848 protein-coding genes, 6 tRNA genes, 3 rRNA genes and 8 pseudogenes (2 of these 865 cut by a window edge) are annotated in these 917903 nt (G+C 64.5%); 378 read left to right on the forward strand and 487 right to left on the reverse strand.

What is annotated here, in order from left to right:
- On the forward strand, nt 1–291 hold the 3' portion of the coding sequence (gene lysA, locus LN047_RS16940; protein WP_373982146.1) for a diaminopimelate decarboxylase. It extends 942 nt beyond the left edge of the window; only the last 291 of its 1233 coding nucleotides appear in the window; its start codon lies beyond the left edge, outside the window; its stop codon occupies nt 289–291.
- A gap of 13 nt (nt 292–304) precedes the next feature.
- Here lysA and garL read toward each other — a convergent pair whose 3' ends face one another.
- From garL to LN047_RS16965, 5 genes are all read right to left on the reverse strand, one after another.
- Nucleotides 305–1072, reverse strand: coding sequence for a 2-dehydro-3-deoxyglucarate aldolase (gene garL / locus LN047_RS16945; protein ID WP_373979657.1), 768 nt, complete (start codon nt 1070–1072; stop codon nt 305–307).
- Nucleotides 1073–1121: 49 nt separating this feature from the next.
- Nucleotides 1122–2867, reverse strand: a complete 1746-nt coding sequence (gene araD, locus LN047_RS16950) for an L-arabinonate dehydratase (RefSeq protein ID WP_373979658.1) — start codon at nt 2865–2867, stop codon at nt 1122–1124.
- Nucleotides 2868–2951: 84 nt separating this feature from the next.
- Entirely contained in the window at nt 2952–3992 is a 1041-nt protein-coding gene (locus LN047_RS16955) for an Ldh family oxidoreductase (protein ID WP_230964975.1), read from the reverse strand.
- Between the two features lie 119 nt (nt 3993–4111).
- Nucleotides 4112–4813 (reverse strand): FadR/GntR family transcriptional regulator, encoded by a 702-nt coding sequence (locus LN047_RS16960; RefSeq protein ID WP_373982147.1) that lies wholly within the window; start codon nt 4811–4813, stop codon nt 4112–4114.
- Between the two features lie 187 nt (nt 4814–5000).
- Nucleotides 5001–5930 (reverse strand): dihydrodipicolinate synthase family protein, encoded by a 930-nt coding sequence (locus LN047_RS16965; protein WP_373979659.1) that lies wholly within the window; start codon nt 5928–5930, stop codon nt 5001–5003.
- A gap of 223 nt (nt 5931–6153) precedes the next feature.
- Between LN047_RS16965 and LN047_RS16970 the strand changes: the two genes are divergently transcribed.
- The 3 genes from LN047_RS16970 (at nt 6154) to LN047_RS16980 (ending at nt 9289) form a co-directional block, all read left to right on the forward strand.
- A complete protein-coding gene (locus tag LN047_RS16970) occupies nt 6154–7155 on the forward strand; it encodes a tripartite tricarboxylate transporter substrate binding protein (protein ID WP_062840791.1) in 1002 nt (333 codons plus the stop codon).
- A gap of 75 nt (nt 7156–7230) precedes the next feature.
- Nucleotides 7231–8202, forward strand: a complete 972-nt coding sequence (locus LN047_RS16975; RefSeq protein WP_373979660.1) for a Bug family tripartite tricarboxylate transporter substrate binding protein — start codon at nt 7231–7233, stop codon at nt 8200–8202.
- Between the two features lie 130 nt (nt 8203–8332).
- Entirely contained in the window at nt 8333–9289 is a 957-nt protein-coding gene (locus tag LN047_RS16980; RefSeq protein WP_217617508.1) for a 2-hydroxyacid dehydrogenase, read from the forward strand.
- A gap of 161 nt (nt 9290–9450) precedes the next feature.
- Here the strand turns inward: LN047_RS16980 and LN047_RS16985 are convergent, their stop codons facing one another.
- From LN047_RS16985 to radA, 3 genes are all read right to left on the reverse strand, one after another.
- A complete protein-coding gene (locus LN047_RS16985) occupies nt 9451–9669 on the reverse strand; it encodes a hypothetical protein (RefSeq protein WP_062840661.1) in 219 nt (72 codons plus the stop codon).
- Nucleotides 9670–9932: 263 nt separating this feature from the next.
- The gene (locus LN047_RS16990; RefSeq protein WP_056324218.1) at nt 9933–10712 is read right to left on the reverse strand and encodes a sulfite exporter TauE/SafE family protein; all 780 of its coding nucleotides are present in this window, start codon (nt 10710–10712) and stop codon (nt 9933–9935) included.
- A 28-nt stretch (nt 10713–10740) separates the two neighbouring features.
- A complete protein-coding gene (gene radA / locus LN047_RS16995) occupies nt 10741–12102 on the reverse strand; it encodes a DNA repair protein RadA (RefSeq protein WP_056324216.1) in 1362 nt (453 codons plus the stop codon).
- A gap of 418 nt (nt 12103–12520) precedes the next feature.
- Here radA and LN047_RS17000 point away from each other — a divergent pair, with 418 nt between their 5' ends.
- The 3 genes from LN047_RS17000 to hpaI all read left to right on the forward strand — a co-directional run bounded on the left by LN047_RS17000 (nt 12521) and on the right by hpaI (nt 14614).
- Nucleotides 12521–13207 carry a hypothetical protein gene (locus tag LN047_RS17000; protein WP_373979662.1) on the forward strand — a complete coding sequence of 229 codons (687 nt, stop codon included), beginning with the start codon at nt 12521–12523 and terminating at the stop codon, nt 13205–13207.
- Nucleotides 13208–13314: 107 nt separating this feature from the next.
- Nucleotides 13315–13776 carry a homoprotocatechuate degradation operon regulator HpaR gene (gene hpaR, locus LN047_RS17005; protein WP_056324211.1) on the forward strand — a complete coding sequence of 154 codons (462 nt, stop codon included), beginning with the start codon at nt 13315–13317 and terminating at the stop codon, nt 13774–13776.
- A 37-nt stretch (nt 13777–13813) separates the two neighbouring features.
- Nucleotides 13814–14614 (forward strand): 4-hydroxy-2-oxoheptanedioate aldolase, encoded by an 801-nt coding sequence (gene hpaI / locus LN047_RS17010; RefSeq protein WP_175155804.1) that lies wholly within the window; start codon nt 13814–13816, stop codon nt 14612–14614.
- A 71-nt stretch (nt 14615–14685) separates the two neighbouring features.
- Here hpaI and LN047_RS17015 read toward each other — a convergent pair.
- The 6 genes and pseudogenes from LN047_RS17015 to alr form a co-directional block, all read right to left on the reverse strand.
- Nucleotides 14686–15846: pseudogene (locus LN047_RS17015) on the reverse strand (PepSY-associated TM helix domain-containing protein); the annotation flags it as partial.
- The gene (locus LN047_RS17020) at nt 15792–18218 is read right to left on the reverse strand and encodes a TonB-dependent siderophore receptor (protein WP_373979663.1); all 2427 of its coding nucleotides are present in this window, start codon (nt 18216–18218) and stop codon (nt 15792–15794) included. The pseudogene LN047_RS17015 and the gene LN047_RS17020, both read right to left, overlap by 55 nt.
- 87 nt (nt 18219–18305) lie before the next feature.
- Complete coding sequence (locus LN047_RS17025; RefSeq protein WP_373979664.1) at nt 18306–19289, reverse strand: FecR domain-containing protein; 984 nt, start codon at nt 19287–19289, stop codon at nt 18306–18308.
- Entirely contained in the window at nt 19286–19837 is a 552-nt protein-coding gene (locus tag LN047_RS17030; RefSeq protein WP_373979666.1) for a sigma-70 family RNA polymerase sigma factor, read from the reverse strand. The genes LN047_RS17025 and LN047_RS17030 overlap by 4 nt, the downstream gene beginning before the upstream one ends.
- A gap of 134 nt (nt 19838–19971) precedes the next feature.
- Nucleotides 19972–20691 (reverse strand): SDR family oxidoreductase, encoded by a 720-nt coding sequence (locus tag LN047_RS17035; protein ID WP_056324199.1) that lies wholly within the window; start codon nt 20689–20691, stop codon nt 19972–19974.
- Between the two features lie 127 nt (nt 20692–20818).
- Nucleotides 20819–21946, reverse strand: coding sequence for an alanine racemase (gene alr, locus LN047_RS17040; RefSeq protein WP_056324196.1), 1128 nt, complete (start codon nt 21944–21946; stop codon nt 20819–20821).
- Between the two features lie 149 nt (nt 21947–22095).
- Here alr and hpnC point away from each other — a divergent pair, with 149 nt between their 5' ends.
- Genes hpnC through hpnE form a run of 3 tightly spaced genes read left to right on the forward strand, consistent with a single transcriptional unit; the run spans nt 22096 to nt 25122 of the window.
- Nucleotides 22096–22926 carry a squalene synthase HpnC gene (gene hpnC, locus LN047_RS17045; protein ID WP_175155808.1) on the forward strand — a complete coding sequence of 277 codons (831 nt, stop codon included), beginning with the start codon at nt 22096–22098 and terminating at the stop codon, nt 22924–22926.
- A 13-nt stretch (nt 22927–22939) separates the two neighbouring features.
- Nucleotides 22940–23803, forward strand: a complete 864-nt coding sequence (gene hpnD, locus LN047_RS17050; RefSeq protein WP_056324191.1) for a presqualene diphosphate synthase HpnD — start codon at nt 22940–22942, stop codon at nt 23801–23803.
- The gene (gene hpnE / locus LN047_RS17055; protein ID WP_373979668.1) at nt 23800–25122 is read left to right on the forward strand and encodes a hydroxysqualene dehydroxylase HpnE; all 1323 of its coding nucleotides are present in this window, start codon (nt 23800–23802) and stop codon (nt 25120–25122) included. The genes hpnD and hpnE overlap by 4 nt, the downstream gene beginning before the upstream one ends.
- A 57-nt stretch (nt 25123–25179) precedes the next feature.
- On the opposite strand, the gene LN047_RS17060 is transcribed toward hpnE, so the two are convergent.
- The 5 genes from LN047_RS17060 to LN047_RS17080 all read right to left on the reverse strand — a co-directional run bounded on the left by LN047_RS17060 (nt 25180) and on the right by LN047_RS17080 (nt 29942).
- Entirely contained in the window at nt 25180–25626 is a 447-nt protein-coding gene (locus LN047_RS17060; RefSeq protein WP_056324655.1) for a carboxymuconolactone decarboxylase family protein, read from the reverse strand.
- A 66-nt stretch (nt 25627–25692) separates the two neighbouring features.
- A complete protein-coding gene (locus tag LN047_RS17065; protein WP_373979669.1) occupies nt 25693–26691 on the reverse strand; it encodes a Bug family tripartite tricarboxylate transporter substrate binding protein in 999 nt (332 codons plus the stop codon).
- 65 nt (nt 26692–26756) lie between these two features.
- Nucleotides 26757–27761 (reverse strand): cyclase family protein, encoded by a 1005-nt coding sequence (locus LN047_RS17070; RefSeq protein WP_179689421.1) that lies wholly within the window; start codon nt 27759–27761, stop codon nt 26757–26759.
- Between the two features lie 56 nt (nt 27762–27817).
- Nucleotides 27818–29047, reverse strand: a complete 1230-nt coding sequence (locus LN047_RS17075; RefSeq protein WP_373982148.1) for a CaiB/BaiF CoA transferase family protein — start codon at nt 29045–29047, stop codon at nt 27818–27820.
- A gap of 49 nt (nt 29048–29096) precedes the next feature.
- Nucleotides 29097–29942, reverse strand: a complete 846-nt coding sequence (locus tag LN047_RS17080; RefSeq protein WP_373979670.1) for a CoA ester lyase — start codon at nt 29940–29942, stop codon at nt 29097–29099.
- 85 nt (nt 29943–30027) lie between these two features.
- Between LN047_RS17080 and LN047_RS17085 the strand changes: the two genes are divergently transcribed.
- The 3 genes from LN047_RS17085 (at nt 30028) to LN047_RS17095 (ending at nt 32793) form a co-directional block, all read left to right on the forward strand.
- Nucleotides 30028–30930, forward strand: coding sequence for a LysR family transcriptional regulator (locus tag LN047_RS17085; RefSeq protein ID WP_226846239.1), 903 nt, complete (start codon nt 30028–30030; stop codon nt 30928–30930).
- Between the two features lie 87 nt (nt 30931–31017).
- Nucleotides 31018–31983 (forward strand): tripartite tricarboxylate transporter substrate binding protein, encoded by a 966-nt coding sequence (locus LN047_RS17090; protein ID WP_226846240.1) that lies wholly within the window; start codon nt 31018–31020, stop codon nt 31981–31983.
- A gap of 21 nt (nt 31984–32004) precedes the next feature.
- A complete protein-coding gene (locus LN047_RS17095) occupies nt 32005–32793 on the forward strand; it encodes a GntR family transcriptional regulator (RefSeq protein ID WP_271265318.1) in 789 nt (262 codons plus the stop codon).
- Nucleotides 32794–32812: 19 nt separating this feature from the next.
- Here the strand turns inward: LN047_RS17095 and crcB are convergent, their stop codons facing one another.
- Both crcB and LN047_RS17105 read right to left on the reverse strand, forming a co-directional pair.
- Complete coding sequence (crcB, locus tag LN047_RS17100) at nt 32813–33205, reverse strand: fluoride efflux transporter CrcB (RefSeq protein WP_056324169.1); 393 nt, start codon at nt 33203–33205, stop codon at nt 32813–32815.
- Between the two features lie 5 nt (nt 33206–33210).
- The gene (locus LN047_RS17105) at nt 33211–33765 is read right to left on the reverse strand and encodes an HdeD family acid-resistance protein (protein WP_262760828.1); all 555 of its coding nucleotides are present in this window, start codon (nt 33763–33765) and stop codon (nt 33211–33213) included.
- A 212-nt stretch (nt 33766–33977) separates the two neighbouring features.
- Here LN047_RS17105 and LN047_RS17110 point away from each other — a divergent pair, with 212 nt between their 5' ends.
- The 5 genes from LN047_RS17110 to LN047_RS17130 are packed head-to-tail and all read left to right on the forward strand — an operon-like array spanning nt 33978 to nt 38384.
- Nucleotides 33978–34604, forward strand: coding sequence for a PepSY-associated TM helix domain-containing protein (locus LN047_RS17110; protein WP_373979672.1), 627 nt, complete (start codon nt 33978–33980; stop codon nt 34602–34604).
- A gap of 27 nt (nt 34605–34631) precedes the next feature.
- A complete protein-coding gene (locus LN047_RS17115; RefSeq protein ID WP_373979673.1) occupies nt 34632–35147 on the forward strand; it encodes a DUF2271 domain-containing protein in 516 nt (171 codons plus the stop codon).
- A 23-nt stretch (nt 35148–35170) separates the two neighbouring features.
- Nucleotides 35171–35971 carry a DUF4198 domain-containing protein gene (locus tag LN047_RS17120; protein ID WP_373979674.1) on the forward strand — a complete coding sequence of 267 codons (801 nt, stop codon included), beginning with the start codon at nt 35171–35173 and terminating at the stop codon, nt 35969–35971.
- A gap of 13 nt (nt 35972–35984) precedes the next feature.
- Nucleotides 35985–37001: an FAD:protein FMN transferase gene (locus tag LN047_RS17125; protein WP_373979675.1), complete on the forward strand. Its 1017-nt coding sequence runs from the start codon at nt 35985–35987 to the stop codon at nt 36999–37001.
- Nucleotides 37002–37007: 6 nt separating this feature from the next.
- Entirely contained in the window at nt 37008–38384 is a 1377-nt protein-coding gene (locus LN047_RS17130; RefSeq protein ID WP_373979676.1) for a sulfite reductase subunit alpha, read from the forward strand.
- Nucleotides 38385–38421: 37 nt separating this feature from the next.
- Here LN047_RS17130 and LN047_RS17135 read toward each other — a convergent pair whose 3' ends face one another.
- Nucleotides 38422–39381 carry a tripartite tricarboxylate transporter substrate binding protein BugE gene (locus tag LN047_RS17135; protein ID WP_179689427.1) on the reverse strand — a complete coding sequence of 320 codons (960 nt, stop codon included), beginning with the start codon at nt 39379–39381 and terminating at the stop codon, nt 38422–38424.
- 28 nt (nt 39382–39409) lie between these two features.
- Complete coding sequence (locus tag LN047_RS17140) at nt 39410–40867, reverse strand: amidohydrolase family protein (RefSeq protein ID WP_373979677.1); 1458 nt, start codon at nt 40865–40867, stop codon at nt 39410–39412.
- A gap of 89 nt (nt 40868–40956) precedes the next feature.
- Here LN047_RS17140 and LN047_RS17145 point away from each other — a divergent pair, with 89 nt between their 5' ends.
- Nucleotides 40957–41922, forward strand: coding sequence for a LysR family transcriptional regulator (locus LN047_RS17145; RefSeq protein ID WP_338615685.1), 966 nt, complete (start codon nt 40957–40959; stop codon nt 41920–41922).
- Between the two features lie 25 nt (nt 41923–41947).
- Here LN047_RS17145 and LN047_RS17150 read toward each other — a convergent pair whose 3' ends face one another.
- From LN047_RS17150 to LN047_RS17160, 3 genes are read right to left on the reverse strand one after another with little or no spacing between them, the layout of a single operon-like run.
- Entirely contained in the window at nt 41948–42391 is a 444-nt protein-coding gene (locus tag LN047_RS17150) for an SRPBCC family protein (protein ID WP_373979678.1), read from the reverse strand.
- Between the two features lie 57 nt (nt 42392–42448).
- The gene (locus tag LN047_RS17155) at nt 42449–43279 is read right to left on the reverse strand and encodes a phosphoenolpyruvate hydrolase family protein (protein WP_056324151.1); all 831 of its coding nucleotides are present in this window, start codon (nt 43277–43279) and stop codon (nt 42449–42451) included.
- 11 nt (nt 43280–43290) lie between these two features.
- Entirely contained in the window at nt 43291–44502 is a 1212-nt protein-coding gene (locus LN047_RS17160; RefSeq protein WP_373979679.1) for a Tm-1-like ATP-binding domain-containing protein, read from the reverse strand.
- 161 nt (nt 44503–44663) lie between these two features.
- Here LN047_RS17160 and LN047_RS17165 point away from each other — a divergent pair, with 161 nt between their 5' ends.
- On the forward strand, nt 44664–45311 hold the full coding sequence (locus tag LN047_RS17165; RefSeq protein WP_373982149.1) for a TetR/AcrR family transcriptional regulator: 648 nt from the start codon (nt 44664–44666) through the stop codon (nt 45309–45311).
- A 131-nt stretch (nt 45312–45442) separates the two neighbouring features.
- Complete coding sequence (locus tag LN047_RS17170) at nt 45443–47104, forward strand: S-layer protein (RefSeq protein ID WP_373979680.1); 1662 nt, start codon at nt 45443–45445, stop codon at nt 47102–47104.
- A gap of 94 nt (nt 47105–47198) precedes the next feature.
- On the opposite strand, the gene clpB is transcribed toward LN047_RS17170, so the two are convergent.
- Nucleotides 47199–49805, reverse strand: coding sequence for an ATP-dependent chaperone ClpB (gene clpB, locus LN047_RS17175; RefSeq protein ID WP_056324143.1), 2607 nt, complete (start codon nt 49803–49805; stop codon nt 47199–47201).
- Between the two features lie 138 nt (nt 49806–49943).
- On the opposite strand from clpB, the gene LN047_RS17180 reads away from it, so the two are divergent.
- From LN047_RS17180 to LN047_RS17210, 7 genes are all read left to right on the forward strand, one after another.
- Nucleotides 49944–50390, forward strand: a complete 447-nt coding sequence (locus LN047_RS17180; RefSeq protein ID WP_180098403.1) for a gamma-glutamylcyclotransferase — start codon at nt 49944–49946, stop codon at nt 50388–50390.
- Between the two features lie 97 nt (nt 50391–50487).
- The gene (fnr, locus tag LN047_RS17185) at nt 50488–51216 is read left to right on the forward strand and encodes a fumarate/nitrate reduction transcriptional regulator Fnr (RefSeq protein ID WP_056324138.1); all 729 of its coding nucleotides are present in this window, start codon (nt 50488–50490) and stop codon (nt 51214–51216) included.
- 14 nt (nt 51217–51230) lie between these two features.
- Nucleotides 51231–52382 carry a hypothetical protein gene (locus LN047_RS17190; RefSeq protein ID WP_373979681.1) on the forward strand — a complete coding sequence of 384 codons (1152 nt, stop codon included), beginning with the start codon at nt 51231–51233 and terminating at the stop codon, nt 52380–52382.
- 72 nt (nt 52383–52454) lie between these two features.
- Nucleotides 52455–52892, forward strand: coding sequence for a metalloregulator ArsR/SmtB family transcription factor (locus LN047_RS17195; RefSeq protein ID WP_180098402.1), 438 nt, complete (start codon nt 52455–52457; stop codon nt 52890–52892).
- Nucleotides 52793–53242: an SRPBCC domain-containing protein gene (locus LN047_RS17200; protein ID WP_373979682.1), complete on the forward strand. Its 450-nt coding sequence runs from the start codon at nt 52793–52795 to the stop codon at nt 53240–53242. The genes LN047_RS17195 and LN047_RS17200 overlap by 100 nt, the downstream gene beginning before the upstream one ends.
- A 51-nt stretch (nt 53243–53293) precedes the next feature.
- Nucleotides 53294–53995 (forward strand): DUF899 domain-containing protein, encoded by a 702-nt coding sequence (locus tag LN047_RS17205; protein ID WP_373979683.1) that lies wholly within the window; start codon nt 53294–53296, stop codon nt 53993–53995.
- Complete coding sequence (locus LN047_RS17210) at nt 53946–54431, forward strand: hypothetical protein (RefSeq protein WP_262760813.1); 486 nt, start codon at nt 53946–53948, stop codon at nt 54429–54431. The genes LN047_RS17205 and LN047_RS17210 overlap by 50 nt, the downstream gene beginning before the upstream one ends.
- Here the strand turns inward: LN047_RS17210 and LN047_RS17215 are convergent.
- From LN047_RS17215 to LN047_RS17245, 7 genes are all read right to left on the reverse strand, one after another.
- On the reverse strand, nt 54412–54744 hold the full coding sequence (locus LN047_RS17215; RefSeq protein WP_373979684.1) for a 2Fe-2S iron-sulfur cluster-binding protein: 333 nt from the start codon (nt 54742–54744) through the stop codon (nt 54412–54414). The genes LN047_RS17210 and LN047_RS17215 overlap by 20 nt on opposite strands.
- A 24-nt stretch (nt 54745–54768) precedes the next feature.
- Complete coding sequence (locus LN047_RS17220) at nt 54769–55356, reverse strand: NUDIX domain-containing protein (RefSeq protein ID WP_373979685.1); 588 nt, start codon at nt 55354–55356, stop codon at nt 54769–54771.
- A 92-nt stretch (nt 55357–55448) separates the two neighbouring features.
- Entirely contained in the window at nt 55449–56702 is a 1254-nt protein-coding gene (locus LN047_RS17225) for an Hsp70 family protein (RefSeq protein WP_062840629.1), read from the reverse strand.
- Nucleotides 56703–56778: 76 nt separating this feature from the next.
- Nucleotides 56779–57099 (reverse strand): hypothetical protein, encoded by a 321-nt coding sequence (locus LN047_RS17230; RefSeq protein WP_056324115.1) that lies wholly within the window; start codon nt 57097–57099, stop codon nt 56779–56781.
- A gap of 153 nt (nt 57100–57252) precedes the next feature.
- Nucleotides 57253–57477: a DUF3820 family protein gene (locus tag LN047_RS17235; RefSeq protein WP_056324642.1), complete on the reverse strand. Its 225-nt coding sequence runs from the start codon at nt 57475–57477 to the stop codon at nt 57253–57255.
- A gap of 5 nt (nt 57478–57482) precedes the next feature.
- On the reverse strand, nt 57483–58031 hold the full coding sequence (locus tag LN047_RS17240; protein ID WP_373979686.1) for a cysteine hydrolase family protein: 549 nt from the start codon (nt 58029–58031) through the stop codon (nt 57483–57485).
- A 9-nt stretch (nt 58032–58040) separates the two neighbouring features.
- Nucleotides 58041–58520 (reverse strand): OsmC family protein, encoded by a 480-nt coding sequence (locus LN047_RS17245; RefSeq protein ID WP_279991365.1) that lies wholly within the window; start codon nt 58518–58520, stop codon nt 58041–58043.
- Nucleotides 58521–58720: 200 nt separating this feature from the next.
- Between LN047_RS17245 and LN047_RS17250 the strand changes: the two genes are divergently transcribed.
- A complete protein-coding gene (locus LN047_RS17250; protein WP_056324109.1) occupies nt 58721–59146 on the forward strand; it encodes a copper resistance protein NlpE in 426 nt (141 codons plus the stop codon).
- A gap of 81 nt (nt 59147–59227) precedes the next feature.
- Entirely contained in the window at nt 59228–59977 is a 750-nt protein-coding gene (locus LN047_RS17255) for an ABC transporter substrate-binding protein (RefSeq protein ID WP_373979687.1), read from the forward strand.
- 71 nt (nt 59978–60048) lie between these two features.
- Here LN047_RS17255 and LN047_RS17260 read toward each other — a convergent pair whose 3' ends face one another.
- Together LN047_RS17260 and fmdA are read right to left on the reverse strand one after the other, a co-directional pair.
- Entirely contained in the window at nt 60049–60381 is a 333-nt protein-coding gene (locus LN047_RS17260) for a zinc ribbon domain-containing protein (protein WP_280003234.1), read from the reverse strand.
- A gap of 9 nt (nt 60382–60390) precedes the next feature.
- The gene (gene fmdA, locus LN047_RS17265) at nt 60391–61620 is read right to left on the reverse strand and encodes a formamidase (protein WP_373979688.1); all 1230 of its coding nucleotides are present in this window, start codon (nt 61618–61620) and stop codon (nt 60391–60393) included.
- Between the two features lie 190 nt (nt 61621–61810).
- Here fmdA and LN047_RS17270 point away from each other — a divergent pair, with 190 nt between their 5' ends.
- On the forward strand, nt 61811–61975 hold the full coding sequence (locus LN047_RS17270) for a hypothetical protein (RefSeq protein WP_226846258.1): 165 nt from the start codon (nt 61811–61813) through the stop codon (nt 61973–61975).
- Nucleotides 61976–62262: 287 nt separating this feature from the next.
- A pseudogene (locus tag LN047_RS17275) lies at nt 62263–62688 on the forward strand (SOS response-associated peptidase family protein); the annotation flags it as partial.
- A 26-nt stretch (nt 62689–62714) separates the two neighbouring features.
- Here LN047_RS17275 and LN047_RS17280 read toward each other — a convergent pair.
- Entirely contained in the window at nt 62715–62960 is a 246-nt protein-coding gene (locus LN047_RS17280; RefSeq protein WP_373979689.1) for a hypothetical protein, read from the reverse strand.
- 193 nt (nt 62961–63153) lie between these two features.
- Here LN047_RS17280 and LN047_RS17285 point away from each other — a divergent pair, with 193 nt between their 5' ends.
- Nucleotides 63154–64227 (forward strand): acyltransferase family protein, encoded by a 1074-nt coding sequence (locus LN047_RS17285; RefSeq protein WP_373979690.1) that lies wholly within the window; start codon nt 63154–63156, stop codon nt 64225–64227.
- Between the two features lie 22 nt (nt 64228–64249).
- On the opposite strand, the gene LN047_RS17290 is transcribed toward LN047_RS17285, so the two are convergent.
- Together LN047_RS17290 and LN047_RS17295 are read right to left on the reverse strand one after the other, a co-directional pair.
- Nucleotides 64250–64681 (reverse strand): hypothetical protein, encoded by a 432-nt coding sequence (locus LN047_RS17290; protein ID WP_179689449.1) that lies wholly within the window; start codon nt 64679–64681, stop codon nt 64250–64252.
- Between the two features lie 2 nt (nt 64682–64683).
- Nucleotides 64684–64902 carry a hypothetical protein gene (locus tag LN047_RS17295; protein WP_371825556.1) on the reverse strand — a complete coding sequence of 73 codons (219 nt, stop codon included), beginning with the start codon at nt 64900–64902 and terminating at the stop codon, nt 64684–64686.
- 249 nt (nt 64903–65151) lie between these two features.
- Between LN047_RS17295 and LN047_RS17300 the strand changes: the two genes are divergently transcribed.
- A complete protein-coding gene (locus LN047_RS17300) occupies nt 65152–65520 on the forward strand; it encodes a hypothetical protein (protein WP_226846261.1) in 369 nt (122 codons plus the stop codon).
- 60 nt (nt 65521–65580) lie between these two features.
- Here LN047_RS17300 and LN047_RS17305 read toward each other — a convergent pair whose 3' ends face one another.
- Nucleotides 65581–67071 (reverse strand): aminotransferase class V-fold PLP-dependent enzyme, encoded by a 1491-nt coding sequence (locus LN047_RS17305; protein ID WP_373979691.1) that lies wholly within the window; start codon nt 67069–67071, stop codon nt 65581–65583.
- A gap of 108 nt (nt 67072–67179) precedes the next feature.
- Between LN047_RS17305 and LN047_RS17310 the strand changes: the two genes are divergently transcribed.
- Nucleotides 67180–67653 carry an Lrp/AsnC family transcriptional regulator gene (locus LN047_RS17310; protein WP_056324093.1) on the forward strand — a complete coding sequence of 158 codons (474 nt, stop codon included), beginning with the start codon at nt 67180–67182 and terminating at the stop codon, nt 67651–67653.
- 369 nt (nt 67654–68022) lie between these two features.
- Entirely contained in the window at nt 68023–69681 is a 1659-nt protein-coding gene (locus LN047_RS17315) for an ABC-F family ATP-binding cassette domain-containing protein (protein ID WP_373979692.1), read from the forward strand.
- 757 nt (nt 69682–70438) lie between these two features.
- On the opposite strand, the gene LN047_RS17320 is transcribed toward LN047_RS17315, so the two are convergent.
- The 7 genes and pseudogenes from LN047_RS17320 to LN047_RS17350 all read right to left on the reverse strand — a co-directional run bounded on the left by LN047_RS17320 (nt 70439) and on the right by LN047_RS17350 (nt 87819).
- The gene (locus LN047_RS17320) at nt 70439–70975 is read right to left on the reverse strand and encodes a hypothetical protein (RefSeq protein ID WP_373979693.1); all 537 of its coding nucleotides are present in this window, start codon (nt 70973–70975) and stop codon (nt 70439–70441) included.
- Between the two features lie 184 nt (nt 70976–71159).
- On the reverse strand, nt 71160–73268 hold the full coding sequence (locus tag LN047_RS17325) for a hemagglutinin repeat-containing protein (RefSeq protein WP_373979694.1): 2109 nt from the start codon (nt 73266–73268) through the stop codon (nt 71160–71162).
- Nucleotides 73269–73283: 15 nt separating this feature from the next.
- Nucleotides 73284–73421: pseudogene (locus LN047_RS17330) on the reverse strand (transposase); the annotation flags it as partial.
- Nucleotides 73422–73590: 169 nt separating this feature from the next.
- Entirely contained in the window at nt 73591–73917 is a 327-nt protein-coding gene (locus LN047_RS17335) for a hypothetical protein (RefSeq protein WP_373979695.1), read from the reverse strand.
- A gap of 348 nt (nt 73918–74265) precedes the next feature.
- Entirely contained in the window at nt 74266–74538 is a 273-nt protein-coding gene (locus LN047_RS17340; RefSeq protein ID WP_373979696.1) for a colicin immunity domain-containing protein, read from the reverse strand.
- Nucleotides 74535–86075, reverse strand: a complete 11541-nt coding sequence (locus LN047_RS17345) for a hemagglutinin repeat-containing protein (RefSeq protein WP_373979697.1) — start codon at nt 86073–86075, stop codon at nt 74535–74537. The genes LN047_RS17340 and LN047_RS17345 overlap by 4 nt, the downstream gene beginning before the upstream one ends.
- A gap of 25 nt (nt 86076–86100) precedes the next feature.
- A complete protein-coding gene (locus LN047_RS17350) occupies nt 86101–87819 on the reverse strand; it encodes a ShlB/FhaC/HecB family hemolysin secretion/activation protein (protein ID WP_373979698.1) in 1719 nt (572 codons plus the stop codon).
- A gap of 389 nt (nt 87820–88208) precedes the next feature.
- Here LN047_RS17350 and LN047_RS17355 point away from each other — a divergent pair, with 389 nt between their 5' ends.
- The 7 genes from LN047_RS17355 (at nt 88209) to LN047_RS17385 (ending at nt 96377) form a co-directional block, all read left to right on the forward strand.
- Complete coding sequence (locus LN047_RS17355) at nt 88209–88721, forward strand: winged helix DNA-binding protein (RefSeq protein WP_056324071.1); 513 nt, start codon at nt 88209–88211, stop codon at nt 88719–88721.
- 9 nt (nt 88722–88730) lie between these two features.
- A complete protein-coding gene (locus tag LN047_RS17360) occupies nt 88731–90584 on the forward strand; it encodes a dipeptide ABC transporter ATP-binding protein (RefSeq protein WP_373979699.1) in 1854 nt (617 codons plus the stop codon).
- Nucleotides 90585–90635: 51 nt separating this feature from the next.
- Complete coding sequence (locus LN047_RS17365) at nt 90636–92162, forward strand: ABC transporter substrate-binding protein (protein WP_142054551.1); 1527 nt, start codon at nt 90636–90638, stop codon at nt 92160–92162.
- A gap of 164 nt (nt 92163–92326) precedes the next feature.
- The gene (locus LN047_RS17370) at nt 92327–93250 is read left to right on the forward strand and encodes an ABC transporter permease (RefSeq protein WP_152384867.1); all 924 of its coding nucleotides are present in this window, start codon (nt 92327–92329) and stop codon (nt 93248–93250) included.
- Between the two features lie 5 nt (nt 93251–93255).
- Nucleotides 93256–94122: an ABC transporter permease gene (locus tag LN047_RS17375; protein WP_142054549.1), complete on the forward strand. Its 867-nt coding sequence runs from the start codon at nt 93256–93258 to the stop codon at nt 94120–94122.
- A gap of 40 nt (nt 94123–94162) precedes the next feature.
- Nucleotides 94163–95902: a peptidase M14 gene (locus LN047_RS17380; protein WP_373979700.1), complete on the forward strand. Its 1740-nt coding sequence runs from the start codon at nt 94163–94165 to the stop codon at nt 95900–95902.
- A 37-nt stretch (nt 95903–95939) separates the two neighbouring features.
- Nucleotides 95940–96377 (forward strand): acetyltransferase, encoded by a 438-nt coding sequence (locus tag LN047_RS17385; protein ID WP_056324056.1) that lies wholly within the window; start codon nt 95940–95942, stop codon nt 96375–96377.
- 10 nt (nt 96378–96387) lie between these two features.
- Here the strand turns inward: LN047_RS17385 and LN047_RS17390 are convergent, their stop codons facing one another.
- The 5 genes from LN047_RS17390 to LN047_RS17410 all read right to left on the reverse strand — a co-directional run bounded on the left by LN047_RS17390 (nt 96388) and on the right by LN047_RS17410 (nt 100025).
- On the reverse strand, nt 96388–96570 hold the full coding sequence (locus tag LN047_RS17390) for an oxidoreductase-like domain-containing protein (RefSeq protein ID WP_373979701.1): 183 nt from the start codon (nt 96568–96570) through the stop codon (nt 96388–96390).
- Between the two features lie 47 nt (nt 96571–96617).
- Nucleotides 96618–97178 carry a GNAT family N-acetyltransferase gene (locus LN047_RS17395; protein WP_373979702.1) on the reverse strand — a complete coding sequence of 187 codons (561 nt, stop codon included), beginning with the start codon at nt 97176–97178 and terminating at the stop codon, nt 96618–96620.
- On the reverse strand, nt 97178–98710 hold the full coding sequence (locus tag LN047_RS17400) for a lytic murein transglycosylase (RefSeq protein WP_373979703.1): 1533 nt from the start codon (nt 98708–98710) through the stop codon (nt 97178–97180). Before LN047_RS17400 ends, LN047_RS17395 begins: the two co-directional genes overlap by 1 nt.
- A 94-nt stretch (nt 98711–98804) precedes the next feature.
- Nucleotides 98805–99170, reverse strand: coding sequence for a sel1 repeat family protein (locus tag LN047_RS17405; protein WP_373979704.1), 366 nt, complete (start codon nt 99168–99170; stop codon nt 98805–98807).
- A 39-nt stretch (nt 99171–99209) separates the two neighbouring features.
- Entirely contained in the window at nt 99210–100025 is an 816-nt protein-coding gene (locus LN047_RS17410; RefSeq protein ID WP_373979705.1) for a hypothetical protein, read from the reverse strand.
- A gap of 221 nt (nt 100026–100246) precedes the next feature.
- On the opposite strand from LN047_RS17410, the gene LN047_RS17415 reads away from it, so the two are divergent.
- From LN047_RS17415 to LN047_RS17435, 5 genes are all read left to right on the forward strand, one after another.
- Nucleotides 100247–101137, forward strand: coding sequence for a LysR family transcriptional regulator (locus LN047_RS17415; protein WP_230964910.1), 891 nt, complete (start codon nt 100247–100249; stop codon nt 101135–101137).
- A gap of 45 nt (nt 101138–101182) precedes the next feature.
- Nucleotides 101183–102133: an adenosine deaminase gene (locus LN047_RS17420; RefSeq protein WP_373979706.1), complete on the forward strand. Its 951-nt coding sequence runs from the start codon at nt 101183–101185 to the stop codon at nt 102131–102133.
- 138 nt (nt 102134–102271) lie between these two features.
- Entirely contained in the window at nt 102272–103540 is a 1269-nt protein-coding gene (locus LN047_RS17425; RefSeq protein ID WP_373979707.1) for a carboxylesterase/lipase family protein, read from the forward strand.
- 82 nt (nt 103541–103622) lie between these two features.
- A complete protein-coding gene (locus LN047_RS17430) occupies nt 103623–104570 on the forward strand; it encodes a tripartite tricarboxylate transporter substrate binding protein (RefSeq protein ID WP_279210868.1) in 948 nt (315 codons plus the stop codon).
- 185 nt (nt 104571–104755) lie between these two features.
- Nucleotides 104756–105559: an aspartate dehydrogenase gene (locus LN047_RS17435; RefSeq protein ID WP_056324032.1), complete on the forward strand. Its 804-nt coding sequence runs from the start codon at nt 104756–104758 to the stop codon at nt 105557–105559.
- A 15-nt stretch (nt 105560–105574) separates the two neighbouring features.
- Here the strand turns inward: LN047_RS17435 and LN047_RS17440 are convergent, their stop codons facing one another.
- Complete coding sequence (locus tag LN047_RS17440) at nt 105575–107410, reverse strand: ABC transporter ATP-binding protein/permease (protein ID WP_373979708.1); 1836 nt, start codon at nt 107408–107410, stop codon at nt 105575–105577.
- A 137-nt stretch (nt 107411–107547) separates the two neighbouring features.
- On the reverse strand, nt 107548–108435 hold the full coding sequence (locus tag LN047_RS17445) for a LysR family transcriptional regulator (protein ID WP_056324027.1): 888 nt from the start codon (nt 108433–108435) through the stop codon (nt 107548–107550).
- A gap of 111 nt (nt 108436–108546) precedes the next feature.
- Between LN047_RS17445 and LN047_RS17450 the strand changes: the two genes are divergently transcribed.
- The 5 genes from LN047_RS17450 (at nt 108547) to LN047_RS17470 (ending at nt 111638) form a co-directional block, all read left to right on the forward strand.
- Nucleotides 108547–109404, forward strand: a complete 858-nt coding sequence (locus LN047_RS17450; RefSeq protein WP_373979709.1) for an amidohydrolase — start codon at nt 108547–108549, stop codon at nt 109402–109404.
- Entirely contained in the window at nt 109401–110390 is a 990-nt protein-coding gene (locus LN047_RS17455; protein WP_056324022.1) for a tripartite tricarboxylate transporter substrate binding protein, read from the forward strand. The genes LN047_RS17450 and LN047_RS17455 overlap by 4 nt, the downstream gene beginning before the upstream one ends.
- Nucleotides 110391–110522: 132 nt before the next feature.
- Entirely contained in the window at nt 110523–110906 is a 384-nt protein-coding gene (locus LN047_RS17460; protein WP_062839065.1) for an RNA-binding S4 domain-containing protein, read from the forward strand.
- Nucleotides 110906–111268, forward strand: coding sequence for a translation initiation factor Sui1 (locus LN047_RS17465; RefSeq protein ID WP_175234502.1), 363 nt, complete (start codon nt 110906–110908; stop codon nt 111266–111268). The genes LN047_RS17460 and LN047_RS17465 overlap by 1 nt, the downstream gene beginning before the upstream one ends.
- 19 nt (nt 111269–111287) lie before the next feature.
- The gene (locus LN047_RS17470; RefSeq protein ID WP_373979710.1) at nt 111288–111638 is read left to right on the forward strand and encodes a DOPA 4,5-dioxygenase family protein; all 351 of its coding nucleotides are present in this window, start codon (nt 111288–111290) and stop codon (nt 111636–111638) included.
- A gap of 4 nt (nt 111639–111642) precedes the next feature.
- On the opposite strand, the gene ppk2 is transcribed toward LN047_RS17470, so the two are convergent.
- The gene (gene ppk2 / locus LN047_RS17475) at nt 111643–112800 is read right to left on the reverse strand and encodes a polyphosphate kinase 2 (protein ID WP_253856675.1); all 1158 of its coding nucleotides are present in this window, start codon (nt 112798–112800) and stop codon (nt 111643–111645) included.
- Nucleotides 112801–112945: 145 nt separating this feature from the next.
- Here ppk2 and LN047_RS17480 point away from each other — a divergent pair, with 145 nt between their 5' ends.
- Nucleotides 112946–113431, forward strand: coding sequence for a hypothetical protein (locus tag LN047_RS17480; RefSeq protein ID WP_226846289.1), 486 nt, complete (start codon nt 112946–112948; stop codon nt 113429–113431).
- Here LN047_RS17480 and LN047_RS17485 read toward each other — a convergent pair.
- Nucleotides 113406–114596 (reverse strand): PLP-dependent aspartate aminotransferase family protein, encoded by a 1191-nt coding sequence (locus tag LN047_RS17485; protein ID WP_373979711.1) that lies wholly within the window; start codon nt 114594–114596, stop codon nt 113406–113408. The two genes, LN047_RS17480 and LN047_RS17485, sit on opposite strands and share 26 nt — an antisense overlap.
- Nucleotides 114597–114736: 140 nt before the next feature.
- Here LN047_RS17485 and LN047_RS17490 point away from each other — a divergent pair, with 140 nt between their 5' ends.
- Entirely contained in the window at nt 114737–115759 is a 1023-nt protein-coding gene (locus LN047_RS17490; protein WP_280003183.1) for a hypothetical protein, read from the forward strand.
- Nucleotides 115760–115792: 33 nt separating this feature from the next.
- On the opposite strand, the gene LN047_RS17495 is transcribed toward LN047_RS17490, so the two are convergent.
- The 9 genes from LN047_RS17495 to LN047_RS17535 form a co-directional block, all read right to left on the reverse strand.
- Complete coding sequence (locus LN047_RS17495; protein ID WP_056324005.1) at nt 115793–116449, reverse strand: methionine ABC transporter permease; 657 nt, start codon at nt 116447–116449, stop codon at nt 115793–115795.
- Entirely contained in the window at nt 116430–117533 is a 1104-nt protein-coding gene (locus LN047_RS17500; protein ID WP_373979712.1) for a methionine ABC transporter ATP-binding protein, read from the reverse strand. The genes LN047_RS17495 and LN047_RS17500 overlap by 20 nt, the downstream gene beginning before the upstream one ends.
- A 6-nt stretch (nt 117534–117539) precedes the next feature.
- Entirely contained in the window at nt 117540–118301 is a 762-nt protein-coding gene (locus LN047_RS17505; protein WP_373982150.1) for a MetQ/NlpA family ABC transporter substrate-binding protein, read from the reverse strand.
- Between the two features lie 314 nt (nt 118302–118615).
- On the reverse strand, nt 118616–119041 hold the full coding sequence (locus LN047_RS17510) for a CopD family protein (protein WP_373979713.1): 426 nt from the start codon (nt 119039–119041) through the stop codon (nt 118616–118618).
- A gap of 105 nt (nt 119042–119146) precedes the next feature.
- Nucleotides 119147–120088: a DUF2242 domain-containing protein gene (locus LN047_RS17515; protein WP_373979714.1), complete on the reverse strand. Its 942-nt coding sequence runs from the start codon at nt 120086–120088 to the stop codon at nt 119147–119149.
- A gap of 264 nt (nt 120089–120352) precedes the next feature.
- Entirely contained in the window at nt 120353–121543 is a 1191-nt protein-coding gene (gene blaAMZ, locus LN047_RS17520) for an AMZ family class C beta-lactamase (protein ID WP_373979715.1), read from the reverse strand.
- A 154-nt stretch (nt 121544–121697) separates the two neighbouring features.
- Nucleotides 121698–123014, reverse strand: a complete 1317-nt coding sequence (locus LN047_RS17525; protein WP_056323992.1) for an amidohydrolase family protein — start codon at nt 123012–123014, stop codon at nt 121698–121700.
- Nucleotides 123015–123106: 92 nt separating this feature from the next.
- Nucleotides 123107–123892 (reverse strand): alpha/beta fold hydrolase, encoded by a 786-nt coding sequence (locus tag LN047_RS17530; RefSeq protein ID WP_373979716.1) that lies wholly within the window; start codon nt 123890–123892, stop codon nt 123107–123109.
- Nucleotides 123889–124767, reverse strand: a complete 879-nt coding sequence (locus LN047_RS17535; protein ID WP_373979717.1) for a fumarylacetoacetate hydrolase family protein — start codon at nt 124765–124767, stop codon at nt 123889–123891. The genes LN047_RS17530 and LN047_RS17535 overlap by 4 nt, the downstream gene beginning before the upstream one ends.
- A gap of 264 nt (nt 124768–125031) precedes the next feature.
- Here LN047_RS17535 and LN047_RS17540 point away from each other — a divergent pair, with 264 nt between their 5' ends.
- A complete protein-coding gene (locus tag LN047_RS17540; RefSeq protein ID WP_152384892.1) occupies nt 125032–125886 on the forward strand; it encodes a helix-turn-helix domain-containing protein in 855 nt (284 codons plus the stop codon).
- A gap of 144 nt (nt 125887–126030) precedes the next feature.
- On the opposite strand, the gene LN047_RS17545 is transcribed toward LN047_RS17540, so the two are convergent.
- Nucleotides 126031–126255, reverse strand: a complete 225-nt coding sequence (locus LN047_RS17545) for a hypothetical protein (RefSeq protein ID WP_373979718.1) — start codon at nt 126253–126255, stop codon at nt 126031–126033.
- 15 nt (nt 126256–126270) lie between these two features.
- Entirely contained in the window at nt 126271–126858 is a 588-nt protein-coding gene (locus LN047_RS17550; protein ID WP_373979719.1) for a hypothetical protein, read from the reverse strand.
- 109 nt (nt 126859–126967) lie between these two features.
- Between LN047_RS17550 and LN047_RS17555 the strand changes: the two genes are divergently transcribed.
- On the forward strand, nt 126968–127453 hold the full coding sequence (locus LN047_RS17555) for a hypothetical protein (RefSeq protein WP_373979720.1): 486 nt from the start codon (nt 126968–126970) through the stop codon (nt 127451–127453).
- 4 nt (nt 127454–127457) lie between these two features.
- Here the strand turns inward: LN047_RS17555 and LN047_RS17560 are convergent, their stop codons facing one another.
- A complete protein-coding gene (locus LN047_RS17560; RefSeq protein ID WP_373979721.1) occupies nt 127458–129083 on the reverse strand; it encodes a methyl-accepting chemotaxis protein in 1626 nt (541 codons plus the stop codon).
- 271 nt (nt 129084–129354) lie between these two features.
- On the opposite strand from LN047_RS17560, the gene LN047_RS17565 reads away from it, so the two are divergent.
- Nucleotides 129355–129807: a GNAT family N-acetyltransferase gene (locus tag LN047_RS17565; RefSeq protein ID WP_128828600.1), complete on the forward strand. Its 453-nt coding sequence runs from the start codon at nt 129355–129357 to the stop codon at nt 129805–129807.
- Nucleotides 129808–129818: 11 nt separating this feature from the next.
- Here LN047_RS17565 and LN047_RS17570 read toward each other — a convergent pair whose 3' ends face one another.
- Complete coding sequence (locus tag LN047_RS17570; RefSeq protein WP_056323970.1) at nt 129819–130793, reverse strand: GlxA family transcriptional regulator; 975 nt, start codon at nt 130791–130793, stop codon at nt 129819–129821.
- A gap of 169 nt (nt 130794–130962) precedes the next feature.
- On the opposite strand from LN047_RS17570, the gene LN047_RS17575 reads away from it, so the two are divergent.
- Nucleotides 130963–131319, forward strand: coding sequence for a DUF1428 domain-containing protein (locus LN047_RS17575; RefSeq protein ID WP_056323968.1), 357 nt, complete (start codon nt 130963–130965; stop codon nt 131317–131319).
- Between the two features lie 53 nt (nt 131320–131372).
- On the forward strand, nt 131373–131870 hold the full coding sequence (locus LN047_RS17580; RefSeq protein WP_175234106.1) for a VOC family protein: 498 nt from the start codon (nt 131373–131375) through the stop codon (nt 131868–131870).
- Nucleotides 131871–131913: 43 nt separating this feature from the next.
- Here LN047_RS17580 and LN047_RS17585 read toward each other — a convergent pair whose 3' ends face one another.
- Nucleotides 131914–132435, reverse strand: coding sequence for a DUF1993 family protein (locus LN047_RS17585; protein ID WP_175234105.1), 522 nt, complete (start codon nt 132433–132435; stop codon nt 131914–131916).
- A gap of 143 nt (nt 132436–132578) precedes the next feature.
- On the reverse strand, nt 132579–133709 hold the full coding sequence (locus tag LN047_RS17590) for a PHB depolymerase family esterase (protein ID WP_373979722.1): 1131 nt from the start codon (nt 133707–133709) through the stop codon (nt 132579–132581).
- 474 nt (nt 133710–134183) lie between these two features.
- Here LN047_RS17590 and LN047_RS17595 point away from each other — a divergent pair, with 474 nt between their 5' ends.
- The 3 genes from LN047_RS17595 (at nt 134184) to LN047_RS17605 (ending at nt 136403) form a co-directional block, all read left to right on the forward strand.
- On the forward strand, nt 134184–134828 hold the full coding sequence (locus tag LN047_RS17595) for a hemolysin III family protein (RefSeq protein WP_223576153.1): 645 nt from the start codon (nt 134184–134186) through the stop codon (nt 134826–134828).
- A 217-nt stretch (nt 134829–135045) separates the two neighbouring features.
- Nucleotides 135046–135456: a DUF4168 domain-containing protein gene (locus LN047_RS17600; RefSeq protein ID WP_280003484.1), complete on the forward strand. Its 411-nt coding sequence runs from the start codon at nt 135046–135048 to the stop codon at nt 135454–135456.
- A gap of 236 nt (nt 135457–135692) precedes the next feature.
- Nucleotides 135693–136403, forward strand: coding sequence for a glutathione S-transferase family protein (locus LN047_RS17605; RefSeq protein WP_373979723.1), 711 nt, complete (start codon nt 135693–135695; stop codon nt 136401–136403).
- A gap of 10 nt (nt 136404–136413) precedes the next feature.
- Here the strand turns inward: LN047_RS17605 and LN047_RS17610 are convergent, their stop codons facing one another.
- The 12 genes from LN047_RS17610 to LN047_RS17665 all read right to left on the reverse strand — a co-directional run bounded on the left by LN047_RS17610 (nt 136414) and on the right by LN047_RS17665 (nt 146444).
- Entirely contained in the window at nt 136414–137175 is a 762-nt protein-coding gene (locus tag LN047_RS17610) for an ABC transporter permease (protein ID WP_128828606.1), read from the reverse strand.
- A complete protein-coding gene (locus tag LN047_RS17615) occupies nt 137172–138095 on the reverse strand; it encodes an ABC transporter ATP-binding protein (protein WP_056324626.1) in 924 nt (307 codons plus the stop codon). The genes LN047_RS17610 and LN047_RS17615 overlap by 4 nt, the downstream gene beginning before the upstream one ends.
- Before the next feature lie 103 nt (nt 138096–138198).
- The gene (locus LN047_RS17620) at nt 138199–138435 is read right to left on the reverse strand and encodes a hypothetical protein (RefSeq protein ID WP_056323947.1); all 237 of its coding nucleotides are present in this window, start codon (nt 138433–138435) and stop codon (nt 138199–138201) included.
- Between the two features lie 16 nt (nt 138436–138451).
- The gene (locus LN047_RS17625; protein WP_062839085.1) at nt 138452–138724 is read right to left on the reverse strand and encodes a FixH family protein; all 273 of its coding nucleotides are present in this window, start codon (nt 138722–138724) and stop codon (nt 138452–138454) included.
- 36 nt (nt 138725–138760) lie between these two features.
- Nucleotides 138761–140251, reverse strand: a complete 1491-nt coding sequence (gene ccoG, locus LN047_RS17630) for a cytochrome c oxidase accessory protein CcoG (RefSeq protein ID WP_373979724.1) — start codon at nt 140249–140251, stop codon at nt 138761–138763.
- Between the two features lie 74 nt (nt 140252–140325).
- Nucleotides 140326–141291, reverse strand: coding sequence for a cytochrome-c oxidase, cbb3-type subunit III (gene ccoP / locus LN047_RS17635; RefSeq protein WP_062839086.1), 966 nt, complete (start codon nt 141289–141291; stop codon nt 140326–140328).
- Complete coding sequence (locus LN047_RS17640; RefSeq protein WP_056323938.1) at nt 141288–141464, reverse strand: cytochrome oxidase; 177 nt, start codon at nt 141462–141464, stop codon at nt 141288–141290. Before LN047_RS17640 ends, ccoP begins: the two co-directional genes overlap by 4 nt.
- Nucleotides 141465–141466: 2 nt before the next feature.
- Entirely contained in the window at nt 141467–142195 is a 729-nt protein-coding gene (ccoO, locus tag LN047_RS17645) for a cytochrome-c oxidase, cbb3-type subunit II (protein ID WP_056323935.1), read from the reverse strand.
- Between the two features lie 10 nt (nt 142196–142205).
- Entirely contained in the window at nt 142206–143693 is a 1488-nt protein-coding gene (ccoN, locus tag LN047_RS17650; RefSeq protein ID WP_056323933.1) for a cytochrome-c oxidase, cbb3-type subunit I, read from the reverse strand.
- Nucleotides 143694–143877: 184 nt separating this feature from the next.
- Complete coding sequence (ccoS, locus tag LN047_RS17655) at nt 143878–144039, reverse strand: cbb3-type cytochrome oxidase assembly protein CcoS (protein WP_062839088.1); 162 nt, start codon at nt 144037–144039, stop codon at nt 143878–143880.
- Nucleotides 144036–145013, reverse strand: coding sequence for a hypothetical protein (locus tag LN047_RS17660; RefSeq protein WP_373979725.1), 978 nt, complete (start codon nt 145011–145013; stop codon nt 144036–144038). Before LN047_RS17660 ends, ccoS begins: the two co-directional genes overlap by 4 nt.
- Before the next feature lie 162 nt (nt 145014–145175).
- Nucleotides 145176–146444 carry an adenosylmethionine--8-amino-7-oxononanoate transaminase gene (locus tag LN047_RS17665; RefSeq protein WP_373979726.1) on the reverse strand — a complete coding sequence of 423 codons (1269 nt, stop codon included), beginning with the start codon at nt 146442–146444 and terminating at the stop codon, nt 145176–145178.
- Between the two features lie 183 nt (nt 146445–146627).
- Here LN047_RS17665 and LN047_RS17670 point away from each other — a divergent pair, with 183 nt between their 5' ends.
- Genes LN047_RS17670 through bioD form a run of 3 tightly spaced genes read left to right on the forward strand, consistent with a single transcriptional unit; the run spans nt 146628 to nt 149925 of the window.
- Entirely contained in the window at nt 146628–147818 is a 1191-nt protein-coding gene (locus LN047_RS17670; protein WP_373979727.1) for an aminotransferase class I/II-fold pyridoxal phosphate-dependent enzyme, read from the forward strand.
- Complete coding sequence (locus LN047_RS17675; RefSeq protein ID WP_373979728.1) at nt 147815–148492, forward strand: alpha/beta fold hydrolase; 678 nt, start codon at nt 147815–147817, stop codon at nt 148490–148492. The genes LN047_RS17670 and LN047_RS17675 overlap by 4 nt, the downstream gene beginning before the upstream one ends.
- The gene (gene bioD, locus LN047_RS17680) at nt 148489–149925 is read left to right on the forward strand and encodes a dethiobiotin synthase (RefSeq protein ID WP_373979729.1); all 1437 of its coding nucleotides are present in this window, start codon (nt 148489–148491) and stop codon (nt 149923–149925) included. Before LN047_RS17675 ends, bioD begins: the two co-directional genes overlap by 4 nt.
- A gap of 28 nt (nt 149926–149953) precedes the next feature.
- On the opposite strand, the gene LN047_RS17685 is transcribed toward bioD, so the two are convergent.
- Nucleotides 149954–150838 (reverse strand): LysR family transcriptional regulator, encoded by an 885-nt coding sequence (locus LN047_RS17685; RefSeq protein ID WP_373979730.1) that lies wholly within the window; start codon nt 150836–150838, stop codon nt 149954–149956.
- A 106-nt stretch (nt 150839–150944) separates the two neighbouring features.
- Here LN047_RS17685 and LN047_RS17690 point away from each other — a divergent pair, with 106 nt between their 5' ends.
- Nucleotides 150945–152009, forward strand: coding sequence for an NAD(P)-dependent alcohol dehydrogenase (locus tag LN047_RS17690; protein WP_373979731.1), 1065 nt, complete (start codon nt 150945–150947; stop codon nt 152007–152009).
- A gap of 27 nt (nt 152010–152036) precedes the next feature.
- Here LN047_RS17690 and LN047_RS17695 read toward each other — a convergent pair whose 3' ends face one another.
- Both LN047_RS17695 and aceA read right to left on the reverse strand, forming a co-directional pair.
- On the reverse strand, nt 152037–152432 hold the full coding sequence (locus tag LN047_RS17695) for a DUF1398 domain-containing protein (protein WP_142054483.1): 396 nt from the start codon (nt 152430–152432) through the stop codon (nt 152037–152039).
- 204 nt (nt 152433–152636) lie between these two features.
- The gene (gene aceA, locus LN047_RS17700) at nt 152637–153956 is read right to left on the reverse strand and encodes an isocitrate lyase (RefSeq protein WP_056323915.1); all 1320 of its coding nucleotides are present in this window, start codon (nt 153954–153956) and stop codon (nt 152637–152639) included.
- 317 nt (nt 153957–154273) lie between these two features.
- Between aceA and queF the strand changes: the two genes are divergently transcribed.
- A complete protein-coding gene (gene queF / locus LN047_RS17705) occupies nt 154274–155098 on the forward strand; it encodes an NADPH-dependent 7-cyano-7-deazaguanine reductase QueF (protein ID WP_373979732.1) in 825 nt (274 codons plus the stop codon).
- A gap of 74 nt (nt 155099–155172) precedes the next feature.
- Here queF and LN047_RS17710 read toward each other — a convergent pair whose 3' ends face one another.
- The 13 genes from LN047_RS17710 to LN047_RS17770 all read right to left on the reverse strand — a co-directional run bounded on the left by LN047_RS17710 (nt 155173) and on the right by LN047_RS17770 (nt 171480).
- On the reverse strand, nt 155173–156174 hold the full coding sequence (locus LN047_RS17710) for a cytochrome-c peroxidase (RefSeq protein ID WP_223576162.1): 1002 nt from the start codon (nt 156172–156174) through the stop codon (nt 155173–155175).
- Between the two features lie 206 nt (nt 156175–156380).
- The gene (locus tag LN047_RS17715) at nt 156381–157688 is read right to left on the reverse strand and encodes an MFS transporter (RefSeq protein WP_373979733.1); all 1308 of its coding nucleotides are present in this window, start codon (nt 157686–157688) and stop codon (nt 156381–156383) included.
- A 159-nt stretch (nt 157689–157847) separates the two neighbouring features.
- Nucleotides 157848–158420, reverse strand: a complete 573-nt coding sequence (gene pgsA, locus LN047_RS17720) for a CDP-diacylglycerol--glycerol-3-phosphate 3-phosphatidyltransferase (RefSeq protein ID WP_056323904.1) — start codon at nt 158418–158420, stop codon at nt 157848–157850.
- A 204-nt stretch (nt 158421–158624) separates the two neighbouring features.
- Nucleotides 158625–160451 (reverse strand): excinuclease ABC subunit UvrC, encoded by a 1827-nt coding sequence (uvrC, locus tag LN047_RS17725; protein ID WP_056323901.1) that lies wholly within the window; start codon nt 160449–160451, stop codon nt 158625–158627.
- Nucleotides 160414–161472, reverse strand: a complete 1059-nt coding sequence (nagZ, locus tag LN047_RS17730; RefSeq protein WP_373979734.1) for a beta-N-acetylhexosaminidase — start codon at nt 161470–161472, stop codon at nt 160414–160416. Before nagZ ends, uvrC begins: the two co-directional genes overlap by 38 nt.
- 49 nt (nt 161473–161521) lie before the next feature.
- The gene (gene acpS, locus LN047_RS17735) at nt 161522–161956 is read right to left on the reverse strand and encodes a holo-ACP synthase (RefSeq protein WP_056323898.1); all 435 of its coding nucleotides are present in this window, start codon (nt 161954–161956) and stop codon (nt 161522–161524) included.
- Nucleotides 161957–161994: 38 nt separating this feature from the next.
- Nucleotides 161995–162735: a pyridoxine 5'-phosphate synthase gene (pdxJ, locus tag LN047_RS17740; RefSeq protein WP_062839094.1), complete on the reverse strand. Its 741-nt coding sequence runs from the start codon at nt 162733–162735 to the stop codon at nt 161995–161997.
- Nucleotides 162732–164225: an efflux transporter outer membrane subunit gene (locus LN047_RS17745; RefSeq protein ID WP_180098344.1), complete on the reverse strand. Its 1494-nt coding sequence runs from the start codon at nt 164223–164225 to the stop codon at nt 162732–162734. The genes pdxJ and LN047_RS17745 overlap by 4 nt, the downstream gene beginning before the upstream one ends.
- Entirely contained in the window at nt 164222–167452 is a 3231-nt protein-coding gene (locus tag LN047_RS17750) for a multidrug efflux RND transporter permease subunit (RefSeq protein ID WP_373979735.1), read from the reverse strand. The genes LN047_RS17745 and LN047_RS17750 overlap by 4 nt, the downstream gene beginning before the upstream one ends.
- Nucleotides 167453–167517: 65 nt before the next feature.
- Nucleotides 167518–168816: an efflux RND transporter periplasmic adaptor subunit gene (locus tag LN047_RS17755; RefSeq protein WP_373979736.1), complete on the reverse strand. Its 1299-nt coding sequence runs from the start codon at nt 168814–168816 to the stop codon at nt 167518–167520.
- Nucleotides 168817–169020: 204 nt separating this feature from the next.
- The gene (locus tag LN047_RS17760; protein WP_373979737.1) at nt 169021–169326 is read right to left on the reverse strand and encodes a winged helix-turn-helix domain-containing protein; all 306 of its coding nucleotides are present in this window, start codon (nt 169324–169326) and stop codon (nt 169021–169023) included.
- Nucleotides 169327–169676: 350 nt separating this feature from the next.
- On the reverse strand, nt 169677–170873 hold the full coding sequence (locus LN047_RS17765; RefSeq protein ID WP_062839098.1) for a patatin-like phospholipase family protein: 1197 nt from the start codon (nt 170871–170873) through the stop codon (nt 169677–169679).
- 10 nt (nt 170874–170883) lie between these two features.
- Entirely contained in the window at nt 170884–171480 is a 597-nt protein-coding gene (locus LN047_RS17770) for a DUF4136 domain-containing protein (RefSeq protein ID WP_081100888.1), read from the reverse strand.
- Between the two features lie 175 nt (nt 171481–171655).
- Here LN047_RS17770 and LN047_RS17775 point away from each other — a divergent pair, with 175 nt between their 5' ends.
- Complete coding sequence (locus tag LN047_RS17775) at nt 171656–172450, forward strand: TOBE domain-containing protein (RefSeq protein ID WP_056323883.1); 795 nt, start codon at nt 171656–171658, stop codon at nt 172448–172450.
- A 39-nt stretch (nt 172451–172489) separates the two neighbouring features.
- Here the strand turns inward: LN047_RS17775 and LN047_RS17780 are convergent, their stop codons facing one another.
- The 8 genes from LN047_RS17780 to LN047_RS17815 all read right to left on the reverse strand — a co-directional run bounded on the left by LN047_RS17780 (nt 172490) and on the right by LN047_RS17815 (nt 178251).
- Entirely contained in the window at nt 172490–173176 is a 687-nt protein-coding gene (locus tag LN047_RS17780) for a sulfate/molybdate ABC transporter ATP-binding protein (protein WP_373979738.1), read from the reverse strand.
- A complete protein-coding gene (gene modB, locus LN047_RS17785) occupies nt 173173–173859 on the reverse strand; it encodes a molybdate ABC transporter permease subunit (protein WP_373979739.1) in 687 nt (228 codons plus the stop codon). Before modB ends, LN047_RS17780 begins: the two co-directional genes overlap by 4 nt.
- A 27-nt stretch (nt 173860–173886) precedes the next feature.
- A complete protein-coding gene (gene modA, locus LN047_RS17790; protein WP_056323877.1) occupies nt 173887–174645 on the reverse strand; it encodes a molybdate ABC transporter substrate-binding protein in 759 nt (252 codons plus the stop codon).
- A gap of 130 nt (nt 174646–174775) precedes the next feature.
- Complete coding sequence (gene speD / locus LN047_RS17795) at nt 174776–175126, reverse strand: adenosylmethionine decarboxylase (protein WP_063956351.1); 351 nt, start codon at nt 175124–175126, stop codon at nt 174776–174778.
- Entirely contained in the window at nt 175123–175287 is a 165-nt protein-coding gene (locus LN047_RS17800) for a hypothetical protein (RefSeq protein ID WP_172802197.1), read from the reverse strand. The genes speD and LN047_RS17800 overlap by 4 nt, the downstream gene beginning before the upstream one ends.
- Nucleotides 175288–176763: a DUF4178 domain-containing protein gene (locus LN047_RS17805; protein ID WP_373979740.1), complete on the reverse strand. Its 1476-nt coding sequence runs from the start codon at nt 176761–176763 to the stop codon at nt 175288–175290.
- A gap of 6 nt (nt 176764–176769) precedes the next feature.
- Complete coding sequence (locus LN047_RS17810; RefSeq protein ID WP_373979741.1) at nt 176770–177825, reverse strand: SPFH domain-containing protein; 1056 nt, start codon at nt 177823–177825, stop codon at nt 176770–176772.
- A gap of 39 nt (nt 177826–177864) precedes the next feature.
- Complete coding sequence (locus tag LN047_RS17815) at nt 177865–178251, reverse strand: DUF350 domain-containing protein (protein ID WP_062839104.1); 387 nt, start codon at nt 178249–178251, stop codon at nt 177865–177867.
- 89 nt (nt 178252–178340) lie between these two features.
- Between LN047_RS17815 and LN047_RS17820 the strand changes: the two genes are divergently transcribed.
- From LN047_RS17820 to LN047_RS17830, 3 genes are read left to right on the forward strand one after another with little or no spacing between them, the layout of a single operon-like run.
- Nucleotides 178341–179852, forward strand: a complete 1512-nt coding sequence (locus LN047_RS17820) for a polyamine aminopropyltransferase (RefSeq protein WP_373979742.1) — start codon at nt 178341–178343, stop codon at nt 179850–179852.
- Nucleotides 179852–181495, forward strand: a complete 1644-nt coding sequence (locus tag LN047_RS17825) for an NAD(P)-binding protein (protein WP_373979743.1) — start codon at nt 179852–179854, stop codon at nt 181493–181495. The genes LN047_RS17820 and LN047_RS17825 overlap by 1 nt, the downstream gene beginning before the upstream one ends.
- An 8-nt stretch (nt 181496–181503) precedes the next feature.
- A complete protein-coding gene (locus LN047_RS17830; RefSeq protein ID WP_373982151.1) occupies nt 181504–182751 on the forward strand; it encodes an NAD(P)/FAD-dependent oxidoreductase in 1248 nt (415 codons plus the stop codon).
- Between the two features lie 3 nt (nt 182752–182754).
- On the opposite strand, the gene LN047_RS17835 is transcribed toward LN047_RS17830, so the two are convergent.
- The 4 genes from LN047_RS17835 to LN047_RS17850 form a co-directional block, all read right to left on the reverse strand.
- The gene (locus tag LN047_RS17835; RefSeq protein ID WP_152384927.1) at nt 182755–183084 is read right to left on the reverse strand and encodes a ribonuclease E inhibitor RraB; all 330 of its coding nucleotides are present in this window, start codon (nt 183082–183084) and stop codon (nt 182755–182757) included.
- A 136-nt stretch (nt 183085–183220) separates the two neighbouring features.
- Complete coding sequence (locus LN047_RS17840) at nt 183221–184015, reverse strand: ABC transporter ATP-binding protein (RefSeq protein WP_056323852.1); 795 nt, start codon at nt 184013–184015, stop codon at nt 183221–183223.
- 1 nt (nt 184016) lies between these two features.
- Nucleotides 184017–184907 carry an ABC transporter permease gene (locus LN047_RS17845; RefSeq protein ID WP_056323849.1) on the reverse strand — a complete coding sequence of 297 codons (891 nt, stop codon included), beginning with the start codon at nt 184905–184907 and terminating at the stop codon, nt 184017–184019.
- Between the two features lie 323 nt (nt 184908–185230).
- A complete protein-coding gene (locus tag LN047_RS17850; protein ID WP_226846327.1) occupies nt 185231–186202 on the reverse strand; it encodes an ABC transporter substrate-binding protein in 972 nt (323 codons plus the stop codon).
- A 280-nt stretch (nt 186203–186482) separates the two neighbouring features.
- Here LN047_RS17850 and LN047_RS17855 point away from each other — a divergent pair, with 280 nt between their 5' ends.
- The gene (locus LN047_RS17855; RefSeq protein ID WP_056323843.1) at nt 186483–187439 is read left to right on the forward strand and encodes an aldo/keto reductase; all 957 of its coding nucleotides are present in this window, start codon (nt 186483–186485) and stop codon (nt 187437–187439) included.
- Between the two features lie 4 nt (nt 187440–187443).
- Here LN047_RS17855 and LN047_RS17860 read toward each other — a convergent pair whose 3' ends face one another.
- From LN047_RS17860 to LN047_RS17910, 11 genes are all read right to left on the reverse strand, one after another.
- Nucleotides 187444–188415, reverse strand: a complete 972-nt coding sequence (locus LN047_RS17860; RefSeq protein WP_056323841.1) for a tripartite tricarboxylate transporter substrate binding protein — start codon at nt 188413–188415, stop codon at nt 187444–187446.
- A 175-nt stretch (nt 188416–188590) separates the two neighbouring features.
- Nucleotides 188591–190132 (reverse strand): malonyl-CoA synthase, encoded by a 1542-nt coding sequence (locus LN047_RS17865; protein WP_373979744.1) that lies wholly within the window; start codon nt 190130–190132, stop codon nt 188591–188593.
- 4 nt (nt 190133–190136) lie between these two features.
- A complete protein-coding gene (locus LN047_RS17870; RefSeq protein WP_373979745.1) occupies nt 190137–190952 on the reverse strand; it encodes an enoyl-CoA hydratase/isomerase family protein in 816 nt (271 codons plus the stop codon).
- 54 nt (nt 190953–191006) lie between these two features.
- Nucleotides 191007–192323, reverse strand: coding sequence for a malonyl-CoA decarboxylase domain-containing protein (locus LN047_RS17875; RefSeq protein ID WP_253856728.1), 1317 nt, complete (start codon nt 192321–192323; stop codon nt 191007–191009).
- Complete coding sequence (locus tag LN047_RS17880; protein WP_062839112.1) at nt 192274–193026, reverse strand: GntR family transcriptional regulator; 753 nt, start codon at nt 193024–193026, stop codon at nt 192274–192276. The genes LN047_RS17875 and LN047_RS17880 overlap by 50 nt, the downstream gene beginning before the upstream one ends.
- A gap of 159 nt (nt 193027–193185) precedes the next feature.
- Complete coding sequence (locus LN047_RS17885) at nt 193186–193956, reverse strand: hypothetical protein (RefSeq protein WP_063956324.1); 771 nt, start codon at nt 193954–193956, stop codon at nt 193186–193188.
- 35 nt (nt 193957–193991) lie between these two features.
- Nucleotides 193992–195011 carry an acyl-CoA dehydrogenase family protein gene (locus LN047_RS17890; RefSeq protein ID WP_373979746.1) on the reverse strand — a complete coding sequence of 340 codons (1020 nt, stop codon included), beginning with the start codon at nt 195009–195011 and terminating at the stop codon, nt 193992–193994.
- 6 nt (nt 195012–195017) lie between these two features.
- Entirely contained in the window at nt 195018–196220 is a 1203-nt protein-coding gene (locus LN047_RS17895) for an acyl-CoA dehydrogenase family protein (RefSeq protein ID WP_373979747.1), read from the reverse strand.
- Nucleotides 196221–196224: 4 nt separating this feature from the next.
- Complete coding sequence (locus LN047_RS17900; RefSeq protein ID WP_373979748.1) at nt 196225–197193, reverse strand: Bug family tripartite tricarboxylate transporter substrate binding protein; 969 nt, start codon at nt 197191–197193, stop codon at nt 196225–196227.
- 33 nt (nt 197194–197226) lie between these two features.
- Entirely contained in the window at nt 197227–199311 is a 2085-nt protein-coding gene (locus LN047_RS17905; RefSeq protein ID WP_373979749.1) for an acetate--CoA ligase family protein, read from the reverse strand.
- Complete coding sequence (locus LN047_RS17910; protein WP_373979750.1) at nt 199308–200171, reverse strand: enoyl-CoA hydratase; 864 nt, start codon at nt 200169–200171, stop codon at nt 199308–199310. The genes LN047_RS17905 and LN047_RS17910 overlap by 4 nt, the downstream gene beginning before the upstream one ends.
- A gap of 112 nt (nt 200172–200283) precedes the next feature.
- Between LN047_RS17910 and LN047_RS17915 the strand changes: the two genes are divergently transcribed.
- A complete protein-coding gene (locus tag LN047_RS17915; RefSeq protein WP_373979751.1) occupies nt 200284–201063 on the forward strand; it encodes an IclR family transcriptional regulator in 780 nt (259 codons plus the stop codon).
- Nucleotides 201064–201120: 57 nt separating this feature from the next.
- Here LN047_RS17915 and bktB read toward each other — a convergent pair whose 3' ends face one another.
- Nucleotides 201121–202302: a beta-ketothiolase BktB gene (bktB, locus tag LN047_RS17920; protein WP_175155879.1), complete on the reverse strand. Its 1182-nt coding sequence runs from the start codon at nt 202300–202302 to the stop codon at nt 201121–201123.
- Between the two features lie 212 nt (nt 202303–202514).
- Here bktB and LN047_RS17925 point away from each other — a divergent pair, with 212 nt between their 5' ends.
- The 3 genes from LN047_RS17925 to LN047_RS17935 all read left to right on the forward strand — a co-directional run bounded on the left by LN047_RS17925 (nt 202515) and on the right by LN047_RS17935 (nt 205224).
- On the forward strand, nt 202515–203663 hold the full coding sequence (locus LN047_RS17925; protein ID WP_373979752.1) for an acyl-CoA dehydrogenase family protein: 1149 nt from the start codon (nt 202515–202517) through the stop codon (nt 203661–203663).
- A gap of 11 nt (nt 203664–203674) precedes the next feature.
- Nucleotides 203675–204679, forward strand: coding sequence for an acyl-CoA dehydrogenase family protein (locus tag LN047_RS17930; RefSeq protein WP_373979753.1), 1005 nt, complete (start codon nt 203675–203677; stop codon nt 204677–204679).
- 104 nt (nt 204680–204783) lie between these two features.
- On the forward strand, nt 204784–205224 hold the full coding sequence (locus tag LN047_RS17935; protein ID WP_180098319.1) for a CBS domain-containing protein: 441 nt from the start codon (nt 204784–204786) through the stop codon (nt 205222–205224).
- A 21-nt stretch (nt 205225–205245) separates the two neighbouring features.
- Here LN047_RS17935 and LN047_RS17940 read toward each other — a convergent pair whose 3' ends face one another.
- Nucleotides 205246–206010 (reverse strand): TSUP family transporter, encoded by a 765-nt coding sequence (locus LN047_RS17940; RefSeq protein WP_373979754.1) that lies wholly within the window; start codon nt 206008–206010, stop codon nt 205246–205248.
- Nucleotides 206011–206309: 299 nt separating this feature from the next.
- On the opposite strand from LN047_RS17940, the gene LN047_RS17945 reads away from it, so the two are divergent.
- The 4 genes from LN047_RS17945 (at nt 206310) to LN047_RS17960 (ending at nt 211695) form a co-directional block, all read left to right on the forward strand.
- The gene (locus LN047_RS17945; RefSeq protein WP_373979755.1) at nt 206310–207188 is read left to right on the forward strand and encodes an FxLYD domain-containing protein; all 879 of its coding nucleotides are present in this window, start codon (nt 206310–206312) and stop codon (nt 207186–207188) included.
- A complete protein-coding gene (locus LN047_RS17950) occupies nt 207178–208065 on the forward strand; it encodes an FxLYD domain-containing protein (RefSeq protein WP_373979756.1) in 888 nt (295 codons plus the stop codon). The genes LN047_RS17945 and LN047_RS17950 overlap by 11 nt, the downstream gene beginning before the upstream one ends.
- Before the next feature lie 234 nt (nt 208066–208299).
- Nucleotides 208300–210891 carry a bifunctional aconitate hydratase 2/2-methylisocitrate dehydratase gene (acnB, locus tag LN047_RS17955; protein ID WP_373979757.1) on the forward strand — a complete coding sequence of 864 codons (2592 nt, stop codon included), beginning with the start codon at nt 208300–208302 and terminating at the stop codon, nt 210889–210891.
- 207 nt (nt 210892–211098) lie between these two features.
- A complete protein-coding gene (locus LN047_RS17960; RefSeq protein WP_279990632.1) occupies nt 211099–211695 on the forward strand; it encodes a hypothetical protein in 597 nt (198 codons plus the stop codon).
- A gap of 209 nt (nt 211696–211904) precedes the next feature.
- On the opposite strand, the gene LN047_RS17965 is transcribed toward LN047_RS17960, so the two are convergent.
- Both LN047_RS17965 and LN047_RS17970 read right to left on the reverse strand, forming a co-directional pair.
- Nucleotides 211905–214148, reverse strand: a complete 2244-nt coding sequence (locus LN047_RS17965; RefSeq protein ID WP_373979758.1) for a TonB-dependent receptor — start codon at nt 214146–214148, stop codon at nt 211905–211907.
- A 231-nt stretch (nt 214149–214379) separates the two neighbouring features.
- Nucleotides 214380–215288, reverse strand: coding sequence for a pirin family protein (locus tag LN047_RS17970; protein ID WP_373979759.1), 909 nt, complete (start codon nt 215286–215288; stop codon nt 214380–214382).
- A 151-nt stretch (nt 215289–215439) separates the two neighbouring features.
- Here LN047_RS17970 and LN047_RS17975 point away from each other — a divergent pair, with 151 nt between their 5' ends.
- Together LN047_RS17975 and acnA (LN047_RS17980) are read left to right on the forward strand one after the other, a co-directional pair.
- Entirely contained in the window at nt 215440–216348 is a 909-nt protein-coding gene (locus tag LN047_RS17975) for a LysR substrate-binding domain-containing protein (RefSeq protein ID WP_152384945.1), read from the forward strand.
- 249 nt (nt 216349–216597) lie between these two features.
- Nucleotides 216598–219303 (forward strand): aconitate hydratase AcnA, encoded by a 2706-nt coding sequence (gene acnA, locus LN047_RS17980; RefSeq protein ID WP_373979760.1) that lies wholly within the window; start codon nt 216598–216600, stop codon nt 219301–219303.
- Between the two features lie 315 nt (nt 219304–219618).
- Here the strand turns inward: acnA (LN047_RS17980) and LN047_RS17985 are convergent, their stop codons facing one another.
- Nucleotides 219619–220392 carry a class III extradiol ring-cleavage dioxygenase gene (locus LN047_RS17985; protein ID WP_226846342.1) on the reverse strand — a complete coding sequence of 258 codons (774 nt, stop codon included), beginning with the start codon at nt 220390–220392 and terminating at the stop codon, nt 219619–219621.
- A 230-nt stretch (nt 220393–220622) separates the two neighbouring features.
- On the opposite strand from LN047_RS17985, the gene LN047_RS17990 reads away from it, so the two are divergent.
- The 3 genes from LN047_RS17990 to efp all read left to right on the forward strand — a co-directional run bounded on the left by LN047_RS17990 (nt 220623) and on the right by efp (nt 223634).
- Nucleotides 220623–221825 (forward strand): DUF2863 family protein, encoded by a 1203-nt coding sequence (locus LN047_RS17990; RefSeq protein WP_152384947.1) that lies wholly within the window; start codon nt 220623–220625, stop codon nt 221823–221825.
- 7 nt (nt 221826–221832) lie between these two features.
- A complete protein-coding gene (gene earP, locus LN047_RS17995; RefSeq protein WP_373979761.1) occupies nt 221833–222945 on the forward strand; it encodes an elongation factor P maturation arginine rhamnosyltransferase EarP in 1113 nt (370 codons plus the stop codon).
- A 128-nt stretch (nt 222946–223073) separates the two neighbouring features.
- Entirely contained in the window at nt 223074–223634 is a 561-nt protein-coding gene (gene efp, locus LN047_RS18000; RefSeq protein ID WP_006225610.1) for an elongation factor P, read from the forward strand.
- Nucleotides 223635–223680: 46 nt separating this feature from the next.
- On the opposite strand, the gene LN047_RS18005 is transcribed toward efp, so the two are convergent.
- The 17 genes from LN047_RS18005 to LN047_RS18085 form a co-directional block, all read right to left on the reverse strand.
- Complete coding sequence (locus LN047_RS18005) at nt 223681–224139, reverse strand: DUF1178 family protein (RefSeq protein WP_175235458.1); 459 nt, start codon at nt 224137–224139, stop codon at nt 223681–223683.
- Nucleotides 224140–224185: 46 nt separating this feature from the next.
- Nucleotides 224186–224890 carry a DUF2968 domain-containing protein gene (locus tag LN047_RS18010; protein WP_373979762.1) on the reverse strand — a complete coding sequence of 235 codons (705 nt, stop codon included), beginning with the start codon at nt 224888–224890 and terminating at the stop codon, nt 224186–224188.
- A 118-nt stretch (nt 224891–225008) separates the two neighbouring features.
- Nucleotides 225009–226397, reverse strand: coding sequence for a sigma 54-interacting transcriptional regulator (locus tag LN047_RS18015; RefSeq protein ID WP_373979763.1), 1389 nt, complete (start codon nt 226395–226397; stop codon nt 225009–225011).
- A gap of 49 nt (nt 226398–226446) precedes the next feature.
- Nucleotides 226447–228489 (reverse strand): TadG family pilus assembly protein, encoded by a 2043-nt coding sequence (locus LN047_RS18020; protein WP_373979764.1) that lies wholly within the window; start codon nt 228487–228489, stop codon nt 226447–226449.
- 102 nt (nt 228490–228591) lie between these two features.
- Nucleotides 228592–229047 carry a DUF3613 domain-containing protein gene (locus tag LN047_RS18025; protein ID WP_373979765.1) on the reverse strand — a complete coding sequence of 152 codons (456 nt, stop codon included), beginning with the start codon at nt 229045–229047 and terminating at the stop codon, nt 228592–228594.
- 22 nt (nt 229048–229069) lie between these two features.
- Nucleotides 229070–229933, reverse strand: a complete 864-nt coding sequence (locus LN047_RS18030; RefSeq protein ID WP_373979766.1) for a tetratricopeptide repeat protein — start codon at nt 229931–229933, stop codon at nt 229070–229072.
- Nucleotides 229933–230922, reverse strand: a complete 990-nt coding sequence (locus LN047_RS18035; RefSeq protein ID WP_373979767.1) for a type II secretion system F family protein — start codon at nt 230920–230922, stop codon at nt 229933–229935. The genes LN047_RS18030 and LN047_RS18035 overlap by 1 nt, the downstream gene beginning before the upstream one ends.
- A gap of 11 nt (nt 230923–230933) precedes the next feature.
- The gene (locus tag LN047_RS18040) at nt 230934–231857 is read right to left on the reverse strand and encodes a type II secretion system F family protein (protein ID WP_338615882.1); all 924 of its coding nucleotides are present in this window, start codon (nt 231855–231857) and stop codon (nt 230934–230936) included.
- Nucleotides 231857–233212: a CpaF family protein gene (locus LN047_RS18045; RefSeq protein WP_373979768.1), complete on the reverse strand. Its 1356-nt coding sequence runs from the start codon at nt 233210–233212 to the stop codon at nt 231857–231859. Before LN047_RS18045 ends, LN047_RS18040 begins: the two co-directional genes overlap by 1 nt.
- A gap of 39 nt (nt 233213–233251) precedes the next feature.
- Nucleotides 233252–234568 (reverse strand): pilus assembly protein CpaE, encoded by a 1317-nt coding sequence (locus LN047_RS18050; RefSeq protein WP_373979769.1) that lies wholly within the window; start codon nt 234566–234568, stop codon nt 233252–233254.
- Nucleotides 234565–235926 (reverse strand): type II and III secretion system protein family protein, encoded by a 1362-nt coding sequence (locus tag LN047_RS18055; protein WP_373979770.1) that lies wholly within the window; start codon nt 235924–235926, stop codon nt 234565–234567. Before LN047_RS18055 ends, LN047_RS18050 begins: the two co-directional genes overlap by 4 nt.
- A 65-nt stretch (nt 235927–235991) precedes the next feature.
- A complete protein-coding gene (gene cpaB / locus LN047_RS18060; RefSeq protein ID WP_373979771.1) occupies nt 235992–236957 on the reverse strand; it encodes a Flp pilus assembly protein CpaB in 966 nt (321 codons plus the stop codon).
- On the reverse strand, nt 236954–237445 hold the full coding sequence (locus LN047_RS18065) for a TadE/TadG family type IV pilus assembly protein (RefSeq protein ID WP_373979772.1): 492 nt from the start codon (nt 237443–237445) through the stop codon (nt 236954–236956). Before LN047_RS18065 ends, cpaB begins: the two co-directional genes overlap by 4 nt.
- A 1-nt stretch (nt 237446) precedes the next feature.
- Nucleotides 237447–237908 carry a TadE/TadG family type IV pilus assembly protein gene (locus tag LN047_RS18070; protein WP_373979773.1) on the reverse strand — a complete coding sequence of 154 codons (462 nt, stop codon included), beginning with the start codon at nt 237906–237908 and terminating at the stop codon, nt 237447–237449.
- Complete coding sequence (locus tag LN047_RS18075; RefSeq protein ID WP_373979775.1) at nt 237854–238360, reverse strand: prepilin peptidase; 507 nt, start codon at nt 238358–238360, stop codon at nt 237854–237856. The genes LN047_RS18070 and LN047_RS18075 overlap by 55 nt, the downstream gene beginning before the upstream one ends.
- 149 nt (nt 238361–238509) lie before the next feature.
- Nucleotides 238510–238722: a Flp family type IVb pilin gene (locus tag LN047_RS18080; protein WP_128827498.1), complete on the reverse strand. Its 213-nt coding sequence runs from the start codon at nt 238720–238722 to the stop codon at nt 238510–238512.
- A 120-nt stretch (nt 238723–238842) separates the two neighbouring features.
- Nucleotides 238843–239673, reverse strand: coding sequence for an MHYT domain-containing protein (locus tag LN047_RS18085; protein ID WP_373979776.1), 831 nt, complete (start codon nt 239671–239673; stop codon nt 238843–238845).
- Nucleotides 239674–240153: 480 nt separating this feature from the next.
- Here LN047_RS18085 and LN047_RS18090 point away from each other — a divergent pair, with 480 nt between their 5' ends.
- The 3 genes from LN047_RS18090 to LN047_RS18100 all read left to right on the forward strand — a co-directional run bounded on the left by LN047_RS18090 (nt 240154) and on the right by LN047_RS18100 (nt 244569).
- Nucleotides 240154–241881, forward strand: coding sequence for a ShlB/FhaC/HecB family hemolysin secretion/activation protein (locus LN047_RS18090; protein WP_373979777.1), 1728 nt, complete (start codon nt 240154–240156; stop codon nt 241879–241881).
- Between the two features lie 347 nt (nt 241882–242228).
- On the forward strand, nt 242229–243971 hold the full coding sequence (locus LN047_RS18095) for a hypothetical protein (RefSeq protein WP_373979778.1): 1743 nt from the start codon (nt 242229–242231) through the stop codon (nt 243969–243971).
- Nucleotides 243972–243999: 28 nt separating this feature from the next.
- Nucleotides 244000–244569, forward strand: a complete 570-nt coding sequence (locus LN047_RS18100) for a MarR family winged helix-turn-helix transcriptional regulator (RefSeq protein ID WP_062839150.1) — start codon at nt 244000–244002, stop codon at nt 244567–244569.
- A gap of 39 nt (nt 244570–244608) precedes the next feature.
- Here LN047_RS18100 and LN047_RS18105 read toward each other — a convergent pair whose 3' ends face one another.
- The 7 genes from LN047_RS18105 to LN047_RS18135 form a co-directional block, all read right to left on the reverse strand.
- Nucleotides 244609–246300 carry an ABC transporter ATP-binding protein gene (locus LN047_RS18105; RefSeq protein WP_062839151.1) on the reverse strand — a complete coding sequence of 564 codons (1692 nt, stop codon included), beginning with the start codon at nt 246298–246300 and terminating at the stop codon, nt 244609–244611.
- Complete coding sequence (locus tag LN047_RS18110; RefSeq protein ID WP_063956245.1) at nt 246297–247808, reverse strand: ABC transporter permease; 1512 nt, start codon at nt 247806–247808, stop codon at nt 246297–246299. The genes LN047_RS18105 and LN047_RS18110 overlap by 4 nt, the downstream gene beginning before the upstream one ends.
- A 5-nt stretch (nt 247809–247813) precedes the next feature.
- Complete coding sequence (locus tag LN047_RS18115) at nt 247814–248791, reverse strand: ABC transporter permease (protein WP_056323758.1); 978 nt, start codon at nt 248789–248791, stop codon at nt 247814–247816.
- Complete coding sequence (locus tag LN047_RS18120; RefSeq protein ID WP_373979780.1) at nt 248788–251025, reverse strand: ABC transporter substrate-binding protein; 2238 nt, start codon at nt 251023–251025, stop codon at nt 248788–248790. Before LN047_RS18120 ends, LN047_RS18115 begins: the two co-directional genes overlap by 4 nt.
- 101 nt (nt 251026–251126) lie before the next feature.
- Nucleotides 251127–251810 (reverse strand): thermonuclease family protein, encoded by a 684-nt coding sequence (locus LN047_RS18125; protein ID WP_373979781.1) that lies wholly within the window; start codon nt 251808–251810, stop codon nt 251127–251129.
- On the reverse strand, nt 251807–252817 hold the full coding sequence (locus LN047_RS18130; protein WP_152384954.1) for a magnesium and cobalt transport protein CorA: 1011 nt from the start codon (nt 252815–252817) through the stop codon (nt 251807–251809). The genes LN047_RS18125 and LN047_RS18130 overlap by 4 nt, the downstream gene beginning before the upstream one ends.
- A gap of 84 nt (nt 252818–252901) precedes the next feature.
- Complete coding sequence (locus LN047_RS18135; RefSeq protein ID WP_373979782.1) at nt 252902–255031, reverse strand: ATP-dependent helicase; 2130 nt, start codon at nt 255029–255031, stop codon at nt 252902–252904.
- 114 nt (nt 255032–255145) lie between these two features.
- Between LN047_RS18135 and LN047_RS18140 the strand changes: the two genes are divergently transcribed.
- On the forward strand, nt 255146–256060 hold the full coding sequence (locus tag LN047_RS18140) for a DUF72 domain-containing protein (protein WP_373979783.1): 915 nt from the start codon (nt 255146–255148) through the stop codon (nt 256058–256060).
- A 7-nt stretch (nt 256061–256067) separates the two neighbouring features.
- Here LN047_RS18140 and LN047_RS18145 read toward each other — a convergent pair whose 3' ends face one another.
- The gene (locus tag LN047_RS18145; RefSeq protein WP_366869476.1) at nt 256068–257579 is read right to left on the reverse strand and encodes a PLP-dependent aminotransferase family protein; all 1512 of its coding nucleotides are present in this window, start codon (nt 257577–257579) and stop codon (nt 256068–256070) included.
- Between the two features lie 96 nt (nt 257580–257675).
- Between LN047_RS18145 and LN047_RS18150 the strand changes: the two genes are divergently transcribed.
- The 3 genes from LN047_RS18150 to LN047_RS18160 all read left to right on the forward strand — a co-directional run bounded on the left by LN047_RS18150 (nt 257676) and on the right by LN047_RS18160 (nt 261526).
- Nucleotides 257676–258938 carry a 4-aminobutyrate--2-oxoglutarate transaminase gene (locus LN047_RS18150; protein WP_056323744.1) on the forward strand — a complete coding sequence of 421 codons (1263 nt, stop codon included), beginning with the start codon at nt 257676–257678 and terminating at the stop codon, nt 258936–258938.
- A 142-nt stretch (nt 258939–259080) separates the two neighbouring features.
- Nucleotides 259081–260550 (forward strand): NAD-dependent succinate-semialdehyde dehydrogenase, encoded by a 1470-nt coding sequence (locus LN047_RS18155; protein ID WP_223576217.1) that lies wholly within the window; start codon nt 259081–259083, stop codon nt 260548–260550.
- A 121-nt stretch (nt 260551–260671) separates the two neighbouring features.
- Entirely contained in the window at nt 260672–261526 is an 855-nt protein-coding gene (locus LN047_RS18160) for an inositol monophosphatase family protein (protein ID WP_373979784.1), read from the forward strand.
- 159 nt (nt 261527–261685) lie between these two features.
- On the opposite strand, the gene LN047_RS18165 is transcribed toward LN047_RS18160, so the two are convergent.
- The 7 genes from LN047_RS18165 to LN047_RS18195 all read right to left on the reverse strand — a co-directional run bounded on the left by LN047_RS18165 (nt 261686) and on the right by LN047_RS18195 (nt 271305).
- The gene (locus LN047_RS18165) at nt 261686–262504 is read right to left on the reverse strand and encodes an NAD-dependent protein deacetylase (RefSeq protein ID WP_062839158.1); all 819 of its coding nucleotides are present in this window, start codon (nt 262502–262504) and stop codon (nt 261686–261688) included.
- A 42-nt stretch (nt 262505–262546) separates the two neighbouring features.
- Complete coding sequence (epsC, locus tag LN047_RS18170; RefSeq protein WP_056323730.1) at nt 262547–263494, reverse strand: serine O-acetyltransferase EpsC; 948 nt, start codon at nt 263492–263494, stop codon at nt 262547–262549.
- Nucleotides 263495–263676: 182 nt separating this feature from the next.
- Nucleotides 263677–264729: a UDP-glucose 4-epimerase GalE gene (gene galE / locus LN047_RS18175; RefSeq protein ID WP_373979785.1), complete on the reverse strand. Its 1053-nt coding sequence runs from the start codon at nt 264727–264729 to the stop codon at nt 263677–263679.
- 12 nt (nt 264730–264741) lie between these two features.
- Nucleotides 264742–266409 carry a glucose-6-phosphate isomerase gene (gene pgi, locus LN047_RS18180; protein WP_056323725.1) on the reverse strand — a complete coding sequence of 556 codons (1668 nt, stop codon included), beginning with the start codon at nt 266407–266409 and terminating at the stop codon, nt 264742–264744.
- Nucleotides 266410–266422: 13 nt separating this feature from the next.
- A complete protein-coding gene (locus LN047_RS18185) occupies nt 266423–267820 on the reverse strand; it encodes a phosphomannomutase/phosphoglucomutase (RefSeq protein ID WP_373979786.1) in 1398 nt (465 codons plus the stop codon).
- A gap of 21 nt (nt 267821–267841) precedes the next feature.
- The gene (locus LN047_RS18190; RefSeq protein WP_152384960.1) at nt 267842–270103 is read right to left on the reverse strand and encodes a GNVR domain-containing protein; all 2262 of its coding nucleotides are present in this window, start codon (nt 270101–270103) and stop codon (nt 267842–267844) included.
- Between the two features lie 65 nt (nt 270104–270168).
- Nucleotides 270169–271305: a polysaccharide biosynthesis/export family protein gene (locus LN047_RS18195; RefSeq protein WP_128828660.1), complete on the reverse strand. Its 1137-nt coding sequence runs from the start codon at nt 271303–271305 to the stop codon at nt 270169–270171.
- Between the two features lie 242 nt (nt 271306–271547).
- On the opposite strand from LN047_RS18195, the gene LN047_RS18200 reads away from it, so the two are divergent.
- The 13 genes from LN047_RS18200 to LN047_RS18260 are packed head-to-tail and all read left to right on the forward strand — an operon-like array spanning nt 271548 to nt 284806.
- On the forward strand, nt 271548–272957 hold the full coding sequence (locus LN047_RS18200; protein ID WP_056323712.1) for an undecaprenyl-phosphate glucose phosphotransferase: 1410 nt from the start codon (nt 271548–271550) through the stop codon (nt 272955–272957).
- 46 nt (nt 272958–273003) lie between these two features.
- The gene (locus tag LN047_RS18205) at nt 273004–273456 is read left to right on the forward strand and encodes a GDP-mannose mannosyl hydrolase (RefSeq protein WP_056323709.1); all 453 of its coding nucleotides are present in this window, start codon (nt 273004–273006) and stop codon (nt 273454–273456) included.
- A gap of 5 nt (nt 273457–273461) precedes the next feature.
- Complete coding sequence (locus tag LN047_RS18210) at nt 273462–274892, forward strand: mannose-1-phosphate guanylyltransferase/mannose-6-phosphate isomerase (RefSeq protein ID WP_373979787.1); 1431 nt, start codon at nt 273462–273464, stop codon at nt 274890–274892.
- Nucleotides 274893–274923: 31 nt separating this feature from the next.
- Entirely contained in the window at nt 274924–275286 is a 363-nt protein-coding gene (locus tag LN047_RS18215) for a VanZ family protein (RefSeq protein WP_373982152.1), read from the forward strand.
- 10 nt (nt 275287–275296) lie between these two features.
- Nucleotides 275297–276406 carry a GDP-mannose 4,6-dehydratase gene (gmd, locus tag LN047_RS18220; protein ID WP_056323703.1) on the forward strand — a complete coding sequence of 370 codons (1110 nt, stop codon included), beginning with the start codon at nt 275297–275299 and terminating at the stop codon, nt 276404–276406.
- A 6-nt stretch (nt 276407–276412) separates the two neighbouring features.
- A complete protein-coding gene (locus LN047_RS18225) occupies nt 276413–277366 on the forward strand; it encodes a GDP-L-fucose synthase (RefSeq protein ID WP_062839166.1) in 954 nt (317 codons plus the stop codon).
- Nucleotides 277367–277410: 44 nt separating this feature from the next.
- Nucleotides 277411–278715, forward strand: a complete 1305-nt coding sequence (locus tag LN047_RS18230; RefSeq protein ID WP_223576223.1) for a lipopolysaccharide biosynthesis protein — start codon at nt 277411–277413, stop codon at nt 278713–278715.
- A gap of 5 nt (nt 278716–278720) precedes the next feature.
- Nucleotides 278721–279638 carry a glycosyltransferase family 2 protein gene (locus tag LN047_RS18235; protein WP_226846353.1) on the forward strand — a complete coding sequence of 306 codons (918 nt, stop codon included), beginning with the start codon at nt 278721–278723 and terminating at the stop codon, nt 279636–279638.
- 26 nt (nt 279639–279664) lie between these two features.
- Nucleotides 279665–280957: an O-antigen ligase gene (locus tag LN047_RS18240; protein ID WP_152384964.1), complete on the forward strand. Its 1293-nt coding sequence runs from the start codon at nt 279665–279667 to the stop codon at nt 280955–280957.
- On the forward strand, nt 280950–282080 hold the full coding sequence (locus tag LN047_RS18245; protein ID WP_142054415.1) for a glycosyltransferase: 1131 nt from the start codon (nt 280950–280952) through the stop codon (nt 282078–282080). The genes LN047_RS18240 and LN047_RS18245 overlap by 8 nt, the downstream gene beginning before the upstream one ends.
- Nucleotides 282081–282093: 13 nt before the next feature.
- The gene (locus LN047_RS18250) at nt 282094–282981 is read left to right on the forward strand and encodes a glycosyltransferase family 2 protein (protein WP_056323685.1); all 888 of its coding nucleotides are present in this window, start codon (nt 282094–282096) and stop codon (nt 282979–282981) included.
- Nucleotides 282978–283538, forward strand: a complete 561-nt coding sequence (locus tag LN047_RS18255; protein ID WP_056323682.1) for a putative colanic acid biosynthesis acetyltransferase — start codon at nt 282978–282980, stop codon at nt 283536–283538. The genes LN047_RS18250 and LN047_RS18255 overlap by 4 nt, the downstream gene beginning before the upstream one ends.
- Entirely contained in the window at nt 283535–284806 is a 1272-nt protein-coding gene (locus tag LN047_RS18260) for a glycosyltransferase WbuB (RefSeq protein WP_373979789.1), read from the forward strand. Before LN047_RS18255 ends, LN047_RS18260 begins: the two co-directional genes overlap by 4 nt.
- A 79-nt stretch (nt 284807–284885) precedes the next feature.
- On the opposite strand, the gene LN047_RS18265 is transcribed toward LN047_RS18260, so the two are convergent.
- The 7 genes from LN047_RS18265 to LN047_RS18295 form a co-directional block, all read right to left on the reverse strand.
- Nucleotides 284886–285782 carry a DUF6708 domain-containing protein gene (locus LN047_RS18265; protein WP_373979790.1) on the reverse strand — a complete coding sequence of 299 codons (897 nt, stop codon included), beginning with the start codon at nt 285780–285782 and terminating at the stop codon, nt 284886–284888.
- 118 nt (nt 285783–285900) lie between these two features.
- Complete coding sequence (locus LN047_RS18270; protein WP_373979791.1) at nt 285901–286797, reverse strand: hypothetical protein; 897 nt, start codon at nt 286795–286797, stop codon at nt 285901–285903.
- 119 nt (nt 286798–286916) lie between these two features.
- Nucleotides 286917–287816 carry a hypothetical protein gene (locus LN047_RS18275; protein WP_156403438.1) on the reverse strand — a complete coding sequence of 300 codons (900 nt, stop codon included), beginning with the start codon at nt 287814–287816 and terminating at the stop codon, nt 286917–286919.
- Nucleotides 287816–290995 (reverse strand): toxin VasX, encoded by a 3180-nt coding sequence (locus tag LN047_RS18280; protein ID WP_373979792.1) that lies wholly within the window; start codon nt 290993–290995, stop codon nt 287816–287818. Before LN047_RS18280 ends, LN047_RS18275 begins: the two co-directional genes overlap by 1 nt.
- 182 nt (nt 290996–291177) lie before the next feature.
- On the reverse strand, nt 291178–291843 hold the full coding sequence (locus LN047_RS18285; RefSeq protein ID WP_373979793.1) for a DNA-binding response regulator: 666 nt from the start codon (nt 291841–291843) through the stop codon (nt 291178–291180).
- A 354-nt stretch (nt 291844–292197) separates the two neighbouring features.
- Complete coding sequence (locus tag LN047_RS18290; RefSeq protein WP_056323666.1) at nt 292198–292947, reverse strand: response regulator transcription factor; 750 nt, start codon at nt 292945–292947, stop codon at nt 292198–292200.
- Nucleotides 292948–293509: 562 nt separating this feature from the next.
- Nucleotides 293510–295114 (reverse strand): hypothetical protein, encoded by a 1605-nt coding sequence (locus LN047_RS18295; protein ID WP_373979794.1) that lies wholly within the window; start codon nt 295112–295114, stop codon nt 293510–293512.
- A 377-nt stretch (nt 295115–295491) separates the two neighbouring features.
- On the opposite strand from LN047_RS18295, the gene LN047_RS18300 reads away from it, so the two are divergent.
- From LN047_RS18300 to LN047_RS18370, 15 genes are all read left to right on the forward strand, one after another.
- On the forward strand, nt 295492–296175 hold the full coding sequence (locus LN047_RS18300) for a TetR/AcrR family transcriptional regulator (protein ID WP_056323661.1): 684 nt from the start codon (nt 295492–295494) through the stop codon (nt 296173–296175).
- An 81-nt stretch (nt 296176–296256) separates the two neighbouring features.
- Nucleotides 296257–298605, forward strand: coding sequence for an acyl-CoA dehydrogenase (locus LN047_RS18305; protein WP_373979795.1), 2349 nt, complete (start codon nt 296257–296259; stop codon nt 298603–298605).
- Nucleotides 298606–298617: 12 nt separating this feature from the next.
- Nucleotides 298618–299910, forward strand: coding sequence for an acetyl-CoA C-acetyltransferase (locus LN047_RS18310; protein ID WP_373979796.1), 1293 nt, complete (start codon nt 298618–298620; stop codon nt 299908–299910).
- Nucleotides 299907–301874, forward strand: coding sequence for a 3-hydroxyacyl-CoA dehydrogenase NAD-binding domain-containing protein (locus tag LN047_RS18315; RefSeq protein WP_373979797.1), 1968 nt, complete (start codon nt 299907–299909; stop codon nt 301872–301874). Before LN047_RS18310 ends, LN047_RS18315 begins: the two co-directional genes overlap by 4 nt.
- 62 nt (nt 301875–301936) lie before the next feature.
- Nucleotides 301937–303259, forward strand: a complete 1323-nt coding sequence (locus tag LN047_RS18320; RefSeq protein ID WP_373979798.1) for an OmpP1/FadL family transporter — start codon at nt 301937–301939, stop codon at nt 303257–303259.
- Nucleotides 303260–303311: 52 nt separating this feature from the next.
- Nucleotides 303312–305702 (forward strand): 3-hydroxyacyl-CoA dehydrogenase/enoyl-CoA hydratase family protein, encoded by a 2391-nt coding sequence (locus LN047_RS18325; protein WP_373979799.1) that lies wholly within the window; start codon nt 303312–303314, stop codon nt 305700–305702.
- Nucleotides 305703–305848: 146 nt separating this feature from the next.
- The gene (locus tag LN047_RS18330) at nt 305849–307048 is read left to right on the forward strand and encodes an acetyl-CoA C-acyltransferase (protein ID WP_056323645.1); all 1200 of its coding nucleotides are present in this window, start codon (nt 305849–305851) and stop codon (nt 307046–307048) included.
- Between the two features lie 16 nt (nt 307049–307064).
- The gene (locus tag LN047_RS18335) at nt 307065–307610 is read left to right on the forward strand and encodes a DUF4442 domain-containing protein (RefSeq protein WP_373979800.1); all 546 of its coding nucleotides are present in this window, start codon (nt 307065–307067) and stop codon (nt 307608–307610) included.
- Nucleotides 307574–308161, forward strand: coding sequence for a chalcone isomerase family protein (locus tag LN047_RS18340; protein ID WP_373979801.1), 588 nt, complete (start codon nt 307574–307576; stop codon nt 308159–308161). Before LN047_RS18335 ends, LN047_RS18340 begins: the two co-directional genes overlap by 37 nt.
- A gap of 29 nt (nt 308162–308190) precedes the next feature.
- Nucleotides 308191–309948, forward strand: a complete 1758-nt coding sequence (locus tag LN047_RS18345) for an AMP-binding protein (protein WP_373979802.1) — start codon at nt 308191–308193, stop codon at nt 309946–309948.
- A gap of 277 nt (nt 309949–310225) precedes the next feature.
- On the forward strand, nt 310226–312343 hold the full coding sequence (locus LN047_RS18350) for a TonB-dependent siderophore receptor (protein WP_373979803.1): 2118 nt from the start codon (nt 310226–310228) through the stop codon (nt 312341–312343).
- A gap of 193 nt (nt 312344–312536) precedes the next feature.
- On the forward strand, nt 312537–313523 hold the full coding sequence (locus LN047_RS18355) for a 2-keto-3-deoxygluconate permease (protein WP_062839182.1): 987 nt from the start codon (nt 312537–312539) through the stop codon (nt 313521–313523).
- Nucleotides 313520–314737, forward strand: a complete 1218-nt coding sequence (gene dtnK, locus LN047_RS18360) for a D-threonate kinase (RefSeq protein WP_373979804.1) — start codon at nt 313520–313522, stop codon at nt 314735–314737. The genes LN047_RS18355 and dtnK overlap by 4 nt, the downstream gene beginning before the upstream one ends.
- The gene (gene pdxA, locus LN047_RS18365) at nt 314734–315786 is read left to right on the forward strand and encodes a 4-hydroxythreonine-4-phosphate dehydrogenase PdxA (protein ID WP_056323631.1); all 1053 of its coding nucleotides are present in this window, start codon (nt 314734–314736) and stop codon (nt 315784–315786) included. The genes dtnK and pdxA overlap by 4 nt, the downstream gene beginning before the upstream one ends.
- 5 nt (nt 315787–315791) lie before the next feature.
- Nucleotides 315792–316682, forward strand: a complete 891-nt coding sequence (locus LN047_RS18370) for a GntR family transcriptional regulator (protein WP_373979805.1) — start codon at nt 315792–315794, stop codon at nt 316680–316682.
- 66 nt (nt 316683–316748) lie between these two features.
- Here LN047_RS18370 and gudD read toward each other — a convergent pair whose 3' ends face one another.
- A complete protein-coding gene (gene gudD / locus LN047_RS18375) occupies nt 316749–318095 on the reverse strand; it encodes a glucarate dehydratase (protein WP_373979806.1) in 1347 nt (448 codons plus the stop codon).
- Nucleotides 318096–318141: 46 nt separating this feature from the next.
- Entirely contained in the window at nt 318142–319113 is a 972-nt protein-coding gene (locus LN047_RS18380) for a tripartite tricarboxylate transporter substrate binding protein (protein ID WP_142054391.1), read from the reverse strand.
- Nucleotides 319114–319330: 217 nt separating this feature from the next.
- Between LN047_RS18380 and LN047_RS18385 the strand changes: the two genes are divergently transcribed.
- From LN047_RS18385 to LN047_RS18400, 4 genes are all read left to right on the forward strand, one after another.
- Nucleotides 319331–320356 (forward strand): LacI family DNA-binding transcriptional regulator, encoded by a 1026-nt coding sequence (locus LN047_RS18385; RefSeq protein ID WP_373979807.1) that lies wholly within the window; start codon nt 319331–319333, stop codon nt 320354–320356.
- Between the two features lie 172 nt (nt 320357–320528).
- Complete coding sequence (locus LN047_RS18390) at nt 320529–321404, forward strand: RNA polymerase sigma-70 factor (protein ID WP_373979808.1); 876 nt, start codon at nt 320529–320531, stop codon at nt 321402–321404.
- A 766-nt stretch (nt 321405–322170) separates the two neighbouring features.
- The gene (locus tag LN047_RS18395; protein ID WP_142054388.1) at nt 322171–322605 is read left to right on the forward strand and encodes a cupin domain-containing protein; all 435 of its coding nucleotides are present in this window, start codon (nt 322171–322173) and stop codon (nt 322603–322605) included.
- Between the two features lie 145 nt (nt 322606–322750).
- Complete coding sequence (locus LN047_RS18400) at nt 322751–323755, forward strand: LysR family transcriptional regulator (RefSeq protein WP_373979809.1); 1005 nt, start codon at nt 322751–322753, stop codon at nt 323753–323755.
- A 46-nt stretch (nt 323756–323801) separates the two neighbouring features.
- On the opposite strand, the gene LN047_RS18405 is transcribed toward LN047_RS18400, so the two are convergent.
- From LN047_RS18405 to LN047_RS18415, 3 genes are read right to left on the reverse strand one after another with little or no spacing between them, the layout of a single operon-like run.
- Nucleotides 323802–324296, reverse strand: a complete 495-nt coding sequence (locus tag LN047_RS18405; protein ID WP_152384986.1) for an Ohr family peroxiredoxin — start codon at nt 324294–324296, stop codon at nt 323802–323804.
- Nucleotides 324297–324316: 20 nt separating this feature from the next.
- Nucleotides 324317–325072, reverse strand: coding sequence for an SDR family oxidoreductase (locus LN047_RS18410; RefSeq protein ID WP_373979810.1), 756 nt, complete (start codon nt 325070–325072; stop codon nt 324317–324319).
- A 9-nt stretch (nt 325073–325081) separates the two neighbouring features.
- Complete coding sequence (locus LN047_RS18415) at nt 325082–325561, reverse strand: carboxymuconolactone decarboxylase family protein (RefSeq protein ID WP_373979812.1); 480 nt, start codon at nt 325559–325561, stop codon at nt 325082–325084.
- Between the two features lie 203 nt (nt 325562–325764).
- Between LN047_RS18415 and LN047_RS18420 the strand changes: the two genes are divergently transcribed.
- Entirely contained in the window at nt 325765–326652 is an 888-nt protein-coding gene (locus LN047_RS18420; protein ID WP_280147758.1) for a LysR family transcriptional regulator, read from the forward strand.
- A 29-nt stretch (nt 326653–326681) separates the two neighbouring features.
- On the opposite strand, the gene LN047_RS18425 is transcribed toward LN047_RS18420, so the two are convergent.
- The gene (locus LN047_RS18425) at nt 326682–327350 is read right to left on the reverse strand and encodes a FadR/GntR family transcriptional regulator (protein WP_062839193.1); all 669 of its coding nucleotides are present in this window, start codon (nt 327348–327350) and stop codon (nt 326682–326684) included.
- 192 nt (nt 327351–327542) lie between these two features.
- Here LN047_RS18425 and LN047_RS18430 point away from each other — a divergent pair, with 192 nt between their 5' ends.
- Nucleotides 327543–328412, forward strand: a complete 870-nt coding sequence (locus LN047_RS18430) for a fumarylacetoacetate hydrolase family protein (RefSeq protein WP_152384990.1) — start codon at nt 327543–327545, stop codon at nt 328410–328412.
- Nucleotides 328413–328482: 70 nt separating this feature from the next.
- Nucleotides 328483–329463, forward strand: a complete 981-nt coding sequence (locus LN047_RS18435) for a tripartite tricarboxylate transporter substrate binding protein (protein ID WP_373979814.1) — start codon at nt 328483–328485, stop codon at nt 329461–329463.
- Between the two features lie 44 nt (nt 329464–329507).
- On the opposite strand, the gene LN047_RS18440 is transcribed toward LN047_RS18435, so the two are convergent.
- From LN047_RS18440 to LN047_RS18460, 5 genes are read right to left on the reverse strand one after another with little or no spacing between them, the layout of a single operon-like run.
- A complete protein-coding gene (locus LN047_RS18440) occupies nt 329508–331001 on the reverse strand; it encodes a class I adenylate-forming enzyme family protein (protein ID WP_373979815.1) in 1494 nt (497 codons plus the stop codon).
- Nucleotides 331002–331048: 47 nt separating this feature from the next.
- Nucleotides 331049–331783: a CoA-transferase subunit beta gene (locus tag LN047_RS18445; protein ID WP_062839197.1), complete on the reverse strand. Its 735-nt coding sequence runs from the start codon at nt 331781–331783 to the stop codon at nt 331049–331051.
- A complete protein-coding gene (locus LN047_RS18450; protein WP_373979816.1) occupies nt 331776–332609 on the reverse strand; it encodes a CoA transferase subunit A in 834 nt (277 codons plus the stop codon). The genes LN047_RS18445 and LN047_RS18450 overlap by 8 nt, the downstream gene beginning before the upstream one ends.
- A 29-nt stretch (nt 332610–332638) precedes the next feature.
- A complete protein-coding gene (locus LN047_RS18455) occupies nt 332639–333358 on the reverse strand; it encodes an enoyl-CoA hydratase/isomerase family protein (protein WP_373979817.1) in 720 nt (239 codons plus the stop codon).
- A complete protein-coding gene (locus LN047_RS18460; protein ID WP_373979818.1) occupies nt 333355–334524 on the reverse strand; it encodes a CaiB/BaiF CoA transferase family protein in 1170 nt (389 codons plus the stop codon). Before LN047_RS18460 ends, LN047_RS18455 begins: the two co-directional genes overlap by 4 nt.
- Before the next feature lie 311 nt (nt 334525–334835).
- Here LN047_RS18460 and LN047_RS18465 point away from each other — a divergent pair, with 311 nt between their 5' ends.
- The gene (locus LN047_RS18465) at nt 334836–335804 is read left to right on the forward strand and encodes a Bug family tripartite tricarboxylate transporter substrate binding protein (RefSeq protein ID WP_373979819.1); all 969 of its coding nucleotides are present in this window, start codon (nt 334836–334838) and stop codon (nt 335802–335804) included.
- The gene (locus LN047_RS18470) at nt 335801–337459 is read left to right on the forward strand and encodes an FAD/NAD(P)-binding protein (protein ID WP_373979820.1); all 1659 of its coding nucleotides are present in this window, start codon (nt 335801–335803) and stop codon (nt 337457–337459) included. Before LN047_RS18465 ends, LN047_RS18470 begins: the two co-directional genes overlap by 4 nt.
- Here LN047_RS18470 and LN047_RS18475 read toward each other — a convergent pair.
- Nucleotides 337368–338132 (reverse strand): IclR family transcriptional regulator, encoded by a 765-nt coding sequence (locus tag LN047_RS18475; RefSeq protein ID WP_056323557.1) that lies wholly within the window; start codon nt 338130–338132, stop codon nt 337368–337370. The two genes, LN047_RS18470 and LN047_RS18475, sit on opposite strands and share 92 nt — an antisense overlap.
- A gap of 81 nt (nt 338133–338213) precedes the next feature.
- A complete protein-coding gene (locus LN047_RS18480) occupies nt 338214–338828 on the reverse strand; it encodes a cysteine dioxygenase (RefSeq protein ID WP_373979821.1) in 615 nt (204 codons plus the stop codon).
- A gap of 169 nt (nt 338829–338997) precedes the next feature.
- On the opposite strand from LN047_RS18480, the gene LN047_RS18485 reads away from it, so the two are divergent.
- From LN047_RS18485 to LN047_RS18495, 3 genes are all read left to right on the forward strand, one after another.
- The gene (locus LN047_RS18485; protein WP_373979822.1) at nt 338998–339822 is read left to right on the forward strand and encodes an NAD-dependent deacetylase; all 825 of its coding nucleotides are present in this window, start codon (nt 338998–339000) and stop codon (nt 339820–339822) included.
- Between the two features lie 110 nt (nt 339823–339932).
- Entirely contained in the window at nt 339933–340535 is a 603-nt protein-coding gene (locus LN047_RS18490; RefSeq protein ID WP_152385000.1) for a helix-turn-helix domain-containing protein, read from the forward strand.
- 95 nt (nt 340536–340630) lie between these two features.
- Complete coding sequence (locus tag LN047_RS18495; protein WP_172802127.1) at nt 340631–340879, forward strand: hypothetical protein; 249 nt, start codon at nt 340631–340633, stop codon at nt 340877–340879.
- Nucleotides 340880–340889: 10 nt separating this feature from the next.
- Here LN047_RS18495 and LN047_RS18500 read toward each other — a convergent pair whose 3' ends face one another.
- Nucleotides 340890–341774, reverse strand: coding sequence for a LysR family transcriptional regulator (locus LN047_RS18500; RefSeq protein WP_062839204.1), 885 nt, complete (start codon nt 341772–341774; stop codon nt 340890–340892).
- Nucleotides 341775–341905: 131 nt separating this feature from the next.
- On the opposite strand from LN047_RS18500, the gene LN047_RS18505 reads away from it, so the two are divergent.
- On the forward strand, nt 341906–342502 hold the full coding sequence (locus LN047_RS18505; RefSeq protein WP_373979823.1) for a short chain dehydrogenase: 597 nt from the start codon (nt 341906–341908) through the stop codon (nt 342500–342502).
- 128 nt (nt 342503–342630) lie between these two features.
- Here LN047_RS18505 and LN047_RS18510 read toward each other — a convergent pair.
- Nucleotides 342631–342707: transfer RNA gene (locus LN047_RS18510), tRNA-Arg, on the reverse strand.
- Between the two features lie 164 nt (nt 342708–342871).
- Here LN047_RS18510 and LN047_RS18515 point away from each other — a divergent pair.
- Nucleotides 342872–343105, forward strand: a complete 234-nt coding sequence (locus LN047_RS18515; protein ID WP_373979824.1) for a DUF3079 domain-containing protein — start codon at nt 342872–342874, stop codon at nt 343103–343105.
- Nucleotides 343106–343365: 260 nt separating this feature from the next.
- On the opposite strand, the gene LN047_RS18520 is transcribed toward LN047_RS18515, so the two are convergent.
- Both LN047_RS18520 and LN047_RS18525 read right to left on the reverse strand, forming a co-directional pair.
- Nucleotides 343366–343442 (reverse strand) — tRNA-Arg (locus LN047_RS18520).
- A gap of 137 nt (nt 343443–343579) precedes the next feature.
- Nucleotides 343580–343656, reverse strand: a tRNA-Arg gene (locus tag LN047_RS18525).
- Between the two features lie 173 nt (nt 343657–343829).
- Between LN047_RS18525 and mnmH the strand changes: the two genes are divergently transcribed.
- Complete coding sequence (gene mnmH, locus LN047_RS18530) at nt 343830–344876, forward strand: tRNA 2-selenouridine(34) synthase MnmH (RefSeq protein WP_373979825.1); 1047 nt, start codon at nt 343830–343832, stop codon at nt 344874–344876.
- Between the two features lie 138 nt (nt 344877–345014).
- Here the strand turns inward: mnmH and LN047_RS18535 are convergent.
- The 6 genes from LN047_RS18535 to cysS all read right to left on the reverse strand — a co-directional run bounded on the left by LN047_RS18535 (nt 345015) and on the right by cysS (nt 350880).
- Nucleotides 345015–345107, reverse strand: a tRNA-Ser gene (locus LN047_RS18535).
- Nucleotides 345108–345196: 89 nt separating this feature from the next.
- Nucleotides 345197–346462 carry an aspartate kinase gene (locus LN047_RS18540; protein ID WP_056323526.1) on the reverse strand — a complete coding sequence of 422 codons (1266 nt, stop codon included), beginning with the start codon at nt 346460–346462 and terminating at the stop codon, nt 345197–345199.
- Nucleotides 346463–346626: 164 nt separating this feature from the next.
- Nucleotides 346627–347613, reverse strand: a complete 987-nt coding sequence (tilS, locus tag LN047_RS18545; RefSeq protein WP_373982153.1) for a tRNA lysidine(34) synthetase TilS — start codon at nt 347611–347613, stop codon at nt 346627–346629.
- A gap of 145 nt (nt 347614–347758) precedes the next feature.
- Nucleotides 347759–348724, reverse strand: coding sequence for an acetyl-CoA carboxylase carboxyltransferase subunit alpha (locus tag LN047_RS18550; protein ID WP_056323524.1), 966 nt, complete (start codon nt 348722–348724; stop codon nt 347759–347761).
- 36 nt (nt 348725–348760) lie between these two features.
- On the reverse strand, nt 348761–349405 hold the full coding sequence (locus tag LN047_RS18555) for a DNA-3-methyladenine glycosylase (RefSeq protein ID WP_226846387.1): 645 nt from the start codon (nt 349403–349405) through the stop codon (nt 348761–348763).
- Between the two features lie 20 nt (nt 349406–349425).
- Nucleotides 349426–350880 carry a cysteine--tRNA ligase gene (gene cysS / locus LN047_RS18560; protein WP_373979826.1) on the reverse strand — a complete coding sequence of 485 codons (1455 nt, stop codon included), beginning with the start codon at nt 350878–350880 and terminating at the stop codon, nt 349426–349428.
- Between the two features lie 331 nt (nt 350881–351211).
- Between cysS and LN047_RS18565 the strand changes: the two genes are divergently transcribed.
- The 3 genes from LN047_RS18565 to LN047_RS18575 all read left to right on the forward strand — a co-directional run bounded on the left by LN047_RS18565 (nt 351212) and on the right by LN047_RS18575 (nt 353305).
- Entirely contained in the window at nt 351212–351895 is a 684-nt protein-coding gene (locus LN047_RS18565; protein WP_062839208.1) for a tetratricopeptide repeat protein, read from the forward strand.
- 134 nt (nt 351896–352029) lie between these two features.
- Nucleotides 352030–352539 (forward strand): peptidylprolyl isomerase, encoded by a 510-nt coding sequence (locus LN047_RS18570; RefSeq protein WP_056324586.1) that lies wholly within the window; start codon nt 352030–352032, stop codon nt 352537–352539.
- The gene (locus LN047_RS18575; protein ID WP_056323515.1) at nt 352532–353305 is read left to right on the forward strand and encodes a UDP-2,3-diacylglucosamine diphosphatase; all 774 of its coding nucleotides are present in this window, start codon (nt 352532–352534) and stop codon (nt 353303–353305) included. The genes LN047_RS18570 and LN047_RS18575 overlap by 8 nt, the downstream gene beginning before the upstream one ends.
- A gap of 87 nt (nt 353306–353392) precedes the next feature.
- On the opposite strand, the gene LN047_RS18580 is transcribed toward LN047_RS18575, so the two are convergent.
- The 3 genes from LN047_RS18580 to azu form a co-directional block, all read right to left on the reverse strand.
- On the reverse strand, nt 353393–354256 hold the full coding sequence (locus tag LN047_RS18580; protein ID WP_056323512.1) for an undecaprenyl-diphosphate phosphatase: 864 nt from the start codon (nt 354254–354256) through the stop codon (nt 353393–353395).
- 19 nt (nt 354257–354275) lie between these two features.
- Nucleotides 354276–355862 (reverse strand): TerC family protein, encoded by a 1587-nt coding sequence (locus tag LN047_RS18585; RefSeq protein ID WP_373979827.1) that lies wholly within the window; start codon nt 355860–355862, stop codon nt 354276–354278.
- Between the two features lie 204 nt (nt 355863–356066).
- The gene (azu, locus tag LN047_RS18590; protein ID WP_373979828.1) at nt 356067–356516 is read right to left on the reverse strand and encodes an azurin; all 450 of its coding nucleotides are present in this window, start codon (nt 356514–356516) and stop codon (nt 356067–356069) included.
- A 351-nt stretch (nt 356517–356867) separates the two neighbouring features.
- Between azu and LN047_RS18595 the strand changes: the two genes are divergently transcribed.
- From LN047_RS18595 to LN047_RS18625, 7 genes are all read left to right on the forward strand, one after another.
- Nucleotides 356868–359036 carry a 4Fe-4S binding protein gene (locus LN047_RS18595; protein WP_373982154.1) on the forward strand — a complete coding sequence of 723 codons (2169 nt, stop codon included), beginning with the start codon at nt 356868–356870 and terminating at the stop codon, nt 359034–359036.
- Nucleotides 359037–359089: 53 nt separating this feature from the next.
- On the forward strand, nt 359090–361006 hold the full coding sequence (nosZ, locus tag LN047_RS18600; protein WP_056323503.1) for a TAT-dependent nitrous-oxide reductase: 1917 nt from the start codon (nt 359090–359092) through the stop codon (nt 361004–361006).
- 6 nt (nt 361007–361012) lie between these two features.
- On the forward strand, nt 361013–362326 hold the full coding sequence (locus LN047_RS18605; RefSeq protein ID WP_373979829.1) for a nitrous oxide reductase family maturation protein NosD: 1314 nt from the start codon (nt 361013–361015) through the stop codon (nt 362324–362326).
- The gene (locus LN047_RS18610; protein ID WP_373979830.1) at nt 362323–363231 is read left to right on the forward strand and encodes an ABC transporter ATP-binding protein; all 909 of its coding nucleotides are present in this window, start codon (nt 362323–362325) and stop codon (nt 363229–363231) included. Before LN047_RS18605 ends, LN047_RS18610 begins: the two co-directional genes overlap by 4 nt.
- Entirely contained in the window at nt 363228–364058 is an 831-nt protein-coding gene (locus tag LN047_RS18615; protein ID WP_373979831.1) for an ABC transporter permease, read from the forward strand. The genes LN047_RS18610 and LN047_RS18615 overlap by 4 nt, the downstream gene beginning before the upstream one ends.
- On the forward strand, nt 364055–364564 hold the full coding sequence (locus LN047_RS18620) for a nitrous oxide reductase accessory protein NosL (protein WP_373979832.1): 510 nt from the start codon (nt 364055–364057) through the stop codon (nt 364562–364564). The genes LN047_RS18615 and LN047_RS18620 overlap by 4 nt, the downstream gene beginning before the upstream one ends.
- Before the next feature lie 63 nt (nt 364565–364627).
- Entirely contained in the window at nt 364628–365626 is a 999-nt protein-coding gene (locus LN047_RS18625) for an FAD:protein FMN transferase (protein WP_373979833.1), read from the forward strand.
- Between the two features lie 62 nt (nt 365627–365688).
- On the opposite strand, the gene LN047_RS18630 is transcribed toward LN047_RS18625, so the two are convergent.
- A complete protein-coding gene (locus tag LN047_RS18630; protein WP_056323489.1) occupies nt 365689–366474 on the reverse strand; it encodes an inositol monophosphatase family protein in 786 nt (261 codons plus the stop codon).
- A gap of 129 nt (nt 366475–366603) precedes the next feature.
- On the opposite strand from LN047_RS18630, the gene LN047_RS18635 reads away from it, so the two are divergent.
- Nucleotides 366604–367380, forward strand: coding sequence for an RNA methyltransferase (locus LN047_RS18635; RefSeq protein ID WP_155721790.1), 777 nt, complete (start codon nt 366604–366606; stop codon nt 367378–367380).
- 119 nt (nt 367381–367499) lie between these two features.
- On the opposite strand, the gene LN047_RS18640 is transcribed toward LN047_RS18635, so the two are convergent.
- Entirely contained in the window at nt 367500–368489 is a 990-nt protein-coding gene (locus LN047_RS18640) for a tripartite tricarboxylate transporter substrate binding protein (protein ID WP_056323484.1), read from the reverse strand.
- A 161-nt stretch (nt 368490–368650) separates the two neighbouring features.
- Between LN047_RS18640 and LN047_RS18645 the strand changes: the two genes are divergently transcribed.
- Nucleotides 368651–369412, forward strand: coding sequence for an IclR family transcriptional regulator (locus LN047_RS18645; protein WP_056323481.1), 762 nt, complete (start codon nt 368651–368653; stop codon nt 369410–369412).
- Nucleotides 369413–369528: 116 nt separating this feature from the next.
- Here the strand turns inward: LN047_RS18645 and LN047_RS18650 are convergent, their stop codons facing one another.
- From LN047_RS18650 to LN047_RS18670, 5 genes are all read right to left on the reverse strand, one after another.
- Nucleotides 369529–370365, reverse strand: coding sequence for a mechanosensitive ion channel family protein (locus LN047_RS18650; RefSeq protein WP_056323479.1), 837 nt, complete (start codon nt 370363–370365; stop codon nt 369529–369531).
- A 148-nt stretch (nt 370366–370513) separates the two neighbouring features.
- Nucleotides 370514–371623: a DUF1513 domain-containing protein gene (locus LN047_RS18655; protein ID WP_373982155.1), complete on the reverse strand. Its 1110-nt coding sequence runs from the start codon at nt 371621–371623 to the stop codon at nt 370514–370516.
- The gene (locus tag LN047_RS18660) at nt 371613–372713 is read right to left on the reverse strand and encodes an imelysin family protein (protein WP_373979834.1); all 1101 of its coding nucleotides are present in this window, start codon (nt 372711–372713) and stop codon (nt 371613–371615) included. The genes LN047_RS18655 and LN047_RS18660 overlap by 11 nt, the downstream gene beginning before the upstream one ends.
- Nucleotides 372713–374230, reverse strand: a complete 1518-nt coding sequence (locus LN047_RS18665; protein WP_373979835.1) for a di-heme oxidoredictase family protein — start codon at nt 374228–374230, stop codon at nt 372713–372715. Before LN047_RS18665 ends, LN047_RS18660 begins: the two co-directional genes overlap by 1 nt.
- Nucleotides 374227–375525, reverse strand: coding sequence for an imelysin family protein (locus LN047_RS18670; protein WP_056323468.1), 1299 nt, complete (start codon nt 375523–375525; stop codon nt 374227–374229). The genes LN047_RS18665 and LN047_RS18670 overlap by 4 nt, the downstream gene beginning before the upstream one ends.
- Before the next feature lie 201 nt (nt 375526–375726).
- On the opposite strand from LN047_RS18670, the gene LN047_RS18675 reads away from it, so the two are divergent.
- The 3 genes from LN047_RS18675 to LN047_RS18685 all read left to right on the forward strand — a co-directional run bounded on the left by LN047_RS18675 (nt 375727) and on the right by LN047_RS18685 (nt 378600).
- Nucleotides 375727–376653, forward strand: coding sequence for a LysR family transcriptional regulator (locus tag LN047_RS18675; RefSeq protein ID WP_373979836.1), 927 nt, complete (start codon nt 375727–375729; stop codon nt 376651–376653).
- A gap of 106 nt (nt 376654–376759) precedes the next feature.
- The gene (locus LN047_RS18680; protein WP_056323463.1) at nt 376760–377560 is read left to right on the forward strand and encodes a class II aldolase/adducin family protein; all 801 of its coding nucleotides are present in this window, start codon (nt 376760–376762) and stop codon (nt 377558–377560) included.
- Nucleotides 377561–377640: 80 nt separating this feature from the next.
- Entirely contained in the window at nt 377641–378600 is a 960-nt protein-coding gene (locus LN047_RS18685; protein WP_056323460.1) for a tripartite tricarboxylate transporter substrate binding protein, read from the forward strand.
- 26 nt (nt 378601–378626) lie between these two features.
- Here LN047_RS18685 and LN047_RS18690 read toward each other — a convergent pair whose 3' ends face one another.
- Together LN047_RS18690 and LN047_RS18695 are read right to left on the reverse strand one after the other, a co-directional pair.
- Entirely contained in the window at nt 378627–379295 is a 669-nt protein-coding gene (locus tag LN047_RS18690; protein ID WP_373979837.1) for a hypothetical protein, read from the reverse strand.
- A gap of 112 nt (nt 379296–379407) precedes the next feature.
- Nucleotides 379408–380328, reverse strand: coding sequence for a LysR family transcriptional regulator (locus LN047_RS18695; protein ID WP_056323455.1), 921 nt, complete (start codon nt 380326–380328; stop codon nt 379408–379410).
- Nucleotides 380329–380570: 242 nt separating this feature from the next.
- On the opposite strand from LN047_RS18695, the gene LN047_RS18700 reads away from it, so the two are divergent.
- The 6 genes from LN047_RS18700 to LN047_RS18725 are packed head-to-tail and all read left to right on the forward strand — an operon-like array spanning nt 380571 to nt 385598.
- Nucleotides 380571–381578: an ABC transporter substrate-binding protein gene (locus LN047_RS18700; RefSeq protein ID WP_152385021.1), complete on the forward strand. Its 1008-nt coding sequence runs from the start codon at nt 380571–380573 to the stop codon at nt 381576–381578.
- Between the two features lie 3 nt (nt 381579–381581).
- A complete protein-coding gene (locus LN047_RS18705) occupies nt 381582–382436 on the forward strand; it encodes an ABC transporter permease (protein WP_370458350.1) in 855 nt (284 codons plus the stop codon).
- Entirely contained in the window at nt 382436–383257 is an 822-nt protein-coding gene (locus LN047_RS18710) for an ABC transporter ATP-binding protein (RefSeq protein WP_056323449.1), read from the forward strand. The genes LN047_RS18705 and LN047_RS18710 overlap by 1 nt, the downstream gene beginning before the upstream one ends.
- A 27-nt stretch (nt 383258–383284) precedes the next feature.
- Nucleotides 383285–383467 (forward strand): DUF4089 domain-containing protein, encoded by a 183-nt coding sequence (locus tag LN047_RS18715; protein WP_056323446.1) that lies wholly within the window; start codon nt 383285–383287, stop codon nt 383465–383467.
- Entirely contained in the window at nt 383464–384852 is a 1389-nt protein-coding gene (locus tag LN047_RS18720) for an AtzE family amidohydrolase (protein WP_373979838.1), read from the forward strand. Before LN047_RS18715 ends, LN047_RS18720 begins: the two co-directional genes overlap by 4 nt.
- Nucleotides 384853–384890: 38 nt before the next feature.
- Nucleotides 384891–385598, forward strand: a complete 708-nt coding sequence (locus LN047_RS18725; RefSeq protein ID WP_373979839.1) for a GntR family transcriptional regulator — start codon at nt 384891–384893, stop codon at nt 385596–385598.
- A gap of 50 nt (nt 385599–385648) precedes the next feature.
- On the opposite strand, the gene LN047_RS18730 is transcribed toward LN047_RS18725, so the two are convergent.
- A complete protein-coding gene (locus tag LN047_RS18730; RefSeq protein WP_062839234.1) occupies nt 385649–386188 on the reverse strand; it encodes an antibiotic biosynthesis monooxygenase in 540 nt (179 codons plus the stop codon).
- Between the two features lie 201 nt (nt 386189–386389).
- On the opposite strand from LN047_RS18730, the gene hpxZ reads away from it, so the two are divergent.
- A complete protein-coding gene (gene hpxZ, locus LN047_RS18735) occupies nt 386390–386764 on the forward strand; it encodes an oxalurate catabolism protein HpxZ (RefSeq protein ID WP_373979840.1) in 375 nt (124 codons plus the stop codon).
- A gap of 156 nt (nt 386765–386920) precedes the next feature.
- A complete protein-coding gene (locus LN047_RS18740; protein WP_175155933.1) occupies nt 386921–387475 on the forward strand; it encodes an NADPH-dependent FMN reductase in 555 nt (184 codons plus the stop codon).
- Nucleotides 387476–387663: 188 nt separating this feature from the next.
- On the opposite strand, the gene LN047_RS18745 is transcribed toward LN047_RS18740, so the two are convergent.
- The 4 genes from LN047_RS18745 to LN047_RS18760 form a co-directional block, all read right to left on the reverse strand.
- Nucleotides 387664–388959: a TolC family protein gene (locus LN047_RS18745; protein ID WP_373979841.1), complete on the reverse strand. Its 1296-nt coding sequence runs from the start codon at nt 388957–388959 to the stop codon at nt 387664–387666.
- A 130-nt stretch (nt 388960–389089) separates the two neighbouring features.
- Nucleotides 389090–390232 (reverse strand): HlyD family secretion protein, encoded by a 1143-nt coding sequence (locus LN047_RS18750; RefSeq protein ID WP_373979842.1) that lies wholly within the window; start codon nt 390230–390232, stop codon nt 389090–389092.
- A gap of 73 nt (nt 390233–390305) precedes the next feature.
- A complete protein-coding gene (locus tag LN047_RS18755) occupies nt 390306–390704 on the reverse strand; it encodes a DUF3302 domain-containing protein (RefSeq protein WP_373979843.1) in 399 nt (132 codons plus the stop codon).
- Nucleotides 390705–391489: 785 nt separating this feature from the next.
- Nucleotides 391490–391705, reverse strand: coding sequence for a dodecin (locus tag LN047_RS18760; RefSeq protein ID WP_062842102.1), 216 nt, complete (start codon nt 391703–391705; stop codon nt 391490–391492).
- Nucleotides 391706–391892: 187 nt separating this feature from the next.
- Here LN047_RS18760 and LN047_RS18765 point away from each other — a divergent pair, with 187 nt between their 5' ends.
- On the forward strand, nt 391893–392411 hold the full coding sequence (locus LN047_RS18765; RefSeq protein WP_175155934.1) for a DUF6496 domain-containing protein: 519 nt from the start codon (nt 391893–391895) through the stop codon (nt 392409–392411).
- A gap of 65 nt (nt 392412–392476) precedes the next feature.
- Here the strand turns inward: LN047_RS18765 and LN047_RS18770 are convergent, their stop codons facing one another.
- The gene (locus LN047_RS18770) at nt 392477–393379 is read right to left on the reverse strand and encodes a LysR family transcriptional regulator (RefSeq protein ID WP_056323427.1); all 903 of its coding nucleotides are present in this window, start codon (nt 393377–393379) and stop codon (nt 392477–392479) included.
- A 113-nt stretch (nt 393380–393492) separates the two neighbouring features.
- Here LN047_RS18770 and LN047_RS18775 point away from each other — a divergent pair, with 113 nt between their 5' ends.
- Both LN047_RS18775 and LN047_RS18780 read left to right on the forward strand, forming a co-directional pair.
- Nucleotides 393493–394287 (forward strand): SDR family NAD(P)-dependent oxidoreductase, encoded by a 795-nt coding sequence (locus tag LN047_RS18775; RefSeq protein WP_373979844.1) that lies wholly within the window; start codon nt 393493–393495, stop codon nt 394285–394287.
- 28 nt (nt 394288–394315) lie between these two features.
- On the forward strand, nt 394316–395329 hold the full coding sequence (locus LN047_RS18780) for a zinc-binding alcohol dehydrogenase family protein (RefSeq protein WP_373979845.1): 1014 nt from the start codon (nt 394316–394318) through the stop codon (nt 395327–395329).
- A gap of 64 nt (nt 395330–395393) precedes the next feature.
- On the opposite strand, the gene LN047_RS18785 is transcribed toward LN047_RS18780, so the two are convergent.
- The 3 genes from LN047_RS18785 to LN047_RS18795 all read right to left on the reverse strand — a co-directional run bounded on the left by LN047_RS18785 (nt 395394) and on the right by LN047_RS18795 (nt 397309).
- Complete coding sequence (locus LN047_RS18785) at nt 395394–395750, reverse strand: hypothetical protein (RefSeq protein ID WP_056323418.1); 357 nt, start codon at nt 395748–395750, stop codon at nt 395394–395396.
- 67 nt (nt 395751–395817) lie between these two features.
- A complete protein-coding gene (locus LN047_RS18790) occupies nt 395818–396720 on the reverse strand; it encodes an aldose 1-epimerase (protein WP_373979846.1) in 903 nt (300 codons plus the stop codon).
- A gap of 124 nt (nt 396721–396844) precedes the next feature.
- Nucleotides 396845–397309 (reverse strand): hypothetical protein, encoded by a 465-nt coding sequence (locus LN047_RS18795; protein ID WP_373979847.1) that lies wholly within the window; start codon nt 397307–397309, stop codon nt 396845–396847.
- 742 nt (nt 397310–398051) lie between these two features.
- Here LN047_RS18795 and LN047_RS18800 point away from each other — a divergent pair.
- From LN047_RS18800 to LN047_RS18815, 4 genes are all read left to right on the forward strand, one after another.
- Complete coding sequence (locus LN047_RS18800) at nt 398052–398420, forward strand: hypothetical protein (protein WP_373979848.1); 369 nt, start codon at nt 398052–398054, stop codon at nt 398418–398420.
- Nucleotides 398421–398661: 241 nt separating this feature from the next.
- Nucleotides 398662–401316, forward strand: a complete 2655-nt coding sequence (gene mutS / locus LN047_RS18805) for a DNA mismatch repair protein MutS (RefSeq protein WP_373979849.1) — start codon at nt 398662–398664, stop codon at nt 401314–401316.
- Nucleotides 401313–402506, forward strand: a complete 1194-nt coding sequence (locus LN047_RS18810) for a JmjC domain-containing protein (protein ID WP_373979850.1) — start codon at nt 401313–401315, stop codon at nt 402504–402506. Before mutS ends, LN047_RS18810 begins: the two co-directional genes overlap by 4 nt.
- 218 nt (nt 402507–402724) lie before the next feature.
- Entirely contained in the window at nt 402725–402946 is a 222-nt protein-coding gene (locus LN047_RS18815) for an endopeptidase (RefSeq protein ID WP_081101139.1), read from the forward strand.
- Nucleotides 402947–403136: 190 nt separating this feature from the next.
- On the opposite strand, the gene bamC is transcribed toward LN047_RS18815, so the two are convergent.
- From bamC to LN047_RS18835, 4 genes are all read right to left on the reverse strand, one after another.
- The gene (gene bamC / locus LN047_RS18820; protein ID WP_223576313.1) at nt 403137–404261 is read right to left on the reverse strand and encodes an outer membrane protein assembly factor BamC; all 1125 of its coding nucleotides are present in this window, start codon (nt 404259–404261) and stop codon (nt 403137–403139) included.
- Between the two features lie 17 nt (nt 404262–404278).
- A complete protein-coding gene (dapA, locus tag LN047_RS18825) occupies nt 404279–405184 on the reverse strand; it encodes a 4-hydroxy-tetrahydrodipicolinate synthase (RefSeq protein ID WP_056323399.1) in 906 nt (301 codons plus the stop codon).
- Between the two features lie 88 nt (nt 405185–405272).
- A complete protein-coding gene (locus LN047_RS18830) occupies nt 405273–405920 on the reverse strand; it encodes a site-2 protease family protein (protein ID WP_056323397.1) in 648 nt (215 codons plus the stop codon).
- A gap of 69 nt (nt 405921–405989) precedes the next feature.
- Complete coding sequence (locus LN047_RS18835) at nt 405990–406616, reverse strand: L-threonylcarbamoyladenylate synthase (protein WP_056323394.1); 627 nt, start codon at nt 406614–406616, stop codon at nt 405990–405992.
- Nucleotides 406617–406700: 84 nt separating this feature from the next.
- Here LN047_RS18835 and LN047_RS18840 point away from each other — a divergent pair, with 84 nt between their 5' ends.
- The 3 genes from LN047_RS18840 (at nt 406701) to LN047_RS18850 (ending at nt 409065) form a co-directional block, all read left to right on the forward strand.
- A complete protein-coding gene (locus LN047_RS18840) occupies nt 406701–407552 on the forward strand; it encodes a neutral zinc metallopeptidase (protein ID WP_373979851.1) in 852 nt (283 codons plus the stop codon).
- 215 nt (nt 407553–407767) lie between these two features.
- Nucleotides 407768–408304 (forward strand): hypothetical protein, encoded by a 537-nt coding sequence (locus LN047_RS18845; protein ID WP_056323388.1) that lies wholly within the window; start codon nt 407768–407770, stop codon nt 408302–408304.
- On the forward strand, nt 408301–409065 hold the full coding sequence (locus tag LN047_RS18850; protein WP_312543041.1) for a DUF1828 domain-containing protein: 765 nt from the start codon (nt 408301–408303) through the stop codon (nt 409063–409065). Before LN047_RS18845 ends, LN047_RS18850 begins: the two co-directional genes overlap by 4 nt.
- 5 nt (nt 409066–409070) lie before the next feature.
- On the opposite strand, the gene LN047_RS18855 is transcribed toward LN047_RS18850, so the two are convergent.
- The 3 genes from LN047_RS18855 to LN047_RS18865 form a co-directional block, all read right to left on the reverse strand.
- The gene (locus LN047_RS18855; RefSeq protein WP_062842113.1) at nt 409071–409346 is read right to left on the reverse strand and encodes a hypothetical protein; all 276 of its coding nucleotides are present in this window, start codon (nt 409344–409346) and stop codon (nt 409071–409073) included.
- Nucleotides 409347–409577: 231 nt separating this feature from the next.
- Entirely contained in the window at nt 409578–410234 is a 657-nt protein-coding gene (locus tag LN047_RS18860; protein ID WP_373979852.1) for an N-acetyltransferase, read from the reverse strand.
- A gap of 136 nt (nt 410235–410370) precedes the next feature.
- On the reverse strand, nt 410371–411099 hold the full coding sequence (locus tag LN047_RS18865) for an ArsR/SmtB family transcription factor (RefSeq protein WP_373979853.1): 729 nt from the start codon (nt 411097–411099) through the stop codon (nt 410371–410373).
- Nucleotides 411100–411178: 79 nt separating this feature from the next.
- On the opposite strand from LN047_RS18865, the gene LN047_RS18870 reads away from it, so the two are divergent.
- Nucleotides 411179–412426 (forward strand): MFS transporter, encoded by a 1248-nt coding sequence (locus LN047_RS18870; protein ID WP_373979854.1) that lies wholly within the window; start codon nt 411179–411181, stop codon nt 412424–412426.
- Nucleotides 412427–412430: 4 nt separating this feature from the next.
- Here the strand turns inward: LN047_RS18870 and LN047_RS18875 are convergent, their stop codons facing one another.
- Nucleotides 412431–413063 carry an FMN-binding negative transcriptional regulator gene (locus LN047_RS18875; protein WP_373982156.1) on the reverse strand — a complete coding sequence of 211 codons (633 nt, stop codon included), beginning with the start codon at nt 413061–413063 and terminating at the stop codon, nt 412431–412433.
- A 135-nt stretch (nt 413064–413198) separates the two neighbouring features.
- Nucleotides 413199–413393, reverse strand: a complete 195-nt coding sequence (locus LN047_RS18880; RefSeq protein WP_062842115.1) for a hypothetical protein — start codon at nt 413391–413393, stop codon at nt 413199–413201.
- 225 nt (nt 413394–413618) lie between these two features.
- Here LN047_RS18880 and LN047_RS18885 point away from each other — a divergent pair, with 225 nt between their 5' ends.
- The 3 genes from LN047_RS18885 to LN047_RS18895 all read left to right on the forward strand — a co-directional run bounded on the left by LN047_RS18885 (nt 413619) and on the right by LN047_RS18895 (nt 415216).
- Nucleotides 413619–414317 carry a DUF3313 domain-containing protein gene (locus LN047_RS18885; RefSeq protein ID WP_180100511.1) on the forward strand — a complete coding sequence of 233 codons (699 nt, stop codon included), beginning with the start codon at nt 413619–413621 and terminating at the stop codon, nt 414315–414317.
- Between the two features lie 117 nt (nt 414318–414434).
- Nucleotides 414435–414602, forward strand: coding sequence for a hypothetical protein (locus LN047_RS18890; RefSeq protein ID WP_174245436.1), 168 nt, complete (start codon nt 414435–414437; stop codon nt 414600–414602).
- Nucleotides 414599–415216: a YiiX family permuted papain-like enzyme gene (locus LN047_RS18895; protein WP_255357265.1), complete on the forward strand. Its 618-nt coding sequence runs from the start codon at nt 414599–414601 to the stop codon at nt 415214–415216. Before LN047_RS18890 ends, LN047_RS18895 begins: the two co-directional genes overlap by 4 nt.
- 69 nt (nt 415217–415285) lie before the next feature.
- Here the strand turns inward: LN047_RS18895 and LN047_RS18900 are convergent, their stop codons facing one another.
- From LN047_RS18900 to nadE, 12 genes are all read right to left on the reverse strand, one after another.
- The gene (locus LN047_RS18900) at nt 415286–416674 is read right to left on the reverse strand and encodes an amidohydrolase family protein (RefSeq protein WP_373979855.1); all 1389 of its coding nucleotides are present in this window, start codon (nt 416672–416674) and stop codon (nt 415286–415288) included.
- A gap of 29 nt (nt 416675–416703) precedes the next feature.
- The gene (locus LN047_RS18905) at nt 416704–418524 is read right to left on the reverse strand and encodes an SLC13 family permease (protein ID WP_373979856.1); all 1821 of its coding nucleotides are present in this window, start codon (nt 418522–418524) and stop codon (nt 416704–416706) included.
- A 25-nt stretch (nt 418525–418549) separates the two neighbouring features.
- Nucleotides 418550–419980, reverse strand: coding sequence for a basic amino acid/polyamine antiporter (locus tag LN047_RS18910; protein ID WP_373979857.1), 1431 nt, complete (start codon nt 419978–419980; stop codon nt 418550–418552).
- A gap of 83 nt (nt 419981–420063) precedes the next feature.
- Nucleotides 420064–421305, reverse strand: a complete 1242-nt coding sequence (gene arcA, locus LN047_RS18915; protein ID WP_056323362.1) for an arginine deiminase — start codon at nt 421303–421305, stop codon at nt 420064–420066.
- A gap of 16 nt (nt 421306–421321) precedes the next feature.
- On the reverse strand, nt 421322–422743 hold the full coding sequence (locus LN047_RS18920; protein WP_226846414.1) for a basic amino acid/polyamine antiporter: 1422 nt from the start codon (nt 422741–422743) through the stop codon (nt 421322–421324).
- Between the two features lie 73 nt (nt 422744–422816).
- The gene (locus tag LN047_RS18925; protein ID WP_062842123.1) at nt 422817–423803 is read right to left on the reverse strand and encodes an AI-2E family transporter; all 987 of its coding nucleotides are present in this window, start codon (nt 423801–423803) and stop codon (nt 422817–422819) included.
- Nucleotides 423800–425290 carry an alpha/beta hydrolase gene (locus tag LN047_RS18930; RefSeq protein WP_373979858.1) on the reverse strand — a complete coding sequence of 497 codons (1491 nt, stop codon included), beginning with the start codon at nt 425288–425290 and terminating at the stop codon, nt 423800–423802. Before LN047_RS18930 ends, LN047_RS18925 begins: the two co-directional genes overlap by 4 nt.
- Nucleotides 425287–426822 carry an efflux transporter outer membrane subunit gene (locus tag LN047_RS18935; protein ID WP_373979859.1) on the reverse strand — a complete coding sequence of 512 codons (1536 nt, stop codon included), beginning with the start codon at nt 426820–426822 and terminating at the stop codon, nt 425287–425289. Before LN047_RS18935 ends, LN047_RS18930 begins: the two co-directional genes overlap by 4 nt.
- A complete protein-coding gene (locus LN047_RS18940) occupies nt 426819–429995 on the reverse strand; it encodes a multidrug efflux RND transporter permease subunit (protein WP_373979860.1) in 3177 nt (1058 codons plus the stop codon). The genes LN047_RS18935 and LN047_RS18940 overlap by 4 nt, the downstream gene beginning before the upstream one ends.
- A gap of 11 nt (nt 429996–430006) precedes the next feature.
- Nucleotides 430007–431161, reverse strand: a complete 1155-nt coding sequence (locus LN047_RS18945; protein WP_180100516.1) for an efflux RND transporter periplasmic adaptor subunit — start codon at nt 431159–431161, stop codon at nt 430007–430009.
- A 704-nt stretch (nt 431162–431865) separates the two neighbouring features.
- The gene (locus tag LN047_RS18950) at nt 431866–435996 is read right to left on the reverse strand and encodes a CheR family methyltransferase (RefSeq protein ID WP_373979861.1); all 4131 of its coding nucleotides are present in this window, start codon (nt 435994–435996) and stop codon (nt 431866–431868) included.
- A 71-nt stretch (nt 435997–436067) separates the two neighbouring features.
- Nucleotides 436068–436907 carry an ammonia-dependent NAD(+) synthetase gene (gene nadE / locus LN047_RS18955; protein ID WP_373979862.1) on the reverse strand — a complete coding sequence of 280 codons (840 nt, stop codon included), beginning with the start codon at nt 436905–436907 and terminating at the stop codon, nt 436068–436070.
- Between the two features lie 143 nt (nt 436908–437050).
- Here nadE and LN047_RS18960 point away from each other — a divergent pair, with 143 nt between their 5' ends.
- Nucleotides 437051–437560 (forward strand): DUF421 domain-containing protein, encoded by a 510-nt coding sequence (locus tag LN047_RS18960; RefSeq protein WP_373979863.1) that lies wholly within the window; start codon nt 437051–437053, stop codon nt 437558–437560.
- A gap of 25 nt (nt 437561–437585) precedes the next feature.
- Here LN047_RS18960 and LN047_RS18965 read toward each other — a convergent pair whose 3' ends face one another.
- Nucleotides 437586–439136: a PAS domain S-box protein gene (locus LN047_RS18965; protein WP_373979864.1), complete on the reverse strand. Its 1551-nt coding sequence runs from the start codon at nt 439134–439136 to the stop codon at nt 437586–437588.
- Nucleotides 439137–439303: 167 nt separating this feature from the next.
- Between LN047_RS18965 and galU the strand changes: the two genes are divergently transcribed.
- The 3 genes from galU (at nt 439304) to LN047_RS18980 (ending at nt 441691) form a co-directional block, all read left to right on the forward strand.
- A complete protein-coding gene (gene galU, locus LN047_RS18970) occupies nt 439304–440137 on the forward strand; it encodes a UTP--glucose-1-phosphate uridylyltransferase GalU (RefSeq protein ID WP_179689650.1) in 834 nt (277 codons plus the stop codon).
- A gap of 107 nt (nt 440138–440244) precedes the next feature.
- The gene (locus LN047_RS18975) at nt 440245–440460 is read left to right on the forward strand and encodes a hypothetical protein (protein WP_062842130.1); all 216 of its coding nucleotides are present in this window, start codon (nt 440245–440247) and stop codon (nt 440458–440460) included.
- 130 nt (nt 440461–440590) lie between these two features.
- Nucleotides 440591–441691: an FUSC family protein gene (locus tag LN047_RS18980; protein ID WP_373979865.1), complete on the forward strand. Its 1101-nt coding sequence runs from the start codon at nt 440591–440593 to the stop codon at nt 441689–441691.
- 13 nt (nt 441692–441704) lie between these two features.
- On the opposite strand, the gene LN047_RS18985 is transcribed toward LN047_RS18980, so the two are convergent.
- Nucleotides 441705–442874, reverse strand: coding sequence for a zinc-dependent alcohol dehydrogenase (locus LN047_RS18985; protein ID WP_373979866.1), 1170 nt, complete (start codon nt 442872–442874; stop codon nt 441705–441707).
- Between the two features lie 16 nt (nt 442875–442890).
- Between LN047_RS18985 and LN047_RS18990 the strand changes: the two genes are divergently transcribed.
- Together LN047_RS18990 and LN047_RS18995 are read left to right on the forward strand one after the other, a co-directional pair.
- On the forward strand, nt 442891–443889 hold the full coding sequence (locus tag LN047_RS18990) for a DUF2243 domain-containing protein (RefSeq protein WP_373979867.1): 999 nt from the start codon (nt 442891–442893) through the stop codon (nt 443887–443889).
- Between the two features lie 105 nt (nt 443890–443994).
- Complete coding sequence (locus LN047_RS18995) at nt 443995–444219, forward strand: hypothetical protein (protein ID WP_128828766.1); 225 nt, start codon at nt 443995–443997, stop codon at nt 444217–444219.
- A 259-nt stretch (nt 444220–444478) separates the two neighbouring features.
- Here LN047_RS18995 and LN047_RS19000 read toward each other — a convergent pair whose 3' ends face one another.
- Entirely contained in the window at nt 444479–444985 is a 507-nt protein-coding gene (locus LN047_RS19000; RefSeq protein ID WP_152385044.1) for a ferritin-like domain-containing protein, read from the reverse strand.
- Nucleotides 444986–445136: 151 nt separating this feature from the next.
- The gene (locus tag LN047_RS19005; RefSeq protein ID WP_373979868.1) at nt 445137–445700 is read right to left on the reverse strand and encodes a DUF4142 domain-containing protein; all 564 of its coding nucleotides are present in this window, start codon (nt 445698–445700) and stop codon (nt 445137–445139) included.
- A 418-nt stretch (nt 445701–446118) separates the two neighbouring features.
- Between LN047_RS19005 and LN047_RS19010 the strand changes: the two genes are divergently transcribed.
- The 5 genes from LN047_RS19010 to LN047_RS19030 all read left to right on the forward strand — a co-directional run bounded on the left by LN047_RS19010 (nt 446119) and on the right by LN047_RS19030 (nt 449652).
- Nucleotides 446119–446343 carry a CrpP-related protein gene (locus LN047_RS19010; protein ID WP_128828768.1) on the forward strand — a complete coding sequence of 75 codons (225 nt, stop codon included), beginning with the start codon at nt 446119–446121 and terminating at the stop codon, nt 446341–446343.
- 120 nt (nt 446344–446463) lie between these two features.
- Complete coding sequence (locus tag LN047_RS19015; protein WP_373979869.1) at nt 446464–446805, forward strand: hypothetical protein; 342 nt, start codon at nt 446464–446466, stop codon at nt 446803–446805.
- A gap of 315 nt (nt 446806–447120) precedes the next feature.
- Entirely contained in the window at nt 447121–447978 is an 858-nt protein-coding gene (locus tag LN047_RS19020) for a ZIP family metal transporter (protein WP_373982157.1), read from the forward strand.
- A gap of 170 nt (nt 447979–448148) precedes the next feature.
- Nucleotides 448149–448448, forward strand: a complete 300-nt coding sequence (gene hdeA / locus LN047_RS19025) for an acid-activated periplasmic chaperone HdeA (protein WP_056323268.1) — start codon at nt 448149–448151, stop codon at nt 448446–448448.
- A gap of 109 nt (nt 448449–448557) precedes the next feature.
- Entirely contained in the window at nt 448558–449652 is a 1095-nt protein-coding gene (locus LN047_RS19030; RefSeq protein WP_373979870.1) for a mechanosensitive ion channel family protein, read from the forward strand.
- Between the two features lie 34 nt (nt 449653–449686).
- Here the strand turns inward: LN047_RS19030 and LN047_RS19035 are convergent, their stop codons facing one another.
- Nucleotides 449687–450772, reverse strand: coding sequence for a calcium:proton antiporter (locus LN047_RS19035; protein ID WP_217618611.1), 1086 nt, complete (start codon nt 450770–450772; stop codon nt 449687–449689).
- A gap of 131 nt (nt 450773–450903) precedes the next feature.
- Here LN047_RS19035 and LN047_RS19040 point away from each other — a divergent pair, with 131 nt between their 5' ends.
- The gene (locus LN047_RS19040) at nt 450904–451374 is read left to right on the forward strand and encodes a low affinity iron permease family protein (RefSeq protein WP_373979871.1); all 471 of its coding nucleotides are present in this window, start codon (nt 450904–450906) and stop codon (nt 451372–451374) included.
- 110 nt (nt 451375–451484) lie between these two features.
- Here the strand turns inward: LN047_RS19040 and LN047_RS19045 are convergent, their stop codons facing one another.
- The 9 genes from LN047_RS19045 to aspT all read right to left on the reverse strand — a co-directional run bounded on the left by LN047_RS19045 (nt 451485) and on the right by aspT (nt 464056).
- Nucleotides 451485–452030 carry a hypothetical protein gene (locus LN047_RS19045; RefSeq protein ID WP_373979872.1) on the reverse strand — a complete coding sequence of 182 codons (546 nt, stop codon included), beginning with the start codon at nt 452028–452030 and terminating at the stop codon, nt 451485–451487.
- Nucleotides 452005–452397 carry a phage holin family protein gene (locus LN047_RS19050; protein WP_062842155.1) on the reverse strand — a complete coding sequence of 131 codons (393 nt, stop codon included), beginning with the start codon at nt 452395–452397 and terminating at the stop codon, nt 452005–452007. The genes LN047_RS19045 and LN047_RS19050 overlap by 26 nt, the downstream gene beginning before the upstream one ends.
- Nucleotides 452398–452474: 77 nt before the next feature.
- The gene (locus LN047_RS19055) at nt 452475–454163 is read right to left on the reverse strand and encodes an ATP-binding protein (RefSeq protein ID WP_373979873.1); all 1689 of its coding nucleotides are present in this window, start codon (nt 454161–454163) and stop codon (nt 452475–452477) included.
- Nucleotides 454150–455670: an ATPase domain-containing protein gene (locus LN047_RS19060; RefSeq protein WP_373979874.1), complete on the reverse strand. Its 1521-nt coding sequence runs from the start codon at nt 455668–455670 to the stop codon at nt 454150–454152. Before LN047_RS19060 ends, LN047_RS19055 begins: the two co-directional genes overlap by 14 nt.
- A 243-nt stretch (nt 455671–455913) precedes the next feature.
- Nucleotides 455914–456966 (reverse strand): Ig domain-containing protein, encoded by a 1053-nt coding sequence (locus tag LN047_RS19065; protein WP_373979875.1) that lies wholly within the window; start codon nt 456964–456966, stop codon nt 455914–455916.
- Nucleotides 456967–457249: 283 nt separating this feature from the next.
- On the reverse strand, nt 457250–458023 hold the full coding sequence (locus tag LN047_RS19070) for a response regulator transcription factor (protein WP_142054157.1): 774 nt from the start codon (nt 458021–458023) through the stop codon (nt 457250–457252).
- 251 nt (nt 458024–458274) lie between these two features.
- The gene (locus tag LN047_RS19075; protein ID WP_373979876.1) at nt 458275–459549 is read right to left on the reverse strand and encodes a patatin-like phospholipase family protein; all 1275 of its coding nucleotides are present in this window, start codon (nt 459547–459549) and stop codon (nt 458275–458277) included.
- Nucleotides 459546–462305 (reverse strand): decarboxylase, encoded by a 2760-nt coding sequence (locus tag LN047_RS19080; RefSeq protein WP_373979877.1) that lies wholly within the window; start codon nt 462303–462305, stop codon nt 459546–459548. The genes LN047_RS19075 and LN047_RS19080 overlap by 4 nt, the downstream gene beginning before the upstream one ends.
- Before the next feature lie 62 nt (nt 462306–462367).
- Nucleotides 462368–464056: an aspartate-alanine antiporter gene (gene aspT, locus LN047_RS19085; RefSeq protein ID WP_373979878.1), complete on the reverse strand. Its 1689-nt coding sequence runs from the start codon at nt 464054–464056 to the stop codon at nt 462368–462370.
- On the opposite strand from aspT, the gene LN047_RS19090 reads away from it, so the two are divergent.
- Nucleotides 464055–465035, forward strand: coding sequence for a hypothetical protein (locus LN047_RS19090; RefSeq protein ID WP_373979879.1), 981 nt, complete (start codon nt 464055–464057; stop codon nt 465033–465035). The two genes, aspT and LN047_RS19090, sit on opposite strands and share 2 nt — an antisense overlap.
- A 721-nt stretch (nt 465036–465756) precedes the next feature.
- On the opposite strand, the gene LN047_RS19095 is transcribed toward LN047_RS19090, so the two are convergent.
- A complete protein-coding gene (locus LN047_RS19095; protein ID WP_373979880.1) occupies nt 465757–465969 on the reverse strand; it encodes a hypothetical protein in 213 nt (70 codons plus the stop codon).
- A 434-nt stretch (nt 465970–466403) separates the two neighbouring features.
- On the opposite strand from LN047_RS19095, the gene LN047_RS19100 reads away from it, so the two are divergent.
- Complete coding sequence (locus LN047_RS19100; RefSeq protein WP_373979881.1) at nt 466404–466616, forward strand: hypothetical protein; 213 nt, start codon at nt 466404–466406, stop codon at nt 466614–466616.
- Between the two features lie 15 nt (nt 466617–466631).
- Here the strand turns inward: LN047_RS19100 and LN047_RS19105 are convergent.
- Nucleotides 466632–466707 (reverse strand) — tRNA-His (locus LN047_RS19105).
- Between the two features lie 219 nt (nt 466708–466926).
- On the opposite strand from LN047_RS19105, the gene cls reads away from it, so the two are divergent.
- Nucleotides 466927–468384 (forward strand): cardiolipin synthase, encoded by a 1458-nt coding sequence (cls, locus tag LN047_RS19110; RefSeq protein ID WP_373979882.1) that lies wholly within the window; start codon nt 466927–466929, stop codon nt 468382–468384.
- Nucleotides 468385–468429: 45 nt separating this feature from the next.
- On the opposite strand, the gene LN047_RS19115 is transcribed toward cls, so the two are convergent.
- Nucleotides 468430–468858 carry a PaaI family thioesterase gene (locus LN047_RS19115; RefSeq protein ID WP_152385058.1) on the reverse strand — a complete coding sequence of 143 codons (429 nt, stop codon included), beginning with the start codon at nt 468856–468858 and terminating at the stop codon, nt 468430–468432.
- 189 nt (nt 468859–469047) lie between these two features.
- Here LN047_RS19115 and LN047_RS19120 point away from each other — a divergent pair, with 189 nt between their 5' ends.
- On the forward strand, nt 469048–469920 hold the full coding sequence (locus LN047_RS19120) for an NAD(P)-dependent oxidoreductase (RefSeq protein ID WP_056323227.1): 873 nt from the start codon (nt 469048–469050) through the stop codon (nt 469918–469920).
- A 58-nt stretch (nt 469921–469978) separates the two neighbouring features.
- Here the strand turns inward: LN047_RS19120 and LN047_RS19125 are convergent, their stop codons facing one another.
- Together LN047_RS19125 and LN047_RS19130 are read right to left on the reverse strand one after the other, a co-directional pair.
- Complete coding sequence (locus LN047_RS19125) at nt 469979–471250, reverse strand: MFS transporter (RefSeq protein ID WP_373979883.1); 1272 nt, start codon at nt 471248–471250, stop codon at nt 469979–469981.
- A 301-nt stretch (nt 471251–471551) separates the two neighbouring features.
- Complete coding sequence (locus LN047_RS19130; protein WP_063954363.1) at nt 471552–472208, reverse strand: GntR family transcriptional regulator; 657 nt, start codon at nt 472206–472208, stop codon at nt 471552–471554.
- A gap of 214 nt (nt 472209–472422) precedes the next feature.
- Between LN047_RS19130 and LN047_RS19135 the strand changes: the two genes are divergently transcribed.
- The 4 genes from LN047_RS19135 to LN047_RS19150 all read left to right on the forward strand — a co-directional run bounded on the left by LN047_RS19135 (nt 472423) and on the right by LN047_RS19150 (nt 477224).
- Nucleotides 472423–473397, forward strand: coding sequence for a tripartite tricarboxylate transporter substrate binding protein (locus tag LN047_RS19135; protein WP_062842169.1), 975 nt, complete (start codon nt 472423–472425; stop codon nt 473395–473397).
- Between the two features lie 24 nt (nt 473398–473421).
- Entirely contained in the window at nt 473422–475017 is a 1596-nt protein-coding gene (gene ggt, locus LN047_RS19140) for a gamma-glutamyltransferase (RefSeq protein ID WP_373979884.1), read from the forward strand.
- 312 nt (nt 475018–475329) lie between these two features.
- Nucleotides 475330–476556 (forward strand): trypsin-like peptidase domain-containing protein, encoded by a 1227-nt coding sequence (locus LN047_RS19145; protein WP_373979885.1) that lies wholly within the window; start codon nt 475330–475332, stop codon nt 476554–476556.
- 116 nt (nt 476557–476672) lie between these two features.
- Nucleotides 476673–477224, forward strand: a complete 552-nt coding sequence (locus tag LN047_RS19150; protein ID WP_373979886.1) for a DUF3455 domain-containing protein — start codon at nt 476673–476675, stop codon at nt 477222–477224.
- A gap of 40 nt (nt 477225–477264) precedes the next feature.
- Here the strand turns inward: LN047_RS19150 and LN047_RS19155 are convergent, their stop codons facing one another.
- The 7 genes from LN047_RS19155 to LN047_RS19185 form a co-directional block, all read right to left on the reverse strand.
- Nucleotides 477265–478215: a hypothetical protein gene (locus tag LN047_RS19155; RefSeq protein ID WP_373979887.1), complete on the reverse strand. Its 951-nt coding sequence runs from the start codon at nt 478213–478215 to the stop codon at nt 477265–477267.
- Nucleotides 478216–478563: 348 nt separating this feature from the next.
- On the reverse strand, nt 478564–479670 hold the full coding sequence (locus LN047_RS19160; protein WP_373979888.1) for a porin: 1107 nt from the start codon (nt 479668–479670) through the stop codon (nt 478564–478566).
- A 264-nt stretch (nt 479671–479934) separates the two neighbouring features.
- Nucleotides 479935–480678, reverse strand: a complete 744-nt coding sequence (locus tag LN047_RS19165) for a glutamine amidotransferase (RefSeq protein WP_373979889.1) — start codon at nt 480676–480678, stop codon at nt 479935–479937.
- A 17-nt stretch (nt 480679–480695) separates the two neighbouring features.
- Nucleotides 480696–480965 (reverse strand): hypothetical protein, encoded by a 270-nt coding sequence (locus LN047_RS19170; RefSeq protein WP_174245433.1) that lies wholly within the window; start codon nt 480963–480965, stop codon nt 480696–480698.
- A gap of 121 nt (nt 480966–481086) precedes the next feature.
- Nucleotides 481087–482049, reverse strand: a complete 963-nt coding sequence (locus LN047_RS19175) for a Bug family tripartite tricarboxylate transporter substrate binding protein (protein WP_373979890.1) — start codon at nt 482047–482049, stop codon at nt 481087–481089.
- Between the two features lie 29 nt (nt 482050–482078).
- Nucleotides 482079–482720: an RraA family protein gene (locus LN047_RS19180; protein WP_373979891.1), complete on the reverse strand. Its 642-nt coding sequence runs from the start codon at nt 482718–482720 to the stop codon at nt 482079–482081.
- A 4-nt stretch (nt 482721–482724) separates the two neighbouring features.
- On the reverse strand, nt 482725–483438 hold the full coding sequence (locus LN047_RS19185) for a PIG-L deacetylase family protein (protein WP_373979892.1): 714 nt from the start codon (nt 483436–483438) through the stop codon (nt 482725–482727).
- Nucleotides 483439–483538: 100 nt separating this feature from the next.
- Here LN047_RS19185 and LN047_RS19190 point away from each other — a divergent pair, with 100 nt between their 5' ends.
- From LN047_RS19190 to LN047_RS19240, 11 genes are all read left to right on the forward strand, one after another.
- Nucleotides 483539–484255, forward strand: a complete 717-nt coding sequence (locus LN047_RS19190) for an IclR family transcriptional regulator (protein WP_056323196.1) — start codon at nt 483539–483541, stop codon at nt 484253–484255.
- A gap of 166 nt (nt 484256–484421) precedes the next feature.
- Entirely contained in the window at nt 484422–484895 is a 474-nt protein-coding gene (locus tag LN047_RS19195) for a (2Fe-2S)-binding protein (RefSeq protein WP_373979893.1), read from the forward strand.
- A complete protein-coding gene (locus tag LN047_RS19200) occupies nt 484892–487180 on the forward strand; it encodes a molybdopterin cofactor-binding domain-containing protein (RefSeq protein WP_373979894.1) in 2289 nt (762 codons plus the stop codon). Before LN047_RS19195 ends, LN047_RS19200 begins: the two co-directional genes overlap by 4 nt.
- The gene (locus tag LN047_RS19205) at nt 487180–488145 is read left to right on the forward strand and encodes an XdhC family protein (protein WP_217618671.1); all 966 of its coding nucleotides are present in this window, start codon (nt 487180–487182) and stop codon (nt 488143–488145) included. The genes LN047_RS19200 and LN047_RS19205 overlap by 1 nt, the downstream gene beginning before the upstream one ends.
- Nucleotides 488146–488294: 149 nt before the next feature.
- On the forward strand, nt 488295–489200 hold the full coding sequence (locus LN047_RS19210; RefSeq protein WP_373979895.1) for a LysR family transcriptional regulator: 906 nt from the start codon (nt 488295–488297) through the stop codon (nt 489198–489200).
- An 84-nt stretch (nt 489201–489284) separates the two neighbouring features.
- Nucleotides 489285–490028: a histidine utilization repressor gene (gene hutC, locus LN047_RS19215; protein ID WP_269142758.1), complete on the forward strand. Its 744-nt coding sequence runs from the start codon at nt 489285–489287 to the stop codon at nt 490026–490028.
- A gap of 193 nt (nt 490029–490221) precedes the next feature.
- On the forward strand, nt 490222–491904 hold the full coding sequence (gene hutU, locus LN047_RS19220; protein ID WP_373979896.1) for a urocanate hydratase: 1683 nt from the start codon (nt 490222–490224) through the stop codon (nt 491902–491904).
- A 52-nt stretch (nt 491905–491956) separates the two neighbouring features.
- Nucleotides 491957–493486, forward strand: coding sequence for a histidine ammonia-lyase (hutH, locus tag LN047_RS19225; protein WP_056323184.1), 1530 nt, complete (start codon nt 491957–491959; stop codon nt 493484–493486).
- A 121-nt stretch (nt 493487–493607) separates the two neighbouring features.
- Nucleotides 493608–495038, forward strand: a complete 1431-nt coding sequence (locus LN047_RS19230; protein WP_373979897.1) for an amino acid permease — start codon at nt 493608–493610, stop codon at nt 495036–495038.
- Nucleotides 495039–495096: 58 nt separating this feature from the next.
- Nucleotides 495097–496308, forward strand: a complete 1212-nt coding sequence (gene hutI, locus LN047_RS19235) for an imidazolonepropionase (RefSeq protein WP_373979898.1) — start codon at nt 495097–495099, stop codon at nt 496306–496308.
- 67 nt (nt 496309–496375) lie between these two features.
- Nucleotides 496376–497326, forward strand: a complete 951-nt coding sequence (locus LN047_RS19240) for an NAD(P)H-dependent flavin oxidoreductase (RefSeq protein ID WP_373979899.1) — start codon at nt 496376–496378, stop codon at nt 497324–497326.
- Nucleotides 497327–497354: 28 nt separating this feature from the next.
- Here LN047_RS19240 and LN047_RS19245 read toward each other — a convergent pair whose 3' ends face one another.
- The 8 genes from LN047_RS19245 to LN047_RS19280 form a co-directional block, all read right to left on the reverse strand.
- Nucleotides 497355–498326 carry a tripartite tricarboxylate transporter substrate binding protein gene (locus tag LN047_RS19245; protein WP_062842189.1) on the reverse strand — a complete coding sequence of 324 codons (972 nt, stop codon included), beginning with the start codon at nt 498324–498326 and terminating at the stop codon, nt 497355–497357.
- Between the two features lie 41 nt (nt 498327–498367).
- Nucleotides 498368–499564: a CaiB/BaiF CoA transferase family protein gene (locus LN047_RS19250; RefSeq protein ID WP_373979900.1), complete on the reverse strand. Its 1197-nt coding sequence runs from the start codon at nt 499562–499564 to the stop codon at nt 498368–498370.
- Nucleotides 499561–500295, reverse strand: a complete 735-nt coding sequence (locus LN047_RS19255) for an enoyl-CoA hydratase/isomerase family protein (RefSeq protein WP_334166742.1) — start codon at nt 500293–500295, stop codon at nt 499561–499563. The genes LN047_RS19250 and LN047_RS19255 overlap by 4 nt, the downstream gene beginning before the upstream one ends.
- 73 nt (nt 500296–500368) lie before the next feature.
- Nucleotides 500369–500896, reverse strand: coding sequence for a MarR family winged helix-turn-helix transcriptional regulator (locus LN047_RS19260; RefSeq protein WP_180100587.1), 528 nt, complete (start codon nt 500894–500896; stop codon nt 500369–500371).
- Nucleotides 500897–500948: 52 nt separating this feature from the next.
- Entirely contained in the window at nt 500949–501884 is a 936-nt protein-coding gene (locus LN047_RS19265; RefSeq protein WP_373979901.1) for a hydroxymethylglutaryl-CoA lyase, read from the reverse strand.
- Nucleotides 501881–503500 (reverse strand): AMP-binding protein, encoded by a 1620-nt coding sequence (locus LN047_RS19270; protein ID WP_373979902.1) that lies wholly within the window; start codon nt 503498–503500, stop codon nt 501881–501883. Before LN047_RS19270 ends, LN047_RS19265 begins: the two co-directional genes overlap by 4 nt.
- Nucleotides 503497–504258 (reverse strand): enoyl-CoA hydratase/isomerase family protein, encoded by a 762-nt coding sequence (locus LN047_RS19275; protein ID WP_373979903.1) that lies wholly within the window; start codon nt 504256–504258, stop codon nt 503497–503499. The genes LN047_RS19270 and LN047_RS19275 overlap by 4 nt, the downstream gene beginning before the upstream one ends.
- 235 nt (nt 504259–504493) lie before the next feature.
- The gene (locus LN047_RS19280) at nt 504494–504739 is read right to left on the reverse strand and encodes a hypothetical protein (protein WP_062842196.1); all 246 of its coding nucleotides are present in this window, start codon (nt 504737–504739) and stop codon (nt 504494–504496) included.
- Nucleotides 504740–504830: 91 nt separating this feature from the next.
- On the opposite strand from LN047_RS19280, the gene LN047_RS19285 reads away from it, so the two are divergent.
- Entirely contained in the window at nt 504831–505601 is a 771-nt protein-coding gene (locus LN047_RS19285; RefSeq protein ID WP_338616019.1) for a hypothetical protein, read from the forward strand.
- Nucleotides 505602–505687: 86 nt separating this feature from the next.
- On the opposite strand, the gene LN047_RS19290 is transcribed toward LN047_RS19285, so the two are convergent.
- The 7 genes from LN047_RS19290 to LN047_RS19320 all read right to left on the reverse strand — a co-directional run bounded on the left by LN047_RS19290 (nt 505688) and on the right by LN047_RS19320 (nt 510841).
- Nucleotides 505688–505764: transfer RNA gene (locus LN047_RS19290), tRNA-Arg, on the reverse strand.
- A gap of 102 nt (nt 505765–505866) precedes the next feature.
- Nucleotides 505867–506451 (reverse strand): helix-turn-helix domain-containing protein, encoded by a 585-nt coding sequence (locus LN047_RS19295; RefSeq protein ID WP_056323144.1) that lies wholly within the window; start codon nt 506449–506451, stop codon nt 505867–505869.
- A 57-nt stretch (nt 506452–506508) separates the two neighbouring features.
- Complete coding sequence (locus tag LN047_RS19300) at nt 506509–507801, reverse strand: NAD(P)/FAD-dependent oxidoreductase (RefSeq protein WP_373979904.1); 1293 nt, start codon at nt 507799–507801, stop codon at nt 506509–506511.
- Between the two features lie 9 nt (nt 507802–507810).
- Nucleotides 507811–508500 (reverse strand): amino acid ABC transporter permease, encoded by a 690-nt coding sequence (locus LN047_RS19305; protein WP_056323142.1) that lies wholly within the window; start codon nt 508498–508500, stop codon nt 507811–507813.
- Between the two features lie 2 nt (nt 508501–508502).
- A complete protein-coding gene (locus LN047_RS19310) occupies nt 508503–509195 on the reverse strand; it encodes an amino acid ABC transporter permease (protein ID WP_056323141.1) in 693 nt (230 codons plus the stop codon).
- Nucleotides 509196–509213: 18 nt separating this feature from the next.
- Nucleotides 509214–510005: an ABC transporter substrate-binding protein gene (locus LN047_RS19315; RefSeq protein ID WP_223576376.1), complete on the reverse strand. Its 792-nt coding sequence runs from the start codon at nt 510003–510005 to the stop codon at nt 509214–509216.
- 86 nt (nt 510006–510091) lie between these two features.
- Nucleotides 510092–510841: an amino acid ABC transporter ATP-binding protein gene (locus tag LN047_RS19320; RefSeq protein ID WP_056323137.1), complete on the reverse strand. Its 750-nt coding sequence runs from the start codon at nt 510839–510841 to the stop codon at nt 510092–510094.
- Between the two features lie 145 nt (nt 510842–510986).
- Here LN047_RS19320 and LN047_RS19325 point away from each other — a divergent pair, with 145 nt between their 5' ends.
- The 8 genes from LN047_RS19325 (at nt 510987) to cynS (ending at nt 520084) form a co-directional block, all read left to right on the forward strand.
- Complete coding sequence (locus tag LN047_RS19325; protein ID WP_062842201.1) at nt 510987–512489, forward strand: aldehyde dehydrogenase family protein; 1503 nt, start codon at nt 510987–510989, stop codon at nt 512487–512489.
- 202 nt (nt 512490–512691) lie between these two features.
- Nucleotides 512692–513978 (forward strand): phospholipase A, encoded by a 1287-nt coding sequence (locus tag LN047_RS19330; RefSeq protein WP_175210589.1) that lies wholly within the window; start codon nt 512692–512694, stop codon nt 513976–513978.
- 721 nt (nt 513979–514699) lie between these two features.
- Nucleotides 514700–515842: a PAS domain S-box protein gene (locus tag LN047_RS19335; protein ID WP_373979905.1), complete on the forward strand. Its 1143-nt coding sequence runs from the start codon at nt 514700–514702 to the stop codon at nt 515840–515842.
- Nucleotides 515843–515855: 13 nt separating this feature from the next.
- The gene (locus LN047_RS19340; protein ID WP_062842204.1) at nt 515856–516494 is read left to right on the forward strand and encodes a response regulator transcription factor; all 639 of its coding nucleotides are present in this window, start codon (nt 515856–515858) and stop codon (nt 516492–516494) included.
- A gap of 133 nt (nt 516495–516627) precedes the next feature.
- Nucleotides 516628–517989, forward strand: coding sequence for a CmpA/NrtA family ABC transporter substrate-binding protein (locus tag LN047_RS19345; RefSeq protein ID WP_063954406.1), 1362 nt, complete (start codon nt 516628–516630; stop codon nt 517987–517989).
- A complete protein-coding gene (gene ntrB / locus LN047_RS19350) occupies nt 517989–518831 on the forward strand; it encodes a nitrate ABC transporter permease (RefSeq protein ID WP_056323123.1) in 843 nt (280 codons plus the stop codon). Before LN047_RS19345 ends, ntrB begins: the two co-directional genes overlap by 1 nt.
- A 5-nt stretch (nt 518832–518836) precedes the next feature.
- On the forward strand, nt 518837–519631 hold the full coding sequence (locus LN047_RS19355; RefSeq protein ID WP_063954410.1) for an ABC transporter ATP-binding protein: 795 nt from the start codon (nt 518837–518839) through the stop codon (nt 519629–519631).
- 9 nt (nt 519632–519640) lie between these two features.
- Nucleotides 519641–520084, forward strand: coding sequence for a cyanase (gene cynS, locus LN047_RS19360; RefSeq protein ID WP_105241620.1), 444 nt, complete (start codon nt 519641–519643; stop codon nt 520082–520084).
- A 33-nt stretch (nt 520085–520117) separates the two neighbouring features.
- Here cynS and pdxK read toward each other — a convergent pair whose 3' ends face one another.
- From pdxK to LN047_RS19405, 9 genes are all read right to left on the reverse strand, one after another.
- Complete coding sequence (pdxK, locus tag LN047_RS19365) at nt 520118–520981, reverse strand: pyridoxine/pyridoxal/pyridoxamine kinase (protein ID WP_373979906.1); 864 nt, start codon at nt 520979–520981, stop codon at nt 520118–520120.
- A 41-nt stretch (nt 520982–521022) separates the two neighbouring features.
- A complete protein-coding gene (locus tag LN047_RS19370) occupies nt 521023–521388 on the reverse strand; it encodes a cupin domain-containing protein (protein WP_056323113.1) in 366 nt (121 codons plus the stop codon).
- A 50-nt stretch (nt 521389–521438) separates the two neighbouring features.
- Complete coding sequence (locus tag LN047_RS19375) at nt 521439–521993, reverse strand: helix-turn-helix domain-containing protein (protein ID WP_056323110.1); 555 nt, start codon at nt 521991–521993, stop codon at nt 521439–521441.
- Between the two features lie 78 nt (nt 521994–522071).
- Nucleotides 522072–522854 carry an aldolase gene (locus tag LN047_RS19380; RefSeq protein WP_056324545.1) on the reverse strand — a complete coding sequence of 261 codons (783 nt, stop codon included), beginning with the start codon at nt 522852–522854 and terminating at the stop codon, nt 522072–522074.
- Between the two features lie 10 nt (nt 522855–522864).
- On the reverse strand, nt 522865–523509 hold the full coding sequence (locus tag LN047_RS19385) for a glutathione S-transferase family protein (protein WP_373979907.1): 645 nt from the start codon (nt 523507–523509) through the stop codon (nt 522865–522867).
- Between the two features lie 28 nt (nt 523510–523537).
- Complete coding sequence (locus LN047_RS19390) at nt 523538–524500, reverse strand: Bug family tripartite tricarboxylate transporter substrate binding protein (protein ID WP_373979908.1); 963 nt, start codon at nt 524498–524500, stop codon at nt 523538–523540.
- 356 nt (nt 524501–524856) lie between these two features.
- A complete protein-coding gene (locus LN047_RS19395; RefSeq protein ID WP_373979909.1) occupies nt 524857–525786 on the reverse strand; it encodes an electron transfer flavoprotein subunit alpha/FixB family protein in 930 nt (309 codons plus the stop codon).
- 2 nt (nt 525787–525788) lie between these two features.
- Nucleotides 525789–526538 (reverse strand): electron transfer flavoprotein subunit beta/FixA family protein, encoded by a 750-nt coding sequence (locus LN047_RS19400; RefSeq protein ID WP_056322273.1) that lies wholly within the window; start codon nt 526536–526538, stop codon nt 525789–525791.
- Between the two features lie 37 nt (nt 526539–526575).
- Nucleotides 526576–527397, reverse strand: a complete 822-nt coding sequence (locus tag LN047_RS19405) for an IclR family transcriptional regulator (protein ID WP_373979910.1) — start codon at nt 527395–527397, stop codon at nt 526576–526578.
- 123 nt (nt 527398–527520) lie between these two features.
- Here LN047_RS19405 and LN047_RS19410 point away from each other — a divergent pair, with 123 nt between their 5' ends.
- Entirely contained in the window at nt 527521–528702 is a 1182-nt protein-coding gene (locus LN047_RS19410) for a thiolase family protein (protein ID WP_373979911.1), read from the forward strand.
- Nucleotides 528703–528716: 14 nt separating this feature from the next.
- On the forward strand, nt 528717–529109 hold the full coding sequence (locus LN047_RS19415; RefSeq protein ID WP_373979912.1) for a Zn-ribbon domain-containing OB-fold protein: 393 nt from the start codon (nt 528717–528719) through the stop codon (nt 529107–529109).
- A 99-nt stretch (nt 529110–529208) separates the two neighbouring features.
- Here the strand turns inward: LN047_RS19415 and LN047_RS19420 are convergent, their stop codons facing one another.
- The 6 genes from LN047_RS19420 to LN047_RS19445 are packed head-to-tail and all read right to left on the reverse strand — an operon-like array spanning nt 529209 to nt 535912.
- Nucleotides 529209–530399: an iron-containing alcohol dehydrogenase gene (locus LN047_RS19420; RefSeq protein ID WP_373979913.1), complete on the reverse strand. Its 1191-nt coding sequence runs from the start codon at nt 530397–530399 to the stop codon at nt 529209–529211.
- Between the two features lie 17 nt (nt 530400–530416).
- Nucleotides 530417–531601, reverse strand: coding sequence for an acyl-CoA dehydrogenase family protein (locus LN047_RS19425; protein WP_373979914.1), 1185 nt, complete (start codon nt 531599–531601; stop codon nt 530417–530419).
- Nucleotides 531602–531625: 24 nt separating this feature from the next.
- Entirely contained in the window at nt 531626–532402 is a 777-nt protein-coding gene (locus tag LN047_RS19430; protein WP_373979915.1) for an enoyl-CoA hydratase/isomerase family protein, read from the reverse strand.
- Nucleotides 532403–532442: 40 nt separating this feature from the next.
- Nucleotides 532443–533648 (reverse strand): CaiB/BaiF CoA transferase family protein, encoded by a 1206-nt coding sequence (locus tag LN047_RS19435; RefSeq protein WP_373979916.1) that lies wholly within the window; start codon nt 533646–533648, stop codon nt 532443–532445.
- Nucleotides 533645–534883: a CaiB/BaiF CoA transferase family protein gene (locus LN047_RS19440; RefSeq protein ID WP_373979917.1), complete on the reverse strand. Its 1239-nt coding sequence runs from the start codon at nt 534881–534883 to the stop codon at nt 533645–533647. The genes LN047_RS19435 and LN047_RS19440 overlap by 4 nt, the downstream gene beginning before the upstream one ends.
- A 45-nt stretch (nt 534884–534928) precedes the next feature.
- Nucleotides 534929–535912 (reverse strand): Bug family tripartite tricarboxylate transporter substrate binding protein, encoded by a 984-nt coding sequence (locus LN047_RS19445; protein ID WP_373979918.1) that lies wholly within the window; start codon nt 535910–535912, stop codon nt 534929–534931.
- A gap of 287 nt (nt 535913–536199) precedes the next feature.
- Between LN047_RS19445 and LN047_RS19450 the strand changes: the two genes are divergently transcribed.
- Nucleotides 536200–537219 carry a D-2-hydroxyacid dehydrogenase gene (locus tag LN047_RS19450; protein ID WP_373979919.1) on the forward strand — a complete coding sequence of 340 codons (1020 nt, stop codon included), beginning with the start codon at nt 536200–536202 and terminating at the stop codon, nt 537217–537219.
- Between the two features lie 61 nt (nt 537220–537280).
- Here the strand turns inward: LN047_RS19450 and LN047_RS19455 are convergent, their stop codons facing one another.
- The 3 genes from LN047_RS19455 to LN047_RS19465 all read right to left on the reverse strand — a co-directional run bounded on the left by LN047_RS19455 (nt 537281) and on the right by LN047_RS19465 (nt 540936).
- The gene (locus tag LN047_RS19455; protein ID WP_373979920.1) at nt 537281–538291 is read right to left on the reverse strand and encodes a Bug family tripartite tricarboxylate transporter substrate binding protein; all 1011 of its coding nucleotides are present in this window, start codon (nt 538289–538291) and stop codon (nt 537281–537283) included.
- A 78-nt stretch (nt 538292–538369) separates the two neighbouring features.
- Nucleotides 538370–539557, reverse strand: coding sequence for an acyl-CoA dehydrogenase family protein (locus tag LN047_RS19460; protein ID WP_373979921.1), 1188 nt, complete (start codon nt 539555–539557; stop codon nt 538370–538372).
- Between the two features lie 38 nt (nt 539558–539595).
- A complete protein-coding gene (locus LN047_RS19465) occupies nt 539596–540936 on the reverse strand; it encodes an MmgE/PrpD family protein (RefSeq protein ID WP_373979922.1) in 1341 nt (446 codons plus the stop codon).
- A gap of 518 nt (nt 540937–541454) precedes the next feature.
- Here LN047_RS19465 and LN047_RS19470 point away from each other — a divergent pair.
- Complete coding sequence (locus LN047_RS19470) at nt 541455–542603, forward strand: 2-methylaconitate cis-trans isomerase PrpF family protein (RefSeq protein WP_373979923.1); 1149 nt, start codon at nt 541455–541457, stop codon at nt 542601–542603.
- A 631-nt stretch (nt 542604–543234) separates the two neighbouring features.
- Here the strand turns inward: LN047_RS19470 and LN047_RS19475 are convergent.
- The gene (locus LN047_RS19475; protein ID WP_373979924.1) at nt 543235–543945 is read right to left on the reverse strand and encodes a hypothetical protein; all 711 of its coding nucleotides are present in this window, start codon (nt 543943–543945) and stop codon (nt 543235–543237) included.
- A gap of 282 nt (nt 543946–544227) precedes the next feature.
- Here LN047_RS19475 and LN047_RS19480 point away from each other — a divergent pair, with 282 nt between their 5' ends.
- Nucleotides 544228–544947 (forward strand): hypothetical protein, encoded by a 720-nt coding sequence (locus LN047_RS19480; protein WP_373979925.1) that lies wholly within the window; start codon nt 544228–544230, stop codon nt 544945–544947.
- 779 nt (nt 544948–545726) lie between these two features.
- Here LN047_RS19480 and LN047_RS19485 read toward each other — a convergent pair.
- Nucleotides 545727–545852, reverse strand: coding sequence for a hypothetical protein (locus LN047_RS19485; protein WP_255357261.1), 126 nt, complete (start codon nt 545850–545852; stop codon nt 545727–545729).
- 266 nt (nt 545853–546118) lie between these two features.
- Between LN047_RS19485 and LN047_RS19490 the strand changes: the two genes are divergently transcribed.
- The 14 genes from LN047_RS19490 (at nt 546119) to LN047_RS19555 (ending at nt 560526) form a co-directional block, all read left to right on the forward strand.
- A complete protein-coding gene (locus tag LN047_RS19490; RefSeq protein ID WP_373979926.1) occupies nt 546119–546373 on the forward strand; it encodes a hypothetical protein in 255 nt (84 codons plus the stop codon).
- A 69-nt stretch (nt 546374–546442) separates the two neighbouring features.
- Nucleotides 546443–546781: a transposase gene (locus LN047_RS19495; RefSeq protein ID WP_254608341.1), complete on the forward strand. Its 339-nt coding sequence runs from the start codon at nt 546443–546445 to the stop codon at nt 546779–546781.
- Nucleotides 546769–547113 carry an IS66 family insertion sequence element accessory protein TnpB gene (tnpB, locus tag LN047_RS19500; RefSeq protein ID WP_373979927.1) on the forward strand — a complete coding sequence of 115 codons (345 nt, stop codon included), beginning with the start codon at nt 546769–546771 and terminating at the stop codon, nt 547111–547113. The genes LN047_RS19495 and tnpB overlap by 13 nt, the downstream gene beginning before the upstream one ends.
- Nucleotides 547114–547175: 62 nt before the next feature.
- Nucleotides 547176–548747, forward strand: coding sequence for an IS66 family transposase (locus tag LN047_RS19505; RefSeq protein ID WP_373979928.1), 1572 nt, complete (start codon nt 547176–547178; stop codon nt 548745–548747).
- 255 nt (nt 548748–549002) lie between these two features.
- The gene (locus LN047_RS19510; protein ID WP_373979929.1) at nt 549003–550166 is read left to right on the forward strand and encodes a hypothetical protein; all 1164 of its coding nucleotides are present in this window, start codon (nt 549003–549005) and stop codon (nt 550164–550166) included.
- Between the two features lie 61 nt (nt 550167–550227).
- Nucleotides 550228–550848 carry a hypothetical protein gene (locus LN047_RS19515; RefSeq protein ID WP_373979930.1) on the forward strand — a complete coding sequence of 207 codons (621 nt, stop codon included), beginning with the start codon at nt 550228–550230 and terminating at the stop codon, nt 550846–550848.
- Between the two features lie 271 nt (nt 550849–551119).
- The gene (locus LN047_RS19520; protein ID WP_373979931.1) at nt 551120–552538 is read left to right on the forward strand and encodes a S41 family peptidase; all 1419 of its coding nucleotides are present in this window, start codon (nt 551120–551122) and stop codon (nt 552536–552538) included.
- A gap of 39 nt (nt 552539–552577) precedes the next feature.
- Nucleotides 552578–553204: a hypothetical protein gene (locus LN047_RS19525; RefSeq protein ID WP_373979932.1), complete on the forward strand. Its 627-nt coding sequence runs from the start codon at nt 552578–552580 to the stop codon at nt 553202–553204.
- 94 nt (nt 553205–553298) lie between these two features.
- Nucleotides 553299–553805 carry a sigma-70 family RNA polymerase sigma factor gene (locus LN047_RS19530; protein WP_142054083.1) on the forward strand — a complete coding sequence of 169 codons (507 nt, stop codon included), beginning with the start codon at nt 553299–553301 and terminating at the stop codon, nt 553803–553805.
- Nucleotides 553802–554782, forward strand: coding sequence for a FecR domain-containing protein (locus LN047_RS19535; protein WP_373979933.1), 981 nt, complete (start codon nt 553802–553804; stop codon nt 554780–554782). The genes LN047_RS19530 and LN047_RS19535 overlap by 4 nt, the downstream gene beginning before the upstream one ends.
- Nucleotides 554783–554904: 122 nt before the next feature.
- Nucleotides 554905–557382 (forward strand): TonB-dependent siderophore receptor, encoded by a 2478-nt coding sequence (locus LN047_RS19540; protein WP_373979934.1) that lies wholly within the window; start codon nt 554905–554907, stop codon nt 557380–557382.
- Between the two features lie 2 nt (nt 557383–557384).
- On the forward strand, nt 557385–559265 hold the full coding sequence (locus tag LN047_RS19545) for a PepSY-associated TM helix domain-containing protein (protein ID WP_373979935.1): 1881 nt from the start codon (nt 557385–557387) through the stop codon (nt 559263–559265).
- The gene (locus tag LN047_RS19550; RefSeq protein ID WP_373979936.1) at nt 559262–559609 is read left to right on the forward strand and encodes a DUF3325 domain-containing protein; all 348 of its coding nucleotides are present in this window, start codon (nt 559262–559264) and stop codon (nt 559607–559609) included. The genes LN047_RS19545 and LN047_RS19550 overlap by 4 nt, the downstream gene beginning before the upstream one ends.
- An 83-nt stretch (nt 559610–559692) precedes the next feature.
- Nucleotides 559693–560526, forward strand: a complete 834-nt coding sequence (locus LN047_RS19555) for a PhzF family phenazine biosynthesis protein (protein ID WP_373979937.1) — start codon at nt 559693–559695, stop codon at nt 560524–560526.
- A 17-nt stretch (nt 560527–560543) separates the two neighbouring features.
- Here the strand turns inward: LN047_RS19555 and LN047_RS19560 are convergent, their stop codons facing one another.
- The 4 genes from LN047_RS19560 to LN047_RS19575 all read right to left on the reverse strand — a co-directional run bounded on the left by LN047_RS19560 (nt 560544) and on the right by LN047_RS19575 (nt 565181).
- Complete coding sequence (locus tag LN047_RS19560; protein ID WP_373979938.1) at nt 560544–561998, reverse strand: amidohydrolase family protein; 1455 nt, start codon at nt 561996–561998, stop codon at nt 560544–560546.
- A gap of 5 nt (nt 561999–562003) precedes the next feature.
- Nucleotides 562004–562990 carry a tripartite tricarboxylate transporter substrate binding protein gene (locus LN047_RS19565; RefSeq protein ID WP_142054070.1) on the reverse strand — a complete coding sequence of 329 codons (987 nt, stop codon included), beginning with the start codon at nt 562988–562990 and terminating at the stop codon, nt 562004–562006.
- Nucleotides 562991–563127: 137 nt separating this feature from the next.
- Nucleotides 563128–564156: a threonine/serine dehydratase gene (locus LN047_RS19570; RefSeq protein WP_373979939.1), complete on the reverse strand. Its 1029-nt coding sequence runs from the start codon at nt 564154–564156 to the stop codon at nt 563128–563130.
- Between the two features lie 35 nt (nt 564157–564191).
- Nucleotides 564192–565181, reverse strand: coding sequence for an N-carbamoyl-D-amino-acid hydrolase (locus LN047_RS19575; protein WP_373979940.1), 990 nt, complete (start codon nt 565179–565181; stop codon nt 564192–564194).
- 299 nt (nt 565182–565480) lie between these two features.
- Here LN047_RS19575 and LN047_RS19580 point away from each other — a divergent pair, with 299 nt between their 5' ends.
- Nucleotides 565481–566419, forward strand: coding sequence for a LysR family transcriptional regulator (locus LN047_RS19580; RefSeq protein ID WP_056323015.1), 939 nt, complete (start codon nt 565481–565483; stop codon nt 566417–566419).
- Here the strand turns inward: LN047_RS19580 and LN047_RS19585 are convergent.
- Nucleotides 566413–567189, reverse strand: a complete 777-nt coding sequence (locus LN047_RS19585; protein ID WP_056323012.1) for a LamB/YcsF family protein — start codon at nt 567187–567189, stop codon at nt 566413–566415. The two genes, LN047_RS19580 and LN047_RS19585, sit on opposite strands and share 7 nt — an antisense overlap.
- A 143-nt stretch (nt 567190–567332) precedes the next feature.
- Here LN047_RS19585 and LN047_RS19590 point away from each other — a divergent pair, with 143 nt between their 5' ends.
- From LN047_RS19590 to LN047_RS19620, 7 genes are read left to right on the forward strand one after another with little or no spacing between them, the layout of a single operon-like run.
- Entirely contained in the window at nt 567333–568382 is a 1050-nt protein-coding gene (locus tag LN047_RS19590; RefSeq protein WP_128827521.1) for an ABC transporter substrate-binding protein, read from the forward strand.
- A 52-nt stretch (nt 568383–568434) separates the two neighbouring features.
- Nucleotides 568435–570141, forward strand: a complete 1707-nt coding sequence (locus LN047_RS19595; protein WP_179689722.1) for an ABC transporter permease subunit — start codon at nt 568435–568437, stop codon at nt 570139–570141.
- 1 nt (nt 570142) lies between these two features.
- Entirely contained in the window at nt 570143–571174 is a 1032-nt protein-coding gene (locus LN047_RS19600; RefSeq protein WP_373979941.1) for an ABC transporter ATP-binding protein, read from the forward strand.
- Entirely contained in the window at nt 571171–571938 is a 768-nt protein-coding gene (pxpB, locus tag LN047_RS19605) for a 5-oxoprolinase subunit PxpB (protein ID WP_373979942.1), read from the forward strand. Before LN047_RS19600 ends, pxpB begins: the two co-directional genes overlap by 4 nt.
- Nucleotides 571935–572936 carry a biotin-dependent carboxyltransferase family protein gene (locus LN047_RS19610; protein ID WP_373979943.1) on the forward strand — a complete coding sequence of 334 codons (1002 nt, stop codon included), beginning with the start codon at nt 571935–571937 and terminating at the stop codon, nt 572934–572936. Before pxpB ends, LN047_RS19610 begins: the two co-directional genes overlap by 4 nt.
- Nucleotides 572937–572941: 5 nt before the next feature.
- Complete coding sequence (locus LN047_RS19615; protein WP_373979944.1) at nt 572942–573640, forward strand: GntR family transcriptional regulator; 699 nt, start codon at nt 572942–572944, stop codon at nt 573638–573640.
- Nucleotides 573641–573657: 17 nt separating this feature from the next.
- Complete coding sequence (locus LN047_RS19620) at nt 573658–574605, forward strand: 2-hydroxyacid dehydrogenase (protein ID WP_373979945.1); 948 nt, start codon at nt 573658–573660, stop codon at nt 574603–574605.
- Nucleotides 574606–574715: 110 nt separating this feature from the next.
- Here LN047_RS19620 and LN047_RS19625 read toward each other — a convergent pair whose 3' ends face one another.
- Genes LN047_RS19625 through acnA (LN047_RS19640) form a run of 4 tightly spaced genes read right to left on the reverse strand, consistent with a single transcriptional unit; the run spans nt 574716 to nt 580587 of the window.
- On the reverse strand, nt 574716–575717 hold the full coding sequence (locus LN047_RS19625; RefSeq protein ID WP_373979946.1) for a GTP-binding protein: 1002 nt from the start codon (nt 575715–575717) through the stop codon (nt 574716–574718).
- 22 nt (nt 575718–575739) lie between these two features.
- Complete coding sequence (locus LN047_RS19630) at nt 575740–576468, reverse strand: isochorismatase family protein (protein WP_056322987.1); 729 nt, start codon at nt 576466–576468, stop codon at nt 575740–575742.
- Between the two features lie 33 nt (nt 576469–576501).
- A complete protein-coding gene (locus LN047_RS19635; RefSeq protein WP_373979947.1) occupies nt 576502–577863 on the reverse strand; it encodes a dihydroorotase family protein in 1362 nt (453 codons plus the stop codon).
- A 30-nt stretch (nt 577864–577893) separates the two neighbouring features.
- Nucleotides 577894–580587 carry an aconitate hydratase AcnA gene (gene acnA, locus LN047_RS19640; protein ID WP_373979948.1) on the reverse strand — a complete coding sequence of 898 codons (2694 nt, stop codon included), beginning with the start codon at nt 580585–580587 and terminating at the stop codon, nt 577894–577896.
- 296 nt (nt 580588–580883) lie between these two features.
- On the opposite strand from acnA (LN047_RS19640), the gene LN047_RS19645 reads away from it, so the two are divergent.
- The 5 genes from LN047_RS19645 to LN047_RS19665 are packed head-to-tail and all read left to right on the forward strand — an operon-like array spanning nt 580884 to nt 585108.
- The gene (locus tag LN047_RS19645; RefSeq protein ID WP_373979949.1) at nt 580884–581606 is read left to right on the forward strand and encodes a GntR family transcriptional regulator; all 723 of its coding nucleotides are present in this window, start codon (nt 580884–580886) and stop codon (nt 581604–581606) included.
- A 21-nt stretch (nt 581607–581627) separates the two neighbouring features.
- The gene (locus tag LN047_RS19650; RefSeq protein WP_226846564.1) at nt 581628–582524 is read left to right on the forward strand and encodes an oxaloacetate decarboxylase; all 897 of its coding nucleotides are present in this window, start codon (nt 581628–581630) and stop codon (nt 582522–582524) included.
- A 12-nt stretch (nt 582525–582536) separates the two neighbouring features.
- Nucleotides 582537–583256: an SDR family NAD(P)-dependent oxidoreductase gene (locus LN047_RS19655; RefSeq protein WP_373979950.1), complete on the forward strand. Its 720-nt coding sequence runs from the start codon at nt 582537–582539 to the stop codon at nt 583254–583256.
- Nucleotides 583253–584026: an SDR family NAD(P)-dependent oxidoreductase gene (locus LN047_RS19660; RefSeq protein WP_373979951.1), complete on the forward strand. Its 774-nt coding sequence runs from the start codon at nt 583253–583255 to the stop codon at nt 584024–584026. Before LN047_RS19655 ends, LN047_RS19660 begins: the two co-directional genes overlap by 4 nt.
- Nucleotides 584027–584082: 56 nt before the next feature.
- Nucleotides 584083–585108, forward strand: a complete 1026-nt coding sequence (locus LN047_RS19665) for a tripartite tricarboxylate transporter substrate binding protein (protein ID WP_180100627.1) — start codon at nt 584083–584085, stop codon at nt 585106–585108.
- Between the two features lie 57 nt (nt 585109–585165).
- Here the strand turns inward: LN047_RS19665 and LN047_RS19670 are convergent, their stop codons facing one another.
- From LN047_RS19670 to LN047_RS19695, 6 genes are all read right to left on the reverse strand, one after another.
- The gene (locus LN047_RS19670; RefSeq protein WP_373979952.1) at nt 585166–586149 is read right to left on the reverse strand and encodes a Bug family tripartite tricarboxylate transporter substrate binding protein; all 984 of its coding nucleotides are present in this window, start codon (nt 586147–586149) and stop codon (nt 585166–585168) included.
- 79 nt (nt 586150–586228) lie between these two features.
- A complete protein-coding gene (locus tag LN047_RS19675) occupies nt 586229–587089 on the reverse strand; it encodes an enoyl-CoA hydratase-related protein (RefSeq protein WP_373979953.1) in 861 nt (286 codons plus the stop codon).
- 15 nt (nt 587090–587104) lie between these two features.
- A complete protein-coding gene (locus LN047_RS19680; protein ID WP_373979954.1) occupies nt 587105–588322 on the reverse strand; it encodes a CaiB/BaiF CoA transferase family protein in 1218 nt (405 codons plus the stop codon).
- Between the two features lie 148 nt (nt 588323–588470).
- Nucleotides 588471–589355 carry a LysR substrate-binding domain-containing protein gene (locus LN047_RS19685; RefSeq protein WP_373982158.1) on the reverse strand — a complete coding sequence of 295 codons (885 nt, stop codon included), beginning with the start codon at nt 589353–589355 and terminating at the stop codon, nt 588471–588473.
- 303 nt (nt 589356–589658) lie between these two features.
- On the reverse strand, nt 589659–590399 hold the full coding sequence (locus LN047_RS19690; protein ID WP_373982159.1) for an SDR family NAD(P)-dependent oxidoreductase: 741 nt from the start codon (nt 590397–590399) through the stop codon (nt 589659–589661).
- A 79-nt stretch (nt 590400–590478) separates the two neighbouring features.
- The gene (locus LN047_RS19695; RefSeq protein WP_226846569.1) at nt 590479–591933 is read right to left on the reverse strand and encodes an MFS transporter; all 1455 of its coding nucleotides are present in this window, start codon (nt 591931–591933) and stop codon (nt 590479–590481) included.
- A 147-nt stretch (nt 591934–592080) separates the two neighbouring features.
- Between LN047_RS19695 and LN047_RS19700 the strand changes: the two genes are divergently transcribed.
- The 4 genes from LN047_RS19700 to LN047_RS19715 all read left to right on the forward strand — a co-directional run bounded on the left by LN047_RS19700 (nt 592081) and on the right by LN047_RS19715 (nt 595034).
- Nucleotides 592081–592950: a LysR family transcriptional regulator gene (locus LN047_RS19700; RefSeq protein ID WP_373979955.1), complete on the forward strand. Its 870-nt coding sequence runs from the start codon at nt 592081–592083 to the stop codon at nt 592948–592950.
- A 161-nt stretch (nt 592951–593111) separates the two neighbouring features.
- Entirely contained in the window at nt 593112–593699 is a 588-nt protein-coding gene (locus LN047_RS19705) for a TetR/AcrR family transcriptional regulator (protein ID WP_373979956.1), read from the forward strand.
- A gap of 144 nt (nt 593700–593843) precedes the next feature.
- Nucleotides 593844–594350 carry a hypothetical protein gene (locus LN047_RS19710; protein ID WP_226846572.1) on the forward strand — a complete coding sequence of 169 codons (507 nt, stop codon included), beginning with the start codon at nt 593844–593846 and terminating at the stop codon, nt 594348–594350.
- 48 nt (nt 594351–594398) lie between these two features.
- The gene (locus LN047_RS19715) at nt 594399–595034 is read left to right on the forward strand and encodes a hypothetical protein (protein WP_226846573.1); all 636 of its coding nucleotides are present in this window, start codon (nt 594399–594401) and stop codon (nt 595032–595034) included.
- 124 nt (nt 595035–595158) lie between these two features.
- On the opposite strand, the gene LN047_RS19720 is transcribed toward LN047_RS19715, so the two are convergent.
- From LN047_RS19720 to LN047_RS19755, 8 genes are all read right to left on the reverse strand, one after another.
- Entirely contained in the window at nt 595159–596055 is an 897-nt protein-coding gene (locus LN047_RS19720) for an oxidoreductase (protein ID WP_373979957.1), read from the reverse strand.
- A 129-nt stretch (nt 596056–596184) separates the two neighbouring features.
- Entirely contained in the window at nt 596185–596922 is a 738-nt protein-coding gene (locus tag LN047_RS19725; RefSeq protein WP_373979958.1) for a hypothetical protein, read from the reverse strand.
- 61 nt (nt 596923–596983) lie between these two features.
- Nucleotides 596984–597709, reverse strand: a complete 726-nt coding sequence (locus LN047_RS19730; protein WP_056322950.1) for an amino acid ABC transporter ATP-binding protein — start codon at nt 597707–597709, stop codon at nt 596984–596986.
- Nucleotides 597706–598422, reverse strand: a complete 717-nt coding sequence (locus tag LN047_RS19735) for an amino acid ABC transporter permease (protein ID WP_056322947.1) — start codon at nt 598420–598422, stop codon at nt 597706–597708. The genes LN047_RS19730 and LN047_RS19735 overlap by 4 nt, the downstream gene beginning before the upstream one ends.
- Before the next feature lies 1 nt (nt 598423).
- Nucleotides 598424–599125 (reverse strand): amino acid ABC transporter permease, encoded by a 702-nt coding sequence (locus LN047_RS19740; protein ID WP_062842220.1) that lies wholly within the window; start codon nt 599123–599125, stop codon nt 598424–598426.
- 28 nt (nt 599126–599153) lie between these two features.
- Complete coding sequence (locus tag LN047_RS19745; RefSeq protein WP_175236384.1) at nt 599154–599981, reverse strand: ABC transporter substrate-binding protein; 828 nt, start codon at nt 599979–599981, stop codon at nt 599154–599156.
- Between the two features lie 47 nt (nt 599982–600028).
- Nucleotides 600029–601246, reverse strand: coding sequence for an aminotransferase class I/II-fold pyridoxal phosphate-dependent enzyme (locus tag LN047_RS19750; protein ID WP_373979959.1), 1218 nt, complete (start codon nt 601244–601246; stop codon nt 600029–600031).
- Nucleotides 601243–601917, reverse strand: coding sequence for an RraA family protein (locus LN047_RS19755; RefSeq protein WP_056322936.1), 675 nt, complete (start codon nt 601915–601917; stop codon nt 601243–601245). Before LN047_RS19755 ends, LN047_RS19750 begins: the two co-directional genes overlap by 4 nt.
- 212 nt (nt 601918–602129) lie before the next feature.
- On the opposite strand from LN047_RS19755, the gene LN047_RS19760 reads away from it, so the two are divergent.
- Nucleotides 602130–603029, forward strand: a complete 900-nt coding sequence (locus LN047_RS19760; protein WP_056322933.1) for a LysR family transcriptional regulator — start codon at nt 602130–602132, stop codon at nt 603027–603029.
- A 57-nt stretch (nt 603030–603086) separates the two neighbouring features.
- Here LN047_RS19760 and LN047_RS19765 read toward each other — a convergent pair whose 3' ends face one another.
- From LN047_RS19765 to LN047_RS19780, 4 genes are read right to left on the reverse strand one after another with little or no spacing between them, the layout of a single operon-like run.
- A complete protein-coding gene (locus LN047_RS19765) occupies nt 603087–604070 on the reverse strand; it encodes a Bug family tripartite tricarboxylate transporter substrate binding protein (RefSeq protein WP_373979960.1) in 984 nt (327 codons plus the stop codon).
- Nucleotides 604071–604114: 44 nt separating this feature from the next.
- Entirely contained in the window at nt 604115–605125 is a 1011-nt protein-coding gene (locus tag LN047_RS19770) for a phosphoglycerate dehydrogenase (protein ID WP_373979961.1), read from the reverse strand.
- Nucleotides 605122–605967 (reverse strand): CoA ester lyase, encoded by an 846-nt coding sequence (locus tag LN047_RS19775; protein ID WP_373979962.1) that lies wholly within the window; start codon nt 605965–605967, stop codon nt 605122–605124. Before LN047_RS19775 ends, LN047_RS19770 begins: the two co-directional genes overlap by 4 nt.
- Complete coding sequence (locus tag LN047_RS19780; protein WP_373979963.1) at nt 605964–607190, reverse strand: CaiB/BaiF CoA transferase family protein; 1227 nt, start codon at nt 607188–607190, stop codon at nt 605964–605966. Before LN047_RS19780 ends, LN047_RS19775 begins: the two co-directional genes overlap by 4 nt.
- Before the next feature lie 148 nt (nt 607191–607338).
- On the opposite strand from LN047_RS19780, the gene LN047_RS19785 reads away from it, so the two are divergent.
- Nucleotides 607339–607878 carry a MarR family winged helix-turn-helix transcriptional regulator gene (locus tag LN047_RS19785; RefSeq protein WP_373979964.1) on the forward strand — a complete coding sequence of 180 codons (540 nt, stop codon included), beginning with the start codon at nt 607339–607341 and terminating at the stop codon, nt 607876–607878.
- A gap of 58 nt (nt 607879–607936) precedes the next feature.
- Here the strand turns inward: LN047_RS19785 and LN047_RS19790 are convergent, their stop codons facing one another.
- From LN047_RS19790 to LN047_RS19800, 3 genes are read right to left on the reverse strand one after another with little or no spacing between them, the layout of a single operon-like run.
- Complete coding sequence (locus tag LN047_RS19790) at nt 607937–609040, reverse strand: NAD(P)-dependent alcohol dehydrogenase (RefSeq protein ID WP_056322931.1); 1104 nt, start codon at nt 609038–609040, stop codon at nt 607937–607939.
- A gap of 3 nt (nt 609041–609043) precedes the next feature.
- On the reverse strand, nt 609044–609541 hold the full coding sequence (locus LN047_RS19795; RefSeq protein WP_373982160.1) for a universal stress protein: 498 nt from the start codon (nt 609539–609541) through the stop codon (nt 609044–609046).
- A complete protein-coding gene (locus LN047_RS19800) occupies nt 609541–610173 on the reverse strand; it encodes a hypothetical protein (RefSeq protein WP_373979965.1) in 633 nt (210 codons plus the stop codon). Before LN047_RS19800 ends, LN047_RS19795 begins: the two co-directional genes overlap by 1 nt.
- A gap of 244 nt (nt 610174–610417) precedes the next feature.
- On the opposite strand from LN047_RS19800, the gene LN047_RS19805 reads away from it, so the two are divergent.
- A complete protein-coding gene (locus LN047_RS19805; RefSeq protein ID WP_373979966.1) occupies nt 610418–611260 on the forward strand; it encodes a L,D-transpeptidase in 843 nt (280 codons plus the stop codon).
- A 63-nt stretch (nt 611261–611323) separates the two neighbouring features.
- Here LN047_RS19805 and LN047_RS19810 read toward each other — a convergent pair whose 3' ends face one another.
- On the reverse strand, nt 611324–611749 hold the full coding sequence (locus LN047_RS19810) for an Hsp20/alpha crystallin family protein (protein ID WP_056322922.1): 426 nt from the start codon (nt 611747–611749) through the stop codon (nt 611324–611326).
- Nucleotides 611750–612005: 256 nt separating this feature from the next.
- On the opposite strand from LN047_RS19810, the gene LN047_RS19815 reads away from it, so the two are divergent.
- Together LN047_RS19815 and LN047_RS19820 are read left to right on the forward strand one after the other, a co-directional pair.
- Nucleotides 612006–612431: a universal stress protein gene (locus LN047_RS19815; RefSeq protein ID WP_373979967.1), complete on the forward strand. Its 426-nt coding sequence runs from the start codon at nt 612006–612008 to the stop codon at nt 612429–612431.
- Between the two features lie 11 nt (nt 612432–612442).
- Complete coding sequence (locus LN047_RS19820) at nt 612443–614905, forward strand: cation-translocating P-type ATPase (RefSeq protein WP_373979968.1); 2463 nt, start codon at nt 612443–612445, stop codon at nt 614903–614905.
- 52 nt (nt 614906–614957) lie between these two features.
- Here the strand turns inward: LN047_RS19820 and LN047_RS19825 are convergent, their stop codons facing one another.
- Nucleotides 614958–615686 carry a hypothetical protein gene (locus LN047_RS19825; RefSeq protein WP_373979969.1) on the reverse strand — a complete coding sequence of 243 codons (729 nt, stop codon included), beginning with the start codon at nt 615684–615686 and terminating at the stop codon, nt 614958–614960.
- Between LN047_RS19825 and LN047_RS19830 the strand changes: the two genes are divergently transcribed.
- Entirely contained in the window at nt 615686–616129 is a 444-nt protein-coding gene (locus LN047_RS19830; RefSeq protein ID WP_062842233.1) for a DUF695 domain-containing protein, read from the forward strand. The genes LN047_RS19825 and LN047_RS19830 overlap by 1 nt on opposite strands.
- A gap of 31 nt (nt 616130–616160) precedes the next feature.
- On the opposite strand, the gene LN047_RS19835 is transcribed toward LN047_RS19830, so the two are convergent.
- From LN047_RS19835 to LN047_RS19845, 3 genes are read right to left on the reverse strand one after another with little or no spacing between them, the layout of a single operon-like run.
- Nucleotides 616161–617153, reverse strand: coding sequence for a tripartite tricarboxylate transporter substrate binding protein (locus LN047_RS19835; RefSeq protein WP_373979970.1), 993 nt, complete (start codon nt 617151–617153; stop codon nt 616161–616163).
- A gap of 32 nt (nt 617154–617185) precedes the next feature.
- Nucleotides 617186–619291, reverse strand: coding sequence for an acetate--CoA ligase family protein (locus LN047_RS19840; protein WP_373979971.1), 2106 nt, complete (start codon nt 619289–619291; stop codon nt 617186–617188).
- On the reverse strand, nt 619288–620109 hold the full coding sequence (locus LN047_RS19845; protein WP_373979972.1) for an enoyl-CoA hydratase/isomerase family protein: 822 nt from the start codon (nt 620107–620109) through the stop codon (nt 619288–619290). Before LN047_RS19845 ends, LN047_RS19840 begins: the two co-directional genes overlap by 4 nt.
- Before the next feature lie 130 nt (nt 620110–620239).
- Between LN047_RS19845 and LN047_RS19850 the strand changes: the two genes are divergently transcribed.
- The 5 genes from LN047_RS19850 to LN047_RS19870 all read left to right on the forward strand — a co-directional run bounded on the left by LN047_RS19850 (nt 620240) and on the right by LN047_RS19870 (nt 626320).
- Complete coding sequence (locus LN047_RS19850) at nt 620240–621049, forward strand: IclR family transcriptional regulator (protein ID WP_373979973.1); 810 nt, start codon at nt 620240–620242, stop codon at nt 621047–621049.
- 121 nt (nt 621050–621170) lie between these two features.
- Nucleotides 621171–621683 (forward strand): sigma-70 family RNA polymerase sigma factor, encoded by a 513-nt coding sequence (locus tag LN047_RS19855; RefSeq protein WP_373979974.1) that lies wholly within the window; start codon nt 621171–621173, stop codon nt 621681–621683.
- Nucleotides 621676–622599 carry a FecR domain-containing protein gene (locus LN047_RS19860; protein WP_373979975.1) on the forward strand — a complete coding sequence of 308 codons (924 nt, stop codon included), beginning with the start codon at nt 621676–621678 and terminating at the stop codon, nt 622597–622599. Before LN047_RS19855 ends, LN047_RS19860 begins: the two co-directional genes overlap by 8 nt.
- Before the next feature lie 99 nt (nt 622600–622698).
- Nucleotides 622699–625089 (forward strand): TonB-dependent siderophore receptor, encoded by a 2391-nt coding sequence (locus tag LN047_RS19865; protein WP_373979976.1) that lies wholly within the window; start codon nt 622699–622701, stop codon nt 625087–625089.
- Nucleotides 625090–625096: 7 nt separating this feature from the next.
- Complete coding sequence (locus LN047_RS19870) at nt 625097–626320, forward strand: PepSY-associated TM helix domain-containing protein (protein ID WP_373979977.1); 1224 nt, start codon at nt 625097–625099, stop codon at nt 626318–626320.
- 28 nt (nt 626321–626348) lie between these two features.
- Here the strand turns inward: LN047_RS19870 and LN047_RS19875 are convergent, their stop codons facing one another.
- The 3 genes from LN047_RS19875 to LN047_RS19885 are packed head-to-tail and all read right to left on the reverse strand — an operon-like array spanning nt 626349 to nt 627563.
- Nucleotides 626349–626588: a hypothetical protein gene (locus tag LN047_RS19875; RefSeq protein ID WP_373979978.1), complete on the reverse strand. Its 240-nt coding sequence runs from the start codon at nt 626586–626588 to the stop codon at nt 626349–626351.
- 34 nt (nt 626589–626622) lie between these two features.
- A complete protein-coding gene (locus LN047_RS19880) occupies nt 626623–626820 on the reverse strand; it encodes a hypothetical protein (RefSeq protein WP_373979979.1) in 198 nt (65 codons plus the stop codon).
- Nucleotides 626817–627563: a BON domain-containing protein gene (locus LN047_RS19885; protein ID WP_373979980.1), complete on the reverse strand. Its 747-nt coding sequence runs from the start codon at nt 627561–627563 to the stop codon at nt 626817–626819. Before LN047_RS19885 ends, LN047_RS19880 begins: the two co-directional genes overlap by 4 nt.
- A gap of 564 nt (nt 627564–628127) precedes the next feature.
- Here LN047_RS19885 and LN047_RS19890 point away from each other — a divergent pair.
- On the forward strand, nt 628128–628658 hold the full coding sequence (locus tag LN047_RS19890) for a CinA family protein (RefSeq protein ID WP_373979981.1): 531 nt from the start codon (nt 628128–628130) through the stop codon (nt 628656–628658).
- On the opposite strand, the gene LN047_RS19895 is transcribed toward LN047_RS19890, so the two are convergent.
- The 7 genes from LN047_RS19895 to LN047_RS19925 are packed head-to-tail and all read right to left on the reverse strand — an operon-like array spanning nt 628601 to nt 636795.
- Nucleotides 628601–629338, reverse strand: coding sequence for a glycosyltransferase family 2 protein (locus LN047_RS19895; protein WP_373979982.1), 738 nt, complete (start codon nt 629336–629338; stop codon nt 628601–628603). The genes LN047_RS19890 and LN047_RS19895 overlap by 58 nt on opposite strands.
- A complete protein-coding gene (locus LN047_RS19900) occupies nt 629335–629937 on the reverse strand; it encodes an SAM-dependent methyltransferase (protein ID WP_373979983.1) in 603 nt (200 codons plus the stop codon). Before LN047_RS19900 ends, LN047_RS19895 begins: the two co-directional genes overlap by 4 nt.
- Nucleotides 629925–630968 (reverse strand): acyl-CoA dehydrogenase, encoded by a 1044-nt coding sequence (locus LN047_RS19905; RefSeq protein WP_373979984.1) that lies wholly within the window; start codon nt 630966–630968, stop codon nt 629925–629927. The genes LN047_RS19900 and LN047_RS19905 overlap by 13 nt, the downstream gene beginning before the upstream one ends.
- A gap of 59 nt (nt 630969–631027) precedes the next feature.
- Complete coding sequence (pdeM, locus tag LN047_RS19910; protein ID WP_373979985.1) at nt 631028–631699, reverse strand: ligase-associated DNA damage response endonuclease PdeM; 672 nt, start codon at nt 631697–631699, stop codon at nt 631028–631030.
- Nucleotides 631683–634145, reverse strand: coding sequence for a ligase-associated DNA damage response DEXH box helicase (locus tag LN047_RS19915; protein WP_373979986.1), 2463 nt, complete (start codon nt 634143–634145; stop codon nt 631683–631685). Before LN047_RS19915 ends, pdeM begins: the two co-directional genes overlap by 17 nt.
- Nucleotides 634142–635746, reverse strand: coding sequence for an ATP-dependent DNA ligase (locus LN047_RS19920; RefSeq protein WP_373979987.1), 1605 nt, complete (start codon nt 635744–635746; stop codon nt 634142–634144). The genes LN047_RS19915 and LN047_RS19920 overlap by 4 nt, the downstream gene beginning before the upstream one ends.
- Nucleotides 635747–635793: 47 nt before the next feature.
- Entirely contained in the window at nt 635794–636795 is a 1002-nt protein-coding gene (locus tag LN047_RS19925) for a ligase-associated DNA damage response exonuclease (RefSeq protein ID WP_056322871.1), read from the reverse strand.
- A 299-nt stretch (nt 636796–637094) separates the two neighbouring features.
- Here LN047_RS19925 and LN047_RS19930 point away from each other — a divergent pair, with 299 nt between their 5' ends.
- Complete coding sequence (locus LN047_RS19930; protein ID WP_373979988.1) at nt 637095–638498, forward strand: 3-deoxy-D-arabino-heptulosonate 7-phosphate synthase; 1404 nt, start codon at nt 637095–637097, stop codon at nt 638496–638498.
- On the opposite strand, the gene LN047_RS19935 is transcribed toward LN047_RS19930, so the two are convergent.
- On the reverse strand, nt 638477–639442 hold the full coding sequence (locus LN047_RS19935) for a LysR family transcriptional regulator (RefSeq protein WP_373979989.1): 966 nt from the start codon (nt 639440–639442) through the stop codon (nt 638477–638479). The genes LN047_RS19930 and LN047_RS19935 overlap by 22 nt on opposite strands.
- A 104-nt stretch (nt 639443–639546) precedes the next feature.
- Between LN047_RS19935 and LN047_RS19940 the strand changes: the two genes are divergently transcribed.
- From LN047_RS19940 to LN047_RS19955, 4 genes are all read left to right on the forward strand, one after another.
- Nucleotides 639547–640758 carry a CaiB/BaiF CoA transferase family protein gene (locus LN047_RS19940; RefSeq protein ID WP_373979990.1) on the forward strand — a complete coding sequence of 404 codons (1212 nt, stop codon included), beginning with the start codon at nt 639547–639549 and terminating at the stop codon, nt 640756–640758.
- Nucleotides 640758–641834, forward strand: coding sequence for an NADPH:quinone oxidoreductase family protein (locus LN047_RS19945; RefSeq protein ID WP_373982161.1), 1077 nt, complete (start codon nt 640758–640760; stop codon nt 641832–641834). Before LN047_RS19940 ends, LN047_RS19945 begins: the two co-directional genes overlap by 1 nt.
- Nucleotides 641771–642805, forward strand: a complete 1035-nt coding sequence (locus LN047_RS19950) for a Bug family tripartite tricarboxylate transporter substrate binding protein (protein ID WP_373979991.1) — start codon at nt 641771–641773, stop codon at nt 642803–642805. Before LN047_RS19945 ends, LN047_RS19950 begins: the two co-directional genes overlap by 64 nt.
- Before the next feature lie 132 nt (nt 642806–642937).
- Entirely contained in the window at nt 642938–643963 is a 1026-nt protein-coding gene (locus LN047_RS19955) for a histone deacetylase family protein (RefSeq protein WP_223576424.1), read from the forward strand.
- Nucleotides 643964–643979: 16 nt separating this feature from the next.
- On the opposite strand, the gene LN047_RS19960 is transcribed toward LN047_RS19955, so the two are convergent.
- Nucleotides 643980–644495, reverse strand: a complete 516-nt coding sequence (locus tag LN047_RS19960) for a GNAT family N-acetyltransferase (RefSeq protein ID WP_373979992.1) — start codon at nt 644493–644495, stop codon at nt 643980–643982.
- A gap of 294 nt (nt 644496–644789) precedes the next feature.
- Between LN047_RS19960 and LN047_RS19965 the strand changes: the two genes are divergently transcribed.
- The 3 genes from LN047_RS19965 to LN047_RS19975 all read left to right on the forward strand — a co-directional run bounded on the left by LN047_RS19965 (nt 644790) and on the right by LN047_RS19975 (nt 648260).
- Nucleotides 644790–645923 carry a metallophosphoesterase gene (locus tag LN047_RS19965; RefSeq protein ID WP_373982162.1) on the forward strand — a complete coding sequence of 378 codons (1134 nt, stop codon included), beginning with the start codon at nt 644790–644792 and terminating at the stop codon, nt 645921–645923.
- A gap of 310 nt (nt 645924–646233) precedes the next feature.
- Nucleotides 646234–647127: an RNA ligase family protein gene (locus tag LN047_RS19970; RefSeq protein WP_373979993.1), complete on the forward strand. Its 894-nt coding sequence runs from the start codon at nt 646234–646236 to the stop codon at nt 647125–647127.
- Nucleotides 647124–648260 (forward strand): AAA family ATPase, encoded by a 1137-nt coding sequence (locus LN047_RS19975; RefSeq protein WP_373979994.1) that lies wholly within the window; start codon nt 647124–647126, stop codon nt 648258–648260. Before LN047_RS19970 ends, LN047_RS19975 begins: the two co-directional genes overlap by 4 nt.
- Before the next feature lie 6 nt (nt 648261–648266).
- Here LN047_RS19975 and LN047_RS19980 read toward each other — a convergent pair whose 3' ends face one another.
- Complete coding sequence (locus LN047_RS19980; RefSeq protein ID WP_373979995.1) at nt 648267–649166, reverse strand: LysR substrate-binding domain-containing protein; 900 nt, start codon at nt 649164–649166, stop codon at nt 648267–648269.
- A 71-nt stretch (nt 649167–649237) separates the two neighbouring features.
- Between LN047_RS19980 and LN047_RS19985 the strand changes: the two genes are divergently transcribed.
- From LN047_RS19985 to LN047_RS19995, 3 genes are all read left to right on the forward strand, one after another.
- Nucleotides 649238–650485, forward strand: a complete 1248-nt coding sequence (locus LN047_RS19985; RefSeq protein ID WP_373979996.1) for a CaiB/BaiF CoA transferase family protein — start codon at nt 649238–649240, stop codon at nt 650483–650485.
- Nucleotides 650482–650961 (forward strand): MaoC family dehydratase, encoded by a 480-nt coding sequence (locus LN047_RS19990; RefSeq protein WP_062842259.1) that lies wholly within the window; start codon nt 650482–650484, stop codon nt 650959–650961. The genes LN047_RS19985 and LN047_RS19990 overlap by 4 nt, the downstream gene beginning before the upstream one ends.
- Before the next feature lie 80 nt (nt 650962–651041).
- Nucleotides 651042–652007, forward strand: coding sequence for a Bug family tripartite tricarboxylate transporter substrate binding protein (locus LN047_RS19995; RefSeq protein WP_373979997.1), 966 nt, complete (start codon nt 651042–651044; stop codon nt 652005–652007).
- Nucleotides 652008–652082: 75 nt separating this feature from the next.
- Here LN047_RS19995 and LN047_RS20000 read toward each other — a convergent pair whose 3' ends face one another.
- The 5 genes from LN047_RS20000 to LN047_RS20020 form a co-directional block, all read right to left on the reverse strand.
- Nucleotides 652083–652457 (reverse strand): tautomerase family protein, encoded by a 375-nt coding sequence (locus tag LN047_RS20000; protein ID WP_056322842.1) that lies wholly within the window; start codon nt 652455–652457, stop codon nt 652083–652085.
- 126 nt (nt 652458–652583) lie between these two features.
- Nucleotides 652584–653852 carry a glycine betaine/L-proline ABC transporter ATP-binding protein gene (locus tag LN047_RS20005; RefSeq protein ID WP_373979998.1) on the reverse strand — a complete coding sequence of 423 codons (1269 nt, stop codon included), beginning with the start codon at nt 653850–653852 and terminating at the stop codon, nt 652584–652586.
- Nucleotides 653849–654706, reverse strand: a complete 858-nt coding sequence (locus tag LN047_RS20010; RefSeq protein WP_056322838.1) for a proline/glycine betaine ABC transporter permease — start codon at nt 654704–654706, stop codon at nt 653849–653851. Before LN047_RS20010 ends, LN047_RS20005 begins: the two co-directional genes overlap by 4 nt.
- A gap of 292 nt (nt 654707–654998) precedes the next feature.
- The gene (locus LN047_RS20015; protein WP_373979999.1) at nt 654999–656000 is read right to left on the reverse strand and encodes an ABC transporter substrate-binding protein; all 1002 of its coding nucleotides are present in this window, start codon (nt 655998–656000) and stop codon (nt 654999–655001) included.
- A gap of 498 nt (nt 656001–656498) precedes the next feature.
- Nucleotides 656499–657767, reverse strand: coding sequence for a class I SAM-dependent methyltransferase (locus tag LN047_RS20020; protein ID WP_373980000.1), 1269 nt, complete (start codon nt 657765–657767; stop codon nt 656499–656501).
- A gap of 208 nt (nt 657768–657975) precedes the next feature.
- Here LN047_RS20020 and LN047_RS20025 point away from each other — a divergent pair, with 208 nt between their 5' ends.
- The 6 genes from LN047_RS20025 to LN047_RS20050 all read left to right on the forward strand — a co-directional run bounded on the left by LN047_RS20025 (nt 657976) and on the right by LN047_RS20050 (nt 663938).
- Nucleotides 657976–659124 (forward strand): Bcr/CflA family multidrug efflux MFS transporter, encoded by a 1149-nt coding sequence (locus LN047_RS20025; RefSeq protein WP_056322832.1) that lies wholly within the window; start codon nt 657976–657978, stop codon nt 659122–659124.
- Nucleotides 659125–659424: 300 nt separating this feature from the next.
- The gene (gene rpmB / locus LN047_RS20030; protein WP_050447723.1) at nt 659425–659661 is read left to right on the forward strand and encodes a 50S ribosomal protein L28; all 237 of its coding nucleotides are present in this window, start codon (nt 659425–659427) and stop codon (nt 659659–659661) included.
- A gap of 37 nt (nt 659662–659698) precedes the next feature.
- Complete coding sequence (gene rpmG / locus LN047_RS20035) at nt 659699–659866, forward strand: 50S ribosomal protein L33 (RefSeq protein WP_003810296.1); 168 nt, start codon at nt 659699–659701, stop codon at nt 659864–659866.
- Nucleotides 659867–660067: 201 nt separating this feature from the next.
- Nucleotides 660068–661297: an ABC transporter substrate-binding protein gene (locus LN047_RS20040; protein WP_373980001.1), complete on the forward strand. Its 1230-nt coding sequence runs from the start codon at nt 660068–660070 to the stop codon at nt 661295–661297.
- Complete coding sequence (locus tag LN047_RS20045) at nt 661297–663174, forward strand: ABC transporter permease (RefSeq protein WP_142053972.1); 1878 nt, start codon at nt 661297–661299, stop codon at nt 663172–663174. Before LN047_RS20040 ends, LN047_RS20045 begins: the two co-directional genes overlap by 1 nt.
- Nucleotides 663171–663938, forward strand: a complete 768-nt coding sequence (locus LN047_RS20050) for an ABC transporter ATP-binding protein (protein WP_373980002.1) — start codon at nt 663171–663173, stop codon at nt 663936–663938. Before LN047_RS20045 ends, LN047_RS20050 begins: the two co-directional genes overlap by 4 nt.
- 13 nt (nt 663939–663951) lie before the next feature.
- Here the strand turns inward: LN047_RS20050 and LN047_RS20055 are convergent, their stop codons facing one another.
- The 3 genes from LN047_RS20055 to LN047_RS20065 form a co-directional block, all read right to left on the reverse strand.
- The gene (locus tag LN047_RS20055) at nt 663952–665721 is read right to left on the reverse strand and encodes a SulP family inorganic anion transporter (RefSeq protein ID WP_373980003.1); all 1770 of its coding nucleotides are present in this window, start codon (nt 665719–665721) and stop codon (nt 663952–663954) included.
- A 95-nt stretch (nt 665722–665816) separates the two neighbouring features.
- Nucleotides 665817–666365 carry a hemerythrin domain-containing protein gene (locus LN047_RS20060; protein ID WP_373980004.1) on the reverse strand — a complete coding sequence of 183 codons (549 nt, stop codon included), beginning with the start codon at nt 666363–666365 and terminating at the stop codon, nt 665817–665819.
- A gap of 24 nt (nt 666366–666389) precedes the next feature.
- Entirely contained in the window at nt 666390–667550 is a 1161-nt protein-coding gene (locus LN047_RS20065) for a D-alanyl-D-alanine carboxypeptidase family protein (RefSeq protein ID WP_226846618.1), read from the reverse strand.
- A 419-nt stretch (nt 667551–667969) separates the two neighbouring features.
- Here LN047_RS20065 and LN047_RS20070 point away from each other — a divergent pair, with 419 nt between their 5' ends.
- From LN047_RS20070 to LN047_RS20110, 9 genes are all read left to right on the forward strand, one after another.
- Nucleotides 667970–668428 carry an HU family DNA-binding protein gene (locus tag LN047_RS20070; protein ID WP_056322817.1) on the forward strand — a complete coding sequence of 153 codons (459 nt, stop codon included), beginning with the start codon at nt 667970–667972 and terminating at the stop codon, nt 668426–668428.
- Nucleotides 668429–668610: 182 nt separating this feature from the next.
- Nucleotides 668611–669123 carry a MarR family winged helix-turn-helix transcriptional regulator gene (locus LN047_RS20075; RefSeq protein ID WP_373980005.1) on the forward strand — a complete coding sequence of 171 codons (513 nt, stop codon included), beginning with the start codon at nt 668611–668613 and terminating at the stop codon, nt 669121–669123.
- A 98-nt stretch (nt 669124–669221) separates the two neighbouring features.
- A complete protein-coding gene (locus LN047_RS20080) occupies nt 669222–670382 on the forward strand; it encodes an MFS transporter (RefSeq protein ID WP_056322813.1) in 1161 nt (386 codons plus the stop codon).
- A gap of 87 nt (nt 670383–670469) precedes the next feature.
- Entirely contained in the window at nt 670470–673127 is a 2658-nt protein-coding gene (gene leuS / locus LN047_RS20085; protein WP_373980006.1) for a leucine--tRNA ligase, read from the forward strand.
- Between the two features lie 11 nt (nt 673128–673138).
- On the forward strand, nt 673139–673801 hold the full coding sequence (gene lptE / locus LN047_RS20090; protein WP_373980007.1) for an LPS assembly lipoprotein LptE: 663 nt from the start codon (nt 673139–673141) through the stop codon (nt 673799–673801).
- Nucleotides 673802–673804: 3 nt separating this feature from the next.
- Nucleotides 673805–674860 (forward strand): DNA polymerase III subunit delta, encoded by a 1056-nt coding sequence (gene holA / locus LN047_RS20095; RefSeq protein WP_373980008.1) that lies wholly within the window; start codon nt 673805–673807, stop codon nt 674858–674860.
- A 131-nt stretch (nt 674861–674991) separates the two neighbouring features.
- On the forward strand, nt 674992–676257 hold the full coding sequence (locus LN047_RS20100) for a glutamate-5-semialdehyde dehydrogenase (protein ID WP_056322805.1): 1266 nt from the start codon (nt 674992–674994) through the stop codon (nt 676255–676257).
- Between the two features lie 139 nt (nt 676258–676396).
- The gene (locus tag LN047_RS20105; RefSeq protein ID WP_180100684.1) at nt 676397–676777 is read left to right on the forward strand and encodes a hypothetical protein; all 381 of its coding nucleotides are present in this window, start codon (nt 676397–676399) and stop codon (nt 676775–676777) included.
- Nucleotides 676778–676781: 4 nt separating this feature from the next.
- Nucleotides 676782–677567 carry a 2-keto-4-pentenoate hydratase gene (locus LN047_RS20110; RefSeq protein WP_373980009.1) on the forward strand — a complete coding sequence of 262 codons (786 nt, stop codon included), beginning with the start codon at nt 676782–676784 and terminating at the stop codon, nt 677565–677567.
- 118 nt (nt 677568–677685) lie between these two features.
- On the opposite strand, the gene LN047_RS20115 is transcribed toward LN047_RS20110, so the two are convergent.
- The gene (locus LN047_RS20115) at nt 677686–679101 is read right to left on the reverse strand and encodes an amidase family protein (protein ID WP_373980010.1); all 1416 of its coding nucleotides are present in this window, start codon (nt 679099–679101) and stop codon (nt 677686–677688) included.
- 84 nt (nt 679102–679185) lie between these two features.
- Complete coding sequence (locus LN047_RS20120) at nt 679186–680055, reverse strand: LysR family transcriptional regulator (RefSeq protein ID WP_373980011.1); 870 nt, start codon at nt 680053–680055, stop codon at nt 679186–679188.
- 118 nt (nt 680056–680173) lie between these two features.
- Between LN047_RS20120 and LN047_RS20125 the strand changes: the two genes are divergently transcribed.
- Nucleotides 680174–681571 (forward strand): MFS transporter, encoded by a 1398-nt coding sequence (locus LN047_RS20125; RefSeq protein ID WP_373980012.1) that lies wholly within the window; start codon nt 680174–680176, stop codon nt 681569–681571.
- An 18-nt stretch (nt 681572–681589) separates the two neighbouring features.
- Here LN047_RS20125 and LN047_RS20130 read toward each other — a convergent pair whose 3' ends face one another.
- Nucleotides 681590–682216, reverse strand: a complete 627-nt coding sequence (locus LN047_RS20130; RefSeq protein ID WP_373980013.1) for a hypothetical protein — start codon at nt 682214–682216, stop codon at nt 681590–681592.
- A 109-nt stretch (nt 682217–682325) separates the two neighbouring features.
- On the opposite strand from LN047_RS20130, the gene LN047_RS20135 reads away from it, so the two are divergent.
- From LN047_RS20135 to LN047_RS20145, 3 genes are all read left to right on the forward strand, one after another.
- A complete protein-coding gene (locus tag LN047_RS20135; RefSeq protein ID WP_373980014.1) occupies nt 682326–683336 on the forward strand; it encodes a 3-hydroxyacyl-CoA dehydrogenase NAD-binding domain-containing protein in 1011 nt (336 codons plus the stop codon).
- Between the two features lie 446 nt (nt 683337–683782).
- Nucleotides 683783–684055, forward strand: a complete 273-nt coding sequence (locus tag LN047_RS20140) for a GNAT family N-acetyltransferase (RefSeq protein WP_056322795.1) — start codon at nt 683783–683785, stop codon at nt 684053–684055.
- An 834-nt stretch (nt 684056–684889) separates the two neighbouring features.
- Complete coding sequence (locus LN047_RS20145) at nt 684890–685294, forward strand: YchJ family protein (protein WP_373980015.1); 405 nt, start codon at nt 684890–684892, stop codon at nt 685292–685294.
- 674 nt (nt 685295–685968) lie between these two features.
- Here LN047_RS20145 and LN047_RS20150 read toward each other — a convergent pair.
- Nucleotides 685969–686838 (reverse strand): LysR substrate-binding domain-containing protein, encoded by an 870-nt coding sequence (locus tag LN047_RS20150; protein ID WP_373982163.1) that lies wholly within the window; start codon nt 686836–686838, stop codon nt 685969–685971.
- 371 nt (nt 686839–687209) lie between these two features.
- Between LN047_RS20150 and LN047_RS20155 the strand changes: the two genes are divergently transcribed.
- Both LN047_RS20155 and LN047_RS20160 read left to right on the forward strand, forming a co-directional pair.
- Nucleotides 687210–687923: a haloacid dehalogenase type II gene (locus LN047_RS20155; protein ID WP_180100690.1), complete on the forward strand. Its 714-nt coding sequence runs from the start codon at nt 687210–687212 to the stop codon at nt 687921–687923.
- A gap of 27 nt (nt 687924–687950) precedes the next feature.
- Nucleotides 687951–688691: an aldolase gene (locus tag LN047_RS20160; RefSeq protein ID WP_373980016.1), complete on the forward strand. Its 741-nt coding sequence runs from the start codon at nt 687951–687953 to the stop codon at nt 688689–688691.
- A gap of 208 nt (nt 688692–688899) precedes the next feature.
- On the opposite strand, the gene rrf is transcribed toward LN047_RS20160, so the two are convergent.
- From rrf to LN047_RS20180, 4 genes are all read right to left on the reverse strand, one after another.
- Nucleotides 688900–689012 (reverse strand): 5S ribosomal RNA (gene rrf / locus LN047_RS20165).
- A gap of 203 nt (nt 689013–689215) precedes the next feature.
- A 23S ribosomal RNA gene (locus LN047_RS20170) occupies nt 689216–692100 on the reverse strand.
- Between the two features lie 342 nt (nt 692101–692442).
- Nucleotides 692443–693973: ribosomal RNA gene (locus tag LN047_RS20175) — 16S ribosomal RNA — on the reverse strand.
- The 16S, 23S and 5S rRNA genes sit together here, the layout of an rRNA operon.
- Nucleotides 693974–694804: 831 nt before the next feature.
- On the reverse strand, nt 694805–695104 hold the full coding sequence (locus LN047_RS20180) for a hypothetical protein (RefSeq protein WP_373980017.1): 300 nt from the start codon (nt 695102–695104) through the stop codon (nt 694805–694807).
- A 122-nt stretch (nt 695105–695226) separates the two neighbouring features.
- On the opposite strand from LN047_RS20180, the gene LN047_RS20185 reads away from it, so the two are divergent.
- Nucleotides 695227–696156 (forward strand): LysR substrate-binding domain-containing protein, encoded by a 930-nt coding sequence (locus LN047_RS20185; RefSeq protein WP_180098167.1) that lies wholly within the window; start codon nt 695227–695229, stop codon nt 696154–696156.
- 146 nt (nt 696157–696302) lie between these two features.
- Here the strand turns inward: LN047_RS20185 and LN047_RS20190 are convergent, their stop codons facing one another.
- The gene (locus LN047_RS20190; protein ID WP_373980018.1) at nt 696303–697820 is read right to left on the reverse strand and encodes an acetyl-CoA hydrolase/transferase family protein; all 1518 of its coding nucleotides are present in this window, start codon (nt 697818–697820) and stop codon (nt 696303–696305) included.
- A gap of 246 nt (nt 697821–698066) precedes the next feature.
- On the opposite strand from LN047_RS20190, the gene LN047_RS20195 reads away from it, so the two are divergent.
- Nucleotides 698067–698993 carry a LysR family transcriptional regulator gene (locus tag LN047_RS20195; protein WP_142053943.1) on the forward strand — a complete coding sequence of 309 codons (927 nt, stop codon included), beginning with the start codon at nt 698067–698069 and terminating at the stop codon, nt 698991–698993.
- Nucleotides 698994–699219: 226 nt separating this feature from the next.
- On the forward strand, nt 699220–701634 hold the full coding sequence (locus tag LN047_RS20200; RefSeq protein ID WP_373980019.1) for a DUF3772 domain-containing protein: 2415 nt from the start codon (nt 699220–699222) through the stop codon (nt 701632–701634).
- Between the two features lie 36 nt (nt 701635–701670).
- Here LN047_RS20200 and LN047_RS20205 read toward each other — a convergent pair whose 3' ends face one another.
- The 3 genes from LN047_RS20205 to LN047_RS20215 all read right to left on the reverse strand — a co-directional run bounded on the left by LN047_RS20205 (nt 701671) and on the right by LN047_RS20215 (nt 703568).
- Complete coding sequence (locus tag LN047_RS20205; protein ID WP_056326941.1) at nt 701671–702354, reverse strand: hypothetical protein; 684 nt, start codon at nt 702352–702354, stop codon at nt 701671–701673.
- A gap of 44 nt (nt 702355–702398) precedes the next feature.
- The gene (locus tag LN047_RS20210) at nt 702399–702875 is read right to left on the reverse strand and encodes a hypothetical protein (RefSeq protein ID WP_056326939.1); all 477 of its coding nucleotides are present in this window, start codon (nt 702873–702875) and stop codon (nt 702399–702401) included.
- Nucleotides 702876–703214: 339 nt separating this feature from the next.
- Nucleotides 703215–703568 (reverse strand): hypothetical protein, encoded by a 354-nt coding sequence (locus LN047_RS20215; protein WP_373980020.1) that lies wholly within the window; start codon nt 703566–703568, stop codon nt 703215–703217.
- 147 nt (nt 703569–703715) lie between these two features.
- Between LN047_RS20215 and LN047_RS20220 the strand changes: the two genes are divergently transcribed.
- Complete coding sequence (locus tag LN047_RS20220) at nt 703716–704006, forward strand: antibiotic biosynthesis monooxygenase (protein ID WP_373980021.1); 291 nt, start codon at nt 703716–703718, stop codon at nt 704004–704006.
- A 34-nt stretch (nt 704007–704040) separates the two neighbouring features.
- Here the strand turns inward: LN047_RS20220 and LN047_RS20225 are convergent, their stop codons facing one another.
- The 9 genes from LN047_RS20225 to LN047_RS20265 all read right to left on the reverse strand — a co-directional run bounded on the left by LN047_RS20225 (nt 704041) and on the right by LN047_RS20265 (nt 712050).
- A complete protein-coding gene (locus LN047_RS20225) occupies nt 704041–704397 on the reverse strand; it encodes a nucleotide pyrophosphohydrolase (RefSeq protein WP_373980022.1) in 357 nt (118 codons plus the stop codon).
- 27 nt (nt 704398–704424) lie between these two features.
- Complete coding sequence (locus tag LN047_RS20230) at nt 704425–705045, reverse strand: 3'-5' exonuclease (RefSeq protein ID WP_279991575.1); 621 nt, start codon at nt 705043–705045, stop codon at nt 704425–704427.
- A gap of 4 nt (nt 705046–705049) precedes the next feature.
- Nucleotides 705050–705274, reverse strand: a complete 225-nt coding sequence (locus tag LN047_RS20235; protein WP_062841788.1) for a DUF1653 domain-containing protein — start codon at nt 705272–705274, stop codon at nt 705050–705052.
- Nucleotides 705275–705391: 117 nt separating this feature from the next.
- Entirely contained in the window at nt 705392–706735 is a 1344-nt protein-coding gene (locus tag LN047_RS20240) for a methyl-accepting chemotaxis protein (RefSeq protein ID WP_373980023.1), read from the reverse strand.
- 158 nt (nt 706736–706893) lie between these two features.
- Complete coding sequence (locus tag LN047_RS20245; protein WP_373980024.1) at nt 706894–707604, reverse strand: glutathione S-transferase; 711 nt, start codon at nt 707602–707604, stop codon at nt 706894–706896.
- Between the two features lie 150 nt (nt 707605–707754).
- Nucleotides 707755–709353: a GMC family oxidoreductase gene (locus LN047_RS20250; RefSeq protein WP_373980025.1), complete on the reverse strand. Its 1599-nt coding sequence runs from the start codon at nt 709351–709353 to the stop codon at nt 707755–707757.
- Between the two features lie 35 nt (nt 709354–709388).
- Nucleotides 709389–710192 (reverse strand): shikimate dehydrogenase, encoded by an 804-nt coding sequence (locus tag LN047_RS20255; RefSeq protein ID WP_373980026.1) that lies wholly within the window; start codon nt 710190–710192, stop codon nt 709389–709391.
- Between the two features lie 13 nt (nt 710193–710205).
- Nucleotides 710206–711192, reverse strand: coding sequence for a transketolase family protein (locus tag LN047_RS20260; protein WP_373980027.1), 987 nt, complete (start codon nt 711190–711192; stop codon nt 710206–710208).
- Complete coding sequence (locus LN047_RS20265) at nt 711193–712050, reverse strand: transketolase (protein WP_373980028.1); 858 nt, start codon at nt 712048–712050, stop codon at nt 711193–711195. It abuts the gene before it with no gap.
- Nucleotides 712051–712175: 125 nt separating this feature from the next.
- On the opposite strand from LN047_RS20265, the gene LN047_RS20270 reads away from it, so the two are divergent.
- Both LN047_RS20270 and LN047_RS20275 read left to right on the forward strand, forming a co-directional pair.
- Nucleotides 712176–712880, forward strand: coding sequence for a GntR family transcriptional regulator (locus tag LN047_RS20270; protein ID WP_373980029.1), 705 nt, complete (start codon nt 712176–712178; stop codon nt 712878–712880).
- 9 nt (nt 712881–712889) lie between these two features.
- Nucleotides 712890–713960 (forward strand): glycerol dehydrogenase, encoded by a 1071-nt coding sequence (locus tag LN047_RS20275; protein ID WP_373980030.1) that lies wholly within the window; start codon nt 712890–712892, stop codon nt 713958–713960.
- 58 nt (nt 713961–714018) lie between these two features.
- Here the strand turns inward: LN047_RS20275 and LN047_RS20280 are convergent, their stop codons facing one another.
- The 3 genes from LN047_RS20280 to LN047_RS20290 are packed head-to-tail and all read right to left on the reverse strand — an operon-like array spanning nt 714019 to nt 716685.
- Nucleotides 714019–714954, reverse strand: coding sequence for a 3-keto-5-aminohexanoate cleavage protein (locus LN047_RS20280; protein ID WP_373980031.1), 936 nt, complete (start codon nt 714952–714954; stop codon nt 714019–714021).
- Entirely contained in the window at nt 714947–715903 is a 957-nt protein-coding gene (locus LN047_RS20285) for a 3-hydroxyacyl-CoA dehydrogenase (protein WP_373980032.1), read from the reverse strand. The genes LN047_RS20280 and LN047_RS20285 overlap by 8 nt, the downstream gene beginning before the upstream one ends.
- Entirely contained in the window at nt 715903–716685 is a 783-nt protein-coding gene (locus LN047_RS20290; RefSeq protein ID WP_175234916.1) for an SDR family oxidoreductase, read from the reverse strand. Before LN047_RS20290 ends, LN047_RS20285 begins: the two co-directional genes overlap by 1 nt.
- 331 nt (nt 716686–717016) lie before the next feature.
- On the opposite strand from LN047_RS20290, the gene LN047_RS20295 reads away from it, so the two are divergent.
- The 6 genes from LN047_RS20295 (at nt 717017) to LN047_RS20320 (ending at nt 723498) form a co-directional block, all read left to right on the forward strand.
- On the forward strand, nt 717017–718216 hold the full coding sequence (locus LN047_RS20295; protein WP_056326909.1) for an ABC transporter substrate-binding protein: 1200 nt from the start codon (nt 717017–717019) through the stop codon (nt 718214–718216).
- Nucleotides 718217–718350: 134 nt separating this feature from the next.
- Nucleotides 718351–719217, forward strand: coding sequence for a branched-chain amino acid ABC transporter permease (locus tag LN047_RS20300; RefSeq protein ID WP_056326907.1), 867 nt, complete (start codon nt 718351–718353; stop codon nt 719215–719217).
- Between the two features lie 22 nt (nt 719218–719239).
- The gene (locus tag LN047_RS20305; RefSeq protein WP_373980033.1) at nt 719240–721021 is read left to right on the forward strand and encodes an ATP-binding cassette domain-containing protein; all 1782 of its coding nucleotides are present in this window, start codon (nt 719240–719242) and stop codon (nt 721019–721021) included.
- Nucleotides 721014–721718 carry an ABC transporter ATP-binding protein gene (locus LN047_RS20310; RefSeq protein ID WP_062841762.1) on the forward strand — a complete coding sequence of 235 codons (705 nt, stop codon included), beginning with the start codon at nt 721014–721016 and terminating at the stop codon, nt 721716–721718. Before LN047_RS20305 ends, LN047_RS20310 begins: the two co-directional genes overlap by 8 nt.
- Before the next feature lie 20 nt (nt 721719–721738).
- Nucleotides 721739–722734 carry an NAD(P)H-quinone oxidoreductase gene (locus LN047_RS20315; protein WP_373980034.1) on the forward strand — a complete coding sequence of 332 codons (996 nt, stop codon included), beginning with the start codon at nt 721739–721741 and terminating at the stop codon, nt 722732–722734.
- Nucleotides 722731–723498 carry an SDR family oxidoreductase gene (locus LN047_RS20320; protein ID WP_373980035.1) on the forward strand — a complete coding sequence of 256 codons (768 nt, stop codon included), beginning with the start codon at nt 722731–722733 and terminating at the stop codon, nt 723496–723498. Before LN047_RS20315 ends, LN047_RS20320 begins: the two co-directional genes overlap by 4 nt.
- A 48-nt stretch (nt 723499–723546) precedes the next feature.
- Here the strand turns inward: LN047_RS20320 and LN047_RS20325 are convergent, their stop codons facing one another.
- Complete coding sequence (locus tag LN047_RS20325; protein ID WP_373980036.1) at nt 723547–724206, reverse strand: thiopurine S-methyltransferase; 660 nt, start codon at nt 724204–724206, stop codon at nt 723547–723549.
- A 152-nt stretch (nt 724207–724358) separates the two neighbouring features.
- Between LN047_RS20325 and LN047_RS20330 the strand changes: the two genes are divergently transcribed.
- The gene (locus LN047_RS20330) at nt 724359–725120 is read left to right on the forward strand and encodes a hypothetical protein (protein ID WP_373980037.1); all 762 of its coding nucleotides are present in this window, start codon (nt 724359–724361) and stop codon (nt 725118–725120) included.
- A gap of 11 nt (nt 725121–725131) precedes the next feature.
- Here the strand turns inward: LN047_RS20330 and LN047_RS20335 are convergent.
- The 4 genes and pseudogenes from LN047_RS20335 to LN047_RS20350 form a co-directional block, all read right to left on the reverse strand.
- Nucleotides 725132–725884 (reverse strand): annotated as a pseudogene (locus LN047_RS20335) (YoaK family protein); the annotation flags it as partial.
- Nucleotides 725885–725957: 73 nt separating this feature from the next.
- Nucleotides 725958–726644, reverse strand: a complete 687-nt coding sequence (locus tag LN047_RS20340) for a lysozyme inhibitor LprI family protein (RefSeq protein ID WP_373980038.1) — start codon at nt 726642–726644, stop codon at nt 725958–725960.
- Nucleotides 726641–727870, reverse strand: a complete 1230-nt coding sequence (locus tag LN047_RS20345) for an SMI1/KNR4 family protein (RefSeq protein ID WP_373980039.1) — start codon at nt 727868–727870, stop codon at nt 726641–726643. Before LN047_RS20345 ends, LN047_RS20340 begins: the two co-directional genes overlap by 4 nt.
- Nucleotides 727871–728064: 194 nt before the next feature.
- Nucleotides 728065–729111, reverse strand: coding sequence for an aldo/keto reductase (locus LN047_RS20350; protein WP_373980040.1), 1047 nt, complete (start codon nt 729109–729111; stop codon nt 728065–728067).
- A 319-nt stretch (nt 729112–729430) separates the two neighbouring features.
- On the opposite strand from LN047_RS20350, the gene LN047_RS20355 reads away from it, so the two are divergent.
- The 3 genes from LN047_RS20355 to ycaC all read left to right on the forward strand — a co-directional run bounded on the left by LN047_RS20355 (nt 729431) and on the right by ycaC (nt 732268).
- Entirely contained in the window at nt 729431–730390 is a 960-nt protein-coding gene (locus tag LN047_RS20355) for an AraC family transcriptional regulator N-terminal domain-containing protein (RefSeq protein WP_373980041.1), read from the forward strand.
- Between the two features lie 150 nt (nt 730391–730540).
- Nucleotides 730541–731512 (forward strand): LysR substrate-binding domain-containing protein, encoded by a 972-nt coding sequence (locus tag LN047_RS20360; protein ID WP_282981240.1) that lies wholly within the window; start codon nt 730541–730543, stop codon nt 731510–731512.
- A 129-nt stretch (nt 731513–731641) separates the two neighbouring features.
- Nucleotides 731642–732268: an isochorismate family cysteine hydrolase YcaC gene (ycaC, locus tag LN047_RS20365; RefSeq protein WP_128827375.1), complete on the forward strand. Its 627-nt coding sequence runs from the start codon at nt 731642–731644 to the stop codon at nt 732266–732268.
- Nucleotides 732269–732343: 75 nt separating this feature from the next.
- On the opposite strand, the gene LN047_RS20370 is transcribed toward ycaC, so the two are convergent.
- On the reverse strand, nt 732344–733495 hold the full coding sequence (locus tag LN047_RS20370) for a sterol desaturase family protein (RefSeq protein WP_056326880.1): 1152 nt from the start codon (nt 733493–733495) through the stop codon (nt 732344–732346).
- A gap of 253 nt (nt 733496–733748) precedes the next feature.
- On the opposite strand from LN047_RS20370, the gene LN047_RS20375 reads away from it, so the two are divergent.
- On the forward strand, nt 733749–733991 hold the full coding sequence (locus LN047_RS20375) for a YdcH family protein (protein ID WP_056326879.1): 243 nt from the start codon (nt 733749–733751) through the stop codon (nt 733989–733991).
- Between the two features lie 267 nt (nt 733992–734258).
- Entirely contained in the window at nt 734259–734600 is a 342-nt protein-coding gene (locus tag LN047_RS20380) for a hypothetical protein (RefSeq protein ID WP_373980042.1), read from the forward strand.
- Nucleotides 734601–734639: 39 nt separating this feature from the next.
- Here the strand turns inward: LN047_RS20380 and LN047_RS20385 are convergent, their stop codons facing one another.
- Complete coding sequence (locus LN047_RS20385) at nt 734640–734966, reverse strand: hypothetical protein (RefSeq protein WP_174245427.1); 327 nt, start codon at nt 734964–734966, stop codon at nt 734640–734642.
- Nucleotides 734967–735182: 216 nt separating this feature from the next.
- On the opposite strand from LN047_RS20385, the gene LN047_RS20390 reads away from it, so the two are divergent.
- Complete coding sequence (locus LN047_RS20390; protein WP_373980043.1) at nt 735183–736094, forward strand: DNA/RNA non-specific endonuclease; 912 nt, start codon at nt 735183–735185, stop codon at nt 736092–736094.
- A gap of 135 nt (nt 736095–736229) precedes the next feature.
- Entirely contained in the window at nt 736230–736496 is a 267-nt protein-coding gene (locus LN047_RS20395) for a hypothetical protein (RefSeq protein ID WP_056326865.1), read from the forward strand.
- A 90-nt stretch (nt 736497–736586) separates the two neighbouring features.
- On the opposite strand, the gene LN047_RS20400 is transcribed toward LN047_RS20395, so the two are convergent.
- The 5 genes from LN047_RS20400 to LN047_RS20420 form a co-directional block, all read right to left on the reverse strand.
- Entirely contained in the window at nt 736587–737051 is a 465-nt protein-coding gene (locus tag LN047_RS20400; protein ID WP_373980044.1) for a hypothetical protein, read from the reverse strand.
- Nucleotides 737052–737166: 115 nt separating this feature from the next.
- The gene (locus LN047_RS20405) at nt 737167–738732 is read right to left on the reverse strand and encodes an AAA family ATPase (RefSeq protein ID WP_373980045.1); all 1566 of its coding nucleotides are present in this window, start codon (nt 738730–738732) and stop codon (nt 737167–737169) included.
- Between the two features lie 50 nt (nt 738733–738782).
- Nucleotides 738783–740141, reverse strand: coding sequence for an erythromycin esterase family protein (locus tag LN047_RS20410; RefSeq protein ID WP_373980046.1), 1359 nt, complete (start codon nt 740139–740141; stop codon nt 738783–738785).
- A 29-nt stretch (nt 740142–740170) separates the two neighbouring features.
- Nucleotides 740171–740860, reverse strand: a complete 690-nt coding sequence (locus tag LN047_RS20415; protein ID WP_373980047.1) for a phosphoribosyltransferase — start codon at nt 740858–740860, stop codon at nt 740171–740173.
- A 53-nt stretch (nt 740861–740913) separates the two neighbouring features.
- The gene (locus tag LN047_RS20420; protein WP_373980048.1) at nt 740914–741069 is read right to left on the reverse strand and encodes a hypothetical protein; all 156 of its coding nucleotides are present in this window, start codon (nt 741067–741069) and stop codon (nt 740914–740916) included.
- A gap of 326 nt (nt 741070–741395) precedes the next feature.
- Here LN047_RS20420 and LN047_RS20425 point away from each other — a divergent pair, with 326 nt between their 5' ends.
- Entirely contained in the window at nt 741396–742043 is a 648-nt protein-coding gene (locus tag LN047_RS20425; RefSeq protein WP_056326861.1) for a BON domain-containing protein, read from the forward strand.
- A 57-nt stretch (nt 742044–742100) separates the two neighbouring features.
- Here the strand turns inward: LN047_RS20425 and LN047_RS20430 are convergent, their stop codons facing one another.
- Nucleotides 742101–742994, reverse strand: coding sequence for a LysR family transcriptional regulator (locus LN047_RS20430; RefSeq protein WP_373980049.1), 894 nt, complete (start codon nt 742992–742994; stop codon nt 742101–742103).
- A gap of 83 nt (nt 742995–743077) precedes the next feature.
- Between LN047_RS20430 and LN047_RS20435 the strand changes: the two genes are divergently transcribed.
- The 3 genes from LN047_RS20435 to LN047_RS20445 all read left to right on the forward strand — a co-directional run bounded on the left by LN047_RS20435 (nt 743078) and on the right by LN047_RS20445 (nt 746896).
- The gene (locus LN047_RS20435) at nt 743078–744028 is read left to right on the forward strand and encodes an esterase (protein ID WP_373980050.1); all 951 of its coding nucleotides are present in this window, start codon (nt 743078–743080) and stop codon (nt 744026–744028) included.
- Nucleotides 744029–744060: 32 nt separating this feature from the next.
- Nucleotides 744061–745041 carry a tripartite tricarboxylate transporter substrate binding protein gene (locus LN047_RS20440; RefSeq protein WP_346543018.1) on the forward strand — a complete coding sequence of 327 codons (981 nt, stop codon included), beginning with the start codon at nt 744061–744063 and terminating at the stop codon, nt 745039–745041.
- A 331-nt stretch (nt 745042–745372) separates the two neighbouring features.
- A complete protein-coding gene (locus LN047_RS20445; protein ID WP_373980051.1) occupies nt 745373–746896 on the forward strand; it encodes a tyrosine-type recombinase/integrase in 1524 nt (507 codons plus the stop codon).
- 51 nt (nt 746897–746947) lie between these two features.
- Here the strand turns inward: LN047_RS20445 and LN047_RS20450 are convergent, their stop codons facing one another.
- Complete coding sequence (locus LN047_RS20450; protein ID WP_050448423.1) at nt 746948–747487, reverse strand: JAB domain-containing protein; 540 nt, start codon at nt 747485–747487, stop codon at nt 746948–746950.
- 208 nt (nt 747488–747695) lie between these two features.
- On the opposite strand from LN047_RS20450, the gene LN047_RS20455 reads away from it, so the two are divergent.
- The 3 genes and pseudogenes from LN047_RS20455 (at nt 747696) to LN047_RS20465 (ending at nt 748558) form a co-directional block, all read left to right on the forward strand.
- The gene (locus LN047_RS20455; protein ID WP_033470914.1) at nt 747696–747881 is read left to right on the forward strand and encodes a DUF3606 domain-containing protein; all 186 of its coding nucleotides are present in this window, start codon (nt 747696–747698) and stop codon (nt 747879–747881) included.
- Nucleotides 747882–747914: 33 nt separating this feature from the next.
- A pseudogene (locus LN047_RS20460) lies at nt 747915–748133 on the forward strand (ATP-dependent DNA ligase); the annotation flags it as partial.
- A gap of 203 nt (nt 748134–748336) precedes the next feature.
- Nucleotides 748337–748558, forward strand: a complete 222-nt coding sequence (locus tag LN047_RS20465) for a hypothetical protein (protein ID WP_152553252.1) — start codon at nt 748337–748339, stop codon at nt 748556–748558.
- A 187-nt stretch (nt 748559–748745) separates the two neighbouring features.
- Here LN047_RS20465 and LN047_RS20470 read toward each other — a convergent pair whose 3' ends face one another.
- Both LN047_RS20470 and LN047_RS20475 read right to left on the reverse strand, forming a co-directional pair.
- The gene (locus LN047_RS20470; RefSeq protein ID WP_033470911.1) at nt 748746–750701 is read right to left on the reverse strand and encodes a UvrD-helicase domain-containing protein; all 1956 of its coding nucleotides are present in this window, start codon (nt 750699–750701) and stop codon (nt 748746–748748) included.
- A complete protein-coding gene (locus tag LN047_RS20475; RefSeq protein ID WP_370641233.1) occupies nt 750698–753028 on the reverse strand; it encodes an AAA family ATPase in 2331 nt (776 codons plus the stop codon). The genes LN047_RS20470 and LN047_RS20475 overlap by 4 nt, the downstream gene beginning before the upstream one ends.
- Before the next feature lie 579 nt (nt 753029–753607).
- On the opposite strand from LN047_RS20475, the gene LN047_RS20480 reads away from it, so the two are divergent.
- Both LN047_RS20480 and LN047_RS20485 read left to right on the forward strand, forming a co-directional pair.
- Nucleotides 753608–754210: a tyrosine-type recombinase/integrase gene (locus LN047_RS20480; protein WP_033470908.1), complete on the forward strand. Its 603-nt coding sequence runs from the start codon at nt 753608–753610 to the stop codon at nt 754208–754210.
- A 259-nt stretch (nt 754211–754469) separates the two neighbouring features.
- Nucleotides 754470–754754, forward strand: coding sequence for a hypothetical protein (locus LN047_RS20485; RefSeq protein ID WP_033470906.1), 285 nt, complete (start codon nt 754470–754472; stop codon nt 754752–754754).
- A gap of 217 nt (nt 754755–754971) precedes the next feature.
- On the opposite strand, the gene LN047_RS20490 is transcribed toward LN047_RS20485, so the two are convergent.
- Nucleotides 754972–756114 carry a glycosyltransferase gene (locus LN047_RS20490; RefSeq protein ID WP_033470904.1) on the reverse strand — a complete coding sequence of 381 codons (1143 nt, stop codon included), beginning with the start codon at nt 756112–756114 and terminating at the stop codon, nt 754972–754974.
- A 286-nt stretch (nt 756115–756400) separates the two neighbouring features.
- On the opposite strand from LN047_RS20490, the gene LN047_RS20495 reads away from it, so the two are divergent.
- The 14 genes from LN047_RS20495 (at nt 756401) to ccmI (ending at nt 768280) form a co-directional block, all read left to right on the forward strand.
- A complete protein-coding gene (locus tag LN047_RS20495) occupies nt 756401–757075 on the forward strand; it encodes a heavy metal response regulator transcription factor (RefSeq protein ID WP_050450379.1) in 675 nt (224 codons plus the stop codon).
- On the forward strand, nt 757072–758454 hold the full coding sequence (locus LN047_RS20500; protein ID WP_033470901.1) for a heavy metal sensor histidine kinase: 1383 nt from the start codon (nt 757072–757074) through the stop codon (nt 758452–758454). The genes LN047_RS20495 and LN047_RS20500 overlap by 4 nt, the downstream gene beginning before the upstream one ends.
- 78 nt (nt 758455–758532) lie before the next feature.
- Nucleotides 758533–759012, forward strand: coding sequence for a plastocyanin/azurin family copper-binding protein (locus tag LN047_RS20505; protein ID WP_033470898.1), 480 nt, complete (start codon nt 758533–758535; stop codon nt 759010–759012).
- 42 nt (nt 759013–759054) lie between these two features.
- Nucleotides 759055–760929: a copper resistance system multicopper oxidase gene (locus LN047_RS20510; RefSeq protein ID WP_033470895.1), complete on the forward strand. Its 1875-nt coding sequence runs from the start codon at nt 759055–759057 to the stop codon at nt 760927–760929.
- 8 nt (nt 760930–760937) lie between these two features.
- The gene (locus tag LN047_RS20515; protein WP_370641227.1) at nt 760938–761981 is read left to right on the forward strand and encodes a copper resistance protein B; all 1044 of its coding nucleotides are present in this window, start codon (nt 760938–760940) and stop codon (nt 761979–761981) included.
- Between the two features lie 188 nt (nt 761982–762169).
- Nucleotides 762170–762784, forward strand: a complete 615-nt coding sequence (gene ccmA, locus LN047_RS20520) for a cytochrome c biogenesis heme-transporting ATPase CcmA (protein ID WP_033470889.1) — start codon at nt 762170–762172, stop codon at nt 762782–762784.
- 12 nt (nt 762785–762796) lie between these two features.
- A complete protein-coding gene (gene ccmB / locus LN047_RS20525; protein ID WP_033470934.1) occupies nt 762797–763465 on the forward strand; it encodes a heme exporter protein CcmB in 669 nt (222 codons plus the stop codon).
- Between the two features lie 7 nt (nt 763466–763472).
- The gene (ccmC, locus tag LN047_RS20530) at nt 763473–764207 is read left to right on the forward strand and encodes a heme ABC transporter permease CcmC (protein WP_033470886.1); all 735 of its coding nucleotides are present in this window, start codon (nt 763473–763475) and stop codon (nt 764205–764207) included.
- Nucleotides 764204–764389 carry a heme exporter protein CcmD gene (ccmD, locus tag LN047_RS20535; RefSeq protein WP_033470884.1) on the forward strand — a complete coding sequence of 62 codons (186 nt, stop codon included), beginning with the start codon at nt 764204–764206 and terminating at the stop codon, nt 764387–764389. Before ccmC ends, ccmD begins: the two co-directional genes overlap by 4 nt.
- A complete protein-coding gene (gene ccmE / locus LN047_RS20540) occupies nt 764382–764837 on the forward strand; it encodes a cytochrome c maturation protein CcmE (RefSeq protein ID WP_033470882.1) in 456 nt (151 codons plus the stop codon). Before ccmD ends, ccmE begins: the two co-directional genes overlap by 8 nt.
- Nucleotides 764834–766807: a heme lyase CcmF/NrfE family subunit gene (locus LN047_RS20545; RefSeq protein ID WP_230694595.1), complete on the forward strand. Its 1974-nt coding sequence runs from the start codon at nt 764834–764836 to the stop codon at nt 766805–766807. Before ccmE ends, LN047_RS20545 begins: the two co-directional genes overlap by 4 nt.
- A complete protein-coding gene (locus LN047_RS20550) occupies nt 766804–767325 on the forward strand; it encodes a DsbE family thiol:disulfide interchange protein (RefSeq protein WP_033470876.1) in 522 nt (173 codons plus the stop codon). The genes LN047_RS20545 and LN047_RS20550 overlap by 4 nt, the downstream gene beginning before the upstream one ends.
- Nucleotides 767322–767765 (forward strand): cytochrome c-type biogenesis protein, encoded by a 444-nt coding sequence (locus tag LN047_RS20555; RefSeq protein WP_033470873.1) that lies wholly within the window; start codon nt 767322–767324, stop codon nt 767763–767765. Before LN047_RS20550 ends, LN047_RS20555 begins: the two co-directional genes overlap by 4 nt.
- Nucleotides 767766–767779: 14 nt before the next feature.
- The gene (gene ccmI, locus LN047_RS20560; protein WP_373982164.1) at nt 767780–768280 is read left to right on the forward strand and encodes a c-type cytochrome biogenesis protein CcmI; all 501 of its coding nucleotides are present in this window, start codon (nt 767780–767782) and stop codon (nt 768278–768280) included.
- Here the strand turns inward: ccmI and LN047_RS20565 are convergent.
- The 6 genes and pseudogenes from LN047_RS20565 to LN047_RS20590 all read right to left on the reverse strand — a co-directional run.
- Nucleotides 768237–768578, reverse strand: a pseudogene (locus tag LN047_RS20565) (EAL domain-containing protein); the annotation flags it as partial. The gene ccmI and the pseudogene LN047_RS20565 overlap by 44 nt on opposite strands.
- The gene (gene merE, locus LN047_RS20570; RefSeq protein ID WP_003090697.1) at nt 768575–768811 is read right to left on the reverse strand and encodes a broad-spectrum mercury transporter MerE; all 237 of its coding nucleotides are present in this window, start codon (nt 768809–768811) and stop codon (nt 768575–768577) included. The pseudogene LN047_RS20565 and the gene merE, both read right to left, overlap by 4 nt.
- Nucleotides 768808–769173 carry a mercury resistance co-regulator MerD gene (gene merD / locus LN047_RS20575; RefSeq protein WP_003090698.1) on the reverse strand — a complete coding sequence of 122 codons (366 nt, stop codon included), beginning with the start codon at nt 769171–769173 and terminating at the stop codon, nt 768808–768810. The genes merE and merD overlap by 4 nt, the downstream gene beginning before the upstream one ends.
- A 17-nt stretch (nt 769174–769190) precedes the next feature.
- Entirely contained in the window at nt 769191–770876 is a 1686-nt protein-coding gene (gene merA / locus LN047_RS20580) for a mercury(II) reductase (protein WP_003090700.1), read from the reverse strand.
- Between the two features lie 71 nt (nt 770877–770947).
- Nucleotides 770948–771223, reverse strand: a complete 276-nt coding sequence (gene merP, locus LN047_RS20585; protein WP_000732290.1) for a mercury resistance system periplasmic binding protein MerP — start codon at nt 771221–771223, stop codon at nt 770948–770950.
- 15 nt (nt 771224–771238) lie between these two features.
- Nucleotides 771239–771589 carry a mercuric transport protein MerT gene (locus LN047_RS20590; protein WP_001294666.1) on the reverse strand — a complete coding sequence of 117 codons (351 nt, stop codon included), beginning with the start codon at nt 771587–771589 and terminating at the stop codon, nt 771239–771241.
- A 71-nt stretch (nt 771590–771660) separates the two neighbouring features.
- On the opposite strand from LN047_RS20590, the gene merR reads away from it, so the two are divergent.
- Together merR and LN047_RS20600 are read left to right on the forward strand one after the other, a co-directional pair.
- Nucleotides 771661–772095, forward strand: coding sequence for an Hg(II)-responsive transcriptional regulator (merR, locus tag LN047_RS20595; protein ID WP_373980052.1), 435 nt, complete (start codon nt 771661–771663; stop codon nt 772093–772095).
- 86 nt (nt 772096–772181) lie between these two features.
- Complete coding sequence (locus LN047_RS20600; RefSeq protein WP_175179080.1) at nt 772182–774662, forward strand: heavy metal translocating P-type ATPase; 2481 nt, start codon at nt 772182–772184, stop codon at nt 774660–774662.
- A gap of 136 nt (nt 774663–774798) precedes the next feature.
- Here the strand turns inward: LN047_RS20600 and LN047_RS20605 are convergent.
- Nucleotides 774799–775211: pseudogene (locus LN047_RS20605) on the reverse strand (transposase); the annotation flags it as partial.
- Nucleotides 775212–775983: 772 nt separating this feature from the next.
- Nucleotides 775984–777372: a transposase gene (locus tag LN047_RS20610; RefSeq protein ID WP_373980053.1), complete on the reverse strand. Its 1389-nt coding sequence runs from the start codon at nt 777370–777372 to the stop codon at nt 775984–775986.
- Between the two features lie 294 nt (nt 777373–777666).
- Here LN047_RS20610 and LN047_RS20615 point away from each other — a divergent pair, with 294 nt between their 5' ends.
- On the forward strand, nt 777667–778128 hold the full coding sequence (locus LN047_RS20615) for a response regulator (protein ID WP_373980054.1): 462 nt from the start codon (nt 777667–777669) through the stop codon (nt 778126–778128).
- On the opposite strand, the gene LN047_RS20620 is transcribed toward LN047_RS20615, so the two are convergent.
- The 9 genes from LN047_RS20620 to istA (LN047_RS20660) all read right to left on the reverse strand — a co-directional run bounded on the left by LN047_RS20620 (nt 778102) and on the right by istA (LN047_RS20660) (nt 788090).
- Nucleotides 778102–779274, reverse strand: a complete 1173-nt coding sequence (locus tag LN047_RS20620) for a nitrogen regulation protein NR(II) (RefSeq protein WP_373980055.1) — start codon at nt 779272–779274, stop codon at nt 778102–778104. The two genes, LN047_RS20615 and LN047_RS20620, sit on opposite strands and share 27 nt — an antisense overlap.
- 706 nt (nt 779275–779980) lie before the next feature.
- Complete coding sequence (locus tag LN047_RS20625) at nt 779981–780520, reverse strand: carboxymuconolactone decarboxylase family protein (RefSeq protein WP_006385420.1); 540 nt, start codon at nt 780518–780520, stop codon at nt 779981–779983.
- 68 nt (nt 780521–780588) lie between these two features.
- On the reverse strand, nt 780589–781782 hold the full coding sequence (locus LN047_RS20630) for an MFS transporter (RefSeq protein WP_373980056.1): 1194 nt from the start codon (nt 781780–781782) through the stop codon (nt 780589–780591).
- 57 nt (nt 781783–781839) lie between these two features.
- A complete protein-coding gene (locus LN047_RS20635) occupies nt 781840–782598 on the reverse strand; it encodes an SDR family oxidoreductase (protein WP_006385422.1) in 759 nt (252 codons plus the stop codon).
- A gap of 128 nt (nt 782599–782726) precedes the next feature.
- Nucleotides 782727–783677 carry a GlxA family transcriptional regulator gene (locus LN047_RS20640; protein WP_006385423.1) on the reverse strand — a complete coding sequence of 317 codons (951 nt, stop codon included), beginning with the start codon at nt 783675–783677 and terminating at the stop codon, nt 782727–782729.
- 120 nt (nt 783678–783797) lie between these two features.
- Nucleotides 783798–785156 carry an MATE family efflux transporter gene (locus LN047_RS20645; protein ID WP_006385424.1) on the reverse strand — a complete coding sequence of 453 codons (1359 nt, stop codon included), beginning with the start codon at nt 785154–785156 and terminating at the stop codon, nt 783798–783800.
- 202 nt (nt 785157–785358) lie between these two features.
- Nucleotides 785359–785460 (reverse strand): hypothetical protein, encoded by a 102-nt coding sequence (locus tag LN047_RS20650; RefSeq protein ID WP_232295990.1) that lies wholly within the window; start codon nt 785458–785460, stop codon nt 785359–785361.
- Between the two features lie 322 nt (nt 785461–785782).
- Nucleotides 785783–786574 (reverse strand): IS21-like element helper ATPase IstB, encoded by a 792-nt coding sequence (istB, locus tag LN047_RS20655; protein WP_054458908.1) that lies wholly within the window; start codon nt 786572–786574, stop codon nt 785783–785785.
- Nucleotides 786564–788090: an IS21 family transposase gene (istA, locus tag LN047_RS20660; protein ID WP_108627539.1), complete on the reverse strand. Its 1527-nt coding sequence runs from the start codon at nt 788088–788090 to the stop codon at nt 786564–786566. The genes istB (LN047_RS20655) and istA (LN047_RS20660) overlap by 11 nt, the downstream gene beginning before the upstream one ends.
- Before the next feature lie 138 nt (nt 788091–788228).
- On the opposite strand from istA (LN047_RS20660), the gene LN047_RS20665 reads away from it, so the two are divergent.
- The 3 genes from LN047_RS20665 to LN047_RS20675 all read left to right on the forward strand — a co-directional run bounded on the left by LN047_RS20665 (nt 788229) and on the right by LN047_RS20675 (nt 791598).
- Nucleotides 788229–788690: a three component ABC system middle component gene (locus tag LN047_RS20665; RefSeq protein ID WP_373980057.1), complete on the forward strand. Its 462-nt coding sequence runs from the start codon at nt 788229–788231 to the stop codon at nt 788688–788690.
- Nucleotides 788687–790792 (forward strand): DUF3732 domain-containing protein, encoded by a 2106-nt coding sequence (locus tag LN047_RS20670; RefSeq protein ID WP_373980058.1) that lies wholly within the window; start codon nt 788687–788689, stop codon nt 790790–790792. Before LN047_RS20665 ends, LN047_RS20670 begins: the two co-directional genes overlap by 4 nt.
- 179 nt (nt 790793–790971) lie before the next feature.
- Nucleotides 790972–791598, forward strand: coding sequence for a tyrosine-type recombinase/integrase (locus LN047_RS20675; RefSeq protein ID WP_373980059.1), 627 nt, complete (start codon nt 790972–790974; stop codon nt 791596–791598).
- A gap of 221 nt (nt 791599–791819) precedes the next feature.
- Here LN047_RS20675 and LN047_RS20680 read toward each other — a convergent pair whose 3' ends face one another.
- The 3 genes from LN047_RS20680 to LN047_RS20690 all read right to left on the reverse strand — a co-directional run bounded on the left by LN047_RS20680 (nt 791820) and on the right by LN047_RS20690 (nt 796953).
- Nucleotides 791820–793217 carry a UvrD-helicase domain-containing protein gene (locus LN047_RS20680; RefSeq protein WP_373980060.1) on the reverse strand — a complete coding sequence of 466 codons (1398 nt, stop codon included), beginning with the start codon at nt 793215–793217 and terminating at the stop codon, nt 791820–791822.
- Nucleotides 793210–794937 (reverse strand): ATP-dependent endonuclease, encoded by a 1728-nt coding sequence (locus LN047_RS20685; RefSeq protein WP_373980061.1) that lies wholly within the window; start codon nt 794935–794937, stop codon nt 793210–793212. Before LN047_RS20685 ends, LN047_RS20680 begins: the two co-directional genes overlap by 8 nt.
- Nucleotides 794938–795507: 570 nt before the next feature.
- Nucleotides 795508–796953, reverse strand: coding sequence for an IS1182 family transposase (locus tag LN047_RS20690; protein ID WP_373980062.1), 1446 nt, complete (start codon nt 796951–796953; stop codon nt 795508–795510).
- A gap of 430 nt (nt 796954–797383) precedes the next feature.
- Between LN047_RS20690 and LN047_RS20695 the strand changes: the two genes are divergently transcribed.
- Together LN047_RS20695 and LN047_RS20700 are read left to right on the forward strand one after the other, a co-directional pair.
- On the forward strand, nt 797384–798124 hold the full coding sequence (locus tag LN047_RS20695) for an SDR family NAD(P)-dependent oxidoreductase (protein ID WP_088588131.1): 741 nt from the start codon (nt 797384–797386) through the stop codon (nt 798122–798124).
- Between the two features lie 38 nt (nt 798125–798162).
- Nucleotides 798163–798921, forward strand: a complete 759-nt coding sequence (locus LN047_RS20700) for an SDR family NAD(P)-dependent oxidoreductase (protein ID WP_373980063.1) — start codon at nt 798163–798165, stop codon at nt 798919–798921.
- Nucleotides 798922–799036: 115 nt separating this feature from the next.
- Here LN047_RS20700 and LN047_RS20705 read toward each other — a convergent pair whose 3' ends face one another.
- The gene (locus LN047_RS20705; protein WP_315130527.1) at nt 799037–800035 is read right to left on the reverse strand and encodes a GlxA family transcriptional regulator; all 999 of its coding nucleotides are present in this window, start codon (nt 800033–800035) and stop codon (nt 799037–799039) included.
- 442 nt (nt 800036–800477) lie between these two features.
- On the opposite strand from LN047_RS20705, the gene LN047_RS20710 reads away from it, so the two are divergent.
- The 4 genes from LN047_RS20710 to LN047_RS20725 are packed head-to-tail and all read left to right on the forward strand — an operon-like array spanning nt 800478 to nt 807369.
- Nucleotides 800478–801716, forward strand: coding sequence for an efflux RND transporter periplasmic adaptor subunit (locus LN047_RS20710; protein ID WP_373980064.1), 1239 nt, complete (start codon nt 800478–800480; stop codon nt 801714–801716).
- A 35-nt stretch (nt 801717–801751) separates the two neighbouring features.
- On the forward strand, nt 801752–804931 hold the full coding sequence (locus LN047_RS20715; protein ID WP_315130531.1) for a multidrug efflux RND transporter permease subunit: 3180 nt from the start codon (nt 801752–801754) through the stop codon (nt 804929–804931).
- Nucleotides 804928–806364: an efflux transporter outer membrane subunit gene (locus LN047_RS20720; protein WP_373980065.1), complete on the forward strand. Its 1437-nt coding sequence runs from the start codon at nt 804928–804930 to the stop codon at nt 806362–806364. Before LN047_RS20715 ends, LN047_RS20720 begins: the two co-directional genes overlap by 4 nt.
- 57 nt (nt 806365–806421) lie before the next feature.
- Nucleotides 806422–807369 (forward strand): LysR substrate-binding domain-containing protein, encoded by a 948-nt coding sequence (locus LN047_RS20725; RefSeq protein ID WP_373980066.1) that lies wholly within the window; start codon nt 806422–806424, stop codon nt 807367–807369.
- Nucleotides 807370–807374: 5 nt separating this feature from the next.
- On the opposite strand, the gene cyoE is transcribed toward LN047_RS20725, so the two are convergent.
- The 4 genes from cyoE to LN047_RS20745 all read right to left on the reverse strand — a co-directional run bounded on the left by cyoE (nt 807375) and on the right by LN047_RS20745 (nt 811492).
- A complete protein-coding gene (gene cyoE / locus LN047_RS20730; protein ID WP_373980067.1) occupies nt 807375–808229 on the reverse strand; it encodes a heme o synthase in 855 nt (284 codons plus the stop codon).
- Nucleotides 808230–808566: 337 nt separating this feature from the next.
- Nucleotides 808567–809793: an MFS transporter gene (locus LN047_RS20735; RefSeq protein ID WP_373982165.1), complete on the reverse strand. Its 1227-nt coding sequence runs from the start codon at nt 809791–809793 to the stop codon at nt 808567–808569.
- 417 nt (nt 809794–810210) lie between these two features.
- A complete protein-coding gene (locus LN047_RS20740; protein ID WP_373980068.1) occupies nt 810211–810474 on the reverse strand; it encodes a winged helix-turn-helix transcriptional regulator in 264 nt (87 codons plus the stop codon).
- Between the two features lie 118 nt (nt 810475–810592).
- Nucleotides 810593–811492, reverse strand: coding sequence for a LysR family transcriptional regulator (locus tag LN047_RS20745; RefSeq protein WP_373980069.1), 900 nt, complete (start codon nt 811490–811492; stop codon nt 810593–810595).
- 109 nt (nt 811493–811601) lie between these two features.
- On the opposite strand from LN047_RS20745, the gene LN047_RS20750 reads away from it, so the two are divergent.
- Genes LN047_RS20750 through LN047_RS20770 form a run of 5 tightly spaced genes read left to right on the forward strand, consistent with a single transcriptional unit; the run spans nt 811602 to nt 816293 of the window.
- On the forward strand, nt 811602–812594 hold the full coding sequence (locus LN047_RS20750) for a Bug family tripartite tricarboxylate transporter substrate binding protein (protein ID WP_373980070.1): 993 nt from the start codon (nt 811602–811604) through the stop codon (nt 812592–812594).
- A 36-nt stretch (nt 812595–812630) separates the two neighbouring features.
- Nucleotides 812631–813677, forward strand: coding sequence for an Ldh family oxidoreductase (locus LN047_RS20755; RefSeq protein ID WP_373980071.1), 1047 nt, complete (start codon nt 812631–812633; stop codon nt 813675–813677).
- A gap of 27 nt (nt 813678–813704) precedes the next feature.
- The gene (locus tag LN047_RS20760) at nt 813705–814676 is read left to right on the forward strand and encodes a Bug family tripartite tricarboxylate transporter substrate binding protein (protein WP_373980072.1); all 972 of its coding nucleotides are present in this window, start codon (nt 813705–813707) and stop codon (nt 814674–814676) included.
- Nucleotides 814677–814680: 4 nt separating this feature from the next.
- On the forward strand, nt 814681–815451 hold the full coding sequence (locus tag LN047_RS20765; protein WP_373980073.1) for an MBL fold metallo-hydrolase: 771 nt from the start codon (nt 814681–814683) through the stop codon (nt 815449–815451).
- 50 nt (nt 815452–815501) lie between these two features.
- Nucleotides 815502–816293, forward strand: coding sequence for an ABC transporter substrate-binding protein (locus tag LN047_RS20770; protein ID WP_373982166.1), 792 nt, complete (start codon nt 815502–815504; stop codon nt 816291–816293).
- Between the two features lie 783 nt (nt 816294–817076).
- Here the strand turns inward: LN047_RS20770 and dmeF are convergent.
- From dmeF to LN047_RS20825, 11 genes and pseudogenes are all read right to left on the reverse strand, one after another.
- Nucleotides 817077–817875 (reverse strand): annotated as a pseudogene (dmeF, locus tag LN047_RS20775) (CDF family Co(II)/Ni(II) efflux transporter DmeF); the annotation flags it as partial.
- A 257-nt stretch (nt 817876–818132) separates the two neighbouring features.
- Nucleotides 818133–818459 (reverse strand): four-helix bundle copper-binding protein, encoded by a 327-nt coding sequence (locus tag LN047_RS20780; RefSeq protein ID WP_083447582.1) that lies wholly within the window; start codon nt 818457–818459, stop codon nt 818133–818135.
- A gap of 279 nt (nt 818460–818738) precedes the next feature.
- Complete coding sequence (locus LN047_RS20785; RefSeq protein WP_370641234.1) at nt 818739–821015, reverse strand: copper-translocating P-type ATPase; 2277 nt, start codon at nt 821013–821015, stop codon at nt 818739–818741.
- 196 nt (nt 821016–821211) lie between these two features.
- Complete coding sequence (locus tag LN047_RS20790; RefSeq protein ID WP_175236335.1) at nt 821212–821685, reverse strand: DUF411 domain-containing protein; 474 nt, start codon at nt 821683–821685, stop codon at nt 821212–821214.
- A 51-nt stretch (nt 821686–821736) separates the two neighbouring features.
- A complete protein-coding gene (copD, locus tag LN047_RS20795; RefSeq protein WP_050450193.1) occupies nt 821737–822657 on the reverse strand; it encodes a copper homeostasis membrane protein CopD in 921 nt (306 codons plus the stop codon).
- Between the two features lie 7 nt (nt 822658–822664).
- Nucleotides 822665–823051, reverse strand: a complete 387-nt coding sequence (gene copC, locus LN047_RS20800; RefSeq protein WP_050450192.1) for a copper homeostasis periplasmic binding protein CopC — start codon at nt 823049–823051, stop codon at nt 822665–822667.
- A gap of 211 nt (nt 823052–823262) precedes the next feature.
- Nucleotides 823263–824084 (reverse strand): copper resistance protein B, encoded by an 822-nt coding sequence (locus LN047_RS20805; RefSeq protein WP_370641235.1) that lies wholly within the window; start codon nt 824082–824084, stop codon nt 823263–823265.
- Nucleotides 824085–824411: 327 nt separating this feature from the next.
- A complete protein-coding gene (locus tag LN047_RS20810; RefSeq protein ID WP_050449056.1) occupies nt 824412–826274 on the reverse strand; it encodes a copper resistance system multicopper oxidase in 1863 nt (620 codons plus the stop codon).
- Between the two features lie 42 nt (nt 826275–826316).
- Nucleotides 826317–826808 (reverse strand): plastocyanin/azurin family copper-binding protein, encoded by a 492-nt coding sequence (locus tag LN047_RS20815; RefSeq protein ID WP_050449055.1) that lies wholly within the window; start codon nt 826806–826808, stop codon nt 826317–826319.
- A 79-nt stretch (nt 826809–826887) separates the two neighbouring features.
- Entirely contained in the window at nt 826888–828270 is a 1383-nt protein-coding gene (locus LN047_RS20820) for a heavy metal sensor histidine kinase (protein WP_373980074.1), read from the reverse strand.
- Complete coding sequence (locus LN047_RS20825; protein WP_373980075.1) at nt 828267–828941, reverse strand: heavy metal response regulator transcription factor; 675 nt, start codon at nt 828939–828941, stop codon at nt 828267–828269. Before LN047_RS20825 ends, LN047_RS20820 begins: the two co-directional genes overlap by 4 nt.
- 120 nt (nt 828942–829061) lie before the next feature.
- Between LN047_RS20825 and LN047_RS20830 the strand changes: the two genes are divergently transcribed.
- The 6 genes from LN047_RS20830 (at nt 829062) to LN047_RS20855 (ending at nt 832968) form a co-directional block, all read left to right on the forward strand.
- Entirely contained in the window at nt 829062–829415 is a 354-nt protein-coding gene (locus LN047_RS20830; protein ID WP_083447512.1) for a DUF4148 domain-containing protein, read from the forward strand.
- Nucleotides 829416–829615: 200 nt separating this feature from the next.
- Complete coding sequence (locus tag LN047_RS20835) at nt 829616–830005, forward strand: DUF4148 domain-containing protein (protein WP_050449052.1); 390 nt, start codon at nt 829616–829618, stop codon at nt 830003–830005.
- A gap of 558 nt (nt 830006–830563) precedes the next feature.
- Nucleotides 830564–831022 carry a DUF305 domain-containing protein gene (locus tag LN047_RS20840; protein WP_050449051.1) on the forward strand — a complete coding sequence of 153 codons (459 nt, stop codon included), beginning with the start codon at nt 830564–830566 and terminating at the stop codon, nt 831020–831022.
- A 783-nt stretch (nt 831023–831805) separates the two neighbouring features.
- Nucleotides 831806–832141, forward strand: coding sequence for a hypothetical protein (locus tag LN047_RS20845; protein ID WP_373980076.1), 336 nt, complete (start codon nt 831806–831808; stop codon nt 832139–832141).
- A 193-nt stretch (nt 832142–832334) separates the two neighbouring features.
- A complete protein-coding gene (locus tag LN047_RS20850; RefSeq protein WP_373982167.1) occupies nt 832335–832679 on the forward strand; it encodes a class I SAM-dependent methyltransferase in 345 nt (114 codons plus the stop codon).
- 4 nt (nt 832680–832683) lie between these two features.
- Nucleotides 832684–832968: a hypothetical protein gene (locus tag LN047_RS20855; RefSeq protein WP_373980077.1), complete on the forward strand. Its 285-nt coding sequence runs from the start codon at nt 832684–832686 to the stop codon at nt 832966–832968.
- Between the two features lie 36 nt (nt 832969–833004).
- On the opposite strand, the gene LN047_RS20860 is transcribed toward LN047_RS20855, so the two are convergent.
- From LN047_RS20860 to LN047_RS20875, 4 genes are read right to left on the reverse strand one after another with little or no spacing between them, the layout of a single operon-like run.
- Nucleotides 833005–834198: a tyrosine-type recombinase/integrase gene (locus LN047_RS20860; protein ID WP_254791977.1), complete on the reverse strand. Its 1194-nt coding sequence runs from the start codon at nt 834196–834198 to the stop codon at nt 833005–833007.
- On the reverse strand, nt 834195–834929 hold the full coding sequence (locus LN047_RS20865) for a hypothetical protein (RefSeq protein ID WP_092578957.1): 735 nt from the start codon (nt 834927–834929) through the stop codon (nt 834195–834197). The genes LN047_RS20860 and LN047_RS20865 overlap by 4 nt, the downstream gene beginning before the upstream one ends.
- Before the next feature lie 4 nt (nt 834930–834933).
- Entirely contained in the window at nt 834934–835533 is a 600-nt protein-coding gene (locus LN047_RS20870; protein WP_373980078.1) for a hypothetical protein, read from the reverse strand.
- Nucleotides 835534–835535: 2 nt separating this feature from the next.
- A complete protein-coding gene (locus tag LN047_RS20875; protein ID WP_373980079.1) occupies nt 835536–836552 on the reverse strand; it encodes a hypothetical protein in 1017 nt (338 codons plus the stop codon).
- 286 nt (nt 836553–836838) lie between these two features.
- On the opposite strand from LN047_RS20875, the gene LN047_RS20880 reads away from it, so the two are divergent.
- On the forward strand, nt 836839–837624 hold the full coding sequence (locus LN047_RS20880) for a DUF4942 domain-containing protein (RefSeq protein ID WP_092578953.1): 786 nt from the start codon (nt 836839–836841) through the stop codon (nt 837622–837624).
- 88 nt (nt 837625–837712) lie between these two features.
- Here LN047_RS20880 and LN047_RS20885 read toward each other — a convergent pair whose 3' ends face one another.
- From LN047_RS20885 to traW, 6 genes are all read right to left on the reverse strand, one after another.
- Nucleotides 837713–838297 carry a hypothetical protein gene (locus tag LN047_RS20885; RefSeq protein WP_054470992.1) on the reverse strand — a complete coding sequence of 195 codons (585 nt, stop codon included), beginning with the start codon at nt 838295–838297 and terminating at the stop codon, nt 837713–837715.
- 85 nt (nt 838298–838382) lie between these two features.
- Complete coding sequence (gene traN / locus LN047_RS20890) at nt 838383–840125, reverse strand: conjugal transfer protein TraN (RefSeq protein ID WP_241137967.1); 1743 nt, start codon at nt 840123–840125, stop codon at nt 838383–838385.
- 7 nt (nt 840126–840132) lie between these two features.
- Entirely contained in the window at nt 840133–841266 is a 1134-nt protein-coding gene (locus LN047_RS20895; protein ID WP_139208518.1) for a hypothetical protein, read from the reverse strand.
- Between the two features lie 418 nt (nt 841267–841684).
- Nucleotides 841685–842437 (reverse strand): type-F conjugative transfer system pilin assembly protein TrbC, encoded by a 753-nt coding sequence (trbC, locus tag LN047_RS20900; protein ID WP_082370912.1) that lies wholly within the window; start codon nt 842435–842437, stop codon nt 841685–841687.
- 152 nt (nt 842438–842589) lie between these two features.
- Complete coding sequence (locus tag LN047_RS20905) at nt 842590–843642, reverse strand: TraU family protein (RefSeq protein WP_054470987.1); 1053 nt, start codon at nt 843640–843642, stop codon at nt 842590–842592.
- Nucleotides 843639–844379 (reverse strand): type-F conjugative transfer system protein TraW, encoded by a 741-nt coding sequence (gene traW / locus LN047_RS20910; protein WP_254791976.1) that lies wholly within the window; start codon nt 844377–844379, stop codon nt 843639–843641. Before traW ends, LN047_RS20905 begins: the two co-directional genes overlap by 4 nt.
- 174 nt (nt 844380–844553) lie before the next feature.
- Between traW and LN047_RS20915 the strand changes: the two genes are divergently transcribed.
- Complete coding sequence (locus tag LN047_RS20915) at nt 844554–845075, forward strand: hypothetical protein (RefSeq protein ID WP_092578943.1); 522 nt, start codon at nt 844554–844556, stop codon at nt 845073–845075.
- A 1251-nt stretch (nt 845076–846326) separates the two neighbouring features.
- Here LN047_RS20915 and LN047_RS20920 read toward each other — a convergent pair.
- From LN047_RS20920 to LN047_RS20945, 6 genes are all read right to left on the reverse strand, one after another.
- On the reverse strand, nt 846327–846794 hold the full coding sequence (locus LN047_RS20920; protein ID WP_175493137.1) for a phage antirepressor KilAC domain-containing protein: 468 nt from the start codon (nt 846792–846794) through the stop codon (nt 846327–846329).
- Between the two features lie 11 nt (nt 846795–846805).
- Nucleotides 846806–847339, reverse strand: coding sequence for an NERD domain-containing protein (locus LN047_RS20925; protein WP_092579119.1), 534 nt, complete (start codon nt 847337–847339; stop codon nt 846806–846808).
- Nucleotides 847332–847619: a DUF3717 domain-containing protein gene (locus tag LN047_RS20930; RefSeq protein WP_083714140.1), complete on the reverse strand. Its 288-nt coding sequence runs from the start codon at nt 847617–847619 to the stop codon at nt 847332–847334. Before LN047_RS20930 ends, LN047_RS20925 begins: the two co-directional genes overlap by 8 nt.
- Nucleotides 847583–848014 carry a hypothetical protein gene (locus tag LN047_RS20935; protein WP_139208517.1) on the reverse strand — a complete coding sequence of 144 codons (432 nt, stop codon included), beginning with the start codon at nt 848012–848014 and terminating at the stop codon, nt 847583–847585. Before LN047_RS20935 ends, LN047_RS20930 begins: the two co-directional genes overlap by 37 nt.
- Nucleotides 848015–849252: 1238 nt before the next feature.
- On the reverse strand, nt 849253–849480 hold the full coding sequence (locus tag LN047_RS20940; protein ID WP_076515730.1) for a hypothetical protein: 228 nt from the start codon (nt 849478–849480) through the stop codon (nt 849253–849255).
- A gap of 75 nt (nt 849481–849555) precedes the next feature.
- Entirely contained in the window at nt 849556–850305 is a 750-nt protein-coding gene (locus LN047_RS20945; RefSeq protein WP_373980080.1) for a DsbC family protein, read from the reverse strand.
- A 161-nt stretch (nt 850306–850466) separates the two neighbouring features.
- Between LN047_RS20945 and LN047_RS20950 the strand changes: the two genes are divergently transcribed.
- On the forward strand, nt 850467–851600 hold the full coding sequence (locus tag LN047_RS20950; RefSeq protein WP_076515734.1) for a toprim domain-containing protein: 1134 nt from the start codon (nt 850467–850469) through the stop codon (nt 851598–851600).
- Nucleotides 851601–852198: 598 nt separating this feature from the next.
- Here LN047_RS20950 and LN047_RS20955 read toward each other — a convergent pair.
- The 4 genes from LN047_RS20955 to LN047_RS20970 are packed head-to-tail and all read right to left on the reverse strand — an operon-like array spanning nt 852199 to nt 857492.
- Entirely contained in the window at nt 852199–852687 is a 489-nt protein-coding gene (locus LN047_RS20955; protein ID WP_373980081.1) for a hypothetical protein, read from the reverse strand.
- Nucleotides 852684–854654 carry a DEAD/DEAH box helicase gene (locus LN047_RS20960; RefSeq protein WP_373980082.1) on the reverse strand — a complete coding sequence of 657 codons (1971 nt, stop codon included), beginning with the start codon at nt 854652–854654 and terminating at the stop codon, nt 852684–852686. The genes LN047_RS20955 and LN047_RS20960 overlap by 4 nt, the downstream gene beginning before the upstream one ends.
- On the reverse strand, nt 854651–856564 hold the full coding sequence (locus tag LN047_RS20965; RefSeq protein ID WP_373980083.1) for a hypothetical protein: 1914 nt from the start codon (nt 856562–856564) through the stop codon (nt 854651–854653). Before LN047_RS20965 ends, LN047_RS20960 begins: the two co-directional genes overlap by 4 nt.
- Before the next feature lie 4 nt (nt 856565–856568).
- Nucleotides 856569–857492 carry a tetratricopeptide repeat protein gene (locus tag LN047_RS20970; protein WP_092578921.1) on the reverse strand — a complete coding sequence of 308 codons (924 nt, stop codon included), beginning with the start codon at nt 857490–857492 and terminating at the stop codon, nt 856569–856571.
- Nucleotides 857493–857514: 22 nt separating this feature from the next.
- Here LN047_RS20970 and LN047_RS20975 point away from each other — a divergent pair, with 22 nt between their 5' ends.
- Nucleotides 857515–858618: a hypothetical protein gene (locus LN047_RS20975; protein ID WP_373980084.1), complete on the forward strand. Its 1104-nt coding sequence runs from the start codon at nt 857515–857517 to the stop codon at nt 858616–858618.
- 789 nt (nt 858619–859407) lie between these two features.
- On the opposite strand, the gene LN047_RS20980 is transcribed toward LN047_RS20975, so the two are convergent.
- From LN047_RS20980 to LN047_RS20995, 4 genes are all read right to left on the reverse strand, one after another.
- Entirely contained in the window at nt 859408–861654 is a 2247-nt protein-coding gene (locus tag LN047_RS20980; RefSeq protein ID WP_373980085.1) for a P-loop NTPase fold protein, read from the reverse strand.
- 161 nt (nt 861655–861815) lie between these two features.
- Nucleotides 861816–862286 (reverse strand): single-stranded DNA-binding protein, encoded by a 471-nt coding sequence (gene ssb, locus LN047_RS20985; RefSeq protein WP_063589053.1) that lies wholly within the window; start codon nt 862284–862286, stop codon nt 861816–861818.
- A 112-nt stretch (nt 862287–862398) separates the two neighbouring features.
- Nucleotides 862399–863634, reverse strand: a complete 1236-nt coding sequence (locus LN047_RS20990; protein ID WP_373980086.1) for a hypothetical protein — start codon at nt 863632–863634, stop codon at nt 862399–862401.
- A 41-nt stretch (nt 863635–863675) separates the two neighbouring features.
- Nucleotides 863676–864563 (reverse strand): hypothetical protein, encoded by an 888-nt coding sequence (locus LN047_RS20995; RefSeq protein WP_076515751.1) that lies wholly within the window; start codon nt 864561–864563, stop codon nt 863676–863678.
- A 194-nt stretch (nt 864564–864757) separates the two neighbouring features.
- Here LN047_RS20995 and LN047_RS21000 point away from each other — a divergent pair, with 194 nt between their 5' ends.
- Nucleotides 864758–865399 (forward strand): hypothetical protein, encoded by a 642-nt coding sequence (locus LN047_RS21000; RefSeq protein WP_373980087.1) that lies wholly within the window; start codon nt 864758–864760, stop codon nt 865397–865399.
- Nucleotides 865400–865473: 74 nt separating this feature from the next.
- Here LN047_RS21000 and LN047_RS21005 read toward each other — a convergent pair whose 3' ends face one another.
- Complete coding sequence (locus LN047_RS21005; RefSeq protein WP_373980088.1) at nt 865474–866496, reverse strand: ParB/RepB/Spo0J family partition protein; 1023 nt, start codon at nt 866494–866496, stop codon at nt 865474–865476.
- 378 nt (nt 866497–866874) lie between these two features.
- On the opposite strand from LN047_RS21005, the gene LN047_RS21010 reads away from it, so the two are divergent.
- Complete coding sequence (locus LN047_RS21010; protein WP_373980089.1) at nt 866875–867690, forward strand: SprT-like domain-containing protein; 816 nt, start codon at nt 866875–866877, stop codon at nt 867688–867690.
- 72 nt (nt 867691–867762) lie between these two features.
- Entirely contained in the window at nt 867763–868389 is a 627-nt protein-coding gene (locus LN047_RS21015; protein ID WP_076515757.1) for a hypothetical protein, read from the forward strand.
- Nucleotides 868390–868527: 138 nt separating this feature from the next.
- Here the strand turns inward: LN047_RS21015 and LN047_RS21020 are convergent, their stop codons facing one another.
- From LN047_RS21020 to LN047_RS21030, 3 genes are all read right to left on the reverse strand, one after another.
- Nucleotides 868528–868656: a hypothetical protein gene (locus LN047_RS21020; protein ID WP_255376753.1), complete on the reverse strand. Its 129-nt coding sequence runs from the start codon at nt 868654–868656 to the stop codon at nt 868528–868530.
- Between the two features lies 1 nt (nt 868657).
- Nucleotides 868658–869002, reverse strand: a complete 345-nt coding sequence (locus LN047_RS21025) for a hypothetical protein (RefSeq protein ID WP_054470961.1) — start codon at nt 869000–869002, stop codon at nt 868658–868660.
- A gap of 151 nt (nt 869003–869153) precedes the next feature.
- Nucleotides 869154–869591, reverse strand: a complete 438-nt coding sequence (locus LN047_RS21030; protein WP_076515758.1) for an antirestriction protein — start codon at nt 869589–869591, stop codon at nt 869154–869156.
- A gap of 164 nt (nt 869592–869755) precedes the next feature.
- Between LN047_RS21030 and LN047_RS21035 the strand changes: the two genes are divergently transcribed.
- The gene (locus LN047_RS21035) at nt 869756–870112 is read left to right on the forward strand and encodes a hypothetical protein (RefSeq protein ID WP_076515760.1); all 357 of its coding nucleotides are present in this window, start codon (nt 869756–869758) and stop codon (nt 870110–870112) included.
- Nucleotides 870113–870363: 251 nt separating this feature from the next.
- On the opposite strand, the gene LN047_RS21040 is transcribed toward LN047_RS21035, so the two are convergent.
- Nucleotides 870364–871809 (reverse strand): IS1182 family transposase, encoded by a 1446-nt coding sequence (locus tag LN047_RS21040; protein WP_373980062.1) that lies wholly within the window; start codon nt 871807–871809, stop codon nt 870364–870366.
- A gap of 218 nt (nt 871810–872027) precedes the next feature.
- Nucleotides 872028–873983, reverse strand: a complete 1956-nt coding sequence (locus tag LN047_RS21045) for a heavy metal translocating P-type ATPase (RefSeq protein WP_373980090.1) — start codon at nt 873981–873983, stop codon at nt 872028–872030.
- Nucleotides 873984–874316: 333 nt separating this feature from the next.
- Between LN047_RS21045 and LN047_RS21050 the strand changes: the two genes are divergently transcribed.
- Nucleotides 874317–874652, forward strand: a complete 336-nt coding sequence (locus LN047_RS21050; protein WP_373980091.1) for a DUF4148 domain-containing protein — start codon at nt 874317–874319, stop codon at nt 874650–874652.
- Between the two features lie 101 nt (nt 874653–874753).
- Nucleotides 874754–875035 carry a DUF4148 domain-containing protein gene (locus tag LN047_RS21055; protein ID WP_373980092.1) on the forward strand — a complete coding sequence of 94 codons (282 nt, stop codon included), beginning with the start codon at nt 874754–874756 and terminating at the stop codon, nt 875033–875035.
- A gap of 350 nt (nt 875036–875385) precedes the next feature.
- Here LN047_RS21055 and LN047_RS21060 read toward each other — a convergent pair whose 3' ends face one another.
- Nucleotides 875386–875697 carry a DUF4148 domain-containing protein gene (locus LN047_RS21060; RefSeq protein ID WP_373980093.1) on the reverse strand — a complete coding sequence of 104 codons (312 nt, stop codon included), beginning with the start codon at nt 875695–875697 and terminating at the stop codon, nt 875386–875388.
- Between the two features lie 493 nt (nt 875698–876190).
- Between LN047_RS21060 and LN047_RS21065 the strand changes: the two genes are divergently transcribed.
- Nucleotides 876191–877348 carry a porin gene (locus LN047_RS21065; protein ID WP_373980094.1) on the forward strand — a complete coding sequence of 386 codons (1158 nt, stop codon included), beginning with the start codon at nt 876191–876193 and terminating at the stop codon, nt 877346–877348.
- Between the two features lie 118 nt (nt 877349–877466).
- Here LN047_RS21065 and LN047_RS21070 read toward each other — a convergent pair whose 3' ends face one another.
- The 3 genes from LN047_RS21070 to LN047_RS21080 form a co-directional block, all read right to left on the reverse strand.
- Nucleotides 877467–878159 carry a heavy metal response regulator transcription factor gene (locus LN047_RS21070; RefSeq protein ID WP_373980095.1) on the reverse strand — a complete coding sequence of 231 codons (693 nt, stop codon included), beginning with the start codon at nt 878157–878159 and terminating at the stop codon, nt 877467–877469.
- A 231-nt stretch (nt 878160–878390) separates the two neighbouring features.
- Nucleotides 878391–879812, reverse strand: coding sequence for a heavy metal sensor histidine kinase (locus LN047_RS21075; protein ID WP_373980096.1), 1422 nt, complete (start codon nt 879810–879812; stop codon nt 878391–878393).
- Complete coding sequence (locus LN047_RS21080; RefSeq protein WP_373980097.1) at nt 879812–880501, reverse strand: heavy metal response regulator transcription factor; 690 nt, start codon at nt 880499–880501, stop codon at nt 879812–879814. The genes LN047_RS21075 and LN047_RS21080 overlap by 1 nt, the downstream gene beginning before the upstream one ends.
- A 360-nt stretch (nt 880502–880861) precedes the next feature.
- Between LN047_RS21080 and LN047_RS21085 the strand changes: the two genes are divergently transcribed.
- From LN047_RS21085 to LN047_RS21110, 6 genes are all read left to right on the forward strand, one after another.
- Nucleotides 880862–882121: a TolC family protein gene (locus LN047_RS21085; RefSeq protein WP_373980098.1), complete on the forward strand. Its 1260-nt coding sequence runs from the start codon at nt 880862–880864 to the stop codon at nt 882119–882121.
- 12 nt (nt 882122–882133) lie between these two features.
- Nucleotides 882134–883606 (forward strand): efflux RND transporter periplasmic adaptor subunit, encoded by a 1473-nt coding sequence (locus LN047_RS21090; RefSeq protein WP_373980099.1) that lies wholly within the window; start codon nt 882134–882136, stop codon nt 883604–883606.
- A gap of 12 nt (nt 883607–883618) precedes the next feature.
- Entirely contained in the window at nt 883619–886768 is a 3150-nt protein-coding gene (locus tag LN047_RS21095; protein ID WP_373980100.1) for a CusA/CzcA family heavy metal efflux RND transporter, read from the forward strand.
- A 99-nt stretch (nt 886769–886867) separates the two neighbouring features.
- Entirely contained in the window at nt 886868–887935 is a 1068-nt protein-coding gene (locus LN047_RS21100; RefSeq protein ID WP_373980101.1) for a glycosyltransferase family 2 protein, read from the forward strand.
- Between the two features lie 109 nt (nt 887936–888044).
- Nucleotides 888045–889364 (forward strand): ArnT family glycosyltransferase, encoded by a 1320-nt coding sequence (locus LN047_RS21105; protein WP_373982168.1) that lies wholly within the window; start codon nt 888045–888047, stop codon nt 889362–889364.
- A 91-nt stretch (nt 889365–889455) separates the two neighbouring features.
- The gene (locus LN047_RS21110) at nt 889456–890553 is read left to right on the forward strand and encodes a glycosyltransferase family 4 protein (RefSeq protein WP_373980102.1); all 1098 of its coding nucleotides are present in this window, start codon (nt 889456–889458) and stop codon (nt 890551–890553) included.
- A gap of 260 nt (nt 890554–890813) precedes the next feature.
- On the opposite strand, the gene LN047_RS21115 is transcribed toward LN047_RS21110, so the two are convergent.
- From LN047_RS21115 to LN047_RS21205, 19 genes are all read right to left on the reverse strand, one after another.
- The gene (locus LN047_RS21115; protein ID WP_076515777.1) at nt 890814–891062 is read right to left on the reverse strand and encodes a helix-turn-helix transcriptional regulator; all 249 of its coding nucleotides are present in this window, start codon (nt 891060–891062) and stop codon (nt 890814–890816) included.
- Between the two features lie 59 nt (nt 891063–891121).
- Nucleotides 891122–892030 carry a recombination-associated protein RdgC gene (locus LN047_RS21120; RefSeq protein ID WP_373980103.1) on the reverse strand — a complete coding sequence of 303 codons (909 nt, stop codon included), beginning with the start codon at nt 892028–892030 and terminating at the stop codon, nt 891122–891124.
- Nucleotides 892027–892572, reverse strand: coding sequence for a hypothetical protein (locus tag LN047_RS21125; RefSeq protein WP_315138509.1), 546 nt, complete (start codon nt 892570–892572; stop codon nt 892027–892029). Before LN047_RS21125 ends, LN047_RS21120 begins: the two co-directional genes overlap by 4 nt.
- Before the next feature lie 158 nt (nt 892573–892730).
- Entirely contained in the window at nt 892731–893648 is a 918-nt protein-coding gene (locus LN047_RS21130; protein ID WP_373980104.1) for a DNA cytosine methyltransferase, read from the reverse strand.
- A 10-nt stretch (nt 893649–893658) separates the two neighbouring features.
- Nucleotides 893659–894063: a hypothetical protein gene (locus LN047_RS21135; protein WP_373980105.1), complete on the reverse strand. Its 405-nt coding sequence runs from the start codon at nt 894061–894063 to the stop codon at nt 893659–893661.
- Nucleotides 894064–894220: 157 nt separating this feature from the next.
- Complete coding sequence (locus tag LN047_RS21140; RefSeq protein WP_156902720.1) at nt 894221–894466, reverse strand: hypothetical protein; 246 nt, start codon at nt 894464–894466, stop codon at nt 894221–894223.
- Nucleotides 894459–895106: a hypothetical protein gene (locus tag LN047_RS21145; protein WP_373980106.1), complete on the reverse strand. Its 648-nt coding sequence runs from the start codon at nt 895104–895106 to the stop codon at nt 894459–894461. The genes LN047_RS21140 and LN047_RS21145 overlap by 8 nt, the downstream gene beginning before the upstream one ends.
- Before the next feature lie 98 nt (nt 895107–895204).
- Complete coding sequence (locus LN047_RS21150; RefSeq protein ID WP_241137740.1) at nt 895205–895669, reverse strand: hypothetical protein; 465 nt, start codon at nt 895667–895669, stop codon at nt 895205–895207.
- A gap of 16 nt (nt 895670–895685) precedes the next feature.
- A complete protein-coding gene (locus LN047_RS21155) occupies nt 895686–895946 on the reverse strand; it encodes a hypothetical protein (RefSeq protein ID WP_373980107.1) in 261 nt (86 codons plus the stop codon).
- A gap of 16 nt (nt 895947–895962) precedes the next feature.
- Entirely contained in the window at nt 895963–896193 is a 231-nt protein-coding gene (locus LN047_RS21160; RefSeq protein ID WP_373980108.1) for a hypothetical protein, read from the reverse strand.
- Between the two features lie 10 nt (nt 896194–896203).
- Nucleotides 896204–896671: a hypothetical protein gene (locus LN047_RS21165; protein ID WP_076515791.1), complete on the reverse strand. Its 468-nt coding sequence runs from the start codon at nt 896669–896671 to the stop codon at nt 896204–896206.
- Nucleotides 896672–896735: 64 nt separating this feature from the next.
- The gene (locus tag LN047_RS21170) at nt 896736–896963 is read right to left on the reverse strand and encodes a hypothetical protein (protein WP_076515793.1); all 228 of its coding nucleotides are present in this window, start codon (nt 896961–896963) and stop codon (nt 896736–896738) included.
- A 2-nt stretch (nt 896964–896965) separates the two neighbouring features.
- Nucleotides 896966–897280 carry a hypothetical protein gene (locus LN047_RS21175; RefSeq protein ID WP_092578880.1) on the reverse strand — a complete coding sequence of 105 codons (315 nt, stop codon included), beginning with the start codon at nt 897278–897280 and terminating at the stop codon, nt 896966–896968.
- On the reverse strand, nt 897280–897696 hold the full coding sequence (locus LN047_RS21180) for a hypothetical protein (protein ID WP_373980109.1): 417 nt from the start codon (nt 897694–897696) through the stop codon (nt 897280–897282). Before LN047_RS21180 ends, LN047_RS21175 begins: the two co-directional genes overlap by 1 nt.
- Nucleotides 897697–898014: 318 nt before the next feature.
- Entirely contained in the window at nt 898015–899058 is a 1044-nt protein-coding gene (locus LN047_RS21185) for a hypothetical protein (protein WP_373980110.1), read from the reverse strand.
- A 160-nt stretch (nt 899059–899218) separates the two neighbouring features.
- Nucleotides 899219–899521, reverse strand: coding sequence for a hypothetical protein (locus LN047_RS21190; RefSeq protein WP_131728189.1), 303 nt, complete (start codon nt 899519–899521; stop codon nt 899219–899221).
- Entirely contained in the window at nt 899496–899819 is a 324-nt protein-coding gene (locus LN047_RS21195; protein WP_054470945.1) for a hypothetical protein, read from the reverse strand. The genes LN047_RS21190 and LN047_RS21195 overlap by 26 nt, the downstream gene beginning before the upstream one ends.
- Before the next feature lie 380 nt (nt 899820–900199).
- A complete protein-coding gene (locus LN047_RS21200) occupies nt 900200–902401 on the reverse strand; it encodes a UvrD-helicase domain-containing protein (protein ID WP_373980111.1) in 2202 nt (733 codons plus the stop codon).
- Between the two features lie 1878 nt (nt 902402–904279).
- Complete coding sequence (locus tag LN047_RS21205) at nt 904280–904789, reverse strand: hypothetical protein (RefSeq protein WP_279972458.1); 510 nt, start codon at nt 904787–904789, stop codon at nt 904280–904282.
- 454 nt (nt 904790–905243) lie between these two features.
- On the opposite strand from LN047_RS21205, the gene LN047_RS21210 reads away from it, so the two are divergent.
- Nucleotides 905244–906128 (forward strand): DNA adenine modification methylase, encoded by an 885-nt coding sequence (locus LN047_RS21210; RefSeq protein ID WP_373980112.1) that lies wholly within the window; start codon nt 905244–905246, stop codon nt 906126–906128.
- 76 nt (nt 906129–906204) lie between these two features.
- Here the strand turns inward: LN047_RS21210 and LN047_RS21215 are convergent, their stop codons facing one another.
- Entirely contained in the window at nt 906205–906501 is a 297-nt protein-coding gene (locus LN047_RS21215) for a hypothetical protein (protein ID WP_054470940.1), read from the reverse strand.
- Between the two features lie 151 nt (nt 906502–906652).
- Between LN047_RS21215 and LN047_RS21220 the strand changes: the two genes are divergently transcribed.
- Nucleotides 906653–907261: a hypothetical protein gene (locus LN047_RS21220; RefSeq protein WP_373980113.1), complete on the forward strand. Its 609-nt coding sequence runs from the start codon at nt 906653–906655 to the stop codon at nt 907259–907261.
- Between the two features lie 116 nt (nt 907262–907377).
- Here the strand turns inward: LN047_RS21220 and LN047_RS21225 are convergent, their stop codons facing one another.
- From LN047_RS21225 to istA (LN047_RS21260), 8 genes are all read right to left on the reverse strand, one after another.
- Nucleotides 907378–910986 carry a conjugal transfer protein TraG N-terminal domain-containing protein gene (locus LN047_RS21225; RefSeq protein WP_373980114.1) on the reverse strand — a complete coding sequence of 1203 codons (3609 nt, stop codon included), beginning with the start codon at nt 910984–910986 and terminating at the stop codon, nt 907378–907380.
- Nucleotides 910987–911317: 331 nt separating this feature from the next.
- Complete coding sequence (locus LN047_RS21230) at nt 911318–912694, reverse strand: conjugal transfer protein TraH (protein ID WP_279996641.1); 1377 nt, start codon at nt 912692–912694, stop codon at nt 911318–911320.
- Nucleotides 912695–912817: 123 nt separating this feature from the next.
- The gene (gene traF / locus LN047_RS21235; RefSeq protein WP_373980115.1) at nt 912818–913795 is read right to left on the reverse strand and encodes a conjugal transfer protein TraF; all 978 of its coding nucleotides are present in this window, start codon (nt 913793–913795) and stop codon (nt 912818–912820) included.
- 46 nt (nt 913796–913841) lie between these two features.
- Nucleotides 913842–914408, reverse strand: a complete 567-nt coding sequence (locus LN047_RS21240; protein ID WP_054470934.1) for a S26 family signal peptidase — start codon at nt 914406–914408, stop codon at nt 913842–913844.
- Nucleotides 914409–914897, reverse strand: coding sequence for a hypothetical protein (locus LN047_RS21245; RefSeq protein ID WP_373980116.1), 489 nt, complete (start codon nt 914895–914897; stop codon nt 914409–914411).
- A 34-nt stretch (nt 914898–914931) separates the two neighbouring features.
- Nucleotides 914932–916002 carry a hypothetical protein gene (locus LN047_RS21250; protein ID WP_373980117.1) on the reverse strand — a complete coding sequence of 357 codons (1071 nt, stop codon included), beginning with the start codon at nt 916000–916002 and terminating at the stop codon, nt 914932–914934.
- Between the two features lie 63 nt (nt 916003–916065).
- Nucleotides 916066–916857, reverse strand: a complete 792-nt coding sequence (gene istB, locus LN047_RS21255; protein WP_054458908.1) for an IS21-like element helper ATPase IstB — start codon at nt 916855–916857, stop codon at nt 916066–916068.
- On the reverse strand, nt 916847–917903 hold the 3' portion of the coding sequence (gene istA / locus LN047_RS21260; RefSeq protein WP_108627539.1) for an IS21 family transposase. Its footprint extends 470 nt past the window's final position; only the last 1057 of its 1527 coding nucleotides appear in the window; its start codon lies beyond the right edge, outside the window; its stop codon occupies nt 916847–916849. The genes istB (LN047_RS21255) and istA (LN047_RS21260) overlap by 11 nt, the downstream gene beginning before the upstream one ends.

Here is a 917903-nt window from a genome sequence, read left to right on the forward strand (position 1 = left end):
GGTTCACAGCCCCAGGACGCGCCCGAAACGCGCATCGCGGTGGCTGGTCCGCTGTGCGAATCGGGCGATGTGTTCACGCAGAACGAAGGCGGCGTCATGTCCGACCAGTTGCTGCCGCGTCCGCGCATCGGCGACTTCATGGTCTTTCACAACGCCGGCGCGTACGGCTCGTCGATGTCCTCGAACTACAACAGCCGCCCGCTGGCGCCCGAAGTCCTGCTGGACAAGGGCGAGGCACGCCTGATCCGCCGGCGCCAGACCGTCGCGGAGTTGCTGGCGCTGGAGGCTTGAGCGAACCTGGGCTTCAGGTGGGGAACGCCTCGCGCAACGCGAAGGTCGCCTGCTTGAACACGCCCAGGTCGGTGCCTACGGCCACGAAGTGCATCCCCATGTCCAGGTAGCGCCGCGCGTCGGCATGCACGGGGGCCAGGATGCCCACGGCCTTGCCCTGCGCGGTCACCCGCTGGTACAGATGGCGGATCGCCTCCTGCACTTCGGGGTGGCCGGGATTGCCCAGATGGCCAAGCGCCGCCGCCAGATCCGACGGGCCGATGAACACGCCGTCCACGCCCTCGACGGCGGCGATCTCATCCACGGCCTCGATGCCGGGACGGCTTTCGATCTGCAACAGCACGCAGATGTTGTCGTTGATCGTGTGCAGGTAGTCGGGCACCGTGCCATATCGGTTGCTGCGCTGCGCACCTGCCACGCCACGGATGCCTTGCGGCGGATAACGCGTGGCGGCCACCGCGCGGCGCGCGTCCTCTTCGGATTCGATGAAGGGAATCAGCAGGTTGTAGAAGCCGATATCCAGCAGGCGCTTGATCTCGACCGGATCGTTCCAGGTCGGACGGCCGACGGCCGCGCTGGCGCTTCCCTGCAGGGCCTGCAACTGCTGCAGGAACATCGGCACCTCGTTGGGCGAATGCTCGCCATCCAGAAGCAGCCAGTCGAAATCGGCCAGGCCGACGAGCTCGGCGGTGATGTGGCTGGACATGCACATCCAGAATCCGATAAGCCGTTCGCGAGCCAGGATGCGTTGCCGGAACCGATTGGGAAGAGGTGAGTTCATTGCCGCCTTCATGTCAGAAAAAAATGCCGTGTCTCCCGGACGATCGGCATCAATGGATCTCGGGTTCGCCCGCGGGCGCGGCGCGCTCCTCGGACTGCAGAAAATCGAAGTCGCACCCGGTGTCGGCCTGGCCGATGTGCTTGAGATACAGCACGCCATAGCCGCGCTCGAAGCGGGGCGGAGGCGCTTGCCAGGCCGCACGCCGCTCGGCCAGCTCCGCGTCCGGAATCAAGAGGTCCAGCCGGCGGTTCGGCACGTCCAGCGTAATGCGGTCGCCGTCTTTCACCAGCGCGAGCGGTCCGCCCACATACGATTCGGGTGCGACGTGCAACACACAGGCGCCATAGCTGGTGCCGCTCATGCGCGCATCGGAAATGCGCACCATGTCGCGCACGCCTTGCTTGAGCAGCTTTTGCGGGATGGGAAGCTGGCCCCACTCCGGCATGCCCGGTGCGCCTTGCGGCCCGGCGTTCTGCAGCACGATGACGCTATCGGCATCCACGTCCAGATCCGGATCGTCGATGCGCGCGGCCATGTCGTTGTAATCCTTGAAGACGACGGCGCGGCCGGTGTGCACCTGCAGGCGCGCCTCCATCGCGGGCGGCTTGATCACCGCGCCATCGGGCGCAAGATTGCCGCGCAGCACCGCCAGGCCGTCGCGTTCGATGAGCGCCTGCGCCCGCGGACGGATCACGTCTTCATTGAAGATGCGCGCCCCCGCGATGTTCTCGCCCAGCGTGCGGCCATCCACCGTGCGCTGCGCGGTGTCCAGCAGGTCGCCCAGCTGCACCAGCATCGCCCGCAGGCCCCCGGCGTAGTAGAAGTCTTCCATCAGGTACTTGCCCGCCGGCCGCAGATTGGCGAGGACGGGCGTGGTGCGCGCCAGGTGATCGAAGCGGTCCAGGTCCAGCCCGAAGCCGCTGCGGCGCGCCATGGCGATCAGGTGCACCACGGCATTGGTCGAGCCCGACAACGCCAGCACGGTGCGCACGGCGTTGTCATAGGAAGCCGCGGTCAGCAGGTCCGAGGGCTTCAGGTCTTCCCAGACCATGTCGACGATGCGCTTGCCCGTCAGACTGGCCATCTGCGCATGGCGTGAATCCGGGGCGGGGATTGACGATGCGCCCGACAGGCACAGGCCCAGGGCTTCGACCGCGCCCGTCATGGTGGACGCGGTGCCCATCGTCATGCAATGGCCGGGCGAACGCGCGATGCCGTCTTCCACGCCCTGCCAGTCTTCCTCGGTGATGTTGCCCGCGCGCAGTTCCGCCCAATACTTCCAGGTGTCGGACCCCGATCCCAGCGTGTTGCCATTCCAGTTGCCGCGCAGCATCGGCCCGGCCGGCACGAAGATGGTGGGCAGGTCCATCGACACCGCGCCCATGATGAGCGCCGGTGTGGTCTTGTCGCAGCCGCCCATCAGCACGCAGCCATCGGCGGGATACGAGCGCAGCAGCTCCTCGGTCTCCATCGCCAGCAGGTTGCGGTAGAGCATCGTGGTGGGCTTCTGGAAGGGCTCGGACAGGCTCATCGCCGGCATCTCCACCGGAAATCCGCCCGCCTGCCAGATGCCGCGCTTGACCTCTTCGACGCGCTGCTTGAAGTGGCTGTGACAGGGGTTGATGTCGCTCCAGGTGTTGATGATGGCAATCACCGGCTTGCCGGCGTAATCGGAGCGGTGATAGCCCATCTGCGCGGTCCGCGACCGGTGGCCGAAGGACCGCAGGTCCTTCACGCCGTACCAGCGGTGGCTGCGCAGGTCTTCGGGCTTCTTGCGATTGTTGGAATGGCTCATGTCTCGCTTCCTCTGCTCTGTGGCGGGGTCAATGCGTGTTCATACCATAAGACGCCCCGTCGGGGCGCGATCGACAAGACGGACTCAGGCGGGATCCAGCAGGTACGGCGTGCCGGCGCGCTCGCAGATGCCGCGCAGGCGCTCGGCCAGCGCCGCAGGAATCGGAATGCCTTCGCGCAACCGGCGCACGCGCTCGGCCGCTTCGGGCTCGCCGGCCACCAGCACCGGTTCGGACGGGTCGGCCGGCGGCGTGTCGTGCATGGCGTCGATCATGTCGTCCATGTCCGACTCGAACGACCCCGCCGCGCGGAAGGCGTCGGGATTGAGCGCGAGAAAGAAGTGCCCGACGTCGTCGGGCTCGCCGGGACGGCGCGTGGCGGCGCGACGGGCCGCGAACGCGCTGCCGCTGAGTGTGCCGCCCAGGATCTGTGCCATCATCGCCAGGCCATAGCCTTTGTGGCTGCTCATGGCGGTTGTGCCGCCGAGCGGCGTGAGGCCGCCTTCCGGGCGCTTGAAGATGAACTGCATCGCGGCGTCCGCGTCCGTGACCGGCGCGCCCTGCCCGTCCACCGCCCAGCCCGGCGGCAAGGGCTTGTCCAGGAAGTCGTAGACCTTGACCTTGTTGGCCGCCACGGTGGTCGTGGCCATGTCGAGCACGAAGGGCTCGTTGTAGGCCGCGGGCGCGCCGAACGCGATGGGATTGGTGCCCAGCATCGGCATCGCGCCGCGCGTGGGGACCATGATGACGCCGTTGGCGCTGCTGGTGACCAGCCCGACCACGCCGCGTTCGACCGCGATGCGCGCGTAGACGCCCGCCGCGCCGAAGTGATGCGAGTTGCAGACCGAGACCGCGCCCACGCCATGTTCCAGCGCCTTGTCCACGGCCAGGTTCATGGCCTGCGCCGCAACCGGATAGCCCAGCCCGCCCATGCCGTCGATCAGCGCGCTGGCGCCGCTGTCGCGCACGACGCGCGCGCGAGCGTCCAGCCGCAGCGTGCCGGCGCGCCATTTTTCCTCGTAGGCGGGCAGCATGGAGATGCCGTGCGAATCGATGCCGAAGAGGTCCGTGCGCGCCATCAGGCCCGCCGTGGTGTGGGCCAGATCCTCGGCCATGCCCCACGCCATCAGCACCTGCAAGATCTGCTCACGCACCTCTTCCACCGGCACGGCCGTGGCGTTTGCTCCGTTCCCTGACACTGTCTGTCTCCTGTTGTCTTGTGGTGTGGCGGGCGGCGTTGGCGGCGTCAGTCCCGGTCCCGGTCGACCAACCGGTGACGGGCCTGGCCCAGATGGAACTGCATCGCGACGCGCGCGCGTTCGCCGTCCTGTTCGCGGATCGCATCCAGGATGGTCGCGTGCTCATCCACGACACGCTGCGCGCGCTGGCGCGAACCCGTGCGCGTCAGATTGAGCGTCAGGCGCATGAAGCCGCTGATGGATTCATGGATGCTTTCCAGCACGCCCAGATAGAAGTCGTTGCCGCTGGCCTCGGCGATGCTGGCGTGAAACGCCAGGTCCGCTTCCGCCGACACCTGGCCCATGGCAAGCGTATCGGCAAATGCCGCATGCGCGTCGGCGATCTTGCTCAGCTGCTCGTCGGTGCGCCGCAAGGCCGCCAGGCGCGCGGCGTCGCCTTCAAGCGCCACGCGCACCTCTTGCGCGCGCAGATAGGCGCCGACATTCTGCACGTCATTGAACGCCTTCAGGCGCGGCGCGGGCTGGTGGCTCACGAAGGTGCCCAGGCCCTGATGCGCGGTAATGAGGCCATCGGCGCGCAGCCGCAGCAAGGCTTCGCGCACGACCGGCCGCGACACGCCGCAGCGTTCGGAAATTTCGTTTTCGGAGGGCAGCTTGTCGCCGACGTTCAGTCCGCCGGAGACGATCTGTTCGAAGATCTGGCCGTAAAGCTGGTCCGCCAGCCGTACCCGGTGCCCGCGTTCCAACACCGGCGCGGCGGACGCCTCCGGTTCGCCGGACGCAGTCGGCGCGGGTTGGGGGGATGCTTTGGGTCGAGCCACGTAACCTCCTGGTAGTAGGGCCTGTCCACGCGCGGGGAACATGCCCTGACAGACTGCTGCGACACGCGGACGGCGCTCATCGTACCCGCAATGCGGGTCCGGCGCGCCGCGGCCGTCACGCCGTGGCGGTCTCGCGGTCCCAGGCGGCCAGCGCGCGGGCCACAGGCGCCACGCGTTCGCGCTCGGCGCTGGAGATGCCGGTCAAGAGCGGCAGCATGGGGCCCATGTCCGCCACGCCCGATAGCGTCACGGCGTCGTGCAGCACGCGGATGGGACTGATGCTGTCGCGGCAGTCTTCCAGCCCGAGGTACTGTTCGCGCACGGCTGCGGCCTCGTCGTAGCGGCCTTCCTGCAGCAGATGCAGCAGGCGCATCGACCCGCGCGGCGCCACGCAGACCGATCCGGACGTAAAGCTCTTGAGCCCGAATTCGCGATAGTGAACGATGGCCGGGCGCTCGCCGATGCCGCTGACGATCCAGCGCGAATCCACGGCCTGCAGCAGCGCCGACAAGTAGGCGTCTTCGGACGGATCGTCGCGCACGACGGCGTACTTGAAGGCGACCAGGCGGCCTTCCTCGATCAGGCGCGCCGCGGTTTCCGGCGCCAGGTAGTCGGCCGACTTGATGTAGACCACCGCCGGCTTGCCCAGCGCATCCGTGAAACGGCGCACGCCATCGGCAAGCCCTGCGTCGGTGTAAGGGAAGGACATGGGCAGCAACATCGCCGTCGGGAACGCGCGCGAACGCAGGATCGCGGCCTGGTCCATCATCTTGCCGTAGTCGGGGCCCACCGACGGCAGGATCCAGGTGTCAGGGCCCGCCAGGCTTGCCAGCATGTCCACGATGCGGGCATATTCGCTCACGCCCACGTTGTAGAAGTTGGCATTGCCGCCATACATGACGTTGCGCACGCCGCCCGCTTCCAGGTGGCCGAGCAACGCCTTGTTGGCCGATTCGTTGAGCGAAAGGTCGGCATTGCGGGCCAGCGGCGGCACGGCGATGACCGAGCGCTGCAGATCCTGGGCGGTGACCGGGGTGGTTTTCATGGAAGGGCTCCTGGCGGGTGCAGTTGTCAGAGAAGTAGGGTCGAAAAAGTATACTTGGTTGACAAGCTATAGCTCAATACCTATATTTGTTTTACAAGTTGATCGGCAGCACGCAAGGCGCATGAGGCGCGGGCCGCATGCGTCTTCGAGTTCCCGGCTCGCCGGGAGCGGAATACCCCCAGAAACGATGCGCGGCCACGCGCACACCGAGGAGACGAATTCCATGTATGCAGCCCCTGCGCGAGGCCGGCTTCTTGCCGCCGCCCTCCTGACGGCCACCGCCTTTGCCCTGCCGGCCTCGCCGGCCTTCGCCGACTACCCCGAGCGGGAAGTCAAGATCATCGTCCCCTTCCCCGCCGGCGGCACCGCCGACATCGCCGCGCGCGTGGTGGCGGCCGAATTGGGCAAAAGCTGGAACAAGCCCGTGGTGGTGGACAACAAGGCGGGCGCCGGCGGCAACGTCGGCTCGGCCGAAGCCGCGCGCGCCACGCCCGACGGCTACACCTTTTTGATGGGCACCGTCAGCACGCACGCCATCAACCAGTCCGTGTACGCCAAGCTGCCGTATGACCCGGTCAAGGACTTCGTGCCCGTCACGCTGGTGATTCCGGTGCCCAATATCCTTGAGCTCAACCCCAAGTTCGCCGACAAGCACGGCATCCGTACCGTTGCCGACCTGATCAAGTACCTGAAGGCCAATCCCGACAGCGTCAACATGGCGTCCACGGGCAACGGCACTTCCACGCACCTGTCGGGCGAACTCTTCCAGAGCATGACCGGCACGCGCATGACGCACGTGCCCTACAAGGGCAGCAGCCCCGCGCTGACGGACGTGATGGCCGGATCGGCGGACCTGATCTTCGACAACCTGCCCTCGTCCATGGGATTTCTGAAGGCCGGCAAGCTTCGCCCCCTGGCCGTTACGACGGCCAACCGCTCGCCCGCCCTGCCCGACGTGCCCACGATGGCCGAAGCCGGCGTGAAGGGGTACGAGGCATCGAGCTGGTTCGGCCTACTGGCGCCGGCCGGCACGCCGCCCGAGATCGTCGAGAAGGTCCAGCGCGACGTGGCCGCGGCCTTGCAGCAGGAGCCCGTGCGCGCGCAGCTCCAGGCGCAAGGCGCGACGCCGTCCGGCAACACGCCCGCCCAGTTCAAGCAGTTCATGGCCCAGGAAACCGTCAAGTGGGCCGACGTTGTGAAGAAATCCGGCGCCAAGGTCGACTGACCCTGCACCGATCCGGGGCCTGCCCGCAACGCGTGAGCGGCGGGCTCTTCATCATCACGCGAACCAGGAGACACCATGAACAAACTGATCAGCGCCGTATTCGCGGCGGGCGCCGTTGTGCTTGGGTCGCCGGCGGCCCATGCCGCCGGTTACCCCGAAAAGCCCGTCACCATGATCGTGCCCTTCGTGCCCGGCGGGTCCTCCGACATCACCGCGCGTTCGGTCACGCCGGCGCTGTCCAAGACCCTGGGACAGACCTTCGTCGTCGAGAACAAGCCGGGCGCGAACAGCGCCATCGGCGCCCAGGCGTTGGCCCGGTCCACGCCGGACGGCTACACCATGATGGTCGGCTCCATCGGCACCTTCGCCATCAACGAAGCCCTTTACAAGAGCCTGTCGTACAACCCCAGCAAGGATTTCACCTACCTGACGCAGGCAGTGCGCAATCCCAACGTGCTGGTCGCGGCGCCTTCGTTCCCGGCCAGCACGGTCGCCGAGCTGGTCGACTACGCGAAGAAGAATCCGAATCGCGTGTCGTACGCCTCGTCGGGCACGGGCTCGTCGGATCACCTGTCGGCCGTGCTGTTCCGCCAGCGCACGCAAAGCACCGGCGTGGACGTGCCTTACAAGGGCGGCGGCGCGGCCATCGCGGACCTCATCGGCGGGCAGGTCAACGTGTCCTTCCAGAACCTGGGCGCGGTGCAGAACCACATCAAGGCAGGCAAGCTCAAGGCGCTGGCCATCACGGGCGACGCCCGCACGCCGGACCTGCCCGATGTGCCGACGCTGACGGAGGCCGGCATCAAGGACATGGTGGTGTATTCCTGGCAGGGCTTTGCCGTGCCCAAGGGCACGCCGCAGCCCGTCGTCGACAAGCTGGCCGAGGCGCTGCGCACCGCACTGCGAGAGCCCCAGACCCAGAAAACGCTGCAAGGCATGGGCTTCGAAGTCGTCGCCAACACGCCGCAGCAGTTCGCCGATTTCCAGCAGGCTGAAGTCAAGCGCTGGAAGGACGTGATCCAGAAGGCCAACATCCAGCTGGAGTAACGCTTCGCGGGATGCCTGCGTGCGGGCGTCCCGCAGCGGGTGCGCAGCCGCCTTGGCTGCGCGCCCGGCCCACAAGGTCCCCGCTTGAATCAAGTAGCATGAAACCTTCGCCACCCAACCGTACGACAACATGACCACCAAGCAACGCATCATCCAGGTCGGCTCGCTGGCCGGCTCCCCTTCCGCCAACCAGCGCCTGGCCGATGGCTATGACGTCATCGAATTGTGGAAGTACCCGGACCGCAAGGCTGCGCTGGCCGAGCACGGCAAGGGCATCACCGCCGTCGTCACGTCCGCCAATTTCGGCGCCAACGCCGAGCTCATCAACGCGCTGCCGGACCTGAAGGCCATCTGCAGCTGGGGCGTGGGCTACGAGACGATCGACGTCGAGGCCGCGCGCAAGCGTGGCGTGCTGGTCAGCAATACGCCCGACGTGCTGACCGATTGCGTGGCGGACCTGGCCTGGGGCCTGCTCATTGCCGGCGCGCGCCGCATGGGTCAGGGCGAACGCTTCGTGCGGGCCGGCCAATGGGGCCAGGTGCATGGCAGCATCCCGCTGGGCCTGCGCGTCAGCGGCAAAAAGCTGGGCATCGTCGGCCTGGGCCGCATCGGCGAAGCGATCGCCAAGCGCGGCACGGGCTTTGACATGGACGTGCGGTATCACAACCGCAGAAAGCGCGACGACGTGGCCTACGGCTACGAGGCGTCGCTGACGGATCTGGCCAAGTGGGCCGATTTCCTGATCGTGGCTACCGTGGGCGGTCCCAGCACGCGTCACCTTGTGAATCGCGACGTGCTGGAAGCCCTGGGCCCGAAGGGCATCATCGTCAACATCGCGCGCGGCCCAGTCATCGACGAAACCGCGCTGGTCGCGGCCCTGGAAGATGGCAAGCTGGGCTGCGCGGCGCTCGACGTCTTCGAGCACGAACCCAAGGTGCCCGAAGCGCTGATGAAGAGCGACAAGGCCGTGCTGCTGCCGCACATCGGCAGCGCCACCGAGGAAACGCGCCTGGCCATGGAAAACATGATGCTGGAAAACCTGCAGTCGTTCTTTGAGACCGGCCGCGTGATCACGCCGGTGGAATAACCGGCATTGTTCGTCCGGGCCGCCTGCGCGGCGCCCGGCTAGGCCTCAGACACAAAAAAGCCTCTCGGCGCCCATACCGAGAGGCTTTCGACTTTCCGGCCCCCGCGTGTCCGGTCAGTCTTTGTCGCGCAAAGGAACGTGGGCGTTGCCGCCCGGCGCGGTTACTTCGTCGGCGTCGTGGCGCCAGACTTGTGCATGTTTGCTGCGCCTGCCGAATGCTTGGCGGACGACTTGTCAGCCTTGTGATGCTTGTGATGCGCCTGGGTCTTGGTGTCGCCGGTCTTGCTGGCGCCGGCCGCAAACGCCGACGGTGCGGCGGCGAGGCCCAGGCACAGGGCCGAGGTGGAAAGAAACGCAGCAATGCGGGAGTGAGTCGTCATTTGTAGTACTCCTGGTTGGTGAAGGCCGAAGGCCTTTTGCCGTTACGGGGCGGCACGATGCCGCAAGTCCCGTATGCGGTTTGAAGCCTGCCCCTTCAGAAGGTTCACTTCCGAACCACAATTTTTCCGTCACTCAAGAATTGTTGCCCCCACGCCGCACTCGCTTTGCTCGCTTGCTGCCCCCCGAGGGGGCTGCCCCGCCTTCGGGCGGCCGGGCGGCGGGGCGGCTGTTCTACTGCAGGCGTTACGCCGCACTCACTTTGCTATCCCTCGAACGCCAGCAACGCCACGGTGGCGAACAGCATTAGTGCGAAGCAGGCTCTCAGCTTGCGTTCAGGAAGCCGGTAGGCGAGCCGCACGCCAATGGGCACGAAGATCAGGCTGCCGATGGCTAGCGGCGCGCCGACCATCCAGTTCGCCTGTCCCGCCCACGTATAGGTGATGAGTGCGATGGTGGAACCCGGGATCACCATGCTGAGCGCGAGCGCCTGTGCGGTGGTCTGCGGCAGGCGAAAGACCGTTGTGATGATGGGCACGGCCAGCACCGCGCCGCCGACGCCAAAGAATCCGCCCAGCGTTCCGCACAGGATGCCCAGGACGCTTGCGCGGCGCGGAGTGAAGACCGGCGCCGGCCGCTTGGGCGGTGGCGCGCGGCGCGCCGCCGGACGCGAGGCGCGCCAGGTCTGCCAGACGTAGAACAGCGCGATGAAGAACAGGAAAACCGCGAAGCTCTGGCGCAGCAAAGTCGAGTCGATGCCCAGCGCCATCCGCGCGCCCACCCACGTGAACACCACGGCGCCCGCCGCGCCCGCCAGCGCGACGCGCTTGTCGATGCGGGTCTGCTGGTTGTACTTGCGCACCGCCATCATGATGGTCGGCAACACCATGATGAGCGCCGTGCCCTGCGCAAGCTGTTGGGACATTCCCATCAAGAGGACCAGGGCTGGAATGGCGATCAGTCCGCCCCCGATGCCCAGCACGCCGCCCATGAAACCGATCAGGCCGCCGGCTGCCAGGCAGGCGGCGATGACGAACAGACTCACTTGTTGCTCCAACAGACGTCGCGACGCATCAACGCAGCTTTTCCAGTGCCGCGTCCAGGCGATCGACCGCCCAGATCTCCAGGCCCTCGATGGGCTGGCGCGGCGCGTTGGCCTTGGGAATGAGCGCCACCGAGAAACCGAGTTTGGCGGCTTCGCGCAGGCGTTCCTGGCCGCGCGGGGCGGGCCGGATCTCGCCGGCCAGGCCCACCTCGCCGAATGCGATCAACCCGCGCGGCAGCGGCCGGTCGCGCAGCGACGACATGATGGCCAGCAGCACCGGCAAGTCGGCCGCGGGTTCGGTGATGCGCACGCCGCCGACCGCATTGACGAAGACGTCCTGGTCGAAGGTCGACACGCCCGCGTGCCGGTGCAGCACGGCCAGAAGCATGGCGAGACGGTTGCCTTCCAGGCCGACCGTCAGCCGGCGCGGATTGGGCGCGTGGGAACTGTCGACCAGCGCCTGGATTTCAACGAGGAGCGGACGCGTGCCTTCCTGCGTGGCCATGACGCACGAACCGGCGACCTGCTGCTCGTGCTGCGACAGGAACAGCGCGGACGGATTGGCCACGCCGCGCAGGCCGCGGTCGGTCATGGCGAACACGCCAAGTTCGTTGACGGCGCCAAAGCGGTTCTTGAAGGCGCGCACCAGGCGGAACGACGAATGCGTGTCGCCCTCGAAATACAGCACGGTATCCACGATGTGCTCGAGCACGCGCGGTCCGGCCAGCGCGCCGTCCTTGGTGACGTGGCCGATCATGACGATGGCGATGCCCGTCTGCTTGGCCAGCCGCGTGAGCTGCGCCGCGCACTCGCGCACCTGCGACACCGATCCCGGCGCCGCCGTGAGTTCGCCGCTGTAGAGCGTCTGGATGGAGTCGATGACGGCGACGGTGGGCTTTTGTTCCGACACCGCGGCCTGGATGGCTTCGAGGCGGATTTCGGCCAGCAGGTTGACGTTGCCGGTTTGCAGACCCAGCCGGCGCGCGCGCAACGCGACCTGTTCGGCGGACTCTTCGCCCGTCACGTACAGCACGTTGGTGGTTTCGGACAGCGAGGCCAGCGCCTGCAAGAGCAGCGTCGACTTGCCGATGCCGGGATCGCCGCCGATCAGCACCACGGCGCCGGCCACCAGGCCGCCGCCGAGCACGCGATCGAATTCGTCCAGGCCGGTGGGCTGGCGCGGCGTTTCGCGGGCCTCGATTTCGGACAGGCTGCGCACCGGGCTGGACGAGGCCAGCGGCGCATAGCGGTGCGCGGCGGCCGCGGGCGCGGACGACTCCACCGTTTCTTCAAGCGTGTTCCAGGCGTTGCAATGCGGGCATTTGCCCTGCCACTTTGGGGTGGTGCCGCCACAGTCGGCGCACACATAAACGGTACGGGTTTTTGCCATACGCGAAAGTGTACCCGGCAACGCGCCCGCGCCGCGCGGGACCAATGACCGGAATGTCACGCCTCGAGACGTGGCCCGAAGGTCATTTCCTTCAGGCAGCTTTCACAAAAAGGGACACACAGCAGTTACATGATGCAAACACAAGAAATTTACTGCCCGATCCTTTTCAAATCGCGCATAATCGCCAAGTGCAGCGCATCTTGTCGAACCGTCCAGACCGGACGGCATCCGGCACGATGGACGTCCTCTGGACGCACTTCGTGGCCAATCGCGGCGCAATCACCCGCAGCCTCCCCAGAGGCCGCTCAAACCGGAACACGACCCCAGCACGACTAGACGCCGGACCACCGGCGCGGCGCACGCAAAGGTCAAACGCGGATACGTCGTGCCACCCGGCGTATATGCGAGGAGTACGCGCATGAGCATTACCTATCGCCCCCCATTTGACGAAGACGATGAACGGGATCTGCGCGCCCTGTACCGCAAGCCGGGTCCCGGCGCCAATCCGGAACTGGATGCGGCGGTACGACGCAGATGGCACCCTGGCCATAGCTGGCACCCCGGTTGGGGCGCTGCCGCTTGCGCCGTGATGGTGGCGGGCCTCTTCGCCTGGACCGACATGCGCGAGGCCATGGACGACACCGAACCTCAGATGCAGCTGGTCGCCGTGCAGGCCAACGAGGCAACGCAAGAGGCCGCCTCGGCGTCGGCTGCGCCGGCCAGCGATGCGCCGCCCCTGCGCCGCGTCGTCGCCTTGCAGCAGGAACCGGCGGTTCCCTCCCAACCGGCCGCGGCACAACCGGCCAAGGCCGTGACTGCCCCGGCTCCCGCCGCGCCCGCCCCGGCAGCGGCTGAAACGGCGGCGACCGAGACTGCGGCCCAGGAAGCGGCGCCGGCCGCTGCCCAGGAAACCCCCGCGGAATCGCAACAGGTCGCCGCCTTTACCGAGCAGGACATCGAGGCCCGGGTAGCCCAGATTCGGGGCCTGATCGTGGACGACCGCGAAGAAGACGCCGTTCACGCATTGCGCGAATTGCAGCGCGGCGCACCGGACTTCGCCCTGCCGGACGACTTGCAGGAGCTGTCCCGCCAGAACCCGGCGTGACCCACCGGGCCGGCCCTTGCGCCGGCCCGCCCCCGCGCCTGCGCGGGCCACCCCCAGGCCCGAAGAATTGAGCAATTTTTGGGCGGCTTCTTGCTAACATAGCCGCCATGAGTCCGAGCTTCCACCACCGCAATCTTCCCCATTTGCTGCTCTATGCGCGCGAGACGCTGATGGCGCATTTCCGTCCCGTGCTACACGCGGCGGGCGTCACCGAACAGCAATGGCGGGTGTTGCGCACGCTGAGCGAGGTGGGCTCGCTGGAACCCAACCAGATCGCCCGCGCCTGTCAGATCCTGAGCCCCAGCCTGACGCGCATGCTGGCCGGCATGGAAGAGCAAGGACTCATCAAGCGCACGCGCTCCAGCGCCGACCAGCGCCGTCAGGAAATCTCCCTGACCGTCAAAAGCAACAAGCTCATCGACCGCATGCGTCCCATGGTTGACGCCAAGTACCAGGAAATCGAAGAAAGGATCGGCAAGGAATTGCTCGATCGCCTGTACCGCGACGTGGACGCGATGGTCGATCTCATCAAGCGCGACGGCCCCACGCGCGATGCCGGCACGCCCTGACGCCGTTCCCCCTTCCCTCTTAGACAATCCAACGTCCATGGACCTCCTGACGAATTCGTTCAAGCAAGCCCTGCGCGACCGCAAACCTCAGATCGGCCTGTGGGCCGGCCTGGCCAGCGCGTACACCTCGGAAATTCTTGCGGGCGCCGGCTTCGACTGGCTGCTGATCGACGGCGAACACGCGCCCAACACGCTGGACTCCACCTTGGCCCAACTGCAATCCGTGGCGGCCTACCCGGTGGCGCCCGTGGTGCGCCCGGCCTGGAACGACCCGGTCCAGATCAAGCAGATCCTGGACACCGGCGCGCAGACGGTGCTGGTGCCCATGATCCAGTCCGCCGAGGAAGCCGCCGACGCGGTGGCCGCCGTGCGCTATCCGCCGCAAGGCATCCGCGGCGTGGGCAGCGCGCTGGCGCGCGCGTCGCGCTGGAACCGCATCCCGAACTACCTTGAACGCGCCAACGACGAAATGTGCGTGCTGGTGCAGATCGAGACGCCCGCCGGCATCGAGGCGCTGGACGCCATCCTGGCCGTGGACGGTGTGGATGGCGTCTTCATCGGACCTGCCGATCTGTCGGCCAGCATGGGATATCTGGGCCAGCCCGAGCATCCGGAAGTCGAGAAGACCATCGATGACGCGATCGCGCGCATCGTGCGATCCGGCAAGGCCGCGGGCATTCTGCACAGCGGCGTGACGCAGGCCAAGCATTATCTGTCCTTGGGCGCCACGTTCGTGGCGGTGGGCGTGGACGCGGTGCTGCTGGCACGCGCGGCCGAAGCACTGGCGGGCGAGTTCAAGGAAGTGGCGGCAGTGGCCGCGGGCAAGGGTCCGTACTGACGGGCGCGGCGGCGCGTCCACCACAACCAGACGCCGGTCAGGCTAAGCACCAGCGTGACGACGCCAACCAGCGCCACCGCCACCTGCAAGGGCCAGCCCCACAGCGCCGCCATGTGCAGGCTGGTCAGCCAATGCTTGACCGTGTCGCCCGCCGCACGGCCCGTCGGCAGATGGCTGCCCACCAGTCGCCCATTCACGGCATCGAACACCACCGACGTGGCCCCGCTTCGCGTGCGCAGATCACGGCTGCTGCGCACACTGTAGCGGTACAGGTTGCGGCGCGCATCCAGCGCCAACCAGTGTTCGCCCAACACCGCAAACCCCTCGCGGGCGGCCAGCTGCGCCATCAGTTGCCGGCCCGCGTCGCGCGCCCGCTCGGGGGGCATCGGGGCGCCGGCCGTGGCGGCTGCGCCGCGCCGGGGATCGGGTTGATAACTCAAGCCAGCGCGCATCACCGGATCGTAGACCGCCGGCAGATTGAGCGCGACGCTGCTCCATGCCATCAGCGTCAAGGCCGCCCACAGCCACAGCCCACCGGCGCGGTGCAGATCGAAATTGCGTTTGTGGGGACCGCCCTGCCAACGGATGCGCCAGGCGGGCGCCCAGCGCTGCCACACCGATGAGGACGGGGCCTGCCTGCGCGAGCGGTTTCGCGGCGGCAGCGTGAGCCAGGCGCCGACAAAACCATCGAGCGTCCAGGCCAATGCGACGATGCCGAGCAACAGTTCGCCGATGCCCTCGAACAGCAGCGCCGTATGGATGCGATGCAGAAACGGCATGAGGTTGCGCAGCCCTTCGCGCAGATCGCCCCAGCGGCGCTGGCCCAGAATGGCGCCATCGTATGGGTCGATAAATATCTCGTGCAGCACATGTCCTGCGGCGCCGTCCTCGTGCAGCCACACCGGAAACGCCACGCTGCGTCCGGCCTGCCCGCCAAGCGGCGTGGCGGGCATTACTGCCGCCGGCACGAAGCGGGCCACGCGCTCGCGCAGCGCCAAGGCGTCAAGCCGCGCGGCGCCGCCCGTTGGCGGCGACACGCGGTGCAGCGCGGGTGCTGCCGCGGCGTCCAGCGCGTCATACCACGCGAGCGGGATGCCAGTCAGCGCGACCAGGCAGAGAAAGCCGGCCAGCACCAGGCCGGTCCAGCGATGCAGGCTTAGCAGCGCCGCGCGCACGTTCACCAGCGGTAGCTCACCGTGCCGATGATGCGGCGCGGCTCGCCGTAGTTGCACGCGCCGTTGTAGCAAATGGACGGGATGTAGGTCTTGTCCGTCAGGTTGGTGACGTTGAGCGCATACAGCCACGGGCCGCTTTCATAACTGACCCGCGCATCGATCAAGGTGTAGCCCGCGCCCCCCAGCGAACCGCTGGACGGCCGGTCGGGACGCGCCGACACATAGCGCAGGCCGGCGCCCGCCTTCAGGCCCATCAACACCCATTCCGACAGGTTGACGTCGGTCCATATGGACGCGGCATGCAACGGCGTGTTGAAGCGCTCGCCCTCCTCGCCCGGCAGATTGCTCTGGACCACACGGGCGTCGGTGTAGGTGTAGGCGGCGATCACGTCGACCTGCGGCGTGACGCGCGCACGCGCTTCGAGTTCCAGGCCGCGCGAGCGCACCTTGCCGGTCTGCACCAGAAAGGTCGGATCGACCGGATCCGGCGTGAGCACGTTCTTGCGCTCCAGATTGAAGAGCGCGGCGCTCAGCATCACGTCTTCGCCCGCGGGCTGGTATCGGATGCCGACTTCGTACTGCGTCCCGCGGCTGGGCTCGAAGCTGCCGTCGTTGCGATCGCGGCCGCTGGTGGGTTCGAACGACTGGCTGAAACTGGCATAAGGCGCCAGGCCGTTGTCGGCCAGGTACACGACGCCAGCGCGGCCCGTGAAGGCCGAGTCCTTGTCGTTCGAATTGGTGGACGGCGCATGCAAGGCGCGATTCTCCGCGCGCACGTTGTCATGCCGCCCGCCCAGCAGCACCACGACCTTGTCCGCAATCTTGATCTGGTCTTGCAGGTAGATGCCAAGGCGATGCTCGGTGTTGCGGCGCTGCTGCCAGGGCAAGGCCACGACGTCGCCGGGCAGGTACACCGGATCGAAGACATCGATGGGCGGCAGATTGCCGCGCAGGCGGTCGCTGTTATAGGTCGAGCGCGTGTAGTCGAAGCCTGCAAGAAACGTCTGCGTGACGGAGCCGGTCTCGAAGCGCTTCTCGATGTTGGTGTCGATCGTCTGCACCGTGGTGCGGTCGTTAAAGCCGCGTGCGGAGCGGGCCACCCGGCGCTGCGTCGCCGCATCCACGTCGCCCTGCAACAGCACGTAGCGCATGTTCAGGTCCGCGTCGTAATAGCGCATCGACTGGCGGAACTTCAGGGTGTCATCGAACGCGTGCTCGATCAGCACGGCCAGCGAGGTCGATTCGATATCGAAGCGATTGTGGTTGGGCTCGCCCAGAAAGCGCGACCGCGGGATCTGGCCGTTCGGGTTGGTCCAGAGCGAGCCGGTGACCGGCACTTCCGGCGGATTGAACGTCTTGCTGCGCTGATAGTTGGCTAGCAGCGTGACCGAGGTGGCCGTCGTCGGACGCCACGTCAGGGCGGGCGCGAAGTAGGTGCGATCGTCGGAGCCGTAATCGACGAACTGCTTGCTTTCGCGGAACAGGCCGGTCAGACGATAGGACCACACGCCAGCCTCATCGATGGGGCCGCCGATGTCCGCGGAAATCTGCCGGCGGTCGAAACTGCCGCCGTCCACATTGATTTCGCCCATCGATTCACCGGGCGGGCGCTTGGTCACGGTATTGACGATGCCGCCCGGCGCCGCAGCGCCGTACAGCACCGATGACGGCCCCCGCAGCACCTCCACGCGTTCCAGGCCGTAGGGCTCCTGCTTGCCGTTGTACTGATTGATCATGTAGCGCATGCCGTCGCGGTAGTAGCTGCCGGTCTGCGGGTTGGCCTCGAAGCCGCGGATGAACATCGTGTCTTCGAAGACCGAGCTCTTGGCGACGAGGCCGGGCATGATGCCGGGGGTGTAGCCCAGCGCCTCTTGCAGGCTCTGCGCCTTTTGATCGCTGATCTGCGCCGCGCTCACCACGGAAATCGATTGCGGCGTTTCGATGATCGGCGTGTCGGTCTTGGTGGCCGTCGCGCTGCGCGTGGCCGCGATGCCCAGCACCGGGCCGTCCGGACGTTCGATCTGGGCGGTGACCGCGATGGGTTCCAGCAAAGTCACGTCCTGGCGCCCCTGCCGCAGCACAAAACCGCCGTCGGGCAGGCGTTCGGCCACGAGGCCCGTGCCGGTCAGCAGCGCCGCCATGCCGGCTTCGGGCGTATAGCGGCCGCGCACACCGGGGCTATGGCGGCCGGCGCTCAGGTCGCCGTGGCCGCTGACGAACAGACCGGCTTCGGCGGAGTACAGATTGAGCACCTGGCTCAATGGGCCGGGTGGAATGTCGAACTGGCGGACCTGGGTTTCGGCCGCCTGCGCGCGGACGGCGCTGACGGGCGCCGCGACGCCCAGCGCCACGCCGATCGCGAGCGCCAGCGGGAGGATGCGCGCACGGCGGATCGGACGGAGGGGAAAAACAATCAGGGGGTTGGTCATGCCACGAATCCGCGATATGGGTGTTGAATTGCCCATAGGCCGGATGAGCGCGGCAAAAACGGCAAACTAATTTGTAACGGCGGGATCTCAGCGTGGCTGCAGGGTCGTCCACCACGGCATGGGCTGACTGATCCGCAGCGGCAAGGCCTCGCTCAGCAGGCGCAGCGCGCGATCGCTGTCATGCAGAGGGAACGTGCCGGTCACGCGCAGCGCGGCCACGTCGTCGGCGCAGCCCAGATGCCCGCGGCGGTATCGCGCCAGTTCCGCCACGACCTGCGCCAGCGGCGCCTCTTCGAATTGCACGATGCCGCGCGTCCAGTTGTGGTCGGCGGCTCGCAGCGCCGCGGGCGCCTCGATGCCTTGCGCGCCGCCACGCATGCGCATGCCGGCGTCGACCCGATAGCCCGCCGGCGGCGCGCCCGTGAAATGCGCCTGCACCGCGCCCTCCAGCACCGCCAGCGTGGTTTCTCCATCGAGGCTGCGCACGTTGAACCGCGTGCCCAGCGCCTGCATCCGGCCTTCAGGTGTGTCCACCACGAAGGTGCGCCCCGGGTCGGCCGCGGTGGCGATCATGATCTCGCCGCGCAGCAGCACCAGGCGGCGCTGGTCGCGGGTGTAGTCCACCTTCAAAGCGGTATCGGTATTGAGCCGGACCCGGGTGCCGTCGGCAAGCTGGGCCTCATGTGAGCCGCCCACCGGCGTGACCAGGTCAGCCTGCCAGGCCGCCCACGTGCGGCGCACCACTGGCGACTGCGCGGCGCCCAGTCCCAACAACCCTGCCGCGCCCCCGATCAGCGCAACCGTCAACAACCTGCGGCGCTCACGCCGGCCCTGCGCCGCGGCGTTCAGGCTTGCCACGCTGGCTTCACGGCCCATCGGCTGCGCGATCAACGCATCGAAGTGCGCGCCAACGTCCTCCACGCGCTGCCAAGCCCGGCGATGCGCCGTATCGGCGTCCAGCCAAGCCTGCCAGCGCTCGCGTTCTTCTGCGCTGGCCGCGCCCGAGGTAAGCAGCGCATACCAATGCGCGGCCGCTTCCAGGATGCGTGAGTCGACGGCGGCGGCGCTCATCCGCTACTCGCCGTGCCGCGGCACAAGCCGTCCGGCTGCAGGTCGGTGTCGAGCAGAAAGCACAGCATGGCCTGTGCAATGTCGTTGCGGACGGTCCGTTCGGACACCCGCAATTGCGCCGCGATCGCCTCGTGCGTCATGCCGTGGATGCGATGCATCAGGAAGGCTGCGCGCGCGCGCACACCCAAACGATGAAGCTTGCGATCGATCTCGACCAGCGCCTGGAGCGCCTGGACCTGCACTTCGGGGGATGGGTGGGTGACTTCAGGACGCGCCGCCAGGGTCTCGGCCCATGCGTGCTCGATGTCGCGGCGGCGCCAGAAATCGACCAGCAGGCCACGCGCGATGGTGGTCAGGAATGCGCGCGGCTCGCGCACGTCGGCCAGCGCATGGCGTCGCACCAGCAAGGTCACGAAGGTGTCTTGCGTCAGGTCGGCGGCCTGATGATTGTCCTGAAGACGGCGATTCAGCCATTTCTGCAACCAGCCGCAATGCGCGGTGTACAGGGCAGAAAGCGATGCGGCAACTGCGTGCTCTCGGTCCGACACGGCGAGCATCCAAAATGGAAATGATAGTTATTATTATACAAACAACGGCTGGGCGGGTTGGCTGGATCCTCCCTTTGCGGCAGGCAAAAAAAACGCACCCGAAGGTGCGTGGGTTCATGCGGACAGTGCCGGGTTCACGAACGGCCGGCCAGGCTGCCGCCGCCGTCCACGCCCAGCACCTGCCCCGTAATGAAGCCCGCGTCGTCCGACAGCAGGAAGGCAATGGCGGCCGCCACTTCGGCCGGGGTGCCCAGCCGCTTCATGGGCACCGATGCCAGCGCCCGCTTTTCGTTGTCGCTGCCGGCGGGCCGGGTGGCGCGGAACATTTCGGTTTCGATGGGGCCCGGCGCAACCGCATTGGCGGTGATGCCGTATTCGGCCAGTTCCAGCGCCCAGGTGCGCGTGCAGCCCACCAGCGCGCTCTTGGCCGCGGAATAGGCGGTGCGGTCCAGTGCGCCGTGGATGGAACGGCTGACCACGTTGACGATGCGCCCGGCGCGGCGGGCCTTCATGGATTCGATGAACGCCTGCGTCACCTGCACCGCCACGCGCACGTTCAAGTCCAGCACGTTGTACAGCGTGGCCAGGTCGATTTCGCCCAGGGGCTGCGGCGACACGATGCCCACATTGTTGACGACGGCGTCGACCGGGAATTTTTCGCGGATTTCGCGCAGGACTTCTTCGGTACGGCCGGCGTCGGCCAGATCACAGGCGTACAGGTACCCCGGAAAATCGACGTCGGCCGTGTTGCGCGCGATGCCCACCACATGACAGCCCATGTCGGACAACCGCTGAGTAAGCGCCCAGCCTATGCCTTTGGTGGCGCCCGTAATGAGCACACATTTGTCCTTCATGGGATGAAACCTCGCAGTCTGTTTTCTTGGTCAAAAACGGGCGCCTGAGCGCCCGGTTTTCAAAGTAGACACCATCCGGCGTCGTGTGTCTTGTAATTTGCGTAGCAATTCTTGCCCACCGGACGCGTCAGGCATCCCGGGTGACGGGCACCCGCGGGGCCAGCGCGCAGAGCAATTCGTAGCCGATGGTGCCGGCCGCGCTGGCGACTTCATCCACCGAGGGGCCGTCTTCGCCCCATAGGCAGACCGGCGAGCCGACGCCTGCGGACGGCACGGGCCCCAGATCCACGACCAGCATGTCCATCGACACCCGGCCCAGCAATTGGGTGCGGATGCCGGCGACCACGACCGGCGTGCCGGTGGAGGCGTGGCGGGGGTAGCCGTCAGCGTAGCCGCAGGCCACGATGCCGATGCGCATGGCGCGTTCCGCGCGGAACAAGGCGCCATAGCCCACCGAGTCCCCGGCCTTGATTTCCTGGACGGCGATGATTTCCGAATTGAGCGACATGGCGGGCTTGAGCCCGAACGACGCGGCTTCGGCGTCCGCAAAGGGCGACGCGCCGTAAAGGCAGATGCCCGGGCGCACCCAGTGCGACTGGCTCTCGGAGCCGACGGCGATGTCGGCAAAGCGCAAGGCGGCGGCCGAGTTGCACACGCTGATCGCGCCCGGCAGCTTATGTGTCACCGAATTGAAGACGCTGAGTTGTTCGTTCACGCCCTGCGGCCCGTCCGCGCAGGCGAAATGGGTCATCTTGCCGACCGAGCCCAGCGTGCCCTGCTGTTGAAGCAGCATGGCGCGCTCGAAGGCGGCGGGAAAGGCCGCCGGGGTGAAACCGAGGCGGTTCATGCCGCTGTTGAGCTTGAGCATGATGTCCACGCGGCGCGACAGGCGGGCGCGGGCCAGCATGTCGAGCTGATCGCGTTGATGGACGGTGGTGCTGAGGTGGTAGCGGTCGACGATGTCCAGGTCGGATGGGTTGAAGAACCCTTCGAGCAGCAGGATCGGCCCGCCCCAGCCGGCCTCGCGGCAGCGCACGGCCTCTTCGAGGTCGAGCATGGCCAGGCCCTGCGCCTTGGAAAAGCCGGCCACCGCCTGTTCGATGCCATGTCCGTAGGCGTTGGCCTTGATGACGGCCCAGATCGATGGCGGCACCCCGCCGGCAGCGGCGGCGGTCTGGTCCAGGTGGCGGCGCACGGCGTCAAGGTTGTGCGCAAGGGCAGAAACGGAAACGGTAGCGGAGATTGGGCGCGGCATGGTGTGAGATCCTGTGGCGTCCAAGTCTAACTGATCCGGCGCCCCCGACGGCAGGCGGTCAGATCAAGCGCGGGCGACTACTCTAAAATGAGACCGTTTTCCGCTTTGCGCCGTCTTTGCAGACCTGGTCTGTTCACAGGCTACTTTCCATGTCCATCGATCACTACGAGAATTTTCCCGTTGCCTCGCTGCTGCTGCCGCGCAGGCTTCGCGGCGCCGTGACCGATATCTACCGGTTCGCCCGCGCCGCGGACGACATTGCCGACGAAGGCAGCGCGACCGACGAGGAGCGCCTGGCCCAACTGGCCGCGTTCCGCACCGAGCTGCACCGCATCGGCGCCGAACCCGGCACGCCCCCGGCGCCCGGCCTGCCGCCCCTGTCCGACATCTTCGCGCCGCTGGCGCAGACGATCGCCCGGCACCAACTGCCGATCACGCCCTTCTACGACCTGCTGTCCGCCTTCGAGCAGGACCTGACCGTCAAGCGCTACGACGACTACCCTGCCCTCATGGACTACTGCAGCCGCTCGGCCAATCCGGTCGGGCGCCTGATGCTGCACCTTTTTGAAGCCAGCACGCCGCAGAACATCACCGAATCCGACGCCATCTGCACGGGCCTGCAGCAGGTGAACTTCTGGCAGGACGTCCGGGTGGACTGGCACAAGCACCGCGTCTATCTGCCACAGGAAGACCTACGCCGCCACGGCGTCTCGGATGAAGACCTGGCCGCCTGCCGCCTTACGCCCGCCTGGCGCGAGCTGATGGCCTTCCAGGTCGAACGCACGCGGGCGCTGCTACACTTCGGCGCTCCGCTGGCGCGCCGCCTGCCCGGCCGCATCGGCCTGGAGCTGCGCCTGGTGGTGCAAGGCGGGCTGCGCGTCCTGGAGCGGATCGAGGCGAGCGGCTACGATGTTTTCATGAATCGCCCCGAATTGGGCGCCAAAGACTGGGCCATCATGTTGTGGCGCTCCATCAAGTAACAGGCCGTGCCTAATGACCCCTGACGAGTATTGCCAGGAAAAAGCCGCCAAAAGCGGTTCCAGCTTCTACTATTCCTTCCTGTTCCTGCCTCCCGAGCGCCGGCGCGCCATCACGGCCCTGTACGCGTACTGCCGCGAAGTGGACGACGTGGTCGACGAATGCACCGATCCGTCGCTGGCGCGCATCAAGCTCGCGTGGTGGCGCACGCAGGTCGACCAGATGTTTGACGGCAAGCCCGATCACCCCGTGACGCGCGCACTGCAGCCGCATCTGGAGACCTGTTCAATCACCCGCGCCCGCCTGCTGGCCGTGATCGACGGCATGGAAATGGACCTGGATCAGACCCGCTACCTGGACTGGCCCGGCCTGCGCAAGTATTGCTGGCATGCCGCCGGCGTGGTGGGCGAGCTGTCCGCCGGCGTGTTCGGCTATTCCGACCCCAAGACGCTCGTGTACGCCGAAAAGCTGGGCTTGGCGTTCCAGATGACCAACATCATCCGCGACGTGGGCGACGACGCGCGCCGCGGCCGCATCTATATCCCGGTCAACGACATGCAGCAGTTCGAGGTCAAGGCCTCGGACATCCTGAATGGCGAGTATTCCGACCGCTTCAGCGCGCTGATGAAATTCCAGGCCGACCGCGCCCGCGAGCTGTACCGCGAGGCGATGAGCAACCTGCCCGAGGCGGACCGCCGCGCGCAGCGGCCCGGACTCATGATGGCCGCCATCTACCACGCGCTGCTCGACGAGATCGAGCGCGACAACTGGCAGGTGCTGCACCAGCGCATTTCGCTCACGCCCCTGCGCAAACTCTGGCTTGCCTGGAAAACCTGGGTGGGCGGCGGACGCGGCCTGGTCCGCCGGTTGGCGCGGTGAAGGCGGCAGTCATTGGCGCAGGCTGGGCCGGGCTGGCGGCCAGCGTCGCCCTGCGCGAAGCCGGCGCGAAAGTCACGGTGTTCGAGGCCGGGCACACGCCGGGCGGACGCGCGCGGCGCGTCTTTCACGGAGAATTCGAAGCGCCGCTGGACAACGGCCAGCACCTCTTGTGCGGCGCCTACAAGGAAACCCTGGCGCTGATGCGCCGCGTGGGCCGCAACCCGGACGCCCTGCTGATGCGGCGTCCCTTGCGGCTTGCCAGCCTGGATGGGCGCTTTAGCCTGTCCGCTCCCCGCATTCCGGCGCCGCTGAACATGGCCGTGGCCGTGTTGCGTGCGCGCGGCCTTTCGTGGGGCGACCGGTTTGCGATGCTGCGCCTGATGCGCGGCTTGAAGACCATGTCCTGGATGCCGCCGCGCGACTGGACGGTGCTGCATCTCTTGCACTATCACGCGCAGTCCGACGTGCTGATCCAGCAGGTATGGGAACCGCTATGCCTGGCCGCGCTGAACACGCCGATCGCAACGGCCAGCGCCGTGCTGTTCGCCCGGGTGCTGCGCGACAGCCTGGCCGGCGCGCGCGAGGACAGCGATCTGCTTCTGCCCTGCACCGACCTGTCGGCGCTGTGGCCGGACGCCGCCGCCCGCCAGGTCACCATGCGGTATGGCAGCACGGTGCGCCAGCTGCATCCGTCAGCCGATGGCATCGACATCAACCAGGAACGCTTTGACGCCGCCGTGCTGGCCGTGCCGCCCACGTTCGCCGCGCGGCTGCTGGACGGCCCGCTACGCAAGGCCGGCGCCACCGGGCTGCTCGATGCGCTCAAGGCCTTCGACTACCTGCCCATCGCGACGCTGAACATCCGCCTGGCAAGCCCGTGGCGCTTGCCCGAGCCGATGATGATGCTGCGCGAGGACGCGGCCCGCGGTCATGCCGGCCAGTGGGTGTTCGACCGCGCCCAGCTTGCCGGCGACACCAAGGCCGGCGAACTGGCGCTCGTGGCCAGCGCCGCGGTCGGCATGGGCGAACGCAACCGGCGGCAGGTGATCGAAGCCCTGATCGACCAGGTGGCCGAACAGGCCGCCGCGCATCCGCTCAGGCTGCCGCCAATGCCGGACGTGTCGGCCGCCGAACTCTTCATTGAAAAGCGCGCGACGTTCGCCGCGGTGCCGGGACTTATCCGCCCGCTGAACTCCACGCCGTGGCCCACGCTGGCGCTGGCCGGCGACTGGACCGACACGGGCTACCCCGGGGTGCTGGAAGGCGCCGTGCGCAGCGGCTTGCTGGCTGCCCGCGTGCTCAACCCCCGCGCGGACTGAAAAGGCCGGGCGAATCGCGCGTCGCCCTTGCCTTGAAAGGGCCGGTCAGCCGGCCTGCTAGTCGAACAGGTCGGCTTGACGCGGGTCCGCCGGGGCCAGTTCATAGCCGATCTGCGCGGCGACCTCGCGCAGGATGTTCTGCGCAAGATTGAAGGCGGTATTGGCCGCCGGCACGCCTGCATAGATGGCGTTCTGCAGCAGCACTTCCTTGAGTTCGTCGGGCGTCAGGCGCGAGGCATCCTGCGCCGTCAGCGCGGCACGCACGTGCAGCTCGAATTCTTCCCAGCGGCCCAGCGACAACGTCACCGCCAGCACCATCATGCGCCGCGCCTTGTGCGGCAGGCCGGGGCGGCTCCAGATGTCGTGCCACGCGTAGCGCGTGATCATGTTCTGGTAGTCGGCAGTGAACGTGGTGGCGCGATCGAGCGATCGCTGCACCCATTCATCGCCCAGCACGGCGCGGCGGTTCGCCAGGCCGCGTTCGAAATCGTCTTGCCGGCTCATCAGGTCAATCTCCATTCGGATCGGGGGCTGGCGCGTGCAAACGATGCCGCGCCCGCCCCCGGAGGATCAATTCACCTGGATGTTATTGGTTTTCACGACCTCGGCCCAGCGGGTCTGTTCCGCGTCGACAAACTTGGCGAAGTCCGCGGCGCTGCTGCCGACCGGCGTCAGGCCCAGCTTGGCGAGCTTCTCGCCGGTATCGGGACGCGTCAGCGCCTTTTGCACGAGTTCCTGCAGCTTGGCCACCACTTCCGGGCTGGTGCCGGCCGGCAGGAAGAAGCCGTTCCACTCGACGACGTTGAAGTTCTTGATGCCGGCTTCGCCGACCGTTGCCACATTGGGCAGTTCGGGCATGCGCTTGTCCGACGAGACCGCCAGCGCCTTCAACTTGCCGCCGCTGACGTAGTTCAGGCTGGACGCGGCGTTGGCGAAGTAGACGTCGACCTGACCGCCCATGACGTCCACGATGGCCGGTGCGCCGCCCTTGTAGGGCACGTGCACCATATCCAGGCCCGCATCCTTCTTGAGCAGCTCGGCGGCCATCTGCGCAAGGCTGCCCGGTCCATAGGACGCGAACGTCAGACGGCCGGGCTTGGCGCGCGCGGCATCGATGAAGTCCTGCAGGTTGTTGAAGCTGGAGCCCGGCGCGGCCACCAGGATGTTGGGCACGCTGATGGCCTGCGAGACCGGGATGAAGTCCTTCTTGGCATCGTAGGGCAGCTTGCGCAGCACCGGATTGATCGCGAAGGACGACGCGTCGAACAGCACCGTGTAGCCGTCGGGTTTGGCCCGCGCCACGAACGCCGCGCCGATGGAACCGCTGGCGCCGCCCTTGTTCTCGATCACCACGCTCTGGCCGGCGACTTCGCCCATGCCTTGCGCGATGATGCGCGCGGCGTTGTCCGCGCCGCCACCTGCGGAATACGGCACCACCACGGTGATGGGCTGCTCCGGATAACCGGCGGCGTTCGCGGTGCCAAACGTGGCGCCAAATGCGGTGGCCAGGCCGATGGCGGCTGCCAGCGGGCGAATGGCGGCCAGGGCCGTGCGGCGGGTTTTCTTCATGTGTGCTCCTCGGATCTCCCCTGCGGGGATGTTCAATCGTTCAAGGGTCGTGGCGCGATCCGTCGTCAGACGGTCGCGATGGGGTTGACCGGCGCGCCCACCAGACCGGGCACATACATGGGCGCCGCGGTCAGGAAAAAGGCATGCCGGCCGTGCTGGCGCAACCATTGCGCCAGCGGGGTCAGGTGCCAGAGCTCGCCCAAGGGCAGGCCCAGCTTGAAAAGACATTGTTCGTGCAGGGGCAGCAGCGCCCCCTTGCCCGCGTCCAGGTGATGGTTGCGCAGCTCGACCGCGTGGTTGTCGGCGGCAATGGCCGCGATGCGGCTGTCCTTGATCCACGCCAGCAGGTCCGCATCCGCGCCGTCCAGAACGCAGCAGCTGGTCTTCAGCCGCTCCTGCTCGTCATCGCCCAGCGTCAACGCCAGGTCGGCCAGGCCGGTATGCAGGCACAGCACATCGCCGGGCCGGACCTCGACGCCATCGGCGCGCATCACGTCCATCAGTTCGCGGTGGGACACCTTGCGCTGCGCATCGCCAAAATGCGCGCGCAGGTCCACCATGACGCCGCGCCCCTGGATGCCGTGGCGCGCCATCGGCGCAATTGACAGGTCGCGCGTGCCGGTAAAGCCTTCGGCGGCGGGCTCGCTGACCGCGAAGCCGTTGTAGCCGGTGGGCTGCGGCTGGCCCGTGCCGTGCGCGTCATACATGGAACCCACGTGGCCCAGCGCGTCCCATTGCGTGGAATATTGCGGCGACAGCGTGACGCGGTCATCGCTGATGACGTCGGTGGCGCCCGGCACGTCGCGGTCCAGCGGATAGCGGTAGACCGGCACGCCGTTTTTCTCGGCCGGCTGGATCACCGGCCCCTTGCGGCGCGGATTGAGCACCGGCGCGCGCGGCACGGTCAGCGGCAGGCTCAGCGAAAACGACATGCCCGTGCGGATCTCGGCGACGGCGGCCAGGCGCGCCTGGCTGTCCAGATGGTTCAGCGTGCCCAGCTGGTCTTCGCTACCAAAATCGCCCCAGTTCGATCCATCCGGACGGCGCAGATACCGTTGCGCTGCATTCATGATTTGTGTCTCCTCGCCCTTTTCGCCGGACGATGCCTGTCTTTGTTTGTTACGGCTTATTGCACCACGGAGGTGTGCAGCAAGTGGTCGATTTCGTCCGCTGTGTATCCCAGGGCGGACAGAATTGTGCGGCTGTGCTCGCCCAACGCAGGCGCGGCGCGTCCGGCGGCATCTTGTCCGGCTTCATGGGCGGCTGCTTGCGCGCCATCCTGCACGGCGCCGCCGAAGTGCGCCCATTGCGCCAGCCCGAGATAGTTGCCCGCCTGCTCGCTGCGATAGGGGCGCATGAATCCCATCGCCTCCACCTGCGGGTGGTCGAACATGTCTTCAACGGGCCGGACCTCCGCGCACGGCACGCTCTGGCCGAAGCGCTCGGCCCACTCGCGGGCCGAGGCCCGCGCCAAGGCCTGGCGCACCAGCGGCACCAGCACCGCCGCCTGCGCGGCGCGCTTTTTCACCGTGTCGTAATCGGGGTGGTCGGCCAGATCGGGCAGGTCCAGGTGGCCGCACAGCGCGCGCCAGAAATGCGGCGTATTGGCCGAGATGTAGAGATGGCCTTCGCGCGTGGGATGGATGCCCGTGATCCCGCCCGAGCGCATGTCGCGTTCGATGTGGCGCGGTTCGCCCTCGGCCCACACCAGACGAGCCGACTGCATCGCCAGCGCGCTGCCCAGCAGCGACACTTCGATGGCCTGCCCCCGCCCGGTTTTCTCGCGCTGATAGAGCGCGGCGGACACACTGTTGGAGATCAGCGCGGCGCCGTAGTAGTCGACCACCGATCCGTACAGCACTTCCGGCGGGCCGTCAGGCTTGGCTTGGGCCGCGCACATCCCCGTCATGGACTGCAGCACCTGGTCGTAGCCGGCGTGGCGCGCCATCGGACCGGCCGCGCCGTAGCCCGTCATCGCGCAGTAGATCAGGCGCGGGTTGATGGCGGCCAGCGTCGCGAAGTCGATGCGCAGGCGTTCGGGAACGCCCGGCCGGAAGTTGTGGACCAGCACATCGGCCTCGCGCACCAGCCGGACCAGCACCTCGTAGCCTGCCGGGTCCTTCAGGTTCAGGCACAGGCCGCGCTTGTTGCGGTTGATGCCCAGAAACGCGCGGCTCTCGGCCGGCAGCGTCGACGGGTATTTGCGCAGGTTGTCGCCTTCGGGCGGCTCTACCTTGATGACGTCCGCGCCCATGTCGCCCAGCAGCGCGCAACCGTAGGGGCCCGCGATGTAGGCGCTCAGATCCAGGACCTTGACGCCGGCCAGCGGCAGTTGACCCGGGGTTTCAAATTCCATCATGCATTTCATCCGATAAATGGCTCGGCCGCGCGTCGCGCAGACCGGTTCAGGCGGCCCGCCCGGCCGCCAGCAACACGTCGCGGGCGCGGCGCACGAAAGGCGCGTCGATCATCTTTCCGTCCATCAGAAAGGCACCCACGCCCGCCTGGGCCTCGCTTGCCGCAACGATGCGTTCGGCCGCGCCGATCTCTTCGGCGCTGAAGCCGAACACCTCGTTGGCGATGGCGACCTGGCTGGGATGCACGCAGGATTTGCCCAGGAAACCGAGGGATCGCGCCAGTTGCGCCTCGGCGCGAAAGCCTTCGCCGTCGCGCACCCGGGCGTAGGCGGCGTCCATGGCGTACTTGCCCGCGCAGCCGGCGCCAAGGCGCAACGCCAGCATCACCGCGCGCAGCGTTTCGGGCTGGTAGCGGTCGATGCCCAACGGTTCGAACAGATCGGCCAGCCCCAACTGCAGGCCGGCGACGCGCGGATGCGCCGATGCCAGCTCGGCCGCGCGCGCCAGCGCCTGCGGCGTTTCCACGGTGACCAGCAATTCGCCCTCGAAGCCGGCCTGCGCGGCGCGCGCCGCGGCCTCGCGGAGCGCATCGGCGGACTCGACCTTGGGCAGATTCACCATGTCGATCGGCAAGCCGCCCAGTGCATCCACGTCTTCGGGGAAATACGACGTGTCCGCCGCATTGACGCGGACGATAATTTTCTTGGGATGTTCCGATTGCGCCGCCCGGAAGGCCGGTGAGGCCAGCCAGTCGGCCAGCGCTTGGCGCGCCGCTGGCTTGCGCGAGGGCGCGACGGCATCTTCCAGATCGAAAGACAGCGCATCCGCTTCGCTAGCCAGGGCTTTGTCGAATAGTTCCGGGCGCGACGCCGGCACAAAAAGCTTGCTTCTCATTGTGGTCTCCTGGGCGCATTGTGATCGCGCGGGCGCTTGCCAGGGGAAAGCGGGCATACGATAAAAAGATAGAATTCCTATCATCATGAATACCGACTTCCTGCACACGCTATCCGCCGTCGCCCAGCACGGCTCCATGGCCGAGGCCGCGCGCCGCCTTGGCTTGACGCACGGCGCCGTGGCGCAACAGGTGCGCAAACTGGAACAGGAACTGGGGGTGCCGCTGGTCGCGCGCGCCGGGCGCACCGTGCACCTGACGGCCAAGGCGATCGAGCTGATCGGACCGATGCGCGAGGTCCTGGAACGCATCGAAAAGATCCGGTACCTGGCGCGCTCCGGCGAGATGATGGGCGAGCTTCGGCTGGGCGCCGGCAACACGGCGCTGAACTCGATGGTGCCGGCCATTCTGGAACATCTGGTCGGACGCCATCCGCTCATCAGCGTGGAGATCCAGCCCGGGCATTCCGCCCGCTTCTATCCGGCCATCGAAAGCGGCGAGCTGGACGCCGCCATCGCGCTGGAGGCGCCCTACCCCCTGTCCAAGAGCCTGGGCTGGCAGTTGCTGCGCGAAGAACCCTATGTGCTGGCGGCCGCCCCGCGCCATGCGGGCCGGCACCCGCACAGCCTGCTGACCGCGGAGCCGTTCATCCGCTACCAGCGCAGCGACTGGAGCGGACGCCATGTCGACGACTACCTGCGCCGCGTCGGCATCACGCCGCGCGACCGGTTCGAATTGAACGCGATCGAATCGATCGCGGTCATGGTGAGCCGGGATCTTGGCGTGGCGATCCTGCCCCAATCGACCAATGGCACGATCGAACGGCTGGGCCTCTTGGCCTTGCCACTGCCCGAGCACTGCGAGCCGCGCCGCTTTGGCCTGATCTGGTCGCGCGTGTCGCCGCGCCTGGCGCTGATCCAGGCTTTCCGGGACATCGCCATCATGGAATACGCCAAGGCGCCAGGAACGGGCAACGCGCCCGTGCAATGACCGCAGGTAGGGCAAACGCGCTGGCGCACCCCGTGCAGTCTTCCTATACTTGTATTGTCCTCAATACAACATATCAGGAGACAACTCATGCCGGGACTGCATCGAATCGCCGCGGGCTGCGCGCTATTGGCCGCATGCGCCATGCCGCTGGCCCCCGCCCTTGCCCAAAACGACGCCATCAGGCTGGTGGTGGGCGCGCCGCCGGGCGGCACCACCGACACCGTGGCGCGCAGCATTGCGCAGCACATGGCGCTGGACCTGAAACGCCCCGTGGTGGTCGAGAACAAACCGGGCGCGGGCGGCAACATTGCCGCGGACTACGTGGCCAAGAGCAATCCCGACGGGAACACCTTGCTGGTCACGTTCACCAGCTTCTCCATCAACGCGACGCTCTACCGGAACCTGCCCTTCGACCCCGTGGCCGATTTCACGCCCATCAGCATGCTGGCCAACGTACCCAGCGTGCTGGTCGTGCGCAAGGACTTCCCGGCACGCACCATGCCGGAGTTCGTCACGCTGGTGAAGGCCAGCCCCGGCAAGTACACGATGGCGCTGGGCGCGATCGGATCCTCTCTGCACATGGCCGGCGAGCGCATGAAGATGATGGCGGGCCTGGACATCCTGAACGTGCCGTACAAGGGCACGGCGCCCGCCATCACCGACCTCTTGGGCGGGCAGGTGGACATGATGTTCGCCAGTTCGCTCAATGCGCTGCCGCACATGAAGAGCGGTGCATTGCGCGCGCTGGGGGTATCCAGCCCGAAGCCGTTGCCGCAGTTTCCCGGCGTGCCGCCCATCGGCGATACCATCACGGGTTTCGAATCGAACGCGTGGTTCGCGCTCTTCGGTCCCGCGAAGCTCCCGGCCGACAAGCTGGCGGCGCTGAACGCGGCCGCGCGCAAGGCCGTCGATACGCCGTCGTTCCGCAAACTGCTTGAGGGCGAGGCCGCCACTGCCGTGAGCAGCAGCCCGCAGGAACTGGACAAGTTCGTGCGCCAGGACATCGCGCGCTACGCCGAGATCGTCAAGTTCACCGGCGCGACCGTCGACTGAACCTCAACCAGGAGTCCCCTCGTGCCCGCCAGCCCGTTGCCGCTTTATCACAAGGTCTATCTGCTGCTGAAGCAACGGCTGGAAGCGGGCGGATTCGCCACGGACAGCGCCATGCCGGGCGAAAACGCGCTGGCCGCCGAATACGGCGTGTCGCGCCTGACGATCCGGCGCTCGCTCGACGCGCTGGCGTCCGATGGCCTCATCGAGCGGCGTCAGGGGCGTGGGACCTTTGCCCTCGCGCCCGCCACGTTCGGGGCGCCGCAGCACGGCGCGGGCATCGACGCGCTGATGGCACACCTGGCCCGCATGGGCATGCACACCCAGGTGCGCCTTTTGGAACTGGACACCGCGCCGGCCACGCCGCTGGTGGCCGCGCGCCTGGAACTGCCGCCGGGCGCGCTTGTGCAGCGCGCCGTGCGCGTGCGCAGCCACGAAGGACAGCCGTTCTCGTACCTGACCACGTTCGTGCCGGACGACATCGGCCGGCGCATCCGCCGCAAGGACCTGGGCGCCAAACCCCTGCTCGCCATCTTCCGCGATCTGGGCGTGCACGTGGCGCGGGCCGAGCAATCGATTTCGGCCGTGCTGGCCGAACCCGGCATCGCCGAGCTTCTGGACGTGCCGGTGGGGTCGGCCCTGCTCAGCCTGCATCGCGTGGTGCGCGATGCGTCCGGCCGGCCGGTGGAATGGCTGCATGCGCGCTATCGGCCGGACCGCTACGAATACCGCATGGACATGCAGGCGCACGACATGCCTGGCCAGCCCACGTGGCTGCCCGCGCCCGTTGCCACGCCTCCGGACGGCGCCTGACCGCCGCAGGTGGTGCCGGCTAGCGCAGCAGGCTGACCGTGGCCAGACCCGCCGCCGTCAGCGCCAGCGACCCAGCCAGGCTGAATCCGGCGTAGCTCAGCGCGCTGACGTACGCCCCGCGTTCCAGCATCGCCACGGTTTCCGCCGAAAAGGTCGAGAACGTGGTCAGCCCGCCCATGAAACCCGTGATGGCCCCCAGCCGCACCCAGGCCGGCCATTCCGGGTGCCCGGCCACCAGCGCCAGCGCCACGCCCACCAGGTAGCCGCCCGCAAGATTCACCGCCATCGTGCCCCACGGCCAGGAGCCGGCATTGAGCCACAGGCCCATCAGCCAGCGGGCCCACGCGCCCAACATGGCGCCCAGGCCCACGGCCAGGAAATTCAGGGGAACTAGCGTTTGATAAGCGGACATGGAGCTCAGGCGTTGCCGTGTTGTTTGAGGCGCAGGGAAAAGACCAGCAGCAGTATGCCGAAAAACACGGCGTAGATGCCGATGACCCACACCAGCGCCAGCGCGCCGGCGCCCGGCTGCATGATCAGCATGGCGCCGAAGATCACCGAAACCAGCCCGGACAGGCCCAGCAGCCATTCGTTGCGGATGGCCTTGCGAAAGCGCACGGCCGCGATGATCTGGAACACGCCCGCCACGATCGCCCAGATGGCGATGATATAGAGCAGGATCAGCGCGGTAAGGCCCGGCCACAGAAAGGTGACGATGCCGGCCGCCACGCCCAGCAGGCCCACGACGATCAGCGCCCACAACGGCTTGCCGTTATCCCGGATGCGCAATCCCGCGATCAGCGCCAGCACGCCGTCCACCAGCGCGAAGGCGCCCCACACCAGCACCAGCGCCGACAAGGTGATGGCCGGCATGAACATGGCCATGAACCCGAACAGGATGGCGACGACGCCGCGAAGCGCCACCCACCCCCAATGACGACCGATTTGATCCACGACTTGCTGTTGCAGCATGACGACCTCCGGTGTTTGCAAAGGGTGGCCTATCTTAGCCCCGCCGGGCAGCGCGCGCACCGGGTGACACGCGTTCAGCTGTCGTTCAGATTCGGCGCGACAGGCATTTCGGCCCGAAATCGATTGAAATTTTCGCGCGCGCAAAGGCCAGGCTTTTTTAAGAGTAATTCTCATTAAATGTTAGAATCCGCCCGCTTCCCGCCTCATATTCCATGGACACCCACCCCGTTCCCCGACGCCGCGCCTACTGGCTCAAGACCCTGCATCAGTGGCACTGGATCAGCGCTGCGCTCTGCATGGTGGCGATGCTGCTCTTCGCCGTGACGGGGCTGACCCTGAACAACGCGTCGCACATCGAATCGAAGGCCGTGGTGACCAGCCGCGAGGTCCGCCTGCCCGACACCGCGCTCCAGCAGCTTGCCGCCACGCCCACGCAAAAGAAGGCGCCCCTGCCCGCCGCCGTCGCCGCCTGGCTGGACGACGCGCTGGACGCCTCGACGGCCGGCAGGCCCGCCGAATGGTCGGATGGCGAGGTCTATCTGTCGTTGCCCCGCGCGGGCGGCGATGCCTGGCTGTCCATCGACCGCGCCAGCGGCGACGTGGAATACGAGCGCACCGATCGCGGCTGGATCTCGTACCTGAACGACCTGCACAAGGGCCGCAACACGGGCCTTGCCTGGAGCTGGTTCCTGGACATCTTTGCTGTCGCCTGTCTGGTGTTTTCGCTAACCGGGCTGGTGCTGCTCAAGATGCACGCCGGCAACCGCAGCGCGACCTGGCCGATGGTGGGCCTGGGTCTCGTGATTCCGCTGGTGCTGGCGCTGCTTTTCATCCATTGATTCCATCGATACGCCCTGGAGATTTCCATGCGCAAGTTGCTGTTGCCGGCGCTGCTCGCCGGCCTGATCGCCCGAACGGCCCACGCGGCAGACATCGGCCTGTCCGTCGAGGTGCCGCGTCTGGACGTGGCCGAATACCACCGCCCTTACGTGGCGATCTGGATCGAGAACCCCGACCAGAGCGTGGCCGCCGACCTGGCGGTCTGGTACGACGTGGCCAAGAAAAACAACGAAGGCACCGAGTGGCTCAAGGACATGCGCCAGTGGTGGCGCCGCAGCGGCCGCAACCAGCAGTTCCCGGTGGACGGGGTCAGCGGCGCGACCAAGCCCGTGGGCAAGCACGCGCTGTCCTTTGACGCGGCCAGCAAGCCCCTGGCGCAGCTAAAGCCCGGGCAGTACGCCGTGGTGGTCGAAGCCGCGCGCGAAGTGGGCGGCCGCGAACTGGTGCGCATCCCCTTCCAGTGGCCGCCGCAAAAGGCCGAGCAACTGGCCGCGCGCGGCGAACACGAACTGGGCGCCATCGCGCTCGACCTCAAACCCTGACCCCGTCCTATAGGAACGCAACGATGAAAACCGCCGCCAAACTGGCCGCCGCGCTGGCGCTGTGCCTGCCCTTTGCCGCCCACGCGCATGACGTCTGGATCGTGCCGTCCTCCACCGTGCTGTCGGGCACCGATAGCTGGATCACCGTGGACGCCGCGGTCGGCAACGACAAGTTCTACTTCAACCACGCACCGCTGCGCCTGGACGGTCTGACCGTGACCGCGCCGGACGGCAATGCCGCCGAAGCCGAAAACATCAACCGCGGCAAGCTGCGCAGCACCTTCGATCTGCAGCTCAAGCAGGCCGGCACCTACCGCGTGGCCGTGGTCAACGACGGCGTGTTCGCGCGCTGGAAGGAAGACGGCAAGAACAAGCGCTATTTCGGCAAGGCCGACGGACTGGCGCAGGCCGTCCCGGCCAAGGCCGATGAGCTTGAAGTGTCGCTAAGCCTGGGCCGCGTCGAAACCTTCGTGACCGCGGGCAAGCCGTCGGCGGTCAAGCCCGTGGGCCGCGGCCTGGAGCTGGCGCCGGTGACGCACCCGAACGACCTCTTCACGGACGAGGCCGCCACGTTCCAGATGCTGCTGGACGGCCAGCCCGCCGCGGCGCTGGACGTGACTGTCGTGCCCGGCGGCAGCCGCTATCGCGACAAGGTCGGCGAGATCGCGGTCAAGACCGACAAGGACGGCAAGTTCACGGTCAAGTGGCCGCAGCCCGGCCTGTACTGGATCGAAGCCGGCATGGAAGACGCCAAGGTCACCGTGCCGCAGGCCAAGAAGCGCCGCCTGTCGTACGCGGGCACCGTCGAAGTCCTGCAACCGTAAGGCATCGGCGCGCGTGGCCAACGCCCCTTCCTATGCGCCGCGCGGCGCGGCGGCGCCCGCCGTTCGCATCGCCTATGGCGCGATGCCCGCGCGCCCGGCCGCATTGGCCGGCGCCACCATGGGCACCACGTGGTCCGCGCGCATGGCGTTGCCCGCGGGCGTGGCCGACGCGGCGGCGCGGCAAGCCATCCAGGCCGCGCTGGACGAAGTGGTCGCGCAGATGAGCACATGGGAGGCGGACGCCGACATCAGCCGCTACAACCGCGCCGCGCCTGGCTGGCAGACGCTGCCGGCCGAATTCTTCCATGTGCTGCGCCATGCGCTGATGCTGGCCGAAGACAGCGGCGGCGCCTACGACCCTACCGTGGGGCCGCTGGTGAATGCGTGGGGTTTCGGTCCGCATCAGCGCGCCTTCGAACCGCCCTCGCCCGCCGCCGTCCAGGCGGCGCGCGAGCGCTGCGGCTGGCAACGTGTGCGGCTGGACGATGACCGCCGCGCGGCGTGGCAGCCCGGCGGCGTGTATCTGGACCTGTCGTCCATCGCCAAGGGGTTCGGCGTGGACCGCGCCGCGATGGCGCTCGATGCCTTGGGCATCACCGATTACCTGGTCGAAGTCGGCGGCGAATTGCGCGCGCGCGGTAAACGCCCCGACGGACAGCCGTGGCGCGTGGCCATCGAGGTGCCCGACGCCAGCGACGACCATGCGCTGGCCTTGCCGCTGGAGAACTGCAGCATCGCCACGTCCGGCGACTACCGGCGCCACGCGGGCGACGGCGATGCGCGCTACGCCCATACCATCGACCCGCGCACCGGCCGGCCGGTGCGCAATGCGCTGGCGTCCGTGACGGTGCTGCACCCTGTCTGCATGCAGGCCGACGCGCTGGCCACCGTGCTGACGGTGCTGGGCGACACCGATGGACTGGCCTACGCGCGCCGCCATGGCCTCGCGGCGCTTTTCATTCTGCGCGGGGAAGACGCCTGGCGCGTCGTGGCCACGCCGCAGTTCGAGGCGCTGGCCCTTGCGCCCTGAATGCTGATGCCTCATACCCGGTTGATTGCAGCGGCGTGCGTGGTGCTGGCCTGGCTGCTGCTGTGTCTGTGGGCCTGGCGGCGCGCCCGCCGCCAAGACGCGCAACATGCGCTGGCGCTGCAGGCCCTTGGCGCCCCCGCGCCCGAAGACGCCCTGCTGGTCGCCTATGCCAGCCAGACCGGCTATGCCGAGTCCCTGGCCACGCAGACCGCGGAATCGCTGCGCGCCGGCGGCCTGACCGTGCGCGTCGCCTCGCTGGACCAATTGGACATCGCACGGCTGGCGGCGTACCGGCGCATGCTGTTCGTTGTCAGCACGTACGGCGAAGGCGATCCGCCCGACGCAGCGGCGGCCTTTGCCGGCATGATGCAAGCGACGCCGCCAGGCGCCGCGCTGGCGGGCGCGCACTACGCCGTGCTGGCGCTGGGCGACAGTGAATACGCGCAGTTCTGCGGTTTCGGCCACCGTCTGGACGACTGGCTTCACGCGCAGGGCGCGGCGCCGCTCTTCGACCTGGTCGAGGTGGACAACGACGACGCGGCCGCGCTGCGTCATTGGCAGCATCACCTGGGATTGCTGGCGGGCCGCAGCGACCTGCCCGACTGGGAAGCGCCGGTCTACGACACGTGGCGCCTGGCCGGCCGGACGTTGCTCAATCCCGATAGCCAGGGCGGCCCCTGCTACCTGCTGACCCTGACGCCGCCTGCCGGCAGCCCCGCGGCATGGCAGGCGGGCGACATCGCCGAGATCGGCCCCCGGCGGGAACGCGGCGGCGAATTGCAGGCGCATCGCGAATACTCCATCGCTTCATTGCCCGCTGACGGCGCCATCGAACTGCTGGTGCGCCAGATGCGCGGCGCGGACGGCGCGCTGGGGCTGGGCAGCGGTTGGCTCACGCACATTGCGCAGCCCGGCGACGACATCGCGCTGCGCGTGCGCGCCAACCGCAATTTCCATCCGCCCAAGGACGGCCGTCCGCTGATCCTGATTGGCAATGGCACGGGCCTGGCCGGCCTGCGCGCGCTCATCAAGGCGCGCCGCGCGGCCGGGCACCTTCGCAATTGGCTGGTTTTTGGCGAGCGCAATGCCGCCCACGACCGGTTCTGCGGCGACGAAATCGACGCGTGGCGGCAAGACGGCACGTTGGCGCGCGTGGATTGGGTGTTTTCGCGCGACCAGGCCGAACGCCGCTACGCGCAGCATTGCCTGCGCGAACAGGCCGGCGCCCTGCGCGACTGGGTGAACGCAGGGGCCGCCGTGTACGTCTGCGGCAGCCTGCAAGGCATGGCGGGCGGCGTGGATGCCGCGCTGCGCGAGATCCTGGGCGAGGACCGCCTGCAGGCGCTGCAGCATGAAGGCGGCTACCGGCGCGACGTGTACTGAACGCGCGCCGCGCCGGGAGCCGAATTGCCCGGACCGGTTACTGCAGCTTGATCTGCGCGCGGTCGATCACCGTCTTCCAGCGATCGCGTTCGGTGCTGATCTGCTCGCCAAACTGCGCCGGCGTGTTGCCCAGCGGAAACGCGCCCGTCTCTTCCATCTTTGCGGCGGTCGCCGGGTCGCGCACCGCGCGGGCAAAGGCATCGGCCAGCTTGTCGCGCACGTCGGCCGGCATGTTGGCCGGACCCACCACGCCGTACCACGCCGTCACGTCGTAATCCTTGTAGCCTTGCTCGGCAAAGGTCGGCACGTCCGGCAGGCGCGGGTTGCGCGCCGTGCCGGTGATCGCCAGCGCCTTTAGGTGATTGCTCTTGACGTAGGGCAGCGACGACGGGAAATTGTCGAAGATCACCGGCACCACGCCGCCCACCGTGTCGGTCAGCGCAGGCGCCGAACCGCGGTACGAAATGCTGTTCATCTTGCCGCCGATGATCTGCAGGAACCAGATCATGCCCAGGTCGTTCACGCCGCCTGCGCCCGCATTGGCGTAGCCGTCCTTGCCGGGATTGGCGCGCACGTGGGTCACGAACTCGGCCAGCGTCTTGGCCGGAAAATTCGGATTCACGCTGAGGATGTTGGGGCTGGTCACCAGGTTGCTGATGGGCGTGAAGTCCTTGACCGGGTCATAGGCCAGGTTGGGAAACAGGTGGGGCGCCGTGCCGTGCGTGCTGACGGTGGCCAGCCCCACGGTGTAGCCGTCCGGCTTGGCGCGCGCCGTGGCGGTCATGCCGATGGTGCCGGACGCGCCGGTGCGGTTTTCGACCACGATCTGCTGGCCCAGGATCTCGCCCGCCTTGGCGGCGGCCACGCGGCCGACGATATCCGTGGGGCCGCCGGCCGGGAACGGCACGATCAGGGTGATCGGACGATCGGGAAAGGCAGCATGGGCGGCCGGCATCGCGGCGGCCAGCGCCAGGGCGGCGCAAGTCTTGCGGAACATGATGGTGGATCTCCTGGAACGGCTGTTGTTATGAAAGGGGTTGCGCCGCGGCCGGATCGCGGCGAAGGATGCGGCCAGGCCGCGGCATGTTTGCCGCGGCCGGATATACCGGTGTGCCATTGACCAGCACGTGCGCCACGCCATCGGATGCCAGCGTCGGCGCCTCCCACGTGGCGCGGTCGATCACCGTCTCGGCATCGAACACCACGATGTCGGCCCATGCGCCCACGGCGATCCGGCCGCGGTCCGTCAGGCCGAAAACGCGTGCGGGCAATGCGGTCATCTTGGCCACGGCCGCCTCCAGCGTCACCAGACGGGCCTCGCGCACATATCTGCCCAAGACCCGCGTGAAGCTGCCCCACAGCCGGGGATGCGGATGCGCGTCGTTCGGCAGGCCGTCGGAGCCCACCATGCAGCACTCGTGCTGGAAGATGCGGCGCACTTCGTTCTCGTCCATCGCGAAATAGATCGCGCCCGCCGGGCACAAGCGTTCGGCCGCCGTCGTCTTGTCGCACCCCCAACGCGCCGCGATATCGCTCAGGTATTCGCCGTTGCACTCTGGATGCGGGGTCGACCACGTGATGCGAATGTCGTCGATGGTGTCGGCGCGCTCGGGGATCAGGATGGTCGAGCTGCCGGGATACGGGTAGATGTCCAGCGCCACGTCCACGCCCTCGGCACGGGCGCGGTCGATGTTGGCAAGCGTGGCGGCGCTTTTGCCCCAATTGCGCGGCATCATGCACTTGTGATGCGACAGCACGGTAGCGCAACCGGTGTTGCGGCCGATGCTCAGCACCTCGTCCACGGCGGCCTCGACCGCATCGCCTTCATTGCGGATATGGCTGGTGTGCATCGCGCCCCGTGCCGCCGCCACCCGCGCCAGACCTTCCAGTTCGGGCGGTTGCGCCACGCCCCCTGGCTGATAGGCCAGGCCGGTGCTAAAGCCCACCGCGCCGGCGTCCAGCGCGTCGGCCAGCATGCGCTGCATGGATTCCTGTTCGGCGGGGGTCGGTTGCGCCGCCGGGTCGCGCATCGCCGCAAGGCGCAGATTCGCGTGTCCCACCAGCGCGGCCACATTGATCACCGGCTGGCGCTCGCGCAATTCGTCGAAGTAGGCCTGCATGCTGGCGAATAGCGGCGTCTCGCCCAGCAGCGCCAGCGCGGCCGCGGTATTGCCGGGCAACGGTGCGGGCGCGCCGCTGACGCCGCAGTTGCCCACCACCACCGACGTGACGCCCTGGCTGGTTTTCCAGGCAAGGTCCGGCTTTTCCACGAACATCAGGTCGTCATGGCCGTGCACGTCAATGAAGCCGGGCGCCACGATCTTGCCGGCAGCGTCCACGCGCCGGGCGGCCTTGACTGCCGACAGGTCGCCGATGGCCGCGATGCGCTCACCCGCCACGCCCACGTCGGCGCGCTGGCGCGGACCGCCCAGCCCGTCGATGAGCCAGCCGCCTTCGATGATCAGATCCAGAGTGCCCTGCATGGTGTTCCTGCCTTGATGAAGGCCCTAGTATCGTCGGGGCGATCAATCTGGAAAAATTGTTTTTATTGATCCATCTATCGCATTTTGAAATGCATCGTCTGCCCAAGCACGTCACGTTGAAGCACCTGACCGCGTTCGTCGCGGTGGCGCAGGAATCCAGTTTCACGCACGCCGCCAAACGCCTGTTCCAGACGCAGTCGTCGGTTACCAGCCTGGTGCGCCAGCTTGAGGACGCGCTTGGCACGCAGCTCTTCGCGCGCACCAGCCGGCGCGTGCTGCTGACCCCGGCCGGCGAGGAATTCCTGCCGCGCGTCATGCGGCTGCTGGCCGATTTTGACGGCGTGATCGAGGACGTGGTGCGCTTTGGCGCGCTGGAACGCGGGCGGGTAGGCGTGGCGGCGGCGCCGTCCGCCATCACGCAGCTCATCGCACCGGCGGCCGCCGTGTTCGCCGCGCAGTATCCGGCGGTGCGCGTGTATCTCAGCGACGACAACTCCGGCCGCATCCAGCGCAAGGTGGCCGCGCGCGAGGTCGATTTTGGCCTGACCAGCCGCTGGGCCGACGCCCCCGGCCTGCAGTTCGACGCCTTGCTGGAGGACCGCTTTGGCGTGCTCTACCGGCAGGACGACGCCAGTCTGCACCCGGGCCGCGACGGCGCGATGCGCTGGTCCGATCTGGCCGGCCGCAAGCTGGTGGGCGTGGTGGATGAAACAGGGATCATGGCGCTGCTGCGCGCCCGCGCGGACCTGCCGATCGAGGCCGCGGCGCCGTTCTATGAAGCGTCCAGCACCACGTCGCAGGCGGCGCTGGTCAAGGCGGGCATGGGCGTGGCGCTGCTGCCGGCATTGGCTGCGCAACGCGTGATGGAACCGGGCCTGGCCTACGCACTGCTGGCGCGCCCGACCGTGGTGCGCACGCTGTGCATCATCCGCAACAAGGAATATCCGCTGAGCCCGGCGGCACAGGCATTGATCGCGGCCATCCACGGCTACCTGCGAACGGCTCAGCTACCTCCGGGCTGCCGCCGACTATCTGCGGGGCGGCAGAAGCACTAATCGAGCCAATGGGTGTCTGACACCCTCACTTTCCGCGCAGCTTTTCATCCAGCGCAGCCAATCCCGCCGCGAACACGTTCTGTCCCACGGCCTCAGCCACATCGCTGAGCGGCGCGCCTTCCACGCGGAAGTCGGCCCACCACTGCACCAGCGTGCCGCCCCCCTCGGTGACGGGATGCAGCGATATGCCCGCGACGTAGTCGCGCATGGGCAGGTCGGTGTCGATGATCGAGTACCGCAGTGCGGTATTGGGATCGTCCAGCATCAGCAGCTGTTCGCGCACGAAGCCGGATGGCTTGAGCGTCAGGTGCCGCACCGAGCCCACGGCGTCGTGGCGGCCGCCCTCTTCCAGGCGGCTTTGCGCTACGCCGGGATGCCAGCCCCCAAGACCATTGAAGTCGCGGAACAACGGCCAGACCTTGTCCAGCGGCGCGTTGACGATGGCGGTGATGTGTACGGTGTGCGGCATACGGGCTCCGGCGGACGCGATGCGCGTCGAATCAGGGGGAAACTGCGGCAATGCGGATCAGAAGGTCAGGTTCTTGAATTCACGCGTGGCGGCCGTCAGGGCCTGTTCGGTCGGCAGGCGCTCCATCGAGCTGGCGCCGTAGAAGCCGTGGCAATGCTTGCAGGCGCGCAGCACGTACGCCGCATCCTCGGGCATTGCAATCGGACCGCCATGGCAAAGCACGATGATATCCGGGCGCACGGCCAACGCGGCCTCGGCGATACGGTCGATGGCGCCCACGCAATCGTCCAGGGTCAAGGCAGTTTCGGCGCCGATGGACCCGCCGGTGGTCAGGCCCATGTGCGCCACGATGATGTCCGCGCCCGCGCGGGCCATCGCCACGGCGTCGTCCTCGTTAAAGACATAGGGCGTCGTCAGCATTCCCTTCTGGTGCGCCAGGCGGATCATGTCCACTTCCAGCGCGTACCCCATGCCCGTCTCTTCAAGATTGGCGCGGAAGTTGCCGTCGATGAGGCCGACGGTGGGAAAGTTCTGCACGCCGGCGAAGCCCTGGCGCTTCAGATCGTCCAGGAAGACATCGAAATCGCAGAAGGGGTCGGTGCCGTTCACGCCGGCCAGCACCGGCGTCTTCTTGACCACCGGCAGCACTTCGCGGCCCATGTCCACGACGATCTCGTTGGCGTTGCCGTAGGCCAGGAGGCCCGCGAGCGAACCGCGGCCGGCCATGCGGTAGCGGCCCGAGTTGTAGATCACGATAAGGTCGATGCCGCCCGCTTCCTCGCACTTGGCCGACAGCCCGGTGCCCGCGCCCCCGCCCACGATGGGCGTGCGGGCGCGCACCATGGCGCGAAACTTGTCCAGCAGTTCGTGACGGTCAAAACGCGGCATGGCGGCAATCCTTAATGTGCGGCAATTTCAAGAAAGTGGTCGACCGCCGTTTTCGCGAACAGCGGATCGTTGATGTGGCAAGGCACGCGGATCAGCCGGCGGTCTGCCGTCTGCCGCAGGTTGGCTTCAAGCGCGGCAAACAGCGCGGCATCGGCTTCGGGGTCCCAGAACGCCTGGCCCGGCGCGTCCAGCGCGGACACGCCGCCCTCGGGGATCAGGAAACGCACCGGCCCGTCGCAGCGGTTCAGCCGGTGGGCAATCCATTCGCCCTGCCGGGCGTTTTCCTCGGCGGTCGTGCGCATCAGCGTGACCTGCGGGTTATGCGGGTAGAACAGCCGGCCGCGGTAGCGCTCGGGCACCGTGTCCATCGCGCCGAAATTGACCATGTCCAGCGCACCGCACGAGCCGACATACGGCGCGCCCGTGCGCGCCACCGCGCCGAAGCGGTCTTGCGTGCACGCCAGCACGCCGCCGAACAGCAGATCGCAGACCTCGGTGGTGGTCAGGTCCAGCACGCCTGCCAGCAGTCGGCTGTCCAGCAGCTTTTCCATCGACTGGCCGCCCGTGCCCGTGGCATGAAACACCAGGCAGTCGAACTGCGATTCCAGCAGTGGCGTGACCTGTTGCACGCAGGCGGTGGTGACGCCGAACATGGTGATGCCCACGGCGGGCCGGCCGTCGTCGGCGGCCGCATTCGCCGCCTGGCGGAACGCGCCGCCTATCGCCCCTGCCGCATTGGCCAGCACGCGGCGCGAAATTCGGTTCAGGCCCGCCACGTCGGTCACGGAATACATCATCGCGATGTCGGACGGTCCCACATAGGGTGCGACATTGCCCGAGGCCATCGTGGACACCATCACTTTGGGCGTGCCGATGGGCAGCGCGCGCATCGCGGGCGTGATGAGCGCGGTGCCGCCCGATCCGCCCAGGCCCAGCAGCGCGCCGATCTCGGCGTTGCCGGCGGCATAACGCTCGAACGCCAACGCCATGGCCGCGATGGCCGAGCCCCGATCGCCGGTGAAGACCGCACCCGCGCCCTCCGGATGGCTGCGCGCGACCTCCTGCGCCGAGACCGCGGCGGCGCTGGGCGCGCCCGAGGTCGACACGTCCACCGACACCACGTCCAGGCCTTCGCGCCGGAGTAAGTCCACCACGTACTCGGCCTCGTGGCCCTTGGTGTCGTAGGTCGCGGCCACAAACACCCGCTGCTTGGTATGCGTCATGACTCCTCCGCGGGCGGCTACACTCCGTGCGCGCCTCGATATGTGAGGCCAAAGGCCTGTAGAATCCAGAAATGAGACAAAAGAATCATACTGAGACACCTGTCTCACGTCAATCCGACTCCCCTGTTCGCAAGGGGCACGCGTCCGCAGGCGGCGCCAAGCTGATCGCCCCGGCCAGCCCGCAAGCGGCCGCCAGCGGCGAACCGCCCCACGGGCCGCGCGCCCGGATGCGCAAGACGCTGCTCGAGGCCGCCCAGCAATTGATGGCGCAAGGCGTCACGCCGTCCGTCGCCGAACTGGCCGAGCACGCCCGCGTCTCGCGCGCCACCGCCTACCGCTATTTCCCCAGCCAGAGCGCGCTGATCGCGGCCGTGGTCGACGAGAGCCTGGGCCCCATCCTCGCCTGGAATTCCGACGCGCCCGACGCCGCGGCCCGTGTCGACGAGCTGCTGCAATTCGCCTATCCGCGGCTGGAAGCGCACGAAGCGCCCTTGCGCGCCGCCATCCTGGTGTCGCTGCAACAGCACGCGCAAGCCAGCGCCGGCAAGGCCGACGCCGAACCCCGGCTGGTGCGCGGCCATCGGGTCGACATCCTGAAGCGCGCCATCGCCCCGCTTGCCGCCGACCTGACGCCGGCACAACAGGAGCGCGTCGCGCAGGCGCTGTCGCTGGTGTACGGCACCGAGGTGTTCCTGGTGCTCAAGGACATCTGGAAACTCGACCTGCCCGGCGTCACCGAGGTCGTGCGCTGGACCGCCAACGCCATCATCACCCAGGCCCTGGCCGAAGCCAAAGCCGGCAAGAAATAGACCGGCCCGGACAGCGGGCCAGATCCGCGTCCGCGCTCGCCGCTGTCATTCCCACGTCATTCCCCGCCCGCATAGTGGCGCGCTTCGCGGCAGTGCGTGTTGCACGCCGCCATGACGTTGGAGTGTTGTAGATGCAGTTCGAAGTATCCCGCCTGCGGCGAGCCCTCATGCCTTTGTCGCTGGCTTGCGTGACCCTGTTGAGCGCTTGCGGCGGCAGCGATGACGATGACGAAGTCACCCCCGAACCGGCGCCTCCGGTCGTGACCGATCCCACGCCGCCCGCCGAGCAGCCCAAGCCGGTCGAGACCGGCGCGTGGTCCACGGGCGACCTGCACGTGCATACGTTCCAGTCGGACGACGCCCAGGTCAGCCTGGAAAGCGCGCTGGACCAGGCGTTCGACCGCTACAAGCTGGATTGGGCCGCGATCTCGAATCACCTGCGTCTGTCCGCGCGCGACCATACGGGCGTGAACCTGGCGGGCGGCTCGATCCCGTTTTCGCAAGGCATGGCGCAATACGAGGTGCCCTTCATCAAGCAGGCGCAGGCCGCGGGCCGCTACGCCGGCAAGATCATCTTTTCGTCGTTCGAATGGGACATGCCCACGCACGACCACGTCAACATCGGCATCGGCTACAACGATCCGCAGTCCGCCAAGTCGCTGGAGGCGGTTGCCGAGTTCGAATACCTGTTCACCAACCGCGATCCGAACAAGTTCGACCCGCTGCTGGTCTCGCGCCTGTCCGGCCAGACGCGCGCCTACACCACGCACGCCGACGCGCTGGCCGCGCTGAAGTGGCTGCGCGACAAGCACCCCGACAGCTACATGCTGCTGAACCACCCCTCGCGTTACGCGGGCAAGTACACCATCGCCCAACTGCGCGAGATGAACGACCTGGCGCCCACCGTCTTCTTCGCCATCGAAGGCATGGTCGGCAACCAGATGGAACCGGACCGCGGCGGCTACGCCACCGCGTACACCACGCCCTTCCTGCCCAACCGCACTTATGGCGGCACGGACTACCTGGTCGCGCACCTGGGCGGCACGTGGGACGCGCTGCTGGGCGAAGGCCGACGCATCTGGAACGTGGCGGATTCGGACTATCACTTCCGCACGGCCTCGGGCCTGTACAGCAGCGGCTACGCGCCCGGCGAATACAGCAAGACGCACGTCTGGAAAGACGGTGACGACATGGCGGCGGTGGTGGCCGGCCTGAAGAGCGGCCGCATGTTCGGCGTCTTCGGCGACCTGATCGACGCGCTGGAGTTCCAGGCCAAGGGCTTGGCCGGCGCCGCGCACATGGGCGGCGAGCTGAAGGTGGCCAAGGGCGAAAAGGTGGAAGTCACCATCCGCTTTCGCAGCCCCGACAGCAACAACTACGAGTACCCGATCGAAAGCGGCAATCCGACCTACGTGAAGCCCACCGTGCATCACGTGGACCTCATCGTGGGCGACGTGACCGGACGCGCCCAGGCAGGCACGCCGGAATACGACGCCGACACCAATCCCACGACGCGCGTGCTGGCCCGCTTCACCAAGGCGGACTGGAAGGTGGACGACGAAGGCTACAACGTCATCACCACCACGATCACCGCCGACAAGAGCCAGTACCTGCGCCTGCGCGGCACCAATCTTGGCGTGGACGTGGCCGGCGAAACCGCAGCGGGCGAACCGCTGCCGGACGCCAAGATCGACCTGGCCGACAACGCGGCGCGCTTTAACGCGATCAACGCGCGCAACTACAACGACCTGTGGTTCTATTCGAACCCGGTGTTCGTGACCGTCGCAAACTGATCTGATCGACCCGCCTGCGCCGCCATATTCAGCGGCGCGGCGCAGGCAAAAAAATGCCCGGCTCGCGCCGGGCATTCTGTTTGATGCAGCAGGCTTACTGCAAGGTGCGGGTGAAGACGAACTTGCCGTCCTGCCAGTCGACCGGCACCACGTCGCGCGGGCCGAACCTGCCCTCCAGGATCAGGCGAGCCACCGGGTTCTCGATCTGCTGCTGGATCGCGCGCTTCAAGGGGCGCGCGCCAAACACCGGATCGAAGCCGGAGCGGGCCAGTTCCGCCAGCGCCGGTTCGGTCACTTCCAGCCGCATTTCCTGCTTTTCCAGGCGTTCGCCAAGGCGGCGAAGCTGGATGCGGGCAATGGACTCGATGTGCTGCGCTTCCAGGCCATGGAACACCACCACTTCGTCGATGCGGTTCAGGAATTCCGGCCGCAGCGTCTGCTTCAGCTCGTCCCACACCACTTCCTTGACCACGTCGTACGGCTGGCCGGCCAGCGTCTGGATATGCTGCGAACCCAGGTTGGACGTCATCACGATGACGGTGTTGCGGAAGTCCACCGTGCGACCCTGCCCGTCGGTCAGGCGGCCGTCGTCCAGCACTTGCAGCAGCACGTTGAACACATCCGGATGCGCCTTTTCGACTTCGTCCAGCAGCACCACGCTATAGGGCTTGCGCCGCACGGCTTCGGTCAGGTAGCCGCCCTCTTCGTAACCCACGTATCCCGGCGGCGCGCCGATCAGCCGCGCCACCGAATGCTTCTCCATGAACTCGCTCATGTCGATGCGGATCATGTGCTCTTCGGAGTCGAACAGGAACTCGGCCAGCGCACGGGTCAGTTCGGTCTTGCCGACGCCGGTCGGCCCCAGGAAGAGGAACGACCCATACGGACGCGCCGGATCGGCCAGCCCGGCACGGGAGCGGCGGATGGCATCGGACACCAGCCGCACGGCCTCGTCCTGGCCCACCACGCGCTTGTGCAGGAATTCTTCCATGTGCAGCAGCTTTTCGCGTTCGCCCTGCATCATCTTGGACACCGGAATGCCGGTGGCGCGCGAGACGACTTCGGCGATTTCCTCGGCGCCGACGCGGGTGCGCAAAAGGCGCGGACGGGTTTCGTCGCCTTCAGCGTTTTCAGCGGCCTCGGCGGCGCCCACTTCGGCGGCCTTCAGGCGCGCCTCAAGGTCCGGCAGCTTGCCATACTGCAGCTCGGCCAGCTTGTCGAACTGGCCCTTACGCTGCAATTCGGCCATCTCGGCGCGGACGTTGTCGATCTCTTCCTTGATGGCCTGCGTGCCCTGCACGGCGGCCTTCTCGGCCTTCCAGATCTCCTCGAAGTCGTTGTATTCGCGCTGCAGCTTTTGCAGCTCGTCCTCGATGACGCCCAGGCGGCGCTTGGAGGCGTCGTCCGTTTCCTTCTTGACGGCCTCGCGCTCGATCTTGAGCTGGATGATGCGGCGGTCCAGCTTGTCCATCACTTCCGGCTTGGAGTCGATCTCCATGCGGATGCGCGCGCCGGCCTCGTCGATGAGGTCGATGGCCTTGTCGGGCAGGAAGCGGTCGGTGATGTAGCGATGCGACAGCTCGGCGGCCGCCACGATCGCGGGGTCGGTGATCTCGACGCCGTGGTGGATTTCATAGCGTTCCTGCAGACCGCGCAGGATGGCGATGGTGGACTCCACGTCGGGCTCGTCGACCAGCACCTTCTGGAAGCGCCGCTCCAGCGCCGCATCCTTTTCGATGTACTTGCGGTATTCGTCCAGCGTGGTCGCGCCAATGCAGTGCAGTTCGCCGCGCGCCAGCGCCGGCTTGAGCATGTTGCCCGCGTCCATCGCGCCTTCGGCCTTGCCCGCGCCCACCATGGTGTGCAGCTCGTCGATGAAGACGATGTTGCGGCCGTCGTCCTGGCCCAGCTCTTTCAGCACGGCCTTCAGGCGTTCTTCGAACTCGCCACGGAACTTGGCGCCCGCCAGCAGCGCCGCCAGGTCCAGCGACAGCACGCGCTTGCCGCGCAGTGTCTCGGGCACCTCGTCGTTGACGATGCGCTGCGCCAGACCTTCGACGATGGCGGTCTTGCCGACGCCGGGTTCGCCGATCAGCACGGGGTTGTTCTTGGTGCGGCGCTGCAGGATCTGGATGGTGCGGCGGATTTCGTCGTCGCGGCCGATGACCGGGTCGAGCTTGCCCTGGCGGGCGCGCTCGGTCAGGTCAAGCGTGTACTTGGACAGGGCTTCGCGGTTGGCCTCGCCTTCCGCACCGGAGACGTTTTCGCCGCCGCGCACGGCGTCGATCGCGGCTTCAAGGGCCTTTTTCTGCAGGCCCGCCTCGCGCAGGATGCGGCCGGCCTCACCCTTGTCGTCGGCCAGCGCAAGCAGGAACAGTTCGCTGGCGATATAGGTGTCGCCGCGGCGGGCCGCTTCCTTGTCGGTGCGCGTCAGCACGCCTTGCAGGTCGCGGCCCACCTGGACGTTGTCATCGCCCTGCACTTGCGGCAGGGACTTGAGCGCCGTCTCCAGGGCGGGGCCCAGACGGTTTACCGCAACGCCCGCCCGCGCCAGCAGGCTGCCGGCGCCGCTGTCGGAATCCGACAACAGGGCGGACAGCACGTGTACGGGCTCGATATAGGGATGATCGTTGCGGGCGGCCAGACTTTGCGCGTCGGCCAGCGCTTGTTGGAACTTGGTCGTAAGTTTGTCGAATCGCATAATGGTCGTATTGGCTTGTGGGGAGCCTGACCGATACGTGCCGGCTGGCTCGATAACCTGAATATGTGGCCGGATGAGACAATTTCAACACCCGGCGCCCCTCATGGTCGTTTTCGACGTGCAGCAGCAAACTTAGCGATGAGCATATACGTTTTTGTGTACGGAACCCTACGGGCAGGCGAAATCAACGACCTCGCCCGGGCCGCCGCACGGCGCGGCCTGCCCCCGGCCAGCCATGTCGGCGCCGCCAGCGTGCCCGGCATGCTGGTCGATTTTGGCGACTGGCCCGGACTCATCCCCGTGGACGACGGCCGGCGGGTCCGCGGCGACGTCTTCCGGGTGGGCCCGGCGCTGCTCGCCCTGATGGACGAGATCGAAGAATACGAGCCCGGCAAGCCTTGCTGCTTCGTGCGCAGGACGGTCTGCGCCCGCCTGGAAGGCCCCGGCGAACCGCTATTGCTGCACTGCGAGTACTACCCGATCGATCCCGCGTGGCGGGCCACGGCGGTCGATATCGCCGGGGACGACTGGATCGTCCACCGGGTTTCCCGGACAACGCCGGACGACCGGAAGGCCCCCTCGTAAGACGTCCGTAGTAACAACGGACTACAATAGACGCCTGTCTCGTGCTTCACACCCGTTCCGGCGCCCGCCGCGCAATGGGCACTCTAAAGGTCATCGTATGCAAAAACGGGTCCCCATTGCCCCTGATGCCGCCCACTGTTCCACGTGCATGCTGGGCCATGTCTGCGTCCCCGTGGGCATGGCAGCCGCTGAAGTCGAAAAGCTGGACGAGCTGGTGAAAGAACGCGTCCGCGTCGAAAAAGGCAAGACGCTCTACTCGCTGGATCATCCGCTGGACGCCGTGTACGGCGTGCGCTTCGGCAGCCTCAAGACGCAACTTGAAGACGCCACCGGCCAGATCCAGATCACGGGCTTTCACCTGCCCGGCGAGATCGTCGGCATGGACGGCATGCTGGACGGCAAGCACGTGTCGGCCGCCGTGGCGCTCGAAGACTCCGAGGTCTGCGTCATCCGCCTGAACGAAGTCGATCGCGTCGCCTCGCACCTGCCCTCGCTGCAGCAGCAGTTCCGCCGCCTCATGAGCCGCGAAATCACGCGTTCGCACCAGATGCTCGCGTCGCTGGGCTCCATGCGTTCGGAACAGCGCCTGGCCGCTTTCCTCCTGAACCTGTCGCAGCGTTATGCCTCGCTGGGCTATTCCTCGACCGAGTTCGTGCTGCGCATGAGCCGCGAAGAAATCGGCAACTACCTGGGCCTGACGCTGGAAACGGTGAGCCGGCTGTTCTCGCGTTTTGCGCGCGACGGTCTCATCAAGATCAACCAGCGCGAAGTCCGCATCCTGGACCTGCCGGCGCTCAAGCAACTGCTGGGACACGAGAGCTGCTGAGCAGTCGCCGCGCCATGCGTCGGGCGCCTGCCCTCCTGCCTGCCGCGCTAGCGGTGGCCGCCGTGCTGGCATTTGCCAGCGCGCACGCCCAGACGCCGCTGCCGGACCCTTACGACTACGACGAAGCCACGCCCGCGCCCAAACGCGCGGCGCCGCTGCGCTGGCAGACCGTTGAACTGGGCCGGCCCGGCCACCGGTACAAGATGCCGGTCTACGCCAACCGCGACCTGACCAAGGACGATTTGCGCGGCATCAAGCAGGTGCTCATCGTCATCCACGGCGTCAAGCGCGACGCCGACCAATACTTCGAAACCGCCGCGGCGCTGGTCGCCGCCGACCCGGCGCGCGCCGGCGACACGCTGGTGCTCGCCCCCCGGTTTTCCGGCTCCATCGACTCCGGGTTTGCCGGCATGGCCGCCTGGCGCAAGGCCAGCTGGGAAGACGGCCAGGAAAGTATTCAGGCCGCAGGCCGCCCCGCCCCCGTCGCCTCGTTCCAGGTCCTGGATGATTTGCTGCGCAGCCTGAACGACCGCAAACGGCTGCCGTCGCTGACCGGGCTGGTGCTGGCCGGCCATTCCGCCGGCGCGCAACTGGTGCACCGGTACGCGGTGCTGAACAATCTGGATGGCGCGCTGCGCCGCGACGGCCTCACGCTGCGCTACGTGATTGCCAATCCGTCGTCCTACCTGTACCTGACCAACGAACGGCCCCGCGCCGACGGCAAGGGCTATGCGCCGTACGAGCGCGGCATCTGCCCGACCTACAACCAGTACAAGTACGGCACCGACAAGCTGCCCGCCTACGCCCGCGAAACCGACGACGCCACGCTCTTCGTGCGCTACGCCGCGCGCGATGTGGTCTACCTGCTGGGCGGCGCCGACAACAACCCCGAACACCGCCTGCTGGACAAGGCCTGCGGCGCCGAAGCCCAGGGCGCCACCCGGCTGGCGCGCGGCACGGGCTACGTCCAGTACGAACACGTACTGGCCGCGCGCGGCGGCAAGCCCGTCACCCTGCGCCACACCGCCTTCGAAGTCGGCGGCGTCGGCCACGATGGCAAGCGCATGTTCGGGTCGATCTGTGGCGTTCGGGCGCTGCTGGGCAGCGACGCCCAGGCAAGCCGCACCGCTGCGGCCTGCGACATCATCAAGCCTCGCGCCAAATAACCGCTCCCCTAGGGGAAAATCCGCAGTCTCCCGGCTTGACAGGCGTTCGTGGCCGGCCTAAAACTTAACCTTATGGTTAAGTTAAATGATGACGCGCTCGATGCCATCTTTTCCGCGCTGGCCGATGGCACGCGGCGCCGGGTGCTGGCCGACCTGGAAAACGGAACGGCCTCGGTCAGCACGCTGGCCCAGCCGCATGCCATGTCCCTGCCCGCTTTCATGAAACACCTGCGGGTGCTGGAAGACGCCGGGCTCATCGCGCGCGCCAAGGATGGCCGGGTCGTGAGCTGCACGCTGTCGGCCAAGCCCCTGGGCGCCGCCGCCAACTGGCTGGCGCGCTACGAGAAGTTCTGGACGGGCCAACTGGATTCGCTGGCGCGATACCTGTATCACGAAGAGGAAATCCATCCATGGAAAACCGACTCTCCCCCATCGAGTTGCGGCTCCAGCGACGCTTTGACGCCCCCGTCGAACGTGTCTGGCGAGCCTGGACGGACCCGCAAGCGCTGATGCGCTGGTTCGGCCCGGCAGGCACGCAGCGCGAGCTGCTGGCCGAAACCGACGTGCGGGCGGGCGGCGCCTATCAAGTGGGCTTCGTCACCGCCGACGGCGCGGAGCACCACGCCAGCGGCCGCTATCAGGAGGTCGCGCCGCATCGCCGCCTGGTGTTCACCTGGGCGTGGCGCGACACCCCTCAGGAAGTCTCGTTGATCACCCTGGAATTCACGGCGGCGGGCGCCGGCACCGACCTTGCCTTCCTGCAGACGCCCTTCGTCGACGAAGCGACGCGCGACGGCCACGAAGACGGCTGGTCGGGCGCCCTGGACCGGCTGGCCAATCACCTGACCGGCGCGGCCTGACGCTGAAACCGAGCCCGGGCCAACGCGCCCGGCACGAAGAGGAGACGCAAGATGCAAACCGATCATCCCGTCGTATCCCGCCAACAATGGCACAATGCGCGCGAGGCGCTCTTGCGGCGCGAAAAGGAACTGACCCGCGCCACCGACGCCGTGGCCCGCGACCGCATGGCATTGCCGTGGGTGCAGGTGGACAAGCCCTACCTCTTCGAAGGCGCGCAGGGGCCGCAGCGCCTGCAAACCCTCTTTCACGGCAGGCGCCAGCTCATCGTCTATCACTTCATGTTCGGTCCGGACTGGGAGGAAGGCTGCGTGGGTTGCTCACTGCTGGCCGACCACCTGGACAGCGCGCTCATGCATCTGCCGCACCATGACGTGTCGGTGGTGGCCGTCTCGCGCGCGCCGTATGCCCGGCTGGCCGCGTTCAAGGCCCGCATGGGCTGGGCGTTTGACTGGTATTCCTCGGCGGAAAGCGACTTCAACTTCGATTTCGGCGCGTCCGTGCCGCAGGCGGATGGCGCGGTCGAGGAACGTCCTGGAGCCAGCGCCTTTTTTCGTGATCCCGACGGCGAGATCTTCCACACCTACTCGGCCTTCGAACGCGGCGTGGAGCGGCTGGCGGGCGCGTACAACTATCTGGACATCGCGCCGCTGGGCCGCAACGAAAACGGCCCATATTTCGACGTACGCGACTGGGTGCGCCACCATGACCAATACGGCGACGCCCCCCGCCACGCCTGCCACGGCCAGCGCTAAGCCGCCGGCCACGGCCGGCATGGCGGGTCTCTGGCTGGCCTGCCTGGCGGCCATGGGCGCCGGACTGGTCGTGGACACATGGCGCACGCCCGCCGCGTTGCTGGCCAGCGAATGCGGTGCGCCGGGCACCCTGGCGCAACTGGCCTGGCGGCACGCGGCGCTGATGCCCGCCAGTTCCGCCGCGATGGCGCTGGCAGCGCTGCTGCCTTGGTCCTGGCTTCCCTGGTCCCGGCGTCCGGGGGCAAAAACGCCGCTGGCAAGCCGCCTGCTATGCCTGATCCTGATGGCGATCGGAATGGTGCTGGGCGCGCGCCTGGGCGTTCAAACGGCGCAGGCGCTGGGAACCGCACCTTTTTGGGGAATGGTGTTGGGCATGACCGCCGGCATGGCCGCTGCGCTGCTGCCGGTGGCCGCGCTCAGCGCCTGGCGCCGGTAAGCGGACGGACCGCGGGCGGCTGCGCCTCGATTGGCGCCGCGCCAGGCGCCTGGATCTCCAGCGTGGACGTCGCCTGCGCCACGCACGGCAGGATCCAGCCCTCTTCCTTTTCGTCCCGCGACAGACCGGGCCATTCGATGCCATACACGACGGATCCCTCGACCAGCAGGCATATGCAGGCACGGCACGTGCCATTGCGGCACGAACTGGGCAGCTTGATGCCCGCCGCCTGCGCGGCCAGCAGCACGGACGTGCCGGCGGGCGCCTCAAAGCGCAGGCCTGCCGGCTGGACAAGAACGGGGTACGAGGACATGGGCGGTGGGACGGCAGCCGCCGTTCAGGCGGCGTTGCCCTGCCAGTCCAGCTTCCAGGCACCGGACAGCACGTTCTGCATCCACAGCACGCAGGTCAAGGTCTTGGCGTCCGTGACCTCGCCCTGGCTGCAGGCCGCGATCAGATCTTCGGGGCGCGTGCTGATCACGTCCAGGAATTCATCCTGGTCGAGCTGGCGTTCCCCCGCCTGCAGGCCGCGCGCAAAGAAAATGTGAATGATCTCGGTGGAATAGGCGATGGCCAGATGCAAGGCGCCCGCGTGGGCCCATTGGGCGGCCGTATAACCGGTTTCCTCGAGCAGTTCGCGCTTGGCGCACACCAGCGGATCCTCGCCCGGATCCAGCTTGCCCGCCGGAAACTCCGTCATCACGCGCCCGATGGGATAACGGAACTGGCGCTCCAGCAGCACCCGGCCGTCGTCCAGCAGCGGAATCACCACCACCGCGCCCGGGTGCACCACGTATTCGCGGATGCCGGTGTGGCCGTTGGGCAGACTGACGGTGTCGCGGCGGATCTTCAGGAAGCTGCCGTCGTACGGCGCCTCGCTCGCGAGCAGCGTTTCGACGAGATGGGTATCGGCGGGTCGGGTCATGAGGACGTCTGGATCATGGACAGGAAGGGGAGGATGGCCGTGCGAGGCACGCCTGGCAGCTTACCATCGCCCCGCCGGCCGCCGCCCGCCGGTCAGCCGAACTTGCGCGCCGCGTCCAGCGCGAGGCCCGCCCCGATGCTGCCAAACAAATCGCCTTCCACGCTGCGCGCCTCGGGCACCAGCCGGGACACGCTTTCACGCAGGCGCGGCACGCGGCTGGAGCCCCCGGTGAAGAACACGGTGTCCACGTCCGCCGTGGACACGCCCGCATCGCGCAGCAGCTGGCCCACGGTGGTCTCGACCTTGTCGATCAATCGCCCCACGCACGCGTCGAACGACGGGCGCGTCACCTCGACGCCCAGGTCCGGCGAGACACGCGACAGGTCGATACGCGTGGCGGGCGCATCCGACAGCGCGATCTTGGCTTCCTCGACCTGCACCGCCACCCAGTGGCCCGCACGCTCCTTGACCAGGTTCAGCAGCAGGTCGATCTTCTGGCGGTCGCCGGCCTCGGCGCGGATGTAGGCAAAGTGCTCGGCCGCCTTGCGCGTGTAGGCCTGGTTGATGGTGTGCCAGCAGGCCAGATTGCCGTACTGCGTCGACGGCACGTCCTTGCCGCTGCGCAGCTGGCTGCCCAGGCCCAGCAGCGGCATCACATGCGCCAGGCTCAATTGCTTGTCGAAATCGACACCGCCGATGTGCACGCCGCCATAGGCCAGGATATCGTCGCGGCGGTCGGGCTTGGCTGCACGGTCCGGCCCCAGCCGGATCAGCGAAAAGTCCGACGTACCGCCGCCAATGTCGATCACCAGCACCAGCTCTTCACGGCTGATCTGCGACTCGTAGTCGAACGCCGCCGCCAGCGGCTCGAACTGAAATTCGATGTCGGTAAAGCCCACGCTGCGCGCGATCTCTTCCAGCGTGTCCTGCGCCGTCTGGTCGGCGGCGGGATGGTCGTCCACGAAGAACACGGGACGGCCCAGCACGGCGCGGGTAAAGCCGCGCCCGGCGGCCGTCTCGGCGCGCGCCTTCAATTCGGCGATAAAGCGCGTCAACAGCACACGGAACGGAATGGAGCGGCCCTGCACTTCGGTCGAGCCATCGATGAGCGAGCTGCCCAGCAGGCTCTTCATCGAGCGCATCAGGCGCCCGTCGTAGCCGGCCAGGTAGTCGGAGATGGCCGCCCGGCCATAGCTGACCTCGGCGTCCTCGTCATGAAAGAAGATGGCCGACGGCAAGGTGGTCTTGCCGTCTTCCAGCGTCAGGAGCGCATGTTGGTCGGGACGGCTCCAGCCGACGGTGGAATTGGAGGTGCCGAAGTCGACGCCGCAGGCGGTGGAAATCATGGGAATTCAGGCGCTTAGAGCAAAACGGCGCACAAGTGTACCCGCTCTGGCTCCGGCCCTGGATTCCCACCCGCTTCTATTGCTGCTGGCGGCGCTGCTCCAGTTCGCGCAGGCACTGCTCCAGGCCGGCCTGCATCTGCGTGCGCGACGTGGCGGCACGGTCGGACACCGTGCGGCAGCGCTGGAATTCGGCCTGGCTTTGCGGCGTATCGCGGATCACCACCGGCGGCGTCTCGGGCGTGACCGTCATGCGCAGCGTCGATGGCGGCGACAGGCTGCCCTGGCTGGACGGAAACTGCATTTCCTGCGTCGTGCCGGGCACGGCGTTCTGGGCTTGGGCGGCGCCCGCCGCGCACAGGGCAGCAAGCAGGAAGGCAGAGACGTGGTGTTTGTTCATGGAAACCTCTTCGATAAGTCAGCGCCCGGTCCGATGGCCGGCTGCGACCCTATCGTATTACGCGGCGTGGCGCCCGCGTCGTGCCAAGACGCTACACGGAAGCCGCCAGTTGTTTCCTGGCATTTCCGGTCAGCCCCGCTTGCCGGATTGCCCTCAAGATGGGCGCCGCGATTGGCGCAACGGGTCCAGCAGCGACGACAGCCCGTTATGGTCCAGTTCGTGCATCAGCGCCAACAGGCGCCCCAGCTCTCCAGGCGGAAAACCCTTGCGCGCGAACCACGCCAGATAAGGCCCCGGCAGATCGGCAATCAGCCGCCCCTTGTATTTGCCGAAGGGCATGTCGCGCGTGACCAGCAGCGACAGCAGCGCCGGATCCATCACGTTCATCGCGGCCCGCCGCCGGCAAAGAGTTCGGCGGACGGCACCGCGGCGATCTTCACGCCAAAGCTCGAAATGTCCGGCAGCGTCGCGTTGTGGTGCGCCCGGATCTGCGCGCCATCCGCGTGCGGCTTGTCGTGCGTGGTGTGCGCATCGGCCGCCAGCGTCACGGGCAATCCCAGCCCCGCCGCGCGCCGCACGGTGGTGTCCACGCAGAACTCCGTGGCGTAGCCGCACACGACCAGTTGCGTCACGCCCCGGTCCGCCAGCACCTGCGCCAGATCCGTGCGCAGAAACGAATCCGGCGTCGTCTTGCGGATGCGGATATCTTGCGCGGAAGTCGCCAGGCGCGTGTCCAGATCCCATCCCGGCGCGCCATGCGCAAGGTCCGAGCCAGGGCTTTCATGTTGAACATAGATGACCGGCACGCCGGCCGCGCGGGCGCGTCCGGCCAGCGCGTTGATGCGCGACAGCACCTGCGCGGCCTCGAACGGCGGCGGCGAGGTTTCGAACAACGCGCGCTGCACGTCGATCACGATAAGAGCGGTATTCATGGATTGTCGTCAGGAAGCAGACTGGATCACGATGCGTGGCTCGCACCGTACCGGAAAATTCACGGAATTGGCAATGAAGCAGAAATGGTGCGCGCGCTCGTGCAGCGCTTGCGCCAAGGCGGCGTCGCCGCCCGCCGCGATCGTGACCTGGGGTTTGAGCGTGACCGAGGCAAACGCGCCGCCGCGCTTCGGGTCTTCCACCATGACGCCTTCGGCCTCGTCCCGGTAGGCCTGCACGGTCACGCCTTCGACCGCGCAAAAATGCAGATACCAGAGCTTGTGGCAGGCCGACAACGAGGCCACCAGCATGTCCTCGGGATTCCAGCGCGCGGGGTCGCCGCGAAAGGCCGGGTCCGACGATCCCGCCACGTCGGGCTTGCCGGCGGCCTGGATCAGGTGGTCTCGAGAATAGGCTGCGTAGCCGGCCGTGCCGGCGCCGGTGTTGCCGGTCCATTCGACGGAAACTTTGTAATGGTGTTCGCCTTTCATGCCTGTCGCCCTATCGCTGCGCCGACAGCCCGATGCCGCCTCCCGCGCAAGGAACGCCGAGCTTAGCGCAGGCCTGCTTGTCCCGGTTGGCCAAACTGGCGGCGTTGCGGTCTTACATCCCGTTTCAGCATCGGACAGTTACTGTCCGTATCGTGAAAACGCGTCTGGCCGTCCGTCAGGCCGTCACACAGGAGCTCGCCATGATGAAAACCACCCTGACCTGCACCCTGAGTCTTGCGCTGCTTGCGGGCTGCGCCCCGTCCAAGCCGATCACCGCCCGCTCCGTGCCGGTGGACAACCACACCGCCCGCAATTCCCTGGATTGGCCGGGCAGCTATGAGGGCGTCCTGCCCTGCGCCGATTGCCCCGGTATCCGCACGCGCCTGACGCTGATGAAGGACGGCCGCTACGAAAAGCTGACCCAGTACCTGGACCGCCAGCCCCAACCCGAAGTCGTGTCGGGCACCTTCAGTTGGGAGTCCGACGGCAGCACGATCCGTCTGGACGCCGCGGGCGACAGCCAGCGTTACTTCGTCGGCGAGAACCAGGTAACGATGCTGTACCGCGACGGCACCCGTCCCACCGGCCCGCTCGCGGGTCATTACGTGCTGCGCCGCGCGCAATAAGGCATCGCGCCGCTGCGGGCTTTGGGGCTATCCTCTGGCATCGATCGCGCCCGGCGGCGCGTCCCCTCCCGCAAGGAAGCCATGAAGACCGATCACGAACTGCTGTCTGCCTTCGCCCCCACGGGCGTGCTGCGCGCGTCCATCAACCTGGGCAATCCCATTCTCGCCAACGCCGACCCCGCCACTGGCCAACCCGGCGGCGTATCGGTGGACCTGGCGACCGAACTTGCGCGCCGGCTGGGCGTGACACTGGAACTCGTCGTCTTCAAATCGGCGGGCGAATCCGTCAGTGCGGTGGCCGCCGAACAGGCCGACGTCGGCTTTTTCGCGATCGACCCGCTGCGTGGCGAGCAGATCGCCTTCACGGCGCCGTATGTCGTCATCGAAGGCGCGTACCTCGTCCGCCAGGACTCGCCGATTGCCGCCATGGGCGAAGTCGACCGCCCGGGCCAGCGCGTCGTCGTCGGCAAGGGCAGCGCCTATGACCTGTACCTGACGCGCGAACTCAAGCAGGCCGAGATCTTTCGCGCCCCCACCTCGCCCGCCGTCGTCGACACCTTCTTGAAGGAAAACATGGAAGTCGCCGCGGGCGTCAAACAGCAACTGGAAGCCGACGCGCAACGCCTGGGCGGCTTGCGCCTTCTGGACGGCCATTTCATGCTGATCCGCCAGGCCATGGGCGTACCCAAGCGCCGCGGCGACAAGGCCAGCGCCTACCTCTCGGCCTTCGTCGAAGCCATGAAGAAATCGGGCTTCGTCGCCGAGGCGCTGGCGCGCCACAAGATCCAGGGCGCCGCCGTGGCGCCGCTGGAACCGGCCGCGCAGTCGTAAACGTAGTCGTAGGCGCGGGAACGCCGCACGGCCGGGCGTCTTCAAACAGCGGCCCGGCCGGCAGCGATGGACTAATGGCTGATCATCCAGGGCCTTGCGCCCGCGAATGATTTTGCGCCATCGCCCGACGTGCGCGTCCGGCCCCGCGAGCGCCCGCCGCTGCAGCACCCGCAGTTCATGCCGTGCCCCGCCCGCGTGCTGCGCGGCTCATTGGCGCTGCGTTCATTGGCCGCGTGCGCCCGGTTCATCGCCGAGGACAGCGCAGACACCGCCGGTGCACCCGCCACGATGCGGCCTGACAGCACCCCGCACTGCGGGCATGCGGCCGGATCCCGCCACTGCGCCAAGGGCCGCAACACCGCAAACTCGCCGCAATCCGCGCAGGCATAGTCATACATCGGCATCGTCGTCTCCTACAAATCGCGCGACAGCGGCATGTCGACGTCGCCCGTGATGTGCTTGACCGGTCCGCTGGCCGACGGCTGGATGTCGAAATCGAAAATCTCCGTCGGCAACCAGAGCGTCGCGCACGAATTGGGAATGTCGACCACGCCGCTGATGTGCCCCTGCACCGGCGCGCAACCCAGCAGCGAATAGGCCTGCGCCCCCGAATAGCCGAACTTCTTCAGGTATTCGATGGCGTTCAGGCACGCCTGCCGGTAAGCCACGTTCACGTCCAGGTAATGCTGCTTGCCGGCCTCATCGACCGAAATGCCTTCAAAAATCAGGAAGTCCTTGTAGGCCGGCGTGATCGGACTGGGCTTGAAGATCGGATTGCGGATCGCATACTTGTCCATGCCGCCCTTGATCAGCGACACGCGCATGTGCACCCAGCCGGCCATTTCGATCGCGCCGCAGAACGTGATCTCGCCGTCGCCCTGCGAAAAATGCAGATCGCCCACCGACAACCCGCCGCCCTTCACATACACAGGAAAAAACACCCGCGCCCCGCGCGACAGGTCCTTGATATCGCAATTGCCGCCATGCTCGCGCGGCGGAACCGTGCGCGCCCCCTCGCCCGCCGCGCGATCGCGGTCCGCACCCTGCAACGCGCCCATGTGCGCGGTCTTGGGCGCAGGCGGGTTGGCCAATGGCGGCACGCGATTGGGGTTGGTATCGATCAGCGCCTGCTCACGCCGGTTCCATTCGTCCAGCAGTTTGCGGTCCGGCAGGCACCCGATCAGTCCCGGATGAATCAGACCCGCGAAGCTCACGCCCGGAATATGCCGCGACGACGTGAACATGCCGTGAAAATCCCAAATGGATTTCTGCGCATGCGGAAAATGATCCGTCAGAAACCCGCCGCCATTGTTGCGGCTGAAAAACCCATTGAACCCCCACAGGCTGTCGGGCTTGGCGCCAATATCCAGCAGGTCGACCACCAGCAGGTCCCCCGGCTCCGCGCCCTCCACGCCCACGGGCCCGGACAGAAAGTGCACGGTGGATAGATCCACATCCCGCACATCGTCGGCGCTGTCATCATTCTTGATCGCGCCGCCCGTCCAGTCGTAGGTTTCCAGAATGAAATCGTCCCCGGGCTTGACCCACACCGCCATCGGAATATCCGGATGCCAGCGGTTATGGATCTGCTTGTTGTCGTAGGGGGATTGTTCCAGATCGACACTGATAAGCGTGTTGGTCATTCTCTTTCATCTCCGTCGTAAAGCGTTGATAAAACAGAAGGGTTGACCGCTGGCTGTCTAAAATGAAGCCGCAACTTAGGGTTCGTAAGCCATTGATCTGTAATGGACGGTAGGACAGTTTTAGACAGCGGTAAACTGGCTTTTTGAACAGTTGCCGTATCCCACGCCAGGCTATTGGAAGCGCATAATCATGACGCCGAAGTACGCGGTTGATACCCAGGTATTCAATTGGATTCGGGATTTCGGGTTTGAGCTTTCCGCTTACCTACCCGCACAATTCTTCATTTCGGCCGTGCAAGCGGCAGAACTGCAAGCGGCCAAAGACGCCGCACTCCTCAATCTCGTCGAGGTTTGAGTTGACGACACTCATCCCGCCGAGAGCTTCGTTTTTGGCGCGAAGGGACTGGGGTTTGGGCAGTGGAAGTGGTCAGACAGTGTGACATACGAACGAATACTGGAGGCATTGAACTCGGCCAATCGAAAGGCGGATAACGTCGAAGATGCCTTAATTGGAGAGCACGCGATCAAGAATGGCTTGATCCCTCTCACCGGGGACAAAATCCTAGCGGAGACGATGCGTAGCTTAGGAGCACAGGTCCGCTTTGTTGAACATCCGTCCAAGAGTGAACGCGGAGCGACTCCATGTGCAGCCACTACCAGACCCTGAAAGACGCCGAGCTGCTGCTGAAAAAGTTCGGAGTAACCCGGCCGGGCATCCTGGGCAGGTACGACATGTGGCCGCGCTACCAGGGCATCTTCGTCCGCCGCCCGCCCTAGCATGACGCCGGCGACGAGGCCGTGCCCAGCATCGAAGCCGTGACGGGCCGCTGGGGCATGATCTCAGGATCCACCCGAACGGACGCGCTGGCCGGCGCGGAAAAGCTGTCAACCTTCAACGCTCGCGACGACCGCGTCGCCAACGCTTTCACCTTCCGCAATGCCTGGCGTCGGGCTCAGCACTGCGTCATCCCGGCCGATGCGATCTTCCAACCAGACTGGCGTTCCGGCAAAGCAGCGGCCACCCGGTTCACCCGGGCAGACGGCGCGCCGCTGGGCATCGCCGGGCTTTAGGATCGCTACCGGGACGCCGCCGGTCAGTGGCACAAGAGCTTCACGATGCTCAGCGGCTTTGCCACCTTGCCCAGACCCTGCAGCACCTTGAACCCACCGGACAGCGCCTGGAACGTGTCAACGATGTCCTGCGTGTTCTGCCGGATCGTCTCGATTGACGACGTGTTCCGCGCCGTGGCCTCCGCGCTGCTCGCCATGTCCTGCTCCATCTGCACGACTCGCGCGTGCAGCGACTTTATGAAGGCGTCCGACAGATGTTCCTCAGCCATGGAATTTCCTTTGAAGCGACAACATCCCGTCCCCTATAGACATAAAAAAACCCGCCTGGGCGGGTAAAATTCGAGGTTATGCACTGGCGCGGCCCTGAAGCGCCGCGCTCGACCGCTCAGGCGGCAGTGAGGCTTCCCGATCAATTATTAAACGCACCAAAGCGTGCGGCGACACATCGTCCCAGAAAGAGAAATGATTAAAACCGAGCGCTTCCCAGGAGCTGACGGAATACGCGGGTTGGCTTGCGTCGTCGTTTTGCTCACGCATGCGTTCGCTATGTTCTTCATGACCACCGCGGGCCTTTACCTCGCTGGTACGGGAAAAATTGGCGTTTGGCTGTTCTTCGTCCTCAGCGCGTTCCTCCTGACTCACAAGTTTCAGACGTCCGGTTTTTCAGCTTCCATACTGGCCTCGTATGCTCTCGGCCGGGTGCTGCGAATTCTGCCGCTGTTCGCCATCGCTGTTGGCGTGTACTTCGTGTTGGGCACGGCCGGCATAGATTCCGCGCGAGACGTGTGGCTCGCTCTGACGTTTCAGAAGGGCTACGCGCATCTCTGGACCATCCCCGTCGAGTTCACTTTCTACGCATGGCTCCCCCTTGTCGCAGCCCTGCTCATAGCGGCGCGCAAGCACAGCATCCGAACCGTGACGGGTGCCGCCGTCGCTCTGATAGCGATCCAGCAAGCGCTGTGGCCCTACTGGCGCACAGAAATCAACGCCATCGGGACACAGTGGTATCTGTCGAGCTTCACGATCGGCTGCTACCTTGCCACCATCATCAACGACGTGCGGGGCCGCATTTCCGACCGAACCTCGAATGTCGTCTGCGCTCTGGTCACTGCAGGGTTGGTGATGGGAAGCCCCGGCGCACGCCACGCACTTTTCGGCGTTCCCTACGACACGGCGCTGGCTGACAAATTCGTATATATCAGCGCCGCCTGGGGATTGTTCATTGTCGCGACGATCGACCTTAAGGGCGTCTTCGGCCGCTTGGTCGATTCGGCGTTCATGCGCAAGATGGGCGCCTGGAGCTATTCCGTCTACCTGTTCCACTGGCTGGTGTTCATGCACCTGCAGACGAGATTCCAGGGCAGCCCGCTCGCCATGATCGCTGCCGTGGTCATCTCAATCTTCGTTGGTGCGGCTGCCTATCGTTACTTGGAAATGCCGCTTGAACGCTTCCGCCACCGACTGCAAGCGCGGTTCCTCGCGCGCGGCGAACAGCCCCAGGGAATCGTTGCCCTAAAGCGCACGCCGCGCGCGTAGCCCCTCGTGTAGCCGCCTGGAGTCAGGCAAGAATCTCCGCACCAGCCCGGAACAAGTCGTCGAGCTGCTCGCTCGTCCAACCCAACGCCTCGGCACCCGCATTCAACGCCGGGCTGGTGCGGGAAAACTCGGCAGCTGTTTCAAATGCGAGCCGATGCAGAGGATGGGTGTTCGGGTCAGCGGCCCACGCTTCCACGTCGTGCAGCAAACCCGCTTGCATTAACGCTGCCAATGCTTGGAAGCGAGAAATGATTCGCGGTGCGGTCGAAGCCGAAGGTGGATCAATCAAGACGGGTTGCCCATTCTCGTCCGCGGTTATCAACTTCCCGGACTCTTGTCCGGACAGAAGTTCGATGTACCTTTCTTCGCTGATCCCAACCGCATTTGCCGGGATGTCGGCGCCGTGGATGTCTTCTCGGTAGAACCCAACGGGACTCGCAGAGAAATAAATCATGTTCAATACCCCAAAGCAATCCAGCGAACCGTGCCGTTCTGTCCGACGCCGGAAGGGTTATGCAAGTAAATTTCGCACTGTGACTTGCTCACCGATCGGTAAGCAGTGCACATCGCGGCAGCATCCGTGTCCGTAACACCGGTAAAGTTCGCAGTGGGAAACGCGATGGGAAATGTCACGATCACAGATCCGTTGACCGCGTTGGCGTTGCCCCATTGCATAATCAAAGCGTTGATAAAACAGAAGGGTTGACCGCTGGCTGCTTACATGGAAGCGATCAGCGCACACCCGGGCTTCGTGAGCCAATGATCTGGAAACGACGGTAGGACAGTTTGAGACATCGGTAAACTGGCTTTTTGCACAGTCCACGACGCATGTGCCGCAAGTGGCTGGGGCAGCGGACCAGGAATGCCGATCAAGCAACAGTTATGATGCAAGCCAATCATCGCGCTACATCAAGGTTTTCCAGCATGGCCGTACCGCATCACCCGTTCCTCGCCACCGTTCTACTCATCACCGCGTGCGCCAGCGCACCCGCCTTTGCCGACGACGGCTGCATCGCGCGTGTCGACGCCGAACTGGCCCGCATCAAACAGGCGCAAGACGTCCAACGCACGCGCGAGGCCGCCAATAATCTGGAATTGAATCGGGAGCTTTGCCAAGGCCGGCTGGACCTGCTGGACGCGCGCTTTGCGCTCAGCGACGACTTTGAAGCATGCCGCCGCGACGGCGTGCAGTTTTCGGATCGGGTCACGCGCACGCTGACGGGCGCGTCCGACGATCTCACGGACATGAAGGCGTCGTGGATCCGGACCTGCGGCCTGCACATGAAGAATTGAACGCGCGCCTGCGATTGCGGCCGTTCCAGCGCCGCAACCGCAGTCGTTCGCTAGCGCACGTCAAGCCGCCTTCTTTTGCGCGTCATGCGGAAAGAAAATGGCGCGGCTGGGATCAAAGCCATAAAGGTGCGCGTATTCCGTGGCATCGGCCGCCAGCGCCAACACCGATTCCAGAATGAAATCCGCCTTCGCGTCCGACAGCAACGCACTGAAGTTCAAGCGCACAAAGCCGGGTTTTTCGATTTCCCGGCCATCCAGAATGGCCTGACGCATCTGCAAAGACTGCGCGTCATCGATTTCCAGCAGACGATGCACGTACGGACCCGCGCACGCACATCCGCCACGAGCCTGAATGCCAAAACGGTCGCTCAGCATCCGCGTCACCAACTGCTGATGCACGAACCCGCCCTTGCCGTCGCGCACCCGGAAAGAAAAAATCGGCAGGCGATTCGCTGTCAGCGACCCCAGCAGTTCCAGGCGCTCGGCGCCCTTCCACGCCGCCAGCGCCCGCTGCACGAAATGCGCGTGGCGCTGCTGCATGAAATCCGCGCCCAATGCTTCCTTGACCAGCACCACCAATGCGGCGCGGATGTCCCCCACCACGTTCGGCGTACCCGCTTCCTCACGCGACTCCAGGCTGCCGCTGTAATCATGGCCCACCGGGGACACGAACTTCACCGTGCCGCCACCCGGCCACGTCGGCGTCGTATCCAGCACCGCATCGCGGCGCACGATCAGGACGCCCGAAGCACCCGGGCCACCAATGAACTTGTGCGGCGAAAACACGATGGCGTCGATCTGCGCATCAGGCGCCGGCGACATCCGAATCGGCAGGTACGGCGCGCCGCCTGCATAGTCCCACAGCATCTTCGCGCCGGCTGCCTTCACCCGCCGCGTGATGCCTTCGACGTCCGCGACGATACCCGTCACATTCGACGCCGCCGACAGCGCGCACACGACCAGCGCGCCCGCCGGCGCGTCCAGCGCTTGAGCCAGTTGAGCCAGATCCGGCCCGCCTTCGGCGCTTTCTTCCAGTTCGACGATGTCAGCGCCGCATTCGCGCCATGGCAGGATGTTCGAATGATGTTCGTAGGGTCCGATAATGACCCGGACCTTCCGGCCAGCCGCCACCGCCGCCTTCACGCCAAACAGATTCACCAGCCGGTTGATGCCGGCCGTAGCGCCCGAGCCCGAGAAAATCACCGCGTGTTCGTCGCCCGCCCCGCAACCGCGGCCAATCGCCGCACGCGCCTCGCGCCGCAGACGCGTAATGAAGCCGCCGCAGAACGAGGCTTCGGTGTGCGAATTGGCGTAATAAGGAAGCACCTGCTCCAGCACAAAGCGCTCGACCTGCATCAGCGCACGGCCCGACGCCACGTAATCGGCGTAGACGAGCGGCTTGGAACCAAAAGGTCCATCAATGCTGGCGTCCTTTCCGATAAGCCCATCGGCGAGCGCGGCCGCAATATCGGAAGTCTTCAAGCTGTCCTGGAACTGCTGCAAAGGCGAAGCCGGGGCGCCTGCGGGCGCACCGGCGAGGGTCGTATTCATGGGGCGATAGATCCGAAAAGTTCGGAAATATCATACGATGGATGCCCAGATGAAACATCACCGTTTTTTTGCTGTTTTTTCGCACAAACGGGTCATATGATCGAATCCATGGAAAAAATAGACAAGCTTGATCTAAGCATCATCAACTGCCTGCAAAAAGACGGTTCCTTGTCGCAGCGCGAACTAGCCGATCGGGTCGGCCTGTCCCAGAACGCATGCTGGCGCAGGCTTCAACGCTTGAACGCATGCGGCATCATCCGCGGCACGCGCGCAGAGGTCAGCCTTGTCGCCCTGGGCCTGGATCTGACCGTCTTTGTCATGATCCGCACCAGCCACCACGCCAAGGCCTGGGCTGACGGATTCCGCCAGCACGTCGAACGACTACCCGAAGTCACCGAGTTCTATCGCATCGGCGGCGATTGGGACTACCTGATCAAAGTCGTCTGCCGCGGCATGGCAGGGTACGACCGCTTCTATCAGAAGCTGATCACGGATTTTGAGCTCTCCACGGTGACGGGGTTCTTCAGCATGGAAGCCATTATCGAAAACCGACCGCCTGATTTGCGCCTGCTGGAGGATTGAGGAGGATGGGGCGGCGTCACTGAGGGCCGCAAGGTTCTTCAGCTGGCTGCCTGAGCCTTAACGGTCATGTGTTTCAATACCGGCTGCATATGCTCAACCGTGCACAGGTTTAAATGCCAGCCGCCCTTTCAAAACGGCCCGGCGTTTCGCTTGCCAGTTGCCGGTGTAAAAACGGCAATGCGTCTACGGTGCCGCCAGTCCGTTAAAATGCTTCGCACCGTGCAGCCCGGAACTTTCCCGCGGCACACTGCTCGAATCTCACTTATTCCCTCATCGCGGAGACTCGTCCGGCCATGACCCTCTAAGCCCTCCCCCAGATCACCGCTTGCGCTTCGCGCAACGCGCCTTGTCGATTCCGGAGAGCTTTCCATGGCCCAGTCTTCTCACGCGCCCGCATCGGCGCATCCTCAGCCGCCCGCGTCGGCGCCTTTCCTCAGCCTGCGTCACGTCAGCCATGCGCTGCCAGACGGCCGCGTCCTGCTCCGCGACGTCAGCCACGACTTCGCCCCCATCCGCCACGGCCTCATCGGCCGCAACGGCGCGGGCAAGTCCGTGCTGCTGCAATTGGCGCACGGCGTTATCGCCACACAAAGCGGCCGCATCGTGCGTCACGGCCGCATCGCCTACGTCCCGCAGGAACAACCACGATCCGCCCTCGCCACCTTGGCCCAAGTCGCCGGCATCGCGCCGATTCTTGACGCCTTGTCCAACATCGAATCCGGCAGCACCCGCCAAGCGGATTACGACCTTGCCGAGGGCCACTGGCGCATTCGCGATGAATGGACCCGCATGCTTGCCGACGCAGGCTTACCTGCGTGGCAGCCCGAACATCCCGCATCGGCCGCCAGTGGGGGCGAACTGACCCGCGTCGCGCTAGCCGGCGCCCTGATGCAAACCCCCGACGCCTTGCTGCTGGACGAACCCAGCAACCACCTGGACGCAGGCGCCCGCCGCTGGCTCATGGACCACATCGCCGCCTGGCGCGGCGGCTTGATTGTCGTCAGCCATGACAGGACGCTGCTCGATGCCATGTCCTCCATCGTCGAACTGGATCGCGGCAACCTCAATTTCCATTCCGGCAACTATTCCGCCTACCGCGACCACCGCGATCGCTTGACCGCCGCCAACGAAGCGTCCCTCGCACACGCCCGCAACGAACGGGCCGCCACCCTGCGCGCGCTGCGCCAGCAACACGACGCCCAACAACAACGCAACGCCCGCGACAACCGCAAGGCCCAGGATGCGAACCAGGCGCCGATCCTGCTGGGAATGAAGAAGGCGAATGCCCAAGCCCATGCGGGCAGAGAGAACGTGCGGCGGCAGGATGCGGTTGCCGCGCTGGATGACGCGGTTAGGCAGGCAGCCGCACAGATTGATCAATCGGCCAACGTCGCACTGGCTTTGCCCGAAACAGCGGTGCCGCAGGGGCGTCGCGTTCTGCATCTGGAGCATGCGAGACCGCCGTATCCAGCGGACGCTTGCGCGCTGACGATGACACTGTCGGGCCCTTTCCGCTTGGCAATTCGCGGGCCGAATGGCTGCGGCAAAAGCGCGTTGCTATCGATGCTGGCGGGGGAGTTGATTCCGCACGAAGGCCTCTGCGACGTACGCGTGCCGACAGCGATGCTAGATCAGCGGGCGTCCGTCATTCCGGGAGATAAGTCCCTGCTGGAGACGCTTCATGCGCTGGGCGCCACGTTATCGGAAGGTGAACTTCGCAGTCGGTTGGCGTTGCTGGGCCTGGGGTCTGAGCAGGTCAATGCGCCCGCGGGGACCTTGAGCGGAGGCGAGCGCCTCAAGGCTGCGTTGGCGTGCGCGTTGTGGCGAAAGACACCTGCGCAACTGCTACTGCTTGATGAGCCGACGAATCATCTGGACATTGAGTCGGCGGAGGCATTGGAGAAGGCGCTGCGAACGTATCCCGGGGCGATGGTCGTGGTGTCGCATGATGAGGCGTTTTTGGAGGGGATTGCGCCTACGCATGAAATGGTTTGGCGAGTTCGAGGCTGGCGGCTGACTGCGGTATGAAGGCTGGCCGATGAGGGATCAATTAGAAACGTCGGCGCAGATATAACTGTGGTGAAGTTGCACAAACCTTTCACGCCTGCCGTCCCGAGAACGCCCCCCAATTAGAGTTAGAAAGGTTCATACTTCGCGAGAGGTACGAAAAGAATTGCTCAGGCGACCAGAGCGCATGGAACGGGATTATCTGTGGGACATCCTCCAGAGTACCTACAACTACAGATCCGGCCTTTCGGGATCACTCTCACTTACGGCTTTGGCTGCCCTCCGTTTCTTTAACCATCCGTCTGGATAGGGAGACGGCTCGAAGGGCTTAATACCCAGCGAATGCGCCCTCGCAGAATATCCCCCTATTCCGCCCATCACAAACCCGAGGATGTTCAACCAGCCTGTGCGCCAGACATTCAAATCCAAAAAAATGATAGCGACACCAACAACTACAAACAAAAACCGAAAGAACGGCTTGAAATTACCGTCTCTGATCAATACAGATTTCAAGGTTTCGGGCCATTTATCTGACGAGCCTTTTTTCATATTTTAGTAAATTAACGTCATTAGGGCAAAGTCTCCAGTGCTATGCACTCTATCGCTAGCGACTGTGTTGATCAGCCAAACCTAGATACGAAGCCTGCTTTCTCGACAACATAATTTTTGGGGTTCGACACGACCCACAGAACGTTCGACATGACATTCATGCCTTGCACTGTTTTGCTCACTTCTCCACGGGTTTGACCTCAGCGGCCGCTGCCTGCCTCGATTTCACTTACTGCGAACCTGCAAGGCTCAATATTTTTTTTAATCTCAAAGAGTCCGTGTCACCTCCGGGGAGCACATCGACAACCATAATAGCTTCATCCAAATCATCTATTCTTTCAAAGTCCATATACTCTTCGCCAACTCTTGGCACATAAAACCTGAAGGTAGTATCCTCACCAAACTCGCCTTCTTTTGACGCAAGAACCACTTTACACGGCTCCTTGGACCATAAGCCCCAACGTTTTGAGAATTCCCAGCAAAATGCCAGTCCCACACTCAGGCTTCGGTCATTGGCAAAGTCATCGATATGGACTGTGTTTTTTGAAATCTCATATCCAACAAAATCTCCAAATCTGAGGCGCACGAGATCCGCAGACAAATTCGCTCCATCGGACATAAATCTTTTAAAAAAATAGCACTCATTTTTTTTAATGAATCCTTCATCCACTATCTTCTTCAGATCCGCTGGCAACATGGGATAATCCGTTACGCATGTCATCTCTCCAAGCGCAAGACCCCTCATACTTTTATTCATAACAATCATCTTCTGCTCCCCAAGTATCCATAAAGGGCCTTATCAACTGCGCGAGAGAAAGTTTCATCGTCCAGCAATTTTTGAACGGACTTTGGTGCAAGCACATCGTTTTCCCGATCGAAGAAGACGTTCTGATTCGGGTCATAATAGTATTTTTTCCCATCGTTATTCTGATAATGAATCTGCCCTGCTCTTACTCCGGGGTTAGGATTCTCAACGTCAATGCGCTCACTCCCAGCCCCCTTCCAAAGAGTTGTACTAGACGTCTGCACCCCTCTTGTCCCGAGCATTTCACCATTAAACTCCTGAGCATTGAAGTGCGCATTGCCGCCGACTGCATTCTTCCCGCCCCTCCTTTTCCTCCGCTTGAGCCAATCGCTCCACCAATACCCGAAGCCCCAGCTAGGCCTGCTTCCGCTATCGCGCGCCATGCGGCCTGCTTGGCCTCATCAGAGCCCGCTTCTATGCCGTTCTTGGCCGCAGTGAGGCGGTCGACATCTAGCAAAAGCCGCGTCGCAAATATTTGCTCCAACTCACTATTTTCGGCAGGCGTCAGCTCACTCGATCGTAGTTTTTCGCTCAGTTCATTAAACCGCGCATCATAATCAGCCAACATCGCATTTGCTTCAACGATTTTTGCATTGCAGTCTGCGACTCCATCACACTGCCTAAGATCCGCACGTTGTTTTGCTGAAATTTCTCTGTACTTTTCGTCTACTGACCTCTCACATTCCTTTTGCCCATCACATTGCGCAATTTCATTGATCCGGGATTGGTGTTGCTGTACAGAGAGCGCGTTGTTTTCGGTTTCATTAACCGCGGCGAATGCCACATCCGAAACGTCGACGCCAGCTGTGAGAGCGATCCCTGCGACCAGCGATTCGATTATGTTTTTGCGGAGTTCTTTTTCTCCCGCGCTCATGCTCTTCTGGTCGCCTTCGAGGAGGGCGTTCAGGACCGAACCTGCTCCGGCTCCCAAAGCCCCCGCAGAACAACTTCTCCCCTTGCCTACGGCACCGGCGCAGCCAACGATCGCGTGCATTGCTGCTCGCGCGGTGTCCGCCTTCGGCCCCTCCCCCATTTCCGCAAGTAGACTCTTGACCTCGGAGGCTGCAAGGCCCTGCAGGTAGTTGACTGCCGCCGCTTGCACCAACTGCCCAGCAGGCGCGGTTACATTACCGGCAATAGCACCCGTAATCGCCGTGAGCCACCTGCGATACTCACCACTGGGCTGCCACTTTGCCGCGTCGGCGAGCCGTAGGGTCAACTCCTGTCGTCGCTGAGGATCCGTTTCTGTTTCCAATGCTTTTGCTAGCGCATCCGCCTCCTTCGCCCGATTCGTCAAAAACTGCCCCATCTGCCGCTGGGCTTCAGAAGCAATCTCAAACCCCGCCTCGATCTTCTCCTTGTCAAAGATCGGCTTGAGCGCATTCAACGTGTCCGACGTATCCCGGTTCAACCCTGCGATTGTTTCGGCAGCCGTCTCACCGGTCAGCGCCAGTTGCCCCGCTTCATCACGAATGACGATCGTCCCGCCGCTGATGCCGCTTTGCGTCGTGGAACTGCTGTTGCCGCTTGCCGCGACCACGATCGGGGTGCCCATTCCAAAGCCGCTACTGCCCGTGGAAACGGACGTGCCCGCATCTTTGGACGCGCCCCCTGCGACTTGGCCGCCCTTGGTGGTACCCAAGTCCGAGTCGCCTGACTTCCCGCCAAACCCAAACCCGCCGCCGATGGACACCTGACTGCCGCTGTAGCGCGCCGTGTTCTTGAGATCTTCAGTGACCAGTGTTCCCGTGGTCAGCTTGTTAAGGCCGTCGGCGACCGCCTTGTCGCTGCTGGCAATGACGCTGCCGATGAGCGTGGTGTTGTTCTTGACGTCAATCAGGAAACCGCCGTCGCCCGCCCATAACCCCGTTTGTTCAGTCACGGTCTTGAAGTTGCTGTTTATCTTGCCGGCGCCAGCGTTCGCCCAAGCATTGCTTGAGCCGTAGCAGTACGGCGGAATGCACACACTTATGCCAAAACCCGCGCTCTTGTTTTTCGAGTCGTACCTACTGCTGTCTTGCAAGCTTTCCAGCAAGAGATTGCCGCCGACCGACGCGATGATCTGATCCGCCTTCGCGGCCGCACCCTTGAGCGTGGTGTCGCCGCCGGACTGGATCGCCAAGACATTACCGGCGGTCGCGTTGGTGTTGGTCCAGCTTTCGTCCTTGCCGTTGGCGTTGCCTCGACCAACCGAAGCGCCAAGTTCAAGCGTGAAGCCGTTCTGCTGCCCGCCAGGGGACCCGCCAATACCCATTTCGGTTTAGGACGCCTTGATCGCTGCATTCTCCAGCGCCAAGTCTGTAAACATGCGTTTGAGCTTGGCGTTCTCAGCCTCCAGCTCACGTAGCCGCTGCAACTCGGACACCTGCCCCCCCGAGTACTTGCTCTTCCACGGATAGTACATAGCGTTAGCCAAAACACAAATTTTCCCCATTTTCCCGCCTTCTCCTGCCCTCCAAGCACGAGCCACGCTACAAACATTGACACCAATCCGAGCAAGACGATTCCGACACCCGTAGTCATATTTATTGTCCGCCTACCCTTTCTAATAAATTTGACACCCCCCACCCAACGATTCAAATCAGGATCAAAGATTGGATCCACAGATGCTCCAAGTGAGGTGCCATTACCAATTGGAATTGCAATTTCCTTACCCGCGAATACGGGGGCGTCCTTCCCGCCACCGCTGCCGCTATCGGACACGCCGATGCCGACCTTCCAGCCGCTGTTCTTGTTGGTTGATGGTTCGGTCGAAGTCTGCGCCTGGCCAAGAAGGTGCAGGTCGCTGGCGCGGCCAGCAGGACGTTCTCGCCGGTGACGTCGCTTCCCACGATCGACAAATTGACGGAACCGGCGACATTCTTTTCGCCCAAGGCAACGATGGAGACATTGCCGCCGGCCATGATGGACGATCCAAACGCGGTGTCTTGCGTGCGTTTGGTCTCGCTGACTTGCTGGAGCCCACGCTGATCTGGATCTGTGCGCTGGCGGCCTCCGTCTGTGCGGTCGTAGCCTCTGCGCTCTTCGCCGCGTCCATCGTTCGGTTTGCCTGCACCGCCTGGTATGCGGCCTGCCCGACCTTGACGGCTGCGAGACGCCCGCTCTTGGCTTCTCCAGCCTATTGAAGCGTGCCTTGAATCTGTTGAGCCGCGCCCAGCATGCCGCCGGCCACGCCGATCGTGATCCCCGATTTCTGACGATTGAGAATGATTTGCGGCACTCCGCCTACACACCGGTCCCTTTTGCACCAATTAATCAGCGGCTATATTTGTCAGCAACCTCGCGACTTCAGATTTAAGCATTTCATCGTCAAGCTCATACTCTGCCCGTGACTCATCTGGTTCGTACATATCCGCGGCACAAAAAATACTAGACAAACACTCGTTCAGCGCAGATTCATCAAGCTGAAGAAGCTTCCTATCTCGCTCAATTTTCCAAAGCTCAATGTATGCCACAGAAAAAATCTCGGCTGTCAACCTTCCCGCCACATACGACCTTGCAAACTCCAAAAGAGTCAGGCTCATCGAAGAACTCCATTTTTAATAAAATTTTCAAACTGCTGAGTGCCGGGCGAGAGCTTAAATCCTGTCACAAAATTCCCGGACGAGTCCAGCACGACAGCGTTGTTAGTCGTCGAATTAAAGAATACTTTAGAGTCTTTTACAAATCCGTATGTACCTTGTTGAGTCGTGAAATCAGAAGCCATGTGAGCTTTGATCGCAGATTCATACTGAGCAAGCGTTTCAGGATTTTTCTTTGTAGTCATCACGCCAAAATCAGATGCGTGCTTGAATTTTTTATCGAGCTGCTTCTGGGTAACATTAGTCAAGGCGTCAGCAACACCATTACCTTTTGCTCCCTTAATCATGCCAGCAACCGCGCTACCCACCAGCATAGCCCTTTCGGCCACCTCCGAACTCACGCCATATCGCTTTTGGAGATCAGCGGCAATTTCAGTGTGAATAACTATGTTAGCTGCTTCGGCGTTCTGCATGAAATAAACGCCTAAGTCACCCTTGAGAGCAGTTGGAAGATCCATGCCGAGCAACCGGTCTAACTGCTTTCGGTACTCGGTTGACTGCTCAACAAACTCGCCAAAACGTTCTCTGCAGGCGGTCGGATCGTCGGCACATTCAGCTATCATGACTTCCCGAGTCTCCATGCTGAGCTCGCGAAACTTTTGCTGTACCTGATCACAATTGCCGATCGCTTCGCAGACAGACGCTTCTGCTTCAAATAGCTTCAGCTGGGACAGAGTTAGAGCGTTATTCGTCAACTCAGTCACCGCAGCAATAGTGCTCGTGGAGGGGTCCACAGAAATTGCTTCGGACATACCAGCCACAACACTGGCAATCAAGTTTCCCCGTGCTTCTCGTTCCTCCGACGACAGGTCATCTCCCGTAGCCATGCTTATAAGTTTGGCCAGCACTGAACTTGCCGCAGCCCCCATGGCACCAGCGGCACAGTTTCCGCTGCTTGCCGAGGCTCCCGCGCACGCCACAACTCCATGCAGAAGGGCACGCGCAGCATCCGAATCTGCCCCAGAGCCCATGGAATCGGCGAGCTTCTTCACCTGCGACACGCCCAAACTCTGGAGATAATTCACAGCCGCCGCTTGCACAAAGCCAGCACCGCTACCTGTCACATTTCCGCTTGCCGCCGCCGAGATCGCGCTCACAATGCGGCGATAAGTACCAGACGGCCCCCACTCTCCATTAAGCTTGTCCGCCGCCACAGCAGCCTGATCCCGCTCAGCCTGTGACAGCGTCTGATCCTTTGCCCTCGCCTTCAGCGCGTCAATTTCAGCCGCCCGATTCGCCAAGAATTGCCCAACCTGCCGGCTAGCTTCCCCAACGATCTCAAACCCCGCCCGAATCTCCTTCTCATCAAATATCGGATCCAGACTGTTCAGCGTGTCCTTGGTGTCTCGGTTCAACCCCGCGATCACTTCGGCCACCGTCTGCCCCGTCAGCGCTTTCTGCCCCGTTTCGTCTCGGATGACAATCGTGCCGCCGCTGATGCCACTGAGCGTGGTCGAACTAGCTTCTCCGCTGGCTCCCGCCACCACCGGCACACCCATGCTCACGCCGTTCGAACTGGGCAGGTTTGAATTCGGCGTGGCCTTGGTTCCGCCAGCGACCTCGCCCTTGCCATCGGTGCCGATGTTGCTCTTGTCTTTGCCACCTTCCTTGCCGCCGCCAAAGCTCACGCCGCCGCCCAGCTGAATGGACTGGCCTTCGTAGCTGGCGCGGTTTTCAACATCGCGGCTGGTGAGGGTTCCGGTGATCAGGACGTTCTTGCCATCGGCGACCGCTTTGTCGCTGCTGGCAATGACGCCACCAATCAGGCCGGTATTCTTGGCGACATCGAGCTGGAAGCCGCCGTCGCCCGCCCACAGACCTGACTGCTCCGTGACGCTGGCGTATTCGCTGTTGATCTTGGTGTTGCCATAGTTGCCGCTGACCGAGCTGGCGCCGTAGCAGATGGGAGGGATGCACAGGCTTACCTGCACGCCCACGCTGCGGTCGCGCGCCGTGTAGTTGCTGATGTCCTGCAGGCTTTCGATAACGAGGTCACCGCCCACCGTGGCCAGAATCCGGTCGCCGGTCGCTTGCGCGCCGCGCAGAACCGTGTCGCCGCCGGAGTTCATGGTCAGTACGTTGCCGGCCTGCACGTGCGTGTTGTTCCACGTCACATCCTCGCCATTGCTCTTGTTCTTGCTGCCACCCACGCCCAGGTTGATGCTGACGCCGTTTTGGGTTCCCCCGATCGAAAAGCCCACACCAATGCTGGCGCTGCTGCTTTTGCCGTCGGTCTTTTGGCTGGCGGTGTTCTGTTGAGCGATAAGCAGTATGTCGCCTTGCGCATCCAGCACCATATTGCGGCCCGCGGCAAGGTCAGACCCGGACACGATGATGTCAGACTGATCGCCCTTGCCGGCGGCGATGATCGTCATGTCGCGGCCAGCGGAAATGGCCGCGCCGCTTGCGGTACTGCTTTGGCCGCTGCTGGTCTGGCTGGCGCTGCTGGCACCGAAGTCGACGTTGATGTTGATCCCGCCGACCTTGGCGGGATCTTTCGCCACCGCGTCATAAGCATTCTTGGCGGCCAAACCGGCCGCCACGGCTGCGATGGCCTGCAGGCGGCCATTGTTGGTCTCCTGGGCCGCCTCGCGCATGCGGTTGGTGCTTTGCACGGCGCTGACAACAGGGTTGCTAGCGCTGATCGTTACGCCGATCTGGCTGGTCTCCTGGAACTGGCGATAGACGCTGGTGTCATAACTGCCTTCGATGGCGACTGACTGGCCGGCCATGAGGAGGTCGCGGGCTGCACGGATATCGCTTCCACGCACCAGTACGTCGTCCATGGCGACAATCGAGACATCACCCAGATGGCTGGTGATGGTGCTGCCGGCTGCGCTCGGCGTGCTGCTGCGCTCATTCAGGCTGCCGCTACTGCTGCGTACCCCCACGGAAAAGCCGCTGCCCTCACGCCCCAGATCACCCACCGTCTTATTGCTGTAGCTGCTGCTGTGGTCGCGCGTCGCGCTGCCCGTGTCGATGACGATCGATCCGCGATTGGCTAAAAGGCCCACATTGTTAATGGCGTCGATGGCGGATCCGGCGATGCGTATGTCGCCGTCACGGCTGTTCAGGTGGACTGTGTTGCCCGTGATGAGCGACGACGTTTGCCACGTGCCTGAAGACAGCTCATCGGATTGCGCCGATTGACTGCCGTAGGGGAACATCTTGACGCCGCTGGCATTGGGACCACCGTCAACCGCCCGACCGATGTCTCCCAGGCTCATGCTTCCAAACGAGAAGTTGGTGCTCTTACTGGACTCTTCGCTGGTCTGGGTCTGGCGGTTGTCTGAGCCAACAACGGCGATGTCGCGTTGGGCATCGAGCACGACACCGCCCTGGGCGCGCAGGCTAGACCCGGAGATCACGACGTCGCCATCCTGCGCTCGTCCGGAGGCGTCGCGTACGCCGCTGCCGGTCGCGCGCACCACGATGTCGCCGGCTGCGCTCAAGGACGAGCCGCTGCTGACCTGGCTATGCGAGTCGAACGATCCACTGCTCTTGCTGCTGCTGTATGAGAACGACACGCCGGGCGTCGTGGCCCCGCTGTGAGCAAGCTCGTGACCTTTGGATTTGACGGACCCGGCATTGGACAGATTCTTAACGGTGTCCATCACCGTCCCAACTACGGCCACGCCAAAGCCGCTTTCCTTGAGGGAGTATTCGCTGTGGGTCGTCTCGACGTCACGCCCTGCCACGATAGCGACGTTTCCTCCCTGGATATCGATGTTGCCGGTTTTGCCCTTGGTGTCGCCTGCCGCCCTGCCCGCGACCACATCGCTGCCTGCGATCAGGACATCCCGCCCTCCGGTGATGATGACGTTGCCGCCCGTCGCGCCCAATAGACTCCGCGCGTCGCTTTGCGTCATCCCGTCCACGGTCTGCAGGGATTTGGCGTCGCTGCTCTTGTACGAAATTCCCAAACCACCGGTTGAGAGACCGCTTTTCTTTACTCGCTTGTAATGGCTCTCACCATAGGTGTTCGTCCCAGCCGTTACCGACAGATCGCGGCCGGCGTCTACGACCAAGTCATTAGTGGTGACGACTTGCGAAGCGTTAAGCGAAAAGTCCCTGCCCGCCTGAAACACCGCCGCGTCGCCGCTGAAGGTTGATCCCTGCGCTTGCGTCCACGCCTGTGAATCGACCGAGTGCGTGCTCTTGCTGGAGAGAAAGCCCTTGGTCTTGTAGTACATCTCGTCTCGAGCGGAAGCAGAAGCTTCTCCCGCGCCGATGTTGATATCTCGTCCGGCACCCACGGCCAGCTGTTCGCCCGCCGTCACGTCCGCGGCACGCGCATTGACGTCCTGCCCGGCAATCAGCGTAAGGTTGCCATCCGCCGCAATGGACGAACCGACTTCCGAGCTGGTGCTCAGGTCGTGACGATTCTTCTTGTTGCGGACCAGCGATTCGCCGTGGCTCTCCTGCAGTGTCGCCAGGTTGATGTCGCGACCCGCTTGCAGGCGCGCGTCTTCCGTGGCGGTGACTTGCGCGGCCGTCAGGTTGATGTCGCGGCCTGCTTGCATGCTGAGGTTGCCGGCGTCGACGCGGGACACGCCCGAGACGTACGAACCCCAGGTGGCGCCGTTGTTCTCCGAGGCGGAGGTGGACGTAAGCGCGATGTCGCGGCCTGCGGACAGGGCGACGTTGTCGCCCTTGATGAGCGAGACAAGGTTGATCAGGTCTTCGCGCGCGGCGAGGTCGACGATGGCGCCCTGGATCAGGCCGCCGGCCTGGTTGACGATGTTGGCAGCGGTCATGACAGTGGCGTCGCGCGCGCCGATGGTGCCGCTGTTGGTGATGTCGCCGTCGGCGGCGAGCTTGACGTCGCGGCCGGCCATGAGCGTGCCGTCGCCCTTCAGGTCGCCTTCGCGCACTAGCAGGTAGACCTGCGGGACCAGCACAGTCTCGGTGGTGCCGTCGGGCAGCGTGATGGTCTGCTCGACCAGCCAGACCAGGTCGGTGGTGAGCTGGCGTTGCTGGGCGTCGGTGAGCGCGGCGCCGAGTTTGATGCCGTTGTTCAGGGCGAACTGTGCGCCATTGGCGAGCAGTTGCTTGTACTGGCTGTCGTTGTCGCCAAAGCCGTCCAGGAAGCGCTGGCCGGTGGTGGCGAGGATCTGGTCGGAGACGAGTTTCTGTTCGTAGAAGCCGTCGCCCAGGCGACGGGGTTCGCCGGACGGCGTGAGGAATTTTGCGCCGGCGGGAATCAGGGCGTTCAGGCCACCGGGGGTGTTGCCCAAGGCCGTCTTGATGGCGCCGGAAGCGCCCGCGTTGCCGACCGGTGCGCCAGGCTGTTGCAGGAGGCCGAACAGGTAGTCGCTGGAAACGGACTCGTGGTTGCCGATGAAACGCGGGTCGGTTGCAACGACGTAGGGGGCATCGGGTGTACCGCTGACGGCGAAGAGTTGGCTGTCGGGAATCGTGGCCGGGTTGGAGACGGTGCGCACGACGTTGCCGCCGGGCAGACCAAGGCTGGCAACCAGTACGGGACCGGTTGCGGTGGCGCCGTTGGCGCCAGGCGCCGCGCCGCTGAGTGAGACCGACAGGTTGCCACCGGAGGTACCGACGGGCAGCTCGATAGCTTCGGCGGCGAGGGTGCGGTTGTAGTCCTCAATGTGTTCCTTGCGCTTTCTGCCGCTCGGCTGGGACAAGATGGCGCGGCCAACGCGCGTCACCACGCGCTCGCCTCCCGCTCCAATATTGTTGATGGCCGGCCCGCTTACCGACAGCGTGCCGCCAGCCGCGATCTGGCTCTTATCGTTGGTGACAGTCCCGACGAGCGTCATGGCGCCGCCAGACAAAATCTTTCCAGGATCCGATGAGATGGTGCGGGTTTCGGTGACGGTTTCCTGGACGTCGTAGATCGTGAGGGTGTACCTCATGCGATTCTGGAAATCCAGGTTGAACGCCGCTATGCGCGCATCCAGCTCATCGAACGGCACCTTGTAAGCGTAATGCGCTTCTTCGTAGGCCTGCCGGCGGACTTTTTCCGCCGCATAGCAAGCGCCGTCGTTCGCGCGGCATGGAGGATCTCGCGGTACCCATTGCGGCTCCGGGCCAACCGGCGGCGTCACACCGAAGACGGCCCAGACTCGCTCATCGGTACCGTACGGGTGCGTAACCGGCGGGTACACCCAGTTGTCCCCAAACCGAGTTTCGGGCGTACAAACTTCGATGTCATTCGTGATTGAACAAAGAATTCTGCGCGGGACCTCCACCCGTGCGATTGGGCCCTCATCATCCGTAATGCCCGTGTACCAAGGCGCGTAATCGAAGGGAGGACCATATCGAGAGGCGGGATAGTTGTCGGACGGAAGCAAGAACCCGTGCTGGGAGTCGTTTTCAAGAAGGTCGATGCCCTTTTCGCACCTTGGGCGGTCTTTGACGCAGAACCAGTTCGATTCCATGTCGTACATTTCGGTGGAGCCCGCCGGCGTCACGTACACCTTCGGCACGGTCAACACCGGCACAACTTCGCTGGCGTAATTTGTATTGATGTTCTGCAGCGACACCGCGGAAATCACCGCGTTCCCTGCAGCCTCAATCGTCGCCGACGCATTGACGAGCGACGCAGCCTGCCCGATCGCCTTGCGATTCGCGTCCAGCGCGCTCCCAATGCGCATATCCCCGGCCGCGTAGATCAGCCCATGTTCGCGATTCACAAGCGAACCCACGCCGATATCCAGATCGCCGCGGGACGCGATGACCGCGCCTCCGCCGGGCCCTGCTCCGTTGACGATTTCTCCCGCACGGATAGCGATGGTGTTGCCGTAGATGCGGCCGAAGTTGTCGACGCGACCTGCGTTGATGTGGGTCGCGCCGCCGTCGATGAGGCCCGAGTTCGTGAGGCCGTTGGTGACGTTGATGGTGTTGTTGCGTCCGGCCAGCAGTTCGCCGCTGGCCTGGTTGTTGAGCGCGTTGGCCGTGATGGTCAGGTCACGGCCGGCGCTGACGGTGGCGCTGTTGTCCATGTTGCCGCCGACCGACATCGTCAGGTCGCGGCCGGCGGCGAGGTCGCCGGTCTGGTTGAGCGATCCGGTGTAGGTGAAGGACAGGTCCTGCGCGGATTGCAGCAGGCCCAGGCCTTGAAGCGCCTGGATCGTGACCGCGAGGCGTTCGCCGGCCAGCAACTTGCCCTGGTGGTTCTTCAGCATTGCGGCCTTGATGGTCGCGTAGCGCTCAGCGGCGATGTTGCCGCCGGTGTTGTCCAGCTCGCCGGTATCCAGCGTCAGGTCTTGGCCCGCGCTGATGGCGCCGGACTGGTTGTTGATGCCGCCGGCGACGATGGTGGCCGTCTTGGCCAGCACGCCTTTGGGCGGCGATCCGGATGCGGTCAGCGTGGCGCGGTTGTCCAGGCTGGCGGCGTTCAGGGTCAGGGTGTCGTCGGCCTGAATCAGGCCGCCCTGGTTGTCGACGGTGCCGGTCGCAACCAAGGTGAGATTCGCGCCGGCCAGCGTGCCGCCGGCATTGCCGATATGGGAGGCATCGATGCGTGCGTCGTTCGCGGCGGCGATCAGGCCTGCGGTGTTGTCCAGTTCGCCGCTCAGTTTGACGACGGCCTCACTGGCAGACGTGATCTTGCCGTCTTGATTGCGCAAGTTGGAGGCGGCGATGTCGACGCTGCCGCCGTGCAGGACGGCGTTGCGCGTGGTGATGTCGCCGGAGGTTGTGAGCCCGAGCTTGCCGACGGCCGAGACGTTGCCGCCGGACATATCCATACCGCCTGCGGCCAGGGTCATGTCCTTGCCGGCCGCGCTGATGCCCGGGTGCGTGATGAAGGCTGCGGTCAAGTTGACGCTGCCGGGCAGACTGAGCGTGCCGTCCTCGCCGACACCAGCGATGAAGCGGCCGCTGTTGTTGAGCGCGCTTTTTGCCGTGGCGGTGACGTCGCTACCCGCGAGCACCGAGCCGGTGTTGGTCAGGCCGGTATCTGACAGCAGGGAGGCTGCGCCTGCCGCGGACACAATGCCTGCGTTCTTCAAGAGGCTGCCGGACTGGAGGTCGATGTCCGCGGCGGATTGGATGCGGCCGTCGGCCGTGGTTGAGAGCGCGCCCTGGGCAACGATGGTGACGTTGCCGGCCTGGGTGGCCGCAACGCCGCCCAGCGTGGCGTCGCCGCCCGCGCGCAGCGTCATGGCTTGTCCGGCGGCAGCCGAACCCATGAGGTTCAGCGCGCCGCCCGCGGTGGCGGTCAGCGCTGCGCCCGCTTGCAGGCTGGACGCAGAACCCGTGTCGAGATTGCCGTGTTGCGTCTCCAGCTTCAGGTCGCCTTCCAACGCGGCCACGGTGCCGTTGAGGGTCATGCCACTGCCCGCGCTGAGGGTTTGCGTGATGCCTGCCAGCATGCTGCCGGCGGCAAGCAATGTGCCTTGCGCGGTGGACGTGAGCGTGCCGGCGGCTTGCGCCAGGCCTGCCGCACCGACCGCGACGTTGCGGCCGGTCAGGGTCAGGTTCGCATCGCTGGCGGCGGTGCCGTCCAAGCGCGCATCGCGCGCAGCCGACAGCATCATGTCGCCCACGGACGCCAACGCTCCGGCGGCGCTGACGTCGCGTTGGGCTTGCGCCGTGAGGGTGCCCGCCGCCTGCAACTGCGCGCCCTGCTTGGCGATCACATCGCGCCCGGTAATCAGCAAATTGCCCGCGCCCGCCTCGCCCAGCGCAGCAGCCGTGCCGCCCAGACGCGCATCGCCGGTCGCCGCCAGCCTCAGGCCGCCGCCCGCGACGATGACGCCGTCGGACGCCAGGTCCGCGCCCGATTGCGCGGTGAGGTTCTGCGCGGCCTGCATGCGGCCGGTGGCGCCGACGCGCAATTGCCCGCCCGCGTCGGCGGTCAGGTTGCCGGCAAGCGCCGCCACGGTGCCGTCCACGCCCAGATTGCGCTGGGCCGTCAGGCTTGCGGGCGTTCCCGCCGTGACGAGGCCAGTCACAAAAAGATCCCGGGCAGCCTGGGCTTGCAGCAGGCCTGCCTGACCCGCGGCAGGCTCCGCGGTGCCTGCGGTGCCGGCGACGCGCAGGTCCTGGCCTGCACCGAGAAAGAGATTGGCGTTGCCTTGCGCCAGCCCGCTCTGGCCCACCGTCAGGTCCGTGCCCGCTTCGGCGCGCAGGGTGCCGTTGGCGACCGTCTTGCCGTTCAGTTCGGCGCGGGAATCTGCGGAAAGATGAATGTCGGCTTCACCGGAGACGGCGCCATTTGCGAGCAGGTTGCCGCCAGCCTGGGCCGTCAATTGCTGCGCGGCCTGCAGGGTGCTGGCCGACCCGAGCGTCATGTCGCCGCCGCTGGCGGCTTGAAGCGTGCCGGCGTCGGCCAGTAACGTGCCGTCCACCCGCAGACTGCCTTGCGTAGTGATCTGCGCGGATTGGCCCGCGATGAGGGCGCCCGCCAGCGACGCGTCGCCTGCCATGGCCGTCACCGAGCCGTCCGCTTGCTGGCGTGAGGCGGAAGATGTCGCTAGAGTTTCGCCCGCCTGCACCTGCAGATCGCCAGTCGCGAGCGTTGCGCCATCAAGCGTCATGTCGCGCGCCGCTTGCATCGACAGGTCTTTCAGCGACGTGACCTTGCCCAGGCTTTGCAGGCTGCCGCCAGCCGTGAGGCCAACGGGACCGGCCGCCGCCAACTGTGCATTCGCGCCGAGGGCGACGTCGCCATCGGTCAATACGGTCATGCTGCCGGACGCGGCCGTGATGGTGCCGTCGACCGCCAGCGTCTGGCCCGCCGTCAGCGCAGTGTTGCCGTTGGCGCGGAGCGTGCCGGCCAGCGTCATGCCCGCGCCTGCCTTGGCGGCGATCTCGCCTTCGGCGTCCCATTGCGCGGGTGCGTCCATGCGCAGATCGCGCGCCGCGTCGATGCCAATGCGGCCGGTGGCGGACCCCTTGCCCGCCACCCGTGCGTCGCGCCCGGCCATCAGCAACAAGTCGCCGCGCGCGCCGACAAGGCCGCCCAGGTTCATGTCCGCGCTCGCACGTATCTGGGCGGGTCCCCCTGATTGAATCTGAGCGGTCGCCCCCGTCGTCAGGTCGCCGCCAGCCTGCGCATGCAACGCGCCAGCTGCGGTGACTTGGCCTGGCAGCACCATGTCGCGGCCCGCTTTGAGCTCGACCGCGCCCGTGGCGGTGACCAGACCGCTGGAGTTCGTGCCGACTTGCGCCGCGCCGGTGGCGGTGCCCGCCGTGCCGCCGTTGCCCGCGTTCGAACCGCCCGCCGCCGGCCCGGAGGCCGAGCCCGAACCGGAACTCGAACCACCGGAGCCCGCGTTCCCCGCGCCTGCGCCACTGCCCGGCGGCGTCCCTCCCGGCGCGATGTCGCCGCCGATCCGCACATTCCGCGCGGATTCAACCCGCACGTCATTTCCGCCCATCAGCAACGAGCCGCCCAACGACAGATCCTGCCCAGCCGCGACACGCAGCGCGCCCTGCGTCTGCACCGCGGCCTGCGCGGCGACGCTTACGTTGCCTGCCGCGTTCACATCGATCGAACCGCCCGCTCCCACCGCCCCCGAAATCGCGGCATTGCCGCCGGCGGCCAGCGCCACGTTGCCCGCGGCTTGCGCGGCGCCGTCCACCGACACGTCACGCCCGGATGCCAGCCGCAGATCCCGCGCCGCCTGCACGGCGGCGCTTGGCGCGATACGGACGTCGCCCGATGCGCTGACTTCCAGGTCGCCGGTCAGTGCAACCAGGTTGCCGCCCACGTTCACGCCGACGCCGGCCTCGGTGCCGATCAGCCGGATGCTGTTGGCGTACATGCCGCCCAGCGCCGCGGTGTCCAGCGCCACGACGGGCGCCGGGCCCTCGCCTGGGCCAGCGGTCGCGTTGCCGGTGGCGTAGTCCACGCGCGCCGCACCCGCCGTGACGTTGAGCCGGTCGGCCCAGACGCCGGCGTTGATTTCCAGCGTTCGGGCGATGAGGTCAACCTGACTGGTGGCGTTGCCGTTCAGCCCCTGGCCCTCGACGCGCAGCTTGCCGCCGGCAACTTCCAGTGCGATGTTGCCGTCGGGCCCGACCTGCGGACGGCCCGTGGTCAGCGTGGCGCGATCGGCGTTCAGAAAGCCGCAACCGTTGCAGGTGATACCTGCCGGATTGGCGACGATGACGTTGGCGCGGTTGCCCGCGACTTCAAGCGTGCCCATCAGTTGCGACGGGTTGGGCGCGGTGACCTGGTTCAGGATGGTGGTGGCGCGCTGGTTGCCCAACATGACATTGCCGGCCACCTGGCCGGCCAGTTGCGTCTGGCTGGCGCCGCCGCTGTTGTTCAGCACCACGCCGGACGGTCCCACGTTGAACTGCGTGTAGCGGTTGTTGGACACGCCGCCCGCCGAAGGCGGCGCGATGTTGACGACCGGCACGCCGTTGGTGACGCCCACGGTCGGCTTTTGCCCAGCCACGTTCCTGTCGACGGAGATCGGCAGCGTCTGCGCCAGCACGGGCGACCAGACCTGCGTGAAGACGATGGACCAGACAATCAACGAACGAAGCTTGGACATCATGCGCACCTGACGGGGAACAGCGGATTTAGAACTCGAGCATCACGGCCATCGCGAAGACGGTGGACGCAGTTTTGAGCGATTCGGGTTTCTTGAGCGGCCAGCCGGCCGAAAGGTCGTAGCTGGCACTGACATGGGGAATGGACAGACGGCCGCGCAGGCCTGCGACCGCGCCGACCAGCGTGCGGCCGGACAGGTACTCGGCGGACGGGCCGCCCACCCGCCCGACGTCCAAGCCGGTATAGAGCTGCTGGCCGGCAAGGCCGGTCAGATCGTCCAGGTTGAACGACAGATCGTTGCGCAGTGTCCAGCCGTCTTCGGCGGCGAGCGTCATCTGGCCGTCGAAGCCGCGCACGGCGTAGCGGTTGCCGATCGTGAAGTAGTCAGCCGGCACAATGGCCGTCTTGGCGTGCTGGATCTGCCAGTTGGCCTGATAGGCAAGCGTTTGCCCGGCAACCTGGAACGGCAGATAAGCGCCCGCGCTCGCGGTAAGAATCGTGCTGCGCCCGTTCCAGTCCGGGTCGCCGTAGATGTAGCCGGGCTCGTCGGAGAACTGAGGCAGCGTGCCGCGCACGCCGCCGCCGATGTCCAGCACGGCCCGGCCGACGTAATGGCGATGCCCGTAGCCGAGTTCGTAGCCCGTGACGTCGCGGCGCTGAACGTCGATGGCCACGTCGTTCAGGGTGCTGTCGGTGCGCTTGCGCAGCACGGTGAGCGACAGGTTGCCCTTGTAGGAGGTGCCCCGGTACGGCACGACCGATACGCCTGCCTGGATCTGTTTGGTGGTGCCGCCGTAGACGATGGGTTCTTCGAAGCCGGCGACCGTCTGGCGGTATGTGGATTTGCTGGCACCCGCGAAGACGGTCCAGTAGCCGAACGGCACGTTGTAGTTGATGGAAGCGGCGCGCGTGTGGGAGTCGGCGTCGCGCCAGTGCGCATTGCTGTTCCACGAGACCGACAGCTGATCGTAAAGGAACAGCGGGGAATCCAGGGTCAGGCCGGCATTGAGTTGATACTTGCCCACCGTATCCATGCCGCCGTTGTCGCCGCCCAGGTAGCCATGCCAGCGCTTGCCGGTGCCTGGCTTGATGAGAATGTCCGAGTCGCCCAGTTCGGGGCCCGGCGCGATATCGATGGCGGCGTCGGCCTGGCTGCCAAGACGGCGGATGTTCTCAAGCGCCTGGTCCAGATCACGCTGATTCAGTTCGCCGCCCGGGCCGGTCGGCAACGCCGTGCGCCACCAACCGATGCCGTCCTGGCTTTGGACGGCGGAGATGCGGCCTGGCAGATAACGCAGCGTCAGCGACCCGTCCGCAAGCGACTGCTCGGGCACGACGACGCGCGCGGTGACCAGACCGTCGTCGATCAGCAAGCCGATCAGGTGTTCTTGAAGCGCCCGCAACCCGCCGCCGCCCACGCATTCGCCCAGCACGATGGCCGTGGCGCGCGCCAGGAGATCTGGCGGTTCGGGGCCTTCCCAGATGACTTCCCGCAAGACGAAGCACGGGGTTTCGGGGGGAAGGGTCAACCCGCCCGGCTGGGCCGCGGAGGGCGCCGACAGCACGTCGGGACGCTCTGCCGCCCGCGCGCGTTGAGCGTCGATTTCCTGCTCCTGCCGGCGCTGGATTTCTGTGGCGCGCTGTGCGGCCTCAGGGGCGGGTTGCGCCCACGCCGAACTGATGCCCGCTCCGGCGCAAAGCGCCGCCCAAATCAACCATGCTCCGTGAAAGTGCTGCGATCCGCTCATACGTCTGGACGCCTTCGGCCAACCGCCGTGCGTCGTCTCCTGTTGATCGATTGGGGCTGAATTTTGCCGCGCAATACCGTTTATTACAATATATATCTATTGTTTCTTTATTGAATTCTTCGCCATTGCCCCGCTTTGTCGTTCGTATGGCGCTGATTGCCGTCTTTTATTGATATTTCTTAAAGATGGAACTCGGACACGTAACAAATCGACTTCGAACAAGTGAGCAGGCAGCTACATCAGCCGCCTTTTTAAAACGCTGCCTAAGCCGCAGAAATCAGAGAATTCTGAAATATCGGGCCGGGTTAACCCGAATGCCCGCATATCTACGAATCGTCAATAATTCGCCAACGTTTTGTCGTTGATCCGTCCCTTTGCCTGCCTTGCCCATGTCTGTATCCGTTCGGGACGCCATCGTTTCGTCTTCCCACCTTGCGTCTTCCGCGCCTGAGCTGTCCGAGGTCGAATTCGGCCTGATCATTGCGTCGCATGCGTTCAACCGCTGGATGGTGCGCTGCATGGCGTGTGCGGGGCTGCCCGAACTGACGTCGCTGGATATCCTGGTGCTCAACCACGTATTCCATCGGGGCCGGGGCAAGAAACTGGCCGACATCTGCTTCACGCTCAATGTCGAAGACACCCACCTGGTGAATTACTCGCTCAAGAAGCTGGAGCGCCTGGGCGTTGTCCAAAGCGCCAAGACGGGCAAGGAAGTGATCTACACCACCACCGACGCCGGCGCGGCCGCCATCCAGCGCTACGCCGAAGTGCGCGAGCAGTGCCTCGTCAAACCGTTCATCGACTCCCCCGCCGCCGACAACGCCAGTCATCAACTGGCCAATACCTTGCGTGCCCTTTCGGGCCTGTACGACCAGGCCGCCCGCGCGGCCACCTCGCTGTGAGAATCCACGTTGTCTAGCATTCCTGTCTCCGCCCCCGCCCCGCTGCTGTCCGTGCGCGGCGTATCGGTCGATTTCAATACCGACACCGGCGGGTTTCGCGCCGTCGACAACCTGGATTTCGACGTGCGGCCCGGCCGCACGCTGGCGATCGTGGGCGAGTCCGGTTCGGGCAAGTCCGTCACGTCGATGGCGATCATGCGCCTGACCGACTACAGCGGCGGCCGCATTTCGACCGGCCAGATCCTGTTCCGCGGCAGCGACGATCGCGAGGTCGACCTGACCCAGGCCAGCGACGAACAGATGCGCGCGATCCGCGGCAACGACATCGCGATGATCTTCCAGGAGCCGATGACGTCGCTCAATCCCGTGTTCACCATCGGCGACCAGATCGTCGAAGCGATCATGCTGCACCAGCAGCTGTCGCGTTCGGCGGCGCGCCAGTCGGCGCGCAAGCTGCTGGAAAAGGTGCGCCTGCCCGATGCCGAACAGCTGCTGGACCGCTATCCGCATCAGTTGTCGGGCGGCATGCGCCAGCGCGTGATGATCGCGATGGCGCTGTCGTGCCAGCCGCGCCTGTTGATCGCCGACGAGCCGACGACGGCGCTGGACGTCACGATCCAGGCGCAGATCCTGAACACCATCCGCGAACTGCAGCGCGACCTGGGCACCGCGGTGATCTTCATTACCCACGACATGGGCGTGGTGGCCGAGATGGCGGACGACGTGGTCGTCATGCTGCGCGGCAAGAAGGTCGAGCAAGGCACGGTGCAGGAAATCTTCAACGCGCCCAAGCATCCCTACACGCGCGCACTGCTGGCCGCCGTGCCGCGCCTGGGCAGCCTGACGGGCCGGGACCTGCCGCTGCGCACGCCGCAGACCGTGCTGGAAGGCGACACGCTGCGCGAGGTGGGCGAGACCCGCGAACAGGACACCGCACGCTACGACGAACCCGTGCTGCGCGTGGACAAGCTGACCACGCGCTTTGACGTGGGCCACAACCTGTTCGGCCGCGTCACGCACCGGGTGCATGCGGTCGAACAGGTCAGTTTTGACGTCTACCCCGGCGAGACGCTGGCCCTGGTGGGCGAATCGGGCAGCGGCAAGTCCACCATTGGCAAGACCTTGCAGCAGCTGGTGGCGCCCACGTCCGGCGCGGTGCGCTACAACGGGCAGGACATTTTCTCGATGGACAGCGCGGGACGCCAGCGCCTGCGCCAGGAGATCCAATACATCTTCCAGGATCCGTATGCGTCGCTGGACCCGCGCAAGACCGTGGCCTTCAGCATCGCCGAGCCGATCCGCACGCATGGCCTGCTGAGCAGCGAAGACGCCATCGCGCGGCGCGTGGGCGAGCTGCTGGAACAGGTGGGCCTGAAGCCCGAGCACGCCACGCGTTATCCGCACGAGTTCTCGGGCGGCCAGCGCCAGCGGGTGTGCATCGCGCGCGCGCTGGCCAGCAATCCCAAACTGATCATCGCGGACGAGTCCGTGTCGGCGCTGGACGTGTCGATTCAGGCGCAGATCCTGAACCTGCTGATGGATCTGCAAAAGGATCGCGGACTGTCGTACCTGTTCATCACGCACGACATGGCGGTGGTGGAAAAGGTGAGCCACCGCGTCGCGGTGCTGTACCTGGGCCAGATCGTCGAACTGGGCACGCGCCGCCAGATCTTCGAATCCCCGCAGCACGCCTACACGCGCAAGCTGCTGGCAGCCGTCCCGGTGGCCGAGCCCGGCCGCCATATCGACACTTCCCTGATCGAGGGCGAGATCCCCAGCCCGGTGCGCCGCGTGGGCGATGAGCCCGCGATCGTTCCTCTCTTTGAGTTCGCGCCCGGCCATCAGGTCGCCCGCGCCGCCTGAAACCCCTTTTATCCGTCAGTCCGACCCGATTTCCCGTCCCTGGAGGCGACCATGCAATTCCTTCGCACCACCCTCTCCGCCACCGCGCTGACGCTGGCCCTTGCCGCCGCGCTGCCCGTGTCGACGGCGCACGCCGCCGGCACGCTCAATGTGGCCATCAACCAGGATCCGGGAAGCTGGGATCCGATCGACACGTTCGTGACCTTCTGGGGTTCGGTTGGCAGCAACCTGTACGACGGCCTGACCATGCGCGGCGCCGACCTGAAGCTGCAGCCGGGCCTTGCCACCAGCTGGGAATACCTGGACGACAACAAGCGCCTGCGCTTCAAGCTGCGCGAAGGCGTCAAATTCCATAACGGCGAGCCATTCAATGCCGAGGCCGTCAAGTTCACGTTCGACCGCCTGCTGGGCGCGGAAGGCGCCAAGGGCCCGCAGAAGTCGAACTACGACTCGATCGGCGAGGTCAAGGTGGTGGACCCGTACACGGTCGACTTCATCCTGAAGCAGCCGGACCCCGTGCTGTTGACGAAGCTGGCGGGCTACGGCGCGATGATCGTGCCGCCCAAGTACATCACGGAAAAGGGCGAAGACAACTTCAACACGCATCCGGTCGGCACCGGTCCGTTCAAGTTCGACAGCTACCAGCCCAAGGTCAACGTGACGCTGGCGCGTAACGACGAATACTGGGGCGGCAAGCCCAAGCTGGACAAGGTGGTGTATCGCTTCATCGGCGAACCCGGCACGCAGGTCGCCGAATTGCAGGCCGGCCGCATCGACATCGCCACGCTGATCCCGCTGGGCCTGATCGAAACGGTGAAGAAGTCGGGCAACGCCGACGTCATCTCCACGGGCGGCCCGGTGGCCTTCGCGCTGCGCTACAACACCAAGAACGGCATCACGCAGCACCGCGACGTGCGCCGTGCGCTGATCATGGCGGTCGATCGCGACGCCATCGTCAAGCAGCTCCTGCTGGGCCAGGCCAAGACCATCGCCAGCTTCCAGGGTCCGCAGTCGTTCGGCTACAACCCCGAGCAAAAGCCCCTGCCCTTCAATCCCGCCGAAGCCAAGAAGCTGCTGGCGGCCGCCGGCGTGAAGCCGGGCGCCACGGTGCAGATCGACGTGCGCGGCAGCGACTCTAACTTCCGCGAAGTGGCGCAGGCCGTGTCCGGCTACCTGCAAGGCGTGGGCGTGCGCGCCACCATCAAGCCGTATGAAACCGGCGTGCTGCTCAACGACATCATTCCCGGCGGCAAGACCGGCGAGATGTGGCAGAACCAGTGGGGCGGCTGGACGTACGACTACGACAACACGGCGTACCTGATGTACCACTCGGGTCAGAAGTGGAATCCGTACGACAACGATCCCAAGCTGAACGCGATGCTGGAAGCGCAGCGCACGGTCTACGACGTGAAAAAGCGCGAAGCGATGCTGCACGAGATCGCCGCATACGTGGCCGACCAGGCGCTGGAAATGCCGCTGTACAGCCTGAACACGATCGTGGGCGTGAACAAGCGCGTGAAGAACCTGGAAGTCCCGGGCGACATCCGCTTCCGTTTCCTGGATACGGCCATAGAGTAAGTCCCCCCCGAGCGCTTCGCGCCTCCCCCAGGGGCATGCCTGCGGACCGGCAGAGCCCGGATCCGCGGCATCCCGCTTGGGGTGTGCCTCGTTGAGGCATCGGTGCGAATCGATGCCGCGTTAACACCCTTTTCCCGCCACGGCGCAAGCCGGTGCGGCGCCTTATGACCGGATTTCTCATCAAACGCGTGTTGCAGGCGGTCTTTGTGATCGTGGCCGTGACGCTGCTTGTCTCTTATGCCGTGCGCCTGACCGGCGACCCTGCGCTGATGCTCAGCCAAGGGTCCGGCAGCGTGACCGAACAGGATCTGGCCAACATCCGGCAGGCGCTCGGATTGAACCGGCCGTTCCACGAGCAGTACCTGTCGTACATGCAAGGCCTGCTGCACGGCGATTTCGGGCGCAGCTTCATGGGCGGCACCTCGGTCGCCAAGCTGATCGGCGATGCCCTGCCGGCCACGCTGATGCTGGCCTTCACGTCGCTCATCGTGTCCATCCTGATTTCGCTGCCGCTGGGCATCCAGGCGGCCATCAAGCGCGGCAAGCCCACGGATCAGGCCATCCGCATCCTGTCGCTGGTGGGGTTGTCGTTTCCCAACTTCTGGCTGGCGCTGATGCTGGTGCTGCTGCTGTCGATCACTTTCCCGCTGCTGCCGCCATCCGGCTGGAGCGGTCCGGCCAGCCTGGTGCTGCCGTCGCTGACGATGGCGATCATCCTTAGCGCCACCAATATCCGCCTGGTGCGCACGACGATGCTGGAAACGCTGTCCGCGCAATACATCATGGTGGCGCGCAGCAAGGGCTTGAAAGAACGCATCGTGCTGTACAAGCACGCGCTGCGCAATTGCGCCATTCCGCTGATCACGTACCTGGGCCTGCAGTTCGGCGGCCTGATCGGCGGCATCGTGGTGATCGAGATGGTCTTCAACTGGCCCGGGCTGGGCACGCTGGCGTTCGACGCCATTTCCGGCCGCGACTATCCGGTGCTGCAAGGCACGGTCACCGTGCTGGCCACCGTCATCGTCCTGGTCAACCTGATCGTCGACATCGCCTACGGCATCGTCGATCCCCGTATCCGCACGCGTTGAGCATCATGCAGACAACCACTTCCCCCGCCGCTCCGAAGGCCATGAAGCCGCGCAGCCGCTATCGCTCGCTGGAATTCGTGCTGGGCGCGCTTCTGACCGGCGTCATGGTCCTGCTCGTGCTGGCGTCCGGCTGGCTGTTTCCGGACGGCGGCGAATCCATGGACCTGGCCGCGCGCCTGATGGCGCCTTTCGCGTCGGCCGCCCACCCGTTCGGCACGGACCCGCTGGGCCGCGACGTGCTGGCGCGCGTGATCGTCGGCGGCAAGATCTCGCTGCTGGTGGGCTTTGCCTCGGTGCTGGGCGGCGCGCTCCTGGGCATCATCATGGGTCTCATTGCCGGCTACTACCGCGGCTTCTGGGACATGATCGTCATGCGCTTTGCCGACGTGCAACTGGCGCTGCCCTTCATCCTGGTCGCCATCACCTTCATCGCCATCCTGGGCGGCGGCCTGTTCAACGTCATCTTTTTCATGATCGTGTCGCAATGGGTGCAGTACGCTCGCCTGGTGCGGGCGCAGGTGCTGGCGCTTCGCGAGCGTGAATTCGTGCTGGCTGCGCGCGCCTTCGGCGTGCGCGACCTGGCCATGATCCGCCACCACATCGTGCCCAACCTGCTGGGCCCGCTGGTGATCCTGATGACCCTGAACGTGGCCAACAACATCCTGCTGGAAAGCAGCCTGACCTTCCTGGGTCTGGGCGTCGATCCCATGATCCCGAGCTGGGGCGGTATGCTTGCCGATGGCCGCACGTACATGCAGACGGCCTGGTGGGTCAGCGTCTTTCCTGGCCTGGCCATCATGCTGACGGTGCTGGGCCTGAACCTGCTGGGCGACTGGCTGCGCGACCGCCTGGATCCGACCGGCAAGGTCTGATGAATCGATCCGCACCCTGGGCGCGGAAGGAATATTGAGTATGTCGTTGCTGGACAAAAGTTTCGATCGCACGCTGGACGCCTGGACGCACGCCTACATGGCGCCGGCCTGGCGCGGCGCGGTCGTGGAAGGCTGGCTGTTCGAGAGCGCCCAAGCCCGCCGCGCCGCGCAAGACCGGCTGCAACAGGCCGGCGTGACGGCGCGCTTTCGCAGCGCCTACAAGCCGCTGCTGCACTATTTCCTTGAAGAGGTCGAACACGACGGGCTGGTCTCGGCCGAGATCCGCTACCCCTTGCACGAGCACGCGCAGGCCAAGCGCTTCACGCTCGAAGCCTACCCCCTCGTCGCGCTGCTCAAGGACGTGCGCGTGACGATGCTGCCCGGCGCGAACGACCTGCACTACGACGTCACCCTGGGCTATGCCGACGGCCGCACGCTCGACGCCCGCATCTTCGCGCCCAATCAGCTGGGGCACGCGCCGGACGGCACACCCGAGCTGTCGCCCACCGGCTGGCTGCGGGTGCGCGACGCGAGCGGCGCGGTGCAAACCGATGCCGCGCAGGCCACCGAATACCAGTTGCTCTTTCGCAGCATCATGGACACGGTGCGCACCCACACCTGGGGCGCGCACGAGCCGTATTTCGACCGGCTGGAGATTCGCGTCGACCTGCCCGGCATCGACTTCGCGCTGCCGGTCGACGAGGAAATCGTCAGCACCTTCGAGGCGCTGCACGAAGACATCTATTTCTCGCTGCTCGAGCACTTCCAGCAGCACTCCGGCCGCCCTTCCGGCGACCGGGGCCTGCAACCCGGCCAGATCATTCCCGACATCCGCCGCCACGATGGTGCGCCGCGCGTGCAGATCTCGGTGGAGCCCTTTGCACCCGTCGCGCCCGTGACGCCGGCGGCGCCTGCCAGTCCGCTGGCCCTGGTACGCGAGCCGCTGTCGGCCGCGCAGATCGCCGGGTGCATGGCGGCCTTTGGCGGCGACACCTTCCAGGCCGTGTCCCGGCAAGGCCGTCCGGTGCTGGGCACCTATGTGCGCGGCCCGGGTCCAGCCGTCTTCATTTCGGGCGCGCAGCACGCCAACGAAACCTCCGGCGTGGTGGGCGCCCTGCGCGCCGCGCAGACGCTGGCCGCGCGCGGCGATGCGCATTTTGCGCTGATCGCCTCGGAAAATCCCGATGGCTACGCGCTGTTCAACCGGCTGCGAGAGCAGCATCCGCGCCACATGCTGCACGCCTCGCGCTACAGCGCGCTGGGCGACGATATCGCCTACCGCGAGCGCGCGCCGTTCTTCGAACGCGAAGGCCGCCATCAGGCGCATGCGATCAGCGGCGCGCAGCTGCACATCAACCTGCACGGCTATCCCGCGCACGAATGGACGCGCCCGCTGTCGGGGTACCTGCCGCGTCACTTTGAGCTGTGGACCATCCCCAAGGGGTTCTTCCTGGTGCTGCGCCATCATCCGGGCTGGGGCGAGCGCGCCCGGCATCTGATCGAAGGCGTCACCGCGCGGCTTGCCCGCAACGTGCCGGGGCTGGTGGAATTCAACGCGCGGCAACTGGAACTCTTTCACGCACACGCGCTGGAAAAGGGATTCGACGTGCTCAACGGCATTCCCGTGCAGGTCACGGAAACCGATCGTGAAGAATTGCCAATGGCGCTCATCTCGGAGTTTCCGGATGAAACGGTCTACGGAGACCGATTCGTTTTCGCGCATACTGTGCAGATGGAAACCGTCCTGGCGGCCACCGATCTGTATCGCGCGGGACTATAGACGCCTGCATCCCGCCGCTTGAACCCGCAATAAAAAAATGAACATCCGAGAACGCAACCACGGCGACGATCTGGCCCTGGTGGACATCTGGCTCCGTTCGGTGCGCGCCACCCACACTTTCCTGACCGAAAAGGAAATCCAGGCCATGTACCCGAAGGTGCTGAACACGTACCTGCCGTCGGTAAGGGTCTGGGTCTGTGAGGACGATGCCGGCGAAGTCGCCGGCTTCATGGGCCTGACCGGCAACAAGGTCGAAATGCTGTTCGTGGATGCCAACAAGCGCGGCAAGGGGGCCGGCCGCCGGCTCCTTAACTTTGCACGCTCGCTGCATGGCACGCTGCTGGTCGACGTGAACGAGCAGAATCCGCAGGCGCACGGCTTCTACAAGCACTACGGATTTCAAGACGTGGGACGCTCGGCCCACGACGACGCTGGCCGCCCTTTTCCCATCATTCACATGAAGCTGGCCGGCTAAGGCAACGCGTTCAGGCGCCGCCCGCTTCGTGCCGGGCGCGCCACGCTTTCAAGGCCTCGCGATAGCGGTCCATGGCCTCGTCATAGAGGTCGTAGACGCAGGGAATGCAACCGCTGTTGCAGCATTCGCCGGGCTCGGGGCGTTCAGGCGGAACGGGCGGCGGATCGGCGTCCGGAGATTTCTTCTTGCTCATGGCGCCATGTTAGCGCTGCGCGTCATGCGCCGGCACGGCGCGGGCGTTCACACGCCTTCGCGCTTGCGCCAATCCGCGCGGCGGATTTCGTAGCAGACCTTGGGCTCCGGCGCGTCGCCCGTCATGCCGACGTAACGCAGCCCCGTCTTTTCCATGACGCGCTGCGACGCCAGGTTTGAGCGCAGCGCCACGGCGCCCAGCACGTCCACCGGCAGCAGGCGAAACCCCAGCCCGATCAGCGCGCGGGAAATCTCCGCTGCATAGCCCTTGCCCCAACAGTCGGGATGCAGCGCATAGGCAAGCTCCACGCTGGCCCGGCCGGGCGACGCCGTCGCCTTCAGCCCGGCACGGCCAGCGGGCAGGCCCGTCTCGCGGTCCTGCAGCACATACATACCGTAGCCATGTTCGGTCCAGTGGACGATGTTCTGCGCCACGTAGCTTCGGCTGGCCGCCGCGTCGCGCGTTCCGCCCATCGATTGCATCAGATCGGCATTGGCGTGCATCTCGATCATGAACGGCAGATGCGCCTGCGACATGCGGCGCGCGTAAAGACGCAGGGTCTGGAAATCGTCGGGAAACTCGGTGGACGGCATGGCAGGCTCGCTCATTATTCCGGATAAGCCCGCATGGCGGCCGGTTGCTCGGCCTTGAGCGCATCCAGGATGCGCTTGCCCACGCGACCGTCCTGCGGCAGGTTCAGGCGCGCCTGCTCCTCGCGCACGGCGTCTCGGGTCTTTCCGCCGGGAATGCCGTCGGCCACGCCGATGTCATGACCGCGTCCGTACAGCTGCTTCTGCAGTTCCTTGATCTGCGCACGCGACAGGCCAGGGTCGTCGGTCGGCCACGCCGTGACGAGCGCCGGACCGCCTTGCAGGCGGTTCAGCAGCAGCGATACAGCCAGGCCGTAACGGCGCGACTGGTTGTAGTGCAGGATGGCGTCGAAATTCACGGTGGCCAGGAACACCGGGCCGCGTGCGCCGGTCGGCGCGAAAAGGTACGCCTGCTGGTCATTGCCCGAGGGCAGCTTCAGCACCGAGCCGTCGCCCTGCTTGACGCCGGCCTGCGCCCACTGGGCGATCGTCCGGCGATCCTGCGACCCCACGTACTCGGCGTCGGGCTCGGCGGGAATCGCGGCGGCCAGCTCGGCTGGCACGCGCACTTCCACGACGGCGGGCAGACCATGCGTCCATTGCGCGCGGCGCTTGCGCAGGTGGTTGGCTGTGGAAGCCAGCGCGTCGGGCAGCGAGTTGTAGAGGTCGATGCGGCCATCGCCATCGCCGTCGGCGGCCAGTTCGTAGAACGACGTGGGGATGAATTGCGTCATGCCGAACGCGCCGCTCCACGACCCGACAAACTTGTCGGCGGGCACGACGCCGTCGCGCAAGAGGCGCACGGACGCGTAGGCGTTCTTTTCCCAGAGCGTTTTGTTTTCGGTGCAGGCGCGCGTCAGCCAGGCGTTGAGCACGTCGGTCTTGCCGACCTGGCGGCCATAGTTGGTTTCGATGCCGAAGATGGCGACCAGCGTCGCGGGATCGACCTGATACTGCTGGCTGATGGCGCCCAGCTGCGCGCCGTACTTGCCGAGCACGGCCTTGCCGTCCTGCACGCGCTCGTCGTCGACCGTCTTGGCGATGTAGTCCCACCAGCTTTCGCGGCCCTCGGGCTGGCCCTTGGCCGACGCAACGGTAGTGGGCAGCAGCGTGGCGTTGGCCGTGTACTTGTTCCAGTCGGCAACGGTCAGGCCGTTGGCCGTGGCGCCCTTGCGCAGCTTGTCGATGCAGGCCTTGGTGTCGAGTTCGGTGGGGACGATGACCGTCGGGGCGGCGGGCGCGGCGGCCGGGGCTGCGGAGGCAGCGGGCGCGGCGGCGGGCGCGGCGGAAGCAGCAGGTGCTGCCGCCGGCGCAGTAGCGGGCGCAGTAGCCGGCGCGGCATGGGCAGCCGGCGCGGGCGTGTCGTCAAAGCTGCGCTTGGGTTTGAGCGCGGGTTGCGGCTGTTCGGGCGCGGGCGTCTGGATGCGCGATCCGGTGGCAGATCCGGGCGACTGCGCCTGCGCGGCGCCGGCTGCAGCGGCGGTCAGGGCCGCGGCCAGCAGCACGCGCGAAAAGCTGTCGATTCGAGGACGGGAGAAACTCTGGCGCATGGCTTTCCTGAAAAATCGAGGTCAGCCGGGATCGTACCGCGACCAGCGGCCGAAATCGAACGCGGCCCCTGCCCTGCCAGCGGACACCGGCCGATCATTGCGGGGCGGGCGGCGCCTCACGCAACTGCGCCAGGCGTTGCGCGGCCATTTCATACCCTTGAGCCGCGGCGGCCTCGTACCAGCGCAGCGCCTCTTTCATGTCGAAGTGTTCCATGACGAGGCCCTGCAGGTATTGCGCGCCGGGATCGCCACGCTGCGCAGCAGCCAGCATCGCCCGGTCGGCCATGCCGTCCTGGCGGGGCGACTCGCCATAGATGTGGGCGTTGCCGCCCTCGATGGTGCCACCCAGTTCGCGCATCGACGGCGGGGTCTGATCGAAGAGCTGACGCCAGAACAGCGCCACGAGCACGACGAACAGCGCGAAGAAAAGGGTCCAGGTGACGATCCGTTTAGCGGTCATGTTTCTCTCAAAAAATGGGCAGGCTTGCGCCCGCGGACTTCAGGGATGATCGGTGGCGGGCGCAAACCAGTATTGGAACAAATCGCCATCATTGGTGTACCAGGGCAGCAGCATGCCGATGCTGTCGGACTCTCGCGCCACCGTCAGCAGCAGCCCGCCCGCGTCCTTGCGCAGGATGGCCACGTGACGCCGCACGCCCATGGACTCATGCTGGCGCCAGTCATGGCGCACGCTGACCCACAGCCGGCCTTGCGTGCATCCGGCAGCCCGCCAGATGGCATTGCCGGGAGGCGGGGGTTCGCCCACGGCTGCCGTATCGGCGCCTTCCTCTTGCAGGACAAGCTGCGACACCTGACGCGCACCGTGCTCATCGCGCGCCTCTATCCGCCACCCGAGAGCATCCGGGACGAACGAGACGGTTGCGCGGGGCGACGATTTCCATGCCGGCAAGGGGGCATCGCGCATGCCCGGCAGATCCAACGGATACGTCAGAAATCCGCGCAGGTCCTCGAGCAGGAACGCATCGGCATCGCCGGCGCGCCGTTCACCCTGCGCGCGATAGACGCCGGCCAGGTCTGGGCATTGCGCCGGATCCGACGGCAGCACGACCGGCGTGCCTTGCTTGAAGGGCGGCCATTTGACGGCCACGTCGTCGACGCGTGACACGCTGCAACCGGCCAGCGCCGCGGTCAGCAGCGTGACCGCGGCGATCATCGCCGTGCGCCTGCCGCCGCAGGGGCGGCCGCCGTTGCCGGCACATAACCCTACGGACTGGCCGCCGTACTTGCGATCGCACTGGCCGCCGCACTGGCCGCTGCACTGGCTGCCGCACTTGCCGCCGCGTCTTTTCAACATCAATTCCGCTTCTCCCGTTGCAAGCCGAAGCCGTTGCAGGCCCCCGCACGCGCAGCGGGCCGCCATTCGCCGCCCCCGCGCCGCCAGGCGTCGAACTATATCCCGAATCCTCGCGCGCGTTGCCAAGCGGCCAGCGCGGGAGAATAATCGGCAAATCGCTTCCGCTTCCCCGCGCCATGACACCGTTCCGAGGCAAACTCCGCATCCGGCACCTGGAAATCGTGCTGACCGTCTCAGAATTGGGCAACCTGTCCAAGGCGGCGGCCCAATTGCACAGCACGCAATCGGGCCTGTCGCGCGCCATTGCGGAGATCGAGGAACTGGTGGGCGCGCGGCTCTTCGAGCGCACCGCAAAGGGCACCACCTGCACGCCGCTGGGCGACGCCATGTGCCGCCACGCGCGCCAGTTGCTGACGGGCTTTCGCAAGGCCGAGGTCGACCTGGCCGCCGTTTCGCGCGGCGAGGAAGGCAGCCTGACGGTGGGCTGCTTTTCGATGTTTGCGGGCTGGCCGGTGGCGCAGGCTGCGCGCGACTACCGCGAGGCGCACCCGCGCATCACGCTCACCATCGAGATCGGCACGCACGAACGGCTGATCGAGGACCTGGACGCCGGCGCGCTGGACGTGCTGATCAGCCGTTTCTCCAGCACCGTCAATCCGCAGATCTACCGTTCGACCACCTTGCTTGAGGACGCCGTGGTGCTGGCCTGCGCACCGCATCATCCGCTGACCCGTCTGCCGGGGGCCACGCTGGCCGATTATGTCGCGTATCCGTGGATCACCGCGCTGCCTGGCAGCCGCATCCGCGGCGAGCTGGAATTGTCCCTGCGCCAGGCCGGTTTGGCGATTCCGGATATGATCGGCGTCCTGTCGCTGGAATTCGGCCGCGAACTGCTGCTGGACGGTCAGTATCTGTGGATGCTGCCCGGCAGCGTTGCGGCCGTCCGGCAGGCGCGCGGCGAACTCACCGTGCTGCCCGCCCGCCCCGCCTTGCGCAAGTCTCCGCTTGCCGCCATCTGGCGCCGCGACCGTCCCAGCACCCGTCAGGCGCGCGCCTTCGCGGCCCAGCTCGAACGCACCATTCTGGCCGATGGCATTGCGCTGGCCGCCTGAGCCGCGCGCCCCCCGAACACGCCCCTTTTTCATACCGGAGCACCCATGTACGAATGGCTCAACGCATTGCCCAAGGCGGAATTGCACCTGCATCTGGAGGGCACGCTTGAACCCGAGCTGCTGTTCAAGCTGGCGCAACGCAACGGCGTGGCGCTGCCCTGGCCCGACATCGACGCCCTGCGTGGCGCCTACGACTACAACAACCTCCAGGAATTCCTGGATCTCTATTACCGCGGCGCGGACGTGCTGCGCACCGAGCAGGACTTCTACGACCTGACCTGGGCGTACCTGCTCAAATGCCGCGAGCAGAACGTGGTGCACACGGAACCCTTCTTCGATCCGCAGACGCACACCGACCGCGGCGTGCCCTTCGAGACGGTGTTGAACGGCATCAGCCAGGCCCTGGCCGACGGCGAGAAGCAACTGGGCGTAACCAGCGGCCTGATCCTGAGCTTCCTGCGCCACCTGCCCGAAGAACAGGCCATGCGCACGCTGGAGCAGGCGCTGCCCTACCGCGATGCGTTCATCGCCGTGGGCCTGGACAGCAGCGAGCAAGGCTTTCCGCCGCGCCTCTTTCAACGCGTTTTCGACCGCGCGCGCGCCGAAGGCCTGCCCGCCGTGGCGCATGCCGGCGAGGAAGGCCCGCCCGAATACATCTGGGAAGCGCTGGATCTGCTCAAGGTGCTGCGCATCGACCACGGCGTGCGCGCGGCCGAGGATCCCGAACTGATCGCCCGCCTGATCGACGAGCAGATTCCGTTGACCGTCTGCCCGCTGTCCAACACCCGGCTGCGCGTGTTCGGCCACATGCGCGAGCACAACATCCTGTCGCTGCTTGATGCCGGCGTGAAGGTCACCGTCAACTCCGACGATCCGGCCTACTTCGGCGGCTATGTCAACGAGAACTTCCACGCGCTCCACGAGCACCTGGGCATGACGCGCGAGCAGGCGCAAGCCCTGGCGGACAACAGCCTGGACGCGCGCATCGCCAGGTAGCGCCTTCCAGCCATGCGGGTTGCGCATGGCTCTGTTCGAAACCGGCATGCCCGGCGCGGCACTTTCCTCCCTACCATAGTCCGGCGGCAGCAACGCTTGCCGCCGCTGGACGATGAACAACGAGACAAGGGGCAGGATATGAGTGAACGCGTGAAGGCGGCGCTGCGCAGCGGCACGCTTGCCGGCGAGCGCGACGGCGGCGTGTGCCGCTTCGGCGCCATTCCCTATGCGCAGGCGCCCGTGGGCGAACTGCGATTTGCGCCGCCGCAGCCGGCCAGCTGGCGGGGTGAATTCGACGCCACGGGACTGGGCGCCGTGGCGCCGCAATTGCCCTCGCGCCTGCGCGGCGCCATGGGCGACTTCGATGCCGAGCAATCCGAAGACTGCCTGCACCTGACCGTGTGGACCCCGGCCGCGGACGGCAAGCGCCGTCCCGTCGTGGTCTGGCTGCACGGCGGCGCCTGGCAAAGCGGCGGCGGCGCGCTGGACTGGTACGACGGCTCGCGCCTGGCGCAACGGGGCGACGTGGTCGTCGTGGCCGTCAACTACCGGTTGGCCGCGCTTGGCTGGCTGTACGTGCCGGGGCAGACGGCCAATGCCGGGCTGCTGGACCAGGAGATGGCGATCGACTGGGTGCTGGCCAATATCGAAGACCTGGGCGGCGACCCCGAGCGCGTCACGGTGATGGGGCAATCGGCGGGCGCCTCGTCGATCTGCGCCATGCTGACGCGCCAGCCGCGCTTCTCGCGCGCCATCCTGCAGAGCGCCGCGCTGGGCCGCGGTTTTCGCAGCGCGGCGCAGGGCGAAGCCTTGGGACAGGTCTATCTGCGCGCGGCCGGGGCCGAGTCGCTTTCCGAGGCCCGGAAATTGCCAGTGTCCGCGCTGCTGGCTGCCCAACAAGCACCCGAGGTGGCGCAGGCGTTGCAGGCCGAAGGCAGCAGCCGCAGCCTGTTTTCGCCGGTGCTCGATGGCCAGGTGCTGCCGCTGGACATTGCCCCCGCGCTGTCGACCGCCGCGGGCCGCGCAGACGTGCTGGTCTGCTACACGCGTGACGAGATGGCCGCCTTTCCAGACCATGGCACCGACGCTGCCAGCCAGCAGATGGGCGACGCCGTGTTCGGCGCGCCATCGCGGCAGTGGGCCGGGCACGCCGCCGCGCAAGGCCGAGACGCCTGGCTGGCGCGCTTTGACGTCGCACCGACGGACCGCTTTGGCGCGTGCCATTGCATCGAGCTGCCGTTCGTGTTCGACACCCTGCAAGCCTTTACCGGGGCGCCCATGCTGGCCGGTCTGCCTGCTGCGCATGCAGAGCAGCTTGCCCGCCAGACGCAGACCGCCTGGCTGGCCTTCATCCGGGGCGATGCGCCGGCCTGGCCGCAAGCGCCGCACATGCAGATCCTGGCCTGAGCCCGCCACGCCACCCGCCATGCCGCATCTGGCGCCGGGCTTGCCCCCGCGCCTTGCACACCAACAACACAAGGGGAATTCCATGTTCAAGCAATGCCTTCTTGCGATGGCGCTCGCGCTGCCGCTTGCCGCCACCGCCGCCTATCCCGAAAAACCGGTCAAGATCATCGTTTCCAATCCGCCGGGCGGTCCGGTCGACGTCATGCTGCGCGTCCTGGCGAGCAAGCTGGGCGCGGCCTGGGGCCAGCCCGTCGTCGTGGAGAACAAGCCGGGCGCCTCGGGCATCATCAGCACGGGCGCCCTGGTCAAGTCCGCTCCCGACGGCTACACGTTGGGCATGGTGGTCGCCTCGTCGGTGACCATCGTGCCGTTTGCCGTCGATAGCCTGCCGTTCGACACGCAAAAGGACCTGCAGCCCATTTCGCTGGTGGCGCGCACGCCGTTCATCTTCATCGTGCCCAAAGACAGCCCGCTCAAAACCTGGGAAGACTTCGTGCGCGAAAGCCGCGCGCGCAGCCTGAGCGTGGGATCGTTCTCGATCGGCACCGCATTCCACCTGGTCTGGGAACAGACCGCGCGGCGCGCGGGCATCAAGGCGCTGTACGTTCCCTCGTCATCGTCCGGCAAGACCCAGAACGACCTGATCGGCGGACAGCTGGACGTGGGCCTGGACGCACCGTCCAGTTCGAAGGGGCTGATCGACAGCGGACGGTTGCGGGCATTGGCGATCACCAGCCCGCAACGCTTCGGCGGTCTGCCGGACACGCCCACACTGAAGGAGTCCGGCCTGGACTACGCGCCGCAGCCGTGGATCGGCCTGATGGGGCCGGCCGGCATTCCGAAGGACCGTGTCGCGCAGATCCAGAAGGCGGTCAGCGACATCCTGAAGGATCCCGCCATGCAGGCGCAGATGGAGACCCTGGGCATGATCCCCATCGGCAGCACGCCCGAGGAACTGGCCGCGACAATCCAGGCCGACCGCGCCGAAATGGGACCGCTCATCAAGGAGCTGGGGATCAAGCTGCAATAGCGCCGGCAGAGCCCCGGCGGCTTGCTTGGGGCGCGGGGCCGGCGTGGTTGCGCGGCCTTGCGGGCATCCCGCATTGACGCGTCGCCAGCCGGTGGCTACAGTGGCCGGCAGCCTTGCGGCGCGCTGCCTGCCGCATTCCCGAACCGCCCGCGGTCCTGCCGCGGGTCCAACTTTTTCGGATACCCATGAACAGCTACCGCGTCGGCATCGCCGGCTTCGGCGCCATCGGCCAGGCCGTGGCGCAATCCCTCGATGCCGGCCTGCCCGGCCTGACGCTCGCCGCCGTCGCCGTGCGCGATCCCAGCGCCCCGCCCGCCTTCTCGTGGAAAGACGGCGCGCCCGCCTTCACCACCATCGACGGCCTTGCCGACCACTGCGACGTTGTCGTGGAATGCGCGCCCGCGGCCGTGTTCCGCAACATCGCCGAACCTGTATTGCGCGCCGGCAAGAAGATGGTGGTGCTCAGTTCGGGCGCCCTGCTGCGCCACGAAGACCTCATCGACATCGCGCGCCAGCACGGCGGCCAGGTCATCGTGCCGTCGGGCGCCATTCTGGGGCTGGACGCCATCACCGCCGCGGCCGAAGGCGTCATCCATTCCGTCACGATGATCACCCGCAAGCCGGTGCGCGGCCTGCTGGGCGCGCCCTACCTGACCGACAACAACATCGACATCGAAGGCATCACCGAGCCGCGCCTCATCTTCCGCGGCTCGCCGCGCGAGGCCGCCGTGGGCTTTCCGGCCAATCTCAACGTGGCCGTCAGCGTGTCGCTGGCGGGCATCGGCCCGGATCGCACCACGCTGGAAATCTGGGCCGATCCCTCGCTCGATCGCAACCTGCACCGCGTCGAGGTCGTGTCCGACTCCGCGTCGTTCTCGATGGAAATCCAGAACATCCCGTCGGCCAATCCCAAGACCGGGCGCATCACGGCGCAAAGCGTGATCGCCGCACTGCGCAAGCTGACCGGACCGCTGCGCGTCGGCACCTGAGGGCGGCGCCCCTCTTCAGGCCGCCGCCCGCCGCAACGCGTCGCCGTGGCGCGGCGCCGGCATCGGCCCGACCTGCCAGCGTCCCGTTCCGTCCAGGTCCAGCCGGTGCGTATGGAACGCATCCAACGTGCTGCGATGGCCCACGCTGACCAGCATGCTGTCCGGCAGCGCCTCGCGCAGCAGGCTGTACAGCATGTGCTCCAGCCCTTCGTCCGTGGCCGAGGTGGCCTCGTCCAGAAACACCAGCGCGGGCCGGTTGTACAGCACGCGGGCAAACGCAATGCGCTGCTGCTCGCCCAACGACAGCACGCGTGACCAGTCGTGCACCTCATCGAGCCGGCCGGCCAGATGCCCCAGGTTGACCTGCCGTAACGCATCGGCCAGCCGCGCGTCGTCGGCCGGTTGCGCCAGCCCCGGATACGCCACCGCGCCGCGCAGGTCGCCCAGCGGCAGATACGGACGCTGCGACAGAAACAGCGCGGACGCGCCCTGCGGCCGCCGCACCACGCCGTGGGCGTACGGCCACAGACCGGCCAGCGCGCGCAGCAAGGTGGTCTTGCCGCTGCCCGACGGCCCCTTGATCAGCAGGGCTTGTCCGGGATGCAGGCGCAGATTCAGGTTGTCCAGCAGACAGGCGCCATCCGGGCGCGACACATCCAGGCCCTCGATCTCCAGGCCATCGGGCAGCGTCTGGGTCTGCACCTGCGGCAGCGCACGCGCGGCCTCGTTGGCATCCAGGAATCCATTCAGACGATCCAGCGTCGCGCGGTACTGGGCGAACGTGTCGTAGGAACTGCGAAAGAACGACAGCGATTCCTGCACCTGCCCGAACGCCTGCGAGGTCTGCATGACATCGCCCAGCTTGATCGCCCCGCTGAAAAAGCGCGGCGCCTGCAGGATGAACGGAAACACGACCGCGATCTGGCTGACCGACAGGTTGAAGCCGTCGAACTTCAGGCCCCGGTACACGCGCGCCCACAGATTGGCGATGTAGGACGTGAAGCGCGTCCACAGCGTCGCCCGCTCCACTTCCTCGCCCTGATAGAACGCAACGTTCTCGGCGTTCTCGCGCAGTCGAACCAGCGCATACCGGAAGTTGGCCGTCAGGCGCTCGGACAGGAAGTTCAGCTTGATGAGCGGGCGGCCAATCTTGAACGCCAGCCACGTCGCGACGATGACGTACAGATAAACCACGAACACCATGGCGCGCGGAATCTCCACGCCGCCCAGCGTCAGCGGACCCGACAGCCCCCACAGGATCGCCGTGAAGGCCACCAGCGACACGATCGCGCTGATCGCGCCGATCGCCAGCGTGCGCGACCCCGTCACGAATTGCGCGATGTCCTGTTCGATGCGTTGGTCGGGGTTGTCGACGGGTTCGGCCAGGAAGTGACCGCGGTAGTAGGCGCCCGCGCCCAGCCAGTCGCGCGTCAGCCGTTCGTTCAACCACACGCGCCAATGAATGTCGAAGGCCTGGCCCACGTAGCTGTCGGCCAGGCTGCGCACCACATGCACGGTGGCCAGCACCGCGAAAATCCCCAGGAAGTGCCAGAACACCGACTGGTCCAGCGCCTGCAAGGCACTGTAGAAGCCGTTGTACCAGAACGAAAACAGCACGGTCATGCGCACCGCGAACATCGCCAGGAACAGCAGCAAGGCCAGGGTGAGCATCGGGCGCCAACTGCGCCGGGGCGTCAGGTACGGCCAGGCCAGCCGCCAGAACTTCCGGCCCCAGACCGTGGTGCGCGTCAGGATCAGGGTGACCACCGCCAGCGCCACGGCGGAAATGCCGAACGCGCGCGCAAGCCACAGGGCGCTCTCTGCAAGTTGCTGCTGCCAATTCAGATCCATGAGCCCGGAACCTCGCAATGACGTTCCTGGTTAGACGTCCGGATCCGGCGCAGTTCCGGCAAAACTGCCGCTTTAAGCCTGGCTTAAGCCACCTCCAAGGACATTGAAGGCGCGTTGAAAGCCGAGACGCGATTTCATCAAGTCGGACCGAGGTCCAGGTTGGCGAACAGGTCCGCCAGCGTCGGCACGCTGCGCGCGGGCCAGATCGCGCTCAGGTCGAAACTGGGCAGGCGCTCGCCATCGCGCACCTCGCAAAAGCGCACGCCGCGAAAATCCATGGACCGTATCCAGCTGGGCAGCAAGGCCACGCCGCAGCCGCCCGCCACACACGACAGCACCGTCAACGTGCGGCTGGCCTCCTGGTTGACGTGCGCATCGTGCCCGCCCTTGCGCATGGCATCCAGGATGTCCGCATAAAATGCCGGCAACTGTGACTGCGGGTACATCACCAGACCGGCCTGCGCAATCTGCGCCATCGACACCTGACCGTCGGGCGGCACCTCGAATTCGTCGGGCACGGCGGCCACCAGCCGGTCCCGCAGCAACTGGCGCTCGCGCATGCGGCCGCCCACGGCCACGGGTGTATGCATCAGGCCGATATCGATTTCGCCCGTCTGCAAGGCCTCGGCCTGTTCGGCGTTGCTCATTTCCCGCAGGATGATGCGCACGCCCGGCGCCTGCTGGCGCATCTGGCGCAGCGCGCGCGGCAAGGTGTCAAAAAGCGCGGAGGACACCAGACCGACCGTCAACTGCCCCGCGCTGCCGCGCCCGATCTCGCGCGCACGGCGCGCCGCGGCGTCGATGCGCGCCACGCTGGCGCGTACGTCTTCCAGGATGGCCTGCGCGGCGGGGGTAGGCGTCGTGCCCTGACGCGACCGTTCGAACAGCCGCACGCCCAGGTCTTTTTCCATGCGCGTCAGCGCCTGGCTCAACGCAGGCTGAGCAATGCCCAGCCAGTCCGAGGCGCGGCTGACGCTGCCGTGGTCCACCACCGCCAGGAAGTACCGAAGGTGCCGGGTTTCCATATTGATCCAATATATAAAAAGCGCTTTTCCACAATGGAAAACTATACATCGACTTCCTAGAATCCCGATTTACAGAACATTACATACCGGCAGTGCCGTTCCGCGACCGCCATGCCGAATCAGGAGACTGCTTTGCCCTCGCCGATTCCAGGCGCCGCCGTCGACACCCACGCCCACGTGTTTCACCAAGGCCTCGCCCTTGCCGACACGCGCCGCCACACGCCGGACTACGATGCCACGCTGGCCGAGTATCTGGGCTTGCTGGACGCGCACGGCATGCGCCACGGCGTGCTGGTGCAGCCCAGCTTCCTGGGCACGGACAACAGTCATCTGGTTCAAGCGCTGCGCGCGGCGCCCGACCGGTTGCGCGGCGTGGCCGTGGTGGCGCTGGACATCACCGACTCCGAATTGCAGGACCTGGCCGGCGCGGGTGTGGTTGGCATCCGCCTGAACCTTGTCGGGCTGGACAGCCCCGCATTGCAGACGCCCGCCTGGCAGTCGTTGCTTGCGCGCGTGAATGCGCTGGGGTGGCATGTGGAAATCCATCTGCAGGCCGCGCGCCTGGACGGCGTGATGCCGGCGTTGCTGGCCGCGGGCTGCCGGATCGTGGTCGATCATTTTGGCCGCCCGGATCCCGCGCTCGGCGTTTCGGACCCCGGTTTCCAATATCTGCTGCGCCAGGCGGACAGCGGCCGCGTGTGGGTGAAGCTGGCCGCGCCCTACCGCAACTGGGCCGCTGCCGCCTGCGCGGCTTCCGGCCGGCTGGCCACGCAGCAACTGCTGGACGCCTACACCCCCGAACGCCTGATGTGGGGCAGCGACTGGCCCCATACCGAACATCGCCACCTGGCGTCCTATGCCACGGCAACGCAGTGGCTGGACGCCTGGATCGACGACCCCGCGCAACGGCGGGCCGTGCTTGCCGACACGCCGTTGCAGCTATTCCAATTCAAAGGAGACACTCCATGACCCCTCTCATCAAACGCCTGGCGCAGCGTAGCGCGCTGTTCGCCGCCGCCGGCCTGCTGGCTGGCGCCGCCGGCGCCGCGCACGCCGCCTACCCCGAGCGCGCGGTCACACTGGTGGTGACCTATCCGCCCGGCGGCACCGTGGACGTCGTCGCCCGCCTGATCGGCCCGAAGCTCGCGGCCGAACTGGGCCAGCCCGTGGTCATCGAAAACCGCGGCGGCGCGGGCGGCATGATCGGCGGCGCCGTCGTCGCCAAGGCCAATCCCGACGGCTACACGCTGATGCTGGACGCCTCCAATCACGCGCAGAACCCCGCGCTGCACAGCAAGATGCAGTTCGACACGCTGTCGGCCTTCGCGCCGGTGTCGCTGCTGCTGCGCGTGCCCAACGTGCTGGTCGTGACGCCGTCGTACGAAGTGAAGTCGGTCGCCGACCTCATCAAACTGGGCCAGCCCGATGCCAAGGAGCCGGTGTACTTTGCCTCGGCCGGTCCCGGTTCGGCCCAGCACCTGGCGGGTGAGCTGTTCAACCTGCTGGCCAAGACCCAGTTGCAGCACGTCGCGTACAAAGGCGGCGGCCCGGCCATGATCGACGTGATGTCGGGCCAGGTGCCCGTCATGTTCGCCAGCATGGGTTCTGCCTGGCAGCACGTGAAGAACGGCAAGCTGCGCGCCGTCGCCGTCGGCGGCCTGGAGCGCTCCAAGACCGCGCCCGACCTGCCCACCATCGCCGAATCGGGCGTGCCCGGCTACGAAACCTACGAATGGAACGCCGTGTTCGCCCCCGCCGGCACGCCGCCCGCCATCGTGGAACAGGTGTCGCAGGCGCTGGCCAAGGTGCTGAAGGATCCCGCGATCGCCGAACAGCTTGCCGGCATCGGCGCCGAGCCCATCGGCTCCACGCCTGCCGAACTGGACACGTTCCGCCGCGCCGAGATCGAAAAGTGGCAGCGCGTCGTCAAGGAAGCGGGCCTGAAACTGGATTGAGTACTGCCGGGCCTGCTGGGCCCGGACACCGCGTAGCCGGTTTGCGGCGCTCATGCTGGGCGCCGTTTTTTTTTGCCGCGCGGGCGGGGCTATCATGACGCCTTGGACAGCTTTACCGCAGGAACCCGCTGGATGGACAAGATCCGACTCGACAAATGGCTGTGGGCCGCGCGCTTCTACAAGACGCGCAGCCTGGCCTCGCAGGAAATCGGCAAGGGCCGCGTCTTCGTGAACGGACAGCCGGCCAAACCCGCGCGTGAGGTCGGCGCCGGCGACGTCGTCGCGGTCCGCAAGGAAGACCCCGCGCTGCAGGTGCGCGTCGTGGCCGTGAGCGGCGTGCGAGGCCCCGCGCCGGTGGCGCGCCTGCTGTATGAAGAAACGCCCGAGAGCGTGGCCGCCCGCGAGCGCGCCGCCGAAATGCGGCGTCTTGCGCCGGAACCGGCGCTGGGCATCGACGCGGGACGCCCCACCAAGCGCGATCGGCGTCTCATCGACCAGATGCGGGGCAAGTCTTGATGAAACGCGGCGGCTCAGGCGGCCTGGTCTATTCCACCGAGTCCGGGCGCATGTGCCCGCAATGCCGCCAGCCTGTGGCGCAATGCCAATGCCAGGCGGCCAGCCGCGCGGCCCCGGCGGGCGATGGCGTGGCGCGGGTATCCCGCGAGACCAAGGGCCGCGGCGGCAAGAGCGTGACGCTGGTGCGCGGACTGGCGCTGGCGCCCGACGCCCTGGCCGCGTTGGGCAAGCAGCTGCGGACCGCGTGCGGTTCGGGCGGCACCGTCAAGGACGGCGTGATCGAGGTGCAGGGCGACCACTGCGACCGCATCATCGACGCGCTCACGAAACAAGGCCACCGCGCCAAGCGCGCGGGCGGCTGAACCGGATCAGGACAGAACGATGGAAATTCCCGTGACCGACGTCGCGAGCTGGCATGCCCATGTGTACTTCAACGCGGCAAGCCGCGATGCCGCGCTCGCCCTGCGCGAACGGATCGTCGCGACGTTCGACGGCAAGATGGAAATGGGGCGCTTCCATGAGCGCCCCGTGGGCCCGCATCCGCAATGGAGCTACCAGATCGCGTTCGGCCCCCAGCATCTGGCCGATATCGCCACCTGGCTGACACTGAACCACGACGCGCTGGATGTGTTCATGCATCCGAACACCGGCAATTCGCTGCGCGACCACCGCGACTGCGCCGTGTGGATCGGGCGCAGCCACGTGTTGAACCTGGCTGCGCTGGGCGGCTGAAGCCCTACAACGCGCGACCCACGATCAGCGAATCGATCGCCATCTGCGCGTCGTCGCTCTTGCCCTCGTAAGGCAGGCGGCTCAGCACATAGCGCATGGCGTTCAGCCGCGCGCGCTTCTTGCAGTCGGACTTGACCACGATCCACGGCGCATCGGCGGTGTCGGTGTGCGCGAACATGGCTTCCTTGGCGCGCGTGTAATCGTCCCACTTGTCCAGCGACGCCAGGTCCACCGGGCTCAGCTTCCACTGCTTGAGCGGATGCACCTTGCGCTGCTGGAAGCGGCGGCGCTGTTCTTCCTGGCTGACCGAAAACCACAGCTTGATCAGCGTGATGCCGCTGCTGACGAGGTGGCGCTCGAAATCGGGCGTCTGGCGCAGAAACGCCAGGTATTCGTCCTGCGAGCAGAATCCCATCACGCGCTCGACGCCGGCGCGGTTATACCAGGACCGATCGAACATGACGATCTCGCCCGCGGTGGGCAGGTGCTGCACGTAGCGCTGGAAGTACCACTGGCCCTTCTCGGTGTCGGACGGCTTTTCCAGGGCGACCACGCGCGCCCCGCGCGGATTCAGGTGTTCCATCATGCGCTTGATGGTGCCGCCCTTGCCCGCCGCATCGCGCCCTTCGAACAGGATCACGACGCGCTGGCCGGTTGCCTTGACCCACGCCTGCAGCTTCAGCAGTTCGACCTGCAGCTTGTACTTCTGCTTTTCGTAATTGCGGCGCAGCATGCGGTGGCGGTAGGGATAGACGCCCTCGCGCCAATCTCCTGCCAGTTCTTCGTCGGGGTTGCGGCGCGCCCCCGGCGCCTGCCGGTTGGCATCGAGCAGCGCGCGATGCACGGCCTGCGCGTCATCGGCCGACAGCGCATCGATGACGGTGCGCAGGGCCGCGCGCGCCTCGCCCGGTTCGCCCACCTGGTAGCGGCCGGCGATATCGGCCAGCACCGCCGCGGTCTCCTGCCGCGCCGCATCCTGCCGCGCCGCCACGCGCTTGCTCAGTTCGACGGCGGGCTCGATGGCGGGCTCGGGGGCAGATGCGGCCGCCGTGCGGGCATTCGCCGTGCGCTTGGCCGCGCCCCTGGCCGCGGCGGGGCGCTTGACCGGCGCCGCCGGGGCGGCTTCGTCTTGATCGGGAGCCTGCGATATCTTGTCGGTCATTCGTCCTGTCCTTGCTGCGCCAAAAACTTCAACCCTAGCTTGCGTCAGGGTGCGCGAAATTGATCGGGATCAAAGGTTGTAACATTTTTAGACTGGCCCGCCCGCTTTACACTGCACCTCCCTGTTCCCTCCGATCGCGACACCCATGTGGTCATTCATCAAGCGATGGTTCGCCGGCCCCCCGGCAGCCGAAGACCCCTTGCAGGAAATCGTGCGCTTTGATGACGCCGGGCTGACGCGCTCGGGTGAACTGGCGCGCGCGATGGGCCTGCAGGAATTCTGGCCCTGGCGCGACATTCATGAATTCGGGTTCGTTTTCACGCAGGCGATTTATCCGGACCCGTGGTTCGGCGACTACATGGAAAGCCTGTGGTTCGTCCGCGTGCCCACCGACGGCGGCGGGCTGATGCGGATGGACTTCGACGCGCGCGTGCTGGACATCAATCAGTTGCCCCCCGCCCTGCTCCGCAACCTGCCCGGCCTGGACATGGACGTGTTGCGCGCGGGCCTGGCGACCGCCGAGCGGGGCCTGCGCCACTTCGAGGGCGAAGGCGAGTGGGTGGCCTGGCGGCGCACGGACGCCGCCTCTGCCGACCTGCCCGCCGCTACACGCGATCCAGACCCTGCTTGAGGTCCGCCAGAATGTCCTCGGGCGTTTCCAGCCCCACGGACAGCCGCAGCAATCCTTCGGACAAACCGTAGCGCTCGCGGTCCTCGGCCGAATAGCTGGCGTGGGTCATCGACGCCGGATGCTGGATCAGGGTCTCGAGATCGCCCAGGCTGACCGCAATGCGCGCCAGCTTCAGGCTGTTCAGGAGCGCCTTGCCGGCTGACAACCCGCCCTTCAGCTCGAAGGCCACCAGTCCGCCACCCGCCGCCTGCTGGCGCGCCGCGATGTCCGCTCCCGCCGTGCCGGACAGGCCCGGATAGAACACGTCGGCCACTACCGGGTGCTCGCGCAGCAGCTTGGCCACCTTCAACGCGGATTCGCTGTGCCGCTGCACGCGCAGCTCAAGCGTCTTGATCCCGCGCAGCACCAGAAAGGCCGTGAACGGCGACAGCGTCGCGCCCGTGAAGTAGCGCAACCCCTGCAACCGGATGGCGTCGATATGCGGCTTGCGGCCCAGCACCGCGCCCGCCAGCAGGTCGCCGTGCCCGCCCAGATACTTGGTGGCCGAATGCAGCACGATGTCCGCGCCATGCTCGAGCGGCCGCTGCAGCACCGGCGTGGCGAAGGTGTTGTCCACGATCGTCAACAGGCCCTTGCCGCGCGCGATGGCGGAGATGGCCGCAATGTCCACCAGCCGCAGGTTCGGATTGGCGGGCGTCTCGAAGTACACGGCCCGGGTCTTGGGCCCGATGGCGGCGGCCACCGTCTGGGGCTTGGTGAAGTCCGCGAACACGGCCCGCACGCCAAAGCGGGCCAGCCCCTGCGTGAACAGCGTGAAGGCCGTACCGTAGACAATCTGGTCGACCACGATCTCGTCGCCGCTTTGCAACAGCGAAAACAGGGTGGCCGAGATGGCCGCCATGCCCGAGGCCGTCACCACGCCGGCCTCGGCGCCTTCCAGCGACGCCAGGCGTTCTTCCAGCAGCGCCTGCGTGGGATTGCGCGTGCGGCCGTAGACATAGCCTTGGGCTTCGCCAAGCCGGATCCGGTCAAAGGCCTCGATGCTGTCCTGCGTGTAGGTGGACGTCAGATACAGCGGCGGCGACAGCGCGCCCTGTTCGTCCAGCGGGTCGTAGCCCAGGTGGATGGCGCGGGTCGCAAAACCGTGTTGCGGGTGGTCGGTCATGTCATTGACTCCTGTCATCGGTGGATGCAGACGCGCATCGCGCCTGCCCTGAAATCGGTTCGCGCCGCCGGCCCGCGGCATTGACGGGGCCCAAGCGAGTCTTTACAGTCAAACGCCGTATCCCCGTTTTCACGCGCCACATGAACGACCCGCAAGCGCCCGCCACGGCTGCCGGCCCGGCCGCTCTGGCCACGGCTCCGCCCGAACCCGGCTGGCTCCTGAAGGCCGCCACCTGTCTGGTCTATTCCGCGATGCTGGCGTGGACCGTCTACAGCAGCCGTCCGGAAACGATGCTGGAGGTTGCGCAACTGGCCTTCGGCGGCGCCATGCTCCTGGGCGCCCTGCTGCTCGTCGTCCTGGGCGTCTTTTCCCTCTGGAAACGCTTTCGCACGCCGCGCAACCGCGTGCGCATCATGCTGGGCGCGGGGGTGTTCCTGCTGGCCGCCGTGGCCGTGCCGCTTGCCGAACGCAGCCACGACAACCGCCAGCGCGACATCGCCAACACCGAAATCCGCAAGGCCATCGACGCGCTGCGCATGCAGGCCGGCGGCGGCTCCGGCGTGCCCGAAGACGTGCCGGCCATCGACCCCTCGCCCAAGGCCACGGGTCCGTACGGCGAAATGGAACGGGCCATGAAAACCGTGGCCGGCGAACGACTTGCGCAGCATCGCGCCTACCTGCAGGAACTCAAGGAAATCGGCCTGCCCCGGCTCTTTGACGCCGGCCGGCTGGCGCGCGACTCGGGCCTGATCGAAAGCCGCCTGATTCTGGAACAGGCCGAAAAGCTGGTGCCCGCCTACCGCCAGCAAAGCCTGGACGTGCTGAACGAGATGCCCGCGCTGGTGCGCTCGCTGACCATCTCCGAACCTGAAAAGGCAAAGATTCTGCAGGCGCTGACGGACTCGCGGGCGGCAAGCAACGAGAAACTGCGGCGCGTCTGGGACCTGGAAACGCAGATCCTGCACGAGTTCGGGCTGATGATCACGCTGCTCGATGACAACCGTCAGTTCTGGTACGCGGACCGCAACGAATTGAAGTTCGGCCGCAACGCCGACCTGACGCGCTTTCACCAGCACCAGGACACCGTCAACCGGCTGGCCCGCGAGCAGGAACGGCTGGCGACGCAATCCCTGGCGGCCATGCCGCAGGCGCCGCTGCGCTGAACCGGATAAGCCTTCCATCACGCCACGCATGCGCTAGCGTTTGTGGTCGGCGCGGCGCGACAGCCACTCGCCGGTGAACTGCACGATCGACACCAGCGCGATCAGGATGACGATCACCTCGAACATCACCCGCGTCTCGTAACGTTCGTAGCCGTAGCGGATCGCCAGATCCCCCAACCCGCCCGCGCCCACGGCGCCCGCCATGGCAGACGCGTTGATCATGGCGATCACGCTGACCGTCATGCCACCGATGATGCCCGGCAAGGCTTCGGGCAGCAGCACATGGCGCACGATGTGCCACCGGCGGCAGCCCATGGCGCGCGCCGCCTCGACCAGGCCGTGGTCCACGTCGTTCAGGCTGACCTGCGCAATGCGCGCAAAGAACGGAATCAGGTTCGCCGACAGCGGCACGATGGCCGCCCACGTGCCCAGCGTCGTGCCTACCAGGAAGCGCGTGAAGGGCAGCATCGCGACCAGCAGGATGATGAAGGGGATGGCGCGGAAGGTATTCACCGTGACCGACAACGCCTTGTTCAAGCGCGGACGCGGGTACAGACTGCCCGGCGCGGTGACGGTCAGCACCACCGCCAGCGCCAGGCCGGCGCCTATGGCGATGGCCGCGGAAATGCTCACCATCGTCAGCGTCTGCAGAAATGCCTGCAGGTATTTATCAAGCATCGGTAGCGACATAGCCAAGTACCTTGATCTGATCGGCCACCAGCGCGGCGCGCGCGGCCTCTTCCTGTAATGCGCCCGCGGGCACCGACACCAGCAGGCTGCCTTGCGCGTGGCCGCGCAGCCGGTCCAGTCCGCCGTGCAGCAGCGTCGCGCCTGGCCCCATCGCAGCCAGCGCCTGCAGCGACACGCCGTCGGGCCTGCCCTGGCCGGTAAAGCGCAACCGAAGCACCGCAACGCCAGGATGCCCGTGCAGATCGGGCACCAGCCGTGCCGCCAGGTCCGCCGGCAGCTCGTGCTGCAACGGTCGCAGCAGCGCGCGCGTGGCATCCGCCTGGGGGTTGCCGAACACGCGCCACACCTCGCCCAGCTCGACCTTGCGGCCGCCATCCAGCACCAGCACGTTGTGGCAGACCTCGCGGATCACGGCCATGTCATGCGTGATCAGCACGACGGTCAGGCCCAGCTTGCGGTTGATGTCCAAAAGGAGAGCCAGGATGGATTGCGTGGTCTCGGGGTCGAGCGCGGACGTCGCCTCGTCGCACAGCAGGATCTCGGGCTCGTGGACCAGCGCGCGCGCAATGCCCACGCGCTGCTTCTGTCCGCCGGACAGCTTTGACGGGTAAACATCGGCCTTGTCCCGCAGGCCTACCATCTCAAGCAGCGCCTCCACCCGCGCCCGCGCGGCAGCCGGCTTCACGCCCGCCACGCGCAGCGGCAGCGCGACGTTTTCGGCCACCGTCTTGGCCGACAGCAGATTGAAGTGCTGGAAGATCATGCCGATGCGGCGGCGCAGGCCCACCAGCGCATCCTCGTCCAGGCTGCCCACGTCCACGCCGTCCACGCACACGCGGCCCGCGCTGGGCCGTTCCAGCATGTTGATCGACCGCAGCAGCGTGGACTTGCCCGCCCCGCTGCGGCCGATGATGCCGAACACCTCGCCGCGCGCGATCGAAAACGACACGTCAGATAGCGCCGCAACCGGGCCCGCGGGGCCCTGATACTGCTTCTGCAGGCCCTCGAACACGATGTGCGCATCGCGCGCCGGCGCTTGCGTGGCGCGCATGGCGTCCTGGGGCAGGGAAAGTTCGCGTTGCATGATTGCCTAGAAGACCGGGATCACCGACCCTTCGAACTTCGTCAGGATGAACTGGCGCACTGCTTCGGAGTGATACGCCTTGACCAGCTCGGGCACCCACGGCGCGTCCTTGTCCTTCTCGCGCACCACGATGATGTTCACGTAGGGGTTGTTTTCCTTCTTCTCGACCGCGATGCCGTCGCGCGTGGCGATCAGCCCGGCCTGGTACGCAAAGCTGTTGACGATGGCGGCGGCGTCCACGTCCGGCAGCGAGCGCGCCAGCACCACCGATGCGCTTTCCACGAAATCGAGCTTCTTGGGATTGGACGTCACGTCGGCCAGCGTGGCTGTCCCAGTCGCCGGATCAAAGCCGTCTTTCAGCGTGATGAGACCCTGGTCGCGCAGGATGACCAGCGCGCGCGTCTGATTGCTGGGATCGTTGGGAATGCCCACCTTCGCGCCGTCCGGCAAATCCTTGAGCGACTTGTACTTCTTGCTGTAGAACGCGATGGGCGAGATCAGCGTGTTGGCCACCGGCACCAGCTTGTAGCCGCGCTGCTTGATCTGGTCGTTCAGGAAGGGAATGTGCTGGAAGGCGTTTGCCTCGAGATCGCCGTTATTCAGCGCCTCGTTCGGGCTGGCGGTGCCGGTGATGACGACGGGCTCGACGGCCAGGCCATTTTTCTTGGCCACCTGCGCCACCACTTCCCAGATCTGCTCGTCCACGCCCCCGCGCACGCCCACTTTGAGCGGCTTGGGGTCGGCCGAGAAGGCGGGGCCGTGAAACATGGCGGCGGACGCCAGCACCGCACCCAGCAAGCGCTTGAAGATCGGCGCCCATGCGAAACGCGCGGGCTGCGCGCTGCCGGAAACGGACGCGTCCGCCGCGGCCTCGGCCGCAAAAGTACGAATAGTCATGATGGAATCGCCTCTGAACCCGTGCAGTGATGAGAGGAGACGATTCTAGGGACGGGGCTTGTGCGCGCGAACGACTTGTTCGTTGAGTCGTTATTACGCGGTTGATTCGATATGGCGCGTTGTCATATCGCAGTGCAGGCATGGCGCCCCCGCCATGCGCCGGACCGGCGGTCAGATGTGCCCGTTCAGAACGGTTTGACCACGACCAGCGTCACGATGGCCGCTGCCGCCAGCACGATGAACGGCGCCTGCAGGTCGATCAGGGGCGGCCGCTTGCCGCTGCCGCCGGCCATGCGCCGCAGCGAGGCGCTCTGCATGCCGAGCAAACCGGACAGGCTGATCGCGAAGGCGACCTTGATCCAGATCCAGTTCATCGCAAACCAGCCGAACGTCATGGCCAGGTGCAGTCCGATCAACCAGGTGATGACCATGGCCGGCGTGGTGACGAACAGCGTCCAGCGGCGCAGGACGTGGAGCATCCGGCGTTCCTTGGGCGCGTCGTCGCCGTGCTCGGGCTGCGACGTCAGGAGAAAAAGCGACACGAAGAGCGAGCCCACCAGCCACGCCACGGCGGCCGCCACACGGGCCATTTTCAGGAGTTGGTATGTCATGGGCGGCATTATCGCCGCTCGCGGCCAGCGCGATGCGGCCCGCGGGCCTGCAGTGTTTGCGTTACGGCAAACGCGCCGGCGGTGGATGCGCCGGCGGCAACGGCGTCAATTGCCGGTTTGCGAAGCCGGTGCGGGAGCAGTCGCCCCTTCGGCGGGCGAGCCCGTGGCGGCAGGTGCGGCCGCAGGCGATTGTGCGGCGGGCGATCCCGCGGCGGGCGATCCCGCGGCGGGCGATCCCGCGGCGGGCGATCCCGCGGCGGGCGATCCCGCGGCGGGCGATCCCGCGGCGGGGTCCCCCGAGGCGGGCGTCTTTGCCGCCGGCGCAGACGTGGCGGGCGCTGTAGCGGGCGCCGGCTTGTCGCCGCCGGCCGCGGCCGGGTTCAGCGTGTCGGCCGGCGCATCCGGCGCCACGACCGGATCGGCCGGCGCCGGGGCCGTGGCTGTGGCGGGAGAAGCCGCCGGCTTTGACGCGGCTCCCTTCGGCCGCGCGGACGGCTCGCGCGGCGCGGCGGCCGCCTTGGCGTCGGGCAGGTATCGCTCCAACAGCTGGAAGAACCCGTCATAGAACTTGGGGCGCGTCACCGTCTGGCTTGCCGTCTTGACCAGCGAGTCGTCGCTGCCGCCAAACGGCATCGAGACCTGGCCCAGCACGCTGACCCCCACACTGGCCGAGTTGCCCGTGCGCTTGATCGAATAGCGGTCCTGCACGGCATTGGCGAACACGGTGGCGCCTTCGTGCGAGCTGCCGTCGGGCGCGCACTCCACGTTGAAACTGATCTGCGTATGCTGCCCGTCCTCGCCCTCGAAGTTCTTGTGGCCGGTCACGCGAGACGGTTCGTACTTGTCGATGTTGTACCCCTGGCTGAGCAAGGCGCGCCGGCCCGCGTCGCAGGCGGCGCTGCTGGCCGCCGGCACGCTGCGCGAGTAGGTGTCGCTTTGCGCGAAGTCCTCTCGCTCGTAGACGGGCTTGGGGGAAGAACATCCGGCCAGGACGGCGGTCAGGGTGGCGAACAGGGGAAAAACGATACGGCGGGTGGCGCGTGGCATGAGAGGTCCGGCGTGGAGCAACGACGTGCATTATCCGACAAGAAACCCGGCCATTTATTGGGGACGGAATTGATCGGAGATATGTTGAAACAGGTTCGCATTCCGCCGTTTCCAGGCCAATGGCCGTGTCCCTATATGCGAGGCCGCCTCAGGGAACATCAGGCGTCGTAATTCGTATCGAATTCGATGCGCGGTTCATGACCTGCATGCAACAGGTTTGCCGCGCCAGCGACAGCGACTACGGCATCAACGACGACAGCGCCATCAACGCGCGGCGGCGGGCGCCAAGGGCTGCTTGTCCACCGCCCCCAGGATTTCCGCCGCCAGACGCACGCGCGCGTCGTTCGGGTAATTGCGGTTGGCCAGAATGACGATGCCGAGCTTGCGCGCGGGCACAAACGCCACGTAGGCCCCAAAGCCGTTGGTGGACCCCGTCTTGTTGATCCAGGTCTGGGCCTGCGGCGCCAGCGGCGGCTGCAGCGCCTGGGCCGGATGGCTCTGGCTGTTCAGCGTGCCGGCGTTAGCCGTCAGCAGCGAATCCAGCGGCACGGGATACGGGAACTGCTCCCACACCATGTCCTGCGTCATTGCGCCCACCTGGTAATACCCCACGTGGGTGGCCGCGATGGCGCGGCGGATGTCCTTGTCCAGCACGTCCATGTCCATGCTGGCCTCGACGAAGCGCAGCAGGTCGCGCGCGCTGGTTTTCACGCCATAGGCCTCGGCTGCCAGCACGCCTGGATTCACGCGCACCGGCGCGCCCTGCTTGTTGTAGCCCTGCGCGTAGCGCGACGCCTTGGCGGCGGGCACGTCGATGAACGTGCTGGACAGCCCCAGCTTCGGAAAGAGGTCCTTTTCCATCGCCTGGGCAAACGGCTGCTTCAGGCTTGCAGCCGCCACGACACCCAGCATGCCAATGCTGGGATTGGCGTACGAGCGATACGTGCCGGGCGCATGCTCCGGCTTCCAGGCCTTCAGGTATTGCATCAATTGGGCGTTGTCGCGGACCTCGTCAGGCACCTGCAACGGAAAACCGCCCGTCGTGTGCGTCGCCAGGTTCAACAAGGTCAGCTTGGCGAATTCAGTGCCGGCCAGCTCGGGCAAAAAACGCGCCGGACTGTCGGTCAACTGCAACAAGCCCTTGGCCTGCGCATACGCGGCAAGCGTCACGGTGAAGGTCTTGCTGATCGAGCCCACTTCAAAGATCGTGTCCCGATTGACGGCGCGCCGCGTCTGCAATGATTCGACGCCATAGGTGTAGAAACGCTGGCGGCCTTGGTGCGTCACCGCGATCACCATGCCCGCGATGTCGTGCTGGCGGATGACCGCGCGGGCCGCCTCGTTCACGACGCTGTCGATATAGGGCAGCTCGGAGCGCGCGACAGCCGAACTGGGCAGGGCGCCAAGAAAGCCAGCCGCAAGGAGGCTGGCGCAGAAATATCTACGGGTGAACATGCAGCGTTCTCAAGAAGGGGACGGACCGTCCGGCGGGACCGGCGGCGCGGCGATGCCGAATCGTACCGCGCCGCGCCTGCCATCAGGCGCCCTTCCCCTGCTGCGGCCGACGGGCAGGTCCGCCGACCGGGACGCCAGCCATTGGCGCCCCGCGTCAGGCCAAGGCCGGCTCGGCACGCGACGGCTGGATCGCATCCCTGTGCACCGTGCCGTCCTGCGCCGCGGCGCACGTATCCTTGCACACCTTACCGTCCTTCATCACCAGGACGATCCGGTCCGGATCCACCAGCAGCGACAGGTCGTCCAACGGGTTGCCGTCCACCATGACGACGTCGGCCATGTAGCCGGGACGCAACATGCCCAGCTCGTCGGGCCGCTGCATGATCTGCCCGCCCAGTCGCGTGGCCGCCACCAAGGCCTCGACCGGCGTCATGCCGATGTAGTCGACGAAGTATTGAAGGTCGTTGGCGTTCGTGCCATGCGGCATCCACGCAAAGCCGTAGTCACCGCCCGGCAGGATGCGTATGCCGCGCTTGTGCATCTTGCGCAGGCTTTCCGAGGCGATCTCCAGCTCGCGCTTGTAGCCCATGCTTTCCGCGATCGCGGGCGTGATCCCGTAATCGGACGCGTGGTAGGCCGTGCGCACCAGCCAGCCGATGCCGGGCGCGACAAAGTGCCTGTCCTTGTTGGCTTCCAGCATGTCCAGCGCTTCGTCGTCCGCGAAGCTGGCGTGATAGACCATCTCGATGCCATGTCGCACGCATTGCTTGACCGACTCGCTGGACCGGGCGTGCGCTGCGATCCGCTTGCCGTAACGCTTGGCCTCGGACGCCAGCATCGCGATTTCATCTTCCGCGAAGGGCGACATCTCGGCCGGCAGGCCCGCGATGTATTCGCCCGACAGATTGATCTTCAGGTGGTCGACGCCGTACTTGATGAACGTGCGGACCGAACGGCGGATTTCCTCCGGGCCGCTGCAGACGCTGCCAAAGCTCAGCTCTTCGAAATGCATATGCGGCAGGGTGTTGTCGCCCAGCGCGCCGATGGTCGTGATCTCCTGGCTGCCGGCAAGATAGCGGGGCCCCGGGCACTCTCCGGCCTCGATTGCATTGCGCAGCACCACGTCCAGTCGCGGCTTGGCCGCCGCGGCGCCGATGGCGGAGGTCCAGCCCATTTCCAGGTAGCGCTTGGCCACGCGCACACACCACAAGATATGTTCCTCGGGCGGCATGAACTGGATGGCGGCCAACGTGGGCTGGTCGTTCCAAGAGAAATGCGTGTGCGCTTCGGTCATGCCTGGCATCAGGAAACGACCCTTGCCGTCGACCATGCGCGCGCCGTCCCGATTGACCCGGCCGGGCAGGCGCGCCACCTCGGCGATGCGCCCGCCATCGATCAGCAACTCGCCGTCAAAGACGTCATCGCCGCTTCCATCAAAGATGACAACGTTGGTAATCGCAATTCTGGACATGAGTGGTCTCCTCCCGGACCGCGCGGGGCCGGAATTTTTATGAAAAGTACTGATGCGGGTTGAGGGCCGCGGATCTGCCCGGCAGGCGGGTGTTAGCCCGGCAGATCCGCATGAAACGCCTGGAACGCGGCGATGCAGGCGCCGGGCTGCTCGAACGTCGTCCAATGGCCGCAGCCTTGCACGACGGTGCAGCGGCTGCCCGGGATGCGCGCGGCCATTGCTTTTACGTGCGCGGGCGGCGCGACGCCGTCCTCGTCGCCCGTCACCAGCAGCACCGGCACGCCCAGCCGTTCCAGATCCGCGGCGCGCGCGTCGGCCAGCGCTTCGCAGCTTTGGGCATACCCTTCGGGCGGCTGCCGCATCACGCTCTCCCTGACCAGCGCCAGCACCGCGGGCTGTTCCGCCTTGGTGCGGCTGCTGGTGGCGCCCTTGACGATGGCGTCGGCAATTTCCTGCAGGGCCGGTGCGCCCTGGCGGGCCAGCGCCGCCCGCGCCCGGATGCCGGGCCGGCCCGCTTCGGGGGGCTCGGCAAGCGGGCCGAAAAGCGCCAGCGAGCGGACCTGTGCGGGGGCTTTAAGCGCAAGATGCTGCGCGACGATGGTCCCCAGCGAATGCGCCGACACATGCACGGGGCCGCAATCCAGCTCTTCAAGCATGCGCGCCAGCGCGTCGACGTAGCCCGCGATCGACAGGGTGTCGTCCGGCAGTGGCGATCGGGCGCTGCCCGGCAGGTCCGGGCGGATGACACGGAAGCCCGTCAGGGCGGCCATCAGCGGCGTCCACGTATTGGACGAGCCGCCCAGCCCGTGGATGCACAGCAGCGCGGGGCCGTCGCCGTCGATTTCCACCGACAGGCCCTTGATGTTTTGTGTAGTCATGCCGGCGCTCCCACGAATTCGTTCTCGATGCTTCCCAACCCCTCGACCTCCACCCGCACCACATCGCCCGCGGCCAGATACCGGGGCGGCGTCATGCCCATGCCGACCCCTGCCGGCGTCCCGGTGGCGATCACGTCCCCCGGATAAAGCGTGATGCCGCGCGAGATCGTCTCGATCAACGCCGGGATGTCGAAGATCATGTTCTCGGTGGACCCGTCCTGCCGCAACTCCCCGTTCACCCAGCAGCGCACACGTGTCCTTGCGCCATCGAACGCATCGGCCGTGACGATCCACGGCCCCATCGGACAGAAGGTGTCGAACGACTTGCCCATGTCCCACTGCTGATGCCGCATCTGCACGTCCCGGGCGGTGACGTCGTTGATGACGGTGTAGCCAAAGACATGATCCAGGGCCTCGCCGCGCGCGATGTTCTTGCCCGTCTTGCCGATGACCACGCCCAGCTCGGCCTCGTAGTCGATCTGCGCGGACACGCCAACCGGCAGCAGGACTTGCGCCCGCGGTCCCACCACGCATTCCGGCACTTTGGTGAAGACGATGGGCCAGGCCGCCGGGTTGGCGTCGTTGTCCTTGAAGACGGACGCGGACAACTCCTTGGCGTGTGCGTGATAGTTGCGCCCGACGCACCACAGGTTGCGCCGCGGACGGGGCAGCGGCGCCCGCAAGACGACGTCCGACAGGCGCAGCGGTGTCAGCGTGGCGGGCAGCGGACGGCCCGCCGCGAGGTGATCAATCACGGCCTGCGCGCCGAGCTGCCTGCCCGCGTCGTCCAGCGCCAGCGGCGCGACCGTCACGCCGTCCTCCGACACCAGCCCGACGCCGGGCTCTCCATTCATCAAGAAACTTGCAATGCGCACCGCGGTCTCCTTCGTGCTTCTGAAAGTCGGCGAGCGGGTGGATGCGTCGCCATCAGTCACGACTTTAGGAGCGCGGCTGGGGCTGCGCTTATCGATCGGTGCGGGAACTTATCGCAGAGTCAGATCGCGTGCTAGGTGTATACACCTAGAGCCCGGCAATGCCTGAAATCGCGCCCATAAAATTCCCGCAAATGGCCTCGGTGGACAGGGGCACCGGCGAGAGTCAGCGCGCTCATCGCCCGATCAGAAATTGGGAGACAACGCATGCAGGAAACTTACGCCTTGCACGAGGGCGCATTCGGCCGCGCGGTCGTGCTGGAGCTCCGCGGGGACCTCATCGCGCATGCGCACGCGGAAATGCAGCTGGCCCTTTGGCTGGGTGGCGCCCGGGCCGAAGCGCACGTCGGCTCGAAACTGGTTCGCTACAGCGAACAGCTTGCGCTGGGCACGAACACCTATGAGTCCCATGATGCCCGCCTGCTCGACCGTTCTGGTCCGGCCGTCTTCCTTGTCCTGTACATTGCCAAGCCCTGGCTGGACGAGCGCCGCGCCGCCACCGGCAGGCCATTCCATTTCACCGCGCCAGGCGTGCCCATCGACCCGGCGGTGCGCCAGACCTGTTGGAGCCTGCTCGACAAGATCGTCGCGCCGCAGGACCACCCGCGCGCCGACATCGACGCGGAAGTCGAGGCGCTGCTGCATGCGGCAATCGAATCATCTTCCCAGGCGGGCCGCCCGTCCGGCCCCGCGCCCCGACCGCAGACGCTGGACCGGCGGCTTCGCACCGCGATCCTGTACATGCGAGACAACGTGCACGAACCGGTTGCGGTGGAAGACATCGCCAGCAAGGTGGGACTATCGCGCGGCCATTTCTTCGCGTTATTCCGGGACCAGCTCAACACCACGCCGCAGGTCTTCTGGAGCGCGGTGCGTGTGGAAGAAGCCGTGCGCAGGCTGGTCCAGCAGGAACAGCCGCTGACCTCGGTGGCGATGGACCTGGGCTTTTCCACGCCCGGCAATTTTTCGCGCTTCTTTCGCGATCACATGGGGGTTTCGCCGTCGCGCTTTCGGCGAGCGGCGACGGGTTCCGCGCCGCATCTATTGACTGGAATTCCCTGAAGGAGAAAGTCGCGCAGGTGATGGCGCTACGACTCGCCGCGCACGCTGCATCGATCCACGCCGTCGACCCGTCCGTCGGCACCGGCGGCGCCCCGGCCATCAGCCGGTCCAATTCCGCCTGCATGGCCTGAGGCAGATATGCCTTCAGGATTCCGATGTTCGCCCTGACGCAGGCCACGGCCTCGGCCGGCGTGAACCCCTCTTCGACCAGATGGCCGATGTCCGACGGGCGGCGAGCGTGTTGCCCTTCCAATCCGCGCGCCATGCCGCGATGTCGCCATAGCTGGTGTGTCCGGCGTCGATCAGTTGACGCAGCATTGCTGGCAGCGCAATGCCGCAGTCATCGGCCAGTTCGGCAAGAGCCGTCATTCGTTGATCCTTTCGTTAAAACTCGAGCACATCCAGAAAGCCCTCGGCCTCGTCCGCGTCCCCAAGGACGGCGGTCAGCGCCTGCAGGGCACGCGCCCGGTGCTCGGGCTTGATCTCCCAGTCATCGTTGCGCAGATCTTCGTCGGCCTCCAGGCAGACAAGACCCACCGCGGCAGCGGCCGCGGCGAACGTCGGCAGGTCGGGGGCCACCATCCCGGCGTCCCAGGCGCCCGCGCCGTGCCGGGCATGGAGGATCTGGCCGGTACCCGTATCCAGGATGAAGGGGTCCGCGTTCTGGTCGGCGATCATCAGCCAGTTGTCCCGCCAATCGTCGACCCGTTTTCCGCTCACGGCATCCCAGCGATAGCCGGCCTGCCGGTCCCACAGCTTATGCAAGGGTGCAAAGCTGATATTGGTTTCGGACAGCGTGATGCCGACCGGCCCCACGTTCTGGTGACGGGTGGCGCCCCACGGGCCCACCTGTTCGTAGAAGTCGGCCACCGCCTGCGGCAGCTCAAGGCTGCCTTGCCACTGTTCGCGCGGCTGCGGGCGCAGTTCGCCAAACCGGGCGAACTGCGCGCGGATGTGTTCGAAGGAATTCATGTGAGTGCGTGTCCTGGCAAGCGCCGGCGGCTTGGAGATAAATCGTGCGGCGGCAAGACCGCATTTTGCTACATTTGAACGCCCGCCTTATTGCGTCCACGGACAGACCATGCGCCCACCGTTTGCTGTTTCCGCACGCCCCGCCCCCACCCCGGGCTTTCTTCGTTTGCGGATCCTGACGCCCCTGGCCGTCCTGGCCGCGCTGTTTGCCGGCTCGGCCGCCCACGCGCAGCAATGGTTCGAGGTGCCGCCGCGGCCAGATCACCCGAACGTGTCCATTCGGATCGGTGGCCTGCCGGAAACGCGGCAGGCCTCGGGGACCGCCAAGGGGAAGATGGAAATGCGCTACACCGCCGCCCAGACGATCCCGGGCGGGGACAAGCAACGCGCAAGCTATGACCGGGCGGTCACGGACGTGCTGTTCGATTGCCGCCGGGCGCAGGTCGGTTTCCTGCCGTCCACCACCTACTACCTGCGCGACAACCTGGTGGCGGCCATCAAGGACGAGACCTTGGACGAAAGCCAGGTGCAATTCGTGCGCTTTGCGCCAGGCAGCCCGCAAATGAAGGCTTTGCAGGCCGCCTGCGGCAAGTAGCGGGCTACGCCAGCATCAGCGCCCCGCGCGCTTGTGCCGGCGCCGGATCCTGGCCGCGCCGCGCGCTGTCTTCGGCCAACCGGAACACGCCCACCGCCCGCACCAGCTCGCGCGCCTGATCCTGCATCGACCCCGCGGCGGCAGCAGCTTCCTCGACCAGCGCCGCGTTCTGTTGCGTGACTTCGTCCATCTGCGCCACGGCCCGGTTCACCTGATCGATACCGCTGGCCTGTTCGTGCGAGGCGGCGGCGATCTCGCCCATGATGTCGGTGACGCGCTGCACCGCCGTGACAATCTCCTGCATGGTTGCGCCCGCCCCTTCGGCCTGCCGGGCGCCCGCGCCGACCTTGCCTGCGGAATCCTCGATCAAGGCCTTGACCTCGCGCGCCGCCTGCGCGCTGCGCTGGGCCAGCGAGCGCACCTCGCCGGCCACAACGGCAAAGCCCTTGCCCTGCTCGCCCGCGCGGGCCGCTTCGACCGCCGCGTTCAACGCCAGGATGTTGGTCTGGAAAGCGATGCCGTCGATCACCGACACGATGTCGGAAATCTTGTGCGAACTGGCCGAGATGTCCTGCATGGTGCCCACCACCGCGGACACCGCCGCGCCGCCGCGCAGCGCAATCTCCGATGCGCTGGCCGCAAGCTGGTTGGCCTGGCGCGCGTTGTCGGCGGTCTGCTTCACGGTGGAGGCCAGCTCTTCCATGGAGGCCGCGGTTTCCTCCAGCGATGCGGCCTGCTCTTCGGTGCGGCTGGACAGGTCCGTATTGCCAGCGGCGATCTGGCCCGACGCGCTGGAGATGGTCTCCGATCCTTGCCGGATCGAGCGGACCGCGCCCGCAAGCCTGTCCTGCATGTCTTGCAGGGCATGAAGCAGACGTCCGGTCTCGTCCCGGGACCCGGCTTCGATACGCTGGCCCAGGTCGCCGCTTGCCACCGTCTCGGCAGCCTTGACCGCCCGGGCGAGCGGACGCGTGATCGAACGGCTGACCCGCCAGGCCAGCAGGGCCCCCACTGCCAGCGCCAGCGCCGACAGGCCTGCGTTCAGGCGCTCGGCCTCGTCGATGACCGCCTGGCTTGCGGTTCCCGCTTCGTCCATCTCGGCCGCCTGCTGCCGGGAAAGCGCAATGATGTGATCCTGCAGGCTGTCCAGGATGGGCAGCGTCTCCTGCAAGAGCCGCTGGCGGGCGCCCTCGCGGTCGCCGCCTTTGAGCACGGCGCCAACCGACTGGAATGACTTTACGTAACGGCCGCGCGCTTCTTCCAGCGCGCGCAGCCGCGCGGCGGCGTCCGCGGTCTTCATCAACGGCCGCATCGTGGCCAGGGCCTCATCGATGCGCTTGCGGTTGGCTTCGATCAGCTCGAACAGCCGCTGCGTCGCGGCCGGGTCCGCGTTGACGATCAGTTCCAGATTGGCGCGCGCGTTGGCGCGCGTTGTCACGTCGACCACCGATATCGCGTTGGCCTTCGCCCAGGTTTCCTGAGTGATCATGCGGTTGATGCCGCCAATGCGCGTCAACTCGTAGTGCGACAGGCCAGTCAGGGCCAGCAGCAGGGCCAGCACAGCGCCAAAGCCCAGGCTCAGCCGGGCGCCAATGGAGAGATTGCCGAAATGGATGCGAAGCGTCTTCATGAGGGTCTCTTGCAGGGGTGTCGATCTTCAGCCATTGCCATGCAATCAGGTGCAGCGTTAACACACGGAAATTTCATGGAACATCGAACAGGGGGGGAACCCCAGTCTAGGTTTGATGTCACATTTCGCAAATATTTATCCGTTAATTAATTTGCGATTGAACAAAGACAACGCACTTATGCTGCGCAGCAGCAACGTTATTGACATCAACTTGACGTACTGCAGTATTCAGGCGCTTTATATGGCGCATGCAGGCTTTGGGGAGCTTCCGATGAAACCCTTGGAAAACAGCGTGACCGTCTCGCTGGCGACGACGGCCAATGACGCGCTGGTGCAGGCCTTCGCACGCCTGTTGCCTCAGTTGTCCGCAAACGCGGCGCCGCTGTCGAAGGCGGATCTGGACGAGATCATCCACGCGCCGGGCAATCACGTGTTCATCGCCAGGATGGCGCCCGAACAGCGCATCGTGGGCACCCTCACCCTTGTGCACTTTCGCGTACCCACCGGCATCCGCGCGTGGATCGAGGACGTGGTGGTGGACGAACAGGCGCGCGGCTTGAAGGTCGGCATGGCGCTGACGCGTGCGGCCATCGCAAAGAGCCGCGAGCTGAAGGCCCGCACCTTGGACCTGACGTCCAGCCCAGGGCGCATGTCCGCGCACCATCTGTACGAGTCGGCCGGCTTTGCGATGCGCGACACGCGCGTCTACCGGTATCAGGGCTGAACGCCCCGGCGCTATTGATAGCGCTCGCGGTACCCGACGGGCGACATGCCGCAGTACTTGTTGAATATGTCGCGAAAAGCCTTGGTGTCGTTGTAGCCGACTTCGTACATCACCTCGGCGACGCTCTTGCGCGACGTTTCCAGACGCTGCTTGGCGGCTTCGACGCGCACACGCTGCACGTATTCGACGATGCTGTTGCCCGTGGCCTGGCGGAACCGCCGCTCCAGCGTCCGGCGGCCAAGCGCGTGGCGGCCGGCCAGTTCCTCGACGGTGATCTTTTCGCGGTAGCGGCCTTCGATGTATTCCTGCACCGCCCGCACGATGTCGTCCGCGTGCGACTTCTGTCCCATGAAGACGGAAAACGGCAGTTGGCTTTGCCGGCTCCAGTCCAGCTGAAAATACTTGGCGCACCAGATGGCGGTGTCGCGATCCGTGTATTTCTCGATCAGATGCAGCACAAGGTGCGCGGCCGAGAATGCGCCCCCGCTCGTATACACCCCGTTTTCCGCCATGACGACGCGATCGCTGGTCCACTGCACCGTGGGAAAGAGGCTGGCGTAAAGGTTTTGCGCCACCCAATGCACGACCGCTTGCTGTCCGTCCAGGACGCCGCCCGCGGCCAGCAGCGCCGCGCCCATGCACAGGCTGGCTACCTCGCCGCCCTCGCGGTGGTGGCGCGACAGCCATTCGATCAGTTCGCGGTTGGACAGCACCGCGTCCGACACCGATCCCAGCAGCGGCGGCGCGATGCAGATATCGATATCGGTGGCGTCGGCCAGCACCATGTCTGCCTGTACCTTGATGCGTCCATCGTCCAAGCTGACCTCGCGCGTGAGGGCCAGCGTGCGCACATGAAAACGCGGCTCGCGGCCATGCGCGCGCAGATATTCGTTGGCCACCATGAACCCGTGGCGCGCGGTTTCCAGGGACGCAATATTGGCCCCCTTGGGCAGCAGGAACGCGACGTTTTTCATGTTGCCAAGCATACGCCTGCACGCTGACGCAATCCACCCGCAAGATTGTCGCAATCGCCTATCTGAAACCCGCGCGGATCCCGATACAGTGGCTCCTGCCGACCCAGAAATCCGGACGGCGGCCGGGACGGATTGCGGACGCCCGGCCAAACCAGAACAACACGGACGTGAGGAGTGATCGATGGACAAGTACATAGATGGTTTCCTGCTGTGCGTACCCAAGGCAAACCTGGAGACCTACAAGAAAATGGCGACGCACGCCGAAGGCATCTGGCGCGAGCACGGCGCGCTGGATTACCGCGAAGGCGTGGCCGACGATATCGACGGGGAAGGTTTCGCGTCCTTCAGCGCGGCCGCTGGCGCGCGCGAGGGCGAGGTCGTCGTCTTCGCCTGGATCCTGTATCCCAGCAAGGAAGCGCGCAACAGCATCAACGCCAAGGTGATGTCCGACCCGCGCCTGGCGGACATGTGCTGCGAGGGCGTATTCGACGTCAAGCGCATGTGCTGGGGCGGTTTTGCAACGCTGGTCGGCAACTAGCCAACGCGGCCGCGCACTTCTGCGCCGCCGTTCAACCTCCCTGGAGACCCACCATGGCCACCCAAGCAGCCAAGCCCATTCCCGACGGCATGCACACGCTGACGCCGCACATCATCTGCGAAGGCGCGTCCGACGCCCTCGCCTTCTACAAGAAAGCCTTCAATGCCGAGGAACTGATGCGCCTTCCCGGCCCCAACGGCAAGATCATGCATGCGGCCATCCGCATCGGCGATTCGGTGCTCATGCTGATGGATGATTTTCCGGAATGGGGCAGCCTGGGTCCGAAGGCGCTCAAGGGCACCCCTGCCGTGCTGCACCTGTACGTGACCGACGCGGATGCCGCGATCGAGCAGGCGGTCGCAGCAGGCGCGCAGGTCACGATGCCCGCCGCCGATATGTTCTGGGGCGACCGCTACGGCCAGGTGGTCGACCCGTTCGGCCACCGCTGGTCCATCGCCACGCACATCCAGGACCTCACGCCCGACGAAATCCTGCAGAACATGGCGAAGATGGGCCCGATGGACGGTTGCGGCGATCCACCGAAGCAGTAATTGCAAGGCAGACGCGGCTCGCGACGGGCCGCGTCCCACGCCATCAATGGGCCAGTTGCGGATACGGCCCCAGGAAGTCCAGCTTGCCGATCGGCACGCCTGCCTGGCGCAGGATGCCGTACGCGGTGGTCACGTGGAAATAGAAATTGGGCAGCGCGAAGGTCAGCAGATATTCATCGCCCTGGAACTCGGGCTTGAAGTCGCCAAAGCTCAACGTGATCCGGCGCGCTTCGGCGCCGTCAATCTGCTCGGGCTTCACACTTTGCAGATACGCGATCGTGTCCGCCACGCGCTGCTGCAATTGCTCAAGTGTGCTTTCGGTGTCGGCGAATTTCGGGGCTTCGCCTTGCGACAACCGCTGCGCCGCGAACTTCGAGGCATCGCTGGCGCGCTGCACCTGACCCGACAGCGGATACATATCGGGCGCGAGCCGCGCGTTCACGAGATCGGCAGGGTCGATGCCGGCGGCCTGCGCATGCGCGGCGGCCTTTTCGAGCAGCGCGGCCAGCACGTTCAGGCCGCGAATGAAGACAGGCACGGACGCCTGGTACATGGACAAGGGCATGGCGGAGATTTCCGTAAGGGTGTGAGTGTTCATCCGCGATGTTACGCCGCGCCCGCCCCGCAAGCCGCCGGTAGCCGCGACATCACCGTTCCTTGCGCCTGAACAATCCCGCCAGTCCGCAATTGCCCAGCGATCCAGCGCGCTCACTGCGCCCCGGCAATCGCCCCCGTGCGCCGCTGCCCCTGAAAGAACCGCCACACCAGCGCCGAGGCATCCGGGCCACTGCGCGCGTGATAACGGATGGACGGATCGCCCCCGCTCCAGGCATGTTCCAGCCGCGTGATTTCACACAGGCGCAACACGGTCTTGCGGCCCCGCAGCACGTCCACCCGGCGGTAGGCCTTTTCGGTGCCCAGGCCCAGCACGCGTTCGACCGGCAGCGCGTGCGGATCGGCGGCATTCAATGTGCGGAATTGTTCAAAGAGCTGCTTGGCGTTGCGGGGCGCCACGGCGGGATCGAGCTGGCCATGCAGGATCAGCGCCGGCATGCCCAGTTCGAAGACGGCGGGATCCGAGACCGATTCCAGCAGCGGGGCAAGCGGCTTGATGCTGCCGCGCCGCATGGTGCCCAGGCCGTGGCCCGCGTTGTGCGCGTCGCCCACGACCGGTCCCGAATGCATGGCCACGGCGGCGATCAGGCGCGGATGCCGCAGCGCGACCAGCGCCGCCATGCCCGCGCCCGCCGACAGGCCCGCCACATAGATGCGTTCGGGATCGACGCCGTGACGCGCCACTTCGGATCGGATCAGCGCCGCGATCAGGTCGGCTTCGGCGCCGCCATGGTCGTCGTCGGGCTGAAACCAGCGCCAGCAGCGCTGCACCTGACGCGCCAGCGATTGCTGCGGATACAACACCATAAAGCCGCCGGCATCGGCCCACTGGTTCATGCGCGACCCGCGCGCGAAAGCCACCGAGGTCTGCCGGCAGCCGTGCAGCATCACGACCAGCGGCATGCCCGCGGTCGGGGCGGTGGCGGGGGTATAGCGCGAAAAGGCCAGCCTGCGGCCCGTCTTGTCAGAGAACTGGCGCACGGCTTCCCAGCGCCCGGCGCCCAGCGGCGCCGTCTCGGCCGCTGGCGCCCTGCCCGCACCCGCGGCGCCAGCGGGCCGCGCCGTTTTGGCCGCCCGTCCGGTCGTGACGCCGGCTGCCTTCTTGCGGGCCGGGGCCGCGCGCTTGCGGGCGGGTTTTGGGGCCGCCAGGCGCATCGCCGCGCGCTGGAGCCGGGTGATCTTTTTTGCCGCTTTGAAAAACAGACTGCTGAAACTGCGCGCCATTGAGTGGGCCTGTTCGGAAGTTCCTGTTTGCCGCGCCATCCGGAGAAGCCGAGGGCGTCAGCGCCGGACGGCGGTCGCCGCGGCTATGCCGCTCCACAAGACAGATGCCTGTCGCGTGATGAGAACTTTCCAACCGTGACGCCGAGTGCCGGATTCATGGGTGCTTCCCCTAAGAGTGTCGATCACGGCCGCGCCACACGCGGCCGACGTGCAAGCCCAAAGTGAAGAACGCGCGCCGCCTCTGCCGGGCAGTTCGTTCGCGTCAAATTCGCGCGTCAAATGTATCACAGAGTAACTAACCGCCCTGCCTGCGCGGCTCGTCCTGTTCGCCCCGCTCGCCCGGATCGCCTCCTTGGGTCTCAACCTTGCACCAGATCAAATCTTTCCGGTATCGGCCGGCCGAACTGAACCCTCGCCCTTGAGCGTCCGAACCAAAAGGTCTAAGGTGGGCAACTTGTCACAAACAGGTCCCCCATGTTTCCCAACGACCGACCCCAGAGCCTGGGCGAAGAAATCGCCAACAGCATCAGCCATGGACTTGGCGCCGCCGGCGCGCTGGCTGGCGCACCGCTCCTGATCGCCGCCGCAGTGCGCCAGGGCGATGCGGCCTTCATTGCCGGCGCCGCCGTATTCGCGGCGTCGATGTGCCTGCTGTATCTCGCGTCCACCATCTATCACGCGCTGCCACGCTGCCGCGCCAAGCAGATCTTCAACGTACTGGACCATTCGGCCATCTACCTGCTGATCGCCGGCACCTACACGCCGTTCGCGCTGGGCGCGCTGCGCGGACCGTGGGGCTGGACGCTCTTTGGACTCGTCTGGGGCCTGGCGCTGCTGGGCGTGGGCCTGAAGGCGAGCAAGCGGCTCAACCGGCCCGCGCTGTCCACCGGCCTGTACCTGGCAATGGGCTGGATCGTCGTCATCGCGGTCAAACCGCTGCTTGAACTGGTGCCGGCCGGCGGACTGTGGTGGCTCGTGGCGGGCGGCCTGGCGTACACCGGCGGCGTGGTGTTTTTCGTCTTCGACAACCGCTGGCGCTACAGCCATTTCATCTGGCATCTGTTCGTGCTGGCAGGCACCGTCTGCCACTTCTTTGCGGTGTTCTGGTACGCCGCGTGACACGGCAACGATATCGGACAAACTTTAGGACACATCACCGCCAGCATCGACTACGAACCCGCGCAAAACGTTTCAGGGCCGCCCCGAGGGGCGGCCCTCCAGGCCCGCAAGCCTTTTCCCGTGGTCTGCCGACACAGGAAAACACATCGCGAAACTTGTCCCGTGACGGTCCCGCTCGTCATCATGGTCGGACCCTCAACCGGAACAAGGAGTTTTCATGCAGCGTTCCACTTTTGCATTCCTAACCGCCGCGGTTCTGACGACCGCGCTGTCCGGTGCACCTGCCCTGGCTCAACAGAGCGCGCAAGCGCCCGCACAAACGCAAGCGCAGCCCGGCATGGCCCCTGCCGTGCAAAACCCGACCGAGCAACAATTGCAGAAGTTCGCCTCGGCCTCGCAGAAGATCTCGGGCGTCGTTGACGAATACCGTCCCAAGGTCGACGCCGCCAAGACCGACGACGCCAAACAGCAGGTCGTTCGGGAAGCCGATGCCAAGATGGTCAAGCTTGTCCGCGCGGATGGTTTGACGGTCGAGGAATTCAACGGCATCGGCCAAGCCGTGCAGCGGGATCCCCAACTTCAGGAGCGTCTGATGAAGATGGCCCCTGGCGCGCCAGCTCAACGTTGATCGCGCGCGCACGCTGACGCGGTAGTCACGAACCGTGCCACGGCTGCCCAATCGCCGCCCTTGAGGTGCCGCAACGGCAAGTCGCCGCCCGACCGACGTGGATTGGGCGGCGACTTGCGCAGGGTGGGCCTCGGCCGCGAACCGCAACGAGGAATCCGGAATCCGCCCGCGCGAAACCATGTGCGGTTATGCTGGCCGTCGGATCTTCTTTCTGACCCCGCCAGGAGCCTCGCAACGTGAATCCGGATCTCATCCTCTACGACTTGGCCGGCGCCGACGCCGCACTACGATTCAGCCCGCATTGCTGGAAAACGCACATGGCGTTGGCCCACAAGGGCTTGAGCGCCAATACCGTTCCCTGGCGCTTCACCGAAAAAGAGGAAATCGCCTTCTCGGGCCAGAAGCTCGTGCCGGTACTGGTGCATGGCGAGCGTGTCGTCAGTGACTCCTGGCAGATCGCTTGCTACCTCGAAGACGCGTTTCCCGATCGTCCCTCGCTCTTTGGCGCAGATGCCGCGCGCTCGCTCAGCCTGTTCGTCAATGCCTGGGCCGACACCACGCTGGTGCCGGTGCTTGCGCGCCTGCTGCTGCCCGATATCCACGGCCTCATCCACGAGAAAGACAAGGATTACTTTCGCGCAACGCGAGAAAAGCGGTTCGGCCGGCTCGAAGACTTGCCAGCCGCTTACGCCGACCGCATCGCTGACCTGCGCGCGGCGCTGCTGCCGCTGCGCCAGACACTGGGCAAGCAGCCATACGTGGCCGGCAGCCAAGCCGGGTACGCGGACTACGTGGTCTTCGGCATGTTCATGTGGGCCCGCTGCACCAGCCCGCTCGAACTGCTGGCCGCTGACGATCCGGTGCATGCCTGGCGAGAACGCCTGCTGGACGCATTCGATGGTCTGGCCCGCCGCGCGCTCGTGGGCGCGACGGTGGAAACCGCCTGAGGGCAGCGCGTCAGGTCTTCAGGCGATAACCCGTCTTGAAGATCCAACGCACGCCGATCAGGCACGCCACCAGGAAGGCCAGTGTCATGCCCACGCTGATTTCGATACTGACGTCCGACACCCCGAAGAACGCCCAGCGGAAACCGCTGACCAGGTAGACCACGGGATTGAACAGCGTGACGGTCTGCCAGAACGGCGGCAGCATGTTGATGGAATAGAACGTGCCGCCCAGGAACGTCAGGGGCGTGATGATCATCAGCGGAATGATCTGCAGCTTTTCAAAGCCGTCGGCCCAGATGCCGATGATGAAGCCGAACAGGCTGAACGTCACTGCGGTCAACACCAGGAAGGACAGCATCCAGAACGGGTGCGCCACGTCGAACGTCACGAACAGCCGCGCAGTGGCCAGCATGATGAGGCCCAGGATGATGGACTTGCTGGCAGCCGCTCCCACGTAGCCCATCAGGATCTCCACGTAGGAGATCGGCGCCGAATGGATCTCGTAGATCGTGCCGGAAAAGCGTGGCATGTAGATGCCGAACGAGGCGTTGGCGACGCTTTGCGTCAGCAGCGACAGCATGATCATGCCGGGCACGATGAACGCGCCGTAGCTCACGCCGTCGATTTCGACCATGTGCGATCCGATGGCCGAGCCGAACACGACAAAATAAAGCGAGGTCGAAATCACCGGCGACAGCACGCTTTGCATCAGCGTGCGCCAGGCGCGGGCCATTTCGAAAAGGTAGATGGCGCGTATGGCGTAGAAGTTCATGATTGACCGTGCACCAGGCTGACAAAGATGTCCTCGAGCGAGCTTTCCGAGGTATTCAGGTCCGCAAATTCGATCTGCAGGCGGCTCAGGTCCTGCAGCAGACGCGAGATGTCGCCGCCCCGTTCGTTGTCATAGGTATAGACCAGCTTGTAGCCATCGGCGGACAGCTCGAGCTGGTAGGCGTCCAGCGCCGTGGGGATGCCCGGCAGCGGCGCCTTCAACGTCAGCGCAAGCTGGCGCTTGCCCAGCTTGGCCATGAGCGCGTTCTTTTCCTCGACCAGGATGATCTCGCCCTTGCGGATGACGCCGATGCGGTCCGCCATTTCCTGGGCTTCTTCGATGTAGTGCGTGGTGAGGATGATGGTGACGCCGCTTTCGCGCAGCCGACGCACCATTTCCCACATGCCGCGCCGCAATTCGACGTCGACGCCCGCGGTGGGCTCGTCCAGGAACAAGATGGCCGGTTCGTGCGACAGCGCCTTGGCGATCATGACTCGCCGCTTCATGCCGCCGGACAGCGCCATGATGCGGCTGTCTTTCTTGTCCCACAGCGACAGCTCGCGCAGGACCTTTTCAATATAGGCGGGATCCGCCGGCTTGCCGAACAGCCCGCGGCTGAAGGTGACGGTGTTCCACACGCTTTCAAAGGCGTCGGTGGAGATTTCCTGCGGCACCAATCCGATCTTGGACCGCGCGGCGCGAAAGTCCGTCACGATATCGTGACCGTCGGCCAGCACCTTGCCCTGGGTGGGATTCACGATGCCGCAGATGATGCTGATCAGCGTGGTCTTGCCCGCGCCGTTCGGCCCGAGCAACGCAAAAATCTCGCCGCGCTGGATGTCCAGGTTGACGTTCTTGAGCGCCTGGAATCCGGACGCATATTGCTTGGATAAGCCTTGTACTGAAATGACTGGCTGCACACGAGCCCCCAACTTGACCATAGCCGGAGGATTTTACCCGCCGCGCAGACCCTGCTTGTTCAGCGTGGCGGAACGGTGTGTTTGATTTTTGGAAACACTGGCCTTAGAAGTCTTCGTCCTCTTCCACCTTTGGCATCAGGTAGGCCGTCAGCGCGCTGGAAAAGCCGGCCATCACCCACAAGACGAAAAACGATACGGTGTAAAAGCCCATGCGGCCAGTGGGAACGTATCCAAAAATGGTCACGTCCAGCGGGTCGATCAGGGCGAAGATCAGCGCGCTTCCCGCTGCGGCGGCCAAAAACGATGGCCACAGGATCCACATCAGCGATCGCAATCCCATGCGTGCACTCCCCCGATCAAGGTTTGGCGGCTGCCGGGCTGGCAGCCGCCGGCGACTGCGTCCCGGCCGCAGCAGGCGCGGTCTGCTCGATAACCAGCCCCCGCTTGACCACGCCCTCCTGGATGGGCTGGCTGGCAAACTGGGTCATCGCAAAGTAGATCGTGATGAAGCAGCCGATCATGGCGGCAAACGGACCCGCCATCAGGATCCACGGCCAGGGCTCGCGGTACCAGGGTTTGACGGGATGCGCCGGATCGGCGGATTCGAGGGTGATGTGTGCGGCGTTCATGAAATGTCCTTGTAGTGCCCAGGGCCAATGTCAGCCCTACTCGGGCACGTAGAAACTGGCGGCTTCATCGGTTTCGACCTGGCGGTTCTCGCCGTCCTGCCCCTTGGCGCGTAGCGTGATGGCATGCGCGCCGGGCGTGGCGCCCGCCGGGGCGCGGATGACCATCGGCACCAGCTTGTTGGCGGCCGGCTCGACCTCGACCACGTCCGATCCCTGCTGCCCCGCCAGCACCGCCAGGTCGGGCATGCCTTCGGCCGTCAGGCGCAGGCGCATTGGCGCGTCCGAGGTGTTGATGATCTGCAGGCGGTAAACGTTTTCGATCATGCCGCCCGCCACCTCGCGGCCCAGCACGCCGCGGTCTCGGATGACGTCGACGCGCAACGGGTTGCGGACCACCAGCGAGGCCACGAAGGCCACCGCCAGAATCAGGATCAACGTGCCGTAGATCAGCACGCGAGGCCGCAGCAGATGCGACCGCGCGCTCTTGGTGGACAGGCCGTCCAGCATGGCGCGCTCGGACGTGTAGCGGATGAGACCGGGTTCGTACTGCATCTTGTCCATCACCTGCTCACAGGCGTCGATGCACGCGCCGCAGCCGATGCACATGTATTGCAGGCCGTCACGGATGTCGATGCCCGTCGGACAGACCTGCACACAGAGACTGCAGTCGACACAGTCGCCCAGCCCTTGCGCCTTGTGGTCGACCTTGCGCGAGCGGCCGCCGCGCGGGTCGCCCCGGCGCTTGTCGTACGTGACGACGAACGTGTCCGGATCGACCATCACGCTCTGGAAGCGAGCGTAAGGGCACATGTACTTGCACACCGATTCGCGCATGAAGCCGGCATTGCCCCAGGTGGCAAAGCCGTAAAACAGCATCCAGAACCATTGCCACGGCCCGAGCTGGAGCGCGAACAGTTCGTGGCCGAGTTCGCGGATGGGCGCGAAGTAGCCGATGAACGTGGATCCCGTCCACCACGCCAGCGCGATCCACAGGAAGTGCTTGGTGAATTTCAGGCGGAACTTGCGCCAGGACCAGGGCGATTCGTCCAGGCGGATGCGCGCAATGCGGTCGCCTTCGACCTTGCGCTCGATCCACATGAAGATTTCGGTGTAGACGGTTTGCGGACAGGCGTAGCCGCAGAACAGGCGCCCGGCCACCGCCGTGAAAAGAAACAGCGCCAATGCCGAGATGACCAGCAGCACGGCAAGATAGACGACGTCCTGCGGCCAGAGCACCAGTCCGAACAAATAGAACTTGCGCGCGCCCAGGTCGAACAGCACGGCCTGTCGCCCGTTCCATTGCAGCCAGGGCAAACCGTAGAAGATGATCTGCGTGATGAAGACGAACGCGATGCGCCAACGGGCAAATATGCCGCTGACGGACCGCGGGTAGATCTTGCTTCGCACCCCCGCCAGCGTCTGTTCCAGGGTCTCCTGGCCAGGACGTGGCGGCCGTGTATGCGGCCGCCAAGGCGGCGGGTCACCGCCAGGCGAACTGCTGACGCTTGCGGTTGACCCATCTTCCATTTGCTGCTCCGTGCTGGTTAGTGCTTAGTGATATGGAAGGCCGCTGCGCGGCCGTCCATTTACGTGCTGCCGGTTCACTGCTTGGCCGCGCCGGACTCGGCAGGCGATGCAGCGGCCTGCTTCTGCGCGTCGGGCTTGTTCGACAGACCCCAGACCCAGGCAGTCAGGATCTTGATCTGCTCGGGGCTCAGGATGTGTTCGTGTGCCGGCATGCGGTTGTCGCGGCCTTCAAGAATGGTCTTGACGATGCTGGCTTCCGAGCTGCCGTAGAGCCAGACGTCGTCGGTCAGGTTCGGCGCGCCGACGAGCTGGTTGCCCTTGCCATCGACACCGTGACAGGCGACGCAGAAGTTGGCGAACTCGCGCTTGCCGCGGAACACGCGGACCGGATCGGCGGTCAGGCCCGACAGCGAACGCACGTACTGCGCGATGTCGCCGGCCATCTTGGGATCGATCGAGTCCTTCCAGGGCGGCATGATGCCGTGGCGGCCTTGCTTGATCGTTTGCATGATGGCTTCGGGCGAGCCGCCGTGCAGCCAGTCGCCGTCGGTCAGGTTGGGGAAGCTGGGCGCGCCCTTGGCGTCGGAACCGTGGCATTGCGCGCAGGTGTTCAGGAAGAGGCGCTGGCCGATTTCGCGGGCGCCCGGATCCTGTGCGATCTGCGGCACGGTCATGGTTTCGAAGCGCGCGTAGATGGGACGCACGGCCTCGGCCATCTTGGCCTGCTGCTGCGCCACTTCCTCGGTGCTGCTGTATCCCAGCTTGCCCTTGTACTCGCCCAGGCCCGGCATCAGGAACAGATAACCCAGCGCAAAGGCGCAGGCCAGCAGATACATCCACGTCCACCAGGTGGGGACCGGGTTGTTGAGCTCGGTCAGGTCGCCGTCCCAGACGTGGCCGGTGTCCTCGACCTGGCCACTGGCCGGCTTGGCGCTGAGCCAGCGGCGTTGCGTGTACAGCAGCCACACGCACCACACCACCCCGCCCACGGCGACGATCGAGATGAAATACCCCCAGAAGCCATTGACGAAATCGCTCATGACCGATTCGCTCCATCTTGTTGTGCCTGCCCGAATTCATCGGGCAGTGCGAACGGCAGCATGGCCGATTCGCGGTTGGCGCTCTGGCGGCCGCGCGAGCAGGCCCACCAGACGATGCCGAAAAAGGTCGCCATCGAGATGGCGGTGACGATTGCGCTGATATAGCCGACCATGATCAGCCTCCCGAGGCCGCTTGAGCGGCCGGCTGCGCCGAGGACTGCTGGGACTTCTTGGCTTCTTCGGCCTTCTTGGCTTCTTCAGCCTGCTTGGCCAGCTGCGCCTTGCGAACGCCTACGCCCAATCCTTGCAGGTAGGCCACCAGCGCGTCTTCTTCGGTCTTGCCTTCGATGGCTTTCGGCGCGGCGGCGATTTCCTCGTCGGTGTAGGGCACGCCCAGGGCGCGCAGGGCACGCATGCGCTGGTCGACGTTCTGGCCGGTGATGACCGTCTTTTCAAGCCACGGATAGGCGGGCATGTTGGATTCCGGCACCACCTTGCGCGGATCGCGCAGGTGGATGCGGTGCCAGTCGTCGGAGTAACGCTCGCCTACGCGGGCCAGGTCGGGGCCGGTACGCTTGGAGCCCCACAGGAACGGGTGGTCGAAGACCGATTCAGCCGCCACGGAGTACGACCCGTAGCGCTGGACCTCGGCGGCGAGCACGCGGACCTGCTGCGAGTGGCAGCCGACGCAGCCTTCGCGGATGTAGACGTCGCGGCCCATCAGCCGCAGCGGGCTGTAGGGTTCAACGCCCGCCACGGGCTGGGTGGTGCTGTGCTGGAAGAACAGCGGGATGATCTGGACCAGGCCCGCGAAGGAGACCACCAGGATGCTGGCGATGATCATCCAGCCGATGTTCTTCTCGAGGGTCTGGTGAGAAAAGAAGCCGTGATTCTTGTTGGCCATGATGTCCTCGTCAAACAGTGGCCGGCACGGCGGTCGCGGGGACCGTCGGACGGGCGGCATGGGGATCGTCTTGCGGAATGGCGGGATTGACCGCCGTGGCGCCGCTCACCGTCTTCCATACGTTCCAGGCCATGACGAACACACCGCACAAGAACAGGGTTCCACCCAGCAAACGGATCAGGTAGTACGGAACGCGCGTCTTCAGTTCTTCGACGAAGCTGTAGACCAGGGTGCCGTCCGGCGCCGTGTCGCGCCACATCAGGCCTTGCTGCACGCCGGCGATCCACATGGCGGCGATGTACAGCACCACGCCGATGGTCGCGATCCAGAAGTGCAGTTCGATGGCCTTGACGCTGTACATCTTTTCGCGGCCGTACAAGCGCGGGATCAGGTAGTAGAGCGAGCCGAACGAAATCATGGCGACCCAGCCCAGCGCGCCGGAGTGCACGTGGCCGATGGTCCAGTCCGTGTAGTGCGACAGCGCGTTCACGGTGCGGATCGACATCATCGAGCCTTCGAACGTGGACATGCCGTAGAACGACAGCGCGGTGACCATGAACTTCAGGATCGGATCGGTGCGCAGCTTGTACCAGGCGCCCTGCAGGGTCATGATGCCGTTGATCATGCCGCCCCAGGAAGGCGCCAGCAGGATCAGCGAGAAGGTCATGCCCAGCGACTGGGTCCAGTCGGGCAGCGACGTGTACAGCAAGTGGTGCGGGCCCGCCCACATGTACGTGAAGGCCAGCGCCCAGAAGTGGACGATGGACAGGCGATACGAGTAGATGGGACGGCCGGCCTGCTTGGGCACGAAGTAATACATCATGCCCAGGAAGCTGGTGGTCAGGAAGAAGCCCACGGCGTTATGGCCGTACCACCACTGCACCATGGCGTCCTGCACGCCCGCGTAGGCGGAGTAGGACTTCCACATCGACACCGGCATTTCAATGTTGTTGAAGATGTGCAGGATGGCGATGGTGAGGATGTACGAGCCGAAGAACCAGTTGGCCACGTAGATGTGCTTGGACCGGCGCTTGATGATGGTGCCGAAGAACACGATGGCGTAGGCGACCCAGACCAGCGTGATCAGGATGTCGATGGGCCATTCGAGTTCGGCGTATTCCTTGCTGCTGGTAAAGCCCATGGGCAAGGTGATCGCGGCCGCGACGATGACGACCTGCCAGCCCCAGAACGTGAAGGCGGCGAGTTTGTCGCAGAACAGGCGCGCCTGACAGGTGCGCTGCACGACGTAGTAGGACGTCGCGAAAAGAGCGCTGCCGCCGAAGGCGAAAATCACGGCGTTGGTGTGCAGCGGGCGCAGGCGGCCGTAGCTGAGCCATGCGGTGTCGAAATTCAACTGAGGCCAAATTAGCTGCGCGGCAAGAAACACACCGACAGCCATGCCGACAATGCCCCAGACCACGGTCATGATGGCGAACTGCCTCACGACCTTGTAGTTGAAGGTATCGGACTTGCTTGCGATTGCGGGGCAATCGTTCATCACCCATCCCCTAAAGTAACAAGAACTTCCAGGCTTCGATGATGGGACTAGTCACAGGAGTCGGCGTTGATTTGGATCAACCGGGTTGCGACGCCTTGGACATCGCTGCATAACCGCAACGCTCTTAGGGGTATCTGGGCGTGAAAAGACCTGGCCGGCGGCTGCGGCGAGGGGCGCGCGACCGTCAGCGGCGGCCGGCGGCGCCGCTGTCGTCGTCGCGCAAGATGGCCGTGCCGGCGTTGTCGGTGTCGTCGTACTGGCCATTGAAAACGGCCCACCACAACGACACGCCGATGGCGAGCACGAACAGCAGCGAGAGCGGCAGCAGAAGGTAGAGGATGGTCATGATGCCGCCCCCAGCGCGCTGCCGGCTGCTGGGGCGCCCGACCAGTCGCGGCGGCACAAGCGCCACGAGTTGTAGGCCACCGCCAGCGACGACAACAGCATGGTGATGGCAGCCAGCCAGGGCGTGACCCAGCCGACCAGGGCCAGCGGCGTCATCAGCAGGTGCCAGACGAGTGAGCCGTAAAGGTTCTGCCGCGCCTTGCGCCGCGCCTCGGCAAGCAGCGCGTCCAGCGCGGACTCGGGCATTTCGGGGTGCGCCGCCAGCGCGCTGTGCGCGGATGCCATGGCGGTGGGCACGGCCATGGACATGGCGCACGGGCAGCTCATGACCAGCAGCGCCACCATGACGGGAATGCTGTGGGCGGGATCGATGTAGGCCCAGCCGGCAGCGGCGGCCAGCGCCAGCGCCACCTGCGCCATGACGAACCGGGACGCCACGCGGTCGGCGCGCGCCCCCAATTGCAGGCGCTGGTCTTCGACGCGGGCATGGCGGCGGCCGGCGGCACCCGCGCCCCCGAAGGATTGGCGGGCGCACAGTTCGAGGTAGCGCGCGGTGAGCAGGAACGCCACGAACATCGTGACCGAATCGAAATAGACTTCGCCGTGGCCGGTGTAGGTGGCGTGCACGCTGGGGATGAAGGCGGCGACGATGCCAAGCGCCACCGGCACGTCCATGCCGGCGCGCCCCTGCCGCAGGTTGGCGCCGGCATGGCGCCAGATGGGCCATGCCGAATACAGGACAACGGGCACGGTCAGCGCGAAGCTGGCCCAGTTCATGAGAACGATGGCCCAATCCAGGGTTTCGAGCGCGTCGGCGGGCATGGATTCGTGGCGCAGATAGCCGGGCCACGCGAACATCATGACCTGCATCATCGCCAGCCACGCGAGCGACAGCCGCACCAGCGCGTGGCGGCGTTGCTGGCGGTCGGCGTCGGGCAGGCTGGGCGGGACGGCGAAAATGGATTTGGCACGCATGATGGCGATGGTAATCAGGCCCGCCCCTGGCCGCCTTGATCTGAATCAAGGCGGTCGTGGCGATTTGCCGCCGCACCGGGGCGCCCGAACGGCATCAGGGGCGGCCAAGCGCACTTCGAGGCGGCCGTCGTGGCGGCCGAAGTGGCCGCCTGAGCGGCGGCCTTACGGACGGCAGGCCCGCAGCACCGCCGTCACGGCAGTTGTCAGCCGGGCCAGATCCTCGGCGTCGATGGTCAACGCAGGCGTCAGATAAATCACGTTGCCGAAGGGACGCACCCAGACGCCCGCCTCGACCAGGCGGCGCTTGAGGGCCTCGCGGTCGGCAATGCCGTCCAGCTCGACCACGCCGATCGCCCCGAGCACGCGCACGTCGCACACCCAGGGCAATTCACGGCAAGGCTCCAAGCCGGTGTACAACGCCGCAGAGATGGCCTGCGCCTGCGCCAGCCTGGGTTCGGTCTCGAACAGGTCGAGCGAGGCATTGGCCGCCGCGCAGGCCAGCGCGTTGCCCATGAAGGTGGGGCCGTGCATCAGCGCGTGGGCGGGGTCGTCGGACCAGAAAGCCTGGAAGACCCTGTCGCTGGCCACCGTGGCGGCCAGGGGCAGCGTTCCGCCTGTCAGCGCCTTGGACAGCGTGATGATGTCGGGACGGATGCCGGCCTGCTCGAAGGCGAACAGGGTGCCGGTGCGCCCGAAACCCGTGAAGATCTCGTCGAAGATCAACAGCAACCCGTTCTTGTCCGCCAGCCGGCGCAAGCGGCGCAGGACCTCGGGATCGTGCAGCAGCATGCCGCCCGCGCCCTGCACCAGCGGCTCGACCAGGATGCCGGCCAGTTGCGGCGCGCGCGCCTGCAGCCAGGCGTCCAGTTCGGCCTCCCCCGCCTCGTCGCGCGGCAGGCTGACGATGTCGTGCCCGGCCAGCATGCCATTAAAGAGGCTGTGCATGCCTTCGTCCGGATCGCACACCGCCATGGTGCCGAAAGTATCGCCGTGATAGCCGCCCCGGAATGCGAGGAAGCGTGTCCGGCCGCGCTCGCCCTGGTTCAGCCAGAACTGCAGCGCCATCTTCATGGCGACCTCGACCGCCACCGAGCCGGAATCCGTATAGAAGACGCGATCCAGGCCCGGCCCCAGCAGTCCGGCCAGCCGGCGCGCCAGGGTCAGGGCGGGTTCGTGCGTCAATCCGCCGAACATGACGTGCGGCATCGCGTCCAGTTGCGCGCGCACGGCCTGGGCGATGTGCGGGTGGTTGTAACCGTGGCAGGCCGTCCACCAGGACGCCACCCCGTCCACCAGCGTGCGGCCGTCGGCCAGTTCCAGCCGGCTGCCGTGGCTGCGCACCACGGGCAGCGGTGGCGTTGCCGTCTTCATCTGGGCATAGGGAAGCCAGATATGGGGTTGGCCCTGGGCCATCCAGTCGGGCACGTGCATCGTTCACCTCTTGAAATCCGGCGGCGCCGCCACCGGTTCGCTGCACGTCGCGCAAGCGCCCCGGGAGCCGTTGCGCCTCCACTACAATGGCCCGCATTCTACGGCCTGGCGCGGGCGTTCCCCGTCCGTCAGCCTGCCTGCCGCCACGGCGCGCAGGCCTCGGGGCCACTGCAGGATTTATTGATGTCTAAGCTGGATTCGCTGTTTTCCGCCGAGCTGGCGCTCGCCGATACCCGCCGTAAACGCCGCAGGCTGCGCACGGCGTCGTCCGCCCCGCCCGGGCGCATCGTACTGAGCGGCGCGCCCGTCCTGAACTTTTCCAGCAATGATTACCTGGGGCTGGCGCGGCATCCGCTGCTGGTCGAGCGCGCCCGCGAATGGACGGCGCGCCACGGCGCCGGCGCCCAGGCGTCGCGGCTGGTGTGCGGAAATCTGGACCTGCATGAACAGGTCGAGGCCAAGCTGGCCCGGCTCAAGGGCACCGAGGCCGCCTTGGTGCTGGCGTCCGGCTGGCAGGCGAACGCCGCCGTGCTGCCCGCCCTGCTGCGCGCGGCCGCCGCCCACGGCGAGGTGGAGGTCTACGCCGACAAGCTCAACCACGCCAGCCTGCATCATGGGTGCCAGGCCGCCGGCGTGCGGCAGATCCGCTTTCGCCACAACGACCTCGATCACCTGGAAAGCCTGCTGGCCCGCCACGCCCAAGAAGCTGGCGGCACGACGTCCGTCTCGCGCTTCATCATCACTGAAAGCGTGTTCAGCATGGACGGCGACCGCACCGATGTCGTCCGGCTGGCGGACCTGGCCGACCGTTTCAATGCCTTTGTGTATCTGGACGAGGCCCATGCCACCGGCGTGCTGGGTCCCGGCGGGATGGGCCTGGCCGGACTGGCGCCCGGGCGGATCGACCTGGCGATGGGCACGTTCAGCAAGGCGCTGGGCGGGTTTGGCGCGTACGTGGCGGGCTCGCGCGCGCTGTGCGATTTTCTTGTGAATGCGTGCTCGGGCTTCATCTACACCACCGCACTGCCGCCTGCCGTGCTGGGCGCCATGGACGCGGCGCTGGACCTGGCGCCCACGCTGAATGCCGAACGCTTGCGCCTGGCGGCCAGTGCCGAGCGCCTGCGCGACGCGTTGCGCGGCATGGGGCTGGACACGGGCGCATCCTCGACCCAGATCGTGCCCGCCATCGTGGGCGACGAGGCCCGCGCGCTGGTCATGGCTGCAGATCTGGAACGCCGCGGCCTCTTGGCCGTGGCGATCCGTCCGCCCACGGTTCCCGCAGGCACCAGCCGCCTGCGCATCGCACTGAGCGCGGCGCATCGCGACGATGACGTGTCCCGCCTGATCGCGGGTTTCGCGGCGGTGCTGGCATGACGACGCTTCCGGGTTCCGTCATTCGCCCGACGATGCTGTTCGTCCATGGCTGGGCGTTCGACTCGGCTTTCTGGGACCCGCTGCGCGCTGCGTTGCCCGAATGGCCGCAAGCCGTCTGCGACGCGGGCTACTTCGGACCCGTCCAGGAGCCGCACCTTACCGGCCCGGTGATCGCCGTGGGCCACTCGCTGGGCGTCCTGCGGCTCTTGAGCCGTCTGCCTGACCAATGCGTTGGGCTGGTGTCGATCAATGGCTTTGCCCGGTTCAGCAGCGCCGCGGATTACCCCGCGGGCGTGCCCGTCCGCATGCTGGACCGGATGCGCAAGCGTCTGGCCGAGTCGGCGGACGACGTGCTGCGGGATTTCCGCCAGCGCTGTGGCGACGATTCCCGCTTTGACGAACCCCGGACGGCTGCGCTGCACCAGGGTCTTGAAGCCCTGCGCGACGACGACCAGCGCGCCGCGCTGGCCACCCTGCCTGTGCCGTTGCTGGCGCTGGCCGGCAGCGCGGACGCCATCGTGCCGGCCGGGATGATGCGCGCCGCCTTTGCCGGGCGGCCAGACGGCGACCTGCATTGGCGCGAACGGGGCGGCCATCTCTTGCCTGTCTCGGACACTGACTGGTGCGCGGCCCATATTCGCGCCTTTGCCGCCCGCGTGGCGCCGCCCGCATGACGCAGGCTGCCCGCAATGCCCGCGTCGGCGACCGCTTCGGCGCGGCCGCCGCCCGCTACGAAAACCACGCGGCCATCCAGCGCATCGCGGCCGAACGGCTGGCGAGCGACATCGCCCTCTTGCCCCTGCCGCCCTGCCCCCGCATCCTGGAGATCGGCTGCGGCACCGGACTGCTGACCCAAGCGCTGGCGCGACGGCTGGGGCCAGCCGACTGGACGGTGACCGATATTTCACCCGGCATGCTGGCCGCCGCGCAGCGCGGCCCCGCCCTGCCCGGTACTGTGCACTACCAGTTGCTGGACGGCGAGCACCCCGCCGGACTCGCAGGCGGATTCGACCTGATCTGTTCGAGCCTGGCCGTGCAGTGGTTCTCGGACCTGAACGCGGGCCTGGGCCGGCTGGCCCGCCTGCTGGCGCCCGGCGGCCATCTGGCCGTGGCCACGCTGGCCTCGGGCACCTTCTCCGAATGGCAGGCCGCACACGCCAACGCTGGACTGGCGCCCGCGACGCCCGCCTATCCGCCCGCCCACGCCATCCGTCCGGCCATGACCGATATGGCCGGTGGCGTGTGCGGCGAACGCCTGATACAAGATCATCCTGACGGCCTGCATTTTCTGCGCGGCTTGAAGGGCATTGGCGCGACCACCCCAGCGCCCGGCCGCCCGCCGCTGGGCGCGGCGCAACTGCGCCGGGTGCTGGCCGCGTTTGACGAACAAGGCGCCACGGTGACGTATCACCTGGCGTTCGGTATGTGGAGAAAGACCATGCAGCGGCCTAATGGCGTTTTTGTGACGGGCACCGATACCGGCATCGGCAAAACCCTGGTGTCGGCCATCCTGGCCCGTGCCTGGAATGCCGATTACTGGAAGCCGGTGCAGACGGGCGTGGCCGAAGAGCCCGGCGACACCGACACCGTCGCCCACCTGGCGCGGTTGCCGCCCGAGCGCCTGCACCTGCCTGCCTACGTGCTGCAGGCGCCGCTGTCGCCGTGGGCGGCCGCCACGCTGGAAGACACGGTCGTCGACGCCACCACCATCGTGCCGCCCGCAACGCGGGCGCCGCTGATTGTGGAAGGCGCGGGCGGCCTGTATGTGCCGATCGACGACACGCACATGATGATCGACCTGATCGCGCGCCTGGACATGCCGGTGGTGCTGGCGGCGCGCAGCGGACTGGGCACCATCAACCACACCTTGCTGAGCCTGAAGGCGTTGCAGCGGCGCGGCATCCCCGTGCTGGGCGTGGTCATGAGCGGCCCGCCGTCCGCGGGCAACAAGGAAGCCATCGAGCGCTTTGGCGGCGTGCGCGTGCTGGCGGAGATCCCGCCGCTGCCGCGCGTGGACGCCGCGGCCGTCGATGCATTGGCCCAGGGCATCGCGCCGCTGGCCGAATGCCCGGCGGCGCTGTATGACGCCGAAACCGAAGCGGACTAGCCCAGACGCCAGTCCGGCGCGCCCGGCATCACTGCCGGGCCATGTCGATGAACGCCCGCAGCGCCGATGAGACGCGGCGCTGCCGGGGGTAATACAGCATGAAGCCCGGAACCACGGGACACCAATCCTCCAGCAACCGCACCAGCCTGCCCGATGCAAGCAGGTCCGCCACGTAGCTTTCGGGAACGTAGCCGATACCGATGCCATCGCAGGCCGCGCGCACTTCGGCATGCACGTCGCTCAGCGCAATGCGGCCTGGCACGTCGATTTCCACCTTTTCGCCGTCCTTCTCGAACTCCCATTTGAAATAGCGGCCGCTGGGAAACCGGTAGCGCACGCAGTCGTGCCGCAGCAGGTCGGCCGGCGTCCGGGGCGCCTCGCGCCCCTGCAGATAGCCGGGCGATACCACCACCACCGCGCGCAGCGGCGGGCCGATGGGAACCGCGACCATGTCCTCGGGCACGGCTTCAAGCAAACGCACGCCCGCGTCGAAGCCGGATTTCACGATGTCCACAAAACTGTCGTCTTCCCCTATTTCCAGGCGGATGTCCGGATAAGCAGCCAAAAAACGGGCGGCCATGGGCATCAGCAGCAGGTACGAGGCCGCGCGCGACGTGTTGATGCGCAGCGTGCCGGCAGCGGATCCGCGAAATTGGTTCATTTCGTCCAGCGCGTCGCCCAGGCCATGCAGCACCGGCTGCAGGCGCTCGGCCAGGCGGTGGCCGGCTTCGGTCAGGGCGACGCTGCGCGTGGTGCGGTTGAACAGGTTCACGCCAAGACGCTCTTCCAGGTTGCGGATGGCGTAGCTGACCGCCGAGGTCGACAGGCCGAGCTCTTCGCCCGCCTTGCGGAAGCTGCCCAGACGGGCGACCGCCGAGAACGCGGCAAGATGGGATAGGTTGTCGAGCGGCATGATTATGCAAATTTATTCAATAAATCATGCCGAAATTCTAGCTTGAAGTGGGTTGTCGGCGGGCTTATTGTGAACGCCTGCTCAATAAACATCCCAAGAGGCCGTCATGATCCAAGCCCAAGGCTACGCCGCGCACAGCGCCGACACTCCCCTGGTTCCCTTCAGCTTCACCCGCCGTGAACCGTGCGACGATGACGTGCTGATCGACATCCTGTACAGCGGCATCTGCCACTCCGACCTGCACCAGGCGCGCGGCGACTGGGGCAATTCCATGTACCCGATGGTGCCCGGCCACGAAATCATTGGCCGCGTCGCGCAAGTGGGCAAGAACGTGACGCGATTCAAGGTCGGCGACTACGCCGGCGTGGGCTGCATGGTGGACTCGTGCCGCCATTGCAAGGCGTGCCGTCTGAACCTCGAACAGTATTGCGAAGAGAACGCCACGCTTACCTACAACGACAAGGAGCGTGGCAGCGACCAGTTGACGTTCGGGGGCTACTCCGATCGCATCGTGGTGACCGAGCACTTCGTCGTGAAGGTGTCCGACAAGCTCGACCTCAAGGCCGTCGCGCCTCTGCTGTGCGCCGGCATCACCACCTATTCCCCGCTGCGCCACTGGAAGGTGGGGCCGGGCAAAAAGGTCGGCGTCATCGGCTTGGGCGGCCTGGGCCACATGGGCGTGAAATTTGCGCATGCAATGGGCGCGCATGTGGTGATGATCACGACTTCGGCCGACAAGGCCCGCGACGCCAAGCGCCTGGGCGCGGACGAGGTGCTGGTCTCGCGCGATGCCGACGCCATGGCGGCGCACGCCGGCACGTTCGACTTCCTGCTGAACACGGTTCCCGTCAGCCACGACGTCAATCCCTACATGGCCCTGCTGGCGCTTGACGGCACCATGGCGCTGGTGGGCGCGCTGACGCCGCTGGATCCGATCCCCGGCGCCAACCTCATCATGGGCCGAAAGTCGCTGGCCGGCTCGGCGATCGGCGGCATGCAGGAGACGCAGGAAATGATGGATTTCTGCGCCGAGCACAACATCGTCAGCGACGTGGAGATCGTGCCGATCCAGGCCGTGAACGAAGCCTACGAGCGGTTGGTGAAGAACGATGTGAAGTATCGCTTCGTGATCGACATGGCGTCGCTGAAGGAAACGCGCGCTGCCGCTTAAGCCTGCTTCCCCGAGGGCCTTCTGGGTTCAGTCGGGGAACTTCTCGTCGTGGGCATCACCCAGGCGGCCGAAATATGTGACGTGCCGGCCCGCGATCCACACCGCGTAGCCCACGCAGCCCGCCGCGCAACTCAGGCGCTTGAATTCCGGGTACATCACCTCGCCCCGCTGCGCGCCGCGAATCGCGGCTTGCAGCGCGGCCCGATCAAAGTCATTGGCAATGGCGACATCTGGCACATCCAGCGGAATGTCCAGCGTCTGGTCATCAGGCAGGTAGTAGGCGGTGCGGCGGGACCGGTAGTCGACCACATAGGATTCGACCCCTGCGCCCGCCAGTTGACGGATGACTTGGCCGAAGTGGATGCGGCCTTGGGCGGATGCCTCCGCGGTTTCACGAATGATGGATTGCGTGGACGCGTTCATGGATGGCTCCTGACGGTGAAAAGGAGAAGACCGTTCCGGCGCCTCGGCCTTCGCACCGTCCAGCGTACTGCGGGAATCGCGCCATCGCGAAACAAAAAAGAGGGTGCCCGCAGGCACCCTTGAATCCACCCTACAACAGCACCTGCGACTACACACCTGCATGCAGCGCCCGGCGTCCCGCGGGACAGGCCGGGCGCCGCCGGCTTACGCAGCCTTCTGCGCCTTGCCGTGTTCGAACTGCGCCTCTTCGGTCGAGCCGGTCAGCGCGGTCGTGGACGACTTGCCGCCCTCGATCGTCTGGGTCACGGCGTCGAAGTAACCGGTGCCCACTTCGCGCTGGTGCTTCACGGCGGTGAAGCCCATTTCGGCGGCGGCAAATTCCTTCTGCTGCAGTTCCACGAACGCGCTCATCTGGCGGCGGGCGTAGCCGTGGGCCAGCTCGAACATGCCGTAGTTCAGCGCGTGGAAGCCGGCCAGCGTGATGAACTGGAACTTGTAGCCCATGGCGCCCAGCTCGCGCTGGAACTTGGCGATGGTGCCGTCGTCCAGGTTCTTCTTCCAGTTGAACGACGGCGAGCAGTTGTAGGCCAGCAGCTTGCCCGGGAATTGGCGATGGATGGCGTCCGCGAACTTGCGGGCGTATTCCAGGTTGGGCGTGGACGTTTCGCACCAGATCAGGTCGGCGTACGGCGCGTAGGCCAGGCCGCGGGAAATGGCTTGGTCGATGCCGGCGCGGGTGCGGAAGAAGCCTTCCACCGTGCGCTCGCCGGTGATGAACGGACGATCGTTTTCATCGACGTCGCTGGTGACCAGGTCGGCGGCGTCGGCATCGGTGCGGGCCAGCAGCAACGTCGGCGTGCCCATCGTGTCGGCGGCCAGGCGGGCCGACACCAGCTTGGACACCGCCTCGCGGGTGGGCACCAACACCTTGCCGCCCATGTGGCCGCACTTCTTCACGGAAGCGAGCTGGTCTTCGAAGTGGACGCCCGACGCGCCCGCCTCGATCATGGCCTTCATCAGTTCATAGGCGTTGAGCACGCCGCCGAAACCGGCTTCGGCGTCCGCCACGATGGGCGCGAAGAAGTCGATGTAGCCTTCATCGCCGGGGTTCTTGCCTTCCATCCACTGGATCTGGTCGCAGCGCGTCAACGAATTGTTGATGCGGCGAACCACCTGCGGCACGGAGTTGGCGGGATAGAGCGACTGGTCGGGATACATTTCGCCGGCCAGGTTGGCGTCGCCGGCGACCTGCCAGCCCGACAGATAGATGGCTTTCAGGCCGGCCTTGACCTGCTGCATGGCCTGGTTGCCGGTCAGAGCGCCCAGCGAATTGACGAACGGCTCGCTGTGCAGGAGTTCCCAGAGGCGCGTGGCGCCGCGGCGGGCAAGCGTGTGTTCGACGCTGATCGAGCCACGCAGGCGGATGACGTCTTCGGCGCTGTAGTCGCGCTTGATGCCCTGCCACCGGCTGTTCTCGGCCCAATCTTTCTGCAGGTTGCGGATTTCGGTTTCGCGATTGCTCATGGTGATGCTCCTGGTCAGTAGTGAGAGAACTTCAAAGGATTCGCGTCGTGCATTGCGTGAATCGTTGGAGAAAGTCTATGCCTGTGCTGCGGAGCAATGTGAAGGCAGGTCTTATACAAGACGAAAAATGTTATGCATTTAAATCAATGAGTTATGAACACAATTTTGTATAATGAAATGCGATTGTCGTTTATGAAATGCCGCCCCGCTGCTGCGCAACACGGGCTTTCACATGCCGAGAGTTACATTTCACGTTGTGGAAAATCGGGCCCCTTCCAGCGCCTACAATGCCGTCATCCCGTTTTTGAATTCCTGCTATGACCCTGTCTCACGGCCCTCTCGGGCAGAGCGTGGCCTACGCCTCGCAATACGACCCCTCGCTGCTGTTCCCCATTGCGCGCTCGCACAACCGCGCGGCGCTCAATCTGAATGACGGCAACCTGCCCTTTAGCGGGGTGGACCTGTGGAACGCCTACGAGCTGTCGTGGCTGGACGCCAAGGGCAAGCCGCGGGTGGCGATGGCGACGTTCTCGGTGCCGGCCGACAGCCCCAACATCATCGAATCCAAGTCGTTCAAGCTGTACCTGAACTCGTTCAACCAGACCCGCCTGGTCAATTCGGCGGCCCTGCGCGGCCGGCTGGAACGCGACCTGAGCGCCGCCGCGGGCGCGCCGGTGGGCCTGGACTTCTTCTTGCCGCAGCGCTTTTCCGAGCTGCAGATGAGCGAGCTGGACGGCATCTACATCGACAAGCTGGATATCGAGATCGACACCTATGAGCCCGCCCCCGAGCTGCTGCGCACCCGGCCGGGCGACGTGGTCGAAGAAACGCTGGCGTCACGCCTCTTGAAGTCGAACTGCCCCGTGACCGGCCAGCCCGATTGGGCCACGGTGCAGATCCGCTACCGCGGCAAGCCGATCGATCGCGAGTCGCTGCTGCGCTATGTGGTGTCATTCCGCCAACACGCCGAATTCCACGAGCACTGCGTCGAGCGCATCTTCAGCGACATCATGCAGGCTTGCGGCCCGGAGCACTTGACGGTGTATGCGCGCTATACGCGCCGCGGCGGACTGGACATCAACCCCTGGCGCAGCAACTTCGAGGCGGCGCCGCCCGCCGATAGGCGAACCGTCCGCCAGTAACGCGCCTGCCGCGAAGAACGGCCGCCCCAGGGCGGCCGTTTTGCTTTTGCTGTTCAGCAATTACCGATCTGCGCTTACTTCACGAACGGCTCAGGCCGCGGCGTGTCGTCTTCGGACGGCGGCAGCACCGGGTACTGGATGACCGGCTGGTCGCCCGTCAGCGTCTTCAGGAACGCCACGATCTGGCCGTTTTCATCGGGCGTGAACGTGCGGCCCAGTTGCAGGCGGCCCATGACGTCGACGGCCTGCGTCAGCGTGGCCGCTTCGCCGTCGTGAAAGTACGGGTAGGTCAGCGCGACGTTGCGCAGCGTCGGCACCTTGAAGTTGAAGCGGTCCGCGTCCTTGCCCGTGACCGCGGCCCGGCCTTCGGCCTTGTTCTCGGTGATATAGGGGGTGACCAGCCCCATCTTCTGGAACGAGTTGCCGCCCACCGCCACGCCGTTGTGGCAAGCGACGCAGCCGCTGTTCTTGAAAAGGTCGTATCCGGCCAGCTCCCGGACGGTCAGCGCTTTCTTGTCGCCCTTGAGCCACTGGTCGAAACGCGAATTTGGCGTTACCAGGGTTTCTTCAAACGCGGCCAGCGCGCTGGTCACCTCGTCGATGGTGATCGCGTCCTTGCCGAAGACCTGCTTGAATTCGGCGCGGTAGCCCGGAATGGAATTGAGCACCTGCACCGCCAGCTCGTGGGTGGACGCCATTTCCATGGGGTTCTCGATCGGGCCGCCCGCCTGTTCGCGCAGGTCCTTGGCGCGGCCATCCCAGAACTGGGCGATGTTCAGGCTGGAATTGAGCACGGTCGGCGAATTGATGCCGCCCTGCTGCCATTTGTGGCCGATGGAGGCCTTCAGGTTGTCGGACCCGCCCATGGCAAGGTTGTGGCAGGAATTACAGGAGATCGCGCCGGAGCGGGACAGACGCGGATCGAAGAAGAGCTTCTTGCCCAGTTCGACCTTGGCGGGTTCCTTGATAACGGCGGGCTCGATCGGCTGGATGGGTTCCTGCGACGCGCTCCACGCCTGATTTGCCCACAGTCCCAGTACGAGTCCCACGGCCAGCAGCGTACTTGTCTTTCTCATTTGCTTCTCCTGTGAATAACCAGTTCAACCACATGGTTATTACATCGGGGAAGCGATGCCCTGGCCTTGCGAGGCATCAAGCGGCGCCGGCCGGGGCGGATGCCGCGATGCCCAGCTTGACGGCGCGCAAGGCAGCGTCGGCGCGGCGCTGGGCGGTCAAGTGATCACGGGGAAACTACGATTACGTCGCCCGCGGTCTCACGGCATTACGGCCGCGCTGCTGCCGCTGCCACGGGCGGTTCGGCGCGGCGCGCCTGCACCGCGATCCACTGCGCCAGGAAAGCGGCCACGGCGAACGCCACGCCCGCGCCCACCCACGGACCTTGCCGCAGGCCAGCGTCCAGGAGCAGGCCGAAGGCGAGCGGCCCCAGCGCCGAGCCCACGTCCATGCCCGAATACACCAGGCCGTAGACCGAGCCCGTCGAGCCCTTGGGCGTCACGCGGCGGATCAGCATGTCGCGCGACGGTGCGGCCACGCCCGAGCAAAAACCGGCCAAGCCCACGACGGGCGCGGCCAGCACGGCGGGCACCAGCCCCAGCGCCAGCACGACCAGCGTCAGGCCGGCCAGGATCAGCGCCACCATGACGGTGCGCTCGGTGCGCGGGTTGGCCGACACCAGGAAGCCGCCGGCCGCCATACCCACCGCCGAGGCGACCATATACCCCGATAGCGCGGAACTGGCCGTGACCTTGGACAGGTCGTAAAGCTGGCCCAGCAAGGGAATGGTGTAGTTCTGCACCGACGAAAGCGCGATGGAGGTGCAGGCAAAGAAGAGGAAAGCGCCCCACAGCGCGGGCTTGGACAAGAGCGCGGACAGCGTGGCCAGAACGCCCTCTTGCGGTTTGGCGGCGGGCTTGGGCGCGTTGGCGGCATCCTTGGCGTCGCCGCCGGCCTCGACGGGCGACGGGCCACCCAGCAGGTCGCGTCCCAGCACCGTCAGCAGCAGCACCAGCGCCACGAGGCCGGCGGCGCTATAGGCTGCCACGCGCCAGTTGGCCAGCAGCGTGATGGTGGTGATGAACACGGGCGTGAGCGCCCACCCCAGGTTGCCGGTCAGGCCGTGCGTCGAGAACGCATGGCCGAGCCGCGGGGCGGTGACGCGGTGGTTGATGAGGGAGTAATCGGCCGGATGAAACACCGAATTGCCGATGCCGCCGATGACGGCGGCGGCCATCAGCATGACGTAGCCGGTGGCCGATCCGATCAGCACGCCCGACAGCACGAAGCAGCCCAGCCCGAACCAGAGCACGGGGCGCGCGCCGATGCGGTCCACCACGAAACCCGAGGACGCCTGGCCGATGCCGGACACCACGTAGAACGTCGATACCAGCAGGCCCAGCCGCGCGAAGTCCAGCCCGAACTGAAGGCCCAGCGCGCCGTACAGCGACGGCAGCACAAGCTGGAAGAAGTGGGACGACGCGTGCGCCACGCCGATGAGCAGGATGATTTTCCAGTCGCGCCGGCGTACGTCGGCGTCCGAGAGCAAGGGGGTGGCGGCGGTAGCGGTGTTCATGGCACAAGGCCGCGAAGGCGGCAGGATGCGTTCCGCTTGAGGCGGTTCGCGGGTTGTCTCCGGCGGCGCGCGGGTGCTTGCCCGGGCGTAATTTTTTTGCGACTGCAGGGTCTGCAACTGCGCCGGGCCGGCTTATTCAGCCGGCCCGGAAAATCGATACTACATGGCTTTTTCGCGGATCGCGGGCCAGGCGCGCTGCAGGTAGTACAGCATCGACCACACCGTCAGCACCGCGGCCACGATGATCAGCACGTCACCCAGCAGCTTGGTGCTGACGCCGTAGATTGTCTGGTTATACAGCAGGCACGGAATGGCGATCATCTGCGCCGCCGTCTTGAACTTGCCCAGCCGGTGCACGGCCACGCTGGCGCTGGCGCCGATCTTGGCCATCCATTCGCGCAGCGCGGAAATCGTGATTTCACGGCCGATGATGATGAGCGAGATGAAGGCGTCGACCCGGCTCAGGTCAAGCAGCACGATGAGCGCGGCGCAGACCATGAGCTTGTCGGCCACCGGGTCCAGAAATGCGCCAAATGCCGATGTCTGGTTCCAGCGCCGGGCTAGCCAGCCGTCGAACCAGTCTGTCAGCGCGGCGATGATGAAGGCCCATGCCGCCAGCGTATCGCGCGTGGGAACAGACATCCAGCTTTCGGGCAGATAGAACAGCCCGACCACCAGCGGAATCATGGCGATACGCAGCCACGTCAGAATAATGGGAACGTTAATTGGCATAGTGTCCGTATCCTAACAGCTAGAGCCCACCCCCGAAGCGCCTTTGGCGCTTCCCCCTCAAGGGGGCGCCTCTGCGGACCGGCGGAGCCGGATCCGCGCGGCCCGGATTGCTCGTCGGGTGGAGTGGTTGAAATTTGGGGTTTGGCATGTTGGGTCGGCGGCGAGGGTGACACGAATTCGTGACAATTGGGCAAGTCCGGGGCGTCAGCGCAGCGCCTCGTAGATGCGGATTGCCAAGTCTTGCGAGATGCCGTCTACCGAGGCCAGGTCCTCGATGCTGGCGCGGGCAACGCCGGAGAAGCCGCCGAAGCGGGCCAGGAGGCGCTGGCGGCGGCGGGCGCCCACGCCTTCGATTTCTTCCAGGCGCGAGACGTTGCGTGTCTTGGCGCGGCGGGCGCGCATGCCGGTGATGGCGAAGCGGTGGGCCTCGTCGCGCACCTGGGCGATCAGCATCAGCGCGGCGGATTCGCCGCCCAGGGCGACCGGCGGACGTCCGTCGGCGAAGACCAGGGTTTCCAGGCCGACCTTGCGCCCTTCCCCCTTGGCCACGCCCACCAGCGTCTGGATGTCCAGTCCCAGTTCCGCGAACACCTTGCGGGCGACTTCTACCTGGCCCTTGCCGCCGTCGATGAGGACAAGCCCGGGCATCTGTGCGTCGCCGTCGGCCACCTTCGCAAAACGCCGGGTCAGCACCTGGCGCATGGCCGCGTAGTCGTCGCCGGGCGTGATGCCGGCGATGTTGTAGCGGCGGTACAGGGAGGGCTGCATGTCGTGGTGCTCGAACACCACACAGGACGCCTGGGTGGCTTCGCCGGCGGTGTGGCTGATGTCGAAACACTCGATGCGCAGCGCGTCGAGCGCGGCTTCGTCGGTGTCCAGGTCCAGCGCTTCAGCCAGCGCCAGCGTGCGGGCCGCCCGGGCGCCGGATTCGGTCAGCGCGCGGGCGAGCGCCATTTCGGCGTTCTTTGCCGCTTGCTCCAGCCACGACCGGCGCGTGCCCTGCGGCCGCGTCAGCACCCGCGTCGGCCGGCCGCCCGACTGCTCGACCAGCAGCGCGATCAGCTCGGGATCGGGCAAGGTGTGCGAACACACCAGGATGGGCGGCATCGCGTTCTCGGTGTAATGCTGGGCCACGAAGGCTTCCAGCACCTGCGGCGCCGCCTCGCCTTCGGCGTGCGAGGGAAAGAACGGCTTGTCGCCGAGATGGCGGCCGCCGCGCACCATCGCCAGGTTCACGCAGACCTTGCCGCCGGCAATGGCCACCGCAATGATGTCGGTGTCTTCGCCGCTGACGTTTTCCATCGTCTGCTGGTGCAGCACGCGCGCCAGAGATCCCATCTGGTCGCGCAGCGCCGCGGCTTCTTCGAAGCGCAACTCCATGGAGGCCTGCTGCATGCGGGCCTCGATCTCGCCCATGACGTCCTTGGCCTCGCCGTTCAGAAAGCGGACGGCGCGATGCACGTCGCGGTCGTATTCGGCCGCTTCGATGGCGCCCACGCAAGGCGCCGAGCAGCGCCCGATCTGATGCAGCAGACAGGGGCGCGAGCGGTTGGCGAACACGCTGTCTTCGCACGTGCGCAGGCGAAAGACCTTTTGCAGGATCTGGATGGTTTCGCGCACGGCCCAGGCATTGGGAAACGGGCCGAAGAACTGGCCGCGCTTGTTGGTGGCGCCGCGGTAATACGCGATGCGGGGCCAGTCATGCCCCGTGATGTGCAGGTACGGATAGGACTTGTCGTCGCGAAACAGGATGTTGTAGCGCGGCTTCAGGCTCTTGATGAGGTTGTTTTCCAGGATCAGCGCTTCGGCCTCGGAGCGCGTCACCGTGACCTCCAGCCGCGCCACCTTGGCCACCATCTGCGCGATGCGCGGGCTGGACAGCGTCTTCTGGAAATACGACGAGACGCGCTTCTTCAGGTCGCGCGCCTTGCCGACATACATGACCTCGCCGGCCGCATCCAGGTGCCGGTAGACACCCGGCAGATGCGGCAGGTCAGACAGGAACGATTTGAGATTGAAGTCGTCGGGCATTCTGGTAACGGCTTTCGGCCTGCAAGGTATCCCAATCGGGCGCATCGAAACGCGGCATCAGGCGCCGGATGCGCGCAACGGACTCGGGCGCATGGTCGAACTCAAGGCGCGACAGCAGGTCGTCGGCCAGGTCCGGGCGGTTGCACACCAGCACCATGTCGCAACCGGCGCGCAGCGCGGCGTTGGCCCGGTTCAGGATGTCGCCCGCGACCGCGGCGCCTTCCATGGTCAGGTCGTCCGAGAACACCACGCCATCGTAGCCCAGGCGCTTGCGCAGGATGTCCTGCACCCAGCGCTTGGAAAATCCCGCCGGATGCTTGTCCACCTTGGGATAGATCACGTGCGCGGGCATGACGGACGGCAGGACCGCGTCGCCCAGCCACGCGTAGGGCGCGGCGTCGTCCTTCATGATCTCGTCCAGCGTGCGCGGATCGACGGGGATCTCGTGGTGCGAGTCGGCCTCGACGTAACCGTGGCCCGGGAAATGCTTGCCGCAGGCCGACATGCCAGCCAATGCCAGGCCTTGCACCAGCGCGCGCGACAGCATGGTCACGACGCGGGGATCGGCGTGGAAGGCGCGGTTGCCGATGACCTTGCTGACGCCGTAATCCAGGTCCAGCACCGGCGTGAAGCTCATGTCCACGCCGCAGGCGCGCAGTTCGGCGGCCAGGACATACCCGGCCTCGGTGGCCAGGCGCATCGCCTGCAGCGGGTCCTGATCCCACAACTGGCCCAGCGCGCGCATCGGAGGCAACGGCGTGAAGCCGTCTTCGCGGAACCGCTGCACACGGCCGCCTTCGTGGTCCACCAGGATCAGCAGCGGCTCCTTGCGCGCCTTGTGGATCTGGCGCGTCAGCGCGGTGAGCTGGGCGCGGTTCTCGAAGTTGCGGGCAAAGAGGATGACGCCGCCCACCAGCGGGTGGCGCAGGCGCTTCTTTTCCGCCTTCGTAAGCGTGTATCCCGCCACATCGACCATCACGGGGCCGGGGGGCAGGACCGCCTTGGATTTCTTTTTGGCCATGGAGGTGTCCTTGTAGATGTGCGGCAAGCCGGCGGGAAACATCCCGGGCTCAGGGCTTGCGCTCGACCACCACGTACGCGGCGGCCATGTCGGATTCATCGGTAATGGAAACGTGGGCCGCGCCGAACCGTTCGGCATACCAGGCCTGCAATTCGGGCGCGATCACCAGCACCGGGCGGCCGCCCGGCGCATTCAGCGTCTGCACGCGCCGCCACGTCATCGGCATGCGCATGCCCAGGCCGATCGCCTTGGAAAAGGCTTCCTTGGCGGCAAAGCGCGTGGCAAGGAAGCGCAGCCCGCGGACGGGGTCGCGCGCGCGGCGGGCATGGAATTTGAGGAGTTCTTCGGGTCCCAGAATCTTTTCGGCGAACCGGTCGCCGTGGCGCGCCAGCGCGCGCTCGATCCGGTCGATGCGCAGGAGGTCCATGCCGATGCCGGCAATGGCGCCGGCGGGCGTGGCGGAAGAAGAGTCGGACATCGGCATCGCCTGGCTAGCGGTCAAAACGCGTCATCGGCCCGCGTTCAAAGCCCGCGCAGCGCGTGCAACCGCGCCTGCACCATCAGCGCCTTCATGTCGCGCACGGCTTTTTCCCAGCCGTCGAAGATCGCCTGCGCCACGATGGCGTGGCCGATGTTGAGTTCGGAAATGCCGTCCAGCGCGGCCACCGGCTTGACGTTGCCGTAATGCAGGCCATGTCCCGCGTTCACGCGCAGCCCGTGGCGCAGCCCTTCGGTCACGGCCAGGCGGATGCGCTGCAGTTCGGCGTGGGCGGCTTCGCCCTCGGCCTCGGCGTAGGCACCGGTGTGCAGTTCGATCACGGGCGCGCCAGCCTTGGCGGCGGCGGCGATCTGAACCGGGTCCGGATCGATGAAGAGCGAAACGCGAATGCCGGCTTCGGTCAGCAGGGCCACGGCGTCGGACACCGGGCCCATCGCGCCGGCCACTTCCAGCCCGCCTTCCGTCGTGAGCTCGGTGCGCTTTTCGGGCACCAGGCACACGTCGCTGGGCTTGACCGCGCAGGCGATCTCAAGCATTTCCGGAGTGACCGCGCATTCCAGGTTCATGCGGGTGCGCAACTGCGGGCGGATCGCGTAGACGTCGGCATCCTGGATGTGGCGACGGTCTTCGCGCAGATGCAGCGTGATCAGGTCGGCGCCGGCGTCCTCGGCGCGCAGCGCCGCGGCGATCGGGTCGGGGTACGCCGTGTGGCGCTGCTGCCGCAGCGTGGCGACGTGATCGATATTTACACCAAGTTCTATCATTGCACTTTCGTTGTTTCTTCCCAGCCACCGCCCAGCGCCTTGTACAGCTCCACGCGGTTGATCAGCGCAGCCAGGCCGGTTTGCACCAATGCGAGCTGGGCGTTGAAAAAGTCCACCTGCGCGGTCTGCACCTGCAGGTAGCTGTCGATACCGTTGGTATAACGCAAATTCGACAACTCCAGCGTCCGCGCCGACGAATCCTGCAGCGCGCGCTGGGCATCGAGCTGCGCCCCGTAGGTGGCCTCGCCCGCCAGCGCGTCCGAGACTTCGCGGAACGCCTGCTGGATGGTCTGCTCGTACTGCGCCACGGCGATATTGTCGCGCGCCTTGGCCAGGTTCAGTCCTTCGCGGATGCTGCCGCCTGCAAACAGCGGGGTCGTGATCGACGGCGAGAAGCTCCAATACCCCTGCCCGCCCTTGAACAGATCCCCCAGCGACGGGCTGGCCACGCCCAAGAGGCCAGTCAGCGAGATGGTCGGGAAGAACGCCGCGCGCGCCGCGCCGATGTTGGCATTGGCGGACAGCAGCTGGTTTTCGGCGGCGGCGATGTCGGGCCGGCGCTCCAGCAGGTCGGACGGCAGGCCCGACGGCACCGTGGCCAGCACCTGGTCGCGGCCGAACGTGGCCGGCGGGGGCAGCGTGTCGGGCAGCGGCGTGCCCACCACCAGCACCAGCGCGTTCATGGCCTGCGCGCGGGCGCGGGCCAGTTGCGCCAGGTCGGCAGAGGCCGTGTCCAGCAGCGATTTGGACTGGTTCAGGTCCAGTTCGGAGGCCACGCCGCCGTCGAAGCGGCGCTTGACCAGGTCATAGGATTCCTGGCGCGAGGCCAGCGTGCGCTGCGTCAGGTCCAGCTGGACCTCGGCGGCGCGCAGGTTGAAATACGACTGCGCGACCGAACCCACCAAGGTAATGTGAACGGTCTTTTGCGCCTGCTCGGTCGACAGGTACTGCTGGTACGCGGCTTCGGACAGGTTGCGCAGGCGGCCGAACAGGTCGATTTCGAACGTGGTCAGGCCGATGCCGGCCTGGTAGGAGCTGCTGATCGAGCTGGAATCCGGACCGCCGGGCCGCATGTTGGCCGGCAGGTGCTGGCGCTGTCCCTGGATGCCGGCGCCGATGCTGGGCCACTGCGCGCCGCGCTGGATGCCGTATTGCGCCCGGGCCTCTTCGACGCGCTGGACCGCGACGCGCAGGTCGCGGTTGTTGACCAGCGCAAGCTCGATGAGGGCCTGCAGACGCGGATCGCGGAAGAATTCGCGCCAGCCCAGGTCCGCCGCGGGTGTGCCGGCCTGCGGCACGACGTCGGCGGCGGGCTGCGAGCCCAGCGTGGTGGCGCGCGAGTACGCGCCGTATTGCACCTTGGGCTGATCCGGCCACGCCGGGCTGACCGGCGCGTCGGGACGCTTGTAATCGGGCGCCAGCGAGCAGCCGGCCAACGCCACCGCCACAAAGGCGGACAAGGCGGTCTGTCTGAACATCAGGGCTTTCATTCCTTGCCCTCCTGGCCACCAGTGGGTTGTGCGGTCTGCGGCGTTGCCGGGTCAGCGCCCTTTTCGGCCGCCGCCTTCTTTTCGGCCTGCTCCTGTTCGAAGGCGCGCAGTTCGGCGCCGAGCAGGCGCGGGCGGGTCTTGAACAGGCCCAGCACCACCACGAAGAATGTCGGAACGAAGATCACGGCGAACGGCGTGGCGGCCAGCATGCCGCCCAGCACGCCCAGGCCCACCGCGCGCTGGCTGGCCGCGCCCGCGCCGGTGGCCAGCGCCAGCGGAATCACGCCCAGAATGAACGCCAGCGACGTCATCAGGATGGGCCGGAAGCGCAATCGCGCGGCCTCCACCGCGGCCTCGTACAGACCCATGCCGCGCGCGTACTGGTCCTTGGCGAATTCCACGATAAGAATGGCGTTCTTGGCCGCCAGCCCGATCACGGTCACCATGCCGACCTGGAAGTACACGTCGTTGGACATGCCCAGCGCACTAACCAGCGCCACCGCGCCCAGCATGCCCAGGGGCACCACCAGCATGACGGAGATGGGAATGGCCCAGCTTTCATACAGCGCGGCCAGCACCAGGAACACGACGAGGAGCGACAGGCCCATCAGGATGGGGGCCTGGTTGCCGGCCTGCAATTCCTGGTACGACAGCCCCGTCCACTCGTAGCCGAAGCCCTGCGGCAACTGGGCGACCAGGCGCTGCATTTCATCCATGGCCTCGCCGGTGGAGTAGCCCGGCGCCGAGCTGCCGCCGATACGCATGGATTCGTAGCTGTTGTAGCGCACCACCTGCACGGGCCCCTGCACCCATTCCGCCGACACGAACGTGGACAGCGGCACCATCCCACCCTGCGCGTTGCGGGCGTTCAGCTTGAGCACGTCGGACAACTGCATGCGGTACGGCGCGTCGGCCTGAACCCAGATGTTCTGCATCCGGCCCATGTTGGGGAACTTGCTCAGGTAGGCCGAGCCGACCGCGGTCGAGATGAGCGATGCGGCTTCGTTGAAGTCCACGCCCAGCGCGGCCGCCTTGTCGCGGTCGATGTTCAGCGTGAGCTGCGTGCCCGCCGACAGCCCGGTGATACGGACCTGCGACAGCACGGGGCTCTTCATGGCCTCGCCCATCAGCTGCGCGGTGGCAGCCGCCAGCGCCTCGGTGCCCGCGGCGCCGCGATCCTGCAGGCGCAGGTCGAAGCCGGTGGCGTTGCCCAGCGACGAGATGGCCGGCGGCACCAGCGTGAAGACCTGCGCGTCATGGATACCCATGAGCTGCTTTTCGAACGCCGTGAAGGCGATCGCGCCGGCCGAATCCTGGCGCTCCTTGCGGTCCTTGAAGTCCTTGAGCGTCGTGAAGGCGATGGCCGCGTTCAGACCGTTGCCGTTGAAGCTGTAGCCCTGCACGGCAATGACGTTCTCGACGGCGGGAATGCCCTGGAAGTACTTTTCGACCTGCTCGATGACCTCGACGGTACGGTTGGCGCTGGCGCCGGTGGGCAGCTCGATGTTGCTGACCACGTAGCCCTGGTCTTCCTCGGGCAGGAACGACGACGGCAGGCGCAGGTAGAGCCAGCCCAAAAGCAGGACCAGCACCAGGAACGCCAGCATCATCCGGCCGCCCTTGTGCAGGATGCGCGACACCCAGTTCTGGTAGCCGTGCGTGGTGGCGTCGAACTTGCGGTTGAACCAGCCGAAAAAGCCCTTCTTGTCCTCGTGGTGGCCCTTGGCCACCGGCTTGAGGATGGTGGCGCACAGCGCCGGCGTGAAGGTCAGCGCCAAGAGCGCCGAAAAGAAGATGGACACGGCCATGGCCACCGAGAACTGGCGGTAGATCACGCCCACCGACCCGCTCATGAAGGCCAGCGGCAGGAACACGGTCACCAGCACCAGCGTGATCCCGATGATGGCGCCGCTGATCTGCGGCATGGCTTTCTTGGTGGCCTCCTTGGGCGGCAGGCCCTCGGTCGCCATGATCCGCTCGACGTTTTCGACGACCACGATGGCGTCGTCCACGAGAATCCCGATGGCAAGCACCATCGCGAACATGGTCAGCACGTTGATCGAAAAGCCCAGCGCCAGCATCACGGCGAACGCCCCCAGCATGGCCACCGGGACCACGAGCGCCGGGATCAGCGTGTAGCGCACGTTCTGCAGGAACAGGTACATGACAAGGAACACCAGCACCATGGCTTCGGCCAGGGTATGGAGCACCTGCTCGATGGAGACCTTGACGTAGGGCGCGGTGTCGTACGGCACCGAATACTGGATGTTGCCCGGGAAGTACTTGGACAGTTCCTGCATCTGGTTGCGCACGCCTTGCGCGGTGGCCAGCGCGTTGGCGTTGGGCGACAGCACGATGGCGAAGGCCGCCGTGGGCTTGCCGTTCAGGCGCGCGCCGAACTGGTAGTTGTCGGCGCCGACCTCGATGCGGGCGACGTCGCGCAGCAGCACCTTGGAGCCGTCGGTGTTGGCACGCAGGACGATACGGCCAAAGCCGTCGACCGTGCTCAATTGGCCGTTGGCCGTGACCGTGGCCGTGATGCGCTGCGATTCCGGATTGGGCGGCGCGCCGATGCTGCCGCCGGAGATCAGCACGTTCTGGCTGGCGATGGCGTTGTTGACCTCGGCCATGCTGAGGTTGAAGCCGACCAGCTTGGCCGGGTCCAGCCAGACGCGCATCGCGCGCGGCGCGGCGAACAACTGGAACTGGCCGACGCCCGGTACTCGCGAAACCGGGTTCTTCACGTTGCGGGTGATGTAGTCGGCCAGCGCCGTCTGGTCCAGCGAGCCATCGGTGGACGACAGCGTCACGATCATCAGAAAGCCGGTACTCGTCTGCTCGTACTGCAGGCCCTGCTGCTGCACCGCGCTGGGCAGCTGGGCGATCACGTTGGACACGCGGTTCTGCACGTCCACCTGCGCCAGGTCAGGATTGGTGCCGGGCGCAAACGTCGCGGTGATGGTCGAGGTGCCGTAGGAGTCGCTGACGGACTCGTAGTAGATCAGGCCCTTGGCGCCGTTGAGCTGGTCTTCGATGATGCTGGTGACCGACTCGGCCACTTCGGGGGCCGACGCGCCGGGGTAGGTCGCGGTGATCGTGATGGCCGGCGGGGCCACATCGGGGTACTGCGCAACCGGCATGTTCGGGATGGCCAACACCCCTGCCAGCAGAATGAAAAGGGCAACTACCCAGGCGAAGATTGGTCGATCGATAAAAAATTGCGGCATGTGGGCTGACTCTGAAAGCGATGCTCACCAAAGAGGAACGCGGCGCTTGCTGCGCCGCGTGCCGCTTACGATTTCTGGCCGGCGGCCTTGTCCTGCGGGGCCGGCTCGGCCGGCTTGGCGCCGGGCTGCGGGGCGGGTTCGGCCGGTTTGGCGCCGGGCTGCGCGCCAGGTTCGGCGGGCTTGGCGCCGGGCTGCGTGGCGGGCGCGCCGCCCTGCGCGGGCGTGCCGCCCCGGTTCCATTGGCTGACCTGCACCGGCGCACCGGGGCGGATCTTCTGGAAGCCTTCGACCACGACCACGTCGCCTGCCTTCAGGCCGCTGGTGACCAGCCAGTTGTTTTCGTATGCGCCGCCAGTGGTGACCGGCGCCTGCGCGATCTTGTTGTCGCGCACCAGCATCAGGCTCTGCTTGCCGTCGGCCGTGCGCTGCAGCGCCTGCTGGGGAACCAGCAGGGCGACATCGTCAAAGCCCTGCTCCAGGCGGACCCGCACGTACATGCCGGGCAGCAGGATGCCATCGGGATTGGGGACCTCGGCGCGCAGGTTCACCTGGCCGGTGCTGGGATCCACCGTGATGCCGGTGAACAGCAGCTTGCCGGGATGTTCGTATTCGGAGCCGTCTTCGAGCACGACGGTGGCGCGGGCGGCGTCCTTGCCCACTTGCTGCAGACGGCCGCTGGCAAAGGCGCGGCGCAGGGCGGCCAGATCGGCGGTGGACTGCGTGAAGTCGACGTAGATGGGATCGAGCTGCTGCACCGTGGCCATTTGCGTGGCGGACGTGGATTCGACCAGCGCGCCCTCGGTGACCAGCGGCTTGCCGATGCGGCCGGTGATCGGCGAGGTGACGTCCGTGTAGCTCAGGTTGATGGCGGCGTTGTCCTGCGCGGCCTTCGCGGCGGCCACGGTGGCGTCGGCCTGGCGGAAGGACGCCACGGCGTTGTCGTATTCCTGCTTGCTGACGGCGTTGGCCTTGACCAGCGGCGCGTAGCGGTCGGCCAGGAGCTTGGCGCTGAACAGGTTGGCCTGCGCCTGCTTCAACTGCGCCGTCGCCTGATCGTAGGCGGCCTTGTAGGGCGCCGGATCGATCTTGAACAGCAGCTGGTTTTCCTTGACGTCGCCGCCCTGTTCGAAGGTGATGCGCTGCACGATGCCGGTGACCCGGGCGCGGATCTGCGCGTCGCGCACGGCATCCACGCGGCCCGGCAATTCCGAGACGATGGGCGCGCGCTGCGGCTGCACCGTGACCACGCTGACCTGGGGCATGCCGGGATTCATTTGGGGCTTTTCCCCGCAACCGGCCAATATCAGCGCGAGGACGCCGCCGGAAACAGCCAGACCCGAAATTCGTTTAGGCGAAAACCGCATTGAAACCCCCGCGTAGCGTAATGAATCGCATCGTGAAATCGCGTCAGGAACCGCAGCAATTCGAACGTGCCGAAGAGCAGCGATCAAATCATGACCAAGCGTCACCAACGACACGTGAATAGCCCAGTAATGTAACTCAGATATTGGGGAAATCACGTACTTTTAGGGGGTCCGGGGGAACTTTCAGGCGCAATTGCGCAACAGTTATTTGCTGTTGGCGAGCTCTCGGAGATTGCCCAGGAACGCATAGCCGACGCCATGCACGGTGTGCAGGGGCAGCCGCGCACCCGCTTGGCGGACCTTGGTGCGCAGCCGGCAGATCGCGACATTCAGCGACCGCATGTTCATGCCGCCACGCAGGTGTTTCACTTCCTCGCGGACCAATTCACGCTGCGGATTCCTGACCAGGCACGCGAAGCAGGCGCGCTCGACTTCGGTGAGGTCCAAGCGCGCGCCGTTGGGCAATTGCAGCGTCCAGCCCCAGTAGAGCAGGCTCCACCACCCGTCCACGGGGTCTTGGGGCAGACCCGGGGTCCAGCCGGCGGGCGGTTGCGTTCGCGTGGGGCTGCATGGGGGGCTGCATGAGGGGCTAAATGAGGGGCTGCATGCGGGGTTGCTAGCGGACGTACGCGCGGGCTTGCGCGTGCCGGGCTTGGCAAGAAAGGGAGCGGGCACAGGAGCATTCAAGGCGGATCTCCACCAGGATGGCAGCCGGCATGCAAGGGGCGGCCCGTCCCGGAACAAGGTTGCGGAATGTCCTTGAAGGCTACCTGCACGGCGCGGATTTGAGCCCGTCGCCGCGCATCTATCAGACCAATCCGACCTGCACACCCCGCCCACGACGGTAAGCCGCCGCCGCGCTACGAATGATGGGTCCCATTGCGATGGATATCGTGCGTGACAAAGCAGCTGTCCTGCGTGGGCCGGGCCAGGATGCCGGGTTTTTCCAGCGTATGGCGGATGTCCGCCAGGCCCGACTCCCAGTGCTCACGCATGGCTTCGGTGCCGAACTCGTAATCCTTGGAGTAGCGCTCGCGGTGCTTGGCTTCGTAAATGAGGTTGACGATGTTGGTGGCCGGCGTGTGCGAAAGCTTGCGGATGTCCGCCAGGTCGGGCGCGCTGCGTTCGCTTTCCGGCAGGCGTTCCAAGAGGCGCTGCAAGCCGTGCCGCAGTTTCAGGACGCGCCGCAGCTGGTCGGTGACCAGCCGGGTGCGGCTGGAATACTGGATGTCCTTTTGCCGCTCGGCCACCTCTTCCAGGGACGTCGGCAGCGGGCCGCGCGCGGGCCACAGGTCGACCTGGAACGCCAGCGTGTCGCGCATGTTGTCCGTGGTCAGCACCTGCGCAAGCGGCGTGTTGGATACGATGCCGCCGTCCCAGTAATGCTCGCCATCGATCTCCACCGACGGAAACCCGGGCGGCAAGGCGCCCGACGCCATGATGTGCTCGGGCCGCAGGGTGTCGTGCAGGCTGTCGAAATACGCAAAATTGCCCGAACGCACGTTGACGGCGCCGAAACTCGCCCGCACCGCGCCGCTGTTGAGCAGGTCGAAGTCCACGAACTGGCGCAGGGTGGCGGCCAGCGGCGTCGTGTCGTAGAAGCTGGTGGAGGCGGCGCCGCGCCCGCGCACCAGGTAAGGCGGCGGAAAGCGCGGCTTGAAAAAGCCCGGCTGGCCGGTCAACAGGGCTTGCAGCGCGGAGACCTGTCCGTTCATGGCGGGCGAGCCAAACCCGAAGGGCACCCCTTCGAACATGCCGTCCAAGGTATCGCCCCACGGCAGCGCGGCAAAGCCCGTGGGCCGGCAGATGCTTTCCCAGAAGCCGCGCAGGCGCTCGACGCGCTCGTCTTCCGGGGACCCGGCGATGATGGCCGCGTTGATCGAACCGATGGAAATGCCCGAAATCCAGTTGGGCCGGATGCCGGCTTCGTGCAGGCCCTGGTACACCCCAGCCTGGTACGAACCCAACGCCCCGCCCCCTTGCAGCACGAGCGCGACGGTGTCGTAGGGCGGCGTGTCGCCGGTGTCTTCGGCCAGTGCCTTGCGGCTTGCAGTCATGCGGCGTCCTCTAGCGCTTGGTCTTGTCCGGCACCTGCGGCGTCCCGACGCCGGCACGGAACGGATACTTGGCGAAGATCTCCGCCACCACCTTGTCCACGTTCTGCTGGGAACCGGCGCTGCCGGGATTCTGGACTTCGCCGACAGCGACGCCCTCCCAGACCAGTTGCCGCCGCCGCGCATCGACCAGGTCGACACTGAGCGTGCCCTCGGTGTATTGATAGACGTCGTCTCCCCAACCGTAGCCGGGCCAGCCGCCGTAAAAGCCGGTGCGGTAGCCGTAATACGGACCCATGGGCGCGAAGCCGGGCGTGACTTCGGTCTGCTGCTGGAGCTTGGCGCCAAAGTTCAACAACAGGTCGGGATTGGTGGCGCTGTAGGTATACCCGCGCATTTCCATCTGGCCGCGCGCCGCGCTCTTCAGGCGTTCAGTCAGCAGCGTGTTGTAGCCGGCCTTGTCCGTACCCAGCGGAGACATGTAGCCGAAGGTCTGATACTGCGCGAAATTGGCCTGGTGGTCATAGTCGCTCTTGACCGTGGGACCGGAGGCGCAGGCCGCCAGCAATGCCGTCATGGAACCCGCCGTCAGCATTTTCAACGCTTTCATGTCGATCTCTCCGTGAGTTCAAGGCGACAACATAGTGCCGCGAAGCCACCAAAGTTTCAACAGAATCTCATTCGCAACCACCAAACATCCGCCCGGAGTCGTCGCGGCCGCATTGCGCCCCGCGCCCGGTCCGTTACACTTCCCGTCGCTCCCGGCCACTCCTAGCGACACGCGCATGCTTGAACTCGACGGCTCCATTTGGTTTCGCTCCGGCGCCCAGACCTGGGGCGGCAAGAACCGCATCGACCTCCTGGCGCAGATCGACGCCACCGGATCGATCACGGCGGCGGCACGCGCCGTGGGCATGAGCTACAAGGGCGCCTGGGACGCCATCGACGCCATGAACAACCTGGCCGGTGAACCCCTGGTGCTGCGCGCGGCGGGCGGCAAGGGCGGCGGCGGCACGCAGCTTACCGATCGGGCGCGCGGCCTGATCGCGACCTTCCGGGCGCTTGAAGTCGAACACCGCAAGTTCATGGACAACCTGACGCGCGCGGGGCTGGATGCCAGCGGCGACATCGACCTGATGAGGCGATTCATGCTCAAGACCAGCGCACGCAATAAATTCCTGGGAACCGTTATCGAGATCCGCGCGGGCGCCGTCAACGACGAAGTGCTCCTGCGTATTGCCGGCGGTCATACCGTTACGGCCACGATCACGCGTGAAAGCACCAAAGAACTGGGCCTGGCTCCCGGCAAGGAAGCCATCGCACTGGTCAAGGCGTCGTCGGTCATCGTTGGCGCGCCGGGCCCGGGCCTGCGCCTGTCGGCGCGCAACCAGTTGCAGGGGCGCATCGCCGACCTGCGGCCGGGCGCCGTCAACAGCGAGATCCTGATCGCCATGGACGGCGGCACGACGCTGGCCGCCATCGTCACCAACGAAAGCGCGGCCGATCTGAAACTGGACGTTGGCGCCGAAGCCGTGGCGATTTTCAAGGCGTCCAGCGTGATCCTCGGCGTGCTCGACTGACGCGCAGCCGCCCGTGCAGGCGGCGGCCGCCCCGGCGCACTAGAGCCCGACGTCCTCGTCGTGGCGCCCCACCCTGCCCTCGCGCACTTCAAAGACCTCGTCGGCCAGCGCCTCGACGTCCGCGGGATCGTGCGTGATCAGCAGCATCGGCACATCCAGCTGGCGTTGCAGCGCGTCCAGCTCTTGCCGCATCTTGCCGCGCAGTTGCGAGTCCAGCGCGGAGAACGGTTCGTCCAGCAGCAGGATGTCGGGCTGCAGCATCAGGGCCCGCGCCAGGGCGACGCGCTGCTTTTGCCCGCCGGAAATTTCGTGGGGGTAGCTGCCGACAATGGCGCCCAGCTCGAACGCGTCGACCCAGCGCCGGGCCTCGCGCGTGACCTCGCGCCGGGGCGGATTGAACCACCCGCGGCGCAGGCCGAAGGCGATGTTCTGCGCCACGGTCAGGTGGGGAAACAGCGCATAGTCCTGGAACAGGTAGGCCACGCGGCGGGTCCGCGCGGGCAGGCAGATGCTTGTCTGGCTGTCGAACAGCACCCGTCCGTTGACCTCGATGCGCCCTGCATCCGGGCGCAGCAGTCCGGCCACCGCGCGCAGGGTCAGGCTTTTCCCCGCGCCGGACGGCCCGAACAGCGCGATGCGCTTGGCGGCCGACTTGAATTGCACGTCGAGTTCGAACTTGCGGTCGCCCGACACCATGTGCTTGCGCACGGAAAGGTCGATGCTCATCGCCCGCCTCCGTTGCGCCGGCCGGCGCCAATGGGCACCAGCTTGCCGGCGGCCAGCAGCACGACGATGCAGGTCACGGACGTGACCAGCACCAGCATGTTGGCGGTGGCGTCGTCGCCGGCCTGCACGGCTTCGTAGATGGCGACAGACAAGGTCTGCGTGCGGCCCGGCAGGTTGCCCGCGATCATCAGCGTGGCGCCGAACTCGCCCAGCGCACGTGCAAAGGCCAGCAGCACGCCTGCGACGATCCCGCGCGCGGCCAGCGGCAAGGTGACGCGAAAGAACACGCCCGCCTCGCCCACACCCAGCACCCGCGCCGCGTTTTCAAGCTGGCCATCCACGCTTTCGAAGGCGGCGCGGGCCGACTTGAACACCAGCGGAAAGGCCACCACGGACGCCGCGACCACCGCGCCCTGCCAGGTGAAGACGAGCTCGATGCCCCAGGCCGCCAGCGTTTCGCCGATGATGCCGCGCCGGCCCAGCAGCACCAGCAGGTAATAGCCCAGCACGGTCGGCGGCAGCACCAGCGGCAATGTCAGGATGGCGTCCAGCAGGTCGCGGCCTGGCCAGCGCCAGCGGGATAGGCAATACGCCGCGGCCGTGCCGGCCACGGTCGCCAATAGCGTCGCCCAGCCTGCCACTTTCAACGAAAGCAGCAGCGGGACCCAGACCGGATCACTCATCGGTATTCACTACGATTGAACGGACACTCAGGGCTTTTGGAATCCATAGCGCGACAGTATCGCCTGCCCGGCCGGCGACAGCACGTACTTGACGAAGCTTTCGGCTTCCTTGGCGGCGGCCTCGCGCGTGGTCAGCGCAATCGGATAGGTCACGGGCGTCTGCGATGGCACGCGCACGGCCACGTTGACCTTGCCCGGCATGACGGCCGCGTCGGTGGCGAACACAAAACCCGCATCGACCTCGCCGCGCGCCACGTAGTCCAGGCTCTGGCGCACGTTCTGCGCCAGCACGCTCTTGGCCTGCACGGCATCCCACAGGCCTTGGGCCTGCAACGCCGCCTGCGTGTAGCGGCCCACCGGCACCGAGGACGGATTGCCGTAGGCAATGCGCTTGATCTCGGGACGCTCCAGGTCCTTGAGCGTCTTGATGCCGGCCTTGCTGTCGGTCGGGACGATCAGCACGATCTCATTGGCCGCGAAATCGACCCGCGAGGCGGGCTTGACGGCCTTTTCCTCGACCGCCTTGTCCATCGCCTTCTGGTCGGCCGACGCAAACACGTCGGCGGGCGCGCCCTTCACGATCTGCTGAAGCAGCACATCGGAGGCGCCGAAATTCAGGATCACCTTGGTGCCGGGGTGTTCCTTTTCAAAGCCTTGCGCGACGTCCTTGAATGCGTTGGTCAGGCTGGCGGCGGCCGACACCACCAGTTCCCCCGCGCTGGCATTGGCGCCCCACGCGGCGGCGAGCGCCAGGGTCAGCGCGATGAGCGGGCGTTTGTGAAGCATGTCCTTCTCCTGTGGAAACCAACGATTCGGCATCGAAATATATCCAGGTATATAACGCTCGTCAATTTTGGCCCAGGCCGCATTTATGAAATATCAAGGAATAATCCAGGCCAGCCTGACGGGCTGCCTTCTAGCCGCGGGCAACCGTCGTGACGTCGACGGATTCGGGCGCCAGGGCGGCGCGCAGGAAATCGAGCGCGTCTTCGGGCCGGGCGGCCCCGCACATGAAAATGTCCAGGGCCGCGAAGCGGTGCTCGGGCCAGGAATGGATGCTGATGTGGGATTCGCTGAGCAGGATGACGCCGGTGACCCCCGCCCCTTCCCCGAAATGATGGAAATGCGCGCTCAGCACCTGCGCCCCGGCCGCGTGGGCTGCGGCGGTCATCTGGCGTTCCAGCGCCTGCGCGTCGGTCAGCAGGCTGGGCGCCACGCCGCGAAAGTCGGCCAGCACGTGGCGGCCGGGTGTTGCGTGGACGGTCACTTGTGGGATCCGCCCGATGACCAGCCCGATCCGCCCGAATAGCTGCTGCCCCAGCTGCTGCTACTGCTGCCGCCGGCCAGGCGCGTGCCCGGCGCACTGGCGCTGGTGGTGGCCAGCACGACCACCACCGCATAGATGGCATACAACAACTTGCCTTTCATCTATTCGTCCTCGCCCATCAGCGTGTCGGCCAGGAGGGCCGGAAGCCAGAGAAACGCCATCCCGATCAGCACCGGAATGAAGCGGCCGTCGAAGATGTTGCCGAAGTTCAGGAACAGCATCGCGATCAGCGCGCCCTTGGCCCACTTGCGGTAGCCCCCGGCGGCCTTGCCGGACGACATGCGCATGGCCTTCTGGCGGTTGAGTTCCGGCCGGTCGAACCACTGCGCCAGCTGCGCCGGCGACACCGGCGCCGACGCCGACCAGCCCAGTTCCTTGTCGCCCAGTTCTCGGGTCAGCTTCAGCGTGCCGACCTTGTAATCGGTGATCTGCGTGCTGTCGCCCACCTTCACGCGCCAGTTGAAGGCGCCCAGCGCCATTTCCACGCGTGAGGTGTAGTCGTACAGTTTTTTGTATTCGCGGTTGCGCCAGCGCACGCTGGAGGCGTTGTTATGGCTGGGCCAGGTGTCGCAAACCTGCACGCGTTCCCAGCCTTCGTCCGACTCCACCAGCCACACAAACCCCTTGGCGGCGTTGAACAGCAGGTACTCGGTCCAGCTGGACGGTTCTTCGGGGTCGGGATCGGCGCATTTCATGAGGCCGATCAGCGTGTAGTCCACGCCTTCCATCTTGGCGACCGATCCCAGCGGGAGCGTGGCGCGGATTTTCTCGACGCGCCGCGCCTTTTCGATGACCTCGGCGGTGGGTCCGGAACAATCGACGGCCGCCGCGCATGACGGGCAAACCACATTCGTGGCCATGGCAGCCACAAACGAGATCGGCGCGCCGCAGTTGGGGCAGTCCAGCGCCTTGATCTGGCCGCGAAAGCGCCCCGCCGTTTCCTCGACCTGCTCCGCGGTGCGCAGCGAGCCCGCCTGCATGGCGGACAGGTCGAACGCTTTGCCGATGTAGAGCTCGGGCTGCGGACCGTCGGAATAGTCGAGCGTGAGAAAAGCGTCCAGGCTCCGGTAGTCGGCCACCTTGGCCTGCCAGCCGTCACCCGGCACGAAGGGCAGCTCGCCCTGGGCGCCGCCGGCCTGGCTCACGCGCACGTCCGCCGCCACGAAGCGCTGGCCGTCCAGCTTGAATTCGTCGCCGGGCGAAATGCTGTCGAACGCCGGCATTTCCTGCGCGGTCTTGGCCTTGCGCCGCCGCGTGACGGCGTACTGGCCGGACGCGTCCGACAGCCAGCCGTCCGTGCCGTCCTCGAACCACAAGTACCACTCGTTCCAGAAGCCCTCGTCAAAGCGCATCTGGATGCGGCCGATGACGTCAAAGCGCTTGCCGTCGTGCGCGCCCGCCGCGCCCAGGCACAGCGGGGAATAGTCCTCCAGGACCTCCGCCGCCTCGCCGATGCGCTTGACCGACTCGGCATCCTTGAGCAAGGTGCTGCGGCAGGCGCCGCAGACCGCCATGACGGAGGCTGCGGACGTGAACTTGACTGGGGCGCCGCACTGCGGACACAGAACCTGCTGCATGGCGCCTTAACTGGTGAGTTTCTTCAGCACTTCGGCCTTGGCCGAATCGTAATCCGCCGCCGTGATGAGGCCCTTGTCCAGCAGGTCTTTCAATTGCTGCAGGCGCTGGACCGGATCGGCCTGCGCGGGTTGGGCCGGCTGCGGCGCCTGCTGCGGGGCGGTTTGCTGCGGGGGTTGCTGCGGATTCTGCTGCGGCTGGCCTTGCGCCGCGCCCAGGCCCTGCGCCATCGTCTGGCCAAGCGCCGCGCCCGCTGCCAGGCCCGCGCCGATGCCCGCGATGCCGCCCTCGTTCTGGGCCGCCAGCGGGATCGACGTCGCGGTCTGGTACTGCGTGAACTTACCCAGGTCGCCAGCCATGCCCATCGAGATCCGGGTGTCCAGCGCCTTTTGCAGTTCTTCGGGCAGCGACACGTTCTCGACCGTGAAGTTGTCCAGCTTGACGCCATAGCGGTCGAACACGGGCGCCAGCTGCTCGGCGATGCTCTGCGACATCAGCCCCTGGTTGCCGGCGATATCCAGGAACGGCACCTTGGAACTGCCCAGGGCGGTCGTCATGGCGGCCACGACCATGTTGCGCAGCTGCGCCTCCAGGTCGTCCACCGTGTATACGTCGCGCGTGCCGCTGATTTCGCGATAGAACTTGCCGGGATCGGAGATCTGGTACGAATACACGCCGAACGCGCGCAGGCGCACCATGCCGAACTCGCTGTCGCGCAGCGTGACCGGCTGGGCCGTGCCCCAGCGCCGGCCCAGTTGCAGGCGCGTGCTGAAGAAGATGACGTCCGACTTGAAGGGCGACTCGAACAGCTTGTCCCAGTTCTTCAGGTAGGTCAGGATCGGCAGCGTCTGCGTCGTCAGCTTGTACATGCCGGGGCCGAACACGTCGGCCACCTTGCCTTCGTTGACGAACACCGCCATCTGCGATTCCCGCACGGTCAAGCTGGCGCCGTACTGGATTTCGAAATCCTGCATCGGATGGCGCCAGGCGAGCACGCCGTCGCGATCCTCGTTCCATTGCAGGATGTCGATGAACTGCTTGCGAATGAATGAACCGAGACTCATGGAAAGTCCTCCTGTCAGATCGGGGATTGCGCGCCGCGCTCAGGTCAGGCAGGCGGCGTTGACGATGCCGGCCGCCAGCGAGATCGCGCCGATCAGGCCGCCCATGGCGATGTTGTTTTCCGCGATGGCGTCGGTCATGCCCTTTATGGCCTTGGACACGACGGCGTACACGACGATCTGCACGATCATCGCCGCCACGCCCCACACCACGAACATGACGAAGCTGGCGTGGACCGCGATGCTGGAACACAGGGTGAGGCTGAAACCGACCAGCGCGCCGCCATAGGAAAGGGCGGCGGCAATGTTGCCCTCGCGGATGAGGTCGAATTCCTTGTAGTGCGTGACGGCGGTGTAGACCGCCGTGAAAACGCCCAGCATGATGAGCGCTGAAACGATGTAGATCAGATAGGTCACCGCCGGATGCATTGCTTCTCCCATTGCCAGCCTCCCAATTGCGCGCAGTATATACGTCGCGTTCGATATACTGCGAACGCATTTTTTGGCTCGGACACCCTATGCGCGACCGCGTTCTCATTCTTTCAGTACTGATCGTCGCGTCCTGCGGCTTGGGCTACGAGCTCATCAGCAGCGCGCTCGCCAGCTATTTGCTTGGGGATTCGATCCTCCAGTTCTCGTCGGTGATCGGCTGCTATCTCTTCGCCATGGGCATCGGTTCGTGGTTGTCAAAATATGTAAGAGACGAAGACGTTCTGAATCGCTTCATCGACGTCGAGCTGCTGGTGGCGCTGCTGGGCGGCGTCTCGGCCGCGGTGCTGTTCCTGGTGTTCGCGTGGCTGTCCGCGCCCTTTCGCGCGGCCCTGTATGTGGGCGTCTTCATCATCGGGTTGATGGTGGGCATGGAGATCCCACTGGTGATGCGCGTGTTCAACCAGCGCAAGGCGGAATTCCGTGAAATCGTCAGCCGCGTTTTGACCTTTGACTACCTGGGCGCGCTGGCGGTGTCGCTGGTGTTTCCGTTGCTGCTCGCGCCCAAGCTGGGGTTGCTGCGCACCAGCTTTCTCTTTGGAATCCTGAACGCCAGCGTGGCGCTCTGGACCACGTGGCTGTTCCGTGCCGAAGTCAGCCGCCCCGGCGAGAAGGCCGTGCGCGCGGGCGTGGTGATCGGCATCCTGGGGCTGGGGTTCGTCTACTCCGGCAGCATGACCGCCTGGGCCGAAAAAGGCCTGTACGGCGACGACGTGATCCATGCGGAGACCACGCAGTACCAGCGCCTGGCGGTGACGCGCTGGCACGACGACCTGCGCCTGTACATCAACGGCAACCTGCAGTTCTCGTCGCGCGACGAACACCGCTATCACGAATCGCTGGTGCATCCGGGCCTGCAGGCGCTGCCCTGGGCGCGCAACGTGCTGGTGCTGGGCGGCGGCGACGGCCTGGCCGTGCGCGAGATCCTCAAGTACAAACACGTCGAGCACGTCACGCTGGTGGACCTGGACCCGGCCATGACGAACCTGTTTTCGCGTTCCGAGCCACTGGTCAATCTGAATGAAGGTTCGCTCAAGGACCCGCGCGTCACCGTCATCAATGACGACGCCGGCCGCTGGCTGGAATCCCACGCGCAGGTGTACGACTTCATCGTGGTGGACTTTCCCGATCCGTCCAACTTCGGCCTGGGCCGGCTGTATTCCGTGCCGGTCTACCACCTGATGGCGCGGCACCTGGCCGAAAACGGCTACATGGTCGTGCAGTCCACCTCGCCCTACTTTGCCCCGCGCTCGTTCTGGAGCGTGGACGCGACGCTCAAGGAAGCCGGCCTGAACACCTGGCCGTATCACACCTACGTGCCGTCGTTCGGCGACTGGGGCTTCATCCTGGCCAGCAAGCGGCGCGACTACGCGCCGCCCGAGAAGATCACGGTGGCCACGCGCTACCTGGACCCCGTCACGGTGCGCGAGCTCTTTCATTTTCCCGCCGACATGCCGGCGCTGGCCATGCCGCCGAACCGCCTGAACGAACAATCGCTCGTGCGGTATTTCGACGAGGACTGGCGCAAGGTCATCCGCTGATGCGCCGGCGCAGCTTCCTTTTGGGCGCTGCCACGGCCGCCGCCGCAGGCTCGGTCGGCTACTGGCGATCGCGCGTCGTCGAGACGACGCCGGACGTGCACTACCCGGGCATGCAGGCCGGCCACGCGTTGCGAGACAAGGCGGCCCTGCCGCATCCGTCGGGCACCCGGCAGCACCAGGTCGCCATCCTGGGCGCTGGCGTCGCCGGCCTGTCCTGCGCCTGGAAGCTGGCGCGCGAGGGCTTCACCGATTTCGTCGTGGTGCAGGGCCCCGAATTCGCGGGCAATGCCGCGGCAGGCCAGCGCGACAGCCTGGACTACCCAACCGGCGCGCATTACCTGCCCCTGCCGTCGCTGGCTTCGACTCACGTGCGCGAGATGCTGGCCGACTTCGGCATCCTCGAACACGGCGTGGGCGACGCCCGCCCCTACTACGACGAGGCGGTTCTCGTGCATTCGCCGCAGGAAAGACTGCTGCGCAACGGGCGCTGGGAAGAAGGCCTGTTGCCCATGACGGGCGTGCCGGACGCCGACGCCGCGCAGCACCGGCGCTTTCTGGCGCTGATCGATCGACTGCGCACGCAGGTTGGCAACGACGGCCGCAAGGTGTTCTGCATCCCGCTGGAACTGTCCTCGCGCGATCCGGCCTGGCGCGCGCTGGACGGGCTGACGTTCAAGGCGTGGCTGACCCAAGAAGGCTATACCTCGCCCGCGCTGCACTGGTATCTGAACTACTGCTGCCGCGACGACTACGGCGCGCGGCACGACGAGGTGTCGGCGTGGGCCGGCCTGCACTACTTTGCCAGCCGCGACGGCCATGCCGCCAACGCCGGCGAAGGCGCCGTGCTCACGTGGCCGGGCGGGCTGGCCGTGCTGGCCGACCGCATGCGCGAGGCCATCACCAAGCAGCTCGGCCACACCAGCTGGCTGCTGCAAGGCACGGCGATGCGCATCGACGAACTGCCCGCCGGCCCGCGCGTCCTGTGCGTGAAGGACTCGCCGGACGGCGCCGCCAGCGCCTATGCCGTGCAGACGCGCCGCACGGTGTGCGCCATGCCGCTTTTCGTCGCGCAGCGCCTGCTGCCCGACCTGCGGGCGTACGGCTACGACCCGGCCGTGCACACCGCGCCGCACGCGGCCTGGATGGTGTCGAACTTCGTCATGGACGGCTACCCGCTCGAAGCCCCCGGCGAGCCCCTGTCGTGGGACAACGTCGTCTACGAAGGCCAGGCACTGGGTTACGTCGTGTCCACGCACCAGCTGCTGCGCGTGGCGCGCACGCCGCGCAGCGTGTTCACGGCATATCACGCGCTAAGCGGCCAGACGCCGCAAGCGGCGCGCGACTGGCTGACGCGCGCCAGCCCGCAGGACCTGCGCGACATCGCCGCGGCGGATCTGGTTGCGGCGTACGGCAAGGAATTCTGGCGCAACGCCCGCCAGCTTGAGATCACGGTGCGCGGCCACGCGATGGCCTCGCCGGTCTGCGGCTACCTGTCCAATCCGGGCCTGGCTGCCCTGCGTGCGGTAGACGGTCCGGTGCTGTTCGCGCACGCCGACCTGTCGGGGTACTCAGTCTTCGAAGAGGCCTCATGGTGGGGCGTCAAGGCGGCAGGGCGTATCCTGGGCCACCACGAACAAGGATGAAAATCGACATGGGCAATCACGTCATCGTGCTGGGCGCGGGCATCGTCGGCGTCTGCTGCGCGCTGGAACTGCGCCGTCGCGGCATGACGGTCCTGCTCGTCGACCGCCAGGAACCGGGCATGGAAACGTCGCTGGGCAACGCCGGCGTGCTGGCCCGCAGTTCCTTGATGCCCTTCAATCATCCGGGGCTGTGGAAGCAACTGCCGCGCCTCTTGAAGAACGACACCGTCCAGTTCCGCTACCGCTGGCCGTATCTGGCGGCGAACCTGGGCTGGGCGGCGCGCTTTCTGATGAGCGCGCGGCCCGCCGTCTTTCAGGAAACCGCGCGGGCGCTGGACGGCCTGATCCGGCTATCCGCGCCCGAGCACCTGAAGCTGCTGGACCAAAGCGGCGCGCGCCATCGGTTGCGCGACACCGGATGGATCTTCCTGTACCGCTCGGCGCAGGCGTGGCAGGCCGGCGCGCTGGCGCGCCACACGTTCGCGCAGTATGACGTGCCCACGCAGGAACTGGACCCCGCGGCACTTACCGAAGCCGAACCCGCACTGTCGCCGATCTTTCACCGCGCGTTGTGGATCCAGGGTTCGTATTCGGTGGACGACCCGCACGAGGTCGTGGCCGCCTACGCAAATCTCTACCGGCGCGAAGGCGGCCAATTCCGGCGGCTGGACGCCCGCGGCATCCGCCGCGATGGCGCGTCGTGGATCGTGAACGGGGCGACGGCCTCCGAATCCCTGACGGCCGGCCGGCTCGTGGTGGCGCTGGGTCCGTGGTCCAAGGCGCTCTTGAAGACCACCGGCATCGACCTGCCGATGGCGTTTGAACGCGGCTATCACATGCACTACGGCGGCCGCGACGGCGCGCGCGTGACGCGACCCGTGTACGACACGGGCGGCGGCTACGTGCTGTCGCCGATGGCGCGCGGGCTGCGCCTGTCCACGGGCGTGGAGCTGGACGCCTGCGACGCGCCCGCGCGGCCGGATCAGCTTGCGCTGGCCGAACAGCGCGCGCGCGAGGCCTTCCCGTTGGGCGACCGGCTGGATGCGGCCGCCTGGCTAGGCCGCCGCCCCACCCTGCCCGACAGCCGCCCGATGATCGGCGAGGCGCCGCGTCATCCGGGCCTGTGGCTGGCGCTGGGACACCAGCACATCGGATTCAGCACTGCGCCGGGCACCGCGAAGATTCTGGCCGACCAGATGCTGGACGGCAGCGCCGCGGCGCGCCATCCGGCCTTCCGGCCCGGCCGCTTCATCTAGCGTTTACGCCACCTGTGCCACGTCCCAGCCGTCAAACAGCGCGCCGTACTCGTCGGCCAGGTCATTGAAGGCGTCGCAGCGCCGGAAGAGCTTGTCCGCGGGCAGGATCTCGATCTTGCTCACGCACATCGTCCAGCCGCCGTCTTCGTCATCGGCCTGTTCGAGGCTTTCCAACAGGTACTTGCTGTCGGCGATCTTGCGGAAGATCAGTTCCAGCGCGTGTTCCTGCGAGGCCATGAAGCAATAGCTCCATTTCAAGCGGCCGAACGTATCCCAACCGTTCTGCGCCATCTTGCTGTACATGCCGTCAATCGACGCCTGGCTGACTTCCATCGCTGCTGCTCTGCTTATCGTTTTTCAAGAGGCGGCGATGGTAGCAGAGGTCCGGTCCTGTGCTGGGCAACAGTCCGGGAAAAATTCGAAGCGAAAAAAAAACGCGGTCCGTGCAGACCGCGCCTTCTTTTCGACATCAGCCCAGCAACAGGGCGTCGTCCGACAGCTTCTCGCCCCGCACCCGCTCGAACATGGCAAGCAGGTCCGGCACGTCCATGCCGCGGCGCTCGTCGCCGGACACGTCCAGCACGACCTGGCCCTGGTGCAGCATGACCGTGCGGTCGCCGACGTCCAGCGCCTGGCGCATGCTGTGCGTGACCATCATGGTGGTGAGCTTGTTTTCGGCCACGATGCGCGCCGTCAATTGCAGCACGAAGTCCGCGGTGCGCGGGTCGAGCGCGGCGGTGTGCTCGTCCAGCAGCAGGATGCGCGACGGTTGCAGCGCCGCCATCAACAGGCTGACCGCCTGACGCTGGCCGCCGGACAACAGGCCGATGCGGTCAGTCAGGCGGTTTTCCAGGCCCAGCCCCAGTGTGGCCAGACGCTCGCGAAAGCCGGCTTTCATCGAGGCCTTCACGGCGCGGCTGTAGCCACGCGATGCGCCGCGCATCTGCGCCAGCGCCATGTTTTCCTCGATGGTCAGGTCTTCGCAGGTGCCCGCCATGGGGTCCTGGAACACGCGCGCCACGCTGCCGGCGCGCGCCCACACGGGCTGGCGCGTCACGTCCACGCCATTGATGTCGATGCGGCCGGAATCGACCGGCAGGTCGCCCGACACGGCGTTCAGGAACGTGGACTTGCCCGCGCCGTTGGAACCGATCACGGTCACGAACTGGCCCGACGGGATTTCCAGCGTCAGGCCGCGCAGCGCGCGGGTCTCGATGGGCGTCCCGGCGTTGAAGGTGATTTTCAGGTCTTTTGCGGACAACATATCAGCGCCCCTTCTTGCCGACCAGGCGGCGCTTGAGCATGGGGATGACCAGGGCGATCGTGACGAGCACCGCGGTGACGAGGTTCAGGTCCTGCGCCTTCAGGCCGATGAAATCGCTATTGAGCGCCAGGGCGATGAAGAAGCGGTAGACGATGGCGCCAATGATGACGGCCAGCGTGGCCAGCACCAGCTTGCGCGACGGCAGGATGCTTTCGCCGACGATGACGGCGGCCAGGCCGATCACGATGGTGCCGATGCCCATCGAGATGTCCGATCCGCCCTGCGTCTGCGCAAACAGCGCGCCGGCCAGCGCGACCAGCGCGTTGGACAGCGCCATGCCGCCCAGGATCATGCGGCCGGTGTTCACGCCCTGCGCGCGGGCCATGCGGCCGTTCGAGCCGGTGGCGCGCACCGCCAGGCCGGTCTGCGTGGCAAAGAACCAGTCCAGCGCCAGCTTGCACAGGATGACGATCACGATCAGGATCAGCGGGCGCGCGACGTAGTCGGAAATCCACGCCGGCTGCAGGATCGTGAAGACGGTGGGTTCGGTGATCAGCGGCACGTTGGGCTTGCCCATGATGCGCAGGTTGATCGAATACAGGGCGATCATCATCAGGATGCTGGCCAAGAGATCCATGATCTTGAGCTTGACGTTCAGCCAGCCCGTGACCAGCCCGGCCGCCGCGCCCGCGATGGTGGCGATGATGGTGGCGGAAAACGGATCGGTGCCCGATGCGATCAGCGTCGCACAGACTGCGCCGCCCAGCGGAAAGCTGCCGTCCACGGTCAGGTCGGGGAAGCGCAGCAGGCGAAAGGAGATGAAGACGCCCAAGGCCACCAGGCTGAAGATCAGCCCGATCTCCAGTGCGCCTAACAACGAGAACAATGACATGGGTCAGATCCAATCAAGATAAGAAACGAGCATATTAAAGAAGTGAAACGCGCGATTTCTTGCGTTCACGGGTCAGTTTTACCCGAGCTTTCGCAATAAACGTTTCCCGGCATGGATTTTCTCTCGTTTCCCGCCCACGTGTCTTCCCCGCCGGCGGCGCCAGCGGACGTGCGAGACCTGTCAAGGAAGCAACAACGCCGGGCCGCGAACGTCTTGTGAACGCTGCCGCCCTATGGAACATCGGGTAAGCCAGACACCACGAAAAACGCAAGAAAAACCCCGCGCACGCCGGATAGGCATGGCGGGGCCGATATCGCGCCGTATTATTTCACGACCACCGCGGCCGACTTGATCAGCGCGTCGGACAGGGTCACGCCCTGCTTGGCGGCCGCGCCCGGATTCACGTAGAGCTCAAGCTTGGAGCTGGTTTCAGACGGAATCGCGCCGGGCTTCTCGCCCTTCAGGATGCGCACGACGATCTTGCCGGTCTGCACGCCCAGATCGCGGTAGTTGATGCCCAGGGCGGCAATGCCGCCGCGCTTGACGCTGTCGGTGTCCGAGGCGATCAGCGGGATCTTGGCGTCGTTGCCCACCTTGACCAGCGACTCATACGCCGACACGACGTTGTTATCGGTGTTGGTGTAGATGACGTCGACCTTGCCGATCAGGCTGCGGGCCGCCGAAGCCACGTCCACCGAGCGCGGGGCGGCGGCTTCGACGAGGCTCATGCCCGACTTGGGCAGGATTTCCTGGAGCTTCTTGACGACCACGACCGAGTTGGCCTCGCCCGGGTTGTAGACGATGCCCACGCGCTTGGCGTTGGGCAGGATCTTCTTGATGAGTTCGACTTGCTTGTCCAGGGCCAGCAGATCCGACACGCCGGTCACGTTGGTGCCCGAGGCGTCCATGCTGGACACGAGTTGCGCGGCGACCGGATCGGTCACGGCGGAATACACCACCGGCACGTCCTTGGTGGCGGCAACGACAGCCTGCGCCGACGGCGTGGCGATCGCGACGATGGCGTCCGGGCGGTCGCCGACGAACTTGCGGGCGATCTGGGCGGCGGTGCCGTTGTTGCCCTGAGCGCTTTGATACTGCCACTTCAGGTTCTTGCCCGGCTCGTAGCCGGCTTGCTTGAGGGCGTCCTGCACCCCGTCACGCACGGCGTCCAGCGCCGGATGCTCGACGATGGCGGTCACCGCGACGGACTTTTGCTGCGCGACGGCCGGCGCGGCGATAGCCATTGCCAGCGCCATCGCGCCAACCGTCAGAAAATGGTGTTTTCCGATCAGCATATGTTTGCTCCTTGAACCCGTGGTATTGCTTGTTGAAGTTGCCGGTGTCTTCATGGCCGCCGCGGGATTTGCCACCCGGGTTTGCCACCCGTTCGGCCAGCCATAAAGCCGTATAGTCTAACGTGCCGCCCACCAAATGGAGTTGGGGGGAATCCCTGTAATGGTGCATCCATAACGGCATGCCCCGCCACGGGGCAGCGGCGTGAATATACTGACCACCGCCGGGCGAACGCCGTTCATCCCGTTCCGCGCGCCCGGCGACGGCATCCCGAGGCCAGCCATGATCAAACGCGCATTGGGCCGATCCGGCCTGCAGGTTCCCCCGCTCACATTCGGCGGCAACGTCTTCGGCTGGACCGTCGACGAGGCCGGCACCTTTTCGCTGCTGGACGCGTTGCTGGACGCCGGCCTGAACTTCATCGACACGGCGGATATGTATTCGCGCTGGGTGCCGGGCAACCAGGGCGGCGAGTCCGAAACCCTGATCGGCAAGTGGCTCAAGCGAACGGGCAAGCGCGATCAGGTCCTGATCGCCACCAAGGTTGGGATGGAAATGGGGCCTGGCCAGAAGGGGCTGTCGCCCGCCTACATCCGGCGCTCGCTGGAGGCGTCGCTCGCGCGCCTGCAGACCGACTACGTGGACCTGTACCAATCCCACCAGGACGACCCGGACACGCCGCTGACCGACACCCTGGGCGAATACGCCAAGCAGATCGAGGCCGGCAAGGTGCGCGCGATCGGCGCGTCCAACTACACGGCGGTGCGGCTGTCCGAAGCGCTGATCGCCAGCGAGCGGCACAGCCTGCCGCGCTATGAAAGCATCCAGCCCGAGTACAACCTGTACACGCGCGAACCCTTCGAATCCGGGCTGCAAAGCCTGGTGAAGACGCAGCAGATGGGCACGATCAACTATTTCGCGCTGGCCAGCGGCTTTCTTAGCGGCAAGTACCGCAGCCCCGGCGATGCGGGCAAGAGCGCGCGCGGCAAGAAGATCGTCGAGACCTACCTGAACGACCGCGGCTACCGCATCCTGAAGGCGCTGGACGAGGTGTCCGAGGACGCCGGCTGCACGCCCGCGCAGGCCGCCCTGGCCTGGCAGATCGCGCAGCCGGGCATCACCGCGCCCATTGTCAGCGCCACCTCGCTGGCCCAGCTGGACGAACTGGTCAAGGCCGCCAGCCTGACGCTGACGCACGACCAGCTGGCCCGGCTCAGCCAGGCCAGCGATTGGCGGTAAGGCGCTAGTCCAGCGTGACGCCGGAGTCCTTGACGACCTTGGCCCAGCGCTGGACTTCGCTGTCGACGAACTTGCCGAACTCGGCGCCGGTCAGCGTGGGCACGCCGGTGCCGTTGCCCGCCCAGGTTTCCTTCAGCTTGGGCGTGTTCAGCGCCTTGGTGATCTCGGCGGCCATCCTTTCCGTGGCCTCCTTGGGCGTGCCGGCGGGCGCCCAGATCGCGTACCAGGTCGACACGACGTAGTTCGGCACGCCGGCCTCGGCGGCTGTCGGCACGTCGGGCAGCGACGGCGAACGCTCCGTGGCGGCCACGGCCAGCGGCTTGATCGCGCCGGCGCGGATGTGCCCGGCGGACGAACCCAGTCCGTCGAAGGCCAGATCCACCTGCCCGCCGATCAGCGCCGACAGCATCGGGCCCGCCCCCTGGTACGGCACGTCCACCAGCTTGACCCCGGTCTGCATGGCGAACAGCTCGCCGGCCAGGTGGTGCGTGCTGCCCTTGCCCGCAGTGCCGAAGTTGATTTCGCCCGGCCGCTTCTTGGCGTAGTCGATGAACTCCTGCAAGGTCTTGACCGGCAACTTGCCGGCATTGATGACGACGACCTGCGGCGGCTGCGCCACCAGGGCGACCGGCACGAAGTCCTTCTGGATGTTGTAGCTCAGGCTCTTGTACAGGGACGGCGCCAGCGCATGGTGCGCCCCGCCCATGAAGAACGTGTAGCCGTCGGGCTTGGCCTTGGCGGCAACGCCGGCGCCCACGGTGCCACCCGCGCCGCCCTTGTTGTCGATGACCACCGTCTGGCCGAGCTGCGTCGTGAGCTGCGCGGCCAGCGGACGGGCGAACGTGTCCGTACCGCCACCGGCGGGGAACGGAACGATCAGCGTGATGGGGCGTTCGGGCCATTGCGCGGCGGCAACGCCGCCAAAACCCAGGGCTGCCACGGCGAACACGGCCGCGGCGGTGGTGCGATAGTTCATTTTGTCTCCTCTTGCTGCATCGGGGGACGGCGCCTGTTTTTTGGCGTCTCGTCGCTGGAATATCTTTTTCTTCTGAATGCTGAGGGCAGGTCTTCTCGGGATATTGGACGGGGATGCGTCTCCTTGGATGCGGTAAAAAAATGCCGGTCCCGCGGGGGACCGGCACGATGTGGGGTTATAGCGCCTTGTAGGTGTCGCGAAGCACGTTCTTCTGCACCTTGCCCATGGTGTTGCGAGGCAGCTGGTCGATGATATGCACGCGCTTGGGCACCTTGAAGTTGGCAATGCGCGATTTCAATTCCGCCTGCATCGCCGAGGCGTCCAGCGACGCGCCGTCCTTGGGCACCACCACCGCCACCACGGCCTCGCCGAAGTCGGGATGCGGCACGCCGATCACCGCGGATTCCGACACGCCCGGCATGTCGTCGATCAGCGTCTCGATCTCCTTGGGGTACACGTTGTAGCCGCCCGAGATGATGAGATCCTTGCTGCGGCCGACGATCGACAGGTAGTCGTCGGGCGCGGCGCGGCCGGCGGACTCGCCGCCCCAACGGCCCACGTCGCCCGTCTTGAACCAGCCATCTTCCGTGAATTCCTCGCGGGTCTTTTCGGGCATGCGCCAGTAGCCCGAGAACACATTGGGGCCACGCACCTGCACGTTGCCGATCTCGCCCGCCGCAAGCGGCTTGCCGGCATCGTCGACCACGCGGACCTGCACGCCGGGCAAGGCGCGCCCGACGGTGCCGGCCAGACGCTCGCCCAGCGCGGGGTCATAGGGATTGGACGTCAGCATGACGGTCTCGCTCATGCCGTAGCGCTCAAGAATGGGATGGCCGCTGCGTTCCTTGAAGTCCGAGAACGTCTCGGCCAGCAGCGGCGCCGAGCCCGAGATAAAGAGGCGCATGTTGGCGCACACGTCGCGGTTGAAACGCGGATCGGCCAACAGGCGCACGTAGTACGTCGGCACGCCCATCATCACGGTGCTCTGCGGCAGGTAGTGCAGCGCCTGGTCGGCGTCCAGCTTGGGCAGCCAGATCATCCGGGCGCCCGCCAGCAGCGCGCCATGCGAGGCCACGAACAAGCCGTGCACATGGAAGATCGGCAGCATGTGCAGCAGCACGTCGTCCTCGCGCCAGCCCCAGTATTCATGCAGGGTGCGCGCATTGGCCGCCAGGTTGCCGTGCGAGAGCATCGCGCCCTTGCTGCGGCCCGTGGTGCCCGAGGTGTACAGGATCGCGGCCAGGTCGTCCGGCTTGCGTTGAACCGTCTTGAAGGTTTGCGGCAGGCTGCCGGCGGCCTCCAGCAGCGTGCCGGTGCGGTCCTCGTCCAGCGTGAAGACGTGCGGGCAGCCGGCCTTGTCGGCGGCGCGCTTGACCCAGTCCAGGTTCTTGCTGGCGCACACGACGACGGACGGCTCGGCGTTGCCCAGGAAGTATTCGATCTCGGATTCGCGGTAGGCGGTGTTCAGCGGCAGGTACACCAGGCCCGCGCGCAGCGTGGCCAGGTACAACAGCAGCGCCTCGGGCGACTTCTCGACCTGCACGGCCACACGCGCGCCGTCGGGCAGGTTCAGCGATTGCAGCAGGTTCGCCAGGCACGCGGTCGTGCGGTCGATGTCGTCCCAGGTGTATTGGAGGTCGGGCGTTTCCAGCGCGACTTTGCTGCGGTCTTTGGGAAAGCCGCCTTGCAGGACAGCGTATAGGTTGGCGTTGCTCACCTGTCTAGTCTCCGGAAAAGGAAGGGTCTTCGCCGGCCAGGAAGGCACGCACGCCTTCTCTGTGGTCCCGGCTTTCGGCATAGGAGAAATAATCCTGGTACTCGTCCTCGGTCAAGGCCGCGCCCGTGGCGAGCCTGGCGGACAAGCGCTTATTGATGCGGGCGGCCAGCGGCGCGCCCTGGGCAATGCGGTCGGCGCTGCGCCGGGCCGCTGCCGCGACCTCGCCATCGTCGACGATGCGGGTCAACAGGCCCAGGCCGCGCGCCTCGTCGGCGCCGAACACACGGCCTTCCAGCAGGATGGCCAGCGTCGCCGCCCGGCCGGCCAATGCCAGCAGGCCGCGCATTTCGTCCGGGGCCATCGGAAAGCCCAAGCGGTTGATCGGCACGCCGAAGCGGGCCGATGCCCCGGCGATGCGCAGGTCGCATTGGCAGGCGATTTCCAGACCGCCGCCCACGCACACGCCTTCGATCTGGGCGATCACGGGTTGCGGGCATTGCGCCACGGCCTGCAAGGCGGGGGCCAGGATCTCGCGGTGATAGCGCTGCACGCCGGCCAGATCGGCGCGTTCGGCCGGAAACTCGCGAATGTCGGCGCCGGCCGCGAAATTGCCGCCCTCGCCGCGCACGATCACGCAGCGCACGATATCGTCCTGCGCGATGCGCGTGAAGACCTCGCGCAGTTCGCGCCACATGCCGACCGTGATCGCGTTCAGGCGTCCCGGATGCGACAGCGTCACCCAGGCCAGATGCCCTTCGCGCTCAAGCCGCACACGGTCTTGGCCTTGGCCTTGGCCATGGCCAGCCACGTTCTCCGTCATGTCCCCTGCCCTCGTTGTTGTTGTTGATGGAATCCGCCGCCGTGTTTCCGGCGGTCAGGCCACGCGCCCCACGCCGCGGCTGATCTGGGGCTTGCCGTCGTTCAGGCGCTGAAGGTTGGTGTCCAGTTCGTCCAGGTCATACAGGTAATTGACCATCATGGCGCACGATTGCTTCAGCCCCTTGGGTGACGTATCCGCCGCCCAGTTCAACCGCTCGATGCGCGCGCCGTTGCCCAGGTGAAACCGCGCCACCGGGTCTACCGGCAGGCCGTTCTTCATGGTTTGCAGATAGCAGGCCGCCAGCCGGAATCCGGCGCGCTTGACGACGTCGGGCGCCTTGCCCTGCGCGGCCTTGGCCAGCCGCGCGACCCACCGCTGACCGTCCGGCACGCCCTCGCGGTTGCGGTCCTTGGCGCGGGTCTTGTCTTCGCGCACGATGGCCTCGACCGCCTGAGCGTCCTGCTTGCCCAGCCAGTCGGTGAAGCCCGGGATGGGTGACAGCGTGGCAAAGGCCTTCAGCTTGGGCAGCTCTTCCAGCAGCTGCTCGACCACGCGCTTGAGCAGGAAGTTGCCGAAACTGATGCCCTTCAGGCCGGGCTGCGTGTTCGAAATCGAATAGAAGATCGCCCAGCGCGCCTTGTCCAGGTCCTGCGGCGGCAGCGTGCTGTCCAGCAGCACCTGCACGTTGTCGGCCATCTGGCTGGCAAAGGCCACTTCCACGAAGATCAACGGCACGCCCGGCATCTGCGGGTGGAAATAGGCGTAACAACGGCGATCGGGCGCGACGCGGTGGCGCAGGTCGTCCCAGGACTTGATCTCGTGGACGGCCTCGTAAAGGATCAGCTTTTCCAGCAGCGAAGCCGGCGAATCCCAGGTCAGCGGGCGCAGTTCCAGCAGACCCACGTCGAACCAGGCCGACAAGAGGCCTTCCAGTTCCTTGTCCAGCGACTGGATGCCCGCCACCTGCTTGCGCCAGCGCAGCATGTCGGCGCGCAATTCAACCAGGAAGCGCAGGCCCTGCGGCTGGGCGTTGAATCGTTTGAAGAGCCGCACGCCTTCGCCGCCCTCACCCGCGTAAGTGGCGCGGATCTGCGCCAGCGCGGCCAGCATCAGGCGGCGGTCCTTGCCGTCGGCCGCCGAGTACTGCTCGCACCAGCGGCGCGCCAGCTTGTTGGCGGCGACGTCGGTCAGACGCGCCTCGAACAGGCGGCGGACTTCCGACTCGCTGGGCAGGCGGCCGCGATCCCACAGCCGGCCCAGCCGGGTGATCAGGCTGGCGCTTTCGGCCGCGGCGGCGGCGTCGACGACATCGGCCTCGGGCTCAGGCGTGCGTGCGCCGCGCGCGGGCGCGAGATTGGCGGGTGCGGACATGGGCGGGCTCCTCGATGACGATGGGATCGGACGGCGCCGCATCGGCGGCGTCTTCGTTGCTGAGAACGCGCAGCGCTTCAAGCTGACGCATCAAATGGGTGTGCGCCAGCGCCTGCGCGGCGTCGGAATCGTGGGCCTTCAGGGCCTCGAAAATGGCCAGGTGTTCGGCGCAGGACTGGTCGATGCGGCCGGGCCGGGACAGGCTGCGATGGCGCGACAGGCTCAGGACCTTGCGCAGGTTGCCGACCATGTCGGACAGCCATTGGTTTCCGGCCAGAGCCTGAACGGCTTCGTGAATGAGGTAATTGGTCTTGTAGTAGGCGTCGATGCGGCCGGCCTTGGCATGACCGGCCAGCGCGGCGTGCAGCGGTTCCAGCTCGGCCAGTTGGGCATCGGTGGCCTTGCGCGCTGCCTCGAAGGCGCAGCGCCCTTCCAGCATCGCCATCAGCGGGAAGATATCTTCCAGATCTTGCGCCGACAGCTCGTTCACGAAGCAGCCGCGGCGCGGCTCCAGCCGAACCAGCCCTTCAGTGGCCAGCACTTTCAGCGCCTCGCGCAGCGGCGTGCGCGAAATGCCCATTTCGCCGGCCAGCCGCAATTCGTCGATCCACTCTCCGTTGCGCAGCGACCGCGCGTGGATCATGCCGCGCAGGCGGTCCGCGACTTCCAGATACAAGGCTTGCCGGACGATGGGATGGTTCATGGGCAGGCGGCGCGGGAAACGCCGTAATTCATAATTATGATTAAGCCGATGATAGACCCGGGGTTGGAGAAAGGTAAACCCCCGGGAGACTCGGGACCTTCCCTAACAAGACGAAGTGGCGTGCATGAAAGGGGGACAGGAGAGCGGCTGAGACTAGGATCAGAAATGCAAAACGCCGTCCACCGCATGCCGCGTCAGCGAGCGTGCCCAGCGGCGAGCGGGTAGCCCGTACTTGCCTTCCACCACCTCGGCGCGGGCCAGCAAGTCAGCGGGCGTGATCGCCAGGCTTGGGCCGGAAAAAGCCAAAACGATCTGATTGCCGGCCTCGACTTCGGGCAAGAGCACCACCCGGTCATCGAACGCCTTGGACAGGTTGTCGATGTTCTTGCCGAAGCTTTCGTGCCGGCCGAACAGGTTCACGGCCAGGATGCCGACCTCGCCCAGCACGCGGCGGCAGTCGCGGTAGAACTTCACGCTGTCGCGCACCGGCCCTTCGGCGGCGGCGTCGTACAGGTCCACCATCAGCACGGGGCAGCGCCCGGCGTTCAGCGGGTCGGCCACCCAGGCGCCGGCGTCGGTGTGTTCGACCTGCAGCCGGTTGGCGCCCGGCAGGCGGAAGAACATGTGGCACGCGGCGGTCACGCGCGGGTTCCATTCCACGGCCAGGAGCGGGCTGCGCGTGTGCTTGGCGCAAAAGCGCGCCAGCGAGCCTGCGCCCAGGCCCAGCATGCCGATGGCCTCTTCCTTCGGTGGCTCCAGGAACAGCAGCCAGGCCATCATCTGCGCCGTGTACTCCAGCACCAGCGCAGACGGATTCTTGATGTGCATCGCGCCCTGCACCCATTCGGTGTTGAAGTGCAGATAGCGCACGCCGTCCACTTCGGAAAGCGTCGGCTGGTCGAGTTCGGAGGGAAAGTTGGATTTGTGCATGGGCGCGATTGTAGGCCCGCGGCAAGCCTCTTCGGCTACGCCGCCGCTTCCCAGATGCGTTCCAGCAGATCGGGGCCTGGCACCTCGGCCTCCAGGCTGGCATCCAGCCGCAACACGCGCTTTAGGTAAAGATGCGCATCGCATTCCCACGTGACCCCCAGCGCGCCGTGGACCTGGATGGCGTTCTGCGCGACGCGCCGGCTGGCCTGCCCGGCCAGCAGCGGCGCGAACAGGCAATCGCGCGACGCGGAATCCGCGCCGGTATCCAATGCGGCCGCGGCTGCCCACCCCGCAAGCCGCGCGTCGTCCAGCGCCATCCAGTCCTCGGCCAGACGATGCTTGATTGCCTGATTGGCGCCGATGGCGCGGCCGAACTGCTGGCGTTCGCGGGCATATGCCGCGGCGATATCCAGCGCCGCCGACGCCGCGCCCAGCATTTCGGCAGCGCGCAGCACGCGCAAGCGCGTGCGTAGAACCTCCCACGTGCCCGGATCGGTTTCGATATCCGCGCTGGCCACGACCTGCGGATTGGCCGCGACCGCGACGGGCATCGTGGGATCCAGGCCGCCCACGCCCCGCACGGGCGACAGCAGCATCAGGCGCAATGACGCCGCGCCCGTCTTACGCACGGCCAGTGCGCGCACGTCGTCGCACGCGCCTTCGATGAAGGCCGACCCGTCGGGACGCAGGGCCGCGTCGGCATACCAGGTGTCACCCGCCATCATGTCGCCGGTCCACCCGGCGGGCACACCGCGCGCCTGGCACAGTGTGGGCAGCAACGCCATGTTGGCCACGAGCGGCAGGCTCAGCAGATGACGGCCCGCCTCCTCGGCCACGATCCAGGCCTCGCGCATGCCCAACCCCAGCCCGCCGTGGGTATCGGGCGCAAGCAAGGCCGGCCAGCCCTGCTCCGCCAGGTCGCGCCACAGGGCATGGCGCGCCGCCGCGTCCTGCCCGATTGCGGCGCGCGCCACGGCCACGGGATGGCGCTGCGACAGGAAACGTTGCGCGGCATCGCGCAGCATGCGCTGGTCTTCACTGAGATGCAGATTCATGAGGCGTCAGGCCTTGGGCAGGCCGAGCATCTGCTCGGCAATGATGTTGCGCTGGATCTCGGACGTGCCGGCCAGGATGGTTTCGGCGCGCGACCACAGATAAGCGTGCGTCAGTTGCGCGGCGCGCGCATCGGCGGCGTCCACGCCCAGGCTGGCGTCTTCGCCCAGCAGTTGCAGGGACAGCTCGAGCAGACGCTGGTGCGCCTCGCTCCAGTGGATCTTGGTGGACGACCCTTCCGGTCCGGGGGGATCACCGCGCATCGCGCCCGCCAGCGCGCGCTGTGACTTGAGCGCCAGCACATGGCTGTCGGCGGCCAGCCGCGCCCACCGGTGGCGCACCGGCGCCGACGAGGCGGGCGTGCGCCCATGAGCGTCGGGCTGCAAGGCCAGCTCGCGCACCTGCCGCAGTTCTTGCGCAAAGCGCACGAGCCGAGGAATGAAATACGTGCCGCGCTCGAAGCTGGCGGCGGCCATGGCGATTCGCCAGCCCTGGTTCAATTCGCCCAGCAGCGCGTCCTGCGGCACAAAGACGTCATCGAAGAACACCTCGCAGAATTCGGCCTCGCCCGTGATCTGCCGGATGGGTTCCACGCGCACGCCCGCGCTGCGCATGTCCACCAGCAGGAAGCTCAACCCCTTGTGCCTGGGCGCGTCGGGATCGGTGCGCGCCAGCACGAAGCACCACTGCGCCCGGTCCGCGAACGACGTCCAGATCTTGTGGCCGTTCAGGCGAAAGCCGCCCGGCTCGGCCTGCGCCCGCGTGCGCACGGCAGCCAGGTCGGACCCCGCGCCCGGCTCCGAATAGCCCTGGCACCACACCTCGCGATTTGTCAGGATGCCAGGCAGAAAGCGCTGTTTCTGCGCCTCGGTGCCAAAATGCAGCACGGTGGGCGCCAGGATGCCGTGGCCGATCAGGTTCACACCCAGTGGCGCGCCGCAACGGGCGTGCTCTTCATGAAAGACCGCCTGGCGCGACAAGGGCAGCGCCTTGCCGCCGTAAGCCTGCGGCCAGCCCAGCCCGGACCAGCCGTTTGCGCACAACGTGTCTTCCCAGGCACGCCGGTAGTCCAGGTTGCGCGGATCGGCGCCGCCGGGCCACGACCGCGCAAAGCCGGCGTAGGCCGCGTCGAGCCAGCGGCGCAGGTCGCGCCGGAACGCTTCGTCTTCCTGCGCCGCGCCGTCCTGCGCGACGGTTTCCAGCATCGTCATTCGGTCACTCCAGCCGGATGTTCGAGTCGCGCGCGACCTTGGCCCACGTCGCCACATCCTGCTGGATGAACGCGCCGAAGGCCTTGGGGTCGCTGCCGATGATGTCCAGCCCCAGACTCACGAACTGCTTTTTGACCTCGGGCTGCTGCAGGATCTGCGCGATGTTCTGGTAGAGCTTGTCGATCACCGGCTGCGGCGTGCGCGCCGGCGCCACCAGGCCGAGCCACGGCATGGCCGAATAGCCAGGCAGGCCGGAGGCGTCCACCGTCGGCAGCTCGGGCACCGAGGCCGACGGCTTGGCGGTCGTGACCGCCAGGGCGCGCAGCTTGCCGTCCTTGACGAAGGGGCCGGACGACGCCCACGCGTCGAACATCACCTGCAGGCGTCCGGCCACCAGATCGTTAAGCGCCGGCGCACTGCCCTTGTACGGAATGTGCGCCATCTGGACCCCGGCCATGCTGTTGAAAAGCTCGGCCAGCAGGTGCGTCGAACTGCCCGTGCCGACCGAGCCGTAGCTGACCTTGCCCGGATTGGCCTTCAGGTAGGCGATGAGCTCGCCAACGTTCTTGGCCGGCACCGACGGATGAACGCCCAGCACGTGCACCACCGACGCCACCTGCGAGATCGGCGCAAAGTCCTTGATCGGATCGTAGTTGACCTTAGCGTAGATGCTGGGCGCGATTCCCAGCGAGGACGCGGCCATCAGCAACGTGTAGCCGTCCGGTTCGGCGCGCGAGACGTAGTCGGATGCGATCATCGTGCCGCCGCCCGGCTTGTTCTCCACGATCACCGGCTGGCCCAGCCTGCCGCTCAGTTTTTCCGCCAGCAGGCGGCTCATGATGTCGGTCGCGCCGCCAGGCGAGAACGGCACCACGATGCGCACGGGGCGGCTGGGGTAGTTGTCCTGGGCGTGGGCGGCGCCGGTGATGCCCATGCAAGCCAGTGCGACGCTGGCCAATGCTTTCTTGATCATGCTTGTCTCCTCCTGGGGGGGTGCGCGATCGCGCTACGGGGTTGCGGGCAGGATCAGGGCATCCAGCACCGCGACGCCCTGCCCTGCCTCTTTGATAAGCAGTGGGTTCACTTCGATCTGAGACACGTGCGCGGGCGCGGCCAGCAAGGCGTTGCCGATCGCCACGATGCGCTGGCACGCTGCCGCCACGTCGCCGCGCGGCTTGCCGCGAAAGCCGTCCAGCAACGCAAAAGCCTTGAGTTCGCGCAACATCTGCAAGGCGATGTCCTCGTCCACCGGCAAGAGGCGGTGGCTGGTGTCCTGGTAGATTTCGGTCAGCACGCCACCTAGCCCCACGGTCAGCACGGGCCCGAAGACCGGATCGCGCGTGGCGCCGACGATGATCTCGGCGACGCCACGTTCCATCTTCTGGACCATCACGCCGTCGATGCGCGCGCCTGGCTGCGCGCGGGCCGCCGCCTGCGTTACGTCCGCCCAGGCCGCGCGCACCGCCTCGTCGTCCGCCAGGTTCAGCGCAACGCCGCCAGCCTCGGTCTTGTGGGCAATGTCGGGACTCAGGACTTTCACGGCGACGGGATAGCCCACTCGGCGCGCGTCGCGCACCGCCTCGTCCGCGCTGCGCGCCACCCCGCTGGCGGCCTCGGGTAAACCGAACGCGGCCACGTAGGCGCGCGCCTGCGCCTCGTTGCACGGCAAGGCCGGCACGGCCACCGTGTCCAATACCGGTTGATCCGCCTGGCGCCGGGTGGCGCGGGCGTCGCACCACAACAGATAGGGCGCCAGCGCGGCCACGGCCAGACCAAGGTCCTCGAACACCGCCACTTCGGCCTCGCGCAGCGCCGCGCGGCTTTGCGCCAGGCCCGTGTCGATGGCCACGAACAAACGCCGGTGCTGGCGCGATGCCTCGGCCAGCGCGTCGGCCATGCGGTCAAGCATGTAGCCGGGCGCATACACGACCACCGCGTCGATGGCGTCCGACGTTCCCAGCGCCTGGAGCACGGTGCGCACGAACGCCGGATCGTTGACCACATTGCCGGTGACGTCCACCGGATTGCCCACCATGCCGTAGTCGGGAATTCCCCCGCGCAGCACCTCCTGCAGGTCCGGCGGCAAATCGGGCAGCGACAGCCCCGCACCGATGAACTTGTCAGCCAGGATGGCGCCCAGCGCACCCGACATCGTCAAGACGGCCACGCGCTTGCCTGCCGCGCGGTGCCGCAGCGTCGCCAGGCTGGCCAGATGCGCCATCTGCGCGAAGTCCGTGGCCTCGATGACATTCAGTTGCCGGAACGCCGCCGCATACACGCGGCGATCGCCGGCCAGCGCAGACGTGTGCGACTGCACCGCCTGCGCGCCTTTGTCGGTGGCGCCCGCCTTCAGCGCAATCAGCAGCTTGCCGCGCCGTTCGAGTTCGCGGCACGCCTGCACGAAGCGGCCCCCATCGCGCAGCTGTTCGATGTAGCCCAGCACGATCTCGGTCTGCGGATCGGCCGCCAGATATTCCAGATACTGCGAGAAATCCAGGCAGGCCTCGTTGCCCGTGTTGATGAAGTGCGAGAACGGCAGCCCCACACGGCGCGCGATGGCGTACACCGCGGCGCACACGTTGCCGCTCTGCGTCAGCAGGCTGACCGACCCCGGCCCTTCCTGCGCGGGCGCAGTCTTGAACACCGAGGCAAAGGCGGTGTGCGCCTGCGTATTCAGATTCGCAAACCCCATGCAGTTCGGGCCGGCAACCGCCATGCCGCTTTGCGCCACGAAGGCTTCCAGCTCGGCCTGCAGGCGCGCGCCCTCGCCGCCCGCCTCGGCAAAACCCGCGGCATAGACGATGGCGGCGGGGATGCCCTTGGCGTGACAGCGGCGCAGCATGGGCGTCACCTCCGCCGCCGCGATGGCCAGCACCGCCAGGTCCACCGGCTCGGGCACGGCTTCGATGTCAGGCCAGCAACGCAGGCCAAACACTTCCTGGTACTTCGGGTTGACGGGATAGATGCCGCCCTCAAAGCCAAAGCGGGTCAGCAATTCGAGCGGCATGCCGCCGATCCTGCCGGGATTGCCGCTGGCGCCGATCATGGCGATCGAACGGGGATTAAGCAACGGTTCAAGGCGGGACGTCATGCGGTTTCACCCGTCTTTCCCGAGACCGCGCCGGACTGTTCGGCCGCCTTGTTTGCATCGCGGGCAGGCAGGTCCTTGTTGCGCTGGATGGCCTGGGCCAGGCCTCGCTGGCGCACCGCCTGGAATTCCTCGGTAAGGTGAGAGAGCTGGTGCGTGTCGAAATGCGCCGACAAGGCCGTGCGAAAGCCCTGCGCGTCGGCCGTGCGATTGAGCGAACGCTTCAGGAGGCGCAGCCCGAAGGGCGGCGCCTGCGCGATGCGCTGCGCCAGTTCAAGTGTCGCAGCCTCCAGATCCGCCTCGGGCACCACCCGGTTGACCATGCCGATGCGCAGCGCTTCCTCGGCGCCAACCTTTTCGCCGGTGTAGAGCATTTCCTTGGCCTTGCGCAGCCCCATCACCCAGGGATGGATCAGCACCTCGGTGGCGGCCGCGGCCAGGGTATGCCCCACCGGGTCAGAAAAGTACGCAGTGTCGGCGCACACCACCAGGTCGCACATGTTGGCGATCATGAAGCCGCCCGCCACGCACGCGCCCTGCACCTGCGCCACGATGGGCTTGGGAAAGTCCCAGATGCGCAGGCAATAGCCGTAGTAGCGGCGTGACTCGTACGCCCAGCGTTCCTCGACGGTAAAGTCCGCGCGCTTGGCCTGCGCTTCCTTCAGGTCGTGCCCGGCCGAGAAATGTGCGCCTCGGCCGGCCAGGATCACCACTCGGATGTCGTCGTCCTCTTGCGCACGCGCCAGCGCGTGGTCCAGCTCGTCCAGCATCTGCTGGCTTTGCGCGTTGCGCGCGGATTCGCGGGCCAGGCTGATGCGGCATACCGCGTCAAACCGTTCGACGGCCAGGGTGGCGTATTCCATGGTCTCCTCGTCCTTGTAATGCCGCGCCATCGAATGCGGCGCGATCAGCTGGATTGAATTAACGCACCACGAATCCTAAAATACAAAATATTCAATCAATTATTCCCACAATATGAACACAACAGGATCAACCGGGGGAACCCAGAGCATGCGCCGCGCGCTCGGCCTGCTGCGCGTGCTGGCGCAGCATCAGGAGGACGGCATCGATCTGCAGGGTGTGATGACCGCGACCGGCCTGGAGCGCTCCACCGCCCACCGCCTGCTCAGTTGCCTGCTGGAAGAACAATTCGCCGAACGCGACCGCGCCACCCGCCGTTATCGGCTGGGCGTGGATTCGATGCAACTGGGGTTTGCCGCCTTGCGCCGCACGCCGCTGCTGGACGCGCTGCGACCCTTCGCGCAGAAGCTCGCGCGCCTGTCGGGCGACACGGTCTTCCTGGTGATCCGCCAGGGCGACTACGCGCTATGCCTGCTGCGCGAGGCCGGCTCGTTCCCGGTCAAGGTCTTCACCATCGACCAGGGCGAGCGCCGCCTTCTTGGCGTGGGCGCGGGCGGCCTGGCGCTGATGGCGGCACTGCCCGACGAGGAGATCGCCGCGCTGTACGCCCGGCACGCCGCCAGCTACGCGCACATCCGCGTGTCCAGCACCGCGCTGATGAAGGCGGTCAGGCATACCCGGGCCGCGGGTTACGCCGAGATCGTGGACACCATCACGCCGGGCGTATCGGGCGTGGGCGTGGCGTTTCCAGTGTCCGAGCTGACGTGGGTGGCGTTCAGCTTTGGCGCCATCAGCAGCCGGCTCGACGCGCCCCGGCGCGCGCAGATGGGCGCACTGCTGCACGCCGAGTGCCAGGCGTGGGCCAAGGACTACCTGGGTCAGGACGCCAAGTAAAAAGCCCGCAACGCCCCGGCGCTACCGGGACGTTGCGGGCTTGCGGCGCGAAAAGAATCAGATCCGTTCGAAGATCGCTGCGATCCCCTGGCCGCCGCCGATGCACATGGTGACCAGCGCATAGCGGCCTTGCACGCGCTGCAGCTCATGCAAGGCCTTGGTGGCGATGATGGCGCCGGTTGCGCCGATGGGGTGGCCCAGGCCGATGCCGCTGCCGTTCGGGTTCACCTTGGCCGCGTCCAGCTTCAGCTCGCGCGACACCGCGCAAGCCTGGGCGGCAAATGCCTCGTTGGCCTCGATGACGTCCAGCTGGTCGACCGTCAGGCCCGCGCGCTTGAGCGCCGCCTGGGTGGCGGGCACCGGGCCGATGCCCATGATGTCCGGGTCCACACCGGCGTGGGCGTAGGCGACCAGGCGCGCCAGCGGCTTGATGCCGCGCTTGGCCGCGACCGAGGCGTTCATCAGCACCAGCGCGCCCGCGCCGTCGTTCAGGCCGGACGCGTTGCCCGCGGTGACCGTGCCGTTTTCCTTCTGGAACACCGGCTTCAGGCTGGCCAGGCTGTCGGCCGTGACGTCGCGGCGCACGTGTTCGTCGGTGTCGAACACGATCTCGCCTTTGCGCGATTTGATCTTCACGGGCACGATCTGGTCGCGGAAGTGGCCGGCATCGATCGCGGCCGCGGCGCGGCGGTGCGATTCGGCGGCCAAGGCGTCCTGGTCCTGACGGTTGATGCCGAACTTTGCGGCCACGTTTTCCGCCGTGACGCCCATGTGCATCTTGCCGAACGGGTCGGACAGCGCGCCGGTCATCATGTCCAGCATGACGCTGTCGCCCATGCGCGCGCCCCAGCGCTGTGCCGGGGCGATGTACGGCGCGCGGCTCATGCTCTCGGCGCCGGCGCCCACGGCGATGTCGGCGTCACCCAGCATGATCGACTGCGCGGCCGACACGATGGCCTGCAGGCCCGAGCCGCACAGCCGGTTGACGTTGAAGGCGGGCGTCTCCTTGGAGATGCCGGCATTCATGGCGGCCACGCGCGACAGGTACATGTCGCGCGGCTCGGTGTTGATGACGTGGCCGACGGCGACATGGCCTACTTCGTCGCCCGAGACGCCCGCGCGTTCCAGCGCGGCGCGGATGACGGTGGCGCCCAGATCGCAGGGCGGCACATCCTTGAGCGCGCCGCCGAAATCCCCGATGGCGGTGCGGACGGCCGAAGCGACGATGACTTCATTCATGGTGTTTCCTCCTTGTGGTGCGTTTTGAGTCGCGCGATGCGTGGCTTGAAGTGCGGTCCATCATACTGCCGGGCCGCGGCGCCCGCGTTTCGGCCGCCGATACCGAAGCCGTATCAGAAAGGCAAAAAATACTATTGGACAGCGTTCGACGCGTTCCCCGATAGTGGCCACCGGCGCCCCTTGCTGCGCCTTTGTCCGACCCGGAGCGCCCGATGATCGATACGCTGGAACTGACTGCCATTCCCCCCGAGGACGAAGCCTTGCGCGCCGAGGTGCGCGCCTTCCTGGCCGATGCGCTGGACGGGCTGGAGCCCGATGAGCGCGCGCGCTCCTGGATGGGGTTTGACGCCGGATTTAGCCGCCAGCTTGCCGAACGCGGCTGGCTGGGTCTGACGTTGCCGCGCGAATACGGCGGCGCGGCGCGCGGCCATTTCGCGCGGTTCGTGCTGTCCGAAGAATTGCTGGGCGCGGGCGCGCCCGTGTCGGCGCACTGGATCGCGGACCGCCAGAGCGCGCCCCTCATCCTGAAGTACGGCACGCCGGCGCAACGGGACTTCTACCTGCCGCGCATCTGCGCCGCGCAGGCCTTTTTTTGCATCGGCATGAGCGAACCGGGCTCCGGTTCGGACCTGGCCAGCATCCGCACGCGGGCCGAGCCCGATGGCGGCGGATGGCGCCTTAACGGCAGCAAGATCTGGACGACCAACGCGCACCGCTCGCACTACATGATCGCGCTGGTGCGCACCTCGGGCACTGCCCAGGACCGGCACCAGGGGCTGTCGCAGGTCATCGTGGACCTGTCCCTGCCCGGCGTGTCGGTGCGGCCCATCGAAGACCTGGCGGGCGACGCGCATTTCTCGGAAGTGTTCTTCGACAACGTGGCCTTGCCGGCCGATGCGCTGATCGGCGAGGAAGGCGCGGGCTGGGCGCAGGTCAACGCCGAACTGGCCTTCGAGCGCAGCGGCCCCGAGCGTCTGTATTCCAGCATCGCGCTGCTGGAATGCTGGCTGGCGCACTGCCGCGAGCGCGACGCCGACGCCGCAAGCCGCGCCACGCTGGGCGCCATCCTGTCGCAGATGGCGGTGCTGCGCGCCATGTCGCTGGCGGTTGCCGGCAAGCTGGCCGCCGGCCTGAGTCCCGCCACGGAGGCGTCGCTGGTCAAGGACCTGGGCACCGAGCTTGAACAGGCCATCCCGCGCCTAGTCGGCGATACGCTGGGCCGGCATCCTGACCGGCCCGTGCCCCTGCCGCTGCTGCGTACGCTGGCGTATCTGGAACAGGTTGCGCCCACGTTTTCGCTGCGCGGCGGCACCCGTGAAATCCTGCGCGGGATCATCGCCCGCGGACTTGGCCTTCGATAAGGACGACCGCCATGGACAACATTTTTGGCGATGCCGCCGAACGCCTTTTTTCCCAGACCTGCACGCCCGAGATGATCCGCCGGACCGAACAGGGCCAGCCGCCCGCCGCCGCGTGGCAGGCCTGCGAGGACGCCGGCTTTGCGGACGCGCTGGTTCTGGAAGCGCACGGCGGCGCGGGCCTGGGCCTCGCAGACGCGCTGCCGGTCGTGCTGGCGGCGGGCCGGCACCTGTGCCCCTACCCCATTGCCCACACCCTGCTCGCGCGCGCCTGGCTAAGCCGCGCGCAGCGCCCGCAAGCGGCCGGGTCGATCGCGCTTGCGCCGCATGGCCTTGCCATCGATGGCGGACGCATCGCCGGCGTCAGTGTGGCCTGGGCGCGCAGCGCCGACTACGTACTGGCGGGCATCGGCGGCCAGACCTGGCTGCTGCCCATGCAGGCGGCGCGCATCGAACCGAACGGCGTGCACGGCAGCCTGGACGGCGGCGCGTCGTGGGCGCTTGGCGACGCCGAACGCATCGAGGGGCCCGCGCCGCTGGACACGCTGGCAGCCGCCGCCTATGCCGGCCTGATCGCCGGCGCGATGGACCGGGTGCTGGCGATGACGCTGGCGTACGCCAACCAGCGCGCGCAGTTCGGCAAGCCCATCGGCCGCTTTCAGGCGGTGCAACAGCAGATCAGCGTGATGGCCGAACAGGTGTGGGCCGCCCGCATGGCGGCAGAGCTGGCCTTTCAAAGCGACGACGGCCTGCCCCGCCCCTTGCTCGCCGCGTTGGGCAAGGCCCGCGCAAGCCAGGCCGTGCCGCAGGTGGCCGACATCGCGCACGCGGTGCACGGCGCCATCGGCGTCACCGAGGAATATGACTTGCAGCTTTACACCCGCCGGCTGCGCGATTGGCGGCTGGCGGCGGGATCGGAAGCCCACTGGCACGAGCGCATCGGGGCGGACGCGATCGCCAGCGGGGCCGATGCGCTGACCTACCTGCGCACGGCGTTGTACGCCCGGCCAGCCGCCTAGCCCCGCCATGCGTTTCGCGACAACAACGCGAAACCACGCGTCGCGCTTGCGGCAATCCCGCAGGCAGGCTTAGGATGGAGCATGGTTCGTTTCGGGAGCACATCGTGAAGACAGTTGCTGAGCTTCTCAGGGAAAAGGCCAATCACGCCGTCGTGACGGTTTCTCCGGATTCGTCGGTCTTTGACGCGATCAAGACGATGGCCGACCGCGGCATCGGCGCGGTGGTGGTGGTGGAAGGCGACGTGGTGCTGGGCATGCTGACCGAACGCGACTACGCGCGCAAGATCGTCCTGCAGGACCGCTCATCGCGCACGACCAAGGTGCGCGACATCATGACAGACTCGGTCTACTACGTTGGTCCAGCCGACACGCGGGAACACTGCATGGCGATGATGACCGAACGGCATTTCCGCCACCTGCCGGTCATCGACAAGGACAAGCTCGTCGGTCTGTTGTCCATTGGCGATCTGGTCAAGGACGTCATGAGCGAGCAGAAGTTCATCATCCACGAACTGGAGCGCTACATCTCGGGCGAGCACCGTTGATGCATCAGGCTGGCGGCCGCCCTATCCGGCCGCCAACAGCCTGGACGCGGGGACGATCAGTCCCAGGCCCGCAGCCAGCAGCAGCACAAACACCATGCGCTTGACCGTCTTCATCGAATTCTCGGTGCTGTAGCGGCGCGCGAACCACGTCACGCCAATCACGACCGGCAGCGCCTGCACGCTCATCCAGAACGACGACGCCATGAAGGCGCCCTGCCCGGTCACGAGCGCAAGCCGCACCGTGGCATTCAGGGAAAAGAGGATCAAGAGGCTATTGCGGATGGTGGCCAGCGGCAGCGGCTGACGGTACAGGTGATAGACCATGGGCGGACCGGCGCTGGAAAACAGGCCGCCCAGCACGCCCGACACCCCGCCGAAAAACACGCTGGACGTGCGCGAAGACAACTGCGCCAGCGGCTGGGTGCGCGTCACCAGCAAGATGGCGCAGGCCAGGATGGTGACGCCAAGCAGCAGTTGCAACAGCACCGCCATGGATCCGCTGATCCACGTCAGCGCGGCCACGCCCACCCCCACGCCGGCCAGGCTGCTGACCGCGGCGGGCGTCAGCAGCGACCAGTTCACCTGCGGTCTGGCGCGCAGCAGCGTGACACCCGCATTGACCAGCGACAGCACGCTGACCACGTTGGCGACCTCGGCGACCGAGGCCAGTTGAAACACGCCCGACAGGCCCAGCAGCACCAGCCCAAACGCAAAGCCCGTCATCGTCTGGGCATAGGTGGCAAGCGCCACGCAGGCCAAAAACAGCAGGTGTTGATCGATGCTCATGCGACGGGTGGAGCCAGACCTCGGCTCTGCCCGGCTGCGCGCCGGGGCGGCAGTGAGCGGATCGACGGGAAACGGCGTGGTAACAGGTTAACGAGTTAACGGGGTAATGCTTTTCGGCGGGAATGATAGCACCGGGGAAATGCGGTGATCCGGCCCCCGTCGCGCCGAATGCACACAGTTGGTCACAATCTGATGCGCTCATGCACCCCGGCCATGCCGCGCGGCCGCTATCCTTGCCGCCCGGCTATCCCCTGCCGCCCGCCGCGCCGACCTGGATCGCGCGGGCCTGCGTACCGAGAATGACGCCCAAACAGACCACCATCAATACGGTGACGCTGACCTGCTCCACCTGCGGCAGCGCCCAGTTCACCAAGCTGGACACCAACGAATACCAGTGCAGCCACTGCCACGCCGTCACGCTGGTCGAGGACAACGTGGCGCAGCGTCTGGAAAAAATCCTGCGCAACATCCAGAAGCCGCAGTCCGCGCCCATCAAGCCCGTGGCGATCGTGGCGATCTTGGTGGGGATCCTGGCCGCGGTGATCGTCCCCCTGGTCGTGTCCACGCTGGGTTCGCGCCCGTCATCCGCGCCCACCCGCATTGCCGAACCGCCCATCGACGCCTCGCTGGTCAAGCTGACCGACGTGCAGGAAATCAAGACCCGCGGGCGCACCGAGCTCGTCATGATCGTGCGCAACGAAACGGGCCGCAAGATCGACGTGCCGCGTGTGTCGGCATCGTTCTTCCAGGGCGACCTGTCGCTGGCCACCGTGTCCGGCTCGGCGCCCGCGCGCTCGCTGCAACCGGGGGAATACACGCCCCTGAAGATCTCGGCGCCGGACAAGGCGTTCAGCCGCTATGACCTGCAGGTCAGCACGCCGTCGCCCGCGCGCGGCAAGAACAACGACGTGGCCGCCAGCAAGGTGCAGCTCGTCCGCAACGACGGCACCTACCGACTGGTTGGCCTGATCCGCAACGAGGGCGCCCACCCGGCCAGCAGCACGCAGATCACGGTCATGCTGTACGGCGCCGACGGCAGGCTGATCGGCACCGGCAACGGCTACGCCACCGCCAGCCCGCTGGCCCCGGATGCGCTGACGTCGTTTGACGTGCGCTGCGAGATGCTGCGCGACGGCGAGGTCGCCGCCTACGATTACATGGTGCAAAGTGAAAGCTGATCGCTCCCCCTCCCGGCGCCTGACGCGACCGGCCCTGGCCGCGCTGGCGCTGATCCTGTTTGCGGCGGGCGCCTACGCCGCCTGGAAGTTCACCGCCCTCGGGCCGCGCAGCCAGCCCCCCGCGCAAACCGCCGCCAAAGCCGCGCCGCCCGCGGCCGAACCGCCCGCCAGCCGCATCGTGCGCGTCAGCCCGGCCAACACGCGGGTGATCGACCATGTCCGTCTGACCACCGAGGAATTGCTGGATCCGGACTTCGCGCTGTTCGACGCCGGAGCGCTGAAGCTGTCGGCCCCGCGCCGCCTGCTCGACGAGATCGAACGGCCCGTGCTGTATGCGGAACTGGTCAACACCAGCAAGGAATACGTGGCGCTGTCGCCGCGCGCCGAGATCGCGGTGTTCGACGGTTCGCGCCCGCTGGATCTGCGCCAGTCCTGGAGCCTGCCGACGTATCTGTATCCTGGCGAGCGCGTGCCGGTGGCGCTGACCGGGCGCGTGGAGCGCTTTTCCGAGGTCAAGACGAACTGGCTGCCCGCCAAGCGCGCCGCCCTGCCCGGCCCGCGGCCGCAGCTTGCCGTGACCGTGGAAAACACCGAAGCCGCCATTGGCACCGGCACGCTGAACTTCACCTACCGCTTCCGTTACAAGTACGTGACGGTGCATGGCCGGGTGCGCAACGACAGCGAGCGCGAGGTCGAGAAGGTGCGCGTGTGGGTCAGCCTGTACGACGCCCAGGACCAGCTCACCGGCGCCACCTTCAAGGAATTGCGCGTGCCGCGCCTGCCGCCTGGCGACAGCGCGCCCTTCGAGGTCGACGTCAAGCAGTACGGCGGCAATTTCGCCCGGGTCGGGGTGGTCTACGACGCCACCGCGCCCTGATCTCCCGACTGAAAGGCGTTTCCCCGGGGCGGCCATGCGGCCGCCCTTTTTCGTGGCGCCCGGCCTGATATCCGGCCCATTAACGCCGCCCCGCCCTCCCGGACGTCGCCGCCGAGCAACAGGCTATCGGCTCAAGTCTTATATAAGATATAAGACATTTGCTACCGGCCCCCACTTGCTTCTACAATTCTGGCCGACAACCCTTCTTCCAACCCGACTTTGAGCAGGCCTCACATGCTGGATACTTACCGCCAACACGTTGCCGAACGCGCGGCTCTGGGGATTCCCCCGCTGCCCCTTACGGCCAAACAAACCGCTGAACTGATCGAACTGCTGAAGAATCCGCCCGCTGGCGAGGAGCAGAATCTGGTCGAGCTGCTGACGCACCGCGTGCCGGCCGGCGTGGACGACGCCGCCAAGGTCAAGGCCTCCTACCTGGCCGCCGTGGCGCTGGGCAAGGAAGCTTGTGCGCTGATCAGCCGTGCCAAGGCGACGGAACTGCTGGGCACGATGCTCGGCGGCTACAACATTGGCCCGCTGGTCGACCTGCTGGATGATGCGGAAATCGGCACCATCGCCGCCGATGCGCTCAAGAAGACCCTGTTGATGTTCGACGCCTTCCACGACGTGAAGGAAAAGGCCGACAAGGGCAACGCCAACGCCAAGTCCGTGATGCAAAGCTGGGCCGACGCCGAATGGTTCACCAGCCGTCCGGAACTGCCGGAAAGCCTGACCATCACGGTCTTCAAGGTTCCGGGCGAAACCAACACCGACGACCTGTCGCCCGCCCCCGACGCCACCACCCGTCCCGACATCCCGATGCACGCCCTGGCGATGCTCAAGAACAAGCGCGACGGCGCCGCGTTCGAGCCGGAAGAAGACGGCAAGCGCGGCCCGGTCAAGTTCATCGAATCCCTGAAGGAAAAGGGCCACCTGGTCGCCTACGTGGGCGACGTGGTCGGCACGGGTTCGTCGCGCAAGTCGGCCACCAACTCGGTGCTGTGGTTCACGGGCGAAGACATCCCCTTCGTGCCGAACAAGCGCTTTGGCGGCGTGTGCCTGGGCAACAAGATTGCCCCGATCTTCTACAACACGATGGAAGACGCCGGCGCCCTGCCGATCGAGCTGGACGTGTCCAAGATGGAAATGGGCGACATGGTCGAGCTGCGCCCCTACGAAGGCAAGGCGATCAAGAACGGTGAAGTCATCGCCGAATTCGAGGTCAAGTCCGACGTGCTGTTCGATGAAGTGCGTGCCGGCGGCCGCATTCCGCTGATCATCGGCCGCGGCCTGACCGCCAAGGCCCGTGAAGCCCTGGGTCTGCCGCCCTCGACGCTGTTCCGCCTGCCCAAGGATCCGGTCGACTCCGGCCGCGGCTTCACGCTGGCCCAGAAGATGGTCGGCCGCGCCTGCGGTCTGCCGGAAGGCCGCGGCATCCGCCCGGGCACCTACTGCGAACCGAAGATGACCTCGGTCGGCAGCCAGGACACCACCGGTCCCATGACCCGCGACGAACTGAAGGACCTGGCCTGCCTGGGCTTCTCGTCCGACCTGGTGATGCAGTCGTTCTGCCACACCGCCGCCTACCCCAAGCCCGTGGACGTCAAGACGCACCACACGCTGCCGGAATTCATCAGCACCCGTGGCGGCGTGTCGCTGCGTCCGGGCGACGGCGTCATCCACTCGTGGCTGAACCGCATGCTGCTGCCCGACACCGTCGGCACCGGCGGCGATTCGCACACGCGCTTTCCCATCGGCATCTCCTTCCCGGCCGGCTCGGGCCTGGTGGCCTTTGCCGCCGCCACGGGCGTCATGCCGCTGGACATGCCGGAATCGGTGCTGGTGCGCTTCAAGGGCAAGCTGCAGCCCGGCGTCACCCTGCGCGACCTGGTCAACGCCATTCCGCTGTACGCCATCAAGCAAGGCCTGCTGACGGTTGCCAAGCAAGGCAAGAAGAACATCTTCTCCGGCCGCATCCTGGAAATCGAAGGCCTGCCCGACCTGAAGGTCGAACAAGCCTTTGAACTGTCGGACGCTTCCGCCGAACGTTCGGCCGCCGGCTGCTCGGTGCGCCTGAACAAGGAACCGATCATCGAGTACATCAACAGCAACATCGTGATGCTCAAGTGGATGATCGCCAACGGCTACGAAGACGAGCGCACGCTGGGCCGCCGCATCAAGGCGATGGAAGCCTGGCTGGCCGACCCCAAGCTGCTGGAGCCGGATGCCGACGCCGAATACGCCGCGGTCATCGAGATCGACCTGGCCGACGTGCATGAACCCATCGTCGCCTGCCCGAACGACCCCGACGACGTGAAGACGCTGTCCGAAGTCGCCGGCGCCAAGATCGACGAAGTGTTCATCGGCAGCTGCATGACCAACATCGGTCACTTCCGCGCGGCGTCCAAGCTGCTGGAAGGCAAGCGCGACATCCCGGTCAAGCTGTGGGTCGCTCCTCCGACCAAGATGGACGCCACGCAACTGACCGAGGAAGGCCACTACGGCGTGTTCGGCACGGCCGGCGCCCGTACCGAAATGCCGGGCTGCTCGCTGTGCATGGGCAACCAGGCGCAGGTCCGCGAAGGCGCGACGGTCATGTCGACCAGCACCCGCAACTTCCCGAACCGCCTGGGCAAGAACACCAACGTGTACCTGGGCTCGGCCGAACTGGCCGCGATCTGCTCCAAGCTTGGCCGCATCCCGACCAAGGACGAGTACATGGCCGACATGGGCGTCATCAACAAGAGCGGCGACCAGATCTACCAGTACCTGAACTTCGACAAGATCCCCGACTACAAGGACGTGGCGGACGTGATCGAGGTCTGATCCTGATCCCCCAGCCAGGCCTCGCGGCCTGATCGACGGCCCCGTGCAATCGCCCGGGGCCGTTTTTTTTTGCCTCTGTCCGAGCGATTGGGATCAGCAGGCAGCCTGTATAACGAAACGTTTCAATACAATCCAGGCATGCCGGTGAGACGTCGGCCGCCATCGCCGGGAAAGCCCTGGCGCATTTTTCCTGGAGGAAGCCTGCCAATGATCCGGCTATTGCCGCCGACGCTGTTGCTGACGCTAGCCGGCTGCGCCACCGCGCCGCCCTCGAATCCCGACAACATCTGCGCCATCTTCCGCGAGAAGCCGGAATGGCACGACGCGGCGCTGGAGGTGCAGAAGAAATGGGGCGCCCCCGTGCCGGTGCCGATCGCGATGATGTACCAGGAGTCTTCCTTCAAGCACGACGCGCTGCCGCCGCGCTATTACTTCCTGGGCTTCATCCCGTGGGGCCGCGTGAGCTCGGCGTACGGTTATGCGCAGGCAAAGGACGAGACCTGGGCCGACTACAAGCGCGAAGCGGGCGGCTGGACCTCCAGCCGCGACAACTTCGCCGACGCGCTGGACTTCATGGGCTGGTACATGAGCAAGACGCAGCGTATCAACGGCATCTCGAAGTGGGATGCGTATGGGCAGTATCTGAACTACCACGAGGGCTGGACCGGCTACCGCAACCGCAGTTACGACCGCAAGGCTTGGTTGAAGACCGTCTCGCAGAAAGTGCAGGCGCGCGCCGAGAAGTTCACGGCGCAGTACAAGAGCTGCGAATCGAGCCTGTCGCGGGGCGGATGGTTGTGGTGAAGGGCCGAATTGCCCCGGTCTGATACCCGCTGAATTGCCCCGGTGTCTGACACCCCCTGAGACGTCACCGCAGGCTGAGGATCATCTCCCCAGGGTGTCAGACACCTTGTATCACCTTCAACACACCTTCAACCCGCCTCGCCCTGCACGAGCGAAAAAAAATCCCGGCGAGCCGGGATTTTTTCTGCGTGGGCGGTCGCCCGCCGCGATCAGAAGTCCATGCTGGCCGACAGCGAGAACGTGCGCGGGCCGCCCAGGACGAGGTAGCCAGCGTTCGGGTAGCCGCCGACAGAGGCCCAATAGTTTCGATTAGCAATATTTTCGACACGCGCGCGCAGCGTCAGCGTGTGGCCTCCCACATCCGTCATGTATCGCACCCCGGCGTCGAAGCGCGTCCAACTAGGGACCTTCAGGGTGTTTTGCGCGTTTGCATACGACGAACCCGTATAGACGACGCGACCGTCTACCGTCAGGCCGTGAACGCCAGGAATGTCCCACTCTGCGCCCATTGTGCTCTGGAACCGCGGCACGCCGATCACGCGATTGCCATCTATGGCGGAATCGCCTGTGGAACGCTGTTCGGCATCTAGCCACGTGAATCCACCTAGCAAGCGCACGCTCCGCGTCACCTCACCAAAAACGTTCAATTCGACGCCTTGATGACGGTCCTTCCCTGCCTCTTTAAAAGTCAGGTCATTGAGATCAGTGTAAGCGCGAGGCTTGTCGGTGGTGAAAAGGGCCAAGGTGGAACCGAAGTACTCGCCTTCGTACTTAACTCCAACTTCCTTCTGCTTAGAAACATAAGGGGCCAATATCTGGCCAGCATTTACGACATTGAACGTTCCTGAGCCCGTGGAAACTGTATTAGGCGCCGTCTCTCCGGCGACCAACGCCTCAATGTAATTCGCGTAAAGCGACACGTTGGGCGAAACTTTGACTACAAGGCCGGCGGCCGGTGAATTATGACTTGCATCATCCGATCCCTTTTCTTTGCCGCTGTTGTAGTCATAGCTACGGCTGGACAAGCGTTGGTGCCGGATACCCGCGGTCAATAGAACACGATCGTCGAAAAATGACATCGTGTCGCCAAACGCATAGCTGCTTGTCTGAATGCGCCCGGTCAGCAACGGGTCGTCCATATTGCCCACGGTATTCGTCAAAGGCGGCGCGTCGTAGTACGAAACGGGGTTGTATAAGTTGGTTGGAAGCACACCGCCCGTAGCGTAAGCGTTGTCTTTTTTCAATTGAAAGAAGGAGGCCGAAACAACGAGTTTATGACCGACGGGGCCAGTTCGAACGTTAGCCCGAAGTCCGAATTCGCCTGTATCTACTTGATCTTCGCGAACATTATCAAACCGCGAAAACTGTGCAGCGCCAGTGCTCCCATTCTTGACAGTCACGTTACCCAGAGAATTGGACTCGTCACTACGGCGAAAACCGTATGCCGCCCAGCCCGTCAACTTGTCGCTGAAATCGTGTTCCGCTCGGAATGTGCCGAAAACATCTCGTTCATTGGAATATGACCACGGCTGCGCGTAGTTCGAGCTCGCGTCGGGCGCATCGGGAACTACGGTCACTTCTTTGGCCAACGTCACGTTCGGACGCGCGCGCTTCAGCTTGTTTTCCTGCCACCCAATATCTGCCGACAAACGCGTGTCTGCAGACCGCCAATCAAGTCCTAAGGAAACCAAGCTCGTACGGGAATGCTCATCATCAATGCCGGTATCGCCGCTGCGCTGGGCAGCGTTGAGCCGAATGCCCGTGCTTTCGTCAGGCCCGAATCGCCGAGCGATATCGGTAGACGCCAAAAACTGGCCACCGCTGGATACGCCAGTGGTGACTCGCGTCAAAGGTTCGTTAGGCGCGCGCTTAGGCACGAGGTTGATCACACCGCCGATGCCACCGCCGCTGGGAGGAGCGCCTGTCAAAAACGCCGACGCCCCGCGCAGTACTTCCACGCGCTCGAAGAGCTCCGTGGCGATGTACTGACGGGGCAGCAGGCTGTACAGGCCGTTGTAGGCCACATCATCCGAACTCAGAATGAAGCCGCGAATGAAGTAAGACTCCTGGAAGTTGCCAAAACCCCGCGCCACGCGCACGCCCGAGTCGTTCTGCAGCACGTCGCCCACGCTCTTGGCCTGGCGGTCCTGGATCAGCTCGTTGGTGTAGCTGGTGACGCTGAACGGCGTGTTCATGAAGTCCTCGGTGCCGAGGATGCCGACACGGCCGCCGCGGGCCACCTGCCCGCCCGCGAACGGCGCAGACAGACCGCCGGCCGATGCGTCCGCGCTGGCCTCGACCCGGATGGCGTCCATCGAGGTCACGGAGCCGCTGGTCGTGGCGGGCTGAGTCTGGGGAGCGGTCTGGGGAGCGGTCTGGGGAGCGGTCTGGGCGTGGACGGCGCCAAAGCACGGCAAGGCGGCGGCCATGCAAGCGAGAGTTCTGATTTTCATATCGGGGCGCTGGTAAAGCGGAAGCGGGTCCGCGTTGCGGTGGGGAGATCCGCAAAAACCCGATTCGAATCGCGTGGCTATCCGGGGTGACCGGCGCCATCCAAGCACATTCGCGGTTGGGGTCTTGAGGTCTGACCGCGACGATGTTACCAAAGGAGAATCGTTCTCATTGATTCTCTCAAACAGAATTGAGGCTCGGCGTTGCGGCCAAGCAACATATCCGGCGACGATTCAGCAGGTCGTCAGCGCATCGGCCGGTTCGGTTTCCCCGTACGCCGCCAACGCCTCGGCAAGCGCCCCGTCCGCGTCAGGCAACGCCGCGTCCCCCTGCTGCGGCACTTCCCCCACCGCCGAGCCCGCCACCAGCACGAAGTGCACGGGCTTCTTGCCGGCCATCAGCAACAGGACCCCTTCTTCACCGTCCCGCGTGGCGCCCGCCACCGCGGCGCTGCCGGCGGGCACGACCGCAAAGTCCGGATCGCCGCCCGCCACCTTGGGCAGTGGCGCCGCACCTTTGCTGCAATGCCTGGCGCGCACGCCCAGGTCGCCCTGGATGGCGTAGAACCAAGCGTTCCAGCCGGGCGGCATGGGCACCAGGGTGGTCGCACCAGGCCGTAGCCAGCCGTCCAGGATCAGCAACGGTTCGGGCGTGCGCAAGGGCGACTCCAGCCCCCCGAATCGGCCCGACACGACCCGGACCTTGCCCGAAGGCGCCTGGATGACAGGCATGTCCGCGGCGCGCAGCATCGAGGTCATGGGCGGCAAGGATTTCAGGTGCGCCGGATGATCGATGAAGATCTGCAGGCCGTGCAGCCGGGCCTCTCCCACCGGCCGCTGCGCGTGCACGATGCCGCGCCCGGCCTGCGTCCAGTGCAGGTCGCCCGCGTGAATGCCCTGGTTGTTCTCGATACCGTCCAGGCTTTGCATGACGCCGGTGCTGTCTTCCAGCATCAGGGTCGCGGCGCTGATGCCCGCGTGCGTGAGCGGTTCGAAGGTCGGCCCCGTCATGACGAAGTGATCCACCAGCACCACGGGCGAGATGCACCGCGAGAAATCGGTATGGCGAAACTGGCGGATAGTGCAGGCGTCGCCCATGTAGCGGCTGGAGCCCGGAACGACGGCGCTAAGGTGGAGAGTCAAAAAATGCTGCCTTGCTGTTTGCTGAACATGTATTGCCGCGACAGCTTATGAGTTCGGACCGCCGGACAGTAGGGGCCAATTTCAGGAATAATTGTCCCGGCTGTCAGGACAATGCCAGCCAATATTCCGAATTCCCCTATTAAAACGCTGTATGCCTAACTACGTTCACCGCCTTGAAGACCTGCTGCTTTTCAGCGAAGTCGTTGAAAAAGGCGGCTTCTCGGCGGCCGCACGTGTGTTGAATATGCAACGTTCCAAGCTGAGCCGCCGAATTGCCGAGCTGGAAGCGCGCCTGGGCGTGCGGCTGCTTCAGCGCAATACGCGACGCGTGTCGCTTACCCCGATGGGCGAACAGATTCATGCCCACGCCAAAGCGCTGGCCCGCGAAGCGCGCAGTGTCTTCGACCTGGCCGCGTCCATGGGCGATGCGCCCGCCGGCATGCTGCGCATCACCGCGCCCTCGCCGCTTGCGACCCGGATTCTGGGCGGCCTGGTCGCCCGCTTTTGCGCGGAGCACCCCCGCGTGCGCGTGCTGCTGGACACGCGAGACCAGATCATCGACCTGGTCGGCGAAGGGTACGACCTGGGCTTTCGCGCCCAGTCATCGTCGCTGACCGACGCCCGGTTGAATGCGATCGAAATCTCCGCCGTGCCGATGGCGTTGGTGTGCAGCCCGGCGATGGCCAAATCCCCGCCGCGTCACCCGCGCGACCTGGCCACCCTGCCCCTGCTTGCCCACGGCACGCAGGACGGCCTGCACACCTGGCGCTTGACCGGCCCGGGCGGCGAAATGGAAGCGGTGGAATTCCAGCCCCGCAGCCTGAGCAGCAATATGGACACGCTGCGCGCCATGGCGGCGGCGGGCCTGGGTCTGGCGCTGGTGCCGCGCTATCTGTGCGGCGACGATCTCGATCAAGGCCGGCTGGCGCGCATCCTGCCCGACTGGACGCCCGCGCCCGCCCGCATCTACGCCGTCATGCCGGCACGTTGCGGCGAGCCGCTGGCCTTGAAGCGCTTTCTTGAATTCACGGCGGCTGAATTGCCCGCATACCTGACCTGAAGCGCGCCTTCCGGAGCACAGGGCCTTGCAGGCTTGGCGCGCGTCCGCCAAAGTAAGGGTTTCGCCGAATCCGAACCGGTCTGGCGCGATACGGGGCCGGAACTTTGACGTGCCGCTCAAGTCTTATATAAGATATAAGACACAAACCAAGATATAGACCCTCGGCCAACTTGTCCAAGAGACAATGACAAACTCGCCGAAACGCCTGAAAATGCCGCCTTCAGCCTGGGCAAAACCACGGAGTCCATCATGCCGCACAACACCCTAGACACACTCAAGAATTTCAAGATCGGCAACAAGTCCTGTCAGTTCTATTCGCTGCCGGCGCTGGGCAAGTCGCTTGGCATCGATGTGCAGCGGCTGCCGGTCTCCATCCGCATCGTGCTGGAATCCGTGCTGCGCAACTGCGACGGCAAGAAGGTTACCGAAGAACACGTCCGTCAACTGGCCAACTGGCAAGCCAACGCCAAGCGCGAAGATGAAATTCCGTTTGTGGTCGCCCGCGTCGTGCTGCAGGACTTCACCGGCGTGCCGCTGCTGGCCGATATCGCCGCCATGCGTTCGGTTGCCGACAAGATGGGCAAGAGCCCCAAGAGCATCGAGCCCCTGGTGCCCGTGGACCTGGTGGTGGACCACTCGGTCATGATCGACTACTTCGGCACCAAAAACGCGCTGGACTTGAACATGAAGCTGGAGTTCAAGCGCAATCAAGAGCGCTACCAGTTCATGAAGTGGGGCATGCAGGCGTTCGACACCTTTGGCGTCGTGCCCCCGGGCTTTGGCATCGTCCACCAGGTCAACCTGGAATACCTGGCGCGCGGCGTGCACCAGGACAAGAAAAATAACGTCTATTACCCCGACTCGCTGGTGGGCACCGACAGCCACACCACGATGATCAACGGCATCGGCGTGGTCGGCTGGGGCGTGGGCGGCATCGAGGCCGAAGCCGGCATGCTGGGCCAGCCCGTGTACTTCCTGACGCCGGACGTGGTGGGCGTCGAGCTCAAGGGCCAGCTGCGCGGCGGCGTCACCGCCACCGACCTGGTGCTGACCATCACCGAAATGCTCCGCCGTGAAAAGGTGGTGGGCAAGTTCGTCGAATTCTGCGGCGAAGGCACCGCCAGCCTGACCGTGGCCGAACGCGCCACCATCGGCAACATGGCGCCGGAATACGGCGCCACCATGGGCTTTTTCCCGGTCGACGAACGCACCATCGACTACTTCCGCGGCACCGGCCGCACCGAAGAGGAAATCGCCGCCTTCGAGGCCTATTTCAAGGCGCAGAAGATGTTCGGCGTGCCCGCGTCCAAGGACATCAATTTCACCAAGCTGCTGACGCTGGACCTGTCCACCGTCGCGCCGTCGCTGGCGGGCCCGAAGCGCCCGCAAGACCGCATCGAAATCGGCAACGTCAAGAACACGTTCATCGACCTGTTCTCCAAGCCGGTGGCCGAAAACGGCTTCAACCAGCCCGCCGAAAAGCTCGACCAGACCTTCACGACCACCGCCGGCACCAAGATCAAGAACGGCGACATCCTGATCGCGGCCATCACGTCCTGCACCAACACGTCCAACCCCAGCGTGCTGCTGGCGGCGGGTCTGTTGGCCAAAAAGGCCGTGGAAGCCGGCCTGACCGTGCCCAAGCACATCAAGACCTCGCTCGCCCCCGGATCCCGCGTCGTCACCGAATACCTGACCAAGACGGGCCTCTTGCCCTACCTGGAAAAGCTCGGGTTCGACGTGGCCGCCTACGGCTGCACGACCTGCATCGGCAACGCCGGCGACCTGACCCCGGACTTGAACGAAGCCATCACCAGCAACGACCTGGTGTGTTCGGCCGTGCTCTCGGGCAACCGCAACTTCGAGGCGCGCATTCACCCGAACATCAAGGCCAACTTCCTGGCCTCGCCCCCGCTGGTCGTGGCCTATGCGCTGGCCGGCACCGTGACGCGCGACCTGATGACCGAGCCGGTGGGCCGCGGCAAGAACGGCGACGTGTGGCTGGGCAACATCTGGCCGACCACCGAGGAAATCGACGCGCTGCTCAAGTACGCGCTGGACCCGGAGGCCTTCGAAGCCAACTACGGCCAGGTCAAGAGCAATCCCGGCAAGCTCTGGGAAAACATCAAGGGCGTCACCGGCGACACCTACAACTGGCCCGATTCCACCTACATCGCCGAGCCGCCCTTCTTCGAGGGCTTCGGCATGACCCCGGGCGCGATGCCCACGGTCAAGGGTGCGCGCGCGCTGGGGGTGTTTGGCGATTCGGTCACCACCGACCACATCTCGCCCGCCGGTTCCATCAAGGAAAGCTCGCCCGCGGGCAAGTGGCTGAAGGAACACGGCGTCATGAAGGCCGACTTCAACAGCTACGGCTCGCGCCGCGGCAACCACGAAATCATGATGCGCGGCACGTTCGCCAACGTGCGGATCAAGAACCTCATGATTCCGGCGCTGCCCGACGGCAGCCGCTTCGAAGGCGGCGAAACGCTGTTCCAGCCCACCGGCGAACAGATGTCGATCTATGACGCCGCCATGAAGTACGTCGCAGCCGGCACGCCCACCGTGGTGTTCGGCGGCGAAGAGTACGGCACCGGCTCGTCGCGCGACTGGGCCGCCAAGGGCACCCAGCTGCTGGGCGTCAAGGCGGTCATCACCCGCAGCTTCGAACGCATCCACCGCAGCAACCTGGTGGGCATGGGCGTGCTGCCCCTGCAGTTCAAGGGTAACGACAGCGTGCAATCGCTGGGCATCACGGGTGAAGAAACGTACGACATCTCCGGCCTGGAAAACGGCATCAAGCCGATGCAGGACGTGACGCTGACGATCACGCGCAAGGACGGTTCCAAGCAGGACGTGACCGTGCTGCTGCGTATCGATACGCCGATCGAGGTGGATTACTACCAGCACGGAGGCATCCTGCCGTTCGTGTTGCGCCAACTGCTGGCGGCGTAAAAGGCCCCCACGCCGCACTCGCTTCGCTCGCTTGCTGCCCCCCAAGGGGGCGGCCCCGCCTTCGGGCGGCCGGGCGGCGGGGCGGCAATTCTTCTGCAGAACGCCCCGGGACCTTGCGGTTCCGGGGCGTTTTTCATTGGCCCGGCGTCATGATTCGGCAGGTGTCTGACGCCCCCCGGAGATGGCCTTGGGCTTGCCGCTATTTTTCAGCGGGTGTCAAACACCTGGTCATGATTCGGCAGGTGTCTGACACCCTCCGGAGATGGTCTTGGGCTTGCCGCTTTGCCTCAGCGGGTGTCAGACACCTGGTCATATTTAATCGAACTGATAGGCGTCCATCGCCAGCGCGCCATACGACACTTCGTCGTTCAGGCGCTTTGCCTTTTCTCCGCCCGCGCCCAGCGCCACGTACAGCGGCATCAGGTGGTCGTCGTGCGGGTGCGCCTGCATCGCGCCGGGCGCCTGCGCCTGCCAGTCCAGCAGCGCGGGCACGTCGTGGTGCGCCAGCTTGTCGGCGTACCACGCTTGAAATCCCGGCACATAGTCCGCCGCGGGCGCGTTCTGCGGCATGCGGACGTGGCGCAGGTTGTGCGTCAGCGACCCCGAGCCAATGATCAGGATGTCTTCGTCGCGCAGGCGCGTCAGCGCGCGGCCCAGTTCCATCTGGCCGGCCGCGTCGCGGCCCATGTCCAGCGACAGTTGCACGACGGGCACGTCCACGTCTGGATACAGGTAGCGCAGCGGCACCCAGGCGCCGTGGTCCAGCGGACGGCGCGGATCGCGGTCGGCGGTGATGCCCGATTCCGCCAGCAGCGCCTGCACGCGCGCGGCCAGTTCGGGCGATCCGGGCGCGGCGTATTGCAGCGCATAGAGCTCGGCCGGGAATCCGCCAAAATCGTGCCAGGCAACCTGCTGGTCACGGGTCGACAGCGCCAGGCCTTCGCCCATCCAGTGCGGCGAAACCACCAGAATGCCGCGCGGCTTGCGGCCCTGCGCGGCGCTCCAATCGGCCAGCGCGGGGCCGGTCCGGCCGGGCTCGACGGCCAGCATGGGAGAACCGTGGGAAACGAAAAGCGTAGGCCAACGCATGGCGATGCCTCCAGAAGCAATTAACGATGCTCACATTGTCAGCCGATTCAAATGCGCAATAAACCCCCTTCATGGGGATTGTCTGTTGCCCGATCAGCATCAATCCGTCTTCCTGCGGATCCCGCCGGCCGCCCCGGCGGCGTCCGGCGCAGGGCGAACCTCGCGCCCCCGCCGCGAGTGCCGGGCGTTAAACTACGTCGTTACACACTGAATGGACGTCCCCCGAAGTTATGGCCCGATCCCGCAGCCAATCCGCTCCCCGCATGACCCGTGACGCCACCCGGCTGGTCGCGCTTGCCCAGTCGCTGAATCGCTCGGGCAGCCGCGTCGAAGACGTCTTTTGGGAGACCCAGCTTGGCGAAGCGATCCCGAAGCTGCTCAAGGCCGGTCAGGATGCGCCGCTTGAAGCGGCGCTGGACCACCTTGCCCAAAGCGACGTAGGCGCCTACGAGGTCCTGATCGAACAGGCCGAAACCCTGTCCGAATCGATGAAGATCGAGAAAAACGGCGTCCGGTACGACGTACTGCTGATCGTCGCGCCCATCGTCGCCTGGACCCGCTATGCCATTCCGACCGGCCCGATTTCCGCCAGCGCGCAGCAGGCCCTGCTGGCGCAGCTTCATGGGCACGTCCTTTCCAGCAACGCGCGCACCGCGCTGATGCCCATGCTGGTCAGCGTGGACCAGATGCCGCGCACGTTCTCCGAGACCTGGCAGTGGCTGCAACGCCTGGGCGCACAAGCGCTGGGCGCCGAAACCACCAAGCCGGCGCTCAATACCGACACCGAAACGGCCAACATGCTGGCCGACACGCGCTATATCGTCGGCACGGTGGCCGTGCCCGAGGGCGAGCCGATCTTCCGCTGGCAGGAACACGTGGGCGATGCCGACGCCAGCCGCGATGCGTGCCTGGCGCAATGGGCGGCGCAAGCGCAGCCCACGCTGGCCGCGCTGCTGCCCGGCTGCGGTTTTGAAGCCCTGCTGCCCGATGCCTACTACGTCAGCAACCGCGAAGCCGATCGCCAGGTTCGTCCGCTGTCGCTGCGCGCGGCGGTCAGCTGGCTGGAAGGCGCCGTCAACCTTGAAGCCGCGCAATTGCGGGCGGTCGTGGCCGGCTGCGGCGAAGGCCGCATCGACGAATACCGCATCGGCTTTACCGCGCGCAACAGCAACGACGTGTACTACGGCTGCGTCTGGCCGCTGTACGGCCGCGAGGAAGACCTGGTCATGGACGAGGGCCAGCCCGACGTGGTCGACGAGATCGCGGCGCTGCTGAAGGAATACGGCGTGACCGACGTGCGCCGCATCCCCGGCGTGCTCCCGCCCGAATACTGCGAGGACTGCGGCGCGCCCTACTTCCCCAATCCCCTGGGCGAACTGGTGCATGCCGAGCTGCCCGAGGACGCCGAGGCCGCGCCCGCCCAGTTCCACTAGGCCAGCCATGCAAGCGGACATCTTCTGCCGGGTCGTCGACAACTACGGCGACATCGGCGTGTGCTGGCGCCTGGCGCGCCAGCTTGCGCGCGATTTCCACTGGGATGTCCGCCTGTGGGTCGATGACCTGACCAGTTTCGCGCACATCCAGCCCGGCATCGTGCCGGGCGCCGCGCGCCAGCAACTGGCGGGCGTCGATATCGTGCACTGGCCGGAAACGCCCGACGCCGCGCTGCAGGCGCGCGACGTCGTGATCGAAGCGTTCGCGTGCGACCCGCCCGCGGCGTTCATCGCGTCCATGCGCCGCACCCATCCCGTCTGGATCAACCTGGAATACCTGAGCGCCGAGGCCTGGGTCGAAAGCTGCCACGGCCTGCCGTCGCAGCGGCCGGACGGTCTGGTGAAGCACTTTTTCTTCCCCGGCTTCACTGCCGCCACCGGCGGCCTGCTGCGCGAGCCGGCCCTGGCCGCGGAACGCGAAGCGCTGCAAGGGTCGGCCGGCTTGCAAGAGGCCTTCCTGCGATCGGCCGGGGTGCCGGACGATGCGCTCGCCCTGCGGCGCGATGGCGCCCGTACCGTATCCCTGTTCTGCTACCCGTCCGCGCCGGCGGGTGAACTGGCGCAGGCGCTGGCGGCCGAGGCGCGTCCCACCCTGCTGCTGGTTCCGCAAGGCGTCGCGCCGGCGCTGGAAGCCGCCTGCCAGACGGCAGGATCGCCACGCGTCGTCCGCCTGCCCTTTCTGGCCCAGCCCGATTACGACCGCCTGCTGTGGTGCGCCGACCTCAATTTCGTGCGCGGCGAAGATTCCTTCGTGCGAGCCGCCTGGGCCGCGCGCCCGCTGGTATGGCAGATCTATCCGCAGGACGAAAACGTCCATCTGGAAAAACTGGAGGCCTGGCTGGCACGCTATCCGGCCCCCGAATCCGCCCACGCGCTGATCCGCGCCTGGAACCAGTCCGAACCAGGCCGCACGGCCCCGGCCATCACGGCTGCGCTGGCGCCCGACGCCTGGCCGGCATGGGTGGACGCGGCGCACGCCTGGAACGCCAGCCAGTCCGCGCTACCCGGTCTGGCGGAAAATCTGGCCGCATTTTGCGCAGAGTTGGCCAAGAAACGCTAGAATAGAGAGTTTTCTGAGTCGCCCTGAATGTGTCGGGCCTCAACTATGACGCCTCCCGGGGTGTGCAAAAGCCTGATGCGGCTTATGCAAGCACGGCGAGTGCACCCATCACCCCCGGAGTTTTATCGATGAAAACCGCTCAGGAATTGCGAGTCGGCAACGTGGTCATGGTCGGCAAGGATCCCCTCGTGGTCCAGAAGGCCGAATACAACAAGTCGGGCCGTAACGCCGCCGTCGTCAAGCTGAAGTTCAAGAACCTGCTGACCGCCTCGGCCAGCGAATCGGTCTACAAGGCCGACGAAAAGTTCGAAGTCGTTCAACTGGATCGCAAGGAATGCACGTATTCCTACTTCGGCGACCCGATGTACGTCTTCATGGACGAAGAGTACAACCAGTACGAAATCGAAGCCGAAAGCATGGGCGACGCCCTGAACTACCTGGAAGAAGCGATGCCCGTGGAAGTGGTCTTCTACGACGGCCGCGCCATCTCGGTTGAACTGCCCACCACGCTCGTGCGCGAAATCACCTACACCGAACCCGCCGTCCGTGGCGATACGTCGGGCAAGGTGACCAAGCCGGCCAAGATCAACACCGGCTACGAACTGAACGTGCCGCTGTTCTGCGCCATCGGCGACAAGATCGAAATCGACACCCGCACGAACGAATACCGCAGCCGCGTCAACAACTGATCCGGCCCAGCGTCAAAAAGCCAGACCTTGCGGTCTGGCTTTTTTATTACTGCAGCCGTTCGTCGTCCAGGAAGTCGGGCACGGCCATGACTTCAATGCCGTCTTCGGCCAGGGCTTCGCGTTCTTCGACGGTGGCGGTGCCCCGGATCGGGCGGTCGTCGGCATCGCCTTCGTGGATGCGGCGCGCTTCTTCGGCAAAGCGCGGGCCGACGTTTTCGGTGCTGCGCACCAGCGCCCGCACCTGACGCATGACGGCGGCCTGCAAGGCAGCCATCTTTTCGGCGTCGGACGCGCCGGGCGGCACCAGGGGCTGAGCGGCAGGCGCATGCAGGTGCGCGACGTTCAGGCGGGGCGCGGACAGGCGCTTGGTGATAGTGGCCGACCCGCAGACCGGACACGTGACGAGGCCACGCGCCTGCTGCGCATCGTAGTCTTCGTGCGACCCGAACCAGCCTTCAAAAACGTGGCTGTGGTCGCACTCGAGGTCAAAAACTTTCAGTGCCATGGCGTCTATATGGGGTGCCGCGCCCAAAGTACAAGGCGCGCAGCATTTACTTGCCCCGGTTTTGCGCTGGCGTGTTGCCTACCTGCGCCTGCTGCGCCTGCAAGGCGTCGATCTGGCGTTGCAAGTCGCGCAATTGCTGACGCACGTCCTTCTGCTGCCCCGCGAGCGCCGACGCCTCCTCGCGCGATTGCGCCTGGCGGGCGGCGACCTGCTCTTCCTGCTGCAGGCGCGCCGTGCGGTCGGCCTGCAGGGCGCTCAGCTCGGCGCTGCGGCTGGCCAGCAGCTTCTCGGCATGCGCATTCTCGGCCTGCATCTTGATGCGCTTGATGTCCACCTCGGCCAGCTCGGCGGACTGGGCGACGAAGGCGCGGTAGGTCGCCTCGGCCTGCTTGTCCGACTTGGTCTTGACCACCCGCCAGAAGTCCTTCTGCTGGAACAGGGCCACGTAATAGGTCAGGTCATCCGGCTTGAACAGCAGGCTGGCGCCGTAGGTACCGTTGTAGGCCGTGCGCAGTTCCGACACCTGCCGGCTCTGGATCAATGCTTGCAGCTCGGACAGCGTGGAGGCGGGACGCGCGGCCTGCGGCGGCGCGGGGGGAGTTACCGGCGTGGCGGGCGCCTGCGTGTCCTCGACCTGCTTCACCGTGGGACGGGGCGCTTGCGGTTGGGCGCTGGCGCACGCGGCCAGACCCGACAGGGACGTGCCCAACAACACCATGCGGGCGGCGCCTCGGATAACTTGGACGTTCATGTTTCCCCCAAAAAATTGGTTGCGGCACTATATCAATTTATTTCTGAGCGCAGCGCAGTAGCCGCGTTTTCCGCAAAGCAAATTGTGGCCTGGTGCGGGCCATTCCCTATTGCGGTGTTCATACCGTCCCGGCGACGCCTTCGGCGGATTCGCCTTGGGCGCCCCCCAGCTGAAGCTTGCGCATTTTTTCCCACAGCACCTTGCGGCTGATGCCCAGCGTGTGTGCGGTGTCCTGGCGCCGCCATCCATTGGCATCCAGCGCAGCCAGCACGCGTTCGCGTTCGGCGCGCTCCGCGTCGGTGAATGCGGCGGGTTCGGTCCGGGCCGGAGCGCCGGCTGGCCGCAGCGGCTGGTCCAGCTGATCGAAGATGCGCTCGATCCGCGACGGATCCCACGCCTGAAACTGGCGCCGCACGATGGCGACGCGCTCGGCGACATTCGAAAGTTCGCGCACGTTGCCCTCGAAGCGCGTGCGCGCGACGCGTTCCAGCAGCCAGGACGGCGGCTCGTCCTTTACGCCCTGGTTCAGCAGCAAGGCACGAAAGATAGCGCCCTTCTCGTGCGGGCCGCGCTGTTCCAGATTGGGAATGCGCAGCTCGATGACCGCCAGCCGGTAATACAGGTCAGCACGGAATTCGCCCTGCCCCACCAGCCCCCGCAGATCCTTGTTGGTGGCCGCGACCAGCCGGAAGTCCACCGGCACCTCGGCCGTCGCGCCCAGCCGCGTCACCGTGTTCTGCTCCAGCACGCGCAAGAGCTTGACTTGCTGATACAGCGGCAGATCGCCGATCTCGTCCAGAAATAACGTTCCGCCCTGGGCCTGCTCGAAATAGCCCTTGTGCGCGCCGATCGCGCCGGTGAACGCGCCCTTGGCGTGGCCGAAAAAATGCGCTTCGAAAAGGCCTTCGGGGATCGCCCCGCAATTGACCGCGACGAAGGGGCCGTCGCGCCAAGCGGCCTCGTCATGCAGCAGGCGCGCGATGCGTTCCTTGCCCACGCCGGTTTCGCCGTGAACCAACACGTTGCTGCGGCAGTCCGCATAGATCTGCGCTTCGGCCAGCAGCTCCTGCATGGCCGCAGACACCGCCACCAGCGGCTGCTCGCGACGGGGCGCGGTGCGGTCCAGCCGGTTCAGCGTGCCCAGCAATTCGACCAGCAGCTTGCGCAGATCCGCACTGGTGAAGGTCAACGGCAGCGTGTACGAATATTCCGGCGGGTAGAAGCGCGGATCCCGTCCGCGCGCTTCCGCGGCCACCCAGATGACCGGCATCCCTTGCGCCGCCAGCCAGTCATAGCCGTTGAAGCGCTTGTCGCCCATCACCGATACGGACACCAGCGCCACCGCGCGCCGGGTCGCGTCGCGCGGCGGCGGAAACGCCGTGCCGGCGTCGGCGCGCACCAGCGACACGTCCATGCCTGCCAGGCAGCGCTCGGCGCGGCTGGCAATGTCGGAGGCGCCTTCCCAGACGTACACGTCGAACGCTTCGTGCGCGAAAGTCTCGCTCATCGCTTGGTCCATGCGGGAAAGAAGGGAACGAAAGTCAGGCACGTCGTCATCAGTACACCAGGCGGGGCTTGCCGCAATCCACGGAGATCAGGGAAACGTCGGTCTGGCCCACGCTCAGGCCCAACACGCCGAGCAACTGCTGCAGTACGTTCGAGAGCGAACCGAGCAACGGGTCCAGCAGCACCATGACCACCGACAGCACGCCGCCAACCTGACCGCTGCCGTTCAGGGCGAGCGTGCCGACCGCGTCGACCCGGCACTGCCGGATCGCGTCGGGCGTCAGCGCCAGGGCGCACGTCACGTCGCTCAAGGGGGCCAGCAGCAACGAATTCAGGATGCCGCCCACCAGTTGCAGCGTGCCGCCCAACACCCCGGTCAGGCCGCCTGTCGTGAGGCGCGCACCCAACTGGTCCATCGCGGTCTTGGACCACTGCATGTCGTTGACGACTTTGGAAATCGTCTTGCCCGCGTTGTTCTTGTCGCCGCCCACCAACTGGGTTGCCAGGTCCTTGCGCTGCGTGTCGGTGAGCGGCGTGCCAGTATTGAAAAGGTCGCCCAGGATGCCGCCGATGAGCGCGTCCGACAGGTTGGCAGCCAGCTTGGACAGATCCACGCTGCTGGCGTTGACCGTGGCGGTGGCGTCGGGCGACGGCGGCGCAGTCAGCGTGACCGGCACCGGCGCGGACGACCCGAACACCGGCAGCGTCACCCGCGCCGTCAGCGGCAGGATGCCCAGCACGTTCAGGACCTGATGGCGGCCAATGGCCCCGAAAGCGCTGGGCTCGCAGCGATTCGTGAGCGACTGGAAATTCGCGGCGCTGGCATCGGTGGCGGACGTCATGCCGGGAAAGCGCCCAAGGCACACGCTGGCAGCGGCCGAGGTCACGTCGATCACCGCCTGGTTTTCCTTGAGCGGCGCCTGGCACAGCTGGCGCAGCGCGCCGGTGGACTGCGCCACGCCGATGATGATGGGCAGGTCCACCTGCGTGTTCAGGGTGCTTGCCAGCAACGGCCCGACGAGCGGAATATTGCTGGTATTGACGCGCAGATACACGCGCAGCCCGGCGCTCACCGCCTGCGTGCCCACGCCGCCCACGCCCAGGGAGGGCGGTTCCACGATGCGCACGCGCGCATCCAGGCCCAGCAGCGGCACGCTCAATCCCAGGTTGATGAGATTGCTGCCGTTGGCGATGACCAGCGCGGTTTCGAGAAGGTTGCGCGCGTTGACCTCGGCTTGCAGCGCCGCGCTGGCGTCGCTGCCCACGACATGCAGATCCAGTACGCCGCCGTCGCCGAGCAGCTTCACGGGCAGATTCAGCGGCATCAGGGCGAGGACCGTATTGATGGCGTTGCGCAGCAGCGCGACGTCGGCGCTGGCCGTGCCCTGCTTGTCGATGACGCTGAGTGTCGCGCTCAGCAACTGGCCCAGCGTCAAGGCGTTTAGCGCGGCGAGCTGTTCGGGTGTGCCCACGCCGGTTGCGGCCGACAGCGGCAGGCCCAATGCCTCCAGCAGGCCGGCGGGCGTGATGGCCACGTTGGCCAGTCCCGCGGCGTCCAGGACGTCCAGCTGCGACGGCGAGGCGCCGGCCGTGGCCAGCAGTTGCGACAGCAGGCCGCCGCGTTCCAGACGCAGCAGCCGGGAACCGACCGTGAAGGCCGCCACGGGCGGCGTGCGCGTCGCTACCGCCGCCGCCGACGCCGTGACCCCGCCCACGCCGGGAACTAGATTGGCCAGCTGTTTGCGCACCGTGACGCGCACCGCGTTGTAGGCCTGCCCGCCCGCCGCCTCGAACACATGCATGCCGGTGGCGTCCGATCGCGCCGGATCCCAAACCTGGCATGTCACCGTGAGGTCCGATTCCGAAAAGGTGTCCAGGATGTTCGGCAGATTGGCCAGCGCGGACGCGCGGCCCGCGGCGGCGGCCCGGGTGCAATCGGCGCTGGCGCCCAGGTTCAGGACCTGCACCGCCGACAGCGCCGCCAGATCCGCCGCCTTCTGCATCTCGCGCTTCATGTAGGCGCCATAGCCCAGCTGCAGCACGCCCAGCAACACCGCCGCGACCAGCACCGCGAACACGGCGGCCACGGTCATGCTGCCGCGTTGCCGCGGCGGCGGGCAAGGTCGAGGATGGCCGGCTGACATGCGCTTGCGACTCCGTCTTGGCCTGCGGCGGGAACGAACCGCGGGCCATTCCTATTGAACGTTCGGGATTTCCACGTTGCGGTCGAACCACACGGGAATGGGCTGCTTGAAACTTTCCAGATAACGGTTCCACGCCGCCGTGGACACTGGCCCCAGGATGGGCAAGGCATTGCCCGCGCGCCGGCCGTCGGCCTGCGCCGCCAGCAGGCCGCGCGTCACGTCGCCGAAGGCCTCCTGCCGGGCCGGGGTGGGTGACTCCACTGTCGCCGCCGACGCGGAAGACGCCGTTGATGGCGGCACTGCGGGCGGCAACGGCGTCTGCACCTGCTGCACCACCGGCCGGTCCGGCATCGTGGACGTCGCTGCCACGGCTGCCGACGCAGAAGCCGGCACGGCCGACATGCTGCCCGTCAGTGGGGCATTTGCTTGCGCGATTGCGGTGAACGGCGCCAGCGCCGCGCAGGCGCTGGCCAGAACGAAAGCGGCGAGGGAAATCGGACGCGTCATGACGGAGTTCCTTGACAAGCGGTTATCGCACGATGGGACCATTGCCCAACCCTTCCATCAGCGGGCTCATCATCGGCAGGACGGCCTGCTCGCCTGCGGACACTCGCGTGGGCGACGCCTGGGCCGCAACCGGCGCGAGCTGGCCGCGGATCTGCGCGGCCAGTTGCAGCACCTGCCCGCGCGCTTGCTCGCCCAGTTGCGCGCGGTCCATCACCTGCTGCGCGCGCAGCGCATCGCCTTCCACCAGCAGCAGCACTGCCAGGTTCGCCAGCACCTTGCCGCTTTCCGGCGTCAGTTCCGCCGCCTGCCCCAGCGGCACGCGTGCGCCCGCCGGATCGCCCGCCCGCAGACGCGCGTAGCCCAGGTCGCCCAGGATCCGCGCGTCCATCGGCGACAGCCGCGCCGCCCGCCCGAGGTAGTCGGCCGCCTGATCGAACTGCCCGCGCGCACCGGCGATCAGGCCCAGCCCATGCCAGCCTTCGGCCGCCCGGTCGGTCGCGGTCAGCGCACGGTAGGCCTGCTCGCTCAAGGCTGCCTGGCCCGTCTGGCGCAGCGCCTCGGCGCGCAGGACCGCCACACGCGGATCCTTGCCGAACTTCTGCTCGAAGCCGTCGATATACGCGAGCGAAGCGAAGTAGCGCTCCTGGCGTTGCGCTTCGACGATCAGCGACAGCATCATTTCCGGCTCCTTGGGCCGGCGGCGATTCTCGGCTTCGTCTTCCTTCTGCCGCATCAGCGCCTGTTCCTGCTGCTGTTGCTGAATCAATTGCCAGGCCGATTCCGTCTTGTTGGTCTGGCATCCGCTCAAGCCTGCGCCGATGACCAGCACCGAGGCAGCAAGCCCGCAACGCGCCGCGCGCGACCGGATATTCGTTCCGCCGTCCATCACATCCCTCCCATGCGCGACAAGCCGCGCAACACCGCGATAAATCCCGCGCCGCCCGTCACGATCAACAGGGCGGGAAGCAGCGTCACGATCATGACGCCGGTCATCTTGACCGTGGTCTTGCCCACCTTTTCTTTCAGCTCCAGACGCCGCTTGTCGCGCAGGCGTTCGCCGAACCGGTTCAGGGGCTCCTGTACCGCGCCCCCGTGCTGGTCCACCTGCGCGATGAGACGGCAGATCGCGGACAGGTCGTCGTTGTCGAAACCCGTGGCCATCCTGGCCAGCGACTGCTCGCGCGTGCGGCCGCGTACATAGAGCTCCGAGGCCAGGCGCAGTTCCGACGACAGCACCGGCAACACCTGGCCGAATTCCTTGACCAGCACCTGAAGGCTCTGATCGATGGACAACCCCACGCCTTGCAAAAGACGCAGCAGATCGATCAGCAAGGGCAGCTCGTCGGCCGCCTGCCGGCGGCGGCGCGCAAGACGCCGTTGCACCACCCATTTGGGCAACATGTAGCCCAACGCGAACGCCACGAACGCCGCCACAACGGCACGTAGAGGAATCGCCGGCAACTGCTTGTGCAGGTCCAGCAGGATGACCGCGGCGGGCAGCAGCAGCGCCAGCCCGATCCGGATCAGGACGAAGCGCGAACGCGCCGTGGCGGGCCGCGCATAACCGGCCATGTCGACCAGCTTGCGGTCCTCGGCGGCCAACAGCGCATCCGCAAGGCGGCCCTCGGCGAGGCGTTTGCCAACGGTATCGGCCATCCGCGCCGCCGCAGCCAGCCTGCCCTGCCCATCTTCACGCGTCGCAGCGGGCGCCCCGCCCGCTCGCGCTGCCAGTGCCTGATCCACCACCTGGCGGCTGCGGTCCTGGCTACGCAGTCGCCGCGCCATGCCCAGGCCCAGCACCACCAGCCCGGCCGCCACCAGCATCAGCGCCATCGCCAGCACGGTAGACGCGTTCCAGGATTGCAGGATGTCCATGCGGCGCCTCCTCAGATGGCCTTGGCCATGCGATACAGCCAATAGCAGCCGCCGATCTGCAGGCAGACCGCCGTCAGCAGCATCTTGAAGCCCTGCGGGTCTTCCCACAGGCCCATGAACAGGTTGTTGTTGGCCACGATGATGAACCCGGCGACGCCGACGGGCAGCAGCGCCAGGATCCACGCCGACAGCCGCACCTCGGCCGAACTGGCGCTCAGTTCATTGCGCGCCTGCGCCACGTCGCGCATGAAGGCCGCCATGCGTTCCAGCACCTGGTCGCTGCGGCCGCCAAAGCGCATCGCCAGCGACACGACCGCCGCGATCATGTACAGCTCCTTCAGGCCATAGAGACGCGACACGTGCGCCAGCGCCGCGTCCAATTCCTTGGAGCTGCTCAGGCTGGCGGCCGTTTCCACCACTTCGCGCAGGGGCTCATCGGTGGCCGCGGCCGCGGTCCGGAAGGCAGCGGCGATGCTGTTGCCGATGGTCAACAGGCGCACGATGTTGTCCAGGAAGGCAGGCAGCTGCGAAATCATCCGGCGCTGGCGCTTGTCGGCCCGCAGCCACAACAGGAAGTAGGCAAACACGGTCAGCAGCACGAGCGTCACCGCGCCCGACAGCGGTCCCAGCAGTAGCCATGCCAGCGCCGCTCCTGCCGCAATGGGCAGCGCGATGCGCAGATACAGGCCGGCGCTTTGCCGTAGACCGGCCAGGCGCAGCAGACGGTCCCAGCCGGCGTGGCCGCTGCGGAACTCGCGCGCGTTCTCGGCAAACGGCGCGTCGCCGGAAGCCGCTTCGCGGCCCCGCGCCAGTTGGCTTTCCAGGAAGGCGGAGCTGGCCGCGCGGCGGGCGCTGCGGTCGGCATGGCGCCACAGCAGCACCGCGCCGGCAGCCAGCAGCGCGGCCAGGCTGGCAAGCGCGAAAACGTCCTGCATCAGCGCCTCCTGCTCCAGAAGCCGCCGCCCGCGCCATCGCGGTCGTCCGGCCCGCTGTCCTGGGCCTGCGCCTCGCTGCGCAGCTTCGCAAGCTTGGGCGTATGCGGGTGGATGCCCAGCCAGTTCCAGCGATCCCGCTCCTCGCCCTCGGGCGTCGCGACGGCATCGTGGCGATAGAGTTCCTGGGTGGAAATCACGTTGTCGCCCATGCCCGTGACCTCGGTCACCGACAGCACGCGGCGCTTGCCGTTGGACAGTCGCCCGATCTGCACGATGAAGTCCAGCGCGCTCGCGATCTGGCGGCGCAGGCTGTCCTCGCTGCCCTGGAACCCCGCAAACCCGGCCAGCATCTCGATGCGATACAGGCATTCGCGGGGCGAATTCGCGTGGATGGTCGCCATCGAGCCTTCGTGGCCCGTGTTCATCGCCTGCAGCATGTCCATGACCTCGGCGCCGCGCACCTCGCCCACCACCACCCGGTCCGGCCGCATCCGCAGGCTGTTGCGGATCAGTTCGCGGATCGTGACGGCGCCGCTGCCGTCAAAACCGCCTTGGCGCGATTCCAGCCGCACCACATGCGGATGGTTGAGCGACAGTTCCGCGGTGTCCTCCACGGTCACCACGCGTTCCGACTCGGGGATAAAAAACGCCAGGGCGTTCAAGAGCGATGTCTTGCCGGAGCTCGTCCCCCCCGACACCAGGATGTTGCAGCGGTGCTTGACCGCCTCGTTCAGCAGCCGGTAGATCGCCTCGTCGAAGGTGCCCAGCGTCAGCAGGTCCGCGGGCTTGAGCGGATCCTGCCGGAACTTGCGGATCGACACCATCGGGCCGTCCACTGCCAGCGGCTCGATTACCACGTTCAAGCGGCCGCCGTCGGGCAGGCGCGCATCCACCATCGGGCTGGACTCGTCCAGCCGCCGGCCGATCGGGGCCAGGATGCGTCGCACGATGCGCAGGACATGCGCGTTGTCGGTAAAGCGCAGCGCCTCGCGAGCCAGCACGCCACGGCGCGACACAAAGACGTTGTCGTAGCCGTTGATCAGGATATCTTCCACCGCCGGATCCGCCAGCAGGTCCTCCAGCGGACCCAGACCCGCCAGTTCCTTGGTCAAAGCCTCGGCGATGGCGCGCATCTCGCTTTCGTTGATCGCCACGCGGCGCAGGCGCACGAAGCTTGCGACCTCGATGTCCACGAACTCCTGGATCGCCGACCGCGTCCACCGGCCAAACTCCGCGCCCAGCTCTTCGATGCGGGACAGCAGGTGCTCGTATGCCGCCGTCTTCACGTCCTGGTAGCGGTCCGACGCCGAAAAGCCTTTGTCACCGTCGCCGCCGAACTCTATCGTCGCTGTCATCATCGTCTCGGATCCCGTCACCGTGCGTCTGTTTGCCTGTCAGCCGATCAACATCCGCCGGTGCACGCCTGGAAGCCAGGTGGCCAGCCAACTGGCGTGTCCGCCGGACGCGGTTTCCTCGGCGCTCAGGCGCTCGGCCAATGTCTGCACCGCGCGCACGTAGACATCACGCTCGGCCTCTTCGTGCAGCAGATGGCCGCGGTTGGTGCACACCATCAGCGGCAGCGTGCGGTCCGGCAGCGTGCCCACCAGCTCCAGGTTGAAGCGTTCGGCGATCTGCCTGGCCGTCATGCCGTAGCGCTCGTCATAGCGGTTCACGATCAGGCCGAGGCTGGCCCGATCCACGTGCAGCTGCTCCAGTTCCTGCAGCAGCCCGGCCAGCGACACCAGCGCGCCCACGCTCTGGTCAGTCACGATCCAGTTCAGCTGAGAGGCGCGCGCCAGTCCCGACACGAACTCCGGGTTGGTGAACCCGCCGGCGTCGGCCACGACCACCGAGAAATGCTGGCGCATGCGTTCGAACACCAGCAGCGAATCCGACTGCGACACCTCGCGCATCTGCGCGAGATCGCGCGGCAGCGACAGCACGCTCAGGCCATTGGACGTATGCGCCATGGCCGATCCGAGCAGCGTGGAATCGAGACGGCGCAGGTTGCGCGCCGCCTCGGCAAAATCGAAATCGCCGCCGATGTTCAGATAGAGCTGGCAATCGCCGACGGGCCAGCCCAGGTCCATGAGCGCCACGCGGCTGGACAACGGCAGCGGCTCGCCCGGCGGCCGGGACGCCTTGGCCGCGCGCTGGTGGTATGCGGCCTTCAGGCGATCCTGCAGCATGCCCGACAGGTGCACGGCCAAAGTGCTGGTGCCCACGCCGGGACGCGCGCCCAGCAGCACGACGCTGCGGCGTGTGCCATCCATGCGGCCCATCGACGGGCGGTCCAGCACGCGCCGCACCACATCCCGAACCTCCTGCGGCGCGACCGACGGATCGACGAAATCGCTGGCGCCCGCGCGCAGGGCCGCGATCGCCCCTTCGGGCTGACTGACGTACCCCACCGCCACACGCGGCAGCGTCGGCGCGATGCGCGCCAGAAGGCGCGCCAGTTCGGCAGATTTGAACAGCTTGCCGGGCTCATCGTCGCTGAGCGAAAAATCCAGGAACACCACCTGCGGCGCAAGCTCGGTCAGGCGCCGCGCCAGTTCCTCGATACGCGGCGACTCCTGGGTCAGCACGCCCAGGTCGCCCAACGCCTGCCCCAATTGCGCGGCAATCGTGCTGCCCTGGGAACAAAACAGGAACCGCGTGCCGTTTTGCAGGCCCACTCCTTCACTGACATGTGTCTTCATATTGGTCACCGTGAAAATCCCGGCATCTGTTGACCGCTCGCGGAACCGGTCAGGTAATAGCCCCAGGCGTTGAACGCCGTATCCGTCTGCTCCTGCCGGGCGCCCGGCAATGGCAGCGCCACGCCACGCGCGATCGGCCGCACCAGGCGCGGCGTCACGACGATGACCAGCTCGGTGTCCTCCTGGGAATAGTCGACGCTGCGAAAGAAGGCGCCGATGATCGGCAGGTCGCCCAGCATGGGCACCTTGTTGACCATGGCCTTGGTCTGGCGCGACACCAGGCCGCTGATCACGAAGCTTTCGCCATCGCCCAGCTCGACCATCGTGTCGGCGCGCCGGGTGCGCAGCGCCGGAATGATGGTGCTGGTGTCCGCGCTGGTGTTGATGGCGATGCCGTTGGTGTAGTCCAGCTCGCTGGCCTCGGGCGCCACCTTCAGCGAAATCCGGTCCCGCGACAGCACGGTCGGGGTGACGGTCAGGCCAATGCCGAAGGGCTTGAAGGTCACGTTGACGGTGCCCAGCCCGCCCGCTTGCGGAATCGGCAGCTCGCCGCCCGCCAGGAAGCTGGCGCTCTGGCCCGTCAGCGCGACCAGCGTGGGTTCGGCCAGCACACGGGCCATGCCGTTGGTCTGCAGCAGGCGCAGCCGGGCCGCGAAATTATTCGAGTCGTAGAACAGCGAAAATCCGGATGCCAGCGCGCCACCCAGGCTGGGGGGCACGGTGGAGCTGGCCACGCTCCAGGGGCCGCTCGTGGCCGCGAAGTTGATGCCGGCCGCCTTCATCACCGAACGCGACACTTCCACCACCTTCACTTCCACCTGCACCACCCCGCCGGCGCCGGCGGTGGACAGATCCACCACGTTCTTGTCGCCGCCCACGGCAGAGGCCGCGATGGCCGACGACGCGATCTGCCCCAATGGCGATTCCGCGTGACCGGACACGACGGCGTGACCGTCCGCGATGTCCACGTTGGCGCCGCCGCCCAGGCCACGGCTTGCCAGTGCGCCTTGCACGCTGCCGCCCACGCGCACGTTCCAGATTTGCGGCGCGGTATTGCCGGCCGTCCAGACCTGCAGCCGCGTGGTGCCGGGCTTCTTGCCGTAAAGCAGCACGGCGCCCGCGCGATTGGCCGCGGCGGGCAGCACCTTGACCTCCGCGACGTCGGGGTCGCCGATGGCAATGCGCGTAGGCGCGCCACGCTCGAGCATGACGGTCTGCTGTTCCCTGACCGCCATGGAAACCTCACGGACCGGTGCGGTCGCGGCCGTCGCGGGCGCCGCGGTCTGTGCCAGGCTGATGCCTTCATTCGTCAACGCCGCGGCGGCCGACAGAAGGCAGATCATGGTGGTGCGCTGAAGTTTCTTCATAGTGCAGGACCCGATGATGGAATTCGTCCCGCCGCGGGCAGCGCCTGGTGCGCCCGCGGCCCCGTTCAATAGCGCACGTGCTCGGATTTGTCTCCTCGAATGATTTCCACTGTCCGGCCGCGGCCGTAACCTTGCGGACGCGCCGAGCCCCGCGCTGCGGGCTCGCGCGCGGCAGGCGCCAAGGCGGCCGCCGTCGTGCCGTCCAGCTGCACCAGGCTCTCGCCGGCAAAGGCGCGGTTCGGGCCCGCGCGCAACGACTCGCGCTGCGCGGGCGTCAGATCGGCACGCACCGGCAACACCGTGCCGCGCGGCGCGAACAACGCCGCGTCCGGCATGCCGTCGTCGCCCACCGGGCGCAGCGCCAATTGCAGGCGGCCCGCGCGGCTGGCCAGCATCAATTCGTTGACACGGTCCACCGCCACCGCCAGCACCGCCGTGCGCGCCGGCCCCCCCTGCTGCAGGGCCGCCTTCTCATCCGGCCCTTCCACGGTCGCCCTGCCGTAGGCCAGCACGCGCACCTGCGACTGCAACAGTCGCGCCTGGCCTGATGCCACTTCGGGGCCTTTGTCGATCATGAAGAAAACGTCCACCATGTCGCCCGGGACGATGCGGTTGCCGCCGCCGATGACCTCGTCCACCGCGATGGCAACGGCGCGCTCGCCTGCCTTGAGCTGGCGCGCCAGGCCCTGCGTCAGCAGGCTGGGCACGATCGGATCGCCCACGGCAATGTCGACCTTCGTCACCGCGCCCTCGAGCGGGGCGGGGTCGGTGAAGCCGCCGGACAACGCGGCCTGCCACTGCACCACCGTCAGCATGCGAGTGCTGTCGATGCGCGAACCGGCGGCAATCGCCTCACGGGCCACCACGACCGGATACAGCTTGACGGGCTCGGCCGGCGCCGCCACCGGCGCGGGCGGCGCCACGCTGACCGCCGGGCGGGGAGGCGCCGAAGCCAGCCGCCAGGCCACGAAGGCAAGCCCCACGCCCGCCACCAGCAACAGCCCCGCGACGATCCTGCTCACACTGCTCATGGCGTCTCCTGCGCTATCTGCACGACGGCGTGCGAATGCAGCCTGCTGGGTAGCCAGTCGCGGTTCGCGCCCGGCAAGGCCGTGACCAGCCGGCGCACGGTTTCCAGCAGCGGCCAGGTCTGGGTGGTGTAGGTCATGGCGACGGTCGCGCAGTCGGCCTGTCCGCCCCCCGCCCCCGGCCAGGCGCACGGCGCGCGCGAGGCGCTGCATAGCACCGCCGAGCCGGCAGAGAAGGTTCGCATCGCGGCCAGGCACGCCTCGGCCGGCACATCGGACTGGCCGCTGAAGCGCGCATGGACGGCGGCGCGCGCGCCATCGGCGGCTGCGGCGGCCAACTGTTGCTGCATCCAGAACAGCGCGCCGAAACCGACCACGCCGCAGATGAAGAGCAGCAGCGCCGTAAGCGTCAACGAAAATTCCAGCGCCGCGATGCCCCGCTGGCGGCGACGCGCCGGCGGGCGATTGGAAGGGCTTGGCAACAAGCGCATGTCAGCCTCCTGCGCCCATGGCATCGCCCAGATGCACCGTCGCGCGCGCACTTAGAACGCTGGAAGCCGGCATCAGCGCCGTGTTCAGGAACGGCACCGCCGGAATGAGCGGGTGCGCGCCATAGGCATAGGACACGTTGACTTCGACCTGATCCTGCGCCAGCGGCAAGCCGCTGCAGGCGCCCCCAGCCGCGCTGGTCAGCGCGCCGTCGCGGCCGCAAACGGCGACCCGCACCGGCCCCGCGGACATGGCGCTGATCCATGCGGCCTGCGACAGCGCCGAATCGCGCCCGGCTTCGGCCCGTGCCGCCAGCGATGCGGTGCCCGGCTGCCATTGAAGGATCTTGCGCGCGCCGTCCTGCGCGGCGAGCGTCACGGAATGCTGTGCGGCGACCACCAGGGAATACGTCAGGATCCCGTAGAACACCAGGAAGAACACCACGAATACCAGGGCGAATTCCACGGAATAAGTGCCGCGCTGAAAGCCCCAAGCCCCAGGTATGCGGCGTAGGGAATCTGGCGCGCCCGTTGGCCCAATGCCCATACCCCGGAAACCGCCACGACCACCAGGCTGTGCAGCCCGGCCAGCACGCTGGCCAGCACCAACGTCACCATCAGCGGCGCAAAACCCAGCAGCAGCCCGAGCACGGCGATGGCCTTGATGTCGCCTGCCCCCATCAGGCGCCAGCGCCAAAGCGGCAGGAAAAGCGGCGCCGACATAAAGCCTGCCAGCGTCGGCAACCAGCCGGTCCAGCGCGGCGGATAAGCCCACCCCGGTACCAGCGCGGCGGCCAGCAGCCATAGCAATTGCGCCGCGAACCCCATGACGATCAGCCGGTTTGGGACGCGGCGATGGCGCAGATCGGCGTGGATCAGCGCCAGAATCCAGCATGTAAACAACAGCCACCACAGCATCACCCCTGGGTACAAGGCCAGACCTTCTGAAGAACGGATCGGACGACAGACGCGCCGCAGCCGGTGCGGCCCCTTTCAAACAAGCATCAGGCGGGATGGCGGACGCGCCGCGGTGGCGCGTGCCACCGCAGCGCAGATCCGCTTGCCGCTCAGCTGGTGCCGCCAGCCGGCGGGGTCGTGCCCGTACCGGCCTTGGCGTTGTCCAGCTTGGTGCCAAGGTCCTCGAACATGCCTTTCAGGGAACCGGTAAAGGCGCCCACCGCGACAATGAGCGCGACCGCCACCATCCCCGCGATCAACCCGTACTCCAGGGCCGTAATGCCGTCTTCGTCATTCCAGAACTGCGCAAGCATTGTTTTCATATCAAGCTCCATGGGCATCGATTGATGACCGGGCCGCTCCTGAATAGCAGAGCACGCCCTTGAAAGCCTGGAACAGTCCGCGCGCCGCATCCTTCTGCGCGCCGCGCATCCAGGGTCCCGCTAACCCGGCCCAGCCGAAGTGCCGGGGGACCTGCCCGGCGCCTCGACAGGCGCCGATTCAATGATCGAGTCGATACGCTGCGCCATGCGCGCGCGAAAACGTTGGGAAGCACGCTGCAAATGCCAACGCATGAGCAGCAAGGTGACGATCGACAGCGCGAACGCGATATACGGCAGCATGGCGCCCCCGATATACCGGCCGGCGGCATCGTTCCTCGCGGTGCAGATGACCGTGCCAGCCGCCGCGCCCGTGTAGTGCATGCCGCATACCGCGACGGCCATCAAGATGGCCGCGCCAATACGCTGGCGTTCATTCTGCGTATTAAATGCAAGCCACAGCGCGGCGGTCGCCGCCGCCACGGCAATCAGCACCGAAAAAACCACCAGCGGCAGATTCCAGAGCAATACCGCGGGCATGCGCGCGGCACTCATCCCGACATAATGCATGGACGCCACGCCGAACCCCGCCGCGCAACCGCCGATCAGGCACCGGGCAAACGAGAAACGCTCCCGGCCGACATACCAGAATGCCCAACCGGAAAACCCCGCCGCCACGAGAAAGCTGAGTATCGTCAGCCCGATCTGGTAGCCGACCACAAAGGGCAGGTTCTGCGCCAGCATGCCGATGAAGTGCATGCCCCAGATACCCACTCCGCCCATCGCCACCGCGCCGATGACGATATAGCCCTTGCGGATTTCGCCGTCCTGAGTCTCGGCGCGAATGCCCGCGGCCGCCAACAGGGCCACATAGGAACCCAGGGCCGCGATCAGAAACGACAACGCCACCAACCCGCCATCGAATGAGAGCGGAACGATTTCGCCCGGGCTCATGAAGGCTCCTTGAGTGGCAACCGGCAGCGCCGTGGCGCCGCCAGCCGATATTTGCAGTGCGTCTTGAAGTAAATCCCGGCCATGCGAATCTCCCGGCGGGTCCACACATTTTGCGTATTTTTGATACGTGGGATTCAGTTTATATATTGCTAAATCATACGCATCAGGGTTTTCACTGAATTTCGCAAACTTGCGACACGCGAGATGTAACGGATACCCCAAAAATCGGCGCAATCTTAATGAAAACTGCCGAATCTCGCCTATCTTTTATTGAATAGGTTAATGGGGACACCTTAATGATTTGTCGACAGCGCATTACCAGACCACTTGCAAAGGGGTTTTGAAATGAATTGTCATTATGACGCGAATACTGGCACCATATAAATGCCCGTAAAACGCAACCATTCTTTGCTGACGTGGTAACCATTTTCCACTCGATACGCGATCCTTATCGCTCGTCTTTCACATGAGCCGGCAGAAATGACAGACAAGACAGGCACGCGAGTGACGTTCCAGATTGGCCCGCTGTCTCTGGCCTTGTTTTGCCTGCTGGCCGGCGGTTCGGCGGCCCGGGCTGAAGGGCCGCTGCGCGGCAATCCGGTAGACGCCCTGCCGCGAGTGGAACGCCCGCCGTCGGCAAGGCAACCCCCGCCCGTGGTCCAGACCGCCACGCCCGAGCAACTGGCCTTGCAAGCCCGGCTGGCGCAGCGGATCGTGCCGCGCAATTTCGACGTGAGCGGCGTACGCGCCATCCCGTTCGAGGAGGTGTCCGCAGTGCTGTCCCCGTTGGCGGGCAAGGAAATCAGCTTGGGGGAACTGGTCGCCCAGGTCGACAAGATCACGCAGCTCTACCGCGACAAAGGCTTTCCCCTGTCATTCGCGCTGGTGCAGAACCAGACGTTTGCCAATGGGCTGGTGGTGGTGACGGTGGTCGAGGGCTATATCGCCAATGTGCGTATCGACGGCGACATCGGCAACGCGCAGGCCCGGCTTGAGACGCTTGCCTCGCCCCTGCTGGCCGAACGGCCGCTCAGCCAGGCCACGCTTGAGCGCCAGCTGAATCTGATGCGCACCGTGCCCGGCGTGCGGTTCACCCCCAGCCTGGATTTGCCGCGGCGGGCCGACGGCGCCACCGATCTGATGCTGACGGCCAGCCGCCAGCCGGTCAGCCTGAGCGGCGACGTGGCGGATCTGGGCACCGGCATGCAGCCGGTGGTGAACGTCACCACCAACAGCCTGACGCCGCTGGGCGAGCAGGTAAAACTGATTGCGGCGGTGCCCTTCAATACCGATGACGTAAAGTACATCTCCGGGGAAATTCGCGTGCCCCTCGGTGCCAATGGGTTTGCGGTAAAGATCGATGGCTATCACTACGATGCGCGGCCCCAGGACGATGCGATCGAACTGCTGGGTTTTGAACGCCGCGTGAAGAACGATCGCATCGGCGTGGGCGTGAGCTATCCGTTTCTGTTGAATAACCGGCGTTCGCTGACCGGGACGTTGGGCGTATACGCGGCAAACTCCAAGGACCGGTATGACGCGCGCGAAACCGACCGCTGGTTGCAGCAGGATGCGCAGGTGCGCGCGGCCATGGCCGAAGTGCGCTATATCCAGGTTTCAGAAACCCAGGCCACGGACGTCACGCTGGGCGCCGCCAAGGGATTTGATGCCGCGGGGGCCAAAAAGGATATTTCGACCAACTACGGTTATTCCGCCACCCCGATGCTGGAACTGGATTTCAGCCGCTACAACCTGAATGCCAAGCAGACCTTCGCGCTTCCCAACCAGTTCGGCCTGGTCTTCTCCGGCGCGGCGCAGTATTCCAGCAATATCCTGCCCGCCTCCGAACAAATCTCGTTTGGAAGCTGGCGCTTTGCCATGGGCTACCCGCAGGGCGAGCAAAGCGGCGACAAAGGTGTGGGCGTCTCGGCTGAAATCAATCGACGTTTCGGCGTGGGATGGACCTATCTATCCAGCGTGCAGCCCTACGCCTTGGTCGACTTCGCACGCACCTGGTACAACAACAAGGACCTGCAATCCCTGAATGATCGTCACCTGTCGTCCCTGGCGCTGGGCCTGCGGTTTACCGACGACAAGCACTATCTATTCGATTTCAACGTAGCCAAGCCCGTGGGATCGGCCACCATCAACAATGACCGCAACGTCCGATTCAACGCCAATTACTCGGTATTCTGGGACGCGCTCTAGCAAATGCCGCAGCGCAAGACCGCCAGAATAAAACGCCCGTTCAGACGGGCGTTTTTCATGGGCTGCAGTCACGGACGTTACGTAACGCGGACCGTAACGTTACGGCCGATGGGCGGCTTTCCGTAACAATCGCGGGCTCGGCAACATCTCAAAATGACGAATTTCCGGTGCATGGGGAAAACCCCTGAAATCGGGCGGACACCTCCATAAATAGGGCGTTTCAGATTCCCTGAAATTGCGGAATATGCCGGTTTGCAGCGAGCTTGAAAAATCTTGGCATGGATTGTGCATGAGGACACGTACCGGGTTGTTTCACCACCCGATTCTTCCAGCCAAAGGAGTTCGTCATGCAGATCCATTCCGACATGCGCCGCCTGCAACACGTTCTGACCGCCACCGTCATGGCCACCGCGCTGATCAGCGCCTTGACCGCCTGCGGCGGCGGTGGCGGCAGCGGGAAGAAGACCGCTGGTCTTCCAGGCACCGACATCCCGACCAATCCCGGTGGCGGCGGTGGCCTCGATCCCGGCGTGAACCCCGGCGGTGGCGGCACCAACCCCGGTGGCGGCACCAACCCCGATGGCGGCACCAATCCCGGCGGTGGCACTAACCCTGGCGGTGGCACGAACCCCGGCGGCGGCACCAACCCCGGAGGCGGCACCGATCCCGGCACCAATCCGCCGCGCGTGAGCGGCCTGCTGGAAACGACGCTTGGCAACACCGGCGCGGCCGTCGACAACACCCTGCCCCTCAATCTGGACTCGACGCTGGGCGAGGTGGGCAAGGTGCTGGATCCGACGATCAAGCCGGTGGCGGACACCGTGGTTGGCCTGACGCAGCAGATCGGCGCCACAACAGGCTTGGGAGAGCCCACTGACGGCGTCGTCAGGCAGGTGGGCGGACTGGTCAGCGACCTGGGCGGCGGCGTCAAGGACGCGGGCCTGCCGTCAGGGCTGAGCGCCGGCGTGGGCGGCCTGGTGGACGGCCTGGGCAAGACAGTCGCCAGCACGGGCGGTCTGCTGAACGCCGATGCCAACAACCCCAACCCGCTGACCACGGTGCTCGGCAATGCCACGGGCGCCGTCGGTGCGCTGACCGGCCCCCTTTCCGGCGACGGCGGCCTGCTGCAGCCGATCACGCAGGTGCTGGCGGGCGTGACCGGCGGTGCGCTGAGCGGCCCCACGACGCCGCTGCTTGAACCCACGCTAGGCAATGTCGGCAAAACCGTGGACAACGTGGTGCCGCTGGGCCTGCAGCCGACGCTGGCCGGACTGGGCGGCGCGCTCGATCCCACCGCCAGCCCGCTGGCTGGCAACGTCGTCGGCCTGACGCAGCAAGTGGGCGACACGACCAAGCTGGGCGCGCCGGTGGCCAACCTGTTGACCAGCCTGGGCGGCACGGTCACCAACCTGGGCGGCTCGCTGCCTGGCGGCGCCCCGGGCCTGAATGGCGTGCTTCAAGGCCTGGGCGGTGCGGTCGCCAGCGCGGGCGGCCTGGTCCACGCCACGCCGGGCAACGCCAACCCGCTCGGCTCGACGCTCGCCAACGCAACGGGTGCGGTGGCTTCGCTGACCGGCGGCCTGGGTCTGGGTGGCGTGACCGGCGGCGTGACGGGCGGAAACGGTGCGGGCGGCCTGCTGGCGCCCGTGACGGGCCTGTTGGGTGGCGTGACAGGGGCCGTGGGAGGCGTGACGGGCGCCGTGAGCGGCGCGGCAGGCGGGCCGGCTGGCGGCGGATTGCTCGGCGGCGTGGTCGGCGGATTGACGGCGGGCGGCGGTGCGAGCGCAGGCGCGGGAGCGGGCGCGGCGGCCGGCACGAACGGCGGCGGCCTACTCGGCGGACTGGTGGGCGGCGTGAGCGTCGGCGCGGGGGCTGGCGCAGGTGCTGGCGCAGGCGCAGGTGCGGGCGCCGGTGCCACGACGGGTACGGGAGGATCCGGCGGCTCGGCCGGTGGCGCGGCCAATGGCGGCGGGTTGCTGGGCGGGCTGCTGGTCGGAGTGACGGGCGGCGCGACGGGCACCACCACGGGCGGAGCCGCCAACGGCGGCTTGCTGGGCGGACTGCTCGGCGGCCTGGCCGGAAAGAAGTGATCCCCCGCAACCGTCAGGAAAACCCATCATGCTGCAACAACAGACCTACTCTCATCACGAACCCATGACCGGCCTGGCCGACACCGCCAAGAGCGGCCGGCGGTCCGGCATGCTGGACGACATCGTCCAGTTGCTGAGCCAGCAGTTCGCAGCCAGCCACGCGGCATGCCAGTCGGCCCTGGCGGAAAACCTGGGCATGCCGCTGGCGGACCTGAAGGCGCTGGAACTGGTCATGGCGTTCGATGCGTTGCCGACGGGGCATCTGGCGCGGCTGATGGGCATCAGTTCCGGCGGCGCGACGGCGTTGATCAACCGGCTGGAAGCCGCCGGCTACGTCGAGCGCGGCAGGCATCCACTGGACCGCCGGGTCATCGTGATCCGGCCGGTCGAGTCGCAGTGCCGGACGATCGCGAAGGAGCGGCAGTGGATCGCCGACGCCATCGCGACGACGTCGTGCGGCTATGACACCGCGGAGCTGGACACCGTGCACGCGTTCCTGACGCGTTGCGGCCGCGGCGTAAAGCGCGACGCGCTTGAGTGGCTGGAAATGGGCGGCGCCCATCATCCGGGCCACCATTGCACGCATCACGCCGAGTGAACGGCGGCGGGGCGCGTCCCCGCCGCCGCTTGAACCGGATCAGGCCGCTTCGGGCGGCCCGAAGTGCAGGCGCGGCACCGCGGCCAAGAGGCGGCGGGTGACTTCCTGGCGGGGCGCCAGCAACACCGCCTCGGCCTGTCCCAGTTCGACGATGCGGCCCTTGTCCATGACCGCGATACGATCCGCCAGGTATTCGACCACCCCGAAATTGTGGGTGATGAACAGATAGGCGATGCCCAGTTCGGCCTGCAGTTCGCGCAGCAGGTCCAGAATCTGCGCCTGCACCGACACGTCCAGCGCCGATGTGGGCTCGTCGCAGATCAGCACCTTGGGTTCGACTGCCAGCGCGCGGGCAATCGCGATGCGCTGGCGCTGCCCGCCCGAGAACTCGTGCGGATAACGCGTCAGCGTGTTGGCCGGCAACCCGACCCGCTCGATGAGCTGCGCGGCGTGCTTCTCGCGGTCCGGACGGCTCATGCCGCGCTTGAGCGACGCCAGCCCCTCGTCCAGGATCTCGCCGATGCGCATGCGCGGGTCCAGCGACGCATACGGGTCCTGGAACACGATCTGGATGTCCTGGCGCAGGCGCTGCAACTGGCGCCGGTCGGCGGTGAGCAGGTCCTGGCCTTGCAGCATGGCGCGGCCCGACACGCGCGCGCCGTCGATCAGCCGCAGCAACGCCTTGCCGGTGGTGGTCTTGCCGCAGCCGGACTCGCCCAGCAGGGCCAGGGTTTCGCCCGCGCGCAACGTGAAGGTCACGCCGTCCACGGCCTTGACCCACGACACGATGCGGCGCAGCGGCCCCTTGCGCACCGGGTAATGGACTTTCAGGTCCTGCACGTCCAGCACCACGCCGCCCGCCTTGGCCGGTTCGCCCCGCGCGCGCTCCTGCGCGGCCGCGGCGCGACCGTGTTCGGTCAGCGGCACGCCGCGCTTGTCGAACGTGGGGATGGCTTCGAAGAGCTGCTTGGCGTAGGGATGACGCGGCGCGCGGAAGAATTCCTCGGCGCTGGCGCTCTCGACGATCTCGCCGCCGCGCATCAAGGCGACGTGGTGCGCCACGTTCTTGACCACGGCCAGGTCATGCGTGATCAGCAGCACGGCCATGCCCATTTCCTGCTGGATGGTGGCCAGCAGGTCCAGCACCTGCGCCTGCACCGTCACGTCCAGCGCAGTGGTGGGCTCGTCCGCGATCAGCAGCAGCGGCTCGGCTGCCAGTGCGATGGCGATCATGACGCGCTGCTTCTGGCCGCCGGAAAACTGGAAGGGATAGTCGTCGATGCGGCGCTCGGGCTCGGGGATGCCGACCCGGCGCAGCCAGTCGATGGCCCGCGCGCGCGCCGCCGCCCCGCGCAGGGGCGTGTGCGCGGTCAGCGTCTCGATGATCTGGTCGCCCACCCGCATGACCGGATTCAGGCTGGTGGAGGGTTCCTGGAAGATGATGCCGATGCGTCCGCCCCGCACGCCGCGCATGGCGCTCTCGGGAAGGCGATTGAGGTCTTCGCCGTCCAGTTGGATCTGCCCGCCCACGATGCGTCCGGCATCCGGCAGCAGCCGCAACAGCGCCAGCGCGGTCATGCTCTTGCCGCAGCCCGATTCGCCCACCAGCGCGAAGGTCTCGCGTTGGGAGATGGCCAGCGCCAGGCGCTTGACCGCGTGGGTGATGCCGGTTTCGCCCGCGACGTCGACATCCAGGCCCTGCACGGTCAGCAAAGGGGTGCCGTCGCTCATGGCGCCTCCCCGGTCTTGGAGGCGCGGCCGTCGGCCGCCAGCATGGCTTCCGGACGGCGGCCCATAAAGCCCAGGCGCGCGAGGCGGCTGGGCTTGTAGCGGCGCGTGCGCGGATCGAAGGCATCGCGCACCGCGTCCGCGAACAGGTTGGCGGCCAGCACCAGCGCCAGCATGAAGATGAAAGCGGTCATCAGGTTCCACCAGATCATGGGATCGCGCGACATTTCCAGCCGCGCGCCGTCGATCATCGAGCCGAAGGAATTCATGCTGGGATCCACGCCGATGCCCAGATAGGACAGCACGGCTTCATACAGAACGAGCCCCGAGAATTCCAGCACCACGGTGATCAGCACCAGATGCGCGACGTTGGGCAGCAGGTGGCGCGTCATGATGCGCCAGTGCGAAACCCCAAACGCGCGCGCGGCCTGCACGTATTCCAGTTCGCGCAGCTTGAGGGTCTCGGCGCGCAGCAGACGACACAGCCCCGCCCAGCCCGTCAGCCCGAGAATCATGCACAAGAGGAACAGCCGCAGGTCGGCGCGCGCGGCGGACGTGTCGAAGAGATCGGAATGGTTGTCGATGTACACCTGCATCATCAGCGCGCAGGCCGCCACCAGCAGCACGCCGGGAATCGACGTGATGGTGGTGTAGAGGTATTGAATGGCGTCGTCGACCTTGCCCTTGAAATACCCGGCCGCGATGCCGAAGACGATGGCGGGCGGCAGCATCGCCAGCGTGGTGAGGCTGCCGATGACGAGCGCCGTGCGGATGCTTTTCAGCGCCTGCCACAGCACGTCGTTGCCGATGCGGTCGGTGCCCAGCGCGTGGTAGCCGCTGGACAGGCCGGCCAGCGCGCCCACGGCCAGGCACAACAGCGCAAAGGTGATCGTCATAGCGCGCCAGGGGATGTCGGCCCGTCCGGCCAGCAGTTCCTCGGCGGCGTGGGACGCCGACCCGGTGGCGCGCGCCAGGCACGCGAACAAGAGGACCGCGCCCGCCAGCGCCACGGCCAGCCCGGCGGCCAGGCCCCAACCCAGCCGCATGGCGATGTCGCCCGCGCGCTCCTTCTCCGGGTCGGTCAGGTGCAGCGCGGCGCCGCGCAGCCGCGGAAAGTCGCGCACCGGCTTGTCGTCGATCAGCATGGTCTCTTTGGTGAACTGATGCGCGGCCAGCGGTTCGGAATAGGTTTTTTCCGGGCGGGTCAGCACGGTGCCGGCCAACAGGCCGTCCAGCGCCGACCGCACCGCCGGCGCATACACCGGCGGGGCATCGGCGGCGGCGCCCGGCGCGGGCGGCAGCAGCGGGCGGTAGTGCACGGAATCCAGCAGGCCGATCACCGAAAACGCGACCAGGATGACGGCCGAGCACATGGCGGGGGTATCGCGCGCCACGCGCGCCCAGGTGGCGCGCAGGTTGGGACTGCGGCGCACGTGCCACACATAGGCCAGCGCGCCGGCCACCATCAGCCACAGCGCGATATCGGTCCAGAGAAAGACGAACTTGGGCATGGCGGCTACTCGAAACGCACGCGGGGATCGGCCAGCGTGTAGGAAATGTCGGCCAGGATCAGCCCCACGATGTACAGGGCCGCGCCCAGGAACACCATGGCGCGCACGATCGAGAAATCCTGCGCATTGATGGCGTCGATGGTGTAGCTGCCCAAGCCGGGAATGCCGAAGAACGACTCGGCGATCAGGCTGCCCATGAACAGCAGCGGCAGCGCGGCCACGGTACTGGTCAGGATGGGCAGCATCGCGTTGCGCAGCACATGGCGGAACAGCACGACGCGCTCGGCCAGCCCCTTGGAACGCGCGGTGCGCACGTAATCCTTGCCGATTTCTTCAAGAAACAGCGTGCGGTAAAAGCGCGCCTCCGGCCCCAGCCGCGACACGATCGCCACCAGCACCGGCAGCGCCAGGAACTTGATCACGTCCAGGCCGCCCGAATAGCCCGAGAACGGCACCAGCCGCAAGAGCTTGGCGAACAGCCATTGACCCGCAATGATATAGAACAGGCTGGATATCGACAGCAGCATCACACACAGCACGACGCCCCAGAAATCCAGGCGCGTCGCCCGGAAGTACACCAGCGTCAGCGAAAACACGATGCTGGCAAACAGGCCCAGAAAGAAGGTGGGCACGGCCAGCGCAAGGCTGGGTCCCATGCGCGTCTTGATCTCGCGGCCGATGTCGCGGCCGCCGTCGGAGGCGCCAAAGTCCATGACCAGCAGCGGCACCGAGCGGCGGTAGAACACCGTGTCCGTCAACTGCGCCGTGCCCTGGGCCTGGGCATTGAAGAAAAGCGGCTTGTCGTAGCCGCGCTCGGCCTTCCATTTTTCGACGGCGTCCTGGCTGACGCGCTGTCCGCCGATGGCCAGCCGCGCCATGTCGTCCGGCGTGTTCACGGCGAAGAACAGGATGAAGGTAAAGAGATTGACGCCGATCAGAATCAGCACGCCATACAGCAGCCGGCGGATCACATAGCCGATCATGATTGATGCTCCTTGCGTTCGGGCGGCACGAATGCCGTCTGGCGTTCACGCCGCTTGAGCGCCACGTACGAAGGCCAGATCGCCAGCGCCAGCAGCAGGATGAAAACGCCGATGGGCCACCAGATGGGCGAATTCCATTCGTCGATCTTCTGCTGGCGCAAGGCCGGATCGATCTTCATGTACTGCAGCGTGTTGCGCACCATCTGCGTGGGCTTGGCGTTGCCGACCCACTGCTGGTAGGCCCCGCCCGACATCGGGAAGTAGCCGAACATCCACGGCGCATCGCGCTGGACGACGGCGATCATCCGGGCGATCAGTTCGGCCTTTTCGGGGCCGTCGTCCAGGAATTTCATTTGCTCGAACAGTTTGTCGAATTCGGGGCTGGCGTAGTTGGCCGCGTTTTCGCCGCCGCCCTTGGCCTTGGCGTTCGGGCCGTAGAGCAGGAAGAGGAAGTTTTCGGCGTCAGGGTAGTCGGCGTTCCAGCCCCACAGGAAGATCTGCGCGGCGCCGCGCAGCATCTTGTCCTGGAAGCGGTTGTAGTCGGTGGCGCGCACGTCGAGCTGCACGCCGATCTTGGCCAGTTGGCGCCGCATCCAGTCGAACTGCGGGTTGGACCCGCCGCCGCTCATCGAGTCGAAATACAGCACCAGCGGCGCGCCCGTCTGCGCGTTGCGGCCATCGGGGTAGCCGGCCTCGGCCAGCAGCCGCTTGGCCACGTCGATGGACTTGCGCACGGGCTTGCCATCGACCAGGTCATACACCACCGGATTGATGCCTTCGGGCGGGTCGCGATAGCCCAGCACGCCGGGCGGCACCGGGCCGTATGCGACGGACGCCTGGCTGTTCTCGAACACGGCCACGTATTCTTCCCAGTCGAAGGCAATGCTGATCGCCTGGCGCAGCTTGCGGTTGCGCTCCTGTTGTTCGGGCGTGTCGCCCTTGCCCACCACCGGATCCAGCCAGTTAAACCCCATGTACCAGTTGGCGGTCTCGACCGTGGTGGGCAGCTTGATGCCGTGTTCCTGGTATTTGCGGGCCTTGTCCTGGCTGTCGCCGGCCGCCACCAGCATCGCCACGCCGTATTCGCCGCGCTCGATCTGCGGCACGTCGTAATAGCCCTGCATGAACTTGCCGGTCAGCGGAATGGCTTCTTTTTCGACGCTGAATTCGGCGCGGTCGATGAAGGGCGTGGGCTTGCCGCAGTCGGCCAGCAGGCCGGCGGCCTTGTCGCCCGGCTCGCCTTCGCAGGGATAGGGCTCGCCGTGGTAATTGGGGTTGCGGCCCAGCACGTGGCGGCGGTTCTGCAGCGACTCGACAAGCATGTAGGGGCCGGTGCCGACCGGCCAGGTGTTCAGCGACAGGTCGTGCGCGGCCATGCCGGGCTGGCTGTAGAAGCGGTCCGCCTCCCAGGGAATGGGCGCAGTGAAGGTCATGGCCAGCCAGTACTTGAACTGCGGATACTTGCCGTCGACGCGGATGCGCAGCGTGTGGTCATCCAGCGCCTCGACGCCCGTAAAGCCGTCGTCCTCGCGCAGATCAAGCCAGGGCAGCGTGCCGCTGCCGCCCGGCACGTCGCGCCGCAGATCCTGGTCGCGCTGGCGCAGCCGGTCGCCGTAGTCCTTCAGGCCGTGAACATGCTCGGCCATGAGCGAATAGATGGGCGACACGACCCGCGGGCTGGCCAGGCGCCGGAAGGCATAGGCGTAGTCGTGGGCCGTGAGCTCGCGGGTGCCCGTCAGGGGGAAATCGGGAATGTAGAACTTGTCGTCCAGTTCGCCCGGGGCGAGCGGATAGTAGGCGTAGCTGCCATCCTGCTTGCGGGCAAAGGCCGGGTGCGGCGCAAAGCGTATGCCGGGACGGATCTTGATGTCGTAGACGCTTTGCGCGATCTGCTCGCCAGGCGCGTCCTCGGGCAGCGGGTTGCCCGCCTTGTCCAGGTAGACCGGCGGATCGATCGACGCCGCCGCGCGCGGCACCAGCTCGTAGGGCCGCTTCAGGTAGTGATACCCGTAAAGCGGCTCATAGATGTTGTAGGTGTAGGGCGTCTCGTCGCCGGAGTAGGAGCTGGCCGGGTCCAGGTATTTGGGCGAGCGTTTGACGAAAGCGGAATACAGCGTGTTCTGGCTTTCGGCGCCGGATGGATAGGGGCTGTTGATGGGGCTTTCCTGCGAGCAGCCCGCCAACGCCAGCGACAGCAGCATGGCCGACGCCCAGAGCCGCTTCAGTACACCCATGGAAACCTTCCCGTCGTTTCGTAGCGACAGAGGATAGCAAATGGGGGGCCGGGGAAGTACCCCGGCATCCCCCTAGGGACGAAATGCGGGGCTGGCGGCCTTCAGCCGCACTGGCGCTGGCGCCAGCAGTCGTAGCGCCACTTCCAGGGCTGCACGGGGTCCGGACGCGCCCACAGCCCGCGGCCAGCCGCCTTGGCCTGGCGCTGCAGGTCCGGCATGGCCTTGTCGCGCAGGTAATCGCCCTTGCGGGCCGTGTAGGCCCAGGCGTAGCCGGCTTCGACCTGCACGCGGTTGGCCGAGCGGCCGTCGGCCAGGATCAGCGCGCAGACATCGCGGCCATATTGGTCCTGCTCGTAGCACTGCGCCGTGAGCGTCTTGCCGGCCACCAGATCCGCCAGGTGCTTGCGCGACGCCTCGGCGTCGGGCTGGCCGGGCTGGTCCGTGCCATGGCCCTCCTCCGGCGCGTCGATGCTGTCCATCCGGATACGCCGCTGGCCGTCAGGCGCCCGCAACGTCACGGTATCGCCGTCCGCCACGTTCACGATCGTGCCTGTCAGCGCATAGCTGCCCTGCGGCACACTCCCCGCAGGCGCCACGGCCGCCGGTTTGCCTCCCGCCGGCGCCGTCGCCGAAGGCTTGCCACTTGCCGTCGGCCCCGGGCGCTGCGGCGCCGAATCCTGCGGTCCAAGCCAGTTCACGATGGCACCCGCCACCGCCAGAACCAGGGCAACGACAAGGGCGGTCAGCTTGCTGCCGCCACGAAAGGGAGATTTGCGGCGCATCACAACCAGCCGGACTTGCGGAACCGCCAGTACAGCACCGAGCAAATGGACGCGATGACGCCCAGCGTGATCGGATACCCCCACGGAGACTTCAGTTCGGGCATGAATTCGAAGTTCATGCCGTAGATGCCGGCGATGGCGGTAGGCACGGCCAGGATGGCGGCCCAGGAGGCCAGTTTGCGCGTGGTGTCGTTCTGCGCCGCCTGCCCGATCATCAGGCTGGCTTCAAAGGCGAACGCCAGCGACTCGCGCAGTGAATTGAATAGTTCATCCACCCGCAGCACCCGGTCGGCCACTTCGCCGAAGTAGGGCCGCGCGTGCTCGTCGACGGCGGACATTTCGACCCGCGCCAGCCGGCGGCAGATCTCGGCCAGCGGCGAGACCACCGTATGGATGCGCAGCAGGTCGCGGCGTTGACGGTACAGCCTGCGGATATCCGAGTCCTTGGCGCCCCGGATCAGGAGCTTTTGCTCCGCGCCCTCGACGACGCTCTCGATCTTGACGGCCGCCGAGACATAACGGTCCACCAGCCAATCCAGCAGTTCGGACGCCACATAATCGCTGCCGCGCTTGAGCAGGTCGGGCGAGGCCTCCAGGCGCTCGCGCAGCGGGCTGTGGCCCGCCGTGGCGCCGCGCCGCACCGTGACCAGAAAGCCGTCGCCGATGAGGAACTGCGTCTCGCCGAAGATGGGACGTTCAGCCTCGACCTCGACCGTGATGGCGACGATCAGGATCATGTTGCCGTAGTCGATGATCTTGGGACGCCGGTGGGTTTCCAGCATCTCTTCCTGATTCTTGTCGCAGGCGCCCAGTTCGCGCGCCACCTTGGCAAGCGTTTCGGGGCTGGGGTTGCGCAGGCCGATCCACAACATGCTCTGGCCCTGGCGCTGGGCGACGTACTGGCCGGCTTCTGCAAGGGGGACCTCGCGGTCCCGCCGTCCGTTCACATAGGCGATCGATGCCACGACCTCGCCCTTGGGCGCGTCGGCGGCTTGTGCTTCAGTAGACATAGACTTCCTCGGACAAATCGATCCCTGCCGCGCAGCGTGTGGTTATCGGCCGATGATAGCCCAGCCCGCTGACGGGCCGCTGGCTCAGAAAAGGCTGCGCACCCGCTTGGCCACGTCGATGCGCGGGGCCTGCGGCTCGCGCGGCTCGGCCCGTCCGGGCGGCAGGTCGGGCAGCTTGGGCAGGTGGTCAAAGAGCGGCAGCATCGCGTTGGTGATGAACCGCGTGCGCGACCCATAAACGTGCCGGTCGCCCATGCCCGTCTGCTGATGCACGTAAAAGCGCTGCGGCACGACGAGCTGAAGCCGTTCCTTGGCCCGCGTCATGGCCACGTAAAGCAGCCGGCGCTCTTCCTCGATCTCTTCGGCGGTGCCCGTGCTCATGTCCGACGGAATGCAGCCATCCACGACGTTCAGCACATACACCGCCTTCCATTCCTGGCCCTTGGCCGAATGGATCGTGGACAGGATCATGTAGTCCTCGTCGCGCAGCGGCGCGCCAGATTCATCACTGGTGGCGTCGGGCGGGTCCAGCGTCAGCTCGGTCAGGAAGCGCTCGCGCGACGGGTAGCCCGACGCGATGCGCACCAGCTGGTCCAGATCGGTCTTGCGCACGCGCGCATCGTCGTACAGGCGCTCGAGCTGGCCGTTGTACCAGCGCAGCGCCAGGTCCACGTCGGCCGGCCACTTCAGGGTGGGGTCGCACAACGCGGCGTAGGTGTCTGCAAAAGCGCCCCACTCTTCCTGGGCCGCCGCGCCGGGCTTGAATTCGCGCAGCGTGCGCAGCGGCTCGGCCGAGGCGGACATGGCGTCCATCAGCTTGCCCGCCGTCGCCGGCCCGATGCCCGGCATCAGCTGCGCAACACGGAACCCCGCCATGCGTCCGCGCGGATTCTCGGCCCATCGCAGGATCGACAGCAGATCCTTCACGTGCGCCGCTTCCAGAAAGCGCAGCCCGCCGAATTTGACGAACGGAATGTTGCGGCGGGTCAGCTCCAGTTCCAGCGCGGCGCTGTGGCTGGCCGTGCGAAACAGCGCCGCCTGCGACTTAAGCGTCGCGCCGCCCTCGCGCTGCGCAAGCACCTGGTCAGCCACCCAGCGCGCCTGGCCGGCTTCGTCGCTTACTGTTACCAGCTCGGGCATCTGCGAGGACTTGCGGTCGGTCCACAGGTCCTTGGCATAGCGTTCGGTGGCCTGCGCGATCACCGCGTTCGAGGCGTTCAGGATGGGTTGCGAGGACCGGTAGTTGCGGTCCAGCGTGATGACGCGCGCCGGCGCGGGAAAGAGGTTGGGAAAGTCCAGGATATTGCGCACCGTGGCCGCGCGGAACGAATAGATGGACTGTGCGTCGTCGCCCACCACCGTCAAGCCCCGGCCGTCCGGCTTCATGGCCAGAAGAATGGCCGACTGTAGCCGGTTCGTGTCCTGATATTCGTCCACCAGCACGTGATCGAAACGCGCGCCCACGTCGGCCGCGATCTCGTCATCCGACATCATTTCGGACCAGTACAGCAGCAGATCGTCATAGTCCAGCACCTGCTGATCCTGCTTGGCCGCGACGTACGCGCGGAACAGGTTCTTGAGCTCGTCCTCCCATTGGGCGCACCACGGAAACGAGGTCTTGAGCACGTCGCCCACGGGCGTCTGGCTGTTGACCACGCGCGAATAGATCGCCAGGCACGTCCCTTTGAGCGGAAAGCGCGATTTGGTGGAGGACAGGCCAAGTTCATGGCGCACCATGCCCATCAGGTCCTCGGCATCGCCGCGGTCGTGGATGGTGAAGGCCTCGGACAGACCGATGCGCTGGGCGCAGTCGCGCAAGAGCCGCGCGCCGATCGCATGGAAGGTGCCCGCCCACGGCAGCGACGGCGCCTGCTGCGACGCGCGCAAGTTCATCACCCGCTGCAGCACCGATCCCACGCGCCGCTCCATTTCCAGCGCCGCGCGACGCGAGAACGTCAACAGCAGCATGCGCTGCGGGTCCGCCCCGTTCAGGATCAGGTGGGCCACGCGATGCGCAAGCGTGTTGGTCTTGCCCGACCCCGCCCCCGCGATGACCAGCAGCGGGCCATCGTTGCCGGGCGCGCCTGCCACGCCGAATTCGGCCGCTTCGCGCTGGGCGGGATTCAGGTCGGCCAACGGATCGGGCCGCTCGGCAGCTCGCGCGGCGGCGCTGTCGTGGTCGGGAGTATGCGAAAGAGGATCTTGGTCTGGCATGTAGCGGAGCCGCAGCGCTGCGGCCGCAAAAAGGAAGGAGCCAAGGCTGGCTCCGGATGAACACTGTATATTTATACAGAATTTTTGCGAATCCGTCTGAACCGCCCCGGCGCCATGCCCGATTTCCCCCGCATCCTGACCGGCACCGCCTCCTGGACCGACCCTACCCTGCTGGCATGCGGCCGCTTTTATCCGCCCGACGCCCGCAGCGCCGAATCCCGGCTGCGCTATTACGCGTCGCGCTTTTCGCTGACCGAGGTCGACTCCAGCTTCTACGCGATGCCCACGCCCGACAACGCGCACCGGTGGGCCACGCGTACGCCGGACGATTTCGTCTTCAACATCAAGGCGTTCCGGCTGTTTACCGGCCACCAGACGCCGCTCTCGGCCCTGCCCGGCGACATCCAGCGCGAATTGGCCGACTGGCCGGATCCGGTCATCTACCACGACCGCGTGCCCGCCGACCTGCGCGACGAACTCTGGCGGCGCTACCAGTTGGCCATCGAGCCCTTGCGGATGCCAGGCAAGCTGGGTGCGGTGCATTTCCAGTTTCCGCCCTGGATACGGCGGGACGCCCGGGGCATGGCGCGCGTGGCCGACTGCGCGCGGCGCATGGAGGAACACCTGGTGTCCGTGGAATTCCGCCACCGCAGCTGGTTCGAGAACCCTGGCGCGACGGCAAGCACACTGGCCTTCGAGCGCGATCTGGGCGTGGTGCACACCGTCGTGGACGCCCCGCAAGGCTTTGACAACACGGTGCCGGCGGTCTGGGAAAGCACCCATCCGGACCTGACGCTGCTGCGTCTGCACGGGCGCAACGCGGCCACCTGGAACGCCTCGGGCGCCGCGTCGTCGGGAAGGTTCCAGTACGAGTACTCGGAAGCGGAACTGGCCGAACTGGTCGCCCGCTTCACCCGGCTGGCCTCGCAATCGGGACAGGCCCACGCGGTGTTCAACACCAACTTCGAAGACCAGGGCATGCGCAACGCCGCCGCCTTCGCCTCGGCGCTGACGCTGCCGGGCGTGTGAACGGGTATCAGGCGCCCGCCTTGGCGGCAGGCCGCGCCGCCGGCCGCGCCACTTCAGCCAGGCTCTCCAGCAGCACCTCGAACTTGCGCGCGATGTCGTGCTCCGGCACGCAGGCGTAGCCCAGCAACAGCCCCGGCCGGCGTCCTTCGTCGTTGACGTAGTAGCGCGATAGCGCCCGCGTCAGCACGCCCTTGCTGCGGGCCACCTCGACCACGCGCAGGTCGTCCATGTCGGGCGGCAGGGTCAGCACCAGATGCAGGCCGGCCATGCTGGCGTCGCGATGCAGCCAGTCCGGTCCCAGCCGCCGCTCGATCAGGTTGACGAGCATGGCGCGGCGGCGGCCATACAGCATGCGCATGCGGCGGATGTGCGCCGCGTAATGACCTTCGGAAATGAATGTCGCCAGCGCCGCGTGCGTCATCAGATGACCCTCGCGGTACAGCTCGGCGTGCGCGGCCTGGAATGCCGCCGTCAGCGGCTTGGGCAGCACCAGATAGCCCACGCGCAGGCCGGGGTACAGCGTCTTGCTGAACGTGCCCATGTAGATCACCGGCGCGTCGGACTCCAGGCCCAGCAGCGACGCGATCGGCCTGCCCGAGAAGCGGAATTCGCTGTCGTAGTCGTCTTCGATGATCCAGCTGCCGCATTGCCGCGCCACCGCCAGCAGTTGCCGCCGGCGGGCCAGCGACATGACCGGCCCCAGCGGATACTGGTGCGAAGGCGTGACGAAGATGAACCGCGGCGGCGTGCCCACGGTGTCTGGCAGCCGCATGCCTTCTTCGTCCACGGGCAGGTGCACCGTGCGCAGTCCGTTGGCCTGCAGGATGGTGCGCGCGCCCCAGTAGCCGGGGTCCTCGACCCACGCCGTTTCGCCCGCCTCGCCCAGGATGCGCGTGGTCAGGTCGATGGCCTGGTGCGAGCCTTCGGTGATGATGATCTGTTCGGGATCGCAGTCGATCGACCGGGTCAGCGCCAGATGCTGCGCCAGCGCCTCGCGCAGCGCCGGCAGCCCGCCGCCGTAGGAATACGTCAGCAGGTCCGGCGCGGGGTTGCGCCATAACGCGCTGAAGATGCGGCCAAACTTCTTGTGCGGAAACTCGGTCAGGTCGGGCACGCCCGGCATGAACGCCCCCCATTGGTAGGGCGAGGCCGACACGCCATCGACGATGGCCGCGCCGCGCGGCGACAGCGAGGGACGCGATGCCGCTTCGTGCGCCTGCCGCGCGCGGCGGCCGCTGGCCAGGTAGGAGTCCGGCACCGACGCATTGACGAAAGTGCCATTGCCCTGCCGGCTGCGGGTATAGCCCTCGGCGAGCAGCTGGCTGTAGACATGCACGACCGTGTTGCGGGCAATGCCCAGCTCGGCCGCCAGGTCCCGCGTGGCGGGCAGGCGCGAGTCCGCGGCAATGGATCCATCGAGGATGGCTTCACGGATGCCGCGGTAGAGCCGCTTGTTCATGGGCTCGCTGGCGCCATCGGCCAGGCGCAGCAGCAGCAAGTCACCGACGATGGACCGCAATTGGTTCTACCTGATTTATCAAAGTGGTTCCCACAAGTGGGGCCATCGTAGCATTAAATAAGTGCTTTACCGCCCATCACTCTCATCGAGACCGAGATGAAGAATCAGGATCTGAATACCCGCCGTTCCCTGGCCACGCCGCGCGGCGTCGGCGTCATGTGCGACTTCTATGCCGTGCGCGCGGAAAACGCCACGCTGTGGGATGCCGAAGGCAAGGAATACATCGACTTCGCAGGCGGCATCGCCGTGCTGAACACGGGCCACCTGCACCCGAAGGTCAAGGCCGCGGTCACCGCGCAGCTGGACAACTTCACGCACACGGCCTATCAGATCGTTCCGTACGAAGGCTACATCTCGCTCGCCGAGCGCATCAACCGCGTGGCCCCCATCGATGGCCTGAAGAAGACCGCCTTCTTCACGACCGGCGTCGAAGCCGTCGAGAACGCCGTGAAGATCGCACGCTCGGCCACCGGCCGCTCGGGCGTCATCGCCTTCTCCGGTTCGTTCCACGGCCGCACGATGCTGGGCATGGCGCTGACCGGCAAGGTCGCCCCCTACAAGCTGTCGTTCGGCCCCATGCCCGGCGACATCTATCACGTGCCGTTCCCCAACGCCACGCAATCGATCAGCGTGGCCGATTCGCTCAAGGCGCTGGACCTGCTGTTCAAGGTCGACATCGATCCGAAGCGCGTCGCGGCCATCATCATCGAGCCCGTGCAGGGCGAAGGCGGCTTCAACATCACGCCGCCCGAACTGATGACGGCGCTGCGCAAGGTCTGCGACGAACACGGCATCCTGCTGATCGCCGACGAAGTCCAGACGGGCTTTGGCCGCACCGGCAAGCTGTTCGCGATGGAACACCACACCGTGCAGGCCGACATCATCACGATGGCCAAGAGCCTGGGCGGCGGCTTCCCCATTTCCGGCATCGTCGGCCGCGCCGAGATCATGGACGGCCCCGCCGCGGGCGGCCTGGGCGGCACGTACGCCGGCAATCCGCTGGCCGTGGCCGCGGCGCACGCCGTGCTGGACGTCATCGCCGAGGAAAAGCTGTGCGAACGCGCCACCCAATTGGGCGACAAGCTGCGCGCCCACCTGGAAGGGCTGCGCGGCAAGGTGCCCGGCATCGCCGACGTGCGCGGCCTGGGTTCGATGGTCGCGCTGGAACTGAACGACGCGGCGGGCAAGCCCGACGCCGAAGCGGTCAAGCGCGTGCAGAAGCGCGCCCTCGACGCCGGCCTGATTTTGCTAAGCTGCGGTGTATACGGAAACGTCCTGCGCTTCCTGTATCCCTTGACCATTCCCGACGCCCAGTTCGCACGCGCGCTGGACATCCTGTCCGAGGCGCTTGCCGCTTGAGGCGCGAGCCCTGACTAACCGGTTATTCGGCCGGCGGGCATAACGATTGCGGGCGTAGCAGGTTCCCGGCTTGGATCTCAAGCCTGAACCCTGCCGCGCCCGTCGTCGCTTGGCCCGCCGCACCCATCAAGGAGACTCCCAAATGACAGCACTGTCCCATCCCCTCGCCCGTCCCGACCTGCTGCGCGACGCCTGCTACATCAACGGCAAGTGGGTTGGCGCCGGCGAAGGCGCATCGATCCCCGTCGACAATCCGTCCACCGGCAAGACCATCGTGTCGGTGCCCAAGCTGGGCCGCAAGGAAACCGAACAGGCCATCGCCAGCGCCCAGGCCGCCCTGCCCGCCTGGGCCGCCAAGACCGGCAAGGAACGCGCCGCGATCCTGCTGAAGTGGGCGCAACTGATGATGCAGAACCAGAAAGACCTGGCTGCCATCATGACGTCCGAACAGGGCAAGCCCGTCACCGAGGCGGCCGGCGAAATCGCCTACGCGGCCTCGTTCCTGGAGTGGTTTGCCGAGGAAGCCAAGCGCGTCGACGGCGACATCCTGCAAAGCCCCAAGGCCGGCCAACGACTGATGGCGCTCAAGCAGCCCATCGGCGTCACCGCCGCGATCACGCCCTGGAACTTCCCGGCTGCGATGATCACCCGCAAGGCCGGTCCGGCCCTGGCCGCTGGCTGCACCATGATCGTCAAGCCCGCCCAGCAGACGCCGCTGACCGCGCTGGCGCTGGCCGTGCTGGCCGAAGAAGCCGGCGTGCCGGCCGGCGTCTTTCACGTCATCACCGGCAGCTCGCGCGACATCGGCGCGGCCCTGTGCGAAAGCGACGTGGTGCGCAAGCTGAGCTTCACCGGCTCGACTGAAGTGGGCCGCACGCTGATGGAGCAATGCGCGCCCACCATCAAGAAGCTGTCACTCGAACTGGGCGGCAACGCGCCCTTCATCGTGTTCGACGACGCCGACCTGGACCGCGCGGTCGACGGCATTCTGGCCTCGAAGTACCGCAATGCCGGCCAGACCTGCGTGTGCGCCAACCGCATCTACGTGCAGGCCGGCGTGTACGAGGAAGTCGCCAAGCGCCTGGTCGACAAGGTCAACGCCATGAAGGTGGGCGACGGCTTTGAAGACGGCGTGACGCAGGGTCCGCTGATCGACCGCAACGCGGTCGAGAAGGTGCAGGAGCACATCGCCGACGCCACCTCGCACGGCGCCAAGGTCATCGCGGGCGGCAAGCCGCACGCGAAGGGCGGCACGTTCTTCGAACCCACCGTGGTGCGAGACGTGACGCAATCGATGCGCTTTGCCAGCGAGGAAACCTTCGGCCCGGTCGCGCCGCTGTTCCGCTTCGAGTCCGAGGACGAAGTCATCGGCATGGCCAACGACACCATCTTCGGCCTGGCCGCGTACTTCTTCACGCGCGACTACGCCCGCATCTGGCGCGTGTCCGAAGCGCTGGAATACGGCATCGTCGGCATCAACACCGGCCTCATCTCCAACGAGGTCGGCCCGTTCGGCGGCGTCAAGCAGTCGGGCCTTGGCCGCGAAGGCTCCAAGTACGGCATCGAAGAGTACCTGGAGATCAAGTACCTCTGCGTCGACCTCGGCGCATGAAAACCGGCGCGCGCGGCGGCCCGCCGCGCGCGCCTGTCGACCGCGTGACCGATGTGCGCGCCGTGTTCATTCCGATACCATCCAGGCGTGTTAGATTTGCGCGTTCCCTGGAAGAGTCCGTATGAGCAGAACCTTCACCCTTGAGGACACCCGCAGGCTGGCGGCCATCCTGGCGGAAACCGCGCAGGCGGAAGTCATGACGCGGTTTCGCAACCTGCCCGAAGGCGCCGTGCGCGGCAAGACCTCCCCGCGCGATCTGGTCACCGACGCCGACGAGGCCGCCGAACGCCTGATCGCCGCGCGCCTGGCCAAGCTGCATCCCGGCGCCGTGCTGATCGGCGAAGAAGCCTCGGCGCGCAATCCCGCCCTCTTGAACATGCTGGTCGACGCCGACCTCGCATTCCTCATCGACCCCATCGACGGCACGCGCAACTACGTCGCGGGCCTGCCGCTGTTCGGCATGATGATCGCGGCCTGCCATCGCGGCGACGTGATCGCGGGCGTGATCTACGACCCGGTCAGCCGCGACAGCGCGCTGGCGGTGCGCGGCGAAGGCGCCTGGCTGGAATTCGAAAACGGCAAGCGGGCGCCGCTGGCGGTTGCCAGCCCCGCGCCCCCGCATGACATGGACGGCATGATCTCCACCGGCGCCCTGCCCGAGCCGCTGCGCACCACCGTCAATGGCAACCTCTCGCAGCTGGGCAGCACAGCCTCGCTGCGCTGCGCCGCGCACGAATACCGTATGCTTGCCGCGGGCCATTGCCATGTGGCGCTGTACAACCAGCTGACCGCCTGGGATCACGCTGCCGGCTGGCTGCTGCATCGGGAAGCGGGCGGCTATGCGGCGCATTTCGACGGCTCGCCCTACAAGCCCACCCACCGCACGGGCGGATTGCTGTATGCCCCAGACGCCGGAAGCTGGCATGCGGCGCGCAAGGCGCTGCTGGGGGACGCATTGGAATCCATCGAGACTTGACAGCGCGCTTGAAACCACCCCGAAAAACTGGGGTTATCCCTAGGAGTTATCCCCAGTTCCTGTGGACAACCCTATGGAAAGGTCTGTAACCGGCCGAAAAAAGCGTTGCCGGGCAAGCACTTGCTTAGACCGCTCAAAAACCGGCCGACCCGCTTCTTCTTAAAGCGCTTCCAGCGCCACCGCGCAGGGCAGTTCCACTTTCAGGGTCAGCAGGCTGTCGGCGCGGGTGCGTCCCAGATTGATGGCGGCGATGGGCAAGCCGCCACGCGACGCGGCGGTGACAAAGCGGTAGCCCGAATACACCATCAGGGACGAGCCCACCACCAGCACCGCGTCGGCGCTTTCCAGGCCCGCATTGGCGCGCTCCACGCGCTCGCGCGGGACCGTCTCGCCGAAGAACACCACGTCGGGCTTGACGATGCCGCCGCAGCGCGGACAGGGCGGCACCGCGAACCGCGAGAAGTCGTGGCCGTCCAGGTCGGCGTCGCCGTCGGGCGCATCGCTGGCCTCCAGCTGCATCCAGTCCGGATTCAGCGCGTGCAGCTTTTCCTGCCAGTCGTGGCGGCCGCCCCGCCAGTCGCAGTTCATGCAGCGCACGGCGTCCAGGCGGCCGTGCAGGTCCACGACATCGCGGCTGCCCGCGGCCTCGTGCAGGCCGTCCACGTTCTGGGTCACCAGGATGTCGACGTTGCCGCGCGCCTGCAGGCGCGCCAGCGCCAGATGCGACGCGTTGGGCCGAACGTGCCCGAAGCGGCGCCAGCCCACCATGCTGCGCGCCCAATAGCGCGCGCGGGCCAGTTCGCCGCCCATGAACATCTGCAGCGTCATGGGCGGCTGGCGCTTCCATTCGCCTTCGGTGTCGCGATAGTCAGGAATGCCCGAGTCGGTGCTGACACCGGCCCCGGTCAGGACAAAGAGCCGCGGATGGCGGTCGATGAAGCCGCGCAGCGCGGCCAGCTCCGGAACTGCTGTATCCAATCCTCGCTCCTCGAATTGCCACACCCGCGCGGGCCGAGGCCCTCAGCCGCCCAGCCCGCAATCGGGCATGTCGCTGACCAGACTGGCCTGCGTCACGTTGCTGCCCGGCGGCACGCTGCGCGTGAGCCAGACATTGCCGCCAATGGTCGACCCCTTGCCGATCGTCACGCGGCCCAGGATCGTGGCGCCCGCGTAGATCACGACATCGTCCTCGATCAGCGGGTGGCGCGCCAGGCCCTTCTTGAGTTCGCCGTTTTCGCCGGGCGGGAAGCGCTTGGCGCCCAGCGTGACCATCTGATAGAGCCGCACGCGGTCGCCGATGATGGCGGTTTCGCCAATCACGACGCCCGTGCCGTGGTCGATGAAAAAGCTGCGGCCGATGGTCGCGCCCGGATGGATGTCGATGCCGGTGTCGGCGTGAGCGATCTCGGCCACGATGCGCGCCAGCATCGGCACGCCCAGGCGATACAGGACGTTGGCAAGACGGTGATGGATCATTGCCGCCACGCCGGGATAGCACAGCAGCACTTCGTCCACGTTGTGCGCGGCCGGGTCGCCCTGATAGGCGGCCATCACGTCCAGGTCGAGCGCGGCGCGCACGGCCGGCAGCTGGGCGCCGAACTGGCGCACGATTTCCGTGGCACGCTGTTGCGTGTCGGCCTGCAGGGCCGGGTCGTGGCGGCCTTCGTATTGCAGTTCCAGACAGACCTGATGCAGCAGCGCGTCGAGCGCGGCGCCAATGGTGTGGCCGACGTAGAAGTCCTCGACTTCCTCGCGCAGGTCGATGGGACCCAGACGCATCGGGAACAAGGCGCCACAGAGATCCTTGACGATCTGGCGCAGGCTCTCTTGAGAAGGGAACTCGCGCAGGCCGGCATCGTCGCGCAGGCGGCCGCGCGGGCCGCGCCAGGCGACGCGGGCCTCGCGCAGGCCGGACACGATGCCGTCCAGGTTCCAGTGCGCGGTGGGGAAATGGGTGGGGCCGCTCATTGCCGGGCTCCGGACAGGGAGCCGGCGGTTCCGGCAGTCGGATGGATAACGAACATGGGTTTGCCTCGCTGACGGTGCGAAGCCCCCGGGGCAGAGCGCCGGGCAATGCTGCTTCGCAATAATTCCGTCAACTGTAACCGCTCTGGCGCGCAGGCCGAAAGTCATCCGATATGGCGTTGGGGTTATGCCGTGGCGGGCTCGACCTCGTAGCCCTGCGGATTGCCCTGCTGCCAGCGCCACCCGTCCGCGCACATGGCGTCCACGCCGTGCGTGCTGGTCCAGCCCAACAGCGACGCCGCCAGCGCCGGATCGGCCCACATGCGCTCGACATCGCCCGGCCGCCGCGGCAGGACGCGCAGCGGAATCTTGCAGCCATTGACGCGCTCGAACGCGTGCACCAGTTCCATCACGCTGGTGCCCTGCCCCGTTCCCAGGTTGACCGCCACGAACCCCGGATGGGTTTCCGCATAGGTCAGCGCCTGCACATGGCCGCGCGCCAGATCCATGACGTGCAGGTAATCGCGCACGCCGGTGCCGTCGGGCGTGTCGTAGTCGTTGCCGAACACGCGCAAAAACGGCTGGCGCCCCACCGCCACCTGCGTGATGAACGGAAAAAGATTGTTGGGCAGGTCGCGCGGGCTCTCGCCGATCAATCCGCTGGGATGCGCGCCGATGGGATTGAAGTAGCGCAGCGTGACGGCGCTGAAGGCGGGGTCCGCCACGCAGACGTCCTTCAGCATTTCCTCGACCATCAGCTTGGTGCGGCCATACGGATTGGCCGGCGCCAGCGGATGGGCCTCGGTGAACGGCAGGTATTGCGGTTCTCCATACACCGTGGCCGACGAGCTGAACACCAGCCGCGACACGCCCGCCTCACGCATGGTGCGCAAGAGGACGAGCGAACCCTGCACGTTGTTGTCGTAATACTTGAGCGGGTTCGCCACCGATTCGCCCACCGCCTTGCAGCCGGCCAGGTGCAGCACCGATTGCACGGGCATGCCGCGTGCCGCCGCCTGCGCCAGCACGCCGGCCACCAGCCCGGGCGATCGGATGTCGCCTTCGACCAGCGGGATCGGCGTGCCGCAAAGCTGCTCCACGCGGCGCACGGCCTCGCGGCTGCCGTTGCTGAAGTTGTCCAGCACCAGCGGCCGCAGGCCGGCGGCGATCATCGCCACCAGCGTGTGGGTCCCGATATACCCTGCGCCGCCCGTCACCAGCACGTGCGTGTCCGGCATGTCGATGCTCCGTCAGAGATGGGCCGCCATGCCCGGCACCCACGCATGGCGGGGACGCGGGGCCTGCGCATGGCTGCGGTAGCGGTCGATCCAGTACGACGTGGAGGCATCATGGCCCCAGTCGACCACGCCCGCCGACACCGGCACCGCCAGCTCGCGCTCGATGCCGCTGGCCAGCCGCTTGCCCAGTTCCACGCCGTATTGGTCGAAGGGGTTGATGCCCCAGACCACGCTCTGCACGAACACCTTGTGCTCGTACAGGGCCAGCAGCGCGCCCAGGCTGCGCGGATCGAGCTGGCGCAGGACGATCAGCGTCGACGGCCGGCCGCCCGGATGCACCATGTGCTGCGCCAGCGTCAGCGCGCGCTCCTGGTTGTCGATGTGCGCCACGTCCAGCATCGCCTGCTCCAGGCTCTTGCCGCGCAACAGCGCCTGGCGCTGCGCGAGGCAGTTGGCCAGCAGCATGCGATGCGCATCGGGGCTGTCGGCATGCCCTTGCAGGCTGGCGATGAAGTCGACCGGCGCGCCTTCCTCGCTTTGATGCAGCCACTGGAAGAACGTGTGCTGGCCGTCGGTGCCCGGCATGCCCCAGATGATGGGGGCCGTCGGCACGCCGACTGCCGAGCCATCGCCCGCGACTCGCTTGCCCAGCGATTCCATCTCCAGCTGCTGCAGGTAGGTCACCAGGTGCAAGAGGCGGCCGCTATATGCAGCGACGTTCAGCGAGTTGAATCCCAGCACGCTGCAATTGACCAGCCCGGCCAGCGCCAGTTGCACCGGCGCGTTGGCCGCGAACGGCGTCTGCAGGAAATGCTGGTCCATCGCCTCGGCGCCCGCGCGCATGCCGATCAGCACGTCCACGCCCACCGTCAGCGCGATCGACAAGCCGGCGACCGACCAGACGGAATAGCGCCCGCCCACCCAGTCGCACATCTTGAAGACCTGGCTGGACGGCACGCCCAGCGCGCGCGCGGCCGGCGCATTGGCGGTGACGGCCGCCAGATGGTCGGACACGTCGGCCACGCCGCCCTGCTTGAGCCATGCAATGGCGGCGCGGGCGTTGTGCAGCGTTTCCGTCGTGGTGAAGGATTTGGACGACACCACCACCAGCGTGCGGCGCGGGTCCAGCCCGGCCACGGCGTCATGGAACGCATGGCCGCAGATGTTGGAGACAAAGCGGATCTGCCGGCGCTGCAGCGGTCCGCCGAAGGCCTGCACCGCCAGGCGCGGGCCCCAGTCGCTGCCGCCGATGCCGATGTGCAGGACGGTGGAGAAGTCCGCCGTCTGGTCCACGCGCCGCACAAAGTCGGTCATGCGCGAATACTCGCAGACGGAATCCGCGTCCTGCCCTTCGGGCTGTTCGCGCGTGCGTCCCGCGCGCAGCGCGGTATGCCATGCCGCGCGGTTTTCAGTCCAGTTGACCGGTTCCCCGGCAAACAGCGCGCGGCGCGCCTCTTCCAGTCCGCGCGCCTGCAGCAGCGCCATGCCGGCGCCGTCCAGCGACGGCGACTGGCGCTGCATGGTCAGGTCCACGCACAAGCCTGCCGCCTCGATCACCTTGAGCGCACTGGCGTCCAGTTCGGCGTTCTGCGCAGCCTGCGCGAAAGCCATCCACTCGGGGCTGTTTGCCAGTCCGGAGTCTGCCCTTAACGCCTCAATCGCCTGTTGAGCCTTTCCCATCGCGTGATGCTCCTTAGAACGGTAAACGAATGTGAGGTGCAATGCGCTTGAACGCCTTGCGAAAGTCCTCCTCGATACGAGCCAGCGCGGCCACGTTGTCTCCTTCGAACCGGAGTACCACCGTTGGCGTGGTGTTGGACGGTCGCGCAAGGCCGAAGCCATCCGCGTAATCCACACGGATCCCGTCGAGCTCGTTGATCGACACTGCGCCGGGGAATTCCCCTTGGTCGCGCAGCGCCTGCACAAGCTCGACGCCTTCCGTGGTCTCCAGTTTCAATTCGGGGGTGGCGCAGGACTGCGGCAAGCTTTCCAGCAAAGCCGAGGGGTCCGGCGCCGACGAGAGGATTTCCAGCAGGCGGGCGGCGGCGTAGATACCGTCGTCAAAGCCATACCAGCGCTCCTTGAAGAAAATGTGGCCGCTCATCTCTCCAGCAAGTAGCGCTCCCGACTCCCGCATCTTGGCCTTTATCAGGGAATGCCCTGTCTTCCACATGGTCGCCTTGCCGCCCGCCTCGGTGATGGCGCGGGCCACATGGCGGCTGCATTTCACGTCGTAGATCACCTCGGCGCCCGGGTTGCGTGACAGCACGTCGCGGGCGAACAGGATCAGTTGGCGATCCGGCCAGATGATCTGTCCCGATTTTGTGACCACGCCCAGCCGGTCGCCGTCGCCGTCGAACGCCAGGCCCACCTCGCAATCCGAATAGCGCAGGCAATAGATCAGGTCCTGCAGGTTGTGGGGATCGGCCGGATCCGGGTGATGCCCCGGAAAAGAGCCGTCCACTTCGCAGAACAGTTCGGTGACCTCGCAGCCAAGCGCCCGAAAGAGCCCCGGCGCCACCGCGCCCGCCACCCCGCTGCCGCAATCGATGGCGATCTTCATGGGCCGCGCCATGCGGATGTCGCCCACCAGGCGCGCCGCATAGCAGGGTGTGATCTGCATCTGCGTGCGCCCGCCGGGCACCGGCGCCGAATCGATCGGCTGGCGCATCGCATCGCGCAGCGCCGTCAGGCCGTCGCCGTACAGCGAACCGCCCTCCATCACGATCTTGAAGCCGTTGTGCGTGGGCGGGTTATGGCTGCCCGTCACCGCAATGCCGGTGCCGGTATCCATCAGCCGGGTCGTGAAATACACCATCGGCGTGGTCGCCATGCCGATATCGATGACGTGCATGCCCGCCGAACGCAGCCCCGCCTGCAGCGCCGCGGACAGTTCGACGCTGCTCAGCCTGCCATCGCGGCCCACCACGATCGACCGCACGCCCTGCTCGTGGGCCTTGGCGCCCACCGCCATCCCCAGGCTATGGGCAAACCTTGCATCCAATTCGTCCGGTACTGTTCCCCGTATGTCGTAGGCCTTGAAAACCGCATCCAGAATCTGCGGCGTGTCCCAGCCAAAAGTTCCGTGCATGCCAGTTTCTCCGGGTGGCGTTCACTTGGGACCGTTGTGTTTGAAATCACCGTAGTACGCCGCACGGGAGTAGCGATAACCGCCGTACTTGGACCGGAAGCCAAAGCGTTCCGGCATCAGCTTCAAGCCATTGAAGAGCACGCCGTCCACCGGGGCGCCCGCCTGGATCAGGCGCTTGGCCGTCTCGCGGATCTCGCCCACGGTGTTCATGCCGGACCGCACCACCACCATCACCGCCGCGGCGTGCGTGCCGACCACGGCCGCGTCGGGCGAGGACAGCACGGGCGCCGTGTCCAGGATCACCATGTCGTACTGCGTGGCCAGTTCCCGCAGGGTTTCGCCGAAGACGGGCGACGCCAGCAGCTCGGACGGATCGAAGGTGACGGCGCCCGTGGCGATGAAGTCCACGCCCTCGGACACGCTGTGCTTTCTGACGCGGCTGAGCGGGATCGTGCCGGTCAGCACTTCGAACAGGCCATCTTCCTTGGGCACGCCAAAGTAGCGGTTGAGCTGGCCCTTGCGGAAGTCGGCATCGATCAGCAGCACGCGCTTGCCGACGCCGCCCTGGATGAAGGCAAAATTTGCAGACAGGAAGGATTTACCCACGCCCGCCACCGGCCCCGTGAACATGACCATGTTGTTGGCCGACTGGCGCAGCGAGGCCTGCAGCACGTTGCGGAACGACCGCAGGCTTTCGATGGGTGGCGAGTTGCCCTGGCTCTGGGCCAGCAGCGCGGGCACGGTGGCGTTCTTGCGCCGGCTGCGGCGCCACAGCTTGTCCTGCACGTCGCTGTACGGAATGGCGGCCAGCACCGGCAGGCCGGTATGGCGCTCGACGTCTTCCGGCTCGGACAGGCCGCCGAACAGGGCGTTGCGCACGAACGCGCACAGGATGGCGAAGATCAGGCCGGCCGCGGTGGCCACGCCAATGATGATCGCGGCCTTCGGACGCACCGGCTTGTCGGGCTGCACGGCCGCATCCAGGATGCGCACGTTGCCCACCTTGCCGGCGCGGATCAGCTTGAGCTGTTGCGTGTTGTTGAGCAGCGCCGTGTACAGCTCGGTGTTGACGCGCACGTCACGCACCAGGCGCACCACGTCCTGTTCCAGATCGGGCAGCTGCTTGATGTTGTTGCCCAGGCGGTTGACGTCGCCGGTCAAGGACGCGATCTGACGGTCGATGCCCACGATGCTCGGGTGCGTCGGCGCAAAACGCGTGATCAGTTCCTGGCGCTTCTGGCGCAGTTCCATCACGCGAGTCTGCGCATCCACCGACTGCCCGAGGATCAGCTTGGCCTCTTCGCTCAGGTCGATCGTGCCGCGCTTGTTGCGCAACTGGTTGTACTTGGTTTCCGCGGCGTCCAGCTCGGCCTTCAGTTGCGGCAACTGCTGCTCCAGGAACACCAGCGACTTCTCAGCCTGGGCCGACTTGCGGTTCACGTTCTGCTGCACGTATTCCTGGCCGATCTGATTGAGCACCGCGGTCGTCAGCGCCGGATCGTTGCCCTCCAGGGTGACGCCGATCACGCCCGACGTACGCCCGCGCTCAAAGATGCCCAGGTGCGATTGCACGTTCTCGATGGCCGCCAGACGCGAGCTGCGCGACACCGTGAACTCGGTGCCGGGACGGCCCGACAACGCGTCCACATGCACGTCCATGGCCCCGCCGCCCGGCAGCAGGAAGCGCTCGGGCTTGCCCACCGTCCCGGTGAAGGTTGCGCCGGTCAGCTTGTCGCTGAGCGTGTAGCGGCCTTCGCCCAGCGTGGTCAGGCGAAACGGCTTGCCCAGCCATTCGTTGGGCACGTCCAGCTGCGAGATCGCGATGGTCTCGCCGCCCCACGCATAGCCGCCGCGCGGCAAGCCGGACGGATACGGCAGGCTTTCATAGCGCTGCGCCAGCCACTCGCCGACCACGGGGAAATAGCGCGGCTTGGCGTGGATGTAGAGCAGGAACTTGTCGACCGCGGGACCGACGACCATGCGCGAACGCAGCACTTCCATTTCGCCGGACGTTTCCGCCTTGGTGTCGAACATCGACGACACATCGCCCAGCAGGCTTCGCGCCTGCCCGTTCGGAAGCTCCTCCTCGACCTGCACGATGATGTCAGCCGAATAGACCGACGGCGTCACCATCACGTAGGCCAGCGCGCCGAGAAACGCAAACAGGGTGATCGCAATGATCATCCAGCGGTTGGAAAAAATGGCGTCCACGTGGGACGACAAGGGGGTTTCCTGCTGACGGGCCGGTACTGACGGCTCGAACGATTCGATGGGCAACGACATGCAGCTCTCCAGGAGAGGGCGCCGCCGCGGTAGCGGCGCCCCCAAAGGCGGGTTTTTCAGGCGGACTAATCGATGGACTTGACGGTCTGTACGGTTTGCGCGCTCGGGAACAGGTTGCTGATGAAGCGGTTCCACCGCACCAGGCTGGCCGTATCCACGAACACGACGTCTTTGGGTTGCAATTCAAACTTCGCGCCGACCGCAAGGGCTTGCGGCGATGCGGCGTTCAAGTGGTAGACCAAAGGCTTTGCCTCCTCCGTGGCGCGCACGACGAAAATTTGCGAAGGGTCGGCCGTGAGCTGGTTCGGCCCGCCCGCCAGGCCCAGCGCTTCGGTCAGCGACATGCGGCCATCGCGCATGACCGAGGCGCCGGGCAGGAAGACTTCGCCCATCACGAACACCTTGCTGTCGTCGCGCGGCGTGACTCTCACGATGTCCCCTGCCTTGAGCATGACCTGGTTCAGATCCTGGCCGCGCTCGATCAGCGCGGGAAGGTTCACGCGAGTACGACGGCCATCGCGGATCACATAGACCGCACTGCGATCGCCGGTAGGCAGAATGCCTCCGGCCCTGTTGAGCGCTTCCAACAGGGTCATGGGAACATCGTTGATCGCAACCGTGCCCGGCGTCGTTACCTCGCCATCGACGAAGATGCGCTTGCTGCGAAATCCCAGAACGCGAACGGTGATCTGCGGGTCCTGTATGTACTTGCCTGAACTATTGACTATGAGATTGCGCGCCTGAAGTTCAGTCAACCCCGCCACTTTCAGCAGTCCCGTATACGGAAACTGGATATATCCCGTGGATGAAACCGTATAGCCCGGAATGCCCGAGGCGGTATCCCCGATGGCTAATTCCGTTGCCCCCGATCCGATGGCGTAGGTTTGCGTCGGAAGCACGAGCTCGGGGTGATCCCACACGACGATCGACAGGATGTCTCCCGGTCCGATGAGGTAGGGACCGGGCTTGCCGACCAGGTGGCCAATGCCTTCGTTGTCGAGCAGCGCTTCACGCGCGCGCTGCTCATCGAGCACCAGCGACGGCGTGATTTCCTTGATGACAGCCTTGGAGTTCGGGTCCAGCGGATCCGCGAGTTGATTGGCGCTGAACGTCATGCCGGGAGACAAGGCGCAAGCGCTCAGCGAGGACACGAGCGCGATAGCGGCTATGGCTCGGCTCAACGTTCCGAAAAGTGTAGTCATGGCGAATCCACTGTGAATGACTTCGTTGCTTGGAAAGGAGCCCGATGCGTAACGGGTTGCGACATTCCACACGCTTTTCCTAGTCCCGCACATTCGACGGATGCCCTAAGCCTTCTCCTACATCGTTTGGAGGTTTCGGGTGAGTTGCGCTCTCAATAAGATTTTGTCGGTAGCCACATGCTTTGCGGCACTGCACAGTCGTTGCTTGCCGCAGGGTGCTTCCCCCCGAACAGGAGTGCGCGATGGACCCGTCCCAAACGGACACGTCGGCAAGGTTCAGCGGAGCAAGCTATCTGTATCGCTTGCTCGACGCCGCGATCGTCATCACCTGCGGCCTGACTGCCACCGGTTTGAAATTCTCGGAAGAGGCCTTGACGGATCCTCCGCAGATTCATCTGTTCCTGATCTACCTTTGCGGCCTGGGTGCGATCGCGATATTCCCGGCCTTCCGCCTGTATGTGTCGTGGCGCGGACGCCTCCTGACCGATCTGGTGGTGCGCAGCCTGGCTGCGTGGGCAACCGTGTTCGCGTTGGGCATCTTCGTCAGTTTTCTCATGCACCAGACCGGCGCGATATCCCGCTTATGGGCTGCAACCTGGTTCGGCATGACGGCGCTGGCGCTGGCCGGCGTGCGCATCGCCGTCTATGCGGCGCTGGGCGCGGCGCGCGATCGCGGCATGGACAAAAAGCGCGTGCTGCTGGTGGGCTTTGGCGCGCTGGGCCACGACATGTGGCGCCGCGTGGAAAAGTACCGCGAGGCCGGCTACCAGATATCGGGGATCTACGCCGAACCGCATGAGATCCTGCCGCCGCAGGTCCGCCGTCTGCATGACCTGGACAACCTGACCACCTTCGTGCGCGAAAACAACGTGCGCGAAATCTGGATCGTGCTGCCGATGGAAGCCGGCCAGGAGCTGCGCGAGGTGCTCTATCACCTGCGCAACGACCTGGTGGACATCCGCTGGATTCCCGATGTCATGTCCATTCAGCTGCTGGGCCATCGCATCGGCGAATTCCTGGGGCTGCCCGCCATCCAGTTGAACAGTCTGCCGGCCGCCGGCGTGCGCGGCTGGGCCAAGGAGGCCTTCGACCGCAGCTTTGCGCTGTGCGCGCTGATCGGCCTGGCGCCCGTGATGCTGACCGTGGCCTTGCTGATCAAGCTGACCTCGCGCGGCCCGGTCTTTTTCACGCAGCCGCGTCTGGGCGTGGACGGCAAGGTGTTCCACGTCTACAAGTTCCGCACCATGACCGTGCACCAGGAACAGGGCGTGGTCACGCAAGCCACGCGCAACGACAGCCGCGTCACGCGCATCGGCGGTTTCCTGCGCCGCACCAGCCTGGACGAGCTGCCGCAGTTCCTGAACGTGCTGATGGGCGACATGTCGGTGGTGGGCCCGCGCCCGCATGCGCTGGAGCACAACGAAATGTACAAGGACCTGGTGCAGCGCTACATGATGCGCCATCGCGTCAAGCCGGGCATCACCGGCTGGGCGCAGGTCAACGGCTTTCGCGGGCAGACCGACACGCTGCGCAAGATGAGCGACCGCGTCGAACACGACATCTACTACATCCAGCATTGGACGTTCCGGATGGATCTGCTGATCATCGCGCGCACGGCGGTATCGGGTTGGACGGGCCGCAATGTCTACTGAACCGTTGGGATGGCCTGTGCGCGAAGCGCCGGCGCCGCGGGGCGGAGTGCTGGCCCGCGCGGACTTCCGCCAGGCGGTGGAGATGCTGCCGCTGGTGTCGATCGACCTGCTGCTGCGCGACGGCGCCGGCAACTACCTGACCGGGCTGCGCGCCAATCCGCCCGCGCAGGGCGCGTGGTTCGTGCCCGGCGGCCGGATCCGCAAGAACGAGTCCCTGCAGCGCGCGCTGCGCCGCATCGTCCAGGACGAGCTGGGCCTCTCGCTGCCCGATCTCGCCTGGACGCCGCGCGGCGTGTACGAGCACTTCTATGGCACGAATTTCGCGGGTGAGGCGGGACGCTCCACCCACTACGTCGTCCTCGCCTACGAGGCCGAGCTTTCTCTGGATACCGCAAGCCTTCCCTTGGCGCAGCACAGCGGCTACCGCTGGCTGCCCGGGGAAGTGATCGCCGCCGATCCCGGCGTGCATCCGTACACCCAGGCCTACTTCAAGGAGTGAGAGCCATGACCAACCCCCGTCCTCCGTACCGGGCTGTGATTCTTTGCGGCGGTTCAGGCTCGCGCCTGTGGCCGCTGTCGCGCGAACTGCTGCCGAAGCAGTTCATCCGTTTGACCGACGACCGCAGCCTGTTGCAGAACACCCTGCGGCGGCTGGATTCGGCCGGCGCGCAGGCCCGTCCCATCCTGGTCTGCAACGAGGCGCACCGCTACATTGCGGCGGAACAGGCCGAGGAGCTGGGCATCAAGGACGCCGAGGTCATCCTGGAGCCGTTCGCGCGCAACACCGCGCCGGCCATCGCCGCCGCCACGCTGCGGGCGATGCAGGATGGCGAGGACCCGATCATGCTCATCATGCCGTCGGACCACGTGCTGGAGGATGGCGAAGTGCTGAGCGCGGCCTTCGCCCAGGCGTACGACGCCGCCCGTCAGGGCGCGCTGGTGACATTCGGCATTAAGCCGACCGCGCCGCTCAGCGGATACGGCTACATCCAGGCCGACGAACCCGGCGCCATGGCGCCCGCGCGCCGCGTGCGCCGGTTCGTGGAAAAGCCGTCGCCCGAGGTCGCCCAGCGGTTCATCGATGACGGCGGCTATTACTGGAACAGCGGCATGTTCGCCTTCCAGGCCTCGGTCTTCCTGTCCGAACTGGGGCGGCTGGCGCCCAAGATCCTGGAGCAGGCCGAGGCCGCCGTGGCCACCGGGCATGGCGACAGCGGGCTCTTTCACCTGGACGGCCCGGCGTTCGAGGCCTGCCCCAGCGATTCGATGGACTACGCCATCATGGAGCGCACCGACAGCGCGGTGGTGATCCCGCTGGCGGCCTCGTGGAGCGACGTGGGCGCGTGGGACGCCGTCTGGGGAATCGCCCAGAAGTCGGTGGAAGGCAACTCCACCACGGGCGACGTCATGGTGGAGGACTCGCGCAACTGCCTCATCCATTCGACCAGCCGGCTGGTCGCCTCGGTGGGCCTGGACGACATCGTCGTCATCGAGACGGCCGACGCGGTCCTGGTGGCGCACAAGTCGCGCTCGCAGGACGTCAAGCGCCTGGTCGAGGTCTTCAAGGCGCAGCACCGCAGCGAGCTCAACCACCACCGCGAGGTGCAGCGGCCCTGGGGGTCGTACGACTCCGTTGGCCAGGGGCCGCGCTACCAGGTCAAGCGCATCACCGTGAAACCCGGCGCGCGCCTGTCCTCGCAGATGCACCATCACCGTGCCGAGCACTGGATCGTGGTGTCCGGCACGGCCCGCATCTACAACGGCGACAAGCAGTACCTGCTGACCGAGAACCAGTCGACCTACATCCCGCTGGGCGAGATCCACAGCCTGGAGAACCCCGGGAAGATTCCGCTGGAGATCATCGAGGTGCAATCGGGCGCCTATCTCGGCGAAGACGACATCGTGCGATTCCAGGACATCTACGGTCGTGTCTGAGCCGGTTTCGGTTCCCTTCTGGCGCCCGGGCATGGCAAGGATTTGCCTGCCCGCGGCGGCCCTGTTTTTCATCGTGCTGGTCACGGTGGGCAACCTGCCTGGGCTGGCGGCGGACATGTCCGATGCCTTTGGCGACAAGCGGCTGCACCTGGCCGCCTACGCCTGCCTGACCGCGCTGATCTACCTGTCGGTGAATCGGCGCCCCGCGCTGGTGGCCATGCTGGCGGTTACCGCGCTGGGCGCGCTGGATGAATCAATCCAATCCTTTTTTCCCTACCGGCAGGCGGATCTCTTAGACCTTTTGGCCGATATCTCAGCGGCTGGTGCAACAGTAATCTCTTTGCACATTGGTACCGCAGCCATCGGCTCCTTTCGTGCAGTCACTAAGTCTTAAGGACACAACCATGCCAAAACGGGCACTGATTACCGGCGTAACTGGCCAAGACGGGGCCTATCTGGCGGAGCTTCTGCTGGCCAAGGGCTATGAGGTCCACGGCATCAAGCGGCGCGCTTCGCTGTTCAATACCGCGCGGATCGACCACCTGTACCAGGATCCGCACGACCAGCCCCGTAATTTCGTGCTGCACCACGGCGACATGACGGATTCGTGCAGCCTCATCCGCATCGTCCAGTCGGTGCAGCCCGACGAGATCTACAACCTGGCCGCGCAAAGCCACGTGGGCGTCTCGTTCGAGGAACCGGAATACACCGCCAACGCCGACGGCCTGGGCACCCTGCGCCTCTTGGAAGCGATCCGCATCCTGAAGCTGGAAAACAAGACGCGCTTCTACCAGGCGTCCACGTCCGAGCTTTACGGCCTGGTGCAGGAAACGCCGCAGAAGGAAACCACCCCCTTCTATCCGCGCAGCCCCTACGCCGCCGCCAAGCTGTACGCCTACTGGATCAGCGTCAACTACCGCGAAGCCTATGGCATGTACGCCTGCAACGGCATCCTGTTCAACCACGAATCGCCCAAGCGCGGCGAAACGTTCGTGACGCGCAAGATCACCCGCGGCCTGGCGCGCATCGTGCTGGGGCTGCAGGAATGCCTGTACCTGGGCAACCTGTCCGCGCTGCGCGACTGGGGCCACGCCCGCGACTACGTCGAGATGCAGTGGCTGATGCTGCAGCAGGACACCCCCGAGGACTACGTCATCGCGACTGGCATGCAGTACAGCGTGCGCGAGTTCATCAACACCGCGGCGCGCGAGCTGGGCATCCTGCTGGCATGGGAAGGCGAAGGCCTGGAAGAGACGGCGACCGTGCTGTTCTCGCCGGTGCACGACGTCAAGGCGGGCCAGGTGATCGTGCGCGTCGATCCGCGCTACTTCCGTCCGACCGAGGTCGAAACCCTGCTGGGCGATCCCACCAAGGCCCGCGAGAAGCTCGGCTGGACGCCCCGCACCTCGTTCGCGCAGCTCGTCAAGGAAATGGTCGAGAGCGACCTGAAGGAAGCGCGGCGCGATGCGCTGGTCGAACAGAACGGCTACGAAATCTACGCCTACAAGGAGTAGCCCGCCATGACGAACCTGGACCAACGCGTGTTCGTCGCCGGCCACCGCGGGATGGTGGGCGCGGCGATCACCCGCGAACTGCACCGGCGCGGCTACGAGAACGTGCTGACCCGCAGCCGCGCCGAACTGGACCTGGAAAACCAGAACCAGGTGCACCGCTTCTTTTCGACCACGCCGGTCGATGTGGTGTACCTGGCCGCCGCCAAGGTGGGGGGCATCCTGGCCAACCAGACGCATCCGGTGGACTTTCTGTACAAGAACCTGATGATCCAGTGCAACGTGATCCGCGCCGCGTATGCGGCCGGGGTGCGCAAGCTGCTGTTCCTGGGTTCGTCATGCATCTATCCGCGCGAGGCGCCGCAGCCCATCCGCGAGGACGCGCTGCTGACCGGTCCGCTGGAATCCACCAACGAGCCCTACGCCATCGCCAAGATCGCCGGCCTGAAGCTGTGCGAGGCCTACCAGCGCGAGCACGGCGCGCGCTTCATCTGCGCCATGCCGACCAACCTGTACGGCCCGCACGACAACTACGACCTGCACAGCAGCCACGTGCTGCCTGCCCTGATCCGCAAATTCCACGAGGGCCGCGAGGCCGGTGCGGAAAGCGTGACGATCTGGGGCACCGGGGCGCCGCTGCGCGAGTTTCTGTATGTGGACGACCTGGCGCAGGCCAGCGTCATGCTGATGGAGCATCCGGACGCCGAGGGCATCTACAACATCGGCGCCGGCCAGGACATCTCCATCGCGGACCTGGCGCGGCTGGTGGCGCGCGTGATCGGCTACGAGGGCAAGATCGTCTACGACACCTCCAAGCCCGACGGCACGCCGCGCAAGTTGATGGACTCGTCGCGCGTGCAGGCGCTGGGCTGGCGGCCGGAGATCTCCCTGACGCACGGCATCACGCTGGCCTATGGCCATTTCCTGCGCGAGCGCACGCAACAGGCGCTGCCGGTCGCCTAACGGCCGCGCCAGCATGACAGACAGGGTTACCGATGCTTGGATTCGTGAAGAAACACATCGCCGGCAATGCTTCCTTCTGGGGGCTGGTGGAATACGGCATCGGTCCCGTCGCGGCGCTGGTGGCGCTGCCGATCCTCTTTCGCCAGCTCGGCACGGTCGGCTTCGGCCAATATTCCATGATCATCGCGCTGGCCGGGTTCGGCAACGCGGCGAACCTGGGCGCGGCGGTGACCGCGACCAAGCTCGTCTCCGAGAGCATGCACGAGCCCGGCGGCGCCTATCGCGCGGCCGGCGTCAGCATGTCGCTGATCGGCTGTGCGCTGGCCGTCGTCACCTTGGCCGCCGTGCTGCTGTGGGGCGTCGTGGGGCTGGGCTGGCCGGACGCCACGTTTGGCGGCGTGGCCGTCACGATGCTGGCCATGCCCGCCCTGGCCATCTACCTCACGCAGCAGTATGACCAGCTCTTTTCCGGCTGCCTGAAGGGACGCGAGGACTTTCGCGCCACCGCGCTGTGCGAGGTCTTCAGCCGCACCGGCACGATGGCGCTGGCGTGCGCGGCCGCCTGGTACACCGCCTCGCCCACCTGGACCGGCTTGGCGCAGGCCCTCGGCCTGCTCATCGCGGGCAGCGTAAAGATGCGGGTGTTCTCGCGCGCCTATGACCGATTCATCGTGCGGCCCGTGCGCGACCGCGGCGCCATGATGGCCGCCTTCCGCTTCTCGCGCTGGTCGTGGCTGAACAGCCTGAGCGCGCTGGCTTTCGGCTCGGTCGACCGGGTGCTGGTCGGCAGCCTGATGGGACCAGCGGCGCTGGCGATCTACACCGTCGGCGTGCAGGTCGGCCAGATCATCCATACGGCGTCCGTCGCCATCTTCCAGAAGGCGATGCCGCGCGTGACACGCCTGTCCGTCTCGCCGCCCTACCCCGGCGCCGCGGAACGCGAAATCCGCCGCATGATGCTGTGGAACCTGGCGCTGTCCGCCAGCGCCACGCTGGCCGTGCTGGCGGTCAGCAAGCCGCTTCTGAACGTGCTGCTGGGCGAGAACGTCGCCAGCGGCCATCTGGGCACCTTCCAGTTGCTGATCGTGGCGTCGGGCCTGTTGTCCCTGAACGCCGCGGCGCACTTCTCCCTCCTGGGGCTCGGCAATTCCCGCGCTGTCGCAATCCTGAACGGACTGGGCGGCCTGGCGATGCTGTGCGTCATGGCGGGACTGGTTCACGTGGCGGGGGAACACGCCGCAGCCTGGGGCCGCATGGCCTATGCGGCGATCACGCTGGCCGGCGTGGCCCTCGCCATCCGTCAATCCCGCCCCGACTTTCCGGGCGCCATGCCTGCGGCCACCCGATAACCAACATGCTGAGGTCCTACATGCGCAAGCGCCATAACGAGTATTCACGCCAGCTCATCGACTTCGTCCGCGAGCTTCGTCCGCCGGCGCCCATCGCCAGCGGGCTGCTGCCCAAGGTGACGATCGTGACGCCCTCGTTCAACCAGGCCAAGTTCCTGGAGCGCACCATCCTGTCCGTGCTGAACCAGGGGTATCCGCGGCTGGAATACATCATCATCGACGGCGGCTCCACCGACGGCAGCGTGGACATCATCAAGAAATACGAGCGCTACCTGTCTTATTGGGAAAGCACCCCGGACCGGGGCCAGTCGCACGCGATCAACAAGGGGTTCGAACGCGCCACGGGCGACTACGTCGGCTGGCAGAACTCGGACGACCTGTACTTCCCGGGCGCGCTGCGCAAACTGGGGGCCGCCGCGGCCAAGGGCCGAGCGCCGATCGTCAGCGGCAACCTCTTCGTGGCGGATGCCGACAACCGCATCTTCCGCAAGATCCACTACACGCCCGTCAACCGCGGCACGCTGACGGTGGTCAAGGCCTCCATCCCAAACCAGTCCGCCATCTTCCGGCGCGACCTGCTGCGCAAGTACGGCCTGCTGCAGGAAAGCATGCGGTACTGCATGGACCTCGAACTGTGGAGCCGGCTGCTGCGCGAGGGCAAGAACCTGATCGTTCCCGACGCGCTGGGCGTGTACACCGCCCACGACGAGACCAAGACCGCCCTGATGCAGGACGTGCTGCTTGAAGAGCGCGAACAGATCGTCAGCCGCATCCGCCGGACCGAGCCGGGGTTGGGAAAGCTGTTCGAGCTGTCCTGCCGCGCCTCGAAGGTGGCCGCGCATGCCCGGCAGGGCGACCTGACCTACCTGCTGGAAAAGCTGACCACCAAGATCTTCGGCCGGGACGACTGGGCCGCGCACTAGGCGGCCCTCACTGATACGGAACCGCAATGACCACGCGCCGCCTTTCCACCCTGCATCTCCTGGGCCTGTTCGTCTTCACCGCGCTGGCGCTGAACGACGACAAGTTCATCGTGGGGGTGGGCAGCTTCAAGCTGTCGCCCTTCGATCTGCTGTTCGTGGCCATGCTGGGGGTCAAGGCGCTGCGCCTGGCCGACCCGCGCGCCTACGCGCTGCCACGCGGCGCGCTGGGCGTGTTGCTCGGCATCCAGGCCATCTCGGTGATCTACCTGCTGCTGGTCTCGGCCCACCATCCCGGGATCGAGACCGGCGACGTGGCGCGCGATCTGCGCATCGTCTTCTATTTCCTGTGCACGCCGTTCCTTTGCTACAAGGACATCGACAGTCCCCACGCCTATGCCATCCTGCAGAAATACATCGTGGCGGCCAGCCTGGCGGTCGCCACGCTGATGCTGCTGGAACAGGCGACCGGCTTCAGCGTCGCCAATCCGCTGCGCAACGTGCGCCTGGGCGTCTGGGCGATTCCGATGGGCGTGGTGTCGTTGCTGTACTTCAGGCGCACGCTGAACGTGTCGGGCCCCAAAGCCTATGCGCTGACGCTGTACATGGTGATGGCGCTGGTGTTCTCGCTGAACCGCAGCCAATACCTGCAGCTTGCCATTTCCGTGGTCATCGCCGTGCTGCTGGCAGGCAATGCCGACATCCGCCGCCGCGCCGTCATGATCTTCGCGCCCGCCGCCGTGGCCGGCGTGCTGATCTTTGCCAGCATCGGCTACCTGGACGTGCTGACCCAACGCATCTTCAGCGTCGAACGCCTGGACGAAGACTCCAGCTACGGCGCACGGGTGCAGGAAATGGAAGGCCAGATGCAGTTCTTTGCCGAGAGCCCCGTCTTTGGCAAGGGTGCGGGCTTTCGCAGCTGGGTGATGGGCGAGAACGGCTTTGAACTCAGCACGTTCGCGCACAACTCCTGGGCGTTCTACCTGATGAAATTCGGGGTGGTCGGCACGATCATGATCATGCTGCCGCCGCTGCTCATCCTGCTGTTCTCGCTTTTTCGGCGCTACGCCCATCCCGGGCTGGAGATGCACCGGCGATACCTGCTCGCCACCGCGCCCATCTACATCTTCATCGACTCGATGTCCGGCGGCCTGGCCTATGCGCCCAAGACCGCGTTTACCGGCTTTCTGCTGTGTTACTGCCTTTCGCTGATGCGAAATGCCCAGATCATGCCCGTGCCTCGCCAAGAATCTCCCGCTCCCAGCCCCCGCCCGGATATCGTGCGCCGGGCGCCACCCACGCGAGTAATACCCCATGTCTGATGTCTTGTTTGTCGCACCGGACTTGCATGGCGGCGTCGGAAGATGCGTCGCCTTCATTGTGGATGCGTTGCCGGAACAGGGGGTGGACTCCGCCCTGTTCCTGCTGCGCTCGCGCAACCGCGAGTATCCCATCGCCAATCCCAAGGTCACCCGCGCATTTCCGATCATCGAGTCTCCCACCAAGCTGCGGCTGGCGCTGCCCGTGGCGTTCTTCAAGCTGCTGCAGCACATACGCCGCGAAAAGCCCGCCATCGTCTGCTCGCACGGCCTTTTGTGCAACATGCTGGTCGTGCTGGCCAGAAAGATCCTGCGCGGCAACTTCCGCACGGTGGCCTTCGAACACAGCAGCCCGGCCATCCACTACGGCGCCTCCAAGATGCGCCGCCTGAAGTGCTGGCTGGTCAGCCAGACCTATCGGCGGCACGATGCGGTGGTCGGGGTGTCGCGCGGCGTCAAGGAAGACCTGGTCAGCATGTTTCCGCCGCTGCGCGGCAAGGTGCACACCATATACAACGGCGTGCCGCTGGACAACGTGCGGCGCCAGGGCGCCCAGCCGAAGACGGCCGATGGCGGCGACTCGCCCTATCACGTGGTGGCCGTGGGCCGGCTCGAAGCCGTCAAGGACTACGCCACGCTGATCGACGCGGCCGCGCTGCTGGACGACCCGCGCATTGCGTTCACGATCCTGGGCGAAGGCTCCGAGCACGCCGCCCTGCAAAAGCGCATCGACGACCGGCCGTCCCGCACGCAGGTCACGCTGGCCGGCCACATCGACAATCCGTTTCCGGTCATTGCCGGCGCCGGCGCCTTCGCGCTCACCTCCGTGCGCGAAAGTTTCGGCAACGTGCTGGTCGAGGCCCTGTGCCTGGGCGTGCCCGTCATCTCCACCGACTGCCCGCACGGCCCCGCCGAGATCCTGGATGCCGGCCGCTACGGTCTGCTGGTGCCGGTAGGCGACGCCGAGGCGCTGGCCGAGGCGGTGCGTCGACTGGCCTACGACGGCGAGATGCGCGAGAAGCTTGCGGCCCAGGGCCCCGAGCGCGCGGACGCCTTTTCCCTCGAGCGGCACTGCCGCAACGTCATCGATCTCTTCCGCCCGCTCATGCAGCGCGGAACGCCCTGAACAGGACAGCATCATGCAGAAGATACCGGTATCCGTCGTGGTGATGACCAAGAACGAGGAACGCAACATCGCGAAGTGCCTGAAGGCGCTGGTGGAGTTCGACGAAGTCTTCGTCGTGGACTCCAACAGCACGGACGCGACCTGCTCGATCGCCACGGCGATGGGCGCGCGCGTTTCGAACTTCCAGTGGGACGGCAAGTACCCGAAGAAAAAGCAGTGGTGCCTGGAGCAGCTTCCCTTTACGCACCCCGTCGTGCTGTACGTGGACGCCGACGAAGAAATGACTCCCGGTTTGGCGGCCGAGATTCGCGAAGTTCTGCCGCGCTTTGCCGCGGGGGCAGGCGGCGCGTTCGTGCCCTTCGACTACGTGTTCTGCGGCAAGAAGCTGGAACATGGCCATCGCGTCTACAAGCTGGCGCTCCTGGCGCGAGACCGCTCGCGCTTTCTGGACTACGACGACCTGGACGTGGCCAATATGTGGGAGGTCGAGGGTCACTACCAGCCGCAGGTCCAGGGCGAGACCTTTGCGCTGCGCCAGCGCATGGTGCACAACGACCACGACTCGCTGTATCACTACTTCGACAAGCACAACCGCTATTCGGACTGGGAAGCGAACCTGCGCACCAAGGGCCTGATGAACGATCCGCGAGAGGCCAACGTCGGCGGCCGCGCGTTGCTCAAGCGCATCTTCCAGGCCATGCCATTCAAGGCGCCGATCTCGTTCCTGCACTCCTATGTCTTCAAACTGGGATTCCTGGATGGTAAGGCCGGCTACGACTATGCGGTCGCGCGCGCCATGTATTACTGGCAGATCCGCATCAAGACCGAAGAGATCCTGAAGGCGCGCCAGGCCAGCGAGGCCGCATCGCGGCGCGACGCCGTTGCGGGAGCGGCCAAATGAGCACCTTGCAACGCCTGGACCAGTTCGCGCTGGCGCCGGGTCAGCGCGGACGGTCGGCGCTGACCGTGCAGTTGTGGTGGATGGTGCAGGGCACCTTGTTCCGCTGGTCGCCGCAGGTGGCCTACGGCTTTCGCCGCTGGCTGCTGCGCCGCTTCGGCGCGCGCGTCGGGCACAAGGTGCTGATCCGGCCCACGGCCACGGTCACCTATCCCTGGAAAGTGGAAATCGGCGACTACGCCTGGATCGGCGACGACGCCGTGATCTACAGCCTGGGCCCCATCCACATCGGTGCGCACGCCGTGGTGTCGCAGCGCAGCTATCTGTGTGCAGCCGATCACGATGCCGGCCGGCCCGACTTTCCGCTGCGCGAACGCGCCGTGCGTGTCGAAGACGGCGCATGGGTGGCCACGGACGTGTTCGTCGGTCCAGGCGTGACCATCGGACGCGAGGCCGTGATCGGCGCGCGCAGCTCGGTGTTTCGCAACATGCCCGCCGCGATGGTGTGCCACGGCAACCCGTGCCGCCCCATCCGGCCACGCACCGCCACGCCAACATGAAAATACTCATCTATGGCATCAACTACGCGCCCGAACTGACCGGCACTGGCAAATACACCGCCGAACTGGCCGAGTGGCTGGCGGCACGCGGGCACGAGGTCGGCGTGGTCACCGCCCCGCCCTACTACCCGCAATGGCGGGTCCACGACGGCTACCGCGGCACACGCTACACCAAGGAAACGCGCCGGGGCGTGACCGTTCGGCGCGCGCCCTTGTGGGTCCCAGAAAGACCGGGCGGCGCCAAGCGGCTGGTGCATCTGGCCAGCTTCGCGCTGTCCAGCCTGCCGTCGCTGCTGCGTGCGGCGATGCGGCGGCCGGACATCATCCTGGTCGTCGAACCCGCCCTCTTCTGCGCCCCGGCCGCGTGGCTGACCGCCCGCCTGACCGGCGCCCGCGCCTGGCTGCATATCCAGGACTTCGAAGTCGACGCGGCGTTCGAACTGGGCTTGCTCAAGGGCGGCGTCCTGCGATCGATGGTCAAGCGCGCCGAACGCTGGCTGATGCGCAGGTTTGACCGCGTGTCCACGATTTCAAACCGCATGCTGGACCTGGCGCTTTCCAAAGGCATCGACCCCGCCCGCGCCGTGCTGCTGCCCAACTGGATCGACGTCAATGCCATCACGCCCTTGGCCGAAGGCGGCGACTATCGCGCACAGCTCGGCATTCCGGACAACGCCATCGTCGCGCTGTATTCGGGCAACATGGGCGGCAAGCAGGGCCTGCAGATCCTCGCCGACGTAGCACGCCGCCTGAACCGCGAAGACCGCCTGTGGTTCCTGTTCTGCGGCCAGGGCCCCGAACGCGCGGCGCTGGAGGAAAAGTGCCGCGGCCTGACGCGCGTCATCTTCCTGGACTTGCAACCGGCCGAACGCCTGGGCGCGCTTTTAGGCACGGCCGACATCCACCTGCTGCCGCAACGCGCCGGCGCGGCTGACCTGGTCATGCCGTCCAAGCTGACCGGCATGCTGGCCACCGGCCGCCCCGTAGTCTGCGGCGCGGCGCGCGGCACCGAGCTAGCCAACGTGGTGTCGCGCTGCGGCCTGCTGACCCCGCCCGAAGACGCCGCAGCGATGGCCGAAGCCGTACGCAAGCTCAGCTACAACGCACAGATCCGCGAAACCCTGGGCGCCGCCGCCCGGCAGTATGCGATGGCGCACCTGCACGTGGATGCGGTGCTGGGCGCGGCGGAGCGGGAGTTCATGGCAATTGCGAAAAACAAGGGCCGCACGACGCCGGCGGGAACGCGGGCGAGTGAGGGGGATGTTTGAAGGGGGGGGGTGAGGGAATTGGCGCAGTTGTTGGCGGGTGCGGGGCGGCATGGAGAGCGACTTGCCCCGCACGTCTTGCTCAGCCCGTTGAAAAGCCACAATATCGATTGTTCTCTTCCGGAAATTGAATCTCCGGATAGAGAAGAACAATCAGCTGCGGCAAGCTCCAGGACGGCATATATAGCAGCAGAATCGCGAGATCAACCCAGATCATCAAAGGCAACCATAGCCGTCCCTGCTTTGTAGTCAGGGACCATTTGATCCAGCGGCCACCATAACGCATCAGCACATCACTCGGCCTTTCAGGAGGCGTGATGATCTTTGGTGGAGGTAGGTCTTCAACGTTATCCATGAAGCGATGAAGCCAAGCCCAGATATGGCTCGCCCAAACCTCACCGTTATACATTACGGGTATCTTCACTAACTGAGGCTCCGGCAAGTTGCAGGTATAACCAACAAGGTAGAGATACGGTTGCGATCTACCTGTTGTCCAATCAATGCCCTGCAATTGGTCCCAATCCAGTTCCCATATCGCGTCCAAGCTTTCCTCTGGATAAGGGACGTAGTACACGCGCCGGGAGCGGCGGTCAAAACGTACTTTGGAAGATCGGTATTTATATCGCGGCAGCAAGACGCGCGGAAGGAAAAACCCCAAAAGCCCTATGATCGGAAGACCTAGAATAGGCACCCAAATCAGTCCAAACCCATCGTCGACGCCCGCGATTAATGCAATATAAAAAACAACTAGCCCGAATAAAGTGAGCAATCGAAGACCCACTCCCTCAAGTTCCCCTTGTAGCGTATCGGAAACCACTTCGATGCAATTTTCATTTAAACGCGTTGCTTCGATAGCTGGTACTTCGTGAGCGGCAGGATCCAAAGGCATTAACGTACTTGCGAAGCGAAATAGCCGCCACTTTTCCTGGATCTTCCTAAACGACGGGCGCGGCTGTCGGGCTTGCTTGGTGGCTTGCATTACTCAGGCTTCTGGGCGAGGGAGGGGAAACTCTTGAAATGGCGTGGGCCGGGTTTTGTGCAAACGTTGGCGGTCGCGGGACAGCATGCAATTCGTCGCCCTTACCTGCCATTCATGCTCAATCCGTAGAAAAACCACAATGTCGATCGCTCTCTTCCGGGAATCGGATCTCCGGATACAGAAGAACGATCAGTTGCGGCAACGCCAGGACGGGCATGAACATCAGCAGAACCGCCAAATCCACCCAGATCATCAAAGGCAACCATAGCCGTCCCTTCTTTGTGGTGAGGGACCATGTGATCCAACGACCACCGTAGCGCGTAAGCACATCACGCGAATTTAGTGGGAACGCGATAATCTTGGGTGCGGGCAAGGCTTCGACCTTGTCCATAAAACCGTGAAGCCAAGCCCATATGTGGCTTGCGAAAATTTTCTCACTAAACATTATGGGTATCTTGACCAACTGAGACTCAGGCAGGTTGCAGGTATAGCCCACAAGGTAAAGATACGCTTGCGCTTGACCTGTGGACCAGCTGATGCCCTGAAGCCGATCCCACTCAAGTTCCCATATTGCATCCGAGCTTTCCTCAGGATATGGAACGTAGTAGACGCGACGGCTGCGGCGGTCAAAACGTACTTTCGAACAACGGTATCGATAACGTGGCGCCAAAAGGCATGGCAAAAAAAACCATATAAGCCCCATGCAAGGTAGACCGATGGAAAGTATGAGCACACCTGCAGACCAGCCACCGAATACTCCGAACACTGCCAAAAAAAAAGAAAGCAGTCCAAAGAAGGTGAAGAGTCGAAGTAAAAATCCCGCGCCTTCAGTTTGCAACGTATTGGAAACGACCTCAACGCAATGGTCGTTCAACCGTGTTGCCACGATGGCGGCGGGTTCCTGCGTATCGGGCAGCACTGGCAACAACGTACTCGCGAAGCGAAACAGCCGCCACTTTTCCTGGATCTTCCTAAACGACGGGCGCGGCTCTCGGGCTTGCTTGGTGGCTTGCATTACTTAGGCTTCTGGGCGAGGGAGGGGAAATACTTCAAAATGGCGAGGGCCGGGTTTTGTGCAGGCGTTGACGGTCGCGGGACAGCATGCAATTCGTCGCCCTTCCCTGCCATTCATGCTCACTCCGTAGAAAAACCACAATGTCGATCGCTCTCTTTCGGGAATCGGATCTCCGGATACTGGAGAATGATCAGTTGCGGCAAGGCCCGGGATGGCATGTATAGCAGCAGAATCGCGAGATCAACCCAGATCATTAGAGGTAAAAATCGCCGCCCTTTCCTTGTGGTGATGGACCACATGACCAAGCGCCCCCCGTAACGCATCAGCACATCGCTCGGCTTTTGAGGAAGCTTGATGATTTTTGGTGCGGGCAAGCCTCCAACCTGGCCGGCCATGAAACGTTGAAGCCATGCCCAGATATGGCTTGCGAAAAATTCGTGATTAGCCATTATTGGTATCTTTACCAGTTTCGGCTCGGGCAGGTTGCAGGTGTAGCCCACAAGGTAAAGATACGATTGCGCTCGCCCCGTCATCCACCTGATGCCCTGGAGCCGATCCCAATCAAGTTCCCATATCGCGTCCAAGCTTTCCTCGGGATACGGGACGTAATAGACACGACGGCTACGACGATCAAAACGTACTTTCGAACATCGGTATCGATAGCGCGGCCCCAAGACACAAGAAAGGAAAAACAACACAACTCCCAAGCCGGGCAGGCCGAGAGAAAAAATTAACACGCCTACAGACCAGCCGCCGAAGCCCCCCATCACGGCAAACAGCAATGAAAAGAGCCCTGAGAAAGTAAATGCCTGAAGGATTACCCCCTCATGGCCATCTTGCAAGGTATCGGAAACCACTTCGATGCAACTCTCGTTAACGCTTATTGCTTCGATGGCTGGGGTTTCAGACGCACTAGGCTCCGACGGCAGTAATGTGCTCGCGAAGCGAAAGAGCCGCCATTTGTTCTGGATTTCCCTAAACGTTGGGCGAGGCACTCGAATTTTCTTGGTAGTCCGCATCACTTGGGCTCCGCGACTGGAGCAAGCAACTCTTCGTCAATAGGATCCGTGAGCCACGTGCCGCGTGTAAAGACAAGCGGTTCTCGCTGCGGGAACAGCGCGAGACTAGGCTGGTTAACGACATCCGGCCTGTAACAGTAGTCCAGCATGACCTCTGTGTCTTCCCGCATAACGATTTGCCAACTCAACTGGCGGGTGCCATCTTGAATGAAATCCTTGTCAACAACCATACATTCCGCATCAAAAGGGAATCGGTATTCCGGAGATGCCGCAATGGGCCCCCGAACCATGTTTAGTAATTGGCCGTTCCGCCTGGCTTTGAGCGTGTATTGGAAGACTTCAGCATGCTTTACTTGCTGCGACTCTTCGCCCGAAGTTGGATAGCCGGGCAGGACCAAAGATAGGGACAGTGTTCCTATCCTTTCTTGGGCGATAGCGCGATTTAGATCAATGCTGTCTTGCCAGAGTCCGTAAATGGGAATGCTGCGGACTGCAATATCACGCACCGACACCTCGGGGGTTTCCCAATTCGCTACCGCGCGGACGCCATAAACGGCACCGTGGAATGCGGCAAGTTCCTGGTCCAGAGAGCTATAACGGTATGCTCGATCACCCTGACTCCAAAAGCTGTGTGCCAACCAGACTTCGTCGGGCTGATATTTCGCGAGAGCGGCCTGGATGCTGAAATAAATTACTCCTAGGGTGGCGATAAAAGCCAGCACAAGCCAGCCGACTGGCCCAATGACGCCGAGGACGACGCTGGAGGCGCTTAAAAGCAGTCCAGCAGTCGCAAGTACTCCACAGCCAGCAGACGCCAGATACATTCGACCTGCTTCGGAGTTTTGTTGCGTGGCGTAGGCGCTAGCGGCACGTAATCCATCAGCGACTGCCCCAATAGCGGCAGTTACTGCGCCTAGCTTTGTCGCTAGCTTTCGCACTTCGCGGGCTGCTTCCCGCGCCATGCTCAACGAGTTCCCTTTCGCGAGTGCATGTAGCTGAATCGCGTCGCCCTTCAGCAACATGCCGGAGCTCATCACAGCGAATACCGCCGCCAACGCGCTAGCCCCGTTGGCGAACCCAGAAACTGATCGATCAATCTTCCCGTTCGCGAGATCTTTGATCGACGACCGAAGTGCCATGATGGCGGAAATGGCGGCCAGGCCTGTGAACCCATATTCCCCGCGCACGATTCCAGTCTGCGCGGCGCCGTAGGCTTTACTTTGACGAACCTGATCCAGCATCCGCTTGAACACATTTCCTTCAAGTTGGAACGGCTGCGGATTGTGCACAGACGGTTGGGCAGATGAAATACGGGTTGCTTGATCACCGATGCGCACGGTTTCGTAAAGGAGCACCGTCGCTGGCTGATTGCGCAATGGCTGCTTGACGGTAATACCCCACTTCCTTAGTTGCTCGGTGTTCATGCTTCGTTCACCGTGGAACTGGGAGTATTGGAAATTCGCCTCGGCGCTAGACACGCGGTACGTGACAATGGTGCTGCCAACGCGGACTTCTGCATACAGGCGTAATCGCCGGACGATGCTGCTGGCTGTGGTCTCGGGCAAACGCGTATCACCAAGCTGAGAAAGCATCTGGCTTACAAGTACATCTGAGGACTGGGTCGCTGGATAGGAGACGTTCAGTTGAAAGAGGGGCGCAAAGGCCGCAATCCCAACATCCAGCACGTTCTTCAGCGGCGCAGGGTTGGCGAAATCGGCGTGCAACTCAGGGATGCCGTGCGCTAGCGCCAACCAGACAGGACTTCTTTCTGGTGGGGCCAGCAACAAACTCCGGTACGCCGATCGACCACTTTCGCTGTGAGTCAGGTTACCCACGCAGTGGGCAACAACGCGCTCGTAGTCCTGGGCATTCTCTTTTGCACCCAAGTCAAAACAGGACAGCGCCTTGCCAAACCATCCATCCTGCCAATCCTTGGCGATGGCGCTGCCGCCAGTCCTGATCCAACCTTCGAGGTCCTTCACCAGTGTGTCAATGTCGGCCTGTTTCCGCCTGACTGTCTGTTCATACGAGCGCATGTACGGAACAGCATTGCCAAGGAAGCGGTCCGCGTCATCGTTCGCGTCAAAGCGAACCAGATCTCGCCTTTTGGCATAGGCTTCTGGGGTCGCACGCTTCTGAACGCTCTGCAAGTACTGCTTTATGACGGTGGCGCTTGTGTAAGCGTGATTGTTATCGATTTCATAAGCTTGCCGATCTGCCGCCGCAACTGCGACAAGATGCGCCAGTTCACTCATGACGCCGATCGGGTCGTGCAGCACGACCGCCAGAGGAACGATATCCTTGATCGGAACAAGCTCGACGTAAGCGCCCGGGATGACGGTTTCGTAGGTGGGGAACGACTCCGGCGCTGATATCTCGCTCCACGTGTAGTACCCCGACCTGCCACTCAAGTCGGGTCGTCGCAGTTCCGGCGTCGCGTAGGCAAGCAACGCGATGTTGAACACATGGGGTTGCTCAACACCACCAGCGGGCCTGACCCTTGTCGCCAACCTGGAGCGGATGCCGCCCGTATCGTTCTCGATGCTCCAGAGCCTGGCATGGGTCAGCATCGTTTCGCTGGTCAGCAGGTAGACGACGTCTGCTTCTTGGGTCGCTGGGGCAGATAGATAAGGTTTGGCGCTGACCGTTTCGGGGCGAGCGAGCCGCCCGGGGATGGCATCGTCTTCGTCTGCAGAAGTCCACCAGATGCGCGCAAATCGCATGTCGTCGGTGACTTGATAGTGCTGCGTCCACATCCGGCCGTTCTGGAAGTAGCAGAGGTAAACGTAGGTGCCTGGACGCAGCACGCGCAGACCGTACGCCTTGCCGGCGGTCAGCGCGGGATAGCCCTCAGCGCTGAGCGTGGGAAACACGCCTTCATTCCAGGTGCGCTCTGCAACGCCGTAGCGCAACGGGTAGATGGGCACACACCGCTGACATGGTGGCGGTGAGATGGCCTTGCCCAGTTGTTTTTCATTAGGGCGGTCGGGACCCAGCGCTTTCTTGTGGGGCGTTGTCATTGCGGGGTCCTCATGGCCCACAGGCAACACGAAGGCTTTGGACAGACCTTCCCGTAAGGTGTGCACGACGACGTCGAAGGAGTTGTCGTCGATGGCAAATGCGAAGCGAAATCGGACTGGATTGGAATGGCGGGCTCCCGGGAACCACAGGCCTTCCACGCCACCAATGCGTGCCCAGCCTGCGCGCGCCCATTACGGCACGCCTGTCCAGGCTTGGGTATCAGACAAGTACGATTTTGAAGTTCGTCAGCTTCTATTGCGACAACTGTCAGGCGCAAAAAAAGCCAGGGCCTGTGCGGGCGGCAGCGCCACCCGCACAGGCCCTGACTCACGTCCTCGTTTCAGCTCGCGTCGCCCTTGGCGGGCGCAGGCTGCCCATTCGAGCTGCGCACCAGTCCCATCTGCACCGCGATGTACGCGGCCTCGGCCTGGTTGCGTGCGTTCAGCTTCCAATAGAGCGTGCGCGCGTGGCTCTTGACGGTGGCGACCGAGATGCCGACCTGCTGGCCGATCTCGCGCATGGTCTTGCCTTGCACGAGCAGCTGCAGAATTTCCTCCTGCCGCTGCGTGAGCTCGCGCAGCTCTTGCACGGAGGCGTGCGCGGTGCTGGGCGGCCGGCCGGCGGGTTGCGGGTAGCATTCGCCGCCCGCAATCACCAGGCTGACTGCCGCGGCCAGCGCATCGGGGCTGGAAGCCTTGGGCAGATAGCCCGCGACCCCGGCGCGCGCACACGCGGCCATCACGCTCGGGTCCAGCGCTGAATACAGCACCAGCACCAGCCTGGGCATGAAAAAGGCCATGGCCTGCGATAGAAGGCCGATGTCCTCTTCCGCGGTGCCGCTGCAACCGACCACCAGCAACTCCACTGGCTTGTTGATCGAGCTGGACATATTGAGGAGGTGGGCTGGCGAGATGGCCAGGATATCGTCGGCGTTGCGCACACGTTCCAGCACATGCTGAATTGCGACACGAAGCAGAGCGTAGTCTTCGATCAGTACGGTTGTCATCCCGGGAAGAACCTTGTGACGCATGGCCCATTACGGTTCCCATGACGCTGGCGCGACGCCGCGCAATGCGCGGGTTCACGCGCGTCGCCAGGTTCAGGGGAATCCTGTCCGCAGCCTTGGGATTGCAGTGGCGAGACTAAGTGATTCGCCCTATCAATCCATGCTTGCGGACACAACTCATGCTATCAGCGGCTACGTTCGCTGAATCTCGTTCAGGAGGATGATTGGTGGCGGAAAGCGAGGCGACAGCGACGTGAACACCTGCTTTCTATGCCTTAGCCGTATTGGCTATGCGCGGTCCCGGCAGCGTTGGAACGGGCGTTCCTGCTGCCGGGCAGGCAGCGCAAACCTTGCTTAACCGAGCTTGCGCCCATAGATCTGCCCGGCATCCACTTCGCGCCCATTCGGTTCATGCCATTCCAGGGTCGCGCCGCGTTGCAGCGCCGCGTACACGGCTTCGCCCTTGTTCTTGACATGCAGGCGTTGGTACAGCGTGCACGCGTGCGTCTTCGCGGTTGCCACCGAGATGTTCAACATCCGGCTGACGGTCTTGATGGGATAGCCCCTTGCAAGCAACACCAACACTTCGTACTGGCGCGGCGTGATCTGCAGGAGCTGTGCGCCCGCGCTGACCGGCATGGCGCCCTTCGCACCGCCTTCTTCCGCATCCCGCGACGGCAAGGCGCATACGGCGGAGGCCGGCGCCTGCAGCGCCTGTTCGCTCGGGAAGCATTGCCCGCCCGCCATCACCAGGCGGATGGCGGCCTCGAGGATCTCGACCGAAGCCGTCTTCATCAGGCAACCGTACACACTGGCGCCAGGCAGGCCTTGCACCGGCATGGGCAAAGGCATGACGTCCGTCAGAAGCAGAATCCGCTTGGGCGTCAGCACGCGCTGAATCTCGTGCAAGGCGCTCCATGCTTCATCGGTATCCACTGGCAATCCATAGATCAGAAGATCGGCGCCCGCGTGCACGCCATCGGCCTTGGACACGTCCGCAAGGCCCATCCCCTCGATCTCCCACACATCATCCAACTTGCTAAGAATTTGCCACAACCCCAACCGCAGTAGCGGATGGGCTTCAATCAGGACCATCTTGGCCATGGTGTCCTCCCGGTTTTTCGACGGGCCTAGAAGGGATCTTCGCTGTGCTGAAGATATTATTTATCCAGCCCTGCGGGGGTGGTCCGCATATCCCGGAATATCTAATGAAGCTGAACCGGGACGTTTAGGCTGGTCGACTTTGGTAGCCAACATAACGGATGGCATGGAACCCATCTTATGGTTCGGATTTGTCAAAATCAAGACGTTTCAGGGCGATATAATCCGACAAAATCAGAAATCAATCGTTAGCCTTAATCATGTTCCTAAATAGGGATGAGGAACCTCATCTCGTCCTTTTTACCGCTAGGGTTTTCACCAGCATCGCCCCGTTGCATCCGCAGCTCTCCCTATGACACGGCCTCGGTTTGCCGGTCTGCCACGCCCGGAATGGCCGTGTTACAGACGAAAAAAAGCCACGTCGGGGCATCTGCCTGACGCGGCCTTGGGGTGCCGGATGGGGAGGGAAAGCTGTCAACTTGTATCTGTCGACACATCACGCCGGTGAGCGATCCCTGCAATCGAAATAACGGTAACATTTTTATTTTTACGCCCGCAGGCGTATTTACTCCATATAGGCGAAGTCAAATACCGTATGCCCCCCCTGATGATGCCAATGGTGCATTGAAGCATGGCGTTTTCTCAGGAAGTTGGCGTAGTGGATCTCGCCATCGGTTTCGACGTAAGTGGAAGGCGAAAGCTCCTCAATCTTGTTCAGCGAAACGCCCTTGCCGTAGTGACAGAAGCCTTGGTACTGGGCGCACCGGATCACGTCTCCGCTAGGCGAGACAACGATTCCGGCGTTGCGCGCGCGCATCGGGTTGCGCACGATCGGGTTGCAGGCGTGCGGCGTCCAGGACGTCGAGCGGGGCGAATCCGAGAAAAACGCGAACAGCTCGTCGCAGTGGCTCTGGCCGTCAGTCCGGTCGATATTTGTCAATAACCACCAGTATTCGCCGTGTTTAAAAATAATGGTATCCACGGCAGAAATATTGGTCATCAGATTAACATCCAGCTCCCATTTCAGCGGAAATTCCGTGCATTTCCATAGCTCGATACTGCGATTTCCGCACGTTTCCGGAACCATATACGTCATGCCTTCGTGTTCAAAAATATACGGAAACGAAAGGTGATAAGGCAGGTTCAGCGCGGTGCCCAACAGCCGGAAAGCCCCGTCGGAGTAGGTCGCTACGGAGATCGTGCCCTTGCGGGACGTAAAATCATAGTCCTCGAAAAATATATATGGTTTTTTGTCGTGCGTATAAACGAAGGGGTCTGCGAAAAACCGCCCCTTGGGCGGCTGCAATACCATCGCCTCCGATACGACCGCCTGCTGCCGCGCGGAGGGAAACATACCGATCCGCCACCGGACATTGCGTTTCATGATGCGCCGCACAACCAGATCCGACATTAACCACGCCTGGCGCGCAATATATGCGGCGCTATCCCACTCAGCCGGGTCGGCGCGGCGCGGGCCGCTCATGATCTGCATGGCGGGCGGCGCGACGCCCGGCCGGTCATGGGCCAGCGCCTGCAAGGCGTCATAGACCATGAAATTTCCCAAACTGAAAGCACGGGCCTGATTCTTGAGCCAGAACACTTCCGTGTTGAAACTGCGCTGGTCCAGGAGTTCGTCGTCTTCCTGCCGCGCGCCGATGCGCCAGAGTTTCACGGTGGTGTGATCTTCGCGCTGAAAGACCTCCCAGAAGCCGGCATAACGGCTGGTTGCCACCGCAATATCCGAATAGCTCAGTTGCCACACGCCCAGCCGCGACCAGCTGGAAAGTTGAGAGCGCGTCGCGAGCGACGCGCCCAGCGTGATCACCAGGTCCAGCCCCAGCGCCTGCACCTCGCGGCGCGCCTGCGGATCCTCATCGCCGGGCGCCAGCGGAATGACCGCCGTGCCGGCCTGCTGCAGGCTGTCGCGCATGTCGCGGCACGCCAGCATGTCGCGCTGCTTCTGCGGCAGCAGCTTGCCTTCCAGGCGCGACAGCGTGCCGAACAGCGCCTTTACGCTCAGCCTCGGTGTACTGTCGGCGACCTCACCGTTCATCACCAGCAACGCCGTGAGCTCGAACTCCTGGCTGTGGAGTAGCCACTCAACCATCTCGTGCATCCAGCCGGGTTGCTCATACCCGTCAACCAGCAATCCCACCTTGTACGTCGTCATTTCTCGTGCTCCTGTATCAGGGCGATTGGCCTGCCGCGCCGTGACTGCGCAGGGCCTCGCCCGGCACACACCCGGGGCAATGCTTTTATGTTCTCGCGCTGATACTGCGGGCTTTTGAGCGTGCGTTCCAGAGCGCATTCATCCTAGGACTGGTGTCCGAGGACATTCGGCTAAATCTCAACCTCCCGCGCGGGCCGCGCCTCATGCTTCTTCCCGGCAGGGCCTCGTCCGTACGCACGATGCGAAGCGCGCGCGCGGCAAAAGCAACACCACGGCCGCTAGCGCTTAGGGGTAAACCCTATTGGGGATAGCAGAGGCTCGCCTCTCATCCAAGGCTCCCGCATAATGCATTGAAACAAACGTTTGAATTCAACCTTATGCAAGAAATCCGCTCCACACCCACGAGAGAAGCCATCCTGGACACCGCCGAGTCCCTGTTCGCGCAACAGGGACACGAAGCGACGTCGATGCGTCAGATCACCGGCGCGGCCGGTGTCAACCTCGCTTCGGTGAACTATCACTTCGGCTCTAAGGAGTCACTCGTGCAGGCGGTGCTCAAACGCCGCCTGGAAGTGCTGAATCGCGAGCGCATGCGCCTTCTGGACGAACTGGAGGCGCAATCCGGCGGCAAACCCCTGAAGCCCTCGCAGATCGTCGATGCGTTCTTCGGCACGCTGCTGCGCCTGGCCGCCGATCCCGCGCAGGCCGGCAGCACGTTCCTGCCGCTGCTGGAACGCACGATGACCGATCCCACGGATTTCATCCGAGCCCTGTTCGCCGAGGAATACGCCGACGTGCTCGCGCGCTACCGCAACGCCCTGTTCGCCGCCCTGCCGGACGTGCCCCGCGCCGAGATCATCTGGCGTTTCCAGTTCATGCTGGGCGCGACGTCGTACGCAATCATGGGCACCGACCTGCTGCGCTCGGTCACCGGCCTGGCCGGCGACGAAGCCGAGCAGCCCAACGACCGCGAACTGCTTCTGCCGCGCCTGATGAGTTTTCTGCTGGGCGGGCTGCGTTCGCCCTTGCCGCACGTAAACGCAAGCCCCGGAGGCGCCTGACCGCCGTCCACCGCCCGCCCGGCCGGCGCGCCCTCCTTCGAAGGCCGCCACGCACCTGAAGAACAACGAGGAGACAAGAAAATGTACGCAGTCATCGTCGCGCTGGTTGTCATTGCGCTCCTGGCCGCCGTGTTGCTGGGCGTGCGCCCCATCCGGCGGGCGCTGTTGTCCGCGCCGATCTTCAACCTGTATCGCAAGGTGTTGCCGCAGATGTCGGACACCGAGCGCGATGCGCTCGAGGCAGGCACCGTCTGGTGGGAAGGCGAGCTCTTTCGCGGCCGGCCCGACTGGAGTCGTCTGCTGGCCTATCCCCGCCCCCAGCTGACCGACGAAGAGCGGCGCTTTCTGGACAACCAGGCCGAGACCGCGTGCCGCATGGTCAACGACTGGCACGTCACGCAAGAGCGCTTCGACCTGCCCGCCGACGTCTGGAACTATCTGAAGACCGAGGGTTTCCTCGGCATGATCATTCCCAAGCAGTACGGCGGGCTTGCGTTCTCCGCCTATGCCCATTCCGAAATCGTGACCAAGCTATCCACGCGTTCTTCCGCGCTGGCCGTGTCGGTCATGGTGCCGAACTCGCTGGGTCCGGCCGAACTGTTGCTGCATTACGGCACCGAGGAACAGAAGAACCACTATCTGCCGCGCCTGGCCCGCGGCGAGGAAGTGCCGGCGTTTGCGCTGACCAGCCCGTGGGCGGGTTCGGATGCGGCCGCCATTCCCGACAGCGGCATCGTCTGCAAGGGCGAATGGCAAGGCCGCGAGGTGATCGGCATGCGCGTCACCTGGGACAAGCGCTACATCACGCTCGCGCCCGTCTGCACGTTGCTGGGCCTGGCGTTCCGCCTGTACGACCCGGACGGCCTGCTGGGCGGCAAGAAGGACCTGGGCATCACCTGCGCGCTTGTGCCGCACGACCACCCCGGCGTGGACACCGGCCGGCGCCACTTCCCGCTGAACGCCATGTTCATGAACGGCCCGACGCGCGGCGCCGACGTCTTCATGCCGCTGGACTTCATCATCGGCGGTCCCGCCATGGCCGGCCAGGGCTGGCGCATGCTGATGGAATGCCTGGCCGCCGGCCGCTCGATCTCGCTGCCTTCCTCGAACACCGGCATGTCCAAGCTGACGACGCGCGCCGTGGGCGGCTATGCACGCGTGCGCAGCCAGTTCCGCATGCCGGTCGGCAAGTTCGAAGGCGTCGAAGAGGCGCTGGCGCGCATTGGCGGACACACCTACATGATGGACGCGGCGCGCACCATGACGGCCGGCGCGGTGGACCTGGGCGAAAAGCCTTCGGTCGTGTCGGCCATCGTCAAATACCACGTCACGGAGCGCGCGCGCCAGGTCGTCAACGACGGCATGGACGTGATCGGCGGCAAGGGCATCTGCCTGGGACCGTCCAACTTCCTGGGTCGCGCCTACCAGCAGATCCCCATCGGCATCACGGTCGAAGGCGCCAATATCCTGACGCGCAGCCTCATCATCTTCGGCCAGGGCGCGATCCGCTGCCACCCCTACGTGCTGGCGGAAATGCAGGCTGCCCAATCGCCGGACCGCAAGCGGGGACTGGATGATTTCGACGCCGCGTTCTGGGGCCACGCGGGCTTCGTGGTGCGCAACACCTTCCGTGCGCTGGGCACGTCGCTGACCGGCGCGCGGTTTGCCGCCGTGAACGCCGACGTCTCGCCCGCCATGAAGCGCTACTACCAGCTGCTGGGCCGTTATTCCGCGGCATTCGCGATGCTGGCCGACACCTCGATGCTGGTGCTGGGCGGCAGCCTGAAGCGGCGCGAGCGCCTGTCGGCGCGGCTGGGCGACGTGCTGTCGCAGATGTACCTGATCAGCGCCACGCTCAAGCGTTTCGAGGACGAAGGCCGGCAGGCCGCCGACGCGCCGCTGGCGCACTGGTCCATCCAGGACGCATTGTGCAAGTTGCAGGAAGCCTTTGACGGCGTGCTGGACAACTTCCCGAACCGTGCGGTGGCCTGGATCATTCGCCGCATCGTATTTCCGTGGGGCCACAGCCAGATCCCGCCGTCGGACCAGCTTGGCCAGGACGTGGCCCGGCTGCTCATCAGCCCCAGCGCCACGCGCGACCGCCTGACCGCCGGCTGCCATCTGCCCGCCACCGCGGACGAGCCCGTGGGCGCGATCGAGCAGGCGCTGGCCGCCACGCTGGACGCCGAGCCGATCGAAGCCAAGATCCGAGAACTGGAAAAGCGCGGCGTGCTGGACGGAAACCCGCAAGCGAATGTGCGCGACATCGCCGACGCGGCGGTGGCCATCGGCGGCATCACCGCGGAAGAATACGCGGTGGTCAAGCGCCGCAACCGCTTGCGCGACACCGTGGTGAAAGTGGATGATTTCCCCTTTGACCTCGGCGCCGCCGACGCGGACCGGCCCACGGCCGAACGCAAGGTCGCCTGAGGGAGGTAGCGGATGGCATTCAAACCGGTTTACGTCGTCGACGGTTCACGCACGCCCTTTTTGAAGGCCCGCACGGGCCCGGGCCCCTTCTCCGCCGGGGATCTGGCGGTGCAGGCCGGCCGCGCCCTGCTGCTGCGCCAGCCCTACGCGCCCACCGACCTGGACGAGGTCATCGTGGGTTGCGCGGCGCCCTCGCCCGAAGAAGTCAACATCGGCCGCGTGATTTCACTGCGGCTCGCTTGCGGCGATCGGGTGCCCGGCTGGACCGTCATGCGCAACTGCGCATCGGGCATGCAGGCGCTGGATTCGGCCATTGCAAACATCCAGAACGGCCGGTCGCACCTGGTGCTGGCCGGCGGCACCGATGCGCTGTCGCGCGCGCCGGTGCTGTTTTCGGACGGCATGGTGCGCTGGCTGTCGCGCTGGTACGCCGCGCGCGGCGTGGGCGCCAAGCTCAAGGCGCTGGGCGGTTTCCGGCCCAAGCACCTTGCGCCCGTGATCGGCCTGCTCAAGGGCCTGACGGACCCGGTCGTGGGCCTGTCGATGGGTCAGACCGCCGAGAACGTCGCCACGCTGTTCAATATCGACCGCGCCGCCATGGATGCGTACGCGGCGCGCAGCCATCAGCGCGCGCTGGCGGCCCGCGCCGCCGGCATGCCCGAGGTCACACCGGTCATCGACATGCAGGGCACGCTGCACGCCGCGGACGACGGTGTGCGCGAAGACTCCACGCCCGACAAGCTGGCCAAGCTCAAGCCGGTGTTTGACAAGCCGTGGGGCAACATCACCGCAGGCAACAGTTCGCAGGTCACCGACGGCGCGGCCATGCTGGTGCTGGCTTCGGAAGAGGCCGTGCGCAAATGGAACCTGCGTCCGCTGGGCCGCATCGTCGATTCGCAATGGGCCGGGCTGGATCCCGCGATCATGGGCCTAGGTCCCGTGCATGCGGCCACGCCGATCCTGCAGCGGCATGGGCTGGGCTTGAATGATCTGGACTTGTGGGAGATCAACGAAGCCTTCGCGGCGCAGGTGCTAGGCTGCCTGGCCGCGTGGCGGGACGAGGCCTACTGCCAGGAAAACTTCGGCACGCCCGCCTGGGGCGAACTGGACCCCGCGCGGCTCAACGTCGACGGCGGGGCCATTGCCATCGGGCACCCGGTGGGCGCCTCGGGGGCACGCATCGTGCTGCATCTGCTGCATGCGCTCAAGCGCCGGGGCGCCCGGCGCGGCATGGCTGCCATCTGCATCGGCGGCGGCCAAGGCGGCGCGATGCTGGTCGAAACCCTGGACGAGGACCGCCCATGACGACATTGGATACGCTTTCCCACTGGCGCCTGGACCACGACCCCGACGGCGTCGCCTGGCTGACCTTCGACCGCGCGGGCAGCGCGGTCAACGCCCTGTCGGCCGACACCATGACCGAACTCTCGGTCGTGCTTGACGCGCTGGACCGCGATCCGCCCCCGGGCCTCATCATCCAGTCCGGCAAGGCGACGGGCTTCATCGTGGGCGCCGACGTCAACGAATTCGCCACGCTGGACACGCCTGAGCAGGCCCGCGGGCTGGTGTCGCGCGGCTGGAATCTCATGAACCGCCTGGCTGGCGTGCGCTATCCGACGCTGGCGCTGATCCAGGGGCATTGCCTGGGCGGCGGCCTGGAACTGGCGCTGGCTTGCCGCTACCGGCTGGTGGCGGACCAGCCCGGCGCCTCGCTGGCGCTGCCCGAAGTCATGCTTGGCATCTTTCCAGGCTGGGGCGGCATGCTGCGCCTGCCGCAGGTGATCGGCGCGCCGGCCGCGCTGGACATGATGCTGACCGGCCGCGGCGCCGATGCCCGCCGCGCGGCCGCGTTGGGGCTGGTGGACGCGCGCGTGCCGCCACGCCTGCTGCTGGCCGCGGCGCGCCAGACGGTCCTGTCGCGCAAGCCCGCCCGGCGCGCACGCGGCCTGGGCGCGTTGCTGAACCGCTGGCCGCTGAAAGCCATTGTCGCCAACCGCGCCCGCAAGCAGATTGCCGCGAAGGATCCGCTGGGCCATTACCCGGCCGCGCCCGCCATCGTGGAGATCTGGGAAAAGCATGGCGGCAATGCGCTCAAGGCGCCCGACCTCATCGACCGCATCATTTCGTCCGGCACGGCGCGCAACCTGCTACGCGTATTCCGCTTGCAAGAGCGTCTGAAGGCCAACGGCAAGCAGCCCGGCGTTGCGCCCGCGCGCCATGTGCACGTGGTGGGCGCCGGGGTGATGGGCGGCGACATTGCCGCCTGGTGCGCGTACAAGGGCATGACCGTGACTTTGCAGGACCAGGAGATGTCCCGCATCGCGCCGGCAATCAAGCGCGCCGCAGCGCTTTATACGCGGCGTTTGAAGGATTCGCGCCTGGCGCGCGCCGCGTTCGACCGGCTGGTGCCGGACCCGGAAGGCAACGGCGTGCCGCTGGCAGACGTCATCATCGAGGCCATCAGCGAGCAGCCCGACGCCAAACGCGCGCTGTACCGGTCGCTGGAACCGCGCATGAAGCCGGATGCGCTGCTGGCCACCAACACGTCCAGCCTGTCGCTTGAAACGCTGCGCGAAGGCCTTGCGCGGCCGGAGCGTCTGGTGGGCATTCATTTCTTCAATCCTGTAGCCAAGATGCCGCTCGTGGAAGTCGTGCACGCGCAAGGCGGCGACCCCGACGCCCAGACCCGCGCCTGCGCCTTCGTGGGGCAGATCGACAAGCTGGCGCTGCCGGTCAAGAGCGCGCCCGGCTTCCTGGTCAATGCGGTGCTGGCGCCCTACATGCTGCAGGCCATGCGCAGCGTGGACGAAGGCGTCGCGCCGGAAACCGTGGACGCCGCGATGGTGGCCTTCGGCATGCCGATGGGGCCGCTGGAGCTGGCCGACACCGTGGGCCTGGACATCGCACGCGACGCCGGCGCGCAACTGGCCGGCGGCGCCGAGCCGCCGCGTTGCCTGGCCGAGCGCCTGGCGCGCAACGAGCTGGGCAAAAAGAGCGGCAAGGGCTTTTACACCTGGCGCGATGGCAAGCCGGTCAAGCAGCGCGGCGCGGATCCCGCCGCCGCGCCCGCCGGCCTGGCCCAGCGCCTGATCCAGCCGCTCATCGACGCCACGCGTGAACGGGTCGCGGGCGGCATCGTGGCCGACGCCGATCTGGCCGATGCCGGCGTGATTTTTGGGACGGGCTTCGCGCCATTCACGGGAGGCCCCTTGCATTACGAAGCAGGCAGCACCAAGCAGGACCGCAGCACAGCGGCTCGCGCCGATTAGACCGGCGAAACCAGGCCGGCAGTGGAAAGAGAGACACACATCCAACTCGAGGAGGCAGTACCATGCGCAGACGTCCATTGTCCCTGAGCACCCTGTCGGCCATCCTGGTCGGCCTGGGCGCATCCGCAACGTCCTACGGCGCCGGTTTTCAGCTCTTGGAGCAGAACGCCAGCGGCCTGGGCAACGCGTATGCGGGCTCGGCGGCAAACCCGGAGAATGCCAGCATCATGTATTTCAACCCGGCAGGCTTGACCTATCTGCCGGGCCTTAATTTCTCCGGCGGGGTAAACCTGATCAAACCGTCGTTCAAGTTTTCGGACAACGGCAACAGCCGCAACCCCAGCGCGCCGGGCATTCCCGGATCGGGCTTGTACGGTTCGGTTCCCACCGGCGGCAATGGCGGGGACGCGGGCCATCTGGGCGTCGTGCCCAACCTCTACGCCTCCTGGCAACTGAACGAGCAGTGGTACATCGGTCTGGGCGTCGGCGCACCGTTCGGCCTGATGACCGAATACGACGACGGCTGGGTCGGTCAATACCACTCGAACAAGTTCGACATCAAGACCATCAACGTCAACCCGTCCATCGCCTACAAGGTCAACGAGAAATTCTCGATGGGTTTCGGCGTGAACTGGCAGCACATCGACGCCACCTACAAGAAAAAGACCGTCGTGCCCATCGCCGGCCTGCCGCTGGCCACCAATGGCGACGCCGACCTGAACCTGAAGGGCGATGCGTGGGGCTGGAACGTCGGCTTCATGCTGCAACCCACCGAAGACACGCGCATCGGCCTGTCGTACCGCTCGAAGATCAAGCACTCGGCCAAGGGCGACACCGACATCGACAACATCGGCCCCACCGGCCAGTCCGTGTCGTTCGATGCCAAGGCCAACGTCGACCTGCCCGACACGTTGATTCTTAGCGCCACGCACCAGCTCAACGAAAAATGGGAACTGCTGGGCGACGTGTCGTGGACCGGCTGGAGCAGCATCCCCCAGTTGAAGATCAAGAACTCGGGCCCGGGCGCGCGCGACGATGTGCTGCCGCTCAACTTCCGCGATACCTGGCGCGTTGCCGTGGGCACCAACTACAAGTTCGCCCCCGCCTGGAAATGGAAGTTCGGCCTGGCCTTCGATCAGTCGCCGGTGCATGACGCCGCCGACCGTCCCACGTCCCTGCCGGACAACGACCGCTACTGGTTCTCGACCGGCGTGCAATGGGCCGCCACGAAGGACACCACGATCGACGTGGGCTACACCTATCTGTACCTGCGCAAGACGGACATCGACACCACGTCCGGCAGCGCGGCCACCAAGGGCCGCGTCGCGGGCACCTACGACAGCAGCGGCCACATCTTCGGTCTGCAGCTCTCGTCCCGCTTCTAGCCGTGAACGGGGGACGGCCGCGTGCCGCCCCCCGCTTTTTCAGGAGACTCCCTTGAGCAAGTTCGTCGTCAAACACGTCGCCGTGCTGGGTGCCGGCGTCATGGGCGCGCAGATCGCCGCCCACCTGGCCAATGCCGGCGTGCCGGTCACGTTGTTCGACCTGGCCGCCCGCGAAGGCGACCGCAACGGCACCGTCAAGAAGGCGCTGGCCGGCCTGAAAAAACTGGAACCCGCACCGCTGGCCGGCGCCTCGCGCCTGGCGCTCATCACGCCCGCCAATTACGATGACGACCTCGCCCGCCTGAGCGGCTGCGATCTCGTCATCGAAGCCATCGCCGAGCGCATGGATTGGAAGACGGCACTGTACGAGCGCATCGCGCCGCACGTGGCGCCCGGCGCCATCGTCGCATCCAATACCTCCGGCCTGTCCATCGACGCGCTGGCCAACGCGCTGCCCGCCGGGCTGCGCGACCGCTTCTGCGGCATCCATTTCTTCAATCCGCCGCGCTATATGCACCTGGTGGAGATCATTGCCACCTCGCACACGCAACCGGACGTGCTGGACCAGCTGGAAACCTGGCTGACCTCCGCGCTGGGCAAGGGCGTGATCCGCGCGCTGGACACCCCGAACTTCGTTGCCAACCGCATTGGCGTGTTTTCGATCCTGGCCGCCATGCACCATACCGCGCGGCTGGGCCTGGCCTTTGACGAAGTCGACGCGCTGACCGGCCCCAAGATCGGCCGCCCCAAGAGCGCCACGTACCGCACCGCCGACGTGGTGGGGCTGGACACGCTGGCCCACGTGGTGGGCACGATGGAAAAGAACCTGCCCGACGATCCGTGGCACCGGTACTTCGCGCTGCCGGACTGGCTGTCGGCCCTGATCTCCAAGGGCGCGCTGGGCCAGAAGAGCGGCGCGGGCGTCTACCGCAAGCAGGGCCGCGAGATACAGGTGCTGGATCTGAAAAAGCAGGATTACGCGCCGGGCACGGGCAAGCTGGCCGATGAAGTCGCCGCGCTGCTCAAGGAACGCGATCCGGCCAAGCGCTTTGCCGCCCTGCGCGCCAGCGAGCATCCGCAGGCGCAATTCCTGTGGAGCCTGTTCCGCGACATCTTCCATTACAGCGCCGTGCAGCTCGAGCACGTGGCCGACAACGCGCGCGATCTGGACCTGGCCATGCGCTGGGGCTTCGGCTGGTCGCAAGGCCCGTTCGAAACCTGGCAGGCCGCGGGCTGGCAGGCCATCGCCGCCGCAGTGGCCGAGGACATCGCCGCCGGCCGCGCCATGAGCGACACGCCCCTGCCCGCCTGGGTGCTGGAACCGGACCGCCAGGGCGTGCATGCGCCGCAAGGCTCGTACTCCGCCCGCACGGGCAAGCTGCATCCGCGCTCGACGTTGCCGGTGTATGCCCGCCAGCTGTTCCCGGAACGCGTCGTGGGCGAAGCCGCCGACGACCGCGGCGTCACGGTCTGGGAAAACGAAGGCGTGCGCCTGTGGAACCTGCCGCAGGTCGACGCCGGCGTCGCCATCCTGTCGGTCACGTCGCGCAACCACACGCTGGGCGCCGAGGTGCTGGAAGGCGTGCTGCAGGCGGTGGCCAAGGCCGAACGTGAATTCGACGGCCTGGTCATCTGGCACGACGCGCCGTTTGCGGTGGGCGCCAACCTGCAGCAGGTAGTCGAAGCCTGCGCGGCGGGCCAGTGGGACATGCTGGAGGCCACGGTCGAAAAATTCCAGCGGGCTTCGCAGTCGTTCAAGTACGCGCAGATCCCGACCGTTGCCGCGGTGCAGGGCATGGCGCTGGGCGGCGGCTGCGAATTCCTGATGCACGCCTCGCACCGCGTGCTGGCTTTGGAAAGCTACATCGGGTTGGTCGAGGCCGGCGTCGGCCTCATTCCGGCGGGCGGCGGCAGCAAGGAGTTCGCCGCGCGCGCCGCGGCGCTGGCGGCCAAGACGGCCACGCCCGGCGAAGTCTTCCCCTACCTCCAACCGGTCTTCCAGACCATTGCCATGGCCCAGGTTGCCAAGAGCGGGCTGGAGGCCATCGAGGCCGGCTTTGCCCGCGAACACGACATCGTGCTGTTCCATCCCGGCGAACTGTTGTACGTGGCCATTGGCCAGGCGCGCGCCGCGGCGCAGGCCGGCTACACGCCGCCCGCCCGGCTGCAGAACGTGCCGGTGGCCGGCCGCAACGGCATCGCCAACTTCGAGATGGTGCTGGTCAACATGCGCGAAGGCGGCATGATCAGCGCGCACGACTACCGCGTGGCCCGCAGCGCGGCCGTCGCGCTGTGCGGCGGCGAGGTCGAGACCGGCACCAAGGTCGACGAAGAATGGCTGCTGGCCGTGGAGCGCAAGGAATTCGTGGCGCTGCTGCGCACGCCTGAGACCCAGGCGCGCATCCGCCACACCCTGGAAACCGGCAAGCCGCTACGGAATTGATCCCCCCCAGGCGCCTGCGGCGCTTCCCCCAGGGGCGCCGCAAGCGGACCGGCAGAGCCGGATCCGCGCGGCCCCGCTCGTGGGAGACCATTTTGCGCGGGGGGTCCGATTGATATATCTCGCTATTGTTAGTTGAGGAAATGGATATGAGCACGCAGATCCAAGACGCCTACATCGTTGCCGCCACGCGCCTGCCCGTGGGCAAGCGCAATGGCGCCTACATCACCACCCGCCCCGACGACATGCTGGCCGCTGCGCTGAACGGCGCGCTGGCGCAGGCGCCCGGGCTGGACGCCGCCCGCATCGACGACGTAATCGCCGGATGCGCCATGCCCGAGGCCGAACAGGGCATGAACGTGGCCCGCATCAGCCTGCTGCTGGCCGGCCTGCCGCAAAGCGTGGCGGGCGTCACCGTCAACCGCTTCTGCGCGTCGGGACTGCAGGCCGTGGCGGACGCCGCCGCCCGCATTCGGCTGGGCGAGGCCGACATCATGATCGGCGCGGGCACCGAATCCATGAGCGCCATGCCGCAGATCATGGGCAACAAGGTGTCCATGAACCCGGCTATCTTCGCCCACGAAGAAAACATCGGCATGGCATTTGGCATGGGCCTGACCGGCGAAAAGGTCGCCGAACGCTGGAAGGTGTCGCGCGAGGATCAGGACGCCTTTGCGCTGGCCTCGCACCAGAAGGCCTGCGCGGCGATTGCCGCCGGCCACTTCCGCGCCGAGACCACGCCTTTTGAGGTCGTCACGCACCTGCCGGACGGCGCCAGCGGCGCGGTGCGCGTCGCGCGCCGCCTCGTCGAGGTCGACGAAGGCCCGCGTCCCGACAGCAGCCTGGAAGCGCTGGCGCGGCTCAAGCCGGTCTTCTCCACGCGAGGCAGCGTCACGGCGGGCAACAGCTCGCAGATGTCGGACGGCGCGGCGGCCGTGATCCTGGTGTCCGATCGCATCCTGCGCGAATTCAACCTGAGCCCGCTGGCGCGCTTCGTGGGCTTTGCCGTCGCCGGTGTGCCGCCCGAGGTCATGGGCATCGGCCCCGTCGCCGCTATTCCGAAGGTGCTGGAACGCGCCGGCATCAAGCAGGACGCGCTGGACTGGATCGAGCTCAACGAGGCGTTCGCGGCCCAGTCGCTGGCCGTGATCCGCGAGCTGAACCTGGATCCGGCCAAGGTCAATCCGCTGGGCGGCGCCATTGCGCTGGGCCACCCGCTGGGGGCCACGGGCGCGATCCGCACCGCGACGATCACGCACGGGCTGCGCCGCACCGGCGGCAAGTACGGGCTGGTCACGATGTGCATCGGCACCGGCATGGGCGCGGCCGGCCTGTTCGAGGCCATGTAACCAAACGGCGGCCAGCGTGAAGCCCTACTGGTTCAAGAACCTGTGGCCCGAGTGGCGCGCGCGGCTGATGCGGGTGGGCTTCAACCTGCATCCGGCCTTTCGCGCCACCGGCGGCCGCGTGCTGCACGTGTCGCCGGACTTCCAGCACATACGCATCAAGCTGCCGCTCTTGCGCCGCACCCGCAACATCGTGGGATCGATGTACGGCGGCTCGCTCTTTGCGGTAACCGACGGCGCCCACCCGACCATGCTGATGTCGGCGTTGGGCCCGGATCACATCGTCTGGGACAAGGCGGCCTCCATCCGTTTCCGCAAGCCCGCCTACACCACGCTGTATGTCGACTTCCGGCTGCCGCCGGGCGAGATCCCCGAAATCCGGCGCTTGCTCGCCACGCACCACGAAACGACCCGCACCTATACGGTCGAACTGAAGGACAAGGACGACGTCGTGTACGCCGTCGTGGAACGCACGATCTACATCGCAGACAAGAAGTTCTACAAGCAGAAGAACACTGGAGGTGACAAATGCGTTTCAACCCCGGAGGGCGCAACGCCGCCCTGAGCCTGATTCTCGCGGCCTGCCTGGCGGGCGCGCCCGCCTTTGCCGACGTGGACGTTGCCGGCGTGCGCGTGCCCGAACAGCTTGCCGAAGGCAGCCAGGCGCTGACGCTGAACGGCGCGGGCCTGCGCACCCGTTTCGTCGTGAAGGTCTACGTGGCTGCGCTGTACGTCACCACGAAAAGCCACGACGCCGCGGCACTCATTGACAGCACGCAGCCGCGCCGCATGCGGCTGCGGATGCTGCGCGACGTGGACAGCAAAAGCCTGGACGGCGCGCTGCAGGACGGATTGCGAGACAATACGAGCTCGCAGGAACTTGCCGCGCTGAAAGCGCCCGCCGAGCGCCTGTCACGCTTGATGAGCGACATCGGCGCCGCCCGCGAGGGCGATGTCATCGATCTGGACTTCGATGCCCGCGGCGTCGCCATTGCCAGCAACGGCAAGCCGCGCGGCCGCATCGACGATCCCGCCTTCGCCCGCGCCCTGCTTCGCGTCTGGCTGGGCGACAGCCCCGCGCAGGCCTCCCTGAAGAAAGCCCTGCTGGGCAACTAGGGCCTTGCGCCCCAACGGAACCGCAAGACATGGAACGAATCTGGCACAAGAGCTATCCCTACGGTGTGCCCGCCGAGATCGGGACCGACAGCGCGACCACCCTTGTGACGATCATCCAGGAAAGCTTCCGGCGCTTTCCCGGCAAGACGGCCTACATCAGCATGGGCAAATCGATCACCTATGCCGAACTGGACGCGCTGACGCGACGCTTCGCCGCATGGCTGCACGCGAACGGCCTTGGCCGCGGCGACCGCGTCGCGCTGATGATGCCCAATCTGCTGCAGTACCCCGTCTGCCTCTTCGGCGCCCTGCGCGCCGGCTGCATCGTGGTGAACTGCAACCCGCTCTACACCGCGCACGAGCTTGAACACCAGCTTGCCGATGCGGGCGCGCGCGCCATCGTGGTCGCGGACAACTTCGCGGCCACACTGCAAAAGGCGTTGCCCGCCACGCAAATCGAGCGTGTGCTGGTGACGTCCATCGGCGAGATGCTGGGTCCCATCAAGGGTCGTCTTGTGGACTTTGCCGTGCGGCGCGTCAAGCGCATGGTGCCGGCGTGGTCGCTGCCCGGATCGCAGAAACTGGGCGATGCGCTGCGCCAAGCCCGCGACCTGCCGTTCACCGACGTGCCGCTCACGGCTGCCGACCTGGCGTTCCTGCAGTACACGGGCGGCACGACCGGCGTGGCCAAAGCCGCCATGCTGTCGCACGGCAACCTGGTGGCAAACGTCAGCCAGGCCTACGCCTGGGTCAGGCCCCTGGTGAAAGACGGCGAGGAATGCATCGTCACGGCCCTGCCGCTGTATCACATCTTTGCGCTGACGGCGAATTGCCTGACGTTCATGAAACTGGGCGCAAGCAACCTGCTCATCATCAATCCGCGCGATATTCCGGGGCTGATAAAAGAAATGGGCAAGGTGCCGTTCTCGGCATTCACTGGCGTGAACACGCTCTTTAACGCGCTGCTCAACCACCCGGATTTTGCCCACCTGGATTTCTCGCGGCTGCGCTTGACGATGGGCGGCGGCATGGCGGTGCAGCGCTCGGTGGCAGACCGCTGGCGCGCCGCGACGGGCGTGTCGATCGCGCAGGCTTACGGGCTTACGGAAACGTCGCCCGCCGTCACCATCAATCCCCTGGACACCAAGATCTTCAACGGGTCCATCGGCTTGCCCGTGCCCTCCACCGACCTGTCGATCCGCGACGACGCCGGCCGCGAACTGGGGGTCGGGGAAAACGGCGAGATCTGCGTGCGCGGCCCGCAGGTCACGCAGGGCTATTGGAACCGGCCGGACGAGACGGCGCTGGTCATGTACCCGGACGGCTTCCTGCGCACGGGCGACATCGGTTACGTCGACGAGACGGGGTATGTCTATCTGGTCGACCGCAAGAAGGACATGATCCTGGTATCGGGCTTTAACGTGTATCCGAACGAAGTCGAGGACGTGGCCGCGCTGCACCCGGGCGTGCGCGAGGTGGCGGCGGTGGGCGTGCCCGACAAGCGCTCCGGCGAAGCCGTCAAGCTCTACGTCATCCGCAAGGATCCCACGCTGGACGCGGACACGTTGATCGCGCATTGCCGCACGCAGCTCACGGGGTACAAGGTGCCTCGGTATATCGAATTCCGCGACGACCTGCCGCGCACCACCGTGGGCAAGATCCTGCGGCGCGAACTGCGTCCGGACGCGCAAGGCGCGGCGCCGGCCAATGCGCCCCACGCGGCGACCGACGCCATCGGCAACGCCCCCGCTCCCGCCATCACCCGCCAGGCGACCGGCCAGGACTGATCGCCGCGGGCGCGCCGCCTTTCCGCCCACGCGGCACTGTCGCACGCGGGCAACAGCGCCCGCGTCGGCCCCGGGCGCGGGCCTGCGCGTCAACCCGCTGAATTCGCAAGGCTTTTCTTCGGCAATTCCCAAAGCCCCGCGCTGCCGCAGGGCTTTTTTTACATCTTCCCCGACGTCTGCTATTGGCTGCGCATATCAACACAATTAATAATGGTTATCGTTGTTATTTCTATGAGTAACTGGACGCGCCCTTAGCCGCGCCAGTGGGGAGATCCTTTTGAAACGCCATCACACTCCGGCCGCCCTGCGCGCGCGGCTGCGCCCCCGTGTTCCCGCCGCCGCCGCACTGGCCGCCTGCCTGGGCGCGGGCGCCGCGCACGCGCAACCCGAGCAGCCCGCCACGCTGCCCGCCGTGCAGGTCCTTGGCACCGGCGAGACCGCCACCGGCCCCGTCGACGGCTACGTGGCCCGGCGCAGCGCCACCGGCACCAAGACCGACACGCCGCTGTCCGAAACGCCGCAAGCGATCACCGTGATCCCGCGCGAGCAGATCATCGACCAGGGCGCGCAGAACGTGCAGGACACGATGAACTACGCGGCTGGCGTGCGTCCGAATGCCTACGGCGTGGACAACCGCGGCGATTACGTGCGCGTGCGCGGCGTGGAGCCCGTGCAGTACCTGGACGGCCTGCGCCAGTTCTTCAACTACAACAACCCGCGCACCGAGGTCTACGGCCTGGAACGCGTCGAGGTGCTGCGCGGCCCGGCGTCGATGCTGTACGGACAGGGCAGCACGGGCGGCATCGTCAATCTGGTCAGCAAGCGCCCGCAGGCCGAACAGCAAGGCGAGATCGGCGTACAGCTGGGCAACTTCAACCGCCGCGAAATCCAGGCGGACATCACCGGCCCGCTGACCGAGGACGGTCAGTGGCTGTACCGCGTGGTCGCGCTGGGCCGAGACAGCGACACGCAGGTGCAGTACGCGCAGGACGACCGGATGTTTCTTGCCCCGTCGCTCACGTGGCAGCCCAGCGCGGCCACCTCGCTCACGCTGCTGGCCTCGTGGCAGAAGGACCGGTCCGGCACGACGCAATCGTTCCTGCCCTGGAGCGGTACCGTCGAACACAACCCGAACGGCCGCATCCCCACGCGCCGCTTCGCCAGCGAGCCGGGCTTTGACGCCTACGACACCGAGCAATTCAACGTGGGCTGGCTGTTCGAACACCAGTTCAACGACACCTGGAAGGTCCGCCAGAGCTTTCGCAACACGGTCAGCAGCGTCGACTACAAGTCGCTCTATCCGAACGTTTATGGCGACCGCCGCGGCGATTCGTACATCGACGCCGCGCAGACCACCGTCGACCGCTACTACTACATCAACAAGCCCCGCATGCGCACGCTGCTGGCCGACCAGAACCTGGAAGGCAAGCTGAACTGGGGCCGCACGCAGCACACCGTCATCGTGGGCATGGACTACACGCGCTACCGCGAAACCGGCCAGTCCGACAGCGGGCTGGGATCGCCGCTGAACCTGTACCACCCGGTGTACGGCAACGCGCCGGACTACACGCTGACCGACAAGCCCAAGCAGCGGCAGCAGCAAATAGGCTTCTACGCGCAAGACCAGATCACGTTCGACAAGAACTGGATCCTGCTGGCGGGCATCCGCCGCGATCGTGTCGAAAGCACGACCGAGGGCCAGGACAAGGAAACCGACCAGGCCACCACCAAGCGCTTCGGCCTGATGTACGCGGCCGACAACGGCTGGTCGCCCTACGTGAGCTACAGCGAGTCCTTCACCCCCATCGCGGGCGCGGACATCTACGATACGCGCTGGAAGCCCATGCGCGGCAAGCAGTGGGAAGTGGGCCTGAAGTACATGCCGCCGGGCGCGGACCTGGAATTCACGGCGGCAGCTTACGACCTGCGCGAAAACAACCGCCAGGCCCCGGATCCCAATAATGGTCAGAACCAGATCCAGGCAGGCAAGACGCGCACGCGCGGCGTCGAACTGGAGATGCGCGGCCGCGTCACCCAGAACGTGGACGTCATCGCCAACTACATCTACACCGACATCGATCCGCAGCTTGAGGGCATGCCCAAGCACATGGCGTCGCTGTGGGGCAAATACCGCTTCACGCTCGCGGGCCAGCCCGGCTTCGCGGTCGGCGCCGGCACCCGCTTCCTGTCCAAGTTCCGCGACGGCGGCGCGCCGGAAACGCCGTCGGTGACGCTGTTCGATGCGATGGTCAGCTACACGAACGGACCGTGGCGCTACGCGCTCAACGTCAACAACATCGCGGACCGCACGTACGAAGTGGTGTGCCTGGACCGCGGAGACTGCTTCTACGGCGCGCGCCGCACGGTCATGTTGAGCGGCGCCTACCGCTTCTGACGGTCAAACCGTCCCCATATCCGGGACGGACACCTCGGGTCAACCTGTACGTACATGCTGTACGTACAGGTGTACACTACGATTTTTTCAACCGTCCGACAGACGCGCACATGAACGTCTGCAACCCAGAAAAATCGTCCTGGAGACCCCGATAGTGTCGACCGCAACTACCCGCTCGCCCTTTTTTGGCACGATGCAGAAAATCCCCGGTGGATTGATGCTGGTGCCGCTGATCCTGGGTTCCCTGATCGGCACCTTTGCCCCCGAAGCGCTCGCCATCGGCGGCTTCACGACTGCTCTCTTCAAGAACAGCGCACTGCCGCTGATCGCGCTGCTGATCTTCGCAACCGGCACGCACGTCAACGCCCGCACTGGCGGTCCCATTCTGGCCACCGCCGGCACCATCCTGCTGATGAAGACGCTGGTGCCCGCCACCCTCATCATCATCCTGGGCAGCTACGTCGGTCTTGACGGCCTGTGGGGCGTGTCGATCCTGGCGTTGCTGGCGGCCTTCGACAACAGCAACGGCGGCCTGTGGCTGGCCTACACCGGCCAGTACGGCGATGCCCGCGACCGCGGCGCGTATGTGGCCAGCGCAGTCAACGACGGCCCCTTCTTCAGCCTGCTGTTCCTGGGCGCGTCGGGCCTTGCCGACATTCCGATGATCGCCCTGGTGGCCGCGCTGGTGCCCTTCCTGCTGGGCGTGGTCGTGGGCAACCTGGACCCGAAGTGGCGCGACGTGCTCAAGCCCGTGCCGAATATCGTCATCCCGTTCTTCGCCTTTGCCCTGGGCACCGGCATCAATCTGGGCGCGGTCGTCAGCGGCGGCATCAGCGGCCTGATCCTGGGCCTGATCATCAGCCCCATCACCGGCGGTCTGGTCTACCTGGGCTATCGCCTGATCCTGCGCCGCGGCGGCAAGAGCGGCCTGGGCTTTGCGGCCGGCACCACCGCCGGCAACGCCATCGCCACGCCCGCCGTGGTCGCGGCTGCCGACCCCAACTTCCAGCAGTACGTGTCGGCCGCCACCGCGCAGGTCGCCGCGTGCGTGCTGATCAGTTCCATTCTGGCTCCTGTGCTGGCATCCTGGTTCCTCAAGCGCGCCGGTGAGCTCAAGTCCGAGGACGCCGATGCCACCGTTGCCCCGCCCCTGACCGAAGCCCGCGGAGAGGCCTTGTGAAACCCGCCATCGCCATCGTCGCCGACGACCTGACCGGATCCGGCGACACCGCCGTGCAATTCGTGCGGGCTGGCTGGTGCACGCACCTGTCCATCGGCGGCGCGGACGAGGCCCTGGCCGGTCCCGCGCACGACGACGTCGAGGTGCTGGCCGTCACGACCAATAGCCGGGCGCTCAGCGCCGCCGATGCCGCCGGCGTCATCGGCCGCAACGTGCGGCAATTGCGTGAAGCCGGCGTGTCGCGCCTGTACAAGAAGGTCGATTCGACCCTGCGCGGCGCCTTCAAGGCCGAGATCGACGCGGCGCGCAACGCCTGGCGCGACGACGCCATCGCGGTGGTCTGCCCCGCCTTTCCGGCCACGGGCCGCACGGTCGAGCAAGGCATTCTGTATGTAAACGGCAAGCCGGTCACCGAGACCTCGGCGGCCACCGACCCCGTGACGCCGGTAACCGAAAGCCATATTCCGACCTTGCTCGGCAGCGCCCACGTGGCGCCGCTGGCGGACGACACGCCGGAAACGCTGGCCGCGCGCATCGCGCAGGCCGGCGCCACCGTGGTGGTCGATGCCGCCACCGATGACGACCTGGAACGGCTGGCGCGCGCCGTCGGGCTGCTGGGCGAGCGCGCCCTGCCCGTGGGCGCGGGCGGCCTGGCCGTGCCGCTTGCCCGCGTGTGGGCAGGCGCCGACCAGACCGCGCCTGTCGTGGTGGTGGTGACCTCGCAGCACAGCGCCGCGCGCGGCCAGGCCGCCGCGCTGCAGGCCGCGGGCGCCGACACCTGGCGCCCGTCGCTCGAGCAGCTGGCCGACGACGCGCAATGGCAGGCCTGGAGCCAGCCGCTGCTGCAGGCGCACGCGCAGGCGCCGCTCGAAGCGGGCACGATTCTGCTGCTGGCCCCCGAAGGCCAGCGCGCCGGCCTGGATTCCGACAAGGTCGCCGACCGGCTCGGCAGCCTGGCCGCGCAATTGATTGCCGCCTCGCGCGCGGCCGGCGTGGTCGCCACCGGCGGCGACGGCGCGCGCAGCGTGCTGTTGGCGCTGCAAGCCAACGGCATCGCGCTGGTGGACGAAGTGATGGGCGGCGTGCCTCTGGGCACGCTGACCGGAGGCACGGCCGCAGGCCTGCCCGTGGTGACCAAGGCCGGCGGCTTTGGCACCGAAGATGTATTGGTTCGCGCGGTTCGCGCGATCCGCGACAGGAGATTCAAGCGATGACACAAACCCCTCCCGCGAAGCTGCCCCTCTTGGCTGTGACCTTGGGCGACGTAGCGGGCATCGGGCCGGAAATCACGGCCAAGATGCTCATGGGCCACGACGAACTGCGCCAGAAGGCGCGCCTCTTCGTGGTCGGCGATGCAGACGTCATGGCCAATGCGGTGCGCAATCTGGGCGCCGACCCTGCCATCGTGCGCAAGATCGAGCGCCCGGCCGACGCGACCAACACCCCGGGCCTGATCGAAGTGCTGCAGGCCGGCCCGTCGCTGGCGCACGTGAAGTTGGGCGAGATCAGCGCGGACGCCGGCGACGGCTCGGTCCGCTTTGTCACGACGGCCTGCGCCCTGGCGCGCGCCGGCGAGATCGACGGCATCGTCACCGCACCGCTGAACAAGGCCGCCATGCACGCCGCCGGCCACAAGTGGCCCGGCCACACCGAACTGCTGGCGCATGAGTTCGGGGTCAAGACGTTCTCACTGGTGCTGTCGGCCGGCGACCTCTACATCTTCCACGCCACGACGCACGTGTCGCTGCGCCAGGCCATCGAAGACGTGAACCCTGCCCGCATGCGCGCCGTGCTGCGGCTGGCCGGCTCGTTCGCCACCGCGCTGGGCCGTGCCGACGAACCCGTGGCGGTCGCGGGCCTGAACCCGCACGCCGGTGAGAACGGCATCTTCGGCAGCGAAGACGCCGACATCCTGGCGCCCGCCGTGGCCGAAGCCAACGCCGCCGGCATCCTGGCCGCGGGTCCCATCCCGGCCGACGCGCTGTTCCCGCAGGCCGTGCGCGGCAAGTGGAAGTTCGTGATCGCCTGTTACCACGACCAGGGCCACGCGCCCTTCAAGTCCGTGTACGGCGACGACGGCGTCAACATCACCGTGGGCCTGCCGGTCGTGCGCGTGTCCGTGGACCACGGCACCGCGTTCGACATTGCCGGCAAGGGCATCGCGCGCGAAGACAGCCTGATCCTGGCCGCCGAGCGCGCCGCGCACCTGGCCCCGGGCTGGACGCATGTATGGGAAACTGCGCGGGCACAAACCGGAGGTTGATTCCCATGGCGCCCGCCACGCACGACGCATTGCCTGATCTTGACCGCGCGGGAGACATCCCGCTGCACGCCCAGGTGGCGTCGCGGTTGCGCGGATATATCCGCACGAACAAGCTCGCGGCAGGCGCCGTGCTGCCCAGCGAGGCGGCGCTATGCGAACGCTTCGGCGTGGCGCGCAGCGTGGTGCGCCAGGCCCTGGCGGCACTGGCCGCCGAGGGTCTCATTCAACGCGAGACCGGCCGTCCCGCCACCGTGGCGGCGCCGCAGGAACACCGCCGCCTGGTGCAGCGGTCCACGGGTCTTTACGAACAGTTCGCCCAATCGGGTGTTGCGCTGCGCACGCGCGTGCTGGCGCTGGGCCCGGCCGAGCCGCCCGCCGACGTTGCCGAGTTCTTCGGCACCACCCGCCTATTATTGCTGGAACGCCTGCGCCACGTGGCCGAAGCGCCGCTGGCCTACGTGCGCACCTGGCTGCCCGCCGACGCGGTGCCGGGCCTCGTCGCCGACCATCTGGCCGACGCCTCCCTGCACGGCGTGCTGACGCGGCAGTTCGGCCTGCGCCCCGGCGCGGGGCGCAACCAGATCCGCGCCGTCGCGGCCGACGACAAGCTCGCCAGGCTGCTCGACACACAGACCGGCACGCCGCTGCTGATGCTGCAAGGCCAGGGCATGGACCAGCACGGCAAACCGCTGGAATGGTTCACCACCTGGCATCGCGCCGAACAACTGGTGTTCGACGTGGACGTCAGCATGGGACACGAAAGCGTGCAGCCCCGGCTGCATGACCCAGCCCCGGAACCGCAGCCGCCGGTCAACGGACACGACCCGCTGGCGCGCGCGCAGGCGCTGGTGGCGGAGCTGTCGGCGGAACTGGAACGCTTGCGCGGGCAGTCTTGAACCACGGAACGCGGGCTGGAAACAAATCGGGGCGGCATATTGCCGCCCCGATTTTTTTTGATGCGCTCAGCGCACCATGCAAGGCCGCTTGTTGTCGAACGTCCAACCCGGCACCAGATACTGCATCGCCGTGGCATCGTCGCGCGCGCCCAGGCCGTGCTGCAGGTAGAGCTGATGCGCGCGTTCAATCGCGTCCATGTCCAGTTCGATGCCAAGTCCGCCGGTCTGCGGCAGTTCGACGTAGCCGTTGCGGATCTGCAGCGGGTTGCGGGTCAGATGCTGGCCGTCCTGCCAGATCCAGTGCGTGTCGATCGCGGTGACGCGGCCCGGCGCAGCGGCGCCCACATGCGTGAACATCGCCAGCGACACATCGAAGTGATTGTTGGAATGCGAGCCCCACGTCAGGCCGAAGGCCTGGCACGTCTGGGCCACGCGCACCGAACCTTGCAGGGTCCAGAAATGCGGATCGGCCAGCGGAATGTCGACCGACTGCAGCGACAGCGCATGCGCCATTTCGCGCCAGTCGGTGGCGACCATGTTGGTGGCGGTGGGCAGGCCCGTGGCGCGGCGGAACTCGGCCATGACTTCGCGGCCGGAAAACACGCCTTCCGCGCCGCACGGGTCTTCGGCATAGGCCATCACGCCGTGCAGGTCGCGGCACAGACGCACGGCGTCCTTGAGCAGCCAGCCGCCGTTCGGGTCCAGCGTGACGCGCGCTTCGGGAAAGCGCTCGTGCACGGCGCGGATGGCTTCGACCTCTTCCTCGCCGCGCAAAACGCCGCCCTTCAACTTGAAGTCCTGAAAGCCATAGCGGTCATGAGCGGCTTCGGCCAAGCGGACGATGGCCTCGGGCGTCATCGCCTTTTCGTGCCGCACGCGCAACCAGCCGTCGGCGTCGGGCGCCGTCTGGTAAGGCAGCGGCGTGAGCGACGAGTCGCCCACGTAGAACAGGTATCCCAGCATCTGCACGGAGGTGCGCTGCACGCCTTCGCCTAGCAGCGCGGCCACGGGAACGCCCAGGTGCTGGCCCAGCAGGTCCAGCAACGCAGACTCCACCGCCGTCACGGCATGGATCGCCACACGCAGATCGAAGGTCTGGGCGCCGCGGCCCGCGCTGTCCAGACCGGCGAAGGCCTGGCGCATCTGGTTCAGCGTGTGCTGGTAGTTGCCGATGGAGCTGCCCGCGACAAGGGCGCGCGCGTCTTCCAGCGTGGCGCGGATCTTTTCGCCGCCGGGCACTTCGCCGACGCCGGTGTTGCCCGCGCTGTCGGTCAGGATGACCAGGTTGCGCGTGAAATAAGGCGCGTGGGCGCCGCTCAGGTTGAGCAGCATGGAGTCCTGGCCGGCGACCGGCACGACGCGCATGCCGGTAATCGTGGGCGTCTGGGAGGCTTGCGATGCGTGAAGAGTCATGATTGCTTCTTGAAAATGCCCGGCCGGCGGGGCCGGTCGCGTTGCGTCATTGCACGGAGATGCCGCCGGTCTCGATGACCTGCTTCCAGCGGGCGCTTTCCTGCTGCTGGAACTTGGTGAAGGCTTCGGGCGAGTTGGCGACGACCTCCAGGCCGATGTCGGTGAAGGGCTTGCTGAGCGCCGGATCCTTCAGCGCGGCAGTCAGGGCGGCGGACAACTTGTCGCGCACGTCGGCGGGCAGGTTCTTGGGCGCCACGACGGCCTGCCAGGCATAGACGTCGACGCCGGGCACCGAGACTTCGGCGAACGTGGGCACGTCGGGCAGCACGGGCGAGCGCTTGGAACCGGTGACGGCGATGGCCTTGAGCTTACCGGACTTGATATGCGGCAGCACGGCGTTCACGTTCTGGAACGACATGTCCACCTGATTGCCCAGCAGATCGGAAATGGCGGGCGCGCCGCCCTTGTAGGGCACATGCAGGCCCTTGGTGCCGGTCTTCTGCCAGAAGAGTTCGGCGGTCAGGTGGTCGGACGAGCCCGCGCCGGAGGTCGCGAAACTGATCGCGCCCGGCTTGTCCTTCAGCAGCTTCAGCACGTCTTGCACGCTGTTGACCTGGGGCGCCAGCTTGGGGCTGACCACCAGCACATTGGGCGTCTGCACGGCCACGGTGAGGTACGTGAAGTCCTTGGCCGGATCGTAGGTGATGCCCTTCATCAAGTGCGGGGCCACGACCAGCGGGGCCAGCGAGGTGACCATCAGGGTGTAGCCGTCCGGCGCGGCGCGGGCCACCTGCGACGCGCCGATGGTGCCAGTGGCGCCCGCCTTGTTTTCCACGACGAAGGATTGCTTGAGCTGTTCGCCCAGCTTGTTGGACAGCGCGCGCGCCACCGAATCGGTTGCGCCGCCGGGCGGGAACGGGACGACGACGGTGACGGCCTTGTCAGGCCAGGCCTGCGCCGCGCCTGCGGCGGCCATCAGGGTCAATCCAAGCATCCACTTGCGCGCATTGGTCTTCATTACTGTCTCCGGATTGGGTTCTTTTATTTACGTTAACGTTAACATTTATTTTGTTAACGTTAACATGACGGCTTTTTTAGAATATTTCGGGGTGCCGACGGTTCACCATCCGGACAAACCCTGACACGATCCGGCCCGCAAGGCGCGCGTCTGCGGTTAGGCTTGACGCCAATTGCACCCGCCGTTTTCGACTCCCTTTTTGATGCACCCGCCCCGCATGCCGTCCGCCGACTCCCCTTCCCGCTCCCCGGAGCGCGCCAACGTCACCGTGCGCGAGGTGGCGCAAGCGGCTGGGGTGTCGATGATTACCGTTTCGCGCGCCATCAACACGCCGCAGCAGGTCTCGCCCGCCACGCTGGACAAGGTCAACGCCGCAATCCAGGCGCTGGGCTATGTGCCCAACCTGATGGCCGGCAGCCTGCGCCTGTCGCGCAGCAACCTGGTGATGGTGCTGGTGCCCTCGATCGCCGGATCGCTCTTTGGCGGGATGCTGACCGCGCTGACGCAGTCGCTGGAGGCCAAGGGCTTTCAGCTCATGGTGGGCCAGAGCGGCTACGACTCGCCCCGCGAGGACGCGCTGCTGCGCGCCATCATCGGACGGCGCCCGGACGGCATCGTGCTGACGGGCGTGATGCACTCGCCGCAGGGCCGGCAGCTGCTCAAGGCATCGGGCATCCCCATCGTCGAAACATGGGATGCCACGGACGCCCCCATCGACATGCTGCTGAGCCTGTCGCACGACGCCATCGGCACTGCCGTCAGCCACTACCTGCGCGATGCGGGCAAGACGCGGCAGGCGGTGCTGAGCGGCGACGATCACCGCGCCCGGCTGCGTGCCGAAAGCCTGGTTCGCGCGGCGCTGGAATCGGGCCTGCCCGAACCGTTGGTGCACTACATGCCCGCGCCGACGACGCACGCGCAAGGCCGCGAAGGCCTGCGCGCGCTGCAGCGTTCGGGCCAAGGCATCGACGCGGTGTTTTGCAGTTCCGACATGATGGCGGCCGGCGTGCTGACCGAGGCCGCGGCGCAAGGGCTGGACGTGCCTGGGCAACTGGCGGTGATGGGCTTTGGCGACATGGACATCGCCGCGTCGATGTCTCCGGCCATCACCTCCGTGCACGTGGACGGCGCCGCGATCGGCGCGCAGGCGGCCGAGATGATCGGCTTGCGCGCCAACGGCCAGCTTCCTGCGCAGTCGGTGGTGGAAATCGGTTTTCGCATCGTGACGCGCGAGAGCGCGTAGGCGGGGCGCAGCAACGCACGGCGGCCACGGACACGGAACCACCGATCAGGTTTGGGCCATCGCACCGGGCAGGACATGAGAACCGCGTGCACGTCGCGCGCGCTTGTCGCAGCCTGGTCGCTACGGCAAAATGTTTGCCTTCCTTGCGCCTCGCCCGGCGCTGGCCCTTTCCATGACCGACTCCGCCTGCTTCGACCAGCACCGTTCCCGCCTTTATGGCATTGCCTATCGCATGCTGGGGGCAGTGGCGGAGGCCGAAGATGTCGTGCAGGAAGCGTGGCTGCGCTGGCATGAGGCTGACCGCGCGGTCATCCAGAATCCCGAAGCATGGCTCGTCACGATGACCACGCGCCTGTCGATCGACCGGTTGCGCGCTGTCAAGGCTGAACGCGAACACTACGTTGGGGTCTGGCTGCCGGAACCCATGCTGATGGCGGCGCCCTCCACGCCGGAGCAGATCCATGAGCAGGCGGACGATGTGTCGGTGGCGTTTCTGTTCATGCTGGAACGCCTGTCGCCCGATGCCCGCGCGGCGTTTCTCATGCGCGACGTGTTCGATGCGGACTACGAAGACATCGCGCAAACGCTGGACAAGAACCCGGCGGCCGTGCGCCAGATGGTGCGGCGCGCGCGCCAGCAATTGCGCCAGGGCGCGCCGCGCGAGGCCGTGCCGCGCGCGACGCTGCAGCGCCTGTTGCAGGCGTTTGCCGACGCGATGCAGCGCAGCGATTTCCACGGGCTGCTTGCGCTTCTGAGCGACGACGCCGAACTGATCGGCGACGGCGGCGACAAGGTGACCGCGTTTGCCAGTCTGGTGGGCGGCAAGCGGCTGGCGCAGCTCTTTTATGCGGGCAAGCGGCGGTATCGCGACGCGCTGGATGTGCGGGTGGTGCAGGTGAACGGGCAATGGACCCTCTTGCGCTTCATCGACGGCGATCTGGAATCCGTGCAGTCTTACGAGACCGATGGCGAACGGCTGACGCGGGTGCTGGTGCAGCGAAATCCGGACAAGCTTGCGGGCATCGCCGCGGCGCTCAAGGGCTCTTGATGCGCTTGAGGGTCATTACGCTGCATCGAGTTGCGGACTGGGTAAGTTTGCATGGGATTCGGCTGGATTCTTTAGGCGCCCGGTGCGGCGTGGGCCTGGGCGGGCGGGGCTCCGATTGCGGTCCGGAGCCTTCGCTCCGGACTGCCCCGCGCTCAACCTCGTCCGCCTTCGGCTCCCTTCGGTTTCCGCCGGGCGCATCTAAACGCCCCGCCCCCCCAGGCCCACGCCACACCGGGCTCTGCCGTTGAATCTTGTCGGACAGCGGGGCGAGTTGGGTTCTTAAGGTTCTTGCATGCGACGAGGTGGACGAGAAGCGTCTTTCGGGGCCCGCCCCCGGGCGGCCGCGCGGGCGGCCTTCGTGGGCTTACGCGGCGTCTTGCGTCGTCGCGATGGCGCTTCGCGTGTGGCTGCTTCTGCTCTCGGTGTCTGACACCCTGGGGAGACTCCCGTCATACGAAGAGCGTCTCCCTAGGGTGTCAGACACCGGCAGCAGCAAACGCTCTAGGCAGGATCAGGCAGAGACGCCAATTATCCTCTTGGGGTGTCTGACACCCTCGGGGGATGAACTTGGTATGAATCTAATCTCACAAGGGTGTCAGACACCGGCTACCGACCGGCTACCGTCGCCCCGGCTACGCGCCGCGGCGAGCGGCCTGATGCGTTGGTGCCAGGCAGGCAACACGGTGATCCCTTGTGCGTGCCTACCGCCTCGCGGGCCGCGCTTCTACGATGGACCTGTCATCACTCACACACGCAAGGACAGGCCATGTCTAAGACCACCAAGTTCGGATTGCCCTTTATCGCCGCGGCCGCGCTGCTCGGCCAGCCCGTTTACGCCGCCTCCCATCACGCATCGTCCGGCGCCACGGCCGCGGATCCCATCGTCACCGAACTGATGACCAAGGCCCTGCCGGACATTCCCGGCAAGGACGCGTTGATGCTCATCGTCGACTATCCGCCCGGCGGGGCCGATCCCATTCACCGCCACGATGCGTATGGTTTTGTCTATGTGCTGGAAGGCAGCATCGTCATGCAGGTCAAGGGCGGCAAGGAAGTCACGTTGACGCCCGGGCAAACCTTCTATGAAGGGCCGGACGACGTTCACACGGTGGGGCGCAATGCCAGCCAGACGCAGCCGGCCAAGTTCCTGGTCGTCCTCATCAAGAAGCAAGGCGCGCCCGCCCTGACCCCGGTCAAATAGGGACGCCCGGCACGCGGCGGGGGCCTTTCGTCGCCCCGCCAGGCCTTCCCCCCGGGGCAAGGCCTTTTTTTTCGCGCGTGATGTCACAAGATTGCAGGCTGCGCCGTCTTAGCTGTAGGATCAACCCACTTGCGGCGCCGCCACCATGTCGACACCCTACCCTGCCCCTTCGGATACCCCTGCTTCGGCCGGACCGGATTCCCTGGCCGACAGCTTTGCCACCAGCTATGCCGGTGTCATGGCCTTCATCGCCGTCGCCGCTGAAGGCAATTTCGCCAAGGCGGGCGACCGGCTTGGCATCGGCCGCTCGGCCGTCAGCCGCAGCGTGCAGAAGCTTGAAGATCAGCTCGGCACGCGACTGTTCGTGCGCACCACGCGCAGCACGTCGCTCACGCCCGAGGGCCAGCGCTTCTACGAGCAATGCCACCCGGGGGTTGAACGCATCATCCAGGCGCTGGACGACATGCGCGACCTTCGCGAGGGCCCGCCGTCGGGCCAGTTACGCGTGTGCGCCACCGTGGGCTTCGGCCGCAAGATCGTCGCGCCGCTGTTGAAGGGATTTCGCGAGGCCAATCCGGGCATCTCGGTGGAGTTGCTGCTGGACGACGGCCCTACCGACTTCACCACCGACCGCGTGGACGTGTCCTTTCGCAACGGGCGCATGGAAGACAGCCAGGTGATTGCCAAGAAGGTGATCCCGATGCAGATGATGCTGTGCGCGTCGCCGGCCTATGCCGCACGCCACGGACTGCCCGCCAGCGTCGAGGACATCGCGGACCATGCTTGCGTGAATTTCAAGCTGGCGTCCGGCCGCGTGTTCGAATGGGAGTTCAAGGTGGGCGGACAGATGCGCAAGGTGGCGCCGCCCGGCATGCTGACCTTCAACGACGCGGACCTGGTGCTGCAATCGGTGCTGGACGGACACGGCATCGCGCAGATGGCGGCCTATCAGGTCTGCGACCATCTGCGGGCGGGCCGGCTGGTGGCCTGCCTGCCGCAATATGCGCCGGACGACCGCGGGCATTACCTGTGCTTTCTCAGCCGCCAGCACCTGCCGGTGCGCATGCGCGTGTTCATCGATTACATGACGGAGAACATCCGCGCGATGGACCTGCAGATACTGGACAGCCTGCTGGTCAAGCCGGCGTGAAGCGCAAGGCAGCAAGGCGCGTGGAAAGGCGCCCCGGCAAGCGGCGCTATTGCGTCAGCGCGACGACGCTTTCGATGCCGCCCTGCGCCATCTTGGAATAAGGACAGAGGCGCTCGGTATTGCGCACCAGTTCTTCGGCAATGGCCTTGTCCAGGCCGGGCAGGTGAATGTTGACGTCCGCCTTCAGCGCAAACAGGCCATCGACGGGGTCGCGTCCGAACGCGATCGTGGCGGTGACCGAGGCGTCGGGAATGGACAGCCCGGACCGCTGGGCCAGCATGCTGAGCGCGCCGTGAAAGCAGGCCGCGTAACCTGCGGCAAAGAGCTGCTCGGGGTTGGTTCCGCCGCCCGTGCCGCCCAGTTCGACGGGCAACCTTAATTCCACAAGCAGTTCGCCGTCGTCCGACATGGCGATGCCCGAGGCGCGGCCATGCGCGGCCTCCCCGCCCCGCACTGTCACGCTGGTGGTGTACAGGGGACGGAAGTCGCCGCCCCGGTACTTGTCCAGAAGGCTTTGGGGAGGAGGCCGCAGTTTGCTCATGTAGGTCCTTGTGACCGCCGCTACTTTCTTGCACCCGAACGGCTGAACCAGGTGTCAAAGTCGATCTTGCCCAGGCGCGGGCTGGTTCCCGGCACCAGTGTGCTGTCGTCCAGCAGCGCGCCGAAATAGCGCACGCCGGCATCCGCGTGCACGGTGCGGGTGTCCCCGATTCTACGCATGTAGCGTTGGACCAGTTCGGACAACCTGACCTTTTCCGGACCGGCGATCTCGACAATGCCGTTCACGGGCGCGCCCAACGTGGCGTCGGCCATGGCCAGCGCCACGTCGTCCGAGGCGATGGGCTGCACGTAGGCGGAGGACAGCCGTACCTCGTCGCCCTGCGTGCCGGACTGCAGGATGCCGCCCAGGAACTCGAAGAACTGCGTGCTGTGCACGATGGTGTACGGAATGCCGGCGGCTTCGATCAGGTCTTCCTGCGCGATCTTGCCGCGGAAGTAGCCGCTTTCGGCGAGGCGGCGGGTGCCCACCACCGACAGCGCGACATGATGGCGCACGCCCGCGCGCTTTTCGGCGGCCAGCAGGTTGCGGCCGGAGGTCTGGAAAAATTCCAGGACGGCCTTGTCTTCGAAGGACGGCGAGTTGGCCACGTCGACCACGACGTCGACCCCGGCCAGGGCCGCGTCCAGGCCTTCGCCGGAGATGGTGTTCACGCCGGTGGCGGGCGAGGCGGCGATGGCCTCATGGCCGCGTTCGGCAAGCAGTTTGACGAGCTTGGAGCCGATCAGGCCCGTGCCGCCGATGACGAGGATTTTCATGATCGATCCTTAGTTGAATTGGGCCTTGTCCAGCCCATACGCCTTGTCGGCCGACCCGGGCACCGTCTGGAATCCCACGTTCAGCCGGTTCCAGCCATTGATGGCCATGACGGCAAAGCTGAGGTCCGAGATTTCCTTTTCGGACAGTTCGCCGCGCACGCGCTCGTACACCTCGGTCGGCACGCCATGCACGCCCAGCGTGGTCAGCGCTTCGGTCCAGGCCAGGCAGGCGCGCTCGCGCGCCGAGAATTGATTGGATTCGCGCCAGATGGCGACATGGTGCAGGCGCAGTTCGCGCTCGCCGGCAAGCTTGGCCTGCTTGATGTGCATGTCCAGGCAGAAGCCGCAGCCGTTGATCTGCGAGGCGCGGATGTCGACCAGGTCAAGGATCGACTTTTCGATGGTGCCGGTTTTGGCCAGCATGGTGAACTCGACAAACTTCTTGAACAGTTCCGGCGATTGGGCAAAGGCGTTGAGACGTTGGCTCATGATGGCTCCTGGGTGGATTGGGCGCTTCCCGGTCGGGTTGCCGGGCGCGGCGCTTGCTTGTTCGACGCCCAAATCGTAGGCCGGCCCGCCGGACCGCAGTAGCCCCGGCGCGGGGACCATGATGTTGCCGCAATGGCAACAATCGGCAGGCGCGGTCACGCCGACAATAGGCAGGCAATCAAGGCTCGCGCCCGGAACTCATCATGAACAGAAACGATATCTCGATGCAGGACATCCATTACTTCGTCGAAGTCGCCAAGCGTGGAAAGCTGTCCGCCACCGCCGCCGCGCTCGGCATCCCCGTCGCCACGCTGTCGCGGCGGCTCACGCAGCTGGAACAGGCGCTGGGCTACAAGCTCTTGAACCGCACGACGCGCAGCGTCAGCCTGACGGCCATCGGACAGCAGTACTTCGATCATTGCGCGGAACACGTCGAAGGCGCCCTGTCGGCGCATGAAATCATCAACTCACGGCTGAACCACCTGGCGGGCACGCTGCGCGTGTCGGTCATGCCTGGCCTGACGACGATCCTGCCGGCGGTGCTGAAAGAGCTGCGCGAAACCTATCCGCAGATCTCGTTTGAAGTAGAGCTTGGCTTGGCCGACACGGGCCGCAATGGCCAGCACTTCGACCTGATGTTGCGCTCGGGCGAGCTGGCGGATTCGGCACTCATCCAGAAGCACGTCGCGCAGGTGCAGTGGGTGCTGGTCGCGGCCAGCAGCTACCTGGACCGATTCGGCCGGCCGACCTGCCCGGAAGACCTGGGGCTGCACGAGCGCATCATCACCGGCGACCTGCAGGACTGGACTCTGGGGGAAGGCGAGAGCCTGCTGAACGTCCGCGGCCCCACCCACATCGGTACCAACAGCTCGGCGCTGGGCGTGCAGCTTGCCATCGCCGGGCTGGGCATTGCCTGGATGCCCAGCCACCTGGCGCTGTCGCAAACACTGCGGGAACTGGATCTGGAACAGATCCTGCCAGACTGGAAACTACCCCCCGCGACCATCTACGCACTCTCCGACAACCGCGTGACGCCGGCACGGGCGAAGGTGTTTCTGGATACGCTGCAACGGCATCTGCGCGTGAACTAGGCGCCTGCATCCCGGGCGCACACCCTGGCTCACCCCAGCAAGTTTTCCCTGACGTGCACCAGATGCCGGCGCACCGCTGCCATGGCGCGGTCTGCGTCGCGGTCATGTAGCGCCTCGACGATTTCGCGGTGTTCAGCCTGGTAGGCCGCGCGCCGTTCGGGGGTGAGGCTCTTGCGCTTGAGCGCGCCCCAGGTCGCCTGCGAGCGCGCCGCGGTCATCAACGCGAAGACCTTTTCGATGAAGAGATTGTGCGTGGCCGTGGCCATCAGTTCGTGCAGTTTTGCGTCCCACACCTCGAACGCTTCAAAGCTGGCCGCGGCCTCCGCCTCGTCGCACGCATGCTGCATGGCGGCGAAATCGGCCGGCGTGCCGTGCTGCACCACCAACGCCGCAATGGCCGGTTCCAGCACCAGGCGAGCGGCCATCAGTTCGGCCGGGCTCGTGGACAGCACCTCGCCGCGCAAGAACGCCTCGGTCTGCGCCAGCGTCGACGGCGGGTTGGCGTAGGTGCCGCTGCCCACGCGCTGCGAGATCAGTCCGTCGTCCTTCAACTGCGCCAGCGTGCGGCGCACGGTAGACCGGCTGAGGCCGAATTCCTCGCTTAACGCGCGCTCGGTCGGCAGGCGATGGCCGGCGGGCCAGACGCCCGACTGCAGGTTTTCGATGATGACCGCCCGCATGGCGGAGGCTTTGTCCATGAGGACTCCCGGATGAATGCCGCGATGATACCAAATCAGTCCAATAAATTCCTGCTTATCCGGTAATAAACGGATTCGCCTGCGGAGAATTTTGGTTTATCCTGCCGAACAGCACCAATTGGGCCTGAATTATTCAACTTGGTATTTTTTGGTATCTCATCAACGGGCGGCGTAAGCCCCGCAGGAGCAAGCATGAAAATCGCGGTATTTCGAGTCAATGGTGAACGGCGCGTGGGCGTGGTCGCGGACGATGGCAGCACGGTTACCGCGCTGGACTTCGCGCCCGAACTGGCCGCGGCCGGCGCACTGACGGCGGTGCGGTGGCTGGCCGAGGGCCGCGCCCTGCCCGCCCAGACGGGACCGTCCTATCGCTGGGATCAGGTCGAGCACGAAGCGCCCCTGCCGGCGCAGCCGCGCAACCTGTTCTGCGTGGGCCGCAACTATCACGCCCATGCCAAGGAACTGCGCGACTCCGTCTTCAAGGACAACGACGCCAACCCGGAATCCTGGCCCATCGTCTTCACCAAGGTGCCGCAAACCGTGGTGGGCCCCTGGTCCGACGTGACGCTGCCCACGGGCATCTCCGACAAGATCGACTACGAAGCCGAACTGGCGGTGGTGATCGGCAAGGGCGGTCGCAACATCTCCCGCGCCGAAGCCATGAGCCACGTCATCGCCTACACCGTGGTCAATGACGTCACCGCACGCGACGTACAGATGCGCCACCAGCAGTGGGACCTGGGCAAATCCTTCGACACCTTCTGCCCGATGGGTCCGTGGCTGGTCACCGCCGACGAGCTGGACGGGCGCAACACGCGCGTGCGCTGCTGGGTGAACGGCGAGCTGCGCCAGGACGGCAACACGGAAGACCTGATCTTCGACATTCCCACGCTCATCGAAACCTGCTCGCGCGGCATCACGCTGTACCCCGGCGACGTCATTGCCACCGGCACGCCCGCTGGCGTCGGCCAGGGCCTGAATCCGCCCCAGTTCCTCAAGAGCGGGGACACCGTCCGCATTGAAATCGACGGCATTGGAAGGATCGAGAACCGATTCGTCTGACGCCCGCGCCAATGAGCGCCGGTCAATGAAACCGGCGCCGCGCAGCACGCAAGCCCATAAGGAGTGAGACATGAAACTGCGCTGCAAACAGGTGGCTGCGGCTGCCTTGCTATGCCTGAGTGCGACGGCCACGATGACCGTGCTGGCCGCCGGCTATCCCGAACGCCCTGTCACGCTGGTGGTGCCCTTCCCGCCCGGCGGCGTGGCCGACACCATCGCCCGCCCCATTGCCCAGGCCTTGGGCGACAAGCTGGGCCAGCCCATCGTCATCGAAAACAAGGGCGGCGCGGGCGGGGCCATCGGCATCGGCCAGGCGGGCCGCGCCAAGCCCGATGGCTACACGTTGCTGATGAGCCTGTCGTCGATTTCCATCCTGCCCGCGGCCGACCGGCTGCTGGAGCGCAAGCCCGCCTATCAGCTGGACCAGTTTGTGCCGATCGCCCGCATCACGGCCGATCCCACCGTGCTGGTGGTGCGCGCGGACGCGCCCTACAAGACGCTGGACGAATTCCTTGAGGCAGCCAGGAAACAGGGCGGCAAGCTGAGCTACGGCAGCTCGGGCATCTACGGCACGATGCACGTGCCGATGGAAATGCTGCAGAACGCCGCCGGCATCAAGATGATGCACGTGCCCTTCACCGGCGCGGGTCCTGCGGTGCAGGCGCTGGTCGGCGGGCAGGTCGACGCCCTGGCCACCGGCCCGTCCAGCGTCATGCAGCTCATTCAATCTGGACGTGTCCGCCCCCTGGCGCATTGGGGCGACGGCAAGCTGGAGAGCCTGCCGCAGGTGCCATCGCTCAAGTCCAAGGGGTTTGACGCCAGCTTCGTGCAGTGGTCCGGCATCTTCGCGCTAGCCGGCACGCCGCCTGCCGTCATCGACAAGCTGCGCGATGCCGTCAAGCAGATCGCGGACGATCCCGCGGTGCAGGCGCGCATCGCCGGCACCGGCAGCCCGGTGCAGTACCTGGACGCGCCGGCGTTCGACGACTATTGGAAAAAGGACTCCGCTTCGCTGGAAGTGGCGGTCAAGCGGATCGGCAAGGTGGAATGACGAACTAGACCGTAGCGTCTATGGGGGGCTTCGCGCCCCCTTTTTCATTGCACCGTTTCGCGCCCAGCCGCCTGCCGGGCCAGCGCCTTGCGGTCCACCTTGCCCACCGCGTTCTCCGGCAACCGGTCGATCCAGATCACGTCGCGCGGCACGTAGATCCGGCCCAACCGCGCCAGCACCTCGGCCTGTATCGCGGCCGCATCAGGCGCGGCGTCGCCATTGCCCTGCACGAAGATCACCGGCGTCTCGCCCAGATCCTCGTCCGGCGCCCCCACCACGCAGCAGGCGGCGATGCTGGGCATGCCCGTCACCACGCCTTCGATGAGCGCGGGCGAAATGTTCTCGCCGCCGCGGATGATGACGTCCTTGATGCGGCCGGTGATCATCAGATAACCCTGTGCGTCGAAGCGGCCCAGGTCGCCCGTGCGCAGCAGCTGCGGCGCGCCAGCGTCCGCACTGTCCACGCCCAGATAGCCCAGCATCAGGCTGTCGCCCGCAATGCAGATCTCGCCTTCGGCGCCTGCCGGCGCCTGGCTGCCGTCGGGCAGGCGCAGGCTCACGTCCTGCCCTTCAAGCACCGTGCCCACCGATCCCACGCGCCGCGCCGCGGGCGGATTCATGGTGGACGTGCACGTGGCCTCCGACAGGCCATAGGACACGACCAGCGGACACCCGAGGAAGGCTTCGATCCGGCGGTGCAAGGCCTCGGTGATTGGCGCCGAGCCGCAACGGGCAAAGCGCAGGCCGGCAAGGCTATCCGGATCGAAGGTCAATTCAAGCATCCGCGCATACATCGTCGGCACGCCGGTGATGATCGTAGGCCGGAAGGCGGCCAGCAGACCCGGCATGTCCTGCGCGCGGAACCGGCCGGCCAGCGCCACGCTCGCCCCCGCCAGCAGCGGCGTGAAGATCTGATTGTTGAGCGCGTTGGTGTGGTGCAGCGGCATGACGTGCAGCAGGCGATCGCCGGGCGTCAGACCCGTATGCGCCAGAACGCCGCGCGCGTTGTTCACGATCCCCCGATGGCTGAGCAGCACGCCCTTCGGATTACCGGTGCTGCCGGACGTAAAAAGCAGCAGCCCCGGCGCCGCTGGCGCGACATCCGCGCCGGACCAGTCCTGCCCGCCCTGCGCGATCTTTGCCGCATCGAGCGCGCGCGCCGCCGGCAGGCCGCAGCCGCGCGCGGTGGCGGCGTTGTCGCTATCGGCCAGCATCCACGTCAGCCCCACTGCCGCCACGCGCCGCGCGGTTTCCTCGACCGACAGCCGCGGCTCCAGCGGGCACGGGCATGCGCCCGCCGCCATGACGCCCAGAATGGCCAGCACCTGCGCCAGCGAGCGCTCCATCGCCACGCCGACGTAGTCGCCGGGCGCAACGCCGGCAGCCCTCAGGCCGCCCGCGGCCTGCCCCACCCGGCGGCGCAGGTCTGCGTAGGTGACGGTTTCCTCGGCGGTCACGAGCGCGGGGCGCGCGGCCCATTCCGGCTGGTCCCACAAGCGTGCAAACGCCGCCACGACCGTGGCATCGGCAATCGACATGACTGATTCCCCCTGTACCGGGCTCGATGTGATGGATGGTTGCGCGATCAGCGCAGCGCGACGGCGGCGTCGCGTTCGAACTGACCGTCCGCGTCCAGTTCGCGCAAGGCAAGGGCTTCGCGCTCGGTCGGCGGTTCGGTCGGGCCCGCGCCGGCGGCGTCGAACTCAAAGCCCGTGCGCTCGCGCACCTCGGACAGGCTGGATTCTGGATGCCACGATTGCAGCGCCAGCCGGCCGTCGCGTTTGATGAACACGGCAATCGGCGTGACCACTCCATGAAAGCCGCCCCACGACGTCATGAAGTCCAGCTTGGGCACGAACGTGCGGCGAGAATGCTCGGTGCGCCAGGTGCAGGCGCGCCGCGCCGTGGGCAGCATCACCGCCCCGCCGCCGCCGCCGGGCAGGCGGACCTTGGGTTCGTGCCAGTCGCCAATGCACGAGTTGTTGGCGCAGCCCGCGCCATCGATCTGCGCGGCGCCCAGAAACGTCAGGTCCATGCGGCCGCGCGTGCACAGGTCGTAGAAGTCTTCGTTCGAGAAGATCGACGCCGTGTGCTCGGCCAGCACCGGATCGGAGCTGGACAACGGAATGTGCGAGGGCCGCGGGTTCACGCCGCCTGCCACGTTGATGTAGACGAAGTCCCAGTCATACGCGCGCTTGGCCAGCAGGCAGGCCAGCATGGGCATCGTGGAATTGACGCCGCTGAACGTGATTTCATCGGGGCGGATGAAGCGCGCCAGATTGGTGACGATGTACGAAAAGCCCGACCATTGCTCAGCCATGATTTACCTCCCGCGCTTCGGGCGCCGCAGCCAGGTGCGCGCGCAGATCGCTGTTCTTGTCCATGTAGGTTTCCACCGCCGGATAGTCGATGGCGTAATCGGGCCAGCACGATCCCGGCCACGCGCCCCGCGGCACGACCGCATAGGCCTGCACCATGAAATACGGCACCAGCGTGGATTCGGGCTGCGCCTCGAACACGGCGCTATCCACCTGCTTTTCGGCCACCACCAGCACGCTGCCGGCGGCACGCGACATGATCCGGTCCCAATGCGCGGTGCCATGCACGCGCACATTACCCTGCGCATCCACTTCCGACGCCTGGATCACCGCGAAGTCGGGCCGGATCGCCGGCACCACCCAGGTCTTCTCGCCGCTGCCGTACGGGTCTTCCAGGCATTTCCAGCCGTTCAGTTCCGGCAGGCCGCTGCCGTGCAGACCGCCGCAGGGCTGAAACGGCACGCCGAAGGCCGCCGCGCGCAGCCCTGCAGTCAGGCTGGCGCAGGCATGTTCCTCCAGCTCGATCTCGTGGCGTTCCACGGCGCGCCGGTACCAGGGCGCCAGACCGAAGTTGCCCTCCATCGCGACGATGCCCGCGCGCACGCGGCGCAGCACGCCCGCCCGGCACAGGATGTCGACGTCGTACCCCGGCGACTGCTTGATGAGTTCGAGATCGCGCTTTTCCTGGCGGATCAGTTCACGCACGAACGCGAACGGGCCGCGATGCAGGAAGCTGCCGCCCAGCGCGATCGATGCCCCGTTGGGCACCAGCGCCGCCAGTTCCTGCAAGCTGCACTGCTTGTTCTTCTGATTGAATCCTGAAGCCATTGTCTTCCTCCCTGCTTGATGGGACGCGCCTAGCGCGCCTGCAGATATGCCGCCACGCGGTCCTTCAGCCCCGGCGCCGATGCCGAGCGCACCAGCCGTGCCAGGTCCGTGTCCGGCGTCTCCTGCGACAGCGCGGCGTAAAGCTGCACGCGGCTGTCGTCCGTGAGCGCGCTGGCGGTTTCCAGCGCCTCGTCGCCGATCCGCGTCCAGTCGGCCGGCGCCGCAAGCCGGCTGGCAAAGCCGTCGCGCAATGCGTCTTCGGCATTGAACGTGGCGGCCTGTTCAAGCACCGAGCGCGCGCGCTCGGCGCCCACCAGCGACGCAAACCGCCGCGTGCCCAGCACCAGTCCAAACTTCAGACCGGGCATCCGGAACGTGGCGTCCGGCGCGCTGACGCGCCATTTGCAGGCGCCGAACACATCCACGCCCGCGCCGAAATTGCGCCCGTGCGCCAGCGCGACGGTCAGGCACGGCGAGGCCGCCAGCCGCTGCAGCAGGGTTTCGATCCGCACGAAGCGCAGCAACAGATCGCCTTCGCTCTGCGTCTGCCAATCGCCGAAGTCAAAGCCCGCGCTGAAATTCTTGCCTTCGCCTTGCAGCACGATGACCTTGGCGCCCTGGCCTTCGGCCTCGTCAAGCGCGGCGATCAGCGCCTCGACCAGGTCGGCCGATAGCGCATTCATCTTTTCGGGGCGCGCCAGCGTCAGCACGTGGCGCGATCCTTGTCTGTCGATACGCAGGACACTCATGCCGCGCTCCCTTTGCCGCCCGCACGCAGCGGCCCCAGCACTTCGTCGTTGTGTTCGCCCAGCGCCGGGGGCCTGCGCCGCAGCGCCGTCGTCTCGCCGTCGAACCGCACCGGCAGCCCGAACGTGCGCGTCTGCACGCCGTTGGGCAGCTCAAGCGGCCGAACCCAGCCCATGTGCGCGACCTGCGGATCGTCCAGCACCTCGGAATACGTGTTGATGGGCGCGCACGGCACGCCGGCCGCGCGGAAACGCGCCAGCCATTCCTGCGCCTCGTGTTCCGCAAAGATCGCTTCCAGGATGTCGCGCAGCGCGGCCTGGTTGCGCGCGCGGGCGCTGGTGTCGGTAAAGCGCGGATCGGCCAGCAGGTCGTCGCGCCCCACCGTGGCGCACACGGCTTTCCACAGCGCCTGGTTGCCGGCGGCCATGCCGAAATACCCGTTCTTGCAGCGAAATGCCTGATACGGCGCGTTGCGCGGGTGCGCCGACCCCAGCTTGACGGGATCCTTGCCGCTGCCGAAGAACTCGGAAGTCTGCAAGGCAGCGATGCCCAGCGTCGCGCCCAGCATCGGCACGTCGATGTGCGTGCCCTGCCCGCTTGCCTGCGCCGCGCGCAGCGCAGACGCGATGGCGAACGCGCCATACAGCCCGGCCGAAAAATCGGCCAGCGGCACACCGCATTTGACGGGTTCGCCGCCGGCCTCGCCCGTCACGCTCATGATCCCGCTCATGGCCTGGATGGTGAGGTCAAAGCCGCCTTCCTGCGAGCGCGGTCCGGACTGGCCGTAGGCGGAAATCGAGCAATAGACCAGGCGCGGATTGGCCTCGCGCAGCTGCATGTATCCCAGGCCCAACCGATCCATCACGCCCGGCCGGTTGTTTTCGATGAGCACGTCGGCGCGCAGCGCCAGCTCGCGCGCCAAGGCGACGTCGCCGGGATCCTTCAGGTTCAGCGTCACCGAGCGCTTGTTGCGGTTGAGCGAAGCGAAGTTCTCGCTGTAGCCATCGGAGATGGGCGGCCAGCTGCGCAGCGTATCGCCGCCTTCGGGGTGCTCCACCTTGATGACGTCCGCGCCCATGTCCGCCAACAACATGCCGCAAAAGGGTCCCGCCGCGACGTTGCAAATCTCCAGCACTGTGATGCCGGTTAGCGCCGAACTGGGTGTCATGTCTGACCTCTCGTTATGAAAATTCAATATTTGGGATAAGAAAAACAGTATAAGACGCGGCCTTCAACGGTGGCATCATCCAGTCCGACCAAGACGGGAAGTCGTTGATTTCCAGGCGAAGCCTAGTGCAATCCCTAGGTGTCGCGGTTAATTGTTGACCAGCATAGCACCGTGTGGAATTCTACGTAAACCATTTATTGGAACGTCGATCCTATATTTTAGGATTTAATAAAAGAGGACTGCAGCGGTCAAGCCGCCGGCGATACGCACGGCGCCTGCCGCATGCTGGCCCATCCACCGAGGAGACTTGCATGAGACTGTTGTGGCGTATTGCCTTGGCCAGCACGGTGCTGGCGCTGTCGGCCAATCCCGCTTCCGCGGATAACTGGCCAACGAAACCCGTGCGCATGGTGGTGCCGTTTCCGCCGGGCGGAGCCACGGACGCCGCCGCGCGCATCTATGCGCAGCATCTGGGAGACTTTCTCGGCCAGAGCGTGGTCGTGGAAAACAAGGCGGGCTTGGGTGGCGAGATCGGCGCGGAGTTCGTCGCCAAGTCCGCGGGCGACGGCTACACGCTGCTGATGGGCGCCGTGGGCAGCCACGCCATCCACGCGGCCATGCCCGACAAGCCCGGCTACGATTTCGGCACGGCCTTCGTCGGCGTGTCGATGGCCACCAGCATGCCGATGGCGGTGGCGGTCAACAGCAGCAAGATCTCCGCCAAGAACGTGCAGGAATTGATTGCGCTGGCCAAAAGCAAACCCGGCACGATCACGTTCGGATCGGCCGGCCCGGGCACCTCGCAGCACATGGCGGGCGAACTCTTCCAGGCGGTGACCGGCACGCGGCTGATGCACGTGCCTTACCGCGGCAGCGGGCCGGCCATCACGGATCTGTTGGGCGGCCAGATCGACATGGTCATCGAAACCCTGCCCGCCCTCTTGCCGCAGGTTGCCAGCGGCAAGATCCGCCTTTTGGGCGTCACGACCGCCAAGCGCGCCACGGCCCTGCCCGACCTGCCGACACTGATGGAACAGGGAGTGAAAGACTATTCGGTCGCCACCACGTACGCCCTGCTCGCGCCGGCGGGCACGCCGCCCGCGGTCGTCGAGAAGCTGTCGGACGGGATGCGCCGCGCCGCCGCGATGCCCTCCGTGCAGCAGGCCGCCTTGAAGCTCGGCGCCGACGCCATCGCCACCACACCCGCCGACACCAGCCGGATGCTCAAGCAGGAAACCTCGCGCTGGGCCGACGTGGTGCGCCTGTCGGTGGCGAAATGACGCACGCCCCCGCATCGGGCCGTCCGGCCGCAATCGGCCTGGCCATCGTCGGCGGCGGCTCGGTCGGCGTCAGCTTCCTGTATCAGTTCCTGCTGGCGCTGCAGGCCGCGCCCGGCGCGCAGGAGGCACGGCCGCCGGTGATCCATCTGTTCGAACCGCAGGCTGTGCCTGGCCCGGGCGGCGCATACCAGGACGACCTGCGCAGCAACCTGCTCAACATCCCCGCCGGCAACATGTCGGCGCGCGCCGACCATCGGCTGGACTTCGTCGACTGGCTGCGCGCGCAGGATGCCGGCTGGCTCGGCGGCTATGGAGTCACCGCGATCGATCCGGCCGACTTTCTGCCGCGTCCGCTCTTCGGCGCCTACATGGGCGCGGTCTACGAACGCTGCCGCCAGCTCGCCCGGTCCCTGGGCGTGACGCTGGAGCACGTGCGCAGCCGCGTGCACCGCGTGGCGCCGCAGCCGGACGGCGGCGCGATCATCCAGCCCGCACACGGCGCGCTGCGCCACGCGCGCCACGCCGTGCTGTGCAACGGCAACCTGCCCTCGCAGGCGTTTCCCTCGCTGGAAGGCGTGGCCGGTTACTTCAACAGCCCATATCCGGTGTCGGCGCTGGCGCAGGACATCGCACCCGATGCGTCGGTGTGCATCGTCGGCACCAGCCTGAGCGCGGTGGACGCCGTGGCCGCACTGCAACAGGCCGGACACCAAGGCCCGATCCTGTGCGTGTCGCGCAACGGTCGCTTGCCGTCCGTGCGCAGCCCGCACAACCGTCCGCCGGACGCGCTGCAACGCCTGAGCCGAGACGGCGCCCTCGCCCTGGCCGCTCAGCACGGCGGAGCGCTGACGCTGGACATCATCTGGCAAGCCCTGCGCGACGAAGTGCTGGCGTTGCAGGGGTCTCTGGACCTCGACGAGGTGCTGGGCATGGACGGCGACGCGCGATCCGCGCTGGAAGACGAGATCCGCCGATCGTCCGCCGCCCCGCGTCCGTGGCAGGCGGTGGCCGCGGCCACCAACGCGGCGGTCGATCAGATCTGGCACTTGCTGCCCGATACCGAACGGCGCCGCTTCCAGTCGCAATGGCGATCGCTATGGATGGCCCGGCGCGCAACCTTTCCCATGCGCAACGCCTTGAAGCTGCAGGCATTGTTCGGCGCGAATCAGCTCAGCGTTGCGGCGGGCTTTGCCGGCTGCGAACACGATCCGGCCAGTGGCCTGTTCCGCACGCGGCTGCGCACGGCGGACGGCCAGATCGAACACCTGAGCCATCATCTGATCAACGCCACGAGCTTCTCGGTGGACTCAGCGCGCACGGACGATCCGCTGGTGTCTGAACTGCTGCGCGAAGGTCACGCGCAGGCCGATCCGCACGGCGGACTGACGCTGGACTACGACACGGGCTGCCTGATAAATGGCGCCGGCCAGCACGTGGCTGGCGTCTCGGTGCTGGGCAGCCTGGCCGGAGGCACCTACTTCTGGACCACGTCCATGGACGTCAATGCCCGCCTGGCGCGCGATCAGGCCGAGCGGATCGCGGCCACCCTGCGCGCCACGCCCCTCACTGATCCAGAAATCCGCGGCGATAGCCCATTCCCTGAGAGATGGACTGCGCACAGGCCGCCACATCCGGCGCAAGCTGCTTCATCCTAGCGGCGCTCAGGCGATCCAGGGGGCCAGAGATGCCCACCGCGGCCACGGGCTGGTCCAGACTGTTGAACACCGTCACCGCCAGCCCGCCCACCCCTTCGCGCCACTCTCCGCGGTTCACCGCGTAACCGGCGCGCGCGATCTTGCGCAGCTCGTCTTTCAAAAGCGGCATGGACACGATGGTGGACGGCGTGTGCCGCACCATCTGCTCCGCGTAGCGTTCGACGTAGCCCTCGGGCTGATACGCAAGCAGCGCCTTGCCGGTCGCCACCGCATAGGCAGGCGCGCGGCCGCCCACCATCGAGTACGCGCGAATAGGTTGCGGGCTGTCGATCTTGTCCACGTACACCACGTCAAAGCCATCCAGCACCGACAGGTGCACGGTCTCGCCCGTCTGGTCCGCCAGCGTGCGCATGTGGGGCGCGGCCAGTTTGCGCACGTCCAGTTGCGCCAGTTGCCGCGCCGCCAGTTCGAAAAGGCGCACGGCCCCGCGGTAACCGCCGCCGTCGTCGTCCTTGATCACGTAGCCGGCGTGTATCAGCGTCTGCAAGGTGCGATGCGTATTGCTGCGGGTCAGACCCACGCGGGCCGCCAGCGCGTCGATGGTGCGCGGCGGATTGTCCACATCGGTCACGGCTTCCAACACCATCAGCCCTTTGAGCAGTGTCTTGTCCATTCGTGATTTTTCCTAATATTTAGGACGGGAACATAGCACGGGACGCGGTGCGGGAACAGCAAATTCCGCCCGGCGGATACGCTAGCCCAGCGTGGCGCGCACGGCGGCGGACCGATCCCACAGATTGGGCAGGCTAGGCGACGAATAGCCCGAGACGAACGGCTTGGCCTGGCCGGTATCGGGGTCATACACGTGACGCGACACCGCGCCGATATTGCCGCCATACAGGTGCACGCTGATGGACACCCTATCCGGATAGGCATTGGACACGCGATGGATGTCGCCCTCGGCCGGCGACAGGCGCTCGACGTCGCCCGGCCGAAGCGTGGTCGCCTCGCCCGCCAACGCCAACCGGCCGTCCGCATCACGCGCGAACCGCTGATTGATCTCCGCGCCGCGCAGCATGCCCACATAGCCCCAGACCTCGTGATCGTGTACGGGCGTGGACTGGCCCGGCCCCCAGACGAAGCTCACCAGCGAGAAACGCTCCAGCGGATCGCAATGCAGCAGGTACTGCTGGTAGAACTGCGGATGCGGGGCGGTACAGGCGTCGGGCAGCCAATCGTCGTGCCCCACCAGGTCCGCAAACGCCGCCGCCAGCTCGGGGCCCTGGTCCAGCGCCTGCGGCGAAGCCAGCCGCGTCGCAGTGGCAATAAAGCGGCGAAGCCGTTCCAGGCCGGTGTTCGATTCAGGCATTCTCAGCTCTCCAAGGCGGGATGAAATCCCAGATTGAAAAAACAGTATCCACGATTCGGGACGCGGACGCACGCGCGTCCCGCTTGCTGGCCCGCGCGGCGCCGTGTGCCCGCCCTTGACAGCGCCTTGCCGGCGCGTGCAGCGTATCGAACTGTCTGCAAGGTTGGAAATGAAAAACACGCATCACGATATTCCGCCCGCGCTGGCGCAGGCCCTGCGCAGCGCGCGCCGCGTCGTCGTATTCACGGGCGCTGGGGTGTCCGCCGAAAGCGGCATCGCCACGTTCCGCGATGCCCTGACCGGGCTCTGGTCGCGCTTTGACGCCCAGGCGCTGGCCACGCCCGAAGCATTCCGCGAACATCCCGACCTGGTATGGGGCTGGTACGAATGGCGGCGCGCGCAGGTCCTGCGCGCCGCGCCCAACGCCGCACACCATGCCATTGCGGCGCTGACGCACCATGTTCCGGAGCTGGCCGTCATCACGCAGAACGTGGACGACCTGCACGAGCGCGCGGGCAGCCGCGCGGTCACGCATCTGCACGGCAGCCTGCATGCGCCGCGTTGTTCGCGCTGCGGCGCTCCGCAAGCGTTTGCCACCGACCCGCCGCAAGAGCCCGACGCCGGCCGGCGCCTGGCGCCACCCGCGTGCACGGAATGCGGCGCGCCGGTGCGTCCCGGCGTCGTCTGGTTCGGCGAAAGCCTGCCCGCGCAGGCCTGGCGTGACGCCACCCTTGCCGTGCAACAGTGCGACCTGCTTTTCAGCATCGGCACCTCGTCCCTCGTGTATCCCGCGGCCGAACTGCCGCGGCTGGCCGTCGCGGGCGGCGCCACGGTCGTGCAGGTCAACCCGGCCGCAACGCCGCTGGACGCGATCGCCCATCACAACCTGCGCGGCGCCGCGGCCCAGATCATGCCCGCCGTGATGGCGGCGGCGCAATTCACGCCAGGCCTGCCGGCCACGCCGGCAACACCGGGCGGCCGCGAGGTTTTGTGAGCATCCGTGGCGTCCAACCACACGCCTATGACACTTGCGCGACACTTCCAGGAAAACCCTCAAATTCACCATTACATCGGCGCTATACAGTGGTGTAATGGGCTTCGTTTGTGGAGATGATCATTCCGTTTTCCTGGAGACTTCCTGACGTCTTCGTACGTTCGCCGGACGGTGTGCTGCACCGTGTGGTGCGTCACGCCACGACCACGGAAACCATCGCCAAGCTCGAAGGCATGCCCAGCAATACCCACCTGGATTGCGAATGCAAGCTCGACAACGGCGAAACGCTGTGCTGGATGGGCAACGACAAGTATCGCCAACTGAACGGCGGCGCCATCTTTCTTGCCGTCACGGCACACACTACACCCCGGGGCGAATCGCGGCACAGCGGCGCGGTCCCGGGCGATGAAAAGGCGGCATCCGCGCCGCGCGCCTCTCGCAAGAAAGTTGCAGGGGCCAAGGCGCGCCTGCCGCCAGCTGTAGTCAATCTAAAAACCGGCAACGATTGGAGCTTGATACGCGCCTGGCGCGAGCATCTGAACATCAGCACTGCTGACATGGCTGCCCGGCTTGGCGTCGATCACTCCATCTATATCGAGTTGGAACGGCCGCGCCCGCGGCCACGGCAGGTCATACTTGACCGCGTGTCGGCGGCCCTGGGCGTATCGCCAGACCAACTCGATGATTCATTGTTAGGAGGACAGTTTCATTAGCGTCGCGCGCAAGGCATTGCCTTGCGCTCCCGCCGTGAATTGTTCAGACGACTTTGGCGCCGACACCTGACGGCCCGCGCATGGAGGTATTGAATATGCTCGGCACCGCAAGACGATTGACCGATGTGCTCGCCACATCGCCGGATGGCACGTTGTATCGCATCGAACGTTTCGTTTCCGATCCCGATGCGTATTCCGCGCTGGGCACGCCACGCTTTGACCCGAAGACGCATTGCGTCTGCCGCACCAGCTCCGGTGAAAAGGTCGCGTGGCTGGGCGGCCAGACCTATCAGCTTCTCAAAAGCGGCACATCCCTGACGGCGGTGGACCGACGACGCGCCTGATGCCCTACCGCTACCGCGCAAATCGCGTCACCACGAAATCCACGAAGGTCGTGAGTTTGGGCGGCGCCTGGCGATCCTTCGCATACAACAGCGTGATGGGCCGGGCGACCGGCCAATAAGGCTGCAGAATCGGCACCAGGCGGCCGGCGCGCACGTCGTCAGTCAGCAGCAGTTCGGGCTGCAACACGATGCCAAAGCCGGCCAGCGCCGCCTGCCGCAGCGCCTGCCCATTGTTCGACACGAACCGCCCCGTGGGATACCCCATTTCCCCGCCCTCATCCGTGCCCAGCCGCCAGCCCGTGCGCCGGCTCCAATGCGAAAAATCCAGGCATTGATGCCGGGCCAGATCGCCAGGCGTGGCGGGCGTGCCGTAGCGGGCCAGATACGCCGGCGCGGCGCAGACGATCATCTGATAAAGCCCGATGCGCCGCGCCACCAGACCCGAATCCGCGGGCTCGCCAATACGCAGCGCCACGTCAAAGCGCGACGCCACCACGTCTTCCACGCTATCGCTCAATGACAGTTCCACGCTCACGTCCGGATAGATCGACAGGTAATCGGCGATCACCGGCGCCAGCGCGAATGACCCGAACGACACCGACGACGTGATGCGCAGATGGCCGCGCGGGGCCGATCGCAGCGCCTCGGCGCCCTGCTCCGCATCGCGAATGTCCGCCAGGATGGCCTTGCAGCGCGCAAAGTAGGCCTGGCCTGCCTCGGTCAGGCTCTGGCGGCGCGTCGTGCGATTCATCAGCCGCAGTCCCAGCCGGTCTTCCAGCCCCTTGACGTGCTTGGCGGCCATCGCGGGCGACATGTCCAGCTGCGCCGCGGCGGCCGTCAGGCTGCCCAGCTCGACCACCGCCACGAAGACTTCCATGCTAAGCAGGCGATCCATGGATTCCGTACCCTGAGTGTTGACTGATCCGACAATTCTAGGATTTTTCTTGCGGAATGCGACGCGCAGAATGCATTCATGCGTTGGCGGACCCGCCGGCGCCACCCCAACGGCATTCCACGGAGAACCCCATGAAGATCATCCTCATCGGCGCAAGCGGCACGCTCGGCAGCGCGGTCGCCCGCGAACTGGGCCAACGTCACGACATCATCGCGGTGGGCAAGCGCCGCGGCCAATATCAGGTCGACATGACCCGCAGCGACAGCATTCGCGACCTCTTCGAACGGGTTGGCAAGGTCGACGCCATCGTTTCCGCCGCCGGCAGCCTGCACTTCGGCCCGCTGGCCGACATGACGGCCGAACAGTTCAAGATTGGCCTGCATGACAAATTGCTGGGACAGGTCGACTTGGCTCTCATCGGCCAGCACTACGTCAACGCGGGCGGCTCGATCACCCTGACCAGCGGCATCCTGAGCGACGAGCCCATCCGCTATGGCGCCAACGCCGCCGCCGTGAACAGCGCCATCGACGGCTTCGTGCGCGGCGCGGCAGTGGAACTGCAAGGGATCCGCATCAACGCGGTCAGCCCCACCGTGTTGCAGGAGTCGCTGGACAGCTATGGCCCCTACTTCCAGGGCTTCGAGGCGGCCCCGGCCAGCCGCGTGGCGCTGGCCTTCAGCCGCAGCGTCGAAGGCGCGCAAACCGGACGCGTGTACCGCGTGTGGTGATCCGCGCCAGTGATCCGCGCCACGAAAAAAAAAAGCGGCTTGATGGATTCATCAAGCCGCTTTTCGCGTCCGCATTGCTGCGGTTTTTTCTGCGGAAACCACGCTGTGCAGCATGATCTCGAATAAGTTGGCGCGCCCGGCAGGATTCGAACCTACGACCCCCTGGTTCGTAGCCAGGTACTCTATCCAGCTGAGCTACGGGCGCCCCGAAAGAGGCGTGTTTATAACACGAAAGAATCACACCATGCAAATCGACCCCGTTTAAAACGGGATTCGGCACAGGTGGCGACCCCGCATTTGTGCGATGTCAATGAATCGCAGGCCCCGACAGCAGTACGCTGAGTTCAACAAGAACATCAGGCAGACAGCATGGCCAAGAAGTTTCCCCTCCACCCCAAGCACCCCGAACGCATCTGCTGGGGCTGCGACCGCTACTGCTCCACCGACTCCATGGCCTGCGGCAACGGCTCTGGCCGCACCATGCACCCGGCGGAATCGCTGGGCGAAGATTGGTATCTGTTCGGAGATTGGGGCTTCGACGAGGCGAACGAAAAATCGAAGGATGCGGAGAAGGAAAACGCGGAAGAAAGCGCCGCGCATTGATCGGCATTGATCGAGCAGGAAGCCCGGCACTGCCGCCCCTGCACGTTTGCGATGTTGCCGTGCGGGGCAAGTAGCAAGCACAAGCCCAAGCACAATCATTAACGCCAATCGGCACTACAGACCCACGCATAAAAAACCGTGCACCAAAACAAAAAGGCCTTCGATGCAAGATCAAAGGCCTTTCCATTTTGTTTACTGCACTTTCTTTACTGCTATTTTCTTTGCCGCATTCACATCGCGATGTTTAAACCGTGATGGTTTGGCGCGCCCGGCAGGATTCGAACCTACGACCCCCTGGTTCGTAGCCAGGTACTCTATCCAGCTGAGCTACGGGCGCTCCGGCAAAGAGGCAAAATTATATCAGAATAATCGTGCCATGTTTGTAGTGACGCATAACTTCTCTTCACTACAAACGCTGCTTTTTCATCGGTTTCGCAAACATCTGCGCATAGCGCAAACAACCGCAAAATAACTTGGCGCGCCCGGCAGGATTCGAACCTACGACCCCCTGGTTCGTAGCCAGGTACTCTATCCAGCTGAGCTACGGGCGCTTGAAAAAGCAAGCCTTGAATAATAGCGTTGTTTCGAAGGTTGCGCAAGTCGGGATGGCACGCTGGCCTGTCTATCCCGAGTCCGCTTGTCTGTGCACATTCAGTTGCCCTCCAACCCATCGCCCACGCACCGCGTGCGAAAATCTTCCGATTCTTCCACCGAGGCGGTCTTCGTGAAACACCTGCTTGTCAGCCTGGAAAGGCTGCATGATTTCGACGAAATCATCGATGTGCGCACGCCGCTTGAATACGCCGACGACCACATTCCAGGCGCCTGCAACGCACCGGTGCTGAACAACGAAGAACGCGCGCTGATCGGTACGATGTACAAGCAGGTCTCGCCGTTCGAAGCGTCCCGCGCGGGCGCGGCCGTCGTCGCGCGCAACATCGCCCGCCATCTGGAGACCACCTTCGCGGACCGCCCGCAAGGATGGCGTCCGCTGGTGTATTGCTGGCGCGGCGGCAAGCGTTCGGGATCGATGACGCTGATGTTCAACATGATCGGCTGGCGAGCCCGGCAGCTCGACGGCGGCTACAAGACCTACCGGCGCGCCACGCTGGACGACCTGCAGACGCTGCCGCAACCACTGCGTTTTGTCGTGCTGACCGGCCCTACCGGCAGCGGCAAGACGCGGCTATTGCACGCCTTGCGCGAAGCAGGTGCGCAGACCGTGGATCTGGAAGCGCTTGCCTCGCACCGCGGCTCGCTGCTGGGCGCATGGCCGCACGCTGAGCAGCCCACGCAAAAGCGCTTCGACACGCTGCTTGCGGTGCGACTGCGCGAACTCGATGCCAGCCAGCCGGTGTTCATCGAAGCCGAAAGCCGCAAGATTGGCGCGGTGGAAATTCCCGCATCGCTGCTGCGCGCCATGCACCACGGGCAATGCGTTGACGTACGCGCCAGCCGCGAAGACCGCGCGCGCTTCCTGCAACAGGATTATGCGCAGCTCTTTGAGACGCCGGATTGGCTAAAGGCGCAATTGCAGCGCATGGTCGGGCTGCACAGCCGCGACACCATCAAGGACTGGATGACATTGGTGGACGAAGGCCGCCGCGAAGACCTAGCGCGCGAACTCATCGACCGCCATTACGACCCGGCGTACGCGCGCAGCTCGCAGTCGCACTTTGTGAATCTGCCACGCGCCGAGCGGCTGGATTTCCGCCCGAATGACGACGATGTGGTCGAGCAGGCGCAAACGCTGATCGACAGGCTGGGGTGAATCGCAGCGCGCATTGCTTCAAGTCGGCACAACTGCGGCCCGCAATGGGCCGCAATGGACCGCACAAAACAAAAAACCCGCAGAGCAATAAGCTATGCGGGTCTTGAGGCAACCTTGTGTCACTGGTGCAAGTGTCTTTGGCGGAGACGGTGGGATTCGAACCCACGATGCAGTTTTTAGCCACATACTCCCTTAGCAGGGGAGCCCCTTCAGCCTCTCGGGCACGTCTCCGAAAAGAGAACGAGATTCTAGCACGATTTTTTTGGCTCTCGCCCGCGTTTCGGGCCTTCACGCAAAAAAATCGTGCCGGACCTGATTCGTCAGACCTTGGTGGCGGGCGCCTGGTCCAGACCGAAGGCCTTGTGCAGCGCGCGCACGCCCAGTTCCATGTACTTGTCGTCGATGATGACCGAGGTCTTGATTTCGCTCGTGCTGATCATCTGGATGTTGATGCCCTCTTGCGAGAGCGTCTGGAACATCAGGCTGGCAACGCCGACGTGCGAGCGCATGCCGATGCCGACGATGGAGACCTTGGCGACCTTTTCGTCGGTGGACAGTTCACGCGCGCCCACGGCGGGGATGACTTCGCGCTTGAGCAAGTCCACGGCGCGCGCAAACTCGTTGCGGTTCACGGTGAACGAGAAGTCGGTCGTGCCGGCCACGGACTGGTTCTGCACGATCATGTCGACGTCGATGTTGGCGGCGGCGACGGGGCCCAGGATGGAGAATGCGATGCCGGGTTTGTCGGGAACGCCCAGCAGGGTGATTTTGGCTTCGTCGCGGCTGAAGGCGATGCCGGAGACAACGGCGGCTTCCATTTTTTCGTCTTCCTCAAAAGTAATCAGCGTGCCCGAGACCATTTCTTCCTCGAGCGGGATAAGGGGGTCGGTCAGCGAGGACAGGACCCGGACCGGAACACGATACTTGCCGGCAAATTCGACCGAGCGGATCTGCAGGACCTTGGAGCCCAGCGAAGCCATTTCCAGCATTTCCTCGAAGGAAACGACGGCCATGCGGCGCGCTTCGGGCACCACGCGCGGATCGGTCGTGTAGACGCCGTCCACGTCGGTGTAGATCAGGCATTCGTCGGCCTTGATGGCAGCCGCCACGGCCACGGCCGAGGTGTCGGAGCCGCCGCGGCCCAGCGTGGTGATGTGGCCGTCGGGGTCGATGCCCTGAAAGCCCGTCACGATGACCACGCGGCCGGCGTCCAGGTCGGCGCGCACGCGGGCGTCGTCGATGGACGTGATGCGGGCTTTCGTGAACGACGAATCGGTGCGCACGGGCACTTGCCAACCGGCATAGCTGCGCGCGGGCACGCCTTCGGCCTGCAACGCAATGGCCAGAAGGCCGCTGCTGGCTTGCTCGCCGGTGGCGGCGATCATGTCGAGCTCGCGGCCGTCGGGCTGGGGCGAAATCTCGCGCGCCAGACCCAGCAGACGATTCGTCTCGCCCGCCATGGCGGACGGGACAACAACAACTTGGTGGCCGGCGGCGTGCCACTTTGCGACGCGACGCGCCACGTTTCTGATGCGCTCGACCGAGCCCATCGAAGTACCGCCATATTTGTGAACGATCAGGGACATCTCGTACTCTGGCTGGACACCCGCCGCAAGTGTTGACGGGCAAAACCATATATTCTAGCGCGACGGTAAAAATTTGCGCAGATTGCGCAAATTTATGTCCATTCCGCGCGCAAAATCGCTGGCAGGCACGTTGAAACCGGCGATACCGCATCGCCGCGCCCCGATTACGAATCCGAACCGTCCCGGGGCTCGACCCACACGCGGCCGCGATGGCACCGGACCACATGGCCGGCCTGCTCCACCCGCAACTGCCGGTCATGGCCCAGGCTGTGCAGCCCCCGCAACTGCCGCAACAGATCGGCCATGCGCGCATCGGTCGGCATACGCGCGCCGTTGCGCGCCAGCCAATGGCGCAGCACGTGCGCCTGCCGGGCGGGCGACAGACCGCGCCATGCCTGTAGCGAAAAGCTCACGCCGTCAGGGCTGGGGTCCAGCCGCGCAAAATCCTCGGCCGCGACTTCGTCCAGGATCTCGGCCGCCTCGGCCATGTGCCGCGCATGGCGCGCGACGATGGCGCGCCAGCCGGGCCACCGCGCATCCAGCACGGGCGCCAGCAATTCGCGCAGCGCGGCGCGGGTGTAGCGCGGATCGGCGTTGGTGGGGTCCTGCACGGCGCGCCAGCCGATGGCGGCTTCGAGGTCGTTCGCCGCGCCCAGGATCTCGCTGCGATCCCGCTCCAGCCACGGCCGTAAATAAGTCACGCCATCGCGCTGCGCCACCGGCGCCATGGCGGCCATGCCGGCCAGTCCGGTGCCGCGCAGCAGGCGCAGCAGCACGGTTTCGGCCTGGTCGTTGCGATGGTGGGCAAGGAGGATGTGATGGACGCCGTGCTGGCGCGCCAACCCGGCCAGCGCGGCATAGCGCGCGTCGCGTGCAGCGGCTTCGATGCCCTTGCCGGCGGCCGGCTCTACCTGCACGCGCGCTTCATATAGCGGCAGCGCAAGCCGTGCGGCGAGGTCCTGGCCATGCCGCGCCCAGGCGTCCGCCTGCGCCTGCAGGCCGTGATGCACATGGAATAGCAGCACCTCGATGCCAAGCGCCGGCGCAACCGCGGCTGCATGCACGGCCAGCATGGCCGAGTCCGCCCCGCCGCTGAAGGCGACGGCGATGCGGCGCGGACGCTCGGGCAATGCCGTGAGCGCCTGGCGCAACGCCGCGGCAAGCGCGGCGCAAAGAGGCAAGGAGAAACTGCCGCCCGCGTCGGCCCGAGGGGAGATGCCGGGCGGCGGGACGTCGGTCATGGCAGAGGGCGCGGGGGCCGCGGCGCCGGCAAAGAGGGCCGGCGCCCTGCCCGCTTTACGCGCGAACTTCCTGGAAGGCGCCGTACGAGAGCACGCGCTGCACGCGCTGCTCGACGAGCTGTTCGGGCGTCAGGCCCTGAAGCTGGCGCAGGGCATCGCCGAGCGCGCGGCGCAAGAGGCGCGCCATGACGCGGGGGTCGCGGTGGGCGCCGCCCACGGGTTCGTTGACGACGCGATCCACCAGGCCCAGGTCCTTGAGGCGCGGTGCGATGATGGCCAGCGCATCGGCGGCCTCGGGGGCCTTGTCGGCGCTGCGCCAGAGGATCGAGGCGCAGCCTTCGGGCGAAATCACGGCATAGGTGGCGTATTGCAGCATCAGCACGGCATTGCCCACGGCAATGGCCAGCGCGCCGCCCGAACCGCCTTCGCCGATGATCGTGCAGATCACCGGCACCTTGAGTTCAGCCATGGCGTACAGGTTGTGGCCGATGGCTTCGGACTGGCCGCGCTCTTCGGCGCCGATGCCGGGGTAGGCGCCGGGGGTGTCCACGAACGTGAAGACGGGAATGCCGAATTTTTCGGCCAGGCGCATCAGGCGCAGGGCCTTGCGATAGCCCTCGGGACGCGGCATGCCGAAATTGCGCGCGGCGCGCTCTTTGGTGTCGCGGCCCTTCTGGTGGCCGATGACCATGCAAGGCGTGCCGTTAAAGCGCGCCAGGCCGCCCACGATGGACTGGTCGTCGGCATACATGCGATCGCCATGCAGTTCATGGAAGTCGGTGAACATTTCGCGCACGTAGTCCAGCGTGTAGGGACGCTGGGGGTGGCGCGCGACCAGCGCCGTCTGCCAGGGCGTGAGCTTGGCGTAGATCTCTTTGGCGAGCGTCTGGCTCTTCTGCTGCAGACGTCCGATTTCATCGGAGATGTCTACCGCCGAATCGGCCTGCACATAGCGCAGCTGCTCGATCTTGTTCTCAAGCTCGGCGAGCGGCTGTTCAAATTCCAGAAATGTATTGCGCATGTAGTGTGGTTCCGTAGATGGGCTGCCTGGTTTGCGTCAGTATTGGACCGGCGTCGGTTCCAGACTGCGCCACAGATACCAGGTTGCCACGGTACGCCAGGGTTGCCACGCCAACGAGACTTCGCGAGCCTCGAAGCGAGAGACAGGCTCGCCGCTGAAATAGTGTAGCGAGATTGCCTTGAGCAACCCAGGATCATCCAGCGGCAGGACATCAGGCCGCTGTAGATTGAAAATCAAAAACATCTCCGCCGTCCAGCGTCCGATGCCGCGGATGGCGACCAGTTCAGAAATGACGGCCTCGTCGTCCATGGCCGCCCATTTCTCGGGGTGGACCCGGCGTTCGCCGAAATGCACGGCCAGGTCGAGCACGTATTCGGCCTTGCGTTGGGACAGTCCGGCCTTGCGCAGGCCGTCCACGCCCACGCGCAGCACGGCGACGGGCGTGGGGCGCTTGCCCACGGCGTCGATGAACTTGGTCCAGACGGCATCGGCCGCCTTGGGGGAAATCTGCTGCCCGACGATCGCCCGCGCCAGCGTGATGAACGGCGTGCCCCGCGAGGTCAGCCAGACCTCGGGGTGCTGGGGAATGATCTTTTTCAGGATGCGGTCGCGGCGCATCAAGTGCGCGACGGCGGCTTCCCAATATTCAGGCTTGGGAATGTCGAGATCTGCGGTGGACATGGCCGGCGTATCCTGCTTGGTCACGCGCGGCGCCATTGCGTGAGGCCACCCGGTTTGTCGTCCAGCTCGATGCCGGCGTCACGCAGCTCGGCGCGGATGCGGTCGGCCTCGGCAAAGTTGCGGGCGGCCTTGGCGGCCGCGCGCGCGTCGATCAGGGTCTGGATGGCGTCGGCGTCGAGCGTGCTGCGCGCGCCCTGCTCCATGGCGGCCGCCGAATAGCGGGTGGCGGACTGGAAGTAGGCGGCCGGGGCTTGCTGCAGCAGCCCCAGCAGCGAGGCAAGCGCCTTCATCTGTCCGGCGCTGCGCGCGCTCTTGGTACGGTTGGCCTCGGAGGCCAGTTCGAACAGCGCGGCCACGGCGCCCGAGCTGTTGAAGTCGTCGTCCATGGCGGCCTTGAAGGCTTGCGCCTGCGGCTCGTTCCAGTCGATGCCCTGGTCGTCGGCCGGCACGTTCTGCAAGGCCTGGTACAGGCGATCCAGCGCGTTCTGCGCGTCGACGAGGTTATCCGGCGTGTAGTTCTGCGGGCTGCGGTAGTGGTTGCGCACGATGAAAAAGCGCACCATTTCGGCTTCGCGCGGGTTCACCGCGTAATCAGACTGGTCGGCTGCCGGATCGCTTTGGGCAATGGTCTGGCGGATGGTCCGGAAGTTGCCGAGCGACTTGGACATCTTGTCCGAATCGACCATGAGCGGGCCGCAATGCATCCAGATGTTGGCCAGCGTGCCGCCGAACGCGCCTTCGGTCTGCGCGATCTCGTTTTCATGGTGCGGGAATTTCAGGTCCGGACCGCCGCCGTGGATATCCAGGGGCAGGCCCAGCAGCGACTTGCTCATGGCCGAGCACTCGATGTGCCAGCCCGGGCGGCCCAGGCCGTAGGGCGATTCCCACTTGGTGTCGGCCGGTTCCTCGGCCTTGGCGGACTTCCAGAGAACAAAATCCAGGGGGTCGCGCTTGCCGGAGCCGACGGCCACGCGCTCGCCGGCGCGCAGGTCATCCAGCGTCTTGCCGGACAGCTTGCCGTAGCCTGCAAACCCGCGCACGGCGTAGTTCACATCGCCGTCTTCGGCTTGATAGGCCAGGCCGTTTTGTTCGAGCTTGCCGATGATGTCGAGCATCTCGCCCACGTATTGCGTGGCGCGCGGCTCGCGGTCGGGGGATTCGACGCCCAGCGCGCGCTCGTCGGCGTGCATGGCGTCGATATAAAACTCGGTGACTTCGCCAATGCGGCGGCCGGTCTCGACCGCGCGGCGGATGATCTTGTCGTCGATGTCCGTGATGTTGCGCACGTAGTCGACAGCCAGGCCGCTGGCGCGCAGCCAGCGCTGCACGACGTCGAACGACACCAGCATGCGGGCGTGGCCCAGATGGCAGAAGTCGTAGACGGTCATGCCACACACGTACATGCGCACCTGGCCGGCCTGGGCCGGTTTGAACGGTTCTTTGGTACGCGATAACGTGTTGTAGATTTGCAGCATGGCGCGATAGGCTTCGATTAGTGTTCCGTGGCGGTTCGGAAAATTGCAATCGGCGGAAGATCCGCCGACGCGTGCCGCCCCATTTACAGTGCCGACCCGTTTGCAAGGGACTTGCCTTGTTCAGGGTCGTCCTTCAGCGTCGTCCCATTGCACTTTGGCAGGCGGGTTCGCGTAAAAAGAATGACTTCGCGACCTGCTTTCCCTTCCTGCCCTGAACGCGATGGTCGAGCCAAAACCCAACCGGGGCTAAAATGGTGGTCGTCAAGTATAGCAAGCGGCCCGGTCGAGCGCGTAAGCGCCGGCCGGCCAAGACTTTTAACGGAACCCACACGTGACTATCAAGCCGCGTTTTTGCGTTGCCCTGCTCGCCCTGGCCCTGGCCAGCTCGCCCGCGGGCGTCGCCATCGCCCAGTCGATGAGCGGTGGCGCGGGCGAAAACCCCAACGCCACTCGCACCACCCTGGACCCCATCCCGCCCGAAGGCGGCTGGGACGCCCTGGCCAAGCTGCTGGAGGCCGCCAAGCCCAGCGTGGATACGCGCCTGACCCCGTCCGCCTCCCAGATCACGACGCACATCGAGCTTCTCTTGAACCGCGGCGATAACGAGAAGGCGCTGGCGATGATCGAAAAGCGTGAGGCCGAGATCAAGGACCAGCGCGGCACCGATGTCCAGCTCATGTTCCAGCATGCGCGCGCCCTGGCGGCGCTGAACCGCACGAACGAAGCCATCGACATCTACAACGACATGACGACGCGGTTCCCCGAATTGCCGGAACCCTGGAACAACCTGGCGGCTCTATATGCAAGCCGCGGTGAACTCGACCGGGCGCAGGATGCCTTGCAGATGGCCCTGCGCGCCGACCCGAACTACGCGGCTGCCCGCGCCAACCTGGGCGATCTGCAGTTGCTGCAGGCCCTGCGCACCTACAAGGAAGCCGCCGGCGACGGCGTGCCCGGCATGCGCGAAAAGGTCCGCGAAGTTGAAACAATGTTGAAGGATAAACAAGGCAAATGATGTCCCGTTACTCCCCTCTACACCTGCTGCGCCTGACGGCGTGCTCGTTCGCGCTGGCTGCATTCGCACCGGCGCTGGTCAGCGCCGCCCCGGCAGCCTCTTCTTCCCCCTCCACCTCCGAAGGCACCAAAACCATGAGCACCAATCCCCGCGTCAAGCTTCAAACGAATCAAGGCGACATGGTCATCACCCTGGACGCCGCCAAGGCGCCCAAGTCCGTCGAAAACTTCCTGACCTACGTCAAGGAAGGCTTCTACAACGGCACGGTGTTCCATCGCGTGATCGACGGCTTCATGATCCAGGGCGGCGGCTTCGAGCCCGGCATGAAGCAAAAGCAAACCCACGCCCCGATCGAAAACGAGGCCAACAACGGCCTGAAGAACGACAAGTACACCCTGGCCATGGCTCGCACCAGCGACCCGCACTCGGCCACCGCCCAGTTCTTCATCAACGTGTCCAACAACGACTTCCTGAACTTCACGTCGCCCACGCCGAACGGCTGGGGCTATGCCGTGTTCGGCGCCGTCACCGAAGGCCAGGACGTGGTCGACAAGATCAAGGGCGTGAAGACCGGCAACAAGGGCTTCCACCAGAACGTGCCGAACGAAGACGTCATCATCGAGAAGGCCGAAGTTCTTGAATAAGATCACGCTGCCCGGCCCGGTCTGGCTGGCATCGGACCTGCACCTGGGGCCGGCCACGCCGGCCACCTCGGAGGCCTTCCTGGCCTTTCTGCAGGTTGCGCAAGAAGAGGCGGCAGCCCTGCTGCTGCCCGGCGACATCTTCGATGCCTGGATCGGCGACGACGTGATCCGCGCCGCCCCGCCGTGGCTTGCCACGGTGCTGGCGGCGTTGAAGACCACGGCAGCCCGCATCCCGGTCTGGCTGGGACGCGGCAACCGCGATTTCCTGATCGGCGAGGAACTGGCAAAGGCCGTGGGCGCGCAACTGCTGCCCGAGCCGGCGCTGCTGGAAACCGATTTCGGCTCGATCCTGCTGACGCACGGCGACGAATTCTGTACGGACGACGCCGCCTATCAGCAATTCCGCCAGATGGTCCGCAATCCGCAATGGCAGGCCGAATTTTTGGCCAAGACCATCCCCGAGCGGCTGGCCATGGCGCAGCAGGCGCGCGGCGAAAGCCAGGCGGCCAACCAGACGAAGTCCATGGAGATCATGGACGTCAACGCGGGCGCCATCGAATCGATCTTCCGCGAATCGGGCGTGCGCGTGCTGGTGCATGGCCACACGCATCGCCCCGCGCGCCACGTGCTGGAGGTCGACGGCGAAAAACGCGAACGCTGGGTGCTGCCCGACTGGGACTGCGACCACGTGTCGCCCCCGCGCGGCGGCTGGCTGGTCATCGACCGAGACGGATTGCAGTTCTACGATCTGGAAACAGAAGCGTAGCCGCTGCCGTACCGCGCAAGTCAAACACAAGGGCCGCTCGAAAAAGCGGCCCTTGTGTATTCTGCGCCCCGCCGTGGCGGGAAGGCATCAGCGTGTGAAGATCCAGGCGGCCACGACGCCGCCGAAGATGATCCGGTACCAGGCGAAGACACGGTACGTGTGGTTGGCCACGAAGCGCAGCACGGCGCGCACCACCACCATGGCGCTCAGGAATGCGGCGACGAAGCCCACGGCGATGCCGGACAGGTCATGCTGGGTCAGCAGGCCAAAGTTCTTGTACATGTCGTAGGCCGCCGCGCCCAGCATGGTCGGCATGGCCAGGAAGAACGAGAACTCGGTGGCCGTCTTGCGCTGAATGCCCGCGATCATGCCGCCGATGATGGTGGCGCCCGAGCGCGAGGTGCCGGGAATCATGGCAAAGCACTGGGCCACGCCCACGCCCAGCGCCTGCTTCCAGGTGATCTGCTCCAGCGTGTGGGCCGATGCGCGTTCGTCGGATGCGGTGTCGTCCGCCGCGCCCGGCGCGTCGCCCGGCGTATGGCGCGTGCGGCGTTCGACGTACAGCATGATCAGCCCGCCCAGCACGAGCGTCACCACCACCACTGCCGGGTGGTAGAACACCGATTTGATGGTCTTGATGAAGATCGCGCCGATCACCGCCGCGGGCAGGAAGGCCAGGATCAGGTTGCGGGTGAAGGCCACCTCGCTGGGCACGCCGGTCAGCGTGCCGCGAATGAGCTGGAGCAGTCGGGCCCGGAAGACCCACATCACGGCAAGGATGGATCCCAGCTGGATGACCACCTCGAACACCTTGCCGTCGCCCGAATCGAAATTCAGCCAGTCGCCGACCAGGATGAGATGGCCCGTGCTGGACACGGGAATGAATTCCGTCAGGCCTTCCAGGATGCCCAGGATGAATGCTTTGATCAGATAGAGCGTGTTCTCGGTCACGGGCTGGGGTCTCTTTCTGTTAGTCGTTGGCTAGGGAGGATTCGTCGGGGAAATGCTCTTGCGCGCGCTTTTCGACGCGCACGAGCGCGATGCGGCGGCCGTCCATTTCCAGGACTTCGAAACGGAAATGCTGGTGGTGGATCTGGTATTCGCAGACGTCGCCCGGCTTGGGCAGATGTCCGAAGCGCGAAAGCAGATAGCCCGCAAGCGTGGAGAAGTCCTGGGCGTCGTCGACCAGGCCTTCGGTTTCCAGCACCTGTTCGACGTGGTGCAGGTCGGCGGCCCCATCGATCTTCCAGGTGTTTTCGCCGTCCGCCACGATGTCGGGCAGCTCGTCCTCGTCGGGGAATTCGCCGGCGATGGCCTCGAAGACGTCAATCGGCGTCACCAGGCCTTCGATGGCGCCGAATTCATCGGCCACCAGCACCAGCTGGCCGCGCGAGCGCTTGAGGGTGTCCATGAGACGCAGGATGCCGATCGACTCGTGCACGATGATGGGATCGCGCAGGCGGTTGCGGCGCACCCTGCCCTCGGTGATCAGATCGGCAATCAGGTCCTTGGCGCGGCCGATGCCCAGCACTTCGTCGAACGAGCCGCGGCACACCGGGAAAAAGCTGTGGGGTGCCTCGGTGAGCTGGCGGCGGATGTTCTCGGGATCGTCGTCGATGTTGATCCAGGACACGTCGGTGCGCGGCGTCATGATGGACCGGATGGAGCGCTCGGCCAGGGTCAGTACCCCGCTGACCATGTTGCGTTCCTCGACCCCGAACGCCTGGACGGACGGGCCATCGGCGTGCGGCAGGTCGGGTTCGTCGCTGGCGGGCGGCCGCTTGCCCAGCATGCGCAGCACGGCCGACGCCGTGCGTTCGCGCATCGGACGGCGCGCGTCCAGCTTGAGCAGATTGCGGCGGGCGACCTGGTTCAGTGCCTCGATGGCGACCGAAAAGCCGATGGCCGCGTACAAATATCCCTTGGGCACCTTGAAGCCGAAGGCTTCGGCCAGGAGCGAAAAGCCGATCATCAGCAAAAAGCCCAGGCACAGCACCACCACCGTGGGATGGGCGTTGACAAAGCGCGTCAGCGGCTTGGACGCGATCAGCATGATGCCGATGGCGATGATGACCGCGATCATCATGATGGCCAGGTGATCCACCATGCCGACGGCGGTAATGACCGAGTCCAGCGAGAACACAGCATCCAGCACCACGATCTGCGTGACGATCACCCAGAAGCTGGCATAGACGCGCGGGCCGGATGCGCCAGCGTGCCCGCTGCCTTCCAGGCGCTCGTGCAGTTCCATGGTGCCTTTGAACAACAGGAACAGGCCGCCCACCATCAGGATCAGGTCGCGCCCCGAGGGCGACAGGGGACCAATATTGAACAGCGGGGTGGTCAGGGTGACCAGCCAGGACATGACGGACAGCAGGCCCAGGCGCATGATCAGCGCGAGGCTCAGGCCCATGATGCGTGCGCGATCGCGCTGCGCGGGCGGCAGCTTGTCCGCCAGGATGGCGATGAAAATCAGGTTATCAATGCCCAGGACGATCTCTAGGACGACCAGGGTAAGCAAGCCGACCCACGCAGCGGGGTCCAGCAGCCACTCCATCAGGAGCTCCAGAAGTTACACGACCGGTAATCGTACATGGAAAATCCGTGACATGCCGGTGACGTATCCCCTCCGTAAGCCTGATGGACAGAGGCTTTGGCCCGAAAGAACTAAGGCTTGCAAGCGCCTGAACGGGGCGGCCCGGCAATGAAAAAGCCGGCCCCCCGGCCGGCTCTTGCTTGTCTCAACAGACCCGTCGGCGTATCAGCCGCCGACTTTCAGCGTGCCCTTCATCATGGCCCAGTGGCCGGGGAAGGAGCAGAAGAATGCGTAGTTTTCGCCCGCGGCGAGCTTGGAAACGTCGATCTTGACGGAGTCGGATTCGCCGCCGCCGATGACCTTGGTGTGGGCGATGACGCGGGTGTCGCCCGCCTTGACGTAATCCTGTGCGAGGCCGGCGCCCATGCCGTCGGTGGCGACGCCCTGCTTGTCGGCTTCCTTGGTGAGCACCCAGTTGTGGCCCATGGCGACCTTGGCCATCTTGCCGACGTGCTTGAGGGTGACCGTGAATTCCTTGCAGCTCTTGTCGACGACGATTTCCTTGACGTTGAACTGCATGGCGTCGTTGCTTTCGACGGTGGCTTCACATTGCGCGGCCAGCACGGGCAGGCTGGTGGCAGAAAGAAGGATGGCGAGGGTGGCTTTTACCAGCATGAAATTCTCCGATGACTCAGCGGTCGATGCACGTACGCCAGCCATATGCAGACGCCGTTACCGCCGCGGATGAGTGTAGGACCGCCTTCCGATCAATCCCTTGACATCCCTCAAGCCCACCCCGTCACGACCCCCAAAAATCCACTAGATCCCGTACGTTTCGTAGGGCTATTAAGCATTCAACAGACCAAATTGACAAACCGCAATTTGACGCCGGGAACGTATTCGTAGGATGCCTGTAAGCAAACACGACGAATAGAGTTCAGCATGCGCGGCAGTACCGAAGTTCACCACCGGGTCGCACGATACGTTCAAGCCGCGTTGATTGCATTTTGGCTTTCCTGTCTGTTAATGGTGCCAGCGGCGCAGGCGCAACGCCTGCCTGAATTCCTGGCCGCCACGCCCATCACTCAGATCTTTCCCGGCGCCGACCGCACCGGGCCCGTCGAAGGCAAGCCCGCCATCGCCCGCGTCTATGCGGGCGGCAAACAACTGGGTCTGGTCTATCTCACCACCGATGTGGTCAACACCCGCGGGTACTCCAGCAAGCCGATCGACGTGCTGGTGGGGCTTTCGGACGACGGCCGCATCATGGGCGCAAAGCTCGTCGAACACCACGAGCCCATCGTGCTGATCGGCATTCCCCAGTCCAAGGTCGACCACTTCATCCAGGGCTACGTCGGCCTGAACTTCGTCGAGTCCCCGCCCCGCCACGGCGCGCCGCCGCCCGTGGACATCGTCAGCGGCGCCACCGTCACGCTGATGGTGATCGGCGACACGATCACCCGATCGGCCATCGCGGTGGCGCGCGCGCACGGCATCGACAAGTCCGGCGCAACGCGCCCGGCGGCGCAACCGGCCGCCACGCGCGTGCTGGACGAGGACAAGGACACGGTGCAGAGCTGGCAGGAGCTGCTCGACGCGGGCGCCGTGAAGAACCTGCGCCTGACGCCCGACGACGTCAATCAGGCGTTCCTGCGATCCGGCCGCAAAGACGCCGCCGAACACGGCGAAGGCGGCCCCGACGACACCTTCATCGATCTGTATGCGGCGCTGGTCAGCGCGCCGTCCATCGGCCGCAGCCTGCTGGGCGACATCGGCTGGCAGCGCCTGAAAGAGCGCTTGAAGCCCGGCCAGCAGGCCGTGCTGGTGGCGGGCAATGGCCTGTATTCCTTCAAGGGATCGGGCTATGTGCGCGGCGGCATCTTCGACCGCATCGAAGTCATCCAGGACGAAAGCGCCTTCCGCTTTCGCGACCGCAACCACCAGCGTCTGGCCGACGTCAACGCCAAGGGCGCGCCGGCGCTGCGCGAAGTCGCCCTCTTTGTGGTGCCTGAAGACGCGTCCCTCGACCCGGTCAAGCCGTGGCGCCTGCAACTGATGGTGCAGCGCGTGCTTAGCGTGTCGGACAAGGCGTTCGTCACGTTCGATCTGCCCTACGAACTGCCCCAGGCCTACACCCGCTCCGTCGCGCCCCCGGCCGCCTCCGCGCCCAGCCCGGCGCAAGCCTCGCCCGCGACCGCGCCCGAGGCCGATTCCGCGCCCGCGCTATGGAAACAGATCTGGCACGGCAAGGCCGGCCAGATCGCCATCCTGACCGTCGCCCTGACGGTGCTTGTAGGCATCTTCTTCTTCCAGGACCAGCTCACGTCGCGCCCACTGCTGCACGACCGCCTGCGCCTGGCGTTCCTTGCCTTCGCGCTGTTCTGGATCGGCTGGTACGGCCAGGCGCAGCTGTCCATCGTGAACGTGCTGACGTTCTTCTCTGCCCTGCGCACCGACTTCCGCTGGGAATACTTCCTGATGGACCCGCTGGTGTTCATCCTGTGGTGCGCCACCGCCATCTCCATGGTGTTCTGGAACCGCGGCGCGTTCTGCGGCTGGCTGTGCCCGTTCGGCGCGCTGCAGGAACTGACCAACCGCATCGCCCGGCAGCTGGGCGTGCGCCAGCTGAAGATCCGCCACGGCGTGGCGCAGCGGCTGTCCACGTTCAAGTATGTGATCTTCCTGCTGCTTTTCGGCTTCTCGCTGTATGACCTGGCGGTCGCCGAGCAGCTCGCCGAAGTCGAGCCCTTCAAGACCGCGATCATCCTGCATTTCGTGCGTCACTGGCCCTTCGTGCTGTTCGCCGTGGCGCTGCTTGTCGCGGGCCTGTTCATCGAGCGCTTCTTCTGCCGCTACCTGTGCCCGCTGGGCGCCGCCCTGGCCATCCCCGCCCGGCTGCGCATCTTCAACTGGCTCAAGCGCTACCGCGACTGCGGCAACCCCTGTCAGCGCTGCAACATCGAATGCCCCGTCCAGGCCATCGACCCATCCGGCGAAATCAACCCGAACGAGTGCATCCAGTGCCTGCATTGCCAGATGCTGTACCACCACAAGCAGAAGTGCCCTCACCTGATCCAGAAGCAGGCCAAGCGCGAACGGCGCCCGGCGCCGCCCCCGGAGCCGGCGGTGCACGAAGTCGTTCTGCACCGCATGCCCAGCCCCACCCCGGCGAATCGCCCCAACCCGGAATCGTGAAACACGATTTTCGTACCGCGGCGCACCGCGCCGCCACTACCTAGGAGTTATCCATGTCCGACAAGACCCCCGAAAAAGCCGGCCTTACCCGCCGCAGCTTCCTGGGCACCGCAGCCATCACCGGCGCGGCCGGCCTCGTTGCCGGGGCGCAGATGTCCACCGCGCACGGCAAGGACGCCAAGTCCGGCAACGGCGGCGTGCTCGGGCACGTCGCGCCGGGTGAACTGGACGAATACTACGCGTTCAACTCCAGCGGCCAGTCGGGCGAAGTCCGCGTGCTGGGCCTGCCGTCGATGCGCGAACTGGTGCGCATCCCCGTCTTCAATCAATGCAGCGCCACGGGCTGGGGCCGCACCAACGAAAGCCGCAAGATCCTGACCGACGGCCTCACGCCCGAAACCCGCGAGTTCCTGAAGGACAAGGGCGGCGTGTTCCCCAACGGCGACGCCCACCACCCCCACCTGTCGTTCACCGACCAGACCTACGACGGCCGCTACCTCTTCATCAACGACAAGGCCAACAACCGCGTCGCGCGCATCCGCCTTGACGTGATGAAGACCGACAAGATCACCGAACTGCCCAACGTGTCGGGCGTGCACGGGCTGCGTCCGCAGCGCTATCCGCGCACCGGTTACGTGTTTGCCAACGGCGAGCACATCATTCCCCTGCCCAACGACGGCAAGGTGCTGGACGACCCGAAGAAGAACTTCTTCTCCGTCTACACGGCGCTGGACGGCGACACCATGAAGGTGGCGTGGCAGGTGCTGGTCGACGGCAACCTGGACAACGGCGATGCCGACTACCAGGGCAAGTATTCGTTTGCCACCTGCTACAACTCCGAGAAAGGCGTCACCGTTGAAGAGATGTCGGCCAACGAGCAGGACTGGGTCGTGGTCTTCAACATCAAGCGCATCGAGCAGGCCGTCAAGGACGGCGACTTCAAGACGATGGGCGGCGTGCCGGTCGTCGATGGCCGCCACGGTTCCAAGTACACGCGCTACATCCCGGTGCCCAACTCGCCCCACGGCTGCAACGCCGCGCCCGACGGCATCCACCTCATGCTGAACGGCAAGCTGTCGCCCACCGTGACGGTGATCGACGTGCGCAAGCTGGACGACCTGTTCGCCGACAAGATCAAGCCGCGCGACTGCGTCGTGGCCGAACCGCAGCTTGGCCTGGGCCCGCTGCACACCGCGTTCGACGGCCGCGGCAATGCCTACACCACGCTGTTCATCGACAGCCAGATGGTCAAGTGGAACATCGACAAGGCCAAGCGCGCCTACAAGGGCGAAAAGGTCGACCCGATCATCCAGAAGCTGGACGTGCACTACCAGCCCGGCCACAACCACTCGACCATGGGCGAAACCAAGGAGGCCGACGGCAAGTGGCTGGTGTCGCTGAACAAGTTCTCCAAGGACCGGTTCCTGAACGTGGGCCCGCTCAAGCCCGAGAACGACCAGCTCATCGACATTTCCGGCGACGAAATGAAGCTTGTGCATGATGGCCCCAGCTTTGCCGAGCCGCACGACATGTGCCTGGTGCACCGCTCCAAGATCAACCCGATCAGCGTCTGGAAGCGCGACGACCCCATGTGGGAAGACGCCCGCCAGATCGCCAAGAAGGACGGCGTGTCGCTGGAGGACGCCGCCAAGGTGGTGCGCGACGGCAACAAGGTGCGCGTGTACATGATGGCGGTGGCGCCGATGTTCAGCCTGAAGCAGTTCGAGGTCAACCAGGGCGACGAAGTCACGGTGTTCGTGACCAACATGGAAGTGATCGAAGACCTGACGCACGGCTTCACGCTGGAAGGCCACGGCATCGCAATGGAAATCGGACCCCAGGCCACGTCGTCCGTGACGTTCAAGGCCGACCGCCCGGGCATCTACTGGTACTACTGCCAGTGGTTCTGCCACGCGCTGCACATGGAAATGTCCGGCCAGATGATCGTGCACCCCAAGAAGTCCGCGTAACGATCCATGGCTGCCATCGCAACCTTGCGACTCGCGGCATGGGCCGCGGCCGGCTTCGTGCTGGCCGGCTTCGGCCCGGCCCTGCACGGGGCCGCCGCGGCCGCCACGCTGGACGTGGCGGCGGGCGCGGACCTGGCGCAGGCCGTCGCCGCGGCGCAACCGGGCGACACGCTGCGTCTGGCGCCGGGGTCCTACGCGGGTGCCGTCGTCATCGACAAGCCGCTCACCCTTGAAGGACCGCAGGACCGTTCCGCGATCATCGCCGGCACGCGCCAAGGACGCACACTGTGGGTCAAGGCCGCGGACGTGTCGCTGCGCAATCTGACCGTCACGCGCTCGGGGCTGGACCTGCCCGCCATGGACGCGGGCATTTTCCTGGACCGCACCGCGCATCGCGCCGTGGTGGAACACAACGACATCCTGGACAACCTGTTCGGCGTGTATGTGTGGGGTCCGCAAGATGCGATGGTGCGGGGCAACCGCATCGTGGGCAACCAGGAGCTGCGCGTGGCCGAGCGCGGCAATGGGGTGTCCCTGTGGAACACGCCCGGCAGCGCGGTGGTGGACAACGACATTTCCGCCGGCCGCGACGGCATCTTCGTGAACACCAGCAAGCAGAACCGCTTCACCGGCAACCGCTTCCACGACCTGCGCTACGGCGTGCACTACATGTACACGAACGACAGCGAGATCAGCGGCAACGTGTCCACCGGCAACGACATCGGCTTTGCCATCATGTATTCGCACCGCCTGGTCGTCACCGGCAACGAGGCCGTGAACAACGTCGAGCAGGGCCTGATGATGAACTACGCCAACGACTCGGACATCTCGGGCAACACCGTCGATGGCGCGGCCAAGTGCGTGTTCATCTACAACGCCAACAAGAACCGCTTTGCGGACAACCATTTTTCCAACTGCGGCATCGGCATCCACTTCACCGCGGGCTCCGAAGGCAACCGCATCTCGGGCAACGCCTTCATCAACAACCGCAACCAGGTCAAGTACGTGGGCACGCGGGTGATGGAATGGTCGGACAGCGGCCGCGGCAACTACTGGAGCGACAACACCGCCTTCGACCTGGACGGCGACGGCATCGCCGACACGGCCTACCGCCCTAACGACGTGGTGGACCAGCTGCTGTGGCGCGCCCCGGCCGCGCGCATCCTGCTCAACAGCCCCGCCATCTCGGTGGTGCGCTGGGCGCAATCGCAGTTCCCCGCGATCCTGCCGGGCGGCGTGATCGACAGCGCTCCGCTGATGAAGCCCGCCAGGCCGCGCGGCGCAAAAACCGGCGCGAAACGCGCCGAGGACATCCAATGAGCACTCCACTGGTGACGCTTTCGGGCGTCAGCAAACACTATGGCGACCACCGGGCCATCAGCGTCCTGGACCTGGACCTGCGCGAAGGCGAATGCGTGGCGCTGGCCGGTCACAACGGCGCGGGCAAAAGCACGCTGATCAAGCTGATCCTCGGGCTGATCCGCCCCACGCACGGGCGCGTCACGCTGTTTGGCCAGGACGCGCACAGCCCGGCTGCCGCGCGCCTGCGTGACCGGATCGGCTACCTGCCTGAAACCGTGGCGCTGCATCCCGCGATGACGGGCGCCGAAACCCTGGCGTTCTATGCGCGCTTGAAGCGCCAGCCCTTGTCGCGCAACGCGGAACTGCTTGAAAAGGTGGGCATTTCCGGCGCGGCGCACCGCCGCGTGGGCGGCTATTCCAAAGGCATGCGCCAACGCCTGGCGCTGGCGCAGGCGCTGCTGGGCGAACCGCGCATCCTGCTGTTCGACGAGCCCACCACCGGCCTGGACCCTGCGTCGCGGCTCAAGTTCTACGAGATCGTGCATGAATTGCGCGCCAGCGGCGCAACCATCCTGCTCAGCACGCACGCCTTGTCGGAACTGGCTGGCCATGCCGACCGCATCGTCGTCATGAAGGCGGGCGTGAAGATCGCCGACGGCGGCATGTCCGCGTTGCGCCGCGATACCGGCCTGCCGATCCGCATCAGCGTGACGCTCGGGCCGGACGATGCGTCCGCCCCCCCGCCCTCCTCGGCCTGGCGGCAGGTCGAGGCCGGCCGCTACGAGCGGCTGTGCCACGAACCGGACAAGGTCGAAGCCATCCGCAGCATCGGCGCCATCCGGGCGCCCATCGGCGACCTGGACATCCAGGTTCCCGGGCTGGACGACATCTACGCCCACCTGCTTGAACGGGAAGACGCATGAACGCCGTAAGCACAATCATCGGCAAGGAAGTCCGCGACGGCCTGCGCAACCGCTGGGTCCTTGCCACCTCTGTCCTCCTGGCCGCGCTGGCGCTGGCGCTGGGCCTCTTGGGCAGCGCTCCCACCGGCGCAGTCAAGGTCGATCCCCTGACCGTCACGGTGGTCAGCCTGTCCAGTCTTTCCATCTTCCTGGTGCCGCTCATCGCCATGCTGCTGGCCTATGACGCAATCGTCGGCGAGGTCGACCGCGGCACCATGGCCCTGCTGCTCAGCTATCCGGTGTCGCGATGGCAGGTCATCATGGGCAAGTTCATCGGCCACCTGGCCATCCTGGCCATTGCCACCGGCGCGGGCTACGGGTCGGCGGGACTGGCGCTGCAATGGGTGTATGGCGGCATGGACGCCGGCGCGTGGCGGCCCTTTGCCATGCTGATCGGGGCCAGCGTGCTGCTGGGCGCGAGCTTTCTGGCAATGGGCTACCTCATCAGCACGCTGGTGCGCGAACGCGCGACGGCCGCGGGCATCGCGCTGGGCGTGTGGCTGTTCTTTGTCGTCATCTACGACATGGGCCTGCTGGGCGTGCTGGCGGCGGACCAAGGCCGTCACGTCACGCCGGGCATGCTCAACGCGCTGCTGCTGGCCAACCCGTCCGACGTGTACCGCCTGCTCAACCTGACCGGCTTCGAGAACATCTCCATGTACGCGGGCATGGCGGGCGTCAGCGACCAGGCCCAAATGCCCGTGCCGCTGCTGGTGGCGGCGCAATTGCTGTGGATCGCGGTGCCGTTCCTTCTGGCCGCCTTCTGCTTCCGGAGGAAACAGCTATGACGCTGCAACGTTGGGCCGCAGTGACGGCCTTCTCGGCCATCATGCTGGCGCTTTCAGCCTGCGGCGGCGACGAACCCGCCGCGCCGCGGCCCGCGCCCCAGGCGGTGTCCGCAGACGCCGTCGGCCACTACTGCGGGATGATGCTCAAGGACCATGCGGGGCCGAAGGGCCAGATATTCGTCAAGGGCCGCGCGGCGCCCGTGTGGTTCTCGTCGATCAAACAGGTCTTTGCCTACACCCTGCTGCCCGAGGAACCCAAGGGGCTTGCCGCCCTTTACGTCAACGACATGGCGGCCGCGGGGCCCGATGGCGCCGCCGACCCGAAAGCCTGGGTGGACGCCCGCGAGGCGTTCTATGTCATTGGTTCCAGCTTTCTTGGCGGCATGGGCGCCGAAGACGCCATGCCGTTTTCGGATCAAACCCGGGCGCTTGCCTTCGCCCAGACCCACGGCGGCCGCGTCGTGCGCTTTGCCGACGTGCCCGAGGACTACGTGTTTGCCCAATAGCGATCGGCCGCCGCCCTGCCTCGAAGCCTCCCTGCCCCTCGCGCCCTTTCAGTAGATAACGCCATGAACCGTCCCACCCGCCGCCGCTTCCTCGGTATCGTCGCCGCGTCATCCGCGCTGGCCCTCGCCCCCAGCTTATGGCGCCGCGCGCAAGCGGCCATCGCCCCCACGCGCTGGCAAGGCGTGGCGCTGGGCGCCGATGCGGAACTGCGGCTATACCATCCCGACCGCCAGGCGGCCGAACGGCTGATCGATCAGGCGCTGCAAGAACTTCGGCGGCTGGAAGGGGTATTCAGCCTGTATCGCGACGACAGTGCGCTGTCGGTCCTGAACCGCCAGGGGTATCTGGCCGACCCGCCGTCCGATCTTGTCCGGCTGCTGAGCGAAAGCCGGCACTACGCCGAACTGACCGGCGGCCTCTTCGATCCCTCCGTGCAGCCGTTGTGGCGTGTGTACGCCGATCACTTCGCGCAGCCGGAAGCATCGGTGGGCGGGCCGGCGCAGGCCGACATCGCAGCGGCCCTGCAGCGCGTCTCGTACCAAGGCATCGCGATCGACCCGCAACGCATCCGCCTGCAGCCGGGCATGGCGCTTACGCTGAACGGCATCGCCCAGGGCTACATCACGGACCGCGTGACGGACCTGCTTCGCGATGCCGGGCTGGAGCGCGCGCTGGTCGATATGGGCGAAATCCGCGGTCTGGATGAATCGGCCGGCGCCGCGGGCTGGCGCGTCGGGCTAGCCGACCCGTTGTCCCCGGAACAGATCCTGACGCAGGTGCCGATCAGCAACCAGGCGCTTGCCACGTCCGGCGGCTACGGCACGCCGTTCGATGCCGAGGGGCGGTATTCGCATCTCTTCGATCCGCAAAGCGGCCGGGCGCGGCCGCTGTATCGCAGCGTGTCGGTCATGGCGTCCACGGCAACCGCGGCCGATGCGTTGTCGACCGCGTTTTCAAACATGCCGCTGGATCGCACCGCGCAGCTGGTGCGACGCCTGGGTGTGCAAGCGTGGATGGTGCTGCCGGACGGGCAGCTGATTACGCAGACCGGCGACGCCTGATCGCCCCGCCCGATAAAAAGAAAACCGGCCACGAGGGCCGGTTTTTCTTTGTGCCGCGCCGATCAGGCGGCGGACGGCGGGTTCAGCGTGGCAAGCATCTGCGTGAAGATCTTGGGGCTGGCGGCCAGCACGTTGCCGCTGTCCATCCAGCCCTGTTCGCCGTCGAAATCGGCGACCAGGCCGCCGGCTTCCAGGACCATCAGGCTGCCCGCGGCCAGATCCCAGGGCTTGAGCCCCACGCCGCAGAAGCCGTCCAGGCGGCCGGTGGCCACGTAGGCCAGATCCAGCACGGTGGAACCCAGGCGGCGCACGCCCGTGGCGCCTTCGGCCATCTGGCGGAAACGCTGCGAACCCTGTTCGGGGTCGCCGGCGTTGGGCCAGTGCGCGCCCAACAGCGCGTCGTGGTAGCGGGTACGGCCCGACACGCGCACGCGGCGGTCGTTCAGGAACGTGCCGCTGCCGCGGCTGGCCGTGAAGAGTTCGTTGCGCGAGGGATCATAGATGACCGCTTGCGTGACCTGGCCGCGCTGCGTCAGCGCGATCGACACGGCGTAGTTGGGCAGGCCGTGGATGAAGTTCGTGGTGCCGTCCAGCGGATCGATGATCCATTGGAATTCCGCCTGGTCAGGACCCTGCAGGCCGAACTCCTCGCCCAGAACGGCGTGGTCCGGATAGGCCGCGTGCAGCGTTTCGACGATGGACTCTTCGGCGGCCCGATCGACTTCCGTGACATAATCGCGCGGACCCTTGCGAGCCACGCTGAGTCGTTCCAAATCCATGCTGGCACGGTTGATAATGGTGCCGGCACGCCGGGCCGCCTTGATGGCGATGTTGAGCATCGGGTGCATAAAATTCCGTACGTATGCGATGAGTTGGCTTGATGATAGGCCGCTTGCCGCCCCCCGCCGCGCCGTCGCCCCCACGGGGAAATCGACCCAAAAAACCAGGAAGGCACGAAGCCAAACGTGCCATTTTAAATGACTCAAGCATTTTCACGTGTTCGCTTCGTAATGGTGAACCCCAGCCACCCCGGAAACGTCGGTTCCGCGGCCCGCGCAATCAAGACAATGGGCTTCTCGGAACTGGTCCTGGTGGACCCCAAATTCCCGGATGTAACAAGCCAGCCGGAGGCCGTGGCGCTGGCGAGCGGCGCGCTGGACGTGCTTGAAAACGCCCGCATCTACCCGACGCTGGAAGAAGCCCTGGCGCCCGTCACGCTGGCGTTTGCGCTGACAGCCCGGGTCCGGGACCTGGGTCCTCCGCCTTGCGACATCCGGCAGGCGGCCGACCTGGCCTGCGCGCATCTGGCGGACACGGCCGAGGGCGTGGCCGCCGTGGTGCTGGGCACCGAGCGGGCCGGCCTGACGAACGCGCAGATCGCGCTGTGCCACCGTATCTGCCATATCCCGGCCAATCCCGAGTACAGCTCGCTGAACGTCGCTCAGGCGCTGCAATTGGCCGCCTGGGAGCTGCGTTACGCCCTGCTGGTGGACCAGGGGGCCGAGCTGCTGCCCCGTTCCACCGCCCAGGAGCCCGCGCGCGGCGCGGCCCCGGCCTCCAGCGAGGCGGTCCAGGCCTTTCTGGCCCACTGGGAAGAAGCGCTGGTCGGCGTCCAATTCCTGGACCCCGCCCATCCCAAGAAGCTGATGCCGCGCATGCGCCATCTGTATTCGCGCCTGTCGCTCACCCGCGACGAGGTGGACATGATGCGCGGCGTCTGCACGGCGATGCTGAACGCGGTCAAGAAGAAATAGCGGCCCAAACCGGCAGGCCGGCAACGGCATTGCCGAATGCACGGATAAAAAAGGGACGGGCATTGCCCGTCCCTTCTTGTTTGGCCCGTCCGCCGGCAGATCGCCGGCGGTCATGCCGGTCAGTCCACCTTGGCGCCCGAGGCCTTGACCACGGGGGCCCAGCCGTCGACTTCCGACTTGATGAACTGGCCGAATTCGGCCGGCGTGGTCTTCACGCCCACGGCGCCCAGCTTTTCAAAGCTGGTCTGCACAGAGGGCTTGTCCAGCGCCTGCTGCATGGCGGCGTTGAGCTTGTTGATCACTTCCGGCGGCGTGCCGGCCGGGGCCAGCAGGCCGAACCAGGACGACACGTCGAAGTCCGCAAAGCCCGATTCCTGCATGGTCGGCAGGTCCGGCGCGCTCTTGGAGCGCTCACGCGTGGTCACGGCCAGCGCGTTCAGCTTGCCCGACTGGGCGTGCGGCCAGGCCGACGGCATGTTGTCGAACATGAACTGCACCTGGCCGCCGATCAGGTCGGTCATGGCCGGGGCGCTGCCCTTGTACGGCACGTGCAGGACGTCGATGCCCGCCTTCATCTTGAACAGCTCGCCCGCCATGTGGATGGAGGTGCCGCTGCCGGACGAGGCGAAAGCCAGCTTGCCCGGATTCTTCTTGGCGTAGTCGACCAATTCCTTCACGGACTTGACCGGCACCTGGGGATTGACCACCAGGATGTTCGGCACCTTGGCGCCCAGGGCGACCGGTGCGAAGTCCTTCGTCAGGTCGAACGAAACGTTCTTGTACAGGGTCTGGTTGATGGCGCTGGTCACCGCCACGAACAGCAGCGTGTAGCCGTCGGGCGTGGCGCGCATGACCTGGTCGGTGGCGATATTGCTGCCAGCGCCCGGCTTGTTTTCAACGACGAACGACTGGCCGAGGGACTCGGTCAGTTCTTTGGCCATGATCCGGGCGATCACGTCGGTGGTGCCGCCGGCCGAGAAACCGACCACGATGCGGACGGGCTTGTCGGGATAGGCAGCGTGGGCGGAACCCATTGCAAATGCGCTTGCGGCGGTGGCCAGAAGGGTGGCGGCCAGACGCCGCATGCCAGGCTTGTGACCTGTAGTCATAGTGTCTCCGTGCAGGTACTGTCCATTAGATGGACGATTCGAATTATTGGATGAACGCATTCTGCGCTATACATGCGGATGGCATCAAGGTAGAGTCCACCCTACGGACAATGGTTTTCCCTCGTCCGTTCGTTGATAACCCTTAGTTTTCAGAGATTTGCATGCAAGACAGCGATGCCGCGTCCGCCGGCCCACGCACACTACGCCGCGGTTTGGCCGTGCTGGCCGCCCTGCGTGACCAAGGCCCGGACGGCCTGAGCGTGACCGACATTGCCCGGTTGACCGGCATTCAGCGTCCCACCATCTATCGGTTGCTGGCAGCGCTGCTGGACGCCGGCCTGGTGTTGCCGGTCACGGGCACCAAGAAGTACCGCGCCCAGCTCGCCGTGGACCCGGACACGCGTTCGCGCGACCCGCGCGTGCGCCAGCTGCTGCCCGTGCTGCGCCGCTTGGCCGACCGCACCGGCGACGCCGTCTTCCTGGTGGTGCGCGAAGAAGACGATTCCATCAGCCTGCATCGCGAGATCGGCAGCTATCCCGTGCAGATCCTGGCCACGTACGCGGGCAAGCGCCAGCCGCTGGGCGTGGGATCGGGCGGCATGGCGCTGCTGGCCGCCCTGCCCGACGACGTGGCGCGCGGCATCGTCGAACGCAACTCAGGCCGGCTGGACGAGTACGGCGGCATGACGCCGCAAGAGATGTTCCGCCTCATCGAAAACACCCGTGCGCGCGGCTATTCGGTGGTGGGTAACCATGCGGTACGCGGCGCCCTGGGCGTGGGTTGCGCGTTGCTGGACGCGCAGGGCGCGCCCCTGTTGGCGGTCAGCGTCACGGCCATCATCGACCGCATGCCCGCGCAGCGCCAGCGCGAGATCGCGGGCTGGATCAAGACGGAACTGGCCCGGCTGGCGATGCCGGCCTGAACCGGGGATCGGCCGCGTCGCTTTCATGCACTGAAGAAAGCCACAATGCTGCGACGTAAAAAAATGGGAGCCCCGCGAGGCTCCCATTTTCATGCCTGACGCCCTGCGCGCCTCGTTCAGGAAGCCGCGGCGCCGGTTTTGGGATTCTGGATCTCGCGCAGCGGGATCGGCGCCTGGAAACCGGCCTCTTCGAGCGCGCGGCGGATTTCCTGATACAGGCTCCAGCGCAATTCCCAGTACTTGCCCGACTCGGCCCACACGCGCACGTTCACGGTGACGCCGTTTTCCTTGTAGTCGAACACCTTGACCTGCGGCGCCGGATCCTTCAACGCATCGGGACGCGCATCCACGATCTGCTGCAGCTTGGCGACCACCGCGTCCAGATCGTCGCCATAACGCACCGGCACGGGGATATCCAGGCGGCGCGTCTTGTTGCGGCTGTAGTTGGTGATGGTGGCGTTCCACACCGTGCTGTTGGGCAGCGTGAGATGAATGCCATCGCCCTGCACGAGACGCGTGAGAAACAGGCCCACCTCCTCGACCGTGCCGTCGGCGCCCGAACTGAGGGCGATGTATTCGCCGGCGCGGATGGGGCGCAGGATCAGCAGCATGATGCCGGCCGCGATGTTCTGCAGCGTGCCCTGCAAGGCCAGGCCGACGGCAAGACCGGCGGCGCCCAGCACCGCAATCAGACTGGCCGTCTGCACGCCAAAGCGTGCCAGTACCGCGATCACCGTGAAGATGCGTACCGCCCAGATCACGGTCGTGGAGAACATGGGAACGATCGTGGGATCGATCTTGGGCGACCGCGTGGCGGCCCGGCGGACCCAACCGCCCAGCAACGAAGACACCCACCAGCCGATGCCCAGGATAAGCAAGGCAACCAGCAGATTGATGCCCATATCCATCAGCCTGGGCGCCCACAGATAGAACTCTTTTACGGCCTCATCCATGGAGGAACCTCCTGCGAAAAAAAATCGACGGAAGAATGTATCAGAAGCGGCTTGCGCAAAACGGCGCGGCGCCTGGCGGGAGTGTCAGGCTTTGTAAAGAGAACCGACCTGCAGCATAGGTCTTCCGGCGCCAGCAGGCAAAGCCGCGTTACGCAGGCACGATGCGAAAGTGGTTGTCCCAGGAGACATCGCGCGACGGCGGCAGGACCGGCTTTTCCTTGCCTTGAGCGTCAGTGCGGATCATCGCGCCCAAACCGCTCGTGACCAGAAAGCCCGCTTGCGCGGCGGGCGCGACGCCGCAGCCGTCGGCAAGCGCGGTGGTCCCCAGGCACTTGCCGCTGGCGGCATCCCAGTAAATCACCTGCCCGCCAACCGGGCTGGACGTGGCCACGATGCCGCCTGCGGCATCGACCGCGACCGAGCCGACGTAGTTGCGCATGTTGCGCAGCGTCTCGGGCGGTCCTTCGAACAGTTCAAGCGCCGCGCCGCGGCGGTGCCGTCCGACCAACGCGGGCCGGTCGGCCGCCGGCCCCATGTATTGGCAACCGAACCACACCGCGCCATCGGCCGCCAGCGCCAGATGCCGGATCGACAGCCGATGCAGCGAAGGCGCGAGCTCCACCTTTTCCAGCAGCTGGCCGGTGGCCGCGTCGATATACGCGAGCGACGGCCGCATGGTGTCCAGGTTCAATTCCAGCTTGCCGTAGTCCGGATGCGTCAGGATGCCGCCATTGGCCACGCATAGCGTCTTGCCGTCAGGCAGCAGCACGACTTCGTGCGGACCGATGCCGCCGGCGTCGAACTCGCCCACGCGCCGGTAATCGCCGCCCGGCGTGGCGTCGTACAGACCCAGCACGCCGCGCCCGGCCTCGAAGTCGTTTTCCGTGGCGGCCAGAAGCCGCCCGCCTTGCACGAACGCGCCGTGGCCGAAGAAGTGGCGGTCGTCGGGCAGCGCCAGCGCCACCGGCTCGCCCCCGGCCAGCGAAAACCCCAGCGCGAAAAAGCCCGGTTGGCGGCCGAACACGACCGCGCGCCCTGCGGCGCCATCGATCGCAAAACTGTGCCCGCGGGCAGGCATCGGGATGGCGAGGCGGTCGCGGCCGGTCTCGTCCAGCACCACGGCCTCGTCGCGCCCGCCGCGCTTGCGCGCGGTCAGGTACAGCGGCCCGCCATCGGCGGGCATTGCGGCGCGTGCGGCGGCGGGCGGCAAGCCCAGCGCGGCGGCCAGCGCCAGGAACCGGCGCCGGTCAATCACCATCGAGCGCATTGAACCCAATGGTCACGCCCAGCGCAGGCGCCAGGTTCTCGTCAACGATGGCCTTGGCGTTCTTGAGCGTCAGCGATGCCAGCCCCAGCAGACGGCGTCCCTCTTCACTGGCCAGCGCGGCATCCAGCGGCACCGGCACATCGCGCAGCGTCTGCGCCGCGCTGGACAACTCGCCCCGCACCGACGCATCCATCCAGCCCTCGCCCGCCGGCAACGGGTATGCGCCCGCCATATAGAACGCCTTGAGCGCGTCCACGTTGGCGGCCAAGAGGCTGGTCGACAGATTGCTGCGCCAGAACGCCGCCCGCTTGGGCCGCGCGGCCTGCGGCGAATCGCCCAGCACCGGTTCGATCTTGACGTCGCGCGCGAACTGCAGTCCGGTCGACAAGGCCTTCATGGCCTCGGCCGCCACCTCCTGCGAACTGCGGTACAGGTCGTTGCCCGGCTTGGGCGCGGCGAACTGACGGCCGAACGCGCCCTGCGGGCTCCAGGCCTCGCCCACATCGCGCGAGATGCTTGCCACGTTGGACGCGATGGCCGTGGCATAGCCGCAGGCGTAGGCAAAACCGGGCGCGCCGGTCTGCTTGAGCAGATCCGGTTCGCCATAAAGCACATATTCCAGCGCGGGCAGCCCTTGCACCGCCACACTGCGTCCGGCCAGCGCGCCGGGCTGGAGCAGCGCGTCGTCCTTGGCCGCGATCAGCGCCTGCACCTGGCGGGGCATCACGCCACGCGTATCGGGCCAAAACGCCAGCCGTTCGAAGCGGTTGGCCTGCACCAGCGGGCCGAAGCGCAGGATCTCGACCCCAGACCACGCGTGCGCCAGCGTGCCGAAGGCATCGCCGACGCGCTTGGCGCCTGCCGCGTCAGGCTTGGCGCACCAGCCGCCCAGCGCCCCTTCCAGGGCCGCGGCGGCGTCCGTCATCTTGGCCACCGCCGGCCGCGCGTAATCGTGCGCCAGGCGTTCACCCAGGTCGGCTGGCAAGGCGGCCTGCGCGGCAATCGGCGCAGACAGCGGCGCCGCCAGCATCAGCGCCACGGCCGCGGCGCGCTTGAACGGAAGGCGGACGGAACGGGCCATCACAGCGACTCCAGGAAGCGGATCAGGTCCGCGCGTTCGTCGGGCGTCATGTTCACGACGCGGTCGCGCGCGGGCTGGGCCGCGCCGCCATGCCACAGCACGGCTTCCAGCAGCGTGCGGGCGCGCCCGTCATGCAGCCAGGTGGCGTTGGGATTGACGGTCTTGGTCAGGCCGATGCCCCACAGCGGCGGCGTGCGCCATTCTCGGCCGGTGGCCATGCCGTCGCTCACGCCGTCGGCAAGGTCGTCGCCCATGTCGTGCACCAGCATGTCGGTGTACGGCCAGATGAGCTGGAAGCGGTGTTCCGGCTGCTTGGCATTGCGGCTGGTCACGTACTTGGGCACGTGGCAGGCCACACAATTGGCCTCATAGAAGAGTTTCTTGCCGGCCAGCACGCGCGCGTCGTCCGCATCGCGCCGCTGCGGCACCGCCAGGTTCGTCGAATAGGTGGTGATGAAGTCCATCAGCTTGGCCGGCACTTCCTCCGGGCCGAAGCGCGGCTGCGCGCCATGCGGCATGTCCAGGCATTGCGGCTGCGCGGCGGTGCAGTCGCCGGAATGCTTGGGGAACATCGGCGTGGACAGGCCCATGTCGTTGGAGAACGCCGCGGCGCTTTGCTGCTCGACCGTTGGCTGTCCGGCTTTCAGGTTGAAGCGGCCCAGCGCCCGCGCGCCGGTGCGCGCGTCGGTGACCCAGTTGGCCTTGCCGACGATGCCGTCGCGCTTGTCCGCGCCGATGTTGGCCAGGATGTCGGCCTCGTGGATCGATTCCAGCAGGCCCAGGCCGATCATCGGCGGCGCCAGCCGCGGCGAGATCTGCGTGTCCGCGCGCATGGGCCCGTAGCCCAGGTTCTCGATGCGGTAGGTGGGCTTCATCAGCGTGGCGGTCTCGCCGCCGCGCAGCGCGACCGGCACGGGTTCGTACTCGATCTCCATGCGGCCCTCGGCGGGCAGGCCCGCGACCGCGAAATTCTGAAGCTGCACGCCGTAGACGGGTTCCGGCAAGGCCGCGATCTCGCCGGCGCCCAGCTTGGGATGCCCCCGGTCCGCGCCTTGCGGCACGGCCAGGCGCAGCAGCAAGGCGACGGCGTCGGTGCGTTCAAGCGGATCGAAGCCCGGCACCGTGCCGCGGCCGTCCTTGGTGTGACAGGCCTGACAGGAGCGCGCATTGAAGAGCGGTCCCAGGCCGTCGGACGCCTGCGTGGACGCGGGCGCGGACACCCAGTCCTTGCGGAACAGGCCGTTGCCGACCTGGAATTCCTGGCGGCCTTCAAAGCTCATGTTGGCCGACGGCTGCGAAAAGATGTCGGCGTTGATGAGCTTGTTGGTGGTGGCGGCGCCGGCCTGCATGGTCTCGAACGATTCGATCTTCGAGAAATCCTGCGTGGGCGTCGTGATCGCGGTGACGCGCTTCTGGTCTTCGGGCGTCAGGTCGTCACGCCCGCCGGAAGCGGCGGGCGCGGCGGCGGCGCCGGCATGGGCCGACGCCGCCAGTACGGCGGCTAATACGAGTTTCACTTGAATACGGCGTCAGGTTTGTCCAGGCTGTCGGAACCTTCGATGGCGACCTTGCCCAGTTCCAGCAACGTAATCACGCGCTCCAGGCTGCGCGTCTGCGCCACCAGGCTGTCGATGGCTGCCTGCACCACCGCGTTGCCCTCCTTGTTGCCGTCCGCGATCATCTGATCATAGGTCTCGACCGTCTCGGCGCGGGTCTTCATGGCCTGCATGGCCGCGACCGTGGCGTCCAGCTTGGCGCGCACCTCGGCGTCCAGCTTGGGATCCTTGGCCTTGACCAGTTCCGACAGGCTCGCGCCCGACACGGTCTTGCCGTCGATGCGGGTGTACGAACCCAGATAGACATTGCGGATGCCGATCTGGTCGTAATAGTGCGAGTTGTGCGTGTTGTCCGAGAAGCAATCGTGCTCTTCCTCGGGATCGTGCAGCATCAGGCCCAGCTTCATGCGCTCGCCCGCCAGTTCGCCGTACGACAGGCTGCCCAGCCCGGTCAGCATGGCGATCAGGCCCGCCTTCGGATCCTCTTCTACGGCCTTGCGCGCGGCGCCGTCCTTCTTCCAGTTGCCCACCATTTCTTCCAGGTCGGTCACCAGCAGGTCCGTCACGGCCTTCAGGAATTCGATGCGGCGTTCGCAGTGGCCGCCGGTGCACTGCTTGGGATCGAAGTCGGTGTGCGGGCGGTTGCCGGAATGGCGCTCCTGCGGCGTGCCCTTGCGGTCCTTGGGCGCGGCGCCGGTGCCGTTCAGGTCCTGGCCCCACAGCAGGAATTCGATCGCGTGATAACCCGTGGCCACGTTGGCTTCGTTGCCGTCGGCCTCGTGCAGCACTTCGGACAGCAGTTCGGGCGTGATCTTGCTGACGTCGACCGTCTTGCCGCCCACCGAGATCTTGGAATTGGCGATGACGTTGACGGCGTAGAAGGCGTTCTCGTCATTCTCGGTGCCGTAGGACGCGTCGACATAGTCGATCAGGCCTTCATCCAGCGGCCACGCGTTCACGCGACCTTCCCAGTCGTCGACGATGGGGTTGCCGAAACGGTAGGCCTCGGTCTGCTGGTAGGGCACGCGCGCCACGATCCACGCTTCGCGCGCGGCCTTCAGGGTGTCGGCGCTGGGCTTGGCGACCAGCGCATTGATGGCCTCGCGCAGCTTCTTGGCTGCCGTCAGCGAATCCTCGTAGCCGGCCAGCGCCAGATCGGAATACGTGGCGACCACGGCCTTGGGTTCGACGGCGGCCATCGCCGTTCCGCCATACACCGCAGCAGCCAGCACCGCCCCCAAAAGCAACTTGCGCATCGAATCTCTCCCGTAATCCGGACGGCTCGCCCCCGCGGCGGACCGTTCCGGCTTGAATTTTGTGGATGCGAGTGTAAACAATTTTCGTTTGTTATTCAGGCCATGTTCAGATAGCTGACAACTTTTTGAACAAAAAAAGTATGCTGCGGCAGGCCGCAAATGGTCTTGCCGGCCCTGCTTTTTCACTCTGGAATTCGCCCCATGGAATTGCGCCAACTCCGTTACTTCGTCCGCGTCGCCGAACTGGGCAGCATTGGCCGGGCCGCGCGAGACCTGGGCGTGGTGGCCTCGGCGCTCAGCCAGCAGATCAGCCGGCTGGAAAGCGAGCTGGCCACGCGGCTGCTCACGCGCAGCACCACGGGCGTGACCACCACGCCCGCCGGCGCGGCCTTCCTGCGGCAGGCGCAGCTGACGCTGCGGCACGCGGAAAGTGCCGTCGCGGCCGCGCGCGAGGCGCGGTTGGCCGGCACGGTCAGCGTCGGTTTCGCGCCCACCACCGCGTCGCTGCTGGCGCGTCCGTTCTATGCCGCCATGACCGAGCGCTATCCCAACGTGCGCCTGCATCTGGTCGAGGGCCTGTCGGGCAACCTGGGCGACCTGCTCAACGCCCGCCGGCTGGATCTGGCCGTCCTGTTTCAGAACGACAGCGCGCAAGGCCGCAGCGTGGTGCCGGTGCTGGACGAACGCCTGTTCCTGCTGGCCCCGCGCGGCATGATGGAGCGCCCCGATGGCGAACCCGTCCGCATGGCCGATCTGGCGGGGCTGCCGCTTGCCGTCACCAGCAAGGCGCACGGGCTGCGCGCGTGGGTCGAGGCGGCTTTCGAGCGGGCCGGCATCGAGCCCTGGATCGGCGTCGAGGTCGACGGCCTGACGACGCTGATGGACCTGGTGCAAGCCCATCCGATCGCGACGATCCAGCCCGGCGCTGCCGTGGCCCGCGTCGAAACCGGGCTGCTCAGCATGCACCCCATCGACGACCCGTATCTCTTTCGCCGCAACCAGATCTACTGCATCAGCGACGACGAGCTCTCGCCCGCGGCCCTGGCCGCGCGTGTGGTGCTGCTGGACGCCATGCGCGCCCTGGTCCGGCACGGCGGCTGGCCAGGCGCCACCCTTCTCGATTCGTGATGCCCCCATACGCTTAGGATCCCTAGGCGGTCGGTTTTCTTGAAGATAAATTGATCCACATCAAGTCGCGGCAGCGTGTCGCGACGATTTACCTTCACGAAATCCGATGACCACTACTCCGAATCGCCCCGGCCGGCTGGGCATTTCCTCCATGCGCCCCCACTGCTCCGACGCCGAATGGCAAGCCCGCGTGGACCTGGCGGCCTGTTACCGGCTGGTCGAGCTCTACGGCATGGCCGACATGATGGCCAACCACATCTCGGCCCGCGTGCCCGGCGAGGACAACGCGTTCCTCATCAACCCCTACGGCATGATGTATGAGGAGATCACGGCGTCCAGCCTCATCAAGGTCGACCTGGACGGCACCATCCTGTCCAAGCCCGATTTCGGCGATCTGAACTACGGCATCAACAAGGCCGGCTATGTGATCCACAGCGCGGTGCATGCCCACCGCCACGAGGTGGACTGCGTCATCCACACCCACAGTTGGGCGTCGATGGCCGTGTCGTCGCTGGAATGCGGCCTGTTGCCGCTGACGCAGACCGCCATGCGCTTTCTGAAGATCGGCTACCACGATTACCAGGGCGTGGTGCTGGGCACCGACGAACAGGCCTCGCTGCTGGCCGATCTGGGCCAGGGCGAGGCGCTGATCCTGCGCAATCACGGCGCGCTGACCGTGGGCCGCACCGTGGGCGAGGCCTTCAACTGGATGCACCGCCTGGAACTGGCCTGCCGTTCGCAACTGGCGGCCATGGCAACAGGCGCTCGGCTTCAGCCCGTGCCGCAACCGGTGCTGGAAGAAACCTGGAACAACTACCAGCCTGGCACCCGCCGCCCCTACGGCGTCATGGAGTGGCCCGCGCTCTTGCGCAAGCTGGACCGGATCGATCCCGGCTACCGCGACTGACCTTCCGATTTTTCAGCGTCCCGGCCGGCGTGGCGGCACGGGGCCCTCATCACACGACAACGACCACGCGAGGAGACATCATGAAAACTGCCCAAGCCCTGCTCGCTTGCGCGGCGCTGGCGGGCGCCTGTACCGCGCCCGCCGCCATCGCCGCCGGCTATCCCGACCGGCCGGTCAAGGTCATCGTGGCCTTCTCGCCCGGCGGCACCACCGACACGCTCACCCGCAGCGTCACGAACACGCTCACGCAGAAGCTGGGCCAGCCCTTCGTCGTGGAAAACAAACCCGGCGCGGGCGGCAACATCGGCACCGAGTACGTGGTGCGCGCCGCGCCCGACGGCCACACGCTGATCGTGAACTCGGTCGGCCCCATCGCCGTCAATCCGTCGCTGAACAAGCTGTCCTACGATCCGCTCACCGACCTGGTACCCATGGTGCAGATCGCGACCGTGCCCAACGTGCTGGTCGTGCCGCCGTCCTCGCCCGCCAAGGACATCCAGGGCTTTCTGAAATACGTGAAGTCCGCGCGCGATCTGAACTACAGCTCCACCGGCGTGGGCACGTCGTCGCACCTGTCCAGCTACATGCTGATGGACGAACTGAAGGTCAACGCCACCCACGTGCCGTACAAGGGCGCGGACGCCGTGAACGACCTGCTGGCCGGCCGCATCGACTTCATGTTCGCCACCATTCCGTCCGTGATCGGGCACATTCGCGCCGGCAAGCTGCGCGCGCTGGCGGTCAGCACGCAGCAACGGTCCGCCACCTTGCCCGAGCTGCCGACCATCGCCGAGTCCGGCTATCCGGGTTTTGACGCGGGTTCGTGGTTTGGATTCTTCGCCCCCAAGGGCACGCCGCAGCAGGTGGTCGATCTGGTCAACCGCGAAGTCAACGCGACGCTGCCCGCCTTGAACGAGCAGATGCTGCGTGAAGGCGCCGAGCCGGTGGGCGGGACGCCGGCGCAGTTCGCCACATTCATCAAGAGCGAACACGACAAGTGGGCCGTGCTGGTCAAGAAGTTCGATCCGCAGGCGCATTGACGCGCTGGGCCGCAAGCGGCAAGCCGCTAGGCGAGGTCCGCCGCCTCCAGCTTCCACCCCAGCGCGTACAACCACGCTGTGGCGGGATCGGCATCAAACGCCGCGGCGGCGCCATCGCGCAAGGTTCGCGCCGCGGCCGGCGTGCTGGCCTCGACAACAAACAGGGGAGACAGCACGCGGCCGCTGGCGGACTCTCGCGGCAGCGGGGTGCTGAGCGCCGCGTCGGGCACCAGCAGACAAGACCGCACGAAGCCGTCGACCTCACGCAATTCGGCGCCGGCATTACGCGCCCGTGCCACCGGCGCACCCGCACTGCCCACCGGCAAGGGCAGCACCACAAGCTGGCTGCCGCTGCCCGCGCCGGTCACCGCTTCCACCGCGCACACGCGGCGCATCGGATCGCGCATGCGGTCCAGGTTGGCCACCGACCAGGCGGTCTGGCGCTCGAACGCGGCGCGGTAAGCCGCCGTGGTGAACGCGCCCAGCGACTGGGTGCGGTACAGGCCCAGATACTTGCGCCCGCCCTGCACGGACACATAGCGCGCGCCCGACAGGAAGCCGGGAATACGCACGCGTTCCTCGACATGCTCGCGGTCGTACCAGCGGTTGAAATCGGGTTCATCGGCGGGATCGACGTCGGTTGCGACGAAAAGCAGCCCGTTGGGCACAAGCGGGAATTCGGAATCAGGCGTCATGGCGTCAGAGGGTCGGGATGAGCAAGGCCTCATCATCGGGCGCAGGGCGCCGCGCGGCAAACCAATAAATCTTGCGCCCGGCAACAGAATTACTGAAAGCGATCCGGGGTTTTCACCCTTGCCAACGGGCCGGTTCGGCCTGCGGGGCCACCACCGCGGCCGTGAACTGATCCGACGCGCGGCAGGCCAGCTCGGCAACCAGCCGGATGGCGTCGGACCCGCCGCTTTCCAGGTAGCTCACCACCAGCAGCTGCGGCGGCGCCGGCAGGTCGGTGCGGATCACCTGGATCTCGCCGCGCGCGACGTATTCGTAGATGGGCGGCAACGGCACAAGCGCGCGGCCGAACCCGCTGCGCACCAGCCGCGCCAGCGCCGAGATCGAGCTGACGAAATGCACCTTGCCTTGCGGCATGCCCACCTCGCGGTACAGCGCCTTGAGCGCCTCGTGCGGCTGCGAGCCCGGGCTCATCGTCAGCACCGGCTCGCCGAGCAGGTCATGCACCGTCATGGCGTCTTCACCCCCCGCCGGCCCGACCCAGCCCATTTCCATCGGCAGGCACGGCATGCTGATGATGCCCGTATCGTTCAGCACGTCCGTCTGGAACGCGATGTCCAGCGTGCCTTCGCGCAGGCCGCGATGCAGGGCGCGCGTGGTTTCCGACGTGAGCTGCACCTCGATGCCCGGATACGTCGATCGCAGGTTCGTCAGAAAACCGATCAGCCACGTATGCACGACGGTTTCGATCGCCCCGATGCGCACCAGACCGGCGACCTCGTCGCCCCGCTTGCCCAGCGACAGGATCTGCTGGCGGATCTCGAGCAGGCGCTCGCCGTAGTCCAGCAGCCGTGTGCCGACCGCGGTCAGCTTCAGCTCCTTGGCGTCGCGTTCGAACAGGCGCGCGCCGATGTCTTCTTCCAGCGACGCGACGCGGTTTGCCACCGCCGCCTGCGTGATGTGCAGGCGGTCGCTGGCGGCGCGGAAACTGCCCAGCCGGGCGGACCACAGAAAGGCTTCGACAAAACGCGTGTTCATGGGCCAGATGCTACTGCCATCCCGGCGGGCGCGCGCATGCCCGCCCGCGCGGCAAGCCGCTATGTCCCCTTATGTGGTGCGCCTTGCACCATTTTGGTTCACGGCGGGCACCAGCCTGAAGCGGCAAGCGGGCGCGCCACGGGGCAAACCCTCCGGCGCACAACCTGGCACGGGTATTGCTTGATGACTGGTATGCAAGCTTGTCTACAAGCGCCCCCTCTCAAGCAGCCCAGGAGCCCCACATGATCAATCGCAACGCACCCTACGCCTTCAACGCCACCCGCCGCCGCCTGATCCAGGGCGCCGCCATGGGTGCCGCGGCGCTCGCCGCCCCGGCGCTGGTGCGCGCGCAATCGGGCCCGGTCATTCGCATCGGCTTCTGGCCCGTGGCCGCCGGCCTGCCGTTCTACGCCGCCATCGAGAAAGGCTACTTCAAGGAAGCGGGCCTGAACGTCGAGGCGCTGAAGTTCGCCGGCGCGCAGCAGGTCATGGAAGCCATGCTCGCGGGCCGTGCCGACGGCAGCGCCAACGGCACGGGTTCAGCCAACCTGGCCATTGGCGAGATCGCCTCGCCCGGCCTGTTCAAGATTTTTGCGTCCAACCCCAGCAACGTAAAGAACGTGCTGGACGAGTTCATCGTCGCGAAAGACAGTCCCATCAAATCCATCGCAGACCTCAAGGGGAAAAAGGTCGGTTCTGGTCCCGGCATCCAGAATTCCACGCTGGCCAAGGCAGTACTGGAGCGCGCCGGCGCAACCGGAGCAACCGTGGTCGAGTTGGCGATCAGCCAGCACGTCGCCGCGGTTGCCGCCGGCCAGTTGGATGCGTGCTACACGCTTGAACCCACGGGCACGGTGGGCCGCCTGAACGGCACGACCCGCGTGCTGGAAACGGGCGTGATCGCCAAATACGTGCTGGGCGATCCCATGGCGCCGTGGTTCGGCGGCTCGGCCTCGCTGACCACCGCCTTCCTGAAAAAGCATCCCGAGGAAAGCAAGAAATTCATCGCCGCGTACGCGCGCGGCATCGAACTGATCCGCACCAACCCCGCCGAGGCGCGCCCCTTCCTGAAGGGCTACACCGCCATCGAAGGTCCGATGACCGAGGAAGTGCCGCTGGCCGCCTACACGCTGCATAACGAGTTCACGCCCAGCGACGTGCAGTACTTCCAGAAGTTCTTCGACCTCTTCACCGACAAGGGCATCTTCGCGCAAAAGGTCGACGTCTCGACCATGCTTTACAAGGGCTGATCCATGACCGCGACCACGGCTACGGGCGCCACGCCCGCCCCTTCCACGGCCTCCAGCACCGCGCCACCCAAGGCGCAGCCGGCCATGTCCAAACCGCCGCGCAAGTTCAACAGCGCGCGCCTGCTTCCTTTGATCGGCCCGCTGGCGCTGTTCATCGTGTGGGACCTGGTGGTGCGGCTGCAACTGGTCAGCCCCGTGCTGTTGCCCACGCCCAGCGCCACCATCGTGGCGCTCGTCAAGGGCATGGCGGGCGGACCGCTGCTGGCGGACTTCCTGTCCTCGCTGAACCGCACGGTGCAGGCTTTCCTGATCGCCGGCGTGATCGGCGTGCCGCTGGGCGTGCTGCTGGGCAGCAATGAAAAGGCCTACCGCAGCGTCGAGTTCCTGGTGGACTTCTTCCGCTCCACGCCGTCGTCCGCGCTGATCCCGCTGTTCCTGATGATCTTCGGCGTGACCGACATGAACAAGATCGCCATCGCCGCCTTCGCGGCCGTGCTGGTGATCCTGTTCAACAGCGCCTACGGCGTCATCAATGCCCGCAAGCAGCGGGTGATGGCGGCGCGCGTGATGGGCGCCTCACGCTGGCAGATCTTCAAGGACGTGCTGATCTGGGAAAGCCTGCAGCCCACCTTCGTCGGCCTGCGCAGCGGCGTGTCGATGGCGCTGGTCATCGTGATCGTGGCCGAGATGTTCATCGGCTCGGACAGCGGCCTGGGCAACCGGATCATCAATGCGCAGCAGGTGCTGAACGTGCGCGAGATGTACGCCGCGATCCTGGCGGCCGGCGCGCTGGGCTATGTGCTCAACATTCTCTTTCTCGTGCTGGAAAAGCGCGTGGTTCACTGGAGCGGCCGATAATGTCCACCGTCATCAATCCCGCCATCGCGCCCGGACCGGCCGCCGCGCCCTTTCAACCGGGCCCGCTGGGCACGCACATCACCATCCGCGGCCTGACCAAGTATTTCGCCGGCTGGCCGCTGTATGAAGACTTCAACCTGGACATTCCCAAGGGCAAGATCGTATCGGTCTTCGGTCCCAACGGCTGCGGCAAGTCCACGCTGATCAACATGATCGCGGGCCTCATCCCCATCGATGCCGGCGAGATCCTGTTCGACGGCAAATCGCTGGCGCAGACCAAGATCGGCTACGTGTTCCAGAACTACCGCGAAGCCATGTTCCCGTGGCTGCGCACCATCGACAACATCGCCTATCCGCTGCGGCTGGAAGGCCGCAGCAAGGCCCAGGTCGACGCGCGCGTCGAGGAACTGGTGGCCTCGTTCGACGTGAAGTTCGATCTGAACCGCTATCCCTACGAACTTTCCGGCGGCCAGCAGCAGACCGCCTCGATCATGCGCGCGCTGGCGCCCGGGCCCGAGGTGCTGTTCCTGGACGAACCGTTTTCGGCGCTCGACTTCGAGATGACGCTGTTCATCCGCGAGAAGCTGCAGGAAGTCTTCCTGCAGACCGGCACCACCATGCTGCTGGTCTCGCATGACCTGGAGGAAGCCGTGTACCTGGCCGACCAGGTGCTGCTCCTGACCAAGCGCCCCACGCGCGTCGCCGAGATCCTGGACTACACGGATGCGCGCCCTCGCACGGTCGAGACGCTGTCCGAGCCCAGCTTCATCCAGATGAAGAAACTGAGCCTGGAGATCTTCCAGCGCGAAGTGCGCAAGTAACCCACGCCATCACCGGGAGCATCCGCCATGACACAGGAAACCATCGACCAATACGTGCGCAGCGCGCTGGCGCTGTCGGGGTATGCGCTGCGCGAGTCCGCCACCGAGCAGGTCGCGCAGCAGTTCGCCCGCATCCACGACATCGCCGCCGCGTTTGCGGACGAGCCGCTGCCGGTGGAACTGGAATCGGCCTCGGTGTTCCGCCCGTGACCGGCCCCGCTCACGATATCGCCCGCCAGGTGCGCAGCGGCGAACGCAGCGCCGTGGCGGTGCTGGACGCCACCCTCGCCCGCGTGCGCGAGCGCGATCCCCGCTACAACTGCTTCACGGCCCTGACGGAAAGCCGCGCGCGGCAGGAAGCGCTGGCCATCGATGCGCGCCGGGCGCGCGGCGACACGCTGCCGCCGCTGGCCGGGGTGCCTTACGCCGTGAAGAACCTCTTTGATGTCGCCGACGAGGTCACGCTGGCCGGCGGACGCGTCAACGCGTCCAATCCCCCTGCCAGCCGCGATGCGGTGCTGGTGGCGCGGATGCGCGAGGCGGGCGCCGTGCTGATCGGCGCGCTCAACATGGATGAGCACGCCTACGGCTTCACCACGGAAAACACGCATTACGGCGCGTGCCGCAACCCGCACGACACGGCCCGCATCGCGGGCGGCTCGTCCGGCGGCAGCGCTGCTGCCGTGGCCGGCGGTCTGGTGCCGCTGACCCTGGGGTCCGACACCAACGGTTCGATCCGCGTGCCCGCCTCGCTGTGCGGCGTCTTCGGCCTGAAGCCCACCTTCGGCCGCCTGCCGCGCACCGGTTCCTTCCCCTTCGTCGGCAGCCTGGATCACCTGGGGCCCTTCGCGGGAACCGCCGGCGATCTGGCCGCGGCCTACGACGCGCTGCAAGGCCCTGACGAGGCCGACATCGCCTGCGCGCAGCGCCCCGCCACGCCCACGTTGACGGCCCTTTCCGAGGGCGCGGGCGCGCTGCGCGTCGGGGTGCTGGGCGGCCACTTTTCGGAATGGGCGGGGCCACAGGCGCGCCGCGCCGTCGAGATTGCCGCGCGCGCCCTGGGCGCCACCGATGTGGTCGACTTTGCCGCCGCGGCGCAGGCCCGCGCCGCCGCCTTCGTCATCACCGCGGCTGAAGGCGGGGCGTTGCACCGCCGCCGGCTCGTCACCCACTACGACTACTACGAACCGCACTCGCGCGACCGCCTGGTGGCCGGCAGCCTGGTCCCCGCCGCCTGGGTGCAGCAGGCGCAGCGCGTGCGCCACCGCGCCTATCTCGAAGCGCTGGCGCTTTTCGAACACTACGACGTCCTCATCGCCCCGGCCACGCCCGTCAGCGCCACGCCCATCGGCGCGGACTGGCTGACGCTGGCGGGCAAGCAACTGCCGGCCCGCGCCAGCATGGGCCTGCTGACGCAACCGATTTCCGCCATCGGCCTGCCGGTCTGCACCGCGCCCACATGGCCGGAGCTGGACGAGGACGGCCATCTCCCGCTGGGTGTGCAGCTTATCGCCGCCCCGTGGCGCGAGATCGACTGCCTGCGCGCAGCCCATGCGCTGGAACAAGCCGGCGCAGCCCGCGTCCGGCCAGTCTGACCGCCCGCCCCACCACCCGCAACGCCTGGAGCCTCGACATGGACACCGCCTTCGCCGCCATCGACATGCCGCGCACACTGGCCGACTCCGCGTACACCACGCTCAAGCGCGACATCCTGGATTTCCGCCTGGCCCCAGGCGACCGCTTCACCGAGACCGAGATCGCGGACCGCCTGCACATCAGCCGCACGCCCGTGCGCGAGGCGTTGTTCCGGCTGGAGCGGGAAGGCTATCTAGAAGTGCGCCAGCGCAATGGATGGCTGGTCAAGCCGCTGGATTTCGAAACGCTGGATCATTTCTACGAGCTGCGCAGCGTGCTGGAAGCTGCCGCGGTGCATGCACTGTGCGCGCCGGGCCAATCGCCCGATCCGCTGCTGGCGCTGCGCCCGCTTGCCGAGACGTGGCTGGTGGACGAAAGCGAGCGTTCCAGCGATTGCGAATGGCTGGCGGATCTGGACGAACGCTTTCACGTCGAGCTGGTGGCGGCCGCCGGCAACCCGGAGATCGCGCGCGTGCACCGCGCCGCCACCGAGCGGATCCGCATCGTGCGGCGGCTGGATTTCACCCAGCCCGACCGCATCGGCACCACGTACCGGGAACACGCCGCGATCCTGTCGGCCCTCCTGGCGCGCGATGCCGCAGGCGCGGCAGACCTGTTGCGCGCGCATATCCAGGACAGCCAGAACGCCGTGCGCAAGATCACGCTGCACCGGCTGTACTCGACCCGCCGCGCCAAGGCCGCGTGAAGCTGAAGACCGCCGCCGCGCCCGGCGCGCGGCTCAGCGCTCCCGCGGCCTCAGCCGGCCCGCAGCCAGCGATGCAGCACGCGCGAGATGAATGGAATACAGAAGAACACCATGATGGGCGTAAGTATCACGCTCGTGATCAGCACGCGCCAGAACACCGGCAGGATGTTCAAGTGTTCGCTCACCAGCATCGAGAACACCAGCAGCACCGGAAAGTAGGCCAACCAGATGCTGATCGCCTGCTTCCAGCGCGGCGGCGTGCTGGCCTTGGGCGCAAACCAGCCTTCCGTGCCCTTCACGCGATGCTCGTGGCTCGCCCGCACCAGGCTCGCGCCGCGCTCCAGCCACATGCGGCGCGGCAGGGATTTCTCCCACCGGTTCAGGCTCGCCTCGTCCGTGAAGCGCAGCAAGATCTGATATTCGTCGCCGCCTTCGGGCGGCTGCAGCACGCCAGATCCCAGAAACCCCGGAAAGCCCGCCGCCAGGATTTCGCCCTGGCGCATCCAGGACAGGAAATCGCTATAGCGTTCGGGCGCGATGTGCCGCGTCACCATCATGGTGACCGGAACGGAAACGGCGGATGCGGACATGGTGATACTCCTGGGGCAGCGTGCAGCGTGTTATGCACGTTAACCCTAGCAAACGGCGTGCCAGCCTTGCAGCGCAGCAATCCCGCCTTGCGAGAGCGTCCGGGGTCCGGCGCGTGGATATTTGCGCACCGCAACACACCCCATATTGGTGATTACCCCTACTTCACGCACCAAGCTGGTGCATACCGGAGATAAGCAGCAATGGACATCAATCTGCCCGACGTCGTGGCCGAGGTCACCGCGGTTGTCGAACGCTACGAAGCGGCCCTGGTTTCCAACGACGTGGAAGTGCTGGACACCCTGTTCTGGAACAGCCCGCATACCCTGCGGTACGGCGCCGGCGAAAACCTCTACGGTTACGACGAGATTCGTGCCTTCCGCGCACAGCGTTCGCCGCAAGGCCTGGCAAGACAGGTCCTGCGCACCGCCATCACCACCTATGGCCGTGACTTCGCCACCGCCAACCTGGAATTCCAGCGCGATGGCAGCACCCGCACCGGACGCCAGAGCCAGACATGGATGCGCACCCCCGAAGGCTGGCGCGTCGTGGCCGCCCATGTCAGCCTGATGACGTGACATCGTCGATCGCCCGCGTACCGTCAAGACGCGTGGGCCCTGCGGGCATCAGGCCGACATTGCCAAACGCCATGTGAATATTCGCAAACGGCATTGAGCCTGGACTTCTGCAGGTCTACACTGGCCGTTCCCTTTTCCTTGTTGGAGCCCCTGCTCATGAGCACATACAAGATTGCGGTTTTCGTCGGAAGCCTGCGCGCCGCCTCGATCAATCTGCGCGTGGCGCGTGCGCTGGAAAAGCTGGTTCCGGCCGACTTCAAGTTCGAGTATGTGAGCCTGGGCGACATCCCGCTCTACAACCAGGACAACGAAAACAACCTGCCCGCCCCAGCCGCCAAGCTCAAGCAGCAGATCACCGACGCGCAGGGCATCCTGTTCGTGTCTCCTGAGCACAACCGCTCGGTCCCGGCCGCCATCAAGAACGCCATCGACTGGGGTTCGCGCCCGTGGGGCCAGAACTCGTGGACCGGCAAGGCCGTCGGCATCCTGGGCGCATCGCCCAGCGCCGCGGGCACGGCCATGATGCAGCAACATCTGCGCAACATTCTGGCCGCCGAAGGCGCCAACGCGCTCACCACACCGGAAGTCTTCCTGCAGTATTCCGAAGGCCTCGTCGACGACCAGTTCACCATCACCAACGAAGGCACCCGCAAGTTCCTGCAGGGCTGGGTGGACCGCTACGTCGACTGGATCAAGAAAATGAACGCCTGATCTGCCGCCGACGCCGGCCACGCCCCGCGCGTGCCGGCGCCGATCGCCCGATCTACCTCCGGGCGATCAAGCCCCTCGATGCGTCGAGGGGCTTTTTTTATCGCACGACCAAGCCAGCGCCGCAATTCGACTTCCCCACGACACGGCGCAAGCATGTCTTGCGAGGCAAAAGAAGGCGGCCGGGGCATCTACCGTGAGGCGTCATCCGAGGCGAACTCGCCGCCCAACGCCAGATGCAGATTCACGCGTTGAACCAGCCGCAACGCGCGGATGTGCAACAGACTGCCCTGCACGTGCAAGAGGTCGCGTTTGCGCTGCAACACATCAAAATCATCGACTCGGCCGATCTCGCGTTGCACCTGAGCCAACGTCAGCGCGCGGCGGCTTTCAGCAAGTTGACGTTGCAGGGATTGTTCGCGCACTGCCAACTGATATTCGCCCGTCAAACCGTTTTCAACTTCCGCCATCGCCGTCAGGATGACGCGGGCGTACAGCGCGAGCGCTTCACGTTGCTGTTCAGTCCGCAATTGCAGTGTGATCTGGCGGCGCCCCGCGTCGAATAGGGGCCACACAAGCGACGCTCCCAAGGGGAAGACCCAGGTCTGCATACTGGCCGCCAAGCCTGAATAATCTTTCGTGAAACGCCCCGCTCCGGCAAATATCGAAATGGCGGGCAGACGCGCGGCCTTCGCCTCCTCGGCGCCGAAGTATGCGGAAATAACCCTCTCGCGCGCCGCGACCAGGTCGGGCCTACGGTCCAACAGGTCCAAGGGCAGGCCAGAGCTCAAGGGCGGCGGCGCATCGGGAATCGCTTCGTCGGCCTGCACCGACGCGGACGGATAGCGTCCAAGTATCAGTTCCAATGCGCGCAGGGCTTCCGACCGGGCCTGCTCGTATTTTGCGACCGCGTCAGAAGCCGCGCCTACCTGCTCCGACCAAAACGCTACCTCCAACTCACCAGTTTTTCCGATCTGGCGACGGTAGCGAACCAGGTTGAGCTGTTCGTCCGTTGCGACGGCAAGGTCCTTTGCCAACTGCAGTTGACCGCTCGCTTCGAGTGCGGCGAGCCAACTGCGGGCGGTCAGGGCCCCGATGGACTGGCGCGCATATGCGTAATCCGCTTCGGCGGAGCGATATCCCGCCTCCGCCGACAATTTCTCGGCCCTCGCCCTGCCCCACAAGTCGATCTCCCAACTCATCAAGACTGCATAGCCATTGGCCGAAAACGCGCTGCCCGGCGTGGGATCTGTCGCCGTCCGCGCGCCCAGGCCTACCGTGGGAAGCAGGGCTGCGCCTGCCAACCTGGCCTGATGCGCCGCTTGTTGCAGCCGGCTGCCCGCGGCCCGAAGGTCCATGTTGTTGGCAATGGCCTCATCGATCAGCGCATCCAGGGTGCCTTGTGCGCCAAAGCCCGCCCATTGCGGCGAGAACGCGGCGGCTGCCGCGCTCGCGACCCAATGTTCGGGCGGCTGGATGCCGGACATGGCCTGCTCGTACAAGGCGGCGTCGTCCGGCCGATCAAGGTTTGCGCATCCCGTCGTGAAGGCCGCGGCACAGCACACCGTTGCAAGAAAACACAAAGCGTTTGGGCGGCGCGATCGCATGGACAGCTCGTCAATGAAGCTTGAGAACTAGATAGTCAAGCTTGGAAGAAACGCGGACGATGACTTTCCGAACCATATGCAGCATTCCCAGGCTGTCTGTGTAAATGGCGGCCCGCCCGCGGGCGCCCATGGCCAACGCCATCTCTTGCGGCGTCTCGAGGTCTATGCGCACGGCAAACTGCATGGGCGCAGCGGCCTGATCGCCCTCCGCGGTTGTGCCGGGCAGCAGGCCGGACGCTTGAAACTGGCCCTGGGACGTCGCCCAGACGATCGAATCAACCTTGCCTTTGAATATGTGGCCGGGCACCGTTCGAAGAGACACCTCGACCTCGTTGCCCGGTCTCACCTTTGTCAGTTGATTCTGATCGAAGAACGCAATCACCTGCTGGGTGGTTTCGACGAACGACATGATGGGACGCATGGGCAGGGCGGCCGCATAGGAGCCCACCCGCGCCTGCAGGTTGATCGCATAGCCGTCAGCGGGCGCATACAGCGTCGTTTGCTGCAACTCCCATTTCGCGAATTCCAACTCCGCTTTCGCCTGCGCCACTGAAGCCTGGTCGCCATCGAACACGGCGCCCAGGCTCAGCCGGATCTTATTTTCCGATTCTCGCGCCGCTTCCCAGTTTGCAAGCCGAACCTTCAGTTCAGTCTGGAAACTTTGGACGTCGTACTCGCTCCCTGCGCCCCGCGCAGCCAGGGCCGTGCTTTGGCGCAATCGCATGCGGCTCAGTTCAACTTGTGCAAGCGCGGCCGCGGTTACCGACTGGGCGGCGGACAGGTCGCGATCCAGAGACTGCCGTGTCGCTTGCGCGTCGATGAGCTTCGCCTCGAGCTGCCTGACCTTAAGCCGATAGGGCTCATCGTCCAGCCTCAGCAGCACGTCGCCCTTCTTGATCGGTCGATTGCCTTCCACGGCAATCTCCACGACACGCCCCGTCACGCGCGGCACGATCTCGACGACATAGTTGACGACACGCGCCTCGCCAGACGATGGCGTGACGACGTTGATCGTCAGAACAAGCGCCACCATGCCAGCCAAGCCCAAGGCAACGACGCCGACCTGGGATTGAATATTCCAGGGCAGGAGCTTGAGCTTGATGAAGACAAGCCAAACGATCAGCGCGTAGAGGACGCAAATCAGTTCGAGCATGGCAACCTCTGGTCAACCGGCGGTTGTGACGTCGGACCCGGCATTCCCGTGGGAATGATGGCGTCCCATTTTTCTAGACTTCCGCTTCGCCTTCCTTCGCGCGGGGCTTCGGATGATCGCCATCGTGCTCGTCCACACCGTAGGCAAGCCGATACGCCACCGGCTTGGTGTACGCCCACAACCAGGCAAAGGGCCACAGCATTCCCCCGAAAGCCAGGGAAAGCAGGCAGAGCGCCTTGATGGCCTCGGCTTGGGGATGACGCCGCTTCTCGGCGATCACCTCCGGCAGGACATGCAGCTTCCAGAATATCCAGACGGCGAGCACCGGCACCAGAACGAGCACGATCCAGACGAGGACGTCGGCGATGGCGTCCTCGATATGCGAGGATGCCGCCCGCCCGAGACCGGGAAAGAGGGCTATCGGCGCAATCGAGGCACTGGTCAGTTTCGACCGCAATGTGGAGAGGTGCATATCCAGCCCTTTCTTCGATCGGGGTCGGCCTCAAACAGAGGAAAACCCAGGTCCAGCGTACCGTTGCCGCAGGCCGCCTTCTTGATTTTGGTCATGGTCATCACATTCATGATTCAAGCCAACGAGGCCCAAGCGGCCGATCGTTGGCTTCGTCATAAAAATGGCGGATCGATGGCGGGCGCGCCGCGCCGGACACTTATCCCCTCCAACTGTGGAGAAAGGTGAGGACAGCCTTGGGGCAGACCCAAAAATCCCTGTCTCGCCAAGCACTTGCGATGCGCGGTCAATAAATGCGCAATCATCCTTATGGACGATTTCTGGCGGAGTTATCCCCGGTTTTCGGCGTCGTTGGGACCGTCTTGAAGATGACACACGCCCATGTGTGGATTTGTCCCCGCCTTCTGTGGACAAGGATGAGGACAGTATGAGGGCAGGTGGAAAATCCTGTTTCATATCAATGCCCTGCGGAGCGTGGTCAAGAAAGGCCCAAACGCGGTTTAGCCGTGCTGGGGTTGTCCCCGCCAAATGTGGATAAGCCTGAGGACAGTCTGCGGGTACTCTGCCAAAAGCCTTGCAGATCATCGACTTGCAGGGTGCGGGCAAGAATCGCTCACCGTGCCGCCGCCGCAGCGCGTGGGATGAGGATGAGATGGGACGGTGGACAAGCGGACAGGCTTGTCCCCATGGAATGTGGACAAGCCTCTGAACAGTCGCACAACAAGTACAGAAACTCGTTATGCGACAGTCACTTGCGAGACGTGGTCAAGCAATGACCAGCGGCGGGATCAGGAATCGCCTTCCAGGCGCATGCCGATCTTCAACCCTACCTGCCAGTGCGCCACCTTGCCGTCCTTGATGTGGCCGCGCACTTCGGTCACCTCGAACCAATCCAGGTTGCGCAACGTTTCGGACGCACGCTCGATGGCTTTCGCGATCGCATCGTCGGTGGACTTGGTGGAAGAACCCACCAACTCGATCTGCTTGTAGACATGATTCGACATAGCTCGTCTCCGCATAAGGGGTGAGTCGTGAATCGTCGGTGCTTCGCCGTGTTCCGGCGCTTACGACCGGCAATCCATTCGAACACACAGGATACCTGCGCAGCGATAGAGTGGTGTTACGAGTTCCGTCGCGCGGTCTCGACCGGCGACGGAATCGCTTTTGCAATGCGAAGCAAAGGAGACCACCATGCCTGAACGAAAGACCATCGAGCGTGCAAAGCGGGACAAGCGCGAAGGCAAATCAGCATCGACGCAAGCCGGCGAATTCGTGCGCGAGGAAATCGACAATGTGCGCGAGGGCAAGCATGGCGTGCGATCCAGCAAGCAGGCGATCGCAATTGGCCTGTCCAAGGCGCGCCGTGCCGGGGTGAAGCTGGGTACGCCCAAGAACGCCAGCGACGAGACCAAACGCAAGGCCGCGCAGGACAGCCGCGCGGCGCACGACGGCCATGCCAAGTCAAGCACGCGCTCCAAGGCCACGACCAAAGCCCTGAAGAAGGAAAGCACCAAGCCCGCGTCGAAGTCCGCGCTGTCACGCAACGCGACCAAGACGGCCAGCAAGCGCACGGCTGCGGACCGCTCGGCCGCCGCGCGCAAGGCAGCAGCGACCAAGGGTGCGGCCGGCCGCTCAGCCGCGGCCAAGAAGGCAGCACGCACGCGTGCGGCGAACAAGCAGGCAGCCGGCGGGCATCATGCGGCGCATTGATATGGCGGACTGACAAGGCGAGCGGATGCGGCGTGGCCATACCGCAGCAATTCTTGAACGTGCGGCTAGCCCGCCTCGAATGCCTTGAACCGTTCCTGCAGAAATTCCCGCAAGCGCCGCACCGCGGGCGATAGCAGCATGCGGTGCACGCACAGCAGATAGAGCGGCGACGGCTCGCTGCCATATCCGGCCAGCAGTTCGACCAGCCGGCCCGCGCGCAAGTCGCTCAGCACGTCGTAGCGCGATTTGTACGCGATGCCGTGCCCAGCCAGCGCCCAACGCCGCACCAGGTCACCGTCGTCGCCCACGCGATCGCCTTTGACCGGAATGGTGAGGCTGGTCCCCTCGTGCTCGAAGGTCCAGCGATCATGCAGCGTTTCGCCCAGCACGAACGACAGGCAGTTGTGGCGGCGCAGGTCCGCCGGCGTTTGCGGCACGCCATGCCGCGCAAGGTAGGCGGGCGCCGCGCATACGACACGCCGGTTGTGTTCGGATAGCGGCAGTGCGACCAGGCTGGAATCGTTCGGCGTGCCGTAACGCACGGCGATGTCGACCGGTTGCCGGTACAGGTCCGCCAGCCGGTCGCTGATGCGTAGCTGGAAGTTGACCCGCGGGTGCTGGCGCTGGAATTCGTCCAGCCACGGCAGCAGTACGTGGCGGCCCAGGTCGGACGGGATCGATACCGACAAGGTACCGGCAATGTCCGTCTTGTCGCGCGCCATTGCGTTCTTGCCGGCTTCCAGGGTGGATAGCGCCGAGCGCGCATATTCCAGGTAGCGTTCGCCATCGCTGGTCAAACGCAGGCTACGTGTTGAGCGCACGAAAAGCCGCGTTTCCAATGCCTCTTCCAGCCGCTTGAGCGCGGCGCTGGCCACCGCTGGCGTCAGGTCGAGCTCGCGCGCGGCGGCGGAAAAGCTGCCCAGATCCGACGCGGCGACAAAGATCTTCAAATCCTCGAATCGGACCAAATCGGCCTCATTTTCAAAAAATTATTGAAACTGCCTGCGATGCTAGCCCGTTTTTCATCGCTGCGGTGTGGGTAATCATGCATTCATTCCCCCGACACGCAAGGAGTCCCCGCATGAAAATCGAACTGAACGGCAAGAAGGCGCTTGTCACCGGATCGTCCGGCGGCATTGGGCTGGCGATTGCCATTGGACTGGCCGAGGCCGGCGCGCAGGTCATCCTGCACGGCCGCAATGCAACCAAGCTGGCGCAAGCCGCCGAGACCGTCGCGCAGCAGGTCGCAGGCGCCCAGGTCACCACCGTGCAGGCCGACCTGGCCACCGCCGACGGCGCCGCCTCCGTCAGCGCCGCGCATCCCGACGTGGACATCCTGGTCAACAACGCCGGCACCTTCACGCCCAAGTCGTTTACCGAAATCACCGACGACGACTGGCAGTCCATGATGGACACCAACGTCATGAGCGGCATCCGGCTGTCGCGCTACTACCTGCCGCGCATGCTGGCCGCCAACTGGGGCCGAATCGTCTTCATCTCCAGCGAGTCCGCGGTGCAGATTCCCGCCGAGATGATCCACTACGGCGTCAGCAAGACCGCCCAGCTCGCGGTCTCGCGCGGCCTGGCCGAGCTGACCGCCGGCACCAACGTCACCGTCAACGCCGTGCTGCCCGGCCCCACGCGTTCCGACGGGGTCGCCGACTTCTTCGCGGAAATGGCCAAGGAGCAAGGCGTCTCGCAAGCGCAGATGGAGCAGGACTTCATCGCCCAGCATCGCCCCACCTCGCTGCTGCGCCGGCTGGCCACCGTGCAAGAAGTGGCCAACATGGTCGTCTACACCTGCTCGACCCAAGCGTCGGCCACCAACGGCGCGGCCCTGCGCGTGGACGGCGGCGTGGTCCGCTCCATCATCTGAACCCCCTGAACAACCCGACTCTCCCGCCATGAAAGCCATTGCCTACTTCAAGAACCTGCCCGCCGAGAACGCCGACGCCTTGCAGGACATCACCGCCCCCGAACCGGTGCCGGGCGACCACGACCTGCTGGTGGACGTGCACGCCATCTCGGTCAACCCCGTGGACGTCAAGATCCGCGCCAACCGCAAGCCCAAGGACGGCCAGCCCGAAATCATCGGCTGGGATGCCGCCGGCATCGTGCGCGCGGTCGGCGCGCGCACCAGCCTCTTCAAGCCGGGCGACCGCGTCTGGTATGCCGGCGCCCTGACCCGTCCGGGCGCCAACAGCGAACGCCATGTCGTGGACGAGCGCATCGTCGGCCACATGCCCAAGAGCCTGGATTTTGCGCAGGCGGCCGCCCTGCCCCTGACCACCATCACCGCTTGGGAACTGCTGTTCGACCGCCTGCGGGTGCTGGATAACGCCGCGCCCAGCCAGCGCAGCCTGCTCGTCATCGGAGCGGCCGGCGGGGTTGGCTCGATCCTCGTGCAGCTGGCGCGACAGCTCACCGGCCTGACCGTGATCGGCACGGCCTCGCGACCCGAGACCCAGGCTTGGGTGCGCGACCTGGGCGCGCATCACGTCATCGATCACACCCAACCGCTGGCCGGCGAACTCAAGCGCATCGGCTTTGACAATGTGAGCTATATCGCCGGCCTGACGCACACGGACACGCATTTCCCGCAGATGGCCGAAGCGATTGCGCCGCAGGGCAAGATTGCCCTGATCGACGACCCGGCCGCGATCGATGTGCGGCTGCTCAAGGGCAAGTCAGCCTCGCTGCATTGGGAATTCATGTTTGCCCGGCCGCTGCACAACACGCCCGACCTCATCGCGCAGCACGAGTTGCTGAACCAGGCTGCCCGCCTGATCGACAACGGCACGCTGCGCACGACGCTGGGCGAGCACTACGGCAAGATCAACGCCGAGAACCTGCGGCGCGCCCACGCCTTCATCGAAAGCGGCAAGGCGCGCGGCAAGATTGTGCTGGAAGGGTTCTAGAAACGCGGCGATCCCGAGCGGGATCGCGTGCGCCGGCGCGGCGCGCCGGGCGCGATCAGGCCAATCAGCCTCGGCCTTCGCGCTTGGCGCGCGCGTGCGGGTCGTTGATTTCGGCTTCCAGCTCGGCGATCAGCCACTGGAACCAGCCGTTTTCCGTGCGGGCATAAACGGCGGCCGCCGGCGTCTTGCCTTCGCGCCAGCCCGGCTGGTGCGTGTCCATCCAGGCCGACAGGCTCTTGTGCGGCGCCAGCAGGCCGGACAGCCAGGACCACACATAATCGGGCACGTTGCGGCGAAAACCCTTGGCGCTGGCGTAGATGGTGGGCTCAAGCGGCAGGTTGCCCGCGCGAGCCAGCTTGGCCTGCGTCCGGCGAAGCGTCTCGACCGCAGCCTGCAATTGTTCGGTGCTGAGCTTTTTCACGTAACGACTCCTGATTCTGGTTTGAGCGGATTATCGCCGCAGGGTGCGGCGGTTACCAAGCTGCCATTCACTTTTTCCGCGCTGGCGCAAGCCCCAGCAGAAGCGTGGCGGCAAAACGCTCTCCAGGTTCCAGCACCTGCATGCCGGTTCGGGTCTCGCCGGCCGCCGCCAGATTGAACGCATCGGCCACGTTGCTGACCGGTTCCACGCAAAGAAAATCCGCGCCCGGCGCCGTGTACACCACCAGATGCGCGAACGCCGGGTCGGCATGCAGCGCCAGTTCGTGGCCCTCGGGCCAATGCAGCGTCGCGCGACCCTGCCATTGCGACAGGTACGTGTCGCAGCCCTCGGCGGACTGGCGCAGCTCTCGCACCGTCGCCGTCTTGCTGCCCGTGGGCAAGCCATTCTCGTCCGACGGCCAGATGCGCCGGGCGTGCAGCGCGACGCGCTGCGCCGTGAAATACGGATGGATGCCCATGCCGCACGGCATCGGCGTGTCGCCTCGATTGGTGATGGCCATCTTCAGGCTCAGCCCACGGCTGTCCAGCCGCCAGCGCTGCACGCATTCAAACGGCCAGGGCCAGCCCAGCACGCCGGCCGGCTGATCCAGCACCAGATCGACACTGTCGGGCGTCAGATTGCGGACCTGCCAGGACTGAAACAACCCCGAGCCATGAATCGCCTGCGGCCGGTTGGGCACGGACTGCAACGCGTAGCGGGCGCCATTGAACGTGAAGACGCCATCGCGGATCCGGTTGGAATACGGCGCCAGCGGATAGGATCCGGCACGCGGCCATCGGCCCGCCGGCCATTCAGTGGCGGTCAGCGGCACGATCCAGTCGTGTCCGCCGGTGGACAGCCGCGTCAGCCGGCCGCCCCCGCCGGGCGCGAACTCGGCCTGGTGGTCGCCGCCGGAAATGGAAACGCGCTCGCTGGCATCCAGCACGTCAGGAACGGCAATATCGGGCATGGCGTTGAAACTCCCGCGGCGTCCACACGCGCCACGTCGGGAAGATTGTGCCCGGCGGCGCATTGGGGCTGCAAGTTGACGCAGTCGTGCGACCGGTCAAGCGCCCCGCGCGGCCCCACCCAGATCAGCGGCCGCCGGCCGGGCGGCGGGTATCGGCCTTGCTGTCTTTGTCACGCCGGGCATGGGTGTCCAGGGCGCCGTTGTAGTTTTTCCGGCTGGAAGACGATGAGCCATCGCTATAGCGGGTGTCATAACCGCCCGTGTAGTTTTTCCGGCTGGAAGAGGACGAGCCGTCGCTATAACGCGTATCGTAGCCGCCGGTGTAATTTGACCGGCTGGTGGAGTTGCTGCCATCGCTGTAGCGGGTATCAAAACCGCCAGTGTAGTTTTTCCGGCTGGTGGAGGTCCTGCCATCGCTGTAGGTCGTATCGAAGCCGCCTTGGTAGTTGGAGCGGCTCGACGACGTGGTGCCATCGTCGTACCGGCAATCTTCCCCGCCCTGGTAATTGGCTCGGCAGCTGTCTGCCTGGGCGCCCGCGGCGGCGAGCATGGAAAGCACGACGAAAGACAGCATGGATTTGACTTTCATTTTGTTCCCGATGGCGTGGAGGTCGGTGTCATCTCACCGCGTTGTTATGCGGCCAGGCGACTACCATAGCGACATTTGCCGCGGGCGGCTGCGCATCCATTTCCGAAGGTTATTTCAGCCGATTTCGGCGCGATTCAGCCTGTTTCGCAGGCCACCTCATTCACCCATGTGTCCTCTCCGCACATGTCGGTCACCACTATCCATCGACGGGCGCCTGCCGGGCGGTGAATACCGCCCCGTGTACATCGCCCATGGCAGGCGTTCACGTGTGCATCAGGCTGAGAGGTTAGGCTAGTAAGCGCATTGAAACTGCAAGCGCGCCTGCACTTAAAGGGCAAGACGACGCAATGATAAAAAACAGGCGCCTGAAAATATCAAAAAAATTTGACTTCCAAAATCCACGGACTCAAAAGACCAACGTCATAATTCACCACGCAAATTCCTAGAAAATATTCGATTATCACTTCAATCGTTGGAAGTTATCGAACGAAAAAATACATCAACAAGGCCGGCATTTTCGGAGCTTTCTGTAATTCCCCCATTTCCGCGTCGTCCTTTTACCCTATGAAAACATTGAAAAAAACCTCGCGCACGCCCGGACCTTTGAATTAAAAAAACACCTCAAATATAACCACCAAAATTAACGTTACATAAAGAAGTAACAAGTTATATTCAGAAATAATGCTCTAGAATTTTCAACGCTGGCGAATATCTGGGCCAGCGCCATTATTCTGGAGAACTCATGAAAGTTGGTATGAAAAACCCGAAGACAGGCGAGATAAAACAGGTCAAAGTGGGGTGGAGCTGGACGCTGTTCTTCTTTTCCGGCATGTTTGGCATTCCGCTTTTCCTGCGAGGTCTCTATATTTGGGGCGCAGTATTTTTGGCTGTCGGCTCGATCAATGTGATCATGCCGGCTCCGACCGAGGAATTGCAGGCAGTCGGGATGCTTTTTAACGCGCTCATATATCTCGGGCTTCAGGTATACATGTCAATCAAGGGCAACGAACTGACGGCCAAGAATTACCTCGAGAAGAATTGGACGTTTGTGGATCCCGAAAGTGAAGACACCACAGTGGCCAAGAAGCGCTGGGGAATCGCGACCGCCTGACCGTGGCTCACAATTTGCCCGCATGACAAGCCCTGCAACCGGGACGATCCCGGTCGCAGCGTTCCAGGCTTCGCGGTCTTAGGGCGGCGCACCAAGCCGCGAAAGCGCGGCCAGGGACGACACGGACCTGGTGTTCTTTTGCTGCTGGCTGACTCAACAACCGTTGAAAAAGCGCAAACCGCAAAGATCTCGCCACGCCGCTGTTCAGCGGCGCCTTGTCCGCCCCGATACAATCACGGGCATGAATTCTGCACTGCAAAATACCTCCGCCGACGCCCCCGCGGGCCATACCCCCATGATGCAGCAATACCTGCGCCTCAAAGCCGAGGCCGGGCCGTTGCTGTTGTTCTATCGCATGGGCGACTTCTATGAAATGTTCTACGAAGACGCCGAGCGTGGTGCGCGGCTGCTCAATCTGACATTGACCAAGCGGGGCTCGTCCAACGGCGTGCCCATCCCCATGGCTGGCCTGCCTGTACATGCCATGGAGCAATACCTGGCCCGGCTGGTGGCGATGGGCGAGTCTGTCGCCATCTGCGAGCAGATCGGCGATCCGGCCGCGTCGAAGGGGCCGGTCGAGCGCCGCATCGTGCGCATCGTGACGCCCGGCACCTTGACCGACGACGCCCTGCTGCCCGCAAAGGCGGACCGCGCGCTGGCGGCCATCTGCGTCAGCGGCAGCGCTCGCGCGCCGCGGGCGGGGCTGGCGTGGCTGAATCTGGCCAGCGGCGAGTTCCGGGTGACCGAATGCGCGCCCGCGCAGCTGGAATCGGAATTGCACCGCATTGCGCCGGCGGAGATCGTTTGCGCCGACACCGCCGAGTTCGACTTTCCGTTCGAGGGCGCCCGCTCCCGCGTGCCGGACTGGCACTTCGAAAGCGACGGCGCGCGCGCCCACCTGCTGGCGCATTTCAAGACGGACACGCTGGCGGGCTTTGACATCGAAGACATGCCGGCCGGCATCTGCGCGGCCGGCGCCTTGCTGCGCTATGCCGCGCGCACGCAGTCGCAGGCACTGGCGCACGTGCAAAGCCTGTCGGCCGAGCGGCCCGGGCAGTTCGTGCTGCTGGACCCGGTCACGCGGCGCAATCTGGAACTGACGCAGACGCTGTCGGGCGAAGACTCGCCCACGCTGTTTTCGCTGCTGGACGGCTGCCGCACGCCGATGGGCAGCCGCCTCTTGCGCCGGTGGCTGCATCACCCCTTGCGCGAAAACGACCAGGCGCTGGCGCGCCAGCAGGCCATTTCGGCGCTGCTGGCCGGGCGCATGGACGTGGAGCAGACCTTTGGCTCGGCCGGTCTGCTGGAAGCGCTGCGCGCCGCCCTGAATGCCTTTCCCGACATCGAGCGCATTGCCGCGCGCCTGGCGCTGCGTTCGGTGCGCCCGCGCGAACTCGCCAGCCTGCGCGACGCGCTGCAGGCCTTGCCCGCGCTTGCCGACCTGGTCGAACCGATGTCCGCCTCGCCGCGCATCGGCGAACTGATCTCGCATCTGTCCGTGGACCCTGCACTGGCCGCCCTGCTGGTGCGCGCCATCGCGCCCGAGCCTGCCGTGGCCATCCGAGATGGCGGCGTGCTGGCAGCCGGCTTTGACGCCGAACTCGACGAGCTGCGCGCATTGGCCGCGGACGGCGGAGACTTCCTTGTCCAGCTCGAAGCGCGCGAGCGCGAGCGCACCGGCATCAGCAACCTGCGCGTGGAGTTCAACCGCGTGCATGGCTTCTATATCGAAGTCACCAAGGGCCAGACGGCGAAGGTGCCCGAAGACTACCGCCGCCGCCAGACGCTCAAGAATGCCGAGCGCTACATCACACCCGAGCTCAAGACCTGGGAGGACAAGGTGCTGTCCGCGCAGGACCGCTCGCTGGCCCGCGAAAAATGGCTGTTCGAGCAATTGCTCGACGTGCTTGCCGAGCACGTTCGCCCGCTGTCCGACTGCGCCGCGGCGCTGGCCGAGCTGGATACGCTGGCCGCGCTGGCCGAACACGCGCAGCGCCACGACTGGATCGCGCCCGAGCTGTCCGAGCAGGCCGACATCGACATCGAGGCCGGCCGCCATCCGGTGGTGGAACGCGCCATCGAACGCTTCACCCCCAACGGCTGCCGTCTGGATCCCGCGCGGCGCATGCTGCTCATCACCGGCCCGAACATGGGCGGTAAGTCGACGTATATGCGGCAGGTGGCGCTGATCGTGCTGCTGGCGCGCATAGGCAGCTTCGTGCCGGCCTCGCGCGCCCGGATCGGCAAGATCGACCGCATCTTCACCCGCATCGGCGCGGCCGACGACCTGGCGGGCGGACGCTCGACCTTCATGATGGAAATGACGGAGGCCGCGGCCATCCTGTCGGCCAGCACGCCCAACAGCCTGGTGCTGATGGACGAAATCGGACGCGGCACGTCCACGTACGATGGCCTGGCGCTGGCGTGGGCCATTGCGTGCCGCCTGCTGTCGCACAATCGCGCGCTGACGCTGTTTGCCACGCACTATTTTGAACTGACCCGCCTGCCCGCCGAGCAGCCCACGGCCGCCAACGTCCACCTGGCCGCGGCCGAGTCGGCGGGCGGCATCGTCTTCCTGCACGAAGTGCGCGAAGGCCCCGCCAGCCGCAGCTACGGGATTCAGGTGGCCCAGCGCGCGGGCGTGCCCGCCGCCGTCATCCGGCAGGCGACGCGCGAACTTGAACGCCTGGAAGCGCAAGGCGCACCCACGCCGCAGCTGGGGTTGTTCTCGGCCGCAGCCGAGGCCGACGCCCAGGCGTATGCGCAGGCCGAACGCGCAGACACCATCGAGGCGCTCGACTCCCTGCGCGAGGAGCTTTCCGCCATCGACCCCGACAGCCTCACCCCGCGCGAAGCGCTGGATGCCCTTTACCGCTTGAAGAAGCACCTCCAATGAACCTCGATCATCCGCTTGCGCTCCTGGGCAATCAAAGCCCCAACGACTTCATGCGCCGTTACTGGCAGAAGAAGCCGCTGCTGATCCGCCAGGCCATTCCGGCGTTCAAGCCGCCCGTCACCATCGCGGCCATCAAGAAACTCGCACGCCGCGACGACGTGGAGTCGCGCCTCATCTGGCGCGAGAACGGCGAATGGCAGATGGAAAACGGCCCGTTTGCGCGTCTGCCCAAGGACAACGAAGGCGACTGGACGCTGTTGGTGCAGAGCGTGGACCTGCATAGCGATGCAGCTGCCGAGCTGATGGCCCAGTTCCGGTTCATTCCGGACGCCCGCCTGGACGACGTGATGATCAGCATCGCCAGCCACGGCGGCGGCGTCGGCCCGCATTTCGACAGCTACGACGTATTCCTGCTGCAGGCGGCGGGCGAGCGCGAATGGCGCTACGGCCGCCAGAAGGACCTGTCGCTGGAACCGGACTTGCCGCTCAAGATCCTGAGCAACTTCCTGCCCGAGGAAAAGGCGGTGCTGGCGCCCGGCGACATGCTGTACCTGCCGCCGCAGGCAGCCCACGACGGCATTGCCATGGGCGATGGCTGCATGACGATCTCCATCGGTTTCCGCGCGCCGACACAGGCGACGCTGGCGCGTGGCCTGCTGGAAGCGGCCGCGGACCAGGTCATGGCCCGCGTGGGCCTTCTGGGTGGTCCCTACGGCGAACCCGCCCTGCCCGGCCCGAAGCTGTCGGCCGTCTACCGCGATCCGGCCCAGCCGGCCGTGGACACGCCCGCGGCGCTGCCCGACGCACTGGTGGCCGCCACGCTGGAAACGGTGGAAAAGCTGCGCTTTGACGACGCGCTGGCGTCGCGCTTTCTGGGTTGCTGGCTGACCGAACCCAGCAACCTCAGCGTGTTCGATGCGCCGGAGGGCATGGACGTGGATCTGGAAGAGGACTGGCCCGCATCCGGGCGCCTGGTGCTGGACCGCCGCAGCCGCATGCTCTATCGCGGAAAACAGCTGTTCATCAATGGGGAAACCGCGATGACGCCCGTGGATGCGGCGTTGCGCCTGCTGGCCGATTCACGTAGCCTGGATTGTGCGCATCCGGCCTGCGCCCGCCTTTCCGACGAAGCACGGGCATGTTTGGCCGATTGGCTGGATTCGGGCTGGATTCATTACCGAGCCGAGTAGTAACTGGAAACGTTCGCGTATCCGTGTCACACAGAAAGAAATCAGGTCTGTAAACCGGGTCACATCAAGAAAGACATAACACCAAGCTGAAAGGTTTGTTGCCGTTGGGATGCGAACGATTTAACTTTCCTACGCGATCGCCCTGAACCTTCCTGTAGCCTGAGTTCTGGTTTCCCCTAACGGGGTTTCAAGAGTCGTCATCTACAGGAGTTCAAATAATGATGAGCAAAACCTTGATTATTGCCTCGGTGCTGGCCGTCGCGCTCAGCGCTTGCAACAAGAAGGAAGATGCCCCGGCGCCGGCGACCAGCCCGACTCCCGGCGCCACCACGCCCGCACCTGGCGGCACGCCGCCGGCCTCGCCCGCACCGGCGGCCCCGGGCACGACGCCTGGCTCCGGTTCGACCACCCCGGGCGGCTCGACCACCCCCGCGTCGTAATACTTCAGGCACGAACCCCCGCACTGAAGACGCAAAAAAAACCCTGGCATGTGATGCCAGGGTTTTTTTGTGCCTTGCCGGAACGTAAGCGACGGCGAAGTCCGCGCTTGCCGCCGGCCGGGCATGGGGCCCCGACCCCGGGGGCCCTGCCGTCGGCCGCTGCGCGTGAGCGCGCGGCCCGGCGGTTCTATTACATCTTGTCCTTCAGGACGCTCAGCAGGCGCTGCGCGGTCGGGCTGCTGTCCGGCGCACCGTTGGCGTCCAGGACCGAGACGGTCGTCTGTTCGCCGTTGCCCACCAGGTGGATGCGGTACTGAGCTGCCTGCGCCTTCTTGTCGCCAGAGAACAGGCGGCTGAAGAAGCCGGGCTGTTCCATCTTTTCGCCGGTGTCGGTGTCGACATAGCGGACGAAGTAGTCGCCGGAAGAACGATCGCGGTCATCGACGGCGAAGCCGCCGCCATCGAGCGCCACGCCGACACGACGCCAGGCGCGGTCGAAGGATTCGCTGACGATGAGCGACGCGCCCTGGGCACGGACGTCCTGCTGCACGGCGGGACGCTGCGGCGAGGCCTCGGCCTGCTGCACCAGCTTGCGGGCGTTGTCGACGTCGGTACCCAGGAAGACCATCATGCGCGCCAGCATGGCGGCGTTCAGGCCCGGGTCTTCCTTGCCGTTCTGCCACTGCACCTGCGAGCCGTCGGAGCCGACTCGCTTTTCGAGCATCTGGCGGTGGCTGACGTAGATTTCGGTGTGACCGTTGACGCGTTCGACGCGGGTGCGGAATTTCTCGCGCTCGCCGCTATCCCAAGCCGATTCCAGCACCGCCCCCAGCGCCTGGCGCAGCCAGCTTTCGGGGATCTTGGCGCGGTTCTCGGCCCAGTCCGTTTCGATCAGGCCGGCACCGGGATTGTTGGTGGCGACGGTAAAGCCGCTTTCGGTCCAGAAGTCGATCAGGCGGGGGAAAACCTGCTCGGGCGGACGGTCCACGACGAGCCAGCGCAGATCGCCGTCGCGTTCGACGCGCATGTCCGAACGGTTGGGAAGCACGTTGCTGGTCTTCGGGGCGCTGGCCTGGGCCACACCCTGTTGCTGGAATTCCGAGAAGGTGGTGGAACCCGAGGCCGGCGCGCGGTAGCGGGGATCGCTATTGGCCTGCGTCAGGTCGGGCGGAATGCTGAGAGGCTCTCCACGCTGGTTTACAGCGCTCTTGTAGTCGACCGATTCTTCATTGCCCAGGAATTGGTTGACCTCGGAGCACCCGGCCAGCAACACCAGAGACATCAATGCCGACAAACCGGCATGACGCTTGTTCATACGTTTCCTCACGATATTTAGAGCAGTCCCGTTTCCTGGAGCGCATTGCGCACCGTTGCGTGATGCTGCGCGCTCAGTTCGACCAGCGGCAGCCGGTAGCCCAGCGCGCTGCGGCCCATTTGGGCCAGCGCCCACTTGACGGGGATGGGGTTGGCTTCGACGAACAAAACCTTGTTCAGACGCGCCAGGAACGCGTTAAGTTCACGGACCTTGGGCACATCGCCCGCGAGGGCGGCGGCACAGAGGTCGCGCATGAGCTTGGGCGCCACGTTGGCCGTGACGGAAATGTTGCCGCGCGCGCCCAGCAGGATCAGGGCCGCAGCGGTGGGATCGTCGCCGCTGAAGACCTGGAAGCTGGCAGGCGCTTCGCGCAGCAAGAGGCCGCCGCGGGCGATGTCGCCGGTGGCGTCCTTGATGCCGATGATGCCCGGCACCTGCGCCAGGCGCAGGATCGTCTCGTTGCTCATGTCGGCAACGGTGCGGCCCGGCACGTTGTAAAGAATGGTAGGCAGGTCGACGGCTTCGGCGATGGTGCGGAAGTGGCGGTACAGGCCTTCCTGCGACGGCTTGTTGTAGTACGGAACGACCGACAGGCCAGCCTGCGCGCCCACTGCCTTGGCGTGGCGGGTCAGGTGGATGGCTTCGTCGGTGGAGTTGGCGCCCACGCCGGCAATGACCGGAATGCGGCCGGCGGCATGTTCGACGGCAACGCGGATGAGTTCCGCGTGTTCTTCCATGGAGACCGTGGGCGACTCCCCGGTGGTGCCCACCACCACCAGCGCGTCGGTGCCTTCCTGGACATGCCAGTCGATCAGCGACCGGTAGGCAGCGTAGTCCAGGCTGCCATCGGGTTGCATTGGGGTGACCAAGGCCACCATGCTGCCCTGGAAATTAACGCCTGCGGCGGTAGCAGGGGATGCCATAGATGTCGGGCTCCAAAACCCCGCGGCGGGATTGCCCCAGGGCCTGATTCAGTGAAACCGCTGAGTTTAACGGATATTGGGTGGAATCTTACAGAAACCACTGGACGATTGTCGTTCCCAGCCCGAGCACCGGTTGCATCAATAACCAGAGCACATCGGTGACCAGCAAGACGATGACGATGATCAATCCATACGGCTCGATTTTCGAGTATTGCCAGGCCAGGCGATTGGGCAGCAGGCTGAAGAGAACGCGTCCGCCGTCCAGCGGCAGGATGGGCAGCAGGTTCAGCGCCATCAGCACCAGGTTGACGTTGACGCCCGCCACCGCCATTTCGAACCAGAAGCTTTCGTGCAGGCCGCTTTCCATGAAGAGCCGCAGCGACAGCGCCCACAAAATGGCCATGAACAGGTTGGCGGCCGGTCCGGCCAGCGCGACCCAGGCCATGTCCTTCTTGGGACGGCGCAGGCGGCCGAAGTCCACGGGCACCGGCTTGGCCCAACCGAAGAGCAAGCCGGGGCTGCCCATGAGCTTGGAGGCCAGCAGGATGGCGACCGGCACCAGCAGCGTGCCGACGGGGTCGATGTGGCGCGCGGGATTCAGGCTGACCCGTCCGGCCTGGTAGGCGGTCGGATCGCCCAGCATGCGCGCCACGTAGCCGTGCGCCGCCTCATGCAGGGTGATGGCGAAGATAACCGGTATCGCGTAGACCGCAATGGTTTGGATGATGTCATTCATGGCGAACCGGATTGTAGATGAGCCGCGCGCCAGCGCGGCGCGTCTCGTGCATCGTGGCGAGGGGGAATATCAGACAAGTCCGAGGGTAGCGGGATCGCCGCGGCCCAGGCGCACGACGACCGGCTCGTCGCCGGTCAGGTCGATCACGGTGGTGGGCGCTTGCGGGCAGGCGCCCGCATCGATGATGGCGGCCAGATCGTGGTCGTAGCGCTCGCGGATTTCCTCGGCGTCGTTCAGCGCCTCGGTTTCATCCTTGGGGATGAGCGTGGTGGACAGCAGCGGCGAACCCGCCTGTTCCAGCAAGCCCAAGAGGACGGCGTGATCCGGCACGCGGATGCCGATGGTCTTGCGCGAGGGATGCGACACGCGCCGCGGCACTTCCTTGGTGGCTTCGAGGATGAAGGTCCAGGGGCCAGGCGTCGCGGCTTTCAGCAGCCGGTATTGCTTGTTGTCGACGCGGGCGAAGTGGCCGATTTCGGCCAGGTCGCGGCACAGGAGGGTGAGGTGATGACGTTCGTCCAGTCCGCGCAGGCGGCGCAGCCCGTCGGCGGCGCTTTTGTCGTCCAGGCGGGCGACGACGGCGTAACTGGAGTCGGTGGGCACGGCCACCAGGCCCCCGTCATTGAGCCATTGCGCGGCTTGCTTGAGCAGCCGCGGCTGGGGATTTGCGGGGTGGACAGAGAAATACAAAGCCATGGGTTTATCCTAACATCCTTGAAGGCCGCCCAATAGCGCGGCGATGCAAAATGGCGGTAATGACGATCCGCCCGGAGAACCAGTATGCGCCTCGATAATTCGCGCCAGAGCGACAATGTGGAAGACCGCCGTTCCAGCGGCCCACGAATCGGCGGCCGCGGGACCATTGGCATAGGCACGATAGTACTTGCCTTGGTGGCGATGTACTTCGGCGTCGATCCGCGCGTGGTCCTGGACATGGCGGAAGGCCCGGCCGTGCAGGAACAGGCGCCCGCCTCGGCCCCGCCGGCCAACGATCCCCAGGCCGTCTTCGTGTCCAAGGTCCTGGGCGAAACCGAAGACGTGTGGACCGGCATCTTCCAGAAGGAACTGAACCGCCAGTACATCGAGCCCAAGCTGGTGCTGTTTCGCGGCGCCACGCCCACGGCCTGCGGCACCGGCCAATCCGCCATGGGGCCCTTCTACTGTCCGGGCGACAGCAAGGTCTATATAGACCTGTCGTTCTTCGACGAACTGCAGAACCGGTTCAAGGCCCCCGGCGATTTCGCGCAGGCGTACGTGATTGCGCATGAAGTCGGCCATCATGTGCAGCACCTGCTGGGCATCTCGGACCAGGTGGACCAACTGCGCCGGCGCAACCCGTCGCAGGCCAATGCGTTGTCGGTTCGGCTGGAACTGCAGGCGGATTGCTTTGCTGGCCTCTGGGCGCAGCGCGCGGATGCCGCGCGCAACATCCTGGAAGGCGGCGACGTCGAAGAAGCGCTGGCGGCCGCCACCGCGATCGGCGATGACCGCCTGCAGAAGCAGAGCCAGGGATACGTCGTGCCCGATGCCTTCACGCACGGCAGCTCCGCGCAGCGTGTGCGCTGGTTCAAGCGTGGCCTGGAAAGCGGCAGCATCAAGCAGTGCGACACGTTTGGCGCGACGTCTCTGTGACGCGCGGCGCTGCGCGGCCCTCGCCCGCTCCGGGCCGCACAGCGCCAACACCTGTATATTCATCCAGGCCGAATACCCCCGCCGTCTGCATCTTGTAAGATTACGCCCCCTCGCAATGCTGCGCGCGCGTGTCTTCACCGCGGCGCGGCGGGGCGCAGCGCATGCCGCATGCACGTTTTGCTTCGCGCGCGCCCCCAGACCCTAGATTCGTTTCCATGGCCAACAAGTTCGAACCGCTAATCACCGTTGATGAGGTGCAAGAGATTCTTGCCGAACCCAAGGAAACCGCCAAGCCGATCCTCTGGCTGCCGAAACCCGCCGCGGGCAATGCCCAGTGGATGGAGTTCAGCTGTCCATGCAAGATCAAGGGCGAGGTGCGCGAAGACGTGATCTTCCGCGTCATGTACCGGGGCGCCCGCACGGCGGTGCATGGGCAGGCCACCATCTTCCTGACCGAGGCGTTCTGCGCCAGTCTCTTCGTGGGCCCGCACCGGGTGTATGGCGTCGATACCGACGATTCGTTCCACACCAGCCTGGTGGGCGCGGACCGGCCGCAATACCGCAAGCCGCTTGCCGACCGCAGCCATGAACACATCTGGGTCGAGGAAGGCGAAGGCTATGCCGAGCCCATCGTGCCCGCGCTGGACACCATCGGCGCGCTGATGCAGTATTTCCTGCCGCGAGCGAACCTGACGCTGGCCGGCGGCTTTGCGCATCCCCTCAAAGGCCGCCAAATCGAACTGATCCTATGAGCAATTTTCTGGAAGCCTCCGGCTGGACCGTCCTGCCGGCGGGCGAACACGCCGTTCGCGCCGTCTCTCCCATGACGTTGGGCCTGGACGGCCAGCATGCCGCCTTTTTCATCGCGCATCCCGATGAGTCGTCGTTCTACCTGACCGACGCCTGTGAGACCGCCATGCATGCGTCCAGCTTTGGCATCGACGTGGCGGCCAAGCGCATCGACATCCTGAACGAGACGCCGGGCGTCACGCTCGCCCATTTCGACCGGTCGGGCGCCATCGTGGCCGAAGGTCCGATCGAGCAGTTGCAGGAAGCGCTGTGGGACGCGGTGAAGCTGGCGATGGCCTTGTCGTTCCAATGCGCGAAATGGATGCCGCGGTTCAGCCAGCTGCGATTCCGCGCGCAGGTGGGCCGCGCGCTGGCCGAAGGCGTGGGCGTGAACCGCATGGTCAAGGGCGCGCGCGCCAAGGGCAGCAGCGGCCACACGGCGGACTTTGCGTACGCGGTGCGCGCGGCGGGCAGCACCGCCCTCACCTACATCGAGCCGATCGCCCTGAAGGCAGGCAAAAAGATGGACTGGACGCAGGTCTACCAGACCCACGGCAAGATGTCGGATGTGAAGATGGCCGATGCGCGCAACTCGCGCATGGTGATTCTGGAAGACGGCGCATCGGCCGAGGAATTCAAAAAGGCCGTGACGATCCTGGAGCAGTCCGCCACCGTGCAGACGCTGGCCAAGACCCGTGACTGGCGTGAGGTGTTTTCGGCCTAGCCGTCTCAGGACGGCGTGTTGGTCAGGCCGTCGACGATTTCGCGGCCGTGCACGATGGCCGCATGCACGGCCTCGCGCGGACTGTAGACGAAGCCGCCGCCCGCAAACTGGGGCACGGGGTATTCGTCGCCGCCTTCGAGTATGGCGCCTGCCTGGACAACCATCACCGAGGCAGTGAAGACAGGGCCGCTGGCTTCGGGAGGGGGCTCGATGGCGCCGCCGCCCCGGGACACCTTGGCCGTGAGGCGGTATCCCTTGTAGATCAAGTTGTTCTGATGCACTTCGGTAGTCCTCTATCTGCCGTCGAGCATACTCCGTGATTTCATGACAATCCGGATAAGTTTTGTAACTCAAGCAGAAAATAGAAACACTGTTGCGCCAACGCAGGCGCGTCCCCGTTTCTCAAATGTTGAGAAGCGCATCCGCTTTCATGCCTGAAAGGTAGCGCCGGCGCGGCTTGCGAGCCGGCGCCGGCGCTGCACGCGCCGGTGCCCGCCGCCAATTCCCGGGGATTACCCTAGGGTCTGTTGCGAAAGCGCATCCTCGGACATATTCATCCCTGTCACGCGCATGTAGTCGTCCAACCGCCAGCCCTTGCCGAGCAGGATCATGCGGGTATGCAGGTCATCGCGCACGCGGGGCGTCACCTCGCGCCCCAGATAAGTGAGCTGCTTGCAGCGCAGGTCCACGTAACCCAGCGCGTAGTGACGCGACAGTCCCATCCACAGGCGGTGCGCACCGACGGACTGGCGGGCGCCGCTAAGAATGCACAAGCCCGCGTCCAGCGCCCACCGGTACACCGCGGTGGCCAGGCCCATGCCTTGGTAGGGCGCTGCGTACTTCGAATGCGGCGCGCGCACGTAGGGATCGGCGCGCCGGCCCACTTCGATCAGCCGGTTGAACACCGTATAGCCCGCCAGCCGGTCCCGCCGCACGTCCACCACATACACGTAATACTCGCCGTCGGCCTCGCGATAGCGAAGCACGATGCCAGGAATGTCGGTCTTGACCTCCGGCAATCCGTGCAGGCGGTCCATCGGACGATTCATGCGGTTGTGGATGGCATCGAGCTCCTTGTCCACTTCTTGGGGACTATGGTTAACGTCGATGCGCAATTCCGTCACGATCGACATGACGTGACGGAACGCGTGCAAGGCCAGCGTAGGCAAGGCCACCTCCTGTACAGGGTTGAAGAACAGTCCACGAGGGACGGGAGACGTAAAAAAAGCCGCATCCGCGGCTTGAAAAGTTGTGTGCGGGTGCACCGCCGGTCAGGGCGGTGAATGGGGCCAGGCAAGGAATCGATCACGCGGCTGCATGCGCGTCCCTTTGGGCTGCGGGCTGGTCGCCCGCCAAGCCAAAAAATGCCGGGAATTGCCGCTCGCCCTTGGCCGTGACGCGCAATGCGCGCGAGTCCAGGTCCTTTGCGACCCAGCCGCGCGCGAGCAGCGCATCGAGCAGCGCCGCGCCCAAGGCGCCGCCCAGATGGGAACGCCGTTCGCTCCAGTCCAGGCAAGCGCAGGCGAAGCGGCGGCGGCGCTGGCGCGCCTGGGCCACGTCGACGCCCACTTGCGCGAGCGACGCTTCGCCCAGCGGCGTGAGCACATAGTCGCGCCCGTCCGGCGTCAGCCAATGCCGGCCCAGCATCGCGTCGTGGATGCGCACGGCCAGCGTGCCGGCCATGTGGTCGTAGCAGGTGCGGCTGTCGCGCAGCGCGGACGGCGTGGTCGGCTTGAACGGCGCGCGCTCGGCGCCCGCCACCACCAGCAGCGCCTCCAGCGCGTGGCCGACATCGCCGCTGGCCAGGCGGTAGTAGCGGTGCTTGCCCTGCACGGCCATTTCCACCAGGCCCTGATCGCGCAGGCGTTGGAAATGGCTGCTGGCCGTGGACGCGCCGATGTCGGCGGCCGCGGCCAGTTCCGTGGCGGTGCGCGCGCGGCCGTCCAGCAACAGGCACAGCATGCGTGCGCGCGCGGGATCGGCGATGGCGCCTGCCACGGCGGACAGGTTGATGTCGGCGAACTCGGAATCCATGATTCGATATCGGCCAAAGTGTTGTGTGTAGGCCGTAAGCATACTTCGCCGCATCGAAACTCGCATTCCCGCCCAGACCATGTCCGCCTCCCCTCCCTTTTTTGGCTGGAAAGTCCTTTGCGCCACCTTCGTGCTCGCCGTCTTCGGTTGGGGCGTGGGCTTTTACGGTCCGCCGGTGTTCCTGCACGCCGTCGTCCAGCGCACCGGCTGGAGCGTCGCACTGGTATCGGGCGCGGTCACGCTGCACTTTATGGCCGGCACGGTGGTGGTGGCCAACCTGCCACGCCTTTACCGCCGCATCGGCGTCGCCCGCACGACCGCCGGCGGCGCGGCGCTGCTGGCCGTGGGCGTGGCCGGATGGGCGGTGGCGCAGACGCCCGCGCAACTGTATGCCGCCGCGGCGTGCAGCGGGATGGGCTGGGTGACGTTGGGCGCCGCCGCCGTCAACGCCCTGATCGCCCCCTGGTTCGTGCTGCGGCGTCCGGCCGCCCTGGGCATGGCCTACAACGGCGCCAGCGTCGGCGGCGTCGTCTTTTCACCGCTATGGGTGTTCCTGATCGCGCACGCCGGCTTTGCGCAGGCGGCGTTATGGGTCGGGCTGGTGATGGTCGTTGTGATCGGCGTGCTGTCGCGCAAGGTGTTTTCGGTGACGCCGCGACAGCTTGGCCAAGCCCCGGACGGCGACGCGGGGGGCAAGCCGCCCGCCGCCACCCAGACCGCGCCGGCGGCCGCCGGCCCGCTGCGCCGCGACCGCGCGTTCGTGACGCTGGCCGCCGGCATGGCGCTGGGCCTGTTCGCCCAGATCGGCCTGATCGCGCACCTGCTGTCGCTGCTGGCGCCGCTGCTGGGCGCGCAGACGGCGGGACTGGCAATGGGACTTGCCACCGCCAGCGCCATCGCCGGACGCTCGCTCGTCGGCTGGCTGATGCCTCCGGCGGCCGACCGCCGCCGGATCGCCTGCGCGGCCTATGCCGTGCAGATCGCCGGGTCGCTGATACTGATGTTGGCCGGGGACCACACGTGGGCGGTGTGGGCGGGCGTGGTGCTGTTCGGGTCGGGCATCGGCAACGCCACGTCCCTGCCGCCCCTGATCGCGCAGGCGGAATTCGCGCGCGAGGATGCGGCGCGGGTGGTGCCCCTGATCGTGGCGCTGTCGCAAGGCGCCTATGCCTTTGCGCCGGCAGCCTTCGGGGCGCTGCGGACCCTGTTGCAGCTGACGGGGCTGGCGCTGCCGGGTTTCCTGGCCGCCGCCGCCGTATTGCAGCTGGCCGCCATCCTGTGCTTTGCCGCGGGTCGTGGCGCCCACGCCAGGCGCGGCGTGCCCTGACGCCTCAGGCGCCGCCGCCGCGCCGCGCCACCAGGCCGGCCATGACCGCGTCGCCGCGTTCGTTGACCAGCCCCTCGGCCACGCCCTCGCGATCGGCCGCGTTGCGGTTCTGGCTGACCTTCCACTTGCCTTCGATGCGCGCGATGGGGATTTCCACGCCGATGATGGCGCGCATCTGCGCGGCGATGAAATCGGCGGGCGCCTCGTGCACGCGCCACGGCTGGGCGCGTGCACGCTCCTGGCTGTCGGTCAGCGCCTCCAGCTGGGCGCGCAGCCACGCCGGATCGTCCTGGATGACAGGCGTGCCCCACACGTGGACAGCCACGAAATTCCAGGTGGGCACTACCTTGTGCGTCTCCGCCTTGGTCGCGTACCAGGACGGCGTGATGTAGGCCTGCGCGCCGTGGAAGGCCACCAGGCACTCGCGTCCCGAAGCCAGCTCGGCAAGCTGCGGATTGGCGCGCGCCACGTGCAGGCGCAGGACGCCATGCGGGCCTTCGGGATAAAGCAGACAGGGAATGTGATTGGCCATCAGCCCGCCGTCGCCGCTGGTGCAGACGACGCCCAGCGGGTGGGCGCGGATGAACTCGTGCTGGATATCCAGCGAATCTTCGCGAAAGGCGGACGGCAGGTACATGATGGCGGCGCGATGAAAAGGTCGGGAAAGCGACAACATACCGCGCGCGTGGCCCCACTGAAAGAGCCACACCTTCCGCGTTTCATGGAGCCAAGCACCTCGTGCGCCAGCTGGCGCCGCCAATGCGTCTCGCTGCTATCGTCGGGATCGCGCGTAAGCGGCGTTCATGCGTTCGCGGGCCTCGGTTTCATGCGCAAAGGCGCGGTCGTAGTTTTGCAGGCAGCCGGGCGTGGGACTGGGCCACTGGATCGCGGCGATCGCTTCGGTCAGTTCATCGCGGGCCCGCTGCCATTCCTTGACGGCGGCATACCATTCGTTGGCGGTGTCCATAGATGTCTCCTTCTATGTGCACATGCCCATCGTAGCGCTGGCCACAGCCTGCAAGACAGCGTTTTCGCATGGCCAGAAGGATGATGCGGCCAGGCGCGCAGCCGATGCCCGCAGCCAAAAAAATAGCCGCGGCAGCGCGAGTTTCGGGCAGATAATTGCCAGCATGAATCCTGCCGGTCGTGAGTCCGCCGCCGCGGACGCCGTTGCCTGAAAAGGAACCCCCCCATGAAGCCCAACCTCGCACTGTGCGCGGCCTGCTGCGCACTCATCGGACTGGCCGGCTGCACCAATCTGCCCAAGGCCAAAGACTATTCCACCGCGCTTGGCGAACCCCAAAGCCAGCTCCAGCAGGACCCGAACTGGAGCGGCGGCCGCATCTGGGTCCGGCCGGGGCCGCCGATCGGCAGCCAGTTCGACAAGAAGCTGCTCTTGGAGAATGTGACCTACATTCCCGGCGACCGGCCTGACGAGTTGGACTTTCGCGACAATGCCGAACTGCGGCAGCGCGTGCTGGACTACATGAACGCCGCCTTGCGCCGGGAGTTTTCGCAGGCCGGCTATCAGCTGATATCGGCGCCCGCGCCGCGCTCGGTGCGGCTGCGGGCCGCCATCACGGGCACCTTCCGCAACGATCGCGATCCGCGCCCGGGCGAATACGTGCCGATCGGCTACGTACTGGGCCAGACGGCCAAGGCCGCGGGCCTGCGCGATCAATCGGCGCGGCTGTTGATCGAAGCCTCGGCGCGCGATGCCACCACCAACCAGTTGCTGATCGCCTCGATGGGCGCCGTCACGGGCAGCAACCTGCCCGAGAGCCGCAAGCCCACGGCGGCCGACGTGCAAGGCGCCATCGACGACTGGGCGCGCCGGGTTCGCGAGCAGTTCGACCGCATCTGGGTCGCGGAAATTCCCAAAACGCCGTGATGCGCGGGTGACCATTTTCCGCTGCATATCACGATGTGATGAATATTGACGTCAACCCTCACTTACCCAGGGACCACGGCTAATGCTACTGTTCCGCCTGTGCAAGGAGTACATGCAATGGATCAGAAAACAAAGCCCTGGGCATTTCCCAAACCCCACCCCGAAAACACGCCACGCGGCGAGCGCAACAAACAAGAGTTCGACACGCCGCCCAAGGAAGAAAAGCCCGCGGCCAAACCGCGCGCCAAAAAGCAGACGCCTGCGACAGGACGGGCTCGCCCGTGAGGCTGGCGGCAAAGGTCTGTGCGGCCGCCGGGGCAGCGCTTTGCGCGCTGTCCATGGCCGCCGCCGCAACGCCCGACCTGCAGACGGGCGACATGGTTTTCCAGCAGTCGCGATCGGCGCAAAGCCTGGCCATCCAACAGGCCACGCATTCGCCCTATAGCCACATGGGCATGATCGTGACGCGCCAAGGCCAGGCCTACGTGCTCGAGGCCGCGGCGCGCGTCAGCTACACCCCCCTCTCGCAATGGATCGCGCAAGGCGAGCGCGGCCATTACGTCGTCAAGCGGCTGCGCGACGCATCGCAGCTCACGCCCGACGCGCGCGCCCGCCTGGCCAAGGCGGGCGCCGCCTATGTGGGCAAGCCCTACGATCTGGTGTTCGCCTGGTCGGACGACCAGATCTATTGCTCCGAACTGGTCTGGAAGATCTACGAGCGCGTCCTCGGCGTGCAGATTGGCGCGCTGGCCCCGCTGAAAAGCTTCGATCTGGCCTCGCCCGCCGTGCAGGCCAAGATGCAGGAACGCTACGGCAAGCGCATTCCCTGGGAAGAACCCATCATCTCGCCGGCCGCCATGTTCGCGTCGGACCAGCTGGTGACCGTCGGCACCTTCTGACGGCGGCGCGCCGCGCCGATAACGGCGCGCGCCGTGGGGCATCATGCCCGCGCCGCCCGCCTGAAACGCTCAGCGTACCGGCACGGTGTCCTTGTAGAGCACCCCGTCCTTCATGATGACCAGGAAGTTTTTCTCCGGGTCACCGATCAGCGAGATGTCTTCAATGGGGTTGCCATCGACCAGCAGCAGATCGGCAAGCGCCCCCTCGCGCACCACGCCAAGGTCGCCGCGGTAAGGATTGCGCTTGCCCGACAACTTGAGCAATTCGGCGTTCGTGCCGGTCGCCATCATGAGCGTCTGTGCCGGCGTGTACCACCGCGTGAGGCTGGCGAGGATCCTGCCCTGCTGCGCCGCCAGCTGGCTGGAAAAAAGGATGTCGGTGCCGAACGCCGTCTTCAGTTTGTACTTGATCGCCAACTGATAGGTCCGGTCGGTGCCGGCAAAGACCTCCTGCGCTTTTTGCCATTGGTCCGAGCCGCGGGGAAAGGCGTCTGCCAGTTCGTCCGGAAAGGGCTGCGTGCTAAGCCATACGCCCGATCGGGCCATCAGCTGCGCCGTTTCCTCATCCATCATGCTGCCGTGCTCGATGCTCTGCACGCCCGCCTTGATGGCCCGCTGGATGGCGGTGGGCGTGTAGGCGTGCACCGCCACGTAGGTGCCCCAATCCGTCGCGGCCTCCACCGCCGCGCGAAGCTCGGGCTCGGTGAACGTCACGACGTCCAGCGGGCTGTGCGGCGACGACACGCCTCCGCCGCCGGTCAGCTTGATCTGCGTCGCGCCCTGCATGAGTTGCTCGCGCGTGCGCAGGCGCACCTCGTCCGGGCTGTCGGCAATGGTGCTGTCGCCGGCCAGATCGTGCCGCGACGCGGGCGCCCCTAGCGTGCGCGGCAGGTCCGCCATCGAACGGAAATCGCCATGCCCGCTGGTCACGCTGATCATCGCGCCGGACGGATAAATGCGCGGCCCCGGGATCACGCCCTGGTCCACCGCCTGCTTCAAACTGAAAGCCGAGCCGCCCAGGTCCCGCACCGTGGTGAAGCCGCGCATCAGCGTCTTGCCCGCCTCCACGCCCGCGACAATGTTCAGGTAGGTCGGATCCTGGGTCATCGCCACGGCCAGCGGCACGCCGACGAACATGCTGTGCCAGTGCATGTCGATCAGCCCCGGCATCAGCGTGCGCCCACCGCCGTCGATGACCCGCGCGCCGTCGGCCGGCACCTTGTCGCGCGACACCTTCTCGATGACGTTGCCGTGGACCAGCACGCTGCTCGCCGGACTCAGCTCGCCCGACACGCCGTCGAAGATGCGGACATTTTCGAAGAGGATCCGGGAATCCGCCGCGGCCTGCGCGCCCGGCGGCGGCGCCGCCTGGGCCGTGGGCAAGGAATGGGAATGCGCCGACCCAGCCCCGAAAATCAGCAATGCCGCCGTGAATGCAATACCAGTCCTGACAACCATGATCGCGCCTCTGAGTAAGTCATCCGCCCTCAGGACGGAAACAGGATCGGGATCAGCAGCACGCTGACCACCAGGGAAAACAATGTCAATGGCGTTCCGATCTTCAGATAGTCGGCAAAGCCAAAGCCCCCCGCCACGCTGACCAGCGCATTGGAAGGCGTGGACACCGGCGACATGAACGCCGCGGACGACGCGATGGCCACCGTCATCGCAAACGCGTAGGGCGAAGCATGCAGGCTTTCGGCGATGCTGATCGCCACGGGGCCCATCAGCACGGCAGTGGCCGTGCCCGACACCACCACGCCCAACGTGACGGTCGCCACGAACACCAGCGCCAGCTGTCCGTAGATGCCCCAGTCGCCCGAATAGTGCAGCAGGAACTGCGCGGCCATATCGACGCCGCCGCTGCGCTTGAGCGCCAGCGCAAAAGGCAGCATGCCCACGATCAGGATCAGCGCGCGCCAGTTGATCGACCGGTACGCCACGTCCAGCGTCACGCAGCCGAACAGGCCCATCATCAGGCCGCCTATCAGACCCGCCATCACGTTGGGCACCCAGTCGGTCAGCATCAGGAACACGACCGTCGCCAGCGAGAACAGCGCGTGAAGGGCGCGATTGGGCACCGGCACCAGCGAATCGGCTTCGACCGGCATGGCCAGGCTGACCAGATCGTGCTCTTCGGCCTGAAGCGAGAAAATGCCTGTCCACGGGCCGACCACCAGTAGCGTGTCGCCCACGCGCATCTTCACATTCGGCAGGTCGCGCATGGCCTCCTTGCCGCGCCACAGGCCGACAACAAAGAGCCCGTGCCGCGCCAGCACTACGGACTCGCGGGCATTCGCGCCCTCTAGCCGCGACTCCGAGGGGATGATGACCTCCACCATGCCCACGTCGCGCGCCTGATCGGTGAAGTACACCCCGGACATCGCCAGCCGCTTGACCTGATGCCGGGCGCAGAATCCGTCGATGTCGAAACCCTCGGCATCCATGTCCAGCAACAGGATGTCGCCCGCTTCCAGCACGTCGTCCGCCGTGGGGCGCATCACGGCCCGGGCGAAGCGCGAGTGCCGCTCGATCGCGATGACGAACGCCGCCTTGCCCAGTTCGCCCGCCCACATGCCAAGCTGACGCCCGGCCAGATCGGAGTCGTCCTGCACCAGCAGGCGGCAGGCCCGATTCTGCAGGGAATACTTGGCGGCCCAGTCGCCGAAGCTAGGCCGGTTCGCGGCGCGCGGCCCCTGGCCCGCGTCGATCAGATTGCGCGCAAACAGCATGTAGGCGATGCCGCCGGCCAGGACGACAATGCCGATCGGCGTGAAGTCAAAGAAGCGAAAGCCCTCGTAGCCCGCATAGCCCAGCGCGCTGTTGAGCACCAGGTTCGGCGTGGTCGCCACCAGCGTCAGCATGCCGCTCATGGCTGCCGCCGCCCCCATCGGCATCAGGATCCGGCGGCTGGCCATGCCGGACTTGCGCGCGATCCGCAGGACGATGGGAATGAAGATGGCGACCACGGCCGTGGAGCTCATCACCGCGCCCATCGAGCCGACGGCCCCCATCACCAGCAGCACCAGCCATCCCTCGCTCTTGCCGCCATGCCGCAGCAGCAGGTCGCCCACGGCCTGCGCGACGCCCGTGCGCACCAGCCCCTCGCCCACGACGAACAGGCAGGCGATCAGGATGATGTTGGGATTGGAGAATCCGTCCAGCGCCTCGCGGTAGGTCACCGTGCCGCTCAGGGGCAGCAGCAGCATGACCAGCAGCGCCACGGCATCGGACCGGGGCCGCCCGATGACAAACAGCACGACAGCCGCGCAGAGGATGGTGAGGACGATTGCCAGTTCGCTGACCATTGCCGTGCGGCTCCTTCGCGCGTCCCTAGAACGCCGTGTTGCCCGTGCTGATCGCCCACACGCCGATGCCGCACGACACCAGCACCAGAATCAGGATCGGCCATTCGTACGGGGCAAAGATGTTGCCGCGCTGCTCCCGGCGGGAGATCAGAAAGAGGATGGTGCCAGGCGCATAGATGACGCAAGACAGGACGAAATACCGGAAGCCGCCCGCATACACCAGCCCGGCCGCATAGACCGTGGCGGCCGCCGCCAGCGCCAGCTCGACCTTGCGCCGCCCACTCCAGCCGTTGTAGGTTTCACCGCGCACGGTCAGCATCAGCCCAAACGCGGCCACAAAGAAATACGGCATCAGGCTCATTGAACTAGCCATGTTCTTGAGCAGCACGAAGGTGTCTTCGGTAAAGAGCGTGACGACCAGAAAGAGCTGCACGATGCCGTTGCTGAGCCAGAGCGCGGCTGCCGGCACGCCGTGCCGGTTTTCGCGGCCCAGGAACGACGGCATGATGCCAGCGCCCGCCGCGGCGCGCAGCACTTCGGCCGCCAGCAGGATCCACGCCAGATAGGCGCCCGCCACCGACACCATCAGCCCCACGCTGACCAGCATGCTGCCCCAAGGCCCGACCACCGCGCGCAACACGCCCGCCATGGACGGGTTGCGCAGCGCCGCGATCTCCGCGCGCGGCAGCACGCCGTACGACAGCATCGTCACCATCACCAGCAGCGCCAGCACCAGCAGAAAACCCACAATGGTCGCAACCGCCACGTCCTCGCGCCGCTTGGCATAGCGCGAATAGACGCTGGCGCCTTCTACCCCCAGGAACACGAACACCGTGACCAGCATCGTGTTGCGCACCTGCTCGAAAAGACTGCCCTTGCCTTCACCGCTGAGCCCCTCGGCGATGTTCGCGCGCAGCACGTCCAGGTCGACGGCAAAGGCGGCAAAGACGATGAAGATCGCGATCGGCACGACCTTGGCGATGGTGACGACCGTGTTCATGCCGGCGGCCTGACGGATGCCGCGCAGGATCAGGAAATGGGTGGACCACAACAGCACCGAAGACACCAGCACGGCCGGCACGGTGTCGCCGTCGCCGAAGAATGGCAGCACGGCGCCCAGCGTTCCCTTGAAGATGACGAAGTAGCTGACGTTGCCCAGGCACGCGGCCGTCCAGTAGCCCAGCGCCGCCAGAAACCCCAGATACAGCCCGAAGCCGGCCTTCGCGTACGCGAAGATGCCCGTATCCAGATCGGGACGCCGGCGCGCCAGGAACTGGAAGACCATCGCCAGCGTCAACATGCCCGTGCCGGCGATGGCCCAGGCCACCAAGCCGCCCACCGGACCGGTATTGCGCGCAAACACGCTGGGCAGCGAAAAGATCCCCGCCCCCACCATCGAACCCACCACCATGGCGGCAAGCGCCATGCGAGAAAGTTTGGCAGTTTCCCCGCTCACGATCTTCTCCTGAAAAAGACCCAGTGCTTGCCCCGCCCGCGCGGCCGTCCCCCGCCGGGACGGCCGCGCGCGCCGATCCCCCGCTAGGCGGCATCCCGCGAGATCGGGCACGTCATGCAATGCCCGCCGCCGCGGCCCCGGCCCAGTTCCGCGCCGACGAAGGTGATGACCTCGATGCCCGCCTTGCGCAGCAGCGTGTTGGTGTAGACGTTCCGGTCATAGGCCAGCACCACCCCGGGCGAGATGCAGACCAGATTGGCGCCGCTGTCCCACTGCGTGCGCTCGCGCACATAGGCATTGCCGCCGGTCTCGACCACGCGCATTTTCTTGACGCCCAGCGCCTCGCCGATCACATCCACGAGCGAGCCCTTGTCCTTGTGCAGCTCCAGCGAGCCCGGGGTGTTGCCCGGCCGGTAGGAGAACGCCTGGACGTTGTTGACGATGTCGGGGTACATCAGCACGCAGTCGCGGTCCGCGAAGGTCAGCACGGTATCCAGGTGCATGGCCGCCCGCAGCTTGGGCATGGCCGCCACGATCACCCGGTCGGCCGCGTTCTTGGCAAAGAGCGTGGCCGCCAGCTGGCTGATGGCCTGGCGCGACGTGCGTTCGCTCATGCCGATCATCACCGTGCGGTTGCCGATCGGCATGACGTCGCCGCCTTCCAGCGTGGCCAGCCCGTGGTCGGCCGTGGGGTCGCCCCACCAGACGTTCACCTTGCCGGCAAAGCGCGGATGGAACTTGTAGATGGACGACGTCAGGATCGTCTCTTCGTGCCGCGCGGGCCAGTAAAGCGGATTGAGCGTCACGCCGCCGTAGATCCAGCAGGTCGTGTCACGCGTGTACAGCGTGTTGGGCAGCGGCGGCAGCAGGTATTCCGTGACGCCCGCGGCCTCCTTGATCAGCATGAGCTGTTCGCCGCCCACCGACTCGGGAAACTCGTCGGTCGACAGCCCCCCGATCAGCGTCTCGGCCAGCTTGCGCGGCGCCAGCCCGTCCAGGTAGCTGCGGATCTCATCGAGCAATCCCAGCCCGACCTGGTTCGCCACCACCTGGTTGTCCAGGATCCACTTCTTTGCCTCCGGTATCGCGACCGTTTCAGCCAGCAGGTTGTGCATTTCCAGCACGTCCACGCCGCGGTCCCGCATCTTGGTCATGAAGTCGAAATGGTCCCGCTTGGCGTTGTCGACCCACATGACGTCGTCGAACAGCAACGCATCGCAATTGGAGGGCGTCAATCTTTCGTGGGCGCGTCCTGGCGCGCAGACCATCACCGTGCGCAATTGCCCGACTTCTGAATGGACTCCAAATTCCTCGGTATCAGCCATGACTAGCTCCCAGACGTTAAATGGCGATCCAGCCGTAGATCAGGCCGACGATGGCGGCCAGAGCTCCGACGCATGCCACGATGAATACGACCAACTCCCAACCTGTGAAGAACGACCTGCCCTGCTCGCGCCGGGCCCAGAAGTACAGGACAGACCCGGGCGCGTACAACAGCGCCGACAGCAGCAGGAACTTCAATCCGCCGGCGAGAATCATGAACACGGTGTAGACGGCCGCGATGCTGGCAAGCGTCAGATCGCGCTTGCGGTCCTTGCCGTCGACATACGTCTCGCCGCGCTTGGCAAGCTGCCAGCCGAAGCCGGCGACCAGCAGGTAGGGGATCAACGACATCGCGCTGGTCAGGCTCAGCATCAGCGCAAAGGCGTCGCGCGACCAGTACGTGCTGATGACGAACAGCTGCACGATGATGTTGGTCACCCACAGGGCCACGACCGGCACGCCGTTCTTGTTCTCGCGGGCGAACGCGCGCGGCATGTCTTCGTTCTTGGAAGCCGCGTGCATCACTTCCGCGCAGATCAGCGACCAGGCCAGATAGGCGCCCAGCACCGAGATCAACAGGCCCACGCTGACGAACACCGCGCCCCACGGACCCACCACCGATTCCAGCACGCCGGCCATCGACGGCTGGCGCAGCCCGGCGATATCGCTCTGCTGCATGACCGCATAGGGCAGCAGCGACACCAGCACCATCAGCAGCAGCGCCGTCACAAAGCCGATCAGCGTGGCCACCCCCACGTCCGAGCGCTTGGACGCGAACCGCGAGTACACGCTTGCGCCCTCGATCCCCAGAAAGACGAAGACGGTCACCAGCATGGTTCTGCGCACCTGCTCGAACAGGCTGTAGCCGCTCATTTCGCCCCAGAAGTTGATGCGGAACAGGTCGACCTTGAACGCCACGAACAGCACGACGATGAACACCAGGATCGGAATGATCTTGGCGACCGTCACGACCGCGTTGATGAACGCCGCCTGCTGCACGCCGCGCAGGATCATGAAGTGAAACAGCCAGATCCCCACCGACGCCACCGCGATCGCGATGACGGTGTTGCCGTCGCCGAAAACGGGAAAGAAGGCGCCGAGCGTGGACTTGATCAGCACCCAGTACGACACGTTGCCGATGCAACTGCCGATCCAGTAGCCAAACGCGGACAGAAAGCCCATATAGTTGCCAAAGCCCGCCTTGGCATACGCGAAGACGCCCGCGTCCATGTCGGGTTTGCGCTCGGCCAGCGCCTGAAACACGCGCGCCAGCGTGTACATGCCCGCCCCCGCGATGATCCACGCGATCACCGCGCCGACGACGCCCGTCGCCCCGCCAAAGGTCCTGGGCAGCGAGAAGATCCCGGCGCCGATCATCGACCCCACCACCATGCCGGTCAAGGCAAGCAATCCAAGCTTCTTGGGAGTACTGCTTTCCATCATGCACCTCCAATATTGAGCAAAGACGTGAGCGGGTCGGCCAGCTTGCCGGGCGTGGCCCGGACCGGCCGGCTCAGCTGCGGGCAACGCGTGAACTGCGGCCTGCGCCGTACACGGTGGTCATCGTGATAAGTAGGGGCACGCCAATGAACGTGCCCGGAATGCCCCACACAAACCCCCAGAAAAAAACAGCAAACATCACCATCAGCGGCGACAGCGCAAACGCGCTGCCGGCAAGCCTGGGTTCCAGATAGCAGCCGTAGACGATCTGGATGCAGTTCAGGACGACGAGCACCGCAATGCTGGTCTGCAGCGATCCCACCTGTACGAACGCGAAGAACGCCGGAAACACCGTCGCCACCAGCGGCCCGAGGAAGGGGATGTAATTGAGCAGGAAGGCGAGCCCGCCCCAGGCGGTCGCCAGCTCCAGGCCGGCATAGATCGCAAACAACCAGACCGTCACGCCCGTCAGCACGCTTGCGATCGTGCGGATCACCATGTACCAGCGCAGCTTGGCGGCGACCTCGCGCCCGATCGCCATCCAGCGCTGCGCCCGGGCTTCTCCCAGCAGGCGGATCAGCCGCCCCGGCGCCTCGTCCAGCTCGAACAGCCCCAGCGCAATGAAGACAAAGGCGATGAAGATCATGCCCAGCATGCTGTTGATGCGCAGCGCCACCTCCTGGATCGCCCGCACCAGCCACGACACGTTGAAGCTGTCCTGGAACATCTGGATCGCCATCGCGCCGTGCGGATGCAGCGTTTCGGTCTCCAGCGTGAACAGACGCTGGAAGCGCGCGGCGTTGGCCATGACCCACTGCGCGACCAGGCTGAAGCCCCAGGCCGCCAGCGACAGGAACACCACCGACACGACCACCGTGACCACCAGCGCCAGGATCGCGGCCAGCGGCGCCGGCATCCTGCGGCCCAGGTACTGGCGCAGCGGCGCAACCAGGCAGATGACGAACAACGCAAACGCCAACGGCACGAAGATCGGGCTGGCCAGGTACAGCAGGCCGAGCAGCAGGAGGGCAAAGATGCCGGACATTGCGAAGGACGTCATCGTGGTATCACCCCATCAACGCGCTTGACCAGATAGGCATAGAACGGATTGGAGGTCAGCCGGGTCAGCGTGTCCATGCCGATCACGAAGGCGCCGACTTCGCCGCGCATGGACATGGCGCCCAGGCTGATGCCAAATTCTTCGATGTTGTCCGGATGCGTGCCGTACAGCGCGTCGTCGGTCGGGAACGGCAGCGCCACGTGCGATAGCGAATAGACCTCGCGCGGATAGTCCATGCCGATGGCCCGTTCCACGACGGCGGTGGCGTTCGGCTCAATGACGCGCTCGATCATGGCGCTGGACGTGGGGCTGGCGTTGGTGACGAGCGTCAGGCGATAGTTGCGCTTTTCGCCGGGCAGCGTGCCCGCCAGTTGCCAGGCGACACCGCGCCGGAACAGCGGCCCAAGCTTGGTGGCCCGGTTCAGGTCGAACAGCACCAGGTCGCTGCCGTTGGCGGGCAGCCGCGCATACAGCGCGTTGATCAGCGCGCGCGTGCTGACGGTGAAATCCAGCACGGAGTGGAACGTGATGATGGGCGGCAATCGTTCCAGGCCGCCCGCGCGCTGCTGCGCGACCAGCCTGTCCTGCAGCGTCTGAGTCAGCTCGAACGACTGGCGGGCCGCGTGGACCGGGAACGAGTTGTACTTGAAGGGATTGAACTCCGGCACGATGCTCAGCCACGCGGCCTTGGCGAACGCGGGCAGGATGGCCGGCAGGCCCGCCAATCCCGCGAAGCGCGCGAACGACGTGATGCCGACCATCGGCGAGATCAGCACCAGGCGGTCGGGCTTGTCGAGCTTGGGATTGTCCAGCGCATCCAGCGCGTGCATCAGCGCCAACGCCCCGCCATTTGAAAAGCCCACCATGTGCAGCGGTTTGGGCGCCGGCACGCGGCGGCGCGCTTCGCGCACGGCCAGGCGCGTGGCCGCCGCCCAGTCTTCCCAATGCGCGTCCGTCAGCCCGCCGGGCACCGTGCCGTGGCCCGGCATCCGGATGGCGATCGCCACGTAGCCGACGGATTGGTAATGGGCGGCGACGTGGCGCAGGCTGTAGGGCGAATCCGTCAGGCCATGCAGCAGCACGGCCACGCCCCGCGGTTCGCCCGCCGGCAGCAGCATGAACGATCGGTTCCAGTCATGCGCGAAATGCTCGGGGTGCACCTTCGCGTCCGCGAAATAGCGGTTGCTGTCCACCTTGTCCTCCGGCAGCAGCTTGTCGCCCACGTTCTGCCTGACCAGCGCAAAAAGCTGATCCTCATGCGCCAGGTAATCGTCCCAGGTGCTGCGGTCCAGCCGCTCGGCGTCCAGTTCCTGCGGCACATACGTGTGCCACGCCGCCAGCGGCGGCCCCTGCTGGATGTCGTACAGGCGCACGCCCATGAGCGTGAAGACGATCAGCAACGCCACCCCGGCCACGATGAACAAGGCCTTGCGCAGCCGGCGCCACCGCGGGCGCTGGACGGCGTCGGTGGGCTTGCCGGTGTTCACTGCGCGGCTCTCGAGGAGGAAGAACCAGCCCCCGCCGGCAGTACCGGCGTGGACGTGGGGGCTGGCGATCCCGCGGCAGGATCGCCCGCCGCAGGCGGCGCGTCCGCCATGACCACTTCCGGCTGCTCGTCCCCGCCACCCAGCGCCACGTACAGCGACACGCCGTTCTGCAATTGCGAGGCCCGCAGCGTCAGCATCTGCTGCTCCGCGTTGAACAAGCCGCGCCTTGCGTCGACGACTTCCAGGTAGATGGAGATGCCGTTCATGTAGCGCAACTCGGCGGTTTCAGCCAGCCGGCGCTGCGCCTGGATCGCCGTCTCCTGCGCGGTGACCTGTTCCTGGAAGCGCTTGCGGTTTTCCAGCGCGGTCGCCACTTCGCTGAACGCGGTCTGCACCGTCTTGCGGTAGTTGGCGACCAGCTCGTCGCGCTGCGCCGTGGCCAGGTCCACCGCCGCCCGCCGCTGCCCGTAGTCGAAGATCGGCCACCCGATCCCCGCGCCGATGTTCCAGATCTGGCTGGGCGAGGAGAACAGATCCGACAGCTCGGTGGACGCGTAGCCCAGCGATCCGGTCAGCGCAATGCGCGGAAAGAGTGCCGCGCGCGCCGCGCCGATGTTGGCATTGGCGCTGCGCAGGCGGTTCTCTGCCTGCCGGATGTCCGGCCTGACCACCAGCAGCGAAGACGGCAATCCGGGGCTAAGCGCATCGAACTGCCCCGCGGCCTCGATGGGCTGGCCGGGGGCCATCTCGTGCTGCAGGTCTTCGCCGACCAGCACCCAAAGCCGGTTCCAATGCCCCGCCGTGGCGCGCTGCCATTCGGCAAGCTGGGTCTGCGCCTGGGTCAGCAGGATGGCGGACTGCTCGAAGTCGACGCGCGACGTGACGCCGGCGTCCAGGCGGTCCTTGGCCACGCGAAGCGCATAGCTGCGCGTCTCCACCGTGCGCTGCGCCAGCGCGATGCCCTCTTCGCCTGCCTGGGCGTCGTAATAGGTCGAGGCCACGTTTGCGATCAGCGACAGGCGGAACGCGCGCCGGCCTTCCACCGTCGCCAGGTACTGCTGCAACGCCGAGGCGGTCATATTGCGCACCCGCCCCCAGAAGTCCAGCTCAAACGACGAGACCATCACCTGCGCGTTGAACTGATTGAATTGCACGGTCTGCCGTGACCCGGCCAGCGCCGGGTCCAGCACGGTCAGCGGCTGCTGGTTGCGCGACGCCGCCGCGCCGGCGTCCAGTTGCGGCAGCTGATTGGCGCGCTCGATGCGGTAGAACGCCCGGGCCTGCTCGATCCGGGCCGTGGCCGCTGCCAGGTCCTGATTCAGCTCCAGCGACCGTGCAATCAGGCGCTTGAGCTGCGCATCGCCAAAGAACTGCTCCCAGGTCACGTCCTGCGCCGCCTTGGCATCCGGGGGGACCTCGCCCGGGAACATGGCGGGCGTGGCCACTTCGGGCCGGCGGTGCTCGGGCGCAAAATTGCACGCGGACAGCCCACCGATAAGCAGCGCGGCGGCGGCAAGGCGGGCGGGGGTCATGGGTTCTCTCCCCGCTCTTCGGCCTTGGCCGGACCGCTCTCGCCAGGCTTGGGCGCAGTTTTCCGGGGACCGGACCAGCGCCGCGCCACCATGTAGAAAAGTGGCGTGAAGAACACCCCGAACAGCGTGGCGGTCAGCATGCTGCCCATCACGCTGGTGCCCACCGCCTGCCGGCTGGCGGCGCCCGCGCCGGTCGCCAGCACCAGCGGCAGCATGCCCAGCACGAACGTGACGCTGGTCATGATGATGGGACGCAGGCGCTGGCGGGCCGCGTCGACCACCGCTTCCTTGCGGTCGCGGCCCTCAAGCTCCTCCTTGAGTGCGAACTCCACGATCAGGATGCCGTTCTTGGCGGCCAGCCCGATGATGGTCACCAGCCCGATGTTGAAGTAAATGTCCGCCGACATGCCGCGCCCCAACGTGAATGCGGCGGCGCCCAGGATGCCGAAGGGCAGGATCAGCAGCACCGACACCGGCACGGACCAGCTTTCGTACAGCGCGGACAGCAGCAGGAACACCACGACCAGCGACAGGGCCAGCAGCAACGCCACCTGGTTGCCCGCCTGCTGTTCCTCGTACGCCGTCCCCGTCCACTCGTAGGTGATCCCTTGCGGCAGGACCCGCGCGGCGATGGCCTCCATTTCGGCCAGCGCCACGCCGCTGGAGCGGCCCGCCGCGGCTTCGCCCGAAATCGTGATGGAGGGAAAGCCGTTGTAGCGTTCCAGCTGCTGCGGACCGTCGATCCAGCGCATTCGCGAAAACGCCGAGAACGGCACCATCTCGCCCCGGTTGTTCGGCAACTGCAAGGCGGCGATGTCCTGCGGCTGCATGCGCTGATCGGCCTCAGCCTGGATGAACACCCGCTGCACCGAACCATCGTGCAGGAAGTCGTTGACGTAGTTCGACCCGAACGCCAGCGTCAGCGCCTGGTTGACCTGCGCCACCTGCAACCCCAGCGCGCGGGCATGCACGCGGTCGATCTCGACATACAACCGCGGTCCCGGCGGCATGCCGTCCAGCCGCACGCCGGTCAGCAGCGGACTGGCGGCGGCGGCCGCAATCATCGCCGCGCCCGTCGCGGCAAGACCCGCGCCGCCCTGCGCCGTGCGGTCCTGCACCTTCATGGAAAAGCCCGACGCGTTGCCCATCGACGGGATCGGCGGCGGGTTCAGCGCAAAGATCATCGCCTGGGGGATCTGGCGGAAGGCCAGGTTGCTGCGCCCGACCAGCGCATCGACCGCCTTGCTGCGATCCGTGCGCTCGCTCCACGGGTACAGGTCCACGAACGACAGCGCGGCCGTCTGCCCCTGGCCGAAGAAGTTGAACCCGACCACCGACGCCACGTTGCGCACGGCAGGCTGCTCACGCAGCAGGCTTTCGGCCTGTTGCACGGCCACCTCGGTCTGGTCGGCCGTGGTGCCGGGCGCGCCGGTGTACGACACAAAGAAATAGCCCTGGTCTTCCAGCGGCAGGTAGCCGCCCGGCAAGCGCGAGAACAGAAAGATCGTCAGGCCGCACACGCCCAGGAAGATCAGCATCCAGCGCAGCGGCCGCACCAGCATGTGCTCGACCGCACGCACGTACTGGCGCGTCATGGCGTCAAAGCCCGCGTTGAACTTGTCGAACACCCATTGCTTGGCCTTGGACACCCGTCCCTTCGGCGGTTTGCCGTCCGGCAGCTTGAGCAGCGTGGCGCACAACGCGGCGCCCAGCGACAGCGCCAGCACGGTGGACACGACGATGGCGACCGACAGGGTGATGGAGAACTGGCGGTAGATCGCGCCGCTGGACCCCGGAAACATCGCCATCGGCACGAACACCGCCACCAGCACCAGCGTGCTGGCGATGATCGGCCCCCACACCTGGCCGACCGCCTTGCGCGTGGCTTCCGGCGCGGAGAGCTTTTCGTCCTGCATGATGCGGGCCACGTTCTCGGACACCACGATCGCGTCGTCGTTCAACACCCCGATCGCCACCACCATGCCAAACAGCGACAGCAGGTTGATGGATGCGCCAAACAGGAACAGGCCCGCGCAGGTGCCGATCAGCGCAATCGGGACGATCAGCGTCGGGATCAGCGTGCTGCGCCAGCTTTGCAGGAACAGGAACACCATTGCCGTGACCAGCAGCAGCGCCTCCACCATGGTGACCAGCACCGAACTGATCGAGGTCGTGATGAAGGGCGTGGTGTCGAACGGCACCGTCCAGCCGACGCCCGCCGGAAAGACCGATTCCAGCTCCGTCATGCGCTGGCGGACCTGGCGCGCGACGTCCAGCGCGTTCGCGTCATTGGCCAGCTGGATGGCGATGCCGGCGGCCTCCTTACCGTTGACGCTGAGGCGGAAGTTGTAGCTTTCGTTGCCCAGCTCCACCCGCGCCACGTCGCCCAACCGCACGAGCGAGCCGTCGTTGTTCACACGCAGGATGACCTGGCGGAACTGCTCGGGCGTGGAGAAACGGCTCTGCGCGACGATCTGCGCGTTGAAATCCGCGCCGCGCGCCAGCGGCAGGTCGCCCAGCGAACCGCCGATCGTCTGCGCGTTCTGCTCCTGCACCGCGCGCATCGCGTCGCTGGCCGACATCTGAAAACTCGCCAGCTTGCGCTCGTCCAGCCAGATGCGCATGGCGTATGACGAACCGAACAGCTGCACATCGCCCACGCCACGGATGCGGCGCAGCTCATTCAAGATATTGTTGGACGCGAAATTGCCCATCTCGACGGCGCTGACGTTGCCGCTTTCGGACTGCAACGCCAGCAGCATCAGAAAGCCGGATGACGCCTTGGTCACGGCCACGCCCAACTGGCGCACCTCTTGCGGCAGCCGCGGCTCGACCCGGCTCAGGCGGTCCTGCACCTGGCTGCGCGCCACGTCCAGGTCCGTGCCCGGCTCCAGCGTCACCGTAATCTGCGCCGTGCCGTTGGCGCGGCTGACCGACGCCATGTACAGGAAGTTGTCGACCCCGTTCATTTCCTCCTCGATGATGGAGGTGACGGTGCGATCGATGGTGGTGGTATCGGCACCCCGGAAGGTCGCCTGGATGGTGATCGAAGGCGGCGCGATATTCGGGTACTGCTCGACGGGCAGCAGCACCACCGAGATCAGGCCGAACAACAGGACGAAAAGCGCCACTACCCAGGCGAATACCGGCCGCAACACGAAGAATGAACCCATGGCCGGCTCCGTCAGGGTTTCGCGGCTTGCTGTTCGACTGGATCGACCTGCTGGCCGGGCCTGATTCTGTGCCAGCCGTCCACCACCACCCGCTCTCCGGGTTCAAGGCCGCTACGCACCAGCCAGTTGCCGGCGACCTGCTCGCCGACCTGGATCTGTTTAGGCACCGCCGTGTCGCCCGGCCCGATGACGAACACGGTGGCCGTGTCGCCGTTCAACCGCGCGGCCCGCGCGGGGATCAGGATGCCCTCCTTGCGCACGCCCACCAGGATCTGCCCGGTCACGAACTGACCCGGCAGCAGCTCCCGCTTGGCGTTGTCAAAGCGGGCGCGTATGGTCTGAGCGCCGGTCGTCCGGTCCACGCTCAGGTCCGCAAAGTCGACGACGCCCGTTTCGCCGAACTCGCGGCCATTGGCCAGCATAAGACGCACCGGAAATGTGTTGCCCGCCGTGGCCAGCGCGCCCGAGCGCGCGTAGTCGGTCAGGTCCATGATGGCGGTGTTGGATTTGGTGAACGTGGCGCTGATCGGCGAAAGCTGGTTGACCTGCGCAAGCAGCGTTGCGCCCGATGCGCTGACCAGCGCCCCCTCGGTGACCAGCGCGCGTCCCACCCGCCCGGCGATGGGCGCCCTGACCGTGCAACGGTCCAGGCGCAACTGTGCCAGCGTGACCGCGGCCTGCGCATCGGCGACATTGGCCTGCGCCTGGCCCAGAGCGGCGAGCGCCGCCTCGTACTCCTGTGCGCTGACCGCCTGGCGCTGCACCAGCGGACGGAATCGATCGGTGACCGAGCGCGCATTCTTCTGCACGGCCTGCGCGCGCTGCAGCATGGCATTGGCCTGCGCCAGCTGCGCCTTGTAGTCGCTCGGATCGATCTGGAACAGCGGGTCGCCGGCCTCTACGTCGCTGCCCTCGGTGTAGAGCAGCTTCTCCACGATGCCATCCACGCGCGCGCGCACTTCGGCCGTGCGAATGGGCTCGATCCGGCCCGGCAGATCCACGTTCAGATCGACCGGCTGGCTCCCCACGGTCATCACGAAGACCTTTACTGGCGCCAGGGGGACGGCAGCCGCATCGTTCCGGTCCCCGCACCCCGCCAACACCATCGTCCAAGCACTCAACGCATACAACACGACACGACGGACATTGCTGCTCGCTTGCATCATCCCCTACTCCCAGGCGGTCGGACTCAAGGTCCCACTTCCCTCTCCCCCCACCGGTGGAAAGGGCCCAGCTCGGACAGCTCAATGGCGCGGCGGGTGCGCCGGTTCAGCGTATTTTTTGTGGATTACGGGCGCGACGCGGCGCAAAGGGAAGAAGGCGCCGGAAAAGGGAGGAGGGCCCGATCGGGAAACATCCGATCCAGGAAGAACCTGCCCAACTGGGCAAGGCCGATACGTGCCAGGCGTGCGCCGGCCGCATCGTGATACCAACGAGACCATCGACTTTCGCACAAGGATCCTTTATGTCCGGGACAAGGGAAACTGGCTGACAAAGTGTTGCGTGGTCATTCTGCGGACATTGCGCTGCGATCCGCTTACCGGCGCTGGCACGTTACGTGCTGGGGCGCGGCGTTTCGGGACAGCTTAAGTAGCGGCGGCGCTTAGCGCAAGCCTTTCTCGATGGTGTCAATCGACCGCATGGCAGCATTTTTCACGCCTTGCAGCGAAACCTTGGCGCATGCGTGTCCGGATTGGTGGTCGCAAATATGCGAATTTTCGCAGCATGCTTTGCGCGCAACCCAAAGCAGGCGCAATCACGCCTTACGCCAACGTAGGGTAATTATTTCCAGAAGCGGAAAATTGGCACTAATTGAAACTTCGCGATGGCGGGGGGTGCGGCGGCCGCTGCGCGCGGCCGCCGGCAACGTTCAGCTGCGGGGACGAATCTTGCGCACGACTTCCAGCAAATCGTCCAATGACACGGGCTTGCTGATGTGCGCCGAGAAGCCGGCGCTGACGGCTTCTCGCATGTCTTCCTTGGCGCCAAACCCGGTAAGCGCGATGGACGGCAGACCGACGCCCTCCTCCCGCTCGCGAATGGCCCGCATCAGCGCATAGCCGTCCATGTCGGGCATGCCGATGTCCGACAGCAGCAGATCGAACGGGGACTGATCCAGCCGTTCCAAGGCCTCGCGGCCGCTGGAGACAGCCGTCACGATGGCCCCTTCGAGATCCAGCAGTTCGCGCATGACCTGCAGGACGTCCTCGGAATCGTCGACCAGCAGCACATTCAACCCGTCGAGCGGCATGTCGCCATTGGTTTGTGGCGCGTCCTGTTCTTCGCGCGCCCCGGCCAGGTCCAGCCACACCGTGAATCGCGCGCCGGCGCCCAGGCCGTCCGAGTGCACCTCGATCGTGCCCCCATGGGCGCCAACGAGTTCGCTGACGACCGCCAGTCCGATACCCAGCCCCGGGCTGGTGCCGGCCTTCTGACGCACGTCACCCTGGCTGAACATGTCGAAGACCCGGCCGACAAACATCGGGTCGATGCCCTGGCCCGTATCGGCCACGTCCAGCCTCAACCGGTTGTCTTGAACGGCGAGCTTGAGCGCGACCCGCCCTCCTTCCGGTGTGAACTTGATCCCGTTGTTCAGCAGATTCCAGATCACCTGCTCGATGCGCACGGGGTCGGCATCCAGGTAGATCGCCAGGGCGGGATCGAAGTCCGCGCGCAGGTCGACGCCGGCGGCGGCGGCGGCGGGCCTGAGCACATCGAGGATATTTTTCGCGATGGCCACGACGTCGATGATCGATTTGTTCAGCGCCAGCTTTCCAGTGCGCACGCGCGACAGGTCCAGCAGGTCGTCGATGATGCGGGCCTGGCCCCTGACCGACCGCTGGATCAGATCGATGGCACGCGCTGCCGGCGCCAGGTTGCGCACGGCTGGCGCGCGGGCCAGCAGCTCGGCATTGAGCTGAATCAGATTGAGCGGGTGCTTGAGTTCGTGCGACACGACCGCGAAGAATTCGTCCTTGAGCATGCTGTCGGCACGCGCGCGATCCAGCCGCGATTCCTGCTCGGCATCGCGCAGCTTCAGTTCCGTCACGTCGCGCACGATCTTCGCGAACCCTTGATAGACCGGGTCGTCCATGCGGTTCACGCCCCCGGTGCAGTACACCAGGCTGCCATCCTTGCGCTTGTGCCACCGCTCGTCCGGCGCGTAACCGATCTGCCGGGCACGATCGAGTTCGTATTCCGGCCGGCCGGCGGCAATGTCCTCGTCGGTGAAGATGATGGATATCGACTTGCCTTCGGCTTCGGCGCTGGTGTATCCGAACATCAGCTCGGCGCCGATGTTCCAGTTGGTGATGATGCCCTGGTTATCCAGCGTCATGATGCCGAAGTCGCGGGCGCTTTCCGTCATCAGCTTCAGGTGGGCTTCGCCCAGACGAACCCGGTCTTCGGCCTTGCGCCGGTCGGTGATGTCGATGAACGTCAGGACCGCGCCTTCGATGCGGTGTTCGGCACTGCGGTAGGGCAGCAGCCGCGCCAGATACCAACGGTCGGTGGCGCTGCGCACCTCGCGCTCAAGCGGCCGCAGCGATTCGAACACGCCCGCGGCATCCTTGGCCAGGTCCGGATATTCCAGCCGATGCGTGATGTCCAGCACCGAACGGCCGGCGTCGCTGGGAATCACATTGAAGATATCGGAGGCGCGCGGCGTGAACCACTGAATGCGCATCATGCGGTCCACGAACACCGTGGCGATGTCGGTGGACGCGATCAGGTTCTGCAAGTCGTCATTGATCTTGGCGGTTTCGTCGACTTTTGTCTTGAGTTCCGCATTGACGGTAATAAGCTCTTCGTTGACGGACTGCAGTTCTTCCTTGCCGGTTTCCAGCTCTTCGGTGGTCGAACGCAGCTCTTCGTTGATGGCCTGCAGTTCCTCGTTGGAGGCCTTCAGTTCCTCCGTCGAGGTCTCGGCCTGCTCGATGGTGGCCTGCAACTGATCCTTGGTGCGCTGCAGCTCTGCCTCCAGCCGTGTCAGCACGGCGGCAGAACCGCTCGTCGGGCCCTGGCTGCCATCGGCGCTCATGACGTCTTCGACTTCGTCGAACAGCACCAGCATGTAGTCGCTGGCGGACTCCTCGTGCCGGAACGGCCGCACCACCATGTTGATGTAGGCCTGGCGGTCGCCGAAGGTCATCTTGACCCGACGCGCCTCAACGCTCTTGCGCGAGTGCAGCGCCTGGAACATTGCCGTGCGCAGTTCGGTGCGAAGTTCGGGATGCACCGACGCCGGGAGATTCCGGGAAGGCTCGCCGCCCGGATGGCGCAGGAAACGGCCTGCGCGGTCCGAGATATGCACGATGTCGCTGTTGGCATCGACGATGACGCTGGGTGGCGCGTACATTTCAAGCGCGCGCTGGTGCACCGCGGCGTACGACACCTTGGTCTCACGCACCGGCGCGGTGGAGGCGTGGATGGGCCGCACGTGACTGAAACCGCCGTCCGTCATTTCGGGCATGCCGCTCAGCTGCGCCGGGGTCTCGCGCGCGGCGTAGATGCGATAGCGCTTGTCCACCACCTGGAACAGCTGCGGGCACGCATCTGCCGATTCGGAGCTGCCCAGAAAAAGGAAGCCGCCCGGCTTCAGCGCAAAATGGAACATGCGCAGCACATCGCGTTGCACCTCGCGATCCAGGTAGATCAGCAGATTGCGGCAGCTGACCAGATCCAGCCGCGAAAAAGGCGGGTCGCGCAGGATGTTGTGCACGGCAAACAGAACACGCTCGCGCACGTCTTTCTTGATGCGATATTCGTCGTCCTTGCGGCTGAAGAAACTTTGCAGCATTGCCTCGGGCACATCGGCCTTGATCGCCATGGGATATGCCGCCGCCCGGCCCACCGTCAGCGCCGTTTCGTCGATGTCGGTGGCAAAGATCTGGATCCGGGGCGGCTGAGGCATCGCCGCAGCCCGCGCGCTCATCAACATGGCGAGCGAATACGCCTCTTCGCCCGTCGAACAACCCGCCACCCATGCGCGCAACGCGGAATCCGGCGCATGACTGAGTGCCTTGAACAGCTTGGGCAGCACGAATTCATCCAGATTGGCAAAGGCGTCCCGGTCACGGAAGAACTGCGTCACGCCGATCAGCATGTCGGATAGCAGCCTGGGGGTTTCGTCGCTGCGTTCCTGAAGCAGCTTTCCATAGTCCGCCAGGGTGGCGGCGCCCGTGATCTGCATGCGGCGCTCGATCCGGCGCAGCACCGTGGCTTTCTTGTAGTGACGAAAGTCGTGCGCCGTGCGGGCGCGCAGCAAGGCAAGGATCTCGCGCAACGTGTTGCGATCGTGCTTGGACTCATCCGCCGCCTGCTCGGCGTCGGCCGCGCCCGCGGCTTCCTCCTCGGTCAGCGGCGGCAGGTGGATGCTGCCCATGTTCTCCGCGATTTTCCTGAGGCGATCCGGCATGATCGACACCGGCAGCACGATGTCCACCGCGCCGGTTGCGATCGCGCTTCGCGGCATGGTGTCGTGCTCGGCGTCCTGGGGCGACTGCGCGAACGTCACGCCGCCCTGCTCCTTGATACGGGCAAGGCCGACCGACCCGTCCGATCCGCCGCCGGACAGGACGATGCCGACGGCGCGCGTTGTGTGCACGTCGGCCAATGTTCGGAAAAACGTGTCGATGGCGATGTGGCGGCCTTCCGGTCTGGCCGTGCCGGCGGTCACGCGCAGATACCCATCGTTCATCGCCAGCGTCGCGCCCGGGGGTATCACATAGATGTGATCACGCTGGATCGGGACCGGCTTGGTGACCTGCGCGACCGGGATAGCGGTGCTGGCCTGCAAAATTCGGTCAAGGACGCTTTCGTGGTCCGCGGACAGGTGCACCACGACGACGAAGGCCATGCCGGGCTTGGCCGGCATATGCGAAAAAAATGTTTTAAGCGCGTCGATCCCCCCGGCTGAGGCGCCCAGGCCGACCACAGGAAAGCTGAGGTCACTACGGACGACGCCGGGCTTGTTGTTTGGAACGGACGGCGAATCGGACATTTTTTGCCTGTGGTGACGGGCTGAAGGGTATCGGCAATGATACAGGTCGCGAAAAGCGCGGCGGCTTCACGTCACGATGCAGGCCCCGGAGGCAACGCGCGCTTGTGCGCGGTGGCGTTGAACTGCCGCTCGATCACCGCCACGGCGTCCGGCGCAATCGCCTCGCCTTCCAGATATCCATCGATCTGGGCATACGTGACACCGTACGCGTCCTCATCCGGGCGCAACGGCCTCAAGGATTCGAGGTCGGCAGTGGGCACCTTTTGCACCAGCCGCTCCGGCGCCCCAAGCAACGTTCCCAACGCCCGGACCCGCCGCTTGGTCAGCCCGCGCAGCGGCAGGACATCCGCCGCCCCATCGCCGTGTTTCGTGAAGAAACCCATCAACGCCTCGGCCGCCTGGTCCGTGCCGATGACCAGGCAATCCAGCGCGCCGGCTATTGCGTACTGCGCGATCATGCGCTGCCGCGCCTTGATGTTGCCCGCGCCGAAGTCCTCGGCCGCCTCGTCCGCGTAGGCAAGGCCCGCTGCGCGAAGCGCCTCGCGCTGCGCGTCCACCGCCGGCTTGATGTCGATGCGCATCCGGCGGTCGGGCGCGATGAAGTCCAGCGCCTGCGCCGCATCTTCCTCGTCGCGCTGCTCGCCATAGGGCAGGCGCACCGCGATAAACGTGGCCGGCCTGCCTTGGGATCGCACACGTTCGACGGCAAGCTGCGCCATCCGCGCCGCCACCGTGGAGTCCACCCCGCCGCTGATGCCCAGCACATAGCCAGCGCGCCCCGAGCGGACGAGGTAATCGGCCAGGAATGCGACCCGCGCTTCCAGTTCGACGGCCGCGTCAAAGTCCTTGGTGACGCCGAGCTCGCGCGCAATGGCGTCCTGCGGGCGCAATGCCGTGTTTTGGGGTTGCATGTTCACTCCTTTTGCTTCTGGCCGATTCCCGCAGCAATCCGTGTGCCCGGCCGCCTGGCCCGTAGCACCCTCGCGCACGCGCGCAGGCACGCCATTTGCTCGCCCTTGCCCGGTGACTGCGTTTTGCTTTGGGAGGCGCCACGATGGACCCGGATTGGTCGACGATGTTCACGTTTTCCGTCGCCCCGCTGGAAATCTTAATCCGCGGGACGATCGTCTATTGGTTCATCTTCGTGCTGCTCAGGCTCGCCGGGCGGCGCGATGTCGGATCGCTGGGCGTGGCCGACATGCTGGTGCTGGTGCTGATTGCCGATGCCGCCCAGAATGCGATGGCGGGCGAGTACAAGTCCATCCTTGACGGGATGGTGCTGATTTCCACCATCCTCGGCTGGACGGTATTGGTGGATCGCGTCAGCTATTTTTGCAAGCCCCTTGGCCGCCTGCTGGAGTCGGATCGCGTGTGTCTCGTGCGGGATGGCGTGGTGTCCAAACGGGCGCTTCGGCGTGAATACCTGACCGAAGACGAACTTATGAGCCAATTGCGGCTCAAGGGCGTGCTTGAGCTGTCCGAGGTGCGCCGCGCCTACATGGAGCCGGATGGGGACATCAGCGTCATCAGGCGCCGGGCGCACAGCCGCTTTCGCCGGGTGTAGACCGGCGGCGGCAAGCGGCCGGCGCTCAGGGCATCGTATGCGCGTCCTCGGTCAGCACCTGCATCAAGGCTTCAACGGAATAAGGCTTCTGCATCACCGGAAAGCCCAGCGCCCGAGGCCCCGCCATCGCCTCGCTGTAACCGCTGGCCAACACGATCCGGATGCCGGGCCAGCGCTCCCGGATCCGATAGGCCAGATCCATGCCGTTCATGCCGGGCAGCACAAGGTCAAGAATGGCCAGGTCGAACCCGCCGTCGCGCTGTTCAAGTTCCTGCAAGGCCTTTTCGGCGTCAACGGTCCAGGTGAGCTGTTGACCCAGCTCTTCCAGCCATGCCGATACCACTTCACCGACCATGCGGTTGTCTTCCACCAGCAGCACATCGCGGCGCACTGGCACGTTGGCCATCTCACCAGAGACGGGCGATTCGGCCATAACGCCCGGCGCCTTGGCGGCCGGCAGGTAAAGCGTGAACGTCGTGCCCGTGCCCACCGTGCTGTCGACGGTCACGTCGCCGCCCGATTGCCGGACAAAGCCCTGCACCTGGCTCAGTCCCAGGCCGGAGTTTTCATGCTGGCCCTTGGTCGTGAAGAAGGGTTCGAAGACATGCGCCAGCACCTCCGGCTCAATCCCGCTGCCGGAATCCTGCACCGACAGCGCCACCTGCGGCCCATTGAGCCTCGCCAAGCCGCCCAGCGTCGCGGTGTCGGGCACGATCTGGGCCGATATCTTCAATTGGCCGCCCGAGGGCATCGCGTCGCGCGCATTGATGACCAGGTTGAGCAGCGCCGACTCAAGCTGGGTGGGATCGGCGAAGATCGTACAGTCGCCCGGCCCGAACTCGTAGCTGACCGCCACGGACGAACCCACCGTGGTTTCGAAGAGCGGCCGCATCGAAGCCAGACTGTCGCGCACGTCGAACGCGTGCGGCTGCAGCGGCTGCCGCTTGGCGTAGGCAAGGAGCTGCCGGGTAAGCTGGGCCGCTTTTTCCGTCGTGTCGATGATGATGCCCACATAGCGCATCAGCGAAACAGGCAGGTCGGGATAGCGCTTGATGAATTCCGCGGAGAACCGGATTGCTGTCAGAAAATTGTTGAAGTCATGCGCCACGCCGCCCGTCAGCCGTCCAATGGCCTCGTTGCGCTGGGCATGGTGCATTGAATCGCGGGCTTCCTGGAGCTGCTCGTGCCGCTCTTTCTGCTCGGTGATGTCACGCGTGATCTTCGCGTAGCCAACCAGCTCGCCGCGATCGTCAAGGACCGGGTCGATCACCACGCTGCACCAGAACCTGCTGCCATCCTTGCGCACGCGCCAGCCCTCGGCCTCGAAGCGCCCCTCGCGGCGGGCTGTCTCAAGCGCGCGCCGCGGCACACCGGCGTTCCGATCCTCCGGCGTGTAAAAAACGGAGAAGTGCTGCCCGATGATCTCGTCCGCGCCATAGCCCTTGAAACGCTCGGCGCCCGGATTCCAGCTGCTGACGCGGCCATTGGCGTCCAGCAGGTAGATGGCGTAATCCATTACCGCCCCTACCAGCAGTCGATAGCGATCCTCGGACGGAAAATCCGGTAAAGAAGTCATGCAATGTCCCCACCTGCGTGTCTATTCATGCTCAAGCCCCGTCAGCAAACGGCGTGCCATCCCGAAAAATCTGTTACAGCCGCCAGCGCCCAGGCACAAAATTTGCTCTAACAGCCATCAGTAGACGGCGCATCCCTGGCGCCGCCCGGGCATAGAGGGCCTTAGCAATGCAACCCATTCGTAAAGCTGTATTTCCCGTCGCGGGCCTCGGCACGCGGTTTCTTCCCGCCACCAAGGCCATGCCCAAGGAGATGCTTCCCATCGTCGACCGGCCGCTGATCCAGTATGCCGTTGAGGAAGCGGTCGCCGCGGGCATCACGGAACTGATTTTCGTCACCGGCCGAAACAAGCGCGCCATCGAGGATCATTTCGACCGCGTGCCAGAACTGGAATACGACCTGGAAGCGAAAAACAAGAACGCCCTGCTGGAAACCGTCCGCAACGTCATTCCGGACAACGTCAAATGCGTGTACACCCGCCAGCCAGCCGCCCTGGGGCTGGGCCATGCGGTGCTCTGCGCGGCGACCATTGTAGGCAACGAACCGTTTGCCGTGCTGCTGGCGGACGACATGATAGACGCGGATGCCCCCGTCATCGGCGAAATGATGAAGGTGGCCCGGGAGTTCGACGGCAGTGTCCTGGCGATCCAGCAGGTGCCCAAAGCCAACACCCACCAGTACGGGATCGTCTCCGGCAGCCGCAAGGCGCACGGCGTCATGAGCCTGACCGGCATCGTTGAAAAGCCCAAGCCCGAAGACGCGCCGACCGACCTGGCGGTCGTCGGGCGCTACATCCTGGAGCCCGAAATCTTCGCGCTGCTAGAGAGCACCCAGGCGGGCGTGGGCGGCGAAATCCAGCTGACCGACGGCATCGCCGCCCTGCTCAAGGCCCGAAACGTCTTCGGCTTCGAGTACGAGGGCGTGCGCTACGACTGCGGCAGCAAGGAAGGCTTCTATCGTGCCACGATGGAAATTGGACGGAAGTATCACAACCTGGGTTGACGCCTCGGGCACGCCATTTGCGGCGATAAGGCGGCGCCGCTGCTGGTTGAGGGAGGCTATCCCGAGAACGGGCGGCGCGCTCCCATCTTTACAAAGGAAGCCACCCCATGACCGATTCGAAACCCGCCCCGCCGCCCAATCCGCCGCCGTCGCCCCACGTGGATCGCGCAGAGACTGGCTACACGGGTCAACCAACCGAGGACGGTCCGCCCACGGGGGACGTCAATCAGAACCCCGACACCAATTCGGGGTATCCCGCCGGCGGGTCCCAGGCTCCCGCGGGCAAGGATCCGTACGGACGTCCCAAGAAATCCGAGTCCTGACCATACCTGCCCGCCGTGCCCAGGAGACCGCGCTCAGGTCCTGCGGTTTCTTGGGCCATCGCGTCGCCATCTTCCTTCCGTTTCCGGCCGACGCAGACGCCTGATCTGCGCGCAGTTGGCCAAAGTTCAGATGTTTCCTCTTTACGCCCAATTTCTTAAACGCGCCGCCGCCTATCGCGACGCGATCGGACAGGACAGTGTCCGCCTTCCCCTGCAAACCATTACCGCCGTGCTGCTGGCCTATGGCTGGATGCGGTGGCAGCAGATGCCGGATCTGGCATGGGGCGCCTTTTCCGCGCTATTTGTGGTGCGGGCCACCGTGGAGGGCACGGTCGGCGAAGCAGCCGCCCGCATTCTGGGCGCAATGGTCGGGGTGGCGCTGGGCATTGCCCTTGTGCCACTTGCCGCCGTCACCGGCCTGCCGGCGCCATGGAGCATCGTGGTCGGTGTAGGCGCCGCCGCTTGCCTGACGATACGCTGGCCCTCCTTGAACTACAGTCTCGTCACGGCGACCATCCTGACCGTGACCCCGGACGCCGACCTCGTTGCAGGCGCCGTCAACAAGACACTTGCGATCGTCGTGGGCTCGGCCGCCGGCATCCTGGCCGCCTTTGCGGTGCTGCCGCTGTCGGCCCATCACAGCATGCGGTACAACCTTGCCGCCTCGTTGCAGCTGTACGGGGAATTGCTGGTCGAATGGGCCGCCGCCCTGAACGAAGGCCGAGAACGCCCGCGGCCGCGAGACAAGCCCGCACTGGAACGCGCGCACTGGAGGGCGATCGACATGGCTCGCCAGTCCCGATCGTTGCCCATCGACTTTGTGGGCCGCGACACCCAGGCGCAGCGATTGCAGGAGCGGATCGAGGAGCTATGGCTTACCGTCCCGCTGATGGAGCGCGTGGGCGGCGTGCAAGTCACCGAGAATGTCTCACGCCGTCTGGGCCCTGCCCTGCATGCGGTTGCGCAGGCAGCGCAAAGGCAGATCGACGGCCTGGCGCGCGCCATTCGTGAACGGGGCGCCGGCGCGCCCCTGTGCTGCACGAGTCAACAATTTGCTCAGCTGGACGCCGTGGTGCAGGAAGCCGCCAGCGGCGGCGGCTTCACGTGTGACGAACGGGTGGCGGTGGATCTGATCCGCTGGTCCTGGCACGAGGTCACGCGGGAATTGGATGCCCTGTGCGACACCGTGGAACCTGCCGCGCAACAGACCCCATCCCAGGCCGGGGCCTGACGCGCGCCGCGCGTCATGGCGTGAGCACCACCTTGATGCACCGATCCTCCTTGTCGCGGAAGGTCTTGTACATATCCGGTCCGGCCTCGAGCTTTGCGCGGTGCGTGATGACAAACGACGGATCGATCCTGCCCTGCACAATCAGGTCGAGCAGCTCGTCCGTCCAGCGCCGCACATGGGTCTGGCCCATGCGCCACGTCAGTCCCTTGTTCATCGACGCGCCAAACGGAATCTTGTCGATCATTCCCCCGTAGACGCCGGGGACCGACAGGATGCCGGCGGGCCGGCACACATACATCATCTCGCGCAGCACGTGCGGCCGGTCGGTCTCGGCGCCCACTGCCTGCTTCACCCGGTCGTAAAGGTGCTCCATCGTGCTGCTGGCGTGCGACTCCATGCCGACCGCGTCGATGCATTTCTCCGGGCCCTTGCCGTGGGTTAGGTCCTTTAGCCGCTCCACCACATCCTCGTCCTGGAAGTTGATCGTGACCGCGCCGCAGTCGCGTGCCATCTTCAGCCGCTCCGGCACGGATTCGATGCAGATCACCTGGCGCGCGCCCAACAGGATCGCGCTCTGGATCGCCATCTGGCCCACGGGTCCGCCGCCCCACACGGCGACGGTGTCGGTCGATTCGATGTCGCACTGCTTGGCCGCCTGCCAACCGGTAGGCAGAATGTCCCCCAGGAAAAGAACCTGTTCATCCGACAGCTCGTCGGGCACCTGCACATGGGTCGAATCGGCAAACGGCACGCGCACGTATTCCGCCTGGCCGCCGGCATAGCCGCCGGTCAGATGGGTGTAGCCGAACAGCCCCGCAGTCGTATGCCCGAACATCTTGGCCGCCTGGTCCGCGTTGCGGTTCGTGCGCTCGCAGACCGAAAAGTTGCCCTTCTTGCATTGGTCGCATTCGCCGCAGGTGATGGTGAACGGAATCACGACCCGGTCCCCCACCTTCAGGTTCTGCGCCTGCGCGCCGACTTCCACGACCTCACCCATGAACTCGTGACCCATCACGTCCCCGGACTTCATGCCGGGCATAAACCCGTCGAACAGATGCAGGTCCGATCCGCATATCGCGCACGCGCTCACCTTGATGATCGCGTCGCGCGGATTCTCCAGGATCGGATCGGGCACCGTGTCGTAGCGAATGTCGTGCTTGCCGTGCCAGCAAAGTGCTTTCATTGGAATCTCCTTTGACGTGACCGCAACACGCGATCAGGCCTGGCGCAGCAACTGCCATGCCGTGTCGCCTATCCACACGCCGGCGGCCGCCCTTGCTCCGACCAACCGCGTGAGGATCTTCGCCTTGGCGCAGATGGGAACAGGACATGCGGACCGCGCCGCCGACGGCGCGCTTGCGATGCCATTCAAGGAAACTGCCATGGAACTCGTCCGCACACCTGTTGACCCCGCCGCCCCTCGCCGCCTGCGGCGAGCCAGCTTTTTGCTGGGTTTCGCCATGGGCGGCTTCTTTGACGGCATCCTGCTGCATCAGATTCTGCAATGGCACCACCTGCTATCGAACGTGCAGGTTGGACCGCTGGGGTCGCTGGGCGCCCAGGTCGCGGCCGATGGCGTCTTTCACGCCATCATGTACGTCATCGCCGCCGCCGGGCTCATCGAGTTGTTCCGCGCCCGGTCAGCCGCGTCGCCGGGCACGCCGATCCGCCCGCGCTGGGGCCACTTCTGGATTGGCTTTGGCTCCTGGCACATCATCGATGCGCTGCTCTCGCACTGGATCACCGGCATTCATCGCATCAAGATGGACGCGGAACAGCCGCTCATCTGGGACGTCGCCTGGTTTGTCGTATTCGGCCTGGCGCCGCTGCTGGCCGGCTGGAAGACCCGCAATCATCGCCGCCCGCCGCCCACGGGCCGCACCGGCAAATCGCTCGTCGGCCTGCTCGCGGCAGCGGTGCTGGCGGGCGGGATGCTGAACCTCTTTCCCTTGCGTGCCGGCGCAGACACCACGGTGGTCGCGCTGCGCCCGGGCGCGTCCCCCGCCGCGGTGTTCCAGGCGCTGGCCGCAACCGATGCCCGCATCGTCTGGTCGGATCCGCAAGGATCCGTCTGGGTCATGACCGCCGTCCCCACCGCGCAAAAACTGCGCCTATTTGCAGCCGGCGCGATGTACGTCAGCGGGTCGGTTGCGCCGGCGGGGTGTTCGGCATGGCTGACGGCCGGTGCGGCAAGTTGACGCAACGGACGTACTACGGCTCACACGACGCCCATGCTGCGATGCGTATTGACCGTGCAGGGGCAACATGCACCAATACCCCGACAGTGTGAACAGGAGGCAGAAATGTCAAACCCAACATACAAGCGTGTCATGGAAGTCGTTGCCGCTGCTGCCGACGGTAGCACCTACCGCATCGACAGATATTCCTCGCAGCCAATGGGCGATGAAATGCCCCGCGCCTACTGCTGCCTTCCCGACGGCCAGCTCGTGACCTGGGAAGGCGATGGACACTACAAACTTCCGGATGGCACCGTCGTCACCATGGTGGCGTCCCGGTTGTGCCAGTAGGTCGCTACATCCCGCGGATCAATACGCCGACCAGAAACAGGACGGCTACCGCGCCTATCCAGAAAGCAAGCATCAGCCAGGGGCCGCGGCCGGTCTTGGCCCCGCGCCGCGCGGGCCGGCCCCGCGAAGGTGACTCGTCTGCTGGTTTCATGATGGCTCTCCAGGGCGCCCATTTCAGCGCATAGTACGAATGACGGCCCTGCACGCGCAAGTACTGCACAGGGCCGTCATCGCCTAGGCGGGCGCGCTGCGCATTTCACTACTTGGCCTTGCCCGCCTTGGCGGCCTCGGCGTTGGTCTGCTGGAGCGCCAGCATGCTCAGCTTCTCGTCGGTGGCCTTTTCTTCAGCCAGTGTCTCCTTCAACAGCTTCAGCGCTTCGGTCTCGCCCAGTTGCTTGGCAAACGTGCACAGCGTGCCGTAGCTGGCGATCTCGTAGTGCTCGACCTTCTGCGCAGCCGCGATCAGCGCTGCATCGCGCACCGGACCTTCTTCAACGTCTTCAATGACGTCGCGGCCCTCTTCGACCAACCCTTCCATCGCTGCGCACTTGATGCGCTTGAGACGGAAGTCCGCCCCTTCCACAATCTTGTCGATGCGTTCGACCTGGCCACGGGTCTCTTCGAGGTGGGCGGTGAACGCGTCGGCCAGTGCGGGATCGCTGGCTGCCCGGGCCATCTTCGGCAAGGCTCGCGTGAGTTGCTTTTCGGCGCTGTAGATATCCGATAGCTCGTGTACAAACAGGTCCTTCAAGGTTTTCTGGCTCATGATCACTCCTGTAGGTGGATCGATTGAAAAGCGGGCCTTGCCCAGCCGCTGTACAGCAAGGCGCATGCCGGTGAGCCTTGGTGCAACGAGTGGCGGGCAGGCCCGCTTGAACGGCCCGGCGCCGGTTCGGGCGCCGGCGCACGCGCGTGCGCTACTTCTTGGCGGACACGCTTTGCTGCAACGCCTTGGCCGCCTGCAGATGCTGCTGGAGACCGGGCAGCGTTTCGATCGCAAATTGCTTGACCTCGGGATCCTTCACTTCCTTCGAGGCCTTTTCGAACAGCTTGACGGCGTCCTCGTGCGCGTCCACGCCGATCTCGTCGGCGTAAGCCTTGTCGAATCCTTCCTTGCGCAGGCCCAGCGCCTTGAGCTTGGCCGACTGCATCATCGACGGATCCTTGGGCGCCTCGAAGCCCTTGCTCTTGGCCAATGCCTCAAGCTTCTGCCCCACCTTGGTGTGATCGTCGATCATCATCTGCGCGAACTTCTTGACCTCGGCGTTCTGCGACTTTTCCAGCGCCATCTTGCTGCCGGCAATCTCGAGATGGCCGGACTCGGCCGCGTCGGTCAGAAAGCCACGGGCCTCGCTGTCCAGCTTGTTAGTTGCGGCGGGCACCTGCCCGCCAGGGGCGGCGGGCGTCTGCGCTAGCGCAACCGAACCCATGCTGAGGACAATTGCAGCGCCAAGCCCTGCCTTCAAAAGACGGTTTTTCATTCGGACCTCCAGTAGGAATAGCGTCGCCGGATGACGGCGCGTTGCCGTCTGACGAACAGCCAACCTTCAGCAAACGTCATGCCCGGTGGGCCCCCCGCATGGCATCCCCTCGCGCATTTAGGTTGGTGGCGAGCGAGCGCAATACGGGAACGTTAGTTGCGGACTTTCGGTTGTCACAGCGACGCGGTCATCGGGTTCTGGTTGGGGAGCCTGGTGGCTGGCACGGCCTCGCCTCGTCGCTGTGACCTTGCTTTCACCTGGACGGGGCGTGTTCGCCCCACAACGCATGGCACTTTTTGCGGCTCAACGCGCGTGTTTTACGGCGATGTAACACAGAAACGCGAAGTTACACGCGCTGCGTTGCACGACGGTTTTGCGCTGGGCAAACTAAGCGCTCGCATCTTTTGGGAGAGTTGCCATGCAAGTGGATATCCAGAAGCTGGGAGCAGACGCCGCGCGCCAGGGGTTGACCCTATTGGATTGCCCCTACCTTCGCACCGCAGCCATGCCTGCGCAGACCGGCGAATCCGTCAATGAATGGCGCAGCCGCGTCGAGATGTGGAAAGCCGGCTGGAAAGACGGCGTCAAATCTCGGGCAGTGAGCCGCACGCCTTCATCCCCCTTCATGAGCATACGCAGGTAGCATCGCCCTGCTTTGCGCGCCACGCCGGGCCCTGGACCATGTCCAGGGCCCGCTTCGTTTGGGTCGCCCGAGAGTCCATTCAGCAGGTGCAAATAGCCCTGAAGGGTTGGTCGAGAATTCTTGCACTTTGTTGCACCGCAGGGGGAGCCGATTTTGGAAAATCCCGGGCACAACGATTTCTATCCACACCACTCACTGGAGCGCACGATGAATACTGAACAAGGTATTTGCGTAGATGGATTCAAAGTCCACTGCGACGTCATTGAGTTGCCCACCGGCAAATACCGCTTGGACGTCACGACCCGGCGTGACGGCGACCTTGAGGACCAGCAGGCCGTCTGGCCCATTCCGAGCGGCAAGCTGTTTTCGGCCCAGCAAGAAGCCGAGCGGCACGCGAAGTGGATTCTTAAAGGCATCCGGCGCGTCGACCCCAGCGGCACGCCGCAGTTCTGCCTGACCTGACGCGCACCGCGCGCGCAGTCCCCTGGAGCGCCTTCGGGCGCTCTTTTCATGGACCGTGCCGCCCCCCCTCTCGGGCACGCGCATTGCTGTGGCTCCACCGCCACATCCGGCCGGTAGCCTAGTGAACGACGCTGCCGGCCTTCACCCTGGGGAGCATCCATGTATCGGCCACGCCACAACACACAAGCGGATTCACCGCTGACGGCCTCTGCGCTTGCAAGTCTTGCGGCAGCGCGCGGCCTCTTTTCGGGATCGTATTAAGTGCCCCGCCAGACCTCCCCAGCCGGCCAGGTGCTGCCGGACCCGCGGACCTCGATGCTGAGGGGGCTGATGGGAACGGGTCTGCTCGTCGCGTGCGGGCTGGGCGTGTTCGCGTTATGGCGATACCTGGACGCCGGCCATCCCGCAGTTGGCGCCGCCTTGTTGGGCGGCTTGCTCGCGGCGGGCGCGACCGCGCTGGGCGCGTTGCCGGTCGCGTTCTCGCAACGCGTGCCCGAGCGGGTGCAGGACACCCTGCTGGGATTCGGCGCGGGCATCATGCTGGCCGCCTGCGCGTTTTCGTTGATCATTCCGGGCCTGGACGCGGCCCGGGAACTCGGGAGGGGCCCCTGGGGCGCGGGTCTGACCATCGCGGGCGCCATCCTGCTCGGAGCACTGGCGCTGCTGCTCTTGGACCGCGTGCTGCCCCACGAGCATTTCATCAAGGGCAAGGAAGGCAAGCCCGCACGTAACCTGCGCCGTACCTGGCTGTTTGTCTTTGCCATCACGCTGCACAACTTTCCGGAAGGCCTGGCGATCGGCGTCGGCTACGCCGGCGCCGATCCCGTGCAGGCGGGTTCGCTCGCCATGGGCATTTCGATCCAGGACGTTCCCGAGGGACTGGTGGTGGCCATTGCCCTGCTCGCCGCGGGCTACCGGCGCGCATTCGCTGTTGGCTTCGGGATGGCATCGGGGCTGGTGGAACCGCTGGGCGCCGTGCTTGGCGCGGCCATTGTGGGGTGGTCGGCCTCGCTCTTGCCCTGGGGATTGGGCTTTGCGGCTGGCGCCATGCTGTTCGTCATCAGCCACGAAATCATCCCCGAGACCCATCGAAAAGGCCACGAGGTTCCCGCGACCTGCGGCCTCATGCTGGGATTCGTGCTCATGATGCTGCTGGACACGGCGCTGCAATGACGTCGCCCGGCGTTGCTGTGTCACCGGTATAAGCGGATCCCTCTCCGCCTTTGGATGTCGGCCGCGTTGACGATGCCCATCCGATTTCAGTAATGTAAATCGGTGAGCCAGCCGGCTCACTTTTTCCCTGTAAGCCATTCCATCTGCAAGCCAACCCCAGGAGCTCGAACATGAAGAAGCACCTACTGATGATTGGTCTCATTGGCTCGCTGACCTTTTCGGTCACCGGCCAGGCAGCTGATGCGAAAAAGCCTCTCGGCATGTGGCAATGCCAGGACTTCCTCGACGTCCAAGAGAGCTTTCGTCCCGTCGTCGTCAGCTATGCAGAAGCGCTGAACAACAAAGGCAAGCCCGAAGAGGCTGTGGTCGACGTAGAGGGCATCAGCACCCGCACGCCGATGCTGGTCAAACAGTGCAACGAAAACCCCAAGCTCATGCTGCGCGACGCCTTGGCGGGTCTGAAAAAGTAAGTGTCTCGACGCCCCTGAGGCTCAGGCTTCAGGGGCCTGCCTCGGCTTCCCAAGCGCACGAGGAACAACATTTGCTGCGGTCGGCGCTCCGTGCATGGGAGGCCCCGTAATGAATTCCTGGATATTTGGAGATTGGCTCAACGCGCACCCGATGGCGCTTTGGATCATCGCACTCGGCGTGGGCGCGGTGCTTTTCATGGTGCTTGCGACCGTGCTGAAGGTGGTGCGCGCGCGGCTGGAGGCGCGGGCGCAGTTGCCCGGCCATGGTTTCGCCAGCGCCATGTCGCAGATACTGCGGCGGACCAACTGGGTCGTGCTGGCGCTGCTGTGCCTGATGGCCGGCATCGACGTCAGCGATGCGCCCCTGCCCTGGAGCGGCGCTACCATCAGCCATCTGTGGTTTGTGCTGCTGGCGCTGCAGGGCGCCTTGTGGCTGGAACGCGCCGTGGACGTGCTGGTGCGCCGCGCGGTGCTTGCACGTGGCGACGCCAGCCGCGTGACCGCCACCCTGCTCGGCCTGCTGCTACGCACCTTCGTCTGGGCCGTGGCGCTGCTGGCCATGCTGGACAACCTGGGGGTGAACATCACGGCGCTGGTCGCCAGCCTGGGCATCGGCGGGGTCGCCGTGGCCCTGGCCGTGCAGACCATCCTGAGCGACCTCTTCGCCTCCATTTCCATCGGCCTGGACAAGCCGTTTGAAGTGGGCGATTTCATCGTGTTCGGCGCAGTGGCCGGCAGCATCGAGCACATCGGCCTGAAGACCACGCGCATCCGCAGCCTGGGCGGCGAACAGATCGTGTGCTCGAATACCGAACTGCTCAAGCAGACAATCCAGAACTACAAACGCATGCAGCAACGGCGCATCGTCTTCTCGGTACGCATCAGCTATAGGACCGACGTCGAACGTGCCGCGGCAGTGCCCGGCATCCTGCGCGACCGGATCAACGAGCAGCGCGATGTGCGATTCGACCGCGCCCACCTGGCGCGATTCGGCGACAGCGCGCTGGAGTACGAGGCCGTCTACTACTTGATGAGCGCGGATTACAACCGCTACATGGATACGCAACAGTCGATCAACCTGGGCATCATGCGCTCGCTCGAGGCGGCAGGCATAGCGCTGGCGCTGCCCGAACGCATCGTCCACGTCAGCGCCGCCGATGGCGAGGCCGAGGCAGAACCCGTGATGGCATCCGAACGCGGATGATCGCTGCCCGCGAGTGTTTCTGGCTGGGGCTGACCTACAACCCCAGCGACAGCAGCATCAGAAACGCCCCAAAAAGCACAAAGTGCGTGAGGCCCTCGATGGCGTTCGTCTGCCCGTCGTTCAGGTTGATGGCCGCGACAACCAGCGTGACCAGCATCATCAGCGTCTGCAGCGGCGTCATCGCCATGTTGATCCGCTGACCGGTGATCAATGCCATCGCCTCCATCGCCGGCACGGTCAGGATCACCGTGGACAGCGACGCGCCCAATGCAATATTGACCACCGATTGCATACGATTGGCCAACGCCGCGCGAAACGCCGTTAACATCTCTGGCGCCGCCGAGATGCCCGCCACAACCAGCGCGATCAGGCCGACGGGCACGTCCATCCCTTTCAGGCCGCGGTTCAGCGCGTGCGACATCAGTTCGGCCAGCGCGCCCACCGCCACAATGCCCACCGCCATCACTACTGCCGACTGGCGCCAATTTGGCTGCGCGCCCGCCGGCGCGGGCTTGCGCGTCTTCTTGTCCGGATAGCTGTAGCTGAAAAAATAGCTGTGGGGCCCGGTCTGCATGCGCACGAACACGCCGTACATCAGCAGCATCGACACCACCGTGAAAGCGCTGTAGGCCCGCCAGCTGGGCTGCGGAACGAACTCGGGGATGATCATCGACACCGTGACGGCGGTCAGGATCATTACGCTGTACGTGCGCGCCGAATCGTCGTTGTAGGCCTGCTCGCCGTGCTTGAAGCCGCCGATCAGCGCGGCCACGCCAAGGATCCCGTTGATGTCCAGCATCACCGCCGAATAGATGCTGTCGCGCACCAGCGTCGGCGAGCCCGCCTTGGCCGACACGATCACCAGCACGATCACTTCGACCAGCACGGCCGACAGGGTCAGGATCATGCTGCCGTAAGGGTCGCCCAGCTTCTGCGCGATACGTTCCGCATGGCGCGCAACACTGAGCGACGCGGCAAGAATCGCGGCGATCAGCACAACCGTTTCAACAAGGCTGCCGGCCTGGCCTAGCCCTTCCAGATGCGGCTCGACAAAGAGCCCCGCGACCGCAAGCCCGCAGGCCAGCAGCAGGAACATTTCAGACTGCAGTAGGGATTTCATTGCAATGTGACGGGGCGAAAAACACCGTGAGCCTAGCACGTGACGTGCCGCGTCGCGTGCGAGCGTTCGGGCATGAGGCTTGCTGTCGGGTTTTACGTCACGCAGGTCCGTGCGTGTAGGAATGGAGCGCCATGCCGAAGAGACATGCAGCAAAGCGGCGAGCAAAGTGCGAGCCGAAATCCCGGCCCGGGAAGGCCGTAAAAGTGAACCCGATCTCCCACTTTTTTGACCGCTTCGCATCGCAAGTCACGAAGAGAGCGGGATCGCCTGTCGCGTTCGGCGTCGCGCTGATCGCGGTAGTCGTGTGGGCGTTCTCAGGTCCCGCCTTCGGGTTTTCCGAGACGTGGCAGCTTGTCATCAACACCGGCACCACCATCATCACGTTTCTCATGGTCTTCCTGATTCAGCAAAGCCAGAACAAGGACAGCGAGGCGCTGCACCTGAAGCTGGACGAACTGCTGATTGCAGTGAAGGGCGCCGACGAGCAACTGGTCGACGCTGAACGACTGGACGAGGAAAAGCTGCTTGCCCTGGCGTCCGCGCTGACCAGCCGGGCGCGGAAACAGCATCGGCAACGCGCGCGCAGTCGCCGCCGGCAGTGAAGGGTGCGGGTCCGGGGGCTCGCTTGGACACAACAGAGTCCGCCCGTGCATTGGACCCGCGACGGTCCGCCCGTGCAGCAAGCGCGGGCGCGACTCGCGTTTGCCTTGCGCTATGGAATCGATGAAACGTCCCGGCCCGCCGGCGCGGCCGGCACGGGAGGGGTCTGCCGGGTTCGCGGAGTGGGCGCAATGGTCTGCATGACTGGAGACTGCCGGACGTCCCGGGCGGGCTGACCTTGCTGCACACGCAATTTGCGCAGCCGCGCCACCTGAAGATCCAGTTGCGCCCGAAGCCGCTCGATCTCCGCGTCGTCGGCCGACCTGGCGGCAGCGGCGCGCACGTCCTCCATCATCTTCTCCAACCGGGCCAGTTCCGGATCCGACATCGGATCGCTGACGCGCCGCACCTGCATGCGGCCCATCAGTTCAGCAACCCGGTCGCGCATGGCCACCGCCGCCATGGCGCGCAGCGGCTGGCGCAAAAAGCGCGGCCATCCCAGCGTCGCACCGGCGGCCAGCGCGGCCGTCCGGGCCCACGCCCCGCCCGCTCTGTTGAGCGGCAAGCGTCGCGGCATGGGAACATCGAGCGCCTGGCGGTCGCGCTCCATCTTGGCCAACAGGGCCTCTTTATCAGCCAGTGTGGTCGTCTTGGGCATAATGGCTCCGTGCAGCAGCGGTATCCAGGCGCACCTGATGACTCAGTTCCGCGAAGGGCGACGCTTTCGGCGCGCTCCGTGTCGAAATGGCCAGCGAAATCAGCGTGATCAGCAGCCAGGCGCCGGCCACAAGCCACGCGGCCAGCTTGCGATGCTCGGTATCCCAAAAGCTCACAATCGCAGCCACCGAGATAAAGCCCAGCGTGCCCAATCCGCAAAACACAAGGGCCACGCTGCTGATGACGGTAGCAACCAGCGCCGACCGGTACAGGGATAACTCGATCCCCACCAACTCCACATAGTCCCCCGAGCGTTCGGCGGCAAAGGCCGCGATGCGGCGCAATCTACGCAATCGTTCTGCAATCATGGCGTCTCCTTGGCGCGTGGCTGTCAAGCCTGGCGGGCAAGGCTCGCGCAGCAATTGCCATTCCCGCGCCAGAACGCCTACGTCCGCCCCGATGCGCGCCCGCCAGTCAATCGGATCAACAGGCCGGCCAATTGCTCGAGCCGGTAAGGCTTGGGCAGAAGCGGAATGCCTTCCTGCCCGGCCTTTTTCACTTCCTCGCCCATGAACCCGGTCATCAGCGCCACCGGCAGCCCCGGATTCCGGATACGCACTTCCCGAGCCAATTGGATGCCGTTCTTGCCGCCCGGCATCATGGCATCCGTCAACATGACGTCCACGCGGCCATCGCCGTTCAGCACTTCCAACGCCTCGGCGGCACTGGAAGCGGGCGTGACCGCATAACCCAGCTCTTGCAGCATGCTGGCCGTCAGCGCGGCGACTTCGGCGTCATCTTCAACCAGCAAGACATTCAACATCGAGGCGCGTTCCCGAACCGCCCGCACATCGGCCGGGCGGCCGCGCGTGGCGGCCTGTTTTGCCGACCGGGGCAGACACACCGAGACGGTGGTGCCCATGTCCGGCTGTGTGGAAAGCTCGATGGCGCCGCCAGACTGCTTGGCAAACCCATACGCTTGCGGCAGCCCCAGGCCCGATCCCTTGCCAACATCCTTGGTGGTGAAGAATGGCTCGAACACGCGCGCCGCCACCTCTTCGGTCATGCCCGTCCCAGTATCCGTCACGCGTAACGCAACGTGGTCGACCGTCAACTCGCCCTGCCCCGGCGCGGCCACGTTCTCGGTCCGGATTTCGATCACGCCGCCGTTGGCCATGGCATCGCGCGCATTGACCGCCAGGTTCAGGATGACGAGTTCAAGCTCGCCGGGATCGACCTCCACCGGCCACAAGCCATCGGCCAATGCCAGCGAAACGACGATATCGCCGCGCAGACTCCGCTCCAGCATGTCGAGCATATTGCGAACGACCATGTTCAAGTCCACCACTTGCGGGCGCAAGGCCTGGCGGCGGGCAAACGTCAGCAACTGCCGCGACAATGAGGCGCCCCGGTCCACTGCCTGCCGCATCGACGCATACAGGCGTGTGCGCCGAGCATCATCGATGGGACGCTGCAGCATTTGCAGCCCCCCCGAAATGACCATCAGCAGGTTATTGAAATCGTGGGCCACGCCCCCCGTCAGTTGTCCCAGCGCCTCAAGCTTCTGGGCCTGGCGCAGCGACTCTTCAATCCGGCCGCGCTCGAGCATCTGTTGCTGAAGAGCGGCATTGGCCATTTCCAGCTCCCGGGTCCGGCTTGCCACCATGGACTCGAGCGCCTGGGCCGCCTGCTTTTCGGCCAACAACAGAGAACGGATCTCATACTGGCGCATCCTTGCGCGCGCCGCCGTCTGCACCATTGTCGTCAGGGCAAGGCTTTGGGTCGGCCGCTCCAGCAGCGACACATTGCCCAGCAGCTCCGTCATCTTCTTGCGCCACCGCACGACGGGTCCGCTCTGCGACTTGCCGGTCAGCACGACAAACGGCAGTCCGGACCAGGCCGGCTGCGCCTTCAGCCATTCGCTCACCAAGTCCAGATTCTTGCCGAACAGCCCTTCCTCGGTGATGCAAGCCGTCAGGGCGCCGGCTTCCGCCTGCATCAGCAGGTCTTCCGCATCCTTGCACACATAGGTGGAGAAGCCGGCGCGTTGCAGCAGCCGAGCGCCCGCCGAGCCATCGCGACCGATCGGGGCATATACCAGAACACGCGCTTCGGCATCCTCAGGACGAAGCATCGGGTACGCTCAATAGTCGCAGGTCTTCACCCGTGTACTGCGGGGTGCCCGAGAACAGTCCATGGAAGGCGGTCAAGGGCGGCCCCAAGGTCAGACCAGCCGACGACATGGTGAATTCGCGCATCACGTGTTCGTGCGGGCCGCTGCGTTTCTTGACCACCGAAATCGCACGACGCACACGTCCGCCATATTCAAAGTAGCGCAACATGATCACCGTATCGCTGAGATAACTGATGTCCAGCGGCGTTTCCATCGGACCCACGAGACCATGCTCGGCAAGGACCATCACGGTCGTCACCCCTTGCTGACCCAGATAACTGAGCAATTCATGCATCTGCAGAATCAGAAACCGCCCGTCGGGCATGGCGTTCATATAACCGTTCAGGCTGTCGAAAACCACGATGCGCGCCCCGCCCTGCTCGACAGCGCGCCGCACCAACGCCGTAAATTCGCCGGGGGACATTTCGGCGGGGTCGATCTGCTTGAAATTCAGCAACCCGGCATCCAGCGCGGTATCCAGTTCCATCCCCAGCGCGCGGGAACGCGCAAAAAATGTGGCCCGGGATTCGTCAAACGCAAAAATCGCCGCATGCTCGCCTCGCTGCGTTGCCGATGCCGCGTAGGTGGCCGCCAACGAGGACTTGCCCACGCCGGCCGCGCCAATCAGCAGGGCGTTGGTGCCACGGTCCAGGCCACCGCCCAACAGGCTGTCCAGCTCCGCGTTGCCGCTGGGGGTGGGCGTCGGGTGAAACTCCTTGTGATGCTCGGCCGCGACGAGCCGCGGATAGACCTCCAGACCTCCCCGCTTGATCGTGAAGTCGTGATAACCGCCCCGAAAGTCCACGCCGCGCATTTTAAGAACGCGCAGCCGCCGACGCTGGGCGCCGAAATCCACGGCCATCTGCTCAAGGGCGATGACGCCGTGCGAGATGGAGTGCAATTGCAGGTCGTCCTCTTTGGCCGCCTGGTCGTCCAACAGAATCACGGTGCATTGGCGATTCGCGAAAAAGTGCTTCAATGCCAGGATCTGGCGGCGATAGCGCAGAGAACCCTGCGCCAGCAGTCGAAGTTCAGAGAGGCTGTCAACGACGACCCGCGACGGATTCAGCGATTCCACCTTGTCCAGAATGAGCCGCGTGGTTTCGGTCAGCTCCATCTCGGCGGGGTGCAAGACCGTGAGCTCCCGCTCGGGGTCCAGCACGTCTTCCGACACGATTTCCAGGATCTCGACGCCATCCAACGACCATCCATGACGGTGCGCGACGAGGTGGAGCTCGGCCGGACTTTCGGATAGCGCGACATACAGCGCGCGCTCGCCCTGACGGACACCCTCCAGTAGAAACTGCACGCCCATGGTGGTCTTGCCAGTGCCCGGCCGCCCTTCGCAGAGATACATCCTGTTGGGATCCAAACCGCCGCCCAGAATATCGTCGATCCCGGGATTACCGCTCGAGATGCGAGGATCAGGCTTGAAAGCCGCAGTCTGTTCTTCAGTCGATGCGCTCATGGCTTTCCCGTAAATACGAGTGAAGCACCAAGCATATCGCCATCGTCAAATGGGATCAGCCGCTCAGACGGAAAGAGATGTTACGTACTGAATCGCTGCGCCGGGCCGCAGCGGGCTGTGCAATAAAAGGAAAACCCCGGGTGCAGCACCATAGGGCGCGGGTTCAATATGTCCCCAAAAAATAAAAACCCGCCTTCCAGAATACGGAAGGCGGGATTTTTATTTTTTACTTAATACTTCGATTTACTCGAATGAAATCTGAAGCTGGGGATTGATCTTCCATTCGAATCGGGCGCTTGCCTCGCCGCCACCGGCGTCTTGGGCAAGCACCACGTAACGGCCCTCTTGCGGCGTGGGCGGCACCAGACCGCGCAGCGTGCCGGTGGCCTCGTCGAACTTCAGGCCATCCGGAAGTCGGGCGGGCGTCGTGCCGTCCTTGTCGAAAAGCGCGTAGCGCACCGCGCCGCTACCGCCCGTGGCGTTCACTACCGGCAATGCCGTCGGCATCGTGGCGCCGGCCGTGAGTTCGATCGGATTGGTCGAGATTTCGAGCGCGGGCGCCAGATTGAAGTCGACCGGAATGGAAACACGGGCGCCACCTTCGTCGCTGATGGTGGCGGTAAGACCTGCCATTTTTTCCAGAGACTTGGGCACCGCGCCACTGACGCGGCCGCTGCCGTCGAGCACCAGGCCGGACGGGATACGCATGGCGCTGCCATCAGCGTTTGAATAGGACACGGCGTAGGTGCCGGTGCCGCCGCTGACGTTGATGAACTTGACGGGGCTCTTGATCCGGCCGCCCGCCGTCGCTTGAATGGAACCTCCTTCGACATTCAAAGGCGGGTTGATGGTCAGTTGCACCGCCCGGCTGGCCTTGCCGCCACCGCTGTCTTCGACCTGGATCAGGTAGGTCAGCGTCTTGGGGCTGGCGACGGAGGGTGCGGCGCCCGAGAGCGAGCCGTCGGATCCGAACACCAGGCCGGCGGGCAGTTCGGCGGGCTTGCCGCTGGTGTCGAGCAACCGGAAGTTCAAGGTGCCGGTTCCGCCGGAGGTACGCACACGGATCAATTGCGAATTAAGCGTTGCGCCCGACGTGATGGACAGCCCCTTGTCGGGAGCAATGGCCGTGCCGCGGGACCGGGCAATCTCCTGACCGCCCGTGGACGTCGTGGAGGCGGCAGGCGTGCCCTTGACGGGCGCGGCGCGTTGCGAGATTTTTCCCACGGGCGGTTTGAAGTCTTCGGCAGCGATGGCTTGGCCTGGCTTGACTGCGATCAGTCCAACAGCGACTCCCAAGCACGCGAATCGGGAGATTATTTTTTTATTCATAACAGTCCTTGTGACTCAATCAACGATGCGCTCTGCGCGTTAAATATCACTCAACAGGCCGAGCGCAAAAACGCTCGGCCTGCGAGACCCAATAACCGCGTGCGCCTCAGACAAATTTGAAGCTCCGCCATGTCTCTTTGCATTTACATCGCAGAACCGCGCAAGGCTGCAGGCCACGATCAGCACTGACGTATCGGAAGACTGGGCGACACATTATTTCAAGAACAAGACGCTGGAATGGAGAGTAAAACTACCCTTTTGCCAGCACATAATCGGATTGCCCCTCGCTCGAGCGCCAGTCAGTGCCAGGCTTTATCAGACCGATGAACAGCCGGGCCAACGCAAGCGAAGAATTGATATTCAGCTTGGAATAAACACGCGCCTTGTGGTTGTCGACGGTTCGCACGGAGATATGCAGATGTTCCGCGATTTCCTTGCTGGAATGCCCCGCAATCACGCCTTGGACGATCACAAGCTCACGCTGCGTCAGCAGCGCCTTTCGCGCTTCTTCCTGTTCCGCCCGCACGCGATTCAGATGCGCGCGGCGGCTCAGGCGCAGCGCAAAGTGAATGGCATGGGATAGACGGCTGGAATTGAGCGGCTTGGCAAAGAAGTCCACCGCACCGCGCCGCATGGCCTCGACGGCGTCGCCGAATTCAGGCTCGGACTTGATGAAGATCATCGGCAGAGCGGCATTTGCCTGGGCCAAATCGCGATCCACGGCCCTATCTGCGGTCAATTTTCCAAAGTCCATGATCAGGCAGTCGCACTCGCCCTCGGAATAAATGGACAGGAAATCACGCACTGTCCGGCTCTGTATGACGTCGATGGAAAAATTGGCCAGGATCCGACGAACGGCCCATTCCGATGACTCGTCCTCGTCGACGATGTAGGCCTTGGCGCCGATGGGAAATGGGTCCGCGTGGGCCGCCCGCACCGCCACCCCGCGCGGCGCATGGAACGCGTCATGGATAAACCGAGGGTGATACTGCCCCCAGTGCAGCGACTGTTCGGAATACGGCATCGTCTGTTATGGCAAGAACGCAAAATCGCGCATCCCGGCAATCTGGGTAGCACTGCGCGCAAGTGACGAAGTATAGGAACGCGTCCACAAGCGTTCCCATCAGAAATCTTCGATTCTTTGGGCCGTCCGTCTCGCTGGCGCCTCGCGTGGCCACCGCCTTCATTGCTGCCGGCGTTTTCATGATTCTCGATCTTCATCGGGCTCGTGCTGTCGTTAGGCTCTTCAACGGCACGCGCGGCGCATCCCGCGATCTATTTGACGGGTGAATCAGCGGTCGGCAAAGCGAAGCCCGGCGGCGAATGGGTCCACGGGAAGCCCTTCAACGCCATGTCATAGGCGGTGTCGTAGAGCGATCGCATGTATTCCGTATCGAACTCCTCTCGATGCGGCGCCCGAAAGCTCGATGGAATGAACGCAAGGTTGAACTGGACGCCATCACGGTGCGCCGTCGTGTAAATGCGGTAAAGATCGCCAATACCCTGGCTTTGAATCATGGACGCGACCGCCCGCGCCGCAATGCTCATTGTGGCGCGCTGCACCTCAATCCAGTCCGCGTCCAGCCGGGCGTTGCGGATGATATAGAGTTCCCGCTCGCGGTTGGCGCCGCGCAGCGTCGCTTCCTCAGCCAGGCGCAGGGTCACCGGATAGGCAAACACTTGCGCCACGACACCGCCATCAACGTGCATCTCCTGGTAGCGTCGTCCACCGGCTTCCACGTCAATCATCATCGGAGGAAAAGCGCCCGGAATCGACGTCGAGGCGACCATGACCTTTACGAACAGGTCCAATGCCGCAGGACCGCCGTAAGTGGCAATCTTGCCCATATCCCAGATGACGCCACGGCCGGTATCGAGGTCCGTCGTGCCGATCAACAGCATGCGCCCCTTGGCGTGCTCGGCGGCGATCTCCTCGAGGAACTCCTGCGTCACGAACTTTCGGGTCAGGGCCAGGAGCGGCCGGTTGTCCGCCATCGCGTCGCTCAACACGCCGCCAAGCAAACTGCGCTTGACCATCACGTCGTCTGGCGAAGTCGTTGTATAGACTTCCTTCAGCGTCGCATCATATTTCTTGCCGGCAAACGCGAAAGGGGCAATCAGCGCCCCCGTGCTGATGCCGGTCACAAGCTTGAACTCCGGCCGGGTGCCTGTTTCCGTCCATGCGTTCAACAATCCCGCAGCGAACGCCCCGTTGTCGCCCCCACCAGAAATCGCAAGGAATACCGCGGGTCCCAGCTTGCCCGAAAACCCCTGCCTCGCAAGATAATCCTGTTCCCTTTTCAACGACTCGTAGGCTGCCTGAATAATTTTCGGCGAGTCGGCCACAACCAGATAACGCACACCAGGCATTCCAGGAACTTCAACCTGGTCGACCAAGCCGTGCGGCACCGCCTGCAGCCTGGCGGGCGTCGCGGTGCACCCTTGAAGAAACAGCCCGGCCGCCATGATCAGGGCAAGGCCGAAAGCAGCGTCAATGTGCCGCCTTCCAGCAAAAAGCGTCTTGAACAGCGTCGCAAAGAATCTGCTCATGCTGTATTTCCCGCGGCGCCTCTGAAGACCGACGGTTTTATCAGCTTGATTCCGCGCGCCCCGTTGTAGCCATGGATCTCTTTGACATCGAGCTTGCGCATGAACTCAATGGTGTTCGCGTCGATGACCTGGCCTGGCACCATAATCGGGAAGCCCGGCGGATACGGGATGACGAAATTCGCTGACACCAGCGGGGGCCCCGCCTCCAGGCGCTTGTCAATATCTTGACTGGACAGCGGCAGGTATTCGCAATCCGCTTCGTTGTAGGCCGCGAAGAAGGCGTCTCGCATGTTGCCTTCCTGCGTGGGGCTGCGCGGGTCATCCCGGTAGCCGTCATGAAAGCGGCTGAAGTTGGGAAGGCTGGGAACATCTTCCATCAGGCTCCTGACCTTCTCGGCGAATTCTGCCCTGCCCGCTTCGCCGCTTTCCTTGAATCCTGATTCGATTTCCTCGGAAATTTCCAGCAGCACCTTGATAAGCATCGCGACGTCACTGCGTGTGTTGTTGATATTGCTCTGAAGCAAGACGCTGTTGCGCGAGGTCTTGTTGAGTTGGATGTTATAGCGGGACGCCAGCAGGTTCTTGAACGTGGTGCCGTCGTATCCCGCCGTGCCGCACACCAGCGTCAGCCGGGTCGGGTCCAGGCAGAACTCGTCTTCCTTGAACGACTTCACGGCCGTCAGCCAGTTCATGCCCGGCGCCAGATAGTCGGCAAAGCCCGATGCGCGAAATTCCTCGGGGATCATCTTGTCGGCCCCCAGCACGCTGAAGTACCGCGAAATCAGAGGATGATTCGCGACCTCGCGGCGGATGGCCAGGGCGACCTCGATGGCGCGCATGACCAGCTCGTAGCCCTCCAGCTCCATCTGACGGCGCGCCACATCCAGCGAGGCAATGATCTGCGCATTGGGCGACGTCGATGCATGGATGAACACCGCTTCGTGGAATGCCGAGACATGGTGCTCGTAGTCTTCATCGCGCACGGCGATGATCGATCCCTGTCTTAGGCTGGACATCGATTTGTGCACCGAATCCGTCTCGTAGACGCGTACGCGCATGGCCCGCGGATCGGGAACCAGCACGCGATCCAGCAGCCGCGGATCCTGGGGGTCCAGATCCTCGCCAAGTTCGCGGCACTGTGCCTGCCAGGCCTCGAGCGCCTTGGGGTCGTCCCGCCATGCCTGCAGCGCGGCCGCGGCGCCCATCGCCGTGCGCATGCGCAAGAATGGCGACCAGCGCGCAAACCCGAACCACGCCTCGTCCCACAGGAAAATCAGGTCGGGCTTGATGGCCAGGCACTCGGCCATGACGCGCTGGGTGTTGTAGATGTGCCCGTCGAAGGTGCAGTTGGTCAGCGTGACCATGGCCACCTTGTCCAGCCGCCCCGCCGACTTCAGCGCCAGCAGCGCCTCTTTGACCGTGCGCAGCGGAACCGCGCCATACATCGAATACTCCGTCATCGGAAAGGCTTCCACATAGAGCGGCTGCGCGCCCGACAGAACCATCCCGTAGTGGTGAGACTTGTGGCAGTTGCGGTCCACGATCACGATGTCGCCCGGTTTGGTCACCGCCTGGTAAACCATCTTGTTCGACGTGGATGTGCCATTGGTCACGAAGAACACGTGGTCCGCGCCGACTGCGCGCGCGAACTTCTCCTGGGCGACCTTGATGTTGCCCGTGGGCTCCAGCATGCTGTCCAGGCCCCCTGTCGTGGCGGACGTCTCGGCCAGGAAGAGGTTCAACCCGTAGAATTCGCCGAAGTCGCGAATCCAGTTGGACTTGATGATCGACTTGCCCCGCGCGATGGGCAGCGCATGAAAGGTGCTGATTGGCTTGGCGGCATACTGCTTGAGATTGTCGAAGTGAGGCGTGGATTGCCGATCGCGCACGCCCTCCAGAATGTTCAGGTGCACCTCCATGGGCTCTTCGACCTCATAGAAGACGCGGCGGATCGCCGAGGCGCTGGGGTCGCCCGCCAGTTGTTCCACGTTTCGGTCGGTCAGCAGGTAAATGTCCAGCTCCGGCCGGATGCGGGAGATCATGTGGGCCAGCCGCACGCCGATCTCGCGCGGCGCGTCGACCGTCATGTCCAGGTGCTCGTAGACGCTCAGAAAATCCCGCAGCAGCGGGGCATCGTGCTTGGAAGGGATGGGGATGCCGTCATAGATGACGACGGCCTCCAGCTTGCCGTTGAGAATCGTGGCAAGCAAGGCATCTTCGACGCTTCCAACCAAGACGGGCTCGTAGATCAGCGGGTCGTCGTGCCGCCGCAGCTCGCGGATTTCTCGGGTAATGGCCGCCGCGCGGGCGGCGGGCGCCGGGCTCACGAACAGCGCCTCGAAGTACGGCCGGCTGGCGTGGCTTCCCGCCAGTCCGGGCGGGGTGCGGTCGGGCCCTTCGGCGGAGAATTCCTCTGTCGCCTGCCATTCGCTCTCGTCGTAGCGATAACTGCCCGATAGCAGGGAATTGCTCATGCGCAGGATGAGACGCGCCGCGCCCATGCCATCGCCGTCGGCAATCCGCTCGTCCAGCGCATGCAGCAACCGCACGCCCGGGTAGGCGAAGTAGCTCTCCATCGGACGCAGGTCCGCCAGCGCTTCCTGCACGGGTCCCGCGCCCTCGCCGGTCCTTGCGCACCGGACCTCTGCAGCCCAGGTTTGCGCCTTGGCATTTAAGTCGCGCCACCGGTCCAGGCGCGCGGCCGAGTTCGAAAGCAGATGGTCAAGTTGGCGGTGTTCGTTGGTGTCGCATGTCATGGCAGTCCCCAGATGGCCGGCATAAGCCCCGGCAGACAGCCAGCCGAGGCGCGTGGGTGTCGTTACGAAAGAATCATGATCACCACCATGCCCCAGATCGTCAGCAAGGTATTGCCGACGGCGTAGGTCACCGTGTATCCCAAGCCAGGAACCTGGCTTTTCGCGGCCTCGCAGACCATGCCGAGCGCCGCGGTGGTGGTGCGCGCTCCGGCGCAGATGCCCAGGATCAGGGCCGGGTCGAAGCGAAAAATGAACTTGGCGATCAGCATCCCCAGCACGAGCGGAACGGCGGTCGCGAAAATGCCCCACAGGAAGAGGCTGATGCCCAACTTCTGCAGCCCGGCGACGAAACCCGGGCCGGCCGATATACCCACCACGGCGATGAACACATTGAGCCCGACGGAGTTCATGAACCACAGCGTGGGCTCGGGAATGCGGCCAAACGTGGGGTGGATGGCGCGGAACCAGCCGAAGACGATGCCGGCAATCAGCGCACCGCCCGCAGTGGAGAGCGTGAGCGGGATGCCGCTGACGTTGATCACGACGGCGCCGGCAAGCGCGCCGATCGTGATGGCCAAGGACATGAACGCAACGTCCGTCACCGCGGTCGGCCGGTCTACGTAACCGAGATTCTCGGCGGTCGCATTGATGTCCTGAGTGCGACCGACGACGGTGATGACGTCGCCCCGGAACAACTGGGTCTTTGGCAGGATGGGTATCACTGTCTCGGTCGGACCGCGCCGGATCTTTTTCAGGAACACGCCACGGGCGCCCGGCCAATGCGCCAGTTCTTCCAGCGGCTTGCCATCCACATTCTTGTTCGAGATGTAGATGTCGACGCCCTCGGTCTTGATGTCCAGCAGCTCGGCATCCTCGACTTCGCGCCCGCTGGGGCCAAGCCGTTCGATCATCTGGTTGCGCTTGCCGCCGATCGCGACCACGTCCCCCGCCTGGATGACGGTTGCCGGATCCGCCTCGATGATCTTTCCGCCTCGCCGGATCCGCTCGACAAACGCGCGGAATCCGGGCTGCACGCCGGCCTCGATCTCGCTGACGGTCCTGCCGATGAATGGGCTGTTCTGTGCCACCGAGTAGGCCCGGACGTCGAACTCGTACCAGTTGGTGGCGTCCGCCCCGCCCTGCCCGGCTCCCAGTTTCACCTCATAGGCCTTGCAGGCGGCCACCAGGTCGATGCCAAGAAGCTTCGGCCCGATCTGCGCCAGGATGATCGCCGAGCCCACGGTGCCGAAAATGTACGTGACCGCGTAGGCGATCGGCATGGCGTCCAGCAACGCCTGGGTGTCCTCGGGCGAGCGGCCAAGACGCCCGATCGCATCGGTCGCCAGCCCCATGGACGCGGAGATGGTCTGCGACCCCGCGAAGAGGCCGGCCGCGGATCCCAGGTCGTAACCGGCAAGGATCGCAGCAACGACGGCCGCGCCCAGGGACAACAGCGCCATGACGACGGCAAAGATCGCCTGGGGTAGTCCATCCTTGGCAATACCGCGCACAAATTGCGGCCCCACCCCGTATCCCACCGCAAACAGGAACATCAGGAAGAAGACCGATTTCACGTTGGGGGATATCTTGACGCCCAGTATGCCGATGACGATCGCGACAAGCAGCGTCGAGGTCACGGCGCCCAGACTGAAGCCCTTGAAGCTTTTGCCGCCTATCCAGTATCCGAAGCCCAGCGCCAGGAAGATGGCGATTTCCGGATAGGCTTTAAGCGTGTCCACAAACCAACTCATGATTCTCTCCTTGACTGTTCCTGAATGGAAAGCACTGAGTCATGCAGGTTCGGAAATCCAGTGCGACGCCCGCGCAACGCGGATGTGCAGCGTCAGAGTAGAGCAGCCCGCATCAACGAAATTGACATCGGTCAACATACCCAACGGCCCATGTCTGAAACTGTTTGGGACGCAAATCGCTGCCATCTGCACAATCAAAATCAACGCGCGGTGCCGGCGCGAAGCCGGACGTGCTCGAAGCGCTGGAGCTTCCTTTTACGGGGAAACAAATGCCATGGACTTCTTTAGCAATTTGCTGCAGCGCAACCCGGAACTGGCAGTTTTCCTTGCCATCGGGATCGGCTACTGGGTGGGGGCATTCAAGATTCGCGGCGTCGGCTTTGGACCCGTAACGGGATCGTTGCTGGCCGGGCTGCTGATCGGATACTTCGTTCAAGTTCCGATATCGGATACCGCAAAGCAGGTGCTGTTCCTGTTATTCATGTTCGGAATTGGATATTCCGTGGGCCCAAGCTTCTTCCGGGGAATGAAGGACGGCGGGTGGCGATGGGCGGTGCTGGGCCTTTTGGTTGGCTGGCGCAATGCGGGCAAGCCGTTATTCGGCCGAATTTCCCACGCTTCCCTGGAATTCATGAAGTCGATCGGGCTGGCCGGCTTCGTCGCCATGATCGGATTGAAAGCCGGGCCTCTTTTTGTCGACGCGCTGAAAGAAGTTGGACTGACGATCTTTCTGGCGGGCATCGTCGTGACGCTGGTGCCCTTGTTTGTGGGCTTGCTGGTCGGACGATATTTGTCGAAGCTTGAGCCGCTTTTATTGTTGGGCGCATTGGCCGGCGTGCAAACCATGACCGCCGGCCTTGCCGCGGTTCAAGAAAAATCTGATAGCCCCGTCGCGGTCATCGGCTATTCCGGCACAGTGGCCTTCGGACATATTCTGATCACGACATGGGGCACGGTGATCGTCTGGCTGTTGTTTTGAGGCGGGGATTATTGTTTTGGCGTTCGATGCCGTTTTAGGCCCGCCAGGCCAATCTAGTGACGTGGGCGGGGCATCCAATCGAATTCGACCGCTTCGCCTTCGCTATCAACCATGAGCCGCCTGCGCGAGTTGGTATCCAACCAGTCAAAAGTAGTAATACGAATGGAGTAAACTCTGACGCGATCCGTTACTTGTTTATTTCAAATCACATGAAAAGGATTGTTCCCCTCATTGCACTGGCCGCCGTCATCTACGCATTGTTAGTGATTTTCTCACCGAAGAACGCCCAGCCTATCGACTGTCGCATGATCGGAAATTCCTCAGGAAACCCTTCCAAAAATTGCCATCGATAAGGCAGTATCACCTCTAGTTGACACCCTCCACTTGCCTACCGACACAATCCAATTCTGGAACTGTATTAGGGCGTTATCACCATTAAGGTGTTGTGCCCCGATTTCCCTCCGGAACGATTTAGCGGGCTGGGCCCGACCACCGCCAAATCCAGCGCCTTTTTGCAGGGAGCAGCATTCCGCATTCGAAGTCGCGCGAAAATTGTGCGGACGTCTCAGGCAGTGCCCAATCACCTCATCTGCGCGTTGCTCTTGGCCCGAGCCGCCGGGAACAAATTCAACTTTTTCAAGTCGCTCAGGGCATGGCGTTGCCACTCCACGTCGTAGTCCGACACCCCAACTCTACGAAGGAAACTGTGCGTTGGCCTGTTCTAGGGCAATACCTTGAAACGGCCGTTATGTTGCCATTTCAAGACCTCCGAGTCCTTGGGCGCGTCTAGCGTGTAGTACGTGTAGTCCTCAGCCTGCGCGAACCACTTGTACTGAGCCCGCGTGAAACGCAGCATGATGAGCATGTCACACATCTGCTCGTTGATCTTCTTGATATTGGCGTTACTGGCGTACGCCGCAGAGACGAACTCCACTGTCCTGTATCCCGGTCCAATCGTCCGAGCACTGCCGTTTGCCTCCCAAAGCTGCTTTCTCGGGCCAGCGGTTCCCAGGCCAAGTCCACAATCTGATCGAGTTCTGGTTCTGGAGTGGCCTACGGACGTCCGAAGTATTCGGCGTGCAATGGCCGAACATAGACCTGGCATCCGGCTCCGTGCCGGTGGCAGACGCTCTGGTACGCGGCGAGAGAAAGGATCGAACAAAAACAGCCGTAGCGCGACAGGTCATTCTGAACAGCGGCGCGCTGGCCGCCATTCAGGCTCAACGGCAGCACACTCAGATCGCCGGTGCCGCGGTGTTTAACGATCCGCGGTACTCAGCGCAATGGGAAGACGAGCGCGCATTTGGGCGCAGCTTTTAGACACCAACGTTGAAGCTTTTGGGGATTCGCTACAGAAGGCCATACAACATGCGGCACACGTATGCGACGGTGATGCTGATGGCTGGGATGACGCCGGCCTTCTGCGCGAAGCAGTTGGGCCACAGCGTCGAGATGTTCTTGAAAACCTATTCCAAATGGCTGGACGGTGATCAGAATGAACTGGAGATGAGGCGCCTGGAAACAGCGATTTCTCCCCAGAATCTCCCCGAGAAAGCAAAACAGGCGCCTAAGCGCCTGTAATGTATGGGAAATTCTTGGGGTGGCTGATGGGACTCGAACCCACGACAACCGGAATCACAATCCGGGACTCTACCAACTGAGCTACAGCCACCACTGGTCTTGCTTTGCACTTCAGATTTACTGAAGCGCTTTCGTCGCAGCGCGCTTTTGAAACCTGTTTCGAAAGAAGCTCAACAACGAAGAGGCCGAATTCTAGCACGTTTTTTTAAAGCGTGTGAAATCACTCCCAAGCAGCACGTTTGCCACCCGCGGCAGCCTTGCTATCCTTGCGCTTGGTTAACCAATGGAGGCCGCGTCTCAAGCCCTCGCCATGGATCGCATACACGCATTTTTGATCGAATACTGGCCTCATATTGCCTTTGCCATCAGCATCGTGGCGGGCACGGGCGCGGCGGTGCATGCTGCGATGACCAAGCAGGATGTGCGGGCGGCCATCGGCTGGGTGGGGGTGGCGATGTTCTCGCCGATCCTTGGGGCGCTCTTCTATTTCGTCGCCGGGATCAACCGTATCCGCAAGACGCGGGTGTCGCAGCAGCGCGACGACGCCATGCAGGAAGACGCCGAGCAGGTCGAGACTGCGCCGGTCGATGTGGTGTCGATCTCGGGCGAGCAGTTCGCGTCGCTGAAGGTGCTGGGTGACCGGGTCAGCCGGTTTCAGCTGCTGGCCGGCAACGAGGTGCGGCCGCTGGCCGGTGGCGACGAGACGTATCCGGCCATGCTGCAGGCCATTCGCGAGGCCCGCCACACGGTGGCGATGCAGAGCTATATCTTCGACAACGATCCGATCGGGCGGGAAGTGGCCGAGGCGCTGATCGAGGCGCAGGCGCGGGGCGTGCAGGTTCGCGTGCTGATCGACGCGGTGGGGTCCAAGTACTCCCGTCCGCCGATCGTGCGCATGCTGGCGCGGGCGGGCGTGCCGGTGGCGCGGTTCATGACCAATCCGATGGGAGTGCTGCGCATGCCCTATGCCAATCTGCGCAGCCACCGCAAGGTGCTGGTGGTGGATGGCCGGGTGGGCTTTACGGGCGGCATGAACGTGCGGGCGGCGTTTGTCAGCGCGCTGGCGGGCGACGCCACCAACCACGATACGCATTTCCGCGTGGAAGGACCGATCGTGACGCAACTGATGTCGGTGTTTGCGCATGACTGGAATTTCACGACGCACGAGTCGCTGCCCGCCAAGCCGTGGTTCGATCCCGACTTCATGCCGCCGTCGGGCCGCGTGCCGATCCGCTGCGTGCCGTCAGGGCCCGACCGCGCGCTGGGCAGCACGCACAACATGCTGCTGGGCGCCTTGGCCGTGGCGCGGCATCACGTGCGGATCCAGTCGCCGTACTTCCTGCCGGACCAGACGCTGATCGGGGCGTTGGCCACGGCGGCGCGCCGCGGGATCATTGTGGACATCGTGATCCCGGGCAAGAACAACCTGCGGCTGGTCGATTACGCGATGACGGCGCAGCTGGACCAGGTGGTGCGCACGGGCTGCCGCGTCTGGCGCTCGAGCGGCGCGTTCGACCACTCAAAGCTGATGACGGTGGACGGGGCCTGGACGTATGCCGGCTCGTCGAATCTGGATCCGCGCAGCCTGCGATTGAATTTCGAGCTGGACACCGAGATCTACGACCGCGACGTGGCGCGATGGCTCGATGCGCGCTTCGATGCGCTGGTCGCCAACGCGCACCGCGTGACGCTCGAGGACCTGCTGCAGGCGCCCTTTGCCAAGCGCCTGCGAAACAAGGTGATCTGGCTGGCCACGCCGTATCTGTAGCGCCCCCCCCGCCCCCGCGTTGATCACCCGCGCGGCTCGCCGTGGCTAGCCGTCCGAGGCGGGCACGGCGGCGTGGCGGACCGCGAACACGGCGCTGGCCTTGAGCATGGCGCGGCCGTCCACCTGCAGACGGCAGGTCGCATAGATCAGGCGCTTGCCCTGCTTGTCGATCTGCACGTGCGCCTCAAGCCAGTCGCCCGGATTGACGGCGTTCAGGAATTCAACGGACATCTGCGCCGTGACGACGGAGACGTGGGCGTCTTCCGAGATGACAAGCCCCAGCGCGCTGTCGGCAAACGTTGCCAGGAATCCCCCGTGCGCCATGCCGTGCATGTTGCCGTGCGCCGTGGTGACACGCAGCCCCAGCACGTTGTCGGCCTTGCGGCGGTAGAACGGGCCAAGATCGTTCAGGTGGCGCATGAACTGGCTGCTGGGATACCAGGGCGTGAAACCGGCGGGGATGGAGTCTGTCATGGCTGCCGCTGCAAGAGTCCCGATGGACGATCCTCGAAAGTATTGCAGACGCGCCCGCCCCGGCATAGCGCGGTGATCGGCGCGCGGACGCCCGGCGAGCGGCCGCGAGTGCGCGTTGGCCCCGCTTGCGGCTTCTGCGGGTAAGATTTACGGCACAACAATCACCCTACATGGCAGGAGCAGTGGAAGATGGCAAAAGTCGGCATGGTTGGAATCGGCCTCATGGGCCACGGTATTGCAAGCAACCTGGTCAAGCACGGTCACGCGCTGACCGTGCTTGAGCATCCGGGCAATCAGCCCCTGGACTCGCTCAAGGCTGCTGGTGCGGTCAGCGTGGCCAGCGGCGCCGAGCTTGCCGCGCAGTCGGATGTGATCATCCTGTGCGTGACCGGCAGCCCGCAGGTCGAAGCCGTGCTGCTGTCGCCGGGCGGCGTGCTCGAGGGACTACGTCCGGGCACCGTCATCATCGACTGCTCGACCGCCATCCCCTCGTCCACCGTGAAGGTCGCCCAGGCGGTCACCGAGAGCGGCGGGCGCTTCCTCGACGCGCCCATGACCCGCACGCCCAAGGAAGCCGCCGAAGGCCGGTTGAACCTGCTGGTGGGCGGCGATGCCGCGCTGTTCGAGGAATGCAAGCCGCTGCTGGCCTGCTTTGCCGAAAACATCACCCATGCCGGGCCGGTGGGCGCGGGCCACCGAATGAAGCTGCTGCACAACTATGTGTCGTTGGGCGTGGTGGCGCTGCTGTCCGAAGCCGCGGCGTGCGCGCTGCGTTCGGACATCGACCCGGCCGTCTTCACCGAGGTCCTGGCAAAGGGCGGCGGCGGCGGCGTGGCGCTGGAGCGCATCAAGCCGTATCTGCTGGAACAGGATCCGTCGTCGCTGCGCTTTTTCATGTCGAATGCGCAGAAGGACCTTTCGTACTACAACACCATGGCCGCCGAAGCCGGCGCCGTGCGCGAGATCGGCGCCGCCGTGCAGCACACGTTCGACCAGGCCGTCACGCAAGGCGGCGGCGAGCGTTATGTGCCCGAACTGGTGTCGCTGCTGAAAGACCGCTAGCCGTCCCGCACGCCGGGGATGCGCCGCATCCCTGGCCGGTTGCCGCGGCGCGGCAGGTTCAGCGTCCGGCAGCGGCCGCCACGCGCGGCGCCCGCAGGACGCCGCGCGGCGGCAGGCGCAGCGAAATCAGCGCCGCCAGCAACAGCAACACCCCGGCCGACCCGAACGCGACCCAGTGCGTGCCGAAGGTTTCGAAGGCCCAGCCGCCCAGCCACGAGCTGATCATGCCGCCCACCTGGTGGCCCAGATACGTCAGCCCATACAGCACGCCGACCAGCCGGATGCCGTACACGTCGGCCAGGATGGCCGAGGACAGCGCGATGCTGCCGGCCCAGACGATGCCGCCGATGGTCGCGGCCAGGTACAGCTCCCAATGCGCGCCCACCATGACGAGCGCAAAGAATCCCAGGCCTCGCACCAGATAAATGGCGGCGAGAATGTTGCGGCGCTCGACCTGATCGGACATGCGGCCCAGCACCAGCGTGCTGAAGATGGCAACCAGGCCGATCAGACCGATGCCCAGCGAGCTGGTGGTGGGGTCAAAGCCGTGATCCATCAGCATGGGCATGCCATGCGTGCCCAGCAGGTTCATGCTGAACCCGCAGGCAAACAGACCCAGCGCAACCTGCCAGAACGGCAACGTGCGCAGCGCCTCGCCCAGCCGCGGCGCGGGCGTCTTGGCGGCCGGCTTGGCCGAACTGGATTTCTCGACGATCTGATGCGGCAGCAGGTCGGTGTGCTCGGGCGCCTCGTCGCGCATCACGAAAAGCGCAATGGGGATGGTCAGCACGGCGAACAGCACCGCAAAGCCCAACAGCGTTTCCTGCCAGCCCACCGCCGAAATGGCGTAGGTGAGCGTCGGGGTCATCAGCGCAATGCCGGCCATCGACCCCGTGGACAGGAAGAAAAGCGCCATGCCGCGCTGGCGCGTGAACCAGCGGCTGATCACCGGTGTCAGCGCGACGGGGCTGGTGAAGGCAAGGCCGATGGACAGCGCGACACCGAAGGCGAGCAGGAATTCGAGGGGGCTGCGCGCGAAGACGGTCCAGATGGAGGCGGCGACGACGATGGCCGTGCCGGTCAGGAGCACGAAGCGCGTGCCGCGGATGCTGACCAGATAGCCGGCGAGCGGCATGCCCAGGCCATAGCACAGCATGCCGATCGCCACGATGCCCGACAGCAGGCTACGCGAAAAACCCAAGCCTTCGGCCATGGGCAGAAAGAACGGTCCGATCCCCATGCGCAGGCCGACCGTAAACAGCGTGAGTACCGTGGCGGCGCCAACGATGTTCCAGCCGAAATACCAGCCGCCCGACTCTTGCTTGTCCAATTCCTCTTCTCCTCGGTGTCTTTTTTATGGCCGGTTGTGCGCCAGGACTTGCAGACACCGAGGGCAGGCACGGAGGGGGCTCCGCTGTCGACAGGGGGTGGGAAGGACCAGGCGTGATTCGGCTTGCTTGCGCCGGCGGACGTGCGCCGCCGGACGCGTCACATATTACTCCTGGCTATATGCGAGCGGGACGGGGAATTGGAAATCCTGTCCGGTGAGCGGTCAGCGCATTGAAGCCGTTTGGCAGGCGCGGATGGCGCCGTGGCGGCCGGGTGTCGGACAACCGGCGCGGCGGCGCGGATCAGCCCGCCTGTTCAAGGAACGCCTGCAGCGCCGGGACGGTATTCAGGACGTGTTGGCGCATGGCGGCCTCGCAGCGTGCCGCGTCGCGGGTTTGCAGGGCGTCGATCAGTTCCTGATGCGATTCGCGCACGCGCAGCACGCGGCCGGGTTGGGCGGCCCACAGGCGCATGTAGGGCTCGACGACCGAGTGCAGTTCCGAGATCTGGTTCAACAGGCGCGGCTGCTTGCAGAAGCTGCACAGGTATTCGTGGAATTCGCGGTGGGCGGCGGTCCAGTCCAGGTCTTCGTTCGCGCCCTGGTCCAGCTGCGCCAGCATGTTGACCAGCCGGCGGATGTGTTCGGGCCCCATGTTGGCCACGGCGTTGCGCGTCGCCAGCCCTTCCAGCACCGAGCGCATTTCAAAGACCTCCAGCATTTCCTGCTGGTTCAGGCCGCGCACCACGGCGCCGCGGTTGGCGCGGATCTCGACCAGGCCCTCCGAGGCCAGGCGGCGCAGGGCGCCGCGCACCGGCATGCGGCTGGTGCCGATTTCAGCCGCCACGACGTCCGGCACCAGCCGCTGACCGGGCGCATAGTGGCCCAGGCGGATTTCACGCTGCAAATGCAGGTACGCCTCGTCTTCGGCGCTGATGGCTGTCTTCTGGAATTGCAGCACTTTCGTCCCCGGGCTTGAAAAGCCGCCATGATAGATAACGGCGAAAATAACACAAACTGGATCCAATGATCCATGAATACAAATCCTAATGGCCGGATGCGCGCCGCTTGCGTTTAATCCAGGGCAGGACGCGGCATGCCGCGCCCGCTCGGCCGGAAGGGGCAAGAGACCCGCCCGGCCCATACGCTTTCCATAACGCGATCAAGGGGAATCCATGAAATTTCGTCTCATCCGGGCGCTGGCAGGCGCTGCCGCCGTGGCCTTCGCGGCGCAGGCCGGCGCGCAAGCCACGGACTGGCCGCAGCATCCCGTGCGCATCGTCGTGCCCTTCCAGGCCGGTTCCGCCACGGACCTGATCTCGCGCCAGCTTGGCGCGGCGCTGTCCGCCGAGCTTGGTCAGCCCTTCGTCATCGAAGCCCGTCCCGGCGCCGCGGCCGCCATCGGCAGCGCATCGGTCGCACGGTCCGCGGCGGACGGCTACACGCTGCTGATGGGCGGCCCGGCCGCCGTCGTCACCAACCGCTTCCTGCAAAAGCGCCTGGCCTACGATCCTGACGCGTTCGAGTTGGTCTCGCTGGTGGCCTACACCCCGAACATCCTGCTGGCCAACCCCAAGCAACCCTTCAAGACGCTGCCCGAAATGGTCGCCTATGCGCGCGCCAATCCGGGCAAGCTGACCTATGCCTCGTTCGGCACGGGCACGACCTCGCACATGGCGGGCGAAATGCTCAAGTCTGTTGCCGGCATCGACATCCTGCACGTGCCGTACAAGGGCGCGGGCGAAGCCATCCCCGCCCTGCTGAGCGGCCAGGTGTCGATGTACTTCGACACCATCATGACCGGCCTGCCCCAGGCCAAGAGCGGCGCGCTGCTGGCGCTGGGCATGTCCAACTCGCAGCGCTCGGCGCTGGCGCCGGACATTCCCACGATCGCCGAGCAAGGTTTTTCGGGCTACGACATCGCGCCGTGGTACGGCCTTGTCGCACCGCAGGGCACGCCCGCACCGATCCTCGACAAGCTCAACCGCGCCGTCAACAAAGTGCTCGCCGATCCCGCATTGCGCGGTAAGCTCGCCGAAGCCGGCGCCGAGCCGCGTGGCGGCAGCCGCGAGGAATTCGCCGCCTTCATCAAGGCTGAGATTCCGCGCACCAAGCAGCTGATCGACCAGGCAGGCATCACCCCGCAGTAATTTTTCCAACGAGTTCCAGCATCCATGTCCTCCCCCTTCGATTGGTCTTTTCCGTACGCTTCCCGAAAAATGCCGGTCCTGGCCGCCAACGCGGTCGCGACCAGCCAGCCACTGGCTGCGCAGGCGGGACTACGCATGCTGCTGGCCGGTGGCAATGCCGTTGACAGCGCCATTGCCACCGCGATCGCCCTGACCGTCGTCGAACCCGTGATGAACGGGATCGGCGGCGACATGTTCGCCCTGGTCTGGCACGACGGCCAGCTCCACGGCTTGAATTCCAGCGGCTGCGCGCCGGCCGCGTGGACACCCGAATACTTCGACGGCCGCGACGCGATGCCGGGCACCGGCTGGGGCACGGTCACCGTGCCGGGCCAGGTCGCCGGCTGGAAGGCCTTGTCCGACCGCTTCGGCAAGCTGCCCTTCGCCAAGCTGTTCGAACCGGCCATCGCCTACGCCGAAGAAGGCTTCGCGGTGTCGCCGACCATTGCGCGCCAATGGGCCAACCAGGCGCCCAAGCTTGCCGCCGAACCCGGCTTTGCCGACGCCTTCCTGCCGCAAGGCCGCGCGCCGCAAGCCGGCGAATGGTGGCGCTTTCCGGACCAGGCCAAGACGCTGCGCGACATCGCCGAGACCGGTGGTGAAAGCTTCTACCGCGGCGAACTGGCCCGCAAGATCGCGGACTTTGCCAGCAAGACGGGCGGCGCCCTGAGCGCGGTGGACCTCGCCGAACACCGGCCGGAATGGGTCAAGCCCATCTCGCAATCCTTCCGCGACTACGAGCTGCACGAGATCCCGCCCAATGGCCAGGGCATCTCGGCGCTGATGGCGCTGGGCATGCTTGAGCAATTCGACCTGGAAGGCATGGGCCGCGACAGCGCCGACTACTACCACGTCAGCATCGAGGCCATGAAGCTGGCGTTTGCGGACCTGCACCACCACGTTGCCGATCCGCGCCACATGCGCACCGACGCCAACGCGCTGCTCGACCGCGCCTATCTTGCCGAACGGGCCCGCCTGATTTCCATGGACCGCGCCAGCGTGCCCACCGCAGGCACCCCGGCTACCGGCGGCACGGTCTACCTGACCGCTGCCGACGCCAGCGGCACGATGGTGTCCTTCATCCAGTCCAACTATCACGGTTTTGGCTCGGGCGTGGTCGTGCCCGGCACCGGCATCAGCCTGCACAATCGCGGCCTGAACTTCGTGCTGAAGCCGGGTCACGCCAACCAGATTGCGCCGCGCAAGAAGCCGATGCACACCATCATCCCGGCGTTCGTGACGCGCCGCGGCCAACCTCTCATGTCGTTCGGCGTGATGGGCGGGTCGATGCAGGCGCAGGGCCATCTGCAGATGGTCACGCGTCTGGCGGCGTTCGGCCAGAACCCGCAGGCCATGAGCGACGCGCCGCGTTTCCGCGTCGAGAACGGCCCTGTCGTGAACGTGGAGTCGCACCTGCCGGCCGACGTGGTCGATACGCTGCGCGCGCGTGGCCACAACGTGGCGGTCGCGCCGGTGGACAGCCTGGAGTTCGGCTCGGCCCAGCTCATCTGCCGCCTGCCGCAGGGTGGCTACGTCGCCGCGTCCGACTCTCGGCGCGACGGCCAGGCCGTCGGGTTCTGACCACGCGGGGCGCACCGGACCGGGCGCCAAAGTTCGGCGACAATCCGTGACCGTTCGCGCGCCGGCCGCAAGCCGCGCGCGTCGTCACACGCGTGCAGCGGGGACGGTGAACACTGCCGCCTCGTTGCCGGAAGGATCGATATGCCCCGCCTGGCCTTGCCGCCTCTTGAACCCCGTTGCGTCGCGCGAAGTGCATCGCGCCGCGCGCGACGCCTACCCGCATTCCTTGCCACGGCCTGCTGCGCCCTGCTGCTGGCCGCGCCGCTACCGCCTGCGCGGGCCGCGCTTCCGCTGGCTGTCGACGGACAGCCCTTGCCCTCGCTGGCCCCCATGCTCGAGCGCGTCACGCCCGCCGTCGTGAACATCTCGGCGCAATCGGACGGACAAGCGGCCAACCCGGCGCGCGCGCCCGGCGGCGTGCGCCAGAACGTCGGATCGGGCGTCATCGTGGACGCCAGCCAAGGCAACGTGCTGACCAATCACCACGTAATTCGCGGCGCCGCCACCATCCGCGTGTCGTTGCAGGACGGCCGCAGTTTCAACGCCACCGTCGTGGGCAGCGATCCGGACACCGATCTGGCGGTGCTGCGCATCCCCGCGCAAAACCTGCAAGCGCTGGCGTTGTCCGATTCCAGCGATTTGCGCGTGGGCGACTTCGTGGTCGCCATCGGCGATCCCTACGGCCTGGGCCAATCCGCATCGTCGGGCATCGTGTCCGCGCTGGACCGGTCCAGCCTGCGCGCCGCCGGCTACCAGAACTTCATCCAGACCGACGCCTCCATCAATCCGGGCAACTCGGGCGGCGCGCTGGTCAATCTGAACGGCGAGCTGGTGGGCATCAACACGATGATCTACACGCCGTCGGGCGGCAACGTGGGCATCGGCTTTGCCATTCCGTCCAACTTGGCGGGCGAGGTCATGCGGCAGTTGCTGCAGCACGGGCAGGTGCAACGCGGGGGGCTGGGTCTGGACACACTGGACATCACGCCGCGCAATGCGCGCCAGCTTGGCCTGGCGCCCGGATCGACGGGCGTGGCCGTTGCCCGCGTGGCGGATGGTTCTCCCGCGCAGAAGGCCGGCATCCAGGCCCGCGATCAGATCCTGTCGATCGACGGCAAGGCGATCGGTTCCAGCGCGCAGTTGCGCAACGCCGAGGGCCTGCTGCCGGTGGGCCGCCAGGTGCGTGTGGGGCTGTTGCGCGCGGGCGCAAAGCGCGACGTCGTGCTGCGCATCGAACCCGAACAAAACGAGCGCCTGCATGGCGGCTCGCTGGACGCGCGCTTGAATGGCGTCGAGTTCACCGAGGTGGGACGCGCGCAGCGCGTGCAGGGCAATGACGGCGCGGCAGTCAGCGCCACCTATCCGGACCGGGGCCCGGTGGCTGCGCGCCTGCAGCGCGGCGACATCGTCATCGGCGTGAACCAGCGACCCGTCAGCAAGCTGGCGGACCTGCGCGACCTCTTGAGCGGCGCGGGCGCGCAGCCGCTGGTGTTGACGCTGCTGCGCGGCAAAGCCGCCTACACGCTGCAAATCAATTGAGACCAGCGCCGGCGGGGAATCGTGGCAGAATGGCCCGATTCCGGCTCAGCCGGACCTTGGGCCAAGCGCGCCCGCAACTGCCACCGCGGGCGCCCTGCCCGCCCGAAGGAGCATGGATGAACCGCATTCCGACTCACCCTCGCCCGGCGTTGGCCGGACTGTTCCTGGCGGCCAGCCTGACCGCCTCCGCCGCGGCGGCCCAGGACAACGTGCCGCAGATCATGCAGGTACCGGCAGACAACAGCGTCGCATGGCGCGCGCCGGCCGAAGGCGTCATCACCTACGAATGCCGGATGATCCAGACCGACGGCGCGCGCTACGCCTGGGTCATCGCGGGCGCGAGCGCCACGCTGGGCGCGGGCCCGGCGGGATTATCGGACGCGCGCGGCACGTACAAGAGCCCGCCAGAAAGCTGGCGGGCCGCCGACGGCTCGACCCTGACGGGGATGGAAACCGTGCGCGCATATGCCGGACCGGACCGGCTGTACGACCAGCTCGTGCTGGCCAATCCGTCGGGAGGCGTGGGCGTGCTGACCGGCGTCACGTACATTCAACGGCTGGTTCGCGCAGGCGGCGGCGTGCCGCAAACGACCTGTTCGCCGGCCAACAAGGGCCAGAAAACGCAGGTGGCATACCAGGCCGATTACGTGTTCTGGAAGCCGAACTGATTCCGGTCGGCGTGACGGACGCTCTGGCCTGTCGCGCCGATTACGGCGTTACGGACATGCCCTTTTTCAGTTCTTCGACCAGCCCGGGATGCCGGGCTTTTTCTTGCGCCAACGTGTAGACCGAAAAGGTCACGACCTTTTTGCCCGACGCCGCGAACAACGCCGTCAGTTCGGCGGGACGGCCGGACAGCCTGCTGGTTGCATCAAGTTGAAAGACGCCGATGCTGCCGACCTTGAACGCGCCGTCGCCCGTCTTCTTGAACGTGGGCACCGCGGCCTGCTGCTGCGATTGGAAGCCTGCGGCCATCGCCCCCAGCGTGAAGGCGTCGTCATCGCCAACGGCCTGTTCGACCGGCACATCGATCACGATGATGGCCTGCATGGTCGCGCGGTTCAGGTAGATCTTGCCCGAGACCTCGGGCGTGGCCGGATCGGACGGAAACTCGGTTTCGGTGAAACCCGCGGGGATGGCGACGTGGAGCTTGCCGTCCAGGACCTGCAGCGGTGGAGGAGGTGGCGGCGGCGCCACCGCGGCGTCCACGGGTGCGCCATTCGGATCCTGCGCGGCGGCGGGGTCGCCGGACGCTTTGGCATCGGCGGGCTTGGCTTCTGCTGGCTTGGCTTCTACTGGCTTCGCTTCTGCTGGCTTCGCTTCTGCTGGCTTCGCTTCTGCTGGCTTCGCTTCTGCTGGCTTCGTTCCAGCCGGCTTGGTTTCGGCCGGCTTGGTTTGCGCGGGCTTCGCTTCGGGCGGCTTGACCTCGGCCGGCTTAGCGTCTGCTGGCTTGGCATCTGCTGGCTTGGCATCTGCTGGCTTGGCATCTGCTGGCTTGGCATCTGCTGGCTTGGCTTCGGCAGGCTTGGCTTCGGCAGGCTTCGCTTCGGCCGGCTTGGCTTCGGCAGGCTTCGCTTCAGCCGGCTTGGCGCCAGCCGGCGAGGCATCCGGGGTCTGCGCAGGCGCGGCCGTTGCGGTCAGGGCCAGCGCCAACGCCAAAGTCATTTCCGCGAGCCGAGCATTGTGCGTTTGCATAGCTATCCGATGTTTAGGCTGAGCTTCCAATACTACAACGCCCGCGCGGCCCTTTTGGGCCGCGGCCGCGCAATGAGGGATTGTGGGAAGGCGTGGCCGGCGGTCAGCCAGAAACGGCAAAGCCCGCGCCAGAATGCGCGGGCCTTCGGCTTGCCATGATCGAAGTTCGGGTGAGCGGACTGAGAGTGGAGCTAGGGAGGTGGCCGCTTTTTTCGCGTCTGTGGCCGGGTAAGACGCCCAATCCGCTCAGTGCAACCGCGGTGCAGGGCGCAAGCGGCGCGCGCCAGGCGCGCCGCTCATCACGTCTGCCGCTTAGAAGCGATGACGGATACCAACCATGCCGACCGTGGTCTTGACGCCGTCGATGAACGCGAAGTCCGTGGCGTAGGAACCCAGCGCGTACACGTTCGTACGCTTGGACAGGTTGTACGTGTAGCCGATGCTGTACACGTTCATGGCCGAATCGCCACCGGTCAGCAGATCGCTGTCCGGATCGGCACGTTGCCACGAAGCCAGGATCGAGCTGGCGCCGAGCGGCACGGTCAGGCCGACCATGTACGAATTGGCCTTGAAGTCTTCGACGCCAACGTTCGAACGGAAGCCATCGGCGATGGTTTCGGTGCTGCCGAAGGCGTTGATGCTCTGGCCGGTGAACCAGCCGTCACGCGTCTGGCCGAAGGCGGCCGCCAGCTTCACGACTTCGAAGTCGTACGAGGCGCCGACGTTCCACGACTTGGGCGTGGCATCGTTGCCAAGCTGGTTGGCGGGGTTCAGCTGGTCGTACGTCAGGGCGACGTTCAGGGGGCCATTCACGTAGCGCACGCCGGCCGTGATGGCGCGGGTGTTGTTGGCGGTGCGAAAGCCCGTCTGCGCCGCGGTCGTGTCAGCGACGTTGAACGAGTAGCCGATGCCAGCCTGGAAGCCGCCGAACGACGGGGTCGAGTACTGGACCATGTTGTCGTAACGGACGGTGTTGGCGGCGCTGAACGCGTTGCCGATGTTGGCCTGGCCGTAGCTGGCGCCGAACGGATCGATCGCGCCCAGGTACTTGGAGGCGATGTTGGTCTGACGACCGAATTCCAACAGGCCCCAGGACGAGCTCTTCAGGCCGATGGTGGCTTGGCGGCCGAACAGGCGGCTGCTCTGGCCCGATTGGCCGTTGGCCGAATTGAAGCCGCTTTCAAGCGTGAACACGGCGGAGAGGCCGTCGCCCAGATCTTCCGAACCACGCAGGCCCCAACGCGAACCGCTGGAAACGCCATTGCTCATGCCGACCTTGGATTCGTGGAAGCCATCGCCCTTGATCCGCTGATAGCCCACGCCCGTATCGATCAGGCCATACAGCGTCACCGAGGTTTCCGCCTGCGCCATGCCGGACAGCGCGGCGAAGATGGCGGTGGCGAACAGAGTCTTTTTCATTACAGATTCCCATTGATGTGAACAGACATGCGCAGGTAGCCAGACCCGCGTTGCGGGCGGCACAGTGATGCACACGGCGCATGGCAGGAACGAATTCTAGGGACGCAATATGTCAGTTCTGGGGACGCAAGGGATGTGGCGCAAAGAAGCGCAAATCAATCGTTTTTTTGTGGCGCGAGACCGACAGCGGCGCACGCGCGCGCCACACCGGCAGGCGTGTCACGCGCGTGTGATATGAAGGCAGGAAGCCGCTATCCGCTTCGGCTAGGCGAAGCGCCGCGCAAAGGTTCGCAGCAGTTGGCGCGCATCGTGCGTGGGTCCCAGCCCGGCGACCATCGCCGCCACGTCGTAGCCCTCTGCCTCGAAGACCGGCGCCCGGCGCGCCAGGCAGGCCGACATCAATGTGGGCGAGAACTCGGGGTGGAACTGGACGGACCATGCGTTCGGTCCATAGCGCAGGATCTGGTGCGGATCGTGCCGCGACCGCGCCAGCACCTCGGCGCCCGGCGGCGGCGTCAGCACGCTCTGCTCATGCGTGAGATTGGCAAGAAAGCGCGGCGGCAGCGCGCCAAACAACGCATCGCCGGCGACGTCCGCGCAAAAGTCGATGGCATGTTGGCCGATCTCGCGGCCTTGGGGATGGAAATCGACCACGCCGCCCAGCGCGTGCGCCATCAACTGATGGCCGTAGCAGATGCCCAGCAGCGGCAGCTGCGCGCGATGCGCGCCGCGCAACCATTCGGCAGTGCGTTCGCTCCAGGGTTCGCGATCCGTCACCATGGACCAGGATCCGGTCAGCACGGCCCCGGACAGCTCGTCCCACGCGGGCAGCGCCTCATCATCGTGGGGTTTGCAAACGCGCACCGGCAGGTCCGGGTCGTCCAGCGCGGCCAGCATCCAGTCGGACTGTTCGCCTTGCGCCTGCCGCAGGTCTTCGGGCGGGCGGCCCATCTGGATGATGGCGAGCGGTTTTCGGGTCATCGACGACAGTTCGACGGCGTTGGGCAAGACATTAACGGTGTGGATTACTTATCGAACAGGCGGCGCAGGCGCTGGGACTCGGCCAGGTTCAGGCGCTTGGCCTCGTCTTCCGCGTATGCCCGCTCGCCGACATCGTAAGAGCCTTCGTGCAGGCACTGCTTGCGATTGGATTTGCACTCGTTGCTGGCCCGAGCGGGCGTGGTAGTTGTCGCGCTGGCCTTTTCCTCTGCCGTCGGCTTGGTGGACGAGCAACCGGCCACCAGCGCGACGAAGAACAAGGCCGCGCCGCAGCGGCTGATCGTAAGAATCGACATTTTCCCGGCCCTACAGAAATGCTGTAGGCGCTTTTATAGCAAAGCCTGGCCGGAAAAGACGTGTTAAGTCGTAGCAAAAGCGGGGTAAGGCGGCCGCCCTCCCCGCTTTGCCACGCGATGCCTACTCGATTTCGATGCCGGCTTCGTCAATCAGCGCCGTCCACTGCGCGGTGTCGCGCCGCACCGTGTCGGCAAGCTGCTGCGGCGTGCTGGAGACGAACTCCACGCCCTGCGACTCGAACTTCTGGTTCAGCTCGGGATTCTTCAGGGTGTCGACCACCGCCGCGTTTAGCTTGGCCAGCACCTCGGGCGGCGTGCCCGCCTTGGCAAAGAGCGCGTACCAGGTGGTGTACGACACGCCTGGCAGGGTCTGCGAAATCAGGGGCAGCTTCGCGGTATCCGCGCCCTTGCTCGGCGCGCTCATCGCCAGCGCCTTCACGGCTCCCTTGTCGATCATGGGCTTGAGCGACGGCATGCTGCTGAACAGCGCCTGAACCTGACCCGACGCCAGGTCGGTCAGCACCTGCGAGGTACCCCGGTAAGGCACGTGCACCACATCCACCTTGGCCTTGCTCTTGAACAGTTCCATGCCCAGATGCGCCACGCCCCCCACGCCTGCCGACCCGAAATTGACCTTGCCGGGATGGGCGCGCGCGTAATCGACGAGTTCCGGCACCGAATTCACCGGCAACTGCGCGTTCACCACCAGGACGTGCGGGCTTTCGGTCAAGAGGCTGATCGGCGCCAGCACTTCCAGCACCTTCTTGCCCTGCATGGCCTTGGACGGCACCGTCATGTTGCCCGAGGCAGGCATGAGCAGCGTGTAGCCGTCCGCTTCCGCGCCCAGCACCTGGTTCAATGCCGGCACGCCATGACCGCCGCCCGCATTCACAACCACCACGGGCTGCCCCAGCTTTTCGCCAAACAGCTTGGCGAATTCGCGTCCGACCATGTCCGCGGGGCCGCCTGCCGCAAACGGCACGATCATGCGTATCGGCCTTTCGGGATAGTCGGCGTTGGCCGCGGCAAAGGGCGCAAGGCCCGTCATCAGGGCGATCGCGCCCAGCGTGTGCTTGAAGTTCATTGTCTTCCTCCTGTTGTATTGAATAGCTGTTATTCGGACGCAGGCAGCGACGGCCCAATGTCCAGCGTGGCCTTGGCCAGCGCGTCGTCAAGCCACACGGGCCGCAGTTCGCCGCGCGCGATGGCGGCCATGCGGCGGGCTTCGGCGCCGGCCTTGGTCAAGGCTGCCGCAACCATCGCGTCCATTTCCGCCGGGGCGACCACGACCAACCCGTCGTCATCGCCCAGGATCCAGTCGCCCGGATCGACGCGCACACCGCCGCACTGGATCTGGCGGTTCACAGTGCCGCCGCCGGCCTTGGCGGGCCCCGCTGGCGAAATCGCAGCCGCGAACACGGGCAGCAGGCCCTGGCGCAGCTCTGCCGCGTCGCGCACCGACCCGTCGATCACCACGCCGGCGATGCCGCTTGCGGCGGCCTGCGCACACATGATTCCGCCCATCACCGCGCGCTCGGTGTAGCCCTGCGCATCCACCACCAGCACATCGCCGGGTTGCGCAAGCGCGAGCGCCGCGTGGATCGCCAGGTTGTCGCCCGCCGGGACCGACACCGTCACCGCGCGGCCGCGCACGGTCCATCCCGCACGCAGGGGTTTGATCGCCGCGCGCAGATAGCGCGCTCCGGCGTCCGCCAGCAGTGTGCTGGTCAAGCCGGATTCGTGGATGTCGCGCATGGGGTCACTCCATCAAGGCCGAAACCACGGCCGGGAAAATGCTCTGATAGGCCTCGCCATAGCGCGTGCCCGCCGTCTTGCCCCGGCGCCCGGCCTGCGCGCCACGTTGCAGCGCGACACGCTCGTAGTACGCCCACAGGTTGCTTTGCGTCGGCATGGCCTGCATGGCCTGCCACTTGCGTTCCCACACCTCCGTGATGTCCAGCAGCACATTGGGCTTGAAGCCGCACAACTCGGTCTGATGGGGCTCAAAGCACAACACTTGCGGCGGCACCACGAAATCGGCGCCATGCCCCGGCGCCATGGCCTGCATGCGGGCGCGCAGCGTCATTTCGAACGTGCGGCAGTGATCGAGATTTGAAGGATCGTGCTCGGGGTGGGTGAGCACCACCGACGGCTTCGTGCGGCGCAGCGTTTCGGAGATGCGGCGCACGGCGTCCGGCGAGTCGGGCAGCGGATAGTCGCCCAGGTCGTGAAAGTCCACGCTGCTCACGCCCAGGATCTGCGCGGCGGCTTGCGCCTCGGCGTGACGCTGAGCCTTGACCGCCTCGCGCTGCGTATCGCCTTTCCACGCCGAGTTGGACTCTCCGTTTTCGCCATAGCTCAGGCAGACCAGATGCACCTGCACGCCACGCTGCGCATGCAGGGCCATCGCGCCACCACAGCGCCAGACAAAATCGCCCACATGGGCAGTTACCACCACCATCGAATTTGCCATCCCGGCCTCCCGAATCAACAGACTAGGTGCATTTTAAATTTACGAAACGACGTTGTATTACATACAATCAGCAAGCAAAAATGCACCTCTTGGAGAATTCATGAGCAATGATGGCGTCGTGGCCGTTGAACGCGCGCTCAGCGTGCTGGACTGCTTTCGTCCCGGCGCGGAGCACCTGTCGCTAGCCGATTTCGCAACCCGCCTGCCCTTGCACAAGACGACAATCTTTCGTCTGCTCAATTCGCTGGCGCGATGCGGCTATGTGGTGCGCGAGCCCGACGGCCGCTATGGGCTGGGTCCGCGCGTGCTGTTCCTGGCGCGGGTCTACGAGCGCGGCTTCGACCTGGAGGCCGTCGTCATGCCGGTGCTGGAGCGGCTGTCGGCAGACACCGGTGAAAGCGCGGCGTATTACGTCGAAGGCGGAGAACCGGGCCAGCGCCTGTGCCTTTTCCGGCATCAACCGCACGAAGGTCTGCACAGCCAGGTCATTGCCGGCAGCGTGATGCCGCCCGACAAATCATCCACGGGCCAGGTCTTTGCGATCTGGGCGCAAGGCGAACGGCGCGATCAGGTCCGCCTGCCGATCTTCTCGTGCGGCGCGCGCGATCCGTATACGTCGTCCTGGTCTGTTCCGGTCATCGGCCAGGAAGACCGCTTCGTCGGCGCGCTGACCATTGCCGGCCCCTCGGCACGGCTCAAGACCGTGGACGCCAAGGCGTTCGAGGCCATGATCCTGGAACGCGCCGACGACCTGTCGCGCAGGTTGGGCGCTTCATCCGACATGCGCGCCGTGCTTTACCGGCCGGACGCGTCGTAGCGCAACCCAGGGACCGGTTTCCGCGCAGGCATAACCGGCCCTTAACAGGCCTATTAGTAAGGCTAATGAATAAAACCGGGATTTTTTCGGCAAAATTCCGGACTCAAGAAGTTATCCCCCCACCCGAGGCAAGGCGACTGCGCCGTGCCTCTCAGGAACTGCCCCCATGACGCAACTGCAAATCAACGGTCAGACCCAGGACGTCGACGTCCCGGACGACATGCCGATCCTATGGGTTCTGCGAGACGAGCTGGGCATGACCGGCACCAAGTTCGGTTGCGGCATGGCGCTGTGTGGCGCCTGTACGGTGCATATCGACGGCACGCCCGTGCGCGCCTGCCTTACCCCCGTCTCGGTGGCTTCCGGCCGCCAGCTGTCGACCATTGAAGGCATGGATGCCGATCCGGTCGGCCGGGCGGTGCAGACGGCCTGGGTCGACAACAACGTCGCGCAGTGCGGCTACTGCCAGGCGGGCCAGATCATGACGGCGGTGAGCCTGTTGAAGGCCAACCCCACTCCCACCGAACAGGAGATCGCGGACGCCATGAGCGGCAACATCTGCCGCTGCGGCACCTACCCGCGCATCCTGGCTGCCATTCAGCAGGCCGCCAACCGCCTCGCCCAAGGAGGCAAGCAATGACCGCCGCTCAACTTTCGCGCCGCGCTTTCCTGCAGGGCAGCCTGGGCGTCTTGACGCTTGCCGTCACGGCCAGGGGGTGGGTCACGACCGCGGTGGCCGCCGAGCCGGCCGCCAAGGCGTATGGCGCCGACAGCATGCCTGGCGGTACCGTGGACGATCCGCTGGTCTTTGTCAGCATCGACGCCGACGGCACGGTCACCATCGTGGCGCACCGCGCGGAAATGGGCACGGGCGTGCGCACCAGCCTGCCGATGGTGGTGGCCGACGAGATGGAAGCCCGCTGGGAACGCGTGAAGGTCGTGCAGGCGCCCGGCGACGAAGCGCGCTACGGCAATCAGAACGTGGACGGCTCGCGCAGCATGCGGCACTTCCTGATGCCGATGCGGCGCGTGGGCGCCGCGGCCCGGCAGATGCTGGAAGCCGCCGCCGCCGCACGTTGGGCCGTGCCTGTTGCCGAGGTCAAGGCCGAACAGCATGAAGTGCTGCATCCGCCCACCGGCCGTCGTCTGTCCTATGGCGACCTGGCGGCGGACGCGGCCAAGCAGCCCGTGCCGGCCGGCGACGCGCTCAAGCTCAAGGACCGGTCCGCATTCCGGTACATCGGCAAGGATCAGGTTCGCCTCGTGGACCTCGAAGCCATCGGCAAAGGGCAAGCCACCTACGGCATGGACATGCGCCTGCCCGGCATGGTCTATGCCGTCGTCGCGCGGCCTCCCGTCGTCGGCGGCCGGCTGCGGCGTTTCGACAGCGCCAAGGCGCTGGCCGTGCCCGGCGTGCTGAAGGTCGTCGAGATTCCCCCCATGCAGGGCGCCCCCGCATTCCAGCCGCTGGGCGGCGTGGCCGTCGTGGCGCGCAACACCTGGGCCGCCCGCCAGGGACGCGACGCGTTGGAGATCGAATGGGACGATGGCCCGAACGGCAACTATGACTCGGCCGCCTACCGGCAAACGCTGCAGGCGGCGGCCCGCGCGCCCGGCAAGACGATGCGCAACCAGGGCGACGCCGCCAATGCCTGGGCCAAGGCGCCCGAAGCCGAGCGCGTCGCCGCGGAATACTACGTGCCCCATCTGGCGCACGCATCGATGGAACCGCCGGTCGCCACCGTGCAGATCAAGGGCAACAGCGCCGAGGTCTGGACGTCCGTGCAGAATCCGGCCGCCGCTAAAAGCGCGGTCGCCGCGCGCCTGAAGCTGGACCCCGCCAACGTCAAGGTCAACGTGCTGCTGCTGGGCGGCGGCTTCGGGCGCAAGTCCAAGCCTGATTTCGTGGACGAAGCCGCCATCGTGGCCCGCGCCATGCCCGACGGCACGCCGGTCAAGCTGGTCTGGACGCGCGAGGACGATATCCATCACGACTATCTGCACACCGTGTCGGTCGAGCGACTGGAAGCCATCATGGACGCGCAGGGACAAGTCCAATCCTGGCTGCACCGCAGCGCCGCCCCCACCATCGCCTCGCTGTTTGCGCAAGGCGCCAAGGGGCAGCAGATGTTCGAATCGGCCATGTCGGCGATCAACATGCCCTACCGCATTCCGAACGTGCGCGTGGAGACCGCCGAAGTCGACGCCCACGCCCGCATCGGCTGGTTCCGGTCTGTCGCCAACATTCCCCATGCCTTCGCGGCCCAGTGCTTCATCGACGAACTGGCCCACCGCGCGGGCAAGGATCCGCAGGCCTTCGCGCTGGACCTGATCGGCCCGGCCCGCCAGATCGACCCCGGCACGATGGCCGACACGTGGAACTACACCGAGTCGCCCGAACGCTACCCGTACGACACCGGCCGCCTGCGCGGCGTGATCGAGGCCGCGTGCAAGGGCGCAGGCTGGGGCCGCACCTTGCCCAAGGGCCATGGCCTGGGTTTGGCCTTCTGCTACAGCTTCATGAGCTACACGGCCACGGTCGTCGAAGTGGCGGTGGACGACAAGGGCGAGGTCCGCGTCGTCGCCGTGGACATGGCCATGGACTGCGGCCCGCAGATCAACCCCGAACGCATCCGCGCGCAAATGGAAGGCGGCGCCATCATGGGCCTTGGCCTGGCGCTGACCAGCGAAATCACCTTCGAAAAAGGCCGCGTGAAGCAAAGCAACTTCCATGACTACGAAGTCCTGCGCCATAACGCCTCGCCGCGCTTGATCCGCACGCACCTGGTCAATGACGATCACGCGTTGCCGCCGGGCGGGGTGGGCGAGCCGCCGGTGCCGCCCGTGGCCCCCGCCCTGTGCAACGCCATCTTCGCCGCGACAGGCAAGCGGATCCGCAGCCTGCCGGTGCGCAAGGTGGCATGATGGAAAGTGTTGATGTGCGCGTGCTGCGCGCGGCGCGCGATTGGCAGGTGGCCGGTCATCGCCTGATGCTGGCCACCGTCGTCAAGACGTGGGGGTCGTCGCCGCGGCCCGTCGGCTCGATGATGGTGCTGCGCGAGGACGGCCGCTGCATCGGATCGGTCTCCGGCGGCTGCATCGAGGACGACCTGATCCACCGCTACACGCGGGCCTACGGCGACGGGGCCATTCCGCAGTCGGCGCCCGAACTCGTTCGCTATGGCGTCACGGCCGACGAGGCGCACCGCTTCGGGCTGCCTTGCGGCGGCACGCTTGAGCTGCTGCTTGAATTCGAACCCGACGGCGCGGCGCTTGACGCATTGGTCCGCCGGCTTGAGGCGGGCCACCTCGTGCAGCGGACCGTGGATTGCGCGTCCGGGGCCGTGACGCTTGGCGACGCATCGGCGCCCGAGGCCCTGCATTTCGATGGCGTCACGCTGTCCAGCACGCTTGGCCCCCAATACCGGTTGCTCCTCATCGGCGCCGGATCGCTGGCCGAATACGTCGCCACCATGGCGCTATTCAATGACTTCGCGGTGACCGTGTGCGACCCGCGCATCGAGCACCTGGGCACATGGTCCGTGGACGGCGTGGCCTTCACCACCGAAATGCCCGACGACGCCGTGCGCGCGCTCGCCCCTGATTCCCGAACCTGCATCGTGGCGCTCAGCCATGACCCCAAGCTTGACGACATGGCCTTGCTGGAAGCGCTGCACAGCCCCGCCTTCTACGTGGGCGCCATCGGCTCACGCCGCAACGCCGCCAGCCGACGGGAGCGGTTCATGGAACACTTCGATGAAACGGAAGCGTCGCTGCAACGGCTGCACTCGCCGGTCGGACTGCACATCGGCAGCAAGACGCCCGCCGAGATCGCGGTGAGCGTCATGGCGCACATCCTGGCGGTCAAGAATGGGGTCACGGCCCGGTAAGACCCGGCGCCGCTCGCAGGCGCCGCCCGCCGTCAGTCCGGATTCGCGCTTGTCTTTGCCCGAATCCCCGCAAACGGCCGAGCGGAAAGCTAGCTGATCAATCCTCAAAAGCTTTATAAGATCAGCGAACCAATTTCCCCATTCGTCCCATGGCCCGTCGCAACCTCAATGACCTCCTTTACTTCGTGACGGTCGCGCGCGAAGGCAGTTTCACCCGTGCGGCGTCGCTGCTTGGCGTGACGCAATCGGCGCTCAGCCAATCCGTCAGCGGCCTGGAAACGCGCCTGCAGATCCGGCTGCTCAGGCGCACCACGCGCAGTGTTTCGCCCACCGCGGCGGGCGAGCGGCTGCTCAACGCCATCGGCAACCGCTTCGACGAGATCGAGGCAGAGCTGGACGAGCTGACCGAACTGCGCGACAAGCCGGCGGGAACCGTGCGCATCACCTGTGGCGACTACGTGCTGCACAGTATCCTGCTGCCCAAGCTGACGCCGTTGATGCGCGAGTATCCGGACATCAAGCTGGAGTTCGACGTGAACTACGGATTCCGCGACATCGTGGCGGACCGGTTCGATGCCGGTGTGCGCATGGGCAAGACCATCGACAAGGACATGATCGCCGTACCCATTGGTCCGCCAATGCGCCTGGCCGTGGTGGGGTCGCCCGGCTACTTCGAATCGCGGCCCGTCCCGAAGGTGCCCCAGGATCTGATGCAGCACGCCTGCATCAATCAGCGCATGCAAAGTTCAGGCGGCCTGTATGTGTGGGACTTCGAGCGCCGCGGCCGACAGGTCAACGTCCGCGTGGACGGCCCGCTGATCTTCAACACCACCCAGCCCCAGATCGACGCGGCGCTGTCGGGACTTGGGCTGTCGCTGTTGCCGGAGGACGAATTGATGCCCTATCTGGAATCCGGCCAGCTGGTCCGGGTGCTGGAGGACTGGTGCCCCAGCTTCGAGGGATACCATCTTTACTACCCCAGCCGGCGGCAACCGTCGCCGGCGTTTTCGCTGGTGGTCGCCGCGCTGCGGGTCAGCAGGCCGGCGCGAGGCTAGGCCCGGCCCCCGCGCGCGATGTGTACCTGTCTATACTAGAGCCCGCATTTTCACCGCTCACACGTTGCATACCCAGGATCCCTCGTGGCTGCTTCCCCTCCCCGATTGCCCGTCCCAGCCAATGCCCCGCCCGCTCCGCTGTACGCGCAGGTCAAGCAGATGATTGCGCAGCAGATCCGCAGCGGCGCCTGGCCCGCGCATTACCGCGTGCCGTCGGAAGCCGAACTGGTCGAGGAACTGGGATTCAGCCGCATGACGATCAACCGCGCACTGCGCGAATTGACATCGGAAGGCCTGCTTGTGCGGATGCAAGGCGTCGGCACCTTCGTCGCGCAGCCCAAGGCGCGCTCGGCCCTGTTTGCCGTGAACAACATCGCCGACGAGATCGCGGCGCGGAACCACCGGCACCACAGCCGCGTGGTGCGGCTGGCTGAAGAGCCGGCCGGCGCCGAACAAGCCCAGGCGCTGGAAATCCGTGCGGGGCAGCCGGTCTTTCATTCGATCATCGTCCACTACGAGGACGACGTGCCGATCCAGCTGGAAGACCGGTACGTCAACGTCCGCCTTGCGCCCGACTACCTGAAGCAGGACTTCACGCAAAGCACGCCCTATGACTACCTGACCCGCGTGGCGCCGCTGAGCGCGGGCGAGCACGTGGTCGAGGCGATCCTGGCCAAGCCGCGCGAGTGCCAATTGCTGCAGATCGAACGCGATGAGCCATGCCTGCTCATCAGCCGGCGCACCTGGTCCGGCGACCGCGCGGTAACCCTGGCCCGGCTGATCCACCCCGGCTCGCGCCATCGCCTGGAAGGCAAGTTCACGACGTGACGCCCGCGCCATCGCGGCGCCCCCTGCTTCTATCGCCAATGCCGAATCCCTGCGGGCTCGGCATTTTTCATTGGGGTAATCCCTGATTCGAAAACAGGTCATCTACTCTTGTCTATACAACCATAGGCATCATAAGATTCGATCACCTTGGCGCTGGATCACCGCGCGCCTCGACCCGATCCAGGAGACACATTTGAAGCCTTCGACCCGATTCCGCGACACCGTCATTCGCGCACCGCGCGGCAGCCAACTTACGGCCAAGAGCTGGCTGACCGAAGCGCCCTTGCGCATGCTCATGAACAACCTCGACCCCGACGTGGCCGAGAACCCGAACGAGCTCGTCGTGTATGGCGGGATCGGCCGTGCGGCCCGCGACTGGGATTGCTACGACAAGATCGTCGAATCGCTTACGGCCCTGAACGACGACGAAACGCTGCTGGTGCAATCGGGCAAGCCGGTCGGCGTGTTCAAGACGCACGCCAACGCGCCCCGCGTGCTGATCGCCAATTCGAACCTCGTCCCGCATTGGGCCACGTGGGAACACTTCAACGAACTGGACGCCAAGGGGCTGGCCATGTACGGCCAGATGACCGCCGGCAGCTGGATTTACATCGGCAGCCAAGGCATCGTGCAGGGCACGTACGAGACCTTCGTCGAAGCGGGCCGCCAGCACTACGGCGGCAACCTCGCCGGGCGCTGGGTCCTGACCGCGGGCCTGGGCGGCATGGGCGGCGCGCAGCCCCTGGCGGCCACGCTGGCGGGCGCGTGCTCGCTCAACATCGAATGCCAGCAAAGCCGGATCGACTTCCGCCTGCGCACGCGCTATGTGGACGAACAGGCCGCCAACCTGGACGACGCGCTGGCCCGCATCGCCAAACACACGCAAGCAGGCCGCGCGGTGTCCGTCGCGCTCTGCGGCAACGCCGCCGAGATCCTGCCCGAGCTCGTGCGCCGGGGCGTCAGGCCCGACATGGTCACCGACCAGACCAGCGCGCACGACCCCTTGAACGGCTACTTGCCCGCCGGCTGGACCTGGCAGGAATACCGCGATCGCGCTGAGCGCGAGCCGGCGGCGGTCATCAAGGCCGCCAAGCAGTCGATGGCCGTGCATGTGCAAGCCATGCTGGCATTCCAGCGGCAGGGCATCCCCACCTTCGACTACGGCAACAACATCCGGCAGATGGCCAAGGAAGAAGGCGTTGCCGACGCGTTCGACTTCCCCGGCTTTGTCCCGGCCTACATCCGGCCGCTGTTCTGCCGGGGCGTGGGTCCGTTCCGCTGGGCCGCGCTGTCCGGCGACCCACAGGACATCTACAAAACCGACGCCAAGGTCAAGGAACTGATTCCCGACGACGCCCACCTGCACCGCTGGCTCAGCATGGCGCGCGAACGCATCAGCTTCCAGGGGCTGCCCGCCCGTATCTGCTGGGTGGGCCTGGGCGCGCGCGCCAAGCTGGGCCTGGCATTCAACGAGATGGTCCGGTCGGGCGAGCTGTCGGCGCCCATCGTCATTGGCCGGGACCACCTGGATTCCGGCTCCGTCGCCAGCCCCAACCGCGAAACCGAGTCCATGCGCGACGGCTCGGACGCCGTGTCCGACTGGCCGCTGCTCAACGCGCTGCTCAATACCGCCAGCGGCGCGACCTGGGTCTCGCTGCATCACGGCGGCGGCGTCGGCATGGGCTTCTCGCAGCATTCCGGCATGGTCATCGTGTGCGACGGCACCGACGCGGCCGCCGAGCGCATTGCCCGGGTGCTGACCAACGATCCGGCCACGGGCGTGATGCGGCACGCCGACGCCGGGTATCAGATCGCCATCGATTGCGCCCGCGAGCAGGGCTTGAACCTGCCCATGGTGACCGGCAAGCACGACTGACCGCACAACAATGATCGCAAGCAGCCGGGCAACCGGCGTGGGAGAAGTGGAAATGGAATTGCATGTGAAACCGGGCCACCTGACGCTGGCCGACCTGCGGCGCGCCTACCGGCAGCCCGTAAGCCTGACGCTGGATCCCGGCGCCGCGCAGGGCATCGACGCCAGCGTGGCCACGGTTGAACGCATCATCGCCGAAGGCCGCACGGTCTACGGCATCAATACCGGCTTTGGCCTCTTGGCTTCCACCAAGATTGCGCGCGAGGACCTGCAGGCCTTGCAGACTTCGCTGGTGCGTTCGCATGCCGCCGGCGTGGGCGAGGCGCTGGACGACGCGATGGTGCGCCTCATCATGGTGCTGAAGATCAACAGCCTGGCCCGCGGCTATTCCGGTGTGCGCCGCAAAGTCATCGACAGCCTGATTGCCTTGGTCAACGCGGGCGTTTATCCCCACATTCCGCTCAAGGGTTCGGTGGGCGCCTCGGGCGACCTCGCCCCGCTTGCCCACATGTCGATGGTGCTGCTGGGCGAAAGCCAGGCGCGCCATCAGGGCGAATGGCTGCCCGCGCGCGACGCCCTGGCGCGCGCCGGCCTGACGCCGCTGACGCTTGCCGCCAAGGAAGGCCTGGCGCTTCTGAACGGCACCCAGGTGTCCACCGCGTTTGCCCTGCGCGGTCTGTTCGAAGCCGAAGACATGATGGCGGCCGGCCTCGTTTGCGGCAGCCTCAGCGTCGAAGCCATGCTGGGCTCGCGCACGCCGTTCGATGCCCGCATTCACGCCGCGCGCGGCCAGACCGGCCAGATCGACGTGGCCGCCGTCTACCGCAGCCTGCTGGGCGAGGACAGCGAAGTCGGCCATTCCCACGCCGACTGCGGCAAGGTGCAAGACCCCTACTCCCTGCGTTGCCAGCCCCAGGTCATGGGCGCCTGCCTCACGCAGATCCGCCACGCGGCGCAGGTGCTCCAGATCGAAGCCAACGCCGTGTCCGACAACCCCCTCGTGTTCGTCGAACAAGGCGACGTCATCTCGGGCGGCAACTTCCATGCGGAGCCCGTCGCCCTCGTCGCCGACAATCTGGCGCTGGCGCTGGCCGAAATCGGCGCCCTGTCGGAACGGCGCATCGCGCTGATGATGGACAAGCACATGTCGCAATTGCCGCCATTCCTGGTCCGCAAGGGCGGCGTGAACTCCGGCTTCATGATCGCCCAGGTGACGGCGGCGGCGCTGGCCAGCGACAACAAGGCCTTGGCGCATCCAGCCAGCGTGGACAGCATGCCCACGTCGGCCAACCAGGAAGACCACGTCTCGATGGCGCCCAACGCGGGCAAGCGTCTGTGGGCCATGGCCGACAACGTGCGCGACATCCTGGCCATCGAATGGCTGGGCGCGTGCCAGGGGCTGGATTTCCGCGAGGGGCTCAAGACCTCTCCGCAACTGGAACAGGCGCGCCGCGCCCTCCGCGAAAAAGTATCTCACTACGAAGAAGACCGTTTCTTCGCGCCCGACATCGCGGCGGCCAGCGGGCTGCTCGCCGCGCAGGTCATGAACGGCCTGATGCCCCCGGGCCTTTTGCCCAGCCTGTGATGCCCCCCGTGGCGGCCGGATGACGCCGGCCGCCATTGCCACGCCGCGTTCACGCGCCCACCAGAAGGCGCCCCTCGCGGCGGTTGATGCCGAACGTCCAAGGGAACACGAGAGAGACACAATGCAAGCAACCAAGCAGTCCGACGCATCGGCCCCCGCGCAGGCGCTCACACGGGGCCTGAATGCCCGGCACATCCGCTTCATGGCATTGGGATCGGCCATCGGCACGGGGCTCTTCTACGGATCGGCCAAAGCGATCCAGGCAGCCGGGCCGTCGGTGCTGCTGGCGTACCTGGTCGCGGGCGCCGCCGTGTACATGGTGATGCGCGCCCTCGGCGAAATGGCGGTCCGCAATCCGGTATCCGGCTCGTTCGGCCACTACGCCACGCAATACCTGGGCCCGCTCGCGGGCTTTCTGACCGGTTGGACCTACGCGTTCGAGATGATCATCGTCTGTCTGGCCGACATCACCGCGTTCGGGTTGTACATGGGCTTTTGGTATCCCGACGTGCCACGCTGGATCTGGGTGCTGTCCATCGTCTGCTTCATCGGCGCCATCAACCTGCTGTCCGTCAAGGTGTTCGGCGAACTTGAGTTCTGGCTGTCGCTGCTGAAAGTCAGCGCCATCGTCGCGATGATTGCGGGCGGCCTGGGCATCATGCTGTTTGGCCTGGGACTGGGCGCGGACAGCGCCGCGACCGGCGTGCACAACCTCTGGGCGCACGGCGGCTTCATGCCCAATGGCGTGGGCGGGCTGATTGCGTCGCTGGCCGTGGTGGTGTTCGCGTTTGGCGGCATCGAGATCATCGGCATCACCGCCGGCGAAGCCAAGGACCCGGGCCGCACCATTCCCCGAGCCATCAACGCCGTCCCCATGCGCATCCTGCTCTTCTACGTGCTGACGCTATTCGTGCTGATGTCCATCTTCCCGTGGACGCAGATCGGCAGCAAAGGCAGTCCGTTCGTGCAGATCTTCGACAGCCTGGGCATCGGCTCGGCGGCCACCATCCTGAATATCGTCGTCATCTCCGCGGCCGTGTCGGCCATCAACAGCGACATCTTCGGCGCGGGCCGCATGCTGTATGGCATGGCGCAGCAAGGTCAGGCGCCGCGCGGCTTTGCCTCGGTCTCGGGCAACGGCGTGCCGTGGATGACGGTGGTGGTCATGTCCGTGGCGTTGCTGGTCGGCGTGTTGCTGAACTATCTGATCCCGGAGAATGTGTTCCTGCTCATTGCCTCAATCGCCACCTTCGCCACCGTATGGGTATGGCTGATGATTCTGCTCTCGCAAGTGGCGATGCGCCGCAAGATGCGCGCCGAAGACGTCGCCGCATTGAAGTTCCCGGTTCCGTTCTGGCCGCTGGGTCCCTTGCTGGCCATTGCCTTCATGGTGTTCGTGATCGCCGTCCTGGGATATTTCCCCGGCACGCAGACGGCGCTGGGCGTGGGCGCGGTGTGGATCGCGCTGCTTTGCGTGGCGTACCGTTTGTGGGTGCATCCCAAACACCCCGGCGGCGGCGCCCCGGCGCTGGCCACTCAGGGCTCGGATTGATCGGCGCGGCGCCTGCCAGGGCAATCCCCTGGCAGGCAGTTGCTTGAAGGAGAAGTGCATGAGACAAGTCTGGCGGCATTGCCACGCGGCCACGATGGCGGGTGGCGCGTATTCCCTCATCGAACACGCAGCCATCGTGACCCGCGCCGAGCGCATCGAGTGGATCGGTCCCGAAGCCCAATTGCCAAACGTGGACGCCGCGCACGTGCATGACCTGGGCGGCGCGTGGGTCACACCAGGCCTCATCGACTGCCACACTCATCTGGTGTTCGGCGGCGACCGCAGCCGGGAGTTCGAGCAACGCCTGCAAGGCGTCGACTACGCCACCATCGCCGCCCAGGGCGGCGGCATCGCCAGCACCGTGCGCGCCACGCGCGCGGCCACCGAAGACGAGCTCTACGCCAGCGCCCGCCGCCGCGCCGTGCAACTGCTGCGCGATGGCGTCACCACGCTGGAGATCAAATCCGGCTACGGGCTCGATCTGGAAAACGAACGCAAGATGCTGCGCGTGGCCCGTCACCTGGGCCAGACGCTACCCCTGACCGTGCAGGCAACCTGCCTGGCCGCGCACGCGCTGCCCCCCGAGTTCCAAGGCCGCCCCGACGACTACATTGATGAAGTCACTCAGCGCATGCTGCCCGCCCTGGCGGCCGAGGGCCTGGTCGATGCCGTCGACGCCTTCTGCGAACATCTGGCGTTCACGCCCGCTCAGGTGGAACGCGTGTTTCAGGCGGCGGCACGGCTGAACCTGCCCGTGAAGCTGCATGCCGAGCAACTGTCTTCGCTGCACGGCGCTAGCCTGGCGGCGCGCCATGGGGCGCTGTCAGCGGATCATCTCGAATACCTGACCGAATCGGATGTGCGGGCGATGGCCAAGGCGGGGACGGTGGCGGTGCTGTTGCCTGGGGCCTTCTATGCACTGCGCGAGACACAACTGCCACCGCTGGATCTGCTGCGCCAACACGGCGTACCCATCGCCATTTCGACGGATCTGAATCCCGGAACGTCGCCCGTGCTGTCGCTGCGCTTGATGCTGAGCATGGCGTGCACGTTGTTCCGGATGACGCCGGAGGAAACGCTGGCGGGCGTGACGGCAAATGCGGCCCGGGCGTTGGGCTTGTCAGCGACGCGCGGGACGCTGGAGGCGGGCAAGGTGGCGGATTTTGTCGTTTGGGATATTGCGCATCCGGCAGAGCTGGCTTACTGGGTGGGCGGGGATTTGGCCAAGCGCGTGGTACGGCATGGGGCGACGGTGAATTTGGCGGGTTGACGTTGCGATTTAGTTGATTAAATCAACGACGTGTCCGAGAATGGTTGCTTTCGGACGAGACGCCATCATGACCTTGCAAACCCCGCTGACTCATCTTTTGGGTATCCGATACCCCATCATTCAAGCCGGCATGAGCTGGGCGTCTTCCAACGCGGAACTGGCCGCCGCCGTGTCGGCCGCCGGCGGCCTGGGCGTGGTGGCATCCGGTCCGATGTACCCGGAGGCGCTGCAAGCCGCGCTGCGCAAGCTGCGCACCCTGACCGACGCGCCCTACGCGGTCAACATCCCGCTGTACAACAAGCGCGCGCGCGAACATCTGGACATCGCCATCGCCGAAGGTGCACCGGTCATCATTGCCTCGCAAGGCGGGCCGAAAGAGCATCTGGCCCGCGTGCACGATGCCGGGATGAAATGGCTGCAGGTCATTGCCAGCCCCGTCCACGCCGAAAAAGCCCAAGCAGCGGGCGTGGATGGCGTGATTGCGGTGGGCCTGGAAGCCGGCGGACATCCAGGCCCTGACGAGATCACCACACAGGTGCTGCTGCGTGCAACGGTGCAGCGCGTGGACCTGCCCGTCGTCGCCGCAGGCGGCATCGCGGATGGCGCCGGCATTGCCGCGGCGCTGTGCCTGGGCGCGGCTGGCGCGCAACTGGGAACGCGCTTCCTGCTGACGCCCGAGGCGAGCGTGCACGCCGATTACAAGGCGGCCGTGATGGCCGCCGGCATCAGCGACACCACCTTGGTCGGCCGCGGCCGCTCGCCGGTACGCATGCTGCGCAACGCTTTTGCACAGCAGTACCTGAACGCCGAACGCACCAGCAGCGACGAAGCGCTGGACGGCTTGTTCGCGCAAAGCACGCTGAAGCAGGCCGCGCTGGAAGGCAATGTCGACCTCGGCAAGGTGGAAGCCGGTCAAAGCGCGGGACTGATCGGCGACTTGGTGCCGGCCGCCGAATTGATGCAGCGCCTGGTTCAAGAGACGCTGGTTGCGATCCGGCGGCTTAGCGCGCTGGGGTGAAGCGCAAGTCCGCCGGCCCGCGCGCGCCCTACTTCTTCGTCAGACCAGCACTGTCCACCAGCTTGCGCATCGCAAGCTGGTCTTTTTCCACGTATTGGGTGGCTTCCTGCGGCGTCAGGGTCCAGAGCTCCACACCCTGAGCGTCCATCAGCTTGCGATACTCCGGCGACTGGTTCACGGCCTGCACGGCCTTGTTCAATTTTTCAAGCACCGCTTGCGGCGTGCCCTTGGGTGCGGCCAGGCTGTACCAGGACGCCGATTCGGCGCCGCTCACCCCTGCTTCAGCCAAGGTGGGCACATCGGGAAACAGTGCCGAACGCTTGGGGTTGGCATACGCCAGGGCCTTCAGTTTGCCGCTGCGGATGAACTGCACGCTGGCCGCCAGGTTCAGGACGGCCATATCGACCTGCCCGCCCACCAAATCATTGATGGCCGGCGCGGCGCCGCTATAGGGGATGTGCATGATGTCGACCTTGGCCTGCTGACGGAACAGCTCGCCGCCCAGATGCGGAGAACTGCCGGGCCCGGCCGACGCGTAGTTGATCTTGCCCGGCTCCTTGCGCGCCAGCGCGATCAGTTCCGGCAAGGTGGACACCGGCAAGGACGATCGCACGACCAGCATATTCGGCTGGTTGGCCACGATGGTCACAAAGGCGAAATCCTTGATGCCGTCGTAGGCCGTCCGCTGCATCAAGGGCGTCACGACATGCGCGGCCGACGTCCCCAGCAGCAGGGTGTAGCCATCCGGCTTGGCGCGCGCCACGAAATTTGCGCCGATCGCCGCACCGCCCCCGGCCTTGTTCTCCACGATGACCGGCTTGCCCAACTGTTTTTCCAGCTCGCGCGCCAGCGCGCGTCCCAGCACATCGGCGGGGCCGCCGGCGGCATAAGGATTGACCAGCGTGATCGGCTGGGTTGGGTAGGCGTCCGCCGCCAGGCTCGCACCGCTGCAAATCATGCTGACACCCAGGCCGCACAGCAATCGCTTCAAGGTCTTCATCGTTGTCTCCTGATCCTCATCGGGATGCTTTTTTTGTATTGCTAAATGGCGCCAAGCTGCCTTAACGCCGTGATTTCCTCGGCCGACAGCCCCAGCCTTGCGCGCAATACCTCGTCGGTATGCTCGCCCAGCAATGGTGGACGTTCGACCTGCGGATCTTCATAGCCCTCGAACTTGAAGGGCACCGGCACCGCGCCAAAACGGCCGATGCGGGGATGGTCATAGCTCGAGACCATGCCGCGCGCGCGGACATGCTCGTTATTCAGGATTTCGCCGACATCCAAAATCGGCCCAGCCGGCACGCCTGCGGCATCGCAACGGCGGCACAGCTCGTCGCGATCCACTCGGGCCACGGCAGCCTGCAAACCGGCCATGACTTCCTCCCGGCGGGCTACCCGCACGGCATTGCGCGCCAATTCGGCATCCGCGCCCCATTGAGGCAGATCCAGAAGGTCGCACAGCGGTTTCCAGTGTTGATCACTGCCGGTGATCTGCACCCATTTGCCATCGCGGCATTCAAATGCCGCCGACGGCACCCGGCCAGGATGTTCCGTGCCCATGCGCGGCGGCACCTCTCCCAAGGCGAAATAGCGCGCAGCCGCCAGCGACAACAGACCGACCTGTCCGTCCAGCATGGAGAAGTCGATATGGCACCCGCGTCCGCTGCGCTCGCGGCCGACAAGGGCGGACAAGATGCCAATCGCCGCCCACAGGCCCGAGGTCAGGTCGGCCACCGGCAATCCGGGCTTCACCGGTCCGCCATCGCGCTCGCCGGTCAGACTCATGATCCCGCCCATGGCCTGGAACACCGTGTCATAGCCCTTGCGAGGGGCGTACGGCCCAGTCATCCCAAAGCCGGTGCACGAGAAATAGATCAAGTCCGGGTTTCCCGGCGCGATGTGGATCTTGTCCAGGCCGTAACGCGCCAGGGTGCCCACCGGAAAATTCTCGACCACCACATCGGCATCCTGCGCCAGCCGGCGTATCACCTCCTGGCCCTCGGGCTTGCGAAAATTGACGGTGATGGACTGCTTGCTGCGGTTGAAGGCCAGGTAATAGGCCGACTCGTCCCCATCCTCGCCGTGCACCTTGGGTTCGAATCCGCGCGTCTCGTCGCCGCCATCGGGCTGCTCGACCTTGATCACCGTGGCGCCCAACTCGGCCAGGATCATCGACGCGAAAGGGCACGCCAGCACCCGCGACAAATCCAGGATGGTGATGCCATCAAGCGGCTTCATCGCGACGCCCCCTGACGAAAACCGCGCATGATGACGTTGGCATCGCGGCCCACCCCCAGCGCGTCTTCCAGCCCCAGGTCCGCGCACCGATGGAACGCGCGCTTGGTCAGGCCCATGGCCGCCGCTTCCCACCCGGCAAGACGCTCGGCAAAGGCCAGCGCCTGCGGCATGACGTCGGCGGCGGGCACGGCCCGGTTGGCCAACCCCAACGCCACCGCCCGATGGCCGTCGATGGGCTCGGCCATGGCCACCAGCTCGAAGGCCTGCTTGCGGCCCAGCTGCCGCACCAGATTGGCCATCACCACGGCCGCCACGATGCCGTGACGCAGTTCGGGATAGCCAAAGCGCGTGTCCTCGGCCATCACCACCATGTCGCACGCCAGCGCAAGTCCTGCGCCGCCGCCCAGCGCATTGCCATGCACGGCGGCGATGACAGGCTTGCTCATGCGCGAGAAAACCAGATGCAGATCGGTGGTCAGGCTGGCGCGCGCCAGCACGGCCTCGGGATGCTCGGGCGTCAGCGCCGAGAACTCCGTCGTATCCGCGCCCGCGCAAAAGGACTTGCCATTGCCGGTCAGCACGATGGTGCGTACCGCGGGATCCTGGTCGGCCTCGCGCAGCGCGGCCAGCAACCCGGCGGTCAAGGCGGTGTTCAGCGCATTGTGCTTCTCCGGGCGATTCAGCCGAAGCACGCGCACCGCGCCTTGGTTCTCGACAATCAATTCAGCCATCGTTTTGCCTCTATTTAATTGATTTAATCAACTTTATGAATAAAAGAAAGCCTGTCTTGGACAGGCAATCGTCTCAGCGCGGCTGGACGCCGCGGCCGCGGCGGGCCGGCACTTCGGCCTTCAAGTCATTGAGCATGTCCAGCATGTGCGTCGTCATCTTTTCCAGGGCACGCTCCAGCACCTCGCGCTCATCTTCGCTCAGCACCGCCAGCATCTCCTCGTTGCGCTCAACGGCAGCCGGAAACATCTCTTGATAGAGCTTTTTCCCGGCGCGCGTCAGGTCCAGGTTGACCCCGCGCGCATCCTGGGCATCCGCGCAGCGCTCGATCAGGCCGCGCTCGATCAGGTCGGACACCGTGCGGCTCGCCTGGCTTTTGTCGATGTTGGCTTCCCGAGCCAGCGCGTTCAAGGACATATTGGGCGCGGCGCCCAGCAAGGCCAGGATCCGCCACTCACGCGGGCCCACGCCATAGCGGCTTTCGTTCAGGCCCGCCGCAATGCGGCTGGACACGTAGGCCAGCCGGTTCAAGCGATAGGAAAACAGCTCCTTGAGCGCGGCGGGCGCGGGTCGGCCCGAGGAAAGCTTGCTTCGAGTTGCCATGGAGTTCTCTTGGAGCGGTTGCGGTGACGAGGGCATGATATACAAACGCCGCTCAAGCGCCGGCGCGGATCAGCGGATTGAAGCCGCTGTCGGCCACGCGGCTGTGCAGGTCGCGCCCCAGCACCGCGCGGCAACGCTGCGACACGACAGCCAGCGCGTCCAGGTCCAGACCCGTGCGCACCCCCATGGATTCAAACAGATTGACCAGGTCTTCGGTCGCCACATTGCCGGTATGGCCCCCGCCATACTTCACCTTTGCCGGATGCCCCCCCACGCCGCCGACGGCACAATCGAACCAGCGTACGCCGGCGTCCAGCGCCGCCACGTAATTCACCAGGCCGGTTGCGCGGGTGTCATGAAAATGGGCCACCAGCGTGAGCTGCGGGAGTTCACGTTGCAGGGCGCCATACAAGTCGCGCACGGTTTGCGGCGTGGCCATACCGGTGGTGTCGCCCAGCGTGACGATGTTCACCCCCAGCGCGGCGTAACGCTCGGCGTCGCGCAGTACGCTATCGGCCGAGACCGCGCCTTCAAAGGGGCACCCGAACGCCACCGAGATCGTGCCGATCATGCGAAATCGGCCACTGGCCAGCCTGGCCATCCCGGCGATGTTCTCCCATTGATCCGCGCGGCTGCGCTTCAGGTTGCGCTCGGAATGCGACTCGCTGGCCGATACCAGCAAGCTGATCTCGTTGGCGCCCTGCCCCTGCTCCAGATCGGCCAGCGCCCGCTGCACGGCGCGCTCATTGGCGCAGGTCGCCTTGTACCAGACGCCGTCCCGTCGCGGCAGCGCGGCCAGCATCTCGCTGGCATCGGCAAACTGCGGCACCACCTTCGGATTGGAATACGAGGTTGCCTCCACGCGCTCAAAGCCCAGCGCCGCAAATGCGTCGACCAATTCGGTCTTGACGTCGGTCGCAATGAAATCCGGCTCATGCTGCAAGCCATCGCGGGCAAAACACTCGCACAGCACCACGTCGCGCGTCATGACTTTTCTCCCAAGCCGAACAGGCTGACCGCGTGGGCGCGCAACTTGTTCTTCTGCACCTTGGAGCTCCCGGTCATGCCGATGTTCTCAAAGGTATCGACGATTTCCAGATAGCGCGGCACCTTGAAATTGGCGCAACGGCTTTTGCACCAGGCGATGAGCTCGGCGGTCTCGGCCTGCTGGTCTTCACGTAGCAGCACAAAAGCGGCCGGCACTTCGCCCAGCCGGGCGTCCGGCACGCCCACCACCTGCGCCATGCGCACGGCGGGATGACCATGCAGGACCTCTTCAACCTCGGCGGGCGCCACGTTTTCGCCACCGACCCGGAACATGTCCTTCAAGCGGCCCACCATGCGCAAGCGGCCCTCGGCATTCATTTCTCCCAGGTCGCCGGTGCTTAGCCAACCGTCCGCGCTCAGTGCACGAGCGGTTGCCTCGGGCATCTTGTAATAGCCCTTCATCACGCTCCAGCCACGCGCCTGGATCTCGCCTTGCCCGCCCGGCGCCACCACCGCGCCGGTGGCCGGATCGACCAGACGGATTTCCATGCCGGGATGCGGCAAGGCCCAGCCCTGCGCGCGCAGCGAAAACGCGTCATCCCAGGCCGACATGACGATATTGGGTGAGGCCTCTGATTGCCCATAGGCGTTGCACACCGAGGGCACGCCCATGACATCGCGGATCTTCTGCATCACCTCTGGACCTGCCGCGGCCCAACCGCCTCGCAAATGGATCCGCTGCCGGTCGAAATCGGGGTGCCCCATCAGCATCAGAAAGATGGTGTCGTTGCCCGACGTCAGCGTGCAGCGCTCTTCGTCCAGCATGCGCAAGGCGTCGCCCACTTCAAAACGCGGCAAGGTCAGCAGGCAGCATCCCGTCACCAGGCTCACCAGAATGGACAACGTGGTGCCAGCCACGTGGAAGTACGGCCGGATACTGAAATAGCGATCTTCCGGCCGCACGCCCATGCGCTGCGCCACTGCCGCCGCATTGCCCAGCATATTGGCATGGGTGAGCATGACGCCCTTCGGAAAGGACGTCGTGCCCGACGTGTATTGAATCAGCAGCACATCGTCGCTGCTGACCGCGCGCATGGCGGCATCAAAGCCGGCCGCATCGGCACGGGTTGCGCCTTCGATGAAGTCTGCCCAGGCGGTCGTGCCCGGCAGACTACGATCACCCAGCACCACCACTTTCTCCAGCCTCGGCAGCACCGCGCCTGGCAGGCGTTCAGCCAGGGCGGGCTCCACCGTTTGCAGCAGATCCAGGAAGTCGATGCCCAGAAACGTATCGGCGGTCAGCAACAGCTTGACGTCTGCCTGTTGCAGACAGAACGCCAGTTCTTCCGTCTTGAACCGGGTATTGACCGGCACCGTCACCGCGCCTATCAGGGCGCACGCGTAAAACAGCTGCAGCCAGTCGCCGCCATTGCCGAGAAAGATGCCGACATGGTCGCCCCGGCGCACACCGGCCGCATACAACGCCTGCGCGCGCAGCCGCGCCCCGGCGGCCAGTTCATCCCAGCTGAAACGTTCGCCCGGGGCGACAAAGGCCTCTTGCCGGCCTCGCGCCGCCACCGTCTGCGCCAATACGGCCGCCAGCGTCATCGTCTTCATGCTTGCGGCTCCTTGCCAAAGCCGGCGATGGCGCCTTGCCAATCCGTGCCGCGCAGATTTTCCTCAATGGCCAGCAGTTCGATGGCCATCGCGCCTTCGCGCGTCGTGGCAAGGCCCTGGTCGATGCTGCGTTTGGTCAGGCGCATCGTCAGCGGCTGGGCCCGGGCCATGGCCGCCGCCATCGCCAGCGCTTCCTGACGCAGCGCATCGGGCGCATACACATGGTTGACCAGCCCGATCTCGCGCGCCTCGGCGGCATCGAACCGGCGGCCGGTAAACAACAGCTCTTTGGCCTTGCGAGGGCCGGCAATACGCGGCAGACGCTGCGTCGCGCCCACCGTCCCCCAGCCCACTTCGGGGTAGCAGAACACGGCCTCGCTGGAGGCCAACACAAAGTCGCAAGCGCCCGCGATCTCGCACCCCGAACCAAACGCCGGGCCGTGGACCACGGCCACCACAGGCTGCGGCAGCCGCTCAATGGCGGCATAGGCGGCAAAACCCTGCACCCGCCGCGCAGTCATCTCCTGACTGTTCATGGTCTTGCGCTCTTTAAGGTCAGCGCCCGCGCAAAAGGCCGGACCATTGCCCATGATCAGCGCCACATGCACGCCGGGATCCGCCGCAATCGCCTCCATGACATGCACCAGCTCCGCGCACATCTGCGAACTGAGCGCGTTACGACTCTCGGGCCGGTTCAACGTCACCGTGGCGACATGGTCCTGCACGTCAAACAGAATCGTGTGATAAGTCCGGGCCATGCCTGCTCCTGATCGTTCGGTTGCTGTCACCGCAAGAAGCCGCGGCCACGGAGCGACTATAGGCTGATTAGTTGATTTAATCCACTATATTTTTGTGAGGCGGCGGGTTTGGGTTGGGCTGTCACTGAGGCATTGGCGGAAGGGGACGGGGCGAGTTGAACTTTGGCAGCCATGCGCCCGTCCCTCGGCCTCAATTTCACCCCCAGCACTGAGGAAATGTCTGAGAAGACACTTGTCAGACACTGAGCCAAGTCGCCAGCGGCGACAACGACAGCAGCACACCGGCCCACGCTACCTTGCTGCCATCTCGCTGTATGGCATAGACACCGGATGCCACCCCGGGAAGCCCGGGGATCAATTCAAAGATGATGTACGGCCAAAGTCCCTCGTGCATCACTACCCACCAGTGCAACCAGGCGGTAGCAACACCGCAAATCAGCGCAAGGATGCTGTAGAAGGACCAACCCAAATCGCGCAGCATGCTGATTCCCTTCTGCTAGTTAATGCTGTCCAGATGTTAACGGAGTCCGATCCAGGCTACGCCCACCAACCTGACTAAGTTCTTTGGCAGGATGGCGCCGTCCCAACTGATACCCCAGCATGGCTACCAGTACCTTGAGGATCGCGCAGCCGCCGGCGCACCGATCAAAGCCAACAAGGAGTTGAGCCAATTCTCAGTCATCTGTCACTTCGGCGTGAGATGGGGCCTGTTAGCCGCGAATCCCTTCGTCAACATGATGAAGAATCGTTCGGATAGCAAGGCGAAGATCATCGACCGAAGTCAGGTTCTTCGCTTCTATGTATGGTCCGTGAAGCAGCGAGAAAACTACCGGACGATGGGCTGCGCCGCGATGTTTACCTATCTGACCGGGTTTCGCTCGTCTGAGGCTCGCCCGTTTCTCAAATCAGGCCTGTCGCCTGGAGGCGTGACGGTGCTGTCCACAAAGAGGAAGAAGGGCCAGGTCGAAGTCTTGAAGGTGCGCGAGTGGTCGAAGCGACTGCACGTGGTGGTGGCCCGTTCGCTCGACCGCAAGAACACCAGCAGCCCTTACCTGTTCGCGCCGACGAAGCGCTCCGATTCGTACACGCGCCATCGCTGGGCCTCGAGTTGGAAGGACGCGCAACTGGCGTGGATCAAGTCCGTGGACGAAGCCGTGACGGAGAAGTCCTTAACCGACCATCCGCTCTACTTCAATCTGCAGGATGTGCGCCCTGCGGCGATCACGACGAAGATCCAAAACGGTGACCATGATGCGTACGATTTCGCAGCCCACGCGAACCCGGCGACGACTCACAAACACTACGACAGGCGGGTGGTGAAGAAGGCCTCTGCGACAGAGTGAAGTTCTAACGCAACCATTTTTATTCTAATGATTGCTTTCTTAACGAACTTCAAGGACACGCAATGGCTTGATTTTCCTAGCCATTCTGGCGCGGCAGGAGGGGCTCGAACCCCCGACCTCAGGCTTAGAAGGCCCGTGCTCTATCCAGCTGAGCTACTGCCGCGCGGTGTGAAGACTCCCGGAACCTGTCCGGGCCGCGCATTTTACCCTGTTGCGGAAAAAAGTTCGTCGCCCCTTAACCGGGCGCGTCCTAGCGGGTCCCGCCCTACTCCTCGCCAATGTCCGTATGCGTGGACACCCACAGCACGATCGCATCCTCCGGGCTCAGGCTGATCACACGGTGCCCCATGCGGCTGTCTATATAGAAGCTCTCCCCCGCCTTCAACCGCGCCGGTTCGTAGAACTCGGTGTAGAGCTGCACCTCTCCCTCCAGCACATAGACAAATTCCTCTCCCCCATGGCGGCTCCAGTCCTGGAATTCGTCGAAGGAGCGGGCCTTGACGCGCGTGTGGAACGGCATCATGCGCTTGTGGGACAGCGCGGTGCACAGCAGGCGGTGGTCGTAGTACGGGGTTTCGTATTGGCGGCCTTCGCCCTGGCGGCTGAGGCTGCGGCGGCCGGTGCCCATGTGGGCGTCGGACGCGGTGAAGAGTTCGGCGACGTCCAGGTCCAGGCCGGCGGCGATCTTGATCAGGTTGTCATAGGTGGGGGACAGCAGGCTGTTCTCGATCTTTGACAGGGTCGACGCGGACACGCCGGTGGCCTCGGCCGCCTGCTTCAGGGTCCACGCGCGCGCCTGGCGCAAGGCTCGCAGCCGTTGTGCCAATGCGCTCTGTTTGTTGCCTTGCATTCTCTACACCCTGTCATGCCCGCAGTAGTCGGGCCTGAATAATCAGGCCCGCAATAATCAGCCCCGCGATTGACGTTCACGCCACCAATCGCGCGCCTGGTAAGACCAATAAGTCAGTTGAACCGCCGCCGTGCCCAGGCTCCCGCCATTCCAGGCCAACCCGAACGGTTCGAAGAGCTTGTAGCGCTGCGTGTCGCCGGTGATCCCCTCGGCCACGACGCGTCCGCCTATGGAGGTGGTGTTCATGCCATGGCCGCCGAACGCCGTGCAATACCAGACGCCGGGGCCCAGCAGCCCGATCTGCGGCATCAGATGCCGCGCGTAGGCCATGCGTCCCGACCACGCCGCCTCAACGCGCACCCCCTGCAATTGGGGGTAGACGCCAAGCAATTCGCGGCGCAGGGACTCGGCCAGATCGGGCGGGTCGTCGACACGGGTGGTGATTCTACTGCCCCAGCCGATGCGGCCGCCATCGAGGACGCGGTAATAGTTGCCGGCGCGCCGGTCGTCGCCGATGGCGGCGGTGCTGCGGATGGCTTCGCGGACGCGGTCGCCCAGCGGTTCGGTCAGCATGATGTAGGTGGCGATGGGCAGCATGGCGCGCCGCAAGGCGGGCACGACGTCGCCGGTGTAGCCGCCGGTGGCCAGCACGACGGTGGCGGCGTCGATCTGCCCTTGCTCGGTCTTCAGGTGCTTGACCGCGCCGTCGAGCGTGGCGTGCACGACCGGCGAGTCTTCATGGATGCGCACGCCCAGCCGGACGCACTCGCGGGCCAGCGCACGGGCGTAGTTCAGCGGATGGAAGTGAAAGGATGACGGGTCTTCGATGCCCTGGAAATAGACATCGGACACGAGACGCTCCCGGACTTCGCTGCGCGACAGCAGCCGCACGTCGCGCCCGAAGTCGCGCTGCTGGCTGTCGCACCACTGGCGCAACGCGTCGGTCGCCTCGTAGCGCACGACGCGCAGGCGACCGTCCACCTTGTGGGCGTCGGAGATGCGCAGATCGCGGATGTTGTTGCGGATGATCTCGACGCCTTCCATCGACAGCCGGTAAAGCTGGCGGTAGTGGTCTTCGTCGACGTGCTTGCGGATGGCATCGGCACCGGCCGAAAAGGCCGGCGACACCGAGCCACCGTTTCGGCCCGACGCCCCCCAGGCAATGCGCCGCGCTTCCAGCAGGGTGACGTTGCGGCCGCGCCGGGCCAGTTCCAGCGCGGTGGACAGGCCCGCCAGGCCCGCCCCGATCACGCAGACGTCGGCGCTGGCCGCACCCGCCAGCGGCGGATAGTAGGTTTCGCTGTCGGCGAGCGTGCGCTTGTAGTAGGTGTCGATGTACTCGGAGACCATGGTGTCCGCTCAGTGCAGGCCCGCGCCTTGCAGGCCCCCGGTCAAGCGCTTTTCCAGCCAGTTGGCCAGGCGCAGGAGCGGGTAGCAGTAGATGAAGTAGATGGCGGCGATCATGCCGTAGATGAACAGGGATTTCGCCGGGAACGTGATGATGAAGACTTCGCCCTGGCGGGTCAGCTCGGTGATGCCGACGACCGACAGGATGGCGGTGCTTTTGATCAGCATGACGTAGACGCCGCTCATGGGTTGCACGATCAGGCGCATGGCCTGCGGCAGGATGACCAGCCACAGGATCTGCAGCGGTCGCAGTCCCAGCGTCATCGCGCCTTCGGTCTGGCCGCGCGGCACGGCCTGGATGGCGCCCATGACAATTTCCGCCACGTAGCAGGACGTGTAGACCGACAGCGCCACGAAGGCCGCCGTTCCGGAATCCCAGTGCAGCATCTCAATGCCGGAGCTGGGCAGCACGAAGTAGAAAATGTAGAGCTGCACCAGGAACGGCGTGCCGCGCAGGATGTGGATGTAGAGACCCAGGATCTGGTGCACGCCGCGGATGCGATAGCTGCGGATCACGCCGATGACAAAGCCCAGCAGCGACCCCGCGATGATGGCCACGAAGGAGATCTTCAGCGTTTCCCAAAAGCCCTTGAGCAGAAAGGGCAAGACGACGCCGGCGGTGGAGAGATAGGATTCCAGCATGGTTACCTCGCGTTCCAGGCCGGGCCGGCCAGCCACAGGCTCACGCCCTTGGATAGCAGCAGCATGACGCAGTAGATCAGCAGATAGCCCGCGGCGATGGTCAGGAAGGCTTCGTTGGGCACGATGCGTTCGCTGTTCATCTGCACGCCGGCGGCAACCAGTTCAAACACCGTGATGAGCGACAGCAGCGAGGTGTCCTTGATCAGCACGGCGGTCTGGCCCAGCAGCGGCGGCAGCGTATTGGCGAAGGCTTGCGGCAGCACCACATAGCGCAGGCGCTGGTGGTAGTTCATGCCGCAGGCCTTGGCGCCTTCGATCTGGCCGCGCGGCACGGACTCGATGCCGACGCGGATGATTTCGCTCATGTAGGCAGCGTGGTGCACGGTCATGGCGATGATGCCCAGCACCATCTCGCTCCAGCCCTTGGCGCCGGGCACCAGGTACGGCACCGCGTAATAGACCAGGTAAATCTGGACGAGCAGCGGCGTGGAGCGCACGAATTGCACATAGGCCGCCACCGGGCGCCACACCGCGCCGCGGGACGACATATGGGCAAGCGCCAGCGGCACCCCGGCCAGCACCGACAGCACGAGGCTTGCGCCCGCCGCGATCAGCGTATTGGCCAGGCCTTCAGCGAATTGGCCCGTGTACTGGCTGACGATGCGCCAGTTATAGAAATCGATCAGCCAGTCCATGGGCGGTCCCGTCTCCGATCAGTGGTCTTTCTTCCAATCGGTCGAGTACCAGTACTTCACCAGCTCCGGCAGCGAGTTGTCGGCGGTCTTCAGCGTCTGCCAGTTGTCCAGCCAGAACTTCAGGCGGAACGCGTTGGGGCCGACGGCGAACGCCAGCGGCTCGCGCACCATGACGCCTTCCAGCACGCGCAGGTTGCCGAAGTCCACAAGGAACTGGTTGGCGGTGGACAGCGACATGATCCCCGCGTCCAGCCGGCCGCTGGACAGCGCCTGGCCGACCGGGGCGCTGCCGCCCGAGAACTCCTTCAGCGTGGCAGAGGGCAGCATCTTCTTGCCGACTTCGGCATAGGTGCTGGCGCCCAGCGCCCCGACGGTGACGCCGGACTTGTTCAGTTCGGCAAAGTTCTTGTACGGGGAATCCTTGGGCACCACGGCGACGGTGTCGGCGTAGAACATGGGCAGCGAGAACAGCACCTGCGCGGCGCGCTGCGGCGTGGGCGTCATGTCCGCGGCCACCATGTCGGCCTTGCCCGACAGCAGCGCGGGCAACAGGCCCTTCCATTCATAATCCTGCAGCACCAGCTTCACGCCCAGATCGTCCGCCATGCGCTTGGCCACTTCCACCGCCAGCCCCGTGCGCTTGCCCGACTTGTCCATGAAGCTCATGAGCGGCCCGGATGTCTGCACCGCCACGCGCAATTCACCGCGCTTGATGATGTCGGAAAGTTCGTCCGCCTGTGCCGGCAGGGCCACGGTGGCGGCCGCCAGGGCGACGCTGGCCACGCCCAGCCATTGTTTGATCTTCAGCATTTCTAACCCCTTTGGTGATTGGACCCATATCGTTCCGGGCAAGGCACATCGCGCCGGCAGCGCCCGGATAAGCCGGACCGGCGGGACTACAGAATCTTTTCCAGGAAAGCGCGGGTGCGCGCCTCTTTGGGGTGGCCGAACACTTCGTCGGGTGTGCCCATTTCCACGATGCGGCCGGCATCCATGAAGAGCGCGCGGTCGCCCACGTCGCGGGCAAACCCCATTTCGTGCGTCACCACCGCCATCGTCATGCCGTCGCGCGCCAGTGCGCGCATCAATTCAAGAATGCCGCCCACCGTCTCGGGATCGAGCGCCGAGGTGGCTTCGTCGAACAGCATTAGTTGCGGGTCCATCGCCAGCGCACGTGCAATGGCCACACGCTGCTGCTGGCCCCCGGACAGCTGGCTGGGATAGCGATCGCCGAATTCCGCCATGCCGACGCGGCCCAGCAGCTCGCGGGCGTAGCGCTCGGCGTCAGCGCGGCTGCGCCCGCGCACCACGCGCTGGGGTAGCGCCACGTTGTCGAGCGCAGTACGGTGCTGGAACAGGTTGAAGTGCTGGAACACCATGCCCACGTCGGTGCGCCAGCGGTTGACGTCGGTGGCCGGATCCGTAAGCGACACGCCGTTCACGCGGATGCTGCCGCTGTCGATGCTTTCCAGGCCGTTCAAGGTGCGCAGCAAGGTGCTCTTGCCCGAGCCGGACGGCCCCACCACCACCATCACCTCGCCGCGTTCGAGCTGGCAATCGATGCCATCCAGCGCCAGATGCGGGGGATGCCCGTCGCGCTGATAGGTCTTTCTGACTGCCTGAACTACGAGCAAGGGTTCGGCCACGAATTCACCTTCAGGTGCAGGGCACCTCAAAAATATTTCGCATTTCACGTCATAGTTTCGTATAGTAAATTTTTTTCCAGAATCGCCACTTAGGCATAACCCTTAAGCGAAGACGCTGACTTCGCAAGGCATCGAAGGAACCGGCATGGACACTCCTCAAGACATCCTGCGCAATCTCGGACTCAATTCCAGTGCGCTCACCGGCGGCACCCTGATCGCCCGCAGCCCGATCGACGGCGCCGAGCTGGCGCAGGTGCATGAGCACACGGTGGCCCAGGCCCACGCCGCCATCACCCGCGCCCGCCAAGCCAGCCTGGCATGGCGCGATGTCCCCGCCCCCCGCCGCGGCGAGCTGATCCGCCTGTTCGGTGAAACCCTGCGCCAGCACAAGCAGGAACTCGGCCGCCTGGTCAGCCTGGAAGCCGGCAAGATCGTCGCCGAGGGCGAAGGCGAAGTGCAGGAAATGATCGACATCTGCGACTTCGCCGTCGGCCTGTCGCGCCAGCTCTACGGCCTGACCATCGCCTCCGAGCGTCCGGGCCACCGCATGATGGAAACGTGGCATCCGCTGGGCGTCGTCGGCGTCATCAGCGCCTTCAACTTCCCCGTCGCCGTCTGGTCCTGGAACGCCGCGCTGGCGATGGTTTGCGGCAACGCCGTCGTCTGGAAGCCGTCGGAAAAGACGCCGCTCACCGCCCTTGCCTGCCAGGCCCTCTTCGCGCAAGCCGTGCAACGCTTTGGCGACGCCCCCGCCGGCCTGTCCGAAGTCCTGATCGGCGGCCGCGAAGTCGGCGAAGCTTTGGTCGACTCGCACACCGTCGCGCTGGTGTCCGCCACCGGCTCCACCCGCATGGGCCGCCAGGTCGGGCCGCGCGTCGCGCAGCGCTTCGGCCGCGTCCTGCTGGAACTGGGCGGCAACAACGCCATCATCGTCGGCCCCACCGCCGACCTGGACATGGCCGCGCGCGGCATCGTCTTCGGCGCCATCGGCACCGCCGGCCAGCGCTGCACCACCACGCGCCGCCTGATCGTCCACGAAAGCATCGCCGACGAACTGGTCCAGCGCCTGCACAAGGCCTATGCCAGCGCCCCCATCGGCAACCCGCTCGACAGCGGCAACCTGGTCGGCCCACTGATCGACCGCGCCTCCTTCGACGCCATGCAGGCCGCCCTGACCGCCGCACGCGAACAAGGCGGCAAGGTCACCGGCGGTGAACGCGTGCTGGCCGACCAATACCCCGACGCCTGGTACGTACGCCCCGCCATCGCCGAAATGCCCGGCCAGACCGACGTCGTCTGCCATGAAACCTTCGCGCCCATCCTCTACGTGATGCGCTACAAGGACTTCAACGACGCGCTCGCCATGCAGAACGGCGTGCCGCAAGGCCTGTCGTCCGCCATCTTCACCAACGACCTGCGCGAAGCCGAAACCTTCCTGTCGGCCGCCGGCTCCGACTGCGGCATCGCCAACGTCAACATCGGCACCTCCGGCGCCGAAATCGGCGGCGCCTTCGGCGGCGAAAAGGAAACCGGCGGCGGCCGCGAGTCCGGTTCGGACGCCTGGCGCAACTACATGCGGCGCGCCACCAACACCATCAACTACTCGCGCAACCTGCCGCTGGCCCAAGGCATCAAGTTCGGCGAATAACCGCCGATCACCCTGCCGCAAGGCCTGCCGGATCCGCCGCGCAGCGCCTTCGCGCAACACCTCTCTCCAGGCCCCGCGCATTGTCGACAATGCGCGGGGTTTTCGCATTGCTTACAGCCCATACAACCAATTAGCCTGACTTACAAACTGTTGCCGGGGACGGTGCTACATTGCCTCATCACAAAAACCATACACGTCCTCAATGACCTCCAGCCGTCCCTTTCATCGCTCTCCCACTTCCCGCCTCGTCGCCGCCATCCTGGCCCTGGGCGCGGCCGGATCCGCCGCGGCAGGCGTGTCTTACCGACTGGATCGCCCCTCTGCGGCGCCCGGCGAAACCGTCACCATCGAGGCCGTGTTCTTCAACGAAGGGGGCTCGCGCGTGGACTGGCAGGCCCCGCCTGAACTCGTCCTCCAGTGGCGCAGCCCCAACGGCCAGATCGTGCGCAGCCTGGCCAAACTGAAAAGCGGCCGCGACAACTACAGCGTGCCCGTCAACAACTTCGCCCGCATGTCCTGGACCGCCGAAGTGCCCGCCACCGCGCGCGGCCTGCAAGCCGTCTCCATCGAAGGCCAACCGTCCATGATGGCGCTGGACGCCACCGGCCGCGATAGCGGCACCCTGGCCACCACACCCGCCCAAACCCCCGTCGTCGACGCCCGCAGCGGCCAGCCCGTCCCGCCCGCCGCAGTCGCCGCGGCAGGCGCCTCGCCCGAAGCCGGCCCCGCCCCCGCCGCCGCCGTCGAACAGACCGTCGAACAGGCCGCCTTCGACAAATTCCGCAGCGCTTTCTCGGCCTACAAACCCGTCTACTTCGCCGTCGGCACCCGCGGCCTGACCACCGCCCGCTTCCAGATCAGCGCCAAATACCGCCTCATCAGCCCCCGCGGCAGCGCAGACACCTGGCACGACGACTTCTACCTGGGCTACACCCAGACCTCGCTCTGGGACCTGGAAAGCGACTCCAAGCCCTTCATCGACACCACCTTCAACCCCAGCGTCTTCTGGCTCTCCGACGACGTCTGGAAATCCGAAAACCAGAACTGGCGCATCGGCATGAACGTCGGCGTCGAACATGCCTCCAACGGCAAGGACGGCGAAGACTCGCGCTCCCTGAACGACGGCTACATCGAACCGCGCTTCCACTATCGCTTTGACGGCGGCAGCACCCTCACCTTCGCCCCCAAGGTCAAGGCCTACTTCGCCGTCGCCAACGAAAACAGCGACTACTCCGCCTACGCTGGCCACGTCGACTGGCAACTGCGCTGGGCCCAGGACAACGGCGCGGTCGTCACCGCCATGTACCGCCAGGGCGACCAACGCCGCCGCACCACCCAACTGGACTTCGCCTGGCCGCTGCAACGCACGTTCCTGAACTGGAACGGCTACCTGCACCTGCAGTACTTCAACGGCTACGGCGAAACGCTGCTGGGCTACAACCAGCGCAACGAAAGCCAGTTCCGCGTGGGCCTGTCGCTGATTCCGTAAGGGCTTAACGCGGCACGGAATCGTCGAATGAAAATCGCCGGCTTGAAACGCCGGCGATTTGCTTTGTGCGCACTTAAGGCGCCTACCCCCGTTGGCGCGACGGTGTCAGACACCCGGGAGAGAGGGTCGTCAACCCGTGACGGCAATTCAACGGGTGTCAGACACCTTGGTATTGCAATTCAACGCGTGCCAGACACCTCGATATCAAGCGCCGACGCAAGACACCCGAACGCCAGATAAGGCCGCCCGCGCGGCCGACATCTGGCAGCCCCGCAAGATCTTCCGAACCCGAACAGACCTGTAGAAAAAGGTCAAGCAAGCCACCCTCCCCAAAGGCCTCCCGACCTTTTACGACGCAGCCCGGCTCGGCGGCGGCCTGGGTGCGCGGGGCGTGTAGATGCGCCCGAGGGAATCGGAAGGCAGTCGCCGAAGGCGACAACGACGATGACGACGGGGAAGTCCGGAGCGAAGGCTCCGGACCGCAATCGTAGCCCCGCGCACCCAGGCCGCCGCCGTGCCGGGCGTCTCAAGAACCCGCACCAAACCCGCTCCAGACCCCGCAAGAACCACCAGAGAAAACCAACAAAGGGATTTCCCTCAATCCCCCCGAAACTCCAACCCCGTCCCGTAAACTCCGCCCCAAAGCGCACCCAAAAACACCGCGCACCAAGGGGATCCGGGCCGCTAGCCCCGGACAGATAAAGCACAAGCAAAGCCATTCATGTTCGCCGACCTGAAGCACCTCTCGCACCACGCCGCCTGGCGCCGCCAGCTTGAAATGCTGCTCGAATCCGCCGGCGAAGGCATCTACGGCATCGACCTGCGCGGCCGCTGCATCTTCATCAACAGCGCCGGTGCCGACATGCTCGGCTACACCCCCGATGAACTGGTAGGCCGCAACATGCACTACCTCATTCACCACTCCCACGCCAACCGCACCCTGATGCCCGTCCACGACTGCCGCATCTTCAAAGCCTTCCGCGACGGCCGTGGCGAACGCGCCGACGACGAAGTGCTCTGGCGCCGCGACGGCACCTGCTTTGACGCCCAGTACGCCTCATACCCCATCCGCAACGACCAGGAAGTCGTCGGCGCCGTCGTCACTTTCTCAGACATCACCGCCCGCAAACAGATCGAGCGCGAACTCCAAAGCACCCAGGCCTTGCTAGAACGCCGCGTCGGCGAACGCACCGCCGAACTCAGCGCCGCCCACGAATCCCTGCGCCGCCTGTCCTCGCACCTGAGCACCCTGCGCGAAGAGGAACGCGCCCACATCGCCCGCAACATCCACGACGATCTCGGCGCCTCATTTACTGCCTTGCAGCTCGACCTGAACTGGCTGCGCCGCCAGCTCGGCGCCGCGCCCGCCCTCCAGGCGCACCTTGACCGCATGCTCGAAGTCACCCAGACCGCCATGGGCGCCACCCGCCGCATCCTCAACGACCTGCGCCCCGTTGTCCTCGACCACCTTGGCCTCTGGGCCGCCCTTGAAGCCCTGCTGCAGGACCTGCAGACCCGCAGCGGCCTGCAATGCCGCTATCTTTGCCCGCCCGACACCGAAAGCCTGCGCCTGGACCGCAACGCCGAAATCGCCATCTACCGCATCGTCCAGGAACTGCTCACCAACGTACAGCGGCATGCCCGCGCCCGCAGCGTCAGCGTCAGCGCCGTCTGGGGCGCCGACGGCCTGGTGCTCACCGTCGAAGACGACGGCGTCGGCATGCAACTGCCCGAAGACCGCCACACCTTCGGCATCCTTGGCATGCGCGAGCGTGCCCGCGCCATTGGCGGCGACCTTGCACTGGACAGCGCCCCCGGCGCCGGCATGCGCGCCCGCCTGCGCCTGAACCCGCTGGCCGCTTGAAGGAATCCGCGCCATGCCCCTGAACCTGCTTATCGTCGACGACCACCTCATCATCCGCCGCGGCCTCGCCCGCATCCTTGAAGAAGATCCGCGCGTCGCCCTTGTCCACGAAGCCGCCGACGGCCCCGCCGCCCTGCGCGCCCTGCGCCAGGCCCACTACGACGCCATCGTCCTGGACGTCGCCCTTGGCGAGCGCGACGGGCTGGATGTACTGAAAAGCGTGCGCGCCGATCATCCGGGATTGGGCGTCGTCATGCTCTCCGTCTACCCCGAATCCCAGTTCGCCGTCCGCGCCCTGCGCGCCGGCGCCCATGCGTATCTGAATAAGGGCTGCGAGCCCGAAGAACTGCTTGCCGCCCTGACCAACGCCGCCGCCGGCAAGATGTACGTCACGCCCACTGTCGCCGAACTGCTCGCCCACACCGTGCGCCAGGACAGCTCCCGCCCGCCCCACGAATTGCTGTCCAACCGCGAATTCCAGGTGTTGCAGCTGCTGGTGGCCGGCCGCTCCGTCTCGGCCATTGGCGAACAGCTTGCCCTGTCCGTCAACACCATCTCCACCTACCGCAGCCGCATCTTCGAAAAGCTCAACGTCCGCACGCTGGTGGAATTGGTCGCCTACGCCAACACGCACCAGTTGGGTGCGATCTGAGCGCCTGCCGCACTATCCCGGCGCAACGCGCGCACCACGTAGTAAGCCCCCTACACGCGTATCGTTGAACCGGCGATACCGGCCGCCGCCGGCCAGCCCCATGATGGCTCCATTCCCGACCGAAGGAGCCACCATGTCCCTTTTCAGCAACCCCTTTGACGCCAACAGCCGCCTGGCATGCGGCTGCGGACGCCACGCCTCGCAGGCCGAACACGAGCGCGCCACGCAGGCCATCTCGCAGGGCGATGCCGCTGGCAGCGCCGTCGAACAGGCCGTCATGCGCGCCCTGTTCCCGCAGGATGCACTGCGCCGCCGCTTCCTGCGCGCCGTCGGCAGCGGCACCGCCATGGCCGCCATCGCGTCGATCTTCCCGTTGGCGGCCGCCAAGGAAGCCTTCGCGCAGACCGCCGGCCCGCTGGAAAAACAGAAGCTCAAGGTCGGCTTCATCCCCATCACCTGCGCCACGCCCATCATCATGGCGCACCCCATGGGCTTTTACGGCAAACAGGGCCTGGACGTCGAAGTCGTCAAGACCGCCGGCTGGGCGCTCATCCGCGACAAGGCCATGTCCGGCGAGTATGACGCCGCCCACATGCTGTCCCCCATGCCGCTTGCCATCTCGATGGGCGTCGGCGCCAGCCGCGCCGTGCCGTGGACCATGCCCGCCGTCGAGAACATCAACGGCCAGGCCATCACGCTGTCCATGAAGCACAAGGACCGCCGCGACCCGAAGGACTGGAAGGGCTTCAAGTTCGCCGTCCCCTTCGACTACTCCATGCACAACTACCTGTTGCGCTACTACCTGGCCGAACACGGCCTGGATCCCGACACCGACGTGCAGATCCGCTCCGTGCCGCCGCCCGAAATGGTGGCCAACCTGCGCGCCGACAACATCGACGGCTTCCTGGCGCCCGACCCCGTCAACCAGCGCGCCGTGTATGACGGCGTGGGCTTCATCCACACCTTGTCCAAGGCCATCTGGGACGGCCACCCCTGCTGCGCGTTCTCCGCCAGCAAGGAGTTCGTCACCACCATGCCCAACACCTATCAGGCTCTGCTGAAAGCCATCATCGAGGCCACCGCCTACGCCCGCAATCCGGCCAACCGCAAGGAAATCGCCACCGCCATCGCCGCGCCCAACTACCTGAACCAGCCGGTCACGGTGGTCGAGCAGGTGCTGACCGGCACCTACGCCGACGGCCTGGGCAAGGTGCTGACCGATCCCAACCGCATCGACTTCGATCCCATGCCCTGGCAGTCGTTTGCCGTGTGGATCCTGACGCAGATGAAGCGCTGGGGCCAGGTCAAGGGCGACGTCGATTATCAGAAGGTCGCAAGCGACGTCTTCCTGGCGACCGACGCCGTGCGCCTGATGCGCGAAGCCGGCCTCACCCCGCCCGCCGAAACCGGCAAGACCTTCAGCGTCATGGGCAAGCCCTTCGACCCCAGCCAGCCCGAGGCCTACCTCGCCAGCTTCAAGATCCGGAGGACCTGATGGGGTCGGTGCAACACTGGCGGGCCACGTTCCTGTCCATCGCCCTGTTCCTGGCATTCCTGCTGCTCTGGCACGCCGCCACCCGTCCCGATGCGGGCGAAGCGACGGTGGACCCGGCCTACGCCGCGCTGGTCGGCAATGCCGCGGCCAGCGGGTCCAAGACGCCGTTCCCCGGTCCCGCCGAAGTCGGCGCGCAGCTGTGGCAGCACCTGAAGGATCCCTTCTACGACCGGGGACCGAACGACAAGGGCATCGGCATCCAGCTGGGCTACTCCGTGGCGCGGGTGCTGACGGGCTTCGGCCTGGCCGCGCTGGTGGCCATCCCGCTCGGATTCCTGATCGGCATGTCCCGCACGGTTTACCGCGCGTTCGATCCCTTCATCCAGGTGCTCAAGCCGATCTCGCCCTTGGCGTGGATGCCGCTGGCGCTCTACACCATCAAGGACGCCAACACCTCCGCCGTCTTCGTGATCTTCATCTGCTCGCTGTGGCCCATGCTGGTGAACACCGCGTTCGGCGTGGGCGCCGTGCGGCAGGACTGGCTGAACGTGGCGCGCACGCTGGAAGTGTCGCGCCTGCGCACCGCGCTGCAGGTCATCCTGCCCGCCGCCGCGCCCACCATCATGACCGGCATGCGCATCTCGGTCGGCATCGCGTGGCTGGTGATCGTCGCCGCCGAAATGCTGATCGGCGGCACGGGCATCGGCTACTTCGTCTGGAACGAATGGAACAACCTGTCCATCTCCAACATCATCTGCGCCATCGTCTTCATTGGCCTGATCGGCATGCTGCTGGACAACCTGCTGGCGCGCGCCGCGCGGCTGGTGAGCTATCGGGAGTAACGCGCATGAGCCAATCTTTCCTGCAGGTCCAAGGGCTGGGCAAGCGCTACCCGGGGCGCGATGGCCGTCCGCAGCCACCCGTTTTCGAGAACATCGATTTCCAGATCGACAAGGGCCAGTTCGTCTGCGTCATCGGCCACTCAGGCTGCGGCAAGACCACCATCCTGAACGTGCTGGCCGGCATCGACGACAGCAACGAAGGCATCGTCATCATGGACGGCCGCCAGATCTCGGGGCCGTCGCTGGAACGCGGCGTCGTCTTTCAGGCGCACGCGCTCTTGCCGTGGCTGACGGCGCTGCAAAATGTGGAATTTGGCGTGCGTTCGCGCTGGCCCGCCTACAGCCGCGAACAGGTGCGCGCGCACAGCCAGCGTTACCTCGACATGGTCGGGCTGGGCCACGCCGCCGGCAAGAAGCCCTGCGAACTGTCCGGCGGCATGAAGCAGCGCGTGGGCATCGCCCGCGCCTTTGCAATCCAGCCCAAGATGCTGCTGCTGGACGAACCCTTTGGCGCGCTGGACGCGCTGACCCGCGGCGCCATCCAGGACGAGCTGCGCGCCATCGTCCAGGAAACCCGCCAGACCGTCTTCATGATCACGCACGATGTCGACGAGGCCATCCTGCTGTCGGACCGCATCCTGCTCATGAGCGCGGGGCCCTACGCCCGCATCGCCGAATCCGTCACCGTGGACCTGCCGCGCGACCGCACGCGCGCCAGCCTGCATCACGAACCCCGCTATTACGACATCCGAAACCATCTCGTCGACTTCCTGGTCGACAAGGCCATCCACAAGGAGTGAACCACCATGATGTCCCGCGCTGAAGTCACCGAACTCGTCGTCACCCGCAAGCTTGAAAAAAAGCTCTCGTGGGGCGCCATCGCCGAAGCCGTCGGTCAGAGCAAGGAATGGACCACCGCCGCGCTGCTGGGCCAGATGACCATGACCGAGGAACAGGCGCTGGCCGCCGCCCGCGTGCTGGACCTGCCCGCTGACGCCGTCGTGCAACTGCAGGTCGTGCCCTACAAGGGCTCGCTGCCCACCACCGTGCCCACCGACCCGCTGATCTACCGCTTCTATGAACTGATCAACGTCTACGGCACCACCTTCAAGGCGCTGATCAACGAAGAGTTTGGCGACGGCATCATGAGCGCCATCGACTTCAAGATGGATCTGTCGCGCGAGGCCGACCCCAAGGGCGACCGCGTGCAGATCGTGATGAGCGGCAAGTTCCTGCCGTACAAGACGTACTGAAGACGCGCCAGGCGGGGCGGGCCCCGCCTGCGGTTAGCCCTCGGCGGCCAGTTCTTCCCAGCCCAGTTCGCGGGTGCGCTGCAGCGTCACCGTGACCTGGGCTGCCGCTTCGCGCACCGCCTGAACCAGCGTCAGGCCGTTCAGCAATCGCGACGACACGCCCGCCATGAACACGTCGCCCGTGCCGTGCACCGACGGCGGAATGGCGATCTCGGGATGGGTCACCACCGTGACGTCGTCCCGCGTGACCACCACCAATTGCAACGTGCCGGGCGCCGCCGTCATCGGCGCGGCGCTGGTCGCGACGATCCACTGCGTCCCGCGCGCGATCAACTCGCGGGCGGCGGTCACCACTTCATCGACCGACGACAGCGCGCGGCCCACCAGCAATTCCAGCTCAAAATGATTGGGCGTCATGCCCTCGGCCAGCGGCACCAGCAGATCGCGATACTGCGCGACCAGCCCCTCGTCCACGTAGAGCCCGTCATTGCGATCGCCCATCACCGGGTCGATGAACACCCGCAGCTCGGGCCGCGAGGCCCGCACGGCCGACAGCCATCGCGCCAGCAATCCGGCCTGCCCCGGCTGACCCAGATATCCGCAGACCACCGCGCGCGCCACCTGGCTCACGCTACGTTCGTTCAATCCTTGCAACAAGCCCTCGAACCAGTCCAGCGGCACCGCCCCGCCGTGCAGCGTGGGATAGTGCGGCGTATTGCTGAGGATGACGGTGGGCAGCGCAATCGCGCGCAGTCCCGCCTTGCGGAACACCGGCATGGCGGCGTTGTTGCCGACATAGCCGTAGACGACCTGGGACTGGATCGAGACGACATCCACCTGCGCGGTGCGGGCGGGCAGCGCTGCGCCCGGCGTGGGGGCAGCGGGAATTGCGGTCATGAGGATTGCTCCGGGGTGTGGACGGGGTATAGCCGAGCGGGTCAGCCCATGCGGGTGATGAAATAGATCTTCTTGACGAAGTGGTCGACTTCCCAGCGGCCCGTATAGCCTTCGGGCATGACAAAGGCTTCGCCCACGGTCAGCTCGTGCACCGTGCCGTCCGGGTCCACCAGACGCGCGGCGCCTTCGACGATATAGCCGAATTCGATGTAGCCGGTGGTGTTGGACTGGAACGAGCCCGCCGTGCTTTCCCACACGCCGGCCTCGGCCTTGCCCGCGTTGCCTTCAAAGGCGGTCACGGTACGAAACGCGGCATCGCCCGAAATCGGGCGGCGCGGCTTGCCGGGCACCGGGTTCTTCATCGGGCCGGCATCGATGCGGACAAGCCGCGATTGATCGTTTTTCATTGTTGATCCTGTGTCTTTCAATAGCGAGTCAGTGCGCCGGCCCCGAGCGTTCAGTGCGCCGCCACCACCAGCACCTCGGCCATGGCCCGGCTGACGGTGCGCATGCGGTGCGGCAATTCAGAGTCGAAATAGACGGAATCGCCGGTTTCCAGGCGGAACTGGCGTTCGCCCACGTGGACCTCGATGGCGCCTTTGAGCACCAGCAGGAATTCCTCGCCCGGATGCGGAAACACCGCGGCGGCGTCCGGAAATTCGCGCGGCGGATGCACAACGAAAGGCTCCATCGCCTTGACCTTGCGCCGCCCCGCCAGCGACTCGTAATGGTACTCGCTGCCCAGGCCGCGCCGCTGCAGGGCCTCCCGGTCGGCCACGCGCACCACGCTGACCACTTCGTCTTGCGCGGCGCCGTCGTCCCCGACCAGTTGGGACACGCCCACGCCATAGGCCTCGGCCAGGCGCAGCACGGTAGAAATCGACGGCTCGCTCAGGCCCCGCTCCAGCTTGGAGAGATAGCTTTTGGTCAATCCCGTGCGCTGCGCCAGCTGTTCCAGGGACAGGGTTTGCTGGCGGCGCAGGGTGCGTAGGCGGTGCGGCAGGTCGATCATGGGCAGGGAATGCGCAAATACAACCGGCAAGAATGCCCCAAAAGCCCGCCGCCGTCGAGCCGCCCCGCCCTGCTTCGCCTAGCTCAGCACATCAGGATGCGCCCGCAGGGCGCGGCGCGCGTAGTACGAGAACCCCACCTGCGACCGCTTGGGCGTCAGAATCCAGTCGTGCGCCTCGCGGCCCAGTTCCGGCGGAATCGGCTGGATCTTGCCCGCGGCCATCGCCAGCAGCTGCATGCGCGCGGCGCGCTCGAACTGCAGCGCCAGCACGCAGGCTTCTTCCACCGACCCGGCCGCAATCAGCATGCCGTGATGCGACAACAGGATGGCGCGCTTGGATCCCAGCGCCTTGGAAATGATTTCGCCTTCCTCGTTGCCCACCGGCACGCCCGGCCAGTCCTTCAGGAACGCCACGTCGCCGTAGAGCGGGCAGTTGTCCATGTGCGAGACCTCAAGCGGAACCTCCAGCATCGACAACGACGCCACGTGCAGCGGATGCGTGTGGATGATGCAGTTCACGTCCGGCCGCGCGCGGTAGATCCACGAGTGAAAGCGGTTTGCCGGATTGGGCATGCCGCCGCCTTCCTGCACGCGCAGGTCTTCGTCCACCAGCAGCAGGTTGCTGGCCGTGATCTCGTCGAAGCCCAATCCCAAACGCTGCGTGAAATAGCGGTCGGGCGCGTCGGCGCGTGCCGTGATCTGGCCCGCCAGGCCCGAATCATGCCCGCCGTCAAAGAGGATGCGGCAGGTCAGCGCCAGCCGCTCGCGCAAGGTCCATTGCGGGGTGTCGAACTGGCGCTGCATCTCGGCCTGCGCGCGAGCAATCAGTTCGTCCTTTCCCAGGTGCATCGTATCGGCCATCATGTCTCCGTCATGCCGTTTCCATCAACGGCGTAAATCCCGGCAAGGCGCGCATGCGGGCCAGCCAGGCAGTGATGTTCGCAAAGCCGGACAGGTCGTAACCGCCCTCGCCCGCCATGCTCGTGTAGGGGTACAACGCGATGTCCGCGATGGTGGGCGAGGCGCCCACCAGAAACTCGCGACCTGCCAGGTGAGCGTCCATCAGCGCGGCGGCCTTCATGCCCGCCGAGCGCCACGCCACCATGTCAGGATCGTCCGTCTTGGCGGTCTGGCGCAGGTGGATCAAGAGGCGCGGCTGCGCAAACGCGTGCATGTGCTGGGTCTGCTCAAAACTCAGCCAGCTCGACACCTGCGCCTGCGCCAGCCGGTCCTCGGGCAGCCACGACGTGCCCATGCCCAGATACCACAGGATCGCCTGCGACTCCGCCAGCCACTGCCCCTCCGGCGTCAATAGGGCGGGCACCTGCCGCCACGGATTGATGCGCGCAAACGCCTCGGTTTCCAGGTCGCCCTGAACGATGTCGAACGTGCGCCGCTTGACCGGCAGGCCCATCAGCCCGCAGGCCAGCCGGATCTTCCACGCGTTGCCCGACCGCAGCGTATCGGCCAGTTCCAGCGGCTTGCCCGCCAGCGGGTGGGACGCCCCGGTATTCATGCGTAGCTCCTTTCCATATGCGTGTTTCCTAATCCATCTTGATATTGGCGCGCTTCACGATCTCGGCCCACTTGGTCTTTTCGCCGCCGATAAAGCGCTGATATTCCTCGGGCGTACCCGTGTAGAGCTGCGTGCCCTGCGCCGCCAGCCGTTCCTTCAAGTCGGGCAAGGCCAGCGTCTTTTGCAATGCCGCACTTAGCGCGGCCACCACGTCCGGCGGCGTGCCGGCGGGTGCAAAGAACGCATTCCACGAACTGATCTGCAGGCCAGCATCGCCCGCCTCGACGCTGGTCGGCACCGCGGGCGCAGACGGCAGCCGCTTGTCCGACGCCACCGCCAGCGCCCGCAACTTGCCCGACGCGACGTGCGGCATGATGACCGGACTGGCGTCCATCACCACATCCACCTGCTCGCCAATCGCTGCATTCACGGCCTCGCTGCCGCTCTTGAACGGCACATGCACGATGTCCACGCCCGCAGTCAGCTTCAAGAGTTCCAGGCCCAGATGCGGTGAACTGGCGTTGCCGGCCGAGCCGAAATTCAGCTTGGCGGGATTGGCCTTGGCATACTTGACGAACTCGGCGAACGACGCGCCGGGCAAACCCGAACGCACGGCCAGCAAATAGGGCGACCCGGACACCATGCCCACCGGCGCAAACTTGTCCGCGTCATAGCTGAGCTTGGCGTAGATCAACGGGTTCACGACCTGCGTGCCCACTGTCCCCATGAATATCGTGTATCCATCGGCCGGCGCCGTCGCCGCCACCTGCGCCGCGATCACGCCCCCCGCACCGGGCCGGTTCTCGATCACGATCCCCTGCCCTAACACGTCCCCCATTCCCTTGCCCACCTGCCGCGCCACGATATCCGTGATGCCGCCGGCGCCAAACGGCACCACCAGCCGAATCGGCCGCTCCGGAAACGCCGCCTGCGCGTGCCCCGCCAATCCCGCCGCCATTGCCAATGCTGCCACCATGCCCAAGACCTTCATGCCATTCCCCTTGTATGCGCCGTCGCGGCGCTATGACACAAAGTGTCCTATAGAGCATTGATTTTCCGCAAGGGGAATTTGATTAGGGGAAACCTGGGGCGGGGGGAATGGCGTTCGGCAGTTGGCTTTGCCCGGTAATGCCGGCCAATGCGTGGGCGATTCTTGGTCTGTGCGAACGGAGAGCCTGCAGTTGCAAAAGGCCTACTTCGCGATAGGTGCGATTAAATTCGCGCAACGGTCTAAGCCCGCGGATTCGGGCATGGAGGGCTCCGATGCCCCTGTGGTCAGTGGCTGCTACCGGCCAAAAGGAGACAGTTTTCCTGCTCGTCACAGTGCCGGCCAAATGACCGCAATCATCACACGCTGCCAGCCAGCTCGGGCACGAGCTGGAACAGGTCTCCCACCAAGCCGTAATCCGCCACGCCAAAAATCGGCGCCTCGGCGTCCTTGTTGATCGCGACGATGACCTTCGAGTCCTTCATGCCGGCCAGATGCTGGATGGCGCCCGAGATGCCGACGGCCACGTACAGTTGCGGCGCGACGATCTTGCCGGTCTGGCCAACCTGCCAGTCGTTCGGCGCGTAGCCGGCGTCGACCGCGGCGCGCGAAGCGCCCAGCGCGGCGCCCAGCTTGTCGGCCAGCGGATCCAGGATCTTGAAGTTTTCGGCGCTGCCCAGACCGCGGCCGCCCGACACCACGACGCGGGCGCCGGCCAGTTCGGGACGATCGCTCTTGGCGACTTCGCGGCCCACAAACGTGGACAGGCCCGAGTCGGCGACAGCGGCAGCGTCTTCGACCGAGGCGGAACCGCCTTGCGCGGCAACCGCGTCAAAGCCGGTCGTGCGCACGGTGATGACCTTGACGGCGTCGGCCGATTGCACGGTGGCAATGGCGTTGCCGGCGTAGATCGGGCGCTGGAACGTATCGGCGGATTCGACGCCGATGATGTCGGAGATCTGCGCCACGTCGAGCTTGGCGGCGACGCGCGGCGCCACGTTCTTGCCCGAGGCCGTGGCCGGGAACAGGATATGGCTGTAGCTCGAGGCCACGGCCAGCACCTGCGCCGCAATGTTTTCGGCCAGGCCATCTGCCAGATGCGGGGCATCGGCCAGCAGGACCTTCGCCACGCCGGCGGCCTGGGCGGCCTGGTCGGCCACGGCGCGCGCGTTGGCGCCGGCGACCAGCACGTGCACGTCGCCTCCGATCTTGGCGGCGGCGGCGATGGCGTTCAGGGTTGCGCCCTTGAGTTGAGCGTTATCGTGTTCGGCAATAACCAGCGTCGTCATGATCAGACCACCTTCGCTTCATTCTTGAGTTTGTCCACCAGCGCCGCGACATCGGCAACCTTGATGCCGGCCTTGCGGGCGGGCGGCTCGCTGACCTTCAGCGTCTTCAGGCGGGGTGCCGGATCAACGCCCAGGTCTTGCGGCGTGACGGTGTCCAACTGCTTTTTCTTGGCCTTCATGATGTTCGGCAGCGTGACGTAGCGCGGCTCGTTCAGGCGCAGGTCGGTGGTCACGATGGCGGGCAGCTTGAGCGACAGGGTTTCCAGGCCGCCGTCGACTTCGCGCGTCACGGTGACCTTGCCGTCGGCCAGTTCGACCTTGCTGGCGAACGTGGCTTGCGGCCAGTCCAGCAGCGCGGCCAGCATCTGGCCCGTCTGGTTGGCGTCGTCGTCGATGGCTTGCTTGCCCAGAATCACGAGCTGGGGCTGTTCCTTATCGACCAGCGCCTTGAGCAGCTTGGCGACAGCCAGCGGCTGCAGTTCGGCATCGGTCTGGACCAGCACGCCGCGATCGGCGCCGATGGCCATGGCGGTACGCAGTGTCTCCTGGCATTGCGCAACGCCGCAAGAAACCGCCACGACTTCAGCGACCGCGCCCTTTTCCTTCAGGCGGGTGGCTTCTTCGACGGCGATCTCGTCAAAGGGGTTCATGGACATCTTCACGTTGGCGATATCCACGCCGGTCTGATCAGACTTGACGCGCACCTTGACGTTGTAGTCAACGACGCGCTTGACAGGTACCAACACCTTCATGCAATAGCTCCTACTCTCATGAAATGCCGGATCGGGCTTACGCCGCCTCTTCCTTCCATTCCGACTGCAGCGCAGCCTGGATCTCGTTTACCGTCTTGGTCAATATCTCGACCTTTTCCCGCAGAAAGCTGCCCGCGAAACGCTTGCGCAGGGCAGAAATACTCAACGCGCCTACCGGCATGCCGTGCTGGTCGCAGATGGGCATGGCCATCGACAGGATTTCCTGCACTTCAAGTACCTCATTGATGAAGTACCCCTTCTTGCGCACATGCGAGATATGGCCCCACATGGTCGCCGTGTTGAACCGGGGATAGTCCCGGCCGAGACGATCCTTGTTGGCCTGGTAAATGCGCTCAATCTCGTCATCGTCCAGGCAGCTCAGCAACGCAACCGCGCCACCGCCCACATTCAGCGGGCGGTGCCTGCCTACGTCGGTCACGAACGCCTTGACGGGATACGCGCCTTCCGCGCGCGCCGCACAGACGCCATCGAAACCGGAGCGTATGGTCAGGAACACGGTGTCGCCCGTCGCTTCGGCCACGCGCTGCAGATACGGGCGGCATACATCCCGTAGATCGAATCGCGGCGCCGCCGCCAGGCCCATCTCATAGACCAGCGACCCCAGGTAGTACTTCTTGCTGCGGGCGTCCTGGCGCACTAGGCGCTCGGTCACCAGCGCCTGCAAGATCCGGTGCGCGGTCGGGCGAGACAGATCCGCCGCCTTGTACAGATCCACAAGGCGCATTCCCAGGCGGTTGCGCGTGGTGATCAGCGTCAGCAGCTTCGCGCAGCGATGGATCATCTGCGTGCCGGTGCGTCCTTCGTCGGTCAATGCATTATCCTCGAACCTTGCATTCATGGCACTCTCCTGAATCTCACTTTGTAGACTTCTAGATGTGGTCAAAACCTATCCACCCCCTAGATAATGGACGAACGATATTAAGTTTTAAAGAAATAGTCCACATTGAGGGAGATTTATCAGGTGACAACCGATACCTTGGACACCAGCACCGCCGGCATCTCGGCAGTGGCGGGCATAGGCCACACCGATTGGGTGGGAGACTACAAGCGCGTGCGCAACGGCGAGAAGCCGCACGATTCCTACGGCTACGCGGCCCTCGCGTTCAAGCGCGCGCTGGACGACGCGGGCATCTCGCGCGATGAGGTCGATGGCCTGATCGTGGGCCCCACCACCGCCTATGAGCGCATGGGCGAGATCCTGAACATCGACCCCCGCTGGGGCGGTCAGGCCGATGCCGTGCAAGCCGTGTTCCAGGCCGTCATGGCGATCAAGTCCGGCATGGCGGAAGTCGTGGCGCTGGTCTATGGCAACGACCAACGTTCGGCCGCTGTCCAGTACGGGGGACCTGAGGCGATGGGCGGCGGTTCCTTCCTGTCCTACGTCTATCACAGCCCCTGGGGCCTGACCTCGCAGGGCGCCCTGTATGCGCTGATGTTCCAGCGCTACAAACAATTGCACGGCATCGGCGACAGCGATCTCGGGCAGGTGGCCGTCGGCCAGCGCCAGTGGGCCAGCCTGAACCCGAACGCGATCATGCGCAACAAGCCGCTCAGCCTGGAAGACTACCTGGCCGCGCCGTACATCGCGGAACCGCTGCGGATGAACGACTACTGCCTCATCAACGATGGCGGCGTGGCCCTCATCATCATGGAAGCGAGCCGCGCCCGCCGCCTCGGCCACGACAAGGCGGTGACGATCCACGGCCTGGGCCGCAGCGACCTCAACCACAACGCCACCAGCCTCGGGCCGCGCCTGATGGACTTCTATCTGCCGGCGCAACGCGGCGCCGCCGAACAGGTCTATGCCGCCGCCGGCATCGGCCCCAAAGATATCGACGCCCTGCTGGTGTACGACAGCTTCAGCCCGCACATCTTTTTCGCGCTGGAAGGATTCGGCTTCTGCAAGCCCGGCGAAGCCGCCAAATTCATCGCCGAAAACGGCATCGGCGTGGGCGGCAAATTGCCCGTCAATACGCACGGCGGCCACATCTCGGAGTCGTACATGCAAGGCTGGAACCACCAGATCGAAGCGGTACGCCAGGCTCGCGGCAACGAGGGCAAGCGGCAAGTGCCTGATTGCCGCTACGTGCAGTATGTTTCGGACGTGGCTGGCAAGGCAATGTCCATTATTTATGGACAGTGAAGGAGGTCCGGATCATGAGCAAATCGCCCCGCTTGTACTCTCCCTATGATGCCCCCATGTGGGAGAGCATTGCCGAAGGCCAGATGAAGTTGCAGCGCTGCACCGAGTCCGGCACGTTCCGCTATCCGCCGGGCCCGATGTGCCCCGTCAGCATGAGCATGGAATATGAATGGACGCCGATCTCGGGCAAGGCCAGGATCATCGCCTGGACGGTCTTCCATCGCCAGTACCTGCCGGCCTACCCCGCGCCCCATCTGGTGGTTGCCGTGCAGCTCGAGGAAGGCCCCATCATGGTGTCGTACATGGACCACGCCGAACTTGAGCAGATCAAGCTGGATGCGCTGGTCACGATGATCTACGCCGACCATCCCGATGGCTACCGCGTGCCGAAGTTCACGCTGAACTAATGGTGCAGCCTTAAAAGCCACATGCCCGCCGCAAGGTTTGACCGTGCGGCGGGCATGTTTTCTTGAGGGGCCTTCATCGACCCGGAAGAAATTCCGAGATCAGGTCGATTCCCGCAGAATGGCGCTCAGGCGCTCCACGTGCTGGCTCAGTTGGCGCGAGCGATCAGCGTTGAAGTTGAAAAACGACGATGCCAGCGCCTGCTCGCGGCTGGCCCCCGACACGCCCTCCAATCTGTCGGGCACGCCCAGCTCCCGCATCAAGCCTTGCAGCGCCTCGATCACGCAGTCGGGCCGGGCGGTATCGGCCGCGGACACACCCAGCGCCCGTCCCATCTGCCTGACCGCATCCGGGCACAGCTCGGCGAAGTGGCGGATCGCGGGACCGGTCAGCACGACATGGGTCGAGCCCTGGTCCAGATGTGGCACGGCATTGAACAGCGCGGCGCCCAAGGCATAGACGGAACGCGCCACCCAGTGCGCATCGAATGGCTGGCCGCCATCGTCCTCGTCCCGGTTCTGCAACAAGGCGGCGGCGCACATGTCCAGGCGGGCCTGCGCGTCCAGGGGATCCGTCATGCGCGGCAAGGCCGAACGCGACAAGGTATAGGCGTGCAGCCGCGAGGCCTGGACCAGCGGGTTGGCCTGTTGCACCGCGCCGATGTTCATCAGGGCGCGCCAGAACACGCCCAGTCCGGTGGACAGCGCCAGCGATGGCGGCGCGCTCGCCAGGGCCTGCTCATCCCAGAAGATCGCTGCGGGCCGCGTTTTGGGATCGAAGAACTCCAGGCGCGGGCCGCCATGACTGCGCCGCAGTGCCGCTCCCGCCCGGTTCTGGGCCGAGGTCGCGGCGGTAAGCACATTGATGATCGACGGCTTGGGCTGCCGCAGCCGGGGGCTGACCGGCGCTCCGATCTTGGGATACCGGGTGGCAAGCGCGGCGAGATTTCCGCCCTCGCCCAGCGCCATCGCGATAACACGCGCTCCCTTGAGCACGCTGCCCGCCCCGATAGCAATGAGCAGGTCAGCTTGGCACGCGCTGGCCTGCCGCACCGCCTCCTCCACGTCTTCCAGCGGGGCATCCTTGCCCATGCCGGCATAGGCCCCGGCGTAGCGCTCGCCGAGCAGGTCCCGGATCCGGGCAAGCAAGGGCGTGCGAGTGGCCACGCTGTTGCCGCAAACGACAAAGGCGCGTCGCGCGCCTAGCCGTTCGACCTCGCGGGGGAGCAGGCGCAGCGCGTCCTCCCCCGCGTGGACCCGGACTCCAGGAGCAATCGAAGAAAACTTCTCCATGCGCTCCCCCTTGTTGGTCAGACGGCGGGAATGCCGCCGCGCAACAGTTCGCGCGCCACGACCCAGCGATGCACTTCGCTCGGACCTTCCACGATGCGCATGACGCGGCACATGCGCGAGATGTACTCGAGCGGCAGTTCCTTCGAAACGCCCATGCCACCAAACAGCTGCATGGCGCGGTCCACCACCCGGGTAATCATCTCGGTGCCCTGCACCTTCACCATCGAACCGTCCAGGCGCGAATCCTTGCCGGCGTCCATCTTCCAGGCCATTTGGTAGACCATCAGACGGACCATCTCGATCTCCTGGTAGCTGTCGGAGATCCACCATTGCACGGCCTGGCGGTCGGACAGCGGGGCGCCAAAGGTCTGGCGCGTGTTGGCCTGCTCGATCATCATGTGCAGGCAGCGCGTGGCCAGGCCCAGGCAACGCGAGGCGATCTCAAGCCGGCGCACGCCCAGGCGCTTGGACAAAGGCGCGAAACCAGCGCCGACTTCGCCCAGCACCTGGCTGTCGTCCAGTTCGACGTTGTCGAACACCACCTCATAGGGATGGTATTCCCCGATCATGGGGAACGAGGTCGGGATGGTCACGCCCGGCGTGCCCTTGTCGACCAGGAAGGCCGTGAACTTGGAGCGCTTTTCGGCCGTCGCGTCCGTCACCGCCATCACGATCATGAAATCGGCGCGGCGCGCGCCGCTGATCCACAGCTTGGTGCCGTTCAGAACCCACTTGCCGTTCTTTCGTTCGGCCCGGGTCTTGATGGCCGCGGCGTCGGAGCCCGCGCCCGGTTCGGACAAGGCCAGGCAGCTCTTCTTCTCGCCGCGAGAATAGGGCAACAGATAACGGTCCACCTGTTCGCCCTTGCACAGTTCCTTGAGCATGAATAGATTAGGGCTTTCCGGCGGCAGCACGAACGGCACAATGCTGTTCTTGAGCTGCTCGATCACCAGGCATTTGGTCAGCATGCCCAAGTCCTGGCCGCCGAATTCCTCCGGCACATCGATGCCCCAGAGGCCGATATTGCGCGCCTTCTCCTGCAGGGTGGCTTCCAGCTCGGGCGGAATGATGGGAGCGTCGGTGAAGCCGCGCTCGGCCTCGCGGCGGATGATCAAGGGCTCGTGGGGAACCAGTTCTTCCTGAACGAAGCGAGCCACGGTATCGCGCACCATACGCGACGATTCCGGCAATTCAAAATCCATATTCTTCTCCTGATGTTCTTTGCTTCAGCGGCCCTGATAGACAGGCGAACGCTTTTCCTGAAAGGCGCGGCGCCCTTCGATGCGATCTTCCGTGTCGCGCAGCAGGCCAAATACATAGCGCTCATTGTCCAGCGCGGCGGGCAAGGGCATGTCCGCGCCACTGACGACCAGACGCTTGATGGATCGCACCGACAGCGGCGCGTTCTGCGCGATGCGGCGCGCAATCGCCTGCGCGGCCGGCAGCAATTCCTCGCGGCTGACAACCTTGCTGACCAGGCCAATGCGCAGGGCTTCGGCGGCGTCCACTCGATCGCCTGTGAGCAGCATCAGCATGGCATTGGACGAACCGATCGCGCGTGGCAGGCGTTGCGTTCCGCCTGCGCCCGGGATGCTGCCGATGCGCACCTCGGACAACGCGAACACTGCGTTGTCCGACGCCACGCGGATGTCGCAAGCCAGCGCCAGCTCCATGCCGCCGCCCATCGCATAGCCGTTGACGGCGCAGATCAGGGGCTTGTCTGTATCCAGACCCGTCAGCAGGTGGTCGGAATAGGCTCGGCCGAACGTCAGTTCAGCGAAGCTCTCCTTCGGCGGCATGGTCTTCTTCAGGTCGGAACCCGTGCAGAACGCTTTTTCTCCGGCGCCGGTCAGGATCACGACGCGGATGTCATCGTCTTCCTTGATGCGCTTCCATGCGGCGTGCAGCTGCTCGCGCATCTCGGGGTCGATGCTGTTCATCGCCTCGGGGCGGTTCAAGGTCAGCGTGGCGACATGGTCCTGGACCACAATTTCCAATGCCATGGTTTTATCCTTTTCGATATGGTTTCGTTCGGCGCGGTGCTCAGGACAGAACGCCTTCGGCGCTCAGTTCCGCGATCTCGGCGTCGTTCATGCCCAGCAGATCCCGGCAGATCTCGGCCGTATGCTGGCCAAGCAGCGGCGCAGGCAAGGACGGCTCGGAATGCGCATTTGAAAAACGGTAAGGCGGCGCGTTGTAGGTGCTGGGGCCGACTTCCAGATGGTTGAGAATCACCCAATGGCGGCGATCTTCCAGTTGCGGATCGTTCACCACGTCGCGCGCGTCATAGACTGCGCCCGCCGGCACGCCGGCGTCCTGCAGCGCCTGCATCAGCTCGCCCATGTCCTGCGTCGCCGTGCGCCTGGAGATCTCGGCATCGATCGCCTCGCGATCCTGCAGCCGGCCAGCCATGCCAGACCACCCGGCCTGCACGGAAAGGCCCAGCACCGACGCCAAGCTTTCCCATTGCGCGTCATCGCAGACCTCGATGGCGATCCAGCGGTCGTCGCCGGCGCAGCGATAAACACCGCTGGGCGCATGGCCCGGCCGGGCGTTGCCCTGGCGCGATTCAATGACGCCGTTGACCATGTAGTTCATCAGGGACGGCCCGATGAACGCCAGGGTGGGCTCCATCTGCGCCAGGTCGATGAACTGGCCGCGCCCGGTGCGGCGCTGATGGCGCAACGCCGCAAGGATCGCGAAGGCCGTGTGGCCCGGATTCGGGATGTGGTCGGGATAGTTGGTGCCGGTGCCTGCGGGCTCGCGGTCCGGCAGCCCGGTCATGTGCTGCAGGCCGGTCAGCGCGGCGATGGTGAGTCCGTAGCCCAGGTCTTTCTTTTCCGGTCCGTCGGCGCCCTGCATGGACATCGATGCATAGACGATGCGGTCGGACAGAGACCGGGCCACGTCGTAGCCCAGGCCCAGCTTGTCCATCACTCCGGGAGTGAAGTTGTTCGTGACGAGATCGGCATCCGCGATCAGGCGCTTGGCCATGTCCAGGCCGCGCGGATCCTTGACGTTCAGCGTAATGCTGCGCTTGCTCGAATTGCGGTCCGCGAAATAGCCGCTCCGGTTGACCCCGGGCACGCTGTCCTTGAACGGCTTCGTCACCCGCAGCGTATCCAGCCGCTCGGAGGACTCGATCTTGATCACGTCTGCGCCCAGGTCAGCCAGGATCTTTGTCGTATAGGACCCCGCGCCTATCCACGAAAAATCAATAACGCGTACACCTGCCAATAAAGATCTCATCGCACAGCCCCCTGCCGCCGCAGCGCTTCCTGCTGATCCTGGCTGTAGCCGGCCCAAGCCAGCACATCCAGGGTGTGCTCACCGAGTTGCGGCGCACGTTTGCGCAGCGACCACGGCGTTTCGGACAATTTGTATGGCGCGCCCGGCATGCGCAGACGGGTGCCGTGCGCGTCGTCCACTTCCACGAAATAGCCGCGATGCTCGCGCTGCGGGCTCTGGCTGATATCGCGGGTATCGCAGATGGGCGCCAGAGGAATGCGGCGTTCGCGCCCCTTGGCGTGCAGCTCGGCCTTGGTCAGCGAGCGCGCGTACGGCGTGAATATGCGGCCAAACAGCTGCTTGGCCCCATCGGTCACGAGGAAGGTCTGATCCAGCCAGCGCGGTTCGCGAAACTCCTCGGCGCCAGCCACGCCCTCGGAGATCAGCCAGTCGGTCGTCACGGCCCAGAACTTATTGCTGCCCACGCCGCCCGCCATCAAGTAGATATAGCCGTCCCGGCATTCGAACACCCCGGTCCCTGCCAGACGCTGCGTACCGGCATTGCGCTTGCGGATGGAGCCTTCCAGGTCATAGAACTGGACGGCGTTCTCCATCCCCAGCACCACGCATTCCTGCATGGATACATCCACGTGCTGGCCGGCATTGCACGCTTCCGCGTCGTACACGGCCGCCATGGAGGCCACGCCCGCGAACACGTTGGCCGCGCCTACCGCCTGTTCTCCACAGGCCACCATTGGCGCCGTGTCAGGATAGCCGGCCAGATACATCATGCCGCCCATGCCCATGGCCGTGAGATCGGTCGCCAGCCAATGGGAGAACGGTCCGGACTGACCGAACGCCGTGATGCTGGTCAGCGTGAGTGAAGGGTTGATCTTGTTCAGCTGGGCAAAACCCAGGCCGCGTCGCGCCATGACGCCAGGCTGTTCGCTCTCGATGACCAGGGTTGCCTGGCTGGCCAGCTTGCGAAACACTTCCTGGCCAGCCGCACTGTTCAGGTCGAGCGCGATGCTTTCCTTGTTGGTGTTCTGATACTGGAAGGTCAGGCTGGAATCCAGGTCATCCCTGCCGGAAACCCGGGGCGCTACGTACCTGGTCGGCGCCCCTTCGGGCGGCTCGACCAGGATGACCCTGGCCCCAAGGTCACTAAACAACTTGCCGCAGTAGTTCCCCAGGGGACCCGCGACGTCAAGTACGGTGATGCCCGCCAGCGCGGCGGCATTTGGCGTCGATGTCATGTAAGTGTCCTGCGTTGCTGAGATCGTTTCCTGGCGCAGGCAGCGTTATTGCACGTGGTAGACGCCAGCCTTCTTGGCAACGTCCGCCCACTTCTGCAGGTTCTGCTCGATGTTTTTGCGTTGCTCTATCGGCGTGCTTGCAACCACCTCGTAGCCCAGGCCTTCAAGCTGTTCCTGGCGCTTTCTCAGCGAACGAATGATGGCTGCACTGAGCTTTTCCACGATCTTCGGATCGACATTGGCCGGCATGTTGAAGCCGTACCAAGTGTCGGAGTCATAGCCCTTCAGGCCGATTTCGTCGAGCGTCGGGATGTCCGGAAACTGCTTGTTGCGCTTGGGGCTGCCGATAGCCAGGATGCGGATCTTGCCGGCGGCAACCAGTTCCTTGGCCGAGGCGGATTGCACAAACATCATGCTGGTCTGTCCGCCCAGCAGATCCGTCATTGCAGGTTCCCCGCCGCGATACGGAACGTGGAGAACTTTCACGTCCGCCATGCTCTTGAACAGTTCGCCAGCCATGTGCTGCGAGCTGCCCAAGCCGGCGGAGCCGTAGCTCAGTCCTTCCGGATTCGCCTTGGCGTAGGCGATGAGTTCCTGGGCCGACTTGAATTGGGAATCCGTGCGCACCACCAGCACGATGGGCGCGTTCACCGCGATCGACAGCGGCGTGAAGTCCTTCATTGAGTCATAGTTCAGCTTCTTGTACACGGCGGGGTTCACGGCCAGGATTCCGTCGGTCGTAAAGCCGAAGGTGTAGCCATCCGGCGCCTGGCGGCGGATGAAGTCCGCGGCGATCGTTCCGCCCGCGCCGGGACGGTTCTCGACGATCACCGGCTTCTTGAACTCCGCGCCGAGATCCTGCCCCACCATGCGGGCCAGGGCGTCCGTGCTGGCGCCCGCGACGTACGGCACGATCAGTTTGACGGGGTCCGTCGGGTAGGCGTCGATATCGGCCGCCCCCGCCTGGGCGACGAGCGCCAGGCCAACCGCGCCGAACAGAACCTGGATCCGCTGCTTCATGGAAAACATCGTTGTCTCCTGTTTTCTTGTTGAATTCACAAATCGAATGCGTTTCGCAATTGCGCGCCCTACACGAGCGGCGAAGCGTCCAGATATTAGGGAGACACGCAGCTTCAGGCAACGCTATATAGCCCACTATATGAACTACTTTTTAGCTTATCAGCGACCCACAAAGGATAGGCCTCGTAAACAATCTCACAAGGTAGACTAATTTAGGCACCAGGCGGTGGACGGCAGGCTCCCCCTCGCGCAGAATCGTCGGACTCACGATAAGCACCTTCTCCACGGAAAGAGACATGACCAAGCCCGCCGCCGCCCGCAACCTCCATGTGCTCGTTTCGCCGCATATCAAAGAGACGGGTGGCGAGGCCATCGTCGGACTCGCTGGCGAACTTGGCGTTGAGGTCACGCTGATCGCGGCCACGTCCGAACTCACGGAACAGGCGCTGGCCGGCATTGATGCCGCCTTTTTCAGCCGCGACATCCATACCCTGCCGGGACGCCCGCCCTCCAACGACGCAACGCGTCTGTTTTTCCGCATGCTCGATGCCTGCACCGGGCTGCAATGGCTGCATATTTTTTCCGCCGGCTCGGACAGGCCGAAGTACAAGGAATTCCAGGCCCGCGGCGTCTCGGTTACCACCAGCCCGGATGCCAGTGGCCATGCCGTCGCCACGAGCGCCCTGGCCGGCATCCTGGCGCTGAACAAGCAGCTCCCGTGGCACTACGCCAACCAGCTGGCGCACGCATGGCGCGCCGTGCCCGATGAACGCTGCCCGCTTGCGCTCGACCGCCAGACCGCCGTGCTCATCGGCACGGGGCACATCGGCGCCGCGTTGGGCAGATATCTGCAAGCCCTCGAACTGCGCACCATCGGCATCAACCGCAGCGGCAAGGCGGTCCCTGGTTTCGATGAAACCCTGCCGCAGTCCGCGCTCGACAGCGTTATCGGCAAGGCCGACTGGCTGGTCATCTGCTGCCCGCTGACCGACGAAACCCTCAACCTCGTCAACGCAGACAGGCTAGCCGCCCTGCCTCCGACGGCGCATCTGATCAATGTCGGACGAGGCGGCATCGTCGATGAACAGGCCCTGCTCCAGGCCCTGCGCGACAAGCGGATCGCCGGGGCCTGTCTGGATGTATTCGAGCGCGAACCTCTAGCGCCCGAGTGCGGCTTCTGGGAACTGGACAACGTCATCGTCACGCCGCATTCCGCAGCCCGCATTGCCGACTTCGACGAACGGGCCTTCGCCTGCTTTCTAGACAACCTGCAGCGCTGGCTGAGCAAGCAGGCACTGCGCAACGTCGCGGCATGAAAACGGCCTCCCGGCTTCAATGCCAGGAAGCCGAAAATTCCGGGCGCAGAAGCTCGGCCGATCAGTTATCCAGAGAGATGTTCTTGGCCTTGATGACCTCGGACCACATCTTGCGGTCCGATTGGATCAGGGCCGCATAGTTCTCCGGACTGCTCTTGTCGGGCAGCACGAATCCCAGATCGCCGAAGGTCTGGCGCAAAGGCGCGGCGCTCAGGGCCTTGTTCATGGCCGACGCCAACAAGGAGATCCGCTCGGGCGGCGTCGCTGCCGGCGCCATAAGGCCGTAGCGCACCGTCACGACGAAGTTCGGATACCCCAGCTCCGCGAAAGTCGGGACGTCCGGCAGCAGTGGCAGCCTTTCCTTCGAGGCCACGGCCAGGGCCCGGACATTGCCCGCCCTGATCTGCGGGAGCGCGGAGCCGACCACCCCGAACAGCGCCTGCACTTCCTTTGCCACCAGGGCCTGCATGGCCGGCGCGCCCCCCTTGTAGGGGACGTGGGTCATCTGTATGCCGGCCATCTGGCTGAACAGTTCGCCCGAGAGATGGAAAGTACCGCCCGTACCCGTGGAAGAGAAGTTCAACTGGCCGGGATGCGACTTCGCGTACGTGACGAACTCCTTCAGGGTCTGCACGGGCAGCGATGCATTGACCAGCATCACCAGGGGTAGGTCGCTCAGCAGCCCGATAGGTGTCAAGTCTTTGTCGGGGTTATAGGAAAGCTTCTTGTACAGCAGGGGATTGAGCACCGCCGTGGAATCCGATGCGAGCATAATCGAGTAGCCGTCGCCCTTGGAGCGCGAGATGTGCAGCGCGGCGATGATGCCGTTGCCGCCCGTCTTGTTTTCCACCACGACCGACACTCCCAGCTCGCGTCCCATGCGCTCGCCCACGGCGCGCGCGATCAGGTCCGTGGTCGCGCCCGGCTCATAGGGCACCACCAGGCTGATGGGACGGCCGGGAAACGACTGCGCCGCCGCCGACGCCGCGTAACCGCAGCCGAGCGCCACCGCGACGATGCCGGTCAGCTGCCCGACCGCCTTCCACTGCCAGGACCGCTTGTTCTTCTGCATTTTTTTGTCTCCTCCAAAGCATGGCCGCCGCATGCGTCCGATGCGGGGCCACTCAAAACCCAGGGGTAGCCAGCCGATTTATTGTTGTGGCAGGCCGTTGCGCAGCAGGTCGCGCGCAATCACCCAGCGATGAACCTCGCTCGGCCCTTCGACGATGCGCAGCACCCGGCACATGCGGGCGATGTATTCCAGCGGCAGTTCCTTCGACAGACCCATTCCGCCAAAAAGCTGGATGGCCCGGTCAACGACGCGCTGGATCAGCTCGGTGGCCTGCACCTTGACCATGGAACCGTCACGCCGAAAATCCGCCACGCCCTGGTCGATCTTCCACGCCAGGCGATGAATCGTCAGGCGCACCATCTCGATTTCCTGATAGCTGTCGGCGATCCACCACTGAATCGCCTGCTTATCCGCCAGGGGAGAACCGAAGGTCTGACGCGTGTTGGCCTGCTCGATCATCATTTCCAGGCATCGGCTGGCCAATCCCACGCAGCGCGAAGCAATGTCCAGGCGGCGTATGCCCAGCCGGTTGGTGAGCGGCACGAATACATTGCCCACGTCGCCCAGCACCTGGCTGTCGTCCAGCTCGACCTCGTCGAAGAACACCTGGTAAGGGTGGAACTCGCCAATCATGGGATACGAAGTCGGAATGGTGACGCCGGGCGTCCCTTGGTCAACCAGGAAGGCCGTCATGCCGCCCCGGGACTTCAGCTTGGGATCCGTCACGGCCACGACGATCATGAAGTCGGCTTCGCGGGCGCGGCTGATCCACATCTTGGCACCGTTCAGCACCCATTTTCCGTTCTTGCGCTCGGCCCGCATCTTGATGTTGGCCGCGTCGGAACCCGCGCCCTCTTCCGACAGCGCGATGCAACTCTTCTTGGCGCCGCTGGCGTAGGGCAACAGGTACTTGTCGATCTGCGGTCCCTTGCACAAGGCCTTCAGCAAATGGAGATTCGGGCTGTCAGGCGGCGGCACGAACGGCACGATCGAGTTCTTCAGCTGCTCGATCACCACGCACTTCGCCAGCATGCCGAATTCCTGGCCGCCGAATTCCTCGGGCACGTCGATGCCCCACAGCCCCACCTCGCGCGCCTTCTGCTGCAGCACCTTCTCCAGCTCGGGCGGAATCAGCGCATCGTCTCCCATACCGCGCTCGGCCTCGCGCCGGATGATCAGGGGTTCGTGCGGAATCAGTTCGCGCTGCGTAAAGTTCCGCACCGTGTCCTGGATCATCCTGGTGGTTTCAGGCAACGTGAAATTCATGTCTGCTCCTTGCTCCTTCCTGGTTTGATTTTTTGTTGTCAGCGCACGATGGCGAGCAAGTCCCCGGCCCGTGCTTTTGGATCCGACGCCACCGCCAACAGCGCGCCGGCATCTCCTTGCAATCCTGCCCACCCGCAGCAGTCCGCGGCTTTGAGCATGAGTTCTTCGTCCGTCAAAGGCAGGCTCGCGGAGCCGCGCAGCGCATCGATCCTGCGCTCGAGGCGCTTGCCATCGCGCAGGTAGACGCTCACGAACGCCCAGCGCGGCATGATCGATTCGCCCGTTGCGCTGCGCCCCTGCACAAACGGCAGGAAGTTCTGAATCGCGGCACGTTGTACGTTTTCGTCCTTGAAGGTCGCCAGGCCGATCTGGCCATCCAGCAGCGCCGCGGCGACCGCGTACTCCAGGCTGAACTTGCCCTGCAGGCCGGTCGTGGGCCGGTGATGAATGAGCGGAACCAGCGCGCCAGGGCTGGTTTCGATTTCCACGCGTTCGACGTCCGCCAGCGTGATGCCGTGCTCCTTGCGCAGGTCCAGCAGGCCGTCCAGGGTTCTGTGGGTCGCATAACACAGGGGATATTTCTTGACCTCCAGTCCGCTCGCGCTCAGTTCGAGCGGCGCCTGGCCCAACGTCTCCAGCGCGGCAGAAAGGTCCTGCCCCTGCCCGTACAGCGCGGCGTACCCTTGCTGGGCATCCATGGCGTCGCGCGATGAGGTGAATCCCGCCTGCGCCAACCGTGCTGCGCGAAGCGCCGCCGCATTGGCGTGGCCCGCCTGAAAGGATTTCGCATCGGAGCCGAAATTCGCGCGCGTACCGGCCGCCTGCGCGACAGCGATGCCTATCGCATGCGCCGTCTGCTGCGCATCCAGCCGCAAGAGATGCGCCACTGCCGCCGTCGCGCCGATGATCCCGATGCTGGCCGTGACATGCCAACCCTTGGCGTAGGCTTGGACGGCAGCTGCCTTTGCCAGCTTGCACATCACCTCGAAGCCCACCACATAGGCGGACTGCATTCGCCCCATAACGATGGATTCCGCCTCGCCCAGCGCAATCAGCGCGGGCCACAGCACCACACTGGGATGGCCGCGCAACGGCGAAGTCACATCGTCGTAGTCCAGCACGTGCGCGGCGACGCCGTTGTAGAACGCCGCGGCCTCCGCAGTCGCGCGTCCGGGGCAGCCCCACAGCGATGCGTCGCCCCCGGCGCCCAGCGTCGCCAGATAGGCCATGGCGCGCAACGATGCCAGCTCGCGCTTGCCGGCCACGCCCACCGCATAGGTATCCAACAGGGAGCGCGCGCATTGATGGCGCAGCGCGGGAGTCAAGGAGGCGACGTTAAATGCAGCGGAAAATGTCCCGATCTGTTCAGACGGCGTCATACGAATTCCTTTGTTTTTTCAGTGGTCCATAATTTGGACGACTGTGTTTTGATTAGGATTACGCGCCACCCAAATGCTAGCGGGAGATCACCAAACTCGCGTCGCTCCGGCGTCCATATAGTGAAATAGTTTTGCCCCGAGGCAATGGAAGGTGTCGTGGAAACACAATTGGGGCACCGAGCCGCAGCAGCACCAAGGCACGGCGCAGGACTTGCAGTCTGGAACGCGTCTCGGCGCGCGCTGAGCGCCTTGATGTCTCACTATGTGGATGGAAGAGCGCTGCAAATCGGTATTCAAGCAGCTCTCTGGCGCTTAAAGTACAGCCTTCGCCAGTTCCACAAAAAAGGCGAGCGAAGCTTCACCCGTGACGTGGCGCATGTCGGTTTGGCCGGAACGTTCAGCGACCAGGGCTCCGGTCGCAGCGAAGCCTCCTCAAGGCCGATACGGACTTGCCTCGCTCGGGTCCGCACAGCGCGCCGGATCAAACGTAAAAGCAGCTCAACAGACTGAGGTTCACCATGCCCCTATCGAACAACACCATCGACTTCGTGTTGATGCGAGGCGGGACGAGCAAGGGAGTATTCCTTCGCGAGCAAGACGTCCCCTTGGACCGCCAGGCGTTGACCCGTTTGCTGCTCGATCTGTTCGGCAGTCCCGACCGGCGTCAGATCGACGGACTGGGCGGGGCCGACAAACTGACGAGCAAGGCCGCGATCATCGGCAAGGCGAAACGACCCGATAGCGACGTCACGTACCTGTTTGGCCAAGTGGGAACGGTCGCGCCCGAGGTCGACTTCAATTTGAATTGCGGGAATCTGACCGCCGCGGTTGGCGTCTACGCAATAGAGCAAGGTCTTGTCGCCCCCGAAGAAGGTCGCACGTTGGTGCGCGTGCACAATCTGAACACCGATCGCCTGGTTCACGTGCGCGTGCCTACGTCCGGCGGAAAAGTACAAACCAAGGGGGACCTCGAAATCGGCGGTGTGCCTGGCACTGGCGCCCCGATTGAACTGGACTTTTCACGGGCGGTCGGCGCCATCACAGGCAGGCTGCTACCCTTTGGAGAACCCCAAACCCGGCTGGACGTTGCTGGCGTTGGCAGCATCGAGGTGTCGGTGGTTGATGGCGCAAACCTGGTTATCTACGTTCACGCAGGCGCTTTCGGATTGACAGGCACGGAGGATCCTCAGCGGATCGATGGCGACACCGACCTCAAGGGGAAAATGGATTTGGTCCGCAAGGCAGTCGCGTACCGGCTTGGTCTGGCGGATTACTGGAACGCCCGAAGCGCCCCTTCGACTCCCATGCTCGTATTGCTCCAGCGCCCTCAAGAATATTTGACGTGTACTGACGGCAAACGCATCAGCGGCGATTCTCACGACCTGCTCTGCCGCCAGTACGCATCCGGCTCGGCAAGCAAGACCCTGGCGGGCACCGTTACCGCCACGACTGGAATTGCCTGCAATCTGCAGGGCACGATACCCGCGCAGTTGTGCGGCGGCCATGTCGCCCGCCCGCTCGCATTCGGTCATCCTTCGGGCCTCATCCACGTCGACGCAAGCGTCAAAAGGCTTGACGGAGACTGGCATGTCGAACGCGCCGGAATACTGCGCACCGCTCGTCGCCTGGCTGAGGGCAAGGCATATCTGCGTGGCGCGGACATGTAAGACTCAGTCCTGTCACAGCGACGCCAGTGCCGCGCAAGTGCGCGCCGGAGCGTCGAGTCCTGGATGATGCTTCGCGAACCAAACGCTGGATCGGATCATCTGCTCAGCTGCGCGCTTGTTGACTTCGGCGCGGATACCCAAGGTGCGCGCACACGGCTGAAGCGAACGAGCTGCTAGTCAAAACGAGCAGCCTGATTCGCGAACCGCAAGAATATACAGAAAAGCCATCTTGAAAGCCGAGTGGCAGCGTGCAAAACAGGAAGTTTCCTACCCCGAAGTGTTGATGTCGACAACTTCCAAGCCTTAGCGATTTTCCTTTGGCCACATATCACGACCGACCGCTTGCCGGCCAGAAGCGGTCTGCCATATTTTTTCGGGCACGCCGGTCCGGCATGGATGCGGAAATGTTCGTCCTTGATTCCCGAACGGCGGCGCCGCTACACCAAACCTGGCGATGGCCAGGCAGACCCTGGTCATTCTAGGCGACCCTACTGTCGCTCGGCGGGCGTTGCTGTAGCCTGTTCCGATGCAGCTCAGCGTACATCTAGTGCTCTAGGTTGCAAGACCGGTGCTGAATCAACGCAGTATGCGCACTTGCATTGCAATCGCACAGGCTTCCCCGCTTGCGAACTCAGGCCAATGCCTTCTGAGCAGTCCGCCGAACCCGGCGGCGATACCACCAGCTGAGCCCCGCCCACACCAGCGCCCAAGCGCCAAGGATCGCGCCCATGAAGGGCCAGAAGATAAAGGTGGAGACATCCTCCCAGCCGGGCGCCGAACGCTTGAGCCCGATGGGCGCGCTGATTTCCAGTTCAATCTGTTCGCCCTGAAGCGCCGGCCCGACTTCCTCCACCGTGAAGGTGAGCTGCGAAGTCCCCTTCGCCAGCTTCGGAAAAGGCCCCTCGGTCTCCAGCAGCGCGCCATCGACATGGCTTTCAGGCCAGAACTTGCGGTAGAAATGCGTGGCGCTATTGCCGCTGCGCGGGGCCGCGGCCACCACGACGTCCAGTCCCTTGCCGTCGCGCACCCGAATCCGCACCGGCTCTCCGGGGTTGATGAAGCCCCGCTTCGCGTCCGGCGCGCCCACGCGTGTCGTGTATTCCCCCAATTCGGGCCGCTCCATGCCCATCGGGCCGCCGAAACGCGCCTCCATCCACAGGGGCGCTTCGCGGATTCGATAAACCTCGGCGTGTGCTGTCTGACCGGACGTAAGCGTGATCGGGGCCAGCGTCGCGTCGGCGGATGGTACATACCGGAACATGCCAACCGCGAACCACGCCATGGCGGCCAGCCAAAGCATCCAACCCGCCACCAGCGAGATTTTGCAGAACGTGCGCCACATATCGTGCCATCCAGGATTTGCCAGCGACAGAGATTAACGCAATTGGAGTGGGTGAATCGGCGCGCAGCCATCGACGGACGCAAGCGCAGTATTGCGGCCTGCAAATCGCGGCGCAGGCAGGATTATTGCCGGCGAAAAACCTAGAAGGAGGCCCGGCAAGCGCAAGCCGCGCCAGGCCGCTATTTCGACGATGCCATAATCCGCGTTTGGCGGGGCGATGACACACGAATATTCGCCGGTAGTGGAATAACCCTTTATTCGCACATATAGGAAACATCCATCTTGTCGCAACGCGTTCGATTTTTCTCTGCGTCGGCCTTGCTCGGGGCATTGCCGTTGCTGGCGCTGCTGGCCGCAGCAACCAGCGGCGCAAGTCTCGCCGATACCCCGGCCAAGTCTGACGCCGCATCAAATACGCGCGCGCCGGCGCTGCGCAAGCTGAACCCCGCCCCGGCACACGCCTACGAGATACGGCTGACCCTTCCCAACGCATCCGAGCTTTCAAGCGCGGCCGACGACAAATCGCCGTTTACGGTGGTCGAGGGCACCGCGCAGTTCGACGCCAGCAACGCGGCCCGCTGCGGCCGATCCAATGCCCTGGCGGGCAACGTGCCAACGCTTTCCAGCCATGAACCATTCCGCCTTTCCCGCATATCGGCCACCGAATACATAGGCACGGTATATGCCGACCTGCTGCTCGACGAAGACTATTACGGGCGAGGGGTATGCCATTGGCAGTTGACCGAAGCCCGCGTCGCCGTGCGCGCGCGAACAGACAGCGCTGATACACGCTTCGTCGCAGGCCTGCCAGCGCAAAAGGTGCTCGCTAGCGACACACAGGCGCGCTACTTCTGGAAAGGGTATTACCCCAACTTCGAGCAGCGGCAACATACCGACTACGGCCGCAATCAGCTCGACGCCGTCCCGGCCAACAGACGCGGCGAGTTTTTCGTCATCACATTGACGTCCAGGAAAATCGCCAGCGACGTTCAATGCCGGTGAGTGCCGGCCTGATGCAACCGAAGCGCCTGGCGCCAAGGTTTCTGATACAGTGACGCCCAAAATAAAACAAGCTGGGGCTGCTTCGCGGCCGGGTTGCATCGGGCATGTCGGAGGCGCGCAATAAGTCATTTCAATGACATGCCGCGCCAAAACACCCATCTCTCAACAATGAAGCCTTTGGGGTAGCGGTCAAAATGAGAAAATTGGTACTGCTTGTCGTCCTGCCTTCACTGCTCGCGGGATGTACTACTGGACAGATGAACATGCTGACGGGCACTCGGAACAAGACCTACAACGATGTCAATGCAGTCTGAGTCGGCAGCACGGAAGAACAGCTGATTTCCAAGTGGGGACCTCCCAAGAAGAGCTACACGCTTGAAAGCGGGGCGAAAATTATTTCGTACGAGGACATCTGGGGCCCTATCTCGGCATATCACATATGTTCAGAGAAATTCATGATCGAAAAGGGCATGGTGACCAAGTGGGGCATTTCAAATTGCCCTAAGCGGATTTCGGGCACGGTTCCGAAAGACACGCCGATTCCGCAGCCGACCTTGTAGCTGGAAGCGTTCTGGGGTTGCTCAGAGCGTGATGAGGGGGCTGGTTATGCGCGCCCCTGTTCTGTTGGTGCTGTTTGTCCGAACGGACGGTATGAGTCCGCGACGGACATTGAAGCGTCAAAGGAGGCGGTTTCCAATCCAGGCGGAAAAGCGCAACAGATAGCCATCGGGGTCCTGCGCTAAAAACTGTCGCACCCCGATCTCGATTTGCTCGGATCGCTACCAGCGCTCCTGGGGTTCCCGGTAGAGCGGCCAACCGGCGTCCAGTAAACGCTTGTGCAAGGTGTCGATCGACTTCACCTTGATCTCGAAGTTCACGCCACGGCCCAAAGGCGCTTCTTCCAACTTGTTCTCTTGTTGGTGTTGTGAGAAGGCTGTGGTTTTAAAGCGCGTTGGAAGAGCCCCCGTCTTAGACCGGGCGCACAACTCTTCTATATATATTTTCCCGTTCGATGCGAAGGGCGCGGGCAAGGCGCCATCTTCGACGTACTTCGATGTCGGATTGAAGGAGTGCGCAGCATTGCGGCTTTGGACGTAGCTGAAGTGCTGCCATTCATACACAGCGTGTAGGACCGTCACGCAGCGAAATTTGCGACATTGACTGAGACACAATGATCGAAGCATCGGACATCTACGGAACACTTGAAATGGAGTATTCCTTGCCCTCTCTCCCTCCTCCCTCGGTCCCTCAATCCTTATGCGATCTGCTCAAGGACTATCCGGACTGTGTCGAGCGATTGCAAGACTGCCTGAACAGATATGTAGGCAATCCTTCCTATCGAGACCTATTTAGAGGCGCCATTTTGGCGCTTCAAGGCACGCTGCAAACCTTATCAGCCGAAGCTGGCAATGAACTCGCTGCGTAAGCGCCCGGCAAACCCATATTGAACGCCGAAGTTGTCCCCGATAGTGTCCACCACTTTTAGGTGGACACCATGTCGAAGACAGAATTAGCACCGGTGCCTAAGCGCCGGTCTTATCCGAAGGCGCTGAAGGCGCAGATCGTGGCCCAGTGCAGTCAGCCAGGTACCTCCATTGCCGGCGTGGCGCTGTCGCACGGCGTGAACGCGAACCTGGTACATAAGTGGATTCGTCAGGCTGAACGGCAGCCACCTGTAGCGCCGGCGTTCGTGCCGGTCGCATTGCCAGCGCTGCCCTCGGCAGGCCGTCACATCGAGATCCGGTTGTCGCGCGGTCCCGCGCAAGCGACGGTGCAATGGCCAGTGAGTGAGGCCGGCGCGTGCGTGGCCTGGTTACGCGAGTGGCTGCGGTGATCCGTGTCGATGCGATCTGGCTGGCCACCGAGCCGCTGGACATGCGCGCCGGTACCGAGACGGCGTTGTCCCGGGTGGTAGCCGTGTTCGGTTCAGCCCGCCCGCACCACGCCTATTGCTTCGCAAACCGGCGCGCCAACCGCATGAAGGTGCTGGTGCATGACGGGATCGGCGTGTGGCTGGCCGCGCGCCGGCTGAACCGCGGCAAGTTCGTGTGGGCCGATGCGCTGCGTGGCCCCCACATCGCGGTCGACAGTGAGCAGTGGCAGGCCCTGGTGCTGGGCCTGCCCTGGCAGCATGTGGGCGCGGCAGGTGCGATCTCGGTGTTGTAGCGCCGGACAATCCGGCAAGACGCCAATACCGCCGCGGGGAGCCCTGCGGCATACTGGCGGCCATGAGTACCGCATCCCTGGACCACCTCGACGCGCAGCAACTGCGCGCGTTGGCCGAACGCCTGATGGGCGAGGTGGCCGCGCGTGACGCCCAGATAGCGACGCACGATGCGGTGGTTGCCGAGCGGGATCGCGTACTGCACTTCAAACAGACGCACATCGACCAGCTCATGCAGGAGCTGGCGCTGTACAAGCGCTGGCGCTACGGCAAGCGCAGCGAGCAATTGAACCCGGCGCAGGCAAGCCTTCTGGAAGAGACGATGGATGCCGACATGGCGGCCATCGAAGAGGAAGTGAACGCGCTGCGCGAAGCGATCGCCACTAAGCCTGCGCCGTCGCAAGCGCCGCGTCGCATGCGGCTGCCGGCCGAGTTGCCGCGCACCGACATCCACCACGAACCGGCGTCCACGACGTGCCGCTGCGGCTGCGGCTTGAAGCGCATCGGCGAGGACGTCAGTGAGAAGCTGGACTATCTGCCGGGCGTCTTTACGGTCGAACGTCACATCCGCGGCAAGTGGGTGTGCGAGCACTGCGAGACGCTCACGCAGGCGCCGGTCCCCGCGCAGGTCATCGACAAGGGCATCCCGACAGCGGGCCTTCTGGCGCAGGTGCTGGTGGCCAAGTTCGCCGACCACCTGCCGCTATACCGCCAGGAAGGCATCTTTGCACGCGCCGGCCTGGCGCTGCCGCGCTCGACGCTGGGCGAGTGGGTCGGCGTGTGCGGGCTGCGGTTGCAGCCGCTGGTCGATGCGCTCAAGGCCGAAGTGCTGGGCAAATCTGTGCTGCATGCCGACGAAACGCCGGTGCAGATGCTCAAGCCGGGCGCGGGCAAGACACATCGGGCCTACTTGTGGGCATACACACCGACCGCTTACGACAGCCTGCGTGCAGTGCTCTACGACTTCGCGCCCAGCCGGGCTGGCGAGCACTGCCGCACGTTCCTGGAAGACTGGCGCGGCAAGCTGGTGACCGACGATTATGCGGGCTACAAGGCCGGGTTCGCGGCTGGCATCACGGAACTGGGCTGCATGGCGCACGCCCGGCGCAAGTTCCATGACTTGCACGTCAACAACCAGAGCCAGATCGCCGCAGAGGCGTTGGAGTTGTTCGGCGCGCTATACGGCGTAGAGCGGGACGTAGCCGAGTTGCCTGCCGAAGAGCGCCTCCTGATACGGCTGGAGCGGGCCAAGCCGATCACAGAAACGTTGCGTCGGTGGCTGATCGCGCAACGCCAGCGCGTGCCGGAAGGCTCCGGCACCGCGCGCGCCATCGACTACAGCCTCAAGCGCTGGGAGGCGCTGACACGCTACCTTGACGACGGCGATGCGCCGATCGACAACAATTGGGTGGAGAACCAGATCCGCCCCTGGGCGATCGGGCGTTCGAACTGGCTGTTCGCGGGCTCGCTGCGCGGGGGCCAGCGCGCAGCCGCCATCATGAGCCTGATCCAGTCGGCACGGCTCAATGGGCACGACCCGTATGCCTATATGAAGGACGTGCTCACGCGCCTGCCCACGCAGAAAAACAGCCAGATCGCTGAGCTGCTGCCGCATCGGTGGCTACCTGCTGCATAAGCAGAACCGTCAAGGGTGTGTTCGGCAGGCGCTTACCTCGCTGCTGCCAAAGCCACCGACGATACGGGAATGATCGCCAGCGCATCCAAGAGACAACAGCAGCTATTTACTGCGGGATGGTTCGTCTTCGAGATGGTGGATATGGAGGACCTTTGGGGTTACTTTCGGGCAAACAAGGACGCTTTCAACTGAGCACTCCTGTGTATCGGTTGTGCCAAGGTATGCGGTCAATTAGCGACGCCTCGAGAAACGCGAGTGAGCAGCAAGAAGATGAACTTTCCCCTTGCCAACATGTTCTTCACGGTGCCAATTTTGGCACTGGCTACCATGGGATCGGCCTTCGCTCTAGGCAATGACACATCGCCTGATGTTGGACCACGGGTAACCCGGCAATTCGATTTTTCAGCACCTGCCTTAAATTTCGAAAGCACCGTTCCACGAGATGCGAACGTGCAGACCGCGCCCATGGAGCCCAATCCGCCGGACACCATCGGCAACGTGAAGGTGATTGGAAAAATCACGTCGGATAGAAATAATCCGGAGATCGAGACCAGCATTTTGGGCTACAACCTGCCGGCGCCCGCCACGGCATGGCGACTCTGCACTTTCGAAGTGGAAGCACTTGGGTATGTACCGCGAATATCCAAAAGTTCGGACGACCTGACAGAAGTGGGACTTCTCGCCCAGAAAGCCGACAACGGGAAGCCAAAGAGTGCCGCTATCAGTTATTGCTTTGTCCGCGAAAAACAGGCCGTGGGCGTTTTCTTCATCGTCGACGTGAGCCATGCCGCCAGCATGGACGCCGCGAACAACCTGGTGCATAAAGCCGATCGATACGCCACTGCGCTCATTGACAGCCTTTCATGGGCCAATGGGCGGCAATCGAGCTTCGGACGGGAAATGCAGGAGATCCCGCTTCGTATCGGCAGCGTGGAACACCGGATTCGCATCCCGAAAGGATGGGACGTTCCCATCAACGATTTTCATGGACCACTTCCCGCCGAGCTGCACATGGTCAGGCGTAAGAACGGAAAGGATGTCGGATTGGTCTGGCTCTTTGTTCAAAACATGAAGGAGAAGCCCGACCTCGAAACAGCCGGTGCCGCGCTCGTGAAGGATTACTTCGTCAAGCAGACATCCGACGCGCGGTCACCCGTGCTGCTGTCGAGCGAAGAGGACAATGCGTTGGCGGACCAGGGGTTTGCCGCGCGTACCTTCCGGTTTTCCGTCGAAGACAAGAAGGGCCGCGACGCGGGCGACATCGAGGCGCTCGTCGCATGGAAGCATGGCCAGCTTTACGTGCTGACGCTGTGGTCTGCGTGGACAGCTTCCGCCGATAGGAACACGTTCTTCTCGCGGCTTCCGGGCCTGTCGGTCTACGACATCCTGCGGCAGGCCGTGCTGGAGACGCAACCGTAGAATTTGCACCGTCATTTTGATAAAAGCAAAGTTGCTGAGCACCTGAGGATCGATAGCTGCCATGTCCGAACCCTATTCCGCCTTTCTCAAACTCCAGATGTCCCGCGAGAATCTATCCAGATGGCTCGCTGCCCCTGTGCCGGCGGCATCAAGATGGTCAGACTGGCGCACCATCGGCGGGCAGTGGCATCTGTCGGAAGGCAAGGATTTGGCTGCCTCCAGCGATCAGGATTTGGGCAAGCTTATTTCGGAATGCGACGCCATGCTGGCTCGCCATTCGGACAATCGCGCGGCGCTGCGGGCCATCCTGCAATCCGCCGAGGCCGACAACATCAAGGTTGCGGCCTACGATTCTTCGGAAACGCACTTCGTTGCAGGGTCGCTGACCTATTCCGAAAATCTCTACGACCTCATCGTTTTTCTGACGGTAGCGCGTGGCGCGGCCGATTTTTTCGAGGCGGATGGTCGAGGCCTTGCGGTGGTTCACGATTACATCTGGGGCGAGGAAGGCGAACGGGAAACCGTTGCTGCGCTTGGACTGGACGGAATAGGCAGATCCGAGTTTCTGGCTTCCAATGCGTTCGGTAATGCCGCTGGCGCATTCGAGGGCATGGTGGATGCGATGCTGGACGGCAAAGACGACGCCGAGTTCCACCCGCGAGATCAACTCGACCGTCTTTGAGGCCAGGCCTGCGACGACGCGTAGCAGAGGTTGTCATACTTTCTGCCTGCGCGATCTCCATGCGCAGGAAGTCCGGACCCGACACTCGCACCGCAAATTGGCGGTGTTTTCATGGCTGCTAACATCAGCGCACTCAGAAATTCGACGCGCAAGCGGCGCATTCCGCAGGATGACGAAACTTTCCTTTGCCTTTTGGGCTGAAGCGTTCCGGACCGCCCTCCTCTGCACGCCCTTACGATCGCCGCCTTCGCGCGGGGCGGAGCCGGCGCCCGTGAAAAAGCTGGCATCAATCGCCGGTCACGGGTGCTCGCTGCGACAATCGCTTTGCGCCCTGCTGTGGGCGTGCACCATCGTGCACGCGTCTGCCGCCGCCATGACGCGCCAGGAGATCGAAGCCACGCTCGCGGCTGGCATGACTCAGGTTGTAAACCAGTACGTCGATCCCCTCGATTCACGCGTACTCGTGGTGAACGGCCTGAGCGCGCTCAAGGCGCTGCCAGGCGCTGAAGATCCATCGCGTAAGGCCGCGATCGAACATGCCGTCCTGACCGGGCATCAGACGGAAGGCATGACACCCCAGATCCGCATCCTGACCGGCGAGATCCTGCGTTTTGACGACGGCTCACCGCGCGAGATGGCACTGGACGCGGCCCTGCGCGGCATGATGGCGGGTCTGGACCCCTACAGCCGCGTCGCATCGCGCGCTGAACTGGCAGCCCCGCCGGCATCCGTCGGCCTGGAGCTGTCGATCCGGGACGGTGCCCTGACCGTCGTGCGGCCCCTGCACGGCAGCCCGGGCGAACGCGCCGGCGTCCAGGCCGGCGACATCGTGACCCACGTGGACGGCCGAGCCACCGCGGGCCTGCCCTTGCCAGAGGCCGTCGCATTGCTGCGCGGTACGGCAGGCACCCGCGCCACGCTCACACTGCGGCGGCCGGGTTCGGTCAGCGCGATCACGGCGCAGCCTGTGCGCGGACCCGTACAGGCGCCTCCCACGGTGCGTTGGGACCTGGATGGCGCGCTTGCGGTGATCCGGATCTCCGCTTTCGACAGCCGAACGGGCCGCCAGTTGAAAGATGCGCTCGACGCAGCGTCCGCGCATGCCGACGCGCCGCTGACGGGACTGGTGTTGGACCTGCGCGGCAACGCCGGCGGGCTGCTCGACGCAGCCGAACAAGTCGCCGGCATGGTGTTGCCCGAAGGATCCGAGATCGGCAGCCTGCGCGGTCGCACGCCTGACAATGCGCGCACCTTGCGCGCCCGCGCCCCCCTCGTGCCGCAGGGGGTTCCGGTAGTGGTGCTCGTCGATCACCGCACGGGCGCCGGCGCGGAGATCGTGGCGGCCGCGCTGCAGGACCACGGCCGTGCCTTGCTGATCGGCACGGCAACCCTGGGCGCGGGCACGATCCAGACCGTGCGGTCCCTGCCGGGCGACCAGGGCGCGTTGGTGATCACCACCGCCCGCGTCCACCGCGCCGATGGCGCGCGGTTGGACTCGGTGGGGGTGGCGCCAGACATGCTTCTGGACAAGACCGGCCGGCGGGTCACACTGCGCGCCGACATTGCGGCCGATTTCAACAGCGCTTTGGCGCAACGGGTGCGCGCGGCGGTGGCGTCTGCGCCTGACGGTGCTGACACGGCGTTGCTGGCGGCGCTGACGGCCCTGACGGCAGCCACGACCGGAGATTGAGGCTGGCGTCGCCTCGACAAAGACTCAAGGAGCAATTCAATGAACACCGGCCAGATTCCATCAGACTATGTGCCGCTTTCGGTAACGGGCCTGCCTACGCTCTATGGGCCGAAAAGCGCGTGGTGCGTCTGGATCACCGCGTTGCCACTGCCCGCAACGTCGCGATTGCGCGGCGCCGATGCCCTTCCCGCTTCAAAGGGCTACGCGCGCGACGATGCGATCGCACAAGCCGGGGAGGTCATCGCTTTGTTTGAAAATGACGATGGCTCCGGCGAAGCGCCGGCGTCAACGATGATTGAGGCGGCGCGCTGGCTGCTGGACCATGACGAGGCGTTCTACCAGGCGGTGATGAAGGCGATGCTGGCGGATCTGCCGCGCCTGCGCGCCGAGCAGGATGGCATCGTTTTGGACGATGACGCCTTCCGCCTGCCGCAGCACTGGGATGGCCAAGCCTTGCGGAAACTGATCCGTCTGAACAGCATCACGCTCCACCCTGTCGCTGGCGCGCCTTATATCGGCCTGGACTTCCGCTGCGCCTGGGAGGAGGAACACGGTTACGGATTGATGATGGCCGGCACCACCGTCATCGAGTCTGGAGGGGCCGACGTCGGGACCTTGTCATGGATTGCGGCGCGGCACGCGAAATCCCAGGGCTCGGAGCCATAGCGCCGCGGGGCGCGGTTCACCCGCCCTTCGCGCCTTGCCTGCGCCTCGGCAGTTCTCTACAATAAAGAATAATTATCATTTGCAAACGTATGCGATGTCCCCTACCAAGCAGGCCCAAGTCGAGACGCTCTATGCGGACCACCACGGATGGCTGCGGGGCTGGATACGCAAGCAACTAGGTAATTCCTCCGACGCCGCCGACCTGGCTCACGACGTTTTCCTGCGCTTGCTGGGCCGGCCGGCGGTGATCGAGACGCGCGAGCCGCGCGCCTATCTCAGTACGATCGCGCGCGGGCTGCTGGTGGACCACTGGCGCCGCCGCGAGCTCGAGCGGACCTGGCTCGCGGTGCTGGCGCGCACGCCCGAAGAACTGGCGCCGTCGCCCGAGAACCGGATGCTGGTGCTTGAGGCGCTCATCAAGATCGATCAAATGCTGGATTCCCTCAAGCCGAAGGTGCGCCAGGCGTTTCTGTGGGCGCAACTGGAGGGCATGCGCTGCCCACAGATCGCCGAACGTCTGGGCGTGTCCCTTGCCACCGCCGAGCGCTACGTGGCGGCGGGCTTGCGCCAATGCTATGCCTACCGGTTTGGTGACGCGTGAGCGAGGCTGCCGCGATTCCTGCCGCAGTGGTCGATGAGGCCATCGCCTGGTCGGTCAAGCTGAACTTCGGCTCACCGGATCCTGACACCTGTGCCGCCTTCGAGCGCTGGCGCCGCGCGGCGCCCTTGCATGAGCGGGCCTGGGTGCGCATGCAGGCGCTGAATGCCGACTTCACCGCCGTGCCGCAGGGGCTGGCGCTGGACACGCTCATCGCCATGGGGACGGCGCACGACGCGCGGCGGCATCAGCGCCGTGCCCTGGTCAAGGGCATGCTGCTGCTGGGCGGGCTGACGGGCACGGGCTGGGCCGTGCGCGAGCACACCCCATGGCAGCGCATGCTGGCGGACGTGAGCACCGGCGTGGGCGTGCGCGACCGCCTGACACTGGAGGATGGCACCTTCCTGGCGCTGAACACCGACAGCGCGGTGAGTGTCCGGATGGAAGGCGACAAACGCGTGCTCGTGCTCTATCGCGGCGAGATCTCGATCCGGACCGGCGCCGATGCGCTGTCACCCATCAAGCGGCCGTTCCTCGTGCAGACGCCGTACGGCGCGGTCCAGGCGCTGGGCACACGATTCGTGGTGCGCCTGGATGACGATTGCGCCCGGGTCAGCGTGCAGCAGCATGCGGTTGCGCTGCGGCCCGCCGACGGCGCCACCCCGGTGATTGCCGAAACAGGCCAGACCGCCCAACTGGACCGCCTGGGGGCACGGCTGACGAGCAAGCCTGCCATGGTGGCCGATGCCTGGCTGGACGGCGCGATCGAGGGCACGGACATGAGGCTGTCGGATCTGCTGGCCGAATTGTCGCGATACCGCCATGGCCGCATCAGTTGCGCGCCCGAGGTCGCGGATCTGCGCGTATCGGGCACCTATCATGTGAACGACACCGACCGGACGCTTGCGTTCCTGGCCCAGACATTGCCGATCCGGCTGCGCTACAGGACCCGCTACTGGGTTGCCGTCGGGCCCGCGTGAAGCCCTTGCCCGTCCGGTTTTGCGGCTGCCACGATTTTTTTTCATGAAAAGTGAGGGGATTTGCGTTTTCGACCGGCTTACAGGGAAAGACATCTTTCAACCTGGCCTATCAAGATTTCGCAATGACCCTCGCTCGTACCTCCAGGACGGCGCGCCTGACGCCCGTCCCGACCGTGTTGTCCACCGTTCTTTCCGGCCTGCTATGCGGCGCCGCCCTAGGCTTCATTGCCCCCGCTGTCCAGGCTCAGGCCGGTGTCGCCGCGCAGGAAACGGAATACACCTTCGCCATCGACGCCGGGCCGCTGGAGCCGGCGCTGAACCAGTTTGCCCGCGCCGCCGGCGTGAATGTGTCGTTCGATGCCGCGCAGGTGAGCGGGCTGCGAACCGAGGGTCTGCAAGGACGCTGGAGCGCCGGGCGCGGCTTGAGCGCATTGCTGTCCCGTACCGGATTCGAGGGGGTCAGGCTGTCCAGCGGCGGCTATGCCGTGCGGCGCCTGCCCGGCGGCGGCGCTGCCATGCTCGAACCAGTCACCGTGACGGGGCAGGAGTACCGCCTCATGACCGAAGGCACCGGCTCCTACACCACGTCGGCAGTCACCATCGGCAAGGGCGAGCAGCAGCTGCGCGACATTCCGCAGTCGGTCAGCGTGGTGACACGCCAACGCCTGGACGAGCAAAACCTGACCTCGGTGTATGACGCGCTGGAAAACACCACTGGCGTGACCTTGCAACAGAGCCCGCAGGGCGGCAAATACATCTATTCCCGCGGCTTTAACAACAGCGTGATCCAGTATGACGGCGTGCCGCTGGAACGCAGCATGTATGGCCGAGCCAGCAACTATTCGGGCGGCACCGCGTTTTATGACCGCGTCGAAGTGCTGCGCGGCGCGGCCGGCCTGCTGCAAGGTTCCGGTTCGCCTGGCGGCGCGGTGAACCTGGTGCGCAAACGGCCGTTGCAGGAAGACCGTTTCATGGTCGAGACCCAGGCCGGAAGCTGGGACCGCTACGGCATGCAGCTCGACGGCAGCGCGTTGCTGAACGAAGACGGCAGCCTGCGTGGCCGCGCCCTGATCGACCGCCAAAACGAACACTCATTCGTGGACCGGGTGAACCTGAAGAACACCACCGTCTACGCCACGGTCGAGTACGACTTCTCGCCGCGCACGCAGGTGAATCTGGGCTACAGCTATGAAGACCTGCGAGGCCGCCCTTCGATGTCGGGCCTGCCGCGCTATAGCAACGGTGAAGAGGTCGGGTTCAAGCGGTCCACCAGCTTCGGCGCAAACTGGAACCGCCAGGAGACCTCGAACCAGGGCTTCTATGCCGACTTCACGCATGCGTTCAATGACGACTGGCGCTTCAAGATGACCGGCGCCTACGTGAAGGAAAGTCAGCAGCTGAAGTACACCGCGTCGAGCCGGGCGGTGAATCCCGTGACGCAGATGGCGACCGTCAGCGTGGCCAGGACCGTGGCCGACATCGACACCTCGGGCGTGGACGCGAATCTGACCGGGAAGTTCCGTGCGTTCGGCCGCACCCACGAGGTGGTGGTGGGCGCCAACTACGGACACACCAAGATCGACACGTCCTACGCCTACCTGGTCAACTACGCGACCTTCAACGCGTTCAATTTCAATCCGGACCTGCCCGAGCCCACCACGGCCGAGATACGCGCAGGCACTGACGAGGCGCGCATCGGCTCGAACCGCGAACTGGGCTTTTACGGCACCACGCGCCTGCAACTGGCCGATCCCCTGAAGCTGGTGCTGGGCGGCCGCTTCAGCCGTTCCAACCGGGTCTGGACGACCGACACGACGACCGCCGGCGAGCTCGTCAACGGTCAGACCAAGCAGGCCAACACCCACTTCACGCCTTATGCCGGCCTGATGCTGGACCTGTCGCCGCAATGGACGACGTATGTGAGCTACACCGACATCTTCCAGCCGCAAAGCGAGGTGAATGCCGCCGGAGAGTCGCTAAAGCCAATCGTGGGAGAAAGCTACGAACTGGGCTTGAAGGGCGAGTTGCTGGACGGCCGCGTCAATACCGCATTCGCGCTCTTTCGGATCAACCAGAACAACCGCGCCCAGGTCGATTTCAACACCAGCCCGACCTGCGCTGCCGGCTATTTTTGCTACACCGATGCGGGCAAGGTGCGCAGCCAGGGCTTTGACGCGGAGATCAGCGGCGAGCTGACGCCGGGCTGGAACCTCTTTGCCGGCTACACCTTCAACACGACCAAGTACCTGAAGGACCAGGACAGCGAAGGCCAGGCGTTTGCGTGGTACACGTCCAAGCACATCTTCCGGCTCTGGACCACGTATCAATTGCCTGGCGATTTGAACGCCTTCACGGTGGGCGGCGGCGTCAATGTGCAGAGCGGGCAGTCGCGCCAGATCGGCGCCACCACCGTGCACGCCAGCGGACGCGCGGTATGGAGCGCCTACGCGAAGTATCAGATCAACCGCAATTGGGCTGCCACGGTCAACCTCAACAACATCTTCGACAAGACGTACTACAGCGCCGTCGGCAACCTGGTCAACGGCGTGCATTACGGCGATCCCCGCAATGCCATGCTGACGCTGCGGGGCACGTTCTGACAATGAAGACCGGTCTGCGCCAGCGCATGAGCTGGCTGCACACCTGGTGCGGACTGGTGTGCGCCTGGCTGCTGTGCCTGATATTCCTGGCGGGCACCATCAGCGTGTTCCGGGAGCCGATTACGCGCTGGATGACGGCCGAACCCGCCTTGCCGCCCGCGCCGCTGGTGCTGCCGCAGGAGGCCGTGCTGGCGGCGGCCTCGCGCTTTCTGGCTGACCAGGAAGCGGGCGTGCGCTTCTGGCGCATCGAGCTGCCCGAAGCGGCAACGCAGGCGATGCGGCTGGTGTGGCGCACCAACGCGGGCGTCACGCACGAAGCCGCGATGGATCCGCGTGACGGCTCCTTGCTGCCCCAGCGTTGGGGACGCAAGAGCGAAGGCGGTCGCCATTTCATGACGCTGCACTACAGCCTGCATGCCGGCACATTCGGATTCTGGCTGGTGGGCTGGCTGACGATAGGGATGCTGGCCGCGCTGCTGTCGGGCATCGTTGTCCACAAGCGCATCTTCAAGGATTTCTTCACCTTTCGTCCGGGGCGCGGCCAGCGCGCCTGGCTTGACGGCCACAATGCATCGGCCGTACTCACGCTGCCGTTCCAGCTGATGATCGCCTATACCGGGCTGGCGATCTTCTACACCAGCTACATGCCAGGCCCGCTCCGCGCGGTCTATGGCGAGCAAGGGGCGGCGCGCTGGCAGGCAGAGCTTGCCCAGCTGGCCCCGCAAGCCGGGGCCGCTACGTTGCCCGCACGCCCTCAGCTGGACGGCGGTCTGCCGGCGCGCCAGCAATTGGGCGTGCTGCTGCACGCGGCGCAGACGGCATTGGCAAGCCCCGCCCGCATGATCATGGTGGAGCGTCCGGGGCAGCCGCGCGAGCGCATCAGCGTGTACGGCCGGCCGGATCCCGCGGCAAAGACACGCGATCTCACCAGCCCGGTCGGCCGCGCCGTGTTCGACGGCGTCAGCGGCGCGTTCTCCGCCCTGCATCCCGCCGCGGGCCGGCAACCGGGCGACGCCGCGCATGAAGTGATGGAGCGCCTGCACGTGGCCTCGTATGGCGGCTGGACGATCAAGTGGCTGTACTTCGTCTGCGGACTGGCGGGCACACTGATGATGGCCACGGGAGCGGTCCTCTACACCATCAAGCGGCGCAACAAGGGCCAAAGCGAATTCGGCGCCGCCACGCCTGCGTTCTACCGCATTACCGAAGGACTCAACGTGGCGGCGATTGCGGGAGCCAGTCTGGCCTGCGTCGCCTACTTCCACGCCAACCGCCTGCTCCCGGCAGCGCTGCCCGCCCGCGACGCCTGGGAGATCAGAGGCTTCTTCCTGGTTTGGCTTTTTAGCCTGGCGCATGCCTGCGTGCGGCCGGTGCGGCGTGCCTGGGTCGAGCAGGTTGCCTGCACCGCGCTGCTGTGCCTCTTGCTGCCCGTGACCAACGTGCTGACCACCGGGCAACATGCGCTGGCCTATGCGCGTCGCGGCGATTGGCAGGCGGCAATGGTGGAATCCACCATCGTGGTGCTTGGCGGCCTGTTCACCCTGCTGGCGTGGCGCCTGCGCAACGGGGACTGGACCTCCCCCCGGCAGGCGCGCGTGACGGCCGCGCCGCGCGGCCATCGATGGCTTGTGCTGGCGCGCGTGCTCTGCGCGGTATTGGGCGGCTACGCGCTGGCGACGGTGGGCGCGATCGTCCTGGCTAAAATCCTGCCGCTGGGCGGCCTGGTCAGCCCCGCGATCGGCGTGGTCGTGGCCAGCCTGCTGAGCTTTCTGATCTACACGGTGGCGGCGCTGTGGGTGTTCGCGGCGCAGGATGCGTGGCGTTGGCTGCTGACCGGCATTGTCGTGCTGGCAGCGCTGGCATGGGCGATGGGGATTGCATGAGCACCACGATCGCAGCCCTGGCCGCGCTGGCGCTGGCCTTTGCCACCTTTGCCTGCCTGGCGCTGGCAATGGACCGGCACCATGAACAGGCAACCGGTCACGAAACCACAACCTTCGGGATCAAGTGCGGCTTGCGTCTGAGCGCCGCGCTGCTGGCGCTTGCCGCGATGGCCGCCTGCCTGCAGGCCTGGGGCATCGCGGTGGCGGCGCTGGTCTGGCTGGGCATGCTGTCGTGCGGCGCGATCCTGACCACCCTCACGCTCAGCCATGCGCCACGGCGGCTCCGGACGCTGGCCGCGATGGCGGCCTTTCTGGGCTTGGGCTTGGGCCTGGCCTGCACCTGAAACCGCCCGGCGGAACATCGACACATTGCCTTATTCTTACCCCCCATAACCCATTGCCACCTCAGGACAAAAGAGAAATCCTCATGCACATTAACCGGATCGCTGCATTCACCAGCCACGGTCAAGGCGGAAATCCCGCCGGCGTCGTCCTTGCGGATCAACTGCCCTCGCCCGAGGAAATGCAAAGGGTGGCGGCCGAGGTCGGCTATTCGGAAACGGTCTTCTCCTGTCCAAACGGCGATGGCTCGTGGCGCACCCGGTACTACTCGCCTGAAGCCGAAGTCGCCTTTTGCGGGCATGCGACCATCGCGCTAGGCGCGGTGCTCGGTCAGACCTTTGGGCCGGCCCGGTATCCGCTGGCCCTGGCAAACGCCCAAATTGAAGTGTCGGCTGAAATCCAGAACGGCGAATGGGTAAGCGTGCTGCGCTCGCCGCCGACGCGCAGCGCCCTCGCCAGTCCCGGGTTGTTGACCGAGGCGTTAGACCTCTTCGGCTACTCGACCGACGACCTGGATCCCACGCTAGCCCCCTGCATGGCCAACGCGGGGATCGACCACTTGATCGTGCCGCTCATTTCACGCGCCGCGCTGGCGCGCATGAACTACGACCTCGACCAAGGACGCCGCTTCATGCAAACCCATCGCATCGGAACCATCGCGTTCGTGTTCAGCGAGAGCGATACCCTGTTCCACGCGCGCAACGCGTTTGCCATTGGCGGCGTCCTGGAAGACCCGGCAACCGGCGCGGCAGCCGCGGCCTTTGCCGGAATGCTGCGCGACCTGGGCCGGAAAGCGCATGGCGAGATCGTCATCCTGCAAGGCGAGGACATGGGCATGCCCTGCCGAATCGAAGTCGAATTCACGGGCGAGCCGGGATCCCCCGTGAATGTGCGCGGCAAGTCTTCTGTCATCGGCTAGGCGCGCGGGCCGTTCCGTCACGCCTTCGGGCGTATGACCCTGCCAGCATGCGTTCCCGTGCCGGCGCCAAAGCTCCACGCCAAGCGCCCGTTGACCAATACGTGATCGATACCCTGCGCCTGGCGGGTGGGCGCGTCCCAGGTGGCGGTGTCCGCAATGGCATCCGCGTCGAAGACCACGATGTCGGCCGCGAATCCCTCGGCGATGCGCCCCCGCGCGGGAAGCCGGAAATGCGCGGCCGGCTTGCCGGTCATTTTGTGCACCGCCTGTTCCAGCGTGAACAGCCCGACGTCGCGGCAGTAGTGGCCCAGCACCCGCGGAAAGGTGCCCCACAGGCGCGGATGCGGCGCGGGATCGTGAGGCATGCCGTCCGAACCGATCATCGTGCCCGGGTACGCGAGGATGCGCTCGACGTCCGCCTCGTCCATGATGAAGTAGATGGCGCCCGCCGGCTGCAGCGCATCGACCGCATCTTCCGGACTCAGCCCCATGTCGTGGGCAATATCGTCCAGATCCCGCCCCGCGTACTGCGGATATGGCACGGACTTGGTCACGATGACCCGGCTGGATACCGCAAGGCGGTCCTTGCGAAGGATCGTGGATCCGGCCACATAGGGATAGCAATCCAGCGCCACCTCCTGACGCTGGCTGGCCTGGCCGATGTGCGCCAGCGTCTGCACCGAACGCCCATGGTTGCGTGGTCCGATCAGCTTGTGGTGCGAGATCAGCACGGGCGCGCCGCCCGCCGCCCCCACCGCAAAGGCTTCATCCAGCGCCGCGAAGATGCGATCGCCTTCATCGCGGATATGGCTGGCGTACAGCCCGCCATATTCGCGCAGCACGCTGGCCACCGCCATCAGTTCATCCAGCGTCGCCGGCATGGCGGCCGGATACGCGGTGCCGGTGGACAGCCCGATGGCGCCGCTCTGCATGGCCTCGTGCAATAGCGCCTGCATGTGCTCGATCTCGGCGGCGGTTGCCGGCCGGTCCAGGTCGTCCATCGCGGCGGCGCGCAGTGAGGTGTGTCCCACCAGGCAGGCCGCGTTCACGGCGGGCGGGTGGCGATCCAGGTTTTCCAGATAGGCGCGGAACGTCTCGTACGGAAAATCGCCGGCGTCGTTGCCCAGCAGATTGACAGGCGCAGGCACCTCGCTGCGCCAGCCCGAACGCCACGGCGCCTGGCTGATGCCGCAGTTGCCGGTCACCACCGTGGTGACGCCCTGGCTCAGCTTGGCGGGCATGCCGGGATCGATCGACAGGTAGCGGTCGTCGTGGGTGTGCGTATCGATGAAGCCGGGCGACACGATGCGGCCATCCGCCGCCAGCACCTGGTCGGCCACGGCGCCCGCCAGGTCGCCGACGGCCGCAATGCGGCCGTCGCGCACGCCCACGTCGGCCCGGACGCGGTCGGCGCCCGTCCCGTCGATCACCGTGCCTCCACGGATCAGCAGATCGTAGCGTTCGTGATTCATAAGGCTCAGTCGATCTTGACGTTGGCTTGCTTGATCACCTGCGCCCAGACCGGACGCTCGGCGTGTGCGCGGTCAAACAGCTGCTGGCGCGGGCCGATGTTCGGCACATAGGACAGCGTCTTGAGCTTTTCCTGAACGTCAGGCGACTGCAGCGCCTTGTTGATTGCGCCGTTCAGGTAGTCCAGCACCTTGGGGTCGGTACCGGCGGGCGCGACATAGCCCGTCCAGGCCACGGCGCGATAGCCCTTCAACCCCTGCTCGTCCAGCGTCGCCAGATTGGGCATGGACGGATCGCGCTGCAGGTCGGTCACGGCCAGCGGCACGACCTTGCCCTGGTCCACGAACGCGGCGATGGAAGAAATATTGTCGAACACCAGGTCGGCTTCGCCGCGCAGCACGGCCAGGTCCGCCTCAACGCCGCCCTTGTAGGGCACGTGCATGAACTCCACGCCCGCCATCGCGCCGAACATCGCCGCGCTCAGATGGCCCGTCGTGCCGTTGCCGCCCGACGACACCACCAGCTTGCCCGGTTCCTTCTTGGCCAGGGCGATCAGCTCGGCAACGCTCTTGACGTTCAGGCCCGGACGCACGGCCAGCAGGTTCTGCACGGAACCGGTCAGCGCGACCGGCGCCAGTTGCTTGTCGGCGTCGTACTGCAGCTTGGCGTACAGGCTTTGGTTGATCGCCAGCGTGGCCACATTGGCAAAGCCGATGGTATAGCCGTCGGGCGCGGCATTGGCCACCGCCTGCGTGCCGATGATGCCGGATGCGCCGGTGCGGTTCTGCACGACGAAGTTGCCGCCGGTCTGCTTGGCCATTTCGGCAGCGAGCAGGCGCGATACAAGGTCGGGCGTGGTGCCGGTATTGAACGGAACGACGATCGTGACGGGATGCTCGGGATAGGCGGCCTGGGCGGCGGACACCGCGGTCAGGCTCATCACTGCGCTCGCGGCCGCGAGCCAGCGCTTGGCGCTGCTTTGGAACGTGGACATGGTTTTCTTCCTTGGACTGTTATAGGTGTAGCCGCGCGGGCTCTGCGTCCCCCGCGGGTCTTGCACGGCGCCTGAACGGCGCCGGTACTACGCGGCGGGGCTTTCGGCCCCGCCGGCCTGGACGGTCGCGCGAGCGCTCAGTCCAGTGCGATCTGACGCAACAGCGGCAGATCGATGTTTCCGCCCGACAGCACGATGACCGCGTCGCGGCCTTCGGCAGACAGCTTTCCCGCCAGCAGCGCGGCCAGCGCCACCGCGCCGCCCGGCTCGACCACCAGGCGCAATTCGTCCAGCGCAAAGCGGATGGCGGTGGCGACTTCGTCATCGCTCACCGACACGGCCGCGCTCAGGCAGCGGCTGTTGATCGCGTAGGGCAGTTCCGCCGGCGTTGCGGCCTGCAGCGCATCGCACAAGGTCTTGGCGCCTGCGGGGTTGGTTTCGCGCTTGCCGGAGGCCAGGGACCTCACCGTGTCGTCGAATTCGCGCGGTTCCACCGCCACCATCCGCGCCTGCGGCGCCAGTTCGCGCAGCACCAGCGAGCAGCCCGCCGCCATGCCGCCGCCGCCGCAAGGCGTGGCAAAGAGTCCAAGGTTGGCCCGCGCCGCGGCCGGAAGATCCTGCAACGCCTCCAAGGCCAGCGTGCCCTGTGCAGCCAGCACGTCAGGATGGTCGCCAGGCGGCAGCAGCGTGGCGCCGGTCTCGGCCAGCAGGCGCATCCCGATCTCTTCGCGGCTTTCGCGCGTGCGGTCGTAGCGCACAACCTTGGCGCCGTGGCGCAGCGCTTTCTCGACCTTGTTTTCCGGCGCGTCCACCGGCATCACGATGGTGGCCGGCACGCGCAGGCAGCGGCTGGCCCAGGCAACGGCCTGGCCATGATTGCCGGTGGAATAGGCCACCACGCCGCGCTCGCGCTGCGCCGGGTCCATGTTCAGCAATGCGTTGAATGCGCCACGAGCCTTGAAGGAGCCCGTCACCTGCAGGTTCTCCAGCTTCAGCCAGATGGGCGCCTGCGCCCGTTCGTCCAGTGCCGGCGAGCGCAGCAGCATGGTGCGCCGCACGTGGGGCGCCAGGCGCTCGGCGGCGGCCGTCACGTCGGCGTATTCCGGCACGCGCAGGGTGCCGAGCATTTCGTGTTCGATGGTCGGAGGCAAAAGCATCGCGGTCATGAGGCTATCCAGCAAGGTAGGGAAATTAGGACGGGTCAGGCCGAAGGCGTCCAGACGGCGGGCGCGACGCTGCCGGTCTGCTCGACCAGGCGGCCGTAGGCCTCCGGACGGCGATGGTTGGCGAAATTGAAGACGGTGCTGCGGCCCAATTCGCACAGGTCCAGGTCGCAGTCGGCGACGATCAGCTCATCGTCCCAGGTCGCGGCCATGGCGATGATTTCGCCCTGGGGGTTGACGATGATGGAGTGGCCCAACAGTTCATGGCCGTCCTCGGTGCCGGCCTTGGCAACGGCCGCGGCAAAGGTGGCGTTCTGGTAGCAGCCCGCCTGGATGGACAGGTGCGAGTGCAGCACGCGCAGGTGGTGCGCCTCGAAGCCGCGGTTGTCCTGGTTGCGGCTGGGCGTGTTGTAGCCCAGCATGACGAGTTCGACTTGCTGCAGGCCCAGCACGCGCCAGGCCTCGGGCCAGCGCCGGTCGTTGCAGATGAGCATGCCCAGGTTCGCGTCCACGCCGGGCGCAACGGGCGCGCGCACCACCGGGAATCCCAGGTTGCCCACTTCGAAGTAGCGCTTCTCCAGATGCTGGACCTGGCGATGCTCGGCGAACTCGGCGTGCCCCGGCAGATGAACCTTGCGGTACTTCAACACGATCTCGCCGTTGGGCGCGATGACGACCGACGTATTGAACCGGCGCTTGCGCACGATGCCCTGTTCGTCCGGTTCCCAGGCCAGTTCCGCGTATCCCAGGTACACCATCAGGCCGTAGCGCTTGATGGCGTCTAACAGCGGCTGCGTGGCGGGCGACGGCAGGCTGGGCTCAAACCAGGCATCCGCCTCGTCAAGATCCTCGCAGTACCAGCGCGGAAAGAAGGTCGTCAGCGCAAGTTCCGGAAACACCACGACCTGGGCGCCGCGTTGATGCGCGCGCTCCATCAGCCGGACCATGCGGCCGATCGCCACGTCGCGCCCTTCGGAACGTTGAATCGGACCCAATTGGGCGGCAGCGACGGTGACGATGCGGGACATGAGGTAATCCTGGGTTGAGTGAGCGTTATCCGCCGCCAGCATGACGTGCGCGCCCGGCCGCGGGAAGACCGTCCGCCAGGTGGGACGCGGATCGCGGCGAGCCGAAAAACGGGCCCGCAACCCTTGAAAATAAAGGGTTTGCCTCCGCCGGACAGGGCTCCGGCCGGCCGCGGGACTGTGCATTTAGTAATGGGCTGCGCGCAAAACGTCATGGCACCTGTGTGGCGCGCACGCCGCGCCGGCCTGCAGGCCATAAAATGGCTGGCGCTGACTACCCTTTCACTTACGCCCCCTTCCCTATGGCCGGCCCCCTTCCCTCGGCGCCCGGAGCGCTGACGCTTCGCCAGATCGAGGTCTTCCACGCCGTGATGCTGACCGGCTCGCTCAGCGAGGCGGGCCGCATGCTGTCCGTGACGCAGCCCGCCGTGAGCCGCGTGCTGGCCTCGGCCGAGAACCGGCTGCGCTATCGGCTGTTCGAACGCGTCAAGGGGCGGCTGCACCCCACTCCGGAGGCCCGGCGCCTGTTTGTCGAGGCCGAAGAGATCTTCGGCCGCGTCAACCGGTTCAATGCCCTGGCGGGCGCGTTGGGCGCAGGCTCGGCAGGCACGGTCAGTCTGGTGTCCAGCCCCAGCTTCAGCGAATGGCTCATCCCGCACGCCATCCAGAAGTTCCGCGAGCGGCACCCCGACACGCCCATCCGCTACCGGCCGCTGGCCTTTGACGCGCTGCTGCCGCATCTGCTGCTGGGACAGGCCGATTTCGGCATCGCGTCGATGCCGCCGCCGGTCAATGCCAATATCGTCAGCGAAGAGATCGGCCAGGGCTGGCTGGGCTGCGCGGTGCCGCGCGGCCATCCGCTGGCGGTGCGCAGGCGCGTTCGCGCCGAAGACCTGCAAGGTCATCTGCTGATCGGCTATGGCGCCGACACGCCCTTCGGGCGACTTGCCAGCCGCTTTCTGAACTCCGGCCCCGCGCCGGTGCAACCGCAGATCGAAATCCGCTCGACGCCCGAGGCGCTGGCGCTCGTGCGCCAAGGCGTGGGCGTGGCGCTGATCGAATCGTTCGGCTATCACCCCAGCTTCGGCAAGGACTTCGTGCTGCTTCCCACCGAACCCGCCCTGAGCCACGCCATCCATCTGCTGCACTCGGCCAGCAGCCCGCTATCGAGCACCGCCAAGCGCTTTGCGACCGTGCTGAAGACGTTGATCCGGCAGGCGCAAAAAGACGCGCCCTACTGAAAATCCATCTGCGAGATCGGCCGCAGGCGCACGCCCTCTTCCTGCAGCGCCTGACGCACAGCCCGCGCGATGTCGACGCCCTGCGGATTGTCGCCATGCACGCAGATCGTGTGCACCGGCATGGCGACCACCTTGCCGCCCACCGTGCGGATCGCCTGCTCGCGCACCATGCGCACCGCCTGCGCGGCGGCCGCGGCCGGATCGTGAATCACCGCCCCGGGCTCGCTGCGCGGCAGCGTCAGGCCATTGTCGCCATAGAGCCTGTCGGCAAACACCTCGCAGGCCACGCGGATGCCGGCCCGGCGCGCGGCGCGCTCGGTCTCGTTGTGCGGCGTGCAGACCAGCACCAACTCCGGATCGAGCGTGCGCATGGCCCAGGTCAGCGCCTCTGACAGCGCCCGGTCTTCGAAGGCCAGCGTGGCCAGCGCGCCGTGCACCTTCACATGCGTCACGCGATGGCCCGCGGCGCGGGCCATGCCCTGCATCGCGGCGATCTGGTACGCGAGCATGTCGCCGATGGCCTGAGGGCTGTCGCCGACGATCTTGCGCCGGCCGAATCCCCACAAGTCGTTGAACCCCGGATGGGCGCCCACATCAATGCCCCGCTTTAGCGCGGATGCCGCAGTTTGGTGCATGACCGATGCATCGCCACCGTGAAAACCGCAAGCCACGTTGGCCGACGTGATGAGGTCCAGCATGGCCTCGTCCGCACCAATCTTGTAGTGGCCGAAGCTCTCTCCCAGGTCGGAATTGAGGTCTACGTCGCGCATCTGAAGGACTCCGAAAAAAGCGAATTTCAATGTTTGGCATACCGTTGGCATGCAATTTGCATGCCAAGGACTTGCTGAGGCGATATGCCCAGGATCGGGGCAGGTCTGCCCACCGCGTTTTTTTAATGAACGGAGTCCAAGCAATGAATTTCAAATGGAAGAACGCCACATGCGCCGTGGCCGCAGCATTGGCGATGGCGACTGGCGTGGCGCAAGCGGCAGAACTCAACTTCGCCAGCTGGGGCGGCAACTACCAGGGTGCGATCCGCGACGCCTGGCTCAAGCCCTTCTCCAAGGAAACCGGCATCACCGTCCACGAAGACACCGATCCGCAGGTCGCCAAGATCCGCGCCATGATCGACACCAAGTCGGTCACCTGGGATGTGGTGACCGAGAACAGCGCCCGCCTGACGCGCGGCATCAAGCTGGGCGTCTTCGAGAAGATCACGCCGGACATGGTCAACCAGGACCACGTGATCCCCAGTGCCCGCAACGACTATGGCGTGCCGTCGGAAATCTTCTCGACCAACATCGGCTTCTCGACCCAGGCCTTTCCCGCCGGCAAGCCGCAACCCAGCACCTTCGCCGACTTCTGGGACGTGAAGAAATTCCCCGGCAAACGGACCCTGCAGGACGATCCCGCCACGGTGATCGAAGCCGCACTCATCGCCGACGGCGTCCCGCCCGCCGATGTGTACAAGGTGCTGGCCACGCCCGAGGGCCTGGACCGCGCGTTCAAGAAGATCGAAGAGATCAAGCCCCACGTCGCCCGCTGGTGGAAGAGCGGCGCCGAACCCGTCAACGCGCTGGGAACCGGCGAAGTCGTGATGGCGCTGGGCTGGAACGGCCGCTTCCAGGCCGGCATCGACTCGGGTCTTCCCATCGCCATGGGCTGGGGCGACAGCATCGCTCAGGTCGGCTACTTCGCCATCGTGAAGGGCTCGCCCAACCGCGACGCGGCGATCAAGCTGCTGAACTACATGATCCAGCCCAAGCACCAGGCCGAATTCAGCAAGTACATCGCCTACGGCCCGACCACCGAGCAGGCCCTGCCCCTGATCGACGCCAAGCGGCTTGAGCGCCTGCCTTCGACCACCGAGCGCCTGAAGAAAAGCATCTTCCTGAACTCGGAGTTCTGGGACACCCACGGCCCCGCCATCACCGAACGCTACAACCAGGTCCGCGCCCGCTGATCCTTCTGCCTCCTTACTCAGACGCCGGCGCGTGCGCCGGCGCCCCCATGCCATGACCACGAGCACCGACGCCCTTACCCTGCCCGTCGCCAGCGTGCGCCCGGCCGCTGCTTCCCGGCGCGGCCGCGTCGCGGCCCTTGCTGCGTTGCCGCTGCTGCTGTTTCTTCTGCTGTTTTTCGCCGGCCCGATCGCGGGTTTGCTGGGCAACGGCTTCAAGGGCGAGGACGGCGGCCTGACGCTGGACCATTACCGCCACCTGCTGGACACGCCGATCTACCGGATCGTGCTGGTCAACACGTTCACCATTGCCGCTGCCGTTACTGTGGCCTGCGTGGTGTTGAGCTATCCGCTCGCCTACCTGATGGCGACCGTATCGCCGACCGTGGCGCGCGTGGTGTTCTTCGCGGTGCTCCTTCCCTTCTGGTCCAGCGCGCTGGTCCGCACATCGGCCTGGATTGCGCTGCTGGGCAAGAACGGGCCGTTGAACACCTTGCTGACGACCGTGGGCATCCTCGACCAGCCCATGGCGTTTCTCTACAACTTTACCGGCGTGATGGTGGGCATGACGCACGTGCTGATGCCCTTCGTGGTGCTGCCGCTGTATGCGTCGTTCCGGTCCCTGGACGGCAGCCTGGTGCAGGCCGCGCAAGGCCTGGGCGCGGGGTCCGCGGGCATTTTCAGCCGGGTCATCCTGCCGCTCACCAGTCCGGGCGCGGTTGCCGGCGGCATCATTGTCTTCATGAACGCGGTGGGCTACTACATCACCCCATCGCTGATGGGCGGCCCCGCCCAGCGCATGGCCGCCGAACTCATTTCGCACAACATCACCGAAGAGCTGAACTGGGGATTGGCCTCGGCGCTGGCAGGCGTGCTGCTGGCCACCGTGCTGCTGTCGCTGTGGCTGTTCAACCGGCTGTTCGGCCTGAACAGCCTGATCAGCGCCAGTTCCGGCAAAGGCAGCAACACCAGCGGGTATCGCCGCACGCCGGGCGGCCGGATGTCGGCCATGCTGGGCGTGGCCTGCGCGGTGTTCCTGCTGCTGCCCATCGTCGTAGTCATTCCGATGAGCTTCGGCACCACCGACTTCCCCATCTTCCCGCCGCCCAGCTACGGGCTGCGCTGGTACGAGAACTTCTTCACCGACGGCAAATGGCTGGCCGCGCTGGCCTCCAGTACGCGGATCGCCGTCGTGGTGACACTGCTGGCCACGGTCCTGGGCACCGCCGCCGCGCTGGGCGTCAGCCGGCTGGCAAAGCGCCACCAAGGATGGCTGGATGCCTTCTTCATCGTCCCGATGTCGGTGCCGGCCATCGTCACGGCGGTCGCGCTGTACTACCTGTTCGCGCCCATCGGCTGGGTCGCCAATTCCATGGCGGTCATTCTGGGCCACACCGTGCTGGCCGCGCCCTACGTCTACATCACCATGCGGGCGGCGCTGCGCAGCCTGGACCCCAGCCTGGAGTTGGCCGCGCTGAGCATGGGCGCTTCCTGGCCGACGATGTTCAGGCTGGTGATGCTGCCGGCCCTGATCCCCAGCCTGATCGGCGGCGCCGTCTTTGCCTTCGTCAGCTCGTTCGACGACGTGGTCATGGCGCTGTTCCTGACCACCATCCGCAACCGCACCCTGCCCAAGCTGATGTTCGAGGGCCTGGCCAACGACTTCGATCCCACCGTGATCTCCGCCTCCTGCCTGCTGGTCGGGGCGACGGCGCTGATCCTGCTTGCAAACCTGCTGATCAGCAGGAAGAAGGAACACTGACATGCATATCGCCAACGACATCCTCCCGCAACGCCCGCCGGAACGCCAGGGCAAGGAACTGACGCTTGCCGGCATCCACAAGCGATACGGCGATTCGATTGCGCTGCCCGACGTCGATCTGACCGTGGCGCGCGGCGAGTTCTGCACGCTGCTGGGCGCCTCCGGCTCCGGCAAGACCACGCTGCTCAAGATCATCGCCGGCTTCGAATCGCCGGACGCCGGCGTGGTGAAGATCGGCGGGCGCGACGTCACGCATACGCCGATCGCGGACCGCAACATCGGCATGGTGTTCCAGAACTACGCCCTGTTCCCGCACATGAGCGTGTTCGAGAACGTCGCGTTCGCGCTGCGCATGCGGCGCCTGAACGAAGAGGACATCCGCCGCCGCGTATTTGACGCGCTGGACCTGGTGAGCCTGGCGCCGCTGAAGGACCGCAAGCCCGGCGCGCTGTCCGGGGGCCAGCAGCAGCGCGTCGCGCTGGCGCGCGCCCTGGTGTTTACGCCCGACATCCTGCTGATGGACGAGCCGCTGGGCGCGCTGGACAAGAACCTGCGGCAAGCCATTCAGCTGCAGTTGCGCCGGCTGCACCAGGAACTGGGGCTGACCGTGGTCTTCGTCACGCATGACCAGGAAGAGGCCATGAACCTGTCGGACCGCATCGTCATCCTGGAACAGGGCCGCATCGTCGAGGCCGGCTCGCCGGAAAGCCTGTACCGCAAGCCCGCCAGCGCTTTCGTCGCCGGCTTCCTGGGCGAATGCAATTTCCTGCCCGCCAACGACGGCGTGCTGGGCGTGCGCCCCGAGCACCTGCGGCTGGGCAGCCGCCTGGCCGGCGCCGATCAGCGCCACCCGGGCAAGGTCGTGGCGTCGACGTTCTGCGGCGTGCACTGGAAAGTCTTCATCGAAGCCTTCGACAAGGTGATCTTGGCCTACGCGCCGCTGGATGTGGACTCAGCCCAGCGCACGCCCGGACAGGCGGTCACGTGGGGCTTTCATCCGGACGACGCCATGGAATTCGCCAACGCAGCATGACGACCGCCGCGCCAACTTCTTGCGGGACTGCCGCGCCGCGCATCGTGGCGGCGGGCGATCGCACGCTGCTGGTCGAGTTTCCTGACCGCATCGACGCCGAGACCAATGCGCGCGTGCTCGCGCTGTCAAAGGCGTTGCGAGGCAGCCTGCGCAAGGTCCGCGGACTCGTGAGCGTGGTGCCGGCGTACCGTTCGCTCGCGGTGAACTTCGATCCGCTACTGATCGGGCACGACGCCATTGGCGAGCTGATCGGCCGCAGCCTTCAAGCCAGCGCCTTCGCGCCTGTCCCCGCACCGCGCCGCTGGGAAGTCCCGGTCTGCTATGGCGGCGCCCACGGCATGGACCTGCAGGCGCTGGCGGATCAGCATCGGCTTGATCCCGCGCGGGTCATCGCCCGGCACACCGCGCCGGTCTACCGGATCTATATGGTGGGATTCCTGCCGGGCTTCGCGTATCTGGGCGGCCTGGATCCTGCGCTGCACACGGCCCGCCGCGCCATGCCACGCGCGCACACGCCCGCCGGCAGCATCAACATCGGCGGCCAGCAGACGGCCATCGCCTCGGTATCCGGACCCAGCGGCTGGCACCTGATCGGCCGCACGCCGTGGCGCAGCTTCGATCTGCGCCACAAGAATCCATTTCTGTTCGAGGCCGGCGACGAGATCGTGTTCACCCCCATCGATGAAGACGAGTTCGAACGCCTTGCCGCCTTGCAGGACGACCCCGCCCGGCGGCCGCAACCGCTTAGAGGAGCCGGCCCATGAGCGCGCGCCTTCGCGTCGAAAAGGCCGGCTTGTTGACCACGGTGCAGGACCTGGGCCGCCCGGGCCATGAACACATGGGCGTGCCGCCGTCGGGCGCCATGGATCCCGGCGCGCTGCGCATCGCCAATGGACTCGTCGGCAACGCCCCCGGTTTGGCCGCACTGGAATTCACCCTGCTGGGCGGCGCGTTGCAGGTGCTGGATGCGGATTGCACCGTCGCCTTCGCCGGCAACGCTTTGCTGCACGCCAGCGCCGCGGCCGCCTCGCCCGCGCGGTCACTGAGTCCGTGGCAATCCCACCGCTTGCCGGCGGGTGCCACCTTGACGATCGGACCGCTGGAACGCGGCGTACGCGGATATCTGGCCGTCGGTGGCGGCATCGCCGTGGCGGCCGTGCTGGGCAGCGCCTCCACCCTCACGCGTGCCCGTCTCGGCGGGCTGGATGGCCGTGCGCTGGCGCGCGGGGATGTGCTTGCCATCGGCGACGGCCGGCGCCGTTCGCCGCGCCGCTGGCTGGCCACCCGCGACACCGGCTGGTTCTATCGGGACGCGCCCATCGGGGTCATCCTCGGGCCGCAGCAGGATCACTTCGCGCCCGCCGAGATCGACCGTTTTCTCGGCGCCACCTATCGCCTGGCGCCGCAGTCCGACCGCATGGGCCTGCGTCTGGATGGGCCGGTCATCGCGCACGCCCGCGGCGCCGACATCATCACCGACCCCATCGCCGCGGGCAGCATCCAGATCCCGGGCGCGGGCCAGCCGCTCATTGCCATGAACGACCGCCAGACCACCGGCGGTTACCCCAAGATCGCCACCGTCATCTCGGCCGACCTGCCTCGTCTTGCGCAGATCCGCCCGGGCCAGCCGCTGCGGTTCGAAGCCCTGGAACTGGCGCACGCCGTGCAGCGCTGGCGCGACTACACGGAATGGGTGCGCGCCCGCGAAGACGACTTGCGCGCAGACCCGAACTTTCCCATCTTCCCCTTACTGTTTCCATGATTCCTATGCCCATCATTCATGCCATGGAAAGCCCCTTGCTCAACGCCACAGCCGCCGCCCCGGCCGCCGACGACGCGCGCGACCTGGTCGACGAGGCCTATTCGACCATGCTGGACATGATCCAGCTGGGCCAGTTGCCCATCAACCAACCGCTGCAGGAACGCAACCTGGCCAGCGCGCTGGGCGTGTCGCGCACCCCGCTGCGCGAGGCGATGAGCCGCCTGATCGGCGCCGGATTCGCCGTGCGCACGGCGCGCGGGCAGCTCATCGTTCCTGAACCCTCGTTGCGGCAATACCTAGAGATCTTCCAGATGCGCGTGCTGCTGGAAGGCGACGCCGCCGCGGCCGCCGCCACCCGCATGGCGCCGGAGGAGGCCGCAGCCCTTTTGGAGCAAGTCAGCGAGATCCGGCGCCGCAACGAGACCACCCACGAGGAGAACCATCGGGTCGACAATCTGCTGCACGACAGCATCGCCCGGGCCAGCGGCAACCGGCTGATGGCACAGACCATCCACGACCTGCGCATCAAGGCCCGCTGCTTCGACCAGAACGGCGCGCCCGAACGGCTGATTCCCGGCTGCGACGAGCACATGGCCGTTCTGCAGGCCATCCTGAATCGAGACCCCGACGCCGCGCGCGCCGCGATGCAGGCGCACCTCTGCAACGTGCGCGTTGGCCTGGTCGCCCGCCACACCCAGATTTAACTGCCTCCTTTATCCGCATGCCATTCCCTACCCCCAAGCCTCTGCTCATCATCATGAACCCGGTCACGCAGGCCGACCGGGACCAGATCGCCCGTCACTTCGAAGTCGTCTTCGCCCCGACGCCGGAGCAGTTTGCACAAGCCGTCGCCGAGCACGCGCCGCGCGTCGACGTGGTCATGACCATCGGCGCGATTGGCCTGACTGCAGGCCAGATCGACGCGCTGCCCAACCTGAAGCTGATCTACTCGATGGGAGCCGGCTACGAAAAGATCGACCTGGACCACGCCCGGCGGCGCGGCGTCAAGGTCGCCAACGGCGCGGGCACCAACGACAGCTGCGTCGCCGACCACGCCATGGGCCTGATGATCGCCGTCATCCGCGGCATTCCCCACCTGGATCAGCTCACGCGGCAAGGCGTCTGGCGCACGCAGCTGCCCCTGCCGCCCAACGTCTCCGGAAAAAAACTGGGCATCATCGGCCTGGGCGGTATCGGCGAAAAAGTGGCGCTGCGCGCGCAGGCGTTCGAGATGCAGATCGGCTACCACAACCGCCGCCCGCGCCCGGGGTCGCCGCACCGCTACTTTCCGTCCGTGAGCGGACTGGCCGGGTGGTCCGACGTGCTGCTCGTCGCCATCCCGGGCGGCAATTCAACGCACCATCTGATCGATGGCGCCATCCTGGACCAGCTCGGCCCCAACGGCTACCTGATCAACATCGCGCGCGGCAGTGTCGTGGACACCGTTGCCTTGGAACGCGCCCTGCGCCAGCAGACCATCGCCGGCGCGGCCCTGGACGTTTATGAGGGCGAACCCGAGTTGCCTGCCGCATTGGCCGACCTGACCAACTTGGTGCTCACCCCGCACATTGCCGGCTGGTCGCCCGAAGCCATGCAATTGATGGTGGATAAGTTCCTGGAAAATACGCGCCGGCTGTATGCGGGCGAGCCGCTGTTGACGCCGCTGTGAGGTGGGACGTTCATTCAGCCAGGGCAGAAATTCCCTGCTTGCCTGGCGCTGCTGCCAGCCGAACCCGTGCCTGGTATGAGACACGCATCCGGGGAAGCGCTTCCCGGACCTCACATGCCTAGCGGCTGCATTGCTTGCTCAACTTCATCTGCGGAAATGTCTTGCACGATCACGACCATGGCGCCCGTCGCCCGTGCCGCGCCTTCCGGCTCGGCAATCGGCTCGGGCGTGGCGAATACGAGCCGCACGCCATGCGCGGCGCGCAGACTGCCGTCTTCCCAACGCAGCACGCCCTTGGCCCTTAACAGGCGCTCTCCGACATGGCGTTGCATGTGCCGGGTCCAGTTCGCATAGGCTTCCCAGGTTACGGGCGTATGCTGCCGGAATGCATAGGACACAATGCCGTAGCGCAACACATGCGCCACCGGCTTGAAGGCGGCTGGCGCTGCCTCCTTTAACACAGCCGCGTCCAGATGTTCTGGACGCAGGCCGTCAAACAGCGCGGGCGCGTCCTCGTCCACCGTGCCAGGCGACACAGCGCGGATTGGCGCATTGGCGTTGTATTCCCTTAGCGCTGCCTTTACCGCCTGAATCGCGCCGTCCCCGGCCAGATCCACCTTGGTCAGCGCAATGCGGTCGGCGATGGCGACCTGAGTGCTGGCTTCGCGATAGGCGTCCAGCGTCGCCATCCCGTGCAGCGCATCCGCCGTCGCCACCACGCCGCCGAAGCGGTAATGGCGGGCGATCAGGGGGTCGGCAGATAGCGTGTTGATGACCGGACACGGGTCAGCCAGCCCCGAGGTCTCTACCACCACCCGCTCAAATTGCGGAATTTCACCGCGCTGGCGACGGTAGTACAGCGACTCAAGCGTGTCTTGCAGCGAGCTTGTCGCCGCGCAGCAGAGACAGCCGGAATCCAGCAGCACGACATCGGTGTCATCCGCCTTGCCGACCAGCATGTGGTCCAGGCCGATCTCGCCGAACTCGTTGATGACCACCGCCGTATCGGCAAAGCGCGGGCTGCGCACCAGACGCGACAACAGTGTGGTCTTGCCGCTTCCCAGGAAGCCGGTCAACAGGTAGACGGGAATCGGTCCGGCATTGATGGCCATGGCGTCGGCATCCTTCTGCGGATCACTCACGGGCCGCGTCGGCGGGCGCGGGCAGGCCGCGCAGATAGTCCTGCACCTCGCGAGAGGGAATCACGTCCGCATACTTGCAATTCAGATCGAACAAGCTCATGGCGTGGCTGGCCTGGAAGCGGTCGAACGCCGCCTCTTCGGGAATGATTACCTTGAAATTGTAGGAGTAGGCGTCAACCGTGGTGGCGCGCAGGCATCCTGACGACGTGCATCCCACCAGGATCAGCGTGTCCACGTCGAGAAAATTCAGGTGGCTCATGAAGATCGTGCCGAAGAAGCAGGATGGCTTCTGCTTGGTGATGCGGATGTCTTGCGGGCGCGGCGCCAGCGGCTCCACGGTTTGCGTCGCATGGGTGTTTGCCAGCACGGTTTTTTCACCGCCGCGGTGGTTCTTGCCCACCTGCACGCCACTATCCAACAGGTCGGCGCGCCGGCCGCTTTCGGTGTAGAAGACGGGGATATTCTTGTCGCGCGCCAGTTCCAGCAGCGGCACAATATGCGCGACCGCGTCCCAGGCCTCGCGGCCGCAATGGGTGCGATATTGCTTCAGGCCTTCCAGGATGTCTTGAGGCGTGTCGCCGCAAAAGTTGTATTGCACGTCGATGATGAACAGCGCGGGGCGCTTGCCGAAGCCACCGCGCTTGCCGTAGCCGGCCTGAGCCAGCACTTGCTTGTCGCGTTCGGTAAGGAAGTCGTCCCAGATTCGCTTGGTGTCGCTCATAATAATTTCCGTCAGAAGGGAGATGGATTCAGTTCAAAGACGCTTGAGATAGCGGCCGCCAGGATTGGCGCGGGCCGCGTCCGTGATGCGGCCGTCCTGCGCCACGGTGCGCCCGCGCACCAGCGTGCGTATGGGCCAGCCTTTCAGGGTCATGCCCTCGTAAGGCGAATAGTCGGAGTTCGATTCCAGGGTGGCCGGATCGACCGTGCGTTGCAGGTCGGGGTCGACGATCACCAGGTCCGCGTCCTTGCCGCTCTCGATGCTGCCCTTGCCCGGCATGCGATAGATGCGTGCCGCACTCTCGGCACTGACCTTCATCAGCGTTTCCAGCGGGACGCCACGGCGGTGGTAGCCTTCGTGCAGCAAGATCGGCAACATCAGGCCGGTGCCCGGGAACCCATTGCTGGCCGCCCAGATGTCGGTGTCCTTGGTGGCCCGCTTGCGGGGCACGTGGTCGGTGCCTATCGTGGTGATGGAGCCGTCCAGCACGCCTTCCCACATGGCTTCCACATCGCTCTGGCCTCGCACCGGCGGATTGACCTTCGCATAAGTCCCGGCGGGCGATTCATCGTTCAGGAAGAGGTAGTGCGGGCAGGTCTCGACGTAAATGGGCGGTGCGCCAGGCGTGCGGCGATGGCGCCGCGCCTCGTCCAGCGCTTCGCGGCTGCTCAGGTGCACAATGTTGACCGCAGCGCCCGTCTTCGCCGCGAAATAGCACACGCGATGTACGTTCTCGGCTTCCAGGAAGTCCGGGCTCTGCTCGTTCCAGGCCTTCAAGTCGTCACGGCCTGCCGCGCGCAGGGGGTCTCTCAGGACAGGGATGACCTCGACGTTTTCGCAGTGCACGCCCATGATTGCGCCGGGGATGGCGGCCGTGGCGCGCAAGGCCGAATACAGCAGGCCGTCGTCGATGTCGGTAAATCCCTTGGACAGTCCGGCCGCCCCTTTGTACATCATGTAGAGCTTGTAGGATGACACGCCGAATCGGCGTGAGGTTTCCTCGAGCGTATCCACATGCAGATTGCTGGTGATGCCGAAATGGAAGCCGAAGTCGACACAGCTTTGCGACAGCGCGCGGTCGCGCACCTTTTCAAAGGATTCACGGATGTCGGCGGAACGATGGAACGACAGCACTGTCGTGGTGCCGCCGAGCGCGGCGAAGCGCGACTCGGTCTCGAAGTCGGTCTCCGGAGAGCCGAAGCCGAAGTGAACGTGAGGATCGATCAGGCCTGGCAGCACCCACAGTCCCTGGCAATCGATCGTTTCACGGGCCGCGAGCGGCGCGCCTGGTTCGGCGATTATGGCGATGCGGCCGTCAATGACGCCCAGCACGCCCTCGGTCAGGCCTTGCTGCGGCAGCAGCAGCCTTGCATTGGTCAGTAAGAGATCCAGCATGATGTCGAGTTTCCTGAGTGATGCGCGTTGTCAGCAATGGGCCGTGTCGGCGGCCGCCGTGTCGGTCAAGAATGCGTTGAGGACGCTGGCGGGGATGCCGCCTTCCGTGATGAGCTTGCGTTCGGCGTGCGTAAGCACCTGGGCATAGGCCTGGAAACGCACCTGGCGATCCCCGTCCTCGGCGATCACGTCGATGGGTTCCCCCTTCAATACGCCATCGGCCACATTCTGCAAGCGCAGCGTCTCCGCGCCGGTCAGCCCCAACGCACGCCAGCCTTGGCCGTGGGCGAACGCCAGCGGCAGCACCCCCATGCCCACCAGATTGGCGCGATGGATGCGTTCAAACGACTCCGCGATCACCGCGCGCACGCCCAACAGCGCCGAGCCCTTCGCAGCCCAATCCCGGCTGCTGCCCATGCCGTAGTCTTTGCCGCCCAGGATGACGCAGGCCTCGCCGGCATCGCGGTAGGCCGTCGCGGCATCGACAATCGGCATGAGCTTGCCGCTGGGATAGTGGCGGGTGACGCCGCCTTCCACGCCCGGCGTCAGCGCGTTCTTGATGCGGATGTTGGCGAAGGTGCCCCGCGTCATGACGTGATGATTGCAGCGGCGCGCCACATAGGTGTTGAAATCGCGCGGCGCCACGCCCTTGCCGATCAAGTACATGCCCGCGGGCGTATCGGCGGGGATTTCACCGCTGGGCGAAATATGGTCGGTGGTCAACGAATCGCCGAACGCCGCCAGCACCCGTCCGCGCGCCAAGGCGCACGCCAAGTCGTCCAGCGCGTCGCGGCCGGGTTCGGTTTTGAAGAATGGAGGCTCGACCAGGTATTGCGAGTCTGGGTCCCAGGGAAAACGTAAGCCTGCCGGCGCGGACAAGTCTTGCCAGATCGCGCTGTCCAGGCTGGCGGGATCATAGACTTCGGCAAACAGCGAAGGGGCTGAAGCAAATGGCATCAAGGCCGCGATCTCTTCCTGGCTGGGCCAGACATCGCGCAGATAGACCGGTGCACCGTCCGCGCCCGGCCCCAGCGGCTCGTGCTCGAAATCCAGGTCGATGCGGCCCGCGAGCGCGTACAACACCACCATCGCCGGCGACCCGATGTAGTTGGCGCGAAGCAGCTTGTGGATGCGACCTTCGAAATTCCGATTTCCCGACAGCACGGCGGCGGCGACCAGGCCGCGTTCGACAATGGCGTCTGCCACCGCGGAATCCAGGGGGCCTGACTTGCCGCCGCAAGTCGTGCAGCCGTAGCCGATCACATGAAAGCCTTGGGCTTGCAGCGCCGTCAGCAACCCTGCGGCTTCCAGGTAGCGGGTAACTGCACGCGAGCCGGGCGCCAGCGATCGCTTGACCCAGGCGGGCGGCGTCAGGCCAAGCGCCAGCGCCTTCTGTGCGATCAGGCCGGCCGCCAGCATCACGCTGGGGTTGGAGGTATTGGTGCAAGAGGTAATCGCCGCCAGCGCCACCGAGCCATGGCCGACGACGTCCCGGCTCGCCGGACGCGCGGCGTCCGTGGTCACATCGAACCCGCCTTCCGACTGCGGCACGCTCAGACGGCTTAGGAAGTCTGCAGCGACATCCGACACATCCATGCGGTCCTGCGGGCGGCGCGGACCAGCCAGGCTTGGGCGGGCCGCCGACAAGTCGATGTCGATCACCCGGCTATAGGCGGGCGCCGCTTGCGACGCGTCACCCCACAACAGGTTGACGCGCGCGTAGGCTTCGATCAGCGCGAGTTGTTCTTCATTGCGCCCGGTCATGCGCGCGTATTCCAGCGTGCGCGCGTCGATCGGAAAAAAGCCACAGGTGGCGCCATACTCGGGCGCCATGTTGGCGATCGTGGCTCGCTCGGGCACACTGAGCGCCGCCACCGCGGGGCCGAAGAATTCGACCATGCTGCCCACCACGCCTGCGGCGCGAAGTCGCTGTGTCACCAGCAGCGCAGCATCCGTCGTGAGGGCTGGCGCCTCAATGGCGCCGTGCAGCCGCACCCCAACCACCTCCGGAATGGGAAAGGTGTAGGCATGGCCCAACAGGGCCGCCTCGGCGTCGATGCCGCCCACGCCCCAACCCAACACGCCCAGCGCGTTGACCATGGGCGTGTGGGAATCGCCGCCGATCACGAAATCCGGGTAGACCCATTCGCCGTCCTGTCGTGACTGACGCGCAACCACCGGCGCCAAATATTCGAGGTTGACCTGATGAATGATCCCGATGCCAGGCGTGATGACGCGCAGTCCCTTGAAGGCCTGCTGCGCCCACTTAAGGAACCGGTAGCGCTCGTCGTTGCGTTCGAATTCGCGGCGCAGATTGCGCTGCATCGCCCCTGACTCGCCCCAATAGTCGACCTGAAGCGAATGATCCACGATCAGATCCACCGGAATTCGCGTGTCGACCTGCGAGGCATCTCCGCCAGCCTGGGCGACCGCGTCGCGCAGCGCCGCCAGGTCTTGCAATACCGGCAGCCCGCTGGAGTCCGGCAGGATCACGCGGGCCACATGCAGCGGCAAATCCGCCCCAGGGTGCGTTCCCCAATCCCACAGCCTGCGGATTTCCGCATCCGATATGGCCGCGCCCCAGGCTCGGTGCCGCAGAAGATTCTCCAGCAGCACGCGGATGACATAGGGATACGTCTGGATGTCGCGCCCTTCCGATTGGGCGGCAACGGACAGATCCGCGTAGCGCAGCACCCTGCCGCTACAGGAGAAAGACTGGATCATGGCAATCGTAATCGCGAGAATATCAATTGAAGCCATCTTACGGCCTCAAAAACAATAGTGTCAACACTAACGCCGAGAATACGCAAAGCGTCAGCAAGCTTAATAGTGCGACGATCACCCAGGCCGAAAGTGCCAACATCCGATCTGTTGGGCTACACCTAGGGAAGACCCTGATAAATAAGCGTAAAATCCTCTTGTCGCTGTAGCAATACCCCGCCAACCCGGAATTTGATCAACCGATTGTTCAATCCAAAGAGTTGACACTTTTATAACTCCCTTGATAGGCTGTTAACACTATGACCATCTCCACGGCCCCCACCACTCCCAAGGAAGACGCCTCCGGCCCGTTGGCCGACGTGGTGTTTGACCGAGTGCTGGAAGCGATCTACCAAGGCCGGCTTGCGCCGGGCAGCGTCATCAACGAGGTGGCGCTGGCGCAGGAGTTCGGCGTCAGCCGCGGCCCGGTTCGTGAAGCGGTGCGGCGCCTGCAAGGCATTCAACTTGTCACGCGCGAGCCCTACATCAAGGCGCGCGTGGTGACCCTGTCGGCGGAGTCCGCGCTGGAACTGTTTCAAATGCGGATGGCGCTGGAAGGCGTAGCCTGCAACTTGGCCACTCGCCGAATGAGCGACGAGGAAATCGCGCAGTTGCTAGCCGAACTGGAGCAGGACCGGCAACGCCGCCTGGCCGCGGCCAGCGGCGGCGCGCCCGCGCCGCGTGTCTTCGACTTTCACGAGCGCATCGTGCTGGCCAGCGGAAACAACCGCATCATCAATGCCCTGTGCGGCGACCTCTATCACCTGTTGCGCGTCTATCGCCGGCACTCGGGCACCGTGCTCGAACGCAAGGACGACGCTTACGCCGAACACTGGCAGATCTTGCGCGCCATCCGCGCGCGCGATCCTGAGCTGGCTGAGTCGCTCATGCGCTCTCACATCGAACGCGCAGCACAACACCTTTTTGAACACCTGGCAGAAGGGGCATCCGGCATCGCCGGACATCCCGTCTCGGCCGCATAACGCCCTTTGGAGCAGCACGACATGAACAACCCGCGCCACCAGTTCCGGCAATTGCTGAAGAACGAACCTTTTCTCGTGTCCCCCGGTGTCTACGATGGATACAGCGTTCGCCTGGTTGAAGCTGCGGGCTTCAAGACCGCCTGCACCAGCGGCGCGGCCGTGTCGAATGCGCTGCTGGGCATCGCCGATATCGGCGTAATGGGCCTGGCCGAAAACGTTACCCACTGCCGCCACCTGGCAAGGTCCGTCTCCATCCCCCTTACTGCCGACGCGGATACCGGCTACGGCAACCCCGTCAATGTCTACCACACGGTGCAGATGTTCGAGGAAGCCGGCGTTGCAGGCATCAACCTCGAGGACCAGGTCAGCCCCAAGCGCTGCGGTCACATGCCCGGCAAAGACGTTGTCAGCCAGGCCGAGATGGTCAAGAAGATCGAGGCTGCCTGCCTCGCACGACGTGACGACGATTTCGTCATCATCGCCCGCACGGACTCGCTCGCCATCGAGGGCATTGAAGGCGCGGTCAAGCGTGCCCGCGCATACGCCCAGGCGGGCGCAGACATGTTGTTCCCCGATGCGGTCCGCACCGAAGACGACATCAAACGGCTTGTCGACGCCGCAGGCATCCCCGTCAGCATCAACATGGGCTTCGGCATCCGCAACCGCCCAACCACGCCGCTGATTCCGCTGCCGCGCCTCAAGGAGATCGGCGTCAAGCGCATCAGCCTTCCGCGCATGCTGCCCGCTGCCGCCATCCACGGCATGCGCCAGGCCCTGCAGGTCATGCAAGGTGTGATCACCACGGGTGAACCCGCGGATCGCCCCGATTTGCTGGTGGGCATCGAAGACATCATGCAACTGATGGGCTACGAGCAGATGCGCGCGATGGAAAAGCGCCTGACGACGCTGGACAACTAATCAGGCACTGACATGATCGAGCGTAGCGCGTCGGCGCATTGCGTCCTGACAGGCGCGGCATCCGGCATCGGTCTTGCGTTGACCGAGCGGCTTCTGGCGGCGGGCTGGCGGGTGACCGGCGTGGACATTGCGCCCGCCGCCGTCCACGACAACGCCCAGTACTGCCACCACGTTTGCGACCTGTCCGACCCGGCCGCGCTGCACGCCCTGTGCGCGGGTCTGGGCGATTGCGCCCCGACCGCGCTGGTGCACTGCGCCGGTCTGGTGCGCACGGGCGGCGCGCTGGACACGCGACCGGAAGACGCAGCGCTGCTCTGGCGCCTGCATGGCGCAGCGCCGATGGCGCTGGTCCAGGCCTTAGCGCCGCAACTTCCAGACCGCCGGGGCCGCATTGTGCTGGTGTCCAGCCGCGCCGTGCTGGGCCGCGCGCACCGCCTGGCGTATGCCGCCACCAAATCCGCACAGATTGGCATGGCGCGGAGCTTGGCCGCGGAACTCGTCGGGCGCGGCATTACGGTCAATGTCGTCGCGCCCGGCGCGGTGGACACCCCCATGCTGAATGATCCCAAGCGCGGGGCCGCGCCGAGCGTGAACCTGCCGCTGGGCCGCCTGATTGACGCGCACGAAGTTGCCGCGACCATCGCCTTCTTTCTGAGCGACGAGGCGGGAGCCATCACAGGGCAGACGCTCTACGTCTGCGGCGGCGCCTCGTTGGGGGCAATGACGTCATGACAACAGCGAACGCACCCGTGCTGGACGGAAAAGTCGTGATTGTGACCGGCGCTGCCGGCGGGCTGGGCCAGGCTATCGCCAAGCATTGTCTGGATGCCGGCGCCCGTGTGGCCTTGCTGGATCGGGACGAGGACATGCTGGCGCAATGCTGCCGGACGTTGGCCGTCGCGCCATCCCGAATCCTGGCCCTGCGGTGCGACATCGCGGACGTCAGCGCCTCGCGGTCGGCCGTGGAACGCGTCGCTACGCACTGGGGCGCCATCGACACGCTGGTAAACAACGCCGCCACGGTCACGCCAGGCGTGAAGGTCGCTGACCTGACACCTGAACAATGGCGGCTCGCGCTGGACGTGAACCTGACCGGCGCATGGCTGATGAGCAAGTGGGCGATTGCGCATATGGCGCGCAATGGCGGCGGCGTCGTGCTGAACATTGCTTCGCAATTAGGCAGCGTGGCCGCGCCAGGGCGCGGCGCCTATGGCGCGAGCAAGGCAGGCATGATCGCGCTGGCGCGCGCCATTGCAGTGGACCATGCCGCCGACGGGGTCCGTGCGCTGAGCTTGTCGCCCGGCGCGGTCTTGACCAGCCGTTTAGTGGATCGCTACGGCGGCGAACACGCTGCCAGCGCTGCGTTAGCCACCAAATATCCGGTCGGGCGGCTTGGCACCGCGGAAGAAATCGCAAGGACCGCAGTTTTTCTGATCAGCGAGGATGCCTCGTTCATCACCGGCACGGACATTCGTGCCGACGGCGGCTACACCGCGCAGTAGCGCGGTCACCGTCTTATTCACGCAGTGCTTACACCACATAACAAGGGGCTTGAATCATGACGCACTCGATTACTTCCGCAACGCACACGCGCATGTCGCGCCGCAGAGCCCTGGGCCTGCTGGCCACGCTTGCCGGGTCCGTCGGGCTTGTCGCCGCCCCTGCCTTTGCGCAGGGTACTGACAACTTTCCAACGCGACCGGTCACGATCGTGGTGCCGTTCCCGGCCGGCGGCGCCACCGACCTTACCGCGCGCCTGGTAGCCGAAGGCCTGTCCAAGAAATGGGGGCAATCCGTCGTCGTCGAGAACAAGCCGGGCGCGGGCGGCAACGTTGGCTCGGAATACGTCGCGCGCGCAGCGCCCGATGGCTACACCCTTGTGCTGGGCGTCACGGGGTCGCACGGCATCAATACCTCGCTCTACAAGAACATGCGCTACGACCCGATCAAGGATTTCGAAGCCATCACGCAAGCCACGCTCTATCCCAATGCCATCATCGTCAACAATGACGTGCCGGCCAACAACCTGCAAGAACTCATCGCCCTGCTGAAAAAGCCCGATGCGCACTATTCCTATGGCTCCGACGGCAACGGCACCGCTTCGCACCTGGGGATGGAGCTGATCAAGAGCCAGGGCAAGTTCGAGCTCTCGCACATTCCCTATCGCGGCAGTGCACCAATGGTGACCGACCTGCTGGGCGGTCAGATCCAGGTAGGCATCACCGGCCTGCCCGCCGTGCAAGCCTACGCGAAGAGCGGCAAGCTGAAGATCGTGGCGCTGACCACCGCTGAGCGTTTTGCAAGCGCCCCAGACTACCCAACCGTTGCGGAGCAGGGCTTTGCGGGCTATGCCGCGCCGCCCTGGTCTGGCTTCTTTGCGCCCAAGGGCACGCCCAAGCCGCTCGTGGAGAAGATCTCGGCGGATATACGCGAAGCCATGTCCGACCCGAAGGCGAAGGAAAAGATGATCGCCGCCGGTAGCGAGTTCACGCCTAGCACGCCGGAACAGTTCCAGGCCTTCGTGCAGAAGGAAATTGCGAAGTGGGCCGAGGCGGTCAAGATCTCCGGCGCCCGCATCGACTAATCAGCATCCCGCCCGCCCCGCAAGCGCGGGGCTGGGCAATTGGGTTGGAGGGGCAGCTCATTCCGGCTCGATTCCGGCCGCCTTGATGACATTGCCCCATTTTTGAATCTCGGTAGCCTGAAACTGTCTCAACTCGTCGGGGGTCGTTGTCCACGCCTGGGTTGCCGAGTTCCGAAAGAACGCTTGCGCGCCGTCGCTGCCGACCGCCTTGACCAACAGCTGTCTAAGCTTCGCTGCCATCGGCGCGGGTGTGCCGGCTGGAACGTAAGCGGCGAACCAATAGCCCATGTCATAACCTTTGATGCCGGCCTCGTCCAGGGTGGGCAACTCTGGAAGTTGAGGTAGGCGTTCAAGGGTTGACGCGCCGAGCGGACGCAGTTTGCCAGCTTCGATCTGCGACAAGCCCGTCACGGTGTCAATCACCATCATGTCGATGTGCCCCCCCAGCAGATCGTTGAGCGCATTGGGATTGCTGTTGTAGCCGACCCAGACGATATCGGTCCCGGTCAGTTGCTTGAGCATTTCGCCTGCCATGCGGCTGGACGAATTGCCGCTGCCGAAGCTCAACTTTCCTGGGGCTTGCCGTGCCGCGCGAATCAACTCATCGGCGGTGCGGTACGGAGAATCGACTTTCACCACCAGAATCTGGCCGCCGCGTCCCAATCCTGTCAGCGGCGTGAAATCCCCCACCGGGTCATAGGGAAGCTTCTTGAATAGATGCGGATTGGCGGCTTGCGTCGTATTGCTGGTGATTAACACCGTATAGCCGTCGGGGGTAGCTCGGGCAACATGCTGCGCGGCGATCATGCCGCTCGCGCCGGGTCGGTTCTCCACGACGACAGCTTGCCCCGTTTGTTGTGTCAGCGACGCTGACAATGCGCGTGCCAGCAAATCGGTCGCGCTGCCCGCGCCGAAGGGCACGACAAATGTCAGGGGTTTTGCAGGGTAATCGGCCGCTTGCGCCGGTACGGCCCAGGCAAGACCGAGAGCGGCCGACAACGACGCTGCCACGCGGATGATAAATGCAGTGATGCGGATCATGATTTTTGTCTCCTGTGATTATTCCGTGCCGGCGTCGAGGACGCGCACGTTGCGCATGCCACCGTCCGCGGTTGCGCTGTCAACGCACGCCAGCGGGTTTCGGCTGGAGATCGCGTCGGGCGCGTTGCGCCAGAAACTCGCGCACGACGGTCTTGTGTTCATCGCCGCAGAGCAAAATCGCCTGCATGGCGGCAGCAGCCTCCAGCGCCATCGGCAAGGTGGATTCGGCGGCATCCAATACCAGGCGCTTGGCCATGCGCAAGGCCTGGGGTGGGTTCGATGCGATGCGGCGGCCCAAGGCGGCGCTTGTCTCGTCCAGCGCTTCCGGCGCCACGACACGGGAAACCATGCCTAATTGCAGCGCGGTCTGGGCATCAATGAACTCGCTGGTCAGCGTTAGCTCCAACGCCTTTGCCCTCCCCACGATGCGCGTCAAGAACCAGGCGCCGCCGATGCCGGATACCAGGCCGAGCCGCAGGAAGCTCTCGGCAAACGTCGCGCGTTCGCTGGCCACACGCAGGTCGCACATAAGCGCCAGGTCGCAGCCGGCTCCGACCGCGGCGCCATTGACCGCGGCAATGGACGGCACCTGCAATGCTTGCATTGCATGCGTGATTCGATGCAGCGTCGATTTCAGCCGGGCGCGTAGCTCTGTGACCGACCCCTGCATCAAGTCGGATCCTCGAGCCATGTCTTTCACATTGCCGCCCGTGCAGAAGTACTTGCCATTGGCGCGCAGCAATACGCAATGAACGTCTGGCAGCGTATTGGCCTGCTCCAGTGCCTCGGCAAGGGCCTCAGCCATGCGCACCGACATGACATTGCCTGAGTCCGGGTCATTAAGGCTCAATGTGAGAACGCCGTCGGCGACATCTTGCCGGATCAGCACATCACCCGGGATGCAGGCACTTCCCGAGACGCTGGATTCATTGGTTTTCATCGGTGTCTCCTTGGCTTATGTAGAAAATCGTTCGGGCTTACCCAGCACGCCGCTACTGAACATGGCGTCTATCTGGGCTGTGTCATAGCCGCATTCATTCAGGATTTGGCGGCTGTGCTGGCCCAGCGTTGGCGCGGCGGTGATGGGCTCGTGCGCGCTTGCCGCGTGAGCAGGCCCAGGCGCAAAGCCCGGCATGCGCACTTTTCCAGCAACAGGATGGTCAACCCAACTGTCGATTCCGCTAGCGGCGTATTCCTGCGAGCGGACGACATCGTCGTAGTTCGCTACCGGCGCACACAGGATGTCCAGTCCGGACAGCCGACTTACCCACGCTTCGGTGGCACGCTGCCGAAACAACGGCGTCAGCACCCGGCGCAGTTCTTCGCGATGAGCGACCCGGCACTCATTACTGGCAAAGCGCGGATCATGTTCCAGCTCCCCCGCCCCCAAGACGGCGCACAGCGCCCGCCAGCGCTGGGGATGGTAGGCGGCCACCATGATCCATCCATCGAGGGTCTGGTAGGCTTCATTGGGTGCGGCGTAGGGAGCGGCGCTGCCAGCCTTGGCGGGTACAGCGTCCGAGGCAAAAAACGATGCGTACCCGATCTGCTGCAGCATCAGCGTCGCGTTGTAGAGGCTGATGTCCAGGTATTCGCCTTGGCCGCTGCGCTGTGCCGCGTTGCACGCCGCCAGAATCGCAATCGTCGCGATATAGGCAGTGACCATGTCGGCGACGGGCGTTGCGACTTTTACCGGCTCTCCGCCCGCGATGCCCAAGGTGCTCATCAAGCCGCTGGCGGCCTGGATGATGCCATCCACACCAGGCCGGCCTCGCAGCGGGCCGGTTTGGCCATAAGCGGAGATCGAGCAGTACACCAATCTGCGGTTGCTGTCGGCCAGCGTGTCGTAGTCCAGCCCAAACGACTGCATGACGCCCGGCCGGTAGTTTTCGACCACCACGTCCGCACGGTTGATCAAGCGACGGGCGACTTCTCGGCCGCCGTCGGACTTCAGATCCAGCGCCAGGCCGCGCTTGTTGCGATTCACGCTCAAATAGACGGCGCTTTCTCCCGCGATCCAGGGAGGGCCGATCTGCCGCCCAAGTTCCCCGCCCGGCGGCTCGATTTTGATTACTTCCGCACCCATATCTGCGAGCATCATGGTGCAGACGGGCCCCGCGAGTACGTGCGAGAAATCCACGACTCGCACACCTTGCAAGCTGCGTTTGAACATATCCTGGCTCCTGCGCGACACGGCCTGATAGGTGGTCGTGATCACTTGTCATGCGGGCAGAATAGGCAGGGCCGATCTAGCCGGCAAACGACTTTATCGGCAGGACGCTTTGACTTTTTGTAAAGAGGTCAGTGCAGGCGCGCGCGGTTCAGAGGGCGACGAGGGTGACCAGCCAATCGCGGAATAGACGCAACGCCCTGGATTGGGGCTTGCCCGTAGGCCACGCGAAGTAATACGTGTAATCCTCACGATCCAGAACGCGATCCAGCGGCGCCACCAAAGTCCCGTCTGTCAGCTCTTTCTCGATCAGGGCCTTTTGGGCAATGGCGACGCCATGACCTTCGATGGCTGCCTGGTAGGCAAGCAAGGAGGTTTCGTACTTCATGCCTTGCGCGGGGTTGACGTTGCGCAAACCTGCGGCGCGCAGCCATAGCATCCAATCGTCGGGCCGGGCCATCGAATGCAGCAAGGTTTGCGTCGCCAGTTGTTTCCTTTGCGACAGCCGCAGCGTGGGGGCCACCACAGCAACCAACTCGTTGCGCACAAGCTGCAGGGTGCGCATCCCCGGCCAGCGGCCATCGCCCAGCTGTATGCCTGCGTCGATGTCTTCGCGCTGGAAATCCAGTGGCGCGAACGACGTCATGACTTGAACGTCGATGTCTTTATGCTTCTGATGAAAACTTGCCAGTCGCGGGATGAGCCATCGTACGGCAAAGGTGGCGGGCGACCTGATGCGCAAGGTATCTCGGCCCACGTTGCTGCCGGAAACCGCCTGCGTGGCTTCGCGCAGGGTTGCGAACAACGGAATCAAGTCCGACAGGTAACGTGCGCCCGCCGGCGTCAACTCCAGGCGGCCGCGTGTGCGTAAAAGCAGCGGCGTGCCCAGATAGTTTTCCAGCGCACGCACCTGCCTGCTGACCGCCGCAGGCGTCACGCACAATTCATCGGCTGCCTTGGATACGCTAAGCAGGCGTCCAGTGGCTTCGAACGCTCGGGCGGGATTCAGTGGCGGAAGTAGATCGCGGCGGGCCATGGCAGTGAGAGTCTTACGTTGACGCGACGCTACTATAGCGCCGAGCCCACCCTCGCGACCGTAGCCTGATTGCTTGACGCGGCCGAAAGGCACAGAAGCGGTGCCAACCGAGCCGGCGTTCAAGCGCATCATGGCGCCTCGATATCGCCAGACAAGAGGCGCGTCCGGACCACATCGCGTGTGTAGGCCTACACGACTGAGCCTGACCTCGGCATCGCGGCTAAAGTGATGACTCGAACAAGCGTCACCCCCAGAGCGTTATCCGGCCTCGGCGGGCAAGCTCGCTGGTCAAGATCTTGCGTATCACGCGCTTATGCCGCCATCGACGAGGATTCCCGATCCGGTGACATAAGCAGCGCCAGGCCCCGCCAGGAAGGCGACGGCTTCGGCGACCTCGCGGGTCTTTCCGTAGCGGGCAATAGACAGACTTGGCAGGATGGAGGCTGCGAGATGACCTTCGGCGGGGTTCATGTCCGTGTCGATGGGGCCAGGACGAACCAGGTTAACGGTGATGTGACGGTGACCCAGCTCACGCGCCAGCCCACGGGTGAAGCTCTCCATCGCCGACTTGGTCGCCGCATAGACCGCGATGCCCGCGAATGGCACAGACAGGCCGGCATTGCTTCCAATCGTCATGATGCGGCCGCCATCGGGAAGGTATTTCAGCGCGGCCTGGGTGGTCATGAATACGCCTCGCACGTTGACGTCCAGTTGCCGGCTTATCTGCTCGAGCGATTGTTCGGAGAATGGGCCTGAGATCAAAACGCCAGCGTTGTTGACAAGGATGTCCAGCCCTCCAAGTTCTTCCGCGGTGCGCGCAACCGCGGCCTTCACGGCATCGGGGCTTGCCGCATCGGCTTGGATGGCGATAGCTTCGCGGCCGAGGGCGCGAATTTCGGCAACCAGCGCCTCGGCCTTCTCAACCGATTTTTCGTACGTGATAGCAACGTCCGCGCCTTCTTCGGCCAGCTTGAGCGCGATGGCCGCGCCGATGCCACGCGCCGCGCCCGTTACAAGCGCGCGTTTATGGGCGAGACCAGGCAAGGGATTTTTCAAGGCATTGTTCATGACGGCGTGTTCTCTTGAAAGCATGCATCCACGATGCAAAAGGAATGTCGAATTCTCATGGTTCTTGGCGTCTCCAACTTAGTGCAGCGGCCAGCGCCAGCGACGCGCCTATCGCCAATGAAGCCACGGCAAACCCACGCTGAACGTCCTGAGCGCTTGCCCCATCCGGGGCGATCGCGATGAACAGGCCACCGAACAAGGCAACACTCACTGCGGCGCTGATCTGCAAGGTGGCGTTTACCAAACCCGAGGCCAGACCGGCCCAGCGTGTTTCCACATGGTCCACGTTCAGGCGCACGAGCGCAGGTAGGGCGATACCTTGCCCTGCGCCAATCAGAAACAAGGGCAACGTCAACCACGACGACGCACCGGCCAACGCCAGCGCTGCGACCATGACCAGACCGAGCACCTCCATGAGCATGCCAACGCCGGCGGTTCGTGAGCCCATTCGCCGAGCGATGTGCGGGCTGCAAAATGGGCCAAGGAAAAACCCGACGCCAAGCGGCAGGATGGCCAGGCCGGCTGTCAACGCATCGTGCCCCAGGCCGGCGTGTTCGTACACGGCGAATACCAGGAAGAACGCGGCGAGCGCATAGAAGAGGAACGTTGATGCCAGACTGCGTCGCAACCCGCGCCCGGCAAGAAGCGATGGCAGAACCAGCGGCGTTCTGCCGGCGCTCTCCTCTGCCTTTTCGTGCTGCCAGAAGCGCCATAACAACGGCATGCTCAACGCCAGCGGCACGATGCACCACCCCGGCCATCGATGTTGCTGCCCTTCGATCAGTGGCACCACGAGCGCCAGCAAGCCCATCGCCAGCAGCACCGCCCCCCGTACGTCCAAGCGTGGCGAATGTTCGGCGCGACTTTCGCGCAGCAACTTTGTTGCGGCCGGAATGGCAACGATGATGATCGGAAGGTTGATCAAGAACACACTGCGCCACCCCAATCCCCAAGGACTGGTGGAAACCAGCACTCCGCCGAGCAGTTGGCCGCCCACGGAGGCCAAGCCAAAGGTCGCGCCGTATCGGCTGAGCGCGCGATTCTTCTCACTTGGCGGAAACATGGCGTGGATCGATGCCAACGATTGCGGCGCCATGACCGCTGCAGATATCCCTTGCAGCAGCCGGCCGGCGACAAGCACGCCCGGTGACGGCGCCAGGCCGCACAACGCCGACGCGACGCCAAATCCGAGCATGCCAGCGATAAATACCCGCTTGCGGCCATAAAGATCACCCAGACGACCGCCCAAGATCAATGTGACGGCGTAGGCAGCGGCATACACCGATATCACCAATTGCGAGACGTCGGAAGAAGCTTGCAGGTCCGTCCTGATCGCAGGTAGCGCCACGTTGACCACGAAGAAGTCCAGAGGTGGCAGCAGTGTGCCGGTCAACAGGACGGCCAAGGCGAGCCAGCGACGGGGGTCAGGGGCTGGTTTCCCAGCGGCGTGTTCGGATGACGCCAGCGCGGCTTCGAACGCGCCTGCGACGTGCCGGGGTTGAACATTCATAGCGTGAGGCTCCAATTCAGATGTGCCTGAGCGTGGGCGCGAAGGTTCGCCAGGACATTTCATGAAGCGCATGATGCTCTGAACAATATTGTTCTACCACTGACATCAATGTATATTTTCCGTACATTTTTGTACGGCGGGATGGGCATGGATTGGAACGATGTTCGCATCTTTTTGGCGGTCGCTCGCAGCGGATCCTTGGGCGGCGCGGCCCGTGCACTGAACGTGAGTCATCCGACTGTGGGTCGCCGAATCAAGGTGCTTGAGGAGGAAGCCAAGCAGGCGCTCTTCCGGAGAACAAAGGATGGCCTGGTGCTCACGGATGCCGGTGACACTGTGCGGGCGCTGGCGGAGTCCATGGAGGATTCCGCGCTATCCATGGAAAGGCGTCTGACCGGCAACGACCAGCGTCTTGAAGGCATCCTGCGAATCTCCTCAGCGGATTGGTTCGCCGGCTATGTCCTGGCGCCGGTCCTGGTCGAGTTGACACACCGCCATCCCGCTGTCGTGCCGGAAGTGATTGCCAGCCATCGCTTGCTCGATCTCTCACGGCGGGAGGCCGACGTGGCCTTTCGCATCGTGCCGTTCAGCGAACCGGATATCGTCCAGCGCCGTCTGATGCGCATGTCATACGGGGTGTATGCGTCGGCGGCGACCGCCCAGGCCTTGCAGGACAACCCCGCATCCGTGGGTGTCATTCTGATGAACACCGCACAGTCGCATTTCCCAGATGTGGCTTGGGTGCTGGAAAGGTTTCCGCACTGCCGGCGCGCGTTTACCAGCACGAATCGCTCGGTGCAGGCGCAGATGTGCTTGCGGGGCGTAGGCATCGCCGTACTGCCAAGGCCGCTGGGCGATGCAGTTTCCGGATTGCAGCGCCTGGACACGCCGGATCAACCGCCTACGCGGGATATATGGGTTGGCTACCACCAGGACCTGCGCCACATGGATCGCTTGCGGGTAATGCTGGATATCGCCGACGCGATGCTATCGAATTCCAACATTCCCACACCTTGAACGCTTCCTGCGGCCATTGAGCTGGACGCGGCATACCTTCTCTCAATGGGCTGGCCAACGAAATCTTGACACTCTACCGACCAACTAGTAGATTGGCCGGCAGTCGTCCAAGGACGCGCCTCTTTCACCCTGAACGCCGTCCTTTTCAAGGTCCCACCCAAATGAGCCTCGAGCTGTCCCCACGTGCCGCCGAAATCGTCGAACAGGCCAAGCAACTGCTTGCCGCCGGGGGTTACCACGGGTTTAGCTATGCCGACATATCCGAACGGGTCCGCATTGGCAAACCCAGTATTCACCACCACTTCCCCAGCAAGGCGGACCTGGTCCTCACCGTCGTTGTCCAGCACCGAAGTCAGTCGCGAGAAGGCTTGGCGGCACTGGACCAGCGGGTTCTTGATCCGCTCGGCCGCTTGACGGCCTACACCGAGTATTGGGCCCAGTGCATCCGCGAGGGCACGATGCCCCTTTGTATCTGCGCGATGCTGGCGGCGGAATTGCCCATGATTCCCACGACGATCGCGGACGAGGTGCGCGCTTATTTCGGTGAGTTGGCCGCCTGGATCGCGGCAGTGCTCGAGAGCGGCGCGGCAAAAGGGCAATTTCAGCTCCGTGACAACGTGCGGGCCGAAGCCCAAGCCTTCATGTCCACCGTGTACGGCGCCATGCTGACTGCGCGAGCGTGTGGAGATCCCCAGGCATTCGCGGCCATTTCGCGGGCTGCCCTCCGTCAACTGACCAGCTCCGCCTGACACAACCATGGCGCGCACCCCGGTGTGTGCCCTTTTTTTGCGCCCATAACCGACCAACTAGTTGGTTCATTCGCTTAATGCTGCCGCAGCCTTGCAGCCTGCCTCGTGATGAACCCTCATCCATAAACCACAAGGACCATTGCCATGCCACACCCCATTTCCGCGCTCGGCGTCACCCACACCCTTATCAGTCTGGCAGCCGCGCTAGCCGGGCTGTACAGCTTTGCACGCTATCGCGAAATCAATGCAGCCACTGGCGCCGGCAAGCTATATCTAGGCGGCTTGGTGGCCGCCGTCCTGACATCTTTTGGGCTGTCCAGCTCCGGCGGGTTCAACGCCGGACACGCGCTCGGCATCCTGGCCCTGCTGTCGGTGTCAGCCGCCCTGCTCATCTCGCGCACGTCATTGCTTTCGCGAGCGCGGCCTTATCTGTCGCAACTGGGGTACTCATTCAGTTTCTTCCTGCTGTGGGTCCCAGGAATCGCGGAAACGTTGACGCGACTTCCCGTGTCCCATCCGCTTGCCGACGGGCCGCAATCTCACTTGGTTCGCAGTGTGCTGGCGGGATGGCTGGCTGTATTTGTCGTGGGGGCCGTGTCCCAGTTGATCTGGATTCGATCGCAGCGGCGCGTCCGCGGACAGCGCTCGTAGCCGTCCCAACCACCAATGCACTTTAAGACGCCTGAACCAGGAGCTCTCTTGCGCTTAGCTGCCCTAAACCCGCTGGCGCCGGCCCGCGCCGACGACGCCAGCAATCCTTACCGTGTTGAGCGCCTGCGCGCCCAGACGCAAACAGAGCGTGCGGCGCGATCACAGGCGCCGCGGTTCGTACCGCTACCGGCCGTGCGTAACGCCGCATCGGAGGCTATAGCCTCAACCCCCAAGCCGCCCATCGAACCCGTTACCAAGACTCGCTCTGCCATCAATCCGCTGGGCGAGGCGTACACGGCGCATTGCCTGAAACTTGCCATCGAGGCCTATCACGCGCAGCAGGCCAGGCAAGTGGCGCATGCGCAGGCGGCAAACCGGGCCGCCCAAGAAGAAATGTCCAAACAGCAGGCGCGCACGAACGCGGCCAATGACCTCGGCACAATACAGGGCCTCTTGCCTCAGCAAGCGTACCGGTACGCGGCGGGCGTCCCGCCGGTCGTTGCAGAGCAGATGAGCGCAGCCGCATTCGTTGCGCCGGACAGGGTCGGCCCCGTCGCCGCAGCCGCGAAAGCGCGTAGCAGCACGGATGAAGCGCATGGCCGTGAACTCGACCGAGCCGCGAAAGCCGCGCGCCGTACACCTGACTCGCGCTTCCTTTTACCCGCTCGCAGCAGCGCAAACTGACGGCATGAACACCGTGGCGAGTGGCGTGGTGTGGGAAAGCGCTGGTCTACAGCGTCTTCGGACAATCGCGGACGTGTCAGACCGCGTTGATGGTTGGCGCGGACTTTGGCCGCCCGGGCCGCGTTCAGCCCGGCCCGTCGCTCGCCGCAGCCAGCAAGGGCACGATGATGTCGCTGATCGGCGTGGATAGGCCATGGGCCTGTGCACAACGCGAGATCACGCCGTTTCGTATCTCCCATTCCAGTTGGCGGCCGGCTTCGCGGTCCGTCAGGATGGACGTGCTCAGGTCGGGGGACGCGGCTTGAAACTTGGCGAGGATTTCCTGCGGGACCTCGTCTCCAAGTTTTGCGCCTTCCGCGCGCGCCACAGACAGGCACTCTCGCAAATACGCCAAGGAGAGCTTGGCGATGTCCGGCCGGGCAAACATGCCCGCGCGGCGATGCGTGAGGGCCATGAGGCCAGCGACTGCGTTTTGCAGCAGCTTGCGCCAAGCCACAGTCTGGAAATCTTCGGTGATTTCCACTGCGCACTGAGTCCCCTGCAGCGCCTCGGCAACCATGTGAGCGGCCGGCAGATCGGGCAGGCTCAGGCGCGCATCCCCGCGCAAACGCACCGAGCCGTCGGCTTGCGCCTGCGCGGGGAACCACACGACAGCGGGGATGATCCGCGCGGACGGCGCATGCGTTGCAACCGCTTCCAATTGCTCGACGCCATTCTGCAACACGCAGACCACGGTATCTGGCCGGCACAATGCCGCGAGCCATCCCGATGCTGCCTCGGTCTGCGTCGCCTTGACCGCGAGGAAAACGAGGTCCATCTTGCGGCCGGCCTGACCCGGATCCGTCAGTACAGGGCCGGGAACGTCAACGCGGCGATCGCCATCCAGGAGCGTCAGCCGGTCCCGGGGCGTGCGGCCGCACAAGAGCGGCGTACGGCCGGCCTGATGCAGCGCGGCGGCAACCGTTGTGCCGATGGCGCCCGGACCAACGATGGCGATTGCGATGTCTGTTGCGGGTGTCATGGCATGACCTCCTTATTGGCTTGCAAACGACACCTTAAAGCGAAAACGTTGTCTGCCACCTGAAGACAAGCCCGCCTTCCAAGGCTGCTGGCACGTCAAAAGACCGCCAAGCCACTGGCGCAGGCCCGCTTACCAGCGAATCGTGTAGGGCCTGTCTCCCAGCCCCCATACGCCATCTTTTCGTTCCAGCATGATGTGGCGGGTCTGCCATTCGTCCGGCTGGTCCTTGGGGGGAAAGCCGCTTATCTGAGGATAGAAGGCTGGGTCCGCCGCCCAACCCGCGGTGGCGCGATCCAGCCGCCATTCGAACTTGACCGCCGAAACCGCGTTGGGGTTATCGTCGAACGGATTCTTGCCTGGCTTGGTGTAGTTGAGGATCTTGCCCACTTGCAGGCCGGGCGCGCAGAACTTCGCGGTGTAAAGCACTTTGGAACCGATGTGGGCCTCTCCGTCCGTGTAGTACGCGCGGCCTTTTTCGGTCAGCGTCATGTGGCTGGTGGCGTCTTCGGGGTTCTCTCCCGGTTTGGGCGGTGAACCGTCGCCGTCGGCACTGACGCGCTTGACCGTGATGAGCTGGTGTTTGATCAACCCTTGCACGATCTTGTCCTGCTCTTGCAGGAAGACGGTATAGACATCCGTCGGCAAGGGACGCACACCCACCACGTTGACGCAGGCGCTGCCAGGCGCGTTGGTGGGCGTCTCCATGGCGTCGACCAGGATCTTGTGTATCTTGCTTTCGGTCAGGCCCGGACCCAGCGGGGATTCATTCCAGGCATAAACCGCCGCGCCTGCGGCGATGGCCAGACCCAGGGCCCAGACCTTGCGCGGAATGCGGCGGCGTTTGGTCGTGCGCGGCTTCTGATTCATTCCCTTCCTTGCGGCTTGTGGTCTGGCGATAGTAACGCCCGCCGCACGGCAACCTCAGGCCTCAATGCCGGATTTCCGCCAGGAATTTCTGCGCCCGGGCCGTTTGCGGCCGGTTGAAGAACGCGTCCGGGGTGCCGGTTTCGACGATGCGGCCGGCGTCCATGAACCAGACGCGATCGGCCACTTCCCGCGCGAAGCCCATCTCGTGCGTCACGCAGACCATCGTCATGCCGTCCTTTGCCAAGCCTTTCATCACCTGTAGCACTTCGCCGACCATTTCCGGGTCGAGGGCGCTGGTGGGTTCGTCAAACAGCATGACGGGCGGGCTCATGGCCAGGGCGCGCGCAATGGCGACGCGCTGCTGCTGGCCGCCGGACAATTGCGCGGGGAAGGCATCGGCCTTGTGCGCAAGACCCACGCGTTCCAGCAGTTGCATCGCGCGCTCGCGCGCTTCGGGGCGGCGGGCGCGCTTCAGTTGCAGCGGCGCCAGCATCAGGTTTTCCATCACGGACAGATGCGGGAAGAGATTGAACTGCTGGAACACAAAGCCGATATGGCTGCGCAATGCGTCCAGGTGCACGTCCTTGCCGTAGATGTCCTTGCCGTCGACTTCGATCACCCCTTTCTGGATGGGCTCCAGCCGATTGACGGTGCGGATCAGCGTGGATTTTCCGGACCCGGAGGGTCCGCACACCACCACGACCTCGCCCCGGGCGACCTGCGCGGTCACGTCGGCCAGCGCCTGATAATCGCCATACCACTTCTGCACTTCGGAAAATCGGATCATGTGGGCACCACTTTCTGGGTAGGCGCAGGTCCGGCGCGCCGGCGGCCGATGCGGCGTTCGGTCAGGTGCACCAGGAGACTCAGGCCAAAATTCAGGACGAAATAAGTCAGCGCAAGCAGCCCGAAGACTTCAAAGGGCTTGGTCAGCAGGACGCTGTTGATCTGGTTGGCGGCGTAGGTCAGCTCTTGCACGCTGATCACGTAGGCCAGCGAGGTCTCCTTTACGGTGGACACGAACTGGCTCAGCATGCTGGGCAGCATGTTATAGAGCGCCTGCGGCAGGATGACCCGGCGCATCGTCTGCATGTACGACAGGCCCAGCGCGCGGCTGGCTTCCTGCTGACCGGGCGGCAGCGCCTGGATGCCGGCGCGGATGATCTCGGCCAGATAGGCGCTTTCGTAGCAGACCAGCGCGACCACCATGGTCGTCGTGCCCGCCACGGGACGGCCGATGATCAGGGGCACGAAAAAATAGGCCCAGAAGATGAACATCAGCAACGGCAGGCCGCGCACCAGGTAGACCACGGCCGACGAAGGCCAGTAAAAGATGCGATAGGGGCTGATGCGGCCCAGCGCCAGCAGCACCCCGCACGGCAGCGCCAAGGCAAGACTGATCGCGGCCAGGCCCAGCGTGGCCACCAGCCCGCCGATGGGTCCATGCGGATATTGCCCGATCAGAAGCAGCAGCCAATTGTCTTTGAGTATGTCCCACATGTCAGCGGACTCCCAGCGGACGATAGCGTCGTTGCAGCATTGCGCCTCCGCCCATGATGACGAACGAGAGCAAGAGGTAGATCACCGTCACGACCGCGTACGCCTCGAAGGTGCGGAACGTGTTGTTCTCGATCTCGCGCGCGGCCGCCGTCAGCTCGGTGACGCCGATGGCCATCGCCAGGCTGGTGTTCTTGAGCAGCAGCAGGGTCTGATTCAAGAGCGGCGGAATGGCGATGCGAAAAGCCTGGGGCAGCACGACTTTGCGCATGGTCTTCAGAAAGCTCAGGCCCAGCGCGCGCGCGGCCTCGACTTGGCCGGGCGGAATGCCGCGCACCGCACTGCGCAGGTCTTCGCAGACATACGCGGACATCACCAGCCCGATCGCGATGCACGACAGGATGAATTCGCTGCCGTGGCTGTTGAGCCAGTCCGTGACGGGGGCCGGCAGCAAGGCCGGCACACCGAAATACCAGAACAGGATGTGCACCAGCATGGGCACGTTGCGGTGGAACGCGACGTACGTCGCGATCAATCCGTTGGCAATGGGCGAGCCCGTCAGGCGGATCACCGCCAACAGGCTGCCCACAAAGAACGCCAGGATCCAGGCAAGCCCGGCCAGCGCCAGGGTGGTGATCAACCCCCTGAGCAGCCAGTCCGGATACTCGCCCTGAAAAATGGCGCCAAAGTCGAAGATGTAGTGCATCGAACCAGGCTCCAGGACGCTTGGCGCGTCAACCCTTGATTTCTTCGATGCGGAAGTCGCGCTTGATGTTGAATTGCGTGCCGGGGCCGAACCACTTGTCGAAGGTCTTGGCGGCTTGTCCCGACGCCTCCATGCCGTCCAGCACCTTGTTCACCTGGTTCAGCATCGCCGTGTCGCCCTTGCGCACACCGACACCCCACGGTTCGATGAACAGCGCCGGCTCCAGGATCTTGACGGGCACCGCGCTGGATGCGGCCTGGTGTTGCAGCTTGACCAGCATCAATTCGGACCCGACAAAGCCGCTCACCTTGCCCTGCTGCAGCGCCAGGAACGCACCGCTGGGATCCTTGAACGTCACGGGATCGACGTTCGGGATGTTCTTGCGCGCGCCTTGCTCGGACGACGATCCGCGCACCGCGCTGACCCGCTTGCCCGCCAGATCGGCCGGCGCCTTCAGGTCCTTGTCCGACTCGCGCGACAGGATCTTCTGCAGGCTCACGAAGTGCTGGTGCGAGTAATCGATCTGCTTGGCGCGTTCGGGCGACCATCCCAGATTCGCAGCCACGACGTCCACACGGCCGGCGATCAGTTCGGGGATGCGGGCCTCGACGGCGATCAGCTTGAGCTCCAGCGGCACGCCCAGGCTGTCAGCCAGCGCCTGGCAGACATCCACTTCGTAGCCGACGATGCCGCGCGTCTTGGGATCCTGGAAGCTGAACGGCTCGGCCGTGCCCATGGTGCCGCAGATGAATTTGCCGCGGGCCTTGATGTCCTGCAGCGTGTCGGCATTGGCGGCGGGCGCCAGCGTGGCCGCCAGGCCGACGATGGCAACGAAGGAGGAGATGAACGTCTTCATGGGATTCCCTTGATGTGTAGGTATGGGTGCTACTTAAAAACCCGGTTTCAGGCCAGCCGGGCGCAGGCTTCGCGGATCCGGCGGCAGCCTTCTTCGATGTTTTCCATCGACGTGGCGAAACTGAGCCGCAGGTAGGGCGACAGCCCATAGGCTGCGCCGTCCAGGCCCGCGACGCCGGCCTCGTCCAGCAGGAACATCACCACGTCCAGGTCGCTTTCCAGCTTGCGGCCGTTGGGCGTCGTCTTGCCGAGCAGGCCTTCGACCGACGGATACACGTAGAACGCGCCTTGGGGAACCGGGCAACGGATGCCGGGCACCTCGTTGAGCAGCGCCACAATGCGGTCGCGCCGGTCGTGGAACAGGGCCGCGGCATCGCGCACGCATTGCTGGTCGGCGGTCAGCGCAACACGCGCGGCCGACTGGCTGATGGCGCTGACACAGCTGGTGCTTTGCGAGATCAGGGTGGCCATGGCTTTAATCAACGCCTTCGGGCCGCCTGCGTACCCCAGGCGCCAGCCGGTCATTGCATAGGCTTTGGAGACGCCGTTGATCGTCAACGTGCGCGCGGCCAACGCCGGCTCGACGGCCGCGGGCGATGCGTGGCCCTCGCCGCCATAGGCCAGGTGCTCGTAGATTTCATCGGTCAGGAGCCAGACCTGCGGATGACGCGCCAGCACCTGCGCCAACGCGCGCAGCTCGTCGGCGCTGTACATCGCGCCGGTCGGATTGCTGGGCGTGTTCAACAGCAGCCACTTGGTGCGCGGCGTGATGGCGCGCTCGAGCGCGTCGGGGGTCAGCTTGAATCCGTCGGACTCCGGGCAGGCCACCACGACCGGCGTGCCGTCGTTGACCAGGACCATATCGGGATAGGACACCCAGTACGGCGCCGGAATGATGACTTCGTCGCCGGCCTGAACGGTGGCGGCCAGCGCGGTAAAGATCAATTGCTTGGCGCCCACGCCGACGATCAGTTCGTCCAGGCCGTAGTCCAGTCCGTTCTCGTGGCGGAACTTGGCGCGCACCGCTTCAAGCAGCGGCTTGGCGCCGACCGACGCGGTGTAGCGGATGTCGCCGCTGTTCAGCGCGTCGATGCCGGCCTGCACGATGTGGGCAGGTGTGGGCAGATCCGGCTCGCCCACCGTGAAATCGATGATGTCGCGGCCCTGAGCGCGCAGTTGATCCACGCGGCTCTTGGCCATCATGCTGGGCGAAGGCTTGATGGCGCGCGCGCGTTCGGCCAGGAATTCGGGGGTGACGGCGTTCATGCCAGCCCCTTTGCCGCGAACGCGGCCTGCATCCAGCTCTGCGTTTTCTCGCCGGTGGCGATTTCGGCCATGATGCGCGCTTCCTTGTCGGCGTGCGCATGGGCCGCGGCAATCAGCGCGTCGGCGTCCGACGCGGCAAAGCTGACCAGCCCATCTTCGTCGCCCACCAGGATATCGCCGGGATTGATGACCTGACCGCCGATCGACACGGGCACATTGACTTCGCCGGGACCGTCTTTGTAAGGCCCGCGGTGGATGTGGCCGCGCGCGTAGCAAGGGAAGCTGTCGGCTTCGAACGCTGCCACGTCGCGGATGGCGCCGTCGACGACCACGCCCGCGCAGCCGTGGATCTGCAGATAGCGCTTCATGATTTCGCCGAGCACGGCGTTGGACAGATCGCCGCCGGCGTCCACCACCAGCACGTGGCCCGGCTGGATCTGCAGCATGGCCTTGTAGATCATGAGGTTATCGCCGGGGCGGGTCTTGACGGTCAGCGCCGTGCCCACGAGCTTGCCCGCTCGGTTGTAGCGCCGCAGCCCGGTGATGCCCTCGCGCCGCGCAAGGTTGTCGCTCAGATGCGGCGTGACGATGCCTGCAAGCGCTTGCAGGATGGCGGCGGGCGCGACGGGAGATGCCGGCAGTATGCGTGCGCCGGTGGAAATGGTAGCCATGACGATCTGCTTGTCCTGAATCGAAGGCCGCTCGTTCTCCGGCTTTTTGAAGCGGATCCGGTCGGCAGGAATTAAGTCAGAGCGAATGGTGCGAGCTTTTGCGATTCCGAAAAAGGGATTAAATTTCAGCGAACTTCATCACTTTTCAGAATATAGGGGTTACCCCTTAAGGGAAAATTCGGAATGAACTCTGCCGAGCTCACGGGCGCCGCATGCTGACTTTCAAGCAAATCGAGGCGCTCTATTGGACGGTGCGGCTAGGCACGTTTTCCGCGTCTGCGCAGAAGCTGCACACCACGCAATCGGCAATCACCAAGCGCATCCAGGAGCTGGAAGCCGACTTCGACATCGCCTTGTTTGACCGGTCAGGCCACCGCGCCGAACTGACGGCGCGCGGTCATGAAATCTACGCGCTGGCCGAACAGATGCTGGGGCACCGCGACCGCCTGCTGGCGCGCCTGAAAGGCCAGCACACCCTGACGGGCACCTTCCGCTTCGGCATCACGGAGATCACCGCGATGACCTGGCTTCCCGCCCTCATCCGCCTGCTGCGCGTCCACTATCCGCGCATCACGCTGGAGCCCCATATCGATCTGGGCGGCGACCTGCACAAGCGGCTGCTGGCCGGGCAGCTGGACATGGCCTTTCTGCACGGCGAATTCGCCGAGCCGAACCTGCAGGTCGTGGCGTTGCAACGCCTGGAATTTGCGTGGATGGGCAGTCCCGACCTGATCGACACGAGCCACGTCTACACGCCGGCCGACATCGCCCGCCTGCCGCTGCTGCGCCAGAGCCGCGAGTCCGGCCTGAACATGATCTATGACGAATGGCTGCGCCCCCACACCGCGCAAAGCAACATTTTCACCATCAACAGCCTGATCGCGATGGCCGGGTTGACCGCCGCGGGCTTTGGCGTGAGCTGCCTGCCGCGCGACTACTTTGCCGAGATGGTCAGCACGCGGCAGCTGGTCATTGCGCGCACCAGCGTGGCGCCGCCGCAATCGGTGTACAGCGCGATGTTCCGCCGGGATGCGGACGTGGCGTTTTGCGAGAGCGTGGCCGAACTGGCGGAAAGCTGCTGCGAATTTTCCGTGGGTTGGCGTTTACGTTGAAGTGCGAGCGACGAAGGGGCCGCATGCGCGGCCCCGCCAACCGCCGCAACGATCCCGTCAATCGACCTTCGCGCCCGATTGGCGCACGAGTTCGGCGGCGACCGGCATCTGCGCTTTCACGAACGCCCAGAACTCATCGGGTGTATTCGGTTTTCCCGGAAACGCGCCCTGCTCGACAAACTGCTTCTGCATCTCGGGCTTGGCGATCGCCTTGTTCAACGCGGCATTCAATGTTTCCAGCACCGGTTTGGGGGTGCCCGCCGGGGCGACGAGCCCATACCAGTTGTCCGTGTAGAGCTTTGTGCCCTCTTCTTCAAAGGTCGGCACATCCGGCATGGCCGGGTGGCGTTCTTTGGCAGCCACGGCCACCGCGCGCAGTTTGCCGCTTCGAACGTAGGGCACGGGTCCCGTCGTGATGGCGAAATCCATGCGGCCAGCCATCAGGTCGACCAGCATCGGGCCCGACCCCTTGAACGGAATATGCGTGATATCGACGCCGGTGAGCTTGATGAACTGGGCCGCGGCCAGGTGCTGGGAAGAACCCGATCCGCCGGATCCATAGTTCAGCTTGCCCGGCTGCGCCTTGGCCGCCGCGATGATGTCCGGGACCGACTTGAACGGCGAGTCATTCGGGACGAGCAGTGTGCCTGGCGACGTGTTGATCTTGCCGATAGGCGCGAAATCCTCGATCGGCCGGTAAGGCAGCTTGGAGAACAGCGCGGAATTGAAGCCGTGGGACGCAGAGGTGGCGAGCATGATCGTGTAACCGTCGGGCTTGGCCTCGGCCACGAGCTTGGACCCAATGTTGCTGCCAGCGCCGGGACGATTGTCGACGATGACGGGTTGCTTCAATGTCACCGCCATCTCCGCCGCGACAAGCCTTGCCAGCACATCCGCAGATCCGCCCGCGGCCCAGCCCACGATCAGGGTGATTGGCCGCTCTGGATACGCGCCTTGCGCGAAGACGGGAACATGCGCACCCGCCAGACTCGCAAGGGCGAGGCAGAGCAGGCGGCGCCGCGTGGTTGCCGAGGTATTCATGGTGTGTCTCCTGGTGTTTTTTTTGGGTTGTATGAATCGTGACGTTATGGCGATCTTGCATCGACGACGATGGCGTCCGGCGGCAGCGGCTGGCCTTGAAGCGCAGCGACCACGCATTGCGCCGCGCGCCTGTTGGCGCGCTCCAGTCCTTCGTGACTAGAGCCTCCGGTGTGCTGTGTGCAAATCACATTCGGCAGCGTCAGCAACTCGCGCGTGATGGCCTCAAGCGACGCATCACGTTCCGACCCGATGACATCAAGACCGGCGCCGCCAAGCCTGCCGCGCTTCAGCGCCGCCAACAAGGCGCCATCGTCGACGAGCTCGCCGCGTGCGGTGTTGATCAGTATCGCGCTGGGCTTCATGCGGGCCAGGGCGTCCCGGTCGATCAGATGCCGGGTGGTATCGGTCAAAGGCGCATGCAAGCTGATGAAGTCGCTGTCTGCCAGCACGGTTTCAAGCGATGCCAACTGCACCCCGTCCAGGTCCGCCACGTCATCAGGCAGATAGGGGTCATGCGCGATGACGCGCACGCCGAACCCAGCAAGCCTGCGGGCCACCAGCCGCGCGATGCGGCCCAGGCCGATCAATCCGACCGTCTTGCCTGACAGTTCCGTACCCACGAGCACCCCATGTTCGCCGGATTGCATGCGCCGGTGCGATTCGAAATAGCGTCGGCCGAGCGCAAGCATCAATCCAACGGCGTGATCGGCCACGGTCGCCTCGTTGCTGCCCGGCGTGATCGTGAGGAGCCTGCGGTGCGCTTGCACGGCGGCAACGTCTATCGTGTCGTAGCCGACGCCCCGCCGCGCCATCACGCTCAGGTTGGGGTAACGCGCCAGCAGGTCGGCGGTGACCGGCGGCATGCCCATGATCCAGGCACTGCAACGCGAGAGCGCATCGTGCATGTCCTCGGTGATCACGGCGTCGACCGCGTCATGGGCAACGCCGCCCGTGACCACCGTCAGGCCCGCAGTGCGCAGGATGCTCGCCGCCTTGTCGTCAAAAAAGCGCGCGGTCACAAGGACACAGGAAAAGGAATTCGCGGGACGTTTCATTGATTCTCGACGCGCAGCCAGTTGCGCGCGCGCTCGACAACAGGACGATCGATCATTCGACCGTCCAGCGTTACCACCGCAAGCCCCCGGGACCTGGCCTCGTCATCCGCCGCAACCACGCTGCGCGCCCAGGCGAGCTCATCGTCTGAGGGGCCAAACCCGGCATTGGCGACCGGCACCTGTCGCGGATGTATGCAGGCGGTGCCACTGAAGCCGGTGTTGCGCGCAAGCCGGACCAGACTGGCAAATGCCGCCATGTCGTTGATCTGCGCAATGCTTCCGGGCAGGCCCCAGCACGCCAGCCGGTATGCGCGCGCGCAGCACGTCACGGCCTGCGCGGCCCACAAGAGAGACTGCGGTTCCGCAGGCACGCCCATGTCAGTGGCGTAGTCTTCGGCGCCAAATCCCAGCGCCGCCACGCGGGGGTGGGCGGTGGCGATGCTTTGCGCCTGCATGACGCCCAGCGGCGTTTCGATGAGGGCGGCGATGGGAAGGCCGGCCGAATCCGGCGCAGAGTGCCGGTCGATGCATGCCGCAAGCGCCTGCACATCCTGGGGCGATTCCACCTTTGGCAGCAGCACGCCGTGCAACCGCGGCAGCGGCAGCGCGCCGATATCCAGCGCAAACATATCCCTTGGCGCATTCACGCGAACCAGGACGGGAATCACGTCGGCCAGCGCCTCGATGGCTCGCCGGGCCATGACGCGCGCCTGATCCTTCAACGCAACGGAGACGCCATCTTCCAGATCGATGATGATCGCATCGGCGCCGCGCTCGGCCGCCTTCGCCCACAAAGACTCCGAGGTGGCGGGAACGAACAGCAGGGAACGAACGTCATTCAAATGCACTTGATTGCTCCGCGCGCTGAAAGTTCTTCAATCTGAGCGTCGTCCAAGCCCACGTCCCTCAAGACCTGTACCGTGTGCTGTCCCAGCAATGGCGCCTGATGCCGGATCCGGCCGGGCGTGTTGGCAAGGCGCGGCATGACGTTCTGCATCAGTGTGCCGCCGGCGCCGGACGGCCTCACGTAGCAGGCGCGATCCACCACGTGGGAATCGGCGGCAAGCTGCGCGGCGTCATGGATCGGTCCGGCCGTCACGCCTTGCGCACGCAGGTGCTCAAGGCACTCGTCCCGGTTCAATTGCGCGACCGCATCGGCGATTAGGGCGTCAAGCTCCGCGTCATTGGCCAATCGCGCAGCATTGGTGGCAAAGCGCGGTTCTTCGGCGAGATCGCCGTGGCCAATGGCCTGCAGCACGCGGCGAGCCATGGCGTCGGTCGAGCCCGACAACGCCACCCAGCCCCCGTCCTTGCACTGGTAGACACCACGGGGAGACGCAATCTTGACTGACGGTCCGGCGACTTTTCCCGTGGCGGCGTAGGCGGTCACATCGGGTCCCATGATGGCGAGCATCGGCTCAAGCAGGGAGAGGTCCACCACCTGACCTTGTCCCCCTCTCACTTCGACCTCGCGCACGGCCGCCAGGGTGGCGAACGCGCCAGCCAGACCCGCCACCATGTCGGCCAGCGCCATGTTGGGCAGCCGGGGAACATCATCGACCGCGTGTTTGTGCGCGAAACCGCAAAAGCCTTCCAGCAGGCTGCCGAATCCGGGCAGATCGCGATAGGGCCCCGTCTGGCCCCAGCCCGAGACGCGCACGATCACAAGCTGACGATTGAGTTCATGCAACGACGCAGGCGCCAATCCCATGGCTTCCAGGGTTCCGGGCCGAAAACTCTCGATCAGCACCTGCGCGCCGGCGGCGAGTCGGCGCAGCACGCCGATGGCGTCGGGATCGCGCAGGTCCAGGGCCAGGCTTTTCTTGTTGCGGCCATAGACCTGCCACCAGGCGTCCAGCGAGGCGCCATCGCCAAGGTCTTCTCGCCAATGACGCAGCGTATCTCCTTCGCGTGCGGACTCCACTTTGATGACCTCGGCGCCGAAGTCCGCCAATTGCATCGATAGCATGTTGCCCGCAACCAGCCGTGACAGGTCTATGACCCTCACCCCGGTCAACGGGCCCGTCGAATCGCTGGTGGATGAGGTAGTCGGATTGCGTTCCATGGAATTGGGAAGAGGTTGCCTTGCCGTCGAGGGGCTTGCGCGTTGTCGGCAACTTGCGTGCATGGATGCGGCGCCGGCCCCTTAGAATGAAGCCACCGCAATGAAGCCACCGCTCGGCCTTGAACAATCCTAACGTAGACTATGTGCTATGGCAAATAATGATATAGCAAGGAAAACCCTACCCGCGCCTGGACAGAAGCGTAAGCGCGCGTCCAAAAAGGATGTCGATTCCCACCGGCCTGAGATCCTCATCACGTATCGGATTTCGGTGCTGGCGCAAACGCTTTCGCGGCTGGTCGATGCGTCGGTACGCACGAATCTGGACCTGACAAGCCGCCAATGGCGTGTGCTGGTGGTGCTGAGCCGGCTGGGCGGTTCGTCCGCGTCCGGGGCGATAGCGCGGATGGCCAGCTTCGACCACAGTCAGGTAAGCCGGGTGACGATGGAGTTGGCCGAGAAGGGCTTGCTGACCATGTCCAACGATCCGCAAGACCGCCGCAAGCAGATCCTGACCTTGACGGCGGAGGGAACTGAGCAGCTGCGGCTCGGCCTGCCTCACTCTCTGGAACGGGAAGCGCGGCTACGAGGCCGCCTGACGGAAGACGAGTACGCCAGCTTCCTGAAGGTGCTTGGCGTGCTGGAGGACGAGGCCAACAACCTCCTGGACGAGATCAAGCGCGACGGCTGATCTCGTCAAGCGGAATGCACGGCGGCGCCCGGCGTGAAGCGCTGGCGCCGCTAAGGAATTAAGCCCCCGGCCGGATCGCAACCTTCAGCACGTTATCCCGCTGATTGGCGAATAGGTCGTACGCGTCCTCGATCTGGTCCAGCGCAAAGCGATGCGTGACCATTTTTGCCAGATCCAGGCGGCCCGACTGCAACACGTTCATGAGCCGGCGCATTCGCTCTTTGCCGCCCGGGCACAGCGCCGTGTTGATCTTGTGATCGCCCAGCCCGGCGGCAAACGCGGATACCGGGATCTTCAAGTCGGCGGAATAGACGCCCAGACTGGACAACGTGCCTCCCGGCTTCAATACGCGCAGGGCGGATTCAAAGGTGCTTTGCTGGCCCAGCGCTTCGATGGCCGAGTCCACGCCTTTGCCGCCGGTGAGACGCAGGATTTCCTCGACGACGTCGCAATCATGGAAATTCAGGACGATATCGGCGCCCCACTGGCGAGATATTTCCAGACGCCGCGCATTGCCATCCACGCCGATGACCGTGGTGGCGCCCAGCAACCGGGCGCCCGCCGCCGCGCACAGCCCGATCGGCCCCTGCGCAAACACGGCCACCGTGTCGCCAATGCGGATGTTGGCGTTTTCGGCGCCCTTGAATCCGGTGGACATGATGTCCGGGCACATCAGCACCTGCTCGTCGCTCAGGCCGTCTGGCACGGGCGCGAGATTGGCCTGCGCGTCGGGAACCAGCAGGTATTCGGCTTGGGCGCCATCGATCATGTTGCCGAAGCGCCACCCCGCGGTGGCGCGGTAGCCGTGACATCCACACATGCCACTGGCCACCAGATAGCTGCCGTCCTGCGAAGGCGCACCATCCTGCGCGGCGTAGGAATTGAAATTCGGGCAGATCGCGCCGGCGATCACGCGCTGGCCCTCGGAATACCCCGTCACGGCGCTTCCCAGCTTTTCGATGACGCCGACGGGTTCATGGCCGATCGTCAGGCCCGGCTGCACCGGATACTCGCCCTTGAGAATGTGGATATCCGTGCCGCAAATGGTGGTGGTGGTGATCTTGATCAACGCGTCATTGGGCCCGACGTCCGGAATGCGCTTTTCGCGTATTTCAATGCGGCCCGGGCTGGCAAAGACGACTGCTTTCATCGTGGTATTCATGCCCTACCTCCAACTGTTGACGAGTGGTTGAACGGCCTTTGGCGCAGCCTCGCGCACGAGCAGCAAGGGAACGGCCACGCCGCGCGGCAGGTTCGGGGCCGGGCTGGCCATCGGCATCCTGCGCACGTCGCGCGACCGGTGCGCCCCGATCACGATCAGATCGGCCTCCCAGGCCCGGGCCTCGGCCGCCAAGCATTCCTCGAACGAGCGTTCGCCTGCTTCGACGAGCGCGCTATCGACGGCAATGCAGTTGGCGCGCACCCTTGTTGCCGCATTGCGCAGCAGTTCGGCGGCATGCTCAAACAATAGCGCCTGAATTTCCGCCGGGAAATAGCAATTTGCGCCTGGCGCGCCGGACGACGGCTGAGGCTGGACGATACAGATCAGCCGAATGACACCGTCATGGAGAAAGGCCAGGCGTATTGCCTCATCCAACCCCGATTCAGAGGTCGAGCTGCCGTCAATCGGTATGAGAATCCGTCTATACATGGCCGAGAGCATCAAGGGTGGAAGGGGATTCCGGTTTTTCCGCGGCAAGCATCGGCTTCGTCGGCGCACATATAAACCGGGACCTTGACGAACAGCATGCCCTGGACAGACAGGCCTCGAACCAGCTCGGTTGCCGACAGGATGAAGCCCGCGATCGGTTCAACGACCAGCTCGCGCGCGGCCATGGCGGTTTCGTCCAGGATCTGGATGGTTCCGCTCGCGCCCTCTTCCCACCCAGGCCCGGCCTGGAACCCGCGCAGGGCCGCGTAGGACGAAAAGACCAGGATCAGCGCCTTGTCGTTCAGCCCAAGCACCGAGCCCGGCGGACTGGCGATGACGTTGTAGTAATTGCGCCCCTCGGCGGCGTCGATCAAGACACCGCGTCCGTAGGCCATCCCCAGGATGCTTCCGTCGGCGTGCAAGGCAGGCACCACCAGCACGCCAAATGACCGGCCAACCAGCGCCTTGGCCGCGGGCGACAGACGATAGAGGCGCAAGAGCGTGGCCTCGGCTTCCTGATCAACGCGGTTCAACAGGGCGGGCGATACCGGCATCAATGAATCCGCCGGCTGTGCGAACGCGGCGCCAGCCGGCAGCAGGGCCAGAATCAGGTGAAGCAACACGGCGAGGACGCTTGTCTTCATGGATTTCATCTTGAACCTGTCTGGCAAGCGCTTGTTGACCAAAATCACGAATTTGACGCTAACCGGCGGCCCTTGCGGTGGGGCTTGGTCGAACGTTCCTTCGCACGCGTGCCGCATCCTGGCAGGCAGGGACGCCGCAATTGGAAGAGAGATTGACCGGCGTCAATCGCGTCCGCGGCAGCTGCGCGATCATGCTTGCATGGCCAGGCCCCGCGGCCTGGCGCGCGAAAGCGCCGGAGGCACCATGAAAGACAAGCCGAGTTCCGTTGGGAGATCGGGCCATGGCCCCGCCACCGCGCGGGCTGCCGTGTGGTGCGCCGTCCTGTCGGCGATGATGACGGGCCCGGTACCGGCCCAGGTCACGCCGCAGGACGTCATGCAGACCTTTGCGCTGCGCGTTGCGCCCGCGCTGACGGTTCCGGCCGACGAGCAGATCCGTTATGCAAGCCTGGCGCTGGGGATGCTCAAGGAAGCGGGGCTCGGCCTGTTGGGCCCGCAGTACGCCCTCGTGGTCGACCGCAATCCCAAGGTGCAGGCGGTCTTCCTCTTTTGGCTACCCGCCATCGGCATGCCCGTCCATGTGGGCGCGGCGCCGGTGTCTACCGGCAGGATCGGCCAGTTCGATCACTTTGAAACGCCCACGGGCGTGTACCCGCATACCTTGGCCAATCCGGACTTCCGCGCCCAGGGCACGAAGAACGCGAATGGCATCCTGGGCTACGGCGCCAAGGGCATGCGTGTCTATGACTTCGGCTGGCAGCAGGCCTTGCGGGGATGGGGCAATGGCGGCGTCAGCACGATGCGCCTGCAGATGCACGCGACGGATCCCGTCCTGCTGGAGTCCAAGCTGGGAACGCCGCAATCCAAAGGCTGCATCCGCATTCCGGCAACCCTGAACCGCTTGCTCGACAGCTACGGATTGCTGGACGCCGACTACGAGCTCGCGGCCGATCTGATCGCGCCGCCGTGGGTGCTGCAGCCCGGCAGGACGCCCGCCGATGGCGCCGGACGCTATCTGATCATCGTCGACACCGAACGCGAGAGCCGGCCGGGCTGGGCCGTGCCGGCGCGCGCCGCCGCACATTGATTGACCGGTCCGACCCGGCCTCTTGGTGGATTCAGGGCGAAATCGACGCGATACGCGAGCCTGTCATTCGATCTGCAGCGTCTTGTTCCGGCTTCCGGCCGATTTGGGTAGGGTCAGGGTCAGGACGCCGTTCTCGCAGACGGCCTTGGCGGCCGCTTCATCGATGGGGCTGGCCAGCGACACGGAGCGTTGAACCTGGCCCCAGAAACGCTCCCGGCGGATGACGTTTCCCGCCTCTTTCGTTTCACTGTGCTTTTCCTTGTTGGCCGAGATCATCACCGTGTTGCCATCGATCTGCACGGTGATGTCCTTCTTGTCGATCCCGGGCACGTCGGCCTTCAGGACGTACTTGTCGCCTGCCTCGGTGACATCGATGTCCATCCGGGGGGCCTGATCCTCCCCGTTCTGCCGGATCGGCCGCAGGAACGCCTGGAAAACGTCCGCGAAGGGTTCGCTTGAAAATGGGCTGTATTGCGTCAAGCGCGACATGGCTATCTCCTTTTCGTGAGGATGAGACGCGGGAGGTTCGCCCGCCTCTCCATGTTGCCCCCGTCCGGAATCGCCAAATTGACCTTTGTCATGCAGAAATCGGGGACAAACGTCGGGCCCCGCGCAGGCTTGGCCGCGCTCGCCCACGCCATCGGGCGAAAGCTTGACTGACGTCAACTTCCAAGACCGCATCGGCGCGATGATGGCATCACGCCCGAGCCATGCGGCCCGGGCAGATACTGCTATCGGAGGGGTCGTGAAAAACGTGCTTATCCCCGTTGACGGATCGGGCAATTCCCTGCGCGCCGTGCACTATGTGGTCGACCAGGTCCGCGAACATGGCCCTTGCGCCATCCACCTGCTGAATGTGCAGCCGCCCATTGCTTCGGGCGCGATACTGGCGTTCTTTGAGCCGGATGCCATCGAGGAATTCTATGAGGACGAAGCCAAGGCCGCCCTCGCGGAGTCGGAGGCCTTGCTGGACCGCTCGGGCATCATCTATCAAAAGGCGACGCGGGTGGGCAACATTGCCGAATGCATCAAGGCCCACGCCACCGAGCAGGGTTGCGACCATATCGTCATGGGGTCGCGAGGACTGGGCGCGGCCGGCAGCCTGTTTCTGGGATCGACCACGCTGAAGGTGCTGCACACGGTTCACATTCCGGTGGTGCTGATCACCTAGGCCGATGCGCCATGCCCTCGCCGGACCATCAGCGCACCCTGGCCTCGATCAGCCTGGATCTGGTCAAGGATCCGATGTTCGCGTTGCTGCTGGCCGGCGGCGGCCTGTACACATTACTAGGCGCCTGGCAGGAAGCGGCGCTGCTGCTGCTTTTTGTACTGGTCATTTTTGCGCTGACGGTGGCGCAGTCATTACGTACCGCACGCGCCCTTGACGCATTGGATCGTCTGGCGGCGCCCCGCGCCCTGCTGCTGCGCGACGGCAAGCGCCACTGGGTGCCGTCGGCCGAACTGAAGCCGGGCGATGCGGTGCTGCTTGCCGAAGGCAACCGCGTCCCCGCGGACGGCCGGTTGACGGACGGAGAGGGTCTGCTGGTAGACGAGTCGCCGCTTACCGGCGAGTTCCAGCCCGTGTACAAGCGGCCATCGGGCACGGTTGAGAGCGATGCCGAGGTGCTGAGCGGGACGCTGGTGCTGTCGGGAACCGGCACCCTGCGCGTTCTTGCCGTGGGAGACGACACGCGGTTGGGCGCGCTGGGCCAGTCGATGCGGCAACTGACGCCGGAACGCGCGCCCCTGGAATTGCAGACCCGCCATTTCATCCTGCGGTTCATGTGGGTGGGGTTCTTCCTGTCGCTGGCCACCTGGGCCCTGTACGTCTACATGCGGGGAGGATGGTTCGAAGGAATGCTGGCGGGCATCGCGTTGGCGATGAGTCTGGTTCCGCAGGATTTCCCCGTCATCGTGACCATCTTCTCCGCGCTGGAAGCCCGGCGCATCGCGGGCGAAGGCGTGCTTGTCCGCAAGCTGAGCGTGGTCGAAACCCTGGGCAAGACCACCGTGTTGTGCGCCGACAAGACGGGCACCATGACGACAAACACCATGGTCGTTAGCGCGCTTTACGCTGGCTCAGTGCGCATCGATGCCGCCGATCTCGCGGGCGCGGCGGCGGCGGATTGCGCGGCCGAGGCCATGACCCTGGCCGAAACGCTTGCGCTGGCGAGCGTGCCCGATTCCGGGGATGCAATGGAGGACGCCTTTCGCATTTTTGCCGCGTCGCTTGGCGGACATCCACCAGCGGACGGTCTTGCCCTGGTTAAAGCCTATCCCTTCTCGTCCGCACGGTTGGCTGTGATCCACGTCTGGGCTACGGCGCAAGCGGATGACGCCCGTCTGGCGTGCAAGGGCGCGCCGGAGGCCGTGTTCAAGCTTTGCCAGCTTTCGCCGGCGCGCACGGCGCAGCTGCAGGCCGAGGTCCAGCGCATGGCCGCGGCGGGGCTGAGGGTGTTGGCGGCGGCCAGCGGGCGCTGGCCGAACGGGCGGCTTCCCGATCAGCCCGACGACCTGCCGCTGCAGTTCGCGGGCTTGGTGGGCCTGGAAAATCCGCTGAAGGAAGGCGTGGCCGAGTCGGTCGCCGCGTGCGATGCGGCGGGCATACGCGTGCTGATGCTGACGGGCGACCATCCGGAGACTGCCCGCGCCATTGCCCGCCAGGCGGGCATTCCGGCTGACTACGTGGCTGAAGGCGATGTGCTGGCGCGGGAAGGCGGCGCGCATCTGGCCGAGCTGGTCGGCCGCACCTGCGTTTACGCGCGCGTAAAGCCGGAACAGAAGCTGCGCCTGGTCCAGATGCTCAAGCGGCAAGGCGCCATCGTTGCGATGACCGGAGACGGCGTCAACGACGCCCCCGCATTGCGCGCGGCCCACGTCGGCATCGCCATGGGCGCGCGTGGCACCGATGTCGCGCGCGAAGCCGCCGACCTGGTCCTGACCCGCGACGATTTTTCCGACATCTTGAACGCGGTCCGGCAAAGCCGCCGCCTGTTCGACAACCTGTCCAAGGCAATCGTCTACATCGTCGCGGCGCATGTGCCGATCGCCGGGCTGGTGATCCTGCCACTGCTCTTTGGCTGGCCGGAACTGCTGCGCCCGGCCCATGTGGCGTTCCTGGAGATCGTCATCGGCCCGCTGTGCGGACTGGCTTTCGAGTCCGTCGCGGCAGAGCCGGACCTGATGCGCCGCCCTCCCCTGCCCGTCGAGAAGCCGCTGTTTTCACTACGAACCTTCCTGATTGGCCTGGCCCAGGGGCTGGCGCTGTTGGCATCCGCCGGCATGCTTTACGGCTGGCTGCAGCAGACACAGACGCCCGCGGATACCGCGCGCGCCACCGCCTTCTGTGCGCTGGTGCTGGGCAATCTGACCTTGATGGTCAACAACCGCTCGCCCCACCAGCGGCTCGCCGGCACATGGGACGGCGCCACCCGGCTGGCGGTCGCGGCGACGCTGGCGCTGCTGGCCCTGACGCTGCAATGGCCTGCCCTGCGCGGGCTGTTCGAATTCGGCCCGCTGGGCCTCCGGGAATGGGCGGCGGCACTGCTGGCCGCGGTGACGGTGTGGCCGGTGGCGCGAGGACTGCGGCCGCTGGGCCGGCCGCTGAGCGCGGCAGGCGCGCTGCCATGCGGGGCCGCTCGATAACGCCGCGACGCGACTGGCGTCGCCGCTGCCAGGCGCACACCCACCGCGGCGGTCACCGTTGTGGCGTGGCCGAATTGAGTTGCTGCTGCAGCATCTGCTCCATCATCCGCTGCTGCATTCCCATGTATTGGTCGCGCATGTATTGATGTTCCCGGACCTGTTCAGGCGTCAGTCCGGAGTAATTGCCTCTCATGGCGTTCCATCCCATCATCGGGCCTCCCCGATGATGGGGGCCGCCGCCACCCTGCGCGCAGCAAGGTCCCATGCCACCCGTCCACATCTGGCGCATCATGCCCATCGTGTTCTGCATGAGCTGCCGGTGCTCAAGCATGAGCTTCTGCCGCGCATCCGGATCGGTGGTCTTCTGGATCGCATCCATCTGCTTTTGCATGTTTTCCAGATTCTCCCTGACTTGCGCAGCCTGTTTGTCGAAGTCCTGGACATTGCCGCCCGGCGAGGCAGGCTGGGCTGGGCGCGCGGGCGCGTCGCTGGGCGGCGCGGCAAGCGCCAGGCCAGGGGCCGACAAAACTAGCATTGCGGCAATGGCCGCAGTCTTCATGTTCATGATCGATCTCCACCCGATTGCCAATCGCACGAGGTTCACTGCGCGCAACGCCTGCGCAGCGCCAGCATAGATCGGCCAGAAACCCCGAAATTGACAATCGTCAACATCCCCGAGGCCCCTGCGCAGGGCCGCTGCAAGGGCACCGCGGCCCGTCTGGACCGCTTGCGATAGACTCGTGGCCTGTTTCGACGAAGAAGTGAAAAGGAGTTCAAGCAATGCCCAGCATTTTTCCAGGCGATCTTTGGGCGGTGGGCGAAGCCCGCGTCAACGGACTGCCGGTCGTCATCCGCTTTCGCACCGGTCTGCCGGCCGAGGCCGACCGCCAGATCAACGAGAACCTGATCATCATCACGTGGCCTTACGAGGGCATCGAATCGGGCATGCCCAATGATGAAGACAAGCAGCGCACCAACAGCTTCGAAGAGGCCGTCGAGCAGGGCTTTGAGAATTCGGACGCCGGCGTGCAGGTGGCTTGCCTGACGGGCAATCATCAGAAAGAGTGGCGCTACTACACGCCGAATGTCGAGGCGTTTCTGGATGCGTTCAACAAGTGCCTGGCAGGGCACCCCGTGTATCCGATTCAATTGCGCATGTTCCAGGATCCGGACTGGAAGGCGCTGTCGGAATTGCAGCCGGAAGGGTCCGACCAGCTGCATTGAACGCACGCCCGCGGACACCGGGCAGGCCCGCTCAGGGCTTGTCGGTGATTCCGGCGTCCTGGATGATCCGGCTCCAGCGCGCCTCTTCCTCCTTGACGTACTCGCCCAGCGCGGCGGGCGTGCCCACATCGGGCGCCAGGCCTTCCAGCTCCAGCGCCGCGCGGAAATCCGGGTCGCCGGACGCCTTCCTGATTGCCGCGTTCAACGTGTCGATGACGGCGGGCGGCGTGCCGTTCGGCACGAACACGCCATACCAGCTATCCACGAAATACCCCGCCTCGCCCGCTTCCGCGACGGTCGGCACGTCGGGGTAAGCCGGCGAACGCTGCTTCGTGGTCACGGCCAGTGCGCGCAGCTGGCCGCTCTTGATGTGGCCGCTGACGCTGGCCGACGTCGAGAAGATCATGTCGATCTGCCCGCCGATCAGGTCGTTGATGCCGGGGCCGGCGCCCTTGTAGGGCACGTGCAGGATGTCCACCTTGCCCAGGCTCTTGAAGAGCTCGCCCGCCAGATGGGCCGAGGTGCCGTTGCCATAGGATCCAAACGTCAGCTTGCCGGGATGGGCGCGCGCGTAGGCAAGGATCTCCTGCACGCTCTTGAACGGCGAGTTTGGCGGCACCACCAGCACGTTGGGTGATTTGCCGATCATCGCGACCGGCGCGAAGGCCCGCTCGGTATCGTAGGGCAGCTTCTTGTGAATGGCCGGGTTCACCGCATGGGCGAACGTGGCCATCAGCAAGGTGTAGCCGTCAGGCGGGCTTTTGGCCACGTTCTCCGTGCCGATGATGGTGCTGCCGCCCGGGCGGTTTTCCACCACCACGGTCTGCCCCAATTCCTGCGTCAGACCCTTGGCCAACTGGCGCGCGATCAGATCCGTGCCGCCGCCCGGCGTGAACGGCACGACGATGCGCAAGGGCCTGTCGGGGTAGGCCGCGCGCGCCTGAGGCGCGGCCAATGCGCCCAGCGCCAGGACCGCCGCGGCCGTGGCGATGCCGCCACGCGTGAAGAAGTTTTGCTGTTTCATGGTTGTCTCCTGTTTTTATCTACCCGGCTGAACTAGTTCAGGCGGCTTTGCAGGACGGCCACACCGTCCGCCGCGCAAACGCCCTGGCCCGCAGGCCGAACGAAGAGCGGATTGATTTCGGCTTCGACGAGGACATCTCCCAACGCGCCCGCCATGCGTGAGAACGCGACGACGGCGGCGACCAACGCCGGCACGTCGGCGCGCTCGCGCCCGCGGTAGCCGTCCAGCAAGGGCCAGGTCTTGAGCCGCCGCAGTCCGGCCATCACCTGCGCCGGCGACAGGCCGGTGCCGTCTTCGGGCAGCATCAAGAGCGTCGTATCCCGCACCAGTTCGGCGACCACGCCCCCCATGCCAAGCAGAATGGCAGAGCCCAGCGGATCCCGGTGCAGGCCGACGATCACTTCCGCCGCACCGGTCACCATCTCCTGGACCAGGAAGGCGCGAGGCGTGTCGCCGGTATGGCGCAGGACGTCCTCGCGCATGTGCCGCAGCCGTTCGGGCACGTCCTCCTGCGCCACGTTCACGGCCACGCCGCCCACGTCGCTCTTGTGCGTGATGTCCCGCGACAGCAGCTTGAGCACGACCCACGGGCCCAGCGCGGCCGCGGCCTGCGAGGCCTGCGCCTCGTCCTGCACGACGATTTCCTTGACGCCAGGCACGCCGAACCGGGCAAAGAGCGCCTTGGCCTGCGCCTCGTCCAGCGAGCCGCCGCCCCCTAGATCCAGGCCGCCCGGCAACGCTGCGTCCGGCGGCACCGCGTTGTCCGCCTCGACGCGCGCCTGTGCCTGCCACATCGCCGCCATGGCCGCGCTGACGCCTTCGGGCGTGTGAAACGCCGGTATGCCGTAGCGGCCAAGCACCTCGGCGGCGCGGGGCGCGTGCGGGCTGATGTAGGCCATCACGGGCTTGGTGGCGCCAGCCAACGTGTCCTTCAACGCGCCTGCCATCAGTTCGGGCTGCGCCACGCCGGACGAACCGACGATCACCACCAGCGCGTCGTAGCTGCCGCTGTCGAGCAGGATGCGGATGGCGCCGCGCAGCAGTTCGGGCTGCAGGCCCGCGAGCGTGACGTCGATGGGATTGCGGTCCAGCGCGGCGGGCGTGCCGGGTTGCAGGGCGCGCAGCGCCGCGCCGGTGGCGTCGTCAGGCGCCGGCAGCTCGAACCCCGCGAGGCCCAGGCAGTCCGCCACCAGCGTGCCAGCGCCGCCCGTCGATGTCAGGATCGCGACGCGGCGTCCGGGGAGCTTGCGTGCGTGCGCCAGCGCAGCCGGAATATCCAGCAGGTCCGAGAAGGTCTGCGCCCGGATGATGCCCGCATCCTCGAAAAGCGCGTCGTACATGGCGTCGGCGCCGGCCAGCGCCCCGGTGTGCGACGCGGCCGCCCGCGCACCCGATTCGGAACGCCCGATCTTGAACGCCACCACCGGTTTACCGGCGGCCCGCGCCTTGCGCGCGGCGGCGCGGAACTTGGCGGGATGGCGAATGCTCTCGACGTACAGCGCGATGACGCGCGTGGCGGGGTCGTCGGCCAGCGCGTCCACGAAGTCGGCCAGTTCCAGGTCGGCCTCGTTGCTGGTCGAAATCAGCTTGGACAGGCCCACGCCCCGGGCGGCGGCGCGCGACAGCAGCGCCCCCAGGATGCCGCCGCTTTGCGAGACGAGCCCCACCGCGCCAGGCTGCAGGTCGTCGATTTCCAGGGCGCCGCTGGCCGACAGCGTGACCCGGTCGGTCAGGTTGACCAGGCCGATGGTGTTCGGCCCCAGAATGCGCATGGCGCCAGCGGCCTCGCGCAGCGCCTGCTGGCGGCGCGCGCCCTCCTCGCCGCTTTCCGAGTATCCGCTTGCCAGCACGATGGCCGCGCCCGTGCCGATGGCGGACAGCTCGCGAACGGCCTGCTGCGTGCGCTCGGCGCCCAGCACCACGATGGCGACGTCGGGCGCCTGCGGCAGCGAGCGGATGTCGGGGTAGCAACGCAAGCCGTCGATCTCGAACGCCTTCGGGTTGACGGGGTAGATGCTGCCCCGAAATCCGTGCTTGCGCAGGTAGGCCACGGGCCGGCCCGAGGTCTTGGCGGGGTCGGCCGACGCCCCGACCACTGCCACGCTGCGGGGCCGCAGCAGCTTGTCCAGCGCGCTCACGGCTTCTCTCCCTGGGCGCGGGCCGCCTGCGCCTGCGCCATCTTTTCCAGAAACGCGGCCACGGCGTCGCGGTGCTCGGCGCTGGTGTAGCAGATGCCTTGCGCCTGGCTGCCCATGGCGAACACCTGGTCGGCCGTCAGTTCGAACGTCTGGTCCAGGATCGACTTGCCCAGCGCCAGCGCCGTGGCCGAGCCCTGGCTCAATTCCGCCGCCCACGCCTGGGCCGCCTCCACTTCGGTGCCGGCCGGCACGAGCCGGTCGGCGATGCCCAGTTGCTGGGCCTCCTGCGCCGCCACCTTGCGCCCGGAATAGATCAATTCCTTCGCGCGCGCCAGGCCGACGCGGCGCGGCAGGAAATACATGCCGCCGCCGTCGGGGATCAGGCCGCGCGCAATGTAGCTCCACGTAAACGAGGCGCTTTCGGACGCCACGATGAAATCGCAGCTGAGCGCCGTATCCGCCCCCAGCCCCGCCGCCGCGCCGTTCACCGCCGCGATCGTCGGCTTGGGCATGTTGAACAGCAGCCCTTGCGCGTGGTGCACGCGCTGCTGGCGCGACCATCCGTTGAATCCGACCTCGCCCGCCGGCGCGTCCATCCTGCGCTGCATGCCCGCGATGTCGCCGCCCGCGCAGAATCCCTTGCCTTCGCCTGTCAGCACCAGCGCGCGGATCGCCCGGTCCTGTGCGACGTGCTCCAGCGCCTGGATCAATTCGCTACGCATTGCGTCGCTGATCGCGTTGCGCTTGTCAGCGCGGTTCAGTGTCAGCGTCGCCACGCCGTCCCGCGTCTGCAGTCTGATGAATTCGTAGTCAGCCATTTCCGTGCTCCGTCGTTTCCGGGGCCAGCCCCGGAATCCACAACGGCTGCCGGGCTGGCAACACCGACAAGGTAGGCGCTACAGTGTGCAAATGCACCGCCCTATTTCCATCTAGTGGAATTGCACTGCCATGCCCGCCGCCTCCGAATCCGCTACCGCCGCCAGCCGCCGCTTCACCGGCGTCAGCCAGAACCGCTCGCTGGAACGCGGCCTGGAGATCCTTCGCGCGTTCAAGCCGGGCACGGACCTGCTGGGCAATGGCGATCTGGCCGAACGCACAGGCCTGTCGGCGGCGACGGTCAGCAGGCTGACGCAGACACTTGTGACCAGCGGCTTTCTGGAACACGACCGGCGCGCGCGCGCCTACCGCCTGGCCGCGCCGGTGCTCAGCCTGGGACATGCCATGCACGCCTCGTCGCCGGTGCTGCGCGCGGCCACGCCGCTGATGCGCGAGGTGTCCGTCAAGCAGCGTCTGAACGTGGGCCTGGCCAGCGCCGACCGGGCCGACATGGTCTACCTGGAATCCATCCGCTACAACCGCAAGGCGTCCCTGCGCACCATCGTTGCGGGCCAGCGGGTTCCGATCGAGCTGACATCGCTGGGACGCGCCTACCTGGCGACGCTGGACGCCCACACGCGCGACGCCCTGCTGGACCAGATCCGGCGGGGCTATCGCAGCGCCACCTGGAAGCCGATCCGCGCGGACATCGACAGCGCGATCGCCAAGGTGACGGCGCGCGGATATTGCGTGGCGTCGTGGCAGCCGGGCGTGGTGGCGCTGTCCACGCCGCTACGCCCGCTGGGCGGCCCGGCAATGGCGCTGAACATCAGCCTCACCACCGACGACGCGCCGTCCGCGGTGGCGCAGCGGCATGCCCCGGATCTGCTGGCGCTGAAAGCCGGCATCGAGCACGAGCTGGAAAGCCAGCGTCCCGCCTGACACCTGCCCCCCTCGGATTCCCTGATGCCGCCCACGCAAACCGCTGATACAATAAGAACCATTCTCAATCTCGACACCTTCCGTCCGGGATTGCCAACGTCTCCCCTTTCGCCGCACTTCCATGACTCGCAGCCTGGCGCCGGATCACCATCATGTGGGCGCACTCTATGTGGACCATCACCGCTGGCTGGTGAACTGGCTGCGCAGAAAGCTGGGGTGCGGCTTTGACGCCGCCGATATCGCGCAAGACACCTTTCATCGGCTATTGGCCGCGCCCGAGCGCGCCCGCGGGCTGCAAGAGCCGCGCGCCTATCTGACGACGCTGGCGCACGGCCTGGCCGTGGACCACATCCGCCGGCGCAAGCTGGAGCGGGCCTATCTCGACGAGCTGGCCCTGCTGCCAGAAGCCCAGGCCCCGTCTCCCGAAACCCGTGCCCTGCTGCTCGAAACCCTGGTACGCATCGACCGCATGCTGGACGGCTTGAACGCCAAGGCGAAGGCGGCATTCCTGATGTCGCGGCTGGACGGCATGACCTATCCCGACATCGCCGCAACCTTGCGCGTGTCGTTGAGCTCCGTCGAAAAATACATGGCCGCCGCCATCCGTCATTGCTACGAGCTGCGCTATGGCTGATCGCGCCGTGGTGCTGGATCGCGCCATTTCCTTTGCGGTGCGCCTGAACTCGGGCCACGCCGACGCCGCCGAGCACGAGGCCTGCCGCCGCTGGCGCGAGGCCGACGCCGAGCACGAACGGGTCTGGCGCCAGTTGCAGGCGATCGAGACGGATCTGCGCGCGGTGTCCGGCTCGGCGGCGGCGTCCGCGCTGCGCGCCGCCCCCGCCCGCGGCCGCCGCCGCGTCCTTGCCATGCTGGCGTTGGGAACGGTGGGCGCTGGCGCGACGCTGGCGTGGCGCGACGGCGCCTGGGATCGCATGACCGCCGACTACCGCAGCGGCGTCGGCGAGCGTCGCCGGTTCGCGCTGGAGGGCGGGGCCGAACTGTGGCTGAACACGGGCAGCGCCGTGCGGACCGACCCGGGCGGCCGGCGCCTGACCCTGCTGGCCGGCGAGCTGCGCATGGACACGGGCGCGGCGCCCGCCCCGTGGGAAGTGCGCACACGCCAGGCGCGTTTCACCGCCACGCAGGCGCGCTTTCTGCTGCGCACGATCGAAGACGCCACGCTGCTGGACATGCAGCGCGGCGACTTGCGCATTGCCCCCGTGCACGGCGCCGAATCGCGCGCCGAACCCGGCGGGCGCTACCGCGTGACAGACCGCGATGCGCGGCGCGAACCCGCCTTGCCGTTCGGCGCCGATAGCTGGGCCGACGGCGTGCTGACCGTGCGCGGCATGCGGCTCGCGGACTTCCTGCAGGAACTGTCGCGTTATCAGCGCGGCTGGATCAGCTGCGATCCCGCCGTGGCCGATCTGCGGGTGTCGGGCGTCTTCCTGCTGGACGACCTGCCAGGCGCGCTCAATACGCTGTCCCGCGCGCTGCCCACGCGGATCGAGCGCTACGCGGGCCTGTGGACCCGCGTGCTGCCCGCCTGAATGCCGTTACAACTTTTTGGCGACGCCCCTTACGGGTTTTGGCGTCCTCGTTCGACATAGGGAATGACACCCCCCGTTTGAACCAGGATCGCCTACGTCATGTCCCGCTCTGCACGCCCTACCCCGACGCGCCTTCTGCGCCTGCTTCCGCTGTGCGCCGCGCTGGCGCTTGCCCCCGCCGTTCACGCCCAGTCCGCGCGCGTGACAGTCGAACAGGCCGCCGCGCCGCTTGAGACTGCCTTGAACCAGTACGCCGCGTCGGCGCGGGTGACGCTGTCGTTCGATCCGTCGCTCACCACGGGCCGGCAGGCGCCGGCGCTGCACGGGCCCTACGCCATCGCCGAGGGCTTTGCGGCGCTGCTGGCGGGCAGCGGCCTGGTCGCCGAACAGACGGGCGAACGACACTTCGTCATCCGGCCCGCTGCACCGTCGGTCAGCACGCTGGCCCCCGTCACGGTGACGGGCGACTCGGCCGCCGAGCGCTACAACCCGCCGACCACGGTAGGCTCCAAGACGCCGCTCACGCAGCGCCAGATTCCGCAGTCGATCAGCGTGGTCACGCAAGAGCGGATGCGCCAGCAGGCCATGCAGACGCTGGACGATGCGATGCGCAACACGGCGGGCGTCACCGTCGAACGCCGCGACAACAGCCGCTCGATCTTCCATTCGCGCGGCTTTGACATGACGTCGTATCAGATCGACGGCATTCCCACGCAATACGACTGGCGCATGCTGTCCTCGACGGACCTTGCCATCTACGACCGCGTCGAGGTCCTGAAAGGACCCGCAGGCTTGTACAACGGCGCGGGCGGACTGGGCGGCGCGATCAACCTGGTCCACAAGCGCCCGCAAAAGGAATTCGGCTTCGAAGGCAGCGTCTCGGCGGGATCGTGGGACAACTACCGCTCCGAGGTCGACCTGACCGGCGGCCTGAACGAGGATGGCTCGCTGCGCGGACGGCTGGTTGGCGTCTACCAGGACCGCCGCTTCTTCTACGACAAAACCAACGAGCAGCATTCCGTGCTGTACGGCGCGCTGGCTTATGACTTCACGCCGCGCACCACGCTGACGGTGGGCGGCGGCCGCCAGGAACGCGACATCCACGCGTCGATGTGGTCGATCCCGGCGCTCATGACCGTGGGCCCCGGCGGCCAGCCCAGTTTCTCGCTGGCCGACATCAAGCGCTCCACCTTCATCGGCGCCGACTGGAACCGTGACCAGTTCACGTCCACCGAAGCCTTCGCCGACGTGGAGCACCGCCTGGACAATGGCTGGACCGCCAAGCTGTCCGGCCGCTACGCCGAAAACAAGCTGGACCGCGAACAGGCGTACGGCTGGGGGCCGGCCAACACCTCGAACAACCTGATCCAGCTGCTGTCGGCCAAGGGCCCGACGCGGCAGGCGCAGACTTCCTACGACGCCTACGCCGACGGCCCCTTCCAGCTGTTCGGCCGCCAGCACAATCTGACGCTGGGCGCCAACTACACCGACTCGCGCTTTGACAACGCGTGGAACTATCCGACGCCGAACTGGGCGCCGCGCATCGACATCACGAACCCGCGCTCGGACTTCGAACGCCTGGACTATGCCTTCAACAACAGCAACCACGCGCGCACCAAGCAATGGGGCCTCTACAGCAACCTGCGCCTGCGTCTGGCCGAGCCGCTGACGCTGGTGGCGGGCGGGCGCTTCAGCTGGTGGGACCTGACTTCCAACCAGCGCACGCTCACCGCGGAAAAGGCGCAGCAGGCCAATTACGACGGCAAGTTCACGCCCAACCTGGGCCTGATCTATGACCTGAACGACACCTATTCGGTCTATACCAGCTACTCCGAGATCTTCCTGCCGCAGAACGGATACACCACGGCGGACGGCAGCATGCTCAAGCCGTTGGAAGGCAAGCAGATCGAGGCTGGCATCAAGGGCGAATACCTGGACGGCGCGCTCAATGCCTCGTTTGCGGTGTTCGAGATCCGCGACGAGAACCGCGCCACGCTCTCGCCGGATTCCACCACGGTCTACACGGCCAATGGCAAGACGCGCAACCGCGGATTCGAGCTCCAGGTCAACGGCGAGATCCAGCCGGGCTGGAACGTCTATGCCGGCTACACGTGGCTGCAGACGCGCGTGGACCAAAGCGCCTCGTACGACTCGAACGTGACCGCCGTCGCGCCGCGCCATCTGCTGCGGTTGTGGACGGATTACCGGCTGCCGGGCGTGGCGAACCGGTGGACCATCGGCGGCGGCGTCAACGTGCAAAGCGGCACCTACGTTGCGCTGCCGCAGTACAACGGCGCGCGGCTGGAGCAAGGCGGCTATGCGACGGTCGACATGAAGATCGGCTACGAGATCAACCGCAACGTGGACGTGGCGCTCAACGTCACCAACCTGTTCGACCGCAAGTACTACGCGACCATCAGTTCGCCGCGCTCGCAGAACATCTTTGGCGAACCGCAGGCCTTCCTGCTGACGCTGCGCGCCAAGTACTGAGCGCGGCATGGCGATCGCAGCGCGCCCGTTCTGGGTCCGCGTGCACCGATGGGCGGGGCTGGCCACCGCCCTGTTCCTGTGCGTGGCCGGCCTGACGGGCAGCATCCTGGCGTTCAAGGAAGACCTGGACGCCTGGCTCAATCCGCAGTTGTTCCTGGCGCCCGCCGAGGGGCGCGCGCTGCTGGACCCCTTTGTCCTGCGCGACACGGTTCGCGCACAGTTGCCGTGGGCCGGCATCGAGCAGGTGCCGCTGCGGCGCGAGGCAGACCGGGCCGTGGTCTTTCGGCTGACGCCGCGGCAGGATGCGGCCACCGGACGCATGCTGCCGCGGCCCGCCACACATGCCTTCGCGGACCCCTATAGCGGAAAGGTGCTGGGCTGGCGCAACGAGGGTGCGGTGTCGCTCGCGCGCGAGAACCTGCTGCCGTTCATCTACCGGCTGCATCTGGATCTGACGCTGCCCGGCGTCTGGGGCCGCTTGCTGTATGGCGTGATCGCGCTCATCTGGACGCTGGACTGTTTTGCCGGCTTTTACCTGACCCTGCCGTCCAAGGGCGCAAAGCGCGCGGGATTTTGGCGCGCGTGGCAGCCGGCCTGGTCGATCAAGCAAGGCGCCTCGGCGGCGCGCTTCACGCTGGACCTGCACCGCGCCTTCGGCCTCTGGCTGTGGGCCCTGCTGCTGGTGTATGCGTGGTCCAGCGTCATGTTCAACCTGCGGGCCCAGGTCTACCAGCCCGTAATGTCGGTCATCATGCCGTTCGACACATCGTGGCGCGGCGCGCCCGTCCTGCCGCAGCCGCTGGCCACGCCCGCGCTGGACGGCCCGGCCGCCCTTGCGGCGGCGCGCCGCGCGATGGGCGAACTGGCAAAAGAACGCGGCTTTAGCGTGGATGGCGAGGAGTCGCTGATGCTGGACCGGCGGCGCGGCGTGTACGCGTACCTGGCGCACAGCGACGCCGACCTGCGCCGCCATGTGGGCAACACCGCCATCCTGATCGACGCCAACACGGGCGCGCGGCGCGGCATGTACCTGCCCACGCGCGGCGCATGGGGCGACACGTTCAGCAACTGGCTGGGCGCGCTGCACATGGCGCACGTCTTCGGCCTGCCCTACCGGATCTTTGCCTGCCTGCTAGGGCTGATTGTCGTCATGCTGTCCGTGACCGGCGTGCTGATCTGGCGGCGCAAGCAGCGGGGCCGGTCGCATGCCGCATTGCGCCGGCCGGGCTGACACGTGCCGGCCACCAGCACGCGAACGCCTACGCGTCGTTTTTCAGGACGCCGCGCACGTTGAGCACGGCCAAACCGAGTTGCAGCGCAATAAGCGCCCAGGCGTCGTCGTGCAGTCCCCAGGCCACCCACAGCACGTTGCTGGCAAGAAATACCCAGAAACCGGCCGTGCGCCGGGCAGGGCTGCGCGAGGCAACCAGCCAGGCGGCGGCAAGCGACGCCGCCATGGCCGGCCATTGCAGGAAGTCCCACAACGCATCCAGCGTCATCGGCTACGGTTCCTGCTCAATGCACAAGACAGGATCAAGGCTTGGACCGGGCGCCTTGCCCGCGGTTGCGCTGGCTCTGCTGGTCCTGGCCAGTGCCGATCTGCGTGGTATGGCCCTCCTTCTTGGTGCGGTTCTGCGTGTCGCCGTGGCTCGCCTGCGATTCCCGCGGCGTATCGTCCTGCGTGCGGTCCGCGCCGGTCTCGTGGTGCTTGTCGTCCTTCTGCTTGGTCATGATTTGCTCCTTTCGTTGACGCGGATCCGGTTGTCGACGTCGTTGACGCCGGCGCATTCCACGGTGCAATCCTCGATGTGATGCTTGATGCGGCGGTTGGGGACGGTGCCCTCCAGCACGACCCGGCCATCGGTAACCGCAACCGACACGTCGCTCACGTCCAGGCCACTATGGGCGAGCGCCTCGCAGACGTTCTCGCGGATCCGGTCGTCCGAACGGATGTAGCCCTTGGGATCGGTCCTGCGCGATGCGCGGTCGCGCCATGCCGTCGGGCCGCGGTTGTAGCCGCCGCGCTCGGCGGTTTCGAAGGACATGGATTCCTCGCGCCAGGCCGGGCGGTCGCCGTAGTAGCCGCCTTCGTCGTCGCCAAAGGACGTGGGGCCGTCGTAGGACTGATCGCGCCCGTAGGCGCGGTCGCGCCCGCCCGGATATCGGCCCTGGCCGCCCGAGCCGCGGCCCTGATCGCCATATCGGCCGCGCGCGTCATGGTGGCGGTCATCGCTGCCACGCCCGCGGTCCTGCCCCTCGACCACCTGTTGACGCTGGAACGAGGGATCTTCGTTCGAGAATCCGCCGTAGCTGCTCTGGCCAGGATCCGCGCTGCGGCTGCGCACAGGCTCTCGCGTCTCGCGCGTGCCTCCCTGGCGGGTGCCTTCGCTCTGATATCCGAACGAAGGCGCGGGGTCCTGCCACGGTTCCCGCTCGCCTCGAAATGCAGGCGTGTTCCTCGGGTCTCTACTCATATCGTCTCTCCCGTTGCAAGTTGCACATCAAGCGGGCCGGGTTCGGGGACAGCTGCGCGCCCTCGCCTGCCCGCCTCGCCAGGGCAGCAAGTGCTGTGCCGGACGGACGCGGCCGGCCGGACAGCACAAGGTCCACGCTGTATGGCCGATAGGCCAAAGGCGGTCGCGGTGCTAAGAATGGGTCATGCGGTCAGAACGCCGTGGCAAGGCCCAACAACCGCATCCGGCAACACGACACACGACATTCAGGAGATGAAATATGGCTTCAGGATCCAGGCTGTCCGATGTAATCGTAAAACTCCCCGATCGCTCCACCTGCCGCGTAGAACGGCGTTTGATCGCAAGGAGAACGCAAGAAGCATCCGGTGTCCCCATCTACGTCTGCACCCTTCCGACCGGCGAGCCCGTCACGTGGCTGGGGGGAGGCAAATACCGGCTGCCGTGCGGGTCGGTGGGGGTGGCGGTGGCGCACAAACCGCCTGACAGGTGACGGGGCAGGCAGTTGGCACGCGGGCGGCACGCAGCTTGCTGGCCGCCCCGGCATTCACGCCAGGAGGGACGCGAATGAATGCCATCGAACGGGTCGCCGCGTACATGCACGAGCACTCGCTGCAACTGGTGACCGCCGAGTCGTGCACGGCAGGGCTGATTGCCGCCACGCTTGCCGACATACCGGGCACGGGCGCGTTGCTGGACTGCGCGTTCGTGACCTACACGCCGCAGGCCAAGCAGAAGTGCCTGGGCGTGGCGGCGCGTACGCTGCAGCGCCACAATCTGACCAGTGAAGCGGTTGCCAGGGAAATGGCGCTGGGCGCCGCCCGCAACAGTCCGGCGAACGTCGCAATTTCAAACACGGGCGTCACCGACGGCACCGACCCCGACATTCCCGCCGGCACGCAGTGTTACGCATGGGTATTCAAGGCTGGCCCCGCCGATGGCGCGCCAGCCGTCTACACCGAGACGACGCGTTTCGACGGTGACCGCAACGCGATCCGGCGCGCCAGCGCGCAGCACGCGCTGGCCCGGATGATTGCCTATCACGAGCAGTGGCAGAACGGCGTCCCACCCTCTCCGTCCGGCTCCGGGTCCAGCTGAGCGCCCTCGCTGCCTGCCGCCGCGTCCCACCCTCTGCGCAGCGCGGTCGCGAATCCGCCTTCGACGCGCGAATACGGCCGGGCGCTGGTGGTCACGCGCGGCAGGCAGGACCATGCGATGTGCGCGCCGCCGGCTTCCAGCTTGTCGACCAGGGCCTGGTCCTCGCTGCAGGTCAACGCCGCAAAACCGCCAATGCGCCGGTACACGTGCGCCGCGACGCCCAGGTTCGCCCCGTGCACATGCCGGTGGCCATCGCGATCCTGGTAATGCGCGGCGAACGCACCGCGCGCCCGCTGCGCAAACGCGCCGTGCGCTTCCCATCCCGCGACCGATATCGTGCCGCACACCACTTCCGCGTCCAAGGAAAGCTGGTCGGCCAGCCAATCGGGCGACACGTTCGTGTCGGCATCGGTGAAGGCCAGCCACCGCGCGCCGGCATCCAGCAGATGATGCGCGCCGGCGGCACGCGCGACGCCCACGTTGCGCGCGTGGACCGTCAACAGATCCACCGGCCAGCCGGCGACGATTCCCGCAGTGCGATCCACGCAGTGATCCAGCACCACCGCGATCCGCACCGCTTCGCCGCCCAGCCGCGCATGGCGCGAGGCGCGCAGTACGGCGCGCAGGCAGTCCTCGATATGGCGCTCTTCGTTGTGCGCCGGAATACACACGCCGATCATGAATCGCTTCCTTGGGGTTGTCTGCGCCATACATCCAGGCGGAACTCGGGCTCTTCGTGCCGCGCCGTGCACACCAGGCCGGGCAGCGCGCCGAGCGCGGCATGCAACGCATCCGTGGGCTGTAGACGGTCATCGAAATCCGGGCGCCAGTGACAGGCCACCAGTTCACCGCCGGCGCCCAGCGACGCGTCCACGCCATGCAAAAAAGCGCGAAGCGCGGCGTCGTCCAGGTAATACGCCACTTCCGACAGCACGATGAGGTCAAAGCCGTCCGGCGGCACGTCAGGCCACTGCCGCGGCAGGTCGAGCGCCAGCACCGCGACGTGGTCCAGGCCCTCGCCCGCCATGCGCTCGCCGCAACGCGCGGCTGCCGCCGGAGCGACGTCGACGGCGCAGACCTGCGCGCACCGCAGCGCCAGGCATCGGGTCAGCTCCCCCGTGCCGCAACCTGGCTCGAAGGCATGGCGGTAGTGTTCGCGGCCGAGCGCCGCCAGCAGCAGGCCGCGCTTGCGGCGTTCGTACCAAGCGCTTGCCACGCGCCACGGGTCGGGGTCGGCGCGGTACAGCCGTTCGAAGTGATCCGCGGCTACAGCGCCCATGGCGCGCCCTCGTGGTTAAGCACCGCTTGTCCGTGCGCCGCCTGATCGCGTTCGGCATGGCTCTGACGGATGAAGACGGGCAGATCGGCCATCACCTGCGCAAAGCCGGCGTCGCGGCACAACGGCCCCGCGCCCAGCGCGCGCGCCGCCCGTTCCACCACCACGGCCGCCGCCGCCTCCACGGCCAAGCGGGCTCGCGCGCAAGCCATCGCGCACGACTGGCGCGGATGCGCATCGATCTCGGCAGCGGTCTCGCGCAGCACTGCTCGCGCCTGCGCCAGGGCGACGTCGACGGCGCCCAGATGCGCAAGGCGATGCGGGTCGGCGGACGTCACGGGCAACGCCGCGCGCAACGACTGGGCAATGTGCACCAGCCCGCCATACCAGCTCGCCGCGACACCGGCGCCGCCGTGCAGGAAACCGGGGCGATTCACGTAGGCGCCGGGCTTGCCTACCAGCGTGCACGGCACGTGGCTGAAGGCCACGTCGACGCTGGCCGACGCGCGCATGCCCACCGCGTGCCAGCCGGCGTCGGTCACCTTGACGCCATCCTGATCCATTGCCACCGCGACCAGACAGGGTTCTCCGGCCGGATTCCAGCCGCTGACGAGCGCGTGCGTCACGGATGCCGCGCCGGAACACCACGCCTTGACGCCGTGCAATAGCGCCGAACCCTCGGCGCGCTGCGTGATCTGGACGCGGTGATCCGGGGGTTCGGCGCACCACACGGCCCAGCGGCTATTCGCCATCGAGGGCGCGGGCGACGCCTGCAACTCCGCCAGGATGGCGAGCGCATCGGTGTGGCCCTCGAACAGCTTGGCCAGGCTGAGATCCGCTGCCGCCACGCGGGCCAGCGCCTGCCACCGTTCGCGCGTGCGGCCCGAGGCCGGCAGCGGCAGCCGGTCGCACCCCTGCTCGACAAGGATCCGCAGCCAGCGCCCGGGATCGAGCGGTGCACGGGCATCTGAAAGTGCCTGATCGAGGATGTCCAGGCACGAAGGCTGAGCGGCAAGGCCGCGATGGTCTGTCATGAAAATTGGGGCACAAGGTGCGCAAGAAGATGCGCCGTGTTCAGCAAACGTCGTGCCCGTCACGGCGGGGGTGGCGACCACCCCAGCGCCAGCGCATCGCCTTCCACGCATGCGACTAACGACGCGCCCTGCCCGCCTTGGACCGGATGTCCGCCCGTGAAGTCGGAAAACGCCGGCAGCACGGTGATGCCGGGGCGCAGCCAGAAGGCTGGCCAGCTGCGCGGCACGCCCGGCACGCGCGTCTTCGGATGCACGTGGCCGGCAATGACGTGCCGGCCCTGCGTGTCCGGCGTTGGCAGATGCCGGAAAAGAAATGGGCCGTCGCCCCACGCCTGCCCAAGCTGGCGCATGCCCAGCGCCGGCGCGTCCAGAGCCCGGTCGTGGTTGCCGGCCAGCACCGCCACGTCCACGCCCGCATGCGCCTCGCGCCACGCAATCCACGCATCGCGCCAGGCGGCCTGGGCGGCGGGGCCGTGCAGCACATCGCCCACGATCAGCAGTTCGGTCGCCTGCGTCGCCGCGATCAGCGCCGACAAGCGATTCAAGTCATCCATCGTCGCGCCGCGCGGCACGGCGATGCCCGCCTGGCGAAACACATGGCTCTTGCCCAGATGCAGGTCGGCAATCACCAGCCGGGACCGCGCCGGCCAGTGCATGCCGCGCGCGCCCAGCAGGACGACGCGTTCGCCCGCCAGCGCTATCGCCAGGCCTGCGTCAGGCGACGCGTGCATAACGCTTCTCCAGTTGCTCGGCGGCGCGCTTGACACGCGCCTGCCACGTCTCGGTGCTGAGCTGTCCGCGCAGGCTTTCGGTCCACAGCGGGAACGACAGTGGCGTGAGCGCGCGCGGTTCGCACAAGGCCAGTTTGCGGCGCTGGCAGTCTTGCAGCGCCGCCAGCAGGCGCGGCGCCTCCAGCTGCAATTCAAAGACTTCGCGCTCCGCCTGCGCCAGCAGAAGGTGATCGGGATCGTAGCGGCGCAGCACGTCGTAGAGCAGACCGCTGGACGCTTGCACCTGCCGCAGCGAGCGCGCCGCCTGCCCCGGCAACGACGGCGTCAGCAGGCCGGCAACGCGGGCAATCTCCCTGAACTGGCGGCGCGCCATTTCGCCAAGATTCACGCCCTCGCGCAGGTCCTCGGCCATGTTGTCGGGACTGAGCAGCGCGCGCAGCAGCGTGTCGTCCAGCGCGGCAGGTTCGGCCAAGGTCAGCATCAGACCGTAGTCATTGACGGTGTAGGAAATCGTGTTGGGCTGGCGCCGGCCCCAGCGCAGCGCGACCATCGCGGCGATGCCCTCATGCACGGCGCGGCCGGCAAACGGAAACAGGAACAGATGCGTGCCGCGCCGCGTCTTGATGCGCTCGGCCACCAGCCGGCCGTGGTCGGGCAGCGCGCTGGCCGCTTCCTGAATCCGCAGCAGCGGCCCGACCGCACGCATTTCCGGATGGTCGCCGGGATGGGAATACAGGCTTTCCACTTCGCTCGCCAACTGCGTCGACAAGGGCATGCGGCCGCCCTGCCACGTCGCGACGGGCCCGTCGCCGGCCTTTGCGCGGCGCACGTAGGCGACCATGCCCTCCAGCCGCACCAGCTCCAGCGTGCGGCCGGCGAACTGAAAGCGGTCGCCGCGCCGCAGACGCGCCAGGAATCCTTCCTCGACGGACCCCAGACTGCCGCCCCGCAGATACTTCACCGCCACCGCGCCGTCAGACGTGATGGTGCCGATGGACAGCCGATGCCGGAACGCGATGCGCCGGTCGTGCACGCGGTAGCAGCCATCCTCGTCGCGCACCACGCGGTGGTAGTCCGGGTACTTTGCCAGCGCGCGCCCTCCTTGCACGATGAAGTCCAGCACGGCCTGCCACGTTGCAGCGTCGAGCGTGGCGTAGGCATGCGTGCCGCGAACTTCCTCGTACAGCTCAGCGGCATCGAACCCGCCGCCCAGCGCCAGCGTCACGGCGTGCTGGGCCAGCACGTCCAGGCTGCCGATGGGCGGCATGCGCGATTCGATCTCGCCGCGCGCGATCGCCTGGCGGGCCGCGGCATACTCGATCAATTCCAGCGCCTGCGCGGGCACGCAGACGACGTTGCCCGATTCGCCGGGCCGATGCTTGGCGCGGCCGGCGCGCTGCAACAGGCGCGCCACGCCCTTTGGGCTGCCGATCTGCAGCACCTGGTCCACCGCCGGGAAATCCACGCCCAGATCCAGGCTGGACGTCGCGACCACGCAGCGCACCGTGCCATCGCGCAGACCTTGCTCGACCCCGGCGCGCAGCTTGGGATCCAGCGACCCGTGATGCAAGGCCAGCGTGGCCGGGGCTTCGGGCCAGATCGATTCCAGCGCGCGATGCCACAGCTCGGCCTGCGCCCGGGTGTTCGTGAACAGCAGCGTCGCGCGCACGTCGAAAAGGCGCTTGAAGACGCGTTCGAGCTGCGACAGCCCCAGGTGGCCCGCCCAAGGCAGCGCCCGGCTGCGTTCCGGCAGCAAGGTCGATATCTGGATCTTGCGCGGCTTGGCGCCCGCCACCAGCGCGCTGTCCGGCGCCTGCGGCAGCAGCACCGCGCGCGCCTGCTCCAGATTGCCCAGCGTGGCGGACAGCCCCCACGTCCTGGCGGCCGGCGACAGCTTCCGAACGCGCGCCAGGCATAGCTGCAACAGCACGCCCCGCTTGTTGCCCAGGAGCTCGTGCCATTCGTCCACCACAATGCAGCGCAACGCGCGAAAGCGCAGCGACGCATCGGCGTAAGACAGCAGCAGCGCCAGCGATTCGGGCGTGATGACCAGCACGTGCGCCTTGCCCTGCCGCGCCAGCCGCTTGTCACGCGCGCTGGCGTCGCCGGTGCGCAGCGCGACCGTCCAGTCGATGCCCAATTCGCTCGCCGTCTGCGTCAACGCCCGCGTGGTATCGGCGGCCAGCGCGCGCAGCGGCGTCACCCACAGCACGCGCGGTCCCTCGCCCGCCGCCGCGCGCCCCGGTGTGTCGTCTTCAAGCGCTTCGAGCAGCGGGCCGCCAAATGCCGCCAATGTCTTGCCGCTGCCCGTCGGCGTATGCAGCAACCCCGACTCGCCATCCAGATAACGGCGCCACGTTTCGCGCTGAAAAGGCGCGGGCTTCCAGCCGCGTGTCTTGAACCACGCGATCAGCGGCGCGTCCCTGCCCCGGGTCCCGCCACTCATCGCGCCAGCGCCTTCAGGGTGACAAGCTGATCGGCCTCGCCCGCAGGCTTGTCGTGCCGCCAGCGCAGGATGCGCGGAAAGCGCACCGCCACGCCGGACTTGTGCCGTTTGGACAGGTTGACGCCCTCAAAGCCCAGTTCGAAGACCTGTACCGGCTCGACCGAGCGCACCGGTCCGAAGCGTTCGCGCGTGTGGGCGCGCAACCAGCGATCCAGTTCCAGGATCTCTTTGTCGTCCAGCCCCGAATACGCCTTGGCGATCGGCACCAGCGCATCGCCATCCCACAGCCCGAAGGTGTAGTCGGTGTAGAGCGTGCTGCGCCGGCCATGACCGGATTGCGCGTACAACAACACGGCGTCGATGGTGAGCGGATCGATCTTCCACTTCCACCAGTCACCGCGCCGCCGCCCGCTTTGATAGGGCGCGCTGCGGCGCTTGAGCATGAAGCCCTCGACACCGCGCTCGCGCGATTCCGCGCGCAGTGCGAGGGCCTCGTCCCAGTCCGAGGGCGCCACGGCCGGCGACATGCGCAGCCGCGGATCGGGGTGGCGGCGCAGCAGCGCTTCCAGTCGCTCACGCCGCTGTGCCTGCGGCAATTCGCGCAGGTCCTCGCCTTCCAGTTCAAGCAGGTCGTACGCCAGCATCTGCACCGGCGCCTCGGCCAGCCACTTGGGGCCGGGCTTTAATCGCTGGATACGGGTTTGCAGTGCTGAAAACGGCATGGGGTCCGTCTGGCCATCCTGCCAGGCCAGCAACTCGCCATCGATGACGCAGTCCACGTTCAGCGCGGCGGCCGCCGCTTCCACTTCCGGAAAACGCCCGTCCAGCCGCTCTTCGCCGCGCGACCACAGCGACACTTCGCCGTGGCGCCGGATCAGCTGCGCGCGGATCCCATCCCACTTCCATTCCAGCAGCCACTCGTCGATGGGGCCCAGAATGGCGGGCTCGCCTTCAAGCGGCGAGGCCAGGAAGAAGGGGTAAGGCTGCTGGCGATCGCCGGGCAGTTCTTCCACGCTGAGCAAGTCGCGCAGGAACGCCGGGCTGGGGGACCACGCGCCCAGCATGCGCTGCGCGATGCGGGCGATGGGCACCCCCGACATCTCGGCCAGCGCCTGCTGCACCATGCGCTGCGACACCCCGACGCGCAGCGCGCCGGTCAGGAGCTTGTTGAACACCAGGCGTTCCGCGTACGGCAAGCCCAGCCACGCAGACACGATGACCTCGCGCCGCTCGGTCTCGTCGCGATTGGCCACGGGCAGCAAGACCTCTTCGATCCAATCGGCCAGCCCGCGATCGGGCGCGGCCTGTACCGGGTCCGGCACCAGCAACGCCAAGGTTTCGGCCAGGTCGCCGACCTGGTCATAGCAGGCGTCCAGCAGCCACGGCGCCGTGCCGGAGGCGTCGGCCGCCCAGGCGCGCAGCTCGCCCACGCCGGCAATCTTCTTGCGCGCGCTGGTGATCTTGCCGCCCGCCAGCAGATACAGCGCCCAGACCGCGTCGCGCGGCGGCGCATCGCGGAAGTACGCCACCAGCGCCGCGCGCTTGTCCAAGGTGGCGGTGCTGCGGTCAAGCTCCTGATACAACCCCGCGAATCGCTTCATGCCTGCGTCCGTTCCCCTGTCGATGATCCAGGATGTTCGTGTCCGTCCTAGTCGTCTTCTCCGTACTGCGTCACCAACGTCTCCGCGGCGATGCCCGAATCATTCAGCGTCCGCACCAGCGCCTCGGTGTCGCCGTGCGTGGCGATGACCCGCTTGGCGCCGGTGTCGCGGATCGTGCGCACCAGATCGGGCCAATCCGCATGGTCCGACACCACGAAGCCGCGATCCATGTTGCGGCGCCGCCGATTGCCGCGCAGCCGCATCCACCCGGACGCAAACCCATGCTGCGCCTTGCGAAAGCGCCGCAGCCACGGGCTGCCGGCGGCTGACGGCGGCGCAAGGATCAGCTCTCCAGCAAATCCCGTGCCCGAGGCGGCGGGGCCGTCCGCGTCGATGACCAGCCGCGTCTCGGCCAGCGGCACGCCCGCCTTGCGGTACACGTCCACGCCCGCGGCGATCGCGCCATGCAGGTAGACCGGGCGGTCGATGAACGGGATCAATTCCGCAAGCACGCGCTGCGCCTTGCCTAACGCATAGCAATACAGAATGGCCGCCTCGCCGCGCGCGGCGCAGTGGTCGCGCCACTGCACTATGTCGCGCGCCACGTCCGAGGCGCTGGGCCAGCGATAGATGGGCAACCCAAAGGTGGCCTCGGTGATGAAGGTGTCGCAGGGCACGACTTCAAAGGGGCTGCACGTGGGATCGGGCTGGCGCTTGTAGTCGCCGGACACGACCCAGACTTCGCCACCGACTTCGATGCGCACCTGCGCCGACCCAAGCACGTGGCCGGCCGGATGCAGCGACACGCGCGCGTCGCCCAACGTGAAGGTCTCGCCGTAAGCATGGACCCGGTAATCCTGGTCGCCCAGGCGCCATTGCAAAATGGGCAAGCCTTCGGCGCTGGTGTGATAGCGGCCCATGCCCGAACGCGCATGATCGCCGTGACCATGCGTCAGCACGGCCACGTCCACCGGCCGCCACGGATCGATGTGAAAGCCGCCGGCCGGACAGTACAGCCCTTCCGGACGCAATTGCACGATGTCGCGCATGGCACCTCCCGATCGGCGCGGCGCAAGGGGTTCGCGGCCGCTTGCCTTGGTTATACCCCGCGCCGCCGCGGGAAATCCGCGCCAAACGCGCGCCGCTAACATCCGATGAGAATTTAAAACTTCAGTTGCAGACGAGGGGCGTCGCAAGCAAGTAGTGTGTAGCGGTGGCTCAAAGGAGAAAATATGCGTACAAATCACATCCTCACCATCATTGCCCTGGTCGTCGTGGTTTCGATCGCCGTGTCGGTCGTACCCTGGTAGGTATCTAGCGACGAGGCCGGGCATGCCACGGAACCTTCATGCCCGCTGCCTTACCGCCCGCCTTGATCGAACAGACGCTGCGCGCCGTGGCGCGCCGCTACCGCGTCGCGGCAATGTCCGCACCCGCGCGCGGGCTTGAAGATTCCGACCCGGCGGCGGCGCTTGCCGCCGCCATCGAAGCAGGCCGCGCGGCGCTGATTTCCGGCGCCGAGCCCCAGCGCGAACATCAGCATCTCTTTGTCGCTGCGCTGTCGCGGTTGATTCGCGACGCCCTGCGGGACCCGGGCGGAGACCCCGTTTTCCAGGCCATGGTCCTGCGCCATCAAAGTGCGCAGGTGCGCGAACATGCTTCGCTATCGGCGCACGCGGGCGCGGACCGGCGCGCCGTGCGCACGGCGGTGGCTGCGTTTGCGCATCCCGGCAAACGTCGCCGGATGCCCGCCGGGCCGTTGGCCGATGCGCTCGCGGACTTGGATAGCGCCTGCGCCGCCGGCGATTGGCGCGTTCTGACGCAAGGCGTGCAAGCCCTGCTTTCCGCACTGGGGTCCGATGAGAAGGCGGACCCAGCGCTTGCCGGTCAACTGGAGGCGTTGCTTCGCGACCCCGCCTTGGCGCGTCTGCGGCGGCAGGACGACTTGGCGTCGGATCCCCAAGTTCAACGCTATCAATCCCTGTGGCAGCGCCAAGGCCCGCGCACCGGCACGCCCGAGGCCGCCGCCCAGGGGCTGGACGCGCGGCGCCGCGGTGTGGCCGTCGAGGCGCGCGCGCAAGCGTCAATTGCCGCGCTGGCCCAACACCTTGCGCAGGCGGCTGGCGAGACCTATCGGGTGGCGACGTCCCTGCGCGTGCCGGCATCGATACCCGGTAATGCCGACCGCGCCAAGACCGAATGGGACGTGGCTCTGCTGCGGCAGTCGGGTGGCGATGCGGCGGGCCCGGTCTGGGACGTGTGTCTGCTGGTGGAGGCCAAGGCTTCCACGGATGCCGCCACCACGGATCTGCCGCGGTTGCTGCGCGGCCTGCGGCTGCTCAAGCATGCCGATGCGCAGACCACCTATGTGTTCGACAGCCATCAGGGGCCCCTGCGGCTGCGCGGCGCGGCGCTGGCCGCGCTGCCGGTGGACCCGGACGAGCTTGCCAGCACGATTCTTTATTTCTCGGACGCGCCCGCGGAAACCGCGCCCCGGCTGCTCAGCGCCGCGAGCCGCATGCAGCTGCTTTCCGCGCAAGAAAGTTTGGACTACGCCAGCCAGACGATCGCGGGCGAAGCGCCAGATTCGCAGACGCTTGCGCCGCTATGGCGTCAACTGCTTGCGCAGCCTCGCTGGAGCCCCGTGCTCAATCAGTTTCCGTGCTTGCAGCAGGTGCGGGCGTTGATGGTGCATGCCGACGATCTTGAGGCGGCCATCGCGCGGTTGGGTCAGGACGGCGTAAAAGCCTGATCGCTCGCGGCGGCAAGCGTCCCGCCCCAGTCCCGCGCATGCCGCTCGATGTGCTCGCGGATGAAGTCGGCAAGCACGCGCGTGGCCATCGACGGAAAGCGGTTCGGTGCAGTCAGCAGATAGATGGCATCGCCCACGCCCTCGGGCTCGAACGTGGGCAACACCTGCATCAGCGTCTGATCGCGCAGCATTTCCCACACGGCGTAACGCGGCAGCAGCGCCACGCCCAGGCCCGCCAGCACCGCGTCGCGCAGGAACGGATAATCGCCCGACTGCAGCCGTGGCGCCACGCGCAGGATCAACGGATCGCCGTGCGCCTGCTTGAGCCGCAGATCGAAGCGCCGGCCCAGCGATTGCGGCGCGATAAGGTCGCAACGGCCCAACTGTTCGATGTGCTGCACCGGCCCGTTGCGCGCCAGAAAGCCGGGCGATGCGCACAGGCACCACTGGATGCCGCATAGCCGCCGCGCCACGTGATCTTCCGGCGGAGACGAGGTGATCTTCAGCGCAATGTCGACTTCGGCGGAGATCAGGTCGCCGATGCCGTCGTTGATGTGCACGCGCAGCGCGATGTCGGGATGGGCGCGCGCGAATTCCAGCAGCACCGGCGCCAGATAAAGATGGCCAAGCCCCGTGGGCAGGCGGATGCGCACGTCGCCGCGCACCGCGCCATCGAGACTGTCGATGGCCGCCTGCACCGTGCGCATCTCGTCCAGCAGCCGGATGCCGTGCTGGTACAGCAACTGCCCCGCCTGCGTCAGTTCGACATGGCGGGTGGTGCGCCGGAACAGTTGCGCGCCCAGATCGAGTTCCAGCCGCTTCAGCCGGTGCGACATGTTCGACCGCGTCATGCCGCAACGCTGGGCGGCCGCGCTGAGATTGCGCGACTCGACCATCGCGACAAAAAGCCTGACGAGGTTCAGGTCCGGCATATTGTCAATCATGATTCACCATTCCCGGCACAAACCGATGGATTGTCCAATGCGTCGGCCGAGTCTAGCATCGTCTTCATTGCCCTAGCCCCCTAGCCGAGGAGCGCCCGATCCCCATGCCGACCCCGCCCATTGACGCTTCCTGCGGCCCCTACGCCGGACTGCGCGTGCTGGACCTGAGCCAGGGGATCGCGGGCCCGTACTGCGCGCAGATCCTGTGGCAGCAAGGCGCCGACGTCATGAAGGTGGAGCCGCCCGACGGCGACTGGGGCCGGCACGTGGGCGTTGTGCGCGACGACCAGAGCGCGCTGTCCATTGCCTACAACGCCGGCAAGCGCGGCGTGTGCGTGGACGCGCGCCAGCCGCGCGGCAAGGCGCTTCTCGCGGAACTGGCGCAACGCGCGGATCTGGTGATCCAGAACTTCCGGCCGGGCGTGGCCGAGCGCATGGGGGTGGGCTACGACAGCCTCGCGGCGCGTTGCCCCGGTCTCGTCTACGTGTCCATCAGCGGTTACGGACCGGACGGCCCCTATGCCAACGCGCCGGCGTCCGATTCGGTGATGCAGGCCGACAGCGGCCTGATGTTCGCCAACCAGACGCCCGCGGGCGAGCCCCGCCGCATCGGCCTCTTGATGGCAGACATCGCCACCGCGCTGTACGCCGTGCAGGCCGCCAGTGCCGCGCTCTACCAGCAGGCGCGCAGCGGCCGCGGCCAGCATGTGCAGCTCAGTCTGCTTGCCGCCTGCGCGGCCTTGCAGGTGAACGACATTCTTGCCTATGGCATCGCGGGGCAGCGCGAGGCGGTGGCGGTCAGCGCGCCCAATGGCGTGTTCGACACCGCCGACGCGCGCCTGTCGGTGCTGGCGCTGAACAACGATCAGTTCGCGCGCTTGTGCCGCGCGCTCGAGCGGTCCGATTGGCTGGCCGATCCGGCCCTGTCCACCAACGCGGGGCGCATGGCGCAGCGCGACCGCCTGCATCGGGAAATGGCCGAGCAACTGGCGCTGCATCCCGCCGCGCACTGGGTGGAACGCCTGACGCGCGAAGACGTGCTGCATGCCCGCGTGCGCGATTACGACGGTCTGGCCGCGCATCCGCAGGCCGCGCACCTGGGCTTGCTGGAACCGCTGGCGCAGCCAGGCGGCGAGCCGCTGCCCTATGCGCGCGCGGCTGGCGCCTTGTCGCGCCGGCCCCTTGCCGCCGCGCCCGCGGTCGGTGAGCACACGGTCGAGGCGCTGACCGATTGGGGTGTGCCGCGCGGGCAGATCCAGGCCCTGCTTGAGGCCGGCGTGCTGCGCCAGGCTGCTTGCAGCAAGGAGGCCGTATGATGCGCGCCCTGGTCTGCCATCGCCACGGTCCGGTCGAGGACGTCGTGCCCGGCGAGCTTGCCGACGCGCCCGCCCCCGCCCCCGACGAGGTCACCATCGCCATCGAGCATGCGAGCGTCAGCCATGCAACCAAGCTGCTGATCGAGGGACGTTATCAAAGCCGTCCGCCCCTGCCCTTTGCGCCCGGCACGGAGGCCGCCGGCCGCGTCATCGCCTGCGGCGCCAAGGTCACGCGCCTCAAGCCTGGCGACAGGGTGGTGGCGCTGGCGCGCTGGGGCTGCTACGCCGAACGCCTGACCGTGCCCGAATACACCGTCTATCCGGTGCCCGAGGACTTGCCGCTCCTGAGCGCGCTGCCCATCCCGATTTCGTACGGCACCGCCTGGACAGCGCTGCTCTGGCGCGCCGCCATGCAGCCCGGCGAGACGGTGCTGGTGCTGGGCGCCGGCTCCGGCGTGGGGCTGGCGGCCGTCGAGATTGCGTCGGCACTGGGCGCGAACGTGATCGCCTGCGCCAGCACGCCGGAAAAGCGCCAGGCCGCGCTGGACGCGGGCGCGGCCCATGCGTTCGCCGCCGACGCGGACATGCCGCAGGCCGTCAAGGCGGCCAGCCACGGGCGTGGCGCGGACGTGGTGCTGGACGCCGTGGGCGGCGACGCCTTCGAACACAGCGTGCGCGCCGCGGCGGCCAACGCGCGCATGGTGTCGGTGGGTTTCGCCAGCGGCCGCATTCCCGACGTGCCGCTGAACCTGCTGCTTGTGAAGAACATTGCCCTGCATGGGTTTTTCTTTGGCCGCTACATCGGCTGGACGCCCGCGGACGAACGCATCGTCCACGCGCCCGCCGTGCAGCGGACCATGTCCACCCTCTTCGACTGGGCCCGCCGCCAGCGGATCCGGCCGGCTGTAACGGCGATCTATCCGATCACCGGTCTTGCCGCAGCACTCGCCGCCCTGGAAAGCCGACAAGTCGTCGGCAAGGTGGCGATCACAATAACGACGGAGACAACCCCATGCGTACCCACGACTTCCGGCGCGCCGCCTGGCCGCGCCGCGCCCGCGCAGCGATCGATGTAGCGCCCCGCATTCGCCAGCTTGCAGCCTTGGCCCTGGCGGCCAGTTGCGCCTGCTTTACGGTCGCGGCGCAGGCTGCCGATGCCTACCCCAGCAAGCCCATCACCATGGTGGTGCCCTACCCGCCGGGCGGTCCGACCGATATCGTGGCGCGGCTGGTGGCCGCGGAAATGTCCAAGACCATCGGCCAGAACATCGTCGTCGACAACAAGCCGGGCGCCAGCGGCATGATCGGCGCGGACCTTGTGGCGCGCGCCGCGCCCGACGGCTACACATTCCTGGCCAACGCCTCGCTGCATGTCATCAACCCGTACATCTACGCGTCGATGCGCTATGACGCTTTCAAGGATTTCGCGCCCATCACGCAGCTGGCGGACGTGCCGCTGGTGCTGGTGGTGCCGCAGACGTCCAAGGTGCGGACCGTGCAGGACCTGGTGGCGCAGGGCAAGACCCAACAGCTGAACTTCGGTTCGGCCGGGTCGGCGTCTGCGCAGCAGCTTGCGGGCGAGTCCTTCAAGGTGCGCGCCGGCCTGCCGATGCAGCACGTGCCCTACAAAGGCAGCGCGCCCGCGCTGACGGATCTGGTGGGCGGACAGATTCAGCTGATGTTCGATTCCATGCCGTCGGCCATGCCCTTCATCAAGTCCGGCAAGCTGCGCGCGGTGGCGGTCACCACAAGCCGGCGCGTGGATGAGCTGCCCGACGTGCCCACGATGGCCGAGTCCGGATTTCCGGGCTTTGACATCAGCACCTGGTACGGCCTGTGGGCGCCCAAAGGCACGCCGCCGGCCATCGTGGCCAAGCTGTCCGAGCACGCGGCCCGGGCGCTTCGCCAGCCCAATGTCGTAACGCAGTATGCCGGCCTGGGTGCCAAGCCGGTGGGATCGGACCCCGCGACGTTTGCCCGATTCAACGTGTCGGAAGGCGAAAAGTGGCGGGACATCGTCAAGGCGGCGCAAATCAAGCCGCAGTAGTGGGAAAGGCGGGCCGCGAAGACCTTCGGACGGACGCGGGCAAGCGCGGCGCGGGTAATCCCCCATAAGCAGCGCCGCGCCGCTGGATAAGAATTCATGGTTTGCGAGCCAACCAGTCCAGAGGTCCCAGGCATGAAGGCGTTCTTTCACGACGATCAAAAGCTTCACCATCCGCAGACCTACTTTTCGCGCGGCAAGATGCGCACGCCGCAGGAGGTGCCGTCGCGGCTGGACGGCCTGGTGCAGGCGGCGCGCAAGCTGGGCTTCGACGTCCAGGCGCCGGCCGACGACGGGGCGGGCGCGATCGCGGCGGTGCACAGCCTGGATTACCTGCGCTTTCTGCAAGATGCGCATGAAGACTGGATGAAGCTGCCCGGAGACTGGGGCGGCGAGGTCGTGTCGAACGTCTTCGTGCGCGAGCCCAACGCGCTGCGCGGCGTGCTGGCCAAGGCCGGGCGTTACCTGGCCGATGGCAGTTGCCCGGTTGGCCCGAAGACCTGGCATTCGGCCTATTGGTCGGCGCAATGCGCCATCGCGGGCGCCGATGCGCTGCTGGCCGGCGACCGCAGCGCCTACGCCATCTGCCGCCCGCCCGGCCACCATGCGCGGCGCGATGCCGCGGGCGGCTTCTGCTACCTGAACAACGCCGCCATCGCCGCCCAGCGGCTGACCCGCCGGTTTCCCCGCGTCGCCATCCTGGACACCGACATGCACCACGGCCAAGGCATCCAGGAAATCTTCTACGAACGAAGCGACGTGCTGTACGTCTCCATCCACGGCGATCCCGAGAACTTCTACCCCGTGGTGGCGGGCTTCGAGGACGAACGCGGCGCCGGCGCGGGCTATGGCTACAACATCAACCTGCCCATGCCACACGGCTCGCCGGAATCCGTGTTCTTCGAGCGGCTGGCGCAGGCGCGGCGTGCGATCGCATTGTTCCAGCCCGATGCCCTGGTGCTGTCGCTGGGCTTTGACATTTTCGAGAAGGATCCCCAGGCCATGGTCAGCGTGACGGAAGACGGTTTCGAGCGCCTGGGCCGCGAGGTCGGCGGCCTGAGCCTGCCCACACTGATCGTGCAGGAAGGGGGCTATTACATCGATGGGCTGGAATCGAACGCGACGCGGTTTTTTGCGGGACTGACGGGCGCTGGACGTTAGCGGATGCCCCGGCCAGTCACGCGCCGCCGGCAACCGGCAGGCGCATCGCCACACGCCGCTGCGCGGGCAGCCCGTGCCGGGCTTCGGCTTGCAGCACCGCGTAAAGCCGCGTTCCGGGCAACGCGGTCTCCTCGCGAAAACCCAGCCGCGCATACCACGGCGCGTTCCAGGCCAAATCGCGAAAGGTCGTCAGCGTGACCGCGGACAGCCCCGCCGCCTCGGCATGGCTGCACGCGGCCTGCACCAGACGCTGACCGAGCCCCATCCGCTGATGTTCGGCATCGACCGCCAGCTCCCACACATGCAGGTCGTCGTCAAAGCGCTCCGCGCCTAGAAATCCGCACACGCGCTCGGCGTCCTGCGCCACCCACGCCGTGCCCTGCGCGATCAGGCGCCGATGCTCGGATTCGGACATGACCGCATCGTCCGCGATCCACGCCAGCCCGGGCGCCGCGCGAAACACCGCCGCCGCGGATCGTTCGATGGCGGGCAAGAGGACGGCATCTTCAGGACGAGCGAAACGGATCGACATGGGGCGCAGAAATCTCCAAATGCAGACGCCCGCGATTCTACGCCGCGGCAGTCCGGTGTCTGACACCCTCAGTCCGGTGTCTGACACCCTGGTGAGATGAACTTCAATGCGACCGGCTGTCTCCAGGGTGTCAGACACCGGACTGGCGCGGCCCACCGCCCCCCCGCCCAATGTTTCAATCCCCCCCCCCCGCAATCCGTTGTTTAATCGGCGATCCCTCGCGGGACAATTCGCCTGGGCGGCCGCAATAGGCAGGCCCCGGCGATTCCAACAACAAGATTCAGGATGTCGCACGTGTTTCATGTCATCACCGCGTTTATCGCGCTCTACGTCATCTGGCGCTTCGTCTGGCGTCTGCGCTGGCCGGCTGCCGGCAAGCTGTTGCTGTCGGCATTGGTGCTGCTTGCCGCCGAACATCACCTCATCACCCGCACCTTCTTCGGCACCATGGCCTCGCCCGAGGTGCCCGCCGCCGTCCTGATGGCGCTCGGCTGGGCGTTTGGCGCGCTGATTCTGCTGGCCGTCTTCCTGTTCGTCTCGGACGTGGCGGGACTTGCCGTGTCGTTGTTTTCGCGCCGCCGCGGCCGCGCGCTGCTGGGCTGCCCGCGCCTGCGCGCCGTGTCCGCCGTGGCCGCGCTGGCGCTGTCCGCGCTGGGTGTCTGGCAGGCGGTGCGCGTGCCGCAAGTCGAAACCATCGAGGTCGCCCTGCCCAATCTGCCGCGCGCCTACGACGGCTTTCGCATCGTGCATCTGACCGACCTGCACGCCAGCCGCCTGCTGCAACGCGACTGGATGCAGGCCGTCGTGGCGCGCGCCAATGCGCTTGAACCGGACCTGACGCTCATCACCGGCGACCTGGTCGACGGCACGCCCGCGGCCCGCGCCGCCGACGTGCAACCGCTGGCCGATCTGCGCGCGCCGCATGGCGTGGTGGCGATCCCCGGCAACCACGAGTATTACGCCGAATACCTGGGCTGGCTGCAGGCCTTCGAGAAGCTGGGCCTGCGCATGCTGCTGAACGAACACATGGTCCTTGACCGCGACGGCCAGCCGCTAGTGCTGGCGGGCATCACCGACAGCGTGGCCGCGCGCGTCGGCCAGCCGCTGCCGGATATCGACGCGGCCATGAAGGGCGTGCCGCCGTCGTCTGCGGTCATCCTGCTGAGCCACCGGCCGGTCGGCGCCAAGCGCCACGCGCAGGCTGGCGCCGGCCTGCAGTTGTCGGGCCACACGCACGGCGGCCAGATCCTGGGCCCGCATCTCATCACGCAACTGGCCAACGAGGGCTATGTGTCCGGCATGTATCGGGTCGGCGGCATGCAGCTCTACGTGAGCAACGGCGCGGGCCTGTGGCCGGGATTTCCCATCCGGCTCGGACGGCCGTCGGAAATCACGCAGATCGTGCTGCACGCCGCGCCTCCTGCCTGACGCTGGCGAGCGGGCCACTTCGGCGGCGCATTGACAAGCGCCGCCGCGCTGACTTAGCATTCGGCCCTGCTTTTTCAACCCTTGCCATTTTCTGGGTGCAACCGTGTCTGCCATTCGTCAATTCGCCTGAACGCCGACGAGTACCGTCCTGGTACCGCGGTCAGCCTGCCCGCATTCGCTGCTCAACGCCATGTCATGAGCACACCCCGCCCGGCAGGCGCGGATCCAGGAAGCGCAACACCACCCCATCGCTGCTTCCCCTCCCGTAAAGACTGCGTTGTCGGCTTTTCCCATCTGCTGGAGAAGACCCATGACGCTGGATTTCTGCGCCTACGCGCAATCGCTGGACCTGTTCCGATATCCCCGAACGCCCCACCTGGAAGGCTCGCGCCTGCAGGAAGGCGACGAAGGCAACGGCCACGTGCCCTATCGCACGCTGGCGGGCCAGACCCTTGTCGTTGAAGAAAAGCTCGACGGCGCCAACACGGGCATCAGTTTCAGCCCGTCTGGCGAACTGCTGCTGCAATCGCGCGGCCACTATCTGGTGGGCGGCGGGCGCGAACGGCAGTTCAGCTTCATCAAGGCCTGGGCCGCCGCGCATGCGGACTGGCTGCTGGACCGGCTGGAAGACCGCTACGTGATGTACGGCGAAACCCTGTCGAAAAAGCACTCCGTGTTCTACGACGCGCTGCCGCATCACTTCTTTGAATTCGATGTACTGGACCGCCGCACCGGCCAATTTCTGTCGACCGGCGCGCGCCGCGCGCTGCTGGCCGGCGGCCCGGTGCTGTCCGTGCCGGTGCTGTCCGTGCCGGTGCTGTACGAAGGCCCGGCGCCCGCGCGGCTGGCCGATCTGAAGGCCCTGCTAAAGCCCTCGCTTGCCAAGACGGCCGGCTGGCGCGACGCGTTCGAGGCCACCGTGCTGCGCGAAGGCCTGGACCTGGCGCGCGCCTGGAAGCAGTGCGACAAGTCGGATCTGTCCGAAGGCCTCTACATCAAGGCCGAAGCCGACGGCAAGACGCTCGCCCGCTACAAGTGGGTGCGCCGCGACTTCGTGCAGGCCATCCTGGATTCCGACATGCACCATTCGGAGCAGCCCTACATCCCCAATCTGCTCGCCGACGGCGTCGACCTGTACGCGCCGCGCCTCGCGGTGGACTGGGACACCTTGCGCGGCGCCCCCCGCGACGGAGAGACATCATGAATTACGAACAGATCCGGGCACTGGTTCCCACGCCTGCGCGCAGCGTAGATTACGCCGCGTGTCTGGCGGCCTTTCCCGCGCTGGAGCTGGCCAAGACCACGCCGCAGGACCCGCGCTATCACGGCGAGGGCGACGTATGGACGCACACGCAAATGGTCGTGGACGCGCTGCTCGCGCTGCCGCAGTACCAGGCTGCGTCACGCGCCGACCAGGAGATCGTGTTCCTGGCGGCGCTGCTGCACGACGTGGCCAAGCACAGCACCACGGTGATCGACCCGGTGACGGGCGCCATCGGCCAGCCCGGCCATTCGCGCAAGGGCGCGATCGATGCGCGCATCGCCTTGTGGGACGCCGGCGTCCCCTTCGCGGTGCGCGAAGCCATCTGCCGGTTGATCGCCACGCATCAGGTGCCGTTTTTTGCACTGGAAGGCTCGCGCCGCGGCCGCTCGCCCGAATTCATCGTGCGCGAGCTGTCCTGGCAGCTGTCCCTTCCGCTGCTTGCCATGCTAGCCGAGGCCGACATGCGCGGCCGCCTCTGCGCGGACGCGGGCCGCGTGCTGGACAACATCGCCCTCTTTTGCGAACTGGCGCGCGACGAAGCGTGCTTCGGCCAGCCCCGCGCATTTGCCGATGCGCACACCGCCGTCAGCTATTTCCGCGGCGCGGACGTGCATCCCGACTACGCCTTGTTCCAGGAGCCCGGTTCGCGCGTCATCGTGATGTCGGGCCTGCCCGCCTCCGGCAAGAACACCTGGGTAGCGGCGCATCATCCCGATCTGCCGGTGGTGTCGTTCGACGATGCGCGCGAGGAACTGGGGCTGCGCCACGGCAAGAATGAGGGCATGGTGGCGCACCTGGCCGTCGACCGCGCGAAGGCCCTGCTGCGCGCCCGCGCACCCTTCGTGTGGAACGCCACCAACCTCAGCGAACTGATGCGCAAGAAGACGCTGGACCTGCTGTACGCGTATCAGGCCGACGTGGAGCTGGTGTATCTGGAAAAGCCGCGCGCCGAGCTGCTGCGGCGCAATGCCCGGCGCGACACATCGTTGTCCAACAAGACCCTGACGGGCATGCTGCACCGCTGGGACCTGCCGCTGCCGACCGAGGCGCACCGCGTGGTCTACGCGGTGTAGCGCCGGTCAGGCCGGGGCCGGCGCCAGCATGCTGTCCCGCAGCCGCAGCACGGACGCGCACGACGTGTCGCGATGCGTCACCAGCGACAGGGACAGCGCGCCGTGCGCGTCCGGGTCGGTCAAGGGCACAAAGGCCACATGCGGCGTCGAATAGGCACGGGTCACGCCGGGCACCAGCGCCACACCCAGGCCGCTGGCGACCAGGCTGACCAGCGTCTGCACCTGGATCGCTTCCTGGCTGATGCGGGGCGAAAACCCCGCCTTGTGGCATAGCGCCAGCGTCACCCCGTTCAGCCCCGGCACCTTGGCCGGCGAATACAGCACGAAGTTCTCGGACCGCATGCGTTCCAGCGCGATCGGGCCGGCGCCGGCCAGCGGATGCCCGGCGGGCACGGCCAGGATCAGGTCATCGCGCTCGACCACCCACGAATCCAGTTCGTTGTCTACGGCCAGCGGCCCGCGCACCAGGCCGGCGTCAATTTCGTTGGCGCGCAGCATCGCCACCAGGCCGACCGTGCTGTCCTCGCGCAGATCCAGCTGCACGTCCGGGTATTGCGTCCGGAAGGCGGGCAGGCAACGCGGCAGCAGCATGTAGGTGGCCGAGCCCACGAAGCCCAGCCGCAGCGTGCCCCATTCGCCCAGCGCCACCCGGCGGGCGGCCTGACGCGCCTGGTCGGTATGAAACAGCGCGCGGCGCGCGTCGGCCATCAGCGCATCGCCCGCCGGCGTCGTCGAGACGCCCTTGGCGCCCCGCACCAGCAGCGGCACGCCCACCGCGTGCTCCAGTTTCTGGATCGACACCGACAGCGCCGGCTGCGCAATGTGCAGGGCCTCCGCCGCACGGCGGTAACTGCCCAGTTCGGCAATCGTGACGAACTGCCGAAGCTGGCGCAAATCTATAGCCATAACAGATTCCGTATCAAGCAATACCGAAGCCATATTAGACGCGTATGTGCGGCGCCGATAGGATTTCCGCCATGACCACGCCTCCCTCCCCGACCGTCTCTGCGCTGGACGGCATCCGCATCCTGGACCTGACCTCCGTCGTGTTCGGCCCCTATGCCTCGCAGATCCTGGCCGACTACGGGGCGGACGTCATCAAGGTCGAAGCGCCCGGCGGCGATTCCACTCGGCACACCGGCCCCGCGCAGGAGCCCGGCCTGTCCGCGATCTTCCTGGGGCTGAACCGCAACAAGCGCAGCATCGTGCTGGACCTGAAGCAGCCGGCCGCGCGCGAGGCGCTGCTGACGCTGGTGGACCAGGCCGACGTGCTGATGCACAGCATGCGGCCGGCCAAGATGGCCGCGCTGGGGCTGGACCCCGCCACGCTGTGCGCCCGCCATCCGCGGCTGGTGTATGCCGGTCTGTATGGCTTTGGCGAAGGCGGCGCCTACGACGGCCGCCCGGCTTACGACGACATCATCCAGGGCCTGTCCGGATTCGCCGACCTGGTCGGCCGCCAGACCGGCGCGCCGCGCTATCTGCCCACCGTCGCCGCCGACAAGACCTGCGGCCTCATCGCCGCGCACGCCATCCTGGCCGCGTTGTTCCAGCGCGAGCGCACGGGCCGCGGCCAGCAGCTGGAAGTGCCCATGTTCGAAAGCATGGCGTCGTTTGCGCTGGTGGAGCATTACTACGGCCGCCATCTGGCCGATGCGCCCGGCCCGGCCGGTTATCCGCGGGTGCTGACGCCGTGGCGCCGGCCCTGCCAGACCGCCGATGGGCACGTCTGCCTGATGCCCTACACGGACGCCCATTGGCGCGATTTCTTCAACGCCGCCGGCCGCCCCGACCTGGCGCAGGATCCGCGCTTTGCTGACATCTCGGCGCGCACCCGGCACATCGAGACGCTGTACGAACTGCAGGCCGGCATCGTCGCGGCCCACGACACCGCGTACTGGCTTGCCCTGTGCGAGCGGCTGGAGATTCCGGCCGCGCCCGTTAACCGGCTGGAAGACCTGGAGACCGATCCGCACCTGGAGAGCGTCGGCTTCTTCGTGCCGCTGCAAAGCGCGTCCGGCAGCCAATACCGCTTTCCCCGCAACCCGGTGCGCCTGCAGCAGTCCAGCGTGCCGCCCGCCATGCCGCCGCGCCTGGGCGAGCACACCCACGAAGTGCTGCGCCAGGCCGGCCTTGAACCGTCCACCATCGACGCCCTGCTGCAAGCGGGCGCCGCCGGCCAAGCGCCCTCCCCCTCTTCCGACAACGCCAAGGACACCGCATGACCCAAGACCGCAACGCCGCGCCCGCCGCCCAACTGGGCCAGGGCTACTACTGGCAGGACCTTACCGTCGGCCAGCGCTTCCAGACGTTTCGCCGCACGGTCACCGAGACCGACATCGTCAACTTCATCAGCGTCACGGGCATGCTGGAGACCATCTTCATCGACGCCACCTACAGCCACGGCGCGATAAAGGGCCGGCCCGCCCCCGGCGCGCTGACCTACGGCCTGATCGAAGGGCTGATCATGCAGGGCATGGTGCAGGGAACGGGCCTGGCGCTGCTGGAAGTCCACAAGAAAATGATCGCGCCCGTGGTGGCCGGCGACACGATCTGGGCCGAGATCGAAGTGACCGGCGTGCGCCCCACCTCGCAGCACAACCGCGCGGTGGTCACGTCCGCGATCGACGTCCGCAACCAGCATGGCAAGCCGGTGATGGCCTACACGGCCGTGCGCATGCTGGCCGGCAGACCCGGCTGAATGCCCCTGCGGCGGCACGGGTCCCGGCAGAGGACGCGGCCGTCAGTTCGCAGTATCCATAACAGCACAAGGAGACAACCATGAAAAAAGCAATGCTGGCCGCCACGCTGGCCATCCTGGCGCTGGGAGGCGCCGCAAGCGCCCAGGCCGCATGGCCCGACCGCCCGATCACGATGGTGGTGCCCTTCCCGCCCGGCGGGCCGACCGACCTGGTGGCGCGCGTGCTGGCCAAACAGCTCACCGACCAGCTCGGCCAGACCGTCGTCGTCGAAAACAAGGGCGGTGCCAACGGCAACATCGGCATGCAATACGCGGCCGCGGCCAAGCCGGACGGCTACACGGTGCTGTACAACACCTCGTCCATCGCGCTCAGCCCCAACCTGTACCGCTCGCTGGCGTTCGACCCGGTCAAGGACTTTTCGCCCGTCTCCAGCACGGCCGTCATTCCACTCGTCCTCCTGGTGCATCCCTCGGTGCCCGCCGACACAGCGCCCGCGTTTGTCGACTACGCCCGCAAGCATCCCGGCAAGCTGTCGTACGGCTCGGCGGGCGCGGGCAACGTCACGCACCTGGGCGCGTTGCTGCTCCTGAAGTCGCTGAACATCGACGCGGTCCACGTGCCCTATCGCGGCAGCGCCCCGGCCATGACCGACCTGGTCGGCGGCCAGGTCCAGGTGATGACCAACACGCTGAACGACTCGCTGGGATTCATCCGCGAAGGCAAGCTGCGCGCCCTGGCGGTGACCAGCGAGACCCGCAGCGACCAGTTGCCCAACGTGCCGACGGTGGCGGAAACGGTGGCGCCGGGCTTTGGCATGGGCGCCTGGCAAGGCGTCGTCGTGCCGGCAGGCACGCCCGCGCCCGTCATCGACAAGCTGAACGCCGAGATCCTGCGCGCGCTCAAATCCCCGGAAATGCAGAAGCAGCTCAAGGTGCAGGGCGCGCAGGCGCTGGGGTCGACACCGCAGGAATACGCCGCCTACATCAAGAGCGAGATCGCGCGGTGGGGCGAGGTAGTGAAGGCGGCAAACGTGAAGCTGGACTGACTGCGCAGCCCACGTATTCGCCCATGAGAAACGCCCGCGGCAAGCGGGCGTTTCCTGTTCTGCGGGCGGGCCGGATCAGCGTCCGGCGGCCTTGGCGCTCAGTCCATTGGCCACGCCCATGTCGGTCTTGGGCACGTCGCGCAGGATCACGCGCACGTCTTCGCCCGACATGTCGAGGCTGGCGCACACGGCCTGGTTCAGCGCCGCGATCAGCGCGGCCTTTTTGGCCTCGTCGCGCCCTTCGATCAGGTCCACGTCCACGCGCGCCATGCGCTTGCCGATCTCGCCCGCCACGATCACGTGTTCGGCCGGGATTTCGTGCAGCACGGCGCGCACGCTGGGCACCGGGGCCGCGATGCTTTCGACCACCGCGTTGGACGCCGCCTTCAAGAGAGCGGCTTTCTGGGCGGCCGAGTGGCCTTGCATGATCTGGACGTTCAAGAGGGGCATGGCAGGTTCCGAGGGTGCATGACGAGGAAAGCCGGCCAAGCCGGCCGGCAAGCCATCATATCGTGACTGCGCCCGCGTGCAAGCAGGTGCACGCGGGCGCATGGGGTCATGCCGACGATGCGGGGATCAGGCGGCGGCCTTGCCCTCGCTTTCCTGCTCGGGCTGGGCCGTCAACGCAGCCGCATCGGGCGTGGCGGCGTCGCCCGCCACCTGCGTCTCGGTCAGGGCCGGCGTCACCAGCTCGACGACCTTCTTGCGCGACAGCATGCCCAGGAACTCGTCGTCCTCACCCGTCACGGCGACCGGCTGGTCGCTGTGCACCAGTTGCGCCAGCACCTCGCCCAGGCCAGCCGTGGCCGGCACCGACGCCAGGTCCTCGACGAAGCGGGACACGTCGCGCACGCCTTCCTGCATCGCCTTCTCGGCGGCCTCGGCGGTCAGCACGCCAGCCAGACGCTTGCCATCCAGCACCGGCGCGTACTCGTAGTTCAGCGCCTTCATGCGGTCCACGGCGTGCGCCGGGCGCGAGCGCATCGTCAGCGTCAGGCGCGCCGGATTCACGGCGTGCGTGGCGTTGAGCACCTTGGTGCGGTTCACGTCTTGCAGGAACGACTGCACGTAATCGTTGGCCGGGTTCAGCAGGATGTCTTCCGGCGTGCCCTCCTGCACCAGTTCGCCGTCCTTCAGGATGGCGATGCGGTTGCCCAGACGCAGCGCTTCGTCCAGATCGTGCGTGATGAAGACGATGGTCTTGTTCAGCTTGGCCTGAAGCTGCAGGAGCTGATCCTGCATTTCGCGGCGGATCAGCGGGTCCAGCGCGGAAAACGCTTCGTCCATCAGCAGGATCTCGGCATCGGTGGCCAGCGCGCGCGCCAGGCCGACACGCTGCTGCATGCCGCCCGACAGTTGATGCGGATACTGGTTCTCGAAGCCCGACAGGCCCACCTGCTCCAGCCATTCGCGCGCACGCTTCTCGCGCTCGGCCTTGCCAACGCCCTGCACGGTCAAGCCGTACGCCGCGTTGTCCAGCACGGTGCGGTGCGGAAACAGGCCAAAGCGCTGGAACACCATGCTCATCTTCTTTTGGCGGAAGATTTCCAGGTCGCGCTTGTTCAGGCTGACCACGTCCACGCCGTCGACCAGGATGTGGCCCGAGCTGGGCTCGATCAGGCGGTTGAAGTGGCGGATCAGCGTGGACTTGCCCGAACCGGACAGCCCCATGATGACGTAGATGCTGCCTTCTTCGATGGACAGGCTGATGTCGCGCAGGCCGAGCGTGTGGCCGCTCTTGGCCAGCAGCTCTTCCTTGCTCATGCCGCCCTGGGCGGCCTGCAGCCATTTGTTCGGATGCGCACCGAAAATCTTGTAGATGTTCTTGACTTCGATCTTGCTCATCGCTGGCCTCCCGTGCGCATGCGCTGTCCATACGATTGCGTGATCCGGTCGAACAGCACGGCCAGCACCACGATACCCAGGCCGGCGAGCAGGCCCCGGCCCACTTCCAGGCGGTTGATGCCCAGAAGCACTTCATAACCCAGGCCGCGCGCGCCGATCATCGACGCAATCACCACCATCGACAGCGCCATCATCGTGGTCTGGTTGATACCGGCCATGATGTTGGGCAGCGCCAGGGGCAGCTGCACGCCGAACAGCTGCTGGCGCGGGTTGGCGCCAAAGGCGCGCGACGCTTCCAGCACTTCGCGGTCGACCAGGCGGATGCCCAGGTCGGTCAGGCGGATGAGCGGCGGCACGGCGTAGATGACGGTTGCGATGATGGCGGGGATCTTGCCCAGGCCGAACAGCATCACGACAGGAATCAGATACACGAAACTGGGCATCGTCTGCATCACGTCCAGCACGGGCAGCATGCCCGAGCGCAGCCAGTTCACCCGTGCCATCAGCACGCCCAGCGGAATGCCGATCAGCACCGACAGGCCGGCGGCCATGATCATCAGCGCCAGCGTCTGCATGCCGGCGTCCCACAAGCCCAGCACCCCGATGACGCACAGCAGCGCGCCCATCGCCAGGCTCAGGCCGATGCGGCGGCTCACGCCGTAGGCGATCGCGATGGTGACCGCGACCACCGCCCACCAGGGCGAATTGCGCAGCAGTTGCTCCAGCCACACCAACGCGTGCAGCACGGGCTGGGACATTTTTTCCAGCGTGTCCGCGTAGTTGGTGACCAGGTGATCGACGAAACCGTCGATCGCCCCCCGTACCTGACGGGCGGGAATAATTTCAGGAAACATACATTCGACTCCATTCTGGCGCGCTCGCCGCCCGTGTCGCCACCGGGCACGCTGGCGCAGGACAAGACATCGAGACTGAGACTGGCGCCAGGCACCCGGAAGGACCGCTGATTGCGCAAATCCATTCCGCATCGGTGCCCGGCACCGGAATCACTGCCACCGCGGGTGGCGGCACAAGCACGCTTGCCGGGCCGGACGCATGCGCCCGGCCGGCGGCCATCCCGGCAAAGAGTTCCGGCCCCTTGACGGGCCGGTACGCGCCACCGCGGCGCGCAGCCAGGATCACAGTGCTTTACAGCGCGCTTTGGACGCGCCCGGCGACGTCGGCGGGGACCCACTTGGTCCAGACGTCGGGTTTGTTCTTCAGGAACCACTTGGCCACGGCGTTGGACTCATCGCCGGACTCTTCCATGTGGGCCAGGGTTTCATTGATGACCGGCAGCGGCACCGAGACCTTGGACAGGAATTCGGTCAGCTTGGGCGCATCTTCGGAGAACTTGGTGTTCACCGCGGTAAAGACAGGGTTGTCGGGGTAGGCGCTGGGCTCGGGCTTGGCGCACTTGGGCGACGTCAGGCACTTGTGCTTTTCAGCATCGTAGGCCGGCAGGTCCAGCTTGACCAGATCCATGGCGCCGACCAGCGGCGTGGGCGACCAGTAATAGAAGACCACGTTCTGCTTGCGCTTGTAGGCCGACATCAGGGCCGCCTTTTGCGCAGCGCCCGTGCCGGGCGAGTACAGCGTGTAGGCGTCGTCCAGTTTCAAGGCGTGGAACAGGTTGTTGCTGGTGACTTCGCAACCCCAGCCGGCCGGGCAGCCATAGAAACGGCCCTTGCCGGGTTCTTCCGGATCCTTGAATTCATCCTTGAACTTGGGCAGGTCCGCCGCCGACTTCAGCTCGGGCAGACGCTCGGCCGTGTACTTGGGGATGTACCAGCCTTCGGCGCCCATGTACAGATCGCCGATGCGCTTGACCTTGCCGGTCTTCTCGGCGCGGGCCCAGGGATCGGCCACGCTGTTCAGCCAGATCTCGGTGTTGATGTCCAGATCGCCGCGCTCAAGGGCGGCCAGGGCGGGCAAGGTCTCGGTGGGCAGAGTTTCGGTCTTGCAACCGTAGCCCTTTTCCATGATGAATCGTTCGACGTCGACCAGGACCAGGTTGGATTCCCAGTTCATGGCGCCGAACATGACCGGACGCTTGAGTTCACATTGCGGAGCGTCGGCGGCTTGAGCCGTGCCAGCAAACGCAAACAAAACGGCCGCGGCGGCCAGGGACTTGACAGGGGTAAAACGCATTGGCTTTTGCCTCCATAGGTTCAGGCACTCACGCCAGGATGAAAGCCTGGGGCGGCACCGTGGAGCTAAGGGGGTTGTGCGGAAGACGGGCTGAACCGCCAATACAAACCGACACTAGCAACAAGACTGCCCGCGAGGGATGCGGCGTCTTGCAAGACAGGGAGCTTCAAAAACGGGTTTTTGAATACTCACAGAAAGAGAACAAACTGAACGAAGAAGGCAGCATCTTAAACGAAATTGCTGCGCCGCCCAACCCCGGGGGTGAATGAAACAGATACATTCACGGTCAAATTACCCCGGGAAAACCCCAGTAGATCAGGGGGAAACGGCGGATTTCTCCTAGGGAGACCAAACCCGAAAACGCAGATACATTTAGTTAATATTATGTGCCTATTAATACGTTCAGCGCGTTCCAGAGTGCACTGCAACACAGCAATTGGTTCCAGAAATCTCGAACATTCATGCTTTTAAGATGGGTCCAATTGACACCGCGGCCCCTCACTCTCCGGACCGCGATCCATACATATAGTCCCGCCGCCACGGATAAGAGAGATCCCCTGGCCCATCCAGTTCGTCCGCGCGGCCCGTCGCCGGATGCTGGACAAGGATCTGATGCAGCGCGATCCACCCATGCTCGAAGGCCATGGCGCACCCGGCCAGATACAGCCGGTACGCGCGCAGCGACCGCTCGCCCTGGTCCCCGCCCAGGATGCGGGCCGCTTCGGGCAAGCGCGCCTCCAGTCCATCGCTCCAGGCCCACAGCGTGCGCGCATAGTGCGGCCGCAGGTTCTCCACGTCCAGGTCTTCCAGCCCGCCATTGGCCAGCGCCTGCATCACCACGCTGACGTGCGTCAGCTCGCCGCCCGGGAAGATGTATTTCTCGATGAACTCGCCCATCCCGTTGCCCAGTTCGGCGTTGTACACGCCGGCCGCGGTGATGCCGTGGTTCATGATCAGCCCGCCCGGCCGGAGCAGCCGCCGCAGCTTGGCGAAGTAGCTTTCCAGCTGCGCGCGCCCCACGTGCTCGAACATGCCGACCGATGCGATCTTGTCGTAGGGCTGCGATTCGTCCAGCTGGCGGTAATCCAGCAGCATCATGCGGACCCGCCCGGACAACCCCTTCTCTTCGATCAGCCGGCTGACGTGCGCATGCTGGTTGCGCGACAGCGTGATGCCGGTGGCGTCGACGCCGTAGTTTTCGGCGGCCCACAGCAGCAGGCCGCCCCAACCCGCGCCCACGTCCAGGAACCGCTCGCCGGCCGACAGACGCAGCTTGCGGCAAATGAGATCGAGCTTGGCCTCCTGCGCCTGCGCCAGCGTCATGCCGGTTTCGCGGTAGTAGGCGCACGAATAGACGCGGCGCGGATCTAGCCACAGCGCGTAGAAGTCGTCGGACAGGTCGTAGTGGAACTGAATCTGTTTGGCGTCGCGCTCGACCGAATGCCGCCACACCGACATCACCTTGCGCACCAGCTCGGTCAGCCATCCGCCCCGCGCGGCGTCCATGGGCGAACCGGGCAGCAGCTTTGCCGCGGCCGCCATGACGTCGCGCATGCGCCCTTCGATATCGATGCGGCCTTCGACGTAATCCTGGCCCAGCACGCCGACGGCCCCTTCGGCAAGATGGGCCAGCGCGCTCTTGTCGTGCGTCACGAACCGCACGCGGGGGGCCGGCGCGCCGAGCACGGCGCCATCGGGCAGCACAAGCTGCACAGGGACAGGCAGGGCCTGAAGTTTGCGTTCCACGACAGATAGCAAAGGATTCACGGCTTCTCCTCCGGATGCGTAGCGGCGCCAGGGACGCTTTCGGAAAGCACCCGCAATTTTCCTGTAAGCCCGCCCATGATAAAGTCCCCGGCTTGGCGCGGCCAGTACAGCCCCTGCACCGCCACGCGCCCTGTCCCTGCGTTTCATCGCGATCTACATGCCCCCATCACAGACATCCCGCAGCAGCCTGCCCGGTTGGCTCATCCTCATGGGCGCGCTGACGGCCATCGGCCCGTTCGCCATCGATATGTACTTGCCCGCGTTCCCCACGATCGCGGCCAATCTCGGTGTCTCCCGCGGCGATGTCGAGCGCACGCTGGCGGCGTACCTGATCGGCCTGGCGATGGCGCAGGTGTTCTACGGCCCGATGGCCGACCGCTTCGGCCGCAAGCCGCCGCTGCTGGTGGGCCTGACCCTGTTCATGATCGCCTCGCTGGGGTGCGCGTTGTCGGGATCGGTCGAAGCCCTGACCGGCTGGCGCGTCGTGCAGGCAATGGGTGGCGCGGCCGGCATCGTGATTCCGCGCGCGGTCATCCGCGACCACTACGAGACCCACGAAGCGGCGCGCGCCATGTCGCTGCTGATGCTCATCATGGGCCTGGCGCCGATCCTTGCGCCGCTGATCGGGGGCCAGTTGCTGGCCATCACCTCGTGGCGCAGCCTCTTCTGGGTGATGCTCGCGGGCGGTGCGATGCTGATGACGGCCGTCATCCTCATCATGAAGGAATCGCTCACGCCCGAGCGCGTGGTGCCGCTGCGCTGGAGCACCATCCTGCAAAACTATCGCGGCCTGTTCGCGCACCGCGGATTCATGTCGCACAGCCTGGCGGGCGGTTTTGGCCAGGCCGGCATGTTTGCCTACATCATCGGCTCGCCCCGCGTCTTCATCGAACTCTACGGCGTGCCGCCGCAATACTACGGCCTGCTGTTCGGCACCAACGCGCTGTCGCTCATCATCTGCTCGCAGATCAGCGCGCGGCTGCTGCGCACCTACACCCCGCGCCAGCTGCAAAGCCGCGCGCTGGTCACGCTGGCCTGCGCCAGCCTCGCCGCCGTCGCGCTGACGCTGGCCGGGCTGCTGACGCTGCCGCTGCTGATGTTGTGCCTGATCTGCTACATGGGCAGCCAGGGCTTTGTGAACCCCAACTCGGCGGCGCTTGCGCTGGCGGACCAGGGCAAGCGGCTGGGCGCGGCGTCTGCGCTATTGGGGACGCTTCAGTTGTCGTGCGGCGCCCTCGCGGGTTTCGCCGTCAGCGCCTGGCAATCCGACACCGCCCTGCCGCTGACCACCACCCTGGCGGCCTGCGCATGCCTGTCCTGGACGGCCGGGCGTGTGGCGCGTTCGCACACCGCCTAGCCCTGCAGCTTGATTTACTTAAGATTTTCGTATTAGAATCGCGGTCTTCACATGAAGTTTCCCGTGCAGGACTACTATGCTTTGTAGTTCAGCACTCTGACCCCCAACCGCGTGTTGTGAATGCAAGCGGGCGGCAGGCAGCGGGTATAAGCACTGGGGTGAAATCACTTTCCCCCTCATCCACTAAGACTGGGTGGCCGGCCAAGGCAGCGTACAGCAGCCTTCACAGCCCGGCGGCTAAACCCCCGTCTACTCCCCCGAAGCGATGCGCGGCAAGAACGACACTAAAGAGGTGCATCCATGGCACGCGTATGCCAAGTGACCGGCAAAGGCCCGATGGTGGGCAACAATGTTTCGCACGCAAACAACAAGACCAAGCGTCGCTTCCTGCCCAACCTGCAATCGCGCCGGTTCTGGGTTGAAAGCGAAAACCGCTGGGTTCGCCTGCGTGTTTCTGCCAAGGCCATCCGCACGATCGACAAGAACGGCATCGAAGCCGTGCTGGCCGAAATGCGTGCCCGCGGCGAAATGGCCTAATCGGCCGCCCCGCCAATCTACATACTAGGAGCACGACATGGCCAAAGGTATCCGCGAAAAGATCAAGCTCGAGTCGACCGCCGGCACGGGTCATTTCTACACGACCACCAAGAACAAGCGCAACATGCCCGAGAAGATGCTGATCAAGAAATTTGATCCGGTCGCTCGCAAGCACGTCGACTACAAGGAAACCAAGCTGAAGTAATTCAGCCGGTATCCCGCAAAAAAGGCCCTGTCATGCAGGGCCTTTTTTATTGCCGGCTTTTTATTGCCCGCTTTTTATTGCCCGCTTTTGATTGCCATTAATTTGCCGCTGCGCCAAGGCCCATGTTTCAATTAGGCCGCACCGGCGGCGCCCCAGGCGCGCGCGAGGCCCGATTCATCTTCAGCCTGCGATTACTCCACCATGATCCGTCCCTGCCTCACTATGCTGCGCCGCGCGCTTGCGCCCGCGATCCTGGCCCTGGCCCTGGCTCCGGCCGCCCCCGCCGCCGCCAAAGACAAGGAACCGCCCATCCGCATCGGCGAGATCAACAGCTACAAGGCCATTCCCGCCTTCCTGGGCCCGTACAAAAAGGGTTGGCAACTGGCGCTTGAAGAGGTCAACGCCGCGGGTGGCGTGCTGGGCCGCAAACTCGAAGTCATCTCGCGCGACGACAACGGCAATCCGGGCGATTCGGTCCGGGCCGCGCAGGAACTGCTGGCGCGCGAAAAAGTCGAGCTGCTGTTCGGCGGGTTCCTTTCCAACACCGGCCTGGCGCTGACCGATTTCGCCAAGCAGCAAGAGGTGTTCTTCCTGGCCGCCGAACCGCTGACCGACAAGATCACCTGGCAGGAAGGCAACCGCTACACCTACCGCTTGCGTCCGTCCACCTGGATGCACGTGGCGGCGGTGGCGCCCAAGGCGCTCGCCCTGCGCAAGAAGCGCTGGGCCATCGTCTACCCCAATTACGAATACGGGCAATCCGCCGTGGCCACGTTCAAGGCCATGATGCAGTCGTTCCAGTCCGACGTGGAATTCGTCGCGGAACAGGCCGTGCCGCTGGGCAAGGTGGATGCCGGCGCGGTGGTGCAGGCGTTGGCCGACGCCAAACCCGACGCCATTTTCAACGTGCTGTTCGCCGCCGACCTGACGCGCTTCGTGCGCGAAGGCAACACGCGCGGCCTCTTTGAAAACATGCCGGTCGTCTCGCTGCTGTCCGGCGAACCCGAATATCTGGAACCGCTGGGCGCCGACACCCCCACCGGCTGGATCGTCACCGGCTATCCCTGGTACGCCATCGACACGCCGGCCAACAAGACCTTTGTCGAGGCCTACAAGAAGCGCTTCAACGAAACGCCCAAGGTCGGGTCGGTGGTCGGCTATGCATCGTTGATGTCGATCGCGCAGGGCCTGAAGGCCGCCGGTTCCGTGGACACGGAAAAGCTCGTCGACGCCTTTGCCGGCCTGAAGGTGGACACGCCCTACGGCCCGATCCAGTACCGCAAGATCGACCATCAATCCACGATGGGCGTCTACGTGGGCGTGACCGCGGTCGAGGACGGCAAGGGCATCATGAAGGACTTTGCCTACATCGACGGCGCGCGGCTGCAGCCGCCCGACGAACAGGTGCGCAAGATGCGGCCGGCACACTGATGAATGTGTCCGGGCTGCTGCTGCAGCTGCTCAATGGCCTGGCCGACGCCAGCGCGCTGTTCCTGGTCGCCGCGGGCCTGTCGCTGATCTTTGGCGTGACCCGCGTGGTCAACTTCGCGCACGGCTCGTTCTACATGCTGGGCATCTACCTGGCCTGGACCTTCACCAGCCATTTCGGTAGCGGCGCGGGTTACTGGTTCGGCCTGCTGCTGGCGGCGCTGGCGACCGGCCTGATCGGCGCGGCGGCCGAACTTCTGGTGCTCAAGCGCCTTTACCGCGCCCCCGAACTCTTCCAGCTGCTGGCGACCTTCGCCCTCGTCCTCATCATCGGCGACGCGGCCCTGGCCATCTGGGGCCCCGAAGACCTGTTCTCGGCCCGCGCGCCTGGCCTGTCGGGCGCCGTGCAGATCCTGGGCCGCCGTTACCCTGAATACGACCTCCTGCTGATTGCCGCCGGCCCCATCGTGCTGGGCCTCTTGTGGCTGCTGCTCATGCGCACCCGCTGGGGCCGGCTGCTGCGCGCCGCCGCTGAAAACCGCACCATGCTGGCGGCGCTGGGCGTGAATCAGGCCTGGCTGTTCACGTCCGCCTTCACGCTGGGCGCGTTCCTCGCCGGCCTGGGCGGCGCGCTGGCGGCGCCGCGCGTGCCCGCCACCCTCGGCCTGGACCTTGAAATCATCGCCAGCGCGTTTGTCGTGGTGGTCGTGGGCGGCTTGGGATCGGTGCCGGGCGCGTTCCTGGCGGCCGTGCTGATCTGCTCGGTCAAGGCGCTGTTCGTGTTCCTGGGCCAGGTCGCCATCGGCCCGTGGGTCTTCAATCTGTCCAAGCTCACGCTGCTGGCCGAATTCGCCGTGATGGCCGTGGTGCTGGTCGTGCGGCCGTGGGGCCTGATGGGCAAGCCCCCCGCCCCTACTTCGCACGCGGGCATGCCGGAGCGCCCCATATCCCCGGCGGGCCCCCGCCTGCGTCTGGCCTATGGCGTGCTGCTGGCCTTGCTGGCGTTGGTACCCGTCGCGACGCTGTACTGGCCCTACCTCAGCATCCTCATGACCGAGATCCTGATCGCCGCCCTGTTCGCCGCCAGTCTGCACTTTCTGACCGGGCTGGCGGGCATGACCTCGTTCGGCCACGCCGCCTGGTTCGGACTGGGCGCCTACGGCGCGGCGCTGCTCCTGAAACTGGCCGCCATCCCCATGGAGGCAGCGCTGCTGCTGGGCCCGTTTGCCGCCGCGTTCGGCGCCCTGGTGTTCGGGTGGTTCTGCGTGCGTCTGTCCGGCGTGTATCTGGCGATGCTGACGCTGGCGGTCGCGCAGATTCTATGGGCCCTGACCTATCAATGGGATGACGTGACCGGCGGCAGCAACGGCCTGACGGGTTTGTGGCCGTCGGCCTGGCTGGCGCAGGGGCCCTGGTTCTACTACCTCACGCTGGCGCTGTGCGCGGCCGGCGTCTGGTGGCTGCGCCGGCTGGCGTTTTCGCCGCTGGGTTTCGCGCTGCGCGGCGTGCGCGATTCGGCCTTGCGCGCCGAAGCGCTGGGCATGGACACGCGCCGCATCCAGTGGGCCGGATTCGTGGCCGCCTCGTTCGCCGCGGGTCTGGCGGGCTCCCTGTACGCATTCTCCAAGGGCAGCATCGCGCCCGACGTGCTGGCCGTCAGCCGTTCGGTCGACGGACTGGTGATGGTGCTGCTGGGCGGCATCCAGACGCTGGCCGGCCCGCTCGTCGGCGCGGCATCCTACACCTGGCTGCAGGATGCCGCGGCGCGCAGCACCGAGTACTGGCACGCGGTGCTGGGCCTGGCGATCCTGGCGCTCGTCATGGCCTTCCCCGAAGGCCTGGCGGGCGCAGCCGCCCGGCTGCGCAGGAGGTCCGCATGACCCTGGCCGCCCCCCTGCTGCAGGTGCGCAACCTGCGCAAATCCTTCGGCGGCATCGACGCGCTGGCCGATGTGTCGTTCGACCTGGAAGCCGGCCACATGCTGGCCCTGATCGGCCCGAACGGCGCGGGCAAGTCGACCTGCTTCAATGTGTTGGGCGGCCAGTTGCGCCCGGACTCGGGTTCGGTGCGGCTGGACGGGCGCGAACTGGTCGGCCTGTCGGCCGGCAAGATCTGCCAGCTGGGCGTGGGCCGCAGCTTCCAGACCGCCGCCACGTTCCGCTCGATGACCGTGCTGGAAAACGTTCAAACCGCCCTGCTGTCGCGCGACCGGTTGCTGTTCAACCCATGGCGGCGCGCCGGCCGCCACGCGGTTGAAGAAGCGAAGACCCTGCTTTCGCAAGTGCAGATGGCCGACAAGGCCAACGAGGCGTGCGGCACGCTGGCCTATGGCGACGTCAAGCGGGTGGAGCTTGCGATGGCGCTGGCGCACCAGCCGCGTCTGCTCTTGATGGACGAGCCCACCGCCGGCATGGCCACCAACGAACGCCACGCGCTGATGCGCCTGACCCGCCAGCTGGCGGACACGCAGCGCATCGCGGTGCTTTTCACGGAACACAGCCTGGATGTCGTGTTCAAGCACGCGGATCGCATCGCGGTGCTGGTGCGGGGCGGCCTGTTGGCCGAAGGCGCGCCGGCTGACATCGCGGCCGACGAACGGGTCAAGGCCGCTTATCTGGGCACTGAGACGCCGCAGAAAGCCTGACCCGCCAAACGCCTCAACCCTCGCGCTGCGGGCGGTCCGGCTGGCATTCCCAGAAAATCCGGGCCGTGCACCCTGCGCAGATGTTCCGGTCCAGCTTGGCGTAGATCTCGTGCAACGCCGTCGCCTTGTCCGGAAAGATGTGGTCCTCGCCCAGCCGGGCCAGAAATCCGGTGCGGCGCCACATGTCCATCACCTCGGGCCGCGGCCGATGGAAATACAGATCGCCGCCCATCGCGCGCCGCGCGGCCAACTCGTCGTCCCAGACCTGCGCACCGGCCAGGTCGATGAAGTTCATGCTCTTGGCCATCACCAGCAGATGGCGCGGCGCGCCCGGCGCCGAACGCAGATCGTGCAGCCGCTGCGCCACGTGCGCGGCCGCCCCGAAATAGACTGACCCCTCCATGCGCAGCAGCTTGAGCTGCGGGCATTCCGGCAAGGCGTCCGGGTGGTGCTCAAGGACGACGAAGCGGCGATCCGGCCCGCGCGAATCGAAGCCCATCGTGCGCATCGCCGGCCGCGACGTGCGGTGCAGGTACACCATGAGCGACAGCACGGTCCCCAGCAGGATTGCGACCTCCATGCGGATGGCGATCGTGGCGGCCAGCGTGGCCGCGGCGATGGCGCATTCGCCGCGTTGCGTGCGCAACAGGTGGCGCCAGCGCGGAATGTCCAGCAGCGTCCAGGCCACCAGCAGCAGCAGCCCCGAGATCGCGGCATGCGGGATCAACGCCAGAAGCGGCGCCGACACCGCCACCAGCAGCATCAGCAGCAGCGCGGAAAACACCGACGCCAGCGGCGTTTTTGCGCCCGCCTCGAAGTTTGGAATGGAACGATTGAGCGAGCCGCAGGACAGGTAGCACGAAAAAAAGCCGCCCACGATGTTGGACAGGCCCTGTCCCACGAACTCCCGGTTCGCGTCGATGCGCTGGCCAGATCGCGTCGCAACCGCCTTGGCAATCGAGATGGATTGCGCCAATGCGACGATGGTCAACGCAAATGCCAGGCTCAAGAGATCGGGCAGCGCGCGCCAGTCGACGCTGGGCACATGAAAAGGCGGCCACGGTTGGGCGATTGCCCCCAGCACAGGCACCGGCGCGCCTGCCTGCGGCGTGATCACCGAATTGAAGGCCCACGCCGCGAATGTCCCCGCCGCCAGGCCCAGCAGCATGTATGGCTTGCGCTTGTCCAGCCTGCGCGCCAGCAGCGCGGTGCCCAGCGTGACCAGCGTCACCAGCAAGGCGCCCGGATGCGCCTGGCCGATATGCGTGGCGATGCTTTCCAGCACCGCGCCCGCACCATGCGCCTCTGTCGAGGGCAAACCCAGCGCGTCCTTGAGCGCATGCACCGCGATCAGCACGGCCGCGCCGCTGGTAAACCCAAACAACGCCGACGGCGAAATGAAGTGCGCCAGCGATCCCAGCCGCAAGGTGCCCACCAGCCACTGCATGATCCCGACCAGCACGGTCACGGCAAGGGCAAGCTGAATGTAGGCGGGGGTGCCCGCGGCTGCCAGCGGCGCCAGCACTGCGAACAGCGCCAGCGAATTGGCGTTGGTCGGTCCGGACATCACATGGCGGCTTGAGCCGAACAACGCCGCCACGATACAGGGCACGATGGCCGAATACAGGCCGTATTCAGGAGGCAGGCCCGCCAGCGTCGCAAACGCGACGCCCTGCGGCAGCACCAGCAACGCGCCCAACAACCCCGCCGCCAGGTCGGCGCGCAGCGTCACCCGGTTGACGTCCTCGACCCACGAACCGAACAGCCGGCGCGCGACGTTCATTCCCCCCAGCATCATCCTGTCTTGTTCCCTGACATCGGCGTTCCCGCCTGTCCGGCAAGGGTATACGCTCGCCCCCGCCCGCGCAACGCGCCTTTTCAGCCGGCCTCGCCGCCGCGCCGCGCTTTCATGGCCTGGCCGATCGCAGCCAGCGCGTCGTCCGGTATCAGCCGCGCCGCCATCGGCAGCAGCTCGTCCTCTTCGCGCCGGATATGCGCTTCGTAGGCCTCGGTGAAGGCCTGGACCTGCTGCGGCGGCAATTGCGCCGGCCGCCCCGCCGCGATCTCGGACAGCGTCTGGCGCAAGGGTTGCCACAGGCCCGCCAGGCGGCGATGATCGGCCATCAGGCCGTCCACCAGCGCGTGCAGGCACACCGCGTCCGACCCCGCCATCGAGTCGATCAAGGCCGGAAAGAGGTCTTCTTCTTCGTCTTCATGATGATGCGCGGCCGCGGTGTCGAAATACCGGCGGACGCTGGTGGCGGCGGTTTGCGCCGCCGTGTCGCTGCCGTGCGATGGCAGGTGCGCCGCCAGCCGCGCCAGCGTCGCACATTGGCGCGCGATGCGCCCATGACAGGCCGACAGCAGCGCCAGCGGATCGTCCGGGCCCGGCGCCGCAGCCGGACCGCCTGGAAAACTCACTGCCATCGCCTGCCTCCGAATCGTGTTGCGTTAACCCGCTGTGCCGCGCCACCACAAACGGATGGAATCCCACGTGCGCCCGGCGATGCCCGCCTCGGCCACGGGCTCCAGCGCCACCACCGGAAAGTGCATGGCGGGCTTGCCGTCCACCGTCACCTTCAGTTCGCCCACCGTCGACTGCGCGGCAATGGGCGCGATCAACGGCGCCTGCGGCGCCCAGGCCGATTCGACCTTCGCGCCGGCGGGCACCGTCACGTAGGCGTCGCGCGAGAATCCCACCTTCAGGCTGTCGGTCTCGCCCTTCCAGACCTCAGGCGTGGCCACGGCCTGTCCGCGCGCATACAGCTTGATGGTATTGAACCCCTGGAATCCCCATTCCAGCAACTCGCGGCTTTCCTGCGTGCGCAGCTTGTCCGACGCCGTGCCCACCACCACCGTGATCAGCCGCCGCTGATCCTTGCCATTGGGCCGCTGCGCCGTGGCAATGATGCAATAGCCGGCCGAAGCCGTATGGCCCGTCTTCAGCCCGTCCACACTGGGATCCAGCCAAAGCAGCCGGTTCCGGTTGGGCTGAGTGATCTTGTTGAACGTGAACTGCCTGGCCGAATCGTAGGTCTTGTAGAGCTGCGGAAAGTCCCGGATGAACCGCGTGGCCAGGATCGACAGGTCGCTGGCGGTGGAATACGTGTTCGGATCCGGCAGCCCGTGCGGGCTGGCAAAGTGCGTGGCGTGCAAGCCCAGCCGGGCAGCGGTGTCGTTCATCCGCGCGACAAAGGCTTCGACGCTGCCCGACACGGCCTCGGCCAGCGCAACCGCCGCGTCATTGCCCGACTGGATCATCAGGCCGCGCAGCAGGTCGTCCACCGACACCTTGGAGTTGGGCTCCAGGAACATCTTGGAACTGCCTGCCGGCACCTTCCAGGCCCGCGTCGAGATGGTGACCAGCTGGTTGGCGGTCAGCTCCTTCTTCGTCATCGCATCGAACACAACGTAAGCCGTCATGATCTTGGTCAGGGACGCCGGCTCGATGCGGGTGGTGGCCGCGTGCGACGCGATGACCTGGCCGCTGGTCTCATCCAGCAGCAGCCACGCCTTGGCCGAAAGCGCGGGCGCCGGCATCGATTGCGCCATGGCGCTGGATATACAGGCGGTCGCTACGAGCAGGCTCGCCGCCAACTTCTTCATCAACATATAGCTGCTTCACTTCCATGTTCTGTTTTCTTCGGGCGCGCGCAACGCGCTTGGGACAAGTCCGAATCACGGGACGTTCCGCCCATGCCCGCCGCGCGCGCCGCCCGCAATTGGAACATGCGCCACAAGATAGGTTCATCCGCATGCGCGGCAATGGTCCCTGCGCGCGCACGTGATGCCCTGGATCGGTCCACGCGCGCGCCCCGCAAACGCGAGCCGTCAGAACGTCAGCGAACGTCACGACTTCTTGCGAAACCCCTTGCAGAAGGCACTTTTCTGCGTGGAAACAACAAACAGTGGCTTAAAACCCGCTGCAAAGCCGCTTTTACCGCCACTCTTCCGCTATCATCGGGCGCGTAGCGTCAAATGCCGATATCCGGCACGCGCTGCTCCATGTCCTCAACATACGGATTTTGACCATGGCCACGAAAGCTAAAGCTCCTGCCAAGAAAGTCACCAAGACCGCCGTAAAGGCGCCCGCAAAGAAGGCAACTGCCGCCAAGCCCGCCGTGAAGCCGGCTGCCAAGAAGGCCGTCGCCGCCAAGAAGGTCGCTGCCGCCCCCAAGGCCATCAAGGCCGCGATGAACAAGACCCAGCTCATCGCCTACATCGTTGAGCAATCCGGCGTCGAAGCCAAGTCGGTCAAGGCCGTCCTGGCCAGCCTGGAAACCTCGGTGCTGGGCTCCGTGGACAAGAAGGGCGCTGGCGAATTCACGATGCCCGGCCTGTTCAAGGTCGCCGTGCAGAAGGTTCCCGCCAAGGCCAAGCGCTTCGGCAAGGATCCGTTCACGGGCGAAGAGCGTTGGTTCCCCGCCAAGCCGGCTTCGGTCAAGGTTAAGGTTCGCCCGCTCAAGAAGCTGAAGGACGCCGCGCAGTAATTTCATTACGCGCAGTATCCGGTCAAGCCGGGAAGGGCCCGCCTCGCAAGAGGCGGGCCCTTCTTCATTTGCGCGCGGTCTTTGGCTCGGAAGGTGGCGCGCGCTTTGCATCGGCGGCAAGCCGCTGCTAGAATTTTGTCTTTACGTGAAGATACTTCACATTGACACACCAGCCCGCCGCCATGAATGACCTAGTCGATCTCGTGATCTCGCAATGGACGCAGGAATGCCCTGCGCAGGACTTCGCCGCCATGTCGGTGGTCGCCCGCCTCTTCCGCCTGAACGCATTCGCCGCCCGCAACGTCAATCGCACCTTTCGCCAGTACAACCTGCATCAGGGCGAATTCGACGTGCTCGCCACGCTCTACCGCACCGGCGCGCCGTATGCGATGAATCCGCAAAAACTCGTGCAGGCCCTTTTGCTGACGTCCGGCGCCATGACCAACCGCCTGGACCGGCTGGAAGAGGCCGGGCTGCTCGTGCGCAGCCCCAACCCCGACGACCGGCGCGGCGTCATCGTGTCGCTCACCGCCGAAGGGCTGCGCACAATCAAGATCCTGCTCAAGGACTATCTAAGCGACCTGAACGACCTGCTGGAACCGCTGTCCGCCGCGGAACGCCGCCAATTGGCGGGCCTTCTGAAAAAGCTGCTGATCAAGCAGGACCAGGAAACGCCCGGCAGCGTCGACGCCTGAGCTGCCTGCCGCCCACCGTCATCACCCTTTTCAGCCTCAGATCAGTGACTTCTCCTACGCAATCCACGCCCACGCTCACCGCGCCCATCATCCTCCTGATGTCCGTGGCGACCGGCCTGGCAGTCGCCAGCAACTACTACGCGCAACCCCTGCTGCACACGATCGGTCAGCAGTTCTCGATTTCGAACGCCGCCGCCGGCACCATCGTCACAACGGCACAGCTCAGCTACGCGGTGGGCCTGATGCTGCTGGTGCCGCTGGGCGACATGTTCGAGCGCCGCGCGCTGATCGTACTGATGAACCTGCTGGCCGCGGGCGGCCTGCTGATCTCGGCCTTTGCCAGCAACATCGCGGTGCTGATCCTGGGCACCGCCCTTACCGGCATGCTGTCCGTCGTCGCCCAGATCCTCGTGCCCTTCGCCGCCACGCTGGCCGCGCCCCACGAGCGGGGCAAGGCCGTCGGCACCGTCATGAGCGGGCTGCTCCTGGGCATCCTGCTGGCCCGCACCGCGGCCGGCGCGCTGGCCGACGTGGGCAGCTGGCGCACGGTGTATTGGGTGGCCGCCATCCTGATGCTGTGCATGTCCGCCGTCCTGTGGCGCGTGCTGCCCCGCTACCAAAGCCCCACGGCAATGAGCTACCCGCGCCTGCTGGGGTCGATCCTGCGCATGTTCGTCGAGGAACCCCTGTTCCGCGCCCGGTCCCTGATTGGCGGACTGCTGTTTGCCGCCTTCAGCATGCTGTGGACTCCGCTGACCTTCCTGTTGGCCGGCCCGCCCTATGAATACAGCAACACCACCATTGGCCTTTTCGGCCTGGCCGGCGCCGCCGGGGCCTACGCCGCCAACCGCTTCGGGCGCCTTGCCGACCGTGGCCTGGGCAACCTCGCCACCCGCGTGGGCCTGCTGCTGCTTCTGGGTTCCTGGGGACTGATGGCGTTCGGACAGGTGTCGGTCGTGGCGCTGCTGGCGGGCATCCTGGTGCAGGATCTGGCGATTCAGGGCGTTCACGTCACCAACACCAGTTCCATCTACCGGCTGCGGCCCGAAGCGCGCAGCCGCCTGACCGCCGGATACGTCACCTGCTACTTCATCGGCGGCGCATCGGGTTCGCTGGTATCGTCCTGGCTGTACGCCCATTTCGGCTGGCCGGCGGTGGTCACGGCGGGCGCCCTCCTGGCGGCCCTCACGCTGGCTTATGGCGCCCTTGCGCCCAGTGCGCGCATCCCGGAAATGCCCTCGCCCCCTGCCCGCCCCTAGCACCTCCTATAATCAGGGGTTTTGACCGCCACCGCGCCCCGGCGCGATGGGGCGGCTCACCCCTTTTTCGCCACCGCGCACGAGCCCATGCAGGAACGCTACCTCCCCACTACCGTCGAAGCGGCCGCCCAACAAGACTGGCAGGCCCGCGACGTCTATCTGGTCCAAGAACACGCAAAGAACCCCGACGGCTCCGAAAAGCCCAAGTTCTACGCCTGCTCCATGCTGCCCTATCCCAGCGGCAAGCTGCACATGGGCCACGTGCGCAACTACACCATCAACGACATGATGGCCCGCCAGCTGCGCATGCGCGGCTACAACGTCCTGATGCCCATGGGCTGGGACGCGTTCGGCATGCCGGCGGAAAACGCGGCCATCAAGTCCAAGGTCCCGCCCGCCAAGTGGACCTACGACAACATCGCCTACATGAAGAAGCAGATGAAGGCGATGGGCCTGGCAATCGACTGGACGCGCGAAATGTGCGCCTGCGATCCGCAGTATTACAAGTGGAACCAGTGGCTGTTCCTGAAGATGCTCGAAAAGGGCGTCGCCTACCGCAAGACCCAGGTCGTCAACTGGGACCCGGTCGACCAGACCGTGCTGGCCAACGAACAGGTCATCGACGGCCGCGGCTGGCGTTCGGGCGCGCTCGTTGAAAAGCGCGAAATCCCGGGTTACTACCTGCGCATCACCGACTACGCCGACGAACTGCTGGGCGCGGTCCAGAACGACCTGCCCGGCTGGCCCGAGCGCGTTCGCTTGATGCAGGAAAACTGGATCGGCAAGTCCGAGGGCCTGCGCTTTGCCTTCCCGCACCAGATCGCCGGCCAGGACGGCCAACTGATCCAGGACGGCAAGCTGTACGTCTTCACCACCCGCGCCGACACGATCATGGGCGTGACTTTCTGCGCCGTGGCGCCGGAACACCCCCTGGCCACGCACGCCGCCGCCACCAATGCGCCGCTGGCCGCGTTCATCGAGCAGTGCAAGCTCGGCGGCACGACCGAAGCCGAAATGGCCACGCGCGAAAAAGAAGGCATGCCCACGGGCCTGTTCGTCACGCACCCCATCACCGGCGCGCAGGTTGAAGTCTGGGTCGGCAACTACGTGCTCATGACCTACGGCGACGGCGCCGTCATGGGCGTGCCGTCGCACGACGAGCGCGACTTCGCCTTCGCCAAGAAATACGGCCTGCCCATCGTGCAAGTCGTGGACGTGGCCGGCAAGGACTACTCCACCGACGCCTGGCAGGAATGGTACGGCGACAAGCAGTCGGGCCGCACCATCAATTCCGGCAAGTACGACGGCCTGTCCTACAAGGAAGCCGTGGACGCCATCGCGGCCGACCTGGGCGAAAAGGGCCTGGGCGAAAAGCAGACCACCTGGCGCCTGCGCGACTGGGGCATTTCGCGCCAGCGCTACTGGGGCACCCCGATCCCGATCATCCACTGCGCCGACTGCGGCCCGGTGCCGGTGCCCGAAAAGGACCTGCCCGTTGTCCTGCCCGACGACCTCATCCCCGACGGCAGCGGCAACCCGCTGGCCAAGAACGAAGCCTTCCTGTCCTGCGCCTGCCCCAAGTGCGGCAAGCCCGCCCGCCGCGAAACGGACACGATGGACACGTTCGTGGACTCGTCCTGGTACTTCATGCGCTACACCTCGCCCGGCAACGACAACGCCATGGTCGACCAGCGCAATGACTACTGGATGCCGATGGACCAGTACATCGGCGGCATCGAGCACGCCGTGCTGCACCTGCTGTATGCGCGCTTCTGGACCAAGGTCATGCGCGACATGGGCCTGCTCAACTTCGACGAGCCCTTCACCAAGCTGCTGTGCCAGGGCATGGTGCTGAACCACATCTATTCCCGCAAGACGCCCCAGGGCGGCATCGAGTACTTCTGGCCCGAAGACGTCGACAACGTCTACGACGACCGCGGCGCCATCGTCGGCGCCAAGCTGAAGTCGGACGGTTCGGCCATCAACTACGGCGGCGTGGGCACGATGTCCAAGTCCAAGAACAACGGCGTCGATCCGCAATCGCTGATCGACACGCTGGGCGCCGACACGGCCCGCCTGTTCGTCATGTTCGCCAGCCCGCCTGAACAGACCCTCGAGTGGTCCGATTCCGGCGTCGAAGGCTCCAACCGCTTCCTGCGCCGTCTCTGGTCCATCAGCTACAACCGCCGCGAAGCCATCGCCCGCGGCCTGGCCCACGGCGCGGACTGGGCGCAAGCGCCCGCCGCGGTCAAGGACCTGCGCCGCGAGGTCTACGGTCTGCTCAAGCAGGCCGACTACGACTACCAGCGCATTCAGTACAACACCGTCGTGTCCGCCTGCATGAAGATGCTGAACGCCATCGACGATGCCAAGCTGCCCGAAGGCGCCGAGGCCGATGCCGCCTATGCCGAAACCGTCGGCGTCCTGCTGCGCGTGCTCTACCCGGTCGTGCCGCACATCACCTGGCACCTGTGGCAGGATCTGGGCTACGCCAAGGAGCTCGGCGACCTGCTCGACGCGCCGTGGCCGCATGTCGACGAAGCAGCCCTCGTCGCCGACGAGATCGAGCTGATGCTGCAGGTCAATGGCAAGCTGCGCGGCTCGATCCGCGTGGCGGCCAAGGCGGCCAAGGAAGATATCGAAAAACTGGCAGCCAGCCAGGAAGAGGTCGCCCGATTCCTGGAAGGCCGTCCGCCCAAGCGCGTCATCGTGGTTCCGGGCAAACTGGTCAACGTCGTAGGCTGATGAGGTCAAGCATGCACTTCGCCGGGCAACAATCGCAAGTCTCCCGCCAAACCTGGCTGCTGCGCGGCGCCTGCCTGGCGCTGTTCATGCTGCTCTCCGCCTGCGGCTTCGCGCTGCGCGGCACCACCCCGATGCCCTTCGACACACTGTACGTGGGCATTCCCGACAACATCCAGTTCGGCGCAGACCTGCGCCGCGCGCTGCGCGCGGCCTCGCCCAACACCAAACTGGTGGATTCGCGCAAGGAAGCCCAGGCGATCCTCCAGCAGGTCAGCGACACGCGCACGTTGCGCGAGGTCTCACTGAACGCGCAAGGCCGGGTCGAATCCTACGAACTCGGCATCAACTACACGTTCCGCCTGATCGACGCCAAGGGCCGCGCCCTGGTCCCCGACACGACGCTGTCCATCTACCGCGAAATGCCGTACGACGATCAGGTCGTGCAGGCCAAGCAGGGCCAGATCGAAACGCTGTACAAGGCCATGCAGCGGGACCTCGTCTCCCGCGTGCTGCGCCGCATCACCGCGCCGGACGTGCACAAGGCATTCGAAGCCGCGCAAGCGGGCGGCGACGACGCAAACACGCCGCTGTTCGACCCCAACGAGCCGCAACGACGGCGCGTGCCCACGCCCTGGCAGACGCCGTCCGTCACCGATCCGGCCATCGTCCGCTAGTCCATGGCACAGCCTCTGGACGCGGATCGGCTGGCCGAACACCTGCAGCGGCCCGGCAACCGCCTGGCGCCGCTGTACGCGGTGTCGGGCGACGAGCCGCTGCTGGTGACCGAAGCCGTCGACGCGCTTCGCGCCGCCGCACGCAACGCCGGCTACACCGAGCGCCTGTCCATGGTGATGGACGCGCGCAGCGACTGGAGCGCGGTCATTGCCGCCACCCAGAGCGTGTCGCTCTTTGGCGACCGCCGCATCCTTGAAATCAAGATACCCACCGGCAAGCCGGGCAAATCCGGCGCCGACACCCTGACCAAGCTGGCCGAACAGGCCGAAAAGCAGCCAGACGCCGACACCCTGGTGCTGATCGCGCTGCCCCGTCTTGACAAGGCCACCCGCGAAAGCCGCTGGATGCAGGCGCTTGCCCGCGCCGGCATGGCCGTCGACATCGCCAACATCGAGCGCGGCCGCCTGCCCGCCTGGGTCGGCATGCGCCTGGCGCGCCAGAACCAGCGCGCCGACAGCGCCACCCTGCAATGGATGGCCGACAAGGTCGAAGGCAACCTGCTCGCCGCCCACCAGGAAATCCAGAAGCTGGGCCTGCTCTACCCCGAAGGCCAGCTTGCCCCCGAGGACGTCGAGCGCGCCGTGCTGAACGTCGCCCGCTACGACGTCTTCGGTTTGCGCGATGCCATGCTGGCCGGCGACATCGGCCGCACCATCCGCATGATCGACGGCCTGCGCGCCGAAGGCGAAGCGCTGCCGCTGGTGCTGTGGGCAGTCGGCGAAGAAATCCGCCTGCTGGCCCGCATTGCCGAGGCGCGTGCGCTGGGCCAGGACGCGGGCGGCCTCATGCGCCGCCTGCGCATTTTCGGCGCGCATGAACGCCTTGCGCTGCAGGCCCTGAACCGGGTGCAGCCCAACGTCTGGCCCGCCGCCGTGCAGCACGCCCACGAAGTCGACCGCCTGATCAAGGGCCTGTCGGTGCCCGGACGCCTGTCGGACCCCTGGGAAGAAATGACGCGGCTGGCCCTGCGCGTGGCCGCCGCCGGCGGCCGACCGTGAAGGCGGCTTCGCCGCCTGCCTCCCGCCCCCCATCCGGTCCGCCGACCGGATCTCGCCCGGCCCTCCCGCCGGATATACACTGACTCTCCAGGCGGCGCCCGCGCCGCCTTCTCCACAAGATCGACGCCGCCATGTCCTCGTCCTCCATCGAACAAGCCATGCTGACCCTGGGCGAAAACGCCCGCCGCGCCTCGCGCGCCATGATGCGCGCCGACAGCGCCGCCAAGAACCGGGCGCTGATCGCCATGGCCGACGCGCTGGCCGCCAGCCACGACGAACTGAAAGCCGCGAACGAAAAGGACGTGGCCGCCGCCCGGGCCAATGGCCTGGAGCCCGCCCTGCTCGACCGACTGACCCTGTCGGACAAGACGCTGGCGCACATGGCCGAAGGCCTGCGCCAGATCGCCGCCCTGCCCGACCCGATCGGCAGCATCACCGCCACCACCGTGCGGCCCAACGGCATGCGTGTCGCCCAGATGCGCGTGCCATTGGGCGTGATCGGCATCATTTATGAATCGCGCCCCAACGTCACCATCGACGCCGCGGCCCTGTGCCTGAAGTCCGGCAACGCTGCCATCTTGCGAGGCGGCAGCGAAGCCCTGCACTCGAACGTGGCGCTCGGCCGCATCGTGCAGACCGGCCTGGCCGCCGCCGGCCTGCCGCAGGACGCCGTGCAGGTCGTCGCCACGACCGACCGCGCGGCCGTGGGCGCGCTCATCACCATGACCGAACACATCGACGTCATCGTGCCGCGCGGCGGCAAGGGCCTCATCGCCCGGCTGTCCCAGGAAGCGCGGGTGCCGCTCATCAAGCATCTGGACGGCAACTGCCACATCTACATCGACGCGGCGGCAGACCCCGACAAGGCCCACGCCATCGCCCTGAACGCCAAGACCTACCGCTATGGCATCTGCGGCGCCATGGAAACGCTGCTGATCGACGCCGTGGCCGCCGTGTCCATCTTGCCCAGCCTGGCCGCCGCCTTCGCCGAACACGGCGTCGAACTGCGCGGCTGCCCGCGCACGCTGGCGCTGCTGCCGCACGCCACGCCCGCCACCGAGGAAGACTGGGCCACCGAATACCTGGCACCCATCCTGGCCGTGCGCATCGTCGACACGCTGGACGACGCCATCGAACACATCGCGCGCTATGGCTCGGGCCACACCGACGCGATCGTCACGCAAGACCTGTCGGCGGCCCAGCGCTTCCAGCGTGAAGTCGACTCCAGCTCCGTGTACGTCAACCTTCCCACCTGCTTTGCAGACGGCTTCGAATATGGGCTGGGCGCGGAAATCGGCATTTCCACCAATCGCCTGCACGCGCGCGGCCCGGTCGGTCTGGAAGGCCTGACCACGCTCAAATGGGTCTTGAACGGCGAAGGCCAGACGCGCGGCTGACCCAGCCCAAGCGCCCGACCGGCGCTACTGACGCGGCCCTGAACACAGGGCCGCGCCAAGCCCTCTACAATAGGGCCAGCTTTTTTTGCCTGAATTTGTCCATCCCACGCGGTCCCGCCGCGCATCGTTGAGATCCCCCATGCATTCACCCGTCATGGCAATGGCCTTCAGCCTGTTTGTGCTGTGTTTCATCACCTGCACGATCAGCGGCATCGTGCTGTTCTTCTTCAAGACCCAGCAGGTCAATGCGGCCCTCAAGCACCCCTATCTGCAGCATCGGCCGTTCAAGCAATTCCCGCTGGCGATCCAAGCCGCGATCATGCTCGATTATTTCTTCCGCCTGATGTTTCCCGGCACGCGCATGTGGTTGATCGGCAATGCCAACGACCTGCTTGCCCACGTCGATCCCAAGAAGGTTCCGCTGTCCCTCAAATGGCCGATCGTCGGCTTCTGGGGTTCGTGCTGGCTGGGCCTGATCGCCATGATCGTCTTGTGGATCATGCTGTTCCTCGGAGCCTGAACGCATGCAGATCAGATTTGAAGACTATCCCGGCAGCATCGACGCCGCGCGCTTTCTGATCGCCGCGCGCCAGACCGGTGTGGCCGGCCCCCGCCTGCCTGCGGAATGCCGGCCGCAGTCCCTGGGCCAGGCCTTCGCCGTGCAGCAGCGCACCGCTGAACTGCTTCGCGAAACGCGCCAGGACACCATCGCGGCCTGGAAAAGCGCCCTACCCTCGCCCGAAAAAACCGTCGTGGCGCCCATCTATGCCTCGGGCACGGCTGACGCCACGGCCGGGCCGGTCGCCACCCGCGATGCCGTCGTGCGCATCGAACCCGAAATCGCGTTCGAAATCGCCCGCGACCTGCCGCCGCGCGACACGCCCTACACCGAAGCCGAGATCGACGCCGCCGTGGGCGGCGCCCGCCTGGCGCTCGAAGTCCTGGGCTGCCGCTACGCCGCCCCCGAACATGCAAGCCTGCCCGAGTTGCTGGCGGACCACATGTTCAACCAGGGCCTCGTCCTGGGCCCGCGGATTTCATCGCCCGACGCAGCCCCCGGCTGCATGACGATCACGTTGATGGTCGATGGCGTTGAAGTCGAGCAGCACGCAGGCATCCACCCCAATGACCGCCCCAAGGCCGGCCTGTACTGGCTGGCCAATTTCCTGCGCGAGCAAGGCCTGGGGCTGACGGCCGGCCAGCACGTCATCACCGGCTCATACGCGGGCTTTCTGGACGTGCCCGCCAATCAAGACATCGAACTGGCGTACGGCGATCTGGGCGTGCTGAAGGTGCGCTTCGGCGGCTAAGGCCGCACAGGCAGCCACCTTCAGGCCGCCTCACTTTCAGGCGGGCCCACTTTCAGGCGGGCTCACCTTCAGGCAGCCCCACCTTCAGGCGGCCCCGCCGTTTTCCACCAACCGCCAATTACTTTGGCGCAGGCTCGGCGATGCTGATCGGCTCGCCGGCCGCCTCGATGATTTCGCCGGCCGCCAAGCACAGGTCCTCGCGGTACCGCCCCGCCACCACCTGCACGCCCACCGGACTCGCGCCCGCGCTACTCATGGCGCTACCCATCGCCACGGACAGTCCCGGCAAGCCCATGAACGGCAGACCGATCTGGGTCATCTGCGCGCGCCACACGCGCGCATAGGCCGCGTCGCCTTGCAGATCCAGGTTGTCGGGAAAGGGCAGTTCGGCCGACACCGGCAAAAGCAGCACCGGATACTCGGCAAAGAACATCTCCCACAAGCGCGTGAGCGTGGCGCGACGCGTCAGCACCGCCGAAAAGGTCGTCAGATCCGCGCCCGCCGCCTTGTCGCGTTGCCCTGCCAGCGCCACCAACGCGCCCGGGTCGCCTTCTTTTTCCGCCGCCGCCAGCATGGCGTCGTAGCCGTCGGCCATCCACATGCGGATCTGCAGGTCGGCGGCCTCCTGCATCGGCGGCAGCGCTTCAAGCGTATCGACCGTCCAACCCGCCTCGCTCAGCCGCCGCGCCGCTTCCTGCAACGCCTTCACCACTGCGGGATCGGTATCCATGCCTTCTGGGTTCAGACACAGCGCGGCGCGCCGCGGCGCCTCCGGGCCGGTCAGCGGCGCCGGCACCCACCACGGATCGCGCGGATCCGGCGCAGCCAGCGCGGCCAGACCCAGCCGCACATCGGCAATCGTGCGGCCCAGCGGTCCCGACACGGCGGTGATCTGCCCGCCGATCGAACGCTCCGGCAGCGAGGCGTTGTAGGCCGCCACCCTGCCCAGCGATGGACGCAGGCCATGCACGCCGCACGCATAGGCGGGGTAACGGATCGACCCGGCGATGTCGGTGCCATGCGCCAGATGCCCAATGCCTGCCGCCACGGCAGACGCGGCGCCGCCCGACGAACCGCCGGGCGTCAGCGCCGGATTCCGTGGGTTACGCGTGTCGCCATGCAGCGCGTTGCCGGTAAACCAGCGCAGCGAAAACGCCGGCGTGTTCGTGCGGCCCAAAATCACCGCGCCCGCGCGCCGCAAGTTGTCGACAACGGGACTGTTCCGTCCGGCAATCAAGTCCTTCTGCAACCGCACACCGTTGGTCGTGGCAAAGCCCGCCTGATCCACGTTGACCTTCACGGTCACAGGCACGCCGGCCAAGAGGCCGGGATCTTCTCCGCGCGCGATTGCCGCGTCCACCTCGGCCGCCTGCGCCAGCACGTCTTCCGGCCGATGATCCACCACCGCGTTGATCGCGGGATTGACGGCATCGAGCCGCTGCAGCGCGCTTTGCGCGGCCTGCACGGCGGACACCTCACGCTTGCGGACAAGGGCGGCAAGCTCAACTGCGGATAAACGCCAAAGATCGGACACGCGCAACTCCTGAGGTCGTGGGTTTTCCTGCGGGCCAGCAAACCTTAGCGCCAGTCGCGCCGCGCCACAAGCCTCGGCTTGCCGCTAATTGCTCTCTTCAAAGACCTCGACGATCGCGTCGGCCACGGCCCGCACGCGCGCGGTGCGGTTCAGATCGCCGTGCATCACCAGCCAAAGGTCATACGCCTCGGCGCGCGACGGCCAGATGCGCACCAGGTCCGGATGGTCGGGCGCCATGTGCGTGGGCAGCTCGCCAATGCCAAGACCCGCCACGACCGCGTCGATGATCATCAACCCCGAATTCACCTCGACACCGATGCGGCCATTGCGCGTCGGTTCGCCACAAAGGGAATCCGACCAGCCCGGCAGCACGGCTTGCTGATAGGCGATCAAGGTGTGCCCCGCGAAGGCGGTGCCGGGCTTGGGCTCGCCGTGCGCGTCCAGGTACGCGCGCGATGCATACAAGCCGACCTCCTTGCGCGCCAAGTGGCGGTGGATCAGATCGGGGTTGTCGGGCTTGATGTTGCGGATGGCCAGATCGGCCTCGCGGCGCGTCAGATTGCTGATCTGGATGCCGGTCGTCAGCACCACGCGAATGTCAGGATGTTCGGCGTGGACGCGTTTGATGGCCTCCATCACGAAATAACGGGCGACCGTCTCCGAGGCGGCCACGCGGACCACCCCTGACAGCCGATGGTCCAGCCCCTGCATCTGGCGCTGCAACTGGTCCGCCGCCTGCTCCATGCGTTCGGCGGCCGCAAACGCAAGCTCGCCCGCCGAAGTCGGGACGTAGCCGCCGGGCGTGCGCAAGAACAGGCGCGCATCCAGCGACGCCTCCAGCGCGGCTAGGCGCCGGCCCGCGGTGGCCTGGTCGATCTGCAGCACCGCCGCCGCCCCGCGCAACGTCCCCACGCGGTAGATGGCCAGAAAGATCCTCGCGTTGTCCCAATCCATTTGAAGTCCATGATGCACTTTTGCATGACTATAAAGCAGTAATACGGCTTTTTTGCATCACAACAAGCGCCTAAGCTTTGCAACTCCCGCTCCCCGCCCCCTCGAAAAGAGTCCCATCATGTCATCCGCCTGCCGCCCCATCGCCGCCCAAGACGCGCTGCCCGTCGCCGCCACGGGATGGGTGCCGCTTGTCACCCTGGCCATCGGATTCGTCATGGCCATGCTCGACGTAACCGTGGTCAATGTGGCGATTCCCAGTATCGCGCTCCAGTTCGCCGTCCCACTGACCGACCTGGTGTGGATCGTCGACGGCTACACGTTGACGTTCGCCGCCCTGCTGCTGGTCGCCGGCGCGCTGGCCGACCGCTACGGCGCCAAGACCCTCTACCTTGCCGGCTTGGGGGTGTTCACCGCCGCGTCACTGCTCTGCGGCCTGGCGCCAAACGCCGACACCCTGATCGCGGCCCGCATGCTGCAAGGCGTCGGCGCGGCGCTTTTCATGCCAAGCTCGCTCAGCCTGCTCACGCACGCCTATGACGACGAAAGCGTGCGCAACCGCATGCTGGCCGCCTGGTCGGCCATCGTGGCGGTCGCCGGCGCATCGGGACCATTGCTGGGCGGCGCGCTGATCCACCAATTTGGATGGCGCGGCATCTTCCTCATCAACATCCCGCTGGGCCTGGCAGGCCTGTGGCTCGCCCGCCGCCGCATCGCGTCCGCGCCACGTCGCGCCCGCGCGCTCAACCCCATGAGCCACGTGCTCGGCGTCGTGGCGCTGTCCAGTCTGTGCTTCGTGCTGATCCAAGGCAACGCCTATGGCTGGACCTCCCCGGCCATCGCAGCCACGATGCTTCTGGGCCTGGCCGCCGCCGCGCTTCTGGTGCACCGCGAACGACAGCACGCCGAACCCATTCTCCCGCGGACGCTATTCGCCACCCCGCAATTCCCCGCGGCCAACGCCGTGGGGTTTCTCATCAACCTCGCGTCTTATGGCCAACTGTTTTTGCTCAGCCTGTTCCTGCAGCATGCACGCGGCGCCGATGCGTTGCAGACCGGCATCGAACTGGTGCCGATGCTGGCGGTGTTCTCCATCGGCAACCTCATCTCGGGACGCGTGTCGGCACGGTGGAACGTGTCGGCATCGCTGCTCGGCGGCGTCTCGCTCGCGGCCGCAATGAGCGCCGTCGGCATCGCCGCGTTCACGCCCGGCGTCGCGTACTGGCCGTTTGCCATCGTCGTCGCGCTGGCCAATCTGGGCGTGGGGATCGCCGTGCCGGCGATGACCAGCATCGTCATGCAGGTATCCGGCCGCCAGCACGCCAACAGCGCGGCCGCCGCCCTGAATGCCAATCGCCAATCCGGTGCGCTGGTCGGCGTCGCGGTGATGGGCAGCCTTCTGCATCTGCTGCCCGACTGGCACGCCACCTTGCCTGCCGCCTACGGCGTCATCACCGCCAGCTATGGCATCACGGTTGTGCTCGCATGGCGCTATCTGCGCCGCACCCGCAACGCCTGAGCCGGCACGTAAGCCTGGTCATCCGGCGGACGGGATTTCCACGCCGCGGCCGGCATAGAACCTGTCGAAGTCGGCCAGCGGCAGCACCACGTCCGCCTGCGAGCCCGGCTCGCCCGACGGGTTATGAAACGTCACGGCGTCGGGCGTGGCGCGCGTCACCAGCACCAGATGCCCGCCCTTTTTCGGCGGCTGCACTGCAGGCCAGCGAATCGACGGATGTACCGAGGCCATGAAGTAATCCGCCCGCGTCATCAGCTCAGGCAGGCCCGACGCCGGCAGGTCCACGCGCACCTGCGCCCGCATGCCAAAGACTTCTGCGACGTACTGCACGAACGGCGCATAGATCAGGCCCCGGATGCTTCCGTCCGGTTCCTCGACGTACGCCCCGTAAGACAAGCTGCGCCGCGCCAGCTCCAGGGTCGGATAGGCGTGGCCGGTGCGCGCCGCGAGCACCATCTTCAGACACGCCATCCCGCACACATGGCTGGCCCAACGCACGTACTCGTCCAGATCCCGCGCCCCGGAATTGCGCCACGCGGGGTCGTCAGCCAGCGCCAGTTCCCCGCGAATGATCTCGCCCGCCCGATGCGCGGATTCCCATTGGCAGAAATACGGTACGGTCGCGCGCGCAGGCGTCGGACCCATGCCAGCCTCCTGGCGATTTCGAAAAGCCCTATCTTGCCGCCGCTCAGCTTGCATGGCAACGGCATCGGCTTTGCTTCACAATGAAGCAAACCCAACAACGGAGACCTGCATGTCCAGCCTTGCTTCGTCCAGCTCTGCTTCGTCAAACCCGCCGTCGTCGCCGTCTGGCTTGCACGGCTCCGCTTCCTCCACCACCATCCCCATCCGCCGCGTCGCCATCGTCGGCGCCGGCACGATCGGCGCCAGTTGGGCGGCGCTTTTTCTCGCGCACGGACTTGAAGTCGTGGTCAGCGATCCCAGCCCGCATGCCGAGGCCCAAACCATCGCCCGCGTGCAGGCGGCTTGGCCGGTCCTGGCCGAACTTGGCCACGTGCGCTCCGGCGCCACCGCCGACGCGCTACGCTTCGAATCCGATCTCGAAAAGGCGTTGACCGGCGTGGATTTCGTGCAAGAAAACGCGCCCGAACGCGAAGACTTCAAGACGGACCTGTTTGCCCGCATCGACGCCGTCCTACCCCCGCACGTCATCGTCGCATCGAGCTCATCGGGCCTCATCATGAGCCGGCTGCAATCGCGCTGCCGCCATCCCGAACGGTTCGTGATCGGCCACCCCTTCAATCCGCCACACCTCATCCCGCTGGTCGAAGTCGTCGGCGGCGACCAGACGTCCGCCGACACCATGGACCGCGCCATCGACTTCTATCGCAGCATGGGCAAACACCCCATCCGCCTGAACAAGGAAGTCCCCGGCCACATCGCCAACCGCCTGCAAGCCGCCCTGTGGCGCGAAGCCATCCACCTTGCCGCCGAAAACGTCGCCAGCGTCGCGGACATCGACGCCGCGGTATCGCAAGGCCCGGGCTTGCGCTGGGCGCTCTTCGGCCCGCACATGACGTTCAACCTGGGCGGCGGCGAAGGCGGTCTGGCGCATTTCATGCACCACCTCCTGGGCCCCGTGCAAACCTGGTGGGACGACCTAGGCGCACCCGAGGTCACGCCAGCGCTGCAGCAACGCCTGATCGAAGGCGTCAACGCCGAGGCCGGCCACCGCAACATTGCCGACCTCGTCGAAACCCGCGACGCGCAACTTACCGCGTTGATCAAGGTGCTGCACCGGTAAAGCCCTCAGCGTTGAGCCGGCGCTGCGCGCCGTCGGCGCTAATATCTGGGAGCCCGTCATCGTTATAGCCATCCACCATCGCCCGCCGATCCCCGGGCCGCACCCGGCGAACCGGCTCCGGGCGCGGCTTGTTGACGGCGTCTTGTATACGATGGCAAGCGCCTGGCGCCACGACGGCAGATTTCCGAGTCGGCAACCGAGGCCGCGGGCTCGAAACTTGCTCGCTGAGCTGAAGTCCGTCCTATTCTGGTTTACAGAGCGGTGTGTGCCGTTCTGCCAACGAGACGAGTTCGAAACGCGTTCGAAGCGAAGCGGGGCTGCCCTGTGTGACTCGCACGCGAAGTGCACAGTTTATGCCCGGCGCGATCCTCAATTAGCGCGTTGTTTGTGAATGCGGCGCAGGCCTCAACAAAGCCCACTGCACCGCCACCCAAGGAGTTTCTTGAATGATTTCCGTAATACACGACACCGACCGCTCCCGCTTCACCGCCACCGTCGACGGCGTGCTCTGCGTGCTGGACTATCAACTGCAAAACGGCGCCATGGCAATCACGCACACAGGCGTACCCAGCGCGGTCGGCGGCCGCGGCATCGCGGCCGAACTGACCCAACAAGCCCTGCTGACCGCGCGCAAAAACGGCTGGAAGGTCAAACCTTACTGTTCCTACGCCGACGCCTACATCAGACGCCATCCCGAATACGCCGACCTGCTGGCCTGACGCAATCTCCCAATCCGTTCTCCGCCTTTACCTGCGAGGCCCGTTCGCCCTGACCTGGCGCTAATGCGGAGCGCCCTCCGCCAGCGCCATGTCTTGGCTGTAGTCACAGCGGCGCTAAGTTTGGCAGGTTTGCCTGTCGTCCCGCAGGGTTGCAGTAATTTGTTGCGGTGATCAGGCGCGACCTCTTGTCGCGCGATTGCGTTGCCTCGATCGGCGCCCCGATCCGTGGCTTCGATCCGCTGCCTCGATCCTCCGCCGCGACTAGCTGGCTCGTTTCGTTGCCTCGATCCGTTGCCTGGGCCCGTTGTCTCGGCCCGTTGCCTCGATCCTTGCCTCGACTTGCGGGCCCGATCCATTGCCTCGATCCGTTGCGTCGACTCGCTGCCTCGATCCGTTGCCTCGGTCCGTTGCCTCGACTCGCGGCCTCGGTCCGTTGCCTCGACTCGCGGCCTCGATCCGTTGCGTCGACTCGCTGCCTCGATCCGTCGCCTCGACTCGCTGCCTCGATCCGTTGCCTCGATCCGTTGCCTCGACTCGCTGCGTCGACCCGTTGCTTCGATCTGTCGTCTCGAGCCGCGTTGCCTCGATTCCTTGCCTCGATCTGATGCCCTGTCTAGCGGCCAGATCAATCGCCTTAGCCTCGCGGGGTCCAGGTGAAGCGACCCCTTGTTTTTTGTTCTGCAGTATCGTCAGAAGCCTAGATTTCACGAATCGAGCGGGCTTTCGGCCTCACGCCCAAATTGGTTTTATCTGCCGGCTCCCTCGATCCGTTATGCTGACCGCTTGAACACTTCTGATTCTCTGATCCGCGCCCGGATCCAATTGCCCCAAGCCGTGCCAAAGCAACCAAGCCCCTCCAATCCCTCCTGCCCCTGCGGCAGCTCCCGTTCCTACCCCGAGTGCTGCGGCCGCTGGCACGACGGCCCGCAGGCGCTGCAAGCCCCTACGGCCGAAGCCCTCATGCGCTCACGATACAGCGCCTTTGTGCTGGACAACCTGCCTTATCTGCTGGCAACGTGGCACCCCCGCACGCGCCCTGCGTCACTCGAGCCCAACCCGCCCGGCCTGAAATGGCTGGGCTTGCAAATCAAGGCCGCGGCAGATCAGGACGCAGAACACGCAACCGTCGAGTTCGTGGCCAGAACCCGCCTTGACGGCCGCGCCAGCCGCATGCACGAGACCAGCCGCTTCCTGCGAGAAAACGGACAGTGGTTCTACCTAGACGGCGACGTACGCTGAAGGGAAACCTCCGCCACGATCGCGGCCGCATTGACGCCGAATTTGACACCGCGATGAGGCAGCGATGAGATCACAGTTGACGCCGTATTTGAAGCCGCAATGTTGCCGCGACTGACGCCGTGTTTGACGCCGCAATATTGCCGCGACTGACATCGTGTTTGAGCCCGCGATGCTGCCGCAATTGACGCCGAGTTTGACGCCGCGATGAGGCAGCGATGAGATCACGATTGACGCCGTATTTGAAGCCGCGATGTCGACGCGATTGACGCCGTGTTTGACGCCGCAGTATTGCCGCGACTGACGTCGTGTTTGAGCCCGCGATGCTGCCGCGAATGTCGCGGTGTTTGAGGCCGCAATGGTGCCGTAATTGACGCCGTGTTTGGCGCCGCAATGGTGCCGCGAGTAACGCCGTGTTTGAGGCCGCGATGTTGCCGCGAGTATCGCAGTATGTGAGGCCGCGATCGGGTCCAGGATTGGGACCACGACTGTGGCCCTGATGGTGCCCGTGACTGTCGCCGTGACGGCTACCAAGACCGCTGCCGCGACTGTATCCATGACTGCCGCCGTTACCGCCACCATGACTGTCGCTTGTGCTGCGGCCGTCACCACGGCGTAGATTTGACTCTACACCGCGCGGCCTCTCCCGCTTAGCCCGACCAGCCAAAACGTCCCCGCTACATCGCCGGCTGCTTCATCTCCCCACCAATCGCCTGCTTCAGCGCACCCACAAGATCCTGGCCAACGCTGCCGAGGGCGCGCGCGTCTCCCACGATCGCCAGCTCGGTCGGCGGCACATCGGCAAATCCGTCCGCGGCGCCCAATTCGACATGCGTATCAAGGCGCGCCGAAGCCGGCAACAGACTGACGCCCAGCCCCGCTGCCACGGCCGCCTGCACGCCAGCCAGACTGTGGCTGTGGTAGGCGACATGCCACGGTCGCCCGGCGCTCTCCAGCGCATAAATCATCCGCTTGCGATAGACGCATCCCTGCGGAAAAAGAACCAGTGGCACGACGGCCGCCGCTTGATTGCGCGCTTGTCCGCCCACCCACACCAGCCGTTCCGGCCACGCCGCAAGGCAAGGCCCTTCACCCGGATCCCGCTTGACCAGCGCCAGATCGAACTCACCAGCCGCCAGCCCCGCCCGAAGATCCGTGCTCATGCCGCTCAAGGTTTCCAGCCGCACCTGCGCATGCCGCGCTGCAAACTCCGCCAACAGCACCGTCAGCCGCGACACATCGAAGTCCTCGGGCACGCCCAATCGAATCACGCGAGCGCTTCTCGGCGCGGACAGGACATGCTCGGCCTCCCCCGCAATCGCAAGCAAGCGCCGCGCGTAGGCCAACATGACTTCACCGTCCTCGGTCGCAGACACATTGCCGCCGGCGCGGTCGCGCAGCAGCAAGGTCTTGCCCACGCTCTGTTCAAGCTTGCGCACTTGCTGGCTAACCGTCGACTGCGTGCGATGAACACGGCTGGCCGCCCGAGTGAAACTGCCTTCGTCCACGACGCAAACCAGCGTCTTCAATAGTTCAAGATCGAGCATCGGCTTTGATTGATTGATGTTGACGTGCCGCTCACGAGCGAGCTGGATCGCATCCAAATCTTCCCGCCCTGACCGGTTCGGCTAGCCCTGGGATCTAACCTCTCCACCTGACAACAAAGTAGGTCGGGCGCGGCGCGCTTGTACGTCGGCGCGGGGCGCTTCCCCCAGCGCCGTTTTGCGCACTCGCGGCGTGCCGCTCATCAGCTGGATGGGCCGGCCCTTCTCGCTAGCGGAGCCACCCGTGCACTACGGCGCTCGTTAAGCATACCGCAGCTCATTGGCTCCGCAACTAAGGTAAGCGCATTAATTAATTTTACAACTTAGAGCGGTGGGCCTTACGCTGAAGCTCCGAACTCTCTCCGAGCACCGACATGCCTTTTAACCAAGCTCCCCGCCCGCAATGGCTGACCTTCGACTGCTACGGCACGCTCATTCAATGGGACGAAGGCTTGCACGCCGCAGTGGAAAAGATCCTAGCGGGCCGCGAGGCCGCAATGAACCGGCCGACCGCTGCGCAGTTCCTGCATATATACGATGGGCACGAGCACCACCTTGAACAGACGCCGCCCTACCGCAACTTCGCCGAGGTCACCCGCGAATCGTTACGCCTCACCATGGCGCATTTTGGCCTTGAGTACCGGCCCGAAGACGCGGAGACACTCACGGGCAGCATTTCCCGCATGCCGCCATTCCCGGAAGTCGTCGACACACTCGGCAGGCTCAAACAAGCCGGATTTAGCCTGTGCATCATCTCCAACACCGATGACAACATCATCGCGGGCAACGTGGCCCAAATGGGTGGCCATATCGACCGCGTCATTTCAGCTGAACAGGCCCGCGCGTACAAACCCTCGCCCGCCATCTTCGCCCACGCGCATCAAAAGCTTGGCGTCACCCCGGCAGACGTCGTGCATATCTGCGCCAGCCCTCATCTGGATCTCGCTGCGGCACGTGACATTGGCTTTCGCTGCATCTGGATCGACCGCGGCACCGGCCGCCAACCCTTGCCTGACTATCGGCCTGACGCTACCGTAGCAACTCTGGATCGCGTGCTGGACGTTTTCAGTAAAGCCGGCTGGCTCTGATCCCCAACCCATCCCTTGAAGGTTGTCATGAACCAGGAACCCGGTTTTGCGAACGCACTCTTCCATGCAGATCCCGTCACCGCTCTACGCACGGACCTGGCGCTGGCCCTACGTGCGGCCGCGGCCCACGGACTTGGCGAAGGCGTCTGCAATCATTTCAGCGTGGCACTGCCGGGCGATCCCGATCATTTCCTTCTGAACCCACGTGGCCTCATGTGGAACGAGGTGCAGGCGGACGACATCGTGCTGGTCGACGCGCACGGCAACAAGCTTGCCGGCCGCCACGAAGTCGAGCCCACCGCCATGTTCATCCACGCCGCCATCCACCGCATCGCCGGCAAGGCCTGCGTGCTGCACACCCACATGCCCTACGCCACGGCACTCACGCTCACCACGGATCGCGGCTTGGACACCACCCTGTCCCAAAACGCCATGCGCTTTCACGGCCGCCTCGCCATCGACGACGCCTATAACGGACTGGCGTTGGACGTGTCCGAAGGCGAGCGCATCGCGCACGCCATGCAAGGCGCGGACATCGTTTTCCTCGGCAACCACGGCGTCGTTGTCTGCGGCGAACGTCTCGACTACGCCTACGACGATCTCTTCTTCCTCGAGCGGGCCTGTACCGCCCAGGTCTTGGCACAATCCACCGGCCGTCCCCTGGTTCCCGTCAACGCCGACCTCGCTGCCAAGGTTGCGGCCCAGATTCAAAGCGAACGCCTGCAATCCGAGCTATTTTTCGCAGCGCTGCGCCGCCAGCTTCCGTAGTCAAAAAACATCCGACTAAAACAGCCGAGCATCCGATCCAGGCAAAAACAAAACCCCCTCGCGGCGCAAGCCGCGAGGGGGTTTTTAATTACTTTCCCGATACTGCACTCCCGGTACCGCATTTCCGATACTGGAATCGCTGCAGTATTCCCGACCCTACAAAGACAAAACCCCGCAGGGGATACCTGCGGGGTTTTGAGCAATAAAAGCCTGACGATGACCTACTTTCACAGACGTCCGTCCACTATCATCGGCGCAAAGGCGTTTCACTGTCCTGTTCGGGATGGGAAGGAGTGGGACCACCTTGCTATGGTCGTCAGGCGTAACTGGTTGAGCAGTTGCGGGTTAAGCAACAGCTCCAATCTTGGAAGAAGCGCAACGCGTGGCGATCAGAGCCTGGGGCTCGATGATCGGCGCACGGTGGGGTGTAATTGTGTTGGCTGGCTGCTGACGGTGCAGCCAGTATTTTGTATTGAACGACACTTGGAACGCTATATCACCAGGTCAATAACCATCAGTGTTATAGGATCAAGCCTCACGGGCAATTAGTATCGGTTAGCTTAACGCATTACTGCGCTTCCACACCCGACCTATCAACGTCCTGGTCTCGAACGACCCTTCAGGGGGATCAAGTCCCCGGGATACCTAATCTTCAGACGAGTTTCCCGCTTAGATGCCTTCAGCGGTTATCTCTTCCGTACTTAGCTACCCGGCAATGCCATTGGCATGACAACCGGTACACCAGAGGTACGTCCACTCCGGTCCTCTCGTACTAGGAGCAGGCTCCGTCAAGTATCCAACGCCCACGGCAGATAGGGACCAAACTGTCTCACGACGTTTTAAACCCAGCTCACGTACCTCTTTAAATGGCGAACAGCCATACCCTTGGGACCGGCTACAGCCCCAGGATGAGATGAGCCGACATCGAGGTGCCAAACACCGCCGTCGATATGAACTCTTGGGCGGTATCAGCCTGTTATCCCCAGAGTACCTTTTATCCGTTGAGCGATGGCCCTTCCATTCAGAACCACCGGATCACTATGTCCTGCTTTCGCACCTGTTCGACTTGTCAGTCTCACAGTCAAGCACGCTTATGCCATTGCACTATCAGCACGATTTCCGACCGTACCTAGCGTACCTTCGAACTCCTCCGTTACACTTTGGGAGGAGACCGCCCCAGTCAAACTGCCCACCATGCACTGTCCCCGATCCGGATAACGGACCAAGGTTAGAACCGCAAAAAAACCAGGGTGGTATTTCAAGGATGGCTCCACGTGATCTAGCGACCACGCTTCAAAGCCTCCCACCTATCCTACACAGGCCGGTTCACAGTCCAATGCAAAGCTACAGTAAAGGTTCATGGGGTCTTTCCGTCTAGCCGCGGGTAGATTGCATCATCACAAACACTTCAACTTCGCTGAGTCTCAGGAGGAGACAGTGTGGCCATCGTTACGCCATTCGTGCAGGTCGGAACTTACCCGACAAGGAATTTCGCTACCTTAGGACCGTTATAGTTACGGCCGCCGTTTACCGGGGCTTCGATCAAGAGCTTGCACCCCATCACTTAACCTTCCGGCACCGGGCAGGCGTCACACCCTATACGTCGACTTTCGTCTTTGCAGAGTGCTGTGTTTTTAATAAACAGTCGCAGCCACCGATTCTCTGCGACCCCATCATGCTAAGCGCGCAGGCGCTTCACACTACCGGGGTATACCTTCTCCCGAAGTTACGGTATCAATTTGCCGAGTTCCTTCTCCTGAGTTCTCTCAAGCGCCTTGGAATATTCATCCCGTCCACCTGTGTCGGTTTGCGGTACGGTCTCGTACAGCTGAAGCTTAGAGGCTTTTCTTGGAACCACTTCCGATCACTTCGCAAGCAATGCTCGCTCGTGCCACACCCTTGATTTACGCGCCCGGATTTGCCTAAGCGCCATCTTCGATGCAGCAACAGGGACATCCAACACCCTGATGATTTTCCGCGATCCGTCCCCCCATCGCACTGTACGACGGTGCTGGAATATTAACCAGCTTCCCATCAGCTACGCATCTCTGCCTCGCCTTAGGGGCCGACTCACCCTGCGCCGATGAACGTTGCGCAGGAAACCTTGGACTTACGGCGAGGGGGCTTTTCACCCCCTTTATCGCTACTCATGTCAGCATTCGCACTTCTGATACCTCCAGCAGCCTTTACAAGCCACCTTCGCAGGCTTACAGAACGCTCTCCTACCGCGTGCACTAAAAGTGCACACCCGCAGCTTCGGTTTATCGCTTAGCCCCGTTACATCTTCCGCGCAGGACGACTCGATCAGTGAGCTATTACGCTTTCTTTAAAGGATGGCTGCTTCTAAGCCAACCTCCTGACTGTCTATGCCTTCCCACTTCGTTTCCCACTTAGCGATAATTCGGGACCTTAGCTGGCGGTCTGGGTTGTTTCCCTCTTGAGTCCGGACGTTAGCACCCGGTGCTCTGTCTCCCAAGCTGTACTTGCGGGTATTCGGAGTTTGCCATAGTTTGGTAAGTCGCCATGACCCCCTAGCTATAACAGTGCTCTACCCCCCGCAGTAATACTTGAGGCACTACCTAAATAGTTTTCGGAGAGAACCAGCTATTTCCAGATTTGTTTAGCCTTTCACCCCTATCCACAGCTCATCCCCTAATTTTTCAACATTAGTGGGTTCGGTCCTCCAGCACGTGTTACCGTGCCTTCAACCTGGCCATGGATAGATCATCTGGTTTCGGGTCTACACCCAGCGACTGAATCGCCCTATTCGGACTCGCTTTCGCTACGGCTTCCCTATTCGGTTAACCTTGCCACTGAATGTAAGTCGCTGACCCATTATACAAAAGGTACGCAGTCACCCCACAAGGAGGCTCCTACTGTTTGTATGCATACGGTTTCAGGATCTATTTCACTCCCCTTCCGGGGTTCTTTTCGCCTTTCCCTCACGGTACTGGTTCACTATCGGTCGATCACGAGTATTTAGCCTTGGAGGATGGTCCCCCCATCTTCAAACAGGATTTCACGTGTCCCGCCCTACTTGTCTTACGCTTAGTTCCACACACAGAATTTCGTCTACAGGGCTATCACCTGCTACGGCCGGACTTTCCATTCCGTTCGACTATCCTGCGTGCTAAAACGTAAAGGCTCATCCGATTTCGCTCGCCACTACTTTCGGAATCTCGGTTGATTTCTTTTCCTCGAGCTACTGAGATGTTTCAGTTCACCCGGTTCGCTTCCACTAGCCTATGTATTCAGCTAGGGATACTGCATTGCTGCAGTGGGTTTCCCCATTCGGATATCTGCGGATCAAAGCTTGTTTGCCAGCTCCCCGCAGCTTTTCGCAGGCTACTACGTCCTTCATCGCCTGTGATCGCCAAGGCATCCACCATATGCACTTAGTCGCTTGATCCTATAACGCTGTAGGCTATAGGACCTGAGTATTAGCGTTTGTGCCGTTCATAAGTTTCAAAGCAGTCTGAGGCTTATCACCCCAGTCTTGAGAACTTGGAACAAAAAATAATGCAATCACAACCCGTGCCCATCTTCATCAGCAACGCTGATTACTTGATGAACACATTTTCGTTGTGCTTCTTCCAGATTGTTAAAGAACAAATATAGCTGTTGGGTAAAACCCAACTGATAGCGCTGCAAGCAGCGCTATCAGTTAGTTTCTACGCTGCGCCAAACCTAGACGCCAGCTACAACAAACAACCGATAAGAGTGGACGCTTAACACGAGCACGTAAGCTCTGAAAGGAGGTGATCCAGCCGCACCTTCCGATACGGCTACCTTGTTACGACTTCACCCCAGTCATGAATCCTACCGTGGTAATCGCCCTCCTTGCGGTTAGGCTAACTACTTCTGGTAAAACCCACTCCCATGGTGTGACGGGCGGTGTGTACAAGACCCGGGAACGTATTCACCGCGACATGCTGATCCGCGATTACTAGCGATTCCGACTTCACGCAGTCGAGTTGCAGACTGCGATCCGGACTACGATCGGGTTTCTGGGATTGGCTCCCCCTCGCGGGTTGGCGACCCTCTGTCCCGACCATTGTATGACGTGTGAAGCCCTACCCATAAGGGCCATGAGGACTTGACGTCATCCCCACCTTCCTCCGGTTTGTCACCGGCAGTCTCATTAGAGTGCCCTTTCGTAGCAACTAATGACAAGGGTTGCGCTCGTTGCGGGACTTAACCCAACATCTCACGACACGAGCTGACGACAGCCATGCAGCACCTGTGTTCCGGTTCTCTTGCGAGCACTGCCAAATCTCTTCGGCATTCCAGACATGTCAAGGGTAGGTAAGGTTTTTCGCGTTGCATCGAATTAATCCACATCATCCACCGCTTGTGCGGGTCCCCGTCAATTCCTTTGAGTTTTAATCTTGCGACCGTACTCCCCAGGCGGTCAACTTCACGCGTTAGCTGCGCTACCAAGGCCCGAAGGCCCCAACAGCTAGTTGACATCGTTTAGGGCGTGGACTACCAGGGTATCTAATCCTGTTTGCTCCCCACGCTTTCGTGCATGAGCGTCAGTGTTATCCCAGGAGGCTGCCTTCGCCATCGGTGTTCCTCCGCATATCTACGCATTTCACTGCTACACGCGGAATTCCACCTCCCTCTGACACACTCTAGCTCGGTAGTTAAAAATGCAGTTCCAAAGTTAAGCTCTGGGATTTCACATCTTTCTTTCCGAACCGCCTGCGCACGCTTTACGCCCAGTAATTCCGATTAACGCTTGCACCCTACGTATTACCGCGGCTGCTGGCACGTAGTTAGCCGGTGCTTATTCTGCAGGTACCGTCAGTTTCCCGGGGTATTAACCCGGAACGTTTCTTTCCTGCCAAAAGTGCTTTACAACCCGAAGGCCTTCATCGCACACGCGGGATGGCTGGATCAGGGTTTCCCCCATTGTCCAAAATTCCCCACTGCTGCCTCCCGTAGGAGTCTGGGCCGTGTCTCAGTCCCAGTGTGGCTGGTCGTCCTCTCAAACCAGCTACGGATCGTCGCCTTGGTGAGCCGTTACCCCACCAACTAGCTAATCCGATATCGGCCGCTCTAATAGTGCAAGGTCTTGCGATCCCCTGCTTTCCCCCGTAGGGCGTATGCGGTATTAGCTACGCTTTCGCGTAGTTATCCCCCGCTACTAGGCACGTTCCGATACATTACTCACCCGTTCGCCACTCGCCACCAGACCGAAGTCCGTGCTGCCGTTCGACTTGCATGTGTAAGGCATCCCGCTAGCGTTCAATCTGAGCCAGGATCAAACTCTTCAGTTTAATCTCTGTATTTGTTTCGTATTCTTGGTCTGAATAAATCCAAACCAGGTCATACGTCGCTACTCAAAGGAAGTGAGGTATGTTCTTAAACTTGACGTCTAAGGTACTTCACTTCTAGTGAGCACTTGATTTCTTGTGCTTGCGATAAGGCCAAAACCTAATCGCTGCACTCGCATCAAGCGCCCACACTTATCGGTTGTTTAATTGTTAAAGAGCGGTACTGCTAAATTTTGTACTACTGGCTTCTGCCCTCAACTTCGGCTAACTTTGCTTTCGCGTCGTCGCTGTCGTTGCAGCAGAGAAACGAGATTATGAAGAAGTTTTTATCGCTTGTCAAGTCAGCTTCGCTTTTTGCTTTACGCAGTTGCGTCACTTACTTGCGGCGACCTCTTCAGGTCTCGCCAGGACTCGCGTCCTGCCCTAGCAGCTATTGAAACGTCAGGGTAAACCCTAATTTTTCAGTAACTGCCAAGCCCAAAACTATAGCACAATTTTTGCAGATCTTGCAACTGGCTTCTGCCTGATTTGCGTCGATCCTTGCAATAACCGCTTGGCGTTCATTACTGAGTGCTGTTGCGGCAGATGAGATTGGGTTGCCCCGTCACCTGTTGCACTTGCTTGGCTTCGCGTCTCAAAACTGTCTGAGCTGCGAAGGAGCGAGACTATAGCACAGAATTTTGGGCTGTCATGCCAGTGACGCAAATTTTTGGTGTGTCGGCAGCAGCGAGGATCCGCCAGCCACGGGTAACGCCATTCGCTGACTCTCTCTATATATATAGCGAACCAGCGAGGAACCCGTGCGTGGGAGGCGGCGGACGCGGGCGGGGTTACTTACCAGCGCAGGTGATGATTATTGCGCAACCGCGCGAGATCGCGGCTCAGAGCGACTTCGTTTACCAGCCATTGGGGCGCGCCCACGTCATTGAGCAGGTGGGTATCCATGTCTTGTGCGAGGTTGCGCATACGCCGCTCGTTGCGGCGTATGCAGTAGGCGTTCCACAGACGCGCCATGAAACTGCGGTCCGGCGCCTGGGCGCTTTCCAGCACGGCGACAGGTTCGGCGTCGGCCAGTTTGGCTTTGGGGGGGGCACCGGCCAAGGTGACAGGCGGCATGAAAGGCTGAGCGGTCATCACGAGCTCCTTAGCTGATCCGTTTTGGTAAGCGTAGTCGCCCAATGTCCGCCTGAAAATCGAATTGTTTTGGCATGATCGGTAAGCTACGATGACCAGTCGAATTCCAGCCTGGATCTGCCATGCGATTGCCCCTTAATACGCTTCCTGCGTTTCGCGTTGTCGCGGAATTGCAGAATCTTCGCGCTGCTGCGGAGCGCCTTCACCTCACGCATAGCGCGGTCAGCCAGCAGATCAAGGTGCTGGAAGAACAGATTGGCTTTCCGCTTTTCGAGCGCAGCGGGCGCGGCATCGTGCTCAATTCGGCGGGCGCGGCACTTTTGTGCAGCGTGCAAGGCGCCATGGCGCTGCTTGATGAAGGGCTCATGGCTGCGAGCGCTGCTGCCTCCGGCAGCGAGCAAAGGCTGCGGGTGTCCGTGCTGCCTTCGTTTGCCCAGCGGTGGTTGCTTCCGCGCATGGCACGTTGGCGCGCACGGCATCCCGGCCTGGCGTTGGAGATCGAGACGTCCCAGCAATTGGTCGACTTGTTGCGCGACGGCTTTCATGCCGCGCTTCGAATCGGGCAAGGGCCCTGGCCCGGCGTGGAATCTGAGCCGCTGTTCGATGTGCCCTTGCCGCTCATCGTGCTTGCTTCGCCCGAGACGATGGCCGCCCTGCCCGACAACTCCCCCCAAACGTTGGCGCGCCAACCGCTGCTGGGCGAACGTGAGCTATGGCAGCATTGGTTTGCCGCAGCCGGATTTCCGACGCAGGTCACGCCTGTGGCGTCATTCAACGATGCGGGGATGATGCTGCAAGCAGCTGAGCAGGGGCTGGGGATTACGTTGGGCCGAGAACTGCTGGCTGCGGATGCGCTGTGCGCGGGGCGGCTTGTGCAGGTGTCGCCGGTGCGCGTGCACTACGAATTGGCGCAGACCTATCACCTGGTCTATCGGCCAAGCTTGCGGGACTGGGCGCCCCTGGCCGAGTTCAAGCAGTGGCTGCGCGACGAACTGGAAATTTCGCGCCAGACGCTGGTGACCTCCAAGTCCGAGGACGAGCACGAGGCCTAGTGAAAAAAAAGGTAAAGCAGCGCGCAGCCGCTTTACCTTGACCAAAACACGGCGTCCGGCAGGACCTAGCCTCAAATAGCCTGGGTTCGCTTCGCTCGAAACCCAGGCGGACGCCGCGACGGCGGCAGTCAATCTTCAGTCCCGCATCAGGCGACCTTGCGGGCGGATGCGGCGACCGGCTGCATCGAGTCGGTTTCGTTGAACCGCTGATGCCACGAGAATGCTTCTTCGAGCAGATGCGGCGTCTGGCCGCCGCGTTCGCAGGCGCGATCGAAGTAGTCTTGCAGCGCGTCGCGGTAAGACGGATGCACGCAGTTCTGGATGATGGCGCGCGCGCGCTCGCGCGGGGCGAGACCGCGCAGGTCGGCCAGACCGCATTCCGTGACCAGCACATCGACATCGTGCTCGGTGTGATCGACGTGGGACACCATCGGGACCACGCTGGAGATGTCTCCACTCTTGGCCATCGACTTGGACACGAAGATCGAGATATGCGCGTTGCGGGCGAAGTCGCCTGAGCCGCCAATGCCGTTCATCATGTGCGTGCCGCCCACGTGCGTGGAATTCACGTTGCCGTAAATGTCGAATTCCAGCGCCGTATTGATGGCAATGATGCCAAGGCGACGCACGATTTCAGGCGCGTTGCTGATCTCTTGCGGGCGCAGCACGATGCGCTGGCGGTAGTGTTCCATGTTGGCGAGGATCTTTTCATACACCGGCTTGGAGACGGTGATGGAGGACGCCGATGCGAATGCGAGCTTGCCTTGGTCGAGGAGCTCGATGGCGCTGTCCTGCAGCACCTCGGAGTACATGACCAGGTTCTCGAAGTCTGATGACTCAAAGCCGTGCAATACCGCATTGGCGATGGTGCCGATGCCAGCCTGCAGCGGCAGCAGCGAATTGGTCAGACGGCCGGCGTTGACTTCGCCGCGCAGGAATTGGTTGATGTGGCCCGCGATCGCGTTGGTTTCTGCGTCGGGCGGCAGCGCGTTGGAGGGACTGTCGGGCTCCTGCGTGATGACGATGGCGGCGATGCGGGAAGGATCCACCTCGATGAAGGGCTGGCCGATGCGCTGGTCTGCCGACACCAGGCCGATGGGCTGGCGGGCGGGACGACCGCCGGGGATGTAGATGTCGTGCAGACCTTCGATGGCCGCCGGCACGCTCGTGTTCAGTTCGACGATGATCTTGTCGGCCTGTTGCACGAACGACGCCGAATTGCCCACCGACATCGTCGGCACGATCGCGCCGGTTTCGGTGATGGCGGCGGCCTCGATGATGGCCACGTTGATGGGGCCCAGGTGACCGGCCCGCAATTGTTCCACCGTTTCGGACAGGTGCTGGTCGACAAAGGCGATTTCGCCTTGATTGATCTTGCGGCGCAGGGTCGTGTCGACCTGGAACGGCAGCCGCCGCGCGAGCGCATTGGCCTGCGCCAGCATCTTGTCGGTGTCGTGCCCGAGCGATGCGCCGGTGATCAAGGTGATGGAGAGCGGTTCGCGTTCGGCTCGCGCGGCCAGCGCAGCGGGCACCGACTTACAGTCGCCCGCCCGGGTAAATCCACTCATTCCGACGGTCATTCCGTCCTGAATCAGTAAGGCGGCCTGTTCGGCTGTGGTGATCCGGGCGTGCAGTTCTGAGTTGCGGATCCGGTCGAAAGGCATGTTGTCTCCAAATTCAAAGGCTTGCGGCTTAGGGCCGGGCGAGGCGAAGGATCTTCAGCGCCCGGGCACCGTCTGACGCGGCGTTTCCCGAGGTTCCAAGGGCCGCGGATGCGGGCGATGGAACGATTTTTCGGCAGTATAGGAACGCGGGCGAAAATCTCGTAATGACTTAAAATCATCCAATCCAGTCGTTTTTTTCATCATTTGCGTTTTTGTCGCGCATCGCGCGAAGGGGCCAGCTTTCCCATGGACGTGCGCGCTTTGCGGTATTTCGTGGAAACCGTCCGCCATGCCAGCTTCACGCAGGCAGCGAAGGCGCTGTTCGTCACGCAGTCCACGGTGAGCAAGATGATCCGGCAGCTGGAAGAAGAAGCCGGCACGCCACTCCTGATTCGCGACGGGCATACGGCCCGCCCCACCGATACAGGCCGCGTCATGTACCAGCGCGGTCTGCAGGTGCTGGAGACCATGCGCCAGCTGTCGGAAGAACTGCGGCAAACCGCGGAACTGGGGCGCGGCGCGCTGGAGGTGGGTATTCCCCCGATGATCAATCTGCTGTTCACGCCGGTGGTCAAGCGGTTTCGTGAATTGCATCCCGGCATTCATCTGACGCTGCGCGAAGGGACCGGCCAGGCCGTGGAAGGCCTGGTGGCCAGCGGCGAACTGGAGGTTGGAGCCACCATCCTGCCGGTCGCCCCCGACGGCGGCCTGGTTGCTCAAGCGTTTGGCAGCTATCCGATTTGGGTGATTGGACCGCCCGACGCGCCCTGGTCCGGAAAGACCTCATTGCCGCTGAGCGCGTTGCGCGACGCGCGGCTGCTGATTCCCACCGACGACTTCGCGATCACCCGGCGGTTGCGCCAGGCGTTTGCCGATGCGGGACTGCAGCCCAGCATCGCGGCGCAGAGCGCTCACTGGGATTTCCTGGTGGCGATGGCGTCGGCAGGGCTGGGGGTGGCCCTGCTTCCCGAACCCCTGATGCAACGGATGAAGACGCGGGGCCTTAGCACCGCCAAGCTGGCGAAATCCGGCATGCAGTGGGAAGTTGGGCATATCTGGCTGCAATCCGGCTATCTGTCGTTCGCCGCCCGCGCCTGGCTGGAGGTGTGCGATGCCGTGCTGGGCAAGCCTCGGAGCCGGGCGGCGCGCGCCCCCCACGGCTCTGGGAGTTGAATCCAAACGTTCGGCTCGTAAACAGGGGTTGCTAGGGGGCCATGGCCGCCCGCGGGCGACGCCCAAGCGCCCGAAATCCGGCCCCGTTTTTATGCCCGCCAACGACGATATTCACCGCGCAGGCGTGAACTCTGAAATTTAGGGACGCAACAGCATTTTTGTTGCAACGGGCAGCCGGGCGGCTTGTTATGCTGCCGCCTCGACGCGAGCAACTCGCCCCAAGAACATGACCCCCACCACGTACCCTCTGCTCATGCGCGCCCGCCTCCTTCGCGCGCCCAACCTGGCGGCGCTGCTTGCCGCGCTGCTGCTGGTGTTCAGCTTGCTGCCCGCCTTTGCGGCGCCGCCCGCCACCCCAGCCGACACCGAAGCCGTACTGGCCGCCGCGCGTAAACAGATCGACGAGATCCGCAAGCAGATCCCCGACCAAACGGACGACGCCGTGCTGCTCAAACAGCGTGGCGAAGCGCTGGATATTCAATCGAAAGCGGATGCCGCCACGGAGGCGCTGACGCCGCAGCTGGCCAGCGTGACCGCGCGCCTGAGCGAACTGGGCACGCCGCCGGACGGCGCCAAGGAAGCGCCCGATGTGGCGGCACAGCGCACGCAGCTTGAGAAAAACAGCCGCGCCCTGGACGCGCAACTCAAGCTGGCGCGGCTACTGTCGGTAGACGCCGGACAGACCGCCGAACAGATATCGGCCCAGCGGCGCAAGCAGTTCCAGGCGCGCCTGGGCGAGCGTCGCGATTCCTTCCTGTCTGGCCAGTTCTGGACCGAATTCCGCCAGGAATTCCCCCGGGATCTGGAGCGGCTGGAAGCCCTGCGCGATGACCTCACCACCGCCGTCGGACAGACGCCCAAGTGGGGCTGGCTGCTGCTCGCCGTCGTCGCCGGTCTGGCGATTGCACTGCGCGTCTGGGTTGGCCGTTACCTGCTGCAGTTGACGGCAACGCGCGTGCCGCCTGGCCGGTTGCGCCGTTCTTTCCTGGCCGTGGCCCTCGTCGCGCTGTCGGTCGCGACGCCCGGCGTGATCGCCTTGCTGATCCAGGCCGGCCTGGACTGGCGGTCGCAACTGTCGGACCGCACCGCGTCACTCCTGACCAACCTGGTGGCGACCGTGTGTTTTGGCGGGTTCGTTTCGGGGCTGGGCTTCGCGCTGCTGTCGACCAAGCGTCCTTCCTGGCGCCTGCCCCCGGTCAGCGACATCGTGGCGAACCGCCTGCGCTGGCTCCCCGGCACGCTAGGCGTGCTGGTGGTCCTGATCTGGCTCGCCGAAAGGTTGCCCGTGCTGCTCGACGCCAGCCTGACGACGACCATTACGCTGACGGGCATCGTGGGCGTGCTGAGCATGGCGATGCTGGCCGCCGTATTGGCGATCAGCCGTCGCTTGCGCCGGCAGGTCATGCAGGACAGCGAAGCGCCGATTCCGCTGTGGGTCTCGCTGATGTTGGCCGCAATCTGGACGGTGCTGATCGTCAGCCTTGCCAGCCTGCTGGCGGGATACGTGGCGTTTGGCAGCTTCCTGGTCAAGCAGGTGTTGTGGGTGCTGATCGTGCTGGCCTCGGCCTACCTGGCCTCCACGCTGATCGAGGACGGATTCAGCACGCTGCTGGGTACGGCGCACCGCGAAGGTGGCGAAGGCGAAGGACCTAGCATGCGCGATCAGGCCGCCGTGCTGCTGTCGGGCCTCGGCCGCGTGGCAATCGCGTTGCTGGCCATCATTCTGGTGCTTGCGCCCTTCGGCGAGGCGCCGATGGATCTGGTGCAGCGCTTTGACCAGCTGCGTAAAGGTCTGGCCATCGGTGAGGCGCAGATCCGCCCGGGCGCGGTGCTGCAGGCGCTGATCGTGCTGGCGCTGTCGTTGCTGAGCGTCAAGATGCTCAAGCGCTGGCTCTCGAACCGCTACCTGCCCACGACCGAACTGGATCCCGGCATGCAGCTGTCTGCCGCGACGCTGTTCGGCTACGGCGGTTTCGTGCTGGCGGTGGCGTTGTCGCTGTCCGCGGCCGGGATCGGTCTCGAACGGGTTGCGTGGATTGCGAGCGCGCTGTCGGTGGGTATCGGTTTCGGCCTTCAGGCCGTCGTGCAGAATTTCGTGTCGGGTCTGATCCTGCTTGCCGAGCGGCCGGTGAAGGTGGGCGACTGGGTGTCGCTCGGCGGCGTGGAAGGCGACATCCTGCGCATCAACGTGCGCGCCACCGAGATCCAGATGGGCGACCGGTCCACGGTGATCGTGCCCAATTCCGAATTCGTGACGAAGACGGTGCGCAACGTGACGCGGTCCAACCCGCTTGGGCTGGTGCAGATCAAGCTGCCCATGCCGTTGTCGACGGATGCCGAAAAGGTGCGCGAGCTGATGCTGCAAGCCTTTGCCGATCACGAGGACGTGTTGGAGTCGCCTGCGCCCAACGTATTCCTGGACGGGATCGATGCAGGCCACCTGATCTTCAACGCGAGGGGCTACGTGTCCTCGCCCCGTGCGGCGTACGGCGTGCGAAGCGCGCTTCTATTCACGGTGCTCAAGCGGCTGGACGAGGCCAAGCTCGAAGTGTCGTCGCCGCCGACGATGCTGATTGCGGCGGCGCCGGAGCCCGCGCAGGCGCCTGCGCCCATCGCGGTAGCCCCGCCCGCTTCACCCTGATTGCCCGCGCGGCCGCCCGGCCTCGGCCCCGCCGTCTCAGCCGGGCGAATACAGGTCGGCAAACTGCTGACGCTCCAGGCGGGGATTGCGAAGCGGCGGCGCGGTAAACGCCGCGCTGCGAGCCGACATCACGGGATAGCCTTGCGGCGCCTGCGCCTGGGGCGCGACGGGCACGGGGCCCGCCGTCTGGACGGGCGTTTGCGGCGCGACCTGCGCCACGGCGCCGCTGTCGAACCGGTGATCCGCCGTCGTCAAGGCCGGATTGGTGCACAGTCCCTGCGCCACCAGTGCCGCCTTGGTGCGGTCGTCGGTCTGGCACAGGATGTCGATGGCTGCCGTTTCCAGACGCCGAGAGCGGTCCGCGTCCTTGGTCGACGCCGCCGCCTGCATCGTGCGCTCGAAATTGCGGCGAAGGCTGCATTTTTGGTCTTCGATCGGAATCGCAACGTTCATCCCGAATCCCACGACGGAACCGCCGCCGCCCGCCGACACCATGCAGCTGTCGGACGAGAACGAGCCGTAGAAGCTCTGGCCGCCGACCGGCGGCGCGCTGCGCAACGTGCTGGTGCCGCTATTGCTGGAATTGAGCGTGATGCCCTGGTTGTTGCCCGCATTGGTCGACCCGGACGATGCCGAGGTCGAGGAGCTGGACGTGCTGGTCTGCGCCCCGGCCGACATGGCGGCAAGCGACAGGGAAATGGCTAGAACTATGGTCTTCATGATGTCCCCTCGCCCGGACGGCCGAAGCCGTCCGGATAATTCGGTCAGCGATTGAACCCGCCGACATGGCCCACCGCGCCAATGCCGTGTATCGACCCGAAAGCGCCGATGTTCGCTGCATGGAACGTCCCCGTCGCCGATGCGCTCGTTTCCGTCTTGCCGAATGTGGCGCCGCCGTTCGCGATGCTGTCGCCGACCATGATCGGCGCGTTGCCAGACACATGCCCGTAAGACTCGCTATTGGCGTATTGCCGTGTGCTGGTGACGACTTGCGTGCCGTCGCGGCTGAACGTGCCGCCGACCTCCGCGATGCCGCCCGTGCTGCCGAACGACGTCTGGCTCGATGAGCCGTAGCCGTTGATCTGGGTGGCGACCACCGAACTGCCGGTGGAGATGGATGACGCGGTACCGTTGATGGCGCCGGCGTGGCCGGTTACCGAACCTCCGACCTGGCCCGGGCCAGTGGCGTAAGCCGATGCGGCGAACAATGACAACGCGGCGACTGCTGCGAGCTTTTTCATTTGAGCTCCTCCTGATCCGTCTGCACGGATGCACAGGTGCCGGAGACCGACCGGCGCGGACCGTTACTCCCCCAAGTACTGCGCCCGTCCAGGGCCAGGGCGTGGGACTTTCGTATTGGTACGGAATGATTGCGCCGTCCTAGGCAGGTCGGTATCGGTTAAACGAACGACCGGGTCTTTCTGGCGGATGGACGCGCGAATTACACAAACCTGAAAGAGGAGACGCCGGGCCCATGCGGCCATGCGTATGGATGACGCCAAGCGTGCGCGAAGACCCGCCGTCCGGGCGGCTGTCAGCTCAAAGGATGGGTGTGCGCGCGGGCGGCTCGCGCATGATATCTAGCGCGCAAGAGGGCGAGCCTCCTCTTGCGCCAGGCGCAGCCACCAGCCGGTCTCGCGCCGCGCCAGCATCAGGTCCACGGCAACCATGACCAGCAGGAATCCGCACTCGGCCAGATTCAGATTGGCGACAACTTGATAGGTCGCCAGCAGGGCGATGCCGGTGACGCCGGCAAAATATGCGGGCCAAGCGGGTGGCACCCCGGACGCGACGGCTCGCGGGCGGCGCGACAGGCACAACCACGCCACCAGCGGCAGGCTCAGCATCGACAGAGGGATGTAAATGGCGATGGCCGACAGCAGCACGTCGACCGCGAACTGCGTATGCAGGAACAGGGACATCAATACGATCATGCCGACGCCTACATACCAGAGCAGGCGAAGGGAAATGAGACGAGTCAAGGTAACGGCTCGGTGATTCATCAATCGGACTGGAAGCGGAAATTTCGGCCATACTACTCCCGGCCTTGCCCCCCTCCCCCTTCAATCGGAGACAAAACCATGATTCAGGAGATTGCCAGCATCCACGTCCGCGAAGGACAGGAAGCGCTGTTCGAAGCCGGTGTGACTCAGGCGAAGCCGCTTTTTCTGCGCGCCAAGGGTTGCCATGGCATGGAACTGTACCGCAGCATCGAGCAGCCGCAGCGTTACACGTTGGTGGTGGACTGGGAAACGGTCGAAAACCACATGGTGGATTTCCGCAAGTCGCCCGATTTCCAGGAATGGCGCAAGCTGGTGGGCGGCTTTTTTGTCGAGCCGCCCCAGGTGCACCACGAACAGAAAGTGATCTGAACGCCCCCGCGCCGGGCACCAGCACGGCGCGGCGCTATTCTTGCGGCGGCTCGTTGTACTTGCGCGCACTGCGCCGGAACGCATCGGCGGGGTACTTGCTGGCGTTCTTCTCCATCTTGCCGGCTACCGCCTGCGCGATATCGATGCCCAGCTGATCGGCAAGCGCCACCAGATACATCTGCACATCGGCGATCTCGTCCGCGGCATCCGCAAGGCGGGCGGCGGACATATTGCGCGACTCGTCTTCGCTTAGCCACTGAAACAGCGAAACCAGCTCGCCCGTTTCGCCCGCCAGGGCCATGGCCAGATTCTTCGGCGAATGGAACTGCTGCCATTCGCGTTCGGCCGTGAACCGACGCACGGCAAGCCGGATCTGTTGCAGGTCTGACATGGAAACTCCCACAAAAATGACGCCGCGCTAAACCGAGGCCAGGCGAGCGCTGGCCGCAAGCGCCACCGCAACCGTCGTGCGCACGTCGGCCAACGCCCTGTGAGTGGGCTGCGAGGCGCCCACGTGCCGCGCAAGGATGTCGAGTTTGTGCGACGTCAGCTCGGGCCACGCGCGGCGCGCCAGCGCCAACGTGCAGTGGGTGGCGTTCGAGAAAGGCATCCCCGTCTGGTCTGCCGCGGCGCTGAGGAAGCGCCGATCGAACGAGGCGTTGTGGAAAAACACCGGCAGGTCCTCGACAAACGCCAGGAACGAAGAAAAGGCCTGCGCGACCGGTATGCCGTCGCGATCGACTTCGGCCTGCGTGATGCCGGTAAGGCGCGAAATGAAGGAGGGCACGCGTGCGCAGGTCCGCACGACCTGTGTGTACTCGTTCACCACGGCGCCGCCCTCGCCGACCCTGACCGCCGCGAATTCAAGGATTTCGCAACTGGCGGTGGACAGGCCGGTCGTTTCAAGGTCGGCCACGATGAACGGGCCGCCCAACGCGTCAAGGGCTTGCGTGACCGCGGCCTGAGCTCGGGCCGCGGGCCGGGAGGGGCGTGCCGGCGATGCGCCGCTCGAAGGCGTGCGCCGATAGAAAAATGTCACGGGCCTACTCCGCGGGGTGCAGCGCGGCGAAGCGGTCCGAACCGTCGGCAAGCTTGCCAAAGAACAGCTCGGCCGGTCGCACCCACAGACCGCGCGCATGCGGCCAAAGATGTTCGTACACCACCATCGATTCCTCGGTCTCGGAATGGCGGGCAGTGCCCACATAGCGATACAGGCCGCCCTTGTAGTGGCGGTGCGTGGCAAGTGCTAGGGCTTCGGATTCGGTCATGGACATCGGCGGCAAATGGCGTGGCCCGCGGCGGAAACTGCCCGCGCGGGCCACGGAGGATCGGCAATGCCGTCTTTATAGCGCAATCGGGACCCGCTTCGCGCGGGCGCGGCCTCGTCACGCGGCGCGCAGACGTGCCGTGGCCTCGACGCGGGTTTCGGTCAGGTCTTCGGTGACGGCGGCCAGCTTGGCCGATTGCGCGAGCGACACTTCAACCACCTGACCCATGATTTCGGTGACGCGGCGGGATGAGGCGACGATGCCCTCCATTGTGCCTCCTGCTGACTGGACGTGCACCGCGCCGCCTTCGACCTGCGCGACCGACGTCGTGATGAGCGCCTTGATTTCCTTGGCGGCGGCGGCGCTGCTCTGCGCCAGGTTGCGGACTTCGGACGCCACGACCGCAAACCCCTTGCCGTGTTCGCCCGCGCGCGCCGCTTCGACCGCGGCGTTCAGCGCCAGGATGTTGGTCTGGAATGCGATGCCGTCCATGACCCCGATGATTTCGGAGATTCGGCGCGAACTGCCGGTGATGGCTTCCATCGTGGCCACCACCTCGCGCATCGTGTCACCACCGATTTCCGCGACGCGGCTTGCGTCCTGCGCAAGGCTGTTGGCCTGCCGCGCCCGTTCGGCGTTCTCCGTCAGGCCTTGCACGGCGACCTGCAACGTCTGCGCCGCCGTAAACCGCTTGGTGATGTCGGTGGCAAATTTCACGACCTTGAAGGGCCGGCCCTGCGCGTCGAAGATCGGGTTGTAACTGGCTTCGATCCACACCTGGCGGCCGCCCTTGCCCAGGCGCATGTACTGACCCGTGTCATGTTCGCCATTGCGCAGCCTGCGCCAGAAGTCCTTGTAGGCCGTGCTTCTTGCCTCGTCGGCAGGGACGAACATGCTGTGGTGGCGGCCCAGCACCTCGTCCGCGCGATAGCCCACCGCATTGAGGAACAGATCGTTGGCGCGCACGATGGTGCCGTCCAGTTCGAACTCGATGATCGCCTGAACCTTGGAGATCGCCTCGAGCTGGCCTTCGGAATCCGCCTGCCGGTGTTGCTGCTCGGTGATGTCCGTGGCGTACTTGATGACCTTCAGTGGCTGCCCGCGCTTGTCAAAGATGGGGTTGTAGGACGCCTGCAGCCAGACATCCGATCCGTCTTTGCGAATTCGCCGGTAGCGGCCGGAATCATGGGCGCCCTGCCCCAGCCTTTCCCAGAAGGCCGCATACTGCGCCGACCCGCGCTCTTGCGGCGCGATGAACATACGATGGTGCTGTCCCTGGATCTCGTCGAGCGCATAGCCCATGGTGTCCAGGAAATTCTGGTTGGCCGTCAAGATGTGGCCATTCAGATCAAACTCGATGACCGCCTGCGATTTATGGATCGCGTCGATTTGTCCGAGCAGATCAGCCTTGTCGGTGCTGCGGTATCCACGGATGAAGCGGCCAAGAGTATGCCAAAGCATGGTGACCTCCAGGGGTGAGTTTGCCGGCGTGCCTGGTACACGTGTATCTAATAGATACTATTAATCCCAGAAATTATCACGACTCATCGCGTTTTTTGGGATCCGTCGAAAATAAATTCGAATCGTCGTCACGACGCACACCCCGGGTAATCCCGGGTTCAAGCCGCATCCAGCTCGCGATACTGACGGAAAATCCCTTCGCCAAATGGAAGACGGCGTCCGCTTGCAAAATACGCCTGCAATTCGGGCAGCGCGGTCACGCGTTCGTGCAGCGCAAACACATTGGGATAATCCGCCGCCACCGTGGCCATGCGTTTAGGAAAGGCGTACAAGAGCCCGTCGACAAGGTGATACAAGGACAGGTCGACATATGTCCATTTGCCGCCTCCCGCCAGCCAGGCATCCTTCCCGTCCAGCAGCCGCTCGAAGTATCCCAAAAACTTCGGAATACGCTCTTCGCGAAAAACCCGGGCGCGACGAGCAGCCTCTTCCTTCTGGTCTTCGTAATAATCGCTGGCGGAAATGGGGTGATGGGTGTCGTGCGCTTCGGCCACCATGTCGGCGATCGTGAGTTGCAGCTGATTTACCCACAATCGTCCTTCGAGCGATTCAGGGGCAAGGCCATGTTTCTCGCCAAGGAAAAGCAGGATGTTGGCCGTCTGCCCCAGCGTCATTTTTCCGGCCACCAGATAAGGCGGGGCAAACGGCGGATGCTTGCGGGCGGATCGCATGTCATCGATCAACGTGCCTTCGTCGGCGCCCGGATCACGCGCCCGCTCCCGATAAGGAATGCCGCCCGCTTCCAGCGCCAGGCGCACGAATTCTCCCCGTCCGGGGATGCCATCCCAATACCAAAGGTCGTAAGTCATACGGTCTCCTTTCAGTTGGCGCAGCCGAATCTGCAGTCTGCAGCCGCGGCCGGCTGTTAGCAAGGCGCATGCCGCAGACGCTGAAAAACGCGGCGATAAAAAAACGCGCAGACGGCGGGCCTGCGCGTTTTTCATGCTGGGGTCGTGTGTTTACCCCTGCGCCGCGTCTTCGAGAATCAATTCGGCGCCGCGTTCGGCCACCATCATGACAGCGGCCTGCGTGTTGCCGGAAACCATTCTCGGCATGACCGACGCATCCACCACGCGCAGGCCCGTCAGCCCATTGACCCGCAAACGCACGTCGGTGACGGCCGCCGCATCCGTCCCCATGCGGCAGGTGCCGATGGGGTGATAGATGGTCTGACCGTTGCGCCGGGCGAAATCCAGCCATTCGTCGTCGGTGTCCACATCCGGCCCCGGGCTGATTTCCGCTTGCACATAGCGCTGCATGGCGGGCCGGCCCACGATGCGCCGGGCCACCTGCATGCCGCCCACCAGGCTATCGCGGTCGACCTGCGCGGACAGAAAGTTGGGCCGGATGGCTGGTCCAGCCATGGGGTCGGCCGACTTGATGTGAATGGTCCCGACCGACTCGGGACGCAACTGGGCCACGCCGATGGTCATGCCAGGGTGGCGATCCAGAATGCGTTCGGCCGCGTTGGCGTAACTGGCGTGCACAAAGAAAAACTGCACGTCCGGCGTGGGCAGGCCGGGACGGCTTTTCACGAAGCCATGCACCAACCCCGTGCCGAGCGTCAGGATGCCTTTGCGGCTCAGGTAATAGCGCGCCACCTGCTGCGCCAGCCGCCAGCCGCGCGACATCTCGTTCAAGGTCACCGTGTTCTTGACGCGCCAGTTCATGCGCGTGGCGAAGTGGTCGATGTAGTTTTCGCCCACCGACGGCTGCGCGTGCACGAGGTCGATGCCATGCGTCTTCAACAGGGCCGGGTTGCCCACGCCGGACAATTCGAGCAATTGCGGCGACTGCACCGCACCCATGCAAAGCAACGTTTCGCGGCGCGCGCGCACCGTGTGCTCTTGCCCGTTCTTGCGATAGGCCACACCGACGCAGCGCTTTCCTTCGAATACCAGCCTCGTGACATGGGCGCCGCATTCGACGCTGAGATTGCGCCGGCCGGCCGCCGGTTTCAGGTAGCCGTCCACGACGCTCCAGCGCCGGCCACGGTGCTGAAGCACCTGGTAGTAGCCCACGCCTTCCTGGTCGCCGCTGTTGTAATCCGGATTGAACGGCTGGCCGTCTTCGCGCGCGGCCTGCAGGAAGGCATCCGAAACGGGGAAGCGTTCGGCGACCTCTTCGAGGTGCATCGGCCCCTCCTTGCCGCGGTGCTCGCCCCCCGGCGCGTAGTTCTCGATCTTGCGGTAGATGCGCTCGGCTACGTCGCGGCCCCAACCTGCCGCGCCGGCCGCCACCCACCCGTCGTAATCCTGGGGCTGGCCGCGCACGTAGATCATGCCGTTGATGAGCGTCGATCCGCCCAACCCCTTGCCGCGCGGCACGGCGATGACCCGGCCGTGGACGTTGTCCTCGGGCTCGGTCGCAAAGCGCCAGTTGTACTGCGGATCGACCAGCAGCTTGGAAAAGCCCGCTGGAATCGGAATCCACATGCTGCGCGCCTCGTGGCCGGCTTCCAGCAGCAGTACGCGATACCTGCCATCCGCACTGAGGCGGTTGGCCAGGATGCAGCCGGCCGTTCCGCCGCCCGCGATGATGAAATCGTAGTCGCCCATCTTTTTCCACCGGGTTCCGGATATGCGTCACGCGCCTAGCGCGCGGCCGTCACGCCCAGCGTTTCCACCATCAGTTCGATCTGGCAGGCCAGCATCGGCGCGCCGTAATGGACCTTGCAGCCGCGCGCCTGCGCCGCGACGAGCAACGCGGTGTCCTTGGGCTGCATGATGACCTCGCAGACCAGTTGATCCCGCGTCAAGCGGCTGGCGTCCAGCGGCAGCGGATCGCCTTCCTTCATGCCCAACGACGTGCCGTTGACGACCAGGTCATGGCCGGACGGATCGGCGTTGCCCACTGAGATCTGCGCGTCCGGATGCAGCGACAGGATGCGGGCCTTGAGGTCCTCGGCCTTGGCCGGCGTGCGGTTGGCGATGGTCAGGCGCGACACGCCAGACTGCACGAGTGCAAAGCCGATCGCGTTGGCCGCGCCGCCCGCGCCCGCCAGATAGACGCTCTTGCCTTCCGGCGAGACGCCGCAACTGCGCAGACCGCGGACAAAACCTTCGCCGTCCAGCATATGGGCCACCAGACGCCCATCGGCCTCGCGCCGCAGCACGTTGGCCGCGCCGATCTTGCGCGCGACAGGCGTGGCTTCGTCGGCCAATTCCAGGATGGCCGTCTTGTGCGGCACCGTGACGATCACGCCTCCCAGGTTTTCCAGACGGCGCAGGCCCTCAACCACGGCAGCAAGGTTGTCCGGCCGCGCGTGAAACGGCACGCAAACCCCGTCATAGCCGATCTTGGCGAAATGCTCGTTCATGCGCTGCGGCGTCTTCACATGGTGAATGGGATCGGCCAGGATGCCGAACAGGCGCGTGTTGCCGCTGATTTCGTTCATGGATGTCTCCGGATCAAAGCTTGATGAATTCCCGCGCGACGCCGGCAATGCCTTCGGCGTCGAGCTTGTAATGGGCGTACAGGGTGGTCGGCGGCGCAATGAGGCTGTATTCGTCATAGATGCCATGACGGCGCAGCCGGGTACCGGTGCCTGCGTCGGCCAGCACCTCGGCGACCGCCGATCCGAGGCCGCCCAGCACATTGTGCTCTTCGACCGTCATCATCAGCCGGGATTGACCCGCAGCCTTCAGGATGGCGTCGCGGTCCAGCGGCTTGATCGTGGGCATGTCGATCACGCCCACCGACAGGCCCTCTTCGCGCAACTGCCGGGCGGCGGCCAGCGCGCCGTGCAGCGTGATGCCGCACGCGATCAGCGTCAGGTCGCTACCAACACCGTGGACAATCGCCCGGCCAAACTCGAACGGCGTGCCGTCTTCATAGACCTGCGGATCGCGCCCGCGTCCGATACGGAAGTAGATGGGCTCGGGCCAGTCCGCGGATGCCCTGATGGCGGACGCGAGTTGCGGCCCGTCGGCAGGCGACACCACCGTCAGTCCCGCGAGCGCGCGCATGGTGGAGATGTCTTCGGTGGCGTGGTGGGACGTGCCATAGAAGCCCAGGCTGATTCCGGTGTGATGGCCTATCAGGCGCACCGGCAGCCGCGTGTAGGCGACATCCATCCGGATCTGCTCGCAGCACAACAGGCCGAGGAACGAGGCAAAGGTGGCGACGAACGGCATCATGCCGGTCGTCGCAAGCCCGGCCGCCGCCGACACCATGTTCTGCTCGGAGATGCCGAACTGCACATAGCGATCGGGGTAGGCCTGGGCGAAACGGTTCAAGCCGTTCGAGTACTGCAGGTCGGCCGACCCGGCCACGACCGGATGCCCCGCCTTCGCCAGATCGATCAGCGCATCAGAGAGATAAGACAGCCCGGGGTTCACCGCATTGAGGGCGCGGTACTGCCAGGAATCGGGGGAGAGGACTTGTGCCTGTGCCATTCAGATCTCGCGGGAGAGGATTTCTTCGACAGCGCTTTGCGCATCTTGAGGAGCCAGGTAGCCCAGGTGCCAACCCGGTTCGGTTTCCATGTAGGTCACGCCCTTGCCCTTGACGGTGCGGGCGATCACGCAGGCCGGCCGGGCGCGCGAGTCGTCGTCGCGCAGACGGCGCAGCAACGCCGTCAGGTCGGCAAGATTGTGGCCGTCGACCTCGTGGACCTCCCAGCCGAACGCCTGCCATTTCTCCTTCAGCGATTCCACGCCCATGACGTCGTCGACCTTGCCGTCGAGCTGATAGCCGTTGCGATCGACGATGGCGATCAGACGGGACAAGCGATTGTGCGCCGCGAAGAGCGCGGCTTCCCAGACCTGCCCTTCCTGCATTTCGCCGTCGCCGAGCATCACGAACACGTTGAAGTCGCGTGCGTTCATGCGCCCGCCCACCGCCATGCCCACGCCGTTGGACAAGGCGTGGCCGATGGAACCGGAGCTGAAGTCCACGCCGGGCACCTTGCTCATGTCGGGGTGATCGCCCAGGGGACTGCCCAGCCGCGTGTAGCCGTCGAGCAGCTCACGGTCGATGAAGCCCAGATCGGCCAGTATCGGGAACAAGCCCACCGCGGCGTGGCCCTTGCCCATGAGGAAACGATCGCGATCCGGCCATTGCGGCTCGCCATGCCGCAGGCGCATCACATCGTAGTAGAGCGCCGCGAATATCTCGGCGCACGAGAACACGGAGCTGTAATGACCGACCTTGGCAATTTCAATGAGGCGGATCGTCTCAAGCCTGATATGGCGGGCCTTTTCCCGCAGCCTCGCGATTTCCCCCGCGGTAAGGGTCCCCTGCTCCTTGCGCATCGCGCCTCCTCGTGTTGTATAGATATATGATATATAATATACCCATTGCGCTCGAATTGGCTACGCCGGGCTAGAATCGCTCCTGGGTTCGTCCCGCATCCCCTATACAGCAAGCCAGAAACGCCATGCCCAGCCTCAAACCGGTAAAAAAAGAGAACCTTTCCGTCAGGGTCTACAACGAAATCCGCAATGCCCTGATCAATGGGCAGTACGAACCTGGCGAGCGCCTGATCATTGGCGAACTGGCGCAGGAAATGGGCGTGTCCATCACGCCGGTTCGCGAAGCCATCTTCCGGCTCATCAGCGAACAAGGCCTGGAGATGCAGGCGGCCACCGCGGTGTATGTTCCGTACGTCAACTCGGAAAAGCTGCGGGAGATCCAGCAGATCCGCTTTCACCTGGAAGGCATGGGCGCCGCCGAAGCCGCGCAGCACATCACGCGCAAGCAGCTCGACAACCTGATCTCGCTGCAGCGCGATTTCATCTCGTGCACCTCCACCGATCCCAAACGCGCCAGCTACCTGAACCGCAAGTTCCACTTCGCCATCCTGGAAGCCAGCAACAAGCCCATCCTGCGCAACACGGTCGAGTCGTTCTGGGTCATCACCGGCCCCATCCTCAAGGTGTTTCACGTCAAGACGGCGGGGCTGGATTACTCGCAGAACGAACACCGCCACGAGGCCGTGATCGAGGCCCTTGAGGCGCGCGATTCGGAAGCGGCGCGGGAAGCCATTCAGGCCGACCTGGTATGGGGCGGAAAGATCATGATCGACTGGCTGGTCGAACGGGAAAAAGAACTCGACTACCGCCCCCCCGGGGCCCGCAAATAGGAAGACGCCATGCTGAAGATTTTTGGAGCGCCCAGCCGCTACATCCAGGGATCGGGCGCCCTGGAAACGTTGGGACAATATGCGGCGCTGTTCGGAAGACGCGCCGCGCTCGTCATCGACAGCTATGTCCATGGCGTGCTGGGTCCAAGAATCGAGGCGTTGTGCGCCGGGCACGGCGTGACGCTTGTGCCGCTGATCGTGGAAGGCGACCTGACGCCCGAGGTCATTGACGGCTTGCGCGCGCAGGCCGCGCCCGCGGGCATCGACATGGTCATTGCGGTGGGCGGCGGCAAGTCGCTGGATGCGGGCAAGGCCGTTGCGAAGTCGTCCCACTGTCACCTGATCACCGTTCCCACTGTTGCGTCCAACGACGCGCCCACCAGCAAGAACTACGTGCTTTACGACGCGCATCACAATCTCCTTGCCGTCGAGCACATGCTGTTCAATCCCACCATCGTGCTGGTCGACACCGCGATCATCGCGACCGCGCCGGTGCATTTCTTTCGCGCCGGACTGGGCGATGCGATTTCCAAGAAGTTCGAAGCCGAGCAATGCCAGCGCAATGGCGGCAAGAACATGTATGACGCGGCGCCGCTGCTCACGGCCCAGCTCATCGCGGATGGCTGCCTGCGCACGCTGATGGCGGACGGCGCTGACGCCGTGGCCGTGGCGGGAACCGGCCAGCCCACGCCCGCGTTCGAGCGCGTGGTGGAAGCGATGATCCTCATGAGCGGTCTCGGTTTCGAAAGCGGCGGTCTGTCCATTGCCCACGCCCTGACGCGCGGGCTGCCTAAGATCAACGGCATCGCGACGGCGCTGCATGGCCTGCAGGTCGCGGTGGGCCTGCTGGTGCAGCTGGACCTGGAAAACCGCGGCGATGGCATGTTGGCCGATTTGCAACAGTGGTACGCCCAGGTCGGCCTGCCGGCCACGCTGCGCGAACTCGGCGCGCCCGGCCAGCCGACCGACGCGGAACTGACGTTGGCCGCGGACCTCAGCCTGAAAGCCAGGCATGCCGCCAACTTCGATCGCACGCTGGATGTGAGCACGCTGGCTGAGGCCTTGCGGCGCCACGCCTGATCCGGCTTAGCGCAAAAAAGCGGGCGGCGCTGACCGCCCGCCCGCGCCGCTTGCCCGGTCAGAACGCGACGTTGTCCTTTCCTTTCAACCCCAGCTTGGCCCGCGCCTCGTCCGGCGTGGCGACATCGAGGTTCAAGGCTTCGAGAATGCCGCGGATGCGTTCGACCTGAACGCGGTTGGATTCGGCCAGCTGACCCGGCCCGATCCACAGCGAATCCTCCAGCCCAACCCGCACGTTCGAGCCCATGGCCGCGCCGATGGTCGCCAGCGGCATCTGGTTGCGTCCGGCGCCCAGGATCGACCACTCGTAATCGTTGCCAAACAGGCGGTCCGCCGTGCGCTTCATGTGCATCAGGTCTTCCGGATGCGGACCGATCCCGCCCAGAATGCCGAACACGGACTGGATGAAGGGCGGCGACTTGACCAGACCGCGGTCCACGAAATGGGCCAGGTTGTAAAGATGGCTGATGTCATAGCACTCGAATTCGAACCGCGTGCCGTTGGCGTTGCCCAGCGTCAGGATGGATTCGATGTCCTGGTACGTGTTGCGAAAGATCAGCGAGCGGCTGTTTTCCAGATGCTCGCGCTCCCAGTCGTACTTGAACTCCGAGAAGCGGTCCAGCATGGGAAAGAGGCCGAAGTTCATGGAACCCATGTTCAACGACGCCAGCTCCGGCTGGAACGTGGTGGCGGGCCGCATGCGCTCTTCCACCGTCATGTGCGGACTGCCGCCCGTGGTGATGTTGATGATGGCGTCGGTCTCGCGCTTGATGCGTTCCAGGAAGGGCTTGAACAGCGCCGGGTCCTGCGAAGGCTTGCCGGTCTGGGGATCCCGCGCATGCAGGTGCAACACTGCAGCGCCGGCCTTGGCGGCGCCAATGGCGGCCTCGGCGATCTCGTCGGCCGTGACCGGCAGGTGCGGCGACATGCTGGGCGTGTGGATGGCGCCCGTCACGGCGCAGGTGATGACGACTTTCGATTTGGGCTTAGCCATTGTTGTCTCCGTTGCATTGTTTGTGACGCATGAGGCGCATCAGCTTTTCGTCACGCCAGAAGCGGCGTGCGGCAAGATCCTCTTCGGGCAGCAAGGCGCGCCGCTCGTCGGAAAGTGAGTCGACCAGTTCGCCCTCCCAGGCCACGCAATCGCCTTGCGTGGCGCCGATGGACTGGTACAGGCCGCCGTAACGCCGGCAGTAATCGGCGATGCCGCCCGGCGCATTCAGATCGATGGTTTCAAAGGGGCCCATGAAGGACCAGCGCAGACCAAGTCCGTCCTTGACCGTGGTGTCGATGTCTTGCGCGCTGGCGATGCCCTGGCTTGCTAGTCGGAAGGCCTCTTGCAGCAACGCGCCTTGCAGACGGTTCAGAATGAAGCCTTCGATTTCGCGCCGCACGAGCACGGGCTTCTGGCCGATGCCGGTCATGATTTCCCGCGCGCCCGCCAACGCTTCAGGACTGGTCCAAGGTGCCGGACACAGTTCGACCACAGGAATCAGGTAAGGCGGATTGACGGGATGAGCGACGAGGCACCGGCGCCTGCCGGCAAGATGCTCGGTGAACTGGCTTGCCGGGATGCTGGACGTGGAACTGCCGATGATGGCGTGCGGTTCGGCCAAAGCATCCAGTTCGGAAAAGAGCGCACGCTTGATCTCCACTTTTTCCGGTGAGTTCTCCTGGACGTAGCTGGCGCCGGCCAGGGCTTCATGCAGGCTGGAAGACACCTGCACACGATCGACAATGGCATCGGCATCGTCCAGCAAGCCCTGCGCTTGCAGCACGCGCAGCTGCTGCAGGATCAGGGTGCGCGCCTCGGCGAGCATGGCGGCATTGACGTCGTGAAGCCGCACTTCCCAGCCCATGCGCGCAAAGACAATGGCCCACCCCTGCCCGATCAATCCCGTTCCAATGATGGCGGCGCGCCGCACGGTGTTTTCCGCGTCCATCAGTAGAGCTTTTGTGTGAAGCCGTCCACCACGATGGCCTGCCCGGTGACGCTGCGGGCGGCCTCGCTGGCGTTGAACAGGACCATGTTGGCGATATCGCGCGCGGTGACCATGCGGCCAAGCACGGCCTGGTTTTCGTATTGGGCCGCGATCTCTTGAACCGGCCGGCCCAGTGTGTCGGCCTTGGCGGCGATCACCGCGCGAATGCGGGGACCTTCGACCGCGCCGGGCAGAATGGCGTTGACGCGGATGTTATGAGGACCCAGCTCGATGGCGAGCGACTTGGTGAAACCGATCACCGCCCACTTGGATGCCGAATACACCGACCGGCCGGCGAACCCGAGGTGCCCGGCCGCCGACGACAGATTGATCATCACGCCCGCCTTCGATTCCTTGAGCAGCGCAATGGCCTGGCGCGCGCACAGGAATTGGCCCGTGATGTTGACGGCAAGTGTGCGATCCCAGTCCGCCTTGGAAAGCGTTTCCACAAAGCCCGTGGGACCGGCGACGCCGGCGTTGTTGATCAGGATGTCCAGACCGCCCAGCGTCTGGCGGACCGCCGCGAAGAGCTGCTCGACGCTGGCCTCGTCAGACACATCGGCATGCGCCACGTGCACGCCGGGCAATTCGGTGGGCAAGGCTGCCAGCCGCGCTTCATTGACGTCGCACACGAACACGGTGGCGCCGGCATGATGAAAGACCTTGGCCATTTCCAGACCCAGTCCATCGGCGCCGGCCGTGATAAGCACTTTCTTGCCGTTGAAATCGACTTCCTCGAACATGCTCTTGTCTCCTCGGATCGTTCTTATGAGCGCGAATCATCATATACGATATATGATAAAACCGGCTATGCTGTGATCCGCCAAGCGACCCTCACCTCGTGCAAAAGGCGTGGTCCGCCAGACGGAATCAAGTGTGGTTTTTTCTTGTATATCGGCCGCTAAGGCTTTATTCATGCGGTTTCAGGGAATTCCCTGATTCGGCATGCAGCGGCCGCCACTAGAATCCAAGGCGAGGGTTTCACGCCCCGCCGGCACATATATCATATATAGCAAAAGACGGACGGACCTCAGAATCCAGTCCGCATCCCATACCGACAAAGGAGCGTAGACAGTGTTCAAGTTCAACAAAATTGTTTTGGCGCTGGGTGTGTGCGGCGCGCTGGCAAGCGGCACCGCAGCGGCCGACATGAAGGTAGGCGCCCTGTTCCCGTTCAGTGGCGCGCTTGCGCTGCTTGGACAGGAAAGCTATCGCGGACTAGAACTGGCCGTGAACGAGATCAACGCCGCGGGGGGAGTGAACGGCGAAAAGATCGAAATCATCAAGGCCGACGCCGTGGATCCCACGCAGGCCGTGTCGGAAACCAAGCGTCTGATCTCGGCCAACGTGGTCGGCGTCTTCGGCAGCTACGCGTCGGGCATTTCGTACGCCGCCTCGCCCGTAACCGAGCTGGCCGGCGTGCCCTACTTCGAGTTGGGCGCCACCGCGCACAAGATCACCACGCGCGGCTACAAGTACCTGTTCCGCAGCAATCCCAACACCGCGCTGTACGGCGTGTCGGTCGTGAATGCGCTGCACGAGACCATCGCGCCCGGGATGGGCCTGAACCCCAAGGACATCAAGATTGGCATCATCCACGAAGACGGCCCGTATGGGACCGACGTGGCGGCCACCGAAAAGAAGCGCGCGCAGGAACTTGGCTACAACGTCGTCGAAGTTCTGCCCTACTCGGCCAAGACCGTTGACCTGTCTTCGCTGATCTTGCGCCTGAAGGGCGCCAAGGCCGACGTCGTGCTGCAGACGGCCTACCAGAACGACGCCATCCTGTTCTTCAGCCAGGCGCGCGCGGCGGGCTTCAAGCCCAAGGTCGTGATCGGCGCGGGCGGCGGCTATTCGCTTGCCGACACCGCCAAGGCCGTGGGCGCCGACATGAACGGCGTGTTCGACCTGGACTTCCCGCAAGCATCCATCAATCCGGCCGGCGCGCCGGGGCTGGACAAGTTCCTGAAGGCCTACAAGGACACGTACAAGAGCGATCCGCAATCCGGCCACAGCCTGACCAACTACGTCGGCGCCAAGGCCTTCTTTGAAGCGATCGGCAACGCCAAGTCGACCGACAAGGACAAGATCCGCGCAGCGGTGCTGGCCTACAAGAAGCCCGCGGGCCAGACGGCCAATGGCTGGGGGTTCGACTTCGGCGAAGACGGACAGAACAACGCGTCCACCTTCTACGTGATGCAGTGGCAGGACGGCAAGCTCGTCACCATCGGTCCTGACAACCTCGCTCTCGGCAAGCCCATCTTCAAGAAATAAAGCGCGATGCCAGCGGCCGGACGCCGGGGGCTTGCAGCCCCGGTGCGCGTCCGGCATTACCCGGGGTTCGAGCGCCCCGTCCCTGGACGCTGCGGGACGGGGACGGGGCGCCTCCCGCACTTAGAGGTTGCACAATGGAATTATTCATTCAACTGGTCATCAATGGCCTGTTGCTGGGCGGCGCATACACGATCATCAGCCTGGGGCTGACACTCATCTTCGGCGTCGTGCGCGTCGTGAACTTCGCGCACGGCGAGTTCCTGATGATCGGCATGTACATGGTCTATCTGATCGCGGCGCAGTTCGGCATCCACCCCTACGCCGGCCTGATTCCTGTCGCCGTGATCCTGTTCGCGCTGGGCGCGCTGACGCAGAAGGGCATCATCCAGCCGTTGCTGCACGCCGACCAGCACATCCAGATCTTCGCCACGGTGGGGGTATCCACCATCCTGCTGAACCTGGCACTCGTGATTTTCGGGGCCAACGTGTACCGCGCGCCGGTTGAGCTGGGCACCAACGCCATCGACGTCGGCCCGTTCTCGATGGTCACCGGCCAGCTCGTCACCTTCGTCATCGGCCTGACCCTGGCCGTGCTGCTGCACCTGTTCATGCACCGCACCTATCTTGGCCGCGCGCTGCGCGCCGTGGCGCAGCACCGCTATGCCGCCACGCTGATGGGCGTGAACGTCAACAACGTGTACGCCATCGCCTTCGGCCTGGGCACCGCATTCGTGGGCATCGCCGCGGGTCTGCTTGCGCCGCAGTATCCGGTGTTCCCGACGGTGGGCACGTACTTCGTGCTGACCGCGTTTGTCATCGTGGTGCTGGGCGGCCTGGGCAGCCTGTACGGCGCGGTCGCCGGCTCCATGATCATCGGCATCGTCGACACGCTGGCGGGTTTCTACATCGCGCCCGACCTGAAGGAAGTCGTCTATTTCGGGATCTTCCTCTTGATCCTTGTCCTGAAGCCGAACGGTCTGTTCGGCATCGGCACAGAGTGACCAGAACAACAAGGAGCAAGACGTGTTTCCCGACTTTCGATATCCCAAAGCCTACGTCAGCCTCATTCTGCTGATCACGATGTTCCTCGTGCCCGTCGTCATGGGCACGCCCTTCTGGACCAACCTCTTTGTCCTGCTGTTCGTGTTTTCCGCGCTGTCGGTTGCCTGGAACATCGTGGGCGGCTATGCCGGCCAGTTGTCCCTGGGCCACGCGGTGTTCTATGGCATCGGCGGCTACACGGCCACGCTGCTGACGCAGAACTTCGGCATCTCGCCGTGGATCGGCATGTTTGCGGGCGCGGCCATTTCCGCCGCCGTCGCCATCCTGATCAGCTATCCCACGCTGCGTCTGCGGGGTCCCTTCTTTGCGCTGGCGACCATCGCCATCCTGGAAGTCGTGCGCCTCCTGGTCATCCACGAGGAAAGCTGGACGGGCGGTTCCAGCGGCATCAGCCTGCCCTTGAACATCGGCTGGGCCTGGATCGTGTTCCGCGAGAAGATCAACTACGTCATCATCGCGTTCGGCCTGTTCGTGCTGGTGACCTGGGTCTCGTGGTACGTCCGCAAGTCGCGCATCGGGCATTACCTGATCGCGATCCGCGAACGCGAGGACGCGGCGCTAGCGGTAGGCATCCACACCGTGCGCGTGAAGATCATCGCCGCCGTCGTATCGGCCGTGCTGACCAGCATCATCGGCACTTTCCACATCACGTATCTGACCTTCGTCGACCCCAGCTCCGCGTTCTCGCTCGAGCTGTCCATCCAGGTCGCGATGTTTGCGCTGATCGGCGGACTGGGCACCGTGTCCGGCCCCATCGCGGGCACCTTCCTGGTGCTGCCCATTGCGGAACTGGCGCGCGGCTGGCTCAGCAGCGTGGGCAACGGCATGCACGGGTTGATCTACGGCCTGATCCTGGTGGCGGTGGTGTTGACGATTCCGCGCGGTCTGGCCGGCGCTTTCGGGCCCTTCATCGAGCGCATGCTGGCGCGCCTTCCCTACCTGGGCACGCCCCCGGCCAAGCGCAAGCTCGCCGACGAGATCCGCATCCGCAACGCCACGCGCAGCGAGCAGCCCGTGCTGAAAGCGGAGGGACTGTTCAAGAGCTTTGGCGGCCTGCGCGCCACCAACGACGTGTCGCTCACGCTCAACCAGCACGAGATCCTGGGCATGATCGGCCCCAACGGCGCCGGCAAGACCACGGTGTTCAACCTGCTGTCGGGCTTTCTGTCGCCGGACAAGGGCGACATCACGATGCGCGACGAGCAAGGCAACTGGGTCAGCTGCAAGACGCCCGACGCCTTTGCGCACAAGGGCTTGGGCCGCACGTTCCAGATCGCCAAACCGTTCACGGGATTGACGGTGCTGGAGAACATCATGCTGGGCGCCTTCATTCACACGTCCGACCGCGACGAAGCCGAGCAGATCGCGCTGAAGGTGGCCGAGCAGACCGACCTGGTGAAGTACTTGAACACCGAGGCGCGCAGCCTCACGGTGGGCGGCATGAAGCGGCTGGAGGTGGCGCGGGCGCTGGCGATCAAGCCGCGCATCCTGCTGCTGGATGAAGTGATGGCGGGCCTGAATCCCACGGACATCGAGAAATCGATCCAGATGATCCGGCGCATCCGCGATTCCGGCGTCTCGGTGCTGCTGATCGAACACATGATGCAGGCGACGATGGCGCTGTCCGACCGCATCATCGTCCTGAACGAAGGCGGCGTGCTGGTCAGCGGCGCCCCGAAGGACGTGGTCGAGAATCCGGCCGTCATCGAAGCCTATCTGGGCAAGGAGTATCAGGATGCTTAAGGTGTCGAATCTGACGTCGGGCTATGGCAAGAGCCAGGTGCTCAACGGCCTGAATTTCGAGGTGCACGCGGGCGAGATCGTCACGCTGATTGGCGCCAATGGCGCGGGCAAGACCACCACGCTCAAAACGCTGTGCGGGGTGATCGCCGCCACGCAAGGCAAGGTGGAATTCGAAGGCCAGGATCTGACCAACCTCCAGCCCTACGACATCGTGGATGCCGGGATCACGATGATTCCCGAAGGCCGCCAGCTCTTTCCGCACTTCACGGTGCGCGACAACCTGCTGATGGGCTCGTACAAGCGGGCGGCCCGCCCGATCGTCGAGCGCAAGCTCGAGGAAGTGCTGCGCATCTTCCCGCGCGTGAAGGAACGGTTGAGCCAGTACGCCGGATCGCTGTCGGGCGGCGAACAGCAGATGGTCGCCATCGCGCGCGGCATGATGGCCGATCCGAAACTGCTGGTGTTCGACGAGCCCTCGCTGGGCCTGTCGCCGCTGCTGGTGCAACAGATGTTCGACATCATCCGCGATGTCACCTCGCATGGCGTCACGGTGCTGCTGGTGGAGCAGAACGTGTTCCGCACGCTGCGCCTGGCCGATCGCGGCTACGTGCTTGAGAACGGCGCGATCGTGCGCACGGGCACCGGCGCCGAGCTGCTCAGCGATCCCCATGTCAAGAAGGCCTACCTGGGCCACTGAAATCCAAGGACCATCGTCTCATGTCACAACGCTGCACATTCATCGACCATGGCAAGGGCGGCGCGCCCGATTGCATGCGCGTCGCCGAACGCGACATGGAAGCGCCCACGGGACGACAGGTGCTGATCGAAGTTGCCTACGCGGGCGTGAACCGCCCCGACGTGTTGCAACGCTCCGGCTCCTATCCCCCGCCCCCGGGTGCTTCTCCGTATCTTGGCCTGGAAGTGTCCGGCACCATCGTCGCGACCGGGCCCGAGGCGCGTGACTGGAAGGTGGGCGACCAGGTCTGCGCACTGACGCCGGGCGGCGGCTATGCGCAGTTCTGCCTGGCCGACGAGCGGCACTGCCTGCCGGTGCCGCGCGGCATCGACCTGCTGACAGCCGCGGCCATTCCGGAGAACTATTTCACCGTCTGGACCAACGTGTTCGACCGAGCGCGCCTGGCGCAGGGCGAGAAATTCCTGGTTCACGGCGGCTCCAGCGGCATCGGCCTGACCGCCATCCAACTCGCGCGCGCGTTCGGCGCCGAAGTCTGGACCACCGTGGGCAACGCGCAAAAGGCTCAGGCGTGCATCAAGGCCGGAGCGCATCATGCCGTGCTGTACCGCGACGCGGACTTCGAGTCCGCCGTGCGCGAGGGCACCGGCAACGCCGGCGTCGATGTGATCCTGGACATGGTGGGCGGCGCCTACATCAACAAGAATCTGCGGCTGCTGGCGCTGAATGGCCGGCTGGTGCAGATCGCCTTCCTGGAAGGCAGCAAGGCCGAGATCGACGCGCTGCCCATCATGACCAAGCGCCTGCAATTCACAGGGTCCACGCTGCGCCCGCGCTCGGACGAGGACAAGGCCGCCATCGCGCAATCGCTGATACAGAAGGTGCTGCCGCTCATGGAGGCAGGACAGTGCCTGCCGCTGATCCACGAAGTCTTTCCGCTGGCCGAGGCCGCGCGCGCGCACGAACTGATGGAAAGCAGCAAGCACATTGGCAAGATCATGCTGCAGGTGAAGCCATGAGCGCACGCTTTGCGGACCAGACCGTCATCGTCACGGGCGCCGTGGGAGGCATCGGCTCGGCCATCGTCGAGGCGTTCCTGGCCGAGGGCGGGCGTGTCGGTCTTGTCGACTTCAACGCGCAGGCGGGCCAGGCTTACGAAAAGGAACTTCGCCAGCGCGGCCTAGACGTGTGCTTCGTGCCGGCTGACGTCGCGCATTTCGATCAGTGCCAGGCGGCCTATGATCGCATCACGCGCGATCTGGGCCCCGCCACCATCCTGGTCAACAACGTCGGCATCTCGCCCAAAACCAACGGCCGCGCGCTGAATGTCTGGGAAATGCCGCCGGCAGAGTGGAACAACGTCGTCTCGGTGAACCTGAACAGCGTGTTCTACATGACGCATCTGGCCACGCCGCACATGGTGCAGGCGCGGCAGGGGCGCGTCATCAACATGTCGTCGGTGGCCGGCAAGGCGTATTGCGATATCGTGGCGGCGCATTATGCGGCCACCAAGGCCGGTCTGATCGGGCTGACGCGTCACTGGGCGGCGGAGCTTGGCGAGCACCAGGTGACGGTGAATGCGCTGGCGCCGGGACGCATCAGCACGCCCTTGCTGAAAAGCGTGCCGCAGGAAATCAATGACGCGGTGGCGTCCGTGACCGCGCTGCGGCGGCTGGGCACGCCCGAGGAAGTGGCGGACGCGTGCCTGTTCTTCGCGTCAGATCAGGCCCGTTTCGTGACCGGCCAGGTGCTGGACGTGGCCGGCGGCTGGCTCATGACCTAGCAAAAGGCCCGTTCGAATCGAACGGGCCTTTTACCGGGGCGCACGGGGTCAGGCCTGCACGCCCAGCCGGTAGACCACGGTGTCCAGGCGGCTTACGCCCGCCGACTGGAACTTGGGTTCCTTGTCGAGGATGTCGCGGCGGTCGATGATGACCGCAGGCGAAACGCCGGAAAAGATCGCCTGCACCTCGCTGTCCACCACGGAAAACGGGGGGCCGGCCATCTCTTCTTGGGGATAGTCCAGCGTGATGAGCAGGCCGCGGTAAGACGGCGACAGCTGACCGTAGACGTGCCGCACGTAGTCGGCACGCATCGCGTCGGGCAGCGCAACGAGCGCCGCGCGGTCATAGACGCCCACGCAATGCGACAGCACCTGGGCATCCAGCTTGAAAATGTCGCCGCAGACGATTTCGATGTTGCCGGCCACGTAATGGGTCCCGTACACCGAATCGTGAATCACCGGCCGCAGCTCGTTCTCGTCAAAGAATTGCTCGACGGCAAGCTTGGACAATTCCACGCCCAGCACCTGATGGCCTTGGGCGGCCAGCCACACCATGTCCAGCGATTTGCCGCAAAGCGGCACGAGCACCTTGCCGCCCTTGGGCACGTCCAGCGACGGCCAATATTTCTGCAATAACGGCGTGACCCGCGTCTGATGAAAATGCGTGCGCCCTTCGCGCCACCGTTCCAGCCAGAATTCCGCGTCCATGACTTGTCTGCTCCTCCAAAGGATCCGTGTCGCACACGTTGCGCGCAGGACGATCGCTGGATTGTATTCCCGGGCCGGCACCCGCGCGCTTTTCCCCGCGCGCCGCGCTTTTCGGTATCTTATGTCCCCTCGCGTTCACTTCTCTGAGCCTCATGCAACGCCGCCCCCTGCTCCTGACCTTGGCCAGCCTGATCGCCGCACCGTTGCGCGCCCTGGCATCGCCCAGCCGAGACGCCATCATCCGCGGCGTGTTTTCGGCGCCGGCAGACGGATTGCCCTACACCGCGCAGCACGCCGCGCTGATGCGCCTGTTGCGCGTGCAGTGGATGCCGGTCGAGTCCGGGGCGCCCGCCATCGATTTCGAGCAGCCCCTGCTGGGCGGCGACGAAACGTTGGCCATCGTCCGCCGCACGCTCGATACCGCCGACGATGCCCTGGCGGTGCGCAGGATGGCCGAAGTCTGCCGGCTGGTGCCGCGCTATGTGCGCGCGATCGGCAAGCTGTCGCCGGGCCGTTATGACGTGCCGGCCGAAATGCGCGAGGCCTTCGACTTTCCGGAAAGCGGCGTGGGCGCGGACGGCACGTTTGCGCTGCGCGATGCGCACCTGATCCTGCTGCGCGCCGCCGACTGGCGCGAAGCCGAGGGGCCGGCGTTACAGGCCGTGCTGCGCGAAGGCGATCGCTTCTGGCCCATGCCCTACATCGATGGCAAGCGGCCGTACGGCGGCGCAAGCTTCTATCAAATCGACATGGCGCGGTTGCTCAAAGCGCCTTATCCGCTGGATGCCAGGGGCTATGCGGTCACCGAACCCGCCAAGGACGCCCGCCTGGCACGGCTGCATGCCGAAACGCTTGCCGCGCTGCAGGTATTCCTGCGCCATTCCGCTGCCGCCAAGCCGAAGCGGCAGCGTTAGGCGCCCTTTGCGCGGTGCATGAAGCTGCGGATGTCGTCCAGGATCGGCACCGCGGCCAGCAGCATCAGCAACAGCGCCAGCGGCCAGGTCGATCCAAAACCGAAGTTGTAGAACGAATACGCGCCGGTCACGCCGCCCACGAAGAACAGGGTCACCATCAGGCTCAGGACGATGAGCTTGCCGCGGTCGGCCAGCACCCGCGGCATCGTCTGCGGATCGCCTTTGGCGACGTTCCAGTAAAACAGCTTGCCAAGCTCGATGCCGATGTCGGTCACCATGCCCGTGACATGCGTTGTGCGGATCTCGGACCGCGACACCTTGGTGATCATGGCGTTTTGCAGGCCCATGATGTAGCACAGCAGCATCACCGTGCCGGGCACGTAGAACCAGCGCAGCGTTTCGAGATTGGCGCCCAACAGGCCGAAGACGAGCAGCAGCACGGCCTCGAGCAGCAGGGGCAACGCATATTCGCTGGCCAGCCGGGACCTGCGGCCAAAGTTGATCAGAAAGGCCGAGCTGGCGGCGCCGGCCATGAACGACAAGAGCGCCGCCAAGCCTTGCAGCACCACGATCACTCCGCCGAGCGCCATGTGATCCGCCATCATGGAGACGATGCCGGACATGTGCGAGGTGTATTGCTGGACCGCCAGGAAACCGCCCGCGTTGACGGCGCCGGCGGTAAAGGTCAGCAGATAGGCGAGATGGCGGTTGGCTTGCGGGCTTCGGCTGACGGCGGTCAGCCGGCGCAGATACGGGATGGTCACGCCAGTCCTTTCAACAGAAGAGCGTATTCACTGCGATTCGGAAACCATTCTAGACGCGCCGGGGTAGGGTCGATCAAGGCCTGAATACGGGATAGTAAACGCCGCCCAGCGCGCCGTTCAGGCCGCAGTACGGCCGGCCCGCGGCATCGGCCGCCCCCGCCGGCGGGTTTTCCGACACTACAAGGCCGTACCCCTTGCGCGACAACGTCAGCGTCCAGCCCTCGGCATCGACGGTCTCGACGACCAGCACCTTGTTCTTGATGGCGCCCGTGCCCCGGACATCGCACACCCAACGGCCGTTTTCCGGATGCGCCGCGGAGCCGTCGAACGACAGGCTGCCATCGGGCTGCCGCTTGATCGAGACGCCGCCCGCGAGGTTCTCCCAGTCTCCCTCGAAGCCCTGCCGCCGCTTGAGCACCAGCGACGCAAGAAAGGCATCGCGGTACTTCAGGCGGTCGGCAAGTTCCTTTTGCGGCGGATCGTTGCCGGGCGGCGACGCAAACGCCTCGTCGCGCACCTGAACGAACCAGCGCTGATCTTGCGTCAGCGCCTTGCCCGTCGCGGCATCGAAGGTCATCCTGGCCTTGCCGAAGTGTCTGGCAATGCTGGCATCCTGCCCGGCCAGCGCGCCATCGGCGCAGATCGCCTTTTCGACCTCGGTGCGCGCCTTGGCGCAATCGAAGGAGGCCGTGCCGGCCGCCCATGCCGCCGCGTTGCCCAGCGACAGGCACAGCGCCAGCGCGGCCAGACGGCGATTCATAGCGAAAATGCCCGCAGGTTGGCGACCCGCTCGGCCAGGCCTTCCGCGCCCAGGTAGTGCCCCAGCGTGCCCGCGCGCACGCGCTTGAGGTCTTCCTGGTAGCGGCTGGCCATCGAATCGCGGACCTGGGCATAGGCGTCGGCAAGCCCATCCCCGCACGCCTGCGCGATCAGACGCGCGGCCTCCGGGGATCCGCAGGCGACGCAGCGCGCCATACCCAGCGCATCGGGCACGGCGCCGTGCGCCAGCAGCGCGGCGACCAGCGCGACAGGCGGCTGCCGGTCGAACCGGTGCAGGGCCGTCGCGCTGACCGGCGCGCCCGCGTCCAGCAGCGCCTGGGCCGCGGCGTACGCATGCTGCATCAGGGCCACGTCCAGCGGTTGGGCGCTGCCGCGCAGCGGCGCATCGAAGCGCATGCCCTGCGCCGCCAGGCGGTGCACGAGCCCGGCGTCGTCGTGCGACAACGCGTGCTGCAAGGCCAGCGTGGCGAGACTGGGGGTGCCGGCCAGCGTGCCGGCCTCGAGCGGGCCGCGCCAGTCCACCAGCGCCCGCCGGTGGAAGGCGGCCACGCGGTCGGCAAGCGCCTGCGGCATCCCATGGTCCGACACGCGTTCATCCAGATACTCCAGCACGCGCAGGCCGGTGCTGTTCTCGTCTTCGTCGGGGTCGGTTTCCAGGCGGAGCGCGGCAAAGGCCGCGAGCAGGTCCGGGGCGATCTTGGCGATGCCGTCCTGCTGCAAGGCGTGCGTCCAGCCCGGCAGGCCCTGCTTCCACGCCACCACACTGCCGGCTTGCGCGCCTGGCTCCACGGCGACGTAGATACGGTCGCAGTATTCGAAGCCGCCAATAGGCAGATAGCGCAACTTCCCGTTCCAGGTGGCGCCGTCCTCGGCGGCGGCGTCCTGCGCGCACTCCTGTTCGTGCTCGATCCAGCCTTGCAGGTCACGATAGTGATCGCTGCCGTCATAGAAGAGTTCGGACCAGCTCAAGGCCTCTTCATTGCCATCCATCTGAGCGCGCAGGTCGTACGCCAGTTCGCCCCCGGCGGTGAGCCGCCACAGGTCGAGCAGCGCGGGCGGGAGCGGCCCTTCGCACAGGGCCTGGATCTCGGCGATACGGGCGTCGGGCAATGGCGGCTGCACATCGATCAGCAGGCGGTCCGCGAACACCGCGATGCCGTGCTCGCGCAAGGCCTGCAGTTCGGCCGACGTGAAAAACTCGCTCATGGTGATGCTTCAAGGAAAAAGGGACTGGTCCGATTCTACTAGCGAGCGGTGAATCATCGCCGGGCCAAGATGGCCGACCGCCGTTGATTTACGGCGTTTGTCCCGGGCCTTCTCCATGAGGCTGCGCGGCATCCATCCGGCGCGGACCGGCGGCCGGACGCCGGTCCGCGCGGATTTCCCTCGCGCGGCGCGGGTCAGGCCTCGCCCGATTCGCGCAACTGCTGGCGCCGGTATTCGCCCTGCCGCACATGCATCCAGCCCGGGTATTCCGGCGGCAGCGCGCTGACCTTGTTCAGCTCGGCCAGTTCCTCCCCGGTCAGCCGGATGTCCGTGGCCGCCAGGTTGTCCTCGAGCTGATCCACGCGCTTGGCGCCGATGATGACGCTGGTGACGACCGGCTGGTGCAGCAGCCAGGCCAGCGCAACCTGCGCCACCGACACGCCGCGCGCATCCGCAATCAGCCGCAGCGCGTCGATGCTGTCGTAGGCGCGTTCGCGGTTCACGGGCGGGAAATCGAACGCCACGCGGCGGCTGCCCGCCTCGGCTTCGCCGTCCCGGCCGTACTTGCCGCTGAGCAGGCCCCCGGCCAGCGGGCTCCATACCATCAGCCCGACGCCCTCGCTTTGCAGCATGGGGACGAGCTCGCGTTCCAGATCACGCCCGGCAACCGTGTAATAGGCCTGCAGCGACTCGAAGCGCGCCAGCCCCAGGCGTTCGGAAATGCCAAGCGCCTTCATGATCTGCCAGGCGGCCCAGTTCGACACGCCGATATAGCGCACATGGCCATGCTGCACCAGCGTGTCCAGCGCGCGCAGGGTTTCCTCGATGGGCGTGGCCGGGTCGAAGCCGTGGATCTGATAGAGGTCGATATGGTCGAGCTGCAAGCGCGACAGGCTATTCTTCACGCCGTCCAGGATGTGCACGCGCGAATTGCCCCGCGCGTTCACGCCCGCGCCGGTCGGTCCGAAGACCTTGGTGGCAATCACGACATCTTCGCGCGGGATGTTCAGATCGCGCAGGGCCTGGCCCGTGATGATCTCCGAACGTCCTTCGGAGTAGACGTCCGCCGTATCGATGAAATTGATGCCTGCGTCGAGCGCGCGTCCCACCAGGCGGTTCGCGTCTTCTTGCTGCAGGCTGCCGATCTTGCTCCAGAGCTCGCCTTCGCCGCCAAAGGTCATGGTGCCCAGGCACAGCTCCGAGACGAACAGGCCCGTGCTGCCGAATTTCTTGTATCGCATGTTTGCTCCTTCAGGGGCTGGCGGGCGCGCCGGGTTCCGGGACGGAACGCCGCTGCGGCAGCCTGCCGGGATGCGGACAGTATGCGACCAGCGGGCCCGGCACGCGCTGCTTGATCCTGCCCTTTTTTTGCCTGATTCTCCGGCAGGGCAGCCGGGCCGGACCGACCCGTCGTTTTCTCCGGAATTCCTGCCTGATTCTCCATTCCCCCACGTGAACACGCCGCCTGAGGCCCGAGATGGCAATACACTGGCGGACACCCAATCCTCCGCCGACGTCGCCTCTCAAGGTGACGAACGGTGCGCCTTCGAGAGCCCGCCAATGTCCCTGAATTCTGCCCGATCGCTCGCCCCCATCGGCGCCGGTCACGACGCCGCCTGCGAACTGGCGCGGTCCGAGTTGCTTTGCATGCTGGAGCGCATGACCGGCAATCTGGAAGGGGCGCTGGATACGCCGATCGAAGGCTTGTACCTGCACCGGCTGTCGCAGCCGTCCGGGGCGAAGCCGGTCCTGCAGAAGGCGGCGCTGGCGGTCATTGCCCAGGGGTCGAAACGCCTGCTCATCGGCGAGGAGACCTATGAATACGATCCCTTCCATTTCCTGATCTCGTCGGTGGACCTGCCCGTGGTGGCCAAGGTGTCCGTCGCCAGTCCCACCCTGCCCTATCTGGGCTTGCGGGTGGACCTGAACCCCGAGGAGATCACCGCGCTCATCAGCGATGAAAACCTGCCGCCGCTGGTTTCTTTGGAAGCCTCGCGCGCGCTGTGCGTCAACCCGCTGGGCAGCACCCTGCTGGACGTCGTGCTGCGTCTGCTGCGGCTGCTGGACACCCCCCGCGACATTCCGATCCTGGCGCCGATGATCAAGCGCGAACTGCTGTACCGCCTGCTCATGAACGGCCAGGGTGTCGTGCTGCGCCAGACGGTGCTGCAAGACAGCCAGCTCAACCGCGTGGCCAAGGCGATCCGCATCCTGCGCGACAATTTCGCGCAACCGTTGCGGGTGGAAGAGATTGCGCGCGACGTGCACATGAGCGTGTCGTCGCTGCATCATCATTTCAAGCAGGCCACCGCCATGAGCCCGTTGCAATATCAGAAGCACCTGCGGCTGCAGGAAGCGCGGCGGCTGATGCTGACGAACGATGCCGGCGTGGCGCTGGCCGCGCATGCCGTGGGCTACGAGAGTTCCTCGCAGTTCAGCCGCGAGTACAGCCGCCTTTTCGGTGCGCCGCCGCTGCGCGACAAGCAGCGCTGGAAGGACGAGACCGCGCTGGCCGCCTGAGCGCTGCCCAAGCCCGCGGGTCCCAAGCCGATCTCCCCCCTAGCCTCGAAGACGACCCGGATTTGTCCGCGTAATGCCGCATTTCTAGGGAATCGGCGCCGCGCGCCTTAATATGCTCGGCGGCCCACCGACGACCTGAGAGGTTTTTGCATGCACGACCTGAATGACCTTTATTTCTTCGTGGAGGTCGTCAAGCATGGCGGATTCGCGCCGGCCGGCCGGGCGCTGAACATCCCGAAATCGCGCCTGAGCCGGCGCATTGCCCAACTGGAAGAGCGCCTTGGCGTGCGCCTGATCCAGCGGTCCACGCGGACGTTCGCCGTGACCGAACTTGGACAGGAATACTACGACCAGTGCCTGGCAATGCTGGCGGGCGCCGAAGCGGCGCAGGATGTCATCGACCGCACCCACGCTGAACCGCAAGGCACCATCCGCATCGCCGCGCCGCCCGCGCTCATCTACTACTTCCTGGGCAACGTGGTGGCCCGTTACATGGAAAAGTGCCCGAAGGTGAACGTCTACCTGAAGAGCTTCAGCCGGCCCGTGGATGTGCTGCGTGAAGGCTTTGACTTGGCCGTGCGGGTGCGCTTTGGCGCCATCGAAAGCAGCGATCTCGTGATGAAGAACCTGGGCATGAGCTGCCAGAGCCTGGTCGCCAGCCCCGCGCTGGCCCGCTCGTTGCCCGACCCCGCCGACTTGCAGACGATCAGCCGGCAACCCACCCTGGCGCTTGGGACCGAACAGCGCGAATGCCAATGGCGCCTGCTGGGCCCCGGCAACGCGCGCCTTGCCGTTCCCTTCATGCCCAGGCTGGTCACGGACGACATGCTGGCGCTCAAGCAGGCCGCGCTGCGCGGGGTGGGCGTCGTGGCCCTGCCCCTCTTGATGATCCGCGAGGAACTGGACGCGGGCACGCTCGTGACCGTGGGCGCCCCCTGGCAACCCGAGCCGGGCAGCGTGCATGCGGTCTTTCCGTCGCGCCGCGGCCTGCTGCCGGCCGTGCGCGAACTGTTGGATTTCATGGGCGCGGAGTATCGTGAAAACGCGCGCCGAGAGGCTGAAACCCAGGCGCGCCACGGCATTCCCACGCTGAACGCCCTATCGCCGGCGTTCACTTTATAGAACGCTGAGGTGCAAATCACCCGACTACCGGCTATATCGTCCTGAAATTAGCATTCCTTCTACGCACTCAGCGTTGTTCACAACACCGCGCACTACCGCGCAAAACTGAATCGACCAAAGGAATCAGCCATGACCAAGCCCTACGTTAAGCTCGACAAGTCCCAAGCCGCCGTTCTGCTGGTGGATCACCAGGCGGGCCTGCTGTCCCTGGTGCGCGACTTTCAACCCGATCAATTCAAGAACAACGTGCTGGCCCTGGCCGACCTGGCCGAATACTTCAAGCTTCCCACCATCCTGACGACCAGTTTCGAAGACGGCCCCAACGGCCCGCTGGTCCAGGAGCTGAAGGACAAGTTTCCCGACGCGCCGTACATCGCCCGCCCCGGCAACATCAATGCCTGGGACAACGAAGACTTCGTCAAGGCGGTCAAGGCAACCGGCAAGAAGCAACTGATCATCGCCGGCGTCGTGACCGAAGTCTGCGTCGCCTTCCCCGTGCTGTCGGCCATCGAAGAGGGTTTTGACGTGTTCGTCGTGACCGATGCGTCGGGCACCTTCAACGAAGTCACCCGCGATGCGGCGTGGCGACGCATGGAACAGGCCGGCGCACAGCTGATGTCGTGGTTCGGCGTGGCGTGCGAACTGCACCGCGACTGGCGCAACGACGTGGAAGGCCTGGGCACCCTGTTCGCCAACCACATCCCCGACTACCGCAACCTGATGGCTTCGTATTCGGCCTTCAAGTCGGCCAAGTAAGGCGCGCGGCCGGACTGCCCGTAACCCGCTGAGACGGCAATGAAAAAAGGCCCAGGCGATATGCCTGGGCCTTCATCATTTCGCCTTGCGGGCGAAGGGATATGCCTGCTGCGCCAGGAAGGTTCCTGGCATGTCGTTGTCCAGAATGCCGTAGTGCTGCGGTAACCGGTTGCCCACCCCGCGCACCGCGGTGCCGAACAGGTAGTCGATGAAGGAAAAGTGCGCCGCGTAGTTCTTGTCGATCGCCTCGGTATCGGACGAATGGTGCCAGTGGTGAAAGTCCGGCGTGACGATGATGTACCGCAGCCAACCCCATGGCAGCTTCACGTTGGAATGAATCAGCACCGCCTGGAAACCCACGATGATGATGTAGGCATCGAGCACCGCCTTGGAAAACCCCAGCACGAACAGCACGCCCAGCACGGCCACGCGCGTGATCAGCAGTTCCACGATGTGCAGCCGCGAGCCTGCCAGCCAATCCAGCGTGCGCGTGCTGTGGTGAACCGCATGGAACCGCCACATGAACGGCACCTCGTGATAGATACGGTGCGCGGCGTACTGCGCCAGGTCCGCCACCAGCACCGCCACGAATAGCTCGAGCAGATACGGCATGGACTGGATGGCCTGCTGCAGCGGCTCATAGGCCGCCCAGGAGAACAGGCGGTGAATGAAGAAGTTGATGCACAGCAGCACGGCCCCCACCGACAGGTGATTGAAGAGGAAGTGCTTCATGTCCACCTGCCACTCGCCCCGGAATACGGGCTGGCCAGGATAGAGCGGTGTCAGCTTTTCGAAAATGATGAAGACGGTGCTGGACGCCAAAAGGTCCAGGATGAACCAATCGAGTCCCAGATAGGGGTGGCCGCCTGCGTTCGATGCCGTGACGGCGACCTGGCTGCCGCCCGCGGCCACCGCGCAGCAGACCAGCACGAAGGCCGAGATATTCAGCCAGCGCTGACGGCCAAGCACGGTATTGGCCAGCGCGATCGAGCCCGACACCAGCAGCGCGCTGAACAGCAGCGTGCGCATCGCCTCCACCGAATAGAAGCTGCGCAGCTCCGGCGTGGTGAGGTAGGCGGGAAAGTGGAACGCCAGCACGCCCAGCACCGATAGGATCGCCAGGAAAAGCGCGATCACGCCGCTCATCATGCCGGTGCCGGGGTGGATCCGGCCATCCTGTTTGAAAAGGTCCATCACTCTGCGGTAGACCGGGGCGCGCTCTTTCATGGGTGTTCTGGGACAGTCCAAAGGGAAGCGAGTGTATCGCCGGGGACAGGGCGTTCTGTAATGAAAGGTGAACGTGCGCGACAGAATGACTCATTTCGAGGGAGCCCTTGCGCCCCATCAACAGGCGGGAGGCACGCCGCGGTCCCTGAGGTTGACAAGCCGTTGGCGTTGGCGTGTCATGGGCTTGACGCTGATGAAGGCGTCGAGTCAGGCGCATCGTCGGTCCCGTCAACCGGTTCCTCAAGAGGCCTTTATGTTCCCTGAATACCGCGAGCTCATTACCCAACTGAAATCCGAAAACGCTCACTTTTCGGCGCTGTTCCAGCGGCACAACGATCTGGACCAGGAAATCCAGAACATGGAGGACGGCATCACGCCGTCCTCGGGCACCGCGATCGAGGTGCTTAAAAAAGAAAAACTGCACCTCAAGGACAAGCTCTACGGACTGCTCCGCGCGGCCGACCAGAACGGTCACGACAAGCGCAACGGCAGCTGACCTGCCGCCCCATGCGGGCTACATCAATTCCAGGCCCGCGCCCTTGACGACGGCGGCGTACTTCGCCATTTCGGACCGAAAGTACGCCACCGTCTGCTCAGGCGGCATCAGGACGATACGGTTGTTCTGAGTCGCCATCGACTGCTTGACCTCCGGCGAGTTGAACGCGCGCGCGAGCGCGTCAAATCCCTCATCCTTCTGGCGGACGGCGAAGGCGGCAGTGCGCTGCTACGCTGCCCTACCGTCGTCCATCAAGGAACGTCCGCCATGAGAACCGCAGTTGGCGTCGCGTGCGCATTGGCCATGCTGCTGTGCGGCGGTTCGGCCTTTGCCCAGTATGTGGTGCGCACCCAGGACATGAGCGGCAAGTGGAGCGTGCCAAACCCGCACTACGAAGGTGTGCCCGAGCTCTTTCGCGCCAGTTCCGGCGCCAAGCGCGCGTGCCTGGATCGCGGCCCGCCCAGCAACCTGTACCGAGCGACCAAGGTCATCGACCTGCGCACGGGCGAAGAAGTGCTGGTCGTCGATTGCATCCCGATTCGCGCCGAGCAGCGCCAGCGGTCCGAACAGATTCGGGCGAACGCCTCGAAGGCCGCGCCGGCGCAATGAGGCATGGCCCTGCGGCGCGACGCCGAGTGAAACTGCGCGCTATCGCGTCCGCGCGCCGTCCTTCTCGCCCGCGGACGAATTCACGTATTCCTTGACCGTGCCGTCCTTGTTGTATGTCACGGTCAGCGTGCGCTGATCCTGCATGGCGCCGAACTCGCTGTTGTTGAAGTAGAACCACGATGCCGTGCGCAGCCCCTGCTTATTGACGCTCTGCGTGCGGGGCGGGCCAAAATCGCGAACCATCTCATCGAACGTCGTGACGTTGATCTTGATGGCTTGCACCTTCGATTGCGTGACCAGGTCTCCCGGCGCGGGCGAGGCGCAACCCGCCACGAGCGCGGCCACGAAAAGCACGGACGATCTCATTGAACTTCCCCAATCCTGGCGGCCGGCATGTGCGGCCGTTGTGGTTATGACGTTGTGGTTATGAATTTGGAACGAGCATAAGAATACCCCGGCCAACGATCTTGCCGTTGTCGGCGTCGGCCCGATTGCCCGGTCTGCGCCTGTCATGTTGCGGTCATCTACAATGCCGCCAGTTGCCGAGCGCGAAGTGGCGCCGGCCCGCAACAAACAGGCAGCATGACCCGCGCGAAGAAATCAGCACCCAGAAAGAAAGCCCCAGCCAGCAGAAGCAAGGCCGCAAGCGGCGGCCGCATCTTCCGGTTCCTGCGCACATTCGCGCTGACCTCGGTGGCCGCCTTCGGCGCAGCCACCTATGCGCTGAATCCGCAGTGGCGCGCTCAGTTTTCACTTGACGACATTCTTGCGCGCGTCGGCTGGCCGACCCACGAAAAGTTCGCGCCCGCGGCAGCGCCGGCAGGCGGCATGGCGCACACGCGCTTTGCCGAGTGTCCGCAGTTCTTCCCGCAGCAACGCCCGCCGGTCGTTCCGGCCAGCCAAGCCCTGCGCGAGCTGTGCTTTTCCAACTTCGCCATCTTGCACAACGGCCAGACCAAGACGCCGGTATTCGTGGCAGAGCGCCTGAACCGCAAGATATTGACTCAGGCGCAGGACATGCAGCGGTCCGACAAGTTCTATGCCGAAGCGCGCGTGCCCCGCGCCGAACGTGCCGAACTGACGGACTACCGCGGCTCGGGCTATTCCCGCGGGCACATGGCTCCGGCGGGCGACATGTCCACGCCCGAAGCGATGGCGCAGAGCTTTTCGCTGGCCAACATGGTGCCTCAAGACCAGCGTCACAACGGCGGACCATGGAGCCAGATCGAACAGGACACGCGCAAGTACGTCATGCGCGCCTCGGGCGACGTGTATGTCTTCACCGGGCCCTACTACGGCGACAAGCCCAAACAGATCGGCTCGGGCGTGGCCGTGCCAAGCCATCTGTTCAAGGTCGTCTACGATGCGTCCACCGGACGCTCGTGGGTGCATTGGCAGGCCAACAGCCCCAGCACCACGGCGGGCGCGCCCATCAGCTACGAGGAATTCGCACGGCGCACCGGTATGCAACTGCTGCCAACGTCGAAGCCTTGACGATCGTGCAAGACGGGAATCGTCGTTCTACTGTGCCCACATCCAGACCTGCATGGCTGGATGCATGCGTTTCGGGGTCCCACTTTCAACGGCGCAATGAGTGCAGTAGGATGCACCGACCGACTGGAGGAAATTATGCAGACCGCAAAATGGGACTTTCAGATCGCGCAGCCGGAGCAGGACGGCGATGATTGGCGCATTGGCTATACGCTGATCTCTCCCATCGCCGGCGTGCCGTCCGAGCGCATTGCCATCGATGAACGGTTTCATTCCGCCCACGGCGCAATTGCCGAGGCCACCCGCCTCGCGCAGATTCACGTCGCGGATCTGAATGGCGAAGCGCCCACGTTCGAAGCACCTAGCGATTCCGAGGTGCCGTTCGACAAGGATCAGCGGTTTTAGTCAGCGTCGCGCATTGGACAAACGCTGCCACGCAAGCATGTGCCGCATGGCAGCGAAACACCGCGTTTCATACGTGCGGAAACGACCCGTTCAACGCGCGGGCGCCGGTGCACTGCCGGCCGGCGTGGCGGGGGTGGCCGGGGTAGCGGGCACCTGGATCTCTTTCTTGCGCAGTACGCCTCCCCCCTGCACGCTGCCTTGCACACTGGTGGGCGAGTTCATCTTCGCCACGCAGGTCTGCCGCTGCGATTCCGGCAGACGGTTGCAGCGCGCCAGCTCGTTCTGGCGGAGCTGTTCCGGGCTCTGCGCGTTCAGGTTCTGACGATCACGCTCTTGCCGTGCCGCAGCCGCTTCGCGCAGGCATGTCTCCAGCGGTTGGCCAGAGGCGCCACTCTTGCAGGTCGCGACGTCCTGCTGATGCTGCGCTTGCGAGGTAGCGCTGGTGTCGGCAGCATGGGCCGCGCCAGACGTCCACGCCAGACCCGCCAGGCAAAGAATCGCGGAAAAGCGTTTCAGGGACACTTGAACAGCATTCATCTTGTGAACAGCATTCATGGTCGGCTCCTTGGGAAAAGGGGGATGCGCCCGGCGACGCGCCGCGCGGCAACTCCCGCCGATATATCTACCATGCGGCAATCATCGGCCGCCACGAACGCAGTAACGCGATGTGTCAGGCCCGATGCCCGTCCAGGTGTGCAAGGACGGATGCGGCGACACATTCCAGCGGGCGTTGCGCATCGACATGGGTCCAGCCTTTGACGTCGCGTTGCCGCGCCAATTGGGCGCGCACCACGCCCTCAGTGGCGTCCGAAGGGTCGTTCGTGCGCTGATTCACGCGTGCCGACAACGCGGCCGGTGACGCATCAAGCCAATATCCGCTGAAGGGAACCCCTGCGCGCGCCGCGCACTGTTCAATACGCTGACGGCACGCCTCCCGTTCAAACACTGCATCGGCGATCACTGCGCAACCGGCCTGGACCAGTTTCTGCGCGCAATCGGCCTGTGCCGCGTAGACGCTTTCGGAATAGTCGGTTTGATAAGCCGTCTCGGGCAGCTTCGATGAGGCGGGCACTCCCCACATCTGCTTGCGAATACGGTCGCTGGACAGTATCCGAGCGCCCGGCATCGGGCCAAGCGCATGCGCGATCGCGATGGCCAACGATGATTTTCCCGAGCCGCTGAGCCCGCCAATGGCAACCAGACGCCCGACGCGCGGCGACAGGCAAGCAAGCGCGGTATCGATATAGCGCTGGGCCTTTCCCAGCAGAGAGGTTCGCGAGGTGTCGATGGCTTCATCGGCCTGCGCGACCAGGACGTGGGCGCGGATGACGGCTCTGATGGCCAGGAACAACGGCATCAGCGCCATGCCCGCATCATCGTGGCGGAGATCCAGATATCGGTTCAGCACGACGTTGGCCTGCCGCAAGAACCCCTGGGAGCAAAGATCCATGATCAGAAATGCCAGGTCGTAGAGGACATCGATGGTGGCAAGGGCATCATCGAACTCGAGGCAGTCGAACAGCACCGGCGCCCCATCGATCACGCAGATATTGCGCAAGTGCAGGTCACCGTGGCAATGGCGCACATGCCCCGCCGCCGCCCGCGCGGCCAGCAGCGGCGCCTGCTTGTCCAACTCGTCACGAATCGCGGCGCAGAGCACCTTGATCTTCGGTCCGGGCAACACGCCGGCCGCGGCAAGAAGTTTCTCGGCCGCAGCCAGCACGTGGGCCAACCTGGAAGGCACGTCCACGCCACCCACGACCGGCGCGTTGTCATGGGACTTGGCAATCTCTCCCGCAATGCGCTCCGCCAGCGCGTCGGTCAGCCCCTCCCGCTGCGCGACGGCTTCCAGCAGCGCATCGTCCGGGAAGCGCCGCATTTCCACGACGGCGTCGATCAATTCTCCGGCGCCGTCGAAATTCAGATTGCCTTTTTCGTCCCGCCTGATTTCCCGCACTGCCATATACAGATCGGGCGCGGTTCGCCGGTTGAGCTCAAGTTCACGCAAGCAGGCCGCCAAGCGCAGCGCAGCAGTGGAAAAATCGGCATAGGGAAAACGCACCGCCCTTTTCAGTTTGAAGGCGCGAATCCCGGCAAGGACAATAACGGAGATATGGGTGCGTATCGTGACGATGTCGCCCGCCGGCACGCCGTGAACATCAGGACGGGTCAAGAATTCCAGCGTGGCGGCCTGGCACCGCGCGTCCGGGTCCACGTGTTCATCTGTCCGGTTCATGCTGGTCCGTCTCGCATCGCAATGCCGCTCCGTCTGGCGTGCCGGCGCCGCTAGACACCTGCCGGGAAGGTTTCTGGCGCCTCATCCAATTTCCAGGTGTCGCCCCATTCAAGAGGTTCAACCGCTCGCGTCTCGTCAAGATGCAGCACGCAGTCGAACTGCCGTGGCAGGCAGGCGTAAAAATAATGGCTGCCTCGTTCCGTTTCCGGACGATAGACGACCCCAATGGCGCGCTCCAGGCGGGACGTCGACAGCGCCCGCATCACCTCTTGATCGCTGTTGAGCGGCAACATGAAGCGGCTAAGGCCCGTCTCATGAAACAGCGATTCGTAGCTTCCCCGCAGGCCAGGGCGCACCCGCATGCGCTCGGCGGGCAAGTCCCAATCGGCCGCCGCCGTCACGCTGCCCTGGTAGGTCGTCAGTCCGATCAGAAACGCCTGCTTGCCATAGGATTCACGCGCCAACTGTCCCACGGTCAACTCGCCGGCCTGGCCCACTTGGGTGGCGCGCGCGTCGCCCACATGAGAATTGTGTTCCCACACCACGATCTTTGGTGGCAGGCCGTCTTCTGTCCGAGGCAAGTGCCTGGCGAGCGCATCAAGCGTTTCCATCATGTGCCGATCCCGCAGATTCCAGGATGAAACGCGCTGGTCGAACATGGTTCGGTAATACTGCTCGGCGTTTGCGATCAGGCGCGCGTTCTGCTGCACGTAAAAAAGCGCATCGCTTGCCTCCTGGCCATCGCGCCGCATGTATTCGGCCGCACGGGCATTGAGATCCTGCATTTGAGCGATCACGGCGTCTCTGCACGACGCCGACAGGCCATGGTGCGCCAAGTAGCCATAGCGCTCGCTACTGCTGCCGAAATGATCGAAGCAGGCGTAACGCTGACGCGCATGACGCGCAGCATCCGGGTCGACCTCATCCAGGTACTTCAGCACTTCGGCAATGGACGTGAACAGGCTGTATAGATCGAGCCCATAAAAGCCGACGGGCGCCGCGTGTGCGGGCAACGATTGGTTGAAAGACCGAAGCCACTCCACGAACCGGACGACCTCGGTATTGCGCCACATCCACGTTGGAAATCGCTTGAACCCCGCCAAGGCCTGCTCGCCGGCATTGTCGTCGCCTTGCCCGCGCAGGTATCGGTTGACGCGATAGGCATCGGGCCAATCCGCCTCGACCGCGACCGCAGAGAATCGCCTTTCGGCGATCAGCCGCTGCGTAATGCGAGCCCGTTCTTCGTAGAATTCGTGCGTGCCATGACTTGCTTCGCCGATCAGCACGAAGCGCGCGCCGCCGATATGTTCAAGAAGCGCGTCATAGTCCGTCATTTCTCCCGTAAGCGGCCGCGCGGCGGCAGACAGTTGGGCAAGCGTGGCGGCGTGAGCATCGATGGCGGTTTCCATGTGCACTCCAAAGGCTGGACCAGGGGGCATCAGCCGTTGCGCGACGAAGAAGTCGCCGTCGACGCGGTGGGCGGATGCCGGCGCTGCGCTTCGTGCAGCAGATGCAGGACCTCGTCGTCCGCGGTCTGTTCAAAATCCGCATACCATTGCCCGACGCCATAGAACGGCGTCGGCGTATGCAGGCACGCGACTTCGTCCGCTTCGCCCTCAAGTTCTTGCCTGATCTCGGCAGCGGCAACGGGCACGGCGGCAACAACCCACGCGGGATTATTCTTGCGTACGGACTGAAGCGCCACACGCATAGTCGAACCCGTCGCAAGGCCGTCATCCACCACGATGACGACTTTTCCCTGCAATGGAAGTGGTGGCCGCCCCGCGCGATAGAGCGATTCACGGCGCTCGATTTCTTTCCGTTCACGCGACACGATGGACTCGATCGCTTTGGGATCGACGCCGTAGGCCTCAATTTCCCTGGTCTGGAATAGCGACTGATCGCTGCTGATCGCGCCGATGGCGTATTCGGGATGCCCCGGCATGCCGATCTTTCGCACCACCTTGATGTCCAGGGGGGCATCCAGCTCGGCCGCGACTTCGAATCCCACCGGCACGCCGCCTCGCGGCAACGCCAGCACGATCACATCCGGCCGCCCCGCATATCGGGCCAATTGCCGCGCGAGCAACAGCCCGGCCTCGCGCCGGTTTCTGAAGAGAATGTTCATGATCTCTTGCGTCCCCAGCCAGTTGTGTTGCCAGGCAGTGACCCGCGCGGATATCAACGCGCGCCCTTGTGATCCTTCTGGCCAGTATTTCTGTGCCGTCCCAGCGACTCGGCCATTTCGGCCTTCTGCCGCTGTGCCACGGCGTCTTCCTTCTGGCGCGCCTCTTCTTTTCTGGCTTTCGGCGGGGGAGTTTTGGCGGGTTGCTGCATGATGGTCTCCTGGACGTTCGCCGCCCGACGCGGCGGGATAGCCCATCATGAACCGGCGCCACGGCGCCTTGTTGACGAAAATCACGAATTTTCCAACCACCCGTTCATCGAATCTTTGCCAGGGGCACAGACGAGCCCCGCTTGGCGGGGGTGCACGCGTCGCCCCCCGACGCCCGGCACAAAACGCACCCCATTTTTCCATTGACGATCGTCAATACTGACTCGCCCTGCCCCGGGAAAATCGATGCGAAGAGCGCCGAATCCGGGGTGCGCGACGGAACACGCGTACCTCTTAACTCGTCCCTTATTCCGACAGGAGAGCCATCATGAAAGACGAAGAACTTCGCCGTCACGTGCTGGACGCCTTGGAGTTCGATCCCCGCGTCGATGCGACCGGCATCGGGGTCGCGGCTTCCCAAGGGGTCGTAACGCTGACGGGGCATGTCAGCACGTTCAGCGAAAAGTACGACGCAGAGAAGATTGCCGCACACGTGAAAGGCGTAAAAGGCATCGCGCAGGAGCTCGAAGTCCGGACCGGCTACGAGCAAGGAAACTCGGACGAAGAGCTGGCCAAGCGCGCGATCACCAGCATCGGCTGGAATGTGTCCATCCCCGACAACAAGGTGCAGGTCAAGGTGCAACACGGCTGGGTGACCTTGACCGGAGAGGTCAGTTGGAACTTCCAGCGCGTGGCGGCCGAAAGCGCCATTCGCCGCCTATCCGGCGTCAAGGGTGTCGCGAACCAGATCAAGTTGTCGAACAACGCGCAGATCAGCGATGTGAAACAGCGAATTCAGGACGCGTTGAAACGAAGCGCCGCGCTTGAAGCACACGATATTCAAGTGGCCGTGCACGACAGGCACGTCACGCTGATGGGAAAAGTGAATAGTCTGGCCGACAGGCGCGTCGCCGAGCAGGCCGCATGGAGCGCGCCAAGCGTCATCAGCGTGGAAGACAAGCTCACCGTGGGCTGATGGCGGCGCTTGCGCTGCGGCTTGCCGGCAGGCAACCGCCGAATCAATTGGCGTGACTCAACGCGCAAGGTAGGCGCGCACGAGTTCCATCAGATACTGGCCTTGGGGCGTCGGCGTGCTGTCACGCCGGCGCACGATGTACACATCCCGCGTAATGTCGGGATCCAGCACCGGAATCGACTTCAGGCCATAACCATGCGCCTCGAACAATGCCGGCATGATGGTCACGAAATTGCCCGACTGCACCAGCCCGATCATGGTGGCCAGCTGATCCACTTCGATGGTCCAGGGCAACTCCAGCCCGCGAGCATTGAGGACGCTGTCGATCTGCAGGCGGGTGGAACTGACCGGATTCAGCCCCACCACCGGCAGGCCGGGCAACTTTTTCCACGACAGCTTGCGGCTGCGTGGCGCCAGGGCAGAACGCTCGGCGTACACCAGGTTAAAGCCATAGGTGGCGACGCGCTCGGCCTCCAGGGTGGCGCCGAATGACACCGGCGTGGTGATGCCGAATTCCACCTCGCGTTCTTCGACCAGGCCCGTCGTGACGGTGGCGTTGCCGTCGCGAATCGACAGGTACACCTGCGGATGCCGCGCATAGAACTCGGGTAGCACCTTCGACAGCACCGAATAACCTACCGAAGCCACCGTGCTCACCATCAGCGTGCCTTCGTGCCCCCGCGCGCGGCGGGCTGCCTCGGTCAGGCTGGCATCCATCTGCGTCACGATAGGCAGAACGCGCTCGTAGAGCGCGCGGCCCACCGACGTCAGCACCACGCTGCGCGTCGTGCGTTCGAACAAACGCCCGCCAATTTCCGATTCCAGCTTCGCGATTCGCCGGCTCAAGGCCGACGTCGTGACGCACAGCAACGCGGCGGCCGACGTGTATTGACCCATGCGCGCCACGCAGCAGAACGCGCGGATATCTTCCAGATCGTAATTGATTCGCATGGATCAATAATGGTTGAAATTTTTTCGATAGACGTAACTATACGCGCTGGCCGAACATGCCGGCATTACTTCGACGAGCCATCATGAATCCACAAGGCAAGGGCATTTTCCTGAAATCGATGAGCAGCTTCTTCGTGGGCGGCGCAACCGCCGTGCTGGAAGGCCTGCCGGTCGAATATCGCAGCATGGTCCTGAACGGATCGCCGCGCGAGGTCAACCCGAACGGAGAACAGGTCTATGGGCAGATGTATGTCCAGGAGTACCGCCTGGCGCAGCCCCGCCATCCGGATCCGGTGCTGCTGTGGCATGGCGGGGGCATGACCGGCTGCACCTGGGAAACGACCCCGGATGGCCGAAACGGCTGGCTGTGGAAATTCCTGGACGCCGGTTACGACGTGCTGGTCAGCGATGCGGTGGAACGGGGCCGTTCGTCATGGGCACGGTTCCCGCAGGTGTATCGCGAAGCGCCCGTCTTTCGCACCAAGCGCGAGGCCTGGACGACGTTTCGCATCGGGCCTGTCTATGACCCGGACCCTGCGCGGCGCGAAGCCTATGCAGGGCAACAGTTTCCCACCGAGGCGTTCGACGCGTTCGCCAATCAATGGGTGCCGCGCTGGCCGGGCCACGAGTCCATGATCCTGGCGGCCTATGAAGCGTTGATCGACCGGGTGGGACATTGCCATATCGTGGCCCACAGCCAAGGTGCGGGCTTTGCAGCCGAAATTGCGCGCCGGCGGCCACGCGCGGTGCGCCGGGTGGTGGGCGTGGAGCCCGGCGGCATGCCGCAAGCGGCGCCGATTGATGCGCTGCCGCCGCATCTTGTGGTGTGGGGCGACTTCATCGAACCGTCGGGGTCGCACTGGGTCGGCTACCGCCAACAAGCCGAGCGTTACCTGGATTCCATACGGGGGTGCGCCGACGTAACGGTGCTGGACCTGCCCGAAAGCGGCATCGCGGGCAATTCGCACCTGCCGATGATGGACCGCAATAGCGACGAGGTGTTCCAACGCGTCCTGAACTGGCTGCAAAGCTAAAGAAGCACAAACGACAACAACGGGAGACAACCATGAATATCCGAACCCTTTCCAGCGCGGCGCTGCTGGGAGCCCTTGTGTTGGGAGGAACCAGCGCGGCGCATGCGCAGGCCTACCCCGCCCATCCCATCAAGCTCATCGTGGGCTACGCGCCGGCAGGCTCGGTGGACACGTTCGCTCGCATCATCGCCCCCGAACTGGGCCGCGAGCTGGGCCAGACCGTCGTCATCGAGAACGTCGCGGGAGCCGGCGGCATCATCGGCGTCACGCGCGCCGTCAACGCCAAGCCCGACGGGTACACGGTACTGATGGGCATCGTGTCCGACGTCGTGATCGCGCCCATTCTGCAATCGTCGGCCAAATACACCTACCGCGACCTGGCCGCCGTCGCGCCGCTGGGCACAAGCGGCGTCGGCGTGGTGGCGAACCCGAACCTGGGTGTGAAATCGTTCGGCGACCTGATTGCGCGCGCCAAGGCCAACCCGGGCAAGCTGACCTACGGCGCCACGGGCGTCGGCTCGCTACCCGCCATCGCCATGGAGAGCTTCAAGCTCACCACCGGTACGGACATCACCTTCATTCCCTATGCAAGCGCCTCGAAGATCGCGACCGATGTGATCGGCGGGAACGTGGATATCGCGGTGTCCGGGCTGCCCGCCCTGCTTGAACTGATCAAAAGCGGCCGTGTGACGGGCGTGGGCGTCATGAGCCGCGACCGCGATATCGGCAACCCGGACTTGGCGTCGGCGGGTGAAACGCCGGAACTCAACGGGATGGACTATTACTTCTGGACCGGAATTTTTGCACCGTCCAATACGCCGGAACCCATCGTTCAGACATTGAACGCCGCGTTCAGCCGCGTCATGGCCAAGCCGGAGATCCAGGCACGGTTCAAGGAATTGGGCGTGAAGGTCAGCCCGCCCACCTCGCCCACGGCGTTTGGGCAGTTCGTGGCGAGCAGCGATGCGCAATGGCAAAAGCTGATCGAAGAAGCGAAGATCCCGCGGCAGTAGGAGGAAGGGGCACAACAAAATGGCCCCAAGCTTTGTGAGCTTGGGGCCATTTTTTTGCCCTACCGATTGGTGGTCCATAGGATGGGCCACCAATCGTCTTTTCTTGCACTGCGGAAATCCGGAGACCCGCATGGATATTGGTCGGGGCGGTGGGATTCGAACTCACGACCCTCTGCTCCCAAATTAGAAACGCGCGAACGTCGGCGAACGCCAGCGAACGAATAACCAACTGATTCATAAGGCTTTATACAAATTTCCTTGTTCGTCGACGTTCGCTAATGTACGCTGACAGCCGCAAAAATGTTGTCCCATATGTTGTCCCATATGGCGCATGAGGCAGAAGAATGGAGAGATTCGAGGAAATATGACGAGATACCCAAAACGCGGAAAAGGTGCGCGGTGGACCGTCAAAGAACTGGAAGCGGTACCGGCGGAATGGGTCGGTGATCACCTGGCCGATGGGGACGGCCTGACTGGGGAAATCCGCATTCAGCGCGGCACGATGGCCGTGGTGTGGCGATACGCCTATCGCATGGGCGATAAGGTAAAGAGATTCTACTGCGGCTCATGGCCGGAGCGCACACTCGACGAGATCCGCTCCGCCAGGAACAAAGCGCGGGCGGACATTAAGGCGGGCCGCAATCCGTCAGCCGTCCGCGACTTGGAAAAAGCCCAGGTGCGGGAAGCTATGGCAGCTGAGTCTGCCGCTGTAACCGCCGCTGAAGAAGAGGCCACGACCGACGCCCTGTCGTTCCAAGAGATGTATAAAAGCTGGCTGGAATCGGGAGTGAAGCGAGCAGATGGCAACACCGAGGTGAAGCGCATCGTTGAAAAGGACGTGCTTCCCTTGATCGGTGAGACTCCCGTGCGATCAATTCGCGAGAAGGATATTGAGCGAGTGATCCGCTCGATTGTCGGCCGCGGTTGCAATCGGCTTGCCGAGGTGACTTACCAAATACTGGGCCAGATGTTCCATTGGGCAGAAAAGCGCCAACCATGGCGAAAGCTGCTTTCGGAAGGAAATCCGGTCGAGTTGGTTGAGCTCGGGGTGCTCCTGGCGGACGATTACGACCCGGATAACGCGCGCGAACGCGTTCTCCCGCCTATTGAGATTGTCGAGCTCCAGACTCGATACCGCGAGTTGGAGGAGCAGTATCTCGCTTCGGATGACAAGCGAAAGAGGAAGCCTCCATCCAAGGCGTTGCAGGCGGTTTCCTGGATCTGTTTGAGCACGCTATGCCGGATAGGGGAACTGCACCTAACCGAAATTACGCATCTCAATCTCCGAGAAGGTACGTGGTTCATTCCCAAGGCGAACGTCAAGGGCAGAAAATCACAGAAGCGCGACCACCTGGTCTTTCTGTCACCCTTCGCAGTCAAGCATTTCGAGACCCTTGTCAGCTTGGCAGGATCATCCCGCTGGCTCCTACCTTCGCGCGACAATGATGACGCGGGGGTAGACCAACCGATGTGCAAGCAGGCCTTTACTAAGCAAATCAAAGATCGGCAAGCCATGTTCAACGGAAAGCCCAAAGCACGCCGCGCTTCGGACAACTCCCTGGTGCTCGGCAAAGGCCAAAACGGCAATTGGACGCCTCATGATTTACGGCGAACGGGGTCGACCATCATGGAATCACTGGGAATCGATCCAAACATCATCGACCGCTGCCAAAATCACGTCATTCACACGGGCAAGAACCGTGTCAGGCGGCACTACCAGCTCTACCACTACGCCGACGAGAAGCAAGCAGCATGGGCGAAGCTCGGCGACTATTTGGAAAGACTGCTGTCGGGAGCCGTGGCGCCAGCCGAGCTTCAAAAGCGGCTGACCGCCAAGCAACTACTCGCGGCGTAAAAAAAGCCGAAGACCGTTCGGTCTTCGGCTGTTGGACGCAATCGGGCAAGCCTAGATCAAGCCCATCTTGGCCATAGAATGGCCGCTACCTGCCGCCACGATCACGTGGTCGACCAATGTCACATTGACCAGAGCCACGGCGTCCTTCAAGCGCCGCGTAACCTCAACGTCCGCCCTGCTTGGCTGCGACGAACCCGAGGGATGGTTGTGGGCAATCAAGATGGAATGCGCGTTGTGCCGAATAGCCGCCTTGACGACCTCGCGTGGATACACGCTCGTCTCAGACAGCGTGCCTCTGAACATTTCCTCGAAAGCGATCATTCTCAATTGCGCATCAAGGAACATTACGCCGAACACCTCCACGTCCGACAGCGCCAGGCGCGTCACGATATAGTCGATGGCGGCGGACGGCTTGTCCACTGGCAAGCGACTACCCAGCGCCCCCTCCAATTGCCGTGCAGCCGCACGTAGCAGCTCTTCCGGGGTTGCGGCTCGATAGAGGCCGCCCGCCTCGCATACAAGCGGGGCGCCCTGGACATCCTGCGGCACCTGCCTTTCTCCTGCCCAGGCGCGACTGAAACTTAGTTGCATTGCTCTCTCCAATAGCAAGGGTTGCCTACCAACCCATTAATGATCGGTCGTCAACAATGGAGGGTGTCAGAATTGGGGACTCGCCATGCGCAGTCAGCTCTTACCAATGGACATTGGGCTATACCTAGAGCTCACACCTAAGAAGCCGGCTTTCCCGGGCACGCCATTTGCTAACTTGACTCGGTTCCACTTTCTCAAAGGAGCGGCAATGTCTGACGATCTAAGTAACCGCGGCCCGCAAGACCGCGCCCGGGTGAACGTCAATGAGGCTCACGAGCTCAAATATTGGACGCGTGAATTCGGCGTCACCGAAGACAAGCTTCGGCAGGCCGTAAAGGAAGTTGGCGTTTCCGTCGACGCGCTCCGGAAGCACTTCTCGTCGCCCCCACGCTGAGGCGACGCATCCCCACCCTTGGCTGGCAACCGCCATTTGTCGCAGACGCTGCTACAACTGTTCGTTGCTAAGAGCGGGCCCAAGATCCGAATAGGCATAATCTTTGTCGATTACCTTCGCATCGGATTTAGCGCCACGACCGCTTCGGCGTGGTCAGCAAGGGCGCGGCCGGGACTCGGTGTCTCCGTGCCGATCTCTTGGGAAGAGCTGCCACAGCTGTCCAGCGGGGCCCAATGGACCATCACCAACGTAGTCGCTGACAAACGTCCGTTGTGCCTGAAAATTTGACGAGGGTGGCTTGCTTGATCAATCGACTGACATGGATCGGGTGTGGTCTGTCACCAAGGACGGATCCCGGCCAAGACCGGTCACTAGCCCACGCACCGAAATCCGGCCAAAAACGGAAATTAGTCCTGTAAATTTACGAGCTAAGAAAAACTCAAGAGGAGAGGCGTATGAGTTCTGGCAAATACTACATTTCCAACGGTTACATCTACGGCCCCAAAGAGTCAGGTCGTTTCTATATTCAGAATGGCTACATTTATGGGCCAAAAAATAGCGGCAAATACTACATCTCAGATGGCTACATCTACGGTCCGAAGAAGAGCGGAAAGTTCTACATTTCTGACGACTACATTTACGGCCCCAACGAAGAACTCCCCTGGCTCGAAGATTAACTTTGTAGTAACCCACATTGCAGATGCGACGAATGGCCACGAGTGACATTTGATGGTCCCCCAAAAATCTCAACCGAGGATTCCCATGAGATGAATCATGGGGTATCTGTGAGTATTCACGGGGCAACAAGGGAAATCTCCAGTACTTTTGCTTCCCGGCAACCCAATCTCCGGTGAACTCAGCCCATCAGGCCAAAATCCCTATCTCTTCGCCCTCAAACCAGCCAGTTTTCAAAACGGCCTCGCGCGCCGCTTGAGGGTTCTTCGACCAGAGGACTAGAGCCAGGCTCTCCTCCGCTCGACTGCAGGTGACGTAGAGCAATCGAAGGGTCCGGTCGACTGATGTCTCATCGCCCTCTTCGATGCTCTCCAAGTCGGAATCGTTCAGCGCCTCGACTCCGAACACCCTTTCGTAAGAGAAGCCGCTGCCCTTCGCTTCAAGGTCATCCATAACGACCATGACGTGCGGAAACTCTGAACCTTTGACCACCTGGTGGGTGGCCAACTCGGTTTCACCACGCAAGTACTGCCGATAGCGCCCAATCTCCTCCCATTCAGTGTCGAAGAGTGCACACCAACCCCTGCGCCGTCTGACTTCCTTGTCCTCCTTGCCTCGGCCAACTGGAGCCGGCGGAGGCTCAGACTCATCATTGAACGCCGTCACAAAGCGGGCATCAACTTCAAAGACACCCGCTTCAAGCAACGGACGCATAACGTCGCGAACGGTACTCCCTGGCTTACGAGTGAGCGTCGCGAACTCTGCTATCGCTGAACTGAGTTTGTCCAAGGCCGCTCGCTTTTCGACCACATCATCGGGAAGGTTTGCTAATGCTGCGGCCTGTCTAAGTACCTCCATCGAGGAGAACTCGTCGAGCTGACCGGCTATGTCGACGCATTCCGCCAAGTCAAGGACCGAGCCAAGTAGCGGTCGCACCATGTTCGGACCCGAGCGCTCACCATTGCTCTTGGGGTTCGCAGCATCCTTGTCCAGGAGCTGCATCGCGCTGTACGCGTCGAGGAACCGTCCTCGCTTGGCCGCAAGCTTGTGTTCCAGCGCCAGCGTCTTGTATCCCTTCTCAGCATCACTCCAGGCGTTTTGTCCTGTAACTTGAGCCATGACACGAGCACAGCCCGCCTCCTTCTCCATCTTCGACTCCGTGACCTCGTTCGCATTGCCAATGAAGATTCGAACGATGCCACCGGTCTTCTCCGTCCGCGGGTGCTGAGCGAAGCCTGTCTTCGGCTGGGTCCGCCCAACCACGTCGGCATCCCAGATTGCGTTGATGAGGTCGACGATTCGCTTCTGGCTCCGATGGTTCATCTTCAGCGCTGGCACAGCCCACGTGTCCGGCACATGCGATGGCAGGTCCCTATGGCCATCGGGATAAATGCGCTGTCGATGGTCTCCCAGTAGACCGAGATGGAATCTCCCCGGTCGCTCCTTAGCCACGCCGAGCAACGCATCTAGTATGCCCTTCATGGTGTCCTGCGACTCGTCGATGAGAACGAGGGGATGGCGGTCCTCAAGGATTCGACGCAGCGTAGGTCGGTTGCTGATGAGCCACGCCGCAACGCTCAGCACGCTCGTGTGCGACAACGCTCCCATACCATGGGTTGTCTTGTCAGGGTGATAGAGGAACTTGGTGATGCCGCGGATCTCATCGGCCTTCTCTTCAATCTCGGCATACTTTCTGCGGTCCGTCTCGGTCTCTCCACGCTTCTTCGCCGCTGCTGCCGCCTTGGCTTCCGCAAGGGCGTTAGCGTTCAACGCGAGCAGAGCATCTTGGATGTCCCCATCGAAGCCTTGGATGAGTTCCCAGCAGAACGAGTGGATGGTGGAGACTACGGTCAGGCGATTCTCCCCCAACCGGCCGCCAACCACTGCCGTGGCGTTCTTCGTGTACGTGATAACTCGGACCGTTTGACCTCGGCTACGCAGGCGCTTAGCAAACTCGCTGCCGGCTTGATGCTCAACCACTCCCGTGATTCGGCGGAGTACTTCCACCAGGGTGCGAGTCTTTCCTGAGCCAGCTCCAGCGAACAGGAAAAAGCTGCGCGGTGCCGCGGCGGTGACATAGCCGCAGATGTCCTCAACCACATAAGCATCGCGCTCATTGCCTCTAGGCTCCACGTCCGCGCTCATGGAGTCTCCCCCTCAGTGACCTTCAGCTGAGCACTCAACCAAGTCAGTGCGTCAGCGATATAGTCCGGGCACTTCAGATTCGTGCCAGCGTTTAGCCGCTCAAACAGCGTCGCGGCAAAGTCCCCCTTGCTGAATGAGCCATGAAGCATGTCGTGCAGTTCCTCGAGAAGCTCCGCGTGGTCAGGGTGGTCGAGAACGAGCCCCAAGACCTTGCCCAGCGTCCCGACGTGCTTCACCTTCTTCCCATCGACATCCTTCTCGTTGTCCAGTTTCTTGAACCAGTCGATGTTCGTAAGGATGAGAGAGTCTTCGAACGAACTCGGCCACTGGTTACTCGCTGCAGTCACCGGAGCCTGCCAGGCAAAGCGCACCTTCAGGCCCGTGGGAGACACCCACTCAAGATGTGCCGCAGTCGGCTTGCCGTAGTCGTTGAAGCTCGGCAGGTTCGGATGCCACTTCGTCAGCGTGTCGTTCCCGCACTCGAGCTCCGCTTGGCCCGCGATGTGGACTGCAGCCCGGACCAAGCGACCCTTCTTGTTGATCTTGGGGATGACCGGGTCGAGGTCGGTGACGACGGCCGTCGGGATGCCTAGACGTTCCACAAGTGGTTTAAGCCTGTGCGCATGGCTCCCTCCGATGTCCAGGAACGACAGGTACTTCTTGGCAAGCCTAGGAAAGTCCCGTTCGATAAACAGCGGCACAAGCATTCGCTCTGCTGTTCCTTCCACAAAGATGGCGGCATCAGCGAACAGCAGATCGGTGTGCTGTACCTGGAAATAGCGCTCCGCAAATGTCCGGGTTTCGATGTCGTCGCCGAACGCATCGCCAAGGTTCACCACCTCCGTGCTCGGCTTTGCTCCAGTAGCTGTACCTGGAATCCGCTTGACATATCGAAGTCGGGTGAAGCTGTCGCCATGGGCCAGATGGCTTGAGTGAGTGCTGATGAGCAGTTGGCTCTTGAGGCTCGAATGCGGCTCGCCCTTTGGTTTAATGAGACCCAACGCGTTGGATGAGAAGTTGCGCTGGACCTGCACGTGAAGGTGAGCTTCAGGCTCCTCCACCATCACAATGTGAACCGCAGCCGGCGCTCCCTCGGGTGGATTCAATCGAGCCGTCCGGAAGGAAACCAGCATGAAGCTGAGCGACTGCAGGTTCTGATATCCGAGACCGATGGAGTGCTCTGGAAGGGCCTCATCTAGGACCGTTTTGTCGGCGCTGTACTGCACAGCAGTACTGTGGGCAAGTAGGTCGGTCGTCTTGATTCGGGTGCGGAAGTGGAACTGCTGTGGGTCGTGTAGGCCCGGGTATCCGAGCACCTCGACGTCTTCCATCGCTGGCTGCAGTGCGTTGTAGACGGACTTGTCCAACTCTGCCTGCGCTTTCGCAATCGCAGCAATCAGCTCCTCGCCGTTCCCATAGCTGCTGGTCGAGACGTTCAGATGTTGCCGCGCAAACTTCAAAAGCTGGCTTGAGAACAAGCCTGGGCGAGAGTTCGCCGTCTCCGACTTTGCTTCGTCCTCCTCGGCACCGAGGCCTCGCTGCGCCGCAACGAAGTCAACACGAATGAGCTTGCGAAGGTGGCTGATTTCGACTTGCGTCGCGCCTGCCGCCAAGTCCTGAAGGGTCACGTCCTTCTTGACCGCAAGCGGCCCCTTTGCCGGGTCAAGGCGATATGCAGAAACACGGCGAAGGTCGGCGGGATTACCGAGCCAGTAGTCGATGATGTCAACGGGCCAAGCATGGCCGTTCTTCGGCAGAGCCTTCACGGGCGCCCGGGCAGCGCGATACGCGCCGGCCAGCTTTCGTAGGTCCTTGGTAGTCGACACCGGCTCCAGACGAACTCGGACGCCTACAGCCCCGCCTGCCCACTTCAGCGATGTGATGAACGGCGCTACGTAGTTGTAGGCGCCCTCCTTCACGTCGAACCAAAGGTCCACGAACGGCATGCATGCGAGAAGTTTCTGAAGCTGCGCCGCCCAAGCCTCCTCATCTTTGGTCTCGGTTGTCGGGTCATCAGCAAGCACCTCCCAGGCCTTGCTGAGGTCGCGCAGCTTGGCCCAGTTCGACAGGCTCAAGTCGTAGGCGCGGAAAGCCGATGTCTCGCTCAGAAAGTTCCGAAGGACCGTAAGCAGCGAGGTCTTCCCGCTATTGTTGGCCCCCACCAATATGGTGGTCTCTTCATCGAGGTCAAGACGAGTGCGCGACAGCCGCCGAAAGTTACAGACTTCTATGCAAGCTAAGCGGACGGGCGAAGAGGCGAACCCTGCTGCGCTTGTAGCCGCTGTGGCTGTTCCAGGCGCTTCTGGGAAAGCTACAGGGACTGCTATACGAGCGGATTCCGCCGCAGCCGGGATTTCATGTGTCTTCATGTCACTAGATTTGTTATCGTCGATGCTACGGCGGTTGTTATGTGTAGAGGTACAGGAAACCGAGCTCAAGCGAACTCTCCCCAAACTTCATTCTGACGTCCTCCCCCTTCGTCTTCTAACCGGCATTTTGATACAAAACCGATATGGCGCCTAATGTTCCGTCAATATCGGCATACATCTGCCGTATCGCCGTCGGTTAAAGCACCTCAGAAACAGAAGAGCCGTGAAGAGTAGCCTTGGCACGCCAACCAATCGGCTTCAAGTGGCCAACCGCAGCGCGTCTGTAGCGTGTCTCGGCGGAAGAAGCTTAAGAACAATCGCCTCAACCTCTGCTCGGCCAATCGGTTTAAAGTCCATGGGCTTCCTTGCATCGTTGTAGCGGGCCTCGTTGGAATCCTGACGAAATTGCATTAAGCAATCGTCCTCCGACGAGGTTCGCCTGTGTCCGCTTGAGGAACTGTCGTACTTCCGCTTCGGGTCGGATAGCGACCCTCCGTAGGGCACACTAAATCTTCCTTTACTCGAAAGGAGATTGTCATGGAATCCGAGAGTGTCACCGTTGACCGTCGTGTGCCATGGAACAAGGGCAAACTCACCGGGAAAAAGCCGCCGCTGAAGCTTCGAGAAATTTGGGCAATCCGAACGAGACTTCAGATGGCGTCGAACATCCGGGAACTCGCGATGATCAATCTCGCAATCGATAGCAAGCTTCGGGCGTGCGATCTCACGCGATTGCAAGGACAGGACATCCGTCACGGAAGCCACGTGGCTGCGAGAGCCACCGTCATGCAACAGAAGACTCGGCGTTCGGTCCAATTCGAGATCACGGAGCAAATCCGTGAGAGCCTTGAAGCATTGATCGAGGCGCGAGGACTAAAGGCGGCGAACTTTCTATTTCCGAGCAGGTTGCATACGTCGCCGCATCTGTCGACGCGGCAGTATGCCCGGATTGTCCATCGCTGGGTCGCATCGATTGGCCTCGACGATACCGCATATGCCACCCACACTATGCACCGTACAAAAGCCTCGCTGATCTACCGCCGGACGAAGAATCTTCGGGCGGTACAGCTGCTCCTAGGGCATACAAAGCTGGAAAGCACAGTTCGCTATCTTGGCATCGAAGTCGACGATGCTCTTTAGATAACAGAGCAAACTGAGGTTTGGCGCGTTCTGGCCGGCGAGTGGTCGATGCTGGCACCGTCGATTGTCGGGATGCCGCCGGCGTGCGCCGGCGCCATGGAGCGCGATCATTCGCCATCTTCGTCAGCACCAACTGCGGAGTTCTCTTCTTCAGCGGCGGCTGACGGGCGTTGCTGAAGACCAACCATGAGCTTGGTCTTGGTATTGTCACCATCCAGCTCTTGCACCACACCGCGCCGACATCGACGTCGCCGCGCAGTTGTTTGTTCTCGGCTTCAAGATGGCGGGTGCGTTGCTGCTCGGCGTTGAGCGGCAAGCCGATACCGGGGCGGCCTGCTGCCTCTTCATCGGCCTGAGCCAGCCATCGCCGCACGGCCGTCTCGCCGTGCTTCAAGTCGCGGCAAACGTCCCCCACGCTCAAGCCTTATTCGCGAATAATCTGCACGACGTGCAGCTTGAACTCGGCGTTGAATGCCCGTCTCTTTTCTTGGTCATGTTCCCTGCCCAGGTGAATTTCACCTATCGAGGTGTTCGTGGAAATTAGACCTGCACGGCATTGCGGTATACGCGGTCTGTCAATTTTCGCCTTGGTCTTGCGCACGGCCATACCGCTGCCGCTTGCGCCGCCACCAGCATGGCCGATCCGAGCCCCTTAACTTATCGGACCACGCCCGTCGGCCAATTTAGTGTTGCGATGCCCGCGAATGCGAATCTCGATACCCGGCAGAGGCCTGCGCGAGCTGGCGAAGCGGAAGCGCCAGTCACGCCAGCCGCAACGGACGCTGGGCGTGCGTCAGCGCTTCCAGGTAGACCCCATGCGTGTCCGCCACGAAGTGCGACAGCGCGAATTCCCGCAAGGCCTTTTCCCGGGCCGCGCGTCCCATGGCCCCCAACAGGTACGGCTGGGCCAGGATCTCGCACAGCACGCCGGCCACGGCTTGCGGCGCGCGCGCCGGCACCACCCAACCGTCCAACCCGGCATGCACATTCTCGGCCAGCCCGCCGGCATTGCTGACGATGACGGGCACGCCCATGGCCATCATCTCGCGGCACGCGAACGAGATGGTCTCCAACTCCGAGGACAACACGAAGCCCACGTCCAACGCCGCCACGAAGGATCGGACGTCGTCCAGCAAGCCGGGAAAGATCACCTGATCCTCCATGCCCAGTTCGCGCACGCGCCTTCGCTGGTTTTCCCCGGGAGGCTTGCCCGCGACCATGACGACGATGCGGTCGCGCAGCGCGGCAGGCAGCTGGGACACGGCCTCGACCATGTCCGGCCAGCGCTTATAGTCCGCGGTGCCGGCGTTGCTGCCGACTATCAGACGGTCCGCGTGCGTTGCGGGCAGCCAGCGGCGCCGGGCTTCCGCCACCGCCTCCTCTGCCTGCGGCCTGAACCTTTCCACGTCCACTCCGTTGCGCACGGTGCGCAAGCCGCAACGCCCGAACGCGCTGCCCAGCAGCTTGCGGCGCGTGTGCTCGCACACGCAGATGACGCGGTCTGTCGCCAGACGGGCGCGCAGCATCGCTCCGAAGCTATTGGCAGGCCGGTCATTGTGCTGCGTGTACACCACTGCGGGGCTGTCTGCCCCGAGCCACAGGCCCGCCAGCATGCAAACTCGATGGTCGGCAGAGCCATTGACGTGCACGATATCGAAGCGTTCCTGCACCAGCAACCGACGCACGCGACGGGCATTGCGAAGCGCGCCCAACATGCCTCCACGGAAATCCAGCGCCTCGGTTCGCACGCCCGGCATCGCCGAGGCCGCTTTGAACAGCCGGCTTTCCGGCGGCGCGGCCACGACGACATCGTGCGCGGTGCACAGCGCCCCCGCCAGCGACAGCACGTAGGTTGTGTGCCCGCCTCCATCGCCGCGATGAAAGTTGGTATACAGGATTCTCATGGCAGTGCGCCTTCTCAGACCCCAAGCGGGTGCTTCCGGATGACTATCTCCCGCTCGAATTGCCGTGCACGTTTCGGCGCGCCGGATGCATAATGCGTCGCAACGCCGATTTCATCGTTGGTCGTTTCAAAGTTCTTCAAGAGGGATACTCGAGCACGCATGGATCGCTCCTTGTGTTTCAGCACCGCCAAGCGGGAACTTGGCTAACACGCTGAACTCTACGTAGTCGGCAATTACAGAAACCGGACCGACTCATTACTTTTTTGCAAGGAAAGCGAGGCGCCCCATGCGTATCCTGTTGATTGAAGATGAAAGAAAGCTCGCGGACTACGTCCGCAAAGGACTGACCGAGCACAACTTCGTGGTCGACATCGCCCGCGACGGCATCGATGGGCGGCACGCAGCCATCGAAGGCGATTACGACGTGGTGGTACTGGACGTGATGCTGCCCGGCGTCGACGGCTTTGGCGTGCTGTCTGACCTGCGCAAGCACAAGGAAACGCCGGTTCTGATGCTGACCGCCCGCGACAAGGTGGAAGACCGAGTGCGCGGCCTGGAGGGCGGCGCGGACGACTACCTCGTCAAGCCATTCGCCTTCTCCGAGCTGCTGGCGCGGATCCAGGCCTTGCTGCGCCGCGGCAGAGGCCAGGAATCGACGCTGCTCAAGCTGGCCGACCTGGAAATGGACCTGGTGCGGCGCAAGGCGCACAGGGCCGGCGTGCGCCTGGACTTGACCGCCAAGGAGTTCACCGTGCTGACGTTGATGCTGCGGCGCCATGGCCAGGTGCTGTCGAGGACGGTGCTCGCCGAGCAGGTCTGGGACATGAACTTCGACAGCGACACTAACGTCATCGAAGTCGCGGTACGGCGCCTGCGGGCGAAGCTGGACGACCCCTACGAAACGAAGCTGTTGCATACTGTGCGCGGCATGGGCTATGTGCTGGAGCTGCGCGACAAATGAAACTGCCCCGCGTCGCGTCCATCGAAATCCGGCTTACGCTGCTGCTCGGCATCATTGCCCTGGTGGTGTCCAGCATTGCCGGATACACCTTGTTCTGGGCCTTGAAGCGCGAGGTGCAGCGCCAGGAAATGACCGAGGTGGCGGGTAAGCTGGAGCTCATCAACCACCTCATCGGCATGCAGGCCACGCTTGCGCAGATGCAGGATTTGCGCGGATCCCTGGACAACATCATGGTGGGCCACGGCAACCTCAAGACCTGGATCACGCTTGCGGACGGCAGCGTGTTCTACGGCGAGGCGCCGCCCGTGGCCGTGCGCACCGTTTCCGGGCGCGAGATCAAGCTGCACTCGCAGGACGGCTGGAACATGCGCGGCTTGCGCGTGCCGCTCGAAGGCACGCTGCTTCCCGGCGCCGAACTCACCGTGGCCGTGAATCTGCGTCCCGGCACGCAGTTCCTGTATGCCTTCGCCACCGCGCTGATCCTGATCTGCGCCGTCTGGGTCGGCGCCACGCTGGTGCTCTCGGCCTGGGCGGTGCGGCGCTCCTTGTCACCCATCCGCCGCCTGTCCCAGCAGGCGTCCCGCATTCAGCCGGACAACCTCGCCGTGCGCCTGCCGGAACAGGGCATCGACCTCGAATTGCGCGAGTTCACCCACACCTTCAACGGCATGCTGGGTCGGGTGCAAACGGCCTATCAGCAGATGGAAGGGTTCAACGCCGACGTGGCCCATGAACTGCGCACGCCCCTTGCCACGCTGATCAGCGGCACCGAGGTCATGCTGTCCTCCCCCCGTTCGGAGCAGGAGCTGCGCGAAGTGCTGGAATCGAACCTGGAAGAGCTGGAGGGCTTGAAGGCGCTGGTCAACGACATGCTATTCCTGGCCCGCGCCGACGGCGGCGAACCGGCGGGAGACCTGCGGGAAGTGGACGTGCGCCGGGAGGTCGCCCGCGTGGCCGAATACTACGAGGCCTCACTGGACGAAGCCGGCGTTTCCCTGGCGGCGCACGGCAGCGCCACCCTGATGGCCAACCCACGGCTGTTACGGCGCGCCATCGCCAACCTGCTCAGCAACGCCATCCGGGCCACGCCCAGGGGACGCGGCATCGACCTCTATTGCGTCGCCCGGCAGGACGAGATCGAAATCAGGGTCAGGAACCCCGGCGCGCCGATAGCCGCCCAGGCGCTGCCGCGCATCTTCGACCGCTTCTACCGCGGCGACGATGCCCGCAGCGGGCGCACCGACGGACATGGCCTGGGTCTGGCCATCGTCCGAGCCATTGCCCAGATGCACCGCGGCAAGGCGTTCGCCCGCTGCGGCGGACAGGGCACCGAGGTCGGCTTCACACTATCCCGGGCGCCGAACATTACAGGAAAGTAATCCTCCCGACAGGTTGCGGTGCGGGGCACGTCACTAAAGTGGCGCCTCCTACCCCCAATTCGAGTCTAGAGGATACGCATGAAAAAACTGGTGAACCTGGCGCAAGGCGCCATCGCTGCGGGCGCCTTTTTGCTTTCCTTCGGAGCCATGGCCGCCCCCGGCCACGGCGGCGGCCATGATGCCGTCGCCAGCATCGGCAAGCCCGGCAACCCTGCCAAGGTCTCGCGCACGGTCGCCGTCGACATGACGGACGCGATGCGCTTCACACCGGACAAGATCGACGTCAAGGCGGGCGAGACCATCCGCTTCAAGGTCAGCAACTCGGGCAAGATCCGCCACGAAATGGTGCTGGGCACCCCCGCGGACCTGGACGGCCACTACCAGATGATGCTCAAGGATCCGGGTATGCGCCATGAAGAGCCGAACTCCGTTTCCCTGGAAGCGGGCAAGGCCGGCGACATCGTCTGGACGTTCGACAAGGCGGGAACGGTCGCCTTCGCCTGCCTCGAGCCCGGACACTATCCCGCCGGCATGAAGGGCGCGGTTTCCGTCAAATAATCCACTGCCGGGACGCCGGTCCGGCTACCGGGGAGATAGAGCATGAGTAGAGCAGTTTCGAATCCGCGCCGCCGGTTCGTGCAAGGCCTGGCCACGGGCGGCGCGCTGGCCGGTATGGGCCTGTGGGGTCCGTCCGCGTGGGCGCAGGCCGGCGCGGGCCGGCAGAGCGTGCTGTCGGGCACCGAGTTCAATCTGGAGATCGGCGAGAGCCCCGCCAATTTCACCGGTGCTCCCCGCATCGCGACCACGGTCAACGGCATGCTGCCGGCGCCCACCTTGCGCTGGCGCGAAGGCGACCGCGTCACCTTGCGCGTCACCAACCGCCTAAGCGAGGACACCTCGATCCACTGGCACGGCATCATCCTGCCCACCGGCATGGACGGCGTCCCCGGCCTGAGCTTTCCCGGCATCGCCCCCGGCGAGACCTTTACCTACCAGTTCGACGTGGGCCAGAGCGGCACGTACTGGTATCACAGCCATTCCGGCTTCCAGGAGCAGACGGGGCTGTACGGCGCCATCGTCATCGACCCCAAGCGCCCGGACCCAGTGCGGGCCGACCGCGACTATGTCGTGCTGCTGTCGGACTGGACCGATGAAGATCCCATGAGCGTATTCCGCAAGCTCAAGGTGATGCCCGACTACTACAACTACATCCAGCCCACCGTCGGCAGCCTGATGGACGACGCGGAGAAGTCCGGCTGGAAGAATGCGCTGAACGAACGCCTGATGTGGCAGAAGATGCGCATGAACCAGACCGATCTGGCCGACGTCTCGGGCGCCACCTACACCTTCCTCACCAACGGCAAATCCCCGGCGGGCAACTGGACCGGCCTGTTCCGACCGGGCGAGCAGATCCGCCTGCGCTTCATCAACGGGTCGGCCATGACCTACTTCGACGTGCGCATCCCCGGCCTGAAGATGACGGTGGTGGCGGCTGACGGCCTGGCCATCCGGCCCGTGGAGGTGGAAGAGTTCCGCATCGCCGTTGCCGAAACCTATGACGTCATCGTCGAGCCGCAGGACGAGCGCGCCTACACGATCTTCTCGCAGGCCATGGACCGTTCAGGCTACGCCCGCGCCACGCTGGCGCCGCGCGAGGGCATGCAGGCCGAGATCCCGGCCCTGGACGCGGTGCAGGTGCTGACCATGATGGACATGGGCATGGCGCACGACATGCCCGGCATGGACATGGGCGGAGCGTCGGCCGGCGGGATGGACCACGGCGCCCAGGGCGCGATGAGCCCTGGAGCCCAGGGCGGCATGAACCATGGGGCCGCGGGAGGCATGAACCACGCCGGCATGGCTGGAATGGCAGGCATGGCGGGCATGAATCATGCCGGCATGAACCATGGCGCAATGTCTGGCGGTGCGGGCGCCAACGAAGGCGGCATGGTCGAGGTCAAGCATCCCTACCCGGCCGAGCACAGCCCGGCCAACTCCATGGTGCCCGATGTCGTCTCGACCCGGCTGGACGACCCCGGCGTGGGCTTGCGCAACAACGGCCGCCGGGTACTTACCTACGCCGACCTCCACTCCATGGTCGAGCCAGCGGACAACCGCCCGCCGACCCGCGAGATCGAGCTGCACCTGACCGGCAACATGGACCGCTACATGTGGTCGTTCAACGGACTGAAGTTCACCGAGGCCAAGCCCATCGTGCTCAATTACGGCGAGCGCGTGCGCTTTGTGCTGGTCAACGACACCATGATGACCCACCCCATCCACCTGCATGGATTGTGGAGCGACCTCGAGTCCGCCGACGGCAATTTCCAGGTGCGCAAGCACACGATCAGCCTGAACCCGGCGCAGCGCCTGAGCTACCGCGTCAGCGCGGACGCGCGCGGAAACTGGGCCTATCACTGCCACTTGCTGTTCCACATGGAGGCCGGCATGTTCCGCGCGGTCGTCGTGGAATAGGGGGAATAATGAGAACAACGACTTCCAGAAAGAACTGGCCCGGCCTCGTCGCGGGCACCGCCCTCCTTTCCGCCGCGTCCGGACTGGCCCTGGCGCAGACGCCGGCCGGAACGATTAATGGCATGGACCATAGCTCGATGCACGGCATGGATCACAGTTCGATGCAAGGCTCGGCTCCGGCGTCAAAGAAGGGCATGAATCACGGCTCCATGCAGGACAAGACTCCGGCTTCGAAGAAGCGCATGGACCACGGCTCGATGCAAGGCATGGATCACAGTTCGATGCCCGGCATGGACCACAGTCCGATGCCCGGCATGGGTGAACCCTCGCGCAACGGCCCGCCGGTGGGATCCCTGCCCTCCAGCGACGGCAGCATTGAACAGCGCTACGCCGCCTACCGCATCCATCCACACATGATGGACAACGTGGTCACCAGCCATCTGCTATTCGACAAGCTCGGTATGGCCTACGACCGCAACGAGCAGACCAGCCTGCAATGGGACGGCCAGTTCTGGATCGGCCGCGATCTAAACAAGCTGTGGATCAAGAGCGAAGGCGACCGTCTCAACGGCAGCACGGACGCCAAGATTGAAGCCTTCTGGAGCCCCACAATCTCGCCGTTCTGGGATTTGCAGCTGGGTGCACGGCGCGATTTCGGCACGGGTCCGAAGCGCAACTGGGCCGCGTTCGGTGTGCAGGGCGTGGCGCCCTACGGCATCGAGACCGAGATCACCGGCTATGTCGGCGGCTCCGGCAGGACCGCGCTGGCGTTGAAGGCTGAGTACGACTTGCTGCTCACGCAGCGCCTGATCCTCACACCCGAGATCGAAGCCAGCCTGTATGGCAAGAACGACGAGGCGCGCGGCGTGGGTTCCGGCCTGTCCGACGCGTCGTTCTCCTTGCGGCTGCGCTACGAAGTGACGCGCGAGTTCGCCCCTTATGTCGGGGTCTCGTTCGGCCGCAAGTTCGGCAAGACCGCGAGCTACGCGAGCGAAGCGGGAGAAAGCCGTTCCGAACGCGCGATCCTGGCGGGCGTGCGCATCTGGTTCTAAACAGCGCCGGCGCCGCGACACGCGGCGCCGATCAGAACTTTTTCTCCTGCTCTGCCCGCTTTCGCGCGATCTGTACTGATCCACGGCCGTTTTCGCCTGAACATTACAGGAATGTAAACCTCCAGCAAGTGACGGTCACACGCGCCTCTCTATAGTGGCCCCTTTTTCCACACGGCGGCGAGGCGACAATGCTTGAAGCGATGGATCTGGGTTGCATGCGCGCGGAACGTCCGCTGTTCAAGGCGCTGGCGCTGCATGTGGCGCCCGGCGAATGCCTGTTCGTCCGCGGACGCAATGGCAGCGGCAAGACCAGCCTGCTGCGCATCCTGGCAGGCTTGACGCGGCCCGCCCGCGGCAAGGTGCTCTGGCAGGGACTCGGCATCTCGCAGCCGGGCAGCGGCTATCGCGGCCAGTTCTTCTATGTGGGCCATGCCGATGGCCTCAATGGCGAACTCAGCGCTGCCGAGAATCTGCGGGCACTGCAAAGCGCAAGCGGAGACGCGCACCGTCCTGCAGCCATTGCCTGCGCGCTGCGCGACACTGGCCTCGAAGGCAAGGAACATCTTCCGGTTCGTGCCTTGTCGGCCGGCCAGAAAAGGCGCGCCGCCCTCGCCCGCCTCCTTGCGACGTTCCGGCCGCTCTGGATCCTAGACGAACCCGTGACCGCCCTGGACGCCACGGCCCATGCCTGGCTTGCGCGCGCCATGGATCGCCATCTGCGCGAAGGCGGCGCGATCGTGGCGACGAGCCACCAGGAGATCGCGCTGGACCATGCGCACAAGCAGATCCGGCTTGAACCCTAGCGCATGCATTCCATGCCGAAATTGCTGGCAGGCGTTGCGCTGCGCGACCTGCGCATCGCGCAACGGCGCGCAAGCGATGCCTTGACCCCGCTGGGCTTCTTCCTGGTTGCCACAAGCCTGTTCCCGCTGGCCGTCGGTCCCGAGCGGGAAACGCTGCGCGCCATCGCGCCGGGCGTGCTCTGGGTGATGGCCTTGCTGTCCTGTCTGCTGTCGCTGGGTCGCCTGTTCGAACAGGACAATCGCGACGGTTCGCTAGAACAACTGATGCTGTCCGCCGCGCCCTTGCAGCTGGTCGTGCTGGGCAAGGTCGCGGCGCACTGGCTGGTATCCGGGCTGCCGCTGACCTTGCTGGCGCCGGCGCTGGGATTGCAATTCGGACTGGACGCCTCTGCCCTTCTGATACTGACTTTGGGCCTGGCCATCGGCACGCCCGCGCTCGGCCTGATCGGCGCCATCGGCGCCGCGCTCACCTTGACCGCGCGCGGCGGCGGGGCCTTGCTGGCCCTGCTGGTCCTGCCCCTCTTCATTCCCATCCTCGTATTCGGCGCCGGCGCGGTGCAGGCGGCCCAAAGCGGCCTCGGCGCGAATGCGCACCTGTCGCTGCTGGGCGCCGTGCTGGCAAGGTCCCTGTTCTTCGCGCCGCTGGCCACGGCCGCCGCGATACGCCTCTCACTGGAATGAGGAACCCATGATCCGCTGGTTTCACTATGCCTCGCCCAAGGCTTTCTATCCGCTGGCCGGAAAGGCGATTCCCTGGTTCGCGACGGCTGCCGCCCTGTTGGCGGCGGCGGGCCTCTATGTCGGCTTTCTTGCCGCGCCCGCGGACGCCCAGCAGGGCCAGGGCTACCGCATCATTTTCCTCCACGTCCCGGTCTCCTGGATGTCGATGTTCGTGTATCTGGCGATGGCGTTTTGGGCGCTGATCCATCTGGTTTTCAACAGCAGGCTCTCGGCCATGATGGTTGCCGCGCTGGCGCCGACCGGCGCGCTGTTCACGTTTCTTTCCCTGTGGACCGGTGCGCTATGGGGCAAGCCCATGTGGGGCGCTTGGTGGGTCTGGGACGCGAGGCTGACATCGGAATTGATCCTGCTTTTCCTGTACGCGGGCTACATCGCGTTGAAAGCCGCCATCGACGATCCGCAGCGCGGCGACCGCGCGGGATCGGTGCTGGTGCTGGCCGGCGTGGTCAATGTCCCCGTCATCTATTTCTCGGTGCAATGGTGGAGCACCTTGCACCAGGGCGCGTCGGTCTCCCTGACCGCGGCGCCCAGCATGGCCGGAATCATGCTGGCCGGCATGCTGCTGATGTCCCTGGCCGCATGGATATACAGCATCGCGACGGCGCTGGCGCGCCTGCGCTGCATCGTGCTCGAGCGCGAGCGGCACGCGGCCTGGATCCACGAACAATGGAGTGGCGAATGATGCATTGGTCTAGTCTCGGCGAGTTCCTCTCCATGGGTGGGTATGCGGTCTATGTCTGGGGATCGCTGCTGATGACGGCGATCTTGCTGAGCGGCGAGCAACTGCTGCTCGCGCGCCGCCGCCGCGCGATGCTGGCGGGTCCGCGCCCCGCCGCGGAATTCGAGGAGGCCTGCAATGACTAAGCGGACACGGCGCTTGGGGCTGGTCCTGGGCGGACTAGCGTCCCTGGGCGCCGCAAGCGCCCTGGTGTTGAACGCCTTTCAGAGCAATCTCGTTTTCTTCTTCACGCCCACCCAGGTCAGCAACAACGAGGTTCCGGCGGGACGCACGTTCCGCGTGGGCGGCATGGTGGAGGGCGGCAGCGTGCAACGCACGCCCGGCGCGTTGACCGTCCGCTTCGTCGTGACCGACACCGCCCACAGGGTGCCCGTGGCCTACGACGGCATCCTGCCGGACCTGTTCAGCGAAGGAAAGGGCGTTGTGGCGCAGGGACGGCTGGACGGCAACGGCTGGTTCCAGGCCGAGGAGGTGCTGGCCAAGCATGACGAGAACTACCTGCCGCCCGAAGCGCAGCACGCGATCGATCAGGCCGCGCCCAAGTCCCCGCCCCAGGAGGCCCGCCCCCGATGATTCCCGAACTCGCTCATTTCGCCCTGATCCTGACGCTGTTCGTCGCGCTGGCGCAAGGCTATGTCGCGCTGCGCGGCGCGGCGCTGGACCGACCCTACTGGATCGCCATGGCGCGGCCCGCCGCGCAGATCCAGTTCCTGCTGGTGTCCTTCAGCCTGGCGGCCCTGGCCTGGTCCTTCGCGGCCAAGGACTATTCGGTAGCCTATGTGGCCCAGAACTCGAATTCGCAATTGCCCTTTTTCTACCGCATCGCGGCGACCTGGGGCGGACATGAAGGCTCGCTGCTGCTGTGGATGTTCATGCAGACGGGCTGGGCCTGCGCGGTCAGCCTGTTTTCGCGGCAATTGCCCGACGCCATGGTCGCCCGGGTGCTGGGCGTGCTGGGGTTGATCAGCGCGGGCTTCCTGCTGTTCGTGCTGCTGACCTCGAATCCGTTCGAGCGCCTGGTCCCGGCCCCGGCCGACGGGTTGGACCTGAACACGCTGCTGCAGGACATCGGCCTGATCTTCCACCCACCGCTGCTGTACATGGGCTACGTGGGGTTCTCGGTTGCGTTCGCGTTCGCCATCGCCGCGCTGCTGTCCGGCAATCTCGACGCGGTCTGGGCCCGCTGGTCGCGCCCGTGGACCACCGCGGCCTGGCTGTTCCTGACCCTGGGGATCGCTATCGGTAGCTGGTGGGCCTATTACGAGCTGGGCTGGGGCGGCTGGTGGTTCTGGGATCCGGTGGAGAATTCCTCCTTCATCCCCTGGCTGGCCGGCACGGCGTTGATCCATTCGCTGGCCGTGACCGAAAAGCGCGGCGGCTTCAAGAGCTGGACCGTGCTGCTGGCGATCGGCACCTTTGCGCTGTCCCTGCTGGGCGCGTTCCTGGTGCGTTCGGGCGTGCTGACCTCGGTGCATGCGTTCGCGACGGACCCGACGCGCGGCGTATTCATTCTGGCGCTGTTCACCGCTGTCGTGGGTAGCTCGCTGTTCCTGTACGCCTTGCGCGCGCCCAGGATCGGCCACGGCGGCCAGTTCGCGTTCGTGTCGCGGGAATCGCTATTGCTGGTCAACAACGTGCTGCTCGCGGTCGCCGCCGCGACCGTGCTGCTGGGTACGCTGTATCCCCTCTTCATCGACGCACTGGGCCTGGGCAAGCTGTCGGTGGGACCGCCCTATTTCAATGCGGTATTCGTGCCCCTGATGGTGCCCGCGCTGCTGCTCATGGCCGTCGGCCCCATCGCCAACTGGAAGTCGGCCGATGCCGTCGGCCTGCTCAAGCGCCTGGCGATTCCCGCGGCGCTGGCAGTGTTGGCCGGCGCGGGCGCGCCTTTGTTGTTCGGCCGCTGGTCCGCAGGCGCGGCGCTGGGGATAGGACTGGCCGTCTGGCTGGCGAGCGCCATCGGCGTGGACGTCGTCAAGCGCCTGCGCGCGACCCGGGACCGCTGGTGGCGCCAGCCCCGCAGCTGGCTGGGCATGCACCTGGCCCACCTCGGCGTGGCCACGTTCGTCGCCGGGGTCGCGCTGGTGGGCAGCTATGAGACCGAGCAGGACCTGTTGATGCGGCCCGGAGAAAGCGCGCCGGTGTCCTCGTACCGCGTCGAGTTCAAGGGCGTGGACCGCCTGCAGGGCCCGAACTACGAATCCGAGATAGGCACCTTCGCGCTCTACCGCGGCGAACGGCACCTGCGCGACCTGCATCCCGAGAAGCGCACCTACGCGTCCTCGGCGCTGCCGATGACGGAAGCAGCCATCGCCGCCAACGGTCTGCGCCACGTCTATGCCGCCCTGGGCGAACCCATGGAGCACGGCGCCTGGAGCGTGCGCCTGTACTACAAGCCCTTCGTGGACTGGATCTGGGGCGGCTGCATCCTCATGGCCCTGGGCGGACTGCTGGCCGTGTGCGATCCGCGCTACCGCCTGAAGCGGCGAGAGAAACAGGCGCATCGCGCGCGACCGGACCTGCGGGCGGAGGCCAGGCCATGAGCCGTTTCATCTGGCCCCTGGCGGGCTTCGTGGTGCTGGTGTTCTTTCTGGGAATAGGCCTGACGCTCAATCCCGCCGAAGTGCCGTCGCCGCTGATCGACAAGCCCGCGCCGGCCTTTGCCCTGCCCGAACTGCATGAGCCGCAAAAGACCTTCACGCCCGAAAGCATGAAAGACCGGGTATGGGTGCTGAACGTCTGGGCGTCCTGGTGCTATGCCTGCCTGACGGAACATGCCTACATCCAGGAGTTGTCGTCGCAGCACGGCGTGCCGGTCATCGGCCTCAATTACAAGGACATCCGGGCCGAGGCCATCGCTTGGCTGGCGCGCAACGGCGATTCCTACGAAAAATCCGTGTCCGATACCGACGGCAAGGTCGGCATCGACTACGGGGTCTATGGCGTGCCGGAAACCTTCGTCATCGACAAGGCCGGGATCATCCGCTACAAGCACATCGGCCCGGTGACGCGGGAGTCCCTGCGCGACACCCTGCTGCCGCTGATCCGGAAGCTGCAATGAGGACCGCCCTGCGCGCATTGGCGCTATCACTGACGCTGAGCTACGCCCACGGCGCCCACGGCTCGCCCGAGGACCGCCGCGTGATCGAGATCGCCGCGGAACTGCGCTGCCTGGTCTGCCAGAACGAATCCATCGCCGCGTCGCGCGCCGACCTGGCGGTCGACCTGCGCCGCCAGATCCGCCAGCAGCTGGATGCCGGCAAGACGGAAGCCGAGATCCTGGCCTACATGGAGGCCCGATACGGCGACTTCATCCTGTACCGGCCGCGCCTGAAAGCGGCCACGCTGCTGCTCTGGTTCGGTCCGGCCGCGCTGTTGGCGGGCGGGCTTGCCGTCCTGGCGCTGACGCTGCGACGGCGCAAAAGCCGCCACGAGCGCCCTGCCCTGACGCCCCAGGAGCGCCAGGCCGCCGACGCCCTGCTGGGCGTCAAAGCTGAATAAGGACCCGGAACATGATGCAACTCTTCTATCTGTCGGCCGCTCTGATGGCCGCCGCGGTCACGGCATGGCTGATCGCCGCGCTGCGGCGCACGCCCGCCGCCAGCGCCGCGGACAAACGCCAGGCGGCGAACGTGGCGGTGCTGCGCGACCAATTGCAGGAACTTGAGCGAGACCGCGCGAACGGCATCTTGTCGCAGGAGGCTTTCGTGGAAGCGCGCGGCGAACTGCAGCGGCTGGCGCTGGAAGGAGCCGCAGAGGCGCAACGGCATGGCGCCGCGCCGCGCCGCGGCCGCCTGCTGCCCGTGGGCCTCGCCATCGCGCTGCCGCTGGCCTCCATCCTTGCCTACGTGGCGCTCGGCAACCCCACCGCCATCGCGCCGCCCCCGGCGCCAGCCGCGCGGTCCGAGGAGAGCGCCGCCGACATCCAGGCCATGGTGGCCAAATTGGAAGCCAGGCTGGCCGACAACCCCCCCACTTGTCGAAATCTGGCCCCACTTGGCTCGCCGAAACATTGACGGCCAGCCGGAACGGTTGCCATGCCAGCACCCGCCAGTCGCGCATTTGACGGCAGGCTGCGCCCAGCACCCATGCGCCGATTTCCGGCATCAGGCCGGACGATTCGATCACGGGCAGGAACTGGCCCGGCGGCAACAGTCCGAGCGTCGGATGACGCCAGCGCAACAGGGCTTCCGCGCCGACAATCTGCTCACTGCGCAAATCGACAATCGGCTGGTAGTGCAGCTCAAGCTGCCCGCGCTCGACCGCCTGCGCCAGTTGCGCCACTGTCCATTCAATTGGCTGGGAAGCGCTCATGATCGACCTCTGAAGGCCCGCAGCAGCCGCGTCACAGACAGGACAAACAAGCCGGTCAGCGTGAGGGCTGCAATACCCCAGTGCTCGCCGATGAACGCGCCGGCCGTCGTGCCGGCCAGCACAATGGCGAGAATCGGCAAATGACAGGGACAGGTGAGCACCGCCAGCGCACCCCACAGGTAGCCGGTGAACGGCTTGTGTGTCTCGGTCGGCAAGCGCTCGGGGCTGTTCATGGCAGACTCTCCGCTTGCTGGGCCGGCGCGGTCGGCATCGCGGCCAACTGCACTTCCAGATCGGCCAACGCTTCGCGTCGGCGTTCGACGAACTGACTCAGCACGGCAAGCTGTGCGGCTGTTTCATCGCAGTCCGCCGCATCCAGCGCCCGGCACAACCGCGCCAATGCGTCCAGGCCGATGCCCGCCTCAAAAGCGGCCCGCACAAAGCACAGCCGCTGCAAGGCGGCGTCATCGAACAAGCCGTAGCCGCCCGTGGTGCAGGCGACTGGCCGCAGCAATCCGCGCAGCAGGTAGTCGCGCACGATATGCACGCTCACCCCGGCCTCAAGGGCCAGTCGGGACACTGTGTAGGCGTTCATCGAACACCTCCTTTTCCTTATCCGGCGCAGCAGGACAGTTGCTTCACGTCCTTGCTGAAGGTCTGCGCCGCGAGCTTCAAGCCCTCGACCATCGTTAGGTAGGGGAACAACTGGTCGGCTAGTTCCTGCACCGTCATGCGGTTGCGAATGGCGAGAACAGCCGTCTGGATCAGTTCGCCCGCTTCCGGGGCCACCACCTGTACGCCAATCAGCCGTCCGCTGCCTTCCTCGATGACCAGCTTGATGAAGCCGCGGGTATCGAAGTTGGCGAGCGCACGCGGCACGTTGTCGAGCGTCAGCGTGCGGCTGTCGGTTTCGATGCCATCGTGGTGCGCTTCCGCCTCGCTGTAGCCCACGGTCGCCACTTGCGGGTCGGTGAACACCACGGCCGGCATCGCGGTCAGATTGATGGCGGCGTCGCCGCCGGTCATGTTAATGGCCGCACGAGTGCCGGCCGCTGCCGCCACATAGACGAACTGCGGCTGGTCGGTGCAGTCGCCGGCCGCGTAGATGTTCGGGCTACTGGTGCGCATGCCCTTGTCGATGACGATGGCCCCCTGCGCATTGACGGCTACCCCCGCCGCTTCCAATGCCAGGCTGCGCGTGTTCGGTGTCCGGCCGGTGGCGACCAGCAGCTTGTCGGCGCGCACTTCGCCCTGTCCAGTGGTCAGCACGAATTCGCCGTCCACATGGGCGACTTGGCTGGCTTGCGTATGTTCCAGTACCTTGATTCCTTCGGCACGGAAGGCGGCTGTGACGGCCTCGCCGATGGCAGGGTCTTCGCGGAAGAACAGCGTGCTGCGCGCAAGGATCGTGACCTGGCTACCCAGCCGGGCGAAGGCTTGCGCCAGTTCCAGCGCCACCACCGACGAGCCGATGACGGCCAGGCGTTCGGGAATGGTGTCGCTGACCAAGGCCTCGGTCGAAGTCCAGTAGGGTGACTCTTTCAGGCCCGGAATCGGCGGCATGGCCGGACTGGCACCCGTGGCGACCAGGCAGCGGTCGAACATCACGACGCGCTCACCACCCTCGTTCAAACTAACGATAAGGCTCTGGTCGTCCTTGAAACGCGCTTCACCGTGCAGAACGGTGATGGCTGAATTGCCGTCCAGGATGCCTTCGTACTTGGCATGACGGAGTTCTTCGACACGGGCCTGCTGCTGGGCCAGCAGCCGCTCGCGCAAGATCGTCGGCGGTGTGGGTGGCATGCCGCCGTCGAATGGGCTTTCCCGGCGCAGATGGGCGATGTGGGCGGCGCGGATCATGATCTTGGACGGCACACAACCGACGTTGACGCAGGTGCCGCCGATGGTGCCGCGCTCAATCAGCGTGACCTGCGCGCCTTGCTCGACGGCCTTCAGTGCTGCCGCCATCGCGGCTCCACCGCTGCCGATCACGGCGACTTGCAACGGGCGCTCGCCGCCGCTGCCCTTGTCGGCGGCACCCATCCAGCCGCGCACCTTGTCGAACAGCCCAGTGCGGTTGTCGGTCGGCGGGGCATCGGCGAGCATCGCTTTGTAGCCCAGGCCAGCCACGGCGGCGGTCAGTGCGTCCGGCGCTGTGCCTGGATCAAGGGCGAGCTGGGCCGCGCCCTTGGCATAGGACACTATGGCAGATTGGACGCCGGGTACTTTTTCCAGCGCTTCCTTGACGTGCGCCGCGCACGAGTCGCAGGTCATGCCGGTGATTTTTAGATGGGTCATGCGACAGATCCTTTTTCGTTTGTGGTAGCAGACAAGGGCGTCAGATGTGCTGCGCTGCCGTTTTCAGTGCCTCACTTCTTGACGCTGGACGGATAGCCTGCGTCTTCGGTGGCCTTGGTCAGCTTCTGCACGCTGGTCTTGGCATCATCGAAGGTGACAACCGCTTCGCGTGTCTCGAAGGTCACGTTAACTTTGCTGACGCCTTCGACCTTGGAAATCGCCTTCTTGACGGTGATCGGACAAGCGGAGCAGGTCATGCCCGGTACGGACAGCGTGACGGTCTGGGTGGCGGCCCACACGGGGGCAACAACGGCAGCGATGGCGAGAGAGGCAAACAGTTTTTTCATGATGAACTCCTGTGATTAATAGAAAAATGGCATGACGTAGGGAAATCCGAGCGCGACCAGAACCAGCGCGGCCACGACCCAGAAAATGAGCTTGTAAGTAGCGCGCACTTGGGGAATCGCACACACATCCCCTGGTTTGCAGGCTTGCGCCGGTCGGTAGATGCGCCGCCAGGCGAAAAACAGCGCCACCAACGCCGCGCCGATGAAGATCGGGCGATAAGGTTCCAACACCGTCAAGTTGCCGATCCAAGCGCCGCTGAACCCCAGGGCGATCAGAACCAGCGGCCCCAGGCAGCAAGCCGAGGCGAGGATGGCGGCTAGCCCGCCAGTGAAGAGCGCCCCGCGCCCGTTTTGAGGTTCAGACATACGCTTGTCCTTTCAAATCTGGATTGGATAGCTTAAGCTTACTTCCGTACCAATGTACGGAGTCAAGCGATATGGAAAAAAATTTGGAGAATCTGACTATTGGCGTTTTCGCCAAGGCGGCCGGGGTCAACGTGGAAACAATCCGGTTCTATCAGCGCAAGGGCTTGTTGCCGGAGCCGGACAAGCCCTATGGCAGCATCCGCCGCTATGGCGAGGCGGATGTGACGCGGGTGCGCTTCGTGAAATCAGCCCAGCGGCTCGGATTCAGCCTCGACGAGATCGCAGAGCTGCTGAGGCTGGATGACGGCACCCACTGCGAGGAAGCCAGCAGCCTGGCCGAGCACAAGCTTCAGGACGTGCGCGAAAAAATGACCGACCTGGCGCGCATGGAAACCGTGCTATCCGAACTTGTGTTCGCCTGCCATGCGCGGCAAGGGAACGTTTCTTGCCCGCTGATTGCTTCGCTGCAAGGGGTGAAAGAGCCGCGTGGTGCCGACGCGGTGTAGCCGAGGGTAGTTACGCCTTAGCGTGCTTTATTTTCCGTTTTCTGAGACGACCCCAACAGGAAATTCCAAGTTTTCAAGGAGCGGATATGAGTGCCGCCGCAGCAGACAGCGTCGCGGTCAGCCTTCCCATCGAAGGCATGACCTGCGCCTCGTGCGTGGGCCGAGTCGAAAAGGCCTTGAAGGCCGTGCCGGGCGTCAACAAGGCCAGCGTCAACCTGGCGACAGAACGCGCCGACATCACTTTCGAGAGCGCGCCGGACGTCGCTGCCGCCGTGCAGGCGGTGCAGAAAGCGGGTTACACCGTCACCGAAACCACGATCGAACTGTCGGTCACCGGCATGACCTGCGCCTCCTGCGTGGGCCGCGTCGAAAAGGCTTTGAAGGCCGTGCCCGGCGTCAGCAACGCCAGCGTCAATCTCGCCACCGAGCGCGCCAGCATCACCGCGGCCGGCGGCGTCCCCGCCAACGCCCTGATCCAGGCCGTGGCCAAGGCCGGCTACGAGGCGCGGCCCCTCTCGGCGGAATCCAGCCACACCGACGCCGTGGCCGAACGCCAGGCCGCCGAGCTGAAATCGCTCAAGCGCGCGCTGACCGTCGCCACGGTCTTCGCGCTGCCCGTGTTCATCCTGGAAATGGGCGCCCACATCGTGCCGGCGTTCCACCATGTCATCGCCGAGACCATCGGCACGCAGAACAGCTGGTACCTGCAATTCGTGCTGGCCAGCATCGTGCTGTTCGGCCCCGGCCTGCGCTTCTTCCAGAAGGGCATCCCCGCGCTGCTGCGCGGCGCGCCTGACATGAATTCGCTGGTGGCGGTGGGCACGTCCGCCGCCTACGCCTATTCGGTGGTCGCCACCTTCGCGGCAGGCCTCCTGCCTGCCGGCACGGTCAATGTCTATTTCGAAGCCGCCGCGGTGATCGTGGCGCTGATCCTGCTTGGACGCTACCTTGAGGCCCGGGCCAAGGGCAACACGTCCGAGGCCATCAAGCGCTTGCTGGGCCTGCAGGCCAAGACCGCGCGTGTTGTCCGCGACGGCGCCACGCTTGAACTCGCCATCGAAGACGTGGTCACGGGCGACCTGATCGAAGTCCGTCCCGGCGAGCGCATCCCCGTGGACGGCGAAGTCGTGGAAGGCAACAGCTACATCGACGAATCCATGATCAGCGGCGAACCCGTGCCGGTGGAGAAGACGCCCGGCGCCGAAGTAGTGGGCGGCACCGTCAACCAGAACGGCGCGCTGACGTTCCGGGCCACCAAGGTCGGTGGCGACACGCTGCTGGCGCAGATCATCCGTATGGTCGAACAGGCGCAGGGCTCGAAACTGCCAATCCAAGCCATGGTGGACCGCATCACGATGTGGTTCGTGCCAGCCGTCATGGCCGCGGCGGTGGTGACCTTCATCATCTGGCTCACGTTCGGGCCCGAGCCTGCCCTGACGTTCGCATTGGTCAACGCGGTGGCCGTGCTGATCATCGCCTGCCCCTGCGCCATGGGCCTGGCCACACCGACCTCCATCATGGTGGGCACGGGGCGCGCGGCGCAGATGGGCGTGCTGTTCCGCAAGGGCGAAGCCTTGCAGTCCCTGAAGGATGCCAAGGTGGTGGCGGTGGACAAGACCGGCACCCTGACCAAGGGCCGCCCCGAACTGACCGACCTGATCGTCGCGCCGGGCTTCGAACGGTCCGCCGTGCTGGGCAAGGTCGCCACCGTCGAAGCCAAGTCCGAACATCCGATCGCCCAAGCCATCGTGGACGCGGCGCGCGCCGAGAACATCGCGCTGGGCACGATCTCGCAGTTCGAATCGATCACCGGCTTCGGCGTGAGCGCCCGCGTGGACGGCGACCTAGTCGAAATCGGCGCCGACCGTTTCATGCGCGAGCTGGGCCTGAGCGTCGAGTCCTTCGGCTCGGACGCCGCGCGCCTGGGCGACGAAGGCAAGACTCCGCTGTACGCCGCCATCAACGGCAAGCTGGCCGCCATGATCGCCGTCGCCGACCCCATCAAGGAAACCACGGCCGCCGCTATCCGCGCCCTGCATGAACTGGGCCTGAAGGTCGCCATGATCACCGGCGACAACCGCCGTACCGGCGAAGCCATCGCCCGCCAGCTCGGCATCGACGAAGTCGTCGCCGAAGTGCTGCCCGACGGCAAGGTCGCAGCCGTACAGCGCCTGAAGCAGCAGTACGGACCCATCGCCTACGTGGGCGACGGCATCAACGACGCGCCGGCGCTGGCCGAAGCGGACGTGGGCCTGGCCATCGGCACCGGCACGGACATCGCCATCGAGGCCGCCGACGTGGTGCTTATGTCGGGCGACCTGGGCGGCGTGCCCAACGCCATCGCCCTGTCCAAGGCCACCATCCGCAACATCAAGCAGAACCTGTTCTGGGCCTTTGCCTACAACGTGGCCTTGATCCCGGTGGCGGCGGGCCTGCTGTACCCGGTGAACGGCAGCCTGCTGTCGCCGGTGTTCGCGGCGGGCGCGATGGCTCTGTCCAGTGTGTTCGTGCTGAGCAACGCGCTGCGGCTGCGCCGCTTCACGGCGCCCTTCCCGGCCCGGGGCTAAACTCCGCCTTCCCGGTCCGGGCCGGCAAGCGCGATCCCTACTGGCTCTTCTCTTTCGGCGCGATGGCCACCAGCGCGCGCACCTCCTTCAGCAAGCGTTCCATTTCCGCCGGTTGCGGGCCGCCCGAGGTGGCGCGGTTCTTGACCTGTGCCCGTTCTCGCTCGTTGGCCGGTGTTACGCGCGCCGCCAGCAGATGCCCCAAGGTATCGACGGCCATGCGCACCTTGCTCCCCTTCTTGCACTTGTGGCCTTCATAGCCCGCAGCACGCGGACCGCTCTCGCACGTCGATTGCAGCGTGCGACCATCAAGGATCACTGCACTGGGTTGACCCTGGCGCTGCTGGGCCACGCGCAACACCGAACGCAAGTCATACACCATGCCTCGAGACAATCCGCCTGCAAGCCACGCCGTGTCTGCTGATACACCTCATCCCACGGCGGAAAGTCATTGGGTGGCGAACGCCACGACGCTCCCGCACGAGCCTTCCAACGCAGGGCGTTGAACATCGCCCTGAGCTGGTGCTTGCGCTGCGGCGCGCGCTCGCTCATCAACGTCAAGGACGGCGCGGCGAACGCGCATTCGAACCGGTATCGGAATTATCCCAACTTTAATGAACCAAATGCTCATCCGAAAGGCCATGCGGCGCGAAGTGCTCGTCAAGCTACCTTTTGGCCTTTGAAGTAGCGGCTCTCTGTCGCAAGCCGCGCGCTGCCTCGATCTACTCACTTATTACACTCCAACTTCAGTGAATCAAATCTCAAGTTGAGTGAACTTCGACAGCGGCCTGATTCCACTGCCCAACTTGAACGAACTTTTCGGTGAGAAATCCAAGTTGAATGAACTTTTTGGACAAAATACCAACTTGAATGAACCAAATATCCGCCTTTGGCTAAGCGCCGATCTAAGGTCTCTTGACCTGCTCGCCGAATTTTGAACCTCATAGCCCAAATGTCGAAGTTCATCGAAGGTGGACACTCGACATTTTTTGAATCATGGACTTAGTGAAATTTGGTTCATTCACTTTGGCCGCACTGGTTAATTGAACATGGCATTCTTCCCCAGAAAGTTCATTGAACTTGGGCGCTGAATGGGACCATCACATCGCGAGGTCCCCCACGCCAGTGCACTGAGGTACCCTCCAACGGCTGTGAGCTACACGTGGATGATGAGTGTCTGCCATCGGCCGATTCTGTTGAAAAACTCGATTGCGCGTCGCGATTGGCCGCGCTTACAAGGCCGATGACCTGGCGGCTTTCGCCACTTTTTCGATTGGAACCGGGTACTGATGCCCGGTTGCCTTGTTAATCGGTGGATTTCGCCTCAACTGGGCGCACCGGTGCCCTGAACCGGTGGCCCCGGAGAGGTAAGCATCGCAAGACGACGTAGGTTCTGAACGGCTGCTGCAAGCGTGAATTCGTCTGCTGCACCAGTAAGTCCGCGCAACCGCAAGCGGTCAATCTTCAAAATACGTTTGAGGTGTGCAAACAGCACCTCGACTTTCTTTCGTTCGTGACGTGAGCGCTGGTACTGCACGGTGGCGCCGATACGCCTGGCTACATCGCGTGCATCCTCGTGAATGCTGCGAGCGATCTTGCGCATCGGCGTATTGGGGCAGCATCGCGGCTTCATTGCGCACTTACCGCAGTCCGTGTTGCTGGCCCGGTAGATTACGGTGCCCGCCTTGGTGACGTGAGTGCGTTCGATCTTGAACATGCGCCGCTCGCTGCGCAGTGCATGACCCTCGGGGCAACGATATTCGTTGGCCTCGCCATCCCATTCGAAGTCGCTGCTCGATAGACTGTCGTCCTTGCGCTTGGTTCTGTCCCAGACGGGGACGTGCGGCTCTATCCCCTTGTCTTGCACCATCCACGCCAGCATCGGAGCCGTGCCGTAAGCGGTATCGCCGATGAGCCGATCAGGGATGATGTCGAATCGTTCCTCGACACGATCCACCATCGTCTTGGTAGAGTCCACTTCTGCGGTGCGATGTGCAGGGGTGGCTTCGACGTCGAGGATCACGCCATGCTTGGTATCGATCAGATAGTTTGTCGAATAAGCGAAGAATGCGGGACCGCCAGGGGCGGCCGTCCACCGTGACTGCGGATCGGTCAGCGAGACTCGCCGGGGAACGGCTTGTTCGAACGCTTCGTCGTCGAGCGCTTCGAGATACTCGCGCACGGCACGCGTGCTGAGTGCGGGGTTCGACCAGTCGGTGGCCTCATTGGCAGGAACACCGCGCTGGCGGCTCGCATCAGCAGCCACGACGCTGGCATCGACAGCGAAGCCTTCGCCTTTGACTAAGCCCGCAGCCATGCAACGACGGACCACTTCATCGAACAACCAGCGGAAGGTATCGCTGGCGCGGAAACGTCCATGTCGGTTCTTGGAGAAGGTCGAGTGATCGGGCACTGCATCCTCGAGGCCGAGACGACAGAACCATCGATATGCAAGATTCAGTTGAACCTCTTCGCACAGACGACGCTCGGAGCGGATGCCGTAGCAATACCCAACGATCAGCATACGGATCATAAGTTCGGGGTCAATGGACGGACGGCCCGTATGGCTGTAGTGCTTCGCCAGGTGTTGGTGGAGTTCCTTCAGATCCAGACAGCGAGCGATGGCTCTAAGAAGATGGGTCGGCGGAACGACGTCTTCAAGGTTGAAAGCGTAGAACAACCGCTCTTGCCCGCTCGCTTGATGACCCATCATGTCGGTGCTCTCCGAACTCGTTGGCGCTTTGCAAATTCTGCCAGACGACGGAGACGGCCGCGAGTTTTTCAACAGAATCGGCCAGAAGCGGACATTCCCTCCCGTACGCCGAGCCGGCGCCCTCGGCTGGGGTTTCCATGCAAGTCGGTGCGCCGGAATGGTACTTGCTGACTGAAAAGGACTCGCAAGGGCTCGTACGCCTGCAAGCCAGCGCCAAAATCACCAGAAATCGCCGGTTTCACGCCTCTTGACCCCTCTTTCATCACGTTAATTTTACGAAGCAGGGATAAAGAAATGACCGACACCGAATCGGCGATTACCGGCACGCCTAATACGGTTCTAGTGGTCGACGACAATGCAACAGCGCGATGGCTTCTATCAGAGATCCTCTGGACTGAAGGCTACGTCGTGGTCGAAGCAGCGTCCGCAGATCAGGCGCTGATCATTCTGAACGAACGCCCGGAAATCCGGGCGGTAGTGACCGACATTGAGATGCCCGGCACGTTAAATGGTCTCGAGCTAGCTCGGCGGATAGTGGCAGGAATGCCAGGAATTGCGGTGCTGCTTACATCCGGACGCTTTTTGCCGGTGACGGAGACACTGCCCCCTTCGACGAGGTTCATGCCGAAGCCCTGGCAAGCCGGAGAAATCCTTCAGCATCTAGAAATCTTGTTCGCTTCATCAAAAAGTGCGCCCGGGATGGCCACAGACTGCGAGGCCGAACGCCGCTCACAAAAAAACCTTAGGGAAAAATAGGGTGAACGTCGTGCCCTTGTTGGGAGCGCTGGCCACATCAAGATAGCCGCCCGACTGGTTAACGTACCCAAACACCTGGCTGAGTCCGAGGCCCGTCCCCTTTCCGACCGGCTTAGTTGTGAAAAACGGTTCAAAGATATGCTCTAACACGGGAGCTGGGATACCCTCGCCATCGTCCGCGACTGAAATTGCTACAAGCGGGCTGCTTATCGCTCCGCCTCGACCATCGGGATGGGAGTCGGCGCTGCCCACAGATATCTTCAAGTTTCCGCCGAGTGGCATGGCGTCACGGGCATTGATCACCAAATTCAATAGTGCATTTTCCAGTTGGCTCATGTCGGCACATACAACACATGGCTCGGACGATATCTCATATTGCAACCGAATCGACGAACCCAGCGTGGATTCAAAAAGCTTCTTCATCCCCTCGACGCATGAACGCGTGTCGAAATTCGCCGGTTCCAGAGGCTGACGTCGCGCGTATGCCAACATCTGTTTGGTGAGCTGGGACGCGCGCTGGGCGGTATCAGCGATCGTCCTGACGTAGCGTTGGCGATTTTCCGGCGTCAGCGCCGGGTTCTCTAACAGGTTCGCCGCACCGCTAATGATGGTCAAGAAGTTGTTGAAGTCGTGTGCTAGCCCCCCCGCCACGCGTCCCAATGCTTCCATCTTTTGAGCGCGATACAGGGCTTGCTGTGCGGTGTGAAGTTGACTCTCGCCAAGGTGTTTTTCAGTGATGTCTCGCGTGATCTTTGCAAAGCCGATCAGATGACCCTCGTTAGTTCGGATAGGGTCTATAACAACGCTTGCCCAGAAGCGCGTGCCGTCCTTTCGGACTCGCCATCCCTCAGCTTCGAAATGCCCCGCCGTAGCGGCAGTTGCTAACGCGCGCTCCGGGATGGAAGCGGCACGATCTTCCTCAGTGTAAAAGCGCGAGAAATGCTTCCCTACGATCTCCGATGCATCGTAGCCTTTGAAGCGCTGTGCGCCTGCATTCCACGTCGCCACGAACCCGTCCGGATCGAGGAGAAAGATCGCATAGTCCAGCACCGCTTCTACGAGAAGTTTGTAGCGGCGCGCCTCGTCCACGTCGATCAAGCTGTGTGGGTGAGAAGCTCCATTGGGAGTCGGCTCAACGGCGCTCATGGGACAGCCCCTCCTATGCGGTGTTGGGCGTTTTATTATTGTGCTTCGAGCGGAAAAGCGCAAAGCGCCGCATGCACGCCCGGACGCGGGCCGGCCACTGGCAAGCTTGAGCGCGCAGCGCCGACAGCCGCGAAGGCGTGAGCCGACCGCAGTGAGGGACGGACGGACGGAAGCCCCGCAATAGAAGGGGAGAGTGGCGCCTTTTTGCCAGGCTCAACGCGAAGCACGATGGCCCGACCCGCAGCCGAAGGCGCAAGGGCACGCCCAGGTTTGAACGCATTGTCTGAAAACGACCAGCGCCGGCGTCCTGACCGGTATTTCTGTGCGGGATTCAGTGCTGAGAATCTGTCGAAGGCGGCATCGAGATGCTCAGCAGATCCATGGCCTTATTTGCCCGATCCCTCGCCTGGTAATGCCCCATTCTTAGCGCACTGTTGCGGTAAAAGGTGGTGCCATGATTCTTTCCTGTTGGGAGCAAAGACCCCATAGTCTGCCGACAGCGCCTGCTTAACAATCAGGTTGCGTGAAGCACACCGCTTTGCCAGACCAAGCAATCCAAATGTGGAGATCGGAGTGCCGCAACTTGCATGCGGCCTTGCTTGAGCGCCCGCTACTTGAATTCTAGAATGACCGCTACGGGACGGGAACGATCATCGACCCGACCCGACCGCCCCTCCTTACTGCTCCCCTTCCCCCGTCACTCCCATTACTTCAGTTCTGGAAATTCCACCACGGTGTCATTCGCACGATTGAACACGTTCGTAAACGTGATGACGGCGATGGCCAATGCGATATCCACGACGGCCTCGTCCAGATAACCCGCCGCGCGCAAGGCCATGAATTGCTCGGCGTCGAGGGTGCCTCGGCCTTCTTGAAGGTGCCGGACAAATTGGATCAGCGCATCGCGCTTTGCATCGCCGGTCGGCTGCAGCGCCCTGATGGCGCGCACGGTGTCCACGGGCAGGCCGGATGCCTTGCCCGCCAAGCTGTGTGCAGCGACGCAGTAGTCACAACCGGCAATCGCGCTCACCACCAACTTGATGGTTTCGCGGTCCTGCGCGGACAGGACGCCTTGCGCCAGCACCGCGTCGGCGGACAGCATCACCTTAAGTGCGGGCGTATTCAAGGCGCCAATGGCCGCATAGGCGTTGGGGACCATGCCCACCGCTTTGCGGATAGCGGCGAAAACGTCGGCGGTTTCGCCGGAGGCGCTAGCGGCGGCGGGCGTGTTGATACGGGAAGTCATTTTCTTGGTTCCTTTCAAAGTGGTGTTGCTGAAAACCGGCAGCCGTGAACCCGCCGATACAGAGAAATTCAAGTTCTACGCGCAATGGCGGCGTTCAGGCCCAAGGCGATCAGTTCCGCCATGGCCGCCACGACGCCAATTGCCCAAATGGCGCCAGCGCCCAACACGGTGGCACCCAGGGCGCTGCCGATTGAAAATCCGAAATACATCGTCGAGGTGTTAAGCGCTAGCGCAACGGGCGCTTGCGAGGGGACGCCCGCGCCGATAAGCCGTGCCATCTGCGCGGGAAAGAATGACCACACCGTGAAGCCCCACACAGCCACGGCGCTCATGACCAGACCCAACGAAACTCCCGGTGGCAGCACCGTTGCAACGGCCAAAGCCAGGAACGACAACGCCAACAGCACGAGTGACCCGCGCACCACCGTGCCAGCCCCGAAGCGATCGTTGAGAACCCCACCGGTCATGACCCCCGCCGCTGCACAAAGCCCCCAGAGCGAGACAGACGCTGTGATCTCCAATGGGCCAAAGGCCAACACGGCGCTCAGATACTCGGCGATATATGGGTAGGCAGCAAAGGCGCCGATTGACCAGAACAGGCTGACCGCCAGCAAGCGCAACACGGAACGCTGCGCCACCACCGAGACACGTTCGCGCAAACTGGCCACCGCGATGCCCTGCCCCGCGTCACGGTCGATGCCAGTCAAAATGCCTGCAATGGCCACCAGGCTCATCGCGCCGACCAGCAGAAAGGTTGCCCGCCAGCCGAACGCGTGGCCGATCAGTCCGCCAAGTGGCAGACCCAGTGCGATGGCCAATGTCTGCCCCCCGCTGACAATGGCAAGCGCACGCCCCCGCATCGTGGGTGGGACGATGACGCCGGCCAGGCCATTGGCGGCGGGCACATATAGCCCCGCCGCAATGGCCATCAGCACGCGCGCGGCGATCAGCACGGTGAACGACGAAGACAGCGCGGCCACGACGTTGCCAATGGCGAACAGGGCCATCGCAATCAGCAGCACCTGCTTGCGGGCCATGCGGCCGGTCGCCACGGTGGTCACCGGCGACGACAATGCCAGCACCAGCGTGAACACGATCACCAACAGCGCGATGGTGGGCACGGGCAGCGCAAAGTCCTTCGCCATGACCGGCAGCAAGGGCGCGATCATGAAGCCTTCGGTGCCAATGGCGAACGTTCCCAAGGCCAGGAATCCCGCCGGTAGCAACACCGTGCGCGAATCGTTGGCAAGCGTTGCGGTCATGACGCAACTCTCCTACAAGTGCAGTCTGTGCGGGCACGAGCCCGCCTGTCAGGCGTCTTAGACGGGGATGGGATTGGCGGCGATTTCAGTGTTGAAACCGTCAATCAGCTCATGTTCGCCAATGCCGGGGTTGTCGCGCAGGGCACGAATCGCCTCAACAAATACTTCCGGTGCGTCGGTCGCCAGCCCCTTCATCGTTTCGGCGATGAAGGCGTCCAGCGGCATGGCGCGAGGGTCACCGCTCTTTTTGATCAGGTCGGTGTCGACCCACGGAGGCGCGATTTCCTGGACGGACACGCTCGTGCCTTTGAGCATGAAGCGTTGCGACAAGGCATACGAGTGCAGCGCCGCCTTCGAAGCGGAATAGACGGCATTGGTGGCGATAGGCACGTAGGCCAGAACCGAGGTGTTGTGAATGATCGTCGCGCGCGGCTGCGTCTTCAGATGTTCGATCAGCGCAGAGGTCAGCCGGATAGGGCCAAGCAGGTTCGTGTCGAGAATCTGGCGCGACACGGCATCATCGATTCGGCCCGAGGGATCGTCGAACGGCATGATCCCCGCATTGTTGATCAGTACATTCAGCGTCGGGTAGTCGCGGATCAGTTGCGCGGCAACGCGGTCGATGTCGGCCGCATCCGAGATGTCCAGGGCGATGCCCTCGATCCCCGGATGGGCGGCGGCCACTTCATCCAGCAGGGCCTGACGGCGCCCGGCGATGATGACCTTGTTACCCAGGGAATGAAACTGCTCGGCAAGCGCGCGGCCAATGCCCGAGGTGCCGCCCGTGATAAAGATTGTGTTGCCCGTCATCTGCATGATTTGTCCTTGTGTGGCGCCTGGATGGCGCCTTCGATGGACGTACTATGCGCGGGTCGGGTGAAGTCTCAAATGCCATAGATCCGGCAAAAACGGACACCGGTTATAAGCAGGCCGCCCAAGGTCACTTAGGCGGCGTCGCGGTCTTGCATCGACACCAGGCTCCGCTTCACGCTGGCCGGGGGCTGGCCAAGGTTGCGCAGGAAGGCGCGCCGCATTCGGTCACGGTCAGCAAAACCCGTGTCACGCGCCACGATTTCCAAAGGGTGACGACCGTCTTCCAACATGACGCGCGCAGCCTCCAAGCGCAGCATTTCCACGGCTTTGGCCGGAGACCGCCCGGTTTCTTCGCGAAATACCCGGCTGAACTGACGCGGTGACAGGCTGGCAGCCTCGGCAAGCTCTTCGACAGACAAGGGATTGCGCAGATTTTCACGGGCGTAGGCCAGCGCGCGCTTTACCCGGTCAGAGCGAGGCTCCAGCGCAAGCATCGCCGAAAATTGCGATTGCCCGCCGTGGCGACGATGGTAGACGACAAGCCTACGAGCCAGTGCCCGGGAAAGCGCAGCCCCATGGTCGTCCTCGATCAGCGCAAGCGTCAGGTCGATGGCCGATGACATTCCCGCCGACGTCCAGATGTTGCCGTCACGGATGAAAATTCGGTCCTCTTCGACCCTGACCTTCGGAAAGCGCGCCCGAAGCGCCGGCGCATGCGCCCAGTGCGTGGTGGCGGTACGGCCGTCAAGCAGACCGGCGTGCGCTAGTACAAAAGCGCCTGTGCATACCCCAGCCACCCGGCGGGCTTGTTCCCCCGCACGGGCGAGATACGCACGCAGCCCGGGCGAAATATCCTGGGGCGCCAATTGGCCGGCAACCATCAGGGTATCGGGTATGACACCTAGCGGCGTTGTTTCGATACCTGCGTTCATGGACGACCTGACCGTGCCGCCTTTTTCAGAGAGCACCGTCAGCCGATAGCCCTTATCGCCCAGCTCAGTATTGGCGAGCTCAAAGGCAGAGAGCGCCGCCAAACCCATCAGCTGGAAGCCATCTTCCAGGATTAAACCAACGTGCCGCATCATGCTTCCTTTTCAGGCAATGAAAGATCAGCTTAATCCGGAACGGGGAACGGCATCCACGTTGTTGAAAAATGTCGGCCCACTTTGTTGCGCCATTTGGACGTCGAAAGCCATCCTTCGTTATTCCTGTTTCCGGCAATCGCGCAGCAGCGCATAAAGCCCCGCCGCACCAAAAGCCGCCATACCCAGGCCCACGCTGACGAATAGCCCGGTCTGCGTGGTGGCGATCAGCCCCCCACCCAACGCCACCACCGTGCGCGCCAAGGCCCCCGCCAACGGTACCGCCATCTTTCCGGTGCCTTGCGCGGCGCAGTACTGGGTGAATCCAAGCCCGAAGAAGCCAAAAAAGGGGCCAACATGGCGCAGGTAAACGCTTCCCGTCGCCACACTTTCGGGGTCCGTCAAAAACGCGCCCAGCCATAACTCGGGCCATATCGCAACCACCAACCCAATAGTCTCGGCAACGCCGAACCCCAGACAGGCTGCGATCAACGCGGCGCGGCGTGCGCGATCGATCCTGCCTGCCGCCGCGTTGGTGCCAATCAGGATCGCGGCAGGCCCGCCGATGCCGAAACTGAGCGGCACCAACAAGAATTCCAATCGCGCAGCCGCGCCGTATCCGGCCACGGCCGCCAGACCGTACGCCCCAACGTAGCCGGTAACGATAGCGATGGTGAGATTGGTACTTGACGCGATAACGGCCGACACGCCGCCGACCTTGAGAATTTCGGCAAATAGCCGACGTTGCAGCCGCACCGGTCTGGCGGCCGGCTGCAGCACCCCTTGGCCACGCCAAAGATATATTGCGAAAACCAGGCTACCAACGGCGTAATACAAAACCATTGCCAACGCGCCGCCTGTCACGCCCAGCCCCTGAAAGCCTGCCGCGCCAAAGATCAGCAGCCACGATACCGGTATCAGGATGACGCCGCCGCCGCACACCACCCGCATCGGCAAGCGCACATTGCCACTGCCCCGAATGAGCGCCAGCAGTGCATTGAACAGCCATATCAGCGGTGCGCCGCCAAAGACGACGGCGGCATAGTGGTCGGCGTGCGCAAGCGCTTCGCCGCTAGCTCCCATGGCACTGAACGCCGCAGAGCCAAAAGCCAAGACGAGCCCTGCCGTGACAAGCCCAAACGCCACCGCAATGGCGACAGCATGCCAAACCAGCGCGTTGGCTTGCACGCGGTCGTTGCGCCCCAGCGCCCGCGCAACCGCGCCAAGCATTCCCCCACCGACCGCGCCGGTCGCAAGCGCCGTCGTCAATGCCAGCAGTGGAAACACAACCGACACGCCAGCGAGCACGTCTTCACCGAGCTGGGAGAGAAACCACACCTCCATCAGTCCAACAAACGTTTGGCTGAGCATCACCAGCAGTGTCGGGCCGGCAAGCGACAACATCACGGGCAAAATCGGGGCGGTCAGCAGGCGCTCGGTCTGGACGTCACGGCTGCGGGAATCGGTCTGCGCGGTCATGACGGCACTCGAAGACGGTTCTGGGCGGGCGCAGAATAGGCCAATGTCGTGTTGGCGGGAATGTCGAATACACGGCAATTCGCGCCATGCTGATAGCCAGATGCGAAAAAATGGGGTCAGGCTGGACTCACCCGGATTTCCCCGGTTGCTCAAACCAGCCCACATCTGACTCATGCGCCCACGCGCTGAAGCGTCTTCAGTTTCAAGCCATGTGCAGTAGCAGCTTGCCCACGGTGAAACGGCTTGCCATCTCTACGGGGGCCCTTGCGGCTTCGGCAAGTGGATACTCGCCTCCGATAAGCACTCTGAGCTTGCCTTCGGCTATCCAATCGAATTTCCGCTACCGGCCGAGGTTGTGTGAGAACTCACCGTGCTGAGGGTCATGTCGGAAGTTGGCCTCTCAGATCAACTCAGGATCGACGATCGGAGTTGAGGGAAGGGTTTGAACACCCTCGAAAACAAGTCCATCACGAGTTTTCACACAGTCTCGGCCAGAAGCGGGCGTTGGAGGTCGCGTGATAATCTCGCCCGTTTCTTAATCAGTGACTGTCAAGCATGTCTCAAGTTCATTTTGTTGGTTTGCACTGAAAACTGACCCAGCGTTTGCATCGAAAACTGACCCAGCCCTAATTTGATTGGGTCAGGGTTGCCACAGATTTGGCTGTTTTACGCTCCTTTTTGGGCTGCGTGCTGCTGTTTTTGAATCGGTAGCTGTCGTTGCCGGTCTCGACGATGTGGCAGTGGTGGGTGAGTCGGTCGAGCAACGCAGTCGTCATTTTTGCGTCCCCAAATATGTTTGCCCATTCAGCGAAGCTGAGATTGGTGGTGATGATGAGGCTTGTGTGCTCGTAGAGCTTGCTGATGAGGTGAAACAGCAGCGCACCGCCGGCTTGGCTGAATGGCAGATACCCGAGTTCGTCGAGAATCACGACGTGCGAGTGCATGAGCCGGTGGGCGAGGTGTCCAGCTTTGCCGGCCTGCTTCTCGAGCTCCAACGTGTTCACCAACTCGATCGTGGAGAAGAAGCGAACTCGGCGACGCAGGTGTTCGATGGCGTGAACCGCGAAGGCCGTCGCCAGATGCGTCTTGCCGGTGCCAGGGCCGCCAACTAATACGACATTGTGAGCGGGTTCGATGAACTCGCCGCGGTGCAGTTGCCGAACAAGGGCTTCGTTGACCTCGCTGCATCCGAAGTCAAAGCCTTGTAAGTCTCGATATGCTGGGAACTTGGCCACCTTCATCTGATAGGCAATAGATCGCACCTCTCGCTCAGTAAGCTCGGCCCGTAGAAGCTGGCTCAAGATGGGAGAGCAGCTCTGGTATGCCGGAGAGTCTTGCTGCACGAGGTCGGTGAGCGCTTGAGCCATACCGTGCAGCTTGAGCGCCTTCAAGCGCTCGATCATGAGTTCATGCTGCATGACGTGGCTCCTGAGTGCGGAGGGTGTCGTAGCGGCCGACGTTCGCCTCGGGTTCGACTGTGAGCGAGAGCGCTTGGGGCGCCGTCAGCGGCGGTAGCGGTGTGCCGTCGAGCAGTCGGCTCAAGATGTTGAGAATGGTTTGCTTCGATGGCGTACCGGCCTCCAGCGCTAAGGTCACTGCGGCGAGGACCAGTTGCTCGTCATGCAACAAGACCAACGACAGGATCTCCACCATCTCTCTATCCCCGCCAGCGTGAGGCAGAAGCCGTGCCTGAAGTTGGCGAAATGCTTCCGGCAACGCGGTGAACGGCGCCCCATTGCGCAGCGCGCCAGGCTTGCGTTGCAGCACGGCGAGATAATGCCGCCAGTCGTAGAAAGTGGCACCACGGTCATGGCGCCGGTTGATGTGGCGAGGATGCTGCGCGATGACGTGACCTTCGGCGACGACCACGAGGCGATCTGCATAGACCCGCAAACTCACGGGCAGGTTGGCGTAGGACGCGGGGACGCTATAGCGGTCACGTTCGAAGGCGATCAAGCATGTGGGGGAAACGCGCTTGGTGTGTTCCACAAAGCCGTCGAACGGCTGGCCAACAGGCATCAGAAATGGGCGTTCCTCGGACCATATCTGCCAGATGCTCTGGTCACATGCCGGATGGCGTATCTGTTGCCACAGCCTGACGCACTCGTCGGCCAACCAGTCGTTAAGCGCTTCCAAGCTCGAAAAGTGGGGCAGGCGTTGCCAGATCCGCCTCCGGCTATCCTGCACGTTCTTCTCGATCTGTCCCTTCTCCCAGCCTGACGCGGGGTTGCAGAACTGCGCATCAAACAAATAGTGGCTGACCATGCTGGAGAATCTGGCGTTGACCTCGCGTGACTTGCCGCGGCCGACCCTATCCACAGCGGTCTTCATGTTGTCGTAGATACCTCGACGCGGGATGCCTCCCCACGCCACAAAAGCGTGATGGTGCGCATCGAACAGCATCTCATGCGTCTGGAGCCAGTAGGCGCGCAGGAAGAAGGCGCGACTGTGGCAAAGCTTGAACTGCGCGATCTGGAGCTTGGTGCGCTCGCCGTTGATCACCGCACTGTCCTCGCTCCAGTCAAACTGAAAGGCGTCGCCTGGTGCGAACGTCAATGGCACGAACGTGCCCCGTCCTGAAGTCTGAGATCGTTCCTGTTGTTCCTGTCGCCATCGTCGCGCGAAAGCGGCAACACGGTCGTAAGAGCCCGTGTAGCCTAGAGCGCAGAGATCCTGGTGCAGCTGCAATAGCGAGCGTCGCTGCTTGCGTGTGCGGTTGGCCTCGGCCTTGAGCCATGCCGAGAGCTTCTCCGCATAGCCGTCTAGAACGGTAGGCCCAGCCGCACGGCTGTAGGTTGGTTCAATGGTGCCCGAGCGCAGATAGCGTCGCACCGTGTTGCGCGATATGCCAAGTCGCTTGGCAATCTCTCGTAAAGAGACATGATCACGCAAGTGCCAACGGCGAATAATGCTGAGAAGAGCCACGTCGATCACTCCTGTCTCCTGCACGGGTACCGAGCAGGATAGTGTTCACGAGGTGGGTCAGAATTAGATGCAAATCAAACGTAAAAGTGGGTCAACTCTGCCTGCAAATCAACACAAGGACGATGAATTTCACTGGAAACTCTGGGAATGATGGATACCGCCGCCGATCATCTCTATATCCTGCATCGCAACGCCTTTGCGCTGGCGCCGGTGATCCAGAGCTTCTACCTGAACTGGGAGCCGATGGAGAAGGACATCCTGCTGAGCTATCTGGTTCTTCCCCTGGTGTCGTTTCCCGCGATGCAGGAGTATTTGCATACCGCCAATCGAACCAGCTCGATCCGGACGATGACATCCGACTCTTCACGGTTGGTCGGTCTGGCGCTTCGTATCTCGGAATATGCACCCATCACCAACAAGGCCCTGCTGATACTGCGCGCGGATGAAAGCCTTCAACTCAACGACGACCTGTCGGTTCTCGCCAGCGAAAACCGGCAGTCGGAGAATGCAGACCCCAAGATGCTGCGTTATGCGCGTCAGCTCGCCATGATATTCAGGAATGAAAGCGTCGTGACCATTTATAGAATGCTGGGATTGAAGTCGCTATGAAATGTTATGTCCGATATATCGGCGTGATCGACCAGGAAAATGAGGCGCACAGCGTTAAGTTCAAGCAAGGCTTGAATATCATTACCGGCAAATCTTCGAAGGGCAAAAGTGCCATTCTCGACATCTTCGATTACTGCATGGGCAGCTCAGAAGACACGATTCCGCAAGGCATCATCACGCAGCGGGCGAAGATATTTTTCACTGTATGGCGCTTTTCCGGGATGGCGGTCGTCGCCGGCCGCAGGGCAGACAACGCCAACCAATGTTTCCTGCGAGAAGTCAGTGGCGAGCAGGCCAGGCACGTGCTGGCCTACGTCAAGGACGTGGTCAACTTCTTCACCGCGCAATACCAGCTTAGCCGGATCGAATTCTCCAAGAGCCTGGGGCGCTACTTCGGCGTCACCATGGACGACATCGACACCGACCCGCTGCAGAAGCAGCTCATGCGTCAGAAAAGCCCGACGCCTTCCATCCGCAGTTTTGCCTCGTTCATGCTCCAGCATCAAAACCTGGTGGCCAACCGGCATGCGATCTTTTACCGCTTCGACGAAAAGCGAAAACGCGAACAGGCCATCGATCACTTCAAGATCTTCATGGGGATCGTGGGAGAGGACTATTTCGACCTGGCCAAGGAACTCGCCGAAGCAGAAACTGAGCTCAAGCGTGCCCTGGCCGTCATCCCCAAGCAGGAGCAGATCAAATCAGCCGGCATCGAAGAGATGGCGGGCTACCTACGTGAGTTTCACGCCCTGGCGGGCACGCCGCTGACAGAGTTGACCGCTGAAGAAATCTGGATGCGGCCGGCGCAGGCCCTGGAACGCTTGACCGGCATCGCCGTCACGGTCGATGGGCAGTCCGATACCTTCGACGCGACCCGCAAGGAACTGCGCACACGCAAGGCCGAGCTCACGGCCGAGATCCAGAAAGCCCTGAACACGCGCTACCTGCTCGACGTCTCGACACAGCAAGTCGAGGGCTTTGCCGGTGCCATGACGGATCTGCCCATCCCGAGGGCGACCCATCTGGACCATGCCGTGTGCCCGGTCTGCGCGTCACCTTCGGAAGCCGCCGAAGATGAGGCCAACAGACTCTCGGCGGCCATCCACTGGCTCAACGGCGAGCTGAAGGTCTCCGCCTATGCCCGCGAAGGCTTTGGCCAGGAGCGTCGGGACATCGACGAGCAACTCAAGAAGGCGCGCCAGGCCTTGCGGCAGGTCGAAAACGCACTGCGTCCATTGGATCAGGAGGCCGACCGCTTGCAGCGCTCGAAGTCTGTCGATGCGGCAGCGCAGAAAGCCAAGATCAAGCTGGAAATCGCCATTGAGCGCCGCATCGAGAGTCCGCCCACGGAAGCCACTGAGTTGGTGAAGTTGCTCCAGGACCGGGTAGCGGACCTGAAATCGAAGAAGGCTTTGCTCGATGTCGCGCCCCGGCTGCTGGCCTTGCAACGCAACATCAACCGGCGCCTGGAGATCGTCGGCACACATTTCGACTTCGAGGACTCCTATAAGAATGGATCCCTGAAGTTCGACATCGATTCCTTCGACCTATGGCATGAGACGCCGGGGGTAAACGGCGCGCCGGAGAAGAAAGTCTTCCTGCGGTCGATGGGCAGTGGCGCGAACTGGCTGTATTCGCACCTGACGCTGTTCCTGTCCCTGCACTACCAGTTTGCGGCCTACGCCGACTGCAAGCTGCCGCCCGTGCTGTTTCTCGACCAACCGACGCAGGTTTACTTTCCCTCCGCCGACTACGGAAAGGAATTTAATGCAGCCCAATTGCGTGCGAACCAGGACGGCACATCCGCCAGCGCGCCCGGCAGCCCACAGTCCGAAACGACTGCGGACGAGCCCTCGACACGCGCCGCGAACTCGCCTGGGGACACGCACACACGCATCTCGACGGCCGATGACGACTTGAATACCGTCGCCAAGATGTTCACAGTCCTGGCCAAGTTCTGTGATGATACGGCACAGGAGGTCGGCAACAAGCCCCAAATCATCGTCTGCGACCATGCTGACAGGCTGGAGCTCGGCGAGGGCTACGACTTCGAGGACTTCGTCGCCGACCGCTGGCGTGACCGTGGCTTCATCGCGACGTGACCCCTGCAGCAGGCCCAGGTATACATCGGTCCGCCCGCATCGCCTGGATGGACCTGGCGGGCTTCGTTCTGGTGTTCGTACTGCTGGCGCTGGTAGGTTCTCTGCGTGACCGAAACGGGTCGGATAGCGACCGTCCGTAGGAGCACACTGAATCTCCCTTTACGCGAAAGGAGATTGTCATGGAATCCGCGAATGTCACCGTTGGCCGACGTGTGCCATGGAACAAGGGCAAACTCACCGGGCAGAAGCCACCTCTAAAGCTAGGAGAAATTTGGGCAATCCGAACGAGACTGCTGATGGCGTCGAACGTCCGGGAACTCGCAATGTTCAATCTCGCAATCGATAGCAAGCTTCGAGCGTGCGATCTCACGCGGTTGCAGGTGCAGGACATCCGTCACGGAAGCCATGTGGCCGCGAGAGCCACCGTCATGCAACAAAAGACCCAGCGTCCGGTTCAATTCGAGATTACGGAGCAAACCCGTGAGAGCGTTGAAGCATGGATCGAGGTGCGAGGACTAAAGGCGGCGGATTTTCTGTTTCCGAGCCGCTTGCATACGTCGCCGCATCTGTCGACGCGGCAGTACGCCCGGATTGTGCATCGCTGGGTCGCATCGATTGGCCTCGACGATACCGCATATGGCACCCACACTATGCGCCGTACAAAAGCCTCGCTGATCTACCGCCGGACGAAGAATCTTCGGGCGGTACAGCTGCTGCTCGGGCATACGAAGCTGGAAAGCACAGTTCGCTACCTTGGCATCGAGGTCGACGATGCTCTTGAGATGGCTGAACAAACAGAGGTTTGATGCATCTTGGCCGGCAAGCTGTCGCTTGCCGGCCACGAGCGGTCCATGAAAGTATCCCGCAAGTGATTGCTTCAGGCTGACCCGCGTCAATCACAGTTCGGTCCCGGGCTACAGCATCCGCTGACAGCCGTCATTGATCCCCGGCTACAGCGACCGACCGGGACACCTTCGGCATCAGGCAGTCGGCCGTCGCGCGGCTGCGGTCCGCCTTGGTTGGAAGGTCACAGGGCCGGAGCGTTGAACCGGACGAAGCGCTTCGACGATGCGATCGTCAGGGTTCGCGTGGCCCTAGAAATCGCGACGTAGAAGAGCTTTGCTTGGGCTTGCCGTTCATTGCCGAAATGGGTCGCGTCGGGGATAACGACATGGTCGAACTCCAGCCCCTTCAAGAGGAGCGGCGTTGAGACGGTGCGCTTGGGCATCTTCCGGCCGGAGTTGCTCACGCGCTGACGGACGTAGAGGGTAGCCGCCGCCATCGTTTCAGCACGCCCCATGGCGACGTCATTGGCTGCTCGCTCTGCGTCCCGCCAGAGCTCGTTGCGGTAGAGTTTCCACCGATGACGCTTGCGAGCCAGGGAGAACAGCTGAGCGACGGCCTCTGCGCCGTTGCCTTCGCCGACAGCCGGGACTAAGTCCTGCATCGCTCGCTGAACCACTACATCTTCCGGATCAGGGGCTTCGCCATCGACGGGAGTCTTCTTGTGGAAGCAGTCATTGCTCAGGTTGACGAACGCCTGCAGGCGCGCGCGTCTATCGCCAGCCCGATCCCACGCCGACGCGAACTCCCGCAGACGGTTGGCGGCAACTTCTTCGATTGCCTGGTATCCGCCGTTGGCCGCCTTCGCCAAGCTATAGCAGATAGTCTTATTGCAATGAATGGCCGCGAAGCTGCCATTTTTGCCGTCTAAGCCTTCGAACAGGGTTCCCATGTCGAAAGCGTCGTCGGATTCTCGGTAGGTGATGCGAGGATCGGCCAGGTCGATGACCTCTCCGCGCATGAGCTTCTCGCGCGTTTCCGCAATCCATTGCCCGAGCTCGTGATTCTTGCCAGCCCAGCGGTGGGGCGTTTCAAGCGTTCCCGCTAACGGGAAGCCTCGATGAATTTCGTCATTCCAGCTCAACGTCGCTCCGGCGAATTCAAAGATTCCCTGCATCGGGTCGCCGAAGATCAAAGTGGGAACGATGCCGGAGAGCGCGATCGCGAGCTCATGCTGCAAACCATGACAATCCTGATACTCGTCGATCAAGATGCGGTCGTAGGAGGATGCGATGACGTCGCGGATCGCTCGGACGCGCAGGGCCCATGCCGCTCCACGATAGAGCTGATTCCATTGCTCGCTGGTCTGTGGCATTCCTTCGGGTGGCTGGGCTACGCCGGGGAAAGCACGGACATAGCGCATGCACCAGCCGGCGATTGTGTCCACGGATACTCGGGCTCGGTGGATACCAAGGCGGTTCAACCGCACGCGGATCGCGTGCACGCCGGCATGCGTGTGTGTGAGTATCAAAGCGCGGCGGCCCATCGCTGCCACGTTGGCTATGATCTCGGTCTTTCCGTGGCCGGCGGGAGCGACGATGGCGGCGTTCCCCAGCTCAAAAAGTTCTGCCGCGTCAGGCATACAGCCATGCCTCGACTTGGGCCAAGACCGTTGCCAGAGGAGCGCCGGCGTTTGCCGCGACGATGCGCGCGACCAGCGGAGCAACGCCTCGGCCGATTCGCTGGTCTTTGAACCATTTCTTGCGGGCGGCTACCTCAGCGACCGCCTCTCGAAGCTGCATCGCATCCAGCGCAGAAAACAGGGGCCAATCAGCAAAGTCGCCCCGAATAATGGCGATGCCCAAATCCGGAATTCGGGTATTCAGGTTGTCGTCGACTGCAGCGTTGCCACGTTCTTGCCGCGCATACGCGAGCAACGCTTGCACGAGTTCATCGTTTGCGGCCGAGAAGATGGCCTGTTCCGTGTTGAGACCGTCGCCATACTCGAAGACGGGGACGTGTGCCGTCGCCAGCTCGGCGATCGTTTCTGGCGGGAGGACTGTGTCGGAGTCGCGAAATATAGCCGTTGGATAGCCCAGTCCAGCCAATACCAACGCAAGCGAACTGGCCTGCTCGCCATTGCCATCCGCGACCGCGGCCCCCAGCTGTTCGATGGGCCGACCTTCATGGCGGACCGGCCAAGCTTCGCGCAGGCCCAGCAGCAGCCCCAGCTCGGTATTGCCCTCGGTGACGAGGATGCGCCGAGCGAACAAGGCCCGAGGTGTGAATCGCATCAACGGTCGGAGGAGATCAGGGGAGCTCGGGCGGGCGATCGCGGTTGCCCGGCCAGGCCGGGCAGTTTGAACCACCCGTAGGCTCTCCGGTCCAGTTTCGCTCAAGGCGACATCAGAATGTGTCGTCATTAGAATCTGGCCGGTAGGCTTGCTCTCTTCGAGCGCCTTTGCCTGGTCGGCTTTGAGTTGGGCGATCGCGCCTATGATCCGATGGGGCTCGAGCCCGTGCTCGATTTCGTCGATGAGCACGATGGCGCCTTCGGCGATCGCTGACTTCTGGATTGCGAGCGTCGCCAGTCGCCGCGTTCCCAGCCCCGCGAGCCGAAGCGGTACTCCGCTGTCATGCAGGGCGATTGAGCCGGACGACAGTCCAGAACGACCCAGTTCCAGCCCGGGCTCATAGGCGCCTTCTACGTAGGCTCCAAGCCCCTTGGCGAAACGCTCGGCCAATTCCGCTGCGTCAGCCAGCGATTCGATCTCTGCCAGGTTCGCGCTCGCTCGGGCCGTGCGGTAGGCCTCCGCTAGGCGCGCTGCGGCCTCCTTGTTGTCGCCCGTCAGCCGTGCCAGCACCGAGCCTTGTCCCCAGGCGAGGTGACGGGCGTTATCTCCGGCGAGCCGTACGAGTCCGAACAAGGCTCGGTCGCGATTCGATAGCGCGCGCGAATCTGCGGCCCGATCGCAAACCAGTTCCCAGGCCGGCTCCATGGTGGCGTCAACGGTGAGGCGGACCGTCAGTACAGGCTCGTCCTCGCCTTCCGGCTCATCGCGCAATTCGCCCTCCGGTGTCCACCCTCGGATGTACAGGCCGAAGCGCTCATCGGACTTGAGGGCCCTGGACAGCTCGCCGACCGTAGCCTCAATGACGATGGAGTTCGAGGTGTCGCAGTTGAGAAAGTCCGGTTCAGTGAATGAGAACCATCGAGATGAGAGGGTAGCTTCCACCGCGTCGATCAGCGTGGTCTTGCCGCTGTCCCCTGCGCCGAGCAAGCAACAGAAGGGTGAGTCCGGCTTCCAGTCCAGAGCGGCGATTCCTCTGAAATTCGAGATCTTAAGCAGTCTGATCTGCATGCGCTCTAATTCGATGTGGGCCGGACTTAATGGTTGCTTTCCGGTTTAATTATGGTGCCTCAATGTAAGGCAGTTGAAGGGTGAAGAGCAAACATGGCTGCCGTCTGAAATGTTCCGGTCGCAGGTAGGTGCGACCCTCACGGGAAATGGGGTCTTTCAATTAATGTGGGGCGCGATGGCCGCAGCATGGCCAATATGATGAAGCGACCCATTCGCAAGCACTGTGAAAAGGAGGGGCTGGCTTGTTGGCAGAGAAGCAAAGGGCAGACCACTCCGATCCCCCCCGCTGAGCTCCAGGAAAACGTCGGTTCCAACTGGTTAAGCGGTAGCTAATCCAGGAGACGCCCACGTCTCGGTGAGCACAGTGAGCCCGGTTAGCGCGCACATCCGAACGTCCGCTTTGGGTCGAGGCTGTGTGGAAACGCGTTTCGTCCTAACACCCACAGCGCAATAGCCTGGTCCGCATCACCTTGGGCGGTCTTCACTTCGATTTTTCGAAGCGGGGCTCACTCTGGGTCGTTTGGGCGGCCCGGATAGGGCCTGAGGTGCGTTATGGGTCACATGAAGGGCTCAGCCGCCCATCGCCAGCACCGCTTTCATGGTCTGCTGGTAGCCCAGGATTTGCATGACCCGCTTGAAGTTATAGGCCAGTACATTCAAGCTCATTTCCGTGCTCACATTGCCCAAGCGACGAGTTAGGAAGTGCGTATAGCCCATCCAATGCTTGAACGTGCCGAACACATGTTCCACCGTGCGCCGCCGCACCTTCATCGCATCTGGCATTCGGTCTAGACGGCGCTGCGCCGCCTCAAGCACGGCCTCATGCTCCCATCGACTGATGCGCCGATACGCGCTAGGTGTGCATCGCTCCTTCATCGCGCATTGTGGGCAGGCACTACTCCAGTAGCGCCGCAATTGAAGACCATTCTCCTCCCGCGTAAATCGGTGGATAGCGCGCTGGCCCGCAGGGCACTCGTACTCATCGTCCTTCGCGATGTAAATGAAGTCCGAACGGTCAAAGCGGCCTTCGGCCTTGGCATTGGAAGTCGTGGGTTTGGGCAAGATCGCATCAATACCTGTCTCTGCACATGTCTTGATCTGAGGCGCGCTGTAGTAGCCGCGATCGGCAATCGCACGCAGTCGCTGCTTGCCCATCGCCTCCCGCGCGGCTTGTGTCATCGATGCCAATGAGTCCCTGTCATGTCCTCGGTTCGTCACTTCGTGCGCGACGATCAGATGGTGCTTGGCTTCGACAACCATCTGCACGTTGTAGCCGACCATCCCCGAGCCCCGGCCGCTGGTGGCCATCGAGCGGGCATCCGGGTCGGTCACCGACAACTGACCGTCTGGACTGTCTTTGAGCCTCTCCTTGACGTCATCCAGAGTGCGCATTTGTTTGCGCAGACGTTCGATCTTGTCATTGAGCCGATTGGTCCTGGCCTCGATCTCGACAGGTTGCGTTCGGTCCGCTGTGTCAAGCGCCGCCAGATAGCGGTGGATGCTCTCCTCAATCTGCTGCTGACGTTTGTCTATCTTGGCAGCCGTGAAGTTCTTGTCGCGCGTGTTGACTGCCTTGAACTTGCTTCCATCAACGGCAACCAGGGCTTGGCTGAATAGCTTGAGATCTCGGCATACGGCAACAAACCGCCGGCAAACGTTGCGAATGCCCGACCCATTGTCACGACGAAAATCCGCGATGGTCTTGAAGTCTGGTGCCAGACGGCCGACCAGCCACATCAGTTCGACGTTGCGTTGGCACTCTCGCTCGAGTCGACGACTGGACTGGACCCGATTTAAGTAGCCGTAGATGTAGATCTTCAGCAGCACGGTCGGGTGATACGACGGGCGGCCGGTAGCTGCTGGCGCCGCCTTCTCAAATCCCAGCGATTCCAGGTTGAGCTCGTCGACGAATGCGTCGACTATGCGCACCGGGTTGTCGTCGGCGATGAAGTCATCCAGGCATTCCGGGATCAACGCTACCTGCTGCCGGTCCTGACCTTCGATGAATCGGGGCATGTCGACTCCCGGGATCGAGATACCAAACTCTATCTAGATCGCCGTAGCGGCGTCAAAGAGTTTTCACACAGCCTCGGTCGGGAGCGGCCTGTCGTCATAGACGGCTTCGGGCCAGAAGCGATCGCTGGGCGCGTGCGGTCCATTAGGGTTATTTGAACGAACTGGACCGCAGGGAGACTTAACGGGTTGCGTCATTTTCGGGTCGGTCCGGTGCCTTACTGCTGAGAGGTGAGGCTTTACTCCTTCGGCTTGGCCGCACCCTGGCCGCTATGCCCCCCGCGCCAACGGATAGGTTGCATACCTACAAAAGGACGCTGGCCGCGCTGGCGAAATTTGAGGGATCAACGTCTTTTACGCAGAACACCAGTAGGGTGAAACTTCGACATTGCCTATGCGAAGGCTGGCGTCTACGTCAAAAAGAGAGCGATGTATGAATGATCTTTCAGGAAAGCGGGCGATCGTCACCGGCGGGGCCCGGGGGATCGGCGCGGCGATTGCGCGGGAGCTATCTGCTCGCGGCGCGGACGTCGTGATCACCTACAAGAGTGCCGTCGGGCAGGCCAACAGCCTAGCCGATGAGTTGACTGACGAGAGCCGACGTACCGTGGCCATTCAGGCCGATAGTGCCGATGCGCAAGCGGTCCGCTACTCTGTCGAAGAAGGCACCCGCCTGATGGGGGGATTAGACATACTCGTCAACAATGCGGGCATCCTGATTTCGAGCACTCTACAAACAATGGCGTTGGCTGATATCGACCGAATCCTAGCAGTCAACATCCGTGCAGCCATCGTCGCCTCGCAAACAGCGATACCACTCCTCTCGAACGGTGGGCGCATCGTGTCGATCGGGTCGTGTCTCGCGGAGCGAGTAGCCATCCCGAATGTGACCGTCTATTCGATGTCGAAATCGGCTCTGCTGTCTTTCACTCGCGGACTCTCGCGCGAGCTTGCGCCGAGGGACATTACCGTAAATCTTGTTCATCCAGGTCCCACTGACACCGATATGAACCCAGCCCAGGGCCCTGATGCCGACTACCTCCGATCACAAATAGCGCTTGGGCGATTCGGAAGCCCGACTGACGTCGCGAAAGCTGTGGCCTATCTTGCGGGCCCAGACGGACGCCACATCACAGGCACCGGCCTGGTCGTTGATGGCGGAATCAACGCCTGACGAGTTCAATCTTCATCGCTCATTCCAGGATAGTGCAGATGGCACCCTGCCAGTCTCAGCAAATAGCGCGCCCCACATTGCTGCTAACCGGCGCGAGCCGTGGTATTGGGCATGCGACAGTGAAACTGTTTCACCACAGAGGGTGGCGTGTCTTGACGGTATCGCGGGCGAGCTTTGCGAGTGAATGCGCGTGGGTGGGCGGCGTGGACGACCACATTACCGCCGATCTGGCGAACCCGAGCTCGTATGAACTGATCGCGGCTGAAGTCCGCCGGCGCCTGGGTGGCGCGAAACTGGCTGCGATTATCAACAATGCCGCGATATCACCGAAACTGGCGAACGGCGGGCGCAAGGGCGTCAGCATGACGGCATATGAAGACTGGCTTTCGCTTTTCAACGTCAATCTTTTCTCCGCAGCGATGATCGTCCGTCTACTCCTGCCGGAACTCCGCATAGCGCAAGGCGCGATCGTCAACGTGACATCGATAGCGGGTTCTCGCGTTCATCCCTTCGCAGGAGCGGCTTATGCCTGCTCTAAGGCGGCCCTCGCAGCGCTCACGCGCGAACAGGCTTTCGAGTTCGGTCCGATGGGAATCCGGGCCAATGCGATCGCGCCCGGCGAGATCGACACCTCCATCTTGTCTCCAGGCACCGAGGCCATGGTTCAGGCGAACGTGCCGATGGGCCGGCTTGGCGACCCAACAGAAATCGCAGGAGTGATGTTCTTCCTTTGTTCGAACGGAGCCTCGTATGTGAATGGCGCGGAAATCGACGTGAACGGAGGCCAGCACGTCTAATCACCTGGATGACCCGCGCCTTCCGCGGCAACAATCGCTGGGCGCCTACTGGGCATGCCAGTCCGGACGGCCGCCGGATTAAAGGATTAGCTCCACTCCCGGGTGGGCACCATAGTCAGGCAAGCGGATACGCTTCCCGGGATGCCATGCGCCGGATGCTCTGCGGCGGATGGCCAAGCACGCGAATGAATGCCCGGCGCATTCTTTCGGGATCGGTGAAACCGATTTTGTGGGCGATGATTTCGATAGGCTCCGCACCACGCTCGACGCGCTGCCTGGCCACCTCGACTCTCAGGCGCTCGACGGCCTTGGCCGGCGTCTCCCCCGTTTCGGCAAGAAAGGCGCGGCCGAACTGCCGGGGGCTCAGGCAGGCCACGGAAGCCAGGAGCTCGGTCGACAATGATTCGTGCAAGTGTTCACGTATATAAGTCAGCACATTACGAATTCTGTCCGACTCGGGCTCCATATCGGCGATGGCCGAAAATTGGGATTGCCCGCCGGGCCGGCGATGGTAGACGACCAGCATCTGGGCGACCGCGTGAGACAAGTCGGCGCCATGATCCTCTTCGATCATTGCCAACGCCATGTCGATGCCAGTCGTGACGCCGGCTGACGTCCAGATGCCACCTTCTCGGGTGAAGATCCGATCGCCATCCACTTTCACCCGGGGGTACTCCCGTTGCAGACGGGCGGCGTATTTCCAGTGTGTCGTCGCGCACCGGCCGTCCAAGAGGCCGCTCGCAGCCAGAATGAAGGCCCCAGTGCATACGCTTGCTATGCGGCGAGCGCCCTTGGCGACGACGTGGTTCAAGTAGTCGCAGGTTTCCGGCAATGCGTCATCGGGGTAGGCGCCAAGGCCGGCTCCCGCCACGATCACTGTGTCGTAGGCGGAAAATCCGGCCTTCCCCGTGGTGACTTCCAGGCCCGCCGAACTTTGAACGGGTCCTCCAGCCAGCGATATGACCTGGCATCCGTAAGCGTCGTCGCCCAGGAGCCTGCTGGCCACCTCGAACGCCGCCAGCGGCCCGGTCACGTCCTGGATCTGAAAGTCGCGGAATACGAGGAAAGCGACGTCCCGCGAAGCGGGACTCGCGTTTGATGATGTTGGGTTCATAACACTCTTGCACAACGCTCGGAAGCAGGCTCCACCGCATCCTGGCTACCGGCCGGTGCGTGGACGAGATCTGATGGTACACACCCAGCATGGTGGCGAGTAAGACATATATACCTCAAAAACCGCCACGCCGGCACGACAAGGCACATTCTGCCAGACGTAAGCGCGCCATGACTCTAAAGGAGGGAACTTAGTCCTTTTGCCATTGGCTCCCCGCCCGGAGAATCTGCACACGTTGAAAGCCTGGGATAACCCGGATTCACATCGCTCGACGCGACTTCCACATCCGCCGGCCGGATTGTCTCGGGCCAACGAAAGCGTCTGTGCCAACGGATAGGCCGTAAAAGCGTGGCCGACGTACGCATGGCGCATTCGAGTCCTCTTACATAGCGATATCCAACATGAAGCATAGAGAGTCCAACCCTGCGTGGAGTGCAGCCGCATGACCCGTCCACGCCTTCCCTCCCGCACGGGAGCAAAACCGACCTTCCTGCGCGTGGCCCTGCTGGCCGTGGGGCTCACCACCGCAACGGCATGCGCCTTGTTTCTACTGCCCGGCAAGAAGTCGTTGTCGGCCGGTACCTTCGAGCCTCCCACGGTTTCCGTCGCATTGCCGATGCAGCGCACCGTTATCGAATGGGACGACTATGTCGGCCGTTTCGAAGCGAGCCGCCGCGTGGAAGTCCTTCCCAGGGTGTCGGGCCAAATCGTAGGGGTGCATTTCAAGGACGGCGAAATCGTTCAGCAGGGCCAATTGCTTTTCTCCATCGACCCGCGCCCCTACCAGGCCGCCTACGCCGAGGCGCAAGCCGGCCTCGCGAGCGCGACCAGCGAGCTCACGCTGGCACGCGCCGACCTCGCGCGAGCGCATCGACTGGCGGGCGACAGCGCGATTTCAAAGAGCGACATCGATCAGTTGCAGGCGCGTGTGCGGACGGGAACCGCAAACGTCGCCGGCGCTCAAGCCCGCGTCGCGCTGAAGTCACTTGAGCTGGAATTCACCCAGGTACGCTCGCCCATTACGGGCAGAGTCTCTGACCGACGCGTCGACCCGGGGAACCTGGTCATGAGCGGAGAGGCCGGTAGCGGCACCCGCCTGACCACCATCAACGCGCTGGATCCGATCTATTTCACATTCGACGCGTCGGAAGCCTTGTACCTCAAAGCGATGCGCGCACAGGAACCAAGCGCAGCCCAAACCCAGGTCGAGATACGTCTTCAGGATGAGCCTGACTACGCCTGGCGCGGAAAGCTCGACTTCACGGATAACGGGATCGACCCCCGCTCGGGGACCATACGGATGCGTGCCGTGATCGAGAATCCGAGATTGTTCTTGACACCGGGATTGTTCGGAAACATGAGGCTAGCAAGCGGATCCGGCACGCCTGCCTTGCTGATCCCCGATTCCGCGGTCCAGATGGACCAGACGCGCAAGACGGTTCTTACCGTTTCCGCCGAAGGCACCGTGCTCGTCAGGGCCATCGAACTCGGCCCGCTCATTGATGGGCTCAGGATCGTACGTGGCGGCCTGACCGCCGACGACCGAGTGATCGTCGCCGGGCAACAACACGCCATTCCAGGCGCAAAAGTACAAACGAAGCCGGAACCGGTGGCCTCCCAAAGCGGGATGGGGAACTCGACCCCTCCCATTTCCGGCAGCAAGCCCGCGTCCGCGTCGTAACGATGCACTGGCGGCTGTCCTAAAGGAAAAATCTCATGCGCCTGTCGCGCTTCTTCATTACGCGCCCGATATTCGCCGCGGTGCTGGCGATCGTCATCACGATTGTGGGTGCGATCTCCTATTTTGCACTTCCCGTTGCGCAGTATCCGGACATCATCCCTCCCACCGTGGTCGTTTCCGCGACCTACCCTGGCGCGTCGGCGGAAACCGTCGCGGAAACCGTTGCCGCTCCTATCGAGCAGGAAATCAATGGCGTAGAGAACATGCTCTACCAGTCCAGCCAGTCCACGGCGGACGGGAAGGTGTCCATATCGATTACGTTCAAGGTCGGGACCGATCTCGACGCGGCCCAGATGCTCGTTCAGAACCGGGTGGCAGCGGCCGTGCCTCGCCTGCCGCAAGAGGTTCAGCGCCTGGGCGTCACCACCCGCAAGACTTCGCCCAGTGCCCTGATGGCGATCAACCTGGTTTCTCCAGATGGCTCGCGGGATCAAACCTATCTTTCAAACTATGCCCTGACGCAGTTGCGCGACAAGCTGAGCCGTATCGATGGAGTCGGCGAGGCTCGAATTTTCGGCAGCCGTGAAGTGGCCATGCGCGTCTGGATTGACCCACGGCGCGCCGCCGCGCGTGAGCTGACGGCCGGCGAGATCGTCGCCGCCATCCGTGCTCAAAATGTGCAGGTTGCCTCGGGAGCCCTAGGCCAACCGCCCACCCCGAGTGCCGACGCCTTCCAGCTAAACGTTCGGACACAGGGCCGGTTGAGCGAGCCCGAGCAGTTCGCCGACATCGTCATCCGCACGGATCCCGCTGGCCGGCAGACTCGCGTTCGCGACGTCGCCCGCGTGGAGCTGGGTGCCGACGACTACGGAACCAATGCCTATTTGTCAGGCAAGCCATCCATCATGATCGGCATATTTCAACGGCCCGGGACCAACGCGCTTGAAACCGGCATCACTCTCGAACGCGAGATGCAGGCAGCGGCCAAGGCATTTCCGCCAGGGCTTGAGTACCGGATTATGTGGAACTCAACGCGTTTCATCGCGCAGTCTACCGAAGCCGTCCGGGATACGCTTTTCGAAGCCGCGGCACTCGTTGTGCTCGTCATCTTCATCTTCCTGCAGAACTGGCGCGCCGCCATCATCCCCGTCGTGGCGATTCCCATCTCGCTGGTCGGCACCTTCGCCTTGCTGGCGATGTTTGGCTACAGTCTGAACAGCTTGTCGCTGTTCGGGCTGGTCCTCGCCATCGGCATAGTGGTGGACGATGCCATCGTCGTGGTTGAAAACGTGGAAAGAAACCTCGCTCAGGGCCTGAACCCGCTAGAAGCGGCTCGCATCTCGATGGACGAGGTTTCGGCGGCGCTGGTGGCCATAGTGCTCGTGCTTTGCGCGGTGTTCATTCCCACGTTCTTTCTGACCGGCCTTTCTGGGGCATTCTATAAGCAGTTTGCGCTCACCATTTCCGGCGCTACCGTCATTTCGCTCGTCTTGTCGCTAACGCTCTCGCCCGCCTTGGCGACGGTACTTCTGCGGGCGCACACGAAGGAGAAAAGTCGGCATCAGATCATCCGGCGTATGCAGTTTGCCGGCGACTGGTTCAACGAACGATTCGACCGGTTCAGCGCTAGCTACGGCCGATTGACGCAATGGCTCGTGGTGCGCCCGAAGCGTGTCTTGATCAGCTACTGCGGACTTGTGCTGGCGACCATAGGCATTTTCTGGGTAACGCCCACCGGCTTCGTACCCTCGCAAGACCAGAGCTATCTAATATCGATCACTCAACTTCCACCGGGAGCCTCGCTGGCGCGTACCGATGCCGTGGTGCAAGAGGTGTCCAAGCGCTTGTTGAAGATCGATGGGGTCCGAGGCACGATCATGCTGCCCGGCTACGACGCCGCGTCGAACACGAATTCCCCGAACACCGCCACCGCCTTCATCCCGCTCAAGCCATTTGAACAGCGGTCCCGCCCCGCCAGCGACATCCTCGATGAAGCACGCAAGGCCGTCTCGGACATCGATCAAGCACGGGTTCTCATCATTCCTCCTCCGCTGATCGACGGCATCGGTTCGGCGGGCGGCTACCGGATGATGGTGCAGGATCGCGGCGGCCACGGTTACAAACCGCTGGGGACGATTTCCGATCAACTCATGGCCAAGGCGAACGGCACCGAAGGTTTATCGCAGGTCTATTCATTCTTCAACACATCAACCCCCCGCATCTTCGCCGACATCGACCGGCGCAAAGCCGAGGTGCTGGGCGTCCCGCCAGATCGCGTCTTCGAAGCGCTGCAGGTCTATCTCGGCTCGGCCTATGTGAACGACTTCAACCTACTAGGGCGCACGTTCCGGGTGGTTGCCCAGGCCGAGCAAGGCCAGCGCAACAGCGAATCCGACATTGCCAATCTTAAGACACGCTCCGATAGCGGCGCCATGGTGCCCATCGGCTCGGTCGCCACGTTCAAGAGCGAAACGGGGCCGTTTAGGGTCGTGCGCTACAACCTGTTCCCCGCGGTCGAGGTCGACGGAGACACGGCGCCGGGCTCTTCCACGGGCCAGTCGCTAGCCACGATGGAAAAGCTCGCCGACCAGATGTTGCCCCCGGGATACGGCTACGAATGGACGGGCATCGCGTTCCAGCAGAAGATCGCGGGCAACACGGCCGGCCTCGTCTTCGCGCTGGCGGTGGTGTTTGTGTTCCTGGTACTGGCGGCGCAATACGAAAGCCTCACTTTGCCCCTGGCCATCATCCTCATCGTCCCCATGTGCCTCTTCGCAGCCATGGTCGGCGTGAATCTTCGCGGAATGGACAACAACGTCCTGACGCAGATCGGGCTCGTGGTGCTGATCGCCCTTGCCGCGAAGAACGCGATCCTGGTGGTCGAGTTCGCGAAACAGGCGGAAGAGGAAGACGGCTTGATGCCGGCCGCCGCGGCGGTGCGCGCCGCGCAGACCCGCCTGCGCCCAATCCTGATGACGAGTTTCGCCTTCATTCTTGGCGCTGTGCCGATGCTCCTAGCCTCGGGCGCGGGCGCCGAGTTGAGGCAGGCCCTGGGCACCTCCGTTTTCTTCGGCATGGTCGGCGTCACCGTCTTCGGCCTGCTCTATACCCCGACGTTCTACGTCGTTTGCCGCAAGCTCGGAGATCGGCTGTCCCGGCAGACCGGCGCCCGCTCGCTGGCATCGCGGCACGAACAATCAGGAAGCATCAAGTGATTCGATTGCACACCCTATCGATGCTGGTTGCGCCGCTGCTCTTGAGCGCGTGCGCGATCGGCCCGGACTATGAGACACCGCCGTTCCCGGCTTCCGCGGCGGGGCCTTTCCTGACCCAAAGCGATGCGACCGCGCCCGACGCCACGCCCGTTTCCGCCGACTGGTGGAAGCTCTACCACGACCCGGTGCTGGACAGGCTGGTACAAGATGCGCTCGCCTCGAATACCGACCTGCGCGTGGCGATCGCTCGGCTCGCCCGCGCGCGCGCCCAACTTCGCCAAACGTCCGCCGATCGGCTGCCCAGCACTGAGATCGCCGCAGGCGTGAACCGCCAGCGGCAATCCACCATCCAGGCCTCGCCCGGCGTCGATCGCGAGAATACCGTTGTCGATGCGGGCCTGTCCGTCGCGTACGAGGTAGACCTTTTCGGCCGCGTACAGCGGAACATCGAAGCCTCGCGGGGCGACTACCAAGCGGCACAGGCCGAGCTGGACGCCGTGCGGGTATCGACCGTAGCGGAGACCACCCGCGCCTATCTGGGAGCCGCCAGCGCCGCGCACCGCCTGGCCGTGGCGCGGCAGATCGTCGAGTTGCTGGACCGCTCGGTCGGCGTGACGAGCAGCAGGGAGGACGCCGGCCTGACAACTTCGCTCGACACCGCGCGTATCGCGGCGCTTCGGGAGCAGCGACGATCCGACATTCCCAGGATCGTTGCCGAGCGCCAGGCCGAGCTGTTCCGGCTCTCCCTGCTCACCGGCCGAGCGCCCAAGGACCTCCCCTCTGAGGCCAGCGCCCTCGCGGCACCGCCCACGATCCTGCAGCCCATCCCTATCGGCGACGGGATGGCCCTCCTCACCCGGCGTCCGGACGTCCGCGCTGCAGAACGACGACTGGCGGCGGAAACGGCCAGGATAGGCGTGGTGACGGCGGATCTGTATCCGCGCGTCTCCATCGGCGCGTCGGTCGGCTCTACCGGGTTACGCCTAGACGACTTCTTCGGAAGTGGCCCGCTACGCTGGCTGGCTGGATCGCTCCTCTCCTGGTCGTTTCCGAATCAGGAAGCGATCCGCGCCCGCATCGACGGCGCGACCGCCGACGCCCAGGCCGCGCTGGCGGCGTTTGATGGGACGATATTGCAGGCCTTGAGCGAAACGGAAACTGCGCTCTCGAACTACGCCCAAAGCCTGGACCGGCGCTGGTCGTTGGCCGCGGCCAGGGACCAGGCGGAGAACGTGGCGCGCATCGTTCGGGCACAAGCTCGGGAGGGGCGCGCCGACAGTCTGGCTCTGCTCGACGCCGAGCGCACCTATGCTGACGCGCAGGCACAGCTTGCCGAAAGCGAAGCGCGGGTCGTGAATGCTCAAGTGGACCTGTTCAAGGCGCTCGGCGGTGGCTGGGAGTCGGCCCGCGCTGACCGCGTGGTTGCCAAGTAGTTCCCCGTCTTCTGGATGGGCTCAAGGCGGATTATCCGTGGATGGAGGGCGTGGAGCATGAAGGCAGATATCCCGACGGCGATTCTTGGCCCGGCCCGCTCGTCATCCAATGCGCTCCGCGCGAACATACAGCTGAACGACATTGCCATGTTTATCGAGGTTGCGAGGCGGGGCAATTTCAGCCTGTCCGCCGCGGCGCTGGGAGTTCCTCCGTCGACGCTCTCCCGGCGAGTGAGCGGGTTGGAACGCGATCTGGGAGTGCAGTTGCTCAGGCGCAGCACTCGAAAAATCGGCCTGACCGAGGCCGGCGCGCTCTACTTCGAGCGTTGCCGGGGCCTCATCGATGAAGCTCGTGTTGCGCACGAGCAGCTGCATACAAGCATCGCCTGCGCCAGCGGGCAACTAAGCGTGTCGCTACCCGCCTCACTGGCACAGGCACTCGTACCTAAAGTGATCGACGCCTTCCACCGCCGGTATCCCGATATCCATTGTCATTTCGAGTTGGGCAATCAGCACGTCGACCCGATCAGCAGCACCTGCGACGTCGCGTTGCGCTTCGGCCACCAACCGAGCTCCAGCCTGATTGCGCACGTAATCAGCGCGATGACGCCGCGCCTTTACGCATCCGTTGACTATCTTGATAGGCATCGCGCGCCCCGGTCACCGGCCGACTTGGCCAGGCACCAATGCCTTGCCGGCGCGCGCAGGGGCGAGTTCGAATGGGTGTTGCGCTCCGGGGCACGAGTGGATCGGGTGCGGGTATCGGGCAAAGTCGCAGCTAACGATTCCAGCATGATCCGATCATTGGTCCGCGCAGGAATCGGCATTGGGCCCCTCATGAAGTTCGAGGCCGCAAAGGCCGGCGGCGACGACAAGATTTCCCAGGTTCTGCGGCAATGGTCTTTGCTTCCTGTGCCGCTCGTCGCCTTGCTCCCTAGCCGGAAGGTGCCGGCGCGAGTCAAGGCGTTCCTGGATTTCATTCATCCTTATCTGCAGGATTGCTGATGTCTTCAAATGGCATCTATAGCCATTGCCACGCTGATCAGCACGACTGCAGCGATGGAAGCCGCGAACACCCGCCGCGCCCAGCGCACATCATCGCCGGCCGTAAACCCGTCCATGGCAGTTTTCAGCCAGTACAGTCCGCTTAATAGAACTATAGAGATGTAGAGATTTCCCACGTAACCAAGCGCCGCCAGGGAAAGCGCGGCCACAAGAAATGCGGCAATGTACAAAACGATGCGCTTCTTCGCTTGATGCCGCCCCTTCACCAGGGGCAGTATGGGGATACACGCGGCTTCATAGTCCTTCCATCTAAACATGGCGATGGCGTACGAATGAGGCATTTGCCATATTCCGAAGATCACGAAGAGCGCGACAGCGGCCGTGTCGATGGTTCCGCGTACCGAACAATAGCCCACGACAGGCGGGATCGCGCCCGATATGCTGCCGACCAACGTGGCGTGGACCGATCTGCGTTTCAGGAAAAGCGAGTACAGGCCTACATAGACAATGTATCCGATGAGCATCAGGACCAGCGGCTCAATTCGACGCGTCGCGACATACAAAAGCCAGAACCCGACGAGACCCAGAATACAGGCAAAGGTCAGAGCCGACCTTATCGAAATGCTGCCGGCGGCCATCGGGCGCGTATAGGTGCGTTCCATGAGCCGGTCGATGTCACGGTCAATCACGTTGTTGGCGGCGCATCCGGATCCGATTACGAGCGCGACTCCAGACATCACCAGTGCAATATGAATGGCATCCACGACGCCTCGCGATGCAAGCAGGTAGCCGCCGACGAGAGATACTAGGTTACCGGCCACGATGCCTGGCTTGACCAACTCGAAATAGGTGCGATGCATAGAATTTTGTCGGGTCGGACTGACCGCAGACAAGGAACAGCGGAACAGGCTTGGATGACAGGCAGAACCGTGATCACGCGATCGGTGGGCCAAAGCCTGGGCCTGTCGGATCAATCGGAAGTCACTGCGATACGGTCGAATGTGGCGGAGGGGTCCCTGAATTACGGAACGCTTCGTTGCAACTGAAGCTTTATACCTTCTGGACGAGAGGGCACGAAAGTGAAATGCCGGACAAAGATCCCGCAGATACCGACGCCACGAATGACCGATGACGAAGGCCGTCTTGGGACGATTTTGTTGCTACCTCGCTGTTCGGCATCATCGCTCCGAGACAGGCTTAGCCCGGCCCGGCCACAGCAGCCCCCCGGGCCGGCCCACGAGCCCACCACCATGTCATCAGACCGGCAGCCAGCACCACCGGCAACATGGCCGCGTTCAGCGCTTCCCACCCGAAGGCGTCCAGCGCCGGTCCGGCCGCCAGCGTGGCCAGCGCGGTAGCGGCATAACGCAGTATCTCGGCCGCGCCTTGCGCGCGGGCGCGTTCCGAGGGACGGTAGGACTGCGCCAGCAGCGTGGTTCCGCCGACGAACATGAAATTCCATCCCACGCCCAGGCAGAACAGCGCCGCATAGAACGCGGGCAACGACGCCGAGGCCATCGCGATCAGCGAGCAGGCGACGTTCAGCAGCATGCCGGCGCCCAGCACCCGCGGCAGGCCGAGGCGCTGGATCAGCGCGCCGGCAAAGAAAGCCGGCGCGTACATGCCGACCAGGTGCCATTGCATGATGTTGGCGCCGTCACCGATGCTGTGGCTGCACGCCACCGCGGCCAGCGGCGCGGCAGTCATGATGAACATCATCGAGACCGATCCGACTACGTTGTTGGCGAGGGCGGCCACGAACACGGGCTGACGCGCTACCTCGCGCAGCGGCCGCGCCGGCAGACCGGCCTGGGCCAGGCCGCCCATAGCCGGCGCTTCGGCGTCGCGATAGCCGCCCCAGAGCAGTGCGGCGGACAGCAGTGCCAGCAAGGTCACCATTAGATAGGCGCCGGCGAAGGTCACTGGTGCGAACAAATCACGGCTCCAGGTGGCCAGCGCGGGGCCGGCAACCGCGGCGATGACACCGCCGGCCATTACCACCGAGATCGCGCGGCTTTTGGCTGCGGGTTCGACGGCGTCGGCCGCCGCTAGGCGGTAGTACTGGGCAAAGGCCTGGAACACGCCGACTAGTGCGGTGCCGACACAGAACACCCAGAAATCGGCGTGGAACACGGCCCAAACCGATAGGCCGCCGCCCGCCGCGCCGGCCAGGGCGCCCAGCGCGAAGCCATTTCTCCGGCCGATGCGCTGCATCAGCAACGAAGCGAACCAGGTGACCACAGCGCCCGCTACCGTTATCAATGCAAATGGCAGCGTCGACAACGTTCTGTTGGGCGCGAGCATGTGGCCGGTCAATGCCGTCAGCGTCAAGTCGATGGAAATGGCGGCGACGAATAGGCCCTGGCAGATAGCCAAGATACGGGCGTTGCGACGGCCCTTAATGTGGGAGGCTGATAGGGGCATAGCGCGATCGGTGGGAATGAACGGAATGGGGAGGCCGGTTCGGCAAGCGCGGCCTGCTGGGGTTGACGGGTTCGACAGGCCCGACTTTACCGAAGCACGCACCAGCGCAAATGACGTAATTCCCTTAAAAACTGCCGTGCCAATCAGCGTCATATGTCCAGCGCCTCTAAGTCGGAGTCACTGAACGGTGTCGTTGAAGCGTCGCTATCAGGCTTGAAGTCCAGCAAATCGAAGAACCACAACTTGCGCGAAGCCGCCGTCAAGCTTTCGCTTTGAACTTCCGCTTTGGGTCGGGAGCTGTCTGTCATCGACCGCCGCTTTCGGCCAACAAGCGCCGCTCGCTCCGCTCATAGGTGGGGCTTCCAATTTGCAACCTCAGAAGAGAGGCTAGGTCAGTGCCCGAGTGTGTCCAAGCAGCTAGCGGTTAAGAATCGCTAGCTGCCGTCTGTCGAATTTCTGCCGCGCTTCTCGGAAGCGGTCCGCGTTCTCAACCATCCAGGTCCACAGTGGGACCATACGCAGCAGCAACTCCATGCCGGTCACGGACAATTCGAACTCGACCCTAGGAGGCATTTTTCCGAAGTCATGACGCAGCACCGGACCTTCACGCTCGAGCTGGCGCAGGGTGAGCGCCAGAATGCGTTGGGTAACCCCCGTGCATGCGCCTGCCGATCTCCGCATGGCGCAGCCGTCCCTACACGCCCAGAGTGTGGACGACGCCCAGTAACCCACGGCTTCCCCGTTCGGGCAATTGAAGCCATAACGGAATCGACATTTCAGGCCGCCACTAGAGGGCCCGTCACTTTTGGCGCGCTCCTACTCGTTGCGCCAGCAGGTCGTAGAACAGCCGCGCGACTGGATTCAAGGTCTTGCCGCGCGGATGGATCAGGCCGATCGTGCGGCTCACGGCGGGATTGCGCAGCGGCACGCTGACCAGGGTGCCGTGGTCCTCATCCGGCATCGCCAGGCGCGGCACCACGCCCACGCCCAGGCCCGCCTCCACCATGCTGACCAGCGCCGGCACGTGCTGCACCTCGCAGAAATCGCGCGGCCGGCTGCCGCTGTGCACCAGCGCCTGGTCCATCAGGAAACGATTGCCGCTGCCCTGCGCCAGGGTGATGTACGGATGCGCCTCCAGGTCGGCCCAATCCACCGACTTGCGTTTGGCCAGCGGATGCTGGCGGCTCACCGCCGCCACGAACGGCTCTTCCAGCAACGGCTTGAACTCGATCTCCGCGTCGTTGGTGCCGATGTAGGTCAGCCCGAAATCCGCGTCGCCGCGCGCCACCGCCGTCAGCACCTGCGAGGACGACTCGTCGATGATGCGGATGCGGATGCGCGGATAACTGGCGTGGTATTCGCGGATCACATCCGGCAGGAAATACGCCACCGCCGACGGCACGCAGGCAATCGTCACCATGCCCGACAGCCGCTCGGCCACGTCGCGGATGCCGACCAGCGCGCTCTCCAGCTCATTCAGCACGCTGCGGGCGCGCGGCACGAAGCCGCGGCCGATGGTGGTCAGCTCGACCTTGCGCGTGGTGCGCGTCATCAGCTGCACGCCCAGCGCCGCCTCCAGCTTGTCCACGCGGCGCGACAGCGCCGACTGCGACAGGTGCAGCGCCTCGGACGCGGCGCGGAAACTGCCCAGGTCGGCCACCGCCAGAAAGGCGCGCAAATCGGCAAGGTCGAAATTCATGCGTTTTCATCAAGAATTGAACGAATTTTTGCACTTTACTCGATTCCGAGCGCGGGGCACGATATCTCCCAGCCGCAACCAATAGCGGCCCGAACAGGAGACCCCGTCCATGAAGCCGCTACGGAGAGCTTGCCTGCGCACCGCGCTGGTGCTGGCTGCCGCCCCCTTGCTGTTGTCCGCCCCCTTCTTCGCCCACGCCGACGCCTGGCCGCAACGCCCCATCCGGCTGCTGGTGCCCTACGGACCCGGCGGCAGTTCCGACGTGGTGGCGCGCGCCGTCGCCGTGGAGATGTCGCGCGACCTGGGCCAGCAGGTCATCGTCGAGAACAAGGGCGGCGGCCAGGGCAGCATCGCCACGGTGGAGGCGGCGCGCGCGCGGCCCGACGGCTACACGCTGATCCTGGGCCACGTCGGCACCCTGGCGGTGAACCCGACCATGATGCCCAACCTGGCGTATGACCCCCGCCGCGACTTCTCCCCCATCATCCTGCTGGCCAAGCTGCCCATGGTGTTCGCCGTGGGCGCCAAGGTGCCGGCCGCCACCCTGCCCGAATTCGTGGCGCTGGCGCGCGCCAAGCCCGGCGTCCTGAACTACGGCTCGGCCGGCAACGGCAGCGCCGGCCACCTGGCCTTCGAAATGCTCAAGACCGCCGCTGCCATCGACGTGGTGCATGTGCCGTACAAGGGCACCGGCGCCCAGGTCACAGACCTGCTGGCCGGCAACATCGACGCCGCCGCGGCCGGCATCCCCGGCTTGCTGCCGCATGCGCAGGCCGGCAAGATCAAGATCGTCGCCGTCGGCTCGGCCCAGCGCCTGCCGATCCTGCCGGACGTGCCAACCGTGGCCGAACAGGGCTACCCCGGCTTCGAGAGCTCGCAATGGTTCGGCCTGCTGGCGCCGGCCGGCACGCCGCAGGAAGCGATCTCGCGCCTGCAGGCCGCCGCCCAGCGCGCGCTGCAGACCGACGCGGTGCGCCAGCGCCTGGCCCACGACGCCGCCGAACCGTCCGGCGCCGGTCCGGCCGAATTCGCCGCCTTCATCGACGCCGAAGAGCGCCGCTGGAGCCAGGTGGTGAAAGACGCCCGTCTTTCCGCCGAATAAGCCCCCTCTCTCTTTTTCACTCAAGGATTGCTGATCATGGCCGCCACCGCTGGCTCCCCCTCCCTCATCCCGGAAACCGAACTGCGCGCCCTGGGCGTGCGCGCCTTCGAAGGCCTGGGCCTGCCGCGCCAGGACGCCGTCGACGTGGTCGACATCCTGGTGCTGGCCGACCTGTTCGGCCTGTCCACCCACGGCCTGTCGCGCATCGAATCGTATGGCGAGCGCCTGCAGGTCGGCGGCATCAACCGCCAGGCCCGCATCCGCGTGGACAGCCCCGCCCCCGCGCTGCGCCTGGTCGATGGCGACAACGGCGTCGGCCCGCTGGTCGGCATGCACGCGCTGCGCGCCGCCATGCAGGCCGCCAGCGAATGCGGCGTGGGGCTGGCGTTCGCCCGCCAGAGCAACCATTTCGGCCCGATCTCGCCCTACGGCCTGATCGCCGCCGAGGCCGGCTACGCCAGCATCATCGGCAGCAACGCCACCACCACCATCGCCCCCTCGGGCGGCACCGATGCGCGCGTCGGCAACAGCCCCATCGGCTTTGCCGTGCCGAATCCGGACGGCGCGCACTTCCTGCTCGACATGGCCATGAGCGTGGTCGCCCGCGCCAAGATCCGCAACGCCCTGAAGGCCGGCCAGGCCATCCCCGATTCCTGGGCTACCGATGCCCAGGGCCAGCCCACCACCGACCCCAAGCAGGCCCTGGACGGCTTCCTGCTGCCGATCGGCGGCCACAAAGGCTACGGCCTGGCGCTGATGGTAGACCTGTTCGCCGGCCTGCTGTCCAACGCAGCCTATCTCACCCACGTCAAATCCTGGGTCGACGCGCCGGACGAACCGCAAAACCTGGGCCACTTCTTCCTGCTGATCGACACCCGCCGCCTGGGCTCGACCCAATGGCTGTCCGAGCGCATGAACGACTTCGCCGCCATCCTGCACGCCAGCCCGGCCGCCGACCCGGCCCGCCCCGTGATCCAGCCCGGCGAGATTGAGCTGGCCAAGCTGGCCCGCCAGCGCGCCCAAGGCATCGAAGTCGCCGCCGATGTCCTGGCCCTGCTGCGCCAACACGCCGGCCAAGGCTGAAGCGACATCCCGGAGGAGACCCACAACATGAAGAACATCGCCCGACTCACCCTGGTCCTGGCGGCGGCGCTGGCCGCGCCGCTGGCCAGCGCCGCCGACTACCCCAGCCAGCCGATCCGCCTGATCGTGCCCTACGTGGCCGGCGGCGCGGCCGACATCACCGCGCGCGTGGTCGCAGCCCGCATGGCCAAAACCCTGAAGGGCACGATCGTCGTCGAGAACAAGCCCGGCGCCAACGGCATGATCGGCACCGACTTCGTCGCCAAGGCCGCGCCGGACGGCTACACCCTGCTGCTGGACGCCAGCGGCCCGCTGGTGGTCAACCCGTCGCTGTACAAGAAAACGCCCTATGACCCGCTGAAGGACTTCGCCCCGATCAGCCAGATCACCAGCTACCAGTACGCGCTGGTGGTGCCGCAGCAGTCGCCCGCGCACAGCATCGATGACCTGCTCGCCGCCGCCCGCAAGAAGCCGGGCGCGGTCGCCTATGGCTCAGCCGGACTGGGCGCCGGCGGCCACTTGGCCGGCGAACTGCTTGCCCTGCGCACCGGCACCCAGCTGACGCACGTGCCCTACAAAGGCAACGCCCAGGCCCTGACCGACGTGCTGGGCGGGCAGTTGTCCTTCACCTTCGACACCACCGTCACCGCCACCCCGCACATCCAGTCCGGCAAGCTGCGCGCCTACGCCGTCACCGGCCCGCGCCGCGCCTCCAGCCTGCCCGACCTACCCACCATGCAGGAACTGGGCTACAAGGACTTCGTCATCACCCAGTTCCAGGGCTTGTTGGCGCCGGCCGGCACCGATCCGCGCATCATCGCCACCCTGCATGACGCCGTGGTCCAGGCGGTCAAGGACCCCGAGGTGGTGCGCAAGCTGGCCACCGAAGGCGGCAACGAAATCATCGCCGGCACGCCCGAGGAATTCACGCGCCAGCTGCGCGACGACCTGCAACGCTACCTCCAGCTGATCAGCGAAGCCCACATCACCGCGGAGTGACCCCATGTACCAGATCGACATCCTGATCCAGGGCTACCCCGGCCGCGCCATCTGCCATGGCGGCCTGGGCTGGAGCACCAGCACCCTGCTGCGCTCGGACCGCCACAGGATACTGGTGGACGTCGGCGCGTTCGGCGTGCGCCACCTGCTCGGCCGCCACCTGGAAGCCTGCGGCGTCGCGCCGGCCGACATCACCGACGTCGTCCTCACGCACGCCCACTACGACCACGCCGTCAACTTCACGCTCTTCCCCAACGCCACCGTCTGGATCGGCGCGCGGGAACTCGAATGGGCCGCCGCGCAACCGCCCGGCTTCAACCCGCTGCCCGAACTGTACGTGCGCGAACTCGACCGGCTGGACCGCGTGCGCCGCATCGACGACGGCGACGCCTTCCTGCCCGGCATCACCGCCATCGCCGCACCCGGCCATACCCCGGGCCACCTGCTGTTCTACGTCGACGATCCGCGCCAGCCCATCCTGTTCACCGGCGACGCCGCCAAGAACCGCGCCGAACTGGTCTCGGGCCAGGTGGTCGACACCGCCGACGCCGCCGCCAGCCATGCCAGCCTGGAACGCATCTGGGAGTGGTGGCGCAAGCGGCCCGATACCCTGCTGGTGCCGGGCCATGACCTGGGCATGAAGCTCGACGCCGATGGCGCGCCGGTCTATGTCGGCGAGCGCCGCGCCGCGATCAATGCATGGTTCGGGGATGACCTGGAGCCGCAACGGATCGACCTGTGCTGTGCGCCGGGTGCGGGGCGGTACAGCGTTTGAGTTGGCTGCCACCGCCTTTGAATTTCCTACCGTCCTTTCCCATGACCACCATGACCGCGATTTCCAACACTACCGCCCTTTCAGACACCCCCGCCCATTCCGGCACCGCCAACATACCCGCCGACATCATCCGGGCCTTTACGCCCACCGGTGCACTGCGCGCCACCATCAACCTTGGCAACCCCATCCTGGCCAACCGCGACGGCAACGGCGACCCCGTAGGCGTCTCCGTCGACCTGGCCCGCGCCTTCGCGCAGCGGCTCGGTGTCGCCCTGGAACTCATCGTCCTGGACAGCGCCGGCAAGGCCGTCGACACCGTCAGCCAGGAAGCCGCCGACATCGGCTTCTTCGCCATCGACCCCAAGCGCTCCGCCGACATCGCCTTCACCGACGCCTACGTCCTGATCGAAGGCGCCTACCTGGTGCGCGACGATTCGCCCCTGCGCGAGATCGCCGAGGTCGACGACCCGCGCCACCGCGTCACCGTCGGCCTGGGTAGCGCCTACGACCTGCACCTGACCCGCGAACTGCAACGCGCCACCATCACCCGCGCCGCCACCTCGCCCACCGTGGTCGACACCTTCCTGCAGACCGGCACCGACGTCGCCGCCGGCGTGCGCCAGCAACTGGAAGCCGACGCCCGCCGCCTGGGCGGCCTGCGCCTGCTGCCCGGCAGCTTCATGACCATCCGCCAGGCCATGGGCTTGCCGCGCGGGCGCCGCGAAGCGGCGCAGAAGCTCCTGGCCGCCTTCGTAGAGGACGTGAAACGCAGCGGATTCGTTGAGCAATCCTTGGCTCGCCATGGTATCGAGGGCGCGGCCGTCGCGCCTACAAGTCGATAAAGGAGGGGAGGTTTGATAAACCCCGATGAGAGCGACCAAACGTCGAATTTCATGTAACTTCGAACCCGAAGCCCTATCTAAATCGAAGGCTTAATGAAATTTGATTGATGCACTTGGGCCAGCGCGGTTCGTTGACCGTGGAACTCTTGGACGACACGTTCATTGAACTCAGGCATGCAATGTCTCGACCAGATTGCGTGGGCGTCAGTGCAGCGTCGTCGCCTATTCCGGACGGCGATGCCGCTCGCCCCCCCAAATCTAGGCAGGCGGCCGCCCCCCCCCAACGACGGATGCTCCTGTTACTGGCTCACACTCTTAGCGACTCTCCCTCGCCCACATGTCACGACGGACCGATTCCGGCCAGAAGCGGACAGCTGAAAATGTCGAACTTCGGCAAGAAGCAATCGTTTGCAGCAACAAAGCTGCAGTCATGCGGACAGCTCGCCGCAGCGGCGTAGGTCCGCTCGGGCATGCTCCGCGGCCGTGGATGCCTGTAGGAACTTTGGTCATCAGAATTGCGGCGGAGGGAATGTTTTTTTGGGCCGGTAAGCGGACCGCGCTCCAAGGCGGCGATTGAAGAGCAATCTCGAGGTCAAGCAAGTAATCGGTGGATGTCAGCGCGCCGGCGACCAGACTCCTCGCCCGGTTGTCGTAATCCATTTCGGAGCACTGACCAACACACAAACTAAAAGATTGGACCCGTCGTCGTACGATAGAGACTCGTTGCGCGTCGCCCAAGGGGCTAGACGGAGTGCACGGGTCGCGCCGCCTCTCCGTCCTTAGCTACTTGAGAGCTTGTGTTTCGACAGTCAAATGTGAAAGTTCGTGAATGTGCGACAATTTGGCCTTATAGAACGAACTGTCCTTGGGACTCTGAGTCGCAAGCGAGACGATAGCGGAAAAGTGACTAGGACCGATCTGCCAAACATGCAGATCCGCAATCGAATCTTCGCTCCCCGCTAGCGCCTCAGCGATCTCCTCTTGCACCTTGGTCCCTTCAGTGGTGGCATCCAGAAGCACGTTGCCGGATTCACGGATCAGTCGCCACGACCAGCGCAAGATAACCAACGCACCGATCACACCCATGACTGGATCAGCCCATAACCATCCGTAGCTGCGGCCTAGAATCAACGCAACAGTGGCAAGTACCGAAGTTAGAGCGTCCGCCAAGACATGAATATAGACAGCGCGAAGATTGTTGTCCTTGGCATGGAAGCCGTGTTCAAAATGGTGATCATGGTGGTGACCGTGGTCATGATGATGGGAAGGAGCGTCTTTGAGGAGACAGCCGACACTAGATTCACCACCAAACCCACGATAGCCACCCGATGGCCTGGTTATAGCTAATGGGAACGGGATTGGCTAGACGCACGACGCCTTCCCAGCCAAAGAGCATGGCGATCAACGCAAGCGCTACGGCGATGGCAAAGCCGGCCAGGTCGCCTAGCTTACCGGTGCCGAAGGTAAACCGACGGTCTGTTGCATAGCGTCGCGCGTAGCCATATGCCAGCATGATGATAAGCATGGCACCAGCGTGTGTGGACATGTGCCAGCCGTCGGCGACAAGTGCCATCGAGCCGTAGTGCCATGTCGGTCATTTCAAATAGTATAGGGGGGCTATAGTAGATTAAATACAACACTCCTTGTCGAATGCCGGCGAAGGGATTAAGCAGCCCTCCAGGCAGCGCCATCGAGTGGTGGGCTTAGGGGCACAGATGCCCGGTGTCTATTGGCTCGTGGGAAGGGCGAGATGCCTGCAAATTTTTGCGGTTTTACACAGATCGAGCGAGGGCCTGGGGCTGGCTCTCGCCCTCGCCTCAGCGGATTGCAGCACGCCGACTACGCCATGGCACGGCAGGCCTGCGCGCAATCATTGCATATGCTCGCGCAATGTTGACAGTGGCTACTCTGGAATTTTGCGCATTCCTGGCCACACTCCTCACATACTTCCGCGCAAAGGTCACATATTTGGCGAGCGAATTCGCTACTTCGGGCCATATATGCCGCCGCTAGCCTGCATACTGCCGAGCAATCAGCGTCAAGCTTTACGCATCTTGCCATCTTCGTTGCGTCTTCTTCTGTTAGGCAAGCGGCGAAGCACTGGTCGCACGCCTGGGCGCAGGTATAGCATTCGCGGATACAGGTTTCATATTGAGTCGAGTTCATGGAGAGCTCCTATGGAATGGGGCGTTAGCGCCCACATATCTGGCAGCACGTTTCATGCCGCATCCCCGTAACGTCGCTGCTTAAGCGCAGAGATGGACCGGGCGAACTCAACCCAGCTGCAGAGCCCAACGCTGTATTCTGTTTCATTACATTTGAGTAATGTCGCCCCGCGCAGCGAGGCTAGCTACCTAGGCTCACTGAGGACCAGTTACCGCACGCGCCTCGCGGTCCCCGCCCGCAAGCGATGCCGCACCTGGCTAGAGCTTGAGCCCATGACAGCTATGCATCCAGGTCTACAGACCTAAGTCGCAGCGAGTTTCCAATTACACTCACCGAAGACAAGGCCATGGCCGCTGCAGCAATAATGGGCGAGAGCAATATTCCGAAGACCGGATAAAGAACGCCAGCTGCAACGGGAATTCCTGCAGCGTTATAGACGAATGCGAAAAAGAGGTTTTGTTTGATATTCCGCATCGTCGCTTTGGAAGCATGGCGTGCTCGGACGATGCCCATGAGATCGCCGTGAAGCAGCGTGACGCCGGAACTTTCCATGGCGACATCCGTGCCGGTCCCCATGGCAATGCCGACGTTCGCCGCGGCAAGTGCAGGCGCATCATTCACGCCGTCACCTGCCATCGCGACGGTGTGGCCTTTTCCCTGATACCGCCGTACAGCCGCCCCTTTGTCCTCTGGCAGCACCTCCCCTACTGCTTCGTCAATTCCCAAATGCCTCGCAACGGCTTGGGCCGTCGTCTTGTTGTCTCCCGTCAGCATTACCACCTTGATTCCTGCCTGATGAAGGGCCTTGATCGCCTGCGGCGTGGTCGACTTGATGGGGTCTGCGATGCCGACTAATCCTGCGTATTGGCCATCCCAGCCTACGTAGATAACGGTGGCTCCTTTTTCGCGAATAGCCTCTCCGTGGCGCTCGGCGGGCACGTCCACCCCTTGCTCCTCTAAGAAGCGGGCACTACCGCACACTACTCGGCGCCCAGCCACCAGCCCAATCACTCCTTTCCCCACAGGAGAGTCGAAATCGGCCACCGGCAACAGCTGGATTCCCTCGTTCTCCGCAGCGCCGACGATGGCTGCAGCAAGGGGGTGCTCGCTTGCGCGCTCCACACTGGCGAGTGCCTGAAGTAGGTCGGCCCGGTCTATCGCCTCGACCGGCACAACCTCTGTAACTGTGGGCTTGCCTTCCGTTAGAGTACCTGTCTTGTCGACGATCACGAGGTCCACTTTCTGCATATGCTCCAGTACCTCCGCGTCTCTGATGAGTACCCCGCTTTGGGCGGCGCGGCCGACACCGACCATGATGGACATAGGAGTTGCCAACCCGAGCGCGCACGGACACGCGATGATCAGAACGGAGACCATTGCGATCAGCGCATAGGTGAAGGCGGGCGTCGGCCCCCACAGCATCCATGCTCCGAATGCCAGTACAGCCGCGAGGATGACGGCAGGCACAAACCAGCCGGCCACTTGATCGACCAATCGCTGGACCGGAGCGCGACTTCGCTGCGCCGCGCCTACCATTTGAACGATCCGAGCTAGCAAAGTGTCCGCACCCACACGGTCGGCACGCATGACAAAACTGCCGGACTGATTCATTGTCCCCCCTGTCACACGGGAGCCCGGTGTTTTCGCCACCGGAATAGGCTCACCTGTCACCATCGACTCGTCAACCGTGCATCGCCCTTCGACGACCTGGCCATCCACAGGCACCTTCTCTCCCGGGCGTACGCGCAGGTTATCCCCCACCTGCACGGACTGCAGATCTACAGTCTCATCTTGACCATTCGGACTGACTCTTACTGCCGTTTTCGGCGCAAGGCTCAGCAACGCCTTAATCGCACCCGAAGTTCTTTCGCGAGCACGAAGCTCGAGGACTTGGCCGAGCAAAACCAAAACCGTAATCACTGCCGCGGCCTCAAAGTAGACGGCCACCGCACCTTGTGGACGGAAGGCCTCCGGGAACCGTTGCGGTATGAAAGTGGCAACGATGCTGTACACCCAAGCTACGCCTGTTCCCAGTGCGATCAGTGTGAACATGTTCAGACTGCGATTCGTGATCGATTGCCATGCCTTCGAAAAGAACGGCCAGCCTGCCCACAACACGACGGGGGTCGCGAAGATAAGTTGTATCCAGTTGGACGTTTGCGGGCTGATGAATCGGTGCAGGTTGAAGAGGTGTCCACCCATTTCCAGAACAAATACCGGCAAGGTGAGCAGAAGGCCTATCCAAAACCGACGATTGAAGTCACGCAGCTCATGGCCGTCCTGCTCATCATCCAAAGAGACCGTTACGGGTTCGAGTGCCATGCCGCAGATGGGGCAGCTGCCCGGGCCGGCTCGTCGGACTTGTGGATGCATGGGGCATGTGTACTGCGCGGCAATTTTCCCAGGTGCCGGCAGGGCACCATGCGTCGCGTCATACTCTGTGGGCTGGGCATGGGGTACATGTCGCCCACCCGTTGCATGCCCCCCTCGACCTGCCCCATCAATAGGCTGGTCGGCGCGGTCTCGGTGACATGCGTGGTGGCTAGGCTCGCCCATGGACGAATGCCCGGAATGGTCACCGACACCAGCTGGCGGCTTGGTAGGCTTTGCCATGACACTCCTCGCTAGGATGGCGTAGATCTACAGCATAGGCCTTTCCATCGCCGGAAGGTCAATCCCTTACTAGAGGCTTGTTCTGAAAGGCCCACGATCTGAGGAATCGAATCAGTCTTGAGATGCCGGCAGCCTTACGCTATGTATAGGACTGATAGACTTCTGCCTTCCCTGAGGGCAGGACGAGAAGCACGTCATAGGCCATGTGCCTTCCTCCGTAGTCCGGGCCATCCATTCCTGGCGAGCCCAGAGGCATGCTCGGAACCGCCAGTCCGACTGCGTTTGGCTTCTCCTTCAGCAGTCGGGTGATCTCCCTGGCCGGGACGTGCCCCTCCAGTACATATTCTCCAACGACTGCGGAATGGCAGGAGCCGAACGCGTCCGGGATGCGGTTACGTTGTCGTACAGACGAGGTATCGCTGACGTCATGAGTGGTCACTTCAAAGCCATTGGCTTCGAGATGGCTCACCCAGTCTTTGCAGCAGCCGCAAGTGGGCGTCTTCCAGACTTCGATGAGCGTCTTCGGTTGGGCCATCAAGGGGATGGGAGACAAGACGATCGTCACCAATAGGGCTCTACGCAGAAGATTGGCGCTGTGGCTTTCTGTTCGCATCAAATTTCTCGGGTTGGCGGTATAGAAAATGCACTAGAGTCCTGGAAGTCATCACGACATGGGCGATGGTGACAGGATCCCCAGTGCTGCAACAAGAAGCAGGATAAGAGTGGCAGCACTACTCTCGAACATGAGGCTACGACGTAGCGTAAGAACAGCTATCGCATGATCGCCCGTTCGGACGGCGTGCTCCAGACGCGGACTTAGATAGAAGCGATTAGCGGCAGCCAGTGCAAGCATCGTGCCAAATAAGCCAAGCTTTGCGACAAGCAGACCACCGTAGGATGTCAACGACATATCGGGTAGCGAAGCACCGACGATCAACAAATAGTTGACCACGCCCGTAATGGCAAGCGTCAGCACGATGGCTGTGCCCACTTGGGCAAAGCCGTTTGAAGTGCGGTTCAATAAGGCAACGTTGCCGGAGGTGGCTGTCGGCTGAGATAACAGGAGGAACGCGAGGAGCGCGCCCGCCCAAGCGCCGGCAGCGATCAAATGCACGATGTCCGATGTGAGGTGAACGTAGCGCCTAAAGCCTTCGTCCATGGCACCATGCCCGCCCCAAGCGAGTGTGGACAGCGCGATGCCACCGGCTATCGAGAAAATGCCTAGTCCGACCCTCTGATGCGTGCGAGCAAGTACTCCCACTAGCACGCAAAGCATCAACGCACCCAGTCGAGCCACCCATGCCGCGCCAAAGTCAGTGCCTGTCACGATCATTTCGAAGACGTGGCTTTGAAGCTCTGCGTAGGATGTGGCGCCGGTCATGCTTTTGGCCATTATGGCAATATTGGCCAGCGACAGGATGATGCCCAGAGCAGCGAGCGCCGTGCTAACCGCTAAGAATCGCGCACCCGTCGACGAGGCGATTTCCCGTTGACGTAGCGCGTACATACTGAATAGCGGCAGCCCGAAAAGCATGGCAAGGTCAAGATAGAGTGCGAAACGCACGACGACAGTCGGCCAGTCCATTCAGGAATCACTTGACGGTAAACGCGATACTGCCGGTGACTGGATGCGTATCGGAGGACACCGCACGCCAATCCACTCGGTAGTTGCCAGGCGCAAGCACTTGCGCCGGCGTGATGATCATAGCCTTCGGGTCATCGCTACCTGAGATTTTGGCGTTCACCTTCATCGGCCCGTGGTTCGCCATACCGGGCATACCGGTCATGACCAGCGTCGCTCCTGAGAATTGCGTTGTCAGATTTTCCGAGAATTTCAGCTCGATCTTCGGAGGTGCAGTCACCTCGGCCTTGTCGCTGGGCGAGGAAGAAAGCAACTTCGGATGAGCGATGGCCGCGACGCTGGCGAGCATAGCGGCCATAGTCAAAGTGGCGCGAATTGTTGCGAAAAAGGTTGGCATTGTGAGGTCCTAAATACACTGCGGATTAAAATCATTGGAGCGGCGTTCCGCCCTGCCATTTGGGATGTTGGAAGTGTCAAACTGTTGTCGGTTGCTCGGTTCGTATCCCATCCAACTCGAACCACGAGTTGGAAAGGCTCATTCCCAAAGCCGGCGTGTCGTTGCTAAGAGAGCTAGGGTACCGACAAAATGCGTTGGGCGGCGCTAGACGCTAAAACCAGATGCGAACCCCAGCCAAGATCGCGCGCTCAGACCGGCTTTCTCCCTCTTCGCTCGCATAGCTCGCCGTCTTTCCGAACTTTCGTCCGAACGAAACACCGATGTACGGTGCAACTTCGCGGGTCAGCTCATAGCGCAAGCGAAAGGAGAGCGAGGCATCCGACAAGCCCGCACCGACACCTCGCGCCTTGTCGTCTTTTCCGTACACACTGGCTTCGATCTCTGGAGTCAGGATTAGGCGCTGTGTAAGTAGCAGATCGTATTCAGCCTTCAGCGCGAGCGCGGTTCGTCCAGAACCTCCCACATAACCCGTTATTTCCGTCTCGATGTTATAGGGAGCCACTCCCTGAACACCGATCGCGGCCCAGTTGCGCTTTGGACCAGTGCCGAAATCGCGTCGCGCACCCAACTGTAGATCCCAGAATGGTGAAACGGTGTGACTCCAGAACGCCTCGATCTTTCCGTCAGTGCTGCCATTGACCCGATCACCTTCACTCTTTATCCAGAGCTTATTCAGATCACGCCCGACCCAGAACTGGCCGTCCCATTGAACACCAGTGTTGCCATCTCTGTCATACGCCATTCCCAGTTTGTCAAAAAGCAGATGGCTCGTGATCATGTTGTCCATCATGTGTGGATGGATGTCGTAAGCGGAATATCGTTGTTCTGTTGTGCCGTCGCTTGTGGGTAAAGTTCCAACCGGCACTTCGCCTGAATTCGCTCCGCCCGCCATGTTCTGTATCGAGCCATGGTCCATGCCTTTCATCGAATCCTGGCTCATGCCTTTCATCGAGCCATGGTCCATGCCCTTCATCGAATCCTGGCTCATGCCTTTCATCGAGCCATGGTCCATGCCCTTCATCGAATCCTGGCTCATGCCTTTCATCGAGCCATGGTCCATGCCTTTCATCGAATCCTGGCTCATGTTTTTCATCGAGCCATGGTCCATGCCTTTCCCCGAATCCTGGCTAGATCCTTCCGCCGAACCGTGGTTCATGCCATCCACCGAACCATGGCCCATACCAGGCATTGCGCCGGGATTCGTTTGAGCCATCGCTAACCCCCCAGTGACAGCCAGAACTGCCCCTCCTGCAATCGCCGCGAACCGATTTTTCGTACCTTTATGGTTTGTCATTTGCCTTCACTCCACGACCACTGCACGGAACATGCCAGCTTCCATATGAAAAAGAAGATGACAGTGATATGCCCAGTTTCCTCGGGCGTCGGCACTCACTCGGTAGGTGATACGCTGCGCAGGATTCAAGCTTATTGTGTGCTTGCGGACTTGGAACTTCCCATCTGGGGACTCCATGTCGCTCCACATTCCGTGCAAATGAATGGGATGAGTCATCATGGTGTCATTGACCAAAACAAAGCGGACCCGCTCTCCAAACTTCAGCACAATGGGCTTTGTCTCAGTGAACTTAAGACCGTTGAATGACCACATGTAGCGCTCCATGTTGCCCGTCAGATGGAGCTCGATCTCCCGCGTGGGATTTCGATTGTCCGCCGGTTCCATCACGGAATGGAGATCGGCATATGTCAAAACCCTGCGGCCGTTATCGCGCAAGCCAGGGCCCGGGTCGTCCAATCTCGTCGAGACGACGTCGGGGGGCATCGTATTGGCAGGACTGCGCTCTTCCGGATAGGGGTGCTTGACCTCGACCATGCCCCCTTCATTTCCATTGTTGCCATGGTTCATTCCTGCCATTCCCGACATTGCGCCCATACCGCTCATGCCGGCGTGATCCATGCCCTGCATCGAACCATGATCCATAGCGCCTGGCCCTGACGATGGTGTGCTTCCCATGGAGGAATGATCCATTCCCTCCATCGCGGCTCCACTCGAGCCGCCCACCTCCATCCCAGGCATATCGTGAGCCATGCCCATATCCATCATGGTCAAAACTTGCACGCGGTCTAATGCGGGAACTTCCGCCTGCATTCCCTCGCGCGGGGCGAGCGTAGCGCGCGCATAGCCAGACCGATCCATAGCTTGCGAAAAGATGGTGTAGGCACGGTCTTCAGCCGGTTCGACAATAACGTCGAAGGTCTCTGCGACAGCGATCCGGAACTCATCCACTTCCACCGGCCTGACGGGCTGCCCGTCAGCGGCCACCACGGTCATTTTCAGACCGGGGATCCGGACGTCAAAATAAGTCATTGCCGAGCCGTTAATAAAGCGGAGGCGCACTTTCTCTCCTGGCCTGAAGAGTCCAGTCCAGTTCCCAGCGGGCGATTTCCCATTCGTCAGAAAGGTATACGTGGCGCCGGACACATCGGCGAGGTCCGTATTGTTCATGCGCATCTGCTGCCACATCAGACGCTCATTCAATGCCTGCTTCCATCCGACCCTCTTCGCATCCTCTCGGAGACTCTCAACCGATGGTTGGATGTAGTTGTAGTAATCGGGCGACACCTTCAGCTTGCGGAAGACACTCATCGGATCTTCGTCGGTCCAGTCCGAAAGCAGTACGACGTGATCGCGATCTGCGCTTACCGGGTCGGGACGTTCAGGATCGATGACGATCGCGCCGTACAGCCCGGTTTGCTCTTGGAAGCCCGAATGGCTGTGATACCAATAGGTGCCGCTTTGGCGCACTTGAAATTGGTAGTCAAACGTCTCCCCCGGACGAATACCAGGAAAGCTGAGCCCCGGCACGCCATCCATGCCCGTGGGAAGAAGGATTCCATGCCAGTGAATCGAGGTATCCTCTTTCAGGCGATTAGTCACGCGTAGCGTGACAGTATCGCCCTCCTTCCAGCGCAATGTCGGAGCAGGCAGTGTCCCGTTGACCGTTGTGGCCATACGTGGCGCACCCGTGAGGTTCGCTGGAGTCTGCGCGATTTCCAACTTAAAATCGGTGCCAGACAGCACTGTATTCTGCGACGCGTTGGTGGCCGCCCAGACGGGCGTGCGCCAAAGACCGAGGCTGGCCAACGTACCTCCGGCAGCCAAGCCCTGAACGAAGCGGCGGCGTGGGTTTGAAACTGCACTTGTCATTCGCTATCTCCCCGGGGCGGCCAATAAGGCCCCCGGTCTTGGTTACTTGATCGACACTGCGCCTTTCATGCCTGCGGGATAGTGGCCCGGTTCCAGGCATGCGAACGCGACTCGCCCTGCCTTGTCGAACTGCCACACGATTTCGCCCGTCTTTCCGGACGTTAATGAGATCGAGTTGGGTTCCTCATGACGCATACGGGGATCGCTCAGCATCATCTGATAGTGGGCATCGAGAGTTGCTTCTGTCCCCAACACCATTTCGTGACGAATCTTCCCCGAATTGGTCACGTTGAACCGAACCGTCTCGCCGGCCTTGACCTCAACGTCGCTGGGCATGAACCGCATGGCGTCTGTCATGTTGACGTCGATCGTTCGAGACACCTTGTCGGACGAACCAGGTTTGCCGATCACCGCGGCCGTGTCATGGCCGTCGCGATGACCCCCGGCGTGGTCCCCAGAGGCCGCCGCACCCAGGGAAATCATCAACGCAGCCGTGGCTGTGGCCGCTTTAGCCAATATCTTTTTCTTAGCCATCGCAATCCTCTGAGCTTAGATGGAAAGGTAGTATTTGGCACTATAGATAGCCGCACCCAACCCCAAGCTGTCAGAGAGATTACTTTTTTGTAATGTTAGCTGTATGGCCGATTGATATGCCCACTTCTGTGCCGCCTCGATTAGATGCCGCAAACGCAGTACCACCATGCATGCGTGCTATTGCATCAACGATCGCGAGACCTAGCCCATGTCCCTCCGCCCTCCCGCTGCGGGCGCTGTCAGCCCGAAAGAAACGATCAAAAATTCGCGGCAATGCCTCTGGTTCGATGGGGGTTCCCATGTTGCGGACCTTGATTTCGCCTTCGCTGCCACTGCCTCGACAGAAAATATCAATGTTGAGACCTCTTGGGCTCGCCTTTATGGCGTTGCTCAACAGGTTTGCCAAGGCCCGGCGCAGCAAGCGCGGATTTGCTCGAACCGTCCCTCCACCGTGAATAGTGACCGACAGTCCGGCCTCCTCCAATGCAGCTTCGTAGTACTCGACGACGTGCGTTGCTACATCAAGCAGCTGGACTTGTTGCGGATCCTGAGCGAGCTCCCCGCCGTCTGCACGAGCAAGGAACAACATATCATTGACAAGCGCCGTCAGGCTCTGCAGTTCTTCCAAGTTTGAGGCGAGCAGATCCTTCAGCTCATCAACGGAGTGAGCCGAGGAAAGTGTGACTTCGGTACCGTTGATTAACGTCGCCAACGGAGTACGCAGCTCATGCGCTACATCTGCGTTGAAGCCCTCCATCTGCTGATACGCGGCTTGCAAACGATCCAGCGTGTTATTGAACGTGTGCGTGAATTCGCGTAGCTCCCGGTCGATCCCGCGCTCTGGAAGCCGTACCGCCAAGTTCTCGGGCTGGATAAGTGAGGCCTGGACGGATAGCCTGCGTATTGGCGTTAACGAACGCCGAACCGCCCAGGCGGATAGAACCACCGTGGCGCCGACCCACAGTGCGCAGATGAAAATAAGTGCAGTGGCAAACGCATACAGGAACTGCATGCTTGGCCGAATATTCACCGCGACGATCAGGTCGGCGTCTTTGAGAACCGGACTGTCAATCTTCAGACTCAAACCACGCATGTCCCATCCGTCCAGAGTCTTTAGCCACACTTCGTCCTCGCCCACTTGCCGCAGGGCGGGAGGCGCGTCGGTGCCATAGAGTACTTTTCCATCACGGCCCAAGATCCACACCCTCAGATTGACATGGCCGACGAGGATATTGCCGAGAGTCTCCCGAAACTGCTCCATGTCCTGAGGCGTATCGAGCATGTCAATTAGATGGTCTATTAGCTCCAACTTTCCCGCCACCTCACTCATCTCCTGGCGCTGCACTTCCCGCTTAAGTGCCCAGAACAGGGTATAGCCGGCGATGCAGGATACGACGAAAGCGATCACGCCCAGCAGGACCGTGAGGCGGATTTCAATTGACGGTATGCGCCAGCCTCTCACGATGCTCTAGCCTCGAGCACGTAGCCCATCCCACGCACGGTGTGAAGGAATTTTTTTTCGAAAGGGTCATCAATCTTCGCGCGGAGTCGGCGCACCGCCACTTCAATGACGTTTGTGTCGCCATCGAAATTCATATCCCACACCTGCTCCGCGAGCATTGTCCTGGACAGCACCTCACCCTGCCGGCGCAACATCAGCGCGAGCAAGGAAAATTCTTTCGCGGTCAAATCAAGTCTGACTCCCGCACGGTGAGCCTTGCGACGGGCTAGATCCAACTCTAAGTCGTCCAGTCGCAAAAGCGTGGATTCTTGCCCTCGGCCGCGGCGCAGCAATGCCTGTATCCGAGCAAGGAGCTCCGAAAACGCGAATGGCTTTACAAGGTAGTCGTCCGCTCCACCCTCCAAACCTCGAACGCGGTCTTCCACCTTATCGCGCGCGGTCAACATGAGCACAGGCGTGTCCTTAACCCGGCGCAGGTCGCTCAAGATACCGAACCCATCGATACCGGGAAGCATGACATCCAGCACTATCAGGTCGTAGTTGTTCTCCAGTGCGGCATGCCTGCCGTCTGTCCCGTCCAGTGAAACGTCGACGACGTAGTTGTGTTCCCTCAATCCCTTCTGAAGATAGTGCGCAAGCTTGCGCTCATCTTCAATGACCAGAATACGCATAGTCCACCTCAATTCATTGCATAAATGTAATCAGGCAGTCCGAGTCATGTCAGGACAGCCCACGTAGAGTTCAGCCTGTAGGACAACCACGCCGTTGAACTCTGAACCCAAGGACTATTTATGCGAACTCGCAAATCGATCACTTCACTTATTGTGGCTGCGGCAGCGCTCGGGCCGGCCATCGCCGGCGCATCCACTACCTTCGAAGTTACCAACGACGAAATCGGCGTTGCGACACATTATGCGCCCTCCGCTGTCACACGAGAGCAGGTCGCTCAAGACCTGGCAGCTTGGAAGAAGCGCCCCATTACGGCCGATGGATGGACATTGACCGACGGCGAGGAAGGGTGGACTGCCGCCTTCGGAAGAGGCGATGCACCGGGTGACCGACACAGCATTCTGTCGCAGACGTCCCATCCACACTGGCAGGCTGTGGACGGTGAAGCCGGTTGGCTCAATGCCCTCGGAACTTGAGGCACGACGCTTCCTCCATCGCACTCAGATTTGAGATCGCACCGCGGTCCATTTCTGCGGAGTTCTCCAGCGGCATCCTCGAAGCGCGGCCACAGGAAGAGCCTGGACCGACCGTACCCCGTTCACTGGAGGTCCGTCGCTGGGTGATGGAGAGCTCGTTTTCGCCAGCCAGCGGACTTCTATTCACTATGAGAAATCTTATGAATCGCTTCACTCTTTCCCTTCTCGTCTCTGTGCTTTCGGTCGGCATGGCGTCCACTGCATACGCACAGTCGAAGACCCGAGAGCAGGTCCTGCAGGAATTGCAACAGGCGCGGGCGGCCGGGCTGATTACGTATGGCGAGCAGGCTTATCCACCCCCCTTTTCGCAACTGAGTGCGAAGACGCGCGCCCAGGTCGGTGAGGAATTGCGCGAGGCGAAAGCTGCTGGGCTTGTAAACAACGCGGAACAAGCCTATCCGCCTGCGCTTCTCGAGACGTTGTCCCAATCCAAACCTCGTGGGGAAATTCGCGCGGAACTCGATGCCGCCAAGGCCGCCGGCCAGATCTCTTTCGGTGAACTGGACTATCCTCCGGACACTAACGGCTAACTGCTTGGCCCTTGGCTCGCGCAGCGTGCGGAGCTCGGTGAGGGTGCGTTTGTTGGGTTTAACTGATTCGGTGCACACAGGGGCTGAACTCATGGCAAGCCTCCGCGATTTGCTAGTGGAATGGAGCGTGGACGAACTCCGGACTTGCACCCATCGCTATGTGGCAGCATCATCAACTTCGGCTCATTTCGTATCCACGCGCATCTCTTTGGCCAGAAACGGGAGAAGTTCGAAGTTGCTTCGGCTTTGTGCTCTTCGACAATCACCTAGGTCGTACTCGGCCGCCGGACAAAGCCCCGCGCAGCCGTCGCCAGATCGTGAGCGACCATTTAAGTGGGACGAGTACAGCCTCGTTCCTAGTGCCTAGTCGATGAGAAAAGTTCACCCGCAGCGGCGCGATTAGGCCAACCATCAAAGGATGCAGCGAGAGACTCGTTCGCTTCACTGCCCACCTCGATGGGGCTACCGGACCGCGATTGGTGGCAAAGGTGGTCGTCGGCCCCCGATTCGCGCGGTGGTGGGCATGAGATTTGCTGCGCGAGGTCCGCTGCCCAGGATATGGACAGCACCACCTTTCTTGGAAAAATCATGGGCCATTTTAAAATTTCACTCTATGCGCGCACCGGAGTAGTCAGCCGCTTGGTCGCCCTTCTACTCGGAGCTAGCATAGCCATCATTCCTTTCGCCGCCCCAGCTCAAACGGCAGCTAGCCCAGAGAATCGATCGACAATGGGGTCAAACCCCTCAAAGGTCGACACTCCCGCCGATATGCGGGATTCAATGATGAACATGCAAAAGCGCATGAACACATTTGAGGCCTCGGGCGATCCAGATCGAGACTTTGCAGCCATGATGCGCATGCATCATTTGGGAGCAGTGGACATGGCCGAATTCGAACTCAAGCATGGAAAAGATCCGGAGATGAGACAAATGGCAAAGGAGATCATCACGGCGCAGAAAAGCGAAATCGCAAAATTTGACGCCTGGTTGGCAGCACAAAAAGGGCGCGCGAAGTAGATTTGGTGCGCAGGTTCGATGTAACGTTGATACTTTTCAACTTTTTCTCGAAAGCCGCCCCAGCTCAGCTGTCACCGGGGCGAGTGCGCTGGCAGAGGTTGAAGCGTCTTCTACGGGCCTCAGCCATCGCCGGGCAGCGTCGACCGCCGGGCGCGAGGCCAGCGAGGCGACGAGTGTAGATGCACCTCGATCAGTCGCCGTTGCCCCGCTGCGGCCGTCGCGCAGAATTCGCCGCCCGCGGTTCGCCCGGCGCCAGCGCAAGTCACGATCGCGCGTTCTGAGGAGTTGTGCGAAGGGTTTCATAGTCAGTTCGATAAATCGAATATCAAACCCGATGAACTTGATCGGCCCTTCTGCCCGTTGTAACGTGGCGCAGGCCGTGCGCGGCGCGGGCTGTGCGTTGGTGAATAACAGCATGAATAATGAATGCGGAGTCAGAGCCGGCGTTCGCTCGTTGACGCGCTGTGGGGGCACGATCGGTTCCCGCATGCACGCCCTTCAGTCGCATCAATGCTGAAAGGCGCCGCCATTGAGAAGCGAACGGCGGCAATGGGTCGAAATCGGCCTGTCGCCAACGCAGTCCAAGCCCGGGAAGGCCATGCAGCCAAGCGTATTGGGCGTGGCCGCATGGCCGATACCAGACCACGCCAGCAGTGTGCCGGACAAGCTCAGGTCGCCTCCACGAGCAAGGGCTCCATGCCGAACAAACAGCGGCCCCTTTTGGGGTTGAGACACAAAATCAAACCTCCACAGGCAGAACGCCTGCGATAGGCCACGCGGGGAATGACGCAAGTCACCAGACAGCGGATCGAGGCCGGTTTTACGTGCGCTCACCCGCCTGAAGTTCCGAAATTCTCCCAGAAAATCACCTACATACGCGGACTGTTGCCATCGCAAGCTGTGATCCCTCCGTACCGTACCTACATGAAGGAATGTACGGTACGCGCTTTCGAGCGGTACGGCCGTACCTCCCCGCACGTGAATCCAGAGCGCTCGGCGGCGGCAGAAAACCTCTTCCCGGTCGGCATGCCGCCACCGGCTTTCCGCGGCGACGTTTCTGCTTGCGCCATATCCACGGCGCTGCGGACGCAGAAGCGCCGGCACGATACGCAGGAATGACGACGGCCTTGCAAAATAAGGTGGCATACATAAGGTTTATTTGCACCCACCACAAAATGAGTTCGTGCTAGGGTTTCGTCTTCATAGACATCATGCGAGGACGACAACCGTGACCCAGCTCCTTCCCCATACCAAAAGGAAGCCATATCACCCCGTGGTGATCGATATCCTGAAGGAGCGGTCGGCGCGGGTCGTGCTTGACGCACCGTGCGGCCACGGCTGGCTGGGCAACGAACTACCTCGTGTTGAACCGGCCGCGCTTATCGACGGTCTTGGCCTTTGGGAGTATCCGGACGCTGTGCCTGCCTACAGGTGCGTCCAAGAGCACGACCTGGATGAGCCGCTGCCAGCTGCGCTCCAGGGGTATGACGCCGTAGTCTGCGGCGAAGCAATACACCTGCTGAAGAGCCCCGGTACGGCCCTGGCCGGCTTTAGGGCAGCGCTGCGGCCTGGCGGTACCCTTGTCATCACCACGCCCAACACTTGGCACGCCCGATCGAGGCCAATTTTTTCTGCGCGGGTTCCACTCAGGCTTTAGCCCCATGTACGGAAAAAGGCGCGGTGAATACATCACCTATTTCCCCTTCTCGTTCCCACAGCTGCACTTGATCCTGACTCAAAGCGGCTTCCGCAATGTGCAACTGCATGACGTGGACGAGCCAAAGCCGAAACGACCGCTCGAACGGCTGCTAGGATGGCCAGGCGAAGTGTATTGCCGCCGAAAGGCGGCGGCTGCCGATACCGCGGAGGAGCGCGATTACTGGACTCAGGCGGGCAGCAAGCAATCGCTCTATGGACGCTGGCTGGTTGTCACCGCGCAAAGATGACAACCGTGGCTGGCCAGCAGCGGGCCCAGCCCGCCCCTAAGAAGTTGAGCGCTCCGGAACCTCAACTGTTCCAGGCTCCAAGCCGCGAGCCATATCGAAGAAATCGAGCTCCGTGTAAATCATTGTGGATCTTATATCACGCTGGCGGAGCAGCTTCTGCACAAATCTCACGTCTCGGCCCGCCAGCAGTTGCGTCTTACCGAATGTATGGCGTAGCCAATGAGTGGACGCCCGCCGCAACAACTCGGCGTCGGCAGTATTTCCTAATCCATCAAGATACTCTGCACACTCGGCGAACTCCTTCTTCACGATGTCCCAGAGCGTCGCGCGACGCCGTACCTCGCCCCACTGAAGCGCACCTCGACGCCCTCGGACCGATGGTCGAACGCCATTGTCCGACCGGCGCGTTCGCCCAGACAACACGAGCGCTGTCGTCTCGCCAGGTTGCGGTGCGGGCGGCAGTCCGAAGGCTTGCCTATACGCTCCAAGCTGCTCGATGAGTGCATAGGGCACCGGCACGCGGTCGACGTATCCTCCTTTGCCATGACGCACAAGAAGCGACCAGTACGTTTTCATGGATCGAGGATCGGACATGAGCTCGAAGTCGCCCATATTCGCCAGCACGACCTCCGAGGCACGCAAGCCGACCCCTTCGATAAGCTGGATCAAAAATCGGTTTCTGGCATACGTTAGTCGCGCCACGAGGGTTACATAATCCCGCTTATCCATGAGCCCGATGACTGTGTCTATTAGGTCAGGCGGAACCGCGTGGCGTGTCGGGGCTGCACGCTGTGCACCGCCGCCCAGTCCAGCCATCGGATTCTGCTTCACATGTCCGGTCTGGAACCAGAACACGAAGAGCGCATGCAACACCTTCTGCGCATGCGACACCGACGTCGGTCCTAAAGGCTTTCGAAAGGGCGTCCATGCACTGTCGTGCTGAGGCAAACGGCGACGGCAGATGTGCTGTGATGCGCGAGTCCGGAGGAAATCGAGGTATGCCAGCACATCCTGAAGTGTCCAGCGGCCCGGCTGAACCACACTGAACTTCTCGCAGTACCATCTCAGCCGAACCATCTCGGAACGATATGAGCTCAACGTACGGGGACTCACGGGCGGGTTGCGCGCTTTCAGAGTCGCGAGCCAGACCTCAGCTGCCGCCCAGTCATCGGTCACCACACCCAGGACAGAGTGACCGTCCGATCCCCCAACAACGATATCTGCGCTCATTCGGCAGCCCTACCACTGGTGGCCGCACGACGATAGGCTTCAAGCATTTCGCGCTCCTTCACTCTTTTGGCCTGCACCGAATCCAGTGTTTCCTTCAGCAGGCGAGCCTCTCCTCTGGACTGCTCAATTGCGTAGAGCGCGAACAACCTATTCCCTTCTGAGAATCGCGCATTCTGAGCCAAGGCCGCCCCAAGCTCGCCGTTCCTCATAAGCAGCTGATCGGCAACTTCCCTGACCGCGAGCAGCGCTGCCTCGGCTGCGCGTCGCTCCTGGATTGCGATCGCCAACTCTGACCTCATCCGCGCGCAGTCCGTCTCCAAGTGCTGTATACGCGCTCGTTGGTGAGACAGTTGCACCGCGAGCGCGGATATAGCCGGATCTCGTGCTTCGCCCGCATCAGGGCGTGCAACACGAGCAGCATAGGGCCGCGTATCGGCTTTGCCCTCAGTGGCAATCAGGCCTGAGTATCCACTTGCGATCTCGCTTTCCACCTTCAGCTTGGCCGCGTGTACCGTCGATTGCGAGGGAGAAAACGGGGCACCGAATGCCTTCAGCATTGATCGGTAGGTGCCAGCGCCATGCAGGCGGCCAGTGGCGCTGTAGGACAATCTTATGAACGCGACCAGGTAGGCTTCGTTTCCCTGCACCTGCGCATCGGGCAGTTGCCCGAGGCCCGAGGTAATGGCGCGAACCTGCTCATCTGAAAGCAGCGACTCTCTCCGACCGGACATGTTTCTAGCCAAACATGTTGCCCATTTGCGCCAGCGCCGCACGCTCGGCGTCGGACAGCGCGTCGCCTTCGTTCGGGTTTATGCGCTCGGACTCGCCAGCGCCTCCTTGTGCCGAGGCCACCGAGTCCTTCGCAGGCACCACCGCCGGAACGACGGATACTGGGGGTGCGGTGATGGAGTGAGACTCCGGCGCCACTGGCGTCGGCCTGGCGGGCGGTTGCGTCTTGGCAGCGGAGAAAGGACCTGTCGCCGCCCCCTTCTCCGCCGGTGGGAAAACAGCACCGACTTCCGCGCCCGACCGAAGCGCCTCGATGTCAAATGCCGGCGTTCCCAGCGGCTGCGGCGATCTGAGTGCCGGCCGTCGTGTCTCAGCTTGCAGACCGCCAGGCCCACTTAGGGCAGCCTGCACGGCGGCATCCAGCGTACCTTGTTCGAGATGGTGCAGGAACCATTGATACAACACCCCTCGAATGAGGGGCGTCTCCTGCCGGTAGGGCAACGCCGCCAGGAAGCGCAGCATGCCCGGGCATTGCGTTTCCCTCACGATAAGCGGCATGCGCCGCTCAGTCTCGTCCGGGTCGTAGATCTTCTGGTGGCGCGGCATAGTCAAGCCGCCTTGACAGACGTCCGAGCCGCACTTTGCTGCTTCAACTGGCCGACAGCAAATCGGCAGAAGCCGTTGGCAACAGCCATGCGAGGCTCCTCCAGCAGGATCGTGTGCGGCCACTTCTCGCTCAGGGTTTCAGCCAGGAACACGGCGCCGCCGCCCGCCAGCAACACCCCGTCCAGCGTGGATACCTCGCGCGACAGGAGCGTATCCGCCTCTGCAAGGATAAGCTGCGCAACAGGACGGACCGCCTCAGCCACATCCTTCGTAACGTCGACCTTCTGTCCGAAGTGTTTCACGGAGCCGGCGATCAACGCAGCATGGCATTCTCGATCGCCAACGCGAATTCCCCGGTCGGCCAATATTGCCGCCAGCCGCTTGACCGAGGATCCGATGCCATCGCAGCTGCCGAAAGCTCCCGCGATATGGCGACCATTCCGAACGAGCAAAAAGTCCGTCGTGAAATGTCCGATCTCGATCACTGCCCAGGACAGCGGCTGACCGTCGTCACCCGAGAAGCGCTCCTTCACAGGGATGCCGCTCGGATTGAGGACATGTTGGAAATAGGCGCCGGCGGGCTGGGGGATTACCTTGACGTCGGTGCCGGCGACCGATTTAGTGATCTCCGCCAGCTTGTCCTTCTGATGGTCAAACACGTTGGAGGGGGATCCGATCACGATGTACGCATCCTCCAAGCCCTTTACGCCTCTGGCCTTCAGCCGCGCCAGGGCGGAGGCTACAAGCGCCTTGTAGCCAGGCTTCTCGATCCAGTCATCGTCCATTCCGATGTTCGTTCCGCGGCCGCCTTGAAGACGAGCGGTCTCGCCAGTGAAGTAGGTCCGCCCTTCGACAGCGACCGTCTCATTCGCAGCTTCGGCGGCCGTAGCCTCGTCGGCGATGTGGAATGCTTCGCACACATCAGACGGGAAGAGGAACCGATCAAACAGGCCGGAAGCGTGAGAAACAACTTTGACGGCGCTGCGGCCGATGTCCAATCCAATGCAAGTACGATTCATGCGCAAAATTTCCTCAGGTGGCATTGATCAATGGGCAGTACACACTGCACCAATGAGCGAATCCTAGGCATCGATGCAAGCGGCTACAAGAGCGCGCGCCAAAAAACGATTTGAGCGTCGAAATGGATTGCACAATCCAAAACGATGGCAGCCTCGCGAGGGCAGGCCGGCGGCTCGCGCCAGCACCGATGAAGTTGCGAATTGCGTCCTCCACCGCCTCATGATTACCACCCTTTCTCCACTTGGAAGCCGTCGCATTGCGACAAAACCTACTTTGGAGAGAGTTATGGACTTGGTGAAAAGCGTCAGCATTGGCAATCTGTTGAACCAGCGAGAGGCAGTACTGCAACGTCTGCGCTCAGCTCGCGACCTGATCGAAGAGGCACGCAAGATCGCGAGCGCTGCGCATCTTGGCTGCGTCGAGGACATGTTCTCGCCTGGCCGCTATGGTTTCTCGGGCAATTTCCTGACGGGTGACTTCGGGAATGTTGAACGATGGATCGATAAAGCCGGCTGGGAGTACCTGATGGCGGAAAGCGGAATCCGCACTTTTATGGACTCCGCAACCCGCCAGCGGTGGGCCGAGGCGATGAACAAAGAGGAGATCCCTCCTCTTACCGTGGATGTCATTGCCTCCACCTTTGGACAGCTGTACGACAATCGGCAACAGATGTTCGAGAATGGAGTAGTCGAGATCTTCCGGCGGCTGAGCTGGAACTACAAGACCAACGAGCCGTTCAAGTTTGGGCGACGAATCGTCTTAAGCTACATCCTTCAGTCTGATCGTTGGGGTGGCGCATATCCTCGGAACTGCGATCAGCTCGATGACCTGGAACGTGCGCTCTATGTTTTGGACGGCAAGCCAGAGCCCGACCACCGGCAGTCGATCGGCACTATCGTTCGAAGCAAGATCTACGGAAAGGAATGGAGTGCGGAAACCGACTACTTCGCACTTCGCTGGTACAAGAAAGGATCGGCTCATGTCACTTTCAAGCGACCAGACTTGATTGGCAAGCTGAATTCAATTCTTGCGGCGCGCTATCCGAACGCCTTGGCGTCCGACACGCGCTGACACACCAACCCACGGCCTCGCCGTGGGTTTTTTTTCGGCAAAAAAAAACCCGAACCGAATGGTTCGGGCGTTTTAGGCTTGCCTCCGGCTATCCCGCGCCGTTAGCCGCGGCCGAGCGCTTTCGTTCCTTCAGCGTGCTGCACGATGGCCGCAGATCACTACCACGATGCAAGTCGGGGTCGGCGTTATACACCTGGTACGGCGCCTGGCCAAACACTCCCGCCGGCATTTTTGCCACTACAACCTGGTCGCCGACATCGATGCAGTTAATGCGCAGCATCATTTCCAAATACTCTCCCGGGACCGGTACCTCAGCAACCGTCTTGCCAGCATCGGCCACCACAATCACGGGCGGCGCTCCACGTGTGCTTGCGGTGATCAGATCGGCGATGATGCCTACTGCCCCCAGGGCCAGCGAGCCCTGGCCCACCGACATTCCAGCATAGGCGGTCGCAGCTGCTCCAATACCGGCGTCACCGACCATATCACCAGCAGCTCTCGCAAGGCTGGTGACAGTGCCATCCTTCTCGGTCACGCGAATGTCGACCATCGTTCCCTTAGCAACCACAGGCGCCCCGGCGACATATTCCTTGCCGTCCTTCACTTGCACACTGGTGTTGGCGCATCCGACGAGTGTCAACCCCAGGAAAAACGAGAAAATAAACCGCTTCATAGCTCCTCCGAAAGTATGTCAAATCGTATCAAACTTTTCAGTACAGCAACCGATTGACATACGGTCGTTTACATTTGATGGTGGCTTAGGGAGCAACACCCAGGGCCTTCTTGCAGTCGCCGTCTGGCATACGGGTCCAATCTCCGCCGACCGCCTCCAGCGCTTTACGGCAACCGGCGGCGACCGCATCTTCCGTCCAGGTCCCGGACTTCGCCTTGTTCAGGTCGAACTGGGCGTATTGCGTTTCCACAGCTGCCATGACGTCTACCAAGAACTCGGACAGGTCGATCTGAGAAAAGTCGATTTTCTCCAGCTCGGCCGGCGTGAACCCATCGCAGGTCGGATCCTTTTCGTCGCCCCAGCCTTTCCCAAGCTGCGCCCGCCCCTGTTCATTGATGATCCGAGCAAGTTTGGAGTTGTAGCAGCAGTAAGACTGCTTGCGCGTCGCGCAGGCGCCCAGCACCTTTTTGGAGCACCAAGAACCAATTCGGTCAGTACAAAGCCCCGCGTCGCGTTTCAACGCCAGTTCCATTTCCTTCTGATCGCAGCTCATGACTTCCATGACGAACTGCATGGCGATGGCGAATGCAAGCGCATAGGGGTTGAAATACAACGCCGGGAAACCCGTGCCGGCGCCGCCGGCGAGCAGATAACCCTGAGTGCCCAAGAACGCTCCTGTACCTCCGATGGAGACCCCGTACATCCCAAAGCTGGGGCCACTGCCTAGCCAGTTGGCAATGCCCTCAGATGCGGCTTGGCTGGTATTGGTGACCATCGAGCCCATACCGCTTGAGAGCCAGCCTACCGCGTCCGATGAGCCATACAGCATGTCGAAAACATACTTCGAGCCCGATCGAAGCGCAGCGCCACCGGCGGCGGAGAACAGTTCAGTGGCGAAAGCGTTGTTCGACTTTGCGCCGCCCTTCTTCGTACAACAGTTCTTGAGACCGAACCCTCGCGCTGAGCGACACGACTCGCCCACGCCGCCGAAGATATCAAGGCCGTCGGGGTTATAGACACCAATTTGGCGCGCGATTTCCATGTCAGCTACGACTTGTGCGAAATCGCCGTCCGGCTCCCACCCCGACTCGAAGCAGATGCCGCCAATGCAGATCGTGTTATCGCCGCAGTATTCGTACTCGCGCTGCTGACCCCGCTTGACCAAGCACCGATACTCCATCTCGTATTCCACGCATCCGATGCCTGGCAAGTCCGTGATGCACTGACGCGTGTATGCTGTGCACTCAGACCTGTCGCGCAATGGTTGGCACGTATCGGCAATGTTGTCGGTGATGCACGTGTAGTCCCGCTGCCATTTCCAGCATCCACCGACCTCGGCTAAAGTCACCTCATAGCTGTTGATCACCTTGGAGGGCGAAGTGTCCACGCACACTCGACGGTTGAGCTCGCAGCTCTTCACGCCTGTCTGGCCCGCTTCTTTGCTTGGATCGACACAAGCGTCGATCCAACCGTCGGGGCTGCATACCGATACGCCGTCCTTGGTCATGTAGCTGACGCACTGCCGCTCTGGGATGGTGTTACCTGGGCAAGAAGAAATGGGAGGACTGGCGGCCGCCGACGCAGCCATGGCAGTCGCCTTCGCCCGCATGGCCATCGGATAACATGCCTCCACCATTCCATCGGCGGTACAAACCGTCTGGCCCTGCTCGTTGGTCGTCGTTGCTTGACACCGCGACTCCCAGACTTCACCGACCTCGCATCTCAACGGCACCGTCGGGTGATCGAAGGGATGTTTGGCGGCCGTCGCGGCCGCCGGCAACAGCACCATGCATGCCGCGGCAATCCATACGGTCGAAATCAGACGCATAGAAGCCTCACTTCACTGCTGCGGCAAGGGCCGAGCAGTTGTTGTTCCACTGGACGGAAACTCGGCGCTCCGGCACGCAGAAGTTGTACTGAGAGTAATCATGGATGTCGGGATACCCCGCGCCGCCCCTGATGTGATAGTTGTTGAAGCGGAATGTGCACTGGTCAATGACCTGTGAATAAACGACAAACCACTCGCCGCAATTGCCGTTTGCACCGCACCGATACCCCTGCGTCATCGCCGTCTGAGCGCCGTAAATCGAGATGCGCTCGGTCTTCGTCCCGAAGTCGGTGACTTCGCACGGATAGTCCATGCCGGCATCTCCGCCGCTGTTGCACGTCTCCCAGTGCGTCCCGATCGGAACGTGGTAGCCCGTCACATCAGCCCAACCCTGCTTCGGATTGACGGTTATCGTCCAATCGGGGGCCTTCGAATTTGCCACCACTCGGACATACTCCGCATCCGGCAGGACCTGGTCATAGTAGATCTGGACCGTGGGTTCCTCGGTGCATGACTTCTCCGCGATCACGTTGGCTTCTGTGCAATTCTCTGTCGCGTATTCGTCGGGCTCCGTCACCACGCGCGTTTCGCAACCTTTTCCAGTCGAGTCGTCCGAGATGGGAGGCGGCCCGAAGTTGCACACCGGATCTAATGGATCATTGCAAGGCTCGACAGTTACGCGTCCGCGATACTCGCCGGCGAGAAAGTTGATTCCCTCGCACTCTTGGTCAAACACTTTCACTTGATCGGATACAGCTTTCTGTCGTTGCTCAGCACTCATTCGATCCCATTGGCCCGGAGCAAGATATGCCTTGGCACTCTCCACTGGATCGAACCCTTCTCGGTCACATGTTCCCCCCGAATACGTCTTGCTCTGGGTGATGCGCCCGACGCCAATGTTCATCATGTCGCCATAGCCTCCCTGGTAGTCGCTCTGCTGCTTGACGTCCTTCTTCGTGAATGGCAGCTGCGAAGCGGTTTCCTCGCTAATCGACGACGTTCCCTCCTGTTGCCGTTGCGCTTTTCCGAACGCAACACCTGCGTCATGAGCGGCTTGTCCGATCTGAGCATGCGCACCGCAGCTGGCCGCGAGCAAGCACGCACCCAGCACAACCTTTCGCATAACGGCCTTTGCTTCCATCACTTCCCCCCGATCGACGAGCTCATGAACGGGCCGCTCTCCATACCCCTGGGCCCATCGAGGGGAGGCTCGCCGTCAGCGCATATGTTCAGTTGAATACTCGGTAATTGCACATCGACGAGAGTCCCGGCCAAGGTCGGGACGCCACCTTGCCGAATGTCTACCTGGAGCCGTGCACACCCCTCCTGCGCCAACGGACGGACTACCCGGACTTGCACATTGACCGGCTGCGTTGAACGTGTCGCCGCTTTGATGGCAGCAGCGTGCGGGCCGCCCAGTTCGCCAAGCACCTCACCGCTTGGCGCCTTCAAAGCGGAAATCAATAGTTCGGTATCGAGGCCCGGCAATACCTGCTGACTCAACACGGGCGCGTGTATAGCGACGAACGCGGACAACACGAAGGCTCGCGCACAAGTCTTCATCGCTGACCTCCCGGCGGTGCCGCGGCTTCCCTCTGCTTCAAGATCGCCGAGCGCCACGTCCTGGCCGCGTCCGCCACTGCCGGCGATGAGCTACGCCGTTGCATGACGTCGAGCGCTGCGACGATGGACAGATCACCTTCCACCTTACCGTACAGGCTGCGAGGTGAGCAGGAGGACGAAGCGCCTTCAGGGCAGCCCTCCTCCAGTGCGGAGGCTGCCCCAGTGAGCACGACAGTCGGCACGGCAGTCACATTAAACATAGAAAACAGATTGGGATTGATCTCCCATGTGGCGCCCGCGGGATTCACGCTGGCCGCCGCTGTCTGCGTCGCGGAGAGTCGGCTTTCCTTCATGCCCCGCAGCACGAGTGTCGCTCCGGCTTCCTTTGCCTGGGCAGCGAGATTTTCCAAAACGCTTTCGGGCATCGAGAACGACACAAAGACAATGAGGGCATTCTCGGGCACAGCACCATGGCCGCCTTCACCTTGTGCCATTCCCATCGCCCTGCCTTGGGCCCGTTCGAAATCTGCGATAGCTTTGTCGAGGCCCTGCACTCGCGCCCGCGCCTCCTCCACATCGGATCGGTAACGCTGACGTTCAGCTGCCGACGCAGGAGCATCGAAATTCTTCAAAGATGGTGCGAGCTTGGTCCCTTCCTGTCGAAGCGCTTCTTGCGTAGCGCGACGGAAGCTCTCTGTTGTGGCATTCATATCTGCCGCACCCGGCATTTCAAGTTGAATCGCCGGCATATCCTCTGGAACCGAGCCCAGAACCTGCGCTCCTGCACCTACGTGCAGCGATAGGGCTATAGCCAGGCCGGCACGCGGCGCGAATTTGTGTCCAATCACTTTTTGACTCGCTCGAGAAAAATCGAATAGGAATGGCGGATCAGCCCTGCGCATCACGGCCAGGCGCCCGAGCAGCAGTCCCGTTTTCGAAAAATTCCATAACCGAAATCTCGGTACTTCCCGCTGGGCACTTCGACCCCCTCCTCGGCGAGGAGCGTGGATCGCCCGATGGGGCCGCAGCAAGTGCCATCGATCTTTTTCGTTTGCGGCACAGGCCATAGTCTCTGGAACTTGTATTGGCGCTTATCCATGATTGGCTGCCAGTACCCGGCCTGCGAGCAGGAAGCGTCCTCGCCATAGTGCGCGGCCATGGATTTGAACTCGTGCTGCCATGCCAGCATTCGGGTGCTCAACAGCCGCGACGTCGCGTCGTTGCTGACGTGCGGATAGACCCAGCCGGTATAGGGATATATGCTGCCCCATGCGCCAGCAGTCCAGAAAAGCTCCGGTCTCGGAAAGTCCACCAGTGCGGCGACCGCATCAACTGTGCCAGCGGCTATACCCGCCATATTCGCTACAGCGAAGGAGATCGGATTCATCGTGGTCGAAAGCTCCCAGTCGTCATAGGCTGGGTCCACTTCTGCCGGCCACGCCGGGCTGATGCTTCCTTTGGTGAGGCACCCCGCGTCAAGTAGGACATCGAGCACGTACATTAGCGGGTTGGTGTAGCCATGCACCCAACGGAACGTCGAGCGCGACAAGGGGCCGATTCCCGCGGTTTCCTTGTGGCTGGTCATACCAACTTTGTTGTCGTTGATGCCCGCGTTCAGTCTTACCCCTCCGAGCAGAGGAAAACACCAAGGAACGGTGGTGACGTCGGTCATGTAGACCATCTCCCAGAACGACGTTGGAACTCCCACCTGAGGCGGACTCTTGCAGAAGCAGAACGCGTTGTTGAAGCCCGTGTCGAAATCCTCACCGCCGCGCTTGAGAAGGTCCTGCCCAAAGAGCCGAATCGGGTACACGCACGACCAGCAGTAGGCGGTAATCGGATTTGGAAACTCCCCTTCGCAGGTCAGAGAGTCCGCGTTGGCGGACAAGGCGCTACAAGCGAGGGCTACCGCGAAAACGGCTCGCCTGAACGCCCTTCGGAATTGGCTACTCATTTGCCCACCTCATCGGCCTCGTCGGGTGGCATCCCGATTTCGCGAATCTCCAGCACCTTTCCTTGCTGCGACACCAATGCGGGAACGCGGTCGATTCCAAACCGCGTCGTGACAGCGCCGCCCAAATCGAAGTAGACGCGCGTACCCCATTTGCGCATCAGCTCCATGTACGAGCCCCCCACAAGAATCACCTTGTCAGCGGGCGCGGCATCGCGGTGAATACGCGCGAGCTCCACTTGCCGATCGTCCCGTGCGTCTATGAAAAGAAGCCGCTTGGACCACGTCGCGAAATCCAGCGGATTCACCGAGACGCCTGCCGGCACCATGATGGCCCCGTTCTCGTCGTAGACGGTTTCGGTGAATGTCTTCGTCGGATCGAATGTGCGCACTCGATCTTCGGCCGCCGTGGAGATGCCCGGGATTGGAGCCGGGTTCTCGATGCTATCGATGTACTCGTCTCGATACTGCTCTTGGCGCCGCTTCAACTCGCCTGTCCTTTCCATTTCGCGGAGCTTGTCTTTCATCTGCTCGACCCCGTCCTGCTCCTCGATTTCCCATGATCTGCCGTAGTTTCCGAGGTCGTCGGCAAATGCACTGCAAGCCATCGATAGCGTGAGAAGAGCCGCAATTGCATTTAGCGCTGGTGAACGCCGTCCCGGCGTCCCGATTCCGCTTAGTGCTGCGCTTTTGTGATCCATAACGGTCAGCTGCCTGTTAAAGGTTTTGTCGCGCTTCATCTTGAAGGCGGTCCACAGCTCTGCGTTATACCATTCTGTGCGTTTTTATTGCACCGCTCCATGTTGATTTTTGGCCGCGCTGCGTTTTGAAGAGTGACACCGCTGAATGAATGCCACCTGTCACTACTGGGTCGTATAGGGCGTACCTCGCCCACCCAGTACGGGAGAGTCGGCATGTCACAATCGAAATTGGTTCACAACGCGGTAAAAGGTCTGTTCACGCAGGCGCTGCCCGGCTTGGTTCAACAGGCCAGCAGCGACCCGCATTTGATGGACGACGCGATCGAGCTCGCTTTAATGCAGCTCGGTTATGTGGACATGGTGTCTGTGTTCACTTACGCGACGGCGTACGTCATGACGGAGGTCGAACCGTCCGACGTGTATCACCGCATTGCTGCGGAGTACCGGGACGAAGACGCTATGCGCGTCCTCGATCTCCACGTCAACCTGCTCCGGTTCGGAGATGCTCTTTCTTTTCAGGGTCGCCTGGTACACGCGCAGGGGGACTGGGAGGCGGTTGAAGGAATTCCGCTTCAACCGCACCTGGGGGTTTGGCTGAACAGGGCGAAGAACCTGCTTCTTTCTTACTCTGAAGGACGCCTTCAGCTTTTGCTTGCTCCACTGTCGCCCTATCTCGACCTGGTGGTGGACACGTACAAGAGCCATCTTGTGGCCAAAGCAGAGACCTTGCAATGAGAGCGATAGATCTATTCCATCGCCCCACCAATCGTCCTCGCGAGGTGATCATCGACGATCGCGGCTTTGTTCTTCCGATCAGCCGCACTCGGCGTCTTGTCGCCCGAGAGCGTCCAGATTGGGTACACGTTATGCACTCCGAGGACGACGCGAATTACATCGACAGCCTCGCACGGCTCATTCGCGAGAGTGCTTCAATCGCACGAAACTCTGCATCTTCGGGCACCGCCCAGTGCTCCGCGACGCAGTACGAGTTGGATCTCCATTGATCCCGCTAGTTGAGGCCTCTTCATTACGAAGAGGCCTCTTTTTTTTTGCCGGCAGGCGTACGACTGTAGAGCCCGAAAATCATTAACTCGATTGAGACTCCAGTGCGGCGTCTCGATCATCGGCCGCCGCACCCTCGAAATCCGCAATGTATCGGACCACGAACTCGGCAGCGGCGGAAACCGTGGACAGCTTTGTCGCCACGACACGTTGCTCCACATCCCGCGGCACTTCTCCCTCCAAGTACCGGCGATCCACAGATACAACGATGTAGGCATTTCCTAGCCATCGAATCTCCAGCCTCGACCGCCATTCTAGGACGCCAAGCGAACCGTCCAAGCGAAGCGTGTTCGCCTGCCATCTTGATCCGAACTCACGAGAAGTGAGGACCAGACCTCCTAGCTTTATGCGTGCTAGTCGAAAAGCGGCCAGGACCCATGCGCCGTTTTCGGTCGCGCACGGGCCGGTAATAGCCAGCCCGAGGCTACCATTGTCCCTTACCCTATGCGCATAGAAACCAAATCCTTGCCCTGGAGTCGATATCGGATTTACCGCAACTCTGCACGTGCGCCGCCACTCCGCTATTGCCTGCGTTTGTGCGATCGTCAATCTCGCGAGCGGCGGGTCCCCGCTTAGTAGCAGTTCACATTCTTCTGTCATCTTGAATTCGGATCGATTCCGTTCGGACCTGTTTTGAATCAGTTAGCGCGTCTCGTCGGCACCGCTTCGTCTGGCAGAGACCCATCAGGCCATCCCAGCGTGTCTAACGTAGGCCACGCCAACTGGACACACACGCGCAGGTCGGCAATCCGCATGGCCTCGTTCCGCGTCACTGGTCGACACAGCTCACCCATGATCTGTGCGTACGCCAGGATCAGCCGCATTGCTTTCTCCGAGTGAACCCTTCGGAGCCGGGCGATAATGTCCTCAGAATGACGCGTGCTCTTGATCAGCCACGCCGAGTACAGGAAAACAGCACGGTCTTCAGACAGTGGGTAGGCCATGCAGCAACTTCTGTCCCAGGGTCACCATCTCACGCCTTCCGACAGACGTAATCATGGTCTGAAAAACCATTTTCCGTTCGGACTGCAAGTAACGCTCCACGCGCCAGAACCATCCCCGGTGAAAGCCCTCCTCGGTAGGCCTGTTGTGACGGTATGGATCGGCGGATTCCATGAGAAGGCCGTGCGCTCTTAGCGTTGCAAACAACTCAAGTTGCTTCATCTGAAGCTCCGCCGCCACCTCCGCCACGGTAAAGCAATCCCGCTGCTCTTTTGGTGTGCGATCTCGCCGTCGCTTCCATTCTGCGACGGCTGATTCGGTCCAGTAGCGCGTTCCCTTTGCTTGATGCGTCGGCGCCGGAAAAGTTTCGTCCCGAAGTGCGTCTCCAAGCTCTTTGGCTTGGAGACCTGTCGCCTCGCAGACTTCTTGTTTTGAAAGTAGACGCTCCATCTGAATCACCCTCAGGAGAACTGCCACCATGCGCAACCGCCAACCGCGCGCATAAGTTGACGCGAGGAGCCCTGTACCACGATCACACCACTTCGCGTGATGAATGTGCGTCCTTTCGCGTAAGGCAACCAGAGAACCGGACGCGCATGACATGCGTCCGCGACCCCGACAACCTGCGCGATAGGATTTCGCTCAAAAAACCTGCCCGACGCGCGACGCACCTCAGGCCTACCGAAAATGCGTAGCAACCATGACGTGCGCCGAATGCTCTCGTATGACTTCACTTCCACGACCCACCGTTGGCCATGCGCATCGGTAAGAAGAATATCTGCATCGCCGTGGCCCGGTACGGGGACGTTCTTTGTCAGCGTCCAGCCAAGTGGCAACCTGATGGTGAGCCTGCGCGCGGCTGCCCGTTCGATTCTGCGGCCTCGCCAGCTGTAGTACCTACGTCGCACCGCGCGTACGATGACGACATAGCAGCAGACCAGAGCGGCAAAAGCCGCGAGAGCAGCCCAGGGGCCCGCCGGCAGGAGCTCAGTCATCGTGTTCCGCCATATTCCGCAGACCTCCAGCCGCTATCGGGCCCCGCATTGCTGATCGGACCGAAGCGCTCAACCTGGTGGGGTCGATCACGGTCGCTCTATTGAATATGGCTGCCCCGTAGATGTCAGCCAAAGCCCGGACTTCAGCCGAAAGCGTAACGCCGTCCGATTCGCCGGCTTCCCGCCACGCATTGATCACCGCTTCCAGTTCACTGATTCCAATCGAGCGCATCATCGCCTCTGCTAGTGGAGCTTGGACCCACTTGTAATTCGTTCCCATGAGGGGGAAAAGATCGTCTTAACTTCCACCTCCTGAAGCTGGTACTTTTCCGCAATGGCGTCTATCGCAGCTTGGTGGCCTGCAAATACTCTTGCGCGCAGCCGAAACAACGCTTCGCGCGAAAGCAGCCCGGCCTTTTCTAGCGCGTCGGTGTAACCCTCCAGCTGATATGTCGAGCAAATCACCCCATGCACGTTCTCCTCCTTTCCCTGCTCCGCCTGAGCTTCGTAGGCGTTCAGCCACGACAAGGCAAGTGAGATCGCAGCTTTGCAGGTCTCCCCCAAGGGTTCCTGCGCGATTGGATAGAAAGCATCCTTGACGCGTCGAATCGCGGTAGCGAGGTCGGCCTCGGATGGTCCCATCACCGCTTCCGCACATATGCCAGTCTTGCTCATTTTTCGGCTTTCCCAGCCCGAATACGCCATGCAAGAGAGGGATGAAGAAGCACTTCACGCGCTCGCTCGGCCGCATACCTTACCTGTGCGGTAAGTTGCAAAGGCCGCGTCGACGGCTCGATGAGCCGCCCAGGAGTCACGACAAGCTGAGCCCCCTCTTTTTGATCAGGCATCCTATTCTCCTTCTGTCCGTCAGCACGACTCGCCAGTTACCATGAACTTCCACCAGCCAAGGCTTTTCTCTGCGCCGTCCAACCAATCCACGACTAGCCCCTCCCGACCGAGCGCGCCCCGGTCCAACCGGCTCGCGGCGGTCTGCAACGGGTAAAGGCCAAGCTGTCGGGAAGCAGTGGCACTAAGATCCTGATCGTCCACATGCCAACAGAAGCCCTCCGCATTTGCGAGCACGATGGCCTGCGCTGCATCATCACTCGTGATGGGAAGCAGCTGTTCACTGCATGCAGGCCAGAGCCTGCGAAGAAGGTCACGGGAGACGATTGGGAGCAGCGAGCCGCTTCGAGTCATGAGTCTCATTGTCCGGAGCCTCCAGTCAGTGCCCGCAAGCGACGAAGCTCCGAGCTCAGCACCGCAAGAGCCGCGTACTTATCTGGCACCGACTGGGGAACCAAGAAAGTGGTCGCCACCAGTTCATCGGCGGCACACTCGGCCATCGCGACTTCGCTCGGCGCGAAAGTACCTTTCTGGATGTTCGCAGCCACCGGGGAATTTTCCAGCGCCCGAACCTCCCGGGCTAGTATCGAAAGGGCGCGGTACTTTTCACCTCCGCCGCCGAGTGCGCCAGTCCCGCCACCGACGGGGGGAAGTTGCTCGGCGAGCTCAAGCGCACGCTCAACCGACATTCCAAGCAAGTGACAAACGAGGTTGGCCCCTGCTTTCGAAGCCCTCGGGGTAAGCACTCGGCGAGGGCTAAGCACTTCCGGGCTCCCCAATCGGAACGCAGAACCCAGCCGCTTCGGCTTGAGCAGCGTGAGCACGCAAAATGGCCACTTCAACCGTCCCCCCCTTCCCGTACGCGGGATATTGGTTGTTGTCTCCAGCCAGATTGACCGGCCGAACCTCCCACTCTCCGCTCTCCATAGGCGCCAGAGTGACCCCACCCTGGAACCCGGCAAGAAAGGCGAGTGCCGCCAACACCTCGCAATCGGAAGTCTGCTTCCCTCCCGCCCGCCCGCATGTTGTGCGTTGGCTTTCCATGGTCATATGAGCGTCCTTTACCGCTATTGGCCCGAGCTGGTCACTACCGCGGCGCTGAGGATATGCGCGTCGGCGAAGCGCTTGGTGAACGTCAGGCGCTCATGCTTGCCTTCGCGGCCCGTTTCCCCGTGGAACACTGCGACGGCCTCCCGGCGGAGATGGCAATTGTCCGGTTGGGTGGCCTGAGTTCCGTAACCCACGAACACGGCACGGCGTCCCGAAGGCAAGGTGATTGGCAATTCAGCGTTCATAGCTCTCTCCAGTGCTGACAAAAAAACTGCTTTTCCGGTGCCGCAGCCGCGGGCGACGGCACGAAAAAAGCAGCTTTACTGTGCGGCCTTCACCCGGTTGCTCGCATTCAGCCACGCGTCGAGGTCGGCCGGAGCCAAGGCGCCTGGCTTCGTGGATCCGTCCATTCCGATGAGATACGGGGTGCCCTGGATGTTCAGCCTGCGCCCCAGTTCCACGTTGCGCGCCACGGGGTTGTCGCACTGACCGGCGTTGTCAGGCTGAGCGCCACGCGCCATGTAGGCGTCATAGGCCGCCCCGCGCTCGGACTCTCCAGCACACCAGATCTTCCGGGCCACGAGGTTCGCATTGGGGTGAAGGGAGTCCAGGGGAAACAGGAAGGTGTAGATGGTGACGTTTCCAACCTGGGCGAACGCCTGTTCCAGGCGCTGGCAGTACGGGCAATCCGGATCGGTGAACAGTGCGACCTTTCTCTCGCCCTTCCCGATCACGCGAGCGAACGCATCCTGCATCGGCAGCGTATCCATCGCCACCTTCGTCAGCTCAGCCCGACGGGGCGACGTGAGATCTGCACGGCCCACCATGTCGTAGAGATTCCCGAAAAGGAAGTAGCGGCCGGTCTGCTCCACGTACACGAGATTCTTGCCCCACACGACCTCGAATATTCCGGGCACGGGCGATTCCGCCACAGTGCCGAGCGGGGAACCCGGGTACTTGGCTTCCAGCGTCGCGCGCACCTGGTCAGCGGCGGGCGACGCAGCTGCGGCGCCCCCAAGTAGAGAAGCAACGAGCGTGATGCTCGCGCGAAGTCCAAATCGTTTTCCCACGTCCTGTTCCTATGGAGTAATAGACATTTAGCAATATTATTGCGATGAGAGTATTTTATCCATACCCCATCATGTCATTTTTTGGATGCCACCGGACGATGTGCGTCACCTCGCCGCAATAGGTCATTACTCGCCAAGGCGAGCACATAGGAGTGGGAATCATGAGTGAAACAGTCGATTTCGACGGACTTAAGCAAAAGCTCCCTGTTGCCGCGTTCTTTGAACAGGTAATGGGACTGAAGGCGAAAGCGATGCACTCGGACTCCATTAGGTTCTCCGGGTGCCCTGCTTGCGGTCTAGGACCTCCAGAGTCGGTTAGGACGAGTGTCAAAACAACCGGTGGAAAAACCCGTTGGCATTGCTTTCGTTGTGAAGAGGGCGGCGACGTCATCGACGCCGCGGCCTTCTATTGGCAGCTTGAGGTGCCCGAAGCGGCGCGGCGACTCGCGGGTGGACTACCTTCGATGGGTAGCACCATTCGAAAGTGGCACATCCGCGCAACCGAGGCCAAATCCAAGGAGACTCCACGCGATGAAGCCGCCTTGCGCGAGGTATTCGCGCATATTCGGGGGAGCAAGTTGCCTCCGGACGGTCGAGTGATGGAGTACCTTGCCGGCCGCGGCATCACCGCTGATGTAGCAAAGGAAGCGATCAAGCGAGGTGTGCTGGCCACATTGCCGGGTAATCCGGCACGTGCAAAGGAATGGCTGTTCGACGTTGTCGGGCACGAACTCCTGGTCAAGAGCGGAATGTTGAGACCTGATTCCAAGGTCCCAGCAATCTGCTATCGGCCGCTGGCCTGCTTCACCCATAACGCGCGTTCCGCTGAGTTCCGATTGATTCGGAAGCCCCAGAGCGCAGAGGAGGTGAAGCTTCTTTTCTACGGCCCCATGTTTCCCTACTTTTGGGCGAACGAAGGCTCGAACGACTACACCATCGTTGAGGGTCCAATCGACTTGCTGTCGTCGATTGTTTTGGGCACGAAGAAGAACGTAATCGGCGTTCCTGGCGCGGGCCGTTGGCGTCCTGAGTGGTTCAAGAACCTTTCGGGGAAGTCAGTCCTTCTGGCTGTCGACGGTGATGAAGCTGGCCAGCGTGCTGTGCATAAGGCCAACGGCCTTCTGAAGGTCATGACTGACGTCGGGGCCAACGTGAGCGTGCTCACTTATCCCGAACCGTTCACGTCGGTCACACCGGAAGAAGACTGGGATGTAAATGGCTTTCTCCAATGGAAGTTGTCTCAGCTGCAACAGCAGCAAAGGAACTCATCATGCGGCGAACCCAGTACCCGATAGTGAGCAACATGCCAGCCGACTATGCCAAATTCCGATTTGACGTTAGGGTTGGCTATGCGGTCTACGTGCGGAAAGACCATCAGGCCGCAATCGCCTTCTCAGGGCGAAAGAGAAGGCCTGACTTTCACCGCGCGTACCAAAGCGCCGAAGCAATGCGTCTTGACGTCGACGCCTATGTCGAGGAAATGGAACGCAAGGCAAAGGCTGCCGCCGCAAAGCTGGAGCATGCGACTTCGAACCAAGTCGGAGACATCTACCAGGCTGTTTGGGGAAGATCGACGACAGACGTGGATTACTACCAGGTAGTGTCCATATCGGGAAAGTCGCTTTTGTGGCTTCGACCGCTGATCAAACGCCCAGGCAAACGAGGCACACATCCTTGGGTGCCTGTTCCTGGCATGTACGCTGCGCCCCCGGTACGGAGGCGTGTAAGTACTGACGGGAGGGTAAAGATCGACGACGTGACCATCGCGCACAAGCTTTGGCCGGCAGATAAGCCCCGATCCTCCGTAGTTCCGAGACCGGTGCTGTATCGCGTATAAGCCAGCAAACCCTATTCCTTTTGGAATAGGGTTTTTTTTTACCCGGGGCTTGCCACTCACCGCGCGGGAAGATCAGAGGAGGCGATACCTCGTCCTTTTAGCGGTGCCAACGCATCCGCCAGCTTCCGATCGAACCGTTCGGCGCCAAGGCGGAGCTTGCAGAGCACCTCTTCCAGTAGCAGGTCAAACTCGTCGACCTCCGGATGCGGTTCCTGCCAAGGCTCTTCAGGGTCGTCGTGGTCGATATCACCACATCCAAACGGGCAGCAGTTCGGATCAATTCCGTGTGTGCAATAGCCACACTCAGCCAGTTCAATTTGAACCTGTGCCAACTCCCCCGCCGCGAGGTAGCCGAAAGGCACGGCAACAGAAATCGCGAGCGACTTCATCTCGCCAGGAAGCCCAACAATGTGCTCTTCGACGGCGGCACTGAATCGTTGCTGGTACAGGTCACAGCTCAGTCCGCATCCGGCATGGGCCATCGCCTGGAGTGATTCACAACGCGCCTCCCATGTCGCGACGTCGAAGTTGACCATGTCCGTCATTGCGCCCCCTGACCGGCAATTCGACTTTCCGCCTCGAAAGCAAGGGCCCGCAGAGCGGCATGCTCCAGGTCTGAGTACGTGAGCTCTATCCCCATAAAGAGCGATCGAGTCGCGCCGCTCTGCGCCCCCAGGTCATGAAACACATCCCCAGGCCCGCGCATCGCAGCATCGCGAACCGCTAGACTAAACCCGTCGGTGCACTCTTCAAGCAGGCGGAGCCGGTCAAGGCTCGCCTGTTTAATCTCGCCGTCCAGAAGCATGAAAAAGTAGCCCTTTCCGCCCGTGCGAGCGAGACGCCCCCGCAACTGGTGCAGCTGTGTGACGCCGAATCGTTCGGGATGAACCACGACCATACAAACCAGCGACGGCAGCGTCACCCCGACTTCAATTAGCGTTGTACTGACGAGCAGATCGATCTCTTTCTCTCTCATCCGTTTGAGAACCTCATCTTTCTCCTCGTCCTTCATTCTCCCGTGCACGAATCCAACGCGGTCGCTGAAATGTGCGGGAAACCGACGAAACGCCGAGGTGCCGCTTGCCTGGTCGTCGTCTCCGTCCACCAATGGGTAGATCAACGCAGCCTGGCCGCCCTTCGCAATCAAGTCCTTCACAAACGCTGATAGCTGTTGGGCCTTTTCCCTATCCACCAATCGCGTCCGGACAAGCTTGGTGACTGGAACCTCTCGCAACTCCGACACGTCCATCCCGGCCAACCCTACCAGCGCCACGGTGCGAGGAATCGCCGTCGCAGTGACTTCCAGTAGATTCGTGGACGGACCGACCAAGGCGGCACGCTGAGCCGTCGAGAACTTCTGCTGTTCGTCAACAATCACGAGGTCGAACGCTCTGCCGCCCTTCTTTGCCCACGAGATGATCGCGGTCGTCCCAATCACCAACGCGTCATCTACGTCCTTGGGCTTGGCGCCAGCGATCATGCACACCGCCTTAATGTGCGGAAAGAATGCAACGCACTCGGAGTGGACCTGGGCGGCCAAAGGGCGACTCGGGCACACTATTGCCACGCGGGCGCCAACCTCGCTGGCAGCTGCGGCGACAACCAGATACACCGCAGTCTTGCCTGTCCCAACATCACCCGACAGCAGCCGTGCCATGGCCAGGTTCGAACTCAAATCGTCCATGATGTGCTTTACCGCCCGCCGCTGGTCCTTCGTCATAGGATAGGGCACCATCTTTATCAACTCGGCCAGTCTTTCCACAGTCAAGACAATTCGAGATTTCGGCTGATTGGTGCGTTCACGGTTCGCGCCAACCTTCCAGGCAATCGCGGCGAGCGATAAGGCACGGGCTGCGGCCAACGATTGGGTGGCGTCGGCGAGGGAATCGGGCCAGTGTAGTTGCCTGATCAGACTCTCCGCAGGCATGTCAATCGTCGCCCGTATGGCGTCGGCATCCATGCCTGTTCGCTGCGATAGAAGGGCGACCGCCCCCGGGATCCCGTCTGGGCCAACGCTATGCACCGCTAACCGGATCTTGTCACCTCCTAACACCCCCTGCTTTCCTCGATAGAACGGCCGTACGCCCCCTCTTGCGTCCGCAGCGATAAAAGACGGATTGACCATGGAAGCGCGCCCGTGCGACGACCTCAGTACACCTGCAACGAAGATATCGTCGCCCGGCATCACTGTCCGCCAATTCGCCATATCACCGTAGCAGTGGAAATCTGCCTCGCTACCGGCCGAGTCCGAAGCCCTTACGAACACTCGCCCAGCTTCCATGCTTTCCCGGTCGACCGGCCGCCCGCTCTGGGTCATGAAGACAATGGAAATGCAGGCCACCAAGACATATGACTCGCTGCCTTGGTTTGCCACGGGCAAGATGGTGGATGGCTGCCTGTAGTCGTGATATCCCGCCGGCGCGATGAGCAATGCTGCTTCTCGGGAATCGACCCCCGCTTTGGCCAAAGACTTCCAGAGAGCGTCAATGTGATTAACCGCAGTCGCGTTCATTCGGCCTCCTGTGTGGTTGAGCGTTTGCCCGCTTCGACGGCCGCCTTTTTGCGATGCTGCTGGGCTTCCAGGGCCTGCATCACGACTCGGCTCATCTCCGCCGACGCTGTCGGATCAAGCGCGGCCAGGCCAAGCGGGCGACGCCCAGGCTTAGATGCGCCACCTTTCTTGGGCTTCCCTGACGCCTCTTCTTCGGCGACAAACTGGAGCAACGCCTCTTCCTCCGCCTCCTCTTCGAGGTCGGCCATGGCATCGGCGAGCGCTCGCTGCGCGTCGCGATCACTTGGCCGCGCGTTCCCGGATTCGGACTCCTGCGGCGGTGTCAATTGGTCAGGTGCGCCATCCTCTGTTGGGCAGTCAGCGCTCAGGCCAGTCGGTGCCCCGAACGCAGCGGCGTTCTTCTCCTGGATCCAGGATTCCGATGGCGGCACAGGCAGGTGGTAGAACGACGCGGCCTTTATCACAGCTGTGGCGACGTGGTCGGCTAAGTAGGTCAATCGTCCCAGCTCGGCCATCGTCGGTGGCGGCGAATGCATGACAATGGCCGGCGCGAAATCTGTAATGTGCTTTGTCGTCTTCCCGTGGTAGAGCCCAACGCTATACATTGGGAGGTGCGGCGAGAAGGACACGCTCCGATGCTCGGCATACAAAAGGCCACGGTCATAGAGGGCGGCTAGGATCGCGCAAGTGATTTTGTACCGATCAGGCCCGCTAGAGATGGTCTCACCAAGCTTTTTGAGAACCAGAATCCGCAAGTCATGTTCGCGGATGAAGATCTTTCCCTCGTGTTTCTGGCCAATCCGTACGGATGCATCTTTCTCCGGGTCTCCCGTGCCGTTGATTCGACCCGGCTCGCAAAGAACCGAGGCCAGCGCCTCCCATACTTGGTCCGCGTCATAATCGTCGACCTCTTGATCTTGGCTTGCGCTGACGCCGGTCTCTTCGACGCCCACGGCCCGATCGGCAGCTACCAGAATACCCATTAGCGCGGCAGCACGGTCATCGACCGGAAGACCGTACTTGTCGATAGGAAAGTCACTCGGATGATGGTAATGAGCCAGCGCAACGCTCAGCGCCTCGCGATCGTGGTCTGGCAGTTCCCAGTACTCCGGCATCCTGGACAGTAACCGCGGTGCAAGCACGTCATGCACCACGCCTTTGTCATCATCATGGCTGGTGTTTCCAGCTTCCTCCGCGTTGGCGACGATATCGCCTTTCGCAGAGACTCGGTACACGAGCAGCTTGCCGATGTCATGCACCATTCCTATAACAGCGATGAGCGGGTCTTGCGGCAAGAGCTTGTAGGCGGGGTCTTTCTTATCCAAGACTTTGAACGTCTTTCGACGACGCGCTTTTACATACACGCCGGAATAGTCGAAGCCTGGCGCGAGTTCCAACGCCTTGACGGCTACTGCCGCGCAATGCTCGTGCAGCCGCCTGGATGCATGTCCGCCACGTCGATGCGATGCTGGGTAGTGCTTGTGCGCGCAGTATGTGTCCCATACCGCCAAAAGGAGGTTATGGTGTGCCGGCCAGGTGGCTTTCGCCTGCGCCATCCACACATCCAGTGCCGGAGGCAGCGCCAACCGTTCTTTTCGCGGGTCTCGGATTCTCGGTAGAGCATTGAAAGAGGTTGGGACTTCACCAATCGAGCACTCAATTCCCAATAGTGCCGTGGGCTGGATACGAGACCGGGCCAGCTCCCGCTGGACGAAAATTACGGCCGCGACAGTCGCCGACGACGCGAGGATGACGAGCAGCGAAGTGCGCCAGTCAAATTCCTCTGTGGCGAGGTAGGATAGCACTCCCAGGGGGTTGTCTCCGAACTCGACGATGGTAAGCAGGACCCACCAGAACAGCGTTACGCGCGCAATGCGCAAAGGCAGTTTGTTATTTGCGCCAAGGGCCATAGCCTCAACTCCCCTTTTTGCTTAGGTCCCCGGGTTCCAAAGTGCGGGAGAAGTCAAACGGCGTGTACTTCGCCCTGCCCAGTAGCCATCTGCGCGCGAATCTGACCGCCTTGAAATGCTCATGATCTGGCAACCCAAATTGCTTCGCCAACTCGCTGGCCTGGTCCTCATTGGCGATCCCTTTACCGACTTGTCCAATGATCCAGTACCCGGCCGCCATAGCGTTATCAGGCTTCGTGCCAACGCCTCTCTGGTACAGGTACACAAGCGCATCAATAGCATCCGGATAGTTCATGGAGGCAGCCTTGCGCATCGCAATGAAGCCCTGTTTCTCACGGCCAGTGTCCAGAAGCAGACGAGCATGCAGGTATGTCCCGTACGAGCTCTTCCATTTCGCCGCGCGCTCCGACCATTCCAATGCCTCGGCCGTGCGCCCTTGCGAAAACAACAGACTCGCAGCCATCGCGGCCGCGGGGCCGATCCCATCAGCTTGTTGATAGGCCGTCAGCGCTTCGCGCGGATCCGCTGGCACGCCGCGCCCTTCCTTGAGCAGGACACCGAGGTTGTAGGCCGCAAGCGGCACCTTCTTCTTGGCTTCCGAGAAATAGGAGGCCGCACGTGCGCTGTCACGGGGCACACCGATACCGTTGTCGAAGGCGTATCCGAGGATTGCCTTGGCTTCCGGATTGCCACGCCGAGCCATAAGGCCAAGGCGGTCCAGCGCCTCCCGGTCGCCCGACATGTGTGCGGACCAAAGCTTGGCCGCGTCTCCCCTCGCCCCAAGTCCGTCATTGCCTATGCGAAACGCGCTTTTCACGCCGTCCGTCAGCGCCTCCATCACCCCACTGGAGGCATGAACTGACGCCGGTGCCGATAAGCAGACCGTCACCAGGGCCATTGCAGCGAGTTTCTCTTTTCGGCACGACATTCAGGCTCTCACGCAGACGATTTTGACCCTGGCGATGTTAACATTTAGAGGTGTCAACCATCTGATTTATATAAATCTTATGATAAAAAATCGATCAGATCTCAACCCGATTGGTCGCGGGGAAGACCTCCGGTTGCTCTGCCACCAGTACGTCCAACATCGAGGAACCGAGCAAGAAAAGCAGCTTTCTGACCAAATCGCGCGGCTCGTTCTGACCAACCCAGACATCCGGGCGATCGCCTGGAGCGCACTGCGGCGCTACGGGCACCTGGGAAGCGACCGACTGGAAGAGCTGTTGAGTGAACTCGCGGCGGTCGTCGTAATTCGGCTTCTACCTCGAATGCGGGATCCCGATGCCATATGGGGCGCGCTCAAGGGCTGCGCACGCAATCTCGTTCTTGACTACACGCGCAATCCCTACGATTCCGAGCTACCCTTCACTGCCGACCTGGACGACCCCAAGGTTGGGGCCGCGCTTGTCCCTGTAGAATCGGATACTCTCCGCCTCGATACGACCATGATGGCCAAGAAAGCCCACGCACAACTTGCCGCAGCGCTGGCGGCGCCTCCAACTCGCGAAGATTGGATCCCGGTGCCGATTCCACCGCTGGACGGACAACTGCCCGGGGCGCCCGTCCCCCTGGCCGAGCTATCCACGCTGCCGGCAAAGCCGACACGCGCCCCCCGGACCGCAAAAATCGCGTCCGCGGGACAGCTTGAGCTGCGCGAAATTAAGACCAAGCTCCAAATGACGATTCCCGAGCTGGCGGCAGCACTGAGCAGCAATCCCAATACCCTCAGCGCGTACATGAAGGGCATCGCCCCTCTGCCGGACGAACTGCTGGAGCGTGCACGACTGTTGTTCCGCGCAAAGTTCGACCAGGTCAAGCAGCAGAACGACCGCTGGAAACAGATCGCCGGCAAGAGCGGCAGCATGGCGAAGATGATCGCCGAATGGAAGGAGCGCGCAGGCGTCCGGACGAACCGTGAGCTCGCCCAGATACTCGACGTGTCCGAGACCACCATCACGCGTTGGAGCCAGGACCTCAACATTCCTCCGCCGCACCGTATGCGCAAGTACGACGGGCTGGTCGATGCCGCGGGCGGCAACGCTGCAAAGACCTAGGGGTGCGCCCCGCCCCTAGACAGGCCGCTGCGCTCCAACACCCCCTCTATCTCGGCCAACCGTCCCAACTCTTGAAGCTTGGATGTCGGGGCAAACACAACGCTGTTACCGTCCCCGATTGCCCCGCCGGTTGCTGAGATCGAGAGGAGACCGGTTCGAAGCAAAGCGCCCCTGACCGCTTCAAAGTCGCCCCACCGAGCCGTGTCTGCCCCATAAATGTCGTGGTATACCGCCGCCCCCAACTGGACTAGACGTGCCGTGCGCAAATCGGCGGGCATGTGCCGCAAATACCCCGCTAGGACGACAATCTCCTCTGTCGTCAATCCGGCTAGGGTATCGGCCCAACGGTAGAACTCATCCGCATAAACGGCCTCGTGGGCAAGCTGGCCGGCGAGCACGGCCGCCAGCATGCGGAGATTGATTCGTCCGACACCCTCGCGCACTGCCCGCGCGTACCGCAGTGCGATGTCTGCGGACTCCTCCAGTTCAACGGTGTGCTGCGTCGCTCGCCCCGCTCGTAGTTCCTCAAGCAGGATGTGGCGAGCTTCCTCCGCTCGCCTGGCTTGACGGGCCTGTAGCGCTGCCTTTGCCGCGGCCCCAAGCACTGACGCCCCCGGGACACAAAGCAGCGAAAACGCGTCAGATATCACCGCGCCGAGATAATCGGCGATATCGCTACCGCCAGTTGGCTGCGCGGGCGCCGCCTCGATGGGAGCTACGCCTCTCCGGTGCTTTCTGGGTGTCGTCACAACTCGCTCCTCGGGATCTGATCGCGATCGTTACGCCGCTCTACGCGCCTTCGGCCCGGTTAGGCTGGGCCGCTTGTTCAAGTACGGCCTTATGAATAGCAGCGAACTGGTGCGCAACCTTTCGCGCCGAACTTCCGTCGGAGTGATACTCGGGCGTGTCCAGCTCTGCACCATAACGCTCCCGGAGGTTCTCCATAACATACTCAGGGGAGATACAGGATGCGATGGAATCATAGCTATTTCGCTGCAAGAATGAGCGGACTGGCATCCCGCTTGCCACTTCCCAACCTTCCCCGACGTAGGTGTCGAGGAACGCATCCATGCTAGCTGGGTCCTGCTCGAATATCCCTCGCAGGTGCTCTTCGACTTCTGCCTTACCGCGCCCCCTCTGCCAATGCCAATAGAGCCCTGGCGCGTCCATTGCCGCCGCTAGGAAGAGCGGACCTTCCGCGCTTGCGGCTCGAACCCTGCCGGCGAATAGCTCGTAGACGGCGTCGTTTGCATCGTCTGGCAAGACACGATGCGCCTCGGGCTTGTCCGGATAGTGAGTGAGCCATCTAACGCACTCGCTGCCCAAAGCCAACGGCTGCGCGGCCTCAATCACCGTCTTCACCGCATCGAGCCGGTGCGCCATCTCGATCTGCCTCATTAGTTGAGATACGAGGATGGCCGCTTGCAGGAAGGTTCCTCCCATGACATAGGGTCCACGCTCTCGCGGAAGCATATCGCCGTTCCGAACTATTGCGAGCGCCAAAGGCAGCGCCGCGATTTCGTCAACGTCCTCGGCACGGTCCCGAAGCCTCTCAATTAATCGCGGCATCGCCCGGTCGGCGTGTTTGTTCAAGGTCGCGCGCTGCGCCTCCGGATCACCCGTCGCTAACGAAGCGATTAGATCGTCAATTCCGCTATCCGCAATGTCGCCTTCCGGTACCCCATAAACAAAGTAGCGCTTGAAATACCGGCTCGAACACAAGCGTTGCTCGGCCGTCCACTGCTTATCCCATTCGGGACCGTACATCATTGTGTCGACACGTGGGAAAAGCGGTACCAACAGCCGTCGTCTAACAATGTCACGCTCCTTTGCCGTAGAGCGTGGCATAGCGGCTGCCAGGACCTCATCTAAGGGCGACGGCTGGGCTTGCAGTGGGTTGCGCGCAATGTCGCGGGGCTCACCTTGTAGGAACATATCTGGCTCGTCCCGTATTGCAATGTATAGCCGGGGATACAGTAGGCGTAGTCCTTCAATCAACATGAACTCGGCAATGTTCACCTCCCCCTTTACCAAGGGCAACGAAAACAGGAGAGCGTTGATGTACTGCTTTGCGAGCCGCGGCGTTTGTAGCTTCGGCTCAAGGCCGTCGACGAACGGGCGCGTAAACTTGTCGACTTGCGACTGATCGATTGATATGTTGGCTTGTTGTAAAGCGCGGTTAAGTCCTTCGAAAGTAATCTCTCGAAGACTTAGGCGGTCGGCCGGCGGCAAGTGGAGCGGCACCTGAATGATTTTTTCCAGGAATGCCCGGCCAGCTTCCGCCCCTCCCGCCCCATATCGTTCACCGAGCGCGGCAGAAACCACATCGTCATCAAACGCCAACACGTAACACGTGTACTTGAAGCTGGCCGACAACTTGACCAGCTTGAAAATCGCATGGGTCTCGTTCCTGTCCAGGCGATCGATGTCGTCAATGAGGATGACGAGCCTCTTACCGCTTTCGAGGAGCAGGGCATCGATCTCGTCCTTCAGTTCATCAAGGCCGACCTTCGATAAGGCCTCTCCGAGATTCTTGGCAGCCTCACCCGGGTTGATATCTACGCCTGGCAGCGCTACGGAAACAGCCGACAGTAGACCGCCGTACTTCCCCAAAAGCTCGGCCGCTCGACCTTTGAACCCAGGTTCTTTGCCCAAAGTTTCGGCCAGCGTTGCGAAGAAACCGCGCAGAAGCGCTTCTTCGGACGGGAAGTGCCATGGGTTAAAACGTATCGCTATGGCGTTCTGGTGGGGGCCAAGCGATTCTTCCATCATTTTTAGAACGGACGTCTTACCGTCGCCCCAGGGCCCGAAGAGGCCAATGACAATGCTCGACGGGTCCGCTCGCTTCGCTATCGTCTCAGCGATCCTGGCCGCGAATGGCGCACGCCCAAAACGGTCCTGCGTCTTCGACGTTATAGGATCATCTGAAAGATACGGACTCTCGGGTTGTTCTTTGGCCGTTTCATGCGTCGATGCGTCAGTCGTGCACGTGGTCGACGCGCGTTTCCCTCCAAAGAGGCTTCTAATCCATCTCATGGGATCCTCCAGTCCCCGAATGTTACCCAACTTGTTACCAGTTCGTCAGGCGTGTGACCGCGTCCCCCCCCGGCGGCTTGAGATCCGATCCCCAAAAGAGAAACGCCCACCCTTCCGAAGAAAGGCGGGCGTGAACCGGCAAAAAGTGGGCTTAGTAGGAACTAGAACGGAATATCATCGTCCATGTCAGCCAGCGAGGCGCCGGTAGATTGAGGCTGCTGTGCCGCCGGGCGGGGGTTGCGTTGCTGCGCAGGCGCGGAACTAGGTTGGTCGTCGCCCCCGCCTTCGCCGCCCCCTCGTCCGCCCAACATTTGCATTTGGTCGCCGACGACTTCGGTGCTGTACCTGTCCGCCCCCGTGTCCTTGTCCTGCCATTTCCGCGTCTTGAGTCGGCCCTCAATGTAGACCTGCCGGCCTTTCTTGAGATACTCGCCTGCGACCTCCGCGAGGCGGTTGTACAGAACGACTCGATGCCACTCCGTCTCCTCGCGGCGTTCCCCGGAGGACTTGTCTTTCCACTGCGACGTCGTCGCGATAGACAGATTGCAGATTGCGGCGCCGTCCGGCGAGTAGCGTACCTCGGGATCTCGTCCCAGGTTCCCAACCAAAATCACTTTGTTGACCGATGCCATTTTGATTTCTCCTTCGGAAAATGACAGATTTCGCTAGATCGGCAGGGCGGAAGAGCCTTGTCTTATCCGATCAACGGCAGGTTGACGACATCCACCGGTGGCTGGCAGCCGACTAAGTGGCAAGGTGGCGGATATGCGAATGCCGCCCCAGCACCGCAGGAATAATGGTCAACAGGCGGGCCGACTTCGGCTCAATGATGGCAACGTTGTTGTCGTTGCCGCTGACCGCCAGCAACGCTCCGCCCCCAAGGAATGTGCATCCCCGGGGATCTGGCACGCCGAAGCGAAGGGATGACCGAACCTCGGGCCTGTCCCAGCCATCCCACTTCATCCACAAGGTCTGCGATGCGGCGAACGTCGCGACCGAAAGGCCGAGCGACTCGCTCCTCGCAAAGCTTTGGCCACGTCGCTGCATCGTTGCCGAGGTGTCGAACTTGGTCGTCACTCCCTTCAAGCGATCGACGCGGTACACGGGCAACGGCAACTCGAAGAGTCCGCTTTCGAGTTCTACCGGCAGGAGCGAGGCACTGTCACGGACCTGCGCCAGCGCGGTCGTAACTTGGTCAGCCTGAAAGCATGAGAGCCGCTGAGCTTGCATCTGCATAACCAGCACCGCTCCCTCTCCATCGGGGCAAAGGTGAGTGGCTACGCCGTCCGAGGGAAGCGCCCAATTGCTTTCGACCGCCAACGTGCGTTTGTCGAGGAACGCCACGCTCGGCGCCGCCACATCGAACAGGAGATTGCATGCGCTACCCGCCGAACCGGCATTCGGCCCCTGCGGTCGATTCCCATAGTGGGCAACGGCGATCCAATCGCCGCAGTCGACCACGTCATGCGGGCGTATACCGCCCGTAGCAACGCGTGTGATTTCCTTCCCAGTGGCGTCCAGGTACAACAACCATCCCCCCTCGATCGGGGACGTCGAGGATTCAGCGGCGATAAGCGCTCCCGCGCCGTAGGCCAATCCATGGCCGCGGAACGTCACCCCTGCGTATCGTCGCGACTCCCGGCGCGTGAAGTCGTTCGAGAAGACCTCGATCAACTCCCGGGCCTCATGGCCGATCGCGAAAATGCTCCCCTCGGGATTGCTCGCCGGCACGACCAGGTCGTGGAGGTTCGGAGAGTCGGACGAAACATAAGCAGGGGCTTCCCCGTTCACACTGAGGACTGCAATCGCAGCGCTTGCGCCGCCGACAGCGGCGGGCGGAAGCGGCGCGGTACTGTAGGAAAGGACACAAATACGACCATCCGGCAGTCCATCCGCGACGCGGGGCGCAATCTGCGCCGCATTGGCTCTGCCGAACGCAGGAAGACCTGCGACCAGTAAAGCGCCGAGCATTTTGCCCATGGCGCGTCGACGGCCGGCGAGAACGGGCCCCTCGCGGCCGCTCATGCTCGTTGCTCGGTCGCTTCAGGCATCGTCGACACGAGTTCCCTCGGCAGGTATTCCGTGAGCCAGGGATATAGCCCGGGCTCACCGATCAGTCCGGAATCGAAGTCAAGGCGCTCGATGTCCCCGATCGCCTTGATAATGGGCACGCGACGCACGTCGGGCTCTGCGTCTGCGTCCGGCGACGGCGTGGTCTTCACCTTCACGTACAGCTCACCCATGGCGTGGATGGCCAAGGGCCCGTTGCGCTTGGCTTTACGAATGGCCGTATAAAACGGCCCCGCTTGGCGGCCATAGATGCGTATCGGAATGCACTTATCAGCATTTTCGAATTGCCGCAGCAGCAGCACGAGCTTGTCGCCGGTGGGCTCCTGGGTTTCCGGATGGGGCTCGCCTCGTTCGAACTCCATCGCGTGCACGAAGCCCGCCAGCCGGATGACGTTCGATCGCTTACGCTGGGCGCGATCGATTTTGTATGTGAAGGCGTCCTGTCGTCCGGGTTCGGCACCGGCCGCGTTGAGGATGGCGCCGTTCATGCGCTTCGCATAGTCGCGCAAGTCATCCCCACGCAGGTCGCGAACGCTCGGTGCTTGGAAGTGCAGCGCCTTCAAGGTGAGGCTGTATTCGCCATCGATGAGGTCGGAGCGTACCAGCGCTGTGACGGCAATCACGTCGCCGGGCTTGAAGTACTTCGGCAGACCCACGCCCTTGGTCACGTCGAACTCGAACGAGACGCGATAGTGCGGGCTCTTGTTGGAGATCAGGATCTCGCACCGGCCCGCCTCACGGTCGACGGAGAAAAGCTCTCCGACCAGCCAGACGGCGTTCATCATCCCGTTCGTGTACGCGAACGAGCGCGGAGATACTGCGGCTTCGGCAGAAAGCATGTGGGCTCCTTTCTTTGCTCGGTTCCAAGTTAAACATTGCGCGGTGCCACGATACGCGCTGTTTTTATTTCATACAATGAGGAACGAACAAAAACCACTTTTAGGGGCCAAAAATTTGGTTTAGACGCTTGACTGATGCACAATGCGTGTCAATTAGCCCTGATGATATTTATTTCATCGATCGGAGACTGCGCATGGCACGCAAGGACCAAAATGCCCAATTCGAACTACCCGCCTCGTCTGGCACCAAAAGGCCGCAGCGTGGCCGCCCCCGGCGCTCTTCCCCCGACGATCCTCCCCGGTCCACGGGACCGGACCATTGGCCAGGGGTACCTCTCGTACAGCGGATCCGCGAAAAGCTTGCAGATCCGCGCTGCGAACTGAATCTCACCACCCTGGCGAGTCGACTGGGCCTCACACAAGGCGCTCTGACTGCGATTCTCACCGGCCAGCGGGCGACCCTTTCTCTCGTCCGCGATAAGGAACGGGGCGCCTGGCTGGCAGCTTGGCTTGGCATCCCTCAGTTCTGGCTGCGCGTGCTCGCCGGCGACATCGAGCATTCAGAACTGCGGTGTCAGATCGGGTTGGATGAGCAGCTGTGGCTCACCGCCCAGAAACTACAGGCCGACCCGAAATGGGTGGGATACGCGCCCCCGTCCAAGCAGTATTGGGATTCGCTCCCGCTCGCTCAACGTCTCTTGGTGGTGGAGCTGTACGAGTGGGGATGCACGATGGAGCGCAAACTCCTGATGGCCGACGCAGGCATCGCGCCTGCCCACCCGGCAAAGACAAAGCAAGGCAAGTCCGACCGCGAGCCCGTAGTTCAGGAACTCTGAGGCCGTGCGAACCGCTGTAGGGGGGCAGTCGGGGCCGCCCCGCTCCCCTCCTGCGGCGAACATTGCCAATACGGTCATGCTAGCGATTGTTGCTCCCCTTGAGCGCCAACGTCGCCGTCGTTCTCCGCCCCCGCAGTCGGCTGTTTGCGCGAACGCTTCTCCATGGCTTCCGTGACTTGCAAGTGCGTCTCGCGGAATGCCTCAAGCGCCGATTTGCTGATTTTCACCGTGACCAGGTCGGCTTCATCTTCCAAACCCGGAATTTCGGCGGTCTCGCCCGGCAGGAACCCTTGAAGATACGGCGCGACCTTCGTCATTGCGTCGTAGAGGTTCGGCACGTATCGCGGAGGGACCTTGGGCCCGGTCGAAAGAACCTTGCGGGTCACCCTCGTTTGACCCATGGAATCCGCGATCTTGAGCCCCTCCAGGAGCCGCTCCTCCGCTTTGTCGCCATGTGACTTGAGGAATTGGACCGCCACGGCGGCCGACACCTTGTCCTCGATCACCATCTGTCGGATTCGGCTCGGGGCGCCCATCAGCGAGAGCAAATCGTTGACGTACTGCTCGCTGTAGCCAAAACGACGGGCAATTTCGGATACCGACACCTGATATCCGATCATCCGCTTCATCAAAATGCCCAGCTCGTAGGGTGCGAGCGGTGTGCCCTCTTGGGCATTAGCTTGAGCCACGGTGAGGTCAACCATGGTCGTGCCCTTGGGCAGCACGATCATGGGAATACGCTCGATCTTCGCTCCGTGCTCCCGCGCCCATCCAGTCGCATGATATCGGGTATGCCCCTCGGTCAGGTAGAGCACGTCCAGGCCGCCTTCGCGCGCAACATAGCCCTGGACGGGCTTGTCCGGCGCATAGCCGTTGGCGAGGATCAGGCCACCGATGTACGCGACCCGCATCCGCCATTTTTCGTTGTTGATGCGCGGCTGCCATCCTGGGATTAGGCGGATCTGCTCATAGGGCACGTTCCAGAGGTCCGAGCTCTTCGCGCCCGCGGCGTCCATGCTCGCTTTCACGTTCCCTCGCACGAGCTCTCGCTCGACGGTCGTCGGCGGAAGTTGATCATCGAGCACTTGGTCATTCATGGCGTTCTCCTTGGCCTTTGTAGGGCGCTGACGCAGACGGCCTCGATAACTGAATGGGCTCGCTGCGGATGGTTTGGCGATGGCGCCCATAAGGGCCGAGCAAAGCTACTTTTGAAGAATTATCAATTGATGCTTTATTCAACGTAAAGCATTAGTTAATATTAGCCTTACCAAAAGATGTATCCACGCCTCGTTGAATTCGGTTCTGCCAATGAAAAACGCCCCAAACCGTGGAACGGCTGGGGCGCTAGTCTCGTCGGATGAAGCGACTTGGAGAGAGTCGTTGACGATGCACAACGAGCGATGCATCGAGTGGAATTAAAGCATAGCTAAATTTGCTCCGTAAGGGGCAAGCACGCCAAATTTTGCGACATGACCATGCCAACCGAATTTATCGAACCGTCCGCGAATGGCCCAACTGCTGAGGCGTACGGCGAACTGTACGTGGCGTTCGAGCATTTCAACCGGACCATGTTCGACGCGCAGCTACCACCGTGCCTGATAACGCTGCAACGGCGCAAAGGCACCTATGGCTACTTCTCGAAGGGCCGCTTCGTACGACGAGGCACCGGCGACATGGTCGACGAAATTGCTTTGAACCCGGCCTACTTCGCAAGTCAGACGATCAAGAACACGCTCTCCACCCTGGTTCACGAACAAGTCCACCAATGGCAGCGCCATTTCGGGAGCTTCAGCCGCCGCGGGTACCACAACAAGGAATGGGCGGACAAAATGGAATCCATCGGACTAATCCCGTCCCACACGGGCAAGCCAGGCGGGCGCAAGACGGGTCAGCAGATGGATCATTACATCGAGGCCGGCGGCGCCTTCGACTTGGCTTGCGACTCGCTGCTCACCCGCGAATTCACGCTCTCCTGGCTCGATCGTTTTCCTGCCGAGCGGCTTCCTGTCGATCCTACGCCGGTTGCCACGACCATTCCGCCGGCCACGTCAGACGCGCTGACGACGACACCCGGAATCACATCGACGGCATACCTAGGGCTAGGTCGGGCCGAATCCGTACTTGCGCTTCCCTCGGGCGATTTGGTCAATCGGTCCAACCGCGTCAAATACCGATGCGCGACTTGCCTCACTCAGGTTTGGGGAAAGCCCAATCTGAAGCTTAGGTGCGGTATCCCGATGTGCCGCAACGCCCCCTTCGAGGAGTGCGGAGCAATTACGCAATGCCCATAGCACATAACGCCATTCCCATCACTCAAAGCGCCTTACTGACACCCAACGGGAAACCTCCCAGAGGACTCCATCATGAGCACCGAACCCGCTACCCAGAAGCGCCTAACCGTGCGCGAGCTGCAAACCATCCTCACCGATTGCGATCCAGACGCGATCGTGGATTTGACTCTGCCGGGCTTCATCGACGTGAGCGATAAACAAATTGTTGACGATCCTGATCTAGTGAGCGATGCGTACGGCTTCGTGCCGCATGTCGAGGCCTTCTACAGGACCGGGAAAGACATGCCCTATGAGCACTTTTTCGGCGACGACGGCGCCCCCCGTCCGGGCGTAAAGCCTAATGCAGTGTCCATCGCCATTCCCCGGGACGACGTCGAAAAGCTGTACCGAGACCGCAAGCGTGCCATCGAGCTCGACGATCCCGCGTTGGAGCCGGAGCCAGCGACCGCCGACGCCAACACCGTTATCGTGGACGTGCGCCTCTCGCGAGAGCTTCACACCACCATCCGACAGTTGTTGCGCCAGCTCAACGGCTCGCACCAGGTCAAGATAGAGCAAGGCTGCACACATGGCCTGCTAACCGTTGCGGGTGCGCTGGAAATGCTTGCGGAAGACCTCGGCATGGTCGGGAGCCGGCCCGGTTCCTGGGAAGGCTCAAACATGGCCCAGGTGCTCGCTTCACACGGCTACGACAATTGAGCGGCATCCTCGCCGGGCTCGCCCACACTGGCACATGCACGCCTGCCCCGGCAGGAGTGCCTTCGTGGAGAACTGACCGCCCCCTGTCGAGGGCAAAAAAAAACCCTCGAACGAATCGAGGGTTTTCCGGGCGACGTGTCACGCTGGATGGTGACCCGACTCGCGCTGTTTCTCACGGTCAGTCTTCACGACGTTGTTGGCGACGAACAGGCCGAAACCAACGACGGCCGCGAGGACGCCAAGCATTACAGCGGTTCCGAGATCCATATCAGTCTCCTTGCTTCGTGCCGTAGAACAAACTGGCCAGAGCCAATGATAGCACCATCCCAAGGGACAGCCCAACCAACTTTACGTACAACACCCACGTTGCCGCACCCCAGTTTGTTTCAAACGCCACAGTAGCGGCACCGACACAACTGGCGATCGCAACACCCACAAAGAACTGGCCGAAGGCCTCTCTTTGCTTGCCTACGGGGTAGGTCAACGAGCGCCAAAGAGGCCCAAACAGGTTCCTTTTCAGGTTGCCGAACATCTCCCGCGTGGGCGGGTGGTAGAACTCCGCCACTAGCCACATTAGGGCCAGGGGGCTGAGAATCAAGAACGCAATAAGCATCACCCCTCCTAGATACAGATAGTAACATCCGCGCACGCACGAGGCCCGTGCGGTGCCGGAATCTCTCTCAGTAGCCCTAGGTCGTCTTCATGCCCCGGTGGCTGGCTCCCGCCAATAAAAAACCCGGTTCCAGAATGGAACCGGGTTGGGGTCAGTCAATGGCCTGGAGGATCTCGCGCGCCTCAGCATGGCCGCACGCGAAATCTCGCAGAGCCATGTACAGGTCGAGATGGTTTTCCTGTTGGCTTTGGCACGCAAGCGCGTAGAAGCCAAAAAGGCACGCAATGATGCCCGCCGCCTCCACCGATACCTCGCCGCTATAGCCGTTCATCGCCTGCACGACGCGAACGCGCTCCTTCTGCATGGAGGGCACCATGAAGAAGCCCCCATTCGACAGCTCGAAAAACTCCCAATAGCCGCCGCGGTATTCGCTGCACAGCATTTCCATGTGGTTGTACACCTGCGCCTCGCCGATCATGAGGTACCGGAGGCCAGGCCCAAAGTACTTGGGAAGGATCGACAGTCGTCGATCCCCAGACACCTTAGTCGCCTGGATGACGTCCGTACCCTCTTCAACTGCTGCATTCATACTCTCTCTCCAAAAGGTCCGGCGGAATGCCGGGTTGCCGATTGAAGGGATGTGGTCTGCATTCCTCGGTGGATGCCTTGGCACGCCCTACCCCCGAAAAAAAGCGCCTGGAATGGACGGAATGGCAGACTACTGTATATTTATACAGTAATGGAGACTCTGTTATGCCCCACGACAAACATCCGCCCCCCTTGACGTTCGCCCAGATCAGGGCACTTTTCGACGCTGATCCAACGGATGCCGCCCGCGCATACTGTTGGGAGATTGCGCGGCTTCACGCCCATCTCCTTGAGGCCTTTCGGGTCTATGAGTACTGCCAGGAAATGTGGCAAGAGGCCGTGCGCAACGGCGAACAGATGAAGGTGATGCCCGGCTCCCTGCTACTGATGGAACACAAATCAGCGCTGCTACGGGAACCCTGCGTGCAGGCCCGTCTTGATGAGCAATGGAAGGACCGGGACAAGCCGTTCACGAGGTACTACCCGGTCAGAGATCTGGATCAGCGCCCAGACCGTGTCTGACGCCTACTGCTGGTGCTGGCCATCGTTGACCTCCATTCCGCTCGGAGCTGACCGGCATGCTTGAGCTGACCAGCGGCAGCATGCGACCGAGGCTGTGTGGAAACGCGTTTCGTCCTAACACCCACAGCGCAATAGCCTGGTCCGCATCACCTTGGGCGGTCTTCACTTCGATTTTTCGAAGCGGGGCTCACTCTGGGTCGTTTGGGCGGCCCGGATAGGGCCTGAGGTGCGTTATGGGTCACATGAAGGGCTCAGCCGCCCATCGCCAGCACCGCTTTCATGGTCTGCTGGTAGCCCAGGATTTGCATGACCCGCTTGAAGTTATAGGCCAGTACATTCAAGCTCATTTCCGTGCTCACATTGCCCAAGCGACGAGTTAGGAAGTGCGTATAGCCCATCCAATGCTTGAACGTGCCGAACACATGTTCCACCGTGCGCCGCCGCACCTTCATCGCATCTGGCATTCGGTCTAGACGGCGCTGCGCCGCCTCAAGCACGGCCTCATGCTCCCATCGACTGATGCGCCGATACGCGCTAGGTGTGCATCGCTCCTTCATCGCGCATTGTGGGCAGGCACTACTCCAGTAGCGCCGCAATTGAAGACCATTCTCCTCCCGCGTAAATCGGTGGATAGCGCGCTGGCCCGCAGGGCACTCGTACTCATCGTCCTTCGCGATGTAAATGAAGTCCGAACGGTCAAAGCGGCCTTCGGCCTTGGCATTGGAAGTCGTGGGTTTGGGCAAGATCGCATCAATACCTGTCTCTGCACATGTCTTGATCTGAGGCGCGCTGTAGTAGCCGCGATCGGCAATCGCACGCAGTCGCTGCTTGCCCATCGCCTCCCGCGCGGCTTGTGTCATCGATGCCAATGAGTCCCTGTCATGTCCTCGGTTCGTCACTTCGTGCGCGACGATCAGATGGTGCTTGGCTTCGACAACCATCTGCACGTTGTAGCCGACCATCCCCGAGCCCCGGCCGCTGGTGGCCATCGAGCGGGCATCCGGGTCGGTCACCGACAACTGACCGTCTGGACTGTCTTTGAGCCTCTCCTTGACGTCATCCAGAGTGCGCATTTGTTTGCGCAGACGTTCGATCTTGTCATTGAGCCGATTGGTCCTGGCCTCGATCTCGACAGGTTGCGTTCGGTCCGCTGTGTCAAGCGCCGCCAGATAGCGGTGGATGCTCTCCTCAATCTGCTGCTGACGTTTGTCTATCTTGGCAGCCGTGAAGTTCTTGTCGCGCGTGTTGACTGCCTTGAACTTGCTTCCATCAACGGCAACCAGGGCTTGGCTGAATAGCTTGAGATCTCGGCATACGGCAACAAACCGCCGGCAAACGTTGCGAATGCCCGACCCATTGTCACGACGAAAATCCGCGATGGTCTTGAAGTCTGGTGCCAGACGGCCGACCAGCCACATCAGTTCGACGTTGCGTTGGCACTCTCGCTCGAGTCGACGACTGGACTGGACCCGATTTAAGTAGCCGTAGATGTAGATCTTCAGCAGCACGGTCGGGTGATACGACGGGCGGCCGGTAGCTGCTGGCGCCGCCTTCTCAAATCCCAGCGATTCCAGGTTGAGCTCGTCGACGAATGCGTCGACTATGCGCACCGGGTTGTCGTCGGCGATGAAGTCATCCAGGCATTCCGGGATCAACGCTACCTGCTGCCGGTCCTGACCTTCGATGAATCGGGGCATGTCGACTCCCGGGATCGAGATACCAAACTCTATCTAGATCGCCGTAGCGGCGTCAAAGAGTTTTCACACAGCCTCGACCCAAAGCGGCCGGTGAAAAACGCAGCGATGCTCTTGTAATATTTGGAAGCCATCCGCTTTAAACGAATGCAAATCGGCGAACGGTATGGCCGAACCAGGGAGGCATGCGAGCGATATCGAGCCATCATCGCGGGAACCAGCTAGTCTTTTCGGTAGGCCAGCAATCTCAAAGCGTTAAACACTACGAGCAGCGTCGATCCTTCATGGACGGCCACTGCGGCACCCATACTCAACCCCATTATCGTTGCAGGCACTAAGACAGCGACGATACTGAGACTGACGTACAGATTCTGACGAATGATCCGTCGAGTCTGGCGACTCAGTCCGACCGCAAACGGCAGGCGACTCAGATCATCCGCCATCAAGGCGACATCGGCCGTCTCGAGCGCCACGTCTGATCCGGCGGCACCCATCGCGATTCCCACAGTCGCATTGGCCATGGCAGGAGCATCGTTCACACCGTCTCCAATCATCGCGATTTGTGCCTCAGCCCTAAGATCGCGAATAACTTGAACTTTGTCCTCCGGCATAAGATTGCCCCGCGCGTCCTCGATGCCCACTTCGTTTGCTATGGCGCGGGCGACGTTCTCATGGTCGCCAGAGATCATCACCATGTGGGAAATCCCGAGCTGTCGCAGATCCTCTATCGTTTCGGCAGCCCCCTGTCGCGGAGTATCCATGAGCCCAATGGCACCTAGATCTCGATCTCCCATTCGCACGACCATCGTTGTTCGGCCCTCCTCGCGCAACTCGTTGGCGGCAGCCGTCGTCGAGCTTTCGAGCTGGGGGATGCCAGACGCGCCGAACATCTCAACCTTTCCGATCCATACGCTTTGCGAATCCACTTTGGCCGTGATCCCTTGGCCGACGAAATTCTCCACCTGGTTAGCCTCCGGGATCGGATACGTTCCGAGGATTTTTCGACCATCTCGCACAATGGCCGCGGCTAGGGGATGATCACTTAGCGACTCTATCGCCACCGCAACCGCGATTAGCTCCTGTTCGGAGACTCCTGGTGCCGGCAATATGTCGGTGATTCGAGGGCGGCCTGCGGTCAAGGTACCGGTTTTGTCAAAAGCTAGTGCTTTCAGGCTTCCCAGTTCCTCCAGCGGGGCGCCGCCCTTGATGAGTACGCCACCCCGTGCCGCGCGCGCGATACCTGAAAGCACTGCGCTAGGCGTGGCTATGGCAAGAGCACAAGGGCTGGCTGCGACAAGTACCGCCATAGCACGGTAGAAGCTATCGCGAAATGGCTCATCAACAATGACCCAAGCGAAAAGCAATAGGAACGCGATGCTTAGGACGATCGGCACAAAGATGCGCTCGAATCTGTCTGTGAACCGCTGGGTTGGCGACTTTCTAACGTCAGCCTGCGCGACCAGCGCTACGACGCGTGCAAGGGTTGAGTCGCTCGACTTACGAGTGACCTCGACCTCCATCAGACCTGACCCGTTAATCGTGCCGGCAAACACCTGAGATTTGGGCTCGATGCCGGCCGGACGGCTGCGCGCAATGGCAGCGTCTGGCACTGGGGCCTTGTCTACTGGGATGCTCTCGCCCGTTATGGGTGCTTGATCGACACTTGATGTTCCCTTGATGACAAAGCCGTCAGCGGGAAGCCGCGTGTTCGGCTTGACGATTACCTTGTCGCCGACCTCAATTTCTTCGATCGCAATGTCGAAAATTTCACCGTTGCGACGAACCGTAGCCGTTTTTGGCGCAAGCTCTCCCAGGGCTTCGATTGCCCGCTTCGCCCGCCCCATCGCGAAATGCTCCAACGCGTGCCCGAGGCTGAACAAGAAGAGAAGGAGAGCGCCTTCGGCCCATGCGCCGAGCGCTGCAGCACCAGCGGCGGCTATGAGCATCAAGCTGTCGATTTCCAGGCGCCGCTCCTTCCAGCTATTGACGGCGTCTCGCACGGTGAAGGTTCCTCCAAACGCGTACGCAAAGACGTACACGGTGAGAGGGACCCATCCCGGCATAGACGGCCACCAGCGCTCAATTGCGGCCCCGGTGCCCAGCAGCGCGCCGCATGCTAAAGCAAAGTACATTTCCGCTGAAAGGGCTTGAATCCTCCCGGTGAAGCTGGTCCTCATATGTTGCGTCCTTGCTTTGTGTGCGAATCGTCATTTACCTAAGCGGCAGTACTTAATATTGCCCAATGAGAAGGCAAGGCTCAGAAGGTCAAGTGGTGTTCAAGGGGAGGCGGGTCATGCACGCGCTATTTACGCGCGCGGTAAGTTGTCTACTATGATGCGCGTCAATCTCACGCGATCCGGTCTAGTCGAAAGTTTAAAAGCGGAATAGTCGGAGTGGCGCAGGATTACAGATTTGTAATAGTAATGACGGCAAACTGTCGAAACGAGATCTTTACATTATTAAGTCAGTCGCATCTGCGCGACGACTTAATTAACGTGAGGATCACTGAAATGAAAGTAACTATTTCTAGCGCCGCCGTCGCTGTCGCTCTGACCGTGCTGGGCTCGTCTGCCCAAGCCGACACATTTCACAACACAAACACTGAGAGCGGCTTCGAAGTGCACGTCGGCGACAGCCAAAATGGAAAAACCTCCGAGCAAGTTCGGCAGGAGCTTGTTGCCGCAAAATCCAATAAGAGGGAATGGTTCTTCACCTACCTCAATGCGGCCAAACCCGGCTGGATGGTTCCAACTGAAAAAACCCGCGAGCAAGTCGCAAAGGAGCGCGATTCGATTACCCCCGAAGAGCGTGCGCGCATAGACGAAATCTACAACACCGGTGCATAAATGCCATCGCCTTTTGGCAGGAGGTAGCGCTCATTCGTGCGGAAATCCACGCGTTTGGGGGTTCCTCCATGGATTGGCGAAACTACCGTCGAAGGTTATGTATGAGGACTCGTCTCGCAATTGCGATTTCGGTGGTGCTGCTTTCTGGCTGCGCTATAGCAAGCAGCCCTGCGCCATTGCCAGAGGGCGGAAGAACACGCGCGGAAGTACGGGCTGATTTGGCCATGTGGAAGCGAGCTGGAATGGACAAATTCTATAAAGGTAGGCGCACGCCCGATGTCTACAGTGCGTCCTATCGAAAGAGCTATGCTAACTATTTGAAGCTTCGTAACGGCCAGGAGTATCAGGAGGAACTGACTCGTCTTACGAATGACGAGCAGTAGCGCTCCCCATCATTTTCCTGAAAGCGCAGCATTCTCCACTAGAGCGGGGAGACTATCCCCTTTGTAATTCACGTACTGTCTGAATTCTCCAAAGCAAATAGCTTGGCCATCAACTTGAGATGCGATGCTCGACGCCTCCTTGGCTGTATGCGAGCGTCGCTCTCTTTGCTTTAAAGTTCCGCGCTCTCCACGCATTATCAGGCCGAACTTATGGTGCGGAATCGCCATCCGCCGAGGCGAGGATATTTTTGATTAAAAAAAGGTGCACACCTTAATAGAATGTGCACCAATAAAGGCCTCTTCCCTTCGCGGTGGAGGAGGCCCCCTGTCGCCACCGGCGGAGAGTCGCCTTAGCGCTTGAGACGCTCTAGCTCTTGTTGGTACTCCGCGCCACTGCGAAGACGAATATATTCCGCGTAAGCCATTTTGTATTCACGGCTATAAATGTCGGGTGTCTCGCTTTGGTTCCAGAAGCGATCCACGCCTGCACGTTTCCACACAGCGAGATCAGCTTGTACTTCCGCTCGAGTGAGTCCCCGGTCCACTCCGCTAAAGTACGTCGAGGCTGCAGTGTTCGTCGGCAAAGCGGTTTGCGCGCCGGCGTACGCCATGGGGGTTGCAAACAATACGACGGCCGAAAGCATCTTGAGGGAAATTTTCATCGCCAACTCCATTTGATTACCGGCGGTACGCATTAACGCCGGTATTAATAAATCATCATCACTTAACGCGTATAGAGATTGTATCGAAGGCATTCCATCCAAACCGCGACCACAAAATTACGTTTTTGTCTGGATTAGGAAATGTGGGATTGGCAATTTCTACTTCGACTTGTCCACGCTGTTGTGAGTTTGCAACGGAGTCCGGAGCCCGTATGAAAGTCGGCGACGTGCACTCACCAGTCTGGACTCTTATTTGCCACTCCTAAGTCGAGAGGAAACATAGAGTTGCGCGCGCGCGGAGCGTTTGATTGTGATTAATGACTAGATGCGGACATATATGTAATTGAATCGTTGGTTTTTTGTCGACGAACACTCTCCACACTTGCTTGGCACTTGCCGATAAGACATCGCGAAATTGGAAATGCGAAACGGACTTCGCATTTCTTCTATCGGCCAGGCCATCCAGTCCGTCTCTGTGATAAAGGAGCAATTTGTGAAGAAAACTCTATTGCTGGCAGTATCTGCGGCAACACTTTCCACGGCTGCATATGCCGAGTCGTCCGTCACGCTGTATGGAATCATTGATACCGGGATTGGCTACGCGAAGGTCGACGGATCCTACATCGATCCTCAAACGGGCACGAAGTCTGAATTCAAGGGGAGCCGAGTCGGAATGACTACTGGTCAAACCGCTGGTTCGCGTTGGGGCTTGCGTGGAAAGGAGGATTTGGGTGACGGCCTGTACGCGACGTTCCGCCTCGAGTCCGGCTACGATTCCGCCAACGGCTCGTCTAGCCAAAACAGTCGCTTGTTTGGACGTGAGGCGACCATCGGGCTTGGCAGCGACCAATGGGGTGAATTTCGCCTTGGGCGCCAGTACAACGTAGCGTCGCGTCTTATGGCTTCGATGTATGGTTCCGGATTCGGCGGCGGCTTCACGCAGTTGAATACGGGCGGAGGCCTTGGCTTCAGCGCGTCGTATTTCGTGCGCTATGACAACCTGGCGCTGTATGAAAGCCCTTCAATCGGCGGCTTCCGCGTCTCGGCTGGCTACGCGTTCAATGCCGACGACCGCAACGCGGCCCAGACAGGCTTCCGGACGGCCGATAATACTCGAGCAATTACGACGGGCATTAGCTATGCAAACGGTCCGCTCATGGCATTCGTCGCCTACGACCAATTGAATGCGTCGAATAAACTATCCTCAACCCAAACTGCGGCAACTCCTCGTTCGTTCACGCTGGGCGGCTCATACGACTTTGAAGTCTTCAAGCTGGCCCTGGCATACGAACGTGCAACGGATGGCTGGTTCGCGGGCAAGAGTCTTCCCTCGAGCGCGTCGATTGGAACGTTCCGTGGCACGCCGTCCAACACATTCGTCGACGGTTTCAGCTCAAATTCCTATCTGATTGCAGCATCCATCCCCCTGGGGGGCGCCAGCAGCATGTTTGGCTCGTGGCAGCGAGTCGACCCGAACAATAGCGACCTGACCGGTGGTGACTCGACCAGCAACACGTTTGCGTTGGGTTACTCCTATACGCTTTCGAAACGCACGACCATGTACGCTGCCGCCACGTACACGAATAACTTTGCGTTCCAAGACGATGCAAAAGCCACGGAGGCAATGGTCGGCTTGCGCCACTCATTCTGACGCGTAGTGCGCATCTAGCGTGTGGAGGATATAGCGGGGTGCCCATAACCCGCTATGTCCTCATTATTTGAGAGGAGTCAGTGGAGCTGCCAGGCATCGGAGAGCGTCAGTGGCAAGCCTATTCGGGCTCGCGGTGCTCTATCGTGTAGCCCATTCCTCTGACGGTGTGCAGCAATTTTGTGTCGAACGGATCGTCGACCTTGGCGCGAAGACGGCGGATTGCGACCTCCACCACATTCGTATTGCTGTTGAAGTTCATGTCCCAGACTTGTTCCGCAAGGACGAGGCGCGACAATACTTCGCCTTGGCGCCGCATCAGAAAAGTCAGCAGCCCAAATTCCTTGGCAGTGAGGTCTATCCGGGAGTTGCCTCGCGCCACCCGTCGGCGAAGTAGGTCCAGTTCGAGATCCGCCACGCGAAGAACATTTCTGCCGGACAAGGTGTCGGCCGACCCTACGCCGCGCCGCTTAAGCGCAAGCACTCTTGCTTGAAGCTCGGAAAGTGCAAACGGCTTGATCAAATAATCATCGGCCCCCTGTTCGAGACCGCGGACTCTATCCTCAAGACTTGTCCGAGACGTCAACATCATGATGGGTACGTTGTCGTTTTTACGAATGCGCAGTAAAACCTCAAAACCATCTAAGCCGGGTAGACCAATGTCAAGAATGATTAGGTCGTATTGCGTCTCATAGGCAAGTTGGACACCGCTGACGCCATCCATCGCGATATCAACGATATAGCCGTTGTCGGTAAGGCTGCGGCGCAACATTTCGGCGAGTTTTCGATCATCTTCGATAACTAAAATTTTCATTTTTCGTTTGAATGCGTCATTGAAAAATGACGTTGGAAAAAGCGAGGGGAGCGGATCTGTGATCTCTCCGCCATTGCAGCCTGGTCAAGGTATCGCTATATTGGTAGCCTTCCCGGCTCCTAGCATCGCTTTACATGTAAAGCTACTTTAGCGGCCAAGCTTCGTCAGAACCCGAACTCGGTAATTACGAATCTGCAAACAAAAAAGCGGAAATCTGTAATTTTCCTGTCGCTATTTCCGGATAACACATCTTGCGACGGGAGGCTGCCAAGTTGGCTCGCCAAATGTCAAATGCTGCATGTACTTTGCTGCTCTACAATCGAAGTCGGGTGCTATGCTGAAGCCGATGGTCGTGCCTGAGGAGTCAGACTTTACAAATGGCGTGCCGCCATGCATCCGTGCAATTGCAGCGACGATAGCTAGGCCGAGACCGTGATGGTTCGCGTCGCTTGCACGAGCAGAGTCGGATCGGTAGAACCGGTAAAAGAGGCGCGGTAGGTGCTGTGCTTCGATTTGCTCACCCAAATTGTGCACTGTGACGTGTACCTTCCCGTCGTTGGCCATGCAGAGCCTAACTGTGACGCTTGAGTTCGGTTTGCTGTAGCGAATGGCATTCGAAACTAAGTTCGAAATCGCGCGCTGATAGAGGGAGCGGTCCACATTTCCAGCGAGATCTCCCAAGACGTTAAAGCTAATTCTCGCGTCGAGCGCCTCGGCCTCGTGATACTCAAGAACTTCGGTTGTAATCGCGCGGAGGCTCTCCACATGTTCGGCCCGCGCCCTCGCCCCGCGGTCAGCTTGTGAGAGAAAGAGCATGTCGTTGACAATGGCAGTCATACGTTGAAGCTCTTCCAGATTCGAGCCCAGCACGTCTCGCAAATCAACTGGCGACCGATTTGCTGCCAGCGCGAATTCTGTTTCTCCTATAAGTGTAGCGAGAGGAGTACGTAGTTCATGTGCGACGTCTGCATTGAAGCCTTCCATTTGGACATAAGCCCGCTCTAGCCGTTGTAGCAGCGCATTGAACTGCAGGACCAACGGTTTGATCTCTTGCGCCAACCCCGTTTCCACCAGTCGTTCTCCGATTCGATCGGGCGATATCAATGCGGCCTGTCGCGCCACTTCGTGGAGAGGAAGCAGGGCGCGCCGGACCAGCACGTTGGCTATAACGGAAACCACTATCGCTCCGATCACTGCACAACAAAACAGCGTCCATGCCAGCATCACTCGAAGTCGCACGTCCGGTGTGGTATCCAGAAACAGCTCAGCGGTCATTCTCCTGTCTGGCTCGCTGGGCGCAGGCAAAGAAAAGATTGTCTGTATTCGATTTACATTCTTCGCCGCTACGGCAGGCTCACCATAGACGCTGATTTTCTGGTTGATGACCAGTCGCAAAGAAAATTCAGACTTTCCATAAAAAAAGTCATTGAGCTTATGCTCGAGTGCGGGTAAGTCGCCTTTAATGGCGAATTCATCAGCAAGGTGCTCGATGACTTCGCGCTTTTGTTCTAGCAGTGCCTGCTGACGATAAGATAGATTTATATTCGTCGCCCAGTACACGACGAGGCAAACAACTCCCAGTGCGACAAATGTCTGGAGCGCGAGCCAGCGAGCGAGCCAGTGGCGGAGAGAACTGATCTCGCGAAACCCCATTACTCATCCCTCAGCTCGAGCACGTAGCCCATCCCGCGCACGGTATGAAGGATCTTGGTTTCAAAAGGGTCATCCACTTTTCCGCGTAGGCGCCGTACAGCAACCTCCACCACATTAGTATTGCTATTAAAGTTGATGTCCCATACTTGTTCGGCAAGATCCAGGCGAGACAGAACTTCCCCCTGCTTTCGCATCAGAAGGGCAAGCAGCGTAAATTCTTTGGCCGTCAATTCGAGGCGCGTGCCGGCCCTACTAGCCTTGCGCCGCAGAAGATCTAGTTCGAGATCTCCCACTTTCAAGACATTCTGTCTGCTGGCCTCGGCGACGACATGCCCCCTGCGACGCCCCAACGCGAGGACGCGCGCCAGCAATTCAGATAGCGCAAATGGCTTGACCAGGTAATCGTCTGCGCCGTCCTGCAGCCCCCGAACTCGATCTTCGACCTTGTCTCGCGCCGTGAGCATAAGGACGGGTACGCGATCGGACTTGCGCAGTTCGTGCAGGACGGCAAAGCCATCCATCCCCGGGAGCATCACGTCTAGAAGAATCAGGTCGTACTGAGTCTCTCGGGCAAGGTGCAGTCCGCTGACGCCGTCCGATGCAACGTCGACCACATAGTTGTGTTCTGAGAGTGCGCGCTTTAGGTATTCAGCGAGCTTGCGCTCGTCTTCAACGACCAGAATCTTCATGTTCCGCAACCGTTCGAATCGTGATTGGCACCCTCGAGGGGTAAAGCCGATGCCAAGCGTGAATTGGTGGGCGAGCTCGTGCTCGCATGGCCACTAACGTTGCGTGTTCAGAAACGCGCACGTCTTGCACTTGAATGGGAGCACGCATTCTAGGCCAGGCTAGCCGTCAGTCTACCTTCCCCAAGATTACGAATCTGTAATGCACGACAACCTTACAAAATTGTCATCTGGGGGTCCGGATTCTGACGAAGGCGCTTGGATACAGTACGGGCGGTCATCCGTCCTGGCCGTTCCTATTGTGTCTCACGTGCGATAGCCCGGCTTAGGGACCAACATCTCCTCAGACACTACCAAGGTTGAATGATGCGCCTCAAGTCGCTTCCATTGTTCCTGATGGTCGCCGCGTTGTGCGGACCGCAGGCTCGGGCACAGGCTACGCCAGAAAAGTACACCCGAGAAGACGCATCGGTTGCGTCGGCAAACGTCCTCACGCTGTCCGAGGCGCTGGATGCCGCGTACACGCTGAATCCCCAATTGTCGGCAGCCAAGAATAATTTCGGAGCGTCCAAGGGGCTGGTGGAGCAGGCAAGCCTCCTTCCAAATCCTTCCCTCGACGTCAGCATCGACGACCAACAACGTTCGACGCGGACGACCACAGCAATGCTCAGCATGCCCGTTGAGTTGGGCGGAAAGCGACGAGCACGCACAGAAGCTGCTCAATTGAACAGTGATTTGGCCGGTCGTGACTATGAAATTGCGAGAGCGGAGATAAAGACGTCCGTTATGTCTCGCTTTTTTGCAGTCGCAATCGCTCAAGAAGCCGTGCGCGTCAATCGCGACATGGCTGAGGTAGCAGTTGGGGCATTGCGTGTGGCTCAAAAGCGAGTGGACTCAGGAAAGGTCCCGCCTTTGGAGAGGAACAAAGCAGACATCGAGCTTACGAAGGCGCAGATTGAAGTGCGTCAAGCAGAAAACGAACTCGCCGTTGCGCGCAGAGAACTGTCATTACTGTGGAACGACCCAGCTCCGAAATTCGCGACAGTGCGCGCGGATATCGAGGATCTTCCGCCGCGTCAAACGCTGGATGAGCTGCGAGGCGCTCTGTTGGACTCCCCGAGAATGGCTGCCGGACGTCTCGCATTGGAAGTCAGCAAAGCCGAACTGAATGTCGAGAAGAGCAAGCGGTATCCGGACATCACCGTGAGTGGTGGGGTGGCTCGCGACAATGAAATGGGGCGCAATAAGGCTCAACTTGGGGTCTCCGTGCCATTGCCGATTTTTGACAGAAATCAGGGGAACGTCTATGCCGCCACCATGCAAACGTACAAGGCGCAAGACACTTACCGAGAGCTGGAGGCCCGACTGAGTGCTGACTTGGTGACAGCCGCCTCTACGTACGATCTTGCATTGTCTTCCGCGATCGACTATCGCCAGTCTGTCATCCCCACGTCGCAGAAGGCATACGATGCCGCGCGTAAGGGCTTTGAGGCAGGGAAGGTCGGCTATCTGGAAGTCTTAGACGCGCAGCGGACTTTGTCGCAAGTGAACATTTCCTACCTCACGACGTTGTCGCGCGCGGCGTCGGCCCGCGCCGAAATCGATCGCATCCTTGGCCAATAAACAGAGATGAACATGAGCCTGTATCTCACGCTAGTTCGGCGTCGCACCATCATTGCCGTTGCGCTTTCCCTTCAATTTCTAATTCCAGCCCCGGGTCTCGCCGGGCCATCTGACCACGCAGGGGACAGTCATTCCGAAGCGGCTGTGGGGCCAAATAAGGGTGAAATTACAACGGACGGAAACAACTCGATTGAGGTGGGCCTGGTCGAGGAAGGCGAGGCGGCCCGGCTAAAGGTCTGGATAGCGACGGCAGGAAAGCCAGTGAATGCACAAGACCTAACGGCAACCGCGACTCTGAAAAGGCCGAATGGGGAAGAGAAGGTGCTTAAGCTCAACCCCTCCACTAAAGGGTTTGTCAGCGATCAGCTTATTGCTGAGCCACATTTCTTCGAAGTCGAAATTAGCGTCTCCTTGCCAGGAAGGCCCGACCCTCTCCGCGCAGAGTTGCACAAAGAGGAGGGGTTAGTGGCGCTCACGCCTGAACAAATTTCTGCGGCCGGAATTGAGACAAGTGAAGCCAAGGCTCAGAGCCTCGAGTCGAGCACACGATTCCCCGGGGAGATCCGATTTAATGCAGATCGCACTGCACACGTCGTGCCGAAGGCCGCAGGAACCGTTCAACAGGTCTCGACCGATCTGGGACAAGAAGTGAAAAAAGGACAGCTCTTAGCGGTCATATCAAGTGCATCGCTCTCCGAGCTCAGAAGCGAGTGGCTTGCTGCGACGAAGCGCCGAGCATTGGCTGCCGCCACTCACGCTCGAGAGTTGAAGTTATGGCGCGAGCAAGTGTCGGCCCAACAGGACTATCAACAAGCTCAGACTGCGCTTCAAGAGGCGGATATCGCTGTGCAAAACGCAGCTCAGAAGCTCAGGGCAATTGGTGCGGAACCGTCCACAAAAGACTTGAATCTTCTTGAGATTCGTGCGCCCTTTGATGGTGTCATCGTCGAGAAGCACATTGCTTTGGGCGAGGCGCTATCTGACACGTCAAACATCTTCACAATCTCGGATCTGAGCACGGTATGGGCAGAGTTCGTAATCGCGCCCAAAGATCTGCGGGACGTCCGCGTGGGTGAAGATGCGAAGATCACCTCTACCGCCTTCTCGGAGGAGGCGTTCGGCAAAGTTTCCTATATAGGTGCATTGCTCGGACAGCAAACGCGCACAGCAACCGCGAGGGTGACGTTGAAGAATCCCGACATGGCTTGGCGGCCCGGTCTGTTCGTTTCCGTAAACGTTGTGGTGGAGCGAAATGATGTTGGAGTTGCCGTGGACAGCGACGCGATCCAGGATGTAAACGGACAACCTACGGTGTTCATCGAGGTTCCTGGTGGATTTCTTCCCCAGCCCGTCAAGTTAGGAGCGACGACCGAAAAGAGCTCCGAGATTGTGTCTGGTCTCAATGCTGGAACACGCTATGTCAGCTCCAATGCTTTCGTGCTGAAGTCCGAGTTGGGCAAGGCATCGGCAGATCACGCGCATTGAGTTGGAGCCCATATGTTTGAACGTCTAATTCGCTTTGCCATTGAGCAACGTTGGCTTGTCTTGTTCATCGCCTTGGGAATGGCCGCCGTTGGGGTGTACAACTATTCGCGACTTGCCATCGATGCGGTTCCGGACATCACTAACGTCCAGGTGCAGATCAATGCGAGCGCACCTGGATACTCTCCTTTGGAGACGGAGCAGCGCGTCACGTATCCGATCGAGACCGTGATGGCTGGTCTGCCGGGGCTGCAGCAAACTCGCTCGTTGTCTCGTTATGGCCTATCTCAGACGACAGTGATTTTCGATGATGGGACAGATATCTACTTCGCCCGTCAGCTTGTCAATCAGCGTCTGCAGGAGGCCAAGGAAAGCCTGCCGGAGGGGATCACCCCTGTTATGGGCCCAATTTCTACCGGATTGGGAGAGATCTTCCTGTGGACCGTTGAAGCAACACCTAATGCAAAGAAGGCAGACGGATCGCCATATACGGCAACGGACCTGCGCGAGATTCAAGATTGGGTCATCAAGCCGCAACTGCGGAACGTCAAAGGCGTGACCGAGGTCAATTCAATCGGGGGGTACGCAAAGGAGTACCAGGTAGCGCCAGATACGGAGCGCTTGGCGTCCTATGGACTCTCGCTCACCGACATCATCACCGCTCTAGAGCGAAACAACGCGAATGTTGGAGCTGGATATATTGAAAGAAAGGGCGAGCAGTACTTGATTCGTGCTCCGGGGCAAGTTCGATCGATAGGCGATATTCAGGATATTGTCCTGACCGCAAGAGATGGCCAAGCCATACGCGTTCGAGACGTTGCGGACGTTTCGATCGGGAAAGAGCTTCGCACGGGCGCCGCTACAGACAATGGCAAGGAGGTGGTCCTTGGTACCGTCTTCATGTTGATTGGCGAGAACAGCCGGGCTGTATCCCAGGCAGTGTCGAAAAAGCTAGAGGAGATAAACAAGAACTTGCCCGAAGGGGTAGAAGCGATCACCGTCTATGACCGCACCAATCTCGTAGACAAAGCTATCGCTACGGTAAAGAAGAATCTTCTCGAAGGCGCGATCTTGGTGATCGTGATCCTTTTCGTATTTCTCGGGAATATTCGCGCTGCGATCATCACGGCGATGGTGATTCCGCTATCCATGCTGTTCACGTTTACGGGAATGGTGACCTACAAGGTTAGTGCCAACCTGATGAGTCTTGGCGCGCTGGATTTCGGGATCATTGTCGACGGCGCGGTAGTGATTGTAGAGAACTGCGTCAGACGCCTGAGTCATGCACAGCTACATCACGGTCGTCCCCTCACTCGCTCCGAACGCTTCCATGAAGTATTCGCTGCCGCTCGCGAGGCGCGCCGTCCGCTGCTGTACGGCCAGCTGATCATCATGGTTGTCTACCTTCCGATTTTCGCGCTAAGCGGGGTTGAGGGACGCATGTTCCACCCGATGGCTCTCACCGTGGTGATGGCATTGCTCGGCGCCATGATTTTGTCGGTCACGTTCGTGCCCGCTGCGGTGGCAATGTTCATCGGGAAGAAGGTGTCGGAGAAAGAAATTCGGGTAATGGCCTGGGCACGCCGACGTTATGAACCTCTCCTCGACCTGGCACTTCGCCGCACGCCTCTCATGCTCGGTAGTGCACTTGGGTTCTTGCTTGTGTGCGGTTTTATCGCCACTCGTTTGGGAAGCGAATTTATTCCGAGTCTCAACGAAGGAGACATGGCGATTCAAGCATTGCGCATTCCGGGAACAAGTTTGACGCAGTCAATCGCCATGCAGGTTCAGCTTGAAACCCGTTTGAAGGAGAAGTTTCCCGAGATCGAGCGTGTGTTCGCGCGTACGGGAACTGCCGAGATCGCATCAGACGCTATGCCCCCCAATATCTCGGACGGCTACATCATGCTTAAGCCCGAGAAGGACTGGCCGAGCCCGAAGAAGTCTCATGCCGAACTGCGTGAGGCGATTCAGCGTGAAGCACAGAACATTCCGGGCAACAACTACGAGTTCTCGCAGCCGATTCAGCTACGGTTCAACGAGCTGATTTCTGGCGTTCGTAGTGATGTTGCGGTGAAGATATTTGGTGATGACAACGATGTATTGAACAGCACTGCGACTGAGGTGGCTGAGGTCCTTCAAAGGATTCCAGGGGCCTCGGAAGTCAAAGTGGAGCAGACCACGGGTCTTCCCATGCTGACGGTGTCGATCGATCGTGCTAAAGCAGCTCGCTATGGCCTAAGCCAGTCGGATATCCAGGACACTCTGACGATTGCGGCGGGAGGTCGTGAGGCGGGCACGTTCTTCCAGGGCGACCGCAGGTTCGATATCGTCGTTCGACTGCCAGAAAAGGTCCGCGAGAACATCACTGCACTCAAAAATCTCCCGATTGCGCTACCGAAGGGTGAGGGTCAGCTTCAGACGGCCTACATACCGTTGTCTGAAGTTGCGACATTTGATTTGGCGCCTGGTCCCAATCAGGTCTCCCGCGAGGATGGAAAGCGAAGGATTGTGGTCAGCGCCAACGTTCGCGGCAGAGACCTCGGCTCATTCGTCGGCGAGGCGGAAGCGGCGATCGCTGAACAGGTCAAGGTCCCGACTGGATACTGGACAGCATGGGGGGGCACTTTCGAACAACTTGAATCGGCTACCAAGCGATTGCAGATTGTGGTCCCCGTCGCCCTGCTTTTGGTGTTCGTCTTGTTGTTCGCGATGTTTGGAAACGTTAAGGATGGTCTACTCGTCTTCACCGGTATTCCCTTCGCGTTGACAGGCGGAATCCTCGCGCTGTGGATCAGGGGAATTCCGTTGTCAATCACCGCTGCAGTGGGATTCATTGCTCTGTGTGGTGTCGCAGTTCTCAATGGTTTGGTTTTGTTGTCTTTTATTCGCTCCTTGAGAGATGAAGGGAAGCCGTTGTACACCGCGGTGCGAGAAGGAGCTTTGACTCGCTTGCGGCCCGTGCTGATGACCGCCCTCGTGGCCTCGCTTGGATTCGTACCTATGGCTATCGCTACGGGGACAGGAGCGGAGGTGCAGCGGCCGCTCGCCACAGTGGTTATTGGAGGCATCATCTCCTCCACCTTCTTGACGCTTCTGATTCTGCCCGCGCTCTATCGCTTGGTACATCATGCAGACGCCGAGGAGGAGGAGCTAACCGGCTAGTGAGCCTGGACTGTCGCAAGCCTGGAGGGGCTTGATCTCCTCCAAGCTTGCGGAAATGTAATTACAAGGTTCGACGTTTGTCGAGCGGACTTACGTAAATTGGCAGCATTCGATACCGAGTGGTTAGATCCCATGTTTACATCGCCACCAGGCCCAGCTCAAGCCTTTAAAAGAGCGGAGAACGCGATTCAGATCTCGATCGTGATTCCGTTCTTGAATGAGCAAGATGTCTTGCCAATCTGTCACTCGAAGCTGAAAGAGATTCTCGGCGAGCTAGTCCTACCGTATGAGATCGTGTTCGTGGATGACGGAAGCACGGACAGAAGCGTGTTGTTCCTGACTGCGCTGATTCAGCGAGATCCTAGAGTTCGAGTGGTACGCCTGAGTCGGAATTTCGGGAAAGAGGCTGCGATGAGCGCTGGCCTGGCGCATGCGCGCGGTGAGGCAGTGATCATGTTGGATGCCGACCTGCAGGATCCTCCGGAATTAATTCCGGAAATGGTCAAGGCATGGCAGGACGGATTCGATGTCGTATCGATGCGCAGGCGGAAGCGTGAGGGTGAAGGTTTCGCGAAGCGTTTGTCTGCTTATGCGTTCTATCGAATCATGAGTCGCTTGAGCCGGTCGAGGATACCCGCAGACACCGGCGATTTCAGGCTTATGAGCCGTAGGACGGTAGAGGCCTTGCTCCAATTGCCAGAGCGGTGTCGCTATATGAAAGGTCTCTATGCTTGGATTGGGTTCCCGACCAAAGTTATCGATTATGACCGCGCGCCCAGGGCCGCCGGCAAGACCAAATGGAATTACTTTGCGCTATTCGGTCTCGCCCTTGAGGGCATCACCTCATTCTCGACCGCTCCGCTGCGGTGGGCAACAGGCATAGGAGCGGTTGTTGCATTGATAGGTGGCACGTTCGGCCTCTGGATAATTTTTAAAACTATCGTTTTCGGTCATGATGTGCCTGGCTATCCATCACTAACAGCCATGATCACCCTCTTAAGTGGAATTCAGCTTCTGACGATTGGGCTATTGGGCGAATACGTTGGCAAGGGGTACATGGAGACGAAGCAGCGTCCAATCTTCATAGTGCGCGATGTGATCGAGCAAGGCACCGAGATGGCCTCACGCTACATCGGGATTCGAGCGGAAAATGCAGTCGAGGGCTAAATGGTTTTTCTTGGGGCTGGCGGCCATCGCCATCGCTCGGCTTTTTTCAATGGCTGCGATGCCGCTAATCGACACGTCAGAGCCGAGATACGCTGAGATAGCGAGACTGATGGTGGAAACCGGAGATTGGATCACTCCTTGGTTCGAACCTGGAGTTCCATTCTGGGGAAAGCCACCGCTCTCATTCTGGAGCCAAGCGATGGGGATAAGGCTCCTTGGTAAGTCCGAGTTCGCGGTTCGATTCCCCTCATTCCTTGCGATGGTTGCGCTCGTAGCAATGCTCTACCGTGCGACGGCTATCTTGGTCGATCGACAGGCGGCACGGTGGACCACGCTCATACTGTCTTCCATGCTCCTACCGCTCGCCGCGGCCGGCGCGGTGCTCACGGATTCCTTCTTTGCGCTAGGGATCACCTATTCAATGTTGGCGTTCCTTGTCGCGCCGACAGCACTTACACCTCTCTGGCGCTATGGCTTTTTCGTGGGCATGGCGATTGGTCTGTTGTCGAAAGGGCCACTCGCATTCGTCCTAGTGGGGATAGTCCTCGTTCCTTGGCTTGCGCTTTGCCGCGATCGTATGGCGCACCTGACCGCTCTTCCTTGGTTCAAAGGCACGTTGGTGATGCTCGCGCTGACGGTTCCTTGGTACATCGGCGCGGAGATAAAGACCCCCGGATTTCTTCAATACTTTTTAGTAGGTGAGCACTTCCTGCGATTCGTAGACGCGGGTTGGCAGGGAGATCTGTACGGTACTGCGCATGAGCGACCCTTGGGCAGCATTTGGGGGGAATGGCTACTAGCTTCGTTCCCATGGGGCTGGGGCGGGATTCTACTAGGTGTATGGATAGTCGCTAATGCCTCTCGCAGGGCACGGGCGCTTCAAGTTTGTCGGTCGCCGGTTTTCGGGTACTTGGCGCTGTGGGCCGTTGCCGCTCCGGTTTTCTTCACCTTTTCTGGAAACATACTTTGGACGTATGTGTTGCCCAGCCTGCCAGCTTTTGCGCTGCTTCTTGCAATGCTCGCCAAAGGACTAATCCCTGCAGGAGTGGCGCCGCGTCTAGTCCGGTTCTTGGCTGTCACGGGTGCTTTGGTGCCGATAGCGGCAATTTGGCTCGGGCTGGTCTCGCTCATGGCGCCTACCAAGCTAAAAACGGAGAAGCAATTAGTGGCCGTCGCCAAGTCTCAAATGAGCGAAGGTCAGAAGCTCTACTTTGTGCATAGCCGTCCTTTCTCCGCGCGTTTCTATTCGGACGGCACGGCAGAGCTAATTGTTCCAGGCGAGTTGGAAAAGCTGTCCTTGGCGAAGGGCGCATATGCTTTCGTGGCAATTCCAAAGGGAAAGGAGTCTTCAATCGAGGGAAGCGTTAGAGAGCGGTTGGTGTCGATCTATAAAAGTCGTCGCTATACGCTTTACAGAATAAATGGCTAAGGCTTTGAAAGCGCTATATCAGCGCACCTTTGCGCTTCTTGGTCGTGAGCCCGTCGGGTCCCGCCCACGGTCTCGTCTGCGGGTTCTGCACGTGAGCCTGTCCAGCGGCTTCACTGGCAAAGAGTTGCGTATCCTCAACGAAATGCTCGCTATGCGTGAGCGCGGCCATATGCTCGAGGTTGTTTGTGCAGCAAGGTCTGAGCTAGGGCGGCGGTCCCTAAATCACGGCCTTACAACGCACTACATTGAGGTGGATGGGCTGATTGCTTCTGCAATGATTCCGTTTCGCATCGGCGGGATAGTGCGTGGAGGAGACTTTGACGTCGTCAACACTCATTCGGTGGCAGATGATCTGCGCGCAGCGCTGTTCGCGCGCATAGCGCGTACACGATTGGTGGTGAGAACACATCACCGGGAAAGTCGGCAGCGCGTTCCGCGACTCCGCAACGTGGTGAGCGATCGTGTGATTACCGTAAGCACTTACCAGCGCCAGCGATACCTCGATCGCGGGCATATCGAGCAGCGTGTGCGGACTATTCCTACAGGCCTGGATGTCCAGTGTCACAACCCAGTGGCGCCTTCGATGCGCCAAGAACTCGGCATTCCCGAAGATGCGATTGTCATTGGAAACGTTGCCGACGATCGGGATGCGCAAGGGCTTCGAATTCTCGTCGAGGCGATTTACTCATTGATGGAGGTTCACCCAGCAGTTCACCTAGTGCTTAGTGGCCTCCATGAGCCCCGACTCGGCCAACTAAGGAGACGTGCGCTCGAAATTGGGTTGATGGGAAGAATCCACTTTCCAGATTCCTTCTTTTGCGTTCGTGACCTGTTAATCGCGGTTGATATTTACGCAATGGTACCGGAGTATGAGGTATCGGGATCCACGTTTGTCGAAGCATCAGCGTGCGGTGTACCAGTTGTTGCTACGGCAGTTGGTTGTTTACCGGAAGTCATCGAAAACGGTGTTTCGGGATATGTTGTACTGCCTTTTGATCGGCTGATACTCCGTTCGGTAATCGGTAAGCTGATCGTAGACAGCAGACTGCGCAACCGCTTTGGCATCGCTGGACGAGCGAACTTTCTGCTCCGGGAAAGGTTCAGTGCGGCGACAATGGCTGAGGCTATGGAGGATGCCTATCTTGGCTGGCTGAACCGGGCGCCGAACAAAGCTGGTGTTGGTCGGTGATATTGGAGTTAGGATCCTCACGGATCACTCCGGACTGACTCTAGTCCTGGCGGGCGGCAAGGGCGATGCGCTAGTGATGCTTAATGGCGTCGTGGCGAGGGAGGTGCGCGCACGAGCTAGCAACTCCTGATCGACCGCTCATGGCCGAACTCAGCCGGTCACGACCAGCAGCTTGGTCAGCCGCAATCGGCACAGGTGGTCAGTTCAACCGGAATACGCACCTACCCGGCGGTGCACCGTTGCCGGAGCCAAGGCGACGCTTAGGAATGTGATTTACGTCCTGTCGCCGCGAGCGCTTCAAGTCCAAATTGGACGAGATAAGGCGCCGGCTTCCCTTCGTCCTCTGCCAAGTAGTAGCGCATCATCCGCACCGACACCCCGAGACGTCGCGCGGCCTCTTGCTGGCTCAAACCTGCCTCGTCCAATAACCGCCGCAGATAGTTGGGATCTGGATTGTGGCGCTCCACGTTGGGACTGGAAACCAGCACTGCATCATTATCCTGCTTCATGTACTTTCCTCGCGATATCCGGGGCCGAGATGACCAGACTTTTGTAGGCCGCGCCAGCTTCAGTCTTCGAAGTCGCAGCGGTCCAAACAATTCGTCAATGCGGCGAGCAATCCTGCTAACTCGCCCGCCATTAAAGCAAAGCTCGCGTCGAACATCTCTTCATCGTCCCGCCCATCAGAGGGCAGATCCTTCTTAAGAACATCCAGGGCCCGCAGGCGGCGCAAAGTCAGATCCTCGGTCAACATGAACGAGATTTTATCGGCCCACGTCATCGCCAGCTGCGTGCATTGCTTGCCTTGCTCGATGTGCCTTCTGGCGTCGACGGTCTCGATTGAATGCCGCACCCATCGAATTGCGCCCTGGCCGCGCCCCCGCGATCGCAGCTCTGCATCCTGATCAATCGAGAACCCATGGGGTGCCTCCCCTTCGAGAACCCACTCTGTCATTGCCAGACCTGGCGCGGTCTGGACTTGCAACGGCTCGACAGCAAACGGGTCGACAGTCTTGCTGAGAAGCGACAACACCTCATCCGCGCGCTTCGAAGAAGCAGTATCGACAACCAGCCAACCATTACGGCGATCGATCCATACATCGGTATCGCGCATTTGAAGAAACGCCTTCGGAAGAAGCTCCTCCAGCACACGGTCCTTGATGTCCTTCAACTGTCTCCGCCCAGGCTTGTACCCTTGGCGATGCTCGATCAATGCTGAGACCTCCTTAACACGCTGCTTCACCACAGCGGGAGGTAGGATTCGTTTAGCCGTCCTCATACGTATAAGCCAGTTGCCCCCCACGTCACGGGCCCTACTTTTGCCCGCGCCAGCGCGAAGCCAACCTCGCCCTTCACGCCCGCTTTCAGGCATCGCGAAGGCCTGCCGGCCGAGCTGCTCCTCCAGTACTTCGGTGGAACTGGCGATGTCTTCCTGCGCTCTGTAAAGATGGGCATTCTTGAAGAAGATATGGTTCATCGAACGCGTCCAGGTTGCGATACTCGCTGAGTCGACCGCGCTTCGCTCCAAACTGCGCGCACGTACCAGAAGAGCCAATGCCCGCGCCGCCATGCGGTCCTGGTGGCTAGAGTGCGCTGCCTCGATTCAGCCGCACATACCCCGACGCCGTGGAGCTCTGCCAACCTCGCCATCAATTCAAGCATGCGCCCGCGTCCGTCGTGCTCCCGGTATGCCACGTACATCGACTCCACTCCCGCGCGCCTCCACGCCGCCAACAGCCCCGACAAATAGACGTAGGTCGATGGCGCAACGAAGCGGAAATGACGCGCTCCAACCTCGCGCATGCAATGGTCCAGCGGCACGTGAAGCACGCCACGAAGCCGTCCGATCGACGCAGCATCGCAATCACGGTATATCAATCGCAAACTCCACATCAGAGCGAAGCCCTCGATGCGCGACAAGCGCTTTATCGACGTCAGAATCTGCGACTGGCCTACGCCAATCAACTCCACCCCGTGAATGAAATCGAAGGAGGTCCAACTTGCTTTGGTGAGTTTCACGTTTTTTCCTCCACGCACAAAGATCCACCGGTTTCACCGCGACTGCGGCACGTCGCCCCTCAATCAGGCGAAACCGAGCAAAGAAAGAGTGTTTCTGGCCACTGAAGCGGCCCAGGCCCGGGGAGGCCAGCCTTCAACTTGCGCCCCCGGGTATTTACTCAGGCAGCCCTCCGCAGCGCGGATATCGCTTCGAACGCCATAGGCGGCGGATTCGCATTTCCAAGCATGTGCAGAGCCACCGCTTGATTCGCTGGAAGGATGTAGCTCTTTTTGAAGCCCATGGCCGCTCTGTTCTCAGCAATCGTGAGCATGCGCATCCTATCCCCGTCCACTACCGCCCAACGTGCGCGAGTGGTGACAGTGCCCAAGGGGCGATCGAGCGAGCGCCCGGTCAATCCCGACCCGGATCCGTAGTAGGGCATCACGAATCGCTCGCCGAAAGCGTGTCTTGCGTTACGAACTCGGTCGAGAGTTTTTTCTGACCGCCCAGGACGCTGGATGAGCGACCAGCTTCCCGCTTCGAAGTCAATCACCTCGCCGATCGCACGATGCTCGCGTTTCGGGGACTTCAGCTTGATGGGATGTCGACTGCGCGTCCCCACGATCAGAAGACGCTTTCGATGCTGCGGCACACCACAGTCCGCGGCGTCCCAAATCATCGGTGACAACGTATAGCCCAGTGCGGCCATGGCGGCGCACCACGCGGGATACAGAGCCCATTGTGCGAAGGCGGGTACGTTCTCCACTAGAACGAAAGGCGGCCGATGGCATTCGACGGCCGACACTACGGCCCATGCCGTGGCTCGCGCTGCGTCGTGATGCGGCTTGTCCTTACCCCGTGCAGGTGTGTGCCCCGTACACGCAGGCGAGGCCATGAAAAGGTCGTGCGCCGGAGCCTTGGTCCAGTCGGCCTGGTGAACGTCCTGGCAGATATGCGCTGCTTCCGGGTGATTGGCTGCATGAGTATCCACAGCGGAACGCCAGTGGTTGGCGCACCAAGTGACCTTGATGCCAGCCATGCGCGCCCCCTCTGTGTTTCCCCCCATTCCTGCGAAGCAGTCGATCGCGGTCTCCATGATCGTCACCTCAAACAGCGACACGCACGGAACGCACGGCATAGCCCGCACCCTGGACCACTTCGCGAGCTCGTTCAGCATCCTCAGCGGCCGCGTCGACCCAGATGCGATGACCGACCTCCACCCGAAAGAGTCCCTTGGAAACCGGCTCGCCAATTCGCGCCGCACAACCCGCGAACTCGGTCACCTTCTCGAACGGAAACAGCTGAAAAAAGGGGTCCGCCAAGGCACTGTCGCGATAGGCCATGACAGACTTCACTTGGTCGGTGTTCAAGCCCACCTCGGCCTGCAAGAACTGCGACATCTCCTCGTCGCTCGAAACGTCGTTATTGCAGAGTTGATCGTTCACCCATTGGCGCTGCACGTTCAGCAGGGAATCTAGGCAAGCAGGGATGGTCGTTGCGGATTCAAGCATTACTTTCTCCAGGGTCGCGGCACAGACCTTACATTCTTCGTGTCTTTATTTAAATCACCCTGTCATTATATAGGCAACAATTGCCTACCAAGACCATAGCCTGTAACAGGCATCGCGCGGCAATAGGGTCATCGCGAGGACTGTGTACCGAAATCGTTTACGCGTATGCGGCCCAATCAGCACACCGGAAGATGCGCAAGGTGCCATGCACAATCCCAGCCGCCTCGCAGGTCGCGATATACGCCTCCTGAGCCTGTTCAAGAAAATCGGCCCTGTAGACCACTTCGCGGCTCTGGGTACCACCCGGACCAAGGTCGACGACCTTGAACCGGCAGGTGTGGCGCAGCCAGCCATTGGTGAGCGCCCCCGCGAAGTGAACCGGGCCCAACTTGCGGTCATCCATGCCGCCCTCCATCCCCTTCCGCAGCTATGACGTACTCCAGGGCAGCTGTCGGTGGTGCATCGATGATGTCCTCCAGCCAGAGGTTCTGTTCAACGTACTCCAGCGCTCCACGTAGCGAAGCGAAATCCAGAACGCTGTCATCAGCTCCATACACGAGACGGGCAAGCCGCGCACACCCGCTCTTCGGCGCATAACGCAGTTCCCACGCGCACGCCTCGGGCTGCGGATGGCTCACCGAGAATCGCACCCACCCTCCCTTTATGCGCGTCATGGCGGGCGCGAAGTAATTGATGGCCTTTTCCAAGCGCTCAACGGCCCCTTGCTCTGCACGGTTCAGCCCGAAGCTAAGGACAAGTTGTTTTGTGTCACTCCAAGTCCCGAAGACATGTAGTCCCCACGACTCTGCGATGGCGCTGAGTGCCTTGTAGAAGACCATGCCGCCTGTTCCATCCGACCTCATAAGCTCGGCCAGATCCGGCGTACTGCCCCATTGCCGCAGCTGCGCCCACGCGATTTCCTCCTGCACCGCGCGAACCACTTCGCTCGCTCGATCCTCTTTCCGCTGGGCTTGTGTCGCTTCCTTCTTTGCTATGGCCAGCTTCAGTTCCGCCTGCGCCAGACGCCGCCGAAGCGCAGACATCGAACTATCCAAACTCGTTTGCAAATCGCTCTCCCAAGGTGTTGATTCCGAAAGGCGGCGAAGCGCCCCCAGTTCTCCGGCATCCCAGCTTTACGCGGCTAGTCCTGCACAGGACGCCATTGGATTTCCGAGATCGGATCGTCTCCGCGCAGTAGAGCCCGCGCGTCCCGCAGCTTTGCAAGGATCGCCCCAGTGTTGTCGTTCTCATCACGCACAAAGGCAACGCTATTGAGCAAATCGATAGCTGCGCTTATGGCGTTGTCCACCGTTACATCAGAGCGATTCCGGACATCCGAATACGCGTGAGGCGCACCGCTCATAATCTCGGCCACTGCCCCTCCTGCACCGTTGTGCTTCGGTCCATAGCCTTGTTCGCGTGCAATTCGCAGGGGGGCAGGCGCAGCCAGCACGCGCGCTGCGAGCTCGAAGCTGCTGTCGGCATGCCGCAGGTCACCAGCGAGCAACAGGAGCGCTCGTTCGTCGGTGAGGTTGAACCCGTCCGCAACCCATTCGGGGGCCACATCAAAACGGACGATCCAGGTATATGGTTTGATCTTGTTCATGCACGAAGCTCCTGAGCTAAGCCGAAGGCTGGGAAGCGCGATAGTCGGCCCAATCCTGATACTCGCCGGTGGGCAACTCATTGGTGACGTCGCGATCGGCCCACGCCTCGAACGCCGCGCGGCTGACGATGGGGTATCGACTGCCGCGCCGCACGGCAGGCCCGTCGTACTGCACTTGCCCAACGGATCCGATCCACTGAACCGTGCGATCGTTTACCAGTCCGCCACTTTCGGCGGGCCGCTTTGCGCGGTAGGTGCGCCTAACTTTTACGTCCATGGTCATTCCTTCTCTGTCAGGCCTGGTTGTCCAGGCCGGGGACCCTTTGCATGGAAACCTTGCGGTCGTACTGTCCGGCCAACTCGCCACAATGGCCGTGCCAGGAAGACTCGCCTTCGCTGGCAGCATTGCGCAGATGATGAGCCGCTTCTTTCCATTCACCGGCCGCGACGGCCTTCCATACCAACTTCATTCGCGTGATCTGGTCGTCGGGGCAGGACATCAAGAGCTCGTATGCGGTAGACACGGCCTTTCCTTTAAAGCTGAGCTTGACGACGAGGCGACGGGACGGGCACGAGCGAGCCGAAGTCGTCCATGATCCCGGGCAGACAATCGCCTTGAGTTTCCCGGGACACTGTCGCCCATGCCAGCCAATACCGGCGATCGCGATTGAGACGGTCGCCGAACATCCCGCCGGGCACGTCCTCGCGGTAGGTGCCGCCTATACGGTCCTCGGTCTCGATCCTGCTCCCTCCATCGTCCTGCTGCTCACCTACGTCCTCTACCAACAATGACCAGCCGTCCATGTCAAACGAAAGCTCCACGCGCTCGCCATGCTGATTCTGGACGCCCACGAAGGTGTGCATTTTGATGAGCGCCTCTACATCCTCGTCCGGGATGTTTGCGCTTTGGTACATCAGTCCGTCTGGATAACGGGTGGTCTGTACCACTACCGGCTCCCCATCGACGAACCAGCGACCGTTACTGCCTTTTTCAATCACCATGATTTTTCCTTTCTGCCAATACCGCTAGAAGCGATCACAAACACCTTGGCACCCGAAGGCCGTGCTATTTGTCGTAAGCGCTACTCAGGTGGCCCGCGTACTCGCGCATGTTCTGCGCGAGCAGACGACGGCCGTCGTCGTCTCCACGGGGCGAGGACGCATCGGCGCACATCGCGCACGCCAGCGCAAAAGCACTGACCGCATCCGCCGCCGCATCGAGCTTCTTGGCAGCGACTAGGGCCGCCTTCTTGCGCGCCGTGACGGCGCGGCCTTCGGCTTTGTCTGAGTTCATAGTCAGCCCTGCGGATTTCGGATGTTGCTGCGAATGGAGTCATAGACCCCGACGACGAGCTCGGCGCGGAAAGCCTTGGCGCGATCGCTCTGGCCGTCGCGCAGCTCCTCTAGGAGCGCGCTGGTGTGATCTCGCCACGCGACCACGCCCGCACGGATGTACGCCTCTTGCTCCGCAGCGCTCATCGCGTCCGGGATCTCTCCGCTTTCCCTATGGCGAGCGTGACTTGCGCGGAGGAAAGCCACAAGGTGATGAAGGGCGTTCGCATCGAGGCCAAACTGCGACGCCATCTTCTGGACTTCTGCGTTCCGGTCCATCAGGCTTCCTCTCGTTCGTCGTAGGCTGCGCGCAGCGCGTCGTAGCAAACAGCGAACCGGGACGCGGCACGACCGCATGCGTCCGGAAACTCTTCCCCGCTTGCCACACGCTCGATCAGCTCGGCCAGCGCGGCGTCCAAGCCGCCGCCCATGGCGGCTCCCGGGAGCGGCAAGCCGCAGCTGGCAGCGTATTCATGAGCCGGCATGCGCGCGACCACTGGAAACTCAGCCGCCCCCCACTGGCGCGGGTCGTTATCCGAAGCGACCTTATCGGCTTGGCTCTTCGTAGCGAAACCATCGCGGACCTTTGCAACATTGACCGGCGCGAGGCTGCCGACCTGGCGGGTATGCGCCGGGACGGTCACCACAAACACGGGCTTGTTTCGCATCTTTCGAAGTGTCGAGATAAGGATCATGGCGGATGCTCCTGTGGGCGGGATGCCAGCGGGCGACCTACAGGCAACCCGCCGAAAAATTAACATTTGACGATGGTTTATTTAAACCTCCCAAACATTATATAGGCATCTATTGCCTACCATGACCGCAAAGTGTTACTTACCCCGGCACGCGGTCGCAGCTGGCCGCTGCCTTTCCTTTTGCGCGGTGCCGTACCCGTGGCGACCATGGGGCGAATTTGCTCGTGGGCACGTTAGGGCGCACACGTACCCACCGGGCAAGAGGAAAAGGGGTCGACGGCGGCAGGCTCGGTCGGGGGCACCTCCGCCCCCGCGCCATCACATCAAGCAGAGCAAGAGATCAGAGTTTTGCTCTTCTTCCTTGCGCGGCGCTGCGCAATCCTCGCGCGTGGCATCCTCCCCTTGGCGCGGAGAATCCTCTTCCTCCTCGTCGAAGTCGCCCTCTTCATCGTCGTCCGGATAGTCCTCACCGTCGTCCTCGTCGGATGCGCTCTCGGCGATAGCACGCGCAAGGCTGTAGGAGCCGGTGTCGTCAAAGAAGACCAAAGCTCCGTCGAGAACGCATTTGACGCCCCTTACGCTGACGACAAGGCCCCGCCGGTCTCCCCGCTCCAGCGCCCCAGAATCCCAGGCACGGCATTGCTCCTCATAGGTGAAGGTCTCGCCTTGCCATTGCGACAGCGGCACGAAGGACCATCCCTCGCATTCGCTGTATTCCCCGCAGTGGAACATCCCGTCGTTGACGTACCCTCGCCCGCCGTAATTGAAGGTCGCCACGCCCGCCGGCCCCTTAGGGCTGTAGGCGATCTTGTCCGCGCTATACGCGGGGGCCCATATCTGCATGGGCACTTTGTGGCGTTGCAGGTGGTCGCGGTAGCTATCAAGGAAGACCAAAGAGCGCCCCATGTGGAACACCAGTTCATGGCGAGTCTCGCCCCAGCGGGTCAGCACAAGGCTGCCGAATCCGTCGCAATGCAACGCCGTGGTGCTGTAGTGCCTTGCAAAGCGGCTTTTCGCGCACTGGCGGGGGTGCGCTCCCGGCTGCGCCATCACCGCGCGACAATGCTCTTCGAAGGTGGCTATCGCATCTTCTGCCGCGTCCAGGGGAATTGCGGGCGAGCGATCACGGCACAGGAGGCCGAACACAGCGTCTTCGCGGCGAAGCTCGCTTAGCAGGCATTCCACCCCTTCTGCGTACATTGCGCGGACCGCCTGAGGAATGTCATTGAACCCCTGCGCGACGACCTGCTCCAGCCGGACAATCGCGTCTTCCAGGGGCAGAACTTCCCCCAGCCACGTTCCGGGAGCGGCTGCGCGAAAGACTTCTTCGGCAGCACCAAGATCAAAACCCAATTGCGACATATGACCTCCAGGTGAGTTGCATCTGTTCGGCGTAGCACGCCGGTACAGTGAAATGATATAGGCAATGGTTGCCTACCTGGATACTCGTTTGTTTCGCTGCGCTTGGGCAATGTGCATAGCGCAAAGCGCATGTCGGTTTGCGCTGTGAAGTGGCCCGCCGCTATGCACTAGGCCGGGATAGGAATGCATCCAGCGCTTGCACTGCGTTGACGGCAATGCCGCGATGGTTTCGTCCGTCGTTCATACGAGCCGCGATCGCCTTCGCCATGTCCCGCGCGAACCGGGTGGCATAGGGAGGCGACACTTCACGCGGTCGGCAGACGCATTCATCGGTCACGTCGAATGCATACGAGCGCCCGGCGCATTGCACGATGTAGGCCAGCTGGGTGCCCGTACTGAGAATGTGGCGGCGCACGCGCAGCGCCTCCACCCGCGCGTCATCGAGAGAACATGCCTTTGCCATGATTCTTCCCACCGCATGAGCACTCGCAGCGCATGACCTTTCCTCGGGCGGTCATGCACCGCGCATCGCACTCATGGCGCGACGGGAAAGCCTTGTATTCGATCATGCGGGTTACCGGCAGCGGGTCACCGCCCCCGGCGACGGCATATGCAACCCGCATCGAAAAGCCGTCATAACGGATTCCCTTGACGCCCGGAAACTTGGCAGCGAACTCGGCATTGGGCATGCCGAACATTCCGCGTCCTTGCAACGCGACAGTATCTGCGCCGTGGTCGTAGAAATACCTGATATTGGCCATGAAAACACCCTCGCTATATATAGGCAACTATTGCCTATTATGAGGATCCTCATGGCCATTGTCCGCCAGCGCTTGTAACTACGCCCCTCGCGCGGGGAGACGCGTGAGCATGAGGGCATATACCCTCTGCTGGACCATCCTGGACACCGAAGCGCCCCCCGGCGCGAATCGACCAGACTCTTCTTTTGCCCAGGCCTTGATCTTCGCTCTCGCCGCGGCCTCGGTGCCAACTAAGCGGACAAGAACGTCAAAAAGCAGTTTGTCCATGGACACAAAGCTTGGCCTGGTGCCACCGCTGCCGCCCCCTGCGGCCACCGCAGCTGTGCGCTGGTACTTGATGCGCACGAAGCCTTCCGTCTCCTGTGCTGTCGTCGCGCTCATCAATGCCCTCCATTTCCAGTATTGACGCCCGCTCGTTCGAGATGGGCGCGAGCCTGCGCCAGGCTAGCACTCGCTTGATCGAGCGTTTGCCCGGGGTTTGAAGCAGAGGATTTGATCGGGGCTTTGGAACGGGCTTGAAGGAGCCCGTCGAGCTCCTCAAACAGGCTGCCCTGGCGCGGATTAGCGACCGCCCAGTTCACCGTGTGCATGGCACGCGTGATCGCAACGTAGACCAGCCTACGCGCTTCGTCTCGCTGCGATTGATCGTAATCACCCAATCCCGCCAGCTTGTACAACTGGGTGCGAATGGGATGCGGAGCAGGAGCGGAAACGTCGCCCAGTATCGCGGCATGCTCGGCCTCCAGGCCCTTGGCGCCATGAATGGTGAGGTACTGGCAACGTGGGGTGCGGGGCTTGACTTCATCGAGGACTGTGTTCGTTCTCGCCATCACCATACCGTCCGCACCCAGCCCAGCGAGAGCGCGATAATCCGCGGCGTCGTCGACCTTTGTCATGCTCACGGGCATGCCAAAGTCTTTGGCCGGGCCTTTGGCGACCGCCGGCGGCTTGCGAAGTTTGTAAGCAACGCGCTCAAGCATCATCTCGGCAGTCTGAACGATTTCAGAGGATGAACGATAGTTCGCCAACAAGACAAGCTGGCTCGGCTCGAACCCTGGCGAGAAGTACTTTGCGAAGTCGATGAAGAAGTTGGGCGACGCTCCACGCCAGCCATAAATCGATTGGTAGTCATCGCCCACGACCATAAACGAGCTGGGCAGCTTCGGATTCGAACTCCGGTCGGTCGCCAGCTGTCGATCGCGGAGAGCGCGGATCCACTTCACGAAATTCAAGGAGATGTCCTGAAACTCGTCGATCAAAAGATGACGGGAGTTACGCAAGGCGTCCGCTGGCAGCCGCGCCATGCCTGCGGCGCCCCCAAGCTGCGCAAACACCTCGCCCGTCGTCGTCATGCCGTTCGCATGAACTTCCTCCGTAAACGCGGGCCAGAAACGGGCCAGCCCGTCCACGAACAGCCTGTCCACGCCTTTGAGCGCGGGCGCAATTTTGACGCAGGTCTTTGCGACATCGAGCCCGAGGCATTGAATGAACTGAGCCTCTGCCCAGAATGCCTCCAACACCCAGCGAGGTTGGAACTCCCCTTCAAGCTGCACCTGAAACTGTGGGAAGCCGTGGAACGCTCCTAAGGAGTATCGGACTTGCTCGGCAAGGTGCGCCAGCTGAGCGGGCTCTGAGATCCAGATTATGGGCATCGTCGCCGGGATATCTTGCAGATATCCAACCTTAAAAGCGGAAGTCACGGCCATGGCCATCGTGTCGCCCCCGGTTGAGAATCGTCGGGGCGGCTTAAGCTCAGCCACTTCTCGTGGTATCCCGAGAATTACGCGCGGGGCCGGCTGGCCTGGGGCCGCCAGGCTGGGCACAGTCGCGTTGGAGTACCAGGGGCCTATGGCCGGATTTGCTCGGGCATATGCTGGGTTTCTACCCAAGTAAAACGGTTCGACCTTGAACGCAATTCCGCTTGCATCGAGCTCGGAGCGGTATTTCTCGCACCATAGTTCGTAAATTTCTTGCGTCCGGGCCTCATCGCGCGCTTGGTTGAGCTTGACACGCGGCACCCGCTTTTCAGCCTCCCCGGCTCTGGGCTGTGCGAACAGAAAGGCCCTTTCAAGCCCGATGACCGCCTGTTTGAAGGCCGCGTCAGCATCCAGCAACTTGCCGCCCACCTCACGCAAAATCTCGGGCAAAACCGGCAATTCATCGAGCTTGGCGATGGGCGCGAACGGCGTATCTGGCGAGTCCTCATCATCAGTAGGCGCCCCCGGTTCGCCGGCGCCGTCCAGCATGTGCGGGTCTTTGACAGGGGATTTTTTCGGTATCCGGTCCGCGGTGTTGACGTTCAGGCCTGCCGCCCGCGCCTGGCGGAACGCGAGCGAGTGAAAGGTGCGTACCCTCGCTTCGATCAGCCGCTTGCTGATGGTTGGCTCGAAAAGCTGGGCATTAGAAAGCAGCTTTTTGATGAAATCGTCTCGCGACTTGTTCGTGAACGTGACGACCGTGATCTCGTCCCAGGCCGCCCCCAGGTAATAGCGAAGCACGATGACGCGTAGCGCAAGCGTCGTCGACTTCCCAGAGCCAGCCCCGGCCGCCACGCGCACGCATGTCGATGGCGTAAGGATCATCTTCCATTGCTCATCCGAGGGGAGGGCTCGGCCTGCTCGTTCGAGTCGGTGACTGAGTTCAGCCCGTATTTCGCGCTGCCTTTCGGCTGCCAACAAGCTCGGGGGTGGAGGAGGAGGAGGAGGAGGAGGCACCACAGGAGCGACGATCGGCGTAGGCGACTGTGCGCCCCGCTCCCCTCCCAAACTCCCCGCCAAAGGTTGCGCTCGCGGCGCAGTTCGCTTTTCGACCCGCTGAGGCTCTTTCCGGGTGCGATCCTTCCAGAAGTACGCGCCCCCGGCGCAAATAGCCACAAGGGCAAGCGCAGCTGCGCTGAGTTCCAACCAAATCAACATTGCCTCCTGTAAACCCGGCGGGTTATTGCTGGGTTGTTTTGATGTCCAAATGGGCCGCCTCGCCCACGTCCGATCCTTCAGGCGCTACGCGCGCCCCCTCGTAAAAAACCCGGTGGGTTTTGTTTGGGTTTCACCCGGGTATCCGTCTGGATACCTACTCCAAACCCGCAGGAACACCGGCTTCCCGCATTCCAATCACTACCTCCTCCAGCCTTGCGTAAAAAACCCAGTGGGTTTCGAAAACTATCCCAGCGGCTTTCACGAATGCGCCAGAGGCCAATCAAGCGCCCTCATCCATGCCTCTTCCCGCTTCAAATACCCGATCAAAAACCCAGCAAAAAACCCAGCCGGTTTGTCCTGGGATAGCGGCAGGTTCAATCCGGGTTTTTGCTGAAATCCGAGCTCGAACCCGAGGCAAAGCTCCCAATCCCATTACCAATCCCAATCCCATATCTTGACTGGCTACGCCAGTGTCAACGCCGCTTCGCGCCGTCGACGTGCCCGTGATGCCGGTGGACCGCCCAAACCCCGAGCCCCCCCGCTCAAACGCCCGCCAAAGCGGATATCGCAAGCCTGGTGGGGCGTTCCGCGCACGCCCAAGGGGTTGCATACCCCCTTCCCCGACGACGCCTTAAATCGATTTCGATGCACAAACAATTGTCGCCAACCCGCGCAAGTGCAAAACAGGGAGCACCGGGCAAAAAAAGCAGGTCCAGGGCCGAGAGAAATCTTTTCCCCTTGCCGGGCAAGGGAAACCTGACTACAGGACGCCAAGAAGCGCATTTGCACAATGAAGTAGGTTGGCCCGGGGTAGGTATAACCTATTATCCCCATGAGGCCAAGACGAGCAGGCAAGAACCAGCTTTTGGAATGTGCAATCCAAAATGGGAACTTCTAGGGAAGACGGGAGAGGAGCAAGGGGCGGAAGGTATCGCCACTGCCGAGGCACGATCCAATCCAGCAACAGCGTATCCCACGTGCAGCGGGACGCATGCCCTGGGATGCCACTGTGACGCCTAGCCGCCTGAAAGCCGTTAACAGACGACAGTGATCAATGGTGGATAGCCAGATGACTGCTGGCACAGCATAACGTATAGGGCCGCTAAGCTGAAGGGGAAGCCAAGGCCCTTGGCTAGGCCAGTAGAGCCGTGACAGTAGGCTGTGGCCAAGCAGCGGTGTCCGCCTGCACCTGCCTACCCCCATCAAAGCGCTGCGCCGCTGAGTGGTGCCCTTGTGTGGGGGTATGGGTAGCTCTAGCGATCAGCATATGGGTAGAGAATGCCTGCGCTGTGTGTATGGACGTCGCGTAGTTGGGAGTCAGCGTAGCCAGGCATCCGTACGTGCGCATCCTCTCCGCGGCAGAGACCACTGAAGAATCGCCCATAAGAGCCAAGGCCCTTTGACCCTCGCAGAGGCGGGCATTTGCCAGGGAATTTGCTAGGGGATTTGAAGTGGTGAAAGCTGGAGAGAACTCAGGCGCCGTTGACCAGCACGACGAGGGCAGGCCCGGCCAGCTACTGATGCGCCGTTGGCATCACCTCAGGCCTAGCCCTTTGACTGGGGATTTGCTGCGGGACGCTGGATCTTATCCAGCATGGACTCCATTTCGTCGAGCCAATGCAATGTGGCTGGCAACAACCCGCCAACCCCAGAGGAGAAGCGTTGCAGCAATGTTCCTATCCTCGCGCGCTTGTCGAGTAATCGATCGACCTCCTGACATACCTTGGACACCGCTTCTGAATTGGCCTCGAAGTCCTTGGACCGGCGCCGGCTTCGGGAAGCAGTCCCTTTCCGCAACGCGACCGACCACCAAACGCTCTCGTTGTTCTTGCGCAGCCATTTAACAACCTGGGGCGTCAACGTCCTTCTATCCTCGCCCTCCCCCCTGACACCCACGAGTCGCCATTCGACGCGAAGCTTCCCGGGCAACGCCGGCTGCAAGGCGTCCAGCAGTTGGTCCAGCCTGCGCAGGGCATCATCTATGCGGACGATCACTTGTCTCATGTCTTCGACCCGCTGCGCAGCGTTGTCGGCGGCTGTTCGGTACGTATTCATCTGACGGACCCTCGGGTCCCTACTAGGTTAAGCAAACTGTGACCCCCTCGTTCCCGTACTAGCACCTTTCCCAAGCAATATTTAGCCATCCTCACCGGGGTGTTGGGAACCCCCGGACCCGAAATTCCGGCCGCGAATTTGCCGCAGGAAATTCCCATTGCAGTATGACTAATGACCATTGGCCAATGTGATCGTCACCTCATGACTCGGCCTCAGCAGAACCCGACGGTCAACACCGCCAAAGGGGTGTCACCCCCTCCTGCTTCACCGGCGGGACGGGGTCCCCCCCCCGGGTCAACGACGCCATGATTACGCCCGAAACTCCCGCTCTCGGGCCACTGCGCTTGGCGCCCCGAGAGCGGCGCTCTAGGGAACTCAGACGCTCCACCGCGAGATGTCTTCGACTTGGCTGGGATCGGATTCCAACCCAACCCATTTTGTCGAGGTATCACTCATGTTCAAAACGTCCGTTTGCTCTTATCCGGACAGAGGAAGCTACGGCAATAGCCGTTATCGCGGAAACTGCTCAGGACACGTCATCAAGGATTTCGTTGAAACTTACCTTCCAAGGCTGGATGGACTGTTTGCCGATCCGAGCATCGGCAGCGGCACGAGCGCGCACGTGGCTGCCGAGTTGCGCGTGCGTTTCAAGGGCACCGACCTGCATCAAGGCTTTGATCTGCTCCGGGACGACTTCCGCGCCTTTCTGGGCGAAGATGCGGCAGCAGTGTGGTGGCATCCTCCGTACTGGGACATGATCCACTACAGCGGCTCGCAGTGGGGGAATGTGCCACACCCGAGCGATATGAGCCGAATGACTTTGCCGGATTTCACCGAAGCCCTGGCGGTATCGTTGATGAACATCCACGACGCATGCGCTCCAAATGGACACTACGGCGTGCTGATGGGAAATCTACGGCGAGAGGGACGCTACTACAACCTATCCTCGCTCGTTGAACGCATCGCACCAGGCCGGCTAGTGGACGAGATCATTAAGCTCCAGCACCAATGCAGCAGCGACCGAAAACACTACGCGAATTCCTTCGTGCGGATCGGCCACGAAAAACTGTTGGTGTTTAGGAAAGCCGGCGTCCGTGCGTTCAGTATGCTCGTCCGCATTCAACGACGGGTCGACAACATCGTTGCTGCGACGTGGCGATCCGCGGTCCGGCGCGCGCTCCACGGTCGCTCGCCCGTTCCACTGGATCAGATCTACGCGGCCATGGAGCCCTATGCGATGTCCCGCGAGAATGTCCACTGGAAGGCGAAGGTGCGCCAAGTTCTCCAGGACGAACGGTTTTTCGTCCGCGTCTCCCTCGGCGTATATCAGCTCGCCTAAATGGCAAATGCCTACTGACACTTGTCAGTAGGCATTTTTTTGTCTGTACCGGACCACAAAGGAACTACGAGCAAACTTACCTGAAAATATCGGCAGCGATGAGGTCGTCAACGAGCTTGTCGCCCGTCATATGACGCAAGTCAGGAGGAAGAAGCCCCTCCGCTCGATCAGACTCAGGCGCACGAGCTGCGGCATCCCCTGCTCCAATGATGAGGTAGCCTACTTCGCCAGTTCCCAGGTCACTGTTCGGAAGGGGGACGACCGATACAGTCGCGTGCCGGCTTTCAAGGTCAGCCACCAATCGGTGCACCTCGCGCGCGACACCCTCCGACGTCGCACCGTTCCGCACGACGTACTTCAGCACGGTAGCCACATGGGCCTCCTAACAGAATTTTCACCGATTGTAGACCTTGCTGGCCGCTGGGCACACCAACAACTGTAACCCCGCTGCCACCTTCAGATGCCGATCACTTAGGACCACTAGGATATCGCCGATGTAACATTCGACAATACAGGAGAGCCCAATGAGCGCGACAAAGGACGTGAGCATAGAGCGAGAGATCGACCCCCAGCGGGAGTTTGCCTTGGACGGATCCTTCGCTTCGTCCGAAGCCGAGGGATTCCATCACGGTTCAGTGACTGAAGTGGGCGCGGAGTCTGCGTTTGGCGGCAAGGCGCGTGCATCAACGCGGGCGTCAAAAGAACCGGAGGATGACGAGAGCGCACTCGCTCGGGCCCGCGCCCGAGAAGACCTCGTCGACGAAGCCAGGTCGTCCCTTGCTAAGAAGTACACCGCCGAGGCGAACAAACTGGTCGAGGAAGGCCAGAAGCACCGCGCAGACGCATCTCGTCTTGTAGCAGAAGTTCCGCGCATCGCCGCGGAGACCCAAAGGCTGCACGCTGATGCACAGCGGTTACATGCAGAGACCGCGAACACGAAGGTCGATACCTTGCAAAAGAAGTTTGGCATGGTAGTAGGACTCGTGCTTGTCGCAGTTTTTCTTGTCATTCTCGTCACCACCGCGCTTGGCCGCGACAAAGATATCGCAGCCAAGACTGGTCAGTTTCGAAGCGACGCGCACGACAGCCGAAAGGCATTTCAAGAGGATCTTGCTAAACGCATGAGGCAATAAGCAGCACATACCGACATCCCCTGGATGTCGGCTTTTTTTTACCCACGCTCTCGAAGTGAACGCAACGGAGGCAAAAAAAAGCCCCGCAGTTTGCGGGGCATGCTTGCCGCGGTGAGTCAGTCGCGTTTGGGCCGAACATTACGACCTTGCTGACCGTCAAACAGCCGGCCCCCAGGCGCATCCTGTCTACTGGGCGAGCTACCTTCGGCATCCTGCGGATCAGAGGACCAGACAACCTCGCTTCTTTCGAACGATCGAGGTGCCGCAGCGGCCGCGCCAGCGCCCAGCCCACCACCGATTTCTGTTCCGGCGGTGAGATTACGTGCCATGGGCACTTGGCTTCCCCCCCCTTCGGAGGCCGACGATGGTCCCATTGTCGTCGTCTGAATGGGAGTCGCGCTGGCTGGAGCAGTCGGACGATCAACCGCGATAGGCGCAGCGTCCCCACGAAGCTGCCCATCGAACACCGGCGCCGCTACCGGCGTCTGTACGGGACTGGCGCTGGACGGACCATTCTGACGATCACCCGCGATGGGCGCAGCGTCCCCACGAAGCTGCCCATCGGCCACCGGCACCGCTGCCGGCGTCTGTACGGGACTGGCGCTGGACGGACCATTCTGACGATCACCCGCGACAGGCGCAGCGTCCCCACGAAGCTGCACATCGGCCACCGGCACCGCTACCGGCATCTGTACTGGACTGGCGCTGGACGGACCATTCTGACGATCACCCGCGATAGGCGCAGCGTCCCCACGAAGCTGCACATCGGCCACCGGCGCCGCTACCGGCATCTGTACGGGACTGGCGCTGGACGGACCATTCTGACGATCACCCGCGATAGGCCTGGCGTCCCCACGAAGCTGGCCGTCCACTGGCGGCGCATCACCGAATGCCCGGCCCGAAAGGTATGCTTGAGCTCGTGCGACTGGATCGGAAGCAGGAACCCCCGAAAGAGTTTCAATGACCCGCCCCGTCAGGTCAACATCCGCTGCACGAGACCCGGGCGCCGCGTTCTGGCCTTCATACCGAGCGTGGTTAGCTTCCTCCAGCGTCTCACCGCGTCTCACGATAGTCGATCCTTGATTCGAACTTTGCAGCTGTTGTCGCAACTGGTCGCCGGTCATCGTGTCAGGCACTCCGGCGCTCCGGTAGCTGGCGTCGCCGCCAGGCCCAACGCGGCCGGTTACGTCAGGCGGGGCGAGCGCCTGCACGTCACCTGAGACGCCTCGCAACGCACCGGCATCGAAACCAGCGCCGATCCCAGTCGCACCTGCAATCACGTCGACCGCGCGGACGTACCCGCCCTGGTCATACTGCCGCAGCGTCTCCAGCTTTGCCCATTCCTCGGAGCCGGCACGATTGGAACCAGCCTGGTCGGTGAGTTGCCTATAGGTGGTGTTGGTCACCGACTGAAGCTCTGGACGAGCCTCAACCAGCTTGTTATGCAGGTCATCGATAGTTGACTTGACCGGGGCATACGAATCGTTCCTCTCCAGCAAATGCCCGTTCTGGCTGAGGCTCAACGTGAAGCCCGCACCGATTCGACTGCCAGCGGACTCCGTGCGCGCATAAGTCTCCATTTCAGAGCGCGCGCGCGACACGGTCTCAGTCACCGATCCGGTGGCCGACCTCACATCGCTTGATTCCCAGCCGTCGCTTCTTTGCACTTGATGAGCCGCGTCCGACAATGCTCCCATTCGTATCGTCGTGGCGGATGAATTTGCGGCCATGGCCGCGCGGTTTATTTTCTCCGACTCTTGCTGCGTGATAGTCTCGGTGTGCCGTTTCCCATCCGAATCGGTCCAGCTGACCGATCGACCTGCGCTCACACCGCCAACCATCGGAGCGCTGAATCCCAGCTTTCCGTCCACGCTGGTTCCAATGCTCTTGCTTTGCTCACGGAAGATCGCATCTGCCTTCTGCTCCGTCATCCCGCTCTCGATGAGTCGCTGCTTGAACGTCTGCTGAGCGGCCATCTGTGCGCTTTCCTCACCCGTGGCAACTGTGTCCCGTACAGCAGTCGATGTACTGCTGCCTGACTTGAGCCCGAAAGCAGTCGAGTGGACCTGGGCCATCGCATCAGCAACTGACGCTTGCGCCTGCTGAGTCTGCTGCCACGTACTCTGCTGCATGGCCGAAAGGTCGTTACCGACCTGAATCTGTCGGTCCGCCGCATAGGACGAAGCGCCGCCGGCGTGCATATTCTGTGTGTACGCCGGCGTCACTTGAATGGGAGCGGAGTTCTTAACGGAGTCGGGCGCAACCTTATCCTCGGACACGTAGTCCCGCCCGGACATGCGTTGGGCCATACCGGCCATTGCATACGGGGAGCCATAGATGATCGCCATCGTCAGCAACGGAACAGCCGCCATTAGATCGGAGGCATATGCAAGGTTGGTGCTCAACGTGTCGTACATCACCGCATCGAAATTCTGCAACGTTAACGCGTTGAGCGCGTACTGGCCCATCTTCTCGACCACGGTGAGCTGGATGAACCCATTAATCACGGCCGCGAACGGTAGCCAGCTGAAGACCCATGCACCGAACTGCATGAACTTCGCCATTGCTCCAAAACAACGGGCGCCCGCAATCAAGCCGTACAGGAAAACAATGACACCGAACGCGTAGTACAGCATCTGCATATACGTCATGCCGGTGAACATCGTCTTCTGAAAGCCGCTACCAGCCGCCGTCGCGTCCACCTTGTACTTCTCCATGGCGTCGCTTTGCATCATGGTGCACTCATTGAATGCAGATGGGCTTGTGGCAGCAAGTCGGCATCGATATGTGTCTGCGGTTGCATTGCGAAGCAGCGCGTTCAGCATAAACTGTTGCGCCGACTGGCCCCATCCTGCCCCAAGCTGCATCAGGGCGTTGTAGCTGTTCTCCACGTCCGCAACCGTATACGAAGATTGCCCGCCCGCTCCCAAGCCGACCTTGGCAGTCTTCATGTTCTGATTAATGAGGGTGTTCAGAGGAGACGTGGATAGATTGGCATTGGCGAAAAGCAAATCGACGCGCGATCGCAGTGCTTCTGCCGCCTCAATGCACGACATTGCAACGCCAGCTTCGATATTTCCAGTGCCGTCGTAGTTGATGTATCCGATCAGCACGCCACCCCGTTTGGAGTTGTCCAAGAGATAGTTGAAATAGTCGGGAACCTGCTCCGTCTCTGTGCTGTTGACGGCAGAGTTTGGCGAACAATAAAGCACGAAATTCTTCCAGGTAGCGACCATCGCCGGGTCGGCCTTCTCCAAACCGCCACGCATGGTGAAGAGCAGCGCAAGCGGGGTAACGAAGCCATTCTGCGCCACAGTCATGTAGCTACCGCTCACCGTCGAAAACGAGGTATCCACGGTCTCCAGGACGCCGTAGCTAAGCTGACTGTAGAGTGCCGCCGGAATGCCAAGCACCGCGGGCACGTTATCAACCGCACGAATACTGCCGTCATACACATTTACCAGCTGGTTGCGGATCGGCAATCCGGCAGCGGTTAGCGCCAACACGATGATCACAGCGCTCTCGAAGATGCTGTGCCCTCGATTGACAGTGCTTGGCATGTACTGGTTCATGTGGAACCAGGCGCCAGAGGCGATCGCGAGCAACCCGCCAAGCACCGCTGCGCCGGTAATGAGGCCTGTATCGTTGAACGCCATGGCCACGCCATTGAGCGTGGCATAGAACATATCGAGCGGGCCGGTCAGGTAGGTAGTAAAGGTCGCCATAGTTCTCAATCCGCTTGGACGTCGTTCTTCGAAACGGGGCGCTTCACTGATGCCCCAAACCTCAGCCGCCGGAACAAGAGCGACGCGACGAGCACACTTGAAAGCGACGTGTACACAATGAGCCAGACGGCCAGTGCGATAAAGCCAGCGAAGCCCGCCCACGGCAATACGCCTACCTTTCCTCCGGAAAGAGCGAACATTACGCAGCAAAAGATGCACGTCGCGACAGCAATGACGCCGGGCACTGGCGGGAGTACGACTGTCAGCACCCGAATCAGCCAATCGCTTGTCGCCGGCGCGTTCACGGCGATATCGAGGGAATTCCGCGGGATCATCGATAGTTCCTGAAAATGGCCGGGTTGAACTTGACCAGGATGTCCGAGTACTCCTTCGCCTTCATCACTCGGTCCCACTGGATAGCATTTTCCTCGCGCATCTGACGGACTTGGTCGCTCAGTAACCGTTCGCGAGCCTCGATCACTGGCGGCATTGTCGTTTGGTCCTTACCCGAGAATGCTTGGCGGATGGCGCGCAACGCAGCGTCCCCATACGAAATCGTTATTTCGTTCACGATCAATGGCTCAAGTTGCTTTGCGACTTGAGTCATTGATGCCGTGTTCTGTTGGGTTGCGACCAGAAGGCCTAGGAGAGGCGCCGATACCGCGTTCAGTAGAGCTCGCTGCTGCGCCGTGAATCCGCACTCGTTCCGCGTGCTTTCGCAACTGTTGATCTTCGCGATAATGGAATCCGCATACACTTGGTCCTTCGCGCCAAGCGTTGAACCGTACAGCAGCTTCGCGACGTGTTCTTTCACTCCCGTGAAAGACGATGGAACCGCTTCAAGCGTCACCGTGGTGCACGGCCCATCTGGAACCCGGTCAGCCGTGCTGTCGTTGTATCCACTAGCTGGACAACGCAGCATTTCCAGCCGGCTCGCTTGGCCCTCCTTGGCTCCATCACGGATGTTGTAAAGGTCGACGGTGCCCGCCCGAACCTGGCCAATGGATTTTGCGCTATCGCTGTCAGAGGAGTCTGCTCCGACAACGACAGTACCGGAAAGCGACATGACGAATTCCTTCGACGCCTTTCGCGTGGACTCGCCCGTCAACAGATTGCCGAACTCGTCTGCCGCGCCAGAGTTACCCAGCGCTTTCCACACGAGATTTCCGGTCTCCGTAATGGCGTTCTTGTCCGCGGCCTCCTTCGACTGGCGATTCGCGCTGCTGAAAAAGCCTTTGACCGAATCGGTGATGCTCGCCACCCGGTCGACAAAGCCTCCGCTTCCTTCCGAGTTTTCCGCGGAGAGCGACTCCTCTGAAGCAAACAACGCCTGCTTTCCCCAGTTCACGACGGTGTGGGCAAGAGCGCAGGTATTGCGAAGGTTCTGCATCAAGCTTTGCAATATCGACTGAAAGTCGCCCATGATCTTGCCGAGCGCAGGGTTGATATAGTCGATCGCCGCCTTGAATGCCACGCCGATTGCGTTCGCCGCGATTTGCCGAAGAAGGGCTTGCAGCTGTTCGCTATTGATGAACGAGAACGAGCCACCATAGAGATCTATGCCACCACATCCAGCAGCGAGCCTCGGCGGGTCAAACGCGATAAGGTTTATCGGACGAACCGGAGTTCGCACACCGATCCCCCCACCGACAAAGCCATTGCGTAGCTGGCTGTTAAACGACCCAGGTGCGGTCGCATTCGCAAACATGCCATCCAGCTCAGAGCTCAGCGAGGCCGCCTTTAGCTCCGGTGACAAGCTTAATGCGACGGCTAGTGCCGTAAGAACGACGGACCTTCGCATGTGAAGTCTCAACCTCATAGTGTTTTCCTTTTAGTACTGGCCCGACAGCCGCTCTTTCAAATAGCGCACCCACTCACCTGGGTCGTCGCCCGCTCCCGCCTTCATGTCCTCGGTACTGAGCACACCGCGATCGAACACGCGTAGCTTCTTCAGGATTTCTTCTGGTAGCAGCCCGTTGTAGTCGGCAGCGACGATGAGACGGTCACGAAGCTGATCCTGAGACATCATCCCTTGCGACAGGATGTAGTAGTTGTCCGGTGGGACCACGAACACCGTAGTGGGAGTGAGCCGCAGACCTAGCCGCTGCGCCTGGCCACCATTCGGGACAAACTCATCCTGTCCAAGCCCGGGGACCGCCTCGCCGTTCATCGAAATGAATTTGGTTAGGAAACCAAATTCGCGGGCAAGATCCCTCACAGCCGAGACCTGCGGCGGACAAAAGGCGCACGTCGAGTCGAAGAACACCCAGAGGCCACCGATCTTGCTGAGATGCTCCATCGCCTCGGTTTGGCCTTCCCCTCGATATCGCAGGAAATCTTTCTTCGCAAAGCTGGACAGTGGAACGCGATTGTTTTCGTCTAGATACGGATCGTTTGCCACAACCATCTGAACCTGGTTTGCATACCGTTGCGCTTTGTCCATCGCCACCCGTTGAGCGTATAGATATGCCTCCACGTTTTCCTTTGTTGGGTCGTCAATTGCTCGACCTAGAAGCACCGGCATCTGCTTCTGTAACCACTCTACGGAAAAAGGCTCCACCTCCTGCCGCCTATAGGATGGAGGCTCAACAGCCTTGGGCGATTTGGGATCGGCTGGTGGCGTGGTTGCCTGCTGCTTTACCTGGTTCTCGTCTACAGGTTCGGGCTCCAACTCCGGATCTTGGTACCAAAACCAACCTTCGCCCTTGCGGTCATAAAAGCTTGTGTTCTGTGCAGCCGCCGCGGTCGGCAAGATCGCAGCGCACAACCACAGCCCGGCAAGTATCTTGAGAATCGGAATTGCACACATCTAACGGTGTCCCACAAATGATTTATTTAAATCATACGTTTTTGATTTAAAAAAGGGGCCATGCCTGTCCAATAATTTGGTCTTGGTCGAGGAATCCCCAGTACCGGCCATCGTAGGATCCGGGCATGGTGCCGAGCAGCAGCGCCTTGCCCCCTGGAACCGTTGCATCTCCCTGCATGCGTAACCCACTTACGTCGAGCCGACTGGACAGGCCTAGGGGGCCCCAGAATTTTCCGTTGATGGAGATGCCCGAATCGTCCACGCGAACCCTATCACCTGGCAGCGCGGCCACGATCTTAATGATCCGCTGTCCATCCAAGGCATGGCCCATCAGTCCACCATTGGCGATGTACTCGACGTACATGCCGCGTGTAAGCCCGCCTTCGGGACGCCCAAGCCTTACAAAGTAGAAGGTGTGAGGTAGGCAGCGGTTCTCCTCCACCTGCACGTCCAGAGCAAAGTGCATCTTCTGGCGCAATGCGTCGGTGATTACCGGACGGGCCGAGAGCGCCAGCACGGCGCCCACCAGCGTTAACAATATTGCCGTCCGGTTCTTGCTCAGCTGGCGGCAGTTGGCCGCGATTCTTCGCCAGGAGCTTTGCAGGTAAGTCATCTACTTCTCTGCCCCCAAGCCCAGGCGTTCGGCGACGACTGTGGTGACATCCCCCAGGGGCGGGACAGCGAGTGCAGCATTTTTGTTCAGCACAAGAATTCCTGCACCTTCATAGTCGCGAAGGACGCGAGCTAATTGCGCCGCGAAATCTTGAGCGACATCGACCGGAGAGTTCACCTCCCCGGCAAGCGACGCCCTCTCATAGAATCGCTCAGCTAACCCTGCCGCATCGAGCACTACGACGGGCGTGCCACCGCCCATTTCTTGAGACGTAGCGGTCGATCGTGTCCTTTGCGGGGAATCCGACTCAGCACTCAGCGGGCCGTCCGAGTCAAGGTTCCATGCCGCAAGAGTTGACGCAATTACCACCGCGACGAACACCGCGATCGCAAATTCCGGCTTTATGGCCTTAGGCCGCGCCAGCCACAATCCCAATAAACACAGCAACGCCGCGCCGGCGGCCACGTACAAAAACGAGAACAAATTCATTCCGATCACCTTGCAAAAGAAGAGTTGTCTTGGCTCAGCCCATAGTGAGAGTGGGTTCGTGACGGGAAACCACACCGCGCGCCTCTTCGTCGAGGAATCTGCGGATAGCAGCGTCAGCCGAAACACCCTGATCGATCATGCGAAGGATCTCCGTCCGTTCCCTTCCGCTGGTGGAGAACATCACATTCGAATAGCGGCTTCGCACGAGTCGGTAGATCTCGTATGCGGAGTCGACTTTGAACATGAACTCGGAGTAGACGTTGTCCACTTTGTGAATCGAGTTGATCTGCTCCGCGCCATAGGCGTCGATTGAAAAGTGGTCTTGATTAAGTGCCTTCTGCACCTGATCCGGCTTCTGCTTGAGAATCGCATGCCACGCCGTGTTCTGGAGGATCGAGTCTCCGCGGGGAGATTTGCCGATATCCAGCAGACCCTGGGTCACGCAAGCGATTGCGCCAAGGTCTTTACGCGCGCGGGCGTAGGACTCGTCAATGCCCTCCGCCATGATCGGATTCAGCAGCCATTGTTTCGCCTCTTCCACCAGCAAGAGATTTCGAATGCCCTGGGTTTTCAACTTCTGTCGGCTGCGCGCGATCGCGGCAAACATCTGAAGCACAACCACGTCCCGCAGATGAGGAAGAAGCTTCAGGTCACCCATCTCCAGAATGATGAGTTGGGCGTCCATGTTGATGTTGAAGGGCTTGTTGAACCAATGGGCAAACTGGCCCGAGGCAAACGGGTATAGCTGCTTACCAATCGTCCGCGACAACTCGTCAGGCTGCGTCAACAGAAAATTGGCGACATCCTCGGGAATAGCCTCGTTCGTGTTGTTCATGTACGCAGCCGTAATCGCGCGTTCCAGAATCGGCCGCTTCACGTCGTCCAGCCCATCATTTGGCGCGGCCATCTTCGTGAAGATCGTCGAGAGCAGCGACATCTCTTCTTGAAGCCCCCCCAATGGAATTGATGTGAAAGGATTGAGCGACAGAAAGCTTTCCTTGGAAAAGGTGATGACCTGGCATTTATCGGGGCCCAGCGACCGACCAAGCTTCTCGTAGGATCGGCCGTCATCGATAATCCACACCTTCACCCCTGAGGCCAGCATGTCGGAGACTGTTGGTTTGCACTGAAAACTGACCCAGCGTTTGCATCGAAAACTGACCCAGCCCTAATTTGATTGGGTCAGGGTTGCCACAGATTTGGCTGTTTTACGCTCCTTTTTGGGCTGCGTGCTGCTGTTTTTGAATCGGTAGCTGTCGTTGCCGGTCTCGACGATGTGGCAGTGGTGGGTGAGTCGGTCGAGCAACGCAGTCGTCATTTTTGCGTCCCCAAATATGTTTGCCCATTCAGCGAAGCTGAGATTGGTGGTGATGATGAGGCTTGTGTGCTCGTAGAGCTTGCTGATGAGGTGAAACAGCAGCGCACCGCCGGCTTGGCTGAATGGCAGATACCCGAGTTCGTCGAGAATCACGACGTGCGAGTGCATGAGCCGGTGGGCGAGGTGTCCAGCTTTGCCGGCCTGCTTCTCGAGCTCCAACGTGTTCACCAACTCGATCGTGGAGAAGAAGCGAACTCGGCGACGCAGGTGTTCGATGGCGTGAACCGCGAAGGCCGTCGCCAGATGCGTCTTGCCGGTGCCAGGGCCGCCAACTAATACGACATTGTGAGCGGGTTCGATGAACTCGCCGCGGTGCAGTTGCCGAACAAGGGCTTCGTTGACCTCGCTGCATCCGAAGTCAAAGCCTTGTAAGTCTCGATATGCTGGGAACTTGGCCACCTTCATCTGATAGGCAATAGATCGCACCTCTCGCTCAGTAAGCTCGGCCCGTAGAAGCTGGCTCAAGATGGGAGAGCAGCTCTGGTATGCCGGAGAGTCTTGCTGCACGAGGTCGGTGAGCGCTTGAGCCATACCGTGCAGCTTGAGCGCCTTCAAGCGCTCGATCATGAGTTCATGCTGCATGACGTGGCTCCTGAGTGCGGAGGGTGTCGTAGCGGCCGACGTTCGCCTCGGGTTCGACTGTGAGCGAGAGCGCTTGGGGCGCCGTCAGCGGCGGTAGCGGTGTGCCGTCGAGCAGTCGGCTCAAGATGTTGAGAATGGTTTGCTTCGATGGCGTACCGGCCTCCAGCGCTAAGGTCACTGCGGCGAGGACCAGTTGCTCGTCATGCAACAAGACCAACGACAGGATCTCCACCATCTCTCTATCCCCGCCAGCGTGAGGCAGAAGCCGTGCCTGAAGTTGGCGAAATGCTTCCGGCAACGCGGTGAACGGCGCCCCATTGCGCAGCGCGCCAGGCTTGCGTTGCAGCACGGCGAGATAATGCCGCCAGTCGTAGAAAGTGGCACCACGGTCATGGCGCCGGTTGATGTGGCGAGGATGCTGCGCGATGACGTGACCTTCGGCGACGACCACGAGGCGATCTGCATAGACCCGCAAACTCACGGGCAGGTTGGCGTAGGACGCGGGGACGCTATAGCGGTCACGTTCGAAGGCGATCAAGCATGTGGGGGAAACGCGCTTGGTGTGTTCCACAAAGCCGTCGAACGGCTGGCCAACAGGCATCAGAAATGGGCGTTCCTCGGACCATATCTGCCAGATGCTCTGGTCACATGCCGGATGGCGTATCTGTTGCCACAGCCTGACGCACTCGTCGGCCAACCAGTCGTTAAGCGCTTCCAAGCTCGAAAAGTGGGGCAGGCGTTGCCAGATCCGCCTCCGGCTATCCTGCACGTTCTTCTCGATCTGTCCCTTCTCCCAGCCTGACGCGGGGTTGCAGAACTGCGCATCAAACAAATAGTGGCTGACCATGCTGGAGAATCTGGCGTTGACCTCGCGTGACTTGCCGCGGCCGACCCTATCCACAGCGGTCTTCATGTTGTCGTAGATACCTCGACGCGGGATGCCTCCCCACGCCACAAAAGCGTGATGGTGCGCATCGAACAGCATCTCATGCGTCTGGAGCCAGTAGGCGCGCAGGAAGAAGGCGCGACTGTGGCAAAGCTTGAAC

Source organism: Achromobacter sp. JD417 (assembly GCF_041879325.1).
GTDB classification, from domain to species: domain Bacteria; phylum Pseudomonadota; class Gammaproteobacteria; order Burkholderiales; family Burkholderiaceae_B; genus Achromobacter; species Achromobacter mucicolens.

Coding starts and splice junctions, on each gene's coding strand:
- LN047_RS19060 (WP_373979874.1), bottom strand. CDS start 455,670: ATGAGCGCATCGACTGAAGAACAGACTGCGGCTTTCAAGCCTGATCCT.
- LN047_RS19705 (WP_373979956.1), top strand. CDS start 593,112: ATGAGCCTCGAGCTGTCCCCACGTGCCGCCGAAATCGTCGAACAGGCC.
- LN047_RS17960 (WP_279990632.1), top strand. CDS start 211,099: ATGATCCGGCTATTGCCGCCGACGCTGTTGCTGACGCTAGCCGGCTGC.
- LN047_RS17450 (WP_373979709.1), top strand. CDS start 108,547: ATGCCGAATCAGGAGACTGCTTTGCCCTCGCCGATTCCAGGCGCCGCC.
- LN047_RS20610 (WP_373980053.1), bottom strand. CDS start 777,372: ATGATGGGTCATCAAGCGAGCGGGCAAGAGCGGTTGTTCTACGCTTTC.
- LN047_RS17355 (WP_056324071.1), top strand. CDS start 88,209: ATGTCTGTATCCGTTCGGGACGCCATCGTTTCGTCTTCCCACCTTGCG.
- LN047_RS20550 (WP_033470876.1), top strand. CDS start 766,804: ATGAGCCGTTTCATCTGGCCCCTGGCGGGCTTCGTGGTGCTGGTGTTC.
- LN047_RS18750 (WP_373979842.1), bottom strand. CDS start 390,232: ATGCTCGAACTGATTTGCGTCCTCTACGCGCTGATCGTTTGGCTTGTC.
- LN047_RS20505 (WP_033470898.1), top strand. CDS start 758,533: ATGAAAAAACTGGTGAACCTGGCGCAAGGCGCCATCGCTGCGGGCGCC.
- LN047_RS18870 (WP_373979854.1), top strand. CDS start 411,179: ATGTCCGCCTCCCCTCCCTTTTTTGGCTGGAAAGTCCTTTGCGCCACC.
- rpmB (WP_050447723.1), top strand. CDS start 659,425: ATGGCACGCGTATGCCAAGTGACCGGCAAAGGCCCGATGGTGGGCAAC.
- LN047_RS19205 (WP_217618671.1), top strand. CDS start 487,180: ATGGAAAGTGTTGATGTGCGCGTGCTGCGCGCGGCGCGCGATTGGCAG.
- LN047_RS18655 (WP_373982155.1), bottom strand. CDS start 371,623: ATGGTGATTGACCGGCGCCGGTTCCTGGCGCTGGCCGCCGCGCTGGGC.
- LN047_RS21090 (WP_373980099.1), top strand. CDS start 882,134: ATGAGCCTGTATCTCACGCTAGTTCGGCGTCGCACCATCATTGCCGTT.
- dapA (WP_056323399.1), bottom strand. CDS start 405,184: ATGGCATCCCCTGCTACCGCCGCAGGCGTTAATTTCCAGGGCAGCATG.
- LN047_RS20105 (WP_180100684.1), top strand. CDS start 676,397: ATGCATTCACCCGTCATGGCAATGGCCTTCAGCCTGTTTGTGCTGTGT.
- LN047_RS21120 (WP_373980103.1), bottom strand. CDS start 892,030: ATGAACCATATCTTCTTCAAGAATGCCCATCTTTACAGAGCGCAGGAA.
- LN047_RS21200 (WP_373980111.1), bottom strand. CDS start 902,401: ATGATCCTTACGCCATCGACATGCGTGCGCGTGGCGGCCGGGGCTGGC.
- ccmI (WP_373982164.1), top strand. CDS start 767,780: ATGCAACTCTTCTATCTGTCGGCCGCTCTGATGGCCGCCGCGGTCACG.
- LN047_RS18670 (WP_056323468.1), bottom strand. CDS start 375,525: ATGCGCAAGTTGCTTTTGGGGGCGGTGCTGGCTGCTGCGGTGTATGGC.
- LN047_RS17405 (WP_373979704.1), bottom strand. CDS start 99,170: ATGACCGCTAAACGGATCGTCACCTGGACCCTTTTCTTCGCGCTGTTC.
- LN047_RS17485 (WP_373979711.1), bottom strand. CDS start 114,596: ATGACCGACCACCCGCAACACGGTTTTGCGACCCGCGCCATCCACCTG.
- LN047_RS18935 (WP_373979859.1), bottom strand. CDS start 426,822: ATGACCCCCGCCCGCCTTGCCGCCGCCGCGCTGCTTATCGGTGGGCTG.
- LN047_RS16955 (WP_230964975.1), bottom strand. CDS start 3,992: ATGGCGTGGGGCATGGCCGAGGATCTGGCCCACACCACGGCGGGCCTG.
- LN047_RS19890 (WP_373979981.1), top strand. CDS start 628,128: ATGAATGCCATCGAACGGGTCGCCGCGTACATGCACGAGCACTCGCTG.
- LN047_RS19590 (WP_128827521.1), top strand. CDS start 567,333: ATGAATTTCAAATGGAAGAACGCCACATGCGCCGTGGCCGCAGCATTG.
- LN047_RS21010 (WP_373980089.1), top strand. CDS start 866,875: ATGCCAACCGAATTTATCGAACCGTCCGCGAATGGCCCAACTGCTGAG.
- LN047_RS19515 (WP_373979930.1), top strand. CDS start 550,228: ATGTCCGAACCCTATTCCGCCTTTCTCAAACTCCAGATGTCCCGCGAG.
- LN047_RS19725 (WP_373979958.1), bottom strand. CDS start 596,922: ATGAATCAGAAGCCGCGCACGACCAAACGCCGCCGCATTCCGCGCAAG.
- LN047_RS18095 (WP_373979778.1), top strand. CDS start 242,229: ATGCAGATCCATTCCGACATGCGCCGCCTGCAACACGTTCTGACCGCC.
- LN047_RS18400 (WP_373979809.1), top strand. CDS start 322,751: ATGTCGACACCCTACCCTGCCCCTTCGGATACCCCTGCTTCGGCCGGA.
- LN047_RS17390 (WP_373979701.1), bottom strand. CDS start 96,570: ATGAGCAAGAAGAAATCTCCGGACGCCGATCCGCCGCCCGTTCCGCCT.
- LN047_RS19090 (WP_373979879.1), top strand. CDS start 464,055: ATGATTCTCTCCTTGACTGTTCCTGAATGGAAAGCACTGAGTCATGCA.
- cynS (WP_105241620.1), top strand. CDS start 519,641: ATGTCCCGCGCTGAAGTCACCGAACTCGTCGTCACCCGCAAGCTTGAA.
- LN047_RS19460 (WP_373979921.1), bottom strand. CDS start 539,557: ATGAATTTCACGTTGCCTGAAACCACCAGGATGATCCAGGACACGGTG.
- LN047_RS18920 (WP_226846414.1), bottom strand. CDS start 422,743: ATGGAAAGCAGTACTCCCAAGAAGCTTGGATTGCTTGCCTTGACCGGC.
- LN047_RS17135 (WP_179689427.1), bottom strand. CDS start 39,381: ATGTTCCGCAAGACTTGCGCCGCCCTGGCGCTGGCCGCCGCGATGCCG.
- efp (WP_006225610.1), top strand. CDS start 223,074: ATGAAAACCGCTCAGGAATTGCGAGTCGGCAACGTGGTCATGGTCGGC.
- LN047_RS19805 (WP_373979966.1), top strand. CDS start 610,418: ATGAAAGACAAGCCGAGTTCCGTTGGGAGATCGGGCCATGGCCCCGCC.
- LN047_RS17455 (WP_056324022.1), top strand. CDS start 109,401: ATGACCCCTCTCATCAAACGCCTGGCGCAGCGTAGCGCGCTGTTCGCC.
- ccoO (WP_056323935.1), bottom strand. CDS start 142,195: ATGGCCAACAAGAATCACGGCTTCTTTTCTCACCAGACCCTCGAGAAG.
- LN047_RS20180 (WP_373980017.1), bottom strand. CDS start 695,104: ATGACCGCTCAGCCTTTCATGCCGCCTGTCACCTTGGCCGGTGCCCCC.
- LN047_RS18715 (WP_056323446.1), top strand. CDS start 383,285: ATGACACAGGAAACCATCGACCAATACGTGCGCAGCGCGCTGGCGCTG.
- LN047_RS17420 (WP_373979706.1), top strand. CDS start 101,183: ATGTACGAATGGCTCAACGCATTGCCCAAGGCGGAATTGCACCTGCAT.
- LN047_RS19645 (WP_373979949.1), top strand. CDS start 580,884: ATGACCATCTCCACGGCCCCCACCACTCCCAAGGAAGACGCCTCCGGC.
- LN047_RS18640 (WP_056323484.1), bottom strand. CDS start 368,489: ATGACTACAGGTCACAAGCCTGGCATGCGGCGTCTGGCCGCCACCCTT.
- LN047_RS19195 (WP_373979893.1), top strand. CDS start 484,422: ATGACGCAACTGCAAATCAACGGTCAGACCCAGGACGTCGACGTCCCG.
- LN047_RS18025 (WP_373979765.1), bottom strand. CDS start 229,047: ATGACGCGTCCGATTTCCCTCGCCGCTTTCGTTCTGGCCAGCGCCTGC.
- LN047_RS19780 (WP_373979963.1), bottom strand. CDS start 607,190: ATGGAACGCAATCCGACTACCTCATCCACCAGCGATTCGACGGGCCCG.
- LN047_RS19265 (WP_373979901.1), bottom strand. CDS start 501,884: ATGACGCGCGACGTGGTGCTGTGCGAGTGTTTTGCCCGCGATGGCTTG.
- LN047_RS19295 (WP_056323144.1), bottom strand. CDS start 506,451: ATGCAAGGCAACAAACAGAGCGCATTGGCACAACGGCTGCGAGCCTTG.
- LN047_RS18130 (WP_152384954.1), bottom strand. CDS start 252,817: ATGTCTACTGAAGCACAAGCCGCCGACGCGCCCAAGGGCGAGGTCGTG.
- LN047_RS18840 (WP_373979851.1), top strand. CDS start 406,701: ATGCGCCTCGATAATTCGCGCCAGAGCGACAATGTGGAAGACCGCCGT.
- LN047_RS17525 (WP_056323992.1), bottom strand. CDS start 123,014: ATGTCCAGAATTGCGATTACCAACGTTGTCATCTTTGATGGAAGCGGC.
- LN047_RS20360 (WP_282981240.1), top strand. CDS start 730,541: ATGCACGACCTGAATGACCTTTATTTCTTCGTGGAGGTCGTCAAGCAT.
- LN047_RS17085 (WP_226846239.1), top strand. CDS start 30,028: ATGAATACCGACTTCCTGCACACGCTATCCGCCGTCGCCCAGCACGGC.
- LN047_RS17545 (WP_373979718.1), bottom strand. CDS start 126,255: ATGACGGCTCTTGCCGAACTGGCCGATGACTGCGGCATTGCGCTGCCA.
- LN047_RS19710 (WP_226846572.1), top strand. CDS start 593,844: ATGCCACACCCCATTTCCGCGCTCGGCGTCACCCACACCCTTATCAGT.
- LN047_RS20220 (WP_373980021.1), top strand. CDS start 703,716: ATGATTCAGGAGATTGCCAGCATCCACGTCCGCGAAGGACAGGAAGCG.
- LN047_RS18615 (WP_373979831.1), top strand. CDS start 363,228: ATGAACGCCGTAAGCACAATCATCGGCAAGGAAGTCCGCGACGGCCTG.
- LN047_RS19000 (WP_152385044.1), bottom strand. CDS start 444,985: ATGAGCCAGAAAACCTTGAAGGACCTGTTTGTACACGAGCTATCGGAT.
- LN047_RS17170 (WP_373979680.1), top strand. CDS start 45,443: ATGCAGTTCGAAGTATCCCGCCTGCGGCGAGCCCTCATGCCTTTGTCG.
- LN047_RS19990 (WP_062842259.1), top strand. CDS start 650,482: ATGACCCAAGACCGCAACGCCGCGCCCGCCGCCCAACTGGGCCAGGGC.
- nadE (WP_373979862.1), bottom strand. CDS start 436,907: ATGCAACCCCAAAACACGGCATTGCGCCCGCAGGACGCCATTGCGCGC.
- LN047_RS18300 (WP_056323661.1), top strand. CDS start 295,492: ATGCAAGAAATCCGCTCCACACCCACGAGAGAAGCCATCCTGGACACC.
- LN047_RS17925 (WP_373979752.1), top strand. CDS start 202,515: ATGATCGATACGCTGGAACTGACTGCCATTCCCCCCGAGGACGAAGCC.
- LN047_RS17235 (WP_056324642.1), bottom strand. CDS start 57,477: ATGGATCCGGCGCTGCTGTCGCTGCTGGTCACGCGCGACATGCCCTTC.
- LN047_RS18755 (WP_373979843.1), bottom strand. CDS start 390,704: ATGCACCTCTCCACATTGCGGTCGAAACTGACCAGTGCCTCGATTGCG.
- LN047_RS17215 (WP_373979684.1), bottom strand. CDS start 54,744: ATGTCCTCGTACCCCGTTCTTGTCCAGCCGGCAGGCCTGCGCTTTGAG.
- LN047_RS17160 (WP_373979679.1), bottom strand. CDS start 44,502: ATGACGCATACCAAGCAGCGGGTGTTTGTGGCCGCGACCTACGACACC.
- LN047_RS17490 (WP_280003183.1), top strand. CDS start 114,737: ATGAACGACCCGCAAGCGCCCGCCACGGCTGCCGGCCCGGCCGCTCTG.
- LN047_RS19185 (WP_373979892.1), bottom strand. CDS start 483,438: ATGGCAAATTCGATGGTGGTGGTAACTGCCCATGTGGGCGATTTTGTC.
- LN047_RS20785 (WP_370641234.1), bottom strand. CDS start 821,015: ATGGGCGAGCCTAGCCACCACGCATGTCACCGAGACCGCGCCGACCAG.
- LN047_RS16965 (WP_373979659.1), bottom strand. CDS start 5,930: ATGAAAACCACCCCGGTCACCGCCCAGGATCTGCAGCGCTCGGTCATC.
- pdxK (WP_373979906.1), bottom strand. CDS start 520,981: ATGACCGCAATTCCCGCTGCCCCCACGCCGGGCGCAGCGCTGCCCGCC.
- LN047_RS21135 (WP_373980105.1), bottom strand. CDS start 894,063: ATGCTTGAATCCGCAACGACCATCCCTGCTTGCCTAGATTCCCTGCTG.
- LN047_RS19860 (WP_373979975.1), top strand. CDS start 621,676: ATGGCTGATCGCGCCGTGGTGCTGGATCGCGCCATTTCCTTTGCGGTG.
- LN047_RS20355 (WP_373980041.1), top strand. CDS start 729,431: ATGTCCCTGAATTCTGCCCGATCGCTCGCCCCCATCGGCGCCGGTCAC.
- LN047_RS17770 (WP_081100888.1), bottom strand. CDS start 171,480: ATGAAAGCGTTGAAAATGCTGACGGCGGGTTCCATGACGGCATTGCTG.
- LN047_RS17565 (WP_128828600.1), top strand. CDS start 129,355: ATGAAACCCTTGGAAAACAGCGTGACCGTCTCGCTGGCGACGACGGCC.
- LN047_RS17205 (WP_373979683.1), top strand. CDS start 53,294: ATGCAAACCGATCATCCCGTCGTATCCCGCCAACAATGGCACAATGCG.
- LN047_RS17555 (WP_373979720.1), top strand. CDS start 126,968: ATGCGCCCACCGTTTGCTGTTTCCGCACGCCCCGCCCCCACCCCGGGC.
- LN047_RS18320 (WP_373979798.1), top strand. CDS start 301,937: ATGCGCAGACGTCCATTGTCCCTGAGCACCCTGTCGGCCATCCTGGTC.
- LN047_RS19040 (WP_373979871.1), top strand. CDS start 450,904: ATGCCGAAGAGACATGCAGCAAAGCGGCGAGCAAAGTGCGAGCCGAAA.
- LN047_RS17620 (WP_056323947.1), bottom strand. CDS start 138,435: ATGGGATTGCGATCGCTGATGTGGATCCTGTGGCCATCGTTTTTGGCC.
- LN047_RS17025 (WP_373979664.1), bottom strand. CDS start 19,289: ATGAGCGCCGCCGCCGTCGACTCACGCATCCTGGAAGCGGCCGCGCAT.
- garL (WP_373979657.1), bottom strand. CDS start 1,072: ATGAACTCACCTCTTCCCAATCGGTTCCGGCAACGCATCCTGGCTCGC.
- LN047_RS17385 (WP_056324056.1), top strand. CDS start 95,940: ATGAACATCCGAGAACGCAACCACGGCGACGATCTGGCCCTGGTGGAC.
- LN047_RS19300 (WP_373979904.1), bottom strand. CDS start 507,801: ATGGTCTCCGAGTACATCGACACCTACTACAAGCGCACGCTCGCCGAC.
- LN047_RS20465 (WP_152553252.1), top strand. CDS start 748,337: ATGAGTTCTGGCAAATACTACATTTCCAACGGTTACATCTACGGCCCC.
- LN047_RS18245 (WP_142054415.1), top strand. CDS start 280,950: ATGTCTGATGTCTTGTTTGTCGCACCGGACTTGCATGGCGGCGTCGGA.
- LN047_RS17465 (WP_175234502.1), top strand. CDS start 110,906: ATGAAACGCGGCGGCTCAGGCGGCCTGGTCTATTCCACCGAGTCCGGG.
- LN047_RS17060 (WP_056324655.1), bottom strand. CDS start 25,626: ATGAGCCGGCAAGACGATTTCGAACGCGGCCTGGCGAACCGCCGCGCC.
- LN047_RS19455 (WP_373979920.1), bottom strand. CDS start 538,291: ATGCAGAAGAACAAGCGGTCCTGGCAGTGGAAGGCGGTCGGGCAGCTG.
- fnr (WP_056324138.1), top strand. CDS start 50,488: ATGCAAAAACGGGTCCCCATTGCCCCTGATGCCGCCCACTGTTCCACG.
- leuS (WP_373980006.1), top strand. CDS start 670,470: ATGCAGGAACGCTACCTCCCCACTACCGTCGAAGCGGCCGCCCAACAA.
- LN047_RS20645 (WP_006385424.1), bottom strand. CDS start 785,156: ATGACCGCGCAGACCGATTCCCGCAGCCGTGACGTCCAGACCGAGCGC.
- LN047_RS19010 (WP_128828768.1), top strand. CDS start 446,119: ATGCAAGTGGATATCCAGAAGCTGGGAGCAGACGCCGCGCGCCAGGGG.
- acnA (WP_373979760.1), top strand. CDS start 216,598: ATGCCGCACAACACCCTAGACACACTCAAGAATTTCAAGATCGGCAAC.
- LN047_RS20870 (WP_373980078.1), bottom strand. CDS start 835,533: ATGCCGCGCCACCAGAAGATCTACGACCCGGACGAGACTGAGCGGCGC.
- LN047_RS17400 (WP_373979703.1), bottom strand. CDS start 98,710: ATGCGCCAGAGTTTCTCCCGTCCTCGAATCGACAGCTTTTCGCGCGTG.
- LN047_RS19675 (WP_373979953.1), bottom strand. CDS start 587,089: ATGAAAACCAATGAATCCAGCGTCTCGGGAAGTGCCTGCATCCCGGGT.
- LN047_RS19960 (WP_373979992.1), bottom strand. CDS start 644,495: ATGTCGATCCGTTTCGCTCGTCCTGAAGATGCCGTCCTCTTGCCCGCC.
- LN047_RS18705 (WP_370458350.1), top strand. CDS start 381,582: ATGACCGCGACCACGGCTACGGGCGCCACGCCCGCCCCTTCCACGGCC.
- LN047_RS19495 (WP_254608341.1), top strand. CDS start 546,443: ATGTCGAAGACAGAATTAGCACCGGTGCCTAAGCGCCGGTCTTATCCG.
- ycaC (WP_128827375.1), top strand. CDS start 731,642: ATGACCAAGCCCTACGTTAAGCTCGACAAGTCCCAAGCCGCCGTTCTG.
- LN047_RS18765 (WP_175155934.1), top strand. CDS start 391,893: ATGCCTGAACGAAAGACCATCGAGCGTGCAAAGCGGGACAAGCGCGAA.
- LN047_RS21190 (WP_131728189.1), bottom strand. CDS start 899,521: ATGGCAAAGGCATGTTCTCTCGATGACGCGCGGGTGGAGGCGCTGCGC.
- LN047_RS17255 (WP_373979687.1), top strand. CDS start 59,228: ATGAAGACCGATCACGAACTGCTGTCTGCCTTCGCCCCCACGGGCGTG.
- LN047_RS20005 (WP_373979998.1), bottom strand. CDS start 653,852: ATGAGCAAGATCGAAGTCAAGAACATCTACAAGATTTTCGGTGCGCAT.
- LN047_RS17690 (WP_373979731.1), top strand. CDS start 150,945: ATGATCCAAGCCCAAGGCTACGCCGCGCACAGCGCCGACACTCCCCTG.
- LN047_RS20695 (WP_088588131.1), top strand. CDS start 797,384: ATGAATGATCTTTCAGGAAAGCGGGCGATCGTCACCGGCGGGGCCCGG.
- LN047_RS19755 (WP_056322936.1), bottom strand. CDS start 601,917: ATGGCTACCATTTCCACCGGCGCACGCATACTGCCGGCATCTCCCGTC.
- LN047_RS19820 (WP_373979968.1), top strand. CDS start 612,443: ATGCCCTCGCCGGACCATCAGCGCACCCTGGCCTCGATCAGCCTGGAT.
- holA (WP_373980008.1), top strand. CDS start 673,805: ATGGCACAGCCTCTGGACGCGGATCGGCTGGCCGAACACCTGCAGCGG.
- LN047_RS18435 (WP_373979814.1), top strand. CDS start 328,483: ATGAAACTGCGCTGCAAACAGGTGGCTGCGGCTGCCTTGCTATGCCTG.
- LN047_RS19070 (WP_142054157.1), bottom strand. CDS start 458,023: ATGCCGTATTCCGAACAGTCGCTGCACTGGGGGCAGTATCACCCTCGG.
- LN047_RS17930 (WP_373979753.1), top strand. CDS start 203,675: ATGGACAACATTTTTGGCGATGCCGCCGAACGCCTTTTTTCCCAGACC.
- LN047_RS20425 (WP_056326861.1), top strand. CDS start 741,396: ATGAAAGACGAAGAACTTCGCCGTCACGTGCTGGACGCCTTGGAGTTC.
- LN047_RS18780 (WP_373979845.1), top strand. CDS start 394,316: ATGAAAGCCATTGCCTACTTCAAGAACCTGCCCGCCGAGAACGCCGAC.
- hpaR (WP_056324211.1), top strand. CDS start 13,315: ATGAGTCCGAGCTTCCACCACCGCAATCTTCCCCATTTGCTGCTCTAT.
- LN047_RS19995 (WP_373979997.1), top strand. CDS start 651,042: ATGAAAAAAGCAATGCTGGCCGCCACGCTGGCCATCCTGGCGCTGGGA.
- LN047_RS20925 (WP_092579119.1), bottom strand. CDS start 847,339: ATGACTGAGCTCCTGCCGGCGGGCCCCTGGGCTGCTCTCGCGGCTTTT.
- LN047_RS18875 (WP_373982156.1), bottom strand. CDS start 413,063: ATGTACCTGCCGTCCGCCTTTCGCGAAGATTCGCTGGATATCCAGCAC.
- LN047_RS20290 (WP_175234916.1), bottom strand. CDS start 716,685: ATGTTCGAGGAAGTCGATTTCAACGGCAAGAAAGTGCTTATCACGGCC.
- trbC (WP_082370912.1), bottom strand. CDS start 842,437: ATGCCGGCGATTCAACTTGAAATGCCGGGTGCGGCAGATATGAATGCC.
- LN047_RS17580 (WP_175234106.1), top strand. CDS start 131,373: ATGGCCACCCAAGCAGCCAAGCCCATTCCCGACGGCATGCACACGCTG.
- LN047_RS17110 (WP_373979672.1), top strand. CDS start 33,978: ATGGACACCCACCCCGTTCCCCGACGCCGCGCCTACTGGCTCAAGACC.
- LN047_RS19575 (WP_373979940.1), bottom strand. CDS start 565,181: ATGTCCCGCATCGTCACCGTCGCTGCCGCCCAATTGGGTCCGATTCAA.
- LN047_RS21225 (WP_373980114.1), bottom strand. CDS start 910,986: ATGGCGACCTTTACTACCTACCTGACCGGCCCGCTCGATATGTTCTAT.
- LN047_RS20010 (WP_056322838.1), bottom strand. CDS start 654,706: ATGTTTCCTGAAATTATTCCCGCCCGTCAGGTACGGGGGGCGATCGAC.
- LN047_RS18085 (WP_373979776.1), bottom strand. CDS start 239,673: ATGAGCCCGGGCGAAATCGTTCCGCTCTCATTCGATGGCGGGTTGGTG.
- LN047_RS18480 (WP_373979821.1), bottom strand. CDS start 338,828: ATGCCTGAATCGAACACCGGCCTGGAACGGCTTCGCCGCTTTATTGCC.
- LN047_RS19160 (WP_373979888.1), bottom strand. CDS start 479,670: ATGAAAAAGACTCTGTTCGCCACCGCCATCTTCGCCGCGCTGTCCGGC.
- LN047_RS19395 (WP_373979909.1), bottom strand. CDS start 525,786: ATGACGACGCTGGTTATTGCCGAACACGATAACGCTCAACTCAAGGGC.
- LN047_RS17850 (WP_226846327.1), bottom strand. CDS start 186,202: ATGCTGATCGGAAAACACCATTTTCTGACGGTTGGCGCGATGGCGCTG.
- LN047_RS16980 (WP_217617508.1), top strand. CDS start 8,333: ATGACCACCAAGCAACGCATCATCCAGGTCGGCTCGCTGGCCGGCTCC.
- LN047_RS17860 (WP_056323841.1), bottom strand. CDS start 188,415: ATGAACTATCGCACCACCGCCGCGGCCGTGTTCGCCGTGGCAGCCCTG.
- LN047_RS17515 (WP_373979714.1), bottom strand. CDS start 120,088: ATGCCACGCGCCACCCGCCGTATCGTTTTTCCCCTGTTCGCCACCCTG.
- LN047_RS20665 (WP_373980057.1), top strand. CDS start 788,229: ATGATGGATACCGCCGCCGATCATCTCTATATCCTGCATCGCAACGCC.
- LN047_RS17855 (WP_056323843.1), top strand. CDS start 186,483: ATGATCAAACGCGCATTGGGCCGATCCGGCCTGCAGGTTCCCCCGCTC.
- acnB (WP_373979757.1), top strand. CDS start 208,300: ATGCTGGATACTTACCGCCAACACGTTGCCGAACGCGCGGCTCTGGGG.
- LN047_RS18405 (WP_152384986.1), bottom strand. CDS start 324,296: ATGAGCAAACTGCGGCCTCCTCCCCAAAGCCTTCTGGACAAGTACCGG.
- LN047_RS17890 (WP_373979746.1), bottom strand. CDS start 195,011: ATGAATCTGCATCTCAGTGAAGACCAGCGCATGCTGCGCGATGCCGCG.
- LN047_RS19450 (WP_373979919.1), top strand. CDS start 536,200: ATGACCAAGCCCGCCGCCGCCCGCAACCTCCATGTGCTCGTTTCGCCG.
- LN047_RS20025 (WP_056322832.1), top strand. CDS start 657,976: ATGGGCGCGCTGACGGCCATCGGCCCGTTCGCCATCGATATGTACTTG.
- LN047_RS18605 (WP_373979829.1), top strand. CDS start 361,013: ATGGCTGCCATCGCAACCTTGCGACTCGCGGCATGGGCCGCGGCCGGC.
- LN047_RS20555 (WP_033470873.1), top strand. CDS start 767,322: ATGAGGACCGCCCTGCGCGCATTGGCGCTATCACTGACGCTGAGCTAC.
- LN047_RS18700 (WP_152385021.1), top strand. CDS start 380,571: ATGATCAATCGCAACGCACCCTACGCCTTCAACGCCACCCGCCGCCGC.
- LN047_RS21170 (WP_076515793.1), bottom strand. CDS start 896,963: ATGAACTCAGACAAAGCCGAAGGCCGCGCCGTCACGGCGCGCAAGAAG.
- LN047_RS20210 (WP_056326939.1), bottom strand. CDS start 702,875: ATGAAAAAGCTCGCAGCAGTCGCCGCGTTGTCATTGTTCGCCGCATCG.
- LN047_RS20320 (WP_373980035.1), top strand. CDS start 722,731: ATGAGCGCACGCTTTGCGGACCAGACCGTCATCGTCACGGGCGCCGTG.
- LN047_RS19975 (WP_373979994.1), top strand. CDS start 647,124: ATGAATTACGAACAGATCCGGGCACTGGTTCCCACGCCTGCGCGCAGC.
- azu (WP_373979828.1), bottom strand. CDS start 356,516: ATGCTGGTAAAAGCCACCCTCGCCATCCTTCTTTCTGCCACCAGCCTG.
- LN047_RS20015 (WP_373979999.1), bottom strand. CDS start 656,000: ATGCGTTTTACCCCTGTCAAGTCCCTGGCCGCCGCGGCCGTTTTGTTT.
- hpnD (WP_056324191.1), top strand. CDS start 22,940: ATGACCCCTGACGAGTATTGCCAGGAAAAAGCCGCCAAAAGCGGTTCC.
- LN047_RS19885 (WP_373979980.1), bottom strand. CDS start 627,563: ATGAGTAGAGACCCGAGGAACACGCCTGCATTTCGAGGCGAGCGGGAA.
- LN047_RS18725 (WP_373979839.1), top strand. CDS start 384,891: ATGGACACCGCCTTCGCCGCCATCGACATGCCGCGCACACTGGCCGAC.
- LN047_RS21175 (WP_092578880.1), bottom strand. CDS start 897,280: ATGGACCGGAACGCAGAAGTCCAGAAGATGGCGTCGCAGTTTGGCCTC.
- LN047_RS17340 (WP_373979696.1), bottom strand. CDS start 74,538: ATGAGCCTGACTCTTTTGGAGTTTGCAAGGTCGTATGTGGCGGGAAGG.
- LN047_RS18795 (WP_373979847.1), bottom strand. CDS start 397,309: ATGAAAGTCAAATCCATGCTGTCTTTCGTCGTGCTTTCCATGCTCGCC.
- cysS (WP_373979826.1), bottom strand. CDS start 350,880: ATGCTGCAAATCTACAACACGTTATCGCGTACCAAAGAACCGTTCAAA.
- LN047_RS20065 (WP_226846618.1), bottom strand. CDS start 667,550: ATGTTGATGAAGAAGTTGGCGGCGAGCCTGCTCGTAGCGACCGCCTGT.
- LN047_RS19175 (WP_373979890.1), bottom strand. CDS start 482,049: ATGAACTTCAAGCACACGCTGGGCGCGATCGCCCTGATGACGGGCCTT.
- LN047_RS17825 (WP_373979743.1), top strand. CDS start 179,852: ATGCGCCGGCGCAGCTTCCTTTTGGGCGCTGCCACGGCCGCCGCCGCA.
- LN047_RS18290 (WP_056323666.1), bottom strand. CDS start 292,947: ATGGCCAAGATGGTCCTGATTGAAGCCCATCCGCTACTGCGGTTGGGG.
- LN047_RS20700 (WP_373980063.1), top strand. CDS start 798,163: ATGGCACCCTGCCAGTCTCAGCAAATAGCGCGCCCCACATTGCTGCTA.
- lptE (WP_373980007.1), top strand. CDS start 673,139: ATGCACTTCGCCGGGCAACAATCGCAAGTCTCCCGCCAAACCTGGCTG.
- LN047_RS19005 (WP_373979868.1), bottom strand. CDS start 445,700: ATGAAAAACCGTCTTTTGAAGGCAGGGCTTGGCGCTGCAATTGTCCTC.
- LN047_RS19250 (WP_373979900.1), bottom strand. CDS start 499,564: ATGAAGCCGCTTGATGGCATCACCATCCTGGATTTGTCGCGGGTGCTG.
- LN047_RS21230 (WP_279996641.1), bottom strand. CDS start 912,694: ATGTTTGCGAATGCGACCGCACCTGGGTCGTTTAACAGCCAGCTACGC.
- LN047_RS17480 (WP_226846289.1), top strand. CDS start 112,946: ATGTGGTCATTCATCAAGCGATGGTTCGCCGGCCCCCCGGCAGCCGAA.
- LN047_RS21240 (WP_054470934.1), bottom strand. CDS start 914,408: ATGACTTACCTGCAAAGCTCCTGGCGAAGAATCGCGGCCAACTGCCGC.
- LN047_RS18570 (WP_056324586.1), top strand. CDS start 352,030: ATGAGCACCAATCCCCGCGTCAAGCTTCAAACGAATCAAGGCGACATG.
- LN047_RS20885 (WP_054470992.1), bottom strand. CDS start 838,297: ATGAAGCGGTTTATTTTCTCGTTTTTCCTGGGGTTGACACTCGTCGGA.
- LN047_RS17280 (WP_373979689.1), bottom strand. CDS start 62,960: ATGGCTGAGGAACATCTGTCGGACGCCTTCATAAAGTCGCTGCACGCG.
- LN047_RS21085 (WP_373980098.1), top strand. CDS start 880,862: ATGATGCGCCTCAAGTCGCTTCCATTGTTCCTGATGGTCGCCGCGTTG.
- merR (WP_373980052.1), top strand. CDS start 771,661: ATGGAAAAAAATTTGGAGAATCTGACTATTGGCGTTTTCGCCAAGGCG.
- LN047_RS19435 (WP_373979916.1), bottom strand. CDS start 533,648: ATGAGATCTTTATTGGCAGGTGTACGCGTTATTGATTTTTCGTGGATA.
- LN047_RS18830 (WP_056323397.1), bottom strand. CDS start 405,920: ATGAATGACATCATCCAAACCATTGCGGTCTACGCGATACCGGTTATC.
- LN047_RS19315 (WP_223576376.1), bottom strand. CDS start 510,005: ATGCTGAAGATCAAACAATGGCTGGGCGTGGCCAGCGTCGCCCTGGCG.
- LN047_RS21050 (WP_373980091.1), top strand. CDS start 874,317: ATGAAAGTAACTATTTCTAGCGCCGCCGTCGCTGTCGCTCTGACCGTG.
- pdeM (WP_373979985.1), bottom strand. CDS start 631,699: ATGCACGCGTCGCCTGACGCAGGCCTGGCGATAGCGCTGGCGGGCGAA.
- LN047_RS20760 (WP_373980072.1), top strand. CDS start 813,705: ATGAAGAACATCGCCCGACTCACCCTGGTCCTGGCGGCGGCGCTGGCC.
- hutI (WP_373979898.1), top strand. CDS start 495,097: ATGAGACAAGTCTGGCGGCATTGCCACGCGGCCACGATGGCGGGTGGC.
- LN047_RS17210 (WP_262760813.1), top strand. CDS start 53,946: ATGACCAATACGGCGACGCCCCCCGCCACGCCTGCCACGGCCAGCGCT.
- gmd (WP_056323703.1), top strand. CDS start 275,297: ATGCCAAAACGGGCACTGATTACCGGCGTAACTGGCCAAGACGGGGCC.
- LN047_RS18850 (WP_312543041.1), top strand. CDS start 408,301: ATGAGCAATTTTCTGGAAGCCTCCGGCTGGACCGTCCTGCCGGCGGGC.
- LN047_RS18940 (WP_373979860.1), bottom strand. CDS start 429,995: ATGGGTTCATTCTTCGTGTTGCGGCCGGTATTCGCCTGGGTAGTGGCG.
- LN047_RS17880 (WP_062839112.1), bottom strand. CDS start 193,026: ATGAACCATCCCATCGTCCGGCAAGCCTTGTATCTGGAAGTCGCGGAC.
- LN047_RS17305 (WP_373979691.1), bottom strand. CDS start 67,071: ATGAATACGACCCTCGCCGGTGCGCCCGCAGGCGCCCCGGCTTCGCCT.
- LN047_RS17710 (WP_223576162.1), bottom strand. CDS start 156,174: ATGAGAAAGACAAGTACGCTGCTGGCCGTGGGACTCGTACTGGGACTG.
- LN047_RS18390 (WP_373979808.1), top strand. CDS start 320,529: ATGACCGACTCCGCCTGCTTCGACCAGCACCGTTCCCGCCTTTATGGC.
- LN047_RS18460 (WP_373979818.1), bottom strand. CDS start 334,524: ATGACACCCAGTTCGGCGCTAACCGGCATCACAGTGCTGGAGATTTGC.
- traW (WP_254791976.1), bottom strand. CDS start 844,379: ATGAAGCGCGACAAAACCTTTAACAGGCAGCTGACCGTTATGGATCAC.
- LN047_RS19120 (WP_056323227.1), top strand. CDS start 469,048: ATGGCAAAAGTCGGCATGGTTGGAATCGGCCTCATGGGCCACGGTATT.
- LN047_RS20300 (WP_056326907.1), top strand. CDS start 718,351: ATGGAATTATTCATTCAACTGGTCATCAATGGCCTGTTGCTGGGCGGC.
- crcB (WP_056324169.1), bottom strand. CDS start 33,205: ATGTCCGCTTATCAAACGCTAGTTCCCCTGAATTTCCTGGCCGTGGGC.
- LN047_RS18740 (WP_175155933.1), top strand. CDS start 386,921: ATGAGCACATACAAGATTGCGGTTTTCGTCGGAAGCCTGCGCGCCGCC.
- LN047_RS20270 (WP_373980029.1), top strand. CDS start 712,176: ATGCCCAGCCTCAAACCGGTAAAAAAAGAGAACCTTTCCGTCAGGGTC.
- LN047_RS17460 (WP_062839065.1), top strand. CDS start 110,523: ATGGACAAGATCCGACTCGACAAATGGCTGTGGGCCGCGCGCTTCTAC.
- LN047_RS18200 (WP_056323712.1), top strand. CDS start 271,548: ATGGACCCGTCCCAAACGGACACGTCGGCAAGGTTCAGCGGAGCAAGC.
- LN047_RS20590 (WP_001294666.1), bottom strand. CDS start 771,589: ATGTCTGAACCTCAAAACGGGCGCGGGGCGCTCTTCACTGGCGGGCTA.
- LN047_RS19415 (WP_373979912.1), top strand. CDS start 528,717: ATGAGCAAATCGCCCCGCTTGTACTCTCCCTATGATGCCCCCATGTGG.
- LN047_RS18215 (WP_373982152.1), top strand. CDS start 274,924: ATGGCAAGGATTTGCCTGCCCGCGGCGGCCCTGTTTTTCATCGTGCTG.
- LN047_RS16970 (WP_062840791.1), top strand. CDS start 6,154: ATGTATGCAGCCCCTGCGCGAGGCCGGCTTCTTGCCGCCGCCCTCCTG.
- LN047_RS19170 (WP_174245433.1), bottom strand. CDS start 480,965: ATGTCGATTCTTACGATCAGCCGCTGCGGCGCGGCCTTGTTCTTCGTC.
- LN047_RS20240 (WP_373980023.1), bottom strand. CDS start 706,735: ATGCTTTGGCATACTCTTGGCCGCTTCATCCGTGGATACCGCAGCACC.
- LN047_RS19345 (WP_063954406.1), top strand. CDS start 516,628: ATGTCCCTTTTCAGCAACCCCTTTGACGCCAACAGCCGCCTGGCATGC.
- LN047_RS19600 (WP_373979941.1), top strand. CDS start 570,143: ATGCATATCGCCAACGACATCCTCCCGCAACGCCCGCCGGAACGCCAG.
- LN047_RS17315 (WP_373979692.1), top strand. CDS start 68,023: ATGGCCCAGTCTTCTCACGCGCCCGCATCGGCGCATCCTCAGCCGCCC.
- LN047_RS19425 (WP_373979914.1), bottom strand. CDS start 531,601: ATGGATTTTGAATTGCCGGAATCGTCGCGTATGGTGCGCGATACCGTG.
- LN047_RS17800 (WP_172802197.1), bottom strand. CDS start 175,287: ATGAAAGGCAAGTTGTTGTATGCCATCTATGCGGTGGTGGTCGTGCTG.
- LN047_RS18135 (WP_373979782.1), bottom strand. CDS start 255,031: ATGCCAGACCAAGATCCTCTTTCGCATACTCCCGACCACGACAGCGCC.
- LN047_RS17640 (WP_056323938.1), bottom strand. CDS start 141,464: ATGGTCGGCTATATCAGCGCAATCGTCACCGCCATCTCGATGGCGACC.
- LN047_RS18730 (WP_062839234.1), bottom strand. CDS start 386,188: ATGTCCGCATCCGCCGTTTCCGTTCCGGTCACCATGATGGTGACGCGG.
- LN047_RS21185 (WP_373980110.1), bottom strand. CDS start 899,058: ATGTCGCAATTGGGTTTTGATCTTGGTGCTGCCGAAGAAGTCTTTCGC.
- LN047_RS17270 (WP_226846258.1), top strand. CDS start 61,811: ATGACGCCGAAGTACGCGGTTGATACCCAGGTATTCAATTGGATTCGG.
- LN047_RS17745 (WP_180098344.1), bottom strand. CDS start 164,225: ATGAAAGCCCTGATGTTCAGACAGACCGCCTTGTCCGCCTTTGTGGCG.
- LN047_RS18675 (WP_373979836.1), top strand. CDS start 375,727: ATGGAATTGCGCCAACTCCGTTACTTCGTCCGCGTCGCCGAACTGGGC.
- LN047_RS17505 (WP_373982150.1), bottom strand. CDS start 118,301: ATGTTTCACGGCCCCGCCTTCTCGGCCGACCCCAAGCCGCTCAAAGTG.
- LN047_RS18645 (WP_056323481.1), top strand. CDS start 368,651: ATGCAAGACAGCGATGCCGCGTCCGCCGGCCCACGCACACTACGCCGC.
- LN047_RS20380 (WP_373980042.1), top strand. CDS start 734,259: ATGAGAACCGCAGTTGGCGTCGCGTGCGCATTGGCCATGCTGCTGTGC.
- LN047_RS17585 (WP_175234105.1), bottom strand. CDS start 132,435: ATGCCCTTGTCCATGTACCAGGCGTCCGTGCCTGTCTTCATTCGCGGC.
- LN047_RS18275 (WP_156403438.1), bottom strand. CDS start 287,816: ATGCGGACTACCAAGAAAATTCGAGTGCCTCGCCCAACGTTTAGGGAA.
- ccoN (WP_056323933.1), bottom strand. CDS start 143,693: ATGAACGATTGCCCCGCAATCGCAAGCAAGTCCGATACCTTCAACTAC.
- LN047_RS18305 (WP_373979795.1), top strand. CDS start 296,257: ATGTACGCAGTCATCGTCGCGCTGGTTGTCATTGCGCTCCTGGCCGCC.
- LN047_RS18635 (WP_155721790.1), top strand. CDS start 366,604: ATGACTCAAGCATTTTCACGTGTTCGCTTCGTAATGGTGAACCCCAGC.
- LN047_RS20765 (WP_373980073.1), top strand. CDS start 814,681: ATGTACCAGATCGACATCCTGATCCAGGGCTACCCCGGCCGCGCCATC.
- LN047_RS20080 (WP_056322813.1), top strand. CDS start 669,222: ATGTCCGTGGCGACCGGCCTGGCAGTCGCCAGCAACTACTACGCGCAA.
- LN047_RS18110 (WP_063956245.1), bottom strand. CDS start 247,808: ATGCCCAAGTTCGTCTTTCTCTGGACCGATATCGCGCTGTGGCTGATG.
- hdeA (WP_056323268.1), top strand. CDS start 448,149: ATGAAGAAGCACCTACTGATGATTGGTCTCATTGGCTCGCTGACCTTT.
- ccmA (WP_033470889.1), top strand. CDS start 762,170: ATGCTTGAAGCGATGGATCTGGGTTGCATGCGCGCGGAACGTCCGCTG.
- LN047_RS21005 (WP_373980088.1), bottom strand. CDS start 866,496: ATGAATGACCAAGTGCTCGATGATCAACTTCCGCCGACGACCGTCGAG.
- LN047_RS18295 (WP_373979794.1), bottom strand. CDS start 295,114: ATGACGACGTACAAGGTGGGATTGCTGGTTGACGGGTATGAGCAACCC.
- blaAMZ (WP_373979715.1), bottom strand. CDS start 121,543: ATGTTCACCCGTAGATATTTCTGCGCCAGCCTCCTTGCGGCTGGCTTT.
- LN047_RS19055 (WP_373979873.1), bottom strand. CDS start 454,163: ATGCTTCGTCCTGAGGATGCCGAAGCGCGTGTTCTGGTATATGCCCCG.
- LN047_RS20265 (WP_373980028.1), bottom strand. CDS start 712,050: ATGCGCAAGGAGCAGGGGACCCTTACCGCGGGGGAAATCGCGAGGCTG.
- LN047_RS20490 (WP_033470904.1), bottom strand. CDS start 756,114: ATGAGAATCCTGTATACCAACTTTCATCGCGGCGATGGAGGCGGGCAC.
- fmdA (WP_373979688.1), bottom strand. CDS start 61,620: ATGACCAACACGCTTATCAGTGTCGATCTGGAACAATCCCCCTACGAC.
- LN047_RS17065 (WP_373979669.1), bottom strand. CDS start 26,691: ATGAAGAAAACCCGCCGCACGGCCCTGGCCGCCATTCGCCCGCTGGCA.
- LN047_RS18815 (WP_081101139.1), top strand. CDS start 402,725: ATGATGAGCAAAACCTTGATTATTGCCTCGGTGCTGGCCGTCGCGCTC.
- LN047_RS18090 (WP_373979777.1), top strand. CDS start 240,154: ATGACAGACAAGACAGGCACGCGAGTGACGTTCCAGATTGGCCCGCTG.
- LN047_RS20285 (WP_373980032.1), bottom strand. CDS start 715,903: ATGGACGCGGAAAACACCGTGCGGCGCGCCGCCATCATTGGAACGGGA.
- pdxA (WP_056323631.1), top strand. CDS start 314,734: ATGACACAAACCCCTCCCGCGAAGCTGCCCCTCTTGGCTGTGACCTTG.
- LN047_RS19615 (WP_373979944.1), top strand. CDS start 572,942: ATGCCCATCATTCATGCCATGGAAAGCCCCTTGCTCAACGCCACAGCC.
- hpnC (WP_175155808.1), top strand. CDS start 22,096: ATGTCCATCGATCACTACGAGAATTTTCCCGTTGCCTCGCTGCTGCTG.
- LN047_RS20840 (WP_050449051.1), top strand. CDS start 830,564: ATGGACAGCACCACCTTTCTTGGAAAAATCATGGGCCATTTTAAAATT.
- LN047_RS17300 (WP_226846261.1), top strand. CDS start 65,152: ATGGCCGTACCGCATCACCCGTTCCTCGCCACCGTTCTACTCATCACC.
- LN047_RS18055 (WP_373979770.1), bottom strand. CDS start 235,926: ATGAAGAAACTTCAGCGCACCACCATGATCTGCCTTCTGTCGGCCGCC.
- LN047_RS18185 (WP_373979786.1), bottom strand. CDS start 267,820: ATGCACGGAACTTTTGGCTGGGACACGCCGCAGATTCTGGATGCGGTT.
- LN047_RS17310 (WP_056324093.1), top strand. CDS start 67,180: ATGGAAAAAATAGACAAGCTTGATCTAAGCATCATCAACTGCCTGCAA.
- LN047_RS19620 (WP_373979945.1), top strand. CDS start 573,658: ATGCCATTCCCTACCCCCAAGCCTCTGCTCATCATCATGAACCCGGTC.
- clpB (WP_056324143.1), bottom strand. CDS start 49,805: ATGCGATTCGACAAACTTACGACCAAGTTCCAACAAGCGCTGGCCGAC.
- LN047_RS21080 (WP_373980097.1), bottom strand. CDS start 880,501: ATGAAGATTCTGGTCGTTGAAGACGAGCGCAAGCTCGCTGAATACCTA.
- LN047_RS17445 (WP_056324027.1), bottom strand. CDS start 108,435: ATGGAAACCCGGCACCTTCGGTACTTCCTGGCGGTGGTGGACCACGGC.
- alr (WP_056324196.1), bottom strand. CDS start 21,946: ATGCCGCGCCCAATCTCCGCTACCGTTTCCGTTTCTGCCCTTGCGCAC.
- LN047_RS20315 (WP_373980034.1), top strand. CDS start 721,739: ATGTCACAACGCTGCACATTCATCGACCATGGCAAGGGCGGCGCGCCC.
- LN047_RS20940 (WP_076515730.1), bottom strand. CDS start 849,480: ATGAACGCTGAATTGCCAATCACCTTGCCTTCGGGACGCCGTGCCGTG.
- LN047_RS18260 (WP_373979789.1), top strand. CDS start 283,535: ATGAAAATACTCATCTATGGCATCAACTACGCGCCCGAACTGACCGGC.
- LN047_RS17765 (WP_062839098.1), bottom strand. CDS start 170,873: ATGACTGCAAGCCGCAAGGCACTGGCCGAAGACACCGGCGACACGCCG.
- LN047_RS20705 (WP_315130527.1), bottom strand. CDS start 800,035: ATGAACCCAACATCATCAAACGCGAGTCCCGCTTCGCGGGACGTCGCT.
- LN047_RS19800 (WP_373979965.1), bottom strand. CDS start 610,173: ATGAAGACAAGCGTCCTCGCCGTGTTGCTTCACCTGATTCTGGCCCTG.
- LN047_RS20545 (WP_230694595.1), top strand. CDS start 764,834: ATGATTCCCGAACTCGCTCATTTCGCCCTGATCCTGACGCTGTTCGTC.
- LN047_RS19190 (WP_056323196.1), top strand. CDS start 483,539: ATGAGCAATGATGGCGTCGTGGCCGTTGAACGCGCGCTCAGCGTGCTG.
- LN047_RS20725 (WP_373980066.1), top strand. CDS start 806,422: ATGAAGGCAGATATCCCGACGGCGATTCTTGGCCCGGCCCGCTCGTCA.
- rpmG (WP_003810296.1), top strand. CDS start 659,699: ATGGCCAAAGGTATCCGCGAAAAGATCAAGCTCGAGTCGACCGCCGGC.
- LN047_RS17020 (WP_373979663.1), bottom strand. CDS start 18,218: ATGACCAACCCCCTGATTGTTTTTCCCCTCCGTCCGATCCGCCGTGCG.
- LN047_RS19150 (WP_373979886.1), top strand. CDS start 476,673: ATGAACCGCATTCCGACTCACCCTCGCCCGGCGTTGGCCGGACTGTTC.
- LN047_RS18030 (WP_373979766.1), bottom strand. CDS start 229,933: ATGGACGGCGGAACGAATATCCGGTCGCGCGCGGCGCGTTGCGGGCTT.
- LN047_RS21040 (WP_373980062.1), bottom strand. CDS start 871,809: ATGCCCCGATTCATCGAAGGTCAGGACCGGCAGCAGGTAGCGTTGATC.
- LN047_RS19785 (WP_373979964.1), top strand. CDS start 607,339: ATGGCAAATAATGATATAGCAAGGAAAACCCTACCCGCGCCTGGACAG.
- LN047_RS19655 (WP_373979950.1), top strand. CDS start 582,537: ATGATCGAGCGTAGCGCGTCGGCGCATTGCGTCCTGACAGGCGCGGCA.
- LN047_RS20770 (WP_373982166.1), top strand. CDS start 815,502: ATGACCGCGATTTCCAACACTACCGCCCTTTCAGACACCCCCGCCCAT.
- LN047_RS17510 (WP_373979713.1), bottom strand. CDS start 119,041: ATGACATACCAACTCCTGAAAATGGCCCGTGTGGCGGCCGCCGTGGCG.
- LN047_RS18685 (WP_056323460.1), top strand. CDS start 377,641: ATGAAAACTGCCCAAGCCCTGCTCGCTTGCGCGGCGCTGGCGGGCGCC.
- LN047_RS17105 (WP_262760828.1), bottom strand. CDS start 33,765: ATGCTGCAACAGCAAGTCGTGGATCAAATCGGTCGTCATTGGGGGTGG.
- LN047_RS17670 (WP_373979727.1), top strand. CDS start 146,628: ATGTCTAAGCTGGATTCGCTGTTTTCCGCCGAGCTGGCGCTCGCCGAT.
- LN047_RS20745 (WP_373980069.1), bottom strand. CDS start 811,492: ATGAATTTCGACCTTGCCGATTTGCGCGCCTTTCTGGCGGTGGCCGAC.
- LN047_RS17695 (WP_142054483.1), bottom strand. CDS start 152,432: ATGAACGCGTCCACGCAATCCATCATTCGTGAAACCGCGGAGGCATCC.
- LN047_RS18650 (WP_056323479.1), bottom strand. CDS start 370,365: ATGGATGAGGCCGTAAAAGAGTTCTATCTGTGGGCGCCCAGGCTGATG.
- LN047_RS18450 (WP_373979816.1), bottom strand. CDS start 332,609: ATGGCTTCAGGATTCAATCAGAAGAACAAGCAGTGCAGCTTGCAGGAA.
- LN047_RS18505 (WP_373979823.1), top strand. CDS start 341,906: ATGAAGATCATCCTCATCGGCGCAAGCGGCACGCTCGGCAGCGCGGTC.
- ssb (WP_063589053.1), bottom strand. CDS start 862,286: ATGGCATCGGTCAACAAAGTGATTTTGGTTGGGAACCTGGGACGAGAT.
- LN047_RS18835 (WP_056323394.1), bottom strand. CDS start 406,616: ATGGCTTTGTATTTCTCTGTCCACCCCGCAAATCCCCAGCCGCGGCTG.
- bktB (WP_175155879.1), bottom strand. CDS start 202,302: ATGAATGAAGTCATCGTCGCTTCGGCCGTCCGCACCGCCATCGGGGAT.
- LN047_RS21180 (WP_373980109.1), bottom strand. CDS start 897,696: ATGATCCTTATCTCGACACTTCGAAAGATGCGAAACAAGCCCGTGTTT.
- LN047_RS19970 (WP_373979993.1), top strand. CDS start 646,234: ATGACGCTGGATTTCTGCGCCTACGCGCAATCGCTGGACCTGTTCCGA.
- LN047_RS18745 (WP_373979841.1), bottom strand. CDS start 388,959: ATGTCCGGCATCCAGCCGCCCGAACATTGGGTCGCGAGCGCGGCAGCC.
- LN047_RS17575 (WP_056323968.1), top strand. CDS start 130,963: ATGGACAAGTACATAGATGGTTTCCTGCTGTGCGTACCCAAGGCAAAC.
- LN047_RS19240 (WP_373979899.1), top strand. CDS start 496,376: ATGACCTTGCAAACCCCGCTGACTCATCTTTTGGGTATCCGATACCCC.
- LN047_RS20055 (WP_373980003.1), bottom strand. CDS start 665,721: ATGAACGTCGCGCGCCGGCTGTTCGGTTCGTGGGTCGAGGACGTCAAC.
- LN047_RS19935 (WP_373979989.1), bottom strand. CDS start 639,442: ATGATTGACAATATGCCGGACCTGAACCTCGTCAGGCTTTTTGTCGCG.
- LN047_RS17220 (WP_373979685.1), bottom strand. CDS start 55,356: ATGACCCGACCCGCCGATACCCATCTCGTCGAAACGCTGCTCGCGAGC.
- LN047_RS18500 (WP_062839204.1), bottom strand. CDS start 341,774: ATGGATCGCCTGCTTAGCATGGAAGTCTTCGTGGCGGTGGTCGAGCTG.
- LN047_RS18540 (WP_056323526.1), bottom strand. CDS start 346,462: ATGTCCCTGATCGTTCACAAATATGGCGGTACTTCGATGGGCTCGGTC.
- LN047_RS18585 (WP_373979827.1), bottom strand. CDS start 355,862: ATGGAGTGGCTGCTGGACCCCGCTGCGTGGGTCGGCTTGCTTACCCTG.
- LN047_RS20790 (WP_175236335.1), bottom strand. CDS start 821,685: ATGCGAACAGAAAGCCACAGCGCCAATCTTCTGCGTAGAGCCCTATTG.
- LN047_RS18865 (WP_373979853.1), bottom strand. CDS start 411,099: ATGGATTCCGAGTTCGCCGACATCAACCTGTCCGCCGTGGCAGGCGCC.
- LN047_RS19445 (WP_373979918.1), bottom strand. CDS start 535,912: ATGTTTTCCATGAAGCAGCGGATCCAGGTTCTGTTCGGCGCGGTTGGC.
- LN047_RS17075 (WP_373982148.1), bottom strand. CDS start 29,047: ATGGAATTTGAAACCCCGGGTCAACTGCCGCTGGCCGGCGTCAAGGTC.
- LN047_RS21165 (WP_076515791.1), bottom strand. CDS start 896,671: ATGGTGATTGAAAAAGGCAGTAACGGTCGCTGGTTCGTCGATGGGGAG.
- LN047_RS18410 (WP_373979810.1), bottom strand. CDS start 325,072: ATGAAAATCCTCGTCATCGGCGGCACGGGCCTGATCGGCTCCAAGCTC.
- istB (WP_054458908.1), bottom strand. CDS start 786,574: ATGCAGCATGAACTCATGATCGAGCGCTTGAAGGCGCTCAAGCTGCAC.
- LN047_RS18425 (WP_062839193.1), bottom strand. CDS start 327,350: ATGGACAAAGCCTCCGCCATGCGGGCGGTCATCATCGAAAACCTGCAG.
- LN047_RS18965 (WP_373979864.1), bottom strand. CDS start 439,136: ATGACTTCTTTACCGGATTTTCCGTCCGAGGATCGCTATCGACTGCTG.
- LN047_RS19180 (WP_373979891.1), bottom strand. CDS start 482,720: ATGCGCGACATCCACGAATCCGGCTTGACCAGCACACTGCTGGCGGAC.
- LN047_RS20375 (WP_056326879.1), top strand. CDS start 733,749: ATGTTCCCTGAATACCGCGAGCTCATTACCCAACTGAAATCCGAAAAC.
- LN047_RS21045 (WP_373980090.1), bottom strand. CDS start 873,983: ATGAGGACCAGCTTCACCGGGAGGATTCAAGCCCTTTCAGCGGAAATG.
- galU (WP_179689650.1), top strand. CDS start 439,304: ATGCAACCCATTCGTAAAGCTGTATTTCCCGTCGCGGGCCTCGGCACG.
- LN047_RS18495 (WP_172802127.1), top strand. CDS start 340,631: ATGCTCGGCACCGCAAGACGATTGACCGATGTGCTCGCCACATCGCCG.
- LN047_RS20160 (WP_373980016.1), top strand. CDS start 687,951: ATGAACCAGGAACCCGGTTTTGCGAACGCACTCTTCCATGCAGATCCC.
- modB (WP_373979739.1), bottom strand. CDS start 173,859: ATGAGTGATCCGGTCTGGGTCCCGCTGCTGCTTTCGTTGAAAGTGGCA.
- LN047_RS19275 (WP_373979903.1), bottom strand. CDS start 504,258: ATGGCCCGGACTTATCACACGATTCTGTTTGACGTGCAGGACCATGTC.
- LN047_RS18105 (WP_062839151.1), bottom strand. CDS start 246,300: ATGAGCGACGGCACCCCTTTGCTGACCGTGCAGGGCCTGGATGTCGAC.
- LN047_RS19810 (WP_056322922.1), bottom strand. CDS start 611,749: ATGTCGCGCTTGACGCAATACAGCCCATTTTCAAGCGAACCCTTCGCG.
- LN047_RS20500 (WP_033470901.1), top strand. CDS start 757,072: ATGAAACTGCCCCGCGTCGCGTCCATCGAAATCCGGCTTACGCTGCTG.
- ppk2 (WP_253856675.1), bottom strand. CDS start 112,800: ATGACCGACAAGATATCGCAGGCTCCCGATCAAGACGAAGCCGCCCCG.
- LN047_RS19610 (WP_373979943.1), top strand. CDS start 571,935: ATGAGCGCGCGCCTTCGCGTCGAAAAGGCCGGCTTGTTGACCACGGTG.
- LN047_RS17750 (WP_373979735.1), bottom strand. CDS start 167,452: ATGCCGCAATTTTTTATCGATCGACCAATCTTCGCCTGGGTAGTTGCC.
- LN047_RS18270 (WP_373979791.1), bottom strand. CDS start 286,797: ATGCAAGCCACCAAGCAAGCCCGAGAGCCGCGCCCGTCGTTTAGGAAG.
- LN047_RS19075 (WP_373979876.1), bottom strand. CDS start 459,549: ATGAGCAGATTCTTTGCGACGCTGTTCAAGACGCTTTTTGCTGGAAGG.
- LN047_RS20935 (WP_139208517.1), bottom strand. CDS start 848,014: ATGAGCAAGACTGGCATATGTGCGGAAGCGGTGATGGGACCATCCGAG.
- LN047_RS19475 (WP_373979924.1), bottom strand. CDS start 543,945: ATGTGGCGCACGTTCTGCAAAATCTCGCTGGTGGCGGGTTGGATGCTT.
- LN047_RS21055 (WP_373980092.1), top strand. CDS start 874,754: ATGAGGACTCGTCTCGCAATTGCGATTTCGGTGGTGCTGCTTTCTGGC.
- aceA (WP_056323915.1), bottom strand. CDS start 153,956: ATGAGCAATCGCGAAACCGAAATCCGCAACCTGCAGAAAGATTGGGCC.
- LN047_RS18475 (WP_056323557.1), bottom strand. CDS start 338,132: ATGGACAAGACACTGCTCAAAGGGCTGATGGTGTTGGAAGCCGTGACC.
- LN047_RS17965 (WP_373979758.1), bottom strand. CDS start 214,148: ATGAAAATCAGAACTCTCGCTTGCATGGCCGCCGCCTTGCCGTGCTTT.
- LN047_RS20635 (WP_006385422.1), bottom strand. CDS start 782,598: ATGCAGATGACGGGCAACACAATCTTTATCACGGGCGGCACCTCGGGC.
- LN047_RS20200 (WP_373980019.1), top strand. CDS start 699,220: ATGACCCCCACCACGTACCCTCTGCTCATGCGCGCCCGCCTCCTTCGC.
- LN047_RS19650 (WP_226846564.1), top strand. CDS start 581,628: ATGAACAACCCGCGCCACCAGTTCCGGCAATTGCTGAAGAACGAACCT.
- LN047_RS20340 (WP_373980038.1), bottom strand. CDS start 726,644: ATGAATCGCCGTCTGGCCGCGCTGGCGCTGTGCCTGTCGCTGGGCAAC.
- LN047_RS19765 (WP_373979960.1), bottom strand. CDS start 604,070: ATGAATACCTCGGCAACCACGCGGCGCCGCCTGCTCTGCCTCGCCCTT.
- LN047_RS20310 (WP_062841762.1), top strand. CDS start 721,014: ATGCTTAAGGTGTCGAATCTGACGTCGGGCTATGGCAAGAGCCAGGTG.
- LN047_RS21035 (WP_076515760.1), top strand. CDS start 869,756: ATGCCCCACGACAAACATCCGCCCCCCTTGACGTTCGCCCAGATCAGG.
- LN047_RS18385 (WP_373979807.1), top strand. CDS start 319,331: ATGCCGTCCGCCGACTCCCCTTCCCGCTCCCCGGAGCGCGCCAACGTC.
- LN047_RS20620 (WP_373980055.1), bottom strand. CDS start 779,274: ATGAGCGCCGTTGAGCCGACTCCCAATGGAGCTTCTCACCCACACAGC.
- LN047_RS20395 (WP_056326865.1), top strand. CDS start 736,230: ATGCAGACCGCAAAATGGGACTTTCAGATCGCGCAGCCGGAGCAGGAC.
- LN047_RS21095 (WP_373980100.1), top strand. CDS start 883,619: ATGTTTGAACGTCTAATTCGCTTTGCCATTGAGCAACGTTGGCTTGTC.
- LN047_RS20140 (WP_056322795.1), top strand. CDS start 683,783: ATGATTTCCGTAATACACGACACCGACCGCTCCCGCTTCACCGCCACC.
- LN047_RS19735 (WP_056322947.1), bottom strand. CDS start 598,422: ATGTGGGACATACTCAAAGACAATTGGCTGCTGCTTCTGATCGGGCAA.
- LN047_RS18690 (WP_373979837.1), bottom strand. CDS start 379,295: ATGACGCCTGATTCCGAATTCCCGCTTGTGCCCAACGGGCTGCTTTTC.
- LN047_RS17840 (WP_056323852.1), bottom strand. CDS start 184,015: ATGTTGTCCGCAAAAGACCTGAAAATCACCTTCAACGCCGGGACGCCC.
- hpxZ (WP_373979840.1), top strand. CDS start 386,390: ATGGACATCAATCTGCCCGACGTCGTGGCCGAGGTCACCGCGGTTGTC.
- LN047_RS20815 (WP_050449055.1), bottom strand. CDS start 826,808: ATGGCTAAGAAAAAGATATTGGCTAAAGCGGCCACAGCCACGGCTGCG.
- LN047_RS20510 (WP_033470895.1), top strand. CDS start 759,055: ATGAGTAGAGCAGTTTCGAATCCGCGCCGCCGGTTCGTGCAAGGCCTG.
- LN047_RS17945 (WP_373979755.1), top strand. CDS start 206,310: ATGACGCCCAAACAGACCACCATCAATACGGTGACGCTGACCTGCTCC.
- LN047_RS19720 (WP_373979957.1), bottom strand. CDS start 596,055: ATGACACCCGCAACAGACATCGCAATCGCCATCGTTGGTCCGGGCGCC.
- LN047_RS21145 (WP_373980106.1), bottom strand. CDS start 895,106: ATGTCTGCGCTTCGGCGGCGTCTGGCGCAGGCGGAACTGAAGCTGGCC.
- LN047_RS18115 (WP_056323758.1), bottom strand. CDS start 248,791: ATGATCGGCTATGTGATCCGCCGGCTGCTGTATGGCGTGCTGATTCTG.
- LN047_RS21250 (WP_373980117.1), bottom strand. CDS start 916,002: ATGCTGGCCTCAGGGGTGAAGGTGTGGATTATCGATGACGGCCGATCC.
- LN047_RS18210 (WP_373979787.1), top strand. CDS start 273,462: ATGACCAACCCCCGTCCTCCGTACCGGGCTGTGATTCTTTGCGGCGGT.
- LN047_RS18020 (WP_373979764.1), bottom strand. CDS start 228,489: ATGACCGTGGCCGCCGTGTTCGCGGTGCTGGTCGCGGCGGTGTTGCTG.
- LN047_RS17140 (WP_373979677.1), bottom strand. CDS start 40,867: ATGCAGGGCACTCTGGATCTGATCATCGAAGGCGGCTGGCTCATCGAC.
- LN047_RS18190 (WP_152384960.1), bottom strand. CDS start 270,103: ATGTCGTTGCCCATCGAATCGTTCGAGCCGTCAGTACCGGCCCGTCAG.
- LN047_RS20435 (WP_373980050.1), top strand. CDS start 743,078: ATGAATCCACAAGGCAAGGGCATTTTCCTGAAATCGATGAGCAGCTTC.
- LN047_RS20215 (WP_373980020.1), bottom strand. CDS start 703,568: ATGATCGTATTGATGTCCCTGTTCCTGCATACGCAGTTCGCGGTCGAC.
- LN047_RS18415 (WP_373979812.1), bottom strand. CDS start 325,561: ATGAGCCAACGTCTCAACGCCTTTGCCCAATCGCCGGAACTGTTCAAG.
- LN047_RS21140 (WP_156902720.1), bottom strand. CDS start 894,466: ATGGATGACCGCAAGTTGGGCCCGGTTCACTTCGCGGGGGCGCTCACC.
- LN047_RS18120 (WP_373979780.1), bottom strand. CDS start 251,025: ATGGGTGTACTGAAGCGGCTCTGGGCGTCGGCCATGCTGCTGTCGCTG.
- LN047_RS19285 (WP_338616019.1), top strand. CDS start 504,831: ATGGCGCCGTCCCAACTGATACCCCAGCATGGCTACCAGTACCTTGAG.
- LN047_RS20685 (WP_373980061.1), bottom strand. CDS start 794,937: ATGCAGATCAGACTGCTTAAGATCTCGAATTTCAGAGGAATCGCCGCT.
- LN047_RS19280 (WP_062842196.1), bottom strand. CDS start 504,739: ATGCTGCGCGATTTGGGTTGGTCCTTCTACAGCATCCTTGCGCTGATT.
- LN047_RS20780 (WP_083447582.1), bottom strand. CDS start 818,459: ATGAACTCGACTCAATATGAAACCTGTATCCGCGAATGCTATACCTGC.
- LN047_RS20755 (WP_373980071.1), top strand. CDS start 812,631: ATGGCCGCCACCGCTGGCTCCCCCTCCCTCATCCCGGAAACCGAACTG.
- LN047_RS20625 (WP_006385420.1), bottom strand. CDS start 780,520: ATGACTTCCCGTATCAACACGCCCGCCGCCGCTAGCGCCTCCGGCGAA.
- LN047_RS17365 (WP_142054551.1), top strand. CDS start 90,636: ATGCAATTCCTTCGCACCACCCTCTCCGCCACCGCGCTGACGCTGGCC.
- LN047_RS20430 (WP_373980049.1), bottom strand. CDS start 742,994: ATGCGAATCAATTACGATCTGGAAGATATCCGCGCGTTCTGCTGCGTG.
- LN047_RS19020 (WP_373982157.1), top strand. CDS start 447,121: ATGCTGAGGGGGCTGATGGGAACGGGTCTGCTCGTCGCGTGCGGGCTG.
- LN047_RS18330 (WP_056323645.1), top strand. CDS start 305,849: ATGAGCACGCAGATCCAAGACGCCTACATCGTTGCCGCCACGCGCCTG.
- LN047_RS19750 (WP_373979959.1), bottom strand. CDS start 601,246: ATGAACGCCGTCACCCCCGAATTCCTGGCCGAACGCGCGCGCGCCATC.
- LN047_RS18975 (WP_062842130.1), top strand. CDS start 440,245: ATGACCGATTCGAAACCCGCCCCGCCGCCCAATCCGCCGCCGTCGCCC.
- LN047_RS20275 (WP_373980030.1), top strand. CDS start 712,890: ATGCTGAAGATTTTTGGAGCGCCCAGCCGCTACATCCAGGGATCGGGC.
- LN047_RS21020 (WP_255376753.1), bottom strand. CDS start 868,656: ATGGATCTCGGAACCGCTGTAATGCTTGGCGTCCTCGCGGCCGTCGTT.
- LN047_RS17570 (WP_056323970.1), bottom strand. CDS start 130,793: ATGCTTGGCAACATGAAAAACGTCGCGTTCCTGCTGCCCAAGGGGGCC.
- LN047_RS19685 (WP_373982158.1), bottom strand. CDS start 589,355: ATGGCCCGCCGCGATCTACTTCCGCCACTGAATCCCGCCCGAGCGTTC.
- LN047_RS21205 (WP_279972458.1), bottom strand. CDS start 904,789: ATGAATACGTACCGAACAGCCGCCGACAACGCTGCGCAGCGGGTCGAA.
- bioD (WP_373979729.1), top strand. CDS start 148,489: ATGACGCAGGCTGCCCGCAATGCCCGCGTCGGCGACCGCTTCGGCGCG.
- copC (WP_050450192.1), bottom strand. CDS start 823,051: ATGCCAACCTTTTTCGCAACAATTCGCGCCACTTTGACTATGGCCGCT.
- LN047_RS20135 (WP_373980014.1), top strand. CDS start 682,326: ATGTCCAGCCTTGCTTCGTCCAGCTCTGCTTCGTCAAACCCGCCGTCG.
- LN047_RS18515 (WP_373979824.1), top strand. CDS start 342,872: ATGGCCAAGAAGTTTCCCCTCCACCCCAAGCACCCCGAACGCATCTGC.
- LN047_RS18255 (WP_056323682.1), top strand. CDS start 282,978: ATGAGCACCTTGCAACGCCTGGACCAGTTCGCGCTGGCGCCGGGTCAG.
- ggt (WP_373979884.1), top strand. CDS start 473,422: ATGTCCTCCCCCTTCGATTGGTCTTTTCCGTACGCTTCCCGAAAAATG.
- LN047_RS17335 (WP_373979695.1), bottom strand. CDS start 73,917: ATGGCCGGCGGCAATGTCTCCATCGTTGCCTTGGGCGAAAAGAATGTC.
- ccmE (WP_033470882.1), top strand. CDS start 764,382: ATGACTAAGCGGACACGGCGCTTGGGGCTGGTCCTGGGCGGACTAGCG.
- LN047_RS18900 (WP_373979855.1), bottom strand. CDS start 416,674: ATGGTTGTCAGGACTGGTATTGCATTCACGGCGGCATTGCTGATTTTC.
- LN047_RS20825 (WP_373980075.1), bottom strand. CDS start 828,941: ATGCGTATTCTGGTCATTGAAGATGAGCGCAAGCTTGCGCACTATCTT.
- LN047_RS20895 (WP_139208518.1), bottom strand. CDS start 841,266: ATGGAAGCAAAGGCCGTTATGCGAAAGGTTGTGCTGGGTGCGTGCTTG.
- LN047_RS18225 (WP_062839166.1), top strand. CDS start 276,413: ATGACGAACCTGGACCAACGCGTGTTCGTCGCCGGCCACCGCGGGATG.
- LN047_RS18285 (WP_373979793.1), bottom strand. CDS start 291,843: ATGACAACCGTACTGATCGAAGACTACGCTCTGCTTCGTGTCGCAATT.
- galE (WP_373979785.1), bottom strand. CDS start 264,729: ATGCCGGACACGCACGTGCTGGTGACGGGCGGCGCAGGGTATATCGGG.
- LN047_RS19985 (WP_373979996.1), top strand. CDS start 649,238: ATGACCACGCCTCCCTCCCCGACCGTCTCTGCGCTGGACGGCATCCGC.
- LN047_RS19530 (WP_142054083.1), top strand. CDS start 553,299: ATGTCCCCTACCAAGCAGGCCCAAGTCGAGACGCTCTATGCGGACCAC.
- LN047_RS17430 (WP_279210868.1), top strand. CDS start 103,623: ATGTTCAAGCAATGCCTTCTTGCGATGGCGCTCGCGCTGCCGCTTGCC.
- LN047_RS21150 (WP_241137740.1), bottom strand. CDS start 895,669: ATGAACAAGATCAAACCATATACCTGGATCGTCCGTTTTGATGTGGCC.
- LN047_RS20515 (WP_370641227.1), top strand. CDS start 760,938: ATGAGAACAACGACTTCCAGAAAGAACTGGCCCGGCCTCGTCGCGGGC.
- LN047_RS20810 (WP_050449056.1), bottom strand. CDS start 826,274: ATGACAAGTGCAGTTTCAAACCCACGCCGCCGCTTCGTTCAGGGCTTG.
- LN047_RS19700 (WP_373979955.1), top strand. CDS start 592,081: ATGGATTGGAACGATGTTCGCATCTTTTTGGCGGTCGCTCGCAGCGGA.
- ccoP (WP_062839086.1), bottom strand. CDS start 141,291: ATGAGCGATTTCGTCAATGGCTTCTGGGGGTATTTCATCTCGATCGTC.
- LN047_RS19680 (WP_373979954.1), bottom strand. CDS start 588,322: ATGTTCAAACGCAGCTTGCAAGGTGTGCGAGTCGTGGATTTCTCGCAC.
- LN047_RS17145 (WP_338615685.1), top strand. CDS start 40,957: ATGCATCGTCTGCCCAAGCACGTCACGTTGAAGCACCTGACCGCGTTC.
- LN047_RS17685 (WP_373979730.1), bottom strand. CDS start 150,838: ATGCCGCTCGACAACCTATCCCATCTTGCCGCGTTCTCGGCGGTCGCC.
- LN047_RS20750 (WP_373980070.1), top strand. CDS start 811,602: ATGAAGCCGCTACGGAGAGCTTGCCTGCGCACCGCGCTGGTGCTGGCT.
- LN047_RS19940 (WP_373979990.1), top strand. CDS start 639,547: ATGCCGACCCCGCCCATTGACGCTTCCTGCGGCCCCTACGCCGGACTG.
- pxpB (WP_373979942.1), top strand. CDS start 571,171: ATGACGACCGCCGCGCCAACTTCTTGCGGGACTGCCGCGCCGCGCATC.
- LN047_RS17000 (WP_373979662.1), top strand. CDS start 12,521: ATGAGCATTACCTATCGCCCCCCATTTGACGAAGACGATGAACGGGAT.
- LN047_RS20735 (WP_373982165.1), bottom strand. CDS start 809,793: ATGCCCCTATCAGCCTCCCACATTAAGGGCCGTCGCAACGCCCGTATC.
- LN047_RS18790 (WP_373979846.1), bottom strand. CDS start 396,720: ATGCCCGATATTGCCGTTCCTGACGTGCTGGATGCCAGCGAGCGCGTT.
- LN047_RS18155 (WP_223576217.1), top strand. CDS start 259,081: ATGACAGCACTGTCCCATCCCCTCGCCCGTCCCGACCTGCTGCGCGAC.
- LN047_RS18370 (WP_373979805.1), top strand. CDS start 315,792: ATGGCGCCCGCCACGCACGACGCATTGCCTGATCTTGACCGCGCGGGA.
- LN047_RS17915 (WP_373979751.1), top strand. CDS start 200,284: ATGAACACAACAGGATCAACCGGGGGAACCCAGAGCATGCGCCGCGCG.
- LN047_RS18995 (WP_128828766.1), top strand. CDS start 443,995: ATGTCAAACCCAACATACAAGCGTGTCATGGAAGTCGTTGCCGCTGCT.
- LN047_RS20000 (WP_056322842.1), bottom strand. CDS start 652,457: ATGCCCCTCTTGAACGTCCAGATCATGCAAGGCCACTCGGCCGCCCAG.
- LN047_RS18885 (WP_180100511.1), top strand. CDS start 413,619: ATGAAGCCCAACCTCGCACTGTGCGCGGCCTGCTGCGCACTCATCGGA.
- LN047_RS20255 (WP_373980026.1), bottom strand. CDS start 710,192: ATGAACGAAATCAGCGGCAACACGCGCCTGTTCGGCATCCTGGCCGAT.
- LN047_RS19875 (WP_373979978.1), bottom strand. CDS start 626,588: ATGACGCTGGATGCGTTGTGGGACTTCCTGCAATGGCCGGCCATGGCG.
- LN047_RS20185 (WP_180098167.1), top strand. CDS start 695,227: ATGCGATTGCCCCTTAATACGCTTCCTGCGTTTCGCGTTGTCGCGGAA.
- LN047_RS19375 (WP_056323110.1), bottom strand. CDS start 521,993: ATGATCGACCTGCCGCACCGCCTACGCACCCTGCGCCGCCAGCAAACC.
- LN047_RS19915 (WP_373979986.1), bottom strand. CDS start 634,145: ATGAGTGGCGGGACCCGGGGCAGGGACGCGCCGCTGATCGCGTGGTTC.
- LN047_RS18800 (WP_373979848.1), top strand. CDS start 398,052: ATGAAAGTTGGTATGAAAAACCCGAAGACAGGCGAGATAAAACAGGTC.
- LN047_RS20225 (WP_373980022.1), bottom strand. CDS start 704,397: ATGTCAGACCTGCAACAGATCCGGCTTGCCGTGCGTCGGTTCACGGCC.
- LN047_RS17240 (WP_373979686.1), bottom strand. CDS start 58,031: ATGAATACCGCTCTTATCGTGATCGACGTGCAGCGCGCGTTGTTCGAA.
- LN047_RS20405 (WP_373980045.1), bottom strand. CDS start 738,732: ATGAACCGGACAGATGAACACGTGGACCCGGACGCGCGGTGCCAGGCC.
- LN047_RS20390 (WP_373980043.1), top strand. CDS start 735,183: ATGACCCGCGCGAAGAAATCAGCACCCAGAAAGAAAGCCCCAGCCAGC.
- LN047_RS20440 (WP_346543018.1), top strand. CDS start 744,061: ATGAATATCCGAACCCTTTCCAGCGCGGCGCTGCTGGGAGCCCTTGTG.
- LN047_RS19325 (WP_062842201.1), top strand. CDS start 510,987: ATGGACACTCCTCAAGACATCCTGCGCAATCTCGGACTCAATTCCAGT.
- merE (WP_003090697.1), bottom strand. CDS start 768,811: ATGAACAGCCCCGAGCGCTTGCCGACCGAGACACACAAGCCGTTCACC.
- LN047_RS18905 (WP_373979856.1), bottom strand. CDS start 418,524: ATGGTCAGCGAACTGGCAATCGTCCTCACCATCCTCTGCGCGGCTGTC.
- LN047_RS19950 (WP_373979991.1), top strand. CDS start 641,771: ATGCGTACCCACGACTTCCGGCGCGCCGCCTGGCCGCGCCGCGCCCGC.
- LN047_RS17035 (WP_056324199.1), bottom strand. CDS start 20,691: ATGAAGGACAAATGTGTGCTCATTACGGGCGCCACCAAAGGCATAGGC.
- cyoE (WP_373980067.1), bottom strand. CDS start 808,229: ATGCATCGCACCTATTTCGAGTTGGTCAAGCCAGGCATCGTGGCCGGT.
- LN047_RS20915 (WP_092578943.1), top strand. CDS start 844,554: ATGTCACAATCGAAATTGGTTCACAACGCGGTAAAAGGTCTGTTCACG.
- LN047_RS20860 (WP_254791977.1), bottom strand. CDS start 834,198: ATGAGCGCAGATATCGTTGTTGGGGGATCGGACGGTCACTCTGTCCTG.
- LN047_RS20865 (WP_092578957.1), bottom strand. CDS start 834,929: ATGTCCGGTCGGAGAGAGTCGCTGCTTTCAGATGAGCAGGTTCGCGCC.
- cls (WP_373979882.1), top strand. CDS start 466,927: ATGGATCGCATACACGCATTTTTGATCGAATACTGGCCTCATATTGCC.
- LN047_RS20415 (WP_373980047.1), bottom strand. CDS start 740,860: ATGAACATTCTCTTCAGAAACCGGCGCGAGGCCGGGCTGTTGCTCGCG.
- LN047_RS19380 (WP_056324545.1), bottom strand. CDS start 522,854: ATGGCCGATACGATGCACCTGGGAAAGGACGAACTGATTGCTCGCGCG.
- LN047_RS21105 (WP_373982168.1), top strand. CDS start 888,045: ATGGTGGAAACCGGAGATTGGATCACTCCTTGGTTCGAACCTGGAGTT.
- LN047_RS17625 (WP_062839085.1), bottom strand. CDS start 138,724: ATGAACGCCGCACACATCACCCTCGAATCCGCCGATCCGGCGCATCCC.
- LN047_RS18440 (WP_373979815.1), bottom strand. CDS start 331,001: ATGTCGATTGCCGATGCCACGGTCGTGGCGGCGTTTGCACGCTTGTGG.
- LN047_RS20445 (WP_373980051.1), top strand. CDS start 745,373: ATGAGGCAGAAGAATGGAGAGATTCGAGGAAATATGACGAGATACCCA.
- LN047_RS19080 (WP_373979877.1), bottom strand. CDS start 462,305: ATGACATGCGACACCAACGAACACCGCCAACTTGACCATCTGCTTTCG.
- LN047_RS18395 (WP_142054388.1), top strand. CDS start 322,171: ATGTCTAAGACCACCAAGTTCGGATTGCCCTTTATCGCCGCGGCCGCG.
- LN047_RS19540 (WP_373979934.1), top strand. CDS start 554,905: ATGACCCTCGCTCGTACCTCCAGGACGGCGCGCCTGACGCCCGTCCCG.
- LN047_RS18610 (WP_373979830.1), top strand. CDS start 362,323: ATGAGCACTCCACTGGTGACGCTTTCGGGCGTCAGCAAACACTATGGC.
- LN047_RS19525 (WP_373979932.1), top strand. CDS start 552,578: ATGAACACCGGCCAGATTCCATCAGACTATGTGCCGCTTTCGGTAACG.
- ntrB (WP_056323123.1), top strand. CDS start 517,989: ATGGGGTCGGTGCAACACTGGCGGGCCACGTTCCTGTCCATCGCCCTG.
- LN047_RS17560 (WP_373979721.1), bottom strand. CDS start 129,083: ATGAAGACGCTTCGCATCCATTTCGGCAATCTCTCCATTGGCGCCCGG.
- LN047_RS19200 (WP_373979894.1), top strand. CDS start 484,892: ATGACCGCCGCTCAACTTTCGCGCCGCGCTTTCCTGCAGGGCAGCCTG.
- LN047_RS19930 (WP_373979988.1), top strand. CDS start 637,095: ATGCCCGCTGCCTTACCGCCCGCCTTGATCGAACAGACGCTGCGCGCC.
- ccmB (WP_033470934.1), top strand. CDS start 762,797: ATGCCGAAATTGCTGGCAGGCGTTGCGCTGCGCGACCTGCGCATCGCG.
- LN047_RS18045 (WP_373979768.1), bottom strand. CDS start 233,212: ATGACAGCGACGATAGAGTTCGGCGGCGACGGTGACAAAGGCTTTTCG.
- LN047_RS17600 (WP_280003484.1), top strand. CDS start 135,046: ATGCAGCGTTCCACTTTTGCATTCCTAACCGCCGCGGTTCTGACGACC.
- LN047_RS17470 (WP_373979710.1), top strand. CDS start 111,288: ATGGAAATTCCCGTGACCGACGTCGCGAGCTGGCATGCCCATGTGTAC.
- LN047_RS18925 (WP_062842123.1), bottom strand. CDS start 423,803: ATGACGTCCTTCGCAATGTCCGGCATCTTTGCCCTCCTGCTGCTCGGC.
- gudD (WP_373979806.1), bottom strand. CDS start 318,095: ATGACTCTTCACGCATCGCAAGCCTCCCAGACGCCCACGATTACCGGC.
- LN047_RS19135 (WP_062842169.1), top strand. CDS start 472,423: ATGAAATTTCGTCTCATCCGGGCGCTGGCAGGCGCTGCCGCCGTGGCC.
- LN047_RS19745 (WP_175236384.1), bottom strand. CDS start 599,981: ATGAAGACGTTCATCTCCTCCTTCGTTGCCATCGTCGGCCTGGCGGCC.
- LN047_RS18015 (WP_373979763.1), bottom strand. CDS start 226,397: ATGAGCGAGACTTTCGCGCACGAAGCGTTCGACGTGTACGTCTGGGAA.
- pgsA (WP_056323904.1), bottom strand. CDS start 158,420: ATGCCAATTAACGTTCCCATTATTCTGACGTGGCTGCGTATCGCCATG.
- LN047_RS20640 (WP_006385423.1), bottom strand. CDS start 783,677: ATGCGGCACGTTGGTTTAATCCTGGAAGATGGCTTCCAGCTGATGGGT.
- LN047_RS20880 (WP_092578953.1), top strand. CDS start 836,839: ATGGACTTGGTGAAAAGCGTCAGCATTGGCAATCTGTTGAACCAGCGA.
- LN047_RS19635 (WP_373979947.1), bottom strand. CDS start 577,863: ATGCTGGATCTCTTACTGACCAATGCAAGGCTGCTGCTGCCGCAGCAA.
- LN047_RS19470 (WP_373979923.1), top strand. CDS start 541,455: ATGCCCCTATCGAACAACACCATCGACTTCGTGTTGATGCGAGGCGGG.
- radA (WP_056324216.1), bottom strand. CDS start 12,102: ATGGCAAAAACCCGTACCGTTTATGTGTGCGCCGACTGTGGCGGCACC.
- LN047_RS20675 (WP_373980059.1), top strand. CDS start 790,972: ATGGAATCCGCGAATGTCACCGTTGGCCGACGTGTGCCATGGAACAAG.
- LN047_RS17610 (WP_128828606.1), bottom strand. CDS start 137,175: ATGAACTTCTACGCCATACGCGCCATCTACCTTTTCGAAATGGCCCGC.
- LN047_RS20670 (WP_373980058.1), top strand. CDS start 788,687: ATGAAATGTTATGTCCGATATATCGGCGTGATCGACCAGGAAAATGAG.
- LN047_RS20400 (WP_373980044.1), bottom strand. CDS start 737,051: ATGAATGCTGTTCACAAGATGAATGCTGTTCAAGTGTCCCTGAAACGC.
- LN047_RS21025 (WP_054470961.1), bottom strand. CDS start 869,002: ATGCTTATTGCGTTCTTGATTCTCAGCCCCCTGGCCCTAATGTGGCTA.
- LN047_RS18695 (WP_056323455.1), bottom strand. CDS start 380,328: ATGAACACGCGTTTTGTCGAAGCCTTTCTGTGGTCCGCCCGGCTGGGC.
- LN047_RS19855 (WP_373979974.1), top strand. CDS start 621,171: ATGACTCGCAGCCTGGCGCCGGATCACCATCATGTGGGCGCACTCTAT.
- LN047_RS20470 (WP_033470911.1), bottom strand. CDS start 750,701: ATGAGCGCGGACGTGGAGCCTAGAGGCAATGAGCGCGATGCTTATGTG.
- LN047_RS19330 (WP_175210589.1), top strand. CDS start 512,692: ATGACCTCCAGCCGTCCCTTTCATCGCTCTCCCACTTCCCGCCTCGTC.
- LN047_RS20715 (WP_315130531.1), top strand. CDS start 801,752: ATGCGCCTGTCGCGCTTCTTCATTACGCGCCCGATATTCGCCGCGGTG.
- LN047_RS17590 (WP_373979722.1), bottom strand. CDS start 133,709: ATGGCGCGCAGTTTCAGCAGTCTGTTTTTCAAAGCGGCAAAAAAGATC.
- LN047_RS20070 (WP_056322817.1), top strand. CDS start 667,970: ATGGCCACGAAAGCTAAAGCTCCTGCCAAGAAAGTCACCAAGACCGCC.
- LN047_RS17500 (WP_373979712.1), bottom strand. CDS start 117,533: ATGCAACGCGAACTTTCCCTGCCCCAGGACGCCATGCGCGCCACGCAA.
- LN047_RS19035 (WP_217618611.1), bottom strand. CDS start 450,772: ATGAAATCCCTACTGCAGTCTGAAATGTTCCTGCTGCTGGCCTGCGGG.
- LN047_RS21000 (WP_373980087.1), top strand. CDS start 864,758: ATGGCACGCAAGGACCAAAATGCCCAATTCGAACTACCCGCCTCGTCT.
- LN047_RS21155 (WP_373980107.1), bottom strand. CDS start 895,946: ATGGACGTAAAAGTTAGGCGCACCTACCGCGCAAAGCGGCCCGCCGAA.
- LN047_RS19870 (WP_373979977.1), top strand. CDS start 625,097: ATGGCGATCGCAGCGCGCCCGTTCTGGGTCCGCGTGCACCGATGGGCG.
- LN047_RS19570 (WP_373979939.1), bottom strand. CDS start 564,156: ATGACCGCGATGCTTTTGCCTCCGACCATCGAACACGAAATGCTCGGC.
- LN047_RS17830 (WP_373982151.1), top strand. CDS start 181,504: ATGGGCAATCACGTCATCGTGCTGGGCGCGGGCATCGTCGGCGTCTGC.
- LN047_RS20060 (WP_373980004.1), bottom strand. CDS start 666,365: ATGGCAGTGAGTTTTCCAGGCGGTCCGGCTGCGGCGCCGGGCCCGGAC.
- LN047_RS19665 (WP_180100627.1), top strand. CDS start 584,083: ATGACGCACTCGATTACTTCCGCAACGCACACGCGCATGTCGCGCCGC.
- LN047_RS18445 (WP_062839197.1), bottom strand. CDS start 331,783: ATGGCTGAGCAATGGTCGGGCTTTTCGTACATCGTCACCAATCTGGCG.
- LN047_RS17295 (WP_371825556.1), bottom strand. CDS start 64,902: ATGCAATGGGGCAACGCCAACGCGGTCAACGGATCTGTGATCGTGACA.
- LN047_RS18620 (WP_373979832.1), top strand. CDS start 364,055: ATGACGCTGCAACGTTGGGCCGCAGTGACGGCCTTCTCGGCCATCATG.
- LN047_RS20325 (WP_373980036.1), bottom strand. CDS start 724,206: ATGGACGCGGAATTCTGGCTGGAACGGTGGCGCGAAGGGCGCACGCAT.
- hpaI (WP_175155804.1), top strand. CDS start 13,814: ATGGACCTCCTGACGAATTCGTTCAAGCAAGCCCTGCGCGACCGCAAA.
- LN047_RS19980 (WP_373979995.1), bottom strand. CDS start 649,166: ATGGCTATAGATTTGCGCCAGCTTCGGCAGTTCGTCACGATTGCCGAA.
- LN047_RS20970 (WP_092578921.1), bottom strand. CDS start 857,492: ATGTCGTGCCGAAAAGAGAAACTCGCTGCAATGGCCCTGGTGACGGTC.
- LN047_RS20330 (WP_373980037.1), top strand. CDS start 724,359: ATGCAACGCCGCCCCCTGCTCCTGACCTTGGCCAGCCTGATCGCCGCA.
- LN047_RS19580 (WP_056323015.1), top strand. CDS start 565,481: ATGGCCGGCCCCCTTCCCTCGGCGCCCGGAGCGCTGACGCTTCGCCAG.
- LN047_RS20120 (WP_373980011.1), bottom strand. CDS start 680,055: ATGGATTGGGACAACGCGAGGATCTTTCTGGCCATCTACCGCGTGGGG.
- LN047_RS19385 (WP_373979907.1), bottom strand. CDS start 523,509: ATGAATACCGGGGCGTCCCACCCGCTGGCGGGCAAGCCGCTGGAACTG.
- modA (WP_056323877.1), bottom strand. CDS start 174,645: ATGCTTCACAAACGCCCGCTCATCGCGCTGACCCTGGCGCTCGCCGCC.
- LN047_RS20615 (WP_373980054.1), top strand. CDS start 777,667: ATGACCGACACCGAATCGGCGATTACCGGCACGCCTAATACGGTTCTA.
- merA (WP_003090700.1), bottom strand. CDS start 770,876: ATGACCCATCTAAAAATCACCGGCATGACCTGCGACTCGTGCGCGGCG.
- LN047_RS17200 (WP_373979682.1), top strand. CDS start 52,793: ATGGAAAACCGACTCTCCCCCATCGAGTTGCGGCTCCAGCGACGCTTT.
- LN047_RS18430 (WP_152384990.1), top strand. CDS start 327,543: ATGAAAATCGCGGTATTTCGAGTCAATGGTGAACGGCGCGTGGGCGTG.
- LN047_RS20125 (WP_373980012.1), top strand. CDS start 680,174: ATGTCATCCGCCTGCCGCCCCATCGCCGCCCAAGACGCGCTGCCCGTC.
- LN047_RS17375 (WP_142054549.1), top strand. CDS start 93,256: ATGCAGACAACCACTTCCCCCGCCGCTCCGAAGGCCATGAAGCCGCGC.
- araD (WP_373979658.1), bottom strand. CDS start 2,867: ATGAGCCATTCCAACAATCGCAAGAAGCCCGAAGACCTGCGCAGCCAC.
- LN047_RS20345 (WP_373980039.1), bottom strand. CDS start 727,870: ATGAGCGAGTTTTTCACGTCGGCCGAACTGCAGGCCTTGCGCGAGCAC.
- LN047_RS18035 (WP_373979767.1), bottom strand. CDS start 230,922: ATGGACATCCTGCAATCCTGGAACGCGTCTACCGTGCTGGCGATGGCG.
- LN047_RS17805 (WP_373979740.1), bottom strand. CDS start 176,763: ATGCAGCAGGTTCTGTGTCCGCAGTGCGGCGCCCCAGTCAAGTTCACG.
- LN047_RS20045 (WP_142053972.1), top strand. CDS start 661,297: ATGAATGTGTCCGGGCTGCTGCTGCAGCTGCTCAATGGCCTGGCCGAC.
- LN047_RS19370 (WP_056323113.1), bottom strand. CDS start 521,388: ATGAAAAACGATCAATCGCGGCTTGTCCGCATCGATGCCGGCCCGATG.
- ccmC (WP_033470886.1), top strand. CDS start 763,473: ATGATCCGCTGGTTTCACTATGCCTCGCCCAAGGCTTTCTATCCGCTG.
- LN047_RS17325 (WP_373979694.1), bottom strand. CDS start 73,268: ATGGGTATTGGCGGGTCCCCTGGCGGGCAGCAGAACGGCTTCACGCTT.
- LN047_RS19255 (WP_334166742.1), bottom strand. CDS start 500,295: ATGGCTGAATTGATTGTCGAGAACCAAGGCGCGGTGCGCGTGCTTCGG.
- LN047_RS20075 (WP_373980005.1), top strand. CDS start 668,611: ATGAATGACCTAGTCGATCTCGTGATCTCGCAATGGACGCAGGAATGC.
- LN047_RS17550 (WP_373979719.1), bottom strand. CDS start 126,858: ATGAATTCCTTCGAACACATCCGCGCGCAGTTCGCCCGGTTTGGCGAA.
- LN047_RS20040 (WP_373980001.1), top strand. CDS start 660,068: ATGATCCGTCCCTGCCTCACTATGCTGCGCCGCGCGCTTGCGCCCGCG.
- LN047_RS18315 (WP_373979797.1), top strand. CDS start 299,907: ATGACGACATTGGATACGCTTTCCCACTGGCGCCTGGACCACGACCCC.
- LN047_RS19465 (WP_373979922.1), bottom strand. CDS start 540,936: ATGACGCCGTCTGAACAGATCGGGACATTTTCCGCTGCATTTAACGTC.
- LN047_RS18845 (WP_056323388.1), top strand. CDS start 407,768: ATGGCCAACAAGTTCGAACCGCTAATCACCGTTGATGAGGTGCAAGAG.
- LN047_RS18890 (WP_174245436.1), top strand. CDS start 414,435: ATGGATCAGAAAACAAAGCCCTGGGCATTTCCCAAACCCCACCCCGAA.
- LN047_RS16975 (WP_373979660.1), top strand. CDS start 7,231: ATGAACAAACTGATCAGCGCCGTATTCGCGGCGGGCGCCGTTGTGCTT.
- LN047_RS21210 (WP_373980112.1), top strand. CDS start 905,244: ATGTTCAAAACGTCCGTTTGCTCTTATCCGGACAGAGGAAGCTACGGC.
- LN047_RS17540 (WP_152384892.1), top strand. CDS start 125,032: ATGCAGGAAACTTACGCCTTGCACGAGGGCGCATTCGGCCGCGCGGTC.
- LN047_RS21070 (WP_373980095.1), bottom strand. CDS start 878,159: ATGAAAATTTTAGTTATCGAAGATGATCGAAAACTCGCCGAAATGTTG.
- LN047_RS18630 (WP_056323489.1), bottom strand. CDS start 366,474: ATGCACCCGATGCTCAACATCGCCATCAAGGCGGCCCGGCGTGCCGGC.
- LN047_RS19955 (WP_223576424.1), top strand. CDS start 642,938: ATGAAGGCGTTCTTTCACGACGATCAAAAGCTTCACCATCCGCAGACC.
- pdxJ (WP_062839094.1), bottom strand. CDS start 162,735: ATGATAGAACTTGGTGTAAATATCGATCACGTCGCCACGCTGCGGCAG.
- LN047_RS19790 (WP_056322931.1), bottom strand. CDS start 609,040: ATGAATACCACGATGAAAGCAGTCGTCTTTGCCAGCCCGGGCCGCATT.
- LN047_RS17870 (WP_373979745.1), bottom strand. CDS start 190,952: ATGACGGAGAACGTGGCTGGCCATGGCCAAGGCCAAGGCCAAGACCGT.
- LN047_RS18345 (WP_373979802.1), top strand. CDS start 308,191: ATGGAACGAATCTGGCACAAGAGCTATCCCTACGGTGTGCCCGCCGAG.
- LN047_RS18760 (WP_062842102.1), bottom strand. CDS start 391,705: ATGTCGAATCATGTCTACAAGCAGATCGAGTTGGTGGGTTCTTCCACC.
- LN047_RS19400 (WP_056322273.1), bottom strand. CDS start 526,538: ATGAAGGTGTTGGTACCTGTCAAGCGCGTCGTTGACTACAACGTCAAG.
- LN047_RS17090 (WP_226846240.1), top strand. CDS start 31,018: ATGCCGGGACTGCATCGAATCGCCGCGGGCTGCGCGCTATTGGCCGCA.
- LN047_RS20905 (WP_054470987.1), bottom strand. CDS start 843,642: ATGAGTAGCCAATTCCGAAGGGCGTTCAGGCGAGCCGTTTTCGCGGTA.
- LN047_RS19880 (WP_373979979.1), bottom strand. CDS start 626,820: ATGACCAAGCAGAAGGACGACAAGCACCACGAGACCGGCGCGGACCGC.
- LN047_RS18150 (WP_056323744.1), top strand. CDS start 257,676: ATGAAGAATCAGGATCTGAATACCCGCCGTTCCCTGGCCACGCCGCGC.
- LN047_RS19795 (WP_373982160.1), bottom strand. CDS start 609,541: ATGCTCTCGGCCATGTATAGACGGATTCTCATACCGATTGACGGCAGC.
- LN047_RS17665 (WP_373979726.1), bottom strand. CDS start 146,444: ATGCACGTGCCCGACTGGATGGCCCAGGGCCAACCCCATATCTGGCTT.
- earP (WP_373979761.1), top strand. CDS start 221,833: ATGCAAGCGGACATCTTCTGCCGGGTCGTCGACAACTACGGCGACATC.
- LN047_RS18340 (WP_373979801.1), top strand. CDS start 307,574: ATGCGTTTCAACCCCGGAGGGCGCAACGCCGCCCTGAGCCTGATTCTC.
- LN047_RS17660 (WP_373979725.1), bottom strand. CDS start 145,013: ATGCGTGCCAAATCCATTTTCGCCGTCCCGCCCAGCCTGCCCGACGCC.
- LN047_RS17250 (WP_056324109.1), top strand. CDS start 58,721: ATGATGAAAACCACCCTGACCTGCACCCTGAGTCTTGCGCTGCTTGCG.
- LN047_RS19390 (WP_373979908.1), bottom strand. CDS start 524,500: ATGAAGGTCTTGGGCATGGTGGCAGCATTGGCAATGGCGGCGGGATTG.
- LN047_RS20920 (WP_175493137.1), bottom strand. CDS start 846,794: ATGGAGCGTCTACTTTCAAAACAAGAAGTCTGCGAGGCGACAGGTCTC.
- LN047_RS20480 (WP_033470908.1), top strand. CDS start 753,608: ATGGAATCCGAGAGTGTCACCGTTGACCGTCGTGTGCCATGGAACAAG.
- LN047_RS20950 (WP_076515734.1), top strand. CDS start 850,467: ATGAGTGAAACAGTCGATTTCGACGGACTTAAGCAAAAGCTCCCTGTT.
- LN047_RS20495 (WP_050450379.1), top strand. CDS start 756,401: ATGCGTATCCTGTTGATTGAAGATGAAAGAAAGCTCGCGGACTACGTC.
- LN047_RS18470 (WP_373979820.1), top strand. CDS start 335,801: ATGACGCACGCCCCCGCATCGGGCCGTCCGGCCGCAATCGGCCTGGCC.
- LN047_RS17990 (WP_152384947.1), top strand. CDS start 220,623: ATGGCCCGATCCCGCAGCCAATCCGCTCCCCGCATGACCCGTGACGCC.
- LN047_RS18660 (WP_373979834.1), bottom strand. CDS start 372,713: ATGGCCCGTTCCGTCCGCCTTCCGTTCAAGCGCGCCGCGGCCGTGGCG.
- ccoS (WP_062839088.1), bottom strand. CDS start 144,039: ATGACCATCCTCTACCTTCTGCTGCCGCTCTCGCTGCTGTTCGTGCTC.
- LN047_RS17495 (WP_056324005.1), bottom strand. CDS start 116,449: ATGTCGCTACCGATGCTTGATAAATACCTGCAGGCATTTCTGCAGACG.
- LN047_RS18355 (WP_062839182.1), top strand. CDS start 312,537: ATGCAGAAAATCCCCGGTGGATTGATGCTGGTGCCGCTGATCCTGGGT.
- LN047_RS20930 (WP_083714140.1), bottom strand. CDS start 847,619: ATGGGAACGAATTACAAGTGGGTCCAAGCTCCACTAGCAGAGGCGATG.
- LN047_RS20455 (WP_033470914.1), top strand. CDS start 747,696: ATGTCTGACGATCTAAGTAACCGCGGCCCGCAAGACCGCGCCCGGGTG.
- LN047_RS19630 (WP_056322987.1), bottom strand. CDS start 576,468: ATGAGCGACACCAAGCGAATCTGGGACGACTTCCTTACCGAACGCGAC.
- LN047_RS17230 (WP_056324115.1), bottom strand. CDS start 57,099: ATGAACAAACACCACGTCTCTGCCTTCCTGCTTGCTGCCCTGTGCGCG.
- LN047_RS18775 (WP_373979844.1), top strand. CDS start 393,493: ATGAAAATCGAACTGAACGGCAAGAAGGCGCTTGTCACCGGATCGTCC.
- LN047_RS20195 (WP_142053943.1), top strand. CDS start 698,067: ATGGACGTGCGCGCTTTGCGGTATTTCGTGGAAACCGTCCGCCATGCC.
- LN047_RS18075 (WP_373979775.1), bottom strand. CDS start 238,360: ATGCTGTGGTGGCTGTTGTTTACATGCTGGATTCTGGCGCTGATCCAC.
- LN047_RS20100 (WP_056322805.1), top strand. CDS start 674,992: ATGTCCTCGTCCTCCATCGAACAAGCCATGCTGACCCTGGGCGAAAAC.
- LN047_RS19760 (WP_056322933.1), top strand. CDS start 602,130: ATGCTGACTTTCAAGCAAATCGAGGCGCTCTATTGGACGGTGCGGCTA.
- cpaB (WP_373979771.1), bottom strand. CDS start 236,957: ATGAGCAGTGTGAGCAGGATCGTCGCGGGGCTGTTGCTGGTGGCGGGC.
- LN047_RS18680 (WP_056323463.1), top strand. CDS start 376,760: ATGACCACTACTCCGAATCGCCCCGGCCGGCTGGGCATTTCCTCCATG.
- LN047_RS20960 (WP_373980082.1), bottom strand. CDS start 854,654: ATGAACGCGACTGCGGTTAATCACATTGACGCTCTCTGGAAGTCTTTG.
- LN047_RS18065 (WP_373979772.1), bottom strand. CDS start 237,445: ATGCGCTTGTTGCCAAGCCCTTCCAATCGCCCGCCGGCGCGTCGCCGC.
- LN047_RS20600 (WP_175179080.1), top strand. CDS start 772,182: ATGAGTGCCGCCGCAGCAGACAGCGTCGCGGTCAGCCTTCCCATCGAA.
- nosZ (WP_056323503.1), top strand. CDS start 359,090: ATGTCCGACAAGACCCCCGAAAAAGCCGGCCTTACCCGCCGCAGCTTC.
- LN047_RS20150 (WP_373982163.1), bottom strand. CDS start 686,838: ATGCTCGATCTTGAACTATTGAAGACGCTGGTTTGCGTCGTGGACGAA.
- LN047_RS17530 (WP_373979716.1), bottom strand. CDS start 123,892: ATGACTACACAAAACATCAAGGGCCTGTCGGTGGAAATCGACGGCGAC.
- LN047_RS20630 (WP_373980056.1), bottom strand. CDS start 781,782: ATGACCGCAACGCTTGCCAACGATTCGCGCACGGTGTTGCTACCGGCG.
- LN047_RS20690 (WP_373980062.1), bottom strand. CDS start 796,953: ATGCCCCGATTCATCGAAGGTCAGGACCGGCAGCAGGTAGCGTTGATC.
- ccoG (WP_373979724.1), bottom strand. CDS start 140,251: ATGGAAGATGGGTCAACCGCAAGCGTCAGCAGTTCGCCTGGCGGTGAC.
- LN047_RS18420 (WP_280147758.1), top strand. CDS start 325,765: ATGAACAGAAACGATATCTCGATGCAGGACATCCATTACTTCGTCGAA.
- LN047_RS19865 (WP_373979976.1), top strand. CDS start 622,699: ATGTCCCGCTCTGCACGCCCTACCCCGACGCGCCTTCTGCGCCTGCTT.
- LN047_RS16985 (WP_062840661.1), bottom strand. CDS start 9,669: ATGACGACTCACTCCCGCATTGCTGCGTTTCTTTCCACCTCGGCCCTG.
- LN047_RS20450 (WP_050448423.1), bottom strand. CDS start 747,487: ATGCAACTAAGTTTCAGTCGCGCCTGGGCAGGAGAAAGGCAGGTGCCG.
- LN047_RS18235 (WP_226846353.1), top strand. CDS start 278,721: ATGCTGAGGTCCTACATGCGCAAGCGCCATAACGAGTATTCACGCCAG.
- traN (WP_241137967.1), bottom strand. CDS start 840,125: ATGCGTCTGATTTCGACCGTATGGATTGCCGCGGCATGCATGGTGCTG.
- LN047_RS17595 (WP_223576153.1), top strand. CDS start 134,184: ATGTTTCCCAACGACCGACCCCAGAGCCTGGGCGAAGAAATCGCCAAC.
- LN047_RS17905 (WP_373979749.1), bottom strand. CDS start 199,311: ATGACGTCCCGCCTTGAACCGTTGCTTAATCCCCGTTCGATCGCCATG.
- LN047_RS17755 (WP_373979736.1), bottom strand. CDS start 168,816: ATGCGGTTTTCGCCTAAACGAATTTCGGGTCTGGCTGTTTCCGGCGGC.
- LN047_RS18980 (WP_373979865.1), top strand. CDS start 440,591: ATGTTTCCTCTTTACGCCCAATTTCTTAAACGCGCCGCCGCCTATCGC.
- LN047_RS20805 (WP_370641235.1), bottom strand. CDS start 824,084: ATGAAGGGCATGGACCATGGCTCGATGAAAGGCATGAGCCAGGATTCG.
- LN047_RS19505 (WP_373979928.1), top strand. CDS start 547,176: ATGAGTACCGCATCCCTGGACCACCTCGACGCGCAGCAACTGCGCGCG.
- arcA (WP_056323362.1), bottom strand. CDS start 421,305: ATGGCTGATACCGAGGAATTTGGAGTCCATTCAGAAGTCGGGCAATTG.
- LN047_RS17975 (WP_152384945.1), top strand. CDS start 215,440: ATGCCTAACTACGTTCACCGCCTTGAAGACCTGCTGCTTTTCAGCGAA.
- LN047_RS19900 (WP_373979983.1), bottom strand. CDS start 629,937: ATGGGCGCTGTAGCCGCGGATCACTTCGAACGGCTGTACCGCGCCGAC.
- LN047_RS20845 (WP_373980076.1), top strand. CDS start 831,806: ATGACGCAAGTCACCAGACAGCGGATCGAGGCCGGTTTTACGTGCGCT.
- LN047_RS18380 (WP_142054391.1), bottom strand. CDS start 319,113: ATGAAGACCAATGCGCGCAAGTGGATGCTTGGATTGACCCTGATGGCC.
- nagZ (WP_373979734.1), bottom strand. CDS start 161,472: ATGGCCAAAAAGAAATCCAAGGCGGTCCTGCCCCCCGGCCCCGTGATG.
- LN047_RS20130 (WP_373980013.1), bottom strand. CDS start 682,216: ATGGGTCCGACGCCTGCGCGCGCGACCGTACCGTATTTCTGCCAATGG.
- LN047_RS17885 (WP_063956324.1), bottom strand. CDS start 193,956: ATGCACAAATCCAACTTTCCCTCCGAACTCGACCAGCCGACGCTTTCC.
- LN047_RS19845 (WP_373979972.1), bottom strand. CDS start 620,109: ATGGCTGACTACGAATTCATCAGACTGCAGACGCGGGACGGCGTGGCG.
- LN047_RS17940 (WP_373979754.1), bottom strand. CDS start 206,010: ATGAGCATCGATCAACACCTGCTGTTTTTGGCCTGCGTGGCGCTTGCC.
- LN047_RS19490 (WP_373979926.1), top strand. CDS start 546,119: ATGATCGAAGCATCGGACATCTACGGAACACTTGAAATGGAGTATTCC.
- ccmD (WP_033470884.1), top strand. CDS start 764,204: ATGATGCATTGGTCTAGTCTCGGCGAGTTCCTCTCCATGGGTGGGTAT.
- epsC (WP_056323730.1), bottom strand. CDS start 263,494: ATGAGCGGCCCCACCCATTTCCCCACCGCGCACTGGAACCTGGACGGC.
- LN047_RS18010 (WP_373979762.1), bottom strand. CDS start 224,890: ATGAACGTCCAAGTTATCCGAGGCGCCGCCCGCATGGTGTTGTTGGGC.
- LN047_RS17775 (WP_056323883.1), top strand. CDS start 171,656: ATGCTTGAACTCGACGGCTCCATTTGGTTTCGCTCCGGCGCCCAGACC.
- LN047_RS17130 (WP_373979676.1), top strand. CDS start 37,008: ATGCCTCATACCCGGTTGATTGCAGCGGCGTGCGTGGTGCTGGCCTGG.
- copD (WP_050450193.1), bottom strand. CDS start 822,657: ATGGACTGGCCGACTGTCGTCGTGCGTTTCGCACTCTATCTTGACCTT.
- LN047_RS20410 (WP_373980046.1), bottom strand. CDS start 740,141: ATGGAAACCGCCATCGATGCTCACGCCGCCACGCTTGCCCAACTGTCT.
- LN047_RS20245 (WP_373980024.1), bottom strand. CDS start 707,604: ATGACTTACGACCTTTGGTATTGGGATGGCATCCCCGGACGGGGAGAA.
- LN047_RS19945 (WP_373982161.1), top strand. CDS start 640,758: ATGCGCGCCCTGGTCTGCCATCGCCACGGTCCGGTCGAGGACGTCGTG.
- LN047_RS19830 (WP_062842233.1), top strand. CDS start 615,686: ATGCCCAGCATTTTTCCAGGCGATCTTTGGGCGGTGGGCGAAGCCCGC.
- LN047_RS20155 (WP_180100690.1), top strand. CDS start 687,210: ATGCCTTTTAACCAAGCTCCCCGCCCGCAATGGCTGACCTTCGACTGC.
- LN047_RS17780 (WP_373979738.1), bottom strand. CDS start 173,176: ATGAGCATCGACCTTTCCGTGCGCAAGCACATGGTGTCGGGCGACCGC.
- LN047_RS17395 (WP_373979702.1), bottom strand. CDS start 97,178: ATGAGCGAGCCTGCCATGCCGTCCACCGAGTTTCCCGACGATTTCCAG.
- LN047_RS19310 (WP_056323141.1), bottom strand. CDS start 509,195: ATGGACTGGCTGATCGATTTCTATAACTGGCGCATCGTCAGCCAGTAC.
- LN047_RS19335 (WP_373979905.1), top strand. CDS start 514,700: ATGTTCGCCGACCTGAAGCACCTCTCGCACCACGCCGCCTGGCGCCGC.
- LN047_RS17260 (WP_280003234.1), bottom strand. CDS start 60,381: ATGCCGATGTATGACTATGCCTGCGCGGATTGCGGCGAGTTTGCGGTG.
- LN047_RS20855 (WP_373980077.1), top strand. CDS start 832,684: ATGTACGGAAAAAGGCGCGGTGAATACATCACCTATTTCCCCTTCTCG.
- LN047_RS19305 (WP_056323142.1), bottom strand. CDS start 508,500: ATGCTGGAATCCTATCTCTCCACCGCCGGCGTCGTCTTGCCCTTTCTG.
- acpS (WP_056323898.1), bottom strand. CDS start 161,956: ATGCCGATGTCCGACTCTTCTTCCGCCACGCCCGCCGGCGCCATTGCC.
- LN047_RS20260 (WP_373980027.1), bottom strand. CDS start 711,192: ATGGCACAGGCACAAGTCCTCTCCCCCGATTCCTGGCAGTACCGCGCC.
- LN047_RS20235 (WP_062841788.1), bottom strand. CDS start 705,274: ATGACCGAATCCGAAGCCCTAGCACTTGCCACGCACCGCCACTACAAG.
- LN047_RS19770 (WP_373979961.1), bottom strand. CDS start 605,125: ATGAAACGTCCCGCGAATTCCTTTTCCTGTGTCCTTGTGACCGCGCGC.
- LN047_RS17675 (WP_373979728.1), top strand. CDS start 147,815: ATGACGACGCTTCCGGGTTCCGTCATTCGCCCGACGATGCTGTTCGTC.
- LN047_RS17120 (WP_373979674.1), top strand. CDS start 35,171: ATGAAAACCGCCGCCAAACTGGCCGCCGCGCTGGCGCTGTGCCTGCCC.
- LN047_RS17070 (WP_179689421.1), bottom strand. CDS start 27,761: ATGAATGCAGCGCAACGGTATCTGCGCCGTCCGGATGGATCGAACTGG.
- LN047_RS18960 (WP_373979863.1), top strand. CDS start 437,051: ATGGACCCGGATTGGTCGACGATGTTCACGTTTTCCGTCGCCCCGCTG.
- LN047_RS19230 (WP_373979897.1), top strand. CDS start 493,608: ATGCAAGCAACCAAGCAGTCCGACGCATCGGCCCCCGCGCAGGCGCTC.
- LN047_RS21115 (WP_076515777.1), bottom strand. CDS start 891,062: ATGAAGCAGGATAATGATGCAGTGCTGGTTTCCAGTCCCAACGTGGAG.
- LN047_RS19115 (WP_152385058.1), bottom strand. CDS start 468,858: ATGACAGACTCCATCCCCGCCGGTTTCACGCCCTGGTATCCCAGCAGC.
- LN047_RS19440 (WP_373979917.1), bottom strand. CDS start 534,883: ATGACATCGACGCCAAATGCCGCCGCGCTGGCGGGCATCACCGTACTT.
- LN047_RS17290 (WP_179689449.1), bottom strand. CDS start 64,681: ATGATTTATTTCTCTGCGAGTCCCGTTGGGTTCTACCGAGAAGACATC.
- pgi (WP_056323725.1), bottom strand. CDS start 266,409: ATGGGAAAGGCTCAACAGGCGATTGAGGCGTTAAGGGCAGACTCCGGA.
- LN047_RS19270 (WP_373979902.1), bottom strand. CDS start 503,500: ATGAAGACGATGACGCTGGCGGCCGTATTGGCGCAGACGGTGGCGGCG.
- LN047_RS19030 (WP_373979870.1), top strand. CDS start 448,558: ATGAATTCCTGGATATTTGGAGATTGGCTCAACGCGCACCCGATGGCG.
- LN047_RS17820 (WP_373979742.1), top strand. CDS start 178,341: ATGCGCGACCGCGTTCTCATTCTTTCAGTACTGATCGTCGCGTCCTGC.
- LN047_RS19925 (WP_056322871.1), bottom strand. CDS start 636,795: ATGCGCGACATCGTGCAATTGCGTCCGGAAGGGCTGTACTGTCCGGCC.
- LN047_RS18625 (WP_373979833.1), top strand. CDS start 364,628: ATGAACCGTCCCACCCGCCGCCGCTTCCTCGGTATCGTCGCCGCGTCA.
- LN047_RS19210 (WP_373979895.1), top strand. CDS start 488,295: ATGGCCCGTCGCAACCTCAATGACCTCCTTTACTTCGTGACGGTCGCG.
- LN047_RS19550 (WP_373979936.1), top strand. CDS start 559,262: ATGAGCACCACGATCGCAGCCCTGGCCGCGCTGGCGCTGGCCTTTGCC.
- LN047_RS19670 (WP_373979952.1), bottom strand. CDS start 586,149: ATGATCCGCATCACTGCATTTATCATCCGCGTGGCAGCGTCGTTGTCG.
- LN047_RS18080 (WP_128827498.1), bottom strand. CDS start 238,722: ATGAAAACAATGCTTGCGCAGTTCTGGAATGACGAAGACGGCATTACG.
- LN047_RS18945 (WP_180100516.1), bottom strand. CDS start 431,161: ATGATGCAAGCGAGCAGCAATGTCCGTCGTGTCGTGTTGTATGCGTTG.
- LN047_RS21060 (WP_373980093.1), bottom strand. CDS start 875,697: ATGAAAATTTCCCTCAAGATGCTTTCGGCCGTCGTATTGTTTGCAACC.
- LN047_RS17895 (WP_373979747.1), bottom strand. CDS start 196,220: ATGACGATGCTGGAAACCGTCGCGCAGGACGGCGCGGCGCAGGAAGAC.
- LN047_RS18100 (WP_062839150.1), top strand. CDS start 244,000: ATGCTGCAACAACAGACCTACTCTCATCACGAACCCATGACCGGCCTG.
- LN047_RS18550 (WP_056323524.1), bottom strand. CDS start 348,724: ATGCGCAATACATTTCTGGAATTTGAACAGCCGCTCGCCGAGCTTGAG.
- LN047_RS20250 (WP_373980025.1), bottom strand. CDS start 709,353: ATGGGCGACTACGATTTCATCATCGCGGGCGGCGGAACGGCCGGCTGC.
- LN047_RS21195 (WP_054470945.1), bottom strand. CDS start 899,819: ATGGCCAATATCAGGTATTTCTACGACCACGGCGCAGATACTGTCGCG.
- LN047_RS17245 (WP_279991365.1), bottom strand. CDS start 58,520: ATGAAAGGCGAACACCATTACAAAGTTTCCGTCGAATGGACCGGCAAC.
- LN047_RS19895 (WP_373979982.1), bottom strand. CDS start 629,338: ATGATCGGCGTGTGTATTCCGGCGCACAACGAAGAGCGCCATATCGAG.
- LN047_RS20420 (WP_373980048.1), bottom strand. CDS start 741,069: ATGCAGCAACCCGCCAAAACTCCCCCGCCGAAAGCCAGAAAAGAAGAG.
- LN047_RS18265 (WP_373979790.1), bottom strand. CDS start 285,782: ATGCAAGCCACCAAGCAAGCCCGACAGCCGCGCCCGTCGTTTAGGAAG.
- istB (WP_054458908.1), bottom strand. CDS start 916,857: ATGCAGCATGAACTCATGATCGAGCGCTTGAAGGCGCTCAAGCTGCAC.
- LN047_RS20965 (WP_373980083.1), bottom strand. CDS start 856,564: ATGGCCCTTGGCGCAAATAACAAACTGCCTTTGCGCATTGCGCGCGTA.
- LN047_RS19585 (WP_056323012.1), bottom strand. CDS start 567,189: ATGCGCGACGTAGACCTCAATTCCGACCTGGGAGAGAGCTTCGGCCAC.
- LN047_RS19740 (WP_062842220.1), bottom strand. CDS start 599,125: ATGCACTACATCTTCGACTTTGGCGCCATTTTTCAGGGCGAGTATCCG.
- LN047_RS17440 (WP_373979708.1), bottom strand. CDS start 107,410: ATGGATCTGAATTGGCAGCAGCAACTTGCAGAGAGCGCCCTGTGGCTT.
- LN047_RS18140 (WP_373979783.1), top strand. CDS start 255,146: ATGCCCGATTTCCCCCGCATCCTGACCGGCACCGCCTCCTGGACCGAC.
- LN047_RS18160 (WP_373979784.1), top strand. CDS start 260,672: ATGAGCAGAACCTTCACCCTTGAGGACACCCGCAGGCTGGCGGCCATC.
- LN047_RS19430 (WP_373979915.1), bottom strand. CDS start 532,402: ATGGCATTGGAAATTGTGGTCCAGGACCATGTCGCCACGCTGACCTTG.
- LN047_RS19405 (WP_373979910.1), bottom strand. CDS start 527,397: ATGAATGCAAGGTTCGAGGATAATGCATTGACCGACGAAGGACGCACC.
- LN047_RS17350 (WP_373979698.1), bottom strand. CDS start 87,819: ATGAGCGGATCGCAGCACTTTCACGGAGCATGGTTGATTTGGGCGGCG.
- LN047_RS18880 (WP_062842115.1), bottom strand. CDS start 413,393: ATGGACACCGCCAACGAATGGTATGCCGCCGTCAAGGAATGGCAGCGG.
- LN047_RS19565 (WP_142054070.1), bottom strand. CDS start 562,990: ATGTCCACGTTCCAAAGCAGCGCCAAGCGCTGGCTCGCGGCCGCGAGC.
- LN047_RS19835 (WP_373979970.1), bottom strand. CDS start 617,153: ATGAAACAGCAAAACTTCTTCACGCGTGGCGGCATCGCCACGGCCGCG.
- LN047_RS18710 (WP_056323449.1), top strand. CDS start 382,436: ATGTCCACCGTCATCAATCCCGCCATCGCGCCCGGACCGGCCGCCGCG.
- LN047_RS19560 (WP_373979938.1), bottom strand. CDS start 561,998: ATGAATCACGAACGCTACGATCTGCTGATCCGTGGAGGCACGGTGATC.
- LN047_RS17080 (WP_373979670.1), bottom strand. CDS start 29,942: ATGAGAAGCAAGCTTTTTGTGCCGGCGTCGCGCCCGGAACTATTCGAC.
- LN047_RS20110 (WP_373980009.1), top strand. CDS start 676,782: ATGCAGATCAGATTTGAAGACTATCCCGGCAGCATCGACGCCGCGCGC.
- LN047_RS17370 (WP_152384867.1), top strand. CDS start 92,327: ATGACCGGATTTCTCATCAAACGCGTGTTGCAGGCGGTCTTTGTGATC.
- LN047_RS20995 (WP_076515751.1), bottom strand. CDS start 864,563: ATGCTTTCTGCCGAAGCCGCAGTATCTCCGCGCTCGTTCGCGTACACG.
- LN047_RS19355 (WP_063954410.1), top strand. CDS start 518,837: ATGAGCCAATCTTTCCTGCAGGTCCAAGGGCTGGGCAAGCGCTACCCG.
- LN047_RS20990 (WP_373980086.1), bottom strand. CDS start 863,634: ATGGGCAAAATGCTCGGCGCTTTACTGGTCGCAGGTCTTCCTGCGTTC.
- LN047_RS21030 (WP_076515758.1), bottom strand. CDS start 869,591: ATGAATGCAGCAGTTGAAGAGGGTACGGACGTCATCCAGGCGACTAAG.
- LN047_RS18195 (WP_128828660.1), bottom strand. CDS start 271,305: ATGACTACACTTTTCGGAACGTTGAGCCGAGCCATAGCCGCTATCGCG.
- LN047_RS21075 (WP_373980096.1), bottom strand. CDS start 879,812: ATGGGGTTTCGCGAGATCAGTTCTCTCCGCCACTGGCTCGCTCGCTGG.
- LN047_RS17715 (WP_373979733.1), bottom strand. CDS start 157,688: ATGAACACCGCTACCGCCGCCACCCCCTTGCTCTCGGACGCCGACGTA.
- LN047_RS17225 (WP_062840629.1), bottom strand. CDS start 56,702: ATGATTTCCACCGCCTGCGGCGTCGACTTCGGCACCTCCAATTCCACC.
- LN047_RS18950 (WP_373979861.1), bottom strand. CDS start 435,996: ATGTCCGATTCGCCGTCCGTTCCAAACAACAAGCCCGGCGTCGTCCGT.
- hutH (WP_056323184.1), top strand. CDS start 491,957: ATGGAATTGCATGTGAAACCGGGCCACCTGACGCTGGCCGACCTGCGG.
- LN047_RS20205 (WP_056326941.1), bottom strand. CDS start 702,354: ATGAAGACCATAGTTCTAGCCATTTCCCTGTCGCTTGCCGCCATGTCG.
- mutS (WP_373979849.1), top strand. CDS start 398,662: ATGAATTCTGCACTGCAAAATACCTCCGCCGACGCCCCCGCGGGCCAT.
- LN047_RS18455 (WP_373979817.1), bottom strand. CDS start 333,358: ATGAGTGTCCTGCGTATCGACAGACAAGGATCGCGCCACGTGCTGACG.
- LN047_RS17815 (WP_062839104.1), bottom strand. CDS start 178,251: ATGCATCCGGCGGTGACCTATCTGATCTACATCGTTTCAGCGCTCATC.
- LN047_RS21130 (WP_373980104.1), bottom strand. CDS start 893,648: ATGGAGACCGCGATCGACTGCTTCGCAGGAATGGGGGGAAACACAGAG.
- LN047_RS20955 (WP_373980081.1), bottom strand. CDS start 852,687: ATGACGGACATGGTCAACTTCGACGTCGCGACATGGGAGGCGCGTTGT.
- acnA (WP_373979948.1), bottom strand. CDS start 580,587: ATGATCCAGTCTTTCTCCTGTAGCGGCAGGGTGCTGCGCTACGCGGAT.
- LN047_RS19545 (WP_373979935.1), top strand. CDS start 557,385: ATGAAGACCGGTCTGCGCCAGCGCATGAGCTGGCTGCACACCTGGTGC.
- LN047_RS19555 (WP_373979937.1), top strand. CDS start 559,693: ATGCACATTAACCGGATCGCTGCATTCACCAGCCACGGTCAAGGCGGA.
- LN047_RS20980 (WP_373980085.1), bottom strand. CDS start 861,654: ATGAGATGGATTAGAAGCCTCTTTGGAGGGAAACGCGCGTCGACCACG.
- LN047_RS17380 (WP_373979700.1), top strand. CDS start 94,163: ATGTCGTTGCTGGACAAAAGTTTCGATCGCACGCTGGACGCCTGGACG.
- LN047_RS17150 (WP_373979678.1), bottom strand. CDS start 42,391: ATGCCGCACACCGTACACATCACCGCCATCGTCAACGCGCCGCTGGAC.
- LN047_RS18985 (WP_373979866.1), bottom strand. CDS start 442,874: ATGAAAGCACTTTGCTGGCACGGCAAGCACGACATTCGCTACGACACG.
- LN047_RS21015 (WP_076515757.1), top strand. CDS start 867,763: ATGAGCACCGAACCCGCTACCCAGAAGCGCCTAACCGTGCGCGAGCTG.
- LN047_RS18465 (WP_373979819.1), top strand. CDS start 334,836: ATGAGACTGTTGTGGCGTATTGCCTTGGCCAGCACGGTGCTGGCGCTG.
- LN047_RS19100 (WP_373979881.1), top strand. CDS start 466,404: ATGCGGCACACGTATGCGACGGTGATGCTGATGGCTGGGATGACGCCG.
- LN047_RS20835 (WP_050449052.1), top strand. CDS start 829,616: ATGAATCGCTTCACTCTTTCCCTTCTCGTCTCTGTGCTTTCGGTCGGC.
- LN047_RS20680 (WP_373980060.1), bottom strand. CDS start 793,217: ATGCCTGACGCGGCAGAACTTTTTGAGCTGGGGAACGCCGCCATCGTC.
- LN047_RS19920 (WP_373979987.1), bottom strand. CDS start 635,746: ATGAAGCGATTCGCGGGGTTGTATCAGGAGCTTGACCGCAGCACCGCC.
- merD (WP_003090698.1), bottom strand. CDS start 769,173: ATGAACGCCTACACAGTGTCCCGACTGGCCCTTGAGGCCGGGGTGAGC.
- LN047_RS17845 (WP_056323849.1), bottom strand. CDS start 184,907: ATGTCATTGTTCTCGTTGTTAGGCGCACTGGAGATCGGGCTGATCTTC.
- LN047_RS17190 (WP_373979681.1), top strand. CDS start 51,231: ATGCGTCGGGCGCCTGCCCTCCTGCCTGCCGCGCTAGCGGTGGCCGCC.
- LN047_RS20740 (WP_373980068.1), bottom strand. CDS start 810,474: ATGCGGAGATCGGCAGGCGCATGCACGGGGGTTACCCAACGCATTCTG.
- LN047_RS17180 (WP_180098403.1), top strand. CDS start 49,944: ATGAGCATATACGTTTTTGTGTACGGAACCCTACGGGCAGGCGAAATC.
- LN047_RS17115 (WP_373979673.1), top strand. CDS start 34,632: ATGCGCAAGTTGCTGTTGCCGGCGCTGCTCGCCGGCCTGATCGCCCGA.
- LN047_RS19340 (WP_062842204.1), top strand. CDS start 515,856: ATGCCCCTGAACCTGCTTATCGTCGACGACCACCTCATCATCCGCCGC.
- LN047_RS19595 (WP_179689722.1), top strand. CDS start 568,435: ATGACCACGAGCACCGACGCCCTTACCCTGCCCGTCGCCAGCGTGCGC.
- LN047_RS20190 (WP_373980018.1), bottom strand. CDS start 697,820: ATGCCTTTCGACCGGATCCGCAACTCAGAACTGCACGCCCGGATCACC.
- LN047_RS17410 (WP_373979705.1), bottom strand. CDS start 100,025: ATGTTGAAAAGACGCGGCGGCAAGTGCGGCAGCCAGTGCAGCGGCCAG.
- LN047_RS21245 (WP_373980116.1), bottom strand. CDS start 914,897: ATGAATTTGTTCTCGTTTTTGTACGTGGCCGCCGGCGCGGCGTTGCTG.
- LN047_RS17345 (WP_373979697.1), bottom strand. CDS start 86,075: ATGATGTCCAAGCTTCGTTCGTTGATTGTCTGGTCCATCGTCTTCACG.
- traF (WP_373980115.1), bottom strand. CDS start 913,795: ATGTGTGCAATTCCGATTCTCAAGATACTTGCCGGGCTGTGGTTGTGC.
- LN047_RS17195 (WP_180098402.1), top strand. CDS start 52,455: ATGGTTAAGTTAAATGATGACGCGCTCGATGCCATCTTTTCCGCGCTG.
- LN047_RS18240 (WP_152384964.1), top strand. CDS start 279,665: ATGACCACGCGCCGCCTTTCCACCCTGCATCTCCTGGGCCTGTTCGTC.
- LN047_RS20050 (WP_373980002.1), top strand. CDS start 663,171: ATGACCCTGGCCGCCCCCCTGCTGCAGGTGCGCAACCTGCGCAAATCC.
- LN047_RS20385 (WP_174245427.1), bottom strand. CDS start 734,966: ATGAGATCGTCCGTGCTTTTCGTGGCCGCGCTCGTGGCGGGTTGCGCC.
- LN047_RS20875 (WP_373980079.1), bottom strand. CDS start 836,552: ATGAATCGTACTTGCATTGGATTGGACATCGGCCGCAGCGCCGTCAAA.
- LN047_RS18595 (WP_373982154.1), top strand. CDS start 356,868: ATGGTGCCAGCGGCGCAGGCGCAACGCCTGCCTGAATTCCTGGCCGCC.
- LN047_RS21220 (WP_373980113.1), top strand. CDS start 906,653: ATGAGCGCGACAAAGGACGTGAGCATAGAGCGAGAGATCGACCCCCAG.
- LN047_RS19420 (WP_373979913.1), bottom strand. CDS start 530,399: ATGGAGAAGTTTTCTTCGATTGCTCCTGGAGTCCGGGTCCACGCGGGG.
- LN047_RS19625 (WP_373979946.1), bottom strand. CDS start 575,717: ATGGCCATCAATGCCGGACCGATTCCCGTCTACCTGTTGACCGGCTTC.
- LN047_RS20370 (WP_056326880.1), bottom strand. CDS start 733,495: ATGAAAGAGCGCGCCCCGGTCTACCGCAGAGTGATGGACCTTTTCAAA.
- aspT (WP_373979878.1), bottom strand. CDS start 464,056: ATGAGTTGGTTTGTGGACACGCTTAAAGCCTATCCGGAAATCGCCATC.
- LN047_RS18485 (WP_373979822.1), top strand. CDS start 338,998: ATGAAAAACACGCATCACGATATTCCGCCCGCGCTGGCGCAGGCCCTG.
- LN047_RS18005 (WP_175235458.1), bottom strand. CDS start 224,139: ATGGCACTGAAAGTTTTTGACCTCGAGTGCGACCACAGCCACGTTTTT.
- LN047_RS17435 (WP_056324032.1), top strand. CDS start 104,756: ATGAACAGCTACCGCGTCGGCATCGCCGGCTTCGGCGCCATCGGCCAG.
- LN047_RS17320 (WP_373979693.1), bottom strand. CDS start 70,975: ATGATTGTTATGAATAAAAGTATGAGGGGTCTTGCGCTTGGAGAGATG.
- LN047_RS17285 (WP_373979690.1), top strand. CDS start 63,154: ATGATTAAAACCGAGCGCTTCCCAGGAGCTGACGGAATACGCGGGTTG.
- LN047_RS20280 (WP_373980031.1), bottom strand. CDS start 714,954: ATGGCTAAGCCCAAATCGAAAGTCGTCATCACCTGCGCCGTGACGGGC.
- LN047_RS19695 (WP_226846569.1), bottom strand. CDS start 591,933: ATGAATGTTCAACCCCGGCACGTCGCAGGCGCGTTCGAAGCCGCGCTG.
- LN047_RS18555 (WP_226846387.1), bottom strand. CDS start 349,405: ATGTCCACCGCAGATCTCGACATTCCCAAGCCTGAATATTGGGAAGCC.
- LN047_RS19850 (WP_373979973.1), top strand. CDS start 620,240: ATGCCCGCCGCCTCCGAATCCGCTACCGCCGCCAGCCGCCGCTTCACC.
- merP (WP_000732290.1), bottom strand. CDS start 771,223: ATGAAAAAACTGTTTGCCTCTCTCGCCATCGCTGCCGTTGTTGCCCCC.
- LN047_RS20710 (WP_373980064.1), top strand. CDS start 800,478: ATGACCCGTCCACGCCTTCCCTCCCGCACGGGAGCAAAACCGACCTTC.
- LN047_RS18040 (WP_338615882.1), bottom strand. CDS start 231,857: ATGCAGGACGTTTTCGCGCTTGCCAGCCTGGCCGCGCTGCTGGCTGCC.
- LN047_RS19905 (WP_373979984.1), bottom strand. CDS start 630,968: ATGACAGACCATCGCGGCCTTGCCGCTCAGCCTTCGTGCCTGGACATC.
- LN047_RS17910 (WP_373979750.1), bottom strand. CDS start 200,171: ATGGAATACGCCACCCTGGCCGTCGAACGGTTTGACGCGGTATGCCGC.
- LN047_RS17835 (WP_152384927.1), bottom strand. CDS start 183,084: ATGGAAGTCAGCCAGGCGTCGATTGACGGCATGTACAGCAAGATGGCG.
- LN047_RS18810 (WP_373979850.1), top strand. CDS start 401,313: ATGAACCTCGATCATCCGCTTGCGCTCCTGGGCAATCAAAGCCCCAAC.
- LN047_RS19050 (WP_062842155.1), bottom strand. CDS start 452,397: ATGATTGCAGAACGATTGCGTAGATTGCGCCGCATCGCGGCCTTTGCC.
- LN047_RS18310 (WP_373979796.1), top strand. CDS start 298,618: ATGGCATTCAAACCGGTTTACGTCGTCGACGGTTCACGCACGCCCTTT.
- LN047_RS20830 (WP_083447512.1), top strand. CDS start 829,062: ATGCGAACTCGCAAATCGATCACTTCACTTATTGTGGCTGCGGCAGCG.
- LN047_RS17900 (WP_373979748.1), bottom strand. CDS start 197,193: ATGATCAAGAAAGCATTGGCCAGCGTCGCACTGGCTTGCATGGGCATC.
- LN047_RS17875 (WP_253856728.1), bottom strand. CDS start 192,323: ATGTCCGCACCCGCCAATCTCGCGCCCGCGCGCGGCGCACGCACGCCT.
- uvrC (WP_056323901.1), bottom strand. CDS start 160,451: ATGCCCGACGACTTCAATCTCAAATCGTTCCTGTCTGACCTGCCGCAT.
- LN047_RS17155 (WP_056324151.1), bottom strand. CDS start 43,279: ATGCCGCGTTTTGACCGTCACGAACTGCTGGACAAGTTTCGCGCCATG.
- bamC (WP_223576313.1), bottom strand. CDS start 404,261: ATGAACAAGCGTCATGCCGGTTTGTCGGCATTGATGTCTCTGGTGTTG.
- LN047_RS17985 (WP_226846342.1), bottom strand. CDS start 220,392: ATGCGTTGGCCTACGCTTTTCGTTTCCCACGGTTCTCCCATGCTGGCC.
- LN047_RS18250 (WP_056323685.1), top strand. CDS start 282,094: ATGCAGAAGATACCGGTATCCGTCGTGGTGATGACCAAGAACGAGGAA.
- LN047_RS19045 (WP_373979872.1), bottom strand. CDS start 452,030: ATGCCCAAGACGACCACACTGGCTGATAAAGAGGCCCTGTTGGCCAAG.
- LN047_RS20350 (WP_373980040.1), bottom strand. CDS start 729,111: ATGCGATACAAGAAATTCGGCAGCACGGGCCTGTTCGTCTCGGAGCTG.
- LN047_RS19260 (WP_180100587.1), bottom strand. CDS start 500,896: ATGGCAACTCGAAGCAAGCTTTCCTCGGGCCGACCCGCGCCCGCCGCG.
- queF (WP_373979732.1), top strand. CDS start 154,274: ATGACCCTGTCTCACGGCCCTCTCGGGCAGAGCGTGGCCTACGCCTCG.
- LN047_RS17810 (WP_373979741.1), bottom strand. CDS start 177,825: ATGAGTCTCGGTTCATTCATTCGCAAGCAGTTCATCGACATCCTGCAA.
- LN047_RS19245 (WP_062842189.1), bottom strand. CDS start 498,326: ATGAAGACCTTGAAGCGATTGCTGTGCGGCCTGGGTGTCAGCATGATT.
- LN047_RS19660 (WP_373979951.1), top strand. CDS start 583,253: ATGACAACAGCGAACGCACCCGTGCTGGACGGAAAAGTCGTGATTGTG.
- LN047_RS17425 (WP_373979707.1), top strand. CDS start 102,272: ATGAGTGAACGCGTGAAGGCGGCGCTGCGCAGCGGCACGCTTGCCGGC.
- LN047_RS19730 (WP_056322950.1), bottom strand. CDS start 597,709: ATGATCCGATTTTCCGAAGTGCAGAAGTGGTATGGCGATTATCAGGCG.